Raw genomic sequence first — 916066 nt, forward strand, 5'->3', positions numbered from 1 at the left:
CGAAGCCAGCTTCGACATGCTGCAATTCGGGCTGCGGCTGGGCGCTCGGCCGCGGCAACTGATCACCACCACGCCGCGGCCGCTGCCGCTGATCAAGCGGCTGCTGGCCGATCCGCATACCCGCGTGACGCGGGCGCCGACCCGCGCCAACGCCGCGCATCTGTCGCCGGCGTTTCTCGAAACCGTGGTGGCGCGCTATGCCGGCACCCGGCAGGGCCGGCAGGAGCTCGACGGCGAACTGATCGAGGACCGCCCCGATGCACTGTGGTCGCGCGCCGCCATCGAGCGCACCCGCGTCGCGGCGGCGCCGCCGCTGGTGCGGATCGTGGTGGCGATCGATCCGCCGGGCTCGTCGCGGCCGGGCGCGGATGCCTGCGGCATCGTCGCGGCGGGGCGTAGCGCGGGCGGTGATTACTACGTGCTGGAGGACGTCTCCAGCGACCGGCTGTCGCCGGCGGCCTGGGCGGCGCGCGCGATCGCGCTGTATCACCGGCTCGAGGCCGATGCGATCATCGCCGAGGTCAACATGGGCGGCGAGATGGTGCGCGCGGTGCTGCACGAGACCGACGCGGCGATCCCGGTGCGCGAGGTGCGCGCCAGCCGCGCCAAATTCGTCCGCGCCGAACCGGTGGCGGCGCTGTACGAACAGGGCCGGGTGCGGCACGTCGGCTGCTTTCCGCTGCTCGAAGACGAAATGTGCGATTTCGCACCCACCGGGCTATCCTCCGGCCACTCGCCGGACCGGCTCGACGCGCTGGTGTGGGCGATCACCGCGCTCGTCGGCGGCGCCCATGCCGGGGGCCCGAGGATGCGGATGCTGTGAGCGCGGAGTAGGGTGGATGGTCTGGTGCGACGGCATGGCGGCGGAACCATCGCGGGCGGCGACGGGTTGCTGCACCATCAACGCGGAAAGGTGACGCATGAGCCGTTCGATCACGATCATGATGGCGCTGGCGCTGGGGTCTGCGGCGCTCGGCGCAGGCCTGATGGCCGGCAGCGGCGCGGCGCTGGCTCGCGGCGGCGCGGCCAACATCATGGACTCGCCGGGCTATCAGCGCGCGCTGCAGGAATCCCGCAAGCGGCTGCAGCAGCAGCCGGGGCCGTCGATGGCGCAGCCGTTCGCCGCGCCGCTGGTGGCTTATCCGCATCCCGAGCGTCGGCCGGGGCCGAAGCGGCGGCACCGCGCGCCGCGGCATTGAGCTGGCGCGCGCGTCGCGCTCAGCAGTAGCCGTACCAGCCGCAGGCGTAGGGCAGGCGGCCGAAGATCAGGTTCGGATCGGTGCCGTAATAGCTGCGGTACAGATAGGAGCGCGGCTTGCCGTAGTAACCGTGCACGATCGGCGGCACGTCGACCTCCGGCGCATACACCGGCGAGCCGCTTTCCATCTCCAGCGATTGCCGCACCCGCGGCTTCGGTTGCGGCTCGGCGAAGATCTTGCCGATCTTGCTGTGCATCGGCAGATCGGCCGCCCGCGCCGCCGGCTGGGCCAGCGGCAACGCGATCAGCAGCAACAGCACGACACGCAACATGGCGGCACTCCAGGGTGAGATGCCGCGAGGGTGGGCGATTATGGTTAATAAAGATTAACCAACGCCGTGCCTGCGGGAGCCGCTATCGGCTGAGCGCCGAGCCCCAGCTCTGCGCGGTGCGGGCGATCCAGTCGCGGTACAGCGTCAGCGGGGTGACGCCGGTGAGGCCGCCGCAGCCGGCGGTGTTGCCGGGGCCGGTCGACCACGACACCACGCCGACCACCACCAGCCGGTCGTTCTGCGCCTGCAGCGCCGGCCCGCCGGAATCGCCGGTGCAGGCGCCAAGGCCGGCGCGGCCGTCGGTGGCGGCGGGATCGGTGAGGCGGATCTGCAAGCGGCCGGGGCGGCCGGTCGCGGTCAGCGTCGCGCTGCGCGCCGTGCCGCCGCTCTTGCCGTCGCCGCGCCGGGTGACGCCGATGCCGGCGACGGTGAAATCCTGGCCGGCGGCGAGCGGATCCTCCGGCGCCGCGATCGGCAGCGGCGCCTTGCCGGGCAGCGGCGCGGCAAGCTTGAGCAGCGCGACGTCGGCGCTGGCGCGGTGGCCGAGGATCGCGCCCATGTCGAACTGCGGATGCGCGGCGACGCGGGCGACATCGCGCAGGCTCGGCTGCCGCTGCGCGTCGTACTGCACCACCTTGTAGTCCGCGCCGGGGCCGACGCAGTGCGCCGCGCTCAACACCAGATCGGGCGCGATCAGTGTCCCCGAACAGAAATTGCCGCGCGAGCCGACGATGGTGACCAAAGCGCGGCCGAGCGCGCCGGTCGCCTCCGGGGCGCCGCCGACCATCGCGGCGGCCGGTGAGGCCAGCGCGGCGACGAACAGACAGCCGAATGTGAGCGTGCGGATCATGGCGGCGCGTTTCGCCCGCCGCCGCGGCGCTGTCAATCGCCGATCACCATCATGAGGAACCGCCATGCCGATGCTGCTGCTGGCCGGGCCGGCCGCCGAGCCGTGGACCGTCACTGATCTGAAGAGCTTCCTGCGCGTCGAGCACGACGCCGACGACGCGGTGATCGCCTCGCTGCTGACGGCAGCGCGCGCCCAGATCGAGGCGAGTACCTGCAAGATGCTGCTGGCGCAGCGCTGGCGGCTGGTGCTGGATGCCTGGCCGCGCGACGGCCGCATCTTGCTGCGCGGCGGCCCGCTGCGAGCGCTGATCGCGGTGCGGACCTATGACGAGCGCGGCTACACGCATGGCCTCGATCTCGACAGCTTCGTGCTCGACCTCGCCGGCGGCGTGATCGCGTCGCCGCCCTGGGCGCTGCCGGAGCCGGGGCGGGCCATCGCCGGCATCGAGCTTGACCTCGAGCTCGGCTACGGCACCGCGCCCGACGATGTCCCGCCGCCGCTGCGCCATGCGGTGCGGACGCTGGCGGCGCAGTGGTACGACAATCGCGGCGGCGCTGCCGGCGCTGCGTTGCTGCCGGGTGGCGTCGCCGCGATGATCGCCGGCTATCGCGCGGTGGCGCTGTGATCGATCCCGGCCGCCTCAACCGCCGGCTGACGCTGCTGGCACCGGTCGAGACCGACGACGGGCAGGGCGGCGTGGTGCGGAGTTTTGCGGCGCAGGCGGTGCTGTGGGCCAGCGTCGTGCCGCTCGCGGCGCGCGAAGGCGTCGCGGCTGATGATAGCCGCGCCGTGCTGCGCGCAAAAATCACGCTGCGCGCCGGGGTGGCGCTGTCGCGCGCGCACCGGCTCGCCGATGGCGACAGTGTGTATCGCATCATCGCCTGGCGCAGCCGCGCGCGCGGCGCGCTGCTCGAAATCGACGCCGAGACGGAGCAGACATGACCCCTGCCAGCGTTGCGCTGCGCGCGGCGATCCACCACGCGCTCACCAGCGACACCGCGTTGCTCGCCGCGCTCGGCGGGCCGCGGATCTATGACGAGCCGCCACGCGAGCCGGCGTTTCCGTTCGTCACGCTCGGCGAAGCGCGGATCAGCGATGTCTCCGCCGACGATGCGCCGACCCAGGAGCATCAGCTGACACTGCACGCTTGGTCGCGGCAGGGCGGCCACAAGGAGGCGCACCTCATCACCGGCGCGCTGCTGCAGGCGCTGGATGATGCGCCGCTCGCCCCGTCCGGCCATCGCCTGGTCAATCTGCGGTTCGCGCTCGCCGACATCCGCCGCGAGCCCGACGGCCGCACCTATCACGCCTTGGTGCGATTTCGCGCCGTCACCGAACCCATTAGTTAGCAGGAGCCGCGCATGGGCGCACAAAAGGGCAAGGATCTGCTCATCAAGATCCACGATGGCACGAGCTACGTCACCGTCGCCGGCTTGCGCAGCCGCAAGATCGCGTTCAACGCCGAGCTGGTCGATATCACCCACGCCGAATCCGCCGACCGCTGGCGCGAGCTTTTGGCCGGCGCCGGCGTTCGCCGCGCCTCGATCTCCGGCCGCGGCCTGTTCAAGGATGCGGGCTCCGACGCGCTGGTGCGAAGTGCGTTCTTCAGCGGGCTGATCAGCGACTGCCAGGTGGTGGTGCCGGATTTCGGCAGCATCACCGGGCCGTTCCAGATCGCCAGCCTCGAATTCGCCGGCGAGCACAACGGCGAAGTCACCTTCGACCTGACGCTGGAGAGCGCCGGCGCGCTCGGCTTCGTCGCCATCTAGGAGGACACCATGGCCAACAGACATCGCGGCGAAATCGAAGCCGAACTCGGCGGCCAGACCCGCACGCTGGTGCTGACGCTCGGCGCGCTCGCCGAACTCGAAGCCGCGTTCGCCGCCACTGATCTCGTCGCACTCGCGCAGCGCTTCGGCAGCGGGCATCTGTCGGCGCGCGATCTGGTCCGGATCATCGCCGCGGGCCTGCGCGGCGCCGGCGAGGCGGTGCGCGACGACGAGGTCGCGGCGATGACGGTGAAGGGCGGTGCCGCCGGCTATGCCAGCATCGCGGCCGAGTTGTTAGCAGCGACGTTCGGCGAGGCGGCGGCGTGACGCCGTTTCCGTGGGCGGAGGCGATGCAGCTCGGCCTCGGTGTGCTGCGGCTGCCGCCCGATCAGTTCTGGCGGATGACGCCGCGCGAACTCGCCGCCGCGATCGCCGGCCTGCGCGGCGGCGCGACGGCGCCGCTCGACCGCGCCGCGCTCGACGAGCTGATGCGGCGCTATCCGGATCAACGAGGACCGACGCGATGACCGGCAGCGGCACTGGCGAAGGCTGCGACTGTGCGTGCGTCGACGACACCACGCAGAAGGTCGACCAGCTCACCACCAAGACCCAGGCGCTGAGCAGCGAAGCCAAGGGCTTCGCGCGCGCGATGACCTCGGCGTTCGCGCAATCGGTCACCGGCGGCAAGCAGTTCGAGGACGTGCTGAAGTCGCTGGCGCTGAAGGTCTCGGACCTCGCGCTGAAGGCGGCGCTGAAGCCGCTGACCACGAGCCTCGCCACCGGCTTCGACAGCCTGTTTTCGGGCCTGTTCGGCGGCTCGCTCGTCAAGAACGCCGATGGCGCCATCAAGCCGTTCGCGACCGGCGGCGTGATCGGCACGCCGACCTACTTCCCGATGCTCGGCGGCGGCGTCGGCCTCGCCGGTGAAGCGGGCCCCGAGGCGATCCTGCCGCTGGCGCGCGGCGCCGACGGCCGGCTCGGCGTCGCCTCCAGCGGCGGCGCCACCACCGTCAACATCCAGATCGCCACGCCCGACGCCGACAGCTTCCGCCGCTCCGAGACCTATCTGACCGGCCAGATCGCCCGTGCCGTCGCGCGCGGGCAGCGGGGCTTGTAGCTCGCGCGGTCATTGCGGGCGCAGCCAAGCAATCCAGCTCCGTGCATTGAGCGGGATTGCTTCGTCGCGGAGCCTGTGCCCGGACGGCGCGTCGCGCCGATCCGGGTGCGCCTCGCAATGACGATGAAAGACCGATCGCATGACCCCATTCCACGAAGTCCTGTTCCCGCTCGATGTCGCGCTGAAGAGCGCCGGCGGGCCGGAGCGGCGCACCGAGATCGTCGGCTTCGGCTCGGGCCGCGAACAGCGCAACGCGCGCTGGGCGGACTCGCGGCGGCGCTACGACGCCGGCTACGGCGTCAAGACGTTCGAGGCGCTGCAGCAGGTTGTGGCGTTCTTCGAAGAGCGCCGCGGCCCGCTCACCGGCTTCCGCTGGCGCGACCGGATGGACTGCAGTTCGGCCGCGCCCGGCGCGCCGGTGTCGCCGCTCGACCAGGGCATCGGCATCGGCGACGGCACGCGCGCCAGCTATCAACTCGTCAAGACCTACGGCGCGGGTTTTGCGCCCTATGTGCGCACCATCACTAAGCCGGTCGCCGGCAGCGTGCGCGTCGCAGTCGGCGGTGCCGAAGCCGCGGCCGCCGCGTTCGCTTGTGATCCCGCCACCGGCGTCGTCACCTTCGCGCCCGGCCATCTGCCGCCGTCCGGCGCCGCGGTGACCGCCGGCTTTCAGTTCGACGTGCCGGTGCGGTTCGACACCGACTATCTCGAAGTCGATCTCTCGGCGTTTGCCGCCGGCGCGATCCCGAAGATCCCGCTGGTCGAGATCAGGGTGTGAAAAGAGGCACCGCGGGAGGAAAGTGCAGAGGGCAGTCATACAGATGCGATATGCTCTGGTTCGCAACCGAGAGATGAAGTAGTGTTGGAGCGCTCTTTTTTTAAGGCGTCCCATGACCGCTTCTCAGAACCTGCTGCCTGTATATCAAACTCTCGATCTTCCGCTGAAATCCATTCTCAATGAGATCCATCAGAGCCGCTGGGTTTTGCCAGCAATTCAACGCGAGTTCGTATGGAGCGATCAGCAGATATGTCGTCTCTTTGACTCGATGATGCGGGGTTATCCCTTCGGGACTTTTCTCTTCTGGCAGATCGAAGGTTCAACTGCATCGAAGTTCAAGTTTTACGAGTTTATGCGACGTTATCATGAGCGTGACGCAAAGACCTGTCGCGAGTTGCCAGCGCTTGGCGATCGGCAAGTGATAGCTGTACTTGATGGGCAGCAACGGCTCACAGCTTTAAACATCGGCTTGGCCGGCTCCCGTGCGATGAAACTTCCAAACAAGCGAAGGTCTAACAATCAAGCCTATCCCGAGACCTTCCTTCACCTGGATCTTCTTGGTGAAGGAGCTGAACAAGAAGATGGTATGGTCTATGATTTTCGCTTTCTCACGCTCGAAAAAGCTGCAGAGCAGAGCAGGCCGGCCGAGAACCATATTTGGTTTCGTGTGGGAGATTCGCTGCAGCTCAAGGAAGGAATTGGTATTTTCGAGCGGGTTCAACAGCACGAATTAAATCGCGATCAGCAAACAGTTGCGTTTGAACGCCTCGATCTTCTCCATCGCTTGGTGCACAAGACGCCTCTGATCTCTTGTTACACTGAGCGCGTTCAGGATCTTGGCCGTGTACTCGACATCTTTATACGGATGAACTCCGGTGGAACGGTCCTTTCTTATTCGGATCTTTTGTTCTCAATTGCGGTGGCAAATTGGACGGAGCTTGATGCAAGGCGCGAAGTCAATGAGATCGTCGATGCTTTAAACGGCGTAGGCGGCGGATTCTCATTCTCAAAGGATTTCGTTCTGAAGGCCGGCCTCATGCTGGCCGAAATAAAGTCTGTTGGTTTTAAGGTCGAGAATTTTGATCGGACCAATATGGCTACTCTTGAGAGAGCGTGGCCCGCAATCAGGCAGGCGCTCGATCTTACCGTCCGACTCGTGTCTAATTTTGGATTCACCGGGCAGACGCTTAGAGCCGACAGCGCACTACTGCCGATTGCGTATTATCTATTTAAACGAAAGGCACAGCAGGATTTTCTTACACACTCCCGACACTCGGATGATCGGCGTAATATTCTGCGCTGGTTGGCTCGCTCATATCTTAAGGCGTCGGGCATTTGGGGGTCGGGTCTCGATACTCTCCTAACCTCGCTCCGCGAGGTTGTTGCAACGCAGGGTACAAACGCATTCCCTGCAACCCAGATCGAAGAGGAGATGGCGAGGCGAGGTAAGACCTTGAGCTTTACCCCTGACGAACTTGATGATCTCGTCGAATTGCCTTATGGCGATTCGCGAACGTTTGCCTTGTTAACGTTGATCTTCGAGACAGTGGATACCAGCAAGTCGTTACACATGGATCATATTGTTCCTATTTCGAAGTTTAAACGGCGCCTTTTGCTTGCTGAGGGCGTGCAAGAAGCCGCAATAGAAGAGTGGTCTGAGCAAGCTAACACTTTGCCAAATCTTCAGTTGATTGAAGGAGCTATCAATCAAGAGAAATTGGCGATGATGCCTGCGGACTGGCTGCGCATGCGCGAGCCGGATGACCTGCGTCGCGAGAAATATATCTATCTCCACATGTTAGAAGGACTCCCAGAGAAGCTCGGAGATTTTGAGGTTTTCTACCAGAGGCGGCGTAGATCTCTTCAATCTCAGATTGCTTTATTGTTGGGCGGAAGTGGCGCCGAATCTGCAAGTGCACCGAAGTCATCGGCGGCTTGACGTCGAATTTGGGATTTTCATCCAAAGAATAGCACTTCTGCTCCTCATTGCCGTGGTTGTCCCGCCAGCTTCATCGCCGTCAAGGAAGCTTGGCGATACGTCATACTGGCATGCGGAAGGATGACGCTTCGCGGCACCTGCGCTAATGGGGACTGAGTGCCGGCGAGGCAATCGGTACAACTCACGAGCAGGTCTGGACGACAAGCGCGTGAGGTCATGAACGTCCGGTCGGCCCCCGTCAGATCGGGCCGAGACCCACTTGTGGATCGCCAGAGTCGCACGGAGGTCCCCCATGCTCACCATTCCCACCGCGTTGCAGGCCAGGCTCGATGCCGGCGTGACCACGCTGGCGCAGTGCTGGATCGTGCGACGGCGCGACGGCACGGTGCTCGGCTTCACCGATCACGACCGCGACCTTGTGATCGAGGGCGTGAGCTGCCGCGCCGGCACCGGGTTCTCGGCGTCGGAGGCGTCGCAGCGGTTCGATCTGTCGGTCGATGGCGCGGAGATTTCCGGTGCGCTCGATGACGATCTGCTGCGCGAGGCGGATCTCGCCGCCGGGCGCTTCGACGCGGCGGCGATCGAGAGCTGGCTGGTGGATTGGAGTGCGCCCGAGCTGCGGGGACTGACCGCGCGCGGCACGCTCGGCGAGGTGCGGCGCGAGGGCTCGGCGTTCACCGCGGAACTGCGTGGACTCGCCGACCTGTTGTCGCAGGAGACCGGCCGGCTCTACACCGCGAGCTGCAGCGCTGATCTCGGCGATGCGCGCTGCCGTGTCGATCTCGGCAGTCCGGCGCGGCGCGGCGAGGGGCGTGTCGTCGCGGCGCCGGGCACGTCGACCATCACGGTCTCCGGGCTCGACGGCTTTGCGCCCGGCCTGTTCACCGCCGGCCGGCTGAGCTGGCGCAGCGGCGCCAATGCCGGCGCGGCGGTCGAGATCAAGCAGCACCGCATCGTCGGCGGCGAGGTGCGGCTGTCGCTGTGGCAGGTGACGGCGGAGCCGATCGCGGCCGGCGACAGCTTCGTCGTCACTGCCGGCTGCGACAAGCTGTTTGCGACCTGCCGCGACCGCTTCGGCAACAGCGACAATTTCCGCGGCTTCCCGCAGATCCCCGGCAACGATTTCGTCGTCAGCTATCCGGTGCCCGGCGCGCCCGGCAACACCGGCGAGCCGATCGGTCCGGTGCTGCGCGGCGACGTCTAACGGTCCGCATATCAACTCATTCGTTCGAGCGAGGGCGCCATGAATCAGCCCATCGACCGCGACGCGCTGGTCGCCGAGGCGCGGAGCTGGATCGGCACAAGCTATCGGCATCAGGCGTCGGTGAAGGGCGTCGGCTGCGATTGCCTCGGCCTGGTTCGCGGGGTGTGGCGCGCCTGCCTCGGCGAGGAGCCGGAAGCGCCGCCGCCTTACGCGCCGGATTGGGCCGAGGCCGGCGGCGACGAGACGCTGGCGGCGGCAGCGCTGCGCCATCTGGTGCCGGTGCCGTGCGATGCGTTCGACAAAGCCGACGTGCTGCTGTTCCGCTGGCGTGACGGCTGCGTCGCCAAGCACGCCGCGATCGCCAGTTCGGCGACGACGATGATCCACGCGCATGACGGTGCGGCAGTGTGCGAGGTCGCGATCACGCCGTGGTGGCGGCGTCGGCTCGCCTATGCGTTCACGTTTCCCGGCGTTGCAGATCCGCTGCGTTGACGACGCCGGAGCTGTCTGGTCAGGTCCGGCGGAGTTCGAACGGATCGACTTGGAGGCCTGCGGGATGGACAACGTCAGCAACGTGCGGACCGGCGGGTGCCACTGCGGCGCAGTGCGCTTCGAGGTGAAGCTGAGCGACGGCTTCGACTCGATCCGGCGCTGCACCTGTTCGTATTGCCGGATGCGCGGCGCGGTGGTCGCGATGGCCGAGATGGGCGGGATCAAGATCCTGCAGGGCGAAGAGGTGCTGACGACCTATCGCTTCCACACCCGCGCGGCGCAGCACTTCTTCTGCTCACGCTGCGGCATCTACACCCACCATCAGCGGCGATCCAATCAGAACCTCTACGCCGTGAACGTCGCCTGCCTCGACGGCGTCAGCCCGTTCGATTTCACCGAGGTGCCGGTGATGGACGGCATCAATCACACCAACGACACCGGCCAGCCGACGCGCCGCGCCGGCACGCTGCGCTTCATCGCGTCGGAGTGACGGCGCGCGCTTAGCTCAGCAGGTCTGGACGACGAAGCTCAGGCCGACGCCTTGGCGCGGGCGGCCTTGGTCTCGACGATCATCCGCTTGATGGCGTCGACGGTTTCGGGCGGCAGGTGTTTGGCCGCGCCGAGGGCGACGTACAGCGCGTTGAGCGTGTTGCGGCGAGCTTCGGGCGGGATCACCATCTTGGCGCGCGGGCCTTCGGCGAGGCCGTACAGCGCCTGCGCGGCGAGATCGAGATCGTAGCCCCATGCCCAGCACCACAGCCGCACCGCGGTCGACCAGCCGCGCTCGTAAGCGCGCAGCGACGTGCCGGCTTCGAACAGCGCCTTGACCGCGGCGTCGCGGGTCTCCTCGGGGGCGGCGGCGTCGACGCCGGAGTAGCGCTCGGCGACGTCGAGCACTTCGATCCGCTTGGCCTGCAGCGCCACCACCGGCTTGCCGATGAAATACACCGCGCCATAGGCGAGGATCGCCACGACCACGCTCGCTAGAAATTCCATCGTCTGATCCTGCCGGCCGGTTCGCTCAAGCCGGGTACGATGCAAATACCGTGCACGCCGTCAACGCCGCCGGCATTGAACTTCCGTCGCGTCCGGTCGGGGAGGGGTGTTCGGCATATTGACAGTAAGCTGTCAAAATGACAGTGTGCTGTCATGATACAAGCCAATGACGCCCCGTTCGACCATCCCGCCAACGCCCTCGTGCTGGAGGTTTTCCGGCTCAACGGCGCGCTGATCAGGTTCGGCGATGCGTTGGTGAAGCCGCTCGGGCTGACCAGCGCGCGCTGGCAGGTGCTCGGTTCGGTTGCCCACGGCCGCGGCACGTTTTCGGTGGCGCGGCTGGCCGACAACATGGGCCTGGCCCGGCAATCGGTGCAGCGGATCGTCGATGAGCTGGCCGAAGCGGGGCTGGTCGGCTTTGCGCCGAACCCGGCGCACAAGCGCGCCAAGCTGGTGCTGCTGACGCCGCGCGGCGAGCGCGTGTTCAAGCAGGCGAGCGAAGTGTGGGCGCCGGTTGCCGACGCGATGATCGCCGGCGCCGATCCGCGCCAGCTGCGCAAGACCCGCGATGCGCTGATCGCGCTGCGCGAACGGCTCGACGAGCAATTCAGTGACAGGACTTCGTAAAATGATCAGGAAGCTGCACCCGATCGCGGGCCTCATCGCGTTTCTCACCATCCTGGTGTTCTGGACCTCGACGGTCGTGGTCGAACTCGGCGGCGATGCAGCCGCGATTGCCGCCGTGAAGCTGCGCATCCTGTGGGGCCTCGCGGTGCTGATCCCGGCGATCGCCTTCGCCGGCGCCAGCGGTTTCAAGCTCGGCGGCAAGTCGCCGCATCCGATCGTCGCGGCCAAGCGCTGGCGAATGCCGTTCATCGCTATCAACGGCATCGCCGTGCTGGTGCCGTGCGCGATCCTGCTGCAGCAGCGCGCCGCCGCCGGTCAGTTCGACCAGATCTTCACGGTGGTGCAGGCGGTGGAACTGATCGCCGGCGCGATCAACCTGGCGCTGATTGGCCTCAGCACCCGCGACGGCTTCCGGTTGACGCGGCGGTTCGGCCTGTCGGCCGCGGCGCGCTGAGATCTTCGGCGACAGGACGACCGCGATGGCGCTGCATAGCTCATCCGATCAATACGGCAGTGTCGCCGTGACGATCCATTGGCTCACCGCCGTCCTGATCGTGATCGCGCTGTTGACCGGTTTCCGTGCCGCGGCGGCCGAGGACGTGGCAACCGAGGCGGCGCTGCTCCGGGTGCATCTGCCGGCCGCGGCGCTGGTCCTCGTGCTCACCGTCGTGCGGGTGGTGTGGTGGCTCGGCATCGACGACAAGCCGGAGCCGATCGACGGCGCGCCGCGCTCGCAGCAGTTAGTCGCTGGCGCGGTGCATCTGTTGTTCTACGTGGTGGTGTTCGGCATGATCGCGAGCGGCATCGGCATGATGCTGGCGAGCGGCGCGGCGCCGGCGATCTTCTCGCGCGACGTCCCAGCGCTGCCGGAGTTCTGGCACTACCGGCCGCGTATCCCGCACGGGTTGGGCGCACGGCTGCTGGTGCTGTTGCTGATCGCGCATCTCGCGGCGGCGCTGTATCACCATTTGCGCGGCGACCGCGTGTTCCGCCGGATGTGGTTCGGCCGCAATCCGTAATCTTAAGGACGCAGCTGGCCGCGCTCGCATTCGGCGGCTGACTTCACGTCCCATCAGCGTCCCGACCAGATCCTCGAAGCGTTCGCGCGATGCACGCGCGGGCGGGCGTCCGCGCGTGCTTCACACAGCGAAGTCGATCCCATGGCAGCTCTCGTTCTCTCCGTCGCCGGCGCTGCGGCCGGCGCGCTGTTCGGTCCTGTCGGCGCCATCGCCGGGCGGATCGCGGGCGCGCTGATCGGCAATGCGCTGGATCAGTCGCCGTTCGGCGGCAGCAGCGATAGCTCGCGCGCGGTCGAGGGACCGCGGCTCGCCGATCTCGACGTGATGGCCTCGACCGAAGGCGCGCCGATCCCGCGGGTGTATGGCCGCGCCCGGCTCGCCGGCCAGGTGATCTGGGCGACCGCGCTCGAGGAGGTGATCAGCGTCGAGCAGAGCACCACCGGCGGCGGAGGTGGCGGCAAGGGCTTCGGTGGCGGCGGGGGCGGGCAGACTACGACCACCACCACGACCTACAGTTACTTCGCTAATTTCGCGGTCGGGCTGTGCGAAGGGCCGATCGGCCGGGTGGCGCGGATCTGGGCCGACGGCAAGCCGCTCGATCTGTCGGGCCTCAACGTCCGTGTCCATCGCGGCACCGAGGATCAGGCACCGGATGGGCTGATCGTCGCCAAGGAAGGCGCCGGCAATGCGCCGGCGTATCGCGGGCTGGCTTACGTCGTGTTCGAACGGCTGCCGCTCGCCGATTTCGGCAACCGGATTCCGCAATTGTCGTTCGAGATCGTGCGGCCGATCGGCGAGCTCGAACAGATCACCCGCGCGGTGACGCTGATCCCCGGCACCACCGAATTCGGCTACGAGCCGGCGACGCGGGTGCAGGTGCTCGGCGCCGGCAGCGCGGCGCCGGAGAACCGCCACGTTGCCTATGCGCCGTCCGACGTGCTCGCCTCGCTCGACGATCTGCAGGGCGTCTGTCCCGGACTGCAGCGCGTCGCGCTGGTGGTGGCGTGGTTCGGCACCGATCTGCGCGCGCAGGCCTGCACGGTCGAGCCCGGCGTCGAACGCCGCGACAAGAGGCTCGATCAGGGCTCCTGGTCGGTGGCCGGCGCGACGCGCGCCAGCGCACGGCTGATCTCGCAGGTGAATGGACGCCCTGCGTACGGCGGCACGCCGTCCGACGACAGCGTGGTGCATCTGATCGGCGAGCTGAAAGCGCGCGGGCTGAAGGTCACGTTCTATCCGTTCGTGGTGATGGACGTGCCGGCCGGCAACGGCCTTGCCAATCCATGGACCGGCGCGGCGCCGCAGCCGCCTTATCCCTGGCGCGGCCGCATCACCTGCGATCCGGCGCCCGGCGTGCCGGGCTCACCGCAGGGGACGGCGACGGCCGCCGCCCAGGTGGCGCAGTTCTTCGCCGGCGGCGTCTGGAGCTATCGCCGCATGATCCTGCACTACGCGCAGCTCTGCGCGAATGCCGGCGGGGTCGATGCGTTCCTGATCGGCTCGGAGCTGCGGTCACTGACGCGCGTGCGCTCCGCGCCCGGCGTGTACCCGGCGGTGCAGCAGCTCGTCGCACTCGCCGCCGACGTCAAGGCGATCGTCGGTGGCGGCACGTTGGTCACTTATGGGGCCGATTGGACCGAATACGGCGCCGATGTCGTGACGCCGGACGCGTCCGAGATCCGGTTTCCGCTCGATTCCTTGTGGGCATCGTCCGCGATCGGCGCGATCGGAATCGATTACTACGCACCGCTCGCCGACTGGCGCGACGATGCCGGCCATCTGGATTCGGCGCTCGCCGCCACCAGTTACGACCGCGGCTATCTCGCCGGCAATGTCGAAGCCGGGGAGGGCTACGACTGGTACTACCCGGACGCGGCGGCGCGCACAGCGCAGGCACGCGTGCCGATCACCGACGGGCTCGGCAAGCCGTGGATCCACCGCGTCAAAGATATCCGCAGCTTTTGGTCGCTGCCGCATCACGAACGGGTCGGCGGCACTGAGTTCGCGTCTCCGACCGGCTGGGTGCCGATGAGCAAGCCGGTGTGGCTGACCGAGGTCGGCTGCCCGGCGGTCGACAAGGGCGCCAATCAGCCGAGCGTGTTTCCCGATCCGAAATCGAGTGAGAATTTTGCTCCGTATTTCTCCAGCGGCGAGCGCGACGACCTGATCCAGCGCCGCTATCTCGAATGCCTGATCAGGGCGTTCAGCGCCGAGGCCTGCAATCCGGTGTCGCCGCTGTATGGCGGACGGATGATCGATCTGTCGGCGATCCATCTGTGGACCTGGGACGCGCGGCCCTATCCGGTGTTTCCCGCCGCCGATGAGGTGTGGAGCGATGCGCCGAACTGGGCCAGCGGGCACTGGCTGACCGGCCGGCTCGGCGGCGCGCCGCTCGATGCGCTGATTGCCGCGCTGCTCGCCGATGCCGGCATCCTCGGAGTCGACAGCAGCGATCTGCGCGAAGGCTGCGACGGCTATGTGGTCGACCGGCCGATGTCGCCGCGGGCGATGATCGAGCCGCTGGCGCTGGCCTACAGTTTCGATGCGGTTGCGGCCGGCGGCACGCTGCGTTTCGTGCAGCGCGGCGGCGCGCCGGTGATCGACCTCAACGAAGACGATCTGGTGCTGCCCGACAAGGCCGCGCCGTGGCGGCTGACGCGGGCGCAGGAGACCGAGCTGCCGCGCGAAACCGCGATCGCCTACAGCGATGCGCTGGCCGATTATCGCCGCGCTGCCGCTGCCTCACGCCGGCTGGTCGGCGGCGCGGCGCGGATGGTGAAGGCCGATCTCGCGGTCGTCACCAACGATGCGGCAGCAACGCGGCGCGCCGAGATCGTGCTGCAGGATCTGTGGGCCGGCCGCGAGCGCGCCAGCTTCGCGCTGGGCTTGCGACATCTGCGGCTCGCGCCCGGCGACGTGGTGGCGCTGACTCTCGCGGGCCGGCGACGGCTGTTCGAGATCGACGAACTGGTCGACACGAATACGCGGCAGGTGACGGCGCGCAGCATCGATCCCGACGTGTTCGCGCTGCCGCAGCGGATGCCGCGGCCGGCCGTGGCGACGATCCCGGCCGCGCTCGGCCCGGCCGAGGTGATCGCGCTCGATCTGCCGGTGATCGACGCTGCTGAGCCTGACGTGCTGACGCGGCTCGCGGTGTTCGCCAATCCGTGGCCGGTGGCGGAGACGATCTACGTCTCGGCCGATGGCGCGAGCTATCAGCCGCTGGCGCGCGCGCCGGCGCGGACGATCATCGGCACCACGCTCGATCCGCTGCCGCGCGGGCCGCTGGCGCGGTGGGATCGCGTCACCGCGTTTCGCGTCCAGATCGCCAGCGGCGCGCTGGCGTCGCTGTCGGAGCTGCGGGTGCTGGCCGGCGGCAATGCCGCTGCGGTGCAGACGCCGGACGGCGGCTGGGAGATCCTGCAATTCGCCAGCGCCGAACTGATCGACGGCAACACTTATCGCTTGTCGCATCTACTGCGCGGGCAGGCCGGCAGCGATGCCGCGATGCGCGACCTGGTGCCGGCCGGCGCGCGGTTCGTGTTGCTCGATACCCATCTGGTGCCGATCGCGCGCGGGCTGTCGGCGCTCGGCCGCAGCCTGCGCCTGCGCGTCGTAGCAAGCGGGCGCAGCCATGATGATGCCAGCGCGGTGGACCTGACGGTGACGCCGGGGCTGGTCGCGCTGCGGCCGCTCGCGCCGGTGAATTTGTCGGCACGTCGCGCCGCCGATGGCATTCGCATCGGCTGGATCCGCCGGACCCGGATCGACGGTGATGGCTGGGGCGTCGAGGTGCCGCTCGGCGAGGAGCGCGAAGCCTACACGCTCGACATCCTCGGAAGCGGCGGCGCGGTGGTGCGGTCGATCCAAACCACTGCTCCGCAAGCGCTGTACGCCGCCGCCGATGAGCTTGCGGATTTCGGCACGCCGCAAGCCTCGCTCATCGTCCGCGTCGCGCAGCTATCCGCCACCGTCGGACCGGGCTTCGCCGCCACCGCCACCTTCGCGTTGTGAGGACACATCATGACCACGGCCAATCTCGGCCTACCTCTGATCGAGGCCAGCCAGGCGCAGAAGCACGTCACCCACAACGAGGCGCTGTTTAGCCTCGACGGCCTGGTGCAACTCGCGGTGTTGTCGTCGGCGTTGAGCGCGCCGCCGTCGGCGCCGGGCGAGGGGCAGCGCTGGATCGTCGCCGCCGGCGCCAGCGGCGCCTGGGCCGGCAAGAGCGGGCAGGTCGCCGCTTACTACGACGGCGACTGGCGGTTCTTTGCGCCCAATCCCGGCTGGCTCGCCTATGATCTGTCGATGCAGACGCTGCTCGCCTGGAACGGAACAGCTTGGGTCAACGCGCTGGCGGCGTTTCAGAACCTGCCGCTGCTCGGCCTCAACACCACGGCGGATTCCAGTCGTCGCCTGGCGGTGAAGTCCGACAATGTGCTGCTGTCGAATGACGACGTCACCCCCGGCAGCGGCCATATGCGCCTGACCATCAACAAGAGCGCCGCCGCGAAAGATGCCGGGCTGATCCTGCAGGACAATTGGAGCGCGCGGGCGCTGCTCGGCCTGCTCGGCAATGACGACTTCGTCGTCAAGCTGACGCCGGACGCGACGAATTACTACGCTGGCTTACGCGGATGGTCGGCGCTGCACGGCCGGCTCGATCTGAAGGACGCGCGGCGCCGCCAACCGCTGCAGTGGTCGCCGCGGCCGGTCAGCACGACGCTCGATGTCGCCGGCCTTGGTACGACGATCACCGGCACCGCGACCGCGGTGAGCCCGTCGGCCGGCAATCTGTTTCTGTCGTCGCCGCGGCTCGATCTCGTCTCCGCCGCCAGCGCCGGCGCATCGGCCGGCGTGAGCGGTTCGGCGCTGACGCTGTGGCGCGGCAATGCCGCGAGCCTCGGCGGGTTCTATCTGCTGATGCGGTTCGGCATCGAGTGGTTTCAGACCAACTGCCGGCTGTTCGCCGGGCTGTATGGCTCGGCGAGCCCGATCGGCAACGTCGCTCCGAGCACGCTGCTCAACCTGATCGGTGTCGGTTTCGATTCCGGCGACACGACCTTGTCGCTGCTCAGCAACGACGGCAGCGGTGCGGCGACCAAGATCAGCCTCGGCGCCGGCTTCCCGACCACCGGCGGGCAGGATCTATACGAGCTGTTACTATCCGCCGAGCCGAACGGCGGCGAAGTGCGCTACCGCGTCGAACGGCTGAATTCCGGTGACGTCGCGACCGGCGTCGTCACCAGCGATCTGCCGGTCGCCACGCAATTCCTCACCCCGCATCTGTGGATGAACAACGGTAGCACTGCGGCTTCGGTCAACGTCGCGCTGTTCCAGATGTACGCCGAGCCCGCGGCCCTGCTCGGCTCGCGCGGGGCGATTGGTTAGTTACGCGACATCTCAACTCCGCGTCATTGCGAGGAGCGAAGCGACGAAGCAATCCAGACGGTTCGTGCTCGAAACTGGATTGCTTCGCTTCGCTCGCAATGACGGTCGTTTCGGCTGCACGAGGACGACCATGAAAATCGACGAATCCTTGCTGCGGCGGTTGTGGCCGCGGGGCGATCGGCGCGTGGCGGGACTGATTGCCGGCACCGCGGCGGCGTCGGAGAGCGTGTTTGTACGCTTTGGCATCACCACGCCCACGCTTGCTGCGCATGTGATGGCGCAGCTCAGCCACGAATGCGGGGCCGGGCAGGAGGTCGTCGAGAATCTCGACTACACCGCGGCGCGGATGATGCAGGTATGGCCGTCGCGATTTCCGACGCTGGCGAGCGCTGCGCCTTATGCCCACGATCCGCGGGCACTCGCCAACAAGGTCTATAACGGCCGGATGGGCAACCGCGCCGGCTCCGACGACGGCTGGAGCTATCGCGGCCGCGGCGCGGCGCAGACCACCGGGCGCGAGGGCTACGCGAGGCTCGCCGCGCTCACCGGCCTCGACTTGGTCAATAATCCCGAGCTGCTGATCGATCCGCGCTACTTCCTGCTATGCGGCGTCGCTGACTTCGTCGCCTGCGGCTGTCTGCCGTTCGCGCGGGCCGACGATGTCGTCGGCGTCACACGCCGGCTCAATGGCGGCACCATCGGTCTCGCCGAACGCAAAGCGTGGCTGGCGAGCTGGAAGGCGGCGCTGGCCGCAGCGCCTGTGGCGAGCGCATCGCCGCCGCTCGCGCCCGACCTGCCTGCGGACGCGCCGCCGCGACCGCAACCGACGCCGCCGTCCTCGTCTCGGTGGAGCCAAATCGTCGCCGTGCTGCGCGCGGCCTTCCGGAGGAGCTGATCATGGATTGGGCCGATCTCGCCAAACAGGTGATTGCGCTCGGCGCGCCGATGCTGGGCACCGCACTCGGCGGACCGCTCGGCGGTGCGGCCGGCAAGATCCTGTCCGATGCGCTCGGCGCGTCGGTGCCGACGCCGGAGGTGGTGCAGGCGTCGCTGCCGGCAGCCGCGCCGGAGCGGATCGCGGAGGCCGAGGCGCGGTGGTGCGAGGCGGTTCGCGCCGAAGCGGAGGCCCAGCGCACCGCGATCGCCGAGACCCAGGCGACGATCCGGGCCGAGCTTGCCGCCAGCGACCCGGTGCAGCGCTGGTGGCGGCCGTTTTATGCTTTCGAGCTGACGGCCGAATGCGCCGCGCTGTGGGCGGTGTTGGTGCACGAATTCTGGACCGGCGACGTCGCCACCATCAACGCGCTGATCGGCGCCACCGCGCTTCTGGTCGCCTATTGGGGTTTCCGATTCGGCGTGCTAGGCGTTTATGTCAGCGGTCGGACCCGCGAAAAGGTCTGCGCTGCCACCGGGCAGGACAGCCCGGGCGTGATCGACAGGCTGGTCAAGGCGATCGTGAAGAAAAAGTAATCCGGCGCCGCGCCGTCGTTCACCGCGCATTCACCCCGCCGCCGCTCATCTTCACATCCGTCATGCTGTCAGCGCTTCGCCTGCCAGTGCATCAAACGACCGGAGTTGAAGGTGCGTCTGCTCGTCGTCGAAGATGACCCCGATCTCAACCGCCAGCTCACCACCGCGCTGACCGATGCCGGTTACGTGGTCGACCGCGCCTTCGATGGCGAGGAGGGGCATTTCCTCGGCGACACCGAGCCGTACGACGCCGTCGTGCTCGATATCGGCCTGCCGAAGATGGATGGCATCTCGGTGCTGGAAGCGTGGCGGCGCAACAGCCGCGCGATGCCGGTGCTGATCCTCACCGCGCGCGACCGCTGGAGCGACAAGGTGCAGGGCTTCGACGCCGGCGCCGACGATTACGTCGCCAAGCCGTTCCATCTCGAGGAAGTGCTGGCGCGGATCCGCGCGCTGCTGCGGCGGAGCGCCGGCCACGCGCAATCCGAACTGACCTGCGGCCCGGTGGTGCTCGACACCCGCACCGGCCGGGTCAGCGTCAGCGGCAATCCGGTGAAGCTGACCAGCCACGAATATCGGCTGCTCGCCTATCTGATGCACCACTCCGGCCGGGTGGTGTCGCGCACCGAGCTGGTCGAGCATCTGTACGATCAGGACTTCGACCGCGACAGCAACACCATCGAGGTGTTCGTCGGCCGCATCCGCAAGAAGCTCGGTGTCGACATCATCCAGACCGTGCGCGGGCTCGGCTATCTGCTGTCGCCGCCGGCCGCGGACGCGCATTAGCGCGCCGGCGACGCGGTGACCGCCAAACCATCCCGCCGCGGCAGCTCGCTCGCCACCCGGCTGTTCCTGTCGGCGACCGCGTGGGTGGTGGTGATCCTGGCGATCACCGGCATCGCGCTGTCGTCGGTGTATCGCGGCGCCTCGGAGCGGGCGTTCGACCGCCGGCTCAACCTCTATCTCCGCACCATCATCGCCGAGGTTGCGACCCCCGACTCCAACCAGGAGGCGTTCCAGTCGATCGGCGAGCCGCTGTTCGATCTGCCGTTGTCCGGCTGGTACTGGCAGGTGGTCCGCACCGACGGCGAGAAGCCGGAGACGCGCGCCTCGCGCTCCCTGTGGGACCGCAAGCTGCCGCGGCTGGAAGATCAGGGCATCGAGCTTGGCCCGTCCGGCGTGCGGCACGGCTATGTCGACGGACCGGAAGGCCAGACCCTGCGCATGGTCGAGCGGCCGGTCGATCTCGGCCTCGACGGCAAGTTCATCGTGACCGTCGCCGGCGACGCCACCGAGATTTTCGAAGAAACCCGCACCTTCGATTATTATCTCGCGGGCACCTTCCTGGCGCTGTCGATCGGCCTGGTGCTGACCACGATCTTCCAGGTCCGGTTCGGCCTCGCGCCGCTGAAGCGGATCTCGGAGTCGATCGCCGACGTTCGGTCCGGCCGGGCCGAGCGGCTGGAGGGCCAGTTCCCGGTCGAGATCGCGACGCTGGCGCGCGAGACCAACGCGCTGATCGAAGCCAACCGCGAAATCGTCGAGCGCGCCCGGACCCACGTCGGCAACCTGGCGCATGCGATCAAGACGCCGCTGTCGGTGCTGGTCAATGAGGCCAGCGCCCGCCCGGGCGATCCGCTGGCCGCGAAGGTGATGGAGCAGGCCGAGCTGATGCGCAGCCAGGTCACCCATCATCTGGAGCGCGCCCGGATCGCGGCGCGGCTCACCGTCATCGGCACCATCACCGAGGTCGAGCCGGTGATCGAGGCGCTGCGCCGGACCATGGAGAAGATCCACCGCGACCGTGCCATCCAGGTCCGCGCCGAGGTCGCGCCCGGCCTCAAGTTCCGCGGCGAGCGCCAGGACCTCGAGGAGATGGTCGGCAATCTGGTCGACAACGCCTGCAAATGGGCGGCCGGGCGGGTGTTCATCGCCGTCACCGGCGAGAAGGGCGACGAGCCGGGCGGTCCGCCCAAGCTGCGGATCGTGGTCGACGACGACGGTATTGGGCTGTCGGCCGAGCAGCGCGCGATCGTCGCCCGGCGCGGCAAGCGGCTCGACGAGAGCAAGCCCGGCTCCGGCCTCGGTCTGGCAATTGTCGTTGATCTTGCAGCGCTTTACGGCGGCGAGCTGAAGCTCGACAACGCCCCGATCGGCGGCCTGCGCGCCGAGCTATGGCTGCCTGCGGCATAACGAGCCGCGCAGTTGCCACAGGGGCGCCAGAATTTGCATCTTGTTTTCCTTAACGGTTATGGATGTAGGCTGTTGGCCTTCGGGGAGCCGTTGGGGATGACCATGACGTCTTGGGGGGTGAAGCCGCTGTTGCTGCTCACCGGCGCGCTGGCGCTGGCTGGGTGCGATCGTACGTCCGGGCTGGTGGCCCGGGTGGATTCCTTCACCAGCACCGCGACCTCGGATTTCGGCCGCAATGACGGCAGCGCCGCGGTCGATGCCGCCGCAATGGGCGGCCTGATCGGGCCGAAGATCGGCGCGCTGCTCAATGCCGAAGACCGCCGGCTGGCCTATGCGGCCGAGCTGGAAGCGCTCGATCGTGGCGAATCCGGAGCCCCGGTGGCGTGGAAGAACGCGTCCTCAGGCCGCTACGGCAACATCGTGCCCGGGCCGGTCTATATGAAGCAAGGCGCTACCTGCCGCGGCTACTCGCACGCGGTGACGATCGGCCAGCAGATCGAGATCTCCCGCGGCACCGCCTGCCGCGCTCAGGACGGCGCCCCCTGGACGGCGCAAGGCTGACCGGCATCTGCTCCCGGCGCGCTGGAAGCCGAAATTTTTCAGCGTGTTATCGTCATGAGCGGCAGTTGCAGCAGAGTGTGAATCCGGCGTTCGCGGCGGTCACCTCAACCCCTTCTTAACATCGCCGTGGCTATCTCTGGAGGGTAGCGCCGTGGCGTGACGGGCACCATGCGAGTGGTGCGCAATTCCACGCGTGCCGACAGCCTGCAAACCATTGGGCGCATGAGCCAGACACCCACCGAACGGCTGAGAGATTATCTCTCCCAGCTCCCGCCGCAGTCCCAAGCGCTGCTGATGCGGGAATTCGAGCGTGCGCTCGAACGAGGCGAGGATGTCGCGGTCGCCAGCTTCGTGCTGGAGGAGTTGCGCAAGATCGTTCGCGGCTCCGAGGACGACAACAAGCCTCGCTCCGAGGATCCGGCCCGGCTGATGTTCCGGGTGCTGGAACCGTTTCTGATCGATCCCAAGGAATCGCCGCGGCCTGGACAGCTCCGGCGCTCGTCGCTGACCTCGGTCTGGCAGTGGCTGGAGCGCGAGGGCATTCCGGATCAGATCCGCGAATTCGAAGCCGGGCTGATCGGCCTGCGCGGCGCGCCGGCGTCGCAAGTCGAGCAACTGGTCCGCAAGCTGCAGCAGGCCGCCGCCGCTGCGATCGACAAGCTGATCAATCCCGAGCCGGGCGTCGACCGCCAGCGCGCGATGTCGAGGGTCGGACCGCCGTCCGCAGTCGAGGATCTGGCGCCGATCGGCGCGGTGCTGAAGAACCGCGACGCCATCGACACCTTCAACGGCAAGCTCTCCAGCAACCTGCGGGTGTTCGGCGACAGCCAGGTCAATTCGATGATCGCGGCGCTCAACGTGCCGGCGCTGCAGACGCCGATCCTGCTGCCGTTCGCGCTGACGCTGATCCTCAATCACCTCAACCAGCCGTGGCAGATCGTCCGGATGGCGATCAAGGTCGCGGGCTCGGACGACGAGATCAAGGTCGCGGCCACGCCTTACGGCGTCGCCGTCACCATGGCGATCCAGGATCTGGCGCGGCTCACTGCCGATCTGCGCGAGGAAATCCGCCGCGGCCACTACGGCAACGTCGCCGAAAATCTGAAAGTGATTCACGACGGCATTCGCGGCCTGCGCACCGAACTCGACATCCGCAGCGACTCGTCGTGGGGCAAGCAGCTCGCCGCGATCCGCGTCGACATCTCCAACGCGGTGAAGTCGGAGATCGAGAGCGTGCCGGGCAGGGTGCGCCGGCTGCTGCGGCAGCGTCCCGACAAGGACATCGCCAGCGGCGCCAAGCTCGACCAGCTCGAGGTCGACGAGACCGCCGCGCTGATCGATTTCGTCGCGGTGTGCCGCACCTATGCCAGCGAGCTGGCGATCAACGAAGTGACGCAGCGGACCTATTCCGAGCTACAGCAATATGTCGAGAAGTCCACCGACGCGCTGGTGCAGTCGCTGCGCGGCTCCGACGCCCGGGTCAAGCCGTTCCGGCATCAGCAGGCGCAGGCCGCGGTCCGGTTCTGCGAATTGCTGTTCAGCCACGACTACGCCTCGCTGATGAGTCGCGCGGTCGAAAACGCCATGGTCGTGGTGGAACGCAAGCCGGCGGCGCGGGCGGGCTGAACTCCCCTTTGATTCAAATCAAGTTTCGTCCCCTGCGGCGCCTTATCCGGTGCCGCAAATGTCAATTGCGGCTATCGTCCGACCATGGTGTAACCCGCCCGGATTTTCGACCTGCCGGGCCGGTGCCGCGGCTCCTTAGTCTTCACCCGGAACCTCGCTCGAATGGCGCTTTGGTTTGTGTTCGCGATGATGACGGCCGTGGCGGTGTTCGCCGTGCTGTGGCCGCTCGGGCGTAGCGTCAAGGCGCAGCGCGATGGCAGCGAGGCGGCGGTCTACAAGGACCAACTCGCCGAGGTCGACCGCGATGCCGCGATCGGGCTGATCGGCCCCTCCGAAGCCTCCGCCGCCAAGGTCGAGATCGGCCGCCGGCTGCTCGCCAGCGCCGAGGCTGAACGCACCACCCCGACCACCACCCGCCGCGGCCTGCGCCGCTTGGTTGCGCTGACGGCGCTGGTCGGACTGCCGGTGCTTGCGGTCGCGATCTATCTGCCGCTTGGCTCGCCGACGCTGCCGGACGAGCCGCTGGTGGCGCGGGCCAAGGCGCCGGCCAGCTCGCAGCCGCTCGACAATCTGGTGGCCCAGGTCGAGGCGCATCTGGAGAAGAACCCGACCGACGGCCGCGGCTGGACCGTGCTGGCGCCGGTGCTGGCCAAGACCGGCCGGTTCGAGGATGCGGCGCGCGCCTATCGCAATGCGATTACTTACGCCGGCGAGACCGCGGACCGCCGCGCCGATCTCGGCGAGGTGCTGACTTCGGCGGCGGGCGGTGTCGTGACCGCCGACGCCAAGACCGAATTCGAGCGTGCGGTCGCGCTCAATCAGGATGAAGCCAAGGCGCGCTACTTCCTCGGCCTCGCTGCCGAACAGGATGGCCGCCCAAAGGACGCCGCGACGATCTGGCGCGCGATGCTGGAGAAGGCGCCGGCCGACGCGCCGTGGCGGCCGATGCTGCAGACCGAGCTCGCCCGCGTCGACGGCACCGCCAAGCAGCCGGCGTTGCCGGAAGGCGCGGCCGCTGCCGTGCAGAACATGAGCGAAGCCGATCGTGCCGCGATGATCCAGGGCATGGTCGCCAAGCTCGCCGCGCGACTGAAGCAGAACGGCGACGACGTCGACGGCTGGCTGCGGCTGGTGCGCGCCTATATGGTGCTCGGCGACACCGACAAGGCCAAGAGCGCGCAGACCGAAGCGCGCCAGGCGGTCGCCGACAAGCCCGACCGGCTGAAGCAGCTCAACGACGGCCTCAAGGGCCTCGGGCTCGACGGCTGACGATTGCAGCACGAACGATGTGTTTTCGACATCTTCGTCAGACAAACAGTTCGAGCGACGCCGCGAAGCGTCGCTTGTGAACATCCGGTAGAGGACGCCGAGGCGAACGAACCATGACGCGTAAACAGCGGCGGTTGTTGATGATCGGGGGCGCCGGGGTGGTGCTCATCGTGGCGGTGGGGCTGGTGCTCAACGCGCTGCGCGACTCGATCGTGTTCTTCTCGACGCCGAAGATGGTGGCCGAACAGCACATCGAGGCCGGCAAGCGGTTCCGGCTCGGCGGCGTGGTCGAGCCCGGCTCGCTGCAGCGCGGCGAGCAACTCAGGGTGTCGTTCAAGGTCACCGACGGCGCGGCCAGCCTGCCGGTCGCCTACAAGGGCATTCTGCCGGACCTGTTCCGCGAAGGGCAGGGCGTGATCGCCGAAGGCTCGCTCGACAAGGCCGGCGTGTTCGAAGCCGACACCGTGCTCGCCAAGCACGACGAGAAGTACATGCCGAAGGAAGTCGCCGACGCCTTGAAGAAGGACGGCCACTGGAAGGACGACTACGGCAAGAAGCCCCCCGGTGAGACGACCGCGGGCCAGACCTCGGCGAATGCGGCGGAGGGCGGCAAATGATCGCCGAGGCCGGGCACTACGCACTGGTTCTGGCGCTGGCTCTGGCGCTGATCCAGTCCACCGTTCCGCTGCTCGGCGCGCGGCTCAATGACGGCGCGCTGATGAACGTGGCGCGCTCGACCGCGCTGGTGCAGTTGCTGTTCGCTGGCCTGTCGTTCACCGCGCTGGTGTGGCTGCACGTCACCTCCGACTTCTCGGTGGTGAACGTGTACGAGAACTCCCACTCGATGAAGCCGCTGCTCTACAAGATCACCGGCGTGTGGGGGAACCACGAAGGCTCGATGCTGCTGTGGGTGGCGATCCTGGCGCTGTTCGGCGGCCTGGTCGCGGCGTTCGGCAACAACCTGCCGCTGTCGCTCCGCGCCCACGTGTTGGCTGTTCAGGGCTGGGTCGCAACTGCGTTCTATCTGTTCATCCTGATCACCTCGAACCCGTTCGCGCGGATTGCCAATGCGCCGGCCGAAGGCCGCGATCTCAACCCGGTGCTGCAGGATATCGGTCTCGCGGTGCATCCGCCGATGCTGTACCTCGGCTATGTCGGGTTCTCGATTTCGTTCTCGTTCGCCGCCGCGGCGCTGATGGAAGGCCGGCTCGACGCCGCCTGGGCGCGCTGGGTGCGGCCGTGGACACTGGTCGCCTGGATCTTCCTCACCCTCGGCATCGCGATGGGCTCGTATTGGGCCTACTACGAACTCGGCTGGGGCGGCTGGTGGTTCTGGGACCCGGTCGAGAACGCCTCGCTGATGCCGTGGCTCGCCGGCACCGCGCTCTTGCACTCGGCGCTGGTGATGGAGAAGCGCAACGCGCTGAAGGTCTGGACCATCCTGCTGTCGATCCTGACCTTCTCGCTGTCGCTGCTCGGCACCTTCCTGGTGCGCTCCGGCGTGCTCACCTCGGTGCACGCCTTCGCCACCGATCCGTCGCGCGGCGTGTTCATCCTGATCATCCTGTGCGTGTTCATCGGCGGCAGCCTGACGCTGTTCGCCTGGCGGGCTTCGTCGCTCAAGCAGGGCGGTCTGTTCGCGCCGATCTCGCGCGAAGGCTCGCTGGTGCTGAACAATCTGTTCCTCACCACCGCCTGCGCCACCGTGTTCGTCGGCACGCTGTATCCGCTGGCGCTGGAAGTGCTGACCGGCGACAAGATCTCGGTCGGCGCGCCGTTCTTCAATCTCACCTTCGGCCCGCTGATGGTGCCGCTGCTGGTCGCGGTGCCGTTTGGTCCGCTGCTGGCCTGGAAGCGCGGCGATCTGGTCGGCGCCGCGCAGCGGCTGATCGCCGCCGGCGTGGTGGCGCTGCTGGCGGTCTCCTTCGTGTACGCCTGGGTCCATGGCGGCGCGGTGCTGGCGCCGCTGGCGATCGGGCTTGCGGTGTTCGTCATCCTCGGCGCGCTGATCGACATCGCCGAGCGCATTGCGCTGTTCCGCGGTCCGCTGTCGATCTCGCTGCGCCGGGCCTCCGGCCTGCCGCGCTCGGCCTGGGGCACGATGTTCGCCCATGCGGCGCTCGGCGTGACGCTGATCGGCATCGTCTGCGAGACCACCTGGAACAGCGAGTACATCGCCGCGATGAAGCCGGGGGACAGCACCAAGCTCGCCGGCTACGAGTTCAAGTTCGAAGGCGCCAATCAGCGCCAGGGACCGAACTATCGCGAGTTGCTGACGCAGTTCACGGTGACCGAGAACGGCCGGCTGGTCGGCGGCATGGCGCCGTCGAAGCGTAGCTTCATCACCCGCGGCTCCTCCACCACCGAGGCGGCGCTGCTGACCCGCGGCTTCAGCCAGCTCTACATCTCGCTCGGCGATCTCAACGACCAGGGCGCGGTGACGGTGCGGATCTATCACAAGCCGATGGTGCTGCTGATCTGGTTCGGCCCGATCCTGATGGCGCTCGGCGGCCTGCTGTCGCTGTCCGATCGCCGCTTGCGGGTCGGTGCGCCGAAACCCGCCAAGGCGCCGCGCGTACTGCAGCCGGCCGAGTAGGGTGGAGAGACCGATGCGGAAGCTAGTCGCCGCTCTGTTCATCGTGTTCGCGACCGTCGTCGCGTCGCCGCTGGCGCATGCGGTGCAGCCCGACGAGGTGATGGCCGATCCGAAGCAGGAGTCGCGGGCGCGCGAGCTATCGCGCGAGCTGCGCTGCATGGTGTGCCAGAACCAGTCGATCGACGATTCCGACGCGACGCTCGCGAAGGACCTGCGGCTGCTGGTGCGCGAGCGGATCGCGGCCGGCGACAGCAACAAGCAGGTGATCGACTATCTCGTCTCGCGCTACGGCGAGTTCGTGCTCCTGAAGCCGCGGTTCGAGACGCACACGCTGCTGCTGTGGCTGCTGCCGCCGCTGGTGCTGGTCGCCGGCGGCCTCGGCCTGTGGCTGCACATCCGCCGACGCAGCCGCGACGCCGCCCGTGCCAGCGACGCCCCGAAGCCGCTCAGTGCCGACGAGCAGGCGCGGCTCGACAAGCTGCTGGCCGAGGGCGCGGATCAAGCGCCCTAATTTTGCAGCAGAGCTGATCGGATCTCTCCGAACGTGGCCGAGCAGGCGGGAGCGGTCCTGTGCTCCGCTCAATTCGCCGGGTGTAACATGGTCAGCGACAACGGCGCCGAGTTCGCGCGGAACGGCGCGATGGACGTCGGCGTTCGCGGCGCGCGGCGATGATGAACTCTTGCGCCCCCGCATGGCACACTGCAGCGACGCTCGTGGCGAAGGTTCTAGGGCGGTCCGGCCTTCAAGCCCGCCCCTCACTCAAGGACCCGGTCGCCGTGGCGGCCGGGTCTCCCTTGGGATGACGAGATCGGTGGGAGCTACTCCGCCGCGATCGGCTTCGGCATCGGGCCGAGCTTGACGCCGTCCGGATAATACTTCCAGCCGTCGCGGACCTTGATCTTGTCGTCCCAGGGAAGCTTGTAGTTGCCTTCGGCGAGGTCGCGCACCCAGGTCAGGTAGTTCGCCTTTTCGCCGCCGGGCTTGCCGACATAGGCACGGCAGCCGAGGTTGAAGATGTTGTTCTCCAGCGCCCAGTTCTCGCGCGCCTTGTCGACCAGGCGGGGGAACAGTTCGGCGGTGACGATCTCCCAGGGATTGCGGTGGCCCTGCTGGATGACGTTGCCGTCGTAATTGCACACCGTGCCTTCGCCGAAGTAATAGAACACGCCGTCGTAGCCGGCCAGGTTGACCGACATGGTGTACATCAGGTTCTGCCAGGCGTTGGTCCGGTTGGTCCAGATCCACTGATCATTGACCTGGGTCGAATAGCCGGAGATCCGGATGTAGACGTTGGCGCCCTTGTAGGCGGCCTCGCGCGCCAGTTCCGGGAACATGCCGTCGTGGCAGATGCAGACCGCGAGTTTCGAGCCCTTCGGGCCGTCGCACACCGGCATGCCGTAATTGCCCGGCGACCACGGCTCGATCGGCACCCACGGCTGCAGCTTGCGATAATGCAGCGCCAGTTCGCCGTCGGCGTTGATGATGATCGCGGTGTTGAACGGCGGCAGCGACGGATCGTCGTTACGCTCCATCAGCGAGAACACGCCCCAGACCTTGTTGCGCTTGCACGCCTGCTTGAACGCGCCGATCTCCGGCGAATCCACCGTCAGCAGCATCTCGTCGTAGGTCCAGATCGCGGTGTTGAGACCCTGGGTCGAATATTCGGGGAACACGATCAGATCGAGATCGGGGTAGCCGGCTTTGGTGGTGTCGACCGCGCGGCAGATCTGCTTGACCTGGATTTGGATATCCTCCGGCCCGCTGACCACCGGCACGGGATATTGGATCATCGCAACGAGCAGGGCTTCGTCCCACGCGCTTACGCTTCCGGTACTTGCCATAACTTGGCTCCATGTAACGTTAGAACGTCACGTCTATGGAACTGCAGCGGTCGGTGGCGAATACGCTGTTCTACGTAACGGGCTTCGTAATCTTGAGCAGGTGCATGCGCGGCGTCGGCTCAGGCCGCGTCCGTGACGCGTCGCCACCCCGGAAACGGGTCGGGCAGGTGACGGTAACTGTTCGGATCGAACGCCTCGGCGCTGGCCGGCTCGGCCAGGCAACGCTCCAGCATGGTGGTGATGCGGGCGCGGCTCATCGTCCCGAGCATGCCGATGAACACGATCTGCTGCCGCCGGGCAGCGGCGTCTGCAGGAATTCGTTGAAGCGCTCGGGGATCAGCGGCCGGCGCGCCTCCCAGACGAAGCTGGTGACGCCGTATTCGGCGTCCTCCGGCACGTGGTCGTCGAAGCCGTACAGCTCCTTGAACCACATCGGGTGCTGATGGGCGCGTTCGAAGTCGAACAGGCCGGTGTCGAAGATCTGGTCCGGCGACACCCGGCTGTAGTCGGTCTCGATCAGCCGGGCGTCGGGATTGAGCGCGTGGATGATGGCCCGCGCCGCCTCGTGCTGCGCGGGCGTGGCGTCCACGACCTTGTTCATGACAACGATGTCGGCGAACTCGATCTATTCGACCAGCAGATTGACCAGGGTGCGCCCGTCGCCTTCGCCCGCGGTCTCGCCGCGGTCGGCGAGAAAATCGGTCGACGAATAGTCCTTCAGCAGGTGGACGGTGTCGACCACCGTCACCATGGCGATGTGCGGGCCGGCGAGGTGTCAAGCACGGCGCGGGGCGGGGACGAGCATCTTGTTTCGGCGGCTGCCTTGAAGACCGCCGACGCAGATTCCTCGCCCTCTACTGACGGGCGGGGCTCTTGCGCACGATCAAGGCAATGAGCGCGGCAGCGACGATGACGGCGGCGAGATTGTAGATCATTGCGCCGGAGAAGGCGTCCGCGTAGCGCCCTGCCTGGGAGACGCCTTCGCCGGCATCCTTACCGAGAATCCCCACGAAGAATATGCCAACAACGGAAACGCCGAAGGCTCCGCCGACCTGTTGCATGGTGGAAATAAAGCCGGCCGCCATTCCGGCATGACTTTCCTCGACATAGCCGATGACCAGATTGAGCAGCGGCGTCATCGACAGGCCCTGTCCGAAGCCGAACAGCACCAGAGGCGGCAGCAGGGCGAATATTCCAGCTCCGTCGCCGAGACCTGCGGCGGTCACGATCAGCCAGCCGATGCCGGCTGCATAGACCAGCGTGCCACCGGCGATTGCGATGTTTCCGAAACGCGCCACCAGCTTCGGTGCGACCAGCGATGCCACCACGAAACCGACGCTCGCCGGCGCGAACAGCGTGCCGGCCGCGAACGGCGTCAGACCGAGGCCGGACTGCACCAGCAGGGCGAAGCATAGAAACAGCGATGTCGCTGTCGAATAGATCAGCAGCACCACCACAGACCCCACCGAGAAGCCGGTGTTGCGGAACAAGGTCAGATCAATGGCGGGATCGCCGCCGCGCCTTGCAACCAGATGCTCCCAGACGAGAAACGCCGTGAGCAGCACGACCGAGGCTGCCATGCTGGCCCATGTCCAGAGCGGCCAGCCGAGATTCGGGCCTTCGAGCAGAGGCAACAGCAGGAGCAGCAATCCCGCTGTCGCCAGTCCGATCCCGGGCCAATCGACGCCCATCGCGTCGGAAGAGCGCGATTCCGGGATGATCCGCGCCGATAGCAGCGCGATGATGCCTATCGGCAGGTTGATGAGGAAGATGATACGCCAGCCGAGGCCGAACAGGTCGCTTTCAACGATCAGGCCGCCGAAGACCTGTCCGACGATGGCCGCCAGCCCCAATGTCATGCCGAGAAGTCCGAATGCCCGGCGGCGGCCAGCATCGTCGTACATGACACGTAGCAGCGCATAGACCTGCGGAAACAGGATCGCGCCTGTCGCGCCTTGCAGAAGGCGGGCAACGATCAGGCTGGTGGCGTCGGGCGCGATGCCGCAGAGGAACGATGTGATCGCAAATCCGGCCATGCCGAGTGCGAACAGGCGACGTCTGCCATGGCGGTCGCCGAGCCGCCCGCCCGCGATCAGCAGCACGCCGAAGGCCAGTTCATATCCGGCGATGACGAAGCCGATTTCGGCAAAGCTCACACCAAGATCGGCCTGCATCGAGGGGATCGCGATGTTGACCACAAACAGGTCGAAGACGGTGATGAACCCGCCCAGCAACAGGATGGTCAGAGCCAGCGCCGAGGGGCGTGTTTTGGCGGCGGTCTGCGGGACATGCGATGTCGCAGGTGGGTGATCGACGGTCATGGCAACTCCAATGTGCTTGAAGTCGCTTCGCACGCGCATTAATCTATTACTATGGAGCAAATTATACTATTACTATGAGTGATACGCTGGATCATCGGCTGGATCGCACGCGCGCCGAACTGGCGGATTTCTTACGGCGGCGGCGGGAAAGCCTTTCACCGCTCGATGTCGGTCTACCGGTCGGGAAACGGCGGCGGACGCCGGGGCTTCGCCGTGAGGAAGTCGCCGCCCTCGCGGGCGTTGGCCTCACCTGGTACACGTGGCTGGAACAGGGCCGTGCCATCAAGGTTTCGACGGCCTTTCTCGACAATGTGTCCCGCGTCCTGAAGCTGGATGAAATCGAGCGGCGGCATCTGTTTCTGCTCGCCCATCAGCGGCCGCCTGCAATGGCGGGACAGGCTTGGTGCGAGCTGCCGCCGCTGGTGCGCCGATTGCTCGACGATCTCACTCTGCGCCCATCCTATGTGCTGAACCTGCGATGGGATGTGATCGGCTGGAATGATGCAGCCGAACGTCTGTTCGGGTTCGAGCAGCGCGATCCTGCCGAATGCAATATGCTCTGGATGCTGTTCGCGGACGATCGGCTGAACGGCAGGATCGTGGAATGGTCGGTTCAGGCTCCGCAAATTCTGGCGAGCTTTCGGCGGGATTTTGCGCGGTCCCCCGAGGATGAAAGCATGGTGGCGCTCGTCGAGTCGCTGGAGCAGGTCTCGCCTTCCTTCAGAAAGCTCTGGAACCAGCACGACGTGCATGGACGCTGCGAAGGCCGCCGAAGCTTCATGATCGACGGCCGGGGGCCGGTGGCGTTCGATCATGCATCCTTCATCGTCGATGAGGAAAAGCACCTCCGCCTTGTGTTCTATGCGGCAGCGGATCACGGAGATGTTGCAGCAGCTCTTCACGCTGGAAGAGGCCGGCCCCTATAAGCCCTCGATAGGGGGCTCAGGGCACTTAGCTCATACGAACAGCGACCAGGTGTAGATCCCCGGCCGACGCAAGGCAGCCGACGCAGAGCAGCCGGCGCGAGGCCGTGACCGGCCTCGCGTGGTTGGGTTCGGGAGTGAGCGCGGGCGATCGGGCTACCGGGCTTCAGAACGGCACGATTTCCATCGGCAGCGGCTTGCCGGCCTTATGCAGCGCGATCCAGCGGTGCAGCTCGGCGACGTGGCCGCTTTCTTCCTCGACGAATTCCTTCGCCAGCATCTTGATCTCGGGATTGTCGGTGGTGTCGAGGACGTTCTTGTACCAGTCGAACGCACCGGTCTCCGCTTCCAGCGCGATCTGCAGCGCGAGGTCGCGGCCGATGAACGGGTCGGTGCCCCAGATCGCGGCGGCTTCCGGGCTTTCCAGGCCCGGCCATTTGAAATCGCCGGGCTCCATCTGCGGGATGTCGCGGAAGCCGGCGCGGGCCTGCGCGTCGGCCTGATGCATCCGCGAGTAGTCCGCGAGCTGGCGGAACAGCTTCGATACTTCCTTGTTGCCGCAACTATCCATCGCGTCGGCGAGCTGACCGAACCGCAGCGCGGCTTCCTGCTCCAGCTTGATCGAATGCGCCAGAAACTCTTCGACTGTTTCCATCGTCGTCTCTCCTTGTTCGGCCGTCGCCGGGGTGGCGACGGCCGTCGCTGTCGTCAGGCGTTCTCCGCAGCCTTGGCGGCGTGCTTGAGCGACCATTCCTCCTGGGTGATCCAGGCCTCGAGAATGCGGACGTGCTCGGCTTCTTCGTTGACGAATTCCTTGGCCGCCGCGGCGACCTCGGACGACTTGGTGGTGGCTTCGACCGCACGATAAAACTCGTAGCCGCGGCGCTCGCCCTGCAGCGCCGCCTTCAGCGCGCCGAGACGGGTGAGCGTGGTGTCCGAGGCCCACACCGCGGCGCGCTCCGGCGTCGCGTGGTCGGGCCAGGCGTAGTCCGGCGGCACGCTCTTGCTGAGGTCGATGCTGCCGGCGCGCGACTTCACTTCGGCCAGATGCAGCCGCGAGAACTCGGCGAGCTGCGCGAACAGCTTCGCCACCGGCGCGTTGCCGGCGTCCGCCATCGCCTTGGCGAGGCTGTCGTAGTGCAGCGCGGCGTCTTCCTCGACCTTGGCAGCGTAGCTGAAGAATTCCTGCGGGGTGTTGATCTCCATGCCGCCCTTGTAGTGCGCGGCGGCCGGCGTCACCGCGAGGCGCTGCGGCTTGGTCTTGTCGCCCTCGAACTTGACCAGGATGTCTTCGTTGCGGACGAAGCACTGGCAGGCGAGGCGGTAGCGCGGCGGGATGTCGTTGACTTCGGCGTCGACGATCTCCTCCTTGGTGATCTTGCCAAGCTGGCGCAGCACTTCCTTTTCCTTTTCGGTCAGCGCCACCGCAGCTTTGGCCTTCGGATTGAAGTGCTCGACTTGCACCAGGCAGGAGCCGCATTCGCCATCCTGACAGTCGAACGGGATCGGAATGCTGTGCGATTTCGCAACCGCCAGAATGGTCCCGCGATCGCCCGCCACCGCATACACGGTCACGTCCTTGGCCATAACCGGGGACGAGAAGGTAATATTCGCCACGTCGTACTCTCCTGTCGTCAGGGGTTGATCGACGCCGTGCCGGCGCCCTCCGGCTGCCCCTTGGCAAGAACCAGGCCACGCACGATCACTAAGTAATTCAGTTAGTTGCAGCGGTGGGGCAGGGGGTTGTCGCGACTAAAGGCGGATCGGATTCCCGACACGAATGTACGAACGGCGACAATTCCGCGGCCCGGAGCAGGGCGGGAAGCGACCATCCGTCGCGGCCTCTGGGGGCCGAATACCACCAAAATTACAAAAGTTTAATTCCCTCGCCAGAGCCCCGTAAGGCGGCGGGCCCCATCTTCCGAAGCAACGGTGCTGATCAGTTCCGCACCTTCAGTTTCAACTGGTCTTCGGAGACTCCCGCAATGCACGATCGTCGCCCCGTCCTGTCCACGCAGTCTTCGCACCGGCCCCAGTCGAGGTCGTTGCTGTCGGCGCGCAAGTTCGCGCTGATGGCTTCGGTCGTCGCCGGTCTCGGCGCGGGGGCTTTCGGGCTCGGCAACGGTTCGTTCGATCTGATCGCCACTCCGGCGCATGCGCAGCAGGTCAGCGCCAACGTTCAGCCGGCGCAGCAGCCGGTCGGTTTCGCCGACATCGTCGACAAGGTGAAGCCGTCGGTGATCTCGGTGAAGGTCAACATCGCCGACAAGATGGCCAAGAACGAAGACCGCGAGGATTTCTCGTTCCCGCCCGGCTCGCCGATGGAGCGGTTCTTCCGCCGGTTCGGCGGCGAGATGCCTCCCGGCCTGCGCGGCCATCGCGGCGGCGGCATGATCACCGGCCAGGGCTCGGGCTTCTTCATCTCGGCCGACGGCTATGCGGTGACCAACAATCACGTGGTCGAAGGCGCCGACAAGGTCGAAGTCACCACCGACGACGGCAAGACCTACAAGGCCAAGGTGATCGGCAATGATCCGCGCACCGACTTGGCGCTGATCAAGGTCGAAGGCGGTTCGAGCTTCCCCTACGCCAAGCTGTCGGAAGGCAAGCCGCGGATCGGTGACTGGGTGCTGGCGGTCGGCAATCCGTTCGGCCTCGGCGGCACCGTGACGGCCGGCATCGTCTCGGCGATGGGCCGCGACATCGGCAACGGTCCGTACGACGATTTCATCCAGATCGACGCGCCGGTGAACAAGGGCAACTCCGGTGGCCCGGCGTTCAACACCGCGGGCGAAGTGGTCGGCGTCAACACCGCGATCTACTCGCCGTCGGGCGGCAGCATCGGCATCGCGTTCTCGATCCCGGCCAACACCGTCAAGGCGGTGGTCGAGCAGCTCAAGGATCGCGGCTCGGTGAGCCGTGGCTGGATCGGCGTGCAGGTGCAGCCGGTGACGCCGGAGATCGCCGACAGCCTCGGCCTGAAGAAGGCGGAAGGCGCGCTGGTCGCCGAGCCGCAGTCGAACGGTCCGGCCGCCAAGGCCGGCATCGAATCCGGCGACGTGATCGTCGCGGTCGATGGCACGTCGGTGAAGGACGCTCGCGAACTGGCCCGCACCATCGGTGCGTTCGCGCCGGGGCATGCGGTCAAGCTCACCGTGTTCCACAAGGGCAAGGAGCGTGAGCTGACGCTGACGCTCGGCGAGCTGCCGAACAAGATCGAAGCCAGCAACAACACCGACCGCGGTGATCGCGGTGGAGCCAACCAGGGCCTCGACCTGCCCAAGCTCGGCCTGACGCTGGCTCCGGCCAGCTCGGTCGCCGGTGCCGGCAAGGATGGCGTGGTGGTGACTGACGTCGATCCGAAGGGTGCCGCAGCCGACCGCGGCTTCAAGGAAGGCGATGTGATCCTCGAGGTCGCCGGCAAGAACGTGTCGAGCCCGGCGGACGTCCGCGACGTGCTCGCTACGGCGAAGACCGAAAACAAGAACAGCGTGCTGGTCCGGGTACGCAGCGGCGGCGCCTCGCGCTTCGTCGCCCTCCCGATCGCCAAGGGCTGATCGCCCGCGCTGAGAAATTGGAGAGTGTCGCCGGCAATCGTCGCCCCCAGCCGACGGCGCTATCCCGGGGACGGGTCGCAACCCCGCTCGTCCCCGCCTTTACACCTTCCGGAAGGAGTTCAGCCCCCCTCCGTCGGAAGGTCTAGGCGGGCGGTGGAGTCCCCCAGCTCCATCGCCCGTTCCCCCTCCGGGGCCCGATCGAGCCGCCTTGCAAGGAGGCTGAAGCCGCGTCATGTTGCATCAGAGCCCGCAGAGTTTGAAGAAATCCGACAGCAATATGCGTCTGTTGATCATCGAGGATGACCGCGAATCCGCCGACTATCTGGTCAAGGCGTTTCGCGAGGTCGGCCACATCGCCGATCTCGCCAGCGATGGCGAAGAGGGCCTCGCGATGGCGGAGAGCGGCGACTACGACGTGCTGGTGGTCGATCGCATGCTGCCGAAGCGCGACGGCCTGTCGGTGATCGGAAGCCTGCGTGACAAAGGAAATCGCACGCCGGTGCTGATCCTGTCCGCGCTCGGCCAGGTCGACGACCGTATCAAGGGCCTGCGTGCCGGCGGCGACGACTATCTGCCGAAGCCCTACGCCTTCGCGGAACTGCTGGCGCGCGTCGAGGTGCTGTCGCGCCGTCACGGCGGCCCGGCGGAAGAGACCAGCTACCGCGTCGCCGATCTCGAACTCGACCGTCTGTCGCATCGCGTCACCCGCGGCGGCGAGGAGCTGACGCTGCAGCCGCGCGAATTCAGACTGCTCGAATATCTGATGAAGCACGCCGGGCAGGTGGTGACCCGCACCATGCTGCTGGAGAACGTCTGGGATTATCACTTCGATCCGCAGACTAACGTCATCGACGTCCACATCTCCCGGCTGCGTTCGAAGATCGACAAGGGCTTCGATCACCCGCTGCTGCACACCATCCGCGGCGCCGGCTACATGATCCGCGACGGGCTGCGCTGAGCTTCGCTCAGCGCCTCGTGACGCCGGCAGCGCCGTTCTCGCGACCCCGCTCGAGCGATGCCCAGAGGACCGCACCCCTTTAGATGCTGGCGGTGTTCGGTGCCGGCGGTTTACCGACGTTGCACTACCTCCGTAGTGTTTCTTGGTATCTAAATACGGCCGAGCTATCGTTTCTTAACTTTCGCATGCGAACGTCCCGCAAACTCACTGCAGATCAGGGATGTGAAAAGCCGCATGTTTATGGGACGTCAAAAGCGACAGGAGCTGCTGCAGAAGGCCGAATGGCTCGACACCCTCTCGCTTCACTGCGGCATCGGATTGTGGGACGCGATCCTGTACGAAGGCGATGCGATGCATCCCAAGGCCCGGTGGACCTGGTCGTCCGAGTTTCGCCGGCTGTGCGGCTACAGTTCTGAAGCCGAGTTTCCCAACGTCGTGCAATCCTGGTCGGATCGCCTGCATCCCGACGATGTCGCGCCGACCTTCGCGGCGTTCACCCAGACCTGCCAGACCGGCATCGGTTACGACGTGAAGTATCGCCTCAAGGTCAAGGACGGCAGCTATCGCTGGTTCCGTGCGACCGGCGGTGTCGTGCTCGACGAGAACCGTAAGCCGCGGCGCGCCTGCGGTTCGCTGGTCGACATCGACGAACTGGTGAAGGCGGAAAACCAGAAGCGCGACTCGATCCATCAGCTCGCCAACGATTTCGAAGGCGCCATCGGCAAGATCGTCAGGACCGTGTCGTCGGCTTCCGCCGACCTCGAAAGCTCGGCACGTCAGCTCGCGACCACGGCCGACACCTCGCAGCACCTCGCCGGCAACGTCGCGGCGGCCTCCGAAGAAGCCACCAGCAACGTGCAGTCGGTGGCATCGGCGACTGATCAGCTGTCGTCTTCGATCCGCGAGATCAGTCAGCAGGTTCAGGAATCCGCGCGGATCGCCGGCGAGGCGGTCGGCCAGGCGCGCAACACCACCGATCGCGTCAGCGAACTGTCGAAGGCCGCGACGCGGATCGGCGACGTCGTCGAACTGATCAACACCATCGCGGGCCAGACCAATCTGCTGGCGCTGAATGCCACCATCGAGGCGGCGCGCGCCGGCGAAGCCGGGCGAGGCTTCTCGGTCGTCGCCGCCGAAGTGAAGGCGCTCGCCGAGCAGACCGCGAAGGCCACAGGCGAGATCGGCCAACAGATCAGCCGCATCCAGTCGGCGACGCAGGAGTCGGTCGGCGCGATCAGCGAGATCAGCGGCACCATCGAGAAGCTGTCCGAAATCTCCGCGCACATCGCGTCGGCGGTCGAAGAGCAGGGCGCGGCGACGCAGGAGATCTCGCGCAACATTCAGCAGACCGCGCAAGGCACCGAGCGCGTCTCCGCCACCATCCTGGATGTCCGGCGCGGCGCGGTCGAAACCGGCACGTCATCCACGCAGCTGCTCTCGTCCGCGCAGTCGCTGTCGCAGGAGAGCGGCCGGTTGGAGGACGAAGTGAGCCGCTTCCTCCGCACCGTGCGCGCCTCGTAGCGACGCCGCAGCGGCGGACTATTCCAGCTATCACTCAGACCGAGGCGTCGTCCCACAGGACGGCGCCTCGGTTTTTTTATGTCTGGGCCTTCAGTCATGCAGACAATTGGCGCGCTACTTGAACGATTTGTCACTTTGGATTCAGGCCCGGAGTGTCTAGTTTGCGGGCATGAAAACTCTTCAACAGCAGCGCTGCCGCCGGGACGTGATCCGTGACCGCCTTCGGTAAACTGATCCGAACCACCGCGTTTCGGCTGACGCTGGTCTATCTGTTTCTGTTCGGTCTGTTCGCAGCCTCGCTGGTCGCGTACTTCGCCTGGACAACGCGCAAGCTGATCACCGATCAGATCACCACCACGGTCGATGCCGAGATTGCCGAGATCAACGACATCTACGGCCGACGCGGCTTGCGCGGCGTGGTGTTCACGCTGGAGAACCGCGCGCTGCGGCCGGGCGCCAATCTCTATCTGGTCACCACGCCGGCAGGGCAGGCAGTCGCCGGCAACGTCGGCGCGCTGGCGCCGGGGGTGATGAGCAAGAACGGCTGGAGCGAGACCTTCTATCGCCGCCTCGACGATCAGGAGCGTTCCGATCACCGCGCGCTGGTGCGCGTCACCGAGCTGTCGAGCGGGTTTCGCCTGCTCGTCGGTCGCGATCTCGAAGAGCGGAGACGGCTGAACAAAGTGGTGCGCTCGGCGGCGCAATGGTCGGTGCTGATCGTGGTCGTGCTCGGCCTCGGCGGCGGCGTGTTTGCGGCGCGCCGCGTGCTGCGGCGGATCGATGCGATGACCGGCACCACGCAGCGGATCATGGCGGGCGACCTGTCGGGCCGGTTGCCGGTCGGGCGCAGCGGCGACGAGCTCGACCGCCTGGCGGAAAATCTCAATGCGATGCTGGAGCGGATCGAAGCTCTGATGTCGGGCATGAAGGAAGTCTCCGACAACATCGCGCACGACCTCAAGACGCCGCTGACGCGGCTGCGCAACCGCGCCGAGGAGGCGCTGGCGCGCGCTGCCAATGAATCCGATTATCGCGTCGCGCTGGAGCGCACGATCGAGGAGTCCGACGGCCTGATCCGCACCTTCAACGCGCTGTTGATGATCGCTCGCGCCGAAGCCGGCTACGCCAGCGGCGACATGACCGATTTCGACGCCGCCGAGATTGCGCGCGACATCCACGAACTGTACGAGCCGCTCGCCGAAGACAACGCGCTCACCCTGCAGGTCGAGGCTCTGGCTGCGCCGGTCCGGGGCAATCGCGAATTGATCAGCCAGGCGCTCGCCAATCTGGTCGAGAACGCGATCAAATACGGCAAGCCGCAGCCGGCTGCCGAGGCTGACGTTCCTGCCGCCACCGGCACCGTCCAGATCGAGGCGCGGCGCGACGGCGATCAGGTGCTGCTCAGCGTCACCGACCACGGCATCGGCATTCCGGAAGGCGATCGCAAGCACGCGATCGAGCGCTTCGTTCGGCTCGAGGCCAGCCGCACGCTGCCGGGCTCCGGGCTCGGCCTCAGCCTCGCTTCGGCGGTGGCGCGGCTGCACGGTGGCGAACTGCGACTCGCCGACGCGGACCCGGGTTTGCGCGCCACGCTTGCAATTCCGGCCCGCACGGGCGAAGGACAGGCCTCCGCAACAACTCTCGAACCGGCGCCGGCATGATTTTTTCCGCGATCACCGCGGACCTCGACAACACCGCTTTGGCCGCGCGCTTCGGCGCCGGACCGCGCCTGTACGATCCCGTACTGGCTGCGGAGCGTTGGGCTGGCTGGCTAGTCGATCTTGCGCCTGAACAGGCTGATGCGATCGCGGCCCTCGGCAACGCGTTTCCCGACCTGCAGATCGCACTGCAATCGATCGCCGAGGCTTCGCCGTATCTGTTCGATCTGATCCGCGGCGATCCGGTGCGGCTGCTGCGCGTTCTGCGCGGCGCTCCGGAACAGCGGCTCGCCAAGCTGCTCGAAGACGCCGAGACGTTCGTCGCTGCGGCGTCGGCCGAAGACGAGGTGATGGCGGCGCTGCGCCGGCTGAAGGCCGAGGCTGCGCTGCTGATCGCGCTGTGCGATATCGGCGGGATCTGGCCGGTGATGCAGGTGACGCAGGCGCTCACTGATCTCGCCGGCCGCTCGGTGCAGATGGCGCTGCGCTTCCTGCTGCGCCTGGAGGCCGGCCGCGGCCGGATCGTGCCGCCCAATCCCGATTGCCCGGAGCAGGGCTCCGGCCTGATCGTGCTGGCGATGGGCAAGATGGGTGCCGGCGAGCTGAACTACTCGAGCGACATCGACCTGATCGTATTCTACGAGCTCGATGCGCCGACGCTCGCGCCCGACATCGAACCGCAGCCGTTCTTTGTGCGCGTGACCCAGGGGCTCAGCCGGATCCTGCAGCAGCGGCGCGGCGACGGCTACGTGTTCCGCGTCGACCTGCGACTGCGGCCCGATCCGGCGTCGACGCCGGTGGCGCTCTCGACGGTGTCGGCGCTCGATTACTACGAACGCGAAGGCCGCACTTGGGAACGCGCCGCGATGATCAAGGCGCGGCCCTGCGCCGGAGATCTCGTCGCAGGCGACGCGCTGCTGTCGGAGATCGCCCCGTTCGTCTGGCGCAAGCATCTCGACTTCGCCGCGCTGTCCGACGTCCACGACATGAAGCGGCAGATGCAGACCTATCGCGGCCAGACCGAGATTGCTGTCGAGGGCCACAACGTCAAGGTCGGCCGCGGCGGCATCCGCGAGATCGAGTTCTTCGCCCAGACCCAGCAACTGATCGCCGGCGGCCGGCATCCGGAATTGCGGGTGCGGCCGACGCTCGAGGCGTTGGAAATCCTGGCGGCGCGCAACTGGATCACCATCCAGGCACGCGACGAGCTGACCGAAGCGTATCTGTTCCTGCGCAAGGTCGAGCACCGCGTGCAGATGATCGCCGACGAGCAGACCCACGCGCTGCCCGACACCGTCGAGGCGATCGAACGGTTTTCGCGTTTCCTCGGCTACGACAGCCGGGACTCGTTTGCGCGCGATCTGCTCGGCTATCTCGAACGGGTGCAGGGCCATTACGCCAAGCTGTTCGAGGGCGATCCGACCGGCACCGCCAAGCTGCCGCCGGTCGATTACGGCGCCGGTCCTGAAGACACGCGGCTGCTCGATCACCTGCTGTCGCTCGGCTACAAGAAGCCGCTGATGATCGCGACCACGCTGCAGCAGTGGATGACCGGCGGCTATCGCGTGCTCAAGGTCGAGACCACGCAGCGCGCATTCCGCGAATTCGTGCCGGCGCTGATCGAGGAGCTGGCGCGCGCCGAACAGCCGGACGACGCCGTCAATGCGTTCGATCGCCTGCTGCAGGCGCTGCATCGCGGCGGCCGGCTGATTTCGCTGCTGAGCCAGAACCGCGAACTCTTGACGCTGGTGGCGCTGGTGCTCGGCGCCGCGCCGCGGCTCGGCGACATGCTGGCACGGCAGCCGCAGATTCTCGACGGCCTGATCGACCCGCGGTTCTTCGGCGCCATGCCGGATCAAACCGAACTGTCGGCGCGGCTGGCCGTCACGCTGGCGGATGCGGGGTCGTACGAAGAGTTTCTCGATCGGCTGCGGCTGTTCGGACAGGAGAGCCTGTTCCTGATCGGCACGCGGATTCTGTCCGGCACGGTTCCGACCCAGCAGGCGGCGGTGGCATTCGCCGATGTCGCCGAAGGCATCGTCGGCACGGTGCATGGCCTGGTCAGCGAGCAGTTCGCCTCGACCTACGGCCGGGTCAAAGGACAGCAGACCGCGATCTTGGCGATGGGCAAGCTCGGCAGCCGCGAGATGACGGCGTCGTCCGATCTCGACCTGATCCTGATCTATGATTTCGACGACGATCAGCCCGACAGTGACGGCGAACGCTCGCTGCACGGTGCGCAATACTTCGCTCGGTTCACCCAGCGGCTGATCTCGGCGTTCACCACGCGGACCAATTACGGCGTGCTGTACGACGTCGACATGCGGCTCCGGCCGTCGGGCCGCGCCGGTCCGGTGGCGTCGCGGCTGGATGCGTTCGCCGCCTATCAGGAGCAGGAAGCCTGGACCTGGGAGCATCTGGCGCTGACCCGGGCGCGGGTGATCTCGGCCGCGCCGGAGTTTCGCAGCAGGATTGAGCAGGTGATCCGTGCGGTGCTGACGCGGCCGCGCGACGCGGCGATCATCGCCAACGACGTCGCCGAAATGCGCCGCGCGATCGCGCAGGAGAAGGGCGAGGACGACGTCTGGGATCTGAAATATGCAGCCGGCGGCATGGTCGATATCGACTTCATCGCGCAGTATCTGCAGCTCGTGCATGCGCACGAGGCGGCCGACATCCTGCACGTCAACACGCTGTCGGCTCTCGATAATGCCAACCGGCTCGGCTTCCTGACGCAGGCCGATGCCGAAGTGCTGCGGCCCGCAGCGCGGCTGTATCAGAACCTGACGCAGATCCTGCGGCTGTGCGTCAGCGAGAAGTTCAATCCGGACACCGCCGGCGACGATCTGTTGCGGGTGATGGTGCGCGCCGGCGACGCGCCGGACTTCTCGTCGTTGCAGGCGCGGGTGAAAGAGACCCAGTCCGACGTTCGCGCGATCTTCAACCGCCTGATCGGCGGCGAGGACGCTTAGGGCGCAGTTGCGTGCGCCGCAGGTTTCTCGAGCGGGGAGTTGTAATCGTCCGGAGCGATTACTTCGCGGCGTCGGCAGAGGGCAGCTGTTCGCAATCCATCGAATACACCAGCTTGCCGCTCGCGGTCTGGCCGATCGGCTTGCAGCCGGTCACGCCATCGTCGATCGGAGCCGCGATGGAGGCGGGCGCCGTCGCCGGTGCCTCGTCCTGCTTGGACATGACGATGTAGCCGATGCCGACCGCGGCGCCGACGAACGCCAGTCGAAACATCCAGACCGAGGTCTGGTGGAAGGCGGTGCTGAAATCCACGCCGGGCTCCTCGCATCAATCGTCGGTTCGCTCTTACACGGCCGCTCCGAACGCGGACAAGCCGGATTTTAGACTAGAGCGTTGCTCGGAATGCTGTAGCTCAGACGGCCTGCCTGAACGGATCGCGCGCCACCGCGGTCCACCATTGCTGCACCACCGCCGGGCTGGTGAGCTGGATCGCCGCCGAGGCATCGAGCTGCGCCTTGCGATAGGCGCTGGCGGTGATGCCGAACCGGGCGCGGAACGAGCGGCTGAAATGCGCCTCGCTCTTGAACCCGAGATCGGAGGCGAGGCGTGACAGCCGCCGCGTCTCCACCGGATCGGCGAGCGCCGCCTGCACCGCGAGCAGCCGGCGTTCCTGGACGTAACGCATCACCCCACCGCGCTCGGCGAACAGCCGGTAGAGCGAGGCGCGCGACACGTCGAGCTGCTGCGCCAGCCAGTCAGGCGACAGCTCCGGCAGCGCAAGATTGTCGCGGATCAGCGCCTCGGTCAGCGCCAGGATGGTCTCGTCGGCGCCGCGTTGCGGGGCGAGGTCGGTTTCTGCGGACGGCGCCAGCAGCCGACGCAGAAAGTCGGCGGTCTCCGCTACTGTCGTTGCCACGTCGGCCTCGGTGAGCTGCGCGCTGCGCTCCTGCAGCGAACGGATATAGGCGGCGAGCAGGTCGTTGCGCAGCGGATCGAGCTTCGGCTTGAGCGCGTGCAGCGGCAGCCCCGCGAGCAGCTTGCGCGGCACGATCAGGCACATCGTGTTCGACGCGAATGCCCGGGTCGAGATCGGGCAGGCGAGATCGATCAGCGCCACCTTGCCGGGGCCGATCACGGTCTGCTGCCGCGTCACTTCACCGTTGAAGCCGCCGGACACGTAGAGGTGCAGCAGCAGGTGATCCGGCGTCACCGCGATGCGCTGGGCATCGCGGACGAAATCCTGGGCGTTGAACGCGACCTTGGCGACCACCAGGTCGCCGATGATGATGCCGTAGGCCGATCCGGTCGGCGTCTTCCGGCTCGGCCCGCAGGGGCGCGGCTCGAACAGCGGCGAGATCACCGCACGCCAGGTCGCGAACGCGTTGGCCTCGTCGAGGCCGGAGGTCACGTAATAAAGGCGGGGAAGGGACGCCATCAGGTCGATTGATCTTCAAGCCGGCTCGATCAGGCCATCGGTATTGAGCTACGCTGGCGGCCAAGTGCTTTCAGCTTAGCGGTTTTTTCCGAGAAAGACGATGCGTCTCCGCGCCGCCAGCAGCGGGACGCGGTAGTCATGTATTGCGCGCTCCGCGTGTATCCGCGCCAAGGCGAATTGGTGGCCGACATTGCCGTCCCCTCCGGTTCTGAGACGCAAAGTCAAAGGAAAGCGCCGCCGTCAACCTGAATCCCGCCGCTCCACTCTGTCGCGACGCATTCGCACCGATCTAGAACTACGCGAACACCGGGGCGAAGTGTTCGTCAGTTCGCCGACCGGAGACGAACAGAAGACTGGGCATGCGCGGCTGAGGCGCCTGCCGAGACAGGAAGGGGAAGTCTGTGAGCACCGTGGGGCGTTTTCGTCATCTCTCGTCGCTGCTGTTGTGTACGACGTTTCTTGTCAGCGCTCCGATGTCAGCGGTGCTGTATGCGGCAGAGTCGCCTTCGAAATCGAAGTCGGTCGCCAGGTCTGTCTTGTCCCCTGAATTGGAGGCGAAGTTTTCCGATGCGATGCGGCAGGGCGAGCGCGCGCTGATCGCACAGGCTTACGACAGCACGTATCGCGATCCCGGGCTGCGCGACGCGGTGGTGCGCCACGTGTCTACACTGGCACCGACCGCGCTGCGCGACGTCACCACCGCCGCCGATCTCGGCGTGCTGACCTCCGGCCAGCGGATGGTGCTCGCGCCGAATGCCGCGCAGGTGCTGGCGACCCGCACCGCCTCGGCTTCGGGACTGACCGCGTCGTCGTATCAGAACGTCGCGATGGCGGTGAACAACTCGCCGAACCTGCCGAACCCGATGCCATCGAGGACCGAGCAGACCTGGAACCTGGATATGATCGGCGCCCAGGGCGCCTATAACCGCGGCTTCACCGGCGCCGGCGTCACCGTCACGGTCGCGGACACGGGCTTCGACACCACCAATGCCGGCCTCGTCAACAAGCTCAGGACCAATCTCGGCAAGAACTACATGGTTGAGATCGGCAAGGCGTTCGATCCGAACGATCTCTCGCCGGAGAGCGCACAGAAAACTGACATCCATGGTTCGCACGTCGCCGGCATTATCGCGGCCGAGAAGTTCGACAATGTCGATGCGCATGGCGTCGCCTACGATGCCAGCATCATTCCGCTGCGCGCGATCGCCGAGAAAGGCTACACCACTTACGGGAACGTCGACTCCTCCGCGCTGGCGCTGAACTACTTCGCCGGCCTGAGCGGGACGATGGTCTATAACGCCAGCTACGGTCCGAACTCCGACGGTCTCACCAATCTGAAGCTATGGACCGTCGGAAACATCGACGACGAGGCGAATGCCGCGTTTAACGTCCTCAAGGCCGGCAAGATCATCGTCGCTGCCGCCGGCAACGACCGCGCCGACAATCCGATCGCCGCCCGCAATGCCAACGGCATTGCGCTGATGCCGTTCTTCAATCCGGCGCACGCCGCGCTTGGTGTGTACGACGATCAGGGACAGCAGCTCGACGGATCTGCCCTTCAACATCAGCAGGGGCAGATTATTTCGGTGATGTCGGTGGGCATCACCAAGGCGGCTGCGTCCTATTCGAATCTCTGCGGCGTGACCGCGAGCTGGTGCGTGGCCGCGCCCGGTGGCGATGATGCGACGGGCGCGCTGGTTTATTCCACCGTGCCGGTGAACACCTACGGCTTCGCGCAAGGCACCTCGATGGCAGCGCCGACGGTGTCGGGCGCGATCGCGGTGCTGATCCAAGCTAACCCGAGCTACAACGCGCAGGACCTGTCGCGCCTGTTGTTCTCGAGCACCGAAGATCTCGGCGCGCCCGGCGTCGATGCTGTGTTCGGCTACGGCCTGATCCGGCTCGATCGGGCCACTGATGGTCCGACCACGCTCGCTGCTAACACGGCGGTGTCGGTGGTCGCCGACCAGACCACTTATTGGAGCCGGCTGCTCACCACCGACGGTGATTTCTCCAAGGTCGGCACCGGCATTCTGAGCATCTCGGGCCGGACCAACGCCGGCGGCAATGTGTTCGCGCAGCTCGGCACGCTGGCCGTCGACGGCACGCTGACGATGTCAGCCGGCCATCGCCTGGAAGTGGCACAGCCTGCAACCCTGGCCGGCTTCGGCACGATCGCCGGCGACACGGTGATCGCGGGTACGCTGTCGCCGGGCAAGATGGCCAATATCGGCGACCTCGTGAGCAACAACGTGGTGCCGGCCGGCACGGTGCTGAACGGCAACTCGGTCGGCTCGCTGACCTTCAACGGCAACGTCACGCTGACCTCGACCGCCACGACCCGGATCGACATCGACGGCTCGCTGATCGTGCCCGGCGGCCCCGGCACCTACGACAAGATCTACGTCACCGGCGCCGGCAACGTGTTCTATGCGGCCGGCACGCTGACGCCGGTGCTGCGCGGCAGCGTCGGCACCGTCAGCAACTACACGCCGGCGATCGGCACCGAGTTCGCCTTCGTACAGGCAACCGACGGCGCCAGCACGGCGGGCAGCTTCTCCAAGCTGGTGCAGCCGACGTCGGGGCTGCCGGCCAATGGCCGTTTCGACCTGATCTACAACCCGACGTCGATCACGCTGGTGGTGACGCCGTCGAGCTTCAGCCAGCTCGCCGATGCCGATAAGCTCGGCCCGACGCAGCGGTCGATCGCCGGCATCCTCGACAAGGATCGCGCCGCCTCGGGCGAGATGCCGACAGCCAACGAGAAAGCGCTGTATGACGCGCTGTACAAGCTCAACTCCGAGGCTGAGTTCGACAAGGCGCTGAATCAGCTTTCGGGTCCCGGCCAGCCGGCGATGGCGAGCGCGCCGCTGCAGGCTTTCACCGGCTTCCTCGGCGCGATCGGCGATCGCCAGGACATGCTGACGTCCGGCAGCGAGATCGGCCAGAACGGCACCGCGCAATCGTTCGCGCTGTCATATGCAGGCCGCAACACGATGAGTGCCGGGACCAATGCGGCGATGAACGCGTTCGCCAGCATCTCGCCGGCCGAGCGGGTGCAGGACGGCTGGTCGGTGTGGGGCCAGGGCTTCGGCCGCAACAGCCGGGTCGGCGACAGCGGCGACCTGTCCGGTTCGAAGGCTGTCAGCGCCGGCTTCGCGGTCGGCGTCGATCGCCGGTTCTCCAACAGCTTCAACGCCGGTGGTGCATTCGGCTATACGCGCACCACGGCGACCAGCACCGACATGCAGGGCACCGTCGATACCTATGCGGGCGCTGCCTATGCGAGCTGGACGCCGGGCGCCGCCGTGCTCGACTTCCGGATCGCGGCCGGTCCCAGCCAGATGGCGACCAGCCGCCAGATCCTGCTGTCGCCGACCAGCCTGCAGGGCAGCGCCAACGGCGTCGGCGTCGGCACCACGTTCGAGGCCGGCTATCGGTTCGCGATGGGGCACGACGTGACGCTGAAGCCGTTCGTCGGCATGACCTGGCAGGGCTTCCGCCGCGACGCCTACAGCGAAAGCCAGCTGCCGATCGGCCTCGTCTATGCGGCCCGGACCTATGACAAGCTGACCTCCACGGTCGGCGCGGCGGTGAGCGCGCGGCTGCGCACCACCGACGGCACCACGCTGGCGCCGGAGCTGAAGGTCGGCTGGGGCTACGATCTGCGCGACAGCACGTTGGTCAGCGATGCCGCGCTGCTCGATGAAGCGTTCCTGGTCGATGCAGCCCAGCCCGGTCGCAACGCGGCTCTGGTCAGCGCCAAGCTGTCCGGCTGGCGTACCGAGACGTTCCGGATGTTCGCCGCCTACACCGGCGAATATCGCAGCAACGCCACCAGCCACCAGGTCTCGGCCGGCGCCCGCGTCAACTGGTAAGCGAATCTCACAGCTCCAGCGAGCCCCGGTTCTGAGCGATCAGAACCGGGGCTTGTTTTTGCGCGGGGGGCTGAGGACCCGTGGCTGACGGCATTGACCAGAACAGCTCGGGATTCCGGGTTCGCGAGCTCTCGCTCGCGCCCCGGAATGACGTTGCATTGATTGCTTAGACTCTCCCCGAGTCATTCCGGGGCGCGCGGAGCGCGAACCCGGAATCTCCTTCTGCGGTGCGTATTCACGCCATCACAGTGCAACGGCAGAGACGCGGCCGTGAAAAGAGACCAAGCGTAGGGAGAGAGACTAAGCGCGACGAGATCAGGCGGCGAGGGGGCGCTGCTGGCAGGTGCGGGGCAGGCTCACCATCACGACGGTGCCGGCGCCGAGGGTGGAGCGCAGACGCATCGAGCCGCCGTGCAGATTGACCAGCGACTTGGCGATCGCGAGGCCGAGGCCCGAGCCGTGATAGCTCTTTGTGAGCTGGCTCTCGACCTGCTCGAACGGCTGGCCGAGACGGCGCAGCGATTGCGGCGGAATGCCGATGCCGGTGTCGGCGATCATCAGCACGATCGAACCGCCGGCGAGGTGACCGCGCACGGTGACGCGGCCGGCGTCGGGGGTGAACTTCACCGCGTTCGACAGCAGGTTGATCAGGATCTGTTTGATGGCGCGGCGGTCGGCGACGATCGGAATCTGGTCGTTCAGCTCGGAGCGCAGCTCGAGGTGCTTGTGCTCGGCGCGGCCGGCGACGACTTTGACCGACTCGCCGATGGTCTTGGCGAGATCGAGCGGCTCCATCTCCAGCCGCATCCGCCCGGCTTCGATCTTCGACATGTCGAGAATGTCGTTGATCACCTCCAGCAGATAGTGACCGCTGGTCATGATGTCGTGGCAGTATTCCTGATACTTCTCCGAGCCCAGCGTGCCGAACATGCCGCTGCCCATGATCTCCGAGAAGCCGATGATGGCGTTGAGCGGCGTCCGCAGCTCGTGGCTCATATTGGCCAGGAATTTCGACTTGGTCTGATTGGCTTCCTCGGCCCGCCGTTTTTCGTCGGCATATTTGCGGGCGAGGTCGGCGAGTTCGAGCGCCTGCTTCTCCAGCTTCGATTGCGTGATCTTGAGATCGGCGACGGTGGCGCGCAGTCGCAGGTCGTTGTCGACCAGCTTCTGTTCGTGCGCCTTGATCCTGGTGATGTCGGTGCCGACTGCGACGTAGCCGCCGTCCTTGGTGCGGCGCTCGCTGATGTGCAGCCAGCTGCCGTCGTCGAGCTGCGCCTCGAAGGTGCGGGCGCCGGGCATCACCGCGCCGTTGTCGCATAGCCGGGTGCGAAGCTGCGGCATCCGGCCGACTTCGAGAATGGTCTCGTACGAGGTGCCGGGCGTCACCGCCGAGTCCGGCAATTTGTGCAGGCGCTGGAAGTGCGAATTGCACAACACCAGCCGGTTCTCGGCGTCCCACAGCACGAAGGCTTCCGGGATGGTCTCGATCGCGTCGCGCAGGCGCAGATCGGCTTCGACCGAACGCTCGGCAAGGCTCTTCTGTTCGGTGATATCGACCGCGATGCCGATCAGGTGCTTCTCGGTTGCGCCGGCCTCTTGGGTCAGTTCGCAGCGCATCCGCAGCCAGATCCAGTGGCCGTGGGCGTGACGCATCTGGAAGCTGTGATCGATGTGATCGACGCGGCCGGCCATCAGTTCGTCGGCGATCGCGAACAGGTCGATGTCCTCGCCCTTCACCAGCGCATTGACCTCACCGAAGGTGAGGAGGTCGTTGCGGCTTTCCAGGCCGAGGATCGTGAACATCGATTGCGACCAGAAGATCCGGCCGCGGCTGAGGTCCCAATCCCACAGCCCGCAGCGGCCGCGATTGAGCGCGGTGTCGATCCGGCTGCGCACCGCGTCGTTGATCAGGTCGCCCTCGCGGGCGCGGGTCGATTGCCAATGGAAGGCGAAGCCGAGGATCAGCACCACGAAGCCGGTGGTCGCCGACAGCGTCACCTGTAGCGCGGTGTCCGATCGGAGCAGCGAGCCGGTGTCTTCCTGGATGATGACGACCTGACCGGGCAGCGACTTCACCACGTGCATCGTGGCCAGCGCGGAAGCGCCGCCTGGCAGGGTGATTTCGCTGATGCTGCTCTGCTGACCTGATTTGGTCAGCGACGCTGCGCCCAGGATTTCGAGAAAGCGGTTGTCCACACTCGGTTCGGTGCCGATCGGCACGCGCGCGAGAATTCGCTGATCGGCGCTGGTGACGATGACATGCCGCCCCGGCGCAATACCCCAAGTCGGGATCAGGCCCGGCAACAGATTCTGCAGGCGTTCGATCGAGGCGGGGCGGTCGAGCCGGACGACGCCGATATGTTCGAGACGTTCGGCGATCAGATCGGCGAGCGCGCTGAGGTCGCGGTTCATCGCACCGCGCTTCTGCTTGCTCTGCTCGATGATCTGAACAGCGGCACCGAAGAAGATGGTGACGAGAAATGCGATGATCAGCAAAGGCACCGCGCGCCGCAACACCGGTTCTGCATTCAGCAGCCGATGATAGGCGGGTTTAGCGATCGACTGCGCCAATCCTTTGATTGAATCGGATTGAGCGCAGGCGTCCGCTGCCTGCACGCGCGCCATACGTGGCCCCCACCAAGTATCCGTCAGCACCCGTTCGAGCAGCGAGCGCCGTTCGAATCATGATTAGGATTTGAATCGACTTTTAGTGGGCTGTCGAGAGTCAACGACTCAGCCCGTCGGAAAAATTCTTATCCAAAGGTGAATCGCGCCGACATTTTTTCGTGAGTCGAGTCCGAAAGGAGAACGGCCGCAAAGTTTGTTGCGGCGCTTTCAGCTCAGTCGGCGTTCGGCGGTTCGGCGTGACTGATCACGCGCTTTACCGAGGGGAACTTGGCGCGCAGCTTGCGCTCGATTTCGTCGACGTGGTCGTGAACCGAGATCACGCTCATCGACGGATCGGCGTAGCAGTGGAAGTTGACGATCTCGCCGGCATCGGTGTCGCGCACGCGGACGCTGTGCACGTCGTGGATCGCGCCATCGTGGGTGAGCCGGCGCAGTGCCAGCCGAATCTCTTCGACGCGTGCGGGCGCGGCGTCCGAGCCTTGCGGCAGCTCCGGCTCCAGCGGCTCGATGTGGGTGTCGACTTCGACGTCGGCACCGAAGTCCTCACGGATGTGATCCTCGAGCTTGTGTGCGATATCGTGCGCTTCGATCAGCGGCATATTGCCGTCGACTTCGAGATCGATGCTGACGATCAGCTTGTGGCCGCCGAGATCGTGGACGGTGACATGGTGGACGGCGAGGCCGGAATTGCGCGCGATCACCATGATGCGCTCGCGGACGCTCTCATTGTCGCGCGCCACCGGAATCGCCGTGAAGGTGAGATCGGCGTCGCCGAAGATCTCGGACATCGATTCCTGCGCCTTGCGCTTGATCTCGTCGATGCGGTCGATCGGATAGGTGCGGGGCACTTCGACCAGGGCGTCGATGAAGTGCGTCGGTCCGACCATGCGGGCGCGCAGCCGCTCGACGCCGACCACACCCGGTACGGCGCCGATCGCTTCGCGCGCCTTCTCCGACACGCCTTCGGGGGCGCGATCGAGCAGGGTCTGAATCGTGGAGCGGCCGAGCCGCAGCCCGAGCAGCGAGATCATCACCGCGACGCCGATCGCGGCCGCGGCGTCACCCCAATGGAATCCCGCGGCGGCGAGCGCCAGGCCGGCGATCACCGCGAACGAGCCGAGCACGTCGGAGGCGAAATGCAGCGCGTCGGCGGCGAGCGCCTGGCTCTTGGTGGCGACCGCGGTGCGGTGCAGGGCCCAGGCGCGCCACAGATTGACGACGATATCGACGCCGAGGATGACGAAGGCCAGATACGAGAAGGTCGGCGGCGCCGCGCCCTCGCGCAGCCGGCTGTAGGCTTCGACCAGGATGCCGCCGGCCAGCACGTACAGCATCGCGATCACGCCGAGCGCCGACAGGCTCTCGATCTTGCCGTGACCGTAGTGATGCGCGTCGTCGGCGGGGCGGTCGGAGATCCGCACCACGAACCAGGTGATGATGGTGGCGACCAGATCGATCGAGCTGTGAAGCGCTTCGGAGATCAGCGCCAGCGAACCGATGGCGATGCCGACGGCGAATTTCGCCGCGGCCATGGTGGCACTCGCCACCACGGAGACCGCGGCCACTCGCGACTTGGTGCTGGCGACGTCGTTCATGGCGGGGGATTTAGCAGCCTCGTGCGACGCCGGAAAGGCGCGCGGCCCGTTACCCTGGTGGTAACGGGCCGGTTTGCAGTAGCTGCGAATTAGTCTCAGTAAAATGGAGGCGCGGCCGGGGTGAAACCGGTCAGATCGTCACCACGATCTTGCCGAGGTGGCGGTTGGCTTCCATGTGGGCGAATGCCGCACCGATCTCGGTGAACGGAAACACCCTGTCGATCGGCAGCTTCAAAACGCGGGCTTCGACCGCCGGCCAGATGTCGCCGCGGACTTGGCGGAAGATCTCGCGGACCTCTTCGACGCTGCGGCTGCGGAAGGTGACGCCGACATAATCGATCCGGCGCGCCGCATGCAGATCGAAATTGAAATCCGCATGGGTGCCGCCGAGCCGGCCGACATTGACGATGCGGCCGAGCACGCGGGTGGCGGCGAGGTTCTGGTTGGCGACCTTGCCGGAGACCTGGTCGATCACGAGATCGACGCCGGCGCCGCCGGTGGCGGCGAGCACCTGATCGACCCAGCCGTCGCCGGAGGAGTCGATCGCCAGATCGGCGCCGAACTGATGCAGCTTGTCGCGCCGGCTCTTGTCGGTCGACGAGCCGATCACCTTGCGGGCGCCCTTGAGCTTGGCGATCTGCATCGCCATCAGCCCGACGCCGGAGCTGGCGCCTTGGACCAGCACCGACTGCCCCGAGCGCAGCTTGCCGATCGCCACCACCGCATTGTGCATCGTGGTGAGGGCGACGGGCAGGGTGGCGGCCTCTTCGAAGCTCAAGCCGTCCGGGATCGGCAGCAGCCGGCCGTGATCGGCGAGGGTGTACTCGCCGAACGCTCCGGCGGTCGAGCCCATCACGCGGTCGCCGATCTTGCAGCCATAGGCCTCATCGCCGAGCGCTTCGACTTCGCCGGCGAATTCCATGCCCAGCACCGCGCCCACGCCGCCAGCGGCGCCGTGGGCGTGGCCCTTGGTCATGCCGAGGTCGGCGCGGTTGAGCCCGCAGGCGCGGACCCGGATCAGGACTTGCGGACCTTTCGGCGCCGGCTTGTCGACTTCGGTGATGGCGGCGCCACCGGCGCCGTAGACATAGGCTTTCATCGCAAGCTCGTCCTGTTTCGCTGCGCCGATCCGGCGCGCGTCTTACTCCGCGGCCTCGCGCGCGCCGCCCGAGAGCAGCGCTTCGAGCCGGCCGCGGATGATCGCTTCGGCTTCGCGCACGATCCGCGACACCAGCTCGGCGCAGCTTGGAATATCATGGATCAGGCCCTGCACCATGCCCGCCGACCATACGCCTTCGTCGGTATCGCCGTTGACATAGACCATCTTGCCGCGCGAGCCGGCGACCAGCTCCTTGACCTGCTCGAAGGTCGCGCCCTGCTTCTCCAGTTCGATCACCTGCTGGCTGATCGCATTCTTGGCGACCCGCGAGGTGTTGCGCAGGGTGCGGAAGATCAGGTCGGTGGAGCGCTCGTCGTTGGCGACGATCTTCTCCTTCACCGCCTGGTGGATCGGGCTCTCCTTGGTGCACATGAAGCGGGTGCCCATGTTGATGCCGTCGGCGCCGAGCGCCAGCGCCGCAACCAGACCGCGCGCGTCGGCGAACCCGCCCGAGGCGATCATCGGGATCTTGATCTTGTCGGCGGCGGCCGGGATCAGGACCAGGCCGGGGGTGTCATCCTCACCCGGGTGGCCGGCGCATTCGAAGCCGTCGATCGAGATGCCGTCGACGCCCATCCGCTCCGCCGACAGCGCGTGGCGGACGCTGGTGCATTTGTGCAGCACCTTGACGCCGTGCTTCTTGAAGTCCTCGACGTGCTCCTGTGGCTTATTACCGGCGGTCTCGACGATCTTGACGCCGCTCTCGATGATGACGCGGCGATACTCGGCGTAAGGCGGCGGCTTGATCGCCGGCAGGATGGTGAGATTGACGCCGAACGGCTTGTCGGTCATCTCGCGGCAGCGCGCGATTTCCTTGGCGAGATCTTCCGGCGTCGGCTGCGTCAACGCGGTGATCATGCCGAGCGCGCCGGCATTGGCCACGGCGGCGACCAGCTCGGCCCGGCCGACCCATTGCATGCCGCCTTGCACGATCGGGTGCTCGACGCCGAAGGCTTCGGTGAAACGGGTCTTGATCATCATGGTCCCCCTTGGACATTCCGGCGCCTGACGCGCCTGTTGCTGTTGCTGGCGCCGGGAGATTGCCGAAGCGACGGCGAAATGTCCAATGCGTGGGGAGGGGAGTGGTCCGCATTTCCGGCGTCATTCCGGGGCGCTCGCGTCAGCGAGCGAACCCGGAATCTCTGCGAGATGAAAACAACTTCTGGTTTCCGGGTTCGCGCTGCGCGCGCCCCGGAATGACGGCGCGTGGAAGGATCGTCAGGCTTTCGCCGTCTGGCGGAATTCGTTGTGCAGTTCGCCGATGCCTTCGATCGCGATGGTGACGGCGTTGACCGGCTCCTTCATCACGCCGACGCCGACCGAGGTGCCGCAGCAGATCAAATCGCCGGGCTCCAGCGTCATGTCGTGCGACAGCAGGCTGACGAGCTGATGCGGCGCGAAGATCATGTCGGCAACCGGGTAGTTCTGTCGCTCGGCGCCGTTCAGAATGGTGCGGATCGACAGCGTCATCGGATCGAGCCCGGTCGTGATCGCCGGGCCGAACGGCCCGAAGCCGTCGAAGCTCTTGGCCCGCGCCCATTGCGGGAAGCTCGGATCGCGATTGAGGATGTCGGCCGCGGTGATGTCGTTGACGCAGGTGTAGCCGAAGATATGCGATGCCGCCTCGGATTCCGAGATGTTGCTGCAACGCTTGCCGATGACGATGCCGAGCTCGCCCTCGTACACCACCTTGCCGTCGTAGGAGGCGGGACGGTTCACCACGGCGCCGTGGGACGTGACGCTGGTGGTGGCTTTGAGGAAGTACAATGGCTCCGGCGGGATCGACTGATTGAGCTTGGCGGCGAGCGCGCGAAAGTTGTTCCACAGCCCGATGATCTTGCCCGGCGTACACGGGCTGAGCAGCTCGACATCACCGAGCTGCAGCGTCTGCCCGGTCGGCTGATGAGCGCCGAACATGTCGCCGTCATGCACGGTGATATCCGAATGCGCGATGGTCCCGAACCCGACCGCGCCACCTGCGCGAAAACGAACCCATTTGGTCATGGCGTAGTGTTCCTCAACTCGGGAGTCATTCCGGGGCGCGCATGAAATGCGCGAGCCCGGAATCTCGATGGACTAGGCGTGCTAACAACCTCGGGATTCCGGGTTCGCTCGCTGGCGCGAGCGCCCCGGAATGACGGGGCGGGCAGCGCGGGTGATTAGTACAGCCCCGCCACTTTGGCGCGCTGGATGACGAGGCCGAGGACCGAGTCGATCGCGGGAGTGGGGATGTTGGTCATCCGGCCCATCTCCTGCACCACGGTGACCAGCGGATCGATCTCCATCGGGCGGCCGCGTTCGAGGTCCTGCAGCATCGAGGTCTTGTGCGCGCCCACCTTGCGGGCGCCTTCGATGCGGCGTTCGACGTCGACGCGGAACTTGACGCCGAAGGTCTCGGCGATCTGCTGTGCTTCCAGCATCATCGCCTTCGACAGCGCGCGGGTCGCCGGATCGGAGGCGATCACGTCGAGCGTGGCGTGGGTGAGCGCGCTGATCGGATTGAAGCAGACGTTGCCCCACAGCTTCAGCCAGATCTCGTCACGGATGCGGTCGAGGATCGGTGCCTTCAATCCGGAGGCTTCGAATACTTTCGACAGGTTCTCGACGTCCGAAGTGGTCTCGCCCGACGGCTCGCCGATCGGGAATTTGTCGCCGTAGACGTGGCGAATTACGCCGGGCGCCTCCAGCTCGGTCGCCGGATAGACGATGCAGCCGATGCCGCGCTCGGGGCCGAGCTCCTTCCACTGGCGGCCGCCCGGATCGATGCTCTCGAGCGTGCGGCCTTCGAATTCGTTGCCGCCGTGCTTGTGGAAGTACCAATACGGCACACCGTTCACCGCGGTGACGATGCGGGTGTGCGAGCCGAGCAGCGGCTTCATCGAATCGATCGCGCCGGTGATCGAATGCGCCTTCAGGCAGATGATGATGACGTCCTGGACGCCGAGTTCAGCCGGCTTGTCGGTGGCGTTGGGCCTGATCACCCGCTCTTCGCCCTCGATCAGCAGCTTGAGCCCGTTCTCCTTCATCGCCTGCAGATGCGCGCCGCGCGCCACCAGGCTGACGTCGGCGGCGCCGGACTGGGCGAGCTGAACGCCGAGATAACCGCCGATCGCGCCGGCGCCATAGATACAGACTTTCATGCGATTTCCCATCAGACAGACGACAAGACAGGCGTGGCCATTCGGCCACGCCGCGGTGAGACCAGATTTGCCTGCGACGCGTGCGCTCCCGCCGCGTCGATCAGACTATTTCGCTTTTGGCGACGACGCTGCGTCGCCATGGTTTGAGCACCAGCAGCGCGAGTAGCGACGCCAGGATGTTGGCGGCGGCGGCGATCAGGAACACCAGATCCCAACTGCCGCTGGATTGCTGCAGCGAATTGGCGAATGGCACCAGCAGCGCCGCGGTGCCCTTCGCGGTGTACAGCAGGCCCGCATTGGTGGCGGCGAACTTCGACCCGAAGGTGTCGGTGCAGGTCGAGGGAAACAGCGAGTAGATCTCGCCCCATGCGAAGAACACCAGCCCCGACAGCAGCACGAACCACACCGGATCCTGCCCGAGCGCATACAGCGCGTAGATGCCGATGCCTTCGAGCCCGAAGGCGATGAACATCGTGTTCTCGCGGCCGATCTTGTCCGAGATCCAACCGAAGAACGGCCGCGTCAGACCGTTGAGGATGCGATCGAAGGTGGCTGCGAAGGTCACCGCCGTCATGGTCATCGCCATCAGCGTGACGGGCGTGTCGGCGATCTTCCAGTCGGCGGCGATCGGCTTCAGGTTGGCGGTGACCATCAACCCGCCGGCTCCGACGATCACGAACATGAAGTACATCAGCCAGAACACCGGCTGGCGCAGCACCTCGGTCGGACGGTAGTCGCGCCGCGTCTGAAAGACGTTGGCGTTGCGGGTCGGTGAGGGCACCTGTCCCGGCTTCGGCGCGAGCAGCAGCAGCGACAGAAACACGATCACAATGCCCTGGCCGAGACCGAAATACATGAAGGTGGTCTGAAAGCCGGAGTCGCGGATCATCGCCTGGATCGGCGCCACCGTGAGCGCCGAGCCGGCCCCGAAGCCCGCCGCCGTCAATCCGGCCGCTAATCCCCGTTTGTCCGGAAACCATTTCAGCGCGTTGCCGACGCAGGTGCCATAGACCGCACCGGCGCCGATGCCCGCGACGATCATGCCGAGGTAGAAACCCGACAGCGTCGTCGCCTGCGCGTTGATCGCCCAGCCGAGCGCACACAGGATGCCGCCGATCAGCACCACCAGACGCGGGCCGTATTTGTCCACGAACCAGCCCTCGATCGGCACCAGCCAGGTCTCGAACAATACGAAGAGGGTGAATGCCCATTGGATCGAGGCGCGGTCCCAGCCGAAGGTTTTCTGAATGTCGGGGACGAAGAACGTCCAGCCGTATTGGTAGTTGGCGATCATCACCATCGCGCCGACGCCGATGGCGAGTTGCGTCCAGCGATAGCTCTCACTCACGCGCCGCGTCTGCGCGGCGGCCACCCCGTGCACCGTGTCCGTCATGTTTCCTCCGTGAGCCGGCGCCTCTGTCGGGAGCCGTACCGTCGCCATTGTGATCGTGCTAATCACCAGGCGCAAGGAGGGAAATAACGACGTGACTTGTTATTACATCAAGACGAGTTAGTCCGACCGCGCCCGTGGTGTCCGAGCGCGGCGAATGCGTTGCAGCAATTACTCCGCCGCTTGCTTGCGCGGCGGAGCGGTCGCACCGGAGTCGTGAATCTCTGCGACGTGCGCGTCGCTGTAGCCGAGGACGTCGCGCAGGATTTCGTCGGTGTGTTCACCGAGTAGCGGCGAGCGCTTCACCTCGGTGGGGGAGTCCGACAGCTTGATCGGGTTGCCGACCGACAGATAATTGCCGCGGGTCGGGTGATCGACCTCGACGATGGTGCCGGTGGCGCGCAGCGACTGGTCCTCGGCGAGTTCCTTCATCGACAGGATCGGGCCGCAGGGGATGTCGTCGGCGTTGAGGATTTCCATGGCCTCGAACTTGGTCTTGGTCATGGTCCATTGCTCGATGCGCGCGAAGATCTCGTTGAGCCGCGACAGCCGCGCCGGCGGCGTGGCGTAGTCCGGGTGCGTCTTCCAGCCGGTCTCGCCGATCACGTCGCAGATCTTCTCCCACACCGGCGCCTGGGTGATGACGTAGATGTAGGCGTTCGGATCCTGTTCCCAGCCCTTGCACTTCAGGATGCGGCCGGGCTGGCCGCCACCGGAATCGTTGCCGGCACGCGGCACCGCATCGCCGAACGGGATGCCTTCGCCGAACTGGCTGTATTCCTTCAGCGGACCATGGTCGAGGCGCTGCTGATCGCGCAGCTTGACGCGGCAGAGGTTCAGCACGCCGTCCTGCATCGCCGCGGTGACGCGCTGGCCGCGGCCGGTGTGGTGGCGCTGATACAGCGCAGTGACGATGCCGAGCGCGAGATGCAGGCCGGTGCCGCTGTCGCCGATCTGCGCGCCGGTGACCAGCGGCAGGCCTTCGCGGAAGCCGGTGGTCGAAGCGGCGCCGCCGGTGCACTGCGCGACGTTCTCATAAACCTTGCAGTCTTCATACGGGCCGGGACCGAAGCCCTTGATCGAGGCGACGATCATCCGCGGATTGATCTCCTGGATCTTCTCCCAGGTGAAGCCCATCCGGTCGAGCACGCCGGGGCCGAAATTCTCCACCAGCACGTCGCAGGTGCGGATCAGCGCGGTCAGCACCTCCTTGCCCTTCGGGTTCTTGGTGTCGAGCGTGATCGACCGCTTGTTGTGGTTCAGCATGGTGAAATACAGGCTGTCCACCTTCGGGATGTCCTGCAGCTGACCGCGGGTGATGTCGCCGCTGCCGGGGCGCTCCACCTTGATCACGTCGGCGCCGAACCACGCCAAGAGCTGCGTGCAGGTCGGGCCGGATTGGACGTGGGTGAAGTCGAGAACGCGAACGCCGTCGAGCGCCTTGGTCATGGTCGTGCTCCTGTTGTCTCTTGCGCGCCGAAGCGGCATCTCTCCCGTCGGGGCGTCCGCCGCGGCGATCCGCGACGAACGTCCTTGTTATGTCGCGTCGGCCAAGCGTCGCCGCGTCAGGCGAACAGCTCCTGGCCGTGGGTCTCGACGTAAGCGGCCAGCCGCAGCGTGTGATCGCGCGCCAGCTTTTCGGCGAGTTCGGTGTCGCGTGTTTCCAGCGCCTCGATCATCGCCAGATGCTCGGGCAGGGAGGCGGCGATGCGCTCCTTGCGGCCGATGGTGAGCTGGCGATAGCCGCGGACGTGGATCAGGATGTCGTTGGTCATGTCGACCAGCACCGGCGACTCGCTGAGCGAGATCAGCGTCTGGTGGAACACGATGTTGGCGCGGGAATATTCTTCGATGTGATCCTGCGGCAGCCGGCCCGGACCGAACTCCTTGAACACGTCGCGCAGTGCGGCGATGTCGCGCTTGCGGGCCACGATGGTGATCAGCCGTGCCGCCATGCTCTCCAGCGCCGCCCAGGCGCGGATCATGTCGACGATCTCCGCCTTGGTCCGGCGCACCACGATGATGCCCCGGCGCGGCACCGCCTTCACCAGCCCTTCCTGTTCGAGCATCGCGATCGCTTCACGGATCGGCGTGCGGCTGACGCCGAGCTTGTCGGACAGCGCGCGCTCGTCGAGCATCACCGGCTCGGGCGTGGTGTAGATGTCCATCTTCAGGATCGCCTGCTTCAGCGCCTCGTAGGCCTTGGTCTTGAAGCTGGTCTCCGGCGCGAGCCGCATGATGCCGAGCTCGGGCTCGGCAGGCGTCTCGTTCGGAGTGGGGCGGGCGCGCGCGATCATGGAGTTCCTCAGGCGGTAACGGCCGCCGTCGACCTTGCTCTGGCATACCAGATGCCAAGCGGTCAAGCCGTTCTCACGGTGGTTTTCGCGTTCGCGGAGTGTTCGCGGGACGTTCTGGCATGCCAGGGGGGTGCGGCGATCGAAATGCCGACCTCCAAGGCCGCGGCCCCAGCTGTCCGGGTGACGTTTGTTTGAAGGGCCTTGGGCGGGGCGGGCGATTGCGCGCCAGATGGTCGCTGCATCACTGCGGAGTGATCGCTGCACCGCGCAACGCTGTTTGCTTGCGCGGGTTAGGAAGCAGACCTATCCTCAAATCCATTGCGGCATCAGACCAGCAAATCGGGAGGACCTCATGGCCTGGAAGAAACCGGAAATCGTCGAGATCGCGGTCGGCTTGGAAATCAACATGTACGCCTGCGCGGCGCGCAAGTAATCGACGCCAGCGTCGAGCAACGAAGCGGGCGTGGCCGGGGTGCGAGCCGGCTGCGTTCGTCTTCCGTGTTGTCCATGCCGCAGTTGCATTCTGCGACCTCCCGCCGAGAAGGCGCCCGATGCTACGCGTGATCGTTTTGGGAGCCGCTGCTGGTGGCGGCGTGCCGCAGTGGAATTGCGGCTGTCCGGTGTGTCGCGCAGCGTTCGATGACCCTCGGCTGGCGCGAACGCAAGCGTCGCTCGCCATCAGTGCGGATAACGCCCACTGGTTCCTGATCAACGCTTCGCCGGACCTGCGCCAGCAGATCATTGCCACGCCGCAGCTGCATCCGCGCGCCGGTGCGCTGCGCCACAGCCCGATTGCCGGCGTGATCCTGACCAATGGCGAAGTCGATGCGGTCGCCGGTTTGCTGTCGATGCGCGAAGGCTCGCCGTTCAGCATCTATGCGCACGACAAGGTGCTGGCGATCCTGCGCGCCAACAGCATCTTCAATGTCCTCAACGAATCGATCGTCGCGCGTCGGCCGGTCGCGACCGACCAGCCGTTCGAACCGGTGCTGCCCGACGGCGCCCTGTCGGGGCTCCAGATCATGGCGTTTGAAGTTCCCGGCAAGCGCGCCTGGTATCTCGAAGGGCAAGCGCATCCCGGCGGCGACAGCCAGAGCGGCGATACGCTCGGCCTGACCATCACCGACAAATCGACCGGGCAGTCGCTCCACGTGCTCACCGCCTGTGCGCGCGTCACCGACGATCTCAAGGCGCGGCTGGCCGGCGCCCCGCTGCTGCTGTTCGATGGCACGGTGTGGCGTGACGACGAACTGATCGCCGCCGGCGTCGGCACCAAGACCGGGCAGGCGATGGGACATATCGCGATGGCGGGTGACGATGGTGCGATCGCTGCGCTGGCGGATCTCGGCATCGGCCAAAAGCTGTTCGTCCACATCAACAATTCCAACCCGGCGCTGCTGGCACATTCCGCCGAGCGCGGGCAGCTCGAAACGGCCGGCTGGCAGATCCCGGCGGACGGCACGGAGGTGACGCTGTGAATGCGATGACCGCGTTTTCGCTGAACGGCGCCGCGCCGCTCGCCAATGCCGACGAGCTGGAAGCGGCGCTGCGCCAGATCGGCGCCGCGCGCTATCACAATCTGCATCCGTTCCATCGCCTGCTGCACGGCGGCAAGCTCAACAAAGGGCAGGTGCAGGCCTGGGCGCTGAACCGTTACTACTATCAGAGCTCGATTCCGATCAAAGACGCGGTGGTGATCTCGCGGTTCCGCGACCGCGCCACCCGCGTCGAGTGGCGGCACCGCATCGAGGATCACGATGGCGATCTGTCCAGCGAGGGCGGCATCGAGCGCTGGCTGAAGCTGACTGAAGGTCTCGGTCTCGACAGCGGTTACGTCGAGTCGACCCAGGGCATTCTGCCGGCGACGCGCTTCGCGGTGGATGCCTATGTGCATTTCGTCCGCGACCGCACGCCGCTGGAGGCGATCGCCTCGTCACTGACCGAATTGTTTGCGCCCAATCTGCACGAGGAGCGGATCGCCGGGATGCTGGCGCATTACGACTTCGTCAATCCCGAGATCATGAGCTACTTCAAGCGCCGCCTGGAGCAGGCGCCGCGCGATGCCGACTTTGCACTGCGCTACGTCAAGCAGCACGCCACCACCCCGGCCGAGCGCGAAGCGGTGTGCAATGCGCTGATCTTCAAGACCAACGTGTTGTGGGCGCAGCTCGATGCGCTGCATCACGCCTATGTCGACGGCCACATCCCACCCGGCGCGTTCGTGCCGCAAGGGTTTTGAGCCGATGGCGCCGCGCCGCATCAGCGTCAGCGAGACCAGCCGCCCGGTGCTGCCGCGCCATGCCCGGCTGAAGTTCGACGAGACGCGGCAGCGCTGGGTGATCCTGGCGCCGGAGCGGGTGCTGGCGCCGGACGAGATCGCGGTCGAAATCCTGCAGCTCTGCGATGGCGCGCGCGATGTGGCGGCCATCATCGATGCGCTGGCGACAAAGTACACCGCCGACCGCGCCGAGATCGGGCGCGATGTGGTCGCCATGTTGCAGGACCTCGCCGACAAAGGCTTTCTCACCGAGGCGCGGGAGACGACGCCTTGACCGAAATCGCCACCAGCGTTGCGGATGCCGACGGCGTCGCCGTGCTGGAGAAGTCCGGCAGCGTCGCGGAGACGTTCGGAATTCCGCTGGCGGTGTTGCTGGAGCTGACGCATCGCTGCCCGCTGCAATGCCCGTATTGCTCCAATCCGCTGGAGCTTGAGCGCGGCGGCGCGGAGCTGTCGACCGATGAGTGGAAGCGGGTGCTGAGCGAGCTCGCGCGCATCGGCGTGCTGCAGGTGCATTTCTCCGGCGGCGAGCCGACCGCGCGCAAGGATCTGGTCGAGCTGGTGCGTCACGCCACCGAGGTCGGGCTCTACACCAATCTGATCACCTCTGCGGTGCTGCTCAGCCGCGAGCGGCTGGCGGCGTTGGCCGATGCGGGCCTCGCGCATGTCCAGATCAGTTTCCAGGGCAGCGAGGCGACGATCGCCGACCGCGTCGGCGGCTTCGCCGGCGGGCACGCCAAGAAGCTCGACGTCGCGCGCTGGACCCGCGAGCTCGATCTGCCGCTGACCGTCAATGCGGTGATGCACCGGCAGAACCTGCATCTATTGCCGGACATCATCGAGATGGCGCTCGCGCTCGATGCCGACCGGCTCGAAGTCGCCAATGTGCAGTATTACGGCTGGGCGCTGAAAAACCGCGCCGCGCTGATGCCGACGCTTGCGCAGATCGAGGACTGCACCGCGACCGTCGAGGCGGCGCGCGAGCGGCTGAAAGGCCAGCTCGCGATCGACTATGTGATCCCGGACTATTACGCGGCGCGGCCGAAGAAGTGCATGGGTGGCTGGGGCCGGCAATTCTTCAACATCTCGCCGAGCGGCAAGGTGCTGCCGTGCCATGCCGCCGAGACCATCACCGGGCTCGACTTTCCGTCAGTGCGTGACGGCGCGTCGATCGCCGAGATCTGGCGCGATGCGGAAGCCTTCAACCGTTATCGCGGCACCGGATGGATGCAGCAGCCGTGCGCGAGCTGCGCGTTCAAGGAGATCGATTTCGGCGGCTGCCGGTGTCAGGCCTTCGCACTTGCAGGCGACGCCGCCGCGACCGACCCCGCCTGTGCGCTGTCGCCGCTGCATGACCGCATCTTCAAGACCGCAGAGGCCGAGGCCGCCGCCGGTAGCGACCGCTTCCTGTATCGCAACTTTGCGGGTGGGACGGTCGAGGGCGCTTAGCGCGGCCCATCTTTCGTCATTCCGGGGCGCTCACGCAGTGAGCGAGCCCGGAATCTCCACCACAAATGCAATCCATCCTTCGTCATTCCGGGGCGCGCGAAGCGCGAACCCGGAATCCATAACCACTGGCTTCTGCTTTTTGGCAGAGCTTTGCTGCCTCTGTGCTTCACCGCGAGTCCAGGGGCTATGGATTCCGGACTTGCGCGTACCGCGCAATCCGGAATGACGGAGGATAGTTCGTTCGGCGGTCAGCCGCCGCGGCGCTCGATCACCACCGTCGCGGTGCGGCCGACCACGAGGCGGACGTCGGGCGGCACCTGGTCGAGCGCGATGCGCACCGGGATGCGCTGCGCCAGCCGCACCCAGTTGAAGGTTGGGTTGACGTTCGGCAGCAGCTTGGCGCCGGCGCTGCGGTCGCGGTCCTCGATGCCGCCAGCGATGCTCTGAACGTGACCATAGAGCGGGCTGCGCTCGCCCATCAGCCGCACTTCGGCACGGTCGCCGACCTTGATCGACGGCAGCTTGGTTTCCTCGAAGTAACCATCGACATGCAGCGTCGCCTGGTCAATCAGCGCCGCAACGCCGCTGCCGGCGTTGACATAGGCGCCGGGGCGCAGGTCGAAATTCGTGATCAGCCCGCCGACCTGAGCGCGGACCTCGGAGCGGTCGAGGTTGAGCTTGGCGAGGTCGCGATCGGCGATCGCCTGATGCAGCGCCGCTTCGGCCTCGGCCTGGGTGGCGGTGATCTGTTCGCGCTTCTGCTCGGTGACGGCGTCGCTGCTGAGATTGCGATAGCGCGCCAGATCCTTGTTGGCGGCGTCCAGCGCGGCGACGCGGCCTTCGACCGCCGCTTCGGCCTGGCGTAGCGCCAAGGTGAAGCGCTCGCGATCGATCCGGAACAGGATGTCGCCCTTCTTCACCACCTGGTTGTCGACGACTAGTACCTCGGAGACGAGGCCGGAGACGTCCGGCGCCACCGCGACGATGTCGGCGCGCACACGGCCGTCGCGCGTCCACGGATCGATCTCGTAATGCACCCACAGCCGCCAGCCGATGACGGCGGCGACCAGCACGCCGAGCGTGGTGACGCTGAGGCGGACGAGCAGAAGCGGAGTCTTTCCCATGGCTGGCCCTTTCATTGCGGCCACCCCGAAACCAGACCGAGAGCGACGAACACGATGACGACGAAGATGGTGAGATTGAACAAGGTGTGATGCCAGACGAGGTGATAGAAGTTGAGCCACACCAGCAGGCGCGACACCAGACTGGTGAGAATGAAGGCCGCGGCGGCGCAGATCAGGATGGTCGGCACGAACACGCCGAGGATGTTGAGTTCAGCAGTCATCAGGCGGCCTCCTGAAGGGCGAGGCGCGGCGGCTTCGCGGTCGGAAACAGGCAGCGGCGCAGGCCGACCAGGCCGAGCACCGCGCGCCGCGCGGTGGCGCTCGGCTCGTCGCGAACCGCGGCGAGGGCGCGGTCGAGTGTTCTGAGCAGTCCGGCCGGCGGCGCTATCGAAGCCGATGCGTAGTGCCGCTCCAGCCGGATCAGCAGCAGCTCGAGCCGGCGACGGGCGCCGCGCGACAGCTCAAGTCGTGCCCGATGCAGGTCGAGAATGTTGAAGCCGGCGCGCAGCTCGCGCAGCGCTTCCGGCATGGTGTGGCCGGCGGCGGCGGCGCGGGGCGCCAGCAGCATCATCCGGTCGATCATCAGGCCCGCGACGCTGGCGCGCTGGTTCTCGCTGCTGATATCGGCGGCCTGCGCCAGCGTGGCGCGGTTGGCGTTGATCAGTCGCAGTGCGCTCCATTCGGCGCCGACAGGCCGCAGTACGGCGGTGACCAGCGCGGCCAGGCCGGTGCCGGTGACCACGGCCACAGTCGAGTTCAGGAAGCTTGCGGTGTCGAAGGTGTACATCTCCTGCAGCGCGATCAGACTGGCGGTGTTGACGGCGAGGCCGAGGCCGATTGGGTAGGTCGCGGGCGCGCCCATCAGCACGCCGTACAAAATGAACGCCGGCGCCAGTACCAGCGCCAGACTTTCGAAATTATGCACCGCCGGCAGGATCAGCAGCAGATAGGCCGCCGCAGCAAAAGCGGCCACGATGGTCCACTTGGTCAGACCGACGATCGACGGATACGGATCGTCGCGCGCGGCGAACAGGCTGGTGCCGACCGTCGCCATCATCGCGGCGGTGCCGCCGGCCGGCCAGGCGCACACGATCCAGAAGGTGCAGCAGGTGATCACGGTGAACAGCGTGACGAAGGCGGCGAGCAGCGCCATGCCGTGGTCCTGGTGCTTCACCACCGCGACATGCTGTTCGATCGGATAGTGCAGGGGCGCATCGAGCGTCGTGGCGTTGCCGGTGGTTGCGGCAGCCAGCGCGATACAGTCGGATTGGATGTTGAGCAGATCCCGAAGCCGCATCAGCAGTCCGAGTTCGAGGAGGTCGCGCCACGTGCCGCGATGCGGGTGTTGATCAATCTCGGCCTGAACGTCAGCCAGCAAGGCATCACGGACCGCGGCGTCACCGGGCTCGTCGCCTTCCATCCAGACGCGGGTGCGCTCGACCAGCGCCGCGACCGGGGCCGAAGGACCGCCGAGCGGCTGCAGCTCGTCGAGGCGATCGGCGACCGACGACATCACCGGCAACAGCAGCAGCATGCGCGGCTGCAATTGCTTGATCCAACGCGTCGCGCTCTGGTCGAGATTGGTGTCGTAGCTGAGGAAGGTGACGAGGTTTTCGATGTCGGCGGAGTCGGCGGCGACCTGCAGACGATGGGTTTCGGCCGCCGGGCTCTTGTTCAGGCTGACGGCGTCGCGGACGCTGGCATGGGCGTGCTTGAACCACGCTTTGACCCGCTGTGCCGCGAGCGGGCCGACCGAGCGCGGAAACACCACGCTGGAGACCACGGCCGCGCAGGTGATGCCGAGCACGATTTCCTCAGTCCGAGCCAGCGCGATGTCGAAGATCTGGTTTGGGGTGTCGACAGTCGGAAATCCGATCAGCGCGGTGGTGTAGCCTGCCAGCATCGCCACGTAGCTGCGCGGCGAGCGGTCGAGTACCGAGACGTAGATGCACAGCGCCGACCACAGCGCAATGGCGAGCACCAGCAGCGGCGGCGCGCCGGCAAGATTAGGAACGATTGCCACGGCGACGCAGGCGCCTATCAAGGTGCCGAGGACGCGGAACACCGCTTTCGACCGCGTCGTGCCGGAGAGCGGATGCGAGGTGATGTAGACCGTCGCCACCGCCCAATATGGCCGCGGCAGATCGAGCCACAGCCCGATCGCCATCGCCAGCATCGCAGCGGCGAACGTCTTGAACGCAAACAGCCATTGCTGCTCGTCGGGCAGCGACATCGGCGGAAATCCTAGATTCCGAAAGGAGGGGCGCGCGGCGCCTTCTCGGTGAAAAGGGCTGGTATCTGGCGCGACCTTTACATAAATGACCATGGGGTCATTTTATGTCAAGATGACGACCCGCCAGAATTGTGCCGTGCTTCATCGCCCAGGACGCGACCATGCCTAAGCCCAAACAAACGCCTGCAAAAACGCTGACCAGCAATGCGGCGGTTCCTTCCAAACGGGTCGCGCGCGGGCCGAGTCCGGACAAGACCGCGCAGACCAAAGCGAGCATCGTGCGGGCGGCACTCGCAGAGTTTCTCGACAAGGGCTTTGCGGACGCCACCATCGCGGGCGTGGCGCAGCGGGCCGGCGTCGCCAAGGGCACGCCGTATCGTTACTTCGCCACCAAGGAAGCGCTGTTCGCCGGCGTGGTGCAGCAGGAGCTGGTCGGCGCGCTCGGCGATATCCTTGAGGAGAGGCGCGGGCGCGACGAGAGCGTGCAGGCGTTCCTTCGGCGGACGTTGCTGATCGCGCTCGGCGAGATCGAGCGCAAGGGGCGGGCGGCGATGGCCCGGTTGGTGATCGTCGAGGGCGTGCGGTTTCCGGCGCTGGTGGAGATCTATCGCCGCGAGATGTTCGATCCGGTGCTCGACCAGATCAAGCGTCTGGCGCCGGTGGCGCGCCGCCGCGGCGAGCTACCCGATGACCGGCTGATCCGCCACCCGCATCTGCTGATCGCGCCGGTGTGGATGGGCATTCTCAACAACCAGCTGATCGATCGCGACCACCCGGTCGACATCGCCGGCCTATTCGAGGCGCAGCTGGAGTTGATGTTTTCCGGCGAGGCTGGGCGGTGAGGGACGAACAGGACTTTGGCCGCTTTCGTCCCAAGAGAGCCAGACGTCGTGAGTTCGGGCTGGCCGCAGGACAATGGCTCCGTCATTGCGAGGAGCGAAGCGACGAAGCAATCCAGCTCAGTGCATCGAGCCACTGGATTGCTTCGCGGAGCCTGTCATCGGGCCGGCCAGAGGCCGGACCCGTTGGCTCGCAATGACGTGGAAGCGCTGCGCCCCGATAACTAACTTTCGCCAGATATGAGGGGTCGCTTCGATCAGGTGATGAACGGCTCTAGAACACCACCACCGACCTGATCGACTTGCCTTCGTGCATCAGATCAAAACCCTTGTTGATCTCTTCGAGCTTCAGCACGTGGGTGATCATCGGGTCGATCTCGATCTTGCCGTTCATGTACCAGTCGACGATCTTCGGCACGTCGGTGCGGCCGCGGGCGCCGCCGAACGCGCTGCCCTTCCAGACACGGCCGGTGACGAGCTGGAACGGGCGGGTCGAGATTTCCTTGCCGGCTTCAGCGACGCCGATCACCACCGAGACGCCCCAGCCGCGATGGCAGGCTTCGAGCGCCTGGCGCATCACATTGGTGTTGCCGGTGCAGTCGAACGTGTAGTCGGCGCCGCCATCCGTGAGCCCGACCAGATGCTGGACGATGTCGCCGTCGACCTTCTTGGGGTTGACGAAATGGGTCATGCCGAAGCGGCGGCCCCATTCTTCCTTGTCGTCGTTGATGTCGACCCCGACGATTCGATCGGCCCCGACCATCTTGGCGCCCTGAATCACGTTGAGGCCGATGCCGCCGAGGCCGAACACCACGACGTTGGAGCCGGGCGTGACCTTGGCGGTGTTGACCACGGCGCCGACGCCGGTGGTGACACCGCAGCCGATGTAGCAGCTCTTGTCGAACGGCGCGTCGTCGCGGATCTTCGCGAGCGCGATCTCCGGCAGCACGGTGAAGTTCGAGAACGTCGAGCAGCCCATGTAGTGATAGATGGTCTGGCCCTTGTAGGAAAAGCGCGAGGTGCCGTCCGGCATCAGGCCCTTGCCCTGCGTGGCGCGGATCGCGGTGCAGAGATTGGTCTTCTGGCTCAGGCAGCTTTTGCATTGCCGGCATTCCGGCGTGTACAGCGGGATGACGTGATCGCCCGGCTTCACCGAGGTGACGCCGGGGCCGATCTCGCGCACGATGCCCGCGCCTTCATGGCCGAGGATCGATGGGAAGATGCCTTCAGAGTCGAAGCCGTCGAGCGTGTAGGCGTCGGTGTGGCAGATGCCGGTAGCCTTGATCTCGACCAGCACCTCGCCGGCCTTCGGCCCTTCGAGATCCAGCTCGACGATTTCGAGCGGCTTCTTGGCCTCGAACGCAACGGCGGCCCGTGTCTTCATGGCGATCCTCCTGGCATCGACGACTTACGATTGCCTCTCGTATCGCAAATCGGCGCGCGGACTTGAACCGTTTTCTGGCCTGGTGAGGCGACGGGGCTCACGCCGATGCGGCGCGGCAATCGTCTTCGATCGGCAGATCGTCGGGCGCGTTGGGATCGCCGGGCGCGGTGGCCCAGGCGAGTTCGACCAGCGTCACGGTACGGCGGCCGGCGCCGTCGAACTGGCAGACGATCAGGCCCTGTTCTTCGATGTAGGTGAGCAGCCGGCGGGCACGGCGCAGCGAGTGCGTGCCGTAGGCGCGGGCGATCGCGGCGTCGCCGGGGCAGGGCCAGCCCTCTTTGGCGGCGCGCGCGATGATCATGAACACGCCCTGCATGTCGTCGGGCAGGGTGGAGGCCCGCAGCGTCACGTCCTGCCAGGCATCGTCGGCGGCCATCTCGGTGGTGAGGCCGGCGCGGGCGTGAGTCAGCATCCGGCGAAACTCGGTCATATCCGGAATCGCCGTCGCGAGGCCTTCGATCCGGCAGCGCACCACGAACTCCTGATACAGCACGCCGATGGCGCGGAAGCCGGCATCCGGCTCGGCCAGGATCGCGCGCAGGATACGGTCGAGCCGTTCGCGGCGCTCGGCGATCTGTTCGTCGCTGAGCGGCGGCGCTTCGGGCTCGGGCGTGGTGTCGATCGCGACCGACTTCGCCGCCATCAACTGGCTGAGCAGATCCGGCGCGGGGGTGCGGCGCTGCGGCCGCGTTGCCGTGGTCTCCGGCGGCGGCGCGGCGAGGATCACGGCGCGCGCGTCTTCGAGGCCCGCTTCCGGCAGCGGCATCAGGCGCGGCGTCGAGTTGCGCGGGTGGGTTTCGGTCGGCCCGATCCGCAAGCCGAGCGGGCGGCGCGACAGCGCGGGCCCGAGCGCCATGAACTGGCCGCGTTCGAGATCGCGAAACGCTTCGGCCTGCCGCCGCTCCATGCCAAGTAGATCGGCCGCGCGCGCCATGTCGATATCGAGGAAGGTGCGGCCCATCAGGAAGTTCGAGGCTTCGGCCGCAACGTTCTTGGCGAGCTTGGCGAGGCGCTGGGTGGCGATCACACCGGCCAGGCCGCGCTTGCGGCCGCGGCACATCAGATTGGTCATTGCGCCGAGCGACAGTTTGCGCGCTTCGTCGGAGACTTCGCCGGCGACGGCGGGCGCGAACAGCTGCGCTTCGTCGACCACCACCAACATCGGATACCAATGGTCGCGCGCGGTGTTGAACATGCCGTCGAGAAACGCCGCCGCGCGGCGCATCTGGTTCTCGGCATCGAGCCCTTCAAGATTGAGTACCGCCGACACGCGATGAATCCGTGCGCGTTCACCGGCGACCTGGAGGCCGCGCTCGGTGTGGTCCTCGGCATCGATCACGAGATGGCCGAATCGCTCCGCCAGCGTGACGAAGTCACCTTCGGGATCGATGATCGCCTGCTGCACCCAGGGTGCGCTCTGCTCCAGCAGACGGCGTAGCAGATGCGACTTGCCCGAGCCGGAATTGCCCTGCACCAGCAGGCGCGTCGCCAGCAGTTCCTCGAGATCGAGAGCCGCGGTTGCGCCTGAATTGGTTTGCCCCATTTCGATCGCAACGGTCATGGCTCGGTCCGAGGTCTCCTTTCGCGAGCAGGGGGCTTAACAACCCGGGCGCGCCGCGTCGAGCACCTGCGGCGGTTCCGCCCGGTGTTATGCACGCACATCAGCGTTGCGTGCGCTCCGCGCGAATCAGCGCCAGCCGAGCGCCGGTGCAATGTGGGTGAGCACGGCCTCGATCACATGGGCGTTGTAATCGACGCCGAGCTGATTGGGGATCGTCAGCAACAGGGTGTCGGCTTCGGCGAGCGCTTCGTCGGCCTTGAGCTGCTCGATCAGCGCGTCGGGCTCGGCCGCGTAAGATCGGCCGAAGATCGCGCGGGTCTGTTCGTCGAGATAGCCGATCTGATCCTGCTGTTGGCCTTCGCGGCCGAAATAGGCGCGGTCGCGATCGTCGACCAGCGGGAAGATGCTGCGGCTGACCGAGACGCGCGGCGTGCGGGTGTGGCCGGCCTCTTTCCAGGCTTCGCGATAGGCGCGGATCTGCGCCGCCTGCTGAACGTGAAACGGCTCGCCGGTCTCGTCGTTCTTTAGCGTCGAGCTCTGCAGGTTCATGCCGAGCTTGGCGGCCCACTGCGCGGTCGCGTTGGAGCCCGCGCCCCACCAGATCCGGTCGCGCAGGCCTTCCGAATACGGCTCCAGCCGCAGCAGCCCGGGCGGGTTGGGAAACATCGGCCGCGGGTTGGGCTGCGCGAAGCCCTGGCCACGCAGCAGGTCGAGCAGCACTTCGGCGTGGCGACGGCCCATGTCGGCGTCGCTTTCGCCCTCAGCCGGCTGATAGCCGAAATAGCGCCAGCCATCGATCACCTGCTCGGGCGAGCCGCGGCTGATGCCGAGCTGCAGCCGGCCGCCGGCGATCAGATCGGCGGCGCCGGCGTCCTCGGCCATGTACAGCGGATTCTCGTAGCGCATGTCGATCACGGCGGTGCCGATCTCGATGCGCTTGGTTCTGGCGCCGATTGCGGCGAGCAGCGGAAACGGCGAGGCGAGTTGCCGAGCGAAATGATGCACGCGGACATAGGCGCCATCGGCGCCGAGCTGTTCGGCGGCTTGCGCCAGATCGATGGTCTCGAGCAGCGCGTCGGCGGCCGAACGCGTGCGTGACTGCGGCGACCAATGGCCGAACGAGAGAAAACCGATCTTCTTCATGGAGGACAGCCCTGACGATGTGAAGGCTGTAGATAGTGCATCCTGCGCCTCAGAAAAGCCTTGTGGCGCGCCAGACTGCCGGCGATCAGCACGCGCGTCGCGGGTGGCGCGTCAACGTTTCACCAGACCGCGCAGCAGCAGATCGACGCTGGCTTCGGTGAAGGCGGCGAAATCGACTTCTTTACGGGTACCAAACAGCAGCGACCACAGGCTGAGCAACACCGCCGGACTCATCACGATCTCGGTGAAGCCGGCCGCGGGCGCATCGCGGAATTCACCGGCGGCGACGCCTTGTTCGATGACTTCCCTGAACTGATCGATGATCGGTGCCACAAATTCGTCGTGGTGGCGATCGACCAGGTCGGGGAAGCGTCCGCCCTCGGCGATCAGGAAACGGAGGATTTCGCGGGACTCGCGGTTCTCCGCAATGTGGCCATAGGTGAAGGCGATCAAGCCGCGCAGCCGTTCGGTGGCCGAGCCGGGGAGGGTGAGCGCATAGTCCTTCAGGCCCGGCAGAAACGATTGCGATTTGTGCCGGACCATTTCTTCGAACACCCGTTCCTTGGTGTCGAAGTAGAAATAGATGGTGCCCTTGGTCACGCCGGCACGCGCCGCGACGTCTTCGAGACGGGTCGCCGCATAGCCGTGCACGACGAATTCCTCGAACGCGGCGTCGAGGATTTCCGAGGGGCGCTCGGCTTTGCGGCGGGCGCGTTTGGTGACGGCAGGCGGCATGGGGCGAACTCCGATCACGTAGTTTTACTATTGACTTTCGGGTCAGTCAATAATATTGCACTGCAATGCTCTTGATCGAATGGGCGAATTCTTGATGCTTTGGCTCAGACCCGTGGTGCTGCTGATGGTTGCCGCCTCCCTGGCGGGGTGCGGTGAGGAGGCCCGGCGGGAACGCCCGGTGACGCTGGTGAAGACCGAGGTGGTCCGCACCCAGCCCCGCAGCACGGTCATTCGGGTGACCGGCGACGTTCAGGCCCGGGTTTCCACCGAATTGTCGTTCCGGGTCAGCGGCCGGGTGGTCGAGCGCCTGGTCGACGTCGGCGCCCACGTCAATGCCGGCGATCTGCTGGCGCGGCTCGATCCGACCGAACAGCGCGCCGATCTGGTCGGCGCCCAGGCGGCGCTGACCGCTGCCGAAGCCCAGCTCCGCCTCGCCACCGCGACTTACGAGCGCCAGAAGACGTTGATGGGATCCGGCTTCACCACCCGCGTGGCCTATGACCAGGCGCAGGAGGGGCTGCGCGCGGCCGAGGGCTCTGTCGACACCGCCAAGGCGCAACTCGGCATCGCCAAGGATGCGCTCGGCTACACCGAGCTGCGCGCCAGTGCGGCCGGCATCATCACCGCACGCAACGTGGAAGTCGGTCAGGTCGCGCAGTCGGCGCAGTCGGCCTACACGCTGGCCGAAGACGGCGCCCGCGACGCGGTGTTCGACGTCTATGAGGCGATCTTCCTGATCCCGGTCGGCAGCGACACCATCAAGCTGTCGCTGGTGTCGAACCCGGCGATTACGGCCGTGGCCAAGCCGCGCGAAATCTCGCCGACCGTCGATCCGAAGACCGGTTCGGTCCGCGTCAAACTATCGATCGAAAACCCGCCGCCCGAGATGACGCTCGGCAGCGTCGTTGTCGGCGAGGGCTTCAGCCAGACGCTGGATAAGATCGTGCTGCCGTGGAGCGCGCTGACCGCCGATCAGAGCGGCGCCGCGGTGTGGGTGGTCGATCCGAAGACCCATACGGTGTCCCTCAAGAGCGTTGCGATCGAGCGCTACGAGACCGACGCGATCGTGGTCAGTCGCGGCCTGTCGATCGGCGATCGCGTCGTGGTCGACGGCGGAAAGATGCTGCGTCCCGGGCAGGTGGTTGCCGATGCGGGAGGCGCCGCATGAGCGCGCCACGTTTCGTTGCGGTGATCGCGGCTGCGCTGCTGCTGACCGGCTGCAACGACAAATCGGAAACCAAGCCCCCGGTGCGGCCGGTGATGTCGACGGTGATTGCGCCGCTGCAGGCGACTAATCTTGCCGTCGTCGGCACGGTCGAGCCGCAGTTCAAGACCGACTACGGCTTTCGCATGCTCGGCCGGCTGATCGCTCGCCCGGTCAATATCGGCGACGTCGTCGAGAAGGGGCAGACGCTGGCGGCGGTCGATCCGTTCGCGGCCGAACTCGCAGTGCGCTCGGCGCAGGCCGATCTGGCGACCGCGCAGGCGCAGCTCGTCAATGCCAGCGGCACCGCCAACCGGCAACGCGCGCTGATCGAGACCGGCGCGACCACCAAGGCGACGCTCGACAGCGCCGAGCAGGGCGATGCAGCCGCGCAGGCTGCCGTGGTCCGCGCCCAGTCGGCGCTGACCAAGGCGCGCGAGCAACTGAGCTACACCAAGATCGAGGCGCAGTATGCCGGCGTCGTCACCGCAGTCGGTGCGCAGGTCGGTCAGGTCGTCAATCCCGGCCAGATGGTTGCGACCGTCGCGCGGCCCGACATTCGTGAGGCAGTGATCGACGTCGCCGACGATCTGGTCGGCGTGCTGAAGATCGGCACGCCGCTGACCGTGGCGCTGCAGCTCGATCCGCGCGTCCGCGTCGACGGCAAGGTGCGCGAGATCGCACCACAGGCCGATCAGGTCACCCGCGCCCGGCGGGTTCGTATCACGCTGGAAAATCCGCCCGAGACATTCCGGCTCGGCACCACCATCACCACGCTGATCCCGGGCAAGCCGAGCCGCGGCTTTCGCCTGCCGGCGACCGCGATCCTGCGCCAGGGCGATCAGGCCAGCGTATGGGTGATCGACACCGCCAAGGGATCGGTCACTAAGCGCAGCGTGCAGGTCGCGCCGAGCGACAATGGCACGGCTCAGGTCACCGATGGGCTCGAGGCCGGCATGCGGATCGTCACCGCCGGCGTCCATCATCTGCAGGAAGGCCAAATGGTCCGGTTCGAACGGGAAGTCACGCCGTGAAGTCGTTCAATCTCTCCGACTGGGCGCTGCAGCACCGTTCGCTCGTCTGGTACTTCATGATCGCCTTCATGGCGGCCGGTCTGTTTTCGTATCTCGACCTCGGCCGCGAGGAAGACCCTGCGTTCACCATCAAGACCATGGTGATCCAGGCGAAGTGGCCCGGCGCCTCGGCCGAGGAGACCACCCGGCAGGTCACCGACCGGATCGAGAAGAAGCTCGAAGAGTTGGAGTCGCTCGACTACACCAAGAGCATCACCACGCCCGGCGAGACCACGGTGTTCGTCAATCTGCGCGACACCACCAAGGCGCGCGATGTGCAGCCCACCTGGGTGCGCGTGCGCAATATGATCAACGACATCAAGGGCGACTTCCCGCAGGGCGTGGTCGGCCCCGCCTTCAACGATCGCTTCGGCGACGTGTTCGGCAACATCTACGCGTTCACCAGCGACGGCCTGACCCAGCGCCAGCTCCGCGACAAGGTCGAAGAAGTCCGCGCCAAGGTGCTGCAGGTGCCGAATGTCGGCCGTGTCGACATCGTCGGCGCCCAGGACGAAGTGATCTTTCTTGAATTCTCGCCGCGCAAAGTGGCGGCGCTCGGCCTCGACCAGCGCACCATCGTCAGCTCGCTGCAGGCGCAGAACGCGATCACGCCGTCGGGCGTGCTGCAGGCCGGGCCGGAGCGGATCAGCGTCCGCGTCAGCGGACAGTTCACGTCCGAAGAGAGCCTCAAGGCGATCAATCTCCGGGTCAACGACCGCTTCTTCCCGCTGACCGACGTGGCCACCATCCGGCGCGGCTACGTCGATCCGCCGACCTCGCTGTTCCGCTTCAACGGCGAGCCGGCGATTGCGCTGACGATCGGCATGAAAGCCGGAGCCAACCTGCTGCAGTTCGGCGAAGCGCTGAAAGAGGAGATGAAGCGGATCTCCGCCGATCTGCCGGTCGGCGCCGAAGTGCATCTGGTGTCGGACCAGCCGCAGATCGTCGACGAGGCGGTGTCGGGCTTCACCCGGGCGCTGTTCGAGGCGGTGGCGATCGTGCTGGTGATCAGCTTCATCAGCCTCGGCATGCGCGCCGGCCTGGTGGTGGCGATTTCGATCCCGCTGGTGCTGGCGATCACCTTCATGGTGATGTCGTATTCCGGGATCTCGCTGCAGCGGATTTCGCTCGGCGCGCTGATCATCGCGCTCGGTCTGCTGGTCGACGACGCGATGATCGCGGTCGAGATGATGGTGGCGCGGCTGGAGGTCGGCGACTCGCTCGCCAAGGCCGCGACCCATGTCTACACCTCGACGGCGTTCCCGATGCTCACCGGCACGCTGGTGACGGTGGCGGGCTTCATTCCGATCGGTCTCAACAACAGCGCGGCGGGCGAATTCACCTTCACGCTGTTCGTGGTGATCGCGGTGTCGCTGCTGACGTCGTGGATCGTGGCGGTGCTGTTCACGCCGCTGCTCGGCGTCACCATCCTGCCCGACAAGATGAAGCACCATCACGAGACCAAGGGCCGGTTTGCGTCGATGTTCAGCGGGACGCTCGGCTTCTGCATGCGGCATCGCTGGCTGACGATCGGATTGACGCTGGCGGCTTTCGCGCTGTCGATCGTCGGCATGGGCTTCGTGCAGCAGCAGTTCTTCCCGAATTCCGACCGCAAGGAACTGATCGTCGACTGGAACCTGCCGCAGAACAGCTCGATCGCAGAGACCAATGCGCAGATGGCCAAGTTCGAGCGTGAGGCGCTGACGGGACGGCCCGGCATCGATCACTGGTCGACCTATGTGGGGCAGGGCGCTCCGCGCTTCGTGCTGTCGTTCGACGTCGAACCGTCGAACGCCACCTTCGGCCAGATGGTGATCGTGACCAAGAGCCTCGCCGACCGCGACCGGCTGCGGCCGGAGCTGCAGGCTTACTTGCGCAAAACCTTCCCGGGCACCGACGCGCTGGTGAAGTTGCTCGACATCGGCCCGCCGGTCGGACGGCCGGTCCAGTATCGCGTCAGCGGGCCGGATATCTCCAAGGTGCGCGGCTTAGCGCAGCAACTCGCCGGCATCGTCGCCGCCAATCCGCATCTCGGCGAAGTGGTGTTCGACTGGATGGAGCCGGCGCGGGTGATCAAGGTCGACGTGCTGCAGGACAAGGCGCGTCAGCTCGGGGTCACCTCGGAAGACATCGCCTCGACGCTGAACGGCATCCTCGACGGTGCGACCATCACCCAGGTGCGCGACGACATCTATCTCGTCAATGTGCTGGGGCGAGCCAACGACGCCGAGCGCGGCTCGATCGAGACGCTGCGCAACCTGCAACTGTCCGGCGGCAGCGGCCAGACCGTGCCGCTCGCCGCGGTCGCGACCTTCCGCTACGAGCTGGAGCAGCCGACGATCTGGCGCCGCGCGCGGCTGCCGACCGTCACGGTCAAGGCCAGCGTCATCGACGAAGTGCAGCCGGCGACGGTGGTGGAGCAGTTGAAGCACTCGGTCGGCGAGTTCACCGCCAAACTGCCGGTCGGCTATTCGGTGACCGTCGGCGGCGCGGTCGAAGAGAGCGGCAAGTCGCAGGCGCCGATCGTCGCGGTGGTGCCGATCATGCTGTTCGTGATGGCTACCGTGCTGATGATCCAGCTGCAGAGCTTCCAGCGGCTGTTCCTGGTGTTCGCGGTGGCGCCATTGGCTCTGATCGGCGTGGTCGCAGCGCTGCTGCCGAGCCGTGCGCCGCTCGGCTTCGTCGCCATCCTCGGCGTTCTGGCGCTGATCGGCATCCTGATCCGAAACTCGGTGATCCTGATCGTGCAAATCGAACAGTTGCGCAGCGAGGGACGCCCACCATGGGATGCGGTGGTGGAGGCGACCGAGCACCGAATGCGGCCGATCATGTTGACCGCAGCCGCGGCGAGCTTGGCGCTGATCCCGATCGCGCGTGAAGTGTTCTGGGGACCGATGGCCTACGCGATGATGGGCGGCATCATCGTCGGCACGGTGCTCACCCTGTTGTTCCTGCCAGCGCTTTACATTGCGTGGTTCCGCATCAAGGCGCCGACACAAGAGGCTTAGAATGGCCAGTTTGAGTCAAACACCGCCCGATCTTCCGCTGTGCCGCGGCGACCGCGTTCGGATGAGTCCGCTCGGCCGCGAGCGGCATCCGCGCTATGGTACCCGTGAAGGCGTGATCGTCGGGCAGGGCTCGCCGAGCAGTTGGCGGGTGAAGTTCGACGATCGCAAGACCATCCAGGCAATCCATCAGGACTATCTCGAACGCGTTCCGGGGCAGGCGCCGCGCTTCGACAATGCCGGGAGCTGGAACGGCTGGCGCAACGATCCGCCGGCGACCGCTTAGTGCTGTTTTCCTCGCTCGTGTTGGAGTTGTGATGTCCCGCGTGCCTCGTTCCATGGTCGTCGTTTTCGTGCTGGCATCGAGCTGTTGGCTTGCCGCGTGCGCGAGCCTGCCGCGCGTGCCGTACACCGCCACCGAAGCCGCACAGGCGCGCGTGCTCGATCGAGACGATTTGCGCCGCTACGCCGACGATCCACCCTCAGCGTTTCGCGTCACGCGGATTGCCGGTCCGCAGACCTATTTGGCGTTATCCGGTGGTGGCGCCGACGGAGCCTACGGCGCCGGCGTGCTGGCGGGGTGGACCGCAGCGGGGCACCGGCCCTCATTCTCGCTCGTATCCGGCGTCAGCACCGGTGCGCTGATCGCGCCATTCGCGTTCCTCGGCTCGCGCTACGACGACACCTTGCGCGAGCTCTACACCAGCGGCGTCGCCGAAAGCCTGCTCGAGGATCCGAACCCGCTCAACGCGATCTTCGGCTCGGGGCTGTTCGGCAACAAGCGGCTGCGCGAACTGGTCGCCCGCTATATTGATGCCGACTTCATGGCGGAGGTGGCCGAGCAATACGCCAAGGGGCGGATGCTGTTCGTGGTCACCACCAATCTGGATTCGCAGCGGTCGGTAATCTGGGACATGGGCCGGATCGCTTCGTTGCGCACGTCGGAGAGCCTCAACCTGTTCCGCGATGTCGTGGCTGCTTCTGCAAGCATTCCGGCGGTGTTCCCGCCGATGCTTGTCAATGCCGAGGCCAACGGCGCTCGGTTCCAGGAGATGCATGTGGATGGCGGCGTGATGTCGCCGGTGCTGACCTTGCCCGAGGCGTATTTGATGCGTAGTGCGTCCTGGGACAAGCCGCTGAACCTGCAACTCTACATCCTGATGAACAATACCATCGAACCGGAGTTCCAGCTCGTGCGCGATCGCGCGCTGGACATTGCTGCACGGTCGTCGTCGTCGATGATCAAGGCGCAGACCCGGTCGATTCTCTACAGCACCTACGCGTTCGCACGCCGTAACAAGTATGGCTTCAACCTGACCTATATCGAGAGCAATCGGCCGCCGTCGCCGCCCGGCTTCGACACCGCCTACATGCGGTCGCTGTATCAGTACGGTTACGACCGCGCTCGCAGCGGCAATGTCTGGTCGAGCGCGCCGCCCGCCAGTGAAACGGTGCCGAGCCCGATTGCGACCACCACTCCGGCACCGCACGTGGCCGGTGTTCAGTAACGACACGCTCTGGGCGTGACGTCCATCGCCTGACTTGCGATGGACGAGCGAGGCAAAGATGTCTGCAATTCGGTTCGCCGCGGCGCTGATCATGGCCGTGGTGTTGGTTTCTCCGGCCTCGGCTGCGGTGTCCGATCGCGGCCGCGACACGGAGATTCAGGCACCGGCCGTGAGTCCGAGCGACGAGCCGACCGGTCCACTGACGATCGCGCCCGGAAGCGGCGCCGACCTGATCCGGATGGTGGAGAGGAAGCTACCCGGCGCGCGGGTTTATGATCTCAACCTGAGCGACGAAGGCGCGGTGCCTTGGTTCGAGGTTAAGGCCTATCGGGCAGGGCAGGTGTGGAGCACCATGATCGATGCCGCCACGCGCCGGATCGTTCGCTCGCCTGACGCCAAGCCTGCTTCCGACCTCGACCCGGAGACCCAGCGCGACCTCGGCGATTTCCGGCGGATCAAGATGAAGCTGTCCGAAGCGGTGGTGATCGCCGAGCAGCTCGGTGGTGGGCGCGCGGTCAGCGCCGGACTGCACCGCGGCGAGGACAAGCTGGTGTTCGTGGTCGTGGTGGTGTCGAACGGCACGCTCAAAGAGATCATCGTCGAGCCGGACAAGTAGCGTTAGCCCGCAGCGCTTAGTTGCCTCAGCTCTTGTCGAGGTCTTCGACCACCTGCACCAGCGTCTGTTTTACTTCGGTCCGATCTGCCGTGCCGGTGTCGATGAACAGCCGCATGCCGGGCAGCTCCTTGCGGATCACGTCGGTCGATACTGACGTCTTCAATCCGTGCACCTCATAGGCGCGCACCGGCTCGCTGAAGCCTTTCACCGTGAGCGCCGGGCGCTCTTCGGCGTCGATCACGTCGTTCACCAGCGACCAGGTGACGTGCGAGATCAGGATCGAGCCGGGCTCGCAGTTCTGCTCCAGGCGCGAGGTGAGGTTCACGGCACCGCCGACGATGGTGTAGTCCATCCGGTCCGGGCTGCCGAAATTGCCGACGGTGCAGAAGCCGGTGTTGATGCCGATACGGACCCGGAACGGGCGCTCGGCGCCGGCGTCGATCCACTCCATCTCCAGCTGCTTCAACTTCTCCTGCATCTCGATCGCCATCATCACGCAGGCGACCGCGTCCTCCTTGACGCCGCGGCTGTCCGGATCGCCGAAGAAGGCGAGCACGGCATCACCGACATATTTGTCGATGGTGGCGCCGTGCTTGAGCGCGATCTGCGCCATCTCAGCGAGATAGCGGTTGAGCATCGCGGTGAGGTCTTCCGACTCCAGCTTGTCGGTGGTGGCCGTGAAGTTGGCGATGTCGGACAGGAAGATCGTCAGCTTCTTGCGTTTGGAGGCGATCTCGGCGTCCTGATGACCGCTGAAAATCGACGAGTACACTTGCGGCGACAGATATTTCGACAGCGCCGCCGACAGGCCTTCGAGGCTGCGGTTGCGGGTCTCCAATTCCTCGGTGCGCTGCTTCACCATCGAGTCGAGATATTCCTCGCGCGCGGCGACTTGTCCGGCCATGCCGGTGAACACTCGGGCGAGTTGGCCGAGCTCGTCGCGGCGTGCGGAGACCGGCTTGAGCAAGGCAGGGTCGAACTTCTGCGTCTCCAGCGCGACGGCCGCGCGGGTGATTTGGCGCAGCGGTGCTGCCTGATAGCGGGCGACCCCGATCGACAGCAGGATGCCGAGCGCGGCGATCGCCGACGCGGTCGCAGCCGCGATCTCAGCCTGGCTCTGCACCGTGGCCCAGACGCGGTTCATCGGCAGGCGCACCAGCGCGGCACCGACGATCTCCTTCTGGTCGTTGCGCACCGGCGCGATCACGCTGAGGTTCTGGCGGCTCTCGACGTGCCGTGTTTGGCCGTCGGCGATCACCAGACGGACCGGGCCGAGTTCTTTCTCGTTGGGACCGTCGCGACGATCAGCGCCATACACGCCGGGGCCGACCAGCGCGTCGAGCTTGCGGTCGAACACCCACACCGCGTCGATGTCGCCGTCCGCGAGCAGATTCTCGACCGTGCGCGGCAGGCCGATCTTCATCGTCAGCTGCTGGAGGAATTTGGCGCTGCGTCCGACCTGGATGATCCGCGGTTTGTCGATGCCGCCGACGCCGACATATTTGAAATGCTGATTGTCGATGTCGCGTTTGCGGGCGTCCTGATTGACCACCTTCTTCTGGCCGTTGAGCAGATCGTAGAAGGCGTAGGCCTGAGGCTGCAGCTGTGGCGAATTGCTGAACGTGAAGTTCACGTCCGGCAGGCTGTGCAGATAGGCGTGGCCTTTCTCATCGGTGATCCAGATCTCGTCCAGCACGGTATCGTCGGTGATCGACTTCAGCCGGCGGTTGATCTCGGTCGGCGTCATCCCGGCGCGTTCGGCGGCTTCGACGAAATGGCCGAGCAGGGTGCCTTCGGCGATCATCTCTTCGGCAATGATCCCCTCGACCTCGGTCGGGATCGACGCGGCGAGGCTGGCACTGCGCGCCAGCAGCCGCGCGACTTTCTCACCCGATGCTTCGGCTTCGGTGATGATCGCTCGCCGTGTGGTCCAGGTCAGCAGCGCCGCGGTCACGAGCGTGGCGCCGACCGTCAGCACCGTGACCAGCAGGACCAATCGTGTGGTGAATTTCATGGAAGAACCTGTACTTGCCGCCGCCCGTTTGGGCGCCGCCGGCAGAGAGCCGCGCGAGGCGGCGCGAACACCGCGCAGTCGAGCCCCGCGCTGCGACCGGCGGACTATCCATGCGGACGGACGGCACTGTCAAATCATGCAATGACGCTGCACGAACGTGCAGCCCGCAATGCGGACGTCGTAGCAAATCCTGCCGCGCGTCGGCATTGTGGCCCATCAATCCGCCCGTCGCATTTGAATCGAAGGCGAGAGGACGCTGAACGAACTCAGGACGCTTTGTCGCTCGTTCGCCGCGCGTAGGCAGCCAGGAACACCGGCACGGCTCGGTCGACGCATTGATCGATCTCGCTGGCGGAGATGGCGTCGCCAAATTGCAGCGAGCGGCGATAAGCGATCTCGGATTCAAGCAGCGCCAACAGGTGATGCGCTGCCACACCCGGATTGGCAGCATGTAGGCGGCCAGCTTTGGTTGCGGCGTCGATATAGCGGGTGAACGCCTCGACCGCTTTGCCAGGACCCGCGTCGTAGAAAATCCGACCGAGATTGCCGATCCGTCCGTGCGCCACCGCAAGGCGGTGGGCAGTGGTGGCGTCCTCGGCCAGCACGCGATGCAGTAGTTTCTTGCCGAACTCGGTGAGCACGCGCTCCGGATCGTCGGTGGCGCGCGCCTCGAGATTTTCGTACATGCCGCGGATCTGCTTGCCGGCGACACGCAGCGCGACGTGCACGAACAGGTCTTCCTTGGACGGGAAGTAGCCGTACAGCGTCGCCTTCGAGCCGCCGAGCCTGCTGGCGATCTCCGACATCGAGGCGCCGTCGAGGCCTCGCTCCTTAAATACCTCGGCCGCGGTGTCGAGGATCGCGTCCCGTTTGGCTTCCGTCCGAACCCTGACCATTGCTCTCCGTCACCTTGCCAAATCCGCCCGGCGTCCTCCGGAATCATACTGAACGTACGGTCGTATTGACAGTCTTGCGTTCGAATAATAACCGTACGTTTGGTTTTATTATGGGCCGGCCGACGGTGCTTCAAGTCCGGCTTGGACGAAAGACGAGACGGCGATGAGAGAGATCGTGGGGTTCCGAAGCGCCATCATCGCGATGGCGCTGATCCTCGGCGGCTGCGACTCCGCCACTCCGAAGCCCGATCGTGGTGGCAAGGAGCCGACGAAAGCGCAGCCGGTGATGGTGGTGCCGGTGCGGTTCGAGGAGGGCGCCCGGACGCGGACTTTCGCGGCCACCATTCGGCCGAGTATCGAAAGCGATCTCGGATTCCGCATCAGCGGCAAGGTGGCGCGGCGGCTGGTGCGCACCGGCGACTTCGTACGCACCGGCCAGGCGCTGCTGACGCTCGATACCAATGATCTCCGCCTCCAGCGCGAGCAGGCCGAAGCCGAGGTCAAAGCGGCGCAATCCAATCTGATCCAGGCCGAGGCCGACGAGGGCCGGGCGGTCGAGCTGCAGAGCAAGGGCTGGATGGCGAACGCCGCGCTGCAGAAGGCGCACGCTACCGCTGAGGAGGCGCGCAGCCGGCTGATCCGCGCGCAGCGTGCGCTCGATCTCGCCGGTCATGCGCTCGGTTACGCCACCCTCGAAGCCGATGCGGACGGCGTGATCACCGCAACCCCGATCGAGCCGGGACAAGTCATTAGCGCCGGACAGGCCGCGGTCCGTCTGGCGCGGCTGTCGGAACTGGAGGCGGTGGTCGCGCTGCCGGAGAGTTACGTCGAGCGGGTCGGTCGCGCCTCCGCCTCGCTGACGCTGTGGTCGCTGCCCGGCAAGAGCTACGAGGTGCGGCTGCGCGAACTATCCTTCGCGGCCGATCCGGCGACGCGGACCTTCGCGGCGCGCTTCGTGATCCCCGGCGCGGACGACAAGGTGCGGATCGGCATGAGCGCCACGCTGACGCTGCGCGAGCAGGACGAACGGCGCTTCGCACGGCTGCCGCTGACGGCGGTTTACAACCACGGACGAGGAGCGGCGGTTTTCGTGGTCGGTGACGGCGGCGAATTGCGCGAACGGCCGGTGACGATCGAGCGCTACGAGGATCGCAGCGTGCTGGTGACCTCCGGCGTGAGCGACGGCGAAACCGTGGTCGCGCTCGGTGTCGAAAAGCTTGATCCGGCGCTGACGGTGCGGCCGATCTCCACGCTTTCGCTTAGTTCGGCGGGCAAGTGATGCAGCGGCCAAATCTCTCCGCATGGGCGGTGGCGCATCCGTCGTTGATGCTGTTCGTGATCCTGATGATCAGCGTCGCCGGCCTGCTGTCGTATCAGCGTCTCGGCCGCGCCGAGGATCCGTCCTACACCATCAAGGTCGCGGTAGTGACGGCGACATGGCCCGGCGCGACGGCTGAAGAGATGCAGCTTCAGGTCGCCGACCGGATTGAGAAGAAGCTGCAGGAGCTACCCTGGTTCGACAAGGTCACGACCTATTCCAAGCCCGGCTTCACCGCGGCGCAGATGGAGTTTCGCGACACCACGCCGCCGGCGCAGATCCCCTGGCTGTTCTATCTGATCCGCAAGAAGATGGCCGACGTGAAGCCGGACCTGCCCGACGGGGTGGCGGGGCCGGAGGTCAACGACGAATACGGCGACGTCGACTCGATCGTCTACACGCTGCGCTCCGACAGCGCCGACTACGCGGTGTTGAAGCGGATGGCGGAGCAGGTGCGGCAGCGGCTGCTGAAAGTGCCGAACGTCTCCAAGGTGACGATCTACGGCACCCAGGACGAGCGCATCTTTGTCGACTTCGACCACGTCAAGCTCGCCAATCTTGGCATCGCGCCGCGTGCGATCTTCGACAGCCTTGCAAAGCAGAACGATCTTGCGCCGGTCGGCATGGTTCAGACCCAGTCGACCCGGATTCCGCTGCGCGTCTCCGGGGCGTTCGACGGTGTTCGCGCGGTGGAAGAAACTCCGATCGCATCGAGCGGCACGGTGATCAGGCTCGGCGACATCGCCACCGTGTCGCGCGGCTTCATCGATCCGCCGCAGTTTCTGGTCCGGCAGCGCGGGGTTCCGGCGCTGGCGATCGGCATCGTGATGCGTAAGGGCGCCAACATCCTGGAGCTCGGCGCGGACGTCGAAGCGTCGATGGCCGAGGTCGAACGCGCCACGCCGGTCGGCGTCACCTTCGAGCGCATCGCTAATCAGCCCGCAGTCGTCCGCGACGCGGTCGGCGATTTCATGCGTTCGTTCGTCGAGGCCCTGGCGATCGTGCTGTTCGTCAGTTTCGTATCGCTCGGCTGGCGCGTCGGCATCGTGGTCGCGACCTCGGTGCCGCTGGTGCTCGGCATTGTGTTCACGCTGATGTTGACGATGGGCATCGATCTGCACCGGATTTCGCTCGGCGCGCTGATCATCGCGCTCGGCCTGCTCGTCGACGACGCCATCATTGCGGTCGAGATGATGGTGGTGAAGATGGAGCAGGGCTTCGATCGGGCGCGCGCCGCATCGTTCGCCTGGGAATCCACCGCGTTTCCGATGCTCACCGGCACGCTTGTCACGGCCGCAGGTTTTCTGCCGGTCGGCATGGCGGCGAGCGGCACCGGCGAATACGCCGGCAGCATCTTCTGGGTGGTCGGCATTGCGCTGCTGGCGTCGTGGGCGGTCGCGGTGATCCTGACGCCGTATCTCGGATTCGTGTTGTTACCGCGTTCGCTGAGCACCGGGACGGCGCACGCGGTCTATGACAGCGGGCTGTATCGCCGGTTTCGCAGCGTCGTGACCTGGTGCATCCATCACCGCCTGATTGTGATCGGTATCACCATCGCGGCGTTCGCGATCTCGATCGTCGGCTTCGGCAAGATCCAGCGGCAGTTCTTCCCGACCTCCGACCGGACCGAGCTGTTCGTCGAATTGCGGCTGCCGGGCGGCAGCGGGATCGAGGCGACTCTCGCCAATGCCCAGCAAGCCGAAGCACTGGTCGCCGGCGATGACGACGTCGTCACCTGGAGCACCTATGTGGGCAAAGGCCCGCCGCGCTTCCTGCTCAACGTCAATCCCGAACTGCCGAACGAGTCGTACGGAGAACTCGTCATCGTCACCAAGGACGGCGCCGCGCGCGAGCGAGTGAAGCGTAAGATCGAGCAGGCCGTCGCCGATGGCGCGATCGCCGGCGCGCGGGTGCGGGTCCGGCGGCTGGCCTATGGACCTCCGATCAAATTTCCGGTGCAGTTCCGGGTGATCGGCGAAGATCCCAACACGGTGCGCTCGATCGCCTACCAGGTCCGCGATATCATGCGCGGCAATCCGAACGTGATCGAGCCGCAGCTCGATTGGAACGAGCAGATGCCTTCGGTGCGTCTGGTGGTGGATCAGGATCGCGCGCGGGCGCTCGGGCTCGATCCGCAGACGATCTCGCAGACCTTGCAGATGCTGATGACGGGCGCGCCGGTCACCACCGTGCGTGACCGGACCGAGAAGGTCGTGGTGGTGGCGCGGGCGATCGCGGCGCAGCGCAACGATCTCGGCGCTATCGACGATCTCACCGTGCTGTCGCGCAACGGCGTGCCGGTGCCACTGTCGCAGATCGCCGAGATCCGCGAAGGCCACGAGGAGGCGATCCAGTGGCGGCGCGACCGCGACATGGCGATCACCGTGCGCAGCGATGTGCGCGACGGCGTGCAGGCGCCGTTCGTCTCGTCGGTGGTGTGGGCGGCGCTGGCCGATCTGCGCCAGCGGCTGCCGGCCGGTTACCGGATCGAACTCGGCGGTGCGATCGAGGATTCGTCGAAAGCCAACGGCGCGTTGTTCGCGGTGGTGCCGGCGATGCTGGTGGTGATGTTGACGGTGCTGATGATCCAGTTGCAGAGCTTCGCCAAGCTGGCGCTGGTGTTGCTGACGGCTCCGCTCGGCCTGATCGGGGCCTGCGCCGGGCTGCTGCTGTTCGGCAAGCCGTTCGGCTTCGTCGCGCTGCTCGGACTGATCGCGCTCGCCGGCATGATCATCCGCAATTCGGTGATCCTGGTCGATCAGATCGAGCAGGACATCGCGGCGGGGCACCCGCGCGACGAGGCGATCATCGGCGCCACCGTCCGCCGGGCGCGGCCGGTGGTCCTGACCGCGCTCAGCGCGGTGCTCGCGATGATCCCGCTGACGCGGTCGAGCTTCTGGGGACCGATGGCAGTCGCGATCATGGGCGGACTGCTGGTCGCCACTGTGCTGACGCTGCTGTTCCTGCCGGCGCTGTACGCGGCGTGGTTCGGCCGCGATCCGGCCTCGACATCGACGCTAGGGCAACGCCTCGGCGGCCTCCTGGAGGCGGCGCGCGCCCGATTCAGCGCATTGCTCCCGGCCGTCATCCGCCGGCGCGCGGAGACCGGACGCTGACCGCTGCTCGCCGCGCGGGAGGGCAGGCGGAAGAACGAGCTGGAAATCGCCGGATTCCCGGGCTACCTGCAGCCTTGACGTCGCCCGCCAATCCGCCGACATACTGAAATATGCAGCCCAATCAGCCACATCGCTTCTCCGTCGCGCCGATGATGGAATGGACCGACAGTCATTGTCGCGTCTTCCATCGGCTGCTGACCCGGCGCGGGCTGCTCTACACCGAGATGGTCACCACCGGAGCGGTGATCCACGGCGATCGGCAGCGGCTGCTCGGCTTCGATGCGAGCGAGCACCCGGTGGCGCTGCAGCTCGGCGGCTCCAATCCGAATGACCTCGCGACCTCCGCGAAGATCGGCGAGGATTTCGGTTACGACGAGATCAACATCAACGTCGGCTGCCCGTCGGATCGGGTGAAGGAGGGCCGGTTCGGCGCCTGCCTGATGGCGGAGCCCGAGCTGGTTGCCGAAGGCGTCGCCGCGATGAAGCGCGCGGTCGCTGTGCCGGTGACGGTGAAGTGCCGGATCGGGATCGACGATCAGGATCCAGAGGTCGCGCTCGATGCGCTGGCGCGGGCGGTGGTCGCCGCCGGTGCCGATGCGCTGATCGTGCACGCCCGCAAGGCTTGGCTGAACGGGCTGTCGCCGAAGGAGAACCGCCATATCCCGCCGCTCGATTACGATCGGGTGTATCGGCTGAAGCAGGCGATGCCGCAGGTGCCGATCATCATCAACGGCGGCATCGGCAGCATCGCGGAAGCCAAGCGGCATCTCGAGCACGTCGACGGCGTAATGCTCGGCCGCGCCGCCTATCAGGAGCCGTGGCGGCTGCTGGAGGTCGATCCGGAGCTGTACGGCGAAACGGCGCCCTATCCCTCGATGAAGGAGGCGCTCGAAGCGCTGATCCCGTACATCGAGCGCCAGCTTGCGCAGGGCCTGCGGCTGCACGCGATCACCCGCCACGTCATCGGCGCCTATCAGGGCGTCCCCGGCGCCCGCGCCTTCCGCCGCTATCTGTCCGAATTCGGCGTCAAACCCGATGCCGATGCCAGCGTGCTGTTGAAAGCGATGGTCGCGGTGACGGAGCGGGCGACGGAAGCTGCCTGAGCTCCCGGTCATCAGGTACGCACGGCCTGACTACGCGATCGCGCGAAGTCCCTTGGCTTTGACCAGATTGAGCAGCTTCAGCGATGGCCCGTCGGGGCGCTTTTCACCGCGTTCCCACTTACTCACGGCGTCCTTGCGCACATTGAGATAGCGCGCGAACACCGGTTGCGACACCTGCTCCCGCTCCCTGAGCGCCTTGATTTCCTCAGGCGCCATTGGCTCGACCGGCGTCAGGCACAGCTCATCGAACTCGCGCATCGTCGCTTTATCGATGACGTTGGCGCGGGCGAGGCCTGCGGCGGTCTTGTGAACCGTCGCAAGGATGCCGCTCTGTTTGCGCTTCGGCTTCGTCATGTCTGTTCCGTTACTTCCGATATCTCTCCGGCTGCAATCGCGGTCTCGAGTGCTCCAACATCAAGCGCGAGCAGGACGGTGGCCAGCTTCTTCAGCGCTTCCAGTTCTTTGGACGAGACGTTGGCTTTTTGGTTCTTGGCAAAGCCGTGAACAAAGAAGCTGTGTGCGCCCATCTTGCAAACAATGATGGTGCGGAAACCGCCGGACTTGCCGCCGCCCTTCCGGCCGATCCGCTGCTTAAACACGCCGCCTCCGAGCCTCGCATCCCATCGCCCCTCGGCGACGTCCATGGCTGCTGCGAGCAGGTCAGCACAATCCAGTTTCGCCTTTCTCGCGAACTTGGCGAACTCCTTGGTCTGGTAGACGCTCATGCTTTGGGCGTCCGCCAAAATGTAGTCCTAAGAGCTATATTTCTCAACCTGCTTGTCCTGCTGACACGCATAGGTTGCATCATCGCGGGCGATCTCTTCCCGCGCATTGATGCCGGTCGGGCCGACAGGATTGCCAGCTGCGAAGCGCGTGGCGGAGGCTTGATTGGGCGAGTTGCGAGAACAGGCGGCTAGGGATAGCCGCGCAGCCGGAGCTGGTCGGAGCGGACTTCCCAGCTTTCGAGGCGGTCGAGGAAGCTCATGCCGAGAAGGTTGGTCTTCATCTGGCCACGCGGCACCACCAGGGCCGGCACAGAGCGCTCGACCAGTTTGCCGATCGCCAGGCTGTTGAGCGACAGCCGCGCCGCGCGGGTGTGGCCGCCGGCGGTCTCCAGCTCGACGTTGAAGTTCAGCAGCTCCAGCGGCAGGCCGGCAGCCTTGGCGGTTTCATAGGTCAGCACCACCGAGGTCGCGCCGGTGTCGATCACCATCGGCGCGGCGACGCCGTTGACCTTGGCGCTCACCGCGAACTCGCCGCCGGTGCCGCGCGGGATTTCGACCGTGCGGGCTTTGGCTGCCTCCGCCGCAGCAGTAGCAGCGGCGACGCGCTTCTTCAGCATCGTCGACATCGCGTCGCCGGCCTCTGCGATCCTTTTCGGATCGCCATAGGCGACCACTGCGCCGGCGGTGCCAATCAGCACCAATAGCACCAGCAACACGCGGCTCATGGGGCACCTGAAGCGGAGCGAGCTACGCCTGTGCGTCGGTCCCGGCAGGGCGGCGCCGACGCGGCTTCGGCACGTCCATCCCGGCGTCGGCCATGCGCTGCGGCAGTCCGGCCATGATGGCGAGCCGTTCGGAGCTGTCCATCCGCGGCCAGCGCGCGATCTCCGGCATGGTGCGGCCGCAGCCGTAGCAGAGGTTGGTCTGCGGATTGATCATGCAGACTGCGATGCAGGGCGTTTCGATGCTCATATCGGATGGTGGCTGACATTGGTCGCCTCCCGCAAGTCCCGATCTCACAAGCCGGTGCCGGCGTTCATGATCGGCTGCCGCCGCGCGCGGGCGTTCTCGGAGGTGTCGACCGAGTCCGGCTGCAGCGGCGGCGCCTCGTCGGCGAGCGGCGCCAGCGCCGACATCACCCGCTCGGGCGGGAAGGTGACGATCACTTCGGTGCCGATCCGCAGCTTGGATTTCAGGGTGAAGGTGCCGCCGTGCATGTCGATCAGGCTCTTGGCGATCGGCAGGCCGAGGCCGGCGCCCTGTTCGGCCGACTTGATCGAGTTCGACCCCTGGCCGAACGAGGCCAGCACGATCGGAATCTCTTCTTCGGGGATCCCGGACCCGGTGTCCTTGACGCTGAGATACTGTCCGCCGGACGCCGTCCAGCCGGCCTTCAGCCAGATCTCGCCGCCTTGAGGCGTGAACTTGATGGCGTTCGACAAGAGGTTGAGCACCACTTGGCGCACCGCGCGCTCGTCGCCCCAGATCCGCGGCATGCCCTGTTCGAACACTTCGTGGATGGTGATGCCACGGCTCGTCGCGCGCAGCTTCAGCAGGTGATGACAATCGGTCACCACATGCACCAGCGAGATCGCTTCCTCGTTCAACTCGTAGCGGCCGGCCTCGATCCGCGACAGATCGAGGATTTCGTTGATCAGGTTGAGCAGGTGGACGCCCGAGTTGTGGATGTCGGCCGAGTAGTCCTTGTAGGCCGGCACCGCATGGGCGCCGAAGATCTCGCTCTTCATCACTTCCGAAAAGCCCAGAATGGCGTTGAGCGGCGTGCGCAGCTCGTGGCTCATCTGTGCCAGAAAGCGCGACTTGGCGACGTTGGCGGCCTCGGCGCGATGCCGGGCCTCGTCGGAGATCGCCTTGGATTGTTCGAGCTCGGCGATCAGCACGTCCTTTTCGGCGCGGGCCTGCAGCGTCGCCAGCGTGGTCGAGTGCAGCCGGTGGGCGAGCAGGGCGAAGTAGCCTTCCGCCGCGACCGTCAGCGCCGCCAGCACGTATTTGTCGAACGAGCCGCTCAGCGCAAAGTTGACCGCGATCGCTGCGGTCACCGGCATCGTCGCGGCCAGCGCCGCGATCGGCAGGCTCGCTGCCAGCATCGACGACACCGCCACCACCAGCAGCATCAGGAACATCAGAAGCGTGCTGGAGACGACGTTGAGTTCGGTCGGGTGGATCAGGATCGCGGTCCACGCCAAGCCGTACAGCAGGTCGAGCAGCACAAAGCGCCGCCGCCAGGTGCGGGTGCGCGGCACCGAGGCCGGCTCGTTGAGGAAGCGGTTGCAGTTGCGGATCACCACGGCGTGGATGCTGAGCATCGCCACCGTCCAGGCGCCCGCCGCCAGCGGGTCCATCCAGATCCCGAACAGCACGCCGGTGACCACCACCAGCAGCATCACGACGTAGGAAGCCGACAGCCGGGTCTCGGCATACTGCCGGACGAGTTCGTGGTCGAAAGCGGGGCGGGTGCCGCTGGTCGAGGTCAGCCGGTCGCGCGCCTCGCGCACCCGCTGTGCCGCCGCGCGCCGGTTGCGCGCCGGCGCGGCCACCGGAGGCTCAGCCGGAAGCTGGAAGACTTCAGGCTTTTCGGCGGACTCACTCATCAACCAACACAAATCCTGCGCGAGAACGCGCGCGGTTTCCCCAGCCTATATCTGGCCACAAATCCTTAAGAGCAGCCTTAGAGGGAAAGTTATTCCGGTTAACAGCTGGCTAACAATCGCGGTGAACGAGACGTGAAAACCGCGATTGCAACCCTGTTCCGCGCAGTCTCAGCGCTCCAGCCGCGCCAGCAGGCTGGAGGTGTCCCAGCGGCGGCCGCCCATCTTCTCGACCTCGGCATAGAAGGTATCGACCAGCGCGGTGACCGGCAGGCTGGCGCCGTTGCGGCGCGCTTCGGCGAGGCAGATCGACAGATCCTTGCGCATCCATTCGACCGCGAAGCCGAAATCGTATTTGCCATCGTTCATGGTCTTGTGGCGGTTCTCCATCTGCCACGACTGCGCCGCGCCCTTGGAGATGGTGTCGATCACCGCATTGACGTCGAGGCCGGCCTTCTTGGCGAAGTGAATGCCTTCGGACAACCCTTCGACCAGCCCGGCGATGCAGATCTGATTGACCATCTTGGTGAGCTGACCGCTGCCTGCGGGGCCCAGCAGCTTGCACATCCGCGCATAGGCGCCGATCACCGGCTCGGCCTTGGCGAAATCCTCAGGCCGGCCACCGCACATCACTGTGAGCACGCCGTTTTCGGCACCGGCTTGGCCGCCGGACACCGGCGCGTCGATGAAGTGGAAGCCGGCCTTGCTCGCAGCCGCGTCGAGCTCGCGCGCGACTTCGGCTGAAGCCGTGGTGTGGTCGACGAAGATCGCGCCCCTGCTCATCGCACCGAATGCGCCGTCGGCGCCGGTGGTGACGGCACGCAGGTCGTCATCGTTGCCGACGCAGGCCATCACGAAGTCCTGGCCGGCTGCGGCCTCTGCCGGGGTCGGTGCCGCGCGGCCGCCGAAGGTCTCGGCCCAGGCCTGCGCCTTCGCGGCCGTGCGATTATACACCGTCACTTCATGGCCGCCTTTCGTCACGAGATGTCCGGCCATCGGAAACCCCATAACGCCGAGACCGATGAAAGCGACTTTGGCCATGTCTGGACCCTTCAGTTGCGAGGGCGCGAGCCGGTCGCGCCTGATCGAGTTGAGGTGAGGGCGGCCCGCTGGGAGGCGCGCTGGGAGGAGGCTCAGCATAGGCGACGAACTTCTTCGAGCAAGCCCGCCATGGCCTTTGATGGCCGCCGGAACGCGGTCATCTTGCATTGCAGCATGGTTCCGCGCTGGACTTCCGCGCGCGCCGCTGAGCTGACCTCCCCGCGGCAGAGGGACGATCGCTATTCCCGGCTTGAACCGAGCGATGGCATGTGATCGGTGGGCACCGCGAAGCGGCAGGAGACTTCCAGTGAGCGTGACCCAGCAACAGATCCTCGACAGCCTGGCCAAGGTGGCGACACCGCGTGGCGTGCCGCTGACCAAAGCCGGCGTGCTGTCGGAGATCGCCATCACCGACGGCAAGGTGTACTTCTCGATCAACGTCGATGCGGCTGAGGCGCGGGCTTGGGAGAGCGTGCGCAGCGATGCTGAAGCAGCCGTGCGTGGCACCCCCGGAGTGAAGAGCGCGCTGGTCGCGTTGACTGCCGAGCGTCAGCCGGGCAGCGCGCCGACGCAGCGGCCCGGCGTGGCGCCGGTGTCGGCGCATCGTCCGGCTGGTGCGCCTGGAGCAGGCCTGCCGAAACAGGCGGGCATTCCCGGCGTCGGCGCGATCATTGCGGTGGCGTCGGGCAAAGGCGGCGTCGGCAAATCGACCACTGCGCTCAATCTCGCGCTCGGCCTCCGCGACCTCGGCCTCAAGGTCGGGCTGCTCGACGCCGACATCTACGGTCCGTCGGTGCCGCGGCTGACTGGCATCAACGAGAAGCCGCAGCTCGACGACAGCCGCCGGATGATTCCGATCGCGCGGTTCGGCCTGTCGATCATGTCGATCGGCTTCCTGGTCGACGAAGAGGCGCCGATGATCTGGCGCGGTCCGATGGTGATGTCGGCGATCACGCAGATGCTGCGCGATGTCGACTGGGGCAAGCTCGACGTGTTGGTGGTCGACATGCCGCCCGGCACCGGCGATGCGCAGCTAACGCTGGCGCAGACCGTGCCGCTGAAGGGGGCGGTGATCGTCTCGACGCCGCAAGATCTGGCGCTGATCGATGCCCGCAGGGGCCTGGCGATGTTCACCAAGGTCAATGTCCCGGTGATCGGCATCATCGAGAACATGAGTTACTTCCTCTGCCCGGAATGCGGTACCCGGTCCGACGTGTTTGGGCACGGCGGAGCGCGGCACGAGGCCGAGCGACTCGGCGTGCCGTTCCTCGGCGAAATCCCTCTGCACATGGAGATTCGAGCCACCTCGGATGCCGGTCGGCCGGTGGTCGAGAGCGAGCCGAACGGGCCGCATGCGACGATCTATCGCGCGATCGCCGGTAAGGTGCGCGACCGGATCAACAGCCTCGCAACGAATTGATGCGCTGCGAAGTGATCGCGCCGACTCGGCGGTCGCGCTGACAGGCGCGACTGCCCGCAGCGCGTGGTGATCACGCTGGAATTTCCGCCTTCGACTTTGGTTGAATCTCAGTTATCTACTCGGTCGCGACGTTTTATGCGGATCACCATCCGTGTTAGAGACGCTTCGCCACCAACGGCTCCGCGGTTCGCCTTTTTTTGGTCGAGCGCGCATGGAATCCGGGAAAACGCCGGCAACAAGGAGATGCCTTATGAAACGTCGTGACTTTCTGAAAGTGTCAGCTACCGGCGCTGCGGCAGCGGCCGCGGTGGCTTCCCCGGCGATCGCGCAATCGTCGCCCGAAGTGAAGTGGCGGCTGACCTCCAGCTTCCCGAAGTCGCTCGACACCATCTATGGCGGCGCCGAGTATCTGGCGAAGCAGGTCGCCGAGATGACCGACAACAAGTTCCAGATCCAGGTGTTCGCGGCGGGTGAAGTCGTCCCCGGCCTGCAGGCGCTGGATGCCACGTCCAACGGCACCGTCGAGATGTGCCATACCGTGTCGTACTACTACGTCGGCAAGGACCCGACTTTCGCGGTGTTCGCGTCGGTCCCGTTCGGCCTCAACGCCCGTCAGCAGAACTCCTGGCTGTATCAGGGCGGCGGCAACGAGCTCGCCAACGAGTTCTACAAGAAGTACGGCCTGGTCGGCTTCCCCTGCGGCAACACCGGCACCCAGATGGGCGGCTGGTTCCGTAAGGAGATCAAGACCGTTGCCGACATGAGCGGCCTGAAGATGCGCATCGGCGGCATTGCCGGTCAGGTGCTGCAGAAGGTCGGTGTGGTGCCGCAGCAGATCGCCGGCGGCGACATCTATCCGGCGCTGGAAAAGGGCACCATCGACGCTGCCGAGTGGGTCGGTCCGTACGACGACGAGAAGCTCGGCTTCCAGAAGGTCGCGAAGTACTACTACTATCCGGGCTTCTGGGAAGGCGGTCCGACCGTGCACGCCTTCACCAACCTCGAGAAGTTCAACCAGCTGCCGAAGAACTATCAGGCGATCCTCGCCAACGCGGCGGTGAACACCAACACCTGGATGAACGCGCGCTACGACATGCTCAACCCCACCGCGCTGAAGCGGCTGGTGGCCGGTGGCACGCAGCTGCGCCCGTTCTCCAACGAAATCCTGGACGCCTGCCTCAAGGCCACCAACGAGCTGTGGGGCGAAATCTCGGCGAAGAACCCGGACTTCAAGAAGGCGATCGACGCCATGCAGACGTATCGCTCCGACCAGTACCTGTGGTGGCAGGTCGCGGAGTACACCTTCGACAGCTTCATGATCCGCTCGCGCACCCGCGGCTGATCTGAACGCCTGAAACGAAAAGGCCCGGCCTCCGCGAGGAGGCCGGGCTTTTTTTGTTGCCGTTCGTCATAGGGAGGCGGGCGGAGCAACTTCACCGGCACTGCGAGCGAAGCGAAGCAATCCAGCTCAGGGCAGTGAACTGGATTTGCTTCGTCGCTGCGCTCCTCGCAATGACGGAAGTCGTACTCGATCAGAACTTCGGCGGGCCGAGATCGATCTGCGGCATCTCGATCTGCGGGATGTCGATCTTGACCTTGGACGGGTCGATGTCCCCCGCAACGCCCTTGTAGTGCATCACCATTCCGGGGAAGGCGATCACCAGGGCGACCATGATCAGCTGGATGATCACGAACGGCACCGAGCCCCAGTAGATCTGCCCCGTAGTGACCGGCGCCATCTGCTTGCCGCTGACGCGGTCGATATACGGCAGCTTCGGCGCCACCGAGCGCAGGTAGAACAGGGCGAAGCCGAATGGCGGATGCATGAACGAGGTCTGCATGTTGACGCCGAGCATCACGCCGAACCAGATCAGGTCGATGCCGAGCTTCTCCGCCGCCGGCCCGAGCAGCGGGATGACGATGAAGGCGAGTTCGAAGAAGTCGAGGAAGAACGCCAGCACGAACACGAAGGCGTTGACGAAGATCAGGAAGCCGAGCTGGCCGCCGGGCAGCGACACCAGCAGTTCTTCGACCCAGCGGTGGCCGTCGACGCCGTAGAAGGTAAGCGAGAACACGCGGGCGCCGACCAGGATCATGACCACGAAGGCGGTCAGCTTGGCGGTCGACTCGGTGGCCTGGCGGGTGAGGTCGAAGCTCAGCCGTCCCTTCATCAGCGCCAGCAGCATTGCGCCGGCGGCGCCCATCGCACCGCCTTCGGTCGGCGTCGCGACGCCGATGAAGATGGTGCCGAGCACCAGGAAGATCAGGCCGAGCGGCGGCACCATCACGAACACGACCTGTTCGGCGAGCTTGGACAGCAGCTTCAGCCGCAGCAGCCGGTTCAGCACCGCGATCACGAACGACAAGGCCACGGTGACCGACATCGTCAGCACGATGTAGTCGGCGCCCGACTTCACGTCGGTGAAGCCCATCGCCACGATGCCGGCGGCGGTCGAGGCGACCACCACCAGATACAGCGACATCGTCATGGTGCGGATGATGCCGATGAACGGGCGGAACAGCACCGCCGTCAGGATCACGAACCAGAAGCCCTGCATCACCAGCTGCGACAGGCCGACCTTGTCGAACGCCGGCTTGCTCCAGTCGAACGCGCCCCAATGCACGACGAACAGGTAGGCCGCACCGCCGGCCGACAGCGCCGCCAACGGCATGATCAGCGGGTGCCGTGCGGTCTCCGGCTCACGCAGCGTCTGCGCCTCGAGCGGCAGGCCGGGCGCCGCCTTCGGGGCGAAGATCGTGACCAGGAAGATGTAGAACGCATACAGCAGCGACAGCACGATGCCTGGGATGAAGGCGCCTTCGTACATGTCGCCGACCGAACGGCCGAGCTGGTCGGCCATCACGATCAGCACCAGCGACGGCGGGATGATCTGGGCCAGCGTGCCGGAGGCGGCGATGATGCCGGTCGCGACTCGGCGATCGTAGCCGTAGCGCAGCATGATCGGCAGCGAGATCAGGCCCATCGAGATCACCGACGCGGCGACCACGCCGGTGGTGGCGGCGAGCAGGGCGCCGACGAACACCACCGCATAGGCGATGCCGCCGCGGATTGAGCCGAACAACTGCCCGATGGTCTCGAGCAGATCCTCGGCCATGCCGGATCTCTCCAGCACCAATCCCATGAAGGTGAAGAATGGAATCGCCAGCAGCGTTTCGTTGTTCATCACCCCGTAGACGCGATCGGGTAGCGCCTGCAGGAAGTCGGGACGGAACAAGCCAAGTTCGATGCCGAGGAAGGCGAACAGAAGGCCGTTGGCGGCGAGCGAAAACGCCACCGGATAGCCCAGCAGCAGAAATACCACCAACGACGCGAACATGATCGGCGCCATGTAGTGGATCAACAGTGCGGTCATGCGGACCGGCCCCCCAATGCGATGACCACGAAGCGGCTTACTTTTTGTCGCCGCTGATGTTGAGTAACAGTCGCTCCGCTTCGAGCTCGGCGGCACTGTGTGCGGATTGTGCGGAAGCGTTGCTGTCCGGGATCGCGCCGACCATCATCGCGAGGCGTTTGATGATCTCGGAGATGCCCTGAATGATCAGCAGCACGCACATGATCATGATCAGCGCCTTGGCGGGCCATTGCGGCAGGCCGCCGGCGCTGAATGACTGCTCGTTCTGGTGATACGAGACCAGGAAGAACGGGATCGACCACCACAGCAGGATGATCGCGAACGGCATCAGGAAGAACACGTGGCCGATCATGTCGATCCAGCCGCGCACCTTGAGCGGGAGGCTGTGATTGATGATGTCGATGCGGATGTGTTCGTTGCTGAGCAGCGTCCAGGGCGAGCACAGCATGAACACCACGCTGAACAGCACCCACTGCAATTCCAGGAACGAGTTCGACGACATATCGAAGAGCTTGCGGACCACGGCGTTGACTGCCGAAATCGCTACCGCCGCCACGATCAGCCAGGACACCCAACGGCCCACAACCGTGTTGAAGGCGTCGATCGTCCTGCTCAGTCCAAGCAATGCTCGCAACGCTCGGTCTCCTCCCGGTTCGTCCGGCCTGCGCGATTACAACGCGAAGCGGCTTTTTGTAGCCGAGGGCTCGCGAAGCGTGCGCACCAAACCAGCGCGTCACCGTTCCGTCAATTGGAAAATGGCAATCAGGAGCGCTGTTCAGCGGAATGATTAGTCGCAGGTGGGAGCGCTTAGCCGCCGGTGACGCTCATGTGCCGGCTGACGCTCGGCCGGTTATGGCGGCGGTCGATGATGAAGTCGTGGCCCTTGGGTTTTGAGCCGATCGCCTGATCGATCGCGGCGCTGAGCAGGGCGTCGTCGGCGGAAGCGCGCAGCGGGCGTCGCAGGTCGGAGGCGTCCTCGTGGCCGAGGCAGGTGTGAATCGTGCCGGTGCAGGTAATCCGCACCCGATTGCAGGATTCGCAGAAATTGTGCGTGAGTGGAGTAATGAAGCCGAGCCGGCCGCCGGTCTCCTCGACACGGACGTAGCGGGCCGGCCCGCCGGTGGAGTCGGGCAGGTCGGTCAGCGTGTAGTTGGCGGAGAGCCGGGCGCGGATCAGCGACAGCGGTACATACTGATCGATCCGGCCTTCGCCAATTTCGCCGAGCGGCATAACTTCGATCAGCGTCAGCCCCATGCCGAGGCCATGCGCCCAGCGCATCAGCGACGGGATCTCGTCCTCGTTGGAACCCTTCAGCACCACGCTGTTGATCTTCACCGCAAGGCCGGCGGCGCGGGCGGCATCGATGCCGGCTAGTACCCGGTCGAGATCGCCCCAGCGGGTGATCCGGCGGAACTCGTCCGGGTCGAGCGTGTCGAGCGAGACGTTGACGCGGCGGACGCCGCAGTCGGCCAGCTCCGCGGCGAAGCGGGCGAGCTGCGAGCCGTTTGTGGTGAGGGTGAGTTCGTCGAGCGCGCCTGTCTTCAGGTGCCGGGACAGCGACCGCACCAGGGACATCATGTTGCGGCGGACCAGCGGCTCACCGCCGGTGAGGCGCAGCTTGCGCACGCCCTTGGCGATGAAGGCCGAGCACAGCCGGTCGAGCTCTTCCAGCGTCAGCAGGTTGGCGCGGGGCAGGAAGGTCATATCCTCCGCCATGCAGTACACACAGCGGAAGTCACAACGGTCGGTAATGGAGACGCGCAGGTAGTCGATGGTCCGCCCGAACGGATCGGTCATCGGCCGATCCACGGTGGTTGGCGGAGTGATCGCGGCGCTGGTCATGCGGCGTGCCCTGTCGCGGTCGCCGCCAGTCGCGGCAAATGTCTCCGCACTATCTAGGCACGATCAGCGGCGCGCACAATCACGCGCCGTGATGCGCTGCAATATGTCAGCGCGCTGCCGGAGCAGGGAACGGCGAGCCCGCGGCCGGAGCTTCGGCGGCCGGCGCCGCAGCGGCGGGCTTCGGCTTGCGGGGCTTGCGGACTTGGCGCGCCTTGCGCGACGGCTTGGCGGACTGCAACTCGGCGGTCACCGGATTCGGCGTCACCGTCGTGGTGCCTTCCGACATGAAGCTGCCTGGCGCGACCGAGACCTGCACCGGAACCGTCGTGGTCTGGAACTTGTCCAGCGAGAAGGTCACGGTGAAATCCGACGGCGGCACTTTGATCGAGCAGGGGGTCTTACAGCTCTGCCCGGTGGAGGCGACGGCGTCCGCACCCGGCGGCACCGAATCGAGCTGAACAGTGACGTCGGGCGGGGTCGACTTGAAGGCGTCGGACATCGACGCGCAGCCCCCCAGCGAGAGCCCTGCCAGGGCGATGACAACAAGATGACGCATGATACTCCCATCCGTTCAGTGCGGCCAACGGCCACAGTCCCGCGCGGACCATAGGAGCCTGCCGGAACGCTGGCAACTGCGCGTCCAACAAACTTAAGAGTTAGTTAACGCGACCTGTTAGCGAACTGAATTTCGCCACAATTTCAAAGGTATCGCCTTCGGGTCAGCGTCGCGGCAGCAGCCGACCGACCGCGTGCGGCAGCTCGCGCATATGGCCGACCAACAGGTCCGGCTGGAGCTCGGCGATCGGCACTTCGGTGTAGCCGAATTCGACCCCGATCACCGGCACGCCGGCCCGGCGCGCGACACCGACATCCGGTCCCGCGTCGCCGACCATGATGGCCGCCGACAGGTCGCCGCCGGCCTTCGCCACGGTCTCGCGCAGGATCGCCGGGTCAGGCTTGGCAACACCGAAAGTGTCCGCGCCGCAGATCGCCGCAAAGCGCGGGCTGAGCCCGAGCCGGTCGAGCAGCAGCTTCGACAGCCATTCGAGCTTGTTGGTGCAGACCGCAAACCGGTAGCCGCTCTCCGACAGCTCGTCGAGCGTCGCTTCCAGCCCTTCGAACGGGCGCGACTCGTCGGCGATGTGGGCGGCGTAATAGTCGATGAAATCGACGGTGAGGCGATTGACGTCGTCCTGCGCGATCACCCGGCCGTCGAGTTCGAGGCCACGTTCGAGCAGGCGGCGAGCGCCTTGTCCGATCATATTGCGCGCGACGGCCATCGGAACGGCCGGCATGCCTTCGCGAACGAGGATGAAATTCAGGGCGTTGATCAGGTCGGGCGCGGTGTCGATCAGCGTGCCGTCGAGATCGAAGACAACAATGGGAGATGCGGTCATGTTCGACCGCTAACCTTCTCTGCGGGTTTCTGCAACCGTTTGGCGATGCTCGACCCCAGAATCCGTGCTGTTCGCCGCGCCCAAACGCCGCTAGATATGCCCGCGCCGCGCCGGGGACAGCAAAGGGGCGGAAACGGGGTAGGCCGGGTCATGGACAAGGAAGAGTTGAAGCGGCGGGCTGCGGCGCGGGCGCTGGAAGAGGTGCGGGGCGGAATGAAGCTCGGCCTCGGGACCGGCTCGACGGCCAAGCATTTCGTTGAACTACTTGGCGAAAGGGTGCGGCTCGGGCTCGAAATCATCGGCGTGCCGACGTCGGAAGTGACGCGCGCGGATGCCGAGCGTTGCGGTATCCGGCTGACGAGCCTCGACGAGATCGACCGACTCGACATCACCATCGACGGTGCCGACGAGGTCGACCACCATCTCGACCTGATCAAGGGCGGCGGCGGGGCGCTGCTGCGCGAGAAGATCGTCGCCGCGGCTTCGGATCGCATGATCGTGATCGCGGACGAATCCAAGCTGGTCGACACCCTTGGCCGCTTCCCGCTGCCGATCGAGGTGATCCCGTTCGGCCTCGGCGCCACCCGCCGGGCGCTGCAGAATGCCTTCACGGCCGCCGGCTGCGACGGCGAATTAAAGCTCCGGCCCGGCAAAGACGGCCATGCTTTCGTCACCGATGGTGGCCACTGGATCCTCGACGCCCAGCTCGGGCGGATACCCGATGCTCCTCGTCTGGCCCAGTTGCTGTCCGTGATTCCGGGCGTAGTCGAGCATGGGTTGTTTGTCGGAATGGCGAGCACCGTCGTGCTGGCAGGGGCCGACGGAATTCGAACCATCGAACGCGCGTGAGCGCCGATCATCTCAGGAGAATTGGAATGAAATATCTGTCGAAGGCATTGCTGGCCGCCGCGTTGGTGTTCGGCGTCGCTCTGGTCGGCCATCAGGCTCAGGCGCAGACCAAGCAGCCGTCGCCGGCTGCGATCGCGTCCGCCAAGGAGATCCTGGAGCTGAAGCGGGCCGGCGGCATCTACGCCCAGGCGGTGCCGAACATCATTCAGCGCACCATGGACACGCTGATGCAGAGCAACCTGAACTATCAGCAGGACCTCAAGGAGGTCGCGGTGGTGATCGCCAAGAAGCTGGCGGGCCGCGAGAAGGAAATCGGCGACGGCATGGCGAAGATCTACGCCACCGATTTCACCGAGCAGGAGCTCAAGGACCTGGTCACCTTCTACAAGTCGCCGCTCGGCCAGAAGCTGCTCACCCAGGAGCCGAAGTCGATTGCCGAAAGCATGCAGTTCATGAATCAGTGGGCGCAGAAGTTCGCCGAGGAAGTGAACGGCGAATTCCGCGCCGAGATGCGTAAGCGCGGCAAGAACATCTGATCGACCAGAGAGGCGAAATGGCTGACTTCGACGCGGACCTGTTTGTCATCGGCGGTGGCTCTGGCGGCGTGAGAGCCGCACGAATCGCCGCCGGCTACGGCGCCCGCGTCGTCGTCGCCGAAGAGTATCGGTTCGGCGGCACCTGCGTGATCCGCGGTTGCGTGCCGAAGAAGCTGATGGTCTACGCCTCCCAGGTTCACGAAGAGATCCGGGATGCGGCCGGCTTCGGCTGGAGCATCCCGACCGCGGAATTCAACTGGTCGACGCTAATCGCCAACAAGGACAAGGAGATCGCGCGGCTCGAGCAGATCTATGCGAACAACGTCGAGAAGGCGGGCGCGCGCACCATCAAGGCGCGCGCGGTGTTCGACGATCCGCACACACTGTTGCTGTCGACCGGCGAAAAGGTTCGCGCCAAGACGATCCTGATTGCGACCGGCGGCGCGCCCAATCACGGCAAGCCGATCCCCGGCATCGAGCACGTGATTTCGTCCAACGAGGTGTTTCACCTCCCGCAGCAGCCGAAGCGCATCCTGATTCAAGGCGGCGGCTACATCGCGCTGGAATTCGCCTGCATCTTCGCCGGCCTCGGTTCGGACGTCACTTTGGTGTACCGCGGCGACAACATCCTGCGCGGCTTCGACGAGGACGTCCGTACTCATGTCCGCACCGAGATGGAGCGGGCAGGGATCACCATCATCACCGGCTGCACCGTGACGGCTGTCGAGAAGCTCGGCGAGGAATACACCTCGCATCTGTCGAGCGGCTCCAGCATCGCATCCGATCAAGTGATGTTCGCGATCGGCCGGCATCCGGCGGTTGCCAATCTCGGCCTGGAGAAGGCCGGCGTCGCGATCAATCCGGACAATGGCGGGATCGCCGTCGACGACCACTGCCGCACCTCGGTGCCGCACATCTATGCGGTCGGCGACGTGACCCACCGCACCAATCTGACCCCGGTGGCGATCCGTGAGGGCCATGCCTTCGCCGACAATGTGTTCGGCGGCAAGCAGATCCAAGTCGACTATTCCTACGTCCCGACCGCAGTGTTCTCGCAGCCGCAGGTCGGCACCGTCGGGCTGACCGAGGCCCAGGCGCGGGCGCAATACAGCGTCGTCGACATCTACAAGACCGATTTCCGTCCGATGAAGGGGACGATGTCCGGCAGCCAGTCGCGCGTGCTGATGAAGCTGATCGTCGACGGCACCACCGATCGTCTGCTCGGCTGCCATATCGTCGGGCCGGATGCCGCCGAGCTGGTCCAGGTGGTGGCGGTCGCGATGAAGATGAAGGCCACCAAGGCCGACTTCGACGGCACCATGGCGCTGCACCCCACCGCCGCCGAAGAACTGGTGACGATGCGCACCCGCACCGCGCGCTACCAGCGCGAAGCCGCCGAATAGCCGGCCGCGGCGTCCCGGGCCTTGCCGAAATTTCAGGCGGGCCCGCCTCGCCAACAAAATAGGCTTTTCCCGCAAGGGGTTGTATTCTGCCCCCTGATTTCCAACTAGCGGTTGGCAGGGCTGCTGTGTATAACGCGCCCGCCGCGACCCATTTTTAACTGGCGGCTTGTTTCTTCAGGAGTGGCCTATGTCCGAACGCTGGACACCCGATAGCTGGCGCGCCAAGCCGGTGCAGCAGATGCCGCAATATCCCGACGCGAAGGCGCTTGCGGATGTCGAGGCGCAGCTCGCGAGCTTTCCGCCGCTGGTGTTTGCGGGCGAGGCGCGCAACCTGAAGAAGGCGCTGGCCACGGTGGCGGCCGGCGACGCTTTCCTGCTCCAGGGCGGCGATTGCGCCGAGAGCTTCGCCGAGCACGGCGCCAACAACATTCGCGACCTGTTCCGCGTCTTCCTGCAGATGGCGATCGTCTTGACCTACGCCGGCGCCTCGCCGGTGGTGAAGGTCGGCCGCATCGCCGGCCAGTTCGCCAAGCCGCGCTCCGCTCCGGTCGAGAAGCGCGACGGCGTCGAGCTGCCGAGCTATCGCGGCGACATCATCAATGACGTCGCGTTCACCGAGGAAGCCCGCGTACCCGATCCGCGCCGGCAGATCGAAGCGTATCGGCAGTCGGCCGCGACGCTCAACCTGCTGCGCGCCTTCGCCAAGGGCGGCTACGCCAGCGTCGAGAACGTCCATAGCTGGATGCTGCAGTCGGTGAGCGACAGTCCGCAGTCGAAGGCCTATGCGGATCTCGCCGATCGCGTTTCTGGCGCGCTGGATTTCATGCGCGCCTGCGGCCTGACCTTCGCGGTCGATTCCTCGCTCGGCACCACGGATTTCTACACCAGCCACGAAGCGCTGCTGCTCGGCTACGAGCAGGCGATGACCCGCGTCGACTCGACCACGGGTGATTGGTACGCGACCAGCGGCCACATGCTGTGGATCGGCGACCGTACCCGCCAGCTCGACCACGCCCATGTCGAGTATTTCCGCGGCATCAAGAATCCGATCGGCCTGAAGTGCGGTCCGTCGCTCAAGACCGACGAACTGCTCAAGCTGATCGATATCCTCAATCCCGACAACGAGCCGGGGCGGCTGACGCTGATCGGCCGTTTCGGCCATGAGAAAATCGGCGAGCACCTCCCGGCGATGGTTCGCGCCGTGAAGCGCGAGGGCCGGACCGTGGTGTGGTCGTGCGATCCGATGCACGGCAACACCATCACGTCGAACTCGGGCTACAAGACCCGGCCGTTCGATCGCATCCTGTCGGAAGTGCGCTCGTTCTTCGCGGTCCATGCCGCGGAGGGGACGCATGCCGGCGGCGTGCATCTGGAGATGACCGGCCAGAACGTCACCGAGTGCCTCGGCGGCGCCCGCGCCATCACCGACGAAGACCTCAACAACCGCTATCACACCGCCTGCGATCCCCGGCTGAACGCTGAGCAGTCGATCGACATGGCGTTCCTGATCGCGGACCTCCTGAAGCAGGGCAGGGCCGGCAAGGCCAGCCCGCTGCAGGCGGCGGCCGGCCTCTGACCGGCGCAGCGATCACGATCCGCTACGCGATGGCCGGGCTCGTCCCGGCCATTCGCATGTTCGAGCTTCCCTCAACGAGGCTGCCCGCGGCCGGCGTGGGCGTGATGACGGAGATCAGAGGCGTGAACCCGTGCTGAGGTTCTGGCGGGCGACGATCAATTCGTGGCGCGGACTGAAATTCGCGATCCGCTCCGAGCAGGCGATCCGCGAGGAGCTGGTTGCGCTCGTGCTCGCCGTTCCGGCCGCCTGGCTGATCGGCACCACGGCGGCACGCCGGGTCGAACTCGTCGCGGTGGTTGCGCTGGTGATCGTGGTCGAGCTGCTGAACACTGCGATCGAAAAGCTGGCCGACCGGCTCACCACCGAACACGACCTCCAGATCGGCCGGGTCAAGGACATGGGATCGGCCGCGGTCGGCGTCGCGCTGGCAATCGCCGGCTTGTTCTGGCTGTTCGCGCTCGCCGAGCGGTTCGGGCTGATCTGACCGGCCGATTGCGAAGCCTGCCGGCTGTCGCTAAATCTCGGTTATGACCGAAGCCGCCCGCCTGACGATCTCGCTCGCCCAGCTCAACCCGACGGTCGGCGACATTGCCGGCAATGCCGACAAGGCGCGCGATGCGCGCCGACGCGCGGCGGCCGATGGCGCCGATCTTGTCGTCTATCCGGAGCTGTTCATCGCCGGCTACCCGCCGGAAGATCTGGTGCTGAAGCCGGCGTTCCAGGCAGCCTGCCGTGCCGCGATCGAGGACCTGGCGCGCGAAACCGCCGACGGCGGCCCGGCGATGCTGATCGGCTCGCCGTGGGTCGATAACGGCAAGCTGTACAACGCCTGCGCGCTGCTCGACGGCGGCCGGATCGCGGCGATCCGCCATAAGGTCAATCTGCCGAACTACGGCGTGTTCGATGAAAAGCGGGTGTTCGCCCGCGGCCCGGTGTCGGGTCCGGTGACGATCCGCGGCGTCCGGATCGGCGTGCCGATCTGCGAGGACACCTGGCTCGAAGAGTCCGAAGACTACGAGAACGTGGTGGAGTGCCTGGCCGAAACCGGCGCCGAGCTTCTGGTCGTGCCGAACGGCTCGCCTTACGCGCGCGGCAAGAACGACATGCGGATGTCGGTGTCGGTGGCGCGCGTCACCGAGAGCGATCTGCCGCTGGTCTACGTCAATCAGGTCGGCGGTCAGGACGAACTGGTGTTCGACGGCGCGTCGTTCGTTCTCAACGCCGATCGCACATTGGCGGCGCAGCTGCCCGGCTTCGTCGAGAGCGTCACCACGCTGAGCTTCGTGAGGGGCGCGGCGGGCTGGCGCTGCGACGGCCCGGTCGCACCGGTGATCGAGGGCGATGAGGCGGACTACGCTGCCTGCGTGCTCGGCTTGCGCGACTACGTCCGCAAGAACGGCTTCCCCGGCGTGCTGCTCGGCATCTCTGGCGGCATTGACTCGGCGCTGTGCGCGGCGATCGCGGTCGATGCGCTCGGCGCAGATAAGGTTCGCGGCGTGATGCTGCCGTTCCGCTACACCGCGCAGATCTCGCTCGACGATGCCGGCCGCCTCGCGAGCGCACTCGGCTTCGGCTACGAGGTGCTGCCGATCGCGCAAGCCGTCGAAGGCTTCGAGGCGATCCTGGCGAAGCCGTTCGCGGGGCTGGAGCGGGACATCACCGAGGAAAATCTGCAGGCGCGCACCCGCGGCACGCTGCTGATGGCGATCTCCAACAAAACCGGCGCGATGGTGGTGACCACCGGCAACAAGTCGGAAATGAGCGTCGGCTACGCCACGCTGTACGGCGACATGAACGGCGGCTTCAACCCGATCAAGGACATCTACAAGACGCAGGTGTTCCGGCTGTCGTCCTTGCGCAACCGCTGGAAGCCGGACGACGCGCTCGGCCCTGACGGCGAGGTGATCCCCGAAAGCATCATCATCCGCCCGCCGACCGCGGAGCTGCGCGAAAACCAGACCGACCAGGATTCGCTGCCGCCCTACGACGTGCTCGACGCCATCCTGGAGCGTCTGGTCGAACGCGAGGAGCCGCTGGCGAGTATCGTCGCCGACGGCTTCGATAAAGACACTGTGGTGCGGATCGAACGGCTGCTCAACATCGCCGAATACAAGCGCCGCCAAGCGGCGCCAGGCGTCAAGGTCACCCGCAAAAACTTCGGCCGCGACCGCCGCTACCCCATCACCAACCGTTTTCGCGACAAAGCGGAAGTACTGCCGGCGCCGGACGAGGCATTGGTGACGAAGGTTGGGCGGGCGTCGAGCGAGGCGTTCGAGGGGTAGGGGTAAGTTGCGGGCGCGCGGACAGCCGACGCTTTCGCAAGCGTCGCGCGCTCGGTTTGTTTGACGTGCAACTGACCTGCTGAGCGTGGCGATAGCCAATCGACTGCGGATCGCGTCGGCGCTCTGCGAAGCAGACCCAGCAGGATCAGTTGGTGAGTACTGCAATTGACCCGAAGCGGACCTCGCGGGCGAAACTGGTGCGGCACGCCTCAGTGATTTCGGTCAGCGAGTGTCGTCGCCTCTGTCGACGCGCTCACTTCTGATTTTTGATGACGAAGTCGATCGCCTGGATGACCTTCTTGCCCTTATTCGCCTTGCAATGAACGATGACCTCGTGGATGCCCTGCTTTACACGATCGATCTTGATCGTGTTGTGCTTACCAAGGCCGTTATACCAGCCGCTGTACCAAACACCCAGGAAGTCCGCGTCTTCTTGATAGGTCCCGGCAAGCTGGGCACAGGTGAGCTCCTGAACGTGAATGTAGCCCTTGCTGTCGGCATAGGCCGTCAGCGGCGTTTGAGCTTCTGCCGCGCTCGAGACCAACGTCAATGCGCAGGAAATTGCAAACACGATCCTCGTCATTTCGGCTCCTCATTTGTCAAGCGTCGGACCCCGTCTAGCAACGGGCCGAGGAGGCAGCTACTCAGTAACCGCAATGCATTGCGTTCGGCGTCGTCCAGCGCCGGAAAGCGTCCTCACTTCCGGACTGCCGTCGCAGCCGTTACAGATGCTGGGATGACTCACGTCTCGTGAGGCGCCGCAACCAGAATGGTCGGTGCCGATGACGGGGCGACCAGCCAGCTTCGCAGTCAGGACGATGCAGGGCTCCTGGCGCGCGACAGCGTGGCCGACGGCGCTTCGCCGAACGCCTTCTTATAATAGCCCGCGAAGTGACCAAGATTGCCAAAGCCGCAGGAGAGCGCGACCGATGTCACCGAAAGCGCCGGATCGGCGCCGGCCAGCATCTGGCGGGCCCGTTCAAGACGAATGCGCCTGACGAACTCCATCGGGGAATAGCCGAACTGCCCGCGGAAACTGTGGAAGAGAGTCCGTACGCTCACTCCGCTCACCCGCGCCAGCATCTCCACTGTCAGCGGCTGGTCCCAGTATGCCTCGAGATAGTCCGCCACCTTATGGACCGGCCGCCTGCCGGCAGCGGCGGCCTCGCTCATCAGCAATGGAGTGTAGTTGCTCTCATTGGCGGTCAGGAAAGACAGGATGATCGCCTGCTCGAGCTCGGTCGTGATTTGCTGATGATACCCACCGTCGTGTCGGCCCAGCCGCTCGACGAGAGACATCAACTGCTCCCACAGCCTGCGCGCCGACGTGCGCCGAAGATTCGAAGTGGGCTTGAAGATGATCGGTTGACTGAGCGGGGCGCCGATCAGCGCCTCGAGGTTGGTTGCGACCGACCGCTGTGAAACGTTCAGAATGAGCTGCTCGAAATCCGGCGCGTATTTGAGCGTCACCGGCCGAGTTGCGGAGGCAACGAAGGCGCGGTGCCCCGCGATGTCTGAGCGGAGTCGGCCCGTGCGGGCTTCAGCGCTGCCGGCGTAGGCGAACACCAGCGAATGCGTGTTGTTGTACGGGACGTCGATGGTGATGCCGGTGCCGTGCCGTCCATAGGTCAGAGCAATATCGCTCAATTCACATCGACTGGCCTCCGCATTGAGTGCGCCGTCGGGATTGTCCAATTCAAACCGGATGCCCGGATAAAAACGACCAACCTCGTGCTCCAGAAGTTCGATGCTTCCCGTCTTCACATGGCGAAAAGAACTGAGCGGGTTGGCATGAACGTCGGCGCCACGGGCATGCATTCGAACACCTGTATCGTCGTTGCAAAAGCAATCAGTGTATCAGTCCTGCATATCGCGATTGCGACCGACCGGCAATCCGCGACTCCTGCAGACGGTGAGGACTGCCGCTATTCCATGTTCTGATAATAGCGCCGGACAGAGTAATGGCGGAGCTATACTCGATTTCGAGAACATCCCGAGCGCCGCGCAGCGACTGATTGAAGCGCGTGGACATACATAGCTGTGGACCATTGTGGCGTGGCGCCGGCTTGTCTGAGCGCGATGATCAGAAAGTGGCGCGAAAGCTCGTATTGTGTACTTCCCGCATCGTCGAGGCGCCTGCAGCGAACCGAAGGCGTCCCCGGCGCCGGATCGAATCTCGCGCTGACTTGAATACTCGCCAGGGCTGAGAAGGCGGGTTAGTACGACTTGCGATCTATCTCGCCCGCGCAGCAAATACGCCAAGCGCTACCGTCTTGGAGGACGGCACTCATCAACATTGCGGTTACTGAGTAGCGGCATCAAGCCGCCGCTCTAACTTGCGACGGAAGGCGTTCGCGCTTCCATCCGTCGTTAGGAGCTTTGATGTCGACACCAGCCTCGATCTTCGTTCTCGCCATCGTGGTCTGCGCTGTGGCCGTCACCGGCGCCGACGCCCGTCCGGTCGACCGCCATCACCATCACCGCGTTCATCGGCACCACCACGTCCATCGTGACGTTGTCGTGGTCGCGCGACCGGTTCGCCCGTGGGTTCGGCGCCCGTATTACGGGACAGTGGTCGCCGGGGTCGCTCTTGGAACGCTCATCGTTGCGAGCTCGGCCCCACCGGCGCCTTCACCGACCTTGTGCTGGTATTGGGCCGATGCAGCGCAAAATCGCGGGTATTGGGACTACTGCAAGAAGCCGAAGTGAGGCCCGCCAAACATCCGCCGCTCATCTCCTGAACGGCGCCGCGCGCTCGATACGATCGCTACTCATTTCCTGCCGCTTTCGCCCGACCAACCATCGCTTTTCGATCTGAGCCGCCGCCCGAAGCAGGCCGGATCGCCAGCCGCCAAGGCCGACCTGGAGGATGTCCATGACTGACCAAACCAACAACACCGCACTGGGGTCGCGCCGCGACTTTCTCGGCCTCGCGATGGGCGCCGTCGCCGCCGGCACGTCGTCCACGGTGCTGGGGCCGACGACGGCCGCCGCGCAGGCGCAGCCGGGCGGCGGGAGCCTGCCGCGGAAGCGATCGTCGCGGCGGCCGAACATCGTCTTCATCTTCAGCGATCAGGAGCGATTTGCATCGACGTGGCCGAAGGGCCTGTCGCTGCCCGCTCACGAACGCCTGATGCGGACCGGCACCACGTTCCTCAATCACTATTGTCCCGCGGTCATGTGTACGTCGTCGCGCGCGGTTCTCCTGACCGGTTTGCAGACCGCCGACAACCGCATGTTCGAAAACTGCGATGTGCCGTGGGTCGGCAACCTCTCGACCAAGATTCCCACTGTCGGCCACATGCTTCGCAAGGCCGGCTACTACACAGCCTACAAGGGCAAATGGCACCTCAATCGGAAGTTCGATACCCAGGAAACCGATCGGCTGTTCACCAAGGAGATGGACGACTACGGCTTCTCCGACTATTTCTCGCCGGGGGACATCATCGGCCACACGCTCGGCGGATATCAGTTCGATCCGCTGATCGCCTCGAGCGCGATCACGTGGCTGCGGCGTAACGGACGGCCGCTGACCGACGACGACAAGCCGTGGGCGCTGTTCGTCAGCTTGGTCAATCCCCACGACATCATGTACTTCAACACCGACCGTCCCGGCGAGAAGGTGCAGGATACGGGGACGCTGATCAAGCATGCGGCCCGTGCGCCCGAGCATGAAATGTTCAAGGCGACCTGGGACGTCTCGGTGCCGAAAAGCTACAAGGAGCCGTTCGACGCGCCGGGCCGTCCGAAGGCCCACGGCGAATTCCTGCAGATATGGGACTACGTCCTCGGCCATATTCCGCCGGAAGAAGAACGGTGGCGGCGATTCCACGACTACTACGTCAACTGCACGCGATCGGTCGACGGGCAGGTCGACCGGATTTTGCAGGAGCTCGACGCGCTCGGTCTGACCGACAATACGGTGATCTGCTTCACCTCCGACCACGGCGAGGCGGCGGGCGCCCACGGTCTCCATGGCAAGGGGCCGTTCGCCTATGAGGAGACGGTCCACCTGCCGTTCTTCATGGTCCATCCCGACGTTCGCGGCGGTCAGGACTGCCGCGCGCTGACGGGACACATCGACGTCGTGCCGACGCTGCTGTCGATCGCCGGCGTTTCTCCTGAAAAGATCGCCAGCATCGCGGGGCGGCAGCTGCCCGGGAAGGATTTTTCGTCGGTGCTGACGAATCCCTCCAGCGCGGACATCCATGCGGTGCGCGATGCGATCCTCTTCACCTACAGCGGCCTCGGTGCAAACGACGCGACGCTGTGGAAGACGGTCGCCGAGGCCCGTGCGGCCGGCAAGAATTCGGCCATGGCCATTCTCAAGCAGGGCTTCAAGCCCGACATGAAGAAGCGCGGCAGCCTGCGGTCGACCTACGACGGACGCTACAAGTTCACGCGCTATTTCGCCCCGGCCGAGCGCAATCGACCGACCAATCTCACCGATCTCTACAAACACAACGATGTCGAGTTGTTCGATCTGCAGAACGATCCGGAGGAAATGAACAATCTGGCGATCGACAAGGACGCCAACGCGTCGCTGATCTCCACGATGAACGACAAGCTGGAACGCGTGATCAAGGCCGAGATCGGCGTCGACGATGGACGGGAGATGCCCAACATCCCGCTGATCGAGTGGAATATCGATCGTCCGGATCTGTAGGCGAGGCGACGTTGGGGCTGGGGGAGATCAAGTACATGAACAAAGTGAATTCGGTGGCGCTGCCTGCGCTGTTGCTCGGGGCGGTCGTCTGTCTCGGCGGGACGGCCGCTCGTTCGGACGAAGCGGGCGTGAGCATGTGGCTGCCCGGCACATTCGGATCGATGGCTGCGGTGCCGACCGCTCCGGGATGGTCCGCGGCCGGCGTCTACTACCATACGTCGCTCAGCGCGGGTCGCGAGGTCGCGACCGCACGGGAAGTCCAGATCGGGCGGTTCACCCCGAGCGTGAATGTCGGGCTTTCGGCCGATCTCAATGCGACCGGCGATCTCTTCCTGCTGGCCCCGACCTACACCTTTGCCACGCCGGTGCTGGGTGGGCAGGCTTCGGTGGGATTCACGAGCGTGATGGGGCGCGCGAGTGCCGGACTGAATGCGACGCTGTCGGCAACGATCCCGCCGTTCAACGTGATCCGTTCGGATTCGATCAACGATTCAGTGTCGGGCGTCGGTGATCTGTATCCGGTCGCCAAGCTGAAGTGGAATCAGGGCGTCAATAATTGGATGATCTATGCGACCGGCGATATTCCCGTCGGTGCGTATAACCGCAGCCGCATCATCAATCTCGGCATCGGCCACGGCGCGATCGATCTCGGCGGCGGCTATACGTACTTCAATCCGAAGGCGGGGTCGGAGTTCTCCGTGGTGATGGGCTTCACCGAGAATTTCAAGAATACGTCGACGGACTACAAGAACGGTCTCGATTTCCACCTCGATTGGGCCGTGTCGCAATTCGTATCGAAGCAGTTTTTCGTCGGCGCGGTCGGCTATGCGTACAATCAGCTCACCGGCGACAGCGGAACGGGTGCGAAACTCGGCCCGTTCAAATCGCGTGTCGAAGCGGTCGGTCCCCAGATTGGCTACCTGTTCCCGGTCGGCGACATGCAGGGCGTCCTGAATTTGAAGGGCTATTGGGAGTTCGACGCGCAGAACCGGGCGAAGGGTTGGAACACCTGGTTGACATTCGCCGTCTCCGCCCCGCCGCCACCGGCCGGTGCGAGCCTTCCAACCAAATAGCCGGGCGGCGCTCGGTTGGCGGCTGCGCGCGAAGTTACTGCGCGCGCCGTCCTGCATGATCAAGCGGCTGATCAGGGAGGCAGCCGCACTGGACCGAATTAGTGAGGGCGTTGCGCGCGGCTCTTGCCCACGATCCTTTGCTAGCAAAGCAAGGGAGTGATCGATTGTTCGCGTTTGGCCCTTAGCGGCCGTGCCGCGTTTTTGGATTTGTTGACCGCTTTCTTGGACATCCAGCGCGCGCCATCGATCGCCTCTCAACTCATCTCTGCCCAGTCCTCGATCCGCAATGGTGAAGGCACGCGGCTGAAGGCCTTGTCGCGCGTGACCAACGTTGCGTTTGTCGCAGCGGCATGGGCAGCGATCATCATGTCGAGAGGAGAGAGTGTGACGCCTTTGGCTTCGCAGACTGCGCGCAGGTCGGCGTAAGTCTTCGTCACCTCGTGATCCCACGGTAGGACGTCGACGCGGAGTAGAAATTCTCGGACGCGTTCGGATAACGCGGTGGGATAGCCGCGCTTAGCCAGGCCGTAGAGGAGTTCACCTTCTGTGATCGATGAGATGACGACGTCCGAGATCGGCAAAGCGACTAGCCGCTCGATGATCTCGCGCCGGTCGCCCCTGATGACATGGCTGGCGACGTTGGTATCGAGCATCCAGCCACTCATTCGGTCCAGCCTTCGAACGGATCGCGATCCTGCGGAAGCTGGCTACGGTCGGACGGTCCCAAGAAGTCGTCGGGTACATCCGCCGACTGGTGAAGCTGGAGTAGGCCGTCCCAGGAGTCCGGTTTTCGGGACAGAATGACATCGCCGGTCCGCGGATCACGGCGTACAAACACCTCGCTGCCCTCGAAGCGAAACTCCGCTGGCAGTCGGACAGCTTGGCTGCGTCCAGTTGTGAAAATCTTGGCGGTTCGAGACGTCACGGTGGCCTCCTACCGTTGATATGTATCATGATATATATCTTCCGGCAGGGAGTATCAAGGAAGGTTAGGGGCACGGACCCGCCACGATCTATGGTGGAGCTGAGCTTGCTTCCCAACGATCTTTGCCTCTGCCAGACTTTCCCCACGCCCGCGCAGACGGGTGGATTATGGAGGAACGTCATGCTGACACGGAGAGGATTTGCGGCAGTCGCAGGCTGTGCGATCTGCAGCATCGCGGGGTTCGGGGCGACCGAAGCGTTCGCGCAAGGTGCGGCCGCGACCACGGCGAACGGCGTTACGCGCAAGATCTTGAGCCGCACCGATGGCCCGGCGGCGGGCTATGAGACCATCATCATGGACGTGACGCTCGATGCCGGAGCGACCGTCGGCCGCCATACCCATCCCGGTATCGAGTCGACTTACGTGATGGAGGGCGAACTCGAACTTCCGATCCAGGGGCGGCCGACCCAGACCGTGAAGGCCGGCGATGCGTTTCAAGTGCCGCCCGACACGCCGCATGCCGGCGGCAAGCCGTCGCCCAGCAAGACGCGGCTGATGGTCAACTACATCGTCGAGAAGGGCAAGCCGCTGGCCAGTCCGGCTTGAGACGTCACGCAAGAGAGGCCGCCGTTTCGGCGGCCTCTTTTGGCTCGGAGAAGCGACGCGCCAAGCGCGACTACGCGTGATCGAGTGGAGCGGCTGTTACTGCGCCTTCGGCAGGAAGGTCGGGCCGACGCTGCGGATCTTGCCGGGGTCGTTCGACGCGGCCGCGGGCGGGGAGGCGGGTGTGTTGGTTGCCGGGGCGGCCTTGGCGCCGTTCTTGGCGGCGGCGCGCTGCGCCGGCGGCTGCGCCATGCGCTTGGCGCTCTCTTCGGTGACGATGATGTCGCCGTGCTCGGCGGCCGAGCGATCGTCGACGCCCTTCATCGCATCGGCCCAGGTCTGGTTCGCCGGCTTGCAGGTGCAGGACGGGTTGAACTCCTGGCGATAGCGGAATGCGTTCGGCAGCGCGGTGTAGGACTGGCCGTTGATCGACACCGCCTGGTTCATGTCCTGACCGGGATTGCGGTACGCATACAGCGACGCTTCGGACGCCGGGCACAGGCTCTTGCAGGTTCGCTCGTCGTCGCCGAACCGGCTCGGCACGGTGGCGAACGAGATCGGGAAGTAATAGCCGTCGCAGGTGCGGACGCAGACGGTGCGGTAGGTGCCGCCCTCGGTGTTGCCGTAGTCGGTGCCCGGCATGCCGACGCCGGGGGCACCGGCGTTGCCGCCGTTGAACAGATTATTGAGCAGGCCGCCGCTCTGCTGCGCGGCCGCGGCGTATTGCGGGCCGCAATTGTTCTGCGCCAGCGCCAGGATCACCGAGCGGCGCTGGCTTTCGCGGTCGTTGCCGCCCGGGCCGCCGCTGCGCAGCCGCTCCAGCGACGAATTCATCTGGTCGAGATTGCCGCGCATCTGCTGGATCTGGCTGTTGACCGGACCGCATTGCGCCGACTGGCCGCTGAACAGCGAGAAGAAGCCTGAGCTTTCGCAGCCCATCCGCTTCGCCTGCATGCTGACGCGGTCGAGCTCGGCCTGCTGGCGGGCGGCGGCGTCTTCGAAGCGGCGGATCTGGTCGGCGCGGGCCGGGTCCATGCTGCCGCGGTCGATCGAGGCGAGCTGCGCTTCCAGCCGCGGGCACATCGGATTGGCGGCGGGAGCGCCCGGTTGGCCGGCGGGGGGAGCCTGCTGGTAGCCCGGCGGATTGTAGCCCTGCGACGACGGATAGCCTTGCTGGGCGAACGCTGCGGAGGACAGCGACGTGGCGGCGACGATCAAGGCACCGGCCAGCCAGCGGAAACGGGTGGCGTTATCGAACATGTCGGGCATTCAGGAATCCGAGCGGGTGATGCCGGCGATCCGCCGAATCACATCCAGCAAATCCGCGCGATCGGGGCCGCGGAACGATCCCGTTGAAACCGCGACGTTGACCATTTCTTAGCCGCTTCTTTCGGCAGGGTCACGTCGTTTCCGGGGCGTCTCTGTGGCGATCCCCGCTGATCCGGCGTGGCTTTTCAGCGCTGGCAGGTGATCGCGACGTATTCGTTGCAGACCCCGTGGGCGCAGGCCGAGCTGCTGGCTTTCGGCACCGCGCCGGTGATTTCGTCCGGGTCGACCCGGCGATAGGCGACCGCCTGGGCGAATTCGCGCGACTGGCAGTAGGCCGCCGCCGCCGGCGCGCCGCATTTCTCGCCGCGGGCGAGGCACAGGTCGATGCCGTAGCCGTCCGGCTGGTTGGCGACGATGAAGACCCGGCTGTCGGCATAGGCCGCCGTCGCCGCAAACAGCGCTGCGCCGGCAAAGAGGGCAGGAATCAGTTTCATGGTGCACCAGGAACGAGGGGATGACCCCCGTCCGTACCCTGAAAAGGGTTAAGAAACGTTAACCATAGTGGCTATGCCGTGGGGCTAGGCGCCGATCGTGGCCAAAATCGGCCGAAGCGGGGCGGTTGGCGGGGGCTGGGGTCGGCGGTCGGATGGCGCGAAGGCGGGCGCGCGCCCCTCGGCGGCCCCGCGCTGGCGGGCATTCGATTCGCAGCCGAAAAGAACAATGTCCTCCGGCGATCGACGGACTTGACGGATTCGAGGGCGGTCGCCATGGTGCGGCGATGAACGGTTTCCTCGCTATTTGCATTCGCTGCGAGATTATTAGCTAGCTGACACGCTGGCTGAGGCCGTCTTTTCTCCTATCGAGAGCACTGGACGCCCGGCCGCAGGGGACGGGTATCCATGGAATTACGCCTTTACGATACGCTGACGCGGGACAAGCGGCCGTTCACGCCGCTCGATCCGGCCAATGTGCGGATGTATGTCTGCGGCCCGACGGTCTACGACTTCGCCCATATCGGCAACGCCCGGCCGGTGATCGTGTTCGACGTGCTGTTTCGGCTGCTGCGCCATCTGTATGGCGAGGCGCACGTCAAATACGTCCGCAACATCACCGACGTCGACGACAAGATCAACGACCGCGCCGCGCGTGACTATCCCGGCCTGCCGCTGAACGAGGCGATCCGCAAGGTCACCGAGCAGACCGAGCGGCAATTCCACGATGACGTCGATGCGCTGGGCTGCCTGCGGCCGACCGTCGAGCCGCGCGCCACCGAACATATCGGCGAGATGCGCAGCATCATCGAAAAGCTGGTCGCCGGCGGCTTCGCCTATGTCGAGCAGGACCACGTGCTGTTCTCGCCCGGAGCGATGAACGCAGCGAACGGCGTGCTGCCGCGCTACGGATCGCTCGCCAACCGCTCGCTCGACGAGATGATCGCCGGCGCCCGCGTCGACGTCGCGCCGTATAAGCGCGACGCCACCGACTTCGTGCTGTGGAAGCCGTCCAAACCCGGCGAGCCGTCGTGGCCGTCGCCGGCCGGCATCGCCACGCCGGGCCGTCCGGGCTGGCACATCGAGTGCTCGGCGATGTCGTGGAAGCACCTGGGCGAGACCTTCGACATCCATGGCGGCGGCATCGATCTGGTCTTCCCGCACCACGAGAACGAAGTCGCGCAGAGCTGCTGCGCCTTCCACACCGAGCGGATGGCGCAGACCTGGATGCACAACGGCTTCCTCCAGGTCGAAGGCGAGAAGATGTCGAAGAGCCTCGGCAACTTCATCACCATCCGCGAGCTGCTGGCGACGAACAAGTTCGGCGGCCGATCGTGGGACGGCGCGACGCTGCGGCTGGCGATGCTGAAGACGCATTATCGGCAGCCGATCGACTGGACCGTCGATGCGCTGCACGAGGCGGAGAAGGCGATCCTCGACTGGTCGGACTTCACCAAGGATGCGACGCCCGTTCGTTGCGACGAAGTCATCGCCGCGCTGACCGACGACCTCAATACGCCGAAGATGATCGCCGAGCTGCACGCGCTGCGCCGCGCCGGCAAGGCGGACGAACTCCGCGGTGCGATGCAGCTGCTGGGGATCAATCCGGTCGTCCGCGCTCCGGTCGATCTCGACGCGACCGCGAAGTCGCTGATCGAAGCCCGCACCGCCGCCCGCGCCAACAAGGACTGGAAAGAGTCCGACCGCATCCGCGACGAACTCGCCGCGATGGGTGTGGTGCTGAAGGACGGCAAGGATGCCGACGGCAAGCCGGTGACGACGTGGGAGCTGGCGCGGTGAGTGTCTTTTCCACGGTCGTCATGGCCGGGCTTGACTCGGCCATCCATCGAACAAACGACGCAACCATTGTTTCGATGATGGATGCGCGGGCCTTCGCCGCGCCGAAGGGGCTTCGGCCCCGCAGGCGGGTCGAGCCCGCGCATGACGTCGGTGTGTGTGGTGGGGCACTGCCTCACCCCGTCATTCCGGGGCGCTCGCGCAGCGGGCGAACCCGGAATCTCGTCGCTACAATCTCGGGATTCCGGGCCTGCGCCCTGCGGGCGCATCCCGGAATGACGAACGAGAGGGTGTTCGTTGCAGCTGATAGCTGGTTCGGCGCTGCTCCTTGTCACACCCGCGAATTCGCCGCCATGGCGACAGAGACCACGACCGCATTGGAGATCGCGCGATGACCGAGCAGAAGCCGACGGGGCGGCCTGATACGCCGTTTCCGAAGCACTGGCTGTACTACATCGCGATCAAGATCTCGCTGCTGGCCGGCGCCACCGCGCTGGTGCTGAAACTGTACGGGTTCTGGTGATGAGCACGCCCGCGCTTCGGCCGTATCTGCCCGAGGATGCCGCGGTCACGGCTGCGATCTTCGTGGCGTCGATCGAACAGCTCACTGCCGACGACTACAGCGAGGAGCAGCAGGAGGCATGGGCCTCGGCGGCCGACGACGAAGCCAAGTTCGCCGCGCGTCTGTCCGGTCAGCTGACGCTGATCGCGACGCTGCAGGGCGTGCCGGTCGGCTTCGCGTCGCTGAAGGGGCCAGACCACATCGACATGCTGTACGTGCATCCCGATTACGTCGGCCGCGACGTCGGCACGACGCTGATCGATGCGCTGGAGAAGCTCGCCGGCGCACGCGGGGCACTGATCCTCACCGTCGATGCCAGCGACAACGCCGCCGAATTCTTCGCCAAGCGCGGCTATGTCGCCAAGCAGCGCAACACCGTTTCGATCAATGGCGAATGGCTCGCCAACACCACGATGACAAAGTCGCTGGCGGATTCCGCCGCGCCCGGAGCTTCCTCATGAGCCGCGAACGTCTCTATCTCTACGACACCACGCTGCGTGACGGCGCCCAGACCAACGGCGTCGACTTCACCTTGCACGACAAGAAGCTGATCGCCTCGCTGCTCGACGATCTCGGCATCGATTATGTCGAAGGCGGCTATCCGGGCGCCAATCCGCTCGATACCGAGTTCTTCGGCACGGAACAGAAGCTGGAGCGCGCCACCTTCGCGGCATTCGGCATGACCCGGCGGCCCGGCCGCTCGGCCTCGAACGATCCCGGCATCGCGATGCTGATCGACGCCAAGGCGGATGCGATCTGCTTCGTCGCCAAGTCGTCGGAGTATCAGGTCCGGGTCGCGCTCGAGACCACCAACGAGGAGAACATCGCCTCGATCCGCGACAGCGTCTCGCTCGCCAAGGACAAGGGCCGCGAGGTGCTGGTCGATTGCGAGCACTTCTTCGACGGCTACAAGGCCAATCCGGAGTTCGCGCTGCAATGCGCCAAGGCGGCGTATGAGTCCGGCGCCCGCTGGGTGGTGCTGTGCGATACCAATGGCGGCACCATGCCGGACGAGGTCGAGGCCATCGTCGGCGAAGTGGTCAAGCACATCCCCGGCGCGCATGTCGGCATCCACGCGCATAACGACACCGAGCAGGCGGTCGCGAATTCGTTCGCCGCGGTGCGGGCCGGCGCGCGGCAGATCCAGGGCACGCTGAACGGCCTCGGCGAACGCTGCGGCAACGCCAATCTGTGCTCGATGATCCCGACGCTGAAGCTGAAGAAGGAATTCGCCGACAAGTTCGAAATCGGCGTCTCCGACGACAAGCTGGCGAGCCTGGTGCAGGTGTCGCGCGCGCTCGATAACATCCTCGACCGCGCGCCTAATCCGCACGCGCCCTATGTCGGCGGCAGCGCCTTCGTCACCAAGACCGGCATCCACGCGTCGGCGGTGCTGAAGGATCCGCAGACCTATGAGCACGTGCCGCCGGAGTCGATCGGCAATCACCGCAAGGTGCTGGTGTCGGATCAGGCCGGCAAGTCGAACGTGCTGGCCGAACTGGCGCGCACCAATATCCAGTTCGACCGCGACGATCCGCGGCTGTCCCGCCTGGTCGAGAAGCTGAAGGAGCGCGAAGCGGCCGGCTACGCCTACGAGTCGGCCAATGCCTCGTTCGATCTGCTCGCGCGTAGCACGCTCGGCACCGTGCCGGAGTTCTTCCGGGTCGATAAGTTCGACGTCAATGTCGAGCAGCGCTACAACTCGCACGGCCAGCGCGTCACCGTGGCGATGGCGGTGATCAAGGTCGAAGTCGACGGCGAGACCCTGATCTCGGCCGCCGAAGGCAACGGCCCGGTCAACGCGCTCGACGTTGCGCTGCGCAAGGATCTCGGCAAGTACCAGAAGTACATCGAGGGCCTCAAGCTGGTCGATTACCGCGTCCGTATCCTCAATGGCGGCACCGAGGCCGTCACTCGGGTGCTGATCGAGAGCGAGGACGAGGACGGCCGGCGCTGGACCACGATCGGCGTGTCGCCGAATATCATCGACGCGTCGTTCCAGGCGCTGATGGATTCGGTCGTTTACAAGCTGGTGCAGTCGAACGCGCCGGTGTGAGCCGTCGTTCACCGAACGCTTTCCTCTGAGTGCTGACAGTTCTGCGTAAGGGCGTACCGCCGAGATCCGGCGGTGCGCCCTTTGTTTGCGCGGCGGTTGTCAATGGCGTGCGACGCTGACAACATGCGCGCAACCAAACAACAGCCGCGGCGCGGTCCGCCGGCGGGTCAGGGAGAATGCGTGGTGGGTGAGGGGATGAACGGCGCGCAGTCAGTGGTGCGGACGCTGGTGAACTGCGGCGTTGAGGTGTGTTTCGCAAATCCGGGCACTTCGGAAATGCACTTCGTCGCGGCGCTGGATTCGGTCAGCGGAATGCGGCCGGTGCTGTGCCTGTTCGAGGGCGTGGTCACCGGCGCCGCCGATGGCTACGGCCGGATCGCCGGCAAGCCGGCCGTGAACCTGCTGCATCTCGGTCCCGGCCTCGCCAACGGCCTTGCCAATCTGCACAACGCCCGCCGCGCCGCGACGCCGATCGTCAACATCGTCGGCGACCACGCCGCCTATCACCTGCAATACGACGCGCCGCTCACCTCCGACATCGCCGGCTTTGCCCGGCCGGTGTCGAGCTGGATCCATGAATCCAAGAGTGCCGGCGCGGTGGCGAGCGATACGGCGCGCGCGGTGCAGGCGGCTAGCGCGGCGCCGGGCGGCATCGCCACGCTGATCATGCCGGCGGATGTCGCCTGGAATCCCGCCGCGCGCGCGGCGCAGAAGCTGCCGGAGATCGGTCCGGCCAAGGTTGCGGCTGGGACGGTCGAGGCGATCGCCAAGCTGCTCGCGAACGGCAAGAAGTCGGCGCTGCTGCTGCGCGGATCGGCGCTGCTCGGCGATGCGCTGGAGGCGGCTGGACGGGTCGCAGCCAAGACCGGCGTGCGGCTGCTGTGCGACACCTTCGCGCCGCAGACCGAACTCGGTGCCGGCCGCGTGCCGCTGGAACGCATTCCGTATTTTTCGGAGCAGATCACCGCATTCCTCAAAGACGTGGAGCAACTGATCCTGGTCGGCTCGAAGCCGCCGGTGTCGTTCTTCGCCTATCCCGGCAAGCCGAGCTGGGGCGCGCCGGAAGGTTGCCTGATCGATTATCTGGCGCAGCCGCATGAAGATGGCGCACAGGCGGTGAAGGATCTCGCCGCCGCGCTTGACGCGCCGGCCGAGCCCGCCGCCCGCACTCAGCTCGCGTTGCCCGAGCTGCCGAAGGGCAAGCTCAACTCGCTCGGCGTCGCGCAGGCGATTGCGCATCTGACGCCCGACCACGCGATCTACGCCGAGGAGGCCAACACCTCCGGCCTGCCTTTGCAGATGATCCTGCCCAAGGCACGGCCGCACACCCATCTGCCGCTGACCGGCGGCTCGATCGGGCAGGGGCTGCCGCTCGCGATCGGCGCGGCGATCGCGGCGCCCGACCGCAAGGTGGTGTGTCCTCACGGCGACGGCGGTGCCGCCTACACGATGCAGGCGCTGTGGACGATGGCGCGCGAGAAGCTCGACGTCACCGTGGTGATCTACGCCAACCGGTCCTACGCGATCCTCAACATCGAACTGCAGCGGGTCGGTGCTTCCGGCGCCGGCGCCAATGCGCTGTCGATGCTCGATCTGCACAATCCGGAAATGAACTGGATGAAGATCGCCGAAGGTCTCGGCGTCGAAGCCAGCCGTGCCACCACCGCGGAGGAATTCTCCGCGCAATACGCTTCGGCGATGAGTCAGCGCGGTCCGCGGCTGATCGAAGCCTTGATCTGAGGGAGCGGCCGATGACCCTGGATATCGTCGGCACGCTCCGGACCATCGTCGGCGAGGGCGGCGTGCTCGAGGCCGCCGAGCTGTCGAAGCGCTCCGCCGGCACCTATCGGTTCGATACGCTGAAGGCCGCGGCGCTGGTGCGGCCGACCTCGACCCAGCAGGTGTCGGAGATCCTGCGCTGGTGCCATGCTAACGGCGTTCACATCGTCACCCATGGTGGGTTGACCGGCCTCGTTCACGGCGCCGATGCCGAACCCAGCGAAGTCATCCTGTCGCTGGAGCGGATGCGCACGATCGAGGAGATCGACCCGAAGCAGCGCACCGCTGTGGCCCAGGCCGGCGTGCCGCTGCAGGCGCTGCAGGAAGAGGTGGACAAGCACGATCTGGCGTTTCCGCTCGATCTCGGCTCGCGCGGCACCGCCACGCTCGGTGGCAACGCCGCCACCAATGCCGGCGGCAACCGCGTGATCCGCTACGGCATGACGCGCGAGATGATCCTCGGCCTCGAAGTCGTGCTTGCCGACGGCACCGTGCTGTCGTCGCTCAACCATCTGATCAAGAACAACGCCGGCTACGACCTCAAGCAGCTGTTCATCGGCTCGGAAGGCACGCTCGGCGTCATCACGCGGCTGGTGCTGCGACTGCGCGAAAAGCCGCTCGCCACCAACATGGCGTTCGTCGGCCTCGACAGTTTCGATGCGGTGGCGAAGTTCCTGAAGCATTGCGACCGCGCGCTCGGCGGCACGCTGTCGGCCTACGAGGTGATGTGGCAGTCGTTCTACCGGCTGGTCACCAGCCCGCCAGCCAAAGGGCGGCCACCAATCGGGCAGGACCACGCTTACTACGTGCTGGTCGAAAGCCAGGGCTCCGACCTCGAACTCGACAGCCAGCGCTTCACCGCGGCGATGGAGGCGGCGCTGGAGTCCGGGCTGATCGCGGACGCGGCGATCGCGCAATCGGACGAGGATTGCCGCTCGTTCTGGGCGCTCCGCGACGACGTCGGCCAGGTGCTGCAAGGCGGCCTGCCGATCGTGTTCGACGTCTCGCTGCCGATCGCCGCGATGGAGGGGTATGCGGAAACGCTTCGGGAGACGCTGACCAACGAAATCGGCGAGCACCGGCTGTGGATCTTTGGCCACCTCGGCGACGGCAATCTGCATGTCGTCGTGCAGGTCAAGCCGATGGAGTATCTGGCGCTGCGGCCCAAGGTCGAAGCCTTGGTGTATCGCCCGCTCGCCGCCTGCAACGGTTCGGTGTCGGCCGAGCACGGCATCGGCCTGGAGAAGAAACCGTATCTCTACGTCAGCCGCAGCGCCAATGAGATCGCGCTGATGCGGACGCTGAAGCAGGCGCTCGATCCCAAGGGCATTCTCAACCCCGGCAAGATCTTCGACCCCGGCCCGGTGGTCGGGGGACGTTGATGTGATGTCGTCACGCCGCTGCAATCAGTAGCGCGCGTCCTTCGGCTTCTGGTCCTTCGGCCAGTCCTTCACCTTGCCGGGAAAATCCGGCCGTTCCATGTGGGTGAAGTATGCCGCGACGTCGACCGCTTCCTGGTCGGACAGCTCACCCTGGCCGAGCGGGAATTTGTTGTGGCTCGCGATCGGCATGTTGCGCTTGACGAAAGCGGCCGCGGTGTAGGTCCGGGCCATTCCGGCGCCGATATTGAACGAGCGCGGTCCCCACAGCGGCGGGTACACTACGCGGCCGGCCGCGTCCTTCAACCCTTCGCCGTTGTCGCCGTGACACACCGCGCAGCGCGCCGTGTAGATTTCCTTGCCGTTGTCGAGGTTCGGCACCAGCGACTGATCGACTTTGCCGACACCGCGGCCGGCGACCTTGTCCTCCGGCTTGGTCGAGCCCTGCATCCAGTCGAAATAAGCGACCATCGCTTTCATGTCGGGGCCGTCAACCGGCAGTGGCTTGCCGTTCATCGAGCGCAGGAAGCAGCCATTGATGCGGTCTTCCAGCGTGATGACGCGGCCGGCGCGCGGCGCGTAGCTCGGGAAGAATGCTGCGACGCCGACATAGGGGCTGCCGTCGGCGACGGTGCCGGCGTTGAGGTGACACGAGCTGCAATTCAGATCGTTGCCGACATTGTTCGGCAGCAGCGTGTGGGTTTCGGCATTCAGCCGCATGCCGCGCACCAGTTGCTCGGCGTTCGGCTGTGACAGGATATCGGCGATCCGCGGCGTTTCGAACCGCGAGGTATCGATCTTGGGATCGAGCGCGGCGCGAGCGGCGGCGATTTGCTCGGCCGTGACAGCACTGGCGTTGCCGCCCCAATTGGCGCGCACGAAGCTGAGGATGTCGGCGATCTCACGATCGTTCAGGCGGGCAAACGACGGCATCGTCCATACCCGCGGATGTGCGGTGGTCGCTGTCGTCTCCCAGCCGGTGAGGGTGATGTGCACCAGCGTCGCCGGATCCTTGGCGGCGATCGTCGGATTGCCGGCGAGCGGCGGGAACACACCGGGCACGCCGGCGCCGTCAGCGCGATGGCAATCGGCGCAAAACTGCGTGTAACCGAGACCGCCGGGCGTGGTGTAGGTCGACGCCGGCACTTCAGCCACAGCGGCAGCGGGCGCCGGCCGATCGGTCGGCAGAGCCTTCAGGTAGGTGGCGATCGCTGTGAGATCCTGATCGGTCATGTGCTGGGTCGAATGCCGGATCACATCGGTCATGCCGCCCGCCGCCGTGGCGAAACGGTTCTGGCCAGTCTTCAGCATCTGCACGGTGTCAGGCACCGTCCACAGTCCGCGCAGGTTCAGCGCATTCCAGTTTTCGACCTTGGCGCCGGCGAGATAGTCGCGGCCGTGTGGTCCGGCATCGCTCATCGCCTTTTCCTGGAAGGCGATGCCGCGCGGGGTGTGGCAGGCGCCGCAATGACCGAGGCCCTGCACCAGATAGGCGCCGCGATTCCACACCGCGTCCTGGTTCTGCTCCGGCTTGAACGGCGACGCATCGAGGAAAGCGACGTTCCAGAACGCCAGCCCGATCCGCATGTTGAACGGGAAGCTCATCTCCGGCGCGCGATTGGCCTGCGCAACCGGTGCGAGGCCCTTGGTCAGATACGCCCACAGCGCGGCCATGTCGTCGCTGCTGATCTTGGCGTAGGACGGATACGGCATCGCCGGATACAGATTGTGCCCGTCCGCCGCGACGCCCTTGCGCATGGCACGGTCGAACTCGCCGAACGACCAGCTGCCGATTCCGGTGGCGCGATCGGGCGTGATGTTGGTCGACCACAGGCTGCCGAACGGCGTGTCGAGCTTCAGGCCGCCGGCCATCGGCGTGCCGCCCGGCGCGGTGTGGCATGCGACGCAGTCACCAGCTCGCGCGATGTACTCGCCGCGCTTGATCAGCTCGGGGTCGACCTGAGCATCGACGGCCTTGAGTTTGGCGTCGACGGCGGGCGGCTGAATGATCCACAGCGCCACGCCTCCGATCACGACCAGCGCGGACGCGGCGAGGAAAGCGAGGGTCTTGGCTGTGCGGCCGCGGGAATGAGACATGGTGGACTCGACTCGATATTTGTTGCGGTGCGACGCTAGGCGCGACCCTGCGCCGCCTCAACTCGGGCCTACCACTTAGATCGTGAAGGTTTATCTGGCGAAGCGAATGATCGCTTTGCGCGCACCGGCAACGTGACCGCGTTCGGGTATGGTTAGCAGCGGCTCAAAAGCTCGACGCGAAACTACAGCCGTTCCGCAATCCCCGGCGGCATCTCACGCGTCGGCTGCGGCGCTGCGGCAGCTTGCAGCTTCGGCAGGATGTCTTCGACCTTGTCCGCTTTCAGAATCTCGACCGCGAGGTTGGGGCGGATGAAGGCGGTGCTGCGCATGTGCGCCAAGAGTTCGAGCAGCGGCTGCCAGAAACCGTCGATGTCGGCGATCAGGATCGGCTTGGTGTGACGGCCAAGCTGTTGCCAGGTCATCTGCTCGACGAGTTCTTCGAGCGTGCCGATGCCGCCTGGTAAAGCTACGAAGGCGTCGGATCGCTCGAACATCAGCCGCTTCCGCTCGTGCATGTCTTCAGTGACGATCAGCTCACTGACGCGACCGAGCGCAATCTCCTTGGCGCTGAGAAAGCCTGGAATGATGCCGGTAACCGCGCCGCCGTGATCGAGCACTGCGTTGGCGACCGCGCCCATCAGCCCGATCGCGCCGCCGCCGTACACCAGCCCGACGCCGTGCTCGGCGAGTTCCTTGCCGAAGGCCGTCGCTGCTTCGAGAAATCGGGGATTGCTGCCGGGGCCGGAGCCGCAATAGACGCAGACGGTCTTGATCTTGCTCATGGTGGCGGATGTAGCACCGCGGGATGACAGCGTCAAGACGACCTCCGCCATGCCTCTGCAACAGCCTGTTATGTCGCAAAGAATCGCATCTCAGGGTGCACGTCGGGAACGAAACACTATATGAAGGCGGACCCGATGGACGATGTCGTTCGCGAGCATGGATTCGGCTCTGCGGACCTTTTCAGGCAGCTTTGATGGCTCACCCACACTCGCATTCGAGCAGCGGCTCTCCTGTCGCGATTCCGGAAGACAAGATCGCACAGAAGGCGACGCTCGGCGGCACCCTGATGCATCTGTGGCCGTATATCTGGCCCGGCGACAGGTCCGATCTGAAGATGCGGGTGGTGTGGGCGATCGTGCTGCTGATCGCCGCCAAGGCGGCGACGCTGATCGTTCCGTTCACCTTCAAATGGGCGACCGACGCGCTGACCGGCGCTGATACCGCACCGATCGAGCCGTCGAACTGGACGCTTTGGCTGATCGCGTCACCGCTGGCGCTGACGGCGAGCTACGGTTTGGTTCGTGCTTTGATGGCGGTGCTGACGCAATGGCGTGACGGCATCTTCGCCAAGGTCGCGATGCACGCGGTGCGCAAGCTGGCGTACCGGACCTTCGTGCACATGCACGATCTGTCGCTGCGGTTTCACCTCGAGCGCAAGACCGGCGGTCTGACCCGCGTGCTGGAGCGTGGCCGGCTCGGCATCGAAGTGATCGTGCGGATGGTGATCCTGCAGCTGGTGCCGACCATCATCGAGCTGTCGCTGGTGATGGCGGTGCTGCTGTGGCAGTTCGACTGGCGCTACGTCGCGGCCGTGATGGTCACCGTGGTGTTCTACATGCTGTACACCTACAAGGCGACCGAGTGGCGGATCGGCATCCGCCGCCGCATGAACGATTCCGACAGCGACGCCAATCAGAAGGCAATCGACTCGCTGCTCAACTACGAGACGGTGAAGTATTTCGGCGCCGAGGAGCGCGAGGCGAAGCGCTACGACAAGTCGATGCGGCACTATGAGGATGCCAGCGTCGCGACCTATACGTCGCTGGCGGTCCTCAACGCCGGGCAGGCGGTGATCTTCACCTTCGGCCTGACCGCGACGATGCTGATGTGTGCCTCGGGCGTCCGCAACGGCACCAACACCGTCGGCGACTTCGTGATGATCAATGCGATGATGATTCAGCTGTATCAGCCGCTGAATTTCATGGGCATGGTGTATCGCGAGATCAAGCAGGCGATCATCGACATCGAGAAGATGTTCGCGGTGTTGTCGCGCAAGCCGGAGGTCGAGGATCGCGCCGGCGCCAAGCCGTTGGCGGTCGAAGCCGGCACCGTGCGGTTCGAGGACGTGAAGTTCGCTTATGATCCGGCGCGGCCGATCCTGAAGGGCCTCAACTTCGAGGTCCCGGCCGGCAAGACGGTGGCGATCGTCGGCCCGTCGGGCGCCGGCAAGTCGACGATCTCGCGGCTGCTGTTCCGGCTGTACGACGTCTCGGGCGGCCGCATCCTGATCGATGGTCAGGACATCCGCAGCGTCACCCAGACCTCGCTGCGCGCGGCGATCGGGATGGTGCCGCAGGACACCGTGCTGTTCAACGACACCATCCGCTACAACATCCGCTACGGCCGCTGGGACGCCACCGATGCCGAGGTGGAGGAGGCCGCCAAGACCGCGCAGATCGACGCCTTCATCAAGGCGTCGCCGAAGGGCTACGACACCGAAGTCGGCGAGCGCGGGCTGAAGCTCTCGGGCGGCGAGAAGCAGCGGGTGGCGATTGCGCGAACGGTTCTCAAGGCGCCGCCGATTCTGGTGCTCGACGAAGCGACCTCGGCGCTCGACAGCCACACCGAGCACGAGATCCAGGGCGCGCTGGAGCGTGTGGCACAAAACCGCACCTCGCTGGTGATCGCGCACCGGCTTTCGACCATCGTCGGGGCCGATGAGATCATCGTGCTCGATCAGGGGCGGATCGCCGAACGCGGCACCCATTCGCAATTATTGGCAGCGGGCGGGCTCTACGCCAGCATGTGGAACAGGCAGCGCGAGGCCGAAGAGGCGCGCGAGCGGCTGGCGCTGATCGGCGACGATGATTCACCGGTTCGTAAGCCGGAAATCGACGACGATCTGGCAACTTCGGCGGCGGCGGAGTAATCGTGTTGCAGCGCCATGCAACAGGCTTTCGAAGTTAGGGGACGTCCGATGTCCATCGTCAATTCCGTTCGCGCCCAGATCCCGCCGATCCATCGGGAGGGTTATCCGTTCGTCGGTGGCTTCGCGCTGGTGACGCTGATTCTGTTCTGGATCTGGTCGCCGCTCGGCTGGATCGGCACCGTGCTGACCATCTGGTGCGCCTATTTCTTCCGTAATCCGGCCCGGACCACCCCGGTGCGTGACGGGCTGGTGGTGTCGCCGGCCGACGGCCGCGTCTCGATGGTGGTCGACATCATCCCGCCGCCGGAGCTCGGCCTTGGCGCCAAGCCGCTGCCGCGGGTCTCGATCTTCATGAGCGTGTTCAACTGCCACGTGAATCGCAGCCCGGTCGCCGGCCGGATCGAGCGGATCGTGTATTCGCCCGGCAAGTTCATCAACGCCGAGCTCGACAAGGCCAGCGAAGACAACGAGCGCAATTCGATGGTGCTGTCGACCGAGCACGGCCAGATCGGCGTGATCCAGATCGCCGGCCTGATCGCCCGGCGGATCGTGTCGTTCGTCCGTGAGGGCCAGCCGCTGGTCGCCGGCGAGCGCTTCGGCCTGATCCGGTTCGGCTCGCGGCTCGACGTTTACCTGCCCGAGGGCACCAAGCCACTGGTCGCCGAAGGCCAGACCGCGATCGCCGGCGAGACCATCCTGGCCGATCTCAAGGGCGGCGACGCTGGACGGACTTACCGGACCGACTAACATCCAGGCCCGCCGGCCCGAAGGTTGCCATGATGGCCGAGCAGGATGGTGGTTCCGAGACGAGAGCGAAACCGATGCCTTTCGATCTGAATTCCCCTGAGACGCCGCGTCGCCGGTTCGGGCCGATTCCGGTGCGCCTGCTCGTGCCTAACGTCATCACCCTGCTGGCGATCTGCGCCGGCCTGACCGCGATCCGCCTCTCCACTGAGGGGCGGATGGAACTGGCGGTCGCGGCGATCGTGTTCGCGGCGGTGCTCGACGGTATCGACGGCCGCGTCGCCCGGATGATCAAGGGCCAGTCGAAATTCGGCGCCGAGCTCGACAGCTTGGCGGATTTCGTCAATTTCGGCGTCGCGCCGGGCCTGATCCTGTATTTCTGGCAGCTCCACGATTTGAACAACGTCGGCTGGATCGCCGCGATGGTGTTTGCGATCAGCGGCGGCCTGCGGCTGGCGCGGTTCAACGCCACCATGGACGACCCCAACAAGCCGGCGTTCGCCGCCAACTTCTTTACTGGCGTACCGGCTCCGGCCGGCGCCATCACCGTGTTGCTGCCGGTCTATATGGGCTTCCTCGGCGCGCCGACGCCGCCGGCGGTGCTGACCGCGGTCTATACGCTGCTGATCGCGTTCCTGATGGTGTCGCGGCTGCCGGTGTTCTCCGGCAAGACGGTGAAGATGCGGGTGGCGCCGGAAATGGTGCTGCCGCTGTTCGTCTCGGTGGTGTTGTTCATCGCGCTGCTGATCGGCTACCCGTGGCACATCCTGTCGGCCTGCTCGGTGCTGTACCTGCTCAGCCTGCCGGTCGGCTGGCGGTCGTATCGCGACCATCAGCGCAATGCCGCCGCGGACAAGGGCAAAGGCGCGCCTTCGGGGCAGAAACCGACCCTGGTCGTGAACGATCCCGTCCCACGCGACGACGACCGCCCGGCGCGGCTGAACTGACCGCGCCGCGACCCCTGCCTGATGCGGTGGTGCCACCGCAGCGGCGCCCCTTGGGCGGTATTCTGAAACTCGCTATAGGGCAGGGCTGTCGCCGATATTGAACGGTCGCCGCCAACGGACGGCCGGGTCTGGCGACGCTGGAGGACGCCCGTGAGCCAACCTGATTCCGGTCCTGTGCCGGCCGCCGTGCTCGAAGCCCTGGCCCGCTACGACACCCCCACGATCTGCAACGCCATGGAAGTGATCGCCCCCGAGCGGCGCGCGATCGGCTTTACGACCCGACCGCTGGTCTGCCCGTTCCCGCAGCTTCCGCCGATCGTCGGCTATGCCCGCACTGCGACCATCCGCGCCACCGTACCGTCCAGCCTGCCGCCGGCCGAGCGCCGAGCTAAGCAAATGGCCTATTACGAATATGTCGGCTCCGGCATCGGCCCCCGCATCAGCGTGATCCAGGACATCGACGGACCGGATGCCGGGTTCGGGGCGTTCTGGGGCGAGGTCAACAGCGCCGTGCACAAGGCGCTCGGCTGCCTCGGCGTGATCACCGACGGCTCGATCCGCGACGTGCCGCAATGGGCACCGGGCTTCCAGGCGCTGGCCGGCTCGATCGGCCCCTCCCATGGTCACGTTCACGTCACCGGCTTCGGAGCCGAAGTACGGGTCGCCGGCATGACGGTGTGTGACGGCGATCTGATCCACGCCGACAGCCATGGCGCGGTGGTGATCCCGCACCATCTGGCTGCGCACCTGCCGGAGGCGGCCGAACTCTGCGGCCGGCGCGAGGTCCCGATCCTCGAAGCCGCGCGAAGCGCGGAGTTCTCCCTCGACAAGCTGAAGCAAGCGCTCGCAAAGGCTTCGGAGATTCACTGAGTTCGGGCGACGGCGCCATTCGGCGGACCGCGGCTGTCACCGCCGCGGCGGCGCGCCCAGAAGACGGATGCTTGGTAATATTACGGGGTTGCTCGCCGCATCAGCGCTCGCGCAGCGCCGAATACTTTACCCGTCTTTAATGGCGAATGCATAGTTTCGGAACCGCTGCTCAGAACGATCAGTGCCGACGGCTCGCGCCGCGCGGCTGGTGTGTGCGCGTCGGAGTGAATAATGGACATCATGACGTCAGCCGGCCTGGTCGGCGGCATCGCAGTCATTGCCGTGATGATGCTGATGGGCGGCGACGTCCATATGTTCATCTCCGAACATGCGATGATCATCATCTTCGGTGGTTCGCTCACCGCGACGATGATCCGCTTCCCGCTCAACGTGATGCTGCACGGCCTGCCGCTCGGCGCCAAATTCGCCTTCACGATGAGCCGGCTGTCGGCGCGCGATCTGGTCGATGAGCTGGCCAGCATCGCCGAGATCGCCCGTAAGTCCGGTCCGGTCGGCCTGGAAAAGGTCGAGGCCGAAGATCCGTTTCTGGCCAAGGGCATCCGCTACGTGGCCGACGGTTACGACATCGAATTCATCCGCGATAACCTCGAGCGCGATCGCGATAACTTCCTGATGCACCTCGACGAGGGCAGCAAGATTTATCGCGCGATCGGCGACTGCGCCCCCGCGTTCGGCATGATCGGCACGCTGATCGGCATGGTGCAGATGTTCTCCAACATGTCAGACCCGTCGAAGCTCGGCCCGTTCATGGCAACGGCGCTTTTGGCGACTCTGTATGGCGCGCTGGTGGCGAACCTGTTCTGTCTGCCGATCGCCGACAAGCTGCACACCAAGAAGATCGACGAAGAGACCAACCGCACGCTGATCATCGACGGCATCCTGATGATTCGCGACTCCAAGAGCCCGGCGCTGGTCCGTGAAATGTTGCTGGCTTACCTGCCCGAGAAGCACCGTTCGGAAGAAGACGAAGCGGTCCCGGCTTAACCCGACCTCAGCCGATCGTCGGAAGGCGCCATGGCCAAAAAGAAGAAAGCCGAAGAGCATGCCGGTGGCCACGGCTGGTTCGTCACGTTCGCCGACCTGATGGGCCTGCTGATGAGCTTCTTCGTGATGCTCGTCGCGTTCTCGACCCAGGACAAAGCCAAGCTGATGATCGTCGCCGGCTCGATGCGCGAAGCGTTTGGCGTGCAGAACGACGCGCGCTACTCCGGCATCATCGAGAACGACGGTCTGCCGACCCGCGGCAAGGTCAAGAACACCGAGCACGTCAATCCGGAACTGTCGACCGCCAAGCCGTCGCCCGGCGAAGTGACGCGCGACGAAGGCATCAATACCAAAGAGGACCGCGAGTTCGCGCTGGCCTCTGCGTCGCTCCGGCAGGCTCTGCAGAACATGCCGGAGATCAGCGAGCTGTCGAAGAACATCATGTTCGAGGAGACCAAGCAGGGCCTCAACCTCGAGATCATGGATCAGGACGGCCGTTCGATGTTCGCCGACGGCTCCAAGGTGCCGTTCGAACGCACCCGCCTGCTACTGCAGCGGCTCGCCGTGCCGCTGCGCGCCACCCCGCTGCGGGTCACCATCGTCGGCCACACCTCGTCCGGCCTGATGCCGGAGCGTAGCGACTATAATGGCTGGGACCTGTCGTCGGACCGCGCCAATTCGGTTCGCCAGATTCTGGAGCGGGAAGGGCTGCCCGGCTCACACATCTTCGCCGTGACCGGCAAGGCCGACAGCCAGCCGCTGTTTCCCGACGACCCGTCGATCGCCGCCAATCGCCGCGTGACCATCACGCTGATGCGTGAAAGCCCGGCGTTGCCGCCCGGCATGAAGCCGTAGGCGTTTCACCCGGCCGGTTGTGGCGGCCAGCCTTTATCGTCAGCACGGCCTCGGCTTCATCGCGTGTCATCCGAATCTGATGGGGTCGATATTCGGCAGCCTCTGGTTGCATCGACTGCGGTCGGGCCGCTAGCCTGAGACGCGCCACGGTGGCAGGCTCTGTCTTTTAAGCGCTTGCCGGCGTGGCGCAGCGGCCCTTGGATCAAATCCTGCGATCGAGCGTTCTACGGCAGCATGGCCCTCAGCGCGGCAACCACCGAAGCGCCTGAACAAACCGGCTTTTGGGCGCTCACCCTCGGCGGGATCGGCGTCGTTTTCGGCGATATCGGCACCTCTCCCTTGTACGCGTTCCGCGAAGCGGTCGCCGGCGCGGCTGGCGGCGCACCGGCAAGCCGGGTGCTGGTGCTCGGGGTGCTGTCGCTGATTCTGTGGGCGCTGCTGATCGTCGTCACCGCCAAGTACGTGCTGCTGCTGCTGCGCGCCGATAACAACGGCGAGGGCGGCACGCTGTCGCTGATGGCGCTCGGCCGGCGCGCGCTGGGCCGCCGCAGCCTGTTTCTCCTGGTGCTCGGCGTGATCGGCGCCTCGATGTTCATCGGCGACTCGATGATCACGCCGGCGATCTCGGTGCTGTCGGCGATCGAGGGCTTGAAGATCGCGGCCCCCGCGCTCGAACACTACGTCGTCCCGCTGACGGTGCTGGTCCTGGTTCTGTTGTTCGGCGTGCAGAGCCACGGCACGGCGATTGTTGCGCGGTTCTTCGGCCCGGTGATGCTGGTGTGGTTCGCCACGCTGGCGGCGATGGGCGCGATGCACATCATGGACGATCCATCGGTGCTGGCCGCCATCAACCCGTGGTACGCGGCGCAATTCCTCGCAAGCCACGGCACCATCGGGCTGGTAACGCTGGGCGCGGTGTTTCTGGCCGTCACCGGCGGCGAGGCGCTGTACGCCGATCTCGGCCATTTCGGCCGTCGCCCGATTCAGACCGCCTGGCTCGGCTTCGTACTGCCGGCTCTGCTGATCAATTACTTCGGCCAGGGCGCGCTTGTGCTGTCCAATCCGGCGGCGTTGGAAAATCCGTTCTACAAGATGGTGCCTGAGGCGTTGGTGCTGCCGCTGACGCTGATGGCGACGGCGGCGACGGTGATCGCCAGCCAAGCGGTGATCACCGGCGCGTTCTCGCTGATCAGCCAGGCGGTGCAACTCGGGCTGCTGCCGCGGTTCGAGGTGCGTTACACCTCCGAGACCAATGCCGGGCAGATCTACCTGCCGCGCGTCAACGCGTTGCTGCTGACCGGCGTATTGCTGCTGGTACTGCTGTTTCAGACGTCCAGTCGGCTCGCCTCCGCCTATGGCATTGCGGTGTCCACCACGATGGTGGTCGACGGCATCATGGGCTTCGTGGTGATCTGGAAGCTGTGGCGCTGGAGTTGGCCGGCTGCGGCGCTGGTCATCCTGCCGTTGGTGCTGGTCGATGCGATGTTCTTCAGCGCCAATCTGCTGAAGCTGCTCGACGGCGCCTGGGTGCCGCTGCTGTTCGGGCTGGCGATGGCCGCGGTGATCTGGACCTGGCGGCGCGGCGTCGCGCTGCTGATGATCAAGTCACGTCGTGCCGAGGTACCGCTCGACGATCTGATCGGCAGCCTGGAGAAACACCCGCCGCACATCGTCAAGGGCACCGCGGTGTTTTTGACCGCCGACGCCGAATTTGTCCCGCCGGCGCTGCTGCACAATCTCAAGCACAACAAGGTGCTGCACGAGCACAACGTGATCCTGACGATCGAGACGATGCACACCCCGCGGGTCGAAGCGGCCGACCGGATCCGGCTGGTGAAGGTGAGCGAGAAGTTCAGCAAGGTGGCGTTGCGGTTCGGGTTCATGGAAACCCCGAACGTGCCGAAGGCGCTGGTGCTGGCGCGCAAACTCGGCTGGGAGTTCGACATCATGTCGACCTCGTTCTTTGTGTCGCGGCGCTCGCTGAAACCGGCCGCGCAATCCGAGATGTGGCGGTGGCAGACCAAGCTGTTCGTCGCTCTTGCCAAGTCCGCCAACGACGCCACCGACTATTTCCAGATCCCGACCGGCCGGGTGGTCGAGGTCGGCGCGCAGGTCACCATCTAGCCGCCGGCGCGAGGGCAGGGCGGCCGGCTTCGACCAAAAGCTGCAATGCTTTCGCGGCTCGCTGCGCCTATCCAGCAAACATGCCGATGATCTCGTTGAGAAGCTTGATTTTCCTCGCGCTAGGCGCAACCTTGGCGCCGCAATGGCCGAGCCTCGTTCTCGTTGTTGCGCTCATGGATCCAGGCAGTGCGATTGCGGGAGAAAAGAAAGTGGCAGGCCAGGTTGAAGATTTGACCCCTCAGGAGGTCGCCAAGGGTATCGCCGATGGGCGCTATCTGTTGGTCGATGTTCGCGAGCCCAACGAGGTCGCCGTAGAGGCCTATCCTGACGCCGTGGTTGTTCCGCTGTCGACCTTCGACCCCAAGGCGATCCCCGATCCGGCCGGCAAAGAGGTCGTGTTCGCCTGCCGCTCCGGCAAGCGTTCGGTGACGGCGTCGATGGCCGCCCAGGCGGCCGGGCTGCCCTATAACCGGCACCTCGCCGGCGGCATCCTGGGTTGGAAGGCGGCTGGTCTGCCGACCAAGCCGGGTCACTGATCCGTACGATGACCGCCATCCGATGAGCAACAAGGTCTTCGCCGATCTGCCTGTCACCGTGTTCGAAGCGATGTCGCAGCTCGCGCGCGACAACGACGCGATCAATCTCGGCCAGGGCTTTCCGGACGATCCGGGGCCGGAGGACATCCGTCGCGCCGCCGCCGACGCGGTGCTGAACGGCTACAACCAGTATCCGTCGATGATGGGGCTGCCGGAGCTGCGTCAGGCGATCTCGACGCACTACGCGCATTGGCATGGCGTCCAGCTCGATCCGATGACCGAAGTGATGGTCACCTCCGGCGCCACCGAGGCGCTGGCGAGCGCCATTCTGTCGGTGGTCGAGCCCGGCGACGAAGTGATCGTGTTCCAGCCGGTGTACGACTCCTATCTGCCTATTATCCGGCAGGCCGGTGGCATTCCACGCCTCGTCCGTCTCGAACCGCCGCATTGGCGCATCACCGAAGAATCGCTGCGGCGGGTGTTCAGCGCCAAGACCAAGGCGATCGTCTTCAACAATCCGCTCAACCCGGCCGCGGTGGTGTATCCGCGCGAGGACCTCGAATTGCTGGCGCGGTTCTGCCAGGAGTTCGACGCGGTGGCGATCTGCGACGAGGTGTGGGAGCACGTCACCTTCGACGGTCTCAACCACATCCCGCTGATCACCATCCCCGGAATGCGCGACCGCACCATCAAGATCGGCTCGGCCGGCAAGATCTTCTCGCTCACCGGCTGGAAGGTCGGCTTCGTCTGCGCCGCGCCCAGGCTGCTACGGGTGGCCGCCAAGGTGCATCAGTTCCTGGCGTTCACCACGGCACCAAACCTGCAGGCCGCCGTGGCCTACGGCCTCGGCAAGAGCGACGATTACTTCCTGCAGATGCGCAAGGACCTTGCCCGCAGCCGCGATCGGCTGGCGCAGGGGTTGTCCAGTATCGGCTTTCCGGTGATCCGCTCGCAAGGGACCTATTTTCTCACCGTCGATTTGTCGCCGCTCGGCCTTAACGAAACCGACGAGGCGTTCTGCAAGCGCATCGTCACCGACTACAAGGTCGCGGCGATTCCGGTGTCGGCGTTCTACGAGGAAGAGCCTGTCACCTCGGTGGTACGGTTCTGTTTCGCCAAGAAGGATCAGACGCTCGACACCGCCCTCGAGCGCCTGTCGGATGCGGTTCACGGGCGCTAGGGATTTCATGATGCGGGATACGATGCGGCGGCGACTGCTGACTCTGGGCGCGGGGATCGCTCTGTCGGTGTCGCTCACGCTGCCTGGCTGGGCGCAAGACCGCACCGTCAATTTCTACAACTGGTCGAACTATGTCGCGCCGGGCGTGATCGAGGATTTTACCCGCGAGACCGGCATCAAGGTGGTGTACGACACTTTCGACGCCAACGAGACGCTGGAGACCAAGCTGCTCGCCGGAAAGTCGGGCTACGACGTCGTGGTGCCGACGGCTTACTTCCTGCAGCGGCAGATCACCGCCGGCGTGTTCCAGAAGCTCGACAAGTCGAAGCTGCCGAACCTGAAGAACGCCTGGGATTTCGTCACCGATAGACTGGCGCTGTATGACCCCGGCAATCAGTTCGCCGTCAACTACATGTGGGGCACCACCGGCATCGGCTACAACGTCGCCGCGGCGAAGCGGATTCTCGGCGAGGGTGCCGTGATCGACAGCTGGGAGATGATCTTCAAGCCGGAGAACCTGGCGAAGTTCAAGGAGTGCGGCGTCCACATGCTGGATTCCGCCGACGACATTCTGCCCGCCGCGCTGACCTATCTCGGCCGCGATCCGAATTCGACCAATAAGGACGATTTGGAGAAGGCTGCCGAGGTGGTCGGCAAGGTTCAGCCGTCGGTCCGCAAATTCCATTCGTCCGAATATCTCAACGCGCTTGCGACCGGAGAGATCTGCCTGGTGGTGGCATGGTCGGGCGACATCAAGCAGGCGCAGTCGCGCGCCGCCGAAGCCCATAACGGCGTCGAGATCGGCTATGCGATCCCCAAGGAGGGCGCGCAGATGTTCTTCGACAATCTGGCGATCCCGGCCGACGCCAAGAACGTTACCGAAGCGCACGAACTGATCAACTTCCTGTACCGGCCGGACATCGCCGCACGCAATTCGGACTTCCTGTCCTATGCCAACGGCAACAAGACCAGCCAGGACTTCATCAATCCCCGCGTGCTGAACGACAAGGCAATCTATCCGGACGCCGCCACACAGGGCCGGCTGTTCGTGATTACCGCACGTGATCCGGCGACACAGCGCACCATCAACCGGCTGTGGACCCGGGTGAAGACGGGACGCTGACGGCCGGTATCGATCGCTCATGGGTACGGGAGTAATTCCGAGCATCGATACCTTACAAACTGCGTAGGCGCACGAGTGCCCGAATCGGCCTCAGCGGGCGCAGGATCGGCTCATGCAAATGGCGATCCGATCCCTCACGCGACTTCGTGGCGGCTGTTCTCTGGCCGCCCGCGGGCTGTGTAGTCTTGCTGTTTTCACCGGCATCACGGGGACGGCCGGCGCGGGCGATCGGCTTCGAGAGCGCTGGGCTCCGCGCTGGACCGTTTCGGCCGAAGCATTGGTGCTTGGCCGCGAAGGGACTGGCAATCAATCGTTGATCGCACTCGTGCCGGGCGACGTGCCATGGTGGACACCGGTCGGCCCGAACACGACTAACGTCCCCGGTGCCGAGGTGCTGAACAGCAATCAACTCAGTCAGCGCTTGGCCGCGGGCCCGAGGATCGGTATCAGCTACCGAGACCCATCGGGTTATGGCGTCGAGCTATCCTACTTCAATGTGCTCGGGCTGAAGGCATCAAGAAGCGCCGGCCCGGAGACGCCGGGACAATGGTTGGTGATGAAAGCGCCCGGTACGTTCTGGCAGACCCAGGACTATGCGTTTCAAGCGATGGTGTGGCAGGACGATACCCGGCTGCACAGTCTGGAGGCCAATGCGCGGCTGGAGATAACGCCGCGCGTGACGCTGCTGGCAGGTGTTCGCTGGCTGCAACTGCACGATCAGTTGCAAGGGACGCTGGATCCGGCCGATCTCGGCCAGCCGATGTGGAAGTTCAGAGTGCCGAGCCGGCTGTCCGATGCCGTTCCGGTTCCCGGCAGCCCGGTCGTGATCAATCCGCCGTTCTGGACGAGCTCGACGACGAACAACCTCTACGGCGTTCAAGTCGGCGTGCGAGCGACCTTGTGGGAGATCGATCGCGTCTCGGTGGATGCCGTACTGAAGGCTGGTGTTTTCGACAACCACGCGACGCAAACCGCGCAGGTCAGCATGCAGAAGCAGATCTACCCGACTTACGCGGCGACCGACGGGGCCGCCTTCGTCGGACAGGGCGGCATCGCGGCGAAATATCGGCTGAGCGATCACGTCGCTCTCAAGCTTGGATACGAAGCGTTGTGGCTCGGACGCGTAGCGTTGGCTACGGCCCAAGTTCAGGCGACCGCAACGACGTTCAGCAGCGTGACGGCAGCAGGTGTCGATTGTCGCTCGTCGACGCTTCTTCAAGGCGTCACGGTCGGTATGGAGTACTCGTTTTAGCGCGGCGGCCTGCTGTCAGGCGGTCTTCGCCAGTTTCGGCGCTGGCGCGCCGTGGAGAGCAACCTGCTCGAGATCCCGTAAATCGACCGTTCCCGGCAGCGCGTGATCGGATGGCTTGTCGCCGACGCCCCGCATCGGGATCGGGCTGACCGGGGCGCGGTCGTGCCGCTCGATGTCACCGCGGAGCAGCCGCCACGCCCAGCCGGCAGTTCGCCGGTAGGTGTGGGCGAGCCCGATCATGCCGTAGATCTGCGCGCCGGCATCGACGATATGAGCGCGGAATTTCAGCCAGGCCCGACGCCGCATCCGCTTGGCCGGTGAGAAATGCGCGACCTCGTGGGCGGGGCGGGTTTCGGAGCTCGAGAACACGTCGGCCGATTTGGAGAACACCAGCGCGCTGAGGAAGCGGATCGGGTTGAAGAAATAGGTGTAGGCGAGCAGCAGATTGAGCTGCTTCAGCCAGGGCCGCGGGTGCTTCGAGGCGACGACGTAGTTGCCGTCCATGATATGCGGCTCGACCTTGATGTCGCCGGCGCGGCTGAACGCCATGCCGGATTCGAACACGTTCTCGTACCACTTCGAACCGGGGGCAGGGGTCAGCATCATCACCTGCGTGCTGATCGAGCCGGCCTTGCGCAGCAGCCTGATTTGGTTGATCAGGCCGTAGTTCGACTTCCAGGTCACCAACGGCTGGCTGTCGTGATGCATCATCATCGGCATCGGCAGGATGTTGTTTTCGCGCAGCAGCTTGAAGGCGAGCTGGGTCTTGTCCTTGTCCTGCGCCTTCTTCACCAGCGTCGCGGTCATATCCTCGACGCCGAGCCACACCGCCGCAAAGCCCGCATCGCGGATCAGCGGCAGGTGATCGCGCATCCCGACGGTGTCGTGCACCGTGACTTCGGTGCCGAGCCGCACCTTGCAGAACGGCCGTTCGGAGCGCTTGCGCGCCAGCGTGCCGGCGATGTCCAGCGTGCGCTTGGTGTCGTTGAAGAAGTTATCGTCGGCGCCGAAGAAGTGATAGATGCCGAAAGTGCTGGCGATCTGCCCGATTTCCTCGGCGATGCGCTCGCCGCTTTTGGCGCGGAATTGGGACTGGTTGTAGGCCGGGATCGGGCAGTATGAGCAGCGGAACTTGCAGCCCGCGGTCATCACGATGCTGGCGATCGGGCTATGGCGCTTCACCCGGTTGATCGGCAGCGCCTGGCTCGCCAGCGTTGCACTGTTGCTCGGGGCCTCCAGCAGTTTGTAGCCGTGCACCGGGTCGGGTAGCTCGTCGAGATCGCCGAGCAGGCGCTGTACGCCGGTATCGACCAGCTCTTCGATCGGACCGCTCCGCGAGGAGCGACGCGCATAGACGATCCCCGGCACCTCGTCGAGTGCGCCGCCATCGCGGGCCCGCTGGAACACCGAGCGCATCGACTCGCCGGCCGCGCGCATCGACAGCAGCACGTCCAGCAGTTCGAGGAAGACGTATTCCTCACCGGTGACGGCGACATCGGCGGACCATGTCGCATCGCGAGTGCCGCCAAACACATGCCAAGGCTCGTAGCGAATGCGGGGACCGCCGACCATGATCAGGGGGCGCTTGTCCGGATCGATCTGGCAGGCCTCGCGAATCAGGCGATCGCATTCGGCGGAATGCAGATGCATGCTGGAGACCAGGAACAGGTCCGGAATCCGGCCGTCGAGTCGCATTTGCAGCGGGCTGAAGTTCCGGTTCCACTGCTGCAGCACGATCCGGGTCTTGTCGAAACCGACATCGGCGAGTGCCGACCCAATCGCCCGGACGCCGCCGGGCGCCATCCGGGTATCTGCGAGAACAAAGGGCAGGACTCGGGTGCGATGATCGAAGGCGTTGACGATGACGGTCGTCAGGTCATGCTGCCCCGACAGCCGGCGCAATCGCGCTCGCAAGCTGGCCATCTTGCCGGGAACCAGGAGTTCGTCACCACGGGCACGCCTTGGAAGTTCCATGTATTGCCTCGATCCCGGTGGATGACCGCAAACTGATTTGCGCGCGTCACTGTGCGGTTAATACCGGAATCGGTCAAGTTGACGCCCGGCCGCATGGGGCCGGTTCCGTCGGTTCCAAGCGTGAGCCAAGGCTTCAGTGCGTGAGCAGATTAGGCCAGCGAAGCTGAGGTTCTGCAACTCGTCATGCCCTGAGACCTGATGGCATGAAGCAGATAATGAGCAAACTAAGCGGAATTCGGACAGACCAAGAGTCTCAGCCGTACTAAGCGCCAACTACGCCGATCGCTACCGCCAGCGGCGGTGCAGCCATAGCCATTGCTCGGGTGTTTCGCGGATCCAGCTTTCGATCACCGAGGTGCACGCCTGCATGGTGCCCTGAATGTCGATCCGGCCGTCGGCATCGCGGATCGGCTGGACCTCTTCGGTCAACTCGGCGCGGAAATGGCCGTCGGGGAGGCGGATGACACGGGCGCCGTGCAGCGGGCACTCGATCTGCCGCAGCAGCTTTGCCAGCAGCGGGTTGGCCTTCGCGGTGCGGCCGAAGAAGGTGACGTCGACGCCCTTGGTGAAATGCTGATCGATCAGCATGCCGACGTGCTTGCCGTCCTGCAGCGCCTGCGCCAGCTTGAACGGCGCGCTCGATCCGGCAGCGACGAGCTGGCCCATCTTCACCGAGCGGATTTCCTCGACGATACGGTCGGCGGCTTCGATGTTGGGGCGGCGATACAGCACGGCAGTGTCGAGGCCGTGTGCGACCGCGGCGACCGCGGGCAGCTCCCAATTGCCGAGATGGCTGGCGAAGATCAGCGCCGGCTTGCCGTCGTCGCGCAGCTTCTCGAACAGTTCGAGCGACCGCTCCGTTACCTCGATGCGGCTGCGCTCCGGGTGCTCGGGATCATAGTCCCACACTGCGTCGAGATGCGCGAACTCCGCGGCGGACCGGCCGAGATTGTCCCAGACGCCGGCCAGAATGGCCTCGATCTCGTCCGGCGACTTCTCTGGAAAGGCCGCGGTGAGATTGTCACGGCCGATCCGCTGCTCCGGAAAGCGGGGGCCGAACTTGCGGGCGACGGCGCCGAACAGCCGGGCACTTTTGTCGGGATCGAATTTCCGCGCCAGATGCAGCGCCCCGATCGCCACCGGGCCGACGATCTTGCCGACAAGGCCCTTGGCCGCGCGGTGGGCGCGCAGCTTGGCGCGATACAGGGCGACCTTCATCAGAACCGGACGATGATCTTGCCGAACACCTGACGGCTTTCCATACGCTTCAGTGCGGCGCCGACATCGTCGAGCGGCACTTCGGTGTCGATCACCGGCAGCATCCCGGCCGCCATTTTGTCGAGGCTTTCGGCGATGTTCTTCATCGTCGCGCCGAACGAGCCGAAGATCTTGTACTGCTGCTGGAACAGCTGCATCAGGTTAAGGGTCGTGGTCGGGCCCGAGGTCGAGCCGCAGGTCACCAGCCGGCCGCCGCGCTTCAGGCTGAGCAGCGAGCCGTTGAAAGTGTCGGCACCGACGTGTTCGAACACCACGTCGACACCCTTCTTCTTGGTGATCTTGCGGCACTCGTGCTCGAAGCGATCCTGGCGATAGTTGATGACGTGATCGGCGCCGAGTTTCTTGACGCCCTCGATCTTGGAATCGTCGCCGACGGTGGTGATCACCGTGCAGCCGATCGCCTTCGCCATCATGATCGCGACGGTGCCGATGCCGGAGCCGCCGGCATGGACCAATACGGTCTCGCCCGGCTGCAGCTTGGCGTTGTCGAACAGCATGTGCTGCACGGTCGAGAAGGCGATCGGGGCGCAGGCGGCATCGCGCAGGTCGACGGCGTCCGGCACCGGGATTACCAGCCGCGCCGCGATGTTCATCAGCTCGCGCGCGAAGCCGTCGACATGGAAGCCGATCAGGCCGCCGACGTTTTCGCAGAGATTGTCGCGGCCTTCCTGGCACGCCTTGCAGTGGCCGCAGGTCAGCGCGCCGTACATCACGACCTTCTGGCCGGGCTTAAAGGTGGTGACGCCGTCGCCGACGGCTTCGATCGTGCCGGAGGCTTCGGCGCCGACGACGATCGGCAGCTTGCGCTTGACGAAGGCCATGCCGCGATAGCCCCACACGTCGATGTGGTTCAGCGCCACCGCGGCGATACGGACCTGCACCTCGCCGGCCGCCGGGGACGGGGGAGACGGCAGGTCGGCGACCACGAGATTGCGGTCGGCAACGAGGGTGAGCGCGCGCATGGGTATCGTCCGAACGGTTGGAGGCTTGCGCCCTGCGTATCGCCGCTGGCGGCCGCTGCGTCAACCGCGGCGGCCGGAACTGCGACTCACGGGCAATTAGGCCGGTTCGCGGGTCAGGATCAGCGAGGCGTTCTGGCCGCCGAACCCGAACGAGTTCGACATCACCGCGGTGACGCGGGCGTCGCGGGCCTGATTGGGCACCACATCCAGCGGGATCGCCGGGTCCGGCACGTCGTAGTTAATGGTCGGCGGAATCCGTTGATGCTCCAGCGTCAGCAGCGAGAAGATTGCTTCGACCGCGCCTGCGGCGGACAACGTGTGGCCGACCATCGACTTGTTCGACGACACTGGGAGGGATGAGGCCCGTTCGCCGAACACGCTGGAGATGCCGAGATACTCCATCTTGTCGTTCTCGGGCGTTCCGGTGCCGTGAGCGTTGATGTAGTCGATCTGATCGACGCTCATGCCGGCGTCGGCCAGCGTCTTGTTGATGCAGCCGATGATCGGCTTGCCGTCCGGGCTCGAGCGGGTGCGGTGGAAGTTGTCGGCGAGTTCGCCGCATCCGGCGATCACGCCGAGGATTGAGGCGCCACGCGCCACCGCCGACTCGTAGCTCTCCAGCACTAGCGCGCCGGCGCCTTCGGCCATCACGAAGCCGTCGCGGTTCTTGGCGAACGGCTTCGAGGAGGCCTGCGGAGGATCGTTCTGGGTCGACAGCGCCGATAGCAGCGAGAACCTGATCAGCGCTTCGGCGTTGACCGAGCCGTCGGTCGCGACGCACAGCGCAGCATCCGCTTCACCGCGCCGGATCGCTTCGACACCGAGCTGGATCGCGCTCGCGCCCGAGGCGCAGGCGGTCGACAGCGAGATCGGCGAACCCTTGGTGCCGAAGGTGTCGGCGAGATGATCGGCGACCGAGCCGAACAGGAAGCGACGATGATACTGCGTGAAGGTGCCGCCGCCGCTGACGCGGAGCAGGGCATCGTAATCGATCGCGGTGTTGGCGCCGGTGGCGCGCGCCAGCTCCTGGCGCGGCAGCCATTCCAGCTCGACCGGCGCGACCGCGAGAAATAGCGGGCCGGGGAAGTCGCCCTTGCGGCCGATGCCCGACTGCGCGATCGCCTCTTCGGTGGCGAGGTCGGCGAGCTTTTCACCGAGCACGACCGAGGAGAACGGCTCGACCGGGACGAAGTCCACCGTGCCGGCCATCGTGCTCTTCAGCCCGTCGATCGGAAAGCGGGTGATGGTGCGTATGCCGGATTCCCCGGCGGTGAGCTTGGCCCAATTGTCGTTCTTGCCGGCGCCGAGCGAGGTGACCACGCCCATGCCGGTGACGACCACGATCGGTCTGCCGAATTTGTCCCGCGTCACGGTCATTGCGTCCCCCTTACCGAACGGCCTCGACCAGCGCCATGCCTTCGCCGCGCCAGTGGCCCGCCCCGATCACGACAATCTGGTCGGGGGTGCTACCCATTTCAACTTCGAGCCCGGTCGGGTCGTTCGGCGGATACAGCGCGCCGCGCGACAGCGACAGCGCTGCGAGCGCGATGCCGAGCGGGAATTGCGCTTCCATCACGTGGCCGAACGGCGTCGCGGTGCCGCGCACCGGCGCATTGGCGTAATTGCGCAGGAATGCGGTTTCCTCCGCGGTCACCGGCTCGGCACCGGTTGCGCCGGTGATGATCGCGGTTGCGCCGTCGCGCGGGCCGAGCTGCGACCACAGCTTCTCCAGTGACGCTGTGACGTCGCCGGCGTTGCGTCGGCGCGACTGGTCGGCGACGACGTTCTTCAGCCGCGCATAGGGCTTGGCGCCGCGTGCTTCGGCGTGCGCCTTCGACTCGATCACCAGGAATGCCGCGCCCGAGCCGAGCGCGAAGCCGCCCTTCGGGCCGCGCGCGAACACAGGCGCGTAGTTGTCCTTCAGATTGAAGTCGCCGAACTCGTAGAGCATCAGCAGGTCTTTGCGCTCGCCGTTCTGGGCGGCGCCGATCAGCGCGATGTCGCTCTGGCCCGCTGCGATCCGCGCCAGCGCGATCCGCGCGGCGTCGACGCCAGCTTCCTCTTCGCCCATGAAGGTGCGCGACGAACCGGTGACGCCGTGCACGATCGCGATGTTGCCGGCGAGCAGATTGGAGAGTTGGGCGAGGAAGAGGGTGGGGCGCAGGTCGTTCATGAGGCGCTCGTTGAGCGCACTGGGCGGCACGGTGCCGTAACCTTCGGCGTTGAGCACGGCGGAATCGACCGCAAGGTCGCGCTCACCGCCACCAGCCGCGACGATCATGTCCATCCGCGACAGGATTTCGGTGTTGCCTTTGATCCCGGCGGACTCGAGCGCGAGACCGGCCGCATAGGTGCCGATCCGCTGCCAGGCTTCCATCTGGCGCTGATCGCCCTTCTTGGGGATCTGCTTGTCGAAGCTGAGCGGTGCCAGCGGGTGCACCACGTAGGGGGCAAAGGCCGCGGTATCGACGTTCACCCGGCGTTCGGTCAGCGCATCCCAATGCGCGTCGAGCCCCTCTGCCAGCGAGGTGGCGAGGCCGATGCCGGTAATCCAGGCTTCGATCGGTTCGGCGCGGGACGTGGTGGTGTCAGCCATGGATCATCTGCTCCGGAAATCCGATTTGCTTCGCCATCGCTTCCATATGCCCGCGCAGATCGGGATGCGGAAACGGGACGTGGCGGAACGTCAGCGTTGCATTGCACGCCAGCTTGCCGCCGCTCTTGATCTTCGCTTCGGTCACCGTGAAGCCGGAGCCTTCGTGCACCACCGAGACGTCGATCGACAACGTCTCGCCGGGCGTCACGAAGGTGCGCATCTTGGCTTCCTTGACCGCGGCCAGGAACGGCATGCGCTGAAACTGCATCAGCGCGATCAAGAGCCAGCCCGAGCTTTGGGCCATGGTCTCGATCAAGAGCACGCCCGGCATCAGCGGGTAGCCGGGGAAGTGGCCTTCGAAGATCGTACTGGTCTCGGGCACCCGAGCCTCGACCGTGATGCTGCGGTCAGCAAGGCGAAGCTCGGCGATTCGGTCGATCAGGTGGAAATATTCAAGGTTCATGGCGTGGGCGGCTTCCGAACCGCGCCACTACGCGCCCTTGGCGGCAACCAGTTCGTCGATGCGGGCGGCGAGATTCTTGAGAACGAAATACTGCTCGGTCGTCGCCTTGCCGTCGTTGACCTCCTGGGTCCACTTCTCCAGCGGCAGCTTGATACCGAAAGCTTTGTCGATCGCGAACGCGATATCGAGGAAATCGAGGCTGTCGATCCCCAGGTCATCGATCGCATGGCTCTCCGGGGTGATCGTCTCACGCGGAATGTCGCAGGTTTCCGCGATGATGGTGGCCACCCGATCGAATGTGGAAGTCATTTTAAGCCTTTGATATTATGTCGGAAATGGCCGATTTACGGCGGCTTCAGCCGTCATCCTGGTGACAGGCGATTGCCCGTATAACGGAGCGCTGCCCCGAGTTCAATGGCGGGCAAATCCACGCCTTGCGTGGGTTTTGAGCAACCGACGGGAAGCTTTGGCGAATCTAGCGCGGCGCTGCGATGGCTGCACAGTCGTGGCGGCCCATCAGCACGCAGTCCTGAGTCCGGCGCATATCGGCGATGCTGGTGGCGAGCCAGATCCCGACCACCGTCAGCGTGATGGTCAGCGCCAAGGCGGCGATATTGGTCAGCATCCGGTGGCGGAAATCGTCCGGGGCGTCGTCGCGGCCGGACTCGTCGGGATCGTGCTCGAGCTGCGGCATCTCTCTCCGGAAAGGCAGAATGGTTGCGGAGGGGCGACCGCCATCTTCTGCCGCCGGTACAGGCACGGCGTCGCGCGGCCGAAACGGCAATACGCGGTGGTCTTCATCGGGGAGGGTGATGCGCAGATTCTTCATCGCTGCCGTCCAGCCGTCGCCCGGAACGGGTTCGACCCGATCATCCTAGTGAGGATACGATTTCGGGAAAACTCCGCAATAGACCGGATGCAACAGGCCGGCCGGGCGTGTCTGGCCTTTAGTTGGTGTCCCGCGTTGCGAGCGGTCAGGGCCGTGCCATACTCCGTGGGAACCTGGCAGTTCAGGAGCCGCACCGATGACCAATCCGCGTGAACCGTTGCTGCATACGATCCCGATCCTGTCGCTGCGCCCGACTCAGATGACGGTTGGGATGCGCGAGGTGAAGGAGAAGCGGCTGCGCTGGCGCCAGCACAAACCGAAGAAACAGGCTGAACTGCTCGGCAATCACATGATTCCGGTGGTGCTCGGCCCCGGCAAGACGCACTACGTGATCGATCATCATCATCTGGCCCGGGCCCTGCACGACGAGGGCGTCAAGGAAGTGCTGGTGACGGTGATCGCCGACCTCAGCATGGTCGACCGCGAGGCGTTTTGGGTGGTGCTCGACAGCCGGCGCTGGGTCTATCCGTACGACGCCAAGGGCGAGCGGCATCACTACCGCGAGATTCCCAAGACCGTCGCGGGTCTGAAGGACGATCCATTCCGCAGCCTTGCCGGCGAACTGCGCCGCGTCGGCGGCTACGCCAAGGACACCACGCCGTTCAGCGAATTCCTGTGGGCCGATTTCCTGCGCCGGCGCCTGTCGCGCAAGAGCGTCACCGCCAACTTCCAGAATGCGGCTGAGAAAGCGCTGGCGCTCGCCAAGAGCAAAGACGCGATCTATCTGCCCGGCTGGTGCGGACCCGCTGCGGACGATTGATACCAGCCTTAGTCTTCGGGCGCGGCGCTATGGCCGCGTTCGTCCTTGGCGCCCCCGAGCAGGCGATGGAGCAGCCGCTCGGCGGGATGTCCGCCGATCTGCACCGCGAAGGTGATCGTCAGCGCCACGCCGACGATCAGCCACTGGCCGGCACCGCAGACAATTCCGATGCCGGCGGCGAGCCAGGTGCATGCCGCGGTCGTAAGTCCGTGGATTTCGAGCCGGTTGCCGCTGCGGACGATGACGCCGGCGCCAAGAAAGCCGATGCCGGTGAGAATGCCCTGGATCACGCGGCTGGTCGGATCGGACAGTTGATCGCTGGTCGCCGAATGATCGGCATGCGCCACCAGCAGTGCGGAGGTGAGCGCCACCAGCGCCAGCGTGCGCATCCCGATCGGCTTGTTCTTGAGGTCGCGGTTGAGCCCGATCAGGCCGCCGGCAATCGCGGCGACGCCAAGACGCAGCAGGATGTCCCACCAGGGTAGCAACGCTAGTCCTCCCTCGTGCCGAACGCAGCTTCAATGGTGCATCGCGCGGCGGCGACGGGGGCGGCCGACAAATCCGGCTTGACCGCTGCACGCGCTGGCTCCGACGAACGCGCTGACCGGAAATCTGTTCTTCGCGCGGAACAGGTTGTGTTGGGCGATCTTCACAGGCTCCCGGGGACACATATTCCATTCGACCATCAGCGGGCGCGTAGGTGCGACACTTCCTCGCATCCCGGGTGCGGTCGTGCGCTCACATCAAAGGAAAATCACGCTTACACACGCGCAGCTCCGTTGTCGTCAACACATCGCTAGAACGGTTCTAGTGGCGCCCGTTACCGCCGTCTGCTTATCGGAGCCCTGCCGTTAGTGATCTGCATGGGCGAGCACACGAGTCGGCATCACCGGCTGAAGATCTTTTGGGGGGCACGTTGAAGGACCTGAATTTCCCGGCAGCGGGAGCGCTGTCGTTTGTCTGCGCGTCGGTTCTCCTCATCTCCCATACGGCCGCTGCACAAGAAGCTCCTGCGCCGGCTTCCGCTCCGAGTGCTTCAACTGAATCTCCTGCGAGTGCGACAGGACGATCACTACCTGCCATCGTCGTCGAGACGTCGCGACGTCGTGCCGCGACGACGTCCCCGCAGCGCAGGCCGTCGCAAGTGTCGCGATCAACAGCCAGCCGACGGGCCCCGAACCCGGCTAGCGCCACAGCGCAGCCTCGCCCGGTTTCGGCAGGCGCTCTGCAGGCGACCTTGCCGGCTGGCTTTCCGGGAGATCAGGTCGCGCGCGGTGCTGGCGTGGGTCTCCTCGGCAACCGTGACGTGATGTCGACGCCGTTCAGCCTTACCAGCTTCACGGAGAAGCTCATCCGGGATCAGCAGTCGCGAACGCTGCTCGACGTGCTCGGCAACGATCCCTCCGTGCGCTCCAACGTGCCGGCCTACAGCGGCATCCAGGGCTTCTTCATTCGCGGCTTCCCGGTGTTCGCTCAGGACATCGCCTTCAACGGCCTGTATGGCGTCGCCGACTCCTTCAATCCGGCGCTCGAGCCGATCGAACGCGTCGAAGTGCAGCACGGCCCGAGCACGATGCTGAGCGGCATGCCGCCGTTCGGGACCATCGGCGGGACGATCAATCTGATCCCGAAGCGCGCCGGTGACGTGCCGCTGACGCGGTTCACGACCGGATTCATCTCCAACGCGCAGAGCTACAACGCCATCGATGTCGGCCGGCGTTATGGCACCAATGGCGAGTGGGGCATCCGCTTCAACGGCGCGTATCAGTCCGGCAGCACGCCGATCGACAACCAGAAACAAGAGTACGGCGTCACCTCGCTGGCGCTCGACTACCGTGGCGAACGCCTGCGGGTCGGCCTCGACCTCGGCTATCAGAAGGTCGACTTCAATTCGCCGCTGCGCAATCGCTCGGTGCTGCCGGGCTTTCCGATCCCGCAAGCGCCGGATCTGCGGATCAATCAGCAGCAGCCGTGGGAATATCGCGACAGCAACAACAAATCGGCCGCCATCCGTGCCGAGTACGATCTGACCGATCAACTCACCGTCTATGCCGCCTACGGCCATAGTGAATTTCATCAGGTCTACTTCGGCGGTCTGCCGTCGATCATCAACGCGCGCGGCGACTACCGCGATACGATCCAGCTCACCCCGTTCCAGACCCACAGCAACACCGGCGAAGTCGGGGTGCGCGGCCAGTTCGACACCGGACCGGTGAAGCACCGGGTCGGCGTCGCGGCGTCCGGCCTCTGGCAGGATACCGGCCTGACCAACATTCCGGTTGGGGGGACGATCACCTCGAACATCTACAATCCGGTGTACGCGCCGCCGCGCAGCGATGCCGGACTGCCGCGGACCTCGCCGACGACAGCGGAGCGCTTCAACCGCAGCATCGCCATCGCCGATACGATGTCGATCCTGAATGATCGCGTCGAGCTGACGATCGGCGGTCGCTGGCAGGGCATCGACGCCAAGACGCTGAGCCCGGTGACGGGCCTGGTGACGTCCGATGCGCGCAACGATGCATTTTCTCCGGGCGCCGGTCTGGTCATCAAGCCGATCGAGCGGCTGTCGCTCTACGCCAACTACATCGAAGGTCTGACTTCGACGGCGCCGCCGACCAATGCGGTCAACCTCAACCAGAGCTTCCCCGCGACAGTGTCGAAGCAGGTCGAGGCCGGCGCGAAGTATGACTTTGGCCCGGTCGGTGTGTCAGTTGCCGGCTTCGAGATCAAGCAGCCGAGCGGCTTCCTCGATCCGACCACCGGGGTGTTTGCGCTCAATGGCGAACAACGCAATCGTGGCGTCGAACTCAACGTGTTCGGGCAGCCGATCCAGGGATTGCGTGTCGTCGGCGGCGTGAGCTGGATCGAAGGCGTGCTGACGAAAGCGTCGAATCCCGCCTACAACGGCAATACGGCGGTTGGTGTCCCGACGATGCAGCTCAATCTCTACGGCGAGTACGACCTGCCGGGGCCCGCTCGCGGCGTGACCATGACCGGCCGGGTGATCCACACCGCGTCGCAGTTCTACGATCAGGCCAACACCCAGAGCATTCCAGCCTGGACCACGCTCGATCTCGGCGTGCGCTACACCACCAAGATCGACCGAGTTCCTGTGACACTGCGAGCCAACGTCCAGAACGTCACCGGCGAGAATTACTGGGCCACGACCGGTCGCGGCATTCTCAGCCCCGGCGCGCCGCGGACCTATCTGGTCTCGGCGAGCTTCGACTTCTGAGGTCTCAGCGCAGCGGCTTCTTCAGCAGAGAAAACCGATCCGGATCGAGCCCGAGCGAGGGCTGCAGCATCGGAGCGTCCAGCGTCCGCGCCAGCGGGCGCTCGGCGATGCCCGGATCGTTCGGCACGTCGCGATGCGAGGTGGCGCCGCGCCAGCGCTCAAGCACCGCGCTGACGAAGTGCATGTCGTTGCCTGCGGCCGCCGACGGCACGGTGGAGATCGCAGCCTCGCTGCGCGGCAGCTGATGCGCCGGCACTTCCTTGAAGCGCAGGCGGGTCGGAAGGGCCACGCCTTCGCCGAACGCCAGCACTTCGCGGGTGCCGAGCGAGGGAACGAAAGAGAGAAGGTTCGCGGCGGCGTCGGACACCGCCGAACGCAGCAGCGACTGGTCGCGGTCGTTGGCGAGCCGCATCGCGAACAGCGTGTTGCACTGGGACAGGATCGTCGCGTCGAGTTCGGCCGGGCGCTGAGTGACGAGGCCGAGATAGACCCCGTATTTGCGGCCTTCCTTGGCGATGCGTGACACCGCCTTGCGGGTCGGGCCGAAACCGATGGCGCGGTCGGCCGCAGCGTAACGGTGGGCCTCTTCGCAGACAAACAGCAGCGGCGACACGCCGTCGCTCCACAGGCCGAAGTCGAATGCCATCCGGCACAGCACTGACACCACCGAGTCGACCACCTCGGCCGGGAAGCCGGCGAGCTGCATGATCGTCATCGGCTTGCCGTTGGCCGGCAGGCGGAACAGATGGCTGATCACGTCCGCCATGGTGTCGCCGCCGACATTGGCGTTGTCGAACATGAAGGCGTAGCGCGGATCGTTGCGCACAGTCTCGATGCGCGAGATCAGCTTGTGATAGATGATGCGCGAGGAGCGGTTTTCCAGCTTGCCCATGCGCTCGTCGATCAGCGAGATCAGGTCGACGAGGCGATATGGCACCGGCGTGTCGGCGGTGTAGCCGATCGACTTCGGATCGACCCGCTTCAGACCAAGCCGGTCGGTGCTGGTGTATTGCACGTAAAGGCCTTTGGCGACGGGGATCACCTCGGCCAGGATGTCGAGCTCTTCGGGCACGCCGGGGCGGCCGGCGAACAGCACGTCGACGATTTCCTCGAAGTTGAACAGCCAGAACGGCAGCTTCAGATTGCGCGGATTGAGCACCAGCGCCTTGTCGCCGAAGCTGCGGCCGTATTCGTTGTGGACGTCCAGCAGGAAGATGCGGAGCGCCGGGCGGGACTTGAGGATCTCGTTGAGCAGCAACGACACGCCGGTGGATTTGCCGACGCCGGTCGAGCCGAGCACGGCGAAATGCTTCGACAGCATTTCTTCGATGTCGACATAGGCGATCACCGATGGGTCCTGCTGCAGCGTTCCGACATCGATCTGGTCGGAGCCAGTCGGCTCATAGACGATGCGCAGGTCGTCGCTGGAGATCAGGTCCACCGAGTCGCCGATGGTCGGGTAGTTGGTGACGCCGCGCTGGAACCTCGGCCGCAGCGGCCCCGGCAGGATCTCGCCGAGCAGATCGACCGACGCGACCGCGATATGCTCGTCGGTCTCGGCGAGGTTCTCGCTCGACACCTCGGTGATGATCGCGATGATGGTGGAGCTTGCGGTCCGGATACTGACGAAGCGGCCCACGGTGGCGCGTACGGCAGAGGGCACCAGCCGGCTCGACGGCAACAGCCCGACACGCGCACCGGAGCCGCGCACCGAGATCACCTTGCCGAACGCCCCTTGAGCAACAGCTTCTGCCATGTCTCGCAAACTCACAGATGAGGAATTTCGAGCGTGACTATGGGCAGCGTTGCTGGACAAACTGTTAAGTGAGCGCTCCCCGATCCTTTCGACAATTGATCAAATTCGGTGCATGGCGCAGCCACGTCGGTGCTGTTTTGAGGTAATCGCGGACGGCACAGTACGTCATTTGAACGATGTTCGCGCGATCCGGATTAACGCGCTGTTGACGATGACACGATGCGGCGACGATCAAATGCGCCAGGTTTTGGCGAGAGGACGTGATGCCGCATTGGAGGATCGGTGAATGGTGGAATCGCCACCACAGACCGATACCCGGATGATGCCACGGCGTGTTGCGTGGCACGTCCGTTGAAAGCTGGGCCGAATTCGTGAGCAGCGTCGACAAGTTTCTGAAGGTCATGCGGGAGCATGACACCGCGACTGCGGCGCTAATCGCGTGGTGCCGGCGTCATCATCCTTATGAGGCCGAGGCGATCGCGATCACGCTGCTCGCCGACGAGGCGGTGGAGGCGGATTGCTACGATGGACCGTTACAGCCGCGGGCCGGCGAGACGTTGCGCCGCCGGCGGGTCTGGCTGCGCTGGGGTGATCGTGTGCTGTCGGAAGCCGAGAACTGGTACGTGCCGGAGCGGTTGCCGCCGGCCATGCGTGACGCGATTGCGGATGGTGTTCGGCCTTATGGCACGGTGGTGGCGAGCCTACGCCCGCAGCGGATCACCACCATTGCACTGCGCGCCGATAAGGCTGCCGACGATCGGGCTCAAGCCGAAGCGGTTCTGGCGCAGTTGGCCCGCACCGAGGGCTTCTCGCCGCCCGAGGCTTTCATGCTGCACATCCACGCGGTGATGATGGCGTCGGGAATCGTGCTGGCCGACCTGCGCGAGCACTATCGGCGGGAGCTGCTGCGTTAGCCTGAGACCGAGACAGGGAAGGGATCAGTCGGCGACGAATTCGTCGCGCCGATAGCCCTGCGCATAGAGCAGGGCAGTGAGGTCGCCGAAATCGATGCGGCCGTGGGCCGCTGCGGCGACCGCAGGCTTGGCGTGATACGCGATCCCGAGACCCGCGGCTTGGATCATGCCGAGATCGTTGGCGCCATCGCCGACCACCAGTGTGTCGATCGCGTCGAGATCGTCGGCTTCGCGCAGCTCCAGCAGTGTCGCCAGCTTGGCGTCGCGGCCGAGGATCGGCTCGGCGACGGTGCCGGTCAGCTTGCCGTCCTCGCTCAGGAGTTCGTTGGCGCGATGTTCGGCGAAGCCGAGCCGTTCGGCCACCACATGGGTGAACTGGGTGAAGCCGCCGGACACAAGGCAGGTGTAGGCGCCATTGGCGCGCATCGTCTGCACCACCGCGCGGCCGCCCGGCGTCAGCGTGATCCGGGTGTCGAGCACCTGGCCGATCACGTCGAGCGGCAGGCCCTTGAGCAGCGCGACGCGCTCGCGCAGCGCTGGCTCGAATTCGATTTCGCCGCGCATCGCCCGCTCGGTGATCGCAGCAACATGGTCCTTCAGCCCGACGAAGCCGGCCAGCTCGTCGATGCATTCCTGGCCGATCATGGTCGAATCCATGTCGGCGAGAAAAAGCTTCTTGCGCCGGGTCGCAGCAGGCTGCACCACGACATCGACCGGCAGGTCGCCGCGGGCGGCGCGTAGCCGGTCGGCGAGCACCAGGGGATCCTCGGTGCTGGCAAAGAAGATGTCGGCGGCGATCTCGTCGTGCAGCCAGACTGCTTCATTGGGCTGGGGCAGCACCGCACGCGCCCCCTCGATCACGGTCGAATCCAGCGCGGGATTGTTCGGATTGCAGATGAGCGTGGCGACGAGCGACATGACAGCGGAAGGTCCGGAACGGCACGGCCGGCGGCCGGCGGCCGTGCTTATCGCAGGGCCGACCGCCAGCGGCAAGTCGGCCTTGGCACTGAAGCTGGCGCAAGCGAGCGGCGGCACCGTCATCAACACCGATTCGATGCAGGTGTATCGCGACCTTCGCATCATCACCGCCCGGCCGACACCGGATGAGGAGGCACTGGCCCCGCATCGCCTTTACGGCACGGTCGATGCCGCGGTGAATTTCTCAGCCGGAGCTTATGTCGAAGCGGCGGCTGCGGCGCTGGCGGACGCGCGCGCGGCCGGGCGGCTGCCGATCCTGATCGGCGGGACCGGGCTGTATTTCAAGGCGCTGACACGGGGACTTTCGGCGGTGCCGCCGGTCCCCGCCGAGGTCCGCGACGCGGTGCGGCTGCGGCTCGACCGGGACGGGGTGCAGGCGTTGCATGTGGAGCTGGCCGGCCACGATCCGGAGGCGGCGGCGCGGCTGGCGCCGGCCGATCGGACGCGAATCGCCCGCGCGCTGGAGGTGGTGCTGGCGACCGGTCGGCCATTGGCCGACTGGCACCAGCAGACCTCGCCGCCGCTGCTGCCGCCGGATGATGTGGTGGCGGTATTCTTGGCCCCGGATCGCGAGACGCTCTACGCGCGGATCGACTCTCGATTCGCTGCGATGCTGCAGGGCGGGGCACTGGACGAGGTCGCCGCGTTGGCCGAACGCCGACTCGATCCGCTGCTGCCGGCAATGAAAGCTCACGGTGTGCCGGCACTGATCCGGCACTTGCGCGGCGAGATCACTTTGGAAGAAGCGGCTTCGATCGGCGCTGCCGATACCCGGCATTATGCCAAGCGGCAGTTCACCTGGTTTCGGCATCAACTGCCGGAGTTCAAATGGGTGAGGCCGGAGGAGGCGGACGCATTCCTGAACACTGTGGTTCCGGCGCGCGCGTGACGCGCGTGCCGCGGCGCTCGCAGCATGCCGCCTGCCTGTTATTACCTCTCGCGACCGCCCTGGAATCCGGCTAAGGTTTGATCCGTACGGGTCTTCTCCACCTTGACATTCAGGGTTTGAGGGGTATGGTCCGCGCGCAACCTTTGGGAAGCCGAGCCGGCCACATGCGACACAAAATTTCCGACCTGCTTCTCGTCATCGTACCCAGGCGCACCGCCGGGGGTGGATAGACTCCACCCCGCGAACGGACGGTGCGCTGAGGGCCTTCGACGGGCCCTTTTTTATTGCCTGAACACGGTTCTCCTGAATCGAGCTTGTCCGAACCACCCGAACGTCAGCGCCAGAGGCGCATCCGGAGCCTAAACATGAGCGACAGCAACAGCCACGATCCGAACCAGATGACCGGTGCGGCGATGATCGTCCGCGCGATTAAGGATCACGGTGTCGAGCACATCTTCGGCTATCCGGGCGGCGCGGTACTTCCGATCTACGACGAGATCTTCCAGCAGTCTGACGTCCAGCACATCCTGGTCCGGCACGAGCAGGGCGCCGGCCACGCGGCCGAAGGCTATGCGCGCTCGACCGGCAAGCCGGGTGTGGTGCTGGTGACCTCTGGCCCGGGCGCAACCAACATGGTGACCCCGCTCGCCGACGCGCTGATGGACTCAATCCCGCTGGTGTGCATCACCGGCCAGGTGCCGACCCATCTGATCGGCAACGACGCCTTCCAGGAGTGCGACACCGTCGGCATCACCCGGCCGTGCACCAAGCACAACTGGCTGGTGCGCCGGATCGAGGATCTGGCCAAGGTGCTGCACGAGGCGTTCTACGTCGCGACCAGCGGCCGTCCGGGTCCGGTGGTCGTCGACGTGCCGAAGGACGTGCAGTTCGCCACCGGCACCTATCATCCGCCGCGCAAGGCCGACGTCCACGTCTCCTACGTGCCGAACAAGAAGGGCGATCCCGCCCAGATCCGTAAGGCCGTTGCGCTGCTGGCCAATGCCAAGCGGCCGGTGATCTATTCAGGCGGCGGCGTGATCAACTCGGGCCCCGAAGCGTCGCGGCTGCTGCGTGAGCTGGTGGAGATCACCGATTTCCCGATCACCTCGACGCTGATGGGTCTCGGCGCGTATCCGGCCTCGGGCAAGAACTGGCTCGGCATGCTGGGCATGCACGGCACCTACGAAGCCAACATGACGATGCACGATTGCGACGTCATGCTGTGCATCGGCGCGCGGTTCGACGACCGTATCACCGGCCGCACCGACGCGTTCGCACCGAACGCTAAGAAGATCCACATCGACATCGATCCGTCGTCGATCAACAAGAACATCCGGGTCGACGTGCCGATCATCGGCGACGTCGCCACCGTGCTCGCCGACCTGCTGAGTGCGTTCAAGGCCGAAGCCAAGAAGCCGGACATCAAGCCGTGGTGGCAGCAGGTCGCGACCTGGCGCGCGCGCAATTCGCTTGCCTATAAGAAGAACAACGACGTCATCATGCCGCAATACGCGATCCAGCGGCTGTACGAGGCGACCCGCGGCCGTGATACCTACATCACGACCGAAGTCGGTCAGCATCAGATGTGGGCGGCGCAGTTCTACGGCTTCGAACAGCCGAAGCGTTGGATGACCTCGGGCGGCCTCGGCACCATGGGCTACGGCCTGCCGGCGGCGCTCGGCGTGCAGGTGGCGCATCCGGGCAGCCTCGTCATCGACATCGCCGGCGACGCCTCGGTGCAGATGACGATCCAGGAGATGGCGACGGCAGTGCAGTACGAGCTGCCGATCAAGATCTTCATCTTGAACAACCAGTACATGGGCATGGTGCGCCAGTGGCAGCAGCTGCTGCACGGCAACCGGCTGTCGCATTCCTACACCGAGGCGATGCCCGACTTCGTCAAGCTGGCTGAAGCTTACGGCGCGGTCGGCATGCAGGTTGTCAAACCGTCCGATCTCGACGGCGCGATCCAGGACATGATCAAGGTGAACAAGCCGGTGCTGTTCGACTGCCGCGTCGCCGCGCTGGAGAACTGCTTCCCGATGATTCCGTCGGGCAAGGCGCACAACGAAATGCTGTTGCCGGCCGAAGCCACCGACGAAGCCACCGCAGCCGCCTTCGCTGGCGGCAAGGCGCTGGTGTGATCCAAGGCGCTTGCTTCAAGAACGACGTCATGCGCGGGCGTGACCCGCGCATCCATCGATTTCCGCTCATTGCCGGGTCGAGCCCGACAATGACGCTCACTGACAATTCAGCTCAAACCTGAGAGCACGACATGACCCAGCCCGCATCCGCTTACTTCATGGAAGAGCGCCACGATCCGAACGAGACTCACACGCTGTCGGTGATCGTGCAGAACGAGCCCGGCGTTCTGGCCCGGGTGATCGGGCTGTTCTCGGGCCGTGGCTACAACATCGAAAGCCTCACGGTGTCGGAGACAGAGGCGCAGAAGCACCTGTCCCGCATCACCATCGTCACCACTGGCACGCCGATGGTGATCCAGCAAATCAAGAACCAGCTCGACCGCATGGTCCCGGTGTATCGCGTCGTCGACATGACGTTAAGCGGCCGCTCGATCGAGCGCGAGCTGGCGATGGTCAAGCTTCGGGGCGTCGGCGACCATCGCGTCGAATCGCTGCGGCTTGCGGAAGCCTTCCGCGCCCGGGTGATCGACGCCTCGACCGAGAGCTTCGTGTTCGAGATCACCGGCAACTCGTCGAAGATCAATCAGTTCATCGAGCTGATGCGCCCGCTGGGCCTGGTCGAAGTGGTGCGCACCGGCGTCGCCGCGATCGGCCGCGGCGCGGAGGGGATGTAACAGCTACGCCGCGATCGCCTCGGCGATCTGTTCGAGCGGATGGTTGGTGAGATCCTTCGCCAGTGAGCGGATCAGCGAGGCCTCGACGGTCTTGTGCAGGATCGGCCGCATCTGGCCGAGCGTCTGCGGATCCGCGACCAGCACGAGCTGATCGAACTCGCCGTCGAGCTTCATCTTGTTCAGCGTGTTGGTGAGCTGCTTGGCGAAGGTCGCTTCGTCGGTCTGACTCTGGCTCTGCTCCTCGGGGCGCGAGCCCGACGGGCCGTCGTTGTCCAGATTGGTCGGCTCGAGCTTGCGCTCCTGGCGCAACGTCACGTCGGCCGGCTTGCCGGTGTTGCGCAGCAGCAGGGCGCCGCGGCCATCAGCGACGACGACGAGCGTGTTGTGCGGAATCAGCGTCATATCCGGATCGTCCTTTCGATAGCAGCGCCCGGCGCGGCTATTGGCCGGGCGTCCATTCGGCAACGGGATGTGCCGATGTTTCGTTCCCGGCTGCGGCATCGTTGCGCGGGATACAGCTCCGCGTGCGAGGCGGGTTACCGGGTGCGGACGGATCAGCTACGACCCGGGCAATGCGGCGCGATAGGTGCCGGACGAGGGGACGGAAACGACGATGAAGCCCGCCGACACGGCGCTCGCGGTTCTGGTGGCAGTGATCTGGGGCCTCGGCTTCGTGTTCACACGCTACGCGCTGACCGAGATGTCGCCGTCGCTGCTCAATCTGCTGCGCTTCGCCATCACGGCGCTGCCGTGCCTGCTGCTGCCGCGGCCGAAGCTGGCGTGGCCGGTGTGGATCGGGATCAGCCTGCTGCTGGTGTGGCAATATCTCACCCAGACCTACGGCATCGCCCACGGCGTGCCGGCCGGATTGACCGCCGTGATCGTCCAGAGCCAGGCGCTGTTTACGGTGGGGTTCGCGGCGCTTTTGCTCGGCGAGCGTCCGACCGGAGCGCAACTGAGCGGCATCGCGGTCGCTGCCTGCGGCCTGCTGATGATCTGTTTGACCGTCGGCTACGACTTCACCGTGCTGGCGTTCGCCGTGACGATGACCGCCCCGATCAGCTTCGCCTTCACCAATCTCTTGCTGCGCCGCGCCCGCGATGTGCCGATGCTCGACCTGTTCGCCTGGATCAGCCTGGCGTCGCTGCCGCCGCTTGCCTTGGCGGCCTGGGTCAGCGATGGCGTCCCGGCCATCCTTCAGTCGCTGACGCATCTGTCGCCCGGCGTGATGGGCGCGATGCTGGCGCTGTCGATCGGCTCGACCACCATCGGCTATTGGATCTGGGGACGGCTGCTGCACGCTTACAGCGCCGCGCAGGTGGTGCCTTTTGCATTGCTGGTGCCGTTCATCGGGGCGGGGGCGTCGAGCCTGGTGTTCGGGGAGACGTTTGGCCCGCTGCGGCTCGCCGGGATGCTGATCGTGGTCGCGGGCCTCGCCATCATGCTGCTGTTCGGCCGGGCCCGGCCGCCGCTGCCGGAGGTGGGTTGAGGGGCACCGAAAGTCGTAAAAGGCGGGTTTTCCGGAACGCGGCAGCCATGCTGTCCTAACCGCCACAAATCGCCGCCGCGGGCTTGTGTCCGGACACCCGGACCCCTAAAAACCAGCGGCAATTCAACGGTCGGCCGGCATGGCCCGATCATACCAGCACGGGCGGGACGGGCCGCCGAGAAAGAGGAACGAGGATGCGAGTTTACTACGATCGCGACGCCGATCTGAACCTGATCAAGGGCAAGAAGGTCGCCGTCATCGGCTATGGCAGCCAGGGCCATGCCCACGCGCTGAACCTGAAGGATTCGGGCGTCAAGGACGTCGCGATCGCGCTGCGCAAGGGGTCGGCCTCGGCCAAGAAGGCCGAGAACGCCGGCTTCAAGGTCATGGAAGTCGCCGAGGCCGCCAAGTGGGCCGACGTGATGATGATGCTGACGCCGGACGAATTGCAGGCCGACATCTATCGCGAGCATCTGCACGACAACATGAAGCAGGGCGCGGCGCTGCTGTTCGCGCACGGCCTCAACGTCCACTTCAACCTGATCGAGCCGCGCGCCGATCTCGACGTGCTGATGGTCGCGCCGAAGGGCCCGGGCCACACCGTGCGCTCCGAGTATCAGCGCGGCGGCGGCGTGCCGTGCCTGATCGCGATCCACAAGGACGCCTCGGGTAACGCCCATGACCTCGGCCTGTCGTACGCGTCGGCGATCGGCGGCGGCCGCGCCGGCATCATCGAAACCACCTTCCGCGAGGAATGCGAGACCGACCTGTTCGGCGAGCAGGTGGTGCTGTGCGGCGGTCTGGTCGAGCTGATCAAGGCCGGCTTCGAGACCCTGGTGGAAGCCGGCTATGCGCCGGAGATGGCTTACTTCGAGTGCCTGCACGAAGTGAAGCTGATCGTCGACCTGATCTATGAAGGCGGCATCGCCAACATGAACTACTCGATCTCCAACACGGCGGAATACGGCGAATACGTCACCGGCCCGCGCATCGTGACTCCGGAGACCAAGGCCGAGATGAAGCGCGTGCTCGCCGACATCCAGAACGGCATCTTCACCCGCAACTGGATGCTCGAGAACAAGGTCAACCAGACCTCGTTCAAGGCCACCCGCGCCAAGCTGGCGCAGCACCCGATCGAGGAAGTCGGCGCCAAGCTGCGCGACATGATGCCCTGGATCAAGAAGGGCGCACTGGTGGACAAGTCGAAGAACTAAGCTGGGTAGTTACCTCTCCCCGCGTGCGGGGAGAGGTCGGATTGCGCAGCAATCCGGGTGAGGGGGCGTTTCAACGCGGCCGAGACTCCGTGCCCGCGTTGCCCCTCACCCCAACCCTCTCCCCGCAAGAGCGGGGCGAGGGAGATCGCTGTGCTCGGCGCTGGGCTTCCAGCTACAGCCAATGCGAACGGGATCGCGGTGACGCGGTCCCGTTTTTCGTTTGGTGCCGGTGCAATCCGCCGCAGCCCTGCTTGCTTGATCTGGTCTGACCAGATTGGTAGGGTCAGTCATGGCGATCCCGCTCAGTTCCGAGACCTCGCACACGGTCCGCAAGACGTTGGAGTTCGTGCAGCATCATCGGCTCGCGAAGGGCGACCGGCTGCCGTCGGAACGGGAGCTGTCGGAGCGGTTCGGGGTGGCGCGCAGCTCGGTGCGGGAGGCGCTGGCTGTGCTGGATGCGATGCGCATCACCGAGCGCCGGCCGAAATCGGGTATCTACCTGCGCAACGCCGTCGAGGATGGCGGGCTGGATGCGCTGGTGTTGCAGGCCGATCTCGGCCTGACCTTCGATCCGCAAGTGACGCGCGACGTCACCGAAGCACGAATTATCTGCGAGGAGCAGGCGCTGCGGCTTGCCTGCCGGCGGCGGACCGACGCCGATCTCTCCAAGCTCCATCAAACACTGCAGGCCTACGCGGCGACGATCCAGGCCGGCGGCGATCTGGCCGAAGCCGATGTCGAATTCCATCTCGTGATGGTCGCCGCCGGCCAGAATCGCATTCTGGTGCGCACGCTGACGCCACTGATGTTGATGAGCCGGCGCTGGCGGGAGCGCTACTTCGAGTCTGACGCGATCCGCCGCCGGTCGCTCGACGATCATCGCGCTTTCGTTGCTGCGATCGAGGCGCGTGACGAAGCCGCCGCCGCCACACTGGTGCGTCGCCACGTCGAGACCGCCGCCGCCGACGTGCGGGCGCTCGCCGAGCAGGGTGGCACAGCCACCACGAATACCACCTGAAACACGCGCGTCCCTGACGCGCCACAACAGCCCCGGTCAACGGGAGAGCTTCGCGCGGCGTCTGCCGTATCGAGGAAACGCAAGAAGAAGGATCAAAAATGCGTATGACGACGACTTCCGTGGCCGCACTCGCGGCTGCGATCGCGATGCTGGTCGCAGGGCCGGCGCTCGCTCAGAAGAAGTACGGCCCCGGCGCCAGCGACACCGAGATCAAGCTCGGCAACACCGTGCCGTACAGCGGCCCGGCCTCGGCCTACGGCATCCTCGGCAAGACCTACGCGGCGTACTTCAAGAAGATCAACGAAGAAGGCGGCATCAACGGCCGCAAGATCAACGTGATCTCCTATGACGACGCGTACTCGCCGCCGAAGACGGTCGAACAGACCCGCAAGCTGGTTGAGAGCGACGAGGTGATGGCGATCGTCGGTAACGTCGGCACCGCGTCGAACGTCGCGATCCAGAAGTATCTCAACGCCCGCAAAGTCCCGCAGCTGTTCCTCGCCACCGGTGCGACCCGCTGGAACGATCCGAAGCAGTTCCCGTGGACCATGGGCTGGCTGCCGAGCTATCAGGCCGAAGCCACCGCCTACGCCAAGTATCTGTTGAAGGAGAAGCCGAACGCCAAGATCGGCGTGCTCTATCAGAACGATGATTTCGGCAAGGACTACATTCGCGGTTTGAAGGAAGGGTTGGGCGACAAGGCCGCGTCGATGATGGTGGCAGAAGCGAGCTACGAAGTCGCCGAGCCGACCATCGACTCGCAGATCGTCAAGCTCAAGGCGTCCGGCGCCGACACGCTGTTCTCGTTCGCCACCGGCAAGTTCGCTGCGCAGTCGATCAAGAAGGTGGCCGAACTCGGCTGGAAGCCGCTGCACATCGTGCCCAATGCCTCGTCGTCGCTCGGCACCGTGCTGAAGCCGGCCGGCCTCGAGAACGCGCAGGATCTGGTGTCCGCGACCTTTGCCAAGGACCCGACCGATCCGCAGTGGAACGACGACCCCGGGATGAAGAAATTCCATGCTTTCGTCGAAAAATACATTCCCGAAGGCAAGGCGATGGAAAGCACGGTGTTGTCCGGCTACAGCATCGCTCAGACCATGGAGCAGGCGCTCAGGATGTGCGGCGACGATCTGTCCCGCGAGAACCTGATGAAGCAGGCGGCCAATATGAAGGGCGTACAGCTTGACGGTCTCTTGCCGGGCGTCACCGTCAACACCTCGCCGACCGACTTCGCGCCGATCGATCAGTTCCAGATGATGGCCTTCAAGGGCGAACGCTGGCAGCGCTTCGGTGACGTCATCAAGGGCGAGGTGGCCGAAGCGGGACGGTAACAACGCTTCGGCCTGCCGCGCGGCAGGCCCGATCAACTGTCATGCAACGGGATCGCGGTGACGCGGTCCCGTTTTTGCTGTGATAGGATGCGTGCGTTCGAACGGAGCTAGCCATGAAATCTGTCGTCGTCACCGGCGTGTCCAGCGGGATCGGCCATGCCATTGCGCGGATGCTGCTGGATAAGGGATTTCGCGTGTTCGGCAGCGTGCGGAAACACAGCGACGCTGAGCGGCTGATCGTTGAATTAGGGGCCGGCTTCACGCCGCTGGTTTTCGACGTCACAGATGAAACCGCGATCCGGGCCGCCGCGGACGAAGTGCGACGGGCGCTCGACGGCGAGACGCTCGCCGGGCTCGTCAACAATGCCGGCATCGCGGTGGCGGGCCCAGTGCTCGATCTGCCGGCCGACGAATTCCGCCGGCAGTTCGAGGTCAATGTGATCGGGCCGATCCTTGCGACCCAGGCGTTCGGGCCGCTACTCGGCACCGACCGGTCGCTGCGCGGTGCGCCAGGGCGGATCGTGATGATGTCGTCGATCGCCGGAAAGTTCGGCAATCCGCTGATGGCTGCGTACTCGGCCTCCAAGCACGCGCTGAACGGCCTGTCGGACGGGCTTCGGCGCGAACTGATGCTGTTCGGCATCGACGTGGTCGTGATCATGCCGGGCGCCGTGAAGACGCCGATCTGGGGCAAGGCCGAGCGCGAGGACGTGTCGCGGTTTGCGAACTCGCCGTTCTATCCGGCGCTGCAGAAGCTGCGCGCGCTGCTACCTGAGATGGACGAAAGCGGTCTGCCGCCGGAGACGATCGCGCAGCACGTCTATGACGCGCTGACCGCGCCGTCACCCAACGCGCACGATGTGATCACCCCTGGTCCGCTGCAGTTCTGGCTCTCGACCAAGCTGCCGCCGCGCTGGATCGACAAGATCGTCGCCAAACGGCTGGGACTGAAGCCCGAGAAGTCATGACTTAGTTGATGGTTGCAGGGGTGATCCTCGACGCGATCGAGCTGGTTGGTCCCGTCCGGTCTGGGCGACCTGACAGCAGGCGTCTGCCGGGACGGCCTGTGGATACGCAGAAGACCCAGTGAAGAGCGGTTTACCGCTCGTGATCGGCATCTGCCGCGGCCGATCACGGTCAATATGACCTAAGCCCGACCGGCGGTCGCTCACGCCTCCCACTGATCCGGCCTATGGTAGCAAATGCCACGAGCCGCGGCGATCAGCCCTAGCACCTGCCTCGGAGCCGACAAGGCTCAGAATGAGCTCCGATTTCGGCGGCGTAGCCAACGTCCTTGCCGCCGATCAACGCCATCCGCGATTGACCTAAAAGAGACATCAACGCCGTCGCTCGTTGCGGGCAAACTCATTGTTGCGTCGAGAACGATGCGAAGTGCCGAGTTCTGACGTTGGGCCGCGGCGTGGTCGTGACAATTTTAGAGCTTTTCCCAATCGTAGTTCAGCACTCCAGTGGTTTGATCATTCTCCTTAGCCGTCAATTTCGGAGATCAATTTGAGGAAATTGAATTACTCGATCAATGCGGTCGTCGTCGGCGGATTGGTGGCTGCCGCTGCTTGGTGGTTCTCATCGTGCCAAAGTCAGATGCAGAAATGTTACGCGTCTTTTCGAGGGGCAATCAGCGGCGTCGATCGCCTTGCGCAGGCTAGACAGCTATCAATCCTTGGCGGATTCACCGCGTCTACCAGGATGGTTGCGTTTCAAGTGCCTCTCGGTGATGAGGTTGATGGTATCGTTCTATTGGATCGCGTAAGCGACGCCGGTCGGCTGATCGCGACCAACAGCTATACGCATTGGTCGCCGCGCTTTTCTATGGACGGGGAACGTCTGGTCTTTGCCAGACAGATGGTGGGGAGCGAAGATCGGGAATTGCTGAGCTGTGAAACAATCACATGGCATTGCTCTGTCTTGTTCCGTACTAAAGCGGCGCTGTCCTCGCCAGTCGACGTTCAGAATGGGAACGTCATATTTTCCACAACGGTGCAAAGAGCGAATGGCAGCAGAGGGGTCGACGTCTTCGTCGTGCGTAAAGGGCAAATGCCAGTGCGCCTGACCAACTATGAAGCATCCATGCTGTCGCCAATCAGCGTAGGCGGCAACAAAATTGCCTTTAGCGCGGGTGGAAGTCGCAGTCTTGAATCAAGCCCCTGCGTAGATGGCAACATTCTAAGATGCGACATGAGCGAGATTTACGTACTCGAGTTTGATCCTTCAACCGCAACAATCCTGAATAGGTCGACTACCTTAGCTCCGCGTTTCACGGTCGCAGGTTATTCGACCATGCCGATCTTGTCTGGTGACGGGAAACGAGTGGCTTTTCTAAATACGAACAGAAAAGAAAGTCCTCACCGTTACAATATGGTGGTGGCCGATCTCGACGGTGTTGTTCGCGATGAAATCGCCGTTGAAGGTCTTGCCCTCTCGTCGGGAGCATTTGTCGGAAATTCGCTGTTGGTGAATGAGTTGTTTGAAGATCATTATCGAATCCGTAGCGTTGATCTTGTTTCGAAGCGGGTGACCAGCATGCGTGTCGAACATTCACCCGAGTATCTCAGGGCCATCGAGCCAATTATTCTTGCGGTCGATGAATCGCCCGCTATGCGTTGAATGTTCGGCCCACGTTGCGGCGGATCGAAAATCCCGCTAGCCGTGAATTGAGATGAGTTGGCGTCTGCGGCTTTCTGAGTGACGAGAGCGGTACAAGCAGCTTGCAAGGGCGAGTCTGGGAGCGGATGGTGTTCCGCTTATCCGCTCCACGTTACCGCGGCTTCACACGCTCCCACAACGCGCGCGCTACCGCGTCCGGCGTGCCCCCTGATCCCGCTTGCAGATTGGCTTCGCGCATTGCCTCGATGTCGATGCGGCCGAGCAGGGGATTCAAGGCTGTGCGCAGCTTGCTGTCACTCGCGCGTTTCGGCGCGAGCAGCAGCACCGCGTCGTAGGGCGGGATCGCCTGCTTCGGGTCATCGAGCACGACGAGGTCGTATTTCGCGATCAGCCCGTCCGAGGTGTAGCCGGCGATGAGATCGACTTCGCCGGAGGCGACGGCGGCGTACATGAAGTCCGGCTGCATCTGTCGTTCGGTCTTGAACGCCAACCCATAGGCGGGGCGCAGGTTGGCCCATTCCGGCCGGGAGAAGAACTCGTAGTCGCCGGCGATCGTCATCGACGGCGCGCGGGCGGCGAGGTCGGCGATCGAGCGGATCTTCAGCCGCTCTGCCTTCGCACGCGGCATCACCAGCGCATAAGCATTGGCGAAGCCGAGTTCGCCCAGCAAGGTGATGCCGTCTTTGGCGAGATCCTGTTTCAGGTCGGCGAGCACCTGATCGCGCGCGGCGATGCCGGGGTGTTTGAACTGGTTAGCCCATAGCGTGACGGAGTAATCCACATAGGCGTCGATGTCGCCGCTTCTGAATGCTTCATAGATCACGCTGGAGCCGAGGCCGGCACGCGTGTTGGCCGCAAGACCGCTAGACTCGAGGCGCTGCTGCAGCAATGCGGCGAGTACGTATTGCTCGGTGAAGGTTTTGGCGCCGATCACGTAAGAAGTGCGAGTGGTGGCGCCCGGCAGCAGTGTCGCGATCACGATCGCGGCGATGCCCGCGGTGCCTAAGCCGATCCGCCAACGGTTGCCGCGGCGCAGGCCGATCTCCACCAGCGCCAGCAGTTGATCGACGGCGAGCGCCAGCAGGGCAGCGGCGGCACAGCCGAACAGCACCAGAATCCAATTCTGAGTCTGCAGGCCGGCAAATATGTAGTTGCCGAGACTGGTCTGACCGATCGGCGTCGACAGCGTCGCGGTGCCGATCACCCAAACCGCCGCCGTGCGGATGCCGGCCATGATCACCGGCATTGCCAGCGGCAGCTCGACCATGGTGAGGACTTGGCGTTCAGTCATGCCGACGCCCTCGGCGGCTTCGATCAGCGCCGGATCAATACCGTCGAGCCCGGTGATGGTGTTGCGCAGTACCGGCAGCATCGAATACAGCGCCAGCGCCAGCACGGCGGGCAGGAAGCCGAAGGCAGAGAAGCTCACGCCGAATGCGCTCATCGACAATGCCGCCAGCGCCAGCAGCAGCGGATAGAATAGCGCCAGCAACGCCAGACCTGGGATCGTCTGGACGATGCCGGCGAAGCCGAGCAGTGTGCCGCGGAGCACTGGGCGATGCCGGGCGAAGATTGCCAGCGGCAGGCTGACGATCAGTCCGAGCGCGAGCGCCGCGAGGCTGACGCGAACATGGGCGCCGAGATAGTCGGGCAGGTTGGCGAGCGCGTCGCGCCAGCGCGGATCGGCGAACAGGCTCATGCCGCGCCGCCTCGCGAAAGCAAGGCGCCGAGCCGCTGCGCCTGCCGACGTGGTGTCCGCAGCAGGTCGGCGACGTAGGCGTCTCGGTTGCCCGCAAGCTCGCTCGCGGTGCCGAGCGCCAGCAGCCGTCCGCGATGCATCACCGCGATGCGGTCCGCCAGCAGCAGCGCCTCGGTGATGTCGTGGGTGATCAGCACGGTGGTGAGGTTCAGCCGGTCGTGCAGGGCGCGAAAGTCTTCGCCGAGCGCATCGCGGGTCAGCGGATCGAGCGCGCCGAACGGCTCGTCCATCAGCACGATCTCCGGCCTGGCTGCGAGCGCGCGGGCGACGCCGACGCGTTGGCGCTGGCCGCCAGAGAGCTCGTGCGGGAAGCGGTCCCGATGCTGAGCGGGATCGAGCCGCACCAGCTCGAGCAGCTCATCGACCCGGGCCGCGACATCGCGCTTCGACCAGTTTAGCAACTTCGGCGTGATCCCGATATTGCCGGCAACGGAGAGATGCGGGAACAGCCCGCCATTCTGGAACACCATGCCGACGCCGCGGCGAAGCGCGATCGGATCGACGGTTTGGATATCGCGGCCGTCGATCGCAATCGCGCCGGCATCGGCGTCGATCAGGCGATTGGTCAGCCGCAGCAGCGTGGTTTTGCCGGAGCCCGAGCCGCCGACGATGGCGAGCAATTCGCCGCGCTGCACGGCGAGCGAGACACCGTCTATTGCCTTGATCCGGCCGCCGCCGAAACTCTTGGCGACACTGTCGTAGGCGATCATCGGCGATGCTGCGCTCGTCATGGTCGTAGCATGGCCGCCGGAGACGGCAGGGCGCAAGCCGGACTTGCATGTCGGCGCGCGGCGTTGAATGGTCGCAGCAAGCAGGCGGGCGGGGAGAGGGCGTGACTCAGACGGACAATGCGGCGGTGGCGCTGAAGGACGCCACGGTGGCGTTTCGGCTCGCCGATGCGCGGACCTATACGGCGGTGGAGAACGCTACGCTGACGGTGGCAGACGGTGAGTTCGTCGCGATCGTCGGGCCGACAGGCTGCGGCAAGTCGACCTTGCTCAACGTCGCGGCCGGGCTGCTGCGCCCTGCCGCCGGCGCGGTCCGGATTTTCGGCTGCCCGCTCGATGGCCTCAATCCGCAGGCCGGCTATCTGTTTCAGGCCGACGCGCTGTTTCCCTGGAAGACCGCGATCGACAACGTCGCGATCGGCCTGGAGATCGCCGGCACGCCGCGCAGCGAAGCGCTGAGCCGCGCGCAGGGCTGGCTGGAGACGGTCGGACTCGGCGCGTTCGCGCAGCGCTATCCTCACATGCTGTCGGGCGGCCAGCGCAAGCGGGTCGGCCTTGCGCAGGTGCTGATCCGCGATCCGAAGATCCTGCTGATGGACGAGCCGTTCGGCCCGCTCGACGCGCAGACGAGGCAGATCATGGGCAATCTGCTGCTGCAGCTGTGGAGTGCGCACAGGAAGGCGGTGTTGTTCGTCACCCACGATCTGGAAGAGGCGATTGCGCTCGCCGACCGGGTGGTGATCATGTCGGCCGGGCCGTCGTCGCGCATCGTCGGCGATTGGCGGATCGAACTGCCACGCCCCCGCGACATCTTCGAAACCCGCCTGACTCATGATTTTCACACGCTCCACCGCGAGATCTGGGCCGTGCTGCGCGAGCAGGTGATGAAGGCATACGGGCAGGTGGCGTGATGGCGTCGATCTTGAAGGCCGCTGACTCGCGCCGCGCAAAGCGCGCTCCCTCTCCCGCTTGCGGGGGAGGGTTGGGGTGGGGGCGCCACGCGGACGGCGCCTCGGTTCGGCGAAGCTCCAAGGATAGGCTGCCTTTGTGGACCCCCACCCCCGCCCCCTCCCCGCAAGGGGGAGGGGAGAAGAGGGCGCCTCGCTTGGGCGCTACCTGGTCACTTGGAGGGGCTGCGGCATGTCTCGCGTAAAGCTCCTGACGCTGCAATTTCTCGTCGCGCTCGTCGCGCTGACGGTCTGGCAGGTGCTGACCACTGTGCCGATCGCCGGCAGGCTGCTGCTGCCGCCGTTCTTCTTCTCGACGCCGGTGGATGTGGCCAAGCAGGTGATCGCCTGGTTCGCTTCCGGGGTGATCTGGAAGCACTTGTGGATCACGCTGCAGGAGTCGCTGCTCGCCTTCGTGATCGGCTCGTTCGCGGGCGTGCTGGTCGGCTTCTGGTTCGCCCGGCAGCCGCGGGTGGCGGCGGTGTTCGATCCCTATGTGAAGATGGTCAATGCGCTGCCGCGCGTGGTGCTGGCGCCGATCTTCACGCTGTGGCTGGGGCTCGGCATCTGGTCCAAGGTCGCGCTCGGCGTGACGCTGGTGTTCTTCGTAGTGTTCTTCAACGTCTATCAGGGCGTCAAGGAGACCAGCGCGACACTGGTCGACAACGCCCGGATGCTTGGCATGAGCGAGCGGCAGATGATGCGCCATGTGTTCTGGCCGTCGGCGCTGTCCTGGATGTTCTCCTCGCTGCACACCGCAATCGGGTTTGCGGTGGTCGGTGCGGTGGTCGGCGAGTATCTCGGCGCCGCGGCCGGGCTAGGCTATCTGATCCAGCAGGCGGAGGGGACTTTCGACGTCGCCGGCGTATTCGCCGGGATGTTCGTGCTGTCGGTGTTCGTGATCCTGATCGACCTCGCAGTCAGTCTGGTGGAGCGGCGCCTGTTGGTGTGGCGGCCGCAGCCCAGCGGGGCGCAGCAGGCGGACTAGAGCGGGGCGCGGCTTTGGCTTATTGTCCTTGCCGTTTCGTCTGGGGAGAACCAACGCCATGAAGGCCGGCTTTCGACACTTCGCTGCGGCGCTTGCCGCGATCCTGCTCACCGCCGGGGCTGCGCAGGCGCAGAGCAAGGTGACGATCGCGATCGGCGGCGGCGCCTGCCTGTGCTATCTGCCGACCGTGCTGGCCAAGCAGCTCGGCGAGTACGACAAGGCCGGACTCGCCGTCGAACTGGTCGATCTCAAGGGCGGCTCGGATGCGCTCAAAGCCGTGCTCGGCGGCAGCGCCGACGTCGTCTCCGGCTATTTCGACCACACCGTCAACCTTGCCGCGAAGAAGCAGGAGATGCAGAGCTTCGTGGTCTACGACCGCTATCCCGGTCTGGTGCTGGCGGTGTCGCCGGGCCACACGGCGGAGATCAAGTCGATCAAGGAACTCGCCGGCAAGAAGGTTGGCGTGAGCGCACCGGGCTCGTCGACCGATTTCTTTCTGAAGTACCTGCTGAAGAAGAACGGCGTCGATCCGAACAATGTCGCGGTGGTCGGCGTCGGCCTCGGCGCCACCGCGGTGGCGGCGATGCAGCAGGGCCAGATCGACGCCGCGGTGATGCTCGATCCGGCGGTGACGATCCTGCAGGCGGCGCACGCAGACCTCCGCATCCTGAGCGACACCCGCACCGAGCACGACACGCGCGAGGTGTTCGGCGGCGACTATCCGGGCGGCGCGCTGTACGCCACCACGGCCTGGATCAAGGCGCATCCGAACGAGGCGCAGGGGCTCACCAAGGCGATCCTCGGCACGTTGAATTGGATCCATGCGCATTCGGCCGAGGAAATCGCCGACAAGATGCCGGCCAACATCGTCGGCAAGGACAAGGCGCAATACGTTGCCGCGCTGAAGAACACGATCCCGATGTACTCGACCACGGGCCTGATGGACCCGAAGGGGGCGGATGCGGTGCTGGCGGTTTTCAGCACCAGCTCGCCGGATGTGGCGAGGGCGAATATCGACGTCACCAAGACCTACACCAACGCCTTCGTCGAACAGGCGAAGGCGTCTGGTGCCGCGAAATAATCCTGCGATGAGCGCGTCGGCGCCCGTCACCATTCACCGCGTGGGGCAGCTCGACCTCTGGGTCGGTGATTATGCCTGGCCATTCGCAACGGCGCGCCGCAGCGACATCGACGCGCATTTCGAGCACCGGCGGGCGGAGCAGCCGAAGCTCTGGAACGGCCGCGTGCTGATGGCGCGCCGGCCGCAATTCGACGGCCCGTATTTCAGCGCCGAGTTCTTCGAAACCGACTTTGCCAGCTTCCTGTGCTGGCGCGAATGGGAGTTTCCGGACGCCTCGGTATTCAACGGCTTCGGCATGGGCGTGATCCGCGCCAGCGACGGCGCGATCCTGCTCGGCGAAATGGGCGCACACACTTCCAATGCCGGCCGGGTGTACTTCGCCGGCGGTACGCCGGATCCTTCTGACGTCCGCAACCGCCGGCTGGAGATGGCCTCCAGCGTGGCGCGAGAGGTCAAAGAAGAGACCGGGCTGACGCGGTTCGACTATCAAGCCGCCGATCACTGGCACTGCGTCGAGGCCGGCGCCTTCGTGGCGATGCTGCGAATTCTGGATGTCGATCAGCCCGGCGACGCGTTGAAGGCCCGGGTTGAAAAGCACCTGGCGCAGGAGGAACAGCCGGAGTTCAGCCGGATGCACTTGGTGCGGTCGAAGGACGATTTCCTGCCCTCGATGCCGCGCTTCGTCACCGCATTCCTGACGATGCTGCTGCGCGGTGAGGACTGATTATTTGCCGGCTCGTCATGGCCGGGATGAACCCGGCCATGACGGTCTTTTGGTTCGCGTCTCAGCTGTGCGCGTGGACGCCGAGGTCGTCGCGGGGGGTGATGCCGAGGCGGTTGAACAGCGCCCGGTCCTTGCTGTCGCCCGGGTTCGGGGTGGTCAGCAGGGTGTCGCCGATGAAGATCGAGTTGGCGCCGGCGAGGAAGCACAGCGCCTGCATCTCGTCGCTCATCGCGGTGCGGCCGGCAGCGAGGCGGACGTCCGACTTCGGCATCATGATCCGCGCCAGCGCGATGGTGCGGACGAATTCGAACGGATCGACCGGCGTCGCGGTCTTGGCGATCGGGGTGCCTTCGATCGGGATCAGCATGTTGATCGGCACGCTCTCCGGGTGCTGCGGCAGGTTGGCCAGCGTGCGCAGCATCTCGACGCGGTCGGTCGGCTTCTCGCCGAGGCCGAGGATGCCGCCGCAGCACACCTTGATGCCGGCGTCCTGCACCTTCTCCAGTGTGTCGAGGCGGTCGCCGAAGCTGCGGCTCTTCACCACCGAGGCGTAAAACTCTTCCGAGGTGTCGATGTTGTGGTTGTAGTAATCGAGGCCGGCGTCGGCGAGCTGCTTGGCCTGATCATCCGTCAGCATGCCGAGCGTCATGCAGGCTTCCATGCCGAGCGCCTTGACGCCCTTCACCATCTCGATCACCGGAGCCATGTCGCGCTCCTTCGGCGAGCGCCACGCCGCGCCCATGCAATAGCGCGTCGCGCCGGCGTCGCGAGCCGCCTTGGCGGCTTCGATCACCTTGGCCGGCTCCATCAGCTTGGAGGCGGGCAGGGCGGTGTCGTGATGGGCGGACTGGCTGCAATAGCCGCAATCCTCGGCGCAGCCGCCGGTCTTGACGTTGAGCAGCTGATTGCACTGCACCTGGTTGGGATCGAACGTCTGGCGGTGGATGGTCTGCGCCCGGAACATCAGATCGGCGAACGGCGCGTGATAGATCGCCGCGGCTTCCTCGCGGGTCCAGTCGTGGCGGATGGTGGGGCTGGCGGCGGCAAGCGTGGAATGGGCGATCGAGTTCAACGTCGGTGCTCCGGTCGGGGTCGTTCGGCTGGTGCACAGCCATAAGCGGTTTCGGCGGGTGAAGAAACCCATGGCGATGCAACGCCAGCCCGACCATGGTTTAGGTCAGGGTTTCTGACGCTTTATCAGGGCTTTTGCCCACGATTTGGCGTTGCGAAACAGTGGCGAGGTCGTTTACAAGACTAGCCGTTCGGTCCGTCGGACTCTTGCGTCAACCTAACGCTCTTTTAGCGGTTGTCGAAGACGATAGGACCCTGAAGGTGTCGGGAATGACGATTGGCAGCGGCAGCATCGGGATGGAAGGAACGGCGGTTACCGCCGCGTCCGCGATTCCGGCTGTGCTGATTCCGACCGCCGCCGCTTTCGAAGCGCTCGAGACCCTCGCGCTTGGCGGGCTGCTGCTTCTTAGCCGCCCCTGAGGGCCGTCTGGGCAGTTTTGCCTGGGCACTCAGGGGATCGCACGACAGCCAGCCCCTCATGCGCCCGCGCGGCGCCCCGACCAAAGGACATTTTTCATGACCACCACCACCCAGTCCGAACAGGACCGCGTCATCATTTTCGACACCACCTTGCGCGACGGCGAGCAGTGCCCCGGCGCCACCATGACGTTCGAGGAGAAGCTGAACGTCGCCCGGATGCTCGACGACATGGGTGTCGACGTGATCGAGGCCGGCTACCCGTTCGCCTCCGATGGTGACTTCGAAGCGGTGCACGAGATCGCCAAGCGTTCGAAGAATTCGGTGATTTGCGGTTTGTCGCGCGCCGCCCACAAGGACATCGACCGCTGCGCCGAGGCGATCAAGCCGGCCGAGCGCGGCCGCATCCACACCTTCCTGTCCACCTCGCCGGTGCACATGAAGTACAAGCTGCAGATGGAAGCCGCGCAGGTCTACGAGATGGTGATCTCGTCGGTGACGCGCGCGCGCAACCATACCGACGACGTCGAGTGGTCGGCCGAGGACGCCACCCGCACCGAGTTCGACTTCCTGTGCCGCTGCATCGAGGCGGCGATCAAAGCCGGCGCCACGACCATCAACCTGCCGGACACCGTCGGTTACGCGGTGCCGGAGGAGTATCGTGAGCTGTTCCGCAAGGTTCGCGAGACGGTGCCGAATTCCGACAAGGCGCGGTTCTCGGTCCACTGCCATAACGACCTGGGCATGGCGGTCGCCAATTCGATGGCCGGCGTCGCCGGCGGCGCGCGCCAGATCGAATGCACCATCAACGGCATCGGCGAGCGCGCTGGTAACGCCGCCTTGGAAGAGGTGGTGATGGCGATGCGGGTGCGGCAGGACAAGTTGCCGTACTGGAACCGGATCGAGACGACAATGCTGACTCACGCCTCGAAGACGGTGTCGGCCGCGACCTCGTTCCCGGTCCAGTACAACAAGGCGATCGTCGGCCGTAACGCGTTTGCGCACGAGAGCGGCATCCACCAGGACGGCATGATCAAGAACGCCCAGACCTACGAGATCATGACCCCGGAGACGGTGGGCGTGAAGGGCACCTCGCTGGTGATGGGTAAGCACTCCGGCCGCGCCGGCTTGATCCACAAGATGGAAGAGCTGGGCTACAAGCTGTCGCGCAACCAGATCGAGGACGTGTTCGTGCGGTTCAAGGCTTTGGCCGACCGCAAGAAGGACGTCTACGACGAGGACATCGAGGCGCTGGTCGACGAGCAACTGCTGCACGGCCAGGACCAGATCAAGCTGATGTCCTTGACGGTGATCGCCGGTACCCACGGCCCGCAGCGCGCCACCATGAAGCTGGACGTCGACGGCCAGATCCGGATCGAGGAAGCCGAAGGCAACGGCCCGGTGGATGCGGTGTTCAACTGCATCAAGGCGCTGGTGCCGCACGATGCCAAGCTGGAACTGTATCAGGTCCATGCCGTCACCGAGGGCACCGACGCGCAGGCGGAAGTGTCGGTTCGGCTGAGCCATGAAGGCCGCTCGATGACCGCGCGCGCGGCCGATCCCGACACCTTGGTGGCGTCGGCGAAGGCTTACCTGGGCGCGCTCAACAAGATCGTCGCCAAGCGTCAGCGTAGCGTTCGCGAAGATGCGCCGACGGTGGCGGTCGCCGGCTGATGCGTGAATAAGTCGCACAACCGCGGCTGACAGCTACAACTTCTGGAACGGTTCGAAAGGGCGATGCCGCTGTGCATCGCCCTTTTTCCGCGCTGCAGCAGTTGTTGACGGCGCCCCTGCGAAGGGGTAATAGCCTTTCGTAGTGCTTCTCTGTATTGGTGCGGCTGGTAATCGAACGGGGCGGGGACGCGGGTGCGTTCCTCATAAGGAATTGGGAGAAAACATGCGGAAATCCATTCTAGCACTCGCATCGATCGCCGTGTTCGGGCTCGTCGGCCCGGCGGCCGCGCAGTCGCCGATCGTCATCAAGTTCAGCCATGTGGTGGCGCCCAACACGCCGAAGGGCATGGCCGCCGACAAGTTCAAAGAGCTCGCCGAGAAGTACACCGACGGCAAGGTCAAGGTCGAAGTCTATCCGAACTCGCAGCTGTTCAAGGATAAGGAAGATCTCGACGCGCTGAAGCTCGGCGCCGTGCAGATGCTCGTGCCCTCGATCTCCAAGTTCGGTCCGGCCGGCGTCAAGGAATTCGAAGTCTTCGATCTGCCTTACATCCTGCCGGACATCGCCGCACTGCGGAAGGTGACCAACGGCCCGGTCGGCGCCAAGCTGTTCAAGCTGCTCGACTCCAAGGGCATGACCGGTCTCGCTTACTGGGACAACGGCTTCAAGATCATGAGCGCGAACAAGAAGCTGATCGCGCCGGAAGACTACAAGGGCCTGAAGTTCCGCATCCAGTCGTCGAAGGTGCTCGACGCCCAGTTCCGCGCGCTCGGCGCGATCCCGCAGGTGCTGGCGTTCTCCGAAGTGTATCAGGCGCTCCAGACCGGCGTTGTCGACGGCCAGGAGAACACGCCGTCGAACATGTACACCCAGAAGATGCACGAAGTGCAGAAGTACACCACCGTCACCAACCACGGCTACATCGGCTACGCGGTGATCGTGAACAAGCAGTTCTGGGACGGCATCCCGGCCGACGTCCGCGCGCAGCTCGACAAGGCGATGAAGGAAGCCACCGAATTCGGCAACAGCCAGTCGCAGAAGGAAAACGCGGAAGCCCTCGAGGAGATGAAGAAGTCGGGTAAGACCGAGATCATCACCCTGACGCCGGAGCAGAACCTCGCGATGCGCAAGGCGATGGCGCCGGTGTACGACGACGTCGGCGGCCGCGTCGGCAAGGCTCTGATCGAAGAGTTCATCAAGGAAAGCGGCGGCGGCCCGACCAAGTAACATTTGCGAACGGGCGCCCGCGTTCCGACGCGGGCGCCCTCTGCTTTTGCCGGACCGCAGGGGCTGCGGCACTGGAATCAAGCGACGGCCGTCTTCTCGTCCTCACCGCAGCGACCGGCCGATCCACAGGGGGAATCTATGGTCCTGCGCATCCTGGACAGGCTCGAGGAAATTCTGATTGCCACGATGATCGGCGGCGCCACGCTGCTGATCTTCATCGCGGTGATGCATCGCTATTTGGTTGGCATCCCATTCCTCTATCCGATCTTGTTTCCGATCGACCTGTCGTGGGCGCAGGAACTGTGCATCTACATGTTCGTGTGGATGGCGAAGTTCGGTGCCGCCTACGGCGTGCGCACCGGCATCCACGTCGGCGTCGACGTGCTGGTCAACGTGATGCGGCCGAACCTGCGCAAGGTGACGATCCTCTTCGGGTTGTTCTGCGGCGCGTTCTTCACCTTCATCATCGGCACGATGGGCGCCAAGTTCGTCTACGGCCTGATCGACACCAACCAGACCTCGCCGGATCTCGAGATCCCGAGCTGGATCGTCTATCTCTGCATTCCGCTCGGTTCCTATCTGATGTGCTTCCGCTTCCTCCAGGTCGCCTACCACTTCTGGCGCCATGATCATCTGCCGCATCACGACCACGGCCAGGTCGAGGGGATCGACGAACCGCATATGCCCGGGTCGGCGGCGGCAGCGGCGGAGGCCGTCCGATGAATACCGCAATCATCTTCGGGCTTCTCATCGCCCTGATGCTGACCGGCATGCCGATCTCGATCGCGCTCGGTCTCACCGTGCTGTCGTTCGTCGTGCTGATGACCAACGTGCCGATGGAAGCGGTGTCGTTGAAGCTGTTCACCGGCATCGAGAATTTCGAGATCATGGCGATCCCGTTCTTCATCCTCGCCGGCAACTTCCTGACCCACGGCGGCGTCGCCCGCCGTATGATCAACTTCGCCACCACGATGGTCGGCCACTGGTACGGCGGCCTCGGTCTCGCCGGCGTGATGGCCTGCGCGCTGTTCGCCGCGGTCTCGGGTTCCTCGCCCGCGACCGTGATTGCGATCGGCTCGATCATGCTGCCGGCGATGGTGAAGCAGGGCTTCCCGAAGCGGTTCGGCGCCGGCGTCATCACCACCTCCGGCGCGCTCGGCATCCTGATCCCGCCGTCGATCGTGATGGTGGTGTATGCGGTGGCGACCGGCGGCTCGATCGCGCTCGATCCGGACGGCAACCGCGTGTCGTCGGCTTCGGTCGGTCAGCTGTTCATGGCCGGCGTCATTCCCGGCATCATGCTGGCGTCGCTGCTCGGCCTCACCACCTTCTACCGCGCCTGGAAGAACGACTATCCGCGTCTGCCGAAGGCGAGCTGGGCGGAGCGGTTCGATGCGTTCCGCAAGTGCATCTGGGGCCTATTGCTGATCGTGATCGTGCTCGGCGGTATCTATGCCGGCATGTTTACGCCGACCGAAGCGGCGGCGATCAGTGCGGTGTACGCCTTCATCATCGCGGTGTTCGTCTATCGCGACATGGGCCTGCGGGACGTGCCGCGGGTGCTGCTGGGCTCGGCGAACATGAGCGCGATGATCCTCTACATCATCACCAACGCCGTGCTGTTCTCGTTCCTGATGGCCAACGAAAACATCCCGCAACAGATCGCGAGCTGGATGTCGACTGCGGGCGTGAATTGGGTCTGGTTCCTGCTGGTGGTCAACATCCTGCTGCTGCTCGCCGGCAACGTGATGGAAGCGACCTCGATCGTGTTGATCATGGCGCCGATCCTGTTCCCGGTAGCGGTGAAGCTCGGCATTCACCCCGTCCATCTCGGTATCCTGATGGTGGTGAACATGGAGGTCGGCATGTGTCACCCGCCGGTCGGCCTCAACCTCTACGTCGCCTCCGGCATCGCCAAAATGGGCATTACCGAGCTGACGGTGGCGGTAATGCCGTGGCTGCTCACCATGCTGGCGTTCCTGGCGTTGGTGACTTACGTGCCGGAGATTTCGCTGTGGCTGCCGCGGATGCTCGGCATGTTGTAGTTGGTGTCCGTTCGTTTCGGTCTGCTAACAGCACATTACATCTTGGTAAGACGGCCTCGTCTGTCCAATCGTTAAGTTGAAGCCGCGGGGCAGGGCGCTCATCTTCATGGCTACCTTTTGAAGGAGGTTGCCATGAAGAAGGTTCTGCTCGCCGGCGTCGCCGCGCTGGTGTTCGCCGGTTCGACGGCGGCTTACGCCGAGCATCGCGGCTGGTTCGATCATGGCCGGCACGCATTCAGCGCTCAGGATCGCAGCGCGTTCGCCGACGCCAAGATCGCGGCCGTAAAGGCGGGCCTGCAGCTCACCCCCGATCAGGAGAAGCTGTGGCCGCCGGTCGAGGCCGCGGTGAAGGATCTGGTCAAGCTGCGGATCGACCGTGCCCAGGCGCGGATGAAGGCACGCGACGACGACCGTGAGCCGCGTGACGTCGATCCGGTGGCGCGGCTGCGCGACCGCGCCGATTCGATGGCCGCGACCGCGGCGGCGATGAAGAAGATCGCCGATGCCGCCGACCCGCTCTACAAATCCCTCGACGACAACCAGAAGCGCCGGCTGCGGGTGCTGACCCGCATGGACGGCGGCTTCGGCTGGCGTCATCACGGCCACGGTTCCATGCACCGCGACCGGGACGGCGATGACGATCGCGGCCCGCGCTGGGAGCGCGGCGGCCGCGGCCCAATGATGGACCGCCACGGCCCGATGGACGATGGCGACGGCCCCAGCCGGCTCTAACCCGGACTTCGACGAGGATCTCCGGCGGGCCGCACTGCCCGCTGGAGGCCACTTCCAGATTCGCCTGACACCGCGCCTCCGACAACCGCCATGCGTCCTCGGGGGAGCACGAGCCGGCTGTTCTGTGGCTCTCGCCCTAGCGCGCATCGGATCGGGGGGACGAGGGGGCCGTCGGTGCGAGCGCGCGGCCGTCTTCGCCCGCTTCAAACCCGCTGAAACTGCAGCCGTTTTCGCGCCGCGAAGTTTCTCCCCACAGATGCGAAAAAAGTCGTCCGCATTGCTGGACATCCCCGGTGGGCTTTGCTAAACGACGCCGTCCCCGCAAGGGACCCAGCCGAAACGGCTGCGGGCGCATAGCTCAGTTGGTAGAGCAGCTGACTCTTAATCAGCGGGTCCTAGGTTCGAGCCCTAGTGCGCCCACCAATCAAAATCAAAGCGTTAGCCTTGGATTGGTGGTCACGATCTTAGAATGGATCGTGAAGTTTGCTGTTTGTTTTGCAATTTTTGTTCTTCAAACATTTCATTAGAGCCTAATTATGTCGTCCGACTCTCATCATCTGATTGCGACCGGCATCAATATCATCAGTGTAGCATCAGACGCGCCCACTTTGACGGTGAGAGTAAATCAGGCGATTCCATATTTGATGGGAGCAGCCCGATATTCCCGACTAGTTGGAGAGATTGAGTCTGCGAATGCCCAAGCGTCGTTCGGTCCGTTCTGGGACGAGATGCGAGACCATGCAGTCGCAGCTATCTTTTTTGCTGATGCTGCCCTGGAAAGCTATGCAAATGAATTGTTCGCAGACGGACGACACGTATTTCCAGCAGAATTTGTCCCAGGTCTCGATCTTTTGTGGAGCGAGCTTGAGAGACGAAAATCGACGCTCGATAAGCTTGATCTAGCCCTTTCGCTTCGAAATAAGCCAAAGCTTGATAGAAAGTCGAGGATTTTGAAGTCAGTCAACGCACTTGCGCGTCTTCGGAACGAAATGACTCATTTCAAACCAGAATGGTCCAACGAGCTAGACAAGCACCTAACTATTTCAGCGGCGCTGCAAGGATTCTTCCAACCCAATCGTTGGTTTTCCGGACAGCAGATATTTCCTAACGGTTGGATTGGACATAGTTGTACAAAATGGGCTGTCGAGACAGCGGTTGAGTTTCTCAAGCATTTTGAATTGCAAGCTGATCTTCCGGAGCGAACCAGATGGGATGATTGGCACGCTCGACTCGTTGCTTGATCATCCATACATGGCAACCATCCGCTCCATGGCCTGCTCAGCCAATTCGGCTTGACCGCGGAGATAGTGCGCCTTCAAGATCTCCTCGACGTCGCGCGGGCTCGGCGGGATGTTCGGATTCAGCTCCGACGGAATTGTCGGAACGAAGATGGTCGGCGACTATGCAATGCCGACGATCAGTTTTGACGGCGGCTGGTAGCGGTGCTGCGATGGCAGCTCGCCAACCCTGACTGACGTGATGAGATTTGGCTCATCGTCCAAACGATGGGCGTCTCGTCTCGTGCGTCTTGTTCCGAAGACTCTAGTCGAATGGCCGAGAGCCAACCGATTAGTTAGCGGTGGGTGGCCGTCCGAGCGCTCGCTCGCATCGATCGAAGTTTGCAGACGAAACCCGGAGATCTCGTCCGCGTCGCGCCTCGTCGCCACGAGGCTCGCCGATCTCACGCCAGACAAGAAAGTCTGAACCCTGTCACCATACTGTCACACAACGCGGCGAGAGAGTGTCGGCAATTCACGTGGGAACCCTCATGGACTACTTCAGGCGTTTCACCTTCCTGTTCTCGGCACCGACCTTCGATGCGGATGATCTCGAAGGCATTCGGTTCAATCAGATCGTCGCGGAGATCGAGCGGTCCGGCTTCGAGATCGTCAAGGCGCGCAAGCTGGAGGATGCCGAGATCGCGGTGCAGACCGACGCCGCGATCGGCTGCATGGTGGTCGACTGGGGCAAGAAGGGCCTCGAGGGCAAGACCGCCGCGCTGATCAACCTGATGCGCCGGCGCGGTCTCGATTTCCCGATCGTGCTACTGATCCGCCGCAAGAGGTTCGAGGAAGTGCCGGTCGAGGTGCTCGATTTCATCGACGGCTACGTGTTTCTGTCCGAGGAGACGCCGACCTTCATCGCCCGCAACCTGATCAGTCGGCTGAAGCAATATGCCGACACGCTGAAGACGCCGTTCTTCGGCGCGCTGGTCGACTATGCGGAGGAGGGCAACCAGCTCTGGACCTGCCCCGGCCACAACGGCGGCATGTTCTACAGCCGCAGCCCGATCGGGCGGGTGTTCATCGAGCATCTCGGCGAGGCGGTGTTCCGCGATGACCTCGATAATTCGGTGCTCGACCTCGGCGATCTGTTGACCCATGAGGGGCCGGCGCTGCGCGCGCAGAAGGAAGCCGCGCAGATCTTCGGTGCCGAGAAGACCTATTTCGTGCTCAACGGCACCTCGACCTCCAACAAGGTCGCCCTCGGCGCGCTCGTCTCCGACGGCGATCTGATCCTGTTCGATCGCAACAATCACAAGGCGGCCCATCACGGCGCGCTGATGATGGGCGGCGGCATTCCCGTCTACATTCCCACGGTTCGCAACGCCTGGGGCCTGATCGGGCCGATGGCGTGGGACGCGCTGGAAGAGACGGCGCTGCGCGAGTGCATCCGCAGCCATCCGCTGGTCAAGGATTCCGAAGCGTGGCGCAAGCCTCGCCCGTTCCGCGTCGCCGTGGTCGAACAGTGCACCTACGACGGCACCATCCACAGCGCCGAGATGATCCTGCGCCGCATCGGGCATTTGTGCGATTACATCCTGTTCGACGAAGCCTGGGCCGGCTTCATGAAGTTTCATCCGCTGTATGCCGGCCGCTTCGCGATGGGGCTGGCGAACCTCGGCGACGATGCGCCCGGCATCATCGCGACGCAGTCGACCCACAAGCAGCTCGCCAGTTTCTCCCAGGCGTCGCAGATCCACATCAAGGATCGCCACATCCGAGGCCAGAAGCGGCGGGTCGAGCATCGGCGCTTCAACGAGAGCTTCATGCAGCACGCCTCGACGTCGCCGTTCTATCCGCTGTTCGCCTCGCTCGATGTCGGCGCGCAGATGATGAAGGGCCGCTCCGGCGAAGTGCTGTGGGACGATACGATCCGGCTTGGCATCGAGCTGCGCAAGAAGATCCGCGCGGTGCGGAGGGAGTTCGAGGAGAAGGAGGCGCGGGCGGAGCGGCGCTGGTTCTTCGATCCGTTCGTGCCCGATCGGGTGACGATCGCGGACGCCGCCCGTGAAGGCGCGGTGCACGACGTCGCCTGGGAGGCCGTGAGCACCGACCAGCTCGCGACCGACCCGGCATTCTGGCAGATCGCGCCGGGCGCGGCCTGGCACGGCTTTGCCGATATGGCGCCTGGCTTCGCCATGACCGACCCGAACAAGCTGACGCTGCTGACGCCGGGCTTCGACCGCGCCACCGGCCGCTATGCCGAGCACGGCGTGCCGGCGCCGGTGGTGGCGCAATATCTGCGCGAGAACCGCATTGTTCCGGAAAAGAACGATCTCAACTCGCTGCTGTTTCTGCTGACGCCAGGCGTTGAGGCGAGCAAGGCCGGTACGCTGATCAGCGGCCTTGTCGCGTTCAAGAAGCTGCACGACGACAACGCGCCGCTCGACGAGGTGATCCCGGAATTCAGCCGGCGCCGGCCCGCGCGCTATGCCGGGGTCCGGCTGCGCGATTTGTGCGGGCAGATGCACCGGTTCTTCCGCGAAGCCGATGTCAGCGCGCTGCAGGCCAAGCAGTTTCTGCCCGAACATCTACCCGAGATCGCGATGTCCCCGCACGATGCAGCGCGCTGCCTGGTCCGCAACGACGTCGACTATCTGCCGATCAGTCAGATCGCGGGCCGGATCGCCACCACGCCGTTCGTGGTCTATCCGCCGGGGATCGCGACCATCGTGCCCGGCGAGCGGCTGAGCGAGCGAGCCAAGCCGATGCTCGATTACTTGCAGATGTTCGAGCGCAGCTTCAACGAATTCCCCGGCTTCGAAGTCGAGATCCAGGGCGTCTATCGCGAGTTCGACGAATCGGGCCGGATTCGTCTCTACACCTATGTCGTGGCCGAATAACCTGCCGTCTCCTGGAGTTGCCGTGGACGCCGCTTCGCCGATCCTGATCCGCTCCTCGCACGACGGCGACGTCGAGGCGATGCTCGACATCTATCGCTATTACATCCGGCGCGGCCTCGATGAGGGGATCGACGACCACGGCACGCCGCAGCCGGACGATCTGAAAGAGCGGCGCAAGAACTTGCGCAATCGTCGCTTCCCGCATCTGGTGGCGATCCGTGGTGAGACGGTTGTCGGCTACGCTTATGTGGTGCTGTTCCGGAAGAGGCCAGCCTATCGCTACACTCTCAAACACTCGATCTATGTGCATCCGGATCACCTCGGCAGCGGCATCGGCCGGCTATTGATGCACGAGCTGATCGATGCCTGCGCCGCGGCGGGCTTCCGGCAAATGATCGGCTATATCGACGCCGACAACGCCGCTTCGCTCGGTCTGCACCACAGCTTCGGCTTTGCCACAGTGGGGCGGCTGCCCGGCGTTGCCTATCGCTACGGCCGCTGGGCCGATACGGTGATGGTGCAGCGATCGCTCGGTGCGGGTGCGACCACGCCTCCTGTGGTTTGATCAGAGCTCGATCCGACAAGCTCCCTCTCAGGTTGCGCGCTTCAGAGTGAGGTCACGTCCGGCTTCTGAAACGTCAACGTGATCAGCGCGCCGCCGCCCGGAGCGTCGGCAACATCGATGGCGCCGCCGTGTTCGTCGACGACAGCTTTGACGATCGCAAGCCCGAGTCCGGCGCCATCGCTGCGGGCGCGGTCGCCGCGCCAGAACCGCTGAAAGATCATGCCGCGGTCGGCCTCGGCGATGCCGGGGCCATGATCGCGTACCGCCACGCTGGGCCCCGCTGCATCGACCTCGATCATCACCTCGGTGCCGGGTGGTGTATGGCGGATCGCATTGTCGACGAGGTTGCGCAGCGCGCGCCGGATCATCTCGGCGTTGCCCCGCACAGGGACGGGATGATCACCGCCGCGCAGGCCGATCTCCTTGCCGGCCGCGAGCGCGGCCGGCGCGACGGTCTCAATCAGTTCGGTTGCGATCTCGACGAGGTCGACGGCTTCGTCCGGATCGACCCGCATCACGTCCATCTCGGCCACATCGAGCAATTGCGACACGATCCGGCTCATCGCGGCAAGGTTGCGCTGCAGGTCTGTTCCTGACGGCTTCGGCTGCAACGTTTCGATCCGCGCGCTGAGGATCGCGAGCGGTGTCCGCAATTCGTGGGCGGCATCAGCAGTGAAGCGGCGCTGTTCGTTGAAGCCGTGTTCGAGCCGATCGAACGCCTGATTGACCGCGCTGACCAGCGGCCGGATTTCGCTGGGAATGCCCTGCATCGGCAGTCGGATATCGGTGCGGCTCGGGGTGATGCCGGCGGCGCGCTCCGAAGCATCGACCAGGGGGCGGATCGCGCGCCGGAAGATCACGATGTCGAAGGCGAGCAGCAGCAGCAGGATGGGGAGGACGATCCAGCCGGCGCGATGGAAGAAGTTTGCCGCAATGTCGTCGATGATGACGTCGCCGTTCGACAGGTCTTCCACCACCTGGATCGTCAGCGTCCGGTCGCCAATCCGTCGTTCGATACTGTCACCGGACAGGCCGCTGGAGCCGGTGACGACCCCGAACCACGAAGCGCGATCGGCGGATCGGCGCGGCGGCAGCAGCGGTTTGCGGTCCGGGTTCGAGCTGAACAGCACCTTGCCGGAGCTGTCGACCACCGCATAGGCATAGCGGCCGTAGGCGGCCGAATACACATCGCGCAGGTCCTGCGGGAGGGTGAGGCTGAGCTGTCCGTCCGGGCCGACACTGAGGTGCTCGGCAACCACCTCGGCCTGGCGTCGCATGGCGTCGCCGTGCAGGCGGTCGATCTCGCGGTTGAGCAGGCAGAACAGGATCAGCGGCAGCACCACCGCGGTGATCGTCAGCGCCACCACATGCAATAGCAGGATGCGGGCGGCGAGGGAGTCGCGCCGGAACACTTACTTGATCTCCGACAGCAGATAGCCGACGCCTCGGATCGTCCGGATCTGCACCGTGGCGCCGAGCTCTTCGAGCTGCTTGCGCAGCCGCGAGACATAGACCTCGACCGCGTTCGACGCGACGTCGCCGCCGAGCCCGAACATCTGATCCTCCAGCGTCTTCTTCGGCACCACGCGGCCCTGCCGGCGCAGCAGCAATTCGAGCACGTTGAGCTCACGACCAGATAGGAGGCGAGGCTCGCCGTCGATCAGGATCTGGCGGCCTTCGGTATCGAAGGTGAGATTGCCGAGCGACAGCGAGCGGCCGAGCAGATGCCCCGGCCGACGCAGGATGGCCTCGATCCGCGCCACCATTTCCTCGATCGCGAACGGCTTGACCAGGTAGTCGTCGGCACCGGCCTTCAGGCCGGAGACGCGGTCCTGCACGCCGCTGCGCGCGGTCAGCACCAGCACCGGGATCGATTCATGGCCGGCCCGCAGCTCGCGCAACAGCGACATGCCGTCGCCGTCCGGCAAACCGAGATCGAGCGCCATAGCGACGTAGTTCACCAATGCGAGGGCAGCGCGCGCATCCTCGACGCCGCTGACGACATCGACATCGTAGCCGGCGGCGTTGACGCCCCGTGAAATCAGGTCCGCCAGCTCGAGGTTGTCTTCGACGATCAGGAGGCGCATCGCGGGGCAAACGAGATTGTGACGATCGGGACTTGTGCGTCGTACCACGTGTAAGCAGTGAGCGTACAGCGGGCAAATCCGGAAATAATTGGTAATTTTGCGAGGACAGCGGAGCCGTGTCAGGTTGGTGTAAGCTCGGTCTGCTAACCACAGCGAAGGCGTCCGGAAACGGCCGATCTGTTCGACTGCGGGGCGCAGATGCAGCACAGCTGGAAGACACCGATTTTTGCTGCAGCGACCGCGGTTCTCGTGGCGGCTGGGTGCGCTGGGCTAGCGATGCGCTCAGGCGATCTCGTGGGATCGGCATGTGCGCAGCCGGCGGATACGAGCCGGGATGGCATCGATCTCGCCCAGCAGACGATCGCGCTCTCAGCCAAGCAGGTCGAGGCGATCACCATCGAACCGGTCGAGCAGCGCGAATTCCGTATTACCAAGGACGCGCTGGGGTCGATCGCCTACAACGAGAATCTGCTGGTGCAGGTGTTCACGCCCTATGCCGGACGGATCATCGACACCTTCTTCAATCTCGGCGACGAGGTGAAGAAAGGCGCGCCGCTGTTCACCATCGACAGTTCCGACTTGCTGCAGGCGGAGTCGACGCTGCTGGCGACCGCCGGCGTGCTCGAGCTGCAGAACCGGAATCTCAACCGCGTGCGCCAGCTACTCAAGACCGGCGGTGCGCCGCAGCGCGATGTCGATCAGGCGACGTCCGATCAACAGACCGCCGAGGGCAATCATAAGGCCGCGCGCGACGCGGTGCGCATCTTCGGCAAATCGGAGGCCGAGATCGACCGCATCATCGTCGAGCGGCATGTCGACTCCACCTTGATCGTGCGCAGCCCGGTGGACGGGCAGGTGACCGCACGCAACGCAGCGCCCGGCCTCTACGTGCAACCCGGCAGCGCGCCTGCGCCGCTGACACTCGCCAATCTGTCGATCAAATGGATGGTGGCGAACGTTGTCGAGACCGATGCGCCGGCCTTCCGGCTCGGTCAGCCGGTTGAGGCGCGGGTGGCAGCCTATCCCGGCCAGGTGTTTCGCGGCCGGGTGACGGCGCTCGGCAGCAGCATCGATCCAAGTTCGCACCGCCAGTTGGTCCGCTCCGAGATCGACGACCCGGCCAATCTGTTACGTCCCGGCATGCTGGCCAACTTCACCATCGAGGTGGCAAAGCCGGTGACGTCGCCCGCGGTGCAGCTCGACGCGGTCGTTCGCGAGGGCGACGGCACCATGGCGGTTTGGGTGACACGCGACCGTCGCAGCTTCCAGCGCCGGCTGGTCAAGATCGGCCTGGCGCAAAACGGCCGCCGCCAGATCCTCGACGGTGTCGCGCCGGGTGAGCTGGTGGTCGGGACCGGCGCGATCTTCCTCAGCAACAAGCTCGCGAACGCCGCGAGCGGCTGATCGACAGCAAAAGCCGGCGGCCCTCATCGTGTTCAAAAGCATCATCGAGTTCGGCCTGACCCGCAAGGCCATCATCGTGCTGGCGCTGATCGTGTTCTGCGGTGCTGGCATCGCGGCGTTCACCCGGCTCAACGTCGAAGCCTATCCCAATCCCGCGCCGGTGATCCTCGAGATCACTGCCCAGGCCGCTGGGTTGTCTGCCGAGGAGATGGAGAAGTACTACACCATCCCGATGGAGGTCGGGTTGTACCCTACGCCCGGCGTGGTCAATATCCGTTCGACATCGTTCTACGGCCTGTCTTTCGTCCGCGTCACCTTTGCCTACGGTGTCGACTACTATTTCGCGCTGACGCAGGCGGCCAATTCGATCCAGCAGAACATCTCGCTGCCGAACAATCTGGTGCCGACCATTCAGCAGTCGAGCCTGGTCGGCGAGATCTTTCGCTATCAGCTGGTCGGGCCGCCGAACTACGGCCTGACTAACCTGCGCACCGTGCAGGACTATATCGTGGCGCGGCGGCTGATGACGGTGCCCGGTGTGGTGCAGATCAACGCCTGGGGCGGCACCACCAAGCAGTTCAACGTCGATGCAGATCTGCAGAAGCTGGAAGCCTACAACATCACCGTGCCGCAGATGGTGTCGGCGCTCGGCAACTCGAACCTCAATGTCGGTGCGCGAGAGATCACCATCGGCCAGCAGTCGGTCAACATTCGCGGGATTGGACTGGTCGATTCCGGTGGCGATGATTCCATCGCCAATGGCTACAAGGTCCAGGACATCGAAAACGTCGTGCTGACCCAGTCGGGCGGGCTGCCGATCCAGATCAAGGATGTCGCCAAGGTTTCGGTCGGCTATGTGCCGCGGCTCGGCATCGCCGGGCGAGACAGCAGCGACGATGTCGCCGCCGCGATCGTGGTGATGGGGCGGACCCAGCACACCAACGACATCGTGCCGAAGGTCGAGGAGGAGGTCGCCAAGCTCAACCGCGACGGCAGCCTGCCGCCCGGCGTCAAGATCGTGCCGTATTACGATCGCGGCGCGCTTGTGGCGGTGACCACCCGGACGGTGCTGCACAATCTGATCGTCGGGTGCCTCTTGGTGTTCCTGATCCAATGGATCTTTCTCGGAGATCTGCGCAGCGCGCTGATCGTCAGCGCCAGCATTCCGTTCGCGCTGTTCTTCTCGATCATCATCCTGGTGCTGCGCGGCGAGGATGCGAACCTGTTGTCGCTCGGCGCGGTCGATTTCGGCATCATCGTCGATTCTGCCGTGATCATGATGGAGAACATCTTCCGCAACTTGCAATCGCCGGCCGAGCAGCAACGCCGGATGCTGGCGCAGCTGCAGCAGAGCGGTGCCGGCACGGGCGAGCCGCAGGTGTGGACCGATCGGTTGCGGCTGATTTTCCTCAGCGCGCTGCAGGTCGACAAGGCAGTGCTGTTCACCGCCGCGATCACGGTGACGGCGTTCGTGCCGCTGTTCACCATGCAGGGCGTCGAAGGCCAGATCTTCGGACCGATGGCGCGCACCTACGGCTATGCGCTGGCGGGCGCGCTGATCTCGACTTTCACGATCACGCCGGTGCTAGCCTCGCTCCTGCTGCCGAAGACGATCGAAGAACACGAGACCGCGATCGTGCGCGGTCTGCGCCGCGCGTATGAGCCGGTGCTGCGCTGGTCGCTTGGACGTACCAAGGTCGCTGCTGTTGCTGGCCTGGTGTTCCTTTGTGTCGCGGGCTTGGCGGCGAGCCGTCTCGGCAGTGAGTTTCTGCCGGCGTTGGAGGAAGGCAATTTCTGGATCCGGGCCGCGATGCCGCCGACCATGTCACTCGATGCCGGCACAAGTTACGTGCGCAAAATGCGCGAGATCCTGCTGCGGCATCCTGAAGTCATCACCGTGGTGTCGCAGCACGGCCGGCCTGACAACGGCAGCGACGCCTCGGCGTTCTCCAACGTCGAGCTGTTCGCGCCGGTCAAACCGTTCTCGGAATGGCCGGCCGGCCTGACCAAGGAGATGCTGGCGGAGCAACTGCAGAAGGAGTTCGACGCCGAGCTGCCGGGCGTCACCTTCAACTTCTCACAGTACATCCAGGACAACATCGAGGAGGCGCTGTCCGGGGTGAAGGGCGCCAACTCAGTCAAGATTGTCGGTCCGAACCTGCAGGTGCTGGAGCAGCTTGCCGGGCAGGTTGAGCGGGAGATGGCCAAGGTGCGCGGCGTCACCGACGTCGGCGTGTTCCATCTGCTCGGCCAGCCCAACCTCAACATCAAGGTCGATCGCGAACGCGCCGCGCGCTACGGCCTCAACACCGGTGACGTCAATTCGGTGATCCAGGCGGCGGTCGGCGGCAGCATCGCCACCACGGTGCTCGAAGCTGATCGGCAGTTCGGCGTCGCGGTGCGGCTCGACCCGAAGTTTCGTGAAAGCGTCGATGCGGTGCGCGAGCTGAAGATCGCTTACGCGACGCCGAGCGGCGTCAACGCCTACATCCCGCTCAGCGAAGTCGCAACCATCTCGCTCGACACCGGCGCGTCCTTCATCTACCGCGAGAGGAGCCAGCGCTACATTCCGATCAAGTTCAGCGTCCGTGGCCGCGACCTCGGAGGCACCGTCGCCGAGGCACAGCAGCGGGTCAACGATGCGGTGCAGCTGCCACCCGGCTATCGGTTGATATGGTCCGGCGAGTTCGACAATCTGCAGGATGCCAAAGCGCGGTTGATGATCGTGGTGCCGATCACGCTGCTGCTGGTGTTCGTGTTGCTGTATGCGCTGTTCAATACGCTGCGCGACAGCCTGATTGCGTTGCTCGGCATTCCGTTCGCGGCGGGCGGCGGCGTCATCGCGCTCTATCTGTCCGGGCTGGAATTCAGCGTCTCGGCTGCGATCGGCTTCATCTCGCTGCTCGGCGTCGCGGTGATGGACGGCATCCTCAACATCACTTACTTCCGCGAGCTGCGCGCCAGCGGCGTGAGTGTTGCCGACGCGGTCAGACAGGCCTCCGAGCAACGGATGCGGCCGATGCTGATGACGGCGCTGTCTGCCGGCGTCGGGTTGTTTCCGGCGGCGCTCTCGCACGACATCGGCAGCCAGGTGCAGCGGCCGCTGGCGACCGTTGTGGTCGGTGGCATGTTCATCGGCCCGCTGTTGCTGCTGGCGGTGGCACCGGCGTTGCGCAAGCTCGCTTTTGCTCGCGAGGAGGCGGGGCGGACCAGCGCTACTCCCCAGGCTGCACCCGAGGGAGAGCCATGATGCTGCGTCGGCTGGGCGCCCTCGGCACGTGCATCTGTCTCGCCGGCTGTGCGGTCGGGCCGAATTTCGTGCAGCCGCCGTCGCCCGAGGTCGATCGCTATACGGCGGCTTCCTTGCCGGCGACGTCACCAGGGAAGGCGCAGCCTTTCGTGGTCGCCGAGGATGTGCCGACCCGCTGGTGGTCGGCATTCCGCTCCGAGCCGCTCGACCGGCTGGTGCGCGCGACGGTCGTGCGCAATCCGACCCTGCAGGCGGCGGATGCCGCGATCAAGGTGGCGCACTTCAATGCACTGGCGCAGCGCGGGCTGTTCTTTCCGCAGGTCAGCGCAAGCTATGGTCCATCGACGCAATTGTCGTCGAACAACGAAGCCTCCGATGCGCCGCAGCAGCGGCTGTCGCTGCACACCGCGCAGCTCAACATCGCCTACACGTTCGATGTCTGGGGCGGGAACGCACGCGCGGTGGAGAGCCTCGACGCCGTCACTGAGCAGCAGCAGTTTCTGCTGGAGGCGACTCATTTGACGCTCACCGCCAATGTCGTCACCGCGGCGATCGGGGAAGCCTCGCTGCGCGGTCAGATCGCTGCCACCAAGAAGATCGTAGCGATCGAGCGCGACATCCTCGGCATCCTGAAATCACAGTTCGAAGCAGGGCAGGCTGCGCAGGTCGATGTCCTCACCCAGGAGGCGGCGCTTGCCCAGGTCGAGCAGACGTTGCCGCCGCTGGAGAAGCAGCTCGCGATTCAGCGCGACCTGTTGACCGCCCTGGCCGGCAACTATTCGGCTGCGCAGGTTCCGGAGCGCTTTGAGCTGGCGCGTCTCAGTCTGCCACACAACATCCCGGTGCTGGTGCCGAGCACGTTGGTGCGGCGGCGGCCGGACGTACGGGCTGCGGAGGCCAATCTGCACGCGGTGAGCGCGCAGGTTGGCGTTGCAGTGGCGGCGCGCCTGCCGAATATCAGTGTCGGCGCCAGCACGGCTGGTGCCAGCGCGACCAACTTTGCGCAACTGTTCGCGCCCGGCACCGGGTTCTATCTGCTGGCCGCCAATGCCACCCAGCCGATCATCGACGGCATGACCTTGCTGCACAAGCAGCGCGCTGCGGAGGCAGCGCTCGAGCAAGCCGATGCGCAGTATCGCCAGGCGGTGATCTCGGCACTGCAGAATGTCGCAGACGCGCTGCAGAGCCTGCAGCACGATGCAGCCCTGGTGCGCGCTGCTGCCAAATCAGAGGCGGCAGCAAAGGCCAGCCTCGACATCATCCGCAAGCAGCTTGCGCTCGGGCAGGTCAATCAGGTTGTCGTCCTGAACGCGCAGCAGACCTACCTCAACGCTTCGATCGCGCATGTTCAGGCCGAGGCGACGCGCCTGTCGGATGCGGCCGCGCTGTTTATGGCGATTGGAGGAAGCTGGCCGGCGGGATGTGGAACCGATTGGCGGAGCTGCGTGCTCGACGATCTGCCGATCACGGCTGCCTTGCAGTAGGCTCGAAAGAGCAGGTGGGTTCCCGAGCTGCGACAGATCGATCCGCCGCGACTTTGTTATGTTATTGCGGATCGACACGAATGCGAGCCGCGTGCTATCCGCTTGCCTCGACCCGTGAGAGCCATCGTGACGTTGATCGCCCGCATCTTCCAGCATCGGCTGCTGCGCGTTTCGCGCCAGGCCGTCGCTATGGCCGTGCTGGTGATGTATCTGCTCGCGGGCGCCCTGCACGGGCTGTGCGATCTCGATCTGACCACCGGTTCCCCGACCTCGATCGTCACGCTGCCGTCGCAAGGCGGCGACCATTCGGACAATGTCCTCGCGGCCGATCACCACTGCCACGGTTGCTTCTCGGTGTCGCTGCCGAGCCCGAACGTCGTCGCGACCGCGTCCGAGCTCGTTTCCGCGCCCGTACGACATGAAGACGCCGAGCGCCACAGCGTTCAGCGTGGAATCGAACCTCCGCCACCAAAATCCCTGATCTGAACATGACCGCTGGGCGCCACGCGCCCTCAATCCGTCGTTCGTCAGGTCTTCATCATGTTGTCTTCGATCGCCACGCGGCTCGCGTGTGCGGCCGTCTTGCTCGCTGGCTGTGTGCTGGCGGAAGAGGCCCGTGCGCAAACGCTGACTATGGGCAACGCGCTGCAGCGCGCCCTCAACGCCAGTCCGCGGCTTACCGCCGCCGAACGTGACGTCGGCATCGCGCGGGGCCAGCGCATTCAATCCGGCGCGCTGATCAATCCGGAGATCTCTTACGAGCAGGACAATTCGTTCGGCTCCGGCACCTATCGCGGCACCCGGTCTGCGGAGTCGACGCTGCAAATCAGCCAGATGTTCGAGCTGTGGGGCAAGCGCGACGCCCGCGTCGCCGCCGGGCAGGCCGGACTCGATGCCGCCTCCATTGGTCGCCAGGCGGTGCGGCTCGAAGTGCTGTCCGAGACCGCGATCGCCTTCGTCACGGTGCTCGGGCTGCAGCGGCGCATTCAGATCCTCGACGAGCAGATCGCCGCGATCGACGCGATCACGCCGCTGCTGCAGCGCCGCGTCGAAGCCGGCGCGTCGTCGGTGGCGGAGACCGGCCGAGCGGAGGTCGCTTCCGCGCTGGTGAAGGCGGATCGCGAGCGCACCCGGTCGGCGCTCGCTACAGCCCGCCGCGAGCTCGCGATCCTGATGGGCGACACGGCGGCGAAGTTTGCCGCGGTCTCCGGCCGTCTCGAGGCGATCGGCAAACCGCCGGCGTTCCAGTCAGTGATCGCGGCGATCGACGCCAATCCGCAACTGGTGCGCTGGAAGGCGGTATATGCGCAGCGCAACGCCGAACTTTTGCTGGCGCGGCTCAAGCCGTATCCGGACGTCACCGTGGCGGCCGGCTGGCGCCGCTACAACGAGACCGGCGACAACGCCGTCCGCTTGTCGGTGTCGGTGCCGATCCCGCTGTTTGATCAGAACCAGGGCAACATCCTGTCGGCGCAGGAGAGTCTGGCCAAGACTGCGGCCGAACGACAGGCCAATCGCAATACGCTGATCGTGATCGCGGGACGCGCCTACGACTCGCTGCAAGGCTCACTGCGCGAGCTGGCGATCCTGCGCGATACCGCGATCCCGAAAGCGAGGGATGCCGCCGCCGCGATCTCCGAAGGCTACGGCCAGGGACGCTATTCGCTGCTCGAGGTGCTCGATGCCCAAGGCAGTGTCGCGCAGGCGCGGCTGCGCGAGCAGGAGGCACAGCAGAATTTCCATGTCGCCGTCGCCACCATCGAGGGGCTGGTCGGGAATCCGTTCGCATTGGCGCGGGGAGGCGCGCGATGATGAAACCGTTGATGTTGATCTGCGGTGCCGCCGCGATGTTTGCGCTCGGCGCCGCTGTTTCTGCTTACGCGCCGATCGGGTCGCGCGAGCCGGCGCAGCAGGCCGGAAAGGACTCGAAGGGACATAATCACGCTGCGGGCGAGAAGGGGCATGATCACGGCGGCCACGATGAGGAGGGCGCGGTCGAGATGAGCGACGCCAAGGTCGCTGCCTCGGGCATCGAGATCCGCACCGCCAAGGCTGAGACGCTGCACGAGTCGCTGGTGCTCAACGGTATCCTGCAGCCCAATCAGGAGACGCTGGTTCAAGTCACGCCGCGGTTCCCCGGCGTGGTCCGCGAGATCAGGAAGCGGATCGGCGACACGGTCGAGAAGGGCGAGCTGCTCGCCAAGATCGAAAGCAATCAGAGCCTCAGCGTGTACGAGATGCGCGCGCCGATCTCCGGCACCGTGATCGACCGGCAGATTTCGCTCGGCGAATACGCGTCCGAACAGAAGCCGGCCTTTACCGTTGCCGACGTCTCCACCGTGTGGGTCGACCTCTCGGTGCATCGGCGCGATCTGCCGCGGGTGCGGATCGGCGACAAGATTCTGATCGACGTTGCCGACGGCGGCCAGCCGATCGAGGCGAGCCTGTCCTACATCTCGCCGGTCGGCAGCAGCGATACCCAGAGCGCGCTCGCCCGCGCCGTGGTGCCAAACGACGCGATGCGCCTGCGCTCCGGCCTGTTCGTATCGGCGCGATTGATCCTCTCCGTCAAGCCGGTGCCGTTGGCGGTGCGAGCCTCGGCGATCCAGACCGTCGAGAACCGCAGCGTCGTGTTTGTCCGCAGCGGTGACAAGTTCGAGGTCCGCGATGTCGAGCTCGGCGCGCGGGATGCGGAGAACGTCGAGATCGTGTTCGGCCTGCTCGACGGCGACCGCTACGCCGCGGCTAACAGCTTCGTCGTGAAGGCCGAGCTCGGCAAGGGATCGGCGTCGCATGAGCACTAATGTAAGTCTGCTGATCGCCGAGGCCGCGCATGATTGACAAGGTGCTCGCCTTCTCCGTTCGCCAGCGTTGGCTGGTCATGATCGGCGCGCTGATGATGGCCGCGTTCGGCGCCTGGAACTTCACCCGCCTGCCGATCGACGCGGTTCCGGACATCACCAACGTCCAGGTCCAGATCAACACCAATGCACCCGGCTATTCGCCGCTTGAGGTCGAGCAACGGATCACGTTCCCGATCGAGACCGCGATGGGCGGGCTGCCGAACCTCCTCAATACGCGGTCGCTGTCGCGCTACGGGCTGAGCCAGGTCACCGTGGTGTTCAAGGACGGCACCGACATCTATTTTGCCCGCCAACTGGTAAACGAGCGCGTGCAGCGCGCGAAGGACGCGCTACCGACCGGAATCGAGACCGCGATGGGACCGGTCTCGACCGGGCTCGGCGAAATCTACATGTACACCGTGGAGGCCAAGCAGGGGGCGACGCGCGCCGACGGCAAGCCATTTACACCCAGCGACCTGCGCACCGCGCAGGACTGGATCATCAAGCCGCAACTGCGCAATGTCCCAGGCATCAACGAGGTCAATACCATCGGCGGCTTCGCCAAGCAGTTCCACGTGCTGCCCGATCCGGCGAAGCTGATGGCCTACCGCCTCAGCTTCCGCGATGTGATGACGTCGCTCGCCGCCAACAATGCCAATGTCGGCGCCGGCTACATCGAGAAGAACGGCGAGCAGTATCTGGTACGCACGCCGGGGCAGGTCAGCGACGTCGAGGAGATCCGGCAGATCGTGATCGGCTCGCGCAGCGGCGTGCCTGTGCGGATCATGGACGTTGCGGAGGTGAAGGAAGGCACCGATTTGCGCACCGGCGCCGCGACCCTGAATGGCCAGGAGGTCGTGCTCGGCACCGCAATGCTGCTCATTGGTGAAAACGGCCGCACCGTGGCACAGCGGGTTGCCGCGAAGCTGCTGCAAATCGAGAAGTCTTTGCCGGAAGGCATGTCGCTGCGCGCAGTTTACGACCGCACCCACCTGATCGACGCCACCATCGCGACGGTGGAGAAAAATCTGGTCGAAGGCGCGCTCTTGGTGATCGCGGTCCTGTTCCTGATCCTCGGCAATTTCAAAGCGGCGTTCGCCACCGCGCTGGTGATCCCGCTGGCGATGCTGTTCACCATCACCGGGATGTTCGAGAACAAGGTCAGCGCCAATCTCATGAGTCTGGGCGCAATCGACTTCGGCATCATCATCGACGGTGCGGTGATCATCGTCGAGAACTGCCTGCGGCTGCTGGCGCATGAGCAGAAGCTGCGAGGACGGTTGCTGACCCGCCAGGAACGGTTCGACACCATCATCGCCGGCTCGCGCGAGGTGATCAAACCGAGCCTGTTCGGTACGCTGATCATCGCGGTGGTGTATCTGCCGGTGCTGACGCTGACCGGCGTCGAAGGCAAGATGTTCACGCCGATGGCGCTGACCGTGCTGATGGCGCTCCTGGGCGCCAGCCTGCTGTCGATGACGTTCGTGCCCGCCGCGGTAGCGCTGCTGGTCACCGGCAAGGTGTCGGAGAAAGAGAACTGGTTCATGCGGCTGGCGCACCGGGCGTATCTGCCGCTGCTCGATCTGGCGATCCGGCTGCGAGGGCTCGTCGTCGTGGGTGCGGTGGCGCTGGTCGTGGTGAGCGGCTATGCGGCGACGCGGATGGGCGGCGAGTTCATTCCGAGCCTCGACGAAGGTGACGTCGCGATCCAGGCGATGCGTATTCCCGGGACCAGCCTGACACAATCGCTGGACATGCAGATCGCGCTGGAGAAACGCATCCTGGCGATCCCGGAGGTGAAGGACGTGTTCGCCCGCACCGGCACCGCTGAGGTTGCGACCGATCCGATGCCGCCGTCGATCTCCGACGGTTACGTGATGCTGAAGCCGCGTGAGCAGTGGCCAGATCCGAAGAAGCCCAAGGCTGAGGTCGTCGAGCAGATCGAATTGGCGGCCGAGCAGGTGGCGGGCAGCCTGTACGAGCTGTCGCAACCGATCCAGTTGCGCTTCAACGAACTGATTTCCGGCGTGCGCAGCGACGTGGGCGTGAAGATCTTCGGCGACGATCTCGACGTGCTGACCCAAGTCGCGGGTCAGGTGCAGTCGGTGCTGCAGACCATCAGGGGGGCGGCCGACGTCAAGGCCGAGCAGGTCGCCGGGCTGCCGGTACTGACGGTGAAGCTCGACCGCAAGGCGCTGGCGCGGTTCGGCATCAGCGTCGCCGAGGTGCAGAACCTGGTTGAGATCGCGGTCGGCGGCAAATCGGCCGGGCTGGTATTCGAAGGCGACCGCCGCTTCGACCTTGTTGTCCGGCTGCCGGATGAGATCCGCACCAATATCGAGGCGATCAAGGCGCTGCCTATCCCACTGCCTCCGGCCGAGGGGCAGGCGAAACCGACACCGGCTGCGTTCGGCACCTCGCCGCTGTCCCAGATGCGCTACGCACCGCTGTCCGAGCTTGCCGAGATCGTGGTGGCGCCGGGGCCGAACCAGATCAGCCGTGAAGACGGCAAGCGTCGTATCGTGGTCTCCGCCAACGTCCGCGGCCGTGACCTCGGTTCGTTCGTCGGCGAGGCGCAGCAACTGATTGCCGACAAGGTCAAGCTGCCCGCGGGCTATTGGATCGGTTGGGGCGGGCAGTTCGAGCAGCTCGTCTCGGCGACCCAGCGCCTGACCATCGTGGTGCCGATCGCGCTGTTGCTGATCTTCCTGCTGCTGTTCATCAGCTTGGGCTCGGCAGCGGATGCGCTGCTGGTGTTCAGCGGCGTGCCGCTGGCGCTCACCGGCGGCGTCTTCGCGCTGCTGCTGCGCGACATTCCGCTGTCGATCAGCGCCGGCATTGGCTTCATCGCGCTGTCCGGCGTCGCGGTGCTGAACGGCCTTGTGATCATCACCTTCATCGAACGGCTGCGCGGCGAAGGACGCAAGATCGTCGAGGCGGTGCGCGAAGGCGCGCTGACGCGCTTGCGCCCTGTGATGATGACCGCGCTGGTGGCTTCGCTTGGCTTCGTGCCGATGGCGCTCGCCACCGGCGCCGGCGCCGAGGTGCAGCGACCGCTGGCTACCGTGGTGATCGGCGGGATCGTGTCGTCGACCATGCTGACGTTGCTGGTGCTGCCGGCGCTCTACATCCTGTTCCGCCGTGAAACTGCCACTGCGGGCACCGACGCGACGAATGTCCCTGCCACTGAAGGAGATCACCGATGAAGAAGATGCTGATTGTCGCCGTCGCGCTGTCGTTCGTCGCACCGGCGCTGGCGCAACACGATCACCACAAGGGGCCGAACGGGGGCACGGTCGAAGATGTCGCCGGCGTGCATGTCGAGATGGTCGCCTCGGGCAAGACGGTGACATTCAACGTCTTCGACGAGGTCAACAAGCCGCTGCCGACTGAGGGCTTTTCCGGCGCGGCATTACTGATCTCTGGAAGCGAGCGCGAGACGCTGCCGCTCACCGCGACCGGCACGGCGCTGAAGGCAGAATCCAAGTCCGACATCGCCAAAGGCGCCTCGGTCAGCCTGACGCTGAAGACGGTGGACGGCAAGACCGGGCAGGCGAAGTTCAAGCCCTGAGGCGATTCGGGCGTGCGCCCAAGCAGCGGCTGGAAGGTTGTTCCTGCAGTGGCGCGCGACTTATCCCAGCGCGGCTTCGCGATGGGGGACGTGGAGCGCCTTGCGAATGCTGACGCGCCAAGTCGCCGGTCCGTTCTCGAGATAATTCCAGCAAAAACTTCCCGGCCGCTTCACGTCGAAGAGATAACGGAGCGGCCGCGGGTCGTGATCGCTGACCAGCTCCAGTCCGCGCTCGGGAGTGAGCTGGTCGAACAGGCTGAACACGATCGGGTGGCGCAGCGGCCGGGGAAACAGCCTGACGTCGACGACGGTGGTGATTTGATCGGTCATGCATGCGTTATTGCCGCGACGGCGCCCACGATCGTTGTCGGGGCGCAAACAAAAGCGGCGATGTGACGCGCTCTCAGGACCGCTGCGAGTTTGCGAAGGTACGCAGGCGTGCGAGCCGGGCGATCGACGACGCTGCAAGGCTCTGCGCCAGCTCCAGACCGGCCTGGTCCGTGGCGCGGTCGGATTCGTCGAGATAGATCGAGGTCAGTTGCTCGGCATAGCGCACCACGCGTCGCGGCACGTCTCCCGCGGTTTCCGCGGTGCCAGGCAGCTCTGCGCTGAGAGCTGCAAGGTCGGCTGACGCAAGGCCGTTCGAAGACAGCAGCTTCTCTTGATCCGTCGCGGGCAAGGTCTGCGACCATCGGACGATCTCTTTCAACAGCAGGCTTTCCATCAGCGCGGCCGACGACATCTCGCTCGAAGAGGGCTCTGCCGCGTCGTCGCCGTTGCTGGTTCGCTCCGCGCGCCAAGCAAGCCGTCGTTCGCGCCGCAGCAGATCGGCATCGACCAGCGCTTCCCGTGCCATCGTCTCCGCCGCGATCCGCAGCTGGGAGGCTGCTGCGTGTGCGGCGACGTACGTCCAGAACACGAAGGCGCGTTGCCGATGCCGCACCGCGATTGCCCAAGCCTGATACGGCGTTGATAACGATGAGTCCGCAAGTTCGCTGAGTTCCGATTCTGGAACCAGATGATGCAGCGGTTCCGGCTCCAGTGTGGCGTCGATTTGCTTGCTGGGCAGCGCTGCGCGACGTAGCGTGAGCTCGACGATCCGATCCTGTTCGCGCTCGCGCAGTGTCTCGAACACGCAACGAACAGGCTCGATGGTGTGATCGCTGTCATCCGCCAGCGACGCCGCCATCTGATCATAGGCTGAGGCGGCATGTTCTGCCTGTGCCAGAGCAATCGCGTAGAGCTCGGCGAGATCCTTCACCGCGCGCGTCGGTGTCGATGTCAAGAGCGGGGTGTTACGCATGGTCGTCTCTGGTTGAGCAGTTTAGGCATTATGTGCCGAATTTGCGCTGGCGCAAATCGGTCTCTGTGTCGGCTGCTATCGAAAGCCGACCACGCAACTTCAGAACAACGGCGTTCTGTTCACTATTCGGAACCGGACCGTTGAGAAGATTGCGCCTTTTCCTTGCCGTGTTGACTCTTGCGCTCGCGTTTGTCGGCGGCGCTCAGCTTGCGCAAGCCGCGGGGCGTCTCGGCGAGTATCTGTCACGTGCAACGCCATCCGAACTAGTTCCTGGCGCCGATCGCTTCGGCCCGCTACAGGGCGATCCGGCGCTGGCGCCCGCGTATCAGGGTGACCGACTGCTCGGCTTCGCCTATCTGAATTCAGATTTCGTCAACTCGACCGGCTATTCCGGCAAGCCGATCCAGATGCTGATCGGCATCGACCCGAACGGCGTGATCACCGGCCTGAAGCTGGTCGATCACAAAGAGCCGATCGTGCTGGTCGGCATCCCGGAAGCCAAGATCCTCGGTGCTGTCAACAAGCTGATCGGAGCTGATCTGGCGCCGGTGGCGCGCGGCAAGGCCGCGGCGCCGCAGGTCGACATCGTCAGCGGCGCCACCGTCACCGTGCTGGTGATCGGCGATAGTATCGTCCGCTCTGCGACCAAGCTGATCAAGAGCGGCCGGATCGGCGGCGGGCAGGGCGAAGTTGCGCAGGCGCCGCCGGTCAGCAAGACCATCGATCTGGGCAAGAGCGAGGTGCGCGATTGGGAAAGCCTAGTCGGCGACGGTTCGGTGCGCCGGCTGCTGCTGACCAATGTCGACATCAATCAGGCGTTCGAGAAGTCTGGTAACCGCGAAGCGGCGGTTCGTCCCGAGCCCGGCGAGCCGACCGACACTTTCATCGAGCTTTACACGGCTGACGTCGGCGTGCCGACGATCGGACGCAGCCTGCTGGGCGACGATGGCTATCAGCGGCTGAAAGCGCGATTGCAGCCCGGACAGCAGGCGCTGGTGATCGCCGGCCACGGCACCTACTCGTTCAAAGGTTCCGGCTACGTGCGCGGCGGCATCTTCGACCGCATCGAGCTGATCCAGGACGGCAACAGCATCCGGTTCCGGGATCGGGACCACACCCGGCTTGGCGACCTCGCTGCCGAGGGCGCGCCGGATTTCCCGGAGATCGGGTTGTTTCTTGTGCCGAGCGAATTCGGCTTCGATCCGACCGAGCCATGGTCGCTGCAGCTCCTGGTGCAGCGCGTGATCGGAGCGCGCGATAAGGCGTTCCTTACCTTCGACCTCGGCTACACGCTGCCCGAAACTTATATCAAGCGCGTGCAGCGCGCCGTAACGGTCAGCGACACGTTGGCACCGGCAGCGGCTTCTGCGCCGGGGGCTGCGGCCACGGCCGCTTCGCCTTCGGCCGCCGCCGCCGATGCGGCGCAGGACGAACCTCTGTGGATGCGGATCTGGCGTGGCGATCTGGTGCGGATCGGCATTCTCGGTGTCGCACTGATAACGCTGACCCTGATCTTCTTCTTCCAGAACCAGTTGGTGCGCAGGCCGGCCGTGTACGTCTGGGTGCGGCGCGCTTATCTGACGTTCATTCTGGTTTGGCTCGGCTGGTACGCCAATGCGCAGCTTTCGGTTGTCAACGTTCTGACCTTCACCAATTCGCTGATCACCGGATTCAGTTGGGACTACTTCCTGTCGGCGCCTTTGATTTTTGTGTTGTGGGCGTCGGTCGCTGTGGCGCTGCTGTTTTGGGGCCGGGGGCCGTTTTGCGGTTGGCTGTGTCCCTTCGGGGCGTTGCAGGAGCTTCTCAACAACGTCGCCAAGGCGCTGAAGGTGCCGCAATTCGAGGTGCCGTGGAGCCTCCACGAGCGGCTCTGGCCGATCAAATACATCGTGTTCCTCGGCCTGTTCGGCCTGTCGATCTACTCGACCGCGGCCGCAGAGCATTTCGCCGAGATCGAGCCGTTCAAGACCTCGATCATCCTCAAATTCGCGCGGGAGTGGCCGTTCGTGCTCTACGCGGCGACGCTGCTGGCGGCCGGCCTGTTCGTCGAACGGTTCTTCTGTCGCTATCTGTGCCCACTTGGGGCGGCGTTGGCGATCCCCGGCCGGATCCGGATGTTCGAATGGCTGCGCCGCTGGCCGGAATGCGGCTCGCCATGCCAGCGCTGCGCCAAGGAATGCCCGGTGCAGGCGATCCACCCAGAAGGGCACATCAACGTCAACGAGTGCATCTACTGCATGCACTGCCAGGAACTGTATTTCGATGACCATCGCTGCCCGCACATGATTCAGCTGAGGCTGAAGCGGGAGAAGCGCGAAGCGCTATCTTCGACCTCGATGCGCGGTGGCAAAGGCCCGGCGACCGTCATTCTCGCCGGGGGCAAGCCGCTTGCTGCCCAGCCGGCGGGCGCAATCGAACTACCTCCAGCACCGTAAAACCCCAAGGAGAGCAACATGGGCGACCAGGATCACGAACACGGCCTTAGCCGACGAACGCTACTCGGAAGCAGTGCCGTCGCAGCCGGCGTCGGCCTCGTCGGCGGCGCCACCCTCGGCACCGGCGGCACGCTGATCGCCACTGCCGAAGCGCAGACCAAGCCGAGCAGCCCGGCGCGCCCGGCGATTCAGAAGAGCGAAGTCCATCCGGGCGAGCTCGACGAGTACTACGTGTTCTTCTCTAGCGGCCAGACCGGCGAGCTCCGGATCGTCGGTCTGCCGTCGATGCGTGAACTGATGCGGGTCCCGGTGTTCAACCGCTGCAGCGCCACCGGCTGGGGCCAGACCAATGAGAGCCTCAAGATTTTGACCGAGGGCCTGCTGCCCGAAAGCCGCGAGTTCCTGAAGACCCGTGGTGGCACCTATGTCAATGGCGACCTGCATCACCCGCATCTGTCGTTCACCGAGGGTACCTATGACGGCCGCTACGCCTTCATGAACGACAAGGCCAACACCCGTGTGGCGCGGGTCCGGCTCGACGTGATGAAGTGCGACAAGATCATCCAGCTGCCGAACCAGCACACCGTGCACGGCCTGCGCGTCCAGAAATATCCGCGCACCGGCTACGTGTTCTGCAACGGCGAAGACCGCGTTCCGCTGCCGAACGACGGCCACAACCTGAAGAAGACCAAGGACTACCACGCGATCTTCACCGCGGTCGACGGCGACACCATGAAGGTGGCCTGGCAGGTGATGGTCGACGGCAACCTCGACAACGTCGATGCCGACTACCAGGGAAAATACGCGTTCGCGACCTGCTACAACTCGGAGGAAGGTGTCACCGCCGCCGAAATGACCGCCAACGACCAGGACTGGGTGGTGATCTTCAATCTCAAGCGGATCGAAGAGGCGGTGAAGAAGGGCGACTTCAAGGAAATGGGTGGCGTACCGGTGATCGATGGTCGCCACGGCTCGCCCTACACCCGCTACGTGCCGGTGCCGAACGGCCCGCACGGCATGAACACCGCGCCGGACGGCATCCACATCGTCGCCAACGGCAAGCTGTCGCCGACCGTGACGGTGATGGACGTGCGGCTTTTCGACCAGCTGTTCGACGACAAGATCAAGCCGCGTGACGTCGTGGTCGCCGAGCCGGAGCTGGGCCTCGGCCCGCTGCACACTGCCTATGACGGCAAGGGCAACGGCTACACCACGCTGTTCATCGACAGCCAGATCTGCAAGTGGAACATCGATTTGGCCAAGCGCGCCTACAAGGGCGAGAAGGTCAATCCGATCATCGACAAGCTCGATGTGCACTATCAACCCGGCCACAACCACACCTCGATGGGCCAGACTAAGGAAGCCGATGGAAAGTGGCTGATCTCGCTGAACAAGTTCTCCAAGGACCGGTTCCTCAACGTCGGCCCGCTGAAACCGGAGAACGATCAGCTGATCGACATTTCCGGAGAGAAGATGAAGCTTGTGCACGACGGCCCGAGCTTCGCGGAGCCGCACGACGCAACCATTGTCCATCGCTCCAAAATCAATCCGATCTCGGTCTGGGATCGGGCGGATCCGATGTTCGCCGATGCGGTGAAGCAGGCTCAAGCCGACGGCGTGAAGCTGGAGGAAGACTCCAAGGTGATCCGCGACGGTGACAAGGTGCGGGTCTATATCGTGGCGACCGCGCCGAACTTCGGTCTTACCGAGTTCGACGTGAAGCAGGGCGATCACGTCACCGTTTATGTCACCAACATCGATACGGTCGAAGACCTCACCCACGGCTTCTCGATCGTCAACTACGGCATCCAGATGGAAGTCGCGCCGCATGCGACTGCGTCGGTGTCGTTCACGGCCGATCGTCCCGGTGTGTACTGGTATTACTGCTCCTGGTTCTGTCACGCCATGCACATGGAGATGAAGGGCCGCATGCTGGTCGAGCCGAGGAGCGTCTGAGCATGGCGATGACGGTTCTATCGACGATCGTGGTGGTGGCGGCGCTGTTCAGCGTCGCCGCGACCGGCGCGGCCTCGGCCGCGCGGATCGACGTCGTGCCGTCGTCGGATCTGCAGGCGGTGCTGAATGGCGCCAGCGACGGCGACACCGTCGCGCTGGCGCCTGGGGATTATCGCGGGCCGATCCGGATCGAGCGTAAGCTCGCCCTGATCGGCCAGCCCGGCGCTGGAGTGCTCGGGCATGGGCAGGGCAGCGTCATCACCGTGGTGGCGCCCGACGTCACGGTACGCGGCCTCGCGGTGCGCGGCTCGGGCCGCGATCCGCAAACGATGGACTCCGGGATCTTTCTGACCCAGACCGCCGAGCGGGCGCTGATCGAAGGCAATCGCCTCGAGGACAATTTGTTTGGCGTCAACGTCCACGGCGCCCGCGGATCGCGGGTCGCCCACAACACCATCGAGGGGCTGCGCGGCATCCGCCTGAACGATGCCGGCAACGGCGTACGCGTGTGGAATGCGCCGGATGTGGTCGTCGATGGCAACACCATCCGTTATGGCCGCGACGGCATCTTCTCGGTGACGAGCACCAAGGACCGCTTCATCAACAACCGGTTCGAGAAGGTGCGGTTCGCGGTGCACTACATGTACACCAACGACAGCGAGATCAGCGGCAACGTTTCGGTCGGCAATCACGGCGGCTACGCCATCATGTATTCCAACCGGCTGACGATCTTTGGCAACGTCTCCGAGCGTGACCGCGATTTCGGGCTGCTGCTCAACTATGCAAACTTCTCGCGGATCGAACGCAACCGCGTCGTCGGCGGACCGCTGTCAGGGATCAGCGCCGATTTCGAAGGCGCAGACGCCGACAAGGGCATGATGCCGGTCGAGCGTGGCGCAGCTGCGGCCGAGTTCGGCCCGACCAAATGCGTCTTCATCTACAACGCCAACAAGAACCGGTTTCGCGACAACTGGTTTGAGAGCTGTGACATCGGCGTGCACTTCACCGCCGGTTCGGAAGGCAACGAGATCGTGGGCAATGCGTTTATCGGCAATCGCAATCAGGTGAAATACGTCGGCACCCGCGACCTCGACTGGTCGAAGGATGGCCGCGGCAATTACTGGAGCGACAATCCGGCCTTCGACCTCAACAACGACGGCATCGCCGACGCCGCGTATCGGCCGAACGATCTGGTCGATCGGGTGTTGTGGACCGCGCCGGCTGCCAAGGTGCTGATCAACAGCCCCGCCGTGCAGGTGTTGCGTTGGGCTCAGAGCCAGTTTCCGGCGCTGTATCCGGGCGGGGTGGTCGATACCCATCCGCTGATCGCGCCGCCGGCGCGGCCGATGCCGGGAGTGGCACCGTGACCGCGACCGTCGCCATCGAGCATGTCGAGAAGCGCTACCGCGCGGTACGGGCGCTGCACGACGTGTCGTTTGCGCTCGAGCCCGGACGGCTCAGCGCGCTGGTCGGCCACAACGGCGCCGGCAAGACCACGCTGATCAAGCTGATGCTCGGCCTGATCCGCCCGGATGGCGGATCGATCCGCGTGCTCGGCGAGAATCCTGCGGCCGGTGAGTTTGCGGGGCGCCGCTGCCTTGGTTTCCTGCCTGAGAACGTCGCGTTCAATGCCGCGCTGACCGGGCGCGAGACGCTGGCGTTCTACGCGCGCCTGAAGGGCTGCGACGCCCGGCAAGGCGCTGCGCTGCTCGACCGCGTCGGTCTCGGCGAGGCCTCGCGCCGTCTGGTTGGGACTTACTCCAAGGGGATGCGGCAGAGGCTCGGGTTGGCGCAGGCGCTGTTGGGCCGGCCGCGCGTGCTGCTGCTCGACGAACCGACGACGGGGCTCGATCCGGCGCTGCGGCTGACCTTCTACGAAATCCTCGACGAACTGCGGCGCGACGGCGCCACGGTATTGATCTCGTCGCATGCGCTCGACGAACTCGAAGGCCGCGCCGAACAGGTGTTGATCATGAACCGCGGCATTCTGGTCGCCGACGGCACGCTCGCCGAGCTGCGCGCGTTGGCCGGTTTGCCGATCCGGCTGTCGTTGAAGCTGAATGATCCAACCGTGCGTCCCGCCTGGGTGCCGGGCGATGCTGCGATCGAACGCGATCGCTGCGAGATCGGCGTGCTCGATCACGCCGGCAAAATGCAATTGCTGCGGCAGGCGGCGAGCGATCCGGCGGTCGTCGATATCGGCGTCGCCGAGCCGACGCTCGACGAGCTGTATGCCCATTTCCTCCTGCAGCAGGAGCGGGCGGCATGAAGGCCATCGGCGTCATCGCCCTGAAGGAAATTCAGGAGGGCCTGCGCAATCGCTGGGTATTTGCCGCGACCCTGCTGCTCGCCGGATTGTCGCTGTCGCTGACGCTGCTCGGCAGCGCCCCGACCGGCCATGTCGGGGCGGCGGCGCTCGACGTGGTGATCGTCAGCCTGTCGAGCCTGACGATCTTTCTGCTGCCGCTGATCGCGCTCTTGATCTCGCACGACGCCATCGTCGGCGAGATGGAACGTGGCACCATGATCTTGCTGCTGAGCTATCCGATCGCGCGCACCCACGTCATTCTTGGCAAGTTTGTCGGCCACGTCACCATCCTGAGCTTCGCGACGCTGGTCGGCTACGGCGTCTCGGCGCTGGCGCTGGTGATCAGCGGCACGGCGGTGTCGTCGCAGAGCTGGGCGGCGTTCGTCACGATGCTTGGGACCTCGGTGCTGCTCGGCGCGGTGTTCGTCGCACTCGGGTACGCGGCGTCGAGTCTGGTGCGGCAGCGCGGCACGGCGGCCGGCATTGCAGTGGGAATCTGGCTGTTGCTGGTGCTGGTGTTCGACATGGCGCTGCTCGGTCTGTTGGTGGTCGATCAGGGCCGGCTGATCTCGGCAAGCGTGCTCAACGTGCTGTTGTTCTTCAATCCGACCGATCTGTACCGGCTGAGCAATCTGACCGGGACGAATGTCAGCCAGTTCGCCGGCATGGCGGGGGTCGCCGGCACGGTTCAACCCAGTTTCGGCGGCCTGCTGGCCGGCATGGCGGCGTGGGTCGCGCTGCCGCTCGGCCTTGCCATCGCCGTGTTCGCCCGGAGGGAGCTATGAGGATTTCAGGTCGTATCGCGTTGCTTGCGGCGGCGTTGCTGCTCGCCGGCTGCAACGATAAATCCGGCTCGACCGTGATGCCGCCGCCGGTGGCGCTGAACGCCGACGCGATGGGCGTGTTCTGCGGCATGAACCTCGTCGAACACCCCGGCCCGAAGGGACAGATCATCACCGCGAGCCGGATCGATCCGTACTGGTTCTCGTCGGCGCGCGATGCCGTGGCGTTCACGCTGATGCCCGATCAGCCGCGTGACATCCGCGCGATCTACGTCTCGGACATGGGGCGGGCGCCGAATTGGGATCAGCCCGGTGAAACCAACTGGGTTGATGCCAAGAAGGCTTTCTTCGTGATCGAGAGCCGCAAGCGCGGCGGGATGGGCGCGGCCGAAACCGTTCCGTTCGGCGAGCGTGCGGCTGCCGATGCGTTCGTCGCCGCAAATGGCGGTCGGGTGGTGACGTTCGACGCCATCCCCAGCAACTACGTGCTCGGCAGCGACATCCCGTCCGCCAGCGACCATCACGGCGCGCCAGAGACCCGGGTGAATTGAGCGAGAACCGTCATGTCGCAATCTGCTCTCACCCGACGGCGTTTCGTCACCATCGCCGCCAGTGCGTTTGGCGTCGCGATGCTCGGGCGCGTGGTGCCGTCGCGCGCGAGCGAGCCGGTGCGCTGGCGCGGCTCGGCGCTCGGCGCGCAGGTGTCGATCGAGATCCACCATCCTGATCGCGTCGCCGCCGAGAGGCTGGTGGAGAGGAGCGTGCGCGAGGTGCACCGGCTCGAGCAGATGTTCAGCCTGTATCGGCCGGACTCGGCGATCTGCGCGCTCAACCGGTCCGGTGTGCTGATCGCGCCGGACGGCGATGTGGTGGCGCTACTGCAGACGACGTTAGACTTCGCCGCGCAAACCGGCGGCGCATTCGATCCCACCGTGCAACCTCTGTGGGAGCTGTATCGACGCCACTTCGAGCGGAGCGGGGCGGATCCGTCCGGTCCAGCGAAGGCAGACGTCGCAGGTGCGCTGGCGAAGGTCGGATACGACGGCGTGCTGGTGTCGGCCGATCGGATCGCGCTGAAACGACCGGGCGCCGCGATCACGCTCAATGGTATCGCCCAGGGCTTCGCCACCGATCGCGTGGTCGATCTGCTGCGCAAGGGCGGGATGACCAGCACCCTGGTCGACATCGGTGAGATCCGTGCGATCGGTGCCCGGCCGGACGGCGTGCCGTGGCGGGTCGGCTTGGCCGATCCGGAGAAGGCCGACGTCGAGCTCGGCACCGTCGATCTGGTTGACCGCGCGGTTGCGACGTCCTCTGGCGCCGGCTTCCGGTTCGATCCGGCCGGGCAGTTCACGCATCTGTTCGATCCCTCGACCGGACGCAGTCCGTCGCTGTATCGTTCGGTCAGTGTCGTCGCGCCCACCGCGACCGAGGCCGATGCGCTATCGACCGCATTCAGCATGCTGGATCGTGGCCGCATCGGCACGATCGTTCAGGCGAGGGCAGGGGTCGAGGTGTTGCTCGCTCATGCTGAGGGAAGCGTGCAGTGGCTGCGCGGGTAGATGCCGCGCGGTGCTGACGCTACGGTGATGTCGTGATGCTGGATTGGCCGACCGTCTTTCGTATCATCCATGTGCTCGGCGTGGTGCATTGGATCGGCGGACTGTTGTTCGTCACCTTCGTGATCCTGCCGAGCCTTCTGGACATGGAGGCGACGCGCCGGCTTCAGTTGTTCGATGTGCTGGAGCGGCGCTTTGCCGCCCAGGCGCGGATCTCGACGCTGCTGGTCGGGATCTCGGGCTTCTACATGCTGTACGCCTACGACCGCTGGGCGCAGCTCGCCGATCCGCAATTCTGGTGGCTCAGCGCAATGCTCGGGCTGTGGGCGATCTTCATCGTGATGCTATTTGTCGCCGAGCCGCTGTTTCTGCACGCCTGGTTCGACGCACGGGCGCAGCGCGATCCGGACCGTGCGTTTCGAGTGGCGCTACGTGGCCACCGTGTGCTGAGCACGATTTCGCTGATCACCGTGCTCGGCGCGGTCGGCGGCGCGCACGGGCTGTTCTGAGCCGCCAATCGCGATTCTACTTGCGGCAGAACAACGATGGCCGGGTTCGCTCGGCTAGCGTCAGTTGAGCCATGGAGTGAGCCGCGATGAACCGCAGCAACGCACAGACCGAACGAGGGCGCCGCTGGTACGTCGGCGACCGGCCGCATGTCGACGTCCGCGGCCTACCGTGTCCCGAGCCCTTGGTCACTGTGCTGCGCCTGATCGACGGCAGCGAGGTGGGGGATGGATTGACAGCGCTCGTTAGTCAGGAGCCGCTCCTGCTGTATCCCGAGCTCGACGCGCGCGGCTGGCGCTACCGCACGGTGACGTCGGCCGGTGACACGCTGGTGCGGAATGGCGAGGTAGTCCTTGAGATCGAGCGTAGCGCCAAATGATCGGCGCCAGCGGATTTCTCGGGTCAGCCAAAAGCCGGCTGTTGCCGGCCTCGGTGCCGTTCCGGTTTTTCGTCGCCGCGGCGGTGGGCCACGTGCTGCTGTGGGGCGCAGTCCTGATCGCGGCAAATGACTTCCCGCGGTTTCGCGGCGGCGCCGGGCCGTCGTTGGCCGCGGTGCATCTGTTGACGCTCGGCGTGTTGACATTCACCGCGGTCGGCGCCGCGGTGCAGCTCCTCCCGGTGGCGACGACGAGGCCGTTGGCGGCAGTGTGGCCGATCCGGTTGGCCTCCTGGCTGCTGATCCCTGGCGCGGTGGTGCTGATCGCCGGCATGGCGACTGTTGATAACACCTGGATGATCGCTGGCGCTGCGGCATCGACGCTTGGGCTGCTGCTGTTCGCCGCTCTGCTGGCGGACAATCTGCGGCGCGCCGGCAGCATGCCCGTGGTGCGCGCCTATGGCTGGGCGGCGTTCGCGTCGCTGATCGCGTTGGTCGCGCTTGGGCTTGCACTGTCGCTCGATGAGAGGTTCGGATTTCTGATCGATCACGCCGCCGCGGCCCGCGCCCATATGATCCTCGGCGGCTTCGGCTTCATGGGCATGCTGGCGCTCGGCTTCAGCCACGTCCTGATCCCGATGTTGGCGCTGTCGAACGCACCGGATCAGCGGATGGCGTGGTTCGGTTTCGCGGCGGCGGCCGCCGCGGTCGCGCTTGGCACGATCGGAGCGCTTCGCGACGTGATCGCGCTGCAGAGCGCTGCTTGCGTCGTCGGCGTCGTCGCGGTCGGCCTGCATCTCGGCCTGATGCGCGTTGCGCTCGCTGGCGGGATGCGGAAGCGCCTCGGTCTGTCGTTCGTGCTGATCCGTTTTTCTTGGGTGATGCTGGCGCTGACGCCCCTCGCAACGCTTGCCGCGCTGCAGGGCTGGGCCGGTCTTGGCGGGCCGACGCTGTTCGGGCTGATGGCGCTCGGCGGCTGGCTGATGACTTTCCTGCTCGGCGTGCTGCAGCGGATCTTGCCGTTTCTAGCCTCGATGCATATCAGCCGCGCCAGCGGCGGACCGCCGCTGCTCACCGACCTCGGCATCGCTGCGCCACTGAAGATCCACGCCGTCTGTCATCTGATCGCGATCCCTGCGCTGGGGCTGGCGATCGTGCTCGACAGTGCTCAGCTCGCTGCCGGCGCCGCCGTGATCGGCGCCGCCGGGGCGTTGGCTTTCGCCGCTTACCTCGCCAGCATTCTGCCGTCGCTCACCTCAGGTCGTACCCGCAACTGACATTTTGAAGGAGCCAGCCATGTTCGCCAACCGCATCAGCCGGACCCTGCACGACGAACATCGCGCCACCATCGCGCTGATGGAGCGGCTGGAGGCGGCGATCTCGCGGCGGCAGCCGATCAACATTGCCGATCCCGCCGGTGCGCGGTTGCTCGCCGATCTCGCCGCTGCAATCGAAGCCGATACGCTGCGGCATTTCGATTTCGAAGAGACCCAGCTGTTCACGATGTTCAACTCGGTCGGTGACCAGCTGATCGGCGATCATCTCACCGAGGAGCACAGCTTCATGCGGCCGCTCGGCGAGAAGCTGATTGCGCAAGCGCGGGCGGCGCAGGCTGACGGCTTCGACGCCGATAGCTGGCGTGAGTTCAGCCGTTCTGGCGCCGAACTGGTGCAGCGCATGGTGGTGCATGTACAAAAGGAAGAGATGGCGCTGCTGCCGCTGCTCGACCAGACCATGGACGACGCCACCGAAACCCGCCTGTACGAAGCCTATGTGCAAGCGAGCCAAGGGACGGTAGCGACATGACCGCATTGCCTGCCGCGCGGGGGTGGGGGGGAGATTTATCTTGCCGTTGCTGCAAGACGGAGCAGGGCATGGCGTAACGACGGCGTTGCTGGGCGTTCCGACGGACGCCTTGCGAACGAGCCGTCCGTCACAACTCACCGTTCTGGTTCGTTAGTACGTGGTGTTGGTGCCGAAGACCGAGTCGCGTGACGCCACTAGGCGGGACAGCGATACGATTTGGTACACCGCCGCAATTGCGACAAGAATGTACACGATCCGCGCCGACGTCGACGAGGTGGCCGTTTCGGCGCTGCCGTTGCCGAGAAGTGCCGAGACGAGATCGAAGTCGAACAGGCCGACCAATCCCCAGTTCAGTCCGCCGACGATGATCAGTAGAAGGGTCAGGATGTTGATGACGCGCATTGCATTCTCCATGTGTCGCCGAGCCAACCGCAATGCGGGATGCTCGTTCCTAACGCACGGTGTGATGAGGCGCGGACGACCGAGACGATCCACCTCTCAGATGAACGGTTTGCCGCCGGTGACCGCGACCGTCATGCCGGACGTGTAGCTCGACAACGGATCGGCCAGCATCACATAGGCTGTGGCAAGCTCCGCGGGCTGGCCGGCGCGGCCCAGCGGAACCTGCTTGCCGAAGTTCTTCACCGCGTCATCCGGCATCGTCGAGGGAATGAGCGGCGTCCAGATCGGGCCGGGCGCGACCGCATTGGCGCGGATGCCTTTGCTGGCGAGCATCTGCGCCAAGCCGCCGGTGAAGTTCTGGATCGCACCCTTGGTCGTTGCATAGGCGAGCAGCATCGGGTTAGGCATGTCGGAATTGACCGAGGCCGTGTTGATGATCGCGCTGCCCGGCTTCATGTGCGGCACCGCGGCCTTGGTCAGATAGAACATCGCGTGGATGTTGACGGCGAACGTCGTCTGCCACTCCTCGTCGCTGATGTCGCTGATATCCTTGAAGGTCGCCTGATGCGCGGCGTTGTTGACCAGGAGGTCGATCCGGCCGAATTCCTCGACGGCGTGGTCGACCACGTTGCGGCAATGATGCTGCTCGGAGATATCGCCGGCGACCAGCACTGCCTTGCGGCCTTCTGCCTCGACCAGCTCCTTGACCTGCCGGGCGTCGTCATCCTCGCTCAGATAGGCGATCAGCAGGTCGGCGCCTTCACGGGCGTAGGCGATCGCGACCGCACGTCCGATGCCGCTGTCGCCGCCGGTGATGATCGCGACCTTTCGGGTCAGCTTGCCGGAGCCCTTGTAGCTGTGCTCGCCATGATCGGGACGCGGCGTCATCTTGTCTGTCGAGCCCGGCATGGATTGGCGCTGGCTCGGGTAGGGCGGCTCCGGATATGTCTGCGTCATCAGCAGATCCTCATGTCGCAGCGCTAACCGCGGGAGCGCGTGGCTGTTCCTTGGAAGGGCCGATCGGTCAGGTCTGGAACAGCGCGCTGATCACCGTTTCGGGATCGGCCGGCTTTTCGCATCGGACGATGTGGTCGAACCGAGCAGGAATGGTGTGATGATCGTAGCCGGTCGAGAACACGAACCGAACGCCGCGCGCGGTGAGTTCGTCGGCGATCGGATACACCATCTTGCCCTGCAGATTGATGTCGAGTACCGCCGCATCGAGATGCTGGTTCGACGACACGGCGGCCAGCGCGTCCTCGATCCGCGAGAACGGGCCGACGACTTCGGCACCACTCTCCTCGAACTTGCGCATCATGTCATCGGCGATGAAGTACTCGTCCTCGACCAGAAGAATCCGGAGGCCGGCCAACGCGGTGGACTGACTGATCATGACGCCTGCTCCGCTTCGGTCGTATCGAGGGGAAGGCTGATCGTGCACCGTACGCCGACGTCCCTCAACTCGAATGTAGTGGTCGCGCTCAGCGCATAAGGCAGCGCGCGTTCGATCAGCTTGCGTCCGTAGCCGCCGTTCTGTGCGCCTGGGGTATTGGGTTGTTCCGAGCTGCGGCCATGTTCGATCCAGGCGAGTTCGAGATGGCGCCCGTCCGGTGCCTTGCGAATCTCCCAGGCGACTTCGAGACGGCCGACGAGAATCGACAGAGCGCCACATTTGCGGGCATTGGTAGCAAGCTCGTGGAGCGCCAGCGCCAGCGTCTGAACGCTGGAATTGCGCAACGGCACGTTCGGCCCGCTGATCGTGACCCGGTTCCGGTCGACCGGGCCCAAGGCATCGAGGGCGGCCCGCACTAGCGTGGCAATGGTAATTGGTTCTTGCGCTGAACGTGACAGCAGTCCCTGAACCCGGGCGAGGGCGGTCAGCCGGTCGTTGAATTGGGGGCGGAACTCTTCCATCGTGCCGCAGCTCGCCATCGTCTGCTCGGCGATCGATTGCACCACGGCAATCAGGTTGCGGGTGCGATGCTGTAGTTCGGTCACCATCACTTCCTGGCGCTGCTGCATGCGGCGCAGATCGTCGATGTCGGTGGAGGTGCCGAGCCATGTCAGGATCTCGCCGTCGCTGTCACGCACCGGCGCGGCCCGGATCGCGAACCAGCGATAGGTCTCGGTGAGACCGTGGCGGATGCGGTATTCGGTTTCGAACGAGCCGGTCTCATTGGCGCGCGACCAAGCCGTCGATGCTGTGCGCCGGTCGTCGGGATGCACCGCGTCCTGCCAGCCGAAAGCGAGGCTGCGCATCGGGGCGAGGCCGGTGAAGTCGCTCCATTGCGGGCTCGACCAGATCCAGCCTCCATCCGAGGATGCCTGCCAGACCAATTGCGGAATGCCTTCGATCAGCGCGCGCTGGCGCGCTTCACTCTGGCGGATGCGCTCTTCGTTTCGGCGCCGCTCGGTGACATCCTGACCGATCTTGAGGAAGCCCTGACTCTGCCCGTCGCCGCCGCGCACACTGGTGACACTGCCTTCGATGAAGACCCGCGATCCGCCTTTGTGGGCGTGCCAACGGATGTTGGGAGCCGAGCCGTCGCGGCGCGCTGTCTCGATTTCTTTGACGTCCGCGCCGGAGGCTCGATCCTCGGCCGTGAACAGCATGTTGGCCGAACGGCCCTTGGCCTCTGCGGCCGTCCATCCGAACACCGCTTCGGCACCCGGCAGCCAATCGACGATCCGATCGTTGGCATCGGTGGTGAAGATTGCGTAGTCGCGCGCGGCTTCGACGATCAGTCGAAACCGCTCTTCGGCGTCCCGGAGCGCGCGTACTTTGTTGAGACGGTCGATCACCGGTCCGAGGATGGTGGAATAGGTGCGCAGGAATTCGACGTCGTCCTGTGAAAACTCGCGCGGCTCGGAACTTTCGACCTGGAGCAAACCATACAGCGTTCTGCCCGGCAGTAGGATCGGGACGTTGACGAGCGCGACCACACCGGCGGCTTCCATGAAGGCGGCAAGGTCGTATTGGGGCTCGGTGTGGACGTCGCGAATGATGTCGAGGGGGCTGCCATCGGGCGAGAAACGCTCGGAGGCGATGTCGCGCATCGGCAGCCGGAGCTTGCCAACGATGCCATCGCCCAAGCCGACTCCGGCGCGCACGAACAGGCTTCGTTTGCTCGGTTCGATCTCGAGAACATTTGCGCGCTGTGTGCCCAGCGCGTTGCCGACGAGGCGACAGGCTTCCGTCAGAATGTCGGCCAGATTGTCGTTGCTCAGCGCGAACTCACCGAAGTCGGCGAGCAGCTTTTGCCGCTTCCGCCATCGCAGGTAATGATCCATTGCGGGACTCCGGGGAATCACCGCGTTCAACCTGGGAGGAGAGACAACGTTCCTATTGCCGATTCATCGCTTGCCGATACTCCGCGCTCAGCGGCGCGCGTCGCGGGCGTCCAGCCAGGCGATGATCCCGAGCGCCGCTTCCATTGACCGGGCGCGTCTTTCCCAGTTCTCATAAGCCTCACGGTCGCCGCTTTGCTCGGCCTCCTGCTTCCAGCGATCCGAAAACGCGGACAGCCGTTCTTCGAGCGACAGATGCTGCTTGGTTCGGTTGCGAGGCTTCTTCACACGCAGATCCCTTTCGTCATCGGGATCAAATTAAGGGCGCGGCTCCAGCGATGCATTCACCTATGCTAATCGCGGGTGCAGAAGTGGCGGATCCTGGACGCTGAATAGTACCGAAAGTTGTCAAGATGACTTGACAATTCGATCAGCCAGCTTGGCTTCCGTCGACCCGCTCCGACAGCGGAAAACGGATCGTGCAGCGAAGGCCGTCGGGCTCGAAGGTAAGGTCGGTCTTCGCTTTCAGTTCGTATTCGAGCGTGCGCGTCAGGACCTCGGTGCCGAAGCCGTGATGGGATGGTTCGGCAACGGGAGCGGTGTCGGTTTCCTTCCAGACGAAGGTCAGCATCGGCGCCGGGCCGTCGCTTGCGACGCTCCAACGGATTTCGATGGTCCCGTCGCCGCCCAGGGCACCGTGCTCGACGGCATTGACGGCGAGTTCATGCACGGCGAGTGCAAGCACCTGTCCGGCCCGGGCCTGCAGATGCAGGTCGGGCCCAGCAAACGTGACCCGCTCACCGTCGCGCGCCTGATAGTGCAGGAGTTCATCGGCCAGCAGCTTGTGGAAGTCGATCGCGCCCTGTTCGTCGGCGATCGCTTGGGCGCGCATCAAGGCGTCGAGACGATCCTCGAGATGTCCCACATAGGTATCGAGATCGTGACGTTTGCTGGCTGACTTTCGGATGATGGTCCGCAGCATAGCCACAGTGCTGCGCAGGCGATGGCGGAGTTCGCCGGGGGCATCACGCTTGTCGAGCAGTCGCCGCAGGCGGCGATTGTCGGCCTCGAGTTCGGCTATCCGGCTGTTGGTGTCATCGGTCGGCATGGGTCTCACCGCGTGGTCGTTCCGAGGTCAGAGCCGTCGGTGTTCAGCAGCGACAGCGGGCCGAACAGGTGCAGATATCCTGCATCGAAGAACGACAATTCGCGCAGTCCTTCGAGGTTGTGAATCGTCAAGCGGCGACCGCGCAGCGAAATCATGCCCGTCCGTCTCAGCTCCTGCAGCGAGCGGTTGATGTGTACCATCGACATGCCGAGCAGATCGCCGAGGTCGGCCTGCGTGATCGGCATTTCGTAGGACAGTTCGTCCTCGTCGACGAGGCCGACCAATCCGAGCCGCAGATGAAGCTCGCAAAACAGGTGTCCGAGCCGTTCGGTCGCGGTTCGCCGTCCGAGGCTGACGAGGTGCTCGCGCTCGATCGCGGAGGCGACCAGCAGGTCCCACCACAGCGCTTCCTCGATCCGTGGACTGAGCTGCGCCGCGCTGCGGACCGCATCCGTCCGCACCCGCGCGATCACCGCAGGCGTGAGGGTTCCGATCGGATGGTCCATGAAGCGGGGAAGCGCGCCGAACGGCTCGCACAGGTCGCCTGGCAGGAACAGGGAGATGATCTGGCGGCGACCGTTCTCCAGCGTGGTATAGCGGCAGGCCCAGCCCTCGACCAGAAGCGGCAGATAGTGCGGTTGTCCGCCGACCGGCGCGAGATCCTCCCGGGCGCCGATGCAGCGGCTCGACTGGGTGAGACGGAGGAGAATCTCCTCGCTGTCCTTTGTCAACCGAGCTCCGTGCCGAAGCTTGCGCAGGAACGGGTGAACCATCGGTACGCCTTTATGATTGGCTTCATCGGGCGACGCGGGATCATCTCCGCCGAGACAGTGTGCACAAAGAACACGTCCACGTCGAACTAATGCAAAACATGCGTCTCTTTGAAAAACGTCCGGCCGGCGGTTGTCGCTCTCCATGGGCGGCGACGGGCAGGCGACGCTAGACCCGGCTCCCACGCAACACGCTCCCGACGGAATGGTTCCCGTCGGGCCGCGACAGTCGGCTGCACCAGCCTCGGCTCGATCGAGGAACGACTGCGACGCTCAACGCTTATGGGGCTATGGACGACGACAAACTCGAAGCCAAGCGCACCGGCAACGAACCTGCTCCGATCCTATTGCTGGTGGTCGCGGTGGCTCCCTTGGTCGCGATCGCGGCCTGGCTGCTGGGCCTGTTTGGCTGACGTCAGAGGCTGTTTGCTGCGACCAGCGCCTGCTGCTGCAGCGCATTCCCCGGCGCCGCGCGCTCGGCGCGGTCGCGTGATGCAGGCTGCCAGACGAGATACTCAAGAACACCTTCGCCATTAATGCTTTCGAGCACTTCGAGATCGCCGCCTACAAGTCGCTGCTGTCGCTCGCCGACATCGCCGGGTTGAGCTCTGCCAAGCCGCTGCTGCAGGAGTCATTGAAGGAGGAGGAAGCGATGGCGGCGTGGATCGACCAGGATATCGATAGCGTCACGCGCTCATACGTTCAGGCCCAGGCGGCCTGAGGTCGCTAAGCTGATCGATTGCAAGACGGTGGCCGGGTTCAGCCCGGCCGTTTGCGGTTTGGGCTTCTTTCCGACCCCTCTCCGGAGAAGCGCTTAGCAGGCAGCGCGTTCGGGTTTGTTCCAGGCCTCCATGCGTCGCTACGTCGACAAGTGAAAGGACGTAGACCGGGACGAGGCCCGGCATCATGAGCGATGGATCGTTCGGCGACGTCCGGACGTCGCTTACGGCCTCATCACCACCTTGATGCAGCCGTCCTTCTTGTCGCGGAAGGTCTTGTAGAGTTCTGGGCCTTCGTCGAGCGTAGCGCGGTGGGTGATCACGAAGGACGGGTCGATCTCGCCCTGTTGGATACGGCCGAGCAATTGCGGCAGATACTGCTGCACCGGGGTCTGCGCCATCCGCATCGTCAGGCCTCGGTTGATGGCCGAGCCCATCGGGATCTTGTCGAGCAGTCCGCCATAAACGCCGACGATCGACACCGTGCCGAAGTTGCGGCAGCAGTGGATCGCCTGGCGCAGCACGTGCGGCCGGTCGGTGCCCATGAAGGTCGCCACTTTCACGCGGTCGATCATCGAGTCGAGGCTCGCGGTCGCGGCGGCTTCGGTTCCGACCGCGTCGATACATGCGTCGGCGCCGCGACCGTTGGTGAGATCCTGGATCTTGTCATAGACGTCGTCGTCCATGAAGTTGATGACGATCGCGCCGGACTGCCGCGCTAATTCCATCCGCTCCGGCACGGTGTCGATCGCGATCACACGCTCGGCGCCGAGTAGGAAGGCGCTCTTGACCGCCATCTGTCCGACCGGGCCGCAGCCCCACACCGCGACGGTCTCGCCGCCCTTCAGGTTGCAGAAGTCCGCCGCCATGAAGCCGGTGGGGAAGATGTCGGACAGGAACAGCACCTGTTCGTCGGTCAAACCATCCGGCACCTTGATCGGCCCGACATCTGCGTAAGGGATACGCAGATACTCGGCCTGGCCTCCCGCATAGCCGCCGAGCATGTGCGAATAGCCGAACAGGCCGGCCGGCGAATGGCCCCACATCTTCACGGCCATCTTGGCGTTCGGGTTCGATCGCTCGCAGCCTGAATAGAAGCCGCGCTGACAGAAGAAGCACTCGCCGCAGGAGATCGTAAACGGAACCACCACGCGATCGCCGACCTTCAGCTTGGTATTCTCGGAGCCGACCTCGACGACTTCACCCATGGTCTCGTGACCGAGCACGTCACCGCTCTGCATCGACGGCATGACGCCGTCCATCAGGTGCAGGTCCGAACCGCAGATCGCGCACGCCGTCACCTTGATGATCGCATCGCGGCCGTGTTGGATTTTCGGATCCGGCACGTTCTCGCAGCGGATGTCGTTCTTGCCGTGCCAGGTCAGAGCTTTCATCTGCGGTCCCTCGTCGTGAATGGTGAGGGAGAAAGCCTCGGCCGTTCGGATGTTCCTGCGCTCCTGACGAGGGAGTATCCCTCTTGGCTGCCATCGCTCGGTTCGACCGATTCAATCGGCGGCGCACCGTCGCTGACCGCTGTCCGGCTGGCATGCGATCGTCCTGACGCTGCGTCGAGATCCTGGGCCTTGTGCGGGTCGAGGCGGCGTGCTTAACCCGAGGTTGTACCGGTGCCTCTCGCCGAGAGAGGTGAAACGGGAATGCGGTGCGGGGCGATGCCCCAATGCCGCAGCTGCCCTCGCAACTGTGGGCGGATCGGAGCGTCCTCGCATGCCACTGACCAGATCGGTCGGGAAGGCGGACGCGCCGGATATCCGCGAGCCAGGAGACCGGCCGGTACAAGGTGTGCAACTCGTTCGGCGATGGGCCGGCGGAGGATGTCGTCTTGACCAGAACAGCTGCGCCGCGTCACGGCGCTCGTGCGTCCGTCGCTTCGAATGAGCGGCGGTTGTGCCGTTGGCGTTCCCGCTTGTTGCTGATGATCACCGCGGTTGGCCTGCTGGCGTCGCCGGCGGTTGCGGCGCCGAAGCGGATCGCCTCGATCAATATGTGCACCGACCAGCTTTTGATCGCGTTGGCCGATCCGGAGCAGATCGTTGGGCTTGGGCCCTATGCGCGTGACCCGCGGCTGTCGTGGCTGGCGCAGGAGGCCGAGCGGTTTCCCAAGCTGTCCGGTGAGGCAGAGGATCTGCTGATGCTGGCGCCCGACGTGGTGCTGGCCGGCCGCTATGGCAAGCGTGCCACCCGCGAACTGCTGCGCGCGCAGAACATTCCGCTCGAGGAGTTCGACGTGCCGCGGACGATCGACGAGGTCAAAGCGCAGATCCAGCGGACCGGCGAGCTCCTCGGCCATCCCGAGCGATCGGATGCCATGATCGCTGCGATCGACAAGGCCGCGCTACGCGCGCGGCAGACCGCGTCACGGTGGCACGGCCGGGTACTGGCGCTGTCGCGGCGCGGCTGGGTGACCGGCGGCGACAGCCTGCTCAGCTCACTGCTGCAGACCGTCGGGCTGTCGAACTCCGCTTCCGATCTCGGATTCGCCTATGGCGGCTTTGCCTCGCTCGAAGCCATCGTGGCATCGCGGCCGGATCTGTTGCTGGTGTCCGAAGAGCAGCCGGTGGCTGAGGATCAGGGCAAGGCTCTGCTGCTGCATCCCGCAATCCAGCAGGCCTATCCGGCCAGCCGCCGCATCGTCATTCCCGATCAGCTCACGGTCTGCGGCGGCGCAATGCTGCCAGTTGCGCTCGACCGGCTATCCGATGCGATGGAGCAGATCAGCCAGAGGCGGGGCGTTGCGGCCGCCGCGCCGCGGCAGTGAGCTGAGTCGTCATCGCCGGTCGCGCGCCGGCGCTCAGCTCTCTTCCAATGCAGCACCGTACAGGATCATGCAGGGGCCGGATGGCCGATCGGCGGTGAGCCGGGCTGCGATCTCGCTGACGCTGCCTCGCTGCACGTTGGTCGCGTCTGTGCCGAGGCTTTCGACCATCACGGCCGGCGTCGCCGCGTTCAGGCCGCGTGCGATCAGTTGCGCCACAAGGGCGGGGAAGGTGGCCTTGCCCATATAGACGCAGGTCGTGGCCGTCGCGTCGGCCAGCGCTGCGAGGTCGAGATCGCGCGGCAGGCGGCCGTCGACATCATGGCCGGTGACGAACTGCACCCGGCGCGCGACGCCGCGCTTGGTCAGCGACGCGCCGATCGCAGCTGCGGCTGCAGTCGCGGTGGTGATGCCGGGGACGATCTCGACGGCGATGCCGGCATCGCGCGCGGCGCGCAGCTCCTCGTCGGCGCGGGCGAAAAGCGTCGGATCGCCGGCCTTCAGCCGCACCACATGCTTGCCGCGGAGCGCGTAGCTGATCGCGAGACGGCTGACTTCGTCCTGGCGCGGCGAGGGATGGCCGGCGCGCTTGCCGACCGCGACGAGCTCGGCATCGGGATGCAGATAGGCCATGAAGTCTTCGCCGGCGAGGTCGTCATACAGCACGACGTCGGCGGCCTGCAGGCGCTTGATCGCGCGCAGCGTCAGCAGGTCGGCATCACCCGGGCCGGCGCCGACCAGCGTGATGCGGCCAGCTGCCGGAGCGCTTTCAATCAACTTGGACATCAGGCGATCGCCTCCTCGGCGACATCGATCAGATGGAAGAACGTGCCGGTGACGTGCCCGCGGCGGCTGCCGGTCTCATCAGTGAGTTGGCCGGCGGGATCACGAATCTCGGCGAGCGGTTCGTCCGCCACGGTGACGACGCGCGCGTAGTGATATTCGTGGCCGCGCAGCACGCTGCCCGCGGCGTGGCCGGCCGCGGCTGCGTGCAAGGTCGCGAGGCGGTAGCCGAGATGCAGCTTGCGACTGGCGAAGTCGGTTTCGAGACCGAGCAGTCCGGCCATCGCATGGCGCGTGCCGTCGGCGTCGATCAGGCCGGCGCCGAGCGTCATGTAGCCGCCGCACTCGCCGTGCACCGGGCGCGTCTCGGCGAAAGCGCCGAGCGCCGCCTTGAACCGCGTGGCGGCCGCGAGCCGCCCGGCGTGGAGTTCGGGATAGCCGCCCGGCAGCCACGCGGCGTCGCAGGACGGATCGGGGCCTTCATCGTTCAGCGGCGAGAACGGCACGATCTCAGCTCCGGCGGCACGCCAGCCGGCGGTGAGATGCGGATAGATGAAGGAGAACGCATCGTCATGCGCCAGCGCGATGCGCTGGCCGGGTGGCGTCAGCGGCCGGATCGTCGATGCGATCGGGCGCGCCGGTTGCGCGGCGCGGATCAGCGCGTCGAGGTCGATACCGCGCGTAGCGCTGTCGGCGAGCTGCTGCAGGTGGGTGTCGAGCTTCGCGGTCTCGCGTGCTTGCACCAGGCCGAGATGGCGGTTCTTCAGCGTGAGATCGCGTTGCCGCTCGAAGCATCCCAGCACCGCTATGTCGTGCGCGTCGAAGCCGTCGCGGACTAGCGCTTCATGGCGCTGGCTGGCGACGTTGTTGAGGATGACGCCGGCGATGCGGACATCGCTGCGATAGCGGGCGAAGCCGAGCGCCAGCGCGGCCGCCGACTGCGCCTGGCCGGCGACGTCGATCACCAGCACTACCGGCCATCCGGTGAACGCGGCGATATCGGCGGTCGCGCCGTTACCCCAGGCGCCACGGGCGCTGCCGCCGTCGAACAGCCCCATCACGCCTTCGGCGAGGCAGAGATCGGCGCCGGCCGCGGCATCGAGCAGGTAGGTGATGCGGTCCTGGCCGAACGCCCAGGAATCCAGATTGTAGCAGGGCCGGCCGGCCGCGATCTCGTGGAACGCCGGATCGATATAGTCGGGGCCGCATTTGTAGGGCTGCACGGTGAGGCTGCGGCGGCGGAGCGCCGCGTGCAGCGCCAGCGTCACCGTGGTCTTGCCGCTATTGGTCGACGGCGCCGCGATGATCAGTCCAGGCGGTCGGCCGTTCGTCGCTGTTGGGAGGATGTGATCAGTCACGGTCACGGCCGTCCTCTGCCGAGCGGCGATAACGGCGATCGTAGTCGGGTGCGTAGAGCGAGCTCTCGCGGAAATCGGTGGCGGCGAGTGACGGGCCGACCAGGATCAACGCGGTGCGGTCGATGCCTTCGGCGGCGACCTGCGCGGCGATCGAGCTAAGTGTGCCGCGGATCACCTGCTGCTCCGGCCAGCTGGCGCGTACCACCACCGCGACCGCACCGTCGTCGCCATAGTGCGGGCGCAGCCGTTCGACGACGTCGGCGAGTACGTGGATCGACAGATGGATCGCCAGCGTCGCGCCGGTGGCGGCGAAGGCTTCCAGCGTCTCGCGCGGCGGCATCGCCGATGCGCGGCCCGAGGTCCGGGTCAGCACCACGGTCTGGGCGACCTCCGGCAAGGTCAGTTCGCGGCCGAGCACGGCGGCGGCCGCCGCGAACGACGGCACGCCAGGCGTCACGGTGTAGGGAATGCCGTACTGCTCCAGCCGGCGGATCTGTTCGCCCATCGCGCTCCACACCGACAGATCGCCAGAGTGCAGCCGGGCGACGTCGTGGCCGGCTTCGGCAGCCGCAACGAACTCAGCGGTGATGGCGTCGAGGTCGAGCGGGGCGGTATCGACCACGCGCGCGTCCTTAGGGCACAGCGCCACGATCTCTCGCGGGACCAATGAGCCGGCATAGAGACACACCGGGCAGCGCATCACCAAATCGCGGCCGCGCACGGTGATCAGATCGGGCGCGCCGGGGCCGGCGCCGATGAAGTGGACGGTCATGGCAGCGGCTCCTCGATCGCCACCGCGGCCGTCGCGAGGCGATCCTGTGAGATCAAACGGGATACGATCAGCCGCGCGGTCGGTCCGGCGGCAGCCAGCGCCGCTGCTTCGCAGACGCTGCCGACGCCGCGGTGATGCGCGACAACGGCGGAGGACGTGGTGATACGCGCGGCGGCTTGGTCGAGCGCAGTCGGATCGATCGGCAACACGGGCAGAGCCGCCGCCGTCGCGGCCTCGCGCAAGCCGGTGTGGTCGGCTTTGTCGGCGACCGTCGCCAGCGCGGATGGCTGATGTGGCGTGGCGGCGCGGCGCGCGGTTTCGATCACGTCGATGATCGACGACGCGGATGCGGCGGAACGAAAGCCGACGCCGATCACGACCGTGGTCATTTGTGGACGCTCCATTGCACCACTGGCATCGCCGCGCGCCATCCGGTGAGGCCGCCGACCGGGGAGGCGCGCTCGATGCCGAGCCGCAGCAGCTCGCCGCCGTGGCGGTGATGCCAGTCGATCAGCAGCGCTTCGGTCTCCAGCGTCACCGCATTCACGACCAGCCGGCCGCCGGCGGGCAGCGCCTGCCACACTGCATCCATCACGCCTGGACGACCGGCGCCGCCGCCAATGAACACCGCGTTCGGCGTGGGCAGTCCGGCGAGCGCGTCGGGCGCCGCGCCGAGCTGCAGATCGAATTGTGGCACGCCGAGCGCCTCGGCATTGGCGCGCGCGGTGGCGAGACGGTCGGGCCGAGTCTCGATCCCGATCGCGCGATTGCTACGCGCCGCCAGCAGCCATTCGATCCCGATCGAGCCGGCACCGGCGCCGATGTCCCAGAGCAGCTCATGGCCGCGCGGCGCCAGCGTCGACAGCGTGACGGCGCGGATCTCGCGCTTGGTGAGCTGGCCGTCGTGCTGAAACAGCTCGTCCGGCAGGCCGCTAACGCAGGGCATGATCACGGCGTTCGGCTCGGCGACGACGGCGATGCTGAGTGCGACCGGCGCGGTGACGTCGGGGAAGGCGAAGATCGACGCGGTGGTCCGCCGCAAGCGCTCGCGCGGGCCGCCGAGCGCTTCGAGCACGGTGAGTTCGGACGCACCGAAGCCGTTCGTCGCCAGATAGCCCGCGATTTCGCCCACGGCTGCACCATCGCGCACCAGCACGATCAGCCGCGCCTGGGGACGGAGATGCGGACGCAGCGTTGCAACCGGCCGCGCATGCAGGCCGAGCGTCGCTGTGTCTTCTAGGCGCCAGCCGAGCCGTGCCGCCGCCCAAGCAAAGGTCGATGGCGCCGGGACGGCGGTCCATTCCTTTACCGCGAGATGATCGGCCAGCACTGATCCCGCGCCGTGCCAGAACGGATCGCCGGAGCACAGCACGACCACGCGCCGGCCACGCTGCGCCAGCAGGTCGGGGAGCGAAGCCGCGAACGGCACGCGCCACGGCAAGGAGGGCTTGTTCAGAGCGGCGACGAGGGCGAGGTGGCGATCGCCGCCAACGACCAGCTCGGCTGCGTCCAGGAGTGCCCGCGCGCGGGCCGATATCCCGTCGAGGCCGTCCTCGCCGATTCCGACGATGGACAGCCAGGGCTGCGCCGTGTCATCGCTGCTGATCATGACGCTCCCTTCATCGCATCGCTCGCGCGTATTGATCCTGGGCGGCACCGCCGATGCATCGGCGCTGGCACGGACCATCGCCGCCGAGCCGGCCATCGACGCGGTGCTGTCGTTCGCCGGCCGCACCGATCAGCCGAAGCCGCCGCCGATTCCGTTTCGGATCGGAGGCTTCGGCGGCATCAGCGGCTTGGCCGATTACTTGCGCGCCGAGCGGATCGAGCGTGTCGTCGACGCGACGCATCCGTTCGCGGCGCAGATGAGCCGTCATGCGGCGATCGCCTGCGCCGACGTCGGGGTGCCGCTGTTGGCGCTGGAGCGGCCGGCCTGGCAGGCGGTCGCCGGCGATCGCTGGACCGAAGTCGAAGATCTCGATCAGGCGGTGGGCGCGCTCGGCGCGGCGCCGCGGCGGGTGTTTCTCGGCATCGGCCGGCAGAACCTCGAGCTGTTCGCGGCGCAGCCGCAGCACGCGTATCTGGTGCGGCTGGTCGATCCGCCGCGCGGACCGCTGCCGCTGCCGAATGTCGAGGTGGTTGTCGCGCGCGGACCGTTCGATCTCGCCGGCGACCTTGCGATGCTGCAGGCGCACCGCACCGAAATCGTCGTCGCCAAGAACGCCGGCGGCGAGGCTGCCGTTGCCAAGATCACCGCAGCGCGTGAACTCGGGCTGCCGGTGATCATGGTGAAGCGGCCCGCGGTACCGGATCGGCGCAGTGTCGCCACGGTCGCCGACGTGATGGCTTGGCTCGGTCACGAGGCCGCTCCAGAGAACCGCGGGGTGTAGACGAAAGCGGCGCCGCTGCGACGCGGAATGATCCGGGTCTGCGACGAGCCGATCATCACCAGCGTTCGCATGTCGGCGCGTTGCGGCACCGCCTCGCCGAGCGGAGCCACGTCGATACGTTCGCGCGGATCGCTGATAGCGGTCGCAAAGATCACCGGCACCGACGCCGGATGTATGGAGCGTAGCAGCTCGAACGCGCGGCCGAGCTGCCAGGGCCGTGCCTTCGAGATCGGGTTATACAGCGCGATCACAAAATCGGCTTCGGCCGCCGCGCGCAGCCGCTTCTCGACGGTCTCCCACGGCTTGAGATTGTCCGACAGGTTGATCGCGCAGAAATCGTGGCCGAGCGGCGCGCCGATCCGCGCCGCGGCGGCGAACATCGCGCTGATGCCGGGCAGGATGCGGATGTCGAGCTCGCGCCACGACGGATCGCCGGCCTCGATCGCTTCGAACAGCGCCGCTGCCATCGCGAACACGCCCGGATCGCCAGAGGAGACGATCACGACGTGCCGGCCCTCGGTCGCCAGCCGCAGCGCGAAGCCGGCGCGATCGAGCTCTTCGCGATTGTCGGAAGCGTGCCGCTGCAAGCCGTCGCGTTCGGCGACTCGAGCCACATAAGGCGCGTAGCCGACGATGTCCGTGGCGCGCGCCAGGGCTGCGCTGACTTCCGGTGTGATCAGTTCCTGCGCGCCGGGCCCGAGGCCGGCAACCACCACTGATCCAGTCATGGCCGGCGCCCCTGTCCGTGGACCAGCACAATCGAGAAGTAGGGCGCGTCGTCGGTCGTCTTCTCGGCGAGCGGCATCACCACCTGATCGGCCATCGCGCCACGCTCGACATAGATCGCGCGATCGAGCAGTCCGGCGTCGTCGAGCGCGCGGCGCACCTTCGGCAGATTGCGGCCGAGCTTCATGATCACGATCGCATCGCCGGTGGCGAACGCCGCCTTCAGACGCGCCGGCCCGAGCGTCGCGGGCACCACACAGAGCACATCATCACCATAAGTGATCGGCGTGCCGCTCGCGGTCCAGCACGCCGCCATGCCGGAAATGCCAGGCACCACTTCGACACGCACCCCCGGCGCCAGCCGGCTATGCAGATGCATAAACGAGCCGTAGAGGAACGGGTCGCCTTCGCACAGCACGACGACGTCGCGGCCTTGCGCGATGTGCTCGCCGAGCCGCGCGACGCATTGTTCATAGAAGCTGCGTAGCGTCGCCGCATAGGCCGGATCGTCGAGCGCGATCTCGGTCGTCACCGGATAATCCATCGGCTCTTCGATCACGCCGTCCGGCAACAGGCCGTCGGCGATGCGGCGCGCGTGTCCCGGGCGTCCGGCTTTGCGGAAATACGCCACCACCTTGGCGGCACCGATCAGCCGCGCGGCGCGGACGCTCATCAGATCGGGCGCGCCGGGGCCGACGCCGACGCCATAGATCGTCGGTGTGTTCATTCGCGTTCGCTCGCCAGCGCGTTGATCGCTGCCGCGGTCATCGCGCTGCCGCCGCGACGGCCGCGCACGATCACGCAAGGCGAGGGCGAGTCCGCCAACAGCGCCTCCTTGGACTCGGCCGCGCCGACGAAACCGACCGGGATGCCGATAATCGCCGCGGGGCGAGGTGCGCCGGGCTCGGCAAGGATTTCGAGCAGGCGGAACAACGCGGTCGGCGCGTTGCCGATCGCGACCACCGCGCCCTGCATCCGGTCGCGCCACAGATCGACCGCGGCGGCCGACCGGGTGGTGCCGAGCTTTGCGGCGAAGGCCGGGACATCGGGATGGTTCAGCGTGCAGATTACTTCGTTGTCGGCCGGCAGCCGCTTGCGAGTGACGCCGTTGGCGACCATCTGCGCGTCGCACAGGATCGGTGCGCCGGCCTGCAGCGCGGCGCGGCCTGCCGCGACGAAGCCGGGCGTGAACGCGATGTCTCCTGCGACTTCGACCATGCCGCTGGCGTGAATGATCCGTACCGCAATCTTTTCCTCGTCGGCGGTGAACCGATCGAGAGCGGCTTCGGCGCGGATGATCGAAAACGACTGACGATAGATCGCGTCGCCGTCTCGTTCGTAAGCGTAGGTCATCGGACGGCGTCCTCGATCAGCTCGGGGAGAATGGAGGGATGCGGGTCTGCATCGGCGGTCGCGCTCTCGCTCGGCGCATCCATCGCGGTGATGCTGAGGCCCGCGGCGAGGGCGAGCTGCATCAGGATGGCGCGTGCGGCATGGCTGGCGCGTTGTGCGTACAGCTTGTTGAGGCGGCGGAGCGTGGTAGGCGGCAGGTTGGTGATCAGCTCGCTTGGAACCTCGTGCGGCTCGCCGGAAGTGAGGACCGCGAAGGCGATCCGCTGGCTGCTGGCGAAGGCTGTGACCGCTTCGACGGCATCACGGTCGGGATGCGCCTGATCCGGCAGCACGATCAGGATTGCGCACAACAACGACGAATCGAGCGAGCGCTCGCACGCCTGTGCGGCGAAGGAGGCGAGATCGCTGGCGCGCAACCGATTCGGTTTGGCGGGCCACGCGTGTGCGAAGGCCGTCAGCGTCGCGGTGCATGGCGACAGCACTGCGATCTCGGCAGAGTCCGGCCGAAGCGACAGCTGAGAACCGGCGGAGACACCGGGGTGGAGCGCAGTGGGCGGCATCGCGCCGAATCTCGTCGGTTGGCCATCGCGGGTGATGGCTCAAAACCGGCGAACGGACCTGCACTCCGGACCGCCGAAAGACATCCCGGGGCACCCCGCCCGAAACGACGTCAACATAGCAGGCGACGGCAGGTCTCCTGGCTCACGGGTCGTCGCCGACGCGGCCTTCCCGGATATGATCCAGTGGCGTGTAGCGTCGGCTCACCGTTTACAGTTGCGGGGGCAGCTTCGGCGCGACCGCTGCAGGCAGCGATCTTCCGATATTCCCTCTTCGTCCTGTCCGAAGACAGGACACCGTCGGCGCGCGATGTTTGGGACGGAAACAGCGAACTGTCAATCGACCATCATTGGCAACTGGCTGCCGAGGGGCCCCATCAAATTCGCGCCAGCTTGATCGGGATCAAGGCGTATCGCCAGCGGCCTCCGGGGCTTGCGTTGAGGCTCGGCGGTTGCCGTCGATCGCGGCGCGCAGCAGCGCCGCCGCCCGGAACGGGGCGTGCAGCGCCTTGCTGAAGGGCAGCGCGGCAAACAGGCCGAATACCAGTCCGAGATGCGTGCTGAGCAGCAACCCCATCGCGGGCGTGCTGCGGAAGCCGAGCACGGCTAGCCCGCTGGCGCCGACCAGGGCCAGCAGGATCAGAAACGCGACGTTCAGCCGGGTCTCGCCGCGGTCGCTCGGCTCGCGATCAGCCCGCGCTTCCAGTCCCAGCAGCCCGACCGCGCCCACGGTCATCGTCACGCCGCCCACGAGCCCCAGCATCACGGGCAGGCTGCCAACCGGGTAGGGGGCTGCCACGCCTAGCAGATGGTGATAGGCCGCGGCGACCATCGTGGAGAGACCGCTGAGCACGAAGCCGCCGGCGGTGAGGTGGTGCAAGATCCTGCGCCGGTGCGAGGGGGGGGCGCCGTCGTCATGGCAGCCGGGGCCGCCGCCGCCGAGATGGCGCAGCGTGATGATGTCGGAGAGTGCAACCGGCAGCGCGCGCATGATCTCGCTGATCGTCACCCCCGGCGCGATTGTGCGCCAGTATCGCAGGGTCGCCAGCGTGATCGCAATCACCGCCCACGCGAACGTGCCGCCTGCGAGCCCGGCCATCGCCGGCCACGGCAGCATGCGATAGAACGCGCCTTCGCGCGCGTCCGCCGCAAATAGCATCTCTGTCGAACCGGTGCTCAACACAAGCGCGAATGTGATCAGCTGCGCGAGCGCGACGGTGGCGGGCACTGCGAGCGACGACGCGCGAAAGGCGCGCCCGAGCGTCGGCGGCCATAGATGGTCCGCATAGGAGCGCTGCCTCAGTTCGGCGAACGTCGCCGGCAGATTGACGGCGAACGGATGCGGCGGCGCATATTGGCAATCGTGCCAACAGCCCTGGCAGTTGTGGCACAGGTTCGACATGTAGCTGACGTCACTCAGGCTGAAACCGTGCTTGCCGTCGATCGCCGGAAACACCGGGCAGAGCCCGTCGCAATACATGCAGGCGCTGCAGATCCGCAGCACGCGCTCGGCCTCGAGCATCGGATCAGCCGCGGACATGGCGCGCCGCCTCCTCGCCGGCGATCTGGCCGAACACCGCCGACAGGGTGATGCCGAGCCCGGCGAGATAGCCGAGGCGCAGTACATTCGCGGCCATGATCATACCGGCGGCGAACAGATCGTCGTGACGGCGTCCGTCTGCCTGGACTACCCGCATCGTGGCATCGACCTTGATGCCGTAGTGCACGAACGTCAGCCCTGGCCGCATCGGATAGGCGAAGAATGGCGGCACTGCGATGGTGCGCGCGGCGTTGGCCGGCGCGGCATTGAAGTCGTCGATGTTCTGCAACAATGCGGCCGGATCAATCGCGAGCGTGGCCGCCAGTTCCCCGAGGCTCGGCGCGGTGATCGGTGCCAGAGCCGACGGCGCGGCGCGTGCGAGCCCTCGGGCATCGAGCAGTAGATAAGCAAGTTGGCCGGGACAGTCTGCGATCCTTGGTCCCCATTTGGCGTAGTGCGTCGGCTGCGATCCGGCCCCTGCGACGTCGATACGCGCGCCGGATCGGTCGACCACGAGGCCGAGCGGAATGGATGTGATTCGAGTGACGATGCCGCCGTCGAACTGCGGGCCGCGCGCATCGACCGGAACGACATGGCATGTAGTCGGATCGCCGATCGCACAGCCGCCGGCCCCGATCAGCAGATCGAGCAGGCGGCCGTCGGCATAAGGCGTGCCGCGGACCATCCAGCCCTCGGCAGTGCTGCCGAAATTGGCGCGCAGCCACGCCTGATCGGCGCCCGCGCCACCGGCACAGACGACGACGCTACGGGTGCGGATCGGGTCGTCAGCGCCGGTGCTACGCACGTTGATGGTCCAGCCGCCGCCCTCGCTGCGGAGAATCGATCGGACCTCGCTGTCGTAGTTGATTGCGATGCCTAGCCGCTCGGCAGATGCGTACAACGCATTGATCATCGCCTTGCCGCCACCGAGCGGAAACGCGGTGCGTCGGGAATACGGCATCACCCCGGTGCCTGGTGGCTGCAGGTGCACGCCGTGGTCGATCAGCCAGCCGGCGATGCTGTGCGCGCGTTCAATCAGTAGCTCCGTCAGCGCCCGGTCAGTGTCGTCGCCCGTCACGCTGCGCAGCTCGGCGCGCAATTCTTCCGCCGTGTAGCGATCGGGGACGTAGTCGAGCGGCGTCTCGTGTGTCAGCCGGAAATTGCGACCGTGGCGCGCATTGCCGCCGCGCAAGGGCCGCGGCGCCGCTTCGAGCAGGCGGACCACAGCGCCGCCCCGGCGCGCGGCAATTGCTGCGCAAAGACCGGCGATTCCGCCGCCTATCACCGTCACATCCCACAGCAAGATGCGGTCAATCCGGTCGAGATGATGCGCCTGGGCCGCTCGATAGCGGCGAGGGAAAGCGCGGCCTGGTGGACCTTCGTCTTAGAGGGCGGCTCCGGGATATTGTCAATCTTGCGTCGGCGGCATCGCCGTGCTGTGGTGCCGCTCGCTTCGGTGCCCTTCGTTCGAAGGGTGAAACGGGAATGCGGTGCGGCGAGCAATCGCCAAGTCCGCGGCTGCCCCCGCAACTGTAAGCGGATCGTCTCCGGTCACTCCGCCACTGAGTTCGGCATCCTAGAGCCGCTCGGGAAGGCGACCGGGACAATGTCCGCGAGCCAGGAGACCGGCCGAAGTCCGCAACCAAGCCATTCGACGGTGGGTCGAAGAAGGACACAGACATGCCGCACCGACCGCCGACCTGACGCGCGCCTCCGTTTGTCGCGGAGAAACCCGTCGTCGCCCGAACGACCGCACGCGCGGACAGTTTCGCTGTCGCCGCTGCAATTGTCGTTCGCGCGTCCTGACTGCCCCGCAGAAGCGGCGGCAGAGCATTCCGATTGCCGAGCTTTGCGATGCACGCGCCCTTGCTTGAACCCCGTATCCTGTCCGTTCCGCCGGTCGATCCCGCCCATGAGCCAGAGCTGCGAGCCCGGCTCGACGGCAAAGCGAAGCCGCCGGGCTCGCTCGGCCGGCTCGAAGATCTCGCCGTGCAGCTCGGGCTGATCTGGCACCCGGCGCCGCCGCGGGCCGAGCGTGCGTCGGTGTTCATCTTCGCCGGCGACCACGGTCTCGCCGCCGACCGGGTCTCGCCGTATCCGGCGAGCGTAACGCGTTCGATGGTCGAAGCTTATCTGGCGGACTGCGCCGGCGTGAACGTTCTTGCGAAAGCGGCGGCGACCGAGGTGCGGATCGTCGACGGTGGCATCGATGCCGATATGCCGCCAAACCCCAAACTGATCGATCGCAAGATCCGGCGCGGCACCCGCAACGCCCGCCACGAACCGGCAATGACTCACCAGGAGGCCGCGCGTGCGATCACCGCGGCGGCCGATCTGGTGCGTGAGGATATCGCAGGTGGGCTCGACATCGTCGCGATCGGGGAGATGGGAATCGGCAACACCACTTCTGCCGCGCTGATCACTCACGCGCTGACAGCGGCGCCTATCTTCGAGTGCGTTGGCCGCGGCGCCGGGATGGATGATGCCGGCGTCGCGCACAAGCGCGCTATCGTCGAACAGGCGGCGGCGCGGGCGCAACCGACGGCGCCGCTCGACGTGCTGGCCGAGTTCGGCGGCTTCGATATCGCGATGATGGCTGGCGCAGTGCTCGGCGCCGCAGCTTCGCGGCGGCCGGTGGTGATCGATGGTTTCATCGCCAGCGCGGCGGCGCTGCTCGCGGTGCGGCTGCAGCCCGCCGCGCGCGATTACTGCGTGTTCTCGCATCGCTCGGCCGAGCGGGGCCACCGCGTGCTGCTCGAAGCGATGCAGGCGACGCCGTATCTCGATCTAGGCTTGCGGCTCGGCGAGGGCACCGGTGCGCTGATGACCGTTCCGCTGCTGCGCGCCGCCGCTGGCATCCTCAACGATCTCGCCGCGCTTTCGGACGTGCTGGCGGGCCGGATCGGACCCTGCGCGTGAGCCGGCAGATCCAGTCCCTGCTCAACGCCGTGCAGTTCATGACGCTGGTGCCGACGCCGCGCACCGCGCAGTTCGACGACGACTGGCTGCTGAGCGCATCGAAGTACTTTCCGCTGGTCGGCGCCGGGATCGGCCTGGTCTGCGGCGGAGTGCTGCTCGCAAGCTCGCTGATCTGGTCGGGTGTGGTGCCGGCGATGATGGCTGTGGCGGCGGGGGCGGCGCTGACCGGCGCGCTACACGAAGACGGCATTGCCGACACAGCTGACGGCTTGTTCGGCGGCCGCACGCGCGAGCAGCGCCTGGCGCTGATCAAGGACAGCCGCCTTGGCCTGTATGGCGCGGTGGCGCTGGTACTCAGTTTTGCAATTCGCGTCGCAGCGCTGGCGAGCCTGCCGCCGTGGCTCGGCGTCGCCACTCTGGTGGCCGGCTATAGTCTGGGGCGGACCGGCATCGTCGCGGCGATGTCGGCGCTGCCTTATGCCGGCGACGCTGCCACCGGCAAGCTGAGCTATCCGACGCGCGCGATCGGCACTGCAGGCTGGTTCGGTCTGGCTGCGTTCAGCGTGCTCGGGGCGACGTGGCTGGTCATGCTCAATCCGCCAGCGGCGATTGCGGGGCTGCTGGTCGCGGGTGTGTTCGGCTTGGCGGCCCCGTGGATCGCGCTCCGGCTGATCGGCGGCTATCGCGGCGACGTGCTTGGCGCCACTGAACAGATGATCCAGATCGGCCTGTTCCTCGGCGTCGTGGCGATGGCCGGCCATGGCTAAGTGATGCCGCCGCTGCCGATCACGTTCGACCGCAGGCGCGCGCGCCTGCGCTGCTTCCTCTCAACTCCATGCCATCTGGTGGTTTTATGACCGACGCCCATGTCGAGGAGCTCATCTCCCGGATCCAATTCACGCCGCGCACCACCACCGGTCCGCGGCGCGCCCGCTCGCTGATGATCCAGGGCACCAGTTCGGACGTCGGCAAGAGCATGGTGGTCGCCGGGCTGTGCCGCGCCTTCAGCCGGCGCGGACTGGTGGTGCGTCCGTTCAAGGCGCAGAACATGAGCAACAACGCCGCGGTCGCCTCGGACTCGGATCTGCCGCCCGGTCCGAACGGCGAACAGGTCCGAGGCGAGATCGGCCGCGCGCAGGCGCTGCAGGCGCGCGCCTGCCGTGTGGCACCGTCGATCCACATGAACCCGGTGCTGCTGAAGCCGCAGTCGGAAATCGGCGCCCAGGTGGTGCTGCGCGGACGCGTGCTCGGCAACTGCCCGGCGCGAATCTATCACCACATGCGGCAGCGGCTGATTCCGGCGGTGGTCGACAGCTTCGAGCGGCTCGCTGCCGAGGCTGATTTGGTGCTAGTCGAAGGCGCCGGCAGCGGCGCCGAGGTTTACTTGCGCGCCTCCGACATCACCAACATGCGGTTCGCCGAGGCGGCCGATCTGCCGGTCGTGTTTCTGTCGGACATCGATCGCGGCGGGACCATGGCGGCATTGGTCGGCAGCTACGTGCTGCTGAGCGAGGGCGATCGGGCCCGCGTCGTCGGCTATCTGATCAACAAATTCCGCGGCGACTTCTCGCTGTTCGAACCCGGTTGCCGGACCATCACGGCGGAGACCGGCTGGCCGTTCCTCGGCGTGCTGCGCTGGTTTCCCGGCGCCGACCGACTGCCGGCAGAGGACTCGCTGGCGCTGGAGCGCGCCGCGGCGGCGAGCCGGGGCCGGCTCAAGATCGCGGTGCCGCGGCTGCAGCGCGTCGCCAATTTCGACGACCTCGATCCGTTGGTGGCCGAGCCCGACATCGACCTGCAGTGGATTCAGCCGGGCTCGCCGATTCCTGCCGATGTCGATGTCGTGGTGCTGCCGGGCTCGAAAGCGACCCGCACCGAGCTCGACCTGATCCGGCGCGAGGGCTGGGACATCGACATTCACGCTCATGTCCGCCGCGCCGGCCGCGTCGTCGGGCTGTGCGCCGGCTTCCAGATGCTCGGCCGCGTGGTGCGCGATCCGCAAGGCATTGAAGGACCTGCGGGCGAGACCGCTGGGCTTGGTTTGCTCGACATCGAGACCGAGATTTCTGGCGACAAGCGCCTGATCGAGATCGATGCGATCGATCGGGTCAGCGGGTGCCGCGTCGTTGGCTACGAGATGCACATGGGCCGTACCACCGGCCCAGGTCTGGCGCGGCCCTGGCTGAAGCTTGAGGAGGGCGGCACCGAGCGCGCCGAAGGCGCAGTCTCGGCGGACGGCCGCGTCAGCGGCGGCTATCTGCACGGCATTTTCGGCGGCGATGCGTTCCGCTCCGCGTGGTTGGCGCAGATCGGCGCTGCGTCGTCCGGGCTCGATTTCGAACGCCGAGTCGAGGAGACGCTGGACGCGCTCGCCGATCATTGCGAAAGCAATCTCGATCTCGATGCCTTGCTGGCGTTGGCGCGGTGAAGCGGCGTTCGCGCGGCGGAATAGGACGACGATGCGGAAGATCTTGTTGATCGGAATCGGGCCTGGCGGTCCGAACTATTTGACCGTTCAGGCAGTCGAGGCGCTGAACCGCGCGACCGTGTTCTTCATTCCTGACAAGGGAGAAGAAAAAGCCGAGCTGCGCCTGGCGCGGGAGCAGATCTGCGAGCGCTTCATCAAGACGCCGGGTTACCGCTTTGTCACCATCGACATCCCCAAGCGTGAAGCGCAGCCGCAGGATTATCGCGCCACGGTTGACGATTGGCACGCCCAGATCGCCGACCGGTTTCAGCACGCGATGACCGAGCAACTGCCGGAGGATGGTTGCGGCGCATTTCTGGTGTGGGGCGATCCGTCGCTTTACGATAGCACGATCCGCATTCTCGACCGGCTGCGCGGGCGCGGGATGGCGATCGATTACGAGATCATTCCCGGCATCACCGCGGTGCAGGCGCTGACAGCGCGTCATGGCATCGCGCTGAATGGCATCGGCGAGCCCGTCACGGTGACAACAGGGCGCAAGCTCGCCGGCGCGGGGCGATGGTCGGGCGAGACAACGGTGGTGATGCTCGACGGCGAGGAGACTTTCGCCAAGATCGACGCCGAGGGGGCCGAAATCTTCTGGGGCGCCAACCTCGGCATGGACGATGAAGTCCTGGTAGCCGGCAAGCTCCCGGAGATTGCGCCCGAGATTCAGCGCGTCCGCCGCCAGGTGCGTGCCGCCAAGGGCTGGGTGATGGACATCTATCTGCTCCGTAAAGCAGGGGAATCGTAGATTGGTACCGTCGAGCTTCGACGGGCGCTGCTCATTTATCGCGCTTGCTCGATGCCAGCGTATCGGCCAAAACCCCGCCATCGGTGGCGCGCATCACGCGCCGATCTGAGCGGGGCCGACATGAACAGCATCGCGACCAGCCCGAACCGAAGCGGACTGCGCTTCCTGGTGTTTCAACACGTCGATGTCGAGCATCCCGGCATCTTCCGCGAGTTCTGGCGCGAAGCGGGGATCGTGTGGGATGCAGTCGAACTCGATGCAGGCGAACCCATCCCAGCGCTAGAGCCTTACGACGCTCTGATCGTGATGGGCGGCCCGCAAGACGTCTGGCAGGAAGACGAGCATCCCTGGCTGGTGCCGGAGAAGGCCGCGATCCGACGCTTCGTGCAGGAGCTTGGCCGGCCGTATCTCGGCATCTGCCTCGGGCATCAGCTGCTTGCGGCTGCACTCGGCGGCGAAGTCCGTCTCGGCAACACTCCGGAAGTTGGTCCGGGCGAGGTCGAGCTGACCGCGGCCGGCGCAACCGATCCGTTGTTTGCCGGTCTTTCCAGCCCGCTGCAGACCTTCCAATGGCACGGGGCCGAAGTCGCGACGCTACCGGCCGGTGGCGAAGTGCTGGCGCGCAATGATGCTTGCGCGGTACAGGCGTTCCGGTTTGGCCATGCGGCTTACGGGCTGCAGTATCACGTCGAGATCACCGACCGCACCGTGCCCGAATGGCAGCAAATTCCCGCCTATGCCGCTTCGCTCGAGACGGCGCTCGGGCGCGAGCGCGCCGCGAAGCTTGCCGACGAGACCACGGGGCTCTTGCCCGGTTTTGCGCAGGCGGCGCGCCGGCTCAACGATAACTTCCTGCAGATCGTGACGCGCGCGATTGCACGCTAAGCCGTCACGGCGTTTGCGACGCATGCGTCGGCTGCCGTTTGATGTGCCCATGTGGCGCGGCGATCAGGTGCGTCACTTTCGGTTCGGCATCGAACAAGCGGATCTGCTCCTGCAGCACCCGATCGGCGTTGGTGACGCGCTCGTGCTGGCGGAGATGCTCCAGCCATGAAGCGACCTTGAAGGTTTCGACAAAGCGGCCGGGATCGGCCGCATCCTCGAACACGCCCCATTGATAGGCGCCGTCGCGCCGCCGCTGCCGGCTGAGATGCCGCACCGCGCTGAGAAACGCCTCGCGATGGCTCGGCGCAATTCGGTACTCGACCGTGATCAGCACCGGCCCTTGATCCGGCTCGGCGTCGATGCTGACGATCGGCGTCGGCCAGTGCATCGACGGCGACAGATCGACGTCCGCGCCGGCCTTCAGTTTCCAACGCCACGTCGCCACAATACCGAGCATTGCGCCCGCCGCAGCCGCGAAATGTGCGATCGGCAGGCCGAACGATGAGGCGATCTGGCCCCACAGCGCACTGCCTGCCGTCATCGCGCCGAAGAACACGGTGACGAACATCGCCAGGCCGCGTCCGCGGACCCAATCCGGCAGCACGACTTGCACCGAGACGTTCAGGCTGGCCAGCACGGCGATCCACGAGACGCCGGCGAGCAGGCACGCGGCGATAGCTAGTTCGACCTGCCGGGCAAGGCCGAGCATCACCAGGCACAGCGCGGTGCCGAGCGTGCCGGCGGCGACCAGCCGGTCGGGGCCGAGCGCGGCCTTCAGCTTCGGCAGGATGAGCGCGCCCCCGATCGCGCCAGCGCCGACCGCGCCGAGCAGGATGCCGTACAGCTCCGGCCCGCCGGCGATCCGCGACCGGGCCACCAGCGGCAGTAGTGCCCAATACGCGCTGGCAAAGAAGAAGAACGCCACAGCGCGCACCAGCGTCGCGCGGAGCTCGGTGTTGTGCCGGGCGTGACGGATGCCGGTGACCAGCGCTTCGATCAGTCGTTCCGGCGGCAGTGTGCCGCTGCGCGGATGAGCGGGGCGCCACCAGATCAGCGCGGCGATCACCGCAAGGTTGCTGACCGCATTGATCCAGAACGGCGCGGCGATGCCGAGGCTGCCGATCGCGACGCCGCCCAGCGCCGGGCCGATCGCCCGGCTGATATTGATGCCGACGCCGTTGCTGGCGACCGCCGAAGCGAGGTCCTGCTTCGGCACCAGATCCGGCACGATCGATTGGAACGCGGGCGCGGCAAAAGCGGCGCCGGCGCCGAGCAGGAAGGTGAACAGCAGTAGCTGCCGCGGCGTCATCAGGCCGAACCAGACCAGCCCAGCGCTGGCGGCGGCGAACACGGTCAGAACGATCTGCACCACGATCAAGAACTTGCGCTTGTCGACAATATCGGCGAGCGCGCCCGCCGGAATGGCAAACAGGAAGATCGGCAGGTTGGACGCGACTTGCACGAGCGCGACCTGCAGCGGGTCTGCCTCCAGGCTGGTCATCAGCCAGCCGGAGGCGGCATTGAACATCCAGGTGCCGACGTTGGACACCACCGTTGCCGTCCATACCACCGTGAAGGCGATGTGGTGAAAGGCTGCCCAGGATGAAGGGCGTGGCGGAACCGCTGTCTGCTGGCCGCCTTCAACACTGCTCATCGGTCCTCGCTGGGTTGAAGGCGCTCGTGATCTGTCCGGCGCTGGTTGCCAAAGCGGAAATCTAGCGCGGCGGCGCCAAGCGAGATTGCAGGACCTTGCTGCGGTTTGAATGTTTGAGCGCCGCGTCAGGCGCGAGACGATCGCTCGTCATCAGACCCGAAGCAGCGCGAGCCGCCCTGCCCACATGAGTGCACCTGCGGTGAGATGTCGTCATCGGCGTGAGCAGGGCGCCGCGCGTTCGTGCAAGCGGTGACGGGTTCGTCCAAGCGATCCGGACGCCGGGCAGGGCATGATTGCGCCCAGTTGCGTCAGCTCAGCCCCGAACTTGGAGAGTTCCGATGTCGAAACTGGATATGCTCACATCCGACAACAGCGCAATCGCGCTGATCGATTATCAGCCCGCGATGTATCAGGGCGTGCAGTCTCACGACCGACTTGTGGTGTTCAACAACATCCAGATCCTCGCCAAAGCGGCGAAGCTGTTCAAGATTCCGACGGTGCTGACCACGGTGGCCAAGGATTCGTTCTCCGGCCCGTTCATGCCGGAAGTCACCGAGCTGTTTCCGAACCTCGACATCATCGACCGCACCTCGATGAACTCGTGGCTCGATCCGAACTTCCGCAAAGCCGTCGCCGCCACCGGCCGAAAGAAGTTCGTGATCGCCGGGCTGTGGACCGAAGCCTGCGTCATGTTCCCGACGCTCGATATGCTGAAGGAAGGCTACGAGATCTACATTCCGGCCGATGCCTGCGGCGATCTGTCGATGGAAGCGCACAACCGCTCGATGGAGCGCGCAATTCAGGCTGGCGCGGTGCCGATCACCTCCTGCCAGTACGCGTTCGAGCTGCAGCAGGACTGGGCGCGCTCGGAGACCTATGAGGGCATGATGGACATCCTGCGGGCGCACTCGCCCTATGGCATCCAGATCCGTTTCTCCAAGTGGGCGCTCGGCGAACACGCCTCTGAGGGCGGCACCAAGGCCGCCTGAAGCGATCGGCGCGGGAGAGCAGGATGAAAGTATATCTGCTGTCGCTCGGTGCCGGCCTGTTGGTCGGCATCATCTACAGCTTGCTCAACGTGCGCTCCCCCGCGCCGCCGCTGGTGGCGCTGATCGGACTACTCGGCATTCTGGCCGGCGAGCAGATCGTGCCGGTGGCGCGGCAGATCATCTCCGGCCACAGCCTTGCGGCCGCGTGGCGCGACGCCAAGTGCACGCCGCACATCTTCGGCATGCTGCCGGGCCGCCGCGCCGCTGAGACGTCCTCAATTTCCGAACCGCACCAGATGGAGAAGCACTCATGAGCACCGCGCCCGATATCATCCTGCATCGCGGCCTGTTCACGACGCTGGACCGGAGCAACCCGACCGCCAGTGCGGTGGCGATCTCGGACGGGCGGTTCACGGCGGTCGGCCACGATCGCGATGTCCTGCCGCTCGCCGGTCCGTCGACGCGCGTGATCGATCTGAAGGGGCGGCGGGTGCTGCCCGGCCTGATTGACAACCATCTCCACATCATCCGCGGCGGCCTGAACTTCAACATGGAGCTGCGCTGGGACGGCGTTCGTTCGCTCGCCGATGCGATGAGCATGCTGAAGCGCCAGGTCGCGATCACGCCGCCGCCGCAATGGGTGCGCGTGGTCGGCGGCTTCACCGAGCACCAGTTCGCCGAAAAGCGGCTGCCGACGATCGACGAACTCAACGCCGTGGCGCCCGATACGCCGGTGTTCCTGCTGCATCTCTATGACCGCGCGATCCTCAACGGCGCGGCGCTGCGCGCTGTCGGCTACACCAGGGACACGCCGGAACCGCCCGGCGGCGAGATCACCCGCGATGCCAACGGCAATCCCACCGGTCTGCTACTCGCCAAGCCGAATGCCAACATCCTCTACGCGACGCTGGCGAAGGGGCCGAAGCTGCCGTTCGACTATCAGGTCAATTCCACCCGCCACTTCATGCGCGAACTGAACCGGCTTGGCGTCACCGGTGCGATCGACGCCGGCGGCGGTTTCCAGAATTATCCCGACGATTACGCGGTGATCCAGAAGCTCGACGAGGAGGGGTTGCTGACGATCCGGCTCGCCTACAATCTGTTCACGCAGAAGCCGAAGGGCGAGAAGGACGACTTCCTCAACTGGACCAAGACCTCCAAATACAAGCAGGGCAACGACTACTTTCGGCACAACGGTGCCGGCGAAATGTTGGTGTTCTCGGCCGCCGACTTCGAGGATTTCCGTGTTCCGCGGCCCGACATGCCGCCGGAGATGGAAGGCGAGCTCGAGGAGGTGGTGCGCATCCTGGTGCAGAACAAATGGCCGTGGCGTCTGCACGCGACCTACGACGAGACGATCTCGCGCGCGCTCGACGTGTTCGAGAAAGTGAACCAGGATACGCCGCTCGACGGCCTGCACTGGTTCTTCGATCATGCCGAAACGATTTCGGACCGCTCGATCGACCGGATCGCGGCGCTCGGCGGCGGCATCGCCGTGCAGCACAGGATGGCGTATCAGGGCGAGTACTTCGTCGAGCGCTACGGCTTCGGCGCCGCGGAGGCGACCCCGCCGGTGAAGCGCATTCTCGACAGCGGCGTCAAGGTCTCCGCCGGCACCGATGCGACCCGGGTCGCGTCGTACAATCCGTGGGTGTCGCTGTCCTGGCTGGTCACCGGCCGCACCGTCGGCGGCCTGCGGATCACGCCGCAGCGGAACTGCCTCGACCGCGAGACCGCGTTGCGGATGTGGACCGAGAACGTCACCTGGTTTTCGAACGAGGAAGGCAACAAGGGGCGCATCGCCGTCGGCCAGCTCGCCGACGTGGTGGTGCCCGACCGCGACTATTTCTCCTGCAGTGAAGCCGAGATCGCCGACACAACCGCGCTGCTGACGATGGTTGGCGGCAAGGTGGTGTATGGCGCCGCCGAGTTCGCCGGTCTCGACGACAGCGCGCCGCCACCGGCGATGCCAGACTGGTCGCCGGTGCGCCGGTTCGGCGGCTACGCCGCCTGGGCGGACGATGAACGGGCTGCCGGCAAGGTCGCGGTACAGGCGATGACATCGTGCGGCTGCGCTAATAGCTGCACGCTGCATGGCCACGATCATGCCACCGCGTGGTCGAGCAAGCTGCCGGTCTCCGATCTCAAGAGCTTCTGGGGCGCGCTGGGCTGCGCTTGCTGGGCGGTGTGAGGTGAGGCCGGCTGACGAGCCGAGGTGGGCGGCGACGATCCTGTCGTCGCCGCTGCTCTGGCACGCCGCGCGCTTCGCGCTGGTGTCCGCCTATCTGCTCGGCGGCGTGGTGAAGCTGTTCGACTTCGCCGGGGCTGTGGCCGAGCAGGAGAGGTTCGGCCTGCATCCCGGCTGGCTGTGGGCAGCGCTCGCCATCGTCGTTGAACTGGGTGGCTCGCTCCTGGTGCTCGCCGATCGGCTGGTCTGGTTTGGTGCCGGCGCGCTTGGCGTCCTGACCTTCGTGGCGATGCTGACGGCGAATGCGTTCTGGTCCGCGCCCGCAGCGGATCGTGGGATGCAGGCCAACGCCTTCTTTGAACATCTCGGACTGATCGCCGGCTTCGTGTTGGTGGCGATGCTGTCCGACCAACGGCGATCGACGTCCTGATATTGGCGAGGAGACTTCCGTGAAACAGATCTCGAAACCTCTTCTGTTGCTGGCGATCGCCGCCGCGCTGAGTTCGCCGGTGGCAGCGAAGGAAGCGCGCCATGCCACCCCATCGGTTGCGGTCGCGCCGCAATACGACACCACACATGTCTATGTGGCGCCCGAGGACGTTGAGAAATTCGTGGCGAGCTTTCTCGCCACCTTCGGCGGCAAGAGCACCAAGCAGGTGGTCGCGACCGTGACGCCGACGCCGAGCAGCACCACCTCGCAGTTGCTGCAGACCCCGGCGGGCACGGTGTCGTTGTTCGGGTTCAAGACACCGATCCCATATCCGTTCGGCGCTGAGCGCAACGGCTATCTGGTCAGCGATATCGATGTGGCGATCAGGCAGGCGCGCGCCGCGGGCGCGTCCGTGATCGTGTCGACCTTCCCGGATCCGATCGGACGCGACGCGGTGGTGCAGTGGCCCGGCGGGGTCAACATGCAGCTGTACTGGCACACGACCAAGCCGGACTATGCCGCTTTCACCTCGGTCCCGGAGAACCGGGTGTATGTCGCGGCCGATCGGGCCGAAGCGTTCGTGCGCAGCTTCGTCAAGTTCTCGCACGGCCGGATCGTGTCCGACAGCAGCGTCGCATCCGGCGCCGAGGTGGGCAAGCCCGACGCCAAGATCAAGCGAATCCGGGTCGAATCCGCATTCGGCAAGATGACCGTGTTCGTCACCGACGGGCATTTGCCGTATCCTTACGGCCGCGAGACCACCGGCTATGAAGTCGCCGATCTGGAGGCGACGCTTGCCAAGGCGAAGGAAGCGGGCGTGACAGTTCTGGTGCCGCCTTATTCGTTCGAGGACCGCAAGGCTGCGATGTTGCAATTCCCCGGTGGCTACGTGGCCGAGATCCACGCCGCGGCGCAGCGACACGCGGCGGCGGCCGAGTGACGGCGGACGGCGGAGAGCGCGGGGAAATTCGGCGTGCGGCGCTCGTCCGCTCGGCGCTGCTGGCCTCCGTCGCGCTCATCGCCTTCGGCGGGCTCGCCCGCGCGGCCGACGATGCGCCGGCGCGGCCGGCGATCCAGTCCAACCGTTGGGCCGAGGATTGGTCGGTGCTGGCCGATCCGAAGCTGCGGACCGAGCCGTTCGACTCCCTGAAATATGTGCCGCTGTGGGTGTCTGATCCGAAGAGCTATGTGTCGTTCGGCGCCAATCTGCGCGAGCGGTTCGAGTTCAACGACGCCCCGGCGTTCGGCACAGGCGGCAATGCCCGCGACAGCTATGTCATCCAGCGTCTGCAGGTCCATGCCGATGTGCATTTCGATGCCAATTGGCGGGCGTTCGTCCAGCTCGAGGACGATCGGGCGTTCGATAAGCTGAACGTCACCTCGGTCGATCAGGATCGGGTCGATCTGCGGCTGGCGTTTCTCGAATACACCAAGCAGTTCTCCGGCGGGCTGCTCAAAGCCCGGGTCGGCCGTCAGGACTTCGCCTTCGACCTGCAGCGTTTCGTGTCGTCGCGCGACGGCCCCAACGTGCGGCAATCGTTCGACGCTGTGTGGGCCGATTGGGAGACCGGCACCTGGCGGTTCATCGGCTTCGTCAGCCGGCCGGTGCAGTATTTCGACGATCGGCCGTTCGACGATCGCTCGTCCGATCAGTTCCGTTTCAGCACGCTCCGCATCGAACGCAAGGTGCTCGGCAATAACGAGCTGTCGGCGTACTATTCGTTGTATGAGCGCGCCGGCGCGCGTTATCTCGACGCCACCGGCGATGAGCGCCGGCATATTTTCGACATCCGCTTTGCCGGCAAGCAGGGCCCGCTCGATTGGGACCTCGAAGCGATGGGGCAGACCGGGCAGGTAGGCGCCTCGGCGGCGCGGGCCTGGGCGGTGGGCGCCCGCGCCGGCTACACGCTGCCTGCCGCCTGGCAGCCGCGGCTCGGGCTGCAGTTCGATGCTGCCTCCGGCGACGACCGGCCGAACGACGGCGTCGTCGGCACCTTCAATCCACTGTTCCCGAACGGCTATTACTTCACGCTGGCGGGCTTCACCGGCTATGCGAACCTCGTCCATCTCAAGCCGTCGATCACCGTGTCGCCGGCGAGCAGGCTGAAGCTGATGGCGGCGGTCGGCCTGCAATGGCGCGCCACGACGGCGGACGCGATCTACGTGCAGCCGAGTGTGCCGGTGGCCGGCACCGCCGGCGTTGGCACCGCCTGGACCGGCGCCTACGGCCAACTCCGCGTCGACTACGCCTTCGACGCGCATCTCACCGGCGCGATCGAAGCGGTGCATTTCGACGTTGGCGACACCATCCGCGCCGCCGGTGGCCGCAGCAGCGATTATCTCGGCCTCCAGCTGCAATACGGTTGGTGAGTTTCCGCGCCGCCGCTATCGCCCGCCCCAGAACACAGGTCGGATCATCACCAACGCGGCGAGGGCTGTGGGCAATGCCCATACCCAATCGCCCATGAGCGGCATTGCCAACGCCGCGATCACGCAGCCGACTACGAAACCTGCGAGCAGACGCAGTGCCTGCTTCAGGCGGCCGTCGTCGGCGCTCATCAGCGGATGTCCGTTCGACAGCGCGTCCATGATCGACAGCACCGCATTGGAGAGATTGCCGGTCATCACCGCAGTGGAGACGGCTTTGGGCAGCGCCAGCCGGAGCAGCGCATATTGCGTCGCCATGGCTGCCACCGCGATCATCACCGCGGTGCCGGCGATCAGGCCGTGAGGATGGGTTGCCGGCTTCAGCGCGACGCTAACCGCCAGCACCGCTGCGAGCAAAGCACATTGAACGCCGAGCAGCAGCCGCACCAAAGCCGGGCCTGTCAGCCGTGAGAACCGCGCGATCAGCCAGATCAACACCAGCACCAAGATGAACGCGGGGATTGCAGCGAGCTGCGCCAGATTGATAGGGCCGCCGCCGACCGCTACCGCGCTCGCCACCACGAGGTTGCCGGTGATATGTGCAGTGAAGATGTTGCCGAGCATATAGAAGCCGGTGATGTCCACCATGCCGGCGATCACGCTGAGCACCGGGGGCATGGCTTCTTCCATTCTCGCCAGGGTCTGCTTCGAAGCCGCTGCGGTGTTCGGCGCATCTTCGCCGGGCGTGACGGTCAGAAGATCAGTGGTCGTGGGCGTATGGCTAGGCATCGGCCTGTGTCGGGTCGCGAGCGAGTGCGTAATGGGCGATAATCGTCCGGGGCAGCACGAGGCCGATGCTCATCGCCGCCATGATGGAAGCGGCCGTGACGCCATCGGCGATAGTGGCGCCGGTCAACTCGGGCGGCGCCGAGGAGGTCGTTGCGATCTGCAACAGGCCACTAATCATCCGGAACACAAACACGCCCGGGATCATCGATACGACAGCGGCGAAGCCGATCGCGGCGAATGGCAGATGCCGCTTGTGCGACACCGGCGTCAGCACCAGACCGACGATCAGGCAGGCCACGAAGGCGCCGGCAGGGGCGCCGAAGCCGAGCTCGGTCATGGCGAGCCAGCGGCTGCCATGCGCGATCATGCCGATTGCGACCGGCCACGCCAACATGCCAAGAGGCGCCGAGAAGAACACTCCGTAGCAGGCGACGGCAACGCCGGCAGCGATCATATCGAGCCATAGCGGCACCGTCAGACCCGATGGATCGATCGGCAGCGATTGATCCAGGATCGACAGACCCAGGACGAGGCCCATCGAGATCGCCAGCAGGATCAGGGTCGCGTAGACGAGGCGCGAGCTGCCGAGTTGGATTCGTCCGCCGATCAGGTCGAGCGCAGCGTTGAGGAAGTGCGGGCCGGGGACCAGCACCATGCAAGGGCAAACCACGACGAGGCGTAGTGCCGAACTGAGCTGATAGCGCACAGCCAATCCGCCGATCAGGCCGGCGAGCAATGCGGCGCAGAACGGCTGGATCAGGAGATTGTCGCTGATCCGTGCCAAGCCGCGGCGCAGCAGTGCGCCGGCCCCGGCGCTGACGAAGATGATTGCGGCGGCCGGCGCGTGCGCGATGCCAAAAATGATCGCCAGCGCCAGCGCGCCAACGGCCGCCGCGAGTGCAAACAGCCAGGTCGGGGAGGCCGGAGCCTTGGCAATTGCCGCGATGCGATCCCGCGCTGCCTCGGCAGACAGGCGGCCGGCTTCGATGTCGACGATGGCGCGCATCGCGGTGGCGACCCGGGTCATATTGACGCCGACCGGCGCAGCCGCGACCGAGATCGTCGAGCGTGTTCCGCTGCTCGCCACATCGAGGCGCAGCTCGTCCCAATGCGCCTGCAACTCCGCAGGCGCGCCGAGGGTGGTGCTGAGCCGGTTCGCGGCGGCAATCACCTGGTCGCTCGCCTGTCCATTGACGAACAGCACCGTGGCGAAAGACAGGATGAGCTCCGCTCGATCGTCGCTGGTCATCAGAGATGGCCTTTACCGGTGAGCGGATCAGCCGGCTGCCGCGCCGGGAGCAACGGCGGCGACATAGGGCGAGACCATCTTGGCAGGATCGACGATGCGGTCGAATTCTGCCTCTGCGACGAAGCCGAGTTCGAGTGCGGCAGCCTTCAGCGTCAGGTCGTTGTCCATCGCGTAGTGGGCGATCTTGGAGGCCTTGTCGTAGCCGATGACGGGCGACAGTGCGGTCACCAGCATCAGTGAGCGATCGACGTAATCCTTGATCTTCTTCAGGTTCGGTTTGGTGCCTTCGATCAGGAATTTGCGGAAGTTGATGCAGCCATCGGTGAGGAGGGTGATCGAATGCGTGATGTTGAAGATCATCAGCGGCTTGTAGACGTTCATCTCGAGATAGCCGCCGGCGCCGCCGAAGCCGACCGCGACGTCGTTCGCCATCACCTGAACGGCGACCATGGTCAGCGCTTCGCACTGCGTCGGGTTGACTTTGCCGGGCATGATCGACGAGCCCGGCTCGTTCTCCGGGATCAGCAGTTCGGCGAAGCCAGCCCGCGGCCCACATGACATCAGGCGAATGTCATTGGCGATCTTGTACAGCGATACGGCTAACGTGCGAAGGCTGCCGGAGAGCTGGACCAGCGCATCATGCGCGCCCTGTACAGTGAATTTGTTGGGGGCGGTGACGAAGGGCAGGCCGGTCAGATCCGCGATCTCGGCCGCGGCCGCTTCGGCAAAGCCGGGTGCCGAATTGATGCCAGTGCCGACCGCGGTGCCGCCGAGCGCGAGCCGGTACACACCCTGCAGCGAGGCCTCGATCCGATCCAGATTATCCGTCAGCATGCCGGCATAGCCGGACCATTCCTGCCCCAGCGTCAGCGGCGTCGCATCCTGCATGTGGGTGCGGCCGATCTTGACAATGTCCTTCCAGTCTTGGGCTTTGGCCGAGATCGCGTCACGCAGCGCCGTGGCCGCCGGTATCAGGCGGCTCTTCACGTTGACAGCGGCGGCGATGTTCATCGTCGACGGAAACGTATCGTTGGAGGATTGCGCCATGTTCACGTGATCGTTCGGATGTACCGGCGCGTGGCTGCCGAGCGGCGTGCCGGCGATCTGGCAGCAGCGATTGGAGATCACCTCGTTGACGTTCATGTTGAACTGCGTGCCGCTGCCGGTCATCCAGACGTGCAGCGGGAACATGTCATGATGCCGGCCGGCCAGGATTTCGTCGCAGACCTGCACGATCAGCTTGGTGCGGGCATCGTCCAGACGGCCGCCGGCGCGGTTGGCATTGGCGGCGCCCTTCTTCAGGATAGCATAGCCGGTGATCATCTCGCGCGGAATGAGATCGGAGCCGATGCTGAAATGCTCCAGCGAGCGCTGCGTTTGTGCGCCCCAGAGCTTGTCGGCGGCAACCTTCACCTTGCCGAGGCTGTCGGTTTCGTCTCTGAACTCCGTCATCGCTCGTCTTTCTTTCTAGGGCGATTGCGAACCTGTCGGCACCCTCCCGGCCGCAGACATAGCTCCGCCGTCTCGCGTCAAGGCGTTGATACGCCCCGCGATGCTGCGAATGATGCTGCCGGGATGACCTGTGAGTGGCGGAATGAAGCGAAGAGAAGCAGGCGAAGCGGACGATTAGAGCCGCTTCGCCCGGACCAGTCTTATTCCTTCACGAACGCCAGCAGGTCGGCATTGAGCACGTCGGCATGGGTGGTGAGCATGCCGTGCGGATAGCCCGGATAGGTCTTCAGCTTGCCGTTCTTCAGCAGCTTGACCGATAGCTTGGCGGAGTCCTCGATCGGCACGATCTGGTCATCCTCGCCATGCAGCACCAGGGTCGGCACGGTGATGGCCTTCAGATCGTTGGTCTGGTCGGTCTCGGAGAACGCCTTGATGCCGTCATAGTGGGCTTTGGCGCTGCCCATCATGCCCTGGCGCCACCAGTTGTTGACGACCCCCGGCATTGTCTTCGCATCGGGCCGGTTGAAGCCATAGAATGGGCCTGCCGGGACATCGAGGAAGAACTGCGCGCGATTGCCGGCGAGCGCCTTGCGGAAACCGTCGAACACTTCGATCGGCAGGCCGCCGGGATTCTTCTCGGTCTTCAGCATCAGCGGCGGCACCGCAGAGACCAGCACGGCCTTGGCGACGCGGCCCTGCGGCTCACCGAACTTCGCGACGTAACGCGCGACTTCCCCGCCGCCGGTCGAGTGACCGATATGCACGGCCTTTTTCAGATCGAGGTGCTCGGCGACGGCCGAGGCGTCGGCCGCGTAATGATCCATGTCGTGACCGTTGTCGACCTGAGACGAGCGACCATGGCCGCGGCGATCATGAGCAACCACGCGATAACCGTTGGCCAGGAAGAACAGCATCTGTGCGTCCCAATCGTCGGACGACAGCGGCCAGCCGTGGTGAAAGACGATCGGCTGGGCCTGCTTCGGGCCCCAATCCTTGTAGAAGATGTCGACGCCGTCCTTGGTCTTGACGAATCCGCTGCTCATTCCGTGGTCTCCTTGTGAAGGTCGCTGAGGGTGGAGCTGCTGTGCGATGGCGGTGCCGGGAAGAAGGGCGACGCAGGCGGCACCCACGATCGCGTCGCGTCGGGTGATGTGGAGGGCGCGGGGTTCCAGCGCTCGTGACGATCGCGCCACATTATCGTGATCGGGGTTGTTCATCGTTGGTCTCCAGCTTGCTAATCCCGGCAGCGTGACGCGCTCAGCCTGCCGCCACCGTGCGTACGGCGTCGAGGATCACATCGGCGACAGCCAGTGGCTGCGACAAAATGGACAGATGGCTCGCCTTCAGCTCGGTGGTCTTGGCATTCAGGCGAACAGCGAGTTCGCGTTCGAGCTCGACGCTGACGATGCGGTCGTCGGTCGAGACGATGTACCAATTCGGCCGGGTTTCCCACGCTGCCTTGCTGATCTTGTCGGCGAAGGTGGTGGTCGGCAGCGGTGGCTGCAGCACCGCCAGCAGGCGCGCGTCGTCTTTCGGTAGATCCTGCGCGACATCGTTGACCCAGCCTGCTTCGCTGAGCTTGAGATGGCCATGGCCGTCATCGACGATCTGGCTCAGGCCTGGCGGAGACGGGTGCGAGCCAACCAGATCACCGACGGATTCGCCGACCTTCGGCGGCAGGGCCGCGACGAAGACGAGGGCTTTGACCTTGGGGTCGTTGCCGGCCTGGGTAATTACCGCGCCGCCCCAGCTGTGGCCCACCAACACGACGGCGCCTTGGATGCTGTCCAGCACGATCCTCGTGGCTTCGACGTCGGCGGCGAGGGACGTGGTGGGGTTCTGCACCGCGACCACTGCAATGCCCTGGTTGAGGAGATGCGGGATCACGAGCCGCCAGCTCGATCCGTCGGCCCATGCGCCATGCACCAGCACCACCGTGGGAGAGGACGAATTGGGCATCGCGTGACTCCTCATTGAGATTGTATCTCGGCCACCCTGATCTACGGCCTATGTGCCTCCGGCTCTTGTCGGTTCGCACGAGAACTTGGATGTTCGGATGATAGACGTGCGCCGTCGTCCGGCGGGCTCGGATACTTGCTCTGGCTGGAACGCGCGGTAATCGGACTTAAGCCGATCGCGGGAGCGTGAACTGAAAGCGCGCGCCGTGCGGCTTCAGCGAGGTGGCAAGCAGCCGGCCACCATGGGCGTCGATGATCGATTTGCTGATCGATAAGCCCATGCCCATGCCTTGCGGCTTCGTCGTCACCAGCGCCTCGAACAGCTGATCGATTCGATCCTCGTCGAAGCCGAAGCCATTATCCGTGACGCTGACAGTGACGCTGCCCGGGTCGTTGGTATCACTGGCGACCGTCAGCACTCGGCGGCCTTCGATCGTCGCCATCGACTCGACCGCGTTCATCGTCAGATTGAGCAGCACCTGCTGGAGCTGAACCTTGTTGCCGAGAACAACAGCATCGCCGCTATCCAGCCGGGTTTCGAGATGGATGCTGTGGTGGCGCAGCTCGCTCTGGATGATCGACAGGATTTCCCGCGCCACCTCGTTGATATCGACCGGCGCCATTTGGGGCGTCGATTTCACGGCCAACCCGCGGATGGTCTGAACCACGTTTGCGGCACGGCGGCCGTTTTCGATCACTCGGTTTGCGGCGTTCTTGGCCTCGGCGATCGACGGCTGTTCGTTGTTGAGCCAGCGCAGACAGACGTCGGCATTGGTGATGATGGCGGTGAGCGGCTGATTGATCTCATGGGCGATCGAGATCACCAATTCGCCGATCGCGGTCAGGCGCGACATCCGCATCAGTTCGGACTGCGATTTCTGCAGGGCGTCGACCAGCGCGTCCTTCTCTTCGAGGAAGGCGTTCTTAAGGGACATCGCCGCCTGCGACGACAGCAGCTTGAGCACCGACAGCTTGCCGGGCGTGAACACACCGGCGGTCAGGTTATTCTCCAGAAAGATGATGCCGATCAGCTTGCTGCGCTTCATCAGCGGAAGGCACAGGATTGACCGCGCTTTCAGTCGGGCCACATAGGGGTCAGCTGCAAATCGGCTGCCAAGAGCGTCGTCGATCGTGATTGCCTCGCCGGTGCGGGCGACGAGGTTGACGATCGACCGGGGCACCTCATCGGTCGATGCGATGTCCTCGCGCAGCACGACCACGGTCCCGGCTTCAGCGGTCCTGGCTTCTGCGCGGATCGATAGATCGTCGTCCTGCGGCAGGATCAGGAGCCCACGCTGCGCGCCGGCGTGTTCGAGCACCAACGTCATCAGCGTTTCCATCAGCCGCGGTACGCCGGATTCGTTGGAGACGGCCTCAGAGGTGCGCAGCACGGCGGCGAGATCGAAACTCTCGGCAATGCTGGAAGGAACCTGAGCCGATGCCGAAAGCGCGGCCGCGAGTTCCGGATAAAGGCGATCGATTTGGGCGGCCTTGGCGAAAGCGCCCCATTGCTGATAGCCGTCGCGCGCCTTGGCGAGATGGGCGTGGTAGGCGGTGTCGAGTCCCTGCTGGCGGCAAAAGCAGGCGGCGAGTTCATGGGCGATGGCTTCGACCTGCGAGACCCGGCCGCGGTGCGACGACGAGATCGCCTGCTGATAGAGCCGCAGCGCCTCGAACGGGCGGTGCTGCAGCCGCGCGATCTCGGCTTCCAGCAGTGCCCGCGCTCCTCTGTAGTTTTCGGGATTATGGACTTCCCAGGTGGCCATCTGTCGATGCGCGTCGGCAAGGAGTTCGGCCAGCTCGGCATGCGGCGCCGGCGGCGTGGCCAAGTCCATATTCGCGGCGCTGATCACGCCGACATAGAAATAGTAGATCGAATATTCGTGATGGCCGACGGTGCTCCACAGCAATGGCTGTGCCTTGCGCAGCGCTGCGAATGCCGCGACGTAATCACCGGCGAAGTACAGCGCCTGCATCTTGCGGATCCAGAACCAGCACAGCGCAATGTCCAGGCTGCGGTTCGCCGCCAGCTCGCTGGCGAATTGCTCTTCGTCAAAGCCCTCACTGCTGAGCGAGCCCAATGCCACGGTGTCGCCGCGCAGCGACCGCAGGAATTGGAGCTGCGTGGTGATGATGTAGACGATCAAGCCGAATTTCGCTCGCTTCATCAGCGCAAGGCGGGCGCCTGCCTCGAGCTCGACTTCGTCGAGCGGGTCGCCAGCGGAAAGCCGATTGGTGATCAACGTGCAGGACGAGAACCCCGCATATGTCAGATCGCCGGTCTCGTTGGCTTCCTCGAACGCCCGGCGCAGATAAGGCTGCGCTTCGTTGAGCGCGCGAGCCCAGGGCAGCACGTGAGCGCCATAGGTCAGGTGAACGCGCGCCTTGTATTGGTTGAGGCCGCGGGTTTCGACCAGCCGTAGCCCGAGGTCGCCAAATTTGAGCGCGGTGGCGTAGTCGCCGAAGCAGGGGCCGACAACCATGCCGAGATACGCGTAGGCGAGGGCAGAGGCGTCGGTGTTGCCGTGCTGAATGCTCAGATTGGCCATCCGGGACAGCAGCAAGCACACCAGGTTAAGATCGGTGAAGAACGCTGGCGCCAGCGCTGCCGTCATGACCGAGAGCGCCGCCGATCGCGAGCGGTCCGTCGAGGTTGGTAGATCAAGCAAAGACTCAATGCTGCGGCTGCCGATGCGCTGGGTCAGCAGTTGATATTCGGCGCTTGCCTCCTGGCGATCCGGATGCCGCGACCAGACGATGCCGACATTCCGCAAATAGGCGAGGCACCCCTCGATCGCGAGGTCGCTGTGATCCATCGCGGTGTAGAGCGTGATCTGCAGCGCAACCACGGCAGCAATCGCGACGTCTCCACGCGCCTTGGATACGAGCTGGCGCAGCCGCTCTTCCGCTTCGGTCAGGGCGCCGGTCAGAAATTCGCATTCGGCGAGCTGATATTCGACGTCGTAGGCCAGATCGGGCTGCTCGGCCCATCGATGCTCGCCGAGCAGGTTAAGCGCCGCCGCGAGATAGACCCGCGCCGAACTGTAGGCGATCGCCTTCTTGGCCGCGCGGCCAGCCTTCAGATTGTAGCCAGCGGCCAGCACCATCTCCGAGCGCGATGACAGCAGTGGTGCGCCGAGATTGTAGTGATTGGCGATGCTGAACAGCGCGTCGGACGAGGTCGGAACGGAGTTGGCCAGGTGCCGGGCGATCGCCAGATGCTCGGTCGGCAGATCCGAAGGATCGATCAGCCGGTAGGCGGCCTCGCGCACGCGGTCATGCACGAACCGGTAATCGTCCTCGGTGCGCAACAGCAGTTCGTTGGCGACGAGGTCCTGCAGCGCCTCGTGGACGTCCTCCACAGTGATGTCGCGGAGCTGCGCCAACAGGCACGCTTCCGCAGTCATGCCAAGGGTGGAGAATGTCTGCAGCACGTCTCGGGTGCGGGACGGAAGCCGGTGGAGCTTCCGGCTCATCAGATCGACGACGTTGTCGGTGAAGCCTTTTTCGTCGATCAGCTCGATGTTCCAGATCCACTCGTGATGCAGCAGATGGAAGCTGACGAGCTGCTCGTCGACCAGCGACGAAAAGAACTGGATCGCGAAGAACGGATTGCCACCTGTCTTGCGATGGATCAGCGCCGCCAGCGGGGCGACGTGGTCCGGCTCGGCGCGCAGAACGTCGGCGACCAGCGCACAGATGTCGTCTGCACTGAGCGAAGCAAGGCGGATCTCTTCGATACGCGACACGCTGTGCCGGATCTCCGCCAGCGCGCAGGAGAGCGGATGGTTGTCGTCCACTTCGTTGTCGCGATAAGCCCCGACGAGCAGAAGATGACGGGTATCGATGTTCTGTGCAAGCCGCACCAGAAATTCGGAGGTCGCGTTGTCGAGCCATTGCAGGTCGTCGAGAAACAGCACCAGCGGATGCTCCGCACGCGCGATCGCGGCGAGGAAGCGGGCCAGAACGGCCTCAAATAGGCTCTTGCTCTCCTGCGGCGGTAGGTCCGGCAGCGGCGGCTGCTCGCCGATCACCAGGGCGAGATCGGGGACCAGATTCACCATCAGCTCGCCGTGCTCGCCGACGGCCTCCTGCAGCGCAGCGCGCCATTGGTCCAGCTCACCGCAGTCGAGACCGAGGATCTGTCGTACCAGGGATCGAAATGCTTGGGCGAGCGTGGCGAATGGGATATCGCGCTTGTACTGATCGAACTTGCCGGCGATGAACCAGCCATTGGTCGGGGCAAGACTCTTGCGCAGCTCGCTGACCACCGATGATTTTCCGGCGCCGGAATAGCCGGAGATCAGGACCCATTCGGTGGTGCCGGTCGAGGCTGCACGGTGGTAGGCAGACAGGATCGCGTTGATCTCGCCCTCCCGGCCGTACAGCTTCTCCGGCATCCGGACGATGCCGGCGGCGTCGTGCTCGGTCAGATGGACGCCGGCCGTTGTGCCGTAAGTCTCCCATGCGGTGAGGCAGGCCCGCAGATCGCGCTCGACGCCGATCGCGGTCTGGTACCGGTCATCCGCGGATTTTTCCAGCAGCCGCAATGCGATCCGTTCGATCGCGGAGGTGGCTGCCGAAGCGTTCGGCAGCGGGTTCGGTTTGCGGGCGATGTGGTAGTGGATCCACTGGCCCGGGTTGGAAGCGAAGAACGGCAGGCTGCCCGAGGCTAGCATCTGGTAGAGCAGGATGCCGAAGACATAGAGATCGCTCCGCGCATCGATCGAGCGATTGAGCCTTCCAGTCTGCTCCGGCGACATATAGGTCGGCGATCCGATCTCGGTGCCAAACATATCGGGTCGCTCGCGGTTAAGCCGCGAGGCGCAGGCGAGGCATGTCAACCAGACCCGGTCGGATGGATCGATCCAAATCGCGTCCGGGCTCAGATTGCGGTGGATCAGGCCTTTGCCATGGATGTGTCCGAGCGCCTGCGCGATGCCGATGCCCCAACGTAGCAGCCGCGCCACCGGCAACGGCTGCCCGATCTTCCCGGACAGAGGCTGGGCGTCGTGGTCATCGATGATCAGCCCGGTGCGGCCGTCGATTGTCACCAGGTCGCGCGGGCGGAGGACGTAGTCAGCATCGAGATCGCGGGTGAGGGCGAATTCACGGGTAAGCTGCTGTGCCGCTGGAGGATCATCGAGATCGGCCAGCACCACGAGGCTTGGTGGATTGATGCCGTCGGCTCGGCGCCGAAAGACGCTCAAACCGCCTTCGCGCCGCACCAATTCCATCGGAGCGTCGATCTGTTTCACGGCACCGATCCAGTTGTGGCGCTCGGCCCGCCAATCAGATCCGGCCATTGGGGCCGGATGCCAGCGCGCGCTGAATACAGTGTACCAGAGTTTCCGCGTCGAAAGGTTTGCTCAGAAATCCGATCGCGCCGAGCGCCCGGGCTCGGGCCTCGATCCGCTCGTCTGGGAATGCGGTGATGTAGATCACCGGCGGTGCGCTGCCTTCGGCGGCTAAACGGGCGTGCAGGTCGAGGCCGCTCATCTCTGCCATCTGCACATCGGTGATGAGGCAGCAGGTGGTAGATCGGGTATCGGAGGCGAGGAATTGCGGCGCCGACGCAAAGCCGCGCGCCGTGTGTCCGAGCGAGCGGATCAATCCTTCGATGGCGATCCGGACGTTTTCGTCGTCGTCTATCACCGTTATGATCTTGCCGATGGTCATTTCTGCCATCCTCAAGAGTGATGCAGTACGATCCGACGCTCAGAAACTGTGCGGCACCAGTTTCTGCAATATAAGTCATACGATGGTTTTACGTCGCTTCCCCAGCGCGCGGCGCGAGAACTTCGGCCATTCGCACCAAATCGGCGAGTGACCGTGCGCCCATCTTCTTCATCACGCGGCCGCGATGAATCTTCACTGTGATCTCGCTCAGTCCGAGATCCGCGGCGACGTTCTTGTTCATCGATCCGGCCGATACCATCTCGAAGATCTGCTTTTCGCGCGGGGTGAGGGCATCAAAGCGGTGCACGATCTCGTTGCGCTTGTGTTCCGCCTCGCGACGCCGGCGATCGAGCTCGACCGCCGCTGACACCGCGTCCAGCATCTCCTGGTCGCGGAACGGCTTGGTTAGGAAGTCGACGGCACCGGCCTTCATCCCCCGCACCGTCATCGGCACATCGCCATAGCCGGTCATGAAAATGATCGGGACCCGGACTTCCAGCCGTGACAGCATGTCCTGCAGGTCCAGACCGCTGGTGCCGGGCAGGCGGACATCGAGGATCAGGCAGTTGGCATCGGGCGGAACGCCCGCCGTCAGCAAGTCTTGCGCCGATCCGAACAGCGCCACCCGATGGCCGACGGACCTGAACAGGCCTTCCAGCGCTTCTCTGATGCCGGCGTCGTCATCGACGACCACGATCAGGGGGCTGGGAAGGGAAGCCATCAAAAGGGTCTGCGTCCTCTGCGATTCCGCGCCGCCGAAATCTAAACAAGCTTTGGCGGACAATCCAGTTTTCAGCGCCAAATGACGGCTCTGACGGCAGCTGAATGCGGCCGGCTACTCGGGTTCCTCCCGCAAGCGCAATGTAAACCTTGGTTTGCTCTCGGCGAAACCAATGCAGCACCGCAGCGCACGTTGGTCCGACTTCAGCGTGTCGCCGAACTGCCGTTCAATCACCGGCAATGACAGCGATCACCGCACCCAGAGCCGAAGCCATGTCCCGGTTAGCCAGCCCAAGCGAGGCCTTTGCGTGTCTGGCGGAGATGCTGCAGGAGGCATCCGACGCGGTCGAGGACGATCCGTTCGCCGCCCGGGCGTGCCTGGCCCGGGCCACGATGTTGCTGCGTGAGGTCCAGGCACGTCATGCGCCGGAGGCGTCCGCCGAACGTCCCGATCAGTCGCAGGCTCTCGGGCTGGCGCGCTGGCAGCTCAATCGTGTGCTGCTGCATGTCGATCAGCACCTAGGGGAAAGCCTTCTGATCCGGGATCTGGCGCAACTGATCGGTCTCAGCCCTGGCCATTTTGCCCGTGCGTTTCGGCGCAGTACCGGGGTGGCTCCGCGTGGGTTCGTGCTCGAGCGCCGGGTCGCGCGCGCCAAGCAACTGATGCGGACGACGGAGCTGCCGCTTTCCGAAATCGCACTTGCCTGCGGATTAAGCGATCAGGCGCATCTGTCGCGCATCTTCCGCCGCTACACCGGGAATACGCCGAATGCCTGGCGCCGCGAATGGCACGACCGGCCGAGCTCCGCCGGGCGGCGCGACGATGAGCCCCGGGTCGCTTCGCTGTAAGTTCCAGTCGTCGTTGCGGCGTTGTCCGAAGCGCCGGGCTCACGCCTGGGCGCGCGGCGAGGTGATGCCCAGCGCTTTGATCCGCGACGCCAGTGTGGTCGGTTTCATGTCGAGCATCGCCGCCGCGCCGTCGTCCCCGAACACCTTGCCTTTGCAGGCGCGTAGCGCCGTGATGATGTTGTCGCGCTCCAGGTTGCGGAGATCTGCCACGGTCATCACCATGGGCCGGGCGTCCGGCTTCTGACGGCCGCTGGTGGCCGAGGCATGACTACCGGCCGTTTCCGGCAGGTCGAGCCGCAGCCGTCCGTTCTGCGCCAGGATGGTGGCGCGCTCGATCACGTTCTGCAGTTCGCGGACATTGCCGGGCCAGTCGTAGCGCATCAGGCGACGGACGTCGCCCTGCGACAACCGCAGCTCGGTTTTCAGTTCGCGTGCTTCATTGGCGAGGAAGTGCTGCGCCAGCAGCGGAATGTCCTCGCGGCGATCGCGTAGCGGCACCGACTCGATCGGAAATACGCTGAGCCGGAAATACAGGTCCTCGCGGAAATGGCCGCGCTGCACCTCCCGCTTCAGGTCGCGGTTGGTGGCGGCGATCAGGCGGACATCGACATCGCGGGTGCGCTCCTCACCGATGCGCTCGAAATTGCCCTCCTGCAGCACGCGCAGCAGTTTGCTCTGCAGCTCCAGCGGGATCTCCCCGACCTCATCGAGAAACAGCGTGCCGCCGTCGGCCAGCTCGAACCGCCCGATGCGGTCGCGCACCGCACCGGTGAAGGCGCCGCGGGCGTGACCGAAGAACTCGCTCTCGAACAACTCCCTCGGGATCGCGGCGCAGTTGACCCTGATCAGCGGTCGGTCGCGGCGCGTACTGGCTTCGTGGATCGCGCGCGCGATCAGTTCCTTGCCGGTGCCGGATTCGCCGGTGATCAGCACGGTCGCGGCGGTCGGTGCCACCAGCTTCACCTGCCGCAGCGTGGTCTGGATCGCTTCGCTCTGTCCGATGATGCCGCGCGGATTGGTCTCGATCCGGATTTCTTCCTGCAGATAGTCGTTTTCGAGCTGCAGCCGCTCGCGCAGGCGGTCGACTTCGGCCAGCGCAGCGTGCAGCTTTTCGTCGGCCTCGTGTCGCTGGCTGACATCGCGAAACACTACGACGGCGCCGACCACGCCGCCGCTGCGGTCGTGGATCGGTGTGGAGGTGTATTCGACCCAGACCGGCGTGCCGTCCTTGTGCCAGAACACTTCGCCGTCGACGGTGTGCACCGCGCCGTCGCGAAACGCCGCGTAGATTGGGCACTGCTGGCCGGGATAGTGCCGGCCGTCATGATGGCTGTGATGCACCATGGCATGCATCTCTTTGCCGACCAGCTCTTCGGCCGACCAGCCCAGCATTCGCTCCGCGGCCGGATTGACGAAGGTGGTCTTTCCTTCGGCGTTGACGCCGTAGATGCCTTCGCCGGCCGCCCGCAAAATGAGCTGGTTCCCGCGTTCGATGTCCTGAAATACCCGCTCGACGCGCTGCCATGCAGGCAGCCCGTCGCGCATGTAATCGTCGGCGACGGCGTCGACATAGCGCCGCCGGCGCTGCTCCAGATCGCTCATCGTCAACAGCAATAGCGAGCGGCCGCGATACGGCAGAAGCTTGCCGGCGTATTCCAATCGAAGCTGCGTGCCATCAGCATGCAGCGGCGTCAGCGCGTGCGTCCAATAGGTACCCTTGGCGAACACCGCTTGGGTAAACACCACGAGCGCAGGAAGCTGGGCGCCGTGCAACGCGCTGAACCTGGTCTGCAGCAAAGTGTCGGGGGCGTGGCCGAGCAGGCCGCTGGCGGCGCTGTTGGCGTCGACGATCTGGTCGAGCGTCGGGTCGACCAGCAGTACAGCTTCGACTGCGCTGTCGAACACGGCGGCGCGTAGCGGCGCATCGATCGTGGCGGTTAAAGAAGAGGGGGAGGAGAGGTCCATCGGACGCTCCGAGTTTTCGTAACTCGACTACGAAATTCCGTATATTACGAGATCTCGTATTCAGCAATCCGCCAAAACCGCCCATACAGTCGCATCTGGCGGCCAATCGGTGGTTGGCACGCTCCTTGCGGTTGGGACCTCGACGTCACGCAGGAGGTCCCATGTCTACGTTCGACAATCCGTTCGATCCCAATCGCCGGCTGCATACCACGGGTTGTAGTTGTGGCCGTCACGCTACCGAGGTTGAGCACGCTGCCGAGCAGGCCGCCGCGTTGCAGAGCGCCGTGACGCAGGGCGAAGAGAAGCGGTTCGAAGGCGTCGTCGCGTCCGCGGTGATGCGCGCGATGTTTCCGCAGGATGCCTCGCGGCGCGCCTTTCTGAAGTCGGTCGGCGCTGCCACGGCACTCGCCGCGGTGTCGCAGTTCTTCCCCCTGCAGACCGCAACCGATGTGTTCGCCTCGGGCGGTCCGCTGGAAAAGACAGACCTCAAGGTCGGCTTCATTCCGATCACCTGCGCTACGCCGATCATCATGGCGCATCCGATGGGCTTCTATGCGAAGTACGGCCTCAACGTCGAAGTGATCAAGACCGCCGGCTGGGCGGTGATCCGCGACAAGACGCTGAACAAGGAATACGACGCCGCGCACATGCTGTCGCCGATGCCGCTGGCGATCACGATGGGCGTCGGCTCCAATCCGATCCCGTACACCATGCCGGCGGTCGAGAACATCAACGGTCAGGCGATCACCCTGGCGATGAAGCACAAAGATCGCCGCAATCCGAAGGACTGGAAGGGCTTCAAATTCGCCGTTCCGTTCGACTATTCGATGCACAATTACCTGCTCCGCTACTATTTGGCCGAGCATGGTCTCGACCCCGACGTCGACGTCCAGATCCGCGCCGTGCCGCCGCCGGAAATGGTCGCCAACCTGCGTGCCGACAATATCGACGGCTATCTCGCGCCCGATCCGATGAACCAGCGTGCGGTCTATGACGGAGTCGGCTTCATCCACATCCTCACCAAGGAAATCTGGGACGGCCACCCGTGCTGCGCCTTCGCCGCGTCGAAGGAATTCGTCACCTCGATGCCGAACACCTACGGCGCGCTCCTGAAGTCGATCATTGAGGCGACCGCCTACGCGCACAAGCCGGAGAACCGCAAGGAAATCGCCCAGGCGATCTCGCCGGCGAACTACCTGAATCAGCCGGCAATCGTACTCGAACAGATACTCACCGGCACCTATGCGGACGGCCTCGGCAACGTCGTCAAGCAGCCGAACCGGATCGATTTCGATCCGTTCCCGTGGCAGTCGTTCGCGATCTGGATCATGACCCAGATGAAGCGCTGGGGGCAGATCAAGGGCGACGTCGACTACAAGACGATCGCCGAGCAGGTCTATCTGGCGACCGACACGGCGAAGCTGATGAAGGAAGCAGGCCTCGCGGCCCCCGACACCACGTCGCGGTCGTTCTCGGTGATGGGCAAGCCGTTCGATGGCTCCAACCCGGATCAGTATCTCGCCAGCTTCAAGATCAAGAAGGCCTCGTAACGGAAAGGGGACCGGCGGCGGCATGTTTGGATCTCTCCGCCGCCGGCCGCGTCCCCGAACGATGAGCGTCGCAACAGCGCCGCCGGTGGCTAGCGTAGCCGCAGCCACCGGCCTCCAGGTCCTGCACTGACACGACGGGTGACGTCATGACCAAATCACTACGCCTCCGCGCCGCGGTGGTCTCGCTGCTGCTGTTCGGTGGCTTCATCGCCGCCTGGCATCTGGCGACGCGCGGCAGCGGCGAGGTCGCCAAGATGAGCCCGGAATATGCGGCGCTGATGGGCGCCACTGCGACGCAGGGCAAATCGGCGATGCCCGGTCCGTTCGAGGTCGGCGCCAAGTTGTGGGAGCACATCAAGCGACCGTTCTACGACAACGGCCCCAACGACAAGGGGCTCGGCATTCAGCTCGGCTATTCGATTGCGCGGGTGATGACCGGCTATCTGCTGGCGGTGCTCGTGGCCATCCCGCTCGGTTTTCTGATCGGCATGTCGCCGCTGATGAACAAGGCGCTCGATCCGTTCATTCAGGTGTTGAAGCCGATCTCGCCGCTCGCCTGGATGCCGCTTGCGCTCTACACCATCAAGGACTCCAGCCTGTCGGCGATCTTCGTAATCTTCATCTGTTCGGTGTGGCCGATGTTGCTGAACACAGCGTTTGGTGTCGCTTCGGTCCGCAAGGAGTGGATCAACGTCGCCCGCACGCTCGAAGTCGGCACCGTGCGTCGCGCCTTTACGGTGATCTTGCCGGCCGCGGCGCCGACCATTCTCACTGGCATGCGGATTTCGATCGGCATCGCCTGGCTGGTGATCGTCGCCGCCGAGATGCTCGTCGGCGGCACCGGCATCGGTTACTTCGTCTGGAACGAATGGAATAACCTGTCGATCGTCAACGTCATCATCGCGATCCTGATGATCGGTTTGGTCGGTATGCTGCTCGATCAGGTGCTGGCGCGGTTCACCCGTATGGTCACATTTCCGGAGTGAGCGCGATGACGAACGACAAGTTCATTTCGATCGAGGCGATCGCGAAGCGTTACCCGGCAGCGGCCGGGGGACAGACCACGATCTTCGAAAACCTGTGGCTGTCGCTGCCGCGCGGTGAATTCGGCTGCGTGATCGGGCACTCCGGTTGCGGCAAGACGACTGTGCTCAACATCCTCGCCGGCCTCGACCGGCCGACCGAAGGCGCGGTGATCGTCGACGGCCATGCGATCGAAGGCACCAGCCTCGACCGCGCGGTGATCTTCCAGAGCCACGCGCTGCTGCCGTGGCGCACCGTGATGGGCAACGTCGCCTATGCGGTGTCGTCGAAATGGCGCGACTGGGACAAGGCCAAGGTCCGAGCCCATGCGCAGCGCTTCATCGATCTTGTCGGGCTGACCGGCTCCGAGCACAAGCGTCCGTCGGAACTGTCCGGCGGCATGAAACAGCGCGTCGGCATTGCCCGGGCACTGTCGATCACGCCGAAGATCATGCTGATGGACGAGCCGTTCTCGGCGCTCGACGCGTTGACTCGCGGCTCGCTGCAGGACGAGGTGCGGCGGATTTGCCTGGAGACGGGGCAGACCACCTTCATGATCACCCACGATGTCGACGAGGCGATGTATCTCGCCGACAAGATCTATCTCATGACCAACGGCCCCGGCGCGGTGATCGCCGAGATCGTCGAGAACCCGCTGCCGAAGGACCGTGCCCGGATCGATCTGCACCGGCATCCTTACTACTACGGCCTGCGCAACCACATCGTCGATTTCCTGGTGACGCGCAGCAAGACCTTCACCAGCAACAATCCGAACCACGATCCGCTGCACGTGCCGATCGTCCGGCCCGGCGTCGAGGACGCTGCGCCCGTGCCGATGCAGGCGAACGCCCGCTGATTCCATCATCCACCGATCCCCACCTCACTAAGGAGACCGACCATGAAGCGAGCCGAACTGACCGAGAAGCTGCTCGACATCAAGCGCGAGAAGGGCTGGACCTGGAAGTACATTTGCGAGACCATCGGCGGCCATTCCGAGGTGCTGGTGGTCGGTGCGATCCTCGGCCAGATGAAGCTGACCAAGCCGCTGGCGGCGAAGGCGGCCGAGCTGTTCGGGCTGTCGGCGGTCGAGACCGCGATGCTCAACGAGGTGCCGATGCGCGGCGAGGGCATCACCATGCCACCTCGCGATCCCTTGATCTATCGCTTCTACGAGCTGGTGATGATCAACGGTCCGGCCTGGAAGGCGCTGATCGAGGAGGAATTTGGCGACGGCATCATGTCGGCGATCGACTTCGACATGGTGATGGAACGGCTGCCGAATCCGAAGGGCGACCGCGTCAAGATCACGATGTCGGGCAAGTTCCTGCCGTACAAGTATTACGGCGCCACCGGCAACAACGCCGAATACGGCTTCAAAGAAGAGTAAGCTGCAGGCGGACCGACGCCGCAGTCGCGGGTCTTGTGGTCCATCACGTATCAGATCGGCCGTGGCGTCGCTCCCGTCGAGGAGATGTCGCCACGGCCTATCGCGATCAGTGGATCAGCACCGGCTCGCTCGGCGCCACGGTATGGGTCGGTTCGGCGACCGCCTCGACCGCATTGCCGCCGGCACGAGACAGAAAACGATGGCACTGCATTTCGCGGTCGTAGCCGAGCAGGATGCCGAGCATGAAGTCGTGCTCGGCTGACAGATTGCACAGCGGCCCGGTCATGAAGCCTTGCACCGTGCGGACCGCGGAGGCGACGCCGAACACCACGTTGATGCGATGCTGGCACGCTTCGTGGACGTGGTGGGCGATGCCGGCGGTGCGCAGCCGCGCCACGATCGAGGTGGCCTCGACCGAAGGAAGCGTCATCATCGCGAGCGGGCGGAGCCCCTTCGACAGCTCGTAGAGGTGGTGCTGGAAGATCTGCAAGGTCGCTGCGCTCATGTGAGACGACTGATCCATTCGGTGATCCTCTTTTCGGTCTTGGATGATTGGCCGTCCTCGTCGAGCGCGAGGCCGACGAAGCGGCCGTCGCGTTCCGCTTTGGAGGCGGTGTAGTCGTAGCCCGCAGTTTCAGTGAAGCCGATGACGTCGGCGCCGAGATCGACCACGTGGTCGTACAGCAGTCCCATGGCGTCGACGAAACTATCCGGGTAGTTGGTCTGATCGCCGGTGCCGAACAGCGCCACCTTCTTTCCGGACAGATTGGCGCCGGTGAGCTTGTCGATGTTGGCTTCCCAGTCGGTCTGCAGATCGCCAAAACCGTAAGTCGGGGCACCGAGGATCAACAGGCTGCAGGCCTCAAAATCGGTGGTGGTGGCTGATTTGATATCGACGGCGCGGCCCTGCAGCCGCTTGGCGATCCGCGAGGCAACGGCGCGGGTCGCGCCGGCATCGGAGCCGAAAATCACATTGACGCTCATTGACGATGGGTCTTTCGCTGCAAACGATGAAACTGATAATTGTCAGGTGTCGGCCGTGCGACGCGGGTGCGCGCGTCACTGGGCAAGACTAAGCGCTCGGTTGCGGACCAACAAATTGAACCGGTCCAAAACCTTTCGCGTCGAGGCGGCTATTACTTAGAATGTCTGTGATGTGGTACGCAGAGGCGGCGCGCGCTCAAGCGTGGGCGGTGGCGCGGCGATCGTCGGCGAGCTCCGGCAGCACGAATGGCTGGCCCGCGACGTCGGTGTTGACGGTGAGTGCGACATCGAACACGTCGGCGATCAGCTGGCGCCGCAAGACGGCGGCAGGGGCTCCGTCGGCGGCGATCCGGCCGCCACTGAGCACGATGATGCGATCGGCGAACCGGGCGGCGAGGTTCAGATCGTGCAGGATCGCGATCACGGTGGTGCCGCGGCGGGCGCAGCGCCGCGCGGTCTCGGCGAGATCGAGCTGGTGGCGGATGTCGAGGCTGGAGGTCGGTTCATCGAGCAGCAGCAGCCCGGGGCCGGCGTCCGCTTCGCCGCTCCACAATTGCACCAGGATCCGGGCGAAATGGGCGCGCTGCTGCTCGCCGCCCGACAGCGTGGTGATATCGCGGTGGCGGAAATGGTCGAGGCCGACGTCACGGAGCGCGGCGTCGAACAGCGGCGCCGCCTTGCGCGGATCGATGTCCGCGCCCATCGCCACGATCTCCTCGACCGAGAACGGGAACGACACCGTAGTGTGCTGCGCCAGCATCGCGCGCCGGGCGGCAAGCACGCGGGGCGGATAGTCGGAGAGCGCGCGCCCGTCGAGCGAGACGGTGCCGGAGGTCGGCCGCAGATCGCCGGACAGCATCCGCAGCAGGGTGGACTTTCCGGCGCCGTTGGGACCGACGATCGCGACCAGCTCTCCCTGGGAGATGGTGAGACCGACGCGATCGACCAGCGTTGCGCCGGGGAGCGCGAACGAGGCCGCCTCAGCTTTCAGCGCGCCGCTCATGGCCCCACCAACTTGCGCTGCCGAAGCAGAATGGCGAGGAAGAACGGCGCGCCGATCGCTGCGGTGAGAATGCCGATCGGCATCTCGGCCGGCGCGACGACGGTCCGCGCCACCGTGTCGGCCACCACCAGCATCACCGCGCCGAGAACGGCGGAGGCGGGCAGCAGCAGCCGATGCGACGGGCCGATCACCAGCCGCAACAGATGCGGCACGACGATGCCGACGAAGCCGACCACGCCGGTGACCGCGACCGCAACGCCGGCCATTGCCGACACCAGCAGGATCGAGATCCGCTTCAGCCGCTCGACGTCGACGCCGCTGTGAAACGCCTCGGTCTCGCCGAGGACAAGCAGATCCAGGCGGCCGGCGATCCGTAGCAGCACCAAGAGCGCGATCAGCAGGACAGAACCGGTGGAGGCGGCCTTGGCCCAGTTGGCGCCGCTGAGCGAGCCGAGCATCCAGAAAGTGATATCACGGAGCTGGCGATCGTCGGCGACGAACACCAGCACACCGAGACCGGCGTTGGCGATCGCCGCGATTGCGAGACCGGCGAGCAAGAACAGCGCGATCGAGGTGCGGCCCGATCGGCTCGCGATCCTGTACAGCACAATGGTGGTGATCAGCGATCCGCCGAAGGCGGCGAACGCCAGCAGATACTCCTGCAGGCCACGCAGATGCGGGCCGAGCAAATGTTCGAGCAGGACGATCGAGGCGGCCGCACCAAAGGCGCCGCCGCTGGCGACGCCGACCAGCGCCGGGTCGGCCAGCGGATTGCGGAACAGGCCCTGCATCAGCGCCCCCGCGGCGGCGAGCAGGCTGCCGACGATCGCAGCGGTGAGAATCCGCGGCATCCGGATCGACCACAGCACGAGCTGATCGCGCGTCGTCGCCGCATCGCTGGCGGCGCCGGTTAGTCCGAGCGCTGCGGGCAGGCGGGAGAGCGGGATGCCGGCGGCGCCCACCGTCATCGCCAGCGCCATTGCGGCGATCAGCAACCCGCCGAGTACGGCGAGCGTGATCGCGGCTCCGGGGCGCGGCGCGCCGGCGCGGCTGCGGCGGGGAAGCGCCAGCACGCTCATGAGCGGCAATCGACCGTGGTGGCTTTCGGCTTGAAGCCGGCGGCCTCGGCTGCGAGCTGCGGATACAGTTTCGATGCGACCTCGACTGCCGCGGCTGGCGTGCGCGGCCCGAAGCCGAGCAGATACAGTCCGTCCATCGCCAGGAAGGCACGGTGCTGGCCGGCTGGCGTCAGCGAGAACGCCGGATGGGCGTAAAACGCGTCGGCCTCGAAGGATTCGCGGCTGCGCTTGATCGTCAGCACGACATCGGGACGTGCTGCGACGATCGCCTCGTCGTTGATCGATTTGTAGCCGTCGTAGCCATCGATCGCGTTGACGCCGCCGGCGAGCGCAATGATCGAATCCGCCGCGGTGTTCCGTCCAGCCGCCATCGCCTGGCCGTTGACGAGCGACATAACGAACATCACGCGCACCGGCTTGGTGATCGCCGCGCGCAGCTTGCGCAGCGTGGTGAAGTCGTCGCCGACCGCGGAGGCAAGACACGTCGCGGCCTTGTCGGCGCCCATGGCGTGGCCGATCAGCGCGATCTTGTCGAGCAGGCCTTGTTCGGAATACGCCTCCGGCACCGACACCAGCGGAATGCCGGCCGAAGTGATCGCATCGATCGTCTGTTTCGGGCCGGCCGAATCCATCGCCAAGATCAGCGTTGGGTTCAGTCCGATCACGCCTTCCGACGACAATTGCCGCAAGTAACCGACATTGGGTTTTCCGGCGACCGCCTCGGGCGGATACACGCTGGTGGAATCGATGCCCGCGATCCGCTGCGCTAGGCCGAGATCGGCCAGCACCTCGGTGATCGCGCCGCCGATCGACAGCGTGCGTGAGGAATCCGCAACGGTGACGTCGCGGGCGTGCGCGTCGCGCACCTTGATCTCGGCGGCCATGGCCGGCAGCGACAATGAACCAGCGAGTAGCGTCGCGGCGAACAGGGCGGCGCGGCGGCGTGTAACGTGAGCGATCGCGATCATTTGGTCAGGATCAGCTTGTTCTGCGAGGTGAGGCGAAGGCGGTAGCGATCGTCGCCATGCGCGATCACGATCTCCCGATCCACCGTGAACAGTTCGCGGCTGTCGATCTGATTGCCGACAATGCTGACGGCTCGCGCGCCACCGGGGCTCGCAGCGGCCTGCGTAGGATCTGCGCCCAATCGATCGGATGCTGTCATCATTCCGCTTCTGGTGTTGTTGCTGACCTCGACGTGAGCGACTGGTTATAAGCGGTGATCCGAAAATGTGTCTTATAATTACTATAAACGGCGCGATCGGCGCTTGAGCTCGCGCCGCGGTGCGTCGTAACTTCACGAAACGCGAGGCGGAGTTGTGCCTTGCGTTGTGCCAGCCAGCTCCCTGCGTTTTGCAGCGCCCGCCAGCCCCTGTTTGCAAATAACGAGTGTGATCGGATGGTCGGGCTGGCCAGCTATTCGCACGCGCATGCGTCGGCTGACCGTGCGTCGCGCGGCTGGCGTTGCTGCCCGTTTGATGGTGGAGCGCGGGCGGTGAGAATGGCCGAAGTAAAGCAGGGCGATCGGATCGCTGCACCGGTGCATGGCGGGCACGGCAGCCATCATGGGCACGGTGGTCATCGGGGGCATGGTGCCGGCCATCCAATGTCGGTCAAGCCGGCGTCGATCGGCGATTACCTGGTGCGCATCGGCTGCGATCCGCTCACCGAGGCGTTCGGCAAGCGCGCGTTTTCACCGCCGTGGCGCGGCAGCCGACCGGTCGATGATGACAATGCCCAGGCGGTGATCGAACGGGTGTTTGCGACGCCGCGCAGCGAGACGGCGGTAGCATACTTGCACGTGCCGTATTGCCAGAACCATTGTCTGTTCTGCGGCTTCTTCGAAAACGTCTGGCGCCCTGAAGTCGGTCCGGCCTATGTCGACGACCTGATCGCTGAACTCGCCGCGAAGTCGCATACGCCGCTGACCGCGAGTGCACCGATCGATGCGATCTATATCGGCGGCGGCACGCCGTCGGCGCTCGATGCGGATGATCTGGCGCGGCTGATCGCGGCGCTGCACCGCTATCTGCCGCTCAGTGCCGACTGCGAAATCACGCTGGAGGGGCGTTCCTACGGCTTCGATATCGCCAAGGCCAGGAAGTTGGTCGATGCCGGCGTCAATCGGCTGTCGATCGGCGTGCAGAGCTTCTCCACCGAGGTGCGGCGGCGGCTCGGCCGCAAGCGCAGCGGTGAAGAGGTCGCTGCATTTCTCGCTGAGTTGATGGCGCTGGGCCGCGCCTCGGTGGTCTGCGACCTGATCTATGGGCTGCCGGGGCAGAGCGAAGCCGATTGGCGGCGTGATATCGACACCGTCAGCCGCATCGTGCTCGACGGTGTCACGCTGTATGCGCTCAACATGTTTCCCGGCGGGCCAATGGCGCGCGCGGTGGAGAACGGCAAATTGCCGCAGCCGGCGACTCCGGCCGCGCAGGCGCGGCTCTACGCCGAAGGCGTCGAGCGACTGACGGAGAGCGGCTGGCTGCAGGTGTCGCAGTCGCATCTGGTCCGGTCGCTGCGCGAGCGCAACCGCTACAACGCGTCGATCAAGCGCGGCGTCGCTTGTCTGCCGTTCGGCGCCGGGGCCGGTGGGCAGGCGCACGGCCACCGCTGGCGCAACGTCATCGACATCGCGCGCCGCCGCGAAAAGGTGGCGCAGAATCTGGCGCCGATCGAAGGGCTGGCGCTGGTGCCCTCTGATCACGCCGCCCATGCGATGATTGCGGCGGGGCTGGAGACCGGGCGGCTCGATCTGGCCGCGGTCGAAGCGCTGCGGCCGGGCTTTCGTGTCGCGGTCACGCCGCTGCTCGCCAATTGGACCGCGGCCGGATTGGGCGAACTGCGCGGCGATGGATTTTCGCCGAGCCTTGCCGGATCGTTCTGGATCAGCAATCTGACCAGCGGCCTGACGGCGGGACTGACGGCCGCGGCGACAGCGGGAGAGGCGGGATGCGGGTTCTGATTTTCGGCGCGAGCGGCCGCACCGGTCGCCATCTGGTGGAGCAAGGCGTCGCGCGCGGTTGGACGGTGTTCGTCGCTGGCCGCGATCCGGCGCGATTGAACGAACTCGGCGGCATTGCCGGCGTCGCGAGTGTCGATGTGGCGGACACCACTTCGGTGGCGGGGGCGCTGAACGGATTGAAGCCGCAGGCGATCGTCTCGACGATCGGCGGCGCCGGGCCTGACGCGCTGCTGATCGACGAAGTCGGCAACAACGCGATCACCGACGCCGCGGCGGCGTGCGGCGTGCGGCGCGTGCTACAGGTCTCGTCGCTCGCCTGCGGCGACAGCCGCGCCTATGCGTCGGAGCGAATCATCGCCGCGATCGGACCGGTGCTCGACGCCAAGACCCGCGCCGAAGACCATCTGCGCAACGCCGCGCTCGACTGGACGATCGTGCGGCCGGGCGGGCTGACCGACGGCGACCCCACCGGGCAGGGGGCGCTGTACGACGATCCCCGGGTGCACGGCCGGATCGCGCGGGCGGACCTCGCCACGCTCTTGATCGACGCGCTGGCGACGCCGGCCAGCATCGGCTGCGTGCTGTCTGCGGTCGATCGCACGACGCTGCCGGCTGAGCCGGCCGATATCGCTGAATTCGATCTCGCCGCGACGGTGTGAGCACGTGCAGCGTTACTACACGCGGATGACACCGGAATTAGCTGCGCGCACGGACAAGTTATAATTGCTTTAATCAATCGCCAAGTCTGGTTGACCCGGAACTTTGGCTCGGTTACCAAAAATGCAAGCCGTTAGCAGTTGTGCTGACGGCTGATTGCCAGCCAGCCGCCTCGTGCGAGCCCGCCAGCCTGCGTCAACTCACAACACTGGGGCTGTCATGGTGGGGCTTAACTCGCGCGCCTACGCGCTACTGCTTTCCGTATCCGTCGTCGCGCTGACGACCGCGCCGGCTTCGGCGCAAACCGCGACCGGAAGCTCAACGTCCTCCGCTCAGACTCAGGTGAAGCGCGACCGTGCGGCGCGCACCGCGCAGCCGGCGGCGCCTGCCGCCGATCCGCGTAACGCCAATGCGCAGGCGGGCAGTTCGACCCAGTCGCTCGACGCCATCACCGTGGTGGCGACCAAGAACGAGGAGAGGGCGATCGATGCGCTGGCGCCTGCCAGCGCGATCACGCTGCAGCAGATTCAGCAGTTTCCGCCGAGCCGGCTGCAGGATGTGTTCGTCGCCACGCCCGGCGTGTCGTTCCAGGATCGGGGCGACGAGCCGTCGACCTCGATCAACATCCGCGGCCTGCAGGATTTCGGCCGTGTCGCCGTGGTGGTCGACGGCGCGCGGCAGAACTATCAACGTTCCGGTCACGGTGCGCAGGGCTCGTTCTTCCTCGACCCCGAACTGATCGGCGGCATCGACATCGTCCGCGGCCCGAGCGCCAATATCTACGGCTCCGGTGCGATCGGCGGCGTGGTGTCGTTCCGCACCAAGGACATCGACGACGTGGTGCGCGCCGGTGAGCGCTGGGGCGTCGACCTCAGCGGCTCCTACGGCAGCAACAATGCACGTGGGCTCGGTTCCGTGTTTGGCGGCGTGCGGGTCGATCCCAGTGTCGACGTGTTCGGTGGCGCGGTGTACCGCACGCAGGGAAACTACAAGGATGGTGCCGGCACCGAAATCGGCAACACCGGCAATGATCTCGCTGCCGGCTTGATGAAGTTCACGGTGCGCCCGGCGGACGGCCACGAGGTCAAGATCGGCGGCATCTTCCAGGACTTCAACTACGATGTCGGCCAGTTCAATCGCGGCCCCTCTCAGCAGGCCCTGTATCAGGGCTCGTCAGTGTACAGTACCAGCCTGCAGAATTACACCGGCACCCTGAGCTGGAAATATTCGCAGCCTGACGACACCTGGTTCGACTGGAGTGTCAACCTGTACGGCAACCGCACCAACAGCGACCAGACTAAAACCTATCACTATTCGACCAGCGGTTCGGGCTATTGCGGCGCCGGAAATTACGGCAATAACATCTCTGGCTGCATCGGCGACAAGCGCGGCTACAACCTCGACACCATCGGCATCGACGCCAACAACACCTCCCGCTTCGAATACGGCAACTGGAGGACCGCGGTCACCTACGGCGTCGACGTCTTCAACGACAAGGTGACGACCTGGGATTCTCGCGGCAACTCGAACATCACCACCCCGGGCGGCGAGCGCACGGTATCGGGTGGCTTCATCCAGGTGAAGAATAACTACGCGCAATGGCTCGAAGTGATCGGTGCGGCGCGCTACGACCATTATGAGCTGAATTCCAATTCGTCGACCGCCAGCGGCAGCCGGCTGTCGCCGAAGGTGACCCTCGGCCTGACGCCGATCGCCGGCTTCACGCCCTATGTCGCCTACGCCGAAGGCTATCGCGCGCCGTCGATCACCGAAACGCTGATCGCTGGCGCTCACGCCACGGGCGGCGGTCCGGCACTGTTCACCTGCGCCGATGGCACGTCCGGCCTATTCTGCCTGATCCCCAACACCGCGCTGCGGCCGGAGGTCGGCAAGAACAAGGAAGTCGGCATCAACCTGAAATACAACGACGTGTTCATCTCGGGCGACAGCTTCCGCGGCAAAATTAACGCGTTCCGTAACGACGTCGACAACTACATCGAGCTGCTCGGCTCGACTCCCCAGGCGTACAGGACCGTTTTCATGGGCTTCCCGGTGTCGGGTGTCGCCAGCAAGTATTACCAGTACCAGAACATCCCACACGCGCGCATCGAGGGCGTCGAGGTCGAGACCTCGTACGACGCCGGCATGTGGTTCGTCGGTGTCAATGCCGCCGTGATCCGCGGTACCAATCCGGACACTGGCCTTGGCCTGGTCTCGGTGCCGGCCCGCAAGGTTGTCACCACCGGTGGTCTGCGGCTGCTCGACCGGCAGCTGACGATCGCGGCGCAATGGGCATCTTACGCCGCCAACACCAATCTGCCGACCGGCTATTTGCCGGGAACCTCGTACGATCTCGTCAATCTTAATATCGCCTATCGGCCGACCGCGGACGTGACGCTGAATTTCTCGATCGATAACCTGCTCAACAATTACTATCGTCCGTATGCGATCCCTGGATCGTCAAGCGACGGCACCACGCAAAACGACATCTTGTGGACGAGTCCTGGCCCTGGCGTCGTTTACAAGGGAGGGATCAAGGTTCACTTCGGAGGAGCGTGAAGGACTGGCTCCGATTGGGGCCTGACCCTCGCGCCAGAACGACAAGCCAGCAAATAACAAGCCAGCAAGGAGAGAAAATGTTCATCGCGATGAATCGGTTTCAAGTGAAGCGCGGCGCCGAGCAGACGTTCGAGGAGATCTGGGCGACGCGGGAATCCTATCTCAGCGAGATGGACGGTTTCGTCGAGTTTCATCTGCTCAAAGGTCCGCCGGCGGACGATCATACGCTGTACGCGACCCACACCACCTGGGCCGACAAGGCGGCGTTCGAGGCGTGGACGCAGTCGGAGCAGTTTCGCACGTCCCACGCCCGGGCCGGCAACGACACCGGACAGAGCTTGTATCTCGGGCATCCGCGGTTCGAGGGATTTGAAGTGATCCGCAGCGAGCGCAATGCCGCTGCGGCGTGAGACAAGGAGAGAAGTGATGGCGACTGCAGCGGCATCGGTGGTGTCCTCCGAGACCGGAGATCTTCGCGCCTATATGGCGGCCAATCCGGCCGCCGTCATCGAGGAGGTCGCCAAGCAGTGGAACGTGTCGCCGCATGCGGTGATCGCGGCACTGCCGGACGGCATGGCGCGGCTCGGCCCCGGCGACGGCTTCGTCGCGGCGATGAACGACATCGCGACCTGGGGGGAGGTGACGCTGATCGTGCACACCGAGGACGCGATCTTTGAATTCACCGGTGAGGTGCCGCGCGGTGAAATCAGCCGCGGCTATTTCAACCTGATGCAGCCGAAGGGCCTGCACGGCCATCTGCGTCACGATCGTTGCGGCGCGCTGGCGTTCGTCGAGCGTCCGTTCATGGGCAAGGCAAGCGCCTTTGTGGCGTTCCTCAACCGCGACGGTGGCATCATGTTCAAGGTGTTCGTCGGCCGGGACGCCAATCGCGAACTGCGCGCGGATCAGCTCGCCCGGTTCCATGCGCTCGGCAAGCAGTTCAGCGAGGAACACAGTGCGTAAACCCCAAGGCGCCGCGGCAGAGCGGGCGGGCGCAGCGATCGCGGCGGCCACCTTCATTGCCGCGTCGCTGCCGGGGGATGCGTGGGCGGTGGCCGATCTCGCGACGCTGCCGCGCGACCTGTCGCCCTGGGGGATGTTCCTCGGCGCCGATGCGGTGGTGAGGACCGTGATGGTCGGGCTGGCGCTGGCTTCGCTCGCTGCATGGACGGTGTGGCTGGCGAAGTCGATCGAACTGCGCCGCAGTAGTGCGGTGGCGCAGCGTGGTCTCGAAAGGCTGGAGAGCGACGTCACGCTGCAGCAGGCTGCGGCTGAGACCGCCGATCAGCACGATGCGGTGGCGCAGATGATCCAGACCGTCGATCGCGAGGCCAGCCTGTCCGGCGGCGCCCATGACGACGGCTTCCGTGAGCGGGTGGCGCTGCGGCTCGAGCGGGTCGAGGCTGCGGAAGCGCGCCGCGCCGCGATCGGCACGGGTCTGCTCGCGAGCATTGGCGCGGTGGCTCCGTTCGTCGGCCTGTTCGGCACGGTGTGGGGGATCATGAACGCGTTCATCGGCATTTCGAAAGCCAACACCACCAATCTTGCGGTGGTGGCGCCCGGCATTGCCGAGGCGCTGCTCGCCACGGCGCTCGGGCTCGTCGCCGCGATCCCGGCGGTGGTGATCTACAATCATCTGACGCGGCGGGTGACGGCGTATCGAGCGCTGCTCGGCGACGCTTCGACCCAATTGCTGCTGATGATCAGCCGCGAGGCGACGCGGCCGGCGCAGCGTGCCCGCATGGTGAGGTAAGCCGGATGGCCGTCAAGCTTGCAAGCCGCCGCGGCGGCGACGACGACATGGTCGAGGCGCACGAGATCAACGTCACGCCGTTTATCGATGTGATGCTGGTGCTGCTGATCGTGTTCATGGTGGCGGCGCCGCTGGCGACCGTCGACGTCGGCGTCGATCTGCCGGCCAGCACCGCCGCGCCGCAGCCGCGGCCGGAGAAGCCGATCTTCGTCTCGTTGAAGCCAGATCTGTCGCTGGCGCTCGGTGAGGAGATGGTGCCGCGTGAGGCGCTGACTTCGGCGCTCGACAGCGTGACCGGGGGCAACAAGGACGAGCGGATTTTCCTGCGCGCCGACAAGGCGGTGAGCTACGGTGATCTGATGGCGGCGATGAATCTACTGCGCGATGCGGGCTATCTGAAGGTGGCGCTGGTCGGACTCGACGGCCGCGCCGTCCAGCCGTGAACGCCCGCGCGCTGCACGACAGCGGGGCGGCGCAGGGCGCGTCGCGGTGGCTGCTGTCGGCGGCGATCATCGTCGGCGTGCATGCCGCCGCAGTCGCAGCCGCGCTGGCCTACTACACGCAGGTGCCGCCGCCCGGCGAGCCGTTGGCTGCGATCATGATCGATCTGGCGCCGATAACGGCGTCGCCGCAGCCGAGCCCGCTCGATTTGCCGCCGGGACCGGAGATGCAGGAAGCCGAGGCGCCGCAGGCGGAGCCCGAGCCGGTGCAGCACACCGCCGCAGCGCCCGAGATCGCGCCAACGCCCATCCAGCAGGCGGCTGAGGTGCCGTTGCCGCCGGACGCCAAGCCTTCGCCGACACCGGACAAGCCCGAGCCGGTGAAGCTGGAGCAGGCCGAGCCGGTGAAGCCAAAGCCGGAGCGCCCGAAGCCGATCAAGCGGGAGCGCGTCGCCAAGCAGAATCCGTCCGACCGGCCGCCTGCGCCGCGAACCAGCGCGCCGCAACGCGCTGAACGCCGCGCCGCCGATGCGATGGCGGCGCTCGCCGGAGCCCAGGCGGCAGCCGCGATGCTGCCGAGCTATCGCCAGCGCCTGGCGGCGCATCTGCAGCGCTTCAAGCGCTATCCGACGGAGGCCCGCGCCAGCGGCGTGCAGGGCACCGCGACCTTGAGCTTCACCGTCGGCCGCGGCGGGCAGGTGCTGAGTGCAAGGCTCGCGCGCTCGTCCGGTCATCCGGCGCTCGATGCCGAAACGCTGGCGATGGTCAGCCGAGCCCAGCCGCTGCCGCCATTCCCTCCTGAGATCACGCAGGCGTCACTGAATTTCAGCGTGCCGGTTAATTTCTCCGTCAGGTAGTTCGTTGCGGGAGCGCTCCTCGGATCGTCGTGCGCTGCTTTCCCATCCTAAGGTCAGCCGCTCTCTCAGCGTCATGCCCCAGCTCGTTCCGGGCATCCACGGTTTGGGGATTAAGAACGCGAGAAAGATGCGGACGGCCGGGACAAGACCGGCCATGACGAGACTAATAAGCGGCTGACTGCTACGCGTATCCTCACTGTCAGGTGCTTTCGTTGTGAGTACAGCAGGCGGCTGTTCTGATCTCGATCAACAACAGACAAATTCTAATAAATGGTCGCGTTGCTACACGCAGTAGATGACAGTCGCCTGCCTATGCGCCGTGCGCTTGCAGATTGGAACTATTCAGGTTGCCAAGGCCACAAAACTACCGCCGCGGCTCGCGCAAACTATGCATGTAGTTGCGCGCACGGGGCTCGGCGGGAGTCGAGCCACCGATGATCTTGCGAAGTCATGCGGAGTAGACTGATGACGAATTTCGATCCGGAATACGAACCCAAACAGATGGAGACGTCCGAAGTCACCGTTGCGACATCCGAACCGTCCGGCGTGGCGATGCGGGTGTGGGCCCGGCACCGCCTGCGCGAACTGGCGGAAAGCGGCCGCCTCGGCATGGGCTCGGAGCGTGCGCGCCGTCGTGGCTGAACGTGATCGGCGTCGCGCCAACTATGTTCGGTGAGACGCCGTGCGCGGGGGATCGACACGGATCTCTGAAGCGCCATTGGCGCAGCGGCTCGCAGCCGCCTGTGCGGCCATCAGCGAATCGAACGATTGGCGTTCCAACGCGTGGAAGTCGTGGTGCGCGGCGAAGAAGCAGTAGCTGTCTCCTTCGCGGACGAGGATCCCGGCGGTGCGGGCGCGAACTTCGATGACGCAGGCGTCGGACATTGCATGTCACCGGACTTTCCCGGTGCCTTCCTATAGTCTCGAGGGCGCGGCGGTGGAAGGCGGCGCCATCGATCGCGTGGCTGTTCAATCGTGACGCTTCGAAACGCGGTGCCTGCCGAAACGTTCCTAAACTTGCCGGGCGATGCGGCGCTTCATCGCGTCGGGCTCAGAACAGCAGACTCTTCAGGCCCGCAGCGAACAAAACCGCTGCCAGCGCGATCTGCAGCTTTCGTCCCGACAGTTTGCCGGCGGACAATCCGCCGGCGATCACCGCGGGAATGGAACCGACCAGCAGGCTGGCGAGAATGTGCCAATCCACCATGCCGGCGGCCAGGTAACCCGCGCCCGCGACCATCGCGAGCGGGATGGCGTGGGCGAGGTCGGTCGCCACCAGCCGGTGCGGCAGCAGCCGCCGCGGATAGAGATACAGCAGCAGCACGGTGCCGAGCGCGCCGGCGCCGATCGACGTCAGCGCGACCAGCGCGCCAAGCACGGCACCGGCCATGATCGTGAGCGACGTCCGATTCCGGCTCGGCTGCTCGGCATCGGGCGTCGCCGGATTCAAGGCTGCGATCAGCCGCGGCGCGAATACGATGCCAAGTGCAGTGAGGATCACGACCACGCCGATGGTCTTGGTGAGCCAATGCGTGCGCCCGACCGGATCGGATAGGGCGACGATCGCAACGACGAGGCCGGCCGCAGGCAGGCTGCCGGCCCATAGGCGGGTAACGATGCCCCAGTCGATGTGACCTCTGCGATTATGTACGGCGGCACCGATCAGCTTGGTGATCGCCGCGAACCACAGATCGGTGGCGATTGCGACATGCGGGGCGATGCCGAAGATCAGCAGCAGCAGCGGCGTCATCAGCGCGCCGCCGCCAACGCCGGTGAGGCCGACGACGAAGCCAGTGACCGCGCCTGCCAGCGCGTAGTTCGGATCGATCGCGATCCCTTCCAAAATCGTCAGTTCCACGTCTCCTGCGCCGCGGTGAATCGCGCCGGCTCAGTTTTACGCGGTGCGCCTGTGCAGCGGCAACGCGCGAGGCCGGTTCCCTTTGTACGTCGAAGTACATGGTGGTCAGGGGAAGATGGCAGGGAAGGGAGCGTCGGTATTTATACCGGGGTGTTGATATCGACCTAATTTGCTCGGTGCGATCGCGCACGATTGGTTAGTAAGCCTGGAACCACCTGAAGCGATGGCGCTTTCGCTCGTCGACCGGTGCGTGCAAGAGATTTCTCAGACAGGATCACCACGTCGGCCAGCCATCGGCCCGCGGATCCTGCCGTCACCGCCGAGACCTCCCCGGTTGGCGATGACTGGCCCTGGGGCTCCCCCGCCAGCCCCGGGGCCGACCTGTCTTTGAAAAACCAACGCGCTCCAAAGACCACCATGCACAGATCTGTCTCGTCAGTATTTGCAATTGATTTGCAATTGCAAATAAGGCAATCTCTTTCTGTACGGCAAGATTGGTCGGGCAGTGGACCTTACCGTTGCCTGAAACGGCTTTCGCCGAGGGGCATCAATGACGCAGGCTGCCGAGTGAAGGCACGGAGCGAATGGGATTCGGGCACCAGGGCAAACGGCGATGGCGAGCGGGCGGGTAGCAGTCCGGCGAGGGCGGAAGGCTGACGGCTTTGCGGTGCGCCGCGGGCATGCCGCGCGCTCGTTGGCCGCGCTGCTGGCCGGGACCGTGCCGGCCGTCGCCGAGGAGGCGCAGAGCTGGCGTGGCTACGCGCCTTCATGGTTGCCATCACTCTCCCACGCAGTGACCGACAAGCCGGAAACCGTGCCGGGCAGCCATCATGCCGAGGGCGTCGACACCGAGCACATCTTCGGCTTCACCATGGGCTCGGATATCGGCCAGCCTGGCGAAATCGAGATTGAGCTTGAGAACGTCGCCGGCTTCGGCAAGCGCAGCGGCAGCTACGCCACCTTGGCGACGCTCGCCCAGGTCAAATACACGGTGAACGATCGTCTCCGCATCGCGCCGGGGGTTGCGCTTGGCGCGCAGCGCATCGATGCGGTTCCTGGCTATGACGACCGCCGCCATCTGTCGTTCAACGGCGCCGGTTTCGAAGTCCGCTACAAGCTGATCGACCGTGAGGTCGCACCGTTTGGGCTGACGCTGCACGCGCAGCCCGGCTGGAGCCGCGTCGATGAAGGGAGCGGCATGAGGATCGAGCATTACGGTGCCGAGTTTGCCGCGCTGATCGACCGCGAACTGATCAAGGACCGGCTGTTTGCCGCTTTCAACGTCTGGTACGGCACCGGAGCGACACGCGAGCTTTCGACCGGCCTCTGGGGTCACGAGTCGGAATTGCAGCTTCACGGCGCGCTGTCTTATGCCTTCGCCCCTCGGTTCGTCGCCGGCGTCGGGCTGCGTTACCTGCGCGCCTATGATGGCGGCGGGCTCGATCGCTTCGCCGGCGATGCCGTCTTCGTCGGCCCCACCTTTTCCTATGCGATCACGCCGACGCTGGGTGTCTCCGGAACTTGGCAGGTGCAGGTCTCAGGCCAGGCGCTCGACGACAACCGAGCCCTCAACCTCGATCACTTCGAGCGCCATCAGGCGATGCTGCGACTGAACGCGCACTTCTGAACGCAGCCGCGGTCAGCAAGTAGCTTCGGTGGGCTCACCATAATCCGGTCCAACTCCGCAACTAACAGTCACGCTTGAAACGCAGGGGCGTTGGTCGTGCGCAGCATGCGCACATTGTGGATGTCCAGATGCCCGAAGCCGCACCTCCGGCCGCAAGTTCCCCGTCTTTCTCGTCCTCATCACCCGCATCGTCAGCCCAATCTTCTCTGGTCCCCGCATCGCTGCTGTTGTCGCGCGGCGTGGTACGGCTCGAAGTGATGCTGAAGCTGACCACCGCGATCCTGGCGCTGGCCGCGGGCGTTTACACCTATCTCGGCGTGCGCGACCTGCTCAACGGCAGCGCCACCATGGTGTTCTTCGCGGCCTTGATCTATTCGGTCGCGGTGTCGGTCGGTATCTACGCCTTCTGGGTGTTCCTGATGCAGTTCATGCCGCACGTGGTCGATCGCGCCGGCCGCTGGATGATGTTCGGCTGCATGCTGCTCGGCTCGCTGATGATCGTGGCGATGTCGTCGTGGCTCAATGCCTCGGCACTGGCCGGCGCTGCGGCGATCCGGCAGCATCTGGCGATCACTGTCCAGGACTACACCCGCGATCTCGACGCCGCCAACACCAACGCCATCGCGGCGCAGGGGCTGCTGCCGGATATCCAGATTGCCGCGTCTCGCTTCGCCAAGCTTGCGGAAGCCGAGCGCACCGGATCGCTCACCGGCACCTCGGGGTCTGGCACGGTGGTACAGCTGCTGACGCAGATGTCGAGCCAGCTGGACAGCCTCGGCAAGGAGGTCGAAGCCTCCGGCAAACGCGTCTCGACGCTGTTCGAGGAGGGCGGCAAGCACCTCGCCAAGATGCGCGAAATGGTGTCCGACCGCGGCCCGATCGGCGAGCGCAGCGATGGCTTCGCGACTGAGTCGCTTGCGCTGATGGGCGTGATTGCCAATCTGCAGCAGACCTCGGTGGCGCCGGCGGTGAAGCGTGCCGCGACATCGCTGTCGTCGTCGTTCATTGCGCCGGCCGCGAGCAGCCGCAGCGTCGATCTCGCGGATCGGCAAACGACGGTGGTCGGCAAGGTCGAAGGCGCGGTGGCGGCGCAGGCGACGTCGCTTGCGGCGGCGGCCGACGCGATCCTCGACCGGCCGAAGATCGAACCGGCGCGGTTCCAGGCGATGTCCCCGGCCGAAGCCGTGCTGCGCTATGCCGGTGACTTCATTCCGAGCTGGGCCGGTGCGATCTCCATCGACCTGATGCCGGCCGTGCTGGTGTTGATCCTGTGCGTGGTGCACAGCGCCATCCGCCGCGAAGGGCTGCCGGCCTCGCACGCCTCCACCATGACGGCCGCCGAGCTGACGGCAGCATTGAAGATGGCGCGCGAAGTGGAGCAGGCAAGCCGCATGGTGAGCGCGCCCGTCATACCGCTTGCGCCTGACCAGCCGGCACAGCAGCCAGCCGCCGAGCCTGCGGTTGCGACGGACGAGAACGTCACTGCGTTGGCCTCAGCCCGTCACGTGAAGTGACCGCATGGCCATGCTGTCGCAGCGCGTTCACCTCTGGCTCTCCGGCAATCCGGAAGATGCGGTGCTGCGTCTGATATTCCGGCTGCTGATCGTCGGGACTATCGCGGCGCTCGGCTATGATCTTGCCGGTGCGCACAGCGCAAGCGACGACGGCGCAACCCGGGAGACCGCGCCGTTCAGCCTGCCATCGCTACCTGCCGTGCTGTCGCCGTTGCTGCCGGATGGTGACCGCCAGACGCCACTGCCGCAGCCGGGCGGCGCGCTCGGCCAGCCGATGACGTTCGAGCTCGGGAGCGGTGGTCGTCTCCAGGCCAGCGGCACGATTACGCCTGGCAGCGCGGAGGCGTTCGCCAAAGAACTCGCGCGGCACGGCGAATACATCAAAACCGTCGTGCTGAATTCGCCCGGCGGCTCGGTATCTGATGCGCTGGCGATGGGGCGCCTGATCCGCGAGCACAAGCTCGCGACCGAGGTCGAAGCTGGCAAATATTGCGCGTCGTCGTGTCCATTGATGTTGTTCGGTGGCACCGAGCGCCGCGTCGGCGCCAAGGCCGCGGTTGGCGTGCATCAGGTGTTTGCGGTGAAAAGCACCGAGGTCGCGGCGCCGCGCGACCAGATGAGCGACGCGCAGCGCATTTCGGCGCGGTGCCAGCGGTATCTGCGCGATATGGGGATTGATCTCGAAGTCTGGATCCGGGCGATGGAAACGCCCAAAGATCGCCTGTTCGTGTTCAAGCCCGAGGAATTGACGCGGTACGGCATCGTCACTGCGACGCCTGCGCTGGCGAAACCCTAGGCTCCTCGCAGCCGCGCTGCGACATTTTGGCGGAATTCAGGACTGCGCTCAGTGCCTTAAATAGCTTGGCTGGGCTGCAATTCGTTCGGCGGGCCGGGTTCCCGCAACTTTTGCAAAAGGCTGGGGTTATCCGCTTCATCAGGTTCAAAGGATGAGCTCCATGACGAAAACTGCTTTGGTTCTTGGTACTGTTGCGACGCTTGCTGTCGCCTCCGTTGCTGCGCCGGCTCCGGCCGAAGCCCGGAACGGCATCGGTCCGTTCATCGGCGGTCTGGCCGCCGGCGCGCTGATCGCGGGCGTGGCGTCGAATGCCTATGCTTACGGGCCGGGCTACGGCTATTACGGTGGCGGTCCTTACTATGGCGGCGGACCTTACTACGGCTACGCCCCGCGCTATGTCGGCTACTACGGTGGTCCCGCCTACTACGGCGGTGGCTACGGGTGGGGCGGCCCGCGTTACTATCGCCCGCGGCCGGTCTATTATGGCTATCGTTCGTACTATCGGCCTTACCGCGGTGGCTACTACGGTGCGCCAGTCATTCGTGCCGGATACGGTCCGGGGTGGGGTGGCCATCGCCACTGGCACCACCACCGTCATTGGTAATCATGCGATCGGGCGGGGCTGCAACTGCGCCCCCGCCCGATCAATCAATCGGGTCAAATTTACGGGTAAAGTTTAGACCGGCGCTGTGTCGGAGGCGCCTTGCAGCGCTTGGGTCAGCGCCGCCCGCATCTCGTCGAGGGTGTAAGGCTTCTGCAGCAATGCAAAGCCCTCGCTGAGCGCTGACGCCGAGCGGTCGCTGTAGCCTGAGGCGAGTACCACCGGGGTTTCCGGATGATGCTCGCGGATCAGGCGAGCCAGTTCGAGCCCGCTCATGCCGGGCATGACGATGTCGCTGAACACCAGATCGATGTCTTTCCGGCGATTGAGCACTTCGACCGCTGCCTCGGCGCAGTTCGCTGGCACCACGGTGAAGCCGCATTGCCCCGCATAGTCGGCCGCGACCGATGCGACATCGGGATGATCTTCCACCAGCAACAGCGTCTTTGGCTTTCCGGATTGCGGCGCGGCCAGCTCCGCCGTGGGCTCGTCTAGGCCGAGCGCTTCGGCCGAGAGCGGCAGGAACAAATCAAACCGCGTGCCGCGGCCTAGGTCGCTGTCGACGGTAATCGCGCCGCTCGATTGCTGCACGAAGCCGTAGATCTGGCTGAGGCCGAGACCAGTGCCGCGGTCGACCGGCTTGGTGGTGAAGAACGGCTCGAAAATCCGCTCGCGAATGTCGTCCGGGATGCCGACACCGGTGTCGGCAAACGACAGAATGGCGTAGGTGCCGGTGAGCTTGCGGGGACCGAAGTTCTTCAGCGTTTCGGTGCGGATCGAGATGGTGATCCGGCCGCCGTCGGGCATCGCATCGCGTGCGTTGAGCGCAAGGTTGAGCAGCGCGATCTCGAACTCGTTGGGATCGATCATCACCACCACCGGCTCGGCCGGCGGGTCGATCATGATGCCGATGTCGCTGCGCACCGATTGCCTCAGCACGTCGGCGAACTTCGTCACGGCGTCGCCGAGGTCGACCGCTTTGGCCGCGACGTTGTGCCGGCGCGAGAACGACAGCAATTGCCGGGTCAGCGCCGTACCCTTTGCGACGGCGGAGTCGATCATGTCGAAGCTGCGGATGTCCTGCAGGTCGCTGTGCCGGCGGCGCAGCCTCTGCACCGAGCCGCCGACGACCATCAGCAGGTTGTTGAAGTCATGCGCGACGCCGCCGGTGAGGCGGCCGAGCGACTCCAGCCGCTGCGACTGCTTCAGCGCATTCTCGGCGATGTGGCGGCGGTCGGCTTCTTCGTAGAGCTTTTGCGTCCGCCTTATCGCCAGCAGCACGATCGCGATCAGCGCGGCAGTGGCGGGCAGGCCGACCAGCAGATAGGCGCCCATCTGCGCCTGCCATGTCGCGCGGATCGCGCTCGTCTCCAGGCCGGCGAACACATAGACCGGCAGACTGGGCAGCTTGCGAAATGCGACGCGGCGTTCGACGCCGTCGAGCGACGACACCGTGGTCATCCGGCCCTCGCTGTGGCCTTCGCGGATCGCCTGGCCGACGATGCCGTCCGGCTTTACGGCGGTGTCGGTGCCGTCGATCTCGGGCATCCGGGCGAGGATCGCGCCGTCCTCGCGGACCAGCGAAGCGAAGCTGCCATCCTCACGGCCGACCTTGGCGTAGAAACCCTCGAAATAGTCCGGCAGAACGGATGTCTGGATCACTCCGGCGAAACTGCCGTCCGACGCATCGCGACGTCGGCTCACACTGAAGAACGGAGCGCCATCGAATGGCGGACGCGGCTGCAGCACCCGGCCGACATAGAGCCCGGTGTTCTTGCCGAGATGGATCCGGAAATAATCGCGATCGGACAGGTCGGGCGTCGGCGACGGGAACTGCATCGTGTTGACCAGCGGTCGCCCGGTCTTGTCGAAGATCCACATCGACTTGATCTGCTCGGACCCGCCGACCAGCCGCTTCAGTCGCTCATGCAGGGCCGGTTCGTTCGCACGGATCTCATCGTCCGACATGCCGCGCACGATTTCGGCGGTCTCCGCGATCGAGCGCTGCACCGACTCGAAGATCTTCAGTGCGTGCTCGGTGATGATGTCGCGGGTCTTGTCGATCTGGCGATCGGCGTTGGCTTCGTTGGTGCGATACGCCAGCCACGAGGCATAGCTGAACAGCGCGATCGGCAGCACCACGGATGCGACCAGGATTGCGCGGAGCAACCGCAGCGAATCACGTTGGGCGGTCAGCATGAGCGTTGGAAGTCCGAAGCGGCCATGTATCCTCGATTATGCACCTTTCGGGACCAAGGAAAACTGCCGCAATCAAGGGCCGCCGAGGCGTGGCGGGAACTCCCAGGATCCCCGCCGATCGGCCATCTATCGCCCCGCCGCAGGTTGAAGTAAACAGCGGAACTATCGATGATTTGCCCGGCGGCCCCCGCCGCCTCGCGGGAAGACAAAGGGACCGTTCATGCGCGCTTTGACTCTCGGCCTGTCGTTGCTGCTGATCGCCGGCGCCGGACGTGCGCTCGCTGCCGATGCGGAGAACGGTGAAGCGTTGGCCAAGCGCTGGTGCACCGGCTGCCACGTCGTGTCCGACCAGCAGCGCAAGGGCACCGACATGGCGCCGTCGTTCGCCGCGATCGCGTCGCAGGCCAACTTCAACGAAGAGAAGCTGGCCTTCTTCCTGCTTGAGCCGCACCCGAAGATGTCCAACATGGCGCTGAGCCGCGACGAGACCAAGGATCTGGCCGCCTATATCGCGCAGCAGAAGCACCACCACTGATCTGCCGTTCGCCGCGCGAAGCGGTCAGCGCCTCGACGCAAGGCGGTTCCGGGCTTTCGCGGCATCCTCGCCGTCGGCTTGAGCTGACCGCGGGTGCGAGGATTGACCAACTCACCATTCTACAATGCGGACCACATCGGGTTTCGCGACGTGATCCGGCGTTTCGTCCAGAATGAAATCGAACCGTTCGCCACCGAGTGGGACGAAGCCGGTGGCTTCCCGCGCGAACTGTATGAGAAGGCCGCGGCGATCGGGCTGCTCGGCCTCGGCTTTCCGGAAGAATACGGCGGTACGCCGTGCGATCAGTTCATGTGGATCGTCGCCACCCAGGAACTGGCGCGGGCGGCGGCCGGCGGCGTCAGCGCCAGCCTCAACAGCCATTCGATCGGCGCGCCGCCGATTGCGCGCGCCGGCTCTCCTGAGCTGAAGGCGCGGGTACTACCGGAGATTCTGTCCGGCAAGAAGATCTCGGCGCTGGCAATCACCGAACCGTCCGGCGGCTCCGACGTCGCCAACCTGCGCACCCGCGCAGTGCGCGACGGCGATCACTACGTCGTCAACGGTGAGAAGACCTTCATCACCTCCGGCATGCGCGCCGATTACATCACCACCGCAGTGCGCACCGGCGGCGAGGGGCCGGGCGGTGTCAGCCTCCTCTTGATCCCCGGCGATACGCCCGGACTGACGCGGACGCCGCTGAAAAAGATGGGGTGGTGGGCGTCCGACACCGCGACGCTGCACTTCGACAATTGCCGCGTGCCGGCCGGCAATCTGCTCGGCACCGAGGGCGCCGGCTTCATGATTATCATGATGAACTTCAACAGCGAGCGGCTGACGATGGCGGCGGGCTGCATCGCCGCCTCAAAGGTCTGTCTCGACGAGGCGACGGAATACGCGAGGCAGCGTTTCACCTTCGGCAAGCCGCTGGTGAAGCATCAGGTGATCCGCCACAAGCTGGTCGACATGGCGCAGAAGATCGCCGCCTCGCAGGCGATGCTCGAACTGCTCGCTTGGCGCGTCGATCAGGGCGAAAGCCCGATCGCCGAGATCTGCATGCTGAAGAACCAGGCGACGCAGACGATGGCGTTCTGCGCCTCCGAAGCCGTGCAGATCTTCGGCGGCGCCGGCTACATGCGCGGCGTCAAGGTCGAGCGGATCTATCGCGACGTCAAAGTCAACGCCATCGGCGGCGGCACCGAGGAAATCATGAAGGACCTCGCCAGCCGGCAGATGGGGCTTTAGCCTCACACCGTCATTCCGGGGCGCGCGCAGCGCGAACCCGGAATCCCGAGGTGACAATGACGAAAGATAACAACAAGCCGAGATTCCGGGGTCGCCCGCCTGCGGCGTGCGCCCCAGAATGACGAGGGGAAGAAACCAGATGCTGTTCACTGCCGACCATGACGAACCGCGCCGCATTCTGCAGAAGTTCATTCAGAGCGATATCAATCCCCACGTCGACGAGTGGGAGAACTCCGGCATCTTTCCGGCGCACGAACTGTTCAAGAAACTCGGCGATCTCGGTTTCCTTGGGCTCAACAAGCCGGTTGAATATGGCGGGCAGGGGCTCGATTACTCCTACGCGCTGATGATGGCGGAGGAGCTCGGCGCGATCAATTGCGGCGGCGTGCCGATGGCGATCGGCGTCCAGACCGACATGGCGACGCCGGCGCTGGCGCGGTTCGGCTCCGATGAACTGCGCAAAGAATTTCTGGCACCTTCGATCGCCGGCGACTACGTCGCCTGTATCGGCGTGTCGGAGCCGGGCGCCGGCTCGGACGTCGCCGGAATCAAGACCACGGCGAAATCCGACGGCGACGACTACGTGATCTCCGGCGGCAAGATGTGGATCACCAGCGGCACCCAGGCCGACTGGATCTGCCTCCTGTGCAACACCGGCGAGGGCCCGGTGCATCGCAACAAGTCGCTGATCTGCGTGCCGATGAAAACCAAGGGCGTGACGATCGCGCGCAAGCTCGACAAACTTGGGATGCGCTCGTCTGACACCGCGCAGATTTACTTCGACGAGGTGCGGGTGCCGAAGCGCAACCGGATCGGCGAGGAGGGCAAGGGCTTCACCTATCAGATGGTGCAGTTCCAGGAGGAACGGCTGTGGGGCGCGGCGGCGTGCCTCAAGGCGCACGAGAAGACGATCCAGAACACCATCGAGTACACCCGCGGCCGCAAGGCGTTCGGCAAGCCTCTGCTCGACAACCAGGTGATCCACTTCCGGCTCGCCGAGCTGCAGACGGAGGTCGAGCTGCTGCGCTCCCTGGTGTACCGCGCCGCCGAGGCGCTGGTTGCCGGCGAGGACGTTACCCAGCTTGCCACCATGGCCAAGCTGAAGGCCGGCCGGCTCGGCCGCGAGATTCCCGACGCCTGCCTGCAGTTCTGGGGCGGCATGGGCTTCATGAACGAGACCCTGGTGAGCCGCTCCTACCGTGACAGCCGCCTGACCGCGATCGGCGGCGGCGCCGACGAGGTGATGCTCGGCATTCTGTGCAAGATGAACGGCACGCTGCCGGGGAAGGCGTGAGCGTGTGATCGCAGCCGCGGCTCACTTCTCACCGCGCGCGGGGAGAGGTCGGATTGCGCAGCAATCCGGGTGAGGGGGCGGCTCCGCGAGGCCGAGATTCAGTGCTCGCGGCGCCCCTCACCCCAGCCCTCTCCCCGCAAAGGGCGGGGCGAGGGAGCGCGCTGCGGCTGGGAAGACGGCCGTGCTATCAGAATGCGAAGCGAGTTGTCAGAAGACGATTCTGAAAGGGAGCAAACACCCATGATCACGCTGTATCACTGCCATGGCGCGCGGTCGTTTCGGCCGTTGTGGATGCTGGAGGAGATGGGGCTCGACTACGAGCTGAAGATGCTGCCGTTTCCGCCGCGGGTATTTGCCAAGGAGTATCTGGCGATCAATCCGCTCGGCACCATCCCGTTCATGATCGACGGCGACACCAAGATGACCGAGTCCTCCGGTATTTGTCAGTATCTCGGCACGCGCCACGGTCCGACGCCGCTGGTGGTCGGTGTCGATGATCCGGCCTACGGCGCGTACCTCAACTGGATGTTCTTCTCCGACGCGACGCTGACCTTCCCGCAGACGCTGGTGCTGCGCTACGGCACGCTGGAGCCGAACGAGCGGCGCCAGCCGCAGGTGGTCGAGGACTATGCCAAATGGTTCCTGGGCCGGCTGCGCGCGGTCGAGGCTGCGGCGGAACAGGGCGACTACCTCTGCGCCGGCCGGTTTACCGCCGCCGACGTGGTCAACGGCTACGCCCTGCGGCTGGCCAGCAATCTCGGCCTGGCCAAGGATTTCGGCCCGAACGTCACCACCTATTGGGCCCGTCTGCAGCAGCGCGACGGCTATCAGCGGGCGCTGGAGGCCGAAACTCGCGCAGGCGAGGCCCAGCAGGTGCCGAAACGGGCCTGAAATCAGCTCCTTAAGCTTCGGCGCAGGTTTTCGAGCCGGAGCGGAATTCCGCGTCATCTCGCCCGGTGACAACGTCCCGGGTTGCTGTATTGTCCTCGGTGCTCCGCGAAGAGGGCACCGCAGAACCGTGCGGCAACGGGCGACAACCCGCCCCGGGAGGAACGATGACGAACGACGCCTGTCCGGATTCCGGACATCTGATGCTGATCAGCCCGGAACGGGTGTTCTATGCCGGCCTGCTGGGCCGCCCGCGACGCCGCACCAGCGGCGGTTACGCGATCTACGTTTCGATGCAGGGCACCTTGCGGGTGACGATCGAAGGCCGGCCCGAACAGGTCGGCGCGGTGGCGTTCGTGCCGCCTTATCTGCCGCACAATGTCGAATCGGATTCGCGCTGCATCATCAGCTTGGTGATCGAGCCCGAGACCGTACTGCCAGGTCCGATGGCGGCGCTCGGCGCGCGGATCGGCGGAGCGGGCGCGATGGCGCTGGCGAGCCGGATCCGGCAGGCCTATGGGGCGCTGGTCGCCGTCGGCCGCCGTGATGGCTTCACCACCACCGAGTTCGACAATCTGTTCTTCGGCGAGCCGCTGCCAGCCCGCGCGATCGACCGCCGTGTCGCCCGCGCGATCGCCCGCCTCAACGACGTCGGCACCGACACCGTCACCGCCGAGGACTGTGCCAGTTCCGCCAACCTGTCGCAGTCGCGCTTCCTGCATCTATTCAAGGATGAGACTGGCGTGTCGTTCCGCGCTTTCCGCGCCTGGAAGCGGGCGAGGCATCTGCTGCACTTCGTCAACTCCGACATCAACCTCGCGCATCTGGCGCAGGACATCGGCTATCCGGACTCGACGCACTTCAGCCATTCGATCCGGCGCTTCTACGGCCTGCAGCCGCGCGCGATCTTCTCCGGATCGCGCGATCTGGCGATCTGGCGCAGCGATCCGCACGGCATGCGCGTCGCCGAACTGCGGCACGGCCGCACCTGATCCTCGCACTCAGCGCGTCGGCGCAAGATACGCCGACGTGTGCTCAGCATCATTCTGCCCAACATGGTTCGCGTCGCAATCGCATGCGGCGCTACAGCAACCTGAAAGGGCTGGAAACGAATGAGCGACAAGGCGGTGATCACCTGCTCGCTGAACGGCGTGCTGACCGATCCGAAGCAGCACCATGTGCCGGTGACGCCGGAACAGATGGCCCGCGAGGCCAAGGCGGCTTACAACGCCGGCGCCGCGATCGTTCATATCCATCTGCGCGATCAGCGGCCCGACAAGGGCCATCTGCCGAGCTGGGACGTCGACGTGTCGCGCGAAATCCAGCAGGCGATTCGCGAGGCTTGCCCGGGCATCATCATCAATCACACCTCCGGCACCTCGGGGCCGAACTATCAGGGCCCGCTGGCCTGCATCCGCGAAACCAGGCCGGAAATCGCCGCCTGCAACGCCGGCTCGCTGAATTATCTCAAAGTGAAATCCGACAATAGCTGGGCTTGGCCGCCGATGATGTTCGACAATTCGGTCGAAAAGATCGCGGACTTCCTCGGCGCGATGAAGGACGCCGGGACCATCCCCGAATTCGAGTGCTTCGACGTCGGCATCGTCCGCTGCGTCGGCATGTATGTGCAGACCGGGATGTATTCCGGCCCGCTCGAATACAACTTCGTGATGGGCGTCGCCTCCGGCATGCCGGCCGACCCCGAACTGCTGCCGATCCTGCTCAAGCTGAAGCGACCCGAAGCGCATTGGCAGGTCACCGCGATCGGCCGCGCTGAAATCTGGCCGCTGCATCAGGCCTGCGCCGATCTCGGCGGCCATCTGCGCACCGGGCTCGAGGACACGTTCTATCTCGCCAACGGCGAGAAAGTGACCTCGAACGGCCAACTGATCGAAGAGATCGCCGGTTGTGCGCGGCGGGCCGGACGCGAAATCGCGAGCCCGGATGAGGCGAGGAAGATCTTCGGCGTGTTGAATTAGTCACGAGTCATTCCGGGGCGCCGCGCAGCGGCGAACCCGGAATCCCGAGATGTTCTGCGCGTAGCAGATTCCGGGTTCGCGAGCTGCGCTCGCGCCCCGGAATGACCAGGCGGACAGGCACTATCACCAAGCAGCCGGAAGAGCTGCCTCACATCCGAGGGAGTGAACCATGACCAGTCTTGAAGCGACCGGCGGCGTGCCGGGACCAGGGCGGATCGGCCGCGTGGCGATCGGCGACATCTTGCGCAAATCGGCGCGGCGGTTTCCGGACCGCGTCGCGCTGACCGATGGTGGCCGCAGCGTCACCTACACCGAGCTGGAACGCGATGCCAACCGCTTCGCCAACGCGCTGGTGGCGCGCGGACTGAAGCCGGGCGCCAAGATCTCGACCGTCTGCAACAACTCGATCGAGTTCGTCAAAGCGCTGTTCGGCATTCACCGCGCCGGCCTCGTTTGGGTACCGATCAACACCATGCTCGGCCCCGACGACATGGGCTACATCCTCGACCACGCTGGCGTGAAGGTCGCGGTGATCGACGACAATCTGTACGGCCAGCCGGACCGCCGCGCCGCGCTGGAAGCGCGCGGCATCGATCTCATCGCCATTAACTTGGCCGGCAAGGCCGCCGATACTGGGCTTCCGGTGTTCGATCAACTGATCGAAGGCCAGTCCGAGATCGAACCGGACGTCTCGTTCGACGATCGCGATCTTGCGATGATCATCTACACCTCGGGCACGACCTCGCGGCCGAAGGGCGCGATGCACTGCCATCTCGCGGTCACCATGGCGGTGATGAGCAACGCGATCGAGATGCAATTGTCGCGCAAGGACGGCATCACCGGGCAGTTTCCGCTGTTCCACTGCGCCGCCCATGTGCTGCTGCTGAGCTATTTGATCGTCGGCGGCCAGATGGCGATCATGCGCGGGTTCGATCCGGTCGCCTGCATGGAGGCGATCCAGCGCAACAAGCTCACCGTGTTTATCGGCCTACCGCTGATGTACCAGGTGATCCTCGATCATCCGCGGCGCAAGGAGTTCGATCTCTCCAGCTTGCGCTGCTGCATCTACACGATGGCGCCGATGCCGCGGCCGCTGCTCGAGCGTGCGATCGCCGAGCTGTGTCCGACCTTCGTGCAGCCCTCGGGGCAGACCGAGATGTATCCGGCAACGACGATGTCGCAGCCGGACCGCCAGCTCGCTCGCTTCGGCAACTACTGGGGCGAGTCGACGCTGGTCAACGAGACCGCGATCATGGACGATGCCGGCAATCTGTTGCCGGCCGGCGAGGTCGGCGAGATCGTGCATCGCGGCCCCAACGTGATGCTTGGCTACTACAAGGACCCCGAGGCGACCGAAGCTGCGCGAAAATTCGGCTGGCACCACACCGGCGATCTGGCGCTGATCGACGAGCACGGCGAGGTGCTGTTCCTCGACCGCAAGAAGGACATGATCAAGTCCGGCGGGGAGAACGTTGCTTCGATCAAGATCGAGGAGACGCTGCTGGCGCATCCGTCGGTGATGAACGCCGCGGTGGTCGGCCTGCCGCATCCGCAATGGGGCGAGGCGGTGTCCGGCTTCGTCAAGCTGAAGCCCGGCGCGTCCGCGACCGAGGCCGAGATCATTGAACATTGCAAGAAGCATCTCGGCGGCTTCCAGGTGCCGAAGCTGCTGCGCATCGTCGACGAGATGCCGATGACCGCGACCGGCAAGCTGCGCAAGGTCGAGCTGCGCAATCAGTTCACCGATCACTTCATGCTCGGTCAGACGGGGTGAGCACAGCGTTAGAGTTCGTCATTCCGGGATGCGCCGCGTCAGCGGCGCAGGCCCCAAATCCATACTCCCCGCGGTGATTATGGATTTCGGGCTCGCGCTTCGCGCGCCCCGGAATGACAGAAGTGAAGGCCGAGATTCCGGGTTCGCGACCTGCGGTCGCGCCCCGGAATGACCAACGAGGCGACGAGGTTCCAGAACGCAGCCGTTGATGGGCGCTCTGGATGACAAGGATAACGTGAATGGCAATCATCGAATCCACCGTAGCGCCGGGGAGTGAGGGCTTCAGGGCCAATCGCGACGGCATGCTGGCGCTGATCGAGCGGATGCGGATGCTGGAGGCGAGGGCGCGGACGCTGTCCGCAGGCTCGGCCGAGCGCTTCCACAAGCGCGGTCAGCTGCTGCCGCGCGAGCGCGTCGCGCTGGTGCTGGATCCTGGCACGCCGTTCCTCGAACTGTCGACGCTCGCCGGCTACATGTTCGACACCGCCAACGCCGACAAGAGCGTGCCCGGCGGCGGTGTGATCGGTGGCATCGGCTATGTTTCCGGCATCCGCTGCATGATCAGCGCCAACGATTCCGGCATCGACGCCGGCGCGCTGCAGCCGTTCGGTCTCGACAAGACGCTGCGGATTCAAGAACTGGCGCTGGAGAACAAGCTGCCGTTCGTGCAACTGGTCGAAAGTGCCGGCGCCAATCTCTTGCGTTACCGCGTCGAGGACTTCGTCCGCGGCGGCAACATCTTCCGCAATCTGGCGCGGATGTCCGCTGCCGGGCTGCCGGTGGTGACGGTGACGCACGGCTCGTCGACCGCGGGCGGGGCGTATCAGACCGGCCTGTCCGACTACATCGTGATGGTGCGCGGTCGGACGCGGGCATTTCTCGCAGGCCCGCCGCTGCTCAAGGCTGCCACCGGCGAGATCGCTACCGAGGAAGAACTCGGCGGCGCCGAGATGCATACCTCGATTTCCGGCCTCGGCGACTATCTCGCCGAAGACGACCGCGACGCGCTGCGGATCGCACGCGACATCATGGCCGGGTTGCCGTGGGACCGCTCCGGACCCGGGCCGGATCCGGCGAGCTATCACCCGCCGCTGTACGATCCCGAGGAACTGCTCGGCATCATGCCGATGGATCACAAGCGTCCGGTCGACATGCGCCAAGTGATCGCGCGGATCGTCGACGAGTCCGATTTCACCGAGATGTCGCCGAACTACGGTCCCGCCACCGTGGTTGGCCAGGCGCGGATCGCCGGCATGGCGATCGGCATCATCACCAATAACGGTCCGCTCGATCCGGCCGGCGCCAACAAGGCGACGCACTTCATCCAGGCGTGCTGCCAGTCGCGCACGCCGATCCTGTATCTCAACAACACCACCGGCTACATCGTTGGCCGCGCCTATGAAGAAGCCGGCATGATCAAGCATGGCTCGAAGATGATCCAGGCGGTGACCTCGGCCACCGTGCCGCAGATCACGATCTATTGCGGCGCCTCGTTCGGCGCCGGCAATTACGGCATGTGCGGCCGCGGCTTCCATCCGCGGTTCTGCTTCTCCTGGCCGAACGCCAAGACCGCGGTGATGGGCGGCGAGCAGGCCGCCGAAACCATGGCGATCGTCGCCGAAGCCGGCGCGGCGCGGAAGGGCGTGCCCGTCGATCGCGAGAAGCTCGATCAGATGAAGGCTGGCATCACCGCGGTGTTCAACGGCCAGATGGACGTATTCGCGACCTCGGCGCGGATGCTCGACGACGGCGTGATCGATCCGCGCGACACCCGCGCGGTGCTCGCCGAAGTGCTGGCGATCTGCCGCGAAAGCGAAGTGCGCGAGCCACAGCGCATGCAGTTCGCGGTGTCCCGGCCATGAGTGTGACCCGTATGTTGAAGCTGACGCCTTTCTCCAAGATCATGATCGCCAACCGCGGCGAGATCGCGCTGCGGGTGATGCGCAGTGCCCGCCGGCTCGGCTACGGCGTGGTTGCGGTGTATTCGGACGCCGACGCCGATGCCCCCCATGTCCGCGCTGCTGACGAAGCGGTGGCGATCGGTGGCGCGCAGCCGTCGCAATCGTACCTGAACATTCCTGCAATCATCGCGGCGGCGAAGACCGCCGGCGCCGATGCGGTGCATCCCGGCTACGGCTTCCTCGCCGAGAACGAGGACTTTGCCGCGGCGTGCCGCGATGCGGGGCTTGTCTTTATCGGACCGTCGGCGGAATCGATCGCCGCAATGGGCAACAAGGCCGGCGCCAAAGAGATCATGCTGAAGGCCGGCGTGCCGTGCGTGCCGGGCTATCAGGGCGAGGACCAGAGCGACGCTGCGATGGTCCGCGAAGCCGAGCGGATCGGCTTTCCGATCATGATCAAGGCGGTGGCGGGCGGCGGGGGCCGCGGCATGCGGCTGGTGAAGGATGCCGCCGCGCTGCCCGACGCGCTGCGCAGCGCGCGTTCGGAGGCGCAAAGTGCGTTCGGCGATCCGACCGTGATCCTGGAGCGCGCGATTCTGCAGCCGCGCCACATCGAGATCCAGGTGTTCGGCGATCGCTACGGGGCCGGCATTCATCTCGGCGAGCGTGACTGCTCGGTGCAGCGCCGGCACCAGAAGCTGATCGAGGAGGCACCGTCGCCGGCGGTGTCGGAAGCGTTGCGCGAGCAGATGGGCACCGTGGCGGTGAACGCCGTTAAGGCGATCGGTTACGAGGGCGCCGGCACGCTGGAGTTCCTGCTCGACGCCGAAGGCAACTTCTACTTCATGGAGATGAACACCCGGCTGCAGGTCGAGCATCCGGTGACCGAGGCGATCACCGGGCTTGATCTGGTCGAGCTGCAACTCCGGATCGCCGCCGGCGAGCCGCTGCCGCTGCGCCAGGACGACGTGACGTTCAAAGGCCACGCCATCGAGGTGCGGTTGTGTTCGGAGGATGCCGACCACGACTTCATGCCGCAGTCGGGCCGCATGGCGCTGTGGCGGATGCCGCCGGAGCTGCGCGTCGAGCACGCGCTGCAATCTGGCGCCGAGATCCCGCCGTACTACGACTCGATGATCGCCAAGGTAATTGCGGTCGGTGCCAGTCGCGACGAGGCGCGGCGCAAGTTGATCCATGGCCTCGACGGCACCATCGCATTCGGCGTCACCACCAATCGTGGCTTCCTGGCCGCCTGTTTGCGCCACAAGGCGTTCGTGGCCGGGGAGGCGACCACAGCGTTCATCGCGCAGCATCGCGATGAACTGGTCCGGTCGCTGCCGGACGATGTGGTGCCGGCAGCGGCGGTTGCCGCATTGCTGCTCTACGTCACCGATTCTTACGCGCCGCCGCATCGGCCCGGCCGCTCGCTCGCGGCAGTGTTTCCGACCCGGCTCAAGTTCGAACTCGACGGGGTGGAGCAGGCCTGCGAAGTGGTGCGTGAGCGCGACGGCAGCTACGTCGTCAGCCACGAGGGGCAATCGATCAGCTTCGTGATCGAGGAGCTGTCCGCTGGTAGAATCCGCTTCCAGGCGCAGGGGCTCGGCGAGTCAGCAGTCTTCCACCGTAATGGCGACCGGCTGTTCGTGCAGCGGCTCGGCGTGCAAAATAGCATCGTCGATCTCACCCGCGCGGCGCCGCAAAGCGCGGCGCGTGGCGGCGGCGACGGCAAGCTGCGCGCGGCGCTCAACGGCCGCGTCGTCGCGGTGCTGGTGAAGGCCGGTGACCGCGTCGAGGCGGGCCAGCCGGTACTGACTCTGGAAGCGATGAAGATGGAGCACGTGCACACGGCGCCTGGCTCTGGCATCATCACGATCGATGTCGCCGAAGGCGAGCAGGTCACCGCCGGCCGCATCGTCGCCGAGATCGAGGCGACGTCTTGAGCTTTGAGCACCCAACATGCCCCGTCATTGCGAGGAGCGAAGCGACGAAGCAATCCAGCGCCGTGCACGCCGCTGGATGCTTCGCTGCGCTCGCAATGACGAAGACCGAGGATAATGGACATGAGCAATGACGCCGTGATCATCGAGAAGCGCGATCAGGCGCTTTGGATCACCATCAATCGTCCCGACAAGCGCAACGCCATCAATGCCGGTGTGGTCGAGGGCATTACAAGCGGCTGGAAGCAGGCGCATGACGACGCCGAGGTGCGGGTGATCGTACTCACCGGCGCCGGAGACAAGGCGTTCTGCGCTGGCGCCGACTTGCAATCCACCGGGGCGGCGTTCTCGTTCGATTTCTCCAAGCCGAATGTCGACTACGCCGATCTGTTGCGATTGGCGCAGAACGCGACCAAGCCGTCGATCGCCCGCGTCAACGGCACCTGCATGGCCGGCGGCATGGGCCTGCTGTGCATGACCGACATGGCGGTCGCTGCCGACAACGTTGTGTTCGGCCTGCCGGAGGTGAAGGTCGGGGTGTTCCCGATGCAGGTGATGAGCCTGTTGCAGGACATCGCGCCGCGGCGTCTGATCGCCGAATGGTCGCTGACCGGCGAGCCGTTCGATGCGACGACGGCGCGAGAGGCCGGATTGCTCAACTACGTGGTGCCGGCGGCTGAGCTCGACGCCAAGGTCGACTGGCTTGCGAAGCGGCTCACCGACAAATCGCCGACTGCGATCCGCCGCGGCAAATACGCGATGCGCGCGATCGCCGCGATGTCGTTCGACGAGAGCATCGCCTACACCGAAAGCCAGATCGCGCTTTTGGCAATGACCGAGGATGCCAAGGAAGGCCTGAAGGCATTCGCCGAGAAGCGCAAACCGGTGTGGCCGGGGAAGTGACCGCCGCAGGCGGTCATTCCGGGGCGCGCGGAGCGCGAACCCGGAATCCCGAGGTTGTGGCGGCGAGATTCCGGGTTCGCTCACTTCGTGAGCGCCCCGGAATGACTCGTTGAGAGGACGACGACCTAACAGCCACGCCGCACCCAAGCGGCGGGCGCGAAGCGAGGGAGGAACGACGATGCTGGCATCCGAGATGATCCGGCGCGGCGCGGTATATCACGGGCCGAAGACGGCGGTGATGTTCGGCGATCAGCGCATGACCTTCACCGAGGTCGATCTGCTGTCGAACCGCATCGCCAACGTCTTCATCGACACCTTCAAGCTCGATGTCGGCAGCCGGGTCGGGATGCTGCTGAACAATTCGATCTACACGCTCCCGATCGATTTCGGCTTCGTCAAATCGAGGCTGTCGCGGGTGCCGCTGAACTCGCGGCTGTCGCTGGTCGAGCAGCAGCAGATGCTGGAAGGTGCCGGCGTCAACATCCTGATCCACGGCACCGACCTGACCGACCGCGCCCGAGAGCTGGCGCAGGCGATGCAGGGGCTCAAGCTGATCAGCATCGGCAGCGCGGACGCGGACGATCTGCTGCAGCTCGCCAAGGCCCAATCCGATGCGCCGCCGGCGCGGCGCTGCGAGCCGGACGACATCGTCATCACCATCTTCACGTCGGGCACCACCGGCAAACTCAAGGCCGTCGAGCACACCCAGGCGAGTTGGGCGGCGATGGCCACCAACGTGCTGATCAACATGGAGGTCGGCGAGGGCGACGTGATGCTGCACGCCGCCTCGATGATCCACGCCTCGGGCTGTTTCATCGTGCCGTATTGGCTGCGCGGCGGCGTTGCCGCGGTGCTGCCGGGCTTCACGCCGGCGAGCTACCTCGACGCGGTCGAGCGCTGGAAGCCGACCGCGCTCAATCTGGTGCCGACCATGATCGGCATGCTGCTCGATCATCCGGGCATCGAGCAGGCCGACTTTTCGAGCGTCAAGCGCATCATCTATGGTGCCTCGCCGATGCCGCGGCCGGTGATGCAGCGGGCGCTGAAACTGTGGGGCCCGCGGTTCGCGCAGTATTACGGCCAGTCGGAGGCGCCGATCTTCATCACCCATCTGACCCAGGCCGATCACGTCGGACCGAAGGCTGAGCAGCGGCTCGCGTCCTGCGGCCGACCGTCGATCGACTGCGAGGTCAAGCTGGTCGATGAAGCGGGCGACGAGGTCGCGCCGGGCGAGGCTGGTGAGATCGCGCTGCGCACGCCGTTCGCGATGAAGGGCTACTACAACGCGCCCGAGCTGAACGCGCAGATGTTTCTGCCCGACGGCTGGCTGCGCACCCGCGACGTCGGTCGCTTCGACGACGACGGCTATCTGTACCTGGTCGACCGCACCTCCGACATGATCGTCTCGGGCGGCTACAACGTCTATCCGCGCGAGGTCGAGGACGCGCTTGCGGCGCATCCGGCAGTGCGTGAGGTCGTGGTGGTCGGGCTGCCCGACGACAAATGGGGTGAGAGCGTCGCGGCCTTCGTGGCGCTGCGCGCCGGCGCGAGTGCCGGGGAAATCGAACTGATCGCTTTCGCGCGCGAGCGGGTAGCGAGCTACAAGGTGCCGAAGCAGGTGCGGTTCATCGACGAGGTGCCGAAGAGCCCGGTCGGCAAGCTGCTGCGCCGCGCGGTGCGCGATCCGTTCTGGCAGGGCCGCGAGCGCAAGATCTGAGAGTTAACAAACTCTGAACGCCGGGGCCGGCGGCTTTACCGGATATTATCGGCGGTTGTGGTTCGATCGGGCTATCGTTGTTCCCGATCGGAAAGACCGCAGCTTGACCGTTCCGGCGATCCATTTGACCGAGACCGCCGGCGCGCGCAGCTTCGTGCTGCCGCTGCTGGTCGGCACAGGCGTGCTCGTCTTCCTTCTGCTGTTCGGCGACAGCCTGCTGCAGGATTCCGACAGCTACTGGCAGATCGAAACCGGGCGCTGGATTCTGGCGCACGGCACGGTGCCGACGGTCGACAGCTTCTCATTCAGCAAGGCCGGCGAGCCCTGGCAGTCGAGCTCGTGGCTGGCGCAGGTGATCTTCGCGCTGGCGATGCAGGCCGGCTGGGCTGGGCCGGTGATCGTTACCGCGCTCGCGGTCGCGGCGGCGCTGGCGATGTTCACCGCCTATCTTGAGCGTTACGCCTCGGCATTGGTGACGGCGGCGCTGGCGCTCGCCGCGATGGTGCTGATCATGCCGCATGTGCTGGCGCGGCCGCACATGTTGGCGCTGCCGGTGATGGTGGCCTGGTTCATTGGCCTGATCGATGCCGCCGACCGGAAGGCCGCGCCGCCCTGGGCGCTGCTGCTGGTGATGGTGCTGTGGGCCAATCTGCACGGCGGCTTCGTGTTTGGACTGATGCTGATCGGCGCGGTGGGAGTGGAAGCGCTGCGCCAAGCCGAACCGCAACGGCGATTGTCGCTGGCGCTGCGCTGGGCCGCGTTCGGCCTCGCCGCCGTCGCCGCCTGTTGCGCCACGCCTTACGGCTTGGGCACGCTGCTGGCGGCCACCAAGATCCTCAGCCTCGGCGAAGTGCTGTCGACGCTCGGCGAGTGGGCATCGTCGGATTTCTCCAAATTCGGCACCTTCGAAGCCAGCCTGCTGGCGCTGCTCGGCATCGCCCTGGCGCGCGGGCTGACGCTGCCGTGGCCGCGGCTGCTGTTGGTGCTCGGCCTGGTGCATATGGCGCTCGCGCACGTCCGCAGCATTGAGCACTACGCGCTGCTGGTCCCGATGATCGCGGCGCGGCCGTGGGCGCTGCAGCTCGGGCTTGGGCGCAAGTCGGCCGAAGCAAAGCCTGATCTGGCACCGCCGGCTTGGGCCGGCGTCGTCGCGGTGATCGCGATCATCGCCGCCACGATCGCCGCGGCGCCGCGGCTGCATTATCGCTTCGACGAGCCCCAGGTGCCGGAGCGGGCACTGGCCGCCGTGCAGGCACACGGCGCCAAGCGGATCTTCAACGCTTACATCTTCGGCGGCTATCTGATCTCACGCCACGTGCCGGTGTTCATCGACGGCCGCGCCGAGCTGTATGGCGAGGCGCGGGTGATGGATATGATGCGCGCCACCGCGGGGCGCGATCCCGCCGCGCTGGACCGCATGCTCACCGGCAACGACATCGATGCGACGATGCTGCCGCCGAGCGCGGCCGCCGTGCGCCAGATGGACGAACGCCCGGGCTGGCGTCGGCTCTATGCCGACGATATCGCGGTGGTGCATGTACGCGATTAACTTTGTCATTGCGAGCGAAGCAATCCAGTTTCGAGTCCAGAGCTGGATTGCTTCGTCGCTTCGCTCCGCGCAATGACGAGAGGGTAGGCCGCAGTCTACAGATTACTCTCTGTGATCGCGCTGTACACCAGGGTCCGCAGTTCGCGGCGGATCGGGTAGGCGCTGGAGGGGATGAGCTGAGTCATGAAGATGGTGATCAGCTCTTCGGCCGGATCGATCCAGAACGCCGTCGAGGCGGCGCCGCCCCAATAGAATTCGCCGGCCGAGCCCGGGAGCAGTGTCTGCGCCGGATTCATGTTGACCGCGAAGCCGAGCCCGAAACCGATGCCGGCATTGGTGGCTTCGGAGAACATCGACAGCGACATCTGAGTGAGGTCGCGATTGCCGGGCAAATGATTGCTGGTCATTAGCTTCAGCGTCTTCGGTCCGATCAGCCGGGCGCCGCCGAGTTCGCCGCCGTTGAGCAGCGCACGGCAGAAGGTGAGATAGTCTGCGGTGGTCGAGATCAGGCCTCCGCCGCCGGAGATCAGCGCCGGGGGGCTCAGGAAGCTCGAGGTCGCCGGATCGTCCGACAGCGTCATGCCGCCCTTGCCGTCGGCAGTGTAGCAGGCGGCGAGCCGCTGCGCTTTGGCGGCCGGCACGTAGAAGTCGGTGTCGGTCATGCCGAGGGGGTCGAGGATGCGCTGCTTGACGAACTGTTCGAACGGCATGCCGCTGATTTTCTGTACGATGTAGCCGACGATGTCGGTCGACACCGAGTAATTCCAGGCGTCACCCGGCGAGAACTCCAGCGGGATCTGCGCCAGGTCGGCGATCCAGGAATCCAGCGTGCCGGCCTTCTCGAATGCGCCGATGCCTTTGTCGCGATAGGCGGCGTCGATATTGGTGCGATTCTGGAAGCCATAGGTCAGGCCTGAGGTGTGGCGCAGCAGGTCCACCACCTGCATCGGCCGCGCCGGCGGCTTGGTCAGGAAATACGGCGCGATGCCGGCCTGGAACACGCCGAGATTGGCCCATTGCGGAATGTACTTAACCACCGGATCGTCGAGCTGTACCCGGCCTTCCTCGAACAGCATCATCAATGCCACCGAGGTGATCGGCTTGGTCATCGAATAGATGCGGAAGATGGTGTCGTCGCGCACCGCGACTTTGCGTTCGACATCGGCGAAGCCGAGCGACGAATGGTACACGATCTGGCCGCGACGATACACCAGCGTCTGGGTGCCGGGCAGCTTGCCGGAATCGAGATACAGCCGCCGCAGATGATCGTCGATCCGGCGCAGCGCGGCCTCGGACATGCCGGCGCTGGCCGCCGATCCGATGGTCGGCGTCGAGGATTGGGCTGGTGCGGCTTGGCTCGGCATCGCTTCACTCCTGAAGATCGTGGATCGTCCGGTTGACGGTCCCGAATTCTGAGATGGTTCGCTCGGGCGCCCTTGATATCGGAAAACCGTGACGCGTTCTATCGGCGCCATGCGGCGCAAGATGCACCGGCGTCTGTCCGTCCATGCATGCCCGCCTTCCGTGGCGGTGCTTACCACGGCCGGAAGCATGGTGTACCGTCGCCGCCTCTCCAACGACCATTGAGCGGGACATGCCTCAATTCGACGAGACCGACCTCACCGAGGCGGTCGTCAAGAGCTTCGACGAAACACCCGATCCGCGCATGAAGCTGTTGATGCGCGAGCTGGTGCGCTCGCTGCACGACTACGTCCGCCGCACCGGCCTGACCTTCGAGGAATGGGAGAAGGCGATCGATTTCCTCACCCGCACGGGGCAGAAATGCACGCCGAGCCGGCAGGAATTCATCCTGCTGTCGGACGTGCTCGGGGTCTCGATGTTGGTCGATGCCGTCAATCACCGCGACCGCGCCGGCGCGACGCAGACGACGGTGCTCGGCCCATTCTACGTCGGCGAGCACAAACCGACGCCGCATGGCGCCGACATCTCCGAAGGCGTCGATGGTGAGCCGATGTATGTCACGGCCCGTGTCACCGACCTCGACGGCGCGCCGATCGTGAACGCGGCGGTCGATGTCTGGCATGCCGACGACGACGGCTTCTACGATTCTCAGAAACCCGGCTATGCCGAGCAGGGCCCGTCGCTGCGAGCGCGGTTCGCGACCGACGCGGACGGCCGGGTGGCGTTCCGCACCATCCTGCCGTGCAGCTACCCGATCCCGATCGACGGCCCGGTCGGTGACCTGATCCTGGCGGCCCGCCGGCACCCGATGCGGCCGGCGCACGTGCATTTTCTGGTCAGCGCCCCTGGCTTCGAGCCGCTGGTCACCCATGTTTTCATTGAAGGTGATAAATATCTCGAGTCCGACGTCGTCTTCGGGGTCAAGGACGAGCTGATTTCGAACGTTGAATTGCGCAACGATGCGGTGATGCCCGACGGGCGCGAAGCCTCGGGACCGTGGCATTTGATGACCTACGAGTTCCGGCTGAAGCCGGGCCAAGGCGCCGCGCCGCGGCCGATGATGGCCAGCACGGCGTGATCGTGATGGGAGTGGATGGTGACTGGGGACATGCGCAGATTCGGCCGGATGGGGCCGAAGCTTGCGCCGATCGGGCAGGGCACCTGGTATATCGACCAGGGTGACCGCGTATCGGCGCTCGCCGCGCTGCGGCGCGGCCTCGATCTCGGCCTGACGCACATCGATACGGCCGAGATGTATGGCGACGCCGAGCCGCTGGTCGCTGAGGCGATTGCCGGCCGGCGCGACGAAGTATTCTTGGTTTCGAAAGTGTTACCGAGCAACGCGTCCCGTCGAGGCACCATTGCGGCCTGCGAGCGCTCGCTGGCGCGGCTCCGCACCGATCGGCTCGACTGCTATCTGCTGCATTGGCGTGGGCATTATCAGCTCAGCGAGACGGTCGCGGCGTTCGAGGAGCTAGTCGCCGCCGGCAAGATCCTGTCCTGGGGCGTCAGCAATTTCGACGCCGGCGACCTGCGCGAGCTGCACCGGATCGCCGGCGACGGCAAGATCGCCTGCAATCAGGTGCTGTATCACCTGCTCGAACGGGCGATCGAGCACACAGTTATTCCGTGGTGCGAGGCTAACGGTGTCGCGGTGACGGCGTATTCGCCGTTCGGTCACGACGAATTCCCGGCGCCGCGTAGCGCGGCGGGCCGGCTGCTGCAGAGCATCGCCGGCGCCCATGGCGCGACGCCGCGGCAGGTGGCGCTGGCGTTTCTGACCCGGCGGCCGTCGGTGTTTGCGATTCCGAAGGCCGGCAATCCGTCCCACGCGGCGGACAATGCGGCGGCACTCGCGCTACGGCTCAGCGAGGAGGAGATCGACGCAATCGATCAGGCCTGTCCGCTCGGGCCGGAGCCCGCCAGCCTGCCGATGCTGTGAGTGCAAAGCGCGGGCAGGGCGAAACACGCCGACTGCGCATGCACTTTCTGGACCTGCCGCATGACCGAGTCCCGATTTCGGCACTTGTCCTAGTGCGCCGAACATCGTTTTGTCGGATTGTTAGTTGAAGGGGACCTCCGCCTGCGGACGCGTCCCGCCTCCTGCCATCTCCAAAGCGTTATCGAGCCTTGACCGTCACCTCGCCAAGCAACGACGCCGTGCGCCGGCTCACACACCGTCATGCCGACCATCCGCTGCGCGGCATCGCGCTGATCGTCGGCTCGACGGTGTTTCTCGCCTGCTCGGATACGCTGGCGAAGTATCTCGGCCGGACGCTGCCGCCGATCGAGATCGGCTGGATCCGGTTTCTGGTGTTCCTGCTGATCATGATCCCGGTGGCGCTCGCCTCCAAGGAGTCCCCGCTGCGCTCGGTGCGGCCGAAGCTGCAGGTGCTGCGGGCGCTGGCGCTGGTGTCGTCCTCGGTGCTGTTCATCACCAGTTTGCAATTCCTGCCGATCGCTGAAGCCTCGGCGACGTCGTTCGTGGCGCCGCTGTTCGTCACCGCGCTGTCGATCCCGCTGCTCGGCGAGCACGTCGGCGTCCGGCGCTGGATCGCGACGCTGGTCGGCCTCGTCGGTGTGCTGATCGTGATCAGGCCCGGCTCGGCGGCTTTCGACCCCGCCGTGCTGTTGCCGATCCTGTCGGCATTCGTATGGGCGTTGACGCTCACCTTGACGCGGATGATCAGCGGCGCCGATCGCGCCGTGGTCACGATGTCGTTCTCGGCGCTGGTCGGCTTCATCACGCTCAGCGCGCTAGTGCCGTTCGTCTGGGTGACGCCGAGCTGGCAGGATATCGGCATCGGACTGCTGGTCGGGCTCGCCTCGACCATGGGACAGTGGGTGGTGGTGCTGGCCTATCGCTATGCTGACGCCTCGGTGCTGGCGCCGTTCACCTACAGCCAGCTCGTCTGGGTGGCGTTTCTCGGTTTCGGCGTGTTCGGCGAGGTGCCGGACGTCTGGACCTTTGCCGGCGCCGCGGTGATCATCGGCAGTGGGATTTACACCGCGCAGCGTGAGCGGCTGCGCCGCAAGCAGCAGGAATTGCCGTCGGAGCCGTATCCGAGCCCGTGAGCTAACCGCGCTCGAATGACGGCGTGTACCACTTTTCGTTGTCGCTGCGTCCTGGTTACACGTAAAAATATTCCAGCGATGATGAGTAGCGGACGTGGCGCGGCGTTCGGCCGCTACGGCTGCGGTGAATTCGGCGATCGCTTTAAGCTTTAGGCAAAACCACGATGCCAGAGTGAGAAGCGAAAGCAGGTTCCAATCGCAGATGGCCGAACTTCCTTCCGCACCGGATGCCCACACGTGGGGAATGATCACCCTTGCCGCCGTGCTGTGTGCGCTGGGCGTGGTCGCAGCCTATGGCGGGCTGCGCAGCATCCGGGTCAGCGAGGGCAAGGGTCGTCGGCACTGGATCATCGCGACCTGCTTTGCATCGCTCAGCGCAGTTGCGGCCGTTGTGGCGTTGGTGCTGCTGGCAGCCTCGGATGCGCCGCTCGCGCCGACCATCGCACTGGTGCTGATGATCGGCTCGGTGATCGCCACCACCGGCTTTGCCAGCCTGGCGGTGTGGCTGAGTTCGATCGCAGGCCGCCGCACCCAACTGACCTTGGCCGAACGCGACATGGTGCTGGACGCGATCCTCAACGATGCGGCGCGCGGCTTCTGCCTGTTCGACGCCGTGGGGCGGCTGCAGCTCTGGAACGAAGCCTTTCTGGATATCTATGGAATTCCGCCCGGACGTGAGATCGCCGGCCACAGTCTGCGCCGCACGCTGGCGGTGATGCAGAATTCCGGCAACTTCGTCAGCGACAAGCGGCAACTGATCGAACTCGGTGCCGCGCTCGCCTCGGGCGGTCCGGCCAGCCTAGTCGCGGAGCTGCGCGACGGCCGCCATATCCGGATCGATCTCCGGCGTCTGCCGAACGGCGGCTGGATCGCCAAGCACAGCGATGTCACCGATCACAAACAGGCCGAGCAGCGCTTCGCCTATCTGGCGCTGCACGACGTCGCCACCGGTCTGCCGAACCGCGCCGCATTCAACGATCGCATCGTGCAGAGCGTCGAGCAGGCTCGCCGCTTCGACGGCAGCTTCGCGGTGATCCGGCTCGGCATCGATCGCTTCAAAGAGATCAACGACGTGTTCGGCCAGGCGGTCGGAGACGCGGTGCTGGCCGAAATGGCCCGCCGTCTCGCCGACACCTGCCATTGGGGCTTCCTGGCGCGGCCCGGCGGCGACGAATTCTCGATCGTCACGCCGCCCGATGCTGCGGCCGACTCGATCCAGGACGTCTGCCGGCAACTGACCGAACTGTGCGACACCGAGTTCGAGGTCGACGGCCATCGCGTCCGTGTGGGGGCGACCGCTGGTGTCAGCGTCTATCCGCGCGACGGCGATGACGCCGACACACTGATTGCCCATGCGGACGTCGCACTGTATCGCGCTAAGACCGAGCAGCGCGGCACGGTGTGTCTGTTCGAGCCGGCGATGGATCTGCAGATCCGCGAAAAGCGCGCCCTGCAGCGTGAGCTTGCGGTGGCGCTGGAGCAACGGCAGTTCGAAATCCACTACCAGCCGCAGGCCAGTACATCCGGCGAGATCGTCGGCTTCGAAGCGCTGCTGCGCTGGCGCCATCCGGTACGCGGCATGGTGTCGCCGGCGCTGTTCGTGCCGCTCGCGGAAGAGACCGGCCAGATCGGTCCGATCGACGAATGGGTGCTGCGCAGCGTCTGCGCCGAAGCGGCGTCCTGGGCCAAGCCGCTGGCGATCGCGGTCAACTTCTCGCCGCTCGACTTCCGCCGCTTCGATGTGCCGGCGCTGATCCTACAGATTTTGCTTGAGACTGGACTGGAGGCGTCGCGCCTCGAGATCGAAATCACCGAAGGCGTGCTGATCGATGATTTCGCCGGCGCGATCGCGATCCTGCGCAAGATCAAGAATCTCGGCGTGCGCGTCGCGATGGATGATTTCGGCGCCGGCTACTCGTCGCTGTCGTATCTGCAGTCGTTTCCGTTCGACAAGATCAAGATCGATCAGGCCTTCACCCGCAAGCTCGAGACCAATCCGGAATCGGCCGCGATCGTCGAAGCGATCCTCAGCCTGGCGCGGACGCTGAAACTGCCGGTGATCGCCGAGGGCGTCGAGACTGAAAAGCAGCTCGCGTTTCTGGCTCAAGCCGGCTGCGACGAGGTGCAGGGCTATCTGATCGGCAGGCCGCAGCCGATAGCGCATTACCGCGATCTGACCACCGGCGAAACGGTTGCAGCGGCACCGTTGGCGCAAGCCGTTTGATGCTGCGCCGCAGCAGGATCATCATTATTTCCGCGCGGTGGTAGAAGATCTTTCCTGGGCACGCCCCACACGCGCAATTGTGCGAGGATGCCTTGCTCCGCTCGGTCCGGTGATTTTATATGCCGTTCCCGCATATGGCGGTGGTCGATTTTTCGGACCGTTCGCACCGAGGCGAGGGCCTCGCGCGACGGCGCCGATCCAGATCACACTCACCACCAACCACCCGCGATTAAGCAAGAGGTTCCGATGGTCAACCGCATGCAGTTCTACATCGATGGCGCCTGGGTCGATCCCGTCGTCAAGAAGTCGACGCCGGTCGTCAATCCCGCCACCGAAGAGGCGATGTATGAGGTTGCGCTCGGCTCCAAGGCCGACGTCGACAAGGCAGTCGCCGCCGCCAAGCGCGCGTTCGAGACGTTCTCGGTGACCAGCCGCGAAGAGCGTATCGCGCTGCTGGAGAAGGTGGTCGCGATCTACAAGAGCCGGATGAAGGAAATCGGCGCTGCGATCTCCGACGAGATGGGCGCGCCGCTGCCGATGGCCGAGAAGATGCAGGCCGGCGCCGGCCTCGGCCACATCATGTCGACGCTCGACGTGCTGAAGAACTATCAGTTCGAGGAGCCGCTCGGCTCGGCGATGATCGTGCGTGAGCCGATCGGCGTCGTCGGCATGATCACGCCGTGGAACTGGCCGCTCAATCAGATCGCCTGCAAGGTTGCGCCGGCGATTGCGGCCGGCTGCACCATGGTGCTGAAGCCGAGCGAATTCACCCCGACCTCGGCGCTGCTGTTCGCCGAAATCCTGCACGAAGCCGGCGTGCCGAAGGGCGTGTTCAACCTCGTCAACGGCCTCGGCCCGGAGGTCGGCGCGGCGATGAGTGAACATCCCGACATCGACATGATCTCGTTCACCGGCTCGACCCGCGCCGGCATCGACGTCGCCCAGCGCGCTGCGCCGACGGTGAAGCGCGTCAGCCAGGAACTTGGCGGCAAGTCGCCGAACGTCATCCTTGAGGATGCCGACCTGACCAAGGCGGTGACCGGCGGCGTGATGCACATGTTCAACAACTCCGGCCAGTCGTGCAACGCGCCGAGCCGGATGATCGTGCCGCTGTCGAAGATGAAGGAGGTCGCGGCGATCGCCAAGGGCGTCGCCGAGAAGACCAAGGCCGGCGATCCGCGCGGCGAAGGCACCACCATCGGTCCGGTCGTCAACCGCATCCAGTGGGACAAGATCCAGACGCTGATCAACAAGGGCATCGAAGAGGGCGCCACCCTGGTCGCCGGCGGTCCCGGCCTGCCGGAAGGCGTCAACAAGGGCTTCTATGTGCGCCCGACGGTGTTCGCCGACGTCACCAAGGACATGACCATCGCGCGCGAAGAAATCTTCGGGCCGGTGCTGGTGATCATGGGCGCCAAGGACGAAAACGAAGCGGTCGAACTTGCCAACGACACGCCGTATGGTCTGGCCGGCTATGTCTCGGCAGGCTCGGTTGATCGCGCCCGCGCGGTCGGCCGCAAGATCCGCGCCGGCAACGTCAACCTGCAGGGCGTGCCCAACGAACGCACCGCGCCGTTCGGCGGCTACAAGCAGTCGGGCAACGGCCGCGAGTGGGGCAAGTTCGGTCTCGAAGAATATCTCGAGGTCAAGGCGATCGCCGGCTTCAACGCCGCGTAACTGCAACCGCGCGATGCCGGGGCTGTCCGGTTCCGGCATCGCCGCGGGGTTAATGATTAATACGCTCGTGCATTGATCCAGGTTCGAGCGCCTGCCATTGCTTCTCCAATGGCCGTGACGCTACGAACCGACACCATTCATTTCGGCGCGCTCGACAGTTGGCGTGGCCTGTGCGCGATCCTGGTCGCGCTGTTTCATCTCGGTGTGCTCGGCCACATCCACGACGTTCCGCTGATCAGAAACGCGTTTCTGTTCGTCGACTTCTTCTTCGTGCTCAGCGGTTTTGTGATCACCCACGCGTATCTCGGGCGCCTCAACACGGGCTCTGAGTTCACGGCCTTCGCGATCAAGCGGCTGGGGCGGATCTGGCCTTTGCACGTCGTCGTGCTGGCGGCGTTCGTGCTGGCTGAAGCCGTCAATTTCGCGCTGGCAATGGCGATCGGCTTCAAGACCGGACATGCGCCGTTCGCCGCAGAAGGATATCGACCGCTGGCCGCGATCCCGGCGCAATTGCTGCTGCTGCAGGCGGTGAATGTCTCGGACAAGCTCACGTGGAACTTCCCAAGCTGGAGCATCGGGGCCGAATACTGGACCTATCTCGTCTTCGGCCTGATCGCGCTCGCCATGCCGCGGTGGCGGACGTTTGTGCTGGGTGCGGTCGGGCTGCTCGCGGCGGCGGTCGTGGCATCGTTTTCAAAGCACGGCATCGAAACCACCTACGACTTCGGATTGTTTCGCTGTCTGTACGGCTTCACGGTGGGCCATCTGACCTATCTGATCTACCGGACTGCGAAGGCTGCGCCGAGCCAGCGTTTCGGCACAGCGATCGAGGTCGGCATGGTCGCATTGATCTGCGGTTTCGTCGTTGCCGCCGGAAGAGGGCCGCTGTCGCTGGCTGCGCCTCTGCTGTTCGGCTTGACCGTGCTTATCTTTGCTTACGAGCGCGGCCTGGTCTCGCGCATGTTGAAGTGGCCGGTGTTCGTCAAGCTCGGCGAGCTGTCGTATTCGATCTACATGGTCCACGCTTTCGTGGCTTTGATGATCATGACCGCTGCGACGATCGGGCAGAAATTGATCGGGCGCCCCTTGCTCGTGGAACAGATCCACGACGGCGAACCGGTGAAGGTGATTGCCAACCTGAACGTCTACGTGCTGGACGCGATCTTCGTGGCCTACATCGGGATCGTCATCGGCCTCTCGGCGCTGACCAGACGGCTGGTCGAAATCCCCGGCCAACGTTTGTTCGGCCGTTGGGCCCAGAAGGCAGCTTCGGCACCTCGACCGGCCGCAGCTCCACTGGGACCGGTGTCACAGCAACCTTAGGGACGGACACGCCGGTGCTGCGAAGGGACCGCCGCGCCGTCGATGGTGCGGTCCGGTATTCGTCCGAGTAGTTGGTTCATCTTACCGTCGTTAAAAGGAGCTTAAGTGCCGCGGCTCCGGGGCGATCGACTCGCCCGAACGAGGGCGAAGGATCCGATGAACACGCTGCTTTCCGTCTCCCATCGACGCCAGTTCCTGACCATCGCCCTCAGCGGCGTCGCGATTCTGATCGCGCTGGTTGTGGCCAAGGTGATCACCTGACCCTCCGCGATTGACATCGGCATCCGCCGTCCCTCAAGTGCAGCGAAACTGCAGCGGGACGGAACATGGCCGACGGATTGCGCAAGGGACTGACAGCTTACGGCGATTCAGGATTCTCGCTGTTCCTGCGCAAAGCCTTCATCAAGGCCATGGGCTATTCGGACGACGCGCTCGACCGGCCGATCGTCGGCATCACCAACACCCACAGCGACTACAATCCCTGCCACGGCAACGCGCCGCAGATCATCGAAGCGGTGAAGCGCGGTGTGATGCTGGCCGGCGCGATGCCGATGGTGTTTCCGACCATCTCGATCGCCGAGAGTTTTGCGCATCCGACCTCGATGTACTTGCGCAATCTGATGGCGATGGACACCGAGGAGATGATCCGCGCCCAGCCGATGGACGCGGTGGTGGTGATCGGCGGCTGCGACAAGACGCTGCCAGCACAAGTGATGGCGGCGGTGTCGGCCGATCTGCCGACGGTGGTGATCCCGGTCGGCCCGATGGTGGTTGGGCATCACAAGGGCGAGGTACTCGGCGCCTGCACCGACTGTAGGCGGCTGTGGGCGAAGTATCGCGCCGGCGAGATCGACGATGCCGAGATCGAAGCGGTCAACGGCCGGCTGGCGCCGTCTGTCGGCACCTGCATGGTGATGGGCACCGCGTCGACGATGGCCTGCATGATCGAGGCGATGGGGCTGTCGCTGCCGATGAGCGCGACGATCCCGGCGCCACATGCCGAACGGTTCCGCTCCGCCGAAGCCAGCGGACGTGTTGCCGCTGCGATGGCCAAGGCCAAGGGGCCGCGCCCGAGCGAGATCCTGACGCCGGCGGCGTTCCGCAACGCGCAGGTGGTGCTGCAGGCGATCGGCGGATCGACCAACGGGCTGATCCATCTCACCGCAATCGCCGGCCGTGTGCCGCACCGGATTGACCTCGACGAGTTCGACGCGATCGGCCGAAAGGTGCCGGTGCTGGTCGATCTCAAGCCGTCCGGCGCGCACTACATGGAGCATTTCCACCACGCCGGCGGCGTGCCGAAGCTGATGGCGCAGCTCGGTGATTTGATCGAACTTGACGCCAGCACCGTGACCGGCGTGGCGCTGCGTGAAGTGGTGGCGCAGGCCGAGGACGTGCTGGGGCAGGACGTGATCCGCTCGCGCGATAATCCGATCCGCGGCGAGGGCGGGCTCGCGGTGCTTCACGGCAACCTGGCGCCGCGCGGCGCGCTGATCAAACACGCCGCCGCATCGCCCGGCCTGCTGCAGCACACCGGCCGCGCGGTGGTGTTCGAGACGCTGGAGGACATGGCGCGGCGGATCGACGATCCCGATCTCGACGTTGCGGCCGACGACGTGCTGGTGCTGCGCAATGCCGGACCGAAGGGCGCGCCCGGGATGCCGGAGGCAGGCTATCTGCCGATCCCTCTGAAGCTGGCGCGGGCAGGGGTGAAGGACATGGTGCGGATCTCCGACGCCCGGATGAGCGGCACCGCGTTCGGCACCATCGTGCTGCACATCACGCCGGAGAGCGCCGAGGGCGGACCGCTGGCGCTGGTGCAGACCGGCGATCGCATCGCCCTTGATGTCGCCGCGCGCCGGATCGACCTGCTGGTCGACGACGCCGAGCTGACCCGCCGCCGCACCGCGCTGCCGGCGACCGCAGCGATCCGCCCGGCACGCGGCTATGCGCAGCTGTTCCATGACGCGGTGCTGCAAGCCGATGAAGGCTGCGACTTCGACTTTCTCACCGCGGCGGGGCGCGGAGGGTAGCACGTCACATCAGGTTGGCTTCGAGATCCTCCAGCATCTCAAGGGTTTCGAGGTCGCCATTGTCTTCGAGCAGCTCGCGCAGCGTCGGCAGGTAGTTGTGGAGGATGCGCAGGTCGTCGAGGCCCTGCTTGTCGCGCAGCTCGGCGCGCTTCTGGGCGAAGTAAGCCCAGAACGGATTCTCGGCGGCCTCCACATGGCGTTGCAGTCGCTGCATCACCCGCTCGGAGCGACCCTCCCAGTCGCAGTGTTGGAAGCTGACATAACGATCGAAGGAAGCTGACATTCTGGGCCTCAAAACGTAAGAACGCGGCTCAGATGCAACCGGTATGCCATGGCCGGCGAGTCGCGCCGGCCTGCGCCGAAGCGCCGCGGAAGTGAGGGAAGCTCCGGTTGGACGGCCCCGCGTAGTATTACGAGGATCAGAATTGGCCGGCCCTGGTCGGACGGCGCAGTGGCCTTCGGCGTTGTGTGAATTCAAATAAGCTGTTGATTTTATAATAGAATGACGTCCGGGAAGGCTGTAACCATCCGTTAACCATAACGGATCATGGTTCCCGTTCGAGGCCGCTTAAACTGCATTTAACTAAAACCCGCCTTAATCGCGCTCCTCTGTTCTGCCACATCTGTATGCGGTATCTTGGTTCGCCGCTGACCGATGGGGAAAAGTCGGGAAGCGAGCGAATGAGAGTCGGCACGGGGCGGCGATCGCTGTCCAACCAACGTGGGGCCCGCTACATGGGGTTTCGGAAATCGCTCGGCGCGATCGGTATCGCGCTGCCGGTGATCGGTTGCGTCTGGACGGTTTATGCCAACACCGTCGGCGCCAGCATCTATCCGACCGTCGGCTCGTGGCGTGACGATCAGAGCACCCGCTCCTCGATCGAACGCACCTCGTTCTCTGCCCGGTTCGAACCGCTCGCCGCCGCCGCTGAGGCCGCGCCGCAACTGATGGCCTCGCTGGCGCTGAAATCCGCCTTCAAGAGCCAAGAGGGCAAGGGCGTCAAAGTCGCCTCAGCCGATCCGACCGATGTTCCGGTCACTGCCAGCGTTCAGGCCTCCGAGCCCGCCAAGACCGGCCACCGCTATTACGCTCTGCTCGATCCTTCCTATTCGTTCGGCTTCCAGCCCGATCGGTTCAAACAGCCCGGACAGAATCGTCCCGCGGCGGCTGAGACCGAAGACGACGCCAAGGTCGGCGTCGCGCCGCCACCGTCGCCGGTGAAAGAAGCGATGAACGTGCCGCTGCCGCCGCAGCGCACCAAGTCGGTCGCTGCCGTCACCCCGCGCAATCCGTCGCGCAACCCCTTCAGCCACGAAGCCCTGGTCGCCCGTGCCAAATCGGCGATCCTGATGTCCGCGCAGAACCACAAGTCGAGCTTCTTCGAGAAGCTGTTCGGCAAGGTCGACAGCCCGGCGCTCGCTTACGCCTCGGCCGACACCAGCGACATGGACGTGGGTCAGGTTCGCGACAACGCCTTCAATCCCTCCGACGAAGATCGCTACACCGCTGTCTACGACATCACCGCCAAGATGGTGTACATGCCGGACGGCTCGAAGCTTGAGGCTCATTCCGGCCTCGGCGCCCGGATGGACGACCCGCGCCACGTCAGCGTGAAGATGCAGGGCGCCACCCCGCCGCACATCTACGACCTGAAGATGCGCGAGAAGCTGTTCCATGGTGTCGCGGCGATCCGCCTCACGCCGGTCGGCGGTGAGGACGTGATCTACGGTCGCACCGGTCTGCTGGCTCACACCTACATGCTCGGGCCGCGCGGCGACTCCAACGGTTGCGTTTCCTTCAAGGACTACAACGCGTTCCTGCAGGCGTTCAAACGTGGCGAGGTCAAGCGCCTCGTGGTCGTCGGCAACCTGACCTGATCAGCTAACCACCACGTCGCCGGGGCAGGCGCCGTACGCGGCGCGCCAAAGCCGTCTTGTCTCCACAATCCGTGAACGGTCCGGCCGGAACCAGTTGGCCGGGCTCGCACTTGGTCGATCAAAGGGAGATCGACCATGACCCCACGCCTGTCTGCTGCCGTGTTTGCGTTTACCGTCGCCGCGGGCGGCTCCGCCGTCGCGCAGGATCAGGGCACAGCCGCGCAGCGCGAGGCGTGTACGCCCGACGCCTTCCGCCTCTGTGGCCAATTCATTCCCGATGCGTCCAGGATCGAAAGCTGTCTGCGTGAGGCGGGGCCGCGGCTGAGCCCGGCCTGCTACGTGGTGTTCAATCCACCGAAGACCACCAACCAGCGACCGCTGCGCACGGTGCGCCGTCAGGCTCCCCAGGACTTCCAGCAGGCCGACGATGAGAGCAGCGTCGGACGCAACTTCGATCGCTGGTGACGTCAGGCTCGGTGTGGCCTCTGAAATGCGAAGAGGGCGGATGGAGATCCGCCCTCTGATGTTGTGGCGGAGCTATCGCTGCTGCCGCGTGGCATGGCTCGATCTGTCGATCAGCGGCAGACGCGGGTGGTGCGAACCACGTGATGGCCGTGCGGACCGCGGGTGACGACCTTCCGCACCGTGCAGTGCGGGCCACGGCGGATCACCCGCCGCCGCTCGACATAGCGCTGCGCAGAGACGTCGGTCATCGGAGCGGCGGCCAGCGGCTGCGAAGCCCGGGCGGGCGAGGCGGCAGAGGCGGGAGCACTGAGCACTCCGAGACCCAGAAACAGCGCAGCGGCGGCAGCAAAGGCAGTTGTCTTCACACGCGTTCTCCTTGTCGGCCTCGATGTCCAAGATGGCCGGTAGGCTGCAACGGCGAGCAAAGTGGTTGGTTCGACGGGCGCGACGCCTCGACGCAGTTCGGTGCGCCAGCCGACACAACTCAGAGCAAGACCCTGCGGCGGGAAAGGCTCCGGCGCCGCCGCCGGAGCTTTGAGCGCAGCCGCGCTTACTTGAGCCCGCCGGTGACATGCAGCGTCTCACCCGTGACGTAGGACGCGCCGTCGGAGGCGAGGAAGGCAACGACCGAAGCGATCTCGGCAGCCTCGCCGATGCGGCCGAGCGGGGTGATCGCTTCGACCTGCTTTCGCATCTCGCCGTCATGGAAGCCGGCAGCCTTGACGCCTTCGGTGACCACCATGCCGGGGTTGACCGCGTTGACGCGGATCTTGCGCGGCGCCAGTTCTTTCGCCAGCACCGCCGTGATCAGATCGACCGACGCCTTGGTGGCGCCGTAGACCGCGGTGTTTGGCATCGCGATCGTCGAAACGCCGGATGAGATATTGACGACGCTGCCACCGTCGTTGAACTGCCGCGCGGCCGCTTGCGTCACCAGCAGCAGCCCGAGCACGTTGACGTCGAATTGGCGATGGAAGTGCTCCGGCGTGATGTCATCGAGCGCGCCGAATTCATACACGCCGGCATTGTTGACCAACACGTCGATCGGACCGAACGCCGCGACGGTCGCGTCGACGATGGCCTGCGCCTCCTTGGGATCGGTGACGCTGCCGCCGACCGCGATCGCCTTGCCGCCTTGCGCGGTGATCTTGTCCACGACGTCGTCGGCGCCCTGTTTGCTGGAGGCGTAATTCACGGCGACCGCGGCGCCTTCGGCCGCGAGCTTCAGCGCGATCTCCGCGCCGATGCCCTTCGATGCGCCGGTCACCAGCGCCACTTTGCCTTGCAGTGTCTTGGTCATGATCGTTCTGTCCCTGATCGGAGGTCCGGCCACCGCTGACGGGGCCATTTGTTCAATAGTTCGGAAATATAGGACTATTGAACCAGATCAAGGGGGTGCCTATATCTTTTTCATGGTGCAGTTCGTTCATCCCGCACGCGAGGACATTTTGCTCGCCGGCGTGCTAGCCGCGCTGGCGGATCCGATGCGGCTGCGCATCGTCAAGGCGCTGCTTCAGGAAGGCGACTGCATGTCCTGCGCCGCGGCGGCGCCATGTCCGGACATTCCGAAGTCGACGTTGTCCAACCACTTCCGCGTGCTGCGCGAAGTCGGTTTGATCCGCACCACCAAGAAGGGCGTCGAACACCGCAACGTCGTGCGCGAAGCCGATATCAACGCGCGGTTTCCCGGGCTGCTCAAGGCGATCCTGAAACACGCGGACGAGTAGGGCTATCGATCGACGCGAGTCTATGAAGAGATCGAGGCGGGCTGCGATGTCGCTTCGATTCTGCGCCGCATGAATGCGATGAGTGATTCCGGGCAGCATTGCCGCACGAGCGTACGCAAACGCACGATGTGCGACGCGTATCACTGAGCGCGATTGCGCAGCACCGTTTCACACAGCGGCAAATCATGCGGCGCCTGAGGCAAACATCCACACAAATCCGCAGAAGACCTCTGCGACAGTCTGTAGCGGTAGGTATCTTGTTGCGTGATGGAACTCGCCCAATTAAACAAAAAAGAACATTCAAAAAGAACCGTTCACTGGGGGCTAAAATGGTGGTGCGCAACAAGATCATTTCCGAAGCGCTGCATAGCGCTTTCGCTCGTTGCACCAAGGCATCGCCGATCGTTGCGAAGATCGAAGGCCTGGACGCTTAGTCCGCCGCAGCTGGCCTCGACTCGAACGACACATTGCGCGGTCGAGCGAACGCTTAGCAGTTAGCTTCAACGCTTTTCCGGCATCCGGCTTCAACAGACCGCCTCGGTCTGAACGGCGAAGCTTTGTCGAAATGTCGCCGGCGGCCGAACGGCCGTCCTTCCGTTTGCTGACGGCGTCGCCCACGACGCCGTGTTGAGGCCGCAGCTCCTCCAGCGGCGTCACTCCGATCCGATCTCCCTCTTGTTCTTGGAAGTCACGATGAAAAAACAACTGCTGCTCACGACGTCGCTCGCGCCGCTTCTGGCGGTGGGTGTGCTCGGCAGTGCCCCGGCGCTGGCCGATTGCACGATCTCCGGCAATACGACCGGCCTCACTTGCAGCAGCGGCAGCATTTCCTCCAGTCCCAGCACGGCCGTTACGGTCGGCGACGGCGCCGGAGCCAACGGCAGCGTCACCCTCAGCGGCGCAGGAGCGAGCTGGACCGACACCAACGAGGTGAGCGTCGGCCGCGATGGCGGCGTCGGCAGTATCAATGTGTCGAACGGCGCCGCGTTGACCACCCGGCGGCTCGCGCTCTCCACCGGGAGCTGGGAAGCCGGCAGCGGCGGCAATGGCTCGCTGGTCGTGACCGGTCCGCAGACGGTGTGGACGAGCACCGGCGGCGTCGATATCGGCCGTACCGCGGGGGCGATCGGTAGCCTGACGGTTTCCAACGGTGCGGCTGCTTATATTCGCAACACCGGCATCTACACCGGCGCCGGCGCCGAGATCACCATCCGCGATGCCGGTACCCACGTCGAGATCGGCGATCCGAACAATTCGAGCGCTGCGGCCTGGCTGAGTCCTTCCGGCGGCACCGTCAACGTTCTGAACGGAGCCTATCTTTATGCCAGCGGCATCTACGTCGGCTCGGAGGGGAGTAATCTCACGACGATGAACATCTCGGGCCGCGGCACCGTCGTCGATACCCCTGTGCGCATCTATGTTGGCGGCCAGAACGGGTCCCGTAACGTCGATCCAATGAACGGCAACGGCATTTTGAACGTCACCGATGGCGCTGTGGTGACTTCGGGCACGGTCGGCGCCGGTATGGACCCGCTGTCGCAGGGCATCATCAACGTCTCTGGCAACGGCTCGCGGCTGTGGGCCAAGGCTGATTCAGCCCAGAACATCCTCGGCAATGTTTACGCCGGCTACAACGGCAACGGCACCGTCGTGGTGTCGAACGGCGCCGAGCTGAAGGCCGACAACGAGGTACGCATCGGCTACGACACGCAGGGCCAAGGCGTGCTGGCGATCGGCGCGGCGAGCGGGCAGGCGGCCGCTGCGCCAGGCACGATCACCGCGCCCCGCATCGTGTTCGGCAGCGGCACCGGTCAACTCGTCTTCAACCACACCTCGTCCAATTACACACTGGCGTCTGACATCGTCGGCAACGGCTCGATCAAGGCGATCGCCGGCCGTACCACGCTGACCGGAGACTCCTCGCAGTTCACCGGCACGATGGAGGTGAGCGGCGGCATTCTGACCATGACCGGCGTGATCGGCGCGGTGATGGCGGTTGAGAGCGGCGCAGTTCTGACGGGCTCCGGCACAGTCGGCGGCGTCAACGCCCAGACCGGTGCAACGGTCGCACCCGGCAACAGCCCTGGCACGCTGACGGTGACCGGCAACTACCAGCAGGCGGCCGGCTCGACCTACAATGCCGAACTGGTGCCCGGCAGCACGGTGTCGGATCGGATCGCCGTCGGCGGCACCGCGACGATCGCGCCCGGCGCGATCCTGAAGCTGACCAAGTATGGTGCTGCGCCTTACGCGCTCGATGCCCGTTACACGGTGCTGACCGCGGCCGGCGGCATCAACGGCACCTACATCCTCACTGGCGACACCAGCGTGTCGGCATTTTATTCGCTGATCGCCAGCTACGATCCGAACAACGTCTATCTGCAGTCGGTGCAGACGCGCGGCTTCACGGACGCGGCGCTGACCGCCAACCAGCGCGCCACCGCGGGCGTGCTGCAGACGATGGCGAACGGCGGCGGTCTGCGCGCTGGAGTCGCGGCATCGCCGACCGACACTGCGGCGCGGGTGGCGTTCGATCAGCTTTCCGGCGAGGCCTTCGCCTCCACCAAGACGGCGCTGCTGGACGACAGCCGGTTCGTGCGCGAAGCGACCTCGCAGCAGGTGCAGTCCGCGCTGCGCGGTCCCGACACGGCGGTGTGGGCGCGCGCTTATGGCTCGTGGGCGAAGGCCGATGGCAACGGCAATGCCGCGGATGTGCGGCGCAATGCGGGCGGCGTGCTGTTCGGTGCCGATGGCGAGTTGTTTAACGCGCTGCGGCTCGGCGTGGTCGGCGGCTACGGCTCGACCTCGGTCAGTCTCGACGGCGGGCGTGGCTCGGTGTCGGGCGACACCTACAGCGTCGGCGTCTATGGCGGCCGGGCCTGGAACGCGCTGGCGCTCAGCTTCGGCGCCAATCACGCCTGGCATAATCTGTCGTCGAGCCGCACCGTGGCGCTGACTGGCTTCTCCGATCGGCTGACCGCGGACTACAACGCCCGCACCACGCAGGTCTATGGCGACGTCGGCTACACGATCGAACTCGGCCGCGCCGCGCTGCAGCCGTTCGCCGGCCTGGCTTACGTCAACCTCGACACCTCGAGCTTGACCGAGCGGGGCGGGGCGGCGGCGCTCCGCAGCGCCGGCGACAATGTCGACGCCACGTTCTCGACTCTCGGCCTCCGCGCCAATGGCGCGCTGACGCTCGGCACCACGGCCGTGACCGCAAGCGGCATGGTCGGCTGGCGGCATACAATGAACAGCGTGATCCCGACCGTCACCAACGCGTTTTCGACCGGCAACGCCTTCACGGTGTCGGGCATCCCACTGGCGAAGGACGTCGCGGTGTTCGAAGCTGGCCTCGGCACCGCGCTCAATCCGAGCACCGCGCTCAGCGTCAACTACTCCGGCCAGGTCGGCTCCAGCATTTCCGATCACGGCGTCCGCGCGAATTTGCGCGTCACGTTCTGAGCTGACAACGCGGCCGCCGGATGAGCGATCGTCCGGCGGCAGCCGCACCTCGGTGCTTCAGGTCATCCCGCAGCAGCGTTTGTACTTCTTGCCCGAGCCGCAGGGACAGGGGTCGTTGCGGCCGACTTTGCGTGCTGCTGAGGGCGGTCCCCATTCGATCTCGCGCGACGCCGGGTCATGGGCGATACGCCAGCGGTTCAGCGTCAGGATCCAGCCGGCGATCTGGTCGGAGTTCGGCGCAGTGATCGCAGGGCGGTCGCTTGGCTGACTGTCCGCGTCGGCGTCCGCCTCGGCGTCGGCGATCTCGATCAGATCGAGCAGCCCGTCGAACGCGGCCGCTGTCGCTTCGTCGGCATCGTCCAGGCGGCTCCACGCCTCGGGCCGCAGGTCGGTCGCTGCCGCGAAGCCGTCGATCCAGACCTGCCACACCAATTCGCCGCTGTCGGGATCGACCGGCAGCAGCGGCTGGTAGCGCTCGGGGTGGTCCGACAGCGTACGGGCGACGGAATTGTAGTACTGCACGATCAGTGCGAACACGCGGCTGGCGTGCGCGGGATCGGTCAGCGGCGAGGCGTCGTTACCGACGTGCCAGACCGTCGGCAGCCAGTCGCCGGGCTTGATCGGTTCGGGACACAGCAGTAGGCCGGCAACGAAGCCGTCGAGCTCTTCGACCAGCATGGCGTCGGGGCCGAGCGCCTCCAGCGCGTCGTCGAGTCTGTCGAGATAGTTTGCTGATTTGGCCATGGGCGGGTTCGCTCGGGCGGTGGAGAGAGTGAGCGCCCTCTGTAGCGCAGATCGCGCGATGGTGCTCGCTCTTAGAAAGTAATGCGCCAATCCTCGAGATCGTCATGCCGTGACGCGAGCGAAAGCTCGCGGGCCTTGAATCCATATCCGCAGAGCTTCGTGATCGAGAACGGCGGAGCAACGGCCGTGCTTCATCGCGCGTTCCGCGATGGATTCCGGGCTTGCGCTACGCGCCCCCCGGAATGACCAACGAGAGCCTTTGCGGCCCCGCTTGCGCCAACAAAAAAGCCCGGCGTTTCCGCCGGGCTTCGTTGTCTGTAGCGATGGTGATTTCGCTTAGAAATCCATGCCGCCCATGCCGCCGCCCGGGGGCATGCCGCCGGCGCCGGCGCCACCCTTCTTGGGCAGTTCGGCGATCATCGCTTCGGTGGTGATCAGCAGCGCGGCCACCGAGGCGGCGTTCTGGATTGCGGTGCGGACCACCTTGGTCGGGTCGATGATGCCCTTCTTGACCAGGTCGCCGTATTCGCCCGACTGCGAGTCGAAGCCGAACGCGTACTGCTCCTTCTCGAGCACCTTGCCGACGATCACCGAGCCGTCTTCGCCGGCGTTGATGGCGATCTGGCGGGCCGGGGCGGAGAGGGCGCGGCGCACGATCTCGACGCCGGTCTTCTGGTCGTCGTTCTTGGTCTTGAGGCCCTTGAGCTGCTCGGAGGCGCGCAGCAGCGCGACGCCGCCGCCCGGGACGATGCCTTCTTCGACCGCGGCGCGGGTGGCGTGCATCGCGTCGTCAACGCGATCCTTGCGCTCCTTCACCTCGACCTCGGTCGCGCCGCCGACGCGGATCACCGCGACGCCGCCGGCGAGCTTGGCCAGACGCTCTTGCAGCTTCTCGCGGTCGTAGTCCGAGGTGGTCTCCTCGATCTGCGCCTTGATCTGCGCGACGCGGGCCTCGATGTCGGCCTTCTTGCCGGCGCCGTTGACGATCGTGGTGTTTTCCTTGTCGATCATCACCTTCTTGGCGCGACCCAGCATCTGCAGGGTGACGTTCTCCATCTTGATGCCGAGGTCTTCCGAGATCGCCTGGCCGCCGGTCAGGATCGCGATGTCCTGCAGCATGGCCTTGCGGCGATCACCGAAGCCCGGCGCCTTGACGGCCGCGACCTTGAGGCCGCCGCGCAGACGGTTGACGACGAGGGTGGCGAGAGCTTCGCCTTCGACGTCTTCCGCAACGATCACCAGCGGCTTGCCGGTCTGCACCACCGCCTCGAGCAGCGGCAGCAGCTCGTTGAGGTTGGAGAGCTTCTTCTCGTTGATCAGGATGTAGGCGTCGTCGAATTCGACGCGCATCTTGTCGGCGTTGGTGACGAAGTAGGGCGAGATGTAGCCGCGGTCGAACTGCATGCCCTCGACGACGTCGAGTTCGGTTTCCAGCGACTTGGCTTCCTCGACGGTGATGACACCCTCGTTGCCGACCTTCTTCATCGCGTCGGCGAGGAACTTGCCGATCTCGGCGTCACCGTTGGCCGAGATGGTGCCGACCTGGGCGATCTCGTCGTTCGAGGTGACCTTCTTGGAGTTCTTGACGAGGTCGGCGACGACGGCTTCCACCGCCAGATCGATACCGCGCTTCAGATCCATCGGGTTCATGCCGGCGGCAACCGCCTTGGCGCCTTCGCGGACGATCGCCTGGGCCAGCACGGTCGCGGTGGTGGTGCCGTCACCCGCGGCGTCGGCCGACTTCGAGGCGACTTCGCGCACCATCTGCGCGCCCATGTTCTCGAACTTGTCGTCGAGCTCGATGTCCTTGGCGACGGTGACGCCGTCCTTGGTGATGCGCGGCGCGCCGAACGACTTGTCGAGGACGACGTTGCGGCCCTTCGGACCCAGCGTGACCTTCACGGCATTGGCGAGAATGTCCACGCCACGCAGCATGCGGTCGCGGGCGTCGACGCCGAATTTGACTTCTTTAGCGGACATAAGAGGTTTCCCTTGGGTTGGATCGTTGTGTCCTCATCCCGAGGAGCCGACCGAACCCGAGGGGGCAAGGGCGGCGTCTCGAAGGGCGAGGCGATGAACGTGGACGATGCTCACCCTTCAAGATGCCGGCTGCGCCGGCGCCTCTGGGTGAGGGCGAGGCGAAGCCTTAGGCCGCCTTCTTCTTGGCGCCGACGTCAGTGATGACGCCCATGATGTCGCTTTCCTTCATGATCAGCAGCTCTTTGCCGTCGATCTTGACCTCGGTGCCGCTCCACTTGCCGAACAGCACGCGGTCGCCGACCTTCAGGTCGATCGGGATCAGCTTACCGGCTTCGTCGCGGCCACCCGGGCCGACGGCGACGATCTCGCCCTGCGAGGGCTTTTCCTTGGCCGTGTCAGGAATGATGATACCGCCAGCGGTCTTCTCTTCGGCGTCGATGCGCTTGACCACGACGCGGTCGTGAAGCGGACGGAAGTTCATGCAAGTCCTCCTAAGTTTCTGAATTGTCTCAGAAAATTGAAATTGGCAGTCGCGAGCGAAGAGTGCCAGCGCGACACCGACGAGATAAGCGAGGGATTTTGGGGAGACAAGGGCTGCGCGCGAAATTTTTGGCACTCGCACGGAACATCTGCCAATCACCGTGAACGAGGATGCGGCAGGGATCAAGCCTTGCTTCGCGGTAGCTTCGCGAAGGCCTGTTAGCACTTACTTTAAGTCGCTGCCAACGCTGACTTTTTCTGCATTTGCTATCGATTTTGCACTTGAGATGCCCAGCCCGGTTGCGTCACATTTTCAGTTGCGCGTTGGTCGCCAAGTGGAGACCGGAACCGGCCATCGCGGGGACAGCAGACTGAAGGACGGCATTCCCACGCAATTCCGGTCGCCACTGTTGCGGAATGGCTCGTTCGGGAAGGAGGATTTATGGTCGAACGAGGTGCAGTTTCTGAAGACTTCAAGAAGCAGGTGCTCGGCTACGGTCTGACGACGGCCGAGATTCTCTATCGCCGCCCCGACCGGCAGTGGCTGCTGCAGAGCTACACGTGGCAGGACTACGACCTCGCACCCGATTTCCCCGCTCTGAACGACTTTCTCAGTTTCTGGAAGACGAAGCTGGAAGGGCCGCTGTTCGCCGTCACCGTCGCGCATTCCAAGCTGATCAAGCCGGCCGAACTGCGCGCCATCGACGGCGTCTTCAGACTGCACTGAACTAGCTATTGCCGGTCGGCGTCACTTCGTCGGCCGGCAACGGATAAGTGGACCGTTGCCTCGCGTCGCGTTCGTCGCGGCAGAGCGACACGTTGAGGGCGGTCCACATTGCATTGCCCGACGTGAATGGTGAGCAGGGATCGACTGCATAATGGCAGCGATATGGTGGCGCTGTTCCGAGCTACCGAGACTGGTTGTCGCGATCTTGGTGGGCCTGGAAAAAGTGATCGCAGCTCAAAAGCTCAGGTCATCACCCCCACCACCGCGCCCATCAGGCAGGTGGTGAGCGTGCCGGACACGATCGAGCGCAGGCCGAGTGCGGCGATCTCTTCGCGGCGCTCGGGGGCCATTGCGGTGAGGCCGCCGAGCATGATGCCGAGGCTGCCGAAATTGGCGAAGCCGCACATCGCGTACAGCATAATCAGCTTCGAGCGCGGGTCGAGTGCATCGGCCGGCAGTTTTGCCAGTTCGACATAGGCGATCAGTTCGTTGAGGACGGTCTTGATCCCCATCAGCGAACCGGCGGTGACCGCCTGATCCCATGGCAGGCCGAGCAGCCAGCACACCGGCGCCATCAGATAACCGAGCAGCCGTTGCAGCGTGATCGCCTCGCCGCCGACGTGCGGCAGCAGGCCGAGCACGGCGTTGCCGAGATACACCAGCGCCACCAGCACGATGAGCATCGCGATGATGTTGAGCAGCAGTTCGAGGCCGGCCGCGGTCCCCTTGACGATCGCATCCATGCTGCTGACCGCGATCTGACCGGGGTCGGCGAGCTCGCCGCCGGTGGCGCGCGCTTCGGTCTCCGGCACCATGATCAGGCTGACCAGGATCGCGGCCGGTGCGCCAAGCACCGATGCGATGACGAAATGCGCGGCGGCGTCGGGTAGCACCGGAGCCAGCAGCGTGGCGTACAGCACCAGCACGGTACCGGCGATGCCGGCCATGCCGCCGGTCATCACTAGGAACAGTTCGCTGCGGGTGAGCTGCGCCAGATAAGGGCGGATGAAGAGCGGCGCTTCGACCATGCCGAGAAACACGTTGGCGGCGGTCGAGAGCCCGACCGCGCCGCCGACGCCGAGCGTGCGCTTCAGCAGCCAAGCCATGGCGCGCACCACCGGCGGCAGGATCCGCCAGTAAAACAACAACGTGGTCAGCACGCTCATCACCAGCACCACTGGCAGCGCCTGAAACGCGAGGATGAAATTGGCCCCCGGCGCCTTAATGTCGAACGGTGCCGGCGCGCCGCCGAGATACCCGAACGCGAACGAGGTGCCGGCCCGGCTCGCCGCCGAGATCACGCCGACCGCATCATTGATCGCTCCGAACGCCTGGGCTGCGCCGGGCAGCTTCAGCATCGCCACCGCGGTCAGAAGCGTGATGCCGAGCCCGATCGCGACCTGCCGCACCGACACACGGTCGCGATTCTCGCCGAACGCCCACGCGAGCATCAGCAGCGCGAATACGCCGAATCCGGATTGCAGTTGAAGCATGTCGTCCCCCGAGCCGAAGCCGATGGGTAGGCCAGGGCAGGGCGCGCTGGCAAGTCGACTAAAGCGCGGCCCGCCGCGGCTTGGCCGTCATCGCGGCTTCGTCGTGGGCGGCGACAGTGCGGCCGTACAGGTTGTGCTAGACAAGTCCGACACCTCGGACTTCGCGATATTGGGTTGGACATGAGCGAGCGGATTATCGTCACCTATCAGGTCGCGGCGGCGCCGGCGGAGATCGCCGCGCGGGCCGAGGCGCTTGCGATCGAGCAGAGCGTCGAATGTCCGCTGGCGGCGGTGACGGAGCGGCAGATCCGCGAAGAGATCGTCGGGCGGGTCGAGGCCATTGCACCGATAGGCGAGACGCGCTTTTCGGTGCGAGTCAGCCTGGCGAGCGCGACTGCGCCGGCCGAGCCTGGGCAGTTGCTCAACATGCTGTTCGGCAACAGCTCGATCCAACCCGACGTCACGCTGGCCGATGTCGAACTGCCGCCGGCCTATCCGGCCGCCTTCGGCGGGCCGAAGCTCGGCATCTCCGGTCTCCGCGCCAAGCTCGGCGCGCCGCGGCGGGCGCTAACCGGGTCTGCACTGAAGCCGCAAGGGTTGGCGCCGGAGGCGCTGGCGGGCCTCGCGCATCGGCTGGCGCTCGGCGGCGTCGATCTGATCAAGGACGACCACGGCATTGCCGATCAGGCGTTCAGCCCGTTCGCGGCGCGCGTGCCGGCGGTGGCGCGTGCGATGCGTGAGGCCTGCGCCGTCCGCGGCGCCGCGATGCTGTACGCGCCGCACGTCTCCGGTTCGCTCGACGACATGCGACGGCAGCTCGACGTCGTCCGCCGCGAAGGCCTGTCGACGGTGATGCTGATGCCGATGATCGTCGGGCTGGCCAATTTCCACGTGATTGCGAAGGAGGCCGAGGGGCTGATCGTGCTGGCGCATCCGTCGCTGGCCGGTGCGCAACGGATTGTTCCGGATCTGCTGCTCGGCAAGCTGTTCAGGCTGCTGGGCGCCGACGCGACGATCTTCCCGCATCATGGCGGCCGGTTCGCCTATACGCCGGAAACCTGCCGCGCGCTGGCGGATGCCGCGCGGCGCGATTGGCACGATCTGAAGCCGTGCCTGCCGGTTCCGGCCGGCGGCATCGCGATTGATCGCATCAAAGAACTGCTGGCATTTTATGGGACCGATGTGATGCTGCTGATCGGCGGCAGCCTGCTGGCGGCCGGCGAGCAACTGACCGAGCACGCGGCGCGGTTCACCGCGGAGGTGGCAAGCCATGGCCAATGACAACGCAGCAACGCCGCATCCGGCTGCGGGCGAACGAGTTGGGGTCCGCGCGCAGACCGCGCCGGGTCGCTGGGACGGCGTCGCGGTAATGCCGTACAAGCAGACCGCCGAGGCGCCGTTTCAGGACGTCTCCCGCCAGCTGCTGTTTGCGGATCCGAACCTTGCCTGCGAGTGGCGCTATTTCGAGGTCGACGAGGGCGGCTATTCGACGCTGGAGCGTCACGCCCATGTGCATGCGGTGATGATCCATCGCGGGCATGGACGGTGCCTGGTCGGCGAGACGATCAGCGATGTCGCGCAAGGCGATCTGGTCTTCATCCCGCCGATGACCTGGCATCAATTCCGCGCCAATCGCGGCGACTGCCTCGGCTTTCTCTGTGTCGTCAACGCCGCCCGCGATCGGCCGCAACTGCCGACGGCGGACGATCTTGCGGAGCTGCGCAAGGACGAGCGGATCGCCGACTTCATTCGCACCGGCGGAGAGTAGCTGCGGGTCAGCGCGGCGCGATTTCGACTGTGACGGTGTGGCGCTGCGCCGGAGCCTGGTTCTCCCAGTCGCGCAAGTAATCGAACACCGCGGTGGCGGAACCTTCCTTGCGCGCGATGATGCGGAACGACCGGGTGCCGGGGACACCGACCATCGGCTGGTGCACCACATCCCCGCCGCCCTGGCGGTACCCGGCGTCGGAGATCTCGATCAGGTCGAGATTGCGGCTCGCTTTGGTGTCGAGATGCCAGCGATAGCCGGTCGACGGATTCTCTTTCAGGCTGAAGCTGGCTTCGCCACCGACCGCGAGGCGCAATGTCTCGGCGGTGTCGTCGGCCCGCGGTGGCGCGACGCCTGCGATCAGGACCGTGCCGGCCAGCAGCCCGAGCAGTCCCAGTGCCCGAACGGTTTTGAACGATTCCCGCATCTGCGCCCCCGGAATGAGGTTCCCGTTGCCCATATCCTTATCAATTCATTAACCCAGCAAATGCAACGATCCAACAGATCGTGAAGGGGGCTTCCATGCGGATCGGAAGTGCCGCGTCATACCATAATGACGTCGCCGTGCTGCAATTGCTGTCACGGTCCACCTCATCGTCCGGGAAGGCGGCCGCCGCGTCCTCAGGCGGCGCGGGTTCGGGCGGATGGGATCCCGCCGGGTCCAGCAATGCCGCTTCGTCGCTGCTGACCTACACGGCGGCCGGCACGTTGTCCGGCAGCGCCGGCACCGTCTCCCTGCTCAAGACCATGGCGGCGTCGAGCACGTTTGCGAATGCCGCCAAGGGCGTGGTCGACGATCAGGTTCGCGCGCTGGTGCGGGACGGCAAGATCGCGACCTTGCCGCCGCCCAAAGATTTCGATCCGTCGAACCTCAGCACCGCCGAGCAGAACATCTATCACGTGGTGCAGGGACTGCAGAGCCTGTACGACATTCAGCCGAAGACGCTCGACGAAGCGCTGGCCAACCACGTCAAGACCATCGTGGACACCTATCCGGAGATGATCGCCCGGATGAAGGATGGCCTCGCCAGCGGTACGCTGCCGGAAAGCGACGGCTGGAAGGACGTCATCGCCAAGTCCGAGGCCGACCTCGAGGCCGCGCAGCAGGGGCGGATGAAGATCACCGCCGTCGACGACCCCAAGCTGGTGCAGACCACCAACGAGTTCACCGTCAGGTTCGACGGCATCGGCTGGAGCGGTAGCGGTACCAAGACGACGGCCAATATCCCGGCGCTGCAGGAATTGACTGGCTCCAAGAATGTGTGGGCCGGCGGCGGTCCTTACACCAACAACTATGTGATCAGCTGGTAATCGTGCTGCGAACGCGGCGTCAGCCGCGTCCGACAAACGGCATCTTGGTCGCCATCACCGTCATGAACAGCACGTTGGCGTCGAGCGGCAGGCCGGCCATGTAGGCCACCGCATCGCCGACCGCCTTGGCATCCATCCGCGGCTCGGCGATGGTGCGGCCGTCAGGCTGCGGCACGCCTTGCACCATGCGATCGGTCATCGGGGTGGCGGCATTGCCGATGTCGATCTGGCCGACCGCGATGTCGTAGGCGCGGCCGTCGAGATTGCTGGCCTTGGTCAGGCCGCTGATGGCGTGCTTGGTGGCGGTGTAGGCGGCCGAGAACGGCCGCGGCGCGTGCGCCGAGATCGAGCCGTTGTTGATGATGCGGCCGCCCCGCGGGGTCTGATCCTTCATGATCCGGAACGCGTGCTGGGTGCACAGGAACGGCGCGGTGAGGTTGGTCGTCACCACCGCCTGCCACTGTTCAAGCGGCAGATCCTCGAACGGCACCGGCGGCGCGCCGATGCCGGCGTTGTTGAACAGCACGTCGAGCCGGCCGTAGCGCTGCACGATGGTGTCGAACAGCGCGGCGATCGACGCCGGATCGGCCATGTCGGCGACCACCGGCAGGCTGACGCCGAACTCGGCGCCGAGCTTCTGGGTCTCCTGCAGCAGTTCCAGCCGGCGCCCGGCCAGCACCACGGTGAAGCCTGCCTGCATCAGCGCCAGCGCCGCGGCACGGCCGACACCGGTCCCTGCGCCCGTGACGAGGGCGATCTTGGTGGTGGCGTTCGCCATGGTGGTCCTCCCTGTGTTTTGGTGTTCGCGCGTTACAGTCTGCGCTGCATGTAGCACGCTTCGGCGTCGTAGCTCTTCAGCTTGGCGTCGAGCGCTGGATCGGCGAGACGGGCGAAGCCCTGCCGCTGCCAGAACTGCACCGTTCCGGACAGCGCCACAAGCGTGATGTTGTCGGCGATGCCGGCCGCATGGCGCACCAGCTCTCTGATCACCGCAGAAGCCGCGCCGCCGCCGCGCGCTTCCGGCAGCAGCGCGATGTCGTGCAGATAATAGGTCGAGGCCGGCAGAGGGACGCTGCCGAGCAGCGCGTTCAAGGCGGGCGGCTGTTTGAGGTGCCACGGGTGGCTGATCAGATAGCCGCCGAGGCCTGGTGCAGTGTCGAGAACCAAGCAACCGCCCGGATGCAGTGCCAGTCGCTCGGCGAATACCGCGGCGTCTTCAGGATAGGCCGCATGTACCACCGCGGCGATCGCGTTGACGGCAGAAAGGTCGGCGGGCGTCATGCCGCGCCAGGTGGCGGTCTTCACAATCATGATCTTTCGCTCGATGCCTCACGCCTGATCCTTGTAGGGCGGGCGCGGGATGTTCTTGTGGGCGGCCCGGAGTGCGGCGGACCAGCGCGAGCGGAGGTCGTGGAAGTAGGGCTCGCCGGCCTCGATGCGGTGGTTGAGGTCGGCGTCACAGACGTCGGTGCGCACCACCAGCACGTCGATCGGCAGGCCGACGCCGAGGTTGGAGCGCATCGTCGAATCCATCGAGATCAGGCTGGTCTTCAGCGCCTCGTAAAGCTCGACGTCGAAGGTGATGGCGCGGTCCAGTACCGGCTTGCCGTATTTGTGCTCGCCGATCTGCAGGTAGGGCGTGTCGATGGTGCATTCGATGAAATTGCCGGCCGGGTAGATCATGAACAGGCGCATCCGCTCGCCCCTGATCTGGCCGCCGAACAGGAACGACACTTCGTAGTTGATGTCTTCGGCTTTCAGCGCCTGGGCTTCGGTGGCGTTGACGTGGCGGATCGCGCGGCCGATCAGCTGCGCCGCTTGAAACATGCTGGAGGCGCTGATCAGGGTCTCGCGCTCGCCGGTCTCGGCATTTTCGAGACCTTCGGTCAGGGTCGACAGCACCGACTGGCTGATCGACAGATTGCCGGCGCTCGCCACCGCCAGGATACGGTCGCCAGGCTTGCTGAAAACGTGCAGCTTGCGGAAGGTCGAGATGTTGTCGAGCCCGGCATTGGTGCGGGTGTCTGCGACCATCACCAGGCCCTCGCGCACCAGAACTCCACAGCAATAGGTCATCTCGTCCTCGAATACACAGGTGACAGGAAATACGACGGCACGAAGCGTCGATCGGCTGCGGGACACTAGAGCATTTCCGGTTCTGATAGAATCAGAACCGGAAATGCTCCAGTTGTTTGTCTTGACGCGTTTTCTTCACGCGAACCGGTTTCGACTTCGCTCGAAAACGCTCTAATCCATCCGCGCCGGCGGCCAGCCCCCGAAGGCGCAGGCTATTGCGACTGAAACTGCCGGCCGGCCTGATCGACCTTCACCGACACCGTCAGCGTCTCGAGTCCGCCGCCGTAGCGGGTGCCGCGCACAGGGGCGGCGCCGAGATAGTCGAGCCCGATCGCGACGCGGGCGTGGGCGTCGGTGGTGCAGATGCCGTTGGCCGGATCGAACCCGACCCAGCCGAGCCCCGGCACATGGGCTTCGGCCCAGGCGTGCCCGGCTGGCTGATGCACCACGCCGTCGGCGCGCAGGAAGTGCCCGGACACGAACCGGGCCGGCACGCCGCCGGCGCGGGCGCAGGCGATGAACACATGCGCGTAGTCCTGGCAGACGCCGCGGCGCAGCGCGAAGGCTTCGGCCGCCGTGGTGCCGGAATGGGTCGGGTCATCGTCGAAGGTGATGTGCTTGTTGATCGCCGTCATCAGCGCGTGCAGGAAGCCTATCGTATCGCCGCTGCCGTCGCCGCGCAGGTCGCGCGCCAGCGCCTGCATCGGCGGCGCGAGGTCGGTCAGCTCGGTCGGGCGCAGAAACAGTTGCGGCGGAAACCGCTCGTCGGTGCCTTTCAGCACGCCGCCGGTGTCGGAGGTCTCGATCAGCCCGTCCGCGGTGATGGTGAGATCTTCGGTGGCGCCGACCGTCAGCACATGGGTGATGTTGCCGAACGCGTCGTAATGCATGTCCAGCCGGGTGTCGGAGGAGATGTCGATCTGCCATTCGGCGACGTACTGCCCGTCGTGGCTGCTCGGCGTCATCCGCAGCACCTGGATCACGCCGGTGGCGGGCGGCTCGTAGCGATAGTTGGTGGTGTGCGTGATGCGCAGGCGCATGGCGTCCAGAGTCCGGTTGCGGCGGCGGGCAGGGCGCGCCTGTGCTCGATCAGATAAGATACTGCTTGGCGACGATTTCGCCGAGCCGACTGTTGTCGGCGATGAATTCCTGAACGAATTCGTGAACGCCGCGCTGGAAGATGTCGTCCATGTTGGAGTGTTCCAGCCGGTTGCGGATGGCGCGGGCGTGGCGTTGGGCCGGGCCCTGGCGGCCATAGTCGACGCCGATCTGGTCGAGGTTGCGCACCAGATTGCCGTAGCACGAGGCCAGCGACCGCGGCAGGCTGTCGTTGAGGATCAGCAGGTCGGCGATCAGCCATGGCTTCAGCGTCTCGCGATACACCCAGTGATAGGCGGTCAGGGCCGACACCGAGCGCAGGATCGACGACCACTGATAGTAGTCGAGCGGGCCGCCGACGTGCTCCTCTTCGGGCAGCAGCAGGTGATATTTGACGTCGAGAATCCGCGCGGTGTTGTCGGCGCGCTCCAGATGCACGCCGAGCCGCGAGAACCAATAGGCGTCGTTTCGCAGCATGGTGCGATAGGCCGAGCCGTCGAACCGCAGCGACGTCTCCTGCACGAAGCGCAGGAACTGCGTTAGCTGCTCGCGGGTCTTGGCGCCCTTGCTCCAGTTTTCCTGCAGTTCGATCCAGGCCGAGTTGATGGTGTCCCACATCGCGCCCGTCAGCGCGGTGCGCACTGAGCGTGCGTTCAATCGCGCCGCCTCGATGCAGTTGCGGATCGACGACGGATTCGAGGTCGACATCGACAGGAATTCGACGACGTTGGGCTCGTTGGCCTCGTCATACTGCGCATAGAAGCTGGCGCTGACGCCGGCGGTGAGCAGCGCCGAATCCCATTCATTGCCCTGGCCCGAATAGGTGTTCGGCAGGGCGGTGACGCGCAGCGTCGCCTCGATGGTCCGCGCCAGATATTCGGCGCGCTCGACATAACGGGACAGCCAGAACAGGTTTTCAGCGGTACGGGACAGCATGGCGGTTCATTCCGAGGACTGCGTCATTCCGGGGCGGGAGCGCAAGCGAGCGAGCCCGGAATTCATAACCCCTGCCGGGAGTATGGATTCCGGGACTGCGCCCCGCTGGGGCGCATCCCGGAATGACGACCGGGGGGTTGGCAAGGACAGGTTACTCATCCAGCACCCAGGTATCCTTGGTGCCGCCGCCCTGGCTGGAATTCACCACCAGCGAGCCTTCCTGCAGCGCGACTCGGGTTAGGCCGCCGGGCACCACGGTGATGCGGTCGCGGCCGGTGAGCACGAACGGGCGCAGGTCGACGTGGCGCGGGGCGAGACCGGCTTCAGTGCAGGTCGGGCAGGTGGAGAGTGCCAGCGTCGGTTGGGCGATGAAGCCCTCCGGCTCGCGCTTCAGCTTCTCGCGGAACGCTTCGATCGTCGCCTTGGTGGCGGTGGGGCCGATCAGCATGCCGTAGCCGCCGGAACCGTGCACTTCCTTGACCACCAGCTCGGACAGATGGTCGAGCACATAGGCTAGGTCGCTCGGCTCGCGGCAGCGCCAGGTCGGGACGTTCTTCAGGATCGGTTCTTCGTCCAGATAGAACTTCACGATGTCCGGCATGTAGCTGTACACCGCCTTGTCGTCGGCGATGCCGGTGCCGACCGCGTTGGCCAGCGTGACGTTGCCGGCCCGATAGGCCGACATCAGCCCGGGCACGCCGAGCACCGAATCCGGGCGGAAGGTGAGAGGATCGATGAAGTCGTCGTCGACCCGGCGATAGATCACGTCGACCCGCTTCAGCCCCTCGGTGGTGCGCATGAACACCTCGTCGTTCTTGACGACGAGGTCGCGGCCTTCGACCAGTTCGATGCCGAGCTTGTCGGCGAGGAACGAGTGCTCGTAATAGGCCGAGTTGAAGACGCCCGGCGTCATCAGCGCCACGGTCGGTTCCGACGACGAATGTGTGGGAGCCACCGAGCGCAGTGCGGTCAAAAGCTCATCCGGATAGCGTTCGACCGGCGCAATGCGGTGCCGCGCGAACAGATCCGGAAACAGCCGCATCATGATCTCGCGGTTTTCCAGCATATACGAGACGCCCGACGGCGTCCGCGCATTGTCCTCCAGCACGTAAAAATGCTCGTCGTCGACCCGGACGATATCGATCCCGGCGATATGGACGTAGACGTCGTGCGGCACCGCCTGGCCGTTCATCTCCGGGCGGAACACCGGGTTCTGGAAGATCAGGTCGTCGGGGATGACGCCGGCGCGCAGGATGTCGCGGCCGTGATAGATGTCGCGCAGGAACATGTTGAGCGCGCGGACGCGCTGCTTCAGCCCGAGTTCCATCCGCGCCCATTCCTGTGCCGACAGAATGCGCGGGATGACGTCGAACGGGATCAGCCGCTCTTGCGCCTCGGCGTCGCCGTACACCGCGAAGGTGATGCCGATGCGGCGAAACAGCAGCTCGGCTTCCTGGCGTCGATGGGTGAGGGCTTCGGGCGGCGTTTCGCCGAGCCAGCGGGACAATTCCTGATAGGCCGCGCGAACATCGCCGCCGGGGCCGTTCATTTCATCAAACGCAACTGCCATGAAACCAGTCTGATTCCTCACAATGCTGCGTAGAGTGCAGCATGGAACACAGCAGTAGCAAGGGGCGGGCCAGCACGATATGGAAGGAGTGGATGGTTTTTGACCGCGGGTTCACAATGTTGCCCGCAATTCAGGCGGCGTCTTGCTCAATTCAGTGGCAGGCGTCTTCGGAACGGGCAAGCACTTGTCGCCGGCACGTCGCAGCGGGGAAACGGAAGCATTCATGAGCGAGATCGTCACGGCGGGTATCCTGGTGATCGGCGACGAGATTCTGTCGGGCCGGACCAAGGACAAGAACATCGGCTTCATCGCCGAGTACCTGACCAACATCGCGATCGATTTGCGCGAGGTGCGCGTGGTGGCCGACGATGAGGCCGCGATCGTCGAGGCGCTGGACGCGTTGCGCAGCCGCTACACCTACGTCTTCACCACCGGCGGCATCGGGCCGACCCATGACGACATCACCGCCGACTGCGTCGCCAAGGCGTTCGGCGTCGGGATCGACTATCACCCCGAGGTGGTGGCGCGGTTCCGCGAACGGTTCTCCGAAGCCGAGCTCAATGAGGCGCGGCTACGGATGGCGCGGATTCCGGAGGGCGCCGAGCTGATCCAGAGCGCGACCATCATCGCGCCCGGTTTCAAGATCGGCAATGTCATCGTGATGGCCGGCGTGCCGTCGATCATGCAGGCGATGATGGACATCGTCGCGCCGCGGCTGAAGTCCGGCGTCCGGATGTTGTCGGAGACGGTGAAGGCGAATGCGCGCGAGGGCGACATCGGCGGCCCGTTGCGCGAGATCGCCGCTGCGCATCCGGATACGATGATCGGGAGCTATCCGTTCCTCGACGAGGAGCGCAAACCGAACACCAATCTGGTGGTGCGCTCGCGCGATCCGGAAAAGCTGCAGCAGGCGATGACCGCCGTGAAGCAGATGCTGGCGGGCCTGCAGGCCGTGAAGTGAACCAAGGCAAGTAGTTTTGGTCATTGCGGGGAGCGGAGCGAAACAATCCAGAAGCACGTGCACCGTGGCTCTGGATTGCTTTGCGGAGCCTGTGCCCGGACGGCGCAAGCGCCGATCGGGCTGCTTGCAATGACGAATAGTCGGAGTGGATGGATGACGCAAAGCGAACCGACCGAGCAGAAACGGGCAGGGCGTCCGTTTCCGGTGTCATGGGATCAGTTTCACCGCGATTGCCGGGCGCTGAGCTGGCGGCTCAACGAACTCGGACCGTTCCACGCGGTGATCGCCATCACCCGCGGTGGATTGGTGCCGGCCGCGATCGTCGCGCGCGAACTCGGCCTGCGCGTGATCGATACAGTGTGCATCGCCAGCTACGAGCACGACAAGCAGGGCGAGCTGCAGGTGCTCAAGGGCGTCTCCGACCAGACCGCCACACTCGGCGGCGGCACCGGCAAGGGCCTGCTGATCATCGACGACCTGGTCGACACCGGCAAGACCGGCCGGATGGTGCGGTCGATGCTGCCCGACGCGCATTTTGCCGCGGTGTACGCCAAGCCGAAGGGCCGTCCATTGGTCGACACCTTCATCACGGAAGTGTCGCAGGACACTTGGATATTCTTCCCCTGGGACACCGGGCTGAGCTTCCAGCCGCCGCTCAAGGACGGGGCGGGGTAAGGAAACGTCTAGTAGGCAAGTTTCTCGTCCTGGGTCTGACACGCGCCGCAGCTTCACCTCTCTCCGCGCGCCTGAGCTTTTCGGGTGGCTGGACGCCGTCGCCGGTGATCTGATCGCTGATTGAGGGCGCTCGGCGGCGTGGCGACGCCCCCTCATCCCAGCCTTCTCCCCGCGCGCGGGGAGAAGGAGCGCGCCGTGCGCGGGGATGGTTCTGGCCATGATGTTGATGAGGTCAGCATGCCCCTGCAGAACCGCGTCACCCCGTTCGGCGAGATCGTTGCGGTGGCGGCGCGCGGGATGTTCACCGGCAATCGCGGCATCATTCATGATCCGGCGACCAGGACGCTGCTGCGCATGCGCTGGTCGAGTCGCGCTTGGATCACCTGTGCCTGCGAGTTCCGCGGCCGCCGCCGCGATGTGATGGCGACGCGGAGCTGGACCGAGCTGTTCTTTCTCGACGAGGCGACCGCGCTCGCGGCCGGGCACCGGCCTTGCTACTATTGCCGCCGCACCGACGCCAACGCCTTCGCCGCCACCTGGGCGCATGGCAACGGGCTCGCAGGCGTCAGCGCCAAACAGATCGACATCACACTGCATCGCGAACGGCTCGACGGCCGTACCAAGCGACTGCATCCGCTGCCGTGTCCGATCGATGAGTTACCGGATGGATCGATGGTCGCGGACGTAATGCCCGACGATGCCGGCGTCCGCGATGGTACCTGCACCGGCACTGTTTATCTGTTCACGCGGGGTGGGCTGCTGCGGTGGTCGTTTGAGGGGTATCAGCCGGTCGAAGTGGCGGTGATCGAAGGCTTGCAGGATCGTCTCTTCCTACTCACGCCACCGTCAACGCTAAGGGCTCTTGAAGCCGGGTATCAACCCGCACTGCATCCAAGTGCTCGCGCAAACTGACCACCGTCATTCCGGGGCGCTCGCGCAGCGAGCGAGCCCGGAATCCATAACCCCTGTGCGCGGGGGACATCACCCGCGGCTGTCACTTTGCGTAAAATCATCACGGGGAATATGGATTCCGGGTTCGCGCTACGCGCGCCCCGGAATGACGAACGAGAGAGCGTTTCTGGGGCTCGCTCGGCAAAACTGGCGACCTACTTAAACCGCTCCCGCGCCAATTCTGCGCCGGCGCCAAGCGCAGCGAGTTTCGCTTCGGCTATCTCCCGCCGCATCGGGGCCATGCCGCAGTTGGTGGTGGCGATGATGTTGCTCTTCGGCACGTGCTGCATCACCGCTTCGATGGTGGCGCAGACGTCTTCGGCCGTCTCGACCTCGTCGCTGGCGACATCGATGACGCCGGCCTGGACGATCTTGCCCTTCAGCAACGATAACAGTTCCAGCGGCACTTTCGAATTGCGGCATTCGACCGCGACCTGCTGGATCGAGCTGGCGTCGATCGCCGGGAAGATGTCCTCGTATTGCCGCCACTCGGCGCCGAGTGTTTCCTTCCAATCGGTGTTGGCCTTGATGCCGTAGCCGTAGCAGATGTGGACGGCGGTGGCGCAGGTCAGGTCCTGCGCGGCACGCTCCAGAGCCTTGACGCCCCAGTCGGCAGCCTCGCTCATGTAGACATTGAAGGCCGGCTCGTCGAACTGGATCATGTCGATGCCGTCGGCCTGCAGCGCCTTGGCTTCCTCGTTGAGCAGTTCGGCGAAGGCGAATGCCATCTTGACGCGGTCGCCGTAGTAGCGATCGGCGATGGTGTCGATGATCGTCATCGGGCCGGGCAGGGTGAACTTGATCTTGTGCGTGCTATGCGCGCGCGCGATCTGGCCTTCAAAGCCGTGAACGCGGCCCTTCAGCCGCAGCGGCGCCACCACCTGAGGCACCATCGCTTTGTAGCGATCGTTGCGGATGCCCATCTCGACCTTGTGGGCGAAGTCGATGCCCTCGACGGCTTCGAGGAAGCCGTGGACGAAATGCTGCCGCGCCTGTTCGCCCTCGGTGACGATGTCGATCCCTGAGTCTTCCTGCAGCTTCAGCGCCAGGATGGTGGCGTCGCGCTTGGCGCGGAGCAGCTCCGCGCCCGTCGACTTCCACGGCGCCCATAGTTTGTTGGGCTCGGCCAGCCATTCCGGTTTCGGCAACGAGCCGGCGATCGTGGTCGGAAACAGCATCGTGTTCTCTCCCTGCAGCCTAACATGGGGCCTGATTGACGGCCTCTGTGCCACGTCCGCGGCAGGGCGTACAGAAGTGCGAGACCGAGGTGACAAGCCGGCCTAAGCCGGGCTAGGATCGACGCAAACCCGTCAAGAGGACCCTGCCGCCATGATCGATCTGTATTACGCGCCGACGCCGAACGGCTGGAAGATCTCGATCATGCTGGAAGAGTGCGGCCTGCCTTACAAGGTGGTGCCGATGCAGCTCGGCCGCGGCGATCAGCACCAGCCGGAATTCCTCAAGCTCAGCCCCAACGGACGAATGCCGGCGATTGTGGATCATGCGCCGATCGGCGGCGGCGCGCCGCTGTCGGTGTTCGAGAGTGGGACGATTCTGATCTATCTGGCGGAGAAATCCGGGCAGCTGATGCCGACCGAGACGCGGGAGCGGTTTGAGGTGATGCAGTGGCTGATGTGGCAGATGGCTGGGCTCGGGCCGATGCTCGGGCAGAACGGCCACTTCCTGCTGTATGCGCCGGAGAAGATTCCGTACGCGATCGACCGCTACAGCCGCGAAGCGAAGCGGCTCTACGGCGTGCTCGATCAGCGGCTGGCCGATCGCGACTATATCGCCGGCGACTACTCGATCGCCGACATCGCCTGCTTTCCCTGGATTATGACCCACAAGGCGCAGGGCTTGACGCTCGACGACTATCCGAACATCAAGCGCTGGTATGCGGCGCTTCGCGCTCGTCCGATGTTGCAGGCAGGTCTCGCCCTTGGCAAGGAAGACAAGAAGCCGATGGACGAACAGGCCCGCAAGCTGCTGTTCGGCGTCGACAAGCCGGCGCATGCCGATGCCCAGGCGCAGAGCGCGCAGCAGCAGTGATGATGCGGCACAACGCAAGGCGCGAAACAGGGATGGGCGACGATCAGCTTCTGGCGCAGTCCTATCATCGACGTCATCGCCCGGCTTGTCCGGGCGACCCAGTATTCCAGAGCGTTCGTTGCGAACGTCGGCGCTCTGCAATACTGGATCCCCCGCATCCGCGGGGGATGACGGTTGTCGCGTAGCGATGTCGTGCGCGGACTCAAGCGTTCGTCATTCCGGGGCGCGCAGCGAAGCTGCGCGAGCCCGGAATCCATACGCCGCAGCGTTGGCGGTGGAGCAGGGCGTCGGTTGCGCGTTGCTTGATCGCGAGGCTAGGGGATATGGATTCCGGGTTCGCTCCCTGGTGCGAGCGCCCCGGAATGACGAGTCGAGAGTTTGAACAACGAACAATAATCAACAACAACGGAGGAAATCCCGATGCTCGAGTTCTTCTTCGACTGCTCCAGTCCGTGGACGTATCTTGCCTTTCACAACATCCAGCCGCTGGCGAAGGAGATGGGCGAGGAGATTTCGTGGCGGCCGATCTTGGTCGGCGGCATCTTCAATTCGGTCAATCCGAGCGTGTATGAATCGCGCAAGACGCCGGTGCCGCTGAAGGCGCATTACATGAAGAAGGATTTGGCGGACTGGGCGCGATCGTCAAACTTGGCGATCAAGATGCCGCCCAGCGTGTTTCCGGTGAACAGCGTCAAGGCGATGCGTGGCTGTCTCTGGCTGTTGCGCGACAAGCCCGACGCGATGGTGCCGTTTGCGACCGCGGTGTTCGAAGCCTATTGGGGCGACGACCAGGACATCTCCAAGGACGACGTACTAAGCGCGATCTGCACCAAATGTGGCCTTGACCCGCAGGCATTCTTTGCCGCGATCGCGGAGCAGAGCATCAAGGATCAGCTCAAGGACAACACCGACGAGGTGATGGCGCGGGGCGGCTTCGGCTCGCCGACCATCTTTGTGGACAAAACCGACATGTATTTTGGTAACGATCGGCTGCCGTTGGTGCGCGAGGCGCTGGCGCGCCGCAAGGCGGGTGCCGCCTGATGCCGAAGGCTGTAGTATGCCGCGAACTCGGCCCTCCCGAGTCGCTGCGGCTGGAAGAGATTGAACGCAAGGCATTGAAGCCCGGCGACGTGCGGATCGCGATCCGCGCTGCCGGCATCAACTTCCCCGACATCCTGATGTGCGCCGGCGAGTATCAGCTCAAGCCGGAGCTGCCGTTCATTCCTGGAATGGAGGCGGCCGGTGAGATCATCGAACTCGGAGCTGATGTGACCAGCGTCAAGCTCGGCGATCGGGTGATCGTCAAGCTGCGGTTCGGCGCCTATGCCGAAGAGGTGGTGGCTGCGGCCTTGCAGCTCACGCCGGCGCCGGCGAATTTCGATTTTGCCGAAGCTGCGACTTATCTGGCCGGCCACGGCACCGCCTGGCACGGGCTGGTCGAGCGCGGCCAGCTGCAGCCCGGCGAAGTTCTACTGGTGCACGGCGCCGGCGGCGGCGTTGGGCTCGCGGCGGTCGAGGTCGGCAAGTATCTCGGCGCCACCGTGATAGCGGCGGCGTCGAGCGAAGAGAAGCTCGCGGTGGCGCGGCAGCGCGGAGCCGACCACGGCATCCTCTACGGCGCCGAGCCGTTCAAGGATGCGGTGAAGCGTATCACCGAGGGCCGCGGCGCCGACGTGGTGTTCGATCCGGTCGGCGGCCAGATCTTCGAAGACAGTGTGCGCTGTATCAATTGGGGCGCGCGGCTGCTGGTGGTCGGCTTTACCGGCGGCATCGGGCTCGCGCGCACCAACCTGATCCTGATGAAGGGCGCGAGCGTGATCGGCGTCCGTGCCGGCGAGGCGGTGCGGCGCGATCCAGCGCGCGGCGAGCAGCGCACCGCCAAGCTGCTCGAGCTCGCCGCCAAAGGCGTGCTTCGCCCCAACGTGTCGCATCGCTTGCCGCTGTCGCAATGGGCGCCGGCGATGCGTTTGCTGATCGACCGCAAGGCCATCGGCCGGGTCGCGCTGCTCCCGTAGCACGGAATTTCACGCGCCCGCGGCGAGCGAAGATTTCGCTTGGCGCGGGTTTCGCGATGTGGAATGTGCAGCGCGGAACAACGAGGTTGGAATGAGCACTGAACTGGAACTCGACGCCTATATCAAGCTCGTCGGCACCGAGATCGGCGTGTCGGAATGGCATGTGCTCGATCAGAAGCGGATCGATCAGTTCGCCGATTGCACCGAGGATTGGCAGTACATCCACGTCGATCCGGAGCGCGCCGCGCGCGAGACGCCGTTCGGCACCACGATCGCTCACGGCTTCCTGACGCTGTCGATGCTGAGCGTGTTCTCCTACGAGGCGATGCCGAAGATCAAGGGCGTCACCATGGGCGTCAACTACGGCTTCGACCGGCTGCGCTTCATCTCGCCGGTGAAGGCGGGATCGCGCGTGCGCGGCCGCTTCATGCTGGCGGAAGCCACTCTGCGCAAGCCGGGCGAATTGTTGTCGCGTACCAGCGTCAACGTCGAAATCGAGGGTGAGAAGCGCTCGGCCCTCGTGGCTGACTGGCTCGGCCTGATCTACTTCGAACAATAAATCCGGGGAAGCAATACACATGGCTATCAGGTTCGACGGACGCGTCGCCATCGTCACCGGCGCGGGCAACGGTCTCGGCCGCGCGCATGCGCTGGGTCTCGCGGCGCTCGGCGCCAAGGTGGTGGTGAACGATTTCGGCGGCGCGCGTGACGGCACCGGCGGTTCGATGACCGCGGCCGAGACGGTGGTCGAAGAGATCAAGAAGGCCGGCGGCACTGCGATGGCCGACGGTGCCGACGTGTCGAACTACGAGCAGGTCCAGGAGATGGTCGCGAGGGCGACCAAGGAGTGGGGCAGCGTCGACCTGCTGGTCGCCAACGCCGGCATCCTGCGCGACAAGTCGTTCGGCAAGATGGAGCTGAGCGACTTCCAGAAGGTGATCGACGTGCATCTCGCCGGCACCTTCTACTGCTGCAAGGCGGTGTGGGACGGCATGAAGGAGCGCAACTACGGCCGCATCGTGCTGACCACCTCGTCGTCGGGCATGTTCGGCAATTTCGGCCAGGCCAACTACGGTGCTGCGAAGGCCGGCATCGTCGGGCTGATGAACGTGCTGGCGCAGGAAGGCCGCAAGACCGACATCCGCGTCAACACCGTGTCGCCGACCGCCGCGACCCGCATGACCGAAGAGCTGCTGCCGCCGCAGGCGCTGCAACTGATGAAGCCGGAGGCGATTACGCCCGCGGTGCTGTTCCTGCTGAGCGACAACGCGCCGACCCGCACCACGCTCGGCGCCGGTGCCGGCTCGTTCGCGCAGATCAAGATCATCGAGACCGAAGGCATCAACCTGCCGGAGTCCGAATGGACCCCCGACGCGATCGCCGCGCATTTCGCCGAGATCAGCGACGACTCCAAGGCCCAGGCGCTCGAAGGCGCGTTCCAGCAGACGCAGAAGTACGTGGCGCAGGCCGCCGCGCGCCTCGGCATCAAGATGTGAGACCGTGCTGCGGCTCGGTCGAGTCGCAGAACAAATCCGGATTCCGGGTTCGCTCGCTGGCGCGAGCGCCCCGGAATGACGGAGCTGGGACAAGGTCTCTCCACGAGTCATTCCGGGTCACGCCGAAGGCGTGAACCCGGAATCTCTACGCCGATCCCGGTTCGTGTATAAGCGCCGGATGATTTTCATCGCAGGCAGCCGTCGTGGCTGACATTCTCGACATCGACGCCGCCGTGATCGGCGCCGGCCCGGCTGGGCTGATGGCGGCCGAGCAGCTTGCGCGCGGCGGCCTGCGCGTCACCGTGTTCGACGGCATGGGCGCGCCGGCGCGGAAGCTTCTGCTGGCCGGCCGCGGCGGCCTCAATCTCACCCACAGCGAAGCCAAGCCGGACTTTCTGTCGCGCTATGGCGCGGCGCAGGCGCGGCTGGCCCCGGCGATCGAGGCGTTCGGGCCGCGGCAACTGCGTGCCTGGGCCGACGAACTGGAGCAGCCGACCTTTGTGGGCTCCAGCGGGCGGGTGTTTCCGGTCGCGATGAAGGCCTCGCCGCTGCTGCGCGCCTGGCTGCGCCGGCTGGATGCGCAGGGCGTGCAGCTTCGACTGAAGCATCGCTGGACCGGATGGGACGGCGAGGGAAGGCTGTTGGTCGACACGCCGGACGGATCGCGCGCCATCGCGGCGCGGGCGACGGTGCTGGCGCTCGGCGGCGCGAGCTGGCCGCGGCTCGGCTCGGATGGAAGCTGGCGCGGTTTGCTGGCTGCCAAGGGCATCACGATCGCGCCGCTGCGGCCGGCGAATTGCGGCTTCGTCGCAGAGTGGTCGGCGCTGTTCGCAGACAAGTATCAGGGCGCGCCGCTGAAGAATGTGGCGCTATCGTTCGGCACTCGCACCGTCCGCGGCGAGGCGGTGATCACCCGCGAAGGCATTGAAGGCGGCGCGATCTACGCGATCTCGGCACTGTTGCGCGACGCGATCCTGGCAGACGGCGATGCGAAGCTGTCGATCGCGCTTCGCCCCGATCTCACGGCAGATGATCTCGCTGCGCGATTAGCAAAGCCGCAGGGCAAGCAGTCGCTGTCGACGTATTTGCGCAAAACGGCGGGGTTGCCACCGGCCGGCATCGGCCTGCTGCAGGAAGCAGCCCATGCATCGGGCCGCGCGTTGGCGACGCTGCCGCCCGATCAGCTCGCCGCGCTGATCAATGCCGTGCCAGTGCGCCTGGTCGGCACCGCACCGATCGAGAAGGCGATCTCGACCGCGGGCGGCATCGCGCTCGACGAAATCGACGCGAACTACATGCTGCATAAGCTACCCGGCGTCTTCGCCGCCGGCGAGATGCTCGACTGGGAAGCTCCGACCGGCGGCTATCTGCTCACCGCCTGTTTCGCCACCGGCGCCGAAGCAGGGCGAGGCGCGCTGCGCTGGCTGCAGCGGAGCTGACGCTGCCTATTGCGTCACGACCGAAAGGCTTGCGACGGGGGACGACGCATCGCTGCGGCGGCTCGGGAACATCACCTTCGCGCAGGCAGCGCTGAGTTGGGTGCGCTTGGCGATCAGGCAGGCAGTGATGCGCGGCACGTTGGGGATCTCGGGGCGGCACAGCCGCATCACGTCGGGCCTGCAGGCGCGACGCTCCTGCGGTGTGCCTTGCGCCGATGCCGGACTCGTCATCACGGTCGAGCACAGCGTCGCGGCCGCGACGAGGGAGGCGGCGGATAGTCTGGAGCGGCGGGCGAAGTCGTTAGCTGAAGCAGTCATGGTCCAGTCCTTCACGAGGTGGGGGAATGCAGAAAGGTTGCGACGATGCTGCGCGCCAGCAGTGACGGCGCTTCGGCGGGGGCGATGTCCGGCGCGATCTCGTTCAGCAGCACCGGCACCGAATGCGGCTGATGCACCGAGTTGCTGAGCAGCAGGAAGAACAGCGCCGGATGCTGTGTCCGCACCACGCCGCAATCGATGCCGGCCTGAACTAGGTCGCGGACCGACTGATAAGCCGGACGGGCGAGCCGATCGATCAGCAGCGCAGCGCGCTCCGGCGCTTCGGCGGCGTGCTGCGCGACGAACTGCCGGACTTCCGGATGGGCGATGCCGAACGCCACGAAGGTCTCGATCGCTTCACGCAGCCGGTCATAGGCGGGGCGGTCGGTTTCGGCGGAGAGCCTGGTCATCACCGCCATGATCGGAGCGGCTTCCCGGGTCACGGCGTCGAGGCAGGCGAGCCACAGCGCGGCCTTGTCGCCGAAATGAATCCGGATCAGCCCGGTATCGACATCAGCGGCCTTGGCGATGCTGCGCAGATCCGCGCGCTCGAAGCCGAGCTCGGCGAAGGCGCGGGTCGCGGCGGTGAGCAGGGCGGCGCGGCCGCTCGGCGCCCCGGCGGGGCGGCGGCCGCGTGGACGATGGGGTAGGGGCGAAGCTGTTGTCATGTTTATATCCACAATTGTGGATATAAACTCAGGCGCGCGCCGAGTCAATCCGCTCAGTCGGTGTGGTTATTAAATACCGTTCAAAGCTTCGGAAGAGGCCTTATCAGGCGCTTTCGATCTCTTCGCGCAGCATTTCCAGCTCGAGCCAGCGATGCTCGGAGGCGTGCAGCTCGTCGTGAGCCTTGGCCATCGCGGCCGAGACCTTGTCGAACTTGGCGCGGTCGCGGGCGAACAGCTGCGGATCGTCGAGCTGCTTCTGCAGGTCGGCGATCTCGGCCTCCAGTTTGGCGATGGTCTTGGGCAGGGTTTCCAGCGCGTGCTTCTCGTTGAAGCTCAGCTTGCGCTTCGGCGCCGGCGCGGTGGCGGGCGAGGGAGCAGCCTTCGCGGCGGCCGGCTCGGTCGCGGCGGCCTTGGCCGGCTGCCGGCTCAGGTCGGCGCCGCGCTGCGCCAGCATGTCGGAATAGCCGCCGGCATATTCGATCCATTTGCCGCCGCCGTCCGGCGCGATCACCGAGGTGACGACCCGGTCGAGAAAGTCGCGGTCGTGGCTGATCAGGATCACCGTGCCGTCGTAGTCGCCGAGCATCTCCTCGAGCACGTCGAGGGTTTCGAGATCGAGGTCGTTGGTCGGCTCGTCGAGCACGAGCAGGTTCGACGGGTTGGCCAGCGAGCGCGCAAGCATCAGCCGACCGCGTTCGCCGCCGGATAGCGCTTCCAGCGGCGTGCGCGCCTGCTCTTGGGTGAACAGGAAGTCCTTCATGTAGCCGATCACATGGCGCGGCTTGCCGCCGACCATCACCTGGTCGCCGCGGCCGCCGGTCAGTGCGTCGGAGAGCGTCGATTTCGGATCCAAGCTGTCGCGGCTCTGGTCCAGCGTGGCGATCTCCAGATTGGTGCCGAGCCGCACCGTGCCGCTGTCGGGGGCAAGCGCGCCGGTCAGCAGGCTGATCAGCGTGGTCTTGCCGGCGCCGTTCGGGCCGACGATGCCGACGCGGTCGCCGCGATTGATCCTTATCGAGAAGGCGTCAACGATCGGGCGCTCGCCCCAGGCCTTGCTGATCGACTTGGCTTCGATCACCAGCTTGCCGGACTTGTCGGCCTCGGCCGCGGCGAGCGAAGCCGCCCCGGTCGGTCCGCGATAGTCGCGGCGCTGGGCGCGCAGCTCGTGCAGGCCGGCGAGCCGCTTGACGTTGCGCTTGCGGCGGCCGGAGACGCCGTAGCGCAGCCAGTGCTCTTCCATCACGATCTTGCGGTCGAGCTTGTGCTGATCGCGCTCTTCCTCGGCCAGCACGTCGTCGCGCCAGCTTTCGAACTGCGAGAAGCCGCGGTCGATCTGGCGGATCACGCCGCGGTCGAGCCAGGCGGTGGCGCGCGACAGATTGGTGAGGAAGCGGCGGTCGTGGCTGATCATTACGATCGCGCATCTGCGCTGGGCGAGATCGTTTTCCAGCCATTCGATCGTCGTCAGGTCGAGATGGTTGGTCGGCTCGTCGAGCAGCAGGATGTCGGGATCGGGTGCCAGAATCCGCGCCAGCGCCGCGCGACGGGCCTCGCCGCCGGACAGATGAGCGGGGTTCTCGTCGCCGTGCAGGCCGAGCTGTTCGAGCAGATAGGCGGCCTGATAGTGATCGTCGCCCGGCGCGAGCCCGGCCTCGACATAGGCCAGCGTGGTGGCGAAGCCGTCGAAATCCGGCTCCTGCGGCAGATAGCGCACGGTGGCGCCGGGCTGCACGAAGCGGCTGCCGCGATCGGGCTCGATCAGGCCGGCGACGATCTTGAGCAGCGTCGACTTGCCGGAGCCGTTGCGGCCGATCAGGCACAGCCGGTCGCCGGCGGAGACGGCGAGTTCGACGCCGTCGAACAGCGCGGCGCCGCCGAAGGTCAGCGCGATGTCTTTCAGTTGGATCAGCGGCGGCGCCATATTCGGTCCATCAGGTCGGAGCGGCCCTGCGGCGCGCGATCCTGCGGATCGCGCTATCGAGCGCCGAGAGAAAGGTGGAGCGGTCGCGCGGCGAAAACGCGCGCGGGCCGCCGGTGATCTCGCCGGTCGAGCGCAGATCGGTCATCAGATTGCGCACCGCCAGCGTCATGCCGATCGACTCCTCGGTGAACGGCTTGCCGTTCGGAGCGATCGCGGTGGCTCCCGCTTTGACGCAGCGGCTCGCCAGCGGAATGTCCGCGGTGATGACGATATCGCCCGGTTTGATCCGCTCCGCAATCCAATCGTCGGCCGCATCCATGCCGGAACCGGCCGCGACGCGCTCGATCAGTGGATGCTGCGGCACCCGGATGAAGCCGCCTGCCACCAACGTCACCGGAAGATGGTGACGCTCGGCCACCTTGTACACCTCGTCCTTCACCGGACAGGCGTCGGCGTCGACATAGATGCGGGTGAGGGCGTCGGTCATCGGGCGGTGTGCAGTCCTCTGGGAGCGGCCTTGCGTTGCCGGCGCAGTGGCGTAGCATCGCCGGCAACGATCGCCAACAAGATCGGGCAAACCGGGAGACACCATGGCCGCACCGCTTGCGCCCTGGCGCGTCAGCGCCTTCAACACCGCCAAACAATCCGAAAACAAGATGCACGACGACACCGTGGCCCGCCGCTTCGGCTTCACCGGCGGCCTGGTGCCCGGGGTCGAGGTGATGGCCTATATGATGCATCTGCCCGTCGCCCTCTGGGGTCGGGACTTCCTGGAGCGGGGGCTGATCGAGGCGCGCTTCGTCAAGCCGGTGTACGATGGCGAGACCGCGACGGTGACCGGCGAGGAGCAGGGCGAGGCCATCACGCTCGCGGTCGAGAGCCGCGGCGAGCTCTGTGCCACCGGCAGCGCATCGCTACCGGTGCGGGCGCCAGCGGTTGATCTCGCAGCCTATCCGGAGACAGCCGCGGCGACGAACCGGCCGCCGGTCGGCGTGCAGTCGTTTCCGGAGGGGCACTGGTTCGGTACCGCGCCGGTGAATTGGGGCGGAGCGAAGCTGCGCGACTATCTCGACGAGATTCGCGAGACCGATCCGATCTATCGAAGCGATGATCTGATCCATCCCGGCACGCTGCAGCGGATCATGAACCGCGTGCTGGTCGACAATGTCGTGCTTGGGCCGTGGATCCATGTCGGATCGAAGATGCAGCTGCTCGCCGCGGCGCGCGGTGACGACGTGCTGACCGCGCGGGCCAAAGTGGTCGCCAACTACGACAAGAAGGGCCACCGCTTCGCCGAGTTCGACGCGCTGATCGTGGCGAATGGCGACCGGCCGGTGGCGCATTGTCACCACGTCGTGATCTTCGCACCGCGGCAGCGGGCGGCCGCGTAGCAGGCGCTTATTCCGCAAGGCGGGCGGCGGGCGACGTCATGCGACGTTCTGCCCCTCTCGCCTTGCGGGCGGGTGCGGCGACAATGCGTAGCGATGATCACGGCCAACAGGGAGGGCGGGGCACATCGATCCATGCGCAGGCGCCGGCGATACGGCCGAACTGATAACAAATCAAAAAATCATCCGGAGGAAACATGACACTCGTTCAACGGGCGGCAGCGATGATGCTGGCCGCGCCGCTGCTGCTCGGGGCACCCGCCTTCGCGCAGCAACAGGCCCCGCTCAAGATCGGTCTGCTCGGCGACTTCCAGTCGGTGTATTCCGACATCGGCGGCCAGGGCAATGTCGAAGCCGCCAAGATGGCGATCGAGGAGATGGGCGGCACGATGTTCGGCAAGCCGATCGAGTTCATCTCGGCGGACGTGCAGAACAAGCCCGACATCGCCGCGTCGCTGGCGCGCAAATGGTACGAGAATGAAAACGTCGACATGATCGTCGATCTGCCGACCTCGGCCACCGCGCTCGCCGCGATGGAGATGTCGAAGAAGTTCGAGAAGATCATGATCGTCACCGACGCGGCGTCGTCGGACATCACCGGCAAATCGTGCTCGCCCTACACCGCGCACTGGACCTACGACACCTATTCCAACGCCCACACCGTCGGCTCGGCGATCGTGAAGAACGGCGGCGACACCTGGTTCTTCATCACCGCGGACTATCTGTTCGGCCACTCGATCGAACGCGACACTGGCGAGGTGGTGAAAGCGGCGGGCGGCAAGGTGCTCGGTAGCGCGCGGCATCCCTTCAACAACGCCGACTTCTCGTCGTTCCTGCTGCAGGCGCAGTCGTCGAAGGCCAAGATCATCGGCATGGCCAATGGCGGTGGCGACACCATCAACACCATCAAGCAGGCGGCTGAATTCGGCATCGTCACCGGCGGCCAGAAGCTCGCCGGCATCGTGATGTTCATCTCCGACATCCACAGCCTGGGGCTGAAGATGGCCAACGGCCTGATCATCACCGAGGCGTATTATTGGGACCTCAACGACCGCACCCGCGCGTTCGGCAAGAAGTTTTACGAGCGCACCAAGCGGATGCCGACGATGAACCAGGCCGCGACCTACAGCGCGACGTTGCATTACCTGAAGGCGGTGAAGGCGGCGAACAGCAAGGACACCAAGACGGTGCTGGCGAAGATGCGAGAACTGCCGGTGCGCGACGCCTTCACCGACAACGGCTTCCTGCGCGAAGACGGCCGCATGGTGCACTCGATGTTCCTGTTCGAGGTCAAGAAGCCGGAGGAATCCAAGGCGCCATGGGACTACTACAAGGTCCTCGCCGAAGTCCCCGGCGACCAGGCCTTCCGCCCCCTGAAAGACGGCGGTTGCCCGCTGGTGAAGACGGAGTAGAGAGCTGGCCTCTGACAATGAGGCCGTGTACTCCGCACAACAGACGTCGTCGCCGGGCTCGACCCGGCGACCCATCTTCTTCGTAGAATGATATTGTTGCGCGCAACACGCGAGATGGATGCGCGGGCCTTCGCCGCGCCGAAGCGGCTACGGCCGCGCAGGCGGGTCAAGCCCGCGCATGACTTTTCGTAGTAAGGCAGGCTCGCCCCTGAGAAATGCGCAGCGGCCGCGTTTCACGCCGCTGTCTTCGCCTTCGCCTCGTGGATCGCGCGCCACACCTTCTCAGGCGTCAGCGGCATGTCGAGCGTCGTCACGCCGTAATCCTTCAGCGCATCGAGCGCCGCGTTGACGATGGTGGCGAGCGAGCCGGCGCAGCCGGCTTCGCCGCAGCCCTTGGTGCCGAGCGGATTGGTCTTGGCCGGCACCGGGTGATCGCCCACAGTCATCAGCGGGATATCCTCGGCGCGCGGCAGCGCGTAGTCCTGCAGCGAGCCGGTGATCGGCTGGCCGTCGGCGTTGTACGAGACCTTCTCCATCAGCGCCTGGCCGATGCCTTGGGCGACGCCGCCGTGCAACTGGCCGGCGACGATCATCGGATTGACCACGGTGCCGAAGTCGTTGACCGCGGTGTAGCGCACCACGCGGGTGACGCCGGTGTCGGGATCGATCTCGACCTCCGCCACATGGCAGCCGTTGGGGAAGGCAGAGGGGACGCCCTCGGTGGTGTGATCGACGTCGAGCGAAGCCGGCACTCCCTCTGGCAGCTCCGCGCCGCGCAGCCGCTGTGCCAGGTCCATGATGCCGATGTTGCGGTCGGTGCCGGCGACAGTGAAACGGCCATCGGCGAACTCGATGTCGGCTTCGGCGGTCTCCAGCAGATGCGCGGCGGCGCTCTTGCCCTTGGCGATCACCTTCTGCGACGCCTCGACGATCGCCATGCCGCTGGCGGTGATCGAGCGCGATCCGCCGGTGCCGTTGCCGGTGTGGACGATATCGCTGTCGCCCTGTTCGAGCCGGATGCGCTCGAACGGCACGCCGAGAAACGTGCTGAGCACCTGCGCGAACGGCGTCGCATGGCCCTGGCCATAGTCGAGCGTGCCGGTGATCAGCCGCACCGTGCCATCGGCCTCGAACACGATCTTGCCGAGTTCGGGGTTCGGCGGCGCCGTTACTTCCAGATAGGAGCCGACCGCGATGCCGCGCAGCTTGCCGGCCTTGCGCGCGTCCTTCTTGCGCTTGGCGAAGCCGTCATAGTCGGACAGTTCCAGCGCCTGGCCGAACACGCCGGCGAAATCGCCGCTGTCGTAGGTGACGCCGGAGCAGGCGGTGAACGGCATCTGCGTCGGCTTGATGAAGTTGCGCTTGCGCAAGGTGAGGCGGTCGATCCCCATCTCGTCGGCGGCGCGATCGATCAGCCGCTCCAGGAAGTAGTTGGCCTCCGGCCGGCCGGCACCGCGATAGGCACCCATCAGCGTGACGTTGGTGACGACGCATTTGATATCGACGCTGAGCAGCGGCGTCCGGTACACGCTGCCGATGTTCTTGCCGGTGTTGAGCGACAGCGGCAGCGGCGCGACGCCGGTGATATAGGCGCCGAGATTGCCGGTGCCGGACAGGCGGATCGCCAAAAAGCGGCCGCCGGCATCCAGCGCCAGTTCGGCGCGGATCTGCTGGCCGCGGCCCTGGCTGTCAGACAGAAAGCTGGTCGAGCGCTCGTCGGTCCACTTCACCGGGCGGCCGAGCGTCTTGGCGGCGTGCAGAATGCAGATGTACTCGGGGTAAGAGATGTTCTTCATCCCGAACGAGCCGCCGACCTGGCCGGTCAGCACCCGCACCTTGTCGGTCGGCACGCCGAGTAGTTTGGCGAGCGTATTGCGGTTGCCGGAGACGCCCTGGGTCGGAAGCTGAATGGTGTAGCGGCCGTTCTGCTGATCGTAGGAGGCTAGCCCGACCCGCGGCTCCATCGGCACCGCGGCGACGCGGGTGTTCTCGATGTCGAGCGTGGTGACATGCGCGGCCGCGGCGAAGGCTGCGTTCACTGCCGCGGTGTCGCCGAAGTGATAGTCGAGCGCGACGTTGTTCTCGATGTGATCATAGAGCTGCGGCGCGCCGGGCTGCATCGCGGCTTCGGCATCGGTGACGGCGGGCAGCGGTTCGATATCGAGTTCGACGGCTTCGGCGGCATCGCGCGCCTGCGCCAGCGTCTTGGCGACCACGCAGGCGACCGCTTCGCCGACGAAGCGGACCTTGTCGGTGGGCAGCGCGCCGTGATGGGTCTGCTTCAGCGGCGTGCCGTCGCGGCTCTTCAGCGGCAGACCGGAACTGAACGGAGCGTAGCCGGCTGAAGCGAGGTCCGCGCCGGTGTAGATCGCGCAGACGCCGGGCATTGCCTTGGCGGCGTCGGTGCCGATGCCGCGGATGATGCCGTGCGGATGCGGGCTGCGCACCATCACGGCGTAGAACTGCCCCGGCAGATTGCAGTCGTCGGTGTAGCGGCCCTTGCCGCGCAGCAGAGTTTCGTCCTCCTTGCGCCGGACCGGCTGGCCCACGCCGAATTTGTGCAGCGCGAGGGAAGTGTCGAGCGACGCGATGGCGGGGCGGTCCTGCATGAGGCTGAGTTCCGGCTTGAGAGGCGCGCGGGACGGGAAAAAGCCGCGTGGGGCGGCGTTTCTGCGCGGGGGAATGTCAGTGCTGATAGTTCCAACGGATAACGCAGCCGCCGACACCCCACAACGCACGAAACCGCATGCTTCGCCCGCAGGTGGGTTGCGCCGGGGCGGTGCGCTGCTAAACTTTCCGTGAATGATGATTTCGGCGTCGGTCGTGCACGGCCGCGGAAAGACGAATTTGATGGACGACGAAACGCGGCTTCGCCCGGGCTCGCTGCCTGGCGAGGATCCGCACGCGATCGTTGCGCTCGCCGAGGAGGAGCACGCCACCGCGTCGCACGGCGACGGCGTTTACGCCGCGCTCGACCTCGGCACCAACAATTGCCGGCTGCTGATTGCGCGCCCGGCGGGTGACGGCTTTCGCGTGATCGACTCGTTCTCGCGGATCATCCGGCTCGGCGAGGGCGTCGCCACCACCGGACGGATCAGCGAGGCGGCGATCGGACGCGCAATCTCGGCGCTGGCGGTGTGCCGAGAGAAGATCGACGCACGCAAAGCCAAGCGGCAGCGGCTGATTGCAACCGAGGCTTGCCGCGCCGCCAGCAATGCCGACGAGTTTTGTGACAGGGTCGCGCACGCCACCGGCATCCGGCTCGAGATCATTGGCCGCGAGACCGAAGCGCGGCTTGCCGTGACCGGCTGCTCGCCGCTGCTCGATCCGAACGGTCGCGGCGCGATCCTGTTCGATATCGGCGGAGGCTCCAGCGAGCTGGTGCGGATCGCCCGCGATCCTGAGCGCCCCGACGTGCCGCCGCGAATTCAGGCCTGGATGTCCGTCCCGCTCGGCGTCGTCACGCTGGCCGAAGCGTTCGGCGGCAAGGTGGTGACGCCGGAGACCTACACGTCGATGGTCGCCGAGGTCGCCAAGCATGTTGCGCCATTCGCCGCGCAGCATGGCGGCGATCTCGACCGGATGCATCTGCTCGGCACCTCGGGCACGGTGACGACGCTGGCCGGGCTGTATCTCGACCTGATCCGCTACGACCGGCGACGGGTCGACGGCATCTGGATGAGCGACGCCGAGCTCAGCGCCACGGTCGAGAAGCTGCGCAGCATGAGTTATCACGACCGCGCCCATAACCATTGCATCGGCAATGAGCGGGCAGATCTGGTGCTGGCCGGCTGTGCCATCCTCGATGCCGTCCGCGCTGCGTTCCCGCTGCCGCGGCTCCGCGTCGCCGATCGCGGTCTGCGCGAGGGCATGCTGGTCGAAATGATGCGCGAAGACGGCTTGCTCGGGCCGGTTTAGCTCTGGTCGAAGACGCCGCTGGCGGCTCAGACGGTGGTGAGCGCGCCGGCGATCAGCGACAGCGACACCAGCGCCAGCCACAGCGAGGCAATCCGCTGCGTCATCTGTAGGCGGCGGTCGCCGCCGGCGCCGATCTGCGTCATGGTTCCGGCGAAGCCCCACAGCAGCGCCACCACGCCGACCATCAGACAGAACATCGTCAGCTTGGTGGGGAAATCGGGTTCGCTCGGTGCGGGCAGCAGCACCAGAGCGAAAATCAGCGCCTTCGGGTTCAGCAACGTCGTCAGATAAACCCGCCGCGCCGTAATTGCCCCGGTCGCACCGGATGGGTTCAGGTGCCAGAGCCGCACCGCCAGCAGCATCACCCAGGCGGCCGCAGCGACCTTCACGACCAGGGCGGCGGCCGGAAGCTCTGCCATCAGGTCGGCGCCCAGATAGGCGAGGGGCAGGATCGCTGTCAGATAGCCGATCAGTTCGGCCGGCAGCAGCCGCGCGACGCGGCCGAGCCCGCCCTGCGCGCCGGCGACGCCGATCAGGGTGTTGGTCGGCCCCGGGGCCAGCAGCAGCGCCAAAACGGCGGAGGCGAAAGCGGCAAACGACATGATCCCAGCCTGTTGGACCTCCCGGAGGTATTCCTTGCTCCATCGATGTCTTGATCTTGATCATGCCGCAACGCTTGGTCCGGCGCGGCATCCTGGCACGCCGCCGTTCCGACGGCCGGCCGACGCCGGTTCCGCACTGGTTTTTCCGGGCCCGTCTGGTAAGCAGCGGCCTTATCCCTCGATTGTAAGCGAAGCCATGGCCAAGGACACCACCGGACGAATGCGCGTCACCGTCAAAAGCGGCGGGCGGATGAAGCTGTCGTCCAAGCTGTGGCTGGAGCGCCAGCTCAACGATCCTTACGTGGCGCAGGCCAAGCGTGACGGCTACCGCTCCCGCGCGGCCTATAAGCTGACCGAGATCGACGACAAGTTCCGGCTGCTCAAGTCCGGTATGGCGGTGGTCGACCTCGGCGCCGCGCCCGGCGGCTGGAGCCAGGTCGCAGCCAAGAAGGTCGGCGCCGCCGACGGCCGCGGCAAGGTGGTGGCGATCGATCTCTTGGAGATGGGCGAGGTGCCCGGCGTCACCTTCGCCCAATTGGATTTTCTCGATCCGTCGGCCCCAGAGCGGCTGCGCGAGATGCTCGGTGGCGGCGCCGACATCGTGATGAGCGACATGGCTGCCAACACCACCGGCCACCGCAAGACCGATCAGCTCCGCATTGTCGGCTTGGTGGAGACCGCCGCGATGTTTGCCTCCGAAGTCTTGAAGCCGGGTGGCACCTTTCTGGCCAAGGTGTTTCAGAGCGGCGCCGACGCCTCGCTGATGACCGAGCTGAAGCGCGACTATGCCAGCGTGAAGCACGTCAAGCCGGCGGCCAGCCGCAAGGACTCATCCGAGCGCTACCTTCTGGCGACCGGCTTTCGTGGCGGCGCGGCGCGTGATGCCGAAGCGGCTGCTGAGACGGAATGATCGGGCTGCCTTGCTCGGCGTGGTGACGAGACTGCTCCTTAGTCGCGCTTAACCTAGCGAATTCATCTGGTTAATTGTTGGTAAAGGTAGCTTTCTACTGAGCAATTCCTCGTAGTTCCCATAGGCTTATCGGCATCCATCGGGCGAATCGGGGGGAAAACCAATGGAGATTCCTACGCCGATGTGCAGAGCCTGCGGCGTCGATCGGGAGCTGATCGAGATCGAGCACGCCAACGCGTCGTTCGACGTACCGCATTATCGCTGCCCGATCTGCAGCGACGTGCTGCGCCTGGCCGTCCGTCAAGACGATGGCGCCCAGTCCGGGGGCGACCGTTTCGGCTGAGCGCCGGGGGCCGGGCTTACCCGAACCGCTGGTCGCGGGCATCCTGGGTCTGTTCGGACGCGGCCTTGGTCGCAGCGTTGTCGCCGGCCTTCTTGCTCGAAATCTCGATCACCTTGCGTCCCGAAATCTCGTGGCCGGCATCGCTCGGCATCTGCCAGAAGAACAGCGCCGACAGCGCGGCGGGCACCGCCACCACGATGAAGGCGGGTGCGAAGTCCGCAGCGCCCAGCGTGGTGACGCCGCGCAGAGCCATGGTTGCTTCCACCGAGAACGCGCCGACTGCAACACCTGCCGATAGCGCGAGCTGCTGGCCGACACTGAGCAGGGTGGTGGCGCGGCTCATCTGCGCCTGCTCGACCTCGGCATACGCGACGGTGTTGATCGAGGTGAACTGCAGCGATCGGAAGAAGCCGCCGACCACCAGAATGATCATGATCAGCAGCAGCGGCGTGCCCGGTGTGAACAGCGCGCAGGCGGCGAGAAACACCGAGCTGACCACCGCGTTCACCGTCATGATGTTGCGGAAGCCGAAGGCGCGGATGATGCGCGCCGCCAGCGTCTTCATGCCGATCGCGCCGGCCGCAGAGGCGAACGTAACCAGGCCGGATTGAAACGGAGACAGCCCGAAGCCGATCTGCATCAGGAGCGGTAGCAGGAACGGCAGTGCGCCGATGCCGAGCCGGAACAGGAAACCGCCGATCAGGCTGGAGCGCAGCGTCGTCAGGCGCAGCAGCGAGAAGTCCAGCACCGGCGCCGGCACGCGGCGGGCGTGGAACACGTAGAGCGTCATCGCGATCGCGCCGACACCGATCAGCCCGACCACCACGGTCCAATGCAGCAGGCCGAGGCCTGCGACAGACAGGCCGAAAGCGATGCCGGCGACGCCGATCCCGGCCAGCGCCAGCCCCCACAGGTCGAATTTTTCGAGATGATCGCTGCGGATCGGATCGATGAAGCGCTGCGCCATCGTGATACCGATCAGGCCGATCGGAATGTTGATCAGGAAGATCCAGTGCCAGGAGAAGTAGGTGGTGATGAAGCCGCCGAGCGGCGGGCCGATCACCGGGCCGATCAGCGCCGGCACCGTCACCCAGGCCATCGCGCCGACCAGCGCGCTCTTGTCGATCGAGCGCAGCAGGACCAACCGCCCAACAGGAGTCATCATCGCCCCACCGATGCCCTGCACGATGCGGGCGATGACGAAATCGGTGATCGAACTCGACAGCGCGCAGCCGATCGAGCCGACCATGAACACCGCGATCGCGATCGAGAACACGGTGCGGGCGCCGAATCGATCAGCAGTCCAGCCCGACGCCGGAATGAACACCGCCAGCGACAACAGATACGAGGTGATCGCCAGCTTCAGCGTCAGCGGCGAGGTGCCGATGTCGGCGGCGATCGCCGGCAATGAGGTCGCGATCACGGTCGCGTCCATGTTCTCCATGAACAGCGCGGCAGCCACGATCAGCGGAATAACTCGATCTTTGTTCATGAGTGATGTCGACCAGAGGAGGGCGCTCGCGCTGTACCACCGTGTCGCGGCCCCGGCTATTGCGCAGCTTGCGCGGTTACCTAAATCCTCCGTGACCGGCACACCTTCCTCACGGCGGAAATCGCTTTCGGATGTGCTGCCGTGATGACGATGAGCGGCACCTGGATCGGTTCCGCGACGGAGACTGGCCGATGATCTATCTGCTCGCTGCGTTCCTGCCGCCGCTCGGCCTGTTGTTCAACGGCCAGCCGCTGTCGGCGGTGTTCAACCTCGTGCTGCTGGTGGTGTGCATCGTGCTGGGGCTGCTTTTCCACCCGCTGCTGGTGATCCCGTCGCTGCACGCGCTGATTGCCGTGCGGATGGAGCGCGAAAAGCGCATGCACCGCGAGGTCGTTGAGGCGATCCGCGAACACGGCCTGCAGCCGGGCTACCGGCGCTGACCGGCACCTCGTTGCTGAGGTGATCCCGGCAGGATTCTTTCGAAAAGCATCCCGACACCGTAGCTTTCGGGGACCAGGCCAAGGCGGTCGGTATTGTTACAACCCGCGATATCGTCAGCGAAATCAACGAAATTGCGGTGATTTCGGCCCGGCGCGGCGGATTGAGGAATGCCTGGGGAGCGGGGCGGGGCTGTCGGCCTTGCCCCTTTGATTCGTCATATCCCCATGCTATCGACCACCGCCAACCCTACCGACGGGCTCGATTCGACGGCGCCGCCCCCAGTGGCGCCGAACGTGCCTCCCGTCCCCGCAAAATCGAGCGCGGCCTTCGGCGCCGCTGAACGGAGTTGGCCATGGCGTCAGTGAGCGCATCCCCGCAATTTATCGAAGCCCTCACCTTCGACGACGTGCTGCTGAAGCCGGGCCTGTCGGACGTGCTGCCGTCCGAGGTCGACATCCGTTCGCGCATCACCCGCGCGATCCCGCTCAACATCCCGATCATCGCTTCGGCGATGGACACCGTCACCGAAGCCCGGATGGCGATCGCGATGGCGCAGGCCGGCGGCCTCGGCGTGATCCATCGCAACTTCGATCCCGAAGGGCAGGCCGCGCAGGTCCGTCAGGTGAAGAAGTTCGAATCCGGCATGGTGGTGAACCCGCTGACCATCAGCCCGGATGCCAAGCTGGCCGACGCGCTGGCGCTGATGAATCAGTACGGCTTCTCCGGCATCCCGGTGGTTACCGGCGCGCAGGGCCACGGCCCGGGCAAGCTGGTCGGCATCCTCACCAACCGCGACGTGCGCTTCGCCACCGATCCGGCCCAGAAGGTCTCGGAGCTGATGACGCACGAAAACCTCGTCACCGTGCGCGAGGGCGTCAGCCAGGGCGAGGCCAAAAAGCTGCTGCACCAGCATCGCATCGAGAAGCTGCTGGTGGTCGACGATCAGTATCGCTGCGTCGGCCTGATCACCGTCAAGGACATGGAGAAGGCGGTCGCGCATCCGCTCGCCAGCAAGGACGCGCAGGGCCGGCTCCGCGTCGCCGCCGCGACCACGGTCGGCGAAGGCGGTTATGAGCGCACCGAGCGGCTGATCGAAGCCGGCGTCGACGTCGTCGTGGTCGACACCGCGCACGGCCATTCGGCCCGCGTGCTCGATGCGGTCACCCGCATCAAGCGGATCTCCAACCAAGTCCAGGTGATCGCCGGCAACATCGCTACGCGCGACGGCGCCCAGGCGCTGATCGATTCCGGCGCGGACGCCGTGAAGGTTGGCATCGGCCCGGGTTCGATCTGCACCACCCGCATCGTCGCCGGCGTTGGCGTGCCGCAGCTCACCGCGATCATGGATGCAGTCCAGGCTTGCAAGAAGGCCGACGTGCCGGTGATCGCCGACGGCGGCATCAAGTACTCGGGCGACCTCGCCAAGGCGCTCGCCGCCGGCGCGGATATTGCGATGGTCGGCTCGCTGCTCGCCGGCACCGACGAGACACCCGGCGAAGTGTTCCTGTGGCAGGGCCGCTCCTACAAGGCGTATCGCGGCATGGGTTCGGTCGGCGCAATGGCGCGCGGCTCGGCCGACCGTTACTTCCAGCAGGACATCAAGGACACGCTGAAGCTGGTGCCGGAAGGCATCGAGGGCCAGGTGCCGTACAAGGGCCCGGTCGGCAACGTCGTGCATCAGCTCGCCGGCGGCCTGCGCGCCGCGATGGGCTATGTCGGGGCCAAGGACCTCGGCGAATTCCACACCAAGGCAGAGTTCGTCCGCATCACCGGCGCGGGCCTGCGCGAAAGCCACGTCCACGACGTCACCATCACCCGCGAAAGCCCGAACTATCCGGGCGGGGTGTGAGGCGTCGGCAAGTAACAGCCTTTCCGTCGTCGTAACGACGTCTGCACTGTCATTCCGGGGCGCAAGCGCAGCTCGCCAGTCCGGAATCAATAACCACCGTGCTGCATTATAGTAACATGGTGGCGCGACGGCGTGACTTGAGGCGACGATAGGGAGCATGGCTTCCGGGTTCGCGCTTCGCGCCCCGGAATGACGAGCGACAGGCTACCTGCGCTGCCTGTCGCAGTTGGCGAATGCGTTGGGGTCGCTTACAGTCTCGGCCCTGACGACAACGAACATCAAAAAAGGAAACGAAATGCCCAAGGGTCAGCGTATCGTGCTCGCGTCGCGTCCGGTCGGCGAGCCGACGCCGCAGAATTTCCGCCTCGAAGAGTTCGATGTTCCGGCGCCCGGCGAGGGGCAGGTGCTGCTGCGCACGATCTGGCTGTCGCTCGATCCCTATATGCGCGGCCGCATGAGCGATGGCCCGTCCTACGCGCAGCCGGTGCCGGTCGGTGGCGTGATGGAAGGCGGCACGGTCTGCGAAGTGATCGATAGCAAGAGCCCGGGCTTCGCCAAGGGTGACATCGTGCTGGCGCATTCGGGATGGGCGACGCATGCGATCGCCGATGCCAAGCCCCTGCGCAAGATCGATCCGGCGCTCGGCCCGATCTCGACCGCGGTCGGCGTGCTCGGCATGCCGGGGATGACCGCCTACACCGGCCTGCTCGACATCGGCCAGCCGAAGGAAGGCGAGACCGTCGTGGTCGCCGCAGCCTCGGGCGCGGTCGGTTCTGCCGTGGGACAGATCGCCAAGGTGAAGGGCGCGCGCGCCATCGGCATCGCCGGCGGCAAAGACAAGTGCGACTACGTCAAGCAGGAGCTCGGCTTCGACGACTGCCTCGATCACCGCGATCCCGATCTCGCCGCCAAGCTGAAGGCGGCGTGCCCGAACGGCATCGACGTGTACTTCGAGAATGTGGGCGGTGAAGTGTTCGAAGCGGTGTTTCCGCTGTTGAACGCCTTCGCCCGCATCCCGGTGTGCGGACTGATCGCGCAGTACAACGCGTTCGAAACCCCGCCGACGCCGAAATGGGCGACCGCACTGATGCGTCACGTGCTGACCAAGCGGCTCACTATCCGCGGCTTTATCGTCAGCGATTTCGCCGGCCGACGGCAGGAGTTTCTGCGCGAGATGTCCGGCTGGGTGCGGGACGGCAAGGTCAAGTACCGCGAGCACGTCACTGACGGGCTCGAAAACGCGCCCGAGGCCTTCATGGGCCTGCTCAAGGGCGCCAATTTCGGCAAGCAACTGGTCCGCGTCGGGCCGGAGCGCGCCTGATCGCAAGCGCCGCAGCGGAGCCCCGGCGTGGCCGGGACTCTGCGTTGCGGTGGTTCGATTGTCATCGGCGGGGGCGGCAGCTATAGCGGGAGCCTGAAAGCGTCGGACCGATGCCGCCCTTGAGCGTGTCGCGTCCATGTTGTGACGCCGCTCGGCGCGTTGCGCGCCTGACCCTGATTGAAAGCTCCGCATGACCCCCGCCGCACGGCTGTCCGCAGCCATTGACCTGATCGCCGCCATCGATGCGCAGCGCATCCCGGCCGCAAAGGCCCTCAAGGAATGGGGGACAGCGCATCGCTATGCCGGGTCTGGCGATCGATCCGCGATTGCCGGGCTAGTGTGGGACGTGTTGCGCCGACGGGCGTCCTGCGCGTACCTGATGGATGCGGACACGCCCCGGGCGCGGGTGCTGGGCATGCTGAAGCTGGAGCGCGGCATGACGGCCGAGGCGATCGCGGCGCTGTGCGACGGTAGCCGGTTCGCGCCGGAGCCGCTGAGCGATGCCGAACACGCCGCGCTGTCGACGCGGACGCTACAGGGCGCGCCCGCTCATATCGCCGGCGACTACCCGGAATGGCTCGACGGCGCGCTCGCCGAGATGTTCGGCGAGGCGCGCGTCGCCGAGGCTGCGGCGATGGCCAGCCGGGCGCCGCTCGATCTGCGCGTCAACACGCTGAAAGCATCGCGCGACAAGGAGCTGGCCTCGCTCGCCCATCTGGGCGCCAAGCTGGCGCCGTGGTCGCCGTGGGGGCTGCGGATCGAATTACCGGCCGATGCCCGCAATCCCGGCGTACAGGCCGAGCCGGATTTCATCAAGGGCGCGGTCGAGGTGCAGGACGAGGGCTCGCAGCTCGCGGCGCTGTTGTCAGCCGCGAGGCCCGGCGAGCAGGTGATCGACCTCTGCGCCGGCGCCGGCGGCAAGACCCTGGCGCTGGCCGCGATGATGCAGGGCAAGGGCCGGCTGATCGCCACCGACGGCGACAAGCGCCAGCTCGCCCCGATCCACGAGCGGCTGTCGCGCGCCGGCGTCCACAATGCCGAGGTGAGGGCGCCGAAAGGCGACGCCGACCCGCTGGCCGACATCAAGGGCAGCGCCGATCTGGTGCTGGTCGACGCGCCGTGCACCGGCACCGGCACCTGGCGCCGCAACCCGGACGCGAAATGGCGGATGCGCCCCGGCGCGCTGGAAATCCGCCTCAAGGACCAGGCCGAGGTGCTCGCGCGCGCCGCGCGACTGGTGAAGCCGGGCGGCCGCATCGCCTACATCACCTGCTCGGTGCTGGCGCCCGAAAATACCGGCCAGGTGCAGGCATTTACCGCCGCCCATCCGGAGTTCGCCGTGGTCCCGCCGGCCGAGGTCGCGGCTGCGCTGTGGGACAAGGCCGAGCTGTTCCTCGCCGCCGCCTGGATCTCGCCCGAAGGCTTGCTGATGACCCCGCGCCGCACCGGCACCGACGGGTTTTTCGTCAGCGTACTGAAGCGCCAGGGCTGAACCGGGCAGGGCGCAGCGCTTTTGTTTTGAGTACGGGACCGCCCCGAGCAAGGCGCGCTCCCGCTCCCGCGCGCGGGAGAGGGCTGGGGTGAGGGCGCCCCAGGCACAGTGCGCTCCCTCGCCCCGCCCTTGCGGGGAGAGGGGTGGGGTGAGGGGCGCTGCGGGCACTGAGTCTCGGCCTTGCGGAGGCGCCCCCTCACCCGACCCGGCTTCGCTGCGCTCCGCCGGGCCGACCTCTCCCCGCCCGCGGGGAGAGGTTGCGCTGTGCATGGGGAGAGGTCAGGGGACGCTGCCGCTCATCCTGTTTTCCCCGTTGCGAGCCGGGCTGCGGTCGCGTATCTGCTGCCCATGACAGCCCCCAGCACATCCTCCGCTTCGTCCGTCGTCCCCTCCGGCGCCGACACCTCGCCGCACGTCGCTGCGATCCACGAGAAGATCCTGATCGTCGATTTCGGCTCGCAGGTCACCCAGCTGATCGCCCGCCGCGTCCGCGAGGAGGGCGTGTATTCCGAAATCGTGCCGTTCCAGAAGGCGGAGGCCGCCTTCGCCGAGATGAAGCCGAAAGCCGTGATCCTGTCCGGCGGTCCGGCCTCGGTGCTGGACGACAACGCGCCCAGCGCCCCGATGACGATCCTGGAAGCCGGCGTACCGGTGCTCGGCATCTGCTACGGCGAACAGACGCTGGCCAAGCAGCTCGGCGGCACCGTCGAGGGTGGCCACCACCGCGAATTCGGCCGCGCCCAGATCGAGATCACCGATGACTGCGCGCTGTTCGACGGCATCTGGCAGAAGGGCGGCAAATACGACGTCTGGATGAGCCATGGCGACCGCGTCACCAAGCTGCCGGCAGGTTTTCGCGCGGTGGCGCAGGCGCCGGGTTCGCCGATCTCGGTGATCGCCGACGACACCCGCAAATTCTACGCGATGCAGTTCCACCCCGAAGTGGTGCACACGCCCGACGGCGCCAAGCTGCTCCGCAATTTCGTCCGCAAGGTCGCAGGCCTCACCGGCGACTGGACGATGCGCGCCTTCCGCGAGGAAGCGATTGAGAAGATCCGCAGCCAGGTCGGCAGCGGCAAGGTGATCTGCGGCCTGTCCGGCGGCGTCGACTCCGCGGTCGCGGCGGTGCTGATCCATGAAGCGATCGGCGATCAGCTCACCTGCGTGTTCGTCGACCATGGCCTCTTGCGCAAGGACGAGGGCAAGAGCGTCGTCGACCTGTTCCGCCACCACTACAACATCCCGCTGGTGCATGTGGATGTGTCCGAGACCTTCCTCGGCGCGCTGAAGGGCGTCACCGATCCGGAGCAGAAGCGCAAGACCATCGGCAAGCTGTTCATCGACGTGTTCGAAGCCGAAGCCAGACGCGTCGGCGGCGCCGACTTCCTGGCGCAGGGCACGCTGTACCCGGACGTGATCGAGAGCGTGTCGTTCACCGGCGGCCCGTCGGTGACGATCAAGTCGCATCACAACGTCGGCGGCTTGCCCGAACGCATGAACATGAAGCTGGTCGAACCCTTGCGCGAACTGTTCAAGGACGAAGTCCGCGCGCTCGGCCGTGAGCTCGGGCTGCCCGACGTGTTCGTCGGCCGCCATCCGTTCCCGGGCCCCGGCCTCGCGATCCGCTGCCCCGGCGAGATCACCGAAGAGAAGCTCGAAATCCTGCGCAATGCGGATGCGGTGTATATCGACCAGATCCGCAAGGCGGGCCTCTACGATGTCATCTGGCAGGCGTTCGCCGTGCTGCTCCCGGTCCGCAGCGTCGGCGTGATGGGCGACGGCCGCACCTACGACTACGTCGTCGGCCTGCGCGCCGTGACGTCCACCGACGGCATGACCGCCGACTTCTATCCGTTCGAGATGTCCTTCCTCGGCGCCACCGCGACGCGGATCATCAACGAGGTCAAGGGCGTCAACCGCGTGGTGTACGATGTCACGTCGAAGCCGCCGGGGACGATTGAGTGGGAGTGAGGAATACAAAAGGTGGCAACGGCGTAGTTTCAGCGGCGGCTTTCGCGCTCGCGTAGTTGCCATTCACCTCTGTTTCTCTGCCGCCTCGCCGGCACCGAGAGCAACATTAGCGACGCGGCGCTGGACGATCCGACCAGCGTGGAGCTGGTGCTGTTGCTTTTAGAACCGAAGAACAAGAAGAAGTGCTGGGTCTCGACAACCTTTTCTCCTCTCCCGAATGTGCGCCTTAAGGAGGCCATTCAAAGCTGTGACCCAAAGGCGGGGGAGCCGGAGTCAGCGCAATCGGCAGCATCCATTGATTTTGAGATACGCGATCTGAGTCAAGGTCGGCGAGGAGACATTGTGCGGGCAAGCACGCTTGCAACCTTGCGTCGCAAGCTTCACCTTTCTGCAAGGATTCGGGGGGCTCTCTAGCGAACTGAAGTTTGGATGCCGGGGAGGTCTGTGCGCTCAATCTCTATGGAAAGCTCAAATGGCGGGACTGATATTCGACGTCCTTATCGACGATTCGCTATCGAACATTACTTCGGCTTCGCAGCTCAAAGGTTTGGTGAAGAAGCGTGTCTTGAGCCTCGTCAACGACTTTGAAGATGCGAGTTGGCGCTATCTGAAGTTCAAGAGCTTCCTCTGGGACAACATCGCTCAGACAGCGCTGTCCGAAAGAGAGCGGGCCTCTCTTGTGGATCAGAGTTACAGCAGTCTGGTGGCTGCCGCGAAGAACCTGAGATTGACGGACAAGGATGGGGTCGGGCAGGGAAGTGAGATCGCGGAAGTGTTCCTGTATGGAATCATGCGGCACCAATATAAGGCGCTGCCTGTTGTTCCGAAGATTTTCTACAAGCAAAACACTCAAGACAACGCCAAAGGCGCGGATAGCGTTCACATCGTTATTAATGAGAGTGATTTCACGCTCTGGTTTGGCGAAGCGAAATTTTACAACTCTATCGAGGACTATCGCCTCGATTCCATTGTCGCATCGGTCATGGCGTCACTCTCGACTGATAAGCTGAAGAAGGAAAACGCGATCATCACCAGCGTTTCTGATCTGGACGGATTGAGAATTGAGCCGACTCTACGCGAGAATATCAGGTTAGCTCTCAGTAACAGAGAGTCTATCGATAACCTGAAATCAAAAATCCATATTCCAATCTTAATACTCCACGAGTGCCGTGATACGGCGGCTTCGAAAGACCTTACCGAATCTTACAAGAAGAAGATTCAATCATACCACAAGGGTAGGGCGGATGCGTATTTTGCCAAGCAGATTACGAAGTCGAGTAGTATTCACAAATACGACGACATAACTTTTCACATCATACTATTCCCAGTCCCGAGCAAGAAGGACATCGTTGATGCCTTCATCAAGACTGTCGCTTTCTATAAGGAGCAGGGGTGATGGATTTTTTCGAAACCTGTCACGAGATCAATAATCTTCTCTCTGTGCGCAATGAGCTTGCAGCGAGAAATCTCCTGATCCGTTTGTTGGCAGATCTTGAGCAGGCGGGGCGACCTTATCCGCAGGTTGTGAACCACATGATTAGGGCGACCGGGTTGTTTCCGTACTTGCAGCTTGATGGTGCATCCTGGGACGTCAAGTATGTCCATCAGGCATTTGAGGTCGACGTCGGACGTCGTGTCGCAACCCTGCATCGGGAGCAGTCTAGTGTTCTGGCGAAGTTGTTGGATGGAACGAGTATCGCCGTAAGTGCTCCTACCAGTTTTGGAAAGAGCTTTATTATTGACGCCTTCATCGCGGCGAAGCGGCCCGATACAGTTGTGATCATTGTGCCGACAATCGCGCTCATGGATGAAACACGCAGGAGGATTTTTAAGAAATTTTCAAAAGAATACACGGTGATCACTGCGTCTGATACGGCGCTAGGCGCCAAGAATATTCTTATATTTCCGCAGGAACGGGCGTTTGGGTATTTGGGCCTTCTAGATAGTATAGATCTGCTGGTCGTCGATGAGTTTTACAAGGCTAGCCAGAAGCACGATCGGGAGAGGGCACCATCCCTCATTAAGGCGATACTAAAACTCTCGAAGAAGGCAAAGCAGAGATACTATCTGGCGCCGAATATCAAGAGGCTTGGGGAAAACGCGTTCACAAAGGGGATGGATTTTATCGAACTTCTCGATTTCAATACCGTCTATCTTGATATCAAGGATCACTACAGTGAGATTGCTGGTGATGAGGGCAAGAAGGGTGAAAAGCTTATCGAGCTGATTTCATCGGGCAATCAGAAGGCGCTTATCTACGCCGGAACCTATGCGGACATTAAGCGGGTGTCCGACCTTGTTATCGGTCGTATGCCGAAGGTTGATAATCCCTACACTGGGCCGTTCGCGCAATGGCTTCGCGACAATTACAAGTCAGACTGGATACTGGCTGATCTTGCCGATCGAGGGGTCGGTGTCCACAACGGGCGAATGCATCGTTGTATAAGTCAGCTTCAGGTGAAGCTGTTCGAGTATGACAACGGATTCAACAACATTGTGTCGACATCTTCGATTATTGAGGGTGTGAATACGTCCGCAGAGAATGTCATTTTGTGGCGGAGCAAGATTGGAAAGAATAATCTGAAGGATTTTACCTATAAGAACATTATTGGTCGCGGTGGCCGAATGTTCAAGTATTTCGTTGGAAACATTCACCTCCTGGATAATCCGCCGGCCGCGGAGGATGCTCAGCTCGAAATAGAATTCCCAGAGGAGATTCTGGGCACGCTGGACGAGGCCGGCGATGCCGATCAGTTGACGGACCGCCAAGTTGAGAGAATTATCGAGTATAAGGCCCAGATGTCGTCAATCGTTGGCGACGAGAATTTCGCGCGCATCAAGCGCGAGAATTTACTTCATGACAGTGACGCCGATTTCTTGCTGCGTCTAGCGATGGACATGCGGGACTCCCCCGACGATTGGAAGGGATTCGGGTATCTTAATTCGCGAAATTCGTCCAACTGGGACAGTACACTTTACAAAGTGCTAAAGTTGAAGCCGAATGGCTGGGATGCCCCTTGGGGTAAGGTTGTTGCCGTTACGAAGGCTATCGCCAATAACTGGACGCAAGACCTTTCTCGGATCATCAAATCCCTTGAAGATGACGGGATAGATATCGAGGAATTTTTCAAGATAGAGCGTGCGGTAACTTTCAAATTGTCGGCGCTTCTTAGCGATACAAATGAACTGCACAAGTTGATCGTCAATTCGTCCATCGACGTTTCCGGCTTCGTTAGTCGCATGAGTCGCGCATTCCTCCCAAGCGCTGTGTATCACCTTGAGGAGTACGGGCTCCCTCGGATGATATCGAAGAAGATTCACAACGCGGGCATTATCAATTTTGAAGAGGCTGGTATGGATCTGCTCGTGGCCCTAGAGCGGTTCAAGATGATCGGGGAGGCGAAGGTTTCGGAGGTCGAGACGCTGAGTCGATTCGACAGATACGTTGTGAAATTTTTCTTCGACGGGATCACCGTAGATTGAGGGGCATCTGTAACGACGAAGAACAATTTCGATTAAATCGTGTTGGTCGGAAGATTCGAGGCCTATCGTTGGGGTATGACGCTCCCTAACACTGGAGCCTAGGCCAGGGGACGTCTTGACTTCGCCTCAACGCTTGGTGGGCGCCGCGCGTAAACCTCGTAGCAAAGCGAATCTCCGTCGAGTGAACGCCTAGAGCGGTAGCCAGCATCGTGCCGTCATCTCCCGCGTCATCTCCGCAATCGTCTCCCGTAGCTCCGTCGGCCCCAGCACGTCCGCCTCCGGCCCGAGCCGCAGTAGTTCGGAGGCGGCGTGCCAGGATGTTTGCCGATCGGGATCTTGGCGATGTGCCAGCCATCCGCGTTTGAGACATCATCGAGCGGCGTGCACGATCGGACATAGGACTCGCTCAGTGCGTCGAGGTGCGTGACGCCGTGCTGTTCCCAGTCCCGCACCGTCGCGTGATGGGCGACAGCCGCACCTACGACGACACCCTCGGCCTGCGCGCATTGACGTCGACCGATGGAGAGATCACCGACTTCTATCAGTTTGAGATGTCCTTCCTCGGCGCCACCGCAACATGGATCATCAACGAAGTGAAGGGCGTCAACCGCGTGGTGTGCGACGTGACGAGCAAGTCGCCGGGGACGATTGAGTGGGAGTGAATTACCCTCATCTCACGCCGCTTCAAACGAATTCAAAAGTCACGAAAATCCAAGAGTGATAGCAACTTGGGTGCATCAGGTCCCCTCGTCCTGCTTCACCTAAGCTTGCGCATTTGACGATAGTTGCCGCATGAGCTGATCCGCAAGCCGCGGGCTTCCGGCGACTCGATTGCTGAGACGGCGAAGATGACGAAATGCTCGACCAGCCAGGTGAAGCTTGTTTGCCGACAGGTGCAATCTGAGCCGGCCGCCCCTTAATGTTGCACGAACGTCCGTCTCTTTACGTCGCCTCCGCCGTCATGGTTGGCGTGATCTTCTCGGCGTCAGAGATCAAGACTTGCATGGACTGAACGCACAGCCGGATTTGCTCGCCGTAGTTCAACCACGATTGCACGCCCTTGTTGCCATGAAAAATGTTGTTGCGGGATCGGAAGATAACGAAGACGAGAAGAAACACCTTGTCTTCGCCGGTGAACGCGTCGAACGGGAGTTGGAGCAGGGCTGAGTGTCCCACGTTCTCATGCCCATGCATGAGGTTTCCGAGCCGCCTCTTGTCCTGAAACCGCGCGTGAAAGTGAGCTACGGCGTCACGCAGTTCAGCGGCGTCGATGCGAGGTGCCGTGCGCTGTGCGTACTGCACAATGCCTGAGGCTCTGACGTAGCCCCCAAAACAGTTGGACTCGAATGGCGACCACACTACCAGGAACTGCAAGGCCGTCTCGTCTGCGAGCAGGCGAGTCATCTCAAATTCCGACTCGCCGAACAATGTCCCAAGCCATGAGTGGAAGTTTGCATTGCTTGGCATGTTCGTGCGTTCCAGAAAGGAAGTTGGTCTGGTAGAGTCCGCGTAATAACTCCGATATAACGGGCAGTACGGTAATTGTTGGCTAGTTAGTTGCCGTGCAAGGTCTGCACTGCTGACTGGCCTCAGCGCCGCCGGCTCTATCTTGTAGCTCTTGACTTATCAGCAAGTGACGCAAGAAGCAGGTTGTCGAGCTGGCGCGGCGATAGTTTGAGGCCAAATTCGCGCCTGATGTGGGCAACCAAATGGGCGCATTTCTCGACGAATTTCCGGTATTCATGGTCGCTGGTCCCGTCTGTTCGTGAGGCGCGGGGCACTAAGTAAGCGAAGTGGCGCATCGCTTTCACCGCTCGCGTGTCGTAGATGTAGAAGAGCTGCGGGACATGGAAATGAAGATACTTCGATGCAAGGGAACGCTTTTCCAGGTCGCTTATTCTGCTAAATAGCTCAGTAACTTTGCCATGGATCATGAGTAGAGTTCTTGATCCATCCTGCGTCCCTGGTGTCGCGGCTCTTGCCTCCCGCAGCCATTGATCGATTTCCGAGTTCATGACCGCCGGTGCGACAGATGTTAGATAGAAGTCATCGTTCTGATCTGCTGCGGTCTTGTTCTTCCTGCGTTCGATGGCGGCCGCGTAAGCACGACCAATGATCAAAATCTTGGCAACCACGGCACCCCGATCAGTATGCGCCGGATATCGTTCGCAGAGTTCGTAGAGTATTTTGTTGCAGGTGTCCCAAGGGGTTCCAGCCTTGGCCTCCAGGATGGCATTCCGGGTGATGGCTTTCATGTAATGATCTCGGTGCGTGATTCGCCCGGCGCAATGTATCCAACTTGCGGCTCCATCCGTGAATTCGGGGCGCCGTTCAGGCTGACGACAACTCACTTTGAGTAGTCGTCGGTGTAGTCGTGGAACGCCTGCGGGGGCCATCGCTGATTGAGCGCGCGTTCGACCTGCAGCAGCCAGCTTTCAGTCTCCGGAGACACGTTGCCTGCATATATCGCCTCCAAGTCATCCGGAATGCTGCGCATGACGGCCTGCGCCAGGCCCTTCGGGCTGATGCTCGAGTGTTCGCTCCTAAAGAGCGCCCGGCCCGCAGCCAAGTCAATCCATAAGCCTCGACCATCAACGAATACTGAAGCTCCCCGTTCGGTTTGGCCGGGGGGCGTAACATATCGATAATCATATACAATTTGATTTTTCCCCCAGGGCCCGAACCGTGATGTCGCGCTCTCTCAACCGACAAAGGCGGAGATGATCAGGGCGTTGACGATGTCGATAAAGAAGCCGCACACCAGGGGTACGACGATGAAGGCGCGGTGGGCGGCGCCGTATTGCTGGGTGACCGCTGTCATGTTGGCGATGGCGGTGGCCGTCGAGCCCAGCGCTATTCCGCCGAAGCCCGCCGAGATCACCACAGCCTCGTAGTCCTTCCCCATAAACCGGAACACGATCGATATGGTGAAGACGACGGCCAGGATGATCTGCACGAAAAGAGCCGAGGCGACGAAGGTGAAGACGCCATTGAGTTGCCAGAGCTGAAGCCCCATCAACGCCATGGTCAGGAACAGGCCGAGGGCGAGGTCGGATACCAGGGTCAGTCCGTCGTCCACGCCAGGCCAAAGTCTCTGGACGCGCGAACTCACAGCGATGGGCATGAGGTTGCGGATCAGGATTCCGGCCATCAGGCAACTCACGAAGGCGGGCAGGTTCAGGCCTGTGCGTGTCAGCGCATCATGAATGCCGAGCCCGAGGATGATGGCGAGGTTCAAAGCCAGCACAGCCCAAAGGATGCAGAAGTAGTCGAGCTTGGGCTGACGGCCGTCATTGGAAACGCCGATGGCGAGTTCGGGGTCGTCGGTGGCGGCGACATTGTGACGCTTCATCAGGAAGGCGGCCACGGGGCCGCCGATCATGCAGGCCGCGATCAGCCCGACCGTATTGGCCGCAACACCCAATTCCATGGCGTTGGTGATGCCGAGCCGCTCGGTGAATGTCGGTGCCCAGGCGAGCGTCGTACCGATGCCGCCGGTCAGCGAGATCGAGCCCACCATCAGTCCGGCCTTGGCTTCCAGTCCGAACAGCGAAGCCATGCCCATGCCGGCAAAGTTCTGGATCAGCATGAGGACGACAGCGAGCGACAGCAGGATGACCAGCGGCCGGCCGCCGGCCAGAAGCATCTTGACCTCGGCCTTCAGGCCTATGCCCGCAAAGAACAACAGAAGCAGAAAGTCGCGCATCGCGAGATCGAAGGTGATCTGCCGATCAAGAAGCGTGTAGCTGAGGGCAACCACCGCTGTGCACAGGAACCCACCGATGACCGGCTCGGGAATGGAATATTTGCGCAGGAGCGGCGCGTTCAGTGTCGCGATCTTGCCGGTCAGAAGCAGGATGACGGCGATCGTGAACGTATAGAAGGCATCGATTTCCATAGGCTTTTCGGATTCTAATGGGGGACCAGGCAGTGACAGCAGTTTTGCGATCACGGCGGACAGGGGTTCAATTGAGCGGCTGGCTCAACGCCCGTGGTGGGCAGTCATCGGGAGGTGCGGGCGCGGGACAACGCCATGTGCGCGTAGCCGGCAAACCCACGGCGGTTCACGCTCGGCTCATGCCGCTCCCCGGATCGGGTTGATGAGCTCGATGCCCTCGAAGTCGTTCTCGTTGTCTGTGACGACAAGGCATCCGTTCGCTTCGGCGACGGCGGCGATGATGGTATCAAGCGCATTCCGAGGCCTGCCTCGAGCTTTCCCGTCCGCCATGAGCCGCGCCCAGACCAGCGCCGCGCTCTCGTCGAAAGGAAGTATTCGGCCGGCGAACAGCGCCTGCGGTCCTTCAGCCGCTGAAAACCAGGCTTCCAGTTGATCGCGTGTTTTGCCTGCCGGCTTATCGAGAATCCCGCGGCGAATTTCGGCGACGGTCTGGGAGGAAATGAAGAGATCCTCGTCTGCCTGATCAGCCATCCAGGCCAAAAGGGGGGCTGGCGGATTTGGTTTGGTGATGTTGCTCAGGATGTTGGTGTCGAGCAGATAGCGCATCAAAGGTCGACCTTGCGCCCTTCGTCGCGCGGACGCGCCAGATCGAGAGTGGCGCCGACCAAGGGCGAGCGCCGGAGCGCGGCAGCGATGCCTCCCTTTTTCGGCGGCTCGCCGGCGATCGTCTGACTGAGGGCCGCGCGCAGCCGCGAGGCCTCCGGTCCCTCTTCGGCCAGTCGGCGGGCAAGCGATCGAATAAGATCACGGTCGGCATCGCGGCCGAGAACCTCAAAGCGCGCCAGGCCTCGCTCACTCAGGCGCGATCGATAGTTCTGAATGGCGCGCTTTTGCGAAGTGCCCATCGGTCTGCTCCGGAGATTTCCAGTGATATATCCAGAGCCATGGGGGTGGGCAAGGCGCGATGGAACGGGGCGCGTTTGACGTGCTGTCGCGGGCCGCACCGCTTTGTCGCCGCTTGGTCATGTCCTGGCCGTCGCGTCCGCGAGCGCAGCCAGCACGAAATCGGCGCGGGCTGCGGTGGGGATCATGAGTATCAAGATGTGAGCGCAGTGGCGTATCGCTCCGCCATCGCCCGCGTCATCTCGGCAATCGTTGTGCGGAGCTCCGCCGGCTCCAGCACTTCGGCCTCCGGTCCGAGGCGAAGCAGTTCAGCGGCTGCGTGCCAGGACGTTGTGCCGACCGGGATCTTCGCGACCCGCCAACCATCCGCATCGGCGATGTCATCGAGCTCTGTGCGCGATCGGACATAGGGCTGGCTCAGCGCGTTCAGCAGCTTCACGCCGAGCGGGGACAGCCGGACAGTCGCGATGTTGGGATGGAGCTCGGCTTCCATGCGCAGCGTCGCGCTTTGCCAGTAGGCGGCGAGATCGAAATCGGCCGGACGCGTGAAGCGGTCGTCGAGCGGCGTGCAGTCGAGCACGCGCGCGATCCGGTAGGTCCGGACGCTGCCGTCGACCTGTCCGGCGAGATACCAACTGCCGCCCTTTAGCACGAGGCCGAGCGGCGCGACGCGGCGGCGCTTCTGCCCGCGCCAGCTCTCGTAGCGGATCTTGATCAGCGTCCCGCGCAGCACCGCGGCGGCGACGGCGCGCAGATGCTTCGGCTCTTCGGCCTCGCCGAACCAGCCCGGCGCGTCGAGGTAGAAACGCTCCTGCATCCGTCCGGCGTCTTCGCGTACATTGGCCGGCAGCGCCGCCATCAGCTTGTTCTGCGCGGCGATCATCGCCGCATCGAGACCGAGCGCGGCGGCGGGGCCGCGCAGGCCGGCGAGGAACAGCGCGCCGGCTTCGCTCTGCGACAGCCCGTTCAGCCGCACGCGATAGCCGTCGAGCAGCCGATAGCCGCCCTCGGCGCCGCGGTCGGCATAGACCGGCACGCCGGACGCTGCGAGCGCGTCGATGTCGCGATAGATCGTGCGCACCGACACCTCGCAGGCCTCGGCCAGCTCCGGCGCGGTGACCCGGCCCTTGGCCTGCAAAGTTGTGAGGATCGACAGCATTCGGCTCGCGCGCATGATGGATTGAACCATACCTGACACAGGATGTCAGGTATGGGCTGCTAGGACGGTGCCTCGCAAGCTGGCTGATGGAGACCGCCGTGACCGATCCGAACCGACTGACCTTGTTCTATTCGCCGCAGACCCGGGCCACCGGCATGCGCGTGCTGCTCGAGGAGCTCGGCGCGCCGTACGATCTGCATGTGCTGAACATGAAGGCCGGCGAGCAGCGACAGCCGGCGTATCTCGCCATCAATCCGCTCGGCAAGGTGCCGGCGATCCGCCGCGGCGACGCGCTTGTCACCGAGCAGGTCGCGATCACGATCTATCTGGCCGACCTGTTTCCGGGGGCCGGTCTCGCGCCATCGCTCGACGATCCGCTGCGCGGCCCGTATCTGCGCTGGATCGCCTATTACGGCTCGACGTTCGAACCGGCGGTGGTCGACAGGTCCATGCAGCGCGAACCCGGACCGGCGGAGATGTCGCCCTATGCCGACTACGACACGATGCTCGGCGCGCTCGAAGCGCAGCTTGCGACCGGGCCGTATCTGCTCGGCGACCGCTTCACGGCCGCGGACGTGCTGTGGGGGATTGCACTCAACTGGACGCTGAATTTCGGCCTGGTGCCGAAGAAAGACGCTTTCGTGCGCTACGCGGAGCTGGTCACCGCGCGGCCGGCGTTCCGGCGGGTCGATCAGGCCGATGCCGAGATGGCGGCGGAGCACGCCGCTGCGGTTGGCGGCTGAACGGGTGCGGATCGCTCGCGTTGTTGGGCGATTGATTGACTAGCGCCAGCGGCCGCCGCGAGGCGGCAAGATCGTCGTGCAGGCGGCAAGACTTGCCGACATCAGACGACGCGGCGCCGCCGATGTGGCGCCGCAATGCGCTGCGGCTGTTTGCGAAAACGGCCGTCGCCGGGATGGCACGTGCGTTGCTTTTGAGCGTGCTCGACCAAGCACGTTTGAAGGCGCGTCATGAGCATTTCTGGAATCGGGTCGTATGCGGCCTCTATATTGACCCCGTCGCGCGGCAGCGCCGGCACCAGCGCATCGGCCGCGGCCACCGCTGCCGACAGTCCGGCGGCAACCAAGTCGGGCAGCGGCGGCGCACAGAAGACCGACTTCACCCAGATGACGCACAAGCAGCTGTTCGACTGGGTCAACAGCAAGATCGCCAGCGGCGAGATGAGCTTCGACGAGAGCTCGACCTTCATCAGCATGACGGTGAGCATGCCGGTCGATGGTTCTTCCATGGCGCCCGACGACAAGCAGCCGGTCAACTTCATGCAGTCGGTGCGCGGCGGCATGGAGCGGGCTCTGCAGACCAACGATTCCGATCTGTTCACCCGCCTGCAAACCGCGCTTCACACCATGCAGCGCTCTCAGGGCGAAGTCCGCGGCGTGAACATGACGGTGTGAGCGGCGCTCGCCCCTGGCGGAGCGAGACGCTGCTCCGGGGCGGCCAGCCGGCGGGGCCAAAGGGGGAAGCGGCGATGATCCGACATCCGCGCAAGACCGACTTTCCCGTCTCGGCGGTCCGCCGCTATCTCGAACCGGGCCCGATCGTGCTGGTGAGTTCGCACTGGCGCGGCGCGCACAACATCATGACGCTCGGCTGGCACGTCGTGCTGGAATTCACCCCGTCGCTGATCGGCCTGATGATCTCCAGCGGCAACCACTCGTTCGAGATGATCCGCGCCTCCGGCGAATGCGTCGTCAATCTGCCGACCACGGCGCTGACCGATATCGTCGTCGGCATCGGTAACACGTCGGGCGCCGAGATCGACAAGTTCGCCCATTTCGGACTGACGGCGGAGAAGGCGACGGCGGTCGCCGCACCGCTGATCGGCGAATGCCACGCCGCGTTCGAATGTCGGCTGCACGATGATGCCATGGTCGACAAGTACAACTTCTTCATCTTCGAAGTCGTCAAAGCCCACGTCGCCGCCCGGCCGAAACATCCGCAGACGCTGCACTACACCGGCGACGGCGTGTTCATGGTCGCCGGCAAGACCATCAGCCGAAAATCACTGTTCCGTCCGGGGATGTTGTGAGCGGACGCCGAAGATCGGCGCCCGCAGATTTGATCGCGTACCCGCTCAACCCAGGTGATGCACCTGTTGCAGGCCGTAGACCGGGGTGGGGAGGCCTTCCATCCGGGCTTTGAGCTGCAGCGCCAGGAACTGCGAGTAGTGGCGCGACTGGTGCAGGTTGCCGCCGTGGAACCACAAGCCTTCCTGTTGCGTCGGCTTCCACATGTTGCGCTGTTCGCCCTCCCACGGACCGGGGTCTTTGCGGGTGTTGGAGCCGAGGCCCCAGACCTTGCCGACCTTGTCGGCGACCTCTTTCGAGATCAGGTCGGCGGCCCAGCCGTTCATCGAACCGTAGCCGGTCGCATACACCACGAGATCGGCGGGCAGCTCGGTGCCGTCGCTGAGGATTACGGAGTGCTCGGTCAGGCGCTGAACGTCGACGCCGCTCTTGAGCTTGATGCGGCCGTCGGCGACCAGTTCGGAAGCGCCGACGTCGATGTAGTAGCCCGAGCCGCGGCGGAGATACTTCATGAACAGGCCGGAATCGTCCTCGCCGTAGTCGAGCATGAAGCCGGCGGCCTCCAGGCGTTTGTAGAAATCGGCGTCGCGCTCGCGGATCGCGTTGTAGATCGGGATCTGGAATTCGTGCAGGATCTTGTACGGCAGCGAGGCGAAGATCAGGTCGGCCTTGGCGGTGGTGATGCCGTTCTGCACCGCCTGCTCGGAGTAGAGGCCCGCGAGCCCGAGCTCCATCAGCGAGTTCGACTTGACGATGTGGGTCGACGAGCGCTGCACCATGGTGACATCGGCGCCGGCCTCCCACAGCGCCGCGCAGATATCGTGCGCCGAATTGTTGGAGCCGATCACCACGGCTTTCTTGCCCTTCCACGCATCCGGCCCGGGATGCTGTGAGGAATGGTGCTGATCGCCCTTGAACACGTCCATGCCCTCGAAGGTCGGCATGTTCGGCTTGGCCGACATCCCGGTGGCGAGCACCAGCTGCTTCGGCGTCAGCGTGATCTCCTGGCCGTCGCGCTCGACCACCACGGTCCATTGCTTGGCGGCCTCATCGTAGGAGGCGCGCTTGCAGACGGTGGAGCCCCAGTAATTCAGCTCCATCACCTTGGTGTACATCTCCAACCAGTCGCCGATCTTGTCTTTCGGCGCGAACACCGGCCAGTTCGGTGGGAACGGCAGATAGGGCAGGTGGTCGTACCAGACCGGATCGTGCAGACAGAGCGACTTGTAGCGCTTGCGCCAGCTATCGCCGGGCCGCTCGTTCTTCTCGATGATAATGGTCGGCACGCCGAGCTGGCGCAGCCGCGCGCCGAGCGCGATGCCGCCCTGGCCGCCGCCGATGATCACGCAATACGGCTGTCGCGTGATGCCGAGCTCGGCGGCCTCGGCGTCGCGTTCTTCCTTCCAGGTCTTGCGGCTGGGATCGGCGCCGTGCTTGACGCCCATCGGACGCTGAAAGCCTTGCGGCTCTTCGAAGCCCTTCAGTTCGGCCATGGTGGTGAGCAGCGTCCAGATCCGGCCGTCTTTGATGCGGAGATGGCCGACGCCGCGGGCGAGCGCGGTGTCGAACTGGATGAAGCACTCGACGACGCCGTCGGCCTCCGCGGCGTCCTCGCCGTCGGCGATCCGCCAATGCGACGGCTTGGTGTCGGTCAGCCGCGCCTTCAGCATGTCGCGGACCTGATCCTTGCCCTCCATGGTCTTGATGTTCCAGGTGAAGGCGATCAGGTCGCGCCAGTAGCAGTCGGTCTGAAACAGATCGACCGCGCGGTCGATGTCGCCGACGCTCAGCGCATCGTCGAGTTGTCCGAGGAGCGTGGTGACTTTGCCGTTCGGTGCGGTGTCGAGCATGCTGGTCCTCCCATGGGCCGTTGTCTTGACAGCATTGTTGCGCCGCGTTGGGGCGTCGTTTTTCGCGATGATAACCACCGCGTTCATCCGAGGGGAGAGCGAAGCGAGCCAGCTAGTGAAGTTGTGATCAGTCGGTTGCTGCGATGCACGCAGCGACGACAGCGTTTGCAATGCCGTGGGTGCGGCTCTATTCGGTCTTGACGTCGAGCTTGGTTGCGCCGGTGTAGTTGTAGACGTCGTACAGCAATGTGAGGATTTCAGCGGCGATCGCGGCGTCCGTCAGCGTCAACGGATAGCTTTTGCTGTAGTTTGGCGCGCGGCCGGGCTCCTTGTAGCCGGCGGCCGTCAGGCGGCCGACGCGATCCGGATTCAGGACAGCGCTCAACGCCGCCCAGCTTTCGGCCGACGCGGCCTCGCAATACAACGCCACCGGCGGCGTCTCCGGCATGCACTGGATGTAGCCGATGCCACTGTCGAACACCGCATAGACCCGATGGGCCGCGTTCACCCGCAGTCGCTGAATCTCTGATGTGACCGATGGGCCGTACAGCTTGATCAGCGCTTCCGCAGTTTCGGCGGTCTGCGGCTGTGGCTTCGCGGCATAGGAGCAAGTGAGCAGCGCGGTCGAGAGCATCGACGGTGCGCTGCTGACCATGCCGGCGAGATTCTGCGACGGCCCGTTCCGCGGAGGGCAGGGGATGTCGACCACCCAATCGGTTTTCAGTTCGAGGTCCTGAAGGTTGATGTCATAGGCATCCGTCAGCGTGCGTAAGATGTCTCCAGAGATCTGGCCGGTCGGCACTTCGGCCGGAAACACTTTCGCGTAGTTGCCGAAAGCGGGATCCGTGGTCCAGCCGAGCGCCGCGAGCCGGTTTTGCCGTTCGATCGTCAGGACGCGTTTCAGGGACGGTTGCAGCGTCGGGCCGGCAGCTTCGCAGCGCATCTCGCGGCTTGGCAGTCGGTGGCACTGGACGTATTTGTTGCCGTCCCAGATCGTCGCGTAGCCGACCTTCTTGGCGCGGACGATGCTCGTGATGTTCTGTAGCGCGGCGTCGATCCGATCGACCGCGGCCTCCTCGGCGTACGTCGGTGCTGACGTCGCGCCCAGGGTGATCAGCAGGGTGATCGCGGCTGCAAATCGAGCCGTCTGCTGCCTCATGATTTCCTCCGCTCACTCCGGCCGGCACAGCGGCTCTGCTCCACCACTGGAACATAGAGTGAACGAAGGCGTTGCGGAGTCAACCTTAGGTTGATACCAAAAGTGATTGCGCTCAGCCCCAGCTGCGCAGTCGCCTGAGCTGCGGCGTCTTCTTGTGCTGATGGTCGGCCATTCGGCCGAGCAGGGTATCGAGCTCAGTGATCGCCTTGAACAGATAGGGGCCCTTGTTCAGCATCACGCATTCGGCGCGCGCTGCCATCGCGGCGTCGGTCATTTCACCGCGCGACGGCGTGCCCTTCTTCACCAGATGTTCGAGCACCTGGGTGGCCCAGACCACCGGGACATGGGCGGCTTCGCCGATCCACAGGATCTCCTCCTGCATCTCGGCAAGCCGGGCGAAGCCGATCTCGACCGCCAGATCGCCGCGCGCGATCATCACCGCGGTCGGCTGGCGGCCGGCGGCCTGCACCAGAATGTCCGGCAGGTGCGCGACCGCGTCCGGCGTCTCGATCTTCAACACCAGCGACAGCTTGTGCCAGTCGTCGGGCCGGCGTTCGGCGAGCGCAGCCTGCAGCATCTTCACGTCGCCGACCGACTGCACGAACGAGAACTCGACGCCGTCGGCATGGGCCGCAACGAAATCGAGATCTGCGCGGTCCTTGGCGGTAAGCGCCGGGATATCGAGCGGCGTATCCGGGAAGTTCAGGCCTTTCTCAGGCTTCAGCCGGAAGCCGGTGTCGGCGGTGGCGGTGACGCGGCCGAGCAGACCCCAGGCGGTCTTGCGCTCGATCCGGACGCACAACTTGCCGTCATCGACGAACACCCGGGCGCCGACGGCGGCGCGCGTCAGCGGATCGGGCAGGGTGCATTCCACCGCGAAATGCTCGTCGTCGAGATCGATCCGCTCGAATTCGCCCTGCGCCACGATCGCCACCAGATCGCCGGTGACGATGCGGTCGCGGCCGTCGGGCGTGCGGGCGTCGCCGGTGCGGATCTTGGGGCCGGCAATGTCCATCAGCACCTTCATCCGCCGCCCGGTGGCTTCCTCGGCGACGTGCAGGTGGTTGATCATGCGCTGCCAGGCGGCGGCATCGTCGTGGGCGCAGTTGATCCGCACCGCTTCGACGCCGCGCTCGGCGAGTCGCAGCATGAAGGTCGGATCGTCGGCAGCTTCGCTCGGGCAGGTGACCAGCAGGGCGGAATGGCGGGCGCCCGACAGCGGCCCGAACAGCTCGGCGCTGCGGCTGGCGAGATCGTGCTCGCCGGCGAAGAACTGCTTCGACGACGGCCGCAGCATTTCCGGTTCGCCCGCCAGTGCCGCAAGGGTGGCGCGCACCGCGAGCAGCGTCGGCATCACCCGGCTTTCCAGCCGGCCGAGCGAGGACAGTCCCAGCGCCATCAGGGCGTGCTGCAGCGGGCGCAGATCGTGGTGACGCAGCGCCAGATAGTGGGCGAGGTTGGCGGCGCTGGGGCCGAAGCCGGGGCGATGGATCTGCGCCGCCCAGCCGGCCAGCCGCTCGCGGCTACCCTCGTCGATGTCGGTGATCAGCGTGTCGAGCTTGTGCTTGAGGCGGAGGATTTCGGTCGACATCGCAGGGCACTCGCAGGTTCTGGCGGCCGGAGAGCCGCATCCCACCCGCTCTATGAGTGCTGGATGAAGCCGATGTGACATCTGGTGCTGCGCGGCCTCAGACTTTCCTCTGAAGCGCTTGACGGGTGAGGGCGCCGTAGCGTGAATGAGACTCGTTTGCTTGACCTTTTGCGGAGCCTGCGCGTGCCCACCACCCTCTATGGCATCAAGAACTGTGACACGATGAAGAAGGCGCGGACCTGGCTCGATGGCCACGGCGTCAGCTACGCGTTCCACGACTACAAGACGGCGGGCATCGACCAGGAGCATCTCGAGCGCTGGGCGAAGCAGGCCGGCTGGGAGACGCTACTCAACCGCGCCGGCACCACCTTCCGCAAGCTGCCCGAGGCGGACAAAGAGGGGCTGACCGAAGCCAAGGCGATCGCACTGATGCTGGCGCAGCCGTCGATGATCAAGCGCCCGGTGCTGGAGCACGGGCGCAAGCTTCTGGTAGGCTTCCGCCCGGAAGCCTACGCCGAGGTGTTTGGCTAATACTGATCACCGCTCGGCCACGAGGCGGAGTTTCCCCAAAACCGACCGGGCGCAAACGCTGCCCAGCTTTGCATCTTGCACAAGGCTCGCGAATAGCGGCATAGTCGGGCCAGAAAGACGGGCCGGGCGCCAAAGGCGCTCCGAGCACCGGCTCCAAAAAAGAAGACATCGGACGTCTGCGCCGGCACCGCCTGCGTTCGATGGGGGGAAGTTGCTTGGCCGATGATATCATCCTCGAAACCAACGGATTGACGAAGGAATTCGCCGGCTTCTTTGCCGTGCGGGACGTCAACCTGCGGGTCCGCCGTGGTCACATTCATGCACTGATCGGTCCGAACGGGGCCGGCAAGACCACGTGCTTCAATCTGCTCACCAAGTTCCTGCGGCCGTCCGCCGGGCAGATCCTGTACAACGGGCAGGATATCACCGCGATGGCGCCGGCCGACGTGGCGCGGCTCGGGCTGGTGCGCTCGTTCCAGATCTCGGCGGTGTTTCCGCATCTCACCGCGCTCGAGAATGTGCGGGTCGCGCTGCAGCGGCAGCACGGCTCGTCGTTCGATTTCTGGCGCTCCAAGAGCGTGCTCGACACGTACAACCATCGGGCGCGGGAACTGCTGGATGACGTCGGACTGAGCGAATTCGCCGACACGCCGGCGGTCGAGATGGCTTACGGCCGCAAGCGCGCGCTCGAGATCGCCACCACGCTGGCGCTCGATCCGGAGATGATGCTGCTCGATGAGCCGATGGCCGGCATGGGCCACGAGGACATCGACAAGATCGCTACGCTGATCAAACGGATCTCGGCCAAGTACACGATCCTGATGGTCGAGCACAATTTGAGCGTGGTCGCCAATCTGTCGGATGTCATCACCGTGCTGACCCGCGGTCAGGTGCTGGCGGAAGGCAACTACGCCGACCTGACCCAGGACCAGCGGGTCAAGGAAGCCTATCTCGGAGCGGGGCATGGTTGAGGCGACGACATTGGACCGACCCGTATCCTCGGCCGCCGGCGAGCCGCTGCTGAGCGTCCGTGATCTGCAAGCGTGGTACGGCGAGTCCCACATCCTGCACGGCATGAATTTCGACGTGCGCGAAGGCGAGGTGGTGACGCTGCTCGGCCGTAACGGCGCCGGCAAGACCACCACGCTAAAATCGGTGATGGGTATCGTCGGCAAACGCAGCGGCAGCGTCACCTTCGACGGCACCGACATCAGCCGGGCGTCGTCGGACAAGATCGCCCGCCGCGGCATCGCGTTCTGTCCCGAGGAGCGCGGTATCTTCGCCAGCCTCGATGTCCGCGAGAACCTGATGCTGCCGCCGCAGGTCCGCCCAGGCGGACTGTCGCTCGACCAGATCTTCGAGCTGTTCCCGAACCTGCGCGAACGGCTGAAGAGCCAAGGCACCAAGCTCTCGGGCGGCGAACAGCAGATGCTGGCGATCGCCCGCATCCTGCGCACCGGAGCCCGGTTCCTGATGCTCGACGAGCCGACCGAAGGGTTGGCGCCTGTGATCATCCAGCAGATCGGCCACACCATCGCGCGGCTGAAGAAGGAGGGCTTCACCATCCTGCTGGTGGAGCAGAACTTCCGCTTCGCCGCCACGGTGGCCGATCGCTACTACGTGGTCGAGCACGGCAAGATCATCGACGGCTTCGCCAATTCCGAGCTCGAAGCCAACATGGACAAGCTTCACACCTATCTCGGCGTCTGACGGCGGCCAGGTGACATCTACGAAAGACTGAGAGCAAGATGGATATCAATGTCCCCGCTCTGTTGGCGCAGCTTCTGGTCGGCCTGATCAACGGTTCGTTCTACGCGCTGCTCAGCCTCGGCCTCGCCGTGATCTTCGGCATGCTCAACATCATCAACTTCGCGCACGGCGCGTTGTACATGATGGGCGCGTTCTGCGCGTATTTCCTGCTCAATCTGCTCGGCCTGAACTATTGGTGGGCGCTGATTCTGTCGCCGATCATCGTCGGCCTGTTCGGCATGGTGATGGAGCGCACGCTGCTGCAATGGCTGTCGGGGCTCGATCACCTCTACGGCCTGCTGCTCACCTTCGGCGTGGCGCTGATCATCCAGGGCGTGTTCCAGAACTATTTCGGGTCGTCCGGCCTGCCTTATGCGATCCCCGAACAGCTCCGCGGCGCGATCAATCTCGGCTTCATGTATCTGCCGGTGTATCGCGGCTGGGTGGTGGTGTTCTCGCTGGTGGTGTGCCTGCTCACCTGGTTCCTGATCGAGCGCACCCGGCTCGGCGCCTATTTGCGCGCCGCCACCGAGAACCCGACGCTGGTGCGCGCGTTCGGCATCAACGTGCCGCGGATGATCACGCTGACCTACGGCCTCGGCGTGGGCCTGGCCGCGCTCGCCGGCGTGCTGTCGGCGCCGATCAACCAGGTCCGCCCGCTGATGGGCGCCGACCTGATCATCGTGGTGTTCGCCGTGGTGGTGATCGGCGGCATGGGCTCGATCATGGGCTCGATCATCACCGGCTTCGCTCTCGGCGTCGTCGAGGGCTTGACCAAGTATTTCTACCCCGAGGCCTCCAACACCGTGGTGTTCGTGCTGATGGTGCTGGTGCTGCTTGTGAAACCCTCGGGCCTGACCGGACGGGCAACCTGACATGACCACGATTACGCAGAATTCCGTCCCGTCCACGACCCGCCGCCCGGTGCGCGACGAGATGATCGCCTTCGGCATCATGACCGCGCTGCTGTTGGTGGTGCCTTTCACCGGGGTCTATCCATTCTTCGTGATGCAGGGGCTGTGCTTCGCGCTGCTCGCCTGCGCCTTCAATCTGCTGATCGGCTATGGCGGCCTGCTGTCGTTCGGCCACGCGATGTTCCTCGGCACCGCCGGCTACGTCAGCGGCCATGCGCTGAAGGTGTGGGGGCTGCCGCCGGAACTGGCGATCATCGCCGGTACCGCGGCGGCGTTTGCGCTCTCGGTGCTCACCGGCCTGATCGCGATCCGTCGCCAGGGCATCTATTTTGCGATGATCACGCTGGCGCTGTCGCAGCTGCTGTATTTCATCTATCTGCAGGCCCCGTTCACCCACGGCGAAGACGGCATCCAGGGCATTCCGCAGGGCAAGCTGTTCGGCTTCATCGACCTGTCGAACGCCACCACGCTGTATTTCGTGGTGCTGGCCGGCTTCCTGCTCGGCTTCCTGGTCATCTACCGGGCGATCAACTCACCGTTCGGCGAGGTGCTGAAGGCGATCCGCGAGAACGAGCCGCGGGCGATCTCGCTCGGTTACAAGACCGACCAGTACAAGCTGCTGGCGTTCATCCTGTCCGGCACGCTGGCCGGCTTTGCCGGCGCGCTGAAAGTGTTCGTGGCGCAGAATGCCTCGCTGACCGACGTGCACTGGTCGATGTCCGGCGAAATCGTGCTGATGACGCTGGTCGGCGGCCTCGGCACGGTGTTCGGCCCGGTGGTCGGCGCGTTCGTGATCATCGCCATGCAGCAATATCTCGCCGGCTTCGGCCAGTGGGTCACGGTGATCCAGGGCGTGATCTTCGTCGCCTGCGTGCTGACCTTCCGCCGCGGCATCGTCGGCGAGATCGGGCATCTGTTCAAACGGTCGCTGTAACGGCGAGGCGAGGGGCCTGAAGGGGAGGCTGCGCCGCCACGGCGCTGCGCACCGCCCGCACAGACCCGGACGAGCGTTGTCAGAAAACAAGAACCGCCGCGTGGCTGAGCCGCGCGGCGGTTTTCTGTTTTGGTTGGTTCTGATCCCGCCGGCGCTATGCCTGCGGCGGCGTCTCGTGTCGTACCTTGTGCTCCAGCGGCAATTCGGCTTCGCCTTCGGTGTGATGCTCCCGGCGTGGATGCGCCGCCTTCTTGCGGGGCCGTGACAGCTCGACGGCGTCGGTCATCAGCTTCTCGACGTCGGCGCTGAACTTCGGCAGCGGGCCGATCTCTTCGGGATGAACCACGCCTGCGATCGCAGCCTCGTCCGACGCAGTCGCCTGCGGAGAAGGCGTCGGCTGCTCCGCCGGCACTGCGCGCGTGCGCGTCAGCACGTTCGGCAGCACATCCGGCTCCAGGGCCTGCGGCGGCACGGGCATCGCTTCGACGACCGTGAGGACCGCTTCCGGTTCCGGAGTGGAGGTCGCCGGGTCCGCGACAAAAGCCGTGGCCGCGGGCTCGGTTGCGACAGCTTCTGAAACCGCGGGTTCGATCATCGCCGGCTCGCTCGGTGCCGGTTCGGCGGGGGAGGGCTCGACCGGGCGGATGGGCTCGACACGCGCGGTGGTCTCGGCCTGCGCCGGTTCGCTGCGGATCGGTTCGGCGCGGGCGGCAGTGCCGGCATCGGCCAGCACTTGGCGGACCAGTTCGCGGGTGTTCAGGTCGTCGACCGGAATGCCGTCCGGCCAACGCAGGCTGCGTTCGGCGACAGGCTCCAGCCCGGCGCTTCGTGCTGGCCCGCGGTCGTCGGCGGGCACGCGAACCCGGGCGGTCGGCTCGACCGCGTAGGCCTCGCGTCGCGCTGAGCCGCGCCGCGGCATGATCAGGTTGCGAACGTCGATCTCGCTGGTCTCGTACTCCGGTTCGCCGAAGTCGCGGCCACCGTAGTCGCGGATGGCGTAATCGCGTGCGACGAACTGGGGCGGGCTGCGCCGGGCTGCGGCGCGGCGCGGCCGCTCGTCGTAGCGATCGTAATCGTGGCGCCGGGCAAACTCGCGGCGTTCGAACTCGCGCGGATCGTAATCGTCATAGCCGCCGTCACTGTCGCGACCGCCATAGCGCCGCCACTCGTAGGCGCGGCGATCATCCCGGCGCCGCATCTCGTCGTAGTCGGCTTCGTCGTCATGCAGAGCGTGCTCGAAGCCGCGGGCGGTCTCGAGCGGGCGCGGCGGCGCAGGCGGCGGTTCGGCGGCGCGCGCTGGCTCCGGAGCTGGGGCTGCTTGCGGTTTCGGCGCTTGAGCCTGGGGCTGCGCGACGGTGACGGGATCGAGTGCCATCGCTGGCAGCGTGATGGCAGCCATCGCCGGGGCGGGGGCGGGCTTGGGGGCTTCGTCGTCGAGGTCTTCGTTGTTCTCGATCCGCTGCCGGGCGCGTTCGACCTGCGCCTGAATCTTCGCGGCATAGACGCTGGGCGGTGAGAAGAAGATTTTCGCAACGACCGGAACGATTTCCAGGAAGATGATGAAGCACCGCGTCATCCACGAGAACAGCGTCATGGTGGCGCCGTCACGCGGATCGTTCTTCAATTCCTGATACGCGGCAATGCGCGTCAGCGGATCGAATTTGTCCTTCTTTTCCTGGAAGTAGGAGTCCGACATCACCTTCTTGCGGAAGTCGGCGACGCTCGCAGCCTTGTCGACTTCGAACTGCTTCAGGTCGGCGCGAGCCGCATCGATCCGCTGCTGCAACGCGTCGGCGCGCGCCTTGATCGCAACGCGCTCCTGCTCGCGGGCGGCGAGCGCGTCTGTCGTGATCTTGGCCTGAGCGGCGCGGAGGTCGTCGCGGCGAATGTGGAGCTGGGCGATCTCGGCTTCGCGCTCGGCGCGCTGGGCCAGGAATGCCTGGCGCTGCTTCCTGGCGAATTCGTAGCGGGGGCCTGCGCCGGGGCGGCCGGAATTGTTCGGTGTGGCTTTCAGTCCGAACTCTTCGGCGTTCATGTCGGCGATGTAGCGCTGGATCGTCTTGTCGATCTCGGCGATGTCGGCGCGGATGCCGGCCTCGCGGGTCGCCAGCGCGCGGATCTGCTGCTCGATGTCCTCGGTGCGGGCCTGCGTGGTCGGCTCCGGCTTCGGCTGTTCGGTGAGGGCGTCGCGGTGCAACGCTTCGAGCTGTTCGATGTCGGCGAGCCGGCGTTTGGCTTCGGCATTCAGCCCGGCTTCGAACGCTGCGATCTTATCGTAGACCGGCTGGTTGGCGACGACCCGGTCGGCCTCGATCTTCTCGTTGATGGTCGAGGAGAAGATCGCCAGTTCCAGGAACATCGCGATCACCCAGGCCAGCCCGAACGACAGCGTCAGGCGGATGCCGACGCGGACGAACCGCCAGGCGGTCTGCTTGGCCTCGGCGCGCGACTGGATCGCAGAGGTATTCCACAGCGTGCCCTGATAGAACCAATCGGACTGGCACAGCGCGCGGTCGAACATCAGCACGGTCAGCGCGATCACCGTCGAGACCAGCAGCCGAGTCCATATATTGTCGATCATGTAGCCGGTGGCGTGGAACGACACGCCGAGCACGACCACGAACGACAGACAGAGCGATGCGCCCAGATGCGTGGCCCATAATTTGTCGGAGGCCGGACAGCTCTGAAGGGTCTTGCGATCGACGCCAGCGATGATGCCAAGAACGCGTTGAATCATGGCCGCCCAGTTCTGCGGTGACATGCGCCGCGGTTTGGTTGTGACAGGTCGGCCGAGTCTAACAGAGCGTAAACAAATTCAATACGAGACGACGTTTAGTAGGCGATTCAACAGGCTCCGATTTGGTCTCAGCAGTTGCTGCTAAGGTGCCGTGATCGATTGCAAACTTGTCGAGTTGGAGGGGCGGGGAGGCGGCATTGGCCGTCCTCAGTATTTTGTCGTGATGGTCCGTTTGGACACGCCCGTCCATTCCCCGATTACCACTGCTACGCGACCGCACGGGCTCGATTTCACATCAGCGCGTTGAAGTGATTCGCGAGCAGGAGGCGCGACGGGCGTGACGATGGCATCGGTCGGCAACCAGGCGCCGGGACGAAATCTGTGGACGAGGGCGCCCCGCCTCGGCCGGAAGGTGCCCATCTTTCGGCTGTCCGATTACGGGACAGCACGGGTGCGGGCACTTGCGTCTCCTCGGTCCGGAATGGACGGTTGCCTGTGAGCCTCTGAAGTGTTTTATGACGCCGGTGTGACGCGGTCGGGCGTCTCCGGCCTCCGACTGCCAACCTACGAACCCGCGTCACGTCAACCGGATAGCTCCCGATGCTACGATACTTTCGAGCCTTTCTGCCCAAGGAAGAGAGGTTCTTCGATCTGTTCGCCCAGCACACTCATACGGTCGTGCAGGGAGCCCAGGCGCTGCAGGACATGCTGCGCGGCGGCGACGAGACGCTGGTGCACTGCCAGCGCGTCAGCCATTTCGAGTCCGAGGCCGACAACATCACCCGCGAGGTGCTGACCGCGGTGCGCCGGACCTTCATCACCCCGTTCGACCGGGTCGACATCAAGAACCTGATCACGTCGATGGATGACGCCATCGACCAGATGCAGCAGACCGCCAAGGCGGTGATCCTGTTCGAGGTCCGCGAGTTCGAGCCGCCGATGCGGGAGATCGGTACGCTGTTGGTCGAAAGCGCCAATCTGGTCGGTCGCGCGGTGCCACTGATGCAGTCGATCGGGCCGAACCTGCAGATGCTGACGGCGATGACCGAGGAGATCACCAAGCTGGAAGGCCGGGTCGACGATCTCCACGACATCGGGCTGAAGGAACTGTTCCTCAAGCACCGTAACGCCAACACCATGGATTACATCGTCGGGGCCGAGATCTACGACCATCTCGAGAAGGTCGCTGACCGGTTCGACGACGTCGCCAACGAGATCAACTCCATCGTCATCGAGCAGGTCTAGGGCAGGGGCCGGCCGTGGACGCTTCGCTCGGGCTGCCCATCCTGGTCGGGTTGATCGCCGTCGCACTGCTGTTCGATTTTCTGAACGGCCTGCACGACGCCGCCAACTCGATCGCCACCATCGTCTCGACCCGCGTGTTGCGGCCGCAATATGCGGTGTTCTGGGCGGCATCGTTCAATTTCATCGCCTTCATGGTGTTCGGCCTGCACGTCGCCAACACCATCGGAACCGGCATCATCGAACCCAGCGTGATCGATGCCTCGGTGATCTTCGCGGCGCTGACCGGCGCCATTGTCTGGAACCTGGTGACCTGGGGGCTCGGCATTCCGTCGAGCTCGTCGCATGCCCTGATCGGCGGCCTGCTCGGCGCCGGCCTCGCCAAGGCCGGGCTCTCGGCCGCGGTGTGGAGCGGCCTGACCAAGGCGCTGCTGGCGATCGTGCTGTCGCCGCTGGTCGGGTTCCTGCTGGCGCTGGTGCTGGTCGCGATCGTGTCGTGGGCATCGGTGCGGTCGACGCCGTTTGCGGTGGATCGCGCCTTCCGCATCCTGCAGTTCGCCTCGGCCTCGCTGTATTCGCTCGGCCACGGCGGCAATGACGCCCAGAAGACCATGGGCATCATCGCGGTGCTGCTCTACTCGCAGGGCTATCTCGGCAGCGAATTCTCGGTGCCGTTCTGGGTCGTGCTGTCGTGCCAGGCGGCGATGGCGCTAGGCACGCTGATGGGCGGCTGGCGGATCGTCCGCACCATGGGCCTGCGCATCACCAAGCTGACGCCGATGCAGGGCTTCTGCGCCGAAACCGGCGGCGCCGCGACGCTGTTCATGGCGACCTTCCTCGGCGTGCCGGTATCGACCACCCACACCATCACCGGCGCCATCGTCGGCGTCGGCGCCGCGCGCCGGATGTCGGCGGTGCGCTGGAACGTGGCGAGCTCGATCGTCTATGCCTGGGTGATCACGATCCCGGCCTCGGCGATCGTCGCGGCGCTGGCGTATTGGGGAACCCGGCTGGTTCCGACGTTCTGAGATGCGCGGCCAGTTTCGTCATTGCGAGCGTCGCGAAGCAATCCAAGTCGGCACACCGAGGCCTGGATTGCTTCGTCGCTTTGGCTCCTCGCAATGACGGATAGAGTTGTCGGCGTTAGCCGACCAACTTGAGCCCCACGATGCCGGCGACGATGAGGCCGATGCAGGCGAGGCGGCCGACCGTGGCCGGATCGCCGAACAGGGCGATGCCGAGCGCCGCGGTGCCGACCGCTCCGATGCCGCTCCATACCGCATAGGCGGTGCCGATCGGCAGTGTCTTCAGGGCGAGCCCGAGCAGCGCGACACTGGCGACCATCGCCGACACGGTCAGCGCCGTCGGCACCAAGCGGGTGAAGCCTTCGGTGTATTTCAGGCCGAGCGCCCAGCCGATCTCCATCAGACCGGCGACGAACAGATAGAACCAAGCCATAGCGGCCTCCTTGCGCACGTCCGGGCAAATTTCGTGAGGCCATCCAACGGGATGGCGCGCCGGCGCAATGCGCGGTGGTGAGGAGGCCGGGTCGTCCCGGCCGAAAAGGTGATTTTGAGGTCGTCCTCGATCCCTTATATGAGGGACGCCGTTCCGCCGCGCAACTGCCGGCGCTGCGACCCGCCGGAAGCCCTTGATCGCGCCGGCTTTCCCTGCCACAGGCTGATGAATGTCCGACACCGCTGTTCCGGCCGAAGCGCCGTCCTCGACCCCGTTTTCGCTCGCCCATGAAGTGGCGCGGCGGCGCACTTTTGCGATCATTTCGCATCCTGACGCCGGCAAGACCACCCTGACCGAAAAGCTGCTGCTGTTCGGCGGCGCCATCAATCTCGCCGGCCAGGTCAAGGCCAAGGGCGAGCGCCGCAACACCCGGTCGGACTGGATGAAGATCGAGCGCGACCGCGGCATCTCGGTGGTCACCTCGGTGATGACTTTCGAGTTCGACGGCCTGGTGTTCAACCTGCTCGACACCCCGGGCCACGAGGACTTCTCGGAAGACACCTACCGGACGCTGACCGCGGTCGACTCCGCCGTGATGGTGATCGACGCCGCCAAGGGCATCGAGGCGCGCACCCGCAAGCTGTTCGAGGTCTGCCGGCTGCGCGACATTCCGATCATCACCTTCATCAACAAGATGGACCGCGAGACCCGCGACATCTTCGATCTGCTCGACGAGATCGAGAAGACGCTGGCGCTCGACACCACGCCGATGACCTGGCCGGTCGGGCGCGGCCGCGACTTCCTCGGCACCTACGACGTGCTGAACGGCGGCGTCCGCCTGCTCGAAGGCGGCGGCGCCAAGACCGGCGCGGCCGAGCAGATCACCATCGAGGAACTCGGCAAGCGCCATCCCAATCTCGACGTCGCCGCGGTCAAGGAGGAGCTCGAGCTCGCCACCGAAGCCTGCAAGCCGTTCGACCTCGAGGCGTTTCGCGAAGGCCATCTGACGCCGGTGTATTTCGGCTCGGCGCTGCGCAATTTCGGCGTCGGCGATTTGCTGCAGGGGCTCGGCCGCTACGCGCCGCCGCCGCGCGCGCAGGAGAGCAGCGCCCGCAAGGTCGAAGCCGACGAGCCGAAGATGAGCGCCTTCGTGTTCAAGATCCAAGCCAACATGGATCCGAACCACCGCGACCGCATCGCGTTCGCGCGGCTGTGCTCCGGCAAGCTGACCCGCGGCATGAAGGCCAAGCTGGTGCGCACCGGCAAGGCGATGCCGCTGTCCAGTCCGCAGTTCTTCTTCGCCCAGGATCGCTCGGTGGCCGATGAAGCCTTCGCCGGCGACGTCGTCGGCATTCCCAACCACGGTAGCTTGCGGATCGGCGATACGCTGACCGAGGGCGAGGACGTCACCTTCGTCGGCGTGCCGAGCTTTGCGCCGGAAATCGTCCGCCGCGTCCGGCTGACCGATGCGATGAAGGCCAAGAAGCTGAAAGAGGCGCTGCAGCAGATGTCGGAAGAGGGCGTCGTGCAGGTGTTCCGCCCGCGCGACGGTGCTCCGGCGCTGGTCGGCGTCGTCGGCCCGCTGCAGCTCGACGTTCTGAAAGCCCGGCTCGCCGCCGAGTATCAGTTGCCGGTCGATTTCGAAGTCTCCGAATTCCAGCTCGCGCGCTGGATCTCGTCCGACGACCGCAAGAAGCTCGACACCTTCATCGCCAATAACGGCTCGTCGATCGCCGACGACGTCGACGGCGATCCGGTGTACCTCGCCAAGAACGAATTCTATCTCGGCTACACCAAAGACCGCGCCGAAGGGATCGTGTTCTCGGAAATCAAGGACGTGAAGAAGGCGGGGTGAGGCGACGTACTACGCGACATCACGATGCGTCATTGCCGGGCTTGACCCGGCAATCCATCCTCTTCGTCTGATCGTCGTCTTTGTTGCGCGCTAAGCGCGCGATGGATGCGCGGGTCAAGCCCGCGCATGACGACTTTCATATAATCAACCCTGTCAAACAGCCACACCTCCGCACCCTCGCGGCGCGTCGCGCCCGAGCCTTGCCCGAACAGCCGCCCCAAAGTGAGGGGCGGCGGCGCGCCGCAAGACGCGGCGTTGGGAGTGTCGCGATCCGGCCTTCGCCCGCGCGAGGGACGAAGATCGCGAACCGCGCGTCGCCTTGCGGCGCGCCACCCCGGCGGTTTTTGGTTGAAGGACCGCTCTTCCGGGACCGAGCGAGCTTGCGGGCTTTCCCCGGCCTCTACTCGACCCGTCCAGCCTCTGAAGCGGCGGCCGCTCGTAGTAGCGGCGGACGGTGACCCTCAACCTCCCGGGCGCGTGCTTGCGAGGCACGTCACGCAGGACGCCGTATCCCGCTCCGCCTCGCAAGCGCCCTCGAGAAGCGCCCCTCGCGAACGAGACGGATAGGAATATAATCTGTGTTACCTGTTTGTCAATTGGTTTGTAAGTAGGAGTAGGCATTGTTTTTGAGGATTGGGCTTGTTGATGACCAAGGCGTCGCTGACCAAAGGTACCGCTACCCGGTTCACACATATCGAATTCAATCGGTTCAAAGCGTTTAGAAAATTCGGTCTGTCGCTCCGTCAGTTCAATATTCTTGTCGGTCCTAACAATGCCGGGAAATCGACCGTACTAATAGGATTCAGGATACTGGCCGCAGCGATGCGGCGAGCACGACAGAGGAAATCACAACCAATCAAAGGGCCTCAGGGGCTTGTGCACGGATACCCAGTTGATTTGAGTTCAATCTCAATTGCAGAGGAAAACATCTTTTTCAATTATGATGATACGTCTCCTGCCACTGTTCGCTTCAAATTGTCGAATGGCAATGAACTATTGCTCTATTTTCCAGAGCAGGGTTCGTGCTTTCTCATAGCAGAAGCAAACGGAAAGACGTCGCATACTCCTACAACCTTCAAATCAAAATTTGATTGCACAGTTGGCTTCGTTCCAATTCTTGGACCGCTAGAACATGACGAGATATTGGTTAAGCAGGAGACTGCGCGTGGCGCATTGTTCAATTTCCGCGCCTCAAGGAATTTTCGGAATATCTGGTATCATTTCCCAAAAAGGTTCGAGGAGTTCAGGGACTACCTACGGCGGACTTGGCCCGGAATGGACGTTGAGGCGCCATATACGCAAATTACGGCGGAAGATACTCGGCTCTATATGTTTTGTCCGGAAGATCGAATCCCGCGAGAGATCTTCTGGGCCGGATTTGGATTTCAAGTGTGGTGTCAGATGCTAACACATATCATACAGAGGGATGAATGTTCCATCTTTCTAATAGATGAGCCCGACATCTATCTTCATTCCGATCTGCAACGGCAGCTTCTTGGGCTGTTGCGTGACATGGGGCCGGACATCATTCTTGCAACGCACTCCACGGAAATAATATCGGAAGCCGAGTCGGATGACATTGTACTGATCGACAAGCGGAGTTCGTCTGCCAAGCGAATCAAGCGGCCGGGTGAGCTGGGAGTCGTGTTTTCCATGCTCGGATCGAACCTAAACCCAACGTTAACGCAGCTGGCGAAGACGCGCAGAGTAGTGTTTGTCGAGGGGCAAGACTTTCAATTGATATCGAGATTTGCCAGCAGACTAAAGAATGCGGTTGTAGCTAACCGATCTGGATTTGCGGTAGTTCCGGTTGGTGGATTTAGCCCTGAGAGAATGAGGAGTCTGTTGTCGGGCATGGAGCTTACGCTTGGGAGCAAGATTTCGGCAGTCGCGGTGCTGGATCGAGACTATCGAAGCGAAAGAGAGCGTGAATGGATCAAGAGTGAGTGCGAAAAGTTCTGCGACGTCGTGATCATTCATTGCTGCAAGGAGGTCGAGAACTTTCTCTTAGTACCTGACGCAATCGATAGGGCGGCCAAGAAGCGGCTTGCGGATCGGGAGGCGAGGTCGGGAAATAGATTGGAAGTGCAGGGCACTGTGTTCACCTCGGATTTCCTGGAGGCGTATTGCGCTGAAAAGAAGATCGAAGTTCAGGGGCAATACCTATCAGTCAGGCGCAATTTCGAAAGACGGAGTGGGTCCGCTATCGATGATTCGACCTTCAATCAGGAGGTCTTGCGAGAGTTTGAAGGCATCTGGGAAACCAGGAGTTCAAAGCTGTACGCCATCCCGGGAAAAGATGCGCTTGCTGCAATCAACAATGCTCTGCAATCCCAACTGGGTGTCAACGTTACGCCGACTTCAGTTGTGGATGCGATGAGGACCGAGGAGATTCCGGCTGAGATGACGTCTCTCGTGTCGATGCTCGGCGATTTTGCGAGTCGGGCCGTGCCGGAGAAGTAGAACTATGCCGAGTTTCCCTCCACGATTCGCTTGATGTTCGAAAGCCCCAGCTCGGCCTCCGCGCTCATCCGCTCGACCATCTCCGCGGTCGGCGGTTTCGGCCTGGCCGGATTGCGCAGGATGCGGGTGAAGCGGGTGCCGCCGGTCATGTCTCGATGAAGCGCGTCAGCGTTGCGGCGAGTTTGGTCACGACGCCGTCCCAGTCCTGCGGCCGGGTTTGGCGCACCAGGCGGACGGTCGGATACCAGGGGCTGTCCGCGCGGGCCAGCAGCCATCGCCAATCGGGCACGAACGGGATCGCCATGATCACCGGTCGCGCCAGCGCGGCGGCGAGGTGGGCCACTGCGGTGTCGACGGAGATGATGAGGTCGAGCGCAGTGACGGCGGCGGCGGTCTCGGCGAAGTCGGTCAGGTCGTCCGCGACGTCGTGCATGAAGCCGGCGGGCGCGCCTGATAGGTCAGCGCGGCGCGGGCCGACCTGCAGCGAGATCCAGTCGATCCCGGCGACATCCAGCAGAGGCGCGAGTTGCTCGAACGCGATCGAGCGATTGCGGTCGTTGGCGTGTCGCGGATTGCCGGCCCAGACCAGACCGACCTTGGGACGCGATCCTGCGCCGAGGCGCTCGCGCCAGCGCGCCACCGCGGCGAGATCGGCGGACAGATACGGGACGTCCGCCGGAATGGTCTCGAGCGTGGTGCCGAAGCACAGCGGCAGCGACAGCAGCGGGCAGTGCAAGTCGAACGCGGGCAGGGCGCCGGCATCGTCGAGGACGACAACGTCGGGGAATGACTGCGCGACGAGGCGGTGCAGCGGTCCCGGCACCGCCAGGATGATCCGCGCGCCCGTCGCCGCAACCTTGGGTACGTAGCGCAGGAATTGCAGCGTGTCGCCGAGACCCTGCTCGGCATGCAGCAGCAGGGTTCGGCCGGCGATCGCTTCGCCACCCCACTGCGGCTGCGGAAATTGCCGCGGCGCGCTTTCCCTGTGCGATCGCCATTCGTGCTCACGCCAGCCTTCCTCGAAACGGGCCGTCGACAGCAGGATACAGGCCCGATTCCAGCGGGCCATGGCGAAGTCGGGCCGCAGCGCCAGCGCCTGATCGTAGCCGGCAAGAGCGTCGTCGAGCCTGCACTGATCGTGCAGCACGGTCGCCAGATTGTAGTGGGCCTCGGCGCTGCGCGGCTGGAGTTGAATCGCTGTGCGGCAGGCGGCCAGGGCTTCGTCGAGCCGCAACAGGTTCTTTAGGGTGACGCCGCGGTTCGTGTGCGCTTCGGCGAGGTTGGGATTGGCTTGCAGCGCGGCGTCGTAGCAGGCGAGGGCTTCGTCGAGCCGCCCCAGCGTCTTGAGGACGATGCCGCGATTGGTGTGCGCCAGCGCGTTATCGGGAGCCGTTCGTAACACGGTCTCGTAGGCGGATAGCGCCTCGTCCAGCCGGCCGAGGTCGCGGAGCGCGTTGCCGCGGTTGATCTGCGCGTTGACGTCATCCGGCCGCAGCCGCAGCGCTGCTTCGGCCGCGCGCAGGGCGTCCTCGAGCCGGCCGAGCGTGATCAGCGCGGCGGCGCGATTGCAGTGCGCCTCGGCAAAGCGCGGTTCGATCGCCAGCGCCGCATCGTAAGACGCCAGCGCCTCCGCGGGACGCCCGAGGCCGTCCAGCGCCAGCCCGCGATTGCCGTGATAGGCCGCGACCATCCGGTTGATCGCGATCGCCTTGCCGATCATCTCCAGCGCGATGTCGTTGCGCCCGACCTGCAGCGCGAGGACGCCGAGCAGGTGCCAGGCGTCGGCATGGCGCGCATCCGCATTCAGCACCTGCCGGTACAGCGCCTCGGCCTCCGCCAGCCGGCCCTGTTGATGGTGCTGCACCGCGGCCGCAAACCATTGCTGAACGATGGTGTGTTGCTGGCTCGGGCCGCCATCCTTGGCGGCCAGCTTCGCCTGCTTCCTCCGCTCGTTACGATTCATCCCTGTCATCGGCGAGCATTCCATCATGGCGGCGGCGAGCCGCCGGCCGGTAGCAAGGCGAATCCACCATACATCACACGTGTCAGCTCAGCTCTAAATACGAACTCATGCAACGCTAAATGCGACGACGGGGAATCGCGCTCCCGGTCGTCATGGGTCTGGTAATCGGCTAGGGTCGATATCAAGCGGAGGTTGGAGAAAGTGAGGGAGGCGGACGCTCGGCGTCTCCCAGGACGGTGTCGCCAGCGGGATGGCGTTGGCGCTTCGTTGGGCGGGCCTATTTGGCCTCGACGATCCGCTTGATATTCGAAAGCCCGAGCTCCGCCTCCGCGCTCATCCGCTCCACCATCTCCGGCGTCGGCGGCTTGGGCCGGGCCGGGTTGCGCAGGATTCGGATGAAGCGGGTGCCGCCGTCCGTCGCCTCGAACGTGTAGTGCACCACCACCGGGCCCATGAAGCTGGTCTGGGTCAGGCCGATCCACAGCAGCGGGCGGTCGCAGGCGATCACCAGCCAGTCGAGGTCGACCGGGCCGCTGCGGGTCGACCAGTGCTCGTGGAAGGTGTCGCCGAAGCCCATCGGGCGGTCGTCGCATTCCAGCGCATGGGAGGAGGGCAGCCATTCCGGCCAGGATTTCGGATTGGTGACGTAGTCGAACACGGCCTCGGGCGCCGCCGCGATCGTCACCGCATGGCGAATTTCGAACGGCGAGGTGGAGCTGCGGGCGGGTGTATCGGCCATGGAGATTCCCTCGGGCGGTGTTGCTCTGTTGCCGCAGTTGGATGGCGGCAGGCGGTTCCAGGGGCAGTATTCCTCCGTCGCGAAGCTCAGTTCTTGCGTGAACTGCCGGTTCCGTTCTGTTTCGGGACGATCCACGTGGCAAAAAGGCCACGTCGGCGTGCAATTGCGGACCTTTCGCGCAAAAAAGGATACCGCCGGCCGAACGCCTCCCGCAAAATCCCGACCAATTAGCTCGGCCAACGAGCAATCGGTTTCCAGACAGATCATTTCGGGGTGCGGCGTGCGATTGAAGGCGACATGGTTATGCGCTGTGGCGGCGACGGTGATCGCCGGCTCGGCCGCGTCCGCGCAAGAGCAGAGGGCGACACCCGCCGCGGTTGTGCAGCAGGGCTACGACGCGCTGTTCAACCAGATGTATCAGCAGCCGGCCAACCTCGACGTCAGCTTCAAATTCGCCCATGCGGCGGTCGAGCGCGGCGACTACGAGGCCGCGATCGGCGCGCTTGAGCGGATGCTGTTCTTCAATCCCGATCTGCCGCGAGTGAAGCTCGAACTCGGCGTGCTGTACTTCAAGCTTGCCTCCTATGAGATCGCGCGCGGCTATCTGCTCGACGCGATCAAGGGCGGCAACGTTCCGGACGAAATCCGCGGTCAGGTGATGGCGTATCTGTCCGAGATCGACCGGCGGCTGTCGAAGCATGAATACAGCGTGTTCCTGCAGGGTGGCATGCGCTACCAGACCAACGCCAATATCGGGCCGAATTCGCTGCAGGTGCGCGCGCTCGGCCAGGATGCGATCCTCGATCCGCGGTTCGGCCGCAAGCCGGACTGGAACGCATTCCAGAGCATCACCGCCGCCTACGCCTACAAGCTCAACATGCGCGGCGATGCGATCGAAACCACCTTCCTCGGCTACAATTCGCGGCAGTTCACGCAAAGCCAGTTCAACCTCGGCCTGCTCGAAGGCACCATCGGCCACCGCGTCGGGATCGGCCAGAACGCCTCGTTCAAATACTACGCGATCGGCGACAAGGTCTGGCTCGGCGACTACAGCTATTTCGGCGCGGTCGGCGGCGGTCTGTCGGCGCGCTCGGCGCTCGGCGACAACGGCCTGATCGAAGGCTATGTCGAGACCCGGCACCGCAAATTCACCGACTCGACCTACTACCCGACCGCCGGCACCCAGACCGGCGATCTGACCACCGCGGCGATCACCACCGACTTCCGGTTTGGTCCGGTGCACTGGACCACGCGCGGTGGCTATGACGTCAACAAGGCGGTCGCCGACTACAACAGTTACAAGCGCTACTCGATCGACATGGCGTTCCCGGTCGAATTCGTGGTGCCGGTGTTCGGCCAGCCGCATCAGTTCGTGGTGGCGCCGACCATCGGCTACAGCCGCTCGAACTACGACGCGCCGAACTTCATCGTCGACCCGACGCTGGCGCGGCGCGAGGACGAATACCGCTACGGCGCCATTCTCGATGCGCAGATCGCCGGCAATGTCGGCGTGCGCACCCAGGTGCTGTACACCAAGATCGACTCCAACCTGCCGAACTATCGCACCAACAACCTGTCGGCCTCGCTCGGGCCGACGGTGCGTTTCTGAGGAGGCTCGCGATGCGTCTGTCGGGATGGATGATCGGAGCCGCCGCGCTGCTCGCGGCCGGGAGCGGGACGAACCTCGCGGTGGCGCAGGAGGTCGGCAAGGCATCGGCCGTGAACCCCGCCGCGACAGCAAACTTGCGTACGATTTCGATCGGCGAGTCGATCGCTCACAAGGAGCGGATCAAGACCACCGACAAGGGCTCGGTGCAGATCCTGTTCATCGACAAGACCTCGATGACAGTGGGCCCGAACAGCGACCTGACGATCGACGAATACGTCTATGATCCGAATTCCGGCACCGGCAAGCTGGCAGCCCGGCTCGGCAAGGGCGCGCTGCGGTTCGTCGGCGGCCAGATCAGCCACACCGGCGATGCCGAGATCAAAACCGCGGCGGCGACCGTCGGCATCCGCGGCGGCGTCGCGATGATCGGAACCGGCTTCGTGTTCGCGGGCTACGGCTCTTCGACGGTGACGACGCCCGGCGGCACGGTGACGCTCGGCGCCGGCGAATTCACCCAGACCCCTGGCGCCGGCGAGCCGCCGTCACCTCCGGGACCGCCGCCGCCGAACTTCGTGCAGAATCTCATTCAGTCGTTCCAGAGCGCTCCCGGCCAGAGCGGCGGCGCCGGGCAGGGCACCGCTTCGCGCGGCAACGTGCAGCGGGCCGAGGCCCGCGCGACCGGCACCCCCAACGGCTCGGTCGCCGGCTCGCTGACGCCGCAGGTGCCGACGCCGCTGCCGCCGATCAATCAGACCGCCTCGACCCTGAACCAGACGATCCAGACCTCGACCCAGCAGACCGCGGTGGAAAAGACCGCCACTCAGCAGGCGTCAGGCACGCTGTTCGGCTTCATCGGCGGCCTGATGACGACGTGGCTTACCGACACGGCCAATCCTACCCATGGCAATTCCAGCTATGCGACGGTCGGCCCGTTCGTTGGTACCGCCGTCGTGGCGACGGATGCGCTTCGGCGGCGCGTCCAGGCCAATTTCGACGGCACGGTCGCACACGATGCGAACGGCAACTATCTGCCAGGGTCGTTCAGCTATCAGTTCGGCTTCCTCGACCCGAAGGAGGACTCGCAAAGCGGCTACTACGACCAGTCGAACTTCGCCGCCGGGCCGGCGATCCGCAAGAACGGCCAGATCGTATCGACCATCGACGACGCACCGATCACCAGCCACACCGGCTTGATGGTGTCGATCTCCCGCGACACGATCCAGCAATACGGCTCTGGGCTCGGCTTCGGGAATGTGCAGCCGTGCGATTGCGATTACACCAAATGGGGACTTTGGTTGAGCGGCAGCAATCAGGGGCCGTATTATGATGTCGCCCAGGGCTTCTGGGTTGCCGGCCGGCCGCCCACCGCCGGCGAGGTGCCGCTCAGCGGGCAGGCGAGCTATGTCGGCCACGCCGTCGCAGCGATCCAGAACGACGGCAGCACGTATTACGCGGCCGGCGTCTTCAACAACACGGTCAATTTCGCCTCGAGAACAGGGCAGGTGAGCGTCACCGGACTCGACGGCACCAACTACGCTGGCCAGGTCTCGTTGCTCTCGGGAACGACAGGCTTCGCCGGATCGCTCGCCGGCGACGTCGGCTCCCGCAATATGGCGCTGGTGGGTTCGTTCTTCCGCGGCGTATCGAGTCCGGTCGGCGAGATGGGCGGCAGCCTCGCGGTCAGCGGCCCGGGCTATCTCGGCGCCGGCATCTTCGCGGCGAAGATGAAGTAACGCCCGACCATCATCTACATATGACCGGGCGGGCCGGCGCGGCGGCCGATCGCTGCCGACTGCTGATCGATGCGGCCGGAGCTCGGCGGCACGTAGCGTGCGCTCGATCGCACCCGTTGCTGGGTGGCGGGATCGACGACCTCGACCGAGACTTCGAGTTCGTCTGCGGACAATCTGCTGGCCTGCACCGTTGCTTCGCGGTCTCCGAGCACGCGGCGGGCGGCCGCGGTCGAGACTGCGGTGCTGCGCTCTTGAGAAATGGCCGCGCTGGCGGCCAGCGCGGTGACGCCCTGCAGGGCGGCCTGGTCGGCCAGACGCTGCAGCGGCGGATCGGCCGGGTGGATCAGCGGGACGGCATAGACGGCGCCAAGACCGACCGGAATGGCGAGCAAGACTGCCAGCGAGGTGGCGATGCGCATGCGAGAGCTGTGCGGTCCCATCGGGGCACTCCTCCTGGCCAGCCGGGCGTGCTCCCGAACCGGCCTGCGATCTGCTAACGTCGGCGTGATGCGCCAGTTCCCCGTTCCCCCGGCCGTGCTGTGGCCGCTGTCCCGCCCACGCCGCTCGGTCGCGATCCGGGAGGCCGTGCCGTGCGGCTGCTGAGCCGGGGGACGCATCCGCTGCTCGGCCGCGCCGCGCGCGGTTGGGTTCGGCTGCGGCGGCTGGTTCGCGGCAAGTACATGCGCGCGGTGCTCGCCGCGCTGGCGACACTGATCGCGCTGACCGCGCTGCGGACCTACGAGCCGCGCATCGTCACCGAAACCAAGGAGCGGGCCTTCGATGCGTATCAGCGGCTGGCGCCGCGGCCGCCGGGCAGCGACCTGCCGGTGCGGATCGTCGATATCGACGATGCCTCGCTCGCCGCGTTCGGCCAGTGGCCTTGGCCGCGCACGCGGCTCGCCGCGCTGACCAAGCGGCTCGGCGAACTCGGCGCCGGCGTGATCGCCTACGACATCATTTTCTCCGAGCCGGACCGCACCACGCCTGAGCGGCTGATCGCCGATCTGAGTGCCTCCGATCTGCCGGATCGCGATCGCGCCGTGGCGCTACTGAAGAGCCTGCCCGATCACGACACCAGTTTTGCCGAAGCGATGCAGCAGACGCCGACCGTGCTCGGCTTTGCCGCCAGCCAGCGCCCGAACGACACGCGGCCGTCGGTGAAGACCGGCCTGGCGTTCGTCGGCGTGGCGCCGGCCAACGTGCTGCCGCCGTTCCGCGGCGCGGTCTCCAATCTGCCACAGCTCGACGCGGTGGCGGCCGGGATCGGCGCGATCAATCTGTCGGCAAGCGATCGCGGCGGTGTGGTGCGGCGGCTGCCGATGCTGATGTCCGACGGCGCGCGGGTGTATCCGAGCCTCGCGGTCGAGGCGCTGCGGGTGGCGCAGGGCCAGAAGGGTGTCATCATCCGCGGCACCGGCGCGTCCGGCGACGACGATGTCGGCGATGCCGCGTTGGTGGATATGCGGATCGGCCAGTTCAAGCTGCCGCTGACCCACGACGGCGAAGCCTGGCTGTATTTCAATCGCGACCGTGCGGACCGCTACGTGTCGGCCAAGGACGTGCTCGATCCGGCCCAAACCGAGCAGATGCGCGACCGGCTCGAAGGCACCATCGTGCTGATCGGCACCTCCGCATCCGGTCTCGGCGACGTCCGCGCCACGCCGATCGGGCAGGTGATGCCGGGCGTCGCGATCCAGGCGCAGATGATCGAACAGATCGTCTCGCAGGAGTTTCTCGAGCGACCGGACTGGGCGAACGGCTTCGAGATCGTAATGACGCTGCTGCTCGGCTCGCTGGTCGCAGCGTTGGTGCTGATCGCCGGCGCGCGGTTCTCGCTGATCGCCTGCGCCCTGGTGTTCGTCGGCGCGATCGGGGGCTCGTGGATCGCGTTCTCGCACTTCCGGCTGCTGATCGATCCGGTGTATCCGTCGCTGGCGACGCTATTGACCTACATCGCGGTCGAGCGTGTGCTGCACACCGCATCGGACCGCGAGAAGAAGTTCGTGCGCCAGGCGTTCGGCCAGTATCTGGCGCCGGATCTGCTCGCCCAGCTCGAACGCACGCCGGACGGCCTGCGGCTCGGCGGCGAGCAGCGCGAGCTGAGCGTGATGTTCATGGACGTCCGCGGATTCACACCGATTTCCGAGGCGCTGAACGCGACCGAGCTGGTGGATTTCATCAACACGCTGCTGTCGCCGCTATCAGATGCGATCCAGGACGAGCTCGGCACCATCGACAAGTATATCGGCGACTCGATCATGGCGTTCTGGAATGCGCCGGTCGACGTGCCGGATCACGCGCTACGTGCCTGCCACGCCGCGTTGAAGATGCGCGGCATCGTCGAACAGCTCAACGACAGCGATGCGTTCGGGTTCGCTGCCCGCGGCTTCGCCGATCCGGTGGTGCGGATCGGCATCGGCCTCAACACCGGCACGGCCTGCGTCGGCAACATGGGCTCGTCGCGGCGGTTCAACTATTCGGCGATGGGCGATGTGGTGAACGTCGCGGCGCGGATCGAGAGCGCCTCGAAAGAATTCGGCACCGATCTGTTGGTGTCCGAAGAAGTGGCGCGCGCCGCGCCGAAGCTGGCGCTGCTCGAAGCCGGCGAGATCAGGCTGAAAGGCAAGTCGCACCCGGCGCGGCTTTTTGCGCTTGCCGGCGACGAGGCGTTCGCGGCATCGGACGCCTTCACCGAATTGCAGCGGCTGCATCGCGATCTGCTCGATGCGCTTGCCGCTGGTGACGGAGCGCGTGCGCAGACGATGGTGGCCGCGTGCCGCGCCTTGGCGCCTGCGGCGGTCGCCGGATTGTACGATCACTTTGCCCGGCGCGCTGCGGCGTTGGCCGACGTGGCTCGGCCGGTGCTGGACCGCGCCGGCGGTTAGCGACGAAACGGCAGTTACTCTGCCGCCGGGCTGAACGAGATCTGCTGGCGGATCGGATCGGCGCAGGGCAGGGTGAAGCGGAACAGCGTGCCGCCACCCGGCGCCGGCTCTGCCTTGATCGAGCCGCCATGCGCCTGGATGATGGTCTGCGAGATCGACAGACCGATGCCCATGCCGTCCGCCTTGGTGGTCGCGAACGGCTGGAAGATCCGCTCGGCGATCAGCGCGTCGAGACCCGGGCCGCTGTCGGCGACCACCACTTCCACCATGTCGTCTTCGACCAGCCGGCTGCCGATCGTCAGCTTGCGCTCGCGCTGATCGCGCATCGCTTCGAACGCGTTGCGGATCAAATTGAGGAACACCTGCTGCACCTGCACCTTGTCGACCAGCACCCGGTCGAACGCGGGATCGAGCGACAGTGCGACGTCGACCGGCCGGTCGCGGGTCAGCACCGAGGCGAGGGCGAGGGCATCTTCGGCGATCGCGCGCAGGCTCTCGATGGTCTTGTCGGTCTCGCCCCGGCCGACGAATTCGCGCAGCCGCTGGATCACCGCGCCGGCGCGCAGCGTCTGCTGGGCGGCCTTGTCGAGCGCGGTGCTGATCTTGCTCTTGTCGGGGTGGCTGCTGGCTTCGATCAGTCGCCGCGAGCCTTGCACGTAGTTGGTGACGGCGGCGAGCGGCTGGTTGAGTTCGTGGGCCAGTGCGCTCGACATCTCGCCCATGGTGCTGAGGCGGGCGACCCGCAGCAATTCGGCCTGCAGCGCCTGCAGCCGCTGGTCGGCCTCCTGCTGCCGTGTCACTGCGCGCTGATGTTCGAGCAGGAATGCGGCGATCGCCGCGCTGCCGACCGCGAGGATCAAGAGGCACGCAGTGATCAGCGCCGCGGCCAGGCTTTCACGATCGTGCTTCGACAGCCGCTGGATCAGCAGCGCCTGTTCGGCGCGGGTCAGCACCGACAGGCTGGTCTCGATCCGCTCGGTCAGGCGGTCGACGCGGGCCTGCTCCAGAATATCAAGGGCCTCGCGCATCCGCTCGGGGCCGAGTTCGACGACGCGGCCGAGCTGCGCCATCCGCATGTCTGTCAGCAGCCTGAGCTCATCGATATGGGCGATCTGCTCCGGGTTGTCGGCGAGCACCGCGCGCAGCCCGTCGAGCCGGGCGGCGAGCGCGTCGCGGGCGCGGATGTAACTGTCACGATAGGTTTCGATACCTGTCAGCAGAAAGCCGCGCTCGCTGGTCTCGGCTTCGAGCACGGCCTGCTGGATCGCGGAGATCGCCAGCAACGCCTTGTTGGTTTGTTGCACCCAGGCAAAGCTGTCGCGGAGCCGCACCAGGTTGAGCACCAGCGCGCCGGCGATGACGATGAACAACAGCAAGGTCGCGCCGAGCAGCCACGGCGCGAGAAATGTTCTTGATAACGATTTTCGAGTCATCGGCACTCACGCAATCACGACCGGGATACCCTAAAGCAAATCCGGAGCGGATTGAATCGCATCAGCTCTGTAGATTTGGTCTAGGGACGCAGTTCTGGTGTGCGATTTCGTCGCTGATGATCGATAAATTAGACGAAAGGCGAAGTTACGAGGCTGGTGAGTGGTGGTGTTGCAACTCGGGGGCAGGAGCCGATCACAGCTCGTTCAGGAGTTCGGCGATGCGGTCCCAGGTTTGGTCGTGCAGCGTCCTGGTTCGCTCGAAGCTCGCTTTGATGGTTTTCAGGGCCTTGTCGCTCGTGGTCGAGAACGTGCCGAGCCGGACCTGTTCCGAGGCGATCCGGCTGACGGTGATATCGAGATCGCGCTTGGCCTGATCGATCGCCGCCCGCGATTCCTGACGCAGCCGCTCCAGCGAGGCCTGGATTGCCGCACTGCGTTGCTGCGGTTTGCCGTCTGCCGGCTCTTCATCCGAGGCTGCACGGGCGCCGCAGCGGGCGAACAGGAACGACCGGATTTCCTCGTCGGCCTTGGCCCATTCGTCGGACAGCCGGGCGAGGGTGATTTCGGCAATCTGCGGCGGAACCGAGGGATGCGCCGACAACGCGTCGAGCCGCTCGGCGAATATGGTCCGGATCGACAGCAGTTCCGCGACCGCGCGATGCGCGTCCGTTCGGCCGTTGCCGTCCAGATGCGTCGCCCATCGGCCGAGCGAGGAGGCAAGCAGATCGATCTCGTCGCGCTTTTGCCGGATCCAGATCACTTCGTTGCTCTCGCTCGCTCTCACGGACATTTCAGACCTTCGACCTTCATTCCGAGGATGCTCCGGTCGCCGTGCGGGCAACCGTGATCGGAGCCGTCCTCCATCAAACCGCCTAAATAGAACGATAACGTTTTGTTTTTAAGAAGTCGATCGGGATGTTCCCGGACAAGCCGGCGATCGTCGTGTAGCTATGGGGCGGGAGCCGGTTATAATGCGTCCAACTGGTGATGACCGGAGGCAACGCGAACAATGTTGAAGTCAGCAGCGCAGAAGACCGCTGCAAAGGAACGCACCACCAAATCCCGCGGAGGGCGCCCGACGCGCACCGCCGCTCTTCAGCGTGACCTCCGATTGCTCGACGTGGCCACCCGCTTGTTCATGGAGCGCGGGTTCGACGCCACCACGATCGACGCGGTGGCCGAAGAGGCGCGGGTCTCCAAGCTGACCGTGTATTCGCGCTACACCGACAAGCGAGGCTTGTTCGAAGCGGCGCTGCGGCGGGAGATCGAGCGCTGGATGGCGCCGCTGGCGCGCGGCGTCGAGGAGCGCCGCAACAATCCTGCGAACGGATCGCTGGAGAGCTGGTTCGTCGGCATCGGCCGTGAGGTGCAGGAGATTGGTACCTCGGCGGAAGTCACCGCGATCATGCGGACGCTGTCATTCCAGGCGGCGAATTTCCCTGAACTGGCGCGGCTTGCGCACGAGGAGGGGTGGGCGCACGCGGTCGCGACCCTGGCACGCTTGTTTGATCATCTCTCAGAGCAGGGGTTGGTCCGTGTTCCGGACAGCGTGGTGGCGGCCGAGACGTTCCTCAACATCGTGGTTGGTCCGCTGACCCGGCTGACGATGTTCGGCATACCGATCGACGAAAAGAACCGCGAACGACAGCTGCGCCTTGCGGTCAAGCTGTTCCTTAACGGCATCAGGCCGAATTCGGCTGGATAGCTTTTGCCGGCCGCCGGCTTACCGAGCGCGGCGGGGCACGGTGTGTGCTCGCGCACGCCGTGTGTCTCACCGGCCGGAGAGGCGCTAAGCGCCGCGCCTCCGAGCGATCAGCTCATCGTGATCGTCCGGGCTGCGCGTCCGATCCGCCCTGCGGATTGGCCGTAGGCGGTCGAGCGGGCCGCCGAATCTCTAATCCCTTCACCGTCGCGACCGTGTTCACGCCGTCCGTCCTGTGGACCGGTTGACGGCACCCATCGGTTCACCGTTTGACAAAACGAAACGAACTGGTATCGTATCGTTGTGGCGCCCCAGCGCCTCGTGGCTCGCCAGATGGCCGGACTCCCGCCACCGTCGAGGGGCCACGCGCGACCGATCACCTGCCGCCCCATGTGATCGGTCGCGCTTCTTGTTTTCGTTGCGGCGGGCGTCACCTCTCTGCTGCCCAGCGGCCGGAGCCGAACCGATGCGTACCGCACTCCTCACCGCGTTTTTTCTCAGTCTGTCGATGGCGCCGCCGACCGCCGCGCGTGCCGCAGCCGACAGCGCGCCGATGGCGGGCCCCGCGGCCGGCGAAGCGGCGCCCGCAGACGGCCGGGGTGAGGGGAAACTGGATATGGTGCGGAGCGCCCCGGTGTCGCTGGGGCAGGCGATCGGCATTGCCGAGAAGCGCCATCCTGGGACCAAGAGCCTCCGGATTGAAACGGACGTCATCGCCGAGGGACTGGTTTATCGCGTTCGCGCGGCGCGCGACGGGCAGGTGTGGGAGAGTGTCGTGTCGGCGATCTCCGGCACGGTTCTGAGCGATCAGCTGTCACCTGCGCGCGCCGATGCCGATGGTGATGAACGGGCCGAGATGGCGACGCTCGAGGCGGTCGGCCCCGGCATGTCAGAGGCTGTCGCGGTTGCCGAACGCTCGACCCGTGGCCGTGCCGTGCTCGGCGAATTGCAGATCGAGCGGGGCAAGCTGAAATTCGTCGTCGTGGTACTTGCCGGCGATGATTTCAAAGAGGTCGTCCTGGAGCCGCCGGGCGCGCGCCTGCGCCGGCCGCCATCGCTGCCGCCGAGCGCGTCGCCCGATCGTCGTCAGCCGCATGCACCGGGGATCAAGGAGCCGTCATGACTGGCGCCTCGATTTCGGCGCTTGCCGCGCTCGCCGGCTCGGCGATCGGCGGACTGGCCTCTTTGGCTACGGCGTGGCTGACGCAGAGCCACCAGGAGCAGACCGCGCGCATCGCGCAGGAGAACACTCGCCGCGAGCGGATCTTCGGCGAGTTCATCGACCAGGCGTCCAAACTCTATGTCGATGCGCTGGTGAATTCGCTCGACGATCCGACCAAGATGATCGGCATCTACGCAGTGATCGGCAAGCTGCGGCTGTTCGCTGCAGCGGAAACGATTCACGAGGCCGAGCGGGTGATCGAAGCGATCGTCGAGATCTACTTCCGCCCGCCGGTGGATCTGCACGACCGCAAGATGCTCGACGTCGATAAGTACGATCTGCTGCAGCCGTTCGCCGAGGCCTGCCGCCGGGAGCTGTTCCTCGCATCGCCAGCGCGCCGCCCACCGACCCGAACGGCTCGCGCGGCGTACTGATTGGGTACGCAAAGCCCGAGCTGACGATCTCGGTAGGCTGTTGCGTCGCCGCGATCATCGCACAGGCGCGTAACTCGTCGATCTTGCATCCATCGCCCCAACCGTCGCCGAACAAGCGGCGCGTGGTTTCGCAGTCATGAGCGTTTCCGCTCTTCGCGAAGCACGCTTCTGATTGCGGATTTGCGCTCCTGACATCCCAGTCCGAGCCGCGCGCCACCCGTAAATCTCAGCTTACCGTCCGCGCGTCCGAATGGGTGAAGGTGACGTCCATCTGGACGTTTGGCGGTTCAACGATCCTTTCCGGCGCGAATTTGAAGATGCAGGGCCGACAGAAAAGTTCGGCGCAACGACACGCCATTGCCCAGAAAGGCAAACGTCCATGTCCGGTATCGTTCTTTCCAACGCCGTCCGCCAAAATCTTTCTTCGCTCCAGGCCACGGCTGACTTGCTCGCCACCACCCAAAGCCGCCTCTCGTCCGGCAAGAAGGTGAACACGGCGCTCGACAATCCGACCAACTTCTTCACCGCTGCTTCGCTCGACAGCCGCGCCAGCGACATCAACAACCTGCTCGATGGCATCGGCAACGGCGTGCAGATCCTGCAGGCCGCCAACACCGGTATCACCTCGCTGAACAAGCTGGTGGACAGCGCCAAGTCGATCGCCAACCAGGCTCTGCAGACCGTCGCTGGCTACGCCACCAAGTCGAACGTGTCGGCGACCATCTCCGGCGCCACTGCTGACGACCTCCGCGGCACCCAGAGCTTCAGCAACGCCGTTGCCAGCAGCAACGTGGTGTTCGACGGCACCGCCGGCGGCACCACCACTGCCTCCGCCACCGACCTGCTGGGCGGCATTGCCGTCAGCATCGCTGCGGCGACCGCCGTCACCGTCGTCGGTGCCGCCGACAACACCGCACTCGGCAGTGCGCTGACCATCGGCACTGCCAGCGGCCCGGCGACCACCACCAGCAAGATCAGCGATCTGACCAACGGTCTGACCGCGACTGCGACCGGCCCTGCTTCCGGCGACGCGATCACCGTCAACGGCAAGACCATCACCTTCACTACCGCTGGTACGGCGAAGGCGGACTCCGAAGGCAACTACACGATCGGCCTCGATCAGGACCTGACGGCCCTGACCAAGACCATCGACGCGATGAACAACAACACGACCAACGCGTCGACCGTCACCGGCGGCAAGCTGGAGTTGCACTCGGGCACCAACAGCCCGCTCACCATCAGCGACAACGCTGGCGGCGCGGTGCTGGCCAAGCTCGGCCTGGGCGGCTCGACCCAGTTCAAGGTCGACACCGCGGCGGCCACCAGCGCGGCGGCGAACATCTCGGGCACGACCCAGCTGTTCAACAGCCACGGTGGTCTGTCTTCGACCGCGATTGCTGACGGCACCACGCTGTCGGTGAACGGCAAGACCATCACCTTCAAGACCTCCGATGCCCCGCAGGGTAACAACATTGCCTCCGGCACTGGCGTTCTCGGCCGCATCGGCACCGACGGCAACGGCAACTCGACGATCTATCTCGGCAACCAGAGCAACTTCACCAACGCGACCGTGGGTGACGTTCTGACCGCGATCGATCTCGCAAATGGCGTGAAGTCGGCTTCGATCTCGAACGGCGTGGCGACGATCTCGACCAGCGCCGGCCAGACCCCGTCGTCTGTCTCCGGTGGCATCGTCACCATCAACAGCTCGTCGGGCGCCGACCTCAATCTGACCGGTCCGACCGATCTGCTCAAGAACCTCGGCCTGACCACTGCGACCGGCTCGGGCCCGCTGACCCTGACCAAGCAGCGCACCACCGACGGCACCACGCTGGGTACGCTGATCCAGGACGGCTCGACCCTGAACGTGAACGGCCACACCATCACGTTCAAGAACGCAGCGGTGCCGAGCGCCTCTGCATCGCACACCGGCATTTCCGGCAACGTCGAAACCGACGGCAACGGCAACTCGACGGTGTACCTGCAGAAGGGCACCCTCGACGACGTGCTGAAGGCGGTCGACCTCGCCACCGGCGTGCGTAAGGCGACCCTGGGCAATGCCGGCGCGGTGATCTCCACCGCGAGCGGTGCGGCCAACTCGTCGATCACCAGCGGCATGCTGAAGCTCTCGACTGGTCTGCAGTCCGACCTCAGCATCACCGGCACCGGCAACGCGATGTCGGCGCTCGGCCTGACCGGCCCGAGCGGCACCGACAGCTCGTTCTCCGCGACCCGCGGTGCGAGCGCCGGCAGCCTGAACGGCAAGACGCTGAGCTTCACCTCCTTCAACGGCGGTGCGGGCGTCAACGTCACGTTCGGTGATGGCACCAACGGCACCGTCAAGTCGCTGGCCCAGCTCAACGTCGCGCTGGCCGCCAACAACATGTCGGCGTCGATCGACAACGCCACCGGCAAGCTGACGATCTCGACCTCCAACGACTACGCTTCCCACACCATGGGCGGCAACGAAGGTGGCGTGCTCGGCGGCACTGCGCTGACCACGCTGACCTTCACGACGCCTCAGGCGCCGGTCGCGGACGTCAACGCGCAGAACACCCGCGCGGGCCTGGTCAAGCAGTTCAACGACATCCTGAACCAGATCAAGACCACGGCTCAGGATGCTTCGTTCAACGGCGTCAACCTGCTGAACGGCGACAACCTGAAGCTGGTGTTCAACGAAACCGGCAAGTCGACGATCTCGATCCAGGGCGTCACCTTCGACCCGACCGGCCTCGGTCTGTCGAACCTGAGCTCGGGCGTCGACTTCATCGACAACAACGCCACCAACGCCGTGCTGACCAAGCTGAGCACCGCCTCGACCACGCTGCGGTCGCAGGCCTCGGCGTTCGGTTCGAACCTGTCGGTGGTGCAGGCGCGTCAGGACTTCTCGAAGAGCCTGATCAACGTGCTGCAGACCGGATCGGCCAACCTGACGCTGGCTGACACCAACGAGGAAGCGGCGAACAGCCAGGCGCTGTCGACCCGTCAGTCGATCGCGGTGTCGGCGCTGTCGCTGGCCAACCAGTCGCAGCAGGGCGTCCTGCAGTTGCTGCGCTAACGACAACGAACGGGCCGGCGGCGGAAACGTCGCCGGCCTGTTCTTCTTCTAAATCCAGGAGAGACCAGATGCCGTTGACCGAGATGACCGAACTCCTCGCCGCCAAGTCGCCGCGGCGGAAGGGGTCATCCGGACTGAAGATCACGTTGAAGCCGTTCGAGCGCATCGAAATCGGCGGTCTGACGCTGGTCAACGGATGGACGGAATCGTCGACCTTCTCGATCGAAGGCATTGCGCCGGTGCTGCGCCAGGCCAACACCATTCTGGAAGACCGCGCCGACACCGCTCTGAGGCAGGTGTATCTGCGGCTTCAGAAACTCTATCTGCGCCGCGATGGCGCAACCATCGAATCCTATTTAGAAGCGGCCGAGCGCCTGCTGGCGGAGATGCCCGCGGCTGCGCAGGCCGTCGACAAGGCTGGCAAGGCGATCGCTGAAGATCGGCTTTATGCCGCGCTGAAGGTGTATCGCGATCTGCTCGACGAGACCGACCCCAGTTGGTCGGCAGACGAATCCGAGCCGGCTCCGATCAAGCAGGGCACGCGCGAGGTTCAGCCCTCGGTCGAATTCGTCCGCGATCGCCGCCGCTATCGTGCTGGTCAGTCGCGCAGCCATGCAGGGTAGCTCTGCATCACCAAAAGTGGGGATGACGACTCTCTCGAGCCCGCTCTAGCTTCCCGTAAATTTACGAGGTCTCGCGCGATTCGGCTCTGCGCGGAGACGTTTCAAGAACCGGTCAGACATTCGCACATCATGTTGGGCTCGCAGCTATCGAAGATCATCAAAGGGGTCGGCATCAGCGCCCTCGTGATCGATCGCGACGGCAAGATTCTCGAGTCCAGCGAAGAGACCGGCGCGCCCGCCACGTCGAAGGCGAAGAGCAAGCTCGGCAAGAGCTATTTCGATGCCTGCATCCGGCCGGATCGGCATTCGCTGGAGCTGCTGCGCGGCTTCAAGAGCCTCGCCGAGAAGAGCATCGACTTCTTCTCGACAGTGAGTTGGCGCGAGGAAGACGGCGAGCGGAAGCACTTTCTGATCGTCGCGACGCCGAGCGAGGATGATCCCGACGCGATCGTGGTGCTGCACATCGACCTGTCGGTGCTGCTCGGCGGCCGACAGGAGCTGTCGGCGCTGATGATCGGGCAGGGCGCTGCCGCCGCAGCTCAAGCCGAAGCTGCGATGATTGGGGCGGTGCGCGGTGCGATCGTCGAGGCGCTCGCTGCCTCGCATGACCGCACGCCGACGCTGACGATTCCCAAGCCGCCGGTCGCAGACCACAACGTGTTCAGCGAGCTGACGCCGTCGCAATTGGAGCTGCTGCCCTATCTCGCCAGCGGCAAAAGCAATCGTCAGATCGCCAAAGAACGCGACATGAGCGAGTTCACCATCAAGTCGCAGGTGGCGGGCATCATTCAAAAGCTCAACGTCGCCAACCGGACCCAGGCGGCGCTGCTCGCGATGCGCAACAGCGAAGCGCTCGGCATGCGCAGGCCCGCCTAAGCGGCGCGACAGAAAACGCGGGCTAGTCGTCCGCTCGTCCGTTGGCGCGCCGTTCTTCCTTCTTACTCCACGTCGGCGATTCCAAGCGGGCGATGCGCGGCGAGTTGCGCGTGGTGCGGCCGCGACGCGCGGGTGTGGCAAATCGTCCGAGTTGATTTTCAATCGCGTCAGATGTTGTTCGACCTCGGAGTGCGGGCACGCGTCCGTGGCGTGGGCTGTCGCAGTGGGGACTGGTGACGATCGTGAGTGACGCTTCTCGGATCGACGACGCTGTACGCGTCATGGTCGAGACGCTCGACGCGGTTTCGGTCCACACCGTGGTGCTTGGCGGCGATGGCCGCTGCATCAGCATCTCGCCCTGCGCCGAGACGCTGTTGTCGAACGGCTCGCCGCTCACCGTGCAGATGGAGCGGCTGCGCCGCAGCAAGACCTCGAGCGCGGTTGCCGAATGCCCGCGGCTCGGAAGTGCGGTCGACATCGACCTTGATCTGCAGCCGTGCATCGACTGCGTCACGCGCCGCAACGCCAGTGCGCCGTGCCTCGGCAGTTGCGCGATCTCGATCTCCGGCCCAAACGATGCTGCCATCCATCTGCGGCTGACGTCGATCCCTCCCGCGGACCAGCAGGCGTTGACCGGTGCAGCCGCGATGGCGGTGATCCGGCCGCTGACGGTGCAGCATTCGGCAGAGTTGCTCCCCGACATCGCCGTGCTGCTGACTGCGGCCGAGCGCGAGGTCGCGACCGAACTCCTCAGCGGCCGGCGGCCTGCCGAGATCGCACAGCTTCGCGGCGTCTCGATCGGCACGATCCGGTCGCAGATCAAGCGCATCTACGCCAAGCTCGGCGTTTCGGGCCTGGTCGAGTTCATCGCCCGCGCACGGCGGTGACGCGCACACCAGACTGAATTGGACGATCTCTCAGCCGGCGCGGGTTTCGCGGCGGAACGCGCCGGGGCTGCGCGCCATCCATTTGCGGAATGCGCGGTGGAACGCGCTGGGTTCGGCGAAGCCGAGATCGGCCGCGATGTCGCCGACCGGCTTTTCGTTCTCGGCGAGCCAGCGGATCGCAAGCGCACGGCGGATCTCGTCCTTGATGGTCTGGTAGGTTTGCCCTTCGGCGCGCAGCCGGCGGCGCAGTGTCGAGGCCGGGATCTTCATCTGCTTCGCCAGCGTCTCGAAGTTCGGCCACGCGGTCGGCGGCTTGGCGCGCAGCGTGGTGCGGATCGCTGCGGTGAGGGTGGCGTCGTGGCGATAGCGCACCAGGATGTTGGCCGGCGCCAGCCGCAGAAACTCCTTCAGCGCCCGCTCGGTGCGCGTGGTGCGCAGATCGAGATAGCTGGCGTCGAACGCCAGTGCGCTTTGCGGCTGACCGAACCGCACCGGCGCGCCGAAGAACGAGCGATAGTCGGCGGCCACGGCCGGCGGGCCGCAGGCGAAATCGACCCGGCGCAGCGGCAGCCGACGGCCGACCAGCCAGCAGGCGATGCCGTGCACCACGATCCAGAAGGTGCGATAGGCGAAGGCCGAGCGCGGCGCAGTTTTGTCGTGGAGCACGATGCGGGCGAGGCCGCCCTCGACCCGCAGCTCGCCGTAAGGATCGTCCAGCGCCACCTTCAGGAACCGCAGCGCGCGGTTCAGGGCCTGCCGCAGCGTACTGGCGTTCAGCACCGCGTGGCACAGCAGCGTGAACGAGCCGGGCCGCATCGGCCGCCCGCCGAGGCCGAAGAACTCGTCGTCCATCGCCGCAGCCACCGCCAGCCACAGCGCGCCGAACTGCGCTGCCGACACGCGCTCGCGGACCACCTCGGGCAGGCCGGCGGCCGCGAACACCGGGCCGGGCGCAACGCCGGCCCGGTGCAGGCAGTCGGCGACCTCTTCCACGAACAGGGGCGCGATCGTCCGCCGCTCCATTCGTCCGCTCCTTCCTCAAAAGTGGCAAAACCGATCACAAATCTAGGTCAGTTTGGTCCTAGAAAGCCACAGGGCTCCGCCGCTTAATCCGCGGCCGTGAATCCATTCGCGTCAGCCCCTCGTGCCAACAACGAGGGCAGGGGAAGAAACACCATGAGCAACACCCATCCTGCGGTCGCAGCCATTGAAGATTATGCCGACGTCCTGGCGCGGTTCCGCCGCGAGGACCTCGAAGCCCTGTTCGACGGCAACTTCGCGACCGGCATCAACGTCTGCATCGAATGCTGCGACCGTCACGTCGCCGGCGGCGGCACGGCACTGGATTGGGAGAGCCAGGACGGCCGCACCGCGTCCTTCAGCTTTGCCGAGATGAAGGACTATGCGGCCCGCGTCGCCAATCTGCTGGTCGCGCAGGGCGTGAAGCCCGGCGACGTCGTCGCCGGCATGCTGCCGCGGACGCCCGAACTGCTGGCGCTGATCCTCGGCACCTGGCGCGCCGGCGCGGTGTATCAGCCGCTGTTCACCGCTTTCGGTCCGAAGGCGATCGAACACCGCGTCAAGATGAGCGCCGCCAAGCTGGTGGTCACCGATCTGGCCAACCGCGCCAAGCTCGCCGACGTCGCCGATTGCCCGACCGTGGCGATCGTGCTCCGGCCCGGCGAGACCGCGCCGCTCGGCGATCTCGATTTCCATGCCGAGATAGCGGCGCAATCGACCGAATTCGCGCCGGTGCTGCGCAAGGGCACCGACCTGTTCCTGATGATGTCGACCTCCGGCACCACCGGTCTGCCGAAGGGCGTGCCGGTGCCGATCAACGCGCTGCCGGCGTTCTATTCGTACATCCGTGATGCGGTCGATCTGCGCGCGGGCGACATCTTCTGGAACATCGCCGATCCGGGCTGGGCCTATGGCTTGTACTACGCGGTCACTGGCCCGCTGCTGCACGGCCACGCCACCACCTTCTACGACGGTCCGTTCACCGCCGAGAGCACCTATAGCCTGATCAAGCGCCGCGGCATTACCAACCTCGCCGGTGCGCCGACCGCGTATCGGCTGCTGATCGCAGCGGGTCCGGAAGCGGCGGCGCCGGTGAAGGGCCAGCTCCGCGTCGTCTCTAGCGCCGGCGAGCCGCTCAATCCCGAAGTGATCCGCTGGTTTGCCGAGCATCTCGCCGCGCCGATCCACGATCATTACGGCCAGACCGAACTCGGCATGGTGGTCAACAATCATCACCGCCTGCGCCACACCGTGCATCCGGGTTCCGCCGGGCTCGCGATGCCGGGCTTCCGCGTCGCGGTGCTCGACGAGCACAGCAACGAACTGCCGCCGAACGTCCCGGGCGTGCTCAGCGTCGATTTGAAGCGTTCGCCGCTGATGTGGTTCTCCGGCTACTGGCAGCAGGAGACGCCGGCGATCGAAGGCGGTTACTACCGCACCGGCGACACCGTCGAACTGGAGCCGGATGGGTCGATCAGCTTCGTCGGCCGGGCCGACGACGTCATCACCTCGTCGGGCTATCGCATCGGTCCGTTCGACGTCGAGAGCGCGCTGATCGAGCACGCCGCGGTGATCGAGGCGGCGGTGATCGGCAAGCCCGATCCCGAGCGCACCGAGATCGTCAAAGCCTATGTGGTGCTCGCCAAGGACGTGACGCCGAGCGAGGCGCTGGCCGAGGAGCTGCGGCAATACGTCAAGAAGCGGCTCTCCGCGCACGCCTATCCGCGCGAGATCGAATTCCTGGAGCAGCTCCCGAAGACGCCGAGCGGCAAGCTGCAGCGCTTCATTCTGCGCAAGCGCGACACTGAACCCGCGAGCACGACCCAGGGCTCTTCTTCTGCAGCTTGAGAGACGGATTGTATCATCATGAACATTACTGATCGCGTTTTCCTGGTCACTGGCGCTGCCTCCGGTCTCGGCGCTGCCACCGCCCGTACGCTGGTCGCCGGCGGTGCCAAGGTGGTCGGCCTCGATCTCAACGCCGAAGCCGGCGCCAAGCTCGAACAGGAGCTCGGTGCGAGCTTCCGCTTTCTCGCCACCGACGTCACCAAAGCCGAGGATGCCGAGGCGGCGGTGAAGCTCGCCCAAGATGTGTTCGGTCACGTCAACGGGCTGGTGAACTGCGCCGGCGTGGCGCCGGGCGAGAAGGTGCTCGGCCGCAACGGTCCGCACAAGCTCGACAGCTTCGCCCGGGCGATTACCATCAACCTGATCGGCAGCTTCAACATGATCCGGCTCGCCGCCGAGGCGATGAGCAAGGAACAGCCGGACGCCGAAGGCGAGCGCGGCGTCATCATCAACACCGCGTCGGTCGCAGCGTTCGACGGCCAGATCGGGCAGGCGGCCTACTCGGCGTCCAAGGGCGGCGTCGCCGCGATGACGCTGCCGATCGCGCGCGAATTGGCACAGCACGGCATTCGCGTCGTGACGATCGCACCCGGCATCTTCGAAACGCCGATGATGGCCGGGATGCCGCAGCCGGTGCAGGATGCGCTCGGCAAGAGCGTGCCGTTCCCGCCGCGGCTCGGCCGGCCGGCCGAATATGCCGCGCTGGTGAAGGCGATCTGCGAGAATACGATGCTGAACGGCGAGGTGATCCGCCTCGACGGTGCACTGCGGATGGCGCCGCGCTAAGGCGCGGCGGTTTCTCTATCGTCTCGATCAAACAAACCAAGATGCAGGGAGAACTCCCATGACCCACGATCCTATCGTTATCGTCGGCTCCGCGCGCACCCCGATGGGCGGCTTTCAGGGCGAGCTGAAGGACGCCACCGCATCCCAGCTCGGCGCGGCTGCGATTTCGGCCGCGGTCGAGCGCGCCGGCCTGAAGCCGGATGCGATCGACGAAGTCGTGTTCGGCTGCGTGCTGCCGGCCGGCCAGGGCCAAGCCCCGGCGCGCCAGGCGTCGCTTGGCGCCGGCCTGCCGCTCTCGGCCGGCTGCACCACGGTCAACAAGATGTGCGGCTCCGGCATGAAGGCCGCGATGTTCGCGCATGATCTGTTGATCGCCGGCAGCGCCACCGTCGCAGTCGCCGGCGGCATGGAGAGCATGACCAACGCGCCGTATCTGCTCGACCGCGCGCGCGGCGGCTATCGCATGGGCCACGGCCGGGTGATCGACCACATGTTCCTCGACGGCCTGGAAGACGCCTACGACAAGGGGCGGCTGATGGGGACCTTCGCCGAGGACTGTGCGCAAAGCTATCAGTTCACCCGCGAGACTCAGGACAATTTCGCCATCACTTCGCTGACCCGTGCCCAGGCGGCGATCAAGGACGGTTCGTTCGCGCGCGAGATCACGCCGGTGACGATCAAGGCCGGCAAGTCGGAAGTCACCGTGACCACCGACGAGCAGCCGCTGAAGGCCAAGCTCGACAAGATCCCGACGCTGAAGCCGGCATTTCGCGAAGGCGGCACCGTGACGGCGGCGAACTCGTCGTCGATCTCAGACGGCGCTGCGGCGCTGGTGCTGATGCGCCGCTCCGAAGCCGACAAGCGCGGCCTGAAGCCGCTCGCGGCGATCGTCGGCCATTCCACTCACGCGCATGAGCCGGCGCTGTTCGCCACTGCGCCGATCGGCGCGATCCGCAAGCTCAGCGAACGCACCGGCTGGAATCTCGCCGACGTCGATCTGTTCGAAGTCAACGAGGCGTTCGCGGTGGTGGCGCTGGCGGCGATGCACGATCTCGGCCTGCCGCACGACAAGGTCAACGTCCATGGCGGCGCCTGCGCGCTCGGCCATCCGATCGGCGCCTCCGGTGCACGCGTGCTGGTGACGCTGCTGGCGGCGCTGGAGAAGCACGACCTCAAGCGCGGTATCGCCTCGCTGTGCATCGGCGGCGGCGAGGCCACCGCTGTCGCGGTCGAGCGGCTGTCGTGAGCGCATCATGATCTTGAACGAACTGCAGACCCAGATCCGCGACACCGCCCGCGACTTCGCGCGTGAGCGGCTCGCCCCGACCGCGGCGGCGCGCGACGCCGCGCATGCGTTTCCGCGCGCCGAACTGACCGAAATGGGCCAGCTCGGCTTTCTCGGCATGCTGGTGCCGGAAGCCTATGGCGGCTCTGAGACCGGCATGGTGGCCTATACGCTGGCGCTGGAGGAGATCGCCGCGGGCGATGGCGCGTGCTCGACCATCGTCAGCGTGCATTCCTCCGTCGGCTGCATGCCGATCCTGAAATTCGGCACCGACGAGCAGAAGCAGCGCTTCCTGCCCAAGCTCGCCAGCGGCGAGTGGATCGGCGGCTTCGCGCTGACCGAGCCGCAGGCGGGCTCGGACGCCTCGAACCTGCGCACCACCGCGCGCCGCGACGGCGATGCCTACGTCATTAACGGCGCCAAGCAGTTCATCACCTCGGGGCAGAACGGCCAGCTGATCATCCTGTTCGCCGTCACCGATCCGTCGGCCGGCAAGAAGGGCATCACCGCCTTCATCGTGCCGACCGATACGCCCGGCTACGAAGTGGTGCGGGTCGAGGACAAGCTCGGCCAGCATTCGTCCGACACCTGCCAGCTCGCCTTCAACGACATGCGGATTCCCGCCGACCTGCGGCTCGGCGCCGAAGGCGAGGGGCTGAAGATCGCGCTGTCGAATCTCGAAGGCGGCCGGATCGGTATCGCGTCGCAGGCGGTCGGCATGGCGCGCGCCGCGTTCGAGGCGGCTCGCGACTACGCGCGCGACCGCGTCACCTTCGGCAAGCCGATCATCGAGCATCAGGCGGTGGCGTTCCGGCTTGCCGACATGGCGACCCGCATCGCGGCCGCGCGGCAGATGGTGCTGCATGCCGCGAGCCTGCGCGAAGCCGGGCTGCCGTGCCTGACCGAAGCCTCGATGGCCAAGCTGTTCGCCTCCGAGACCGCCGAGGCGGTGTGCTCGTCGGCGATCCAGACGCTCGGCGGCTACGGTTACTTGAAGGACTTCCCGGTCGAGCGGATCTATCGCGACGTCCGCGTCTGCCAGATCTACGAAGGCACCAGCGACGTCCAGCGCATCGTGATCGCGCGCAATCTGTAAAGTAGTTCTGTTTCTGCCAACTACGATACGAGCGGCGTTCGGGAGACCCGCAAAGGGGGCAACATCAGGGGGAGGAGGCGCAAAGCGCTTTCTCGCACCATGCGCCGCGAGCGATCGTCTTCTCATTTCGGCAGGCTGACGGCGGCCGGGAGGACGACGGTCAGGATGCGCCGCGACGTTCATTTGGGATGAAGTGCAGTCTTCTGGGGCGGGCAACCATCGCATCTTGGTGTCGGCGATTCACGGACGCGGCCTGAATACTGAACCCGTCGTACAGCATGAATTGACACTCCCGCAGGCCCGCGTTAAACACAGTATAGATACCGTACGTACGGTATTGATATTGTGTTTAGATGGGGGCCGCGATGCAGACGACAGCAGCCGCGCAGGAGCGCTACACGCGTACGGCGATCTTTTTGCACTGGTGCATGACAGCAGTGATCGTCGGGCTGATCGGTCTTGGCTTCTACATGGGACAGCTGCCGCCTTCGCCCGAGAAGTATGCGCTCTACGAGCTGCACAAGTCGCTCGGTGTCGTGACGGTGCTGCTGCTGTTCGCACGCTTCATCTGGCGCGCCGCCAATACGCCGCCGGAGCTGCCGACAGCCTATTCGCAGCTACTCCGCACCGCCAGCCATCTCGGGCACTTTGCACTTTACGTGCTGATGTTCGCCGTGCCGGTCAGCGGCTGGGCGATGAGCGCTGCCTATGGTCGACCGGCGTCGCTGTTCGGCGTGCCGATTCCGCCGCCGGTCGCCAAGAGCGAGGATCTCGCCGAACTCTGGGGCACGATCCACTTCGCTCTCGGATCGGCGCTGGCGCTGGTGATCGCGGGGCACACGCTGTTCGCGCTCAAGCATCACTTCATCGACAAGGATGGGCTGCTGTGGCGAATGTGGGGCCGATGCCCCTGAGGACCCGCAGCGGAGGCGGACCGTCCAACGCCGCCGGACGGTCCGTCTCCCATCAGACGCGCCTTGTCGTCAGAAGGTGTGCGTGAGCCGGGCGGTGAAGTTGCGGCCGGGCTCCAGCAGCGGGTTGTACATCGACAGGCTGTAGGACCGGTTCACATAAGTCGACGCACTCGCATAGGAGGTGTCGAAGATGTTCTGCAGGCTGAGGTGCAGCTTGGTGTCGCCGAGTCGGCGCGAGACCAATACGCCGAGATCGAACGAGGCGTAGATGCTCGGCACCGCATAGGCACCAGTCGGGTATTCCTGCGTGGTGTTGATGCGGGTCTTGGCCGATGCCCAATCCACCGCGGCACCGACCGCGTAGCCGGAGCCGATCGGCGCGTATTGCACGCCGACACGTCCCTTCCACGGCGCAATGAACGGCAGCGGCGCATCGGTGTCGGTGTTGGTCGCCTGCAGCCACGCGGCATTGCCGTGCAGGTTGAAGGACGAAGTCGCTTGCCAGCGCCATTCGGCTTCGACGCCGTTCACGGTGGCATGGCCGACGTTCTGGCTCTGCGTCACCGATGCCCCGTTATAGTTGACGAACACCGACTGCAGGAAATTCGCGTAGTGGCTGTCGAACGCCGTCACCTTGAAGGTGGCGGTCGGGAAGTTGAGCTGGAAGCCGCCCTCGTAGGTGAGACCGGTCTCCGGCTTCAGCTCCGGATTCGGGATCGATGTGCCTGAGAACGCGAACAGCTCGGAATTGGTCGGATAGCGATACGAGGTGCCGACCGAGGCAAGCAAATCGAGGATCGGCGTCACGTGAACCGTGGCACCAATGCTGCCGGTCGGGGCGGTGGCGGTGACGTCGCTGTTCTGCCGAAGCACCGCGAGGGCTCTGGCCGAACTCACCGGAGACAGCTCCGAGGTGGTGTTGAACCAGTCGAAGCGCCCGCCCGCCGACAGCGTCAGCAGATCGATCGGCTTCCACTCGTGCAGCATGAACGCGCCGGCATTGGCCTGGGTGTTGTCTGGGCCGGTCTTGAACTCAGGCGTGATCGTCGAACTCGTCGCGGTCTGCCGCACCGACCACGACGTGCTGCCGGGACGCCATTCCTGGAAACCGTCGAAGCCGAACGTGGTCTTGAGTAAGCCCCAAGGCGCAGGATCCCACGGAATCACGCCCTGCACCCGGCCGCCGATCACCAGCGGGCCGCCGACATGGCTGACCGAGGAGGTGACGACGCCCGGCGTCGCGGTGTTCACCGTGGAGAGCTTGGTGTCGAAGTAATTGGCGTAGAACGAGCCTTCGACATGCTGGACCAGCTGATCGGTGAAGTCGCCGGCATAGGACAGCTTCGCCATGTGCACCTGGTTCGGCTGCTGCCGCACCTGCATATAGGGCCAGCCCGGCGCGCCGCCGACGCCACCGGCGCGGCCGTCTTCTTCCCAATAGTCGCGCAGCGTCAATTCGAAGCGCTGGTTGCTGGTCGGCGACCAGCCCAGTCGTAGATTGCCGCCGATGCTCTCGTAGTCGCTGTTCAGCGCCGGTCCGCTGGGCGTCTGATAATTGCCGCCCTTGCGGTAGCTGACGCCGCCGAGCACATCGAAGCCCATGCCGGCCGCCTGCGCCCATTCATAAGTGCTGAAGCCGTTGTCGACCGAGCTGTAGCCGGCCGAGAACCCGCCATGGGTGACGCGCCACGGGCCGAACGGATCGACCTGGGGACGGCGGGTGACGACGTTGACGAGCCCGGTCATCGCCTCGGAGCCGTACACCACCGAGGCGGGGCCGCGCACCACCTCGACCCGCTCGATCTCTTCGGGTGCGAAGTAGTTGAGCTGCAGCGTGTTGCGGCCGCGGAAGCGGTCGCCGTCGATATACATCGGCGAGCGCCAGTTGTTCGACGAGAAGCCGCGCAGATAGATCTGGCCGCCGATGCCGCCGGCGCGTGCGATCGACACGCCGGGCACGTTCTGCAAAATATCGAGCAGGCTGGTCGGACTGGTCTGTTCGATCTGCGCACGATCGACCACGGTGATGCTCTGCTGCGCGGTGTGCGGAATTCCGGGCTGCGGAAGCTTGCCCCCCATCGGCTTGAGCGAATTATCCGACGTCGCCGCTGCGGCCTGCTGAGCGGGCGCGGGCTTTGGCGCTTGCGCCGCGGCGCGGCGTGCACCGCGGCCGTCGTTCGACCGTGCCGCGCGTTGCGGCTTCGGTGGATTCGCCGATTCCACGCGCACTTCCGGCAACACATGGCGCGCGCGCGGCGTCGAGGTGTCGGCAGTCTGAGCCCGCGTCGCGGTGCTCGATCCTGCCGTCATCACGCAGGCCAGCGCGACGCTCAGTCCGCAGGTGGAAGCAAGAAGTCGGCTCCGTGCGGATTCGCGCGTGAATGCCCGTTGAATCATTTGGTGGCGTCCCCCAGTTCACGATTAGTGAACGGGTCCTTATCGAGTCGTCATCTCGACCACCACCATCCCCACGTTAGCGTTGCGCGCGATTACCACCATGCGCAGGCAAACTTCGACACATTACAAAATGCGATGTCCATTTATTCACGCGCGCGATTAGTAGCGCGCGCAACCGTACCAACTCAGTCTTGAGAGATTCTAGTCTCGAAGAGGAGGTTGCGTCCTTCGTGGATGTGTTTTGGTTTTGCGTTCTGTGTTTGGCCGCCTATGAACGGCGATGTCGTACGGGGCAAATCAGGAGAAACGCTGTGAGGTCGTCAACGTGATGCGGTCATCATTGCGATGGATGACACCCGCGGTCGCCGTGGTGATCTGTGTCTCGGCAATGGCAGGTTCGTCTCGGGCCGCTGAACTGACCGACCAGCGCGGACGGACTGTCGCCGTCACCACTCCGGCCCAGCGCGTCGTGTTTCTGCCGATGCCGGCGCCGTCCACCTATATGGCGATTGACCGCTCGGCTGCGCATGTCGCCGGGATGAATCCGGCATCGGCAACTGCCATGCGCGCCGGCATCCTCAGCCGCATCTTTCCGTCGTTCGATCAGATCCCGACTGGTATCACCCGCGGCGCCGGCGTAGTGCCGAATGTCGAGGCGATCATGGCGCTGCATCCGGACGCGGTGCTGCAATGGGCGACGTCGGGCGATGAGCCGATTGCGATGCTCGATCGCGCGGGGCTCACGGTGCTGGGCTTGCGCTATGGCGGCCAGGACGAGGTCGAGGGCGCGATCCTGATGATGGGGCGCCTTGCAGGGCAGGAGGCGCGTGCGGGCAGAATCGTCGAGCGATTGCGGCAGCGCCAGGACGTGCTCGCGACAACGTTCAGAGCAACGCCGGATGCTGAGCGGCCGCGGGTGCTGCACCTGTCACGCGCCTCGGATTCGTTCGCCGTCGCCGGTCGCGACACCTACACGGATTTCGTGATCCGTACTGCAGGCGGTCGCAACGCGGCCGGGGAGGTCGGCGGCAGTCGCACCGTGACGCTGGAGCAGCTGCTGGTGTGGAATCCGGATGTCATCCTGCTCGGCAATTTCGACACGGCGATGCCGGACGACCTGTATGGCGATCCGCGTCTGCAGGGCATCGCCGCGATCAAGCAGCGCCGGGTGTATCGTGTGCCGCTCGGCGGCTATCGCTGGGATCCGCCGAGCCACGAGTCGGCGCTGGCGTGGACATGGCTCGCGAAACTGCTGCATCCGGATCGGCTGACGACCGATCTGCGCACCGAGATGCGTGACTGGTACAGCTTCCTCTACAATCATGCGTTGGCCGATGCCGAGATCGACGCCATTCTGCAGACACCGCAGAACGGCGGTTCGGCCGGCTACGCGCGGTTTGCGGCGGTGCGATGAGTACGCTCGACACTGCCATGGTTCGATCCGGGCGCCCCGCCACATCCACTGTCGTTGTCGCTGCGCTTGTTTTCCTGCCGATCGCCACGGCGCTGCTCTGTCTGTCCGCCGGCCGCTATCAGGTGCCGACCACTCATGTGTTCGGCATTCTGCTGGACGAGCTGGTCGCTCGGTTCGGCCTCAATGCAGCGGACTGGTTGCCGGCGGGGTGGGGCACCGCGAGTTGGACGCCGACGGAGCGGATCGTCGTCACCACGGTGCGGCTACCACGGGTCTTGATGGCCGGCATCGCCGGAGCTGGCCTCGCGTTGTCGGGAGCGGTGCTGCAGGGCATGTTCCGCAATCCGCTGGTCGGTCCGCAGACCATCGGCGCCGCGTCCGGCGCGTCGCTCGGCGGCGTGGTTGCGATTCTGTTGTTCGGCTTCGGCTTGCCGGTGCATCTCGGCGCGTTTGCCGGTGCCGCAATCGCGCTCGCCGCGGTGCTGATCGTTCATCGCGGCGATGGTGTCTCACCGGTGCTGACACTGGTGCTCGCCGGCGTGGTGATCGGCGCATTCTGCAGCGCTTTGGTCGGGTTCGTCACCTTCATCGCCGATCCCGAGGTGAAGCTGCCCGGCATCGTATTCTGGCTGCTCGGCAGCTTTGCAGCGTCGAGCTGGCCGAACCTGATGCTGCTGGCGACGTGTACCATCCTGGGCGGCGGCGTGATGCTGGCGATGCGCTGGCGTGTCAACGTGCTGTCGCTCGGCGACGAGGAGGCGCGCACGCTGGGCGTCGAGCCCGGCCGCGACCGCGTGATCCTGCTGACCGCGACCTGTCTGGCGATCTCGGCGCAGGTCGCGGTCTCCGGCACGATCGGATGGGTCGGCCTGGTGATCCCTAATTTGGTGCGGATGGTGGTCGGCGCCGATCATCGCCGGCTGCTGCCGGTGTCGGCGGTGGCGGGCGCGGCGTTCCTGATGGCGGCCGATACGCTGGCGCGCGACCTGTCGGCGGCCGAAATTCCGGTCGGCATCGTTACCGCGATCGTCGGCACGCCGGTGTTCGCGTGGCTGCTGCGCCGACATGCGAGAGGACAGACGGCATGATCAGAGTGGAGCAGGCGGGGCATTGGTTTCGCCCGGAGCAATGGCTGTTTCGTGATCTGTCGTTCGCGGTCACCGAAGGTGAAGCCGCCGCGATCCTCGGGCCGAACGGCTGCGGCAAGACCACGTTGCTGCGCGCGCTCGCGAATACGCTGGCGTTGAAGCAGGGACGTATCAACGTCGACGGCATCGTGGGCGTGGTGCCGCAGGCGCTGCGTGGTGACGTCGGCTACCGGGTGATCGACATGGTGCTGCTCGGGCGCAGCCGCTATCTCGGCCGCTTCGGCGCGCCCGGCCGGCGCGATCTGTCCCGCGCCGAAGCCTGTCTCGATGCCGTGGGCATCGGCGATCTCGCCGAACGCCGCTACGACCGCCTCAGCGGCGGCCAGCGCCAGCTCGTTCTGTTCGCCCGCGCGCTCGCCGGCGATTGCCGGGTGCTGCTGCTCGACGAGCCGGCCTCGGCGCTCGATCTTGCCAATCAGGGCGTGGTGCTGCGGCTGATCCGCCGCCTCGTGCGCGACGACGGCATGACCGTGGTGTTCACCACGCATCATCCGGATCATGCGCTGGCTGTTGCTGACAAGGTGTTGATGATGGCGGGCGAACCGGTGTTCGGCCCCGCCGACCGTGTGCTCGACGAGGCCAATCTGGCGCGGCTCTATGGCGTGCCGGTGCGGCGTGTCACCATCGAGGCAGATGGCGAGCGCATCGAAGCGACCGTGCCGGTGCACCGGCTGACGGGCTTCGATGCGCCGCCACCCCGCTTATGATCGCGCGGTGGCTTGCGCCCAACGCAGGAAGCCGTCGAGGAACCGCGTCGTCGCCGGCATGAACCGGCTGCCGTGGTGATAGAACGGGTCGAGCGTCGAGACGATCAGTCGGCCCGGCGTGGTCACCCGGTCATCGTAAAGCAGCGCGCCGCCGGGATCACGGCCGTCGCGATCGTCCGGCACGGTGACGAGAGGCTGCGCACCATCCGGCGGAAACAGCACGCCGTGGATATGCCAGATCGTCGAGTCCGCAGGCACGTAATCGAATAGCTCGTGCTCCGGCGCAACGAACTGGTGCGGCGGCTTCTGCGCGGGATCGAGCCACCACCAGAAGTTTGTGGGACGCCCAGCGCTTCGCACGCCCGGCGCCCAGGTTTCCGCTTCGCTCTCGCCGAGCACCACCAGCGTGTTGCCGCGGGCGAGAAAGTCGGCCAGCAGCGGCCGGTGGCGGCGCATCACATCAGGATTGGTGCGATCGGGGATGATCAGCAGCGTCGGCTCGGCGAGATCGGCCGCCGTCAGCGCCGGCGCGTAGATCACGCGATCGAAACGGTCGCGGAAGCGGTCGCCGAAAATCGTCTCGTGATGATAGTACGTGCCGCTATCGAGCACTGCGACGGTCATGAGCGCGCCTCCACCAGCCAGGACATCAGCTGCGGCAGCAGGCGACGGGTCGAGTCGTCGCCGCCGAAGCTCCACAGATCATTGCCGCCGTGCATCAGCACCTCGCCGCGGCCGTGGCGATAGATGAAGTCGAGCGGTCGTGCCTCCGGCCCCATCGTGTGGATCACGGTCGCGCCTTCCGGTGGCATGTGCCAGGCATGGCCGTAGAAACCGGCGACGCCGCGCCGGAAGATGAGGTCGTCGAGCGCAACCCCGTCCCAGATCGGATGAGACTGGGTGCGGGCGATGGTGAGATCGGCGAGGCCGCCGCCGCCGAGCGGCTGCACCGGGGAGAGACCGGGCAGGAACGGGTGGGCGATGTGACCGCTGACGACCGCAATGCCGCCGGCGGCGACGTAATCGCCGAGCAGCGCCGTGTTGGCCTGCAGGAAGCGCTGATCCATGTGCATGCCGATCAGCAGCGCGTCTGCACCGTTCAGCAGTTCGGCGTCGAGCGCGTAGAGGTCGACGTCGCGGATGGTGCAGGGCAGGCCGCCGAGCCGTTCGGCCCAGCTTGCCGACGAGGTCTTGTGGCCGCAGGAGAACCGGATGATAGTTTTCATCACGTGCTCCAGGTCACAGCCGGTCGAACAGCGCGTCGGGCGACGCGGCCAGCACATCATCGGCGACGCTGCGCTTCAGCGCGGAGAGTTCGACATTCTCGACATCGCTGCGCGCGGCACCGCGGCCGATCAGCTCGAAGAACCGTTCCGGCACCACCCCCGGACGCAGCGCGACGCCGACGGTCTGCTCGCCCGTTGAAACCCGCCAGCTGTAGGACATGTCGGCGCCCGGACACAGCCGCGCGTGTGGCAGCGAGCGGTCGACGGTGTAGACGCCGCGCGTCACCGCGCGTGTGACGAACTCGAAAGCGTCACGCACACCCGGGCCGGGGTGACCGCTGATCACGGTGAGCTCCGAGCGTCGCAGGGGACGCTGCGGCGACAGCGCCGGCAGCATCAGGCGCAGCGCCTGAAACGTCACTGCGAGCATCGCAAGCGCGCTCTGGCCGTGATACGCGGCGACCATATCGAAATGAATGTCGATGAGATCTTCCTCGCCCTCGATGGTCAGCATCGGGCGGATCTCGGGAGGTGTCGTCATGATGAGTCTGTCTTCTCCGGCGTAAGTCACGCGAGATATCGCTTCGCGTATCAACAACGCTGGAGGGGCGGCAATCGGAGGTGCTCGCGTGGTGCGTGCAGCGGCTCCTGCAAATGCGCCTAACTACTTCGCCGGACACATCTCTTCGGCGCATTTAGAATAGCCGGAAAGTCGCAACATCAGGCGACGCAGCCGCATGCCTCGGTGCGGCGCGTACCAATCTCGCTGGTGATCTCATCCGGGCAGCTCGCGCCTGCGACAATGGCGCACAGGTGATCTGCGACGATCAAAAGATCGATCCGGGGTATGCGCCCGCTCGCGCGCGCTCCTGTCCCAATCTTCAGCCATTGCGTCCAACTCGGGTCAGGTGTTCGCAGTTGGTTCTTCCCCGGCGTTTGCGGCGGCGATGTCGCATCGGCTATGAGATCGGGTGGGGGCAGGAGAATCGCGGTCGCTGCACTCCCAGCTCTGTGACGTTGTCACCGCAACGTCAGGTTGATTGTGGGAGAACAGCCGCGATGGAAGCGACTCACCAGGATGGGTGATGCTGCCGGTCGGCGCCTGCGGCGACCGGAACGATCGAAAGGACCTGCAAAGATGAAATTGAGAATTGCTACTATCGCCGGGTTGGTTGTGCTGGGCAGCGGCTTCGCGGTCGCGCAGACCGACGTGATCGCGCAACGCAAGGCGATCCTGAAGCAGATGGGCGAGGCCACCAAGCCGATCGCCGCGATGCTGAAGGGCGAGGCGAAGTTCGACCAGGCGGTGGTGCAGAAGTCGCTGGCCGCGATCGCCGACGACTCCAAGAAGCTGCCGGCGCTGTTCCCGGCCGACTCCAAGACCGGTGGCGACACCGCGGCGCTGCCGAAGATCTGGGAAGACAAGGCGAAGTTCGACGACCTGTTCGCCAAGCTGGCCGCTGCGGCCACCGCGGCGCAGGGTACGATCAAGGATGAAGCCTCGCTCAAGGCGAACATCGGCGGCGTGCTCGGCAACTGCAAGTCGTGCCACGACGACTTCCGCGCCAAGAAGAGCTAAGACATGAACGAAGCGAGCGTCGTCGCCTGGGACGGGCCTACGCGCGTCTTCAAGTGGGCGCTCGTCTTCGTCGTCCTCGATGGCTGGATCAGCAACACCTATGGCGGGGCCTATCCCGCCTGGCACAAGCTCAATGGCTATACGGCGCTGGTGCTGATCGTCTTCCGCATCCTGTGGGGCTTCGTCGGCGGTTCGACCGCCCGGTTCGGCAGCTTTGTCGCGATGCCGGGCAAGGTGCTGGCCTACATCGCCGACAAGAAGAAGTTTCTCGGCCACAATCCGCTCGGCGGGTGGATGGTGGTGGCGTTGCTGGCGCTGGTGCTGGCCATGGCGATCAGCGGGCTGTTCTCGGCGGATGAAGACCGCCTGATCATCGAAGGACCGCTCGCCAAGACCGTGGCCGATGCCACCGTCGACACCGCCGCGCTGTGGCACCGGCGGATCTTCACCGCGATCGAGGTGTTCGTCGCGCTCCACGTCGCGGCCAACGTGATCTACGCGCTCACCAGCCGTGAGCCGCTGATCCAGGCGATGATCACCGGCCGCAAGCCCGCCGACACTTATGCGGATATGCCGGACGCCGAACCCGGCCCATGGGGCAGGGCGTTCGCTTGCCTTCTCGTGGCGGCGTTCGTGGTGCTGGCGCCGATCTATGTGATCGGGGGACGGCTGCTTTAATGCGCGCGCGGAGCCTCCGCTCCGCGACGTCTCACCGCCCGCACCACACCGGCTGGCGCTTCCCAAGGAAGGCATCGATCCCTTCCTTGGCATCTTCGGCCTGAAGGTTCTTCGCCATCACCTGGCTGGTGTAAGCGTAGGCATCCGCCAGCGACAGCTCGGCCTGGCGGTAGAACGCCTCTTTGCCGATCGCCAGCGTCAGCGGGGATTTGCCGGCGATTTGCCGCGCGAAGGCGAGGGTGCGCTGTTCGAGCTCGGCAGCGGGAACGACTTCGTTGATCAGGCCGAAGCGGAATGCGGTGTCCGCGTCGATCAGATCGCCCGACAGCAGCATCTGCATGGCGTGCTTGCGCGTCAGATTCCGCGACAGCGCCACCATCGGGGTCGAGCAGAACAGGCCGATGTTGACGCCCGGGGTTGCGAACCGCGCATCGTCCGCGGCGAAGGCGAGGTCGGCGCTGGCGACCAGCTGGGCGCCGGCGGCGGTGGCGACGCCGTGGACGCGCGCGATCACCGGCTTCGGCAGATGAACGATCGCCTGCATCACCTCCGCACAGGCCGCGAACAGGGCGTCGACATAGTCCGGGGCGTAATTGCCGGCGCGCAGTTCCTTCAGGTCATGACCGGCGCAGAAGGCCGGGCCCGAGCCGGCGATGATCAGCACCTGCACGCTGGCGTCGGCGGCGATCTCCGCCAGCGCCGCGCGCAGCGCCTCCAGCATGCCCTGCGACAGCGCGTTGCGCGCCTGCGGCCGGTTCAGCGTCAGCGTCGTGACGCCGTCATCATCGGCGCGCAGCACGTACGGAGTGTCGGTCATCGGAAGTCCTCGTTGTCGGGCGCGCTAGTGCTTGCGTAGCGCGCCGGTCTCATCGACCTTGCGCAGGTTCGCCAGCTCGGTGGCGGTCGGCTCGGCGATCATGTGGGCGGTGGGCGACACCTTCAGGTCCCAGCCGGTGTGGGCCTTGATCTCGTCGACGCTGGAAAACGCGAACCAGCCGTCGAGCTGGAATTCTTTGGTGTCCGGATCGGGGCGCAGGATGCCCAGCGTGGTGATGATGGCCGACGGTCCGCCACCGACGAAGCCGAAGCGCTCGCGCGCATTGCCGCCCTCAAGATAGCCGGGCGAACTCAGATAGGTGACCTTCTCGGCAAAGCGCTTGGGTTCGTGCGTCACCATGATGATGAAGCGTTTGGCGCCGCAGGCGATGTCATTGGCGCCGCCGGCGCCGGGCAGGCGGATCTTGGGCGGCCGATAGTGATGGCCGATCTCGTCGTCCCAGATGCCGGTGGTGTTGACGTTGCCGAACTTGTCGACCTGCGCGGCGCCGATCACGCCGACGTCGCATCGCCCCGAGGCGACCAGGAAACCCAGCGCGTCGATCGCCGAGGTGAAGCTGGTCGCGTTGGTGGAGATGCGGTTGCACTCGATGCCCCAGGGCAGGCCGCCGACCGGCGTCGCGCCATAGACGCCGCCTTCGGTCATGGTCCGCAGATGCGGTGCATGATTGGCCTGAGCGAAATATCCGGCCAGCATCGACAGGCCGACGCCGAAGATCGCCAGCTCGCCGTCCTTCACTTCGCGACCGGTGGCGATCGCCATCATCTCCTGGCGGGAATAGTCCAGTGTCTCGCTCATGCTGCGACCTCTTGGGCGGACAACGCGGCCACCTCGTCGGGCGGCAAGATCCAGCGGCGGTAGGGATCGAGCAGGAAGCTGGTGTTGCTGTTGCCGAGTTCAGCGATCTTGTCGCGGCCGATCATGTCGAGATAGCTGTCGATATCGCGGTAGCTGGTGACGAAGTCACGGATGTAGGCGGCCGTGCCGTCTTCGCTGCCGAGCGCCTTGTTCATGAACTTCATATGCGCTTCGTCGACGTCGTACATGCCGGGCGAGCTTTGCGGCCAGGCCGCGAACGGCCAGTGCACCACGGCCTCGACGACGAGATCCGGAATCCGCACCAGGTTCGGATATTGGCGGATGCAATCGGTGTCGACGATTGCGTCCGCAATGATGATCACCTTCTTGGCCGCGCGGGACAGCTCGACCCGGCTCCATTCGGTGCCGAGCATGATCGAGTTGCCGTACGGATCGGCGAGGGTGACGTGGATCGCCGCCAGATCCGGCTTCAGCGGGCTGAAGGCGCCGATCTCGCGGCCGGTGAACGGATCGACCACCGTCGGGATCTTGTGCGTGCTGGGATAATCGTCGGGCGCGAACGCGCTGCGATATTGCAGGTCGGAGCCAATGTTCACGGTGGCGGGCACGAATGGCCAGTTCAGAGCGCCGCCGAGCAGTCGCAGCGGCAATCCGAGGTTGGAGTAGTCCTCCAGCGCCATGTGGCCGCTCTCGACCGCACGGCGCAGGCCGTTGGCGAAACCGAACACTTCCAGAGCCGAGAAGCCGCATTCCGCCTTGATGACCACACCGGCGGCGGCCAGCAGATTCAATTGCTGGCTGTTGCAGTGGAAGATGGCGTGCAGGTCGCGCCGGCCCTGGCGCAGCAACTCGCGTCCAAAGATGATGGCGTCGGATCCGATCGGCAACGCAGCGCCGCTCGCATACTGCATCCCGTCCCAACTATAGCGTCGCACTGCCTCTTGCAGCGAGATCAGCCTTGTCTGCGCCATCTGCTCCCCGATGTCCTCTCGTGTCGTTGCCGGTGTTATAGTCGCAGTTCGATCGTCGGTGGAAGCCGTCGCCGAAGCATGCGGCTGCAGCGGATTTGACGTCCGCCGCAGCCGGCTCAGAGACATCTCAATCGAGCTTGGCGCCGGACGCTTCGACGACCTTGCCCCAGCGCGCGTAGTCTTCGTGGATGACCTTGGTGAAGGTCTCCGGCGTCGACGGGATGGCATCGAGGCCTTGCGCGGCGAGACGGTCGCGGACATCCGGCAGTTTCGCCAGCGCGTTGATCTCGGTGGTCAGCCGCGTCACGATTTCCTTCGGCGTGCCGGCCGGAACGACGATGCCGAACCAGGACGACACCACGAACTCAGGCAGCCCGGCTTCCGCGGCCGTCGGCACGTCAGGCAGCAGCGGCGAGCGGGTGCGGCTGGTGATCACCAATCCCTTGACTTTGCCGGACTTCACCTGCGGCGCGAGGATGGTCAGCGTATCGAACGAGAGATTGACCTGGCCGCCGAGCAGCGCCTGGATCGCGGGCGCGCTGCCCTTGAACGGCACGTGCAGCAGGTCGGTGCCGGTGAGGTTCTTAAACAGCTCGCCGCTGAGATGGCACAGCGTGCCGTTGCCGCACGACGAGTAGCTGAGTTTGCCCGGCTCCTTCTTCGCCGCCGCGATCAGGTCTTTGAGCGAAGTGGCGGGCGTCTCGGCGCTGGCGCCGATCACGTAAGGCACTTCCGCCACCAGCGACACCGGCGCGAAGCTCTTGAACGGATCGTAAGAGAGCGACTTGTTCAGATGCGGCAGAATGGTGAGCTGGCCGGCGGGGGCCAGCGACAGCGTGTACCCGTCGGGCGCCGCCTTGGCGGCCGCGTCGGCCGCGATCGCGGTGCCGGCGCCGGCCTTGTTCTCGACCACCACCGGCTGCTTCAACACGTCGCTGAGCTTCTCCGCCACGACGCGGCCGACTGCATCGGCGGCGCCGCCCGGCGGGAACGGCACGATCAGCTTCAGTGGTTTGTTCGGCCAGTCAGCCGGCTGCGCCGCGGCGGGCAGGGCAGCGACGAGAGAAGCGGCAAGCGTTGCGCACAGCAGGATGCGGCGGGAAACCGTGGTGGCTGTCATGGGTGTCCTTCATTTCGTGATGGGGAAATCGAACGTTCGGAGAGCGTCGTCTGATCATCGCGCGGGCGGGGCGTCGGTCAGTCCTCGTGGAAGGCGACTTCGCGCGTCTGTCGGACGCTTGGCAGCACCAGGATGACGATCAGCGCCAGCGCGATCAGCAGCAGCGCAAGGCTCAGTCCGCGGGTGACGAAGACGGTCGGATCACCGTGCGCCAGCAGCAGCGCGCGCCGCAGGTTTTCTTCCATCAGCGGGCCGAGCACGAAGCCGAGCAGCAGCGGCGCCGGCTCGCAGCGCAGCTTGATGAACATCCAGCCGAGCAGGCCGAAGCCGACCGCGAACGCGACCTCGATGGTGCTTTGATTGACGCTGTAGATTCCGATGCAGCAGAACACCAGGATCGCCGGATACAGCACGTGATAGGGCACGCGCAGCAGCCGGATCCAGATTCCGATCAGCGGCATGTTGAGCAGCACCAGCAGCAGATTGCCGATCCACATCGAGGCGATCAGGCCCCAGAACAGTTCGGGCTTCTCGGTCATCACCTGCGGCCCCGGCACGATGCCGTGGATCATCATCGCGCCGACCATCAGCGCCATCACCGCGTTCGGCGGAATGCCGAGCGTCAGCAGCGGGATGAACGAGGTCTGCGCGCCGGCATTGTTGGCGGATTCGGGCGCCGCCACGCCTTCGATCGCGCCCTGGCCGAACCGGCTCGGATCCTTCGCCAGCTTCTTCTCGATGGTGTAGGCCGCGAATGAACTCAGGATCGCGCCGCCGCCCGGCAGCACGCCGAGCAGCGAGCCGAGAAACGTGCCGCGCAGCACCGGCTTCCAGGCCGCCTTGAAGTCCTCGCGGGTCGGCCAGATGCCTCCGACCGAGGTCGCGAAAACGTTGCGCTCGATACCTTTCTCGAGGTTGTGGATGATCTCGGCGATGCCGAACAATCCCATCGACACCACGACGAAGCCGAAGCCATCGGACAATTCCGGGATGCCGAAGCTGTAGCGCTCGGTCCCTGAATTGACGTCGGTGCCGATCAGGCCGAGCAGCAGCCCGAGCACGGTCATCGCCACGGCTTTCGTGAGCGAGCCATTGGCCAGCACGACGGCGGCCACGAGGCCGAGCACCATCAGCGAGAAGTACTCGGCGGGGCCGAACTTCAACGCCAGGTTCGACAGCGGTTCGGCGAGTGCTGCGATCAGCAGCGTTGCCACGGTGCCGGCGAAGAACGAGCCGAGCGCCGCGATGCCGAGAGCCGCGCCGGCGCGGCCTTTGCGCGCCATCGCGTGGCCATCGAGGCAGGTGACGACGGACGAGGACTCGCCGGGCAGGTTGACCAGGATCGCCGAGGTCGAGCCGCCATACTGCGCGCCGTAATAAATGCCGGCGAGCATGATCAGGGCCGACAGCGGTGGCTGGCCGTAGGTGGCAGGCAGCAGCATCGCAATAGTAGCGACGGGGCCGAGCCCTGGCAGCACGCCGACCAGCGTGCCCAGTGTCACGCCGAGCAGGCAATAGCCGAGATTGCTGAGCGTCAGTGCTGCTTCGAAGCCGTGGCCGAGTTGACTGAACAGCTCCATCAGAACGGCGTGACCCTGAACGGCAGCCGCAGCCCATAGGCGAAGATCGCGACCGAAGCCGACGCCAGGACGAGGCCGGATGCCGCGACCGAACGCCAGCGTACATTCGAGTTGGCGAGGCTGCTGACAGCGACCACGCCGAACGTCGCGAGAGCGAGGCCGACCGATTCAATCGCGGCGGCGAACACCAGAACGCTGGCCGAGATCAGCAGTGCCGGCCGCAATTTCGGGATCGCGAGGGAGGCGTTGCCTGCACCTTGGTCCGCCACGGATTGGCTGCGGAATGCGCCGAGGCCGACCACGAGGCCGAGGCCCGCAAGGATCAGGCCGAGCACAACCGGAAAATACCCCGGTCCCATCCGCATCGTCGTGCCGAGCGGGTAGTTGAGGGCGAGGACTGCGAACGCAATCCCGAACACGAAGAAGGCCAAGCCAGCGGCACCATCGCGATGATCAAGCCTGCGCCGAACTGACATGGGTGCTCCTGCGGTTCGCGGTGAAGTAATTACCAGACGTCAGCAGCGCAGATACCGCAAACCTCCGGCACGAGAGGCCCGCAATGTGTCGTCAAACGATGGCAGCAGCAATGAAATGGTGTTGTAAAAACTCGGCGGCATCGGAAGGATTTTGTTCGCGTTGTCGGGCTCGCGTGGAAGATCTTTGCGAGCTCGGCTGCGCAGAGAGCATTCGGCGTGGTGATTCATTCCTGGCCGCAAATCAGCGGATGCGTACAGAGCTTCGGCGCGTCTCCGTGATCGCCGCGGACCATGCCAAGCAACACGCCCGCTCGCGCTACGCGCTTCCGGGTAGCGTCGGCTGGGGCGGGACGAACCCGGCGCGGTTGCAATCGCCCGGCTGGACCATCCTTGGCGGTGGTCTGGTTCTAGACGCGCTCAAGCCACCGCCGCGTGATGGAGCCGCCGCCATTTCCCAGGATCGCACAATCGGTGTGAACGGCGGCGACAGCTGGAATCGTTCAAAATTGAGCGAAATCGGATGGCGGGCAGCAGGCATGCGGTCAGCCGGACGGTGCGATATTTGTGACCGTTGCTTCGGCGTGCAACAAGAGAGAAGAATTTTGCCGTAGATCGCGGTCGAGCGGAGGGTAATCACCGTGGCCGGCGCGTGCGTGGAGGCGATAAGTCTATAATGTCCAAGCGTCGTTACAGCGATCCGGCGATACGGCTCTCATGATGCGCCGTCGTTTGCCGTCGCTGATCGCGCTCCGCGCCTTCGAGGCTGTCGGGCGCACCGGCAGCGTTCGCGCCGCCGGAGATGAACTGGCAGTCAGCCACACCGTCGTCTCGCGCCATCTGCAGAACCTGCAGAAGTTTCTCGGCGTTGCGCTGGTCCGCGGCGAGGGCCGCGGCGTCATCCTGACCGAGGCCGGCGTGAGCTTCCACGCGCAGATCTCGCAGGCGTTCGACATCATCGCACGCGCCACCACCGCGGCGCGGCCGTCGTCGCTGCCGACGCTGAACATCTGGTGCATTCCGGGCATCGCCAATCGTCTGCTGCTGTCTCGCCTGCCGGAATTGACCGGGCCTCCGCGCAACTGGGAGGTGAATCTGCAGCCGACTCTCACCCATCCGGATTTATCGCGGGCAGAGGCCGACGCTGAGATCGTCTATGCCGATGTGATCGATTCCCGCGGGCCGCTGATGTCGGAAATCCTGGTGCGGCCGCGGGTTTTTCCTGTCGCCAGCCCGGCCTATCTGGCGCGCTATCCGGCGATCACCAGTCTCGAAGATCTGTCGCAGATTGCATTGATCCACGAAGAATCCACCATGCAGTGGACCCGTTGGTTCGAGCTCGCGGGCCTCGATGATCTGCCGCCGCTGCGCGGCCAGCGGCTGTGGCACGCCCATCTGGCGATAGAAGCGGCACGGCTCGGACAGGGCGTTGCGCTCGCCAACGACGTGTTGGTCGAAGAAGACCTGCGCTCCGGCGCGCTGGTCGAGGTGATCACATCGTCGGTTTATATGGAGACTTATCAGCTCGTCGCTCTTAAAGAGCGATGGGACGATCCGGCGATTGTTGCACTGCGCAATTGGCTGAAGCAGGTGCTCGCAGAACTCGAGTGATGACGTGTGGCTGCATGTTGAGCGGATCGCTCAACAATGCGCCAGTGTTTGCTCGTTATGGTGCAGCATTTTTCGATTGGTGCATGGAAGTCACCAGACCGAACTTACAAGCTGATTGATTGTCCGAACCGTCACATTAGCGTTGTCATCAGTTCAGGAGAGAGCTGATGACGAATAGTGAATTGCTGACGCGCAGGCAGACGGCTGTCGTGCGGGGCGTCAGCCAAGCGACGCCGGTGTTTGCAGAACGTGCGCTGAATAGCGAGATCTGGGACGTCGAGGGCAAGCGTTACGTCGATTTCGCCGGCGGCATCGCCGTGCTCAACACCGGTCATTGCCATCCGCGCATCGTCGCGGCGATCCGTGAGCAGCTCGATCGCTTCACTCACACCTGTTTCCAGGTCGCGCCTTATGAAGGTTACATCCGGCTCGCCGAGCGCCTGAATCAGTTAGCGCCGATCAATGGGCCGCTGAAGTCGATCCTGCTGAGCACCGGTGCGGAAGCCACTGAGAACGCCGTCAAGATCGCGCGCGCCGCGACCGGCCGCAGCGGTGTGATCGCCTTCACGGGTGGTTTCCATGGCCGCACTGCATTCGCCTCGGCGATGACCGGCAAGGTCATTCCTTACAAGAAGGCGCTTGGTCCGCCGCTTCCTGGCGTCTGGCATGTTCCGTTCCCGGTCGCCGGTAGTGACGTCTCGGTCGAGGATGCGCTGCGCTGCGTGCAGTTCGTGTTCAAGGCCGATATCGATGCGTCGCAGGTTGCCGCGATCATCATCGAGCCGGTGCAGGGCGAGGGCGGCTTCCATCAGGCGCCGCCCGAACTGATGCGGGGCTTGCGTAGGCTGTGCGACGAGAACGGCATCGTACTGATCGCCGACGAAGTGCAGACCGGCTTCGGACGCACCGGCAAGATGTTCGCGATGGAGCACTACGACGTTCAGGCCGACATCGTCTGCGTCGCCAAGAGTCTTGCCGGCGGCTTGCCGCTGTCGGGCGTGATCGGCCGTGCCGCGATCATGGATGCGGCGGAGCCGGGTGGCCTCGGTGGCACCTATGCGGGCAATCCGCTGGCCTGCGCCGCAGCGCTCGCGGTGCTCGATGTGTTCGAAGAAGAGAATTTGATCGCGCGTGCGAACCAGATCGGCGAGCGGCTGCGCAGCGCGATCGATCGGTTCGCGCTGTCGAACACGCTGGTGCCGACCTCGGTCGCGCGCGGCCCCGGTGCGATGGTTGCGTTCGACATCCTCAAGCAGCGCGGCAGTAACGAGCCGGATGCGGAGGCGACCAAGCGGGTGACCCGGCTGGCGCACGAAAACGGCTTGATCCTGCTGTCGTGCGGCACCGCCGCCAACACCATTCGCATTCTGGTGCCGCTGACGGCCTCTGATGCGATCGTCGACGAAGGGTTGGCGATCCTGGAGCGCTGCCTCGCCGCTTAGTACAGGGCGCGTCCGCGCCGAGACGGGAATGATCGAGATGCTGATGCCGAGTGATCCCGGCCTGTTGGCCGAGCGCTGCCTGATTGGCGGCAAGTGGTGTGGTGAGCCGGTCGATGCCGTGTTCAATCCGGCGACCGGTGAACGCATCGGTGCGGTGCCGCGGTTCGGCACCGACGAAGCCGAGGAGGCGGTGCGTGCCGCCGAGATCGCGTTCCGGCAATGGTCGAAGCTGCTCGCCAAGCAACGCGCCACGATGCTGCGCGCGTGGTTCGATCAGATCATCGCCAATCGCGACGATCTGGCGCTGCTGCTGACGCGCGAGCAGGGCAAGCCGCTCGCCGAAGCGCTCGGTGAAATCGACTACGCGGCATCGTTCGTGGAGTTCTACGCCGAGGAAGCGCGGCGCATCTACGGCGAGACGATTCCGTCGCATCGCGCCGACGCCCGCACGATGGTGATCCGCCAGCCGGTCGGTGTCGTCGCGGCGATCACGCCGTGGAACTTCCCCGCCGCGATGATTACCCGCAAGGTCGCGCCGGCACTCGCCGCCGGCTGCACCGTGGTGATCAAGCCGGCGCCGGAAACGCCGCTGACGGCGCTGGCGCTCGGCGTGCTGGCGCAGCGTGCCGGCTTTCCGCCGGGCGTGCTCAACATCATCACCGGCGATGCGCCGGCGATCGGCAAGGCGTGGACCGAGCATCCGACGGTGCGGGCGATCAGCTTCACCGGCTCGACCGAAGTCGGCAAGATCCTGATGCGCCAGGCCGCCTCGACCGTGAAGAAGGTCGCGCTCGAACTCGGCGGCAACGCGCCCTTCATCGTGTTTGACGATGCCGATCTCGATGCTGCGGTCGAAGGTGTGATCGCCTCGAAGTTCCGCAACATGGGGCAGACCTGCGTCTGCGCGAACCGCATCTACGCCCAGGACGGGATCTACGACGCCTTCGTCGAGAAGCTCACCGCCAAGGTGGCGACGCTGCAGGTCGGCAACGGTGTCGATGCCGGCGTGACCCAGGGGCCGCTGATCACCACCGAAGCGATCGCCAAGGTCGAGCGTCATGTGTCCGACGCGGTCGCCAATGGCGCCAAGGTCGTGCTCGGCGGCAAGCGGCACAAGCTGGGGCGTACCTTCTTCGAGCCGACCGTGCTCGCCGGCGTCACCACAGCGATGCTGATCACGCGCGAAGAGACCTTCGGCCCGGTGGCGCCGGTGTATCGCTTCACCGACGAGACCGACGTGATCGCGCAGGCGAACGACTCGCCGTTCGGCCTGGCGTCCTACTTCTACGCGCGCGACCTCGGACGCGTATTCCGCGTCGCCGAGGCGCTGGAGTCCGGCATGGTCGGCGTCAACTCGGCGCTGCTCGGCGCCGACGTGGTGCCGTTCGGCGGCGTCAAGCAGTCCGGCCTTGGCCGCGAGGGTTCGCGCCACGGCATCGAGGAATACGTCGAGACCAAATACATCCTGCTCGGCGGTCTCGATCGCTGACGCTGCCATCTGCATAACGAGAACTATCAGATCCAGGGGAGACCGAGACGTGGCAACTGAGACATTGACCAAATCGGATGCGATCACACAAAGCCTGCGGGCGGCGGTTGATCGCAATTTCAACGACCAGGTCGCGTTTCTCCAGCGCATGGTGCAGTTCCGCAGCGTGCGCGGCGAAGAGGCGCCGCAGCAGGAATGGCTGGCGCAGCAGTTCGCCGACCGTGGCTACAAGGTCGACACCTTCAGTCTCGCCGACGTCGATATCGCCAGCCATCCCAAGGCGGCGCCGATGGACACGATCGATCCGGCCGGCTCGATGCAGGTCGTCGCCACCGCGGACAGCGACGGCAAGGGCCGCAGCCTGATCCTGCAGGGCCATATCGACGTGGTGCCGGAAGGCCCGGTCGATCTGTGGAGCGATCCGCCCTACGAGGCGAAGGTCCGCGACGGCTGGATGATCGGTCGCGGCGCGCAGGACATGAAGGGCGGCGTGTCGGCGATGATCTTCGCCCTGGATGCGATCCGCACCGCCGGCTACGCCCCCGATGCGCGCGTCCATGTGCAGACGGTGACCGAAGAGGAGAGCACCGGCAACGGCGCGCTCTCGACCTTGATGCGCGGCTATCGCGCCGATGCCTGCCTGATCCCCGAACCGACAGGCCACACCCTGACGCGCGCCCAGGTTGGGGCGGTCTGGTTCCGGCTGCGGGTGCGCGGCACGCCGGTTCACGTCGCTTACTCCGAGACCGGCACCAGCGCCATCCTGTCGGCGATGCATCTGATCCGCGCTTTCGAGGAATACACCAAGCAGCTGAACGCCCAGGCGGTGCGCGATCCCTGGTTCGGCCAGGTCAAGAACCCGATCAAGTTCAACGTCGGTATCATCAAGGGCGGTGATTGGGCGAGTTCGACCGCCGCGTGGTGCGAACTCGACTGCCGGCTCGGCCTGCTCACCGGCGATACGCCGCAGGAGGCGATGCGCGGCATCGAGAAGTGTCTGGCCGATGCGCAGGCGACCGACAGCTTCCTGTCGGAAAATCCGGCCGAACTGGTCTGGAGCGGCTTCCAGGCCGATCCGGCGGTGTGCGAGCCGGGCGGGGTGGCTGAAGACGTTCTCACGGCTGCGCACAAGGCCGCGTTCAACGCACCGCTCGACGCGCGACTTTCGACGGCGGTCAACGATACCCGCTACTACTCGGTCGACTACGGCATTCCGGCGCTGTGCTACGGACCGTACGGCCAGGGGCCGCATGCGTTCGACGAGCGCATTGATCTCGAAAGCCTGCGTAAGACGACGCTGAGCATCGCATTGTTCGTCGCAGAATGGTGCGGGTTGAGGAAGCTGTGATGACAGTCGCGGCTCCGGCGGCGTCCGCCGTGCAATCGATGACGGGAGCGGACCGGCTCTGCGATGCGCTGCTGGCGCACGAGGTCGATGTCTGCTTCGCCAATCCCGGCACGTCGGAGATGCATTTCGTGGCGGCGCTCGACCGGCAGCCGCGGATGAAGTGCATCCTCGGGCTGTTCGAAGGCGTCGTCACCGGCGCCGCCGACGGCTACGGCCGGATGACCGACCGGCCGGCCGTGACGCTGCTGCATCTCGGCCCCGGTCTCGCCAACGGCCTCGCGAACATGCACAACGCGCGGCGCGCGCATTCGCCGATGATCAACATCGTCGGCGATCATGCGGTCGAGCATCTGCCGCTCGATGCCCCGCTCACCAGCGACATCGACTCGCTGGCGCGGCCGATGTCGCGATGGGTCAAGCGGATCGCCGATCCGGTGCGGATCGATGAGGACGTCGCGGACGCGTGGTCGCAGAGCATGGCGCCCGGCATCTCGACGCTGATCCTGCCCGCCGACATGGCGTGGAATGAGCACAGCTACCGTTCGGCGCCGGTGCGCGGCAAACGTCTGCCGCAGACGCCGCTGGTGCAGGAGACGGTCGTGCGCATCGGCGCCGCGATCCGTACCAAACGCAAGGTGGTGCTGATGCTGTCCGGCGGCGCGCTGCGCGAGCACCCGCTCCGGATCGCCGACAACATTCGCCGCAGCGCCGGCGTGGAAATCTACGCACAGGGCGCCAATGGCCGGATCGAGCGCGGCCGGGGCCGGGCGCCGATCGCCAAGCTGCCGATGACGCACGAGATCGGCATCGAGATGCTGCGCGGCGCCGACATGGTGGTGCTGATCGGCGCCAAGGAGCCGGTGTCGTTCTTCGCCTATCCGAACCGTCCAGGCCGGCTGGCGCCGCCGCATTGCGAGATCGTGCAGCTCGCCGGGCCCGACCAGGACCTGGTGCAGGCGCTGGAATGGCTCGCCGACGAAGTGAATGCGCCGAACGAGCCGGTGGCGGTTGCGCCGTTCGCCGTTCCTGCGCCGACCGCGGGTCCCAATGCGGCTCTCACCGTCGACATGGTGAACCGCCTGGTCGCCGCGCGGCTGCCGGATCAGGCGATCGTCTGCGATGAGGCGCTGACCTCGTCCGGCTTCTTCGACTATTCGTATGACGCGGCACCGCATGATTATCTGCAGATCACCGGCGGCGCGATCGGGATCGGCATCCCGATGGCAGCCGGCGCTGCGGTGGCGTGCCCGGGTCGCAAGGTGATCAACCTGCAGGCCGACGGCAGCGGCATGTACACGCTGCAGGGGCTCTGGACCCACGCCCGCGAAAACCTTGACGTCGTCACCATCGTGTTCTCGAACCGCTCCTACGCCACGCTGTGGGGCGAGATGAGCAAGGTCGGCGCGCAGACGCCGGGCCGCAACGCGCAGCGGATGCTGCAGCTCGACCAGCCCGAACTCGACTGGTCGAAGATGTCGCAAGGCCTCGGCGTCGAGGCCAGCCGCGCGACCACGCTGTCGGAATTCTCGCGTGCGCTCGATGCGGCGCTCGCGCGGCGTGGTCCGTATCTCATCGAGGCGATGGTCTGATGCACGGACCACCTTCGCCGCAATCATCAACGTCCTGAACGATCGATCATTCCAACTTCTCGTAACGCGGGGGCTAGCATGAACAGACGTGAATTCGCCAAACTGGGCCTGATGGCCGGCGCGCTCGGCATCGGCGGCATCCCGCTCGGCATCACGCGGGCCGCGGGACAAACCCGCGGCGGCACGCTCAACACCATCATTCAGCCGGAGCCGCCGATCCTGGTCACCGCGCTCAACCAGCAGCAGCCGACGCTGACCTTGGGCGGCAAGATCTACGAGAGCTTGCTGCGCTACGATTTCGATCTCAAGCCGCTGCCGGGCCTCGCGCAGTCCTGGGAAGTGTCGCCGGACAAGCTGACCTACACGTTCAAGCTGTTCCCCAACATCACCTTCCACGACGGCACGCCGCTGACCTCGGAAGACGTGGTGTTCTCGATCACGAAGATTCTGATGGAGAACCACGCGCGGGCGCGCAACACCTTCTCGCGCATCGACAAGGCCGAGGCGCCGGACCCGCTCACCGTGGTCTTCACCTTGAAGAAGCCGTTCGCGCCGTTCCTCACCGCGTTCGATTGCACCACGGCGCCGATCGTGCCGAAGCACATCTACGACGGCACCGACTATCGCAAGAATCCGGCCAATGCGAAGGCGATCGGCTCCGGCCCGTTCAAGTTGAAGGAATGGGTGCGCGGTTCGCACGTCCATCTCGTGAAGCACGAAGGCTATTACCGTCCGGGTGAGCCTGTCCTCGACGAGATCATTTATCGCGTCATCCCGGATTCCGCGTCGCGTTCGGTGGCGCTGGAGCAGGGGACCGTTCAGCTCACGCAGTGGACCGACGTCGAGCTGTTCGAGGTGCCGCGGCTGTCGAAGCTGCCGCATCTGACGATGACCACCAAGGGCTACGAGTTCTTTGCGCCGCATACCTGGCTGGAGATCAACAACCGCATCGCGCCGATGAACGACAAGCGGTTCCGGCAGGCGGTGATGTACGCGATCGACCGCAAGGCGCTGCTGAACCGGATCTATTTCGGCCTCGGCAAGGTTGCGACCGGCCCGGTGTCGTCGAAGACCAAGTTCTACGAAAAGGACGTCAAGAAGTACGACTTCTCGCCCGAGAAGGCGAAGGCGTTGCTCGACGAGATGGGGCTAAAGCCGGGCCCCGACGGCAAGCGCGTCACGATTCCCTTCCTGGTGCCGCCCTACGGCGAAACCCATCAGCGGACCGCCGAATTCCTGCGGCAGTCGCTCGCGCGCGTCGGCATCGATCTGCAGCTGCAGGGCATCGATGTCGCGGGATGGGCCGAGAAATTCAGCAACTGGGATTTCTCGATGACCACGACCACGGTCTATCAGTTCGGCGATCCGGCGCTCGGCGTGTCGCGGAGCTACGTCTCCTCCAACATCCGCAAGGGCATCCTGTTCTCCAACACCTGCGGCTATTCCAATCCGGAAGTCGACCGGCTGTTCGAGGAGGCCGCGACCGCGACGTCCGACGACAAGCGCCAGGAGCACTACAGCGCGCTGCAGAAGATCATGGTCGATGAGGTGCCGGTCATCTGGCTGCTCGAGATCGACTATCCGAACCTCATGGACAAGCGGCTGAAGAACGTGGTGACGTCGGCGATCGGCGTGCACGACACCTTCGGGACGGTTTCGTTCGGATGATGGCGCTGGCGCAGTCGATCGGCAGCAGCCGCGGTGTGGCGATCGCCTTGGCGGTCGTCCGCTGGGCGGTCCGCTTCGTCGCGGTGGTCCTGGTGATCGCCACCTTCAACTTCGTGCTGGTGCACGCAGCTCCCGGCGATCCCGCACAGGTGATGGCCGGGCAGAGTGGATCGGCCGACGAGCAGATGCTGGCTCAGCTGCGCGCCGATTATGGCCTCGATAAGCCGTATCCGGTGCAGCTGGCGATCTACTTGAAGCGGATCGTGACCCTGGACCTCGGCTATTCCTATCGGCAGCAGCGCACCGTGCTGTCGCTGATCGCCGAGCGCCTGCCGGCGACGCTGCTGCTTACCTGCAGCGCGTTCCTGCTGTCGCTCGCGGTCGGTGTTTCGCTCGGCACGCTGGCCGGAGTCCGCGCCGGCAAATGGTCGGACACGGCGCTGACCGTGGTGTCGCTGTTCCTCTACGCGATGCCGGTGTTCTGGCTCGGCCTGATGCTGGTGCTGCTGTTCTCGGTCCAGCTCGATTGGCTGCCGGCGTTCGGCTACGTCACCATCGGCGTGCAGATGACGCCGTTCGAGCGGGTCCGGGACATCGCGGCGCATCTGGTGCTCCCCGTGGTCTCGCTCGGCGCCGTGCATCTGGCGATCTATGCCCGGCTGATGCGCTCCGCGGTGATCGACGTCGCGCACCAGGATTTCATCAAGACGGCGCGCGCCAAGGGTTTGAAGCGCGGCCAGATCATCATCCACCACATGCTGCGCAACGCGGTGCTGCCGGTGGTCACCGTCGCCGGCATGCAGGCCGGCACGCTGGTCGGCGGCGCGGTGGTGATCGAAACCGTGTTCGCCTGGCCGGGTCTTGGCCGGCTCACCTTCGATGCGGTGCTGCAGCGTGACTATCCGCTGATGCTCGGCATCTTCCTGGTGATGTCGGTGATTGTGATCTCGCTGAACCTGATCACTGACGCGATCTACCGGATCGTCGATCCGCGCGTCTCCTTGCGTGCAGCGGCTTAAGCGGAGGTTGGGATGGAGAGGCTGAAGACGTTCCTGCGCCACCCGACCGGGGTGATCGGGCTGATCATTCTGATCGCCGTGGTGATCCTGGCGATCTGCGCGCCGACACTGTTTCCGGACGATCCGTGGGAGATGGTCGCGGCGCCGTTCCAGCCGCCGGCCAGCGAGGGATTGCCGCTCGGGTCCGACATGCTCGGACGCAACGTGGCCGCAGGCATTGCCTATGGCGCGCGGGTGTCGCTGACGATCGGTGTGGCGTCGACGCTCGCCGCTCTGTGCATCGGCGTCACGATCGGTGCGATCGCCGGCTATTTCGGCGGCCGGGTCGATGATTTCATGATGCGGCTCACGGAGCTGTTCCAGACCATCCCCGGCTTCATCCTCGCCATTCTGCTGGTGGCGACGATCGGACCGACGCTGACCAACGTCATCATCTCGATCGGGGCGGTGAGCTGGCCGCCGCTGGCGCGGCTGACGCGCGCCGAATTCATGCGGCTGCGCGGCCGCGAGTTCGTGCAGGCGGCGGTCTGTCAGGGGCAGGCGCCATTGATCGTGGCGCTGCGTCACATCCTGCCCAACGCGATCTCGCCGATCATCGTCACCGGTTCGCTGACGATCGCGACCGCGATCCTGATCGAGAGCGCGCTGAGCTTCATGGGGCTCGGCGATCCCAACCTGATGTCGTGGGGCCTGATGATCGGTGCCTCGCGCACGGTGATCCGTCAGGCGTGGTGGATGAGCGTGTTTCCCGGCATTGCCATCCTGCTCACCGTGCTGGCGATCAATCTGGTCGGCGAAGGCCTCAACGACATGCTGAACCCGCGCATCGCGCGAAAGGTGCGCAACGCATGAGCGACGATATCCTGCTGTCCGTCGAGAATCTGTCGGTCGAGCTGCCGCATGGCGGCGATCGCAGCCACGCCGTTTCGGATGTCTCGCTGAGCGTCCGCCGCAACGAGATCGTCTGTCTTGTCGGCGAGTCCGGCTCCGGCAAGTCGATCACCGCGCATGCGGTGCTGCGGCTGCTGCCGCCGAGCCTGGAGATCGGCACCGGCGCCGTTCGGTTTCGCGGCGAGGATCTCGCCCATGCCGATGAGGGCTCGATGCGCCGTCTGCGCGGCGGCGCGATCTCGATGATCTTTCAGGAGCCGCTCAGCGCGCTCAATCCGCTGGCGCGGGTCGGTCATCAGATTGCAGAGGCGATCCTGGTTCATGCCGCGCCGCGGCCGAGCCGCGCCGAACTCGATGCGCGGGTGCTGGAGCTGATCGCCGCGGTCGGCCTGCCGGACCCCGCCACCCTGGTGCGCAGCTATCCGTTCCAGCTCTCCGGCGGCCAGCGCCAGCGGGTGATGATCGCGATGGCGATGGCCAACAATCCGGCGCTGCTGCTTGCCGATGAGCCGACTACCGCACTCGACGTTACCACGCAGAAGCAGATCCTGGCGCTGATCCGGCGGCTGCAGGCCGAGCGCGGGATGGGGGTGTTGTTCATCACCCATGATTTCGGCGTGGTCGCCGATATCGCGGACCGCGTCGTGGTGATGCGCAACGGCCGCGTCGTCGAGCAGGGCACCGTCGACGAGGTGCTGCGGCGGCCGAAGGACGACTACACCAAGGCGCTGATCGCCGCGGTGCCGGGTTCGCGTCCGTCCGCATCCGGCGATCGCGGCATTGAGGGCGAGCCGCTGCTCGACGCGCATGGGCTGAACAAGACCTTCGTGACCGGGCAGGGAATGTTTCGGCCGGATCGGACGGTGGTTGCGGTGCGCGACGTCGCGCTCAGTCTGCGTCCGCGCGAGACGGTTGCTGTGGTGGGCGAGTCCGGCTCCGGCAAATCGACGCTGGGCCGCATCATCATGCGCCTGATCGAGCCCGATACCGGCGCGATCGAATTCGCCGGTGCGGATTTCCTCCAACTCCGCGGCGAACAGCTCCGGGCGATGCGCCGCAAGGTGCAGATCGTGTTTCAGGATCCGTTTGCGGCGCTCGATCCCCGCCAGAAGGTCGGCGATGCGATCGCACGCGGCCCGATGGCCTATGGCGTGCCGCCGGCTGAGGCAATGGCCGACGCCAAGCGCCTGCTGGCGCGGGTCGGCCTCGAGGCCAGCGCGGCCGGGCGCTACCCGCACGAGTTCTCCGGCGGTCAGCGCCAGCGCATCTGCATTGCGCGCGCGCTCGCGCTCAAGCCGATGGTGCTGGTCGCCGACGAGGCGGTGTCGGCGCTCGACGTATCGGTGCAGGCGCAGATCCTCGACCTGCTGGCGGAGCTGCGGGAGGAAATGAACCTCGCAATGCTGTTCATCACCCACGATCTGCGGGTTGCGGCGGAGATCGCCGACCGCATCGTCGTGATGCGCCGCGGCGAAATCGTCGAGCAGGGTGATACCAAGTCGGTATTCACTTCGCCCCAGCACGCCTACACTCGTGCGCTATTGGACGCCATTCCGGGCCGCAGCCTGTTCGCGGGCCCCGAGGCCTCGGCGGCGCTGGACGCGATGACGGCATAATCGCGCGTTTGGCTGCGAGCTCCGGAGCTTGCTGGCGGTCGGGCGGCGAACACGAATCTAACAGGGAACCAAGCATGCGCGATTTTCACAAGACCGGCCGCTCGCTCGCGGTCGCGCAGAATGGCATGGCAGCGACGTCGCATCCGCGCGCGACCCTGGCGGCGATCGACATTCTGCGCCGCGGTGGCAACGCGATCGATGCTGCTGTGGCCGCGGTTGCGATCCAGGGTGTGGTCGAGCCGCAGATGACCGGCATCGGCGGTGATTGCTTCGCGCTGGTCTCGCCGGGCGGTGGCCGGCCGATCGCGCTGAACGGTTCCGGCCGCACCCCGGCCGGCACCGATGCGGAGAAATATGCGGGCGGCGAGGCGCGAGACATCCCGCCGACGTCGCCCGAGGCTGTGACCATTCCGGGCGCCATCGATGCCTGGTGCACGTTGATCGAGCGCCACGGCAGCCTGCCGCTGGCCGAGGTGCTGGCGCCGGCGATCGAGGCCGCGGAGCAAGGCTTCTGCGTCACGCCGCGTGTGGCCTCCGACTGGCGCCGGTTTCGTGCACGCATCGAAATCGATCCGAACGCTGCCGCGCAGTTTCTGCCCGGCGGCCGCGTCCCCGACATCGGCGATGTTCGCGCCCAGCCGCGGCTCGGCGCGACGCTGCGCAAGATCGCACGCGAGGGCCGCGCCGGCTTCTACGAAGGCGAAGTTGCCGAAGAGATGGTCGCGGTGCTGCGGAAGCTCGGCGGCGCGCACAGCGTGGATGATTTTGCGGCGCATCGCTGCGAGCATGTGACGCCGATCTCGGCCGACTATCGCGGCTACACCGTCATGGAATGTCCGCCGAACGGGCAGGGCCTCGCCGCGCTGATGATCCTGCGTGTGCTCGAAGGCTTCGACGTCGGCAAGCTGAGCGACGCCGACCGGATTCATCTGCTCGCGGAGGCGACCAAGGCGGCTTATGCGACCCGCGACGCGTATTTTTGCGATCCGGCGATCCACCCGCTCGAACCCGCGCGGTTCTTGTCGGACGCCGTGATCGGCAAGATCCGTCAGGGCATCGCGATGGACCGCGCCGGCGAGGCGCAGCCGTGGCTCGACACCGAGCATCGCGACACGGTCTATGTCACGGTGGTCGACCGCGATCTCAACGCGGTGTCGCTGATCAATTCGATCTTCTCGCCGTTCGGCAGCGGCATCTACGCGCCGAATTCCGGGGTGCTGCTGCATAATCGCGGCTGGAGCTTCCGCGCCAAGCCCGGCCATCCCAATTCGCTCGCGCCCAGCAAGCGACCGATGCATACGATCATCCCCGGCATGTTGATGCAGGGTGATCAGGCGGTGATGCCGTTCGGCGTGATGGGCGGCCATTATCAGGCGGCAGGGCACGCCAACTTCCTCTCCAACGTGCTGGACTTCGGCCTCGACATCCAGGCCGCGGCAGAGCGTCCGCGCAGCTTCTGCTTCGATGGTGCGCTGTCGCTGGAGACCACGATCGGTCAGGACATCTACGACGAGATGCAGCGTCGCGGCCACACCGTGCGCTGGACTGAGGAAGCGATCGGTGGCTGCCAGGCGATCCGCATTGATCGTGCACGCGGCGTCCTGCTCGGCGCGTCGGACCACCGCAAGGACGGCGTCGCACTCGGCTACTAAGACCGTCGAACGCGGAAAACACGGTCGATCGAGCCGGACGGCGCCGGTTTGATCGACTGCGCCGAAGGATTGCGATTTCTCGACGCACAGCAGCCGATCCGTTCCGGGGGAGCCTGGTTCCGCTGCAGAAGGCGCCTTGGCTGCCAGGGCTCCGAGCCCGCGATCTCCGACGATGTCCGCTCTGTCGAGCCGCCGGATCGTCCCGAATTCCCCTTGATCCAATTTTCGCCCAGAAGCACGGCGAATTCTGCCCGGACACGTGGGCAGGGCTGTGGCCCGGCAGCAGAGGTGGCATGGCTCCTGATCGGGCGCTGCGGCTTCAATCGCCGGGCGCCTATGCTAAGCCGCGCCATCAGAGGCAATGGGTTGGAATGCGATTCTTCTCGAAAATGACGATCGGCATGGCGGCCGCAGCCACGATCGCGCTCGCTCCTGGTGGAGCGGATGCGCGGGGTTGGGACACCGTGCACCGCTTCGTGCACAAGACTGGCAAGTGCGGTGCGGGCAAAGAGGTTCTGGCGTCGCTGTATACGATCGGTTCGCGGACGAGCAGCGGCGAACCAATGAACCATGACGGCTTGACCGCAGCCTCCCACGAATACCCCCTCGGCACTACGGTCGTGGTCACCAACCCGGCGAACGGTCGAAGCTGCAGCATTCGGGTCAACGATCGCGGCCCCTACGGAAAGCCGCGTGACCTCGGCGTAAAGATCGACTTCACCCTCGGATCGGCACGGTGCCTCGGCATGCGTGGGACGCAATATGTGTGCCTGCCGGGTGAAGAGCCGATCGAGATCGCCGGCATTCCGCTGGTGATCGACGGCAACACGGTGGAGATCAGCGGCACGAAAATTCGGCTGCAGGGGATCGACGCGCCGGAAACCGATCAGCTGTGCGTCGACGAGAAGGGCACCGGTTGGACCTGCGGCCTTGCGGCTCGTGACGAACTCGCCAAGCGCTTCGGTGACAAGCCCTGGACCTGTCAGGTCGCGGGTCACGACAAATACGGCAGGTCGCTCGGTAGCTGTGCTGTGAATGCGGAGAGCGTTGAAGAATGGATGGTGCGCTCCGGCTGGGCCGTGGCGCTGGTTCGCTCGGCGCGCGCCTATGAGGCTGCCGAGGTCATTGCGCGGGACGCGCAATCCGGCCTGTGGTCGGGCGCATTCATCATGCCTTCCGATTGGCGGAATCGAAACCAACAGACCACCATCGTCGGAGCCGCCAACGTGCCGAGCAGCGCCCTGGAAATCCTGCGCGGCGCAGCATCAGTTGCCGAAGCGCCATCGCCGGAATGCGTCATCAAAGGCAATATCGGCAAAGGCGGCCAGTGCACGTACCAGCAGCCGGGCAGTCACCTGTACGCGAAGCTGAAGATGGGGACGGGTAAGCGCTGGTTCTGCAGCGTCAAGGAAGCCGAGATGGCGGGGTGCCGAGCGGTCAAGAAGTGAGCTGATCCGTCGTCGCCCAGTCTTCATCGTTTGCGGGTTAGCGGTCCCCGAAGGCGGTTTCGAACTTGTGTGACCACTGCCTGCAGAGCTGCTGAAGATGGCGGCTGGCGTCGACGACAGGTCCGGTGGCGTCGGCCGTTTGCGGGATGCCCGCCGACGGCGAGTTCTCGCACGAACTCGACATTGCGATCGATCGTGACGGATGGCGCAGGCGGGGGGCTGCCTGAGCCATTTCTTTGATGCGACGAGATCAGACTCTGGGGGCAGCGGGCACCCTCGGCATCGCATTCCGGAGCGCGTTCAGCAGGATTCCGATCGTCGTGCCGTTGTGCAGGACGGCGGTCGTGATCGGAGCCAGCACGCCCATCGCTGCGAGCCCCAGGATCGTGGTGTTGAGGCCGACCGTCAGTTTGTAGTTGCTGGCGATCCGAGCCATCGCGCGATTGGCGAGCTCCTTGGCGTCGGCGACGCGATCGACGCCGTCTTCGAGCAGGGCGATATCGGCGGTGAGCCGCGCGATGTCCGCGCCCTTATGCATCGCGATGCCGACATGGGCGCCTGCCAGCGCCGGCGCGTCGTTGATGCCGTCACCGACGAATGCGATCTTGGCGCCCTTGGCATTGAGGTCGGCAATAATCGCGGCCTTGTCGGTCGGCAGCAGCTCGGCATGAAAGCCGTCGAGCCGGAGCTCCTGCGCCATTTCGGCCGCGCGGTCGCGGTGATCGCCGGTCAGCAGCAGAATGCGCTTGGCGCCGGCGCGGCGCAGGCGTGCGATGGTCGCGGCGCTGGTCGGGCGAACCGTGTCTTTCAGTCCGAGGACGCCGAGGAGGCGCCCGCCGAAGCCGATGAACAGCAGCGTCTTGCCTTCGCGATACAGACGATCGATCGGATCTCGATGGAGCGAGATATCGATGCCTTCGTCCTCTTCGACGAAATGGCGGGAGCCGACGACGATGCGTTCGCCGTTGATGACACTGGCGACGCCGTGGGCCACGATGAACTCCACCTCCGCATGATCGAAATGGTGGCCGTGCCTGGCTTTGGCGGCGTTCACCACCGCGAGCGCCAAGGGATGGAAGTAGTGCTCCTCAACCGAGGCGGCCAAGCAGATCAGGTCGTCGGCGCTGTAGGCGGAGTCGAACGTGACAGAGTCGGTCACCTCCAAGGTGCCGGTGGTCAGCGTCCCGGTTTTGTCGAAGATGAAGGTGTCGGCCTGGGCGAGACGTTCGAGCGCACTCGCGCCCTTGACCAGAATGCCGATCCGGCCGGCGTGATACATCGCGGATTTGAAGGCGACCGGCGTCGCCAGCTTCAACGCGCAGGAGTAGTCCGCCTGCAGCACCGAGGCGGCCGAGCGCCAGTCGCCGGTGAGCAGTACGGAGAAGCCGGCGAGCTTCAGCACGGTGGGCACCAGACGGTCGGCGAGGCGGGCGGCTTCGATCTGGGCCTCACTTTTCGCGGTCAGCGACTGCTCGACATAGTCGGCGATCCGCGCGGCGGAGGTTCGGCGGCCGACCTGCTCGGCATAGATCGTCAGGCGGCCGTCCTCCAGCATGGTGCCGGACAGAACCTTGCTGCCGCGGCTCTTGACGATCGGCGCGCTCTCGCCGGTCATCGCCGCCTCATTGACGGTGGCTTCGCCGGACAGAACGGTGCCATCGATCGGAACGACCGCCCCGGCGCCGACGACGACCGTATCGCCGGCCGTCACCTCGTCGGCGGAAATCTGCACTTCGACGCCGTCGCGCAGAACCCAGACGCCGTCGCCGGTCGGGCGCAGCAGGTGCTTGAGCAGATCGTCGGAACGGCGCGCAATGGAATCTTCGATCGCTTCGCCGAGTGCCAGGATGAACGTCGTGGTGTTGGCGGCGACGAAGTCGGCGCGCGCCAGCGAGATCGACACGGCCATCGCCTCCAGCACGTGGCTGGTGACGCCATGGGTACGAAGGTCTGACGCCGCATGGCGGAGCAGCGGAAGCGCAGCGGCGAGGCTGACCGGAAGTCGCGCCTGCATCGGCAGCGCGCTTGTTCCGAGCAGGACGGCGAGCGTCGCGGCGACGTCCGAACCGCCGTCGTCGCTTCGCGAATTCGCGCCTGCCTCCGACGCCTCAAGGCTTGCGATCGTCGTGACGATGGTGTCGGCGTCGGTGCGCGCCGGATCGAAATACACGATCAGCGACGCCGCGCGGGAATTGACGCGCGCTGCCGTCACGCCGTCGATCAGCCTTACGATGCCGGCGAGGAGAGCAGGGTCCGAGGTCTTGGAGCGGCGCTGATAGCGCAGGCGGATGCGGCCGGGCAGGCGGTGAACGATCTCGACTGCCGACAGCCACCGCTTATCGGTCATACGGTGCCGCTCTGTTCGGCCTCGACTTCCGCACTCAGGTCGGCGAACTGCTCTTTCAACTCGGCGACGCTGCCCATCATATTGGCGTAGGCTTTGATTGCCCCCTTGAACAGCTTGCTACGTAGTTCCTCTTCGGAAAGCACGTAGGCCGCGAGGCCGCCGATCAGCAGGCCGAGCAGGAACTGCTCGTTGCGGCCTTTGGGGAGCAGGCCGCCGAGATTGCCGAGCATTCCTTGCCGCTGGTTGTTGCCGGCGAGGGTCAGTTGTCCAGCGAGCAACTGCTCGATCTCGCGACGCTTCAGGCCCTTGCCGCGCTTGCCCTTCTTCTTAGCCAAGTCTAATCTCCTCGGATGTTTCGGTCGCGACCGCCAATTCGGTCGCCAAGAGGGTTTCCAGAGCCAGGGCGCCGAGCGCCCCGCCGGCGAGCGCAGTGAGCGCCCCGAAGTAGTCCTGATCGCGCACGCTCTCGGCGACTGCCGCACCGGCCGCCAGCGCCACGCCGCCCTGCAACGCCTGGCGCAGCAGTTTGCGGCTATGAGGCTTGCCGGATGTGCGGCTGTCCTGGATCGCGACAAGCAGCCCCGCGGCGACCATGCCGCGGGTGAAGTTGGTGGCGATTTCCCCGGCAGCGAGCGGCGCCGCGCGCGACTTCGCTTTACGCTTTTTCATTCGTAGCGGTCTGGTCGGCGGACGGGGCTGGTGCGGTCTCGGTTGTCGCCACGTTCGGCGCATCGTCGGTCGCCGCTTCGCTACTATCCGTGGTGTTGGACAGCTTCGATCGGAGCGCGGCGCTGGATTTTTCGACTGCGCTGAGGCCGGAGACGGTCGCTTCGCGCAAGTCCTCGCCGGCCTTGTCCAGTCCGCTACGGGCCTTCTGGGCAAACGACTTCACAGCTTCCGGCGCTTTGGCCTGCTTCAGCAGGTGCACGCCGACGACGCCGACGAGGATACCAGACGCAAATCTCAGAAGTGGCAGCATGATGAAATCCTTCCAAACTATAAGCCGGCCAGCAGGCCGTGCAGATCATTGCGCAGCGCTTCGCCCTCCGGCGTCGCGTCGCCGGAGACGAAGTCGCGCCAGGCGGAGGGCGGGATTCCGGACGGGTCGTATTCGACCACGCAGGATCGCGCGAGCGGGTTCAGGCTGATCGAGCGGATGCCGTCCATCTTCGCCAGCGCTTTGCCGAACCGTTTCGCCTCGTCCGCCATGGCGATGATCTCGCTGTCGAGCGGGACCTTCAGTTTGAGGCGAATGCGACCTGGCAGGTGATGCGCGATCTCAAGATGTTGGGTGAAGCGCAGCAGGCCTGCGGCGGAAGGATCGGACACGGAGGGCCTAACGAAATGTGCGGCGCCAATGCACCGCGAGGTGGGTGAGAGTCGCCGCGATGGCGACGATGCCCATCTGAGCGTGGAGTTTGCGGCTGACGCCGAGCGCCGCGACGGTGCCGGCCATGCCGGCGAGTGCGCCGACTTTGGCGACGCGGTTGATCGCCAACCGGGTCTGCGCCCGACGCCGCAAACGGTCGATTGGGTCGTTGGCGGCCGTCGCAGCCTCTGCATCGGCGGTTGGCGAATCCTGTGGCTCGACCGGTGCCATTGTGGCCCACACCGCTGCGACCTCGGCTCGGATGCGCGTCTCCATCTCGGTGTCGGCCGGATCATATTGCAGCAGGAGCGAGCCGACGGCCGGATCGCCATCCACCGTCACGAGAGCGCGCAATCGCGCATCAAGCGCAGCATGACAAGCACGATCACGAAGCATCCGATGCCGCAACCGAATCCGCCCCGGCAGGACGGAGACGAATGCAGAAGTGGGATCGTTTGGGGGCGTCATCGCCGACGCAGACCTTGCTGTTGTGCGTGTTGGGCTGCTGGGCGGCGCGGCACGAAGGCGTTTTGTGGAATTGATGGGAGGCGAGGGCGGATCGCGCACTGGCTGAACGGGCCATCGGCGACGTGAACACCATCGAAGGCCAAATCGGATCGACAGCTGGCAGTCAAAGGGACTCCTTCACGTCACCCAAGGTTGAAAGTGTGCCACCTCAGTGGCCTGCTAAAGCGGCGATGAGTTAGTAGATTGCGGTATCTTTGTAGTGAGCATGTTGCTTGTGACTATTAGTTTGGATCGTGGCTGCCTGCGCTTTCCTTGATGCACATCAAATGTGGAGGTGCTGCGATCCGCCGGACCAGCAAGATCGGTGCTGGGGTGGTCTCACCATTCGCGGCATGGCCGATCACCGGCGAATGCGACCCGTTTCCAAGATTTGACTGCGGTCAATTCGCAAAAGCGAATTGTTCCTTATGGTCGTCCTCGAAACGAGGATTTCCAGAGTGAATTTCAGACCCGACAGCCGTCGCTTTGACTCGGCCGACATCCGGCCAATCGAAATCAATCAGCTTGCCCCGGAGCCGGCTCGGCCTTGTGCGGTCGATCTGCTGCAAACGGTCGGACTGCGCCCCACGGCTCAGCGCTTGGTTCTGACGCAGCTTCTGTTCGGGAGCGGCGACCGCCATGTGACGGCGGAAATGCTGTACGAAGAAGCGTCCGGATCGTCGGTCCAGATCTCGCTTGCGACGGTGTACAACACCCTCAATCACTTCGCCGAGCTTGGCTTAGTTCGCCGCGTCAGCGTCGATGGCAGCAAGACCTATTTCGACACCAACATCAGCGACCACCATCACGTCTATCTGGAAAACCGGCACGAGCTGATCGACATCCCGGCCTCGCTCGTTCAGCTCGGCGCGCTGCCCGACATTCCTGAGGGCTACGAGGTCAGCCGCATCGACCTGGTCGTGCGGCTCCGGCGGAAGGGGCGCGGCTAGGATCGTCAGCGTCCTTCGCTTCGCCGGCCTAGCTTAGCAATGGGCGTCAGGCTGTTGCTGAGGTCTTGAACTCGCCAGCACGACACGCGAGCACGAATGGCTCGCGTTTCGATATCACCGAGCTCTCATAGAGCGCTGCCGGCTTTCTTCATCCGTTCGGCAATCGCAGCCGGCTCGAGTAAATGCAGCGGAGCGCCACCCGAGATCGATAGGGCAGCGGCAACGCCGGCGGCATGGCCGTATTCGAAGCACTGAGCAGTCACGCGCGCAGAGGCGAGAGCTTCGTGTTCGGCCGACAGGCAGCGGCCAGCAACGATGATGTTTTCGCCGGCCGCGGGGATAAGCGCTCCAAATGGGACGTCGTAGTAGTCGTCCAGCAGCCAGTGCAGCTTCGGCTTGTCACCGGCGTGCAGCTCGATCGGCCAGGGGGAACGGCAGATCGAATCCGGCCGTTTGGTCCCCGCGACGACATCCTCGTTCGTCAGAGTCTGAAGGCCCTCGATTGAACGGGTCTGCCGAACGCCGCACTCCACGCCCGTATCGATGACGAAGCTGCGTTCACAGCCTTCCACGTGGGCCGCTAGAAACCTTGCGTACTCCCGCACCTGGCGCCGTCCATCGATCTCGGCGACGGTCCAATCCTCCGGATTGATGACGTTGAGCATCGAGCCGTCACGCGCCGATAGCCGGGTCGCGTTGACAAGCAGTTCGCCGGGCTGTGTGGTCGGAAAGATCCAGATCTTCTTCCGGGGAAGATCGTAGTTCCTTCGATCGGCGGCTGTGAGCGCCTCCACGATTTCCGGCGGAGAGATCGTGTCTTCGCCCCAATGTGCGACGAAACGGTCGACGTCGACCCCACCGAGGCGGAAGAACATTGTCGGGTTCTGAATGCGGCCCTGGTCGCCAAACCGCCACGGATGACCGGCGCGGGCAACGACGGCGGCATCTCCGGATGCGTCGATCGTGCGTTTGGCAAGGATCACCGAGCGGCCGGCATTGGACTCGATCACCACGCCGAGGTGGCGATTGCCGTCCATGATCACCGCGACCACGACGGTGTGGAACAGCACCCTGACGCCCGACACCGTCAGCAGGGAGTCGGCGGTCTCGCGCCATTTGAGAGGATCATGGGTGACGACGAACGTCTTGCCGTACTTCTGCGGCGGGGTGACGCCGCCGCGCCTGGCGAGTTCGGATCTGAAGCGTTCGGAAAACCCGAAGACGATCTGCTTCGGCTTGCTCTGTTCGCTGGCCAGGAACAGACCGCAGATCGTCCCCGATAGTCCTGCCACGGCGGCGCCGCCGCAGAATCCGTAGCGCTCGACCAGGATGGTGGAGCAATTAGACTCGGCGACAACAGTGGCCGCAGCAACGCCGGATGCGCCGCCGCCGACGACGAGAACATCGATCTCCGCAAGGCACGGGAGCGATCTTGCCTCATCAAGGGAGATCTGGTGCCGGATTTCCCAAGCCGGAATGTTGACGCATGTGGAGTCCATCAAAATAACCTCGCGTGTGACTGGCGGCTCGGGGAGGGCGCGGCTGCGCTATCAGCGCCTGCTTCGATCGCCGAGCACGGCTCCCTTCGAGAGCGGCTGGACGAGTTGGGCGTATTGCGCAAGCCAGCCATATTCGGCCGGCAGCGTCCGCGGTTTCCATTCAGCTAGTCTGGTCGCGAGTTCCTTTTCGGTGATCATGAGCTCGATAGTTTCGGCGGTCAGGTCGATCGTGATACGGTCGCCGTCAGCCACCACGGCGAGCGGGCCGCCTTCGGCAGCCTCCGGCATGATCTGGCCAACAGTGATTCCGGAGTTGAGACCCGACAACTCACCGTCAGTCAGAACCGCGACGCCGCTCGACAGGCCGGCGCCGACTAAGGCCGCCATGAACGAGCAGGCGAACACCGTGCCCGGGCCGCCCTTTGGGCCCATGTGCCGGAGGATGATGGCCTGTCCCTTTTGAATTGAGCCGTCGCTGAGGCCAGCGATCGCCTTGTCCTCGTCTTCGAAAACCTTCGCCACGCCCTCGAACCGGCGGACGGAGGTCGGGACGGCGGACAGCTTCACCACCGCGCCGTCCGGCGCGAGATTGCCGCGAATGATGATGAGGCCGGGCTCGTTGCGGAACGGGTTCGACAGCGGCCGGATCACGCGTTCGTCCGGCGCGGGCGCCTCGGCGAGATTTTCTCCGAGGGTCTTTCCGGTGACCGTCATCGTGGAGAGATCGAGTTTGCTGGCGAGTTGCTTCATCGCGCCTCGCACGCCACCTGCAGCGTCCAGCATCTCGATCCGATGCGGACCGTTGGGACGCACTTGCGTGATCTGAACCGCGTCCTTCGACAGAGCCTCATATTCTGCCACGACGTCCATTTCGATGCGGCTTTCGATGGCGATCGCCGTCAGATGCCGCACCGTATTGACGGACAGCCCCAGCGCTTGCGCGATACGAATTCCGTTCTGGATCGACGCCTTGGTCAGGATCTGCCGCGGCCTCAGATCTTGCTGAATGAGCCGCACGATGGCCTGGCCGACCTGCACCGCGTAGTCGGACAGCCGCTCGCCTCCAGCGCGGATCGGCGCATTGCCGGGCAGGGCCATGCCGAGTGCTTCTGCGAGGCAGTGCATTGAATTGGCGGTTGCGAGACCGGCACAAACGCCAGGTCCCTTGATTGCGGCGCAGGACATGTCGGTCAGATCCTGTAAGCTGATCTGGCCCGATTTGTAGGTTCCGACTCCGTTGTAGAGGTCTTCGATATCGACGTCTTTGCCGCCGCAATGGCCGCCGAGCTGATAGCCGCAGGTCAGGACGATCGACGGGATGTTCAAGCGACCAGCGGCCATCAACTGGCCTGGCGTGGTCTTGTCGCACGAGGCGAGCAGGACCATGCCGTCCAATTCGGCGCCTTCGACTTGGACCTCGACGTCGTTCACGAGGAGATCGCGAGACGGCATCAGATAGCGCGCCTTGCGGCCTGCGGAGGTGACGAAATCAGACGGGGCAACGGTGCGGATTTCAAATGGGAGACCACCTGCATCGCGGATCGCCTGCTGCACCTTCCGGGAGATCTCGTCCAGGTGCTGGTAACAGACCGAGAGACCGCTGGATGAATTGACCACCGCGATCTTGGGCTTGTGGAAATCCTCCTCCTTGATGCCCATCGCCAGCCATTGCGCGCGACGCACGGCCCACCGGGTCGAACCCGGCTCGAAGTTGCTTCTGAGTTCGTTCATCGGCCAATCTCCAAAGATGCGGGAGCAATGAGCGTTCCGACACGGCGCCGGAACGCTCTTCCACTTATCCGAGTTTCTTGCTGACGGTTTCCGGCCCAAGCTTAAGGCCGATCAAAGTGATGATGCCGAGCACCCACATGTAGGCGACGATAGGCCACCAATGATGGGCCCATGCGACGAGCGCCGTGGCGATGAAGGGAGCGACGCCGCCGGCGAGCAATGAGCCGAGCTCCCGGGAGAAGGCGAAGCCTGAGAGCCGGAACTGGGTGTCGAACAGTTCGGCGTACCAGGAAGCCTGCGGCGCAAGCATCGCCGGATACGCAATGCCGAGGCCGATGCCAAATCCCAGGATGATGGCGGCGGTGGCGCCGGTGTCGAGCAGCAGGAAGAACGGCACCAGCCACGCCATCGAAAGCAGCGCTCCCGCAATATACACCGTCTTGCGACCAAGCCGGTCGGACAGCACGCCGAAGAACGGGATGGTGGCGACCTGGACCATCGAGGCGATGATGACGGCCCACAGCGCGGTCGAGCGTGGCTGCCCGAGCGTCGTGATCACATAGGAGACGCAGAACACCGGATAGAGATAGGCAAAGCCGTTCTCTCCCATCCGCGTCAGAAGCACGATGACGAAGCTGCGCGGGTTGCGTTTGATCGACGTGAACAGGCCGATCTTCTCGGTCTTCGCCTGCTCGACGGCACGTTCATAGACCGGCGGCTCCTCGACGCCGCGGCGAATGAAGTAGCCGACCAGCACGCACACGCCGCCGAACAGGAAGGGAATGCGCCAACCCCACTGCAGGAACTGGTCTTCGGGCATCGAGGCAATGACGGAGAAGAACACGGCGTTGGCGAGCAAGGTTGCCAGCGCAAAGCCCATCGGAGCCCAGGCGCCTGCAGCGCCGCGCTTGCCCTCCTGAGCGTGTTCGACGGACAGCACCACCGCGCCGGCGTACTCACCGCCTGCGCCGAATCCCTGCAGCAGGCGCAATCCGACAAGCAGGATCGGCGCCCAGATTCCAATTTGCGCGTAGGACGGCAGACAGCCCAGCAGGAACGTGGCCGCGCCCATGATCACGAGCGTGAGCACGAGCACGCGCTTTCTGCCGTATCGGTCGCCGAGGTAGCCGAGATACAGGCCGCCCAAGGGGCGGGCGAGGAAGCCGACCGCGTAGGTCGCAAACACGGCGAGCGTTCCGACGTACGGGTCAGTCGAGGGGAAGAAGACCTTATTCAGGACGACGGCTGCGGCCGTTCCGTAGATGATGAAGTCGTACCACTCCAGCACCGTGCCGATCAGAGCGGCCCACGCCGCTCGGCGGGATTTCTGGTTTCCGCCGACCGCGCGTTGGTCCTGTAAAACCTCAGCCATGGATGTTTCCCCATTTTCAACGAATTATAGCCTCATCGACTATTGATATATCTATGATATATGCTGATATATTACAGGTATGGCAGTAGAGTCCAGTGGCTTGAAGCCGACGGTCCGCGGTTTTGCGTACGCGTAAAATCGGGGTGGGGTAGGGGACGATGGGGTGGAACTGACAATGAGCGCCGGCCGAAACGGCCTTCCGAACAGAGGCTCGATCTGCCGTCTGCATTCATGAACGTGGCGGCGACAACCCGGCGATATTCATCCGGTCAACGATCCGGCGCCCGCCGGTGAACGGCCCTGAACCAGACCGAGCCCGCAAACGCGATCACGCGGATGCCGAAGACCACGGTCCCGGCTGTTTTGCAGGCTAGATTTAAGCGACAGATTTCCACCGGACAGCGGATAGATGCCCGAGCACACCAATAAGTCTGAGCAGGTCTACGACGTGATCGAGAGAATGATCACGTTTCAAGAGCTGAAGCCCGGCCAAATGGTCAGCGAAGTGACGTTGATGGAGGCGACCGGTTTTGGTCGAACGCCTGTCCGCGAAGCACTGCAGCGTCTCGCCTGGGAGCGAATGGTCGAGATACATCCGCGGAAGGGAGCCTTCATTCCGTTGATCTCGGTCGAGGTCCAACTCAAGCTGCTCGAACTACGCAGAGTGGTCGAAGAATTCGCGGTGCGAACTTGCGTTCATCGCGCCACCTCCGTTCAGAAGCGGATGATGCTCGAATTGGCACGGGAGTTTGACGAAGTCGCAAAGTCCGACGACATCGTTCTGTACGGCGATCTGCTGAAGCGGGTTCATCAGATCATCGTTGCGGCGGCGCAGAACGAATATCTGACCTCGAGCATGGCTCCGCTTCAGGGCCTGTCGCGACGGTTCTGGTTCGCCAATATCTCAGATCGCCCCACAGAGTTGATGGTGGCGTCCGAGAAGCATTCGGCGACGCTGAGAGCGATCAACCAGGGCGACGAGCAGGCCGCCGCCACCGCGTCGCTCGCGCTGAACGATTACCTCACCGACTTTGCGTACCGCACCCTCCGCGGAGCCGATGCCAGGATCGCGCTCAAACAGCGATGAGCCTTGCCGGTTTTGGCGACGATCCTTCCCGCTAGCAATCACACCCACCGCGACGGGGTGTCGACGTCGCCGGTCCATGAGTAGATCGCCAGCAGCGGCTCGTTGTCGGCGCGCATGGCGTGGACGACGTCGCTGACGTGCAGGATGGCGTCGCCCGGCCGGCGCAGTGCGGTGTCGGTGGCGACGGTCCAGTGCGGATGGCCGACCACGATCCGATACAGCTCGACCGCGGGATGGCGGTGCGGCGGATAGTAGGTCCGCGGGCCGATCAAGGTGAGGCCGAAGCAGACCTCGCGGCTGACGATCGGCGCCAGCGGGCCGATCAGTTCGGCCCAGCCCATGGCGCCTTCGAGGCCGGGCGCATCGTCTCGCGGCGTGTAGCCGTAACGCCACGGCAGCTGCTGCGCGATCGGGCGGAGGGCGGCTGCGACCTCGGGCGCTGTGGCCTCGGCGAGATCGAGCACCGCCGGCAGGTGCCGCGTCAGCGGGTGATGTGTCGGCTGCAGAACCGCAGCCTCCGTAGGGGCCGAGGCAAGTAGCGCTTCGACGCGGCGGATCTCGGCCCTGGCTGCGTCATCGGCACCGCCCGGATCGGCAAAGGAACGCTGCAGTGCTGTGATCAGCGATCGCAGCTGGCCGGCTTCATCGGAGGCGGTCATTCAGCCCAGGCCCGATTGCAGCACCACATAGGTGTGGCCGATCCGAAGGCCGCTGCGATGCGCCTCCCACGCTGCGACTGCGCCGAGCTGTTCGCCGGCGAGGCTGGCCTCGATCGTCGCGGCATTGGCGCCGGCCGCACCGGGATCGAGATCTGCGAAAGCAGCCTCCAGCGCGTCCGCGGCGTAGAACCGGAACGGGCCGAGCCCCTGGCGCTCCCAATTCGCGTAGGTGGAGATGACGTCGTCGGCGTCGGCCTGCACCTTCCATCCATAGGTGAGGACGCGCGGCACCAGCCCGGCGGCGCGCGACATCTGTGCCAGAACATCAAGCGGCACGCGGGCGCCGACCGTCGACAGCACAACGCCGTCCGGCGTCAGCGCGTCACGCGCCTGCACCAGCGCGAGGTAGTGCATCGTCAGCAGCCAGTCGGTGATGAAGACCGGGATGGTTTCGCTGCGCGGGGCGAGAAAGGCGGCGCTGGTCTTGTCGGCTTCGATCTTGCGGCTGTCGTCGACCGGCAGATTGGGCAGGTTTTCGTAGATCACGTCGAACTTCACGCCCGCGGGAGCGAGCGGGATGAGGAGGTCACCGGCGCCGGCGTGCAGCGTAATGCCCGCATCGGGGCGAACATTGCCGCGCACGTTGCGGGCCGCGGTAGCGACCACCTCCTCGAACAGGTCGGTGATGCCGACGATTTCGGCTCCGAGTAATTCGATCGCCGCCAGCGCATCGACGCCCGAGCCGGTGCCGATCGAGGCGAACGCGCGCGGCGGTGTGGCGCGGTTGCGCGCGAGCACCCGGAACGCCGGTGCGGCGACGCTCGCCACCCAGTCGCGCTTGAGGTCGTTCAGGTCGGGCAGATAAGCGCGGTCGGCGAGTTCGATCTCGACCTCGTCCTTGATCCGCCGAACCGCCGGGGTGCCGAGATAACGGCGAGCGTCGAAGCGCAGCTTGGGCGCTGCCTCGGGAGTGGGAGCCGAAGTTCGGCCGGGGTTCAGTGCCGTCGCCATATTGTCACTCGCAGTCGGATTGCAAATTCAGAGTCGACCGAATGGGCAAAGCGGCACCACGCGCCGCGTCGCTGACAGTCGTCGATGATGGCACCACTCTTACGTCAACGTTGACAGCAGGAGTTTTCCTTGTCGGCAGCAAAGCGAGAATGCCATTCGCCTCTGCGAGGCAAGCATGGTCGATCATTGCGTTCGCCGCTGGCTCAAGAGAAGGGGCCGGGACCCGAGTCCCACCGACGTGACGTCAGTGGCAAAGCCCATAGCCTCCGGCGATGATCGCCTGCACCGGGGCAGCGCCGATCGTGATCGATGCCGTGCGTTGGCGCAGATGGGTATCGATCACTGAGATCGTGCCCTGATCCTCGATCGGCAAATACAGCTTGTCACCGTCGGGCGTGACCACGCCGGTGCCGGGTATGCCGTCGAGCGCGATCGAGCCCGCGGCCTTGCGGCGCTCGAGGTCGAAGATCAGCAGCTTGCGCGTCGCAGGTGCCGGCACGAACGCCACCGTATCGAACCAGGCCGCATAGGCGGTCGATGCCGCGGCGGGCAGCGTGACGCCGCCCGGCTGCAGCGGCTCCGACGGCAGGATCGACAACGTGCCTGTGTGCTGATCGATGGCCAGCAACTGGATGCCGGTGCCGGTTGCGAACAGAACAGGATGGTCGGAGGCGGGCACGCTTGCCAGTACCTGCCGCGAGCGGAGATCAAGGTGCAGCACGCGGCGCGGTGTCTCAGCTGTCAGCGCAAAGCCCTCGCGTCCGTTCGGCGCCCGCAGCAGCGCGTGCAGTGTTGGTCCCTCGACCGGCGGCACAGGTTGGCCGGTTGCGATGTAATAGGCAGACAGGCCGCCGACGCTCGCTGCGGCCACCAGGAGAGCCGAACTGTCGCCGGAGAAGATGGCCTCGCGAATCTCGCGGGGGCCGTCGATCCGGCTGCGTTCGCGGCCGTCGACGGTGTCGAGCAGCGCGATCGTGCCGCGGGCATCGTCGAACGCCGCCAGCCGCTGCCCGTCGGGGCTGATCCGCAGCCGAGACGGGACAAACGGCAGCGGCACGTCGCTGCGACTCTGCGCCGCCAGATCGACACTGACGAGCCGCGGACTGCGAAGGTCGATCGCGGCGAGGCGGCCGCCGCGCTGCGAGATCTGCAACTCGCGCGGTTCAAGACCGAGTGCGAGCGTGCCGGTCACGGTATCGGAATCGACATCGATCGCATCGAGTGCGGCAACGCCGCGCCGCGCGACGAAGATCGTCCGCCGATAGTCGCGGTAAGCCTCAGTGGCGCGGGCAGGGGCGGCGGACAGCAGCGTCGCCGCGCCGATCAAAGCTGTTCCGACCAGGCGCCGACGGCTAATGCCGGCACGGAAGCGTGATCCGGTGGGCTGCATCGGATCGGACGTCGGCTTGGAGATGATCGTCACGTTATCTCGTCTGGTCGTATCGCTCGCAGCCAGCGCGCCGATCAGGCGCTGCGGCTGATTGCGGTGGTGTAGATGCGCTCGATCAGGGTGAGCGCGCCGCGATAGCCGGCATAGCCGCGCGACAGCACCACTTCGTAGGAGGCCGGAAAGCCGACTTCGAGAATGAAGCCGCGCAGCTCCTTGGCGAGGTCACGCTCCCAGGTCGTCCCGAAGATCAGCGGCGGCTTACGGCCGAAATCGGCACCGCGGATGGCGGCGTGCACCGCGTAGCTGTCCTCTGCGAACACCGGCTCGATGCCGACGTCGTGGTCGAGCTTGGCGAATGCCGCACGGATCGCGTCACGGTGCTCCGGCGGGGTGTTGTCGGTGATCACCACGACGGCCGGCACCAGGCCGAGCTGGCGGACCGCAAAGCTGCTGATCGACAGCGTGGTGGCGGCATCACCGATGGCGGCGAACCGCGCCGGCAGGCCCCAGCGATACTGCGAGTAGAACTCCGAGAACGCCTCGATGTAGCCGTAGTAATCGCGCTCTTCCGCAGCGATGAAGGCGCCGGCCTGCGCGTCCGGAATGCCGGCGAAGGCGGCGACCTGGCGCAGGAACTCGCTGGTCTGCCGGCCGCCGATCGGAGGCACCGGGAGATGGAGATACGGTTGTCCGAACTTGTCTTCGAGATGCTGCGCGGTGGCGAGTCCGAGCCAGGGCGACAGCACCAGATTGAATTGCGCCCGCGGAATCGCGCGCCATTCCGACACGCCGGCCGAGCCCGGCCCGAACAGCACGTTGACGCGGAGCCCGATGCCTTGCAGCAACCGCTTCAATTCGGCGAGATCGCCGCGCCAAAACGGGTCCTGATACGGCAGCGGCGCCCATAGGTTGACGAGGCCGTGTTCGCGCGGCCCCGCATCCGCGCTGGCAAACTGGTCGATGATCGCGCGGGTGACCACCTCGTGGCCGGTGTAGTTGTTGCCACGAAAGCCGCCGGTGCCGGCATAAACCACCGGTGCGCCCTTGGCCTGGAATTCCTTGACCACGGCCGGCACGTCATCGCCGATCAGATCCGGGATGCAGCCGGTGAGCACGACGAACAGATCGGCTTCCATCAGGTCCAGCGTGTGGGTGACCAGTTCGCGCAGCCGGTTTTCGCCGCCGAAGATCACTTCGCGCTGGGTAGCGTTGGTGCTCGGAGCGACGCCGAGTCCGCCCCAGCCGCCACCCTGATAGGCATTGTTGAACGCCAGAGCGCCGCATTGCTTGTCGGCGCAGCCCGGACCGCAATGGGTGATCGGGATCGCGCGCGGGATCGCCGCCACGGTCTGCATTGCGCCGAGTGCGCAGGCGTAGCGGACCTGTTCGATCGGGCCTTCTTCGGGGACGTCTGCGACGACAGGGGTCGGCCCGGAGCGACGGACTTGAAGCGGGGTGATGCTCATCAGACGCGACTTCCGGCGGCTTGCGGGGCGTTCTGCCGCGCGAGCAGATACGGATCGGCCTGATCCAGCCACCATTGCTTGTAGGGCAGGCTGGTGTGGCCGGCGAGGTCCTGATGGAATTTGCGCTGCGCCAGCGCATCGACGATTTCCTCGCCGAGATCGATCATGCCCTGATAGCCGATCGCGGTCGACGCATCGCCGAGCGCGATCGCCGGCACGCCGAGGCGCGAGGCGAGGCCGGCGAGGCCCCCGTGGCGGATGATGATGAAGTCCGGATCGGAGCGCTTCAGCAGATTGTAGAACTGATAGGGCTGGCGATTGGAGATGCTGAAGTGTTCGACATCGCCATAGGCGTCGATCATATGGCCGAGCGTATCCTGGCGGACGTCGTGGCTGTCATAGACCGGGTCGTGATGGAACACGAGCGAGCCGGGTACCTCGACGCCGAGTTCGCGCAGCACCCCGATGACGCCGTGGGCATAGGCCGCTCCCATCGCGACGTAGCCGCGCACGCCCTTGAGGCGCTCGCGCAACCGCTCGATTTGTGGTCGGACGCGGGCGTGCTCGCGGGCGATATAGGCTTCGGCGCGTTCTTCCCGGCCGGTGGCCTTGGCCAGCGCGCGCAGCCATGCGTCGGTGCCGTCGAAGCCGTAAGGCTGCGGCGCCTTGATCTCCTGCACGCCGTATTGCTCCTCCAGCGCGGCGCCGAGATAGCCACCGACCGAGTAGCAGAAGGTCGCCGATGCGGCGGCTTCCGAGGCGCGCGCGATCTCGTCGACCGAGGCGACGGTCAGGATGTTGTTGGCTTCGAGGCCCAGTTCCGCCAGCATCGGCGTGAACACGTCGCTGCCCCACAGCACGATGATATTGACGAGGTTGTCCTGCCGCGGGCCCGGCTTGGGCTTGACGACATGGCGCAGCACGCCGTGCTGGATCGCGTCGAAGCCTGAGCTCCAATGCTTGGACTTGAAGCCCTCGCAATACATCGCCACCACCGGGACGCCGAGTTCGTCCTCGCAATCGCGCACCACGCTCTCGACGTCGTCGCCGATGATGCCGGTGGCGCAGGAGGTGGCGACGAACACCGCCTTGGGCTGGTGTCGCTTGACCGCGGCCTTGATCGTGGCACGCAGCTTCTCGGCGCCGCCATAGATCATGTCGCGTTCGATCAGATTGCTCGACAGGCCGGTGACATTGCGCGGAGCCAGGCCGCGGCGCATCAGGCCGTTGCGGAAGAACGCGTTGCTGTTGATATGACCGGCGGCGCAGCCGATCGGCGAATGCTGCACCAGCACCGCGTCGCGGACGTTGCTGGCCTGGCTTTCAGCGATTTGCTCGGAGCAGGTCGAGCCCTGCGAGAACGGCGATTCCAATTCGCAGATGCGCTGGCCCTTGCCGCCGCATCCGGGGCCGCAATCGCCGCGGGAGAAGGCGGACTCGTTGGCAAGGCGGGAGGCGGGGCCATCCCATGAGGTGATGGTACCAAGACGCTGTTCGCGGGTCTCGGCGGACGGACTACGAAGATTAATGGCCATCGGCGCGCAACGCCTTCAAAGAAAGAAACTGTGAGGATGATCAGTTGCGCGCGCAGATGGCCATGATGAAACCTCGTTCGCAAGCGCGAAAGCGCGCTGGTTCGCGATTTGAAAGAACTAACTGCGCCGTCGCGCGTGAGGAGAAACAATCCAGTGTCGGCGGGGTGCCGTGCGGTGATGCTCGGCTATCAGATTGCTGCCAGATCTGCTCGTCGCGGCTGCGATCAGATGTGGGCGAGGGCGGAGTCGAGATCGGCGAGCAGGTCGCCGGCGTGTTCGAGCCCGATCGACAGTACCACCCGCGGCGAGGCCGAGGCGCGGTCGAGGACGGCGCTGCGGACACCGCCGTAAGTCACGGCAGGATCAAACAGCGTCAACGCGTCGGTGAAGCGCGCCGCAGCGGCTGCGCTGGGCAGGTCGAAGGCGATCAGCGCGGCGCCCGTGGTGAGGCCGGACACCTTTGGGTGCGCGCCCAGATAGGTCGCGACCTCGCGCGCGTTGGCGGTCTGCCGGCGCAGCCGCAGCGGCAGCGTCTCGACACCCTGGATGATCTGGAACACCGCCAGCGGATTGATCGCCGCACCGAGATCGCGAAGCAGATGTGCCCGCGTCCGCGCCACGAACGGGCTGGCGTTCCATTTCTTCACCAGCTCGGTCCAGACCACGCCGTGATAGGACGCATCCGGTTCGCTCAGGGTCGGCAGCCGGGTGCCGTGAGCCTCCCAGGAAAACCGCCCCCCGTCGATGATCAGGCCGCCTTGGGCCCCATCATGGCCGCCGAGATATTCGGCTGCCGAGTAGATCACCAACGCAGCGCCGTGCTCGAACGGCCTCACTGACAGCGGCTGCGCAGTGTTGTCGACGATCAGCGGCACGCCGGCCTGTTGGGCCGCTTCGGCTGCACCGGTGAGCGGGAAGGCGCGCAGCTGCGGCACGCTGAGGCTCTCGACATAATAGGCGCGGGTGCGGACATCGGTCGCCGCGGCGAACGACTCCGCCGATCCCGTCTCTGCGGCGAAACGGACGTCGATCCCGAACTGGCGCAGCGATGCGACCAAACCAGCATTGCGTCCCGTCACGATGTCGGGCGACAGCACCACGTTGTCGCCGCTGTGGGCGATGTTGAGCAGCGCGTACAGCGATGCGCTCTCGCCGGTGGCGAGCGCAAGTGCACCGACGCCGCCTTCGAGCGCAGAGACGCGGCGCTCCAGGAACTCGCGGGTGGGATTGACGGTGCGTGTATAGGTGTAGCCGATCTCTTCGAGCGCGAAGATGCGGCGCGCGTGCTCGGTGTCCTGAAACTGGTACGAGGTGGTCAGATAGATCGGAGGCACCACCGCGCCGGTTACCGGATCGGAGCGGAACGAGCCACCATGGACCGCGAGCGTTTCGACATTGGCGGCGTGCGGCTGGGTCATGACGGTGCGCTCCTCGGCGGCAGAGGTGAAGAGAGGGAAACGATCGGTGGAAGTCGAGCGACGGACATATCGCTCAGTGGCGCTGCTGCCGTTGCAAAGAGGCACTTGCAAGAGGCGGCGCTGCGTCGGCGCAATGCGGCGCGATATAGAAGTGTCGCGACGCGTGAGACTTCCGACAACGGAATAGCAAGTGTGTTCGAACGCAGCTTGTTCACAGCACCTGCAGAGAATACGGTTAGCACATGAAGTCAAGTAATCGTGCTGGAAAGTGAAATGTTCGCGCAAGCCTCGACTCTCGACGATAATCATGCTGTTCAACCGCTGCATCCCAGCACATTCGTTCTCCGCGGCGCGCGTGGCCGTGCCGGTGTGAGTCGCCGTCCTTCGCCGCGCATCGACGAAGGTGCCGCCGCGCCGCTGCAGTTCGGCAATGAGAGGCTGGATGCGCGGTATCGGGCGGTGAGCCATCCGGTGCTGCGCGAGTTGGAGAGCAGGCTGGCCGCGTTCGAAGGTGGCGCTTCGGCGCTGGCGGTCGCATCGGGGCAGGCGGCGTCGACGTTCTCGGTGCTGAACCTGGCGCAGGCGGGGGACAATTTCGTCACCTCCACCGGCCTTTATGGTGGCACATGGATTCTGTTCGACAACACCTTGCGCGAGCTCGGCATCGAGGCGCGGTTCATCGATCCGTCCGACCCGGAGAATTTTCGACGCGCCACCGATGCGCGGACGCGGCTGTATTATGCGGAGACGCTACCCAACCCGAAGCTGGAGGTGTTTCCGATCCGCGAAGTGGCTGCGATCGGTCGTTCGCTCGGGGTGCCGCTGGTGATGGACAACACCGCCGTCCCCGGGGTGGTGCGGCCGCTCGAGCATGGCGCGGCGATCGTGATGTACTCGACCACCAAATATATCGGTGGCCACGGCACCACGCTCGGCGGCGCGATCATCGACGGCGGCAACTTCCCCTGGCAGCAGCACGCCGAACGGTTTCCGCTGCTGACGGCGCCCGATGCGGTCGATCCGCAAGTTGTCTGGACCGAGGTTGCTCGACCGTTCGGCCCGATCGCGTTTTCGCTTCGCGCACGGTTGAAGCTGCTCGGCGATCTCGGCGCCGGCATGGCACCGATCGCCGCGTCACAGATCCTGCAGGGGCTTGAGACGCTGCCGATCCGGATGGAGCAGCACAATGCCAATGCGATCGTCGTCGCCGACTATCTGAAGGACCATCCGAAAGTGGCGGCGGTGCATTTTCCGGGCCTGCAGAGCGGTGAGCTCCGCCGTCGCGCCGACGCGTCGATGCGGGGAGGGTACGGCGCACTGATCGGCTTCGAACTGCGCGACGGGCAGGCGGCCGGCCAGCGCTTCATCGAGGCGCTGAAGCTGTTCTATCATGTCGCCAATATCGGTGATGCGCGGTCGTTGGCGATCCAGCCGTCGGCCACCACCCATTCCCAGCTTAGCGAGCAGGATCAGCTGGCGGCCGGCGTCACGCCGGGGTTCATCCGCCTGTCGATCGGGATCGAGCATCCGGACGATATCCTGGCCGATCTGGCGCAGGCGCTGGACGCTGCATGATGCGGTCGTTCCAAGGGGCTGCCCTGGCGCCCCTTGGAACGTGTTCAACTTGATTGGGAGGCGGCGAAGCGTTCGGGGACTTCTGGATCGCTTTGCCGTTTCGCCCTTCGCAAGGGCGCGAACGACATTTGGCGGGGAGCGATACGTTCCAGTGTGGTTGGTGGTTATGGCGTGGCTTGCGGCGGCGGTGGGACCACCGGGAGCGCTGTGATCGCCTTGATCTTTTCCATCGCAAAGCGCGAGGTCACGTTCTTCAGCTCGGTGGTCTTGATCAGCCGGCGGTAGAACCGGTCAAACGATTTCATGTCGGCAACCACGACGCGCAGGACGTAGTCATAGTCACCTGCAAGCCGGTACACTTCGACCACTTCGGGCATACCGCGGAGCGTTGTGGCGAATGATGCCTGCCATTCCTTGGTCTGTTCGCCGGCCTCGATGAAGACAAACACCGACAGCCCGAGCCCGATCTTTTCCTGATCCACCAGTGCGACACGGCCGGTGATGACCCCGTCCATCTGCAGGCGCTGAATACGCTTCCAGCACGGAGTCGACGACAGCCCCACCTTGGAGGCGATGTCCGCGACCGAGTGGGTAGCGTTCTCCTGCAGCAGCCGGAGGATTTTGATATCGAGATGATCGAAAGGTCGTGACATACCGAACTGACGACGGAGTGATCCTGATCCGAGGATGGTCTGCTCGTGGGCCGGGCGTGACGAACGGGCGGATGCCGTCAATGACGCGTTCGGCGGAACGAACTACTCCGCGATCTAAGGACGTTCTCCGATCGAACACAACATGCGCCAAGCAGTTTGAAAGATGCTGCTGCGCTGTTAGTTGGGTGGAGAACAAATCGCTCGCGGAGTGGCGTTCTCCGGAGCGATCGTTCTTGCCGGCCGCTGGTCGTTCCCGGCGGAAAGTCCGTCGCGTTCCGAGTCAGGCCGCTCGACCGGTGAACTCGGCCGACCAACCCTCGGCATCGCTGAGATAGCGCACGGCTTTGATACGGCGGGCGGCGGTGAGGCGGAAATTGTGCTCGAGGCCCGCCGGGACCACGATGAAATCGCCTGGGCCAACGTGAAGATCGGCACGCTGCCCGTCGACGATGACGCCGAAAATGCCGGCCCCATCGAGGATGTGACGGATCTCGTCGCCGGCGTGGCGATGCCAGTTCTCGAATTTGGTGGCGAGCTGCTCGTTATCCGGCCGTTCCGGATGCAGCACGATCAGGTCGCGCGAGGGAAACTCCGGGCGCGGCGGCAGTGCGTCAAGCACGGCCGCGGCCGCGGTGTCGTCGAGCAGCGGTCGCGTTAGTGTTTCCGCCAGTGCCGTCGGCACCGGGTGATGCTCCACCACGATGCGATGCGCGCGTGCGATTGCCTCGATTTCAGCGGCCGTCGCCTCGCGTCCATCGTCGAACAGGAGAGTTGCCATCGTTGGTCCTCGTGAGTGCCTACAGGGTGGAGTCGCGGAGCGTCAGGCGACCGCGCGGTCGCGCTCGGCCTCGGCTTGTTCCGCCGCGACCAGCCGATCCGCCCAGCTGCTCGACCATTCGCGGAGCTGCTGCGGATCAAGCGGCGTTGGGACCTTGGACTCGGTGTGCTCGGCGATGCGGCGCGCGAGTTGGCGATAGATCTCGGCCTGCGCGGATTGCGGTGCAGCTTCGATCGTTGTGCGTCCGCTGAGTTCGGCCTGGGTGACGGTCAAGGAGCGCGGCACGTATTGGACGATCGGTGTCGCGGTGCGCGCGGCGAAATCGTCGATCACGTCGCGCTGGAAGTCGGTATTGATCGAATTGGCGATGATGCCGCCGAGCAGGGCGCCGCCCGAGTTGGAGAACCGCTCGATGCCGCGGAACAGGTTGTTGGCGGCATAGACTGCCATGAAGTCCGACGACGATACGGTGAACACATGTTCGGCGATTCCCTCGCGCACCGGCACCGCGAAGCCGCCGCACACCACGTCCCCCAGCACGTCGTAGATCACGTAATCGAGGTCGAGTTCTTCAAACACCCGCTGCTGCTTCAGGAGTTCGACCGCGGTGATGATGCCACGGCCGGCGCAACCGACGCCTGGCTGAGGGCCGCCGGCCTCGACGCAATAGATGCCGCCGAAGCCTTGAAATATCGCCTCGTAGGCGTCGACGCGACGGCGCTCCGCCAGCAGGTCGAGCACCGACGGGATGTAGGCGCCGCCGCGGAGCGTGTTGGTCGAGTCAGCCTTCGGGTCGGCGCCGAACTGCATCACCTTGTAGCCGGCCTCCGCAAGGGCCGCACTGATGTTGGAGGTGGTGGTGGACTTGCCGATCCCGCCTTTCCCATAGATGGCGATCTGCTTCAGTTTGTTGGCCATGGTCGGCTCCTATTCAGAATTGTCGAATGCGTGTGGGGGAAGGCGTCAGCCGTGCGAAAAGGTCGGCTCGGCAAGGAGATCGTCGCCGTAAAGCGCGGCGGTGTAGTCGCTGAGCCCGGGAACGCCGCAGGCATCGGCGCGGCAGCGTTGGCAATCGTGGAACACGCGCAAATGACGCTCGGCCTCGGCGCGGGCGACGTAGCGCCGCATCAGGCTCGGCGCCGGCAGATTGGCGAAACGGTGCTGCGGGATCAGCGGGATGATGTTGATCATCCGTGCGCCGGCGGCCGCAACTTCGGCCGCGACGTCACCGATGTGGTCCTCATTGACGGTGGGGATCAGCACGGTGTTCACCTTGATGGTGAGGCCGAGCGCGGCAGCAAGCGCGATGCCTTCGAGCTGGTTGCCGATCAGCCGCTCGGCCGCAGCGCGGCCATCGAGGCGATGGCGTTGCCAGGCGATCTTGGGCGTGATCGTGGCCTGGATCTCCGGATCGACGGCGTTGACCGTCACCGTGAGGGTCTCGATCCCCACCGCGGCAATCTCTTCGATCCGTGATGGCAGCATCAGCCCGTTGGTGGAGAGGCACAGCGTCAGTTGCGGCCAACGCGCACGAATTCGTGCGAAGGTGTCGAGCGCATGATCGGTCGCCAGCGGATCGCCTGGGCCGGCAATCCCGACCACAGCAAGGGAAGGGCAGAGCTCAAGCGCGCGTTCGACCACCGCTTCGGCGTCCTCCGGGGACAGAAGCCGCGTCGCGACGCCCGGGCGCTGGTCGCTGCGGTTGAAGTCGCGTTTGCAGAACGAGCAGTCGATGTTGCAACCAGGGCTGACCGGCAGGTGCAGCCGCGCCGCGGCGGCATGACCTTCCGACGTGGTGCTGAAACACGGATGCCGGCCTTCCAGCGCCGGGAACGCTGGCGTCGCGCGCTGCAAGGCGTCGGCACTGGAGTTCAGCGATATCGTCATGCGGGGCAGCGCTCCCGCAGCAAGCTGCTCTCAGCCAGCTCACGCACCACGCTGTCGACGGTGTCGTCGGTCTCGAACGCGAGGATGTTGAGTTCAGCAAGACGATTGACGCCGCATTCGCCGATCTTGGCGACCACGACGGCGCGGCAGTCGGCTACGAGATCGACCGAGACGTCGAGCGGATCGCGCTGCTGCGCCGCACTGCGGTCGGCACCACAGCCGGGAATGTTGCGGCGGGTCTCGAGCAGCCGCGGAGTCGATGTCGACACATCCCAGATCTGGAAGTCGGTCGCATAGCCGAAATGCTCGGTGACGCCGACACCGTTGCCGGTGGCAATTGCGACCTTGATCAGTCCGGACTCCGATGATGGCGATCCCATGCAGCCCCACGCAGCTAACACACCCCATCCGCCTGCAAGGCGGATGATCGATTAGGTAGCCGATTGGCCGGAGCAATGGCTTTCGTTGTCGCTCGCCGAAGATGATACACATTCTGTTCAAATCACTCGGCGATCAAATCGATGCTACGTCGCGTGATGGCCGGTACGGCGTTGCCTTCAACGCGAGGCATCCGATCGACCTCGCAGGAGCGATCGATTCCACAAACGTGATCCGCCTCAGTTCCGCGCTGGTGTGAGCGGGCGACGCACTCAGAAGACGGAAATCAAGATCTCCGTCAGCTCGGCTGCGCGATACAAATTTGCTGCCGATGCTGTGGTGGGGATCGCGTTCTTACTGAAATGCGTTGCGCATATTGACGCCGCAGAGTCGTGCGGCCCACTTTGATCTGCATCCGCGGCGGTGACGACGTTCCCCAGCTGCAATCGCGGAAGATCGAGAGAATACATCGTGAGCCTGGCCCGTCTTGCCACACCGAAGGATCGTACGCCCAAGGGGCTGATCGATCTGATCGGAAACACGCCCCTGGTGCAACTGACACGGCTGGATGCCGGCCCGTGCCGGTTGTTCGCCAAACTCGAAGGCCAGAATCCAGGCGGTTCGATCAAGGATCGACCGGCGCTGGCGATGATCGAGGCGTTCGAGCGCAGCGGCGAACTGCGGCCGGGCGGGACCCTGGTCGAAGCCACCGCCGGCAACACCGGCCTCGGGCTGGCGCTGATCGCCGCGCTGAAGGGCTACCGGCTGGTTCTCGTCATCCCGGACAAGATGAGCCGCGAAAAGGTGCTGCACCTGAAGGCAATGGGTGCCGAGGTGGTGATGACCCGCTCCGACGTCGGCAAGGGGCACCCGGCTTACTATCAGGATCTTGCCCAGAAGATCACTTCCGAAACCCCTGGCGCGGTGTTCGTCAATCAGTTCGCCAATCCGGCCAACCCGCTCGCGCATGAATACGGCACCGCGCCGGAAATCTGGGAGCAGATGGATCGGCGCGTCGACGCAGTGGTGTGCGGCATCGGCTCCGGCGGCACGCTGACAGGGATCGCGCGGTTCTTTCAGCGCGCCTCGCCATCGACCGAGATCATTCTGGCCGATCCGAAAGGCTCCGTGCTGGTCGACGTGGTCGAAGGGCGGGAGCCAGGCCCTGTCGGAAGCTGGCTGGTCGAGGGCATCGGCGAGGACTTCGTCCCGAGCAATGCCGAACTGAAGCTGGTCACACGCGGCTACACCGTGACCGACGCAGAATCCTTCCACGCTGCGCGTGAGTTGCTGCGACGGGAGGGGATTCTCGCCGGCTCGTCGTCGGGCACGCTGCTGGCGGCTGCGCTGCGCTATTGCCGCGAGCAGACCCGGCCGAAGCGGGTGGTGACGCTGCTGCCGGACGGCGGCAACAAATATCTGTCGAAGATGTTCAATGATACCTGGATGGCCGATCAAGGCTTCGTCCCGCGCCGGCATGACGGGGATCTGCGCGACCTGATCGTGCGTCGCCATGACGAGGGCGCTTCGATCACGGTTGCTCCCGAGGATACGCTGAACTTCGCGTATTCGCGGATGAAGCTGTACGAGGTGTCGCAACTGCCGGTGCTGGTCGACGATCACGTCGTCGGCATCATCGACGAGTCCGATCTGTTGATGGCGACGATCGGCGATCCGGCCAAATTCGCCGAGCCGGTGCACTCGGCGATGAGCAAGCGGGTCGAAACCGTCGAGGCGTCGGCACCGTTCGAGAGCCTGATGCCGGTGTTCGATCGCGGCCTGGTCGTCGTGGTCGTCGACGGCTCGCGCTTCCTCGGCCTGATCACCAGGATCGACCTGATCAACCATTTGCGTAGCAAGGTGCACTGACATGGATAAGACCACCAACCTGCGGCAGCGCGGGGCCAATACCCGCGCGGTGCACGGCGGCCAGCATTTCGATCCGACGACCGGTGCGGTGACGACCCCGATCTACGCCACCTCGACCTTCGTCCAGTCGGCGCCGGGCGTGCACAAGGGTTACGAATACGCGCGCTCGCAGAACCCGACGCGCGCCGCGTTCGAGGCCGCGATCGCAGACGCCGAGCGCGGCCACGCCGGCTTCGCTTTCGCCTCCGGCCTCGCGGCCGAGGCGGCACTCTTGGAGATCGCCGGGCAGGGCAGTCACATCGTCGCGTCGGACGATCTCTATGGCGGAAGCTGGCGGCTGTTCCATCGGGTGCGCAGCCATTCCGCCGGCCTGACGATCACCCATGTCGATCCGGCCAATCTCGACGCGCTGCGCGACGCCATCCAGCCGAACACGGCCTTCATTTGGATCGAGACACCGAGCAACCCGACGCTGCGCCTCGCCGATCTCGAAGCGGTCGCCGCGATCGGCCGCGAGCGCGGCGTGCTCACCGTGGTCGACAACACCTTCGCTTCGCCGGCGGTGCAGCGCCCGCTGGAGCACGGCATCGACATCGTGGTGCATTCGGTGACGAAGTACATCGGCGGCCATTCCGACATCGTCGGCGGCGCGATCGTGGTGCGTGATCCGGACTTGGCGCAAAAGCTGCAGTTCCTGCAGAACGCCACAGGAGGCATCCTCGATCCGTTCTCCAGCTTCCTGGCGCTGCGCGGCATCAAGACGCTGCCGCTGCGGGTGCAACGCCACAGTTCGAATGCGCTGGCGGTCGCCCGCTGGCTCGACGCCCATCCCAAGATCGAGCGGGTGGTCTATCCCGGGCTCAACAGTCATCCGCAGCACGCGCTCGCGGTGCGCCAGATGGATGGCGGCGGCGGCATGGTGGCAGCCTATCTGAAGGCCGACGAGCAGCAGGTCGTCGATGTGCTGAGCCGCTTCAGGTTGTTCGCGCTGGCGGAAAGTCTGGGCGCCGTGGAGAGCCTGGTCGGGCAGCCGTGGACCATGAGCCATGGCTCACTGCCGGAAGCCGATCGGCTGGCGCGCGAGATCACGCCCAATCTGATCCGGCTGTCGATCGGTATCGAAGACGTCGAGGACCTGACCGACGATCTCGAGCAGGCGCTGTCCATCCTGTGATCGGCCGGCCGGACAACGGCTTCTGAGCTATCTTCGATGCCCGGCATGTGCCGGGCATCTTTATTGTTTTAGAAGCAATTAATGGGAGCGCTCGTGACCGTCTAATACGCCGCCGCGAGGCCCGGCTTGATGGCATATTCGTCCAACAGATCGGCATGGTGACGCTCGGCCACGTCCGGGTGTGAGCGCAGCCGACCCTTGAGATAGTTGCGTCCGACGTCGCGGAACAACGGGTTCTGCGGATCCTGCGTGACGCCGCGGGCGTAATCGGCGAGCTCCGGCGGCAGCGTCAGCACCGGCACGGTGGCGTCAAGCCGCGCGCCAAGGAAGAACGCAACCGACAGCCGGTCGGTGTCCGGCGGCGGTGACACCACCCTGTGCACATTGGCGCGCAGTGCGCCGTTCGACGCCAGCTCGAGGATCTCCCCGATATTGACCACGAACGAGCCCGGGAGGGGCGGTGCATCGATCCAGCCGTCAGCAGTTTCGACCTGCAAACCGGCCACGGTGTCCTGCAGTAGGATCGTGACGAAGCCGGAATCCTTGTGGGCGCCGACGCCCTGATCGCTCTCGTCCGCTGCGCGGCCGGGATAGCGGATGATCTTGATCAGCTGGTTGGGCGAGGGCACGTAGATCGGTTCAAACACGTCCTCGGCCTGGCCGAGCGCGGCGGCGAACACCCGCAGCACTTTGATTGCAAGCTCCGTCACCTCCTGCTGATAGCGCAGCAGCAGCGGTTTCAGTTCCGGCAGCGCGTCGGGCCATTGGTTCGGGCCCTGCAACCTGGTCCAGGGCGGGGCCGAACGGCTGAGGGGGAACGCCTCGCGTTCGGCGCCGACATCGAGCTGTTCGCGCCAATCCGGCTGGCCGCGGGTGAATTCCCGGCCGGCGCGGGTGTAACCGCGGAAATGCGGCGAGTTGATCATCTCGATATCGAGCTTGTCCGCCTCCGGGAGCGCAAAGAAATTACGCGAGGCAAACAGCACGTCCCGGATCAGCCGGTCCGAGATGCCATGTCCGACAAGGTAGAAAAATCCAGGACCGAATGCGGCGTCGCGGACATCGCGGAGAAATTCCGCGCGCTCGGCGGTGTCGCTGCGAAACCGGCTGAGGTCGAGGACGGGAAGCTGCGAGGGCGAGGCTGTCATCGATTGGCTCCAACTGTGTCGGCTGCTTCGAATGATGCGCACCGGCCGACATGCTGTCGAGGCTTCGGCGAAAATAGCATCGGTTGTGCTGTTGATCAGTGTTGGTCTGCTGGAATTGTTTCGTTGCTGAGGTCTTTCGGAGTTGGTCTTGCCACCCGAATTGTCGGTCGTCGGTGGCCGAGGCGCGCGCACCGCCGAGAGCCGGTATCGATCACCTGCGGCTCACTTGTTTCGGAAAATACCTATCGGATGGTTCGTCTCAATCTTCGCGTAGATTTCGAAGAAGGTTGTCTGCGAGGCGTCTTATTTGGATGTTCGTACTACTCACGAAAATTGAAAACACGGGGAGTGGCATCTAGCATCGGTGATCATTGATCGGCCGATGCAGCTTATTTGGGCAGGCGTGTGATCGCTTGGCTGACAACGGTCGCTGGTGTTCGCTGTGCCTCCAAACCTGCAGGCGTCTTGAAATTGGGAAGGGAAGTTATCTTGATGCGACCGCTCGTATTCTCCGTCATTCTCGCCGCCGCGATCGGTGTCGGCACTGCTGCCGGCGCCGAGACCATCCGCGTCGGCGTCACCAGCGGTCCGCATGCGCAGATCACCGAGGCTCTGGTACCGGTCGCCAAGGCCAAGGGACTCGACGTCAAGCTGGTTGAGTTCTCCGACGGCGCGCTGATCGACACCGCCACCCATAATGGCGAGCTCGACGCCAATGCGTTCCAGCACACACCATATCTCGATCAGCAGAATCGCGATCGCGGGCTCGACATCGTCTCGGTCGGTCGCACCATCCTGCTGCCGATGGCCGGCTATTCCCGCAAGTACAAGTCGCTCGCGGATCTGCCGGTCGGCGCCAAGATCTCGATTCCGAACGATCCCACCAATGGTGGACGCGCGCTGAAGCTGCTGGAAGCCGGCGGCGTGATCAAGCTCGCGCCGGGCAGCAATTTCAGCGCGACGGAACTCGACATCGTCGATAATCCGAAGAAGGTGAAGATCCTGGCGATGGAAACCGCGCAGCTGCCGCGGTCGCTGGAAGACGTCGACTTCTCGGTCATCACGTCGTTCTTCGCCCTGAGTGCTGGTCTCGTTCCCAATCGGGATTCGCTGCTGATTGAAAGCGAGCAGTCCGACTACGTCTGCCTGATCGGCGTTGCCCGCAAGGACGTTGACAAGCCCTGGGTCAAGACCTTGGTGGAAAGCTATCAGTCACCCGAGGTGAAGCAGTTCATCGCGACGAAATTCAACGGCAACATCCTGGCAGCTTGGTGACGGATCGCATGAACGCGCTCCCATCGTCTGCCGAATTTAGCCGCGCCGCTGGCGGGGACGAGGTGTCCCGCGAAGCGGTGATCCGGATCGAGCATCTCAGCAAGACGTTTTCGGATGCGGCCGGACCGGTGCTCGATGACGTGTCGCTGACGATCCGGCGCGGCGAGATCCATGGCATCATTGGCCGGTCCGGGGCTGGCAAGAGCACGCTGGTCCGCTGCATCAATCTGCTGGAGCGGCCGAGCGCAGGGCGGGTGATCGTATCGGGCCGTGAGATCACCAGCCTGCGCGGCCGCGCCCTGCGGAATGCCCGCCGCGACATCGGCATGATCTTCCAGCACTTCAACGTGCTGTCGTCGCACACCGTCGCTGGCAACGTCGCGCTGCCGTTCAAGGTGGCGGGATTGCCGCGTGCGGAGATTGCGCGGCGGATTCCGCCGCTGCTCGAGCTGGTCGGACTCGCGCACAAGGCTGACGCCTATCCATCCGAGCTATCGGGCGGTCAGAAACAGCGGGTCGGGATTGCCCGGGCGCTGGCGCTCGATCCGTCGGTGCTGCTGTGCGACGAGGCAACCTCGGCGCTCGATCCAGAGACGACCGACCAGATCTTGGCGCTGCTGCGCGATATCAATCGCAAGCTCGGTCTGACCATCGTGCTGATCACCCACGAGATGCATGTGGTGCGCGACATCGCCACCCGCGTGGCGGTGCTCGATCACGGTCGGGTGGTCGAGGAGGGAGCAACCTTCGACGTACTCGCTTTCCCGAAGTCGGCTGTGGCGCGGTCATTCCTGTCCGGTCTGGTGGCGCATGAACTGCCGCCGCCGGTGGCAGCGCAGCTTCTGCCGACCGCTGTGCCGGGGAGCGATCCAGTCCTGCGGATCGTGTTCACCGGAACCGCGGCGCACGATCCGATCGTGGCCGATCTGGTCTCCGTGTTCGGCATTCAGCCCAATATTTTGCATGGCCGGATCGACTATGTCGGCGACCGGCCGCTCGGCGTGCTGACGCTGGTGGCGGGCGGAGCCGGCGAGAAGCTGCCTGCCGTGCTGTCGCATCTTTCCTCCCTCGGATTAGTCGTGGAAGTCATTGGTCATGCCGTTCGATCTGCTGTCGCCCGCCGTCACAGCGCTGCTCGTTGAGTCGCTCAAACAGACCGCCTACATGGTCTCGGTCGCGGCTGTGGTCTCGACGGCGCTCGGATTGCCGCTCGGCGTCCTGCTGGTGGTGACCTCGCCAGGCCACATCCTGCCGCTACCGATCTTCAATCGGGTGCTCGGCACCGTGGTCAACTTGGTCCGGTCGACGCCCTTCATCATCCTGATGGTGGCGATCATCCCGTTCACACGTTTCGTCGCCGGCAGCTCGGTCGGCACCAGCGCCGCGATCGTGCCGCTCACCGTGGCGATCACGCCGCTGTTCGCGCGGCTTGCTGAGACCGCGATGCGCGAGGTTGATCGCGGCCTGATCGAGGCGGCCGAGGCGATCGGTGCGTCGCCGCTGCAGATCATCGTTCGCGTGATTATTCCGGAAGCACTGCCGAGCATCGTCGCCGGGCAGACCGTCGCGCTGGTGAGCCTGATCGGCTACTCGGCGATGGCCGGCACCGTCGGCGGCGGTGGCCTCGGCGATCTCGGCGTGCGGTTCGGCTATCAGCGCTTCATGCCCGAAGTGATGGCCGCGGTCGTGATCGTGTTGGTCGCCATCGTTCAATCCGTTCAGTTGCTCGGCGACGCCGCTGCGCGCGCCGTCAATCACCGTATCGCCCGCGGCAAGCGATCGGCATCCCGCGCGTAATTTCAGGCCGCTGCTCTGTTTCAAAGGAAGACTTCATGTCGCTGCAAACCGTGCAACCACTGCTTCCCGGCAACATCGACACGCTCGCTCTCCACGGCGGATCGTTCCGCGCCGATCCGGCCACCGGCGCGACCCAGGTGCCGATCTATCAGAGCACTTCGTTCGATCTGCAGACCACCGAACGCGCCGACCGGCTGGTGAATTTCGAGGAGTTCGGGTTTGTCTATTCGCGGATCGGCAACCCGACGGCGCATGTGCTCGAGGAGCGCCTGGCGGCGATCGAGGGCGGGGCGGCCGCGTTGGCCCTGGCGTCGGGGCAGGCGGCGGTGGCGCTGTCGGTGCTGACGCTGGTCCAGGCCGGCGACAACATCGTCACCGGCACGGATCTCTACGGCGGCACCTGGAATTTCTTCGCCAACCGGCTGAAGCAGTTCGGGATCGAGGCCCGGTTCGTCGATCCGTCCGATCCCGAGGCGTTCCGCGCCGCCACCGATGATCGGACACGCTTGTACTTCGGCGAGACGCTGCCGAATCCGAAGCTCAACGTGTTTCCGATCCGCGAAGTCGCCGACATCGGCCGCAGCTTCGGCATTCCGCTGATCATCGACAACACCGCGGCGCCGCTGCTGGCGCGGCCGATCGAGCATGGCGCGGCCATCGTGGTGCATTCGGCTACCAAATACATCGGCGGCCACGGCACCACGATCGGCGGCGTCATCATCGATAGCGGCCAGTTCCCGTGGGAGGAGTTCGCCGACCGTCACCGGCTGATCACCGGTCCGGATCCGTCCTACAACGGCCGCAACTGGCCGGACATCGCACGCCCGTTCGGCCCGGTTGCCTACGCGTTTGCGGCGCGTGCCGGCCTGCTGCGCGACCTCGGCCCAGCGCTGTCACCGCAGAACGCCTTTCAGTTGATCCAGGGCGTCGAGACGCTGCCGCTGCGCATCCGCCAGCAGACCGCGAACGCGGCGCGGATCGCTGACTATCTGGCTCAGCATCCGAAGGTCGCGAGCGTGATCTATCCCGGCCTGCAGAGCGGCGAGGCGCGGCGCCGCGCTGACACCTATCTGAAGGGCGGCTACGGCGCGCTGGTCGGCTTCGAACTGCCGGGCGGCTTTGCGGCGGGCCGGCGCTTCATCGACACGCTGAAGCTGCTGTTCCATGTCGCCAATATCGGCGATGCCCACAGTCTCGCGATCCACCCGTCGTCGACGACGCACGCTCAGCTCGCGCCGGACAAGCAGCTCGCCGCCGGCGTCACGCCCGGCTACGTCCGGCTGTCGATCGGCATCGAGAGCGTCGACGATATCATCGCCGACATCGCACAGGCGCTCGACGCCACTTGAAAGCTGCTAGCGAACCCGCGAGGCGCACATGGCGCTCAATCTGAAGACTCCCCAGGTCGAAACCCGCGACCAGCGGCTCGGCACCATCACGCAATGGGATGGCAATGCCGGGCAATTGGTCAAGGACTCGGCCTTCACCTTCGGCTGTTCGAAGGGATGCGAGAACGGGGGGCGACGGCTGTGCGAACAGTCGACGCCGTTCGCGCAGGCATCGATGTGCGCCGAGCACATTGCCGTCACCAACGCCACGATCATCCAGGACTCGGTGGTGGTGCAGCATTCGCCGATCGGTTGCGCCGCCAGCCAATCCTTCACCGCGCGCTACTATCGCGATCTCGCGGCGCGGCGCGGCTGGAAGCTGGAAGATCCGAAGTCGATCTGCACCAATTTGGGCGAGCAGGACATGGTGTTCGGCGGCGTTGCGCGGCTGGAGGACACCATCCGCGACGCTTATGAGCGCCACAAGCCGCGGGTGATCTTCGTCGCAACCTCCTGTGCCACCGGCATCATCGGCGATGATGTTGATGGCGCGGCCAAGCGGGTGGAGGACGAGATCGGCATCCCGGTCGTCACCCTGCATTGCGAGGGCTTCAAATCGAAGCACTGGTCGAGCGGCTGGGATGTGATCGAGCACGGCATCTTGCGCCGGCTGGTGCCGGAGCCGCCAAGGAAGCAGCCTGACCTGATCAATGTCATCCATCTCGGCGGTCCGGATGTGTTCTCGCCGTTGCTCAATCCGCTCGGGCTGCGCGTCAATCTGGTGATGGGCGGCAACACGCTGGAGCGGCTCGCGCAGATGTCGGAGGCCGCCGCCACGGTGACGATGTGCTTTGTGCTGTCGTATCTCGCCACCGGGCTCGAACAGCAGTTCGGCGTGCCGGAGGTGAGGGCGCCGCTGCCCTATGGGCTGGACGCCACCGACAACTGGCTGCGCGATATCGCACGGCTGACCGGTACGTCCGACAAGGTCGAGGCGGTGATCGCAAGCGAACGGGCACGCGTTGCGCCGGAGCTGGCACGTTTGCGCAAGGCGCTGACCGGCAAGCGCGGCTTCGTCGCCGCCGGCGCCGCCTTCGCGCACGGGCTGCTGGCGGATCTGCGCGAACTCGGCGTCACCGTCGACGACGCATTCTCGTTCCACCATGATCCCACCACCGACTCCGGCGATCCGCAGCAGGATTCGCTCGGCCATCTGGTCGACGCCTGGGGCGATATTCCGAACTACACGGTGAGCCCCGATCAGCATTTCCAGGCCCACGCCGCGCTATTGCGGGCGAAGCCTGATTTCGTGATTTGCCGTCACACCGGTACGCTTGCGGTGCTGGCCGGTCGGATGGGCATTCCGGTGCTGCCGATCTTCTATTCCAACGATGGGCTCGGCTACGAGGGACTGCTCACCATCGGCCGCGCCATTCTGCGGGTGCTGCCGCGCAAGCGGTTTTACGAAGACGTCGCCGCGCACAGCTCGTTTCCGTATCAGCCGTGGTGGCTGGCTGAAACCGATCCTTACGCGCCGATCCTCGAGCCGGCCTGAGAAAGTTCATCGATGCTGTCTCCCGTCACCAACACCCAGGACCCGACCGGTTCTTTCTGCAGTTCGCCGGGCGCGATCGAGCAGGTGCGCTACGGCTGCAGCCTCGGCGCGCTCGCCAGCGTGATCGCCATTCCCGGCGCGATCCCGATCACGCATTGCGGGCCGGGCTGCGCCACCAAGCAGTTTCACGCGCTGTCCGGCATCAACGCCTATCAGGGCGGCGAATTCCACGTGCCGAGCACCAATCTCGGCAATCAGGAAGTGATCTTCGGCGGCGCGGACCGGCTCGACGAGCTGATCGCTTCCACGCTCAAGGTGATGGAAGCTGATCTGTTCGTGGTGCAGACCGGCTGCATCCCAGGCCTTGTCGGCGACGACGTCGGCAGCGTGGTCCGCAAATATCAGAAGCGCGGCGTGCCGATCGTGGTGGCCGAGACCAGCGGCTATCGCGGCAACAATTTCACCGGCCATGAGACGGTGATCCGCGCCATTATCGATCAGTTCGTCGACGCCGGCGATGCGCCGCTGCAGCATGGCCTGGTCAATGTCTGGTCGCTGCTGCCGTATCAGAATCCGTTCTGGCGCGGCGATCTGTCCGAGATCCGCCGCATCCTCGAAGGCATCGGCCTTCAGGTGAATATTCTGTTCGGCCCGGCTTCGGCCGGCGTCGCGGAATGGCGCGCGATCCCGCGGGCGCAGTTCAATCTGGTGCTGTCGCCCTGGCTCGGGCTGTCGACCGCGCAACATCTCGAGGAGCTTTACGGCCAGCCGTTCCTGCACGAGCCGACGATCCCGATCGGCGCCAAGGCGACCAGCGCATTTCTTCGGCGCGTCGTGGAGTTCGCCGGGCTCGACCGCGCCCGCGCCGAAGCGTTTATCGCGCAGGAGGAGAAGGAGCACTACATCTATCTGCGCGACTTCGCCTGCTTCTATGCCGGCTCGACCAGCCAGTACCGCCTGCCGTCGCAAGCGGTCGTGATCAGTGAGAGCGCCTATAGTCTCGCGGTCGCGAGCTTCCTGGTCGAGCAGCTCGGCCTCAATCCGGGACCGTTTGTGATCAGCGAGAATCCGCCTGAGGAGCTGCGCGAGACGATCCAGAAGCAGTACCGCGCGCTCGCTGAGCATTCCGGCGCCGAAGCCGTGTTCGAGCAGGACGGCAAGCGCATCCACGACATCGTACGCGCCACTGATTTCACCGGCGAGCTTCCGATCGTGTTCGGCTCGACCTGGGAGGCGGCGCTGGCCGACGAGATCGGGGCGCCGCTGGTCGAGATCGGCTATCCGTGCACCGACGAGGTGGTGTTGTCGCGCGCCTATGTCGGCTATCGCGGCGCGTTGCAGTTGATCGAGCGAACCTACACCACGGTGGTGCGCGCCAGCACCATGGCCTGACAGGGCTCAGCTCAGATCTGTGCGCTGCGGCCGATCCGGGCCGTCGTATCGCCTTCGACCACGTCGCGGATCACTGCGAGCGCTTCTCGGATCATCGCCGGCGTGACGTCGAGATGCGTGCAGGCGCGTAGCCGGCCGCTGAGGATCGAGATCAACACACCACGGGCCCTCAGCGCGTCGACCAATGCCTGCTTTGGCCACGCGGCACCGGAGACGTCGAAATAGACCAGGTTGGTCTCCGGCGGTGCAGCGCTCACGCCGTCGATCTGCGATAAGCCTGCCGCGAACAATCGAGCATTGGCGTGATCCTCAGCGAGGCGACCGACATTGTGGTCGAGCGCATACAGGCAAGCGGCTGCGGAAATGCCGGCCTGACGCAGCGACCCGCCGAGCCGTTGCTTCCACAGCCAGACCTCGTCGATAAAGTCGCGCGATCCCGCCAGCACGGCACCGAGCGGCGCGCCGAGGCCCTTGCTGAAGTCGATCCACACCGAGTCCCAGCCGGCGGCGATCTGCCGGGGCGAGATGCCGCTGGCGACGCTGGCGTTCATCAGGCGAGCACCGTCCATATGGGTGGCTAATCCATTGGCGCGAGCCAATTCCGCGATCTGCCGGAGCGTCAAAGCGTTCCACACCGTGCCGCCGCCGAGATTGGTGGTCTGCTCGACGCACACCAGGCTCTGCCTCGCCTGATGCCGGTCTGGCCGATGCAGCGCCGATCGCAGCGTTTCAGCGGAGAACTGACCGCCTGCGCCCGGCAGCGGGTGGATCTGAAAGCCGCCGAGAGCCGCGTGTGTGCAGCCCTCTAGCGAGACGACATGGGACGTCTCGTGCGCGAGAATTTCGTCGCCGGCTCGGCAATGCGCCAACGTCGCCGCAATGTTGCAGATCGTGCCGGACGCCATGAACACCGCCGCCTCCTTGCCGAGCAGATCGGCGACACGAGCGCACAGCGCGTTCACGGTCGGATCGGCACCGATCTGTTCGTCTCCCACCGGCGCCCGCGCCATCGCCTCCCGCATCGCCGCACTGGGCTGAGTCTGGGTGTCCGACAGCAGATTGATCCGCACAGGCGGCAGTCGCGGATCGTCAGGGGCGGGGGCGTAGATCACGGTGCTATGTCACGCTGATGGAGACTGGGTGGCCATGCGACGCCGGCCGTCGCGGGTACTTACCGGGCGGAAGCCAACATTATTCGTTGGACCATTACAAACCGGAATAGCGATCCAACCGAATGCCAAAGATCGAACCCAAAAGGGCGAACTATGCTGCGGAGCTCCTAAAAGGAGAAAGGCTATCTCCCTCGGTCAAAGAGTGGCTGCAAAGCGCGTGTGTCTCACGGACGCCTGTCAAACTTTGACCGGAGCCTGATCATGTAAAGTCTGTACTCGCTGGCGAAGAAGGCGGCATTCTCATGCGCCGCTTGATAGCGGCCGCTGACCACGAGGCCTTCGCTGAAGACAAGATCATGACCAGCATCGTCTCGGCCAATGCGCTGGCAAGTGGGTCGAGCCTGTCGCGCGCGCATGCCGGGCGTAAACTGGTGGAGGCCGAGGCCATCGGTGTGCTTGGCTGGAGCGGACGGCGCGGTAGCTCGCCAATATGGATATCTGAGGCCTTCCGCGAAGAATACTACCTCAACCAAGCCCTCAAACTCGACATCATCGAATGTGCACTCGAATTACGTCTGCCCTGGATTTTGTCGCGTTAGGCGATTGTCCGATAACGAGGTAGCAACCTATGCGCCCGTTGCCATCGGCCAGCGGATGGGTGTGTTCGAACGTCCAGTGCGCGAGCAATTGCCTCAGGAGTTCTGGTGTCGCGGGAGCGGTGGCCAGCGTGAAGTCATGCCATTCCCGGAGCGTTGGCTCGGCCGAAGTTGGGCTGGTGTAGCCGGTCATTCCGCCGGGAATGTCGGGATCGCTCGTATATTTCGGGAAAGTGTTCAAACGTCCGGCACCGGCCGCCAGCATCCTGTTGCGGTGAGGTTTCGAATAGGTGGAGGCGAAGCACGAGGTTCTCCGGGGGGGCAGGTGACGTCCAAGCCATCGGCGCAGGCAGCAACGATTTGGCGTCGCCGACATCAGGCATCGTGAGCAAAGCGCTCTAATAAGATTGAGCGTCGCTATTGGATAGGGATGGACGACCGGCAATTCTAAGGGCAGTCGGCAAGTCGCGCCACCGATGCCGGAGGGGCTGTCTGCAACAAAAAAAATGCTGCAGTGCAAATATCTCAACGGTTTATGGCGGAAGGGGTGGGATTCGAACCCACGGTGGGCTTGCACCCACGCCGGTTTTCAAGACCGGTGCCTTAAACCACTCGGCCACCCTTCCAGATTGGAACCGTCATCGTGAGAAAGCGGAAACGAGGCCGCCAGCTTGCGGTTGCGACGGCGTCCGCTGCGCTTGTTTAGGGTGGATTGCCCGGCGGGGTCAACGTCTTGACTGAACGCCTTTTGAAAAGCCGAAGCGATCGGTCAGCCTGCCATTATGCCCGATTTTGGTTAAAGCGGTGCGCTCGGCGAGCAGTACCGTACCGATCTTGAGCGGTGCAGCGGAGAAGGGCGCATTAGGGTTAATCAATCGGTTTCTCGCCGCGGGGACGAGGTTTCCCCCGGGGAAGTGAGTTCGTTGGAATGCGTAAGCCCGAGTTTGACGTTCGTCCGAACGCCGAGCCGATCGATCATCCGCTCAATCGTGCCCCTGTCGTTCACACCCGCGACCCAGAAGCGATGCGCGAGGCGATGCTGTCGGTCTATGGCGCCCGCGACTTCGTGGCGGAGGCGGAGGGCTTTGAGGGATTCGGCAGCTATGTCGCGCTGGACGGCACCGGGCTGGGCTTCTGCGCCTATGCGGCGCCAGCGGTGGCGGAGTTCGACGAGACTGATTTCGCGCGGGTGCAGATCGCGCTACGCGGCAGCAGCCGGACCTCGTCCGGCTCGTCCAGCGTGGAGGTCGATCCCGAGCATTGGTGTGTTTCGTCCGCCGGCACGCCGTCACGGCTCGAATTCGGCCCCGACTACCAGCAGATGATCCTACGGATCACCAGTGCGACTCTAACGACCACGCTGGAGGCGCTGCTCGGCGTCAAGCCGCGCGGCAAGTTGACCTTCACGTCGCATCTATCCTGCGACGATCGCGGCGCGTCGGCGCTGCGCGATCTCGCCTTGTACGTTGCCCGTCACGTCGATCCGGCGGCTCCGGTGATGCCTCCGTTCATGCTGCGCGAGATGCAGCAGGCGCTGGTGGTGTCGTTTTTGAGCGTGACGCGGCACAATTACAGCAGCCAGCTCGACCGCGACGCCCGGGATACCGCTCCTGATTACGTCCGCGTTGCCGAGGAATTCATCGAGGCGTCCTGGAATCGGGCGATCACCATCGTCGATCTTGCCGCCGTGACCAACGTCGGTGTTCGCAGCCTGTTCAAGGCCTTTCAGAAGCACCGCGGCTATTCGCCGATGGCGTTTGCCAAGGCGGTGCGGCTGAACAAGGCGCGCGAGATGCTGCTGTCGGGGGATCCGTCGCGTTCGGTCACCTCGGTGGCATTCGCCTGCGGCTTCACCAATCTCGGCCATTTCGCCAACGACTATCGCCGCCGCCACGGCGAGCTGCCCTCTGAGACCCTGGCACGCCGGCGCTGACAGGTGCTCCGGTCGCCGCCTGCGCCGCTCCGTCGAGTTGTGCATAGGCAGGTGACGCCGTCTTGGCTAACCATGTGATGTCAGGATGATCGGGGCGCGCCGCGGGCGGGCGCGGGAACGGCAGAACCGGCCAAGGTGAGCGAAGACGGCAGCATCGGGCATTCCAGCAACCTCGTCGGCGTGCCGATGCGGTTTCTCACTGGCGTCGGCTTCAACGACGCGCCGGTCCCGCTGCATATCGCCGGCGTGCGCGAGATGAACCCCAGCCTGTTCGAAATGCTGGGGCAAGCGCGCGACCTCGCCGAAGCCGGTGAGGCGTTCGCCTGCTATATGACGGCGCTGTTCGGGATCGATGCCGAGCAGCGTGTCCGTGGCCGCGACGGCCGCCGACGCTTCCGTTCGTCCTATCTCGATCTGATCAAGGGCTGGGGTTTCGACAGCAACGGCGCCGAGGGTGCGGTGCTGAAGGGCTGGGTCGAGAGCCGGTTCGGGCTGTTTCCGACCTTTCACAAGGAGCCGATCCGGCGGATCGCCAGCCCGGTGTGGACGGTGTACGTCGAACAGAAGATGTCGAGCCGCTTCCACAACAACGCGATCTTCGTCCAGCTCGATCTTCTCTATGAATTCTGCCAGTGGGCACTGACGCATTTCGCCGCCACCGGCAGCACGCACATTACGCTGTATCGTGGCGTCAACGGCTTCGACGAGCATCAGGTCGTCGAGCGGCTCGACAAGCGGCACTGCATCATCCGGCTCAACAATCTGACGTCATTCACCTCCGACCGAGGTGTCGCCGATTGTTTCGGCGACACCATCCTGACCGTGCGGGTGCCGGTGGCGAAGGTCCTGTTTTTCAACAAGCTACTGGCTGCGCATCCGCTGAAGGGCGAGGGCGAGTATCTGGTGATCGGCGGCGACTATCGCGTCACCGCGAGCTACTTTTGAAAGGGCGCCTTATGACCTCGCCGAGCCTGCAGGACCGCGCGCTCGCCGCCTATTTGGGCTTTGCGATCGGCGACGCGCTCGGCGCCACCGTCGAGTTCATGACCAAGTCCGAGATTGCGGCACGCTACGGCGTGCACAAGGACATCAGCGGTGGCGGCTGGCTGCGGTTGAAGCCGGGGCAGGTGACCGACGACACCGAGATGTCGCTGGCGCTCGCTCGCTCGCTGATCCGCTGCGGCGGGCTGGAGCTGCCCGACCTGTGTGACGAGTTCGCCGCCTGGCTGAAGACAGGGCCCGTGGATGTCGGCAGCACCTGCCGCCGCGGCATCCGTCGTTACATCACCACCGGCGCGATGCAGGGAAGCTATTTCGAAGGCGATGCCGGCAATGGCGCGGCGATGCGGATCCTGCCGCTGGCCCTGGCTACTTACGGGCGACCGGAGCAGGCCGAAGCCTGGACCATCGCGCAGGCACACATCACCCACCATCACCCGCTGTCGGACGCCGCGGCACTCGCGCTGGTGAAGATGCTGCAGGTGCTGTTGGCGGGTGAGGAGCAAAGCGCCGCCCGCGTTATCGCCGACGATCTGGTCCAGGCTCACCGCGTTTTCGGCTTCACGCCGTATCGTGGCCCGGCCACCGCCTATGTGGTCGACACTCTGCGGACCGTGCTGCACTACTATTTCTCGACCGGCAGCTTTGCCGACTGCCTGATCGCCACCGTCAATCAGGGCGACGATGCCGACACCACCGGTGCGCTCGCCGGAATGCTCGCCGGCGCCACCTACGGTTTCGCCGCAATCCCGAAACGCTGGCTCGATCGGCTCGACCGCGAAGTCGTCACGGCGATCCGTGGTCAGGTGCCGAAGCTGTTGGAGTTGGCGGCCTCGGCGCCCCGTTAGCGCATCTCGTCCAGAGGTTGTCGCAAACGGGAAAGGCCCCGCATGCGGCGGAGCCTCTCTCACGAACACATCGATCTGGACTACCGACGCCCCGAGATCATCCCGTTTGCAGGATCGATCCCCAAAGATCAGCGCTGTTCGATTTCCAGCAGTGCGACGAATTGGCGGATGAAATCGTGGATGCCCCAGTACAGAGCGCCGTGCGTGTCGATGTCGTCGGTGCGATAAGTGTCTGCGAATGATGCCATGACTGCCACCCTTGTTTTTGTTGTGCCGCAGACGCCGCTGGCGTCGGTGCGGGGGCAGCCTCGGCCAGCACCACTTAACAACTGGTTGGAAGGGTGGACGCTCGTACTTTGGAACGTTAGCGGAGGTTGAACAAAGGCCGTGATCGGACCGAAACAACTACACCGATACCAAGCAGAGCAGCCGGTCCGAACCCTGACCGTCAATGATTACCAGCGACGGCGCGCACAATATTTCGGTTGAAGCAGCTCAATCGTCGACACGCGTCAGGATGGCCTTCAGTGGAAGGCTGGGCGTCTCGTGGGCGTAGCCTTCGATCGTGACGTAGCCGTCCTTGGCGACGCCATCGAAGGTGATCTCGAACGGCTCGATTCCGAAGACCGACAGCCGCGAATGATCCGACGAGTAGCGCACCCCGCGCAGATTCCCGGCCACCGTTAGTCCACTCTGCGAATAGGCGCCGGAATAAAGGAACGTGGAGTCGCCGCCCTGGATCTTGCCGTCGTGAAGGAAGATCACACCGTGCGCCTTCTTTCGCGCCGTCTCGAACTCGGCCTTGTAGAACCCTCGAAGATGATCGGTCATGTCCGCCCCCGCGATCGTTGTGGGTGCTCTACCACCCCAGGTTTAGTAAGAGAAGCGGTGGATGTATCTGAGGTTGAAAAATACTGCGAGAGCTCAGGCGAGGCGATGCGGCGAGAGCGTTCTAATCGCACGCGAAGTCGCCTGCGAGCGATCGATCGCAGTGCATCAAATTGCTGCACAAAGGCGGTAAAAGCGGCAGGTTTCGCATCAACAATGCGCTTGACTTGAACTACGAACTCGACGACCGTAATCGTCAAGCGTTGGGCAACTAAGCCCTGAGACGCAAAGAGTTTTGAACCATTTCCAACACCGCGCTGATCGATGCGCGTTTGGTTGGTGGCGAAAGCGCCCTCGGCTCGACAGCCGGTGGGCGCTTTTTGTTTTTGGACACGAGCATGACGAAGCGGCTGCGCATCGGTGTGATGTTTTCGACGACCGGCTCCTACGGGGCGGTCGGACGCACCATGCTCAACGGCGTGATGCTCGGCCTCAGCGAAGTGGCAGCCAGCGGAAGCGGACCGGAGATCGAGCCGGTCATCGTCAATCCTGGCGGCGACCTGTCGCAGTATCGCGCGCTGGCACACGACCTGCTGGCCTCCGGCGTCCGGCAGGTGGTCGGCTGTTACACCTCGTCGAGCCGCAAAGAGGTGATTCCGTGCTTCGAAAAGCACGATGGCCTGTTGTGGTATCCGTCGCATTATGAGGGCTTCGAGAGCTCCGACAATGTCATCTACACCGGCGCCTCGCCGAACCAGCACGTGCTGCCGCTGGTCGATTACCTCGCCGCCAAGCACGGCAAGCGCGCGTTCTGCATCGGCTCGAACTATATCTGGGCGTGGGAGAACAACCGGATCTTCCGCGAAGCGTTGATCGCGCGCGGCGGCACGGTGCTGGCCGAGCGTTATCTTCCGGTCGGGGACACCGACGTCGATCGCGTCATCGCGGCGATCCTGGAGCAGCGTCCGGATTTCGTCTTCAACAATCTGATCGGCACCAGCGCCTATGCGTTCTTCCGCGCGTTTCGTGCCGCGTGCCTCTCGCGTGGCATCGACCAGGCTGCCGAGATCCCGGTGGCGAGCTGCACGCTTGCCGAGCCGGAGCTGGCCGAAATCGGCGCCGAGGCTGTCGACGGACATCTGTCGTCGAGCGTGTATTTTGCTTCGCTGGCAGGGGCGGCCAATGACGCGTTCACCCAAGCTTACGCGACGAAGTTTCCGGATGCGCCGCCGACTTCGGCGGATGCGGAGGCCTGCTACATCGCGGTCAAGCTGCTCGCCGCCGCTCTGCAACAGGCCGGCACCGACGAGGCCGGCGCCGTGCGCGCAGCGGTCGCCGATCAGCGCCTGATCGCTCCCCAGGGCGAGGTGCGGATCGATCCGCAGACCTATCACGCCTGGCTGACGCCGCGCATCGGCCGATCGACCGCGGGCGGTCAATTCGAAGTGCTGCTCGAAGCGCCGGAGCCGATCGCGCCTGATCCGTATCTGGTGCAAACCTCGCCGCGGTTTGCCGCCGCCATGCGTTCTCCATTGTTGAGGCTGGTGAAGTCATGACCTTCCGACTGGTTCAGAACTTCAAGGGCGGCCGCGCGCTCGTGGTGATGGAGCGCACGGGCAGGGAAGGCGCACTGGAGCCGACGCTGGCCAAGCTCGGCGTCAGCTGCGAGGCCGTGCCGATCGTCGACGGGCGGGCTCAGATCGACCTCGCTTCGCTGACGCCTGATCGCGACATGCTGTTCGTCGATGGCGATCTCGACGGCGTGCTGGCGATCGAGCTCAATCCGCTGTCGCAACTGCCGCCGGTGCCAGTGATCGGGCTGGTGGGCGTCGAAGCGCCGAGCCGGCTGAAGGCGCTGGTCAATCTTGGTGCCACCGCGTTCCTGCGCAAGCCGGTGCACGGCGGCGCCGTGTACTCGGCGCTGTTCATGGGCGTCAACCAATTTCTCCTGCGTGGCGGGATGCAGGAGCGCCTGCAAACGCTCGAGGAGCGCCGTCGCGGCCGCAGGGCCGTGCTGCGCGCCGTGGTCCAGCGGATGCGGGACAGCGGCCTCGACGAAGACGGCGCTTACGACCAGATCCGCCGGGAGAGCATGCGCGTGAGGCAGAGCCTGGAGAGTTACTGCGAGGATCTGCTGAGCCGACGGGCGAGGCCGCCCGATTCGACTGGCCACACCGGCACTCCGCCGCTGCACCGTGGCGACAAACGAGCGATGTAGGAGATAGCAACATGACCGGAACTGTATTACGGGGACTGCATGCCGCAGTCCTCACGGGGACGCTTGTCCTCGCGTCAGGCGCGGCGCTGGCCGCGGAGAAGCCGATCAAGCTCGGCGTGCTGGAGGATCAGTCGGGCGATTTCGCGGTGGCGACGATCGGCAAGGTCCACGCCATCCAGCTTGCCGCCGACGAGATCAACAAGGCCGGCGGCATCATGGGGCGGCCGCTCGAACTGGTAGTGTACGACACCCAGTCCGACAACACCCGCTATCAGGAGTTCATGCGCCGGGTGTTGCAGCGGGACAAGGCGGATGCGGTGTTCGCCGGATTCTCCTCGGCCTCACGCGAAGCCTATCGGCCGATCGTCGATCAGCTCAACGGTCTCGCCTTCTACAACAACCAGTATGAAGGCGGTGTTTGCGACGGCCATATGATCGTCACCGGCGCGGTGCCCGAGCAGCAGTTCTCGACGCTGATCCCGTGGATGATGGAGAAGTACGGCAAGAAGGTCTACACGCTCGCCGCAGACTACAATTTCGGCCAGATCTCGGCCGAGTGGGTGCGCAACATCGTCAAGCAGCACGGCGGCGAAATGGCCGGCGAGGAGTTCATCCCGCTCGGCGTGTCGCAGTTCTCGCAAAGCATCCAAAACATCCAGAAGGCCAAGCCGGACTTCGTGGTGACGCTGCTGGTCGGCACCGCGCAGGCATCGTATTACGAACAGGCCGCTTCCGCCAACGTCAACCTGCCGATGGCGTCCTCGGTCAACGTCGGCCAGGGCTACGAGCACAAGCGCTTCAAGCCGCCGAGCCTGAAGGACATGTACGTCACCACCAACTACATCGAGGAAATCGACTCGCCGCAGAGCAAGGCGTTCCTGGCCAAGTTCAAGGCGAAGTTCCCGAACGAGCCTTATGTCAATCAGGAGGCCGAGAACTCCTATCTGGCGGTCTATCTCTACAAGCAGATGGTGGAGCGGGCGAAGTCGACCAACCGCGACGAGATCCGCAAGGTGATCGCGCAGGGTGACGTCTGCATGGATGCGCCGGAAGGCAAGGTCTGCATCGACCCGAAGAGCCAGCACATGTCGCACACCATCTACCTGGCGCACGTCAATGCCGATCACTCGATCGACTTCCCGAAAGTCTGGCCGGACATCAAGCCGTATTGGCTGGGTGAGGCCGGCTGCGACCTGACCAAGAAGGATCCGATGGCGCAATACACGCCGTCGAACCCGCCGCCCAAATAAGTGCGGCGGACCGCTCCGGCGCACCCTGACGCGCCGGAGCGGTTGCTCTCCCCTCAATGGACATTCGTCGGGCTGCCACCCCTGCCGCGGCCCTCCACGCCACCTTGCTGGACGTCAGATGGACATCGCCACCTTCGCCTTCGCGGCGCTGTATCAATTCGCCGACGCCTTCGCCTTCCTGGTGCTGTCGGCCTGCGGGCTCGCCGTCATCTTCGGCATGATGGGCGTCATCAATCTCGCCCACGGCGAGTTCATTATGTGCGGCGCCTATGTCACCGCCACCGCGGCTCACGCCGGACTGCCGCTGCCGCTCGCCATTCTGACCGGTGCGCTGGTTTCGGCGATGGTCGGCATGCTGGTCGAGTTCGTGGTGGTGCGGCATCTCTATGAACGCCCGCTCGACACCATTGTCGCCACCTGGGGCCTCAGCCTGATCGCGACGCAAGGCACGCTGATCGTGATCGGCTCGACCATGGCTGGTGTCGGTACGCCGTTCGGCAGCTTTCAGGTCGGCGCGTACTCCTATTCGATCTACCGGATCGTGCTGTTCCTGGCCGCGCTCGGCGTGCTCGGCGGGCTGTACGCGGTGTTCAACTGGACGTCGTTCGGCGTCAAAGCACGCGCCACCATCCAGGTGCCGCACATGGCGGATGCGCTCGGCGTCGACACCCGCTGGATCTACAGCCTGACCTTCGCCTGCGGCGCCGGGCTCGCCGGACTGGCTGGCGGGCTGTACGCGCCGACCATGACATTGGTGCCGACGATGGGCGCGACCTTCCTGATGGAGGCGTTCGTCACGGTGGTGATCGGTGGCGCCGACGTGTTCCTCGGCACGGCGCCGGCTGCTGCGGTCCTGGCTGTGGTGAAGTCGGCGATGACGTCATGGCAGGGCCAGTTGTTCGGTCAAATCGGCCTGTTGGTCGCGGTGATCATCGTGGTTCGGGTGCTGCCGAAAGGCATCTCCGGCTTCCTGCTGCGTGAACGGACCTGAGGGAGGCGAGGGTGAACGGTTTGATCGCTCTGTTTCGCCGGCTCGAAGGCCCGCAGACCAAAGGTCGCGGCAAGCTGTTCTGGTCGGTGTTCGTGCTGGCGCTGGTGGGCGCGCTCGCATACCCGATGTTCAGCGATGGCTACACCGTCGGCAACACCGCATACTTCTTCGTCTGGGTGTTCATTGCGCTCAGCCTGTGTCTGATCTGGGGCTATGGCGGTGCACTGTCGTTCGGACAGACTGCGTTCTTCGGCATCGCCGGCTACAGCTACGGCATCCTGACGCTGAACTTCGGCGCGGCCTACGGCTTCACGCTCGTCGCGCTGTTGGCAGCGGTCGCGATTGCCGCAGTGGTGGCGCTGCTGCTCGGTTACTTCATGTTCTTTGGCCGGATCGAGGGCGTGTTCCTCGGCATCGTCACGCTCGCCGTGACCTTGATGCTGGAGCGCTTCATGGCCCAGACCGCTGGGCCGGAATGGCGGATCGGCGCGGCGCGGCTGAACGGCTTCAACGGCATGAGTGGAATGCCGCCGATCACGATCCCCTGGTTCGACGGGCCGATCGTGCTGTTCGCCGATGTCGGGCTGTACTACCTGATCCTGGCGCTGGTGGTGGTGGTCTATCTCGGCCTGCGCATCCTGGTGAACTCCTCGTTCGGCAACGTCATCGTTGCGATCCGGGAGAATCCGGAGCGCGCCGAGATGCTCGGCTACGACATCCGCAAATATCAGCTTATCAACTTCGTCATCGGCGCTGGGCTCGCCGGGCTGTCGGGCGTGCTCTACACCGCCTGGGGCCAGTACATCACTCCGTCGAGCATGGGGATGACGTCGGCGGCGCTGCCGCTGATCTGGGTCGCGGTCGGTGGCCGCAGCGACCTGACGTCGACGCTGGTCGGCACGCTCGTGGTGCTGGCCGGCTTCCAGGCGCTGACCATCTACGGCAGCCAATATGCACTGGTGGTGATGGGGCTTCTGCTGGTGCTCACGGTGCTGATCGCGCCGAACGGATTGGTGCTCGGCGCGATGAATGTGATCGGCCGGCTCGTGGCCCGCGCCAAGGGAGGACGGAACTAATGGCGCTGCTGCAACTCCGCGGCCTGAACAAGCATTTCGGCGGGCTGCACGTCACCAACCAGGTGAACCTGTCGTTCGAGACGGGCGAGATCCATTGCCTGATCGGCCCCAACGGGGCCGGCAAGAGCACGCTGTTCCGGCTGATCCTCGGCGAGTACGCGCCCGGCTCGGGCGAGATTTTCTTCGCCGGCGAGAACATCACCGCGTTGAAATCCTTCGCGCGGATCGCGCGCGGGCTCTCGGTGAAGTTTCAGGTGCCTGGCGTGTTCAAGGGGCTGTCGGTGCGCCAGAACCTCGAGATCGCGCTGCAAAGGACGCGGCATGGCGCTGAGCTCGATCAGGAAATCGACCGGTTGCTGGCGTTCCTCGGCCTCGAAGCCGAGCAGAAGCAGACCGCGGGCAATCTCAGCCACGGCCAGAAGCAGTGGCTGGAGATCGGCATGGCCACCAGCCTGAAGCCGCGGATGCTGCTGCTCGACGAGCCGACCGCGGGGATGTCACCGGAAGAGACGTTCCAGACCGGCGAGATGGTCAAGCGGCTGAATGCCGGAGGCATGACGGTGCTGGCGATCGAACACGACATGGCATTCGTCCGCCAGGTCGCGCAGCGCGTCACCGTGCTGCATCTCGGTCAGGTGTTCGCACAAGGCTCGATCGACGACATCGTCGCCGACGAGCGGGTCGCGGCGATCTATCTCGGACAGGCTCATCACCATGCGTAAGGAAGTCATCCTCAACACCGTGGGACTGCGGGCCGGCTACGGCGGCAAGCCGGTGCTGCAAGGCCTTGAGATCGAGGTCCGGGAAGGCGAGATCATCGCGGTGATCGGCCGCAACGGCGTCGGCAAGTCGACGCTGATGAAAAGCCTGATCGGGCTGATCCCCGCAATGGGCGGCTCCATTGTGTTCCGCGGCGAACCGATCGAGCATCTGCCGGCGTTCAAGCGTGCGCGGCTCGGCATCGGCTACGTGCCGCAGGGCCGCGACGTATTTCCGCGGCTCAGCGTGGCCGAGAACATCGCGGTCGGCGCCTCGATCAAGGGGCGGCTGACCGAACAGCAGCGGCGCGAGGTGGTCGAGACGTTTCCGATCCTCGGCGAACGCTGGAGCCAGCGCGCCGGTACGATGTCCGGCGGCCAGCAACAGCAGCTCGCGATCGGGCGTGTGCTGGTGGCGGATCCCGAACTGATTCTGCTCGACGAACCTTCGGAAGGCATTCAGCCGAACATCGTCCAGGACATCGCCCGCGACATGGTCGCGCTGAATGCCAAGACCGGCGTCACCATCATTCTGGTCGAGCAGAATCTCGACATGATCCGGGCGATGGCGCAGCGCTGCTACGTCATGGACAAGGGCCGGATCGTTGCCGACCTCGACCGCGCCGCGCTCGACGACGAGGCCGAAATGCGCCGCCATCTCGCGGTGTGAGCTGATTTCAACCAAGGAGACCAACATGGCCTGGCAGACTGAATCGATCATGGCGCGCAAGGGCGTCGCCAAGGGTGTGCGCGGCAAGAGCCACACCATTACAGAGGCGGAGCAGGGCAAGTATCACTACGTCTATGGGCCGTATTTCGACAAGGTCCTGACAGTCGATCCCGGCGCGGTGGTGGCGGCCGAAACGCACGATGCGTTTGAAGGTGCGATCAAGAGCGAGACCGACGTTCCGTCCAAGATCCTGAACTTCCCGTTCCTCAATCCGCAGAACGGCCCGATCTGGGTCAACGGCGCAGAGAAGGGCGACACCCTGGCGGTGTACATCGAGAGCATCGTGCCGCGCGGCCCACAGCCGCGGGGCACCACCGTGGTGATGCCGGAATTCGGCGGCCTAGTCGGCACCGGCAACACCGCGCTCCTGAACGCACCGCTGCCGGAGCGCGTCAAGAAGCTCGAAATCACCGCCGAGCATGGCACCAAATGGAACGACAAGATCACCCTGCCGTATGAGCCGTTTATCGGCACGATCGGCACCTCACCGGAAATCGAGGCGATCTCGTCGCTGGTTCCGGACTACTACGGCGGCAACATGGATCTGCCCGACGTCGGTGTCGGCGCGATCATCTATCTGCCGGTGAACACGGCGGGCGCGCTTTTGTATCTCGGCGACTGCCACGCAGCGCAAGGCGACGGCGAACTCTGCGGCGTTGCGATCGAGCATCCGACCGTGACCACGGTGCAGATCGATCTGATCAAAGGCTGGCCGATCCATTGGCCGCGGCTGGAGACCAAGGACTTCATCATGACGATCGGCTCGGCGCGGCCGATGGAGGATGCCGCCCGCATCGCCTATCGCGAGCTGTGCCGTTGGATGGCGGCGGATTACGGCTTCGACGAGATCGACGCCTATATGCTGCTGACGCAGGCCGGGCGTGTCCGGCTCGGCAACATGGTCGATCCGAAATACACGCTCGGCGCGTCCATCAAGAAGTCGTTCCTGGTGTAAGAGGGAGCGACGGCGATGTCGCAACTGCTGAAGGTCGCTACCGTCCAATTCGAGCCGACCATGGCCGAGAAGGAGCGCAACATCGCGCGCCTGCTCGAGCTGTGCGAGGAGGCGGCGGTAGGAGGCGCCAAACTGATCGTCACCCCGGAGATGGGCACCACCGGCTATTGCTGGTACGACCGCGCCGAAGTGGCGCCGTTCGTCGAGCCGATCCCGGGGGCGACCACGGCGCGGTTCGCCGAACTGGCGCGTAAGCACGATTGCTACATCGTCGTCGGCCTTCCGGAGGTCGATGAGGACGGCATCTATTACAATTCGGCCGTCCTGATCGGCCCGGAGGGATTGATCGGGCGTCACCGCAAGACGCATCCGTATATCTCCGAGCCGAAATGGTCGGCGGCGGGCGATCTGCACAATCAGGTGTTTGACACGCCGATCGGGCGGATCGCGCTGCTGATCTGCATGGACATCCATTTCGTCGAGACTGCCCGGTTGATGGCCCTCGGTGGCGCCGACATCATCTGCCACATCTCGAACTGGCTGGCCGAGCGCACGCCAGCGCCGTACTGGATCAGCCGGGCGTTCGAGAACTCCTGCTATGTGATCGAGAGCAACCGCTGGGGGCTTGAGCGGACCGTGCAGTTCTCCGGCGGAAGCTGCGTGATCGCGCCGGACGGCGGCATCGCTGCGGTGATCGATGGCGGCGACGGTGTGGCCTTCGCCGAGATCGATCTTGACACTGCGCGCGCGCGCCAGATTGGCGGCGAGGCGGTGTTCCGACAGCGGCGGCCGGAGCTGTATCCGGAACTGCTGACCGGCACCTTTAGCTGGAATCCGTACGACTTCTTCGGCCTGTACGGACACGAGGCTTGGCCGAAGGGCAAGCGCTCCAAGCTATGCGCCGCTCAGTTCGCGCCGGTCGCCGATCTCAGTGCCAATCTCGACCGCATCGACGCGCTGGCGCGCGAAGCGAAGGCGGCCGGCGCCGAGATGGTGGTGTTTCCGGAACTGGGCGTCACCGGACTGGATGATCCGGCGCGTACTGCCGTCGCTGTGCCTGGCCCCACGACCGACCGGCTCGCCGCGCTAGCAAGCGAGCTGTCGCTGTATCTCGTCTGCGGTCTCGCCGAGCGCGACGGCGAGATCCTGTACAACAGTGCCGTGCTGATCGTGCCGGGCGGCACCATCACCACCTATCGCAAGACGCATCTGACCGAGAACGAGCGGGGCTGGGCGCAGCCTGGCGACAGCTTCGTCGTGAGCGATACGCCGCTTGGCCGCGTCGGTCTGCTGATCGGCCACGATGCGATGTTTCCCGAAGCCGGCCGCGTGCTGGCGCTCCGCGGCTGCGACATCATCGCGTGCCCGGCGGCGATCGAGACCCGGTTCAGCACGCCGCATGCCGGCACCAGCGTCAAACAGCCGGCACCGATCCCGACTGGCGCCGATCCGCATCACTGGCATCACTTCCGGGTCCGCGCTGGCGAGAACAATGTGTTCTTCGCTTTCGCCAATGTGGCGGATATAGCGCGCGGCTATTTCGGGCTGAGCGGCGTGTTTGGGCCGGACACGTTCGAATTCCCGCGCCGCGAGGCACTGATCGGGAGCGAGGAGGGCATTGCCACCGCGATGATCGACACGTCCAATCTCGACAGCGTGTATCCGACCAATGTGGTGCGGCGGAAGGATCTGGTGGCGATGCGGATGCCGCACAGCTATCGGCCGCTGGTGCAGGCGATGGCCGGCAACTACTAACCAAGGGGAGCGAGCATGGATCTGGGATTGAAGGGCGCCAAGGTACTGGTCACCGGCGGCACCAAAGGCATTGGGCGCGCGATTGCCGAGACCTTTGCGGCAGAAGGTGCCCATATCGGTCTGTGCGCGCGCAATGCGGCCGAGGTCGACGGCGCGGTCGCTGCGCTGAAGGCGACGGGCGTGTCGGCCTTCGGTGGCGCGGTCGATGTGTCCGATGGCCCGGGCTTGATGGCCTGGGTCGCCGACATGGCGGCCAAGCTCGGCGGCATCGACGTCGTTGTCGCCAATGTCAGCGCGCTGGCGATCGGCTCGGACGAGGAGAGCTGGGCCAAGGGCTTCGCCACCGACATGATGGGCACGGTGCGGCTGGTCGACGCCGCGATGCCCTATCTCGAGCAGAGCCAGCAGCCCGCGATCGTCACCGTCTCCAGCGTCTCGGGACGGGAGATCGATTTCGCTGCCGGCCCGTATGGGACCTTCAAGGCGGCGATCATCCACTACACCCAGGGTCTCGCGTACCAGCTCGCCGGCAAGGGCATCCGCGCCAACACCGTCTCGCCCGGCAACACGTATTTCGAAGGCGGGGTGTGGGAGCAGATCAAGAACGGCAATCCTGATCTCTACAACACCGCGCTGGCGCTGAATCCGACCGGGCGGATGGGGACGCCGCAGGAGATGGCGAACGCCGTGGTCTTCCTTGCCAGCCGTGCCGCGAGCTTCATCACTGGCACCAACGTGGTGGTCGATGGTGCGCTCACCCGCGGCGTGCAGTTCTGATGCGTTGCACGCGAACTAATCCGGCGTCATTCTGTGTGATGGAATGATGCTGTTACGCAATACCTCTGCAGGGTGAACACACCCAAATAACTATGCGCCGCACGCTGATCAGTTGCGACGCGACGTGTGGATCAGGGTATACAGCCGCGTTCCGGGTGGTGGGGGACGCGGTGTCGAGTAGCAGCAATAACTGCGCAGTCTGTCGATCTGCGACAGAATTGCTGCGCGCGCGACCGCTGGTTGAGGGCTACGAGCTCCGCGACTATCCGTGCCCGCAATGCGGCGGCGTATTTCAGATCGTCGTCAAGTGCGAGGAGGCCCCGCCTGCTCAGCAGTCGAAGCCAGATAACCGTTGAAGTTGTTTTGCTGCTTCTGATCGAACTGCTGCACCACGGCCTGGTCGATCCGCAGCGTCACCGCATCACCAATGTCGAGACCTCCCGCTTCAGACAAGCGCAGTCGTAACTTGCGGCCGTCGACAAGCACTGCGCACGTCCCACTCGCATCGCGCTCGCCGAGATAGATTCCGGTGACGACAAACGCATCGTGGCCCGACGCGGCGACCAGTGAACCTGCCGGCGTGCCGTCGAACACCACGCGCCCGTGCTCGAGTCGGACGACGCGGTCGGCGAGGCGGAGGATCTCGGATGCGTCGTGGCTGACCAGCAGCGTGGTGGTGCCGAAGCGGCGATGCAGCCGGAGCAGATCGTCCTGCAGCTTGCGTCGCATCGCTGGATCGAGCGCCGACAGCGGCTCGTCCAGCATCAGCAGCGACGGCCGCCGCGCCAGCGCGCGGATCAGCGCCAGCCTCTGCTTCTGTCCGCCCGACAACCGGTCCGGCATGGCGTCGGCCAGCCCATCAAGCTCGACCAGTTGCAGCAGTTCGTCCACCTCATCGTGACGCGCGCGTGATCCAATCGCGTAGTCGACATTGCCGCGCACCGTCATGTTGGGGAATAGCGCGTAGTCTTGAAACACCAGACCGATCGACCGCTTGCGTGTCGGCACGTTCACCCGCGCCGCAGTGTCGCACCACAGCGTCGCGCCGACGCGGATGCGGCCTTCCGCCGGCCGGGCCAGCCCGGCGGCAGCGCGGAGCAGGGTGGTCTTACCGGCGCCCGAGGGACCGGTGATCGCCACCAGCGAGCCAGAGGCGATCTTGAGATCGACGTCGAGCCTGAACGGCCCCGCCGGCCCGCTCAGCGGCGTTCGGACGCGCAGCGCAATGTCGTCGGTCCCGTTCTTCATTGCCTATCCGCCAGCCGAAGTCGTTATATGGTGAAATATACAACGATCGTTGTCTCTGCTAGCCAGTTGCACGCGAGCAGACGGCAGGGGCGGGAGTTTTTGGAATGGCGTGGTCGGTCAGATCGGCGTTGATGGGCTTGGCTCTGGTGTCGTTTGCGGCGCCGACATTTGCGGAGGAAACGACGCTGGCCGCGGGCGCGGGCTATCGGCGGCCGATCGCCGAACTGGCCGCGGCCTATGAAAAGCAGTCCGGCGACAAGCTGCTGCAGGTGTATGGCCACATGGGCCAGGTGCTGGCGCAGGCGCGCGAAAGTGCCCAGATCGCCCTGGTGTGCGGGGACAAGGCTGTTCTGGAAAAGGCCAAGGATCTCGGTTTTGCGCAGATCGCGCCGCTCGGCCTCGGCCGCCTGGTGATCGCGTATCGGAAAGGACTGACACTCACGAAGCCTGAAGATATCGCGGCTCCCGAGTTCAAGCGGATCGGCATCCCGGATCAGGCCAGCGCGGTGTATGGCAAAGCCGGCCGGCAGTTTCTCGAGCGCAGCGGGCTGGCCGCAACGATCGATGCCCGCCTGGTGCCGGTCGCCACCGTGCCGCAGGTCACGAGCTACGTCGCCAGCGGCGAGGTCGATGCCGGATTCATCAACGCCACCGATGCGATCGGCGCGGCCGGCAACATCGGCGGCTATGTCGCGGTCGACAACAAGCTGTATGACCCGGCCGAGATCGTCTGCGGCGTACGGGCGCCGGCCGCGAAGGCGGCCGAGGGCTTCGTGCAATTCCTCGGCACCGAGCAGGCCCGCGCCATCCTGCAGCGCTACGGGCTGTAGGCAATGCTGGCAGCGGTGATCGAGGCGCTACGTGATCCGGCGCTGATCGCGCCCGCGCTGCTGTCCCTGAAGATCGCCGCCGCGACGCTGGTGCTCCACATCGTGCTCGGCACGCTGCTCGGCTGGGCGCTGGCGCAACGATCCTGGCCGGGCCGCACCGTGCTCGATGCGCTGGTGACGATCCCGCTGGTGTTTCCGCCGATCGCGCTTGGCTTCTTTCTGTTGCTGCTGCTCGGCCGCCGCAGCCCAGTCGGGCAGTGGCTGGATGCCAGCTTCGGCTTCAGCTTCGTGTTCTCGGTGGAGGGCGTGCTGCTGGCATCGGTGATCGCCGGTCTGCCGCTGGTGGTGAAACCGATCGAGGCGGCGATCGCCAGTGTCTCCCGCAGCCTCGGCGAGGCATCGCAGACGCTCGGCCGCAACGAGCTGGAGACGTTCCTGTTCGTGATCCTGCCGAATATCCGCGGTGCGATCGTCGCCGGGTTGGTGCTCGGGACCGCACGGTCGCTCGGCGAGGTCGGCATCACCCTGATGCTCGGCGGCAATATCGTCGGCAAGACCAATACGATCTCGCTCGAGGTTTACAACGCGGTGTTTAATGGCGAGTACGGCCGCGCCGCGGTGCTGTCGGCATTGCTCGGCGTGGTGTCGCTAGTGGTGTTCGCGCTGCTGCGGCGGGCGTCTCGACCGATCCCCAATTGAGCGATACCGCGAGGCGAACACTAATCCTCGCGCGATAGCTTGGAGCCCAGCTTCTTCAGCGAGTCCGCCGATGGCGGCGCATTCTTGAATTCGCGGATCGCCTCCGCCAGTTCCTGGTCGGTCATCGGCGTCGCAGGCTGACGCAACCTGCCGCCGGCAAGACCGTCGGCGATCAGATCGAGGTGCTCATCCGGTACGTCGAAAAACTGCCGGATGCGGGCGAGAAAGGCTCGGTAAGGCAATGGACCTCCTGACGGACGGAGCTGCGCCTGGCGGCTGCGACGTCCCATGGAAACGACTCGGGACTTTAAGCGGAACCAGCGGGCTTAATCCTATCATTTGATCCAGCGAACGCACGAGCGGGTCAGCGATGCTCACCCGCATGTGCCGGTGCGTTGCGCTGGCGCGGTGCAGTCTCCTGGCGTGCCGCAGAAAACCTTTGCCGATACTGTCCCGGCGACAGTCCGGCGATCTTGGCGAACACCTTGCGAAACGACTTCGGGTCCTTGTAGCCGCATTGCCAGGCGATCTGGTCGACCGGCAGCGTCGTGGTTTCCAGCATGATGCGGGCGCGGCCGATCCGCAGGTTCTGGCAATAAGCCAGCGGCGCAAAGCCGGTGGCGCGCTGAAACCGCCGCTGAAAGGTACGCGGTTCAAGCCCCGCATGCTGCGCCATTGCCGCGACGGTCACCTCCGGAAGATCAATCCGTTGCAGCCAGTGCTGCACCTTCAGGATCGCGGCGTCGCCGTGCCGGAGCCGCGGCGAGAACACGCTGTAGGCGCGCTGGTCGCGGCCCGGCGGATCGATGATGAAGCTGCGCGCCGTTTCGATCATCGTCGCCGGACCGAGCAGGCGCTCAATCAGCGTGAGGCCAAGATCGGTCCATGCCATCATGCCGCCGGCGGTGATGATATCGCCATCGTCGATGATCAGCTTGTCGGCATCGACGCGGATATCCGTGAACCGCTCCGCCAGCGCTTCGGCATAGGACCAGTGGGTGGTGGCGACGCGGCCCGCCAGCACGCCGGTCGCGGCGAGCAGGAATGTGCCGGCGCATACTGAGGCGAGCACCGTGCCCTCCTGATGCCGGGATTTCAGATAGTCCACCAATCCGCCAGCTTGAGGGGGCTCGGCCGGCTTCTCGAGGCTCGGCAACAGCACCAGGATCGTCGGGGCACCGTCCTCAGCCGGCAGACCGTCGAATACGCGGACGATGCGATCCTGCGCCTCGTCATAGGCGAGGTGGCTGATGCGGAGGAGCGGTGCGGTCTGGTTCAGGCGCTGCCGTGCGTTGCGATCGGCGACGGTGAGCAGGTCGGTCAGCCCATCGACGCTTGCACGCTGCACCCCGGGGTACAGCACCAGGCCGATCTCCGGCGGCGAAGATACGCGGGCCATTGTCGGTTTCGCCCCTCGATTTGTCGGGTCCGCCCATCCTGTGCGGCATGTCTTTCACCTAGCGTGCGGCCATCGGCGCCGCAACGGCGCTCAAGGGAGGCTCTCATGACCAAACGCGCACTGGTGATTGTCGATCTGCAGAACGACTACTTTCCGGATGGCAAGTTCGAGCTCACCAACATTGTCCCAGCCGCCGAGAATGCCGCGCGGCTGCTGCGGGCTGCACGGGCCAAAGGGGAGTTCGTCGTCCACGTCCAGCACGTGTTCGCCTCGCCCGAGGCACCATTCTTTGTCCAGGGTACACCAGGCGTCGAGATCAACCCGACGGTCCAGAACCTCGATGGTGAGCCTGTGGTGGTGAAGCATCGGCCGAACTCGTTTCTGGAAACCGATCTCAACGCCCGACTGACCGTCAATGGCATCACCGACGTGGTGATCTGCGGCGCGATGAGCCACATGTGCATCGACGCCACGGCGCGGGCAGCGGCGGATCTCAGTTACACCGTGACGGTGGTCCACGATGCGATCGCGACTCGTGATCTGGAGTTTGGGGGCTTGCATGTGCCTGCCGCGCAGGTGCAGGCGGCATTTCTCGCCGCGCTCGATTCCACCTATGCGGCGATCGTCGCCACCGATGAGCAATTGCAACTCTGATGCTGATGCGGCTGGTGGGACAGAATGCCGAGCGTGCGCCGGTGCGCTCGGCAAGTTCGCATACGGAATCGCCCCAACGGTCGTTGCGGAGCGCATCCGTCCGCTGATACCAATTAGTTAAATAGCGAGAATGAAATCGTTGTGCGCCTCCGGTCAGCAGCAGCCGCTGTTCCCGATGTCCCTTATCTTTGGAATGGGCGGGCGAGGGAGATCGACTAATCTCACGATCAATCGGTGACGGCGTCATGGGGCATTCATGTGAGCCGTCAGCGGATGATTGGGGGCATCATGTCGAACGTCGATCTGTTTTTGAAACCTGTTCGTTTGCTTACGCGATTAGCGGCCGTCGCAGCGGCAGCATTGGTCGCGCTTCCCGGTGGCGCATCTGCCGATCCGGTCAGTCCGGCGGGGTGGACCGCCGGTATCGCGCTCGGCGCGCCGCTACCGGAGGGGGTGTACTTCATCAACACTGCGACCTATTTCGAACGTTCGTCGCGGTTCGCTGCGCCGACGATCGATGCCGGTGTCAACATTCCGGTGGTCGCGTGGTCGACGCCGGTGACGATCCTCGGCGGACGGCTCGAAATTCTCGGAATTTTTCCGGAGCTGACCGTCAGCGTCAATCCGAACACGCCGACCAGTGCCGCTTGGCGGGATTTTTATAATCCAGCGGGGCTGGTTGGTCTGGCGTGGGATCTCGGCGGCGGCTGGGGCTTTGCCAACTATGTCGGTGCGTTCGCGCCGGTGAACACCGCGCTCGGCAACACGCTCAACCTCGGCGGCAACTACTGGACCTTCCTGGAATTGGCGACCCTCGCCTACAACCGCGACACTTGGAGCGCGACCGCCAATTTCACCTACTCGAGCAGCGGCAGCGATCGTGCCACCGGCGTGAGCATCCAGCCGGATACGGCGCAGATCGATTTCTCGGTCTCCAAGCACTTCAACAAGTGGGAGGTTGGCCTGGTCGGCTACGGTTCGACCGATCTCGGTTCGCCGTCGCCGTTCCGCACCGCGGGCGGGCTGTACGGCAACAAGCAGAGCCAGTTCGCACTGGGAGGTCTAGTCGGCTACAATTTCGGGCCGGTGATCACTCAGTTCTATCTCACCCGCGACGTCGCTGAGCATAATTACTCCGGATACGACACCCGGTTCTGGACGCGACTGATCATCCCGGTGTGGAGCCCGGAGGCACCGGCGCCACGTCGGCCGCTGATCACGAAGTGATCTGCATTTTGTAAGGCCGGTGAACACGGACCATTGGTCACCTGATCGGGCTTGATCATCGGATGGCGTAGGCCCTGGCCACGGGGGACTAGGCCGAGGAGCGAGAGCAGGGTGATCCTGCCTCGCTCCTCACGCATTGAGGGGGCTGACAAACTGTGGCGGGCCGGGCGGAAGCCGACCGGCGAACCGTCTCACAACTCCTGCATCCGCTTCTTGTCGAGCATCCGGCTGGTGTAGGTCTTGACGGTGTGGAACGCCGCAACCGGATTGTGGCTCAGTACTCGGTCCTTCACCACCAGTGTCGTCACCGGCGCTTCGGCGTGGCGGATGAACAGCGAGTCATGGCCGACGCACAGGCCCATGATGACATTGAGGTGCGTCTCTTCGCGATTGAGCAGCCGCGCCTGCAACACTGGATTGCAGCACGCCTCGTGTCCGCATTTGATCTTCATCTCTTCGGGCACGCCGATCTCGGTCTTGTCGATCGAGCCGACCTTGCACAGTGCGGTGCGGGTCTCGAAGCCTGCGAGGCGCAGGATGTCGACCAGTACCTTGGTCTCTTCGATCAGGCCGATGCAGGTGGCGATGCCGATCCGCTTGGCGCCGATCCGGCGTGCGAATGCAACGGTCTCTTCGACACGGTTGAGCTTGCAATAATACAGCCCCTCGACCTCGGCCGCCGCGCGCGCCAGCGTCGCGTCGATCGCATCGCTCGAATACAGCTCGACCAGTTCCTGCCGCTCTTCGGGCGCCAGATCTGTCGTCGCGCAGATGCCGGGATAACGCTTGTCGTGACGATAGCAGTTGAATTGCCCGCATTCGGAGCAGGTGACGACGTCGGGCTTCGGCTTGGCCATGAGTGTATTTCCAGATGTGATGGTTCTAAGTTCCGCGTAGCCGGCCGGCGCCGGCCACGCAATCGCGTAAGGCGTCAGCCGGCCTGCGTATTTGGTTATTTGCGTTTGTTGAGCGCAAATGCGAGGCGATCGCCGCCAAACTGGATGGTCGCCACCAGGATCACCAGCAGCACGATCACGGTGACCATCACCTGGGTGTCGAAACGCTGATAGCCGTAGCGATAGGCGAGGTCGCCGAGACCGCCGGCACCGATCGCACCGGCGACCGCCGAGGCGTTGATCATGCTGACGAGGGTGATTGTGAAGCCCGCGACGATGCCGGGCCGCGCCTCCGGCAGCAGCACGTGCCAGACGATGTGCCAACGGCCGCAGCCCATCGACTCCGCCGCCTCGATCAGGCCGCGGTCGACCTCGCGCAGGCTGACTTCGGCGATGCGGGCGAAGAACGGTACGCTGGCGACGGTCAGTGGCACGACCGCGCCGAGCACGCCGTAGCTGGTGCCGACGATCAGGCGGGTGAACGGGATCAACGCCACCATCAGGATCAGGAACGGCACCGAGCGGACGACATTGACGACGCTGCCGACACTGGAATTGACCACCGGCTGCTCAAGGATGCCGCCTTTGCTGGTTGCCACCAGCAGCAGCGCCAAGGGGAGGCCGATGCCGAGCGTGATCAGCGACGAGGCCCCGATCATCAACAGCGTATCGATGATGCCTTCGATCAGGCGATCAATGACCAGCGGAGACAAAACCCAGATCCTTCACTCTGTCTGCCAGCAGATGCGCGCGCTGCAGCACGGCGTCGCGGTCATCGGCAGCATCCACCGAGACGATTAAATGGCCCTGGGCGCGGCCCTGGATGCGATCGACGCCGCCATAGACCAGCCGGGTCCGTGCGCCGAGCGCTTGCGCGATCGCGCCGATGTCCGGGTCACGCGATTCGGTGCCGGTGAAATGCAGATCGAGCAGCAGCGGGTCGGAGGGATCGCGCGGCACCGGCGCCAATTGCGCTAGTATTTCCGGTGGCAGCGACCGATGCACGGTGCCGAGCAATGTCTGGGTGACCTCGTGCTTGGGATCGCCAAACACTTTCCACACCTCGCCCTGTTCGACGACCCTGCCTCGTTCGAGAACCACCACACGGTCGCAGACCTCGCGGATCACCGCCATCTCGTGGGTGATCAGCACGATCGTCAGGTCGAAGCGGCGATTGATGTCCTGCAGCAGCGCCAGGATCGCCTGGGTGCTCTCGGTATCGAGCGCGGACGTCGCCTCGTCGCACAGCAGCACTTCGGGGCGATGGACCAGAGCGCGCGCAATGCCGACGCGCTGCTTCTGTCCGCCCGACAGCCGCGCCGGATAGACGTCGCGCTTCTCGGAAAGCCCGACCATATCGAGGAGTTCATCGACCCGGCGTTCGATCTCGCGTTTGCCAACGCCCGCGACTTTGAGCGGCAGCGCAACGTTCTGCCACACCGTCTTTGCCGACAGCAGATTGAAGTGCTGGAAGATCATGCCGACCCGGCGGCGCAGCCCGATCAGCGTCGCATGGTCGAAGGTGGCGATGTCTTCGTCGTCGACCAGGACGCGGCCGGCGGTCGGACGTTCGAGCCGATTGAGCGTGCGGATCAGCGTCGATTTGCCGGCGCCGCTGCGGCCGATGATGCCGAAGACTTCGCCGCGCTTAACGGCAAGGTCGACATCGATCAGGGCCGGCGCCGTCGAGCCTGGATATTGCTTCGACAGACGCTCGACGATGATGTGCTGGCTATCGGCGCCGGTCTGGGCGCGGCTCCGAGGGGCGATGCCGACGCCGGGGCCGGCGCCGGCGTCGGTGAGGGCGTCCATCACTCACGTTCCCAAAGCCGGACGTAGAGGTCGCCGTATTGCTTATCGAGCACTGCGCGCACTTCAGGCGAGGTCTGGTAGATCTTGATGAACTGCGCGATCCTCGGATCGTCCTTGTTCTTCGGCTGTGCCACGAAGACGATGCCGTAGCGCGGATTGATCGGCTCCCAGAACAGCGCCGCGTGCGGATCGATCACGCCGGACGCCTTCAGGAAGTGGGTGTAGCCGTGGGCCAAGTCGACCTCGTTGAGCGACTGCGGCAGCTGGTGGAAGTCGATCTCCAGAAACTTGAGCTTCTTCGGATTGTCGATGACCGCGTCGACATTGACCTGCGGCCCGTGATCCGGCTTCAGCTTGATCAGCCCGGCGGCCTCCAGCAATTCGAGGCCGCGGCCGAAATTGAACGGATCGCCGGCGAGCGCGACGCGGGCGCCGACCGGCAGCTCGCTCAGGCTCTTGTACTTCTTGGAGAACAGCCCGGTCTTGTTGGCGATGCCGATCCCGACCGGCTCGAGATCGAAGCCGCGTGCCGCCTTGACGACGTCCAAGAACGGTTTGTGCTGGAAATAGTTGAGATCGATCTCGCCGTTCGCGAGCGAGGTGTTCGGCGTCACCGGATCGGTGAACTCGATCAGCTTGACGTCCAGCCCTTGCGCCTTTGCAACCGCCACTGCGGCTTCGATTGGCGGAGCGAAGCCCGCATTGGTGCCGACCCGTAGCGGGCCCTTGGCGGCGTCAGCGATGGCGATGGATGACAGCGCGCCCAAAGCCGCGATCAGGCCGAGCGCGCGCGCGGCGGTTTTCAGAACAATCATGGTTTGGTCCCAGGAGAGAGGTGAAGGCAGCGCGCGGCGAGATCATCGCACCCGCAGCATTGCCGTTGACGACAAACCTAGCGTGGTGGGTTGCGGTGCAACAAGGCGAAGCAAGTTCTTATTTATCGACGCAGCAGAGAACAGCGAGGCTGCGCTGCGCCGCGGATGTGAAACAGGACAACTATGTCGCGCGACGCTGCTTGGTTTGAATCAGATCTCCGCGGGTGACCTAGTACCGCCTCGCTCGGAGAGGCGGCGCACAAGGAAGATACGAGAGTCGATCATGACGTGAACGGGGGATGGGCGGACGCAGAGTTATCATCTGCATTCGATCGCGATCACAGTTCAAAATTGTCGTGATCATGGCACTCGGAAGATGATCTTCTAAAGATGGCTGAGCGTATTGACGCTCATTGATCGGCGGCGCCAGTGTGCGGGCCTGACGCGTTGTTCGCATGGCTGTGAGCGACGCATGCGTATCGAGAGCCCACCTGTGTCCCATTCTTTCTTTTCACCGCGACCGAACATCGTTCGTGCCGCGGCTGTATCGCTGTTGCTCGGTTCGCACCAATGAGCAACGAGTTCGACTACGTCATCGTCGGCGGCGGCAGCGCTGGCTGCGTGCTTGCGAACCGACTGAGTGCCGATGGACGCAATCGCGTCGTGCTTCTGGAAGCGGGCGGGCAGGGACGGCATCCGTCGTTTCATCTGCCGGTCGGATACGTCTGGAATCGCGCGCATCCTCGCGGCAACTGGCTGTACCGGATCGAGCCCGAGGCTTCGAGCGGCAACCGGCCGATGCTGTGGCCGCGCGGCAAGGTGCTGGGCGGCAGTTCGGCGATCAACGGGCTGCTCTACATCCGCGGGCAGGCACGCGACTATGACGAGTGGCGCGACCTCGGCAATCGCGGCTGGGGCTGGGACGATGTGTTGCCGTACTTCCGGAAAGCGGAGGATCAGGTGCGCGGCGCCGATGCGTTTCACGGCGTCGGCGGGCCTCTCGGTGTATCCGATCCGACCATCCGGCATCCGCTGTCGGACGCTTATGTCTCTGCGGCGGAGCAGGCGGGCCTCGCCGCACGGGACGATTTCAATCGCGACGTTCAGGCGGGCGCCGGCTACTTCCAGCTCACAGTGCGCAACGGACTGCGCGCCAGCACCGCCAATGCCTACCTGAAGCCGGCCCGTTCACGAGCCAATCTGGATGTCGTCACCGGAGCCCATGCCACCAGCCTGATCTTCAAGGGCCGCCACGTGACTGGTGTTGCGGTGGTGCGCGACGGCCGGGTCGAGACTTATACGGCGCGCCGCGAGGTTATCGTTGCGGCCGGCGCGGTCGCCAGTCCGGCACTGCTGCAGCATTCCGGGCTCGGCGACGCCGATCATCTGCGCTCGCTGGGGATCGATGTCGTGAGCCATCTGCCGGGCGTCGGACGCAACCTGCAGGACCATTATATGGTCAGCCTGATCTACGACGTCAGGCGGCTCGGCAGCTTCAATGAGACGGCGCGCGGTTGGCGTTTGGTGCGTGAGGTGCTGCGCTACGCGGCGTCGCGTCGGGGGCTGCTGACGCTGAGCGCATCGCAGATCAACGTTTTCCTGCCGACCACGACCGATCCGGACAATCCCGACGTCCAGTTCCACGTGATGCCGGCGACCTTCAATTTCGAGACCGGAGAGGTCGAGCGAGAGCCTGGCCTGACCTGCGGGGTGTGCCAGCTTCGTCCGCACAGTCGCGGCACCATTCAGATCAGCCAGCGCGATCCGCTGGCGGCACCGACCATTCGCCCGCGCTATCTGACCGACGACCACGACAAGCGCGTGCTGCTCGAAGGGCTGCGCTTCGCCCGCAAGATCGCGGCGCAGCCTGCGCTCGCTGATATCGTCAGCGAGCGTCTGCCGGGCGCGAATGGCGGCAGCGACGCCGAACTGCTGGAGTTCGCGCGGCAGACCGGCAAGACGCTGTATCACCCGGTCGGCACCTGCAAGATGGGCACGGACGCTTCAGCAGTGGTGGACAGCGAGCTGCGGGTGCGCGGTGTGTCCGGCCTGCGCGTGGTCGATGCCTCAGTGATGCCGACGCTGGTCTCCGGAAACACCAATGCGCCGACGATCATGATCGCCGAACGCGCTTCCGATCTCATCCTCGCCGACGCTCGTACTCCGGAACTGCAAGCATGACCGACCCCAACAATCCGCTCGCCATCGACAGCCGCGACCCTGCCGAGTATCAGGCCGCGCTCGGCCGGCACCGCTTCGAGAAACTGAAGCAGCAGATCCGGCATGTCTGGAGCAATGTCGATTATTTCCGCCCGAAGCTGATCGAGGCGGGCGTGTCATCGCCGGAGGATATTCGCTCGCTCGACGATTTCCGCCGCCTGCCGGCGATGCTCGACAAGCTCAGCCACCGCCAGTCGCAGGAGGAGTCGCTGGCGCGCTACGGCCATCCGTTCGGCCTGCATCTCACGGTGCCGCTCGACCAGGCGGTGCATCTCGCTGCAACCTCGGGCACCACAGGGCAGCCGACGTTCTATGTGTTCAGCCCGCGCGATCTCGAAATTTCCCACCGCGTGCTTGGCCGGCTGTTCGCACAAGCCGGCGTCCGCCCGGGCGACACCACGTTTCACGCTTTCGGCTTGTCGCTGTGGCTCGCCGGCGTCACCTATGTGCAGGCGCTGGAGGCCTACGGGGCGCGCCCGGTTGCGCTCGGTGCCGAGGCCGGTGTGCCGAAGATCCTTCGCTACATCGAGTTCACCCGGCCGACCGCACTGTTCGCCACTCCCTCGATGGTCAATCAGCTGATCGAGCGCGCGCCGAAGGAGATCGGCAAGCCGGTGGCGGCGCTCGGGATCAAGCGGGTGTTGTGCGCCGGCGAGCCGGGGGCGGGGCTTCCGGCGTTTCGCCAGCGGGTGCGCGAGGAGTTCGGCGCCGAGGTGTTCGATTTCATGGGCGGTGCCTGGCACAACGCCGCGCTGTCCTGCGCCAGCCCCGACTATCACGGCATGCACTATCTCAGCGACGACACCTGCTTCCGCTATGATCTGATCGATCCGGCGACCAAGCAGCCGATCCCGCTGACCGATGGCGCGGTCGGCGAGGCGATCCATACCGGGCTCGACTATCAGGCTGCGCCCGCATTCCGCTACGCCACCGGTGACATCCTCAAGATCCATGTCGGCACCTGTCCGGGATGCGGCGCGTTCGGCACCCGTATGGAGGTGGTCGGCAGGGTCGACGACATGCTGGCGATCAAAGGCGTCAAAGTGTACCCGGCGGCGATTCAGAACGTCGTGCTGCAATTCCAGCCGCGGGTGTCGGGCGAGCTGCGGATCCGGCTCGACCGGCCGCCGCCAAAGGTCGAGCCGCCGCTGCGGCTCGCGATCGAAGCCGCGCCGGATCTGCCGGAGGCGGCATGGGCGGATCTCGCCGGTGACATCGAACATCGCGTTCGCGAGTTGCTGACGTTCCGCCCCGTGGTCGACATCCTGCCGCACGGCAGCCTGCCGCGCTCAGGCCAGAAGACCAAGCTGATCGAGATCGCCAGTCAGGCGGCGAACTGACCAAGACAATAGGAAACGCCGATGTCGAGCGTACTTTACGAATCCCGCGACGGGATTGCCGAGATCACCATCAACCGGCCGGACAAGCACAACGTCATCGACCATTCGGTCGTGGAGGGCCTGAACGCGGCGTGGAAACGGTTCAATGCCGGCAGCGATCACGTCGCGATCCTGACCGCGAATGGCGATCGCGCCTTCAGCGCCGGAGCCAATCTGAAGGACATCCCGCATGATTTCTGGCGGGCGGTGCCGGGCGTCGGCGTTCCCGTCGACAAGCCGATCATCGCCGCAATCGGCGGCCTCGTGGTCGGCGGCGGCCTGGTGCTGGTGCAGTTCGCTGATCTTGCGATCGCCGCCGACAACACGGTGCTGTCTTATCCGGAAGCCAAGGTCGGCTACAGCGGCGGCCTGATCAGTTCGCTAGCCGCGCGCATCCCGCACAAGATCGCGATGGAGCTGCTGCTGGTCGGCGGTTCGATTGACGCGCATCGCGCCTACGAGATCGGGCTGGTCAATCGCGTGGTGCCGAACGGCGATCAACTCACGGTCGCGCGTCAGTTCGCGGCCGAGATCGCCGCAAATGCGCCGCTGGTGGTGAAGCTGCTGAAGGGCTTTGTCGGCGCGACGCTGCCGAAGGGACCGTCGGAGGCCGCCGCGATCACCCGTGCCACCGTCGAGGCGGTCAACACCGCGGACGACTACCGCGAGGGCATTGCCGCGTTCTTCGAGAAGCGGGCGCCGGCGTTCAAGGGCGTGTAGTTCGCGCCCGTTTTCTCCTGCGTGCGGTGAGAATCCCCTCGCGACTCTGATCATCAAATTGGGTGTTCGGCTGGAGACGATCATGCTGCGCGTGCGGCATGATTGGGAACGTCATTCTCCATGAGGGTCGCTTCGCTGTCTGTGCCTGCGCGACGCCCGTGATGTTCTCCGTTAGGCTGGTCATTTGAAATCATGTTTCATTGACCGGATACCGGCGCACCTCGATCATGTGAGCTCTGAATCTCATCAGCGAGATCGGCCGAAACGCGCCGAACCAGCTCGCTGATAGTTGCCGCTGACGATGCGGCCCGAGCCCTGAAAGCGAAGAGGACATTCATGAGCAACCAAGAAAAAGGCCGGTGGATCAGCCGGCGTTCCGTGCTGCTGGGCGCGGCGTCTGGCGTCATCGCGGCGCCGGCTGGCGCTTTCGGCCTTCAGGCATTTCCCGCTCGGCCGATCGGCTACGATCTGTCGGATGCGCCGATCTGCCGGACCTCCGGTGAAGCAACTCCGCTGACTGGCGCGCCGCGCAAGGTGAAGCTGTCGTGGAACGCCACTTCGGTGTGCTCGGTGCAGGTGCCGGTCGCGGTCGATTACGACTTCTTCAAAAAGCAAAATCTCGACGTCGAGCTGGTGAATTTCTCCGGCTCGACCGATCAGCTGCTCGAAGCGATCGCCACCGGCAAGAGCGACGCCGGCGTGGGCATGGCGCTGCGCTGGCTCAAGCCGCTGGAGCAGGGGTTCGACGTCAAGATCGTTGCCGGCACCCATGGCGGCTGCCTGCGTGCGATCGCGCCGACCAAGTCGGAGATCAGCAAGGTCACCGATCTCAAGGGCAAGGTCGTGGCGATCGACGATCAGGCCGGCCCGGGCAAGAACTTCTTCTCGATCCAGCTCGCCAAGGCCGGCATCGATCCGACCAAGGATCTCGAGTGGAAGCAGTATCCGGCCAACCTCGTTCGGCTCGCAGTCGAGAAGGGCGAGGCGCAAGCGGCGCTGGCGTCCGATCCGCTCGCGCATGCGTTCCTCAAGGACGGCGAGTTCAAGGAGATCGGCTCCAATCTCGACGGCATCTATCGCAATGTGAGCTGCTGCATCGTCGGTGTCCGCGGCAGCCTGATCCGCGAAGAGCCGCAGGTGGCGCGCGCGCTGACCCAGGCGCTGCTCGACGCGGCCGAGTTCTCGTCCAAGAACCCTGAGAAGGCGGCGAAGTCGTTCCTGCCTTACGCGCCGAAGATCGTCACCGAGGAGGATATCCAGACGCTGATCAAGTATCACACCCACGATCATCACCCGATCGGCGCGCAGCTCAAGAACGAGCTCAAGCTCTACGCCGACGACCTCAAGGCCGTTTCGGTGATCAAACCCTCGACCGACACCACCAAATTTGCGGAAAAGATCTATGCTGACGTATTCCGCGTCTGAGACGCTCGATCTCGACGTCGGGACGCGTCTTGCGTCCCGCACGCCGTCGCTGCTTCGCGCGCTGCGCGGGCATTTCGTCGGCTTCGCCGCCAGCCTCGGCTGGATCGCGTTCGGTCTGTCCTGCCTGTGGCGGGAAGACATCGGCGATTGGACGCGCACCAAGGAGGTGGCGATCGCCGCCTTCGTGTTCGGCGGTGCGATCGCGATCGCGGCGGTGGCCGGGTTCTGGTCGCAGCGGGTTGGCGAGTCCCTGCAGCGGCGGTCGCCCTGGCTGCTGCTGCTCGGTGTGGTGCTTGCGCTGTGGGAGGTTCTGACCGCGAAGCTCGGCGTGCTGCCGCTGCCGTTCTTCCCGCCGCCTCAGGCGATCGTCGAAGTCTATACCGACGACTTCGTCAAGCTGTTCGACAGCGTGTTCGCATCGGTGAAGCTGCAGCTCGGCGGCTATCTGATCGGCGCGGCGGTCGGCTTCGTCACCGGCGTGTCGATCGGCTGGTCGCGTGCCGTCGGCTATTGGGTGCATCCGGTGCTGCGGTTCATCGGCCCGCTGCCGGCAACCGCGTGGCTGCCGATCGCCTTCTTCGCCTTCCCCTCGAGCTGGAGCGCCTCGACCTTCCTGATCGCGCTCGCCACCGGATTCCCGGTGACGGTGCTGACCTGGTCGGGTGTCGCCAGCGTATCGAATGCGTACTATGACGTCGCGCGCACGCTCGGCGCCAAGCCGTCATTCCTGGTGTTCAAGGTCGCGATCCCGGCGGCGCTGCCGCACGTCTTCGTCGGCCTGTTCATGGGCCTCGGCGCATCGTTCGCGGTGCTGGTGGTGGCGGAGATGATGGGCGTGAAGTCCGGTCTCGGCTGGTACCTGCAATGGGCTCAGGGCTGGGCGGCCTACGCCAACATGTATGCGGCGCTGCTGGTGATGTCGCTGCTGTGCTCCGGCGCCATCACGGCGTTGTTCAAGGTCCGTGACCGCTTGCTGGTCTGGCAGAAGGGTGTCGTGAAATGGTGAGCGCCGTCGCATTGAAGCAGGAGCCGCAAGCTGCCGGCGCTGCGCTCGACGTCGTCGACGTCAGCCACCATTTCGACATCGACGGCGCCGAACTGCCGGTGCTCGATCACGTCACGCTCAGTGCCAAGCCGGGCGAGTTCGTGGCGCTGCTCGGGCCCTCCGGCTGCGGCAAGTCCACGTTGCTGCGTCTGGTAGCCGGGCTGGAGCCGCCGCGCGCCGGCCGGCTGCTTGAAGACGGCCGCGTGATTACCGGGCCGCATCCGTCGCGGGTCGTCGTGTTCCAGGACCCGACGCTGTTTCCGTGGCGGACGGTGTGGAAGAACGTCGCGCTCGGCCTTGAGGCGCAGGGCATCATCAAGAGTGAGCGTCACCGCGTCGATGCGGCGCTGGCGCTGGTCGGGCTGAGCGGCTTCGCCAATGCCTATCCGCACCAACTCTCCGGCGGTATGGCACAGCGCGTGTCGCTGGCCCGCGCACTGGTCAACGATCCCGACATCCTGGTGCTGGACGAGCCGCTCGGCAAACTCGACTCGCTGACCCGGCTCAGCATGCAGACCGAGATCGTGTCGCTGTGGCAGCGGCAGGGCTTCACGACGCTACTGGTGACCCACGACGTCGAAGAGGCGCTGTTCCTGGCGCAGCGGGTGGTGGTGTTCAGCGAACGTCCCGCCAAGCTCAAGGCCGACATCGCCGTGGAGGCGCCGTATCCGCGCCACCGCGGCGATCCATACTTGGCCGACCTGCGCCGTCAGATCCTCGGCCTGCTCGGCCTCGACGCCACCTGGTGATCGGCGCCACGCGACGAATAGTCAACGGCGCGCCGTAACCAGCGCGCCGCGATCTCTCTCCCTCCTGACGCCGTTCCGGTTCTGCCGGAGCGGCGTCTTTTTTTGCGGGGCCGCGGCCGGACGACGGCGGCGGTCGTCACCGCGGCCGCGGTGCAGGCTCAGAGCACGCGCGACAGCAGTACGTACAGGGTCGCCGATAGCAGGATCGCGGCCGGCAGCGTCAGTACCCAGGCCATCAGCAGGTTGCGGATCGTGGCCATCTGTAGGCCCGAGCCATTTGCCGCCATCGTGCCGGCGACACCCGACGACAGCACGTGGGTGGTCGAGACTGGCAAGCCGAACATATCCGCCGCGCCGATGGTCGAAGCCGCCACCAGCTCGGCGGAGGCGCCCTGCGCGTAGGTCAGATGTGACTTGCCGATCTTCTCACCGACGGTGATGACGATGCGCTTCCAGCCGATCATGGTGCCGAGGCCGAGCGCGATCGCGACCGCGATCTTGACCCAGTTCGGAATGAACTTGGTGGCGCTATCGAGCGAGCCCTTGTAGGCGTTGAGCTTGGCAACATCGTCCTTGCTGAGGTCGCTTTCCTTATCCTTCATCAGGAAGCGGATCGCCTCGGACGCCAGATACATGTCGTTGCGGGTGTTGCCGACGGACTCGGCCGGCACTTTGCTGAGCGAGCCGTAGCGCTGCACCTGCTCGCCGATATCCTTCACCAGCACCGCCAGCGAAGGGTAGGTGCCTTCGCTGATCTTGTGCTGCGACACGTATTGCGTCACCGCGGGGCGGGGATCGCCGATGATGCTGTAGCCGGCGCCCTTTGCCGCGATCACAGCCGATGCGGCCGTCGAGGTCTGCTCGAAATGCGCGACCTGGGAATCCGGCAGGGCACGATTGAGCGCATAGGCGGTCGGCACGGTGCCGATCAGGATCAGCATGATCAGGCCCATGCCTTTCTGACCGTCGTTGGAGCCGTGGGCGAAGCTGACGCCGGTACAGGTCAGGATCAGCAGGCCGCGGATCCACCACGGCGGCGGCGCGTTGCCTTCAGGCGCGGAGTACAGCTTCGGATTGCGCACGACCAGTTTGAGCAGCAGGAGCAGGATCGCGGCGCAGACGAAGCCGACCAGCGGCGACAGCAGCAGCGCATAGCCGATCTCGGTCGCCTTGCCCCAGTCCACTCCCGAAGTGCCGTCGCGGCCGCGCATCAGCGCATTGGCGACACCGACGCCGATGATCGAGCCGATCAAGGTGTGCGAGCTGGAGGCGGGGAGGCCGAAGTACCAGGTCCCGAGATTCCACAGGATTGCGGCGATCAGCAGCGCGAACACCATTGCGAAGCCGGCACTCGATCCGACCTGCAGGATCAATTCCACCGGCAGTAGCGAGACGATTCCGAAAGCCACCGCACCGGTGGAGGTCAGCACGCCGAGGAAGTTGAACACCCCCGACCATACGACCGCGACTTCGGCCGGCAGCGAGTGGGTGTAGATCACGGTCGCGACCGCGTTGGCGGTGTCGTGGAAGCCGTTGACGAACTCGAAGCCGAGGGCGATCAGCAGCGCCACCAGCAGCAGCAGATAAGGCAAATACGTCGTGACGCGGACGCCGGTTGCCTCGACGTCGACATAGATGCTGTAAGCCACGAACAGAATGCCGACACCGAGGACCCCGAAGAACAGGATCATCGTCAGCGGATTGAAGCCTTTGTCCAGGTTCGGCCGACCGGCCGGCTGAAGAGGCCCATTGTCGTCGATTGCTTGATTGATGGTGAAATCGGTCACGCTACGCCCCGTTTTATTTAATGGCGCGATATTCCCCGCCCGATCTGACGCTCCGATGACACTTGTCGGTCAGCTGGATGTCGATGGCGTTGCGGATCTACGGCGGGGAGTGAACAGGGCGGGCGCAGGGGAGGGGCAGAACTGACTTGTAAGTGATATGGCGCCATATTATATTGTGGCATATGATCAAGCTCGACCAAAAATACGGGGCTCTTCTGAAGCGAACGGGAGCTTACGATGAGCGCACGGTCGAATGTATGCGGCTGTGCTTCGAACTGTTGACATTGACCACTGCGATCGACCGCGATTGTGCAAGCCGGCTCGGCGCGCACGGCGTGTCGGAAGGCAAGTTCGTTTTGTTGTTCCTTTTGAGCGACGCGAAAGATGGCTTGTCTCCGCATGAGCTAGCCGAGCAGGCAGGCGTGACCCGCGGCACGATTACGGGCCTGCTCGATGGCTTGGAGCGCGACGGGCATGTCGATCGCCACTCGCATGGCGACGACCGCCGGAAGCTCGTGGTGCGCCTGACGCCAAAGGGGCGCCGATTGGCACGGGAGCTTACGGCGACGCATGGTCGTTGGATTGCCTCTCTGTTCTCAGACTTTTCGGAAGCGGAAAGGGCATCGCTCCGTCGTCTCCTCGCAAAGGCGTATGCCCGCACGGATGCCGGCCGCGCCAGTTTAAAAGGGAGCGATGATGACCGGACGTGACGACCGCGCTACTGCATTGAATAGCGGGAAAGCGGAAGCCGCCACCCTTGCCGAAGTGTTGGCGGTCGACACCCCGATCCTCTTCCAGTCCATCTTTCCCGAAGCTCCCGACCGCTACGCAGTCGAGGTCGATGCCGTTGGCCGTCTCGGCATTTCGGCGCGCATGGCGGCGATGGGCCAACTGCTGGTGAGGTGGCCGGGGCCGGCTGTGATCGAAAGACTGCGCGATCATCGCAGCGACACTGTGCGCGGCTGGGGCTGCTTCGTCATTGGAGCTCAGGATATGGCCTTAGCGGATCGGCTCGCGGCCATTCGCCCCTTCGCCGACGATCCGCATTTCGGCGTTCGCGAATGGGCATGGTTGGCGGTTCGTCCTGCAATCGCTGAACGTTTGGGCGATGCTTTCACGATTCTATTGGATTGGGCTGCCGACCCGTCCGACCGCATCCGCCGCTTCGCCAGTGAGGCGACACGGCCCCGTGGCGTCTGGTGCAAACATATCGCGGCCCTGAAGACCAACCCTGAGCCAGGGCGCGTGTTGCTGGATCCGCTTCGGGCGGACCCATCAGCCTATGTGCAGGATTCAGTCGGGAACTGGCTGAACGATGCCGCCAAGACGCGGCCGGACTGGGTGCGCCGCGTTGTCGATGAATGGCTCGCGCATTTCGCGCCGAGCGCAACGCAGCGGATTGCAAAGCGGGCGCTACGTTCGATCGACCATTGATCTTCGCAAGGAACTACGTGTGACTCAGATTTTGATCGAGCTTTACGAGCCCACACCCGAATGGCTGGCACTGTCCAGCCAAGATCGGCAGGCGCTGTTCGCCAGGATCGGCGCAGGAATGGGGGATCTTCTCGCGCTGGGCATCGAGCCTCTCGCCTTTGGTGAAATCGACGCCGCGGCTCCACACAGTGCTGCGCAACACTTCTTCGCCGTCTGGCGTGCGCCTGACCGCGAATCCCTCGATACCCTGATTGCCGGCATCTCGGCGTCCGGATGGCACAGCTATTTCGCGACCGTGAATGCTGCTGGGGCCGTCTCGGATCTCGCCGCGCATCTCGGGCAGCTCGACGCGCGCGACGGAACCAGAGAGATGCGGATTTCGGGAGCGGTTTGAGCGATCGTCGCGAAGGCGGCTCACTATAGAGCAGAGACTCGGCAGGCTTCGCAAAACTGGCGGAGACGGAGGGATTCGAACCCTCGATAGGGCTTTACAACCCTATAACGGTTTAGCAAACCGCCGCCTTCAGCCACTCGGCCACGTCTCCGGTGCGCTCGATATGCCCGACGCGGTCGCGGCTCGCAAGCGGGATTGCGCAGATTGCACCGCGACCTTTGGGCCTGTGCACGAGAATATGGTCTCGACGCGGGGCAGGGCGGCCTGAATGCGGCCGCTTGCGGTTCCGCCGGTGCGTTCCAGGCGCCGGGATTCGTCCCAGGAGAGGAATCGATTCTCAGGATTCGGCTCCTGCAGGCCGCAAATTTGTCGGTTGAAGAGCGGCTCATCCACCGCCGTCCAACTGCTGCAGTGCGGCATCGTGCGGTTTGGGCGATTTTAAAATCACAAACAAAACAAAGGGTTGTCGTGTCGGCGGAAAACGGGTGAGTGCTATTTGTGCAACACCCATCCCGAAAACGGGGCCAGAGCATGGCTCCCTTGTTGCTTGTGCATCACTGTTAGGTAATTGTCGTGGTGCGACGGAGGGGGGCATCCCGAGGTCGCCCCGTAATAGGTGGTTCGCTTAAGTCCCTCGCGTTCAGCGGGTGTGTCCAAAGGCGCGAAGCGGCTAGGCGGGTTTCTGGGATTAAGGGACCACAGCGGGTGCTTGCACTTTGCGGATCGGAACCTTCCCGACAGAGCAACTTGGAGGTTTACATGAACATCGTTAAGGGCCTGTTCCTCGGCTCAGCGGCGGCGCTTCTCGCCGTCGGCGGCGCGCAGGCGGCCGATCTCCCGTTGAAGGCCAAGGCGGTCGAATACGTGAAGGTCTGCTCGATCTACGGCGCGGGCTTCTACTACATCCCGGGTACCGATACCTGCATCAAGCTCGGCGGCTACCTGCGCGCCGACCTGACGCTCGCCGGCAGCGGCGCCTACAACTCGCCGGCCTGGGCCGGTGCCGCTGGCCAGAAGAACCGTCTCGCCAACGACTACGTCTTCCGGTCTCGTCAGGACATCAACATCGACACCCGCACCGCGACCGAATACGGCGTGGTTCGCACCTACTTCGATGCGGTGTTCCAGTGGACCACCGGCTCCGACACCGTCGCCAACGGCTCGCTCGGCGTGTACTACGCCTTCGTGCAGTTCGCCGGCTTCACCTTCGGTAAGGCCGTGTCGCAGTTCGACACTCCCTGGACCGGCTATCCGGGCAACAACACTTCGTTCCTGATCGGCGGCTACGACGACGTCACCGGCATCAACCAGGTGTCGTACACCGCGGAGTTCGGCAACGGCGTGTCGGCCTCGATCTCGCTCGAAGATCAGTCGCAGTACCTGCAGTCGGCGCTGTACAACGTTTCGTCCGCTCCGAACTTCCTGGCCTACGGCGCCAACTCCTACGCCGGCACCTCGATCCCCGACATCGTCGGCAAGATCCGTGTCGACCAGGCTTGGGGTCTGTTCCAGGTTTCGGCCGCGGCGCATCAGGTTCGCGCCAGCTACTACAACACCGCTCTCGAGACCTCGGGTCATCCGAGCGACACCTGGGGCTATGCGGTTCAGGGCGCTCTGTCGCTCAAGAACCTGCCGACCGGCCCCGGCGACAGCATCAACATCACGGCGAGCTACTCGAACGGCGCGACCCGTTACGTGCTGGGCGGCGTGAGCCCGAACTCGTTCGCGATCTACGGCAACAACTCGGTTCCGGGCACCTACCAGAGCGTCGCGTTCGGCGTTGCGGCTGACGGCGTGTTCGCCGGCCTCAACAACCTGACCGGCTCCGGCATCGAGAAGACCAGCGCCTGGGGCGTCCGTGGTGCGTTCAACCACAACTGGAACCCCTACTGGTCGACCTCGCTGTTCGGTTCGTACACCAAGATCGACTACAACGGCACCGCGACTGCTCTGATCTGCAACGGTCTCGGCGCTGCGAACGTCGCCGGCTTCAACTGCAATCCGGACTTCGCGATTGCTCAGGTGGGCACCGTCACCCGTTGGACCCCGGTCAAGAACCTGACGTTCTCGGGCGAAGTGCTCTACACCTATCTGGATCAGGCCTCCTCGGGCATCCTGCCGCTGACCGCTTCGGCGACCAAGCCGGCCGCGAACTACGAGTTCAAGGACCAGGGCGTCTGGAGCGGCAACCTCCGCGTTCAGCGCAACTTCTGATCCCCGCTTTTCGAAGCGCGAATCTGACGAACCCCGGCGGGCAACCGCCGGGGTTTTTCGTTGTCTCCCGAATTCGTTGTCTCTCGTAGCGGGCCGATTGCGTGAATAGAGCGGCTGCCGCGGCGATTGGCGAGACATCCGGTGTGCGTGGACCGGCGTCTCTCAGGGGAGGCGTCGAGGCAATGCCGTCAGTGCGACGGAGCTCGCTGCAGAGCGATCATCCTGAGAAAACTCAGCGATGCGTTGGAGCTGCTCGGCAGGAAGCGCTGGAAGGGATGCTAACCGCTAAGGCCGACGGCCGCTATTCGGCGCCTACGCCGGCGCCGCGCCGAAGGTCGGCTTCGATCTGCAGACGTTGGCCGCCGCCGAAGCGGGCGCGGTAGACCTGCAGGTTCTCGATGATCCGCTGCACGTAGTTGCGCGTCTCTGCAAACGGAATCAGTTCGACCCAATCGACCGCGTCGACCTTCGGATCCCGCGGATCGCCATAGCGCTCGACCCATTTGCGCACGCTGCCGCGCCCGGCGTTGTAGCCGGCGAAGGTCATGATGTAGGAGCCGCGGTAGTCCTCGATCAGGCCGCCGAGTTCGGCGGCGCCGAGCGCTGCGTTGTAAACCGAATCGGTTTTGAGACGCTGCAGGTCGAAGGTGCAGCCGTGGCGGCGGCAGACGTATTTGCCGGCGTCGGGAGTCACCTGCATCAGGCCATAGGCATTGGCAGGTGAGACGACTGCCGGATTGAAGCCGCTTTCCTGCCGGGCGATCGCGTAGACGATGGCGCGCTCGACGTCGGGGCCTACCGAGCGGAATTGCGGAATGCCGTTGACCGGGTAGGCGTAGTGATCGAACGGCAGACCGCGATTGAGTGCGGCTTTGCCGACCAGCAGCATCGCGCGCGCATCGTTGCGCTGTTCCGCGACTTCGCTCAGCCCGATCAGTGCGTCGACATCACCGTTCTCTCCGACATCGGCGAAGATCGGGATCGCCATCTCGCCTTCGTCGATCGCATACAGCAAGCTCACCGCGCGGACGATCTCGAGCCGATCGGTGTTGCGACCACGACCGGAAGGCGCACCGTTGAGATCGAGCTGCGCCAGACCGAGCTTCGCGCGCGACAACTGACCGTAATAGCTGGTGGAATGCGCCGCCGATGCCGAGTAAGCGGCGCGCGCCTCCTGGATGCGCCCGGCTGCTTCCGCGGCGCGGCCCTGCCAATAGCCGGCGCGTGCGAGGGCTGTGGGGTTGGTGGTGTCGCGGCCAAGGCGTGCGAAGTGCTGCGCGGCGGTGGCGGGATCATTCAGGAATCGCAGCGCGATCCAGCCCGCAGTGAACTCATGCTCGGTCTTGTAGATCGCCTTGGTCGGCGTCGCCGCATCGCGCGCCACCAGATAGGCGAGGCGATAATCGCCGATGTCGATCAGCTTGCGCGCGACCAACCGGCGCTCGATCCACCATTCGTCGAGATTGTGCAGCCGGGCCGGATCGCGTGGCACCGTCAGCATCAGCCGTCCGGCCTCCGCAATCATGTCGTCGCGGCGCAGCACTTGGATCTTGCTGAACAGAAAGCCTGGGTCGTGGTGTAGTTCGGATGGGACGGCGGCGAGCAGCGCCTTGCCGTTCGACGCCTTCTTATCGACCGCGATCCGCGCTCGCGCGAGCGCCATCTGAGCGCCGCCGAGACGCTTGGCGGCGCGCAGCGCCGGGCCGAGATCGTCGCCATACAGGAACGAATCCATCCGCGCTTTGTGGTCGCTCGGCGTGATCAGCGGTCCGAACAACTCCATCGCGGTGGTTTCGGTCGCCTCAGACATGGTGTCGTTGCGCCAGGCGTCGCGCACCAGTTGCTCGGCGGTGCGGCGGTCGCCGCGCGCCAGCAGGGCGCGTGCCAGCGCCAGTTTGCCCTTGCCGGTCGAAGGGCGCTCGTCTTCGAAGTAAGCGAGCACGGCGGAATCATCGCGCCGGTCGTCCCACAGCGCGGCCTCGGCGCGGCGGCGTAAGAAGCTCTGTGACGGCCAGCTCGGATTGGCGCGCACGAACGCCGCATAGCGTTCGACGCTGGCGCCGTTGTCTTCGCTGCGCAGGATCACCCATTCGGCAAGCTTGCGCGCGACGGGATCGGAGATGGTGTTGGCGACCTCGGTGGCTTCGCCAGCCCTTTTCTTGCGGGCGAGTTCGATGACGTTTTCGAGCGCGCCGGCATCGGCGGAGGAGGTCGATGCGGTCGCAGCGATCGCAGAGCGTGCCGCCGGCTTGTGCAGCGCTGCGGCGGGCGGCCTCTGACGCATCGGCTCGACCGCTGCAGCAGGGCTGGTGACGGGAAGCTTGGTCGAGGGGCGAGGATCCGGAGCCGGCAGCGACTTCGCAACGTTCTTGGGGGCGGCACTCCGCGCCAAAGGTCGCGGCTTCGGCAACGGTACCTTGGTGGCGGCGTCGGCGGCTTCGATCAGCCCCGCAAAGCCCAGGCTCAGAGCCAGGATTGCTGTCGATGCCTTCAGGGCTACCGTGAAGGGCGGGCGGCGTCGTGATGGTGATGATGGATGCAAAACGCTGCGGCCTCCCTGTGGGGGCGATTCGGCGATTCTGGCAGCATCGCCTACGGAAGTGAAGGCGCGCCGATGCTAAAGGCGGCGCGTGACGCCGCTTCGCTTGCAGCGATTTGGGGGCGAAAACACGGCGAAACGATCAACGCTAGGTGAGTCCGATCGCCGCAGGTTCGTCGCGTGCAAAACAAAAGCGGCGCCGGTGAGGGCGCCGCTCGCGAAACAACCAAAAGGACGGACGAATTACGGGCAGGGATGCCGGCGACCGTCGTAGCCGAGATAGGTGCCGGACGCCGGATCATAGGACTTGTAGCGGCGTCGGCAGTAGGCGTCGCCGCCGTCGTCATCTGGGGCTACCGTCACGATCGGCTCGTCGTAATCGCCATAGTCATACGGGGCGCCGTAATAGCCGTAGGAATAGGGAGCAGCGAGTGCCCCCCCGACCACGACGCCAGGCCAGTATCCGCCACCGCGCCAGTAGCCAGGGCCGCCGCCGTGCCAGTGCCGGCCGCCACCACCGTGCCATCCGCCGCCACCTCGCCAACCGCCGCCGCCACCGGCGACTCGCGGACCAACCGGAGCTCCGCGGGCGATTGCCGCGCCGGCCAAGCCGCCACGGCTGATTCCGCCGCCGCCGAACGCCGGGCCGCCACCGCCGCCACGGCCCATGCCCATCGCGGGACCGCCGCCACCTCCGCCTGCTACGGCGGGACCACCACCGCCGCCGCCACCGGCCGGCGCGCCACCACCGCCGCCACCCGCCACTGCGGGGCCCTGCGCGAAGCTCGGCGTCGCCGCCAGGGGAAGCGCGATAGCCAGTGCGGCCACGGCACTCAAGGTTCTAAAATTCAACATTATCGGCTCCATCGACGGGATTGGCTTGGAACGCCCGCGGTCTCAACACGGCTGGATCGCCGTCGTTCCCATTCCGCCGCTTATCGGCGAAAGCTGATCCCGTTCAGTTGTATAAGGGCTGAATGAAATGCGGTGATTTTGCGGAACCTCACCGTGGCGCTTGTTCGCAGGCATTCGCAACGACTGGACAATCGGGCCCGCCGGTGGCATCAGGGATGCTGTTGTCGCCGCCAAGGATGCGCCGAGATGAAACTGTTTTTGCTGCGGATTTTTACTTGGTGGAACGGCTTCACGTTCGGCACCCAGCTGTGGACCTGGCGGTTCGGCGAGCTGGTCGGCACCGACGACCAAGGCAACCGTTACTTCCGCACCAAGGGCGGCAAGATCGATCCGACGCTGGGCTTCGAGCGGCGCTGGGTGCTTTACAACGGCTATGCCGAGCCGAGCCGGGTCCCGCCGGAATGGCACGGCTGGCTGCACAACGTTGTCGACGTGCCGCCGACCCAGGAAAGCTTCACGCCCCGCGAGTGGATGAAGCCGCACCAGCCGAACCGGACTGGCACGCCGCTGGCGCATCGCCCGACCGGCTCCACGCTGTCGACCGGCCGCCGTCCGAAGGCGACCGGCGACTATCAGCCCTGGACCCCGGGCGCCTGAGTTTTCTCGCTTCCGCGGCGGCCCCGACAGGCCGTCGCCTTTAACCGCGTAGCAGCCGATCGGCCGCACGCTTGACGGCGTCGATGCGGCGCTGACGCGCCCCCTGCATCCGCTGTTTCAGCATCGCTACCACTTCCTGCGGCGCGGTGTCCGGAGAACCGGCGTTGAACGGCGGCGCCGGATTGTACTCCAGCATCAACTGGATCGCCTGCGCGGTCGGGCGGTCGGCCAGCAGCTCCGCCAGCGTCAGCGCAAAATCGATTCCGGCGGTCACTCCGCCGCCGCTGACACGATTGCGGTCGATGCAGACTCGCGACCGCTCCGGAATCGCCCCGAAGGATGCCAGATCCTCCAGCGCCGACCAATGCGTCGTCGCGCGGTAGCCGCGCAGCAGGCCCGCCGCACCGAGCACCAGCGCGCCGGTGCAGACGGAGGTGAGATAGCGCGCCTGGTCCGCCTGCTGCCGCAGGAAGGCGAGGGTGTCCTCGTCATTGACCAGATCGTCGGCGCCGGCGCCGCCGGGCACGCAGATCACGTCGAGCTGCGGGCAGTGGGCGAAGTCGATGGTCGGCGGCAGCATCAGCGCGGTGTCGCTGGTGACCGGGGCCATCGTCTTGGCCACCAGATACACTTTCGCGTTCGGCAGCCTCGAGAACACCTGTAGCGGCCCGGTGAGGTCGAGCTGAGTCATGTTCGGAAACAGCAGCAGTCCGATGGTCGTGGTGGTCATGACGGTCTCCGTGAAGCGGCTTTGCGCGCGTCCGCGCTTGACGAAGTCAATCTGGCATGCTCGGCTGCTGGCCGAAATGGCATATTTCCCTCGTTTTCGGACAATGGCTCAGCGAGGCGCATCATGATCGGCGTGCTGATCTATCCGGATTTTCAGCTGCTCGACGCCGCAGGGCCGATCGCGGCATTCGAGATCGCCGCGCGCTACGCGAAGGTGGCGCCTGCGATCAAAGTGATGGCGGCAGAGGCCGGGGCGGTGCGTAGTTCGTCAGGCGCCGAGCTGCTGGCGCGCGGCCTGCGCCACGATCGGGCGATGCGGACGCTGATCGTCGCTGGCGGTGAAGGTGTTCGCGCGGCGGCGCAGTGTCAGCGGACGCAGGCCTTTCTGAAAGCCGCCGCGAAGCGCGGCTGCCGCATCGCCAGCGTCTGCTCCGGCGCCTATGTGCTGGCCGAATCCGGACTGCTCGACGGCAGGCGCGCCACCACGCATTGGGGCCGCAGCCGCGACTTCCGCATGCGCTATCCGCAAGTCCGGTTGGAGCCGGATCGGATATTCGTGCGCGACGGCGAGGTGTGGACGTCGGCCGGCATCAGCGCCGGCATCGATCTGGCGCTGGCGATCATCGCCGAGGATTACTCCGATGCGATCGCCCGTGACGTCGCGCGGCAGTTGGTGGTCGCGCAGCGACGCGCCGGCGGTCAGTCGCAATTCTCCTCACTGGTCGAGCTGCAGGCGCCGTCCGGGCGTTTCGCTGCACTGCTGTCGTGGATGCGCGAGCATCTCGACACGACGCTCACCGTCGAGCAATTGGCCGAGCAGGCGGGGATGAGCACGCGGCATTTCGCTCGCGCGTTCCGCGATGAAACCGGCACCACGCCGTCGAAGGCGGTTGAGCGGCTGCGACTCGAAGTGGCGCGCAGCCGGGTGCAGGCTTCAGGCGAAGCGATCGAGCTGGTCGCACAGGCCACCGGCTTCGGCGATCCGGAGCGGATGCGCCGCGCCTTCATCCGCGCCTTCGGTCACCCGCCGCAAGCGCTGCGCCGCGCCGCGAAGGCCGCGTGACGATCGCGGCGGCTCCGGTCAGGCCAACACCGGCGCGGTCTCGACGTGAATCCGTTCGGCCTCGGCGTTGAGCGCCGTCATCGCCTGGGTCAGCTCGGGATAGACCTCGTCTTCGATCGTCACCACGCCGTAGTTGGAGTTCTCGCCGTCCCAGCGGCCTTGCGCCGGCTGGTCGGCGTGGACGAACCAGTGATAGCCGATCAGCGCCGGATGGCGCAGCGCTGCGGTGGTGTAGCGCGTGAATCCTGCCGCGCGCTCCCGCTGCGTCGGCATCCGCGGACCGGCGCCGTGCGTATTGGGGAGTCCAGCATCGTCGCCGCGGAACGAGTATTCGCCGATCAGGCACGGCCGCCCGGTTTCGGCGTAGCCGTCGATTACCGCGTCCGGCAGCGGATCGTAGCAATTGACGCTGATTACGTCGCAATACCTGCCGGCAGCATCGACGACGTCGCGCGGCGGCACGTAAGCGAACCTGGCGCCGAGCACGAGGTGATTTGGATCGGCAGCGCGGATCGCGGTGGCGCAAACCGACAGGTAGCGCTCGGCCAGCAGCCCGGCGAAGGCGTCGCAATCGGCGAAGTAACCGCGCGCGATCGGATCGTGCTCCTGCGCCCGGTCGTTGCTGAAGAAGTTGCGGCTGAACGGCGGCGGCTGCAGCGGCGTGGCGGCGAGATCGTCCCAAGATGGCAGCTTGCATTGCCACGCCGCATTGAACTGATCGATGCTGTCGTAGCGGCTTTTCAGCAGCGCAAGCGCGGCGCGCCGCGAGAATGGCGCGTCCATCGCGCGAAGGATGGTGGGCAGCAGTTCGTTTTCCCCGCGCCAGTCCGGTCCCCATGGCAACTCGTTATCGGTGAACCAGCCGAGCACATGCGGATCGTCGCTTTGCGGCGTGCAGACCTTACGCGCGTGCGCGCGGGCGAACTGTTCGAATTCCGGCTCGAAGATGTCGCACAGCGGCCAGCCGCCGCGCTGTTCGCCGAATGCGGTCGCGACATAGACGACGCCGGCGGCGGAGGCGAGGGGCACGGTGCCGGCGCGTGCGATCTCCGGCTCCGACCAGGCGCCGAGCGTGTTGAAGCCCCAGGAGGTGAGGCGGTCCGCCGCGACGCGTCGCCACGCTTCGCGGCTGCCGTATTTACGCGTGCAGGCTTCGCGATACGGCCGGCGATCCGTGCCCTGAACGTTGTCGTGGTCGAACTGCACCGAGACCACGCCCTTCGACAGAAAACGTCCGCCATCCGGATCGATGAACCACCATACGCCGTCGATCTGTTCGGTCCGGAAGAAACCGCTGGCGTCGACCTTGCGATCGGCAAGGCCGCCCCAGCGCGTGCGTGCAAGTTCAGTCATTCCGTCGTGACGATCGGCGCCGTGCGCCGCTGCTCCCTGTTGACCGCGCAAATCCTCGGACGGCCGGAGCGCGGTCACGTTGACGCCGGTCAATGCCGGCCTGCGGCTAAAGCGCCTTCAGCCAGTCGCCGATCTCGCGCACCGCGACGTTGGCCTGCGGCAGCAGCTTGCCCATGGTGAAGAAGCCGTGGAATTGACCCGGATAGGTCCGGTGCACTACCGGGACGCCGGCATCGGCGAGGCGGCGGGCGTATTCGTCGCCTTCGTCGCGCAGCGGATCGGCGCCGGCGGTGATGACGAAGGCGGGCGGCAGGCCCGCAAGGGTTTCGGCGCGTGCCGGCGAGGCGCGCCAGTCGTCGGCGTCCTGCTCGCCGCTCAGATAGTGATCGCGAAACCAGCGGATCACCGAATGCGTCAACAGCACGCTAGTCTCCGGCTCGCTGTGCGACGGATGCCGCATCGAGAAATCGGTGGCGGGATAGATCAGCACCTGGCCGGCGAGCAGCGGTCCACCGTGATCGCGGGCGTGCAGCGCGACCACCGCGGAGAGATTGCCGCCGGCGCTGTCGCCGCCGACGCTCAGCTGCTCGGGATCGATGCCGAGCTTCCTGGCATTGTCGGCAATCCAGCGCGTCGCGGCGATTGCGTCGTCGATGGCAGCGGGGAATTTGTGCTCGGGTGCGAGCCGGTAGTCGACCGAGATCACCAGCAGTTCGCCGTCATGGGCGATGCCGCGGCACACCACGTCGTGGGTATCGAGATCGCCGATCACCCAGCCGCCGCCATGAAAGAACACCAGCGCCGGCGCCAGGCCCTCGTCTTGGCGCAACTTGTTCGGGGTGTAGAGCCGGGCCGGGATATCGCCGGCCGGGCCGGGGATCGCGATCGAACGAACCGACGCCATGTCGGCTGGATCCGGATTGCTGACCAGCCGCGCCGCCGAGTAGTAGGCGCGCGCTTCGGCGGCGGTCAGTGTCTCGTAGGCGGGGCGGCCGGCGTCCTGGAAGGCCTTGTAAACGGCAGCGGCATCGGGATCGAGCTTGGCGGGCATGGGGCTTCCTCGTGCTTCCCGGTTCGTGCCGGGGCTTGCTTATTCCGCGGCGGTCAGGCCCGCCGGGGTTTGAAACCAATATCTCAGGAGTTCCTCGCAATAGCCAGACGCGTCGACCGCAGCGGCCACGCCCTTTCCCCGCCGTATTCCCCGTGTTAACCGGAGGGCCAATGCGAGCGGCCCGAAGCTGTAGAATGTCGCAAGCCTGATTCGTCGATTGAAGCCGCGCGGAATGTCCCGAAGCCTGAGCCTAGTCGGTCTTGCGGCGTTGATCGTCGCCCCGTTGATCGCGTTTGCGCCTCCTGCGCAGGCGCAGATCGGCAACATCTTCTCGGATCCGCCGCCGCGGCCGCCGGGAACGGTGCCGCGTGGCGTGCAGCCGCCTGCCGACGACGAAGAGGAAGAGGTGCCGGATCTGCCGCCGCAGGGGCGGGTGCTGCCGGCCCCGGGCCGCGCGATGCAGGGCTCGGCTATGCCGGGACCGGTGCAGTCGCAGCCGTTGCCGCCGCCGCCGGGCTCCACCGTGATTCCGCAAAACCCGCCGCCCGGGGCTCAGCAACCGGCAGAGCCGAACACCGGTGTCGCCAATGCGCCGGCCGCGACCAATCCGCTTCCCGGTCTGCCGCCGGGCCAGCGCCAGCCGCGCGGTACGCCGCCGGCCAATCCGCCGCCGGCCCCGGCGACGCTGCAGCCGGGCGACGAGATCGTCACCGAGCCGCCGGCGCAGAAGATCGTAAACAAGAAGGCGAGCTTCGCCGGCCTCGACAAGATCACCGGCCGCACCATCAATTTCGACGCCGACATCGGCGAAACGGTGCAGTTCGGCGCCCTGCGGGTGAAGACCGACGCCTGCTATACGCGGCCGTCGACCGAAGCTGCCAACACCGACGCCTTCGTCGAGGTCGACGAGATTACGCTGCAGGGCGAAGTGAAGCGGATTTTCTCCGGTTGGATGTTCGCGGCCAGCCCCGGCCTGCATGCGGTCGAGCACCCGATCTACGATATCTGGCTGACCGACTGTAAGGACCCGGAGACCTCGAACGTCGCCAGTGCCCAGCCGGATGCGCCGAAGCCGGCCGCCCCGCCGCCGCAGCAGCGTCGCCGCCAGCAACAGCAGTCGCAGCAAACGCTGCCGCCGCCGTCATCACTGCAGCAGCCGGCGCCGCAGCCTCAGCGCCCGCAACGCCCCCCGCCGCTGCCGTTCCCGGGCTTCCAGCAGTAAGTGCGGTCGGGCTCCGAGAAATCGAGCCGTCGATTTCGCTGATGTTCCACGGTTCAGCGTTGCCGCCAGCAGCTACGAACGGCGTTGCTCTGCTTCAGGCAAGGAAGGCAAGAGCGCGATTAGCAATGTTGGTCGCGCGTGAGGCTGTGCTTGCTTCCGCCATCGGCAGCGCTTGTGACGGCGGGCAGACGAGCACCGCTCAGTTGCAGAGCACCTGAACGGTGAAGAGTTTGGCGAGATCGGCGATTGCCTCGGGCGCAAGCTCGCGTGTGCTCACCTTGCCGGTCGGGACCACACCGCTGGAATCGAGGAAGTTGGTTGCGATACCGGTCTTGATCGCAAAGTTGACGTTCTGCGGAATGTCCTTGGTCGCCGCCGCGATGTTCAAGGCATTGAGCTTCGAGACGATGACGCCGATGACATTGCCGTATTTGTCCAGCAGCGGACCGCCGCTGTTGCCCGGCTGAACCGGCGCCGAGATCTGAGCAAGCCGGGTATCATCTTCCATTCCCGTCGTCGCGGTGATCGCGCCGGCGGTGAAATTGCCGGAGGTCGACAGGATGCCGGTCAGCGGGAAGCCGAAGACGTAAACCGCTTCGCCGAGCCGAATCTGCGATCGCAGGCCCGGAATGGCAGCCGGTGACGACGCCGTCTTCAGGATCGCAAGATCGTTGGTCTTGTCCTTCGCGACGAGGGTAGCGCTCACGGCAGCCCCGCCTGGAGGCAGCACGTTGATGGTCGAACACTCGGCGATGACGTGGTGATTGGTCACGATGTGGCCGCTGTCCGAGACGTAGAAGCCAGTGCCTGAGCTCTTGGTCTGGCGTTTCGGCTTGGTGTCAGTCGAAGGTTCATCGCGGGTATCGCTCTGCGCCGTCATGAACGCCTTCTGGCACGACAACACCGCTTCGAGCGCGCGTCGCGAGCCATCCAACGACAGCGCTGCGACTCGGCGCCGATTGAGGAACACGCCGACACCGCCGGACTCGGCAAGCTCCACCATGAACTCGGTCTTGAGGTTGCCCGAGAACACGCCCTTCTCATTGCTTCGCTCGAAGCCGAAGAACTCGCCGTTCCATCGGGTGCGACCCATGACGAGTTGCATGTCGTACTGGCCGTCGACCTCGACCGACGCCCAGCGCGGATTGGTGAAGGCGATGTAGGCGCTCGGCTTGTCGCCGGCGAAGCCGAACCAGACCGTCGTTCGATCCTGATAGGTCGCAGCGGCGAGGCAACCGCCAACGCTCTTGCTGAATCCGACGTCCCAGCCCGAGACCTTGCCGAATGACTTATCGATGTTGAGGTCGCCGCAGCGGGCCTCTGCTGCGCAGGCGATCGATCCGACAAACATCAATGCAGCGAGCGCCCGCGCGAGGAGGTCCTTCCGCGGAAGAGCTTTGCGGGGCGGGTGCACGAGCCGCACTGCGAATGTTGTGTGCTTCATCGGCCTTCGCACTGGAAAATGGCTGCGCCTCTGGTGGAGGTGCCTTTGTCCGGCGGTGGACGCTTAGTCTCTGGCCGGACGTGTTTTCGAAGCGGCAACGCCGGCGAACGGGTCCGCCATCGATGCCTGTGACGGCGCCGGACGCGATCGGTGCGCAACGTGCCGCCGGGGACGCGCAGACCGATAGACGCGCGGCTGTTGTTGCTGCGCGATGCCGTTGGCGATGATCGCTGCGGCGGCGACGCCAGCGAGCGCGCCGAACACGGCAGCGCCATCGCGCGCGACGGAGCGGGTTGGAAAAGAGATCACAGCGATCGCAACAGCTGCAGCCAGCAGAGCCGGCGAGACACGCAATGACTTTTGGTCCAATGTTCTTTTCAGCATGACAGTCCCCAGATGCCCTGCCTTCGATTAGTAGAAAACGGGGTTGCAACGGTCAAGCAATGACCGTCATGCGAGCGGCGCGTGTTCGCGTCTTGAACAGTTTGCTGTGGGTACCAGGATGCGTTACGTCCGCGTGATGATCGCCAGCGCTTCGGCGCCGGTGACCGGGCGGTCGAGCGGCAGTGCTGCGAACGAGGCTTCTCCTTCGAGCGCGTCGTCGAGCAGCGAGCGATAGCGCAGCCGCGGCACTTCGATGGCGCCGAAGCTCTTCAGGTGATCGGTCACGAACTGCGTATCGAGCAGGGTGTAGCCGCCGGCGAGCAGGCGCGCGACCAAGTGGACCAGCGCCACCTTCGAAGCATCGCGGGCGCGGTGAAACATGCTCTCGCCGAAGAACGCCCGGCCGAGGCTGACGCCGTAGAGGCCGCCGGCGAGATCGCCGTCCTGCCAGACCTCCACGCTGTGGCAATGGCCGATGTCGTGCAGTCCGATATACAGCTCGCGAATCCTGCGGTTGATCCAGGTGTCGTCGCGCCCCGGCTGCGGCGCGGCGCAGCCGTCGATCACCGCCTTGAAGTCGCGATTGACGGTGACGGTGAAAGCGTCGGACCGCACGGTGCGGGCGAGGCGCGAGGACACGCGGAAGCCGCCGAGCGGAATGATGCCGCGCATGTCGGGCTCGACCCAGAACAGCGAGGGATCGTCGACGCTCTCGGCCATCGGGAAGATGCCACACGCATAGGCGCGCAGCAGCACGTCGGGCGTGATCTCGGAAGCGGCGGAGGAGTCGCGTGAGGCCATCCGCAAAGCATAGCACGACGGCGAAAGGGCGCGACCCTGTGGGCGATGGCGGGCCGCGGCTCAGCGCGGCAGGTCGGGATGCCAGCCGACCAGCAGCAGCATCGCAAAGAACGCGATGAAATAGGCGACGCCGACGTGCCAGCCGTGGCGCAGCCACATCACCACGGACTTTCCTTCCGGGAACATGTTGGTGATCGCGACGCCGGCCGAGGAGCCGAACCACATCATCGAGCCGCCGAAGCCGACCGCATAGGCCAGAAAGCCCCAATCGTAGCCGCCCTGTTTCAGCGCCAGCGCGGTGAGCGGGATGTTGTCGAAGCCGGCCGAGACGAAGCCCAGGCCGAGCGCGGTCTGCCAACTCGCGGCGGGCAGCTCTTCGACCGGCATCAGCGAGGCCGCCGTCACCAGCGCGAGCAGGAAGATCGTGCCCTTGAAGGTCGCGGGCATCAGCTCCCAATCCGGCCGGCGCAGCGGCGCGGTGATCAGGATCACCGCCCAGACCGTCAGGCCGAGAACCGGCGCGTGGTCGAGCAGCGCCGGGAATTTCATGTTCGCGGTGACGTTGGCCGCCAGTGCCGCGATCAGGATCGCCGCGACGATGCCGACCCGGACCCACTCGATCTGCAGGCCTTTCGGCGCGTTCTTCACGATCGGCGAAAACTTCTGCTGCTGGATCGAGGCCGGCACGGCGAACAGCGCCAGGGCGATCACCGCCGCCACATAGGCTTCCAGCACGCTGAGCGGCGAGACGCCGGCGATCCACATCATCGTCGTGGTGGTGTCGCCGACCACGCTGCCGGAGCCGCCTGCGTTCGAGGCGGCGACGATCGCGGCGAGGTAACCGATGTGGACCCGGCCGCGGAACACGTGCCGCGCCACCATGCCGCCGATCAGCGCGGCGGCGATGTTGTCGAGGAAGCTCGACAGCACGAACACCAGCCCGAGCAGCACCACCGGGCCTTTCCAGTCGTCCGGGAGCAGTGCCGGCATCTCGTCGGGAATGCCGCTCTTTTCGAAATGCGCCGACAGCAGCGCGAAGCCCATCAGCAGCAGGAACAGGTTCGCCAGCGTGACCCATTCGTGCTGCATGTGCAGCGCCAAGCCGGACAGGCCGACGCCGGTCTTGAAGCCGGCGAACGCCAGCTTGTAGCCGACCACGGTTACCAGGCCGGCCAGCGCGATCAGTAAGGTGTGGCGGTGGAAGATCGCGACCCCGACCAGGGTGGCGGCGAACAGGATGAAATCGAGCGGGATGCCGAAGATCAGGATCGGGGTCACAGCTGCCTCGCGCCGGACACGACGGGCTGCGCCGCGGCGGCGCGCCACCGAGATACGAACGGCAACATATTGCCGCTGAGGGCGTGAACGTTCAAAGGCGCATCTTCCCGAATTGATCGGCCGATCCGGTTGAGCCGGCGGCGCGGCGGAAGCTGCCCGAGGTGCGACAGAATGGCAAGGCGGCAATGGTCTTAGGGCACCGGCCGCCAAAGCAATATGTTCACCGGCAACGTTTCGGCCGTCAGGTTTTGACCGCGAGCCAGATCCAATGCCGCGAGCCGGTGCGCTTGCCGACCGCACGTACCGGGACTTCGTTGACGACGAAATCGCTGCGCCGCAGCCGCTTGGTGAAGCTGTCGTCGGGGCCCGACGACCACACCGCCAGCACACCGCCGCCGCGCAATGCCGCGCGGGCATCGGACAGGCCGCGGCTGTCGTACAGCTGGTCGTTGGCGGGACGCGACAGTCCTTCGGGGCCGTTGTCGACGTCGAGCAGGATCGCGTCGTAGCGCCCGGCGCCGGCGCGGATCAGCTCACCGACGTCGCGCTGCAGGATGCTGACGCGGGGATCGGTCAGGCTGTCGCCGTATAGCCCGGCCATCTCGCCGCGGCCCCAGTCGATCACCTCGGGGACCAGTTCGGCGACCTCGATCGTGGCGTCGGTGCCGAACACTTTCAACGCGGCGCGCAGCGTGAAGCCCATGCCGAGTCCGCCGATCAGGACGCGCGGACGAGGGCGGCCGGCGAGCTTCTGACAGGCGAGGGTGGCGAGCGCCTCCTCGGAGCCGCCGAGCCGGCTGTTCATCAGTTCGTTGGCGTCGAGCCGGATCGAGAATTCCTCGCCGCGCCGCATCAGCCGCAATTCGCCGCCGCCGGGGACTTTCGCGGTGGCCAACTGAATCCAGGGAAGCACAACAATCGCCTTTGGTCGCTAAGAGGTCGCCGGCAGAAAAGGGGAGGACCGGCGGTTCGTCCGGCCGGAGAACCCGCGGCTTGTGTAGTGCGCAGGCGGGCCGGTGTCACCCTGCGGCGGAGCAGGACCAGATCAGGGAGTCGCCGGCTCCGGCGCCGCTGCGGCGGTCGCGTTGGCGCGGCGAAACCGCAGCACCATGCGGGTGCCGGAATGGTTGGGGTCGCGCTCGACATCGGCTTCGAGCTTGGCCGCCATCGCGCTGACGATGCGCTGGCCCATGCCGGTCGATTGCGGATTGGCCTTGACGTTGAGGCCGACGCCTTCGTCGGCGATCACCAGTTCGAGGTCATCGCCGTCGGCCTTCAGCTCGACATGGATCGGCCCCTTGCCCTCCGGATAGGCGTATTTGACGGCGTTCATCACCAGCTCATTGACGATGATGCCGATCGCCACCGCGCGGTCCGGATCGGTTTCGACCGGCTGCGCCGACAGCGTCAGCCGCGACATCCGGTTGCCCTCGGCCGAGCGCCTCAGATCCTCGAGCAGCGACTCGAGATACTGGTTGAGCATCACGCTCTTGAGGTCGTGCGAGGTGTAGAGCCGGCGGTGTACCTGCGCCACCGCGGCGACGCGGCCCATCGCATTGGTCAGCGCCGCCTTGACCTCGTCCTGCTTGCTGGACGACGCCTGCAGATGCAGCAGCGAAGCGATGATCTGCAGCGAATTGCCGACGCGGTGGTTGACCTCACGGAGCAGCATTTCGCGCTCGGCGGCGAGCGCGGCATAGCGGTCGCGCGAGGCACGCACTTCGGCTTCGGCGTCGTCGCGCGCCTTGCGTACCATCGCCTGCTTCAACGCCTGATCGGCAGCGACCTGCAGCAGCGGCACGAACTCGCCCTGCGTGTCCTTGACCAGATAATCGTCGGCGCCGGCTTTCAGCGCGGTGACGGCGATCTTGGAGTCCTGCGAGGCGGTGACGAACACCACCGGCGGCGGATCCGGGATCGCCTGGATCTGCTCCAGCGTCTCCAGCCCGTCGAGGCCGGGCATGTACTGGTCGAGCGCGATCACGTCGATGCCGCCCTGGCGCAACCGCTCCAGGCCGGCTTCGCCGCTCAGCACGTGTTCGACGCAGAATCCCTGCCGCTGCAGGCCGCGCGACACGAGGCGGCCGAGCGCCTCGTCGTCGTCGATGTAGAGCAGGGTCGGCTTGGCGTCTGTCATGGAGCGTCGGGCTGGGGGACCTGGATGACCGAAAAGAACAGGCCGAGTTGGCGGATCGCGTTGGCGAAGCTTTCGTAGTTCACCGGCTTGGTGATGTAGACGTTGCAGCCGAGCTCGTAACAGCGCTTGATCTCATGCGCGTCGTCGGTCGTCGTCAGCACCACCACCGGGGTGGCCTTGAGATGATCGTTCTCCTTGATCCGCCGCAGGATGTCGATGCCGCTGGCATCGGGCAGATTGAGGTCGAGCAGCACCAGTAGGGCACGATGCTGGTGTTCGACGCCGGTGCCATCGCTGCCGAACAGATAATTCAGCGCGGCTGTCCCGGAGGTGAACGGGATGATCTCGTTGTTGACGCCCGAACGGCGGATGTTCCGCTCAATCAGACGGGCATGACCCTCGTCGTCCTCGATCATGATGATGGTGACAGGGTTACTCATGCGCGCTGTTCCTGGTTCTTGTTTGCCGTCCACTTGGCCGGCAGGGTGATGGTGAAGGTCGAGCCTTCGCCGAGCGCGGATGACACCGACATGGTGCCGCCCAGGCGTCGGACCAGCGCTCGCACATGGGCGAGGCCGATCCCTTGGCCGGGCCGATCCTGTGTACCGGCGCGGCGGAAAAGATCAAAGATTCTCTGGTGGTCCTTGGGATCGATCCCCCGGCCGTTGTCGGCGATCTCGAAGATCACGAAGCCGAGCTTCTGGCGGCCGCGGATCACGATGTCGCCCGGTACGCCATCCTTGAGATATTTCAGGGCGTTATCGATGAGATTTGAGAAGATCTGTTCAAGTGCGAGGCGGTCGCTGACGATCTCCGGCAAGGGCTCGATGCGGATCTGGGCGTTGGCTTCGGCGGCCTGGTGCGCGACGGTGGAGACGATGTTCTCGATCAACTCGCGGGTCTCGATCCGCACCGGCTGAAATTGGCGCCGGCCTTCGCGCGTCAGGTTCAGGATGGCGCTGATCAGGCGGTCCATCTTGCCGATCGAGGATTTGATGAAGCCGAGCGCCTCGGTGAAATCTTCGGAGAGCTGGCGGTCGGCGGGCTCCAGTTCCGCCTCGCCATCGCCGTCGGCATTGGCGGCGCTCTGCTTGCCGGTGACTTCGCGGCTCAGCGTCCCGATCCGGCGGAAGATGTCGCTGCGCAGCTCTTCCAGCTCGCTGGTGAAGCCCATGATGTTGACCAGCGGCGAGCGCAGATCGTGGCTGACGATGTAGGCGAAGCGCTGGATCTCCTCGTTGGCCTCGCGCAGGTCGGCGGTCCGCTCCTGCACGGCGGATTCCAGGTTCAGATTGTTCTCGCGCAGCTGATTTTCGGCTTCGTCGCGCGCCCGCGCCGAGCGTCGCACCAGGAAGATCGACAGGCCGGCAAGCACCAGAACCAATCCCGAACCGGTGGTGGTGATGATGGTGGCCAGTGCCTGGCTGCGGTCGGCCTCGGTGGTGCGCTCGGAAAACAGCCGGTTTTCCTCCTGGCGCATTGCCGTCAGCGACGTGGTGAGGGTGTCCATGGCACGGCGGCCGTCGGTGTCGCGCAGCAATTGCCGGGCGTCCTCGATCCGGCCCTGCTGCGCCAGCGCGATCACCTGGCGAAACCGTTCGATGCGTGAGTTGGCGGAGGCGATCGCCTGGTCGATGAACGGGACCTGCGCGGTATTGTCGGCGACGAAATCCCGTAGCTTCTTCAGCCGCGGCACCACATCGGACGCCGCCTCCTCGAACTGGGCGATCAAATCGTCCTGCTGGGTCAGGACGTAGCCGCGTTCGGCGCTTTCGGCGCGGCGGAGCTGCAGCTGGGCCAGCGCGATCTGGTTTTGGACTTCGAGGGTGTGGGCGACCCAGGCGTTGTCCTCGCGCGCCTTCTGCAGCCAGTACACCGACGCCAGGCTGATCGCGACCAGCACGGCGAACGACAGCGACAGCAGTGTGACCTGGGCAAGCGAGCGCTTGCGCGCGGATTCAGGAGTCACCGCGCGCCTCCAGCACGAACGAAATCAGGCAAGCCATCCCCCAGGCGTCGCAAGGCAGAACTCAGAACGCTTTCTAACGTCGGTGAAACGGAAAGGTTCCCGAGGGACGAGGGGATTTTGGAGGAGTGGTCGCGGCGGAAGGAGCGAGCTCGCGTCGAAAGCCAACCCGTTGCAACGCGTTAGGCGGCTAACCTGCAGGATCGCCTGAAGCCAGATACTGCTCCAGCCAATGGATGTGGTAGTCGCCGTCGATGATCGACGGCTCACGCACCAGGGCGCGGAACAGCGGCAGCGTGGTCTCGATGCCGTCCACCACCATCTCGTCGAGCGCGCGGCGCAGCCGCATCAGGCACTCGCCGCGGGTCTTGCCGTGGACGATCAGCTTGCCGACCAGCGAGTCGTAATAGGGCGGGATCGTGTAGCCCTGATACACCGCTGAATCGATCCGGATGCCGAGGCCGCCGGGTGGATGATAGCGCGAGATCTTGCCGGGCGACGGCCGGAAGGTCACCGGGTTCTCGGCGTTGACCCGGCACTCGATGGCATGACCGTTGAGGGTGATCTCGTCCTGCGTCACCGGCAGGTCGCCGCCGGCGGCAATCCGGATCTGCTCCAGCACCAGATCGATGCCGGTGATCATCTCGGTCACCGGATGCTCGACCTGGATGCGGGTGTTCATTTCGATGAAATAGAACTCGCCGTCCTCGTACAGGAACTCGATCGTCCCGACGCCGAGATACTGCATGTCCTGCATCGCCTTGGCGCAGATCCCGCCGATCCGGGCGCGCGCCTCCGGGCTGATCACCGGCGAGGGGCTTTCCTCCCACACCTTCTGATGCCGGCGCTGCAGCGAGCAGTCGCGCTCGCCGAGATGGATCGCACCGCCGCGGCCGTCACCGAGCACCTGGATTTCGATGTGGCGCGGCTTCTGCAGATACTTTTCGAGATACACCGACGCGTCGCCGAACGCGGCCTTGGCCTCGTTGCCGGCGGTGGAGATCGCCAGCGCCAGGTCGTCGGCGGTGTGTGCGACCTTCATGCCGCGGCCGCCGCCGCCCGCTGCGGCTTTGACCAGCACCGGGAAGCCGATTTCCTGGGCGATCGCCATCGCATCGTCGTCTGGGCCGACCCCGCCGTCGGAGCCCGGGACGACCGGAATGCCGAGCCTCTTGGCGGTCTTCTTGGCCTCGATCTTGTCGCCCATCAGCCGGATGTGTTCGGCCTTCGGTCCGATGAAGTGAAGATTGTGGTCGGAGAGGATTTCGGCGAAGCGGGCGTTCTCGGACAGGAAGCCGTAGCCCGGATGCACCGCATCGGCGCCGGTGATCTCGCAGGCGGCGAGCAGCGCCGGCACGTTGAGGTAGCTGTCCTTGGACGGCGGCGGGCCGATGCACACGCTCTCGTCGGCGAGGCGGACGTGCATCGCGTCGGCGTCCGCGGTGGAGTGGACCGCGACCGTGGCGATGCCGAGCTCCTTGCACGCGCGCAGCACGCGCAGGGCGATCTCGCCGCGATTAGCTATCAGGATTTTATCGAACATCGGCTTAACCGCGCTGTGAGGCCAAAGAGGCGAAGGGCGAGTAGCGAAGGTGGAATGGAAAGAGAGGCAGCTAAGCGGCTTGTTTCGGCTCGCTGCTTGCTGCCCGCCACTCGCTTGTTACTCGATCACGACCAGCGGTTCGCCGAACTCGACCGGCTGGCCGTCTTCGACGAGGATCTGGGTGACGACGCCGGCCTTCGGCGAAGGAATCTGGTTCATGGTCTTCATCGCCTCGACGATGAACAGCGTCTCGCCGACCGACACCCGGCTGCCGACATCGATGAACGGCTTGGCGCCCGGCTCCGGCGCCCAGTACACGGTGCCGACCATCGGCGAGGTGACCACGCCCGGATGTTTGGCGAGATCGACCGACGCGGTGTCTTTCGCGGCGGCGCCACCTGCGGCGGGCGCCGGCGCATAGGCAGCCGGCACCGCGGCGGCGATGCTGACGTTACGAGCGACGCGCACGCGCAAACCGGCTCGTTCGATCTCGATCTCGGTCAGGTTGGTCTCATCCAGCAGCACCGCGAGTTCGCGGATCAGGCTGCTGTCGTCGGTCGCCGGGGCGGTGGTCGGCTCGGCGGCGGTTTTCTCTGCAGGCTGGCGGGCCATGGTGTGTCGATCCAGATGTCTTGAGTGAACGGGCGGGCTCAGGCCGTGGCGCTGGCGCCGAGTTTGGCGGCGAGGCCGGTGATGGCCAGGCGATAGCCGTCGATGCCGAAGCCGCAGAGGCTGGCGAAGGCGGCCTTCGCGATGAAGGAGTGGTGACGAAAGTCCTCACGCGCAAATACGTTGGAAACATGGACTTCCACCGTCGGAATCTGCACGCCGACCAGAGCGTCGTGCAGGGCGATCGAGGTGTGGGTATAGCCGCCGGCATTGATCACGAGGCCAGCCACCTTTTCGCTGCGCGCCTGGTGAATCCAGTCGATCAGCTGGCCTTCGTGGTTGGACTGACGGCACACGGCGACCAGACCGAAACCGGCGGCGGTCTCGGCGCACAGCTTCTCGACATCGGCCAAGGTGGCGCGACCGTAGATTTCCGGCTCACGGGTCCCGAGCAGATTCAAGTTCGGGCCGTTCAGCACGTAAATCGTCTGAGCCATCGAAAATTCCGGCAATTTTTGCGAATCTGATCCAGCCGAGCGGGACAACCCGCCGCACGGCCTGTCGGAATCCGGCGAAATTCACCTGATCGCGGGCGTTATAGGTAACCTCGGGGCTGAGGGGAAGCCTGAACAGGCTCGAACAGGGGATGAAATCCCTGATGCTTTGGACGAGTTCGCCTGCGCAACCGACAGGAATTGTTCGCAATCAAGGCTCGACAAGGTGCCGGGGCACCCATGCGGAATGCACAGGGGACGGCCGGGTGACCGCCCCCTGGATCGGAGTGCCTTGATCAGATGTCGAGGACGGCGACGATCTCCAGCGTGCGCGGATTCACCACCACGATCTCGTCGCGCACTATGAAGAACTCATAGCCGCGCCAATCCGGATAGATCGTCACGATGTCGGTGGGAAGTGGATGGAAGTGGACCTCGCGCGGCACGCGCGTGCCGACCGAGATCGAGAAGTTGACGTTCGTCTGGGGCTCGATGTGCTGGTTCTTGATCACCGTGGTGATCTTGGTGCGCTGCTCGGTCGAGAGCTGCGCGCGAGCGCCGGCCTGGCCGGTGGTGGTCGACGAGCGATCGCTATCCGCACCGCGTTGCTTGCTGCGGTCATGGTCGCGATCATTGTCGGCATTGCGGTTGCCGCTGCGTTCGTTGCGATCTTCGGCCTTCATTTTGGAGCGGTCGCGGTCATGATCGCTGACACCCTTGGTGGCGTCGTTGGCGCTGCGATCCATCGCCGGAACTTCGCGCGAGGTGCCAGACGGGGATTCAGAGCGCTGCATCTGCGAACCGCCGGCACCGCTCGGCCCGGGTGCGGATTGTCCCACCGACGGCGAGGACGGGGCGGCGCCGCTACTGCCGCTGGAACTACTGGAGGACGGCGACTGCGCATTGGCAACGGCTCCGCCAGCGATCAGAGCGGCGGCGGCGACTGACAGCAACAAGCGATGGTTCATTGGTGCTCTCCCTGTGCCTGCCCGTGCCTCAACTTCATCCCTGCAGCACCGTTCCCGCGCGGGCGATGAGTTCCGTACGCTGACGTTCCCGGAGTTTTGTTTTGTCGAACCGTCACGTTCGGACTAGTCTGACGGTCGTGAGGCTCCGTGCGACCCAATGATCCGGTCGCGATTGCCCGACCCATCCGCTCGCGGCCCAGCAGCCTGAACCAGCCCAAGCGAATTCAGGCGTGCGCCTCCGCCGCGAGCTTCCAACCGGAGGTGTCATGGCTCGCTACATCGTGCGATTTATGAAGGGCATCCTCGGCGAGAACGGTCGTCACGAGGAAGTCTGCCAGGGCTTGCTGGAAGTCGATGCCGAAACCAGCGATGGCGCAATCGAGCTCGCCAAGCAGCGGTTCTGTGAACAGGAGCGGCTGCCGGAATGGTCGCTACACGCCGACCGCGTCGACGTCGCCGAAACCGAGTTTCCGTCCTAGACCCTTCTGTAACTCGCATCCGAACACGATGTGCGCGGGCCGGCTGCCGATGCCCGCGCAAAACTTGTCACGCCGCCGGGGAGGTGGCGGGAGACCGTCATTCCTGCGTCAGGATGGCACGGCATCGTACGGTTGCCTGACTAATCTCTACAGTGTAGAAATTGGCTACCGTCAGCGGCTGACAGCGTCGCGAGAGCTTCTCACGGTGTTGTCGCGACACGTTTCGCGACCCTCAATCAGGCTCTTGGCCGGACCGCCGGTCTTGCACCCGTCTGCATGGATGCGGACGCGCGTGTCCGAGGGCTAACTCGCGACGCGAGGCTCGGACTGCGAGCGAACCATGAGCGGACTGCTCTCTATTTTTGATTTGTCAGACGAACGCGGCGTGTTGAGAACCTCGATCGCCGTGACCTTCGTGATCTCGTTCCTCGGGATCGGCTTCGGCCTGTTCTCGGGATCGTTCTCGATCGTGTTCGATGGGGTGTATTCCCTGATCGATGCGGGGATGAGCCTGCTGTCGCTGATCGTGGTCAACCTGATCACGTCCTACGCGGTGGCGGATCATCTGTCGCGCAAGCTCAGGGAACGCTTTTCGTTCGGCCTCTGGCACCTCGAGCCGATGGTGCTCGGGCTGAACGGAATCTTGCTGATCAGTGCGGCGCTCTACGCGCTGGTCACGGCCATCGGCAGCCTGCTGAGCGGCGGGCGTGATCTGGAATTCGGTTCGGCGCTGATCTACGCAGCCGTCACGGTGATCGCCTGCGCGGGCATCGCGGCCGTGGAATGGCGGGCCAATCGCAAGATTGGATCCGAATTCCTTCGCCTCGACGTGCGCGGTTGGATCATGTCGGCCGGCATCAGCGCCGCGCTGCTGATCGCCTTCATGATCGGCCTGGCGGTGCAGGGGACGTCATGGCAGTGGATTTCGCCCTACATCGATCCGGCGGTTCTGGCGGCGGTGTGCGTGCTCATCATTCCTCTTCCGGTCTCGACGGTGCGGCAGGCGCTGGCCGACATCTTTCTGGTCACCCCGGTCGATCTGAAGAAGCACCTGGACACGGTGGCAGCGGCGTTCGTCGCCAAGCACGGCTTCGTCTCGTATCGTGCCTACGTGGCGCGGGTCGGACGATCGAAGGAGATCGAGCTCTACTTCATCGTTCCTGCCGATGCGCCTGCGCGCACGATCGGCGAGTGGGACATGTTGCGGGACGAGATCGGAGATCTGGTCGGCGACGACGGACCGAACCGTTGGCTGACCGTCGTTTTCACGGGTGATCCTGAATGGGCCGAATGACGTCGACTGCAGATGCGAAGTCGAACACCAAGATCCGCGCGGTTTCCGGCCCGCGCGGTCTTGCGAAGCATGAGATCGTCGAAACGGCCGTGAGCCTGATGGAAGAGCTGGGAGAGGCGGCCTTCAGCGTGCGCAAACTCGGCGACAGAGTCGGCTGCGATCCGATGGCGATCCTCTATCACTTCAAGAACAAGGACGGCATGTATCGCGCGATGGCCGATGCGCTGGTGGCGAAGCTGTCGCCGGTCGGCAACGATCTGACTTGGCAGGATCGGCTCCGCACCCACGCGCGCGATCATCGCGCGCTGGCGCTCCGATATCCCAACACGTTTCCGCTGCTGCAGAGATTTCTCAACACCGGCGTTGCGGACTTCCCCCATATCGAAATGGTTCACCGCGCGCTGGCCGATGCAGGTGTGTGCGATGCGGACGCATCTGCCGTTTGCCTCGCCTGGTACGCCGGCGTGATCGGTCTGTGCACGGCGGAGATCAGCGGGCTGGTCAGGCCAGCTCGCGAGTCCGAAGTCGCCGAAATGGAGGAGTTGCCGTCTGCCGAGTTTCCGGTGCTGAGGAAGCTGGCTCGCTCGTATCTGGCCGTCGAAACGGAAACCGTCTTCGAAATCGCCAACGAGCTGTTTATCGAAGGACTATGCAGCCGCTCGGACCGCAGGTCGGACTGAAACGCGCCTCGTCGTCGTTGGGCTAGATCGCCAGCGCCGGCGACACACGGCGACTGGCGATGCTAACTCAGGCGTCGATCGCGCTCAGCACTTGTCCTTGCCGCAGCGCGCGGTGTTGATTTTCTGGCGCAGCGTGTCGAGGCCGACCGCGCCGACCACCACCTGCTTGCCGATCACATAGCTCGGCGTGCCGTTCATGCCCATCGACTCCGCGAGCTTGAAGCTTTCTTCGATCGTGGCGCGCACTTCCGGGCTGTTCATGTCCTTTTCGATCTTGGCGGGGTCGAGGCCGGCGTCCTTCGCGGCTGCGAGCGCGCGCGCCTTGTCGGCCTGCCCGCGGCCGCCGAGCAGCTTCTGGTGGAAGTCGAGATACTTCTTGCCGGTCGGGTCCTGCATCCGCACGGCGATTGCGACCTGAGCGGCTTCGACGGAGGGCGGGCCGAGCACCGGGAATTCCTTCAGAACGACCTTCAGGTTCGGATCGTCCTTCATCAGCTCCATCATGTCGGTCATCGCGCGTTTGCAGTAACCGCAATTGTAGTCGAAGAACTCGACCATGGTGACGTCGCCGTTCTTGTTGCCGACCGTCACGCCGCGCGGCGAATTGTAGATGATGTCGGCGTTGTCCTTGATCGCCTGCTGATGCTTTTCGGCCTGCGCCGCCGCCTGGCGCTTGCCGAGCTCTTCCGAGGCTTCTTCGAGCACCTCGGGATGCGACACCAGATATTCCTTGATGATCGTTTCGATCTGGCTCCGCTGCTCGTCGGAGAACTTCTGCGCCGAGGCGACGGCCGGCGCGCCAACGATGGCGAGCGCGAGCAGGGCTGTGGCGAGCGGGCGGAACGACAGCATAGGCGGATCCCTTCGGCGGGTCAGGTCGTGGAAAAGACGCGTGGATTCGGACGTTTCATAGCGCTTTTCCCCGGCAAATACGCGGTTTTTGTGAACACGATCCGGTCAGACAGGGCCTGAGGCCGGTGCGACGCAACGACGCCGGCGCCCGGGAGAACCGAACGCCGGCGTCGTCAGATCGCGTGCCGAGTTACTTGATGGTGGTCAGGCGCAGATAGGGGCGGGGTTCTTCCCAGCCCTGCGGGAACGCCTTGGTGGCGGCTTCGCCTTTGACCGACAGCGGGATGATGACCTTGTCGCCCGGGCGCCAGTCGGCCGGGGCCGCGACGGTGTGCTTGTCGGCGAACTGCAGCGCATCGATTACGCGCAGGATCTCGTCGAAGTTCCGCCCGACATTCATCGGGTAGGTCATGGTGAGGCGGATCTTCTTGTTCGGATCGATGATGAACACCGAACGCACCGCGGCGGTATCGCTCTGGTTCGGATGGATCATGTCGTAGAGCTTGGCGACCTTCAGCTCCGGATCGGCAATGATCGGGAATTGCAGGTCGGTCTGCTGGGTATCGTTGACGTCCGCGATCCACTTCAGGTGCTCATCCACGGTGTCGGTCGACAGGCCGATCGGCTTGACGTTCCGAGATGCGAACGGCTGCGCCAGCTTGGCGGTCTTGCCCATCTCGGTGGTGCAGACCGGGGTGAAGTCGGCGGGATGGCTGAAGAAGAAGACCCAGGAGTTGCCGATGAAGTCGTGGAACGAAATCTTGCCCTTGGTGGTGTCGGCGGTGAAGTCGGGGGCAATGTCGCCGATATGAAGGGACATCGGTACGGTCTCCTGTACGTTTGTTGAGTGCTGGGTCACGCGCCGAACGAGGTCGTGCACGTGGAAGGATGGAGACCTTCTAAATGGAGATTCCGCACCGCAGGATCAAGGAACTCGTCGCAAAAGCATCTGCAAAAAGTATCGAGCGGTGCATGATGGTCATGCACCGCTCGATGAATGTTGTGTCTCGGTACGTCGTATCTCGGTACGGCTACGGGCAGGGCACCTCGCGGCCGCCCTTGGCGATGTAGGTGCCGGTCGCCGGATTGTACGATCGGAAGCGTCGTGCGCAGTAATCCTGCTGCCGTGCCGCTTCTGCCTGACTGGCTGCAATCGCGCCGCCGACGATCGCCGCGCCGATGCCGATACCGACCGCGGCGCCCGGGCCACCCCAGCCGCGCCCACGGCCGCGATCCCATCCACGTCCGCGCCCGCGGCCCCAGCCGCGCTGCGCATGCGCCGGCGTCGAAGCCAGCGTCATGGCCGCGCTGGTGGTGGCGATCATTCCCAAACCGTACATCGTCAGCAGCGCAACGCTCGCCAGCGCACGCGTGATGAACTTGCGGGGCTTGTTGCCCGAGGGCCGTGTCGAGTTGGTCATGGATGCTTCTCCCGATATTGGTGCAGCGATGGTGTTTGCTGGTGAGCGCTGAGCGCTTGACGCAACCGTCGCGATGCTGGGGCGATCGCGAGACTCAAGAGGCGGATAAGATCGCCGCGTAGGGAGTGTGACAGAGCTGCGAACAACGGACAATCCGCCGCAGCGCGACAATGAAGCGCGGAACGCTATTTCTGGCCCGGCATCTTGGCCGCGACGATGTCGTCGGCCTTGACCCAGCCGGGCGAGCCGACCGGGAAGCGGGTCTTGGCGCGGGCCGCCAGCTCGCGGGCGGTCTTGGCATCGCCTCGCAAGTAAGCCGCTTGTGCCGAGGCGAGATCGGCCTCGGCGTAGTTGCCCTTCTGCCCGTAAGCCATTGCCAGATGGCTGAAGCCGAGCGGCACTTCGCCCTCGCGGCCGAGCGCGCCGCGCAGGATCTGGATGGCTTCGTCGGTGTAGGCCTTGTTGTTGCTGGCAACCAGCGCCTGGCCGAGCAGGATTTGGATCAGCGGCGCGCCATTGGTCATCGCCACCGCTTTGCGCAGCGGTGCGATCGCTTCGGCCGGCTTGCCGCCTTCGAGCAGTGCCTGGCCGCGTAGCTCGTAGAAGTAGGGATTGTTGGGCTGAGCCTGAATCAAGCCGTCGATCTGTGCCAGCGCAGACCGCGGATCGCCGTGCAGATAGCTGGCGATCGCGCGCGCGTAGCGCGCCGGAAGGCTGGTGTTCGACGCCGGATAGCGTCGGTACACCGTATCGGCCCGTTCCATGAAGCCCGACACCTTGGCGCGCATCATCTCGTGGCGCATCTGCAGCGCCGGATCATCCTTCTTGTCCCAATACGCGCTGGTCCGCGCCAGCTCGGCGAGCGCGGAGACGCGTTCGGCCGGCATCGGATGCGATTGCGCATAGGGATCGGCGCCGCGCGCCGCGAACAGGCTCTCATTGGTGAAGCGCTGGAAGGTCTCGTACATGCCCTTCGCAGATTGCTGCGTGGCATTGAGAAACTTCACCGCGGCACGGTCGGCATTCTCTTCCTGCTGGCGTTGATACGACAGCAGATTGCGCCGGATCACTTCCTGCGGCGCGGTGATCGCCGCCGCGCCGATATTGGCTGCGCCGCTGTTCGGGCCGGCGCTGGCGCCCGCCACCATCGCGCCGACGCCGAGCAGCATCGCGACGATCATCTGCGTCTGTGCCTGCGCGAGCTGGGTGCGCAGCTTGGAGAGATGGCCGCCGGCGAGGTGGCCGGTTTCGTGCGCCAGCACGCCGATCAGTTGATTCGGCGTTTCCGACTGCAGCAGCGCGCCGTAGTTGACGAAGATGCGATGGCCGTCGGCGACGAAGGCGTTGAAGGTCGGATCGTTGATGATCGCGACTTGGATGTTCTGCTTCTCGAGTCCGGCGACGCGCAGGATCGGCCGGGTGTAGTCGCGCAGCAACTGCTCGGTCTCGGTGTCGCGCAGCAGCGGCGGCCCCTTCGGCGTGGGGGCCTGCGCCAGCGCGGGAACCGGCGTGATCGCCAGCGCGAGCGCGGTGAGCCCCGCGACCAGCCGCGACGCCTGCTTGCGTGCGGACGGGCATAGCCGTCCGGCGAAAACTGCAATGTCCTTCAGCATTGGCCGAGCATCGAATTCCGGGTATCTCCAGGTCGGCCCAGCAAGACGGCAGCGGCGCGGCGCGCAGCGGGTTCACCGAACAGACCGCGCGGGGATAGCAGAATTCGATGCTCGATGCGACCAAGACACAACGTGCGCGCGGATTGTTGACCGCGTCTGCCCGCAGCGACGTACCGCCGTTCATGGTGATGGACGTGATGGCCGCGGCCGACCGGATCGAAGCGGCGGGCGGTCACGTCATTCATATGGAAGTCGGACAGCCATGGGCGCCGGCGCCGCGTGCAGCGCTTGCCGCCGCGCATGCGGCGCTCGACAGCAGCCGGATCGACTACACGTCCGCACTCGGGATTCCGTCGCTGCGCGCACGGATCGCGAAGCATTATCGCGAAACCTATCGCAGCGACGTCGATCCGGACCGCATCGTGGTCACCACCGGGTCGTCGGGCGCGTTCATCCTGTCGTTCCTGGCTCTGTTCGAACCGGGCGACCGCGTCGCAGTGACGGTGCCGGGCTATCCGCCGTATCGCCACATTCTGAATGCGCTCGGCTGCGTACCGGTGCCGATCGAAACCCACAGCGAGACGCGTCATGCGCTGACCGGCGAGGCGCTGCTTGCCGCGCACCGCAAGGCACCGCTGAAGGGTGTGCTGGTCGGCAGTCCCGCCAATCCAACCGGCACGATGATGACGCGCGAGGCGCTGACCGAACTGATCGCGGTCGCCGAAAGCGAAGGCATCCGCTTCATCTCCGACGAGATCTATCACGGCCTCGACTATGCATTCCCCGCGGTGACCGCTGCGGAGCTGTCACCGAACGCGGTGGTGATCAATTCGTTCTCGAAGTACTTCTGCATGACCGGCTGGCGCGTCGGCTGGATGGTGCTGCCGGAGAGCCTGGTGCGGCCGGTCGAGCGTCTGCAGCAGAATCTGGCGATCTCGGTGCCGACGCTGTCGCAGATCGCCGCCGAGGCGGCGTTCGACGGGCGCGACGAGATGGAAGCGGTCAAGCGCGGCTATGAAGAGAACCGCGCGATCCTGATCGAAGGGCTGCCGAAGGCGGGCTTGACCGAGTTCCTGCCGGCCGACGGCGCATTCTATCTGTACGCCGACGTCTCGGCCTTCACCGCCGACAGCTACGATTTCACCAAGCGGATGCTGGAAGAGGCGAGGGTGGCGGCGACCCCGGGGATCGATTTCGACCCGGTGCGCGGCAAGAGCTTCGTGCGGTTTTCCTACGCCCGCTCGGCGGACGACATGCGCGAGGCGGTACGCCGGATCACGGCTTGGCTTGGTCGATAATTTCGCCAGAATGACTGTGTCGGCAATTTCACTGCTTGATCTTCGCGGCATTTCGTCGCTATAGGCTCCCGCGACTAATTCCTCTCGGGAGAATTCCCTTGCCGCTCGGTTCGTCCGCGCCGCCCAGGATGGGCGGCCACACCGCGCTCGCAGCCGCTTTGTGGCCGCGGCGCACGGACGGATTCTCTGCCTGGTTGCGGATGGCGGTTTTGATCGCCTTCGGCTCGGTGCTGCTGGCGCTGTCCGCCAAGGTCAACTTGCCGCTGCCGCTGGTTCCAATGACGCTGCAGACGCTGATGGTGGTGCTGATCGGCGCCGCCTACGGCGCGCGGCTCGGTGCCGCGACCGTGCTCGCCTATCTGGCCGAAGGCGCCGCCGGATGGCCGGTGTTTGCCGGGCCGGTCGGCGGGCTGGCGCCGCTGCTCGGCCCGACCGCCGGCTATCTGGCCGGCTTCGTGGTCGCCGCCGTCCTGGTCGGCTGGTGCGCCGAACGCGGCTTCGACCGCTCGGTGGCGAAGCTGTTCGCCGCAATGCTCGCCGGTCACCTCGCCATTCTGACGCTCGGCTTCGCCTGGCTCGCCTTCGGTCTGCATCTCGGCCTCGCCAAGGCGTGGTGGGTCGGGGTGGTTCCGTTCCTCGCCGGCTCGCTGGTCAAGTCCGCGCTCGGCGCGGCCTTGCTGCCCGCGGTGCGCCGCATCGTCGACCGCCAACGCTGACGGTTCGTTCTTCAAATCGACTAGGTCGACCGGACTGCCTGCGGTCGGCCTGCAATGTCTTATCGTTCGACAGGCATCAAGCGAGTGGAGTGATCGCCATGTCGGCAACGACCCATATCGATGCACCGGCACTGCCGAAGCGCGGCAAGTCGAAGCCCTTCTACAAGGTGCTTTACGTGCAGGTGCTGTTCGCGATCGTGGTCGGCGTGCTGGTCGGATGGCTGTCGCCGCATTTCGCCACCAACGAATGGATCAAGGCGCTCGGCGACGGCTTCGTCAAGCTGATCAAGATGGTGATCGCGCCGATCATCTTCTGCACCGTGGTGTCGGGCATCGCCCACATCCAGGACGCCCGCAAGGTCGGCCGCGTCGGCATCAAGGCGCTGCTGTATTTCGAAGTGGTGTCGTCGTTCGCGCTGGTCCTTGGCCTGATCGTCGGCAATCTGTTTCCGGTCGGTCACGGTCTCGCCGCCAAGCCGGACGCCGGTGCGGTGGCCAAGTACGTCGATCAGGCCAGCCACATGAGCGCCGTCGACTTCGTGCTGCACATCATCCCGGACAGCGTGGTCGGCGCCTTCGCCAAGGGCGACATCCTGCAGGTGCTATTGTTCGCGGTGCTGTTCGGCTTCGCGCTGATGGCGCTCGGCGAGCGCGGCCACCGGCTGCGCGACGTGATCGATGACGCCGCGCACGCGGTGTTCGGCGTCATCGCCATCGTGATGAAGGCGGCGCCGATCGGTGCGTTCGGTGCGATGGCGTTCACCATCGGCAAATACGGCCCGGCCGCGCTCGGCAATCTGATCGGCCTGGTGGCGCTGTTCTACGCCACCTCGGCGCTGTTCGTCGTTCTGGTGCTCGGCACCATCGCCAAGTTCGTTGGCTTCAACATCTTCAGGTTCATCGGCTACATTAAGGACGAGCTGCTGATCGTCCTCGGCACCTCGTCGTCGGAAAGCGCGCTGCCGCAGTTGATGGAGAAGCTGGAGCGGCTCGGCTGTTCGAAGTCGGTGGTGGGCCTCGTGGTTCCGACCGGCTACTCGTTCAACCTCGACGGCACCAACATCTACATGACGCTGGCGACGCTGTTCATCGCCCAGGCGCTCGGCATCGAATTGTCGTTCGGCGATCAGGTCGCGATCCTCTTGGTGGCGATGTTGACCTCGAAGGGCGCCAGCGGCGTCACCGGTGCCGGCTTCGTCACGCTCGCCGGCACGCTCGCGGCCGTGAACCCGGCGCTGGTGCCCGGTATGGCGATCGTGTTCTCGATCGACAAGTTCATGAGCGAGGTTCGCGCCCTCACCAACATCACCGGCAACGGCGTCGCCGCGGTGTTCGTGTCGTGGTGGGAAGGTGAACTCGACCACGACCGCCTGCGCGCCAACCTCAGCCGCAACGTCGACCCCTCCGACGTCGAGACCGCCGTCACCACCGGCTGACGCCGTCGCTTCAATACTCGCTCTGATCGTGAGATGCCCGCGCTCGTCGCGGGCATCGGCGTTTTGGGGGGGGCGTTTCGTAGGTGTGAACGATACGCAGATTTCTACGAGGCGTTGGAAGCGACGTCGGACAGGAAGCTATAGCGCCGGGTCAAATAAGAGGCCCATGGATCGTCTGCCCCGGCTTCGCGGAGAGTCGGCAGAAACAGCTCCTCAATGGTGCGATTGACGAAATCGTTCGGCTGCACAAGGAGTGAGCGGAATAAATCGAACGCATCGGTACCGCAGCCGAGCTCTCGCAGGGGCGGCGAGGTGACGCGGTGCAGCGCATGATTTCCCGCGGGTGAGATATGCAGCACCCGAACGCGGCGTGCACCATCGTGCTGCGCCAGTTGCATCTGGTGCGCCATCATCTGCTGACGGAGCAGTTGATAGAAAGGCTCGTAGAAAAAATCCGTCACATTGAGATCTGGATTGGTCTTAAGCGGCCCCTTTGGATTGAAGGCAATCCCTGAATAGCGACGGCATCGTTCGGAATTGCCGCTCTTCGGGATCGGGGCTCCATACTTCTCGGTGTATTTCCACTCGATCAGCAGAAACTCGGGGCCCTGATCCGTGCAGAACCGGACGACCGCATCGGCGCTGGTCGAATTAGCGCCGCGCTGCAGCGGCTTTCCGTTCTTGCTCTCGTTCAGATAGTCATGCCCGCCGCCGTTCCATTCGAAGCCGACGTACCATGGCCGTCCGTCAGGACCATCTTCGACCGGCATCATATCCGGCGGCCGGATGTCGAGAGCGCGGCCGATCAATTGTGAGAGGCGGTCCGGCCGTTCGGCCAGCGGCATCAGGAAGTTGAGGCAGCATTGCTGAGACGACAGTGCGTGGTTGGCATGGCGGTGCCAACTAATTTTGTACTTGGAGAAGTATTGCGCGGCAGTGCTCCTGATCATCGGTGCCAGGAGCTGCGCCTTCTCGCTCGGGCCCACCCGATAGGGTGAGTTCTGAAAGCAGGTGCGCGCCGGGAGCGTTTCATCCAGAAAGGCGGTCTGGCGCAGGCGTTCGCCGACTTCGAATGTCAATGACGAGCGGCGGCTGCTTGGGGTGTTCTCAGGCTGAGTATCCATGAGCAATATCCATGTTTTGAAATGCGGTGATCGCGAACCGACCGTCGGCGGCTGAAAAAGAAAATGCCCGCGACGTGCGCGGGCATTTTGGAGGCTGTTGTCTTGATGGCGGATTAATTGCCACCGCCGAAGCGGCGGGACCACCAGCCGACGCGCCGCGGGGCGGCCGAGGAGGGCTCCTCTGCGGGTTGCGCGGCTGCTTGTGGCGCGGCCTCGGCGGCCGGGGCTTCCACCGCAGGCGCGGCCGTGGCCGGCTGCTCGGCCTGAGCGGTCGGCTCGGGCTGCACTTCGGTTGCGGCCTCTGCCGTCGTTTCGGAGGCGGCGGCCGATGCGCCGAAGCTCACCTTTTCGCGCACCGTGGAGCGGCGACGCGCGGCCTTCTTCGCGGCGCTGTCGTCCTCGGCGGACGGATCGCTGGTGTCGGGTGCGGCGGTAGCTGCCGTGTGTTGCGGCTCGGAAGGCGCAATGTCGTGCGGCAGAGCGTCGTGCGGCTGCTCGGCCTCGGCGGCCGGTTCGAAGCTGGGTTGCACCGAGGGGCTGCCGCCGTCGAAGTCGGCGACAGCGTCCGCAGCTTCCGCTTCGTCCGTCGGGGAGAGTTCGTCGCTGATCGAGCCGACCACGCCGGCTTCGTTCTCGCCGGCCTCGGCATTGCCGCGACGGCGACGGCCACCGCGACGACCGCGGCGGCGCGGACGGCGTTCGCCGTTCTCGCCTTGGTCGGCCCGGGCTTCGGCGTCGCTGTCGTCTTCGCCGGCCTCGTCGCCTTCGTCAGCTTCGCCGACCTGTTCGACGCCTTCGGAAACAAACGGCTGCTCGCCATCTTCGCCCACTGCACCAGCTTCGGCGGCTTCACGCGGCTCGCCCGACCGCCGACGGCGGCGGCGACGGCGACGCTTGCGGCCTTCGCTTTCGCTTTCGCCGGCCTCGCTGCCCTGATCCTCGGTGAGGCCGACGGTCTCATCGGTCTCGATCTCGGCTTCGAAATCGTAGCCGTCGTCATCCTCGGGCTCGTCGAGCGGCGCCGGGGAGGCGGCGATCTGCGCGGCGAGCAGCGCCTTGGCAGTCTCGAGCGTGTGGACCTGCTCACCGCGGTCGATCACGAACGACTGCTGGCCGCTGACGGTCGGATCGGCCAGCACCGACAGCGATACCCGGAAGCCGGTCTCGAGGTCGCGCAGATGGCCGCGCTTGTGGTTGAGGACGTACAGCGCCACGTCGGTGCGGGTGCGCACGATCAGGTTGTGTGTAGCGCCCTTCATCAGCACCTCTTCGAGGCCGCGCAGCAGCTGTAGCGCGACCGAGGAGACCGAGCGGACGTGGCCCGAGCCGCCGCAATGCGGGCAGGGCTCGGTCGAGCTCTCCAGCACGCTGGCGCGGATGCGCTGGCGCGACATTTCGAGCAGGCCGAAATGCGAGATGCGGCCGACCTGGATGCGGGCGCGATCCTGCCTCAGGCAGTCGCTGAGCTTGCGCTCGACCGCCCGGTTGTTGCGCTTCTCGTCCATGTCGATGAAGTCGATGACGATCAGGCCGGCGAGGTCGCGCAGCCGGAGCTGCCGGGCGACTTCCTCGGCGGCTTCCATGTTGGTCTTGAGCGCGGTGTCCTCGATGTGGTGCTCGCGGGTCGAGCGGCCGGAGTTGACGTCGATCGAGACCAGCGCTTCGGTCTGGTTGATGACGATGTAGCCGCCGGAGCGGAGCTGCACGGTCGGCGAGAACATCGCGTCGAGCTGGCTCTCGACGCCCATCCGCGAGAACAGCGGCTGGCCGTCACGATACAGCTTCACCGCGCGCACCTGCGACGGCATCAGCATGTGCATGAAGTCGCGGGCTTCGCGATAGCCGGCTTCGCCGGCGACCAGCACCTCGTCGATTTCCTTGTTGTAGAGGTCGCGCAGGGAGCGCTTGATCAGCGAGCCTTCTTCATAGACCAGCTTCGGCGCCTGCGAGTTCAGCGTGACGTCGCGCACCGTCTCCCACATCCGGATCAGGTATTCGAAGTCGCGCTTGATCTCGGGCTTGGTCCGCGAGGCGCCGGCGGTGCGCAGGATCACGCCCATGCCTTCCGGCACGTCGAGGTCCTGCACTACTTCCTTCAGCCGTGAGCGGTCCTGGGCCGAGGTGATCTTGCGGCTGATACCGCCGCCGCGGGCGGTGTTCGGCATCAACACGGCGTAACGCCCGGCGAGCGACAGGTAGGTGGTGAGCGCAGCACCCTTGTTGCCGCGCTCTTCCTTGACGACCTGCACCAGCATCACCTGGCGGCGCTTGATGACTTCCTGGATCTTGTACTGCCGGCGCGGACGGAAGGCGCGTTCCGGCACTTCCTCGAGCACGTCGTCACCGCCGACGGACTCGACCACGTCCTCCTCGGCTTCCTCTTCGTCATCCTCTTCCTCGTCGTCCTCGGCTTCCGCCTCGGTGTCGGAGTCGGTTTCGACCTCGTGCTCGGCTTCAACGTGATCGTCGTGCGCCTCGTGTTCGTCTTCGGCCTCGTGGTGCTCGTCGATCGGGAACGGCGCGTCCTCGGCGTAGTTCGCGCTGTCCTCGCCGTGGTCGTCGTCGTGCGCGTCGGTTTCGTCGTGCGACGCCGCTGCCTGCGGGGCTTCGACCGGCGCGGGAGCCTCGGCAACCGCCGGCTGCTCGATCGTGACGGGCTCGGCCGCAGCGCTCACCTGAGGCTCGGACGGAGCAGCTTCGGCGTGGGTGTGTTCGTGATCGGCGGCGTACTCGGCGTCGTGCTGCTCGGCGGTCTCACCCTCCGGCAACTCGTGCATCAAGCGCTCGGCCTCGGCGTGAGCCCCGGCCTCGTGCGCCTCTTGATGGTCGGCAGCCTCGTGGGGCTGCTCGGCCGCGACGTCGGTAGCGGCTTCGACGATCTCGCTCTGCACCCGCTCGCCGTTGTTGCGGCGGCGATGGCTGCGATGCCGCGACCGGCGGCGGCTGGAGCGCTGCTCGTTTTCTTCTTCGGCTTCGCGGTGGGCGCGTTCGTCGGCTTCGATCAGGGCCTGCCGGTCGGCGACCGGGATTTGATAATAGTCGGGATGGATTTCGCTGAAGGCGAGGAAGCCGTGGCGATTGCCGCCATATTCGATGAAAGCGGCTTGTAGCGAGGGTTCAACCCGGGTGACTTTTGCGAGATAGATATTGCCGCGGAGTTGTTTGCGCTGGGCGGTTTCGAAATCAAACTCTTCGACGCGGTTGCCACGGACCACGACCACCCGGGTCTCTTCCGGGTGGGTGGCGTCGATCAGCATCTTGTTGGCCATTTTTCAACTCATGTCGGCGAAGCGCGCGCGAAACGGCTCGCGCAAGCAGCGCGGCCGGCAGACGCGACGGTCCACCTGATTCGGGGGTGAGGGGAAGGCCGAAACGCATCGCGGTGTGCCGTGCCGGTCGGGGACCCGAGGCGACGCGCAAAGCGAAGCGAGAGCTTCGCGGCGGCGCGGCCTTTGCGTGGGTCGGATTCGGCATCGCAGTCTGGCGCATTAAGCGTCGGCCCGTCTGAACAGGTGGCGGCTCGATCAGCCGCCGTGTTGTCTCGCTGATGGGCCGGCTCCGCGCCGAGGCGCTAAGCCGGAGTAGGGCATCCGGCGGGTGTGCCGAATGTAGCCGGTCATGAAGTGTTGAACCGTCCCTGGTACAAGAGAAGGCCCGGGGACGGACGCCGTTCGGGCTGGGCCGGCACTCCTTGACCTGCCGCGCGCTGCGCTGGCTTGGAGGGGCCGGCAAAACGCAAAATCCGCCGGGTTTGGGATCGGGGACTTAGCGCTGCACCGAGTGGCTGAACGCGACACAACCGGTAGTATAGACCGTCAGCAGTAAATACATACGTGGATTGGGTGGCGGTTGCAAGGTGAGCGTCGCGGCCCGGCAACACCCCGCAGGTTTCATCCCGAGCCACTTAAGGTCCGATTAACCGTGCAGTTCTATTGCGGTAGAACGACTTCCGGGAGGGTTGGGATTCGTTTGGCACGCCGCGCAAATCATTTTGTTTTGTACTGTGCAATCAGTGCGTGCGCTGCAGCATTTTTGTGCCTGGCGCCCTCCGCGCTGACGCCTGCCGTCGCCGAGACCGCTGCGCCCGCCGTCGCTCCTGTTCCGACGTCTTTTCCGATCGCTTCCGACGCCCGCATCGCCGGTGATGATCACCAGACCCGCCTGATCGTCGATCTCGACGGGAAGGTGCCGCTTCGCGCCTTCGCGCTGGCCGACCCGTACCGCGTCGTCATCGATCTGCCGCAAGTCAATTTCCGGCTGCCGAAGGGCACCGGCGAAAGCGGGCGCGGCCTGATCAAGGCTTTCCGCTACGGCCTCGTGATGCCCGGCGGCTCGCGAATCGTGCTCGATCTCTCCGGGCCTGCCAAGATCGCCAAGGCCGAGATGCTCGATCCCGCCAACGGCCAACCCGGACGGATGGTGATCGATCTCGAGTCGATCGACCGCGCCGCCTTCATGCAGGCGCTGCAGACCGCCGAGAACGTCGCCGAATTGCGCCCGACGGTGGCCGGCACCGAGACCACCGCGACGGTGTCCCGGAGCGTGCCGCTGCCGAAGGTCGAGACCGACGATCCTCGCCCGGTGGTGGTGATCGACCCCGGCCACGGCGGTATCGACAATGGCACCCAATCCGCCGATGGCGTTGCCGAGAAGACCATCGTGCTCGATTTCGCCGTCGCGCTGCGTGACCGGCTGGCGCAGCAGGGCAAATTCCGGGTGGTGCTGACCCGTGCCGACGATACCTTCATTCCGCTCGGAGACCGGGTGAAGATCGCACGCGAGCAGTCCGCCGCGCTGTTCGTCTCGATCCATGCCGACGCGCTGCCGCGACGGGAGGGCGACGCCCAGGGCGCCACCATTTACACGCTGTCCGACAAGGCTTCCGACGCCGAAGCGCAGCGGCTGGCCGACGCCGAAAACAAGGCCGACGCGATCGGCGGCGTCAATCTTACCGAAGAGCCGACCGAGGTCGCCGATATCCTGATCGACCTGGCACAGCGCGAGACCAAGGCGTTTTCCAACCGATTCGCCCAGCAGCTGATGAAGGACATGAAGGCGACCACCCGGATGCATAAGCGGCCGATGAAGTCGGCCGGCTTCAGGGTGCTGAAGGCCCCCGACGTGCCCTCGGTGCTGATCGAGCTCGGCTACGTCTCCAACAAGGCCGATCTGCAGTACCTACTGTCTGAACAGTGGCGCAGCAAGACCGTTGGCGCGGTCGCCCAGGCGATCGATTCGTTCCTGAGCAAGCGCCTGGTGACCGCCGGTCCGCCGGGCTGAGGCGGCCATCAGCGGTGCGGGGACAGGCCTGGCCGGGCCCTAGTTTGGCCACAGCGTAAGTTCTATAAGAAGTCGATAAGACAGGCTGCCCGGTTCGCGAGGCGATTGCAGTTCGGGCCTCGCCCGGTGGCGCAAACCGCCCGGGTTGCGAACGGTGGCATTCTCGGTCAAGGGACATCCGCCGCGAGGCGCGGCCCTGGATGGAAACGGAACTCTCTGATGCGCTTTCTGCTGCGTTTCTTCGGCTTCCTGTTCGCGGCCGGAACAATCGTGTTCCTGGTCGGCGTTGCAGCTGCCGCCGGGCTGATCTGGCATTTCTCCAAGGACCTGCCGGACTACTCGCAGCTGCAGGACTACGAACCGCCGGTGATGACGCGAATCCATGCGTCCGACGGATCGCTGCTCGCCGAATACGCCAAGGAGCGCCGGCTGTACCTGCCGATCCAGGCGGTGCCGAAGCTGGTGATCAACGCGTTCCTCGCCGCCGAAGACAAGAATTTCTACGAGCACGGCGGCATCGACTATCAGGGCATGGCGCGCGCCGCGCTGTTGTACGCGCAGAACATTGGCACCAACCGCCGGCCGCAGGGCGCCTCCACCATCACCCAGCAGGTCGCCAAGAACTTCCTTCTGACCAACGAGGTGTCGTTCACCCGCAAGATCAAGGAAGCCTTGCTGGCGATGCGGATCGAGCGCGCCTATTCCAAGGACAAGATCCTCGAGCTGTATCTCAACGAGATCTATCTGGGCCTCGGCGCCTACGGCATTGCCGCGGCTTCTCTGGTCTATTTCGACAAGTCGGTGAACGAACTGACGGTCGCGGAAGCGTCGTATCTGGCGGCGCTGCCGAAGGCGCCCGCAGCGCTGCACCCGATCCGCAACCACGACCGCGCCGTCGAGCGCCGCAATTACGTGATCGACCGCCTGGTCGAGAACGGCTGGATCAACCAGGCCGACGCCGACAAGGCGCGCAAGTCGCCGCTCACCGTCACCAACCGTGGCAACGCCGCGCACACCTTCGCGGGCGAATACTTCGCCGAAGAAGTCCGCCGCGACATCTTCGAGCGCTACGGCGAGAAGAAGCTGTACGAGGGCGGCCTGTCGGTGCGCACCACGCTTGATCCGAAGCTGCAGATCGAAGCGCGCAAGACCATGGTCGCGGGCCTCGTCCGGTTCGATGAAGCGCGCGGCTGGCGCGGGCCGGTCACCAAGCTGGAAATCGCCGGCGACTGGGGCGTCAAGCTCGCCGACGTGAAAGCGCTCGCCGACATCACGCCGTGGCGGATGGCGGTGGTGCTGGAGACCTCCGACCAATCCGCGCGGATCGGACTTCAGCCCGGCCGCGAACTCGGCGGCGCGATCTCCAAGCAGCGCGAGACCGGTCTGGTCACGCTCGAAGGCGTCAAATGGGCCAAGCCGGCCGCCGGCCCGTCGCGCGGCAAGACCCCGCGCACGGTGTCGGAAGTGCTGTCGCCGGGCGAGGTGATCTATGTCGACCCGCTGCTCGACAAGGACGGCAAGGCAATCGAGGGCCAGTACCGCCTGCGGCAGCTGCCGGAAGTGTCCGGCGCGATGGTGGTGATGGACCCGCTGACCGGCCGCGTGCTGGCGATGGTCGGCGGCTTCTCGTTCGACCAGAGCCAGTTCAACCGCGCCACTCAGGCGTATCGGCAGCCGGGTTCGTCGTTCAAGCCGCTGGTGTATTCGGCGGCGATGGACAACGGCTACACCCCGTCGACGGTGGTGATCGACGCCCCGATCGAAATCGACCAGGGGCAGGGCGTCGGCGTGTGGCGTCCTGAGAACTACTCGACCGGCAAGTATTACGGCCCGACCACGCTGCGCAACGCGCTGCAGCGCTCGCTCAACACAGTGACGGTGCGGCTGGCGCAGGACATCGGCATGCCGTTGATCGGCGAATACGCCAAGCGGTTCGGCGTCTATGACGACCTGCCGAACTATCTGTCGTATGCGCTCGGCGCCGGTGAAACCACGGTGATGCGGATGGTCACCGCCTATTCGATGTTCGCCAATGGCGGACGGCGGGTGAAGGCGACGCTGATCGACCGCATCCAGGACCGCTACGGCCACACCATCTTCAAGCACGATCAGCGCGAATGCCGCGGCTGCGAAGCGCCCAACGGCTGGAAGAACCAGCCGGAGCCTCAGCTCGTCGACCGCCGCGAGCAGGTGCTCGATCCGATGACCGCTTACCAGATCACGTCGATGATGGAAGGCGTGGTTCAGGCCGGCACCGCGACGGTGCTGCGCGAGGTCGGCAAGCCGATCGCCGGCAAGACCGGCACCACCAACGACGAGAAGGACGCCTGGTTCATCGGCTTCTCGCCGGACCTCGTTTGCGGCGTCTATATCGGCTACGACAAGCCGCGCAATCTCGGCCGCGGCGCGACCGGCGGCCATCTCGCGGCGCCGATCGCCAAGGACTTCTTCAAGCTCGCGCTCGCCGAGAAGCCCGCGGTGCCGTTCCGCGTGCCGGCCGGCATCAAGCTGGTCCGGGTCGACGCCAAGAGCGGCATGCGGGCCGGCCCGGGCGACGGCCGCACCATCCTCGAGGCGTTCAAGCCTGGCACCGCGCCGCCGGACAATTACGCGGTGATCGGCGTCGCCGACGCCGACGCGCGCCAGCAGCAGCAACAGCAGATGGCGCCGCCGGACGATCGCGGCTTCATGCGGCCGGGCACTGGCGGGCTGTACTAGCCCACGGCCAATCGCCGCGTGGTTGATCGCGGCGATTGCGCTTTGCCGCCGCGACCGCTAAATCGCCTTCATCATTGATGCGGCCACGAGGGCCGCGTCTCCGCCATCAGAGTTTCCATGCGCGCAGAAATCGAACGCCTCGTCGAAGAGATCAAGCAGTCAGTCGGGCTGCTGAGGAGGCATCTTTGACGTCGATCAGTCGACCGTCCGCCTCGCGGAGCTGAACAAGCTCGCCGAGGATCCCGACCTCTGGAACGATCCGCAGAAGGCCCAGAAGCTGATGCAGGAGCGCACCTCGCTTGAGGATTCGCTCACCGGCATCGGCAAGGTCGAGCGTGAGCTGACCGACAATATCGAGATGATCGAACTCGGCGAAGCCGAGGGCGACGAAGGCATCGTCAAGGAAGCCGAGGATGCGCTCAAGGCGCTGAAGAAGGAAGTGGCGCGCCGCGAGCTGGAAGCGCTGCTGTCCGGCGAAGCCGATCGCTTCGACACCTATCTCGAAGTCCACGCCGGCGCCGGCGGCACCGAAAGCCAGGACTGGGCCTCGATGCTGCTGCGGATGTACGTCCGCTGGGCCGAGAAGCACGGCTTCAAGATCGAGTATCTCGAAGAGTCCGAGGGCGAAGAGGCGGGGATCAAATCGGCGACGATTCAGATCTCCGGCCACAACGCCTATGGCTGGCTGAAGACCGAAGCCGGCGTGCATCGCCTGGTGCGGATCTCGCCGTTCGACTCCAACGCCCGTCGGCACACCTCGTTCTCGTCGGTTCAGATTTTCCCGGTGATCGACAATTCGATCAAGATCGACATCGCCGAGTCCGACGTCCGCGTCGATACGATGCGCTCCGGCGGCGCCGGCGGTCAGCACGTCAACAAGACCGAATCCGCGGTGCGCCTGACCCACATCCCGACCGGCGTCGCGGTGGTCTGTCAGGCCGGCCGCTCGCAGCACAAGAACCGCGCCCAGGCGTGGGACATGTTGCGCGCCCGCCTGTACGAGATCGAACTGAAGAAGCGCGAGGAGCAGGCCGCCGCCGATCAGGCCGCCAAGACCGAGATAGGCTGGGGCCATCAGATCCGCTCTTACGTGCTGCAGCCGTATCAGATGGTCAAAGACCTTCGCACCGGCGTGCAGACCTCGGACACCGCCGGCGTGCTCGACGGCGATCTCGACGAGTTCATGGCCGCCACCCTGGCCCAGCGCGCCTTCGGCGGCGGACCGGGCGCGATCGAGGATGTCGACTAAGCAGCGATGGCGGGCGTTCCCCAAACCCGCGTCGCCTTCATCGGCCTCGGCAAGATGGGCCACGGCATGGCCGGCCGGCTGCTCGAAGCCGGCTTCGACGTCGCGGTGTGGAATCGCAGCAAGGCCAAGGCGGACGACCTGATCCGCCGCGGCGCGCGATGGGCTGATAGCCCGGCTGAAGCAGCGCGCGACGCGCGCGCCATCCTCACAATGGTCGCCGACGATGCTGTCTCGCAGGCGGTGTGGCTCGGCCCCGATGGCGCGGCGACGACCGCCGCCGCAGGGACGCTGGCGATGGAATGCTCGACGGTGTCGCATCGGCATGCGCTCGATATGGCTGCTACGCTCCGTGCGCGAGGCCTCGTCTATATCGATTGTCCGGTGACCGGACTTCCCGACGCTGCAGCGCGCGGCGAGCTGACGCTGCTGATCGGCGCTGAGCCGGCCGACCTCGATCAGGCCCGGCCGTTTCTCGCGCCGCTGAGCCAGACGATCCGCCATTTCGGCCCGGTCGGTGCCGGCACGGTCTACAAGCTGATCAACAATCTGATGGGCGCGATCCAGATCGCCGGCATCGCCGAGGGCATCGCGATCGCCGAACAGGCCGGCCTCGACATGGCGCTGGTGCGCGAGGCGCTCCTCAGCAGCGTAGTGGCAAGTCCTCAGGTGCTGCGCCATGCGCCCCGCATGATCGCCCGCGACTTCAGCAATCCGACCTTCACCGCTGCGCTCCGGCACAAGGATGCGCGCTATGCGGCCGCACTCGCCGAGACGCTGCGACTGGAACTGCCGTTGTCGCGTGCCGCGGTGGCAAGTTACGCGCGCGCGACCGATGCGGCGGTGGACGACGATGAGGGCAGGATCGTCGAAGTGGTGTCGAAGCCGAATCCGCGCGACTAACCGGCGGCGCGACGGCTTGATCGGTTAACCCTTCGCGGTGCAAGCGCTGATCGCCACCGCGCTGCGGATCATCGACGGCCGTGCTGTCGCGAGGCTGCAGCTGCGGCGCTGGCGGAGCGAACGATCCTAACCCGCGCCCGCCAGCCGCACGCCGGCGCGCAGGAATTTCTGCGGGTCGACGGCTTCGCCATCAATGCGGGTTTCGTAGTGCAGATGCGGGCCGGTGGATCGGCCGGTGGAGCCGACTTCGCCGATCACCTGGCCGATCTGGATGCTCTGGCCGACCTTGGCGATGATCTTCGACAGGTGGCCGTAACGGGTCGACAGGCCGTTGCCGTGGTCGATCTCGACCATCTGGCCGTAGCCGCCCTGCCATCCGGCATTCACCACCTTACCGACCGCGGTGGCGCGGACCGGATCGCCGCTGGAGGCGCGGAAGTCGAGCCCGGTGTGCATCGCCGGACGGCCGAGGAACGGATCGGAGCGGACGCCGAAGCCCGAGGAGAACTCGACTTCGCCGAGCACCGGCTTGCGATACGGCACCAGGGCGAGGGCGCGGTTGAGGCGTTCGAACTGCGAGCGGCTGATGTAGATCCGGTACAGCTGCCGATCGAACGCGCTGGCGTTGGCGCCCGGCTGTTTCACCGGCACGAACGGGCCGCCGACCGCGGCGCGCGGCGCGGAGGCTTCGATGCCGCGGGCGTCGAGGCCGAGATCGGTCAGCACGCCGCGCATCCGGCGCGCGCGCGACTCGAAGCTCTCTTCGACCGCGCCGAGCGAGGCGACCTGGCGGCGCTCGACCTGATCGAGCGAGGTCTGCAGCCGCATCAGGACGCTCTCGACGCCCTGGCTCTTGGCGAATTGGGTCGGCGCCTGTTCAAGCGCCGACGGCGACGTTCGCGATTCCAGCCGCGCCTCGCGGTCCGGCGGAGCGACGAAGATCACGGTGTCGTTGATCGGCGACGGCTTCGGCCGGCTGCTAGTCTCGGCTTCGAACGACGGCGTACGGGTCGGCTTGATGCTGCCGGTGGCGCCGACGTCGGGCAGGGCGCTGAGCGCGCCGGCGCGCGACTCCAGCAGCGACTGCCGCCGCATGATCTGTTCGAGCTTCTGATCGAACTGCTCCTGGTCGAGCAGCTGCCGGCTGGTGGTGCGATCGACCTTGGCACGCAGCTCGGCGATGCGGTCCTCATACGCGTATTGCATCTCGGCCTGGCGGGCGATCAGCCGCGTCAGTACGTCGTCACGGAAGGTGAAGTACGTGGCGGTCGCCGCGCTCCAGCAGCCGAGTAGCACGATGCTGCCGACCACGATCCAGAACAGCACCGGCCCGATCCGCACCTGACGGCCGGCATGCGCGATGGTGTAGCTGTTACCGGTCGGTGCCGGCCGCTGAGGCGGACGTGCCGGGCGTGGCGCCGCCGGCCGGGGCGCCTGGACTTGTTGGTGGCCGTGGGGGTGAATCGCTGCGGATGGGTGGCCGGAACGGTACGACATCGGAACTCCCGCGCCGAACGGAACTCGTCACGGTTCCGCTCAAGACGCGGTGCGATTTGACCCCTGCATGGTTAATTTTCAGAAAATGAAAACTATCAAGATTGCGCGGCAGCGAGCACCTGATCGGCGTGGCCGTCGACCTTCACGTTGCGCCACACCCGCGCGACGCGGCCATCGGCGTCGATCAAAACCGTGGTGCGAATAATCCCTTGGAACTTTCGGCCGTACAGCGATTTCTCGCCCCAGGCACCATACGCTTCGAGCATCGCGTGCGTGGGGTCGGACAATAGCGGCGTCGCCAGCTGATGCTTGTCGCGGAACGAGTCCTGCGCCTTCACCGAGTCGGCCGAAACGCCGAGGACGGCCGTGCCGCAGGCTTTGAAATCGGCGGCGAGCCGGGTGAAGTCGATCGCCTCACGGGTGCAGCCGGGCGTGTTGGCCTTCGGGTAGAAGAACAGCACCAGCTTGCGACCGGCGAAGTCGGCGCGCGAGATCTCGCCGCCGCCATCGCGCGGCAGCTTGAAGTCCGGCGCAACGCTGCCTTCGGCCAGGCCCGCTGGCTTGGTCGCCGAGGGCTTGGTGGCGGCGGATTTGGTCGCGGGCTTTGCGGCAGCCTTCGTCGCCGCCGTCTTGGCTGCGGGCGCCTTTGCAGCGGGTGACTTGGCGGCCTTCTTCACCGCCGTGGTTTTCGCGGCGGTGGTCTTGGCCGCCGCCTTCGTCGTCACCTTGGAGGTTTTCTCGACCGCGGGCTTGGCGGTCTTCTTGGATGGTTTCTTGGGCGTCGGCTTGGGCATGCGCCTTCCTTTCGTCGCTTTCGAAGGGTCAAACATCGATTATCGCCAGGAAACGATGCGAGTTTGCCGCTGCTGGGCAAATCCGTCGACCTCGGGGTATGGTTGCAGGGATTCGGCGTACCGACCATCCCCGTTTGTTCAATGGGCCCGTTGGGCCGGTGGCGAGTTGAGGTTTCAAGCGAGGATTGGCAGCAATGCCGCCACAGGAGCGCATCCTGCGCGACGGCGCACACCCCTCCCGCGAAGAACCGGCTCCTGACGCGCGCGTGCAACGAGAGGCAATGGCCAAACATCCGACGCCGGACCAGTCCGACCCGCACGCTGGCCATGACTGCAACGATCCCCATTGGCACGAGGGTCATTGGGATCACGAGCACGAGGAAGATGCGCGGCATCGTGCGCGTAAGCTGCTGAAGCGCCGTAACCTCGGTCTGCATCGCATCGACGACTGGCCGAGCCGTCGCACCCCGGGTGCGCCATGGCTGAAGCGGACGCTGCTGACCATCGCGGTGGTCGGCGCCGTGCTGATGGCTGGATTCGCCGGACTATGGCTGCGGCTCGGCGTCGGACCGATCAATGTCGACATGGTGACGCCGTGGCTTGCGGACGCAATCGAAGAGAACATCGGTCAGGGCAACACCGTTGAGATCGGCGGCACGCAAATCGAGCGGGCCGGCCGGATTCGTGTCGCGCTGCGGATTCGCGACATCGTGGTGCGCGACCGCGATCACGTCGTGGTCGCCTCGGCGCCCAAGGCCGAAGTGCGGCTGTCCGGCGGGGCGCTGCTGACCGGCAAGCTGCGCGCCGAAAGCCTGCGGCTGGTCGGGGCCGAGCTCGCGATCCGGATCGATCCCGACGGCCAGGTGACGGTGTCGGCCGGTTCGACCGATCGGCCGCTCGCCACCGGCATCGCGCCCAGCGGCCGTCCGGCTGAATTCAAGCTGCCGACCCAGCCTGCGACCCCGGATGCTGGGGCGGTTGCACCCGGTGCCACGGCGCCGTCGGGATCCCCCACCACACCGCCGCCGGCCACCGATACGTCGGACACGATGAAGGGGGTGCTGGCCGGGCTCGAATGGCTCGACAGCCTGAGCCTGAGCGGGCTCGACGGGCAGAACCTCAATGAGATCGGACTGAAGAACGGCAACCTGGTGGTCGATGACCAGCAGCGCGGCAACCGCTGGACCTTCGAGAACATCTCGCTCAGCTTGCGTCGCCCCAGCACGGGCGGCGTCGCGCTCAGCGTCGGCGAGGAGGGCGGGCTCAAGGCCTGGTCGCTCCGCGTTCAGGTCGGCCCGGCGCATGACGGCGTCCGCTCGGTCGAACTCCACGCCAACCAGGTGCCGACCCGGACCTTGCTGCTGGCGCTGCGGCTGAAGAACCTGACCTACAGCGCCGACTTCCCGCTGACCGGTGATCTGAAAGGCGAAGTCGGCCGCGACGGCGTGCCGACCTATTTCCGTGGCAAGCTGACCGCCGGTGCCGGCACCGTGATCGATTCCGACACGCCCGACTATCCGATGGCGATCGACCAGATCGAAACCTCGTTCGAGTGGGATGCCAACCGACGTGTGCTGATCGCGCCGTTCAAGGTGCTGGCCGGCCCGAACCGGGTGACGCTGCTGGCTTCACTCGAGCCGCCGAACGGCAGCGTCAACGATTGGCGGCTCGGATTGTCCGGCGGCACCATCGTTCTGCCGGGCGCGCAGAACGAGAGTCCGCTGATCTTCAACCGGATTGCCGTCCGGGTCCGGTTCGACAGCGCCAACCGCCGTGTCCTGCTGACCCAGGCCGACGTCAGCAATGGTGAAATCGGCGTCGCCGGGTCCGGCAGCATCGATTACTCCAGCGAGCCCCGGCTGACGCTGGGCCTTGCTGGAACGCCGATGTCGGTCTCGGCGCTGAAACGGATGTGGCCGGCGCTGATCGTGCCGGAGCTGCGCGAGTGGGTGAACGACAGAATCCTCGCCGGCTCGATTCAGACCATCGACATCGCGATCAACTCGCCGATGAAGAACCTGTCGCGCCGCGGTCCGCCGATCCCGGACGAAGGTCTCTTGGTCAACATCCTCGGCAACGGAGCGGCGATCCGTCCGGTCGATGGCATGCCGGTGGTGAAGGATGCCGATATGCGGGTGCGGGTCACGGGCCGCACCGCGACGGTGGCGATCAATCAGGCTAATGCCGACACCGATGGCGGCCGCAAGGTGGCGCTGTCGGACATTCTGTTCGAGGTGCCGGATCTGGCGCCGAAGCCGGCACCGGCACGGATCAAGTTCAAACTCGAAGGCCCGGTGCCTGCCGTCGCCGAAGTGCTGGCCTCTGGCCGCCTTAGCGACGCTGCGGCGCTTCCGATCGATCCGAACACCAGCAAGGGAAACGTGTCGGCGCAGGTCGCGCTCGGCATGCCGATCCAGCGTGAGCTGACCAAGCAGGACACCAGCTACTCGATCACCGCCGACCTGAATGGCTTCTCCGCCGACAAGCTGGCGATGGGGCAGAAGCTCGAAGCCAATACGCTGAAGGTGATCGCCAACAATCAGGGCTACCAGGTCAAGGGCGACGTCAAGATCAATGGCCAGGCGGCGGCGCTGGACTATCGCAAGCCGGTCGATGGCGATGCTGACGTCAAGTTGCAGGCGACACTCGACGATGCCAGCCGCGCACGGCTCGGCGTCGATCTCGGCAGTGGTCTCAGCGGCCCGCTCGGCGTCAAGCTGACCGGCAAGATCGGCGACAACGAACAGGATTCCAAGTTCGGCATCGAAGCTGATCTCACCCCCGTGAAGGTCGACAATCTGCTGCCGGGCTGGAGCAAGCAGCCGGGCAAGCCCGGCAAGGCGACCTTCAACGTGACGCGCAAGCCTCAGTCGACGCGGCTCGATGATGTCACCCTCGAAGGTGGCGGCACGCTGATCAAGGGCTCTCTTGAAGTCGACCCCGACGGCGACCTGATCAACGTCAACTTCCCGGTGTACTCGCCGTCCGAGGGCGACAAGGCCATGCTGAAGGCCGACCGAGGTCCCGACGGCGTGCTGAAGGCGGTGATGCGCGGTGACGTATTCGACGGCCGCGGCTTCATTCGCTCGGCGCTGTCGGGCAGCTCCACTGAAGCCAAGGGCAAGAGCATCGATTTCGATCTCGACCTGAAGTTCGGCGCGGTCGCCGGCTTTTCTGGCGAGGCGCTGCGCAGCCTCGACATCAAGACCACGCGCCGCAACGGCAGCATCCGCAGCTTCACCATGAACGGCAAGCTCGGCCGCGACACGCCGATCACCGCCGATCTGCGAGGCCGCAATCAGGGCCGTGAAGTGATCTATCTCGAGACCAACGACGCCGGCGCGTTCTTCCGCTTCACCGACAGCTACTCGAAGATGTATGGCGGCCAGCTCTCGCTGGCGGTGGAGCCGCCGGGCGGCGAGCCGCGCGAGAAGGAGGGCCTGATCAACGTCCGCGACTTCACCGTAAAGGGCGAAGCCGCGCTCGACCGTGTCGCCGCCGGCGCGCCGGGCGGACCGCCGCAGGGACTGGCATTCTCGCGCCTGCGGGCCGAGTTCAGCCGGCAGAACGGCACGCTCACCATTCGCGACGGCGTGGTGAAGGGGCCGACGATCGGCGCCACGATCGAAGGCTCGATCGACTACGGCGCCAACCAGGTGCGGATGAGCGGCACCTTCGTGCCGATGTACGGGCTGAACAACATGTTCGGGCAGATCCCGATCGTCGGCCTGTTCCTCGGCGGCGGCAGCAACGAGGGCCTGATCGGCGTCACCTACGAAGTGGTGGGTACGCCGGGCAAGCCGGTGCTGCGGGTCAACCCGATCTCGGCGATGGCGCCGGGCGTGCTGCGCAAGATCTTTGAATTCAACACCGGCCGACAAAATAACGGCGCCGATTTCCCGGCGCCGCCCAACTAATCAGATAACGACCTATCTCTGTTATTGCGAGCCAACGGGGCCGGCCTCTGGTCGGTCCGATCACGGGCTCCGCGAAGCAATCCAAGCTCGGTACACGGAGTTGGATTGCCTCGTCGGCTTTGCCTCCTCGCAATGACGAGGTCTGGCGTTACTTGCCCCGCAGCCACGGCACCATGCGGCCGAGCGTTGCGTCGTGGCGGAAGTACTGGTGCCACAGCGCGCCGATGACGTGGATCAACACGACGATCGCCGTCAAAAGAAACAGTGGTTCGTGCGCCGCATGCAGCGCGCCGGCGATCGCGTCGTTCTTCGCCAGCGGCGGAATGCCGAGCAGGTCGACGCCGCGGCCGGAGAACAGCGTCATGCCGAGGCCGGTGATCGGGACCGCGAGCAGCAGCAGGTACAGCAGGCCGTGGCTGATCCGGGCGATCACCTCGGTGATGCGCGGCGACGGCACCAAGTCCGGCGCGCCGTGGATCTTGATCCACAGGATGCGCAGCACGGCGAGGCCGAGCACCGCGGTGCCGACGGCCTTGTGCCAATCGTACAGCGTACGCCGCAGCGGGTCGGTTTTCTCCAACCCGTGTGCGTAGTTCATCGAGGCGAACAGGGCGATTACGGCGAAGAAAATCAGCCAGTGAATGAGGACAGCGAGCGCGCCGTATTGGGCGGGCCCTTTGTCGGCGGTATCAAGGGTCGTGGTCGTCATGATGTCTCCGAAGCGAAATCGCGGCACGTCAAAAACCGCCGCGCGAGCAGCCCACCGGATGATGCCCGGCAGAGCCGCGGCAGCGATGTGATCGAGCGCAATTTGGCCGAACACATTTTGCTGATCGCAGGGGCGAGGGGCCGCTAATGGCCCGGTCTATGCCACGCAGGCATTGCGAAGTCATGACTGATAGCTGCGACTGCAACGCAACAGCGTGGGCTTATTGTCGCTCCCGCAGTGCCGGGACCACCAGGAACGGGATCATGCCGAGCACCACGCTGACCAGCGCGAAGCCGAGCACCGGATTGTAGCTCTGGGTGAGGTCGTGCAGCAGGCCGCCGCACCACGAGCCGAACGCCGAGCCGAGGCCGCTGCCGATCGAGATCGTGCCGTAGATCGTGCCGACGCGCTTGCCGCGGAAGATGCTCATCGCGGTTGCGGTGATCAGCGGGCCGCGCGAGCCGATCATCGAGCCGAAGCAGATCACGAAGCCGCCGAGCAGCAACAGGTTCGGATACCACTGCAGCAGCCACAGCAGCACGAGGCCGGTGATCGAGATCGCGTAAGAGAACAGGATCGACGGCCGCCGTCCGATCACGCCATCCAGCCAGCTCACGCCGAGCATGCCGACTACCAGCACGACGCCGGAGAAGCCCCAGGCGGTCGCTGCCTGTAGGGGCGTGAAACCTGCGTCGACCAGATAGGCGACCACCTGCGCCGAGATCGAATACATCCCGATTGCGGTGAAGAAGAACGTCGCGAACAGCGCCCAGAACGCGTGATGGCGCATCGCGCTTCCCAGCGTCCAGCCGTCCTCGTCGGCATCCTGTGCGGGCCGTTGCGCGTGTGCGTCCGCCCCGGCGGCGAACCGGCGCCACGGCATCAGCGATAGCGGCACCAGCAGGATCAGCATCGCGCCGCCCAGGATCAGATACGCCTCGCGCCAGCCGTACCGGTCGATCAGCAGCTGCGCGATCGGCAGCATCACCAGCACGCCGGCGCCGATCGCCGAATACACCACCGCCATCGCGGTTGGCAGCCGCGCGCCGAACCAGCGGCCGAGCAGGATCGAGTTCGGAACGTTACCGGTGAAGGCGATGCCGAGGCCGACGCAGAGGCCGACGGTAAGCTGCAATTGCCACAGTCGCTCGGCATAAGCGGCGATCAGCAGCGCGCCGCCCAGCAGCGTCATGCCGAGGGTGTAGACCACGCGCGGGCCGTAACGATCGAACAGCCGGCCGACCAGAGGTGAGGCGAGGCCGGTGCACAGCGCCGTCAGCGAATAGATCGACACCACCTCGGCGCGGTCCCAGCCGAACGAGGCCGAGATCGGCAGCAGGAACACGGTGAAGCTCTCGCCGAGCCCGCGGCCGAGCAGCGACAGCACGAAGCACAGGCCGAGAATGAACAGGCCGGTGCGCGAGGCACGGTGATCCAAGGACGATCCTTCCCGAACGAGTCCGCGTTTTTCACATCGAACGCGGTTTTGCCGGAAAGGAGCAGGGCCCGCCCGCGAATGGGGCTATGCAAGCCGAAGCAGCACGTGCTTCTTCTTGCCCATCGACAGCTTGATCACGCCGTCCGAGGACAGGTCGGTCGCGGTCAGCGTCATCTTCTCGTCGGTCACTGGCGCATCGTTGACCTTGAGGCCGCCGGCCTTGATCTGGCGGCGGGCTTCGCCGTTGGAGGCGACCAGCCCGGTCTTCTCCGCGAACGCCACCAGCACGCCGATCCCGGCATCGAGCTCGCCGCGGCTGATCTCGACGCTCGGCAGATCCTGCGCGGTGCCTCCCTGTTCGAAGGTGGTGCGCGCGGTGGCTTCCGCCTTGTCTGCCGCTTCGCGGCCGTGCATCAGCGCGGTCGCCTCGGTGGCCAGGATTTTCTTGGCGTCGTTGATCTCGGCGCCCTGCAGCTTCGACAGCCGCTCGATCTCGTCCATCGGCAGCAGCGTGAACAGCTTGAGGAAGCGGCCGACGTCGGCGTCCTCGGTGTTGCGCCAATACTGCCAGTAGTCGTACGGCGCCAGCATGTCGCCGTTGAGCCAGACGGCGCCAGCCGCGGTCTTGCCCATCTTGGCGCCCGAGGCGGTGGTGAGCAGCGGGCAGGTCAGTGCGTGAAGCTGGTGGGTGCCCATCCGGCGGCCGAGATCGACGCCGGTGACGATGTTGCCCCACTGATCCGAGCCGCCCATCTGCAGATTGCATTTATAGCGCCGCGCCAGCTCGACGAAGTCGTAGGACTGCAGGATCATGTAGTTGAATTCGATGAACGACAGCTCCTGCTCGCGGTCGAGCCGCAGCTTCACCGAGTCCATCGTCAGCATACGGTTGATCGAGAAGTGGCGACCGATCTCCCGCAGCATCTCGATGTAGTTCAGCTTGGTCAGCCACTCGGCGTTGTCGGCCATCAGCGCGTCGCTGTGACCGTCGCCGAACTTGATGAACTTCGAGAACGTGCCCTTGATCGACTCCTTGTTGGCGTCGATCTGCTCATAGGTGAGGATCTTGCGGGTCTCGTCACGGCCCGACGGATCGCCGACGCGCGTGGTGCCGCCGCCCATCAGTGCGATCGGCTTGTTGCCGGTCGCCTGCAGCCAATGCAGCATCATGATCGAGAGCAGATGCCCGACATGTAGCGAGGCCGCGGTGCAGTCGTAACCGACATACGCGACCACTTCGCCCTTCGCCGCGAGCGCGTCCAGCGAGTCGGGGTCGGAAATCTGATGAATGAATCCCCGACTTTGGAGAACATTCATAAAATCAGACTTAAAAGCGGTCATCTGTATCGGTCTCTGATCACGGTTATTTCACGCATCGCGCAGATCGCGCGCGAAGACGCCCAGGAATGTCTTTCGGGCGCGTTACCCTGTGGCATTATAAGAACTAGGTGTTTGACACAAGTTGGACATTCCGCAGCGGCCAGAGAAGGCGCGTGCCATGATGATGACGGCGATCGGACTGATGAGCGGGACGTCGCTCGACGGCGTCGATGTCGCTCTGATCAAGACCGACGGACGGCGCGTCGGAGCGCTCGGACCGTCGGGCTACCGGCCTTACACCGAGACCGAGCGCAGCCTGCTGCGCCAAGCGCTTGCTGAAGCGGTGCAACTGACTGCGCGCGATGCTCGGCCCGGCGTGCTCGCCGAAGCCGAGCGCGCGGTGACGATCGCCCACGCCGAGGCTGTCGCCGCGTTTGTGGCGCAGAACCGGCTGTCCCCCGGGAGCGTCGATATCGTCGGCTTCCACGGCCAGACCGTGCTGCACCGGCCGGCCGAAAAGCTCACGGTGCAGATTGGCGACGCCAAGGCGCTGGCCAAGGCGATCCGCATCCCGGTGGTGTGCGACTTCCGCGCCGCGGATGTCGCGGCCGGCGGGCAGGGCGCGCCGCTGGTGCCGGTGTATCACCGCGCGCTGGCGCAATCGCTCGGCCGCGACGGCCCGATCGGGGTGATCAATGTCGGCGGGGTCTCCAACGTCACTTATATCGACGGCACCGACACGCTGATTGCCTGCGACACCGGCCCAGGCAACGCGCTGCTCGACGACTTCATGTTCCGCACGCTCGGCAAGCCGTTCGATTGCGAAGGCCGGCTGGCGTCGCAGGGCGTGATCGATCAGGCGTGGCTCACGGAAGCGCTGCAGCATCCGTTCTTCGCCAAGCCGACGCCGAAATCGCTCGACCGCAACGACTTCGCCAACCTGACCTTGCGCGACTGGTCGCCAGCGGACGGGGCGGCGACGCTGACGGCGTTCACCGCGCGCGCGATTGCGGCGGTGCTGCCGCTGCTGCCGAAGCCGCCTCAGAGTTGGATCGTGACCGGCGGCGGTGCGCGCAACCTGACGCTGATGCGGATGTTGCGCGAGGCGCTGGCTCCAGCCAGCGTCGAGAGCGCCGATGCGCTCGGCTGGTCGGCCGATGCGATGGAGGCGCAGGCGTTCGGCTTCCTCGCCACGCGCGGGCTGAAGGGGCTGCCGCTGAGCTATCCGGCGACCACGGGCGTCGCCTTTCCGATGACCGGCGGGCTTCTGGCGCGGCCGTAAGGCAGATTCCGAAAACCGAAGACCGGTTTCGGATCAGATGTTGCCCTCGCGACTTAGCGGACGTTGGCGAGCCGCATGTCGAGATAGGACGTGATCGTCTCCATCAGCGGCTCCATCCGGTCTTCGAAGAAGTGGTTGGCGCCCGGGATGGTCTGCTGGTCGATCACGATGCCCTTTTGGGTCTTCAACTTCTCGACCAGGGTGTTGACGTCCTTGGCCGGCGCCACGATGTCCTTTTCGCCATGGACGATCAGGCCGGACGACGGACAGGGCGCCAGGAACGAGAAATCGTAGCGGTTCGGTTCCGGCGCGATCGAGATGAAGCCTTCGACCTCGGGGCGGCGCATCAGGAGCTGCATGCCGATCCAGGCGCCGAACGAGAAGCCGGCGACCCAGCAGGCGCGCGCTTCGGGATTGATGGTCTGCGCCCAATCGAGCGCGGAGGCCGCATCCGCCAGCTCGCCGGTGCCGTGGTCGAACGACCCCTGGCTGCGACCGACGCCGCGGAAATTGAACCGCAGCACCGAGAAGCCGCGGGCCACGAAGGCGTAATACACCTGATAGACGATCGGGTGGTTCATGTTGCCACGGAACTGCGGATGCGGATGCAGCACCATCGCGATCGGCGCGTTCTTCTGCTTCGCCGGGTGGTAGCGGCCTTCAAGTCGGCCCGCCGGACCGGTGAAAATAACTTCGGGCATCAGCGATCCTTGCGCGACATCGTGGGATTCGGCCTGGCGCGCCGGGCGCGCGCGGGTCCTGCCAGCAACGGCCGCCGGCTGCCGCAACGCGGAGGGGGCAGGCGGCCGGCGGAAACGGGGAGCTGCGTTCTAGCATGGAGCGCAGGGCCAAATGCAAGCATATTGAGCAGGGTGGCCGCGGACTGCGGTGCCAGGGGACGGACTGGGAGCTGTCCCGAGACAAGGAATGAAGCGCGGTGACGGCCAATCGAGTGTATCTGGACTGGAATGCGACCACGCCGCTGCGGCCGGAGGCCAAGGCCGCGATGGCGGCGGCGCTCGACGTCGTCGGCAACCCGTCATCGGTCCATGCCGAAGGCCGTGCCGCGCGCGGGCTCCTCGAACAGGCCAGGGCGCAGGTGGCGGCCGCGGTCGGCGCCGCGCCACGCGACGTGGTGTTCACCTCCGGCGGCACCGAAGCCAACGCGCTGGCGCTCACCCCAGGACTCCGGATCGGCTCGGAACCCGTTGAGCGGTTGCTGGTTTCGGCGGTGGAACACGCATCGGTGCTGAGCGGCGGCCGGTTCCCCGCAGATCGTGTCACCCAGATCCAGGTGACGGCGGACGGGGTGTTCGATCTCGATCACCTGCGCGCGTTGCTGGCCGATGGCGGTCCGGCGCTGGTGTCGGTGATGCTCGCCAATAACGAGACCGGCGCACTTCAGCCGATTCGTGAAGTTGCTGAGATGGTGCATGAAGCGGGCGGCGTGCTGCACGTCGACGCGATCCAGGCGCTGGGCAAGATTCCATTCGGAATCAAGGAACTCGGCGCCGATCTTGTGTCGCTGTCTGCCCACAAGATCGGTGGTCCGAAGGGCGTCGGCGCGCTGGTGCTGAGCCCGAGGCTGACTGGACCGGAGCCGCTGCTGCGCGGTGGCGGCCAGGAGCTGGGGCGGCGGGCCGGCACCGAGAATCTGATCGGGATCGCCGGTTTCGGCGCCGCAGCGGCGGTGGCGATTCCTGTGTTGGCCGGCGACATGGCCCGGATCGAAGGATTGCGGACACGGCTCGAGGCGGGGTTGCGACACATCAGGCCGGACGATGGAGTGATCGTCTCGGCCGGTGCGCCACGGCTGCCCAACACCACGCTGTTCGCGGTTCCGGGATTACGCGCGGAAACTGCCGTGATCGGCTTCGATCTTGCCGGAATCGCGGTGTCGTCCGGCTCGGCCTGCTCGTCCGGCAAGGTGCAGCCGTCGCACGTGCTCGAAGCGATGGGGTTCGGTCCGGAACTTGCACGGTCAGCGATACGGATCAGTCTCGGTTGGTCGAGTAGCGAATCCGACATCGATCGATGCCTGCAGGCTTGGAGAAAGCTCGCTGGCAACCTAACTAAAAGGGATCATGAAACAGTGCTTGAACGGTTCTAAGAGGGTTTCATCCCGCGCCGGATCGTGTAAGCATGTCTCAGCAGATCCACCGCGGTCCTTGAAACCGCGAGCGGAGGTTTGAATGGCTGCCGTACAAGAGACCGTCGATCGGGTCCGCCAGATCGACGTCGATCAATATCGATATGGATTCGAGACCCTGATCGAATCCGAGAAGGCTCCGAAGGGGCTTTCGGAAGACATCGTCCGCTTCATCTCCGCGAAGAAGAACGAGCCCGACTGGATGTTGCAGTGGCGGCTCGATGCCTATCGCCGCTGGCTGACGATGACCGAGCCGAGCTGGGCGCGGGTGTCGTATCCGAAGATCGACTTCCAGGACCTGTATTATTATTCGGCGCCCAAGCCGAAGAAGCAGGTCGGCTCGCTCGACGAGATCGATCCTGAGATTCTCAAGACCTACGAGAAGCTCGGCATCCCGCTGCGCGAAGTCGAAGTGCTGGAGGGCGTCGTTCGGCCCGAGGGCGAGCGCAAGATCGCGGTCGATGCGGTGTTCGACTCGGTGTCGGTGGCGACCACCTTCCAGGCCGAGCTGAAGAAGGCCGGCGTGATCTTCATGCCGATCTCGGAGGCGATCAAGCATCACCCCGAGCTGGTCCAGAAGTATCTCGGCAGCGTGGTGCCGACCTCCGACAATTTCTACGCGACGCTGAACTCAGCAGTGTTCTCCGATGGCTCGTTCGTCTACGTGCCGCCGGGCGTGCGCTGTCCGATGGAGCTGTCGACCTATTTCCGCATCAACGAGCGCAACACCGGCCAGTTCGAGCGCACGCTGATCATCGCCGACAAGGGCTCCTACGTCTCTTATCTCGAAGGCTGCACCGCTCCGCAGCGCGACGAGAACCAGCTTCACGCCGCGGTGGTCGAACTGGTGGCGCTGGACGACGCCGAGATCAAATACTCGACGGTTCAGAACTGGTACCCCGGAAACTCGGAAGGCAAGGGCGGCATCTACAATTTCGTCACAAAGCGTGGCGACTGCCGCGGCGCCAATTCCAAGATCTCCTGGACCCAGGTCGAGACCGGTTCGGCGATCACCTGGAAGTACCCGAGCTGCATCCTGCGCGGCGACAATTCGCGCGGCGAGTTCTACTCGATCGCGATCTCGAACGGCTATCAGCAGGTCGATAGCGGCACCAAGATGATCCATCTCGGCAGCAACACCACCAGCCGGATCATCTCCAAGGGCATCGCCGCCGGCAAGTCGCAGAACACCTATCGCGGCCTCGTCACCGCCCATCGCAAGGCCAAGGGCGCGCGCAACTTCACCGCCTGCGACTCGCTGCTGATCGGCGACCAGTGCGGCGCGCACACCGTGCCCTACATCGAAGCCAAGAACGCCTCGACGCTGTTCGAGCACGAGGCGACCACGTCGAAGATCTCCGAGGACGTGCTGTTCTATTGCATCCAGCGCGGCCTGTCGCAGGAGGAGGCGGTCGGCCTCGTGGTCAACGGCTTCGTCAAGGACGTGCTGCAGCAACTGCCGATGGAATTCGCGGTCGAAGCGCAGAAGCTGATCTCGATCAGCCTCGAAGGTTCGGTCGGGTAACCCCGGCAAAGCTTCACGGGGTGGCCGAGCCGCGGCCGCCTCGCAGGATCCGCAACGATAAACTCTTATCAACTCATCCTTCGAGACGCGCGCCGTCGATCCTCAGGGTGAGAGCCAAACAGGAAGGTCGTTATGGCTGTATTGCTCGAAGTGAAGGACCTCCAGGTCAGCGTCGCGGATCGCGAGATTCTGCACGGGCTGACGCTCACGGTGAACGAAGGCGAAGTGCACGCGATCATGGGGCCGAACGGCTCCGGCAAGTCGACGCTCAGCCACGTCATCGCCGGCAAGCCGGGCTACGAGGTGACCGGCGGCGAGATCCTGTTCAAGGGCGAGAACCTGCTCGAGATGGAGCCGAACGAGCGCGCCGCCAAGGGCGTATTTCTGGCGTTCCAATACCCGGTCGAAATCCCCGGCGTCGCCACCATGAACTTCCTGCGCACCGCGCTGAATTCGCAGCGCAAGTCGCGCGGCGAGGATGAGCTATCGACTCCGGATTTCCTCAAGCGGGTGCGTGAAGTCTCCGGCTCGCTCGGCATTCCGCAGGAGATGCTGAAGCGCGGCGTCAATGTCGGCTTCTCCGGCGGCGAGAAGAAGCGCAACGAGGTGCTGCAGATGGCGCTGTTCCAGCCCAGCCTGTGCATCCTCGACGAAATGGACTCCGGCCTCGACATTGACGCGCTGCGGATCGCCTCCGAGGGCGTCAACGCGCTGCGCGCGCCGAACCGCTCGATGGTCGTCATCACCCACTATCAGCGGCTGCTCGACTACATCGTGCCGGACGTCGTTCATGTGATGTCGAAGGGCAAGGTCGTCCGCAGTGGCGGCAAGGAGCTGGCGCTCGAACTCGAAGCCAACGGCTACGCGCAATATCAGGAAGCCGCGGCCTGAGCGCCGCCGATCGGGACACGGTCATGAACATCGCAGTGGCGAAACCCGACAAGCCCGACACCGCCAGCGATAATTTCGCTGCGGTCAGCGCCCGCGTGCCGGGCGCGGGCAAGGTCGCCGACACCCGCCGTCAGGCGCTCGACACCTTCCAGCGCATCGGCCTGCCGCACCGGCGGATCGAGGACTGGAAGTACACGGACCTGCGCGCGCTGATGCGCGAGGTGTTGCCGCTCGCGGCAGCGCCCGAAGCCGCTGCACTGGCGCAGGCTGAGGCCGCCGCCAAGTTGCACGCGATCGATGGCGTCCGCCGTCTGGTGCTGGTCGACGGCGTGCTTGCGCCCGGCCTGTCCGAGCTTGCAGGGCTTGATGCGGGACTGTCGATCCGCAGCCTGCGCGAGGCGCTGCAGAGCGGTGACGATCGTGTGCTGTCGCTCGACACCGCCGATCCGATGGTGGCGCTCAACACCGCGCTGATGACCGATGGCCTCGTCATCGAGGTCGCGGACGGCACCACGCTGACGCGGCCGCTGCACATCCTTCACATCGCCTCCGGCGGTGCGCCGGCCGCGATGTTTACCCGGTCGCGGATCTCGCTTGGCAACGCCGCGGTGGCGACGGTGGTGGAGAGCTACGTCGCGGGCGAGGGCGCCGCTGCCTATCAGGTTCACGACTCCGCCGTGATCGCGATCGGTGACCACGCGCGGCTTGACTACGTGCGGATCGTCGAGGACTCCCGCGAGGCGTTCAACGTCACCTCGGCGACTGTCGCGGTCGGCGCGCATGCGCATTTCAACGCTTTCGGCATTACCACCGGTGGGCTCGTCAGCCGCTATCAGGCGGTGGTGACGGTGGCCGGCTCGCATTCGGAGGTGGAGACCAACGGCGTCAATCTGCTCAATGGCAAGCAGCACGCCGACACCACGCTGGTGATGAACCACGACGTGCCGCATTGCGTCAGCCGCGAAGGTTTTCGCGCGGTCGTCGACGATCGCGGCCACTCGGTGTTCCAGGGCCGTATCAACGTCCGTCAGGCGGCGCAGCAGACCGACGCCAAGATGATGACCCGGGCATTGCTGCTGTCCGACGAGGCCGAGGTCGACAACAAGCCAGAGCTCGAGATCTTTGCCGACGACGTCACCTGCGGCCACGGCGCTGCGGTCGGTGCGCTCGACGATTCCTTGCTGTTCTATCTGCGCGCCCGTGGTCTTCCGCAGAAGGAGGCCGAGGCGATGCTGATCCAGGCGTTCGTCGGCGAGGCGATCGAAGCGATCGCGGACGACAATTTGCGTGAGCTGGTGACCGCGGCGGCGGTGCGCTGGCTGGAGGCGAGGCGATGAGTACGCATCCTGCAGTGAGAAACGGCAGTTACGACGTTGACCTCGTCCGTGAGGACTTTCCGACGCTGGCGCTGGAGGTCTATGGCAAGAAGCTGGTGTATCTCGACAACGCCGCCTCGGCGCAGAAGCCGCGGCAGGTGCTGACGCGGATGACGCAGGCGTATGAGAGCGAATACGCCAACGTGCATCGCGGCCTGCATTATCTCGCCAATGCCGCGACCGAAGCCTATGAGGGCGGCCGCACACGCGTGCAGCATCTGCTCAATGCCAAGCGGCCGGAAGAGATCATCTTCACCCGCAATGCCACCGAGGCGATCAACCTCGTGGCATCGTCGTGGGGTGCGACGAACATCGGCGAGGGCGACGAGATTGTGCTCTCGATCATGGAGCACCATTCGAACATCGTGCCGTGGCACTTCCTGCGCGAGCGCCAGGGCGCCGTGCTGAAATGGGCGCCGGTCGACGACGAAGGCAACTTCCTGATCGACGAGTTCGAGAAGCTGCTGACCGCCAAGACCAAGCTGGTCGCGATCACCCAGATGTCGAACGCGCTCGGCACCGTCGTCCCGGTCAAGGAGGTCGTGAAGATCGCCCATGCCCGCGGCATTCCGGTGCTGGTCGACGGCAGCCAGGCAGCGGTGCATCTCGCCATCGACGTCCAGGACATCGATTGCGATTTCTATGTGATGACCGGGCACAAGATCTACGGCCCGACCGGGATCGGCGCGCTGTACGGCAAGTACGACGTCCTCGCCAAGATGCGGCCCTACAACGGCGGCGGCGAGATGATCCGTGAGGTCGCCCAGGACTGGGTGACCTACGGCGACCCGCCGCATCGATTCGAGGCCGGCACGCCGGCGATCATCGAGGCGGTCGGGCTCGGTGCCGCGATCGACTACGTCAATTCGATCGGCAAGGAACGGATAGCCGCCCACGAACACGATCTTTTGACCTATGCCGAGGAGCGGCTGCGGGAGATCAACGCGCTGCGCATCATCGGCAGCGCCAAGGGCAAGGGACCGGTGATTTCCTTCGAAATGAAGGGGGCTCACCCGCACGACGTCGCCACCGTGATCGATCGGCAGGGCATCGCGGTCCGTGCCGGCACCCATTGCGTGATGCCGCTGCTGGAGCGGTTCCAAGTCACTGCGACGTGCCGTGCGTCGTTCGGCATGTATAATACCCGTGAGGAAGTGGACCAACTCGTCAGTGCGCTGATCAAGGCGCGGGATCTGTTCGCATGACCGATACGATCGAAGCCAAAGCCAACATGCAGACCGTCTCGGCGCTGCCGCCGGAAGAGACCGAGCGGCTCGGCACCGAGATCGTGGCCGCGCTGAAGACGGTGTTCGACCCGGAAATTCCCGCCGACATTTACGAGCTCGGGCTGATCTACAAAGTCGAGATCAAGGACGACCGCACCGTCGATATCGACATGACGCTGACGACACCGAACTGTCCGGCCGCCGCCGAGTTGCCGACCATGGTCGAGAACGCGGTGGCCAGCGTGCCCGGCGTCGGCGTGGTCAACGTCAACATCGTTTGGGAGCCGCCGTGGACCCCGGAGCGGATGAGCGACGAAGCCCGGCTCGTGCTGAATATGTGGTGAGGACGGATTGGGTCTGCGCCTGAACGGAGTGATCGAGACGGCGCTGTATGTCGACGACCTCGATCGCGCCCGAAGTTTCTACCAGGGCGTTCTGCTGCTGAGTCCGATGACGAGCGACCAGCGGTTTTGTGCTTTCGACGTGGGTGGTCGCAGCGTGCTGCTGCTGTTCAAGCGGGGCAGTACGCTGGAGACGGTCAATTTGCCGGGCGGCACGATCCCGCCGCATGACGGCAACGGACCGATCCACATTGGGCTTTCGGTCGAGCGTGACCAGCTCGGCGAATGGGAAGCGCGCCTGACGGAGCATGGCGTGGCGATCGAAGGACGCACGGAGTGGCCGCGCGGCGGGTCGAGTATCTACTTCCGTGATCCCGATCGCCATCTGCTGGAACTTGTGACGCCGGGTGTCTGGCCGATCCATTAGGCGTGATCGCGCGACGAGGTGGTAACACCTTTCGAAGTGGCAGTTGCGTAACTATCTGAAGGTCCGGCTGGTCGCCGGTGAAGCGGCGAACGTCTCCGGGCAGGCCCGGCAACAGGAGTGGGAAACACCATGGCTACGGCACGTCCTCGGCCTCAAGTGATGCGCCTCACCGACGCGGCGGCGGGCCGCGTCAAGGAACTGATGGTCCGCGCCGACAGCGAGATTCTCGGCCTGCGCGTTGGCATCAAGAACGGCGGTTGCGCCGGGCAGTCCTACACGGTCGAGTACGCGCACGATATCAAGCCGAACGACGAAGTGATCGAAGACAAGGGCGTCAAGATCCTGGTCGATCCGAAGGCGGTGCTGTTCCTGCTCGGCACCGAGATGGATTACAAGGCCGACAGGATGCAGGCGCAGTTCGTGTTCAACAACCCGAACCAGATTTCAGCTTGCGGCTGTGGCGAGTCCGTCGAGCTGAAGCCAGCTTCGATCGACGGCTGATCCCGGCACTTCCACCGATTGCAACATCGCTCCCAACGTGTAGAGCGCGCGGTACGCTACCGCGCGCTATTGTACATCTCCCATTAAGCGGCTTTTAAGGCGCGGCAAGCGAATACCTCTCCAAGCACACAACGACGTGGGGAGGAACAACAGATGAAGCGCCGCGATTTTCTGCTCGGAGCTGCGGCCATCGGATTAGGTGGACCGTTGCTGGCGAAAGCAGCGATCTCGTCGTTGCATGCGCAGCCTGCAGCGCCGAAAGGCGCGAAGATCGCCAAGGTCGCGATCTTTCCGGCGATCGGTTTCTCCCGCGTCGGCAATGCCGAGGACTGGTTCCTGGCGCCGGAAGTGCCCGGCCTGCTCGACGAGCCCGAGGGCGGCTTCAAGGACAAGCAGGGCCGTATCAAGAAACAGGTGCAGCGCTTCCGGCTGTTCGGCTACGACGACCAGGGCCGCGTGGTGCGCGAACTCGATGGCACCGATGGTGTGACCTGGAGCGTCCACGTCGCCAACACCAAGGCGGCCTGGTACGGCTTCGTCAACGCGATGGATCGCGGCGACACCGCGCCCGGCGTGCCCGGCGCGCAACGCAACGCCTTCGTCGCGGCGGACAAGCGCGAAGCGATGCTGTGCATCGATGCCGGCAAGCTGGAGATCTCCGGCGCCTCGACCAACCCCAAGGGCGGCGACGACAAGTATCGGATGAAGGGCCGGTTCTGGCAGACGCTCGACGTCTCGCTCGGCCATCTGCGCACCGACGACAAGGGGCGCCTGCTGGTGTTCGCCGCCGACGGCGTCTCGCGCACGGCACTGCCGCAGAATCCGGTGCGCGACTTCACCAACAATGACGGCTGGCACGACGACTGGGCCGACGGCTGGGTCAAGGCGACCGTCACCGTCGACGGCCAGAAGCTCGATTGCGATCCCGCCTGGGTGGTGTGCTGCGGACCGAAATTCGCGCCGCAGCTCGAGCCGATCGTGACGCTGTACGACGCCGCGCGCGAAGCGATGGTGGCGCTCGGCCAGATGCAGAGCCCGACCGACAAGGTCTCGTTCCGCCGCGATGTGTTGCCGATCCTGCGCCGCGCCGGCGCGATGCAGTGGGTGGCGACTGCGTCGTTCCTCGGCGCGGCCTGGAACGACATCGGCGATCTGTCAAACCCGGCAACGATCGAGACGCTGGCCAAGCCCGGCGCCGATGCCAAGGCCGAGCGCAAGAAGGTGTTCGATGCGTTCCGCAAGCCGGACGGTAGCGACCAGCGCGGCTACGCGATTCCGATCATGCTCGGCGATGGCGTCAACTATCAGGACAGCCCGCACGCCTGGCTGGCGCTGACGCAGACGCAGTATAGCGTGCTTGAACTGTGGGCCGACGGCAAGTTCGAGGCGGACTACGCTGATAAGAGCGCGGACGGGGTTCGCACTCTCGACGATCTGCCGATCGAACTACGCCCCGAGGCGATGACGCGCGCCGCGCTCGATGCCTGCTCGGGCGGTGCGTTCCATCCCGGCGTCGAGATTACCTGGCCGATCCGCCACAAGGAGCTGTATCGCGGTTCGAACGAGACCAAGCTGCCGTTCCGCCTGGCGCTGTCGAACCGCAAGAACTTGGCGCAGGATGTCGGGCTGCAGCTCAATCCGGTCAACGTGTTCGCCGGCAATCCCGACAAGCCGGATCAGGGCAGGCCGATCGGCCCGCAGGCGCCGGGCGATCTGACGCGCTGGATGGGCGTGCCGTGGCAGGGCGATGCGTTCAGTTGCCAGGCCGTGCTCACGGCCAGCGGCTTCCCGACGCCGGTGTGGTGGCCGGCGCTGCTGCCGGTCGATGTGCTGCCCGAGGCGTTCTATCAGCAGATGATGCGCACCGATCTGACCCAAGAAGAACGGCTGCGGTTCTATCATACGCGGGTCCCGTGGGCGCGCGGAGCCGCGGGCATCGGCTTGCACGTCGAAGCCGGCTACACCGACGGCCTGCGCCGGATGATCGAGCTGTGGACGCAGATGGGCGTGGTGGTGCGTCGCCCGGGTCCGAAGGGGCTGCCCGGAGTCCCCGACCAGCTTTACGTCGAAGTCCAGCGCGGCTCGATGGACATCGCAGCGCAGACGCTGTCGCGCTGATCGCGATGGGCCGGATTGCCGTGATCGGCGCAGGGGTGGCGGCGCTCGCCGCCGCCCGCAGCCTGGTGCTGGCCGGACGACGGCCGCTGCTGATCGCGCCGGATCGCGAGGTGATCAGCCGTGGCGAGACGTTGTCGCCGGCCGCTGCCGCATTGCTCGACCGGCTGCAATGGGCCGACCTTCTCGACGCCGACAGCGCGCTGCCGAGCGAAGGCAGATTCTCGGTCTGGGGCGACGCGACCTTGCGGCAGGCCGCGCAGGGCGAGGGCGCTTGGCACCTCGATCGCGCCAGCTTCGAGCGGCAGATGCGGGCCAAGCTGGATAACGACGCGATCGAGTGCCATCCGATCATCGTCACCATGCTGGTGCATCACTGCGATGGAGTCGTGCTCGAACTCGGCGATGGCCGCGTCGTGTTCGCCGACGCGGCCATCGATTGCAGCGGCCGCGCCGCGGTGTCGTCGGGAGCGGCCGCGGGGCGCCGCCGCACCGATCGGCTGGTCGCCGTGTGGCGCGTGCTCGACCTGTCGGACGATACCGAGCCCGCCGCGGCGACATTGATCGAAGCGGTGCCGCTGGGCTGGTGGTACATGGCCCCGTTGCCGGGCGACCGCATGATGCTCGGCCTATTCACCGACACCGATTTAGTGCCACCCGGCGCAGCGCAGGATGGCGCCACATGGACGGGGCTGGCAGCGTCGACGGTCGCGATCGCACCGCGGCTGCGCAGCCTCGGCCTCGATGTGTTGGCCGCACGTGAACCGCCCCAGGTCGCTCCCGCCGCGACCGTCACGGCCAGTCGTCTAATCGAGGGACGCATCCTGCGCGCCGGCGATGCCGCGGCCGCGCTCGATCCGCTCGGCGCCAACGGCCTCGCCACCGCGCTGTGGAGCGGCATGGCGGCCGCCGAGGCGGCGCTGACCTTGACTGATGGCGAGCCTGAACGCGCCGACGCCTATGAGCGCGATTACTTGCAAGGGATCGCGCAGCACCTCGTCAGCCAGCAGGCGATGTATGCCGCTGAGCCGCGCTTCGCAGATGCGCCGTTCTGGCAGCGCCGTCGTGCCGTCATATCCTCCCACCCTCAGAAGGAGACACTGCCATGACCAACTCTCTGCGCACGCTGCTTGCTGCCGCTGCGATTGCCGTTGCTGTGCCGGCGCTCGCGGCCGCCGAAACCAGCGCGGTGAAGATCATCGCGCCGACCGACAAGACGATCACACCGAGCGGCACCTGGAGCATCGGCGCCCGTGCCGGCGACTTCGTGTTCATCGGTGGCATGCGTGGCACCGACCGTGTCACTGGGACGATGGTCGACGGCGACGAGGCGCGGATCCGGCGGATGTTCGACAACATGCTGGCGGCGGCCGAAGCGGCCGGCGCCACCAAGGCTGATGCGGTGCGGCTCACCGTGTTCGTGACCGACGTCGCCAAGTACCGCCCGGTAGTCAACAAGGTGCAGAAGGACATCTGGGGCGATGGCCCGTATCCGCCGCGCACCGTGCTGCAGGTGCCGGCGCTCGACCAGGGCGACATCGCTGAAATCGATGGTACGTTCTACGCGCCTGCGAAGTAAGACCGCCGGCCTGCGGGCTGACGTTTGAACCGGCACGGGCCGTCGCGCGACTGGAAGGAAGCACGGTTTCCTTTCGGAGGCGCCGATGGCCCGGCCGCATTTTGCTCTCACGTCTGTTTTTCTGGCGAGTAGTGTCTCGCTCTCTGCTTTTGGGTTCAGTTTGCCGGCCCGCGCGCAGAGCGAGGACGCGGCGCAGAAATGTCAGCAGCCGATCAAGTCGGTGGAGGCGAGCCTCGCGGCATGCACGGCGGCGATCGACACCGGATCACTGAGCGGCAAGGCACTGGCCGGTGCCTACATCAAGCGGGGCTTCCTACGCACACGTCAACGCGATCTTGTGGGCGCCGAGGCTGATCTCGACGCGGCGATCAAGGCCAATCCGGACGCGGCGGACGCCTACACCACGCGCGCCAATTTCTGGAACGTCACCGGCAAGCCGGACCGCGCTCTGGCCGATGCCGATCAGGCGATCAAGCTCGATCCGAACCTGCCGCTGGCGCATTTCGTGCGCGGCAGCGCTGAACTGAAGCTCGGGCACGACGATCGCGCCATCGCGGACTATTCCCGCGCCATCGAGTTGCGGCCGAAAGAGAGTGGCGAGGTCTATGCGGTGCGCGGCTTTGCGTATCACCGCAAGGGCGACGACATTCGCGCAGTGGCCGATTACACCGAGGCGCTGAAAGCCGCGCCAGAAGACGTCGGCACGCTGCTCAATCGCGGCGATGCGCGGCGAAACCTGCGCGACACCGCCGGCGCAGCCGCCGATTATAGCGAGGCGATCAAGCTTGCCCCTGGCAACGCCGGTGGCTTCAAGGGGCGTGGCTTCATCCGGCTGCTGACGCAGGACACCGGAGGAGCGGTGGCCGATTTCACCGAGGCGATCCGGCTGTCGCCGAGCGAGAGCGGGCTGTATCTCAACCGCGCCTCGGCGCTCGGGCTGCAGAACCAGAGCCTTCTCGCGCTGGCCGACGAGGACACGGCAATCCGGCTCGAACCGCAGCATCCGCTCGCCTACGTCAATCGCGCTGAGACGCTGAAGCTGCTCGGCGACAAGGTTGCGGCGCGCGCGTCGGTGACCAAGGCGCTGCAGCTCGCACCTGGCTTTCCGCCGGCGGTCGAGGTGCTGAAGAAGCTCGGCGAGCCAAAGCGCAGCAAGGAGCCGTCATCCGAGGCAGCGCAGGAAGCCTATCGGCGCTGCACCTTCCCGGTGAGCGATCTCGGCCCGGGCGAGGAGGGCATCAAGCAGATCATCAAGGTCTGCACGCTGCTGGTCACTGCGCAGGGCGGCAGCGACGCCAGTCGCGCACTGGTGCATCTGCAGCGCGGCAGTATGTATCGCCGGCAGGGCGACTATCAGCACGCGCTGATCGATTTCAGCGAGTCGCTGCGCTACGATCCGGAATCGGCGCTGGCCTATACTGGCCGCGGCAACGCCTATCGTGGGCTGAAGCTGCTCGATCAGGCGCTCGCCGATCACACCGAAGCGATCCGGCTCGATCCGAAATACGCCACCGCCTACAACAATCGGGGCAACGTCTGGCGCGACAAGAACGATCTGGCCAAGGCGATCGCCGATTTTGACCGCGCGATCGCGATCAGCCCGAACTACGCGATGGCGTATTTCAACCGCGGCAACTCGCGGCTGGAGTCCGGCGACAAAGAAGGCGCGGTCGCCGACTTCCAGCAGACCGTCAAGCTCAGCCCGCAGTTCAAGGAAGCGGCCGAGCGGCTGCAGGAACTCGTCGTGAGGATGTAGCGACACCATGTACGGCGTGGGTCAATACCCTCGCGTTCGTGGCGTTTGTTGCTATCCTGGGACGTTCCGTCAGCGGCGCTGTTTGCGTCGCGATCCAATCTGATGAGCCATGCCATGGACCGTGAGTTCCTCGCCGATCTGTTCGCGCCGTTTGGTCCGGTGACGATCCGCCGGATGTTCTCGGGCTTCGGGGTCTCGGCGGACGGTGTGACCTTTGCGCTGGTGATCCGCGATGCGATCTATCTGCGCACCGATGCGGACGGCGCGGCGCGGTTCGAGGCCGAGGGCAGCCGGCCGTTTCGCTACGACACCCGCACCAAGACGGTGACGGTTGGCTCGTACTGGCTGCTGCCGGAGCGGCTGCTCGATGATCCGGACGAACTGGCGGAATGGGCTCGCAGCGCTCACGCCGCCGCCGAGCGCGCCGCGTTCAGCAAGGCATCGAAGACCCGGCGTGGACCGAAGGGGAAGACTGCCGCCGATAGTAGCAAGGCGCCGAAGCGAACCACGCCGGCGGCTGCTCGCAAGGTCAAGGCAGCCGTGAAGACGGCAGTTCCGGCGAAGAAGGCGAAGACCACAAAGTCAGCCGCAGCGAAGCGCAGCCGGGCTGCGCGCTGACGACGACGTCAGGCGACGGCGGCCTGCGTGATGCCGGCGAATTCCGGATCGGTCTCGCAGATCACCCGGTTGCGACCGTTGCGTTTGGCGGCGTAGAGGCAGGCGTCGGCGCGCTCGATCAGCGCTTCGGCATCGTCATTCGGCTTCAGCGTCGACACGCCCGCCGACAGCGTCACCCGGCCGAGGATCTCGCCGGTTGACTTCTTCTTCAGCTCCTTCGACATCACCAGCCTGCGGATGTTGTCGGCGACGATGATCGCCTGGCGCATCGGCGTGTTCGGCAGCACCACGGCGAATTCCTCGCCGCCGTAGCGCGCGGTGAAGTCCTGGCCCTTGATGCTCTGCTTCAGCGTCATGCCGACGAGCCGCAGCACCTGGTCGCCGGTGAGATGGCCGTAGGTGTCGTTGAACGACTTGAAGTGATCGATGTCCATCATCAGCAGCGACAGTGGCTGCTGGCTGGCGCCGGCGTTGCCGATCGCCTCCTGGACGGTGCGGTCGAAATGCTTGCGGTTGCCGAGGCCGGTGAGGGGGTCGGTGAGGCTCTCGGCGCGGATCGCATCGAGGCTGACCTGGAGATTGGCGATCTCCTGCTTGGAGGTCGACAGCCGCTCTTCCAGCGCGCTGTTGGCCTGCTGCATCTCGCGGGTGGTAACGACCAGACGCTCGACGATCGCTTTGATCTGATCGTGGTCGGTCGCCAGCGACAGCTTCTGGCTTTCGCCGCGCAGATCGTCGCCGAAGCTGGCGGTGTTGCCGAGCGTCTCGGCGAGCAGCGCCATGATGTCGTCGATCTCGTTGGCGACGCGGGCGCCGATCCGGTCGATCCGGTCGGTGGTGCGGCCTTGCGTGAGGTAGGTATCGTGCAACTGATCGAGGTCGGCGTCGGTGAGGTTGCCGCGCTCCGCCAGCGTGTCGTTGATCGCCTTGTTCAGCTCGGGATTATGGCCGGTGGCGTAGACGTACCAGATCTCGTAATTGCGCGGCACGGCGCCTTGGCGGAGGGTCTTGATCTGGGAGAGGGCCACCTCGGCATAGGCCATGGTGCGGTCATGGTCGTCCTGCAGCGCGGCCACGAGCCACCCTCCGATCAGGCGTTTTCAACGCTTGTTTGAAACGGTGTAAGGTTACGGCGCGGGTGGTGAAGGCCTCGTAAACACCGCCCAATCGCCCATCAGCCCCGCGCGCGCACCGGGCGCAACAGAAACGCCGGCAAATGCGAATGATCCCCCGGCTCCGACGAGGTGTCGCGAGCGGGAGGGGGGGAGCCGAAGGAGGCGTGGGCGGTGGGGGGCGCTGTGGTGCCTGTGGTGCTTGCGGGGCTGCGGGGCTCGCGGCGCGGCTTGCGCTCGCGCTGTTCGCGCGGCTCGCGGCGCGGTTCGCGTTGACGGGCTTCCGGCGCGGCGCGGCGGGAGCGTGACGGACGCTCGGCCTCGGCCTCGGTGCTGGCAGCCTCGCTCTCGACCGACGGCCCGACTTCGGCCCGCGAGATCGCCTGGCCGATCAGCTTCTCGACCGCGGCCATCGACTTCTGGTCGGACGGCGCGACGATCGTCACCGCGGTGCCGGTGCGGCCGGCGCGGCCGGTGCGGCCGATCCGATGCACGTAGTCGTCGGGGTGATGCGGAACATCGAAGTTGAAGACGTGGCTCACTTCCGGAATATCGAGGCCGCGAGCGGCGACGTCGGAAGCGACCAGGATCGGCAGGTCACCTTTGCGGAACGCTTCGAGCGCGGCCGTCCGCGCGGTCTGGTCCATGTCGCCGTGCAGCGCGCCGACGCTGAAGCCGTGGCGCTGCAGCGACTTCGCGAGCAGCGCCACTTCGCGCTTCCGGTTGCAGAAGATGATCGCGTTCTTGAGGTCGGTGGCGCCGCGGATCAGCCGGCGCAGCGTCTCGCGCTTCTCGTGCGGCTCGCGGCCGCACGGCACCTGCGACTGGGTCACCGTCACCGCGGTGGAGGCCGGCTTGCTGACCTCGATCTTTTCGGGATTGTGCAGGAAGGTCTCGGTGATGCGCCGGATTTCGGTCGGCATCGTCGCGGTGAAGAACAGGGTCTGCCGGGTAAAGGGAACCAGCTTGCAGATCCGCTCGATGTCCGGGATGAAGCCCATGTCGAGCATCCGGTCGGCTTCGTCGATGATCAGCATCTCGACGCCGGTGAGCAGCAGGCCGCCGCGTTCGGTGTGGTCGAGCAGGCGGCCCGGGGTGGCGATCAGGACATCCACGCCGCGGGTGAGCTTGAGGTCCTGGTCACCGAACGAGACACCGCCGATCAGCAGGGCGACGTTGAGCTTCTGTCCGGCGCCGTATTTGTCGAACTGCTCTTTGACCTGGGCGGCGAGTTCGCGGGTCGGTTCGAGGATCAGTGTGCGGGGCATGCGAGCCCGGGCGCGGCCCTTTTCCAGCATCGTCAGCATCGGCAGCACGAACGCGGCGGTCTTACCGGTGCCGGTCTGGGCGATGCCGAGGACGTCCTTGCGGGCGAGGACGTGGGGGATCGCCTGCTGCTGAATGGGAGTGGGCGAAACGTAACCGGCGGCGGCGACGGCGGCTTGGACTTTCTCGGAAAGTCCCAGATTGGAAAAAGACATCGAGCCTCTGTTGTCGGGGCGCGGCCTGGTTCTAACACCTTCGGCCGGAACTCGGGGGGCACGCCACTAAATCGAACCGCCGCATGGATTCTTCGGAAATCACTGTCGCGCTCAACCCCGGAGCGGCTAGCAATCGTGCACGGGGAAGTCGGATCGCGGACAGGCGGCTCAATCTGGGTATCACTTGACGCAATACCGAGCCGCATTACGGGCGGAACATAGGCCTGAATCGGCCAAAGTCAATGCGCCGGCGCATGAAACGGCTGAATTAGCTTAATGTTTTTGCGTCTCGGGGCCTCGATTGGGGCGGCAGCGGCGCAGCGTTTCGGTCGGAGATTCGCCGAAAGCCTCTCGATAGTCCTGGGAGAAGCGGCTCGGGTTGGCGAACCCGCAACGGAGCGCGACACCGATCAGCGTGGTGGCGGCGCCAGTCTCCAGCAGCCGCTTGGCGTGGTTGAGCTTGGCGCGCTTGACGTAAGCCGATGGCGAGTAGCCGCGATGCTTGAGGAAGGCGCGGGTGAGGGTCGAGATGCTGACGCCGGCAATCCGTGCGATGTCCTCGATGCTGATGTCTTCGTCGCGGTGGCTCTCGACGTAGTGCTCCGCCGTCCGCACGTAGCGCGGCACGTCGTCGTTCACCGCGTTGGCGTTCTCCAGCAGGTGGCCTAGATTGTGCCGGCTGCAATACAGCAGCGCAGTGATGCAGGATTGCTCCAGATGGAGCAGCACGTTCTTCGGCCAGACCGAGTAGCTGGAGTCGAGCCGTGAGGCGAGCAGCGTCGCCAGATCTCTGAAGCCGAGATAGCGCGGCTCCTCATTGGCGATCGCCGGCTCGAACAGGATCGGCTGCCGAGGCTTGAAACCCACCAGCGCAGCGATCGCGCGCTCGAGCACCCGCTGCGGCATCCGCAGCAGCAATTGCCGCGAGTTCTGTCCGAATTCGAGCTGGGCACTCACCCCTGGCGAACAAATACAAGCTGAACCTTGCGACAGTTCGACGCGGCGCGCGCCGCTGGAGAGTAACGCGTCACCCTGGAGGGAAAGATGCACCAGGGCGATCTCGCGCTCGGGGATCACCAGCCGGGTCGCACCGGAGCTATGGACGAAATACAAGCCGATATGCGGCAGCTCGGCGAGGTTGGTCCGCATGAAGAAGCCGCTGGGATTCGAGACGATCATGTCGACGCCATAGCGCCGCAGGATGTCTCTCGCTTCGATCGGATCTTGGCTCCGCACCAGCGGAAAATCCTGCAGTAACTCCCGATCCAAATCTGAAACGATGTCTTCCGAATTCATCTGACGCTCACGCTGACTCCAGTTGATGGTCTCGTTATTTCGACCGTTGTGACAGCTTTGTCGACCCATCTCCTGGTTTTGTCCTAACTGACCGAATTTGTACTTACTGGCGCTTAGTAGCCTCCTGATACAGCCGATGATCGATGTTGTGTGTTTGGAGCACCACCGTTGGAATGCCGGTAGCTTTGATCAATTCACGCATCGCACGACGATGTCGTGAGGAGGTGAATTTATCGAAAGCCGGCACCGTCGGCGCTAGCAACATCGGCCAATGCGCGAACGTTTGGTGCGACGGGTCGGCACATTAAGGGTTGGGGTACCTGCTATGCAGCTTTCGAACGTCAAATTGCTCTACAAGATCATCGGCTGTTTCTTATTGCTCAGTGTCGTCGTCGGATTTGGAATCTGGTTCTCCGCTTCGAAGATGGAGGAAATCGATCGGACCTATGCGGCAATGCTCGAGAATGAAGTTCAGGGGATGAAAGCCAACTTCCGCGCCAACGCCCGCTTGTACAATTTCGGTCGGATGTCGTGGCGGATCATCGCCGAAACCGATATGGCCGAAATGCAGAAGCTCAGCCGGGAAATTGCGGCCAACCACAAGGAATTTAGCGATTTCGTCGCGCAGGCGAAAAAGGGCTTGCCGCAATTTGCCGCGGACTTCGATCGGATCGATCGGATGTTCGACGACATGATGACGAAGGACTACCCCCCGCTGGAGCAGGCCACAATGGCCAACAACAACGAGCTTGCGGTTCGTCTCGCCAAAGACCTGGCCAAGCACAATCAAGACGTGCGTGATGTGCAGTTTACAATCAGCAATCGGCTCGACAAAGAGCTGAGCGACCGCTCGCATGCGGCCTCAGCCGAGGTTGCCAGCACGATCAAGCTGACGATTCTGGTAGTCGGCGGTGGCTTCCTGGCGGTACTGGCACTGGCGTTTGCGATCGTGCAGTTCGGCATCGCTCGTCCGATCGGTCGGCTTGTTGGCGATCTGCAGGAGATGGCGCGTGGTCACGACGTCGAGGTGTCGGGCACCGAGCGCGGCGACGAGATCGGCCAGACCGCGAACGCGGTCAACGACATCAAGCTGATGCTCGCCGAGAAGGCACGGCAGGAGGCGGCGGGTAAAGCCGAGCAGGACCGCATCATCGCCGCCCAGCGCAAGCAGGAGATGGAGAAGCTCGCTCACCATTTCGAAGCGGCGGTGGGCGAGGTGATCCGCGCGGTGTCGTCGGCTTCGACCGAACTGGAAGCATCGGCGACGACGCTGACGTCCAGCGCACAGCGCGCGCAGGAAGTCACGACGTCCGTTGCTGCAGCATCCGAACAGGCGTCGGCGAACGTGCAGTCGGTGGCGTCGGCGACCGAGGAGATGGCCTCGTCGGTCACCGAGATCAGCCGGCAGGTTCAGGACTCTGCGCGCATTGCCCATGAGGCGGTAACTCAGGCGCAACGCACCAACGAACGCGTCGGCGAACTGTCGCAGGCGGCGACGCGGATCGGCGATGTCGTCGAACTGATCAATACCATCGCCGGCCAGACCAATCTGCTGGCACTCAACGCGACCATCGAAGCGGCGCGCGCCGGGGAGGCGGGACGCGGCTTTGCGGTGGTGGCGGCGGAAGTGAAGGCGCTCGCCGAGCAGACCGCCAAGGCGACCGGCGAGATCAGTCAGCACATCGGCGGCATCCAGGCTGCAACCCACGAGTCGGTGAACGCGATCCGCGAGATCGGCTCCACGATTTCGAAGATGTCGGAGATCGCATCGACGATCGCCTCGGCGGTGGAAGAGCAGGGCGCGGCGACGCAGGAGATCTCGCGCAACGTCCAGCAGGCGGCGATGGGCACGCAGCAGGTCTCGGCCAGCGTGGTCGACGTGCAGCGCGGCGCCAACGAGACCGGCTCGGCATCGACGCAGGTGTTGTCGGCGGCGCAGTCGCTCGCCAACGACAGCAACCGGCTGAGGATGGAAGTCGGCAAATTCCTCGAAACCGTCCGCGCCGCGTAAGCGGTCGCCGCTCTTTGCCGACAACCAGTTGCCCCGGGTGTGGACTTTCAAAAGGTCCGCACCACCCGGCCGGATCGTGGCCGCCATCGACGTCCTTTTCGGTTGAACCGTGCTCGGGTTCTGACCGACTATGGCGCAGGCGGACGCGATCCGGCCGCCTCGCTTTGAGGGACTAGAATGCGATCGATCGGAAGGGCCTGTACGCGGCACGGAGCTGCACTCTTCGCGGCCGTCGCCTGTGTGCTTGCGCTGCTGGTCGCCGGCCCCGCATCGGCTGCGAAGCGGGTGGCGCTGGTGATCGGCAACGACGATTACCGCAACGTCCCCAGGCTGCAGAAGGCGGTGAACGACGCGCGCACCATTGGCGATGCGTTGAAGACGCTCGGCTTCCAGGTGATGGTCGCTGAAAACCAGACCCGCGCCGCGTTCAGCCAGAGCCAGCTGGCGTTCGACACCACCATCGAACCCGGCGACACCGCGTTCTTCTTCTACGCCGGCCATGGCTTCGAGATCGCGGGGCAGAACTACCTGCTGCCGATCGACGTGCCGGCTGCCACTGAAGGCCAGGAAGAACTGGTGCGTGATGCTTCGATCATGGCGGACCGCATCATCGACCGGCTGCAGAACCGCGGCGCGCGCACCGCCATCCTGGTGCTCGACGCCTGCCGCAACAATCCGTTCGAGCGCCGCGGCGTGCGTGCGCTGGCCGGGCGCGGCGGGCTGGCACCGATGACGACGCTGCCTGAAGGCGTGTTCTCGATCTTCTCGGCCGGTCCGCGGCAGACTGCGCTCGACCGGTTGTCCGACACCGACAGCAATCCGAACTCGGTGTTCACCCGGGTGTTCGTGAAGCAGTTGCTCGATCCCGGCGAAAACCTGGTGCAGGTCGCGCAGCGCACGCGGCGCGCCGTCAGCGAGATGGCCGACACCGTCGGCCACAAACAGGTCCCGGTGTATTTCGACCAGATGGTCGACGACGTCTTCCTGAACGGTCGGCCGCAGCCAAGCGCCGCCGCGACGGAGCCTTCGCAGAAGGTCGCTGCTCTGCCACCGGTGGCACCGCTGAAACCGCCGGCTTTGGAAGCGCTGAACGCGCCGATCGCCAGCTTCTCCCGGCACAATGGCGGCTGGACGGTGTCGTTCTCGATCGCTGATCCGACGCTCGGCATCTCGTGGCGGATGGGCGAGGGCGCGTTCCGCGAAACCGGCTTCATGGACGCGCTCGATCCCCGCACTCGCAAGCGGATGCCGAACCCGTCGATCCAGCTTCCCGCGGATGCGCCGGCCGGCACCATCGAGCTGCGCTACATCGACGCGCAGGGCGAGATGCAGGGGCCGTTCCCGATCAAGTTCGAACCGGAGGCGGCACTGATCCGCGATCAGCGCAAGATTCTCGATATGACGGCGACGAGCTGGCTGTCGTTCCGCGAGTACAATGGCCTGCTGGTGTACTACACGCACCTGATGTCCTACCGCTGCGCGATCCGGGAAATCCGGATCGGGATCGACAGCGCGGTGCCCGACAAGGTGCTGAAGATGCCGCCCTGCGACATGCGCGATCCGATCGCGATCCCGAGCAGCGCGCAGCCGTATCTGAAGCTGGCGCCGAACGTGACGTCGGTCTCGGTGGAGCTGACTTACCGCGATGGCAGCGTGTCGGAGATCAAGACGTTCCGGCGGTGAGGTGCGTGTCGCAGTTCGATCGGTCGGGGGCTCGGCCAGAATAGTACCGGTCCGTCATGACGCGTCCTTCGCCTCGATCAGTGCGCGAACGCGCTCGGCCACCTGCGGCGAGGCAGGATTGTAGACGATCATGCCGAGCTCGGGGCGCCCCTCGACCGCGAAGGACGAGAACTCCAGGTCCAGACGACCGGCCTCGGGGTGTTTGATGCACTTGACGCCTTCGCCATGCGCGACGACGTCGTTGTCCTGCCACAGCGCGGCGAATTCGGTGCTGAGCCGGCACAGCTCATCCACCAGCCGGGAGACCTCTTCAGTACCGGCGGCGCCGGCGCGGGCCACGTCGGCACGGAACGCGCCGACGACGAAGCGCGCCACGCTGCTCCAGTCCTCTTGCCGGGCCCGCTTGCGAGCATTGCCGAACAGCAGGCGCAGGATGTTGCGTTGCTCGCGCGGCAGCTTGCTGTAGTCCGTGAGCAGCGCCGCGGCGGCCTTGTTCCAGCCGACGACGTCCCAGGTTGCGGTCTTGATAATGGCCGGACTGAGCGGCATCGCATCCAGCACCCGCTGCAATCGCGGCGAGATGCCGTCGGCAGGCGTGTATCGCACTTCCGGCGGCCGGCCGAGGCCGAGCATGAACAGATGCTCCCGCTCGGGTTCGGTCAGCATCAGGCCCTTGGCGATGCGATCGAGCACCGCGGCCGACGGCGCGCCGCCGCGGCCCTGTTCGAGCCACGTGTACCAAGTGGGGCTGATATTGGCGCGCTGCGCCACTTCCTCGCGCCGCAGTCCAGGCGTGCGACGCCGGCCGACGGCGAAACCGAGGGCGGCCGGGTCGAGTCGCGTCCGGCGGCTGCGCAGGTAGGAACCGAGCGCGTTCTGATCAGGAGTCACGTCTGATCCTGTTGATCGTTATACCAGGATAATGTCACGACTTTAACAGGTTTAGACATACCGCCAGATTTGCCGCCGAACAAACTCGGAGGTGTCTGATGCGTGTCTTCCTCACTGGTGCGACCGGCTTCGTCGGTTCGCACGTCCTCAAAGAACTGCTTTCCGCCGGCCATCAGGTGACCGGGCTGACCCGCTCCGATGCGGGCGAGCGTTGGCTGGCTTGGGCAGGCGCCAGCGTTCATCGCGGCACGCTGGAAGATGCCGGCAGTCTGGCGCGCGGGGCCGAGCAGGCGGATGCCGTGATCCACACGGCGTTCGATCACACCTTCTCGCGCTATCTCGAGAATTGCGCCAAGGACGCGCGCGTGATCAGCGCGATGGCGGAGGTGCTGAAGGGCTCGAACCGGCCGCTGATTATTACGTCGGCGACCGGCATCGGCGCCCCGGGGGCCGGTCTGCCGGCCGTGGAGGAGGTGGTCGACTGGGCTCATGCTTTGCCGCGGATCGCCAGCGAGCGCGCCGGCCGGGAGGCCGCCGACAAGGGCGTCTCGGTTGCGGTGGTGCGGCTGCCGCAGGTGCACGACACCGAAAAGCAGGGCCTGATCTCGCCACTGATCGACATCGGCCGGGCCAAGGGCGTGTCGGCCTATGTGGGCGACGGCAGCAACCATTGGTCGGCGGTCCATATCGACGATGCCGCGCGCCTGTATCGGCTCGCTCTCGAACATCACGAGGCCGGCGCCCGCTATCATGCGGTCGCCGAGGAAGGCGTCAGTATGCGCCAAATCGCAGAGACGATCGGCGCAGGTCTCGGCGTTCCGGTGGTCGCTTTGCAAGCCGATGAGGCGGTCGGTCACTTCGGCTGGCTGGCGCCGTTCATGGCGATGGACATGCGGGCGTCGAGCGCGGCAACGCGTCGCCGGTTGAACTGGACACCGACCGGCCCCGACCTGCTCACCGATCTAAAGGCGATGGATTATCGCAAGCTGCGCACGGCGAGCTGACGTTGGTGAGGCGGCCGCTTGCCACGTGCCGTCTCACGCCTTGCGCGAGATGAAGATCAGCAGCAGCCCGCCGAACGCGGTCGAGGCGCCGTACCACATCCACTGCGACTGGTTGATCATGAAGCTCTGGGCCGGCCATTGAATGAGGCCGGCACCTTGGCCGGTCCAAACCAGACCCACGAGCAGGGCGATGACGCCGATGACGAGAAACAGTGTGCGCATCGACGAATTAGGCACGGTTTGGCCGGCATGTTCAAGCAGGATCGCGCGGTTTGATGCGGGGTGTGGGTCGGCGCGCGCGAGCAGATTGCTGCAGCATTGATGATTGCTGCAGCAATGACGGAGGGCCTTGGGCCCGCCCGCAGGGTCAGCGCAGTGACCGGCTAATGCGTGTGACGATCGCGTCCCATTTGCGCTTCTCGGCCGCCGGATAGTTGATCAGCACGCAATGCATCACGCCCGCCGCACGATTGCAGCGATTGTACCAGATGCGATCGTCACGGATGCTGGAGACGCCGAAGAACCGCGGGGTGACGCGGCGATAGATGATGCCCGACGGCGGCTTGCGCGCAGCCAGGAAGGCGGCCGGGGAGGCGCCGTCGGGATTGGGCACCGCCTGCACGGTGAGATCGGCACGGCCGTCGGCCGAGACGAACCGCCGGCCGGGGCCGTCCGGCGCCGGCCCGCCGTCCTCACTGAAGATCGCGCGCGGCACGTCGGCGGCCGCCGAGCCCGCGGCGACGTTGTAGCGCTGCCAGTCGAGCGTGCGGGGCTGGGCGTTGGTCAGGTCAGGGACCAGGACGATTGCGGCGGTGATCAGAAGCGCGTGTCGTGTCATCAGCGGTCTCCGGCAATCGCTGCAAACGCCGCTGCGACATCAAGGTTGCGAAGGCAAAAGGTCAGGCAGCCTGCCGCAGCTTCGCCAACTGCTCAAGCCGAGCGGCTTGAGGTTCGCCGTTTGCCGTAGTATGAATTTGCCATGATCCGGTCATGGCGCAATGCTGCCACCCGGAAGTTATGGGACGGCAGCCGGTTCGACCAATTCCGCGGCCTTGATGTCGAGGCCGCGATCGATCTGTTGCTGGCTTTGAATGCCGCCAAGTCGCTGCAAGATCTCAATCCTCTACAGAGCGTAGGATTACACAAACTCAAGGGCGTGCGCAGGAACCAATGGGCGATGACGGTCAACGACCGGTGGCGGATTTGTTTCGAGTTTCGCAAAGGTGATGCGTTCGAAGTCGAGATCGTCGACTATCACAAAGGGTGAAAAGAGGACGACCATGACTCCTGTTTCCCATCCCGGCCGGCTGCTGAAGCGAGAACTGGCGGCGCGGAAACTCAGCGCCAACCGGCTGGCGCTGGACATCGGCGTTCCGTCTGGACGGATCACCGACATTCTCAACGGTCGTCGGTCGATTACTGCGGATACCGCGGTGCGGCTGGGTCGTTATTTCGGAAATGCTCCGCAGTTCTGGCTCGATCTGCAGAGCCAGTACGACATCGCCGTCATCGAGCGTGACAAGGGCGCGGAGATCGACCGTCAGGTGCGGCCGGCGGACGCCGCCTGACCGATCGAGTCCTCACACGTCCAGCAGCTCGTCGCTGGCGAATTCGGCCTTTTCGGAGATGAAGGCGAACCGCGCCTCCGCCTTGGTGCCCATCAGTCGCTCGACCGAATTGGCGGTGCCGTCGCGGTCGTCGGGGAGCAGCACCACGCGTAGCATGGTCCGCTTGGCCGGATCCATCGTGGTTTCCTTGAGCTGCGCCGGCATCATCTCGCCGAGGCCTTTGAAGCGGCCGACTTCGACCTTGGCGTTGGCGTTGAACTCCTTCTTCAGCAGCTCTTCCTTGTGGGCGTCGTCGCGCGCGTACACCGTCTTGGCGCCGTGGGTCAGGCGGTACAGCGGCGGCACCGCGAGATAGAGGTGGCCCTCGTCGATCAGCTTCGGCATCTGCCGATAGAAGAAGGTGATCAGCAGCGAGGCGATGTGGGCGCCGTCGACGTCGGCGTCGGTCATGATGATGATGCGCGAATAGCGCAGATCTTCCTCGCGGTAGTTCACCCCGGTGCTGACACCGAGCGCCTGGATCAGGTCCGACAGCTGGGCGTTCGCCACCACCTTGTCCTTGCCGGCGGAGGCGACGTTGAGGATTTTGCCGCGCAGCGGCAGTACCGCCTGGGTCGAACGGTCGCGCGCCTGCTTGGCGCTGCCGCCGGCCGAGTCGCCCTCGACGATGAACAGTTCGGAGCCTTCGGCCGCGGTCGAGGTGCAGTCGGCCAGCTTGCCCGGCAGCCGCAGCTTCTTCACCGCGGTCTTGCGCGAGATTTCCTTTTCCTGGCGGCGGCGCAGCCGCTCCTCGGCGCGTTCGATGACGAAATCGAGCAGCTTGTTGGCCTGGACCGGATTGCCGGACAGCCAGTGGTCGAACGGGTCCTTGATCGCCTGTTCGACGATCTTTTGCGCCTCGGCGGTGGCGAGGCGGTCCTTGGTCTGGCCCTGGAATTCGGGTTCGCGCACGAACACGCTGAGCATGATCGCAGCACCGACCATCACGTCTTCGGAGGTGATCGAGGAGGCGCGTTTGCCCTGGCCGGCACGCTCGGCGTGGTCCTTCAGACCGCGGAGCAGGGCGCTGCGCAAGCCCGACTCGTGGGTGCCGCCATCGGGTGTCGGGACGGTGTTGCAGTAGGACGACAGGAAGCCGTCGGCATCGGCCGTCCAGGCCACCGCCCATTCGCAGGCGCCGTGCGCGCCATTGCGACCGGATTTGCCGGCGAAGATGTCCGGGTGCACCAGCGTGTCGTTGTGGATCGCCGCGCCGAGGAAGTCCTTCAGGCCACCCGGAAAATGGAATTCATCCTCGGCCGGAACGTCCTCGATGCCCTTCAGCAGTTCCGGATCGCACTTCCAGCGGATCTTCACGCCGCCGAACAGATACGCCTTCGACCGCGCCATCTTGAACAGCCGCTGCGGCTTGAACGCCGCCTTGGCGCCGAAGATGTCAGTGTCCGGCTTGAAGCGGACGCGGGTGCCGCGGCGGTTGTTGACCTTGCCGAGGCTCTCCAGCTTGCCCTTGGGGTGGCCGCGCTCGAACACCATCCGGTGGAGCTGCTGGCCGCGCGCCACTTCGACTTCAAGACGCGACGACAACGCATTGACGACGCTGACGCCGACGCCGTGCAGACCGCCCGAGGTCTCGTACACCTTGCTGTCGAACTTGCCGCCGGCGTGCAGCGTGCACATGATCACTTCGAGCGCCGACTTCTTCGGAAATTTCGGATGCGGATCAACGGGAATGCCGCGTCCGTTATCAGAGACGGTGAGGAAGCCGTCGGCCGTCAGCTCGACCTCGATGAAGGTGGCGTGGCCAGCCAGCGCCTCGTCCATCGAGTTGTCGATCACCTCGGCGAACAGATGGTGCAGCGCCTTCTCGTCGGTGCCGCCGATATACATGCCGGGCCGGCGCCGGACCGGCTCAAGCCCCTCCAGAACCTCGATGTCCGCGGCGGTATAACCATCCTCGGCGCCGCTCGGCTTGGCCGGCGCCTTGGGCGCAGCAGACTTCGGCGCCCCTTCGAACAGGTCGTTGCCGGATTTCGATTTCGAGCTTGCCTTCAATGCCTTGGCCATGAGTCCTGGAGTCTGTTCTGATGTCGTGCGAACGGCTGAGGCCGTACGAATCGCTGTGTTGCACTATGCCATGGAAGGGCTGCGGGTGTGACGCTGGGTCGAGACCCGGCCGGCGCGAGCTGCCGACGCGGGCAGGGGCCAGATGCACGAACGCGGGCTTGCATCCACACCATTCGGGTCTGGTCGACCATTGCGAGAGCCATATAGGCGGCCCCGGCGGGGTTGGATAGAGCCCGGGTGCTTGGGGAATTCTGTACCGTGAGATACCCAAGCACCGGCAAAGGCTTGCCTTCGATCAATCATCGCGCTGAGGCGTCAGGTCGCGCCGGCCGGCCGCATTGCGGCCATGCGGGTCTGGTCCGGAAGGGCGTGTCGCATGTTGGACCTGCCATGGTCCGTGCTATTGCGACAGCTATATGAAAGGTCGCGTCGGGGGACGGCGGCCACCTGAAAGACCATGGAAGCCTATATCCACGACATTGCCGAGTTCGTCCGCCAGCATGAGGCGTGGGCCGCGCCCGTGGTCCTGGCGCTGGCGTTCGGGGAGTCGCTGGCGTTCGTTTCGCTGCTGATCCCAGCCTGGGGCGCGCTGGTCGCGATTGGGGCGCTGATCGGGGTGTCCGGCCTGAGCTTCTGGCCGGTGTGGATCGCCGGCGGCGTCGGCGCCGCGCTCGGCGACTGGGTCTCGTATTGGTTCGGCTACCGCTACAAGGACAACGTGGCTCAGATCTGGCCGCTGTCGAAGTATCCCGGGCTGCTGCGGCGGGGCGAGGACTTCGTCCGCAAATGGGGCGTCCCCAGCATCTTCATCGGCCGGTTCTTCGGGCCGCTGCGCGCCTCGGTGCCGCTCGCGGCGGGAATCTTCGAGATGCCATTCTGGCCGTTCCAGATTGCCAATGTGGTGTCGGCCTTGGTGTGGTCGGCGGTGCTGCTGCTGTTCGGAGACGGTCTGTCGATCGGGCTCGGCTGGATCCTGCGGTCGGTCTGACGTCGCCGATCAAATGCGCGTCATGACGTGATCGCGCCATGAGTTGCGGCTTAGACTGCGCCGCAAATCACCAGCGAGGACACCCATGGATCTGACCCGACGTCACGCCCTCACTGCGACCGCCGCGCTGGCGGCGGCGCCGCTGCTGCGCAGCGCGCCCGCCCAGGCGGCGGCGCCGGTCGCCGACAAGCAGGCGCCGAGCTACTACCGCTACCGGGTCGGCGACGCTCAGGTGAACGTGGTGTCCGACGGCATCAGCACCTTCCCGCTGTCCGACGGCTTCGTGCTCAACGTCATGAAGGACGAAGTCGGCGAGGCGCTGGAAGCCGCGTTCCTGCCGAAGGACAAGGTCTCGATCCAGTTCGCGCCGCTGGTGATCAATACGGGCGGCAAGCTGGTGGTGCTCGACACCGGCAACGGCCCCGGCGCGTTCGCGTCGAGCAAGGGCAATGTCGGCCAGTTCGCCGGCAACATGGCGGCCGCGGGGTTTGATGCGAAGGCGGTCGACCTGGTGGTGATCTCGCATTTCCACGGCGACCATATCAACGGCCTGCTCGATGCGTCGGGCAAGCCGGCGTTTCCGAACGCCGAGGTGCTGGTGCCGGCCGCGGAGTGGAAATACTTCATGGACGATGGCGAGATGAGCCGCGCGCCGTCGGGCCGGATGCAGAGCGTGTTTCAGACCGTGCGAAAGGTGTTCGACACCGGGCTCAACAAGAAGGTCACGCCCTACGAGTGGGGCAAGGACGTCGCGCCGGGTCTGCTCGCCGTCGAGACCCGCGGCCACACCCCGGGCCACACCTCATTCGTGCTGTCGTCCGGCGGCGACAAGGTGTTCATCCAGTCCGACGTCACCAATGTGCCGGCGCTGTTCGTCACCCATCCGGGCTGGCACCTGATGTTCGATCAGGATCCGGCGATGGCGGAAACCACCCGTCGCAAGACCTACGACATGCTCGCCGCCGAGAAGATGCGGGTGCAGGGCTTCCACTTCCCATTCCCGGCGATGGGCCACATTGAAAAGACCGCCGACGGCTACCGCATGGTGCCGGCGCCGTGGAACCCGGTGATCTGAGACCGTCCCCGATCCTTGGCGTCTCGTGATTGCGCGCGCAGCGAAGCAATCCAGCCCCTGAACTGAGCAGGATTGCTTCGTCGCGGAGCCTGTGCTCGGACGGCGCGAAGCGCCGATCCGGGCGCTCCTCGCAATGACCGCGTGTCAGGCCGCGAGCCGCGGGGCGAGGTGGCGGATCAACGCGACGCCCTCCGGCGGCGGCTTCTGCTCGACCCGGCGATACACCCGGCCGTCGCGGGTGCGGGTCATCAGGCCGGTGTCGCACATCATGCGGCGCAGCAGCGCGTGATCGCCGAAGCCGTGATGGCCGAGCAGCAGCTCGTTGAACTGCTTCTCGCTCAACTCGCGCCCCGCCGGCACGCGCGACCACATCACCCATAGGCAGAGCAGGCGGTGGCTGGCCTTCTTCGGCCACCGGGTGAGAACGCCGCTCGCATCGAAGTAACGCGTCGCCTGCGCGACCTTCTGCAGATCGGCGACCGGCTCCGGTTCGGGCTGGCGTTGCAGCCGCTCCTCGGCGTCGAACTGGGCGCGGAAGTGCTGGAAGTTGCGATAGCCGGCCGAGCGCGCCAGCAGGTTCAGCATCTCGACATGGCCGAGCTTGTGGCCTTGCGCGTCGAGCTCGCGGTTGAGCACACGCGCCAGCGCGGAGACATCCTGGGTGGCGAACGGGAAAGCAGTTCTGGTCATGACCTCATCCTCGATCGTGCCGAACGATGAATGTCGTTGGTCGCTGACTTACGACGGCGGCACGGGACAAGTGTCTGCCGATCGAGGAAACAGGCAGGTTTAGCTTCCCCGAGGGGACAGCGACGCCTTGGTGAACTGCCGACCAGTGCGCGGGGAAATACAGCCCAACAGCGCGATTTGCAAGCTGTGCGTGCGGCGCTCGTCATGATCGCGACCGAGATCCGCGCGCAGCGCGGGTTGACCGGGTGCGTAACCGCTCCTATCAATCGCGCCATGCTCAACGCGCTCACCACCGCCAAAGTCCGCCGCCGCATTCCCGCGGCATGGGCTGACGCGCGCGTCTGACAGCGTCGTCCCTGCCGCCGGTTACGGTCCGCGGCAGGTGAGCTTCAAATCCCCTTACGCGCAATCGATCCGGCGGCTCCCGTTCAAACCAGGAGCTCTTAGCCATGTATGCGCCACCCCAATTCAAGCCCGATCGGTCCGCCTGCCTTGCGTTCGCGGCGGCGCGCGGTTTCGGCCTCGCTTGCGCCCATGACGCCGCCGGGCCGATCGCTTCCCCGCTGCCGTTCGCGATCCAATACGCCAGCGACGGCACCCCGCTGTTGTCGTTCCACATCGCGCGCAACAATCCGCTGGCGCGCTGCGCCGACGCCCGCACCCCGTGGCTGATGGCGGTGACCGCCGGTCATGCCTATGTGTCGGCCGACTGGTACGCTTCGCCGGACCAGGTACCGACCTGGCTGTATCGCAGCGTGCAGCTGACCGGGCCGGCCGCGGTGATGTCGGCCAGCGAATTGGACGCGCAGCTCGACGACGTCAGCGCCGTGTTCGAAAGCGCGCTGGCGCCGAAGCGGCCGTGGACCATGGCCAAGATGGCGGCCGGCCGGCGCAATGCGATGAAACAGGCGATCGTCGGGGTGATGATGCGGGTGGACGCGGTGACGGGCAGCTTCAAGCTCAACCAGCACAAGTCCGACGCCGATCACGTCGCAGTCGCCGCCGCGCTGGCGCGCCAGCCCGACGCCGGCTCGCAGGAAATCGCCGCCGAGATGGTCGCGCTGCGGCCGCATCTGGATTACACCGTGCCGGCATTCGCCGGCGAACCCGCTTGATCAAGGAACTCCACATGACCCTGACCGACAGCACCATCCCAAGCCAAGCGAAGGCTGCGAGTGGCAAACCGGTGGTGTTCATCGACGGTGCCGCCGGGACCACGGGCCTCGGCATCCGCGAGCGGCTGGCCCGTCACGGCCAGGTCACCGTGAAGGACATCCCGGACGACAAGCGCAAGGATCCCGGCGCCAAGCGCGCGCTGATGGCCGAGGTCGATCTCGTCATCCTGTGCCTGCCGGACGAGGCCGCCAAGGAGACCGTGGCGCTGATCGACGACCTCGGCGCCGCGGGCCCGAAGGTGCTCGACGCCTCGACCGCGTTCCGCGTCGCGCCGGACTGGGTCTATGGCTTCGCCGAGCTGGCGCCGGATCAGGCCGACAACATCCGCGCCGCCAAGAAGGTGGCCAATCCCGGCTGCTACCCGACCGGCGGCATCGCGCTGCTGCGGCCGCTGGTCGACGCCGGCCTGCTGCCGGCCGACTATCCGGTGACGATCAACGCCGTCAGCGGCTATTCCGGCGGCGGCAAGTCGATGATCGCGGCTTACGAGGCCGGTACCGCGCCGGCGTTCGAGCTGTACGGCCTCGGCTTCGCGCACAAGCATCTGCCGGAAACCCAGAAGTACGCGGGCCTGTCGCGCCGGCCGATCTTCATTCCCTCGGTTGGTAACTTCCGCCAGGGGATGCTGGTGTCGGTGCCGCTGCATCTCGATACGCTGCCGGGCAAGCCGGCGGTCGCCGACCTGCACGCCGCGCTGGCGCAGCGGTATGCCGGCAGCACCTACGTGTCGGTGCCGCCGCTGGATGCTGCGCCTTACGCGGCCGGCCGGATCGAGCCGGAAGCGCTGAACGACACCAACCGGCTTGAACTCTACGTGTTCGGCAGCGATGCCCACCGCCAGGCGGTGCTGGTGGCGCGGCTCGACAATCTCGGCAAGGGCGCCTCCGGTGCCGCCGTCCAGAACATGCGCCTGATGCTGGGGCTGCCCGACACAGTCTCGGTCGACTAGCTCTCCGCTGCTAAGAGCTTTGTGGCTCCCGTCTCCCGTGGCGGGAGCTACGTCATTTTGGAGCCTGACATGACCCAAGCTTTCGACGACGACACGCTGCGGTTCTACCGCGGTAACGCCACCGCTTACGCCGAGCGCCAGCCGCGCAGCGCCACGCTGATCAAATTCCTGGGCGAACTGCCGGCGGGCGCCAAGATCCTCGAACTCGGCTGCGGTGCCGGCTACCAGGCCGAAGCGATGCTCGCGGCGGGCTTCGATGTGGATGCGACCGATGGCTCGCCGGAACTCGCGGCGGAAGCCTCGCGCCGGCTCGGACGACCGGTGCGCACCATGCTGTTCCATCAGCTCGACGCGATCGATGCTTACGACGCCGTCTGGGCCCATGCGTGCCTGCTGCATGTGCCGCGCGACGAGCTAGCCGACGTGCTGAAGCTGATCTGGCGGGCGCTGAAGCCGGGCGGCCTGTTCTACGCCAGCTACAAGTCCGGCGAAGGCGAAGGGCGCGACAAGCTCGCGCGCTACTACAATTACCCGTCCGAAGAGTGGCTTCGCGCGCGTTACGCGGAAGCTGGAACCTGGGCGTCGGTCGCGGTCGAGAGCAGCGAAGGCAAGGGGTTCGATCAGGAACTTGCTCAGTTCCTCCATGTGTCGGTGCGGAAGCCGGAGTGACTGCTTACCGCTACTGAGCTCGCGCGCGACTGTGCAAAGTGAGACACAGTGTTGCTGTTCGGTCTCACCAAGCCGGTCGCTGTTCAGTTAGCGTACTGTTAGTATCAAGGCCGCAACATATGCGATTAGCTTGCAGTGATAATTGAGTGAGTTGTGCCGGGCGTCCTTGCCAGCGCCCGGCGACCTGAGCCAAGCTCCAAGCGGGAGGCCGAAGGCGGGTTCGTTTTCGGCTGCGAGAGCAGGTGAGGGCGGCAATGGCGAGTGTGCAACCGGCGGCGCGGCCGTCGAAGCGGTTCCAAATCGCACTGATCAAACCGTCGCACTACGACGACGACGGCTACGTCATTCAGTGGTTCAGGTCTTTCATTCCCTCCAACTCTCTGGCGGTGGTTTACAGCCTGGTGGAGGATGCCCGGCAGCGCCGCGTGCTGGGCGACGTCGAGATCGACATTACCGCTGCCGACGAGATCAATACCCGTACGCGTATTCCGCAGATTATCGAGCGGTTCAGGGCCCACGACTTTTTCGGTCTGGTGTTCATCGTCGGGGTGCAGTCCAATCAGTTCCCGCGCGCGATCGATATCGCGCGTCCGCTGCGGGCCGCTGGCGTGCCGGTGGCGATCGGTGGCTTCCATGTCTCCGGTTGCATCGCGATGCTTCCCGGGATCCAGCCGGATCTGCAGGAAGCGCTCGACCTTGGCGTCACTTTGTATGCCGGCGAGCTCGAGGGGCGCTGCGACGAGCTGCTGCGCGACGCCGCCGGCGGCGCGCTGAAGCCGCTATACAACTACCTGAACGACCTGCCGTGCCTGGAGGGCGTGCCGACGCCGGTGCTGCCGCGCAAATTCCTCAAGGGCACCTTCAGCCTGCAGACCTCGTTCGATGCCGGCCGCGGCTGTCCGTATCAGTGCTCGTTCTGCACCATCATCAATGTCCAGGGCCGCAAATCGCGCGGCCGCAGCGCCGATGATATCGAGCGGCTGGTGCGCGCCAACATGGCGCAGGGCGTCAACTGGTTCTTCATGACGGACGACAACTTCGCCCGCAACAAGGACTGGGAGGTCATCCTGGATCGGCTCGCTGCACTGCGCCGCGAATTTGCTGCGACCGGGCAGAAAGACATCAAGCTGGTCATCCAGGTCGACACGCTGTGCCACAAGATCGATGGTTTCATCGAGAAGGCGCGGGCTGCCGGCGTGGTCCGCACCTTCCTGGGGCTGGAGAGTATCAATCCGCAGAATCTCGCCTCGGCCAAGAAGCGTCAGAACAAGATCACCGAATATCGGCAGATGCTGCTGGCCTGGAAGAAGGCCGGGGTGATCACCTATGCGGGCTACATCCTCGGCTTCCCGCATGACACGCTGGAGAGCATCGCCGAGGACATCGCGATCATCCAGAAGGAGCTGCCGCTCGACATCCTCGAGTTCTTCTGTCTGACGCCGTTGCCGGGCTCCGAGGATCACCAGCGTCTGTTCAATCAGGGCGTGGCGATGGACAGCGATCTCAACCGGTTCGACATCGAACACGTGGTCACGCCGCATCCGAAGATGAGCCGACAGGAGTGGCAGGGCGCGTATCTCAAGGCTTGGGAGCTGTACTATTCGGCCGAGCACATCGAGCGGATGATGCGCCGCGCCGCCGCGACCGGTGTCGGTGTGTCACGGTTGGCGTCGATGATCTTCCTGTTCTCGTCGATGGTCCGGATCGAGAAGGTGCACCCGCTGCAGGGTGGCATCATCCGGCTGAAGTATCGGCTGGATCGCCGCCCGTCACTGCCGGTCGAGCCGGCGCTGGTGTTCTATCCGAAGCTGATCGCCGAGGGGGCCCGCAAGCTGGTGCAGAACGTCCGGCACTGGTTCTGGATCGACGGCCTGCGCCGCAAGATCCGCAGCGACCCCAACCGGCTGAGCTACACCGACACCGCGATCACCCCGGTCGGCGACCACGAGGTCGAGGAGCTGGAGCTGTTCACTCACACCCAGGCCGCGCAGGACGCGGTGGAGCACATCCGCAAAATCAACCAGCTCACCCACGCCAAGTCGGTGGCGTAGGCGACTGCTGCTTGTCCCCGTCATTCCGGGGCGCGCGCGAGCGCGAACCCGGAATCTCGCGGTTATCGCCAAGGAAGATGCCGCGAAGCGCGCGGCGGGTGCCGTGCACAAGCACCTTGGGATTCCGGGTTCACGCGCTACGCGCGTGCCCCGGAATGACGGCGCGGCGACGCTTTCGGATCTGTTCTCAAGTTCCCGCCGTCATGCTTTAATCAATCCGTTGTTCTCGAACGGCTTCGGAGGCGGAATGACGGTGGCTCCAGTGCTGGTGATCCTCAGCGCGGCGACGGCGTTGGGGTTGTATCTCGGGTTGCTCTATTTGCGCGGCGACCGCAAGCAGGGACTGGTGGCGCTGCACATGCTGCTCGGCTTTGGCGGGCTCGAGACCCTCGTCATGCTGCTGCACGGCACCCCCGATGGAGCTGCGACGACGGATAGCGTCTCTTTCGGCAAGATCGCGGCCGGTCTGTTCGCGGTATCGGCCTTCTCCGGCTTCATCGCCGCGCTGGCGCGGCGCTCGCCGGTCGGTGCTAACGTCCTGCTCGGCACGCACGTCACCGTCGGTCTCGCCGGTTTCGCGCTGCTGCTGGCCTGGGTGTCGGGGACCTGAACCATCAGGTGCCAGTCGGGATCCGCGCAATCACCTTGATCTCGAAGTCGAAGCCTGCGAGCCACGTCACTCCGACAGCCGTCCAATTGGGATAAGGCTCCTGCGGGAAGGCTCGATTCTTCACAGCCAGGACGGTGTCCAGCTGCGTTGCCGGATCGGTGTGAAACGAGGTGACGTCGACGATATCGGCAAATGTGCAGCCGGCAGCCTTCAGGACGGAGGCCAGATTATCGAAGGCGAGCTGAACCTGTGCCTCGAACTGAGGTTCAGGCGAGCCGTCCTCGCGGCTGCCGACCTGTCCTGACACGAACAACAGATCGCCGGAACGGATCGCGGCGGAGTAGCGATGCTTGTCGTAGAGAGCCTGACGGCCGGCGGGAAAGATCACCTCGGATTTCGACATTCCTGTCTCCTGCTTCGGACCAGGAGCAGGTGGATCGTACCGATGATCTTTCCATAGGGGTGCGACAACACGGCCCGCGCAGGCAGGTCGACGGCGCGATCGAAACATCCTCGACGCATCGCGTGTAGGGATTGACTTCGCTCGAAGCTCTCCGAAACAATCGTCGGCCCTAGGACGTCACCTCGACGTAGCTAGGACGTAGCTAGCCGGCGTATCCTCGAACAGCATCGCCCCGCTAACGCCGCGGTCGGTCGCAGCGATTATCAATTGGGCACCGACATCACCACCGGCCCCGCGTGCTTCACGCTGCTGCCGGCATGGTTGTCGGCGGGCCTAACTCCGGTCTTTTGCCTCTCGGCGTCAGGGTGCAGCGGAGAGCAATTCGCTGTCGTCTGCCGGAGAGGGCGCCGTCTTCAGTTGCGCCTCCTGTTCGATCAGTCGCAGCGTCTGCGCCAAATGGCGCTCGGTGGTGGCCACCACGCCGTCGCGGTCGCGGCTTTGATAGAGCGCCAGCAGTTCGGCGTGGTCGCGATTGTTCATGTCGCGGATATCCGGATCGGCGAACAGCGACAGCACCACATAAGGCGAGGCCGCATGGGCGAGGTTATAGACCAAGCTGCCGAGGCGGCCGCTGTTGGTGTTGCCGGTCAGAGCGGCATGAAACTCCTCGTTGAGCCCGGCCCAGCTCTGCGCCGACACCTTGCCGCACATCTTGCGATGGCAGGCCTCGGCGTGCGCCAGATCGTCCTCGGTGACGCGGTCGAAGGTGCGGGCGGCCAACAGCGGCTCCAGCCGCATCCGCATCTGGTAGATTTCCTGCACATCATCGAGGGTCAGTCCCCGAACGACGGCGCCGCGCCTTGCATCGAGTGAGATGAGTCCTTCGGACAGCAGATCTCGAAACGCCTCGCGCACCGGTGTGGTGCTGACGTCGAGCTGCCGCGCGATCTCCTCCTGGCGAAGACGCGTCCCGGCCGGGTAGCGCCCCTGGAGAATCTTGGTCCGCAGATCGAGCAGGACATGCTGACGGACTGTCGTGGGCTGTCCACGTTTCCGCATCGTTCGCTCCCCCGATTGCCGGTCGCTCGCCGCGATCGCTACGTTGCCGGGGCAGGCTTCGCATCGGGCGCGAGCACGTCGTCGTTTCAATCTCGAATATCACAGGTTGCGCGCGAACCAGTGCCGCTTTGGTGTGCACAATGCACAATGCATTTGAGCAGCCGGACGGTGCGGGGCACGGCATCGGCGTCTGCCGCGCGCGCCGGTGTGCATCCGCTAATCACCTGCGCCACAGCGGTATTTGGCGTTCTGCGACTTTGGTCGATGCGCTGGCATGGCCTTTGCAAAACATTCGCAAAGGAGCAAATCGATGGCAGAGCCGCAGATCCAACTCAGTGTTCGAGACGTTCGGAAGGTGTTTCCCGGAAAGGGCGGCGCCGTGCCGGTTCTCGACGGACTATCTTTCGACATCTACGAGCGCGATTTCGTCAGCATCATCGGGCCGAGCGGTTGCGGCAAGACCACGATCTTCAACGTGATCGCGGGACTCCTGAACGCCGACAGCGGAAGCCTGATCTATCGCGGCGAGCAGGTCAGCAGTCTGCGCGGCCGCATCGGCTACATGATGCAGAAGGATCTGCTGTTCCCCTGGCGGACGGTGCTGGAGAACGTGCTGCTCGGCCTCCGTGTGCGCGGCGTCGCCGATGCCGAAGCGCTCGACACGGCGCGCGAGTATCTGTCGACCTTCGGTCTGTCTGGATTCGAAAAGGCCTATCCCAAGACGCTGTCCGGCGGCATGCGCCAGCGCGTGGCGCTGATCCGGACGCTGATCATGGATCCCGACATCCTGCTGCTCGACGAGCCGTTCTCAGCGCTCGACTACCAGACGCGCCTGTACCTCGAAGGCGTGCTGATGGAGGCGGTGGAGACCTTCAATAAGACCGTCATTCTGATCACCCACGACGTCGATGAAGCCGTCGCCTTGTCCAAGCGTGTGGTGGCGTTGAGCGGGCGGCCGACGCGGGTCAAGAACGTCCATCACATCGACATCGAGCGCACCGGGCCGGTCGAGGCGCGCAGCGATCACCGGTTCTCCGACTATTTCCACATGCTTTGCGGCGAGCTCGATATTCAAACCCGGAAAGTGAAGTCCAACTGATGACCAGCGCAACAGACGTCGCATCCCGCGCCAGCGGCACTGCCATCCGGCCCAATCGCGAAACGATCAGCCTGACCCAGCGTCTGGTCGTCACGTTCGACACGCATCTCGGTCGCACCGCGCTGCAGGCGCTTGCGGTGGTCGCGTTCTTCCTGCTGTGGGAGCTTGGAGTCCGCATGGGCTGGATCTCGGAGTTCCTGGTCGGCAAGCCGTCCGGAATCTGGGCGCGGTTCGAGACGCAGTTGCTCGACGGATCGCTATTCGTCGACAGCGGCTACACGCTGTACGAGGCGCTGATCGGCTTCGTCGTCGGCACCATCGTCGGTTCAGTTCTCGGTCTGGCGATGTGGTACTCGATCTTCGTCGCACGGATGGTCGAGCCGTTCATCGTGGCGCTCAACAGCGTTCCGAAGATTGCGCTCGCACCGGTGATCCTGCTGTGGTTCGGCACCGGTCTGTTGTCGAAGGTCGTGCTGGTGGTGTCGATGACGGCGCTGGTCGCGCTGATCGCGGCATATCAGGCCGCCAAAGACAGCGATAAGGATCTGCAGTCGCTGATGCTGTCGATGGGCGGCTCCAAGCACCAGATCTTCTACAGCGTGGTCGTTCCGTCGTCGCTGCCGGCGATCATCGCGACGTTCCGGATCAATATCGGCTTCGCTCTGGTCGGTGCGGTGGTCGGAGAGTTCATCTCCTCCAAGCGCGGCCTCGGCCATCTCGTTTACAACGCGTCGAGCCTCTACGACCTCAACTCGGTCTGGGTCGGCCTGTTCGTCCTGATGTTCATGGGCTTCGTGCTCTACCACGCGATCGATGCACTCGAGCGCTACCTGCTGCCTTGGAAGCAGGACACCGGACACGTCCGGATCCAGGCCTAGATCCGGCCATACGAACTCTCACGACATCCTTCACACACTTCACACAACCTCGGAGCTGAAACCTTATGCGTTCGATCGGAAGACTCGTCGGTGCAGCCACCCTCGTGGCCTCGTTAGCGGTGTCGACGGCGGTTCCCACCGCTGCGATGGCGAAGCAGGTGAAGATCTCTCAAGCCTTCCAGTCCATGCTCTACCTGCCGTTCTACGTCGCGCTGGATAAGGGCTTCTTCAAGCAGCAGGGCCTCGACGTCGACAAGGAGACCGCCGGTTCGCCGACCACCGCGTTGTCCGCTGTTTTGTCCGGCAGTGCGGCATTCTCGATCCACGGTCCGGAGTGGACCGCGATCGCCAATTCGAAGGGCGCCGATGTCGGCATCATCTGCAACGTCGTGAACGGCGCCGCGGTGTGGGTCGCTACGACGCCGGACTTCAAGTACGACACGCTTCAGGACCTGAAGGGGCAGAAGGTTGTCGCAGGCCTGATGCCGACCACCAGCACGTCGTTGTTCATGAAGCTGCTGAAGGACAACGGCTTGAAGCCGGACTCTGACGTCGATCTGCTGCAGGTGCAGATCGGCTCCGAGCCGGGCCCGTTCCTCGGCGGACAGGCCAAGGTGGCGGTGCTGTACGAGCCCGGCCTGGATCAGGTGGTGGCGAAGGGCATGAAGGTGGCGATCGGCTTCCCGAAGGCTTACGGTCCGTATGCGTTCTCGTCGATCACCGCGCGGAAGAACGTCGATCCGAAGGACGCGCAGGCGGTCGTCAATGCGATGGAGCTGGCGCTGCGCTTCATGAAGAACAACCCGGATGAAGCGGTCTCGATCGCCCAGAAGGAATTCCCGACTCTCGATCCGAAGATCGTCGAGGCGGCGGTGCGGCGGATGATCGCCGAGAACGTCTACCCGAGCAGCGTACAGACGACGCAGCAGGCCTATGAGACCGCGATGCAGACACAGATCGCGCTCGGCAATCTGAAGCAGGCGCCGAAGTACGAGGATTTCGTCATCCAGGACTACGTCAAGCCGGCACTCGCGCTGAAGTAACCAGGCCGAAACGCCGGCGATCCGAGACGGTCGCCGGCGTTGTCTTCTCAAGTCGAGGACCATCTCCACCATGTCGTATCCGTTGGGACTGCTCGCAGTCCATCGCGCGTTCCGTGACGGAACGTTGAGCCCCGCCGACTACATTGCCAGTTGCACTGAGCGCGCCGACGAGGTCGAGCCCTGGCTGAAGGCGTTCTGTGATCGGCTGCCAGGAGAACAGCTGACGGGCGGTGAGGGACCGCTGGCCGGCATCCCGATCGGCATCAAGGACATCATCGCCACCGCCGGCATCCGCACGACCAACGGATCGCGGGTCTATGCCGATCACGTTCCGGATCAGGACGCCCCGATCGTGGCGCGCATCAAACAGCTCGGCGGCATCGTGTTCGGCAAAACGGTGAGCACCGAATTCGCCTGGCGCTGCCCTGGGCCCACGGTCAATCCCAACAATCCGCAGCACACGCCCGGCGGCTCGTCGAGCGGGTCGGCCGCCGCGGTGGCGGCCGGTATCGTGCCGATGGCGCTCGGCACCCAGACGGTCGGTTCGGTGGTACGCCCCGCTGCGTATTGCGGCATCGTCGGCTTCAAGCCGAGCTTCGGCGCGATTGTGCGCGACGGCGTTCACCCCTTGGCGCAATCGCTCGATCACGTCGGATTTTTGACGCGGTCGGTGGAGGACGCGGCGTTCGCATTCGGCCTGCTGGCCGATGGGGCCGAGGCGGGGGCGGCAGCCCAAGCCGTCGCAGGCGACGTGCTTCCTGCCGTTTCGTCACTACGGCTCGGTGTGGTTCGCCCGCCGATCTGGGATCGGGTCAGTGCCGAGCAGAACCAGGCGTTCGAGGCTGCGCTGGAGACGTTACGGCGCGGGGGCGCCACGATCGTGCCGCTGGAGCTTCCCGACCGCTATTGGAAGGGCTTCGAAGCCGCGGAGATCATTCTGGCGGCGGAGGCGGCCGCGATCTTCAATGGGCTGGTGACGCAACACTCCGATTTGACCAGCCCGCAGCTCAAGGAATTGGTGGCTGCCGGCAACGCGATCAGCGCGCCGCGCTACATCGAAGCCCGCCAGTTGCAGGCCTCGCTGCAGCAGGAGTTTCCGCAGCATCTCAGCGGTCTCGACGGCATCCTCACCGTGCCGGCGCCCGGCGAGGCTCCAGAAGGATTGGCCTATACCGGAGACGCCAGCTTCTGCGCGCTGTGGACCATGCTGGGCGTGCCGGCGCTGACGATGCCGATCGCCCGCTCGGCTCGCGGCCTGCCGCTCGGCCTGCAGGTGATCGGCGGATTTGGCGAGGACGCCAAGCTGCTGCGCACCGCGCGGGTTGTCGAGGCCGCGCTGGCGAACTGACTCGAGCGACGTGCGGCCGCTGCTTCGCCGCCGCGCGTCTTTCAGGATCGCACTTTAACGTAGCTGCCCGGCGCATCTTCCAGCGGCGGGTAGGCTTCGTTGCCGATGGCACGGGCGGGGACTTGTTCGTCGTCGAACTGGCCGATCCAGCCGCGCCAATCCGGCCACCACGACCCCTTGTGCTCTTCGGCGCCGTTCAGCCAATTGGCGACCGAGCCGGCGAAGATGTCGGGGTTGGTCCAGAATTGGTACTTGTTCGCCGCCGGCGGATTGATCACGCCGGCGATGTGGCCGGAGCCGGACAGTACGAATTTCACCGGACCGCCGAAGAACTGCGAGCCGTACAGCACCGACTCCGCCGGCGCGATGTGGTCTTCCCGGGTGGCGAGGTTGTAGATCGGCACCTTGACCTTGGTGAGGTCCAGCGTGGTGTTGTCCAGCACCATGGTGCCGGCCGACAGCTTGTTGTCGAGATAGCAGTTGCGCAGGTAGTAGGAGTGGTTCGCCGCCGGCATCCGGGTGGCGTCGGAATTCCAGTGCAGCAGGTCGAACGCCTGCGGCGGCTGGCCCTTCAGGTAGTTGTTGACGACGTAGGACCAGATCAGGTCGTTCGGCCGCAGCATGTTGAAGGCCATCGCCATCTTGGCGCCTTCGAGCACGCCGGTGACCTTCATCTCGCGTTCGACCGCGGAAATCTGCTCCTCGTCGACGAACACCATCAGGTCGCCGGCATGGGTGAAGTCGACCTGCGTGGTGAGGAAGGTCGCCGAGGTGACGCGCACCCGGCGGCGCTCGGCGAGCCAGGCCAGCGTCGAGGCGAGCAGGGTGCCGCCGACGCAGTAGCCCAGCGTGTGGACCTTCATCTCGCCGGTGACCTTCTCGACCACGTCCATCGCGGTCAGCGGGCCGAGCTTCATGTAGTCGGCGAAATCCTTGTCGGCCAGGCTCTTGTCCGGGTTGACCCAGGAGATCACGAACACGGTGAGGCCCTGGTCGACGCACCATTTGATGAACGATTTCTCGGGCTTGAGGTCGAGAATGTAGTACTTGTTGATCCACGGCGGCACGATCAGCAGCGGCGTTCGCTGCACCGTCTCGGTGGCGGGCTCATACTGGATGAGCTGCATGATCTCGTTCTGGAAGATCACCTTGCCCGGGGTGACCGCCATGTTGACGCCGACCTCGAGCCCGGCCGGATCGGACTGCCGGATTTTCAGATGGCCGCGGCCGGACTGGATGTCGTCGGCCAGCATCTTCATGCCGCGAACCAGATTATCGCCGCTGGCCTCCAGCGTCTGGCGCGTCAGCTCCGGATTGGTCATCACGAAGTTGGAGGGCGCCAGCGCGGTGGTGAGCTGCTGGACGTAGAACGCGGCCTTGCGCTTGGTGTGCGGGTCGATCTCGGCGTTCTTGACCAGCTCGTCCGCCCACTGCGTGGTCAGCAGGTAGGCCTGCATCAGGAAATCGTAGAACGCGTTGGCCTTCCATTCCGGCGAGGCGAACCGCTTGTCGCGCGGCGAGGGGGCAATCGCCGGCTCGGCCTGTTCGCCGGCGAGGCGCTTGGAGGCCGCGCCCCAGAGTTCGAGATACGACTTGCCGAGCCGCTGCTGCAGCTCATGAGAACGGGCCTGGTCGGACAGCCAGTAATTGGCGACGCTCGAGAAGCTCTTCACCATTTCGGTCAGACCGGCGGGCGGATGACCGTCCGGTGGCACGGCACCGTTCTGCGACTTCATCATCGTCGCAAGGGCTTGGCTACCGGTCTCGATCGCCTGCGCCAGATTGCGGGCGAACGCATCAGGATCGAACTTCGGGGCCGCCTGGGGTTCTGCGAGCATGTCGGTCATGAATCAACACTACAGTCCGGTGCAGAAAATCCGCTGAGATTTGTCGTCGCGCCCCCCGATGATGGCATAGTTCGGTAAACGTCGCTGATTTCGATGTGCTGCAGTGCGACAAATTGCGCTTGATTTAGCCACATTGGCATCCCACTGAGACGGTCGGGTCGGTTAATGTCGCCGATCGGCGCTGGCCGGTTCGAGGCGAAATGAGCTAAGGTTTAATCCTCGAGTGCGACGATTGTTGCGAGCGGCGACGATCGGGAAGGCGGGGCCGCGTGAAGGCAAGCAGGGTGATGCGAGTGGCAGGCACGGGTGGACGGACGGGACCCGGCATGCGGGCTGCTGTGGCAGTCGCGCTGGTCATCGCCGGCTGCGCGCTCGGCGGCTGCTCGGTCTCGCTGTCGGACATGCCGCTGCTCGGCAGCAGCGATACTCCCGCCAAGCCCAAGGAAGCCGATGCTTTTCCGGCCGTGAATGATCTGCCCGCCAATCGCGAGGAAGCGGTGCTGGCGCCGTCCGAGCGCAATAAGATCGAGCAGGAATTGATCGCTGCCCGCGAACGCCAAGCGAACGCGAATGCCGGTGCTGCCGCGCCGGCCGCGGGCACCGCGGCCGCCAGAACGGCGGCGTCGAGATAGCCGGACCGACGCCGCCATCGACGACCCGCCGCCGGGGCAGGTGACGATCGCGAGCGGGCTGCATGTCAGCCTTGTCGCAAACAGCCGCAAATTCGAACGAATCAGGGCGTTGCTGCACGTTTATCGGATTCCCCTCCGATCAAGAACGCGGTAACGATCCCACCGTTACCCGGAGTCGAGGACCATGGAAGAATTCTACCGCATCCGCCGCTTGCCGCCCTACGTGTTCGAGCAGGTCAACCGGGCCAAGGCCGCCGCGCGCAACGCCGGCGCCGACATCATCGATCTCGGGATGGGCAATCCGGACCTGCCGGCGCCGCCGCACGTCCTGGAGAAGCTGAAGGACACTCTCGGCAAGCCCCGCACCGACCGCTACTCCGCCTCGCGCGGTATCACCGGTCTCCGCAGGGCCCAGGCCGCGTATTACGACCGCCGCTTCGGCGTGAAGCTGAACCCCGACACCCAGGTGGTCGCGACGCTCGGCTCCAAGGAAGGCTTCGCCAACGTCGCCCAGGCGATCACCGCCCCCGGCGACGTCGTGCTGTGCCCCAATCCGAGCTATCCGATCCACGCCTTCGGCTTCCTGATGGCGGGCGGCGTGATCCGCTCGGTGCCGTCCGAGCCGACCCCGGATTTCTTCGCCGCGGCCGAGCGGGCGATCATCCATTCGATCCCCAAGCCGATCGCGCTGATCGCCTGCTATCCGTCGAACCCGACCGCCTATGTGGCCAGCCTCGACTTCTACAAGGACCTGGTGGCGTTCGCGAAGAAGCACGAGATCATGATCCTGTCGGATCTGGCCTACGCCGAAGTCTATTTCGACGACAACAATCCGCCGCCGTCGGTGCTGCAGGTGCCGGGCGCGATGGACGTCACCGTCGAGTTCACCTCGATGTCGAAGACGTTCTCGATGGCCGGCTGGCGGATGGGTTTTGCGGTCGGCAACGAGCGCATCATCGCCGCTCTGGCCCGCGTGAAGTCGTATCTCGATTACGGCGCGTTCACCCCGGTCCAGGTCGCCGCCACCGCGGCGCTGAACGGCCCCGACGACTGCATCAAGGAAATGCGCGAGACCTACAAGAAGCGCCGCGACATCCTGGTCGAGAGCTTCGGCCGCGCCGGCTGGGAGATCCCGCCGCCGTCCGCCTCGATGTTCGCCTGGGCGCCGCTGCCGCCGGCCTTCCGCGAGATCGGCTCCATGCAGTTCGCCACCCTGATGGTGGAGAAGTGCGGTGTCGTGGTGTCGCCCGGCGTCGGCTTCGGCGAACACGGTGAGGGCTTCGTCCGCATCGCGATGGTGGAAAACGAGCAGCGCATCCGCCAAGCGGCGCGCGGCGTCCGGCGCTTCCTTGAAAGCGGCGTCGAAACGTTGCACAACGTCGTGCCTCTCGCTGCTCAGCGATAGGCCGTCATTGGAGGCCGCCCGCCGGCCTCCGGGTTCTTCCCCAAGAAACGCCGGTTTCCGGTAGCAGGTCAGCGCGTCATGGTCGCGCCACTCAGAGTGGGTATTGCGGGTCTCGGCACCGTGGGTGCCGAAGTCGTCCGCGTCATCGAACGGCAGGAGCGGACCTTGTCCGCTCGTTGCGGCCGCCCCGTGCGGGTGGTCGCGGTCACCGCGCGCTCCAAGGCGAAGAAGCGCGGGCTCGACCTCTCCGGTATCAAATGGGCCAAGAGTCCGCTCGCGATCGCCACCGATCCCGAGGTCGACTGCTTCGTCGAGCTGATCGGCGGTGCCGGCGATCCCGCCGGCCCGGCGATTGAGGCTGCGCTGGCTGCCGGCAAGGCGGTGGTCACCGCCAACAAGGCGCTGATCGCCAAGCACGGCCTCAAGCTGGCGTCGCTCGCCGAGAAGCACAATGCGGCGCTGAACTACGAAGCCGCCGTCGGCGCCGCGATCCCGGTGATCAAGACGCTGCGCGAGGGCCTCGCGGGCACCGACATCGATCGCATCTACGGCATTCTCAACGGCACCTGTAACTACATCCTGACCCGGATGGAGCAGGAGGGGCTGTCGTTCGACGACTGCCTCGCCGATGCGCAGCGGCTTGGCTACGCCGAAGCCGATCCGACCTTCGATATCGACGGCCACGACACCGCGCAGAAGCTGGCGATCCTGGCCAGCCTCGCGTTCGGCACCAAGGTGTCCGAGAGCTCGGTTTACGTCGAAGGCATCCGCTCGATCACCCCGGAAGATCTCCGCGCGGCCGATGATCTCGGCTACCGCGTCAAGCTGCTCGGCGTGGCGGTCCGCACCGCCAAGGGCATCGAGCAGCGCGTGCATCCGACCATGGTACCGAAAACCTCGTCGATCGCGCAAGTGATGGGCGTGACCAACGCCGTCTCGATCGACGGCGACGGCATTCCGCCGATCACGCTGGTCGGTGCCGGCGCCGGTGCCGCCGCGACCGCATCCGCGGTGGTGGCGGATATCGCCGACGTCGCCCGCGGCATCCGCGCGGTGCCGTTCGGCCGGCCGGTGGCCGGGCTGAAGGCCACCGCGAAGGCGCCGATGCAGCGCCATGAAGGCGGCTATTACTTGCGGCTGCTGGCGCGCGATCACGCCGGCACCGCCGCGACCATCGCCAAGCGGCTTGCCGAGCAGGACATCTCGATCGAGTCGATCGTGCAGCGGCACCCGCACCGCAGCCTCGATGCCAATGGCAAGGCTGCCAAATCGTCGATCCCGGTGCCGGTGATTCTGATCACTTACGCCACCGCCGAAGACGCGGTGCGCCGCGCCCTGCAGGCGGTGCAGCGCGACAAGGTGATCAGTGGCCGGCCACAGGTGATCCGGATCGAGAAGAACTGAGTTCGACCATTCGTACAGCCCCCGCCGCAAGCGCGGGGGCACTGTTTTGAGGAGCTGGGCCGATGTCGACCACCATTTCCGTTCCGCCGCAATTGCTGCTGGAGCGCATCCTGACCCTGGAGATCGTGCGCGTGACCGAGCGCGCCGCGGTGTCTGCGGCGCGGCTGCGCGGCCACGGCAACGAGAAGGGCGCGGACCAGGCCGCGGTCGATGCGATGCGCCGCGAGCTCAACAAGATGCCGATCGAAGGCACCATCGTGATCGGCGAGGGCGAGCGCGACGAAGCGCCGATGCTGTTCATCGGTGAGAAGGTCGGCGCGGGCATCAATGCGGGTCCGAAGGTCGACATCGCGGTCGACCCGCTCGAAGGCACCACGCTGTGCGCCAAGAACATGCCGGGCTCGATCGCCACCATGGCGATGGCCGAAGGCGGCACGCTGCTTCATGCGCCCGACGTCTACATGCAGAAGATCGCGATCGGTCCCGGTTACGAAAAGAACCTGATCGACATCGATGCGCCGCCGGAAGACAACATCCTCCGTCTGGCGCAGGCCAAGGGCGTGCCGACGAGCGGCGTCACCGTGCTGGTGCTGGACCGTCCGCGCCACGCCGAACTGATCGCCAAGATCCGCGCCACCGGCGCCGGCGTCCAGCTGATCACCGACGGCGACGTTGCCGGCGTGATCCACTGCGCCGACCCGGACAACACCGGCGTCGACATCTACATGGGCACCGGCGGTGCGCCGGAAGGCGTGCTGGCCGCGGCGGCGCTGCGCTGCATCGGCGGTCAGATGCAGTGCCGGCTGCTGCTCGACACCCACTCCAAGCGCAACCGCGCCGAGTCGATGGGCATCGAAGATCCGAACTTCGTGTACCAGATCGAGGACATGGTGAAGGGTGACTGCCTGTTCGCCGCCACCGGTGTCACCGACGGTTCGCTGCTGTCGGGCGTCAAGTTCCGCAAGGGCGTGATCCAGACCGAGACCGTGGTGATGCGGTCGGTCACCGGCACGGTGCGCTACATCAAGGCGGACCACCGCCAGCTCGAAAAGTTCCACCTCGATTAAGTCGAATCCGATTTCATCGGTTTCGACTTACGTTTTTCTGTAACGCGTTTTCTTCACGCGAACCGGTACCCACTTCGCTTGAAGACGCTTTGAGAACGGAGACGTCGGATGGCCGTCGAGATTCGTCCCGTCGGCCCCGACGAGCGGGCCGCCTGGGAGCCGCTTTGGGCCGGTTACCTCGCGTTCTACAAGGCCACGCTGGCCCCCGAGGTGTCTGACGTCACCTGGGGGCGGTTTCACGATCCCGCCGAGCCGATGCATCTGCTCGGCGCCTATGTGGACGGCAAGCTCACCGGCATCGTGCAGTTCATCTATCACCGATCGTGCTGGACGGTCGGTGACTACTGCTATCTGCAGGACCTGTTCGTCGCCGACACCGCCCGTGGGCTCGGCCTCGGCCGCAAGCTGATCGAGGCGGTGTACGCGCGCGCGAAGGCCGACGGCTGCAGCCGCGTGCATTGGCTGACCCAAACCGGCAACGCCACTGCGCGTCTGCTGTACGACCGCATCGCCGAGGATTCCGGCTTCATGCAGTATCGGAAGATTTTGTAGCCAGCCCGACCGCGTCGTTGCATCGCTGCGCTGGCAATGACGAAGAACAACAAGGGACGAACGCCATGCCGGCCACCGATGCGACAGACGTCAAAGCCCTGCTGTTCGACGTGTTCGGGACCGTGGTCGACTGGCGTAGCAGCCTGATTGACGATCTTTCGGCCTATGCGGCGCAGCGCGGTTTGCAGGGCGACTGGACCAAGCTGGTCGACGTCTGGCGGCAGGCTTACGTGCCGTCGATGGACGCGGTGCGCAAGAATCCGCAAGCCGACTTCCTGACCCTCGACGAACTGCATCGGCGGTCGCTGGAGCGGCTGGTCGGCGAGTTCGGCATCAAGGGGCTGACCGAGGACGATCTCAACTACATGGTCACCGGCTGGCATCGGCTGAAGCCGTGGTCGGGCGTCGTTGCCGCGCTGGAGCGACTCCATACCAAGTACATCCTGGCGCCGCTGTCGAACGGCAATGTCGGGCTGCTCACCCGGATGGCGAAGAACGCCGGCCTGCCGTGGGATATGGTTTTCGGCAGCGACATCTTCCGGCACTACAAGCCGGATCCGGAGAACTATCTCGGTGCTGCGAAGCTGCTCAATCTGCAGCCCGGCGAAGTCATGCTGGTCGCTGCCCACAATTACGATCTTCGCGCCGCGCAGGCGCTCGGCCTTAAAACGGCGTTCATCCCGCGTCCGACCGAATACGGTCCGCTGCAGACGATCGACTTCGACGCCACCGGCGACTGGACCATCGTGGCGGACGATCTGGCCGGCATCGCCGACCAGCTCGGATGCTGACCCGCGAGAAGGTCAATCCTCTCCGTCATTGCGAGCGAAGCAATCCAGCTCCGTGCACTGAGCTCGATTGCTTCGCTTCGCTCGCAATGACGGGCAGTGGGTTTCTCCGGCAGCCTTCCTGGCGGTTTGCGCCTCCGGCGCTTCGTGCTTATCTGCGCTGACCATGACGCCTCCCATCTCCGTTTTGCCGGCCGAGACCGTGCCGGCGTTTCTCGGCGTGACCCGCTCGGCCACCGGCAAGGCGTGGCGCGACCGGCTCGACGCCCGCGCCACCGCCAAAGCGCAGGCGATGGTGCAGCGTTATCAATTGCCCGAAATGCTGGCGCGCGTGCTGGCCGGGCGGGGTGTGGAGATCGACCAGGTCGAGGACTTCCTCGACCCGACCATCCGCAAGCTGATGCCCGATCCGGCGTCGCTGACCCAGATGGAAGCCGGCGCCAAACGGATCGCGGATGCCGCCTCGCGCAGCGAGAAGGTGGCGATCTTCGGCGACTACGACGTCGACGGCGCGACGTCGTCGGCGCTGCTCGCCTGGCATCTGCGCCACTGCGGGCTCGATCCTTTGATCCACATTCCCGACCGGATCTTCGAAGGCTACGGCCCGAACATCGACGCGATCCGCATGCTCGCCGGCAAAGGCGCGACGCTGCTGATCACCGTGGACTGCGGCACCACCAGCCTGGAGCCGCTCGCGGAAGCGCGGCGGCTCGGGATGAGCGTGGTGGTGATCGATCATCACCAATGCGGCGACGAGCTGCCGGACGTGGATGCGTTGATCAATCCGAACCGGCCCGACGACCTGTCCGGGCTCGGCCATCTTGCCGCGGTCGGCCTGGTGCTGATGACGCTGGTCGCGGTCAATCGCGAGCTGCGGCATCGCGGGTTCTGGACCACCGAGCGGCCGGAGCCGAACCTTTTGGACATGCTGCATCACGTCGCGCTCGGCACAGTGGCGGACGTCGCGCCGCTGGTCGGGCTCAACCGTGCGTTTGTCGCCAAAGGTTTGATCGCGATGCGCCGCCGCGACCATGTCGGCCATACCGCGCTGATGGACGTTTCGCGGCTGAACGGTCCGCCGGAGGCGTGGCATCTCGGCTTCATGCTTGGGCCGCGCATCAACGCCGGCGGACGCATCGGCCGCGCCGATCTCGGCGTCCGGCTGCTGCTCGAATCCGACGTCTCGGAGGCCGCCCGGATCGCCGCCGAGCTCGATCGGCTCAACAGCGAGCGCCGCGAGATCGAACAGAAGGCCGAAGCGCAGGCGGAAGCCGAGGCGATGGCCTCGCTCGGGCTCGAGGACAAGGGCGCAGTGATCGTCACGGCTTCCGAAGGCTGGCACCCCGGCGTGGTCGGGCTGGTCGCCTCGCGGCTGAAGGAGAAGTTCGGCCGGCCGTCGTTTGCGATCGCGCTGGAGCCGGGCGGCATCGGCACCGGTTCGGGCCGCTCGATCTCCGGCGTCGATCTTGGCAAGGCGGTGCGCCAGGCGGTGCATGACGGGCTGCTGCTGAAGGGTGGCGGTCACGCCATGGCGGCCGGTGTGACGTTGCGAAAAGAACGTCTGGCCGAATTCCGCGCCTGGCTGGAGACGACACTCGCCGGCGACGTCGCCAAGTCGCGCCACGTCAACGAGCTGTATATCGACGGCGCGGTGTCGGCGCGCGGCGTCACGACAGAACTGGCGGCGACGTTGAACCGGGCAGGGCCATTCGGTGCCGGCAATCCGGAGCCGATCGTGGCGCTGCCGGCGCATCAGCTGATCTACGCCGACGAAGTCGGGCAGGCGCATCTGCGGCTGCGCTTCAAGGCGGGGGACGGCGCGATCGTCAACGGCATCGCGTTTCGCAGCGTCGGCCAGAAGCTCGGCAATGCCTTGACCGAGAACCGCGGTCAGACCCTCCACGTCGCCGGCAGCCTCAGCGTCGACCGCTGGCAGGGTGCCGAGCGGGTGCAGCTCCGCGTCATCGACGTCGCGGTGCCGGATGCAGGGCCGACGATGATCAGGTGATGAGCGCGCTTGAGGCGGCCACGCGATGAGAATGCCGGATTAGTAATGGCCGTCATGGCCGGGCTCGACCCGGCCATCCATCATGCTTGCGAGATGGATCGCCGGATCAAATGTTCAGCCCGGAGACATAGTCGACACGTGTTCGGAGACATGACCGACACCTTTTCCGCCGTCAAGTCGATGGTGGCGACTTGGTGGGCGGCGAAGAACACGCCGTATTTGCCGTCGGTGGAGAGCGGCCTGATGGCCAAGCGCTCTCCGGCGAAGGCTTGCGGCACCTTCCACAAACGACCTTTGAAGCTGACATAGGCCTTGGTTTTCGGGACGGAGCGGACGATGTCGCGCTCATCGTATTCTGGAGCCGGCAGGCGGTCCGGCAGAGAACGCCGGCTCGGTTGGTAGCGATCAGCAGGCACCAGCTGGCCTAGCGACTCGTGAGGGCGCTCGAAGTTGTACACCTCGCGCCAGGAGTCGAAGGCACGTTGCGCCTCGGCGAGGTCGCGCAAGGGCCGCAGCGCAAACACCTCGTCGTCCAGCGTGCGATGGAAGCGCTCGTTCTTGCCGCGGCTCTGCGGGTGATAGGGACGGCTGCGGATCACGCTGATGCCGAGCTTGAGCAGCCACACCGAAAACCACGTCCAGCGCTCGCCGGAACTATCCGACCACGGCGAGCCGTTGTCGACGAAGATCGTGTCGGGCAAGCCGTAGTGCCGGAACGTCGTTTGCAGCCTGTCCTGCACGGTTTCGCCGCGCTGATCGGCGCAAGCCTGGAGGCACAGATCGTAGCGTGAGTGATCGTCCACCACGGTCAGCGGATGGCAGCGGACGTCGTTGCCGAGCCGAACCCAGCCTTTGAAGTCCATCTGCCAAAGCATGTTCGGTGCCGGCATCTCGAACCGCAGCGTCGCCGGTGGACCGCCGGCGGCAGGCTTGATCCGGCCGTGCCGGCGCAGGATCTCGTGGATCGTCGACACCGCCGGAGCGCTGTGTCCGGACCGCTTCATCGAGCTAGCGATCTTGCGCGCCCCCCACGCTGGATGCGCATCGCGAACCGCCAGCACCTGTGCCTCGCACGCCGCCGAGGTTTGCCGCGGGCTTTCGTGCGGCCGCCGCGATAGGTCGACGACATCACCTCCGGCCGCGCATCGCTCCAACCATTTGTAGCCGGTCGTCCAATGAATGCCGAACCGCCGGCACAACTCCCGCCGGTTCGCTCCCTCCTGCATCGCAAGCCGGACGAACTCTCGTCTCTGATCCACCGCCGACACCTCACGCCAGGGCATGGACTTGGCCTCCAACCGCCAAATCCAGCCACTATGATGCGTCGACTATGTCTCCGAACACCCGTAGGTCATGTCTCCGGGCTGAACATCAAATCCGGCGATGACGATAGGTGAAGTGGATACGCTCGAGTATCGAACCAGCTCTCAGGTGCAAATCTCGCCCTGGATGATCATTTCCCGGAACAGCTCGACCGCTTTGGGATTCAGCGCGCCTTCTTCGGGGAGCACCAGCGGCAGGTCGGGCGGGGCGAGGATGGCGAACTGGCGGCCCCATTCGTAAACCCAGGCGAGGCCGTCCTGAAACATCACCTCGTCGTCGTAGCGCGGGGTGCGGCCCGAGCGGGCTTCGGCGAAGCCGCGGCGGAAGGTGGTGTTCCAGACGATCTCGTCCAGCGGAGCTTGGAAGGTCTCGGCCTGAGGGCGCACGTCGGTCATGGCTCAAATCCGGCGATACATCCTGAAGAAACTGAGGAAGGGTATTATTCCACGGCTCGGCCGGGGCAAAACCCTGACTTTCGGTCAATCGCCCCGGTCGTGTTTGGCAGGGATCAGATAGGCCGGGATCAGCCGGCGGATCAAGCCGGCCGTGACGTGCCGGAAGCCCGGATGGTGCAGGCAGACGCCGCCGACCAGGCCGACCACGCAGCCGACCACGGTATCGATAAACCGCGCCTCGATGATCTGGTGCACCGGCTCCTGGCCGAGCGTGGCGGCATCGGCGAGGAAGATGGTGAGCGGGGTGATGAAGATCACCGCAAAGCCGTAGTGCCGGATCACGGCCGTCTCGATCACGAAGCTCAGCGCAATCACCGCGAATGCGATGCTCCATTTCTCCAGAGGTAGCGCCAGCAGCACGGCGGCGAGGCCGAGTCCGATTGCAGTGCCGAGCAGACGGTGCAGGTGCCGATTCCAGATTGCGCGCACCGACAGGCCCTGGATCACCGCGAGACAGCTCACCGGCACCCAATACGGCCGTTCGAGCTGCAGCGCCTGGGCCAGTGCCAGCGCGCCGCCGACGAACACGCCGATTACCACCGCGTCGAGCACGACGTGTTCGAAATCATCGGTTGCCAGCGGCGGCACCGGGAGCGGATCGCGGATCCGTAGCACCACCACCGAATAGATCATCGCGATCAGGGTGGCGAGCAGGCTGCCGAGTACGAACAGTCCCGCCTTCAGCGGCAACTGCATCAGATCGCCCGGCGTATAGGCGGCAATCGCGGCGGCCATCACGAAGAACATGCTGCCGGGCGGCCCGACCCGATAGAACCGGCACAGCATCGTCACCAGGATCGCCGTGAAGGTGATCGCCGGCACCAGCAGCCACGGCAACAGATGCACCACCAGACCGAGCGTGTAGCAGGCGGCGTAGCCGAATCCGGCTGCCATCATCGACACCATGCGATGGTGCAGCGGCGTGCGCGGCAGATACAGGAACGCCATGCCGCCGAGCGACGAGATCAGGCCGTAGTCGAGGTGATCGAAATACGCGCCGATCAGCATCGGCACGCCCGCGGCCAGTGCCGCGGAGAACGGCATCTGCCACGGCCGGTCGCTCGGATTGAAGGTGACGAGCTCGCGCCACTCTTCGTGCGCCAGCGCCTTGATTCGGTGCCACGTCCAGTGATGTCGCATCATCGAAAAGCCTGCGGCCTCTATCCACCCTGCCGCAGTCGCGCCAGCACCTTCAGTCCGCCATAGCCGTCGGCAGGCCGAAGGCCGGATTTGATTTGGAAGTCCCGGATCGCCTTCATGGTGTCGTTGCCGACCCGGCCGTCAGTGCCGCCGGTGTCGAAGCCGGCGGTTGTCAGCCGCGTCTGCATCTCCTGCACCTCGGCGAGCGTCAGCGCGCGCTCCGATCCGGGGAACGGATGGATGAACGGGCTGCCGCCGAGAATGCGATCACCGAGATGGCAGATCGCCAGCGCGTAGTTCATCGACGGGTTGTAGCTCTTCACCGCGTAGAAATTCGGCCCGATCAGGAATTTCGGACCTCCGTCGACCGGCACCCACATGGTTGCGCTGGCCGAGGAAACAGGAAACGGCTGGCCGTCGGCGCGCGAGACTCCGGAGCGCGACCATGCCAGATAGCTGCGGCTGCCGCTGACCGCGCCGCCGGGGCCTTCGACCTCGTAGCCCCAATGCTCGCCGCGGTGATAGTTGCCGCGCCGGACCAGATACTTCGCAGTCGATCCGAGCGCGTCGTCGGGCCGGCCGAACGGCGATACCCGTCCGTCGCCGTCATAGTCGATGCCGACGTTCAGCCACACCTCGGGCATCCATTGGCTGTGGCCCATCGCGCCGGCCCAGGAGCCGTGCATTTCCTCCGGCGTCGACCAGCCCTTGTCGACGATCCGCAGCGCGTTGATCAGCTCGGTCTCCCAATACGGACGCCGCCGCGGCTCGCGCCAGGCCAGCGCTGCGAGGGAGGGGAAGACCGGCCGCATATGGTTCTGCTGCACCAGCGGATCGCCATAGGCGCTCTCCACGCCCCACAGCGCCAGCAGCGTGCCGCGCTCGACGCCGAAGTCGCGCTCGATCCGGGCGAACAGCGCTTCGTTCTTGCGCAGCGCCTCGCGGCCGGCGGTGATCCGCCAGTCCGACACCCGACGGTTGATGTACTGCCAGAGCTGCTCGTTGAATTCCGGCTGCTTCTGGAAGTTCTTGAACACGCTCATGTCGGGTTCGAGCGATCCCATCACCCGATCCCAGGTGCGGGGCGAGACGCCCTTGGCGAGCGCCTTCGCCCGGAACGCGTCGCGCCATTCATCGAAGCCGGCTGGCGCGGCGGCGGAAGCTGCGGCCGGCAGCATCACGGCGGCGCCGACGGCCGTCTGCAGCAGGCGGCGACGGGTGAGAGAGGTTGGGGAATCGCGATCGACCATAGCCGGCAGTGTAGCGGCATTGCGGGCGTCCCCAAAGCTGCTGCGGCTCGATAGCAGCTGCGCAAGCAGGGCGGCGATTGTTCCACCAAGCTGCAGCGACACGATGTCTCCGCCTGTGCCCTTGTACCGCCGCGCTTTGCGCCCAACTGGTGCCACCGACCCGCCTTCCGCAGCCCCGAAGATTCGAGGCGCGATAAAGCCGACAGCCAATGAGGAGTTGAGGTGGACCGCGAATCCGAGATCGGGCCGGACCTCGAGGAAGCTGCGCCCAGCGATGGCTCCGACCTGGGCAGTGCCATTCCCCAGGCGGCGCTGACGCGCCGGCTGCTGATGGTGATCAATCGCGGCAGCCGCTCGGGCAGCCAGGCTGTCGGTCTGGCCGGATCCAAGCTCAGCGCCGCGGGCTTCGACCTGGTGGTTTCAGCACCCTCCAGTCGCCACGAGGTCGCGCCCTGGATCGAAGCCCATGCCGAGGGCGCCGCAGCGGTGGTGATCGCCGGTGGCGACGGCACGCTCAACGCCGCCGCGCCGGCGCTGATGAAGACCGGGCTTCCGCTCGGCGTCATTCCGGCCGGCACCGCCAACGATCTGGCGCGGACGCTCGGCCTGCCGCTCGACATGGAAGCCGCCGCGGACGTGATCGCGGCCGGTCACCGCAAGATCATCGATCTCGGCGACGTCAACGGCCACAAGTTCTTCAACGTCGCCAGCGTCGGGCTGAGCACGGATCTGGCGCGTGAGCTCAGCGGCGAAAGCAAGCGCAGGTTCGGCCGCCTCAGCTACGCGCTCACCGCCGTGAAGGTGCTCAGCAAGGCGCGGCCGTTCCACGCCGTGATCGTGTCGGGTGAGGAGCAGGTGCGGGTGAAGACGATGCAGGTTGCGGTCGGTAACGGCCGCTACTACGGCGGCGGCATGGCGGTCGAGCACACCGCCGAAATCGATGACGGGCAGTTCGATCTGTATTCGCTGGAATTCGCGCAGGTGTGGAAGCTGCTCGCGGTCGCTTACGATTTTCGCAAGGGCCGCCATGGCCTGTGGCGCGAGGTGCGGGCGGCCCGCGGTACTTCGTTCGAAATCCGCACGCGCAAGCCACGTCCGGTCAATGCCGATGGCGAGCTGGTGACCTTCACGCCGGCTCGGTTCGAGTTGCTTCGTGAGGCCGTCAGCGTGTTCGTGCCGAAAGATCCGGCGCCGCGCGGCTGAACGGCTTCCACGCCATGCCCACGAAAAAGCCCGCCGGGATGCGGCGGGCTTTGCGGGAGTCAGCAGGGCTGACTGCGATTAGTCCTTGGCGCGTTCGACGTAGGAGCCATCTTCGGTCAGCACGACGATGCGGGTGCCGGTGCCGATGTGCGGCGGGACCTGGGTGCGGACGCCGTTCGACAGCACCGCCGGCTTGTACGACGACGACGCCGTCTGGCCCTTGGTCACCGGCTCGGTGTCGACGACTTCGAGCGTGGCGCGTTGGGGCAGGGTGATCGCAACCGCGGTGGTGTCGTGCATCGACAGCTTCACCACCATGCCTTCCTGCAGGTAAGGCGCAGCCGAGCCGACGACGTCTTTGGTGACCTGGACCTGATCGTAGGATTCCGGCTCCATGAAGTGGAAGCCTTCGCCGTCTTCGTACAGGAAGCTGTAATTGCGCTCTTCGATGGTGACCTTCTCGACCTGGTCGGTGGTCTTGTAGCGCTCCGAGATCTTCACGCCGTCGCTGATTCGGCGCATTTCGATCTGGCTGACGGGCGTGCCCTTGCCGGGATGGATGTTTTCGGCAGACAGGACGACGTAAAGCTTCCCATCTTGCTCGAGGACGTTGCCCTTGCGAATAGAACTGGCGATGACTCTCAAAGGAATGTTTCCTGTCGTTCAGGTCCGGGCCCGATCCGGGCGTTGGTATCCCGAGGCCGAAACGGTTTCGGGGCGCAACATACTGATTTGTGGCGCTGATGCCAGTGTTTTGCGTGGCCGGATGGGGGCGACTTGAGATGGAGGCGACAAGCCAACCGTCGCCCTGGTGGAACAGGGATAGGTATCTGGACCGTCAGCCGTTTTTGCGCGCGCGGGGGAGCGTGACCAGGGCCGTGCGGGCCTGGTTCGAGGCGGCGGGATTTACCGAGGTCGAGACCGCGATCCTGCAGATCTCCCCCGGCAACGAGACCCATCTGCACGCCCCGCGCACCGAACTGTTGGGACCGGATGGCGAGCGGCGCATCCGATACCTGCGGACCTCGCCGGAGTTCGCCTGCAAGAAGCTGTTGGCGGCCGGCGAGACGCGAATCTTCGAGCTTGCCCGGGTGTTTCGCGACCGCGAGCGCGGCCGGGTGCATCTGCCGGAGTTCACCATGCTGGAGTGGTATCGCGCCGAGGCGCCGTACCAGCAGGTGATCGACGACTGCATCGCGCTGGTCCGCGTGGCGGCCGAGGCGACCGGCATCGCGACGTTTTCGTTCAAAGGTCGGCGCGCCGATCCGCAGGCCGAGCCGGAGCGATTGACGGTGGCCGAGGCGTTCGTTCGCTTTGCCGGCATCGATCTCCTTGCCACGATTGCCAAAGGTGAGGGGGATCGCACGGCGCTGGCCAACGCGGCCGCTGCATGCGTGCGGATCGCCGAGGACGACACCTGGTCCGATATCTTCAGCAAGGTGCTGGTCGAGCATGTCGAGCCGCGGCTCGGCGATGGACGGCTGACGGTGCTCAGTGAGTATCCGGCGCCGGAAGCGGCGCTCGCCCGCACCAAACCCGACGATCCGCGGGTCGCCGAACGGTTCGAGCTGTATGCCTGCGGCGTCGAACTCGCCAATGGCTTCGGCGAACTCACCAACGCCGCAGAGCAGCGTGAGCGCTTCATGGCCGCGATGGACGAGAAGGAGCGGCGCTACGGTGAGCGCTATCCGCTCGACGAGGCGTTTCTCGCGGCAGTCGGCGAAATGCCGGAGGCCAGCGGCGTCGCGCTCGGCTTCGACCGCCTGGTGATGCTGGCGGCCGGCGCAACCACGATCGATCAGGTGGTGTGGACGCCGCCGGCAGGCGAGGACGCATGACCAAGGTCACCCGATTGAATACGCCGGCCGCGGCGACGTTGCGTCAACCCGACGAACTGATCGCCGAGGGGCTGGCCGCGGCGGACGACCGCGCGATGCTGAGCGAGGTCGCGGCACGCTACGCGATCGCGGTGACGCCGGCGGTTGCGGCGCTGATCGATCGAGCTGATCCTGACGATCCGATCGCGCGGCAATACATCCCGCGCGCCGAAGAGTTGTCGTCGCTCGCCTTCGAACGCGACGATCCGATCGGCGATGCCGCGCACGCGCCGGTCGAAGGCATCGTGCATCGTCACCGCGATCGCGTGCTGTTCAAGCCGGTGCATGTCTGCGCGGTGTATTGCCGGTTCTGCTTCCGCCGCGAGATGGTCGGCCCCGGCAAGGACAACGCGCTGTCGCGCGAAGCGACCGCTGCGGCGCTCGACTACATCCGCGCGCACGACGAGATCTGGGAAGTGATCTTCACCGGCGGCGATCCGCTGATGTTGTCACCGCGGCGGCTCAGCGAGATCATGGCCGAACTCGCCGCGATCGAGCACGTCAAGATCGTTCGCTTGCACACCCGTCTTCCGGTGGCCGATCCGGCGCGGATCACGCCGGATTTGGTGCGCGCGCTGCGGGCGCCGGGCAAGACCACATGGCTGGCGCTGCACGCCAACCACCCGCGCGAATTGACCGGCGATGCGCGTGCGGCGTGCGCGCGGATCGTCGACGCTGGGATTCCGATGGTCAGCCAGTCGGTGTTGCTGCGCGGCGTCAACGATGATGCGGCGACGCTGGAGGCGCTGATGCGCGCCTTCGTCGAATGCCGGATCAAGCCGTATTATCTGCACCATGGCGATCTGGCGCCGGGCACCGCGCATTTGCGCACCACGCTCGCCGAAGGTCAGGCCTTGATGCGCGCGCTGCGCGGCAATGTGTCGGGACTCTGCCAGCCGGAGTATGTGCTCGACATTCCCGGCGGCTACGGCAAGGCGCCGGTTGGCCCCAATTATTTGTCGGACGCCGATGGAACCGGGCGGGATTCGCGCTATCGTGTCGCCGACTATTGCGGCGAGGTGCACCTGTATCCGCCGCTATCGGAATGAGCGGCACTAGGATGTCGCTCGGAAGCCCGGCAACTGGGTCGGGCGTTGGTGCGTTGGTACTGGGTTGGGCGCGAGACCGCTGGCCGATGCAGACCGCCGCAACGCTGGAGCGCTCGCTGACCAGCGTCGCGGTGGCGGCTTGGATGGAAGGAGAGCTCCGATGAAACCTGTGATGATCGCGGCCGCGATCCTGACCCTGAGCGGCAACGTGGTGTTGGCGCAATCCGGCTCAGGCAGTGGCACCGATGGCTCGACGACTTCTCCGGGAGCTTCGAGCAGCGGAGCCGACCTCAGGCAGGCGCCGGTCGGGCATCGGCAGCCGCGACGCGACGATACCCCGCCGGAGCAGAGGATCGACCAGATCGACCCGGCCGATGCGGCGCTCGACCGCAAGATCAAGAGCATCTGCCGCGGCTGCTGACGCGAACCGCGGCAGACGTCGCGCGATTAGCTGCTCTTGCGGGCGGCGAGTGCCATCGCGATCAGCGAGGTGCCGCCGAACACCAGATTGATGCCGATCAGCAGCCCGATCGCCCAGACGGTGCCGGGCCAGCCCGAGATGATGACGAACGCCACCAGGATGTCGGCGATACCGGCTGCGAGCATCCAGCCCCAGCGCTCCGACATCCGTCCGCGATGCTGGAAGGCGTACATGATCGTGGCGACACCTTCGGCGAGGAAATAGACGCCGACGATGAAGGTGAGGGTCAGCGTGCCTTGCAGCGGCATCGCGATCAGCACCAGGCCGGCGACCAGCGCCAGCACCGCCGACAGCAGCGACCACCAGAAGCCGGGGCCCTTACGCGCCCAGATCGAGAAGCCGATGCCTGCCACGCCGGCGACGAAGAACAGCCAGCCGAGCACGATGGTGAAGGTGATGCTGGCGAGCAGCGGTAGCAGGATCGCCGCAAAACCGATGATCAGCAGCAGAATGCCTTCGAACAGATAGGCCTTCCAGTGATCGCGGATGGCCGCCTCGACGCGCGCCTGCAGGCGTTCGACGTCTTCGGGGCGAAGGCTGTCATCTGGCAGAGACATGGGAAGTTCTCCTTCAATGGTTCCCGGACAGGAACTTACCCCGCGCAACGCACCGCGGCGTTAATAGTTCAGGCGCTTCGGTCTGATTATTCGCGACATTGCAGTCGAATCGAAACGGCGTGGGGAATCAGTTAATTGTAGCGCTTGATTGCGACGACTTTGGCGGGAGACGACCGATGGTCCCAGCCGTTTTGCATTTGGTCGCGTTGGCGCTTGCGATCACGCTGTTCGTGTTCGCCTGACTTAACATGCAGGGACTTTGAGCTGCAGGTGTCCCGCACCGATCGCGATCGGGCGCGAGGCCTCCTTGCGTGTGCCTCTTGTTTGCGCACACTACGATCCTCGGCATACAATTCCGCAACCATGTCGTGCTCGGTCGCAGACCGAATCTGCACATTGGATTCGCCGAGCGCACTAAAAAGGCGTATATAGAGCAATATTCAATTTAAAATTGTGGTCGGATCCTCGTTCGCGCCACGAGCAAACAGTCTCCGTTAGGAGGCATCATGTGCAAGGACAAACGGCCCCACTGCAGCAGATGCGGTGCTCGCACGGGGCTCGCCCGGGTCTCCCCGGTGCAATCGATCGAACTGCGAATCTATGAATGCGCGAGCTGCGGCCAGACCGATTACTACGAGGTCAGCCCAGCCCCACAGGCGTCGTGGGGATTGCTAGCCGGTGACCGACTTGCCGGGATCCTTGCAGCACTGAAGAGGAATGATGGCGCTCCCTAGCGGAATCGAACCGCTCTCTCCACCGTGAAAGGGTGGCGTCCTAACCGATAGACGAAGGGAGCGAAACCGCCGGACGCGCGCGATACGGAGATCGCGAGCAGGCGGAAACGCACGGTTTTACCCGAAACGTTGCTTCAGCAGGCTCGGGAACCGGCCCGCCGCGAAGCAGCGGCGAACGTATAGAGGCGTTTTTTCCGAGGGGCAAGCGCTCTGCGCGGCGATCTGTCGATACCCCGACTTTTCGTTAAATCTTGCAACGATTTTTCAACAGCCGCGGACCTAGACCAGAGACAGGCTCTGAGCGATCGGAGCCGAAAGCTCTCACGTCCTGCTGTGGGCTTTGAGCGGTGTCCCCATGTCATCGGCATGGGCCCCAGCAGGCAGAGGACGATGCCATGGCCAAGGACAAGACCAAACGCGAGCCGCGCAAATCGGTGCGGCAGAGCGGCTGGATTACGCTCGACGGCGGCTTTGCCGCGCGCCCGTGCGAGGTGCTGGATCTGTCGAGTTCTGGAGCCAAGCTGGTACTGAACGAAGCTGAATCACTTGGGTCGCGGCTGCGGCTCGGCTTCTCGCGCGATGCGCGGCAGGGGCGCCAATGCGAGGTGGTGTGGCGACGTGGTACGACGCTTGGAGTCAAATTCGTCAATTGAGCGCGCGCGTCGTCGCTGAAGGCCGGCGTCGCCGAGGCAGAAAAAAGAAAGGCTCCGCTGCTCGCGGAGCCTTTCTTGTGATTGACGATGTCGCGCTTCGATTGTGAGCGGCGCCGGCTCAGTGGCCGAAGAACAGCCACAGCAGAATGATGATCGGGATCGGCACGCCGATCAGCCAAAGCAATAGTCCTCGTCCCATCTGATGTCCTCCGTTGGTTGCTCGACCAACGCGAGGTTGTGCGCGTCGTTCCGCGCCATGAGGCGCTTGCGCGAGCGATTCAGTGGGGCGCTTGCGCGCGCGATTCCAGAACGACGAAGCAAATTGCAGGCGTATGCGCCTTACCAATGGCCGGTGTTCGGCATCGAGGCCCATGGCTCCTGCGGCGGCAGGGCTTCGCCCTTTTGCAGCAGCTCGACCGACTGCAGATCCGGCGATCGCACGAACGCCATCTGACCGTCGCGCGGCGGGCGGTTGATGGTGATGCCGAGCTTCATCAGCCGCTCGCAGGTCGCGTAGATGTCGTCGACCTCGAACGCGAGATGGCCGAAGAACCGGTCCTCGCCGTAGCTCTCTTCGTCCCAATTGTGGGTCAGCTCGATCGTGGGGGCGGGGCGGCCCTTCGATTGCTTCACCAGCTCTTCGTCTTCCGGCGCGCACAGGAACAGCAGCGTGAACTTGCCCTTGTCGTTGTCGATGCGGCGGACCTCCTTGAGGCCGAGCGCTCCGACGAAGAACTCCAGGGCGGTGTCGAGATTGCGGACGCGCAGCATGGTGTGCAGGTAGCGCATGTGGTGGTGATCTCCTTCGGACAATGTGCCGGCGATCTTGGGACGGAACGGCCGCGATGGAAAGCGCGGGGCGCTGGTCGGCGGCGCGGACGAGCGCCATGCCCTTCTGCCGGAGGTTCAAAACAATAAGGTCTGGAGCCGGGGCTCCAGACCTTATGCTCGCTCGGGGGAGGTGTGACGAACGGGACGCAGCGGCGCCGAGCACGGCGGCCTTTGCATCCCATCGCTTCCGGACGGCCGACGAAAAAGAGCCCCGCCTTGGAGGTCGCGCGGGGCTCTTTTAGAGGAGGTCATCCGTTGAGACGGGTTCGACTATCCGACCAGGGCGGCCCTCTTGCAATTCAAAAAAATGTGGCTTCGAATCTGAGCACGGGAACCGGCAACTTCTCCGCGGCGGACGCGTCGATGTCGGCGCGGCCTCGTCGCTCCGGTTTCGGCTCGCGGCGCGCGTACGCTTGCGCGACGAGAGGGTAATTCTGAAATGATCCAACCATGATCGCACCCAGCCTTTCCAGCGGGGTCGAACAGCTCGGCGACATGATCGCGCACGCCTCGTCGATCGTGCCATTCACCGGCGCCGGCATTTCGACCGAGTCCGGCATTCCTGATTTCCGTTCGCCGGGCGGCTTATGGAGCCGCAACCAGCCGATCCCATTCGACGAGTTCGTGGCGCGCCAGGATGCGCGCGACGAAGCGTGGCGGCGACGTTTCGCGATGGAGCAGACCTTTGCGAAGGCACGGCCGGCCCGCGGTCATCGCGCGCTCGCATCGCTGTACAAGGCCGGCAAGGTGCCGGCGATCATCACGCAGAACATCGACAATCTGCATCAGGTGTCCGGCTTCGCCGAACACGACGTCGTCGAGCTCCACGGCAACACCACCTATGCGCGCTGCATCGGCTGCGGGAAGCGGCATGAGCTCGACTGGGTTCGCGAGTGGTTCTTTCGCACCGGGCACGCCCCACATTGCACCGCGTGCGACGAGCCGGTGAAGACCGCGACGGTGTCGTTCGGTCAGTCGATGCCGTCCGATGCGATGCGCCGCGCCACCGAACTTGCGCAGCATTGCGATCTGTTCATCGCGATCGGTTCGTCGCTTGTGGTGTGGCCCGCAGCGGGCTTTCCGATGCTGGCGAAAGAGTGCGGCGCCAAGCTCGTCATCATCAACAGAGAGCCGACCGAACAAGATGAAATCGCCGATCTGGTGATCCGTCACGACATCGGAGAAACGCTTGGACCGTTCGTCGGTAACTGAAACCTCGTAAGATTCGCAGGCTTTCAAGGCTGTTTATAGTTGTCGCGTAACGATTTTTTTGTCTTTGCCGTTTCGGTCGCGGTGTTATCTTCGAATCAACAGATTCGCGGCGGCGCAATCCTGAGTAGTTTGAGGGAATGCTCGGCGAATCATCCTCGTCGCGGAAGCGACGAATTTGTTGATGACGTGCGGGGTCCGGGGTCATGGGGTCGGACGGATTTGAGTCCAAAAGGCCGGGCGTTTTGCCCGCAGCCAGCGCTGCGAAGCCGAGAGCAGCGGAGTTTCCGGTAGGCGATTTCTCGCCGCGGGACTTCGGAGCCGGAGCGCATGGCGACCTTTCGGCTCCCCGCGATCTAAATCCGCGCGATGCCTTTACCGGTCTTGGCGAAGCCGCGAACCTCGTCGAGATCAGCGGCGTCATCAAGTGGTTCGACGCCTCGAAGGGCTACGGCTTCGTGGTTCCGGACAACGGCTGGCCCGACGTGCTGCTGCACGTCACGGTGCTGCGCCGCGACGGCTATCAGACCGCCTATGAGGGCGCCCGCATCGTCGTCGAGTGCGTGCAGCGCGCCAAGGGCTACCAGGCGTTCCGCATCGTCTCGATGGACGAGTCGACCGCGATCCATCCGGCGCAGATGCTGCCGGCGCGCACCCATGTCAGCGTGACGCCGACCAGCGGGCTGGAGCGCGCGCAGGTCAAGTGGTTCAACCGGCTGCGCGGGTTCGGCTTCCTGACCTGCGGTGAGGGCACGCCGGACATCTTCGTGCACATGGAAACGCTGCGCCGCTACGGCATGACCGAGCTGCGGCCGGGCCAGTATGTGCTGGTGCGGTTCGGGCCGGGCTCGAAGGGCATGATGGCTGCCGAGATCCAGCCGGAGAACGGCGCACCCGGCCTGTCCTCGCACTGAGCGGGGCGCCCAGAGGGTAAACGGCGCGCACACGCGCGCCGTTCTTGATCGCGCCATCCTTGATCGCCAATTTGTGAATCGGCTGACGCCCGCCGCGCATGCTGTTTGCGCGGCGGAAATGCGTTCGGCATGATCCCGGCCGCATTGCGCAGCCGTGGCGCCCGCGAAAAACAGGTTCGATTCAATGCAGGCTTCTGAAATGTTCAAGTTCCGCCGGCTGCGGTGGCTGGGTGCGCTCGCGATGGCGCTGATGCTGTGCGGCCTTCTGGTGCGCGGCGCGGTGGCGGCGCAGATGCAGTCGCTGGAGATCGTCGGCAAGACCGGCGTGCACGTGTTTACCGTCGAGATCGCCACCACCGATCAGGAGCGGGAAGTCGGCCTGATGTACCGCAAGAGCCTGCCGGACGGGCAGGGCATGCTGTTCGACTTCCGCCCCGAGCAGCAGGTGTCGATGTGGATGAAGAACACCTACATCCCGCTCGACATGATCTTCATCCGCGGCGACGGCACCATCCTGCGGATCGCCGAGAACACCGAGCCGCTGTCGACCCGGATCATTGCCTCGGGCGGGCCGGTCGCGGGCGTGCTCGAGGTCAGCGGCGGCACCGCCAAGAAGCTCGGCATCGCCGCCGGCGACCGGGTGGCGCATCCGCTGTTCAAGTCGCGCTGAGGCCGGCTTGCTGGTCTGACGTGAACCGTGTATCGACGGCCGTCGGCCCAGAGATCCGGGTCATGGATCGGGTCATGGATCGGGGTATAGCGCAGCCTGGTAGCGCGGCAGTTTTGGGTACTGCAGGTCGTTGGTTCGAATCCAGCTGCCCCGACCACTCGTTTTCCTTCTTTTCACGACGGCTTTGCCGCGGGCCCGCGGCCGGTGCCGATTGCATCGTAAGACCTGAGGCTGCTGCGGAGCTTGGCCGATGAAGATCGCGCTGGCGATCGTGTCGCTGTTCCCGAGCGGCGGGCTGCAGCGAGACTGTATGGGCATCGCCCGGCGGCTGATGGCGCGCGGCCACGACGTCACCATCCTGGCCTCACGGCGGCAGGGCGAGCTGCCGACCGACCTGAAGATTGAGCTGCTGCCGGTCAGCGCCTGGAGCAATCACGGCCGGGACTTGCGCTTTGCCGAAGCGGCAGCGCAGCGCAAACCGGCATTCGACCGGCTCGCCGGCTTCGGCAAACTGACCGATCTCGACGTGCTGTACTGCGCCGATGGCTGTGACAAGGCGCGTCCGGCGCGGTGGTCCGATCGCTTCACCGCGCGCCGCCGGATCAAGCTTGGGCTGGAGGCCGCGAGTTTCGCGCCCGGACGGCCGACGCAGTGCCTGCTGCTCAGCCAGAATCAGCTCGACAGCTTCCAGCAGGCCTGGGGCACTGAGCCGGAGCGGCTGGCGCTGATGCCGCCGACGATCGATCCCGGCCGGCGGCATCCGGAGTTTCGCACTGACGGCACCCGCGAGCGGATCCGCGGCGAGCTCGGGATCGTCGGCGATACCGTCGTTTGGCTGGCGGTGGCGGCACATCCTCTGACCAAGGGGCTCGACCGTGCGGTGGCGGCGCTTGTGGCGTTCCCGGAGGCGCGGCTGGTGGTGGCCGGTGTGGCAGATGACAGCAAGCAGGGGCGGCTGATGCGCCGGCTTTCCGGTGAAGCCAAGGTGTCGGATCGGATCACCTTGCTCGGCATGCGCCGCGACATTCCCGAATTGATGGCGGGGGCGGATTTGCTGATCCATCCGGCTCGGGTCGACACCACCGGCACCGCGATCCTGGAGGCGGTGGTGAACGGCCTGCCGGTGATCACCACCGCGGTGTGCGGCTATGCGCGCCACGTCGCAGCAGCCGATGCCGGCGTGGTGCTGCCGGAGCCGTTCGGGCCCGGCAACCTGAGCGAGGCATTGCGTCAGGCGTCGGCACCGGGGCGCCGCGCGTCATGGAGCGAGAACGGCGACCGCTATGGCGCCAGCCACGATCTCTATTCCGGGCTCGACTGTGCCGCCGCGATCATCGCCGGCGAGACTGCCGGCACGCCGCTGTCCTGAAGCTGCGACCGCGCCGGTTGAGCCTCGAGACCAGAGGCTGCGGCCGGAGCAGCTGGAGCAGCCTGGGTGGCGGGCTTGGCGGCGGGGCGGGCGGGTTTGTCCTGCTGTTTCGACCAGGAGATGTAGTAGGCGACCAGGGTCATCAGCGCGATGCCGATGACGCTGACCAGGATCTGCGCCATCAGCGAGCCGGAGCTCATGGTCAGCTCGAAATGCGCCACGAACGACAGAAACACGCCGACGCAGAACACCGCGAGCGACTGCTGGCCGCATTTGATCAGGGGATCGAAGCCGCGCCATTCCAGACCCTTCCAGTCCTTCGGCACGAACCGGATCACCAGCACCACGATCACCGCGAAATGCAGGAAGCGGTACGGGGCGAGGTTGGTTTTGTCGTTGGGATTGAAGGCGTCGTACAGCCAGCGCGGGAACAGGTCGCCGAAGTCCTGGAAGCGGCCGGCCATCGTCATCACCAGCGCGAACACCAGATACGCCAGGCAGAACCACAGCATGCCGCGCGAGGCGATGATCGAGCGCGACCGCACCGTGCCGCCGAGCGCGCACCACGCGCCGAACACGAACAGCAGCTGCCAGCAGAACGGATTGAAGTACCAGGTGCCTTCCGGAAACGCCTGCAGATTCCATTCGAAATAGCGGGCGGTGAAATACAGCACGAACGAGCCGATCATCACCGCGTCGGGACGGCGCAGCATCAGCCACAGCACCGGCGGGAACAGGCCCATCAGCACGATGTAGAGCGGCAGCACGTCGAGATTGACCGGCTTGAATTTCAGCAGCAGGCCCTGGCGTAGCGTCTCGATCGGATTGGCGATGAGGCCGGCGACGTTGAACTCGTTGATGATCTCGGGATCGGAAAAGCGCTGCGCGACGTAGCCGATCGCCACGATGTAGATCACGAACAGCACGATGTGTGCGACGTAGAGCTGCCACACCCGCTTGGTCAGCCGGGTGCCGCCAACGATGAAGCCGCGCTCCAGCATCATCTTGGCGTACACGAACGAGGCGGTGTAGCCGGAGATGAAGACGAACAGATCGGCGGCGTCGCTGAATCCCCAGTTCCGGGTTGTGATCCAGTTCACCACGTTGTTCGGGATGTGATCCAGGTAGATCGCCCAGTTGGCGACGCCGCGGAACAGGTCGAGCCGCAGATCGCGCCCTTTGCTGGGCAGAATGGCCTGAATTTCCATGGAGCCGATCGTCCGTATTGTTGCGAAGCCCGCCCGCAGGACCCACGATTGTCACGGTGCCGGGGACAGAATATAGGAAATCAGGAAACGAAACCGCAGGCGACGGAATCACAAGTGGCCGAGACCAACTTCAAAACTTTACGTGATCCCGACCTGATCCGTTACGCGGCGGAACATTACACCAAGATCGCCGCTTCCACCAAACCGGCGCAGCGCCGCACCCCGACAGGCTCGACCCTTCCATGACCGCACGGATCTACAAGCCCGCCAAGAACGCGATGCAATCCGGGACCGCCAAGACCCGCGAATGGCAGCTCGATTATGAGCCGGAGACGCCGCGCACGATCGAGCCGCTGATGGGCTGGACCTCGTCGTCCGACATGCAGCAGCAGGTGAGCCTGCGCTTCCACACCCGCGACGAGGCGGTGGCCTATTGCGAGCGGGAAGGCATTCCGTATCAGTTGATCGAGCCGAAGGAGCCGGTGCGCCGCCGCGCCGCCTACGCCGACAATTTCGCCTTCCGCCGTCCCGAGCCCTGGACGCACTGATCCGGCGATAGTCTGCAGCGCCTCTCGCGTGCCGCGTCGACCCGCACGACCGCTCGGCGCAAGCCTGAGGCTGCGGCGAACGGCTATGCGCGTCCTGCGCTGCGCCGGTTCAGGTTAGGGTTGCGCCTGGCGGCCCGGCGATGACACGATGTCTTCAACGCTTCGGTCCCGAAGCGAGTCAGAACCTGCCGGAAACGCCATGTCGCTGCACTCCAAGATCGATCCCGGTTCGGCCGATTTCGCGCGCAATGCCGATGCGATGCGGGCGCTGGTCGCCGAATTGAACGACAAGCTGGCGGCGGTCGCTGCCGGCGGCGGCGAGGCGGCCCGCGCCAAACATACCGCGCGCGGCAAGCTGCTGCCGCGCGAGCGCGTTGATCTGCTGCTCGATCCCGGCACCGCGTTTCTCGAACTGTCTCCGCTCGCCGCCAACGGCCTCTACGGCGGGGACGTGCATTCGGCCTCGATCGTCACCGGCATCGGCCGCGTGATGGGCCGCGAGTGCATGATCGTCGCCAACGACGCGACGGTGAAGGGCGGCACCTATTATCCGATGACGGTGAAGAAGCATCTGCGCGCGCAGGACATCGCTCGGCAGAACAACCTGCCGTGCATCTACATGGTCGACTCCGGCGGCGCCTTCCTGCCGCAGCAGGACGAGGTCTTTCCCGACGAGCGCCACTTCGGCCGGATCTTCTTCAACCAGGCGAATATGTCGGCTGCCGGCATTCCGCAGATCGCGGTGGTGATGGGCTCGTGCACCGCGGGCGGCGCCTATGTGCCGGCGATGTCGGACGAGAGCATCATCGTGCGCAACCAGGGCACCATCTTTCTTGGCGGCCCGCCGCTGGTGAAGGCTGCGACCGGCGAGGTGGTGTCGGCAGAAGAGCTCGGCGGCGCCGACGTGCATTCGCGGCAGTCCGGCGTCACCGATCACTACGCGCAGAACGACGCCCACGCGATCGGTATCGCGCGCAAGATCGTCAGCACCTTGAAGCCCGCGCAGCGGCCGCCTCTCAATATGCGTGAGCCGCGCGAGCCGCTGTATCCGGCCGAGCAGCTCTACGGCATCGTGCCGGCCGAGAGCCGCAAGCCGTTCGACGTGCGCGACATCATCGCCCGGATCGTCGATGGCTCGGAGTTCGACGAGTTCAAGAAGCTGTATGGCCAGACGCTGGTGTGCGGCTTCGCGCACATCTGGGGCTTTCCGGTCGGCATCATCGCCAACAACGGCATCCTGTTCAGCGAGAGCTCGCTGAAGGGCGCGCACTTCATCGAGCTGTGCTGCCAGCGCGGCATTCCGCTGGTGTTCCTGCAGAACATCACCGGGTTCATGGTCGGCAAGAAATACGAGGCCGGCGGCATCGCCCGCGACGGCGCCAAGCTGGTGACGGCTGTCGCGACCGCCAATGTGCCGAAATTCACCGTAGTGATCGGCGGCTCCTATGGTGCCGGCAATTACGGCATGTGCGGCCGGGCCTACTCGCCGCGCTTTTTGTGGATGTGGCCGAACGCGCGGATCTCGGTGATGGGCGGCGAGCAGGCGGCGATGGTGCTGAGCCAGCTCCGCCGCGACAATATCGAGGCCAAGGGCGGCTCGTGGAGCACGGAGGAGGAGGAGGAATTCCGCTCGCCGATCCGCGCGCAATACGAGACGCAAGGCAGCCCGTACTACGCGACCGCGCGGCTGTGGGACGACGGCGTGATCGATCCCGCCGACACGCGGCTGGTGCTCGGGCTCGGGCTATCCGCCTCCAGTAATGCGCCGATCGAGCCGACCAGGTTCGGCCTGTTCCGGATGTGATGATCAGGATCTGATGATGAAGAGCACCGCCCTGTATCGTCGCTTCCGCACGCTGCTGATCGCCAACCGCGGCGAGATCGCCTGCCGTGTCATCCGCACCGCGCGTGCGATGGGCCTGCGCACCGTCGCGGTGTATTCCGAGGCCGATGCCGGCGCGCAGCACGTTGCCGAGGCCGACGAGGCCGTGCTGCTCGGCCCGGCGCGGGCCCGCGACAGCTACCTCAATATCGAACGCATCATCCAGGCCGCCAAGCAGACCGGCGCAGAGGCGGTGCATCCCGGCTACGGCTTCCTGTCGGAAAGCGCCGAATTCGCGCAGGCCTGTGCGGATGCCGGTCTCGTATTCGTCGGGCCGACGCCGGAGATGATTACCGCGATGGGCTCGAAATCGGGCTCCAAGGCGCTGATGGAAAAGGCCCGCGTGCCGCTGGTGCCGGGCTATCACGGCGCGGCGCAGGACGAGGCAACGCTCGCGGCGGCCGCCGACAAGATCGGTTTTCCGGTGCTGGTGAAGGCCTCGGCCGGTGGTGGTGGCCGCGGCATGCGGGTGGTGCGCAAGGCCGACGAACTCTCCGCCGCGATCATCAGCGCCAAGCGCGAGGCCAAGGCGGCGTTCGGGGACGACACGCTGTTGATCGAGCGTTATGTCGACAATCCGCGCCATATCGAGGTGCAGATCGTCGGAGACAGCCATGGCAATCTCGTCTCGCTGTTTGAACGCGAATGCACGCTGCAGCGTCGCCACCAGAAAGTGATCGAAGAGGCGCCGTCGCCGACGCTCGATGCGGCTGGGCGCGAAAAAGTCTGCGACGCCGCGCGGCGCGCCGCGGGTGCGGTGAACTATGTCGGCGCCGGCACCATCGAGTTCGTCTCCGACGGCAAGGACGTGTTCTTCATCGAGATGAACACCCGCCTGCAGGTGGAGCATCCGGTCACCGAACTGATCTCCGGCGTCGACCTCGTCGAATGGCAGCTCCGCGTCGCGTTCGGCGAAGCGCTGCCGCTGAAGCAGGATCAGCTCAAGCTGAGCGGCCACGCCATCGAGGCGCGGGTATATGCCGAGAACCCGGCGAAGAACTTCATGCCGTCGGTCGGCAAGATCACGACCTGGCGCACGCCGGCCGAGGTCGATGGCCTGCGCATCGATGCCGGCTATCGCGGCGGCGACAGCGTGTCGCCGTATTACGACGCGATGCTCGCCAAGGTGATCGCGTGGGCGCCGACCCGGCAGGCGGCGATCGACCGGCTCGACCGCGGACTGAACGAGACCGACGTCCGCGGCGTCGTCACCAATATCCCGTTTCTCTCGGCGCTGGTCACGCATCCCGAGGTGCGCGCCAACGCCATCGACACCGGTTTCATCGAACGCCATCTCGCAGCGCTCACCGCCGCACCGAGCGCGCTCGGCGATCTCGAACTCGCCGCCGCGGTGGCGGCGATCCTGCGCGGCGAGGACGAAGCCGCCAAGGCAGAAGGTCCGTCGCCATGGCGGACCTCTGGCTGGATGCCGGTCGGCCGGCGCAAGCGCAGCTTCCTGTTCCGTCGCGGGCAGGGGCATGACCACACTGATCACACGATCGAGCTGACCTATGGCGGCGGATCGTCGGCGCTGACCATCGACGGCCGCGAGCTTGCCTTCGCCTGGACCGCTGCTGGCGACGGCATCGATGTGGCACTCGGCGATGCGCGCTCGCGCATCCACGCCGTGGTCGACGGTGCCGAGTTGTATGTGCGCACGCGGAGCGGCCGGTTCGAGCTGCATCTTGTCGATCCGTTCGGCGGCGAAAGCGAGGAGGCCGTCGGCGAAGACAAGATCGTCGCCCCGCTGCCCGGCACCGTGGTGGCGCTGCTCGCGGAAGTCGGCGCCAAGCTCGACAAGGGCGCGCCGATCCTCACGCTCGAAGTGATGAAGATGGAGCAGACCCTGCGCGCGCCGTTCGCCGGAACGTTGACGGCGGTGAAGTGCAAGGTCGGCGACATCGTCCAGGAAGGCGCCGAATTGGCCGATCTCGAGGCCGAGGAAGAATAGTTCATTCTCCGTCATGCCCGGCCTTGTGCCGGGCATCCACGCCTTCTTGCGGCGCGATGCCGAAGGCGTGGATGGCCGGGACGAGCCCGGCCATGACGAACGACTTTGGGGTTCGTCCATGACCGACACCATCCGTATCGTCGAAGTCGGCCCGCGCGACGGGCTGCAGAACGAGAAGACGCCGGTCAGCGTCGCCGACCGCATCGCCTTCGTTGAGGCGCTGGTTGCGGCGGGGCTGTCGACCGTCGAGGTCGGCGCGTTCGTCTCGCCCAAGGCGATCCCGCAGATGATCGGCTCCGACGAGGTGCTGCGGGCGTCGCTGCAGCTGCCCGGCGAATTCCACGTGCTGGTGCCGAACGAGAAAGGCTACGACGCCGCCCGCGCGGCCGGCGCGCAGGTCGTCGCCGTGTTCGCCTCGGCGTCGGAAGGGTTTTCCCGGGCTAACATCAATTGCTCGGTGGCGGAGTCGATCGAGCGGTTCAGGCCGGTGCTGGCGCGCGCGCAGGCCGACGGCGTCAAGGTCCGCGGCTACATCTCCTGCGTGCTCGGTTGCCCGTTTGACGGTAACGTGCCGGTGCAGGCGGTGGTCGATGCCGCGACGACGCTGTGGGACCTCGGCTGCTACGAGATCTCGCTCGGCGACACCATCGGGGTCGGCACCCCGAAGAAGGTCCGCGAGCTGCTCCGCGCCTGCGCCGAGGCGATCCCGATGCAGTCGCTCGCCATGCACTTCCACGACACCTACGGCCAGGCGCTCGCCAATCTCTATGCCGGGTTGGAACAGGGCGCGCGCGTGATCGACAGCGCCGCCGGCGGCCTCGGCGGCTGCCCCTATGCGCCGGGTGCTACCGGCAACGTCGCGACCGAGGACGTGCTGTACATGCTGGAAGGCATGGGCGTGCCGATGGGCGTCGATATGGACAGGCTGATCGCCGCGACCAACAGCGTCGCCGCACTGCTCGGCCGCCCGCCGGTCAGCCGCGTGGTCAATGCACTGAACGCAAAGAAAAAGCGGGCGGGTTAGTTCGCAGGGTGGGTTAGCGCGAAGCGCGTCACCCACCGATTGAGGTGTCAACACAGAGAGGGTGGTTACGGCGCAAGTGCGCCTGACCCACCCTCGCGAACTATCTGACGCTCTCCGGCCCCATCACCAGATCCGGCAGCCAGGTCGAGATGCCGGGGACCAGGCACAGCAGCAGCACCGCCAGCATCATCAGCAGCACGAACGGCAGCGTGCCCCAGATCACCTCGGACAGCGGGATATCGGGGGCGACGTTGCGGATGACGAAGATGTTGAGGCCGACCGGTGGATGGATCAGGCCCATCTCCATCACGATGGTCATCACCACGCCGAACCAGATGATGTCGAAGCCGGCGGCGCGCAGCGGCGGCAGGATGATCGGCGCGGTCATCAGGATGATCGAAACCGGCGGCAGGAAGAAGCCGAGCACCACCACCAGCGCCAGGATCGCGGCGAGCAGTCCCCAGCGCGGCAGCTGCATCGCCACGATCGCTTCGGCGGCCGACTGCGAGATGTGCAGATAGCTCATCACGTAGGAGTATAGCAGCGACATGCCGATGATCATCATCAGCATGGTCGACTCGCGGACCGTCGAGGTCATGATCGGCGACAGGTCGGAGGGCTTCCACACCCCATAGATCAGCGCGATCAGCAGCAGCGCCAGCAGGCCGCCGAGGCCGGCGGTTTCGGACGGCGTCGCGTAGCCGCCATACAGCGCGATCATCACACCGGTAAGCAGGATGACGAACGGCAGCACCCGCGGCAGCGCGCCGAAGCGCTGCGCCATGGTGAATTTCTCGTCGGTCAGGATCGCGGACGTCTGGCCGGTCGCTTCGTACGCCGCCTTTGCGGTGGCGTATTCCTTGCGGAAGCGGACCACCGCGTAGATGCCGAACAGCGTCACCAGCAGCAGTCCCGGCCCGATGCCGGCGAGGAACAGCCGGCCGAGCGATTTCTCGGCGGCGACCGCGAACAGGATCATGGTGATCGAGGGCGGCAGCAGGATGCCGAGCGTGCCGCCGGCCGCGATAATCCCGGCCGCGAAGCCGCCGGAATAGCCGCGCTTGCGCATCTCCGGGATGCCGGCCGAGCCGATCGCCGAGCAGGTCGCCGGCGACGAGCCGGCCATCGCGGCGAACAGCGCGCAGGCGAACACGTTGGCGACGCCGAGCCCGCCCGGCACGCGATGCAGCCAGGCGTGCAGGGCGGAGTACAGGTCCTGGCCGGCACGCGACTTGCCGATCGCCGCACCCTTGAGGATGAACAGCGGGATCGACAGCAGCGTGATCGACGCCATCTCCTCGTAGACGTTCTGCGTCACGGTATCGAGCGAGGCGTGCGGCATGTAGATCGCCATGAACACCAGCGCGACGGCGCCGAGCGCAAATGCGATCGGCATGCCGGAGAACATCGCCGCCAGCGTGGCGAGGCCGTAACTGATCCCAATGCCGAGGACTGTCACGCGCGCTTCGTCCCACTGAAGGAGTTCACGATCTGCACCGCGATCTGCAGGCACAGCAGCGTCATGCCGGCGGCCATCAGCGCGTAGGGGATGGCGAGCGGCGGCGACCAGATCGAATTCGAGACCTGGCCGTCGACATAGGCCTCGTGCGTCAGCGTCCAGGATTTCCAGGCGAAGAAGCCGCAGAAGGCGAGGCTGGCAACGTCGACCAGCAGCAGCCGGACGCGGTTCACGGCCGGCGGCAGCAGCCCGGTGAACGCCTCGATGCCGATATGGCCGCGTTGGCTTTGCACGAAGGCGGCGGTCAGGAAGGTGGCGCCGACCAGCAGGAACACCGCGGCCTCGTCCTGCCAATAGGTGGCGCTGTGGAACAGGCTGCGTACCGCCACGCTGTAGCTGAGGATGCAGCAGGCGACCACCAGCGCGACCGCGGCTAGGACGAGGATGGCTCGGTTGACCAGCGCCAGCGCATGGCCGAGCGGGCCGCCGGTCTCGCGCTGCGCGGCGCTGGTCGGGTCCGGCTGGCCGGGCACGGGGCCGTGCATCATGCCGCGTCGGTCGCGAGCTTGAGCAGGTTGGCGCAGGTCGCGGTCTTCTTGCCGTAGTCCTTCCACGCGGTGTCGCGGGCGATCACGGCCCACTTCTCGACCGTGGCGGCGTCGAGCTTGTCGACCTTGGCGCCGGCCTTCTCGTACACCTTGGCGACCTCGATATCGTCGGCCTGGGCGCCTTGTTTGCCGAACGCTTCGAGCTCGGCGCCGACCGATAGGATGATGTCCTGATGGTTCTTCGGCAGCTTGTCGAAGATCGCCTTCGACATCATCAGCGGCTCGAGCATGAACCAGTACGAGGCGTCCGCGCCGGAGGTGAGATGCTTGGCGACTTCCTCGAGCCGGAACGAGATCAGGCTGGTGGAGGAGGTGATGCCGGCGTCGCAGGCACCGGTCTGCATCGCAGCGTAGATCTCGTTCGACGGCACCGACAGCACCGCTGCGCCGGCCTGCTGCAGCACCATGTCCATCTCGCGCGAACCGCCGCGGACCTTGAGGCCCTTGGCGTCGTCAGGTGACAGCAGCGCCTTGGAGCGGCTGGCGACGCCGCCGGCCTGCCACACCCAGGTCACCAACACGATGCCCTTGTCGGCGAGGAAGTCGGTCAGCGCCTTGCCGACCGGCTTGGTCTTCCACGACAGGCCCTGCTCATAGGTCGAGACCAGTCCCGGCATCAGGCCGATATTGGTCTCGGGGACTTCGCCGCCCGCATAGGGCATCGGATACAGCGACAGATCGAGCGCGCCTTTGCGCATCGCCGAAAACTGCGCGTTGGTCTTGATCAGTGATGAGCCCGGATAGACTTCGCCGACCAGTTCGCCGCCGGAGCGCTTGCTGATTTCGTCGGCGAACTTGCGGCACAGCCGGTCGCGGAAGTCGCCTTTGTCGATGGTGCCACCGGGAAACTGATGCGAGATCTTCAGTGTCGTTGCCGCCTGCGCTGAGCCGATCCCGTATTTCAGGACCGCGGGCGCTGCCAATGCGGAGACGAGGAGGTGGCGGCGTGACAGCATCGTTTCTCTCCCGATCATTTTCTGTTGTTTGAATCGCTAAAGCATTGGTCGCTGAGCGGTCAAGGCGAGAGGCGGCGATCGGACGGATTGCAACGAGGTTTTGTTAGTTGCAGTGCGGTGCGGGTGTTGTTGCGGTGCCGAACCACCGCCGCCTCGGGAAGTTGCGAGCAAGAATTATTTCGGTGCAGCGTAACAAGCCCGGTTCCCGATCCGTTGAGTGAAAGGGCGGCAGTCGCCGCACCGATCGATTTCGACAAGGATCACATCACATGACCCGTACCCGCATCGTTCTCGCCCTCATGATCGCAGCATTCTCGTCCAGCCTCGCGATGGCGCCGGCTGCCTACGCGATGGACAAGATGGAGAAGAAGGACGGCATGGCTCACGACACCATGGCCAAGGATTCGATGAGCAAGGACGGCATGAAGAAAGACACGATGGCGAAGGACGGTATGAAGAAGGACGGCATGTCCAAAGACAGCATGTCCAAGGACCAGATGAAGAAGTAGTTCGCGTCACCCGAGACCAGGGCGGCGGGCGTTCGTCGTCCTGTTAGTCGTCGCCAGGAGCCGCAGCGTGGCGCGAAAGCGACGCTGCGGCTGCCGACCAGCGATATGCCGAACACCTCGGACTCATGATCTATGAAGCTGCCGGAGAAACCGGTGGTGACGTCTTGTCCGGAGAACAGCGGTCGTCGGCGACTGTGTCGTCGCCGGTGCTGAAGAAATACGGATCGCCACCGCGCAGCCTGCCGTCGCGCAGAATGATTGCGTCGTTCGAATGGGCGCGATGTCGTCGCGCATCCGGATCTGAATCCGAGTACATCCCGTCCGCATTGTCCTGCCCTGTACCTTCTCCAAAGGGTACGAGATCACCTGCACTCCCGACCTTCTCGGTAATTTGAGCGCCAGCGTACGGGCACGCAACTTTGCTGTGTTTTGCTCAGTCACCATGCGCCCGCGGCCGTAGAGTTCCCGACCAGAATCATGTTTGCCGTCATTCGGGTGGTGCAGTTTGGGGCGAGGGGCAGGTATGAAGAATTTTCCAGCGTGGCTGAGCGTCTGGTCGGTGGTGGCCGTTGCGTGCGGTAGCGCGCATGCGGCCGATCTGCAGAACGTTTCAGTCCCGTCGGCCGTGCCGGCGGCAACTAACTGGACCGGCTTCTACATCGGTACCCACGTCGGCGCCGCAGCGTCGGAGAGCGCGTGGAACAGCATTGCCGGAAGTGGGGCCGGACTGGCGGCGGGGCCGTTCCCTGGTCATGGCGTCAGCGGCAATGCGATCGCCGGCATCCAGGGCGGCTACAACGCGCAGTTCGGTCATTACGTGCTCGGCATCGAAGGCGACGCCAGCTTCGGTTCCATCAACGGTTTGGCCCGCTGTCTGCACGGCACCTTTGCCTGCACCAGCCGGATCGACGAACTGTGGACGCTCGCCGCGCGCTTCGGCTACGCCGCGGGTGATTTGCTGGTCTATGGCAAGGCCGGCGCCGCCTGGGCCGACGTCCATCGCCGGATGGCCAGCGGCAACTTCGTCAACGTCCTCGAAGCGTCCGAGACGCGGTCCGGCTGGCTGCTCGGCGCCGGCGTCGAATACGCCTTCCTGCCGGGCCTGTCGGGCAAGATCGAGTACAACTACGCGGATTTCGGCAATCGCTCCCTGACGATGGCCGATCAGTTCGGCGACGTTTCGGACGTGTCGATCGGCCAGACCGCGCATCTGGTCAAGGTCGGCCTCAATTATCGGCTCGGCGCGGCCTCGGTCAGCGCAGCGCCGCTTCCCGGCGTGCCGCTGCCGCAGTGGAGCTGGACCGGGATCTATCTCGGCGTCCACGCCGGCGGCGGCTTCGGCAGCAACGATTGGGAGTCGGCGACGGGCGCGCTGCTCGCGGCGTCGACGTCGGGCGGGTTCCCCGGGCGCGGCGACAGTTCCGGGCTGTTCGGCGGCGGCCAGATCGGCGCGAACTATCAATTCGGCCGCTGGGTCGCCGGTGTTGAAGCGTCCGCCGCCGCGGCGGATATCGGCGGCTACGCCAAATGCGCCACCGATGTCGGGACACGGAGAAATTTCACCTGCCACAATGAGCTGTCGTCGCTCGGCACCATCACGGGCCGGCTTGGGCAGACCTGGGGCAATCTGTTGATCTACGGCAAGGCCGGCGCGGCGTGGGCAACCGGCAGCAGCGATGCGCAGCGCGCAGGCAGCGCCAGCCGCTTCACCGAAAGCGGCACGCGCTGGGGCTGGGTCACCGGTACCGGCCTGGAATATGCTCTCAGTCCGAACCTGTCGGCCTTCGTGGAGTACAACCACGTCGATTTCGGCACCCAAGACACCGCTTACGTCGATCAGTTCGGCAATGCCTCCGAGATCGGCTTCAAGCAGAAGCTCGATCTGGTGAAGGCAGGTCTGAATTATCGGCTCGGCTCGGGCGCGCCGACGCTCGGCGCGGGAGGCGATGCGCCGCTGTTCGTCAAGGCCGCCGCGCTGCCGCTCGGCTGGCAGGTCGAGGCCGGCACCCGTTATTGGGGCAGCTCGGGGCGGATGCAGAAGGATCTGAACGACAACGTCTCGCCGAGCCGGCTGAATTCACGGCTGATCTATGGCGATCAGACCGGTCATTCGCTCGAAGCCTTCGTGCGCGTCGATCACGCGTCGGGCCTGTTCGCCAAGGCCAATCTCGGCCTCGGCCATCTCGTCAACGGCCAGCTCAACGACGAAGACTTCCCGAGCGAAGTGAACTATTCGAACACGATCTCGGAGATGCGCGACGGCCGCCTGGCCTTCGGCAGCGCGGACATCGGCTACAATTTCATCAACGATGGCGGCCGCAAGCTCGGTGGCTTCGTCGGTTATCGTTCGTTCTACCAGACCGGCAACGGCTTCGGCTGTCGGCAGATCGCGACCGACTTCGACACCTGTGGCGTCCCGTTTCCCACCAACTTCGTCGGTCTCAGCGAGACCGAATCCTGGCGCGGCGTCGCGCTCGGCCTCAACGTTCGCGCGCCGCTGACCGAACGGCTGCGGCTGGAGGTCGATGCGGCTTATCTGCCTTACGTCAATCGCGCTGGCTTCGACAATCATTGGTTTCGCGCCGACATCAATCCGCAGTCGGAGGTCGGCCACGGCTGGGGTACGCAGTTCGAAGCGATCCTGTCCTACGCGGTCACCGATCGCTTCAGCGTCGGCGTCGGCGGCCGCTATTGGTACTTCGCGACCGACAGCGCCAGCACGATCTTCCCGAGAGAAGCGACGACGTCGCCGATGCAGTTCTATTCCGAACGCTACGGCGGCTTCGTCCAGACCTCGTATAAGTTCGGCGACGTCGATGCGGCAGAAACCTCGGCGCACGGCATCGCCAAGGCGCCGCCGCGGATCGCGCCCACCAATTGGACCGGCCTCTATGTCGGCGCCAGCGTCGGCGCGGGCTGGGGCCGCACCACCTATGCGGACCCGTTCCCGACCCCGACGACGGGTGATCGGGCGGACCTCGGCGGCGCGCTGCTCGGCGGCCAGATCGGCGCGAACTACCAGTTCGGTCATCTCGTCGCCGGCGTCGAAGCCTCGGCCAACTGGGCGAATATTCGCGGCACCGACACCTGCTTCGGCGCGTATCCTAATCCTGTGGTGGCCGGCTTCGACTGCGGCAGCAGGATCGACGCCATCGGCACGTTCACGGCGCGCGGCGGCTACGCGATCGATCGCACGCTGCTCTACGTCAAGGGCGGCGCGGCCTGGGATCGCCAGCAGGATCAGTTCAACTCCGTCGGTGTCGGTGGCACGACGCTCGCGAGCACCAGCACCAATTGGGGCTGGACCGTCGGCGGCGGCCTCGAATACGCGCTGGCGCCGTCGTGGTCGATGGCGCTGGAATACAAGTACTTCGACTTCGGCGCGTCTCAGGTGTTCGGCACGTCGGTGACGCCGGCATTGGACGGCGTCAACCTGGCGCCGCAGACGAACAAACTGCAGACGGTGTCGCTCGGGGTGAACTACAAATTCGGGCCGTCGTTGTTCGCCAGGGACTGAGCCGTGTGATCGAGGTCCGGTTCGTCGCCGGGCCTCGATTGCCATCGTGACGGGCGGAGAGGCCGGTTGCGGCCGCGGGCAGGCGGTCGTGGCTCGCTTGGTTGTCGGATCGGTGCCGAGCGGCTACAACCGGGCCTCACCGCGACCGACGTCGATCTTCCCAAAGGACAATCCGATGCGTTTCGCTTTTCCCGCCGGCGCTGTGCTGGCTTTGGCCGTTGCTGCGCTGTCTCCCGCCGCGGCCCTGATGTCGAGCACCCCCGCCATGTCCGAATCCGCCAAATCCGTCACCACTCCGTCGGGTCTCCAGATCGTGGACACCCAAGTCGGCACCGGCGCGTCGCCGGCGCGCGGCCAGATCTGCGTGATGCACTACACCGGCTGGCTCTACGAGAACGGCGCCAAGACCCGCAAGTTCGACTCCTCGGTCGACCGCAACGAGCCGTTCGAATTCCCGATCGGGATGGGCCGGGTGATCAAGGGCTGGGACGAGGGTGTTGCCAGCATGAAGGTCGGCGGCAAGCGCACGCTGATCATTCCGCCGGATCTCGGCTACGGCGCGCGTGGCGCCGGCGGCGTGATCCCGCCGAACGCGACTCTGATCTTCGATGTGGAATTGCTCGGCCTCAAGTAAGGCCGATGACGCGATGGCCCGGCACGAGCCGGGCCGTCGTTGCCGCGGTTACGGCCGGCCGCAATAGGCAAGGATGCTGCTGGCGCCCATGCCGCAGGTCGCGGTCAGCTTGCCGTTCGCGAGCTTGAGGGTGTCGGCGAAGCGGGCCTTGGTGCCGCTGACGCAGAACGCCGACAGCAGGGTGTCGTCGTCGGCGCAGGAGATCGGGCAGCCGTCGGACGGGCAGGAGGTCGAGGTCACGGTCTTGATCGGGCTTGCCGGGACCACAGCCGCGCTAGCCGCCGCCTGTTCGGCCGCATCGTTCGGGTTGGGCTCTGACTTGAAATTGCGGACGCCGAAGACCACCACAGCGGCGGCGATGCAGGCGACGATCAATGTCGGTAACTTCATCTTCAACCCCATTCCTCGAATAATCAGCGGCCGAGACCGCGGTGAGCATAGACCTGCATTGCGGAATTGGAAGCGTTCAACGCCAACGGCGTTAACCCGTCACTGATCAAGCGCAAATGGTAATATGCGACCGTGATTAGTTGGGCGGTTAGTATCCGTTCCGCGCGCGTGTCCGACCAATCCTGCTTTCGCCCCACTTCGATCTGTATAGCGACCCACCATGACGATGATTGAGCCAGATCCTGCCGACTTCGAGCCGATCCACCCGTATTCGCTGGCGCGGATCTCCCACGTCGCGCTGCAGGCCGGTGCGGTGCTGGCGCAGAGCGGCGCGTCGGTGCGCGTGGTGCATGAAGGCGCACGGATGGTGGCGGAGGGGCTCGGGGTCGAGGTGCTGGGGATGCGCTCCGGCTACGCCTCGTTCGAGATCACGCTGGCGCGCGGCCATCACAGCTTCACGCGCATGACTCAGATCGGTGCGCACGGCGTGAACCATCGGCTCGACTTCGCGGTGCGCGACCTGCTCAAGCGCGCCGCGCGCGGCGCCATGACGCCGGACGCGATCGAGGCCGAGCTGAAGCGGCTGCAGAGCGAGACGCCGCGGCATCCGCCGTGGCTGGTGGCGATCGCCACCGGCGCCGCCTGCGCGGCGTTCGGCCGGCTGCTCGGCTCCGACTGGCTGTCGTTCGGGCCGGTGCTGGCCGCGGCCAGCATCGGGCAGGGCGTTCGTCATTTGCTGCTCGGCCGCCGCTTCAATGTGTTCGTGGTCGCGGCGATCGTCGGCTGCATCTCGGCGGCGCTCGGCGGCCTCGGTGCGCGGCTGATCGGCAGCTCGACGACCGAACTCGCAATGATGGCGTCGATCCTGCTGCTGGTGCCGGGCGTGCCGTCGACCAACGCCCAGACCGATGTGATGGACGGCTACCCGACCATGGGCAGCGCCCGCGCCGTCACCGTGATCATGATCATGGTGTTCGCGGTCACCGGGCTGTGGCTGGCCGAATTCGTGTTGAGGATCCACACATGACCGCGACCTGGATCGCGATGTTGCCGTATCTGGCGCATCAGGCGGCGTTCGGTGCGCTCGCCGCGGCCGGCTTCGGCGTGCTGTTCAATTTCGGCTGGCGCACGCTCGCCTGGTGCGCGGTCGCCGGCGCGCTGGCGCTGGCTGTCCGCACCGTGGTGCAGCAGACCGGCGGCAGCCTGGAGGCCGCGACCTTCGCAGCGGCCTTCGTCACCTCGTTCACCGCGATCCTGGCGCTGCGCTGGCTCGGCCCGGCCTGCAACGCGGTTGCGCTGGCCGGCTGCATTCCGATGGTGCCTGGCGCGTTCTTCGGTCAGGCGATGCTCGGCTATATGGCGGTCGCCGCCGACACCACCGGCTCTTCGACAGCGCAGATCGTCGCAGCCTCGCAGGCGTTCGTGCGCGTGCTGTCGATCGTCGGCGCGATCGGGGCGGGGCTGGCGATCCCGGCCTATTTGCTCAAGAGCCGGCAGTTCTGATCAGCGCCCGGTGCCGGGCCAGGCCACCGAGCGCGCCACGCCGCTCGCCAGCCGGCCGGCATTGCGGCCCTCGACGATGCTGCCGTCATGGCTGCTGGCCTGGATCAGCGACACCCGGCCGCCGGGATCGATGCGGAATTTGCGGCGGTCCCGGTAGCCGGTCCCGTCGAGCAGCCCGTAATCGGTCGTCAGCCACACCGTGGAGGTGGTCGCCGCACCATCGGTCCACACCGGATCGCTGATCTCGTCGACCTTGAAGGCCCAGAACTTGTAGAGGTGCGATTGGCCGAACGAGCGGACGCGGACGATCTCCGCCTTCAGATGCAGAATCGCTCGGGCTTGGGACTGGTCCACGAAATCTCGAATGCTTGCCGATCGTCAGATCGGTACCCGATTCGGCCGCCGGGCCGCTGCCGCGTCGTGAGTGCGGGATCATCGGCGAACCGACTGCCGCCGGACGCCGATCTCGCGGCGTGGGGACATCTTGCAGATAGGTTTGTCCCTGCGTCTCAGGTGGGGCTTTGGCGGCGCGCGGCGGCTTGAAATCCCCCTGAAACACGGTGCTCTGGGAGCATCGGTATCAGAGGGATTGCAATGCGGTCATGGGGAGGCGCGGTGCTGGCCGCGTTGCTGCTGTCGGGATGTGCGTCGGTGACGCGCGGCACCACGGAGAACATTTCGATTGCGAGCACGCCGTCGGGCGCCAAGGCCGATGTGTCCGGCACCGAGGCGCCGTTCTCCTGCGTCACGCCGTGCGTGGTCGAGGTGAGCCGCAATGCCGACATCACCGTCAGCCTGAGCAAAGAGGGCTATGAACCGCAGATCATCCCGCTGACCCGCGAAGTCTCCGGCAGCGGCGGCGCCGGCTTTGCCGGCAATCTGCTGCTCGGCGGCGTGGTCGGCATGGGCGTCGACGCCGCCACCGGCGCCGCGATGGACCACAAGCCCAACCCGGTCATCGTGACGCTGCAGCCGGCCGCGCCGCCACCGCCGCCGGTGGTCCGGCATCATCGCAAGCCGCGGGTGCCGGTGAGTTAGTTGGTGATGAGGTCGAGCAAATGCCTTAGGGGCTACCCGCCGCCATTGGGCTTTCGGTTTCCGAAAGTTATCTCATCCATGCCTTGGATATAAGATTCGAGAAGTCCCGCGCGGTCCAGTATTCGATATGAATTACGAGAAGCTGCATCTTGCATCATCTCTTCGTTGATTTGACACCAGGAACATTGAGTTTTCGTGGCGGTCGCCCGTATCGGCTCAAGGCAAGTTGGGCAAAATGAGGTTGCGGGCACGAGAGCGGAACCATCAAAAATATGCGAAGTTCCTTGAGTGTCGATGAAGTATGGATTCGCAGAGCTTCTGCCGATGCGGGTCTCAAAGTAGTTACAGTCAGTTCGTTCTGCTATCTCCAGTAGGGTCTGCTTTGTTTGGTCTGTGCATCTCGATCCGACAATTATGCTGCTCACGCAACGAACCGGAACGTCTAGGAGCAACATCTCTGACTTGTCCCGAATCTCTTTCGTTGAGGCAACCATTCGTCGTTCCTGCTCGTAGGTCCAACAAGTTGCCTTCGTGAAATAGGCCGCATGGTATACGCCTAAACGTAAGAGATAGATGTACCGATTTTTTCCGATCTTGAACGCTCTGTAGAGCATGTCGGTCAAGCCATCTCTAGGGGAGTCTGAATAAGTGACGTTTTCGAAGTGGCTCTCAGGGAATGCTTCCGCGAGCGAGCTCTCCGAAAATTCAATTACAAAGCCTTTGTGATTCTCAGCATAGTGGGCCCACATTGGAATGACGCTGGGAGATCGTGAGAAGCAGGTCGTTGGGAGTTGATCTAGTTCGCCAACAGCGTCCGCATAGAACGCCAATGCGTCCGGCTCTTCGTCAAAATCTATGGTGAGAAACAGTTCGTAAGGGTCATTGAAGTCTTTTGGTAGAGAGCATTTGAGCGTTACAAGCTCAGGCGAGCTAAAGATGTTATCAATGAGCTGGGAGCTTATGTATTTGTAGATCTTTCTGCTTGCCCCTTGATCAGGCGATTTCGGATTGTCGTGTGAAGGGGAATGCTTCGTAGAGGCGGTTGGTGTCGCCGCTTTGATGAGTAAGTTGCGTTTCTTCTTTCCGAGCTTGCTGTTCATTGATTTGAGAGGACTTTTGTCTGTTTAAGGCCATCATGTGAACGGTGTGCTCTTGATGGACGAAATTCTAACGTGGAGTGAGTCAATGGTGGCTTGATTGCCTGCGTTAAGAAGGCTGGTCGTCGTCTATACTTTTTGTACCAATAGGTTTCCGTGGTGCCGAAGGAGCTTCCGAGTCTGGCCGTGGTGGAGCAATGGCGATCCCAGCAGGATTCGAACCTGCAACCCGCGGAGTAGAAATCCGCTACTCTATCCAGTTGAGCTATGGGACCGTTGGGGGCTTTATAGCACCACCGGATACAAAAAATCCGCTTCCGCCACAACCGCCCCGAACCATTTGCCACCATCCTGCGTCCAACGCATGCGGCGCGTTGTGTTCGGCGCGCGCGCGGGCGAGGATGTGAGTCTTGAGCCGGCCTGTGGCCGGCGAGGGCGGAAGATGGGTGGCGAAACCGGCGGCCTTGCGTCCGCCTCCAGCCATCACGGCGTCATCTTCGCCACGGCATGACAAGGTCTAACGCGACGCTCGTTCGCGGCAAGGGAGTTCAAGCATGATCGGTCTGGTTCGCGCCCTCTCGCTTTGCGCCGGATTGGCGCTCGGGCTCGCATCCGCGCAGGCGGCCGACAAGGCGTTCCAGCGCGACGAGCTGGCGGACGCCGCGATCAAGCTCGAAGCCCAGATCAAGAGCGAGGCGGCGGCCACCAACAAGCCGGCCGCGGTGCTGCGCAGCGACGCCGACGCCGCGTTCAAGCGCGGCGACTACCGCGGCGGGCTGCAGACGCTGGGGCAGATCGCGGCGCTCGATCCGGCCGACGGCGACAACTGGCTGCGGCTGGCCCGCACCGTGCTGCAGATCAAGGCCGCCACCAGTTCCGAACAGACCTTCCTGCGCGAACGCGCCACCACCGCGGCCTATATCGCCTACCAGCGCGCCAAGAGCCCGCGCGAGGAGGCCGCCGCGCTGGCGCTGCTCGGCCGCGCGATGGCCGACCGCAGCCTGTGGCGGCCGGCGCTGGATTCCCTGCGGCTGTCGCTGGAGCTGCGCGAGGTCGCCGACATCCGCGGCCAATATGAGAAGCTGCGCGCCGAACATGGCTTCCGGCTGCTCGATTACACGGTAGACTCGGATTCGGCCTCGCCGCGGGTGTGCTTCCAGTTCTCCGAGGAGCTCGCCAAGCGCACCGACTTCGCGCCCTATGTGACGCTGGCCGGGACCGACAAGCCCGCGATCAGCGCCGAGGAGCGCCAGCTCTGCGTCGAGGGGCTAAAGCACGGCGAGCGCTACAACATCAATCTGCGCGCCGGGCTGCCGTCGACCGTGAAGGAGGCGCTGGCGAAGTCGGCCGAGTTCAACGTCTATGTCCGCGACCGCAAGCCGCTGGTGCGCTTCACCGGCCGCGCCTATGTGCTGCCGCGCACCGGCCAGCGCGGTATTCCGCTTGTCAGCGTCAACACCCCGACCGTGGCGGTGCAGGTGTTCCGGATCGGCGACCGGAACCTGATCAACACCGTGGTCGACAGCGACTTTCAGCGCACGCTCAGCCGCTACCAGCTCAGCGATCTCGGCAACGAGCGCGGTGCCAAGGTGTGGTCGGGCGAGCTCGACACCGCCACCGCGGCGCTGAATGCCGACGTCACCACCGCGTTCCCGGTCGACCAGGTGCTCGGCGACCTGCAGCCCGGCGTCTATGTGATGACCGCCGCGCCCAAGGGCCCGACTGCCAATTCCGACGATGACGGCCAGCTCGCCACCCAGTGGTTCATCGTTTCCGATCTCGGCCTGACCGCGTTCTCCGGCAATGACGGCGTCCACGTCTTCGTCAATTCGCTGGCCTCGACCGATCCGCTGGCCAATACCGAGGTGCGGCTGATCGCGCGCAACAACGAGGTGCTGGCCACCCGCAAGACCGACGCCTCCGGCCACGTGCTGTTCGAAGCCGGTCTGGCGCGCGGCGAGGGTGGGCTGTCGCCGGCGCTGCTGACCGCGTCCAGCGACAAGGCCGACTACGCCTTCCTCAGCCTGAAGACCAGCGCCTTCGACCTGTCCGACCGCGGCGTCGCCGGGCGTGCGGTGCCGGCCGGCGCCGACGCCTTCGTCTATGCCGAGCGCGGCGTGTACCGCTCCGGCGAGACCGTCCACCTGACGGCGCTGCTGCGCGACGGGCAGGGCGTGGCGATGACCGCCAGCCCGATGACGCTGGTGGTGGAGCGGCCGGACGGCGTCGAATACCGCCGGGCCGTGCTGTCCGATCAGGGCGCCGGTGGCCGCAGCCTCGATGTCGCGCTGAATTCGGCGGTGCCGACCGGCACCTGGCGTGTCCGCGCGTTCACTGATCCGAAGGGCGCCAGCGTCGGCGAAACCACCTTCATGGTCGAAGACTACGTTCCCGATCGGATCGAATTCGACATTTCTACCAAGGACAAGGCGATCAAAGCTGATGCTCCTGTGGAACTTAAGGTCGACGGCCGATTCCTGTATGGCGCGCCGGCCTCGGCGCTCCAGATCGAAGGCGATCTGCTGGTGGCCCCGGCCGAAGGGCGGCCCGGCTATGCCGGCTATCAGTTCGGCGTTGCCGACGAAGAGACCACCAGCAACGAGCGCACGCCGCTCGAAAACCTGCCCGAGACCGACGCCGACGGCGCCGCCACCTTCGAGTTGAGCCTGCCGAAGCCGCCGTCGTCGACCCGGCCGCAGGAGGCGCAGATCTTCCTGCGGATGGCGGAAGCCGGCGGCCGCGCGGTCGAGCGCAAGCTGGTTCTGCCGATCGCGCCGGCGGCGGCGATGATCGGCGTCAAGCCGCTGTTCGCCGACCGCAACGTCGCCGAAGGCGATGTCGCCAAATTCGATGTCGCCTTTGTGGCGCCGGACGGCACCTCGCTGCCGCGCAGCGGCCTGCGTTACGAGCTGCTCAAGATCGAGTCGCGTTATCAGTGGTACCGGCAGAATTCGTCCTGGGATTACGAGCCGGTGAAGTCGACCAAGCGGGTTGCCGACGGCGATCTGTCGATCAAGGCCGGCGAGCCGGCGCGGCTGCAGTTCAACCCGGAGCCCGGCCGCTACCGCCTCGACGTCAAGACCGCCGACGTCGCCGGACCGCTGACTTCGGTGCAGTTCGACGTCGGCTGGTATTCGGACGGTTCGGCCGATACCCCTGATCTGCTGGAGACCTCGATCGACAAGCCGGAATACGCCTCCGGCGACACCATGACGGTGACGGTCAACGCGCGGACCGCGGGTCTTCTGACCGTCAACGTGCTCGGTGACCGGTTGCTGACCACGCAGTCGCTGCAGGTCAAGCCGGGCAGTTCGCAGGTCAAGCTCAGCGTCGGCAAGGATTGGGGCTCGGGCGCCTACATCGTCACCACGCTGCGGCGACCGCTCGACACCGCCGCGCAGCGGATGCCGGGCCGTGCGATCGGCCTGAAATGGTTCGGCATCGACAAGGCGGCGCGGACGCTGTCGGTCGAGCTGTCGCCGCCGGCCTTGGTGCGGCCGTCGACGACGCTGAAGCTGCCGGTCAAGCTCGGCGGGCTGTCGCCCGGTGAAGACGCCAAGATCGTGGTCGCCGCGGTCGACGTCGGCATCCTCAATCTCACCGGCTACAAGCCGCCGGCACCGGATGTGTACTATCTCGGCCAGCGCCGGCTGAGCGCGGAGATCCGTGACCTCTATGGCCAGTTGATCGACGGCATGCAGGGCGCGCGCGGCCAGATCCGTTCCGGCGGCGACTCCTCGGCCGCGGAGCTGCAGGGCAGCCCGCCGACGCAGAAGCCCTTGGCGCTGTATTCCGGCATCGTCACCGTGGCGGCCGATGGCACCGCGACGATCGACTTCGAGATCCCCGAATTCGCCGGTACCGCGCGGGTGATGGCGGTGGCGTGGACCGCCACCAAGGTCGGCCGCGCCAACACCGACGTCACGGTGCGCGATCCGGTGGTGCTGACCACGACGCTGCCGCGCTTCCTGCGCAACGGCGATCGCGGCACCATGGCGTTCGACCTCGACAACGTCGAAGGCGCCGCCGGCGACTACACCATCAAGGTCAGCGCCAGCGGTCCGGTGAAGCTGAGCGGCGAGGCGGCCACGACGATGAAGCTCGCCGCCAAGCAGCGCGGCTCGGCCAAGCTGATGCTGGACGCCGGCGGAGCCGGCACCGCTGCGCTCGACGTGGCGATCCAGGGGCCGAACGGCCTGTCGCTGGCGCGGCACTATGCGCTCGACATCCGTCCCGCCAACCAGACCCTGGCGCGGCGCTCGATCCGGACGCTCGCCAAGGGCGAAAGCCTGACGCTGACCTCGGACATGTTCTCGGACCTGGTGCCGGGCACCGGCGGGCTGTCGCTGTCGGTGAGCCTATCGACCGCGCTCGACGCCGCGACGATCCTCAAGGCGCTCGACCGCTATCCGTTCGGTTGCACCGAGCAGATCACCAGCCGTGCGATGCCGCTGCTCTACGTCAACGATCTCGCCGCCGGCGCGCATCTGGCGATGGACGGCAGCGCCGACGAGCGGATCAAGGGCGCGATCGACCGGCTGCTGTCGCGGCAGGGCTCGAACGGCTCGTTCGGTCTGTGGTCGACCGGTGGCGATGATGCCTGGCTCGACGCCTATGTCACCGACTTCCTGACCCGGGCGCGCGAGAAGCGCTTCGTGGTGCCGGACGTCGCGTTCCGCGCCGCGCTCGACCGCATCCGCAATTCGGTGGTCAATGCCGACGAGCCGGAGAAGGACGGCGGCCGCGATCTCGCCTACGGGCTGTACGTGCTCGCCCGCAACGGCGCGGCGCCGATCGGCGACCTGCGCTATCTCGCCGACACCAAGCTAGACAAGCTGGCGACCCCGATCGCCAAGTCGCAGCTTGCCGCGGCGCTGGCGCTGGTCGGTGACCGCGCCCGCGCCGAGCGGGTCTATGCGGCGGCGGCCGACAGCCTCAATCCCAAGCCGTCGATCGTGTTCGGCCGGGTCGACTACGGCTCCGAGCTGCGCGACGCTGCTGCTTTGGTGTCGCTCGCCAGCGAAGGCAACGCGCCGCGACCGACGCTGACGACGGCAGTGCAGCGGGTCGAAGCCGCGCGCGGCCTGTCGCCCTACACCTCGACCCAGGAGAACGCCTGGCTGGTGCTGGCGGCGCGCGCGCTCGCCAAGGAGACGATGGCGCTCGACCTCAACGGCGATGCTGTGAAGACGGCGCTGTATCGCAGCTACAAGGCCGACGAGGTGAAGTCCAAGCCGCTCAAGATCGCCAACACCGGCGACTCCCCGGTGCAGGCGGTGGTGACGGTGAGCGGTTCGCCGATCACGCCGGAGCCGGCCGCCAGCAATGGCTTCAAGATCGAGCGTCATTACTTCACGCTCGGCGGCGAGCCGGCCGACATCACCAAGGCGAAGCAGAACGAGCGCTTCGCGGTGGTGCTGACGATCACCGAACCGAAGCCGGAATACGGCCATGTCATGATCGCCGACTACCTGCCGGCGGGCCTCGAGATCGACAATCCGCACCTGGTGTCGTCGGGCGATTCCGGCACGCTGAGCTGGATCGCCGATGGTGCCGAGCCGGTGAACACCGAGTTCCGCGACGACCGCTTCACCGCCGCCATGGACCGCAAGGCCGACGACAAGTCGGTGTTCACGGTCGCCTACGTGGTGCGCGCTGTGTCGCCCGGCAAATACGTGCTGCCGCAGGCGGTGGTCGAGGACATGTACAACCCCTCGCGCTACGGCCGCACCGGCACCGGCACGATCGAGGTGCGGGCGGCGAAATGAGCGTGGCCCCCACACCACCACGATCGTCATGCCCGGGCTCGTCCCGGGCATCCACGCCTGACCCGTCGACGGCGAAAGACGTAGATGGCCGGGACAAGCCCGGCCATGACGGGCGGAGAGGATGGTCGTGGCTCAAGCGGGGCGCGATCGTGTCGGCGGTTGCGGTCGTTGCGGTGGTCGGCGGGCTTATCGCCTACGCCGTTTCGCTCGGCCCGCTGCCGCTCGACGAGGCGCGGCAGACGTCGGTGACGGTGGTCGACCGCCACGGCAAGCTGTTGCGCGCGTTCGCGATGGCCGACGGGCGCTGGCGGCTGCCGGTCGATGCCGCGAGCGAAGTCGATCCGCGCTACCTCAAGCTGCTGCTCGCTTATGAGGACAAGCGCTTCTATCAGCATCACGGCATCGATCCGCTGGCGGTCGGACGCGCAGCGCTGCAACTCGTCAGCCACGGTCGGATCGTGTCCGGCGGTTCGACCATCACCATGCAGCTGGCGCGGCTGATGGAGCCGCGGCGACAGCGCTCGCTCGGCGCCAAGTTGCGGCAGATGGTGCGCGCGGTCGAACTCGAGCAGAGGCTGTCGAAGCAGCAGATACTCGACCTTTACCTGGCGCTGGCGCCGTATGGCGGCAATCTCGAAGGCATTCGCGCCGCCTCGATCGCGTATTTCGGCAAGGAGCCGAAGCGGCTGACGCTGGCGGAGTCGGCGCTGCTCGTCGCCTTGCCGCAGTCGCCGGAGACCCGACGGCTCGATCGTTTCCCGGATGCCGCGCAGGCCGCGCGCGACCGGGTGCTGGTGCGGATGGTCGAAGACGGCGTCATCGGCGCCGACGATGCGGCGCAGGCGAGGGCGGTGCCGGTCGCGCGTCAGCGCAAGCCGATGCCGGTGCTGGCGCCGCATTCCGCCGATCAGGCCGTTATCGCCGACAAGAACGCCAAGCTGATCCGCCTGACGCTCGACGCCGGTTTGCAGCGCGCGCTAGAGACGTTGGCGCGAGATCGCGCTGCCGCGCTCGGCCCCGACATCTCGATCGGAATCGTCGCCGTCGACAACGCCAATGGCGATGTGCTCGCCCATGTCGGCTCGGCCGACTATTTCGACGACCGCCGTGCCGGCCAGGTCGACATGGCACGCGCGGTGCGATCGCCCGGCTCGACCTTGAAGCCGTTCATCTATGGGCTCGCCTTCGAGGACGGCTTCGTTCACCCGGAAAGCCTGATCGACGACCGGCCGGTGCGGTTCGGCGCCTATGCGCCCGAAAATTTCGACATGACGTTCCAGGGGACGGTGCCGGTGCGCAAGGCGCTGCAACTGTCGCTCAATGTGCCGGCGATCGAACTGCTCGAGCGGGTCGGGGCGGCGCGGCTGGCGTCGCGGCTGAAGCAGGCGGGCACCGAGCTGGTGCTGCCAAAGGACGAAGCGCCGGGGCTGGCGATGGGGCTGGGCGGCGTCGGCATCAAGCTGATCGATCTGGTGCAGCTCTACAGTGGCCTGCCGCGCCTCGGCAGTGTTCTTCCGCTGCGTGAAATCGCAAGTTCCGGCAACGACAAGCGCGAGACTCTGCGCCTGATGGATCAAGTCGCGGCCTGGCAGGTCGGCAGCGTTCTGCTCGGCACCCCGCCGCCCGAGAATGCGGTGCGCAACCAGATCGCATTCAAGACCGGCACCTCCTATGGCTACCGCGACGCCTGGTCGGTCGGGTTCGATGGCCGGATGACGATCGGGGTTTGGGTCGGCCGGCCCGACGGTGCCCCGGTGCCCGGTATGATCGGCCGCGTCGCCGCCGCGCCGGTGCTGTTCGACGCATTCGCCCGCAGTGGTCAGATGCGCGCGTCGCTGCCAAAAGCGCCGAAGGGAACGCTCGTCGCCAGCAACGCCAAGCTGCCGCTGCCGCTGCGGCGCTTCCGGTCCTCGGGCGACCTAGTGCAGCCCGGCGATGACAAGGCGCTGCGGATCCAGTTTCCCCTGAACGGATCGCGGATCGATGCGGTCAGCGAAGCCTCGGCCGGCGCGCTGCCGGTCAAGGTTGCCGGCGGGGTGCTGCCGATGACCGTGATGGTCAACGGATTGTCTGTCGGCGAGATCGATGGACGGCGGCAGCGGCTGATTGCGCCGCCCGGTCCGGGCTTCGTTCGGCTCACCGTGATGGACGCCTCTGGCGCCGCGGACACAGTTGTTGTCAGAATTCAATAGAGCCGGGCTAAGCAGTTGTCGCTGTATCGGTTTCAGCGTATGCGAGGCCGATGATCGAGACCTCTGCCAGACCCCGTTTCGGCGCGCCGCGCGAACCTAAAACCACCGTCGATCCCGGCCGCGGGCTGGTCGCGGTGCTGGATTTCGTGACGGTCAGTCACCTGCGCGCGTCGGCCTTCCTGGTGCTGGTCGGGCTGCTGTTCTTCCTGCCGGGCTTCTTCAACATCCCCCCGATCGACCGCGACGAAGCGCGATTCGCGCAGGCGACCAAGCAGATGGTCGAGACCGGCGATTTCATCGACATCCGCTATCAGGACGAGGTTCGCTACAAGAAGCCGGTCGGCATCTATTGGCTGCAGGCCACCGTGGTCGAGACCGCCGGCAAGCTCGGCTTGCCGCGTGCGCAGGTCCGGATCTGGCTGTACCGGGTGCCGTCGCTGGCCGGCGCGATCGGCGCGGTGCTGATGACCTATTGGGCGGCGCTGGCCTTCGTCGGGCGACGCGGGGCGGTGATCGCCGCGCTGATGCTGTGCAGCTGTATCCTGCTCGGTGTCGAGGCGCGGCTCGCCAAGACCGATGCGTTCCTGCTGTTCACCGTCACAGCCGCAATGGGCGCGATGGCGCGGGCCTATCTCGGCTGGCAGCGCGGCGACATCGATCCCGACCGGTCATGGATCGTGCCGGCAGTGTTCTGGACGGCGCTCGCTGGCGGCATCCTGCTCAAGGGCCCGCTGATCCTGATGTTCATCGCGCTGACGGTGATCCCGCTTGCAATCCTCGACCGCTCGGTGGCGTGGATGTGGCGGCTGCGGCCGCTGCTCGGCCTGCCGTGGATGCTGTTGTGGGTGCTGCCGTGGTTCATCGCGATCTACCTGCGTGCCGGCGACACCTTCTTTGCGGACTCGGTCGGCGGCGATATGCTGAGCAAGATCGCCAGCCCGATGGAGTCGCACGGCGCGCCTCCCGGTCTTTACTTCCTGCTGTTCTGGGCAACGTTCTGGCCCGGCGCGCCGCTGGCCGCGATGGCCGCGCCGGCGGTGTGGCGGGCGCGGCGCGAGCCGGGCGCGCAATATCTGCTCGCCTGGCTGATCCCGTCCTGGATCGTGTTCGAACTGGTGATCACCAAGCTGCCGCACTACGTGCTGCCGCTGTATCCGGCGATCGCGATCATGACCGCGGGGGCGATCGAGCGGCGGGTGCTGTCGCGCTCCTGGCTGGCGCGCGGCTCGGCGTGGTGGTTCGCGATTCCGGCGATCATCCTGCCGCTGGTGGTGATCGGCGCGGTGTATCTGACCCGGCATCCGATCTTCCTGGCCTGGCCGTTCGCGGCCGGCTCGCTGATCTTCGGTCTGTTTGCCTGGCGGCTGTTCGACGACAACCGCGCCGAAGCCTCGCTGCTGAATGGCGCGCTGGCGTCGCTGTTTCTGGTCGTGGCGGTGTTTGGCGTTGTGGTCCCGACGCTGCGTCCGGTGTTCCCGAGCGTCGAGATCGCCCGCGAGCTGCGCAAGGTGGTCTGCGTCGGGCCCAAGGCTGCCGCCGCCGGCTATCACGAGCCGAGCCTGGTGTTCATGACCGGCACCGACACGTTGCTGACCGACGGCTCCGGCGCCGCGGACTTCCTGCTGGGCGGCACCTGCCGGTTCGCGATCGTCGAGTCGCGCAGCGAGCGGGCGTTCGCCAGCCGCGCCGAGGCGATCGGCCTGCGGTATAATGTTGCGGCCCGGATCGACGGCTACAACTTCTCGCAGGGCAAGCCGGTCTCGATCGCGATCTTCCGCTCCGAGGGCACGCAGTAACATGGCCGTATCCGACAAGGCCGGCCGCGCGCAGCGCATCTACCCGGTTGAGCTGGTCCTGGTGATCGGCCGCGCGCTGGCGCAACTCGTCCGCCCGCCGTCGCATTCGCGGCGCGCCGAAGCTGCGCGGCGCTGGGCGCGGCACGCGCTGTGGCTGACGGCCGCTCTGTCGCTAGCGATCGTGATCCTGATGGTCGGCGTCGATGCTTTCGAGATCGGCCTGATGCCGCCGCGGGGTACGCCGTCGCTGTGGCCGGTGAAGATCATCACCGATTTCGGCAAGTCCGCTTATGTGCTGTGGGCGCTCGCAGGCTTGCTCCTGCTGGTCTTGCTGATCGTGCCGCTGCTACGCGGCGTGCCACGCGCCGTGATGATCGGTTTCGGCACCCGCGTGCAATTCCTGTTTCTGGCGGTGCTGGTGCCGGTCGCCATCGGCGAGGTGCTGAAAGGGATCATCGGCCGAGGCCGGCCGTTCGTCGGCGGCGCTGCAGATCCCTACAACTTCTCGCTGTTCGCCTGGAACGAGGCCTATGCCAGCTTCCCGTCGGGACACTCGATCACTGCGGCGGCCCTCGGCTTTGCGGTGGCGGCGGTGTGGCCGCGGTTGACGGCGGTGATGGCGACTTATGTGTTCGTCATCCTGGTCAGCAGGCTGGTGCTGCTGGCCCACCATCCGAGCGATGTCGTCGCAGGTGCCTTGCTCGGCCTCGTCGGTGCAATGGCAGTTCGGTACTGGTTCGCCGCGCGGCGGCTGGCGTTCACCATCCGGCAGGATGGCACCATCGATCCGCTGCCAGGGCCGTCCTGGGATCGCGTCAAAAGGGTTGCCCGCGGCGGCTCCGCCCCATAAGAAGCGGGCGCGCAGATGCGCCCCGGCCGCGAGTTCCCGTCGGCCCCGGATTGTTCCGAAGCATGCCTGAAACCTTGTCTCAGTCCGGACCGCCGCCTGCGGTGTCCATCGTGGTACCGGTGCGCAACGAGGCTGACAACGTCGCCCCGCTGATCGCCGAGATCGCCGCAGCGCTGGATGGGCGCTGGATCTACGAGATCGTCTATGTCGACGATGGCTCTACCGATGCGACCCCGCAGCGGCTCGCCGCGTTGCGCGCCGAGCGGCCCAATCTTCGCCAGATCCGCCACGCCGCATCCTGCGGCCAGTCGGCGGCGGTGCGGACCGGCGTCCGCGCGGCGCGCGGCGCGATGGTCGCGACGCTGGACGGCGACGGCCAGAACAACCCGGCTTTCATTCCCGAACTGATCTTCGCGCTGGAGCAGGGCGGGGCGCGGGTCGGTCTTGCCGCCGGCCAACGGGTGGGGCGCAAGGACACCGGGTTCAAGCGTCTGCAGTCACGCGTCGCCAACAAGGTCCGCAACGCCATCCTGCGCGACGGCACCCGCGACTCCGGCTGCGGCCTGAAAGCCTTCCGGCGCGACGTCTTCTTGTCGCTGCCGTATTTCGACGGCCTGCATCGGTTCCTGCCGGCGCTGGTGCGCCGCGAGGGCTTCGACATTGTTTATGTCGACGTCGCCGACCGGCCACGATTGTCGGGCAAGTCCAACTACGGCTTCTTCGATCGGCTGTGGGTCGGTCTGATGGATCTCGCCGGAGTGTGGTGGCTGATCCGACGCAAGAAAGCGACACCGGTCGCCACTGAGGTGAACTGATGCTGATTCAATACGGCCAGGAACTCGGCGACTATCTGTACGACGTGTTCGTCGCCAAGTTCGATTTCTGGCTCGCCTTCGGCCTGATTGCGCAGCTGCTGTTCACCGCGCGCTTCCTGGTGCAGTGGATTTCGAGCGAGCGGGCCGGCAAGAGCGTGGTTCCGATGGCGTTCTGGTTCTTCTCGATGGGCGGCGGCCTGATGACGCTGGTCTATGGCATCGCCAAGCGCGAGCCGGTGATCATCCTTGGCCAGGCGATGGCGACGATCATCTACGTGCGCAACATCATGCTGATTATCAAGGCGCACGCCCGCGGCTCGGAGAGCCTGCCGAACTGATCGGTTGCGGCGGACCGCCTCGACGCTGCTTAGCGGCGCTCGGGACGAACACTATCCCAGTCAATGCGAGCGCAGCGAAGCAATCCAGAAGCCCAGTGAACTGAGCTGGATTGCTTCGTCGCTTCGTTCCTCGCAATGACGGAGGGGCCGCGAACCCATCGATCAGCGCGCGGCGTTGAAGGCGGCGAAGCCGCGCTCCAAATCTGCCTTCAGATCGTCGGTCGATTCCAGCCCGATATGCAGCCGCAGTGCCGGGCCGCTCGGGTTCCATTGCGTCGCCGTCCGGTACGACGCGCAGTCGAATGGGATCACCAGGCTTTCGAAGCCGCCCCAGGAATAGCCCATCCCGAACAGCGACACGGTGTCGAGCAGCGCATCGACGGCGGCCTGCGGCGCCGGCTGCAGCACGATCGAGAACAGGCCCGAGGCGCCGGTGAAGTCGCGCTTCCAGATCGCATGGCCCGGATCGGTGTCGAGGCCGGGATGCAGCACGCGCTGCACCTCGGGACGTGCCGCGAGCCAGCGCGCCATGTCCAGGCCTGCCTGATAGTGGCGGGCCAGCCGCACCTCCAGGGTGCGCAGGCCGCGCAGCGCCAGGAACACATCGTCCGGTCCGGCGCAGACGCCGAGCAGCCGGATTGCTTCCGACACCTTCGGCCATGCCGCCGCATTGGCCGAGATGGTGCCGAACATGATGTCGGAGTGACCGCCGATATATTTGGTCGCTGCCTGGATCGAGATATCCACGCCTTGTTCCAGCGAGCGATGATACAGCGGCGTCGCCCAGGTGTTGTCGTCGATCACCAGCGCGCCGTGCTGCTTGGCGACCGCGGCGATCGCCGGGATATCCGGCATCTCGAACGACTGCGATCCCGGCGCCTCGACCACCACCGCCACGGTGTTCGGCCGCAGATGCGACGCGATGCCGGCGCCGATCAGCGGATCGAAATAACTGGTCTCGACGCCGAGCCGCTTCAGCATCTGATCGCAGAACAGCCGGGTCGGCCGATACGCATTGTCGCACACCAGCACATGATCGCCGGCTTTGACCACGGCGAGCAGGGCGGTCGAAATCGCCGACACGCCGGAGGGGGTGATGCCGACGCCGGCACACTGCGGACCTTCAAGCGCGATCAACGCCTGCTGCAGCGCCTTGGTGGTCGGGGTGCCGTGTCGTCCATAGGAGTACTCGCCACGATGGGCGTGCAGATCGGCCGCGGTCGGATACAGCACCGTCGAACCGTGCACCACCGGAGGATTGACGAAGCCCTTCTGCGCCGCAGTGTCGCGCCCCGCGGTGACGAGGCGGGTCTGCGTGCTGAGCGGCGCGGGTGTCCCGCTGGAGTCGGAGGCGTCCATGGTGGCTCGCTGGTGGTTGTGCCGAATGTGACAGCGCTTGTGCCTGTGCTTCGGCTACTTCGACGAATGGGGGTAATAGTAGCTTCTGGAAGACGGCCGTCAACCCCTTGACCCGGCGCGCGTCTCGTTCTGTGATGCATACCGGTCTGTCTGGAGATCGTGCTGAGGGGCTCGCGAAAGCCGGGCGAGAGTTTTGCAGCATGGTGCCGGGCAACGGCTGCCGCGCGCGGGCCTTCGGGCGATCGAACGGCGGATCCAATCGGAACGCATCGCCCACGAAGCCGATTGAAGCGGCCAGAACATCCCTTGAAAGGTTTTGCCATGAAGCGCGTCTCTATTGTTGTCGCCCTCGCTATCGCTGTCGGTCTGTCGCCTCAGGTCGCCGGCGCGCAAAATCCCAAGGCCGGATCGACGGCGGGCGCAGAGAAAAAGAAGACTACGCTTGAGATTGTTCGGGAAAACGGCGCTCTGTCCTGCGGCGTCAGCCAGGGACTGCCCGGTTTTTCGGCGCCCGACGACAAAGGCAATTGGGCCGGCCTCGACGTCGATGTCTGCCGCGCGATTGCGGCCGCGGTGTTCGACGACCCCAGCAAGGTGAAGTTCGTGCCGCTGTCGGCGAAGGATCGCTTCACCGCGCTGCAGTCCGGTGAGATCGATGTGCTGTCGCGCAATACCACCTGGACGCTGTCGCGCGATACCTCGCTCGGCGTGAACTTCGCTGGCGTCAGCTATTATGACGGCCAGGGCTTCATGGCCAAGAAGTCGCTCAAGGTGAATTCGGCGCTGGAACTGAACGGCGCCTCGATCTGCGTGCAGACCGGCACCACCAACGAGCAGAACGTTGCCGACTATTTCAAAGGCAACAACATGAAGTACGAGGTGATCGCGTTCGCCAATGCCGACGAAGCGGTCAAGGCCTATGAGTCCGGTCGTTGCGACGTGTTCACCTCCGACGTCTCGCAGCTCTACGCCCAACGTCTAAAGCTGGCGACCCCGGCTGATCATGCCGTGCTGCCGGAGGTGATTTCCAAGGAGCCGCTGGGCCCGCTGGTTCGCCACGGCGACGATCAGTGGTTCGACATCGTCAAGTGGACGTTGTTCGCGCTGGTCAATGCCGAAGAGCTCGGCGTCACCCAGAAGAACGTCGACGAGATGGCCAAGTCGGACAAGCCCGAGCTGAAGCGGGTGTTCGGCACCGACGGCAATCTTGGCGAACAGCTCGGCCTGACCAAGGATTGGGTTGCCCGCATCGTCAAGGCGACCGGCAATTACGGCGAGTCGTTCGAACGCAATGTCGGCTCCGGCTCGAAGCTGGAGATCGCGCGCGGCCTCAACAAGCTCTGGAACAAGGGGGGCATCATGTACGCCCCGCCGATCCGCTGATCGCCTGAAGATCCGCGCCGATGGCGATCGACGCACGCCCACCGCCGCCGCAGCTCGTCGCGAAACTGCGACGAGCGCTCGGTGGTCGCTCAGGCTGGAAGGGGCTGCTGGCCCAAGTGCTGTTCGTCGCGGCGCTGTTTTGGATCGGCTACGAGATCGTCGATAACGCCCGCGACAACCTTGCCAACCAGCGGATCGCCTCGGGCTTCGCCTTCATGTCGCACACCGCGGGATTCGGCGTCAGTCAGACGCTGATCCCGTATCAGGAGTCCGACAGCTACACCCGCGTGTTCCTGGTCGGCCTGATCAACACGCTGGTGGTGTCGGTCGTCGGCATCTTCTTCGCCACCGTGATCGGGTTCGCGGTCGCGCTGGCGCGGCTGTCGCCGAACTGGCTGATCTCGCGGATCGGCGGCGGCTATGTTGAAATCGTCCGCAACCTGCCGCTGCTGTTCCAGATCCTGTTCTGGTACCTGGCCGTGCTCGGCTCGCTGCCGTCACCGCGCCAGAGCGTCTCGGTGATGGACAGCTTCTTCCTGTCCAACCGGGGCATCGTGGTGCCGCGGCTAGCCGGCGAGGCGGGGCTCGATGGCTTCCTGGTCGCGCTCCTGATCGCCGTCGCTGCCGCGATCGTATTGCCGCTGTACGCCCGGCGCCGGCTGTTTGCGACCGGCAAGCCGATGCGGGTATGGCCCTGGGTACTCGGTCTGCTGATCGGATTGCCGCTGATCGCATTCCTGATTGTCGGCAAGCCGTTTTCGCTGGAAGTGCCGGTGCTGCGCGGCTTTAATTTCGTCGGCGGTTCGCGGATCGCGCCGGAATTCGTCGCCCTGACGCTGGCGCTGTCGACCTACACGGCCGCGTTCATCGCCGAAGTCGTCCGCGCCGGCATTTTGTCGGTACACAAGGGGCAGATGGAGGCGGGGGCCTCGCTCGGCCTGTCGCGCGGGCAGACTCTGCGGCTGATCGTGATCCCGCAGGCCATGCGGGTGATCCTGCCGCCGCTGACCAACCAGTATCTCAACCTGACCAAGAACTCCTCGCTGGCGGTGGCGATCGGCTATCCCGACCTGTTCTCGGTGTTTGCCGGTACCACGCTGAGCCAGACCGGCCAGGCGATCGAGGTAATTGCGATCACCATGGGCGTGTATCTGCTGATCTCGCTGGTCACCAGCGCGCTGATGAGCCTGTACGGGTGGCGGATCAACCGGAGCATGGGCGCATGAGTGAGCTCGGATCCGTGACGCCCGTGTTCGTGCGTGGCGAGATGGTGCCGCAGCGGCCGCCGCCGGTGCATACCCCTGGCGTGCTTGGTCTGGTGCGCCAGAGGCTGTTGAACTCGCCGACCAATATCCTGCTGACGATCGTCGGTCTGCTGCTGCTGTATTTCACCGTGGTGCCGACGGTGAAGTTCCTGCTGGTCGATGCGGTGTGGTCCGGCTCGAACCGCACCGACTGCCTCGCCGACAAGGCCGGTCATCCGGTCGGGGCTTGCTGGCCATTCGTGCAGGCCAAGTTCTCACAGTTCATCTACGGCTTCTATCCGACGCCGGAACGCTGGCGGGTCGATCTGGTGTTCGCGCTCGGTGCGCTGCTGCTGCTGCCGCTGTTGATCCCGCGCGCGCCGGCCAAGACGCTGAATGCCGGCCTGTTCTTCATCGCCTTTCCGGTGCTGGCGTTCTTCCTGCTGCACGGCGGCGGCGTCCAGGGCTTCGGCGTCACCTGGAGTGCGGACCTGCTGAGCGGTGTTGCCGACAGCGTCGGTGGCGCCGGCCGCAAGCTCGCCGCGGGCGGGCCGATCGGTAGCGTGATCGGTCAGGCGCTGCTCGGTCTCGGCACCGTGCTGGTGTGGCTGAGCTGGCCGCTGGTGGCGCTGCGCGACTGGATCCAGGCCTCGTCACAACCGGTGTGGCTTGATCTCTTGCTCACCGCGGTCGCCGTCACCGCGCTGGTGTTCATCCTGACCGGGGTGCGCAACGGCTGGCGCGCACTGGCGACCACGGTCGGCATCTTCGTCGGCATCGCCGCGATGGTCGCCGCGCTGCGGCTCGACCGCGGCGGCCTGCCGGTCGTCGACACCCGGATGTGGGGTGGCCTGCTGGTGACAATGGTGGTGTCGGTCACCGGCATCGTCGCCTCGATGCCGATCGGCATTGCGCTCGCGCTCGGCCGCCGTTCGACGATCCCGCTGATCCGGATCTTCTCGGTCGCCTTCATCGAATTCTGGCGCGGCGTGCCGCTGATCACGGTGATGTTCTTCGCCACCTACATGCTGCCGCTGTTCCTGCCCGGCAACTTCACCATCGACAATCTGATGCGGGTGCTGATCGGCATCGCGCTGTTCGCCGGCGCCTACAATGCCGAGGTCATTCGCGGCGGCCTGAATGCGATCCCGCGCGGGCAGGCGGAGGCGGCGAGCGCGCTCGGGCTGTCGTATTGGAAGACCACCGGGCTGATCGTGCTGCCGCAGGCGCTGCGTCACGTCATTCCGGGCCTGGTCAACAGCTTCATCGCGCTGTTCAAGGACACCTCGCTGGTGTCGATCGTCGCGCTGTTCGATCTGCTCGGCCAGCTCCGCGCCGCATTTGCCGATCCGACCTGGTCGACGCCGACGACGCTGTTCACCGGCTTCGCGTTCACCGGGCTGATCTACTTCGTGTTCTGCTTCGGGATGTCGCGCTATTCGCTGTCGGTCGAGCACCGGCTCAACGCGCACCGGCGGACCTGACGGAAGGATCGATTGATGGCTGATACTCCGATCGTCTCGATCGCGGGCCTGAATAAATGGTACGGCGAGTTCCACGTGCTGCGCGACATCAGCCTCGATGTCGCGCGCAGCGAACGCATCGTGATCTGCGGGCCGTCGGGCTCGGGCAAATCGACGCTGATCCGCTGCATCAACGCGCTGGAGGAGTTTCAGGAAGGCCAGATCGTGGTCGACGGCATCGACCTCGGCCCCACCCTGAAACACGTCGACGAGATCCGCCGCGAAGTCGGGATGGTGTTCCAGAGCTTCAACCTGTTTCCGCACCTCACCGTGCTGGAGAACTGCACGCTGGCGCCGATCTGGGTGCGCAACATCCCGAAGAAGGATGCCGAAGCCACCGCGATGAAATTCCTGGAGCGGGTCCGGATTCCTGACAAGGCGAACAAATATCCCGGCCAGATTTCCGGCGGTCAGCAGCAGCGCGTGGCGATCGCGCGGGCGCTGTCGATGAACCCGAAGGTGATGCTGTTCGACGAGCCGACCTCGGCGCTCGACCCGGAGATGGTCAAGGAGGTGCTCGACACCATGGTCGACCTCGCCGAGGAAGGCATGACCATGCTGGTGGTGACGCACGAAATGGGCTTCGCCCGCGAGGTCGCCGACCGCGTCGTGTTCATGGATGCCGGCCAGATCATCGAGGCGAACGAGCCGAAGGAATTCTTCGCCCATCCGCAGCACGCGCGGACCAAGCTGTTCCTCAGCCAGATCCTGCGCTGAGCCTGACGATCGGAAGCCGTTACGCTATCTGATGATTGTCGCCCGCGAGGTGTAGCGCTTGGCGCTGCTGACGGTGAACTGGCTGAAGGTTTCGCGGATGCGCTCGGCGGGTGTCATCGCCTCGTCGAAGTCGTTTATCGTCGCCGCGCCCGGCGCGTGTCGCGGGGCATAAAGCCGGCTGTCGTACAGCGACCGGTCGAAGCGGTAGCTGTCGTCGCCGAATAGAGCATCTGAGACTAACAGCACAGCAACCGCCGCCACCAGCGTGGCGCCGAACGACCTGAACACGGACATGAGCCGACGCGCTCCTTGTTTTGCGCAAGGATCGGCCGGCGCCATGAAGTTTCAGTTTAATGCGCCGCGCGCCCTCGGAGCACGGTTGTCGGCGGGTTAACGCGGTCGCTCAGGATGTCGCGGCCGCGCCCGTACTTGTTGGTCTTTAGGCCTGCTCGAACGGCACCTGAATCGTGCTCTTGGTCTCCATCCAGTCCGGCACCGGCAGGTTCTTGCTGCGCATGAAGTCCGGGTTGAACAGCTTGGACTGATAGCGGCTGCCGTAATCGCACAGGATGGTCACGATGGTGTGGCCGGGGCCAAGATCCTTGGCGAGGCGGATCGCGCCGGCAACGTTGATGCCGCTCGAGCCGCCGAGGCACAGGCCTTCGTGTTCGAGCAGATCGTAGATCAGCGGCACCGCTTCATCGTCGGGGATCTGATAGGCGTCGTCGATCTGCACGCCTTCCAGATTGGCGGTGACGCGGCCCTGGCCGATGCCTTCGGTAATCGAGGAGCCTTCCGACTTCAGCGCGCCGTTCTTGTAGTAATTGTACAGCGCCGAGCCCAATGGGTCGGCGAGCACGGCGCGGACTTTCGGATTGAACTGCTTGAGGCCGATCGACACGCCGGCCAGCGTGCCGCCGGAGCCGACCGCGGCGACGAAGCCGTCGACCTTGCCATCGGTCTGATTCCAGATCTCCGGTGCGGTCGTCTCGATATGGGCTTGGCGGTTGGCGACGTTGTCGAACTGATTGGCCCAGATCGCTCCGTTCGGTTCGGTTTCGGCGAGCTGCGCGGCGAGACGGCCGGACAGCTTCACGTAGTTGTTGGGATTGGCGTAGGGGACGGCGGGCACCTCGATCAGCTCGGCGCCGCACAGCCGCAGCATGTCCTTCTTTTCCTGGCTCTGCGTGTTCGGGATCACGATCACGGTGCGGAAACCGAGTGCATTGGCGACCAGCGCCAGCCCGATGCCGGTATTGCCGGCGGTGCCTTCGACCACGACACCGCCAGGACGGAGCGTCCCGCGCTTCACCGCATCCTGGATGATGAACAGCGCAGCCCGATCCTTCACCGACTGGCCCGGATTCATGAACTCGGCCTTGCCGAGAATGGTGCAGCCGGTCGCCTCCGACGCGCGCTTCAATTTGATCAGGGGCGTGTTGCCGATGGCGTCGACGACGTCGTTCTTGATGCTCATGCTATCCGGCTGGTGACGTTGCGGGCCCTCAAGTTAAGAGACCGGACGGCACGAGACAAGGCACGCCTGCTGCCGCATTGAGCAAACGCGGCGGCAAGACCGCAACAGGATCAGCCCGCCTTTGCGAACACCACCTGGCGGACATCGATATTTCCGGACAGGAAACCGGCTTCGCAATACGACAGGTAGTATTCCCACAGCCGGCGGAAGCGTTCGTCGAAGCCTTGCGATCTCAGCTTTGGCCACGCTGCACGGAAATTGTCTCTCCAGGTTGCGAGTGTCTTGGCATAATCTTCTCCGAACACCCGCTCGCGCACCACAGGTACGCCGAACGTCTCGCCGAGCGACTTCAGCACACCGGGTGAGGGCAGCATGCCGCCGGGGAACACGTAGCGCTGGATGAAATCGACCTCTCGCCGGTAGGTCTGGAAGAACCGGTCCTGAATGGTGATGGCCTGGATACCGACCAGTCCGCCCGGCATCAGCCGATCGCGCAACTGCGAGAAGTATTTTGGCCAGAATTCCTCGCCGACCGCTTCGATCATCTCGATCGAGGCGATCCGGTCGTAGCGGCCGCGCTCGTCGCGGTAGTCCTGCAGCTTGATCTCGACCTTGTCGGCGAGTCCGGCCTCGAACATCCGCTGCTGCGCGAAATCGCGCTGTTCCCGGCTGATCGTCAGGCCGACGAGGCGGACATCGAAGGTCTTGGCGGTATATTCGGCGAAGCCGCCCCAGCCGCAGCCGATCTCCAGCACCGACTGTCCCGGCTTGAGGTCGATCGCCTCGGCGAGCCGCTGATATTTGTTGATCTGCGCTGCGGTCAGATCGTGGGTGTGATCTTCGAACAGCGCCGACGAATACGTCATGCTCGGATCGAGCCAGGCGGAGTAGAACTCGTTGCCGATGTCGTAATGGGCGTAGATGTTCTTGCGCGCCTGCCGCTTGGTGTTGCGGTTGAACCAATGCCGCACCATCTGCATCAGCCGCATCAGCGGATTGTCCGCCAGCATCGCCTGGATCATCTCGTGGTTGACGCAGAACAGGTACAGGAACTGGGTGAGATCGGGCGTGTCCCACTCGCGGTTCAGGTAAGCCTCGGCGATACCAATGTCGCCGCCATGGATCAGCCGCGACGCAAAGCCGTAGCTGTGCAGCCGCATCTCGGCGGCGGGGCCGGGCTCGGCGCCGCCGAGGCGGAAGCGGCGGCCGTCGGGCAGGGTGACGTCGAGCGTTCCGCGCTGCAGCCGCGCACCGAACGCCAGCGCCATCCGCACCACGCGCGGCAGATCGGCCACACGGTCATCGACGTTGTCGGGGGTCAGCGCTACCAACTCGGACATTACTGTTCCATTGCTTGCGCCCAGCGCAACGGGAGCAACGCCGGGCTCATACTTTAGCTTTAGTGAGTATAAGCATCGTGACCGCCGGCTGCAAAGCCGGTCGGAGGGGACGGCGGCGCTGGACGCGGAACGAGCTTGGCGCCCTTGATCCATAGCCGCAGCGCTTCCCAATGGATCGCGGCGATCACTTTCAACGTCATCAGCGGCAGCGCGAGGAAAGCCTGTAGCAGCGATGCCGTCGACAAAACGCGATGCGTGCCTGCAAAGGTCGCAGCAAGCACGGGACCGTCCGCATCGGTTTCGAGAATCCGCAAGCGCACGATCTCGCCCGGCGGCACGATGCGGAAGTGATAGCGCATCGCCATCTCGATGAAGGGCGAGACGTAGAACAGCTTGTCCTGCTCCTGCCGCAGACCGGCGGGCCCCAACTCGCCAGCGTGCACCGGCAGCACATAAGGATGGATGTCGCCGAAGGTGTTGCGGACTTCGTAGATCACCACCGCGAGGGCGCCGGAGGCATCGTAGCAGAAGTACACCGACAGCGGATTGAAGGTGTAGCCGGCAATCCGTGGATAGGTCAGCAGCAGCACCCGGCCGCCTGTGAGGTCGACGCCCTTCGCTGCGGCGCTGGCCTGAGCGTAGGCGCGCAGCGAGGAGGCGTCGCGCGGGCCGTGATCGGCTTCGTGGAAGCTGTACAGCGCGCGCCTGTTGACGCCGAACAGGGGCGACATCCGGTCGGCCTCGTCCAGCCGATCGAGATCGATCAGCAGCGACATCACCCGATATTGGAAACGGTGTCCAACCGGCTTCAGCCGCGCATGCATGACCTCGCCGACATACAGCGACGCGGCCGCTGCGGGCGGTGCGCCGGGGCTCGGGGAGGTGTTGGCGGCGAGGGCGGCCATGCTATTCGGCCGCTTCGCGGAATTCCGACGGCGGGCCGCGCCACGGCACCGGGGCGCCGAGGTGCTCGGCGACCGCAAGACCCGAACGAAGCCCGTCCTCATGGAACCCGTAGCCGGTCCAGGCCCCGCAGAACCAGGTGTTGCGATGCCCCTGGAGTTCGCCGACGCGGCGCTGCGCGGCAAATGCATTGGCGGTGTATTGCGGATGATCGCAGGCGTAACGGCCGAACGTCAGTTCCGGCGCGGGTTCGAACGGCGGGTTGAGGCTGACGAACAGCGGCTTGTCGGCATCGATGCCCTGCAGCCGGTTCATCCAGTAGGTGACGGCGACGTCGTTGACCGGCGAGCCCTCGCGCTGCCAGCGCAGGAAATTCCACGACGCCCAGGCGCGCTTGCGCTTCGGCATCAGCCGCGGGTCGCGGTGCAGGTACACCATGTTCGGCGCGTAGCCGATGCTGCCGAGAATGTCGCGCTCGATGTCGCTGGCGTCCGAGAGCATCGCCAGCGCCTGATCGCTGTGGGCGCCGATCACCACGTGATCGAACACGCCAAGGCCGCCGAGGCTGTCGCGGACGATCACGCCTTTCGGCGAGCGTTCGATCGAGGTCACGGCTGCGCCGAGCCGCATGTCGTCCTTGAAGGCGCTGGTCAGCTTCTCGACGTAGCGCGCGCTGCCGCCCTTCACGGTGCGCCAGATCGGGCGTTCGTAATGCAGCAGTCGATGGTTGTTGAAGAAGGCGACGAAATTCTCCGCCGGGAAATCCAGGATCTGCGACGCCGGGGCCGACCAGATCGCCGCGCCCATCGGCGCCAGATAGTCGGTCAGCAATCGCGGTGCGAATTTGCGGCTTTCGAAATAGTCGCCGAGCGTCAGGCCGGCGAGCGCGCCTGTCTTGAAATCTTCGACACTCTTTTCGTTGAAGACAAGGATGTGGCGGAGCATCTGCAGGTACGATGGCGAAAGCAGATTGCGGCGCTGCGCGAACAGACCGTCCGCCGTTTCCAGCCAGTTCGATCCGCCGCCCTTCCATTCGAATCGTCCGGCGTCGGCGCTGACCGAAAAGCTCATGCAGCTTTCGACGGTCTCGACGCCGAGATGCGCGAACATCGCGGTGAGATCGGGATAGTTGAGCTGATTGTAGACGATGAAGCCGATGTCGACCGGGATCGTGGTGCCGTCGTAATCGACCGTGACGGTGTGGCTGTGGCCGCCAGCGCGCAGTTCGCGCTCATAGACTGTGACAGGATAGCGCTGCGACAGCGCCCACGCGGCAGCATTCCCCGCGATTCCCGTTCCAACGATAGCAACGCGCATTCCAAGCCCCCTCTAGCCCACCGGCGACCGAGTTACGGCATCCAGGCTCGAGAGTTTCAGCATGTCCGGCAGCGAAAAAATTCGAAGGGCGGGCAGGGAATCGTCCTCGGACGGCCGTATCACCAGATGAAATCTTTGTAAGCTTTGCCGCATTCGGCGGAGCCGTCAAGCTGAGGGAACACCGATGGAATCGGGACAATCGAACCGCGGATGCCTCCCCAAGCGACGGCGCGCCGGAAACAACTTGTCACTGAACGCGGCGATGACGGCCCTGTGCGTCGGCGTTTCCGCCCGTTACAATGGCGGCTGGCTTTCAAACAGCAGTCTTCCGTGACCGAGTTGCAAGTGACTGGCAGAGAACATCGTGCGCCGAAATCGATAGTGGCGCGGCGTGCGCGGCTTTACGCCGCGCCGGGAGATGGGTCGCGCCCAGCATGAGCACCACACTTCGCTACCTTGGCCGCGCAGCCCGACTGGTGGTGGCCTCGGCGCTGGTCGCTGCGTCCGGCGGCTGCATCCTGACGCAAGATCTGCCCGATCCCGCGCTCGACCTGCCGAATCGCTACAAGGCTGCGTCGCGGACGGCGGTCGAGAAGCCGCCGGCGCTGGATTGGTGGCGCGGCTTCCGGTCGGCCGAGCTGACGCAACTGATGGAAGAGGCGCAGACCGTCAATCTCGACGTGGCTGCCGCCGTCGCGCGTATCCGCCAGGCGGATGCGCAGGCGCGGATCACCGGCGCGGCACTGCTGCCGAGCCTCAGCGGCAGCGGCAACGGCAGTCAGGTCAAGACATCGGGCTCGAATATCTCGAACACGACGATCGCCGGCCGTCGCTACAGCACCTATTCGTCGTCGCTGAGCGCGTCCTACGAGATCGATTTTTGGGGCAAGAACCACGATGCCGCGCTCGCGGCCGAGGAGACCGCCACCGCGAACCGGTTCGACCGCGATACGGTGATGCTCACCACGATGGCGAGCGTCGCCAACGCGTATTTCCAGGTGCTCGCCGCCCAAGACCGAATTCGCACCGCCGAAGGCAACATCAAGAGCGCCAGCCGGATTCTCGACGCGATCAAGCAGCGGCTCAAAGCCGGCACCGGCACCGATCTCGACGTGGCGCAGCAGGAGAGCGTGCTGGCGAACCAGCGTGCCGCGCTCCCGCCGTTGCGGCTGACGCTGGCGCAGAACGTCAACGCGCTCGCGACGCTGGTGGCGCGCCCGCCGGAGAGCGTGAAGATTGCCGGCGGTTCGCTGACGCGCCTGTCCTCGCCGCGGGTGACGACCGGTCTGCCGTCGGATCTGCTCACCCAGCGGCCCGATATTCGCCGACAGGAGGCGCAGCTCGCCTCGGCAACTGCGAATGTCGGCAGCGCGCGGGCGCAGTTCTTCCCGACCATCCAGCTCACCGCGCAGGGCGGCTATCAGAGCGCGGCACTGGCCTCGCTGTTCACACCGCAGGCGACGTTCTCCAACATTGCCGCGGGGCTGACGCAGCCGATCTTCGATGGCGGCCGCATCCAGGGCAATTTCGATCTGACGCAGGCGCAGCAGGAAGAGCTGCTGCAGACCTATCGGAAGACCGTGGTGTCGGCATTCGCCGACGTCGACAACGCGCTGGAGTCGATCAAGCAGAACACCGAGCGGCTGCGGCTGCAGCGCGAGGTGGTGGCGTCGTCGCGGCGCGCCTTCGATCTCGCCGAGCAGCAGCTTCGCGCCGGCACCAGCGACATCGTCACCGTGTTGAATACACAGCTCACGCTGTTCCAGGCCGAGGACGCGCTGATCCAGACGCAGCTAGCGCGCTTCCAGGCGATCGTCAGTCTGTTTCAGGCACTCGGGGGCGGCTGGGAGCCAAAGATGGAAAGAACAGCCGATGCTCTTTAAGCCCGATGCGAAGGATACGTCCGGCGCCGGGCCCGGGCGTAAAGGATGGGGCGGGCTGCTGCGGCGACGCAGCGTCTCGCTCTTGCTGGTCGCGGTGATCCTCGGCGGGCTCGGCTTCGTCGCCTGGCGCGCGGTCCAGACCAAGCAGGCCGAGCGCCGGATGCCGCCCGACCTTGCGGTGCCGGTGCTGGCGGCGACGCCGAAGGTTGCCGATGTGCCGGTGTATCTCGACGGCGTCGGCTCGGTGAAGCCGCTCGCCACCGTGACGGTGCGCGCGCAGGTCGACGGCAAGCTGATCGCGGTGAATTTCACCGAGGGCCAGGACGTCAAGGCGGGTGACGTGCTGGCGGAGATCGATCCGGCGATCTATCAGGCGCAATACGATCAGGCCGTCGCCAAGAAGGCGCAGGACGAAGCGCAGCTCGCCAACGCCCGGATCGATCTGGCGCGCTATCAGCAGCTCGCCGCCTCGAATGCCGGCTCCAAGCAGCAGGCCGACACCCAGAAGGCGACGGTGGCGCAGCTCGAGGCGCAGGTGCGGTCGGATCAGGCGGCGATCGACAACGCCGCGGCGACGCTGAGCTACACCAAGGTGGTGGCGCCGATCTCGGGCCGTGCCGGCCTGCGCCAGGTCGACAAGGGCAACATCGTGCACGCCTCCGACACCACCGGCATCGTGGTGCTGACGCAGTTGCAGCCGATCGCGGTGCAGTTCAGTCTGCCGCAGCAACAGATTGTCCGGGTCAATGCGGCTGCCGCAGGTGCACCGCTGCGGGTCGACGTGTTCGGCAATGACGGCGTCACCGTGGTCGATACCGGCACGCTGAAGGGCATCGACAATCAGGTCGACCAGACCACTGGCACGGTGAAGCTCAAGGCCGAATTCCCCAACGCCAAGATGCAGCTCTGGCCGGGCCAGTTCGTCAACGTCCGGCTCAAGGTTGACACATTGAAGCAGGCGATCGTCGTGCCGGTCTCGGCCGTGCAGCGCGGGCCGGCCGGAACGTTCAGCTACATCATTGGCGAGGACAACATCGTTCATGCCAGTCCGGTGAAGGTGACGCAGCAGAACGAAAGCGAGGCCCTGATCGCCGAGGGGCTGACGCCGGCCGACCGGGTCGTGACCACCGGCTTTGCCAATCTGGCCGAAGGCGCCAAGGTGACGATTGGCGATGCAAGCCAGACGCCGACCGCCGATCTCGCGCCGCAGAAGCGACGCCGGCCGCCAGGTGCTCAGGGCCAGAGCGGCAGCGGCGAAGCCGGCGAGGGGCAGGGTAAGCGTCGCCGCGGTGAAGGCGGGCAGCAGCAGGCGCCGGCCGCCGGCGGAACTCCGTCGTCGGGTGCGCCCAAGGCGCCCTGACGCCGCTGCCTGCGCTGCGGCGGGATGCCGGAGCGCGAGACGTCAGTACGCAACGCTGAGGTGAGTTTCATGGGCGTATCCGAGCCGTTCATCCGACGTCCGATCGCGACCTCGCTGCTTGGCGTGGCGCTGATGATCGGCGGTCTGCTCGGCTATTTGGCGCTGCCGGTGTCGGCCCTGCCGCAGGTCGATTTCCCGACCGTGCAGGTGTCGACGCAATTGCCGGGGGCGAGCCCTGATGTGGTGGCGTCGCTGATCACCGCGCCCTTGGAGCGGCAGCTCGGCCAGATTCCGTCGCTGACGGCGATGACATCGACTTCGTCCTATGGCGTCAGCCAGGTGTCGCTGCAGTTCGATCTCAACCGCGATATCGACGGCGCCACTCAGGATGTGCAGGCGGCGATCAATGCGGCTGCCGGCATTCTGCCGAAGAACCTGCCGTATCCGCCGGTTTACGCCAAGGTGAACCCGGCCGACGCGCCGGTGATGACGCTGGCGCTGACCTCGACCACGGTGTCGCTGCGCACCATGAGCGATCTCGCCGACACGCTGATGGCGCAGCGGCTGGCGCAGATCTCTGGCGTCGGCCGGGTCTCCGTCCTTGGCGGGCTGAAGCCGGCCGTGCGGGTGCAGGCCGATCTCGCCCGGCTTGCCGCCTACGGCATCTCGATGGAAGACCTGCGCACGGCGATCGCCAACGCCAACGTATCCGGGCCGAAGGGCTCGCTGGACGGCGCGCAGCAGGCTTACACCATCGCGGCCAACGACCAGATTGCCGCCGCGGATGCCTACCGGCCGATCATCGTGGCGTACCGCAACGGCTCGCCGGTGACGATCGGCGACGTCGCGCAGATCGTCGACGGGCTGGAGAACGAGCGCACCGGCGCCTGGTACCAAGGCACGCCTTCGGTGATCCTCGATATTCAGCGGCAGCCCGGCGCTAACGTCATCGACGTGGTCAAAGGCATCCGCGCCGAGATCCCGCGGATCCAGCGGCTGGTGCCGGCTGGCGTCAAGCTCACCGTGGTCAGTGACCGCACCGAGACGATCCGGGCTTCGGTGCACGACGTGCAGTTCACGCTGCTGCTCAGCGTGGTGCTGGTGACGCTGGTGGTGCTGCTGTTCCTGCGCTCGATGCGCGCCACCATCATTGCCGGCGTGGCGCTGCCGCTGTCGCTGATCACCAGCTTCGGCGTGATGTACTTCATGGGCTTCAGCCTCGACAATCTGTCGCTGATGGCCCTGACGATCGGCACCGGCTTCGTGGTCGACGACGCCATCGTGATGATCGAGAACATCGTCCGTCACATGGAGGACGGCGAGAGCCCGATGGAGGCGGCCCTGAAGGGCGCCAGCGAAATCGGCTTCACCGTGATCTCGCTGACGATGTCGCTGATCGCGGTGTTCATCCCGCTATTGTTCATGTCCGGGCTGGTCGGCCGGATGTTCCGCGAATTCGCCCTGACACTGACGATCGCGGTCGTCACGTCTGCGATCGTATCGCTGACGCTGACACCAATGATGTGTTCGCGGCTGCTCAAGCACGCCCGCGACGAGCGCCAGGTGCCTGGGCTCGCCGCGATCACAGCGTGGATCGATCGCGGCGCCGAGGCCTACCATCGCAGCCTGTTGTGGGTGCTGAAGCATCAGCGTGCGACGCTGGTGGTGACGTTCCTGACCATCGCGGCGACGCTGGTGCTATATGCGATCGCGCCGAAGGGCTTCCTGCCGCTACAGGACACCGCCTCGATCACCGCGGTGACGGAAGCGGGACCGGCGGTGTCGTTCGCCGAGATGAAGGCGCGGCAGACCGAGACCGCGCAGGCGATCGAAGCCGATCCGGACGTCGTCGGCGTGGTGTCGGTGATCGGCGCCGGCTCGGTCAATCCGACGCCGAATGTCGGCCGGCTGGTGCTGACGCTGAAGCCGCGGGGCGACCGAAAGTCCGACGTCGGCGAGGTGATCGAGCGGCTGAAGCAGCGCGTCGCCGGCATCCCCGGCATGACCGTGTACTTCCAGGCCGTGCAGGACGTGCAGATTTCGACCCAGGCCAGCCGCTCGCAATATCAGTACACGCTGACCGCGACTGACGCGGCGCTGCTGTCGCAATGGGCCAATCGGTTGCTCGCCGAGCTGCGCCGCGATCCGCTGTTCCGTGACGTTTCGACCGAAGCGCAGGAGGGCGGCTTGCGGGCGGCGCTCGACGTCAACCGCGAGCGCGCCGGCCAACTCGGCGTCAGCGTTCAGGCGATCAACGACACGCTCAACGACGCCTTCGCCCAGCGGCAGATTTCAACGATCTACGGCCAGGCCAACCAGTACCGCGTCGTGCTGGAAGCGATGCCGGTCTATCAGCAGGACCCGTCGATCCTGTCCAAGCTGTATGTGCCGGGCAATGCCGGCGCCCAGGTGCCGATCTCGGCGGTCGCCGAGTTGAAGCGCACCATCGCGCCGCTGGCGATCTCGCACCAGGCGCAGTTCCCGTCCGTTGCGATGAGCTTCAACCTCGCGCCCGATGCGTCGCTCGGCGAGGCGTTGAAGCGGATCGAGACCATCGAGAAGCAGATCGGGATGCCCAGCAGCATCGTCGGCGTGTTCTATGGCGATGCCGCCGAATTCTCCAAGGCGCTCGCCGGCCAGCCGTGGCTGATCCTGGCCGCGATCGTCGCGATCTACATCGTGCTCGGCGTGCTGTACGAGAGCTACATTCACCCGATCACCATCCTGTCGACGCTGCCGTCGGCCGGCGTCGGCGCGATCCTGGCCCTGATGCTGTTCGGCCAGGATCTGTCGGTGATCGGGCTGATCGGCATCATCCTACTGATGGGCATCGTCAAGAAGAACGCCATCATGATGATCGACTTCGCGCTCGAAGCTGAGCGCGGGCAGGGGATGTCGTCCTACGAGGCGATCGTGCAGGCGTGCCGGCTGCGCTTCCGGCCGATCATGATGACGACGCTGGCGGCATTGTTCGGCGCGCTGCCGCTGGCGATCGAAAGCGGCACCGGCTCCGAGCTGCGGTTTCCGCTCGGCATCTCGATCATCGGCGGCCTGCTGCTCAGCCAGTTGCTGACGTTGTACACCACCCCGGTGATCTATCTGGCGCTCGATCGCATCAATCGGAAGCTGGAGCGGGCGCTGCCGCCGGTTCCGCCGGCGACGCCATCGCCGCCGCTGGCCGGCGTCGGGGAGGGGCTGTAATGGCCTCGATGTCCGACCCGTTCATCCGAAGGCCGGTCGGCACCACGCTGCTGGCGATCGGATTGTTTCTGGTCGGCATGGTCGCCTATGCGGTGTTGCCGGTGGCGGCACTGCCGAACGTCGATTTCCCGATGATCATGGTGTCGGCGTCGCGGCCGGGCGCGGCGCCATCGGTGATGGCCTCAACCGTCGCGGCGCCGCTGGAGCGGCGGCTCGGCGAAATCGCGGGGCTCGATCAGATCACTTCGACCAGTTCGCTCGGCAACACCCGCATTCAGTTGCAGTTCTCGATCGGCCGCAACGTCGACAGCGCCGCGCGCGATGTGCAAGCGGCGATCAACGCCGCGGTCAGCGACCTGCCGACCGACCTGCCGACGCTGCCCAAGTTCCGCAAGTTCAACTCCGCGGCGGCACCCGTCTACATCCTGGCGCTGACCTCCAAGACGATGCCGGCGAGCGCGATCTACGATGTCGCTGACACCGTACTGGCGCAGCGCATCTCGCAGGTGCCGGGTGTCGGCGACGTCACGGTCTCAGGCGCCGACCAGCCCGCCGTGCGGATCGCACTCAATCCGGTCGCTCTGTCCAACGCCGGCATCTCCACTGACGACGTCCGCACCGCGATCATCAACGCCAATCCGGTCGGCCCGGTCGGCGCGTTCGACGGACCGCGGCTGACCGAAACGCTCTCGACCAATCCGCAGATGCGTACCGCGGAGGAGTTCCGCAGCATCGTCATCAAGAGCGATGCGAACGGTACGGTGCGGTTGTCGGATGTCGCCACCGTCAGCGATGCGACCCGCAACGCCCGCACCATCGCCTGGTACAACAAGCAGCCGGCGGTGATCATCCAGATCACCAAGCAGGGCGACGCCAACGTCATCGAGACCGTCGACCGGGTCAAGGCGCTGCTGCCCGAGCTGAAGCAGTGGATTCCGGCCGGCGTCGAGATCTCGGTGCTGGCCGATCGCACCGGTACGATCCGCGCCAGCGTCGACGACATGCAGTGGACGCTGCTGGCGACTGCGGTGCTGGTGATGGCGGTGGTGCTGGTGTTCCTCCGCCGGCTGACGCCGACGATCGCAGCCGGCGTGTCGGTGCCGCTGGCGCTCGCCGGCACCTGTGCCGGGATGTGGATCAGCGGGTTTTCGATCAACAATCTGTCGCTGATGGCGCTGGCGATCGCGGTCGGCTTCGTCGTCGACGATGCGATCGTGATGATCGAGAACATGTACCGCAACCTCGAGCGCGGCATGGCGCCGCTGCCGGCCGCGATCGAGGGCGCCCGGCAGATCGGCTTCACCGTGCTGTCGATCAGCCTGTCGCTGGTTGCCGCCTTCGCGCCGTTGATCTTCATGGACGGCCTGATCGGACGGCTGCTGCGCGAGTTCTCGCTGACGCTGACGTTCGCGATCGTGGTCTCGACCGTGGTGTCGCTGACGGTGACGCCGATGATCTGCGCTCACTACATCCGCGCCGAAGCGTCGCCGAAACAGACCTGGTTCGATCGCGCGGTCGAAGGCACGCTGAACCGCATCGTCGGGTTCTATGCCTGGACGCTGCGCGGCGTGCTGTCGGTGCCGTGGCTGACCATCGTGGTGTTTGTCGCCACCATCGCGCTCACGGTGACGCTGTATATCAAGGTGCCCAAGGGCTATTTCCCGATCGACGATTCCGGCTTCATCATCGGCTCGACCCGCGCCTCGGCCGACATCTCGTTCCAGTCGATGCGGAAGCTGCAGGAGGAGCTCGCCGACATCGTGATGGCCGATCCTGCGGTGAGCGGCGTCGGCTCGGTGCTGGGTGGTGGCGGACCCGGCGCAGGCGGCGCCAATCGCGGCACGATGTTCATCAATCTGAAGCCGAGCGCCGAGCGCGAGGGCGTCACCACCCAGATGGTGATCGACCGGTTGCGCCGGCAGCTCAGCCGCGTCGCCGGCATCCGGCTGTTTATGTTTGCCGCCCAGGATCTGCGCGGCGGCGGCCGCTCCAGCGAATCCAACTATCAGTACACGCTGAGCAGTCCCGATCTCGACCTGTTGCAGAAATGGGCGCCGATCGTTGCCAAGCGGATGCAGACGGTCGACGGCATCACCGACGTCACCAGCGATCGCGACGACGGCGGCCTAGAGCTCACGCTGTCGATCGACCGCACCATGGCGTCGCGGCTCGGCGTGCGGATTCAGGACATCGACAACGCGCTCAATAATGCGTTTTCGCAGCGGCAGATCGCCACGATCTACACCCAGCGCAACCAGTATCAGGTGGTGCTGGAGATCGAGCCAAATTTCCAGACCGACCCGACCGACCTGAAGCGGATCTACGTCGACAGTTCGAGCGGCGATCAGGTGCCGTTGTCAGCGGTCGTCCGCGCCGAGCGCGGGCTGGCGGCGTTGGCGGTCGCCCATACCCAGGGCGTGCCGTCGACCACCGTGTCGTTCAACACGCTGCCGGACGTGCCGCTGCAGGAGGCGACCGCCAACATTCAGCGCGCGGTCGACGAACTGCACATGCCGGAGGGCATCCGGGGCTCGTTCGACGGCAATGCCGGCGATTTCCGGGCCACTTCCAACAAGCAGCCGCTGCTGATCCTGGCGGCCTTCATCGCGATGTACATCGTGCTCGGGGTGCTCTACGAGAGCCTGGCGCATCCGCTGACGATCATCTCGACGCTGCCGTCGGCGGGGCTCGGCGCGCTGCTGGCGCTGCTTGTCACCGGCACCGAGCTGTCGGTGATCGCCTTCGTCGGCATCATCATGTTGATCGGCATCGTCAAGAAGAACGGGATCATGATGGTGGACTTCGCGCTGGAGGCCGAACGCGAGCGCGGTCTGCCGTCGGCCGACGCCATCTTCGAAGCCTGCATCGTGCGCTTCCGGCCGATCCTGATGACCACGCTGGCGGCGCTGTTCGCGGCGATTCCGCTGGTGGTCGCGGTTGGCCCCGGAACTGAGCTGCGCCGGCCGCTTGGCATCACCATCATCGGCGGCCTGTTCGTGTCGCAGGTGCTGACGCTGTATACGACGCCGGTGATTTATCTGTTGATCGACCGTGTCCGGCAGCGGCGCTGGCGCCGCGGCGCGCCGGCCGCAGTACCGGCAGAGTAGGGACCATATGACGACCGAACACGAGACCCACGCTGCAGAGCTCGGCGCGCCGGAGCCGGAGTGCGCCCGCTGTGGCAAGGTGCTGCCGCTGTGCATCTGCGACACGGTCGAGCCGATCGCCAGCCGGACGCAGCTCCTGATCCTGCAGCATCCGCAGGAGCAGGACCGTGCGCTCGGCACCGCGCGGCTGACCGCGCAGCATTTCAAGAACGCCGAGGTCCGGATCGGGCTGTCGTGGCCGAGCCTGTCCAAGGCGCTCGGCCGCACCGTGCATGATCCGTCGCGCTGGGCGGTGCTGTATCTCGGCTCCGCCCGCGCTGCCGAATTGGCCGAGGGGCGGGAGATCCTCGCGGTCGACGCCAAGGGCCAGCCCGAACCGCATCAGGACATGATCCTCGACGAGATCGAGGGCGTGGTGCTGCTCGACGGCACCTGGAGCCAGGCCAAGGCGCTGTGGTGGCGCAACGCCTGGATGCTGAAGTGCCAGCGGGTGATTCTCGATCCCTCCGCGCCGTCGCGCTACGGCCGGCTGCGCAAGGAGCCGCGCCGCGACGGGCTGTCGACCCTGGAAGCCGCCGCGATGCTGCTGTCGCGGCTGGAGCACCGCCCCGAGATCGAGACCAAGCTGCTGGAAGCGTTCGACCGGATGCTGGCGCGGTTCAAGCAGGTGCAGGCCGAGCGGCCGGATCTGGCCCCGAAGCCGAAGAAGCGCGACTGGCGGCGCAAGCGGCGCGGGTGAGGGCGCGAGCCCTCGCTGCGGCCTGACGCGGCGATCTTAGCACAGGGTTTTGGGTGGGGGCGTTCGCGCGCGAAGCGATTCCGCGCGCATTCACGCGTGCCTCGACGCGGTTCCGGTCGAGTCTCAGGAAGATCGGCTAAGTGCTTGATTGAAAAGTGGAGGCCACGACCAGAATTGAACTGGTGTACACGGTTTTGCAGACCGTTGCGTAACCACTCCGCCACGTGGCCCCACGCGGCGAACTCATATACGGCCGGACGGCGATAGGCAACCGCCGCACAGCGCGTTGCCCTGGGGACAGCGGCGGCCTTGAACAATCGGGGGCGCTCGCGCAAGGAGAAGACGCACCAAAGAACGGGGCGGCGATGCCGGAACGCAACTGCAGGAGCTGGGAAGCGAGGGCGATGGCCTGATGCTGTTCAGTTCGCCGGTCTTCCTGTTCCTGTTCATGCCGCTGCTGCTCCTGGTCTACTGGAGCGTGCCGCGGCCGCTTCGCAACAGCGTGCTGCTGGTCGCCAGCCTGGTGTTCTACGCCTGGGGCGAGCGCTTCTTTGCGCTGGTGATGCTGGGGTCGATTTTCGGCAACTGGCTGCTCGGGCTGGCGCTCGATGCCCTGACGGACCCGGGCCGGCGCAAGCTGGTGGTGGCCGCCGCGGTGGTGCTGAACATCGGCCTGCTGGCGGTGTTCAAGTATTCAGAATTCCTGATCGCGAACCTTAACGCGCTGCTGGAGACGGTGGGAATCGCGCCGATCACCGTTGTCGCGCCGCATCTGCCGCTGGGGATTTCGTTCTTCACCTTCCACGCGCTGTCCTACGTGATCGACGTTTATCGCGGCGTCGCCCGGGCGCAGCGCCGGCCGGTCGATTTCGCGCTGTACATCGCATTCTTTCCGCAGCTGATCGCCGGCCCGATCATTCGCTATCACGACATCTCCGACCAGCTCCGACGCCGGCCGGTGACGCTCGAACTGGCGGCTTCCGGGATCGAGCGTTTCCTCGCCGGCTTCGGCAAGAAGATGCTGCTGGCCAATCCGCTAGGCGAGGTCGCCGACCATATCTTCGCGCTGCCGGCGGCCGAGCTCAGCCTGGGCGCGGCCTGGCTCGGGCTGCTCTGCTATACCTTGCAGATCTATCTCGACTTCTCGGCCTATTCGGACATGGCGATCGGGCTGGCGCGGCTGTTCGGCTTCACCTTCCTGGAGAACTTCAACTATCCGTATCTGTCGCAGTCGCTGCAGGAATTCTGGCGGCGCTGGCACATCTCGCTGTCGAACTGGCTGCGCGACTATCTCTACATCCCGCTCGGCGGCAACCGCGTCGCGCCGTGGAGGGTGTACGTCAATCTCGCCACGGTGTTCCTGCTGTGCGGCCTCTGGCACGGCGCCAACTGGACCTTCGTGGTGTGGGGCCTGATCCACGGCCTGTTCCTGATCTTCGAACGGCTAGGACTGTCGACCTTGCTGGCGCGGATGCCGCGGCTGCTGCGGCACGCCTACACGCTGGCTGTGGTGTCGCTCGCGTGGGTGTTCTTCCGCGCCGCAGATCTCTCCCATGCGATCACCTATTTGAAGGCGATGGTCGGGCTCGGCGCGGGTTGGTCGCTCGACTTCCTCGGCGACATTGACCCACTGGTGGTGATCTGCCTCGCGCTGGGGAGCCTGGCGAGCGCCGCGGTGTTCAGCCCGCTGACGGCGGACTGGCGGCTTCGTCGCAACCAGAACCAAGGGCGGGTCGATCCCGACATCCGCACTTTGCAGATCGGCCAGGACGGCGTGGTGATGATGGCCGGCAGGCTGATCGTGCTGCTGTCGATCGGCCTGCTGGCCAGTAGCCAGGTCGCTGCCGGCACCTACAATCCGTTCATTTACTTCCGGTTCTAGCGATGCCGCGAACCCCATTCTCTGCACGGCTCTACAGCGGCGCTTTGATCGGCTTGGCGATGGCGTTCTCGTTCGCGTCGCTGATCGCGATGGCGTTCAAGCATGCGGAGGTCAGCATCGGCGAGAACCGAACGCTGACCCAGCTTCCGGGATGGCCGCGCACGGTGGCGCAATGGGACAGCTTTCCGGAGCGTTTCGACGCCTATTTCAACGACAATTTCGGCCTGCGGAAGCTGCTGCTCCGGTTGAACTCGAACTTCACGACTGTGATGCTCGGCCGTTCGCCGTCCGACAAGGTGGTGTTCGGCAAGGATGACTGGCTGTTCTATGCCGGCGACAATTCGATCGAGCTGTATCGCAACCAGCGCCCGTTCAGCGCGCTGCAGCTCGCCAATACCGAAGCTGCACTCGCACTGCGAATGCGCCCGCTGCGGGCCGCGAACCGGCCCTATCTGTTCGTCGTCGTGCCGGACAAGCACACGATCTATCCGGAGATGATGCCGACCTACATGTCGCGGCGCGATCCGCCGTCGCAGCTCGATCAGGTCGTCGCGTTGGCCGAAAAAGATCGTCTGCCGGTGCTCGATTTGAGATCGACGTTGCGGCAAGGCAAGGCCGACGGGCTGGTGTACCTCAAGGACGACTCGCACTGGACCGACTGGGGCGCGTATCTCGGCTATCGCCGCATCATGGCCGCGCTGCCGCTGGCCGATCTGCCGGTGCTCGATCTCGATGCGAAGCAGTTTGCGATTCCCTCGGACCACGCGGGCGATCTGGCCGGCATGGCGGGATTGACGCGGAGGGAAACGACACGGCTGTCGGAGTTGCCGGCCGATCGCTGTGCTTTCACCGCGTCGGCGTATCAGCCGGTGGGCGATGACATTTCGATCGGGCGGACGTTCTGTCCGCAGGCCAAATACAAGATCATGTTCATCGGCGACTCCTTCACCGAAGCACTGGTGAAGTATCTGTCGCGCAGTTTTGGCGAGGTGGTCTATGTCGCCCGGTCGGGCTTCAAGCCGTCACGCGAGATCGCGCCGTTGATCGAACGCGAGAAGCCGGATCTGGTGATCGAAGAGCTGGCGGAGCGGCATCTGGATTCGCTGGCGGACACCGTCGCGCAGGAAGGCCGCTAAGGCCGGCAGCAGCGCCTCGCTCAGCAGGAGGCGTACCAATCGGTCGGGAAGGGCAGCAGCGGCCATTCGACCGAATTGTCGTTGGCGGCCCGGCGCATCGTCGCCACCACGGTGGGACGCACGACGTTATCCTGCGTGCTTTCAGCGACGGCGTCGCTGATCGATTCCAGCAGTAGATCGTATTCGGCGTCGCTCATGGTTCGGCTCCCCTGTCCGAACCGGAGTGTGGCAAAAACTGTTGTGGGGCCGGTTGAGCGGATCGCTACAATTTTAGCGATCGGCCATCATGGGCGGATTTCCTGCAATCGGTCGTGCACGTTGCCCATGAAAAAAGCCGCCCCAGATGCGGGGCGGCTCGATTCAACGACATGCGGAGGGGGGTTACTGGCAGAGATGCATCCGACCATCTTCACCCCGGAACGTGGTCCCTGGAAGACAGACGAAGCCGTTGCGCTCGGCGTAGCTGCGCATGTCGTAATTGCCCTGGTAGCCCGCTTCGAACGGTGCGGTGGCGATAGCGCCGGCCGCACCGATCGCGCCGCCGACAACGCCGGCAGCAACCTGGCCCGGCCAGAACGCGTTGCTCTCGCGCCAATCGCGATCCTGGTACCCTCGGTTCTGGTACCCTCGGTTCTGATAGCCGCGGTCCTGGTAGCCGGAATAACGCTGCGTTTCGGCGCCGTATAGCTGGCCACGGTACTGAGTCGGTTGCTGCGCCGATGCGGCGGTCGTCAGGGCCACAGCGCCCGCGAACACGGCGGCAGCAATCATCGTTGATTTGATCATGGTGGGGTCTCCTTCGTTGTCTTTCGATGACGCAACGTGCGCCAGCGCGACAATGTTCCAGGGACGAGGGAAGGCCGGGTCACAGCGGCGTGACACGGGCGGGGGCACCGGCTTTGGGAGCCGTGCGGCGCAACCTCGGGAGCCCACGATCTAGCGTGCGGCTCAAGACCTGCAATGATGGAAAATGAGAATGGCTCCCCGGGCCGGATTCGAACCAGCGACCAACCGGTTAACAGCCGGTTGCTCTACCACTGAGCTACCAGGGAACAGCGAAGCATTGCTTCGCGGGCAGCGTATAACAAAGCCGTTCGGCGTTGAAAAGCAGAAAACGGTCGATCCACACCGGCCGTTTCCGCCGCAACGTCGCGGCCAGCCGCCGTAGCGGCGAGGGCTATGTAGGGGATCATGCGCGCCGCGTGAAGCCCCTTTCGCACCAAATCTGTTGAGCGCGCCCGCATGTTGCGTTTTAGACGGCGTTGCAGCATGGATGACGCGGGTTTCACCGCAGGGGATCGGGGATGTTGGAATTCGAGCGCGCACGGCAAAACATGGTCGATGGGCAAATCCGGCCTGCCAGCGTGACGGATTGGCGAATCATCGATGCGATGCGGGCGCTGCCGCGCGAGGCCTTTGTTCCGGAATCAAAGCGCGAGCTGGTCTATCTCGATCTCGACCTTCAGATCGAAGGCCGCGACGACCACAAGCACTTCCTGCTCAATCCGATCATGACCGCCCGTATGCTGCAGGCAGCCGAGCTGCAGCATGATGATCGCGTCCTGGTGGTCGGATGCCCGACGGGCTACATCGCTGCGGTGGCGGCCAAGCTCGCCGCACGGGTGACCACCACGATCGACGACGAATCGCTGGCGCAGCGCATTCGCGCGACGCTGCCCGCGCTCGGTCTGTCCAACGTCAACGTCCGGGTCGCCGAAGCGGCGAAGGGCGATCTGCACGACGCGCCGTTCGATGCCATCCTGTTGTGCGGTGCCACCGAGGTGGAGCCGACCACGCTTTATGAGCAACTCAAGCTCGGCGGCCGTCTGGTCGGTGCGTTCGCCACCGGCCGGCCGCAGCGTGTCACCGTGGTGACTCGTTCGCACGGCGACTACGGCGCCCGCATTCTGTTCGATGCATCGATTCCCGTGTTGCCCGGTTTGGAGCGCGTTCCGGTCTTCGAATTCTGATTGGAACGTGTCGAATTCTGTCGAGGAATCATACCTGTGGCGCGAATGCCCCAGCTTGGAAGTTTCGCAGAGCGCCGTGGCCGAGGGGTTTCGTCGGTCCATTCTGTGTCTTATGGTGAGGATGGACTTACCGGACATCGTTCGGCGGTGCGCACGACGTTGAGCGCCGGAAGTCCGGTGTGGGGAAAAGTTCAGGATTGGATTGCCAGAATGGATGGGCTTAAGCGGATCTCCGGCCTCGCGGCTGCCGGCATCGTTCTGGCGTGTGCGTCGCAAACAGTGGCCCTGGCCGACACGATGGAAGGTGCGCTGGTCCGCGCTTACCAGACCAATCCTCAACTCAATGCGCAGCGCGCTTCGGTGCGCGCCACCGACGAATCGGTTCCTCAGGCACTTTCCGGCTATCGGCCCAAGGTCGCCGTCACTGCCAGCGGCGGCTATCAATACACCGACGTGATTTCGTCGGTCGCCGGCAGCCAGTTTCATCTGTCCGGCACCCAGATCCCGCGCTCGGTCGGCGTGACCGCGTCGCAGACTTTGTTCAACGGCAATCAGACGGCGAACCGCACCCGTGCGGCCGAGAGCCAGGTGTCCTCGGCGCGTGAAGGTCTGCGGGTGCTCGAACAGTCGGTGCTGCTGTCGGCCGCGACCATCTACATGGACTACCTGCGCGACTCGGCGACGCTCGAAGTGCAGCGCTCCAACGTGCGCGTGCTCGAGCAGACGTTGCGGCAGACCAACGACCGCTTCAACGTCGGCGAGGTCACCCGCACCGACGTGGCGCAGTCGCAGGCGCAGCTTGCCGCCGGCAACACCCAGCAGCTCGCCGCCGAATCGACGCTGACGACGACGCGGTCTAACTACCGCCGCATCATCGGCACCGAGCCGGGCAATCTCGCGCCGGGCTCGCCGGTCGATCGCTATCTTCCGACCTCGCTGGCGCAGGCGATCAACCTCGCGCTGGTCGAGAATCCGAACGTCACCGCGGCGATGTACGGCATCGACGTCAGCTATCTGAACGTGAAGATCAACGAGGGTGCGCTGTTCCCGACGCTGACGCTGCAGGCCAGCGCGCAGCAGTCGTGGGAGCCGTCGATCTCGTCGCCGCGTCAATTCCAGGCTTCGGGCATCGCGCAGCTGTCGGTCCCGATCTACCAGGGTGGCGGTGAATACGCGCTGATCCGGCAGTCGAAGGAAACGCTGGCGCAGCAGCGTCTCAACCTCGAACAGGTACGCGACCAGACCCGCGCCAGCGTGGTGCAGGCGTGGGGCCAGCTGCAGGCCGCGAAGGCGCAGGTGTCCTCTGCGCAGTCCCAGGTCAAGGCCTCGGAAATCGCGCTCAACGGCGTCCGTGAAGAAGCCCGCGCCGGCCAGCGCACGACGCTCGACGTCTTGAACGCGCAGCAGGCGCTGGTGAATGCCCGCGTTGCGCTGGTGACCGCGCAGCATGACCGCGTCGTTGCCTCTTACGCGGTGCTGAACGCGGTCGGCCGGCTGTCGCCGCAAGTGCTCGGCCTGAAGACCGACGTCTATGATCCCAGCGTGCACTACCATCAGGTGCGCGACAGCTGGGGCGGCGTGCGGACTCCCGACGGCCGCTGATTGCGGCCGCGACTGCGCCCGGGATTCTGCCCGGGCGCGTTTGCTTGCAAACAACTAATCGTCTGCCTACCGTTGACCGGGTCGTCGTGACGATTCGAGTCGGAGATGCGCCCGTGTTTCGCGGCGCTCCACGTTGTTAGACGTGGAGCGGACCTCGGGGCGTACCGTAGTTGAAGCTGGGGACAAGTCCTGCTTCCAACGCGAAACCTGGCGCCGCCGATCCGGAACCGGTCTCTCCCGTAGAGCTTTGATGTTACAACGCCGGGAAGGGCGTGATGATGTGGAGTCGGAGATGACGCAGCCTGCAAAGGCGCAAGAACCTTCCATGGAGGAGATTCTGGCGTCGATCCGTCGCATCATTGCCGATGACGAAGCCAAGCCCGCGACCCCGGCACCTGCGCCGGCGGCCGTTGCCCCGAAGCCGGAGCCGCCTAAGCCGGCTCCCCCGCCGAGCAAGCCCGCGGCCATGACCCCACCTCCGTCTGCACCGAGTCCGGTGGCGCAAGCTGCGCCGCCCAAGCCCGCCGCCGCACCGAAGCCGGCGCCTCCGCCGATGCCGGCTCCGGCCGAGAGCAACAGTCAGGACGACATCGACGCGCTGCTTGCCGGCCTCGACGCCGGCACCACCGAGGAGGAAGTTCGTCCGCCGCAGCCGGACGGCGACGTCCTTGAGCTGACCGACGAGATGGCGCTGCCGGAGCCCGAACCCGAGCCGGCTCCACCGCCACCACCGCCTCCGCCGCCGGTTCAAAAGGCGCCGATCGAGGACGACATCGAATTCGCCGAAGCTGCGCCCAAGCCGCGCGCGCCGGAGCCGGCCTACGAGCCGCCGGCCGCAGCTGCGGCCTGGAGCGAAGAGCCGCAGCAGCCGATCCTGTCGCGGACCACCGCCGCGGCGGTGGAATCGGCGTTCAATTCGCTCGCCACCACCGTGCTCAGCAACAATGCCCGGACCCTCGAGGATCTGGTCAAGGAGATGCTGCGGCCGATGCTGAAGGCTTGGCTCGACGACAATCTGCCGACGCTGGTCGAGCGGATCGTCCGCCAGGAAATCGAGCGGGTCTCGCGCGGGCGCTGAGCCCGCTTGGCGGAGGCGCTGCCTCCGCCTGATCCAATGGACCGGCCTCCATTGTTGACTTGCGGCGCGCCGGAAGGTTTCTAGCGTCGTCCAACGAGCGCGTTCGCGGCCCGGCGACGCGCCTTTTTTGATTGCAGCGCCATGATCGAGAAAACCTACCAGCCAGCCGACATCGAGGCCCGCATTTCGCGCGCCTGGGAAGACGCCGAGGCCTTCAAGGCCGGCCGTCCGGAGCGCCGCGACGCCGTCCCATACTCGATCGTGATTCCGCCGCCGAACGTCACCGGCTCGCTGCACATGGGCCACGCGCTCAACAATACGCTGCAGGACATCCTGTGCCGGTTCGAGCGGATGCGCGGCCGCGACGTGCTGTGGCAGCCCGGCACCGACCACGCCGGCATCGCCACCCAAATGGTGGTCGAACGCCAGCTGATGGAGCGCCAGGAGCCGAGCCGGCGCGACATGGGCCGCGCCAAGTTCCTGGAGCGCGTTTGGCAGTGGAAGGCCGAGAGCGGCGGCGTCATCGTCAACCAGCTCAAGCGGCTCGGTGCGTCGTGTGACTGGTCGCGCGAACGCTTCACCATGGACGAGGGGCTGTCCCGCGCCGTCGCCAAGGTGTTCGTCGAACTGCACCGCCAGGGCCTGATCTACAAGGACAAGCGGCTGGTCAATTGGGACCCGAAGCTGCTGACCGCGATCTCGGATCTGGAAGTCCAGCAGATCGAGGTGAAGGGCAACCTCTGGCATCTGCGCTATCCGATCGAAGGCAAGACCTTCGATCCGGCCGATCCGTCGAGCTTCATCGTCGTCGCGACCACGCGTCCGGAAACCATGCTGGGCGACACTGCGGTCGCGGTGAATCCGGAAGACGAGCGCTATACGCATCTCGTCGGCAAGCACGTCATCCTGCCGCTGGTCGGCCGGCGGATTCCGATCGTTGCCGACGAATACTCCGACCCCGAGAAGGGCTCGGGCGCGGTGAAGATCACGCCGGCGCACGACTTCAACGACTTCGAGGTCGGCAAGCGGCATCATCTGCCGCAAATCAACGTGCTCGATATCGAGGGCAAGATCTCGGTCGCCGACAACAGTGCCTATCTCGAAGGTCTGCCGGAAGGCGCGCGCGAATTCGCCGGGGAGATCGACGGCACCGACCGCTTCGTCGCTCGCAAGATCATCGTGGCGCGGCTGGACGATTTCGGCTTCCTGGAGAAGATCGAGCCGAACGTCCACATGGTGCCGCACGGCGACCGCTCCGGCGTGGTGATCGAGCCGTTCCTCACCGACCAGTGGTACGTCGATGCCAAGACGCTGGCGCAGCCGGCGATCGCTGCGGTGCGGTCGGGCGAGACGACCTTCGTGCCGAAGAACTGGGAGAAGACCTACTTCGAGTGGATGGAAAACATCCAGCCGTGGTGCATCTCGCGCCAGCTGTGGTGGGGTCACCAGATCCCGGCGTGGTATGGCCCGGACGGCAAGGTGTTCGTGGCCGAGACCGAGGAAGAGGCGGTCGGCAACGCGCTCGGCTATTACGTCGAGCAGGAAGTGATCACGCCTGCGCAGGCGCACGACATGGCGGAAGATCCCGCCAAGCGTGAGGGCTTCATCACCCGCGACGAGGACGTGCTCGACACCTGGTTCTCGTCGGCGCTGTGGCCGTTCTCGACGCTCGGCTGGCCGGACGAGACGCCGGAGCTCGACCGTTACTACCCGACCAACGTGCTGGTCACCGGCTTCGACATCATCTTCTTCTGGGTCGCCCGGATGATGATGATGGGCCTGCACTTCATGGACGATGTGCCGTTCCCGACCGTCTACATCCACGCGCTCGTCCGCGACGAGAAGGGCGCCAAGATGTCGAAGTCGAAGGGCAACGTCATCGATCCGCTCAACCTGATCGACGAATACGGCGCCGACGCGCTGCGCTTCACGCTGGCCGCGATGGCGGCGCAGGGACGCGACATCAAGCTCGCGACCAGCCGCGTCGAAGGCTATCGCAACTTCGCCACCAAACTCTGGAACGCCTGCCGCTTCGCCGAGATGAACGGCTGCGTCGCGCCGGCGGGGTTCGACTACACGGCGGCCAAGGAAACGCTGAACCGCTGGATCGCGCACGAGACCGTCCGCGCGGTGCGCGAGGTGACCGAAGCGATCGAGTCCTATCGCTTCAACGACGCCGCCGAGGCTGCGTATCGCTTCGTTTGGAACGTGTATTGCGACTGGTATCTCGAACTCGCCAAGCCGGTGCTGATGGGCGAGGAGGGCGCTGCCAAGACCGAGACCCGTGCGATGGTGGCGTGGGCGCGCGACGAGATCCTGAAGATCCTGCATCCCTTCATGCCGTTCATCACCGAAGAGCTGTGGGCGGTGACGGCTCCGCGCGACGGACTGCTGGCGCTGGCGTCGTGGTCGCGTAAGGCGGGTATCTCGGACGAAGAGGTGTCGGTGCTGGCGGCCTCCGCCGCGACCGACCCGATGGCCGGGCCGGCGATGCTGGCGATTCCGGAGCCGCAGGAGCCGGACTTCACCGACGATGCCGCCGAAGCCGAAATCGGTTGGGTGGTCGATCTCGTCACTGCGATCCGCTCGGTGCGCGCCGAAATGAACATCGTGCCGTCGACCCTCACGCCGCTGGTGCTGGCCGGCGCTTCTGCCGACACCAATGCGCGGGCGAGCCGTTGGAGCGACGTGATCAAGCGGCTGGCTCGGGTCGGCGAGATCTCGTTCGCTGACGCCGCTCCGCAAGGTGCCGTGCAGCTCCTGGTGCGTGGCGAGGTCGCGGCGCTGCCGCTGAAGGGCGTGGTTGATTTCGCCGCCGAGCAGGCACGGCTCGAGAAGGAGCTCGGCAAGGCCGAAGCCGACATCAAGCGCGCCGAGGCCAAGCTGGCGAACGAGAAATTCGTCGCCAACGCCGCCGAAGAAGTCGTCGAGGAAGAGCGCGAAAAGCGCGAGGCTGCGGTCGCGCGCAAGGTCAAGATCCTCGAGGCGCTGCTTCGGCTGAAGAACGCGAGCTGACCCTTGCTCGACCACGTCTCGATCACCGTGTCCGACATCGCGGTGGCCGAGCCGTTCTACGATGCGATCATGGCGGCGCTCGGCGTCGTCAAGGTCGGCGCCCGTGGCGACTGGCTCGGCTACGGCGAGCGCGCGCGGCCCGAGCATCCCGACCGCGTCTATCTGTCGATCCGCAAAGGCGACAGGCCGGAGCCGGCCTATGGCCGGCACTTGTGCTTCAAGGCGACCAGCCGCGCGGTCGTCGATGCCTTTTGGCAAGCCGGGCTCGCTCACGGCGGCGTCGATCAGGGCGCGCCGGGACTGCGCGACTATCATCCCGGTTACTACGCGGCCTTCATTGCCGATCCCGACGGCAACCGGCTCGAAGCGGTGTGTCACACGCTCGGCTGAGCGCCCTTTGAACATGCCGGACCTCGTCATTCCGAGAAGCGAAGCGACGAAGCAATCCAGCTTGGCTTCTGAGGTCTGGATCGCTTCAATCCGCTCGCAATGACAGCCTTGCACCTGCTGGTCGTTGCCACGGCGTTGATCGGCGCCAAAGTATGACACCGCGGCGATCGCGTAGGATCGGGCATCAACGGGGCTATGCCGATGCTCGCCTTTCTCAAGCTGCTGATCTCGTTCGCGCCGTGGCTGTCGTTCCTGATCATCGCCCGTGACAGCTTACTCCGTGTGGAGATCGGCCTCTGTGTTGCACTGGCGCTGACTATCGTGATGGGCGTGTTGAAGCTCCATCGCGGTATCATTCTGTGGGTGGGCGTGGTGTTTTTCGGCGCCGCGACCATCGCGGTGATGGGATTCAACGACACCTGGACCCTGCGCCATCTCGGCGTGCTGGCGAACGGCGCGCTCGCGGCCGGTGCCTGGCTGACCATCCTGCTCGGCAAGCCGTTCACGCTCGACTACGCCAAGGAGCACGTCGATCCGGCGGTCTGGAACGACCCGAAATTCATCCGCATCAATGTGCTGATGACCGGGATCTGGGCGACGGCTTTCACCATCAACGCGGCGCTGGCATTCGGCAAGATGGAGCAGTTCGCACTGCCCGAACTCGCCTATGAGCTGATCTCCTACGCTGTGCTGATCGGCACCGCGATCTTTACGGTGTGGTATCCCGACCATCTGCGGCGGGCGCGGGCGGCGGCAAGCTGAGTCCGCGGCGCTGCGCCGCAAACAAACGTCACCCTCCGCGAAAGCGGAGGGTCCAGTATCCCAGAGCGGTCGTTGGTAGTTGAAGCGCTCTGGAATACTGGGTCGCCCGGTCAAGCCGGGCGATGACGGTGTTGGTGCGGGATCACGCTGCTCGACTCTCATGAAGCCGTGGAGAGACATCGTCCTCAGCGTGGAAACGGCTTGCTCAAGAACCGCGAGTCTTTCAGCCCGAACCGCCACGGATAGTCGGCCGCCTTGGTGATGCCGATGCGCGGGCCGGTGACGATCTCCGGCGTGGTGGTTCGGCGATGGATCGCGAACGGTGCGGCATCGAGCGGCAGACCGTTATGGGCGATGGTGATGCCGAGGGCCTGCGCCAGCTTGCCGGGGCCGGAACACAGGCTGCGCGGCTCGTCGAGGCCGCGGCGCTTGCGCATCGCTGCGAGCCCGTGGGTCGGCTCCAGCGCGCGGATCAGGACCGCACTGGCGGAGCCTTCGGGCTCGCAGACGACATTGACGCACCAATGGATGCCATAGGAGCGATACACATAGGCAAAGCCCGGCGGGCCGAACATCACCTGGTTGCGCGGCGTTGGACCGCCGTAGGAATGCGCTGCCGGATCGGTGTGGTGATAGGCTTCCACCTCGACGATGATCCCGCCCGCGCCGCCGAACAGCAGCGTTGCGCCGATCAGCTCGGGTGCGACCTCGTGGACGCTGCGGGCGAAGAACCGGCGCGTCAGCAGCGGGCCGAGGGCAGGGTGTGTTCCGTCTAAGGGGGGCTTCGGAACGCGGGACTTGGTCATCGGAGAGGCAAGCTCGAGCGCGGCCGGCGCGGGGCGCAATGCGTACAATTCGAGCATTATTCCAAGGGATAACGGCCTGCAAGCGGCCCGGGTTGCGGGACGGGGGCGGCCGGATTAGGTAGGGTTCTCGCGCAAACCCCAGGCAGCTCATGGTCGTTCTCGTCGATACGGTGTCCGCCAATCCCGTCCGCCCCCGGCATCCGGAGAAGGCGGCGCGGCCGGATGCGCTGTCGCCGAAGAAGCCGGACTGGATCCGGGTGCGCGCGCCGACCACCCGCGGCTATGGCGAGACCCGCGGCATCGTCAAGGAAAACGGCCTGCACACGGTGTGCGAAGAGGCCGGCTGCCCGAATATCGGCGAGTGCTGGGACAAGAAGCACGCCACCTTCATGATCATGGGGGACACCTGCACCCGGGCGTGCGCGTTCTGCAACGTCAAGACCGGGATGCCGGGCGCACTCGACGCCAACGAGCCAGCCTACGTCGCCGAGGCGACGCGGAAGCTCGGGCTGCAGCATCTGGTGATTACCTCGGTCGACCGCGATGATCTGGCCGATGGAGGCGCCGCGCACTTCGCCGCAACGATCCGCGCGGTGCGCGAAGCCTGCCCAACGACGACGATCGAGATCCTGACGCCAGACTTCCTGCGCAAGGACGGCGCGCTGGAGGTGGTGGTCGCCGCCAAGCCGGACGTGTTCAACCACAATCTCGAAACCGTGCCGTCGCGCTATCTGTCGGTGCGGCCGGGCGCACGCTACTTCCACTCGATCCGGCTGCTGCAGCGGGTCAAGGAACTCGATCCCAGCATCTTCACCAAGTCCGGCATCATGGTCGGGCTCGGCGAGGAACGCCACGAGGTGCTGCAGGTGATGGACGACCTGCGCTCGGCGGAGGTCGATTTCCTCACCATCGGCCAGTATCTACAGCCGACCCGCAAGCACCATGCGGTGATGCGCTACGTCACGCCGGACGAATTTGCCGGCTATCAGACCACCGCCTACGCCAAGGGCTTCCTGATGGTGTCGGCGAGCCCGATGACCCGCTCGTCGCATCACGCCGGCGACGATTTCGCCAAGCTCAAGGCGGCGCGCGCGGCGCGAGCCCGCTAAAAGTCCAAGACCTGAAGTCCGAGGCGATGCCGCAGTTTTCCAACAGGCGCAGAGTGCCGCACAGTGCTCAGCAGATGTTCGACCTCGTCGCCGACGTCGAGCGCTATCCGCAATTCGTGCCGCTGTGCAAGGCGCTCAAAATCCGCGAGCGGATCCAGCAGCCGGACGGCAACGAGGTCGTGATCGCCGACATGACGGTGTCGTTCAAGCTGGTGCAGGAGACCTTCACCAGCCGCGTCACCCTCGATCGCGCCAATCTGAAAATCCTGGTCGAGTATCTCAAAGGCCCGTTCTCCAATCTGGAGAACCGCTGGACCTTCGCGGCCAAGACCGAGCGCGCCTGCGAGGTCGGCTTCTTCATCGCCTACGAGTTCAAGAGCCGGATGCTCGCCACCCTGATGGGCGCGATGTTCGACACCGCTTTCCATCGCTTCGCCGAAGCGTTCGAAACGCGCGCCGACCAGATCTACGGCACCGGCCCGAAGCTGTCGCGGGCGTAGTTACTTCGTTATCGCGGCCCACTTTGGTCCAGCCGTCATTGCGAGGAGCGCAGCGACGAAGCAATCCAGCTCGATGCACGGAGCTGGATTGCTTCGCTTCCCTCGCAATGACGTTGAATACTTGAATATCAACACAATCCGGCGTCATCGCCCGGCTTGTCCGGGCGACCCAGTATCCCGAAGCGCTTCCGAAGATCACGAGCGCTCTGGAATACTGGGCCCTCCGCTTTCGCGGAGGGTGACGGCGATGATCGGGCCGCGCCGTGCACTTCATGCCGGCCTGACGAATAGCACCGCCGTTAAGTCTTCTTCGGCTTCACCGGCCGCTTCGGCTGCGGGCGCTTGGCGGCGACGCGGCGAGGCGAGCGGGCGACGCGTTTGTGCACGCCGGTGGCCACTTCGCGTTTGGCCTTGGTCGGCGGCTTCGGGCCGCGGGCCACCTCCAGTAGCATCCGCAGGGCTTCCACCACCGAGCGCTGACGGACGTTGCTGCGGCCGATCGCGCCGAAGCGCTGCTCGCGATGTGAGATGCGGCCGTCGCGCGCGGCGACGGCGAAATGGACCAAGCCGACCGGCTTGCCCGGCGTGGCGCCGCCGGGTCCGGCTATGCCGGTGATCGACACCGCCAGATCGACGTCGGCATTCTCCAGCGCCCCGACCGCCATGGCGATCGCGGTCTCCTTGCTGACGGCGCCAAATGTGGTGAGCGTGGCGTTCTCGACGCCGAGCAGATCATGCTTGGCGGCGTTGGAATAGGTCACGAAGCCACGGTCGATGACGTCCGACGAGCCGGGAATGTCGGTCAGCGCGCCGGCGACCAAGCCGCCGGTGCAGGACTCGGCGGTCGCGATCATCAGCTTGCGCGAACGGCAGAGGTCGAGCAACGAGCGGGCGAGGGTGCGGGCGTCGTTGCTGCTCATCGTCAGCCGGCCAGTCCGTCGGCGCCCCAGGGCAGCCGGATGGTGGCGGATGCGGTCGCCGCGATGCCTTCCTCACGGCCGGTGAAGCCGAGCTTCTCGCTGGTGGTGGCCTTCACCGCGACGCGCGACACCGGCACGCCGGTGATCTCGGCGATGCGCTGACGCATCGCGTCGCGCAGCGGTCCGATCTTCGGTCGCTCACAGATCATCGTCACTTCGAGATTGGCGACGCGGCCGCCGCGCGCAGTGACGCGGTCGATCGCGTATTTGAGGAACTTGTCGGAGGCCGCGCCCTTCCACTGCGGATCGGTCGGCGGGAAGTGAGAGCCGATGTCGCCGTCCGCCAGCGCGCCGAGGATCGCGTCGACCAGCGCGTGCAGGCCGACATCGCCGTCCGAATGCGCCAGGAATCCGCGGGTGTGCGGCACCTTCAAGCCACACAGCCAGACGTGGTCGCCTTCTCCGAACGCATGCACGTCGTAGCCGGTGCCGGTGCGGATGTCGCCGAGCGCGGCCATCAGCCGGCTTTCCTCGCGCGCGAAATCTTCCGGGGTGGTCATCTTCATGTTGTTAGCATCGCCCTCGAAGGTCGACACCGTCAATCCCGCCCATTCGGCGATCGCGGCGTCGTCGGTGAAATCGTCCCGGCCGCCAGAGGCCGCGCGGCGGTGGGCGTCGAGGATCACATCGAAACGGAACGCCTGTGGGGTCTGGGCGATCCGCAAGCTAGCGCGGTCCGGCGTCGCGTCGACCGCGCCACTGCTGTCGACCTGCTTGATCGTGTCGGTCACGGGGACGACCGGCAGCGCAGCGCCGGTCGCGCCGGCCGCGGTGATCGCGCGCGAGATCAGCTCCGGGGTGACGAAGCAACGCGCCGCGTCGTGGATCAGCACGATGTCCGGCTTCAGCTTGGCCAGCGCCTCCAGGCCGGCGCGCACGGACGCCTGCCGGGTTGCGCCGCCGCCCACCGCCGGGCGGAAATTCAGGCCGGCGACTGCCGCGTTGAACATCTCGGTGTCGTCGGGATTCGTCACCGGCTGCACCGCCATCACGCCCGGATGGGTGCAGAAGGGCTCCATCGCTCGCGCGATCACCGGCCTGCCGGCGAGGGTGCGGTATTGCTTGGGGCCGCCCGCGCCGGCGCGCAGGCCGCGCCCGGCGGCGACGATGATGGCAGCAGTACGGGGCGAGTTCGTCATCGGATCAATTGATACGGAATTGGGATGGCCTGCGCTGGTCGCGCCGGTGCACAGCCCTTACCATGCCGGGCTAGGAAAGCAGCATGATTCCATCGCCGCATCCGCCGGCGTCCGGGGACAATTGCTGCAACGCACTTGCATGTCAGATATGATTGGCTAAACTGTAGGCAATGATCTACAATGCTCAAACATTGAGCGAGGCCGAGCCTGCAACTGCGCTGGCTACAGAATGAGCAACGAGTGACGCGCCCGACTGTAACAGGTTCGCCGCCTTTGAGGATTGGCAATATTGCGGTGCCTGATCCGGTGTTCTTGGCGCCGATGACAGGCATTACCGATGCGCCGTTCCGCCGGCAAGTCGCGGAGCTGGGGGCCGGTCTGGTGGTGTCGGAGATGACTGCCAGCGAAGATCTGGTGGCCGGCCGGCGGATGTCGGTCCGTCGCTGCGACAAGGTCGGCCAAGGGCCGCACGTCGTCCAGCTTGCCGGCTGCGAGGCGCGCTGGATGGCGGAGGGCGCGCGGATCGCGGAAGCCGGCGGCGCCGACATCATCGACATCAACATGGGCTGCCCGGCGCGGCACGTCACCGGCGGTCTGTCCGGTTCGGCGCTGATGCGCGACCTCGATCACGCGCTGACGCTGATCGAAGCAACGATCGGCGCGGTGCGGGTGCCGGTGACGCTGAAGATGCGGCTCGGCTGGGACGATCGTTCGCGCAACGCGCCGGAGCTGGCGCGTCGTGCGCAGGACGCCGGTGTTCAGCTTGTCACCGTTCACGGCCGCACCCGGCAGCAGTTCTACAAGGGAGAAGCCGATTGGGATGCGGTGCGCGCCGTCAGGGATGCGATCTCGATTCCGCTGGTGGTCAATGGTGATATCACCTGCCACGCCAGCGCGGTCGAAGCGCTGAAGCGCTCCGGTGCCGATGCAGTGATGATCGGTCGCGGCGCGCAGGGGCGGCCGTGGTTGCCGGGGCGGGTCGGCCGCCAGCTCACCACGGGAAAAGCCGAGGCCGAGCCGTCGCTGACCATGCAGCGCGACTACTTGCGCACGCTCTATGACGACATCCTGGCGCTGTACGGCGTCAAGATCGGGCTGCGTCATGCCCGCAAGCATCTCGGCTGGTCGCTCGAGGTCGCCGCCTCAACCGCCGGCGCCTCGCCGGACGTTCTGAAGAGCTGGCGCGCCGTCATTCTGACCGAAGAGAATCCGGCCCGCGTGCACCGTGCGCTCGCCGATGCCTACGAAGAATTCGCCTGGAGGGCCGCCGCATGAACGCCATTGTCGAACCGCGCCGGGCTCAGCCGACCGACAGCGATGCGATCCTCAACGCGTTGCCGAATCCTGTTCTGCTGGTCGGTCCCGACGGCAAGATCGTGGACGCCAACATGGCGGCGGAGTCGTTCTTTGAGATTTCGACGCAATTGCTGCGACGGCAGTCGCTGACCGATCTGGTGCCGTTCGGCAGCCCGCTGCTGGCGCTGATCGAGCAGGTGCGCATCGGGCATTCGCCGGTCAATGAATACAAGGTCGATCTCGGGACGCCGCGGATCGGCGCCGACCGCCAGGTCGATCTGCACGTCGCGCCGCTCAACGAACGGCCCGGCCATATTGTGGTGATGCTGCAGGAGCGCACCATCGCCGACAAGATGGACCGCCAGCTCACGCATCGCAGCGCGGCGCGCTCGGTGATCGCGCTCGCCGCCATGCTGGCGCACGAGATCAAGAATCCGCTGTCCGGCATCCGCGGCGCGGCGCAACTGCTGGAGCAGCAGGCCTCCGCCGAAGACCGGATGCTGACCCGCCTGATCTGCGACGAAGCCGACCGCATCGTCACGCTGGTCGACCGCATGGAAGTGTTCGGCGACGACCGCCCAGTGGCGCGCGGTCCGGTGAACATCCACTCGGTGCTCGATCACGTAAAGCGGCTGGCGCAGTCGGGCTTTGCCCGCAACATTAAGTTCATCGAGGACTACGACCCGTCGCTGCCGCCGGTGCTCGCCAATCAGGATCAACTGATTCAGGTGTTCCTGAACTTGGTGAAGAACGCGGCCGAAGCCGTGGTCGATCTCGGCTCCGATGGTGAGATCCAACTCACCACTGCGTTCCGCCCTGGTGTCCGCCTGTCGGTGCCGGGCAAAAAGACGCGGGTGTCGCTGCCGCTCGAATTCTGCGTGCGGGACAATGGTCCCGGCGTTCCCGAAGATCTGCTGCCGAACCTGTTCGATCCGTTCGTTACCACCAAGCCGTCCGGCTCCGGCCTCGGTCTTGCATTGGTGGCGAAGATTGTCGGCGATCACGGCGGCATCATCGAGTGTGAATCGCAGCCGCGCAAAACCACCTTCCGGGTGCTGATGCCAATGTTCAACACCGCCAAGGCCCTTCAATCCCCGAACGGCGAGGACGCGCCGGCGTCGTCCGATGCCTCACAGACTGCAAGATGAGGACTCCCAATGCCTGCAGGTAGTATTCTCGTCGCGGACGACGACACCGCCATCCGCACGGTGCTCAACCAAGCGCTGTCGCGCGCCGGCTACGAAGTGCGGTTGACCGGCAACGCGGCGACGCTGTGGCGTTGGGTGAGCCAGGGCGAGGGCGATCTGGTGATCACCGACGTGGTGATGCCGGATGAGAACGCGTTCGATCTGCTGCCGCGGATCAAGAAGCTGCGCCCGAACCTGCCGGTCATCGTGATGAGCGCGCAGAACACCTTCATGACGGCAATCCGCGCCTCGGAGAAGGGCGCCTATGAATATCTGCCGAAGCCGTTCGACCTGAAAGAGCTGATCGCGATCGTCGGCCGCGCGCTGGCCGAGCCGAAGGAGCGCATCTCCAGCGCCAACGACGAAGGCGAGTTCGATTCGATTCCGCTGGTCGGCCGTTCGCCGGCAATGCAGGAAATCTATCGGGTGCTGGCGCGGCTGATGCAGACCGACCTCACGGTGATGATCACCGGCGAGTCCGGTACCGGCAAGGAACTGGTGTCGCGGGCGCTGCACGACTACGGCAAGCGCCGCAACGGTCCGTTCGTCGCCGTCAACATGGCGGCGATCCCGCGCGACCTGATCGAGTCCGAATTGTTCGGCCATGAGCGCGGCGCCTTCACCGGCGCCAACACGCGAGCCTCGGGCCGGTTCGAACAGGCCGAGGGCGGCACGCTGTTTCTCGACGAAATCGGCGACATGCCGATGGAGGCGCAGACCCGTCTGCTGCGGGTGCTGCAGCAGGGTGAATATACCACCGTCGGCGGCCGCACCCCGATCAAGACCGATGTCCGGATCGTCGCGGCCTCCAACAAGGATCTGCGCGTCCTGATCCAGCAGGGCCTGTTCCGCGAAGACCTGTTCTTCCGCCTCAACGTGGTGCCGCTGCGGCTGCCGCCGCTGCGCGAGCACATCGAGGACCTTCCGGACCTAGTTCGGCACTTCTTTGCGCTGGCCGAGAAGGACGGTCTGCCGGCCAAGAAGCTCGATGCCGCCGCATTGGAGCGGATGAAGCAGCATCGCTGGCCGGGCAACGTCCGCGAGCTGGAAAATCTCGCCCGCCGCCTGGCAGCGTTGTATCCGCAGGAGGTGATCACCGCCTCGGTGATCGATGGCGAGCTGGCGCCGCCGCCGGTGGTGGCCGGCGGCAGTGCGCCGCACACCGTCGACAATCTCGGCGGCGCAGTCGAGATGTATCTGTCGTCGCACTTCTCGGGCTTCCCGAACGGCGTGCCGCCGCCCGGCCTCTACCATCGGGTGTTGCGCGAGATTGAGGTGCCATTGCTCACCGCAGCGCTGGCGGCGACTCGCGGCAACCAGATCCGGGCCGCCGACTTGCTCGGGCTCAACCGCAACACTTTGCGGAAGAAGATCCGCGACCTCGACATTCAGGTTTACCGCACCGGCGGCTGAGACGCCGAGGCAAGTTTTTCGGCTGTGGACCGCGTACTCGCCCGAGGTGGCTCGGGCGATGCGCCGCGATATTGTCGCAATTGAGCAACATTGTTGTAGGAATGCATCACACGGTCCGCCAGCGGCGCGGGCTGAACGCATTCATTGATTATTGCCGGAATGACCAGCGCAGAGACGTCGGCCCAACCCGTTGACGACCCCTCGACTGCCGAGCCGCGGCTGCGCACCTGGCGCAAGCTGCTGGCCCCGATGGCAGTCGGCGTTGCGCTGTTCTCGGCGTTCCTGACCTTCATCGTCCTGACCGGCCTGACCCCGATCGCCCCGACCCGGGAAGTCGTGGTCAGCTTCCTGCTGATCAATGCCGTCACCATCCTGCTGCTGCTCGCCATCATCGCCCGAGAGGTCTGGAAGGTGGTCCAGGCCCGCCGGCGCGGACGGGCGGCGTCGCGGCTGCACATCCAGATCGTCAGCCTGTTCTCGGTGATCGCGGTGCTGCCGGCGGTGCTGGTGTCGATCGTCGCCAACGTCACGCTCGACCGCGGCCTTGATCGGCTGTTCTCGGGCCCGACCCGTGCGGTGATCCAGAACTCGCTGATCGTCGCCAACGCCTATCTGCACGAGCACGGCCAGCTGATCCGCGGCGACATCCTCGGCATGGCCAACGACATCTCGCATGCCCGCGCGCTGTTCGACCTCGACCGCAAGTCCTTCCGCGAATTTCTCACCAACGACGCCGCGACCCGCAATCTGCCTGGCGCGATGCTGATCGATAAAGACCGCAACATCCTGGAGGCGGCGCAGAACGGCATCCGCCGCGACTTCGACGTCCCGGCGCCGGAGTTTCTGAAGAACGTCGACGACACCGAACCGCAGATCGCGGTGTTCATTGAGGCCAATTACGTCGCCGCGGTGATCCGGCTGAAGGGCTTCGAAGACACCTTCCTGTACGTCGCGCGCTTCCTCGATCCGCATGTTGTTGCACAACTGCGCCAGACCCAGGCCAGCGTCGCCGAATATTCCGAACTCGAAGCGCGCCGGCTCGGCGTCCAGGTCGCGTTCGCGCTGATGTTCACCGTGATCGCACTCACGGTGCTGATGTCGGCGGTGCTGATCGGCCTGAACTTCGCCAACTGGCTGGTGGCGCCGATCCGCCGCCTGATGGGGGCGGCGCATCTGGTCTCGACCGGCGATCTGCACGTCCAGGTGCCGGTGTCGAAATCCGAGGGCGACCTGTCGCAGCTCGGCATGACCTTCAACAAGATGACTCAGGAGCTGCGCACCCAGCGCGACGAGCTGGTCAGCGCCAGCGAACTGATCGACAGCCGCCGCCGCTTCATCGAGGCGGTGCTGTCGTCGGCCAGCGCCGGCATCATCGGCGTCGACGGTTCGCTCAGCATCGGCATTCTCAACCGTTCGGCCGAGAAGCTGATCGGCCACGCCGAAGCCGAGGCGCTCGGCCATCCGCTGTCCGAGGTGATCCCCGAGCTCGACGAGATCATGGGGACTGCACGCGAGGGATCGCAGCGTCTGGTGCAGGGCCAGATCACCATTGTCCGCGACGGCCGCGAGCGCATCCTCAACGTTCGCGTCACTGCCGAACAGACCGGCCACACCAGCGACAGCTACATCATTACGCTCGACGACATCACCGAACTCGTCTCGGCGCAGCGCACCTCGGCGTGGGGCGATGTGGCGCGCCGGATTGCGCACGAGATCAAGAATCCGCTGACGCCGATCCAGCTCTCGGCCGAGCGGATCAAGCGCAAATTCGGCAAGGTGATCGTCGAGGACAAGAACATCTTCGAACAGTGCACCGACACCATCGTCCGCCAGGTCGATGACATCCGGCGCATGGTCGACGAGTTCTCGCGGTTTGCGCGGATGCCGAAGCCGGTGATCGAAGGCGAGGACGTCGGCGACACCGTGCGGCAGGTGGTTTTCCTGATGCGCGTTGGTCATCCCGATGTCGACATCGAAGCCGAGATCAAGGACGAGCCGCTGCATGCGCGTTTCGACCGTCGCCTGATCTCGCAGGCACTGACCAACATCATCAAGAATGCCACCGAGGCGATTGAGGCCGTGCCGGAAGAAGAACTCGGCAAGGGCAAGATCGAAGTGGTCGCTGCACGCGAGGGCGACGACGTCGTCATCGACGTGATCGACAACGGCATCGGTCTGCCCAAAGAAAGCCGTTCGCGGCTGCTCGAACCCTACGTCACCACCCGTGAGAAGGGCACCGGCCTCGGTCTTGCGATCGTCGGACGCGTGCTGGTCGACCACGGCGGCGGCATTGAACTCAACGACGCATCCCACGTTCGTCCAGGCCAGCGCGGTGCATGGATGCGCCTCCGATTCGCGATGTCCGGTCAGCCGGCGTCACCTCCCGGATCGGGTGAACCAAAACAGCAGGCCGAGAACGAACCAAGGATAGCGGCTGCCAGCGGCAGCTAAAGCGACAGGCGCGACCATGGCGAATGACATTCTGATCGTCGACGATGAAGCGGACATCCGTGATCTCGTTGCCGGTATTCTCGAGGACGAAGGCTTTTCCACCCGCACCGCGCGCGACAGCGATTCGGCGCTGGCCGAAATCGCCAACCGGCGGCCGAACCTGATCTTCCTCGACATCTGGCTGCAGGGCAGCAAGCTCGACGGTCTGCAATTGCTGGAGCAGATCAAGAAGGATCACACCGACGTTCCGGTGGTGATGATCTCGGGCCACGGCAACATCGAAACCGCGGTCGCGGCGATCAAGCGCGGCGCCTACGACTTTATCGAAAAGCCGTTCAAATCCGACCGGCTGATTCTGGTGGCGACGCGTGCCCTCGAAACCTCGCGGCTGAAGCGTGAAGTCCGCGAGCTGAAGCAACTGGCGCCGTCGGCCTCGACGCTGGTCGGCCGCTCGGCCTGCATCAATCAGTTGCGCCAGACCATCGAGCGCGCCGCCAAGGCCAACAGTCGCATCCTCATCGTCGGCCCGTCCGGCGCCGGCAAGGAGCTCGCGGCGCGGACGCTGCACAACTCCTCTTCCCGTGCCGACGGGCCGTTCGTGGTGATCAACGCTGCTGCGATCACTCCGGAGAAAATGGAGATCGAACTGTTCGGCGTCGAAGCCAACGGCGAGCATTCGCGCAAAGCCGGCGCGCTCGAAGAGGCGCACGGTGGCACGCTGTTCATCGATGAAATCGCCGACATGCCGCGCGAGACCCAGAACAAGATTCTGCGCGTCTTGGTCGAACAGACCTTCCAGCGCTGCGGTGGCACCACCAAGGTCAATGTCGACGTCCGCATCATCTCGTCGACCGCGCGCAACCTCGAAGAGGAGATCACCGCCGGCCGTTTCCGCGAAGATCTGTATCACCGGCTGTCAGTGGTGCCGATCCGCGTGCCGCCGCTGTCCGAGCGCCGCGACGATATTCCGGAACTGATCGAGTACTTCATGGAGCAGATCTCGGCGGCGACCGGCCTGCCGCGCCGGCAGATCGGCCAGGACGCCATGGCGGTGCTGCAATCGCATGTATGGCCCGGCAACGTCCGCCAGCTCCGCAACAACGTCGAGCGGCTGATGATTCTGGCCGGCGGCGGTCCGGATGCGGTGATCACCGCCGACATGCTGCCGCAGGATGTCGGTTCGATGGTGCCGACGATGCCGACCGGCAACAACGGCGAGCACATTATGGGCCTGCCGCTGCGCGAGGCCCGCGAGGCGTTCGAGCGCGATTATCTGATCGCTCAGATCAGCCGGTTCTCCGGCAACATCTCGCGCACCGCCGAATTCGTCGGGATGGAGCGCTCGGCGCTGCATCGCAAGCTCAAGGCGCTCGGCGTCGGCTAAGTCTTCCTTCAATCCGTATCTCAGACCTGGAATCCGATCGATGTCGCGCATCGCCTATGTCAACGGCCGCTATCTCGACATGCGCGATGCGAGCGTGAACATCGAAGACCGCGGCTATCAGTTCGCCGATGGCGTCTATGAGGTCTGCGAAGTCCGCGGCGGCAAGCTGGTCGACATGCCGCGGCACCTGGCGCGGCTGCAGCGCTCGCTCGGCGAATTGCGGATCAAGGTGCCGATGCCGCTCGCGGCGCTGACGGTCGTGATGCATGAAGTGGTGCGGCGCAACCGGGTGAACTACGGAATCGTCTATCTGCAGGTGACGCGCGGCGTCGCGCGGCGCGATCACGGCTTTCCGGCCGCACCGGTGAAGCCTGCGGTTGTGGTGACGGCGCGCAGCCTTGATCCGGCCAAGGGGCAGGCCAACGCCGCTCACGGCATCAAGGTGATCACGCTGCCGGAGAACCGTTGGCCGCGGGTCGATATCAAGTCGACGGCGCTGCTTCCGAACGTGCTGGCCAAGCAGGCGGCGCGCGAGGCCGGTGCCTACGAGGCGTGGTACGTCGACCGCGACGGTTATGTCACCGAAGGCGCCTCCAGCAACGCCTGGATCGTCACCAAAGAGGGCCGGGTGGTGACCCGCTCGGCCGAGGCCGGCATTCTCCCCGGCGTCACCCGTGCGGTGCTGATGGATGCGTTCGAAGCGCTGCAGGTTCGGTTCGAGGAGCGGCCGTTCACGCCGGCCGAGGCCGCCAGTGCCGCCGAGGCATTCGTCACCGCGTCCAGCCAGATCGTGATGCCGGTGGTGGCGATCGACGGGCAGCCGATCGGCGACGGCAAGCCGGGCGCATTGGCCAAACGTCTAAGAGAGCAGTTTCACCGATTTGCGGTGTTTTCTTAAGCTTTGCGGCGCGGGGAGCATCCACTCGGGGTTTTAGTTGCTTGCTTAAAAGCCATGCCTACCCTCTAATCGGACCGTCGGCTTCTGGAGGGGGATCTCAGAGGAGTCGGCAACCGGGGTGGAGCTCCGATAGAGAGACGCGCACCGGCAAGAAAAGACAAAACCAATTGCGGGATAAAAAATGGCGGCAGACCGCGCACAAAACCTTCAAGACACTTTCCTCAACCACGTACGCAAGACGAAAACTCCCCTGACGATCTTCTTGGTCAACGGGGTGAAGTTGCAGGGTATTGTCACCTGGTTCGATAATTTTTGCCTTTTGTTGCGGCGCGACGGTCATTCGCAGCTCGTCTACAAACACGCGATCTCGACGATCATGCCGGGGGCGCCGATCCAGCTGTTCGAAAGCGGCGAGGACTCGCCAGCTTGAGGCGGGCCTGATTGGAACCCCGCAGCATTGACGGGGGCGCCGATCGTCCGCGATCGGGGCAGGGTGAGACTGGACGAGTCATCGTTGTCGGTCCGTATTTGCGTGTGCGCCGGGGCGATCCGGACGCCGTCGATACGGCCGTTCGCGACAACGACGCGCGGCTGGATGAAGCCGCCGGTCTCGCCCGCGCCATCGACCTCGACGTCGTGGAGGCAGTGCTCACGCCGATCAGCCAGATCCGTCCCGCGACCTATCTCGGCAAGGGTAAGGTCGAGGAGATCGTCGGCCTGATCGCGGCGCACGGCGCCGACCTCATCGTGATGGATTGCGCGCTGTCGCCGATCCAGCAGCGCAACCTAGAGAAGGCCTGGAACGCCAAGGTGCTGGATCGCACCGGCCTGATCCTGGAAATCTTCGGGCGCCGCGCCAAGACCCGCGAAGGCACGCTCCAGGTCGAACTGGCGCATCTCAACTATCAGCGCTCGCGTCTGGTGCGATCCTGGACCCATCTCGAACGCCAACGCGGCGGCTTCGGCTTCATGGGTGGCCCCGGTGAAACCCAGATCGAGGCCGACCGCCGGCTGATCGGCGAGCGCATCACCAAGCTCGAAGCCGAGCTGAAGAAGGTGCAGGCGACGCGCCGGTTGCATCGCGCCGGCCGGCAGCGCGTACCGTATCGCGTGGTCGCGCTGGTCGGCTACACCAATGCCGGCAAGTCGACGCTGTTCAATCGCCTGACGCGCGCCGATGTGCAGGCCGCCGATATGCTGTTCGCCACGCTCGATCCGACGCTGCGCGCGATCCAGCTGCCGCACGGCGGCAAGGCGATGCTGTCCGACACTGTTGGATTCATCTCCAATCTGCCGACCCAGCTCGTCGCCGCGTTCCGCGCGACGCTGGAAGAAGTGCTGGAAGCCGATCTGATCCTGCACGTCCGCGACATCAGCCACGAGGATGCCGAAGCCCAGCAGCACGACGTCGACAACGTGCTGCGCCAGCTCGGCGTCGATGCGGCCAGCGGCCGAATTGTCGAAGTCTGGAATAAGATCGACCGCTTCGAGCCCGAGCAGCGCGACGAGCTGAAGAACATCGCGGCGCGCCGGCCCGAAGATCATCCATGCCTGCTGGTGTCGGCGGTGAGCGGCGAGGGCGTCGACGAGCTGCTGCTCTCGATCGAACAGCGCCTGGCTGCCACGCGCACCGTGCTCGATCTGTCGATCGATGCGGCGGACGGTGCCGGCGTGAGCTGGCTCCATCGCAACACCGAGGTGCTGGCGAAGGATCTGGTCGACGGCCGCTACGCCATGACGGTGCGGGTCGAGGACAACAAGCGCGACATCGTGATCGACCGTTTCGGCGCGCTGCCGCGGCCGGATTGAGGGCGCGAATCGGCGCGCGTAACGAGCGCCGCCGCCACCGATTTCGGCGCTTCGCCGGAAGGCTTTCCGAGCGCTTCGAAAACGCCCGGTAAGTTATTGGAAAAACGAGCGGAAAAACCTTCGAAAACAGCCTCCGAAAGGGTGGTTCACAACACCCCGATACGCTATACGGATCCGATCAGATTCTGACCGGAATTCACCCTTGTCCGACAAAGACGACGAGAAGCCCGAGGGGCCGCAGGCGCCCTCGGATATTCGCCCCGTATCCATTCTCGACGAGATGAAGCGCAGCTATCTCGATTACGCGATGAGCGTGATCGTGGCGCGAGCGCTGCCGGATGCGCGCGACGGGTTGAAGCCGGTGCATCGCCGTATCCTCTACGGCATGTACGAGAACGGCTTCGAGTGGAACAAGCCGTATCGCAAGTCGGCGCGCACCGTCGGCGACGTCATCGGTAAGTATCATCCACACGGCGACCAGTCGGTGTACGACGCGCTGGTCCGTATGGCGCAAGACTTCTCGATGCGCGTGCCGCTGATCGACGGTCAGGGCAATTTCGGTTCGGTCGACGGCGATATGCCGGCGGCGATGCGGTACACCGAATCTCGCCTGACCAAGATCGCGCAGACGCTGCTCGACGATATCGACAAGGACACCGTCGACTTCCAGCCGAACTACGACAATTCGGAGAGGGAACCGCAGGTCCTTCCTGCCAAGTTCCCGAACCTCTTGGTCAACGGCGCCGGCGGCATCGCGGTCGGCATGGCCACCAACATTCCGCCGCACAATCTGGGCGAGGTGATCGACGCCTGTGTCGCGCTGATCGACGATCCGGCGCTGTCGATCGACGATCTCAACAAGATCGTGCCGGGTCCTGACTTCCCGACCGGCGGCATCATCCTCGGTCGCGCCGGCATCCGTGCTGCGTATCAGACCGGCCGCGGTTCGATCGTGATGCGTGGCAAGGTCGAGATCGAGACCGTCCGCAAGGACCGCGAGGCGATCATCGTCTCGGAGATCCCGTACCAGGTGAACAAGGCCACGATGGTCGAGCGCATCGCCGAACTGGTGCGTGAAAAGAAGATCGAAGGCATCGGCGACCTGCGCGACGAATCCGACCGCGACGGATTCCGCGTGGTCATCGAGCTGCGCCGCGACGCCGTGCCTGAAGTGGTGCTCAATCAGCTCTACAAATTCACGCCGCTGCAGACCAATTTCGGCGCCAACATGGTGGCGCTGGAAGGCGGCCGGCCGCAGCTGATGAACCTGAAGGATCTGCTGACGGTCTTCGTCGCGTTCCGCGAACAGGTCGTCACCCGCCGCACCAAATTCCTGCTCAACAAGGCCCGCGATCGCGCCCACATCTTGGTCGGCCTCGCGATTGCGGTGGCGAATATCGACGAGATCATTCGTGTGATCCGTAATTCGCCCGATCCGAACACGGCCCGTGAGACCCTGATGTCGCGCGACTGGCCGGCGGCGGATGTCGCGGCGATGATCACGCTGATCGACGATCCTCGCCACAAGCTCAATCCCGACGGCACTGCGCGGCTGTCGTTCGAACAGGCGAAAGCGATTCTCGATCTGCGGCTGCAGCGCCTCACCGCGCTGGGGCGCGAAGAGATATCCGAAGAGCTCGACAAGCTCGCGGTCGAAATCGCCGACTATCTGGAAATCTTGCGCTCGCGGGCGCGGGTGCAGGCGATCGTCAAGACCGAGCTCGGCGAGGTCAAGGCCGAGTTCGCAACGCCGCGCCGGACCGTGATTGCCGAGCAGGAAGGCGAGGTCGAAGACGAAGACCTGATCCAGCGCGAGGACATGGTGGTGACCGTGTCGCACGCCGGCTACGTCAAGCGCGTGCCGCTGTCGACCTATCGGGCACAGCGCCGCGGCGGCAAGGGCCGCTCCGGCATGGCCACGCGCGAGGAGGATTTCGTCTCGCGGCTGTTCGTCGCTTCGACGCATACGCCGGTGCTGTTCTTCTCGTCGCGCGGCCAGGTCTACAAGGAGAAGGTCTGGCGGTTGCCGCTGGCGCCACCGAACGGCCGCGGCAAGGCGCTGATCAACATCCTGCCGCTGGAGCAGGGTGAGCGCATCACCACGATCATGCCGCTGCCGGAGGACGAAGCCTCGTGGAGCGAGCTCGACGTGATGTTCGCCACCACCGGCGGCAACGTCCGCCGCAACAAGCTGTCCGACTTCGTCGACGTCCGCCGCTCCGGAATCATCGCGATGAAGCTCGATGAGGGCGAGGCGATCGTCGACGTGCAGATCTGCACCGAGCGCGACGACGTGCTGCTGACCGCCGCCGGCGGACAGTGCATCCGCTTCCCGGTGCCGGACGTGCGCGTATTCAGCGGCCGCACCTCGATGGGCGTGCGGGGCATCGCGCTGTCGTCGGGCGACACGGTGATCTCGCTCAGCATCCTGCGCCATTTCGAAGCGACGCCGGCCGAACGCTCGACCTATCTCAAGCAGTCCGGCGCGATCCGCCGTGCCGCGACCGGTGAGGAGAACGAGCCGGTCGAGACGCCGGAGGCCGAAGCCGAGGAGGGCGAGACGTCCACGGCGCTGTCGCAGGAGCGTTACGCCGAGATGTCGGCGTCTGAGCAGTTCGTGCTGACGATCTCGGAGAACGGCTACGGCAAACGGACTTCGTCGTTCGAGTACCGCACCACCGGGCGCGGCGGCAAAGGCATCGTGGCGATGTCTGTGAACAGCCGAAACGGCAAGCTGGTGGCGTCGTTCCCGGTCGAGGATTCCGACCAGATCATGCTGGTGACGGACAACGGCCAGTTGATCCGCTGCCCGGTCGAAGGCATCCGCGTCGCCGGCCGCTCGACGCAAGGCGTGATCGTGTTCAACACCGCGGATGACGAGAAGGTCGTCTCGGTCGAGCGCATCCCGGAGACCGACGACGGCGAGAACGGCAACGGCGGCTAGGCCGCCGGGTTGGCAGAGGCGGTTCCGTTCGTCGCCTCTGCGCCTCCGTGTGCGCGCGGTCAGCGGGTTTCCGACCGCCAGAATCGAAAGACCCCCGAGGGGGCAACTCGGGGGTCTTCGGTACAGAGCGCCCTTGGAGGGAAGCGCTTTGCGGAAACTAGCGGCGGGATAACGCCAAAACCTTAATGTCGTTCCGCAGTCACCAGCCGCGCCTGACCGATCGGCGCGTGGCTGGCATTTGCGTTACGAAGGCACGACGGTTCGAAATTCGGCCAAGCCTGCTCGGAGCAGGAGGTGCCGAGGGGACGGATGTCGAGCCGGTCACCCTTGGCCAGAGCCTGCGGGACGCTAGCCTCGACCTGCGGGGCAAAGCCCGGAAGAATGGTGACCGCCGCGGCAGCAAAGGCAGCAATCGCGATCACGGAAAGAGCCTTGATCATGACGGTGTCCCCTGTCGTCTCGATGGTTCGGCCGTTTCGGCCTGGAGTGCTTTGTCGCTTCCCGATGCGGCTGGTTTACCCAGCGCTGGTTTCAGAACGTCTTCATCGCCCGGCCATTCAGGTTTCATGACCGCGGGGATTTGTTTCTTGGCTTTCGGGCGCATGAAACAAACCCGTAAAAACGTGAGTGTTTTCAGTCGCCTCGCGTTACCATGCAGAAGACGCGCGAAGCCGCGATCCGGTTCGATCCGCAGCGCGAAATAAATCCGCCTGCCAGCTGCAGTTTTGAAGGAACTGGCGCCGCTTGCTCGATCCCGCGCGCCGCGCTAGACGGGCCGGATGTCACGCATCGCGCTTTATCCGGGCTCTTTCGATCCCGTCACCAACGGCCATCTCGACGTCGTCCGCCACGCCGTGGCGCTGTGCGACAAGCTCGTGGTGGCGATCGGCATTCATCCCGGCAAGAAGCCGCTGTTCACCACCGAGGAGCGCCTCGCGATGGTCGAACAGGTGTTCGGCCCGGTCGCCAAGGCGGCCGGCTGCGACTTCGGCTGCACCACCTATGACAATCTCACCGTGACCGCGGCCGAGAAGGTGGGGGCGACCATCATGATCCGCGGCCTGCGCGATGGCACCGATCTCGACTACGAGATGCAGATCGCCGGCATGAACGAGACCATGGCGCCGGCAATCCATACCGTCTTCCTGCCGGCTTCGGTCGGCGTGCGCCCGATCACCGCCACACTGGTGCGGCAGATCGCTGCGATGGGCGGCGACGTCTCGGCCTTTGTTCCGGCCGAGGTGGCGTCCGCTCTGAAATCCAAGTTTGCCGCCGGCTCGCCGGCCTAACCGACCCGGAGTTTTCATGATCCGTCTGATCGGCCTCTTCGCGGCGCTGCTGTTCGCGCTGCCGGCGCTGGCGCAGCCGCTGCCCGCCAATCTCGACAAACAGAACGCGCTCGTCATCGACACCACCAAGGGCCGCATCGTGATCGCGCTCCGCGCCGACATCGCGCCCAAGCACGCCGAGCGGCTGAAGCAGCTTGCCCGCGAAGGCTTCTACAACAACGTGCCGTTCCACCGCGTGATGGGCGGCTTCATGGCTCAGACCGGCGACGGTCAGAATTTCAACGGCACGGGCGGTTCGAAGTATCCGAACCTGAAGCAGGAATTCTCCAACGTGCCGTTCACCCGCGGCGTCGTCGGCATGGCCCGGCGCGGCGACAGCGTCGACAGCGCCAACTCGCAGTTCTTCATCATGTTCGCTGACGGCCCGAGCCTGAACGGCCAGTACACCGTGATCGGCAATGTCGTGTCCGGCATGGATGTCGTCGACAAGCTGAAGAAGGCTTCCCCGACCTCGCCGGGCGGCGCGGTCACCGATCCGGACAAGATGGTGAAGGTCCAGGTCGCCTCCGACGTGAAATAGGCGATCGCATTGCTGCCGCGCCGACTGACGACAGTCGCGGTAGCCTTGATCGCAGGGGCGGTCGGTTTCACCGTTCGCCCCGCGTCTGCGCAGAACGCGCCGATCGACAATCTCAACGCATTGTTTTCCGCGATGAAGCAATGCTGGCGTCCGCCGCGTCTGCCGGCCGGGAATCCCGGCATGCAGATCACCGTGCTGGTGAGCTTCACGCGCAGCGGTGAGATCCTCGGCAAGCCGCGGATCACCTTTGAAAGCCCGGAGGCCGGCCGGGACGACAGCCTGGCCTATCGCGTTGCGGTGATGGAGGCGTTGCAGCGATGCACGCCGCTGCCATTCACGCCCTCGATGGGGGGCGCCGTCGCCGGACGTCCGTTCACGCTGCGATTCGACGATCGCAGACAGAGTCCCAAACCAACAGAGAAGAGAGCATGGCTGATAACGACAACATCCTGATCCTCGAAACCACCCAGGGCCCCGTGAAGATCGAGATGCGCCCGGATCTGGCGCCGAACCACGTCGCCCGGATCAAGGAGCTGGTGCGCGAGGGCTTCTACGACGGCATCGTGTTCCACCGCGTGATCGAAGGCTTCATGGCGCAGACCGGCTGCCCGCAGGGCACCGGCATGGGCGGCTCCGGCAAGAAGCTGAAGGCCGAGTTCAACGCCGAGCCGCACGTCCGCGGCACCGCGTCGATGGCCCGCGCCGCCAATCCGGACTCCGGCGACAGCCAGTTCTTCATCTGCTTCGACGACGCCCGCTTCCTGGACAAGCAGTACACCGTCTGGGGCAAGGTGATCGAAGGCATGGAGAACGTCGACAAGATCAAGCGCGGCGAGCCGGTCAAGGATCCGGACAAGATCGTCAAGGCCAGCATCGCGGCCGACGCTGCGGCTTGATCAGTGATACGTCGGCCGTTCAGGCCGGCGTCGCCATCAAGAAGGTGTCATGCCCGGGCTTGACCCGCCTGCGGGGCCGTAGCCCTCTTCGGCGCGGCGGAGGCCCGGGCATCCATCTTTTTGAAGAGGATGGATTGCCGGGTCGAGCCCGGCAATGACGTACTGGAATCATGCGCACCGATCTGTTCGATTTCGATCTGCCTGCCGAGAACATCGCGCTGCGGCCGGTGAGCCCGCGCGATGCCGCGCGGATGCTGGTGGTGCGCCCGGGCGCGTCGCTCGAAGATCGGATCGTGCGCGATCTGCCGTCGCTGCTGGCGCCCGGCGATCAGCTGGTGGTCAATGATACAAGGGTGATCGCGGCACAGCTGACCGGTCGCCGGATCGGCCGCGGCCCTGAGCCGAAGATCGAAGCGACGCTGATCAAGCGGCTCGACGGCGCGCGCTGGCAGACGCTGGTCAAACCCGCCAAGAAGCTGCTGCCGGGCGATGTCGTTCGCTTCGGTCATGACGGCCGGGTCTGTCTGCTCGGTCATCTCGACGCGACCGTCGAAGCCAAGGGCGAAGCCGGCGAGGTGACGCTGGCGTTCTCGTTCCATGGCCCGGTGCTCGACCAGGCGATCGCGGAGATCGGCGCGACGCCACTGCCGCCCTACATCGCGTCCAAGCGCCCGCCCGACGCCCAGGACGTCGCCGATTATCAGACCATGTTTGCCGCCAATGAGGGGGCGGTCGCGGCACCGACCGCGGGGCTGCATTTCACCGCCGAGCTCGAAGCTGCGCTCGCCGCGCGGGGCGTCGGGCTGCACCGGATCACGTTGCATGTCGGGGCGGGGACGTTCCTGCCGGTGAAGGCCGAGGACACCAGCGAGCATCGCATGCACGCCGAATGGGGCACGATCAGCTCCGGCACCGCGGAGGCGCTGAACGCAGCGCGCGCAGCCGGCGGCCGGATCGTCGCAGTCGGGACCACGTCGCTGCGCTTGTTGGAAAGTGCGGCGCGCGATGACGGCCACATTGCGCCATTCGCCGACGAGACCTCGATCTTCATCACGCCGGGCTATCGCTTCCGCGCTGTCGACGTGCTGATGACCAATTTCCACCTGCCGCGGTCGACGCTGTTCATGCTGGTGTCGGCGTTCAGCGGTCTCGACACCATGCAGGCGGCCTACGCCCACGCCATTCGAACCGGCTATCGGTTCTACTCTTACGGCGACGCCAGCCTGCTGTTCCGGAACGACATCACCCCATGACCGTGCCCAATCACTTCGAACTCATCGGGACCGACGGCGCCGCGCGCACCGGTCGGCTCACCACGCCGCATGGCGTCGTTCGCACCCCGGCCTTCATGCCGGTCGGCACAGCGGGCGCGATGAAGGGCCTGCACTGGCGCGAAGTGCGCGACGCCGGCGCCGATATTGTGCTCGGCAACACCTATCACCTGATGCTGCGGCCCGGCGCCGAGCGGATCGCGGCGCTCGGCGGCCTGCAGCGATTCACCACCTGGAACGGCCCGATGCTGACCGACTCCGGCGGCTTCCAGGTGATGTCGCTGGCGCAGCTGCGCAAGGTCAACGAACAGGCGGTGACCTTCCGCTCGCACATCGACGGCGCGGCGATCGAATTGTCGCCGGAGCGCGCGATCGAGGTGCAGCGTCTGCTCGGCTCGGACATCGCGATGCAACTCGACGAATGCGTGCGGCTGCCGGCTGATCATGCCGACATCGAACGGGCGATGCAGTTGTCGCTGCGCTGGGCGGAGCGCTGCAAGCGCGCGTTCGAAACCGCGCCGGATGGCTATATGCTGTTCGGCATCGTGCAGGGCGGCGACGTGCCGGAGCTGCGCCACGCCTCGGCGCAGGGGCTGATCGACATCGGCTTCCACGGCTATGCGATCGGCGGCCTTGCGGTCGGCGAGCCCCAGGACGTGATGCTGGCGATGATCGAGGAGGCGGCGCCGATCCTACCCGCGGAGCGGCCGCGCTATCTGATGGGCGTCGGCACGCCCGAGGACATGCTTGAGGCGGTGGCGCGCGGCATCGACATGTTCGACTGCGTGATGCCGACCCGCAATGGCCGCCACGGCCTGGCGTTCACGCAGTACGGCCCGATCAACCTGCGGAACGCCAAGCACGCCGACGATCCGCGGCCGCTCGACGAGGAGAGCGACTGGCCGTCGGCGCGCACTTACTCGCGGGCGTATCTGCACCATCTGGTGCGGTCGAGCGAGACGCTCGGCGCGATGCTGCTGTCGGAGATCAACATCGCCTACTATCAACGGCTGATGCGTGACATCCGCGCCGCGATCGCCGCAGGTCAGTTCGAAGAGTTCAGGCTTCGTACCCGCGCCGCCTGGGAGCGGGGCGACATCGCGGCGCGCTGACAAGCCGCGCAGAGCACGTTGATTTCCGAATCCGAGGCGTCGCCTGGCGGACAGATTGGTCGGTTGCTGTGCCGGCGATTCTAGTGTGCCCATCCGTATGAGGGCGCATCGGTATCGACCGGTGCTGTCAAACCCTACGCCGCATACAGAAACGCGCCGCCTGAGTCGTCCCTCGTCGACGGATGCAGTCGAATGGTGGAGAGACGTTCCCGAGCCGAACAACCAGAACGGGGCGGGCTGTAGACTATCCCGGGACGGCCTCTGGTGCAGGCCGTGCCTATTCTGATCGCAAGTGATCGAATTTCGATGAATCGCTGGTCCACATCTCGCCGAGTCTTTGGAGATCGGCCGGCGCGGTGCCGGACAATTGAGGCTGGCGAGGTTCTGCATTGATGCCGTTATCCAACATAGCAGACGAGTTTCCGTGATAACGGAAAATGCCGCTGTTCTGTTGGCGTTGCAGCTGACTTGTTGGAGGAAAGCGAAGAGACGACCGTATTCGCGATTGAGTGATTAGCATCGTAATTTTACTCTCCAGGTCAGCAGACGAAGCAAGTTCGTCCCACACGATGGAGAGAGCCATGAACACCGCGATGCAGATGATGCCGATGATGCCCATGCCGATGCCGATGATGGGCGGGATGCCGGCCATGATGAATCCAATGATGATGAACCCGATGATGGCAGGCATGTCGATGATGGGCATGCCGGGCATGGCAATGCCGATGATGATGTGCAAGATGACTTGCACGATGTCGCCGAACGGCACCATGAGCTGCGAGATGGCGCCGATGGATCCGGCAATGAAGGACATGTTCATGCAGTGCTGCCAGAACATGATGACCATGATGACGGGCGGCATGCCGATGATGATGAGCTGCGGCGGCATGATGATGATGGGAATGATGGCGAAGGCCTAATCGCCTCGCTTCATCTTCTACAGATCAGCCCGGAGCCGGCCAAGTGCCGGCTCCTTGCCGTTGAGCCGCAGATTTCTTTGCCGGGGCCAACACCCAGCTCAGTTAAGCGTTTGCTAGGACTGGACGAGCGCTGCTCCGCGGGGCACGCGACGAGCGGCTATCCGATCGACTCGACGTAGGTCATGACGAGGAACAGAACGGCTTCCTCGGCGCCGAGATTGCGATAGCTGTGCGGGACATCTGCGTCGAACAGGATCGCGTCGCCGGCGCTGAGTACAACTGGCCGTTCCGCACCTGCGTTGATTTCGACGGCACCTTTCGCAACGACCAGATTCTCGCGGGTGCCGGCGGCGTGCGGATCGGCGTCCTCGCGATGAAGCGGTGCCAGCCGCAGTTCGTAGAATTCGACCTGGCGCTCGCCGTCGAACGGAAACAGCGCGCGCGAGGTGAACTGCCCTTGGTTCGACGTCAGCAGTTTCGCATCAGTCCGGCGCAGCACCTGGGGATGGTGGGGGCTCTCCGTCGCGATCAGGCGCGCGAACGGGACGCCGAGCGCGGTCGCGACCTTCCACAACGTTCCGATCGTCGGCACGCTCTTGCCGGTCTCGATCTGCCCAAGCATCGCACGGCTGACGCCTGATTGCTTAGCCAGACGTTCAAGCGAGTAACCCTGCCGGACCCGAAGCCGTCGCAGATTGTGCCCGACGATGGACGGCAGATCGACTGACACGTGCTTCGCTTCGGTTTCGTGGGATTCGAGCCGGAAGCTGGCGTCGCTCATCCCTTCGCTCCGGGCGTGTAGCCGCCGATCAGCATAACCGGTGCCATCACCCAGCTCGGCCAGAAACTGAAGAAGAATGCTTGACCATGAAACGGAAGCGGCTGGTATTGATCCCATGTCGGGGCTGAGTCGGCCGCAGCGGCGAGCGCCTTTCGCTGCGCCCGGTATACACTCAGATCGATCACATTCGCCGATTGCACGGACACCACGTCCTCGTTGTCATCCATCGAACGCAGATGTTCGGCGATAAACGCCCGCATGACAATCAGTGCAGCGAGAAAACAACGGATCGAGCGCCTCTGCTCTGTCCAGTGGCAAGGCATTCCAGCCTGCTGTGCTCGCGTAGGTCAGGTCTGCTATCCGAGACACGACGGGTTCAGGCGTTCTGAACCAAGTGGGGCTGGACCGGCCGATGCAGATGCTGCCGCCATTTTACCTCTACGGTCGCAGAGGTCGCGATGGGCACGTTCGCCGGTCGGTCCGGTTAGCTCTCGATACAAGACGTCCGGCATTGCACGAGCCGTGCGATGCCGGACGAGGTGGTCCAACGGGAGAATCGATGATCAGGACGCCGGCGACCACTTCCAGACGATGTCGCGGACGTTGATCGGTTTCGGGATCAGGCCGAGCTTGTGAAAGCGGTCCGCTGTCTGTTGCTGCTCCGCCAGAATCTTGTCGGTGACCGGCGTGACCTCAAACACCGATCGCCCGACCAGAGTGCTGACCACGGCGGGATCGACGCCGGTCGAGGCGGCGAGGGATTTGGTGATTTCGTCGCGATGGCCGTTTGCCCACTGCGCTTCCTTGGCGAAAGTCTGGTTCAGCAAGGCGACGAGGTCGCCATGGGCATTGGTGAATTCGCGGTTGGCGAGGAAGAAGCCGATCGAGTCGTGGGCGTCGCCGGCGAAGCTCAGCACGCGGGCGCCGCTCTTCTCGGCCAGTGCGAGGTACGGATCCCAGATCGCCCACGCGTCTACCGTTCCGCCGGCGAAAGCCGCGGTGCCATCGGCAGGCGGCAGGTACACCGCGGTCACGTCGGTGAACTGCAGGCCGGCCTTTTCGAGGATGGCGACGGCCGTGTTGTGTGCGCTCGATCCTTTCGGAATAGCAAGCCGCTTGCCTTTGAGATCGGCGACCGACTTGATCGGCGAGTTCGCCGGAACGACGATTCCTTCGTTCTTGCCGGAGCCGGGCAGGGCAGCGACGTACAGCAGGTTGGCCGCTGCGGCCTGCGCAAAGATCGGCGGGGTGTCGCCGGTGTAACCGAAATCGATATTGCCGGTGTTGAGCGCCTCGAGCAGCGGCGGGCCGAAGGCGAACTCGACCCACTTCACGGAAAGGCCTTTTTCCTTCAGCGCAGCTTCGAGGACGCCGCGCTCCTTCACAGCAGGCTGAATGCCTGCCTTCTGGAAGCCGATGCGGACTTCCTTCAGGTCCGCCGCAGAGGCGAAGCCGATGGACGATGCCGCGAGCGCGGCGAAGGCGAGGGCGAACAACGATCTACGCGACGACATCATGAGCCTGCTCCAGAGATCATTCGTGGGATCTTATTAGAGGCAGGAATTCCAATCCGACTGAATTCCAAAGATCGAAGGCAGTCATGCGAACTATGCTGCGTGGCGTCTGATTGGGGAAAGGACTGTTTGCCAGGTTCGCAAGTCAGCCTTCGGAGTCGGCCTAACCGTGCTTGGCGCTTGGTACGCTGACCTCTGCCAGTCGCAGGAGATCTTCGTCGCGATCGATGGCGACGTAGCTGCCCTGCCAATAGGTCAGCGAGGCTTTGCGTGGCAGCGTCGAGGTGTGAACGACGCGGCCAACCAAGATCGCGTGGGTATGTCGCTCGATAACTTCATCGAGCTCGCATTCGATGGTCGCAAGTGCGCCGGCCAGAACCGGAGCGCCCGAGATACCCGTATTCCACGTACCGCCGGCGAACCGCGCAGCGCCCTTCAGGCCGCCCTTGCCGGCGAAGCGTTCGCCGATTTCGATCTGGTCGGCAGCGAGGATGTTGACCGCGAAGGCGTGACTGCAAGCGATCAGCGGGCCCGCGGACGATTTCTGGTTGAGACAGACGATCAACGTCGGCGGCGTCGCCGACAGCGAGGTAACCGCCGTGGCGGTCATGCCGACTCGGGCGCTGCCTTTGCCGGCGGTGATGACGCTGACACCGCTCGCGAGCTGCCGCATCGCATGGGCGAAGTCAGCCGGCGAAGCGGAACGAAGACGGTCCTCAATGGCAAGCGTCATGGCAGCGGCCTCACAGCTCGAATGTGTCCTCCGCGCCCTTCAGCAGATCTCGTAGGATCTCACCTTCGAGGGCGGCGAGCTCGGCAGAGCCGCGCTGGCGGGGGCGCGGCAGATCAATCGGCAGATCCTTGGCGATGCGGCCGTCCTCGATCACCAGCACGCGATCGGCGAGGGCAACCGCCTCGGCGACGTCGTGGGTCACCAGGATGGCGGTGAACCCCTGTGCCTGCCACACCTGTTCGAGCAGACGCTGCATGGCGATGCGCGTCAGCGCGTCCAGGGCGCCGAGCGGCTCGTCGAAGGCGAGCACGCGCGGTCGGCTGACCAGGGCGCGGGCCAATGCGACGCGCTGCTTTTGACCTCCGGATAGCACCGCCGGCCATTCCCCGCGCTTGTCATCGAGACCGACCTCGATCAGGGCCGCATCGGCGCGAGCCCGGGCATCCGGAGAGTTGCGCTCGGTGCCCAGACCGACCTCCACATTGGCGAGGACCCGTGCCCACGGCAGCAGGCGCGGCTCCTGGAACATGACGCGGACGTCGCCCGGCAGCTTGTCTTCGCCGAACACGATGTGGCCTGCACTCGGAGTTTCGAGCCCGGCGATCAGTCGCAGCAGCGTGCTCTTGCCGCAGCCGCTGCGGCCGACAATGGTGACGAACTGGCCGGCCGGGATATGCAGGTCGATCCCGCGAAGCACGTCGTTGTCGCAAAAGGATTTGCGCAAACCGCGAATGTCGAGCGCGAGCGCGCTTGTCGGAGGCTGCGAGGGGCGAGCTTCGTCCTCGATGGTGGGGGCGACCGGATCGTAGGCGCCGGGCGGGGCGGCGAGAAGGAATTGAAGCGCTTCCATCATCATCCCCTCAAGAGCGCTGGAATGCCGGGTGCCACGACAGCGTCTGCCGTTCGAGTAGACGCGAGGCGCTGTCGGCGAGTTTGCCGAGCAGGGCGTAGATCAGGATCGATAGAACGACCACGTCGATCAGCATGAATTCGCGCGCCTGCATCGCCATGTAGCCGAGGCCCGACGAGGCCGCGATGGTCTCGGCCACGATCAGGGTCAGCCACATGATGCCGAGCGCGAAACGGACGCCGACGAACACGGAGGGCAGCGCGCCTGGAAAGATCACCCGGCGGAACAGTTCGACGTTGCTCATGCCGTAGATCCGCCCCATCTCGATCAGTTGCGGATCGACGCTGCGGATGCCGTGCAGGGTGTTCAGATAGATCGGGAAGAACACGCCGAGCGCGACCAGGAACAGCTTGGCCTCCTCGTCGATCCCGAACCACAGGATCACCAGGGGAATCAGCGCAAGGTGCGGCACGTTGCGGACCATCTGCAACGTGGTGTCCGACAGCTTGGCACTGAGGCTGGACAGGCCGTTGGCGAGACCAAACGCAAAGCCGATGCTGCCGCCGATGGCGAAGCCGACCGAGGCACGCCAGAAGCTGACCCAGATATTGCGGACGAGTTCGCCGGACTGCAGCAACTTCCAGCCGGCGACGAGGACGTCGCTCGGCGCCGGCAGCACACGCGCCGATACAAATCCGAGGCTGCAGGCCGCTTGCCAGACCAGGATGATCAGCAGCGGCACGATCCATTGGATCAGCCCGTCCGGTCGCGGCAGCCGCCACGCGCGCGGTCGGGCGAGGGTTTCGACGAGGCTCATGGTTTGGCCGCCTGCTTGGCGTTCGGCAGATGCTCATTGGCGATGGTCTCGCCGAACGGGCCGGTATTAGCGCGCAGCGGCGTGACGTTGCCCGCGTGCTGCGGCTTCACCAGCGGGAACACGAGCTCGGCGAACCGATAGGCTTCTTCGAGATGCGGGTATCCGGACAGAATGAAGGTGTCGATGCCGACGTCCTGATATTCCTTAATCCGGGCGGCCACGGTCTGCGGATCACCGACCAGCGCTGTGCCAGCGCCGCCCCGCACCAGACCGACGCCGGCCCACAGATTGGGACTGATCTCGAGCTTGTCGCGGCGGCCGCCGTGTAGCTCCGACATCCGCTGCTGTCCGACCGAGTCCATCCGGGCGAAAACCTTCTGCGCGGCGGCGATGGTGTCGTCGGTGACGTAGCGGATCAGATCGTCTGCTGCGGCCCAGGCAGCTTCGTTGGTCTCGCGAACGATCACGTGCAGGCGGATGCCGAACGACAGCTTGCGCCCGCGCGGCTCCGCCACCGCACGGACCCGATTGACCTTCTCGGCGACTTGGGCGGGCGGCTCGCCCCAGGTCAGATACTTGTCGACGGTGTCGGCTGCGACGTCGATGCCGGCGTCCGATGACCCTCCGAAATACAGCGGCGGGCGAGGGCTTTGCACCGGTGGGAACAGCAGCCGTCCATCCTCGATCGTGATGTGCTTTCCGGCGACGTTGACGGTCTTGCCGGACAGCAGATCCGAATAGACGTTGAGGAATTCGCGGGTGACCTCGTAGCGCTCATCATGTGACAAGAACACGCCGTCGCCCTTGTTCTCGACCGGATCACCGCCGGTGACGACGTTGACGAGAAGCCGGCCGCCAATCAAGCGGTCGAGCGTGGCAGTCATTCGGGCTGCGACGCTCGGCGACTGCAGGCCGGGGCGGACGGCGACCAGGTAACGCAGCCTCTCGGTCCAAGGCGCCACCGCCGAGGCCACCACCCAAGAATCCTCGCAGCTCCGTCCGGTGGGCAGCAAAACGCCGAAATAGCCGAGTTGATCGGCCGCTTGTGCGATTTGCCGGAGATAGCCGAAGTTGACGTCACGGCCACCATTCGATGTTCCAAGATAGTGACCGTCGCCGTGGGTCGGAAGAAACCAAAGGAAGTTGGAAGATGTCGTCTGGGGGGCAGTCATGCGGCGTGCTCCTGGATTGTCCTGTCTTTTTGCTTTGGCCGGCTCAAGCCTGTGGCGGCCGCCAAACCGCATCGCGCACCACGATCGGGCGGGGAATTAGGCCTAGCTGATGGAAACGGTCGGCGACGTCCTGCTGGGTCGAGACGATCTCGTCCGTCACCGGCCCAACCACGAACGATGAGCGGTTCGCGGCGATCGTCTGGATGTCGAGCGGGATGCCTGTGACGGCACTGAGGGACTGAGCGACGTCGCCGCGATGATCTTCAGCCCATCGCGCGGTCGCGCTGGTGACCTCGATGATCTGCTTGAGGATCAACGCATTTCGTTGAGCGAATTCGCGGTTGGCGATGTAGAACGAGTTGGTCCGGCCGACCTCGGATGCATTGACCAGCACGCGCCCGTTCTGCTTCAGCTCGCCGATCGCGAAATATGGATCCCAGATCGACCAGGCATCGATGCTGCCTTGCGCGAACGCGGGTCCGGCGTCCGGCGGCGATAGGTACACCGGCGTGATGTCGCCATAGGTCAGGCCGGCCTTCTTGAGCGCCAGCAAGACGACGGTGTGGGCGCTCGATCCCTTTGTGAAGCCGATGCGCTTGCCCTTGAGGTCGGCGAGACCGCGGATCGGCGAATCTTTCGGAACCAGGATTCCCTGACCGTTGGTAATCGGCTGACCGGCCGCGTAGACGATTGCAGCGCCAGCAGCCTGGGCAAAGATCGGCGGCGAGTCACCGACGGCGCCGTAGTGAATGCTGCCGACGTTCATCGCCTCGAGCATCGGGGGACCGGAAGAGAATTCCAGCCATTTGATGCCGATATTCTGTCCGGCGAAGTGATCCTCCAGCGTTCGCCGTTGCCGCGCGATCACCAACACGCCGTTCTTCTGATAGCCGATGCGGATCTCGGTCAGCGGCTCGGCCGCGGCTGAGCGCGACAGAATCGGCAGCAAGCCGGCTCCGGCGGATAGCTGGAGAAATTGTCGGCGCTGCATCTGGCCTCCCTCGTTGTTGGTTCGTCGCGAGGGATGATGGGAGGCCGGGGGGGCGGTGTCGAGCCGTTGGGAAAAATAGCAACGCCTGTGCTCAGACGGAGGCACAGGCGGAGGTAAAATCCTCTGTTTGGGCCGAAGGCGGAATGGTTGTTCTCGTGCAAACGATCGCAGTTGATCCCCAGGAGAGGGAACTTAGTTGCGGCCGTGGCTCCCGAGACAAGCCAGTCACAACATAGGTCCAGACCGCCGACGGATGAGAAGCGCCGCAAGCTATCTGCAATTAGTTACCTTGTTAGATCACCTGTTCTGCTGAGCCGATCAGGTCCATCATAAACAACCTCTAAACGGCGTCATCTTCAGAATTGTCGGCGGGATAAGGTTCGAGGATGATTTGCGAACCGCCTGATGGCCTCCGGTGCCGTGGCGCAATCACGGATGAGATGTATATGCCGACAGTTAGCGAGTTGAAGGAAGGACTTTGGCGCGAACTGGCGCTCAAGGCAGAGCTTGGCATCAACGGCGTTGCAATCAGCGGCGAGGCGCTCGATTTCGTCCAGCCTGGTATCAAGGCCCAGGAGCAGGTGCATTGCCTGTTCGAGATGGATTTCGAAACCCACACGGTCGAGCTGCCGTCGCATTTCTATCTGCCGCTCGGGCTGAGCGTCCCGTTCCGCTGGAATCCGAAATCGGGCTATCGGGTCGATCTGCTCGGCGATCGGACGGTGCTGATCGATGGCAGTGAGGTGATCGCCGAGATCCGATTTCGTGAGCGTCCGGCCTTCTATGGCGCCAAGACGTCGGATGGGATCGAGATGGCGCAGATTGGTGCACACTACGCCGATCGGCACCTGTTCGTGGTCTATAGCAACGAGTGCTCGTACAAGGACAAGGGCGAAGATTGCCTGTTCTGCAACATCAATTACACCAAGGACGTGTACGGCGACAAAGGTGGGGTGTTCTGGAAGAACGCGAGGCAGATCGGCGAGACGGCGGCGCGCGCCTACAATGACGGTGCGATCGATCACCTGACGGTCAGCGGTGGCGTGATCCCGGAGCGCCGTGAGCTCGAATACTACCTCGACGTCGCGGAAGCCATTCAGCAGCACACCGGGCTCGACGACTTCAACGGCACCGCGACGATTGCTGCGCCGCTCGATCTGCGCAATCTCGATCGTTTCAAGGAGGCCGGCTATCGCACCACGGCCATGAACATCGAGATCTGGGACAAGGGGATCTATGACGCGATCTGCCCCGGCAAGGCGCGCGGCGGTGGCGGTTGGGAGCACTGGGTCAAGGCGCTCGAATATGCTGTCACCGTGTTCGGTCATGGCAGAGTGCGCTCCAACATCGTCGCCGGAATCGAGCCGAAGCGCAGTACGCTGGCCGGGCTGGAGTATCTGGCGTCCAAGGGTGTGGTCGGGACGTTCGCGGTTTGGTGTCCGAACCCCGGCTCGGAGCTCGAAGGCCACCGTTGTCCTGAGCCGGGCTGGTATCTCGACCTCGCGCACAAACTGGTCGCGATCTGGAAGAAGAACGGCATCACCTACCAGCACGTGTTCGACAGCAACGCTTCGTCCGACACATTGCAGCATGACATCTACCGGATCGAGGACGAGACGCTGCCGATTTTCGGCACGGCCAAGCAGCTCGAGCCCGCCGAGTGAGCTGCGTCGTCACCTCTTCACCGCCGAGCATAACGGGGTTTTCGTGAGCACCAATAAGCCCAAGCACATCGCCATCTATGGCAAGGGAGGCATCGGCAAGTCGACCACGACGTCGAACATCAGCGCGGCGCTGGCGGAGGCGGGGCATCGCGTGATCCAGATCGGCTGCGATCCGAAAAGCGACTCGACGACGATTCTGCGGGGTGGCGAGGATCTACCGACCGTACTGGACAGCCTGCGGGATAGTGGCCGGCCGACCATCGCGGACGTGTCAGCGATCGGGTTCGGCGGTGTGCTCTGCATCGAGGCCGGCGGGCCGGTGCCTGGAGTGGGCTGCGCGGGGCGCGGCATCAACGCCGCGGTCGATTTGCTGCATGAACTGAAACTGTTCGAGGAATTCAAGCCGGATTACGTGTTGTACGATGTGCTCGGCGATGTCGTGTGCGGCGGCTTCGCTGTGCCGATCCGCAATGGTATCGCCGAATCCGCCTTCGTCGTGACGTCGTCGGATTTCATGGCGATCTTCGCGGCCAACAATCTGTTCAAGGCGATCAGCAAATACGCGCCTTCAGGCGGCGCACGGCTTGGCGGCGTGATCGCCAACAGCATCCAGACGCCTTATGCGAGTGCGCTGATCGACGATTTCGCCTCGCGAACAGGAACGAACGTGGTGGGCTACGTGCCGCGCTCGCTGACGGTGGCGCAGAGCGAACTGTACGGCCAGACCGTGATCGAAGCGGCACCGACTTCAGAGCAGGCTGACGTGTACCGTCAGCTCGCGCGGCACATCGCAGGCGATCATCCGGTGTCTATCCCCAAGCCTCTCAACGCCCCAGCGTTGAAGCAATGGGCCAAACAATGGGGTGACCGTGTGTTCGGCGGCGCGGCGGAGCGTCGGCTCGTCGAGGTGGTGTGAGGTGGAGAAGGCACTTCAGCCGCCGACCCGGGAGCGGAGGCTCAATGGCGTCAGTGCCTATTTGGGCGACGTCGCGTCCTTGATCGCTGAACTCGAAGCCGGGCCACCTGCGTCGCGGATTCGGACGTTCTCACAGGTTGCTAGCGACGATGTGTCGATCGCGTTGCGCGTTCTGGCAGACGTGGAAGGGCTGGGGATCGTCGTCCACGGTGCGCGGGGCTGCGCCGGCGCGCTGGTGCGCAGCCGCCCGGGCCGTCCATGGGCGGTCACCAACCTCGATCAGCGCGACACCATTCTCGGCGCTGACGGAAATCTCGCTCGGACGCTGCGTCGGCTGTATCAACGTCATCACCCCTGGGGAATTGTCGTGGTGGCAACGCCGGTCGTTGCGATCAATAACGACGACATCCAGGCGGTGGCTCAAGAGCTGAGTGATGAACTCGGCATCCCGGTGGTCGAGCTGCGGACGGATGGATTCCGTTCGCGGATCGGTGCCACCGGCTACGATATTGCGAGCGCGGCTCTGGCGTCCTTGGTGCCGCCGCAGCACGGCCGTCGGCGCGACCTGATCAACCTGCTGGCTTTTGAGCGGGGCCCTGGCCTCACGGCTGTGGCGCAACAGCTCGCCGGGCTTGGGCTCGAGGTCAATCTTGTGCCGGCCGGCGCCGGCCAGGAAGCGTTCGCCAAGGCGGCGCAGGCGGTCCTCAGCGTCGCGGTGTTTCAGGACGAGTCCGACGTTCTCCGCCGCGAACTCGACCGGCTGCACCGGGTGCCGTTCCTGCATCTGCGGCCGCCGATCGGCGCCTTGGGTGCGCGGCGGTTTGTCGAAGCCGTCGCCGAGGCGACCGAGCGACCGCTGCCGATCAGGATCGACGATCGCGTCAGCGCCGACCTGCTGGAGGAGCGCCGTGTGGTGATTGCGCTGCCGCCATCTCAGGCGTTGGCAGTCGTTGAGCTTGTGGTGCAGTTCGGCGGCCGGATTGCCGGGATCAGCGTCGACTGGATCGACAGCCTTCATGTCGAGGGGCTCAAGGCTCTGACCAATGCGGCGACCGTGGCCTTGCATGTCGGAGCAGGGCAGGCCTTCGAACTGGTGAACTGGCTCGGCAAGATCGAGCCGGACCTGCTGATCGGAACGCCGGCTGCCGCGGCGACAGCGGCCCGCGCCAGGATTGCCGCGGTCGCAATCGAAGGCGACGATTTGCTCGGGGCGGCCGGTGAGACAAAGCTTGCAACCCGCATCGGCCGGGCGCTGGCCGCACGGCAGAATGGCTTTACGGCCGGGCTCGGGACATCCGCGTATCGCGCAGGTTGGCTGAAGCGCAGCCCGGACTGGCACATCAAGCGTGAGGTGAGATGATGGCGGCGCACCTGATGCGACCACGCGCCGGATGCGCGCTGCATGGCGCGCTTTACGCCGCAACAGCGATCGATGGCGTGACTCCGCTCGTCCATGCGACGCCCGGCTGCGGCGTGCAAGCCGGGCTGTGGCAGGGCGTCGGCGGTTGCGGCGCGTCGTGGCCGACGTCCAATCTGTCGGAGAAGCACATCGTGTTTGGCGGCGCGTCGCGGCTCCGCGAGCAGATCAAGAATACGCGCGGCGTGGTATCGAGCGAAATCACCGTGGTTCTGACAGGGTGCCCGGCCGAGATGATCGGAGACGACGTCGAGGCGATGGCGCAAGAGGCGCGGGACGCCGGGGACGAGGTGCTCGACCTGGCGACCGCTGGATTTCGCGGCTCGGCCTATCATGGCTATCAATCGTTCCTGCAGGCGGCTGTTGAGCGAACGGTCGCTCCGGGAGTGACCCGAGCCGGCTTGGTCAACATTCTCGGTCCCGTCCCGCATCAGGATGCAACGTGGCTCGCGGAAATCGAGGAATTGTCTCGGCTGATCGCAGGTGTCGGCCTGATCCCGAACCCGATATTCGGTCCGTTCGGGGGGCTGTCGAGCCTGCGGGCGACCGCACAGGCCGAACTAAGCGTCTCGTTGTCGCCCTGGAGCGGGGCGGCGGTCCGTGCGCTTGATGACCGCTTCGGCATTCCCTGGATCGAAAGCGCGGGATTGCCCGTTGGCGCCGCGGCGACAGGCGCACTGCTGGAAAGGATCGTCGCTGCCGCCGGTGAGGTGGACGATGCCGCGGCGCGGCTCTTCATCGACCGCGAGCGGCAGCGCGAGGCGTATTTCATCGACCGGCTGCTGGAGACGCTCTATCGACAAGGCGGAGCCCGCAGCTTTGCCGTTGCCTTGCCGAGTCTGCACGCGGGAGGCATCGTTCGGTTTCTCAGCCGGACGCTCGGTTGGTCGCCGGCCGCGATCGTCGTCACCGACAATCCGCCCGCGGAGCATCGCAGCACGCTCGAGGATGAGCTGCCCCTCGTTCACTACAGCGAAGACGACGACGAGATCGCCGCACTTATCGGGAGCAGTGGCGCGGAGATCGTGTTCGGCAGCTCCCTGGAGCGAGCGGTCGCTGATCGCCTCGCAGTGCCGTTGATCGAATGCGCCGCGCCGACCCGCCGCTTGAGCCTGACAAGTGGCTTCGGCGGCTCTCGCGGCGGTCTGACGTTGCTGGAGGCGATTGTGACGGCGTCGGATCAAGCGTAGGGAGCGCCACGCGGAACGGACGGTCCACCATCACAACGTTGCCGTCCGAACAATCGGTGGGCATCTCGCTGACGATCAGCAGGGAAATGGGTGAACTCTCCTGGAGCCGCGACGGCGTCGACGTCGCGGCGTTTGCTGCATTCGTCAGGTGGTTCGGTGGTCAGGCCAATGCCTGGTCGAAGCTGCGGTCCCAGAACGGCTTGACGTCTACCGGTGCGTCGAACACGCCAATCTTGGTGAACACGTCAGCGACTTCCTGATGGCTTTGAACCGCTGCATCGCTGTTGGCGATCAGGCTGTAATCCTGGCTGCGATTGTTGAACAGGTCGAGAATGGCCTCGACCGGCACCCCGGTATCGCGTGACTGGGCTTCCGCATAGGTCGGATAGTTCGCATTGCTCCAGGCATAGGCCTTCTGCAGCCGCAGGAGAAAGTCTGCGAGCGCAGCGTGCCGCAGCGGGTCGTCGATCGCGGAAGGATTGGCCGAGATCAGGAAGTTTCCTGAAAGATACCCGACGCCTGTCTTCAGGGTACGAGCCCCGTATTTGGAGCGGGCGAGCTGGCCATTGTAACCCCAGATCGCCCATGCATCGAGATCACCACGGGCGAAGGCAGACAGGCCGTCGGTGGGCGCAAGGTGGGTCGCCTTGATGTCGCCAAACGACAGACCGGCTTCAGCCAGCTGCTTGTAGAGATAATAGTGAGACGTCGTCCCCCGAACGTAGCCGACGCGCTTTCCCTTGAGGTCGGCCACGCGATGGATGTCCGAATCTTTCTGAACGAACGTGCCCTGATTGTTGAGATCCTCGCGATACACCGCGATGAACTTCACACGTGCTTTGGATTTCACCCCGAACGCCGCCGATGTTTCGCTGCCCGAACCCAGGTCGAGCGCGTCGACATTGATGCCTTCGATGTGCTGGACGCCGGAGTTGAACTCCTTCCAATCGATCTTGTAGGGCGTTGCGGCGAGGCCTGCCGTTTCCAGCAAGGTCTTGTGCAGTCCCTTGTAGAAGGCAATCCGCAGCGTGACCCCGGAGAGATCGGTTGGGGTGGCGGCTCGTGCGCTTGCTGTGCCCAGCAACCCGGATAACCCAAGACCCGCGCTGGCTTGCAACAAACGGCGACGCGACATGCCAATCGACATCAAACGACCTCTGACGTTTTGGAATCAGTCCTGAAGGGCGGTGTCCACCACACGGTCGTCGCGGCCACCGAGCGAACGCGATGCTGACCAAGTCGACCAGCATTATCAACTATCCGACGAACAAAACGATGAAGAGCTCGCGGGCGAGTGCTTTTGCAGAAATTCATTTCGACAGTTGGTCGGGGCGTAGGCGAAGTTGCCGCTCACGGCAAAGCGCTGAGGTCCATACTAAGTCCTCGCGATGATCGCTCGATTGACATCCGAATTGATTTCGAGCAATCCGCGCACCGTTCTTTATCCACTTGCTGACAACCGCTTTCTGACGGACTCCGATGACACGCGCCAATACGACCGAGACAGTTGATTTCATCATCGTGGGAGCAGGCTCATCGGGATGTGTCCTTGCCAATCGCCTCAGTGAGGACCCTGCCACCTCGGTCGCACTTTTGGAGGCAGGTCCCCGCGATTCCAACCCGTGGATTCACATTCCGATCGGCTATGCCAAGACGATCCGAAATCCCGACATCAACTGGTGCTACGAGACAGAGCCGGAGCCGACGATGGACGGGCGGCGGATCTTCTGGCCGCGCGGCAAGGTGCTCGGTGGGACCAGTAGCATCAACGGCCTTGTCTACATGCGGGGGCACCCTGACGATTATGACGGCTGGGCAGCCGCCGGCGCATCTGGGTGGGGCTGGTCTGATGTCCTCCCGTACTTCAAGCGCTCGGAGGATCAGGTCCGCGGCGCTGATGCGTATCATGGCGTGGGCGGGCCGCTCTCGGTCGCCGACCTCAGCGAGCGCAATCCGATCTGCCAGGCCTTCATCGACGCCGCCACCTCTGCCGGCGTACCGGCCAATCTGGACTTTAACGGCGAGTCCCAGGACGGCGTTGGCTATGTACAACTGACGACCCGTGGCGGTCGCCGTTGCTCCAGCGCGGTGGCGTTTCTGAGGCCGGCACTGCGGCGCGCCAATCTGCGCGTCGAGACCGAGGCGCTTGTCGGCCGTGTCGTGATCGAGGGCGGCCGAGCTGTCGGTGTGGAATATCTACGCGGCGGCGAACGGCGGGTCCTGCGTGCGCGATCCGAGGTGATCCTGTGCGGGGGCGCTGTCAATTCGCCGCAGCTGCTGCAATTGTCGGGCATCGGTCCTGCCGCACATCTGGCGAGCGTCGCTATCGAACCGGTGCTGGATTTGCCTGCCGTCGGTGCCAATCTGCAGGATCACCTCCAGGTTCGCATCGTCTGGAAGGCGGCCCATCCGCTGACATTGAACGATATCGTCCGCAACCCGGTGCGCAAGCTATGGATGGGGGCGCGATATCTGCTGAACCGGTCCGGCCCGATGACGATCAGCGCATGCCAGGTCGGGCTGTTTGCGCGGACACGTGCGGAGCTGACTCGTCCGGATATCCAGTATCATTTCATGATGTTCAGCGCCGAGAGCTCTGCGGACCAGCTTCATGCGTTCTCAGGCTTCACCGCGAACGTGTGCCAGCTGCGCCCCGAAAGTCGCGGCAGCGTGCTGATCGCTGCCCCTGATCCGCGCCAGGCCCCGCGCATCCGAGCGAACTATCTGGCAACCGAAACGGATCGCCGCGCTGTCATTGATGGCTTGCGTTTGGCACGGACCATCGCGAGCGAGAAGCCGCTCGCGGACTTTATCGTCGAGGAGTATTTGCCGGGAGCCGGCGCCACCAGCGACGACGCGCTTTTGGAGCACGCCCGTCAGAAGGGGCAGACGCTGTTTCATCCGGCCGGCACCTGCGCGATCGGGCCGGTGCTCGATCCGCAGTTGCGGGTCCGCGGCATCGAAGGATTGCGTGTCGCCGATTGCTCCGTGATGCCGACGCTGGTGTCCGGCAACACTAATGCGCCTGCGGTGATGATCGGTGAAAAGGCGGCCGACCTCGTTCTCCGGCAGCGAATTGCTTGAGCCTTGTCAATCGCGGGCGAGCGAGCTGCCAGCGCTGGAAGAGACTCGGTGTGATTGGGGTTTAGCGTGCGGCGGCGACCGCGCATCTCATGCCGTAGCAGACGTCAAGCCGGCTGGGCCGCTTCGACGACGGTGACCGTTCCGGCTTCGTTGTCGGTCTTGGCAAACACCGTGAAGAACTCGATCTCCGGCTCCATGCCGTAGCGCTGGACGATGCCGTCGCGCCAGGGACCGGAGTAGAATGCCTCGGCGTCCGCCTGGCTCGCCCATTGATACACGCCGCCGGCGACGCCGCGCTCGCTCCAGATGAAGTGCTTGCTGAGCAGGCCCTTCACAGACTGAAAGCCCGGCGCAATCGATTCGAAATGATCTCGGCATGCGGCCCGGTCGATATCTGCGGACAGGCGATAGCGCACGATGGCGGTGATCATCGATTCTCCTCTGACGGTGTGAGCATGTCGACTATACGCGATGCAGCGACACGGACACTTTCGGGCCGTTCTTGATGGTCTGATACACCACGCAATAGCGTTCGGTCAGTTTCAAGAGCAGATCGAGCTTGTCCTGCGGCGCGTCCGTTCCGACTTCTAATCGGAGCCTGATCTCGCGAAAGCCGACCGGCGTGTCCTTGTCGACGCCGAGCGTGCCGCGAAAATCCAGATCGCCTTCAGCGACCACGTCGCCCCGTGTCAAGGGCAGCTCGATTGCGGTCGCAACCGACTTCAGCGTGACGCCGGCGCAGGCGACAAGCGCCTCGAGAAGCATGTCCCCCGAACACAGTTCCAGCCCAGAGCCGCCGGTCGCCGGATGCAGGCCGGCCGTTGCCAATGCCTTGCCAGTTTCGACCTTGCAACTGATGCCGTCAGCATCGATCGCTCCTTTGGCCTTCAGGGTGATCAGCGCGGTGGTCGGATCGGCCTTATAGCGTTCCTTGATCGGCGCCTGCAGCGCGCGCAATTCCAGCGCATCCATTCTGGTCGCTCCTCCCTGTTTCGACTAGTTATATCCCGGCGCCCTCGACGAGCAAATCGTCGGCCCGGCGTCCGGTCCGCTGCAGCGAGCGATCGAGTGAATGCAGGATGGCGTGCTTGAGGTCTTCGAACGCCGCCGAGGTGCGGTGGCGTGGACGCGGCAGGTCGACCGCTATTTCCTCGAACAGCCGTCCCGGCCTCGGCCGCATCACCAAGACGCGATCGGCGAGCGCCACGGTTTCCTCGACGTCGTGGGTCACCAGGATCAGCGTCGGCCGGGTATCGGCCCAGAGATCGAGCAGGTGATCCTGCAGATCCGTACGAGTGAAAGCGTCGAGCGCCGAGAACGGCTCGTCGAGCAGAATGACTTCCGGCTGCGGCACTAGCGCCCGTGCGATCGCAACGCGCTGGGCTTGGCCGCCAGACAGTTCGCGGGGCCACGCCTTCGCCTTGTCGGCCAGTCCCACTCGGGCAAGTGCGGCGGCGACGCGAGCGTGGCGGTCCGATCGCGGCAGCTGTTCGAGACCAAAGCCGACATTGTCGGCGACGCTCAGCCATGGCAGCAGCCGTGGTTCCTGAAAAATGATGCCGATCTTGGGGTGCGGCGCCGTGATGGTTTCGCCGTCCAGCACGATGGTGCCTGCGGTCGCCCGATCGAGACCGGCGATCGCCCGCAGCAAGGTCGACTTGCCGCAGCCCGAGCCGCCGATCACCGCGACGATCTCGCCGAGATTGACCCTCGCGGAGAACGATTGCAGGGCGTGAACGCCGTTGGGGTAGGTCTTGTCGACGCCGTCGAGCACCAGCATCAGGCTTCTCCGTCGTGCCGGCCGAACGCATCCTGCCAACGCAGCAGGGGCAGGGTGGCGATCTCGATCAGCCAGTCGGTGGTCTTGCCGAGCACGGCGAAGATCACGATCGCTGCGACGATCTGCGCCGGCTTGCCAAGCTGTTGCCCGTCGATCAGCAGGAAGCCGAGCCCCTCCGAGGCGCCCATGAACTCCGCCGCGACCACGAACATCCAGCCGAGCCCCAGCCCAACGCGGAGCGCCAGCACATAGGCTGGCAGCACTGCCGGCAGGAGGATGCGCCGGATCATCGCCGGGCCGGACAATCGGAACGCGCGGCCGACCTCGACAATCTTCCGATCCACCGAGCGGATCGCACCCATCACGCCGAGATACACCGGGAAGAACACGCCGACCGCAATCAGTGCCACCTTCGAGGTCTCGAAGATCCCGAGCCACAGAATGAACAGCGGCACCCACGCGATCGACGGGATCGCGCGTAGCGCCTGGACGGTCGGATCGAGCAGCCGGCGCGCCAGACTCCAATAGCCCGCGACCGCGCCGAGCAGCGTCCCGGACAGCACGCCGAGACCGAAGCCGGCGGCGACCCGACCGAGCGTCGCGGCAACATGACGGGTGAGTTCTCCGGTTCGCGCCAGTTCGGCAATGGTCGAAAACACGCGGGACGGCGGCGGCACCAGCCGGCCGTTGGACCAGCCGAAATACACGGCCGCTTCCCACCCGACCGCCACCGTCAGCGGCAACAGCAGTCCGAGCGCCGGCCCTCGCCAACGCGGCGCACGGCGCTGCGCCGATGGGGCCACCGTCGTGACCGGCGCGGCGTTGTCTAACGTCAAGGTCATGACCAAACCGCTTCCCAATTTGGCTTCAACATGAAGGGCTGCATTTACCGGGGCCGACATTCCGGCCCCGCAAGCTGTCCGCCTCGCGAGCGATGGGCCGTCCGCAGCCGCCCTGTGGCGTGCTTAGTTGGTCGGCAGCGGCACCTGATCGTCGATCAGCGTGTCGAGCACCGCTTTGACGTCGACCGACGGCTGGATCACGCCGGCCTGCTGCAACGCCAGTCCGGCGGCGAGAATAGAGTCACGCTGCGGCGTGCCGATCCGGCTATGTGTGAGTTCGGTGCGTTCCTTGAGCTGCTTGTCGACCACGGCCTCGGGCAGCTTGGTGACGCCAATGAACGCTTGCTTCAGCTCGTCGTAATGAGTGAGCGAGTACTTGCGCGCGTCTTCGTAGACGGCGAGCACGCGCCGAACCAGATCCGGATGCTCCTTGAGGAAGTCATCGCGGACGTTGAGGATTCCCCAGGTGTTGGCCTCGGGCTTGCGGTAGAACAACTTCGCGCCTTCCTCGACTTCGGCTTGCGCCATCATCGGATCGAGACCTGCCCAGGCATCCACATCGCCGCGGATCAGCGCGGCTTTGCCATCGGCGTGCTGCAGCAGCACCGGGGTGATGTCGTTCTGGCTCAGGCCGGCACCAAGCAATGCGCGCACCAGGAAAATATGGGGATCGGTGCCGCGAGTCACCGCCACGCGTTTTCCCTTGAGGTCGGCGACGGAGGCGATCTTGGAATCCTTGGTGGTCACCAGCGCAGTCCATTCGGGCCGTGAATAGACATAGATCGACTTGATCGGATTGCCGTTGATCTTGGCAACCAACGCGGCCGAACCTGCGGTCGAGCCGAAATCGATCGAGCCGGCGTTGAGGAATTCGAGCGCTTTGTTGGAGCCAGCCGACTGCACCCAGACGATGCCTATGCCGTCCTTCGCGAATTCCTTTTCGAGCAGACCTTGCTGCTTGAGCACGATCGAAACGGGATTGTAGGTCGCCCAATCGATCCTGATCTCCTTCGGCTTGTCGGCGGCAATGACAGCGGTCGGCGCCAGCATTGTTGCCAGGACCAGACTGGTCATCAGGCGCCGGGATAGGGTCGTCATGGGTTTCCTCTCCTCTTGGTTCATTGCTGTTGTTCCGCGGGTCGCGTCGTTCGATGCGACGAAGATACCTCCACGAAACAGGAGATTTGTCAGTTAGTTATCTGGGCAAATCAACCAAAAAGAAGTTCTCTAAATTCGACTGGTACAAGAATGAGATTGTAGGGCGGAGCATGCTTTCAGCATGGAAAGACTGCCGTGATCGCCGGCTGCTCCGCGTCGACGGACGGCGCCTGCCGATCAGCTTCAATGCTGTCGCGACGATGGGGAAGGGGCCAGCCCTGACGTGCCTGACATTTGGCAGGGAGCTGTTCTTTGTTCTCGACCTCGTCGGGGTGGATGATGACGTCGCCGATCGGGCACGGAGATGCATTGCGGCTGGTCGGTAGTAGCCGACCTCGGCCGCAATGAGCGGAGACGACAGATTTCCGTCTTGGTCGGCACCAGGGATTCGAAGGGGCTACCGGCCTATCGCCGTTGCTCGAGCGACGCTGACCTCGAGGTCGAGAGTCTCCAGATCAGCCGGCCCGGTCGCCCGCAGCGGGAGCCGCTTCATCCGAGTGCGGTCTCGAGATCCGCGATGATATCGGCGGAATCCTCGATGCCGACTGACAGGCGAAAGACACCGTCGCCGGCCCAGGCGCGATAACTCGCCGCCGCGTCGCCGGTCAGTCGGAACGACGAGCGCAAAATGTCCTCGGTCGGGATGTAGACCAGCAGGCTCTTGGTCTTGCCGAGCGAGACCGCGTAGGAGACGACGCGCATCCGCTCGGCGAGTTGCTCGGCCAATGCCGGTCCGTCGCCATTCACTGTGAACGAGAGCAGGCCTGAGAAGCAACGCATGGTTCGTTGCGCCAGCTCGTGCTGCGGATGGCGAGGCGAGCCGGGCCAGTAGACCGCCTTCACCTTCGGGTGGTTGGCGAGAAGCGCTTCGACGGCTCTTGCGTTGGCCTCGTGCAGCCGCATCCGCGGCGCGAGTGTCTCGAGACCCCGTAGGATCAACCACGCCGAGAACGGCGCCAAACAGCCGCCGAGGTGGATCAGGCTGCCGCGGCGCAGTCGCGCGATCGCCTCGGCTCGTCCGATCACCGCGCCGCCGAGCGTGTCGCCGTGACCGCAGATGTATTTGGTCAGCGAGTGGACGACGTAGTCGGCGCCGAGTTCGAGTGGCCGGAGACCGAGCGGAGTCGCGATCGTTACGTCGACCGACAATTCGGCGCCGGCCGCGTGCACGAGCGGAGCAATCGCGGCGATATCCGCAAGGCGGAGGATCGGATTGGCCGGCGTTTCGATATGAACCAGCCGGGTGTTGGGACGAAGCGCTGCCGCAATCGCCTCGGGCCTCGACGAATCCACGGTCGTAACCGCGATGCCATTGCGAGTGAGCTCATCATGGGCGAGTTCGGCGACGCCGGCGTAGCAGACGTCGGACAGCACCAGATGGTCGCCGGCATGGAGGCGGTCGGAAAACAACGCGGCCACGGCGGCCATGCCGGACGCGAATGTCACCGCGGCTTCGCCGGCATCGAGCGCCGCCAGCCGCGCCTCCAGCAGCTCGACGGTGGGATTGCTCCATCTTGTGTAGAAATGCGGAGCGGCGGCACCGAGGTCGTTGGCGGAGAAGCCGACTGCGTTGGGCGCGGTGAGAAAGCTCGCACTGAGAGCAGGGCCGGGCGTCACCGGATCTCCGACCTGGCGGTGTTGCTCACCCATATACAGGGCCCAGGTAGCCGGGCCCCATTGCTTCGCTGCTTTGGTCATCGTTGCATCCCGTGTCGCATGTCTTCAGCGACCATAGCGGGGATTGGAGCTCGCTGCGATCATGCCTGTCCTGTCGGTTCGTCACGGCTCCATCGGACGACGACCGAAATCGTCGCCCGAACGCCGCATCTCCGAGCGGGCATGGTCTATGGTGCGATACAGTTTTTCTCGGGCGAGACCTGCGAAGGTGGCAAGCTCTCGTCTCGAGCCCTGTGTCGTGGGCTGCGCTTGGTCAGTGCCGGGAGAGGAAGTTTCTGACTTCGTCGAACAGTCGGTCCCGGGCCTTTTCCACAATGATGAAGTGGCTTGCAGCGGGGATTTCGATCAGCTCGCGAATCTTCGCGTTCTTCAATTGGCCGAACAGCGCCAGCTGCAGCGACCTCGGCGTGAGGTCGTCCCACTCGCCGCGGATGATTAGGGTCCGCGCCTTGATGGCGGCTGCGTCATAGGGCTGCTGCGCCTGCCACGACACGTCCGCCGCAACGCCGGTCGGCGACCTGAACAGTTCGGGCGTGCGTCCCGCAGCCTCCGGCTGACTGTCGCGCACGGCCTTCTCCCACAGCGCGACGGTGCTGTCGGGCAGGATCAACTTCGCCTGTTCCGCTGGGACGCCCTTTTGAATCCGCGCGCGCGAGTCGGCCAGCGTCCATTCCTGCCATGCCTTCTTGGGTGGACCCGCGGTGACGGGCTTATCGAATGCCCACAGCGGCGCGACAAGCACGAGCGACGACACCTTGTCGGGATTGGCCGCCGCATAGGCACCGCTGATCACGCCGCCCCAAGACCACCCGATCACCTGCAGGCTGTCGATCTTGCGTTTGGTGCGAATGAAATCGGCAGCGGAGGTGAAGTCCGCGACGGCTTCGGCCGTTGTCGCCACCGGCGGGTTGCTCTCGGCCGGCGCCCGCAGTGCCTCGGGCCATGTCGACCGGCCATAGCCGCGAACGTCGACCAGCCACACGTCCCAGCCGGCCCGCGCGAGATCGTCGGCCCACGATGCGCCGTCGACAGGCAGATCGAACACGAGTTCGGAAGCCAGCGAGGCGCCGTGCACGTAGAGCACCGTGCGATCGCCCCGGGAGACGTCCGTACCCGCGGGACGTTTGTTGCGGACGAACAGTTCGATTCCGGGAGCCGATGACTTGATCTTGAAGTCCTCGGTGACGATCCCGGCTTCCGCCTTCGCCGATGCGATCGGCCAGAGGACAACGGCGAGCATCGTGAACAGTCCCGAGGTGATGGCGGCGATCAGGGCCTTTTGTGACATCAAGATTCCTTCCGAGTGAGGATGTTTGCACGGCCCGACGCTAGCAGAGCGGTGCCGAAATTCGTTTCCAATGAATCAGAGGGCGATGGATCGTTCGTGCCGCAACGATTGAATCGGAAGTAATCATCGCATCGGCGCGCATCACGACGCGGATGGTGCGTGCGCGGCATCGGCCTCAGCATGGAAGTCGATTGTTTCAGTGCTGCGCGACGTGGGGAAACGACAGTCTTCCGCACGGCCGAAATTCGAATTTTACGACTATTGCTCTGAGTGCGGCGTACCGCCATCGTCGCGTCGTGAAGTGTTCAAGTGTGCGGCAGGAGTTAGCAGCCTGCTCTCGTATGTCGTGCGCCAGTCGAAATCTCTTTCCCGGAATCTCGCTATGCCGATCCAATCCTTAGATCCGTCTGCCGCGACCATGAATCGACGCCGTTTCCTCGGTCACGCCGTCGGAGCAGCCGTGCTGACCGGCGCGTCGTCGACCGCATTGCCGCTGGTGTTCACCACGCCGGCGCGAGCGCGCGAGGCGTCGCCGGTCGTGATCGAGACGCGGCTCGGGCGGCTGCGCGGAGAGAGCGTCGAGGGAGTTGCATCGTTCAAGGGCGTGCCTTATGGCGCGTCCACCGCCGGGGACAATCGCTTCCGTCCGCCGGTGCCGCCTGCGGCGTGGACCGGCGAGCGCGACGCGACGCAGTTCGGTCCGTCGGCGTCGCAGCCCGCGGCAGCGAGCCCGGTCGAGTTCGCCTGGTACTGGTCGAAGGTGCCGACCAGCGAGGACAATCTCACGCTGTCTGTGTACACGCCCGGCGTCAACGACGGTGGCAAGCGGCCGATTCTGGTGTGGCTGCATGGCGGCGCGTTCTCGATCGGCGCCGGCACATCGCCTGGCTTCGACGGCTCGCACCTCGCCAAGGCGCAGAATGTGGTCGTGGTCTCCATCAACCACCGGCTCAATCTGCTCGGCTCGCTGTTCACCGGCGAATTTCCCGAGGAGCTGTCGCCGGCGTCGGGCAATCTTTCCGTGCTGGATCAGATCGCGGCGTTGAAATGGGTGCGTGACAACGCTGCGGCGATCGGCGGCGATGCCGGCAACGTCACCATCTTCGGTCAGTCCGGCGGCGCCGCGAAAGTTGCGGTGCTGCTCGGCGCGCCCGCCGCTAAGGGCCTGTTTCACCGCGCCGTGATCCAGAGCGCGTCGGGTGCCTGGCGGCTGGCGACGCCGGAATCGGCCGCGCGCTCGGCGCACGCGCTGCTGGCGCAGTTCGATCTGACGGCGAGGAACGCCGGCAAGCTGCGGGAGATTCCCGCCGACAAGCTGGTCGCGGCGATCGTGCAGGTTGCGGCGAAGACCGGCGTCGCTGATTTCCGGCCGACGCTGGACAACCTGGTGTTCAAGCAGCATCCGTTTGATCCGGCCGCGAGCGCCGTGTCGGAGGATATCCCGCTGCTGATCGGCACGACGGCGGACGAAGCGACGTTCTTCCTCGCGGGCGATCAACGCAACTTCTCGCTGGGTGCGGATCAGGTTCGCGCCCGGATCAAGAAATTCATCGGTCTCGACGATGCGGCGACCGACAAGCTGATCCGCGCCTATCGTGACATCCTGCCGGAATCGTCCCCGAGCGAACTGCTGATCGCCGTGGCCGGCGACTACAACTACGTGTTGCCGACGCTGCTGGTCGCCGACCGCAAGGCCGCACAGGGCAAGGCGCCGGTGTACGCCTATCGGTTCGACTGGCGATCGCCGGCGCGCGACGGCGTGCTGGGCTCGCCGCACACCGCTGAGGTGCCGTTCATTTTCGGTACGCTCGATGCCGCCGCGCCGCTGATCGGCGACAGCCCGGACCGCTTGAATGTGCGGGATCGTATCGGTGAGATCTGGGCGAGCTTCGCGCGTAGCGGACGTCCCACCACCAAGGCGATCGCGGAGTGGAAACCGTATCGCGGCGAGGAACGCACCGCGGCGCTGATCGGCGGCACTTGGCGCACGGTCGACGATCATGCCAAGGCGCGACGGGCGGCGTTCGCCGACATCGCGCCTTACGAATACAGCCGTCCCGTGACGTTCACGCGCGATTAGCAACGCCCCCCGATCGCTGGAGAAGTCTTTCATGGTTTTGCATCTGCGATGGACGACGTCGATCGGCGCAGCCCTCGCGGTCGTCCTTGCTCTGGTGTCGAGCGCCGCATCGGCCGGGCCGACGCTCGATCGCATCAAATCACGCGGCGTGATCAAGGTCGGCGTCGGAACCACGCCCGGCTATTTCGCGCCGGATTCGAACGGCCGGTGGCAGGGCTTCTTCGTCGACTTTGGACGAGCACTGGCTGTGACCGTGTTCGGAGATCCCGACAAGGTGCAGTTCACCAGTTCGTCGCCGCAGCAACGGCTGCCGGCGCTGCAGTCGGGCGAGTTCGACGTGCTGCTGTCGGGCGTCACCGTCACCATCACCCGTGCGTTCAAGCTCGGCTTTCATTTCGGTCCGACCATCTTCTACGACGGCCAGGGCATCCTGGTGCGGAAGGATCTCGGCGTGACTTCCGCGTCGCAGCTGGACGGCGCGACCATCGGCATCCAGAGCGGCACCACCGGCGAATTGAACATCGCCGACTATTTCCGCAAGCACCGGCACAAATTCACGCCGGTGACGATCGAGGACACCAGCGAATTCATCGCGGCCCTCGACTCCGGTCGCGTCGACGGCCTGACCCAGGACGCTTCCGACCTTGCGGCCAAGCAGACCCAGCTGAAGAAGCCGAGCGACTACGTGATTCTGCCGGAGCGGTTGTCGAAGGAGCCGCTGGCACCGGCGGTTGCAGGCGGCGACGATCGCTGGCTCGAGATCGTCACCTGGACGGTCAACGCCACGATCCAGGCGGAGGAGTGGGGGATCACATCGAAGAACGTCGACGACTTCCTCAAATCCGACGATCCGTCGATCCGGCGGTTCCTCGGCGTCGATCCGTCGCTCGCCGAGTCGATCGGGCTCGATCCGAAATGGGCCTACACGATCATCAAGACGGTCGGCAATTACGGCGAGATCTTCGATCGGCACCTCAAACCGCTCGGCTGGGAGCGCGGCTACAATCGGCTGTGGACCCAGGGCGGATTGTTGTACTCGCCGCCGTTCCGCTGATGTAACGCGGCGATCGCCGTGTCTGCGCAAGAACGCCACCGGCGCCGCCCGCGAGCGTGGCTGTCGAATTGGCTCGGGCCGCGACCGGCGACGCAACTCGCCGTCCTTGTCGCGGTCATTGTTCTCGTCGCCATTATGGGATCGAACATCGCCGCCACCATGGCGAGGATCGGTCTGACGCCCGGGTTCGGCTTTCTGGAGCGCGCAGCCAACTTCGAAATCGGCGAGAGCACGATCTCGTTTCGGGCCGGCGACAGCTACGCGCGCGCGATCGCCGTCGGCGTCCTCAACACCGCGAAGGTCGCGGTGTTGAGCTGCATACTCGCGACCGTGCTGGGTGTCGCGCTGGCGCTGATGCGGTTGGCAGGCCATCCGGTGCTGTCGGGTCTCGTCCGCTGGTCGATTGAGGTCGTGCGCAACACGCCGCTGCTGCTGCAACTGTTCTTTTGGATTGCGCTGGCCCACGCGCTGCCGCCACCGCGTCGCGCTGTGGTGTGGTTCGACTGCGTGTTCCTGACCAATCGCGGCGTCTATCTGCCGAGCGTCATCATTGCCGAGGGATCGTGGATGGCCATCACGGCGATCGCCGCGATTCTGCTCGGCTGGCTGGCGTTGCTGTGGCGGAGCCGAACGCGCGGTCCGCTGGCGTCGCTACCGCTCGGTCTGGTGGCGATACTCGCGCTCGCGGTCGTGATCTATGCCAGCGGCTTCCGAATTTCGCTGCATAGCCCGGCGGTGCAGGGATTCAACATTCAGGGTGGCACCAGCCTGACGCCGGAATTCGCCGCGTTGCTCGTCGGGCTGACGGTGAAGTTCGCTGCGATCTTCGCCGAAATCGTCCGCGCCGGCATCTTGTCGGTGCGTCGCGAGCAATGGGATGCGGCTCGAGCGCTTGGGCTGAGCGAATTCAAGATCGTCCGGCTGGTGGTGCTGCCGCAGGCGCTCCGCGTGATCACGCCGCTGGCGACCTCTTGCTATCTCGACGTCATCAAGGATTCCAGCCTCGCGGTCGCGATCGGCTATCCGGACCTGATGAACATCACCAACACCACCGCCAACACGACCGGGCAGGCGCTCGAGGCGTTGCTGATCGTGGTGGCGCTATATCTGACCCTGAACCTGTCGGTCTCTGCGGTGATGAACGTCTATAATGCGCGCGTCGCGATGCGGGGAGGGCGGCCGGCTTGAACGCGCTAGAGCTCCAGGAGACCATATCGCAGCGACGCAGCTTCGGCTGGCCGAAGCCGGTTGCTGCGCTGTTCGGCGGCTGGCGTCGCGCGCTGGTGACATTCGCTGTCTTGGCGCTGATCGTGTGGCTCGGGGTGCCGCTGCTGCGCTGGCTGCTGCTCGACGCGACGTGGCAAGGCAGCTCGGCCGAGTGCACGGCGCGGGGCGGCGCATGCTGGGCGTTCGTCGCTGCCAAACTGCGGTTCTTCCTGTTCGCGTTCTATCCCGCCGATGGACTGTGGCGCCCCGTCGTGGTGTGCGGGCTGCTGATCGCCCTGCTGCTCGCGAGCGCGATGCCGCGCCTGTGGAGCGCACGCCTCGTCGTGGCGTGGCCGGTCGTGATCGGTGTCTGTCTGGCGCTGATGAGCGGCCTGCCGGGCGGAAGTGTGGTGTCCTCCAACCAATGGGGCGGGCTTCCGATCACGTTGCTGGTGTGGATGATCTGTTTCACCACGTCGGTGCCGATCGCCGTGCTGCTGTCGCTGGCGCGGCGGTCCCGGATGCTGCTCGTGCGCTGGCTCGCCATCGGTTACATCGAACTGATGCGGGCGATCCCGATGGTCGCGATCCTGTACTTCGCCACGTTGATTTTGCCGATGGCGCTGCCGGGCAGCGTTCCGCTCGACAAACTGCCGCGTGCGATCATCATGGTCGCGCTGTTCTGGACCGCCTACGTCGCCGAGGTCGTGCGCGGCGGCCTGCAGGCCGTGCCGAAGGGACAGGAGGAAGCGGCGCTGGCACTCGGGTTGGGCTACTGGCGGGCGATGCGTCTCATCGTGCTGCCGCAGGCGCTGCGGGCCGTCGTTCCGGGCCTGGTCAATCTTGGCATCGGCTTTCTGCTCGCGACGTCGCTGCTCGCGGTCATCGGGATCATGGACATTCTGAGCGCGGCGAAGGCTGCGGCGGCCGATCCGGAGTGGCTCGGCTACTACAAGGAGTCGTTCCTGGTGGTGGCGCTCGTCTATTTCGTCATGGGCTATGGCGGCTCGCGCTACAGCCTCTGGCTGGAGCGGCGGCTCGGCTCATCCAGCGGGCGCTGATCACTCTCGATCGGCTCGGCGAATGTCGTTTCGCCTCATGGCTCGCAGTATCACTGCCGGCGAACGCTTGCTGCCTCGGTAGCGAGACCAACCGTATGCCGGTCTATTCGGCCAATCATCTCTCTATCTTGCTACGGTACTCCAATGCGGGTGCGGATTTCATGGAACGGTCACGAGCAAAATACGACTATCACAACTCACCACGCGATATGAACATTGCATCGATTATTAGTGCAGTAGTTCCCGTGTTGCTATTTTTGTCACCGTCTCGACAGTCGTTGTGGTCGCCTGCATCATTGACGAGCGCGCACGTTCGCGGTCGGGGAATAGCAACAAGTGAATAGCATTTCCTCGCGCTGATCCTACGCCGCTGCGAGCCGGACTGATTCATTTGGTTGGTCATGGGGCCAACTCGATCCGATCGAGCTGAATTTGCTATTTTTCGTTTGAAACATCGGAGGCGTTTGATGGCGCAATCGAAGAAGGTTGGCGGTCTGTCCCGGCGTCATTTGCTCAAGACGACCGGCGCCGCGGGGCTGGTCGTTTCGGCCGGTGCGTTGGCTGGAAAAATCTATTCGCCTGCGGTCGCTGCACCTGCACCCAAGATCCGCCTGGCCTGGACGGAGGTCGCAGCCTGCCATTCGCCACTCGGTTTCGGTGTGGCCAAGGGGCTGTATGCGAAGCACAATGTCGACGTCGAGCTGTTCTATCAGGGGGCCAGCGGGCAGACCCTGATCCAGGCTCTCGCGACCGGCAAGGCCGATGTCGGAGCGGGGCTGATCGGCGATTGGCTGAAGCCTCTGGAGCAGGGTTTCGACGTCAAGCTGTTCGTCGGCTCGCATGGCGGCTGCCAGCGTCTGCTGGCCTCGCCGGCGTCGGGCATCAAGGACATTGCCGGCGTCAAGGGCAAGACGATCGCCAGCTACGATGTCGTGTCGCCGCCAAAGGTCGCGTTCCAGGTCACGCTCGCGAAGGCAGGCATCGATCCGGAGAATGACGTCACGTGGAAGGTCGTTCCATTCGATCTGGTCGGTGAGGCGGTCAACCGCGGCGACGCCGACATTGCGGCTCATCTCGACCCGTGGGCGTTCTCGATCGAGAAAAAGTTCGGGCTCACCAAGATCGCAGACACCCAGACGGGCGTGTACGAAGGGCACACCTGCTGCGTGCTGGGCGCAAACGGCGCCTTCCTAAAGGCTAACAAAGACGCTCTCCGACGTTTGGCGATTGCGAACATCGAAGTGCACGACTACGTCGCGGATCATGCCGACGAAGCCGCGCAATGGTATTTGGACGCATTGAAGCCTGCGGGGCTGACGCATGCGGAACTGACCGAGATCCTCGGTTCGTTCGTCCTGCACAATCATCCGATTGGACAGCCGTTGGTCGATCAGATCCAGAAAAGTTCGGAGGATTTGAAGCTCGTCAAAGTCCTCGATTCCAGCACGGATCCGAAAGCGTTTGCCGAGCGTGTGACCGTCAATCTGCTGGCTTGAGGGCGCAGCTATGACCGATGCCATTCAGGCCGCCGGGGACGAGGCGGTCGTCGGCCACGTCGCTGCGGTCAACGGCCTCTGGCGGGACGGGCTGCTCGCCGCCGCAGCTTGGCTCGCCGCTGCACTCGTCACAATCGGGCTACCCGACGTCGTCCCTTGGGGAAGTGTATCGCTGTTCGCGTGGATCACCGCCGGTGTCGCGGCGATATTCCTCACCCTGTCGGTCATCGTGCATCGGCTCGGACGTGCAGGGGAGGTGCTGGTCCACTACGGTCCATGGGTGATCGTCGTAGGCATATGGCTGGCAGTCTGGGAGTTGACGACGGCGAAGTTCGGTTGGCTGCCTAAGCCGTTCTTTTCACCGCCTCACGGACTTCTCAATGTTTACGTCACCGACGGGGCCCGGCTGCTGATCTGCATCGGCTATACGCTTCGGTTTTGGGCCTTGGGATTCCTGTCGGGCATCGTGGTCGGTTACGGCGTCGGGGTCGCCCTCGGATGGTCGCGGCGGTTCAGCTATTGGGGCATGCCGCTGCTGAAGCTGATCGGACCGGTTCCGGCCACTGCGTGGATTCCCTGCACCTTCTACTTCTTTCCCACCACGTTCGGCGCGAGCATCTTCATCGTAGCGCTGGCGTCCGGAATTCCGGTGGCGATCCTCACCGCATCGGGTGTGGGGTCCGTGAACCGCGCCTATTACGATGTCGGGCGCATTCTCGGCGCGGACAGCCGCTATCTCATTCGTCGCGTCGCGATCCCGGCGGCAATGCCCCACGTCTTCGTGGGTCTGTTCATGGCCCTGTACTATTCCTTCGCTGTTTTGGTCGTGGCTGAGATGCTCGGCGCCAAATACGGGCTCGGCTGGTACATCCAATTCCAAACGGCCTATTCGGGCTATGCCAATGTCTACGCCGCGCTGTTGATCATGGCGCTGCTCTGCGCCGGGATTATTCGTCTGCTGTTCGTGGTGCGAGATCGCCTGTTGAATTGGCAGGAGGGTTTCATCTGATGGCCGATCTTGTGCTGGTTCACTCCGCCTCTCCAAAGACGATCCCGGCTGACGTCGGCAGCGACGGGATGGCGCTCGAGATCCGAGGCGTCAGCCACCGTTTCAAGCTGTCTGGAACGAGCTTGCCGGTCCTCGACACGATCGATCTGGACGTCGCTCCGGGAGACTTCGTCGCGTTGCTCGGCCCCTCGGGCTGCGGAAAGTCGACATTGCTGCGCCTGATCGCGGGCCTCGAACCACCGTCGAGCGGTACGATCTTCGCTGACGGAGAGCGCGTGACTGCGCCGGACCCATCCCGCAATCTGGTGTTTCAGGATCCGACCCTGTTCCCGTGGGCGAACGTGTGGAGCAATGTGGCGACTGGGCTCGAAGCAAGAGGCGTTCTCAAGCTGCAGCGCTCCCGGGTTGCTGAAGCACTGGCACTGGTCGGCCTTGATGGCTTCGAAACGGCTTATCCGCATCAGCTATCCGGCGGCATGGCGCAACGGGCGTCCTTGGCACGCGCGTTGGTCAACGATCCGTTGCTGCTGCTGTTGGATGAACCGCTCGGCAAGCTCGACTCGCTCACGCGGTTGACGTTGCAGGACGAGCTGGTGCGGCTGTGGCAAAAGAAGAGGTTCACCGCAATTCTGGTCACGCACGATGTCGAGGAGGCGCTGTTACTCGCCTCCCGCATTCTGGTGTTCGGCGAAAGACCTGCGCGGATCAAAGCACAATTTCTGTTCGACGAACCCTATCCCCGACACCGCGATGATCCGGTGCTGGTCGACCTGCGCCGCCAAATCCTCAGCACGCTAGGTGTTGCGACGTGATCCGATGACCATGGTCGGCCGCGCATTGTTGGCTCTCGGAGCGTTGATGCTGATCAGCGCAGTGGGATGGTGGTGGATCACGTTTGGCGATGTCGTAAGGTTCTCGTACTTGAGTGCCTCGGAGGCCGCAACCTGCCTCGTCGGCAACTCGTCGGTGTGCGAACTCGCTCGCTCCCTATGTCGCGCGTCGCATCCGTCGGTCGTCGCGAGCTATTGGTGGGGAACGTTCTGGATCGGCGTCGCGACGACGTCCGCCAGTCTCACGGCGACAACGCCACGTTCGCAGTAGTGGGCGCGTGAGCCGCGCTGCGCTGCTTGCGACGCGACGTCGAAACCGCGTTGTAGGAATCGACGCAAGCGTCGCCAACGACATATCTCGCGCAAAGCGGTTAGCACGTACCGATTGCAATCAGCCATAGTCGCAAATTCGCCTGTCCTCGTTTTTCAGAGAACGATGCGGATGTGACTTGTCAGACTATGAAAGCCAATCCTCGCAAGAATACGGTAATTCACACAGCTATGAGTTGTTAGTCGAGGCCGCCGATAACGTGACGGTCGCGGCGATCGAGGATGGCGGAGAGGAACTGTGATGAGAGTGTCGGTGACACGAGGCGCGCCTATGGGGGAGGTCGTGTTGCTGACGAATGTGGTGAAAGAAGCCGCGCGACCGGCAGCGTCGGCATTCGTTCGCATTGGTCGTTCTGGTCATGGCAGTGCCGCCGTTGAGCAGCGGAGAAACGTCGCCCTTCGTTGCGCTGGTGTGCGATGTGCCGGCCTGGAGCGTCGGGCATCGTGACCGAGACCGGCCAAAACTGTGCGGCCCAGGCAATGCGGATGGCCGCGACGGCACCGGCATTTCCGGAGCTAGAAGGTCGACATCCTTGTTTCAGCACGACGGCTGAGGGGCACGCGCGCGCGGCGCGCCTCCATCTGCCGGTGAGTCCGGGGTGCAATATCGATTGCGCATTCTGTATTCGTGACTTCAATCGGCGCGATCAGCGTCCCGGTGTCGCGACACGTTTGCTGACGCCTGAGCAGGCTGTGGCCATTGTCGCGAGGGCGCTCGAGCTCTGTCCGTCCATCAACGTGGTCGGCATCGCCGGGCCTGGTGATCCGCTGGCGACGCCACATGCGCTTCAGACGTTCGCATTGGTCCGCGAGCGTTGGCCTGAGTTGGTCCTCTGCCTATCGACCAATGGTCTCATGCTGCCGGACCGCATCGATGAGATTGCGGGGCTCGGGATTTCGACGCTGACGGTAACGGTCAACGCGGTCGATCCGCAGATCCAAGCGCAGGTGACGCCAAAGATCGCCTGGCAACGGAAGCGATTGAACGGCGTCGTCGCCGGCGAGCGACTGATCGCCAATCAACTGGAGGGGATTGCCCGCGCCGCCGCGCACGGTCTGACGGTCAAAGTCAACACCGTGCTCATTCCGACGGTCAACGATCATCACATCGAAACCATCGCCGAGCGCGTCGCGGCGGCCGGCGCGAATCTCATCAACATCATTCCGCTGATCCCGCAGCACGGCTTCGCGCATCTGAAGCCGCCCGGAATGCTCATGCGATACGCGGCTCGTACCGCGGCGGAGAAGTATCTGCGGGTGTTCACCCATTGCCAACGGTGCAGGGCCGATGCCTGCGGCATTCCCGGCGTCAGCGATTACGCCCAGCAACTCTATGGTGACGACATCGTCGCCGAACCGACCTTTTCGCACGGCTGAGGTCGATTTCTTCCTGACACAACCTGGAGACACGGCATATGGCGAAACAACTCAAGCAGATTGCGATCTACGGCAAGGGCGGCATCGGGAAATCGACCACGACTTCCAACATCAGCGCCGCGCTTGCAGAGGCCGGCTATAAAGTCATGCAGTTCGGTGCCGACCCGAAGGCGGACTCGACCAACACGCTCCGTGGCGGAGAGTACATTCCGTCGGTGCTCGATCTTCTCGCCGAGCGTCGCCGCGTAGACGCCTATGAGGCGATATTTCAAGGCTTTGGTGGCATCTATTGCGTCGAGGCCGGAGGCCCGCAACCGGGCGTGGGCTGCGCGGGGCGGGGCATCATTACTGCCGTTGAACTGCTCAAGCAGCAACGTGTCTTCGAAGAGCTGGACCTCGACATCGTGATCTACGACGTGCTCGGCGACGTCGTGTGCGGCGGCTTCGCGGTGCCGGTGCGCGAAGGCATCGCGGAGCACGTGTTCACGGTGTCGTCATCCGACTTCATGGCCATCTATGCGGCCAATAATCTGTTTCGCGGCATTGAGCGGTTTTCGAACTCGGGTGGTGCGCTGCTCGGCGGCATCATCGCCAACTCGATCAACACCGACTTCCAGCGCGAGGTGATCGACGATTTTGCGGCGCACACCGATACGCCGATCGTGCAGTACGTTCCGCGTTCGCTGACGGTGACCCAGGCTGAGCTCAGCGGGCGGACGACCATCGAGGCGGCGCCGCAATCGGCGCAAGCCGACGTCTATCGGCAGCTGGCGCGCCGGATTGCCGAACACACCGAGTCGAAGGTGCCGACGCCGCTGAATCCGCCGCAGCTTCGCGAATGGTCCGCTCGCTGGGCTGACCATCTGGTTGCTGCCGAACGGGCCGAGGCGGAACGGCAGGTGGCCTGATCTCGGCTGCGGCGGCATTCGCGCAAGGGTGCCGCAGACAATTCCTCCAGCTTTAGAGGCGCAGAATGGTTCTGAATCTGAAGACATCGAGCGTCGAGACCCGCGAGCAACGGCTCGGCACCATCATCGGATGGGATGGTACCGCCTCGAAGCTGGCCGACGAGTCGGCGTTTTCGCGCGGCGACTGTGGCGGATGCGGAACGAAGGCGCGACGGGTTTGCGAGCTTGAAGGGCCGTTCACGCAGGGCTCGGTCTGCAGCGAGCAAATGGTGGAGTGTCAGGCGGGCAATATCCGGGACGCGGTCCTGATCCAGCATTCGCCGATCGGCTGCGGGGCGGGGCAGGTGATCTATAATTCGATCTATCGCAACGGTCTGGCGATGCGTGGATTGCCGGTCCAGAACATTCGGTTCATCTCGACCAATCTGCGCGAACGCGACATGGTCTATGGGGGCGCCGAGAAGCTGGCAGAAGCGATCCGGCTCGCAGTTGAACGCCACCAACCCAAGGCGGTGTTCATCGCGACGTCCTGCGCCAGCGGAATCATCGGCGATGACATCGAGAGCGTTGCACGGACGGCCGAAGCCGAGTTCGGCATCCCGATCATCCCGCTGCATTGCGAAGGCTTCAAATCCAAGCACTGGTCGACCGGATTCGACGCGACCCAGCACGGCATCTTGCGACAGATCGTGCGCCGCAATCCGGAGAAGCGCCAGGACGATCTGATCAACGTGATCAATCTCTGGGGCACCGACGTATTCAGCCCGATGCTCGGCGAACTCGGCCTTCGTGTGAATTATGTGGTCGACATGGCGACGGTCGAGGAACTCGCCCAGATGTCGGAGGCGCGCGCAACGGTCAGCTTTTGCTACACGCTCGGCACCTATCTGGCGACGGCGCTGGAGCAAGAATTCGGCGTCGAGCAGATCAAGGCGCCACAACCCTATGGGTTTGCCGGGACGGATGCGTGGCTGCGTGAGCTCGCCCGTGTCACAGGCCGCGAGGCGCAAGCCGAGGACTACATCGCCCGCGAGCATGCACGGGTCAAGCCGCTGCTCGATGAGCTGCGGCCAAAATTGAAAGGCCTCAAGGGCTATGTGGCCACCGGCTCGGCCTATTCTCACGGCCTGATTGGGGTGCTTCGCGAGATCGGGGTGGAGGTCGATGGCTCCTTGGTGTTCCACCACGATCCGGTCTACGACAGCGAGGACCCCAGGCAGGACTCGCTCGGCCATCTGATCGAGAATTATGGCGACGTTCGCCACTTCACCGTGGGCAATCGGCAGCAGTACCAGTTCTACAATCTGCTTCAGCGGGTGAAGCCGGACTTCATCATCATCCGGCACAACGGCCTGGCGCCACTTGCCGCTCGCCTTGGAATTCCCGCCATTCCGCTCGGCGATGAGCACCATGCCTTGGGTTATCAAGGCATGGTGAATCTCGGGGAATCGATCCTGGCCGCGCTCCAGCATCGCAAATTCCATAAGGATATCGCGAAGCGGGTGAGCCTTCCGTACAAACAATCCTGGCTGGCGCAGAAGGATCCGTTCGCGCTCGCGCGAGCCGCCTCGTAAAGGGACACATCATGGCTATCCTCGCCCTCAAGTCGCGACCGACGGAAATCACGCCTGATGCCGACAAGTCGGGTGCGATCGAACTGGTGCGCTATGTGTGCGCAATCGGCGCGATGCAGACCGCTGCGGCGATCCCCAGGGTGGTGCCCATCACGCATTGCGGGCCGGGCTGTGCCGACAAGCAGTACATGAACCTCACTTTCTACAACGGCTTTCAAGGCAGCGGTTATGGTGGTGGGCCGGTCGTCCCGAGTACCAATGCATCGCAGCGCGAGGTGATTTTCGGCGGCGCGGACCGTTTGCGTGAATTGATCGAATCTTCGCAGCTGGTCTTGGATGCTGATTTGTTTGTCGTGCTCACCGGCTGTATTCCGGACCTCGTCGGCGACGACGTCGGGTCAGTGGTACGTGATTTTCAGAAGCGCGGTGTTCCGATCGTTTATGCCGAGACCGGAGGATTTCGCGGCAACAATTTCACCGGCCATGAGGCGGTGACGCACGCGATCATCGAACAGTATCTCGGTCCCTGGGACGGCGTGCGGGAGCAGGGGACGGTGAATCTCTGGTCGCTGCTGCCATATCAGAACACGTTCTGGCGGGGCGACCTCGAGGAGATCAAGAGGCTGCTGGAGGGCATTGGTCTGAAGGTCAGTGTCTTGTTTGGCCCGGATTCCGAGGGGCTCAGCGAGTGGCGCAATATCCCGCGCGCGCAGTTCAATTTGGTGCTGTCGCCCTGGCTCGGATTGTCGACGGCCGAGCTGCTCGCTCGCCGTTACGAGCAGCCTTATCTGCACATTCCCGTCGTTCCGATCGGCGCGCGGGAGAGCGGAGCATTCTTGCGGAAGGTGGCCGCATTCGCCGGCATCCCGGCCGATGTTGTCGAGGCGTTCATCGCCAAGGAGGAAAAGCGATACTACAACTACATCGATGGATTTACCGATTTCTATTCAGAGTATTGGTGGGGCCTGCCGGCGCGCTTTGCGGTGATCGGTGACAGTGCCTACAATCTTGCGCTGACGAAATTTCTCGTGACGCAGCTTGGATTGATTCCGGCCAAGCAGATCGTGACCGAAGATCCGCCAGTTGAGCATCGCGAGGCAATTCAGGCCGAATTCCGCGCGATCGATGAGGACGTCTCGGTGGACGTGGAGTTTGTCGAAGACAGCTACACCATTCACCAAGCGCTCAGGAATGCCGACTTCGGCCACAAGCCGCCGATCATCTTCGGAACGACGTGGGAGCGCGATCTGGTCAAGGAGATGAAAGGGTCATTGATCGAAGTCGGATTTCCGGCCTCGTATGAGGTCGTGTTGTCGAGGAGTTACGTCGGCTACCGCGGCGCCTTGGCGCTTCTCGAACGCATCTACAGCACGGTTGTCAGCCACAGCGCGTAGCGTCGGCGAACCCCGTGAGGTGGCTCCGAAGGATCCCATGTCGTGGCGCCGTGGGGGCCGAAGACGTCCCTGCGCAAGCGGGGCTCGTTGCGCTGTGATCGTCAGACGGGACAGCCCAACGCCCATCAGAGGCGGGTGGACCGGGAATGCGGCGCTCGAGGCGCGCGATGGCGCATGACTGGATGCCTGCTGTCCCAAGGCTGGCGATACCGGTAGAATAGACGGACCGCCTCCCGGCAAAATACAATCCGCCAGAACCGCCCCTTGTCCGTCGATCACCGGAAGCAATTGATATGAGAACGACCGAAGTCTCCTGGCCGAAATCACTCTGGCACGCGGTGACTGGCCCCGGAGCAGAGTTGCCGGTCTTGCATGGCGCGGAGGAGGCCGATGTGGTGGTGATCGGTGGCGGCTTCAGCGGGCTGTCGACGGCGCTGCATCTGCGCGAGGCCGGCGTCGATGTCGCGGTCGTCGAGGCGGCGGAGCCCGGCTGGGGTGCGTCCGGCCGCAACAATGGCCAGGTGATTCCGACATTGTCGCGGCCCGACCCGGAGGACATCGTCGCCAAACACGGTGCGGCGGGCGAGCGGCTGGTCGGGCTGATCCGCGACAGCGCGTCGATCCTGTTCGATGTCGCGAGGCGCCACGGCATCGACGCCGAGCAGGAGCAGAACGGCTGGGTGCAGCCCGTGCATTCGCCCGGCCGCATCAAGATCGCCGAGCGACGGTTCCGGCAATGGTCGAAATTCGGCGCGCCGGTCGAGTTGCTGTCCCGCGAGCAAGTGCGCGACATGCTCGGTTCCGAAGCTTGGTTCGGCGGTTTCTGGAACAGGACCGGAGGCCACGTCAATCCGCTGGCGCTGGCGCGCGGACTAGCGCGCGCCGTGCTGGCGCAAGGCGGCCGTATCTTCGCGCGCTCGCCGGCAGTGAGCATTGAGCGCCGCGGCGATCGCTGGATCGTCAAGACCGCCCAAGGCGAGATCAGCGGCCGGGCGCTGGTGGTCGCCAGCAACGCCTACACCGGTGAATTTTCCAAGACGTTGGCGCCGGCGATTGCCAGCGAGGTCATGCCGGTACGGTCGTGGCAGATGGCGACGCAGCCGCTGAGCGACAATGTACGCAAGACCATCATCCCGGGGCGGCAGGCGATGTCCGACACCCATGGCGAGTTGATTTTCGGACGGTTCGACGCGCGCAACCGCTTCGTCACCGGCGGCGCCATCATCCGGCCGTTCAACCAGGTCGCGACGCTGAAGGCGCGGGTCGGCAAGCGGCTGCAGAGACTGTGGCCGCAGATCGGCGAGGTGCGGTTCGACTACGTCTGGAACGGCTTTATCGGCATGACGACCGACTACCTGCCGCACATCCACCGCCTCGGCCCCAACGCCTACGGTTGGACTGGCTGCAACGGCCGCGGCGTGGCGCTGTCGGTCGCGCTCGGCCGCGAATTGTCCAAGGCCGTCCGCGGCGTGACGGATGGCGAGCTGGCGCTACCCTTCACCGAGCCGACGCCGATTCCCGCGAACGAACTGCTGCGTCCGTTCGCGCCGCTGATGATGGTGCTGTACCGGCACCGGGACGCCAAGGAGATCGGCTGACGAGGCGCTGCGAGGCGCGGAAGAACCTCTTCGGCCGCGCCGGCCGATTACGTCTTTGCGTCGGCTTTGACTTCGTATCGGAAGTCGCAACACGCGCCGCCCGACATCAAGGTACGCGTGCGGGTCAGCTCGACACGGGGATCATAGCCTTCGATGAAGCCGTGGTCGCGGTTGCAGGATAGCAGGTGTCCGATCTCCGCCAGCCCCATCTCGCGATACATCTCGGCATAGCGGCAACGATGCACGTCGTAGCTAAAGCCGCCGTCGTCCGCGCGTAGAACCTCGACCTCCAGCGCGTCGTCCTGGGTCCACAATTTTTGTAGCTCCGCGAAGCTGCGGATGTCCGCTCCGCCCGGCACGCGGGCCGCAAAGTCGCGGCCGGCCTCGACCGCGGTCTTGGCAATGGCCTCGCCGATCAACGATTGAGCCTGCTCTTTACCGAGATGCGCACATAGCGTCTCGTAGATCGGCTTGATGACGCCGGCCTCGATGCGCCGGCGAGCAAGGATGCCGAGTTCCTGGTCCGCACTCATGAAGAAGCCACCTCCGCGACTGGCAGTCGCTTCAGCGCCTCGAGCAGAGCCGGACTCTCGGCGACCGCGCCGAACACGCCGCTTTTCTTGATCAGCAACTGGATCGCCGCCTCGTGCACCGCCTCGAAACAGGCGCCGGTGCCGTCCGCCAGCGTCAGGCAGTCGAAACCGCGATCGAGCGCCTCGCGCACATTGGTGTGGATGCAGCAATCGGTGGTGAGCCCAGTCAGGATCAGGTTCGTGATACCGCGCTCCCGCAGATATTTCTCGATGCCGGTGAAGCCGAAGGCGCCGTAGGACGGCTTGTCGAACACCGGCTCTCCGTCCTGCGGCGCGAGTTCCGGGATGATCTGCCAGCACTCGGCACCCTCGATCAGGTAGCGTCCCTTGGGACCCTCGTCGCCGACCGCTACGCCCTTGCCGTCAATGCCGCGCCAGAGTCGATGCGGCTGGACGTCCGAAAGGTCTGGCTTGAAGGTCTCGCGGGTATGGATCACCGGCATGCCGACCGCGCGGCAGGCTGCCAGGACACGGGCGATCACGGGGATCGGTCGCTGCAGGGCTGTGAGGTCGAAGCCGAACTGGTGCATGTAGCCACCCTCGGCGCAGAAATCGCCCTGGACATCGATGACCAGCAGGGCGGTGTTGTGCGTCGTCAGCGGGCCGTGCAGCGGAAACGGGTAGGGGGTGGAGTTGAGTTTCAACGGGACGTTGCTCATTTCTGCACCCACAGGTCATACCAGCTGCTGGAAGGCCAGCGCGGGGTGTTGCGGTCATTGCGCAGCTTCTTGTTCGTGACCGTAATGAATTCGCGGTCGGTCGCCATCCAGACCGGAACCTCGGTGTTGGCCAGCTTGACGAATTCGGCATAGAGCCGCTTGCGTGCCTGCGGATCGAGCTCGATTGCGGCCTTGTCGATCACCCGATCGATCTCGGCATCCTGCCAGCCCCATTGGTTCGTCCAGGGCGCTCCCTTGGTGGCGCCGGAGCGATACCAGACCGTGGTGCTGACCGCCGGGTCGCTCCTGTACTGGTGCCGTCCGGTTGCGAGGTCGAAATTCCAGTCGCGGTACACGTCTGACAAGAAGCCGGCCGCATCACGCGGCACGATCTCGACCTGAATGCCGACCTCCGTCAGCGACTGCTGGATGAAGGTTGCGAAGGAGCTGACGTCCTCGCCCCACGGTGCAGGTAGCAGTCGCAGCTTGAAGCGTTGCCCGTTGGTGCGCGGATATCCAGCCTCGTCCAGCAGCTTATTGGCGAGCGCGACGTCGTATTTCAGATCCGGCGCGCCTGCGACGAAGAAGTCGGATGACTGAGGGATCGGGCCCTGGCCGCGCTTGCCGAAGCCATAGAGCAGGTTCTCGATGAAGAAGTCGGTATTGATGGCGTGTATGATGGCGCGCCGGACGCGAATATCCGCCAGCTCCTTGCGGCGGAAGTTGAACTCCACCGTATTCTGCACCGCGTTGCCTTCGTTGCCCTTGGTGGAGACGATGAAATCCTTGTGCTCGCGCAGACGATTGATGTCCGACAAAGTCAACGACGTGTAGGCGCTGAGGTCCACCGAGCCGGTTTCCAGCGCCATCGCCGCAGCGGTCTTGTCGGGAATGAACTTCCACACGATGCGATCGAGATAGGGGAAGCCCTTGCGCCAGTAGTCCGGGTTGCGCTCGGCGATGATGTACTGACCGCGCTCGTATTTCACGAATTTGAACGGGCCGGTACCGATCGGCTCGATGTTCGCCGGGTTTTCGAGAATGTTGGTGCCGTCATAGATATGCTTCGGCGCGATATATCCCAGGTCGGGCAAAGCGCGCAGCAGCAGGTCCAGCGGCATCGGTTCAGAATACTGGAACACGGCCGTGAGCGGGTCCGGCGTATCGACCGCTTGCAGGCTCTTCTGCAAGGTCGACCCGTAGTTCAGGTACTTCTTCCAGAGCTCCATCGCGGTGTACTGAACATCTGCAGATGTGAACGGCTTGCCGTCATGCCATTTGACGTTCTCACGCAGGTTGAACGTGATCGTCTTGCCGTCGGCTGATGTTTTCCAGGCCGTCGCCAATACGCCGACCGGCTGGCCTTTATCGTCCAGATCCACCAGTGGCTCGACGATCTTGCTACCGACTAGGTAGACATCGACCGATGCTCGGATCGCAGGATTCAGAACCCGCTGCTCGGCATTCATGTGGACGTTCAAGACACCTCCCCGCAAAGGAGTGTCCTGCGCATGAACGATGTGGGGCTGGGTGACGGCGAGGGCGGCAAAAGCGACCGAGGAGAGGAAGGCGCGTCGGGAGAGGTGCTGCATCTTCATGGTTTCGGCTCCGTTCAGCGGATGCGGTGTTCGTGCGGCCAGCAGAGTCTCGACGTAGACGGTGCGCTAGCCGGGGCGGGCGGGCTCAACAGACGCGGAGAAGGAATTACTCTCTCCGATCATCTTTGTAGTTGAATTTTTCTCACATAAATCAAGGATATATCTGGAATTTCAGCCGTCAATAGCTGATAATTATGAGAATAATTCAATATATGAAGAGTCAAGATGATCGAACGCGACGAGCCCCCATTGACCTCGGTGCGAGCCTTCGAAGCTGTCGCACGGCTCGGCGGCGCCACCGCTGCCGCCCGTGAGCTGGGGGTTTCGCCTTCGGCGATCAGCCATCAACTTGCCGTGCTCGATGACTTCATGGGGCAGCCGCTCACGCGGCGTCAGGGGCGTGGCCTCGTCCTGACCGACGCAGGTCGTGAGTATTTTCGCTCGGTTCGCACCGCGTTCGCCGTCCTACGCGGCGCAACCGATCAACTTCGGGAGGGCAGCCGGAGTACGCAGGTTCGGCTCGGCGTCATCCCGCTGTTCGCCCGGGCCTGGCTGTTCCGTCACATCCATGAGTTTTTGGATCGGAATCCAGACATCGATCTAAACATCTCCTACACCCACCATCGCAACTACGTCAGCGATTCAGCGGATCTGTCGGTTCGGTTCGGCGAGGGCAGTTGGAAGGGCTACAAGGCTCATCGGATTTTATCCGGCGCAATCGCGCTGTATTGCAGCCGGGCGTTCCTGGCTCGACATCGGGAAGCGGCAACCGATCCGAAATTGCTTCAGAACTATGCTCTGATTCACGATCAGGACTTCGGCGGCTGGCAGCAATGGTGGGATCTGCACAACGTCGAGGGGGAGCCCAGCACCGGGCTGCTGGTGGAGGACGGCAATCTCGCCTTGCAGGCGGCGCTGGATGGCCTGGGCATCGCTTTGCTGCGTCCTTCCCTCGTCGATGTCTTCGTCGACGAAGGCGGGCTGTCACGCCTCTTCGACCATCAGCTTGAAGATGGCCGAGACTATTACCTCTGTCACCTCGTTGAGCAGCCGTTGTCCGAGGCAGAAGAACGCCTTGTCAGTTGGCTTATCGATCGTTGTCGGCATTCCAGCTAGTGGACCCCATCCACGTGGAGGTGGTGTCTTCCGGCAGGCAACGATCTGATCCGCAGCTCGACTAGGTCAGCCCGTGGCAGCGCGCAAAATCTCCGCCCGGGATCGAGGCGAGCAGGGCTTGCGTGTAGGGGTGCTGCGGGGCGTTGAAGACGTCACCGGCGGGGCCGTGCTCGACGACTACGCCGTCCTTCATTACGGCGACGAGGTCGCAGATCTGCGCGGCGACGCGCAGGTCGTGGGTGATGAAGATAATCGACAGCCCAAGTTGCTCGCGCAAGTCGGTCAACAGCTTGAGAACCTGCGCCTGCACCGAAACGTCGAGCGCCGATACGGCTTCATCCGCGATCAGCACGTCGGGCTTCAGCGCCAGCGCGCGGGCGAGGCCGATCCGCTGGCGCTGACCGCCGGAGAATTCGTGCGGCAGCCGGTCGCCGGCGGCGGGATCCAGCCCGACCAGTTCGAACAGTTTGCGCGCCTCGGCGATTGCCTGCTTGCGCGGCGTGCCGTGGATGATCGGGCCTTGCGCGACCAAGTCCTCGGCCTTGTGCCGCGGATTGAGCGAGGCGAACGGGTCCTGAAACACCATCTGCATGTGGCGCGTTTCGCGCCGCACCTGCTCGCGCGGCATCGTCGCCCAGTCACGGCCGTCGAGCAGGATCGAGCCCGCGTCCGGATCGAGCAGACGGATGATGCAGCGCGCCAGCGTCGACTTGCCGGAGCCGCTCTCGCCAACGATGCCGAGCGTCGCTCCCTTCGGCAATTTCAGCGAGACGTTCTTCACCGCGTCGGTGACGCGCGCGCCGCGGCCGAGAAAGCCACCGGTGCGGAACGTCTTCGACACGTTGTCGATGCTCAGGATCGTGTCGCTGCCGAACGGACGCGGCGGCGGGGCGGTCAGCGGCGGCACCGCCGCAATCAGTTGCCGCGTATAAGCATGCTGCGGCCGATTCAGCACGTTATCGGCCTTGCCCTGTTCGACGATGACGCCGTGCTGCATCACCACGACGCGATCGGCGATCTCGGCGACGACGCCGAAATCATGGGTGATGAACAGCACCGCAGTGTTGCGCCGGCTTTGTAGTTCGCGGATCAGAGTGAGGATCTGCGCTTGTGTGGTGACGTCGAGCGCAGTCGTTGGCTCGTCGGCGATCAGCAGCTTGGGATCGAGCGCGAGCGCCATCGCGATCATGGCGCGCTGGCGCTGGCCGCCGGAGAGTTCGTGCGGATATGCGCCGGCGGCACGCGCCGGATCGGGAATGCGCACGTCGGTCAGCAGCGCAAGCACCTTGGACTTGATGTCTCGCTTCGACAGATCGGTGTGGATCGAGAACATCTCGCCGATCTGATCTCCGATGGTGCGCAGCGGATTGAGCGCGGTCATCGGCTCCTGAAAAACCATGGCGATGCCTGCGCCGCGAACATTGCGCATCTCCGCGGCGCTGGCCTGCGCAAGGTCGCGGCCTTCGAACAGCACGCGGCCGCCGTCGAGCGTGACGCCGCCGGGTAGGAGCTGCATCACGGCGTTCGCCATGATCGATTTGCCGGAGCCGGATTCGCCGACCACACAAAGGATTTCGCCTGCGGCGATCGTCAGCGATGCGTCGCGCACGGCATGGCTGCGGTCGGCGCCGGCGGGCAGTCGGACGCTGACTTTGTCGAGCGTGAGAACTGCGGGCGCGGTCATCGGCCCTTCAGCCTCGGGTTGAGCGCGTCGTTGAGGCCCTGGCCGACCAGCGACACCGCCAGCACGGTGATCAAAATGGCGATGCCGGGGATCGCGGCGACGTACCACTGCACGCGCAACACGTCGCGGCCGAGCCCGATCAGATTGCCCCAAGAGGCGACATTCGGATCGGACAGACGCAGGAAGGCCAGCGCGCTCTCGAGCAGGATCGCCACCGCCATCACCACGCTGGCATAGACGATCACCGGCGGCAGCGCGTTTGGCAGGATCTCGCCGAGGATCAGTTGCAGGTCCTTCATGCCCAGCGTTCGGCCTGCTTGCACGAATTCACGATTGCGCAGGCTGAGGAATTCAGCACGCGTCAGCCGTGCCGGCGCCGGCCACGACACGATGCCGACCGCGATCGTGACCGTGGTCAGCGTCGATCCGAACACCGCGACCAGCACCAGCAGCAGCACAAAGTTCGGCAGAGTCTGGAATGCCTCTGTAATTCGCATCAGGACAGTGTCGACCCAGCCGCCGAAATAGCCCGCGAAAGCGCCGATCAGCACTCCGATCAGAATTGCGATCACCGTGGCGGCGCCGCCGATCAGCAGCGCGATCCGCGCACCATGGAAGATCTGGGCGGCGATGTCGCGGCCGGAGTTGTCGGTGCCGAGCAAGAAACGCGGATTACTGAATGGCCAGATCAGGGGGCGGCCGGCCAACGCCAAGGGGTCGCGCGGATAGATCCAGCCGGCGCTGATCGCCATGCCAATGATCAGCAGCAACAGGATCAGGCCGACGATAGCGGCCGGGCTGCGGAAGTAGCGTTTGAGCGTATCCATCGCGTCAAGCCCCCGCCGAGATGCGCGGGTCGAGGCGGGCGTAGAGCAGGTCGACCAGGAAGTTGACGGCGATCACCAGGAGCGCCGAGACGAATACGATACCAAGCAGAGTATTGAGGTCACGTTGCACGACCGATTCATATGCAAGCCGGCCGAGGCCCGGCAGCGAGAATACGCTCTCGACGACCACCGAGCCGCCCAGCATGGTGCCAGCCTGCAGGCCGATCAGAGTCACCATCGGCAGCAGCGCGTTGCGGAGCACGTGGCGGACGACGACGCGGGTCTCGTCGAGTCCCTTGGCGCGCGCGGTGCGGACGAAATCGAGATTGAGCACTTCGAGCATTGAGGCCCGCATGATGCGCAAGTAGATCGCCAGGAAGATCAGCCCAAGCGTCAGCGCCGGGAGCACCAGATGTGCCGCGATATCGAGCGTTCGCGCGAGGCCGGTCGCCGCTTGGCCGATGTCCTCGAAGCCGCCTGCCGGCAGCCACTGCAGATAGACCGAGAACACCACGATTGCCATCAGCCCGAACCAGAACGAGGGCGTCGCGTAGAAGATCAGGCCGAGCGTCGAAATCAGCGTGTCCGGCCACTTGTTGACGCCACGTGCGGCGACCACGCCAAGCACGAGGCCAGCAAAGAACGCGAACGAGAGCGACGCGGTCATCAGCAGCAGCGTCGGCGGCAGCCGTTCGAGGATCACGCTCGCGACCGGCTTGCCGTAGATCGACGAGAAGCCGAGATCGAACCGCACCAGCCGCCACAGATAGTGGCCAAGCTGCATCGGGATCGACAGATCGAGCCCGTAGAACTGACGAAGTTCGCGCGCGGTCGCGGCGTCGCCGCCGCCCATCTGTGCCATCATCGCGTCGACGGTGTCGCCCGGCGCGAATTGCAGGAGCAGGAAGATGCCGATCAGGATGAGAAACAAGGTCGGGATCGAGGCGGCGAGCCGCCGCCCCGCGAGGTTCAGGATACGCATGCAGCTATACTGGCGGAGTTGGCGCTATTCGGCCAGCCAAAGATCGTGCCAGGTCGATGACGCCCAGCGTGGCGTATTGGAGTGATTGCGCGCCTTCGCAGTGATCACCGTGACGAATAATTGCTCAATTGGCATCCAGATCGGCAGCTCGGTATTGGCTCGGGTGACGAAGTCGGCATACAGCGCCTTGCGCTTGGCAGGATCGACTTCGGTCGCGGCGTCGTCGATGATCTTGTCGATCGCCGGGTCTTCCCAGCCCCACTGGTTGGTCCAGGGCGCGCCCTTCGGTTGACCGTAGCGATACCACACCGTGGTCGAGACCGCGGGATCGTTGCGATACTGATGCCAGCCGGTGGCGAGATCGAACGCGTGCTCGTCATAGACCTGCTTGAGAAAGCCGCCGCCGTCGTTGCGCACCACTTCGACCTGGATGCCGACCTCGCCCAGCGACTGCTGGATGAAGGTCGCCCACAGCGAGATATCCTCGCCCCACGGCGCGGGCAGCAGCCGCAAGGACAGCCGGTTGCCGCCGGCGCCGGGCTTCAGCCCGGCCTCGTCGAGCAGGGCGATCGCCTTCTGCTTGTCATAGGGATATTGCGGCGTGTTCGGGCCCGGATAGAAGTCCGCCGAGGTTGAAGGGATCGGACCGGTGCCGAGCTTGGCGAAGTCGCCGAGGAAGTTCTCGATGAAGAACGGGACGTTGATGGCGTGTGCGATGGCGCGGCGGACGCGGATGTCCGACAGCTCCTTGCGGCGGAAGTTGAACTCGATGGTGTTGGTCCGGGCGTTGCCTTCGTTGCCCTTGGTGGAGACGATGAAGCGCTTGTCCTTACCGAGCCGAGCCATGTCGGAGATCGTCAGGCCCGAGAACGGGCTGAGCTGCAGCCCGCCGGCTTCGAGCTGGGCCGCGGCCGCGGCGCGGTCGGTGATCACCTTCCAGACGATGCGATCGAGATAGGGGGCGTTCGGCCGCCAATAATTGTCGTTGCGGTCGGCGATGATGTACTGGCCGCGCTCGTATTTGTTGAACTTGAACGGGCCGGTGCCGACCGGCGCCAGGTTGGCCGGATTCTGGCGGATGTCGCCGGTCTCGTAGATGTGCTTGGCCGAGACGTAGCCAAGATCCGGCAGCGCGCGCAGCAGCAGGTTCAGTGGCATCGGCCGCTCATAGCGGAAGATCGCGGTTTGCGGATCGGGCGTGTCGACCGCGGTGAGGAACAGCTGCAGGGTCGATCCGTAGTTGAGGATCTTCTTCCACATATTCATCGCCGTGAAGGCGACGTCCTCGGAGGTGAACGGCTTGCCGTCGTGCCAGGTCACGCCCTTGCGCAGCTTGAAGGTGATGGTCTTGCCGTCGGGCGTGGATTCCCAGCTTTCCGCCAGCACACCGACCGGGTTGCCGGCCGCGTCGAGGTCGACCAGCGGTTCCTGGATCTTGCCGCCGATGATGTAGACGCCGGTTGAGGCCTGCAGGCTCGGATTGAGCTGTCGCTGTTCGGCACCATAATGGACGTTGAACACGCCACCCTTGCGCGGCGTCTCCTGGGCGAAGGCGCGCATCGGGTTGATCACATTGGCGGCGATCGCGGCCGACGTCAGTAGCGCAGTGCGGCGGCTAATCTCGATCCGCGAGAGGGGCATCGCTTCTCCTGGAATGCTTGTGATTGCGGTGCAAAACGGCTGGCGGTCCGGGACGATACTTTGTGAGGCACGTTCAAACCATGCTGATTTTCCCGTTCTCTGGGTGATTTCGTTCCATCGATTGCGGTCGCCGCAGGTTTATTGTTTCATTGATTACGGAAATGCGCTGCTCACAAAGGCAGCGCGCGCTCCACCAGCTTGGACCAGTAGGCGATGCCATAAGGAATCGCAGCATCGGCAAAATCGTAGCGCGGGTGATGCAGCCCAGCGCTGTCACCATTGCCGAGAAAGATCAGCGCGCCTGGGCGCTGTTCGAGCATGTAGGAAAAGTCCTCGGCGCCCATCATCGGGGCAAGATCGCGATCGACCTGGTCGTTGCCGGCGATGGCAGCGGCCGTATCCGCGGCAAAATCCGTTTGTTCAGCGTGGTTGCAGGTCACCGGATAGCCGCGCTCGTAAGTGACCCGGGCCGTCGCCCCATGAGCCTGGGCAATCAGCGTTGAGAGCTCCGCGATGCGGGCCTCCAGCCGGTCACGAACCTTGCCATCGAGCGCGCGTGCTGTGCCGACCAGATTGGCCTTCTGCGGGATGACGTTGAATGCCGAGCCGGCATGGAAGTTGGTGATCGAGACAACCGCGGAAGCGAGCGGGTCAAGCGTTCGAGATACGATCGTCTGCAGCGCGGTGACAATCTGCGCCCCGACCATAACTGGATCAATCGAATACTGCGGCCGTGCGGCGTGACCTCCGATGCCTTCGATCTCGATTTCGACGCGGTCGGTCGATGCCATGACCGCGCCCGTGCGCGTGGCGAACTGCCCGATCGGAAGGCCGGGCTTGTTGTGCATGCCATAGACCTCGTCGATCGGGAAACGGCTGAACAGACCGTCCTCGATCATCGCCTTGGCGCCGGCGCCGCCTTCCTCGGCCGGCTGGAAGATGAACGCCACCGAGCCGTTGAAGTCCCGCGTGGCGGCCAGATGCTTGGCTGCGCCGAGCAGCATTGCGGTGCGACCATCATGGCCGCAAGCGTGCATTCGGCCGGGCGTCTGCGATGCGTAAGCGACGCCGGTGTCTTCCTCGATTGGAAGCGCGTCCATGTCGGCGCGGAGGCCAATAGCGCGATTGGCGCTACGACCCCGACCATGCACCAGGCCGACAACGCCGGTTCGTCCCAGCCCCGTCACCACCTCGTCGCACCCGAACTGACGCAGCAGATCGGCGACCAAAGCCGAGGTGCGGTCGAGGTCGTACATAAGTTCCGGATGAGCGTGGATGTCTCGGCGCCAGACGATCGCGTCTTCCGCGATGGTGGTGATGCGGGGATCGATGGTCATGCTGTGATGATCTCCTTAGTGCGGACTGGTCAGCCGATGAATTCGAGCGGCGCGCCGTGCGACAGCGTGATGTCGAGCGTCGTCGGAGGAGCGCCTTTCAGCCCGATCGCGAACGGGCTTTCGCCGCGTGATTTGAGGTGTGCGGCGACACGCTGACCGGCCGGACCTTCGGCAGTGGGTGTGATCAGGGTGATGGCGCTACGATCCGCGGGAAGATGCGCGATGCGGACGCCCAGTCCAGGCAACGCATGGACGTCGGCAGCAGGTTCTCCAAACAGTGCCGCGTACCGACCGACACTCCGGTCGATATCCGTGACCGCAACAACCACCGAACCGATGCCCAGAGCGCCATTGGCGTGCTGCCGCACGGCGCCCTCGGGAACGCGCAAGTCCCGCGGCGTGACGTCGCCGCAGAAGAACGGGGTATCGCTCTGCTTCGAGCGTGCCGTCTTCCAAATCAGCCGCTCTCCATCGGGCCGCTCTCGTCCGCCGTCTTCCGGATTCTCGAAGTCCAGACCGCGAGACTGCGCCGCTGCGACGTCCGCATCGATATTGCGCGGCAGCAGCGCGTAGTCGACGAGGCCCGGGCCGGAGCGGTCGAGCACCTGCCACCAACGGAAGTCGGGTGCGGGACGGTCGAAGGCAATCAGTTCGAAATACGAACCATCGCCGAACACAACCAATGCGTTGCGCGAACCCCGTCCAGGATGCTCGCCGCCGGCCTCCACGGTGAAGCCGAGGCGGCGATAGTCGGCAATGGCCTCGTCGAGATTGGCGACGGCGACGACGACGTGATCGATCTGAAATCCCATTTCACTCCCTCTCGAGGCATGCTCGTGCGCAATAGCCGAAATCTCTGGCTAGTGGCGTCGATCGTCTGACCGCCGACAGAAGGCGTGGCCAAACGTCTGAACGAGACGACGGAGCAATATGGCGGGATTCAGGTGTGCCGCAAGGGCGAAGCGCGCGCCCCGGCGGCATCCGTGATGCCACGGGCGGTGCGGCTTCCGGCTCGAAGGGCGGCTGGTTGCTATCGCGTCAACGGAAATTTTGGAGAGCGAGGGGTAGGCGGTCGAATGCTGTCCCGAAGGATTTTTGAATCAGCTCAGGCCAACAAATGACAATCTGAACACTCGCAAGCGAGAGCGGAGCCGGAGCGGTCGCTTCACAACCGCCGTCCAGCTCCATTTCATTGAGCAAATGCGATCACCAAAGGCTCTCTGCCTTGGCTGCATCTCACTTGGCCAAACCTGTCGGTTGTCGTGCTCAGTGTGGTGGAACATCTAAGTTGTCCAGTGTTGCATTATAAGTCTTTGAAACTTCACGCGTTTTATCGAGCGACATTCACTGAGATGACCATCAAACTACATCTAGTTTGACCGCCATTCGTTCTGTTAGGCCAAAAAAAAGCTCCCTGTCGGGAGCTTTGGGGACGCTTCTCGCAGTCTATGATTGCAGATCTAATCGCTTATAGAATGTGGTGTCCAAACCGATAGTTTCCTCGGCAGGGTGAATCCCTCTATCGGCCAGAATCGCCTTAAGTTTCAGGTGATGATCCAGTTTCAGCTGCCGGGCTAGATTGAATAGAGTTGTGTACTCTGCATCAAAACGTTCAAGCTCTGAAGGAGCGATGCGGAGACTCGGACGGTTGTTGACCGGATGCAGTTTGGAGGATGCTTTGAGAAGATTGCGCTTGATGAGTTCGCGAACAACCATAGGATGGATGTGTAGCTTCGCGCTAACCTCGGCGACAGTCATTCCGTCCAGATGCGGAAGACAGAAAGCATCAATAACGTCCTGAGGGTGGACGATCAGGGATGCAAGTCCACGCAGATCTTCCCGATACCCGATCCAACGGAGTTTGCGGTCTAGGATGATCTGGATGATGGCGGTGGCTGAAGCACGACAGTGAAATGAAGCTCGGCTGATTGACATTGCGGCTTCAGAACCTGGACCGGCTGGAACCGCGTCCAAGAACATCCGCTCCAAAAACCTGTCCAATTCAGCTTTTGAAAAACGGTACCCCTGCACTCCTGTGCTGGCACGGTAGCGTCGGACGAAGCCCTCATGGATTAGGTTCTCCATAAGGTTTTTAGGTACATTGAGGTATCTCTCGGCGTTCGCTTGGGTCAATCCTAAAACCTCGTTCCGGACGAGATCCTCAGCTTCGGCAGCGTCAAAAACCGCGTCGCGATCAACGCAGCCAGGGCAGGGCAACATGCCTCCGGTCGTTAGAACCTTTACAACGCGTTTGTTGCTGACCTTGAAAAGCCTCGAAAGCGTTAGGACAGAGTGGAGCTTCCGAACCTGAACAGGTTTGTGAAACAGGAAGTCGCCGGGACCATATGGGAACCTGGTAACGATGTGGTCAGCAACAACTTTGACTAAGGGCAAAAAGGCGGTCTCCTTCGAATACGCAGATAAGCGCGCATGGAGTCGCCCGTAGATCGTCGAGGGTCCCAGGGTGCGATCGCGCTGGAAAGTTTTTGAGCGTGAGAACTCTTTCTGAACACGATCCAAAAATGCGCCCAGCCCATGAGCGCCGCCCCTGAAAATCTCAAAGCCGGCGTTTCCGGCGGCATAGAAGTCAGCGTCGCTCAGGTCTCTGGGAGGGCTTCCGTTGCCGAACAGCGAGAAGGTGCCGAACAGCTGTGCTGCCTGTTCTGCGGCGAAGAAGTCGAGGTTGTCGAGCCAACAATTGGTCTGCCTGCCCTTCAACCTATCTAGAAGATAGGCCTCAAAATGGGACGGCGAGCGACGCGTGGCTCCATCAATAAGCTCGTGTAGCTTCGGTTCTAGCGAAGCGACCGACCAATTCTGTCGATCCCATTGGGAAAGTCGCTCGGCCGCAGTGACAAGCGCCAAGTTGTGCTTTTCACAGGTCCCGATCGATTTCAGCGCCCATTGAACGCGACGGTACATCGCAGTGGCGGGAGGCAAATCAGACCGCTCGATGTCTTGCCTTAAGCACTCCGGGCACACGACGATGCGAGCACAACGGAGGGAGTGAATGTCCAACATCTGGCCTTTTAGCAGATATCTCGCGCCCTCTTTAATAAGTCCGTTTTCGGCCAGTTCGGACAAAGAGATCCCGCTAACGTCGGCAAGACGAGCGGTTGCATTTGGGCAACCGCTCAACAGACGCTCAAAGTTAAATCCCATGTCTAGCGAGAATGCTCGCACGTCCACGAAGTTGCGGGCAGCGAGACGAATTGCATATTGGGCCGGTGGCTCATCCGGCATGATTGGTAGTCGAAGTGCAAGAGGAGAAAACATTCTCTTCAATTCCGTTTCGCGGTCTTGTAATACGTCTCGTGCATGACGAAGAAATCATTTAACGACGCGCACGACGAGCAGTGGCCACGACGATATACAAGATATCAATCGTTAGTTCGTTTGCTTGCGCGCACGGCTATTCGGCTTCGCCAATTTCATCGTCTCTGGCGGTACGTCAATTTCTCTCTCTACAAAGATCTTCGAGCAATCGATCTCATGCCAAAGAGGGGCCGTGAACGGATTTCGGTCGGCGGCAACTCCACTTTTGTGCGCATAAATAGCCGCAAAGTCGTCCGTTACAAGTTGATTACAGCCGCCCCGTAGCGCATGCTCGATAGCCAGATGCGTCAGGACAATCGAGTATCCATAGGCATTCAATGCTGCATGAGCGAGTCGCGCGATGAAGTCAGCTTTGACATCCTCGCGGTCTCCCAGCATTGCCCTTAGATTTGCTGCCTTGGCGTAGGACTCGACCATATGAACGAGATCGCCGTGGTTCTCGTGATTGATCTCCTCAAACGGAACGATAGTAAAGCGCCGGAGCAATTGCGTGTCGAATTGGAGAAACGGCTTTAGGGTTTCGACGCCCGAGAGAATGATCGTGATGCGGTGGTTGTCGATGGCAATTTTGAGCGTGTCTGCCATCTGCTGAAGCTCCTTGTCAGGCATGTTATGAACGACATGCTGCATCTCGTCGAAATGCACGATGAACTTACGCATTTGATGCAATCGTTCGAAGGCCATCTCCCACAAGCGGTGGGCAGGGAGGTCGCGTTGGACCGCGTAGCCGGTCGCACGAAGCAGCGCGCGAGCAAGCTGCATGGAGGTGCAGGGGCTTGGCACTGTGATGCTAATCAAGGGGGATCGGGACGTCGGTTCAGCGTATCCTCGCAAAACGGAGTGCTTCTCAAAATATCGCTGAAGCGAACGGGATTTTCCGCCTCCCGTGCGACCGATCAGTGCCAAACCACCGCCGCTCTTTCCGCGATTCTCGAACGACGGCGGAAGTGTTTCGTCCCTGCGTTTGACGGCTTCGCGAATGAGCAAGCGAAGGGCCTCGGCCAGCTTGGCATCCCGCTTGGTCGGAAGAAATTTGGCGCGGATGGTCTCCATGATCCTGAAATCCGTTGAGCTGGATGCTTCTTCATGGAGGAGTGCGACAGGATCAGCGGCGAGTTCTGCGCGATCGGTCATGTTGTCGTGAGGCATGATAGTTGCTCCGGTTTGTGGAAAGGCGTAGCGCGACCTGCGATCGCTGTTGTTGGGGCAATCAGTCCTCGAGCTCGGGGCGGTAAGCGGTGCCCGGACTGTCACTGGGAATCGGAGTGGCCTTCGGTTGGGCGACCGCCCCCGGGAAACCGGTGCCCAAGATGTCGTCCGGGTGCTTGTCTTCGGCAACGTCATCGCTGACGATGTCAAAGCCGAGCGTTAGGCCGTTCTCCTCCCAGTCCAGTTCCTTCGCAGTCGGACGGGTGCCAGAGATGGCGGTACGACAGACAGCGTCTTCGGCGATTGCAGAGATCGCCCGGATCGCGTCATGGACGATGTGTTCGTAGACTCGGGCACCAGCAGCGTGACGGCGACGGAGGTCCGCAACAGCGTCCTTCCAAGTATTGAAATCGACGCCCCGAAGAGATTTGCGGACGGCCGGAACGACGTTCCAGCGGCCATCGAACCAGGCGGAGATGTGGCCGATGTCGGAGGTGTCGAAGCGTACGTCGAGATCGGTGTCCCCGACCTGGCGGCGCCACTCTTGCATCTCCTCGGATTGGTAGTAATTGCCGCCGACGCGAACGCCGCGCGTGTCGAGATTGCGCTTCAAAGGTACGCCAAAAATGTCACGACGTTCGTGGATATTGGGGCAGGGGGCGGTTCCGTAGAGGGCCGTCAGACGGACCCACGCATTATAGGGCGTCTCACCGCCGAGACCTTCGTGCGGCGTGTGGTGATAGATATCGACAATAAAGCGCGTGAAGATCATCGGAAGCTGTTTGCTGAGGATCGAGATGCGTTCGTCCGCTTGGTAATCACCCTTCTCAATGATATTGCTGAAGGATCGCCCAGTGAAGTAGGGCATCAACATCGTGTGAAACGTGCCCAGCGATCGCTCGATATGCCCGCGCATGTGCGATAGTCCGGCGGGAGCGTTTTCGTAAACAGAGCCGAGACAGGCGATCGTTCCGCGGAATCCCGAATCGATGAAGGGAGCACCAGCATCTGGCGAGTAGCCAGAGCCAGGGCCGCGTTGGATCCAGTCGGATTTGCACCCTGCGGATTTAGCGATTGCACTTTTGTCGGAAACGCTCATCGCCAGCGCGGCGATGGCATTCTGCGCATCGTCGAGTTTGGAGATGCGAAATCCAAGGACGCATCTCGTCGCAACGTCGAACACCACACAGAATTTGAGCCGCTCCTTCTTGAGATGTTTGCGGTCTTCGGCCGTCAGTTGCTGATCGAGACCAAGGTCGTTCATGATCGTGTGCAACTGAATCGTCCATGTGTCGATTTGGACGTGCTGAAGCGGGCGGGTCACGTCAAGGCCATTGCCGACGACGGCAAAGCGTGCGCGAGCGCTCGAGATACCGTGACGACTTGCATGAACCTCGAACTGGTTCAGCTTCTGAATTCTACGCCGAAGCGTTGCTCTCGCGGGGGGCGTAAGTCGCGGTAGTCCGTCGGCATCACGCTGCAGGTTGACCGCGGCGAGCTCCGAAAGCAGCCTTCCGTGAAGCAAGCTGATAGTCGGTCGCGATTCATGACAGTATGCGATGGCGTACTTAGTCAGTAGAGTGTGGATTTCTGGATCGATGTTCGAGATGGGATTGCCGCTGTGACGATGCCGAGTGCGCAGTGCAATGACGTTGCGCTGGCCATCCTCGTAGTGTTTCAGCCAACGGCGCAAGGTCCGAGGCGAAGGCGGCCGCTTGTCCTTGATCCAGACGTCGCAACGCGTTCCATCGGTGAGACGACGAACCTCGATATCGATGATTGCCTTTTTGATCTGCGGATCGGTGCGGGTCACCGTCTTGTCAGCGGCCTCCATCGCGAGGAATTGCGATACGTAGTATTCACGGCGCAGCAAAAGGTTTTGCTCCTCAGTTTTTAGGTCGGACAGGCTGTCCACGCCTGCCATAAGGCGAGCGCGGGCACGGGATTCTTCGAACCAATTGCGGTCGATGCGCATCTCGCCGGAATCGATCAATTTGACGATCTCTTCGTGCGTGAAGGGTTCGTGCAGCTCAACGCTGTGGCCCGTACGGGCGAGGACGTATCCGACGGCATCACTGGATACGACACGACGTTCAGAGTTCTTCAGAATGATACGATCGTTTTTGCCGATATTGATCTTGGTCATGACGGTCTCGAACTGCGGGCATGTGGAAGCGATGCGTCGGGTCGCAACTGCCGACGCTCATCGGGTGTGAATGCTCGCTGTGAAGGCGAGCGTCAGGGGGGATGCGTGGCTACGTAACGAAGACGGGACGAATGAACGAGTCGTAGGTGATACGCTCTCTCGGATTTACCGGCTCGAATACGCGATGAACGATGAGGCGAACGATGGAACGGAAGCCCATCGCACCGAGGCCGCTTGCAGCCACGAGATCGGCAATACGCATTGAAGTAGTGATTTGGTTGGCAAAAGCGGCCATTGCCTCATCGTGTTCCTGTACGGGGAAACGAAGGAAGTCGTATGCTTGCGTGGCGTTGTAGCGCGCTGCGTAGGAGAAATCAGCATCGGTTACCAAATGTACGGTAGCAGTTCGCGGCGGAATCTGCGCCGCGATGAGGCGAAGGGTCGCTTTGATCCCGGAGCGTTCAACACGCTTGGCGGGCTTGACGGCGACGTACATGCGGCTGCCATCGTGGTTGATCACAAGGAAATCGAAAGTGTGGTGGCGGAGAGTGTTACCGTCGCGATAAGCTACGGCGGGCGGCTGGTCTTCAACCGTGGCCGTCTTCGTACGTAGCGTGAGCATAAAGAACACCATGAGCTCAAGATGGCTCTCGAACACGATTACACGGTTCTGGAAGACGGCGAAGCCGCGACAGGAGCCGCGAGACTTCAGGGCGATCTTACGCGTGGAGCGTGATTGCTCGGGCGGGATAGAGTAGTTCACGACGACCTCCGGACGCATCTCAAGCGTTCCGGGAATGATTACCCGGCAGCCTTGAGCGAACATTTTCCTCCCAATCGATGTATCGAGAGGACCGTGAGCCGCGGAGTTGGCCGCGGCGTCAGCGGGCTATGTGGTCGTTGTGGAAGTTAGGATGATTGTACACAGCAGTTCTCCTCGACCGAGCGCTTGGACGCCCGACGTTTAACACCAGGACCGGAAGTCCTGGATGCCTACCGAAATCACTGCGCTGTAGCGCCGAGCAATCAGTGTGCTATGTTGGAGAATGCAGCAGAGATTAGATGAGTGCTGGCGAAGAGGGCGCGAGCGATAATCTTCATGCGGACCTCCTCTGTTTGTGGATCTAGAATGATCCAGATGCACTCTATGCTCGCCTCGGCGAACACGGCCAAACAAGTCGTTGTTTGGTGGCCGGTTAACTACCTGAGGGAACCCGACTTGAAAAGATCTTCCCGAAATCGGTTATTTGGAATGGTTAACGGTCAGTCGCATATATGCGTTCAATTTGGCTGATGCGTTCGTTCCTTGATCAAAGGGTGAATCTTCTAACATCGCTCCTCAGACGCGAAAGGGCCGTCTTCTTCCATTGCGATGTGAGATCGCGACATTGTTCGCGGATCCGACCGATGCCCAATGCGAGCGTTGATGGAGGGCAGGATCGTCGGACCATCATTCGACCCTGAAGCTCAGATGGCGAAGTATGTGTAGACGTCTGCTTTTCGAAGGTTAGAGATCGTCAGATAAGTTGAGGAATGCTTGTCGGATCATTGTGCAGGACCGAAGGCCTGCTCCATCTTAACAACAGAACCCGTCCGAGGGCTCGAAGTAGGCGAGCACGAGCCAGGAGTTCCGTCGCACGTTCCTTGCTGCGTGTAGTTCTCCGCAAGCGTCTTCCAGTGTTTTCGCGATAAAGCTGGGGTCGCGGAAGCACGGGGTTTCTCTATAAGGTGTGGCACTATTCAGATTGGACACTGTGGGTACGGACGGCCAACGAGCCCAACGTGCGGCCGCAACGGACGTGGGTGGCTTAGCGCGTCGGCGAGCACCACGGTTTTATGGGATGCGTTGTGACATTGATTTGGATGAAGCGCGATCTTATGAGTGCGAAGGAGACGACTTCATGCACGGGGATCGGAGGCTCGGTGGACGCTTAAGCGCAATATGCTTAGGGGACGACTGATGGCGCGGTTATTCTGTGAAATGTGAATCATGGGGGGGGGGCAATAATGCGATCAGTCCGAAAATCGTTCCAGGAGTGCGGCGCCTCCGATCAGTATGTCCTGGCTCATCGCGTAGCGGGCTGCCTTTGCATCGCGACCCTTGATTGCTTCGATGATGGCGATATGGCCGTGCTCGCGGCCATGGAACGGTCGGCTCGTGCCGTCGTACAACGCCGATAGGATAGGGCCGAACTGCATCCATAAGTTTTCGACTAGTCGAAACAGGGCGGGCGCTTGCGCCAGGCGGCAGACTGCGAAGTGGAAGTTCTCGTTTTCGACCAGCGCCCTCGCATAGTCGCGTGCCAATTCTGTCTCGATGTAGCGGGCGTGGATCTCTTCAAGACGCGCAAAATCGGCTTCCGTCGCATGCTCGGCCGCGCGGGCGGCACCTTCGCCTTCGAGCAGGCGTCGCAGATCGCGAATTTCAATGCAGCGCGCGCGCGTCAGCCGCGGTACGATCACCGTCCCGCGCTCGTCGATCGTCAGCGCGTGTTCGGACGCGAGACGCAGAAGCGACTCGCGAACCGGTGTCACGCTGATGCCGAGCTCATCCGCGACTTGCCGTGCAACAAGCTTCTGCCCCGGCTTCAGACGGCTCCGCATCAAAGAATCTCGGATCGCCGCATAAGCCTGCTGGCTCACGCTCTCCTTCGAGATCGGTCGTCCGAAGGGGTGGGACTGAAGGTCATCTTCCGACGGCCTGCGAATGGTTATTGACATGCCAGGAACCTTATGATGTTTTGTTATAACAAATAATATACAACTAACAAGAGTGGCTGCGCGCAAGCTGCAGTCACAGAGGGCGAACTGCCCCGCGAGGAAACGCCGTTCGCGCGATTGATCGTTCGAGCGCTCGGCCGAAGGACCAGGAGGGGAACGTGTCCAGCGAAGCGTTGGCCCGCGCGCGTCGTCGTGCGCCTTTCAAGCCAAGTCAGTCGTTGATCGTTCTCGGTGTGACTCTCGCGCTGTTCGTCGTGCTCAGCGCCGCGCTTCCCGGGTTCGTCACGCTCGGCAATTTGTTTACCTTGGCCCGCAACATCTCGATTCTCGGCATCCTGGCGCTCGGCATGGCCGTCGTCGTGATCGGTCGTGGTATCGATCTGTCACAGATCGCGACGCTGGCCTGTTCGAGCGCGATCGCGGTCACCCTGATCAACGGCGGATGGCCGCCGGCCGCAGCTATCGCCTTCGGTCTCGTACTCGCCATCCTGATCGGCGTCATGAACGGCTATTTCGTCTCCGTGATCGAAATTCCGCCGCTCTTCACAACGCTCGCATCCGGTCTGCTGGTGCTCGGGCTCACCCGCGCGCTGGTGGTCCCGCACTACCAGGTGTTCCTACAGCCGGGGCACGAGTTCTTGCTCATGCTAGGCGGAACGGTGCTGGGTGGCGTACCGGTGCCGCTGATCGCCTTCGCGATCTGCGCGCTGTTGCTGCATCTGTTCCTGTCGCGCACCGTGATCGGGCGCTTCATCTACGCGCATGGCGACAACGCCCAGGCCGCGCGGATGTCCGGTATCGCGACGCGTCCTCTCACCATGATTGAATACGCACTGTCCGCGACCATCGGCTATGTCGGTGGCATCATCATGGTCGGATCGACCTCGCTGATGCACCTGCAGGTCGTCGAATCCACAATGATCTTCGACGTCATCCTGGTTGTCGTCCTCGGCGGCATTAGCCTCGTCGGCGGCCGTGGCAACGTACTCAGCGTGATCGCCGGCACGCTTTTGATCGGCGTGCTGCTGAACGCGATGACGATCATGAATCTCGATATCCAGACCCAGGACATCATCAAGGGCGCGGTGCTGCTGCTCGCGATCGTTCTCGACAGCTACATTCATCCGCGCGACGAAGAGACGGCCAAACAGGGCGATTAGTGCCGCCAGATTCTAACAAATAATGATAGCACCGGGAGGACGACAATGATCAGAAAGAGTGGCGAACACGGGCGCCTGCGCCCAGGAATGCTCGCGTTGGCGGCGGCCGCGCTGATGTTCGGCAGCAGCCATGCAAGCGCTGCCGATCCGCGCGCCGAACTGCTTCAGAAATTCGAGAAAGCCGTGAAGGGCAAGACCGTCGCCTGGGTACCGGTCTGGATGGGCGTTCTCGAGGGCGAGTGGACTCGCGTGATGAAAGCCCACTTCGACGACTACGGGATCAAGATGGTGACGCGCGATCCGAACATGAAGTCGGACGTGCAGTTGCAGGCGGTGTCGTCGCTGATCAACGAGAAGCCGGACGTGCTGATCGTGCAAAATCCGACGACAACTCTGCTGGCGCGCGAGCTGAAGCGGGCGATGGACGCCGGCATCAAGGTGATCCAGGTTAACATGGCGTCGAACCAGCTCACCGACGCCTATGTCGGTGCCGACGTGCCGAAGCTCGGCCGCATGCTAGCCGGCGAGGTCATCAAGGCGTGCGGCGGCGGCAAGGGATCGGGCAAGATCTCGATCCTTCAAGGTGAAGCGACCGCGGCCTATTCGCTCGACATGGTCAAGGCGGCGATGGAGGTGTTCAAGACCGACCCGTCGATCAAGGTCGTATCCTCGCAGCCGACCAATTGGGATGCCAACAAGGCCTCCGACATCACCACCAACGTGCTGCAGCAGAATCCAGACCTTTGCGGAATTTTCAGCGTCTGGGGGCCACAGACGGTCGGCGCGGCGCAGGTCGTGAAGAACGCCGGTAAGAAGGGCGAGGTGAAGATCTTCGTCGCAAGCGATGGTCAGCCCGCGGATTGCGACATGGTGGAGCAGGGCCTGTTCACCAAGAACCTGTCCTACCGCGCCGATACGCAAGGAGAAGCGATCGCCAACGCGGTGCTGACCCTGCTGCAGGACAATAGGCCCGCCGGGACGACCCAGCTCGCCTACTACACGACGAACTATTGGGTCTCCAGCAAGGACGATCGTCAATATTGCTTCGTCGTGCCGAAGGAATAGCCGGCTCTCTCAGCTTTGTCCCGACATCACGGGCGCCGTTCCACAGAGGAGCGGCGACCGCTGTCCGAAAGTCCGTGGCTCATGAAGTCCCTACGACGTCTGTGGTATCGCCTTTCGCCCCAGCTGCTGCTCGGTGAGCTCCTGGAAAAGCGCTGGATGGAGCCGATCGTTCCGTTCACGCTGCTGTTGGTGGTGTTCGTCGCGTTTATCGTGATGATCCCCGGCTACACGTCGATTCCTCAGCTTCAGCAATTGATGCGCAGTTTTCCGGAGCAGGGCTTCGTGGCGATGGCGATGGCCATTTCCATTCTCTCCGGCGGGCTTGATCTCTCGGTCGGCGCCGTCTTCGCGATGGCGGATTTCCTGACGCTGTATTTCCTGATGGTCCTGGAGTGGCCGCTGCCGCTCGCGATCGTCGCCGTGATGGGGTGGGGGGCGTTGATCGGCGCGATCAACGGCGGACTGATCGCCTATGCGAAGACGCGGCCGTTCCTCACCACGATGGTGGTGCTGATCATTCTGCGCGCGGCCTACAACAAGATCACGGGGCAATACGCCGTCGAACTGGCCTCCGCATCCTCGGACAGCGCGGCGTGGGATTATCTCGGCGGAGGCTTTCTGTTCGGGATCCCGATCAACATGGTCTGCCTGCTCGTCGTCGGCGTCGTGGCTCATTTTTATCTGACGCGCATCCGCTCGGGTGTCCACATCATGGCAGTCGGCTCCAGCCGCAAGGCGGCACGCCATGCCGGCATCGACGTGAAATGGTCGCTGTTCATGGCCTACGTGTTGTCCGGCATGATGGCGTCGCTGGCGGGCATTCTCTACGCCGCCCGGCAGAACAGCGCTGGCACCGACACCGGCGTCGGCTGGGAAGTCAACGCGCTCGCGGCTGCGGTGCTCGGCGGCATCAGCCTGTCGGGCGGACGCGGCACCATCAGCCGGGCGCTGATGGGTGCCGCCATCATCTTCCTGCTGATCAACGGCCTGGTGCAGCTCGGTACGCACGGCAGCCTGACCACCGCGATCATCGGCGCGATCCTGCTCGCGGCCGTGGCCTTCAACGTCAAGTTCGTGAAGAACAAGGGCAAGCTGCTGCAGAAGATCTACGTGACGCCGTCGCTGGTGGAGTTCGAGCCGCCGGCCTCGATCGCGCGGGACAGCGGCACCGTGTTCGCCGAAAACGATCGGCTGAAGAATGCCGAGGCGATCGCGCTCGACAAGATCGAGGGGCCGGAAGACATCATCCTCGACGAGGACGATCATCTCTACACGGTGAATCGCAACGGCTCGATCATCCGGTTTCTCGCACCGGACTACGAGGTACGCGAGGAATTCGCTCGTATCGGCGGCCGACCGCTCGGGATGGCGCTCGACCGCGAGAAGAACATTCTGGTCTGCGTAGCCGGCATGGGCGTCTATGGCGTGAAACCCGACCGCACCGTGTTCAAGGTCACCGACGAGACCAATAGGACCTGGTATCGCTTCAAGGACGACTCGCGGCTGTGGCTCGCCGACGATCTCGACGTTGCTCCAGACGGCAAGATCTATTTCAGCGACGCGACCACGCGCTACGACCTTTCGGATTGGGCGCTGGACGGCTTCGAAGGGCGGGGCAACGGGCGCATCGTTTGCCACGATCCGGCGACGGGTAAGACCAACACCGTCCTGTCAAATCTGGCCTTCCCGAACGGCGTATGCGTGTCTCACGACGGTCGTTCGGTGCTGTGGGTCTCGACGTGGCTCTGCCGCATCTATCGCTACTGGATCGCTGGCGAGAAGGCAGGCCAGCTGGAGCTGTTGGTCGACAATCTGCCGGGCTATCCGGACAACGTGAATCGCGCCTCCGACGGGACCTATTGGCTCGCGCTCGTGGGCATAAGGTCGCCGGTCTACGATTTGGCGATGGCGGACCCTGCCTTCCGCACGCGGATGGTGAAGCAGATCCCGCCGGACGAGTGGATGTGCCCCGGCATTAACAACGGCTGCGTCATCAAGTTCGACGATACCGGCCGCGTCCTGGAATCACTCTGGGATCCGGGCGGGCGTTCGCATCCGACGATCACCTCGATGCGCGAACACAAAGGCTATCTCTACATCGGCGGTCTCGAGAACAACCGTATTGGTCGTGTGAAATTGCCGAACGCCGACGTCAACTGGACCGGTTGGACTTCCTACTGGGCGTCGAGCGTCAACAGTTATCCTGACGCCGAAGCGAGCAACGTCCATCGGATTTCTGCAGCGAGGGCGAAGTATGTCTCTGGCGCGTGACATCATCGACCGCATTTTCCATCCGAATCGCGATGTTCACGCGATCCCAGTGCTGGATGGAAACTTCTCACCGAACGAGCGCCTCGACCGCGCGCTTGTTCTCGGCGAGCCATTCGATGCTCCGGACGCGCTCGCGCTCGACAGCAGCGGCACGCTTTATGTGTCGAGCGGTCGAACCATTCAGGCGTGCCACGGGCCCGACTTCGCTGAGCGACGGACCTTCGCGACGTTCGACGTGGATGTCGGCGCTTTGGCGTGGTTCACGTCGACAGGACTCGTCGCCGCTTTGTCGGGGATGGGGATCGTATCCCTGACGGCAGAGGGAGAGATAGCCGCGCGCTTGACGAGTGTAGCGGGCGAGCAGCTGCGATCCGTGACTGCGCTGGCGATCGCAGACGACGGCCTGATCTATATCGCCGATGGTTCGCGGCACAATCCCGCCGCCGAATGGCACCGGGATCTGCTCGAGAAGCGGGCACCATCCGGCCGGATCATTGTCTGCGATCGACAACTTTCAGATGCCCGCATTCTGGCCGACGGCCTCGATTGGCCCGCGGGACTCGTCGTGTCTCATGACGGTCGCAGCCTGCTGGTCACAGAGGCCTGGGCGCATCGGCTGAGCGCGCTGGCTCTCGACGGAGGAACTCAGCGCGCGCTGGTGACGAACTTCGCCGGCTATCCGTGCCGGATCTCGCGCGGCTCGCGGGGCGATTACTGGCTCGCGTTCTTCGGCTTGCGCACGCAATTGATGGAGTTCGTGCTGCGCGAGGACGCATTCCGCATGCGGATGCTCGAAGCCGTCGAGCCGCATCTGTGGATCGGCCCGCGGCTCGGCGGCACGGCCGACTATCGCGAGGCGATGCAAATCGGGCGGATCAAAAAGCTCGGCATCCAGAAACCCTGGGCGCCGCCGCGGTCTTACGGCCTTGTCGCCCGCATCGGAACGGACGGTGCGGCGCGCGAGAGCTATCACAGCCGTACGTCCGGAGAGGTGCACGGTATCACGGCAGCGTTGGCGGATCTCGCGGGGCAGGTCTTCGCCGTGTCGAAGGGGCACGGCAAGTTGATCAGACTGCCCACCGGCCCCGTGTTCGAGTAGGAGGACGCCATGAGCTCTATCGAGATTGCTCCGGTCCTGCAAATCGCCGCAGGAAGCAAGGTGTACAGCGGCGTTCACGCGATCGACAAGGTCGACTTCACGCTCCGTCCCGGCGAGATCCATGCCTTGCTGGGCGAGAACGGCGCCGGCAAATCCACCTTGTGCAAGGCGATTGCGGGGGCCATCAAGCTGACCTCCGGCGACTACTATCTCGGCGGCGAGAAAGTATCGTTTTCGTCGCCGGGCGAGGCTTTAGCGCAAGGCGTGGCGATGGTCTACCAGGAAACCAGCCTGGTCCCATCGATGACCGTGGCGCAGAATCTCGAACTCGGGATGGAGAAGTGGTTCACCGTCTACCGCAAGATCAACATCGCCGCGCAGCAGTCACAACAGGCCCTGAATTTCAATGTCGATCCGCTCGCACTTGTGGAAACGCTTGGCACCGCGAAGCGGCAGATGGTGGAGATTGCGCGCGCCGTTCGTCACAATGCGCGCGTCATCGTGTTCGACGAGCCAACCGCCAGCCTGACGCCGGAAGAAATCCAGCATCTCTTTCACCTTCTGAACAGTTTGCGTGCGAAGGGCGTAGGCGTCATCTTCATCTCGCACGCGCTGGAGGAAGCGCTGAAGATTGCCGACCGGATCACGATCCTGCGCGACGGAAAGCTGGTGCATACCGGGCCGGCGAGCGAACTCGATCGCCCGAAAATCGTCCGGATGATGGTGGGCCGCGACGTGGCCAGCAGCCACTACGCGGCCGCGGAAATCGCCGGTGACGCGGCGCTTCCAGTGGCTCCGGCCGAAACACCGGCCGAGCGCAAGCGCGTGCTGGCGGTCGAGAACGTGACGATGGGCAACGTCGTCAAGAATATGTCGTTCTCGGTCTATGAGGGTGAGGTCGTCGGCATCGCGGGCCTCGTCGGCTCCGGCCGAACCGAAATTGCGCACATCATCTGCGGCGCGCGCAAACGCAACTTCCTGCGCGGCGGGCTGGTCTATCTCAACGGCAAGCCGATCCGCTATCGCGTGCCGCGTCAGGCGATCCGCGACGGCATCGTCTACATCACCGAAGACCGCAAACTCGACGGCTTCTTCGAAACCATGACAGCGGACGACAACATTTATCTCGGCTATCTCGCCTCACCCAAGGGGCGCAGCTGGTTCTATTCGCTGAAGAAGCGCAAGCAAGTCGCCGACCGCTGGGTCAAGGCGCTGTCGATTTCGGCGCTCAAGCGCAGTCTGAAGATCATCGAATATTCAGGCGGCAACCAGCAGAAGGTGGTGGTCGCAAAGTCGCTGGCGCAGGAGCCCTCCTTGGTGATCTTCGACGAACCGACGCGCGGCGTCGACGTCGGCGCTATCCCGCAGATCCATGCGTCGATCCGCGAACTTGCCAAGAGCGGCAAGGCGGTCGTCGTGATTTCCTCCTATCTACCCGAAGTGCTGGCTCTGTCCGATCGCGTGCTGGTGGCCCGCGGCGGACGGATCGTCGAGGAGATGCCTGCGTCCGAGGCGACGGAAGAAAAGATTATGTACGCCGCGATTCACTGAACGAGGGCGAACCCGCCCTCTGCCTTTCAAGCTCTTTGTGAGAAGCCATGCTATATCCCGAGTCCGAGCGCGTCACCGCCGTCAAGCACCGCCTGTTGTCCTTTATGGACCGTCACATCTATCCGAACGAGGCGCGTTTCTACCAGGAGGCGGAGGAACTCGGCCCCTGGAAGGTCTATCCGACTGTCGAGGAACTCAAGCCGCTTGCGCGCGAGGAAGGGCTCTGGAATCTGTTTCTGCCCGACAGCGAGCACGGCGCGGGTCTTACCAATCTAGAATATGCCAGCTTGTGCGAAGTGATGGGGCGGTCGCATCTCGCGCCCGAGGTGTTCAATTGTTCGGCTCCGGACACTGGAAATATGGAAGTGCTGGCACGCTACGGCACCGCCGAACATCAGGAGCGCTGGCTGAAACCGCTACTGGCCGGGGAAATTAGGTCGTGCTTCGCGATGACCGAACCCGCGGTCGCGTCCAGCGACGCCACTAATATCGAGAGCCGCATCGTGCGCGAAGGCGACAGTTACGTCATCAACGGGCGCAAATGGTACACGACTAATGCCACCGATCCACGCTGCAAGATCTGCATCTTCATGGGTAAGACCGATCCGGAAAATCCGAACAGGCATCAGCAGCAATCCATGATCCTAGTGCCGATGGATACGCCTGGCGTAGAAGTGCTTCGTCCAATTCCAGTGTTCGGTTTCTATGGCGTTCCCGACCGCGCGTCCGAAGTCGTGTTCCGTGACGTGCGGGTGCCGGCATCGAATATTCTGTTGGGCGAGGGGCGTGGGTTTGAAATCGCGCAGGGCCGCTTGGGACCGGGGCGGATTCACCACTGCATGCGGTTGATCGGGCTCGCCGAGCGAACGCTGGAAAAGCTGTGCCGGCGTGCGGCCAGCCGCATCGCATTCGGCAAGCCGGTCTCGGAGCAGACCGTGACGCAGGAGCGAATCGCTGAATCGCGCATCATGATCGAGCAGGCTCGGCTGCTCACGCTCAATGCGGCCCATGCGATGGACACCGTCGGCAACAAGGTCGCTAAGACCGAAATTGCCATGATCAAGGTCGCGGTCCCGAACATGGCCTGCCAGGTGATCGACTGGGCCATCCAGGCGCACGGCGGCGGCGGCACGAGCAACGATTTCGGCCTGACGGCCGCGTACGCGACCGCGCGCCTGCTACGCCTGGCCGATGGTCCGGACGAAGTCCACCGCAACCAAATTGCCCGGCAGGAACTGAAGAAACATTCGAATAAATAGTTTCGTCCGGGCGAAGTATGCTCAAGCGGAGGTTCTTGTTGTATCTACGGCAGAAAGGACCGCTGAGTTCAAATAGAACGCAGTTGGGTCTCGATGTCTGCCTTAGAGATCTTTTGGCGTTCGCTCAGGAGCCGGATGATTTCGCCAAGCCCAGCTGCGTGTTTGGCGATGATATTTTGGGCCCTCTCGAAACATTCTTCCAGTGTTTTCGCGACAATTCCGTTGAGCAACGAATCTGTCCGTAGGCGTGCCATCACATCGTTTGGTCGTCGGGACGAAAGATAAACGAGGCTTTCACCAAGACCTAGCGAGATCTCCATTGTCGCCGCGACGAGCGTCGCCTGTCGGAGGTCTGAATCCTCGGACCCGCCGCCGCCATCGGCGTAGTGCCCGAGTACGAATTCCTCGGCTGCAAGGCCTGCGAGAAGGATGGTGATTTGGGCCAAATATGCCTCTCTCCCGAGGTTGCGGCCCGGGATCTGTTTCATGACGGTGCGACCACCAGATCCGTCCAGACCCACCTCCCGGCAGACGTGGCTTTCGACTAGACGACTTCCGGAGAGCTCCGCGAGGAGGTAGCCAACCATGGCGTGGCCAGCCTCATGGATGCAGGCCTCATGGAAGGCCTCTGCGGTCTGCACGATCCGAACCGGAAGGCCGTGTAGAAGATCGGCAAACGCCATCGGACGCTGTTCAGAACGAGCCTTCCGCCGTGCGTCCCGGACCACCTGTTCGATCACAGCTCCGGAAGCGCCCTCCAGGCGAGATGCGATGTCGGTCAGATCGGCAGAGACACAGTCATCTCGGAGATGGTGGCGCAGAATTCCAATACGAGCGTCGAGGTCGGGCAGGGGGATTTTGACATGCTTTCCCAAACGCCCAGGCCGCACAATGGCTTTATCGATCTTTTCCGGGAGATTGGTCGCCCCGACCACCACCACGCCCTCACGCCCGTCTACGCCATCGAGGCATTCCAGGAAGGCGTTGATCACCTCGCGGGCATACTGCTCGTTCTTTCCTTCGAGCGTCTCTCGATCCCCAAAAGCATCGATCTCGTCGATGAAAAGGATGCTAGGAGCATTCACAATGGCTTCGTGGAAAGCTCTCCTCATGGCCTTCAACAGGTCATTCAGATAGCCAGCCGCTTGCCAGCGGGCGAGCGAGTGGATATGGATCGGAACCCTGCAGGTGCGAGCCAGAGCCTGTGCGAAGGTCGTCTTGCCTGTGCCGGTTGGGCCAGAGACCAGGACGCCGCGATCGACATCCGCCCATGGCAATCGCCCGGCCCGATAGCCATCGAGGTCCTTTGCAAGTTCGCGGCCCCAGACCGCGGCCTCCCCAAGTCCGTGTAGATCGTCCAAGCTCGGCATGGTCACCACGGCGGATCGCCTCTGAGGGCTCTTTGCGAGCTGGTCCTTCTTGACCCTCCTGAGGCTCTGCTGGATGTGCAGCCTGCTTCGACCTGGCTTGATCAACATACTTACCAAGGTGAGTGGCTCCCCCACAGCAGTGGCAAGAACTTCGTCAGTGAGCCCGCGAATTCCGGCTGCGCGGGAGGCTGCCTTAAGGGCCGATAAGTCAGGGATGGGGAGGGACAAGATCCCATCAGCTGCTAGGCGAAACGCCAGTGGAAAAGCGTCCTCGTCGAAGGCGAAGCCGATGACGTGATCATTTCCGGCCAACGTCTTGCCAAGCTCATTTTCGCGAGTTTGTCGAACGGACGCGTCACTGTTCCAACTCAGGATCTCCGGCCGGATGACGCGCTTCGCTCGATCTGGGTTGCGATAGAGCTTGCGCGCCGCCTCCTTGAAAGTCTCGCCATCGGCAGCATTGCGCAGGACGAAGCCAACAACGGAAACGCACCCGACCAGTACGTGATGCATACGGTTCTGGCGCAGGGAGCGGACTAGCAGTTGCCGCGCGACTGCCACGCCCACGTCAGTCGTGCGTTGAAGTGGAACCACGCGCGATCTCGAAAGGTTTCTCAGGTTCATTGCTGTCTCCGGAGTTCGACACGCTCAATGGAGACTTGGATCGGCGAAGGGACTTCCAAGCCGATACAAACGGGAGAACGTTCTCGCGTACCCAAGGACTGGCGAAATCACCCACAGAGTTGATGTGTGAATTTGTTTGTCGTCTTTGAGGATCGGGTGACCATTGACGACACCGGTGAGGCACAGATCGGGGCGCTGCGCCATTTCCCAGCAGTCCAAGATCGGCGCTTTGGCAAGTTGGGCCGCGCTGGGATTGTCTCCGCGCCGAATGCGCTCAAGGTCCTCTACCAGGCGACGTAGGCGCTCGATGTCGGGTTGAAGTTCTGGCACGGGGACGCGGCCGGCGACCAAATACGACATGACGTGCTCCATTGCTTCCGGACACACGAGGTGCGCTCGGTCAGGGTGGAAGGGGGAAAAGGGAAGGGATCAGCCGCGGAAGCGGGAGACTATGGTGCTGGGGCCAATGCGGGCGTCGTCGAGTTCGATCTCGATGAAGCGCTGCAGCGCCAGCGAAGCGATGACTGCTATCGCGTCATGCCCGCTCCGAACGGCCTCCAGGCAGCTTGCGAGCGGCAATGAGCCATTTTCTTCGAGGAGGGCGAGGATACGGACGCGATCGCCAAGCGATGCTCGGTAGCCAGCGTATTGGAGAAGATCACAAGCGTTCTCGAGCCTGATGCTGCCACGCAGCTCGGCTTCCTCGCGCTTTTCGTATTGGTAGCCCATCGCCTGAGCTGCTTCGCCGAGCCAGTCGGGAAGGGGCCGCTTCACAAGCGATGGATGGGCATCGAGCAGGTTTGCTCCCTCGGGCCGAGTCACCAAGAAATCTGGGACGTGGTAGTGGCTCCGGCGGCTCAGAACCAGCGGCAGGCACGTCCATGATGTCACCGATGGATCGACGTCGAGCAAACAACCCACGTCGCGCGCTAATCGCGTCCGAAAGATCGCAGGCCCGATGCACCGCATCGTGCTCTTTGGAGCAAAGAAGAGAGCCGCTGCCTCATCACGGGTGCGCTGAAGAAGCTTCGAGAGTTGATGCTGTTGGTGTTCAGAGCGCTGAGGTCTGGACATGATACGCTAGTCCCCCAAACAAATTGGGCGGTATCCGCGATACCTTCAAAGGCGAGGCGTCGTGGGTATCAGCGTATGCAAGAAAGGCGCGGCTTAGCCGTGCGTTGGACACGCTTTCCGAGCATCTGGTGTTTGGTGACCGCGCTTGACATGAAGAGAACAAATAGCGAACTTTGCGCCGATGTCAACGGGGAATCTTTTGGCCAAGCTTTTCCCCGGAAATGATCAATGGGCCACTATGCAAAGGTGGACTGATGTCAGAGTCTGCTGAAGTCGATTTCAGTTTGCGATGATCTTCAATCGCTTGGCGTGGGATTGCTACACCGTTTTGGTAGCCGGGAAACATTATGGCTGATCCGATCACTCTAACGACACTCCTTCTGGCAGGTGCTGCCGCGGCAGGCACAGAACTGGTCAAAGAAGGTACTAAGGACGCCTACCGCAATCTCAAGGACAAGGTAGGTGAACTCTTTGGCCCGCGGGCGACCAAGGCGCTAGCCAAGCTCGAAGATCCCGCTACGCAAGAGCAAGGTAAGAACGACCTTGAGGTTTATGTTGGTGGCACCCTTGAGGCCGACGAAGCATCCCAGATCGAGCCATTTGTGAAGGCTCTGGTTCACGCCCTCAAGGAGGACGTCGCTGGATCATCCGCAGCCCACGCTCGTGTCGGTCTGGACATCGTTGCTGGAGGAAGTGCTTTCATTCGCGAGATTCACAACGCTAGCGAAATCGTGGTGAAGGTGAAGGCTGATAAAGACGTCACGATCGAAGGCATTCGGATGAATCCTGGGAAAGACCCGGGAAAATAACCGGCGCGCTTTCCGGTCCGAACAGCGCGCCGGTTACCTATACGGATCAATCCAGCCGCGTTCAGATCAACGCAAGCGCTGGAGAAGGCGTTCACATAACAAATAACTTTGGCGCTGACGTTGGCCAGATTGAGGCCATAGCGCATCGTATTGCTGCGATCTACAGCCAAAGACCACAAGTTTCACCTGAACTAGATAGCGCCACGGTTCCTGCTCACGAACAGTATCTCTCCGATCAACTCGATCGCCTGAGAGACAATGCCAAGAACTCCGATCCGAAAAGCAACTTGCGGGTTTTTCAGAGCTTCCTCGATAGCTTGCCTACTGATGCAAGTCCGACAATTCGTTTTCGGGCAAAGGCGAACATCGGCATTCAGCACCTTGATCAAGGTGATGCGGAGCAAGCCATCAAATGGTTACTTGAAGCCTATGAAGAGGCTCCTGAAGATCGTAGGGCGATCGCGAACCGCGCATTGGCGCTGTGGCTCGCTGGAGACGCGGAGGAAGCGTATAAATTCGGAAGGGAAAGGCTCGCTGCCGATCCAGAGAACGATACTCTCGCATCCTATCTACCTCAGATTGCTGCAAGCGTTCCGAGTGTAACCGACGGGCTCGAAGGAATCCCAGATGCTCTCCGATACAAAGAGCCAATAGAGGTCGCTGAAGCCGTCTTTCTGCGCGCTCGCAACCAGTGTCCAGCTTGGTGGAACTGGACCCGTTCTGCCTTGGAACGACATCCTGAGTCTAAGCACCTGCAGGTCATGGTTGCCGCCTCCTACGTTGAGGAGATTCTGCGGGACGAGACCGCCCAACGCACCCAAATCTATCGCGACGATCAACGCGAGCAGCTAAGGCACGCTGCAGAGGTCCTCGACGCAGATTGGCAAGCAAAGCCCTGGCGTCTGAAGAGCCGTCTCGATGATGCGCCACAGACGTTAGCAAACGCGATGATCGCGTATCGGCTTCTTCATGATCGAGAGAAGGCTATCGCTCTAGCAGAGCGCATAGCCGATGAGGCAATTACCTATCCCGATATCATTCGGAATGCGGTTATGATTGCTATGAGCTTCGATCAGATGAAGCTCGCGTCACGGCTGATCTCATTGACGCCTGAGGATCCCGAGCTGGCTTTCCACGCGGGGATTATCGCAGTGGGAAACAACGAATGGGGCCGGGCAGCTGATCTTTTCAAAAAGGCAGCTGTTCCAGATGTTGAGAAGCGTGTTGTAGAGACCGCAATTGCGCTTGCGCCGATCATGGAGAGTGGACGGCCTGTCGACGGAAGTGCAATCGATCCATCCCCGATCGCGAGGCTCATCGAAGGCAATCGAGACAATCCGCGCGGCCTGACCCTCATCGCGCAAGTTGCGAAACACCTTGGTCTTGATGATCTGTCAAAGGTCGCCTTCGAAGCGGCCGTCGGTGCCGTACAGAACGACTACCACATTGCAACAAGGCTGATGCTAGCCAGCTTTGCCGAGAAGTCGCAGGCCCCCACGAGCGTCATTGATCTTTTAGACGGGCTTCTTCCAACAGAAGGGTTTGAACGCGACTATGAGCGACTGGCGGTCGCTCACGCGAATGAATACCCCCATCGTCAGAGAAACATCGCCTTCTTTGACAAACTCCCTCCCAAATTGCGCAACATCGATATCATCAAGCAAGCGCACGCCAGTGTGCTGGTCGATGTAGGTCGACTGCCCGAAGCGATTAAGGTCCTTCGCAGTCTCCATGTTAAAGATCCAACGAATGTCTTTGTCGTTCTGCGGCTGATGCAAGCTCTCGTTCGTTCGAATGACAAAGCGGGTGCTCTCGCATTGTCGAACGCAGTCGATTTGCCAAGTCTGGTAGGCCCGCCAGAATTTATAATGGCAATCGCACAGCAAGTGTCCATGAACGGACATCCAGAGCGAGCATATCCGGTTGCCTATGACCTCGTTCGCGGAAACTCTGAAAACGCAAGCGTGGTTCTTGGCTATGCCGGGTTGGGCATGATGCTTGAATCAAACCCGATGTTCGAAGCCGCATCTGTAAGCGTCGGAACTCATCTATCGATAAAGGCTTCCGATGGTCAGCAGCAGGATTTTGTCATTGATGAGGGTGGCGATTTCTTCGGAATAAGGGTGCTTTCGCCAACTTCTGGAATAGCGCCGCGCTTTCTAGGGCTGACCAGGGGGCAAACGGTCGAACTTGAAAGACCCGGGGTGGGCTCCTCGCTGGTTTGGACAGTGATTGAGGTACGTAGCAAATACCTCCATCTCCATCATAGGGTTTTGGAGGAGTTTGAGACTCGTTTTCCAGACAATCCAGGGCTCGTCCGCTTCAATGCAGCCGAAGGAAACGTAGAGGCCGTCCTGGACGTCATCCGGCGGCGCGCAGAGCAAAATGCCAATCGAGTCCGCCTATACAGGGAGAACTCAATCCCGCTTGCTATCGCTGCTCGCGGGCAGGGTGGTGGGGTCGTTGGCTTTGCTCAGTACGTTCTGCAACTTGGAGGCCAGATTGTCACCTGCAGCGGCGACAAGGAAGAGCTCACAAATGCTGTGCAGTTGACAAAGCGTCACCGAGGAAAGGGGGCGGTTCTTGACCCATACACTGCGTGGGTAGCAGCCGATACGGGAGCGCTTCCGGCTCTCAAGACGTTCTTCGGGGGTCTACAGACACCAAACGCCACAATTGGAATGATTGAGCGAATGCTCGAACGTGCGGAGGAAGGCCGAGGAAAACAGCAGATGACCGTCGAGTATCGCGACGGGATTTTCTATCGTGACGAGATTTCAGACGAATTTCGGGATAGGCAGATCGCTCATTTTGAGCGGATCCGGAAATTAATCGATGAGAACTGCGAAGTGATCTCAGTGATTATGCCTGATAGGCTTTCGGAGAATGCAGAGCTGCTTCTCAAGGTGGGCGGAAGTCGCTTTCTGGATGCTGCTCTTCTCGCCGCGGACTCCACGTCTGTCCTTATTTCCGATGATATGCGATACCGTCAAATTGCATCGTTTGCCATTGGTTGTGACGGCGTTTGGCTTCAGGCTGCTCTTGCGGCCGCCTGCGAAATGAATCAGCTGCGTCCGTCAGATTACGCAAGTTGCGTCGTTGGCCTGGCAACATATGGACACGGGCATCTATCTGTTACCAGTGCATTGCTATTTTTGATCGCTCTACAAGACCAAAGCGGACTTCCAAACCTCAAGTCCGTTCTAACGATGTTCGCTGGTCCAAACGCGGATATGCAGTCTCATATGTTAGTATTCGAAGAATTCCTGGAATTCTTGTGGCCGCCCACCTCACTTCTTCCGCAACCTAGGGCCGAAGCAGCGACCGGCCTTGGGCTTTCTGCTCTCCTGAAACATCGGAAAGACGACTGGATCCCGATCTTGAGGGCCGTAATCTCTTGGTGTCGGAGGGACCCCGGGCTGCGGAATTACATGATCCAATGGCTTTTTGGCCACTTTATCAAGGCCGAGGACCTTTCGCCAAAGACACCTGTGACATCTGATTTAAAAAAGAAGGTGCGAAAGAGGAAAAGGTGATCCAGATGTGTCTAGACCTTCTAAAGATGCGCAATAACAACACTCACCATCCTCTCTCTGCGGAAAGAATGAGATTCTGGAAGCGTGACCAATTCGGAAGCCGACTGCGCATGGACCTTCCGCTTCGGCGGACAGACTCAAGGGCGAGGACGATATTCGGCCGCCTGTAGAGGGCGATAGCTCGACTGGCAGCATCTGGCGAACCTGACGAACTTGACGACCCTGCAGTTCGATGCGATGTCGAGTGATGGAGGTCCGTCATGGCCCAAACGAGGGAACGAGATCGCGCGGCCAGCGCAACGAAGAAGAAGCGTGTCGACCCGGGTGGGAAAAAAGGCGATGTCCCTATCGGTGCCCTTAGAGGGGAGCTAAAGACCTCCGCGAAGACGAACCCGAGATCGGTTGAAAAGCTGGCAATACTCGAATTTCTGAAAGGGTACACGGATGGGGTGGAAAAGGCCAAGAAGGCCAGGCGGCCTGTTCGCTTCACGGTGGAGGTGTCGCCAGATGGCAGCGTAAGAGCGATCGCTTTCTCCGCCGCGCTTCCGCCACGCAATGTTTCGGCGTTAGAAGCCTCGCTGACAGCTGCTCGAGAGCGTGGAGCGGTCAAGATCGCCGAGATCCTGAAGGGTGAAGACATGCTGACCGCAACTCAGTTTGGTTCGCTCATCGGGGTCTCCCACGAGACAGTCAACGTAAAGCGGCGGCGAGGGGAAGTTCTTGGGCTGCAAGGGGCGACGCGATCGGTGCGATACCCGAGCTGGCAGGTCACCGACGACGGAAGGCTGTTGCCAGGCTTGCCTAAGTTGTTTGAGTTGCTAGGAGGACAGCCGTGGACGGTCTATCGGTTTTTGACAGCCGGGCATCCCGAAATTGGCGGAAAGAGCGCCTTAGAGACGATGAAGTCGGGGAGACATGACGTCGTATTTGCGGCAGCTGCCAATCAAATGAGTGGCAACTTCTCTTGAGACTACTTGACCTCTAAAATAAACGTCAGCGAGGCTTGGGGGCCGAGAGACTTACCACCTTCATAGTCGTCGAACTGGCACCGCCGGTTTAGTGGACCAGAGATCTAATCCAAGCCCTCCGGATAATTGGGGCGCTTGATGAGGGCGGACAGACTCTTCTCCGCGTCTTCGTTTGTTTGCTCGAGGACCAGAATGATGTCTGCCTGGTTCGGCAGGCGAACTCGCTGTGGTCCATCCGATACGACGGCCGCAAACAATTTGCGCGGGTTCGCGACCGCTTCGGCTTCGGTCCACATGTGCTGGCGCGGTCTTTTCAAGCGTTCAACCCTCGAATCCACTCAGATTAGAGCGTCTTAGGATTTCCCGAAAGGATTCGTTGGATAAGCGGCGCTCTTCCATCCTCATCCGAGACTAGAACATGGAAGGACTGGGCGGGTTAGGGTTCGTTAACCATTTCTCAAGCCGTACTAGAAGATGGTATTCTGGAACCGAGATTCGCGTTCCGTATGACCCTTTACCTCCTCGATACCAATGTGCTGTCGAACCTTTCCAAGCCTCGTCCTTCGCCATCGGTGTTGAACTGGTGTCATCGTCTGCGGCCACGAAACTGGTGCATCGCTCAGTGCACGATCATTGAGATCCGGAGGGGGATCAAGATCCTCGCTTTGAAAGGCGAGCGAGCAAGGGCAGACGCTCTTAGCGACTGGTTCGATAACCTGATGGCGATGCGACCACGCATCATTGCACTCAACGACCACATCATCGATGTGTTCACTGATCTATCATTAGTACCAGAGCTACAGAATGTGTTCGCGCCTAATCCGGGTAAGTATCCCGCTAGAGTTGGGCGTGACCTCGAAATTGCGGCGACTGCCATCGTTGTGAACGCGATAGTAGTGACTGTTAACGTCTCCGACTTCTTAGCGATTAACGATCACGTACGGTTGCCAGGACTGTTTAATCCCGACACGGACCAATGGCTTGTTCGCCCAAGGAGGCGGGAGACTGAAGCGGTCGGGGAGGAGGGGCATTGGGATATGCACCGACGTTTGAGTGCCAAAATTCTGAAGCATTGAGTTGACCACTGAAAGGGCAAAGCAGACATTGCTGATGTCGCATCACGCCACCAAGTTTATGGTGCACGGCCTAGCGGTGTGCCCAGGCGACTAATTGCAGTGGCAAAGTGGCCGGAGCCGGCGTGTTCGACTACATCGAGCGGATTAAAACGACAAGGCGCCACTTGGTGCCTGCTATCTGATCTTATTGAAATCGAGCGACAGCTGGGATTTGTTTAACTGGACTTTCGCTCGATCCGGCAGCAGCTGAATGATGTGAGTCACAGGCGATGTTCTGTACATTTCTCAAACGGCGCCGAGCGGCGTGGGAGCTGGCAGAACTGGACGCCGATGCTCTTATGGAGGGCTACGGTTGAAGGCCGCCATCAACACCGCTTTCCCGATCATCGCTGCGCCACCGTTGAAACGAAGCTCGGAAGTAGCTGCAGACGATGGCGTTTAGTGAAGTGGCGTTGATAGCATGGGCACCTCGGTCCGTCGATCATGCTTTGATGCGAGCCAACTCCTTGTCCACTAGGTCGCAAAGCTGCTGAATTTCGCGATCGGCGGCTTCGCCACGTGAGAAACTGGAGACGGATTCACCAACCGTAAAAGCCCGAAGATAGTCCGGTCGCATGCGAATGATCGGAGCCACCTGCTCGCCAAATGTCTCCAACTCATGTTCGATCTGATCTCCCTCAAGCAAATGGATATCGATCCGATTGGGGACGATAATTGCGGCAAGGGGCGCCTTACGTCGCCGCCGCACGGCGCCGATCACGCGAATCGTTTCATCGACCCCCTCTATGTCGAGACCCGAAGCTGTGCACGGAACGAGCACGATGTCGGCGATCGCCACCGAAGCGCCCAATTGGCGCGCGCTAGGCGCTGTATCAATTATGATCGTATCGGCCGGTAAGCGCCGTATGTCCTGAGCCCAAATCTTGAGCGGGATCTGCTCCAGATTCATCTCGTAGACGGGGAATTCGAGATTATCCATCATCGCCCAGATCGAAGCCGAGCGCTGTGGGTCGCTGTCCACTAGCGCTACCTCGCGCTCTCGTCGGCTCAATTCACCGGCGATATTTATGGCGATTGTCGTCTTGCCGACACCACCCTTCTGTTGCGCTACGACGATGATCGGCATTCCTACGCTTGACCTGAGTATATTCACAAAGTCATCAACAGTTAGACGTGTGGCGTAGTCACCTGATACCATCGAGCAATGCAGTGTCGTCGTCCGGGGCGATGCGACTTATCGACGAGCAGTGCCATGTAGTTCCTCTATGTGTTTAATGCGAATGTTCGTATTTGCTCATCCGGCATTGGGTAGGTCGTTAGACCACATAGTAATCGGCGTACTTGCAATTCGGTCGCGAACATAATTGCTGATGGATCGGCTGCCAATATTGACAAAATGTTGCTGCGTTCGCTAACATTTTATTAACGGAGATTCCGTCGTGCGGCTGCTACGTGCCGTTCGCGTCGAGCGAAGGTATTGACTAATGTATCTTACCAAGACGGATTTGCACGATAACTACCTGGGTGGTCTGGATCAGGCGACCCGCGATGCTGTCATCAATCAATTGGTCGCCGACAGTGTCTATACGGGCGGCGTCGAAGACGGCACGAAAGCTTATGTGTACAACACAATTTTACCGCAGAATCCGCCTGGATCGGTTTTGCTTCTCCAGGGAAACCTGAACGTAGTCACCACCGACAACCCGGTGTTGAGGGTGGTCGCGCTCGACAATTCAGCTCCCGGTGCTGACCTTGTTGTCAAAGGCTCGAATAGTGTTTTTGTCGCGCTCGGCAGTGGCGGCGACTCTGTAAGATTGAGGGGGACGGGCTCTGATACCGTCCTCGGAGGCTCGGGCAATGACACGATTGATGGAAGCCTGAATACGGGAGCCCAGAATCTGTCGGGCGGTGCAGGCAACGATAAGATTACCGCTGGATCCGGGAGCGCGACACTTATCGGTGGCGAGGGCAGTGACACGCTGATTGCCGGAAGCGGCGCTAACCAAAGGCTATATGGTGACTCAGGGGCGGACAGCCTTCTGGCAGGAGGCGGGGCTGGACAATCGCTTTATGGCGGCGATGGGAATGACACGTTGCGGGCTGGCAATGGGGCAGATCAGTTGCTCGATGGCGGCCTCGGTAACGACAGTCTCGTTGGGGGAACGGGTTTTGGCCAGTCAATCTACGGCGGTGATGGCAATGATACGTTGCGGGCCGGCAATGGGGCAGATCAGTTGCTCGATGGCGGCCTCGGCAACGACAGTCTCGTTGGGGGAGCGGGCTTTGGCCAATCGATCTACGGTGGCGGTGGCAACGACACGCTCCGGGCAGGTATCGGTGGAGCCCAGTATCTGAACGGTGGAGAGGGCGACAACGTCTTCTACGGTGGAGCTGGTGATACGCTGGTCGGCGGCGGCAGCGGCTCCAATACCTTTTATCTCGGGAACGGCGGAGGTGGCGCCGAGAGTATTCTTGGCGGCAGCGGTGCTGATACGTTTTACGTCGATGCCGATATCACTGCCCCTGGGCAGAGCGGAGTGGAGACCATCAGCGGTGGCGCTGGAAATGACACGATTCGATTCTCAGGGCGGAGCTATGACGAGGATGTGTACGGTATCTCAACGGATCCCGCGACCGGAGTTACCACTCTGATCTTCAATGGCACCAATAATCCGGATGGATCGGTGAATCCGGGTGAGACCTTCACCATTACGGGTGTCGAGCAGCTGGTGTTCAGCGATGGGACGCGGAACATCTTGACCTGATAATATTCGCGACGGCAGCAGAAGCCGCATGCTGCGCAACTCGCGATGTCCCACCACCTCGTGGTAGTGCGTGCAACGAACGACACCGCAGTGGCGTTGGAGAATTGTGGAACGCATATTTTGCGATTGATATCATCAGATGATCACGTCCGCACGCCTATTGATCAGCTGATCTCAGTGAAAATCTGCGCCGTGATCACATGCAGTAAGTTTCGATCAAGTTGAGGTGCTGATCCGTCGGAAGGGAGCCGCAGCTCGGAGAAACGAGAGGCTCGATTGGAGTCGTCAGTACGAAACTCTGGAGCAATCGTGCGCTTCGGCAGCGCGGCCTCCGGCTGCGGATGTGCCCGAATGCCTGGCTCCAGGCTGATGACCTGAAGAGCGGCAATTGCCGTCCCGCCCGGAGAAGCCATGACCACGATTGGTAGCGATATCGATCCGATGATGAGCGACGGCCCGCAGGACTCCGCGCTCGCGTGTCTGGTGATCGTGGCTCGTCAACATGGTATCCATCTCACCACCTCGCAGCTTGTGCACGACAACGTATTGGACGGCAGCGAGGTGTCGACGAGCGATCTGGTTCGTTGCGCAGACGGTGCCGGCCTGACGGCAAAGTCCGTGGTGCTCGATTGGGAGGGCTTGCAACACCTGAAGAAGGCCTTGCCCGCCATTGTCAGGCTGACCAATGGCGCCTGTATGGTGTTGCTACGGCTCGAAGGCGACGATGAGAGCCCCCGAGTCGTACTGCGCGATCCGAATGCTGGCGAGGATGCTCTCCTCACGGTCGACCGTTACAGGTTCGAGGATGCTGCAACGGGAGAGATTATCCTCGTCAAACGGAATTACGATATCGCAGACGAAGGACAGCCCTTCAGCATTGGTCTCATTACGGCGCTTATCTTCCGCGAGCGCCGGATTGCCCGCGATATTGCGATCTGCGCTCTGATCCTCGGCCTTTTGGCACTGACGCCGATCATGTTCTGGCGGCTGATGTCCGACAAGGTCATCATCTACAAGGCCTACAACACCTATGCGGTGCTTTGTATGGCGCTTCTGGTTCTGACGATATTTGAGACCGCGTTCTACTACCTTCGGCAATCGATGGTGCACTTCCTGACGACCAGGCTGGACGTCAAGCTATCGACCTACATGTTTGAAAAGGTACTGAACCTGCCGATGGACTATTTCGAGAGGACCGCGGTGGGCCTCGTCTCGCGCGACATGCGGGAGATCTTCAAGATCAGAACATTCCTCGTCGGCCAAATGTTTGGAACCATTCTGGATTCGACGATCCTCATTTTCTTTCTCCCGGTGATGTTCTTCTTCAGTCCGGTGATGAGCTTGACGGTGCTCGCCTTTGCCGCGGCGATGGTTGGAATCCTGGTTCTCATGCTCCCGGCTTATCGCAGGAAGTCGAACGCCGTCATCAAGGCGGAAGGCGAGCAGGGCGCATTTCTGATTCAGACCCTGAATGGCATCCGGACGGTCAAGTCGCTCGCGCTCGATGCGCGCCAGCGCCATCAATGGGACGTTCTTGTGGCCAGAACCGCAAAGGCCCGGGTGGCGGAAGGTATGATGGGAACCCTGATCGCTACGATGATCAGGCCGCTGGAGCGGCTGGCCGTCAGTGTGCCTTACGCGCTCGGCGTCTATCTTGCGATGTCCAGCAACGATCCGATGGCGATTGGGTCGTTGTTCGCCTTCCTGATGCTGTCGCAGCGGGTGACCGCGCCGCTGATGCAGATGGCACAACTCAGCCAGCAATACGACGAAGCAAGGACTGCGGTTGCTGTTGTCGGAGGGCTTGTCAATCAGAGGCCCGAAGAAGGACGGTCAGGACACGGCGTGCAGACACCACTGCGCGGCGAGGTCCAATTCTCCAACGTCGTGTTCAAGTACAAGGGAGCTGTCAGGCCGGCCCTGAACCAAGTTTCGTTCGAGATCCCGGTCGGGGGCACGCTGGGGGTCATGGGCAAAAGTGGATCCGGTAAGACAACAATTACCCGGTTGTTGCAGCGGTTGCATTCGGACTACGAGGGGCTGATCAAAATCGACGGAATCGACGTCCGCGAGTACGACGTCGACCACTTGCGACGAAACATTGGCGTGGTTCTGCAGGAGAATTTCCTGTTTTCCGGCACGATCCGCGAGAACATCACGGCCGCCAAGCCAGACGCGACATTCGAAGATATCGTCCGCGCGGCGAGAATGGCGGGAGCCGAGGAATTTATCGACAAGCTGCCGCGCGGCTACGAGACATTCATCTACGAGGGATCGCCGAACCTGTCCGGTGGTCAGCGTCAGCGGCTGGCGATCGCCCGCTCACTGATAGCGGATCCGCCCATTCTCATTCTCGACGAAGCGACCAGTGCGCTCGACGCCGAGAGCGAGTCGATCGTGAACGAAAACATCTCCAGAATCGCTCATGGAAGGACGATGATCATCATTTCGCACCGGCTGTCCTCGCTGATCAAAGCTGATACGATCCTTGTCCTCGATCAGGGCCAGGTCAACGACCTCGGTCGACACGAAGAGCTACTTGAGCGAAACGAGATCTACAGCGGGTTGTGGCATCAGCAGAACGGACACCTCGACGCGCGGCCACGGCTGCGTAGGTCGGAATTCAGGAGCCCGACCCTTGTCTCATGACTCGCAGAGCCAGCGTGCGCTGACGACGGTTCGGCAGTTTCAATCCGAAACCGACGCTATCCGCGAGGAGACCGAGCCCCTGGCGGCACGGATGACGATCTTCGTCCTCTCGGCGTTTCTAGTGGCCGGCCTGTTCTTGACGTTCGTCAGTAGTGTCGATCGGATGGTCACGAGCCAAGGTGGCAAGGTCGTGCCGGTCGGCCAAGTGAACGTGTTCCAGGCGCTGGATCCGTCGATCATCAAGAGCATCGATGTCCGTGAAGGTGACAAGGTCGAGAAAGGAAAGACCCTCGCGACGCTCGACCCGACCTTCGCTGTGGCGGAGGTCAAGCAGACCAAGCAGATGATCGCCAGTCTCGAGGCCCAGGTGATCCGCGATCAGACCGAACTCGATGGGAGTGTACTATCTTTTCCGGAAAGCTGGGACGACGATTTCAAGGTCTACGCCGGGCTCCAGAAGGTGTTGTACACGCAAAGAATGGCGCAATACGCGGCGCAATTGTCGAGTTTCGACGCTAAGATGCGCCAGACCGAAGCGACGATCCTGCGACTCCAGAAGGACGACGAGCGGTATGGACAGCGGGACGAGATTGCACAGAAAATCGAAGGCATGCGGAGCTCCCTGGCGGCGAGCGGTTCAGGTTCACAGTTGAACCTTCTGTTATCCCAGGATGCACGGCTGGAGTTGCTACGAAACCTGGATAGCACGCACAACAGCCTGGTGGAGGCCCGGCATACACTGGAAACGATCGCAGCGGACAAGAATGCTTTTATCGAGCAATGGAAAGCTCAGTTGAGCCAGGATCTCGTCGCGACCAGGAATAAATTAGACGACACGCGATCGTCCTACGAAAAGGCGCTGAAGCATCAGGACCTCGTAAGACTCAGCGCCATGGAGCCCTCTGTCGTTCTGACAATCGCCAAGCTTTCGGTTGGATCGGTGCTCAAGCAGGGCGATCCATTCATCACGCTAATGCCGCTGGATTCCCCCTTGGAGGCGGAAATCTCAATCTCATCCAGAGACATCGGCTTCGTGAGAGCTGGCGACCGGTGCGTGCTCAGTATTGATGCCTTCAACGCCGCCGAACACGGAACGGCAGAGGGTAAGGTCCGTTGGATCAGCGGTGGCGCGTTCACAACTGACCAGGACGGCAAGCCGGTGGATGCGTATTACAAGGCGCGTTGCTCGATTGACGAAACCAACTTCGTCGGAGTGCCGGCCAGTCTAAGGTTGATTCCCGGAATGACGCTGACCGCCGACATCAATGTTGGCCGGCGGTCGGTGGCGATGTACCTGTTGGCCGGTGTGATCCGCGGCGCCAGCACGTCGATGCGAGAGCCGTAAACGGGGATTTTGTGGTGGGGCTCGAGTCTCTGCGCTCCTGGCTCGGCCGGATTCGCCGCTACGGTCGGAAACGCCATCCGGAGTCGGTCGAGGCGCTGCGGCTTGCGGCGGAGGCTAGTGATGCCGGCGCGATGTTCCGCTTAGGCATGCTGTACCTCGGTGGGAAGGGCGTGATGCGCAGCATCGCCGATGGCGCGGTGTGGCTGGAGCGCGCTGCGGAGTGCGGCGTGGTCTCGGCTCAGTTTGAGCTCGGTATGATCTATCTCGAAGGGGCGAGGGCGCAGCCCTGGCCAGGCACTCCCGCGGCGTGGCGATCGGCGGCGGCGACGCGCAATCCGGCGAGTACGACCGCGATCTGCGAGGTGCTGTTTCCAAACGGTCTCGAGGTTCAGCAGGATCTTTCCAAGGCGCTGCATTGGATCAGTCAAGCAGCGCAGGCCGGCCACGCGGAGGCACAACTTGCGCTCGGCAATATGTGCCGCTACGGCCGTGGCTGCGAGCAGGACCACGCCAAGGCGCAGGCATGGCTGCTACATGCCGCAGGCCAGGGATTGTGCAGCGCCGAGTTTGCGCTGGGCGATATCTATTTCCAGGGACTGGGTGTTGAGCAGGATTGCGATCAGGCCGCTGGGTGGTACGAGCGCGCGGCGGACAAGGGCGATCCCCGGGCGCAGGTCGCGCTCGGTTTCCTGTATCTGACCGGCCGCGGTCGGCTCGAGGATCATGGCGCGGCGGCAGCGTTGTTTCTCAAGGCCGCGGCGCAGAACGAGGTCCGCGCATTGTATCACGTTGGCCTGCTATTCCAGGCGGGGGACGGCCTGCCGTTCGACATCGACCGCGCCGAGACCTTCTTTAGGAGGGCGGCGAAGAAGGACCATCTACCGGCCATTCTGGCGCTTGCCGACCTGTATGCGCGTGGGCGGAACGTTCAGCCAAACTTGCGTGAAGCTGCCTATTGGTATCATCGAGCCGCCGAGCTCGGCGACGTCCAGGCGCAATATTTGACCGGGCGCTTCTTCGCGACGGGCACTGGCGCAGCGCCCAATTTACGTGAAGCCGCCAGATGGTTTCAGCGCGCTGCGGAGCACGGGCACGCCGCGGCGGCTTACAGCATCGCAATGATGTATCGCGAAGGCGCCGGCGTTGCGCAAGATATCTGCCGGGCGATTGACTGGTTTGAGCGATCGGCGGCAGCGGGCATCAGCGCTGCGCAGGTACAACTCGGGCGGCTGTATTTGGCCGGCGAGGGAGTGGCGCGTGATTCGGTGCGCGGGGCCGACTGGCTTGAGCGGGCCGCGGCCGGCGGCGAGCCCGAGGCTTGTACCGCTCTTGCCCTGTTTCTGTTGCAGGCGGGTGACGGTACCGATTGGTCGCGCCCCCGTGAACTCCTGCAGGGTGCGGTCGAGAAGGGGCATGCCGCCGCGGCAATGCTGCTCGGCGATGTGTATTTCGGCAAATTCAAAGTCCCAGTCGATCATGCCAGCGGCCTCGGGTGGTACCGCAAGGCAGCCGATGCAGGGCATGCGGACGCGCAGTTTGCGATCGGAATGGCGCATCTGCGCGACGGCGGCGCGCGCGACCAGGCCGAGGCGGCGGCGTCCTGGATCGAGAAGGCGGCGCTTGGGAACCACGCCGACGCGCAGTTTCAGCTGGCGGTGATGTACTGCACTGGGCAGGGCGTGTTTCAGGATCTGCCGCGGGCGGTCGCGTGGTACGAGCGCGCCGCCGAGCTTGGCCATGTCGTTGCTCAGTTCAATCTTGCCGTGATGTTGAACAAGGGGCAGGGCTGCGATCCGGACCCGGTGAAGGCGATCGGCTGGATGGAGATGGCAGCCGAGCGCGGCATGCCGGAAGCGCAGGTAGCGCTTGGCGATCTGCTGCGCGCCGGGCGTGGTCGGACGGTCGATGTTGGCGGTGCCAGGCATTGGTACCAGGAGGCGGTCCGCCAGGGGAGCGACGTCGCTAAGGCGCGGCTTGAGGCGATTGGGGTGGTCGGGCGCGTGGTCGAACCGGATCCCGAATGAAGTGGCGTTAGCTCGTCATGTCGAGACCAGCTTGGGCGAGCTGGCGTTCTATTGCCATGCGGTCTGCCCGCTCCATCAGCGCCACCGCCCACAGGTCGAACCGGTCCGATTTCGCGAGCACGACCGGGAAACCGGCATCGATCAGGCCTTGGCCAAGTGAATCGCGGGTAAATGCCGTTTTGTGCGCCATATGGATCTGGCCGGCGGCGATCGAACTGGAGTGCCCGTAGAACATGTCGTGCGCGGTAATCGGCCCGGCAGGCGAATGATAGACGACGTGATCCATGCCGTATCGCGCCGCAAGGCCCGCTGCGACCTCGATGTCGGGCGAGGTGATCACCGCAAAGCCATTCGGCTTCAGGATCGAGCGGAGCTGGAGCAGCGCGGTCCGCACTTCGTGTCGGAATAGATGCTCCAACACGTGGGATGCCCAGACCGCGTCGATCGAATCGGGCTCAAACAGCGCGCCGACATTGTCGAGCGAGCCGACCACGTCGGGCCGCACACCCGGTTCGATGTCGAGGCGCAGTTCGTTCCAATCCGAGGATGGAAACATCTTCTGCAGCCGTGTCGACGCATGCGCGCCGGAGCCGATGTTGAGCACCAGCCGAGCGGCGGATGGACTCCGGCGGAAGATATCGGGCGGAGTGGTCTTTGGGGTGTCGTGCATCAGGGTCTCGGTCAAATCATATCCGGGGGAGAACCAGAAGATGCCGCCGGCTATCGCACCAGATGTGCAGTTAGTGTACAGAGCCTTTCTACATGATACCAGCGACGCACTGGCTCGTTGTGATTTGTGCGTAGTCGGGTGTCGATAATAATGTCGACGCGCAGAGTTTCGCCAAAATATCTGGTAACCGTGTAGCAGGTTGCAATGCGATGGTCGGGCTTGTATGCGACGCCTGTTTCTGGTTCGAACGTAGCATTAGCTCGTCCACAACGGACTGGCATCGTATCATTTGGATCATGCGTAGCGGACGCGACCCCGGTCAAACGCTGTCTCGTCCTTGTTTACTCCGGCCGTGGCTCGGCGGATGCCACGTCGATGGTGGGCGTCGGGGGAGTTTGATGGTGTTGAGGGGGCAAATCGAAGCGGTCACATCCTCCGGATACGTCACTGGATGGGCTTGCAACTTGCGGCGGCCCTGCGTCGCCCGCCTGGTGACCATCCTCAATGACGCCGGCCGGGAATGTGGCCACGGTTTTGCGAATTATTATCGTCCTGATCTCGTCTCCGCGAAGATCGGTACCGGCTGGCACGGCTTCCGGGTTCGCGTCGAGCCGTTCGCAACTGAACGATCACCGCCGCTGACACTGGTCGATCGCTTTGCTGATCAGCAGCTCTGCACGGTCGAGCCGCTTGAGGTCGGCGACGACGTTGTCGTCGAGATCGAATCGTTCGAGCAGTTGGTCGCGATCGATCCCACCGTGGTCGGCTCGGTCGACGAACTCGCCGGTTGCGAACGGGTGTTCGACAGCGTCATCGGCCGCGATGGCGTCGAGGCCTATGTCAAGCGCGCTTACGTCTACGTGTTGGGGCGCGCCGTGGATGCCGGCGGGCTGGCGCTCTATAGTCGGAAGCTGCGCCGGCGCGAAATCACCCCGTTTGGCCTGATCCAGATCCTGTCGAGCAGCGACGAATTCCAGTCCCGCCCGCGGCTGTTGACCTCGCCGAGCGCGACGGGCTTCCCATTCGGATGAGTGCGCGCCGATGTTCTACGACCACGGAGTGCTGATCTCGGTTCCGGCGGCGGATCTCGCCGGGGTACATATGGACGGCTCGGTGGTCGAGACCGGCGCGCTGTTCGACCTCGATCTGCCGCGCGACCTCAAATTCGCGATCCGGGCCATCCATGATCTATGCGAGGGGGAGGGGCTGCCGTCCTACCTGATCGCCCGCCCTGAGATCTTCATCAACGAACCGGCGCTGCGCTGGATGTCCGATCGGGTCGGGCGGATCCGCGACCATGTCTGCATCAGCGACGGCCGCGCCGTCCGGGTGATCCCGCGCTTCAACAATCACGTGCTGTTCTTCCGGCTCGGCGCCGCACGCAATTTCGAATGGGTCCGCAACCTGCAGAAGCGCTGCCCGGAGCTGATCCAGGGCCTCGGCTGCCAGATCAATTCGGTGCTGCCATTCCGCGCCAGCGAGGCGCTGATCCCGGTGGCGCTGCAGCCGCTCGCCTGCCCGGACTACGCGCCGAGCTTCTATCGGTTCTGCCTCAGCCGCTACGGCCCGGAGCATAGTGCGCGGCTGACGCTCGGTGCCGGCCTGTCCGCCGCCGAGCCGCTGCGCGGCTGCGCCGTCGTCAGCTACGTGCCGTTGACCGAGCTGGCGCTGTCCAGCGAGGGCTTCCGCCGGCTGCTCGCGGCGCGGATCGCCGAGGCGCATTTCGATCCGACCGCCGCGGTGGTGATGGTGCTGCCGCCGGGCCCGGACGGCGAGCAGGCCCACGCCGCCCGGATTGCCGATGTAGTTGGCGCGCTGCACGGCGTCCCGGCCGCGATCCCGCCGACCCGCTGTGACCGCGTGATTCTCGCCACCGAGGACTGCCCAGACGGGCTGCTATTCGCGCCCGGCCGCCGGGTGGAGCTGCTCCTGCATCATTCGGTCGACGCCTGGATGCGCAGCCCGGAGCATTATGCTCGGTTCGACGACATTCTGTTCGCGGCGGCGTGGCCGCTTCGTAGTCGCGAACTGCTCAAAGACTATGCCGCCAATCTGATCGGCCGTGCGCCGTCGTTCTATTGGCTGGAGCACCTAACGCCGGAGCCGAACGATGCCGGGCTGGGGCTGATATGAGCGCGGGCAGGCGGAAGCCGAAACTGGCGATCGACGTATCGCCGCTGCTTGAGGATCAGTGGACCGGCATCCCGGTGTTCACCCGCCGGCTGGTGCAGGCGCTGCAGCGCGACGGTGGCGTCGACCTGGAATTTTTCACCCATTGCGTCGCGATCCCGCCGGACCGGGTTGACGCCGCGATCCGGATCAACACCGGCTCGTTCCTGCGCGAGAGCCTGGCCGGGGTGGTCGACGACGCGCGGGTGTTCGATCGCTCGCGTAATTTACTGTTTCCCACCGTGAAGTCGGCTTGGACGATGTCGTCGCACGAGGCCAGCACGATCCACGATATGAGCACGCTGTTCATGCCGGAGAACCACGAGGAAGAAAACATCGCCTTCCACCTCGATCATCTCAAAGACGAGTTGCGCACCGACGAGGTGGTGTTCTGCGTCTCGGAGGCGACCCGCAATGCGCTGGTGGCGGCGTTTCCCTCGGCCGAGCGCAAGGCCAGGCTGATCTATCAATACGCCGACTGGCCGAAGGAATTCGCGATCTTCGACCGCAATCTGCCTGCGCCGAAGGTCGGCCGCTACGCCGCGGTTGTCGGCACCATCGAGCCGCGCAAGAATCTCGGCCTGCTGATCCGCGCGCTGGCGCTGCCCGGCATCGCGCGGTCGGAGCTGAAATTCGTCGTAATCGGCCGCAAGGGCTGGCTGGTCGATCGGTTTCTCGACGAGCTCACCGATGCCCAGCGCAGCCGGCTGGTGTTCACCGGCTTCGTCTCCGAATTCGCCAAGTATCGTGTCATCAAGCACGCCGAGTTTCTGATCTTCCCGTCGCTTTATGAGGGCTTCGGCATTCCGGCCGTGGAGGCGATGAGTCTCGGCAAGCCAGTGCTGGCGTCGCGCACCTCGAGCTTCCCGGAGGTGATTGGCGACGCCGGCGTGTATTTCGATCCACTGTCGGTGAGCGAATTCGCCGCAGCGTTCGACGAAATCGAGGCGCCGGCGCGGCGCCGCGAGCTGGCGCCCCGCGCGCTGGCGCAGAGCCGCGCCTTCGGGCCGGAGCGGATGGCGCAGCCGGTGCTGCAATGGGTGAACGAACGCGACGGATAGCCGGGGCGCCGGGCGCCGGCCCGGTGTCCGGCCCGGAGCGAACTGCGAGGACGTGACGGATGCTGAACTTCAAGAATTCGCTGAGCATCGCCGACGGCGGGCTGCCGGACGACGCGCTGCGGAATTTCTGGGGCGTGGAGAAAGGTTTCGTTTGGTCGAAGGGCCGCTGGTGCGAGATCGCCTTCGGCTTCGATCTGGCCGAGCTCAACGGCACCCAGCTGTGCGACCTGATCCTGGATATCGACGTGTTCCGCCACGAGGGTCGGCTCGACGGCCAGAACCTCCTGATCTACCTGAACGGGCTGCGGATCGGCTCGCTGTACTGCACGCAGTTCTGCACCGTGGTGTTTCCGTTCGAGGCGTCGCTGCTCAAGGCGGACGAGAACATCCTGACCATCGACACGCCGGATGCCGAGAGTCCCAGCACGCTTGGCAAGGGCGATAGTCGCACTTTGGGTCTGCAATTGTTCTCGGTTCAGATACGCCGGGTCGACTGTCGATTGTGATGTGGCTGAACCGGACCACGGACATGCTTTTTCCTGTGCTGCGCAAGCTGGTTTGTTTCGCTGCCGGTGCATTCGTCGCCACCTTTGCATGTCTATCGACACCGGCACGGGCAACGGAAGTCGATCCCACGACACTCGATGGAAAAATGATATTTGGTTACCAGGGATGGTTCGGGTGCCCAGGCGATGCCGCAGGGCGCGGCTGGGTGCATTGGAAGCTCGGCGAACGTCCAACGGTCGATTTGCTCCCGGACGTCAGCGAACTCGAGGCATCTGAACTTTGCGATAGTGGGTGGACCACGGCGGACGGACGACCCATCAAACTATTCTCCTCGCAGAATCCGATCACCGTGGATCGGCATTTCAAATGGATGAAGAACTACGGCCTGGACGGCGTCGCTCTTCAGAAATTTGCTGCGACGTTGCTCGACCCCATGCGCCGCGTGTCTGTTGATCGGGTATTGGCGAATGTGCGGAAAGGCGCTGCGCGGCACGGCCGGATCTATTTCCTGATGTACGACCTGACTGGAATGCCGCCGGACAAATTAGGCCTTGTGACCGACGATTGGAAGCGGTTGCTCGGCGAGGGCATCGCCAGTGAACGTGCCTACTTGCATCACAATGGACGGCCCGTCCTAGGCCTCTGGGGAATCGGCCTATCCGGTAGCGCTGCGGCGCTGACGCTGTTGGATAGCATCAGAGCTGAGAGCAACTCTACCGGGGGCGTAATTTTGCTGGGGGGCGTTCCTGCGATGTGGCGGGACGATATAGAACGCGAGACTGGCCTCGCGGAGGTGTGGCGGAAGCTTGACGTGATCAGTCCATGGACAGTCGGGCGATATGCCGATGACGCCGGTGCGGATGAATACCGCGCCCGGAGCCTTGTTCCGGACATGTATGCCGCAGGACAATTGAAGTCGCAGTACATGCCGGTAGTCTTTCCCGGATTTAGTTGGTCCAATCTTCAATCTGCGCACCGGCATCACGACAAGGCAATTTTCAATCAGATCCCCCGACGTTGCGGCGCATTCTATCTACGTCAGGTTATGAACGTAGTTCAGTCGGGTGCGCGCATGGCTTACACTGCTATGTTCGACGAAGTAGATGAGGGGACTGCAATGTTCAAGCTAGTGTCCCGAGTGGCGGACAGTCCTTCCGAGCCGCGCTTCCTAACTCTCGACGCCGACCGCTGCGGGACAGACAGCGATCTATACTTGAAATTGGGAAGTAAAGCGTCCGATGCAATCCGTAAAATGGATGCGTCGCTCCTTAACAGATAGATCGCCGCCTAAGTCCTGAGGAACGGACCACTATGAAGACAGCCTATCTTGGATCGTTTGGCTTTGGAAATCTCGGGGATGAATTGTGCCTCCTTGAGGCAATGGCTCGTTATGAGGCTCACAATTCTTGGGTGTTCAGCGTCAGGCCGGAATATACGGGGCGGTTTGTCACGCCGAAGGGCTGGTTTAACCGCCGTGCCGAGTTGAATGAGATCAAGCCGGACCGGGTTGTGCTTGGCGGAGGCGGTGTTGGTTTCTGGCCCAGCTTGAGGGACTCGTTGCATTGGATGCAAGACCACCTTGTTCGCGGCGCGGAATGCCACATTCACAATATCGGAGTGGGGAAAATCGTTCAGCCCGAATGGAAGGCCGATCCGATCGTTAGAAACGTGATCAACGGGTGTTCATCGTTCACGGTGCGCGATCACGTGTCGAGGTGGATGGTCTTGGAGTGGGGGTTTGGACGTGACCCTGGGCTGACGTTTTACCCTGAGCGCGAGTTAAAGGCCGACATGTCGTTGGCAAGCCTTCTCCCAGAAGGGCCGCTTCTAGGTATCTCCATCACTGGCCAAAAAGCGATGACCGACTCGATGTTGCAAAATCGATCAAGAATTCAGGAGCTTCTGAAGCAATTCGAATCACATTCGGTCGTGCCAATCATCAGCGTTAATCACCCATGGGAGCCGGACGAGGACGACATTGCGGGTTTCAACAGGTTTGCGGATGCCTTCTTGAGGAATGCGACCATAGTGCTTCCGCAAATATTGGACCGAAAATGGTGGGACGAAAATCTAACTCCGCTAAGGCTAAAAGGACTAATCGCGAAATGCGATACGATCCTCTCTCAACGAAAGCACAACATTATCCACGCAATCGGCGCTGGTGTGCCGTTTATCGCCATCCATCCCTCGAGGGACGATAGCTTGGAACGAATAATCTATACGCTTCACCCCAAAATTAGGTCGGCATGCGGGATTCTGTCTTTGGCTTAATGGGTGGATTTCCGATCAACCGCCAGTTACCTGTCCCGGTTTTGTATTCCAATGGTCGCTCAGTGCAGAGTTGTCGATAGTTTTGAAATCCGAGGATCGCCACCGCATCATCCGAGGGGGATCCAGCGAGAAATGCTCGTGCAAATGCACGTGTTAGGAGGCCCGGTCCAGTCGTGCTCCAGATGTCGGGTGGCGATGTTGAGCTTTGGTGGCCATTGATAGTTCTTACGGCCTCGTCAAGGGCGTCCTGTAGCAAGGCGGATCTGGGTTTGGATGCCAAAAAGCCGTTCATTAAGTAATACGGAGAGCTTGGAGAGGCGACTACAACAAGTTCATGAGATTTCCAGCTTTGGTAGGCTCCCCATATCGGACTTATGCATTCTTCATCGGCATCAACGTAAATTCCACCATTCACTATCAGAAACGCAAGCCGGAAAATGTCGGACTCCATGGCGGGATGATGGCTCCTGTCGAACGCGCGAACCACATCGCTTGCGAAATTTTGTTCAATGAACTGCCTCGCTGAATCCCTAGTAAAATGCGCGGTCGTGATTGTGGGGTTCATCGTTTGCCAGCTGTCGATGCACTTCAGTACGTCGAGTGGAATCTCCAAGCAATTCCAGTACTGGACGATTCGATAGGGTATGTCGGTCGGGTCCGGCGGGGTAAGTTGTTGACTGTTTCTGAATATGTGAAGGTTCAGGGATTTTGTATTAAAGAGCAATGAAAGCAGGAATTGCGATGACATGGTGGTTATTTGAAGTTGGCGAATATCTGAGAGCAATCGGTCTCGGTTTTGAATGAGGCGGCTGTCGGCGGCGGCCGATAGATATTTAAATCGTAGTCTAGCTAGTGGTTCGAGAAGGCACGAATCGTCGGAGAGTAAATTGTTCAGATCCTGGAAGCGCCTTGCTGCGTAAAGTGAAGTGGCCAGAAGGTAGGTCAATTGAGCGCTTAATTTCTGTCGCGACGAGATGGTTGTTAGGAATTGTGATGCCGCGTCGGGGCTAACTGCTCTGGTGAGAAATCGATGTACTGCGTCGATGACGATGAATTTATCGCTCTCGCTTCGGATTCGAGCAATGCATGCTGCGGCCCCGCGAATCTTTCCGAGATTAGTGAGGTCGTGGATGAGTTGACACAAGACATCAAGAGTTAGCGTTGATGTTCTGCCTTGTCTTATCGATGAGGCGGCGCGTTTGCGCGATTGGTCGCGGGAAGTGAGCAGTCGTGATATGGTACTCAGCCAGTATCCGCTCTTTGTGGGCGGCAAGTTTTCGAATGCAGTTACAGCGGAATTGAAATTCTGCTGGAGCAGGTGGTTTCGGCCATGTTCAAAGTGTGCCTCGGCCAGTGAGGGGTCGATGTCGGCCGCAGTCTTGAATGAGTTTGCTGCGTCGGCGAATAGCCCGAGTCCGCTCAAATGGAATCCGACGTACATGTGTGCCCAAAGGTGGCGCGGATTGTAGGATGTCAGCGCCACATATGCTCTAGCGGCCTCTGCAATGTTAAGAGATTCGCGAAGGCAGTCTGCCCGGAGTTGCAGAGCGACGAGATCATGTTGATCGATCTTCAGGGCGGCAAGGCAGGCGGTTTCAGCATCCTCAAACGCATTTGCCGATTTCCGCGATTTCGCAAGGCGTAGAATTTCGGAAATGATGCCGTTGGTGTCCATCAAGCTGCCCGGTCATTGAGTGTCAGGTCTTGAGTGCATCGATGTGCCGCATAAATCTGCGATGGTGGCGCGATCGTCAATTGGCTGAGAGTGCGTGTGTAGTATTATATATATAGCTGTCGTGCTGGGAGTGTGCTGAAGTCAGCTATAATTTTTTGGCGGTGAAAGATCCATGACAGACGTTGAGCAGGTTTTTACCGGAATTTATAGGCACAACAGTTGGAACGATGCGGAATCGGTATCGGGGCCAGGGTCTAGGCGAGCTCAGACGAGGCATTTACAGAGTGAGCTCCCGTTGCTGTTGAAAGAACTCAAGGTTCGGACCTTACTTGACATTCCCTGCGGCGACTTCAATTGGATGAAAGAGGTGGATCTCGAAGGCGTCAACTATATAGGCGGCGATATAGTCGGGCAGCTTATTGAGAGAAATTCGCAATTGTGGACGAATGAGCGTCGTTCATTCTTCCAGATTGATCTAATGACGTCGCAGTTGCCGCGTGCGGACTTGGTGTTTTGTCGTGATTGTCTCGGTCATCTACCGGTCGAGGCAATATATGCAGCTCTCCGAAATATATGTGCGAGCGGAGCGGAGTATTTGCTGACGACTCACTTTACGTACCGCTCGTTAGACGCGAACCGAGATATTCTAACGGGCGATTGGCGCCGTCTGAATCTGGAGATTCCTCCGTTCTGTTTTCCGCCGCCAAAACGTATGATTGTTGAAGGTTGCAGCGAGGGCGGCGGGTGCTTCGCCGATAAGTCAATGAGTCTCTGGCCAGTTGGCCAGATCTCTTCGCTGGTTGGATGACGGTCTGCTGGCTACCGGTTGATTGTGTATGGGTGACAGCTGAGCAGTGGGTTCGATCTACTCTGGGGCAATGGAAGCGTGCGGTCATTGTCCGGTGGGCGCTGCCGTAGGCGTTATCCCATCTTGTACCCCAGCAACGCCCCGACTCCGACCGAACGCTGAAACCCGCCGAACTCGAAGATCCGCGTCGTTTTGCGCCAGCCGTCGTCGGGCGCGGTGCTGATGAAGGTGGCGAAGGCGCGGCTGAGCAGGCCGGGGCCGGTCGACAGCCACTGGTAATCGTGATCGCCGCGGATCAGCGCGGCGCAGCCCTGCGCCAGCGCCGCGCACACGATCGGGTGGCCGGGCACGGCGGCGATGAAGCTGTTTCCGAGGGCGCCCTCTATCTGCTGCACGGCCGCGAACTGCGTGCCGTCCGGTAGGATCTCGGCGAGGCCGGCGAAGCAGCGGTCGTCGGCGTCGGCCCACACCCCGCCGCCTTGCGCCAGCCAGGCTAGCCGGAACAGGTCGGCGCGCTGGGCGGCGTCGCCGCACAGCGCATAGGCCTCGCTCACCTCGTCGGCGCATTGGGCGTCGATGAACGCGGCGGCGCTGTCGGCGTCGAAGCGCAGATAGGCGAAGCCGGGATTGCGCGCGGTCCAGCTCTGCATCAGCCAGCCGACATCGTCCGGCGGCTCGACCTCGTGCCACAGCTGCGCGATCCGCCGCGGGATCGCCGGCGCCGCGTCGTCCGGCGCGTTCGGCGGCGCGAACAGCCCACTGCGGCGCGCGGCGTCGAGCAGCGCGGTCGCTGCCGCAGTGTTGTCGGGATAGTCGAGGAACAGCCTGCGCAGCCGGGCGAAGCGAGGTTGTGGCGGGTCGGTCCGCGCGGCGGCGAGTTCAGCCGCGACCGCGTTGTCGAGCGCCAGCTCGTCGATAAGCTGGCCGAGGTGGGTTTGCGACAGATGGGGTGGGGTGCGCTTCAGCAGCGATTCGGCGGTCTGCATTCGGGCGTGATGGCCGAGATGGCGGCGCGCCGCCGGTGCGTCGCAGCGGTGGAGCTGCAGCCGCGCCAGTTCGAGTTCGGGTTGCGGGCTGGCCGGCGTCAGCATCTGCGCCGTCTCGGCCTGCGCCACCGCGGCGTCGAGGTCGCCGTCGGCCTCGGCGCAGCGCGCCAGCAGCAGCGCGTGGCGGGCGCGGTCCGGTGCCGTCTCCGGCTGCAGCGCCTGCAGCGCCGCGCGGGCGGTGTTGGTGTAGCCCTGGTCGAGCAGCAGCTCGGCCCGCAGCAGCGCCGGCGCCATCGCGCCGGCGGCGCCATGGCGGTCGAGCGTCGCCTGCGCGGCCGTGTAGTTGCGCAGCCGGCGCAGCGCCTCGGTCTTGGCGATCACCAGCGCCGGATGCGGGCCGAGCCGGTCCAGTGCATCGTCGAACACCGCGATGCCGGCGGCGATCTCGCCCTGCGCCAGCAACGCGCGGCCGAGCTGCAGCAGCGGCGAGGGATGCTGCGGGTGCGCCGCCGCCCAGCGCCGGGCGCAGTTCGCCGCTGCGGCGTTGGCGCCGGCGATCAGATGATGCTCGACCAATTGCTCGCACGCGGCGAAATGCGTCGGCGCCAGCGCAAGCGCCTGGTCGAGCCGCGCCAGCGAGTCGGCCGGCCGGCCCAGCGCGCGGTCCTCGATCGCCAGCTGCACCAGCACCGCCGCCCGGTCCGGCGCCTGCGCCAGCGCGCGGGTGAACGCCGCATGCGCCTCGGCCCGCTGCCCCTGCGCCCTGAGGAGCGCGCCCTGCTGCATCAGCGCCGCCGGGTCCTCCGCGTCCAGCGCCAGCACCGCGGCGATCTCCGCGCTGGCTTCGGCGAAGCGGCCGAGGTCGCGATACTCGGTTGCGAGTTCGAGCCGGATCGCCGGCGTGGCGACAATCGCGGCGGCGTCCTGCAGCGCTGCTAGCGCCGCGCCGCGCTGGCCCTGCCGGCGGTGCAGCCGGGCGAGGCCGAGCCGCGCGCCGAGATGCGCTGGCGCCAGTGCGATGGCCTGCGCCAGCGCCGCGGCGGCGTCGTCGGTGCGGCCGAGTTCGCGTAGGTCGTCGGCAAGTTCGGCGAGCACGCCGGGGTCGTCGGGGGCGCTCGCGGCGGCGTCCTGCAGCACCGCCAGCGCGCCGGCCCGATCGCCCAGCACGCGCCGCACATGCGCCAGCGCCACCCGCGCCCCCACCCCCCCGGCGTGCGCGGCGATCACCCGCTCGAGGATCACCGCGGCTTCCTCCGGGCGGCCGAGAACGCGCAGGTCCGCGGCGATCTCGGTCTGCAGGCCGGTATGGTCAGGTGCGATCGCCGCGGCCTCCTGCAGAACGGCCAGCGACGCGGCGCGGTCGCCCTGCCTCCGCCGCAGCCGGGCGAGGCCGAGCCGGGCGCCGATATGCGCGGGGTGGCGCGCTATCAGCTGTTGCAGCAGCGCGTCGGCTTCCCCGGTGCGGCCGAGTTCGCGCAGGTCGTCTGCGATCTCCGCCTGCACGCCCGCATGGTCGGGGTCGAGCACCGCCGCGGATTGCAGTGTCGCCAGCGATCCTGGGCGATCACCTCGCCGACGCAGCGCATGGGCGATCGTCACCAACTCGTCGATCGACGCGCCGTCGTCGGGATGGCTCCGGTCCGCCTGCAATTCGCACTCCCCGCAATCTATCAATCAACAATCAAATCGTCGCCGGCCGCGGCGGGCCCGGCCTGATGCTAAGCCTGCCCGGCCGACAGCTCGTGGCGCAGCGCGTCGAGTCGGGCGCCGACCGCTGCGGTCACTGCGTCGAGCCCGTGCAGCCGTACGATCTGGCGCCGCGCGGCCTCGATTTTGCGCAGCACTGCGTTCCCGTCGCTGCGCACCCGTCGCAGATGATCGACCGCGCCTGCAAGATCCGGCTCCGCCCATTGGCTGCCGTCGGAGAAGATATACGCGCCGCTTTCAACTTCGACGAGACGATAGTCGACGGTGAAGCCGGTCGCGGCGTCGAGGAAGCTGGTGCTTCCGGAGTAGTCGGTCGCGATCACCGGAGTACCCAGGTACATCGCCTCGGCAATGATCCGGCCAAATCCCTCGGAGCGGTGCAGCGAGACGAAGCAGTCGATGTCCGCGATCAGTCCACACACCTCGGCGCGCGACATCGGCCCGTCGAGCAACGCAATCCGGTCGTCGTCCCCGATCCGAGCCAGCACACGGTGGAACGCATCGGGATGCACATGGCCATTGATGCTCTTGATCAGCAGCCGCTCGTTGCCAAAGCGGTCCGGGAAGGCAGCCTGGAAAGCCGCGATGGCGCCGAGCGGGTTCTTTCGCGCGATGTAAGAGTTGAAATCGAACATCGTCAGAAACACGAAATCGGCGGCGCTGAAATTCGCGGTGGCGCGGGCGAAGGGCGCGACCGCCTCGACGCCGACATAAGGCGGCATGAATCGCACCGGCCGGGTAGTGGCGCGCGCGAACACCCGGGCGACGAAATGGCTGATAGCCCAGATTTCGTCCATCGCGTCGAATGCGTGCCGCCAGTACTGCGGCACCGTGCTCAATTCCCATGGCCAGTAGCCGATATTGTAGCGATGCGCGAACAGGTCGGCGCCGCGCTCGATCCGCAGCCGCTCGGTTTCGAACGCGGTCATGCAGAACACGTTGATCGGAAACACCGGCCGATCGACGAACAGCGAGGCCAGCGCGCTTGGCGCCGAAGTGGCGCGCGTCTCGGACAGCTCGACATTGTAGATGCAGAACGGCACATCGGCGTGCCGCAGCACCGCGGCGAGGCAGCGGATGTCCTCGCCGATTCCGAACACGCCCTCGGCGTAGCCGATCAGGTTGACGCCGATCCGAGCATTGCCGGCTTGCTGTTCCGCTTTGAAACCCTCAACAACATCGATGACCTCACCAGCTTCCACCCGAGCAGTAGCATGGCCTATACATTCCCCTGGAGATATGACGCCTTCGGACAAAGCGCGAAAGCTACGTATCTCACTGTGGGTGACGAATGGAGCAAGGCCAAATTCGGGGACGCCTTGCTCGTAATACCATTCATGAAGCATAGGGGTTGGGAGGCTGAGCTTGTCCGCAACTGTCGCAGCAAACAGTTCAAGGCGTGTGAGGTAGCGTCCGGCCGGCTCGGACAGATACCGAAAGAAGTCGGAGTCAATTACGATGCCGTGGTACCGTCGGCGACCGTTGATCGCGGCCCACAGCAGAAAGAAGCCCGCTTCTTCTTCTGTCGGCGTCCTGCAATCACCGGACAGCTCGTCGCGCAGCACGTAGATCGAGCGAAGCACAGGATCGCGTTCGAAGATCTTTAGGGCTTTCAACAAGGTGTTGTTTTCAACGGTCTCAACCATTTGAGCCAAGCATCAATGATCCGACTAGACTACCGAAGTTCGGCAATCCTCCGCAGGTGGGCCGCGAGACAGCTCGAACCGATCGCCTGAGATCGGAAGGGCTGCATGTAGCCTTTCATTTTGGCATTCTTGCGTGCGTCGCCCGGGCTGATGCCATAGGCATTTCGGAAGAGCCGATTGAAGGTCCCAAGATTGGAGAAGCCATAGCGGTGTGCGATCTGCGCAATGCGCTGATCGGCGAGTTCCGGTGTCACGATCTCTACCCAAGTCTTTTGAAGACGGGCTTTGCGGATATAACTAGCGATGCCGCCGACCGGCTCGAAAAGTCGATAAACCGAAGAACGGGAGAGGCCGAAATTGACCGCGATGAAGTTGGCATCAAGAAATGGTGAGGCGAGGTTCCGTTCGATATAGCGACGGATGGTAACGAAAGATGCGAGGGGGCGGCCGACGCGGGGAGCAAGTTGAGCTTGTGGTATCGTACGAACGGCGTTGGCCGCCAACTCGATTAGACCGTCCGCCAGCGAGTCAAAGTGGTCCGAAGTCAACGAGTGGGTTTGGTCGGAAAGGCATTGAAGGCAGTAGCCGAGCATCCTGCCTGCGGCCGTATCTCCCTTGAGAACAATTCCGTGCAGGTCGTTTTCAGTGCTGATTGAGCCCTGAAAACGGTAACGCGGGATCCAAAGTGTTATCGCCTCGCTAATGGATTGCAAGATCGCAAGCTGCAATGTGACCGTGCGAGATAGATCGGTAAAAACAACATCGCCCTGGCTGGTGTCTATTGAAATGTGCTCGGCACCGGCAGTGGCGCCGCCAGCAGCGAAGAACGTTACGGCGAAATGGTCTAGCTGGTCGTGTTCGATCGTAGCATTCGATCGTACCAAACGAACGCGGCTTGCTTGCAGATTGGTCAGTACGAATCGGTTTGTGGAATAGCACGCGAAGTTGCCCTCAAACCGTCCAATTTCGTCGGGATCCGCCGCAACATCGAACACATTCGCGATCGATTGGCACCATGTGTCAAATGACACTGCATGCTGTGTGTTCGATGCGGCGGGGCGCCCACTAACAGGCTCTCCAGGAGGAGAAATTTTGGTTGGCTCAGTGGACGATTGCATCGCCCGCACCGTTACGACGATGGTCGCTCTGAATTGGAGTCCGCCGGCCGCGTGTTGGAGTTAGTTGCAATCGAGTGCAATAGATGGCGCGCCGGCATGCGGGACTGTGGGGCATCGTAGTGCGTATCCGGTGGAGCGCGAAGCAGTTGATGATCAGTTTAAATGTCTCATAAAACAATCATATCATGTCAAATGGCGCAAACGCATTGATTTCAAAAAAATCGCGATAGATAATGTTGATCGTAACATCCGATACGGGTGCGTCTCACCTGAACCATAAGATATTACCAGGGATGGAGTGACGATGATGGTCATCGGTACACCAAAGGTGCAGTCGATTAGTTGGGGAGCGCCAACGGGCGCCGTCAATCGGAGTGGCGTCTCGTTCTTGAATGAAGGCGACAGTGTTTCGATTACCTACAAATTCGACCGTAACGTCTCGTCCCTCTTTCATCCGGGGTCGAATGCCGAATATATCGTTCTAAACAATGGCGAAAAGGCCTTTGTCTCCGAGGTGCATGGTAACCAGGTGAAATTCTCGTACACGGTCAAGCCAAGCGACGATATAGTAGGTCTTGGTCTGATCGGTCCGACGGGTACTGAGATCTTCGGTCACGGCGGCCAGCATCTGTCATTTAATTATAGTGGACATGCCGTCTCAGCTCCAAAGGGATTAGAAATCGTCGACACCGCACCGCCAACCATAACCATCGATACAATCGCCGGAGACGATGTGTTGAGTCGTGTCGAGGCGCGGCATGGGCTCAGAATTTCCGGGACGACAACGGCGGAGAACGGCCAAACCGTTGTTGTTCGTGTGGTTGATGAATCAAATAACAAAGTAATTGAAAAGATTTCGGGTACGGTTTCGAATGGGAAGTGGGAGGTCGACCTTAGCAGATACGACGCGTTGCGCTTATCCGACCCAACCTATAGGGTTACCGCTGAAGTCGCCGATTTTGCCGGCAACAAATCGGCGGACGCTCGGTACTTCACCTCGACTATCTGCTTCATGGCGGGAACTCGAATTCAGACCGTCGATGGACAGGTGATGGTTGAGACGTTGAAGCGCGGCGACACTGTCGTCTGCGCGGATGGCCGGGTGAGGACTGTGAATTGGCTCGGGCGACAAACTGTTTCGACGGTATTTGCCAATAGTGTGAGAGTGCTTCCAATTAGGATTATGGCGGGTGCGATTAGCGACGGCGTTCCATCAAGAGACTTGCTAATCTCACCTGATCACGCACTGCTTATTGACGGCATTCTTATTCACGCCGGAGCCTTGGTAAACGGGACTTCGGTCGTCCGAGAGACGGACGTTCCTCGCACATTCATGTATTACCACGTCGAAGTAAGCGATCATTCGCTCATTCTTGCTGAGGGAACTCCCGCCGAAACATTCGTTGATAACGTAGATCGTTTGGCGTTTGACAATTGGGCAGAACACGAGGCCCTGTATCCTGGGGGGCTCACGCTCTCCGAAATGCCGTATCCACGAGCAAAATCCCACCGGCAAGTGCCGGTCAGAACACGTGTTAGGTTGGCAGAACGTGCCCGCCTGATCGGCGTACGGCCAGATCAATTAGCAGTCGGTTGATCTTCATAATCCAGGTCGACGTGATTTACGACACCTCTGGCCACTCGTGTTCATGTCACTCGGTCGAATCGGAGGCTTCGCGCGGACGGCTACGAAAAACTCGGACTCTGCCGGTCGTCATAGGTGGGATCGCCGGTTGCGAGTGGGACGTAACGATGGGATCGGCAGCACCCAGCCCCTCAATCGTTATTCGCAATCCGACCATCGGCTCACGTCCAGTTGGTCCGGACAGCGAGATGCGCTGCCCGGTGGCACGTAGCGTTGGAGAATTGAGAAAGATCGCCTCCGCCAAAAAGTGCACGTTTCCTGCGCTGCGGCCGGTCATTTCGAGAAGAAGGCCGGAAATTGGCAATGCTTTGCCGCGAGTGCCGGAGAAAGTGCCTGTCGCGACCAAGTCGACCTGACTGCTTCTGGTCTCCATCGTCTTCACCGCATATCTCAAGTGGAGGTCTTTAGGCTGTCCGGGCCAAGTCAGCATGACACCTTCGATTCGAGAAGGAGATCCGGGGCCTGCGACCCACTCGTTTGGACCCACGACTACGTCTCCGCGGCCTGCAACGTGTCCGAGAAGTCGGAAGCTGTTCAGATCGAGCTCGCGTGAACTAGATCTTGGCGTTGTGGAAGGGGAAGCGGGATCGACGCCTTGCGACAAAGGCTCAATCTGCACAGTCGCTGCCTGCGAGCCGCCATATCTCGAGGGATGGACGCGGACGTTGATTGATGCAGGAAGCGCGGTTCGGACAATCAGCGTGGTACCGGGCTGCCACAATACTGGGGTGGTCTCGTCCGGATGCAGAATAAATTCGATATCGCCCTCGCTGCCCGGCATCGCGCTCACGACGATCTTAGGAGGAGCATTCTTGTCCTCGGCGCCGTGGTACGTAACGACGTACAGTCCCCGGTCGAGCTTGAGTTGTTTGTCTGGTCCGTGAGCGGGATCACGTTGTATCGTAGTTCTCATCGCACGGCGCCTTTTAAATACGGAATGCACGCATTCTGTGTCTGGCAATCGAACCAGGATGACATACTTAGATGTCTGCAATAACAGGGATTGTGCGAAGGGCGATAGACCAGATTCTGGCCAAAAATTATGTCTTTTTGATCACTCGTATCGCGGCCTGTATCTATCGTTCGATACTTCATGCAGAGTAATTCGTTTCATGCGGATCCTATTTATCCACAATAATTTTCCTGCTCAGTTTAGAGCTCTCGCATCGTGCCTCTCTCGCGAGCGGGGAGTGTCTGTCGCGGCTATCGGCGCAGGCGGATCGCAGGCCTTAGAGGGAGTTCAATTGGTAAGATATTCGCTGGACTTTGCGGATGTATCTGCCACGCACCCATTTGCACGTCGTTTCGACTTGGAGTGTCGGCGCGCGGAACAAGTTCTCTATGCTTTGTCGGCGCTGGCATCGCGGGGATTTGTGCCCGACGTTGTCGTTGCGCATCCAGGCTGGGGCGAGACGATCCCGGTGCGGACCGTATTCCCATCAGCAAAGACTATTTTGTACTGCGAGTTTTTCTATAGAGCGAACGGCCAGGATTGCGGATTTGATCCAGAGTTTCCGTCGACCGGTCTGGATGGTCATGTGGGATTGCATCTGAAGAACGCTGCCACCTTGTTAGCATTAGAGGACTGTGATGTCGGTGTGTCGCCGACTTCTTGGCAGCACTCGACGTACCCCGCGCATTTTCGTCCGAAGATTCACACGATCCATGAAGGAATAGACACCTCGATCGTGAAGCCAAATGCTGATGCAAAGGTCATTCTGCCAGACGGATCAGCCGTAAGTGAGAAAGATGAAGTGCTCACGTATGTATCTAGAGATTTTGAGCCGCTGAGAGGTTTTCACGTCTTTATGCGCGCGCTCCCTGCGATTATGCGACATCGGCCAAATTTGAGGGTGATGATCGTTGGGAGAGATGGTACATCTTATGGTGCTCATCCGCCGACGGGTAAGACCTGGAAGTCTATCTTTCTTGAAGAAGTGAGGGGCAAGATAGATCTTGGCCGCGTCCACTTTCTTGGACCATTGCAATATGACCAGTACCTACGAGTGCTCCAAATATCGTCAGTCCACGTGTATTTGACTTATCCGTTTGTTCTGTCTTGGTCGTGTCTCGAAGCCATGAGTGCAGGCTGCGTCGTAGTCGGTTCGGATACCGAGCCCGTTCGGGAGGTTATCAACGGGGAGAATGGATTGTTGGTGCCGTTCTTTGACGCGGGCGAATTGGCGCGTCGAGTTGTCGATGTACTCGCAGACCCTGAACAATATGAGGCGATGCGCAAGGTTGCACGAGAGTATATCGTTGCAAATTTCGACTTACAGACGGTGTGCTTGCCGAAAATGCTATCGTTGGTGAGGTCTGTCTGTGCGTCTCGATCGTCGTTTTTGGGACGGCGAGTATGGCCGGGACGTCAAGTACGCCGAAGTGAACACGGAGGTAAATTAGGGTGACGTCATGGCGGCGAGGCCAATGCGCATGGCCACATACGGCTTGATTAGCGTATTCGGTCTGTCATATGCAAAAAAATGATTAGAAGAAGTTGCCTGTCTACGCAATGATTGTCCGACGTACTCAAGTTAAATGGTGAGGCGACGATTGGTGCGATAGAGGGTGGATGATTAGCAATTATTACCGACGCCACGTGCGAGTAAGTCGGCAACAAATTGTGCGTCTTCTTTTAGGATCAAGCTAGAGCCGGCTCCTCGTCCGTCCGCGGCAAGGCGAATGAGCGTCCCGTGCTTTGGGCCGCTGTCCGCTTCTTTGAAAAACACGATTCTATCAACGTTGATCCAAACCGGTCGTCCATCAGCGTCCGTAAACTCGAAGAACTTCATTTCTGACGCGGGATGTCTGCGGCGAGGGGGCATCGAAATATTCGAGTTGTTAGAGTGAATGTGGGAAAGCGTGCTTAGAGCGCATGCTTTAAAGGTGCGCTAGGATGTCGACTGAAGCAGTTCTTGTCCAGGGCGTCGTGTAGGAAGGTGGATAACGTTAGTTCAATCGTAGCGCTGGTGTGTGTGCGTGGAGATAAGGGGAATAACGACGGTATCATTATGACGAAAAGTTCGTCGTAGCGCCGTTAGGCGGGGCGGGCCGTCATGCTCGCAAACCTTCGGGACGCGGTGTTATTCCGCGCGCCGCGCGGTGTCGCCACAATCCGACCGGTGCCGCCATGATCATCTCGTTGATTGTGATGATCTCGAGCGCCTGCGCCACGGGGTACATGCTGACCAGCGTCTATTGGGGGGGGCGAAAAGGTCCACGACGCCTTGGCCAACGCGACCCTCGCCCTCGTCGCGCTCCATGTCCTGGGCGTCATCCTGGTCAGCTTCGAACACCGCGAAAACCTAGTGAAGGCCATGTCACGGGCGCGGAAGCGCGAGCTGTAGCGAACGAGCGTGCGCCAGAGGAGAGCGCCTCTAGGCCTCCACCTGCCCGAATCTTGGATGGCAAGGCGGCCGGAGGAGTGGAGCTGGTGAGCGTGCTGGATCGCAAGCTCGGTTTTGTTAGAGCTCTGCGATCGTCACTGACCCGGAAGTTTTCGGTTCTGATACTCTGGCCTTGATTGGGCGAACTGCATCGGGGATGCGTCCAGCTCCTTGTCGCATGTAGCGCAGGTGTTTGCTGTCTTGGCCTGCAATTATCGTCCGCTTCGGGTCACAAGCGCCGAACGGCAGACGTCCGAAAGGGGCTGGAGGTTCGCTTTTGTCTGGAGGGCGGCTGTAAGGCAGGCTTTCCCACCATGCATGCCTTCGGCCAATGGTGTTCAATACACCTTCTGATGCGTTGGACAATTGCAGGCAACGCCGAGTCCTCTATCGATGAGGACAGGAGCGGTTGCCCTCACTGTTCCACTCTGACCAGTCGAATAGAACTCCATTCTATTGCTGTCAGTGTCGATCATCACCATCGTAAGTACGTCGGTGTAAACCGCATTGGTATCCAACGAAATTCGGTTTTCTGTCACAACGGGAAGTGGCGGTGTTAACGGCGAGTGGCCGTGAACCACAACGTGCGAGAGATGGCTGACGTGATCCAAGAACGATCCTCTAATTTGGAGTAGGTCGCTCAGGTTCTGGTCGTCTGCTGGCCGGGCCGGATTGATACCGGCGTGCACGAAGAGATATTGCCCCAGGATTTCGCTCAGCGACGCTGATTGCAAGACCTCCAAGTGGTCTTCAAAACGTTCTTTGATCTCGCGGAGATCGTCGAATGTGAAACAGTCTGAGTGTCCGAGATATGAGGTAAGCGTGGTCGCTGCACCACGCGCGAACCAATCTTCCACAAACCTCTGCTCCGTCAGGGAATCGCGAAACATGAAATCATGATTTCCCAGGAGCAAACGGCTTTCAGGCCAGCGCTTCAGTGTTTCGCATACGATATTCATGGCTCCGCGGCTGTCTGGTCCGCGGTCAACGATGTCGCCCAGGAAGTAGACACGGGGGCGACGAGGAGTTTCGGCCGAATGCTCGTCTATGAACTTGATGAGAGACTCCAGGAGGTCAGAACGTCCGTGGACATCGCCAATCGCGCACACGGTCGAGTTCAGATTTAATAGATTCATCGAGGACGGGGAGGGGGCGGAGGAGATGTTGCGTCCTGGAACTGATGGAACATGACCTCGGAATATTCCCTTTCGAACCGCCTGCAGAATTGAGGCATTCATTCGGCTCGCCCTTAGACATTCGGCGGATCCCTTAAGGGTGACTCGACGAATGTTCATGAAATGTTCTATGGTGGCGCATGTCCGATCGACCCGCGAGCTGGCGCATGCCGACACCTCGACAGATGGAAAGGCTCGCGGAGGCCGCCGTCCGTAAGGAATGCGGTGGTGACCTCCGCCCCGATGACAATCTTCCCGAGGACTATTGGAGGGCCATCCTTGCCGACGCACGGGCCCAGGGAGCTCCAGCAGCATCGATCGCACGCCGCCGCGTCTCAGACGTCACTTCAGCCTCGCTTCGCGTCTCCTGCCGTCGCTGTGGCCGTCTGGTGGAGATTGGCGCAGGCGACGCTGGGCGGCTGTATGGCGCGGGGACTGCGTTAAAGGACGTCGCACGACGACTTCTTGAGGGCACGTGCGAATCCAGAACCGGCCGCTACGAAGAGGACGGCTGCTGGCCGTCCGTAGAGACGCGCTGACCGTTCCCTATGGCCCCGAAGCACCATCCAACGCCACTCTCCGGAGGCGACCGGAAGGCGCTAAAGAAGGAGCTGGGCCGAGCACGCGCAGTGACAACCCTCCTAGCGGTCCAGTCGGCTGAGCTGCGGGCGAGGGGAGAGGCTCTGATCCAGCAAGCCGACCGTCTACTGTGTGAAAGCTGGAACGAGCGGCTGTGGGCCGACGGCGGCCCAATCGACCCGTCGCCGACTATCGACCAAGCCGTCAACGGGGGCTATTGCTGGATCGAAATCGAATGCTCACGGTGCAGAACACCGAATGAGGTCGACCTGGCGGCACTCCGTCACCCGTCGACGACCTGCGTTCATGACCTTGCCAGTCGCCTTCGCTGCAGCAAGTGCGCGAAAGCAGGAAAACGGCCGCCGGCGACGCTACTTCAGCTGGCACAGCGCGCTCGACGTGTCGATCCGGAGACCTGACTTTGTGTAATCTGTACTCGATCACCACCAACCAATCGGCGATCATCGCCCTTTTCCGCGTGGTCAACCAGCACGTCGGCAACCTCGCGCCGATGCCCGGCGTATTTCCGGACTACAAGGCTCCAATCATCCGGAATGGGGTCGGCGGCCGCGAACTCGTGACTGCCAGATGGGGAATGCCGTCTTCAGCGAAGGCGCTGTTAGAAAATGCCCAAAAGCGAGCGGACAAGCTGCGAGCCAAAGGGAAGACGATCGATTTCAACGAAGTGCTGCGGATGGAGCCGGATGGCGGGACGACCAACATCCGCAATGTTAAGTCGAAGCACTGGACAAGGTGGCTTGGGCTCGAGCACCGATGCGTGGTCCCGTTAAACAGCTTCAGCGAATTCAACAAGGCCGCGGGTGGCGACATCTGGTTCGCACTCGACGAGACCCGCCCGCTCGCTTGCTTCGCCGGTATCTGGACCACCTGGACTTCGGTCCGAAAGGTGAAAGAGGGCGAGACGACCAACGACCTCTACGCGTTCCTCACGACCGAACCGAACGCCGAGGTCGGCGCCATCCATCCGAAAGCGATGCCCGTCATCCTGACAACGCCTGCCGAGGTCGAGACTTGGCTGTCGGCCTCTCAGGAGGAAGCCCTGAAGCTGCAGCGCCCGCTGCCGGACGGTGCGCTGCAGATCGTCGCTCGGGGCGTGAAGAAGGATGGGGATCTGCTCGCCGTTTGACGCCATGACCGAAACCTCTACTTCAGCCGCCCATCGTAAGATCATCCACGTCGACATGGACGCGTTCTACGCCTCGGTCGAGCAGAGGGACGATCCGGCGCTGCGGGGAAAGCCGGTCGCAGTCGGTGGCTCGCGCGAGCGCGGAGTCGTTGCAGCCGCAAGCTACGAAGCTCGCAAGTTCGGCGTACGGTCGGCGATGCCGTCCGTCACCGCGAAACGTCAATGTCCCGACCTGATCTTCGTGAAGCCGCGCTTTGAGATCTACAAGGCGATCAGCCTGCAGATCCGCGAGATCTTCGCGAAGCATACCGCGATCATAGAGCCGCTATCGCTGGACGAAGCCTATCTTGATGTGACGGAAAATCTTCAGAATATTCCGCTAGCGCGCGACATCGCCCTCGCCATCAGGGCGAAGATCAAGGAGGTCACCGGCCTCAATGCCTCCGCAGGCATCTCATACAATAAATTTCTGGCCAAGCTCGCGTCCGATCACCGCAAGCCGAACGGCCAGTATGTGATCTCGCCGGAGATGGGACCTTCGTTCGTGGAGAGTCTGCCTGTCGGCAAATTCCACGGAATAGGTCCGGCGACTGCGGCGAAGTTCAACGGGCTTGGCATTCGAACTGGTCTGGATATTCGGAATCAGACCCTCGAATTTCTGCAGGGGCATTTCGGCAAGGCCGGAACTTACTACTACTGGATCTCGCGTGGCGTCGATGAGCGGCCGGTTCGCGCCAATCGCATCCGTAAGTCGGTCGGTGCGGAAAATACCTTCTCGTCCGACCTCACCTCGTTCGAGTCGATGGTCGCGGAGCTGCAACCCCTCATCGACAAGGTCTGGGGGCATTGCGAGAGGACCGGCAATCGAGGCCGGACTGTCACTCTCAAGATCAAGTTCGCGGACTTTGAGATCGTCTCAAGAAGCAGAACGTTGGCCAGCCCTGTTTCAAGTCGTGCAGCCCTCACGACCAGATCGGTCGGGCTGCTGGAGGCTGCGATGCCTTTGCCGAAACCGGTTCGGCTTCTTGGCATCTCGTTGTCGTCGCTAAAGAACGATGACGAAGTTGAGCCGCAATTCGGACTGCCTCTCTGAGCCGCGGGTGCAGACGGCCGATCTCAATGATCTGATGTTGGTGATACATGAAAGGGCGGCGTCTCTAGTGCCGCCGCGCTAGCGCATGGTCTGTCTTGGAGGATTTCACCGGTGGCCAATACTGTCGAATGCGGAATTCCGAATGCTTGCGATACGCGGCTCGGCTTCAATGGAGGCGTACTGGAGTACGATCGCGAGCGGTAATAAGGAGCGGAAAACGCACCGTTAGCGTCGCAGGTGAGGGGCACTGAATTGGAGAATGTCGTCGGCATACCCGTTGTGCAGTTTGGCTAAACGTACCGATTACCGTCGATGCCTCTCTCCATCTGCATCAGCTTATGAGAATTGCATGATCAACGAAAAATTTTGCAAACCCTTAACCTCGAAGGCAGGCGTCGTTTGAGTTGGCGATCCGCAACACGTACGGAGATCCGATGAGCAGGAGCTAAGTGTGAATACTCCGGAAGAACTTTCTCGCCGACGAAAAGTGAAGGCTGATGCACGGGCAAAGGCCGACAACCTATTTGAGGAAGTGACACGAGACTGGGAGGAGCGCGTCGCAAGGGCCATCAAAGAAAGCATCGCGCGAGCACCTGAGCCGGTGTCCGTTGCAGAAGCGATCGAAATGCTGAAGAGATTCGATAGAGCGCAGAGTTAGATTTGCGCTCGTCGTGCATGGTGAGATCGCGTCACGCGTCACCGCCAGCCTGCCACTCTAGATGACCGCGACAGGTTTGAAAATCGAGAGCGCCTGCGCGACCCGAACCCGAATTCAGCATAAAGGTCAGCTCGTCGAATTCGACATATTGGCCGCGTGGCCTTTGAGACCCGTCAGGCGATTGATGACGTCGCGCCGCCCACAGGCATCGGGCACGCCGTCGCGCAGACAGTTCGCCATCATCAGCGGAGCATTCGGCTGCATTGCGCCGCGCTGCAGCGGCAGATCCGATAAATTGATCGGGATCGCCTGCTTGAGACTGAATGTTGTAAGCCGAAAGGGGAACAGCGTTTAGAGCCGAGCACAAAATAAGCCCTATGTCATATCTGCCTTCTGTCGGAGGTCGGGTGCTGAGCTGCGAATACTGGTGGCTGCAAACCAGCATGAATTCACCCGCCTCGGGCATTTCCCTCCGCACAACTTGTCGAATGCAAAGCGCAGTTCGACGATCTGGAAGTGGAAAGGGAGGGGAGTATGTCTCAGTCAAAGGATAAAGATATCGTGTTCTGTAAGTTGGCATTGGAGTGCATGCGTTTTTCAGAGGAATCAGGAAATTACCGCTCACTGCAATTGCAGATCGAAGCGAAGCATCCCACTATGCAAGAGTGCACTGACCAGAAAATAAGAACAGAATACACGGCGCTATTAGCACGCGTTGCAAACGCTCGAGCGTACGAACAATTGCACGGGGAAGGGAGCCTTCTAAATCTTAATCATCCATCAGTGCAGCGTCACATTAAGCGTCGTCTAATTGGAGAAGAGAGAGTGGCGGCCGCAACGGCGCAAGCGAATCGCCAGTCACGGTCCGAATTGACTTCTCGCTCCGTTATCTTCCCAAGCAGCGTCGACTGCGTCTGGTAACGACAGGTAGTAGCCGACAACGGTTTTGCCACGTAGAACTATAAACGAGACGCCGTCGGTTAGCACGACGTAGCCCTCCGGGCACTGGTCGGTAGCGTTCTGATCGAGAACAAAGTAGGCCCAGCGCGATTGCCTTTCTATTTCGTTCCCGCTGACGGGCCCATCGCAAAATTGAGCATCCATCGCCTTCTCAATCTCGACCTTATAGTTGGCTCTCCAGCGTTGGGGTATCGGTTTCAGAGTTGGGGAGAAATCTCCAGCGCATGTTACGAGAAAGTACAGCGTTTCTGAATCGCCAGATGCTTCGATGTCTACTAATGCAATTTTCAACTGTGTATCCTTGATAGGTTGAAATTCGCTCAAAATGTGAGGGCATGCTATTTGACAAGCGTCTGCCGCCTCCAGCTTTCCACTGCTTTATCAAGCGTCCCCTTGGAAGTCTTGTCTGCCCAGCAATCCCAGAATTCAATGGTCCCGCTAAGGGGCTCGCTGTTTGGTTTGGCAATGCGGATGCGGGTCGGCAGCAGAATTGCGTCACCGACTACCAGCGCTTCGCCAGTATCAAGAACAGGCAGGAGATCGCTAAATCCGCCTAAGCTATCGGGGAGCAAGCGGCGAACTACAGCTTGGTCGTCACCGTTTGTCAGCCGCATCGCGATCAGGTTGTTGCATTGGCTAACAACAGTCCGGTTCACCTCTGCCGGACGTTGGCTAATAACCACCAAACCGACGCCGTACTTTCGACCTTCTTTGGCGATGCGTTCGAACATACCAATAGCATTTTCGGCTGCTCCGGAGGTGGCGTCTTGTGGGATGTATAGGTGGGCCTCATCACAAAAGAGAGCCACAGGGTGGCGCGTTCCCTGAGCGCTCCATTGCTGCACGTGGAATGCTAGTCTAGCCACCATTCCAACAATGAGTGGCAGAATGTCGGATGGCACTTCCGAGAAGTCGATTACCTTGACGCCACCGGAGCCCCCCTTGGCCGAAGTGCCGCCGAGAAGGAGCCCAACGACCTCGTCAAGCCAACTATAACTATCGGCGATTCCGTTTCGTGGAAACAGGAAACCGAGCCTGCGGTCGGTGCGCTTTCCTTCCAGACGCTGGATCAATCGGCTTAGCTTGCCGTGAAAGTCACCTTGCTTTTCGGACCTGGCACCCGGCACCATCTCAGTGTTCAATCTATTAAGTTCCGACAGGATGAAGTCTGCTGAAAATGGAACGGGGCTGTCGATGGTAAAGTTTGCAAGAACGTCGTGATGGCCGCCCGACGTGAGGAAGTCAGTCTTAGCCTCAACAACAGCTCTTTGCATCACCATGGCCTGATTTGGCGCATTCTGATCGCTTCGATCTACGAACATTGAAACGAGCGCCTCGTAGCTCATTAACCAGTATGGCAAATGGAGCACGCCCTCGGCGAGGCCTCGGCCAGCGTCTATGTCTCCGGGGCCGGCGACGCGGAGATGCACAAATCCGTTTCCCTGCATCGAAGCATACTCACCATGCATGTCGAACACGATGGCATTGGCGCTCTCAAGTTCAGCGACTTGCTCTAGAAGTCGTGCGGTCGTCCATGACTTACCAGAGCCTGTGCTTCCAACTACGAGAGCGTGGCGTTGGAAGAGCTTGTTGCCATTCACATAAGCCTCGGCCTTCGGATCGAGCGTATATGCGCCGAGCGATAGGCGCTGGGGACCTGCTGTCACCTGAGAAATGACGCCCATGAATCGGGTAAGCCGTTCGCCTTCAAGAGCGAAGCAACAGGCGTCGATTTCTGGTACTGTCTCAAGCGTCCTCCGAAATACGTTCGCTCGAGTACCCTCGCGATCGAGAAGCGTGCCAATCAAGGTGATGCGGACGAGGTTTACTTCCGTATGAGCTTGCTCCGTTTGGTCAATGTCCGATACTTTCGCTTCTTCGAGCGCGGTGCGAGTAATCTTGTGGATGACGCCAATGAGTTTTTGGCCAGCCAAACTGCTCTGAAGCGTCACCAGTCGGTTCACTTGTAATGCGCGCAGAGCTTCAATATCGTCTACCTGAACGATCACGGTTGCCGTATCGACTGACTTCACGCGACCAAGCGCCTCCTCGTCAGAAAAATTAAAGATGCTCATGCAAGTACCCCTATTACATGGTTGAGAAATTGATCGAGTCGCCAAAGTGGCTGATCAAGCGTGAACCCGGTTGGTATTGCGTTTGTGTAGGCGAGAGCGCCGCTCGTAGCTCCTTCTTCGATCGCTAAGTATCGGCGGCATCGTCCGCTAGAAAGGAATGCTTTTGCAGCTGGTGACAATTCTTTTGTGAGGACAATGAGAGGAACGGCATCGCGGTCGCAGCGCTCAACCAGTTTTGTTTGCAGGTGCTCATCGTTGAATCCGTACCCGACGCATAAATACGCGCGGGCAGATGATAGCGCGCTGTCGCTGCAGCTCAATATTGTACGAAAGGGTTCACCATGCGTCAGGCGAAATTTGTCCAGGCCCGGTGTGACCATGAGTGGTACGTAGCCGGGCGGGACAGATCCGGTGTTACGTAGTCCGACTATTTGATGGTCGGAATCCTGGAACCAGTCGAGAGACCCGTGAACCTTCCAAATTGCGACAGTGCGTAGAGGTCGACCCTCGACGGTTATTCGAACGTTTGATGAAGGTGCCCGATTTTGAAGATGACCGTAGGTGAATCCAGTGAAGGTGCTGATATTTGCGGCGTCAGCTGCGTATTCGGCAAGGCGATCATAATTAGGGGTTACGACGTGTAGCGTTTTGTGGGTACTGTCGAAGAGGTGCGTGTATAGGCGGGTTAGCGGGAGGTAGCGTCGATCCGTCAGCAGAGTGTCTAGAACATTCATATCGTATGGTACGAGAAATTGGCGGGTCGCACTTGCGATGAAGTGTGTTTGTCTCTCGGTTGGGCGTACAGATTGAAGAGCGCTTTCGAGGTCAACGCCGCGTTTTAGCTCCGCGAGAAGAGCCGTCCATTCGTTGGTTTCATGCGTCGTCCAGCCGGGATCCGCATGCGCTGCAGATAGATGAGTGGCCAAAGCGTTCATGCTGGGTACGCCATGTGCAGCTGATGCCCCGCTCCCGAGGATGATCACCGGTGCTAAGCTAAGTGTGCTTTGCGCAAATTCTTGAGCCAAATCGGCGGCTGACGGCTTTGCCATTCTGATTAGTTCCTAAAAATGCCTACGAATGGCGGAGCTCTTGCGAATCGTAGAGCGGTAAGAAGCGCATGACGGCGTTGAGCTTGACGAGTTGTGGAGCAGCTCTAACCGATTGAAGCATCTGCAATGCAAGGCGCTGCAAACGTGCTAATGTTCGCAAGAAACGATCGCAATTATCGTCTAAACGCGATGTCGGTTACTACGATGCTCTGGAGAGACTCAAGATGGCCAGTCACACGATAGGCGAACGTTTCGTTCCCGGAGTAGCCATTGTCGCCGTCATCCGTTGAGCCGTATACGTCAAAGTGGACCATGGCCGTGAATAGTACGCCATCGTCTGTGGCAAATTCGACCTCGTCAGCTTCGATGTTCTTGATTTCGGTGAATTCATGAAACCGCTCTATTTCCCACAGCGTATGCTGATCCCAGAATGTCTCGTCAGTCAGGTTTAGGAGAACTAGATCATCGTATAGCTCCCAAAGTGTTTCTTGGTCGCACCTCGCCGCTACCGATAATTCTACCTCGTCGGTGAATTGTTCGAATTCGCGAAGTATTTTGATCACGTTGTAGATGCGACTGCTGTCGTCATCTTTCTGCGCGAGATGGAGGAGGTGTCTATAGGCGTCGTTTGGAAAGGACCTAATTAGGTGGTCCGTAAACGCGAGGAAGGCGTCGAAGTGAAGCTGCTGGATCTGCCTTATTGCCAAATCATTCGGATTTTGTGCGATAACCTTTGGGACAATCTGATCAATAAGAGTTTGTTGATCGAAGTCGTGTGGCCAAACGTTGATACCGCGCACCAATTGTAGCCGTTCCTGGTGCGGCATGAGGTGTAGTCGTAGGGCACCCACGACTACTCGTGGCACGGACTTCTCGATTCGCTTGCGAGCGGCTTCAATTTCAATTGCTGCGTTCTTCGCCATTTCTCTTGGAAAGAATTGACGCAGCAAATCCGCAAACTGTTCCGAGAGCAGCATTGATGTTATCGCGAAGCGATCCCATACCCTCGTTTGAACGGGATCTTGAGGGTTGCTCTGCAAGGCGTCCAGCTTTGCCTTTAATGCCGTGCCCACCGTGGTTGTTGTTGCCAACAGGAAGCCGTCGCAATTGTGTTGGCGCACTTTGTCTAAGACGCTGCCAACATCTTGTTCGCTGACCGATTGGTTGGTCTTGGAATTGTCTTTGCAGCTGACGAGCCAGCGCACTGGTGTTGACCCGATCTGTCCCGTCTGCGTCTCGGTAAAGATGAGATCTCGTCCCTGGTCCGCGCCGCGCCCAGTCCAGGAGACAGCGAGACCTAATCGCTCTCCGATCAGGCGCACCAGGCCTTCAAGGTTCTCGCCGGTTGGCTTGCTGCTAAGTTCGCTAAAATCGAGTGTTGCCATCCACGTCTCGCGTGAACCCCTGGAAGGGTCTAGACAATGTTGCATTCGATAGGTTTGGGAGAGCCTTCAGGCGAGCGCAAAAAAAGACTCAATCAGGGCTTGCTTTCGGAAGGCATTGCACGATTGGGGCGGCGTTGGGAAGGGATGTGCCTTTAACCGCCTGTTTACCGAAGTATTTGCTCCTATGTGCAAAACCCGCCGTTTCCGGCGGGTTTTATTTTACCGCTTAGGCATACGGTCTAACTTTGGGATGATTTGCGGCGCACTTTGGCTGAAGCCGGCCATCCTATGCCAGCATCTACACTTCTGTTGAGGTAGCCAAAGGATATCGCAGCGCACTCCGTAAGTCGTTGCAAATGTTCAGCGGGAATCTCGAAAGTGCCGCAGTGCCGCGCTCGGAGGATTGGCCGAACTGCTCGCGCTGGGCTTTCGGCAACAGCGACTTAAGGCCGACCAGCAGCTTGGCGCTAGCAGAATGGTCGGGTTTCGCTGCTAGCCTGACCACTCTAAATGACCGCCACAACAGGCATATTGCCTCTTATGACTGTTATAGCGGTCAATGCTTGCAAGAAGGTCAAATGTTTGCTATGTGACTGATGTGGCGGTCATTTAGGTCCTCACGCCTTCTATATCGGTCAAAATGGAAATCTCATCTCGCAAACGCCCGCGCACCTACTCGCGCCTCACGAAAGAAGCTCTGGAGCTGCTGGGCAAGCAAGTGCGCCTCGCGCGCAAGCAGCGTCGCATGTCCGAGGCCGATCTGGCGGCTCGCGTGGGTATCGCGCGCAGCACGCTTCAACTGATCGAAAAGGGCGATCCGAAGGTCGAGATGGGCCTCGCATTCGAAGCCGCGACATTGGCCGGCGTGAGCCTGTTCGTGCCCGAGGCCTCGACACTTGCATCTCAATCGGAACGGCTCAACGACAAGCTCGCGCTTCTCCCGAAGTCGATCCGTCGTCCGCGCAAAGAGGTCGACGATGATTTCTAAGAACGAAAAGCGCGAGGCCCCACAGACTGCGTTTGTGTGGATCTGGCTGCCAAATGCCGATGAACCGATCGTGGCTGGCCGTATCGATCGCGATGGCGATCTTTACGCTTTCACCTACGGCCGAAACTATCTCGCGCACAAGCAGGCGATCCCGATCTATTTGCCGGAGCTGCCGTTGCAGCGCGGCGCAATGCTGCCGAACGCTCCTCTGTTGATGGCGAGCTGTCTGCGCGACGGCGCGCCCGATGCCTGGGGGCGGCGCGTCGTCATCAATCGCCTGACAGGTCTTAAAGGCGACGCGGCCAAAGATGTCGAATTCGACGAGCTGACATTCATGCTGAATTCGGGTTCGGATCGCGCCGGCGCTCTCGATTTTCAAACCTCTGCCGATGTTTACAAGCCGCGTGATCAAGCCAGCGCGACGCTGGAACAATTGATGACCGCGGCCGAGTTCGTCGAGCGCGGCGAGCCGATTCCGCAGGCGCTCGACAACGCGCTCTTTCATGGCAGCTCGATCGGTGGCGCGAGACCCAAGGCGTTGATTGAAGATGGTGCTAAGAAGTATATCGCGAAATTCTCCGCGACGAACGACACCTATGCTGTCGTTAAAGCCGAATTCATCGCGATGCGGCTTGCTGCGCGGGCCGGTCTCGTTGTCGCTCCCGTTTCCCTGTGCGCGGTCGCTGGCAAGGATGTGCTGCTGGTCGAAAGGTTTGATCGCACGCGTGCGGGCAAAGCGTGGCGTCGCCGCGCTATGGTCTCCGCTCTTACGCTGTTCGGACTCGATGAGCTGTCGGCACGCCACGCGAGTTACACCGAACTCGCCGACATCGTTCGAGCGCGCTTCACCGCGCCGCAGGAAACGTTGCGTGAGCTGTATGCGCGGATGGTGTTCAATGTGCTGGTCGGCAACACCGACGATCATGCGCGCAATCATGCCGCGTTCTGGGACGGATCCACTCTGACACTGACGCCAGCCTACGACATCTGCCCGCAAGCTCGCAACGCGCGGGAGGCGAACCAGGCGATTGGCATCGACGGCAACGAACGCAGAAGTTTGCTCAAAGCCTGCCGCGCGGCCGCGCCCAAGTTCCTACTGAACGATAACGACGCGCGCGCCGTCATCGACGGTCAGGTTGTAACGATTCGGCAGAGTTGGGCCGACGTTTGTGACGAAGCCGGCTTGAGCGAGATCGATCGGACGTTCCTATGGCAGCGCCAATTTCTGAATGACTACGCATTCGACGGCTACTCAACATTTGCGACCGAATAAACTTCGTGAGCTGCCTTAATTGAAAAGCCTCGCCTGTCGATAAGCAAGGTCTTGCTCAACGCCTATCGACTGACCGCTCGACAGCATTTTCACCGAAGAAAAACCCGCCGTTTCCGGCGGGTTTTTCGTTACGAAGCGAGTGCGGCATAATATGCACTGCATTGGGACAGACTTTGGGTGAATCTGGCCATCCTATGCGAACATTTACAACAACATTTAAACGAGCGCTTCCAGAGCGCCCGGTTGTACTTCCGCAGGTAGAACATTTTCGACAGATCCCAAGTCGATTTTGCCTCTTCACCGACTAGCTGCCAATTCCACTCTATCGATGGTCGCTGCGGCTTTCGTCGTGATGTTCATCGCGCCGCTTAAAATCATCAATTTAACTAAACTGTTTCGCAGGCTCATTCTGTTCTTCGCAGATCGTGGCTCTCATGCCGTGGGGTGCAGGTTGCCAAAACGCATCGTAACTTGCTGCAATCAACCGTATGCTGGCCTCGGAGGTGGGAGGTTAACATGAGCTATGAAGACATAATGATCGCCGGAGATGTCACTGAAGCATTGGAAGCGTGGCTCGCACGACGGTACGAAAACGTGGTCGATATTGAGGTGCGAGGCGTCCTCGAGGGCGAGTACGCCGCGGTCGCCTACGCCGCCGTGCAATCCCCCCAGTCCTATGGATCGGTGGGAGCCGTCGTTCTCATGCTTAAGCATGATCTAGAAGGTGGCGCTGACGGATATCGGATCAAGGAAATGACAGAGGACGAGGGCCCAGTTGTCGATTTCTGTCCCCTCCGTATCCTCGACCAACTGTCGCCGACCGAGAATCACTTCGCCGAGCACTGGAGAGATAGGTGTCGCCAGCGGATAACCGAAAGCGATGTCACGCCGCAGTTTTCGAAGAGCTAGGCGCCGCTAGATCACAGGATCGCTAGCGTCGGCGGGTTGAGGTTAGAACAGCCTTGCAGAATGGGGCGCCACCAATGGACATTTATGGCGCTAGAAAGTACGCAAAGGCGTGCTGGATGAAGGCAGTAGTCAATGCTCGGCAAACGATCGGAACGGGCGCCGGGGGAGTTGCCTCTCCAGATCAATCAGGCGTCAAATCCAATGGTCATCGGAGAAGTGCCAAAGTGGTCAAAATGACCGTGAAAATGGACAACCTTTCCGATCTCCACACTCAGTTGCAGGAAAAGCGTTTCACCAAGTGCTTGGTGACGAAACCATAGCCGCAGGTGTCGCAGGTCCATAGATAGCTCACCACGCTTTCGGTGAGATACGCCGATGCTTCGGCTGCGACCATCGAGTCGGCGCAGACCGGGCAGGTGGGAAGATCGCTGCCGCGCGGTGCGGGACGAGGAACGTTGGTCGACAGAACTTCAGCAATCGCCGGCATCGTGACCTCCTCATCTTCCAAAAGCGTTGGACCTGATTGGTTGAATGGGCCTGAGAGTTCGAATGAACTGAAGCGTCAGGCATGTGTTCGACTGAAGTGATCACCACCTCAGTTGCACGAACTATACACTAGGAACTCTGACGATGTCGCAACACAAATGCGTTCGTTTTGCGAAATTCGATTCTGCACTGCACGCCTCGCGCGAGCTTTGCCGCCGACATCTCGATTGCGAACGTGTTCGTTAGCGATTCAATTACTATTGCGGCTGGCAAGGCGGCGTGATCAACCGGTGATGAAGCCTGTCACAGCTGAGTCTTGTGCGCCGCGATGTGCGGCGTTCGTTCAACTGTCGTGGAGCTAGCTCGCCGGTCATTCGACGAGTCACGTCAACGCCTTAAGTCTGCTCAACTTGCCGAGAAAACCGCCATGTCGCAGCCGCCCCGCCGACCCCGCACGCTGAACGATGCCCGCACCGAGGCGGAGGCCGCCTTCAAGAAAGTCACCGCCAAGCCGGTGGAAGCGCCGCCGAAGCGCCAAGCGCTGCCGGGCGTGAAGGAGATGGTGTCGCTGCGGATCGATCAGGCTGTGCTGGAACACTTCCAGGAGGGCGGCCCGGGCTGGCAGGACCGTATCAATGCGGCGCTGCGCAAGGCCGCAGGCCTCGACGGCTAGGACGAATTCCGGATCGAGGCTGCGGCGGGCGGTCGCGGAGCGCCGCGCAGATTGAGCAGGTTGCCGGTCAGGATCAGCGCGGCGCCGATCACCGTGTAGGCGTCGAGCCGTTCGCCATAGATCAGCCAGCCGGCAGTCGCCGACAGCGGCACCCGCAGGAAGTCCATCGGCACCACGATGGTGGCATCCGCGTAAGTCAGCGCCCGCGCCATGCAGTAGTGCGAGAACGTGCCGCAAAACGCGATGATGACGATCCAGACCCAGACATAGGCCGACGGCCATTGCCATAGCCACAGCGCTGGCACGAGGCCGGCGGCGCTCTGGATGAGCAGCATCCAGAAGATGATTGCGAGTGTGCTCTCGGTGCGGGTCAGCGACTTCATCAGCGTGACAGAGATGCCGAAGCCGACGGCGGCGCCGAGTGCGATCAGCTGTCCCGGCTCGATCGACGAGGTAGCGGGACGGACGATCACCACGACGCCGATCAGCCCGAGCACCACCGCGGTGATCTTCCAGACGTTCATGTGTTCGCCGAGGAAGGTCGCGGCCAGTATCGCGATCCAGATCGGCATGGTGAACTCGATCGACACCACTTGGCCGATCGAGATCAGCGTCAGCGCGTAGAACCAGCCGAGCTGCGCGGCGTAATGCACCAGGTTGCGGCTCAGATGCGCCAGCGGCCGCGCCGTTGCCATCGCGGTCAGCCCGCCGGCTTTGTGGATCAGCGGATACAGCATCGCGAAGCCGATCAGCGAGCGCAGTTCCATCACCTGAAACACGCTCAATTCGCGCAGCGTTTCGCGGCCGGCGACGGCGACGATCACCATCAGCGCCAGCCAGCCGGCCATCCACAGTGCGGCCTTCAACATCGAGGGAGAGCGGGTCATCGCGGCGGTTTGGCTCGTTGATGGCGTCGGCGTTTCCTGACGTCGCTCTATCTTCGACAACAGCAGGCTTGGCAACCGCCGCGCCGCAGAGGCCCGCCTGCGGCCGCTGCGGTTGATTTCCACCGCCGCTTGTGCGCGCAATTGCGGTCAAAGCGGCGAACAAGCCGGTGACCAAGGGAGGATCGACGATGCGGGTGCTGCAACCGGATGGATGGGCCAAGCCGCGGGGCTTTTCGCACGGCGTCGCCTTCAACGGTCCCGGCCAGTGGCTGGTGCTGGCGGGACAGACCGGCACCAACGATCAGGGCGAATACGAATCGGACGATCTCGCAGCGCAGGTCGGCGCGGCGCTGCGGCGTGTGACGCGGCTGCTGGCGGAGGCTGGAGCAGGCCCCGAGCACATCGTGCGGCTGACCTGGTATCTCACCAGCCGCGCCGAATACGAGGCTGCTGGTGCCGGAATCGGTGCGGCCTGGAAGGAGACGCTCGGCCGGCACTTTCCGCCGTCGACGCTTCTCTATATCGGCGGGCTGGTCGATCCCCGGGCTAAGGTCGAGCTGGAGGTGACGGCGTTCGTGCCGGCGCGGTAACGCAGCCTGGCGACTTAGCCTTGCGGATGCTTGCCAGCGCGGCCGGTTTCGGCCAATGAGCCGCGAGCTTTTCCAAGGAGTTTCGTTCGATGACCCAGCGCTCGACCTCAGCCGATTTCGTCACCGCCTTCGCCACCGGCTGGCCGGAGGCTCAGCCGGAGGTGATGATCCTGTCGCTGACCACCCAGAAGGGCGTGCAGGACTTCGCCCTGACCAAGGAGCAGGCGCTTTTGGTGGCCAAGACCATCAAGCGCACCGCGACCGCGCTGGCCGCGCCCAAGGCGAGGGCCTGACCGCGCGCCGCGGAAGGGCATTCAAGGCTTGCCGCGGCAAGCGTGCCCCCAAACGAAAACCGGGCCCCTTTCGGAGCCCGGTTCGGCAATACAGCTCAGAAGAGCAGTATTGATTAGCCGACGTTGACCGACGACTCGATCGCCGCGGCCTTGCCGTTCCAGTACTTCGAGAACCAGGTGGTGTGCGACAGCACAGCAAAGTGCACCAGGATCGCGATCACGGTGACGCTGCCGAGCAGGAGCGGGAGACCGACGGTCGGCTTCACCACAGTCCAGATACGAGCTTGATTCATATTCTATACTCCTTTGGGCAGCTAATTAGTGCAGCCAGGGCGAGTAAACGTAGGCGAGGAAGTGCGCGACGATCGCGATCGCACCGAAAATGCGGGTGCCATCGATCACGTGCTTGTGGAGCTCTTCGGACTCCTCGACCGTCAGGCCGGTCAGCGTCTTGTCAGCCATTTTGAGACCTCATAATGGGGTTTCTGCGCATCGCCGAGCCGCGTTGCGGCCCTCGATGGCGCGCATATTGACTCGCTCCCCCCGACCGAACATTGAGCCGGCTCAAATTTTCGTGAGTGCCGCGTGATCCGTTGGTCGTAAGGCGGTAGCGAGATGCCGGGTTAGGCCGCTTTATTGTGGACCAGCGGATTGCCAAAAGTCCCTTGGTGCGCCCATTCCCGGTCGAATCGAGCTCACGGAGCGGACGGGTGAACGGCGATCGATTTGGGAGCTGCTGGGCCAAGTGGACCGTCGACGAAGAGAATAAAGAGCCAGCTCTGGACGAGCCGATCAGTCTTCGATCTGACGAGTAAGGCGCATGGTGAGCGCGGAGGGACTCGAACCCTCGACCCCATGATTAAAAGTCACGTGCTCTACCGGCTGAGCTACGCGCTCACGTGAGGCGCTGTGTAGGGGGCGGGGCCGGCGGGGTCAATACCCGCGGTGACCGCGCCAGCCACAGCGAAAGCCGAATTGGCTCAAGCCCACAGATATTTATCCAATCTTCCTCGTGCAACCAATCAGCTGGCGCGCGCGGCCGCGACGCGCGGTTATGCGTCGCGGTGAAGCTCCGAGGCGACCTTCTGCGGCGCCGGGATCGGTGTCGGCAGTGCCACCGGGCGCAGGCCGATCAATTCGGCGGTCCGCACCGCAGTCGCGGTCCACCAGCCGAACTGGTTGATTCGGGAGTTCTCCAGAATCGCGATCGCTACCGCCGCGAGGAACGGCAGGCTCTGCAGCACCAAGACGCCGGCGAAGATGTAGATCTCGGTGATCTGAATGTTGCTGTTGGAGACCACCAGGATCGCGGCGCCGATCAGCAGCAGCACGCCGATCACCGCTTCCCAGAACGCCTGGAATTCGACCGACATCATCGTCAGGCCGCCCTTGGAGGTGCGGGCGAAGGCGAGGTGCTCGGTGATCAGGCCCTGGGCGACGGCGCGCGACACCGTCCATTGCACCGACATCGCCGCGATCATCGCGCCGAGCATCTGCGGCACGCCGATCTTCACCCGCAGCCGGTACAGCACCAGGAAGTGCGCCAGCGTGACGATGAAGGAGGCGATGATCGGCAAGGTCAGGATCTTGTCGGGAATCGCGATGTCGGCGAACGCGACGATCGGGACCCAGATCAGGTTGAGGATCGCCACCACCACGCCGAGGCTTTCGGCGCCGAGCCAGTTCAGCCAGCCGAGGCCAAATTCGCGGCGCTGGTCGCGGCTGAGGCGGCTGTTGCCGGGCAGGAATCGGCGCCAGTGCTTCTTGATGATCTGGAAGCCGCCATAGGCCCAGCGATGCCGCTGCTTCTTGAACGCCTCGTAGGTGTCCGGCAGCAGGCCGTAGCCGTAGCGGGTGTTGGTGTAGTGGGTGAGCCAGCCGTGCTCCATAATCTCGAGGCCGAGATCGGAGTCTTCGCAGATGGTGTCGCTCGACCAGCCGCCGGCCATGTCCATCGCGGCGCGGCGGATCAGGCACATCGTGCCGTGCACGATAATGCCGTTGTACTCGTTGCGCTGGACCATGCCGATGTCGAAGAACCCGGCATATTCGCCGTTCATGATGTAGTGCATCAGCGAACGGTCGCCGTCGCGATGCTCCTGCGGCGCCTGCACCAGGCCGACTCGCGGATCGTCGAACGCGGGGACGAGGTCCTTCAGCCAGTCCGGCGTCACCACATAGTCGGCGTCGATGATACCGATGATCTCGGCATCGACCGCGGTGCGCTCCATCGCGATCCGCAGCGCGCCGGCCTTGAAGCCTTTGACGTTCTCGGCGTTGATGAACTTGAAGCGCTCGCCGAGCTCGCGGCAGTGATCCTGGATCGGCTGGGTAAAGGCCGGATCGGGCGTGTTGTTGATGATCACCACGACTTCGAAGTTCGGGTAATCGAGCCGCGCCAGCGCATCCAGCGTCTGCTTCAGCATCTCCGGCGGTTCGAAATACGCCGGGACGTGGATCGAGACCTTGGGGAAGGTCACCGGTTCGCCCTTGGCAATCGCTGCGGCGCGCTTGGCTTCCTGGGCATCGGTGAGGGCGCGGGTGATCAGCCGTCGCGGTTTGCGGCCGAAGGCCACGGCCGAGATTTCCTCGATCCGCGCCAAGGCGATTGCAACCAGCGGGATCAGCAGGATCATGCCGAGCGTCAGCGCGAAGGCTGAGCCGAACAGGAAGTAGTGCCCGTTCCAATAGGCGAACACCGTCGCCGCCCAGGCGCCGGCGCCGTGCGCCGCGGCCGACAGCAGCAGCGTCTGCATCGCGGTCGGGGCGGCGAGCTGCAGGATCGGCAGCGACAGCAGGATGCCGACCAGAAGCGCGATGCCCGCGAGCTTCCAGTAGTTTGGATCGACCACCGGGCCAGTCCAGGCGAACTTCGGCTGGCGCGAGGCGTCTAGGAAGCCCCAATACGGACCGACGCCGCCTTCGAAGAACTTCCAGGGCTGATCGATCGCTTCAACGATGTTGTACTCCATGCCGATCGAGTCGGCGCGGCTGACGAAGTTGCGCAGCGTCACCGCCTGTTCGAACTGACCGGGCACCGCAGCCTTGCGGTTGTAGCCGGCGCTCGGCCAGCCGAATTCGGCGATCACGATGCGCTTGCCCGGGAAGGCCTCGCGCAGCTTTTGGTAGATGATCATCGCCTGATCGACCGCCTGCTTGGCGGAGAAGCCTTCCCAGTACGGCAGGACGTGCGCGGCGATGAAGTCGACCGATGAGGCGAGCTCGGGATGCTCGAGCCATATGTTCCAGATTTCGCCAGAGGTGACCGGCGCTTTGACCTGAGACTTCACGCGCTGGATTAGCCGGGTCAACCGGCGGACGTTGTTTTCGGCCGTGGCCCAGCGCACCGCTTCGTCGCGCTTGTCGGCCGGCTGGGCTTCGGCGTCGCGAACCCGCTGGTTCTCTTCGGCCACCAGCCGGTAGCGCTCTTCCTCGCTCAGCCCGAGATTTTCCAGCGGGATCTGATCGCCGCGATACACCGTTTCGTTGCCGACCACGATGCCGCTGACATTGGCGTTGTGCTTGGCGAGGTCGATCGCGGCCTGGATCTCGCGCTCGTTGCGGGTGACATCCTTGTCGATCCAGGCGCCGACATTGACCTTCAGGCCGAACTCATTGGCGATCGGCGGCACCATCTCGGGACCGCCGGTCGACGAATACAGACGGATGGCGCGGGTCTGCGCCGACAGCTTTTTCAGGTCGGAGCGGATCCGTTCAGCGGTCGGGAAGTTGTCGACGTCCGGATGGCCGGAGCCATCGAACGGCGCGTAGGACACGCTCGGCAGGATACCGGTGAAGTCGGCGGCTTGTTGTTTCTCCCGAAGGAGACCCCAGAGCCCGGCGTGAGCGGCGGTGACGAAAAGCAGAACGGCGACGACAGCGCGCATCGCGACTAAACCATAAGGGGCCAGTTTGGCAGGTGGACTAACCCGTCCCCGAGGTCCGTCCACATCGTGGGCGCATCACTGTGCGGATGCGCCCCGTGTCCAAGCAACTCGGCCGACCCCGTGGCGAATTGAGGGCGTCCGGCGACCAAACCCGAGAAAATCCCGACCGTTCCAGCGCGCCGCGGAGTTATTTCGCAGGCGCGGGAGCCGCCGGTTGCTGCGGGGCAGGCGCTTGCGCCGGCTTCGCGGCCGGACCGGGAGGCGTTGCGGCCGCTGCGGCGGGCTGCTGCTGGGCGGTCGGATTGATCCAGCATGCGTGCACGCGTCCGCTGAGGCTGTCGGGGGCTTTCGGGTCGATAGGACCAGATCGCACGACACACCTGAATGCCGCCTGAATGTGACCCGTCGGGCAGCCGAAGCGGTCATACATATCGAGGTGGCGGAACGCGGTGTCGAGATCGTCGCGCCACATCAGAACCACGACGCGGCGGCCGAGCCAGACGCATTCCGGGTTGCCGGCGGGGCCGTTGATCGCCTGCGCGGCCTCGGCGAATTCGTCGGTCTTCTTCTGGCTTTCCTTGAGCGCGTCGGCAGTCGACTGAGCCGGCTGATTGTTGGCGACTGCGGGCGGCTTCTGCGTCTGATCCTGAGCGCGCAGATCGCCGCTCTGGGCGATGGCGCCGCCTACGCCGATCGACAGAGCAAGACCGCTCACGGCCAGGCAACGCAGCATCGCGTTCTGGAACTCAAGGAATACTCGTCGCATCGTGTCCCCGATCTCGTTGCCGGGCCATCGCGGCGCCGGTCGATCCACCTGATGCCGCTTGAATTCGTCGCCGATAGGGCGTGGCCCTCGGCAGAATCCCATGACGGACATTTTTGATTTTGTCCAGCAATGGCAGTTCGTCCTTCGGTGCATGGCGACGAATTGATGGCGGAAGAACGTCTGTTGTCGTGGCGGCCGAACGGCGCAGTGCACAAGGCGGCCTTGGCAGATCGGTCGCAAGCGGCTAATCGACGGGACCCTTTTGCAACGGACGGAATCGAAATCCTTGCGCACGCCGCTGCTGTTGATCCCGATCTCGTTGGCCATGATCTTCGGTGTGTGGTGGTGGATCGCCACGCCGATCACGCTTGAACGCGCGCCGATCGAAGCCAACTCCAAACTGGAATGCGTCTCGTACGCGCCGTTCCGCGGCGCGCAGACGCCGCTCGATCCGACGACGCATATCGACGCCGAGCAGATCGCGCAGGACATGGCGCAGCTCGCCAAGATCTCGAAGTGCGTTCGTACCTATTCGATCGATAACGGCCTCGACCAGCTTCCGCCGCTCGCCGCCAAGGTCGGGCTGAAGGTGCTGCAGGGCATCTGGCTGTCGAACGACCGCTCCAAGAACCTCGCGCAGATCGCGACCGCAGTCGGCCTCACCAAAGCCTATCCGGACGTGATCACCGGTTTGGTGGTCGGCAACGAAGTCTTGCTTCGCGGCGAGATGACGACGGCAGACCTGGCTGCAACCATTCGGTTGGTGAAGGCGCAGGCCAAGGTGCCGGTGACTTATGCGGACGTCTGGGAATACTGGCTGCGTAACCGCGAGATCTACGACGCGGTCGATTTCGTCACCATTCATATCCTGCCGTACTGGGAGGACATGCCGGTCCGCGCCCGCTACGCCGCGAACCACGTCGACGCGATCCGCAAGCAGGTCGCGGTGGCGTTCCCGGGCAAGGAAATCCTGATCGGCGAAACCGGATGGCCGAGCGCCGGCCGGATGCGCGAAGGCGCGTTGCCGTCGCGTGCCAACCAGGCGCGGGTGGTGTCGGAAATTCTCGCCCTCGCCAAGGCGGAGAACTTCCGCGTCAATCTGATCGAAGCTTACGACCAGCCTTGGAAACGCGACCTCGAAGGCACCGTCGGCGGTTATTGGGGCCTGATCGACGCCGACAACCGCGCTGAGAAGTATCCGGCGGGCGTGCCGATCAGCAACTTCCCGTATTGGAAGCTCGACGCTGCCGCCGGCATGACGCTGAGCGTTCTGGTATTTCTGACCGCGATCCTGACGCTGCGTCGGCGCCCGTGGGCGCCGCGGCTGATCTCCTGGCTGGCGGTGGGCACGTCGGCGACAATCGCCGGCATTCTGCTCGGCATTGCGGTCGACAAGCTGTTGGTCGAAAGCTACGGCGTCGGGCGTTGGGCGCAGTGGAGCCTGCTGCTCGCCAGCGGCATTTTGACGCCGATCCTCGGTGCGCATGCGTTGATGTCCGGTCGGCCGCTTCCGACCTTCCTGGATCTGTTCGGGCCGCGCGAAGACCGGTCGCATTCGTTTGCGACTTGGGCGCTTGGTCTGGCTGTAGCGGTGACCGTGCTGATCGGCGCCCAGACCGCGCTCGGCTTCACCTTCGATCCGCGCTACCGCGACTTCCCGTTCGCGTCGCTGACGATGGCGGTGGTGCCGCTGTTCCTGCTGATGCTGCTGAACCGGCCGCAGCAGGGGCTCCGGCCGATCGCCGAAGCTTCGTTCGCCGGCCTGTTCGCCCTCTGCGCGCTATACACCGTGTTCAACGAAGGGCCGAAGAACTGGCAGTCGCTGTGGACATGCGCAGTTTACGCGATGCTCGCGCTCACGCTGTGGCGGGCGCGGGTCGCGCAAACCCCAAAATAAGCAGCCCGATCGCGATCCCCGACAGCCCGATATTGTAGAGCACGATGCCGAAGCCGGCGCAGATCAGGCCGCCGGTGAGCAGCACGATCGACGGCCGGATGAAGTGCAGCACCGCGATCACCAGCGCGGCGATGCCGAACACCGAATTCTGAAACAGATACGTCATCAGCAGTCGGGCTTTGCACAGCATCGAGCGCAACCCGGCATCGCAGGCCAGGGCCACGGTCGACAGCTCGATCGCGAGGTAGCGCAGGTACAGCGCGTAGCCGACGGTCAGGAAGCCGACGATCAGCAGGAATTGCACCTGATACGGAGTAAGGCGGAACGGCTTTTTCTTCATAGCGTGATTATGCTGCGCTTCGAGAGGGCGAACAAGCTGACGCGGCGTTCGTGACCGAGGCCGCCCCAGGCTTTTAGCGGATGCCGAGGAACGATGACAGGGTGGCCGGCCTTGGCGGCGGAGGTGCATCCTGCGCTTGTGCCGGCGGAGGCGGCGGCGGTTCAGGCTGCTGCAGGGTCACGCGCTCGCGATGCCGGCGCACCGGGCGCTGCGGTGCCGCTTGGGGCGCGCTCGCCGGCGCCGCCATCGGCAGGCGTTGGCCGTCATAGACCGACGCTTCGCAGGCGCGGTCCGCGCTGCCGAGTGCCGCGCAGACTTTCGCCGCGGCGGCGGCGTCCGCGATCGGACCTGCGACCAGCCGCAGCTGGGTGGCGTTGCCGTTTTCCTTGATCATGATGATCGGCTGCAGGCCCTTGAGCGACTTCTGGGTCTTCGACAGCTTGCGCCACAACCCGCGCAGCCCCTCAACGGTGTTGGCGGCGCCGAGGTCGACGCCGAAGTCGGTGCGCGGCGCCGGCGTTTCCGCGGCAGCCTCCGCGTCTTCGCCGGTCTCTTCGGGCGAGGTTGCGGCCTTCGGCTCAAGCAGCTTGGCCGCTCCTGGATCCGGCGGCGCCAGGATCGACCGCGACGGCATTAACGGCGTCGTCGAGATCATCGCCGCAGCCGTTTGCGCCGCGGGCCGCTCCGGCGGGGCCGGCTCCAGACGCGGCTTGTCGAGTCGAGATCTTTCCTGAGGTTTTTCCGCCATTGCCTTGTCGTCCGAAGGCTTTTTCGCTTCCGCCGCAGCGGGAGCTTGCGCCGAGGCCGGTTCTTCCGGCTTGGTCGGAGCCAGCGTCACTGGAACGGTTGCAGCAACCGCCGGGGATGCTGCCGGAGCGGCCGCGGTTGGGGACGGTTCGATCGCCCCCAGCTTCTTGGTAGGAGCTGCAGGCGTGTTCGGCCTAGTTTCGACCGGAGCCACGGGCGGTGCAGGCGGGGGCGTCTCCTTGGTCGGAATCTCCGGCAACGTCGCGGCCGCTCCCCAACGGTCTATCGGATTGGCAGCCGCCGGTGCATTCGGCTTGCCGCCGCCCGACTGCACCCGTGCGATCGATCCTGTGACTGAATCCAGTCCCTGTTCGAGCGTGCCGACGCGCGCATACAGCCGGTCGCGGTCGGTGTTCAGCGACTCGATCGCCGCGGTCAGCCGGCTGGTCGCCGTCTGGGTGTCCTTGGCCAGGCGCTGGATCATCTGCGACTGCTGGGCGACGTCCGCCGCCGCCGTTTGCTCGCGCCGCCGGTCGGTGACGTTCTGGACCGCCATAATGGCGAGTACGACGGCGCCGAGCGAGGCAATCGCCCACGATCCCAGGCGCCACTTGTCCTGGGTGTTGAGCTCTTCTTCATCTGCCAGCAGCCGGGTCAGCCAGCCGCCCGTTTCCTCGGTCGCGAAGCTGTCTGCCAGATCGTCGGTTTTTCTGGCCATCGGATGGTCTCAAAGCCTTGAAGCGCGCAACGCGAATCAGATGCCCAACAGTATCAGGGAATTGCCGTTTTCAGGTGGGCGCCGGTTGCCGCCGGGGCCGCAAACCCGTTTCCCCTTCGTGGCAAAACCCTTTATGAGGGCCGCATCACCAGACCATGGATGTTGAAATGACTACCAGAAACAGCCTGACGATCGTGCTTGCCGCTGGCGAGGGCACGCGTATGCGATCTTCGCTGCCGAAGGTGCTGAACCCGGTTGCCGGCCGCTCGCTGCTCGCCCACGTGCTGAGCGCGGCGCCGCATGGCGAACGCGACCGGCTCGCGGTGGTGATCGGTCCGGATCATCAGGCGGTCGGCGACGAGGCCAAACGTGTCCGCTCTGACGCGGCCATCCATATCCAGGCGCAGCGGCTCGGGACCGCGCATGCGGTGCTGGCGGCCCGCGAGGCGATCGCCGAAGGCGCCGACGATCTGCTGATCGCGTTCGGCGATACCCCGCTGATCTCGGCCGAGACGTTCGCCCGTCTGCGCGAGCCGCTGCACGACGGCTCGTCTCTGGTGGTGCTCGGTTTCCGCGCGGCCGATCCGACCGGCTACGGCCGGCTGGTGGTCCAGGACGGCAAGCTGACGGCGATCCGTGAGCAGGCCGACGCCAGCGCCGATGAATTGAAGATCACGCTGTGCAACGCCGGCGTGATGGCGATCGATGGCAAGATCGCACTCGACGTGCTCGACAAGATCGGCAACGCCAACGCCAAGGGCGAGTACTACCTGACCGACGCGGTCGGGATCGTTCGCGACCTCGGCCTGATTGCCAGCGTGATCGAAACCAGCGAGGACGAGGTCCGCGGCATCAACACCAAGGCGCAGCTCGCCGAGGCCGAGACCGTGATGCAGACCCGCCTGCGCCTGGCCGCAATGGCGGCGGGTGTGACGCTGATTGCGCCCGAGACGGTGTACCTCGCCGCCGATACGACGTTCGGCAAGGACGTGGTCATCGAGCCGTTCGTGGTGATCGGCCCCGGCGTGTCGATTGCCGACGGCGCAGTGATCCACTCGTTCTCGCACCTTGCCGAAGCAAAGATCGGCAGCAAGGCGCAGGTCGGTCCGTATGCGCGATTGCGACCGGGCACGTCGCTCGGCGACGGCGCTAAGATCGGCAATTTCGTCGAGACCAAAGCCGCGCAGATCGACGCTGGCGCCAAGGTCAATCACCTGACCTATATCGGTGATGCCCACATCGGCGCGTCCGCCAATATCGGCGCCGGCACCATCACCTGCAATTACGACGGCTTCGACAAGCACAAGACCGAGATCGGGGCGGGCGCATTCATCGGCTCGAATTCGTCGCTGGTCGCGCCGGTCAAGATCGGCACCGGCGCCTATGTCGGCTCCGGCTCAGTGATCACCAAGGACGTGCCGGACGACGCGCTGGCGGTCGAGCGCAACGTGCAGACCGCCAAGGACGGCTGGGCCAAGCGCTTCCGGGACGCCAAGTCGCGACATCGCAAGCCGAAGGCGCATTGAAGTTGCTGGTTTGGCTTAACCTTGTGTCAAATCGCAATAATTGTTGACTACCAAGGCTTTCACAGAAGCCGCTAGAAGTCGGGAGCGTCGGCAGGTCGCCCGGCGAATTGGGGATTATTCAACCGCATGTGCGGCATCATCGGAATTCTGGGACGTGGACCGGTTGCTGAGCAGCTGGTCGATTCGCTGAAGCGGCTCGAGTACCGCGGCTATGACTCGGCCGGGGTCGCAACGCTCGAAGACGGCGAGCTCGTGCGCCGCCGGGCCGAAGGCAAGTTGAAGAATCTCGAAGCGGTGTTGAAGCGGCAGCCATTGGCCGGCCATGTCGGGATCGGCCACACCCGGTGGGCGACCCACGGCAAGCCCAATGAGGCCAATGCGCATCCGCATGCGGCGTCGGGCGTTGCGGTCGTGCACAACGGGATCATCGAGAACTTCCGTGAGCTGCGCGATGAGCTCGAGGGCGGCGGTGCGACCTTCGCCAGCGAGACCGACACTGAAGTGGTGGCGCATCTGGTCAATTCGTTTCTGGTCAAGGGGCTGTCGCCACAGGACGCGGTGAAGGCGGCGCTGCCGCGGCTGCGCGGCGCCTTTGCGCTGGCCTTCGTGTTCAAGGGCTACGACGATCTGATGATTGGGGCCCGAAAGGGCTCGCCTCTGGCGATCGGCTATGGCGACGGCGAGATGTATCTCGGCTCGGACGCGATCGCGCTGGCGCCGCTCACCGATGACATCAGTTATCTCGACGACGGCGACTGGGTGGTGCTGACCCACACCACCGCAGAAGTCCGCGATGCCAGGGGCGACGTGGTCAAGCGCGATGTGATGAAGTCGGGTGCGTCGTCCTTCGTGGTCGACAAGGCGAACTATCGCCACTTCATGGCCAAGGAAATCCACGAGCAGCCGGAAGTCGTCGGCCACACTCTGGCGCGCTATCTCGACATGGCGAGCGAGCGGATCGCGCTGCCGATGAAGCTGCCGTTCGACTTCAAGGACGTCCAGCATCTGTCGATCACGGCCTGCGGCACGGCGAATTACGCCGGCTATGTCGCCAAATACTGGTTCGAGCAATTCGCGCGGCTGCCGGTCGAGATCGATATCGCCTCGGAGTTCCGCTACCGCGAGGCGCCGCTGCGCAGCGGCGATCTGGCGATCTTCATCTCGCAGTCGGGCGAAACCGCCGACACGCTGGCGGCGCTGCGCTACGCCAAGGAGCAGGGGCTTCACACGGTGTCGGTGGTCAACGTGCCGACTTCGACGATCGCCCGCGAGAGCGAGGTGGTGATGCCGACCCTGGCGGGCCCCGAGATTGGCGTCGCCTCCACCAAGGCGTTCACCTGTCAGCTCACGGCGCTGGCGGCGCTGGCGATCGCGGCCGGGCGGGCACGCGGCACCCTGACCGACGCCGACGAGGCAAAGCTGGTGCACGGCCTGATCGAGTTGCCTCGGCTGATGGCGGCGGCGCTGACGCATGAGCCGCAGATCGAGCGGCTGGCGCGCGACATCTCCAAAGCCCAGGACGTGCTCTATCTCGGCCGTGGCACCTCCTATCCGCTGGCGCTCGAAGGCGCGCTGAAGCTCAAGGAAATTTCCTACATCCATGCCGAGGGCTACGCCGCCGGCGAGCTCAAGCACGGCCCGATCGCGCTGATCGACGAGAAGATGCCGGTGGTTGTGATCGCGCCTTACGACCGGGTGTTCGAGAAGACCGTCTCCAACATGCAGGAAGTGGCGGCCCGCGGCGGCCGGATCATCCTGATGACCGACGCCAAGGGCGCCGAGGAGGCCACCGTCGATTCGATGGTGACGATCGTGATGCCGGACATGCCGGCCGCCTTCACCCCGATGGTCTATGCCATCCCGGTGCAACTGCTCGCCTATCACACCGCGGTGGTGATGGGCACCGACGTCGACCAGCCGCGCAATCTGGCGAAGTCGGTCACGGTCGAATAGGGCGGCCGTGCGCCGGCCAGCCCGGTGACGCGAAGCGCTCGCAGCATCGGCAAGATGTCGCGGCCGGCCGGCTGTCCACACCGGCAGGTTGTTGATGGCTGACGTTGGCCTTATATCTGCGGCGTTGGCAGAACGCCGAAGTGGCGCGATCGAACCTGGCCGGGTCGGATCGATCGCTTATCCTCAGGGCGGTCTGCTACAGAGACACTCGCGTCGGGCTTCGGCCGCGACATCCGTAGCACCGACCTGGACTTCCGATGACCGAGCAGCTTCCGACCCCGACCGGTGATCTTCCGCCGGACCCGCCGCGCGGCGTGATGGGGCGTATCCGCAATTACTTCCTGACCGGCCTCATCGTCGCCGGCCCGGTCGCGATCACTTTCTACCTGACGTGGTGGTTCGTGAACTGGGTCGACGGTTTCGTGCGTCCGTTGGTTCCACCGGATTACCGCCCCGAGACCTATCTGCCATTCGCCGTGCCGGGCTCAGGCCTGGTCGTCGCGTTCGTCGCCCTGACGCTACTCGGGTTCCTCACCGCCAACCTGATCGGCCGCAGTCTGGTCGATCTCGGCGAACGGCTGCTCGGCCGGATGCCAGTGGTACGGGCGATCTATCGCGGCCTCAAGCAGGTGTTCGAGACGCTGTTCTCGGGCAATGGCAACAGCCTGCGCAAGGTCGGGCTGGTCGAGTTTCCGTCACCTGGCATGTGGTCGATCGTGTTGATCTCGCTGCCGCCGAATCAGGAAGTCGCCACCAAGATTCCGAGCCAGGACGAGCACATCTCGGTATTCCTGCCGTGCGCGCCGAACCCGACCACCGGCTTCTTCTTCTACGTGCCGAAGAACAAGGTGATCCCGGTCGACATGAGCGCCGAGGAAGCCGCGACGCTGATTATGTCGGCTGGCGTCGTGCAGCCGGGCTCCGATCCGCAGAAGAAGATCGCGGCTCTGGCGGCGACCGCGCTGGCCGCGAAGAAGGTCCGCGAGCCCGGCGAGCCGGAGTCAGCCTTCTCGCGCCGCCGGGCCAAGCCGGCCGAAAAGGCGCCGGACAAGGTCGAGTAGCTGCGCGCGCCCCGGAATGACGCGTGGTAACTAACCCGCCCCCAATAGCGGGATCGCTTCGTCGCGTTCGTAGAGATACAGCAGGCAGCGCAGCGCTTCGCCGGATGGACCTTCGAGTTTCGGATTGTCCTTCAGGATGCGCAGCGCTTCGTCGCGCGCCTGGGTGATGAGCTGGGCGTGAACTTCTGAGCGCGCGATCCGGTATCCGGGCAGGCCGCTCTGCCGTGTGCCGAGCACGTCGCCTTCGCCGCGAAGCTTCAGGTCTTCCTCGGCGATCCGGAAACCGTCGGTGGTGTCGCGGATCACTCGCAAGCGTGCCCCCGAAAGCTCACCCAGCGGCTCGCGGTACAGCAGCAGGCAGGTGGAGGCTTCGCTGCCGCGACCGATCCGCCCGCGCAGCTGATGCAACTGCGCCAGGCCGAACCGCTCGGCGTTTTCGATCACCATGATGCTGGCTTCGGGCACGTCGACGCCGACTTCGACAACTGTCGTCGCGACCAGCACGCTGATTTCGCCGCGCGCGAACTGGCCCATCACGAGGTCCTTGTCGCTGCCGCGCATCCGTCCGTGCACCAGCCCAACCTGATGATCACCGAAACGCTGTCGCAGCGATTCGAAACGTTGCTCGGCGTCGGTGAGTTTGACGTTCTCGGATTCTTCCACCAGCGGGCAGATCCAGTACACCCGCTTGCCGGCGGCGATGGCACGGCCGATGCCGTCGATCACTTCCGGCAGCCGCGTGTCGGACAGCGTACGGGTGTCGATCGGTTGGCGGCCGGCGGGCTTCTCGCGCAGTTCCGAGACGTCCATGTCGCCGAAGTAAGTCAGCACCAGTGTTCGCGGAATCGGCGTCGCCGACAGCACCAGCACGTCGACATCGGCGCCCTTGCTGGTCAGCGCCAGCCGTTCGCGGACGCCGAAGCGATGCTGTTCATCAACGACGGCTAGCGCCAGCGATTTGTAGATCACGTCGTCCTGGATCAGCGCGTGGGTGCCGACCAGAAAGTCGATCTCGCCGGCGGCAAGCCGCTCCAGGATCTCTCGGCGTTCCTTGCCTTTTTCGCGGCCGGTGAGGATTGCGACCTGCATTCCGGCGCGTTCGGCGAGCGGCGCGATGGTCTTGATATGCTGGCGGGCAAGGATTTCGGTCGGCGCCATCAGCGCCGCCTGCTTGCCGGCCTCGGCGACGGCTGCAGCCGCCAGCAGCGCCACCACGGTCTTGCCGCTTCCCACGTCGCCCTGCAGCAATCGCAGCATCCGCACCGGTTGGCGCAGATCTTCGGCGATCGCCGCGGCGGCCTGCTGCTGCGAGTTGGTCAACGCGTAGGGCAGCGCGTCGATGATCTTGTGGCGCAGCCGTCCATCGCCGGCGTTGCGGCTGCCGGCCGGGCGACGGAGTTGCGCCCGCACCAGCGCCAGGGCGAGCTGCCCGGCGAGCAGTTCGTCATAGGCAAGGCGCGACCAATACGGCCCGTCCGGCAGAATGTCGGTTGGCTGATCCGGGATGTGGACGTGTTTCAGCGCATCGGCGAACGAGGGAAACCGGCAGCGCCGCAGCACCTCGGGGCTGATCCACTCCGGCAGCGCCGGCAGCTTGGTCAGCGCCTGGGCCACCGCGCGACGCAGCGAGCCGATCGCCAGCCCCTCGGTGAGCGGATACACCGGATCGATCTGCGGCAGCTTGGCGAAGCCTTCCTCGTCAACGACGCGGTCGGGATGCACGATCTGCAGCGTGCCATCGTAGAGCTGGCCGGTGCCGGAGACGTAGCGCTTGGCGCCGACCGGCAGCAGTTTCTGCACAAAGTCAGGCTTGGCGCGGAAGAACGTCAGCACCACGTCGCCGGTGTCGTCGCTGGCATAGACCAGATAAGGCGCGCGCGAGCGGCCTGGCGGCGGCGCGCGGTGGCGATCGACCGTGACCTCCAGGGTCACCACGGTGCCCGGCACCGCATCGCGAATCTTCGGCCGGGCGCGGCGGTCGATCACGCTGGTCGGCAGATGCAGCAGCAAATCGGCCAGCCGCGGAGTGTCGTCGCGATCCAGCAGATAGCGGAACAGCTTGTCCTGTTTCGGCCCGACGCCCGTCAGGCTGGTGACCGGCGCGAACAGCGGATTGAGTAGAGCAGGGCGCATCGAACCAAAGCGGGGTGGATGGGCGGTGCCCGCAGGGTTGGCTGCATTTGCGGCCGATTGCAATGCGTCCGTGCGGGCTGACAGCGGCGATGCTGGCGGCTATATCAAACGCGCCCGGCACGTCCGGGCTTTTGGCGTTGAGGTGGATTTCGACATGACGGGCACGACACGGTCGAGCGGCGGGCTCGACGACCGCCGCAAGCGGCTTCTGTTCCGCTGCTGGCATCGCGGCACACGCGAGATGGATCTGATTCTCGGCCAATTCGCCGACGCCGAGATCGGCACCCTGTCGGAGGCCGAGCTGGACGAGCTGGAGCGGCTGATCGAGGTCAACGATCACGACCTCTACGCAGCGGTCGCTGGCGGCGACACGCTGCCGGCCGAGTTCAAAGGCGGGCTGTTCGAGCGGATCAAGACGTACGGCCACCAGGACGGCACCGTATGAAGACTCCGAGCAGGTCTCCCGCGGAGCAGCTGACGCCCGGCAATGCGTTGACGTTCGCCAACGTCGCCGAGGGCGCCGAGGGGCTGATCGTCGCCGATTTGGCCCGCGCGATCGCGGCCAAGCCGAAGGCGCCGGCTGTCAGTCTCGCGGTGATCTGCCGTGACGGCCCGCGGATGCAGCAGCTCGCGCGCAGCCTGGAGTTCTTCGCGCCCGACCTCGACGTGTTGCAGTTCCCGGCCTGGGACTGCCAGCCTTACGACCGCGTCTCGCCGCACGCTGGCATTCTGGCGCAGCGCGTCACCACGCTGGCGAAGCTGTCGCGGCTCACCGGTAGCGACAAGCCTCTGATCATCCTGACCACCGTCAACGCCGCCGTGCAGCGGGTGCCGGTGCGCGAGATCGTCTCCGCACAGGCGCTGTCGGTCGCCCCCGGCAACGTCGTGCCGATGGAGTCGATCGTCGCCTGGCTCGAACACAACGGCTACAGCCGTGCCTCCACGGTGCGCGAGGCCGGTGAATACGCGGTGCGAGGCGGCATCCTCGACCTGTTTCCCGCTGGCCTCGATCAGCCGGTGCGTTTCGATTTCTTCGGTGATCAGCTCGAATCGATCCGCACCTTCGATGCCGAAACCCAGCGCACGCTGCACACCATGCGCGGCCTGGATCTGGTGCCGGTGTCGGAATTTCAGCTCGTCACCGAGACCATCCGCCGCTTCCGCATGGGCTACGTCGCCACCTTCGGCGCGCCGCATCCGGACGACCAGCTCTACGCCGCGGTCAGCGAAGGCCGCCGCCATCCCGGCATGGAGCATTGGCTGCCGCTGTTCCAGGAGCGGATGGACACGCTGTTCGATTACCTGAAGGGAACGCCGGTCGCGATCGAGCCGCAAAGCGAAGACGCCGCCCGGGAACGCTTCAAGCAGATTGCCGATTACTACGATGCCCGCCGCGAAGCGATGGATCAGCCCGGCTCCGGCGCGATCTACAAGCCGCTGCCGCCAGATCAACTCTATCTTACCGACAGCGAGTGGACCGCGCGGCTGGAAGGCGTGCCGTTGGCGCGGCTGACGCCGTTCGCGCTGCCGGAAGACACTAGCAACGTCATCGACGCCGGTGCGCGGGCCGGGCGTAACTTCGCGCCGGAGCGGGCGGACTCCAACGTCAACGTGTTCGAGACCCTGGTGGCGCACGTCTATGCGCTGCAGGCCGCGCGCAAGAAGGTGGTGATCGCGCTGTGGAGCGAAGGCTCGCGCGACCGCATGGCGAGCATGTTGAAGGACCACAAGCTGGTCGCGCTCACCAGCGTCAACTCTTGGCGCACCGTGCAGGCGACGCCGCGCAACGAAACCATGCTGGCGGTGGTGGGGCTGGAGTCCGGCTTCGAGACCGATGCGTTTGCAGTGATCACCGAGCAGGACGTGCTCGGTGATCGTCTGGTACGCCAGCGCAAGGCCAGCAAGAAGCTCGACAACTTCATCTCCGAGGTCACCAGCCTCTCGACCGGTGACATCGTGGTGCATGTCGAGCACGGCATCGGCCGGTTCGTGGGCTTGCAGACGCTTCAGGTCGGCGGCGCGCCGCACGACTGCGTCGAGCTGCACTACGCCAACGACACCAAGCTGTTTCTTCCGGTCGAGAACATCGAGCTGCTGTCGCGCTATGGCTCCGACGGCACCACGGTCGAACTCGACAAGCTCGGCGGCTCCGGCTGGCAGGCGCGCAAGGCGAAGCTGAAGAACCGCATCCGGCAGATCGCCGGAGAACTGATCAAGGTCGCGGCCGAACGGCACTTGCGCGAGGCGCCGAAGCTGCCGATCCAGCCGCAGCTCTACGACGAGTTCTGCGCGCGCTTCCCCTACGACGAGACCGAGGATCAGCTTGCTGCCATCAATGCAGCGCTCGGCGATCTGGAGAAGGGCACGCCGATGGACCGCCTGGTCTGCGGCGACGTCGGTTTCGGCAAGACCGAAGTGGCGCTGCGCGCGGCGTTCGCCGTGGCGCTCGACGGCAAGCAGGTGGCGGTCGTGGTGCCGACCACGCTGCTGGCGCGACAGCACGCCAAGACCTTCACCGAGCGGTTCCGCGGCTTCCCGGTCAATGTCGGCCAAGCCTCGCGGCTGGTCTCTGCCAAGGAGCTGTCGCAGGTCAAGAAGGGTATCGCCGACGGCACCACCGACATCGTCGTCGGCACCCATGCGCTGCTGGGCAAGTCGATCAAGTTCAAGGATCTCGGCCTCGTGATTGTCGACGAGGAGCAGCATTTCGGCGTCACCCACAAGGAGAAACTGAAGCAGCTGCGCTCCGAGGTCCACGTGCTGACGCTGAGCGCGACGCCGATCCCGCGCACGCTGCAGCTCGCCATGACCGGGGTGCGCGACCTGTCGATCATTGCCTCGCCGCCGGTCGATCGTCTCGCGGTGCGCACCTTCGTTGCCCCGCACGATCCGCTGATGATCCGCGAGGCGTTGCTGCGCGAGCGCTATCGCGGCGGTCAGGCGTTCTATGTCGTGCCGCGGATCGACGATCTCGCAGAGGTGAAGGACTTCCTCGACAAGCACGTGCCGGAGATGAAGGTCGCGGTCGCGCACGGCCAGATGCCGCCGGCGGTGATCGAGGACATCATGTCGGCGTTCTACGACGGCAAGTTCGACATCCTGCTGTCGACCACGATCGTCGAATCCGGTCTCGACATTCCGAACGCCAATACGCTGATCGTGCACCGCGCCGACATGTTCGGCCTGGCGCAATTGTATCAGCTCCGCGGCCGCGTCGGCCGGTCGAAACTGCGCGCCTATGCGCTGTTCACGCTGCCGCAGCACAACATCACCGCGCAGGCGGAGCGCCGGCTGAAGGTGCTGCAATCGCTGGAAACGCTGGGCGCAGGCTTCCAGCTAGCATCGCACGACCTCGACATTCGCGGCGCCGGCAATCTGCTCGGCGAGGAACAGTCCGGCCACATCAAGGAAGTCGGCTTCGAGCTGTATCAGCAGATGCTGGAGGAGGCGATCACCAACCTCAAGGCCGGCATCGTCGACGAACCGGTCGCCGATCGCTGGTCGCCGCAGATCACCATCGGCATGCCGGTGCTGATCCCGGACGACTTCGTTGCCGATCTGTCGGTGCGGCTGTCGCTGTACCGGCGGCTCGCCGATCTGGACACCGACGAGGAGATCGACAATTTCGCCGCCGAGCTGCGCGACCGTTTCGGGCCGCTGCCGGACGAGGTGCGCTATCTGTTCAAGATCGCGGCCATCAAGGCGTATTGCCGTCGCGCCAATGTCGAGAAGGTCGACGCCGGCCCGAAGGGCGTGGTCATCACCTTCCGCGACAACGCCTTCGCGCAACCGGACAAGCTGGTGTTCTTCATCAAGCGCCACGGCGACGCGGCCAAGGTGCGGCCCGACATGAAGGTGGTGTTCTTCCAGGTCTGGGAGACGCCGGAAGAGCGACTGATGGGAACGACCGACATCCTCAAGCAGCTCGCGGACCTCGCCGAGAACCGCAAGGCGGCGTGATCTTTCGTCGTCGTCCGTAGGTCTTCGCAGCCGTCATTTCGAGGAGGCGAAGCCGACGAAGCAATCCAGATACTGTGTATGGAGCCTCTGGATTGCTTTGCCTTCGGCTCGCAATGATGGAGATCGCGATCAGCGCGAGGTTCTCACGACGCAGCGCGGCGGCGATCCTGCTGCACGACGCGGGTCAGGATGGCGCGGGCGGATTCGTCCGGCATCAGGGTCGCGACGCTGACGTCGGGATCGATCCGGGCCTCGCGCCGCGCGCTGTGGGCGGTCTGCTTGATCACGCTGCTGAGCCGCCGGGCGATCGCCTGGGCGTTGCGCAGGTCGGTCGCAGCGAACACCACCAGCAGCGTGCCGTCGGTCTGCAGCGTGCCGAAGTCCATCTTACGCATCAGCCGACTGATGATCCGTGCGGCGTCGTTCACCGCTCGCCGATCGGCACGGTGCAGGACGAAGCGCGCGACCGACAGGCCTTCGCCGCGGGTCTGGGCCTGATACACAGCGGTCGCGAAGTCGCGCTCGAACGCAGCCTCGGTGAGAAGCCCGGTGCGAGGATCGAGCAGGCCGCCGGCATCGAGCGAAGCCAGCGTGCGGGTGAGCCTGGCCTCGAAGGCGTGCTGGCGCACCAGCGGCAGCGCAGCGCCGACGATCTGCGCCGGATCGCCATCGACGAATTCGAGATTGGGCAGCTCGAAGCTGCTGTGCGGTGCCGGAACGCCGACCACGATCGGCAGATGCCGGAACCGGGTGTCTTCCGACAGCACGGTGAGAAAGGCATCGACCACGCGCGGGCTGAAACCCTCGGCCAGCACGATGCCGTCGAGATCGCGGGCGTTGAGATGCTTGGCGGCAGCTTCGATCGACAGCGCGCCGACCACCCCGACGCGTTCGCCGAGTGCGACCGACAGCGCCGGATAGGCGGCGCCGCGGCCGATCAGCAGAACGGTCGCGTCTTGCAGCGGATCGTGGTCGGACAGTTCGGTGAGGCCGCTCGGATCCGTCAGGCGCCGCATCGCCGTGGCGTGCAAAGTTCGCACCCTGAGCGCGGCCCGCAGCCGGGGCGCCAGATGGATCAGCTCGCCCGGATCGGCGCTGAACGGCATCACGTTGTCGGGCAGGCCGCCATCGGTCCCGATCGCGATCAGTGGCACGTAAGGTTGCAGCAAACCGATCTGGCGGGCGATTGCCTCAAGGGACCTGGCGGGCGCACCGCCATCGGCGACCACGGCCGACGGGCGCAGGCGGCCGACCGCCTCACCAGCCTCCGGCCACGACGAGGCCAGCACTGGAAACAGTTGGGCGTCCGTCAGTGCTGCGAGGGTCGGCGAACTTTCATCGTCGGTTACGACGAGGATAGGCGCGTGGTACGACATTCCAAGAACGGCTCCCGCGGTCGAGGCGGAAACCGTAAGCCGTCGCTGTTAATGCGGCGTCAACGTCGATGCGCGGTTTTCATCGACCTTCGGAGCGTCGCGGAAGGCTTCGACCATCAAAGGGTTTAGGCCGAGTTCTGCAAGTGCTTCACGAGCTCTGGAGTTGTCCTGTGCGCGTCCTGCAAGGCGGTAGCCGCTGAGCCGGTCCGGCAGCGCCGTGAGCAGCGCGCCCTGGCCGAGCCGCTTTGCCCATTCCTGCAGGTCCTGGGCGAGAAAGCGATAGCCGCCGACCGCCATCACCCCGGCAGGCGGAGCGGTGATGCACACCGCACCGGTGGCTCGGTCGAGCCGCGCCGCATAGCCGGTGTCGACGAAGTCCGGCGGCGGCGCCATCGGGATCGAGCTGTTGAGTGGTGGCAACGGCGCATAGGCGGCGAGCGTCACCATCGGGCCGCGCAGCCCGAGCGTGCCTTTCGGCGTAATCAGGATTTCGCCTGCCGTCGAACCGCCGGCATGATCACGGGGCGCGGTGTGCGGTCCCGGCATGATGGCCGCCGGCGTACCGTCCGCTGCACGCTGGGCGCCGAACAATCCGGCTTCGCCGAACAGATAGATGTCGGTGAAGTTGGCCGGCGTGCCGATCCAGTTCGGACTGGATGCGACCTGTTCGGGGGCGCGCCACAGGCCGACCACGCTGCGCAGCGACGGAGCCTGCGCTGTGAGTCCAGCTTCGCCGAGACGGAGAGCAAGGGGGGCCGGTGCGACCAGGGCCTGACAGCCGAGGTCGACGATCTGTCGCTCCAGTACCGCGTCATCGAAGGGATGATGCAGCGCCAGCGTGCCGCCGCTGAGCAGCCACGTCACCATCGACGAGGCGAGCCCCGCGAACGTCGCCGGCGTCTGTGCCGACAGCATCACCGCACCCTGCGGAATCGCGCTTTCGAGGAAGACCACCAGGCCGCCCGCGATCAGATGCAGATGGCTGCGCGGGATCGCGCGGACGCCGTCGCCGGTGGTGTCGAACGAGATCACTGCGGCGCGGCGGGCTTCCTGCGGGCCCGGCGCCGGCGGCAATGCCGTCGTGTCGGCCATCGCGGCGTCGAGCGAGGCCATGCCTTCGGGCAGGTCGTCGCCGAAGCCGCAGACGTGACGGATCGAAAAGGCTTCCGCCGCAGCGTTCATGGCCAGATCAGAGTGGCTGACGCCGTCGATCCAGCGTGTCGATACGATTGCCCGCGCGCCGGTGCGGTTCAGCGCCGCGGTGAGATCGGCATGGCGCCAGAGCTGCGGCAGCAGCGCGACCACGAGGCCGGCGCGATGCGCCGCAAGCACCGTGAGCGGAAACTCGATGGTGTTCGGCAGGTGCACCGCGATCACCGAATTGCTCGGCAGTCCGGCGGTGACGAAATGCGCGGCCAGCGCCGAGATGGCGCGGTCGGCCTCGGCGTAGGTCATGCGCCGCGGCGGCTGCCCGGTGATGCGCTGCTTGTCCGGCGGATCGATCAACGCGATCGTGTCCGGCTGACGGGCGAGGGTGCGGCGAAACAGTCCGTCGAGCGTCGGCGAGGTGTTGGGCGGGCTCACGGGATCACCTCTGCGGCGGTTGCTGCGGCGGCGGCCGATACCACCATGTTTCGGGAAGATAACCCGTCAGGGCAGTGGCCTTTGGACGTTCTAAACGATTCCAGCGCGCGATCCATTGCTCACGCACGCTGTACACAGGGACCACGTAAAACCCCGAGATCAGGACGCGATCGAGCGCGCGCACGGCGTCGACGAAATCGGTGCGGCCGCGGGCGCGTAGCAGCGCCGCAATCATCGCGTCGATCGCCGGATCCTTGGCGCCCATGTAGTTGCGGGTACCCGGCGTGTCGGCGGCGTCGCTGCCCCAGTAGAACGACTGCTCGTTGCCGGGCGACAGCGACTGGTCCCAGCGGTTCGGGATCATATCGAAGTCATAGGCGAGGCGGCGCTGATCGAACTGCACGGCATCCACGGTGCGGACCGACACGGTGATGCCGGCGCGCTTGAGGTCACGGGCGAACGCCAGCGCGATCCGCTCCTGCTCCCGCGTCGTCACCAGCAGCTCGAAGGTGAGGGGCTGGCGGGTGTCGCGTTTGCGCAGGACCGTGCCGTCGAGCTGGTAGCCGGCCTGCTCCAGCAGATCGAGGGCCCGGCGCAGGCCGGCGCGGTCGCGGCCTGAACCGTCACTCTCCGGCAGCCGGAAACTGCCGTCGAGGATGTCGGCGCGGAGCCGAGGCAGATACGGCTGCAGCAGTTTGCGCTCGCCTTCGTCGGCCGTGCGGCCATAGGCCGACAGCTCCGAGCCGCCGAAGAAGCCTGCGGTGCGGGTGTAGAGGCCGAAGAAGTAGTTGCGATTGATCCATTCGAAGTCGAACAGGTTCAGCAGCGCCTCACGCACCCGGACGTCGGCAAACACCGGCCGGCGGGTGTTGAACACCAGCGTGTCGGTCGGCTCCGGCGTGCCCGGCTTGATTGCGTCCCGGATAACGTCACCGCGACGGGCGGCGGGGAAGTCGTAACCTTCGCTCCAGCGTAGCGGATCGGTCTCGACGCGGAAGTCGTAGAGGCCGCGTTTGAATGCTTCGAACTGCGCATTGGACTCCCGGAAGTAATCGATCCGCACTTCGTCGAAATTCCACAGGCCGCGGTTGATCGGCAGATCACGGCCCCAATAGTTCGGATCGCGCGTCAGGGTCACGCTGGTACCGGCCTGAACGTGGGTGACACGGTACGGGCCGGAGCCGAGCGGCGGCTTGAGGGAGGTTTCTTCGAAGCTATCGGGATCGACCGCGTGGTGCGGCAGCACCGGCATCAGGCCCAGGATTAGTGGCAGCTCGCGGTCAGGCGCGCCGCCGAAATCGAACCGGACGGTGAGGGGATCGAGCGCTTCGGCGCTGGCGACCTTGCGGTAATACAAGCGCAGGTTCGGCCGGCCCTTGTCGCGCAGGAGCTTCCAGGAGAACAGCACGTCCTCGGCGGTGACCGGCTTGCCGTCGGAAAACCGGGCGCGCGGATCGATCCGGAATGTGACGTAGCTGCGAACGTCGTCGGTCTCGACCGAACGCGCGAGCAGTCCGTACAGGGTGAACGGCTCGTCGTGGCCGCGCGCCAGCAGGCTCTCGATCACATAGCCGCGCATCTGCTGCACGGCGATGCCTTTGACGATCAGCGGGTTGAGGCTGTCGAACGCGCCGACCACGCCGGCGATCATCCGGCCGCCCTTGGGGGCATCCGGCTTGACGTAGGGCATCGCGGCAAAGTCGGCCGGCTGCGCGGGCTTGCCGTGCATTGCGATGGCGTGGCTGACGATTCCGGGTGTCGGAGTCACGACCGACTCGGCGCCGGCCGTCGTTACGCCCGCGAGGCAGCCGGTACCGATCGCGAGCGCGGCGGCAAGGGCCTTAATCCGGCGGATGAAGCGATGATCTGATTCGGCGCGTCCCACGCCGGAATTTTTACCACATTCGCGCCTTGAAACCGGTGCCGGGGGATTGTTGCCATTGATCTTTGCGTTCGCCAATGTATTGAAGTCGGGCAGTCGATGATGCCCACCGGCTCGTCACGTAACCGCCTCAATTGGCACCGAGACAGCGGCCAAACGGACCGCTGTCAGCTCCAGCGTCGCGGTTGGGGTGCGCGACCGTTTCAGAAAGGGTTTTCCGAATGAAGTCTTGCAACTTGGTCGCGTCGGCCGGGCCGCGCGGGCGGGCCTTCGCCCTGCTGGCAGCGACCGCGTTCGCGGCGTTGACCATCGCCCCCGCCGCGCAGGCCCAGCAGCCGGCCCCTCCGAAGGCAGCCCCCAAGGCGGCGCCGAAAGCAGCCCCGGCGCCGGCGCAGCAGCAGGCCCCTGCGCCCGAGCAGCAGCAGGTTCAGTTGATCTATGCGCCCTGGACCAAGTTCTGCCTCAAGGGCCAGGACGCCAACGCCAAGCAGGTGTGCTTCACCGGTAAGGACGGCCGCATCGAATCCGGACAGCCGGTGATCGCCGCGGTGATCATCGAGCCGGAAGGCGAGCCGAAGAAGATCCTGCGCGTGACGCTGCCGCTCGGCATGCAGCTCGTGCACGGCACCCGCATCATCGTCGATAGCAACGCGCCACAGCAGAGCCCGTATGTGATCTGCTTCGCCAACGGCTGCATGTCGGACTACGAAGCGACGCCGGATCTGATCAGTCAGCTCAAGAAGGGTCAGAATCTGATCGTGCAGGCGATCAACTCCAACGGCGCGCCGCTGACGCTGCCGCTGCCGCTGGGCGAATTCGCCAAGGCCTATGACGGTCCGCCGACCGATCCGAAGCAGTTCGAAGAGACCCAGAAGAAGCTGCAGGAAGAGCTGCAGAAGCGCGCCGAAGAGCAGCGCAAGAAGCTGGAAGCTCAAGCTCCGGCCGGCGCCAACCCGGCTGCCAAGTAACACGCGACCGCGATTGCGAAACGCAAAGGGCGCCCCGGTGGCGCCCTTTCTGCTTTCTGCATACTCGCCTGCACTCGTCGCGCTGTCAGCCGGTAATGGTTGCCATGACGGACGACTGCGTTGCTTCGTCGATTCCGCGCGCCTTCATGGCGTTCCTCAGCAGCGGCGTGTCGCAGCCATGGTCGCGCATCCAGCGGGCGATGATCTCGGCGCGGTCCTTGCGGTCGCGGCAGAGCTCGGTTGCCAGCCGCAGTTCGGGTGCCACCACCGCAACGCGTGTATCGCCAACGGCGACTTCGGAAAAATGCGTCCAGGGGCCACTGCCGAAAGCCTCAATGAAAGTGGACTGCGACGGAGACTCGACGGTGCTGGCATCGACCGGAACGCCGCCCACCTCGAATGCGGCGTAGTACTGCACGCAGCAGGGCATCCATGTCGGCGGGCTCAGGCATCGGTAGGCGGCAAGCGCCCGCGCGAAGGTGTCGACATCGCTTCGTGTGGGCATCAGAAAGTCGACGTCGCCGGGCTCGATCGGCACCCCGCGCAGCAGGTCCGCGGCCGTGCCGATCAGGCGGCAGTCAAAGCCGCCCTCCCGTTTCGCCAAGTTGAGCACTGTCGTAAGCGTCTGGCGCAAGAGCTCCGGTGTCAGCGTCATGAGAGGTCCTTCCCACGACAGCCTAGCAGGGGTGTGGCTCTCTGCGCTTCTATGCTTTGCTTTCGCGTGAGGCGGCGTGCTGGAAAATCCGTGCCGGCCAGGCATTTTCACGGCGCCGATCGTCACGCCGCCCGCGCCCGATTAGTTCAGCGACGGATTGCGCGGCCGGTAGCCGCCGGACTTGTCCTTGATGAAGATCTCGGCGACCTGGGAATGCCGGATCGGCTCGCCGGAATCGTCGGGCAGCAGATTCTGCTCCGACACGTAGGCGACGTATTCCGACTCCGCGTTCTCCGCCAGCAGGTGGTAGAACGGCTGGTCCTTGCTCGGCCGCACCTCTTCGGGAATTGCCAGCCACCATTCCTCGGTGTTGGCGAACTCCGGATCGATGTCGAACACCACCCCGCGGAACGAGAAGATCCGGTGGCGGACGATCTGACCGATCTGAAATTTAGCGGTTCGCGTTTTGATCATGGGAGTCGGATAGACCAGCTTGGCGGCGGACGCTAGTGGTAAACCGGCGACTCTGCTCCGCGGTGGTTCACGCGGGGTTTCCCTGATACCGCTCGGTTCCAAAGCCCCGCTGCCTATTTCGCATGATCGATATTCTCAACCTCGCTCTGCCGTATTTCGGTCTGATCTTCGTCGGCTTTGCCTGCGGACGCTGGAAGAAACTGCCCGAACAGGGGCTGGTTTGGATGAATTTTTTCCTCGTATTCGTCTCCCTGCCGGCGCTGTTCTTCCGGATCATGTCGAAGACGCCGTTCGAGGAACTGAACAACCTGCCGTTTGTGCTGGCGACCACGCTGGCAACCGCGATCGCCTTCTTCCTGTCAGGGATGCTGGGCCGGCTGATCGGCAAGCTGTCGATGCGGGAAGCGACGATGGCGGCGCTGTCCGGCGGCTACGGCAATATCGGCTATATGGGGCCGGGCTTAGCGCTGGCGGTGCTTGGCACGCAGGCGGCGGCGCCGACCGCGCTGATCTTCTGTTTCGACACCATCTTCCTGTTTTCGATCGTGCCGCTCGGCATGGCGCTGACCGCCGCCGACAAACGGCCTCTGATCCCGACTATCATCGCGGTGCTGCGCGAAATCCTGTTCCACCCACTGATCGTCGCCGCGTATTGCGGCGCGGCGGCCGCAGCGTTTCATGTCGAGCTGCCGGTCGCCGTCGATAAGATGCTGGCGTTTCTGCAGAACGCCGCTGCTCCCGTGGCGCTGTTCACGCTCGGCGTCACCGTGGCGCTACGGCCGTTCGGTCGGGTGCCGTGGGAGATCCCGAGCCTGGTGGCAGTCAAGCTGCTGCTGCACCCGGTGATCGCGTTTTGTCTTGTGCTGGCGTTCGGGCCGTTCTCGCCCGAATGGGCGGCTACTGCGGTGCTGATGGCGTCACTGCCGCCGGCGCTGAACGTGTTCGTGATCGCCCGCCAATACAATACCTGGGTAGAGCCGGCATCGGTCGCGGTGCTGATCGGCACCTTCGTGTCGGTGGTGACGCTCACCACCGTGATGTGGCTGATCCGGACCGGTCAGATCCCGTTCCCCGGCTAGCGGGGCTCAGATCGAGCGCCAGAACGGCGACAGCCCCTCGCGCATCGCGAACCGGCGGATCGGGCCGACCGAGCTGATCAGATGCATCCCCGTCGCCCGCAGCATCTGCGCGGGCAAGAGATCGCTGAGCAGGGTGCGGTTGGCGATGTTGATCGCGGCGGTGCGGCTGGCGATGTCGGGCCCGCGGCTACGGCCATAGCGCGTCATCACAGCGTCGGAGCCGATGTCCGTGCCATTCGCCATCGCGTCGCGCACGATCTCGGCGAGGTCCCCCGCATCCCGGAGCCCCATATTCAACCCCTGCGCGCCGATCGGGGGGACGACGTGAGCGGCCTCACCAACCAACGCGATGCGCCGCTGTGCGTAAGCGGCGGGCTTCTCGATCGCCAGCGGAAACAGATTGCGGCCGGGCTCGACGGTCATCTTACCGTAGATCGACTGTGACTGCTTTTCCGCCGCTGCAGACAGTTCGTCGTCGGATAGCGCCATCAGCCGCTGCGCTTCCTTCGGCGCCGCGACCCAGACGATGCTCATCCGCCGACCCGGCAGCGGCACGAACACGCACGGGCCTTCCTTGGTGTGAAATTCGGTCGAGATGTTGTCGTGGGAGCGGGTGGTCTTGACATTGAAGGTCAGCGCCGACTGGTGCAGGGCGCGGCTGCTCACCTTGATGCCGGCGGCCTCGCGGCATTGGGACTGCCGGCCGTCGGCGCCGACCACCAGCTTGGCCGAGACCGTTCGGCCGCCGCGCATCCGCACGATCACTTCGTCGTCGCCCGGCACGACTGATTCAGCTTCATCGTCGAAACGCTGCAGGTTCGACAGCTCGGCCGCGCGTTCTTCGAGGCCGACCAGCAGGGCACGGTTCTCGATATTGTAGCCGAACGCGTCCATGCCGATTTCATCGGACGCGAATTTCACTTCTGGCGCCCGGATCAACCTGCCGGTGTCATCCACCAGTCGCATCGACCGCAGCGCGGCGGCCTTGCTCGAGCAGCGGCGCCAGACATCGAGCCGGTCGAGAATGTCGATCGAATCGCCCAGGAGGGCCGTGGTGCGATTATCGCCGTAGGGCACTTGGCGCGCGATCAATGCGGTGACCGCGCCGATGTCGGCAAGCGCAATGGCAGCGGTGAGGCCGGCGGGGCCGCCGCCGACAACGATGGCGTCGTAGCTGTTAGGCTCGATCAGGCTCTGGGTCATGCCAGAGACAATTGCTCCGGCATGCGACGATTTCAAGTCCGCCGCGAAACATTAACGTTTTGGGCGATTTACGCGACCGAACGCCGCAACTGATTGTGCAGACCGGGACCCAACCTGATATGCACGATGCCCGATGACCCAGCTGGACCCATCGCCATTGCCGCCCGGATCGGGCACTCGCCGCGCCGCCGCGCTCGGCGTGCACCTGTTCACGGCCTTCGGCGCGGCGATCGCGTTGCTGGCGATGCTGGAAGCGGTGCGCCAGCATTGGGCCGGGATGTTCGCCTGGCTCGGGCTGGCGCTACTGATCGACGCGATCGACGGTCCGCTGGCGCGCCGCCTGGACGTCGCGCGGCTGCAGCCGCGATGGTCGGGCGATGTGCTCGATCTGGTGGTCGACTTCCTCACCTACGTGTTCGTGCCGGCCTATGCGATCACCGCGAGTGGTCTGCTGTTGCCGATCGCAGCGCCGCTGCTCGGCGTCGGCATCGTGATCAGTTCGGCGATGTACTTCGCGGACCGCCGGATGAAGACCGACGATAATCACTTCCGCGGCTTTCCGGCGCTCTGGAACGCAGCAGCGTTCTATCTGTTCTTGCTGCACCCGCCGGCGATCGTCGGCAGCCTGGGAATAGCAGCGTTGATCGGGCTGACGTTTGTGCCGTTTCGTGTGGTGCATCCGGTGCGTGTTGCGCGATTGCGCGGGCTGACGCTGGCGCTGATCGCGTTGTGGGCGGTGCTCGCCGCCTATGCAATTGTCCGCGACTTCGAAGTCCCGCTGCCGGTAACGATCCTGCTGTGCGCGGTAGCCCTCTACGTCTGCCTCGCCGACACCCTCATTCGCTTATTCCGACGAGCCCCCCGATGATCGAATTGTTGTCCAGTCCCGAAGCCTGGGCCGCGCTGCTCACCCTGACGGCGCTCGAAATTGTCCTCGGCATCGACAACGTCATCTTCCTGTCCGTGCTGGTGTCCCGAATCCCCGAGCCGCGGGCGACCCGCGCCCGCCAGATCGGCCTCGGTCTGGCGCTGTTGTTCCGGCTGTTGCTGCTCAGCGTGCTGGTGTGGCTGATCGGCCTGACCACGCCGGTGTTCAGCATTGCCGACAGGGCGTTCTCCTGGCGCGACATCATCCTGATCCTGGGCGGCCTGTTTCTGATCGCCAAGGCGACCCACGAGATTCACGCCGAGGTCGAAGCCAAGGACGGCGAGGCGCAGCCATCGACGGCGGACCGGGCGTTCTTCTGGGTGATCGTGCAGATCGTGATCGTCGACCTGGTGTTCTCGATCGACTCGATCATCACCGCGATCGGCATGGCCCAGGACATCGAGATCATGGTCGCGGCGGTGCTGATCGCGATGGCGGTGATGTACGTCTCGTCGGGTCCGGTGGCGCGATTCGTCTCCGAGCACCCGACCACCAAGATGCTGGCGCTGGCGTTCCTGGTGCTGATCGGCGTGGCGCTGGTGGCGGATGGTTTCGCGTTCCACATCCCGCGCGGCTACATCTACTTCGCCATCCTGTTTTCGGCCGCGGTGGAGTTCTTCAACGTCCTTGCCAAGCGTAACCGCGCCAAGCCGCGGTGACGCCGTGCGCCGCCGCATCGCCGCCGGTTGACAAGGCCGAAGCGATGGCCTTCCGTGACGCTGACAATAGACCTGAGGGGACAATAATGGCGAAGGCGGTGCGGGTGCATCAGGTGGGTGGACCGGAGGTTCTGGTCTACGAGGACGTCGAGCTGCCGCCGCCGGGCGAGGGCGAGGTCCGCATCCGCCAGCACGCCGTCGGGCTGAACTTCATCGACGTCTACTTCCGCACCGGCCTGTACAAGGCGCCGTCGCTGCCGTTCGTCGCCGGCAACGAGGGCGCGGGTGAGGTGGTGTCGGTCGGTCCGCATGTCACCAATTTCCATCCCGGTGACCGCGTCGCGTACTACGCGAATCTCGGCGGTTATGCCACCGAGCGCAATATCGAAGCCGCCAAGCTGGTGAAGCTGCCCGACCACATCACCTACGAGCAGGGCGCGGTGCTGATGCTCAAGGGCCTGACGGTGTGGTACCTGCTGCACAAGACCTTCAAGGTGGAGCCCGGCCACCGCGTGTTGATCCATGCTGCCGCCGGCGGCATCGGTCTGCTCGCCTGCCAATGGGCGCGGGCGCTCGGCGCGCATGTGATCGGCACCGTCGGCTCCAAGGCCAAGGCCGATCTGGCGCTGGCCAATGGCTGCGATCACGTCATCCTCTACAACGAAGAGGACTGGGTGGCGCGGGTGAAGCAGATCAGCCGCAATGAGCTGTGCGACGTGGTCTATGACGGCGTCGGCAAGGCGACGTTCCCCGGCTCGCTGAAGTGCATCAAGCCGCGCGGTCTGTTCGTGTCGTTCGGCAACGCCTCAGGCCCGGTGCCGCCGTTCCCGCTTACCGAGCTCAACAACCACGGCTCGCTGTTCGCGACCCGACCGAAGCTGAACGATTATATCGGCACGCGGAAGGAACTGATCGAGGGCGCCGACACGCTGTTCTCGGCCGTGATCGAAGGCAAGCTGCACGTTCCGATCAACCACGCCTATGCGCTCAAAGACGCCGCCAAGGCGCATATCGATCTGGAAGGGCGTGTGACGACCGGTGCTTCGATTCTGAAGCCGTAAGGCCGCGGCTGCGACGCTGCGGCCTCTCAAGCTACAGTCGTCATCCCCCGCGCATGCGGGGGATCCAGTATCCAAGAGCGCCTGTTACTTGACATCAGCGCTCTGCAATACTGGGTCGCCCGGACAAGTGTTCAGCCCGGAGACATGACCTACGGGTGTTCGGAGACATAGTCGACGCATCATAGTGGCTGGATTTGGCGGTTGGAGGCCAAGTCCATGCCCTGGCGTGAGGTGTCGGCAGTGGATCAGAGACGAGAGTTCGTCCGGCTTGCGATGCAGGAGGGAGCGAACCGGCGGGAGTTGTGCCGGCGGTTCGGCATTCATTGGACGACCGGCTACAAATGGTTGGAGCGATGCGCGGCCGGAGGTGATGTCGTCGACCTATCGCGGCGGCCGCACGAAAGCCCGCGGCAAACCTCGGCGGCGTGCGAGGCACAGGTGCTGGCGGTTCGCGATGCGCATCCGGCGTGGGGGGCGCGCAAGATCGCTAGCTCGATGAAGCGGTCCGGACACAGCGCTCCGGCGGTGTCGACGATCCACGAGATCCTGCGCCGGCACGGCCGGATCAAGCCTGCCGCCGGCGGTCCACCGGCGACGCTGCGGTTCGAGATGCCGGCGCCGAACATGCTTTGGCAGATGGACTTCAAAGGCTGGGTTCGGCTCGGCAACGACGTCCGCTGCCATCCGCTGACCGTGGTGGACGATCACTCACGCTACGATCTGTGCCTCCAGGCTTGCGCCGATCAGCGCGGCGAAACCGTGCAGGACAGGCTGCAAACGACGTTCCGGCACTACGGCTTGCCCGACACGATCTTCGTCGACAACGGCTCGCCGTGGTCGGATAGTTCCGGCGAGCGCTGGACGTGGTTTTCGGTGTGGCTGCTCAAGCTCGGCATCAGCGTGATCCGCAGCCGTCCCTATCACCCGCAGAGCCGCGGCAAGAACGAGCGTTTTCATCGCACGCTGGACGACGAGGTGTTTGCGCTGCGGCCCTTGCGCGACCTCGCCGAGGCGCAACGTGCCTTCGACTCCTGGCGCGAGGTGTACAACTTCGAGCGCCCTCACGAGTCGCTAGGCCAGCTGGTGCCTGCTGATCGCTACCAGCCGAGCCGGCGTTCTCTGCCGGACCGCCTGCCGGCTCCAGAATACGATGAGCGCGACATCGTCCGCTCCGTCCCGAAAACCAAGGCCTATGTCAGCTTCAAAGGTCGTTTGTGGAAGGTGCCGCAAGCCTTCGCCGGAGAGCGCTTGGCCATCAGGCCGCTCTCCACCGACGGCAAATACGGCGTGTTCTTCGCCGCCCACCAAGTCGCCACCATCGACTTGACGGGCGGAAAAGGTGTCGGTCATGTCTCCGAACACGTGTCGACTATGTCTCCGGGCTGAACAACAAGCCGGGCGATGACGTGATTAGATGTCGAGGAGCCGTGCGTTAGCGGCGAGTTCAGAACCCCGCCACGGTCCCGTGGAGGTCGTACGCGTCGGCGCGGTCGATCTTGGCGGTGACGATTTCGCCGACGCGCAGCGGGCGGCGGCTCGACAGATAGACGGCGCCGTCGATCTCCGGCGCGTCGGCCTTGGAGCGGCCTTTGGCAACGGTCGGGCCGATCTCGTCGATGATCACCTGCTGACGGGTGCCGACCTTGCGCTTCAGCCGGCGGGCAGAGATCGCCTGCTGCCGCGCCATCAGCCTGTTCCAGCGCTCCTGCTTGACCTCGTCCGCAATCTGATCGGGCAGGGCGTTGGACGGTGCGCCGGCGACCGGCTCGTATTTGAACGCGCCGAGACGATCGATTTCTGCTTCGTCGAGCCATTCGAGCAGGAATTCGAAATCGCGCTCGGTCTCGCCGGGGAAGCCCACAATGAAGGTCGAGCGCAGCGCCAGATCCGGGCACTGCTCGCGCCAGCGCTTGATCCGGTCGAGCGTCTTGTCCTGAGCGGCCGGGCGCTTCATCAGCTTCAGCACGTCGGGGCTGGCGTGCTGGAACGGGATGTCGAGATAAGGCAGCACCTTGCCGTCCGCCATCAAGCCGATCACCTCGTCGACATGCGGATACGGATAGACGTAGTGCAGCCGCACCCAGGCGCCGAGCTCACCGAGCTCGCTGGCCAGATCGAGGAATTTGGCGCGGACGGCACGGTCCTTCCACGGGCTCTCTGCGTACTTCACATCGACGCCGTAGGCCGAGGTGTCCTGCGAGATCACCAGCAGCTCCTTGACGCCGGCGGCGACCAGCTTCTCGGCCTCGCGCAGCACGTCGCCGGCCGGGCGTGATACCAGATCGCCGCGCAGCTTCGGGATGATGCAGAAGCTGCAGCGGTTGTTGCAGCCCTCTGAGATCTTCAAATACGCATAGTGCCGCGGCGTCAGCCGCACGCCCTGCGGCGGGACCAGATCGAGATGCGGGTTGTGCAGCGCCGGCCGGGCGCGATGCACCGCCTCGAGCACGCTCTCATATTGCTGCGGGCCGGTGATCGACAGCACGCCGGGATAGGCGGCCTCGATCTGCTCAGGCTCGGCGCCCATACAGCCGGTGACGATCACCTTGCCGTTGGTCGCCATCGCTTCGCCGATCGCCGCCAGCGATTCCTGCTTGGCACTGTCCAGGAAGCCGCAGGTGTTGACGATGACGAGGTCCGCGCCGTCGTGCTTGCGCGCCAGCTCGTAGCCCTCGGCGCGCAACCGGGTGATGATGCGCTCGGAATCGACCAGGGCCTTGGGGCATCCCAGCGAAACAAAACTGATCTTGGGCGCGGTGGCCTGCTGCATGGTCGAACTGCCTGGATTGGGGTGGGAGAGGAGCTAAACCGGATCGGCCGCGCTGACAAGGCGGCTAGGAATCCGGCCGGGCGAGAAGAATGCTCTTCGGCGGGGTTCCGGGGGAGGCGAATTTTTCCGGTTCCGGGACCCACGCAGCGGGCTCGTTGTTATTTCCCCGGCTGTCTTGCGGAGGGAGACGGCCAGGCTTTTCTTGTTCGGCGCAACCAGGAGACGGACCGGTGGGACAACAACCTCATTTGCACTCCGCGACAGCTCAGCGGCTTCGGTCGTGGTCGTCGTTCGCCATCGATATTCACGTCCTGATGCTCGGCGCAGCGTTCGGTCTGATCGGAGCGATCGTGATTGCTGCCCCGCATCTGCGGCTGCCCTGATCGTTTGAGCCTGCTACTCGTGCGATCCGCTGCCAGCCTGGGTTCGCACGAAACGCGCCGCTGGAGCGAGCGCTGAATTCGCGAAGTGCCGGACGATCACGCTGGCGAGGGCCTCTGCTGCGGGATTGGAGCTACGGGCCGAGCGGTACAACACCAGGTCGACCTTGGGCAATGCAGGGAAGGTGTCACCGCGTCCGAGCATGCGCATCCCCGGCAACACCGAGCTTTTGCCGACGACGCTGACCGCGATCCCTGAGAACACCGCCGCCTGAATGCCGCTGATGCTCTCGCTGATGCAGCTCAGCCGCCAGATCCGGCCGATGCTCTCGAGTGCCGCGAGACCGAAATCGCGGAAGATGTTGCCGGGCGGCAGCATCGCCAGCGGCACGGGGTTTTCGAGGTGCACTGAGCTTCGCTCTGAGGCGACCCACACCAGCTCTTCCTGCGCCACCAACTCCCCGACCTTGAACGCGGGCATGCCTGTGACGATCGCCAGATCGATCTCCGCACGTTCGACCGACGCCATCAACTTGCTCGACAGCGCGCATTTCAGCTCGACATCGACATTGGGGTAAGCGCTGCGGAAGTCCGCCAGGATGCCGGGCAGCAGATAGGCGGCGTAGAGATCGGGCATCCCGAGCACGACCACGCCGTCGAGCTTCGGTGCGGCGAGGCGGGCGCGTAGTTCGTCCTGCAGGCCCATGATGGTACGCGCATAGCCGAGTACGAGCTCACCATGATTAGTCAGCACCAGCTTGCGGCCGACCTTGGTGAACAGCGGTGCCCCGGTTGCTTCCTCGAGCCGGTTGAGCTGCAGGCTGACGGCCGGCTGGGTCCGGCCCAGCCGCCGCGACGTTTCGGAGAAGCTGCCGGTCTGAACCAGCACGATGAAGGTCTGCAGCAGGCGGAGGTCGAGTGGGGCGAGCATCGTTCTATTAAGCCAGCTTATAAAACCGATATAAACAATAAATTTCTGATGTTGTTGCGTCGCACCTACAGTGGCTTGCCGGGATCAGCAGCGAGGAAGCCATGCACAACAGCACCAGACGCCACTTCATCCGCCTTGCGGTGACCGCGACAGCACTTGCCGCCACCAGCCTGACAGCGCTTGCGGAGGATCGCGTCATCAAGGTCGGGACCTTGAAGCTGATCCACGGCATCACGCCGTACTTCTACGAGAAATTCGTGCCTGCGGGCGTCAAGGTGGTGGTGGTGCCGTTCGAGAGCCCGACCGATGGCAAGAACGCCGTGGTCACCGGCTCAGTCGATTTCGGCATCTTCGGCCTTGCGGCCGCGACCCTCGGCGGTGCCAACGGCGAACCCGTGGTGGTGGTCGGCGCGGCTTGCAATCGCGGCATGGCCGTGGTGGCCGGCAAAGACTCCGGCATCGCCAGCATCAAGGACCTGAAGGGCAAGAAGGTCGCGATCTGGCCGGGCTCCACCCAGGAGGTCGTCATCCTCGACCGGCTGGCCGCTGAGGGCATGTCGATCAAGGATATTCAGGCGGTCCGCGTCTCGTTCAGCGACATGGCCCCGGCGTTGGCGCGCGGCGACATCGACGCCTATGTGGGCGCCGAGCCGGCGGCGGGTATCAGCCTCGCCAGCGGCGTCGGCAAGATCGTCGAATATCCGTATTCGACGCCGACCGGTTCGCTGAACATGGTGCTGAGCACCCGGCGCGAGCTGATCGAGAAAGATCCCGAACTGATCCGCACGCTGCTGAAGGTGCATCGCAAGGCCAGCGAATTTGCGATGAGCAACCGCGATGCCTTCGTCGAGATGGCAATGCAGAAGCTCGGCCAGCAGAAGGCATCGATCGAGCAGGCGGCGCCGAACGTCGAGCTGACCTGGAACATCGACGATCAGTTTCTGAAGCAGGCGCAGTATTACGGCGCCCAGATGCTCGACAAGAAGCAGATCCGGCAATTGCCGGACTACAAGACTTTCATCGATCCAAGCTTCATCAAGGCGATCTCGGCGTCGTGAGCGGTCGATGAGCTTGGAAAGTACAGTCTCCCCATCCGCCATGAGTGGCCCCGCAATCACCAAGGCTGCCGCGACCGTACGCGGCAGCACCAGACAGTTCGCCAAACTCACAGCCAGGCTCCGTACTGCCGCCCTCGCGCTCATCGTGCCGCTCGGTCTGCTGCTGGTATGGGACCTGATGGTGCGTTGGACTGGCACGCGGCTGGTTCCGCCGCCATCCGGCGTCGCCACGATGATGTGGGATTTCGCCTTCGGCGGAATCTATGACGACGCCTATAGCGGTAGCTTGCCGATCCATTTCTGGAAGTCGGTGCAGCGGGTGTATGGCGGCTTTTTCCTGGCGGCGCTGCTCGGCATTCCGCTCGGGCTGATGATCGGGCGGATTCCGCTGCTGCGCGCGCTGCTCGATCCGACGCTCGCGCTGCTGCGGCCGATCCCGGTCACCGCCTGGCTGCCGCTGTCGATGATTTTCTTCGGCCTTGGGCCGAAGTCGGCGGTGTTCCTGGTGTTTCTCGGCGCGTTCTATCCGATCCTTCTCAACACGGTGTTCGGGGTGAAATCGGTCGATGTCCGGCTGTTCGAGGCGGCCGGGATGCTCGGCTGCAGCGGTCCGCAACTGTTCAGATCCGTGGTGCTGCCGGCGGCGCTGCCGAGCATCTTCAACGGCCTGCGGCTCGGCGCGTCATTCGCCTGGATCTTGATCGTGGTTGGCGAGATGACCGGCGTGCCCGAAGGTCTCGGCGCGGTGATCATGGACGGACGCACGCTGTCGCGCACCGACCTCGTCATCACCGGAATGATCATCATCGGCATCACCGGATTCCTGTCGGATCGTATCCTGGTGTCCCTCAGCAACTACTTCCTGCGCTGGAGCCCGCAGCATCATGCTTGATCAAACGACCAATCGCGACGCGCCGCCGGTGATCCTGGAGGTGAGCGGGCTCAACAAGATCTATCAGGCGTCCAATGGCCCTGTCGAAGCGCTGCGCAGCGTCGATCTGACGGTGCGCAAGGGCGAGTTCATCTGCCTGCTCGGCGCCTCCGGCTGCGGCAAGTCGACTTTGCTGCGGATCATCGCGGGCTTCGAGCAGGCCACGCAGGGCTCTGTGGGCGTGTACGGCTGCGAGGTGAGGGGACCAGGTCCCGACCGCGGCATGGTGTTTCAGGACTACGCGCTGTTTCCCTGGCTGACCGTGCGGCAGAACATCGGCTTCGGCCCAAGCCATCGCCGCGTCGCGCCGCAGGAAGTCGACAAGCTTACCGATCGGTTCATGGCGATGGTCGGGCTGACGGCGTTCGCGGACCGCTACCCGCACCAGCTCTCCGGCGGCATGAAACAGCGCGTGGCGATCGCCCGCGTGCTCGCCAACGATGCCGACATCTTGTTGATGGACGAGCCGTTCGGCGCGCTCGACGCGCTGACCCGCGCCGCGCTGCAGGAAGAGCTGATCGACATCTGGCGCACCACCAAACTGACCGTGATCTTCGTCACCCATTCGGTCGAGGAAGCGGTGCTGCTGGCCGATCGCGTCGTGGTGATGAGTTCGTCGCCGGGCCGGATCGATCAAGACGTCGAGATCGAGCTGCCTCGGCCGCGCGACGTGGCGTCGGTCGAGTTCAACAGGCTTCGGCGCAGCATCACGCAGCAACTCACCAGCCATGTCGGCGCAGGCCGCAAGGTTGCAGCGACGGCGGATTCCTGAAGTGGACCTGTCAGCCCCTGAAGCCTCGCGAGCGATCTATCGCGGGATGGATCGCGCGGCCCTCGATGCCGCCTACAACAACAGCGCGGCTGTGGTCGACAGTCCGCAATGGCTGGAGCGCTGGCGCGAGCGCAGCGCCATTCGACGCTCTGGTCCGGGCGTGCGGCTCGATATCCCGTATGCGGAGCGCGAGCGAACTTCGCTCGACTATTTTGCCTCGGGCGAAACGGGCGCGCCGCTGCTGGTGTTTCTGCACGGCGGCTATTGGCAGCGCAATTCGAAGGAGATGTTCTCCTTTGTTGCCGATGGCCCCAACGCGCACGGCATCGATGTCGCCGTGGTCGGTTACACGCTGGCCCCCGCGGCGCGGCTGTCGGACATCGTCGCCGAGGTCGATCTGGCCCTCGACGTACTGGCTGCCGACACCGAGCGCTTCGGCTTCGATCGGCGCAGGCTGGTGGTCAGCGGCTGGTCCGCGGGCGGGCATCTGGCGTCGGTGGCGAGCGCGCATTCCGCAGTCCGAGGCGCGGTGTGCATCAGCGGCATCTTCGATCTCGAGCCGATTGCGATCTGCTATCTCGACGACGCGCTACGCCTGGATCGGCAAGAGATCGAGATCCTGAGCCCGATCCGCCGCACCCGTCTTGGCACGGCGCCGCAATCGCTGATGGTTGGCGGCGACGAGTTGCCCGAACTGCAGCGCCAATCGCTGGACTATTCCAACGTCGCTGCGCGGGCAGGATTGCCCATCACTCTGAGCATCCTGCCGCGGCATCACCACTTCTCCATCCTGGATGAATGGAGGGCGGACGGCGCGCTGACCGCGGAGTTGTTGGTGCTGGCCGGGGCGTAGCGCCGGCCGCAGGCGTCAGGTCCCAGCAAAAGGCGCGACGGTGATGCCGCTGGCTTCCAGCTTGCGGCGGACGCCGCGCGCGATCTCGACCGCGCCTTTGGTGTCGCCGTGGATGCACACCGTGTCGGTGCGCATCTTGATCACCTTGCCGGTCACCGAGACGACGGCGCCGTCCTGCGCCATCCGCAACACGCGTTCGGCAATTTCATTGGGGTCGTGCAGCACCGCGCCGGGCTTCTTGCGCGATACCAGATTGCCGTCGTCCTCATAGGCGCGATCGGCAAACACCTCGTGCGCGAGCGGCAGGCCGGCGGCTTCGCCCGCCAGCATCAGCTTGGAGTTCGCCAGCACGACGAACACCAGCGATGGATCGACCGCCTTGATCGCCGAGGCGATCGCACGTGCGGTCATGTCGTCTTCGCAGGCGACGTTGGACAGCGCGCCGTGTGCCTTGACGTGGGTGACCTTGTGGCCGGCGAGGGCCGCGACCGCCTGCAGCGCACCGATCTGATAGGCGACGAGGTTTTCGATCTCGGCTGAAGTGATCCCCGGCACCGGGCGGCGGCCAAAGCCATGCAGGTCGCGGAAGCCCGGATGCGCACCGATCGCGACGCCGTTCTGCTTCGCCAGCTTCACGGTCGCATGCATGATGTCCGGATCGCCGGCGTGGAAGCCGCAGGCGATGTTGACGCTGGTGGCGATCTGCATCATCGCCGCATCGTCACCCATCTGCCAGACACCAAAGCCTTCGCCCAGGTCGCAATTCAGATCGATCTTCATGTCGATTGGTCCCGTCGTCGGATTCGATTACTCCGCCGCCAGCGCGTCGATTGCCGTGCCGGCAACGTTGGCGGAGAGCAGCGCGTCGAGGTCGATGATTGCGTGCTGCGCATCGCGCAGCAGGTCAGGCAGCGAGCGGATCAGCTTGGCCATCGTGCGATAAGCGTCCTGAGCCTCTTCGACGCTCACCGCCTGAAAGCGGAACGGCCGGCCGGGCTGACGCTGCGCCAGTCGGCCGAGATCGGCCGAGATCACCGTGGCGATCTTCGGATAGCCGCCGCTGGTGCCGCGATCCGGCATCAACACGATCGGCTGGCCCGACCCCGGCACCTGAATGCTGCCGTCGACGGTGCCGTCCGAGACGATGTTGTGGCCGTGGAGATGCGAGATCTGCGGACCGTCGAGACGATAGCCCATGCGGTCGCTGGTCGCCGAGATCGTCCATTCACCGGTCAGAAAGGTTTCGACCGCGGCACCGAACTCATCGTCCTGCGGACCAAGCACGACGCGGATCGGCGTATCCTGTTGCTCAGGCAGATCGAGGCGTCGTTCGACCGACGGCGCTGCAGACTTGACGGCGATCGCATCGCCGGCCTGCAGCGGCCGCGGGTAGGGACTGCCGAGACCGGCGCGCGCGTTGACCGCAAGACTGCCGAACATCGGCTCGCCGCCGACGCCGCCTTCAATTCCCAGATAGCTGAATACGCCGCCGCGCGCGACGCCGAGGGTGAGGATTTGGCCCTCAGCGAGCGTGAAAGACTCGTTGAATGCGAGTGGCTGTCCATCCAGCGCAGCGGGCCGTTCAGCACCTGTCAGCGCCAGCCGCACCACGCCGTCGCGTACACTCAGTTTCGCGCCGAGCGGACCGAGTTCGATCGCCGCCGCGAACGCGCTGTTGCCGACCAGCACATTGGCGGCGGCAAGTGACAGCCGGTCCATCGCGCCGCTCGGCGGGAGGCCGTAACGCTGTGCGCCGTGGCGCCCGGCGTCCTGCACGGAGGTGGCCGGTCCGACGGCGTCGATTACAAGCTTCGTCATGCGCTCAGCAGTTCCGCGACGACTTCACCATGAGACGCCGCATCGTCTCGTTCGGCGAATTCCTTGGCATCGATCTGCGCGAAGCTGATTGCGTCGCCGGGTTCGAGCAGAAAGATCGGCTCGCGATGCAACTGATAAGTCCGCACCGGCGTGCGGCCGAGCAGGTGCCATCCGCTCGGTCCGGCCAGACATTGGATGCCGGTCTGAATGCCGCCGACCGAAATCGTCCCGGCCGGGGTGTGCAGTCGCGGCGCTTGCCGTCGTGGCATCGCCAAGGCCGGATCGAGGCCGGAAAGATATGACCAGCCCGGTGTGAAGCCGATCATGGCGACGCGATAATCGCCAGCGGCGTGGCGCGCGACCAGCGCGTCCGGCGTGATGTTCAACGCCTGCGCGGCGTCTTCCAGATCGATGCCGTGCTCGCCGCCATAACACACCGGAATCCGCCAGCGCCGTTTGGCGACAGTTTCGCTTTCGTCGGATGTATGTGCGAGCGCTGTGAGCTGATCGGACAGCGCGCCAAAGCCGATCGTCTCCGGATCGTAATGCACTAGAAGCGAACGATAGGTCGGCACGGTTTCGAGGATACCGGCGATCGGGGCTTGCTTCAGCTTGCGATCGAGCGCCAGCACGCGGCGATTGGATTCATCGCTGATATCTCGGCCGAACTCGACGGTGATCGCTGTGTCACCGCTCGGCAGCATCCTGGGAGGTGGGGTGGTCATGCGGCAACGATCTCACAAAGCTACCGGCAGCGATAGCGCCTTTTCCGAGCGGCTGAAAAGCACTTCGCAACTAACGCGAGGCCGATAAGTCGGTGCTCCTAGGAGTGATAAAATGCGATGATCGACATGCGCTGGGATGAGCTGCTGATCGCAGGGTTGCGTCTTGACGCGGCAGGCGCGGCCCGCAAGATGCGCCCACACTCACTGGAGCTCTCTCTTCATGTCACTGCCCCCGGAAGCCATCGACATCCTGTCGCGCGTTTCGACCGCGACCATCACCACGGTGCTGCTGAAGAAGGGGCTCCGCAACGTCTGGATTCGCGGCGCGCGGCCGCTGCGGCCGGGTGCGACGCGGTTGGTCGGCGAGGCGTTCACGCTGCGCTTCGTGCCGGCGCGCGAGGATCTGGCAACGCCCGAGTCCTGGGCCTCGCCGATCTCGACTCGTGCGGCAATCGAGGCGATGCCGGAAGGCTGCATCGCCGTGGTCGACGCGATGGGGATCAAGGACGCCGGCATTTTCGGCGACATCCTGTGCGCCCGCATGGTCAAGCGCGGCATCACGGCGCTGATCACCGACGGCGTCGTCCGCGACCTGGAGGGTGTGCTCGGCACCGGCCTGCCAGTGTGGTGTGACGGCGCGGCTGCGCCGCCTTCGGTGGCCGGCCTGACCTTCGTCGGCTGGGACCAGCCGATCGGCTGCGGCGGCGTCGCGGTGTTCCCGAGGGACATCATCGTCGCCGACCAGGACGGCGCGGTGCTGATCCCGCAGGCGCTGCTCGACCATGTGCTTGCCGAGGGGCCGGAGCAGGAGCGGATGGAAGGCTGGATCGTCGAGGAGGTCAACAACGGCGCCGTGCTGCCCGGCCTGTATCCGATGAACGCCGAAACCAAGGCACGCTACGCCGCGTTCAAGGAGAAGGCCGACAAAACCTAAGGAGCGTTGTCGATGGACATCTTCGCGGCTGGGTCGCGCCCGACCCAGCGGGCGCCCAAGGACTATTTCACTGGCACGGTGTGGCAGGACCCGATCGTCGCCGCACCGGCGCCGGCGAGGCTGGCGGCCACACGGGTGGCGTTCGAGCCGGGCGCGCGCACCGCGTGGCACACCCATCCGCTCGGTCAGACGCTGTATGTCGTGACCGGAGTGGGGCGGATCCAGACCGAAGGCGGCCCGGTGCGGGAGATCCGCGCCGGCGACGTGGTCTGGATTCCGCCGGGCGAGAAACACTGGCACGGTGCCTCGCCGAGCAACGGCATGACCCATATTGCGATGCAGGAGGCGCTGGACGGGAGTTTCGCCACCTGGATGGAGCAGGTCTCCGACGACGATTACGCCGTCGCGCCGTCCGCCTGAGATCCGCGGCCGCAGCGGATCAGAATCCTCAAAACCGCCGGTTTCTCCGCCGATGGGACCCTTTCCCGTCGGGTGGGGACTCGGTATGAAGGGCGCTTCGTTGCAAGGTCGCGGGCGTTGAGGAGAACATGATGGCAGCCAAGACGAAATTTCGGGGGTCGTTTACCGCCTTGGTCACGCCGTTCAAAAATGGCGCCCTCGACGAACAGGCGTTTCGCAGCCTGGTGAACTGGCAGATCGAGCAGGGCACCCACGGTCTGGTGCCGGTCGGAACCACCGGCGAGAGCCCGACGCTGAGCCACGAGGAACACCACAAAGTGGTGGAGTGGTGCATCGCGGAGGCCAAGGGCCGCGTGCCGGTGATCGCCGGCGCTGGTTCCAACTCGACCCGCGAAGCCGTCGAACTCGCACGCCACGCCGAGAAGGCGGGCGCCGATGCGGTGCTGGTGGTGACGCCGTACTACAACAAGCCGACCCAGGAAGGCATGTATCAGCACTTCAAGGCGGTGAACGACGCGATCGGGATTCCGATCATCATCTACAACATTCCGCCGCGCTCGGTCGTCGACATGTCGGTCGACACCATGAGCCGGCTGTACGAGCTCGACAACATCGTCGGCGTGAAGGACGCGACCGCCAATCTCGGCCGGGTGTCGCAGCAGCGCCACGCGATGGGCCCGGACTTCATCCAGCTCTCCGGCGAGGACATGACCGCGCTGGCCTATATGGCGGCCGGCGGTCATGGTTGCATCTCCGTGGTGTCGAACATCGCGCCGAAGCTGTGTTCGGATCTGATGGGCGCGGTGTTCGCGGGCGATTATCCTGGCGCGCTGAAGATCCAGGACCGCTTGGTGCCGCTGCACGACGCGGTGTTCAAGGAGCCGGGCGTCGCCGGTGCCAAGCATGGCCTGACGCTGCTCGGCCGTATTCAGGAAGAGGTCCGGCTGCCGCTGATGACGGTGACCGAACCGATCGGCAAGGCGATCCGTGCGGCGATGGTGCACGCAGGAGTGATCAACTGACAGGGAGCGCATGAACAGCACCGATTCCGTCCGTCACTTCGAGCAGAAGGGCTCGAAGCTTCTCAAGGAATTTCGCGACTTCGCGATGAAGGGCAATGTCGTCGACCTCGCGGTCGGCGTCATCATCGGTGCAGCGTTCGGTGGGATCGTGACCTCGCTGGTCGGCGACGTCATCATGCCGATCATCAGCGCGATCACCGGCGGGCTGGATTTCTCCAACTACTTCACAGCGCTGTCGAAGTCGGTCACGGCCAATACGCTGGCGGAGGCGAAGAAACAGGGTGCGGTGCTCGCCTGGGGCAATTTCCTCACGGTGACGCTGAACTTCCTGATCATCGCGGCGGTGCTGTTCGCGGTGATCCGGTCGCTGAACAAGCTGAAGCAGCAGGCGCAAGAAACCAAGTCGCCGCCGCCGACCCCGACCCGGCAGGAAGAGCTCCTGACCGAGATCAGGGATTTGTTGAAAAAGGGCGCCGGCCCGTCGCCATAGGCGGCGACGAGCACCGCGCCGACAGGAATCGCCACCAATGGCCGAGAAGAACGAACGCGCGATCAAGGTGGTCGCGGAGAATCGCAAGGCGCGGTTCAACTACGCGATCGACGACACTATCGAGGTCGGCATTGCGCTGACCGGCACCGAGGTCAAGTCGATCCGCAACGGCAAGACCACGATCGCGGAGTCCTACGCGGACGCCCGCGGCAGCGAGATCTGGCTGATCAACGCCAATATTCCGGAATATCTGCAGGCCAACCGCTTCAACCACGAGCCGAAGCGGCCGCGTAAGCTGCTGCTGCATCGCAAGCAGATCAACAAGCTGATCGGTGCGGTCGAGCGCGAAGGCATGACGCTGATTCCGCTGAAGCTGTATTTCAACGAGCGCGGCCGCGCCAAGCTGCAGCTCGCCCTCGCCAAGGGCAAGAAGCTGCACGACAAGCGCGAGACCGAAAAGAAGCGCGATTGGAGCCGCGAGAAGGGCCGTCTGCTGCGTTCACGCGGCTGAGCGGCGCGGAGGGAAGGCGCCCATGACGAAGCAGCCGGATCTTCTCAAGGTCGATTGGAGCGCGATTCCTGCGCCTGACGATGATGGCGCTGCCGCGCATCTGCCGGGCTCGGCGGTTCCTCCGGTGGTGCTGCCGGCGACCGATGGAAGCTCGGTGACGCTGTCGTCGCTGCCGGGGCGGACCGTGCTGTTCATCTATCCGCGGACGGGCGTGCCCGGTCAGATCAGTCTGGTCGACGACTGGGACATGATCCCGGGCGCACGCGGCTGCACGCCGCAGACCTGTTCGTTCCGCGATCTGTTCACTGATCTGAAAACCGCAGGCGCGGACGCGGTGTTCGGTCTGTCGACGCAATCGACCGCCTATCAATCCGAGATGGCGACCCGGCTGCATCTGCCGTTCCCGGTGCTGTCCGACGAGAGCCTCGAACTGACGCGCGCACTCAACCTGCCGACGATGCAGGTCGCCAGCATGACGCTGCTCAAGCGCATGGCGCTGATCATCGACGACGGCCGCATCAGCCACGTGTTCTATCCGGTCTTCCCGCCGGATCGGAACGCCGGCGACGTGCTGGAATGGCTCAAGGCCAATTCGCGCTGACCAGATTCATCTTGTCATGGCGAGGAGCGTCGCGACGGAGCAATCCATGCTTGACGTATGGCCTGGATTGCTTCGCTTCGTTCGCAATGACGAGGTCTCAGCCGTTACAGCTTAAGTATCGAGGTCAGTCCGCACCCGCGCAAACACGTCGCGGAACATCTTCGGCGTCAGCACGCCGGTGTTCGTGTTGTAGCGCGAGCAGTGGTAGCTGTCGTAGAGGCGCAGCCGGCCGGCCTCGTGCACGGCGCCATGGCCGAACGGGGCCTGGGCGGCGCGGAGGCCGAGCGCCTTCAGCGTGGAATCGTGAGCGATCCGCCCGAGCAGGACGATCGCACGCAGCTTCGGCATCGCCTCGATCGTGGCGATCAGAAAGCGGCGGCAGGTGTTGATTTCGAGCGGCAATGGCTTGTTCTGCGGCGGCACGCAACGCACCGCGTTGCTGATCCGGCAGCCGATCAGTTGCAGCCCGTCGTCGGGCCTTGCCTGATAGTGGCCTTGGGCGAAGCCGTAGTCGATCAGCGTGGCGTAGAGCAGGTCGCCGGCGTAGTCGCCGGTGAACGGCCTGCCGGTGCGGTTGGCGCCTTGCAGGCCCGGCGCAAGGCCGACAATCAGCAGCGAGGCGTCGGCGCCGCCGAAGGAGGGGACGGGCGCGTTGAACCAGCCCGGTTCGCGCGCGCGGGCCTCGCTGCGGAATTCAACGAGTCGTGGGCAGAACGGGCAGTCGCGGTCAGGGTCGGTGAGGGAGGTCGGGACGCGGGGCCCGGAGCCCCGCGTCAACGTCGGCATGGACCTTAGTCTTCGAAGTCGTCAGCCCCGGCGCGCGACGCCAAGGCAGTGGGCCGCTGCAGGAACTGCGGCGCGTGGTGACGCGGTTCGCGGGGCTCGCGCGGTTCCCGCGGCGGCGGGCGGTCGGCGGGATCCCGTCCGATCTTCGATTGCAGCTCCACCAGATCGGTAAAGATGTCGGCCTGCCGACGGAGTTCGTCGGCGATCATCGGCGGCTGGCTGGAGATCGTCGAAATCACGGTGACGCGAACGCCGCGGCGCTGCACGGCTTCGACCAGCGAGCGGAAGTCGCCGTCGCCCGAGAACAGCACCATCTGGTCGATGTGCTCGGCCAGTTCCATGGCATCGACCGCGAGCTCGATGTCCATGTTGCCCTTGACCTTGCGGCGGCCGGAGGCGTCGATGAATTCCTTGGTCGCCTTGGTGACGACGGTGTAGCCGTTGTAGTCCAGCCAGTCGATCAGCGGGCGGATCGACGAGTATTCCTGATCTTCGATGATCGCGGTGTAGTAGAAGGCGCGGACCAAATTGCCGCGGCTTTGAAATTCCTTCAGCAGCCGCTTGTAGTCGATGTCGAAGCCGAGAGTCTTTGCGGTTGCGTAAAGGTTGGCACCGTCGATAAACAGCGCAATTTTGTTACTGGAGGAAGTGGACATCAAGATCTCTCATGTGTCTGTTGTCAGCTTCTTGGCGCAGCGGAAATAGCTGCGCAGCTCAAGTCATTTTTTGCACGAATAGCCGTCGCGCTGGGCAACCGGCACAAACTTCAACCGCACGAAGCATCAGCCGGTATTCTATACTTTTCTTTCTGAAAAGAAGCCTTTTGTTGTCGGACTCGTGTTCGTCCGAGTTGGCCGTTGGATGGCCGTCCCGGAATGCCGGGTGCATTATCAGAGTGGGGCTGATCGGCCAAATGACAAATTGCTGCTTGCGAAAGCCGCCCACGCGCTATAGGTAGCGGTCTAACCCCGATTTTGGTCCTATTGAACGGAGCGACTGGCCATGGCGCGCGTCACCGTGGAAGATTGCATTGACAAGGTCGACAACCGGTTCGACCTCGTCCTGTTGGCCGCTCATCGCGCCCGCATGATCTCGTCCGGCTCGCCGCTCACGATCGATCGCGACAACGACAAGAATCCCGTTGTTTCGCTTCGCGAAATTGCGGATCAGACGATTTCGCCGGAAGACCTCAAGGAAGAACTGGTGCACTCGCTGCAGAAGTTCGTCGAGGTCGATGAGCCGGAACCGGATACCGTTCCGCTGATTGGTTCGGCCGGCGCCAGCGTCGACGCGGACGATACCGAAGTGGCGATGGAGCGGATGACCGAGGAAGAGCTGCTCAAGGGTCTGGAGGGCTTGGCGCCCCCGGAGGAGCAGCCCGAGGAAGACGAATAAGCCCGTTCGCGGCTTTGCACGTTTCCGTGATGCTCTGCAAAACGGCTCGGATCGCTTCCGGGCCGTTTTTTGTTTTCGGAAGGGATTCGATCGTGCACGGAACGGTGTCCGGCGCATTGCTGCCTTGACCTAAACTCTGCCGAAATCGCGGTTTTTTCTGGCCGTTCTGGTTCCTTTCATGGCACAAGATCAGAGGGCTAGCGGGCGCAATTAAAGCTCCGATGGCGGAGCCATCGCCTCGCTGCAATGCAATAAAGGTTGTGGAATGGCGTCAGGACGCCAGGGTTCGAAGCAGATGGAGCAGGCCGGCGGCGCAGCTGCCGTGGCCGAGCCGACTGCTGTCGCCAAACCCCGATCCCGTGCCCGGATGATGCGGCAATACGATCTGGTCGAACGGGTCCGGTCGTACAATCCCAATACCGACGAGGATCTCCTTAACCGGGCGTACGTCTACGCCATGATGGCGCACGGGGAGCAAACCCGCGCCTCGGGCGACCCGTACTTCTCGCACCCGCTCGAAGTCGCCGCGATCCTGACCAACCTCAAGCTCGACGACGCCACCATCGTCGCCGCGCTGTTGCACGATACCATCGAGGACACCGAGGCGACCCGGACCGAGATCGACACCATGTTCGGTCCGGAGATCGGCGCCTTGGTCGAGGGACTGACCAAGCTGAAGCGTCTTGAGCTGGTGTCGCGTGAGGCCAAGCAGGCTGAAAATCTGCGCAAGCTGCTGCTGGCGATCGCCGACGACGTGCGCGTGCTGCTGATCAAGCTGGCCGACCGCCTGCACAACATGCGCACGCTGGAGTTCGTGCCGCCTGCCTCGCGTCAGCGCATCGCCGAGGAAACGCTCGACATCTACGCGCCGCTCGCAGGCCGCATGGGCATGCAGGAGATGCGCGAGGAGCTCGAGGATCTGTCGTTCCGCAGCCTCGATCCGGAAGCCTTCACTGTCGTGATGCAGCGGCTAGATGCGCTGGCCGAACGCAACCGCAATCTCATCGGCGAGATCGAAAGTCAGCTCTCCGCCAATCTCGCCCGCCATGGCATCACCGCCGAGGTGACCGGGCGTCGGAAGCGGCCGTTTTCGATCTGGACCAAGATGGAGCGTAAGTCGGTCGGCTTCGAGCAGCTCTCCGACATCTACGGCTTCCGCGTCGTCCTCGATAACGTCGAGGCCTGCTATCGCGCGCTCGGCGTCGTGCACACGACCTGGCCGATGGTGCCGGGCCGGTTCAAGGACTACATCTCGACGCCGAAGCAGAATGACTATCGTTCGCTGCACACCACAGTGATCGGTCCGGGCCAACAGCGCGTCGAGCTGCAGTTCCGCACCCGCGAGATGAATCAGATCGCGGAATACGGCATCGCCGCGCACGCGTTCTACAAGGACGGCGTCGGTTCGCCGACCGAGCTGCTCAACCGCGAATCCAATGCGTTCGCCTGGCTCCGTCACACCATCGAGATGCTGTCGGAGAGCTCGAACCCCGAGGAATTCCTCGAGCACACCAAGCTCGAACTGTTCCACGACCAGGTGTTCTGCTTCACCCCGAAGGGCAAGCTGATCGCGCTGCCGCGCAAAGCCAATGTCGTCGACTTCGCCTATGCGGTGCACACCGACGTCGGCAACAGTGCGGTCGGTTGCAAGATCAACGGCAAGTTCGCGCCGCTGTCGTCCGAGCTGCAGAACGGCGATGAAGTCGAAGTGCTGACTTCGCCGGTGCAGTCGGCGCCGCCGGCGGCATGGGAATCGCTCGCCGTCACCGGCAAGGCACGGGCGGCGATCCGCCGTGCGACGCGCGTGGCGATGCGCGATCAGTATGCCGGCCTCGGCCGCCGCATCGTCGAGCGCCTGTTTGCGCGGGCCAAGATCGAATATGCCGACGACAAGCTGAAAGGCGCGCTGCCACGGCTGGCGCGAGCGTCGGTCGAAGACGTGATGGCGTCGGTCGGCCGGGGTGAGATGAAGGCGTCCGACGTCGCCCGGGCGATGTACCCGGACTACAAGGAAGAGCGCATCGCGCGGTTCGGCGGCAAGAAGGATGTGCCGGACAAGGTGATTGGCAAGGCTCCCGAGACCGGCAAGGTCAGCTCGGTGATTCCGATCGGCGGCCTGCACTCGGGATTGCCGGTGAAGTTCGCGCCGAACGGCGGCGCTGTGCCGGGCGACCGCATCGTCGGCATCGTCACGCCGGGCGAGGGGATCACCATCTATCCGATCCAGTCGCCGGACCTGAAGGAGTTCGAGGAAGAGCCGGAGCGCTGGCTCGACGTGAAGTGGGACATCGACGAGACCACGCCGCAGCGCTTCCCGGCGCGGTTGTTCGTGCAGAATGTCAACGAGCCTGGCAGCCTGGCGCAGATCGCCGGCGTCATCGCCGAACACGACGGCAACATCGACAACATCAACATGAGCCGGCGGTCCCCCGACTTCACCGAGCTCACCATCGATCTCGAGGTCTATGACCTCAAGCACCTCAGCGCGATCATCGCCCAGTTGCGCGCCAAGGACGTCGTCGCTCACGTCGAGCGGGTCAACGGCTGAGGCCAGAGGTCGCACGAGGCAGTTAGTATGTTCGTCATTGCGAGCAAAGCACAGCAATCCAGGACAACGATCACTGAACTGGATTGCTTCGTCGCTTCGCTCCTCGCAATGACGAGTGGTGTCCACTCCAAGTCTTTCGGTTCTCGATAATGTCCAAAGCTCCTCCGCTTCGTCTCGGGGTCAACATCGATCACATTGCCACACTGCGGAACGCGCGCGGCGGACGTCATCCTGATCCGTTGCGGGCCGCGTTTGCGGCCATCGAAGCGGGCGCCGACGGCATCACCGCGCATCTGCGCGAAGATCGTCGCCACATCCGCGACGCCGACATGCAGCGGCTGAAGGCGGAGATTTCCAAGCCTCTGAACTTCGAAATGGCGGCGACCGACGACATGATCAGGATCGCCCTCGGCGTGAAGCCGCATGCGGTGTGTCTCGTTCCGGAGCGGCGCGAAGAACTGACCACCGAAGGCGGCCTCGACGTCGTCGGCCAGCAAGCCTCGCTGGGACCGGCGATCGCGCGGTTCAACGATGCCGGCATCCGCACCTCGCTGTTTATCGCGGCCGATCCGGCGCAGATCGAGATGGCGGCCAAGCTGAAGGCCCCGGCGATTGAGATCCACACCGGCGCCTGGTGCGACGCGATCACCGATGGTGATGCGGCCAAGGCCAATACCGAATGGCAGCGGATTTTCGCCGGCGCCGCGCTGGCGCGATCGGCCGGGCTCGAAGTCCATGCCGGTCATGGTCTCGACTATGCCACCGCCGAGACGATCTCGGAGCTGCCGCAGATCGTCGAACTGAATATCGGCTTCTACATGATCGGAGAGGCGCTGTTCGTTGGCCTCGGCGAGACCGTGCGTGCGATGCGGGCGGCCATCGACCGCGGCCGTGCAAAAGCGATCGCCGCATGATCATCGGTATCGGCTCCGATCTGATCGACATCACCCGGATCGCCAAGGTGATCGAACGCCACGGCGAACGGTTCCTGGATAGGGTGTTCACCGAGGCGGAGCGGGCGAAGGCCGAACGGCGGGCCAAGAAGTCGGAACTGGTCGCCGCCACCTACGCCAAGCGGTTCGCCGCCAAGGAGGCCTGCTCCAAGGCGCTCGGTACCGGTATTCGGCAAGGGGTGTGGTGGCGCGACATGGGGGTGGTCAATCTCCCGGGCGGCCGGCCGACCATGGTGCTGACCGGGGGAGCCAAGACCCGGCTCGACGCGCTGACGCCTCCGGGCATGACGGCGCGGATCGACCTGTCGATCACGGATGAATGGCCACTCGCCCAGGCTTTCGTGGTGATCTCGGCGATCCCGACGGCTGCCGAGCAGGCCGGCGCCACTTCCTCGTGAGACGGAAAAGCGGCTGATTCGTCATAGCATTAGCCTGCGATACCGCGACGCTTGATTGCACCGGTCGCGACAACAGTCTAAAACCGCGCGGAATCCCCAGCGGGGTCGAGTCCTCGGCGAACGAGCGCCGGTCGTGGCGGTGTCCGTCGCTGCGGCCTACGTCTCGCCCATCACCTGGACCCGCTCCACACCAGTCCAGTCGTCCACCGCGCGGTTCCCCGCGACGGGAATCGGGAAAGCGATGAGCGTGACATCCGGAACCAAATCTGAGAGCGGCGTCGGCGAAACGATCCGCGTCGTCATTCACGCCCTCATCATCGCGCTGATCATCCGTACCTTCCTGTTCCAGCCTTTCAACATTCCGTCGGGCTCGATGAAGGCGACGCTGCTGGTCGGCGACTATCTGTTCGTCTCCAAATACAGCTACGGCTACAGCCACTATTCGATTCCGCTGTCGCCGCCGCTGTTCTCGGGGCGGATCTTCGGCTCCGATCCGAACCGCGGCGACGTCGTGGTGTTCCGCCTGCCGAAGGACGACTCCACCGACTACATCAAGCGCGTGATCGGCCTGCCGGGCGACCGCATCCAGATGCGCGAGGGCCTGCTGTACATCAACGACAAGCCGGTCGACCGCGAGCGGCTGTCGGACTACGTCGGCGAAGATCCGTGCGGCTCGGAAGCGACCGCGCGTGTCAAGCGCTGGAAGGAAACGCTGCCGAACGGCGTGTCCTATGAGACGCTGGATTGCGTCGACAACGGCTTCTACGACAACACCAACGTCTACACCGTCCCGCCCGGCCACTTCTTCATGATGGGCGACAACCGCGACAACTCCACCGACAGCCGCGTGCTGTCCGCCGTCGGCTACGTGCCTTACGAGAACATCATCGGCCGGGCCCAGATGATCTTCTTCTCGATCGCCGAGGGCGAGCACGCCTGGCAGATCTGGCGCTGGCCGACCGCGGTTCGCTGGGGCCGCATCTTCTCCATCGTGCGATGACCGATGATGTGACCAACGTCGAGCAACCCTCGACGGCAAGTGAACAGCAACCGCAGGACGTTCCGGCGGCGGAGCCTTCGGCTGCGAAGAAGCGCCGCGCCAACAAGGCGAAGTCCAAGGCGACGGCGGCCGCGATCGAGCAGCGGCTCGGCCACAGTTTCGCCGATCCGTCGCTGCTGACGACCGCGTTCACGCACGTGTCGGCGCTGAAGTCCGCGCGCCGCACCGACAGCTACCAGCGCCTCGAATTCCTCGGCGACCACGTGCTCGGCCTGATCGTCTCCGACATGCTGTACCGCGCGTTTCCGGACGCCGACGAAGGCGAGCTATCGAAGCGGCTCGCCGATCTGGTGCGCAAGGAAACCTGCGCCGACGTGGCCCGCAGTCTCGATCTGGTCGAGGGCATCAAGCTCGGCACGGTCGGCGCCGGTGCCGGTGCGAAACTCCGCAAGTCGGTGCTGGGCGACATCTGCGAGGCGGTGATCGGCGCGATCTATCTCGACGGCGGCTATGAGGCGGCGTCCGATTTCGTTCGGCGTAACTGGACCGAGCGGATGCGCAAGCCGGCGCGGTCGCTGCGCGATCCCAAGACGGTGTTGCAGGAGTGGGCGCAGGCCCGTGGCCTGCCGACGCCGGTGTATCGCGAGGTCGAGCGGACAGGTCCGCATCACGATCCCCAATTCCGTGTCGCCGTCATTCTGCCCGGCCTCGAGCCGGCCGAGGGGCTCGGCGGCAGCAAGCGCGCGGCCGAGAAGGTCGCGGCGTCGGCGATGCTGGCGCGTGAAGGCGTCGGCACAGGCGGCAATGATGGCTGAACATGAAGACGCGGCGACCGCCGCGACCCGCTGCGGTTTCGTTGCGCTGATCGGCGCGCCGAACGTCGGCAAATCCACACTCGTCAACGCGCTGGTCGGCTCCAAGGTGACGATCGTGTCGCGCAAGGTGCAGACCACGCGCGCGCTGATCCGCGGCATCGTGATCGAAAGCGGCTCGCAGATCATCCTGGTCGACACCCCCGGCATCTTCGCGCCGAAGCGGCGGCTCGACCGCGCGATGGTGAAGACCGCATGGAGCGGCGCGCACGATGCCGACATCGTCTGCGTGCTGCTCGACGCTCGTGCCGGCATCAACGAGCAGGCCGAAGATATCCTGGCCAATCTCGCCAATGTCGATCGGCCGAAGCTGCTGGTGCTCAACAAGATCGACCTGATCGCCCGCGAAAAGCTGCTGGCGCTCGCCCAGGCTGCCAATCAGCGGCTGGCGTTCGATCAGACCTTCATGGTCTCGGCGCTGACCGGCGACGGCGTCGACGACCTGCGCAAAGCTCTTGCCGCTCAGGTGCCGCCGGGGCCGTTCCACTATCCCGAAGACCAGATGTCGGATGCGCCGCTGCGCCATCTCGCAGCCGAGATCACCCGCGAGAAGATCTTCCGGCAACTGCATCAGGAACTGCCGTATCAGTCGACGGTCGAGACCGACACCTGGACCGAGCGCAAGGACGGTTCGGTGAAGATCGAGCAGACGATTTTCGTCGAACGCGAGAGCCAGCGCAAAATCGTGCTCGGCAAAGGCGGCGCGACCATCAAGGCGATCGGCGCCGAGGCGCGCAAGGAGATCGGCGAGATCCTTGAGCAGCCGGTACACCTGTTCCTGTTCGTCAAGGTGCGCGAGGATTGGGGCAACGATCCGGATCGCTATCGCGAAATGGGCCTGGAGTTTCCCAAGGAATGACCACCAGCACGACCACCAGCCTGCCGCGCAACGTGTACTGGTTTGAAGTGCTGCTGCTCACCTCGTTGATGCTCGACTGCATCTCGGTGGCGTTCCAGGACCGCACCGTGATCGAGCCGAACATGTCGGCCGGCGTCATCGCTGCCGCCAACACCATGGCGGCCGCCTTGATCGTGCTGCTGACCTATCTGGTCTGGCTTGCCGCCCACGCCCGCAAGAACTGGGCGAGGGCGGTGCTGACCGCCTCGCTGGTGTTCTCGGTGGTGTCGCTGGCCCAGATCGTCGGCGATAGTGGCATCGAATCCGGACTGTGGATCGATATCGCGTCCTGCATTCTGACCGCGGCAGGGCTGTATCTGTCCTACACCGGCGACGCCCGCGGCTGGTTCACCGCTTAGAGCCGGCAGGCGCGACTGCGCGAAATCCGGTAGGCTCGTCCGATGGAATGGAGCGACGAGGGCATCATTCTCGGGGTGCGGCGGCATGGCGAGTCCGCCGCGATCGTCGAGCTTCTGACCCGCGGCCATGGCCGGCATCTCGGCATGGTGCGCGGCGGGGCGTCGGCGCGGATGCGGCCGCTGCTGCAACCCGGCAACAGCGTGCTGGCATCGTGGCGGGCAAGGCTCGACGAGCATCTCGGCTACTATCAGCTCGAGGCAACCAAGATGCGCGCCGCGACGCTGCTCGGGTCGTCTCATGCGGTGTACGGCGTCACCCATCTGGCATCGCTGGCGCGGCTGCTGCCGGAGCGCGATCCGCACGAAGAGATTTATCAGCGGTTGGTGCTGACCCTCGACGATTTCGACGACTTCGGGGTCGCTGCCGCGCATCTGATCCGGTTCGAGCTGGCGATCCTGGCCGAGCTCGGCTTTGGGCTCGACCTGTCGGCCTGTGCGGCGACCGGCAGCACCACCGAACTGATCTACGTCTCGCCAAAGTCCGGCAGCGCGGTGTCGCGCAGCGCCGGCGAGCCGTGGCGCGACCGCCTGCTGCGCCTGCCGGCTTTCCTGCGTGACGACGAGGCTGAGAGCGGGAATGGCTGGTCCGGGCAAGACCTGTTCGACGGCTTCGAGCTGACCGGCCGTTTCCTGCTGCGCAATGTGTTGGAGCCGCGCGGGCAGAGCCACTCCGACGCCCGCGCGGGCTTCATCAATGCGATCACCCGCGCGCTGCAGCGGCCGGCGGAGTCCTAGCCGGCCACCTCACGCGCGCGGGATGTCGCAATCGTCTCCTCAGGCTTTCAGCGCTGCCGAGATCGTTGTTGCGATCGGCGTGGTCGGATGCCCGATCAACTGGCTCAAGGTTTGGCTGTCGTCGAACAGCGCGCCCTTGGCGGCGCCGGCGTCGGAGTCGGCCAGCAGCGCGGCGAACGGCTTGGGCAGGCCGGCGGCGACCAGGGCAGCCTCGTACTCGGCCTGCGGCAGATCGCGATACGCGACCGCTTTGCCGGACTGCTGCGACAGTTTGGCAGCGAACTCCGCAAGCGTGTAAGCGGCGTCTCCTGCGAGCTCGTAGATCCGGCCGGCCTGCGGCTGCTCGGCGGTGAGTACACGGACCGCGGCCTCGGCATAGTCAGCGCGCGCTGCGGAGGCGATCCGGCCATTGCCGGCGCTGCCGAGCAGGGCACCGTGCGCCAGTGCGGCCGGAATCGAAGTGGTGTAGTTCTCGCTGTACCAGCCGTTGCGGAGCAGGGCGTGCGGCACGCCGGACGCCTTGAGTGCGGCTTCGGTCTGGCGATGTTCTTCTGCAAGCCCGAGCGGCGAGATGTCGGCGTGCAGCAGGCTGGTGTAGGCGAGCAGCGATACCCCGGCCGCGCGCGCAGCTTCGATGGCGTTGCGGTGCTGGACGGCGCGCTGGCCGATCTCGCTGGACGAGATCAGAAGGGCACGCTCCACGCCTGCGAACGCGGGCCCGAGCGTCTCGGGATTGCTGTAGTCGCCGATATGGACGTGAAGGCCTTTGGCGGCAAACTCGGCGGCGACTTTCTCGCTGCGGACCAGCACGCCGATCTGCGCGGGCGGCAGCGACTTGAGCAAGCCGTCGACAACGAGGCGGCCGAGCTGGCCGCTGGCACCGGTGATGAGGAAACGCGAGGCGGACATCGGAAAGCTCCTGGGTGGTCATGATTTGAGGGTAGGTCTATATTGGAGACCTTCTGTCCGGCCCGTAAGGAGGCAGTTTTCCGTGACAAGGTCACCTGGAGAGAACCTGTCGGTCGCGGAGCATCGCGCGACGTTGACCGACCGCTACGCCGCCTGGCGGGAGCAGGGCTTCGACGCCACCCGCTGCCCAGTACGCAACGTGCTCGACCATCTCGGCAGCAAATGGAGCACGCTGCTGTTGATCGCGTTGGCTGAAAAGCCAATGAGATTCAACGCGCTGCTGCGGGATGTTCCAGACATTTCGAAGCGGATGCTGACGCAGACGCTGCGTGACCTGGAGCGCGACGGGCTGGTCGCGCGGCAGGTGTTTCCGACCAAACCGCCCAGCGTCGAATACCGCCTGTCGGCGTCCGGCGAGTCCGTGCTCGCACCGCTGACGGCGTTGGTCGCCTGGGCCGAGCAGCACTTTCCCGAAATCGAACGCGCCCGGGCCCGGTTCGACTCGGCGGCGCGGGACGGCGAGCCCCAGGTTCCAGGCGATTCCGCAAGGCCGGAAAGCCCGCTGGCGCTTGCTCCGCTTCCGGTCAGGGGATAACCCGACGCCATGGGAAAAAGATTGATTCCGCCGGAGCCGGCCGAGATCCACGAGGTCCAGCTTCGCGAAGCGCTGGAAGAGCGCTATCTCGCTTACGCGCTGTCGACCATCATGCACCGGGCGCTGCCGGACGCGCGCGACGGCCTCAAGCCGGTGCATCGCCGCATCCTGTACGGGATGCGATTGCTGCGGCTCGACCCCGGCACGCCGTTCAAGAAGTCCGCCAAGATCGTCGGCGACGTGATGGGTTCGTTCCATCCGCACGGCGACCAGTCGATCTACGATGCGCTGGTGCGTCTGGCGCAGGACTTCTCGTCGCGCTATCCGCTGGTCGACGGCCAGGGCAATTTCGGCAACATCGACGGCGATAACCCGGCAGCCTACCGCTACACCGAAGCGCGCATGACCGACGTCGCGCGGCTGCTGCTGGATGGCATCGACGAGGACGGCGTCGCGTTCCGCGCCAACTACGACGGTCAGTCGAAAGAGCCGGTCGTGCTGCCCGGCGGCTTTCCGAACCTGCTCGCCAACGGCGCGCAGGGCATCGCCGTCGGCATGGCCACCGCGATCCCGCCGCACAACGCCGCCGAGCTGTGCGACGCCGCGCTGCATCTGATCGAGAAGCCCGACGCCAAGTCGAAGGCGCTGCTGCGCTTCGTCAAGGGGCCGGACTTCCCGACCGGTGGCATCATCATCGACTCCAAGGAAAGCATCGCGGAGGCCTACACCACCGGCCGCGGCGCGTTCCGCACCCGCGCCAAGTGGGAGCAGGAAGAGGGCGCGCGCGGCACCTGGACGGTGGTGGTCACGCAGATCCCGTGGCTGGTGCAGAAGTCGCGGCTGATCGAGAAGATCGCCGAGCTGCTCAACGAGAAGAAGCTGCCGCTGGTCGGCGACATCCGCGACGAATCCGCCGAGGACGTCCGCATCGTCATCGAGCCGAAGTCGCGCAGCGTCGATCCGACGTTGATGATGGAGTCACTGTTCCGGCTGACCGAGCTGGAGAGCCGGATCCCGCTCAATCTCAACGTGCTGGTGAAGGGCCGGATTCCGAAGGTGCTCGGCCTCGCCGAATGCCTGCGCGAATGGCTCGATCACCTGCGCGACGTGCTGCTGCGCCGCTCCGAATATCGCAAGGGCCAGATCGAGCATCGGCTCGAAGTGCTCGGCGGCTATCTGATCGCGTACTTGAACATCGACAAGGTGATCAAGATCATCCGCACCGAGGACGAGCCCAAGCCGGTGCTGATGAAGGCCTTCAATCTCACCGAGATCCAGGCCGAAGCCATCCTCAACATGCGGCTGCGCTCTTTGCGCAAGCTCGAGGAATTCGAGATCCGCACCGAGGACAAGAACCTCCGCGCCGAGCTGAAGGGCATCAACGCGGTCCTGAAATCCGAGACCGAGCAGTGGGCCAAGGTCGGCGAACAGGTCCGCAAGGTCCGCGAGATGTTCGGGCCGAAGACGCCGCTCGGCAAGCGCCGCACCCAGTTCGCCGACGCGCCGGAGCACGATCTCGCCGCGATCGAAGAAGCCTTCGTCGAGCGCGAGCCCGTCACTGTGGTGATCTCCGACAAGGGCTGGGTGCGCACGCTGAAGGGCCATGTCGAGGATCTGTCGGGGCTCAACTTCAAGCAGGACGACAAGCTCGGCCAGTCGTTCTTCGCCGAGACGACGTCGAAGCTGCTGCTGCTCGCCACCAACGGCCGGTTCTACGCGCTGGATGTCGCCAAGCTGCCCGGCGGCCGCGGCCATGGCGAGCCGATCCGCATGTTCATCGACATGGAGCAGGACGCCGCGATCGTCACCGTGTTCGTCCACACCGGCGGCCGCAAATTCCTGATCGCCAGCCATGACGGGCAGGGCTTCGTGGTCAACGAGGACGAGTGCGTCGGCTCGACCCGCAAGGGCAAGCAGATCCTCAACGTCGACGTCCCCAACGAGGCGCGCGCGCTCACGGTTGTCAGCGAGGGCGACGACAGCGTCGCCGTGATCGGCGACAACCGCAAGATGGTGATCTTCCCGCTCGATCAGGTCCCGGAGATGACCCGCGGCCGCGGCGTGCGGCTGCAGAAGTACAAGGATGGCGGCCTGTCCGATATCGCCACCTTCTCGTCGAAGCAGGGCCTCGGCTGGCGCGACTCTGCCGGCCGCGAGTTCAGCGCGACCATGAAGGAACTCGCCGAATGGCGCGGCAATCGCGCCGACGCCGGCCGGCTGCCGCCGAAGGGCTTCCCGAAGTCGAACAAGTTCGGACGTAGCATCGCATGATGCTCGCCCGCCTGCGCGCTATGTCGCAGGCGGGCCGTTCGTTTGGCTTTGCGTCTCGCTCCCGAATTGCCTTGAAGTGGATGCGATGATCGAACGCTATTCCCGCCGATTTCGCCTGCTAATTCCGCTGCTCGTCTTCGCTGCGCTTCCGGGGCCGGCGCAGGCGGCCGACCTCGATGGCGCGGCGCTCGGCTGGGCGTGGGGCGTGCCGTTCGCCGGCATCCTCCTGTCGATCGCGCTCGGACCGCTGCTGGCGCCGAAAATCTGGCACGCGCATTACGGCAAGATCGCCGCCGGCTGGGGCGTGCTGGCGCTGGCGCCGATTGCGATCGTGTACGGCTGGGACACCGCGCTGGCGTCGCTGATCCATGCGCTGCTCGCCGAATATCTCAGCTTCATCGTGTTGCTGTTCGCACTGTTCACGGTCTCAGGCGGCATTCTGGTCACCGGTACGATCCGAGCTACGCCATTGATCAACACCGGCATGCTCGCGGTCGGCACCGCCTGCGCCAGCCTGATCGGCACCACCGGCGCCGCGATGGTGCTGATCCGGCCGCTGATCCGCGCCAATGCCGGGCGGCAGCACAACGTCCATGTCGTGGTGTTCTTCATCATCCTGGTCGCCAACATCGGCGGCGCACTGTCGCCGCTTGGCGATCCGCCGCTGTTCGTCGGCTTCCTGCGCGGCGTCGATTTCTTCTGGCCGGTGCAGCACCTGTGGCAGCAGACGCTGATCGTGGCCGGCGTGCTGCTCGTGGTGTTCTATCTGCTCGACCGCTGGTACGCGCGGCATGATGCGCCGGCCAAGACGTCAGAAGCACCGATCGGATTTCGCGGCGGCATCAATTTCCTGCTGATCGCCGGAATCATCGCGACCATTCTGGCCTGCGCGCAATGGCGCCCCGGCATCGAGTTCGACGTTTACGGCACCAAGGTCGCGCTGCAGAATCTGGTGCGCGACGCGATGCTGGTGGTGCTGGCGCTGCTGTCGCTGTGGTGGACCGCCGACGAGCACCGCGCCGCCAACGGCTTCACCTGGGAGCCGATCCGCGAAGTCGCCAAACTGTTCGCCGGGATCTTCGTCGCCATCATTCCGGTGCTAGCGATGCTGCACGCCGGGAAGAGCGGGCTGTTTGCGCCGCTGCTGGAGGCGGTGACCGCGAGCGACGGCACGCCGCGCGAAGTGCCGTACTTCTGGTTCACCGGGCTGTTGTCGGCGGTGCTCGACAACGCGCCGACCTATCTGGTGTTCTTCGAACTGGCAGGCGGCCGGCCCGCCGAGCTGATGGGGCCGCTCGCCGGCACGCTCGCGGCGATCTCGATGGGATCGGTCTACATGGGCGCGCTGACCTATGTCGGTAACGCGCCGAACTTCATGGTGTACGCCATCGCCACCGAGCGCGGGATCAAGATGCCGGGCTTCTTCGGCTACGCGCTGCGGGCGGGCCTCGTGCTGATCCCGCTGTTCCTGCTGCTGACGTTCCTGCCGATCGTCCCGAACCTGCGGCTGCACTGAGCCCGCGAGGGGCGTTACTTGCTCTGCGGCGCCGTTGCGGCCGGGGCAGGGGGCAGGCCGGGCGTGTGCTTCGGCTTCAGCGTGCCCACGTAGAACGACACGCCGCCGACCATCACGACGCAGATCGCGTACACAAGGTAGGCTTGCGGAGGCTTGGTGGCCCAACCCAGCAAGCCGCTGAAAGACATCCGCTCTGGCGCTTGATTTGACATGGCGGCGTTGTGCGCGATTTGCGGGCGAACGCAAGCCGGAAAATCGCGGCAGGACCGATCCTGCACGAGAAACCGTACGGTCGAAGCCTGATCAATGACCACTGGCGTCTTTTGTGGCAGGCTATTCCAAGGCCCGCGACTCGGCCGCCGGAGGCTCCTTGACCGCAAAAATCGTCATCAACCAGTGCTTGGCTACCTTCTTGCTATTGCAAATGACTTGCAAGAAGCGTTGTGAGCCTGCATTGTGATGCGATGGATGCAAGATCGCCGCAGATGACCGCCGATCCCTCGCCGGCACCGGAGCAGACCACGGGGTGGCGTTTAGCGCGCGGCGAGCCGTCGCTCGCCGGGATGTTCGGCTCGGTCCCGACCCGGGCCAAGGGGCCGTTCTGGCGCAAGCTGATCGCATTCCTCGGCCCTGGCTATCTGGTCGCTGTCGGCTACATGGACCCCGGCAACTGGGCAACCTCGCTGGCCGGCGGCTCGAAATACGGCTACGCGCTGCTGACGGTCGCGCTGGTCTCCAACATCATGGCCGTGGTGCTGCAGTCGCTGTGCACGCGGCTCGGCGTCGGTGCGGGCAGGGACCTCGCCCAAGCCTGCCGCGACGCCTATCCCAAATGGGTGTCGTGGCCGCTATGGCTGTCGGCAGAGATCGCGATCACTGCCACCGATCTTGCCGAAGTGATCGGCACCGCGATCGGGCTCAATCTGTTGTTCGGGATTCCGCTCGAGATCGGCGTGTTGATCACCGCGGCCGACGTGTTCCTGGTGCTGGCGCTGCAGGCGTTCGGCTTCCGCTGGATCGAGGCGTTCGTGGTCGCGCTGCTCGGCGTGATCGCGGCGTGCTTTGCGATTCAGATCGCGATGGCGGATCCGGATTGGGGCGCCGTGATCCGCGGCTTTGCGCCGACCACGCGGGTGCTGACCGAAC

The 916066-nt window shown here is 64.7% G+C and carries 815 protein-coding genes, 9 tRNA genes, 2 pseudogenes and 3 riboswitches (2 of these 829 running past the window's edge); of the genes and pseudogenes, 490 read left to right on the forward strand and 336 right to left on the reverse strand.

Annotated features, from left to right (window positions below):
* On the forward strand, window positions 1-823 hold the 3' portion of the coding sequence (locus HZF03_RS09375; protein ID WP_420853852.1) for a DNA-packaging protein. The gene continues 533 nt to the left of window position 1, outside the view; the window shows 823 of its 1356 coding nt (coding positions 534-1356); the start codon falls outside the window, past its left edge; its stop codon occupies window positions 821-823.
* 97 nt (window positions 824-920) lie between these two features.
* Window positions 921-1199, forward strand: coding sequence for a hypothetical protein (locus HZF03_RS09380; RefSeq protein ID WP_119018638.1), 279 nt, complete (start codon window positions 921-923; stop codon window positions 1197-1199).
* A 19-nt stretch (window positions 1200-1218) separates the two neighbouring features.
* On the opposite strand, the gene HZF03_RS09385 is transcribed toward HZF03_RS09380, so the two are convergent.
* Both HZF03_RS09385 and HZF03_RS09390 read right to left on the reverse strand, forming a co-directional pair.
* Window positions 1219-1530, reverse strand: a complete 312-nt coding sequence (locus tag HZF03_RS09385; protein ID WP_011157400.1) for a hypothetical protein — start codon at window positions 1528-1530, stop codon at window positions 1219-1221.
* A gap of 82 nt (window positions 1531-1612) precedes the next feature.
* A complete protein-coding gene (locus HZF03_RS09390) occupies window positions 1613-2380 on the reverse strand; it encodes a S1 family peptidase (RefSeq protein WP_119018637.1) in 768 nt (255 codons plus the stop codon).
* 64 nt (window positions 2381-2444) lie between these two features.
* Between HZF03_RS09390 and HZF03_RS09395 the strand changes: the two genes are divergently transcribed.
* The 12 genes from HZF03_RS09395 (at window position 2445) to HZF03_RS09450 (ending at window position 10169) form a co-directional block, all read left to right on the forward strand.
* Window positions 2445-3005, forward strand: coding sequence for a head-tail connector protein (locus tag HZF03_RS09395; RefSeq protein ID WP_119018636.1), 561 nt, complete (start codon window positions 2445-2447; stop codon window positions 3003-3005).
* The gene (locus HZF03_RS09400) at window positions 3002-3322 is read left to right on the forward strand and encodes a head-tail adaptor protein (protein ID WP_119018635.1); all 321 of its coding nucleotides are present in this window, start codon (window positions 3002-3004) and stop codon (window positions 3320-3322) included. Before HZF03_RS09395 ends, HZF03_RS09400 begins: the two co-directional genes overlap by 4 nt.
* Entirely contained in the window at window positions 3319-3729 is a 411-nt protein-coding gene (locus HZF03_RS09405; protein ID WP_119018634.1) for a DUF3168 domain-containing protein, read from the forward strand. Before HZF03_RS09400 ends, HZF03_RS09405 begins: the two co-directional genes overlap by 4 nt.
* A 12-nt stretch (window positions 3730-3741) precedes the next feature.
* On the forward strand, window positions 3742-4149 hold the full coding sequence (locus HZF03_RS09410; RefSeq protein WP_119018633.1) for a phage major tail protein, TP901-1 family: 408 nt from the start codon (window positions 3742-3744) through the stop codon (window positions 4147-4149).
* Window positions 4150-4158: 9 nt separating this feature from the next.
* Window positions 4159-4476, forward strand: a complete 318-nt coding sequence (locus HZF03_RS09415; RefSeq protein ID WP_012495438.1) for a gene transfer agent family protein — start codon at window positions 4159-4161, stop codon at window positions 4474-4476.
* Window positions 4473-4676 (forward strand): rcc01693 family protein, encoded by a 204-nt coding sequence (locus HZF03_RS09420; RefSeq protein ID WP_012495439.1) that lies wholly within the window; start codon window positions 4473-4475, stop codon window positions 4674-4676. The genes HZF03_RS09415 and HZF03_RS09420 overlap by 4 nt, the downstream gene beginning before the upstream one ends.
* Window positions 4673-5266, forward strand: coding sequence for a phage tail tape measure protein (locus HZF03_RS09425; RefSeq protein WP_119018632.1), 594 nt, complete (start codon window positions 4673-4675; stop codon window positions 5264-5266). The genes HZF03_RS09420 and HZF03_RS09425 overlap by 4 nt, the downstream gene beginning before the upstream one ends.
* Before the next feature lie 139 nt (window positions 5267-5405).
* Window positions 5406-6044 (forward strand): TIGR02217 family protein, encoded by a 639-nt coding sequence (locus HZF03_RS09430; RefSeq protein WP_119018631.1) that lies wholly within the window; start codon window positions 5406-5408, stop codon window positions 6042-6044.
* 112 nt (window positions 6045-6156) lie between these two features.
* Complete coding sequence (locus HZF03_RS09435) at window positions 6157-7983, forward strand: DUF262 domain-containing protein (RefSeq protein WP_119018630.1); 1827 nt, start codon at window positions 6157-6159, stop codon at window positions 7981-7983.
* 292 nt (window positions 7984-8275) lie between these two features.
* Window positions 8276-9187 carry a DUF2163 domain-containing protein gene (locus HZF03_RS09440; protein WP_119018629.1) on the forward strand — a complete coding sequence of 304 codons (912 nt, stop codon included), beginning with the start codon at window positions 8276-8278 and terminating at the stop codon, window positions 9185-9187.
* Between the two features lie 39 nt (window positions 9188-9226).
* Window positions 9227-9679 (forward strand): C40 family peptidase, encoded by a 453-nt coding sequence (locus HZF03_RS09445; RefSeq protein WP_011157411.1) that lies wholly within the window; start codon window positions 9227-9229, stop codon window positions 9677-9679.
* 64 nt (window positions 9680-9743) lie between these two features.
* The gene (locus tag HZF03_RS09450) at window positions 9744-10169 is read left to right on the forward strand and encodes a GFA family protein (protein WP_119018628.1); all 426 of its coding nucleotides are present in this window, start codon (window positions 9744-9746) and stop codon (window positions 10167-10169) included.
* 38 nt (window positions 10170-10207) lie between these two features.
* On the opposite strand, the gene HZF03_RS09455 is transcribed toward HZF03_RS09450, so the two are convergent.
* The gene (locus HZF03_RS09455) at window positions 10208-10675 is read right to left on the reverse strand and encodes a hypothetical protein (RefSeq protein ID WP_011157413.1); all 468 of its coding nucleotides are present in this window, start codon (window positions 10673-10675) and stop codon (window positions 10208-10210) included.
* A 153-nt stretch (window positions 10676-10828) separates the two neighbouring features.
* Between HZF03_RS09455 and HZF03_RS09460 the strand changes: the two genes are divergently transcribed.
* The 15 genes from HZF03_RS09460 (at window position 10829) to HZF03_RS09530 (ending at window position 27938) form a co-directional block, all read left to right on the forward strand.
* Entirely contained in the window at window positions 10829-11302 is a 474-nt protein-coding gene (locus HZF03_RS09460; RefSeq protein ID WP_119018627.1) for a MarR family winged helix-turn-helix transcriptional regulator, read from the forward strand.
* Between the two features lies 1 nt (window position 11303).
* Window positions 11304-11756 (forward strand): hypothetical protein, encoded by a 453-nt coding sequence (locus HZF03_RS09465; protein ID WP_119018626.1) that lies wholly within the window; start codon window positions 11304-11306, stop codon window positions 11754-11756.
* A 25-nt stretch (window positions 11757-11781) separates the two neighbouring features.
* Complete coding sequence (locus HZF03_RS09470; RefSeq protein ID WP_119018625.1) at window positions 11782-12321, forward strand: cytochrome b; 540 nt, start codon at window positions 11782-11784, stop codon at window positions 12319-12321.
* Between the two features lie 141 nt (window positions 12322-12462).
* Entirely contained in the window at window positions 12463-16335 is a 3873-nt protein-coding gene (locus HZF03_RS09475) for a baseplate multidomain protein megatron (RefSeq protein WP_119018624.1), read from the forward strand.
* Window positions 16336-16344: 9 nt separating this feature from the next.
* Window positions 16345-17712, forward strand: coding sequence for a DUF2793 domain-containing protein (locus HZF03_RS09480; protein ID WP_119018623.1), 1368 nt, complete (start codon window positions 16345-16347; stop codon window positions 17710-17712).
* A gap of 130 nt (window positions 17713-17842) precedes the next feature.
* Window positions 17843-18607 (forward strand): glycoside hydrolase family 19 protein, encoded by a 765-nt coding sequence (locus tag HZF03_RS09485; protein WP_119018622.1) that lies wholly within the window; start codon window positions 17843-17845, stop codon window positions 18605-18607.
* A 2-nt stretch (window positions 18608-18609) separates the two neighbouring features.
* Window positions 18610-19182, forward strand: coding sequence for a 3TM-type holin (locus tag HZF03_RS09490; protein WP_119018621.1), 573 nt, complete (start codon window positions 18610-18612; stop codon window positions 19180-19182).
* Between the two features lie 111 nt (window positions 19183-19293).
* Complete coding sequence (locus HZF03_RS09495; protein ID WP_011157420.1) at window positions 19294-19968, forward strand: response regulator transcription factor; 675 nt, start codon at window positions 19294-19296, stop codon at window positions 19966-19968.
* A 15-nt stretch (window positions 19969-19983) separates the two neighbouring features.
* Window positions 19984-21375 (forward strand): sensor histidine kinase, encoded by a 1392-nt coding sequence (locus HZF03_RS09500; RefSeq protein WP_119018620.1) that lies wholly within the window; start codon window positions 19984-19986, stop codon window positions 21373-21375.
* 96 nt (window positions 21376-21471) lie between these two features.
* Window positions 21472-21936: an RT0821/Lpp0805 family surface protein gene (locus tag HZF03_RS09505; RefSeq protein WP_119018619.1), complete on the forward strand. Its 465-nt coding sequence runs from the start codon at window positions 21472-21474 to the stop codon at window positions 21934-21936.
* A gap of 222 nt (window positions 21937-22158) precedes the next feature.
* Entirely contained in the window at window positions 22159-23562 is a 1404-nt protein-coding gene (locus HZF03_RS09510) for a hypothetical protein (protein ID WP_012495455.1), read from the forward strand.
* A 162-nt stretch (window positions 23563-23724) separates the two neighbouring features.
* Window positions 23725-24831 (forward strand): c-type cytochrome biogenesis protein CcmI, encoded by a 1107-nt coding sequence (gene ccmI, locus HZF03_RS09515; protein ID WP_119018618.1) that lies wholly within the window; start codon window positions 23725-23727, stop codon window positions 24829-24831.
* Window positions 24832-24944: 113 nt separating this feature from the next.
* Window positions 24945-25448, forward strand: coding sequence for a cytochrome c maturation protein CcmE (gene ccmE / locus HZF03_RS09520; RefSeq protein ID WP_119018617.1), 504 nt, complete (start codon window positions 24945-24947; stop codon window positions 25446-25448).
* Window positions 25445-27427: a heme lyase CcmF/NrfE family subunit gene (locus HZF03_RS09525; protein WP_119018616.1), complete on the forward strand. Its 1983-nt coding sequence runs from the start codon at window positions 25445-25447 to the stop codon at window positions 27425-27427. The genes ccmE and HZF03_RS09525 overlap by 4 nt, the downstream gene beginning before the upstream one ends.
* A 13-nt stretch (window positions 27428-27440) precedes the next feature.
* Window positions 27441-27938: a cytochrome c-type biogenesis protein gene (locus tag HZF03_RS09530; RefSeq protein ID WP_119018615.1), complete on the forward strand. Its 498-nt coding sequence runs from the start codon at window positions 27441-27443 to the stop codon at window positions 27936-27938.
* Between the two features lie 308 nt (window positions 27939-28246).
* Here HZF03_RS09530 and HZF03_RS09535 read toward each other — a convergent pair whose 3' ends face one another.
* The 5 genes from HZF03_RS09535 to HZF03_RS09545 all read right to left on the reverse strand — a co-directional run bounded on the left by HZF03_RS09535 (window position 28247) and on the right by HZF03_RS09545 (window position 31590).
* Window positions 28247-29269 (reverse strand): formamidase, encoded by a 1023-nt coding sequence (locus tag HZF03_RS09535; RefSeq protein WP_119018614.1) that lies wholly within the window; start codon window positions 29267-29269, stop codon window positions 28247-28249.
* Between the two features lie 119 nt (window positions 29270-29388).
* Complete coding sequence (locus tag HZF03_RS24610) at window positions 29389-29550, reverse strand: hypothetical protein (RefSeq protein ID WP_420853853.1); 162 nt, start codon at window positions 29548-29550, stop codon at window positions 29389-29391.
* Complete coding sequence (locus HZF03_RS24615; RefSeq protein WP_420853854.1) at window positions 29523-29870, reverse strand: CobW family GTP-binding protein; 348 nt, start codon at window positions 29868-29870, stop codon at window positions 29523-29525. Before HZF03_RS24615 ends, HZF03_RS24610 begins: the two co-directional genes overlap by 28 nt.
* A 24-nt stretch (window positions 29871-29894) precedes the next feature.
* Complete coding sequence (locus tag HZF03_RS24620) at window positions 29895-30020, reverse strand: hypothetical protein (protein WP_420853855.1); 126 nt, start codon at window positions 30018-30020, stop codon at window positions 29895-29897.
* Window positions 30021-30123: 103 nt separating this feature from the next.
* The gene (locus tag HZF03_RS09545) at window positions 30124-31590 is read right to left on the reverse strand and encodes an MFS transporter (protein ID WP_119018613.1); all 1467 of its coding nucleotides are present in this window, start codon (window positions 31588-31590) and stop codon (window positions 30124-30126) included.
* A gap of 74 nt (window positions 31591-31664) precedes the next feature.
* Between HZF03_RS09545 and HZF03_RS09550 the strand changes: the two genes are divergently transcribed.
* Window positions 31665-32516, forward strand: coding sequence for a helix-turn-helix transcriptional regulator (locus tag HZF03_RS09550; protein ID WP_119018612.1), 852 nt, complete (start codon window positions 31665-31667; stop codon window positions 32514-32516).
* Window positions 32517-32679: 163 nt separating this feature from the next.
* Here HZF03_RS09550 and HZF03_RS09555 read toward each other — a convergent pair whose 3' ends face one another.
* Window positions 32680-33168: a ferritin-like domain-containing protein gene (locus HZF03_RS09555; RefSeq protein ID WP_012495461.1), complete on the reverse strand. Its 489-nt coding sequence runs from the start codon at window positions 33166-33168 to the stop codon at window positions 32680-32682.
* A 53-nt stretch (window positions 33169-33221) separates the two neighbouring features.
* Window positions 33222-34130 (reverse strand): 2Fe-2S iron-sulfur cluster-binding protein, encoded by a 909-nt coding sequence (locus tag HZF03_RS09560; RefSeq protein WP_011157483.1) that lies wholly within the window; start codon window positions 34128-34130, stop codon window positions 33222-33224.
* A gap of 368 nt (window positions 34131-34498) precedes the next feature.
* Here HZF03_RS09560 and HZF03_RS09565 point away from each other — a divergent pair, with 368 nt between their 5' ends.
* From HZF03_RS09565 to HZF03_RS09585, 5 genes are all read left to right on the forward strand, one after another.
* The gene (locus HZF03_RS09565) at window positions 34499-36070 is read left to right on the forward strand and encodes a Do family serine endopeptidase (protein WP_119018611.1); all 1572 of its coding nucleotides are present in this window, start codon (window positions 34499-34501) and stop codon (window positions 36068-36070) included.
* Between the two features lie 277 nt (window positions 36071-36347).
* On the forward strand, window positions 36348-37028 hold the full coding sequence (locus HZF03_RS09570) for a response regulator transcription factor (RefSeq protein WP_041810344.1): 681 nt from the start codon (window positions 36348-36350) through the stop codon (window positions 37026-37028).
* 351 nt (window positions 37029-37379) lie between these two features.
* Window positions 37380-38549, forward strand: coding sequence for a methyl-accepting chemotaxis protein (locus tag HZF03_RS09575; protein WP_375164936.1), 1170 nt, complete (start codon window positions 37380-37382; stop codon window positions 38547-38549).
* Window positions 38550-38761: 212 nt separating this feature from the next.
* Window positions 38762-40210 (forward strand): sensor histidine kinase, encoded by a 1449-nt coding sequence (locus tag HZF03_RS09580; RefSeq protein WP_119018609.1) that lies wholly within the window; start codon window positions 38762-38764, stop codon window positions 40208-40210.
* Window positions 40207-43179 (forward strand): bifunctional [glutamine synthetase] adenylyltransferase/[glutamine synthetase]-adenylyl-L-tyrosine phosphorylase, encoded by a 2973-nt coding sequence (locus HZF03_RS09585; protein WP_119018608.1) that lies wholly within the window; start codon window positions 40207-40209, stop codon window positions 43177-43179. Before HZF03_RS09580 ends, HZF03_RS09585 begins: the two co-directional genes overlap by 4 nt.
* Window positions 43180-43237: 58 nt before the next feature.
* Here HZF03_RS09585 and HZF03_RS09590 read toward each other — a convergent pair whose 3' ends face one another.
* Together HZF03_RS09590 and HZF03_RS09595 are read right to left on the reverse strand one after the other, a co-directional pair.
* On the reverse strand, window positions 43238-43489 hold the full coding sequence (locus HZF03_RS09590) for a hypothetical protein (RefSeq protein WP_119018607.1): 252 nt from the start codon (window positions 43487-43489) through the stop codon (window positions 43238-43240).
* A gap of 100 nt (window positions 43490-43589) precedes the next feature.
* On the reverse strand, window positions 43590-44612 hold the full coding sequence (locus tag HZF03_RS09595) for a helix-turn-helix domain-containing protein (RefSeq protein WP_119018606.1): 1023 nt from the start codon (window positions 44610-44612) through the stop codon (window positions 43590-43592).
* Window positions 44613-45013: 401 nt separating this feature from the next.
* On the opposite strand from HZF03_RS09595, the gene HZF03_RS09600 reads away from it, so the two are divergent.
* Entirely contained in the window at window positions 45014-48490 is a 3477-nt protein-coding gene (locus HZF03_RS09600) for an autotransporter domain-containing protein (protein ID WP_119018605.1), read from the forward strand.
* Window positions 48491-48805: 315 nt separating this feature from the next.
* Here the strand turns inward: HZF03_RS09600 and HZF03_RS09605 are convergent, their stop codons facing one another.
* The 9 genes from HZF03_RS09605 to HZF03_RS09645 form a co-directional block, all read right to left on the reverse strand.
* Window positions 48806-51115 carry a PAS domain-containing sensor histidine kinase gene (locus tag HZF03_RS09605; RefSeq protein ID WP_042440968.1) on the reverse strand — a complete coding sequence of 770 codons (2310 nt, stop codon included), beginning with the start codon at window positions 51113-51115 and terminating at the stop codon, window positions 48806-48808.
* A 215-nt stretch (window positions 51116-51330) separates the two neighbouring features.
* Window positions 51331-52713 (reverse strand): cation-efflux pump, encoded by a 1383-nt coding sequence (locus HZF03_RS09610; RefSeq protein ID WP_012495471.1) that lies wholly within the window; start codon window positions 52711-52713, stop codon window positions 51331-51333.
* A gap of 130 nt (window positions 52714-52843) precedes the next feature.
* Entirely contained in the window at window positions 52844-53812 is a 969-nt protein-coding gene (locus tag HZF03_RS09615; RefSeq protein WP_119018604.1) for a zinc-binding dehydrogenase, read from the reverse strand.
* A 42-nt stretch (window positions 53813-53854) separates the two neighbouring features.
* Entirely contained in the window at window positions 53855-54850 is a 996-nt protein-coding gene (locus tag HZF03_RS09620) for an NAD(P)H-dependent flavin oxidoreductase (RefSeq protein ID WP_119018650.1), read from the reverse strand.
* A 240-nt stretch (window positions 54851-55090) separates the two neighbouring features.
* Entirely contained in the window at window positions 55091-55876 is a 786-nt protein-coding gene (locus HZF03_RS09625; protein ID WP_119020117.1) for a fumarylacetoacetate hydrolase family protein, read from the reverse strand.
* A gap of 155 nt (window positions 55877-56031) precedes the next feature.
* Window positions 56032-57012 carry a 2-dehydropantoate 2-reductase gene (locus HZF03_RS09630; protein WP_119020116.1) on the reverse strand — a complete coding sequence of 327 codons (981 nt, stop codon included), beginning with the start codon at window positions 57010-57012 and terminating at the stop codon, window positions 56032-56034.
* Window positions 57013-57112: 100 nt separating this feature from the next.
* Window positions 57113-58405, reverse strand: a complete 1293-nt coding sequence (gene oxlT / locus HZF03_RS09635) for an oxalate/formate MFS antiporter (protein ID WP_119017809.1) — start codon at window positions 58403-58405, stop codon at window positions 57113-57115.
* 168 nt (window positions 58406-58573) lie between these two features.
* Window positions 58574-59851 carry a formyl-CoA transferase gene (frc, locus tag HZF03_RS09640; protein ID WP_119017810.1) on the reverse strand — a complete coding sequence of 426 codons (1278 nt, stop codon included), beginning with the start codon at window positions 59849-59851 and terminating at the stop codon, window positions 58574-58576.
* Between the two features lie 116 nt (window positions 59852-59967).
* Window positions 59968-60699, reverse strand: a complete 732-nt coding sequence (locus HZF03_RS09645) for a GntR family transcriptional regulator (RefSeq protein WP_042441502.1) — start codon at window positions 60697-60699, stop codon at window positions 59968-59970.
* A gap of 352 nt (window positions 60700-61051) precedes the next feature.
* Here HZF03_RS09645 and pqqA point away from each other — a divergent pair, with 352 nt between their 5' ends.
* The 5 genes from pqqA (at window position 61052) to pqqE (ending at window position 64426) form a co-directional block, all read left to right on the forward strand.
* Window positions 61052-61132 carry a pyrroloquinoline quinone precursor peptide PqqA gene (pqqA, locus tag HZF03_RS09650; RefSeq protein ID WP_119017811.1) on the forward strand — a complete coding sequence of 27 codons (81 nt, stop codon included), beginning with the start codon at window positions 61052-61054 and terminating at the stop codon, window positions 61130-61132.
* 118 nt (window positions 61133-61250) lie between these two features.
* Window positions 61251-62177 carry a pyrroloquinoline quinone biosynthesis protein PqqB gene (pqqB, locus tag HZF03_RS09655; protein ID WP_119017812.1) on the forward strand — a complete coding sequence of 309 codons (927 nt, stop codon included), beginning with the start codon at window positions 61251-61253 and terminating at the stop codon, window positions 62175-62177.
* The gene (gene pqqC / locus HZF03_RS09660; RefSeq protein ID WP_179906289.1) at window positions 62174-62938 is read left to right on the forward strand and encodes a pyrroloquinoline-quinone synthase PqqC; all 765 of its coding nucleotides are present in this window, start codon (window positions 62174-62176) and stop codon (window positions 62936-62938) included. The genes pqqB and pqqC overlap by 4 nt, the downstream gene beginning before the upstream one ends.
* Before the next feature lie 4 nt (window positions 62939-62942).
* The gene (gene pqqD, locus HZF03_RS09665; RefSeq protein WP_119017813.1) at window positions 62943-63251 is read left to right on the forward strand and encodes a pyrroloquinoline quinone biosynthesis peptide chaperone PqqD; all 309 of its coding nucleotides are present in this window, start codon (window positions 62943-62945) and stop codon (window positions 63249-63251) included.
* Complete coding sequence (gene pqqE, locus HZF03_RS09670) at window positions 63248-64426, forward strand: pyrroloquinoline quinone biosynthesis protein PqqE (protein ID WP_119017814.1); 1179 nt, start codon at window positions 63248-63250, stop codon at window positions 64424-64426. The genes pqqD and pqqE overlap by 4 nt, the downstream gene beginning before the upstream one ends.
* A 248-nt stretch (window positions 64427-64674) precedes the next feature.
* Here the strand turns inward: pqqE and HZF03_RS09675 are convergent, their stop codons facing one another.
* From HZF03_RS09675 to HZF03_RS09685, 3 genes are read right to left on the reverse strand one after another with little or no spacing between them, the layout of a single operon-like run.
* Window positions 64675-65550 carry an efflux RND transporter periplasmic adaptor subunit gene (locus HZF03_RS09675; protein ID WP_165858102.1) on the reverse strand — a complete coding sequence of 292 codons (876 nt, stop codon included), beginning with the start codon at window positions 65548-65550 and terminating at the stop codon, window positions 64675-64677.
* Window positions 65551-65561: 11 nt separating this feature from the next.
* Window positions 65562-65771: a DUF1656 domain-containing protein gene (locus HZF03_RS09680; RefSeq protein WP_011157507.1), complete on the reverse strand. Its 210-nt coding sequence runs from the start codon at window positions 65769-65771 to the stop codon at window positions 65562-65564.
* Window positions 65771-67783: an FUSC family protein gene (locus HZF03_RS09685; protein WP_119017816.1), complete on the reverse strand. Its 2013-nt coding sequence runs from the start codon at window positions 67781-67783 to the stop codon at window positions 65771-65773. The genes HZF03_RS09680 and HZF03_RS09685 overlap by 1 nt, the downstream gene beginning before the upstream one ends.
* A gap of 161 nt (window positions 67784-67944) precedes the next feature.
* Here HZF03_RS09685 and HZF03_RS09690 point away from each other — a divergent pair, with 161 nt between their 5' ends.
* Window positions 67945-68625, forward strand: coding sequence for a TetR/AcrR family transcriptional regulator (locus HZF03_RS09690; RefSeq protein WP_119017817.1), 681 nt, complete (start codon window positions 67945-67947; stop codon window positions 68623-68625).
* Between the two features lie 271 nt (window positions 68626-68896).
* On the opposite strand, the gene HZF03_RS09695 is transcribed toward HZF03_RS09690, so the two are convergent.
* From HZF03_RS09695 to HZF03_RS09710, 4 genes are all read right to left on the reverse strand, one after another.
* Entirely contained in the window at window positions 68897-70006 is a 1110-nt protein-coding gene (locus HZF03_RS09695; RefSeq protein ID WP_119017818.1) for an S-(hydroxymethyl)glutathione dehydrogenase/class III alcohol dehydrogenase, read from the reverse strand.
* Between the two features lie 97 nt (window positions 70007-70103).
* Entirely contained in the window at window positions 70104-71627 is a 1524-nt protein-coding gene (locus HZF03_RS09700; protein WP_119017819.1) for a helicase HerA domain-containing protein, read from the reverse strand.
* A 126-nt stretch (window positions 71628-71753) separates the two neighbouring features.
* Complete coding sequence (locus HZF03_RS09705) at window positions 71754-72770, reverse strand: LLM class flavin-dependent oxidoreductase (protein ID WP_119017820.1); 1017 nt, start codon at window positions 72768-72770, stop codon at window positions 71754-71756.
* Window positions 72771-72881: 111 nt separating this feature from the next.
* Window positions 72882-73505 (reverse strand): TetR/AcrR family transcriptional regulator, encoded by a 624-nt coding sequence (locus tag HZF03_RS09710; protein ID WP_011157513.1) that lies wholly within the window; start codon window positions 73503-73505, stop codon window positions 72882-72884.
* Window positions 73506-73584: 79 nt separating this feature from the next.
* Between HZF03_RS09710 and HZF03_RS09715 the strand changes: the two genes are divergently transcribed.
* Genes HZF03_RS09715 through HZF03_RS09740 form a run of 6 tightly spaced genes read left to right on the forward strand, consistent with a single transcriptional unit; the run spans window position 73585 to window position 80911 of the window.
* The gene (locus HZF03_RS09715; protein ID WP_119017821.1) at window positions 73585-74673 is read left to right on the forward strand and encodes an efflux RND transporter periplasmic adaptor subunit; all 1089 of its coding nucleotides are present in this window, start codon (window positions 73585-73587) and stop codon (window positions 74671-74673) included.
* Window positions 74670-75743 carry an efflux RND transporter periplasmic adaptor subunit gene (locus tag HZF03_RS09720; RefSeq protein ID WP_119017822.1) on the forward strand — a complete coding sequence of 358 codons (1074 nt, stop codon included), beginning with the start codon at window positions 74670-74672 and terminating at the stop codon, window positions 75741-75743. Before HZF03_RS09715 ends, HZF03_RS09720 begins: the two co-directional genes overlap by 4 nt.
* A complete protein-coding gene (locus tag HZF03_RS09725) occupies window positions 75740-78790 on the forward strand; it encodes an efflux RND transporter permease subunit (RefSeq protein WP_119017823.1) in 3051 nt (1016 codons plus the stop codon). Before HZF03_RS09720 ends, HZF03_RS09725 begins: the two co-directional genes overlap by 4 nt.
* Window position 78791: 1 nt before the next feature.
* A complete protein-coding gene (locus HZF03_RS09730; RefSeq protein ID WP_104512287.1) occupies window positions 78792-79073 on the forward strand; it encodes a hypothetical protein in 282 nt (93 codons plus the stop codon).
* A gap of 31 nt (window positions 79074-79104) precedes the next feature.
* On the forward strand, window positions 79105-80295 hold the full coding sequence (locus HZF03_RS09735; RefSeq protein WP_119017824.1) for a patatin-like phospholipase family protein: 1191 nt from the start codon (window positions 79105-79107) through the stop codon (window positions 80293-80295).
* Window positions 80296-80353: 58 nt separating this feature from the next.
* Window positions 80354-80911 carry a hypothetical protein gene (locus tag HZF03_RS09740; protein WP_119017825.1) on the forward strand — a complete coding sequence of 186 codons (558 nt, stop codon included), beginning with the start codon at window positions 80354-80356 and terminating at the stop codon, window positions 80909-80911.
* Window positions 80912-80936: 25 nt separating this feature from the next.
* On the opposite strand, the gene HZF03_RS09745 is transcribed toward HZF03_RS09740, so the two are convergent.
* Both HZF03_RS09745 and HZF03_RS09750 read right to left on the reverse strand, forming a co-directional pair.
* Entirely contained in the window at window positions 80937-82925 is a 1989-nt protein-coding gene (locus HZF03_RS09745; RefSeq protein ID WP_119017826.1) for an adenylate/guanylate cyclase domain-containing protein, read from the reverse strand.
* A gap of 266 nt (window positions 82926-83191) precedes the next feature.
* The gene (locus HZF03_RS09750; protein WP_119017827.1) at window positions 83192-83821 is read right to left on the reverse strand and encodes a TetR/AcrR family transcriptional regulator; all 630 of its coding nucleotides are present in this window, start codon (window positions 83819-83821) and stop codon (window positions 83192-83194) included.
* A gap of 163 nt (window positions 83822-83984) precedes the next feature.
* On the opposite strand from HZF03_RS09750, the gene HZF03_RS09755 reads away from it, so the two are divergent.
* The 3 genes from HZF03_RS09755 to dusA all read left to right on the forward strand — a co-directional run bounded on the left by HZF03_RS09755 (window position 83985) and on the right by dusA (window position 89358).
* Window positions 83985-85100, forward strand: coding sequence for an efflux RND transporter periplasmic adaptor subunit (locus HZF03_RS09755; RefSeq protein WP_119017828.1), 1116 nt, complete (start codon window positions 83985-83987; stop codon window positions 85098-85100).
* Window positions 85100-88255, forward strand: coding sequence for an efflux RND transporter permease subunit (locus HZF03_RS09760; RefSeq protein WP_119017829.1), 3156 nt, complete (start codon window positions 85100-85102; stop codon window positions 88253-88255). The genes HZF03_RS09755 and HZF03_RS09760 overlap by 1 nt, the downstream gene beginning before the upstream one ends.
* 110 nt (window positions 88256-88365) lie before the next feature.
* Window positions 88366-89358, forward strand: coding sequence for a tRNA dihydrouridine(20/20a) synthase DusA (gene dusA / locus HZF03_RS09765; RefSeq protein WP_119017830.1), 993 nt, complete (start codon window positions 88366-88368; stop codon window positions 89356-89358).
* 30 nt (window positions 89359-89388) lie between these two features.
* Here the strand turns inward: dusA and HZF03_RS09770 are convergent, their stop codons facing one another.
* The 6 genes from HZF03_RS09770 to HZF03_RS09795 all read right to left on the reverse strand — a co-directional run bounded on the left by HZF03_RS09770 (window position 89389) and on the right by HZF03_RS09795 (window position 93778).
* Window positions 89389-89712 (reverse strand): helix-turn-helix domain-containing protein, encoded by a 324-nt coding sequence (locus HZF03_RS09770; RefSeq protein WP_119017831.1) that lies wholly within the window; start codon window positions 89710-89712, stop codon window positions 89389-89391.
* Window positions 89709-90083 carry a type II toxin-antitoxin system RelE/ParE family toxin gene (locus HZF03_RS09775; RefSeq protein WP_119017832.1) on the reverse strand — a complete coding sequence of 125 codons (375 nt, stop codon included), beginning with the start codon at window positions 90081-90083 and terminating at the stop codon, window positions 89709-89711. Before HZF03_RS09775 ends, HZF03_RS09770 begins: the two co-directional genes overlap by 4 nt.
* Before the next feature lie 188 nt (window positions 90084-90271).
* Entirely contained in the window at window positions 90272-90808 is a 537-nt protein-coding gene (locus HZF03_RS09780) for a TIGR02281 family clan AA aspartic protease (protein ID WP_011157525.1), read from the reverse strand.
* 22 nt (window positions 90809-90830) lie between these two features.
* Window positions 90831-91055: a DUF1289 domain-containing protein gene (locus HZF03_RS09785; protein ID WP_119017833.1), complete on the reverse strand. Its 225-nt coding sequence runs from the start codon at window positions 91053-91055 to the stop codon at window positions 90831-90833.
* Window positions 91056-91099: 44 nt separating this feature from the next.
* Window positions 91100-92695 carry a sensor histidine kinase gene (locus HZF03_RS09790; RefSeq protein ID WP_119017834.1) on the reverse strand — a complete coding sequence of 532 codons (1596 nt, stop codon included), beginning with the start codon at window positions 92693-92695 and terminating at the stop codon, window positions 91100-91102.
* 168 nt (window positions 92696-92863) lie between these two features.
* Window positions 92864-93778, reverse strand: coding sequence for an NAD(P)-dependent oxidoreductase (locus tag HZF03_RS09795; RefSeq protein WP_276510783.1), 915 nt, complete (start codon window positions 93776-93778; stop codon window positions 92864-92866).
* A gap of 262 nt (window positions 93779-94040) precedes the next feature.
* Between HZF03_RS09795 and HZF03_RS09800 the strand changes: the two genes are divergently transcribed.
* The gene (locus HZF03_RS09800) at window positions 94041-95153 is read left to right on the forward strand and encodes an Mrp/NBP35 family ATP-binding protein (protein WP_119017836.1); all 1113 of its coding nucleotides are present in this window, start codon (window positions 94041-94043) and stop codon (window positions 95151-95153) included.
* 250 nt (window positions 95154-95403) lie between these two features.
* Window positions 95404-96495, forward strand: coding sequence for a TRAP transporter substrate-binding protein (locus HZF03_RS09805; RefSeq protein ID WP_012495508.1), 1092 nt, complete (start codon window positions 95404-95406; stop codon window positions 96493-96495).
* A 190-nt stretch (window positions 96496-96685) separates the two neighbouring features.
* Here HZF03_RS09805 and HZF03_RS09810 read toward each other — a convergent pair whose 3' ends face one another.
* The 5 genes from HZF03_RS09810 to HZF03_RS09830 form a co-directional block, all read right to left on the reverse strand.
* Window positions 96686-98527: a TRAP transporter large permease gene (locus HZF03_RS09810; RefSeq protein WP_012495509.1), complete on the reverse strand. Its 1842-nt coding sequence runs from the start codon at window positions 98525-98527 to the stop codon at window positions 96686-96688.
* Window positions 98528-98564: 37 nt separating this feature from the next.
* Window positions 98565-99161: a TRAP transporter small permease subunit gene (locus HZF03_RS09815; protein WP_011157532.1), complete on the reverse strand. Its 597-nt coding sequence runs from the start codon at window positions 99159-99161 to the stop codon at window positions 98565-98567.
* Window positions 99162-99334: 173 nt separating this feature from the next.
* Complete coding sequence (gene moaA, locus HZF03_RS09820; protein ID WP_119017837.1) at window positions 99335-100369, reverse strand: GTP 3',8-cyclase MoaA; 1035 nt, start codon at window positions 100367-100369, stop codon at window positions 99335-99337.
* 106 nt (window positions 100370-100475) lie between these two features.
* Entirely contained in the window at window positions 100476-100925 is a 450-nt protein-coding gene (locus HZF03_RS09825) for a hypothetical protein (RefSeq protein ID WP_011157534.1), read from the reverse strand.
* A gap of 163 nt (window positions 100926-101088) precedes the next feature.
* A complete protein-coding gene (locus HZF03_RS09830) occupies window positions 101089-101766 on the reverse strand; it encodes an HAD-IA family hydrolase (protein ID WP_012495512.1) in 678 nt (225 codons plus the stop codon).
* A gap of 150 nt (window positions 101767-101916) precedes the next feature.
* Between HZF03_RS09830 and rpiA the strand changes: the two genes are divergently transcribed.
* From rpiA to HZF03_RS09860, 6 genes are all read left to right on the forward strand, one after another.
* Entirely contained in the window at window positions 101917-102615 is a 699-nt protein-coding gene (gene rpiA / locus HZF03_RS09835; RefSeq protein ID WP_011157536.1) for a ribose-5-phosphate isomerase RpiA, read from the forward strand.
* A gap of 26 nt (window positions 102616-102641) precedes the next feature.
* A complete protein-coding gene (locus HZF03_RS09840) occupies window positions 102642-103151 on the forward strand; it encodes a DUF2059 domain-containing protein (protein WP_012495513.1) in 510 nt (169 codons plus the stop codon).
* Window positions 103152-103168: 17 nt separating this feature from the next.
* The gene (gene gor, locus HZF03_RS09845; protein ID WP_119017838.1) at window positions 103169-104554 is read left to right on the forward strand and encodes a glutathione-disulfide reductase; all 1386 of its coding nucleotides are present in this window, start codon (window positions 103169-103171) and stop codon (window positions 104552-104554) included.
* 187 nt (window positions 104555-104741) lie between these two features.
* Window positions 104742-106130, forward strand: coding sequence for a class II 3-deoxy-7-phosphoheptulonate synthase (locus HZF03_RS09850; protein WP_011157539.1), 1389 nt, complete (start codon window positions 104742-104744; stop codon window positions 106128-106130).
* A 130-nt stretch (window positions 106131-106260) separates the two neighbouring features.
* Window positions 106261-106614: a diacylglycerol kinase gene (locus HZF03_RS09855; RefSeq protein WP_119017839.1), complete on the forward strand. Its 354-nt coding sequence runs from the start codon at window positions 106261-106263 to the stop codon at window positions 106612-106614.
* Window positions 106615-106657: 43 nt separating this feature from the next.
* Complete coding sequence (locus HZF03_RS09860; protein ID WP_119017840.1) at window positions 106658-108412, forward strand: NAD+ synthase; 1755 nt, start codon at window positions 106658-106660, stop codon at window positions 108410-108412.
* A gap of 253 nt (window positions 108413-108665) precedes the next feature.
* Here HZF03_RS09860 and HZF03_RS09865 read toward each other — a convergent pair whose 3' ends face one another.
* Both HZF03_RS09865 and HZF03_RS09870 read right to left on the reverse strand, forming a co-directional pair.
* Window positions 108666-108995: an HdeA/HdeB family chaperone gene (locus HZF03_RS09865; RefSeq protein ID WP_011157542.1), complete on the reverse strand. Its 330-nt coding sequence runs from the start codon at window positions 108993-108995 to the stop codon at window positions 108666-108668.
* A 227-nt stretch (window positions 108996-109222) separates the two neighbouring features.
* Entirely contained in the window at window positions 109223-110230 is a 1008-nt protein-coding gene (locus HZF03_RS09870; protein ID WP_119017841.1) for a helix-turn-helix domain-containing protein, read from the reverse strand.
* Window positions 110231-110794: 564 nt separating this feature from the next.
* Here HZF03_RS09870 and HZF03_RS09875 point away from each other — a divergent pair.
* From HZF03_RS09875 to HZF03_RS09885, 3 genes are all read left to right on the forward strand, one after another.
* Entirely contained in the window at window positions 110795-111121 is a 327-nt protein-coding gene (locus tag HZF03_RS09875; RefSeq protein ID WP_165858103.1) for a hypothetical protein, read from the forward strand.
* A gap of 166 nt (window positions 111122-111287) precedes the next feature.
* Window positions 111288-113078: a sulfatase family protein gene (locus HZF03_RS09880; RefSeq protein WP_119017842.1), complete on the forward strand. Its 1791-nt coding sequence runs from the start codon at window positions 111288-111290 to the stop codon at window positions 113076-113078.
* A gap of 35 nt (window positions 113079-113113) precedes the next feature.
* On the forward strand, window positions 113114-114151 hold the full coding sequence (locus tag HZF03_RS09885; RefSeq protein WP_119017843.1) for a SphA family protein: 1038 nt from the start codon (window positions 113114-113116) through the stop codon (window positions 114149-114151).
* 254 nt (window positions 114152-114405) lie between these two features.
* Here the strand turns inward: HZF03_RS09885 and HZF03_RS09890 are convergent, their stop codons facing one another.
* Window positions 114406-114816: a type II toxin-antitoxin system VapC family toxin gene (locus tag HZF03_RS09890; RefSeq protein WP_011157547.1), complete on the reverse strand. Its 411-nt coding sequence runs from the start codon at window positions 114814-114816 to the stop codon at window positions 114406-114408.
* Entirely contained in the window at window positions 114813-115076 is a 264-nt protein-coding gene (locus HZF03_RS09895; RefSeq protein ID WP_011157548.1) for an antitoxin, read from the reverse strand. The genes HZF03_RS09890 and HZF03_RS09895 overlap by 4 nt, the downstream gene beginning before the upstream one ends.
* A gap of 180 nt (window positions 115077-115256) precedes the next feature.
* Here HZF03_RS09895 and HZF03_RS09900 point away from each other — a divergent pair, with 180 nt between their 5' ends.
* Window positions 115257-115682 (forward strand): cupin domain-containing protein, encoded by a 426-nt coding sequence (locus HZF03_RS09900; protein ID WP_012495520.1) that lies wholly within the window; start codon window positions 115257-115259, stop codon window positions 115680-115682.
* A 96-nt stretch (window positions 115683-115778) separates the two neighbouring features.
* On the opposite strand, the gene HZF03_RS09905 is transcribed toward HZF03_RS09900, so the two are convergent.
* Together HZF03_RS09905 and HZF03_RS09910 are read right to left on the reverse strand one after the other, a co-directional pair.
* Window positions 115779-116948 carry a DUF2865 domain-containing protein gene (locus HZF03_RS09905; protein ID WP_119017844.1) on the reverse strand — a complete coding sequence of 390 codons (1170 nt, stop codon included), beginning with the start codon at window positions 116946-116948 and terminating at the stop codon, window positions 115779-115781.
* A gap of 185 nt (window positions 116949-117133) precedes the next feature.
* Window positions 117134-117442 carry a hypothetical protein gene (locus tag HZF03_RS09910; RefSeq protein ID WP_011157551.1) on the reverse strand — a complete coding sequence of 103 codons (309 nt, stop codon included), beginning with the start codon at window positions 117440-117442 and terminating at the stop codon, window positions 117134-117136.
* A 405-nt stretch (window positions 117443-117847) separates the two neighbouring features.
* Between HZF03_RS09910 and cysS the strand changes: the two genes are divergently transcribed.
* The 6 genes from cysS to HZF03_RS09935 all read left to right on the forward strand — a co-directional run bounded on the left by cysS (window position 117848) and on the right by HZF03_RS09935 (window position 125015).
* The gene (gene cysS, locus HZF03_RS09915; protein ID WP_119017845.1) at window positions 117848-119239 is read left to right on the forward strand and encodes a cysteine--tRNA ligase; all 1392 of its coding nucleotides are present in this window, start codon (window positions 117848-117850) and stop codon (window positions 119237-119239) included.
* Window positions 119240-119627: 388 nt separating this feature from the next.
* Window positions 119628-119759: a hypothetical protein gene (locus HZF03_RS24535; RefSeq protein WP_276510752.1), complete on the forward strand. Its 132-nt coding sequence runs from the start codon at window positions 119628-119630 to the stop codon at window positions 119757-119759.
* The gene (locus HZF03_RS09920; RefSeq protein WP_012495524.1) at window positions 119759-120259 is read left to right on the forward strand and encodes a GNAT family N-acetyltransferase; all 501 of its coding nucleotides are present in this window, start codon (window positions 119759-119761) and stop codon (window positions 120257-120259) included. The genes HZF03_RS24535 and HZF03_RS09920 overlap by 1 nt, the downstream gene beginning before the upstream one ends.
* On the forward strand, window positions 120256-121854 hold the full coding sequence (cimA, locus tag HZF03_RS09925) for a citramalate synthase (RefSeq protein ID WP_011157555.1): 1599 nt from the start codon (window positions 120256-120258) through the stop codon (window positions 121852-121854). The genes HZF03_RS09920 and cimA overlap by 4 nt, the downstream gene beginning before the upstream one ends.
* A 195-nt stretch (window positions 121855-122049) precedes the next feature.
* Window positions 122050-123594 carry an acetolactate synthase large subunit gene (locus tag HZF03_RS09930; RefSeq protein WP_119017846.1) on the forward strand — a complete coding sequence of 515 codons (1545 nt, stop codon included), beginning with the start codon at window positions 122050-122052 and terminating at the stop codon, window positions 123592-123594.
* Window positions 123595-123605: 11 nt separating this feature from the next.
* Complete coding sequence (locus tag HZF03_RS09935) at window positions 123606-125015, forward strand: FAD-binding oxidoreductase (protein WP_119017847.1); 1410 nt, start codon at window positions 123606-123608, stop codon at window positions 125013-125015.
* A gap of 24 nt (window positions 125016-125039) precedes the next feature.
* Here HZF03_RS09935 and HZF03_RS09940 read toward each other — a convergent pair whose 3' ends face one another.
* Both HZF03_RS09940 and HZF03_RS09945 read right to left on the reverse strand, forming a co-directional pair.
* The gene (locus tag HZF03_RS09940; protein ID WP_119017848.1) at window positions 125040-127109 is read right to left on the reverse strand and encodes a c-type cytochrome; all 2070 of its coding nucleotides are present in this window, start codon (window positions 127107-127109) and stop codon (window positions 125040-125042) included.
* A 182-nt stretch (window positions 127110-127291) separates the two neighbouring features.
* The gene (locus HZF03_RS09945) at window positions 127292-127891 is read right to left on the reverse strand and encodes an LOG family protein (protein ID WP_119017884.1); all 600 of its coding nucleotides are present in this window, start codon (window positions 127889-127891) and stop codon (window positions 127292-127294) included.
* A gap of 194 nt (window positions 127892-128085) precedes the next feature.
* Here HZF03_RS09945 and HZF03_RS09950 point away from each other — a divergent pair, with 194 nt between their 5' ends.
* The 11 genes from HZF03_RS09950 (at window position 128086) to HZF03_RS10000 (ending at window position 140677) form a co-directional block, all read left to right on the forward strand.
* On the forward strand, window positions 128086-130041 hold the full coding sequence (locus HZF03_RS09950; RefSeq protein ID WP_011157560.1) for an ABCB family ABC transporter ATP-binding protein/permease: 1956 nt from the start codon (window positions 128086-128088) through the stop codon (window positions 130039-130041).
* Between the two features lie 15 nt (window positions 130042-130056).
* Window positions 130057-130788 carry a phosphatidylserine decarboxylase gene (locus tag HZF03_RS09955; RefSeq protein ID WP_267793661.1) on the forward strand — a complete coding sequence of 244 codons (732 nt, stop codon included), beginning with the start codon at window positions 130057-130059 and terminating at the stop codon, window positions 130786-130788.
* Between the two features lie 74 nt (window positions 130789-130862).
* The gene (gene pssA / locus HZF03_RS09960; protein ID WP_042441508.1) at window positions 130863-131732 is read left to right on the forward strand and encodes a CDP-diacylglycerol--serine O-phosphatidyltransferase; all 870 of its coding nucleotides are present in this window, start codon (window positions 130863-130865) and stop codon (window positions 131730-131732) included.
* 150 nt (window positions 131733-131882) lie between these two features.
* Window positions 131883-132602 (forward strand): RraA family protein, encoded by a 720-nt coding sequence (locus tag HZF03_RS09965; RefSeq protein ID WP_119017849.1) that lies wholly within the window; start codon window positions 131883-131885, stop codon window positions 132600-132602.
* 231 nt (window positions 132603-132833) lie between these two features.
* A complete protein-coding gene (locus tag HZF03_RS09970; RefSeq protein WP_011157564.1) occupies window positions 132834-133607 on the forward strand; it encodes a motility protein A in 774 nt (257 codons plus the stop codon).
* Between the two features lie 30 nt (window positions 133608-133637).
* Window positions 133638-134462, forward strand: a complete 825-nt coding sequence (locus tag HZF03_RS09975; RefSeq protein WP_011157565.1) for an OmpA/MotB family protein — start codon at window positions 133638-133640, stop codon at window positions 134460-134462.
* A 234-nt stretch (window positions 134463-134696) separates the two neighbouring features.
* Window positions 134697-136586 carry a potassium transporter Kup gene (locus HZF03_RS09980; protein WP_119017850.1) on the forward strand — a complete coding sequence of 630 codons (1890 nt, stop codon included), beginning with the start codon at window positions 134697-134699 and terminating at the stop codon, window positions 136584-136586.
* 173 nt (window positions 136587-136759) lie between these two features.
* Window positions 136760-137122 carry a rhodanese-like domain-containing protein gene (locus HZF03_RS09985; RefSeq protein WP_085977293.1) on the forward strand — a complete coding sequence of 121 codons (363 nt, stop codon included), beginning with the start codon at window positions 136760-136762 and terminating at the stop codon, window positions 137120-137122.
* Window positions 137123-137144: 22 nt separating this feature from the next.
* Window positions 137145-138302, forward strand: coding sequence for an aminotransferase (locus HZF03_RS09990; protein WP_119017851.1), 1158 nt, complete (start codon window positions 137145-137147; stop codon window positions 138300-138302).
* A gap of 7 nt (window positions 138303-138309) precedes the next feature.
* On the forward strand, window positions 138310-139425 hold the full coding sequence (locus HZF03_RS09995) for a polyamine ABC transporter substrate-binding protein (protein ID WP_119017852.1): 1116 nt from the start codon (window positions 138310-138312) through the stop codon (window positions 139423-139425).
* Between the two features lie 112 nt (window positions 139426-139537).
* On the forward strand, window positions 139538-140677 hold the full coding sequence (locus HZF03_RS10000) for a hypothetical protein (protein WP_119017853.1): 1140 nt from the start codon (window positions 139538-139540) through the stop codon (window positions 140675-140677).
* Between the two features lie 15 nt (window positions 140678-140692).
* On the opposite strand, the gene HZF03_RS10005 is transcribed toward HZF03_RS10000, so the two are convergent.
* From HZF03_RS10005 to HZF03_RS10040, 8 genes are all read right to left on the reverse strand, one after another.
* Window positions 140693-142651, reverse strand: a complete 1959-nt coding sequence (locus tag HZF03_RS10005) for a B12-binding domain-containing radical SAM protein (RefSeq protein WP_104513090.1) — start codon at window positions 142649-142651, stop codon at window positions 140693-140695.
* 285 nt (window positions 142652-142936) lie between these two features.
* The gene (locus HZF03_RS10010; RefSeq protein ID WP_119017854.1) at window positions 142937-143869 is read right to left on the reverse strand and encodes a lipid A biosynthesis lauroyl acyltransferase; all 933 of its coding nucleotides are present in this window, start codon (window positions 143867-143869) and stop codon (window positions 142937-142939) included.
* The gene (locus tag HZF03_RS10015; RefSeq protein ID WP_012495539.1) at window positions 143869-144891 is read right to left on the reverse strand and encodes a zinc-binding dehydrogenase; all 1023 of its coding nucleotides are present in this window, start codon (window positions 144889-144891) and stop codon (window positions 143869-143871) included. Before HZF03_RS10015 ends, HZF03_RS10010 begins: the two co-directional genes overlap by 1 nt.
* 96 nt (window positions 144892-144987) lie before the next feature.
* The gene (locus tag HZF03_RS10020; RefSeq protein WP_011157574.1) at window positions 144988-146268 is read right to left on the reverse strand and encodes a beta-ketoacyl-ACP synthase; all 1281 of its coding nucleotides are present in this window, start codon (window positions 146266-146268) and stop codon (window positions 144988-144990) included.
* 10 nt (window positions 146269-146278) lie between these two features.
* Entirely contained in the window at window positions 146279-147487 is a 1209-nt protein-coding gene (locus HZF03_RS10025; protein ID WP_119017855.1) for a beta-ketoacyl-ACP synthase, read from the reverse strand.
* A complete protein-coding gene (locus HZF03_RS10030) occupies window positions 147480-147950 on the reverse strand; it encodes a 3-hydroxyacyl-ACP dehydratase FabZ family protein (RefSeq protein ID WP_011157576.1) in 471 nt (156 codons plus the stop codon). The genes HZF03_RS10025 and HZF03_RS10030 overlap by 8 nt, the downstream gene beginning before the upstream one ends.
* Window positions 147951-147977: 27 nt before the next feature.
* Window positions 147978-148259: an acyl carrier protein gene (locus tag HZF03_RS10035; protein WP_011157577.1), complete on the reverse strand. Its 282-nt coding sequence runs from the start codon at window positions 148257-148259 to the stop codon at window positions 147978-147980.
* A 166-nt stretch (window positions 148260-148425) separates the two neighbouring features.
* Entirely contained in the window at window positions 148426-148779 is a 354-nt protein-coding gene (locus tag HZF03_RS10040) for a hypothetical protein (RefSeq protein ID WP_011157578.1), read from the reverse strand.
* Between the two features lie 196 nt (window positions 148780-148975).
* Here HZF03_RS10040 and HZF03_RS10045 point away from each other — a divergent pair, with 196 nt between their 5' ends.
* The gene (locus HZF03_RS10045; RefSeq protein ID WP_011157579.1) at window positions 148976-149599 is read left to right on the forward strand and encodes a ParB-like protein; all 624 of its coding nucleotides are present in this window, start codon (window positions 148976-148978) and stop codon (window positions 149597-149599) included.
* An 8-nt stretch (window positions 149600-149607) separates the two neighbouring features.
* On the opposite strand, the gene HZF03_RS10050 is transcribed toward HZF03_RS10045, so the two are convergent.
* Window positions 149608-150087, reverse strand: coding sequence for an MgtC/SapB family protein (locus tag HZF03_RS10050; protein WP_119017856.1), 480 nt, complete (start codon window positions 150085-150087; stop codon window positions 149608-149610).
* Window positions 150088-150908: 821 nt separating this feature from the next.
* Here HZF03_RS10050 and HZF03_RS10055 point away from each other — a divergent pair.
* Window positions 150909-152837 carry a TonB-dependent receptor gene (locus HZF03_RS10055; protein ID WP_234832191.1) on the forward strand — a complete coding sequence of 643 codons (1929 nt, stop codon included), beginning with the start codon at window positions 150909-150911 and terminating at the stop codon, window positions 152835-152837.
* Between the two features lie 4 nt (window positions 152838-152841).
* Here the strand turns inward: HZF03_RS10055 and HZF03_RS10060 are convergent, their stop codons facing one another.
* Window positions 152842-154593: an ATP-binding protein gene (locus HZF03_RS10060; protein WP_104513096.1), complete on the reverse strand. Its 1752-nt coding sequence runs from the start codon at window positions 154591-154593 to the stop codon at window positions 152842-152844.
* Window positions 154594-154964: 371 nt separating this feature from the next.
* On the opposite strand from HZF03_RS10060, the gene HZF03_RS10065 reads away from it, so the two are divergent.
* Window positions 154965-155507: a hypothetical protein gene (locus tag HZF03_RS10065; RefSeq protein WP_420853856.1), complete on the forward strand. Its 543-nt coding sequence runs from the start codon at window positions 154965-154967 to the stop codon at window positions 155505-155507.
* Window positions 155508-155531: 24 nt separating this feature from the next.
* On the opposite strand, the gene serB is transcribed toward HZF03_RS10065, so the two are convergent.
* Window positions 155532-156425 (reverse strand): phosphoserine phosphatase SerB, encoded by an 894-nt coding sequence (gene serB, locus HZF03_RS10070; protein ID WP_012495546.1) that lies wholly within the window; start codon window positions 156423-156425, stop codon window positions 155532-155534.
* On the opposite strand from serB, the gene miaA reads away from it, so the two are divergent.
* The 3 genes from miaA (at window position 156424) to ilvN (ending at window position 160192) form a co-directional block, all read left to right on the forward strand.
* The gene (gene miaA, locus HZF03_RS10075) at window positions 156424-157374 is read left to right on the forward strand and encodes a tRNA (adenosine(37)-N6)-dimethylallyltransferase MiaA (protein WP_119017859.1); all 951 of its coding nucleotides are present in this window, start codon (window positions 156424-156426) and stop codon (window positions 157372-157374) included. The genes serB and miaA overlap by 2 nt on opposite strands.
* Before the next feature lie 365 nt (window positions 157375-157739).
* Window positions 157740-159518 (forward strand): acetolactate synthase 3 large subunit, encoded by a 1779-nt coding sequence (locus HZF03_RS10080; RefSeq protein ID WP_119017860.1) that lies wholly within the window; start codon window positions 157740-157742, stop codon window positions 159516-159518.
* A gap of 131 nt (window positions 159519-159649) precedes the next feature.
* Window positions 159650-160192, forward strand: a complete 543-nt coding sequence (gene ilvN / locus HZF03_RS10085) for an acetolactate synthase small subunit (protein WP_011157587.1) — start codon at window positions 159650-159652, stop codon at window positions 160190-160192.
* A gap of 3 nt (window positions 160193-160195) precedes the next feature.
* On the opposite strand, the gene HZF03_RS10090 is transcribed toward ilvN, so the two are convergent.
* Window positions 160196-160594, reverse strand: a complete 399-nt coding sequence (locus HZF03_RS10090; RefSeq protein ID WP_012495549.1) for a host attachment family protein — start codon at window positions 160592-160594, stop codon at window positions 160196-160198.
* A gap of 211 nt (window positions 160595-160805) precedes the next feature.
* Between HZF03_RS10090 and HZF03_RS10095 the strand changes: the two genes are divergently transcribed.
* The 6 genes from HZF03_RS10095 (at window position 160806) to HZF03_RS10120 (ending at window position 167869) form a co-directional block, all read left to right on the forward strand.
* On the forward strand, window positions 160806-161681 hold the full coding sequence (locus HZF03_RS10095) for an EamA family transporter (protein ID WP_119017861.1): 876 nt from the start codon (window positions 160806-160808) through the stop codon (window positions 161679-161681).
* Window positions 161682-161875: 194 nt separating this feature from the next.
* Window positions 161876-162895: a ketol-acid reductoisomerase gene (ilvC, locus tag HZF03_RS10100; protein WP_011157590.1), complete on the forward strand. Its 1020-nt coding sequence runs from the start codon at window positions 161876-161878 to the stop codon at window positions 162893-162895.
* A gap of 289 nt (window positions 162896-163184) precedes the next feature.
* Window positions 163185-163913, forward strand: a complete 729-nt coding sequence (locus HZF03_RS10105) for a FadR/GntR family transcriptional regulator (RefSeq protein ID WP_119017862.1) — start codon at window positions 163185-163187, stop codon at window positions 163911-163913.
* A gap of 98 nt (window positions 163914-164011) precedes the next feature.
* On the forward strand, window positions 164012-165244 hold the full coding sequence (locus HZF03_RS10110) for an ABC transporter substrate-binding protein (RefSeq protein ID WP_119017863.1): 1233 nt from the start codon (window positions 164012-164014) through the stop codon (window positions 165242-165244).
* Window positions 165245-165357: 113 nt separating this feature from the next.
* Window positions 165358-166212, forward strand: coding sequence for an SDR family oxidoreductase (locus tag HZF03_RS10115; protein WP_119017864.1), 855 nt, complete (start codon window positions 165358-165360; stop codon window positions 166210-166212).
* A gap of 544 nt (window positions 166213-166756) precedes the next feature.
* Window positions 166757-167869 (forward strand): TolB-like translocation protein, encoded by a 1113-nt coding sequence (locus HZF03_RS10120; protein WP_133303224.1) that lies wholly within the window; start codon window positions 166757-166759, stop codon window positions 167867-167869.
* Between the two features lie 151 nt (window positions 167870-168020).
* On the opposite strand, the gene HZF03_RS10125 is transcribed toward HZF03_RS10120, so the two are convergent.
* Together HZF03_RS10125 and HZF03_RS10130 are read right to left on the reverse strand one after the other, a co-directional pair.
* Window positions 168021-169568 (reverse strand): ABC transporter permease/substrate-binding protein, encoded by a 1548-nt coding sequence (locus tag HZF03_RS10125; protein WP_119017866.1) that lies wholly within the window; start codon window positions 169566-169568, stop codon window positions 168021-168023.
* Window positions 169565-170359 carry an ATP-binding cassette domain-containing protein gene (locus HZF03_RS10130; RefSeq protein WP_234832192.1) on the reverse strand — a complete coding sequence of 265 codons (795 nt, stop codon included), beginning with the start codon at window positions 170357-170359 and terminating at the stop codon, window positions 169565-169567. Before HZF03_RS10130 ends, HZF03_RS10125 begins: the two co-directional genes overlap by 4 nt.
* A gap of 47 nt (window positions 170360-170406) precedes the next feature.
* On the opposite strand from HZF03_RS10130, the gene HZF03_RS10135 reads away from it, so the two are divergent.
* From HZF03_RS10135 to HZF03_RS10150, 4 genes are all read left to right on the forward strand, one after another.
* Window positions 170407-171267 carry an ABC transporter ATP-binding protein gene (locus tag HZF03_RS10135; RefSeq protein ID WP_165858104.1) on the forward strand — a complete coding sequence of 287 codons (861 nt, stop codon included), beginning with the start codon at window positions 170407-170409 and terminating at the stop codon, window positions 171265-171267.
* 229 nt (window positions 171268-171496) lie between these two features.
* Entirely contained in the window at window positions 171497-172291 is a 795-nt protein-coding gene (locus HZF03_RS10140) for an ABC transporter permease (RefSeq protein WP_011157597.1), read from the forward strand.
* 58 nt (window positions 172292-172349) lie between these two features.
* Window positions 172350-173372 carry an ABC transporter substrate-binding protein gene (locus HZF03_RS10145; protein WP_012495559.1) on the forward strand — a complete coding sequence of 341 codons (1023 nt, stop codon included), beginning with the start codon at window positions 172350-172352 and terminating at the stop codon, window positions 173370-173372.
* Between the two features lie 7 nt (window positions 173373-173379).
* Window positions 173380-174096, forward strand: coding sequence for an NUDIX hydrolase (locus HZF03_RS10150; RefSeq protein ID WP_011157599.1), 717 nt, complete (start codon window positions 173380-173382; stop codon window positions 174094-174096).
* A 61-nt stretch (window positions 174097-174157) separates the two neighbouring features.
* On the opposite strand, the gene bioB is transcribed toward HZF03_RS10150, so the two are convergent.
* Window positions 174158-175168, reverse strand: coding sequence for a biotin synthase BioB (gene bioB, locus HZF03_RS10155; protein ID WP_011157600.1), 1011 nt, complete (start codon window positions 175166-175168; stop codon window positions 174158-174160).
* 269 nt (window positions 175169-175437) lie between these two features.
* Between bioB and HZF03_RS10160 the strand changes: the two genes are divergently transcribed.
* The 10 genes from HZF03_RS10160 to HZF03_RS10205 all read left to right on the forward strand — a co-directional run bounded on the left by HZF03_RS10160 (window position 175438) and on the right by HZF03_RS10205 (window position 185954).
* Complete coding sequence (locus HZF03_RS10160; protein WP_158306660.1) at window positions 175438-175587, forward strand: hypothetical protein; 150 nt, start codon at window positions 175438-175440, stop codon at window positions 175585-175587.
* A gap of 96 nt (window positions 175588-175683) precedes the next feature.
* Window positions 175684-177258 carry a 2-isopropylmalate synthase gene (locus HZF03_RS10165; protein ID WP_012495562.1) on the forward strand — a complete coding sequence of 525 codons (1575 nt, stop codon included), beginning with the start codon at window positions 175684-175686 and terminating at the stop codon, window positions 177256-177258.
* Between the two features lie 223 nt (window positions 177259-177481).
* Complete coding sequence (locus tag HZF03_RS10170) at window positions 177482-178486, forward strand: TRAP transporter substrate-binding protein (protein ID WP_179906291.1); 1005 nt, start codon at window positions 177482-177484, stop codon at window positions 178484-178486.
* A 138-nt stretch (window positions 178487-178624) separates the two neighbouring features.
* A complete protein-coding gene (locus HZF03_RS10175) occupies window positions 178625-179209 on the forward strand; it encodes a TRAP transporter small permease (protein ID WP_104512519.1) in 585 nt (194 codons plus the stop codon).
* Complete coding sequence (locus tag HZF03_RS10180; protein ID WP_011157604.1) at window positions 179206-180531, forward strand: TRAP transporter large permease; 1326 nt, start codon at window positions 179206-179208, stop codon at window positions 180529-180531. The genes HZF03_RS10175 and HZF03_RS10180 overlap by 4 nt, the downstream gene beginning before the upstream one ends.
* A gap of 132 nt (window positions 180532-180663) precedes the next feature.
* The gene (locus HZF03_RS10185; RefSeq protein ID WP_011157605.1) at window positions 180664-181263 is read left to right on the forward strand and encodes a Spy/CpxP family protein refolding chaperone; all 600 of its coding nucleotides are present in this window, start codon (window positions 180664-180666) and stop codon (window positions 181261-181263) included.
* Window positions 181264-181610: 347 nt separating this feature from the next.
* A tRNA-Lys gene (locus HZF03_RS10190) sits at window positions 181611-181686 on the forward strand.
* Window positions 181687-181799: 113 nt separating this feature from the next.
* Entirely contained in the window at window positions 181800-182504 is a 705-nt protein-coding gene (locus HZF03_RS10195; RefSeq protein WP_133303225.1) for a hypothetical protein, read from the forward strand.
* A gap of 527 nt (window positions 182505-183031) precedes the next feature.
* Window positions 183032-185389, forward strand: a complete 2358-nt coding sequence (locus HZF03_RS10200; protein ID WP_119017870.1) for an Orn/Lys/Arg family decarboxylase — start codon at window positions 183032-183034, stop codon at window positions 185387-185389.
* Window positions 185373-185954, forward strand: a complete 582-nt coding sequence (locus HZF03_RS10205; RefSeq protein WP_119017871.1) for a GNAT family N-acetyltransferase — start codon at window positions 185373-185375, stop codon at window positions 185952-185954. Before HZF03_RS10200 ends, HZF03_RS10205 begins: the two co-directional genes overlap by 17 nt.
* 41 nt (window positions 185955-185995) lie before the next feature.
* Here the strand turns inward: HZF03_RS10205 and HZF03_RS10210 are convergent, their stop codons facing one another.
* Both HZF03_RS10210 and HZF03_RS10215 read right to left on the reverse strand, forming a co-directional pair.
* Complete coding sequence (locus tag HZF03_RS10210) at window positions 185996-187366, reverse strand: sensor histidine kinase (RefSeq protein WP_119017872.1); 1371 nt, start codon at window positions 187364-187366, stop codon at window positions 185996-185998.
* On the reverse strand, window positions 187367-188041 hold the full coding sequence (locus HZF03_RS10215; RefSeq protein ID WP_119017873.1) for a response regulator transcription factor: 675 nt from the start codon (window positions 188039-188041) through the stop codon (window positions 187367-187369).
* Between the two features lie 294 nt (window positions 188042-188335).
* Here HZF03_RS10215 and HZF03_RS10220 point away from each other — a divergent pair, with 294 nt between their 5' ends.
* The 8 genes from HZF03_RS10220 to HZF03_RS10255 all read left to right on the forward strand — a co-directional run bounded on the left by HZF03_RS10220 (window position 188336) and on the right by HZF03_RS10255 (window position 200593).
* Window positions 188336-189445, forward strand: a complete 1110-nt coding sequence (locus HZF03_RS10220; RefSeq protein ID WP_234832193.1) for an efflux RND transporter periplasmic adaptor subunit — start codon at window positions 188336-188338, stop codon at window positions 189443-189445.
* A gap of 28 nt (window positions 189446-189473) precedes the next feature.
* Window positions 189474-192695 carry an efflux RND transporter permease subunit gene (locus HZF03_RS10225; protein ID WP_119017875.1) on the forward strand — a complete coding sequence of 1074 codons (3222 nt, stop codon included), beginning with the start codon at window positions 189474-189476 and terminating at the stop codon, window positions 192693-192695.
* Entirely contained in the window at window positions 192695-194179 is a 1485-nt protein-coding gene (locus tag HZF03_RS10230) for an efflux transporter outer membrane subunit (RefSeq protein WP_234832194.1), read from the forward strand. The genes HZF03_RS10225 and HZF03_RS10230 overlap by 1 nt, the downstream gene beginning before the upstream one ends.
* A gap of 126 nt (window positions 194180-194305) precedes the next feature.
* Entirely contained in the window at window positions 194306-194665 is a 360-nt protein-coding gene (locus HZF03_RS10235; protein ID WP_119017885.1) for a hypothetical protein, read from the forward strand.
* 54 nt (window positions 194666-194719) lie between these two features.
* A complete protein-coding gene (gene ihpA / locus HZF03_RS10240) occupies window positions 194720-195991 on the forward strand; it encodes a divalent metal ion exporter subunit IhpA (RefSeq protein ID WP_119017877.1) in 1272 nt (423 codons plus the stop codon).
* Window positions 195988-196983 (forward strand): divalent metal ion exporter adaptor subunit IhpB, encoded by a 996-nt coding sequence (gene ihpB, locus HZF03_RS10245; protein ID WP_119017878.1) that lies wholly within the window; start codon window positions 195988-195990, stop codon window positions 196981-196983. The genes ihpA and ihpB overlap by 4 nt, the downstream gene beginning before the upstream one ends.
* Window positions 196984-197012: 29 nt before the next feature.
* Window positions 197013-200228, forward strand: coding sequence for an efflux RND transporter permease subunit (locus tag HZF03_RS10250; RefSeq protein WP_119017879.1), 3216 nt, complete (start codon window positions 197013-197015; stop codon window positions 200226-200228).
* Window positions 200225-200593 (forward strand): hypothetical protein, encoded by a 369-nt coding sequence (locus HZF03_RS10255; protein WP_119017880.1) that lies wholly within the window; start codon window positions 200225-200227, stop codon window positions 200591-200593. Before HZF03_RS10250 ends, HZF03_RS10255 begins: the two co-directional genes overlap by 4 nt.
* A 60-nt stretch (window positions 200594-200653) precedes the next feature.
* On the opposite strand, the gene HZF03_RS10260 is transcribed toward HZF03_RS10255, so the two are convergent.
* Together HZF03_RS10260 and HZF03_RS10265 are read right to left on the reverse strand one after the other, a co-directional pair.
* Window positions 200654-200923 carry a DUF2249 domain-containing protein gene (locus tag HZF03_RS10260; protein WP_011157613.1) on the reverse strand — a complete coding sequence of 90 codons (270 nt, stop codon included), beginning with the start codon at window positions 200921-200923 and terminating at the stop codon, window positions 200654-200656.
* 73 nt (window positions 200924-200996) lie between these two features.
* The gene (locus HZF03_RS10265; protein WP_234803416.1) at window positions 200997-201854 is read right to left on the reverse strand and encodes a ferritin family protein; all 858 of its coding nucleotides are present in this window, start codon (window positions 201852-201854) and stop codon (window positions 200997-200999) included.
* Between the two features lie 182 nt (window positions 201855-202036).
* On the opposite strand from HZF03_RS10265, the gene HZF03_RS10270 reads away from it, so the two are divergent.
* From HZF03_RS10270 to HZF03_RS10320, 11 genes are all read left to right on the forward strand, one after another.
* Window positions 202037-204331, forward strand: a complete 2295-nt coding sequence (locus tag HZF03_RS10270; RefSeq protein WP_119017881.1) for a NosR/NirI family protein — start codon at window positions 202037-202039, stop codon at window positions 204329-204331.
* An 18-nt stretch (window positions 204332-204349) separates the two neighbouring features.
* Window positions 204350-206287, forward strand: a complete 1938-nt coding sequence (nosZ, locus tag HZF03_RS10275; protein ID WP_119017882.1) for a TAT-dependent nitrous-oxide reductase — start codon at window positions 204350-204352, stop codon at window positions 206285-206287.
* 2 nt (window positions 206288-206289) lie between these two features.
* The gene (locus HZF03_RS10280) at window positions 206290-207654 is read left to right on the forward strand and encodes a nitrous oxide reductase family maturation protein NosD (RefSeq protein WP_179906293.1); all 1365 of its coding nucleotides are present in this window, start codon (window positions 206290-206292) and stop codon (window positions 207652-207654) included.
* Window positions 207651-208556, forward strand: coding sequence for an ABC transporter ATP-binding protein (locus HZF03_RS10285; RefSeq protein WP_119019359.1), 906 nt, complete (start codon window positions 207651-207653; stop codon window positions 208554-208556). The genes HZF03_RS10280 and HZF03_RS10285 overlap by 4 nt, the downstream gene beginning before the upstream one ends.
* A complete protein-coding gene (locus tag HZF03_RS10290; protein WP_119019358.1) occupies window positions 208553-209380 on the forward strand; it encodes an ABC transporter permease subunit in 828 nt (275 codons plus the stop codon). Before HZF03_RS10285 ends, HZF03_RS10290 begins: the two co-directional genes overlap by 4 nt.
* Window positions 209377-209928 (forward strand): nitrous oxide reductase accessory protein NosL, encoded by a 552-nt coding sequence (locus tag HZF03_RS10295; RefSeq protein ID WP_119019357.1) that lies wholly within the window; start codon window positions 209377-209379, stop codon window positions 209926-209928. The genes HZF03_RS10290 and HZF03_RS10295 overlap by 4 nt, the downstream gene beginning before the upstream one ends.
* Before the next feature lie 12 nt (window positions 209929-209940).
* A complete protein-coding gene (locus HZF03_RS10300; protein ID WP_119019356.1) occupies window positions 209941-210939 on the forward strand; it encodes an FAD:protein FMN transferase in 999 nt (332 codons plus the stop codon).
* 35 nt (window positions 210940-210974) lie between these two features.
* Complete coding sequence (locus HZF03_RS10305) at window positions 210975-211445, forward strand: DUF4149 domain-containing protein (RefSeq protein ID WP_119019355.1); 471 nt, start codon at window positions 210975-210977, stop codon at window positions 211443-211445.
* Between the two features lie 86 nt (window positions 211446-211531).
* Complete coding sequence (locus HZF03_RS10310) at window positions 211532-211822, forward strand: DUF2249 domain-containing protein (protein WP_119019354.1); 291 nt, start codon at window positions 211532-211534, stop codon at window positions 211820-211822.
* Window positions 211819-213096 (forward strand): hypothetical protein, encoded by a 1278-nt coding sequence (locus HZF03_RS10315; protein WP_119019353.1) that lies wholly within the window; start codon window positions 211819-211821, stop codon window positions 213094-213096. The genes HZF03_RS10310 and HZF03_RS10315 overlap by 4 nt, the downstream gene beginning before the upstream one ends.
* A 19-nt stretch (window positions 213097-213115) precedes the next feature.
* A complete protein-coding gene (locus tag HZF03_RS10320; protein WP_119019352.1) occupies window positions 213116-213625 on the forward strand; it encodes a hemerythrin domain-containing protein in 510 nt (169 codons plus the stop codon).
* A 150-nt stretch (window positions 213626-213775) separates the two neighbouring features.
* On the opposite strand, the gene HZF03_RS10325 is transcribed toward HZF03_RS10320, so the two are convergent.
* From HZF03_RS10325 to HZF03_RS10355, 7 genes are all read right to left on the reverse strand, one after another.
* The gene (locus tag HZF03_RS10325; RefSeq protein ID WP_119019362.1) at window positions 213776-214027 is read right to left on the reverse strand and encodes a DUF378 domain-containing protein; all 252 of its coding nucleotides are present in this window, start codon (window positions 214025-214027) and stop codon (window positions 213776-213778) included.
* A gap of 96 nt (window positions 214028-214123) precedes the next feature.
* Window positions 214124-214984 carry a glucose 1-dehydrogenase gene (locus HZF03_RS10330; RefSeq protein WP_119019351.1) on the reverse strand — a complete coding sequence of 287 codons (861 nt, stop codon included), beginning with the start codon at window positions 214982-214984 and terminating at the stop codon, window positions 214124-214126.
* Window positions 214985-215051: 67 nt separating this feature from the next.
* Complete coding sequence (locus HZF03_RS10335) at window positions 215052-215420, reverse strand: response regulator (RefSeq protein ID WP_119019350.1); 369 nt, start codon at window positions 215418-215420, stop codon at window positions 215052-215054.
* Window positions 215417-217318 (reverse strand): PAS domain S-box protein, encoded by a 1902-nt coding sequence (locus HZF03_RS10340; RefSeq protein WP_119019349.1) that lies wholly within the window; start codon window positions 217316-217318, stop codon window positions 215417-215419. The genes HZF03_RS10335 and HZF03_RS10340 overlap by 4 nt, the downstream gene beginning before the upstream one ends.
* Before the next feature lie 87 nt (window positions 217319-217405).
* On the reverse strand, window positions 217406-217603 hold the full coding sequence (locus HZF03_RS10345) for an EscE/YscE/SsaE family type III secretion system needle protein co-chaperone (RefSeq protein WP_119019348.1): 198 nt from the start codon (window positions 217601-217603) through the stop codon (window positions 217406-217408).
* A 142-nt stretch (window positions 217604-217745) separates the two neighbouring features.
* Entirely contained in the window at window positions 217746-218423 is a 678-nt protein-coding gene (locus tag HZF03_RS10350) for an HWE histidine kinase domain-containing protein (protein WP_119019347.1), read from the reverse strand.
* A 5-nt stretch (window positions 218424-218428) separates the two neighbouring features.
* Window positions 218429-219196 carry a Crp/Fnr family transcriptional regulator gene (locus HZF03_RS10355; RefSeq protein ID WP_119019346.1) on the reverse strand — a complete coding sequence of 256 codons (768 nt, stop codon included), beginning with the start codon at window positions 219194-219196 and terminating at the stop codon, window positions 218429-218431.
* A gap of 287 nt (window positions 219197-219483) precedes the next feature.
* Here HZF03_RS10355 and HZF03_RS24540 point away from each other — a divergent pair, with 287 nt between their 5' ends.
* Complete coding sequence (locus tag HZF03_RS24540) at window positions 219484-219606, forward strand: hypothetical protein (RefSeq protein ID WP_276510760.1); 123 nt, start codon at window positions 219484-219486, stop codon at window positions 219604-219606.
* 2 nt (window positions 219607-219608) lie between these two features.
* On the opposite strand, the gene HZF03_RS24545 is transcribed toward HZF03_RS24540, so the two are convergent.
* Complete coding sequence (locus tag HZF03_RS24545; RefSeq protein WP_276510761.1) at window positions 219609-219743, reverse strand: hypothetical protein; 135 nt, start codon at window positions 219741-219743, stop codon at window positions 219609-219611.
* A gap of 6 nt (window positions 219744-219749) precedes the next feature.
* Here HZF03_RS24545 and HZF03_RS10360 point away from each other — a divergent pair, with 6 nt between their 5' ends.
* Window positions 219750-219914, forward strand: coding sequence for a DUF892 family protein (locus tag HZF03_RS10360; RefSeq protein WP_234832295.1), 165 nt, complete (start codon window positions 219750-219752; stop codon window positions 219912-219914).
* 222 nt (window positions 219915-220136) lie between these two features.
* On the opposite strand, the gene HZF03_RS10365 is transcribed toward HZF03_RS10360, so the two are convergent.
* Complete coding sequence (locus HZF03_RS10365; protein WP_119019345.1) at window positions 220137-221306, reverse strand: zinc-dependent alcohol dehydrogenase; 1170 nt, start codon at window positions 221304-221306, stop codon at window positions 220137-220139.
* A gap of 212 nt (window positions 221307-221518) precedes the next feature.
* Window positions 221519-221719, forward strand: a riboswitch (cobalamin riboswitch).
* 33 nt (window positions 221720-221752) lie between these two features.
* Between HZF03_RS10365 and HZF03_RS10370 the strand changes: the two genes are divergently transcribed.
* On the forward strand, window positions 221753-222688 hold the full coding sequence (locus HZF03_RS10370) for an ABC transporter substrate-binding protein (protein WP_119019361.1): 936 nt from the start codon (window positions 221753-221755) through the stop codon (window positions 222686-222688).
* 33 nt (window positions 222689-222721) lie between these two features.
* Here the strand turns inward: HZF03_RS10370 and cobA are convergent, their stop codons facing one another.
* From cobA to cbiE, 5 genes are read right to left on the reverse strand one after another with little or no spacing between them, the layout of a single operon-like run.
* Window positions 222722-223471, reverse strand: a complete 750-nt coding sequence (cobA, locus tag HZF03_RS10375) for a uroporphyrinogen-III C-methyltransferase (RefSeq protein WP_119019344.1) — start codon at window positions 223469-223471, stop codon at window positions 222722-222724.
* Window positions 223471-224832, reverse strand: coding sequence for a cobyrinic acid a,c-diamide synthase CobB (locus HZF03_RS10380; RefSeq protein ID WP_119019343.1), 1362 nt, complete (start codon window positions 224830-224832; stop codon window positions 223471-223473). The genes cobA and HZF03_RS10380 overlap by 1 nt, the downstream gene beginning before the upstream one ends.
* Window positions 224819-225598 (reverse strand): precorrin-4 C(11)-methyltransferase, encoded by a 780-nt coding sequence (cobM, locus tag HZF03_RS10385; RefSeq protein ID WP_119019342.1) that lies wholly within the window; start codon window positions 225596-225598, stop codon window positions 224819-224821. Before cobM ends, HZF03_RS10380 begins: the two co-directional genes overlap by 14 nt.
* The gene (locus HZF03_RS10390; protein WP_119019341.1) at window positions 225595-225987 is read right to left on the reverse strand and encodes a cobalamin biosynthesis protein; all 393 of its coding nucleotides are present in this window, start codon (window positions 225985-225987) and stop codon (window positions 225595-225597) included. The genes cobM and HZF03_RS10390 overlap by 4 nt, the downstream gene beginning before the upstream one ends.
* Window positions 225984-227207 (reverse strand): precorrin-6y C5,15-methyltransferase (decarboxylating) subunit CbiE, encoded by a 1224-nt coding sequence (gene cbiE / locus HZF03_RS10395; RefSeq protein WP_119019340.1) that lies wholly within the window; start codon window positions 227205-227207, stop codon window positions 225984-225986. The genes HZF03_RS10390 and cbiE overlap by 4 nt, the downstream gene beginning before the upstream one ends.
* On the opposite strand from cbiE, the gene HZF03_RS10400 reads away from it, so the two are divergent.
* Window positions 227206-227988 (forward strand): cobalt-precorrin-6A reductase, encoded by a 783-nt coding sequence (locus HZF03_RS10400; protein WP_179906295.1) that lies wholly within the window; start codon window positions 227206-227208, stop codon window positions 227986-227988. The two genes, cbiE and HZF03_RS10400, sit on opposite strands and share 2 nt — an antisense overlap.
* Here the strand turns inward: HZF03_RS10400 and cobJ are convergent.
* From cobJ to tcuA, 6 genes are all read right to left on the reverse strand, one after another.
* Window positions 227955-228716 (reverse strand): precorrin-3B C(17)-methyltransferase, encoded by a 762-nt coding sequence (gene cobJ, locus HZF03_RS10405; protein ID WP_119019338.1) that lies wholly within the window; start codon window positions 228714-228716, stop codon window positions 227955-227957. The two genes, HZF03_RS10400 and cobJ, sit on opposite strands and share 34 nt — an antisense overlap.
* Window positions 228713-229441, reverse strand: a complete 729-nt coding sequence (locus tag HZF03_RS10410; protein ID WP_119019337.1) for a precorrin-2 C(20)-methyltransferase — start codon at window positions 229439-229441, stop codon at window positions 228713-228715. Before HZF03_RS10410 ends, cobJ begins: the two co-directional genes overlap by 4 nt.
* Window positions 229438-230067, reverse strand: a complete 630-nt coding sequence (locus HZF03_RS10415; protein ID WP_119019336.1) for a precorrin-8X methylmutase — start codon at window positions 230065-230067, stop codon at window positions 229438-229440. Before HZF03_RS10415 ends, HZF03_RS10410 begins: the two co-directional genes overlap by 4 nt.
* Window positions 230064-230627: a hypothetical protein gene (locus HZF03_RS10420; RefSeq protein ID WP_119019335.1), complete on the reverse strand. Its 564-nt coding sequence runs from the start codon at window positions 230625-230627 to the stop codon at window positions 230064-230066. Before HZF03_RS10420 ends, HZF03_RS10415 begins: the two co-directional genes overlap by 4 nt.
* Before the next feature lie 110 nt (window positions 230628-230737).
* Window positions 230738-230941, reverse strand: a riboswitch (cobalamin riboswitch).
* An 86-nt stretch (window positions 230942-231027) separates the two neighbouring features.
* Window positions 231028-232164, reverse strand: a complete 1137-nt coding sequence (gene tcuB / locus HZF03_RS10425; protein WP_119019334.1) for a tricarballylate utilization 4Fe-4S protein TcuB — start codon at window positions 232162-232164, stop codon at window positions 231028-231030.
* On the reverse strand, window positions 232151-233455 hold the full coding sequence (gene tcuA, locus HZF03_RS10430; RefSeq protein WP_119019360.1) for an FAD-dependent tricarballylate dehydrogenase TcuA: 1305 nt from the start codon (window positions 233453-233455) through the stop codon (window positions 232151-232153). Before tcuA ends, tcuB begins: the two co-directional genes overlap by 14 nt.
* A 146-nt stretch (window positions 233456-233601) precedes the next feature.
* A riboswitch (cobalamin riboswitch) is annotated at window positions 233602-233812 on the forward strand.
* Window positions 233813-234018: 206 nt separating this feature from the next.
* Between tcuA and cobT the strand changes: the two genes are divergently transcribed.
* From cobT to HZF03_RS10455, 5 genes are all read left to right on the forward strand, one after another.
* A complete protein-coding gene (gene cobT, locus HZF03_RS10435) occupies window positions 234019-235083 on the forward strand; it encodes a nicotinate-nucleotide--dimethylbenzimidazole phosphoribosyltransferase (RefSeq protein ID WP_119019333.1) in 1065 nt (354 codons plus the stop codon).
* Entirely contained in the window at window positions 235080-235850 is a 771-nt protein-coding gene (locus HZF03_RS10440) for an adenosylcobinamide-GDP ribazoletransferase (protein ID WP_119019332.1), read from the forward strand. Before cobT ends, HZF03_RS10440 begins: the two co-directional genes overlap by 4 nt.
* 86 nt (window positions 235851-235936) lie before the next feature.
* Entirely contained in the window at window positions 235937-237511 is a 1575-nt protein-coding gene (locus tag HZF03_RS10445; protein ID WP_119019331.1) for a cobyric acid synthase, read from the forward strand.
* Window positions 237512-237542: 31 nt separating this feature from the next.
* Window positions 237543-238304 (forward strand): precorrin-6A synthase (deacetylating), encoded by a 762-nt coding sequence (gene cobF / locus HZF03_RS10450; RefSeq protein ID WP_119019330.1) that lies wholly within the window; start codon window positions 237543-237545, stop codon window positions 238302-238304.
* Window positions 238305-238424: 120 nt separating this feature from the next.
* On the forward strand, window positions 238425-239189 hold the full coding sequence (locus tag HZF03_RS10455) for a type 1 glutamine amidotransferase (RefSeq protein WP_119019329.1): 765 nt from the start codon (window positions 238425-238427) through the stop codon (window positions 239187-239189).
* A 4-nt stretch (window positions 239190-239193) separates the two neighbouring features.
* On the opposite strand, the gene HZF03_RS10460 is transcribed toward HZF03_RS10455, so the two are convergent.
* Window positions 239194-240843, reverse strand: a complete 1650-nt coding sequence (locus HZF03_RS10460) for an MFS transporter (protein ID WP_119019328.1) — start codon at window positions 240841-240843, stop codon at window positions 239194-239196.
* Window positions 240844-241181: 338 nt separating this feature from the next.
* Here HZF03_RS10460 and HZF03_RS10465 point away from each other — a divergent pair, with 338 nt between their 5' ends.
* Genes HZF03_RS10465 through HZF03_RS10490 form a run of 6 tightly spaced genes read left to right on the forward strand, consistent with a single transcriptional unit; the run spans window position 241182 to window position 246820 of the window.
* Window positions 241182-241832 (forward strand): hydrolase, encoded by a 651-nt coding sequence (locus HZF03_RS10465; RefSeq protein ID WP_119019327.1) that lies wholly within the window; start codon window positions 241182-241184, stop codon window positions 241830-241832.
* A gap of 23 nt (window positions 241833-241855) precedes the next feature.
* Window positions 241856-242146, forward strand: coding sequence for a XapX domain-containing protein (locus tag HZF03_RS10470; RefSeq protein WP_119019326.1), 291 nt, complete (start codon window positions 241856-241858; stop codon window positions 242144-242146).
* On the forward strand, window positions 242143-244023 hold the full coding sequence (locus HZF03_RS10475) for an amidohydrolase (RefSeq protein ID WP_119019325.1): 1881 nt from the start codon (window positions 242143-242145) through the stop codon (window positions 244021-244023). Before HZF03_RS10470 ends, HZF03_RS10475 begins: the two co-directional genes overlap by 4 nt.
* Window position 244024: 1 nt before the next feature.
* Window positions 244025-244450 (forward strand): DoxX family protein, encoded by a 426-nt coding sequence (locus HZF03_RS10480; RefSeq protein WP_179906297.1) that lies wholly within the window; start codon window positions 244025-244027, stop codon window positions 244448-244450.
* A 19-nt stretch (window positions 244451-244469) separates the two neighbouring features.
* The gene (locus HZF03_RS10485; protein ID WP_119018830.1) at window positions 244470-245390 is read left to right on the forward strand and encodes a glyoxalase; all 921 of its coding nucleotides are present in this window, start codon (window positions 244470-244472) and stop codon (window positions 245388-245390) included.
* Complete coding sequence (locus HZF03_RS10490) at window positions 245387-246820, forward strand: alginate export family protein (RefSeq protein WP_119018829.1); 1434 nt, start codon at window positions 245387-245389, stop codon at window positions 246818-246820. The genes HZF03_RS10485 and HZF03_RS10490 overlap by 4 nt, the downstream gene beginning before the upstream one ends.
* Before the next feature lie 15 nt (window positions 246821-246835).
* Here the strand turns inward: HZF03_RS10490 and HZF03_RS10495 are convergent, their stop codons facing one another.
* The 8 genes from HZF03_RS10495 to HZF03_RS10530 form a co-directional block, all read right to left on the reverse strand.
* A complete protein-coding gene (locus HZF03_RS10495) occupies window positions 246836-247606 on the reverse strand; it encodes a YoaK family protein (RefSeq protein ID WP_119018828.1) in 771 nt (256 codons plus the stop codon).
* Entirely contained in the window at window positions 247599-248855 is a 1257-nt protein-coding gene (locus HZF03_RS10500) for a threonine/serine exporter family protein (RefSeq protein ID WP_119018827.1), read from the reverse strand. Before HZF03_RS10500 ends, HZF03_RS10495 begins: the two co-directional genes overlap by 8 nt.
* Before the next feature lie 27 nt (window positions 248856-248882).
* Window positions 248883-250307, reverse strand: a complete 1425-nt coding sequence (gene fumC, locus HZF03_RS10505) for a class II fumarate hydratase (protein WP_119018826.1) — start codon at window positions 250305-250307, stop codon at window positions 248883-248885.
* A gap of 200 nt (window positions 250308-250507) precedes the next feature.
* On the reverse strand, window positions 250508-251350 hold the full coding sequence (locus HZF03_RS10510) for an alpha/beta fold hydrolase (protein ID WP_165858140.1): 843 nt from the start codon (window positions 251348-251350) through the stop codon (window positions 250508-250510).
* 214 nt (window positions 251351-251564) lie between these two features.
* Complete coding sequence (locus HZF03_RS10515; RefSeq protein WP_119018824.1) at window positions 251565-252266, reverse strand: alpha/beta fold hydrolase; 702 nt, start codon at window positions 252264-252266, stop codon at window positions 251565-251567.
* 166 nt (window positions 252267-252432) lie between these two features.
* Window positions 252433-257523, reverse strand: a complete 5091-nt coding sequence (locus tag HZF03_RS10520; RefSeq protein WP_234832261.1) for a trifunctional serine/threonine-protein kinase/ATP-binding protein/sensor histidine kinase — start codon at window positions 257521-257523, stop codon at window positions 252433-252435.
* A gap of 34 nt (window positions 257524-257557) precedes the next feature.
* On the reverse strand, window positions 257558-257944 hold the full coding sequence (locus HZF03_RS10525; protein ID WP_119018822.1) for a response regulator transcription factor: 387 nt from the start codon (window positions 257942-257944) through the stop codon (window positions 257558-257560).
* Window positions 257945-258032: 88 nt separating this feature from the next.
* Window positions 258033-258665, reverse strand: a complete 633-nt coding sequence (locus HZF03_RS10530) for a response regulator transcription factor (protein ID WP_119018821.1) — start codon at window positions 258663-258665, stop codon at window positions 258033-258035.
* A 239-nt stretch (window positions 258666-258904) separates the two neighbouring features.
* Here HZF03_RS10530 and HZF03_RS10535 point away from each other — a divergent pair, with 239 nt between their 5' ends.
* A complete protein-coding gene (locus tag HZF03_RS10535) occupies window positions 258905-259513 on the forward strand; it encodes a helix-turn-helix domain-containing protein (RefSeq protein WP_119018820.1) in 609 nt (202 codons plus the stop codon).
* Between the two features lie 39 nt (window positions 259514-259552).
* On the opposite strand, the gene HZF03_RS10540 is transcribed toward HZF03_RS10535, so the two are convergent.
* Complete coding sequence (locus tag HZF03_RS10540; RefSeq protein WP_119018819.1) at window positions 259553-261478, reverse strand: sigma 54-interacting transcriptional regulator; 1926 nt, start codon at window positions 261476-261478, stop codon at window positions 259553-259555.
* A gap of 161 nt (window positions 261479-261639) precedes the next feature.
* Here HZF03_RS10540 and HZF03_RS10545 point away from each other — a divergent pair, with 161 nt between their 5' ends.
* The 4 genes from HZF03_RS10545 (at window position 261640) to cynS (ending at window position 265438) form a co-directional block, all read left to right on the forward strand.
* Window positions 261640-263028 carry a CmpA/NrtA family ABC transporter substrate-binding protein gene (locus HZF03_RS10545; protein WP_119018818.1) on the forward strand — a complete coding sequence of 463 codons (1389 nt, stop codon included), beginning with the start codon at window positions 261640-261642 and terminating at the stop codon, window positions 263026-263028.
* 146 nt (window positions 263029-263174) lie between these two features.
* Window positions 263175-264014, forward strand: a complete 840-nt coding sequence (ntrB, locus tag HZF03_RS10550) for a nitrate ABC transporter permease (RefSeq protein WP_011157668.1) — start codon at window positions 263175-263177, stop codon at window positions 264012-264014.
* Window positions 264015-264019: 5 nt separating this feature from the next.
* Complete coding sequence (locus HZF03_RS10555) at window positions 264020-264907, forward strand: ABC transporter ATP-binding protein (RefSeq protein ID WP_119018817.1); 888 nt, start codon at window positions 264020-264022, stop codon at window positions 264905-264907.
* A gap of 42 nt (window positions 264908-264949) precedes the next feature.
* Complete coding sequence (gene cynS, locus HZF03_RS10560) at window positions 264950-265438, forward strand: cyanase (RefSeq protein ID WP_107344081.1); 489 nt, start codon at window positions 264950-264952, stop codon at window positions 265436-265438.
* Between the two features lie 106 nt (window positions 265439-265544).
* Here cynS and HZF03_RS10565 read toward each other — a convergent pair whose 3' ends face one another.
* The 6 genes from HZF03_RS10565 to HZF03_RS10590 all read right to left on the reverse strand — a co-directional run bounded on the left by HZF03_RS10565 (window position 265545) and on the right by HZF03_RS10590 (window position 269672).
* On the reverse strand, window positions 265545-265943 hold the full coding sequence (locus HZF03_RS10565; RefSeq protein WP_234906873.1) for a DUF2023 family protein: 399 nt from the start codon (window positions 265941-265943) through the stop codon (window positions 265545-265547).
* A complete protein-coding gene (gene fldA / locus HZF03_RS10570) occupies window positions 265940-266422 on the reverse strand; it encodes a flavodoxin FldA (protein WP_119018816.1) in 483 nt (160 codons plus the stop codon). Before fldA ends, HZF03_RS10565 begins: the two co-directional genes overlap by 4 nt.
* Before the next feature lie 196 nt (window positions 266423-266618).
* Entirely contained in the window at window positions 266619-267425 is an 807-nt protein-coding gene (locus tag HZF03_RS10575) for a heme ABC transporter ATP-binding protein (RefSeq protein ID WP_119018815.1), read from the reverse strand.
* On the reverse strand, window positions 267422-268504 hold the full coding sequence (locus HZF03_RS10580) for a FecCD family ABC transporter permease (protein ID WP_119018814.1): 1083 nt from the start codon (window positions 268502-268504) through the stop codon (window positions 267422-267424). The genes HZF03_RS10575 and HZF03_RS10580 overlap by 4 nt, the downstream gene beginning before the upstream one ends.
* Window positions 268501-269472: a heme/hemin ABC transporter substrate-binding protein gene (locus tag HZF03_RS10585; RefSeq protein WP_119018813.1), complete on the reverse strand. Its 972-nt coding sequence runs from the start codon at window positions 269470-269472 to the stop codon at window positions 268501-268503. The genes HZF03_RS10580 and HZF03_RS10585 overlap by 4 nt, the downstream gene beginning before the upstream one ends.
* Window positions 269469-269672: a hemin uptake protein HemP gene (locus HZF03_RS10590; RefSeq protein ID WP_119018812.1), complete on the reverse strand. Its 204-nt coding sequence runs from the start codon at window positions 269670-269672 to the stop codon at window positions 269469-269471. The genes HZF03_RS10585 and HZF03_RS10590 overlap by 4 nt, the downstream gene beginning before the upstream one ends.
* 333 nt (window positions 269673-270005) lie before the next feature.
* Here HZF03_RS10590 and hutW point away from each other — a divergent pair, with 333 nt between their 5' ends.
* The 9 genes from hutW to HZF03_RS10635 all read left to right on the forward strand — a co-directional run bounded on the left by hutW (window position 270006) and on the right by HZF03_RS10635 (window position 278374).
* Window positions 270006-271466, forward strand: coding sequence for a heme anaerobic degradation radical SAM methyltransferase ChuW/HutW (gene hutW, locus HZF03_RS10595; protein WP_119018811.1), 1461 nt, complete (start codon window positions 270006-270008; stop codon window positions 271464-271466).
* Complete coding sequence (locus HZF03_RS10600) at window positions 271454-272125, forward strand: SDR family oxidoreductase (RefSeq protein ID WP_119018810.1); 672 nt, start codon at window positions 271454-271456, stop codon at window positions 272123-272125. Before hutW ends, HZF03_RS10600 begins: the two co-directional genes overlap by 13 nt.
* A 217-nt stretch (window positions 272126-272342) precedes the next feature.
* Window positions 272343-274682: a TonB-dependent hemoglobin/transferrin/lactoferrin family receptor gene (locus HZF03_RS10605; RefSeq protein ID WP_119018809.1), complete on the forward strand. Its 2340-nt coding sequence runs from the start codon at window positions 272343-272345 to the stop codon at window positions 274680-274682.
* Between the two features lie 77 nt (window positions 274683-274759).
* Window positions 274760-275092 (forward strand): heme-degrading protein HmuQ, encoded by a 333-nt coding sequence (gene hmuQ, locus HZF03_RS10610; RefSeq protein ID WP_011157680.1) that lies wholly within the window; start codon window positions 274760-274762, stop codon window positions 275090-275092.
* Between the two features lie 16 nt (window positions 275093-275108).
* A complete protein-coding gene (gene hutX / locus HZF03_RS10615; RefSeq protein ID WP_119018808.1) occupies window positions 275109-275645 on the forward strand; it encodes a heme utilization cystosolic carrier protein HutX in 537 nt (178 codons plus the stop codon).
* Window positions 275638-276435 (forward strand): tonB-system energizer ExbB, encoded by a 798-nt coding sequence (gene exbB, locus HZF03_RS10620; protein WP_119018807.1) that lies wholly within the window; start codon window positions 275638-275640, stop codon window positions 276433-276435. Before hutX ends, exbB begins: the two co-directional genes overlap by 8 nt.
* Before the next feature lie 5 nt (window positions 276436-276440).
* Window positions 276441-276878: a TonB system transport protein ExbD gene (gene exbD / locus HZF03_RS10625; RefSeq protein WP_012495689.1), complete on the forward strand. Its 438-nt coding sequence runs from the start codon at window positions 276441-276443 to the stop codon at window positions 276876-276878.
* Window positions 276875-277732, forward strand: a complete 858-nt coding sequence (locus tag HZF03_RS10630; RefSeq protein ID WP_179906299.1) for an energy transducer TonB family protein — start codon at window positions 276875-276877, stop codon at window positions 277730-277732. Before exbD ends, HZF03_RS10630 begins: the two co-directional genes overlap by 4 nt.
* A 465-nt stretch (window positions 277733-278197) precedes the next feature.
* Window positions 278198-278374 (forward strand): hypothetical protein, encoded by a 177-nt coding sequence (locus tag HZF03_RS10635; protein WP_165858139.1) that lies wholly within the window; start codon window positions 278198-278200, stop codon window positions 278372-278374.
* 21 nt (window positions 278375-278395) lie between these two features.
* On the opposite strand, the gene HZF03_RS10640 is transcribed toward HZF03_RS10635, so the two are convergent.
* Both HZF03_RS10640 and HZF03_RS10645 read right to left on the reverse strand, forming a co-directional pair.
* A complete protein-coding gene (locus tag HZF03_RS10640; RefSeq protein WP_012495691.1) occupies window positions 278396-278617 on the reverse strand; it encodes a hypothetical protein in 222 nt (73 codons plus the stop codon).
* A 166-nt stretch (window positions 278618-278783) separates the two neighbouring features.
* A complete protein-coding gene (locus tag HZF03_RS10645) occupies window positions 278784-279590 on the reverse strand; it encodes a sulfite exporter TauE/SafE family protein (RefSeq protein ID WP_119018806.1) in 807 nt (268 codons plus the stop codon).
* A gap of 613 nt (window positions 279591-280203) precedes the next feature.
* On the opposite strand from HZF03_RS10645, the gene HZF03_RS10650 reads away from it, so the two are divergent.
* The 4 genes from HZF03_RS10650 (at window position 280204) to HZF03_RS10665 (ending at window position 284131) form a co-directional block, all read left to right on the forward strand.
* Window positions 280204-281217 carry a transporter gene (locus HZF03_RS10650; protein ID WP_119018805.1) on the forward strand — a complete coding sequence of 338 codons (1014 nt, stop codon included), beginning with the start codon at window positions 280204-280206 and terminating at the stop codon, window positions 281215-281217.
* Window positions 281218-281345: 128 nt separating this feature from the next.
* Window positions 281346-282731: a hypothetical protein gene (locus tag HZF03_RS10655; RefSeq protein ID WP_119018804.1), complete on the forward strand. Its 1386-nt coding sequence runs from the start codon at window positions 281346-281348 to the stop codon at window positions 282729-282731.
* A gap of 4 nt (window positions 282732-282735) precedes the next feature.
* Entirely contained in the window at window positions 282736-283527 is a 792-nt protein-coding gene (locus HZF03_RS10660; protein ID WP_119018803.1) for a COG3904 family protein, read from the forward strand.
* 160 nt (window positions 283528-283687) lie between these two features.
* Window positions 283688-284131, forward strand: a complete 444-nt coding sequence (locus HZF03_RS10665; protein ID WP_011157689.1) for a hypothetical protein — start codon at window positions 283688-283690, stop codon at window positions 284129-284131.
* 72 nt (window positions 284132-284203) lie between these two features.
* On the opposite strand, the gene HZF03_RS10670 is transcribed toward HZF03_RS10665, so the two are convergent.
* Complete coding sequence (locus HZF03_RS10670; protein WP_119018802.1) at window positions 284204-286327, reverse strand: hybrid sensor histidine kinase/response regulator; 2124 nt, start codon at window positions 286325-286327, stop codon at window positions 284204-284206.
* Between the two features lie 220 nt (window positions 286328-286547).
* Here HZF03_RS10670 and HZF03_RS10675 point away from each other — a divergent pair, with 220 nt between their 5' ends.
* From HZF03_RS10675 to HZF03_RS10730, 12 genes are all read left to right on the forward strand, one after another.
* Window positions 286548-286862: a c-type cytochrome gene (locus HZF03_RS10675; protein ID WP_104512477.1), complete on the forward strand. Its 315-nt coding sequence runs from the start codon at window positions 286548-286550 to the stop codon at window positions 286860-286862.
* A gap of 102 nt (window positions 286863-286964) precedes the next feature.
* Window positions 286965-288104, forward strand: coding sequence for an acyl-CoA dehydrogenase family protein (locus HZF03_RS10680; RefSeq protein WP_119018801.1), 1140 nt, complete (start codon window positions 286965-286967; stop codon window positions 288102-288104).
* 139 nt (window positions 288105-288243) lie between these two features.
* Window positions 288244-289398, forward strand: a complete 1155-nt coding sequence (locus tag HZF03_RS10685; RefSeq protein WP_119018800.1) for an acyl-CoA dehydrogenase family protein — start codon at window positions 288244-288246, stop codon at window positions 289396-289398.
* 240 nt (window positions 289399-289638) lie between these two features.
* Window positions 289639-290289: a glutathione S-transferase family protein gene (locus tag HZF03_RS10690; protein WP_119018799.1), complete on the forward strand. Its 651-nt coding sequence runs from the start codon at window positions 289639-289641 to the stop codon at window positions 290287-290289.
* Window positions 290290-290453: 164 nt separating this feature from the next.
* Entirely contained in the window at window positions 290454-291278 is an 825-nt protein-coding gene (locus HZF03_RS10695) for a helix-turn-helix transcriptional regulator (protein ID WP_119018798.1), read from the forward strand.
* A 120-nt stretch (window positions 291279-291398) separates the two neighbouring features.
* Complete coding sequence (locus tag HZF03_RS10700) at window positions 291399-292265, forward strand: beta-keto acid cleavage family enzyme (protein ID WP_119018797.1); 867 nt, start codon at window positions 291399-291401, stop codon at window positions 292263-292265.
* A 169-nt stretch (window positions 292266-292434) separates the two neighbouring features.
* Window positions 292435-294039: an AMP-binding protein gene (locus tag HZF03_RS10705; RefSeq protein WP_119018796.1), complete on the forward strand. Its 1605-nt coding sequence runs from the start codon at window positions 292435-292437 to the stop codon at window positions 294037-294039.
* A gap of 239 nt (window positions 294040-294278) precedes the next feature.
* On the forward strand, window positions 294279-295901 hold the full coding sequence (locus HZF03_RS10710) for an acyl-CoA carboxylase subunit beta (protein ID WP_119018795.1): 1623 nt from the start codon (window positions 294279-294281) through the stop codon (window positions 295899-295901).
* Entirely contained in the window at window positions 295898-297880 is a 1983-nt protein-coding gene (locus HZF03_RS10715; protein ID WP_165858138.1) for an acetyl/propionyl/methylcrotonyl-CoA carboxylase subunit alpha, read from the forward strand. The genes HZF03_RS10710 and HZF03_RS10715 overlap by 4 nt, the downstream gene beginning before the upstream one ends.
* 120 nt (window positions 297881-298000) lie before the next feature.
* Window positions 298001-298780 (forward strand): enoyl-CoA hydratase/isomerase family protein, encoded by a 780-nt coding sequence (locus HZF03_RS10720; protein ID WP_119018834.1) that lies wholly within the window; start codon window positions 298001-298003, stop codon window positions 298778-298780.
* 178 nt (window positions 298781-298958) lie between these two features.
* The gene (locus tag HZF03_RS10725; RefSeq protein ID WP_119018793.1) at window positions 298959-300497 is read left to right on the forward strand and encodes an AMP-binding protein; all 1539 of its coding nucleotides are present in this window, start codon (window positions 298959-298961) and stop codon (window positions 300495-300497) included.
* Between the two features lie 103 nt (window positions 300498-300600).
* A complete protein-coding gene (locus HZF03_RS10730) occupies window positions 300601-302046 on the forward strand; it encodes a hypothetical protein (protein WP_119018792.1) in 1446 nt (481 codons plus the stop codon).
* 95 nt (window positions 302047-302141) lie between these two features.
* On the opposite strand, the gene HZF03_RS10735 is transcribed toward HZF03_RS10730, so the two are convergent.
* Window positions 302142-303410, reverse strand: coding sequence for a serine hydrolase domain-containing protein (locus HZF03_RS10735; protein ID WP_119018791.1), 1269 nt, complete (start codon window positions 303408-303410; stop codon window positions 302142-302144).
* A 230-nt stretch (window positions 303411-303640) separates the two neighbouring features.
* Between HZF03_RS10735 and HZF03_RS10740 the strand changes: the two genes are divergently transcribed.
* The 7 genes from HZF03_RS10740 to HZF03_RS10770 all read left to right on the forward strand — a co-directional run bounded on the left by HZF03_RS10740 (window position 303641) and on the right by HZF03_RS10770 (window position 313800).
* The gene (locus HZF03_RS10740; RefSeq protein ID WP_119018790.1) at window positions 303641-304546 is read left to right on the forward strand and encodes an intradiol ring-cleavage dioxygenase; all 906 of its coding nucleotides are present in this window, start codon (window positions 303641-303643) and stop codon (window positions 304544-304546) included.
* 30 nt (window positions 304547-304576) lie between these two features.
* Complete coding sequence (locus tag HZF03_RS10745) at window positions 304577-305410, forward strand: aldo/keto reductase (protein WP_179906301.1); 834 nt, start codon at window positions 304577-304579, stop codon at window positions 305408-305410.
* Window positions 305411-305598: 188 nt separating this feature from the next.
* Entirely contained in the window at window positions 305599-306543 is a 945-nt protein-coding gene (locus tag HZF03_RS10750; protein WP_119018789.1) for a DMT family transporter, read from the forward strand.
* Window positions 306544-306787: 244 nt separating this feature from the next.
* A complete protein-coding gene (locus tag HZF03_RS10755) occupies window positions 306788-308767 on the forward strand; it encodes a putative bifunctional diguanylate cyclase/phosphodiesterase (RefSeq protein ID WP_234832260.1) in 1980 nt (659 codons plus the stop codon).
* Window positions 308768-309013: 246 nt separating this feature from the next.
* Complete coding sequence (locus HZF03_RS10760; protein ID WP_011157708.1) at window positions 309014-310444, forward strand: aldehyde dehydrogenase family protein; 1431 nt, start codon at window positions 309014-309016, stop codon at window positions 310442-310444.
* 108 nt (window positions 310445-310552) lie between these two features.
* A complete protein-coding gene (locus HZF03_RS10765) occupies window positions 310553-311767 on the forward strand; it encodes an acyltransferase family protein (RefSeq protein ID WP_119018787.1) in 1215 nt (404 codons plus the stop codon).
* A gap of 326 nt (window positions 311768-312093) precedes the next feature.
* Entirely contained in the window at window positions 312094-313800 is a 1707-nt protein-coding gene (locus HZF03_RS10770; RefSeq protein ID WP_119018786.1) for an IlvD/Edd family dehydratase, read from the forward strand.
* A gap of 4 nt (window positions 313801-313804) precedes the next feature.
* Here HZF03_RS10770 and cowN read toward each other — a convergent pair whose 3' ends face one another.
* Window positions 313805-314083 (reverse strand): N(2)-fixation sustaining protein CowN, encoded by a 279-nt coding sequence (gene cowN, locus HZF03_RS10775; protein WP_011157711.1) that lies wholly within the window; start codon window positions 314081-314083, stop codon window positions 313805-313807.
* 398 nt (window positions 314084-314481) lie between these two features.
* Here cowN and HZF03_RS10780 point away from each other — a divergent pair, with 398 nt between their 5' ends.
* Both HZF03_RS10780 and HZF03_RS10785 read left to right on the forward strand, forming a co-directional pair.
* Window positions 314482-315678 (forward strand): DUF2778 domain-containing protein, encoded by a 1197-nt coding sequence (locus HZF03_RS10780; protein WP_012495717.1) that lies wholly within the window; start codon window positions 314482-314484, stop codon window positions 315676-315678.
* Window positions 315679-315813: 135 nt separating this feature from the next.
* On the forward strand, window positions 315814-316143 hold the full coding sequence (locus tag HZF03_RS10785) for a hypothetical protein (RefSeq protein ID WP_011157713.1): 330 nt from the start codon (window positions 315814-315816) through the stop codon (window positions 316141-316143).
* A 110-nt stretch (window positions 316144-316253) separates the two neighbouring features.
* Here the strand turns inward: HZF03_RS10785 and HZF03_RS10790 are convergent, their stop codons facing one another.
* Window positions 316254-316508: a hypothetical protein gene (locus tag HZF03_RS10790; protein WP_119018785.1), complete on the reverse strand. Its 255-nt coding sequence runs from the start codon at window positions 316506-316508 to the stop codon at window positions 316254-316256.
* Window positions 316509-316693: 185 nt separating this feature from the next.
* Complete coding sequence (locus tag HZF03_RS10795) at window positions 316694-317443, reverse strand: SDR family NAD(P)-dependent oxidoreductase (RefSeq protein WP_119018784.1); 750 nt, start codon at window positions 317441-317443, stop codon at window positions 316694-316696.
* 112 nt (window positions 317444-317555) lie between these two features.
* On the opposite strand from HZF03_RS10795, the gene HZF03_RS10800 reads away from it, so the two are divergent.
* The gene (locus HZF03_RS10800; protein ID WP_119018783.1) at window positions 317556-317870 is read left to right on the forward strand and encodes an ArsR/SmtB family transcription factor; all 315 of its coding nucleotides are present in this window, start codon (window positions 317556-317558) and stop codon (window positions 317868-317870) included.
* A gap of 693 nt (window positions 317871-318563) precedes the next feature.
* Window positions 318564-321335, forward strand: coding sequence for an autotransporter outer membrane beta-barrel domain-containing protein (locus tag HZF03_RS10805; protein ID WP_234832258.1), 2772 nt, complete (start codon window positions 318564-318566; stop codon window positions 321333-321335).
* Between the two features lie 57 nt (window positions 321336-321392).
* Here HZF03_RS10805 and HZF03_RS10810 read toward each other — a convergent pair whose 3' ends face one another.
* The 3 genes from HZF03_RS10810 to groES all read right to left on the reverse strand — a co-directional run bounded on the left by HZF03_RS10810 (window position 321393) and on the right by groES (window position 324540).
* Window positions 321393-322079, reverse strand: coding sequence for a UPF0149 family protein (locus HZF03_RS10810; protein ID WP_119018781.1), 687 nt, complete (start codon window positions 322077-322079; stop codon window positions 321393-321395).
* Window positions 322080-322415: 336 nt separating this feature from the next.
* The gene (gene groL / locus HZF03_RS10815; RefSeq protein ID WP_011157719.1) at window positions 322416-324059 is read right to left on the reverse strand and encodes a chaperonin GroEL; all 1644 of its coding nucleotides are present in this window, start codon (window positions 324057-324059) and stop codon (window positions 322416-322418) included.
* Window positions 324060-324225: 166 nt separating this feature from the next.
* Window positions 324226-324540, reverse strand: a complete 315-nt coding sequence (groES, locus tag HZF03_RS10820; protein WP_011157720.1) for a co-chaperone GroES — start codon at window positions 324538-324540, stop codon at window positions 324226-324228.
* 441 nt (window positions 324541-324981) lie between these two features.
* On the opposite strand from groES, the gene HZF03_RS10825 reads away from it, so the two are divergent.
* Entirely contained in the window at window positions 324982-325266 is a 285-nt protein-coding gene (locus HZF03_RS10825; protein ID WP_119018780.1) for an usg protein, read from the forward strand.
* A gap of 242 nt (window positions 325267-325508) precedes the next feature.
* Here the strand turns inward: HZF03_RS10825 and HZF03_RS10830 are convergent, their stop codons facing one another.
* Window positions 325509-326759 carry a NupC/NupG family nucleoside CNT transporter gene (locus tag HZF03_RS10830; protein WP_119018779.1) on the reverse strand — a complete coding sequence of 417 codons (1251 nt, stop codon included), beginning with the start codon at window positions 326757-326759 and terminating at the stop codon, window positions 325509-325511.
* 180 nt (window positions 326760-326939) lie between these two features.
* Here HZF03_RS10830 and HZF03_RS10835 point away from each other — a divergent pair, with 180 nt between their 5' ends.
* Together HZF03_RS10835 and HZF03_RS10840 are read left to right on the forward strand one after the other, a co-directional pair.
* Window positions 326940-328040: a RuBisCO large subunit C-terminal-like domain-containing protein gene (locus HZF03_RS10835; RefSeq protein ID WP_119018778.1), complete on the forward strand. Its 1101-nt coding sequence runs from the start codon at window positions 326940-326942 to the stop codon at window positions 328038-328040.
* Window positions 328030-328527 (forward strand): cupin domain-containing protein, encoded by a 498-nt coding sequence (locus HZF03_RS10840; RefSeq protein WP_119018777.1) that lies wholly within the window; start codon window positions 328030-328032, stop codon window positions 328525-328527. Before HZF03_RS10835 ends, HZF03_RS10840 begins: the two co-directional genes overlap by 11 nt.
* A gap of 7 nt (window positions 328528-328534) precedes the next feature.
* Here the strand turns inward: HZF03_RS10840 and HZF03_RS10845 are convergent, their stop codons facing one another.
* Window positions 328535-328954 carry a protease inhibitor I42 family protein gene (locus HZF03_RS10845; RefSeq protein WP_119018832.1) on the reverse strand — a complete coding sequence of 140 codons (420 nt, stop codon included), beginning with the start codon at window positions 328952-328954 and terminating at the stop codon, window positions 328535-328537.
* A 95-nt stretch (window positions 328955-329049) separates the two neighbouring features.
* Here HZF03_RS10845 and HZF03_RS10850 point away from each other — a divergent pair, with 95 nt between their 5' ends.
* Window positions 329050-329838 (forward strand): hypothetical protein, encoded by a 789-nt coding sequence (locus HZF03_RS10850; RefSeq protein ID WP_119018776.1) that lies wholly within the window; start codon window positions 329050-329052, stop codon window positions 329836-329838.
* A gap of 19 nt (window positions 329839-329857) precedes the next feature.
* Here the strand turns inward: HZF03_RS10850 and HZF03_RS10855 are convergent, their stop codons facing one another.
* The 6 genes from HZF03_RS10855 to HZF03_RS10880 all read right to left on the reverse strand — a co-directional run bounded on the left by HZF03_RS10855 (window position 329858) and on the right by HZF03_RS10880 (window position 335518).
* Window positions 329858-330616 (reverse strand): SDR family oxidoreductase, encoded by a 759-nt coding sequence (locus tag HZF03_RS10855; RefSeq protein ID WP_119018775.1) that lies wholly within the window; start codon window positions 330614-330616, stop codon window positions 329858-329860.
* A gap of 32 nt (window positions 330617-330648) precedes the next feature.
* Complete coding sequence (locus HZF03_RS10860) at window positions 330649-331149, reverse strand: GNAT family N-acetyltransferase (protein ID WP_119018774.1); 501 nt, start codon at window positions 331147-331149, stop codon at window positions 330649-330651.
* An 18-nt stretch (window positions 331150-331167) separates the two neighbouring features.
* Window positions 331168-331914 (reverse strand): proteasome-type protease, encoded by a 747-nt coding sequence (locus HZF03_RS10865; RefSeq protein WP_011157729.1) that lies wholly within the window; start codon window positions 331912-331914, stop codon window positions 331168-331170.
* A 212-nt stretch (window positions 331915-332126) separates the two neighbouring features.
* Window positions 332127-332954, reverse strand: a complete 828-nt coding sequence (locus HZF03_RS10870) for a transglutaminase family protein (RefSeq protein ID WP_011157730.1) — start codon at window positions 332952-332954, stop codon at window positions 332127-332129.
* A gap of 49 nt (window positions 332955-333003) precedes the next feature.
* Complete coding sequence (locus HZF03_RS10875) at window positions 333004-333948, reverse strand: alpha-E domain-containing protein (protein ID WP_011157731.1); 945 nt, start codon at window positions 333946-333948, stop codon at window positions 333004-333006.
* A 151-nt stretch (window positions 333949-334099) separates the two neighbouring features.
* A complete protein-coding gene (locus tag HZF03_RS10880; RefSeq protein WP_011157732.1) occupies window positions 334100-335518 on the reverse strand; it encodes a circularly permuted type 2 ATP-grasp protein in 1419 nt (472 codons plus the stop codon).
* Window positions 335519-335741: 223 nt separating this feature from the next.
* On the opposite strand from HZF03_RS10880, the gene HZF03_RS10885 reads away from it, so the two are divergent.
* The 3 genes from HZF03_RS10885 (at window position 335742) to HZF03_RS10895 (ending at window position 338066) form a co-directional block, all read left to right on the forward strand.
* A complete protein-coding gene (locus tag HZF03_RS10885; RefSeq protein ID WP_119018773.1) occupies window positions 335742-336479 on the forward strand; it encodes a competence/damage-inducible protein A in 738 nt (245 codons plus the stop codon).
* 153 nt (window positions 336480-336632) lie between these two features.
* On the forward strand, window positions 336633-337154 hold the full coding sequence (gene gpt, locus HZF03_RS10890; RefSeq protein WP_012495731.1) for a xanthine phosphoribosyltransferase: 522 nt from the start codon (window positions 336633-336635) through the stop codon (window positions 337152-337154).
* 237 nt (window positions 337155-337391) lie between these two features.
* Window positions 337392-338066 carry a hypothetical protein gene (locus HZF03_RS10895; RefSeq protein WP_119018772.1) on the forward strand — a complete coding sequence of 225 codons (675 nt, stop codon included), beginning with the start codon at window positions 337392-337394 and terminating at the stop codon, window positions 338064-338066.
* A gap of 194 nt (window positions 338067-338260) precedes the next feature.
* Here the strand turns inward: HZF03_RS10895 and HZF03_RS10900 are convergent, their stop codons facing one another.
* The gene (locus tag HZF03_RS10900) at window positions 338261-339283 is read right to left on the reverse strand and encodes a methionine synthase (protein WP_119018771.1); all 1023 of its coding nucleotides are present in this window, start codon (window positions 339281-339283) and stop codon (window positions 338261-338263) included.
* Between the two features lie 151 nt (window positions 339284-339434).
* Between HZF03_RS10900 and HZF03_RS10905 the strand changes: the two genes are divergently transcribed.
* The 6 genes from HZF03_RS10905 to HZF03_RS10930 all read left to right on the forward strand — a co-directional run bounded on the left by HZF03_RS10905 (window position 339435) and on the right by HZF03_RS10930 (window position 345104).
* Window positions 339435-340154: a glutathione binding-like protein gene (locus HZF03_RS10905; protein WP_119018770.1), complete on the forward strand. Its 720-nt coding sequence runs from the start codon at window positions 339435-339437 to the stop codon at window positions 340152-340154.
* A 420-nt stretch (window positions 340155-340574) separates the two neighbouring features.
* Complete coding sequence (locus tag HZF03_RS10910) at window positions 340575-341195, forward strand: 2-hydroxychromene-2-carboxylate isomerase (protein ID WP_119018769.1); 621 nt, start codon at window positions 340575-340577, stop codon at window positions 341193-341195.
* A complete protein-coding gene (locus HZF03_RS10915) occupies window positions 341195-342169 on the forward strand; it encodes an NADPH:quinone oxidoreductase family protein (RefSeq protein ID WP_119018768.1) in 975 nt (324 codons plus the stop codon). The genes HZF03_RS10910 and HZF03_RS10915 overlap by 1 nt, the downstream gene beginning before the upstream one ends.
* A 91-nt stretch (window positions 342170-342260) precedes the next feature.
* On the forward strand, window positions 342261-342728 hold the full coding sequence (locus tag HZF03_RS10920) for a MaoC family dehydratase (RefSeq protein ID WP_011157740.1): 468 nt from the start codon (window positions 342261-342263) through the stop codon (window positions 342726-342728).
* Between the two features lie 19 nt (window positions 342729-342747).
* Window positions 342748-343665 (forward strand): SDR family NAD(P)-dependent oxidoreductase, encoded by a 918-nt coding sequence (locus HZF03_RS10925; RefSeq protein ID WP_119018767.1) that lies wholly within the window; start codon window positions 342748-342750, stop codon window positions 343663-343665.
* Between the two features lie 203 nt (window positions 343666-343868).
* The gene (locus HZF03_RS10930) at window positions 343869-345104 is read left to right on the forward strand and encodes a BaiN/RdsA family NAD(P)/FAD-dependent oxidoreductase (RefSeq protein ID WP_119018766.1); all 1236 of its coding nucleotides are present in this window, start codon (window positions 343869-343871) and stop codon (window positions 345102-345104) included.
* 6 nt (window positions 345105-345110) lie between these two features.
* On the opposite strand, the gene HZF03_RS10935 is transcribed toward HZF03_RS10930, so the two are convergent.
* The 4 genes from HZF03_RS10935 to HZF03_RS10950 all read right to left on the reverse strand — a co-directional run bounded on the left by HZF03_RS10935 (window position 345111) and on the right by HZF03_RS10950 (window position 348498).
* Complete coding sequence (locus HZF03_RS10935; protein WP_119018831.1) at window positions 345111-345422, reverse strand: hypothetical protein; 312 nt, start codon at window positions 345420-345422, stop codon at window positions 345111-345113.
* Window positions 345423-345433: 11 nt separating this feature from the next.
* Window positions 345434-346090: a TetR/AcrR family transcriptional regulator gene (locus HZF03_RS10940; RefSeq protein WP_179906303.1), complete on the reverse strand. Its 657-nt coding sequence runs from the start codon at window positions 346088-346090 to the stop codon at window positions 345434-345436.
* 103 nt (window positions 346091-346193) lie between these two features.
* The gene (locus tag HZF03_RS10945) at window positions 346194-348011 is read right to left on the reverse strand and encodes an ABC-F family ATP-binding cassette domain-containing protein (protein WP_119020083.1); all 1818 of its coding nucleotides are present in this window, start codon (window positions 348009-348011) and stop codon (window positions 346194-346196) included.
* A gap of 10 nt (window positions 348012-348021) precedes the next feature.
* On the reverse strand, window positions 348022-348498 hold the full coding sequence (locus HZF03_RS10950) for a YaiI/YqxD family protein (protein ID WP_012495741.1): 477 nt from the start codon (window positions 348496-348498) through the stop codon (window positions 348022-348024).
* Window positions 348499-348601: 103 nt separating this feature from the next.
* Between HZF03_RS10950 and HZF03_RS10955 the strand changes: the two genes are divergently transcribed.
* Both HZF03_RS10955 and HZF03_RS10960 read left to right on the forward strand, forming a co-directional pair.
* Window positions 348602-349402 (forward strand): hotdog family protein, encoded by an 801-nt coding sequence (locus tag HZF03_RS10955; protein ID WP_119019721.1) that lies wholly within the window; start codon window positions 348602-348604, stop codon window positions 349400-349402.
* A gap of 194 nt (window positions 349403-349596) precedes the next feature.
* Window positions 349597-350811 carry an ABC transporter substrate-binding protein gene (locus HZF03_RS10960; protein WP_119019722.1) on the forward strand — a complete coding sequence of 405 codons (1215 nt, stop codon included), beginning with the start codon at window positions 349597-349599 and terminating at the stop codon, window positions 350809-350811.
* Window positions 350812-351044: 233 nt separating this feature from the next.
* Here the strand turns inward: HZF03_RS10960 and HZF03_RS10965 are convergent, their stop codons facing one another.
* Window positions 351045-353420: a xanthine dehydrogenase family protein molybdopterin-binding subunit gene (locus HZF03_RS10965; protein ID WP_119019723.1), complete on the reverse strand. Its 2376-nt coding sequence runs from the start codon at window positions 353418-353420 to the stop codon at window positions 351045-351047.
* Window positions 353421-353661: 241 nt separating this feature from the next.
* Here HZF03_RS10965 and HZF03_RS10970 point away from each other — a divergent pair, with 241 nt between their 5' ends.
* Window positions 353662-354729: a Ppx/GppA phosphatase family protein gene (locus HZF03_RS10970; protein ID WP_012495744.1), complete on the forward strand. Its 1068-nt coding sequence runs from the start codon at window positions 353662-353664 to the stop codon at window positions 354727-354729.
* A gap of 26 nt (window positions 354730-354755) precedes the next feature.
* Here the strand turns inward: HZF03_RS10970 and HZF03_RS10975 are convergent, their stop codons facing one another.
* On the reverse strand, window positions 354756-355331 hold the full coding sequence (locus HZF03_RS10975; RefSeq protein ID WP_012495745.1) for a hypothetical protein: 576 nt from the start codon (window positions 355329-355331) through the stop codon (window positions 354756-354758).
* A gap of 196 nt (window positions 355332-355527) precedes the next feature.
* On the opposite strand from HZF03_RS10975, the gene HZF03_RS10980 reads away from it, so the two are divergent.
* Both HZF03_RS10980 and HZF03_RS10985 read left to right on the forward strand, forming a co-directional pair.
* Entirely contained in the window at window positions 355528-356241 is a 714-nt protein-coding gene (locus tag HZF03_RS10980) for an RlmE family RNA methyltransferase (RefSeq protein WP_011157752.1), read from the forward strand.
* 163 nt (window positions 356242-356404) lie between these two features.
* Window positions 356405-356584 carry a hypothetical protein gene (locus tag HZF03_RS10985; protein ID WP_042441014.1) on the forward strand — a complete coding sequence of 60 codons (180 nt, stop codon included), beginning with the start codon at window positions 356405-356407 and terminating at the stop codon, window positions 356582-356584.
* A 16-nt stretch (window positions 356585-356600) separates the two neighbouring features.
* Here the strand turns inward: HZF03_RS10985 and HZF03_RS10990 are convergent, their stop codons facing one another.
* Complete coding sequence (locus HZF03_RS10990; protein ID WP_042441016.1) at window positions 356601-358076, reverse strand: MFS transporter; 1476 nt, start codon at window positions 358074-358076, stop codon at window positions 356601-356603.
* 191 nt (window positions 358077-358267) lie between these two features.
* Here HZF03_RS10990 and HZF03_RS10995 point away from each other — a divergent pair, with 191 nt between their 5' ends.
* The 7 genes from HZF03_RS10995 to HZF03_RS11025 all read left to right on the forward strand — a co-directional run bounded on the left by HZF03_RS10995 (window position 358268) and on the right by HZF03_RS11025 (window position 368633).
* On the forward strand, window positions 358268-358516 hold the full coding sequence (locus HZF03_RS10995; protein ID WP_012495749.1) for a hypothetical protein: 249 nt from the start codon (window positions 358268-358270) through the stop codon (window positions 358514-358516).
* 353 nt (window positions 358517-358869) lie between these two features.
* A complete protein-coding gene (gene guaB / locus HZF03_RS11000; RefSeq protein ID WP_011157755.1) occupies window positions 358870-360366 on the forward strand; it encodes an IMP dehydrogenase in 1497 nt (498 codons plus the stop codon).
* A gap of 295 nt (window positions 360367-360661) precedes the next feature.
* Window positions 360662-361687 carry an NADP-dependent oxidoreductase gene (locus tag HZF03_RS11005; RefSeq protein WP_011157756.1) on the forward strand — a complete coding sequence of 342 codons (1026 nt, stop codon included), beginning with the start codon at window positions 360662-360664 and terminating at the stop codon, window positions 361685-361687.
* Window positions 361688-361877: 190 nt separating this feature from the next.
* The gene (locus HZF03_RS11010) at window positions 361878-363179 is read left to right on the forward strand and encodes an RsmB/NOP family class I SAM-dependent RNA methyltransferase (RefSeq protein WP_119019724.1); all 1302 of its coding nucleotides are present in this window, start codon (window positions 361878-361880) and stop codon (window positions 363177-363179) included.
* 348 nt (window positions 363180-363527) lie between these two features.
* A complete protein-coding gene (gene guaA / locus HZF03_RS11015) occupies window positions 363528-365150 on the forward strand; it encodes a glutamine-hydrolyzing GMP synthase (RefSeq protein WP_119019725.1) in 1623 nt (540 codons plus the stop codon).
* Window positions 365151-365622: 472 nt separating this feature from the next.
* The gene (locus HZF03_RS11020) at window positions 365623-366546 is read left to right on the forward strand and encodes a HamA C-terminal domain-containing protein (RefSeq protein WP_119019726.1); all 924 of its coding nucleotides are present in this window, start codon (window positions 365623-365625) and stop codon (window positions 366544-366546) included.
* Window positions 366546-368633 (forward strand): DEAD/DEAH box helicase, encoded by a 2088-nt coding sequence (locus tag HZF03_RS11025; RefSeq protein WP_119019727.1) that lies wholly within the window; start codon window positions 366546-366548, stop codon window positions 368631-368633. The genes HZF03_RS11020 and HZF03_RS11025 overlap by 1 nt, the downstream gene beginning before the upstream one ends.
* Window positions 368634-368822: 189 nt before the next feature.
* On the opposite strand, the gene HZF03_RS24640 is transcribed toward HZF03_RS11025, so the two are convergent.
* On the reverse strand, window positions 368823-368903 hold the full coding sequence (locus HZF03_RS24640; RefSeq protein ID WP_464750216.1) for a hypothetical protein: 81 nt from the start codon (window positions 368901-368903) through the stop codon (window positions 368823-368825).
* 155 nt (window positions 368904-369058) lie between these two features.
* Here HZF03_RS24640 and HZF03_RS11030 point away from each other — a divergent pair.
* Window positions 369059-369295 (forward strand): annotated as a pseudogene (locus tag HZF03_RS11030) (GMP synthase (glutamine-hydrolyzing)); the annotation flags it as partial.
* A gap of 280 nt (window positions 369296-369575) precedes the next feature.
* Here HZF03_RS11030 and HZF03_RS11035 read toward each other — a convergent pair.
* From HZF03_RS11035 to HZF03_RS11065, 7 genes are all read right to left on the reverse strand, one after another.
* Window positions 369576-370037, reverse strand: coding sequence for a hypothetical protein (locus HZF03_RS11035; RefSeq protein WP_133303259.1), 462 nt, complete (start codon window positions 370035-370037; stop codon window positions 369576-369578).
* 200 nt (window positions 370038-370237) lie between these two features.
* Window positions 370238-370888 (reverse strand): hypothetical protein, encoded by a 651-nt coding sequence (locus HZF03_RS11040; protein WP_119019730.1) that lies wholly within the window; start codon window positions 370886-370888, stop codon window positions 370238-370240.
* 92 nt (window positions 370889-370980) lie between these two features.
* Window positions 370981-371202 carry a hypothetical protein gene (locus tag HZF03_RS11045; RefSeq protein ID WP_119019731.1) on the reverse strand — a complete coding sequence of 74 codons (222 nt, stop codon included), beginning with the start codon at window positions 371200-371202 and terminating at the stop codon, window positions 370981-370983.
* A 132-nt stretch (window positions 371203-371334) separates the two neighbouring features.
* On the reverse strand, window positions 371335-372531 hold the full coding sequence (gene gltS, locus HZF03_RS11050; protein WP_119019732.1) for a sodium/glutamate symporter: 1197 nt from the start codon (window positions 372529-372531) through the stop codon (window positions 371335-371337).
* Window positions 372532-372708: 177 nt separating this feature from the next.
* Window positions 372709-373137 carry a type II toxin-antitoxin system VapC family toxin gene (locus HZF03_RS11055; RefSeq protein ID WP_119019733.1) on the reverse strand — a complete coding sequence of 143 codons (429 nt, stop codon included), beginning with the start codon at window positions 373135-373137 and terminating at the stop codon, window positions 372709-372711.
* Window positions 373137-373436: a hypothetical protein gene (locus HZF03_RS11060; RefSeq protein ID WP_119019734.1), complete on the reverse strand. Its 300-nt coding sequence runs from the start codon at window positions 373434-373436 to the stop codon at window positions 373137-373139. Before HZF03_RS11060 ends, HZF03_RS11055 begins: the two co-directional genes overlap by 1 nt.
* 191 nt (window positions 373437-373627) lie before the next feature.
* Window positions 373628-374608, reverse strand: a complete 981-nt coding sequence (locus tag HZF03_RS11065) for a helix-turn-helix transcriptional regulator (protein ID WP_119019735.1) — start codon at window positions 374606-374608, stop codon at window positions 373628-373630.
* A gap of 83 nt (window positions 374609-374691) precedes the next feature.
* Here HZF03_RS11065 and HZF03_RS11070 point away from each other — a divergent pair, with 83 nt between their 5' ends.
* From HZF03_RS11070 to HZF03_RS11080, 3 genes are all read left to right on the forward strand, one after another.
* The gene (locus HZF03_RS11070) at window positions 374692-375336 is read left to right on the forward strand and encodes a glutathione S-transferase family protein (RefSeq protein WP_012495762.1); all 645 of its coding nucleotides are present in this window, start codon (window positions 374692-374694) and stop codon (window positions 375334-375336) included.
* 228 nt (window positions 375337-375564) lie between these two features.
* Window positions 375565-376008 carry a hypothetical protein gene (locus tag HZF03_RS11075; RefSeq protein ID WP_119019736.1) on the forward strand — a complete coding sequence of 148 codons (444 nt, stop codon included), beginning with the start codon at window positions 375565-375567 and terminating at the stop codon, window positions 376006-376008.
* Window positions 376009-376082: 74 nt separating this feature from the next.
* The gene (locus HZF03_RS11080; RefSeq protein WP_119019737.1) at window positions 376083-376643 is read left to right on the forward strand and encodes a flavin reductase family protein; all 561 of its coding nucleotides are present in this window, start codon (window positions 376083-376085) and stop codon (window positions 376641-376643) included.
* A gap of 45 nt (window positions 376644-376688) precedes the next feature.
* Here the strand turns inward: HZF03_RS11080 and HZF03_RS11085 are convergent, their stop codons facing one another.
* The 3 genes from HZF03_RS11085 to HZF03_RS11095 form a co-directional block, all read right to left on the reverse strand.
* Window positions 376689-378491, reverse strand: coding sequence for an NAD(P)/FAD-dependent oxidoreductase (locus HZF03_RS11085; RefSeq protein WP_119019738.1), 1803 nt, complete (start codon window positions 378489-378491; stop codon window positions 376689-376691).
* Window positions 378492-378678: 187 nt separating this feature from the next.
* On the reverse strand, window positions 378679-379650 hold the full coding sequence (locus HZF03_RS11090; protein ID WP_119019739.1) for a TY-Chap domain-containing protein: 972 nt from the start codon (window positions 379648-379650) through the stop codon (window positions 378679-378681).
* 112 nt (window positions 379651-379762) lie between these two features.
* The gene (locus HZF03_RS11095; protein WP_119019740.1) at window positions 379763-381241 is read right to left on the reverse strand and encodes a pyruvate kinase; all 1479 of its coding nucleotides are present in this window, start codon (window positions 381239-381241) and stop codon (window positions 379763-379765) included.
* A 183-nt stretch (window positions 381242-381424) separates the two neighbouring features.
* On the opposite strand from HZF03_RS11095, the gene HZF03_RS11100 reads away from it, so the two are divergent.
* The 5 genes from HZF03_RS11100 to HZF03_RS11120 all read left to right on the forward strand — a co-directional run bounded on the left by HZF03_RS11100 (window position 381425) and on the right by HZF03_RS11120 (window position 385369).
* Window positions 381425-381772 carry an ArsC family reductase gene (locus tag HZF03_RS11100; protein WP_119019755.1) on the forward strand — a complete coding sequence of 116 codons (348 nt, stop codon included), beginning with the start codon at window positions 381425-381427 and terminating at the stop codon, window positions 381770-381772.
* 215 nt (window positions 381773-381987) lie between these two features.
* Window positions 381988-382743 carry an ABC transporter ATP-binding protein gene (locus HZF03_RS11105; protein ID WP_011157828.1) on the forward strand — a complete coding sequence of 252 codons (756 nt, stop codon included), beginning with the start codon at window positions 381988-381990 and terminating at the stop codon, window positions 382741-382743.
* Window positions 382736-383482, forward strand: coding sequence for an ABC transporter ATP-binding protein (locus HZF03_RS11110; RefSeq protein ID WP_119019741.1), 747 nt, complete (start codon window positions 382736-382738; stop codon window positions 383480-383482). Before HZF03_RS11105 ends, HZF03_RS11110 begins: the two co-directional genes overlap by 8 nt.
* Window positions 383483-383520: 38 nt before the next feature.
* Window positions 383521-384396 carry a branched-chain amino acid ABC transporter permease gene (locus HZF03_RS11115; RefSeq protein WP_011157830.1) on the forward strand — a complete coding sequence of 292 codons (876 nt, stop codon included), beginning with the start codon at window positions 383521-383523 and terminating at the stop codon, window positions 384394-384396.
* Window position 384397: 1 nt separating this feature from the next.
* Window positions 384398-385369, forward strand: coding sequence for a branched-chain amino acid ABC transporter permease (locus HZF03_RS11120; protein ID WP_011157831.1), 972 nt, complete (start codon window positions 384398-384400; stop codon window positions 385367-385369).
* A 154-nt stretch (window positions 385370-385523) separates the two neighbouring features.
* On the opposite strand, the gene HZF03_RS11125 is transcribed toward HZF03_RS11120, so the two are convergent.
* Complete coding sequence (locus tag HZF03_RS11125) at window positions 385524-388130, reverse strand: DUF4407 domain-containing protein (RefSeq protein ID WP_119019742.1); 2607 nt, start codon at window positions 388128-388130, stop codon at window positions 385524-385526.
* Between the two features lie 576 nt (window positions 388131-388706).
* Between HZF03_RS11125 and HZF03_RS11130 the strand changes: the two genes are divergently transcribed.
* Both HZF03_RS11130 and HZF03_RS11135 read left to right on the forward strand, forming a co-directional pair.
* Window positions 388707-389351 carry a DUF47 domain-containing protein gene (locus HZF03_RS11130; protein ID WP_011157833.1) on the forward strand — a complete coding sequence of 215 codons (645 nt, stop codon included), beginning with the start codon at window positions 388707-388709 and terminating at the stop codon, window positions 389349-389351.
* A 14-nt stretch (window positions 389352-389365) separates the two neighbouring features.
* Window positions 389366-390376 (forward strand): inorganic phosphate transporter, encoded by a 1011-nt coding sequence (locus HZF03_RS11135; protein WP_119019743.1) that lies wholly within the window; start codon window positions 389366-389368, stop codon window positions 390374-390376.
* A gap of 115 nt (window positions 390377-390491) precedes the next feature.
* Here the strand turns inward: HZF03_RS11135 and sugE are convergent, their stop codons facing one another.
* Window positions 390492-390806, reverse strand: a complete 315-nt coding sequence (gene sugE / locus HZF03_RS11140) for a quaternary ammonium compound efflux SMR transporter SugE (RefSeq protein ID WP_011157837.1) — start codon at window positions 390804-390806, stop codon at window positions 390492-390494.
* A gap of 229 nt (window positions 390807-391035) precedes the next feature.
* Between sugE and HZF03_RS11145 the strand changes: the two genes are divergently transcribed.
* Both HZF03_RS11145 and HZF03_RS11150 read left to right on the forward strand, forming a co-directional pair.
* Entirely contained in the window at window positions 391036-392661 is a 1626-nt protein-coding gene (locus HZF03_RS11145; RefSeq protein WP_119019744.1) for a peptide chain release factor 3, read from the forward strand.
* 645 nt (window positions 392662-393306) lie between these two features.
* Complete coding sequence (locus HZF03_RS11150) at window positions 393307-395124, forward strand: ATP-dependent nuclease (RefSeq protein ID WP_119019756.1); 1818 nt, start codon at window positions 393307-393309, stop codon at window positions 395122-395124.
* Window positions 395125-395126: 2 nt separating this feature from the next.
* Here HZF03_RS11150 and HZF03_RS11155 read toward each other — a convergent pair whose 3' ends face one another.
* The 3 genes from HZF03_RS11155 to HZF03_RS11165 all read right to left on the reverse strand — a co-directional run bounded on the left by HZF03_RS11155 (window position 395127) and on the right by HZF03_RS11165 (window position 397826).
* Entirely contained in the window at window positions 395127-395273 is a 147-nt protein-coding gene (locus HZF03_RS11155; RefSeq protein WP_234832328.1) for a hypothetical protein, read from the reverse strand.
* Window positions 395270-397096: a tetratricopeptide repeat protein gene (locus HZF03_RS11160; protein WP_165858172.1), complete on the reverse strand. Its 1827-nt coding sequence runs from the start codon at window positions 397094-397096 to the stop codon at window positions 395270-395272. The genes HZF03_RS11155 and HZF03_RS11160 overlap by 4 nt, the downstream gene beginning before the upstream one ends.
* Window positions 397097-397364: 268 nt before the next feature.
* Window positions 397365-397826 (reverse strand): SRPBCC family protein, encoded by a 462-nt coding sequence (locus HZF03_RS11165; protein WP_119019746.1) that lies wholly within the window; start codon window positions 397824-397826, stop codon window positions 397365-397367.
* Window positions 397827-398106: 280 nt separating this feature from the next.
* On the opposite strand from HZF03_RS11165, the gene HZF03_RS11170 reads away from it, so the two are divergent.
* Window positions 398107-399435, forward strand: coding sequence for a tetratricopeptide repeat protein (locus HZF03_RS11170; RefSeq protein ID WP_119019747.1), 1329 nt, complete (start codon window positions 398107-398109; stop codon window positions 399433-399435).
* Between the two features lie 11 nt (window positions 399436-399446).
* The gene (locus HZF03_RS11175) at window positions 399447-401168 is read left to right on the forward strand and encodes a FecR family protein (RefSeq protein ID WP_119019748.1); all 1722 of its coding nucleotides are present in this window, start codon (window positions 399447-399449) and stop codon (window positions 401166-401168) included.
* 14 nt (window positions 401169-401182) lie between these two features.
* Here HZF03_RS11175 and HZF03_RS11180 read toward each other — a convergent pair whose 3' ends face one another.
* Window positions 401183-401587 (reverse strand): hypothetical protein, encoded by a 405-nt coding sequence (locus HZF03_RS11180; RefSeq protein ID WP_119019749.1) that lies wholly within the window; start codon window positions 401585-401587, stop codon window positions 401183-401185.
* A gap of 171 nt (window positions 401588-401758) precedes the next feature.
* On the opposite strand from HZF03_RS11180, the gene HZF03_RS11185 reads away from it, so the two are divergent.
* Window positions 401759-404053: a CHASE2 domain-containing protein gene (locus HZF03_RS11185; RefSeq protein WP_119019750.1), complete on the forward strand. Its 2295-nt coding sequence runs from the start codon at window positions 401759-401761 to the stop codon at window positions 404051-404053.
* Between the two features lie 14 nt (window positions 404054-404067).
* Here the strand turns inward: HZF03_RS11185 and HZF03_RS11190 are convergent, their stop codons facing one another.
* Both HZF03_RS11190 and HZF03_RS11195 read right to left on the reverse strand, forming a co-directional pair.
* Window positions 404068-405486, reverse strand: coding sequence for a sensor histidine kinase (locus tag HZF03_RS11190; RefSeq protein WP_119019751.1), 1419 nt, complete (start codon window positions 405484-405486; stop codon window positions 404068-404070).
* 193 nt (window positions 405487-405679) lie between these two features.
* Window positions 405680-406276 (reverse strand): hypothetical protein, encoded by a 597-nt coding sequence (locus HZF03_RS11195; protein WP_119019752.1) that lies wholly within the window; start codon window positions 406274-406276, stop codon window positions 405680-405682.
* Between the two features lie 330 nt (window positions 406277-406606).
* On the opposite strand from HZF03_RS11195, the gene HZF03_RS11200 reads away from it, so the two are divergent.
* The 7 genes from HZF03_RS11200 (at window position 406607) to HZF03_RS11230 (ending at window position 414228) form a co-directional block, all read left to right on the forward strand.
* On the forward strand, window positions 406607-407191 hold the full coding sequence (locus tag HZF03_RS11200) for a TetR/AcrR family transcriptional regulator (RefSeq protein ID WP_234803406.1): 585 nt from the start codon (window positions 406607-406609) through the stop codon (window positions 407189-407191).
* A gap of 505 nt (window positions 407192-407696) precedes the next feature.
* The gene (locus tag HZF03_RS11205; protein WP_234803405.1) at window positions 407697-408311 is read left to right on the forward strand and encodes a PepSY domain-containing protein; all 615 of its coding nucleotides are present in this window, start codon (window positions 407697-407699) and stop codon (window positions 408309-408311) included.
* On the forward strand, window positions 408308-408784 hold the full coding sequence (locus HZF03_RS11210; protein WP_011157849.1) for a hypothetical protein: 477 nt from the start codon (window positions 408308-408310) through the stop codon (window positions 408782-408784). Before HZF03_RS11205 ends, HZF03_RS11210 begins: the two co-directional genes overlap by 4 nt.
* A gap of 379 nt (window positions 408785-409163) precedes the next feature.
* Window positions 409164-411842 (forward strand): DUF1522 domain-containing protein, encoded by a 2679-nt coding sequence (locus HZF03_RS11215; RefSeq protein WP_119017350.1) that lies wholly within the window; start codon window positions 409164-409166, stop codon window positions 411840-411842.
* Between the two features lie 68 nt (window positions 411843-411910).
* On the forward strand, window positions 411911-412465 hold the full coding sequence (locus HZF03_RS11220; protein WP_119017349.1) for a flagellar biosynthesis repressor FlbT: 555 nt from the start codon (window positions 411911-411913) through the stop codon (window positions 412463-412465).
* A gap of 129 nt (window positions 412466-412594) precedes the next feature.
* A complete protein-coding gene (locus HZF03_RS11225; RefSeq protein ID WP_119017348.1) occupies window positions 412595-413341 on the forward strand; it encodes a helix-turn-helix transcriptional regulator in 747 nt (248 codons plus the stop codon).
* A 242-nt stretch (window positions 413342-413583) separates the two neighbouring features.
* Window positions 413584-414228, forward strand: coding sequence for a helix-turn-helix transcriptional regulator (locus HZF03_RS11230; protein WP_234803404.1), 645 nt, complete (start codon window positions 413584-413586; stop codon window positions 414226-414228).
* Between the two features lie 30 nt (window positions 414229-414258).
* Here the strand turns inward: HZF03_RS11230 and HZF03_RS11235 are convergent, their stop codons facing one another.
* Window positions 414259-415251 carry an AraC family transcriptional regulator gene (locus HZF03_RS11235; protein WP_119017347.1) on the reverse strand — a complete coding sequence of 331 codons (993 nt, stop codon included), beginning with the start codon at window positions 415249-415251 and terminating at the stop codon, window positions 414259-414261.
* A gap of 153 nt (window positions 415252-415404) precedes the next feature.
* Between HZF03_RS11235 and HZF03_RS11240 the strand changes: the two genes are divergently transcribed.
* The 5 genes from HZF03_RS11240 to HZF03_RS11260 all read left to right on the forward strand — a co-directional run bounded on the left by HZF03_RS11240 (window position 415405) and on the right by HZF03_RS11260 (window position 421177).
* Window positions 415405-417096, forward strand: coding sequence for an AMP-binding protein (locus HZF03_RS11240; RefSeq protein WP_119017346.1), 1692 nt, complete (start codon window positions 415405-415407; stop codon window positions 417094-417096).
* An 18-nt stretch (window positions 417097-417114) separates the two neighbouring features.
* Window positions 417115-417882 (forward strand): 3-hydroxyacyl-CoA dehydrogenase, encoded by a 768-nt coding sequence (locus HZF03_RS11245; RefSeq protein WP_011157856.1) that lies wholly within the window; start codon window positions 417115-417117, stop codon window positions 417880-417882.
* 58 nt (window positions 417883-417940) lie between these two features.
* Entirely contained in the window at window positions 417941-419128 is a 1188-nt protein-coding gene (locus HZF03_RS11250) for an acetyl-CoA C-acetyltransferase (RefSeq protein ID WP_119017345.1), read from the forward strand.
* Window positions 419129-419135: 7 nt separating this feature from the next.
* Window positions 419136-420263 carry an acyl-CoA dehydrogenase family protein gene (locus HZF03_RS11255; protein WP_119017344.1) on the forward strand — a complete coding sequence of 376 codons (1128 nt, stop codon included), beginning with the start codon at window positions 419136-419138 and terminating at the stop codon, window positions 420261-420263.
* Between the two features lie 365 nt (window positions 420264-420628).
* Window positions 420629-421177 carry a cytochrome b gene (locus HZF03_RS11260; protein ID WP_119017354.1) on the forward strand — a complete coding sequence of 183 codons (549 nt, stop codon included), beginning with the start codon at window positions 420629-420631 and terminating at the stop codon, window positions 421175-421177.
* 69 nt (window positions 421178-421246) lie between these two features.
* Here the strand turns inward: HZF03_RS11260 and HZF03_RS11265 are convergent, their stop codons facing one another.
* Entirely contained in the window at window positions 421247-423487 is a 2241-nt protein-coding gene (locus HZF03_RS11265; protein WP_234832168.1) for a TonB-dependent receptor, read from the reverse strand.
* A gap of 436 nt (window positions 423488-423923) precedes the next feature.
* Between HZF03_RS11265 and HZF03_RS11270 the strand changes: the two genes are divergently transcribed.
* Genes HZF03_RS11270 through HZF03_RS11280 form a run of 3 tightly spaced genes read left to right on the forward strand, consistent with a single transcriptional unit; the run spans window position 423924 to window position 426843 of the window.
* Window positions 423924-424988 carry an ABC transporter substrate-binding protein gene (locus HZF03_RS11270; RefSeq protein ID WP_234832167.1) on the forward strand — a complete coding sequence of 355 codons (1065 nt, stop codon included), beginning with the start codon at window positions 423924-423926 and terminating at the stop codon, window positions 424986-424988.
* Window positions 424985-426076, forward strand: a complete 1092-nt coding sequence (locus HZF03_RS11275) for a FecCD family ABC transporter permease (RefSeq protein WP_119017341.1) — start codon at window positions 424985-424987, stop codon at window positions 426074-426076. The genes HZF03_RS11270 and HZF03_RS11275 overlap by 4 nt, the downstream gene beginning before the upstream one ends.
* The gene (locus HZF03_RS11280) at window positions 426073-426843 is read left to right on the forward strand and encodes an ABC transporter ATP-binding protein (RefSeq protein ID WP_119017340.1); all 771 of its coding nucleotides are present in this window, start codon (window positions 426073-426075) and stop codon (window positions 426841-426843) included. The genes HZF03_RS11275 and HZF03_RS11280 overlap by 4 nt, the downstream gene beginning before the upstream one ends.
* Here the strand turns inward: HZF03_RS11280 and HZF03_RS11285 are convergent.
* Genes HZF03_RS11285 through HZF03_RS11295 form a run of 3 tightly spaced genes read right to left on the reverse strand, consistent with a single transcriptional unit; the run spans window position 426838 to window position 428610 of the window.
* Entirely contained in the window at window positions 426838-427467 is a 630-nt protein-coding gene (locus tag HZF03_RS11285; RefSeq protein ID WP_119017339.1) for a hypothetical protein, read from the reverse strand. The two genes, HZF03_RS11280 and HZF03_RS11285, sit on opposite strands and share 6 nt — an antisense overlap.
* Entirely contained in the window at window positions 427464-428069 is a 606-nt protein-coding gene (locus HZF03_RS11290; RefSeq protein ID WP_119017338.1) for a hypothetical protein, read from the reverse strand. Before HZF03_RS11290 ends, HZF03_RS11285 begins: the two co-directional genes overlap by 4 nt.
* A gap of 13 nt (window positions 428070-428082) precedes the next feature.
* Window positions 428083-428610, reverse strand: a complete 528-nt coding sequence (locus HZF03_RS11295; RefSeq protein ID WP_119017337.1) for a hypothetical protein — start codon at window positions 428608-428610, stop codon at window positions 428083-428085.
* A gap of 597 nt (window positions 428611-429207) precedes the next feature.
* On the opposite strand from HZF03_RS11295, the gene HZF03_RS11300 reads away from it, so the two are divergent.
* Both HZF03_RS11300 and HZF03_RS11305 read left to right on the forward strand, forming a co-directional pair.
* A complete protein-coding gene (locus HZF03_RS11300; RefSeq protein ID WP_011157867.1) occupies window positions 429208-429648 on the forward strand; it encodes a c-type cytochrome in 441 nt (146 codons plus the stop codon).
* A 3-nt stretch (window positions 429649-429651) separates the two neighbouring features.
* Complete coding sequence (locus HZF03_RS11305; RefSeq protein ID WP_119017336.1) at window positions 429652-430326, forward strand: cytochrome b/b6 domain-containing protein; 675 nt, start codon at window positions 429652-429654, stop codon at window positions 430324-430326.
* Window positions 430327-430357: 31 nt separating this feature from the next.
* Here the strand turns inward: HZF03_RS11305 and HZF03_RS11310 are convergent, their stop codons facing one another.
* The 6 genes from HZF03_RS11310 to HZF03_RS11335 all read right to left on the reverse strand — a co-directional run bounded on the left by HZF03_RS11310 (window position 430358) and on the right by HZF03_RS11335 (window position 436130).
* Window positions 430358-431143 carry an enoyl-CoA hydratase gene (locus HZF03_RS11310; RefSeq protein ID WP_119017335.1) on the reverse strand — a complete coding sequence of 262 codons (786 nt, stop codon included), beginning with the start codon at window positions 431141-431143 and terminating at the stop codon, window positions 430358-430360.
* Between the two features lie 24 nt (window positions 431144-431167).
* Window positions 431168-431962, reverse strand: a complete 795-nt coding sequence (locus HZF03_RS11315) for a CoA-transferase subunit beta (protein ID WP_011157870.1) — start codon at window positions 431960-431962, stop codon at window positions 431168-431170.
* The gene (locus HZF03_RS11320; RefSeq protein WP_234906874.1) at window positions 431959-433080 is read right to left on the reverse strand and encodes a CoA transferase subunit A; all 1122 of its coding nucleotides are present in this window, start codon (window positions 433078-433080) and stop codon (window positions 431959-431961) included. The genes HZF03_RS11315 and HZF03_RS11320 overlap by 4 nt, the downstream gene beginning before the upstream one ends.
* A gap of 1 nt (window position 433081) precedes the next feature.
* Window positions 433082-434074: a tripartite tricarboxylate transporter substrate binding protein gene (locus HZF03_RS11325; protein ID WP_119017333.1), complete on the reverse strand. Its 993-nt coding sequence runs from the start codon at window positions 434072-434074 to the stop codon at window positions 433082-433084.
* Window positions 434075-434151: 77 nt separating this feature from the next.
* Complete coding sequence (locus HZF03_RS11330; RefSeq protein ID WP_011157873.1) at window positions 434152-435654, reverse strand: tripartite tricarboxylate transporter permease; 1503 nt, start codon at window positions 435652-435654, stop codon at window positions 434152-434154.
* Complete coding sequence (locus HZF03_RS11335; protein ID WP_104512988.1) at window positions 435654-436130, reverse strand: tripartite tricarboxylate transporter TctB family protein; 477 nt, start codon at window positions 436128-436130, stop codon at window positions 435654-435656. Before HZF03_RS11335 ends, HZF03_RS11330 begins: the two co-directional genes overlap by 1 nt.
* 98 nt (window positions 436131-436228) lie before the next feature.
* Between HZF03_RS11335 and HZF03_RS11340 the strand changes: the two genes are divergently transcribed.
* From HZF03_RS11340 to HZF03_RS11395, 12 genes are all read left to right on the forward strand, one after another.
* Window positions 436229-436741, forward strand: a complete 513-nt coding sequence (locus HZF03_RS11340) for a hypothetical protein (RefSeq protein ID WP_165858089.1) — start codon at window positions 436229-436231, stop codon at window positions 436739-436741.
* 103 nt (window positions 436742-436844) lie between these two features.
* A complete protein-coding gene (locus tag HZF03_RS11345; protein ID WP_011157875.1) occupies window positions 436845-437738 on the forward strand; it encodes a LysR substrate-binding domain-containing protein in 894 nt (297 codons plus the stop codon).
* 167 nt (window positions 437739-437905) lie between these two features.
* Complete coding sequence (gene gabT / locus HZF03_RS11350; protein ID WP_011157876.1) at window positions 437906-439180, forward strand: 4-aminobutyrate--2-oxoglutarate transaminase; 1275 nt, start codon at window positions 437906-437908, stop codon at window positions 439178-439180.
* Between the two features lie 37 nt (window positions 439181-439217).
* Window positions 439218-440669: an NAD-dependent succinate-semialdehyde dehydrogenase gene (locus HZF03_RS11355; protein WP_119017353.1), complete on the forward strand. Its 1452-nt coding sequence runs from the start codon at window positions 439218-439220 to the stop codon at window positions 440667-440669.
* A 49-nt stretch (window positions 440670-440718) separates the two neighbouring features.
* Window positions 440719-442017 carry an ArgE/DapE family deacylase gene (locus HZF03_RS11360; RefSeq protein WP_119017332.1) on the forward strand — a complete coding sequence of 433 codons (1299 nt, stop codon included), beginning with the start codon at window positions 440719-440721 and terminating at the stop codon, window positions 442015-442017.
* A complete protein-coding gene (locus tag HZF03_RS11365; protein ID WP_119017352.1) occupies window positions 442017-443606 on the forward strand; it encodes an acetolactate synthase large subunit in 1590 nt (529 codons plus the stop codon). Before HZF03_RS11360 ends, HZF03_RS11365 begins: the two co-directional genes overlap by 1 nt.
* A gap of 78 nt (window positions 443607-443684) precedes the next feature.
* Window positions 443685-445274: an ABC transporter substrate-binding protein gene (locus tag HZF03_RS11370; protein WP_011157880.1), complete on the forward strand. Its 1590-nt coding sequence runs from the start codon at window positions 443685-443687 to the stop codon at window positions 445272-445274.
* On the forward strand, window positions 445271-446293 hold the full coding sequence (locus tag HZF03_RS11375) for an ABC transporter permease (protein WP_119017331.1): 1023 nt from the start codon (window positions 445271-445273) through the stop codon (window positions 446291-446293). Before HZF03_RS11370 ends, HZF03_RS11375 begins: the two co-directional genes overlap by 4 nt.
* A 12-nt stretch (window positions 446294-446305) precedes the next feature.
* Entirely contained in the window at window positions 446306-447145 is an 840-nt protein-coding gene (locus HZF03_RS11380) for an ABC transporter permease (RefSeq protein ID WP_011157882.1), read from the forward strand.
* Window positions 447142-448800 (forward strand): ABC transporter ATP-binding protein, encoded by a 1659-nt coding sequence (locus HZF03_RS11385; protein WP_119017330.1) that lies wholly within the window; start codon window positions 447142-447144, stop codon window positions 448798-448800. Before HZF03_RS11380 ends, HZF03_RS11385 begins: the two co-directional genes overlap by 4 nt.
* 74 nt (window positions 448801-448874) lie before the next feature.
* Complete coding sequence (ggt, locus tag HZF03_RS11390; protein ID WP_119017329.1) at window positions 448875-450452, forward strand: gamma-glutamyltransferase; 1578 nt, start codon at window positions 448875-448877, stop codon at window positions 450450-450452.
* 371 nt (window positions 450453-450823) lie between these two features.
* The gene (locus tag HZF03_RS11395; protein ID WP_119017328.1) at window positions 450824-451900 is read left to right on the forward strand and encodes a thermonuclease family protein; all 1077 of its coding nucleotides are present in this window, start codon (window positions 450824-450826) and stop codon (window positions 451898-451900) included.
* Between the two features lie 250 nt (window positions 451901-452150).
* Here HZF03_RS11395 and HZF03_RS11400 read toward each other — a convergent pair whose 3' ends face one another.
* The 6 genes from HZF03_RS11400 to HZF03_RS11425 are packed head-to-tail and all read right to left on the reverse strand — an operon-like array spanning window position 452151 to window position 455970.
* A complete protein-coding gene (locus tag HZF03_RS11400) occupies window positions 452151-454247 on the reverse strand; it encodes a heavy metal translocating P-type ATPase (RefSeq protein WP_119017327.1) in 2097 nt (698 codons plus the stop codon).
* Entirely contained in the window at window positions 454244-454582 is a 339-nt protein-coding gene (locus tag HZF03_RS11405) for a YtxH domain-containing protein (protein ID WP_119017326.1), read from the reverse strand. The genes HZF03_RS11400 and HZF03_RS11405 overlap by 4 nt, the downstream gene beginning before the upstream one ends.
* Entirely contained in the window at window positions 454575-454916 is a 342-nt protein-coding gene (locus HZF03_RS11410) for a hypothetical protein (protein WP_119017325.1), read from the reverse strand. The genes HZF03_RS11405 and HZF03_RS11410 overlap by 8 nt, the downstream gene beginning before the upstream one ends.
* Complete coding sequence (locus tag HZF03_RS11415) at window positions 454903-455226, reverse strand: hypothetical protein (protein WP_011157889.1); 324 nt, start codon at window positions 455224-455226, stop codon at window positions 454903-454905. Before HZF03_RS11415 ends, HZF03_RS11410 begins: the two co-directional genes overlap by 14 nt.
* Window positions 455227-455243: 17 nt before the next feature.
* Window positions 455244-455576 carry an HMA2 domain-containing protein gene (locus tag HZF03_RS11420; RefSeq protein WP_119017324.1) on the reverse strand — a complete coding sequence of 111 codons (333 nt, stop codon included), beginning with the start codon at window positions 455574-455576 and terminating at the stop codon, window positions 455244-455246.
* 7 nt (window positions 455577-455583) lie between these two features.
* The gene (locus HZF03_RS11425) at window positions 455584-455970 is read right to left on the reverse strand and encodes a hypothetical protein (RefSeq protein ID WP_234832166.1); all 387 of its coding nucleotides are present in this window, start codon (window positions 455968-455970) and stop codon (window positions 455584-455586) included.
* A 611-nt stretch (window positions 455971-456581) separates the two neighbouring features.
* On the opposite strand from HZF03_RS11425, the gene irrA reads away from it, so the two are divergent.
* The gene (gene irrA / locus HZF03_RS11430) at window positions 456582-457073 is read left to right on the forward strand and encodes an iron response transcriptional regulator IrrA (RefSeq protein ID WP_011157892.1); all 492 of its coding nucleotides are present in this window, start codon (window positions 456582-456584) and stop codon (window positions 457071-457073) included.
* 125 nt (window positions 457074-457198) lie between these two features.
* Here irrA and HZF03_RS11435 read toward each other — a convergent pair whose 3' ends face one another.
* The 3 genes from HZF03_RS11435 to HZF03_RS11445 form a co-directional block, all read right to left on the reverse strand.
* Window positions 457199-458572: an FAD-dependent oxidoreductase gene (locus tag HZF03_RS11435; protein WP_119017322.1), complete on the reverse strand. Its 1374-nt coding sequence runs from the start codon at window positions 458570-458572 to the stop codon at window positions 457199-457201.
* A gap of 51 nt (window positions 458573-458623) precedes the next feature.
* The gene (gene ilvD / locus HZF03_RS11440; RefSeq protein WP_119017321.1) at window positions 458624-460303 is read right to left on the reverse strand and encodes a dihydroxy-acid dehydratase; all 1680 of its coding nucleotides are present in this window, start codon (window positions 460301-460303) and stop codon (window positions 458624-458626) included.
* A gap of 64 nt (window positions 460304-460367) precedes the next feature.
* Entirely contained in the window at window positions 460368-461675 is a 1308-nt protein-coding gene (locus tag HZF03_RS11445; protein ID WP_011157895.1) for an MFS transporter, read from the reverse strand.
* Between the two features lie 409 nt (window positions 461676-462084).
* Here HZF03_RS11445 and HZF03_RS11450 point away from each other — a divergent pair, with 409 nt between their 5' ends.
* Window positions 462085-462762, forward strand: coding sequence for a GntR family transcriptional regulator (locus HZF03_RS11450; protein ID WP_011157896.1), 678 nt, complete (start codon window positions 462085-462087; stop codon window positions 462760-462762).
* Between the two features lie 38 nt (window positions 462763-462800).
* On the opposite strand, the gene HZF03_RS11455 is transcribed toward HZF03_RS11450, so the two are convergent.
* From HZF03_RS11455 to HZF03_RS11480, 6 genes are all read right to left on the reverse strand, one after another.
* Window positions 462801-463421, reverse strand: a complete 621-nt coding sequence (locus HZF03_RS11455) for a dimethylsulfonioproprionate lyase family protein (RefSeq protein WP_119017320.1) — start codon at window positions 463419-463421, stop codon at window positions 462801-462803.
* Complete coding sequence (locus HZF03_RS11460; protein ID WP_119017319.1) at window positions 463422-464432, reverse strand: class I SAM-dependent methyltransferase; 1011 nt, start codon at window positions 464430-464432, stop codon at window positions 463422-463424. It lies immediately after the preceding gene.
* A gap of 244 nt (window positions 464433-464676) precedes the next feature.
* Entirely contained in the window at window positions 464677-465855 is a 1179-nt protein-coding gene (locus HZF03_RS11465; RefSeq protein WP_119017318.1) for a YncE family protein, read from the reverse strand.
* A gap of 41 nt (window positions 465856-465896) precedes the next feature.
* Window positions 465897-467288 (reverse strand): nitrogenase component 1, encoded by a 1392-nt coding sequence (locus HZF03_RS11470; protein ID WP_119017317.1) that lies wholly within the window; start codon window positions 467286-467288, stop codon window positions 465897-465899.
* Window positions 467288-468823: a nitrogenase component 1 gene (locus tag HZF03_RS11475; RefSeq protein WP_119017316.1), complete on the reverse strand. Its 1536-nt coding sequence runs from the start codon at window positions 468821-468823 to the stop codon at window positions 467288-467290. The genes HZF03_RS11470 and HZF03_RS11475 overlap by 1 nt, the downstream gene beginning before the upstream one ends.
* 224 nt (window positions 468824-469047) lie before the next feature.
* Window positions 469048-470241, reverse strand: coding sequence for a PLP-dependent transferase (locus HZF03_RS11480; RefSeq protein WP_119017315.1), 1194 nt, complete (start codon window positions 470239-470241; stop codon window positions 469048-469050).
* Between the two features lie 273 nt (window positions 470242-470514).
* Here HZF03_RS11480 and HZF03_RS11485 point away from each other — a divergent pair, with 273 nt between their 5' ends.
* Window positions 470515-471816 carry an O-acetylhomoserine aminocarboxypropyltransferase/cysteine synthase family protein gene (locus HZF03_RS11485; protein ID WP_119017314.1) on the forward strand — a complete coding sequence of 434 codons (1302 nt, stop codon included), beginning with the start codon at window positions 470515-470517 and terminating at the stop codon, window positions 471814-471816.
* A 164-nt stretch (window positions 471817-471980) separates the two neighbouring features.
* On the opposite strand, the gene HZF03_RS11490 is transcribed toward HZF03_RS11485, so the two are convergent.
* The 5 genes from HZF03_RS11490 to HZF03_RS11510 form a co-directional block, all read right to left on the reverse strand.
* The gene (locus HZF03_RS11490) at window positions 471981-472469 is read right to left on the reverse strand and encodes an Lrp/AsnC family transcriptional regulator (RefSeq protein ID WP_119017313.1); all 489 of its coding nucleotides are present in this window, start codon (window positions 472467-472469) and stop codon (window positions 471981-471983) included.
* Between the two features lie 280 nt (window positions 472470-472749).
* The gene (locus tag HZF03_RS11495; protein WP_119017312.1) at window positions 472750-473247 is read right to left on the reverse strand and encodes a cupin domain-containing protein; all 498 of its coding nucleotides are present in this window, start codon (window positions 473245-473247) and stop codon (window positions 472750-472752) included.
* Between the two features lie 42 nt (window positions 473248-473289).
* Window positions 473290-474165 (reverse strand): nucleotide-binding protein, encoded by an 876-nt coding sequence (locus HZF03_RS11500; RefSeq protein ID WP_119017311.1) that lies wholly within the window; start codon window positions 474163-474165, stop codon window positions 473290-473292.
* A 45-nt stretch (window positions 474166-474210) separates the two neighbouring features.
* Window positions 474211-475134, reverse strand: coding sequence for a radical SAM protein (locus HZF03_RS11505; protein ID WP_119017310.1), 924 nt, complete (start codon window positions 475132-475134; stop codon window positions 474211-474213).
* Window positions 475131-475514, reverse strand: a complete 384-nt coding sequence (locus HZF03_RS11510; RefSeq protein WP_011157908.1) for a NifB/NifX family molybdenum-iron cluster-binding protein — start codon at window positions 475512-475514, stop codon at window positions 475131-475133. Before HZF03_RS11510 ends, HZF03_RS11505 begins: the two co-directional genes overlap by 4 nt.
* Before the next feature lie 469 nt (window positions 475515-475983).
* On the opposite strand from HZF03_RS11510, the gene HZF03_RS11515 reads away from it, so the two are divergent.
* Window positions 475984-477381: a pyridoxal-phosphate dependent enzyme gene (locus HZF03_RS11515; protein WP_104512981.1), complete on the forward strand. Its 1398-nt coding sequence runs from the start codon at window positions 475984-475986 to the stop codon at window positions 477379-477381.
* 1 nt (window position 477382) lies between these two features.
* On the forward strand, window positions 477383-478555 hold the full coding sequence (locus tag HZF03_RS11520; RefSeq protein WP_119017308.1) for a trans-sulfuration enzyme family protein: 1173 nt from the start codon (window positions 477383-477385) through the stop codon (window positions 478553-478555).
* A 101-nt stretch (window positions 478556-478656) separates the two neighbouring features.
* Here the strand turns inward: HZF03_RS11520 and HZF03_RS11525 are convergent, their stop codons facing one another.
* Complete coding sequence (locus tag HZF03_RS11525; protein ID WP_119017307.1) at window positions 478657-479703, reverse strand: isopenicillin N synthase family dioxygenase; 1047 nt, start codon at window positions 479701-479703, stop codon at window positions 478657-478659.
* 492 nt (window positions 479704-480195) lie between these two features.
* On the opposite strand from HZF03_RS11525, the gene HZF03_RS11530 reads away from it, so the two are divergent.
* The 6 genes from HZF03_RS11530 to HZF03_RS11555 are packed head-to-tail and all read left to right on the forward strand — an operon-like array spanning window position 480196 to window position 487050.
* Complete coding sequence (locus HZF03_RS11530; protein ID WP_119017306.1) at window positions 480196-480978, forward strand: MetQ/NlpA family ABC transporter substrate-binding protein; 783 nt, start codon at window positions 480196-480198, stop codon at window positions 480976-480978.
* 8 nt (window positions 480979-480986) lie between these two features.
* A complete protein-coding gene (locus HZF03_RS11535) occupies window positions 480987-482120 on the forward strand; it encodes a methionine ABC transporter ATP-binding protein (RefSeq protein WP_119017305.1) in 1134 nt (377 codons plus the stop codon).
* The gene (locus tag HZF03_RS11540; RefSeq protein WP_011157914.1) at window positions 482074-482775 is read left to right on the forward strand and encodes a methionine ABC transporter permease; all 702 of its coding nucleotides are present in this window, start codon (window positions 482074-482076) and stop codon (window positions 482773-482775) included. Before HZF03_RS11535 ends, HZF03_RS11540 begins: the two co-directional genes overlap by 47 nt.
* A gap of 35 nt (window positions 482776-482810) precedes the next feature.
* Window positions 482811-484124: an O-acetylhomoserine aminocarboxypropyltransferase/cysteine synthase family protein gene (locus tag HZF03_RS11545; RefSeq protein ID WP_119017304.1), complete on the forward strand. Its 1314-nt coding sequence runs from the start codon at window positions 482811-482813 to the stop codon at window positions 484122-484124.
* Window positions 484125-484152: 28 nt separating this feature from the next.
* The gene (locus HZF03_RS11550; RefSeq protein ID WP_119017303.1) at window positions 484153-485658 is read left to right on the forward strand and encodes a nitrogenase component 1; all 1506 of its coding nucleotides are present in this window, start codon (window positions 484153-484155) and stop codon (window positions 485656-485658) included.
* A 12-nt stretch (window positions 485659-485670) separates the two neighbouring features.
* The gene (locus HZF03_RS11555) at window positions 485671-487050 is read left to right on the forward strand and encodes a nitrogenase component 1 (protein WP_119017302.1); all 1380 of its coding nucleotides are present in this window, start codon (window positions 485671-485673) and stop codon (window positions 487048-487050) included.
* Window positions 487051-487061: 11 nt separating this feature from the next.
* On the opposite strand, the gene HZF03_RS11560 is transcribed toward HZF03_RS11555, so the two are convergent.
* Window positions 487062-488162, reverse strand: coding sequence for a threonine aldolase family protein (locus HZF03_RS11560; protein ID WP_119017301.1), 1101 nt, complete (start codon window positions 488160-488162; stop codon window positions 487062-487064).
* Between the two features lie 302 nt (window positions 488163-488464).
* Between HZF03_RS11560 and HZF03_RS11565 the strand changes: the two genes are divergently transcribed.
* Window positions 488465-488761 (forward strand): hypothetical protein, encoded by a 297-nt coding sequence (locus HZF03_RS11565; protein WP_119017300.1) that lies wholly within the window; start codon window positions 488465-488467, stop codon window positions 488759-488761.
* Between the two features lie 533 nt (window positions 488762-489294).
* Here HZF03_RS11565 and HZF03_RS11575 read toward each other — a convergent pair.
* Window positions 489295-489384 (reverse strand) — tRNA-Ser (locus tag HZF03_RS11575).
* Between the two features lie 302 nt (window positions 489385-489686).
* Here HZF03_RS11575 and HZF03_RS11580 point away from each other — a divergent pair.
* The 3 genes from HZF03_RS11580 to draG all read left to right on the forward strand — a co-directional run bounded on the left by HZF03_RS11580 (window position 489687) and on the right by draG (window position 492538).
* Complete coding sequence (locus tag HZF03_RS11580) at window positions 489687-490691, forward strand: AraC family transcriptional regulator (protein WP_119017298.1); 1005 nt, start codon at window positions 489687-489689, stop codon at window positions 490689-490691.
* Window positions 490692-490826: 135 nt separating this feature from the next.
* Window positions 490827-491636, forward strand: a complete 810-nt coding sequence (locus tag HZF03_RS11585; protein ID WP_119017297.1) for an NAD(+)--dinitrogen-reductase ADP-D-ribosyltransferase — start codon at window positions 490827-490829, stop codon at window positions 491634-491636.
* 11 nt (window positions 491637-491647) lie between these two features.
* The gene (gene draG, locus HZF03_RS11590) at window positions 491648-492538 is read left to right on the forward strand and encodes an ADP-ribosyl-[dinitrogen reductase] hydrolase (RefSeq protein ID WP_119017296.1); all 891 of its coding nucleotides are present in this window, start codon (window positions 491648-491650) and stop codon (window positions 492536-492538) included.
* Window positions 492539-493033: 495 nt separating this feature from the next.
* On the opposite strand, the gene HZF03_RS11595 is transcribed toward draG, so the two are convergent.
* Entirely contained in the window at window positions 493034-493369 is a 336-nt protein-coding gene (locus HZF03_RS11595; RefSeq protein ID WP_011157958.1) for a GrlR family regulatory protein, read from the reverse strand.
* A gap of 395 nt (window positions 493370-493764) precedes the next feature.
* On the opposite strand from HZF03_RS11595, the gene HZF03_RS11600 reads away from it, so the two are divergent.
* From HZF03_RS11600 to HZF03_RS11645, 10 genes are all read left to right on the forward strand, one after another.
* Entirely contained in the window at window positions 493765-494922 is a 1158-nt protein-coding gene (locus HZF03_RS11600; RefSeq protein WP_119017295.1) for a transporter substrate-binding domain-containing protein, read from the forward strand.
* The gene (locus HZF03_RS11605; protein WP_119017294.1) at window positions 494919-495584 is read left to right on the forward strand and encodes an ANTAR domain-containing response regulator; all 666 of its coding nucleotides are present in this window, start codon (window positions 494919-494921) and stop codon (window positions 495582-495584) included. The genes HZF03_RS11600 and HZF03_RS11605 overlap by 4 nt, the downstream gene beginning before the upstream one ends.
* Window positions 495585-495595: 11 nt before the next feature.
* Complete coding sequence (locus tag HZF03_RS11610) at window positions 495596-496834, forward strand: urea ABC transporter substrate-binding protein (protein WP_012495885.1); 1239 nt, start codon at window positions 495596-495598, stop codon at window positions 496832-496834.
* Window positions 496835-496952: 118 nt separating this feature from the next.
* On the forward strand, window positions 496953-497825 hold the full coding sequence (locus HZF03_RS11615; RefSeq protein ID WP_011157962.1) for an ABC transporter permease subunit: 873 nt from the start codon (window positions 496953-496955) through the stop codon (window positions 497823-497825).
* 11 nt (window positions 497826-497836) lie between these two features.
* Window positions 497837-498901, forward strand: a complete 1065-nt coding sequence (locus HZF03_RS11620) for a branched-chain amino acid ABC transporter permease (protein ID WP_119020018.1) — start codon at window positions 497837-497839, stop codon at window positions 498899-498901.
* On the forward strand, window positions 498901-499623 hold the full coding sequence (locus HZF03_RS11625) for an ABC transporter ATP-binding protein (protein ID WP_011157964.1): 723 nt from the start codon (window positions 498901-498903) through the stop codon (window positions 499621-499623). Before HZF03_RS11620 ends, HZF03_RS11625 begins: the two co-directional genes overlap by 1 nt.
* Complete coding sequence (locus tag HZF03_RS11630; protein WP_119020017.1) at window positions 499616-500329, forward strand: ABC transporter ATP-binding protein; 714 nt, start codon at window positions 499616-499618, stop codon at window positions 500327-500329. Before HZF03_RS11625 ends, HZF03_RS11630 begins: the two co-directional genes overlap by 8 nt.
* 25 nt (window positions 500330-500354) lie before the next feature.
* Window positions 500355-501344, forward strand: coding sequence for an acetamidase/formamidase family protein (locus tag HZF03_RS11635; protein WP_011157966.1), 990 nt, complete (start codon window positions 500355-500357; stop codon window positions 501342-501344).
* A gap of 15 nt (window positions 501345-501359) precedes the next feature.
* On the forward strand, window positions 501360-503099 hold the full coding sequence (locus HZF03_RS11640) for a nitrilase-related carbon-nitrogen hydrolase (protein WP_119020016.1): 1740 nt from the start codon (window positions 501360-501362) through the stop codon (window positions 503097-503099).
* A gap of 15 nt (window positions 503100-503114) precedes the next feature.
* The gene (locus tag HZF03_RS11645) at window positions 503115-503876 is read left to right on the forward strand and encodes an SDR family NAD(P)-dependent oxidoreductase (RefSeq protein WP_119020015.1); all 762 of its coding nucleotides are present in this window, start codon (window positions 503115-503117) and stop codon (window positions 503874-503876) included.
* A gap of 303 nt (window positions 503877-504179) precedes the next feature.
* Here the strand turns inward: HZF03_RS11645 and HZF03_RS11650 are convergent, their stop codons facing one another.
* Entirely contained in the window at window positions 504180-505124 is a 945-nt protein-coding gene (locus HZF03_RS11650) for an ABC transporter ATP-binding protein (protein WP_119020014.1), read from the reverse strand.
* A 104-nt stretch (window positions 505125-505228) separates the two neighbouring features.
* Here HZF03_RS11650 and modA point away from each other — a divergent pair, with 104 nt between their 5' ends.
* Both modA and modB read left to right on the forward strand, forming a co-directional pair.
* Window positions 505229-505954 (forward strand): molybdate ABC transporter substrate-binding protein, encoded by a 726-nt coding sequence (modA, locus tag HZF03_RS11655; RefSeq protein ID WP_119020013.1) that lies wholly within the window; start codon window positions 505229-505231, stop codon window positions 505952-505954.
* A 3-nt stretch (window positions 505955-505957) separates the two neighbouring features.
* Complete coding sequence (gene modB, locus HZF03_RS11660) at window positions 505958-506653, forward strand: molybdate ABC transporter permease subunit (RefSeq protein ID WP_119020012.1); 696 nt, start codon at window positions 505958-505960, stop codon at window positions 506651-506653.
* 20 nt (window positions 506654-506673) lie between these two features.
* Here modB and HZF03_RS11665 read toward each other — a convergent pair whose 3' ends face one another.
* Window positions 506674-506895 carry a hypothetical protein gene (locus HZF03_RS11665; RefSeq protein ID WP_119020011.1) on the reverse strand — a complete coding sequence of 74 codons (222 nt, stop codon included), beginning with the start codon at window positions 506893-506895 and terminating at the stop codon, window positions 506674-506676.
* Between the two features lie 122 nt (window positions 506896-507017).
* Window positions 507018-508052, reverse strand: coding sequence for a GlxA family transcriptional regulator (locus HZF03_RS11670; protein WP_119020010.1), 1035 nt, complete (start codon window positions 508050-508052; stop codon window positions 507018-507020).
* A gap of 105 nt (window positions 508053-508157) precedes the next feature.
* Here HZF03_RS11670 and HZF03_RS11675 point away from each other — a divergent pair, with 105 nt between their 5' ends.
* Both HZF03_RS11675 and HZF03_RS11680 read left to right on the forward strand, forming a co-directional pair.
* Window positions 508158-508706 (forward strand): cysteine hydrolase family protein, encoded by a 549-nt coding sequence (locus tag HZF03_RS11675; protein WP_119020009.1) that lies wholly within the window; start codon window positions 508158-508160, stop codon window positions 508704-508706.
* Window positions 508707-509066: 360 nt separating this feature from the next.
* Window positions 509067-509933: a transporter gene (locus HZF03_RS11680; RefSeq protein ID WP_234819480.1), complete on the forward strand. Its 867-nt coding sequence runs from the start codon at window positions 509067-509069 to the stop codon at window positions 509931-509933.
* Window positions 509934-510124: 191 nt separating this feature from the next.
* Here the strand turns inward: HZF03_RS11680 and HZF03_RS11685 are convergent, their stop codons facing one another.
* From HZF03_RS11685 to HZF03_RS11700, 4 genes are all read right to left on the reverse strand, one after another.
* Window positions 510125-510790 (reverse strand): DUF1847 domain-containing protein, encoded by a 666-nt coding sequence (locus HZF03_RS11685; RefSeq protein ID WP_104512686.1) that lies wholly within the window; start codon window positions 510788-510790, stop codon window positions 510125-510127.
* A gap of 95 nt (window positions 510791-510885) precedes the next feature.
* The gene (locus tag HZF03_RS11690) at window positions 510886-511542 is read right to left on the reverse strand and encodes a methionine ABC transporter permease (RefSeq protein WP_012495898.1); all 657 of its coding nucleotides are present in this window, start codon (window positions 511540-511542) and stop codon (window positions 510886-510888) included.
* Window positions 511523-512641, reverse strand: a complete 1119-nt coding sequence (locus HZF03_RS11695) for a methionine ABC transporter ATP-binding protein (protein ID WP_119020008.1) — start codon at window positions 512639-512641, stop codon at window positions 511523-511525. The genes HZF03_RS11690 and HZF03_RS11695 overlap by 20 nt, the downstream gene beginning before the upstream one ends.
* Window positions 512641-513456 (reverse strand): MetQ/NlpA family ABC transporter substrate-binding protein, encoded by an 816-nt coding sequence (locus HZF03_RS11700; RefSeq protein ID WP_104512684.1) that lies wholly within the window; start codon window positions 513454-513456, stop codon window positions 512641-512643. Before HZF03_RS11700 ends, HZF03_RS11695 begins: the two co-directional genes overlap by 1 nt.
* 570 nt (window positions 513457-514026) lie before the next feature.
* Here HZF03_RS11700 and HZF03_RS11705 point away from each other — a divergent pair.
* The 6 genes from HZF03_RS11705 (at window position 514027) to HZF03_RS11730 (ending at window position 520994) form a co-directional block, all read left to right on the forward strand.
* Entirely contained in the window at window positions 514027-515637 is a 1611-nt protein-coding gene (locus HZF03_RS11705; RefSeq protein ID WP_119020007.1) for a GMC family oxidoreductase, read from the forward strand.
* The gene (locus tag HZF03_RS11710) at window positions 515634-517016 is read left to right on the forward strand and encodes a phenylacetate--CoA ligase family protein (RefSeq protein WP_119020006.1); all 1383 of its coding nucleotides are present in this window, start codon (window positions 515634-515636) and stop codon (window positions 517014-517016) included. The genes HZF03_RS11705 and HZF03_RS11710 overlap by 4 nt, the downstream gene beginning before the upstream one ends.
* Before the next feature lie 21 nt (window positions 517017-517037).
* Window positions 517038-517775 (forward strand): enoyl-CoA hydratase/isomerase family protein, encoded by a 738-nt coding sequence (locus tag HZF03_RS11715; protein ID WP_104512682.1) that lies wholly within the window; start codon window positions 517038-517040, stop codon window positions 517773-517775.
* A 336-nt stretch (window positions 517776-518111) separates the two neighbouring features.
* Window positions 518112-519200 (forward strand): ABC transporter substrate-binding protein, encoded by a 1089-nt coding sequence (locus tag HZF03_RS11720; RefSeq protein WP_119020005.1) that lies wholly within the window; start codon window positions 518112-518114, stop codon window positions 519198-519200.
* Window positions 519178-520206 (forward strand): ABC transporter permease, encoded by a 1029-nt coding sequence (locus HZF03_RS11725; protein WP_119020004.1) that lies wholly within the window; start codon window positions 519178-519180, stop codon window positions 520204-520206. Before HZF03_RS11720 ends, HZF03_RS11725 begins: the two co-directional genes overlap by 23 nt.
* Window positions 520200-520994, forward strand: a complete 795-nt coding sequence (locus HZF03_RS11730; RefSeq protein WP_104512681.1) for an ABC transporter ATP-binding protein — start codon at window positions 520200-520202, stop codon at window positions 520992-520994. The genes HZF03_RS11725 and HZF03_RS11730 overlap by 7 nt, the downstream gene beginning before the upstream one ends.
* 158 nt (window positions 520995-521152) lie before the next feature.
* Here the strand turns inward: HZF03_RS11730 and HZF03_RS11735 are convergent, their stop codons facing one another.
* On the reverse strand, window positions 521153-522781 hold the full coding sequence (locus HZF03_RS11735; protein WP_119020003.1) for an inorganic phosphate transporter: 1629 nt from the start codon (window positions 522779-522781) through the stop codon (window positions 521153-521155).
* A gap of 182 nt (window positions 522782-522963) precedes the next feature.
* Between HZF03_RS11735 and HZF03_RS11740 the strand changes: the two genes are divergently transcribed.
* The 3 genes from HZF03_RS11740 to HZF03_RS11750 are packed head-to-tail and all read left to right on the forward strand — an operon-like array spanning window position 522964 to window position 524609.
* Complete coding sequence (locus tag HZF03_RS11740; RefSeq protein WP_119020002.1) at window positions 522964-523491, forward strand: MarR family winged helix-turn-helix transcriptional regulator; 528 nt, start codon at window positions 522964-522966, stop codon at window positions 523489-523491.
* Window positions 523478-524215: a HEAT repeat domain-containing protein gene (locus HZF03_RS11745; protein ID WP_119020019.1), complete on the forward strand. Its 738-nt coding sequence runs from the start codon at window positions 523478-523480 to the stop codon at window positions 524213-524215. Before HZF03_RS11740 ends, HZF03_RS11745 begins: the two co-directional genes overlap by 14 nt.
* A gap of 19 nt (window positions 524216-524234) precedes the next feature.
* Complete coding sequence (locus tag HZF03_RS11750) at window positions 524235-524609, forward strand: DUF6616 family protein (protein WP_119020001.1); 375 nt, start codon at window positions 524235-524237, stop codon at window positions 524607-524609.
* Window positions 524610-524666: 57 nt separating this feature from the next.
* On the opposite strand, the gene HZF03_RS11755 is transcribed toward HZF03_RS11750, so the two are convergent.
* Window positions 524667-524760, reverse strand: a tRNA-Ser gene (locus HZF03_RS11755).
* Window positions 524761-525368: 608 nt separating this feature from the next.
* On the opposite strand from HZF03_RS11755, the gene HZF03_RS11760 reads away from it, so the two are divergent.
* Window positions 525369-526823, forward strand: coding sequence for a porin (locus HZF03_RS11760; protein WP_179906305.1), 1455 nt, complete (start codon window positions 525369-525371; stop codon window positions 526821-526823).
* A 301-nt stretch (window positions 526824-527124) separates the two neighbouring features.
* On the opposite strand, the gene HZF03_RS11765 is transcribed toward HZF03_RS11760, so the two are convergent.
* Window positions 527125-529365 (reverse strand): lytic transglycosylase domain-containing protein, encoded by a 2241-nt coding sequence (locus HZF03_RS11765; protein WP_119018255.1) that lies wholly within the window; start codon window positions 529363-529365, stop codon window positions 527125-527127.
* A gap of 240 nt (window positions 529366-529605) precedes the next feature.
* Window positions 529606-530217: a BA14K family protein gene (locus tag HZF03_RS11770; RefSeq protein ID WP_119018256.1), complete on the reverse strand. Its 612-nt coding sequence runs from the start codon at window positions 530215-530217 to the stop codon at window positions 529606-529608.
* Window positions 530218-530463: 246 nt separating this feature from the next.
* Here HZF03_RS11770 and HZF03_RS11775 point away from each other — a divergent pair, with 246 nt between their 5' ends.
* Complete coding sequence (locus tag HZF03_RS11775) at window positions 530464-530874, forward strand: NADH:ubiquinone oxidoreductase subunit NDUFA12 (protein WP_011157971.1); 411 nt, start codon at window positions 530464-530466, stop codon at window positions 530872-530874.
* Window positions 530875-530914: 40 nt separating this feature from the next.
* On the opposite strand, the gene HZF03_RS11780 is transcribed toward HZF03_RS11775, so the two are convergent.
* Window positions 530915-531604, reverse strand: coding sequence for a DJ-1/PfpI family protein (locus HZF03_RS11780; protein ID WP_119018257.1), 690 nt, complete (start codon window positions 531602-531604; stop codon window positions 530915-530917).
* Window positions 531605-531727: 123 nt separating this feature from the next.
* Here HZF03_RS11780 and HZF03_RS11785 point away from each other — a divergent pair, with 123 nt between their 5' ends.
* The gene (locus tag HZF03_RS11785; RefSeq protein WP_119018258.1) at window positions 531728-532666 is read left to right on the forward strand and encodes a GlxA family transcriptional regulator; all 939 of its coding nucleotides are present in this window, start codon (window positions 531728-531730) and stop codon (window positions 532664-532666) included.
* An 18-nt stretch (window positions 532667-532684) separates the two neighbouring features.
* Here the strand turns inward: HZF03_RS11785 and HZF03_RS11790 are convergent, their stop codons facing one another.
* Both HZF03_RS11790 and HZF03_RS11795 read right to left on the reverse strand, forming a co-directional pair.
* Window positions 532685-534112, reverse strand: coding sequence for a glycoside hydrolase 5 family protein (locus HZF03_RS11790; protein WP_119018259.1), 1428 nt, complete (start codon window positions 534110-534112; stop codon window positions 532685-532687).
* A 13-nt stretch (window positions 534113-534125) separates the two neighbouring features.
* Window positions 534126-535070, reverse strand: coding sequence for an alpha/beta hydrolase (locus tag HZF03_RS11795; RefSeq protein ID WP_119018260.1), 945 nt, complete (start codon window positions 535068-535070; stop codon window positions 534126-534128).
* A gap of 232 nt (window positions 535071-535302) precedes the next feature.
* Between HZF03_RS11795 and HZF03_RS11800 the strand changes: the two genes are divergently transcribed.
* The gene (locus tag HZF03_RS11800; protein ID WP_119018261.1) at window positions 535303-536292 is read left to right on the forward strand and encodes a DUF2155 domain-containing protein; all 990 of its coding nucleotides are present in this window, start codon (window positions 535303-535305) and stop codon (window positions 536290-536292) included.
* 199 nt (window positions 536293-536491) lie between these two features.
* On the opposite strand, the gene HZF03_RS11805 is transcribed toward HZF03_RS11800, so the two are convergent.
* The 12 genes from HZF03_RS11805 to HZF03_RS11860 all read right to left on the reverse strand — a co-directional run bounded on the left by HZF03_RS11805 (window position 536492) and on the right by HZF03_RS11860 (window position 547916).
* A complete protein-coding gene (locus HZF03_RS11805) occupies window positions 536492-537643 on the reverse strand; it encodes a S1C family serine protease (RefSeq protein WP_234832222.1) in 1152 nt (383 codons plus the stop codon).
* Window positions 537644-537799: 156 nt separating this feature from the next.
* The gene (locus HZF03_RS11810) at window positions 537800-538120 is read right to left on the reverse strand and encodes a hypothetical protein (protein ID WP_119018263.1); all 321 of its coding nucleotides are present in this window, start codon (window positions 538118-538120) and stop codon (window positions 537800-537802) included.
* Window positions 538121-538243: 123 nt separating this feature from the next.
* Window positions 538244-538921, reverse strand: coding sequence for a leucyl/phenylalanyl-tRNA--protein transferase (gene aat / locus HZF03_RS11815; RefSeq protein ID WP_119018264.1), 678 nt, complete (start codon window positions 538919-538921; stop codon window positions 538244-538246).
* 60 nt (window positions 538922-538981) lie between these two features.
* Entirely contained in the window at window positions 538982-540199 is a 1218-nt protein-coding gene (locus HZF03_RS11820; RefSeq protein ID WP_012495923.1) for a citrate transporter, read from the reverse strand.
* Between the two features lie 241 nt (window positions 540200-540440).
* Entirely contained in the window at window positions 540441-541112 is a 672-nt protein-coding gene (locus HZF03_RS11825; protein ID WP_119018265.1) for a spermidine synthase family protein, read from the reverse strand.
* A gap of 132 nt (window positions 541113-541244) precedes the next feature.
* Window positions 541245-542336: a response regulator gene (locus tag HZF03_RS11830; protein WP_012495925.1), complete on the reverse strand. Its 1092-nt coding sequence runs from the start codon at window positions 542334-542336 to the stop codon at window positions 541245-541247.
* Window positions 542333-542776, reverse strand: coding sequence for a response regulator (locus tag HZF03_RS11835; RefSeq protein ID WP_011157983.1), 444 nt, complete (start codon window positions 542774-542776; stop codon window positions 542333-542335). Before HZF03_RS11835 ends, HZF03_RS11830 begins: the two co-directional genes overlap by 4 nt.
* Complete coding sequence (locus HZF03_RS11840; protein ID WP_012495926.1) at window positions 542773-544305, reverse strand: sensor histidine kinase; 1533 nt, start codon at window positions 544303-544305, stop codon at window positions 542773-542775. The genes HZF03_RS11835 and HZF03_RS11840 overlap by 4 nt, the downstream gene beginning before the upstream one ends.
* Before the next feature lie 187 nt (window positions 544306-544492).
* Window positions 544493-545845, reverse strand: a complete 1353-nt coding sequence (gene accC / locus HZF03_RS11845; protein ID WP_119018266.1) for an acetyl-CoA carboxylase biotin carboxylase subunit — start codon at window positions 545843-545845, stop codon at window positions 544493-544495.
* Window positions 545846-545962: 117 nt separating this feature from the next.
* Window positions 545963-546457, reverse strand: coding sequence for an acetyl-CoA carboxylase biotin carboxyl carrier protein (gene accB / locus HZF03_RS11850; protein WP_011157986.1), 495 nt, complete (start codon window positions 546455-546457; stop codon window positions 545963-545965).
* Between the two features lie 38 nt (window positions 546458-546495).
* Window positions 546496-546951, reverse strand: a complete 456-nt coding sequence (aroQ, locus tag HZF03_RS11855; protein WP_012495928.1) for a type II 3-dehydroquinate dehydratase — start codon at window positions 546949-546951, stop codon at window positions 546496-546498.
* 293 nt (window positions 546952-547244) lie between these two features.
* On the reverse strand, window positions 547245-547916 hold the full coding sequence (locus HZF03_RS11860; RefSeq protein ID WP_119018267.1) for a DUF1236 domain-containing protein: 672 nt from the start codon (window positions 547914-547916) through the stop codon (window positions 547245-547247).
* Window positions 547917-548182: 266 nt separating this feature from the next.
* On the opposite strand from HZF03_RS11860, the gene HZF03_RS11865 reads away from it, so the two are divergent.
* From HZF03_RS11865 to HZF03_RS11875, 3 genes are all read left to right on the forward strand, one after another.
* Window positions 548183-548395, forward strand: a complete 213-nt coding sequence (locus HZF03_RS11865) for a hypothetical protein (protein ID WP_012495930.1) — start codon at window positions 548183-548185, stop codon at window positions 548393-548395.
* 340 nt (window positions 548396-548735) lie between these two features.
* Entirely contained in the window at window positions 548736-549689 is a 954-nt protein-coding gene (locus HZF03_RS11870) for a cation diffusion facilitator family transporter (protein ID WP_011157990.1), read from the forward strand.
* A complete protein-coding gene (locus tag HZF03_RS11875) occupies window positions 549686-550369 on the forward strand; it encodes a TetR/AcrR family transcriptional regulator C-terminal domain-containing protein (RefSeq protein ID WP_119018268.1) in 684 nt (227 codons plus the stop codon). The genes HZF03_RS11870 and HZF03_RS11875 overlap by 4 nt, the downstream gene beginning before the upstream one ends.
* An 84-nt stretch (window positions 550370-550453) precedes the next feature.
* Here the strand turns inward: HZF03_RS11875 and HZF03_RS11880 are convergent, their stop codons facing one another.
* The 4 genes from HZF03_RS11880 to HZF03_RS11895 form a co-directional block, all read right to left on the reverse strand.
* Window positions 550454-551221 carry a DsbA family protein gene (locus HZF03_RS11880; RefSeq protein WP_011157992.1) on the reverse strand — a complete coding sequence of 256 codons (768 nt, stop codon included), beginning with the start codon at window positions 551219-551221 and terminating at the stop codon, window positions 550454-550456.
* Window positions 551222-551411: 190 nt separating this feature from the next.
* Window positions 551412-552041, reverse strand: coding sequence for a peroxiredoxin (locus tag HZF03_RS11885; protein WP_012495932.1), 630 nt, complete (start codon window positions 552039-552041; stop codon window positions 551412-551414).
* Between the two features lie 211 nt (window positions 552042-552252).
* Window positions 552253-552642, reverse strand: a complete 390-nt coding sequence (locus tag HZF03_RS11890) for a BA14K family protein (protein WP_012495933.1) — start codon at window positions 552640-552642, stop codon at window positions 552253-552255.
* Between the two features lie 185 nt (window positions 552643-552827).
* Window positions 552828-554255, reverse strand: coding sequence for a M48 family metalloprotease (locus tag HZF03_RS11895; RefSeq protein ID WP_119018269.1), 1428 nt, complete (start codon window positions 554253-554255; stop codon window positions 552828-552830).
* Between the two features lie 107 nt (window positions 554256-554362).
* On the opposite strand from HZF03_RS11895, the gene HZF03_RS11900 reads away from it, so the two are divergent.
* The 3 genes from HZF03_RS11900 (at window position 554363) to HZF03_RS11910 (ending at window position 557705) form a co-directional block, all read left to right on the forward strand.
* Entirely contained in the window at window positions 554363-555553 is a 1191-nt protein-coding gene (locus HZF03_RS11900; protein WP_119018270.1) for a pyridoxal phosphate-dependent aminotransferase, read from the forward strand.
* 128 nt (window positions 555554-555681) lie between these two features.
* On the forward strand, window positions 555682-556269 hold the full coding sequence (locus HZF03_RS11905) for a biotin transporter BioY (RefSeq protein ID WP_104512670.1): 588 nt from the start codon (window positions 555682-555684) through the stop codon (window positions 556267-556269).
* Between the two features lie 98 nt (window positions 556270-556367).
* Window positions 556368-557705 (forward strand): dicarboxylate/amino acid:cation symporter, encoded by a 1338-nt coding sequence (locus HZF03_RS11910; RefSeq protein WP_119018271.1) that lies wholly within the window; start codon window positions 556368-556370, stop codon window positions 557703-557705.
* Between the two features lie 104 nt (window positions 557706-557809).
* Here the strand turns inward: HZF03_RS11910 and HZF03_RS11915 are convergent, their stop codons facing one another.
* Together HZF03_RS11915 and HZF03_RS11920 are read right to left on the reverse strand one after the other, a co-directional pair.
* The gene (locus tag HZF03_RS11915) at window positions 557810-558829 is read right to left on the reverse strand and encodes a PGN_0703 family putative restriction endonuclease (protein ID WP_119018272.1); all 1020 of its coding nucleotides are present in this window, start codon (window positions 558827-558829) and stop codon (window positions 557810-557812) included.
* Between the two features lie 113 nt (window positions 558830-558942).
* Window positions 558943-562098 carry a ribonuclease E/G gene (locus HZF03_RS11920; RefSeq protein ID WP_119018273.1) on the reverse strand — a complete coding sequence of 1052 codons (3156 nt, stop codon included), beginning with the start codon at window positions 562096-562098 and terminating at the stop codon, window positions 558943-558945.
* Window positions 562099-562798: 700 nt separating this feature from the next.
* Here HZF03_RS11920 and HZF03_RS11925 point away from each other — a divergent pair.
* The 4 genes from HZF03_RS11925 (at window position 562799) to HZF03_RS11940 (ending at window position 568976) form a co-directional block, all read left to right on the forward strand.
* Complete coding sequence (locus tag HZF03_RS11925; RefSeq protein ID WP_119018274.1) at window positions 562799-564109, forward strand: N-acetylmuramoyl-L-alanine amidase; 1311 nt, start codon at window positions 562799-562801, stop codon at window positions 564107-564109.
* 219 nt (window positions 564110-564328) lie between these two features.
* Window positions 564329-566827, forward strand: a complete 2499-nt coding sequence (locus HZF03_RS11930; RefSeq protein WP_011158002.1) for a penicillin-binding protein 1A — start codon at window positions 564329-564331, stop codon at window positions 566825-566827.
* Window positions 566828-566944: 117 nt separating this feature from the next.
* A protein-coding gene (prfB, locus tag HZF03_RS11935; protein WP_012495939.1) for a peptide chain release factor 2 occupies window positions 566945-568076 on the forward strand; the annotation gives its coding sequence in 2 pieces (ribosomal slippage) (window positions 566945-567013 and window positions 567015-568076; 1131 coding nt in all).
* 6 nt (window positions 568077-568082) lie between these two features.
* On the forward strand, window positions 568083-568976 hold the full coding sequence (locus HZF03_RS11940; protein WP_119018275.1) for an NAD(P)-dependent oxidoreductase: 894 nt from the start codon (window positions 568083-568085) through the stop codon (window positions 568974-568976).
* Between the two features lie 126 nt (window positions 568977-569102).
* On the opposite strand, the gene HZF03_RS11945 is transcribed toward HZF03_RS11940, so the two are convergent.
* Together HZF03_RS11945 and HZF03_RS11950 are read right to left on the reverse strand one after the other, a co-directional pair.
* Window positions 569103-570473 carry a M23 family metallopeptidase gene (locus HZF03_RS11945; protein ID WP_119018276.1) on the reverse strand — a complete coding sequence of 457 codons (1371 nt, stop codon included), beginning with the start codon at window positions 570471-570473 and terminating at the stop codon, window positions 569103-569105.
* Between the two features lie 95 nt (window positions 570474-570568).
* Window positions 570569-571267: a peroxiredoxin gene (locus HZF03_RS11950; RefSeq protein ID WP_119018277.1), complete on the reverse strand. Its 699-nt coding sequence runs from the start codon at window positions 571265-571267 to the stop codon at window positions 570569-570571.
* 194 nt (window positions 571268-571461) lie between these two features.
* Here HZF03_RS11950 and HZF03_RS11955 point away from each other — a divergent pair, with 194 nt between their 5' ends.
* Window positions 571462-575184: a YhdP family protein gene (locus tag HZF03_RS11955; RefSeq protein WP_119018278.1), complete on the forward strand. Its 3723-nt coding sequence runs from the start codon at window positions 571462-571464 to the stop codon at window positions 575182-575184.
* A gap of 148 nt (window positions 575185-575332) precedes the next feature.
* On the opposite strand, the gene HZF03_RS11960 is transcribed toward HZF03_RS11955, so the two are convergent.
* The 3 genes from HZF03_RS11960 to tyrS form a co-directional block, all read right to left on the reverse strand.
* Window positions 575333-575893 (reverse strand): cytochrome b, encoded by a 561-nt coding sequence (locus HZF03_RS11960; RefSeq protein WP_011158008.1) that lies wholly within the window; start codon window positions 575891-575893, stop codon window positions 575333-575335.
* A gap of 220 nt (window positions 575894-576113) precedes the next feature.
* Window positions 576114-577331 (reverse strand): MFS transporter, encoded by a 1218-nt coding sequence (locus HZF03_RS11965; RefSeq protein WP_119018279.1) that lies wholly within the window; start codon window positions 577329-577331, stop codon window positions 576114-576116.
* A gap of 84 nt (window positions 577332-577415) precedes the next feature.
* Window positions 577416-578672: a tyrosine--tRNA ligase gene (gene tyrS, locus HZF03_RS11970; RefSeq protein WP_119018280.1), complete on the reverse strand. Its 1257-nt coding sequence runs from the start codon at window positions 578670-578672 to the stop codon at window positions 577416-577418.
* 157 nt (window positions 578673-578829) lie between these two features.
* On the opposite strand from tyrS, the gene HZF03_RS11975 reads away from it, so the two are divergent.
* Entirely contained in the window at window positions 578830-579933 is a 1104-nt protein-coding gene (locus HZF03_RS11975) for an anhydro-N-acetylmuramic acid kinase (protein WP_119018315.1), read from the forward strand.
* A gap of 53 nt (window positions 579934-579986) precedes the next feature.
* Here the strand turns inward: HZF03_RS11975 and HZF03_RS11980 are convergent, their stop codons facing one another.
* Window positions 579987-580634 carry an alpha/beta hydrolase gene (locus HZF03_RS11980; protein WP_011158012.1) on the reverse strand — a complete coding sequence of 216 codons (648 nt, stop codon included), beginning with the start codon at window positions 580632-580634 and terminating at the stop codon, window positions 579987-579989.
* Between the two features lie 236 nt (window positions 580635-580870).
* Between HZF03_RS11980 and HZF03_RS11985 the strand changes: the two genes are divergently transcribed.
* The 13 genes from HZF03_RS11985 (at window position 580871) to HZF03_RS12045 (ending at window position 594437) form a co-directional block, all read left to right on the forward strand.
* Window positions 580871-582043, forward strand: a complete 1173-nt coding sequence (locus HZF03_RS11985) for a cysteine desulfurase family protein (protein ID WP_119018281.1) — start codon at window positions 580871-580873, stop codon at window positions 582041-582043.
* A gap of 82 nt (window positions 582044-582125) precedes the next feature.
* The gene (gene sufB, locus HZF03_RS11990) at window positions 582126-583607 is read left to right on the forward strand and encodes a Fe-S cluster assembly protein SufB (RefSeq protein ID WP_011158014.1); all 1482 of its coding nucleotides are present in this window, start codon (window positions 582126-582128) and stop codon (window positions 583605-583607) included.
* A gap of 132 nt (window positions 583608-583739) precedes the next feature.
* Entirely contained in the window at window positions 583740-584498 is a 759-nt protein-coding gene (gene sufC / locus HZF03_RS11995) for a Fe-S cluster assembly ATPase SufC (protein WP_011158015.1), read from the forward strand.
* A 23-nt stretch (window positions 584499-584521) separates the two neighbouring features.
* Window positions 584522-585835, forward strand: coding sequence for a Fe-S cluster assembly protein SufD (gene sufD, locus HZF03_RS12000; RefSeq protein WP_119018282.1), 1314 nt, complete (start codon window positions 584522-584524; stop codon window positions 585833-585835).
* Window positions 585832-587079, forward strand: coding sequence for a cysteine desulfurase (locus HZF03_RS12005; RefSeq protein ID WP_119018283.1), 1248 nt, complete (start codon window positions 585832-585834; stop codon window positions 587077-587079). Before sufD ends, HZF03_RS12005 begins: the two co-directional genes overlap by 4 nt.
* Window positions 587076-587444, forward strand: a complete 369-nt coding sequence (locus HZF03_RS12010; protein ID WP_011158018.1) for an SUF system Fe-S cluster assembly protein — start codon at window positions 587076-587078, stop codon at window positions 587442-587444. The genes HZF03_RS12005 and HZF03_RS12010 overlap by 4 nt, the downstream gene beginning before the upstream one ends.
* A gap of 7 nt (window positions 587445-587451) precedes the next feature.
* Window positions 587452-587868 carry a VOC family protein gene (locus HZF03_RS12015; protein WP_119018284.1) on the forward strand — a complete coding sequence of 139 codons (417 nt, stop codon included), beginning with the start codon at window positions 587452-587454 and terminating at the stop codon, window positions 587866-587868.
* A 129-nt stretch (window positions 587869-587997) separates the two neighbouring features.
* Window positions 587998-588369 (forward strand): HesB/IscA family protein, encoded by a 372-nt coding sequence (locus HZF03_RS12020; protein ID WP_011158020.1) that lies wholly within the window; start codon window positions 587998-588000, stop codon window positions 588367-588369.
* A 153-nt stretch (window positions 588370-588522) separates the two neighbouring features.
* Window positions 588523-590487: a CTQ-dependent glycine oxidase GoxA gene (goxA, locus tag HZF03_RS12025; RefSeq protein WP_119018285.1), complete on the forward strand. Its 1965-nt coding sequence runs from the start codon at window positions 588523-588525 to the stop codon at window positions 590485-590487.
* A gap of 5 nt (window positions 590488-590492) precedes the next feature.
* Complete coding sequence (locus tag HZF03_RS12030) at window positions 590493-591593, forward strand: NAD(P)/FAD-dependent oxidoreductase (protein WP_119018286.1); 1101 nt, start codon at window positions 590493-590495, stop codon at window positions 591591-591593.
* The gene (locus HZF03_RS12035; RefSeq protein ID WP_119018287.1) at window positions 591590-592063 is read left to right on the forward strand and encodes a RidA family protein; all 474 of its coding nucleotides are present in this window, start codon (window positions 591590-591592) and stop codon (window positions 592061-592063) included. Before HZF03_RS12030 ends, HZF03_RS12035 begins: the two co-directional genes overlap by 4 nt.
* A gap of 160 nt (window positions 592064-592223) precedes the next feature.
* Window positions 592224-593819: a tetratricopeptide repeat protein gene (locus HZF03_RS12040; RefSeq protein WP_234832223.1), complete on the forward strand. Its 1596-nt coding sequence runs from the start codon at window positions 592224-592226 to the stop codon at window positions 593817-593819.
* A 114-nt stretch (window positions 593820-593933) separates the two neighbouring features.
* A complete protein-coding gene (locus tag HZF03_RS12045; RefSeq protein ID WP_119018289.1) occupies window positions 593934-594437 on the forward strand; it encodes a TfoX/Sxy family protein in 504 nt (167 codons plus the stop codon).
* A gap of 8 nt (window positions 594438-594445) precedes the next feature.
* Here HZF03_RS12045 and HZF03_RS12050 read toward each other — a convergent pair whose 3' ends face one another.
* From HZF03_RS12050 to HZF03_RS12060, 3 genes are all read right to left on the reverse strand, one after another.
* Window positions 594446-595513 carry a GGDEF domain-containing protein gene (locus HZF03_RS12050; RefSeq protein ID WP_119018290.1) on the reverse strand — a complete coding sequence of 356 codons (1068 nt, stop codon included), beginning with the start codon at window positions 595511-595513 and terminating at the stop codon, window positions 594446-594448.
* A gap of 98 nt (window positions 595514-595611) precedes the next feature.
* Entirely contained in the window at window positions 595612-597030 is a 1419-nt protein-coding gene (locus tag HZF03_RS12055) for a DEAD/DEAH box helicase (RefSeq protein WP_119018291.1), read from the reverse strand.
* A 273-nt stretch (window positions 597031-597303) separates the two neighbouring features.
* Entirely contained in the window at window positions 597304-598266 is a 963-nt protein-coding gene (locus HZF03_RS12060; RefSeq protein WP_234832224.1) for an AraC family transcriptional regulator, read from the reverse strand.
* 385 nt (window positions 598267-598651) lie between these two features.
* Between HZF03_RS12060 and HZF03_RS12065 the strand changes: the two genes are divergently transcribed.
* Window positions 598652-600337 carry a methyl-accepting chemotaxis protein gene (locus HZF03_RS12065; RefSeq protein ID WP_119018293.1) on the forward strand — a complete coding sequence of 562 codons (1686 nt, stop codon included), beginning with the start codon at window positions 598652-598654 and terminating at the stop codon, window positions 600335-600337.
* A gap of 177 nt (window positions 600338-600514) precedes the next feature.
* Window positions 600515-602020, forward strand: coding sequence for a caspase family protein (locus HZF03_RS12070; protein WP_119018294.1), 1506 nt, complete (start codon window positions 600515-600517; stop codon window positions 602018-602020).
* Between the two features lie 54 nt (window positions 602021-602074).
* On the opposite strand, the gene HZF03_RS12075 is transcribed toward HZF03_RS12070, so the two are convergent.
* Entirely contained in the window at window positions 602075-602911 is an 837-nt protein-coding gene (locus tag HZF03_RS12075) for a helix-turn-helix transcriptional regulator (RefSeq protein WP_119018295.1), read from the reverse strand.
* Between the two features lie 98 nt (window positions 602912-603009).
* Between HZF03_RS12075 and HZF03_RS12080 the strand changes: the two genes are divergently transcribed.
* A complete protein-coding gene (locus tag HZF03_RS12080) occupies window positions 603010-603915 on the forward strand; it encodes an SDR family oxidoreductase (protein WP_119018296.1) in 906 nt (301 codons plus the stop codon).
* A 33-nt stretch (window positions 603916-603948) separates the two neighbouring features.
* Here HZF03_RS12080 and HZF03_RS12085 read toward each other — a convergent pair whose 3' ends face one another.
* Together HZF03_RS12085 and HZF03_RS12090 are read right to left on the reverse strand one after the other, a co-directional pair.
* Complete coding sequence (locus tag HZF03_RS12085; protein WP_042441071.1) at window positions 603949-604137, reverse strand: hypothetical protein; 189 nt, start codon at window positions 604135-604137, stop codon at window positions 603949-603951.
* Between the two features lie 145 nt (window positions 604138-604282).
* The gene (locus tag HZF03_RS12090; RefSeq protein ID WP_119018297.1) at window positions 604283-604753 is read right to left on the reverse strand and encodes a hypothetical protein; all 471 of its coding nucleotides are present in this window, start codon (window positions 604751-604753) and stop codon (window positions 604283-604285) included.
* A 141-nt stretch (window positions 604754-604894) separates the two neighbouring features.
* Here HZF03_RS12090 and HZF03_RS12095 point away from each other — a divergent pair, with 141 nt between their 5' ends.
* Both HZF03_RS12095 and HZF03_RS12100 read left to right on the forward strand, forming a co-directional pair.
* Window positions 604895-605182, forward strand: a complete 288-nt coding sequence (locus HZF03_RS12095) for a type II toxin-antitoxin system RelE/ParE family toxin (RefSeq protein WP_119018298.1) — start codon at window positions 604895-604897, stop codon at window positions 605180-605182.
* 13 nt (window positions 605183-605195) lie between these two features.
* Complete coding sequence (locus tag HZF03_RS12100; RefSeq protein ID WP_119018299.1) at window positions 605196-605483, forward strand: HigA family addiction module antitoxin; 288 nt, start codon at window positions 605196-605198, stop codon at window positions 605481-605483.
* Between the two features lie 12 nt (window positions 605484-605495).
* On the opposite strand, the gene parE is transcribed toward HZF03_RS12100, so the two are convergent.
* Entirely contained in the window at window positions 605496-607547 is a 2052-nt protein-coding gene (gene parE, locus HZF03_RS12105) for a DNA topoisomerase IV subunit B (RefSeq protein WP_119018300.1), read from the reverse strand.
* 457 nt (window positions 607548-608004) lie between these two features.
* Between parE and HZF03_RS12110 the strand changes: the two genes are divergently transcribed.
* Window positions 608005-608535 carry a DedA family protein gene (locus tag HZF03_RS12110; RefSeq protein ID WP_119018301.1) on the forward strand — a complete coding sequence of 177 codons (531 nt, stop codon included), beginning with the start codon at window positions 608005-608007 and terminating at the stop codon, window positions 608533-608535.
* 85 nt (window positions 608536-608620) lie between these two features.
* On the forward strand, window positions 608621-609610 hold the full coding sequence (locus tag HZF03_RS12115) for an MBL fold metallo-hydrolase (RefSeq protein WP_179906307.1): 990 nt from the start codon (window positions 608621-608623) through the stop codon (window positions 609608-609610).
* 144 nt (window positions 609611-609754) lie between these two features.
* On the opposite strand, the gene HZF03_RS12120 is transcribed toward HZF03_RS12115, so the two are convergent.
* On the reverse strand, window positions 609755-610300 hold the full coding sequence (locus HZF03_RS12120) for a DUF2087 domain-containing protein (protein ID WP_119018303.1): 546 nt from the start codon (window positions 610298-610300) through the stop codon (window positions 609755-609757).
* Window positions 610301-610504: 204 nt separating this feature from the next.
* On the opposite strand from HZF03_RS12120, the gene HZF03_RS12125 reads away from it, so the two are divergent.
* From HZF03_RS12125 to HZF03_RS12150, 6 genes are all read left to right on the forward strand, one after another.
* Complete coding sequence (locus HZF03_RS12125) at window positions 610505-610645, forward strand: hypothetical protein (protein WP_165858119.1); 141 nt, start codon at window positions 610505-610507, stop codon at window positions 610643-610645.
* 104 nt (window positions 610646-610749) lie between these two features.
* The gene (locus HZF03_RS12130) at window positions 610750-611415 is read left to right on the forward strand and encodes an FMN-binding negative transcriptional regulator (protein WP_119018304.1); all 666 of its coding nucleotides are present in this window, start codon (window positions 610750-610752) and stop codon (window positions 611413-611415) included.
* Between the two features lie 14 nt (window positions 611416-611429).
* The gene (argC, locus tag HZF03_RS12135) at window positions 611430-612425 is read left to right on the forward strand and encodes an N-acetyl-gamma-glutamyl-phosphate reductase (protein ID WP_119018316.1); all 996 of its coding nucleotides are present in this window, start codon (window positions 611430-611432) and stop codon (window positions 612423-612425) included.
* Window positions 612426-612494: 69 nt separating this feature from the next.
* Window positions 612495-613094 (forward strand): class I SAM-dependent methyltransferase, encoded by a 600-nt coding sequence (locus tag HZF03_RS12140; protein ID WP_119018305.1) that lies wholly within the window; start codon window positions 612495-612497, stop codon window positions 613092-613094.
* A 254-nt stretch (window positions 613095-613348) separates the two neighbouring features.
* The gene (locus tag HZF03_RS12145) at window positions 613349-615145 is read left to right on the forward strand and encodes a B12-binding domain-containing radical SAM protein (protein WP_119018306.1); all 1797 of its coding nucleotides are present in this window, start codon (window positions 613349-613351) and stop codon (window positions 615143-615145) included.
* 247 nt (window positions 615146-615392) lie between these two features.
* On the forward strand, window positions 615393-615755 hold the full coding sequence (locus tag HZF03_RS12150; protein WP_011158044.1) for a hypothetical protein: 363 nt from the start codon (window positions 615393-615395) through the stop codon (window positions 615753-615755).
* 4 nt (window positions 615756-615759) lie between these two features.
* Here HZF03_RS12150 and HZF03_RS12155 read toward each other — a convergent pair whose 3' ends face one another.
* Entirely contained in the window at window positions 615760-616158 is a 399-nt protein-coding gene (locus HZF03_RS12155; protein ID WP_119018307.1) for a RidA family protein, read from the reverse strand.
* 360 nt (window positions 616159-616518) lie between these two features.
* Window positions 616519-617217, reverse strand: a complete 699-nt coding sequence (locus HZF03_RS12160) for a GntR family transcriptional regulator (protein ID WP_119018308.1) — start codon at window positions 617215-617217, stop codon at window positions 616519-616521.
* 310 nt (window positions 617218-617527) lie between these two features.
* On the opposite strand from HZF03_RS12160, the gene HZF03_RS12165 reads away from it, so the two are divergent.
* From HZF03_RS12165 to HZF03_RS12180, 4 genes are all read left to right on the forward strand, one after another.
* Window positions 617528-618316, forward strand: coding sequence for an ABC transporter ATP-binding protein (locus tag HZF03_RS12165; RefSeq protein ID WP_011158047.1), 789 nt, complete (start codon window positions 617528-617530; stop codon window positions 618314-618316).
* A complete protein-coding gene (locus HZF03_RS12170) occupies window positions 618316-619194 on the forward strand; it encodes an ABC transporter permease (protein ID WP_119018309.1) in 879 nt (292 codons plus the stop codon). Before HZF03_RS12165 ends, HZF03_RS12170 begins: the two co-directional genes overlap by 1 nt.
* A gap of 158 nt (window positions 619195-619352) precedes the next feature.
* Window positions 619353-620237, forward strand: a complete 885-nt coding sequence (locus HZF03_RS12175) for an ABC transporter substrate-binding protein (RefSeq protein ID WP_234832225.1) — start codon at window positions 619353-619355, stop codon at window positions 620235-620237.
* Between the two features lie 70 nt (window positions 620238-620307).
* Window positions 620308-621585: an amidase gene (locus HZF03_RS12180; RefSeq protein ID WP_119018310.1), complete on the forward strand. Its 1278-nt coding sequence runs from the start codon at window positions 620308-620310 to the stop codon at window positions 621583-621585.
* Window positions 621586-621626: 41 nt separating this feature from the next.
* Here HZF03_RS12180 and HZF03_RS12185 read toward each other — a convergent pair whose 3' ends face one another.
* The gene (locus HZF03_RS12185; RefSeq protein WP_119018311.1) at window positions 621627-623432 is read right to left on the reverse strand and encodes a PHA/PHB synthase family protein; all 1806 of its coding nucleotides are present in this window, start codon (window positions 623430-623432) and stop codon (window positions 621627-621629) included.
* A 326-nt stretch (window positions 623433-623758) separates the two neighbouring features.
* Here HZF03_RS12185 and HZF03_RS12190 point away from each other — a divergent pair, with 326 nt between their 5' ends.
* The 7 genes from HZF03_RS12190 (at window position 623759) to recJ (ending at window position 631288) form a co-directional block, all read left to right on the forward strand.
* Entirely contained in the window at window positions 623759-624064 is a 306-nt protein-coding gene (locus HZF03_RS12190; protein ID WP_119018312.1) for a hypothetical protein, read from the forward strand.
* Between the two features lie 184 nt (window positions 624065-624248).
* Window positions 624249-625469: an LL-diaminopimelate aminotransferase gene (locus HZF03_RS12195; RefSeq protein ID WP_011158053.1), complete on the forward strand. Its 1221-nt coding sequence runs from the start codon at window positions 624249-624251 to the stop codon at window positions 625467-625469.
* Window positions 625470-625547: 78 nt separating this feature from the next.
* A complete protein-coding gene (locus HZF03_RS12200; protein WP_011158054.1) occupies window positions 625548-626873 on the forward strand; it encodes a homoserine dehydrogenase in 1326 nt (441 codons plus the stop codon).
* A 62-nt stretch (window positions 626874-626935) separates the two neighbouring features.
* Window positions 626936-627940 carry a class II fructose-bisphosphatase gene (glpX, locus tag HZF03_RS12205; RefSeq protein WP_011158055.1) on the forward strand — a complete coding sequence of 335 codons (1005 nt, stop codon included), beginning with the start codon at window positions 626936-626938 and terminating at the stop codon, window positions 627938-627940.
* Window positions 627941-628048: 108 nt separating this feature from the next.
* Window positions 628049-628492 (forward strand): GNAT family N-acetyltransferase, encoded by a 444-nt coding sequence (locus tag HZF03_RS12210; RefSeq protein ID WP_012495978.1) that lies wholly within the window; start codon window positions 628049-628051, stop codon window positions 628490-628492.
* Between the two features lie 65 nt (window positions 628493-628557).
* On the forward strand, window positions 628558-629283 hold the full coding sequence (locus tag HZF03_RS12215) for a haloacid dehalogenase type II (RefSeq protein WP_119018313.1): 726 nt from the start codon (window positions 628558-628560) through the stop codon (window positions 629281-629283).
* 163 nt (window positions 629284-629446) lie between these two features.
* Complete coding sequence (gene recJ, locus HZF03_RS12220) at window positions 629447-631288, forward strand: single-stranded-DNA-specific exonuclease RecJ (protein ID WP_119018314.1); 1842 nt, start codon at window positions 629447-629449, stop codon at window positions 631286-631288.
* A gap of 114 nt (window positions 631289-631402) precedes the next feature.
* Here the strand turns inward: recJ and HZF03_RS12225 are convergent.
* From HZF03_RS12225 to HZF03_RS12240, 4 genes and pseudogenes are all read right to left on the reverse strand, one after another.
* A pseudogene (locus tag HZF03_RS12225) lies at window positions 631403-632571 on the reverse strand (IS481-like element ISRpa3 family transposase).
* Between the two features lie 144 nt (window positions 632572-632715).
* A complete protein-coding gene (locus HZF03_RS12230) occupies window positions 632716-633006 on the reverse strand; it encodes a hypothetical protein (protein WP_011158059.1) in 291 nt (96 codons plus the stop codon).
* An 84-nt stretch (window positions 633007-633090) separates the two neighbouring features.
* Entirely contained in the window at window positions 633091-634209 is a 1119-nt protein-coding gene (locus tag HZF03_RS12235; protein WP_011158060.1) for an FUSC family protein, read from the reverse strand.
* Between the two features lie 17 nt (window positions 634210-634226).
* Window positions 634227-635456 carry a lytic murein transglycosylase gene (locus HZF03_RS12240; protein WP_119018598.1) on the reverse strand — a complete coding sequence of 410 codons (1230 nt, stop codon included), beginning with the start codon at window positions 635454-635456 and terminating at the stop codon, window positions 634227-634229.
* Window positions 635457-635678: 222 nt separating this feature from the next.
* On the opposite strand from HZF03_RS12240, the gene HZF03_RS12245 reads away from it, so the two are divergent.
* The gene (locus HZF03_RS12245; protein ID WP_119018597.1) at window positions 635679-636659 is read left to right on the forward strand and encodes a lipid kinase; all 981 of its coding nucleotides are present in this window, start codon (window positions 635679-635681) and stop codon (window positions 636657-636659) included.
* Window positions 636660-636737: 78 nt separating this feature from the next.
* On the opposite strand, the gene efp is transcribed toward HZF03_RS12245, so the two are convergent.
* On the reverse strand, window positions 636738-637304 hold the full coding sequence (gene efp / locus HZF03_RS12250; protein ID WP_011158063.1) for an elongation factor P: 567 nt from the start codon (window positions 637302-637304) through the stop codon (window positions 636738-636740).
* Between the two features lie 137 nt (window positions 637305-637441).
* Between efp and epmA the strand changes: the two genes are divergently transcribed.
* The 3 genes from epmA (at window position 637442) to HZF03_RS12265 (ending at window position 640006) form a co-directional block, all read left to right on the forward strand.
* Window positions 637442-638497 (forward strand): EF-P lysine aminoacylase EpmA, encoded by a 1056-nt coding sequence (gene epmA, locus HZF03_RS12255; protein WP_119018596.1) that lies wholly within the window; start codon window positions 637442-637444, stop codon window positions 638495-638497.
* Window positions 638494-639585 (forward strand): lysine-2,3-aminomutase-like protein, encoded by a 1092-nt coding sequence (locus HZF03_RS12260; protein WP_119018595.1) that lies wholly within the window; start codon window positions 638494-638496, stop codon window positions 639583-639585. Before epmA ends, HZF03_RS12260 begins: the two co-directional genes overlap by 4 nt.
* A gap of 160 nt (window positions 639586-639745) precedes the next feature.
* Window positions 639746-640006: a hypothetical protein gene (locus HZF03_RS12265; RefSeq protein WP_011158066.1), complete on the forward strand. Its 261-nt coding sequence runs from the start codon at window positions 639746-639748 to the stop codon at window positions 640004-640006.
* Window positions 640007-640032: 26 nt separating this feature from the next.
* Here HZF03_RS12265 and HZF03_RS12270 read toward each other — a convergent pair whose 3' ends face one another.
* Both HZF03_RS12270 and HZF03_RS12275 read right to left on the reverse strand, forming a co-directional pair.
* Window positions 640033-640623, reverse strand: coding sequence for an HdeD family acid-resistance protein (locus HZF03_RS12270; protein WP_119018594.1), 591 nt, complete (start codon window positions 640621-640623; stop codon window positions 640033-640035).
* Window positions 640624-641344: 721 nt separating this feature from the next.
* Window positions 641345-641419 (reverse strand) — tRNA-Glu (locus tag HZF03_RS12275).
* A gap of 333 nt (window positions 641420-641752) precedes the next feature.
* Between HZF03_RS12275 and HZF03_RS12280 the strand changes: the two genes are divergently transcribed.
* Window positions 641753-642010, forward strand: coding sequence for a PilZ domain-containing protein (locus HZF03_RS12280; RefSeq protein WP_011158072.1), 258 nt, complete (start codon window positions 641753-641755; stop codon window positions 642008-642010).
* A 118-nt stretch (window positions 642011-642128) separates the two neighbouring features.
* Here the strand turns inward: HZF03_RS12280 and HZF03_RS12285 are convergent, their stop codons facing one another.
* Together HZF03_RS12285 and HZF03_RS12290 are read right to left on the reverse strand one after the other, a co-directional pair.
* Window positions 642129-642383 carry a hypothetical protein gene (locus HZF03_RS12285; protein WP_133303236.1) on the reverse strand — a complete coding sequence of 85 codons (255 nt, stop codon included), beginning with the start codon at window positions 642381-642383 and terminating at the stop codon, window positions 642129-642131.
* A complete protein-coding gene (locus HZF03_RS12290) occupies window positions 642350-642799 on the reverse strand; it encodes a VOC family protein (protein WP_011158073.1) in 450 nt (149 codons plus the stop codon). The genes HZF03_RS12285 and HZF03_RS12290 overlap by 34 nt, the downstream gene beginning before the upstream one ends.
* 492 nt (window positions 642800-643291) lie before the next feature.
* Between HZF03_RS12290 and HZF03_RS12295 the strand changes: the two genes are divergently transcribed.
* From HZF03_RS12295 to HZF03_RS12315, 5 genes are all read left to right on the forward strand, one after another.
* Window positions 643292-644053, forward strand: a complete 762-nt coding sequence (locus tag HZF03_RS12295; RefSeq protein WP_011158074.1) for an SIR2 family NAD-dependent protein deacylase — start codon at window positions 643292-643294, stop codon at window positions 644051-644053.
* 203 nt (window positions 644054-644256) lie between these two features.
* Window positions 644257-644964 carry a cold-shock protein gene (locus HZF03_RS12300; RefSeq protein WP_012495989.1) on the forward strand — a complete coding sequence of 236 codons (708 nt, stop codon included), beginning with the start codon at window positions 644257-644259 and terminating at the stop codon, window positions 644962-644964.
* A gap of 184 nt (window positions 644965-645148) precedes the next feature.
* Window positions 645149-645634 (forward strand): DUF192 domain-containing protein, encoded by a 486-nt coding sequence (locus tag HZF03_RS12305; protein ID WP_179906157.1) that lies wholly within the window; start codon window positions 645149-645151, stop codon window positions 645632-645634.
* Between the two features lie 80 nt (window positions 645635-645714).
* Window positions 645715-645791 (forward strand) — tRNA-Pro (locus tag HZF03_RS12310).
* A gap of 93 nt (window positions 645792-645884) precedes the next feature.
* Window positions 645885-647003, forward strand: a complete 1119-nt coding sequence (locus HZF03_RS12315; protein ID WP_119018592.1) for a glycosyltransferase family 4 protein — start codon at window positions 645885-645887, stop codon at window positions 647001-647003.
* On the opposite strand, the gene HZF03_RS12320 is transcribed toward HZF03_RS12315, so the two are convergent.
* Window positions 646937-648211: an OpgC domain-containing protein gene (locus HZF03_RS12320; RefSeq protein ID WP_119018591.1), complete on the reverse strand. Its 1275-nt coding sequence runs from the start codon at window positions 648209-648211 to the stop codon at window positions 646937-646939. The genes HZF03_RS12315 and HZF03_RS12320 overlap by 67 nt on opposite strands.
* Window positions 648212-648325: 114 nt before the next feature.
* Between HZF03_RS12320 and HZF03_RS24550 the strand changes: the two genes are divergently transcribed.
* The 5 genes from HZF03_RS24550 (at window position 648326) to HZF03_RS12340 (ending at window position 653616) form a co-directional block, all read left to right on the forward strand.
* Window positions 648326-648457 (forward strand): hypothetical protein, encoded by a 132-nt coding sequence (locus tag HZF03_RS24550; RefSeq protein ID WP_276510703.1) that lies wholly within the window; start codon window positions 648326-648328, stop codon window positions 648455-648457.
* A complete protein-coding gene (locus HZF03_RS12325; RefSeq protein ID WP_011158087.1) occupies window positions 648454-648759 on the forward strand; it encodes an ETC complex I subunit in 306 nt (101 codons plus the stop codon). The genes HZF03_RS24550 and HZF03_RS12325 overlap by 4 nt, the downstream gene beginning before the upstream one ends.
* Before the next feature lie 199 nt (window positions 648760-648958).
* Window positions 648959-650563 (forward strand): carboxyl transferase domain-containing protein, encoded by a 1605-nt coding sequence (locus HZF03_RS12330; protein ID WP_119018590.1) that lies wholly within the window; start codon window positions 648959-648961, stop codon window positions 650561-650563.
* 16 nt (window positions 650564-650579) lie between these two features.
* Window positions 650580-652592, forward strand: coding sequence for an acetyl/propionyl/methylcrotonyl-CoA carboxylase subunit alpha (locus tag HZF03_RS12335; protein WP_207804872.1), 2013 nt, complete (start codon window positions 650580-650582; stop codon window positions 652590-652592).
* A 118-nt stretch (window positions 652593-652710) separates the two neighbouring features.
* Complete coding sequence (locus tag HZF03_RS12340) at window positions 652711-653616, forward strand: hydroxymethylglutaryl-CoA lyase (RefSeq protein ID WP_119018588.1); 906 nt, start codon at window positions 652711-652713, stop codon at window positions 653614-653616.
* A gap of 100 nt (window positions 653617-653716) precedes the next feature.
* On the opposite strand, the gene HZF03_RS12345 is transcribed toward HZF03_RS12340, so the two are convergent.
* From HZF03_RS12345 to dctP, 3 genes are read right to left on the reverse strand one after another with little or no spacing between them, the layout of a single operon-like run.
* Window positions 653717-655075, reverse strand: a complete 1359-nt coding sequence (locus HZF03_RS12345; RefSeq protein WP_119018587.1) for a TRAP transporter large permease — start codon at window positions 655073-655075, stop codon at window positions 653717-653719.
* Window positions 655072-655623: a TRAP transporter small permease gene (locus HZF03_RS12350; protein ID WP_012496000.1), complete on the reverse strand. Its 552-nt coding sequence runs from the start codon at window positions 655621-655623 to the stop codon at window positions 655072-655074. Before HZF03_RS12350 ends, HZF03_RS12345 begins: the two co-directional genes overlap by 4 nt.
* Window positions 655620-656639, reverse strand: coding sequence for a TRAP transporter substrate-binding protein DctP (dctP, locus tag HZF03_RS12355; protein WP_119018586.1), 1020 nt, complete (start codon window positions 656637-656639; stop codon window positions 655620-655622). Before dctP ends, HZF03_RS12350 begins: the two co-directional genes overlap by 4 nt.
* Window positions 656640-656908: 269 nt before the next feature.
* Between dctP and HZF03_RS12360 the strand changes: the two genes are divergently transcribed.
* The 3 genes from HZF03_RS12360 (at window position 656909) to HZF03_RS12370 (ending at window position 661299) form a co-directional block, all read left to right on the forward strand.
* Window positions 656909-657148, forward strand: a complete 240-nt coding sequence (locus HZF03_RS12360; protein ID WP_119018585.1) for a pentapeptide MXKDX repeat protein — start codon at window positions 656909-656911, stop codon at window positions 657146-657148.
* A 523-nt stretch (window positions 657149-657671) separates the two neighbouring features.
* Window positions 657672-660665, forward strand: coding sequence for an outer membrane protein (locus HZF03_RS12365; RefSeq protein WP_119018584.1), 2994 nt, complete (start codon window positions 657672-657674; stop codon window positions 660663-660665).
* A gap of 175 nt (window positions 660666-660840) precedes the next feature.
* On the forward strand, window positions 660841-661299 hold the full coding sequence (locus HZF03_RS12370) for an FKBP-type peptidyl-prolyl cis-trans isomerase (RefSeq protein WP_119018603.1): 459 nt from the start codon (window positions 660841-660843) through the stop codon (window positions 661297-661299).
* Window positions 661300-661347: 48 nt separating this feature from the next.
* On the opposite strand, the gene HZF03_RS12375 is transcribed toward HZF03_RS12370, so the two are convergent.
* The gene (locus tag HZF03_RS12375) at window positions 661348-661689 is read right to left on the reverse strand and encodes a hypothetical protein (protein ID WP_119018602.1); all 342 of its coding nucleotides are present in this window, start codon (window positions 661687-661689) and stop codon (window positions 661348-661350) included.
* A 220-nt stretch (window positions 661690-661909) separates the two neighbouring features.
* On the opposite strand from HZF03_RS12375, the gene HZF03_RS12380 reads away from it, so the two are divergent.
* Together HZF03_RS12380 and HZF03_RS12385 are read left to right on the forward strand one after the other, a co-directional pair.
* On the forward strand, window positions 661910-662716 hold the full coding sequence (locus HZF03_RS12380) for a threonine/serine exporter family protein (protein WP_119018583.1): 807 nt from the start codon (window positions 661910-661912) through the stop codon (window positions 662714-662716).
* Window positions 662713-663192, forward strand: coding sequence for a threonine/serine exporter family protein (locus tag HZF03_RS12385; RefSeq protein ID WP_119018582.1), 480 nt, complete (start codon window positions 662713-662715; stop codon window positions 663190-663192). Before HZF03_RS12380 ends, HZF03_RS12385 begins: the two co-directional genes overlap by 4 nt.
* On the opposite strand, the gene HZF03_RS12390 is transcribed toward HZF03_RS12385, so the two are convergent.
* Complete coding sequence (locus HZF03_RS12390; protein WP_119018581.1) at window positions 663193-663546, reverse strand: hypothetical protein; 354 nt, start codon at window positions 663544-663546, stop codon at window positions 663193-663195.
* A 240-nt stretch (window positions 663547-663786) separates the two neighbouring features.
* Here HZF03_RS12390 and HZF03_RS12395 point away from each other — a divergent pair, with 240 nt between their 5' ends.
* Window positions 663787-664230 carry a peptidase associated/transthyretin-like domain-containing protein gene (locus HZF03_RS12395; RefSeq protein ID WP_119018580.1) on the forward strand — a complete coding sequence of 148 codons (444 nt, stop codon included), beginning with the start codon at window positions 663787-663789 and terminating at the stop codon, window positions 664228-664230.
* A gap of 32 nt (window positions 664231-664262) precedes the next feature.
* On the opposite strand, the gene HZF03_RS12400 is transcribed toward HZF03_RS12395, so the two are convergent.
* Together HZF03_RS12400 and HZF03_RS12405 are read right to left on the reverse strand one after the other, a co-directional pair.
* Entirely contained in the window at window positions 664263-665330 is a 1068-nt protein-coding gene (locus tag HZF03_RS12400) for a DUF2971 domain-containing protein (RefSeq protein ID WP_119018579.1), read from the reverse strand.
* A gap of 195 nt (window positions 665331-665525) precedes the next feature.
* Window positions 665526-665602: transfer RNA gene (locus tag HZF03_RS12405), tRNA-Arg, on the reverse strand.
* A gap of 279 nt (window positions 665603-665881) precedes the next feature.
* Between HZF03_RS12405 and HZF03_RS12410 the strand changes: the two genes are divergently transcribed.
* The 6 genes from HZF03_RS12410 to HZF03_RS12435 all read left to right on the forward strand — a co-directional run bounded on the left by HZF03_RS12410 (window position 665882) and on the right by HZF03_RS12435 (window position 677086).
* Window positions 665882-671095 (forward strand): alpha-2-macroglobulin family protein, encoded by a 5214-nt coding sequence (locus HZF03_RS12410; RefSeq protein WP_119018578.1) that lies wholly within the window; start codon window positions 665882-665884, stop codon window positions 671093-671095.
* On the forward strand, window positions 671092-673287 hold the full coding sequence (gene pbpC / locus HZF03_RS12415; protein ID WP_119018577.1) for a penicillin-binding protein 1C: 2196 nt from the start codon (window positions 671092-671094) through the stop codon (window positions 673285-673287). The genes HZF03_RS12410 and pbpC overlap by 4 nt, the downstream gene beginning before the upstream one ends.
* Window positions 673288-673337: 50 nt before the next feature.
* The gene (locus HZF03_RS12420) at window positions 673338-675083 is read left to right on the forward strand and encodes an ArnT family glycosyltransferase (protein WP_119018576.1); all 1746 of its coding nucleotides are present in this window, start codon (window positions 673338-673340) and stop codon (window positions 675081-675083) included.
* Window position 675084: 1 nt separating this feature from the next.
* The gene (locus tag HZF03_RS12425; protein ID WP_119018575.1) at window positions 675085-675933 is read left to right on the forward strand and encodes a phosphatase PAP2 family protein; all 849 of its coding nucleotides are present in this window, start codon (window positions 675085-675087) and stop codon (window positions 675931-675933) included.
* A 62-nt stretch (window positions 675934-675995) separates the two neighbouring features.
* Complete coding sequence (locus HZF03_RS12430) at window positions 675996-676748, forward strand: glycosyltransferase family 2 protein (protein WP_104512822.1); 753 nt, start codon at window positions 675996-675998, stop codon at window positions 676746-676748.
* Window positions 676748-677086 carry a lipid-A-disaccharide synthase N-terminal domain-containing protein gene (locus HZF03_RS12435; RefSeq protein ID WP_119018574.1) on the forward strand — a complete coding sequence of 113 codons (339 nt, stop codon included), beginning with the start codon at window positions 676748-676750 and terminating at the stop codon, window positions 677084-677086. The genes HZF03_RS12430 and HZF03_RS12435 overlap by 1 nt, the downstream gene beginning before the upstream one ends.
* A 162-nt stretch (window positions 677087-677248) precedes the next feature.
* On the opposite strand, the gene metC is transcribed toward HZF03_RS12435, so the two are convergent.
* Window positions 677249-678445, reverse strand: a complete 1197-nt coding sequence (metC, locus tag HZF03_RS12440) for a cystathionine beta-lyase (protein WP_119018573.1) — start codon at window positions 678443-678445, stop codon at window positions 677249-677251.
* A 321-nt stretch (window positions 678446-678766) separates the two neighbouring features.
* Between metC and HZF03_RS12445 the strand changes: the two genes are divergently transcribed.
* The 4 genes from HZF03_RS12445 to HZF03_RS12460 are packed head-to-tail and all read left to right on the forward strand — an operon-like array spanning window position 678767 to window position 683312.
* Window positions 678767-679828, forward strand: coding sequence for an amino acid ABC transporter substrate-binding protein (locus HZF03_RS12445; protein ID WP_119018572.1), 1062 nt, complete (start codon window positions 678767-678769; stop codon window positions 679826-679828).
* Window positions 679829-679848: 20 nt separating this feature from the next.
* Window positions 679849-681054 (forward strand): amino acid ABC transporter permease, encoded by a 1206-nt coding sequence (locus tag HZF03_RS12450; protein ID WP_119018571.1) that lies wholly within the window; start codon window positions 679849-679851, stop codon window positions 681052-681054.
* Entirely contained in the window at window positions 681051-682556 is a 1506-nt protein-coding gene (locus tag HZF03_RS12455) for an amino acid ABC transporter permease (RefSeq protein ID WP_119018570.1), read from the forward strand. The genes HZF03_RS12450 and HZF03_RS12455 overlap by 4 nt, the downstream gene beginning before the upstream one ends.
* A gap of 15 nt (window positions 682557-682571) precedes the next feature.
* The gene (locus HZF03_RS12460; RefSeq protein ID WP_107344547.1) at window positions 682572-683312 is read left to right on the forward strand and encodes an amino acid ABC transporter ATP-binding protein; all 741 of its coding nucleotides are present in this window, start codon (window positions 682572-682574) and stop codon (window positions 683310-683312) included.
* Window positions 683313-683336: 24 nt separating this feature from the next.
* Here the strand turns inward: HZF03_RS12460 and HZF03_RS12465 are convergent, their stop codons facing one another.
* The 5 genes from HZF03_RS12465 to HZF03_RS12485 all read right to left on the reverse strand — a co-directional run bounded on the left by HZF03_RS12465 (window position 683337) and on the right by HZF03_RS12485 (window position 688349).
* The gene (locus HZF03_RS12465; RefSeq protein ID WP_011158114.1) at window positions 683337-683606 is read right to left on the reverse strand and encodes a hypothetical protein; all 270 of its coding nucleotides are present in this window, start codon (window positions 683604-683606) and stop codon (window positions 683337-683339) included.
* A gap of 145 nt (window positions 683607-683751) precedes the next feature.
* Window positions 683752-684789, reverse strand: a complete 1038-nt coding sequence (locus HZF03_RS12470) for a cysteine synthase A (RefSeq protein WP_119018569.1) — start codon at window positions 684787-684789, stop codon at window positions 683752-683754.
* A gap of 110 nt (window positions 684790-684899) precedes the next feature.
* Window positions 684900-686129 (reverse strand): SAM-dependent methyltransferase, encoded by a 1230-nt coding sequence (locus HZF03_RS12475; protein ID WP_119018568.1) that lies wholly within the window; start codon window positions 686127-686129, stop codon window positions 684900-684902.
* A gap of 59 nt (window positions 686130-686188) precedes the next feature.
* Window positions 686189-687034 (reverse strand): DUF1365 domain-containing protein, encoded by an 846-nt coding sequence (locus HZF03_RS12480; RefSeq protein ID WP_119018567.1) that lies wholly within the window; start codon window positions 687032-687034, stop codon window positions 686189-686191.
* Window position 687035: 1 nt separating this feature from the next.
* Window positions 687036-688349, reverse strand: coding sequence for an NAD(P)/FAD-dependent oxidoreductase (locus HZF03_RS12485; protein ID WP_119018566.1), 1314 nt, complete (start codon window positions 688347-688349; stop codon window positions 687036-687038).
* 434 nt (window positions 688350-688783) lie between these two features.
* Between HZF03_RS12485 and HZF03_RS12490 the strand changes: the two genes are divergently transcribed.
* From HZF03_RS12490 to HZF03_RS12510, 5 genes are all read left to right on the forward strand, one after another.
* Window positions 688784-690232 carry an efflux transporter outer membrane subunit gene (locus HZF03_RS12490; protein ID WP_119018565.1) on the forward strand — a complete coding sequence of 483 codons (1449 nt, stop codon included), beginning with the start codon at window positions 688784-688786 and terminating at the stop codon, window positions 690230-690232.
* Complete coding sequence (locus HZF03_RS12495; RefSeq protein WP_119018564.1) at window positions 690222-691592, forward strand: efflux RND transporter periplasmic adaptor subunit; 1371 nt, start codon at window positions 690222-690224, stop codon at window positions 691590-691592. The genes HZF03_RS12490 and HZF03_RS12495 overlap by 11 nt, the downstream gene beginning before the upstream one ends.
* A gap of 69 nt (window positions 691593-691661) precedes the next feature.
* Window positions 691662-694793, forward strand: a complete 3132-nt coding sequence (locus HZF03_RS12500) for an efflux RND transporter permease subunit (protein ID WP_119018563.1) — start codon at window positions 691662-691664, stop codon at window positions 694791-694793.
* On the forward strand, window positions 694793-697900 hold the full coding sequence (locus tag HZF03_RS12505; protein WP_119018562.1) for an efflux RND transporter permease subunit: 3108 nt from the start codon (window positions 694793-694795) through the stop codon (window positions 697898-697900). Before HZF03_RS12500 ends, HZF03_RS12505 begins: the two co-directional genes overlap by 1 nt.
* Window positions 697901-697907: 7 nt before the next feature.
* A complete protein-coding gene (locus HZF03_RS12510) occupies window positions 697908-698639 on the forward strand; it encodes a tRNA-uridine aminocarboxypropyltransferase (protein ID WP_012496026.1) in 732 nt (243 codons plus the stop codon).
* A 156-nt stretch (window positions 698640-698795) separates the two neighbouring features.
* Here HZF03_RS12510 and HZF03_RS12515 read toward each other — a convergent pair.
* A tRNA-Cys gene (locus tag HZF03_RS12515) sits at window positions 698796-698869 on the reverse strand.
* A 182-nt stretch (window positions 698870-699051) separates the two neighbouring features.
* On the opposite strand from HZF03_RS12515, the gene HZF03_RS12520 reads away from it, so the two are divergent.
* Both HZF03_RS12520 and HZF03_RS12525 read left to right on the forward strand, forming a co-directional pair.
* Window positions 699052-700521 carry an MBOAT family O-acyltransferase gene (locus tag HZF03_RS12520; RefSeq protein ID WP_119018561.1) on the forward strand — a complete coding sequence of 490 codons (1470 nt, stop codon included), beginning with the start codon at window positions 699052-699054 and terminating at the stop codon, window positions 700519-700521.
* Between the two features lie 2 nt (window positions 700522-700523).
* The gene (locus HZF03_RS12525; protein ID WP_119018560.1) at window positions 700524-701657 is read left to right on the forward strand and encodes an alginate O-acetyltransferase AlgX-related protein; all 1134 of its coding nucleotides are present in this window, start codon (window positions 700524-700526) and stop codon (window positions 701655-701657) included.
* A 20-nt stretch (window positions 701658-701677) separates the two neighbouring features.
* On the opposite strand, the gene HZF03_RS12530 is transcribed toward HZF03_RS12525, so the two are convergent.
* The 3 genes from HZF03_RS12530 to HZF03_RS12540 all read right to left on the reverse strand — a co-directional run bounded on the left by HZF03_RS12530 (window position 701678) and on the right by HZF03_RS12540 (window position 702709).
* A complete protein-coding gene (locus HZF03_RS12530; RefSeq protein ID WP_165858126.1) occupies window positions 701678-701854 on the reverse strand; it encodes a hypothetical protein in 177 nt (58 codons plus the stop codon).
* A 184-nt stretch (window positions 701855-702038) separates the two neighbouring features.
* On the reverse strand, window positions 702039-702443 hold the full coding sequence (locus HZF03_RS12535; protein ID WP_012496030.1) for a hypothetical protein: 405 nt from the start codon (window positions 702441-702443) through the stop codon (window positions 702039-702041).
* 191 nt (window positions 702444-702634) lie between these two features.
* Window positions 702635-702709: transfer RNA gene (locus tag HZF03_RS12540), tRNA-Asn, on the reverse strand.
* Window positions 702710-702961: 252 nt separating this feature from the next.
* Here HZF03_RS12540 and HZF03_RS12545 point away from each other — a divergent pair.
* From HZF03_RS12545 to HZF03_RS12570, 6 genes are all read left to right on the forward strand, one after another.
* Window positions 702962-703627, forward strand: coding sequence for a protein-L-isoaspartate O-methyltransferase family protein (locus HZF03_RS12545; protein ID WP_011158130.1), 666 nt, complete (start codon window positions 702962-702964; stop codon window positions 703625-703627).
* A gap of 210 nt (window positions 703628-703837) precedes the next feature.
* The gene (locus HZF03_RS12550; protein ID WP_119018559.1) at window positions 703838-705229 is read left to right on the forward strand and encodes a TolC family outer membrane protein; all 1392 of its coding nucleotides are present in this window, start codon (window positions 703838-703840) and stop codon (window positions 705227-705229) included.
* 292 nt (window positions 705230-705521) lie between these two features.
* Entirely contained in the window at window positions 705522-706307 is a 786-nt protein-coding gene (locus tag HZF03_RS12555) for a PopZ family protein (protein ID WP_119018558.1), read from the forward strand.
* A 141-nt stretch (window positions 706308-706448) separates the two neighbouring features.
* Complete coding sequence (locus tag HZF03_RS12560) at window positions 706449-709322, forward strand: valine--tRNA ligase (RefSeq protein WP_119018557.1); 2874 nt, start codon at window positions 706449-706451, stop codon at window positions 709320-709322.
* A 3-nt stretch (window positions 709323-709325) separates the two neighbouring features.
* Entirely contained in the window at window positions 709326-709712 is a 387-nt protein-coding gene (locus tag HZF03_RS12565) for a VOC family protein (protein ID WP_119018556.1), read from the forward strand.
* A 201-nt stretch (window positions 709713-709913) separates the two neighbouring features.
* A complete protein-coding gene (locus HZF03_RS12570) occupies window positions 709914-710474 on the forward strand; it encodes a hypothetical protein (RefSeq protein WP_119018601.1) in 561 nt (186 codons plus the stop codon).
* 185 nt (window positions 710475-710659) lie between these two features.
* Here the strand turns inward: HZF03_RS12570 and HZF03_RS12575 are convergent, their stop codons facing one another.
* Window positions 710660-711280, reverse strand: a complete 621-nt coding sequence (locus tag HZF03_RS12575; RefSeq protein ID WP_119018600.1) for a DNA-3-methyladenine glycosylase — start codon at window positions 711278-711280, stop codon at window positions 710660-710662.
* A gap of 149 nt (window positions 711281-711429) precedes the next feature.
* Here HZF03_RS12575 and lipA point away from each other — a divergent pair, with 149 nt between their 5' ends.
* Window positions 711430-712389 carry a lipoyl synthase gene (gene lipA / locus HZF03_RS12580; RefSeq protein WP_011158137.1) on the forward strand — a complete coding sequence of 320 codons (960 nt, stop codon included), beginning with the start codon at window positions 711430-711432 and terminating at the stop codon, window positions 712387-712389.
* 26 nt (window positions 712390-712415) lie between these two features.
* Entirely contained in the window at window positions 712416-712889 is a 474-nt protein-coding gene (locus tag HZF03_RS12585; protein WP_011158138.1) for a type II toxin-antitoxin system RatA family toxin, read from the forward strand.
* A 299-nt stretch (window positions 712890-713188) separates the two neighbouring features.
* Here the strand turns inward: HZF03_RS12585 and HZF03_RS12590 are convergent, their stop codons facing one another.
* Window positions 713189-713809, reverse strand: a complete 621-nt coding sequence (locus tag HZF03_RS12590) for a CinA family protein (RefSeq protein WP_119018555.1) — start codon at window positions 713807-713809, stop codon at window positions 713189-713191.
* Between the two features lie 2 nt (window positions 713810-713811).
* Window positions 713812-715008 (reverse strand): bifunctional 2-C-methyl-D-erythritol 4-phosphate cytidylyltransferase/2-C-methyl-D-erythritol 2,4-cyclodiphosphate synthase, encoded by a 1197-nt coding sequence (locus tag HZF03_RS12595; RefSeq protein ID WP_119018554.1) that lies wholly within the window; start codon window positions 715006-715008, stop codon window positions 713812-713814.
* Between the two features lie 273 nt (window positions 715009-715281).
* Here HZF03_RS12595 and dusB point away from each other — a divergent pair, with 273 nt between their 5' ends.
* From dusB to gyrA, 9 genes are all read left to right on the forward strand, one after another.
* Window positions 715282-716283 (forward strand): tRNA dihydrouridine synthase DusB, encoded by a 1002-nt coding sequence (dusB, locus tag HZF03_RS12600; protein WP_119018553.1) that lies wholly within the window; start codon window positions 715282-715284, stop codon window positions 716281-716283.
* Window positions 716280-717452, forward strand: coding sequence for a two-component system sensor histidine kinase NtrB (locus HZF03_RS12605; RefSeq protein WP_119018552.1), 1173 nt, complete (start codon window positions 716280-716282; stop codon window positions 717450-717452). Before dusB ends, HZF03_RS12605 begins: the two co-directional genes overlap by 4 nt.
* Window positions 717453-717461: 9 nt before the next feature.
* Window positions 717462-718904 carry a nitrogen regulation protein NR(I) gene (ntrC, locus tag HZF03_RS12610; protein ID WP_011158143.1) on the forward strand — a complete coding sequence of 481 codons (1443 nt, stop codon included), beginning with the start codon at window positions 717462-717464 and terminating at the stop codon, window positions 718902-718904.
* Between the two features lie 159 nt (window positions 718905-719063).
* Entirely contained in the window at window positions 719064-721355 is a 2292-nt protein-coding gene (locus HZF03_RS12615) for a sensor histidine kinase NtrY-like (RefSeq protein ID WP_011158144.1), read from the forward strand.
* 16 nt (window positions 721356-721371) lie between these two features.
* Window positions 721372-722739, forward strand: a complete 1368-nt coding sequence (gene ntrX / locus HZF03_RS12620) for a nitrogen assimilation response regulator NtrX (protein ID WP_011158145.1) — start codon at window positions 721372-721374, stop codon at window positions 722737-722739.
* A 40-nt stretch (window positions 722740-722779) separates the two neighbouring features.
* Complete coding sequence (locus tag HZF03_RS12625; protein WP_119018551.1) at window positions 722780-723637, forward strand: D-amino-acid transaminase; 858 nt, start codon at window positions 722780-722782, stop codon at window positions 723635-723637.
* Window positions 723638-723818: 181 nt separating this feature from the next.
* A complete protein-coding gene (hfq, locus tag HZF03_RS12630; protein WP_011158147.1) occupies window positions 723819-724067 on the forward strand; it encodes an RNA chaperone Hfq in 249 nt (82 codons plus the stop codon).
* Window positions 724068-724078: 11 nt separating this feature from the next.
* Complete coding sequence (hflX, locus tag HZF03_RS12635; RefSeq protein ID WP_119018550.1) at window positions 724079-725446, forward strand: GTPase HflX; 1368 nt, start codon at window positions 724079-724081, stop codon at window positions 725444-725446.
* Window positions 725447-725648: 202 nt separating this feature from the next.
* Entirely contained in the window at window positions 725649-728390 is a 2742-nt protein-coding gene (gyrA, locus tag HZF03_RS12640) for a DNA gyrase subunit A (protein ID WP_119018549.1), read from the forward strand.
* 182 nt (window positions 728391-728572) lie between these two features.
* Here gyrA and HZF03_RS12645 read toward each other — a convergent pair whose 3' ends face one another.
* Window positions 728573-728830: a hypothetical protein gene (locus tag HZF03_RS12645; protein WP_119018548.1), complete on the reverse strand. Its 258-nt coding sequence runs from the start codon at window positions 728828-728830 to the stop codon at window positions 728573-728575.
* Between the two features lie 339 nt (window positions 728831-729169).
* Between HZF03_RS12645 and coaD the strand changes: the two genes are divergently transcribed.
* The 6 genes from coaD (at window position 729170) to tgt (ending at window position 733538) form a co-directional block, all read left to right on the forward strand.
* The gene (gene coaD, locus HZF03_RS12650) at window positions 729170-729679 is read left to right on the forward strand and encodes a pantetheine-phosphate adenylyltransferase (RefSeq protein ID WP_119018547.1); all 510 of its coding nucleotides are present in this window, start codon (window positions 729170-729172) and stop codon (window positions 729677-729679) included.
* A 16-nt stretch (window positions 729680-729695) separates the two neighbouring features.
* The gene (locus HZF03_RS12655; protein WP_107344577.1) at window positions 729696-730259 is read left to right on the forward strand and encodes a peptidylprolyl isomerase; all 564 of its coding nucleotides are present in this window, start codon (window positions 729696-729698) and stop codon (window positions 730257-730259) included.
* Between the two features lie 9 nt (window positions 730260-730268).
* Window positions 730269-730712 (forward strand): energy transducer TonB, encoded by a 444-nt coding sequence (locus HZF03_RS12660; RefSeq protein WP_119018546.1) that lies wholly within the window; start codon window positions 730269-730271, stop codon window positions 730710-730712.
* On the forward strand, window positions 730688-731155 hold the full coding sequence (locus HZF03_RS12665; protein ID WP_119018545.1) for a peptidylprolyl isomerase: 468 nt from the start codon (window positions 730688-730690) through the stop codon (window positions 731153-731155). The genes HZF03_RS12660 and HZF03_RS12665 overlap by 25 nt, the downstream gene beginning before the upstream one ends.
* Before the next feature lie 170 nt (window positions 731156-731325).
* The gene (gene queA / locus HZF03_RS12670) at window positions 731326-732408 is read left to right on the forward strand and encodes a tRNA preQ1(34) S-adenosylmethionine ribosyltransferase-isomerase QueA (RefSeq protein ID WP_119018544.1); all 1083 of its coding nucleotides are present in this window, start codon (window positions 731326-731328) and stop codon (window positions 732406-732408) included.
* Complete coding sequence (gene tgt, locus HZF03_RS12675) at window positions 732405-733538, forward strand: tRNA guanosine(34) transglycosylase Tgt (RefSeq protein WP_119018543.1); 1134 nt, start codon at window positions 732405-732407, stop codon at window positions 733536-733538. Before queA ends, tgt begins: the two co-directional genes overlap by 4 nt.
* A gap of 277 nt (window positions 733539-733815) precedes the next feature.
* Here tgt and HZF03_RS24470 read toward each other — a convergent pair whose 3' ends face one another.
* The 9 genes from HZF03_RS24470 to HZF03_RS12720 form a co-directional block, all read right to left on the reverse strand.
* Entirely contained in the window at window positions 733816-734427 is a 612-nt protein-coding gene (locus HZF03_RS24470; RefSeq protein ID WP_179906159.1) for a hypothetical protein, read from the reverse strand.
* A gap of 188 nt (window positions 734428-734615) precedes the next feature.
* Entirely contained in the window at window positions 734616-735239 is a 624-nt protein-coding gene (locus HZF03_RS12685) for a helix-turn-helix domain-containing protein (RefSeq protein ID WP_119018542.1), read from the reverse strand.
* The gene (locus HZF03_RS12690; RefSeq protein ID WP_119018541.1) at window positions 735236-735499 is read right to left on the reverse strand and encodes a hypothetical protein; all 264 of its coding nucleotides are present in this window, start codon (window positions 735497-735499) and stop codon (window positions 735236-735238) included. Before HZF03_RS12690 ends, HZF03_RS12685 begins: the two co-directional genes overlap by 4 nt.
* 303 nt (window positions 735500-735802) lie before the next feature.
* Window positions 735803-736756: an aliphatic sulfonate ABC transporter substrate-binding protein gene (locus tag HZF03_RS12695; protein WP_119018540.1), complete on the reverse strand. Its 954-nt coding sequence runs from the start codon at window positions 736754-736756 to the stop codon at window positions 735803-735805.
* Window positions 736757-736916: 160 nt separating this feature from the next.
* On the reverse strand, window positions 736917-737486 hold the full coding sequence (locus tag HZF03_RS12700) for a flavin reductase family protein (RefSeq protein WP_119018539.1): 570 nt from the start codon (window positions 737484-737486) through the stop codon (window positions 736917-736919).
* A 10-nt stretch (window positions 737487-737496) separates the two neighbouring features.
* Window positions 737497-738342, reverse strand: a complete 846-nt coding sequence (locus tag HZF03_RS12705) for an ATP-binding cassette domain-containing protein (protein WP_119018538.1) — start codon at window positions 738340-738342, stop codon at window positions 737497-737499.
* Between the two features lie 4 nt (window positions 738343-738346).
* Window positions 738347-739153 carry an aliphatic sulfonate ABC transporter permease SsuC gene (gene ssuC / locus HZF03_RS12710; RefSeq protein WP_107355463.1) on the reverse strand — a complete coding sequence of 269 codons (807 nt, stop codon included), beginning with the start codon at window positions 739151-739153 and terminating at the stop codon, window positions 738347-738349.
* Window positions 739150-740325, reverse strand: coding sequence for an FMNH2-dependent alkanesulfonate monooxygenase (gene ssuD / locus HZF03_RS12715; protein WP_107355464.1), 1176 nt, complete (start codon window positions 740323-740325; stop codon window positions 739150-739152). The genes ssuC and ssuD overlap by 4 nt, the downstream gene beginning before the upstream one ends.
* Before the next feature lie 43 nt (window positions 740326-740368).
* The gene (locus HZF03_RS12720; RefSeq protein ID WP_119018537.1) at window positions 740369-741316 is read right to left on the reverse strand and encodes a sulfonate ABC transporter substrate-binding protein; all 948 of its coding nucleotides are present in this window, start codon (window positions 741314-741316) and stop codon (window positions 740369-740371) included.
* Between the two features lie 446 nt (window positions 741317-741762).
* Here HZF03_RS12720 and HZF03_RS12725 point away from each other — a divergent pair, with 446 nt between their 5' ends.
* The 4 genes from HZF03_RS12725 to HZF03_RS12740 are packed head-to-tail and all read left to right on the forward strand — an operon-like array spanning window position 741763 to window position 746503.
* Window positions 741763-742980, forward strand: coding sequence for a radical SAM protein (locus HZF03_RS12725; RefSeq protein WP_119018599.1), 1218 nt, complete (start codon window positions 741763-741765; stop codon window positions 742978-742980).
* Between the two features lie 43 nt (window positions 742981-743023).
* On the forward strand, window positions 743024-743896 hold the full coding sequence (locus HZF03_RS12730) for a nucleotide-binding protein (protein WP_119018536.1): 873 nt from the start codon (window positions 743024-743026) through the stop codon (window positions 743894-743896).
* A gap of 1 nt (window position 743897) precedes the next feature.
* Window positions 743898-745256: a nitrogenase component 1 gene (locus HZF03_RS12735; protein WP_119018535.1), complete on the forward strand. Its 1359-nt coding sequence runs from the start codon at window positions 743898-743900 to the stop codon at window positions 745254-745256.
* Entirely contained in the window at window positions 745256-746503 is a 1248-nt protein-coding gene (locus tag HZF03_RS12740) for a nitrogenase component 1 (RefSeq protein ID WP_119018534.1), read from the forward strand. Before HZF03_RS12735 ends, HZF03_RS12740 begins: the two co-directional genes overlap by 1 nt.
* A 160-nt stretch (window positions 746504-746663) precedes the next feature.
* Here HZF03_RS12740 and HZF03_RS12745 read toward each other — a convergent pair whose 3' ends face one another.
* On the reverse strand, window positions 746664-747650 hold the full coding sequence (locus HZF03_RS12745) for an ABC transporter substrate-binding protein (protein WP_119018533.1): 987 nt from the start codon (window positions 747648-747650) through the stop codon (window positions 746664-746666).
* A 332-nt stretch (window positions 747651-747982) separates the two neighbouring features.
* Between HZF03_RS12745 and HZF03_RS12750 the strand changes: the two genes are divergently transcribed.
* A complete protein-coding gene (locus HZF03_RS12750) occupies window positions 747983-749587 on the forward strand; it encodes a GMC family oxidoreductase (protein WP_119018532.1) in 1605 nt (534 codons plus the stop codon).
* A 104-nt stretch (window positions 749588-749691) separates the two neighbouring features.
* On the opposite strand, the gene HZF03_RS12755 is transcribed toward HZF03_RS12750, so the two are convergent.
* The 7 genes from HZF03_RS12755 to HZF03_RS12785 form a co-directional block, all read right to left on the reverse strand.
* Window positions 749692-750018: a hypothetical protein gene (locus HZF03_RS12755; protein WP_119018531.1), complete on the reverse strand. Its 327-nt coding sequence runs from the start codon at window positions 750016-750018 to the stop codon at window positions 749692-749694.
* 31 nt (window positions 750019-750049) lie between these two features.
* The gene (locus tag HZF03_RS12760; protein ID WP_119018530.1) at window positions 750050-750559 is read right to left on the reverse strand and encodes an OsmC family protein; all 510 of its coding nucleotides are present in this window, start codon (window positions 750557-750559) and stop codon (window positions 750050-750052) included.
* Between the two features lie 28 nt (window positions 750560-750587).
* Complete coding sequence (locus HZF03_RS12765; protein WP_119018529.1) at window positions 750588-751367, reverse strand: ABC transporter ATP-binding protein; 780 nt, start codon at window positions 751365-751367, stop codon at window positions 750588-750590.
* Window positions 751367-752209, reverse strand: coding sequence for an ABC transporter permease (locus HZF03_RS12770; RefSeq protein ID WP_119018528.1), 843 nt, complete (start codon window positions 752207-752209; stop codon window positions 751367-751369). Before HZF03_RS12770 ends, HZF03_RS12765 begins: the two co-directional genes overlap by 1 nt.
* Before the next feature lie 123 nt (window positions 752210-752332).
* Window positions 752333-753307 (reverse strand): aliphatic sulfonate ABC transporter substrate-binding protein, encoded by a 975-nt coding sequence (locus HZF03_RS12775; protein WP_119018527.1) that lies wholly within the window; start codon window positions 753305-753307, stop codon window positions 752333-752335.
* A 549-nt stretch (window positions 753308-753856) separates the two neighbouring features.
* Entirely contained in the window at window positions 753857-755065 is a 1209-nt protein-coding gene (locus tag HZF03_RS12780; protein ID WP_119018525.1) for a trans-sulfuration enzyme family protein, read from the reverse strand.
* Window positions 755066-755297: 232 nt separating this feature from the next.
* Complete coding sequence (locus HZF03_RS12785; RefSeq protein WP_119018524.1) at window positions 755298-756332, reverse strand: alpha/beta hydrolase; 1035 nt, start codon at window positions 756330-756332, stop codon at window positions 755298-755300.
* A gap of 418 nt (window positions 756333-756750) precedes the next feature.
* Here HZF03_RS12785 and HZF03_RS12790 point away from each other — a divergent pair, with 418 nt between their 5' ends.
* The 12 genes from HZF03_RS12790 to HZF03_RS12845 all read left to right on the forward strand — a co-directional run bounded on the left by HZF03_RS12790 (window position 756751) and on the right by HZF03_RS12845 (window position 772249).
* On the forward strand, window positions 756751-758412 hold the full coding sequence (locus HZF03_RS12790; protein ID WP_234832237.1) for a carboxylesterase/lipase family protein: 1662 nt from the start codon (window positions 756751-756753) through the stop codon (window positions 758410-758412).
* A 31-nt stretch (window positions 758413-758443) separates the two neighbouring features.
* Window positions 758444-759466, forward strand: a complete 1023-nt coding sequence (locus HZF03_RS12795; RefSeq protein WP_011158178.1) for an amino acid ABC transporter substrate-binding protein — start codon at window positions 758444-758446, stop codon at window positions 759464-759466.
* A 135-nt stretch (window positions 759467-759601) separates the two neighbouring features.
* Entirely contained in the window at window positions 759602-760654 is a 1053-nt protein-coding gene (locus tag HZF03_RS12800) for an amino acid ABC transporter permease (protein ID WP_234832236.1), read from the forward strand.
* Between the two features lie 110 nt (window positions 760655-760764).
* Window positions 760765-761733 (forward strand): amino acid ABC transporter permease, encoded by a 969-nt coding sequence (locus HZF03_RS12805; protein WP_234832235.1) that lies wholly within the window; start codon window positions 760765-760767, stop codon window positions 761731-761733.
* Window positions 761734-762200: 467 nt separating this feature from the next.
* Complete coding sequence (locus HZF03_RS12810) at window positions 762201-763229, forward strand: ABC transporter substrate-binding protein (protein ID WP_119018520.1); 1029 nt, start codon at window positions 762201-762203, stop codon at window positions 763227-763229.
* 10 nt (window positions 763230-763239) lie between these two features.
* The gene (locus tag HZF03_RS12815; protein WP_119018519.1) at window positions 763240-764238 is read left to right on the forward strand and encodes an ABC transporter permease; all 999 of its coding nucleotides are present in this window, start codon (window positions 763240-763242) and stop codon (window positions 764236-764238) included.
* Window positions 764239-764306: 68 nt separating this feature from the next.
* Window positions 764307-765050: an ABC transporter ATP-binding protein gene (locus HZF03_RS12820; RefSeq protein ID WP_420853860.1), complete on the forward strand. Its 744-nt coding sequence runs from the start codon at window positions 764307-764309 to the stop codon at window positions 765048-765050.
* Window positions 765051-765842: 792 nt separating this feature from the next.
* Window positions 765843-766775 (forward strand): radical SAM protein, encoded by a 933-nt coding sequence (locus tag HZF03_RS12825; RefSeq protein ID WP_234803385.1) that lies wholly within the window; start codon window positions 765843-765845, stop codon window positions 766773-766775.
* Between the two features lie 38 nt (window positions 766776-766813).
* The gene (locus tag HZF03_RS12830; protein ID WP_119018516.1) at window positions 766814-767683 is read left to right on the forward strand and encodes a nucleotide-binding protein; all 870 of its coding nucleotides are present in this window, start codon (window positions 766814-766816) and stop codon (window positions 767681-767683) included.
* Window positions 767684-767748: 65 nt separating this feature from the next.
* On the forward strand, window positions 767749-769257 hold the full coding sequence (locus HZF03_RS12835) for a nitrogenase component 1 (RefSeq protein ID WP_119018515.1): 1509 nt from the start codon (window positions 767749-767751) through the stop codon (window positions 769255-769257).
* A gap of 11 nt (window positions 769258-769268) precedes the next feature.
* The gene (locus tag HZF03_RS12840) at window positions 769269-770651 is read left to right on the forward strand and encodes a nitrogenase component 1 (RefSeq protein WP_119018514.1); all 1383 of its coding nucleotides are present in this window, start codon (window positions 769269-769271) and stop codon (window positions 770649-770651) included.
* 293 nt (window positions 770652-770944) lie between these two features.
* Window positions 770945-772249, forward strand: coding sequence for an NAD(P)/FAD-dependent oxidoreductase (locus tag HZF03_RS12845; protein WP_119018513.1), 1305 nt, complete (start codon window positions 770945-770947; stop codon window positions 772247-772249).
* Between the two features lie 47 nt (window positions 772250-772296).
* Here the strand turns inward: HZF03_RS12845 and HZF03_RS12850 are convergent, their stop codons facing one another.
* The 3 genes from HZF03_RS12850 to HZF03_RS12860 are packed head-to-tail and all read right to left on the reverse strand — an operon-like array spanning window position 772297 to window position 775099.
* Window positions 772297-772782 (reverse strand): L-2-amino-thiazoline-4-carboxylic acid hydrolase, encoded by a 486-nt coding sequence (locus HZF03_RS12850; protein WP_011158189.1) that lies wholly within the window; start codon window positions 772780-772782, stop codon window positions 772297-772299.
* A complete protein-coding gene (locus HZF03_RS12855) occupies window positions 772779-773501 on the reverse strand; it encodes a cysteine hydrolase family protein (RefSeq protein ID WP_011158190.1) in 723 nt (240 codons plus the stop codon). The genes HZF03_RS12850 and HZF03_RS12855 overlap by 4 nt, the downstream gene beginning before the upstream one ends.
* Window positions 773498-775099: an ABC transporter substrate-binding protein gene (locus tag HZF03_RS12860; protein ID WP_119018512.1), complete on the reverse strand. Its 1602-nt coding sequence runs from the start codon at window positions 775097-775099 to the stop codon at window positions 773498-773500. The genes HZF03_RS12855 and HZF03_RS12860 overlap by 4 nt, the downstream gene beginning before the upstream one ends.
* A 225-nt stretch (window positions 775100-775324) precedes the next feature.
* Between HZF03_RS12860 and HZF03_RS12865 the strand changes: the two genes are divergently transcribed.
* Window positions 775325-776215, forward strand: coding sequence for a LysR substrate-binding domain-containing protein (locus HZF03_RS12865; RefSeq protein ID WP_119018511.1), 891 nt, complete (start codon window positions 775325-775327; stop codon window positions 776213-776215).
* A gap of 61 nt (window positions 776216-776276) precedes the next feature.
* Here HZF03_RS12865 and HZF03_RS12870 read toward each other — a convergent pair whose 3' ends face one another.
* The 11 genes from HZF03_RS12870 to HZF03_RS12920 all read right to left on the reverse strand — a co-directional run bounded on the left by HZF03_RS12870 (window position 776277) and on the right by HZF03_RS12920 (window position 791960).
* Window positions 776277-777899 carry an ABC transporter ATP-binding protein gene (locus HZF03_RS12870; RefSeq protein WP_119018510.1) on the reverse strand — a complete coding sequence of 541 codons (1623 nt, stop codon included), beginning with the start codon at window positions 777897-777899 and terminating at the stop codon, window positions 776277-776279.
* Complete coding sequence (locus HZF03_RS12875) at window positions 777896-778726, reverse strand: ABC transporter permease (RefSeq protein WP_011158194.1); 831 nt, start codon at window positions 778724-778726, stop codon at window positions 777896-777898. The genes HZF03_RS12870 and HZF03_RS12875 overlap by 4 nt, the downstream gene beginning before the upstream one ends.
* A gap of 4 nt (window positions 778727-778730) precedes the next feature.
* Window positions 778731-779708 carry an ABC transporter permease gene (locus HZF03_RS12880; protein ID WP_012496082.1) on the reverse strand — a complete coding sequence of 326 codons (978 nt, stop codon included), beginning with the start codon at window positions 779706-779708 and terminating at the stop codon, window positions 778731-778733.
* 24 nt (window positions 779709-779732) lie between these two features.
* Entirely contained in the window at window positions 779733-781349 is a 1617-nt protein-coding gene (locus HZF03_RS12885; RefSeq protein ID WP_119018509.1) for an ABC transporter substrate-binding protein, read from the reverse strand.
* 170 nt (window positions 781350-781519) lie between these two features.
* Window positions 781520-782686 (reverse strand): M20 aminoacylase family protein, encoded by a 1167-nt coding sequence (locus HZF03_RS12890; RefSeq protein ID WP_119018508.1) that lies wholly within the window; start codon window positions 782684-782686, stop codon window positions 781520-781522.
* Between the two features lie 29 nt (window positions 782687-782715).
* Entirely contained in the window at window positions 782716-783498 is a 783-nt protein-coding gene (locus HZF03_RS12895; protein WP_119018507.1) for a VOC family protein, read from the reverse strand.
* 634 nt (window positions 783499-784132) lie between these two features.
* The gene (locus HZF03_RS12900) at window positions 784133-785962 is read right to left on the reverse strand and encodes a TniQ family protein (protein WP_119018506.1); all 1830 of its coding nucleotides are present in this window, start codon (window positions 785960-785962) and stop codon (window positions 784133-784135) included.
* Between the two features lie 111 nt (window positions 785963-786073).
* Window positions 786074-787171 (reverse strand): ATP-binding protein, encoded by a 1098-nt coding sequence (locus HZF03_RS12905; protein WP_165858125.1) that lies wholly within the window; start codon window positions 787169-787171, stop codon window positions 786074-786076.
* A 61-nt stretch (window positions 787172-787232) separates the two neighbouring features.
* Complete coding sequence (locus HZF03_RS12910) at window positions 787233-789317, reverse strand: Mu transposase C-terminal domain-containing protein (protein ID WP_119018504.1); 2085 nt, start codon at window positions 789315-789317, stop codon at window positions 787233-787235.
* A 109-nt stretch (window positions 789318-789426) separates the two neighbouring features.
* A complete protein-coding gene (locus tag HZF03_RS12915) occupies window positions 789427-790080 on the reverse strand; it encodes a hypothetical protein (protein ID WP_133303235.1) in 654 nt (217 codons plus the stop codon).
* A gap of 1250 nt (window positions 790081-791330) precedes the next feature.
* Window positions 791331-791960: a GntR family transcriptional regulator gene (locus tag HZF03_RS12920; protein WP_165858173.1), complete on the reverse strand. Its 630-nt coding sequence runs from the start codon at window positions 791958-791960 to the stop codon at window positions 791331-791333.
* 236 nt (window positions 791961-792196) lie between these two features.
* Between HZF03_RS12920 and HZF03_RS12925 the strand changes: the two genes are divergently transcribed.
* The 6 genes from HZF03_RS12925 (at window position 792197) to HZF03_RS12950 (ending at window position 800443) form a co-directional block, all read left to right on the forward strand.
* Entirely contained in the window at window positions 792197-793198 is a 1002-nt protein-coding gene (locus HZF03_RS12925; protein ID WP_234832330.1) for an ABC transporter permease, read from the forward strand.
* A 45-nt stretch (window positions 793199-793243) separates the two neighbouring features.
* A complete protein-coding gene (locus HZF03_RS12930; RefSeq protein ID WP_234832329.1) occupies window positions 793244-794263 on the forward strand; it encodes a sugar ABC transporter substrate-binding protein in 1020 nt (339 codons plus the stop codon).
* A gap of 81 nt (window positions 794264-794344) precedes the next feature.
* Complete coding sequence (locus tag HZF03_RS12935) at window positions 794345-796534, forward strand: ABC transporter permease (RefSeq protein ID WP_119019769.1); 2190 nt, start codon at window positions 794345-794347, stop codon at window positions 796532-796534.
* Window positions 796518-797633 carry an SMP-30/gluconolactonase/LRE family protein gene (locus HZF03_RS12940; protein ID WP_119019768.1) on the forward strand — a complete coding sequence of 372 codons (1116 nt, stop codon included), beginning with the start codon at window positions 796518-796520 and terminating at the stop codon, window positions 797631-797633. Before HZF03_RS12935 ends, HZF03_RS12940 begins: the two co-directional genes overlap by 17 nt.
* Before the next feature lie 9 nt (window positions 797634-797642).
* Window positions 797643-799184 carry a sugar ABC transporter ATP-binding protein gene (locus HZF03_RS12945; RefSeq protein ID WP_119019767.1) on the forward strand — a complete coding sequence of 514 codons (1542 nt, stop codon included), beginning with the start codon at window positions 797643-797645 and terminating at the stop codon, window positions 799182-799184.
* Window positions 799185-799231: 47 nt separating this feature from the next.
* Window positions 799232-800443, forward strand: a complete 1212-nt coding sequence (locus tag HZF03_RS12950; protein ID WP_119019766.1) for an acyl-CoA dehydrogenase family protein — start codon at window positions 799232-799234, stop codon at window positions 800441-800443.
* Window positions 800444-800511: 68 nt separating this feature from the next.
* On the opposite strand, the gene HZF03_RS12955 is transcribed toward HZF03_RS12950, so the two are convergent.
* The 3 genes from HZF03_RS12955 to HZF03_RS12965 all read right to left on the reverse strand — a co-directional run bounded on the left by HZF03_RS12955 (window position 800512) and on the right by HZF03_RS12965 (window position 803511).
* Window positions 800512-802437, reverse strand: a complete 1926-nt coding sequence (locus tag HZF03_RS12955) for an AAA family ATPase (RefSeq protein ID WP_119019765.1) — start codon at window positions 802435-802437, stop codon at window positions 800512-800514.
* A gap of 24 nt (window positions 802438-802461) precedes the next feature.
* Complete coding sequence (locus HZF03_RS12960) at window positions 802462-802797, reverse strand: DUF6634 family protein (protein ID WP_119019772.1); 336 nt, start codon at window positions 802795-802797, stop codon at window positions 802462-802464.
* A 69-nt stretch (window positions 802798-802866) separates the two neighbouring features.
* Window positions 802867-803511 carry a hypothetical protein gene (locus HZF03_RS12965; RefSeq protein WP_119019764.1) on the reverse strand — a complete coding sequence of 215 codons (645 nt, stop codon included), beginning with the start codon at window positions 803509-803511 and terminating at the stop codon, window positions 802867-802869.
* Window positions 803512-803858: 347 nt separating this feature from the next.
* Here HZF03_RS12965 and HZF03_RS12970 point away from each other — a divergent pair, with 347 nt between their 5' ends.
* From HZF03_RS12970 to HZF03_RS12980, 3 genes are all read left to right on the forward strand, one after another.
* Window positions 803859-804320 carry a hypothetical protein gene (locus HZF03_RS12970; protein WP_119019763.1) on the forward strand — a complete coding sequence of 154 codons (462 nt, stop codon included), beginning with the start codon at window positions 803859-803861 and terminating at the stop codon, window positions 804318-804320.
* 287 nt (window positions 804321-804607) lie between these two features.
* On the forward strand, window positions 804608-807856 hold the full coding sequence (locus HZF03_RS12975) for a tetratricopeptide repeat protein (protein ID WP_133303262.1): 3249 nt from the start codon (window positions 804608-804610) through the stop codon (window positions 807854-807856).
* A gap of 260 nt (window positions 807857-808116) precedes the next feature.
* Window positions 808117-808824 (forward strand): hypothetical protein, encoded by a 708-nt coding sequence (locus HZF03_RS12980; RefSeq protein ID WP_119019760.1) that lies wholly within the window; start codon window positions 808117-808119, stop codon window positions 808822-808824.
* 104 nt (window positions 808825-808928) lie between these two features.
* On the opposite strand, the gene HZF03_RS12985 is transcribed toward HZF03_RS12980, so the two are convergent.
* Window positions 808929-809120, reverse strand: a complete 192-nt coding sequence (locus tag HZF03_RS12985; protein ID WP_119019759.1) for a hypothetical protein — start codon at window positions 809118-809120, stop codon at window positions 808929-808931.
* Between the two features lie 210 nt (window positions 809121-809330).
* On the opposite strand from HZF03_RS12985, the gene HZF03_RS12990 reads away from it, so the two are divergent.
* The gene (locus HZF03_RS12990) at window positions 809331-809900 is read left to right on the forward strand and encodes a PIN domain-containing protein (protein WP_119019758.1); all 570 of its coding nucleotides are present in this window, start codon (window positions 809331-809333) and stop codon (window positions 809898-809900) included.
* Window positions 809901-810381: 481 nt separating this feature from the next.
* On the opposite strand, the gene HZF03_RS12995 is transcribed toward HZF03_RS12990, so the two are convergent.
* Entirely contained in the window at window positions 810382-811026 is a 645-nt protein-coding gene (locus tag HZF03_RS12995; RefSeq protein WP_119019757.1) for a ParA family protein, read from the reverse strand.
* A gap of 358 nt (window positions 811027-811384) precedes the next feature.
* On the opposite strand from HZF03_RS12995, the gene HZF03_RS13000 reads away from it, so the two are divergent.
* The 4 genes from HZF03_RS13000 to HZF03_RS13015 all read left to right on the forward strand — a co-directional run bounded on the left by HZF03_RS13000 (window position 811385) and on the right by HZF03_RS13015 (window position 818683).
* A complete protein-coding gene (locus HZF03_RS13000; protein ID WP_179906160.1) occupies window positions 811385-812665 on the forward strand; it encodes a calcium-binding protein in 1281 nt (426 codons plus the stop codon).
* Window positions 812666-813076: 411 nt separating this feature from the next.
* Window positions 813077-815314, forward strand: a complete 2238-nt coding sequence (locus HZF03_RS13005; RefSeq protein WP_234906859.1) for a peptidase domain-containing ABC transporter — start codon at window positions 813077-813079, stop codon at window positions 815312-815314.
* On the forward strand, window positions 815304-816659 hold the full coding sequence (locus HZF03_RS13010; protein ID WP_234832213.1) for an HlyD family type I secretion periplasmic adaptor subunit: 1356 nt from the start codon (window positions 815304-815306) through the stop codon (window positions 816657-816659). Before HZF03_RS13005 ends, HZF03_RS13010 begins: the two co-directional genes overlap by 11 nt.
* Before the next feature lie 14 nt (window positions 816660-816673).
* Window positions 816674-818683, forward strand: coding sequence for an SEL1-like repeat protein (locus tag HZF03_RS13015; protein ID WP_420853817.1), 2010 nt, complete (start codon window positions 816674-816676; stop codon window positions 818681-818683).
* Between the two features lie 7 nt (window positions 818684-818690).
* On the opposite strand, the gene HZF03_RS13020 is transcribed toward HZF03_RS13015, so the two are convergent.
* A complete protein-coding gene (locus HZF03_RS13020) occupies window positions 818691-819368 on the reverse strand; it encodes a class I SAM-dependent methyltransferase (RefSeq protein ID WP_234832215.1) in 678 nt (225 codons plus the stop codon).
* Between the two features lie 194 nt (window positions 819369-819562).
* Between HZF03_RS13020 and HZF03_RS13025 the strand changes: the two genes are divergently transcribed.
* From HZF03_RS13025 to HZF03_RS13050, 6 genes are read left to right on the forward strand one after another with little or no spacing between them, the layout of a single operon-like run.
* Window positions 819563-820384, forward strand: coding sequence for a hypothetical protein (locus tag HZF03_RS13025; protein ID WP_133303231.1), 822 nt, complete (start codon window positions 819563-819565; stop codon window positions 820382-820384).
* A gap of 10 nt (window positions 820385-820394) precedes the next feature.
* The gene (locus HZF03_RS13030) at window positions 820395-821486 is read left to right on the forward strand and encodes a hypothetical protein (RefSeq protein WP_119018161.1); all 1092 of its coding nucleotides are present in this window, start codon (window positions 820395-820397) and stop codon (window positions 821484-821486) included.
* Window positions 821483-822583 carry a glycosyltransferase family 4 protein gene (locus HZF03_RS13035; protein ID WP_119018162.1) on the forward strand — a complete coding sequence of 367 codons (1101 nt, stop codon included), beginning with the start codon at window positions 821483-821485 and terminating at the stop codon, window positions 822581-822583. Before HZF03_RS13030 ends, HZF03_RS13035 begins: the two co-directional genes overlap by 4 nt.
* Window positions 822584-822642: 59 nt before the next feature.
* The gene (locus HZF03_RS13040; protein ID WP_119018163.1) at window positions 822643-823089 is read left to right on the forward strand and encodes a hypothetical protein; all 447 of its coding nucleotides are present in this window, start codon (window positions 822643-822645) and stop codon (window positions 823087-823089) included.
* A gap of 23 nt (window positions 823090-823112) precedes the next feature.
* Entirely contained in the window at window positions 823113-824369 is a 1257-nt protein-coding gene (locus tag HZF03_RS13045) for a glycoside hydrolase family 99 protein (protein ID WP_133303232.1), read from the forward strand.
* Window positions 824370-824401: 32 nt separating this feature from the next.
* The gene (locus HZF03_RS13050) at window positions 824402-825361 is read left to right on the forward strand and encodes a polysaccharide pyruvyl transferase family protein (protein ID WP_119018165.1); all 960 of its coding nucleotides are present in this window, start codon (window positions 824402-824404) and stop codon (window positions 825359-825361) included.
* Here HZF03_RS13050 and HZF03_RS13055 read toward each other — a convergent pair.
* Window positions 825327-827036: a glycosyltransferase gene (locus HZF03_RS13055; protein ID WP_119018166.1), complete on the reverse strand. Its 1710-nt coding sequence runs from the start codon at window positions 827034-827036 to the stop codon at window positions 825327-825329. The genes HZF03_RS13050 and HZF03_RS13055 overlap by 35 nt on opposite strands.
* Before the next feature lie 172 nt (window positions 827037-827208).
* Here HZF03_RS13055 and HZF03_RS13060 point away from each other — a divergent pair, with 172 nt between their 5' ends.
* Window positions 827209-827844, forward strand: a complete 636-nt coding sequence (locus tag HZF03_RS13060; RefSeq protein ID WP_119018167.1) for a methyltransferase domain-containing protein — start codon at window positions 827209-827211, stop codon at window positions 827842-827844.
* A 113-nt stretch (window positions 827845-827957) separates the two neighbouring features.
* On the opposite strand, the gene HZF03_RS13065 is transcribed toward HZF03_RS13060, so the two are convergent.
* From HZF03_RS13065 to HZF03_RS13075, 3 genes are all read right to left on the reverse strand, one after another.
* Window positions 827958-830480 carry a tetratricopeptide repeat protein gene (locus tag HZF03_RS13065; RefSeq protein WP_179906162.1) on the reverse strand — a complete coding sequence of 841 codons (2523 nt, stop codon included), beginning with the start codon at window positions 830478-830480 and terminating at the stop codon, window positions 827958-827960.
* Between the two features lie 68 nt (window positions 830481-830548).
* Window positions 830549-832183, reverse strand: a complete 1635-nt coding sequence (locus HZF03_RS13070; RefSeq protein WP_119019619.1) for a glycosyltransferase — start codon at window positions 832181-832183, stop codon at window positions 830549-830551.
* 29 nt (window positions 832184-832212) lie between these two features.
* Window positions 832213-833178, reverse strand: a complete 966-nt coding sequence (locus tag HZF03_RS13075) for a helix-turn-helix domain-containing protein (protein ID WP_165858164.1) — start codon at window positions 833176-833178, stop codon at window positions 832213-832215.
* 427 nt (window positions 833179-833605) lie between these two features.
* On the opposite strand from HZF03_RS13075, the gene HZF03_RS13080 reads away from it, so the two are divergent.
* Window positions 833606-834898, forward strand: coding sequence for a Hint domain-containing protein (locus HZF03_RS13080; RefSeq protein WP_119019617.1), 1293 nt, complete (start codon window positions 833606-833608; stop codon window positions 834896-834898).
* 55 nt (window positions 834899-834953) lie between these two features.
* Here HZF03_RS13080 and HZF03_RS13085 read toward each other — a convergent pair whose 3' ends face one another.
* Window positions 834954-835859 carry a hypothetical protein gene (locus HZF03_RS13085; protein ID WP_119019616.1) on the reverse strand — a complete coding sequence of 302 codons (906 nt, stop codon included), beginning with the start codon at window positions 835857-835859 and terminating at the stop codon, window positions 834954-834956.
* A gap of 277 nt (window positions 835860-836136) precedes the next feature.
* On the opposite strand from HZF03_RS13085, the gene HZF03_RS13090 reads away from it, so the two are divergent.
* Window positions 836137-837354, forward strand: coding sequence for a glycosyltransferase (locus tag HZF03_RS13090; RefSeq protein WP_338111520.1), 1218 nt, complete (start codon window positions 836137-836139; stop codon window positions 837352-837354).
* 1316 nt (window positions 837355-838670) lie between these two features.
* Here the strand turns inward: HZF03_RS13090 and HZF03_RS13095 are convergent.
* A complete protein-coding gene (locus tag HZF03_RS13095) occupies window positions 838671-839570 on the reverse strand; it encodes a metallophosphoesterase (protein ID WP_165858163.1) in 900 nt (299 codons plus the stop codon).
* Window positions 839571-840055: 485 nt separating this feature from the next.
* Between HZF03_RS13095 and HZF03_RS24480 the strand changes: the two genes are divergently transcribed.
* From HZF03_RS24480 to HZF03_RS13110, 4 genes are all read left to right on the forward strand, one after another.
* On the forward strand, window positions 840056-840505 hold the full coding sequence (locus HZF03_RS24480) for a hypothetical protein (RefSeq protein WP_119019612.1): 450 nt from the start codon (window positions 840056-840058) through the stop codon (window positions 840503-840505).
* A 2-nt stretch (window positions 840506-840507) separates the two neighbouring features.
* Window positions 840508-841233, forward strand: a complete 726-nt coding sequence (locus tag HZF03_RS13100) for an SOS response-associated peptidase (protein ID WP_119019611.1) — start codon at window positions 840508-840510, stop codon at window positions 841231-841233.
* Between the two features lie 4 nt (window positions 841234-841237).
* Window positions 841238-842326, forward strand: coding sequence for a DNA polymerase IV (gene dinB / locus HZF03_RS13105; RefSeq protein WP_119019621.1), 1089 nt, complete (start codon window positions 841238-841240; stop codon window positions 842324-842326).
* A gap of 451 nt (window positions 842327-842777) precedes the next feature.
* Window positions 842778-842984: a hypothetical protein gene (locus tag HZF03_RS13110; RefSeq protein WP_133303256.1), complete on the forward strand. Its 207-nt coding sequence runs from the start codon at window positions 842778-842780 to the stop codon at window positions 842982-842984.
* A gap of 858 nt (window positions 842985-843842) precedes the next feature.
* On the opposite strand, the gene HZF03_RS13115 is transcribed toward HZF03_RS13110, so the two are convergent.
* From HZF03_RS13115 to HZF03_RS13130, 4 genes are all read right to left on the reverse strand, one after another.
* Window positions 843843-844235, reverse strand: coding sequence for a hypothetical protein (locus HZF03_RS13115; RefSeq protein WP_133303255.1), 393 nt, complete (start codon window positions 844233-844235; stop codon window positions 843843-843845).
* Between the two features lie 47 nt (window positions 844236-844282).
* Complete coding sequence (locus tag HZF03_RS13120) at window positions 844283-846019, reverse strand: ATP-binding protein (RefSeq protein WP_119019610.1); 1737 nt, start codon at window positions 846017-846019, stop codon at window positions 844283-844285.
* Entirely contained in the window at window positions 846016-847068 is a 1053-nt protein-coding gene (locus HZF03_RS24625; RefSeq protein WP_119019609.1) for an SIR2 family protein, read from the reverse strand. Before HZF03_RS24625 ends, HZF03_RS13120 begins: the two co-directional genes overlap by 4 nt.
* A gap of 173 nt (window positions 847069-847241) precedes the next feature.
* A complete protein-coding gene (locus tag HZF03_RS13130; protein ID WP_165858162.1) occupies window positions 847242-848453 on the reverse strand; it encodes a restriction endonuclease in 1212 nt (403 codons plus the stop codon).
* Between the two features lie 640 nt (window positions 848454-849093).
* Between HZF03_RS13130 and HZF03_RS13135 the strand changes: the two genes are divergently transcribed.
* The 3 genes from HZF03_RS13135 (at window position 849094) to HZF03_RS13145 (ending at window position 851623) form a co-directional block, all read left to right on the forward strand.
* On the forward strand, window positions 849094-849441 hold the full coding sequence (locus HZF03_RS13135) for a helix-turn-helix transcriptional regulator (RefSeq protein WP_119019607.1): 348 nt from the start codon (window positions 849094-849096) through the stop codon (window positions 849439-849441).
* Window positions 849431-850714, forward strand: a complete 1284-nt coding sequence (locus HZF03_RS13140; protein ID WP_119019606.1) for a type II toxin-antitoxin system HipA family toxin — start codon at window positions 849431-849433, stop codon at window positions 850712-850714. Before HZF03_RS13135 ends, HZF03_RS13140 begins: the two co-directional genes overlap by 11 nt.
* Before the next feature lie 516 nt (window positions 850715-851230).
* Window positions 851231-851623, forward strand: coding sequence for a hypothetical protein (locus HZF03_RS13145; protein WP_119019605.1), 393 nt, complete (start codon window positions 851231-851233; stop codon window positions 851621-851623).
* Between the two features lie 271 nt (window positions 851624-851894).
* Here the strand turns inward: HZF03_RS13145 and HZF03_RS13150 are convergent, their stop codons facing one another.
* Window positions 851895-852110, reverse strand: a complete 216-nt coding sequence (locus tag HZF03_RS13150) for a hypothetical protein (RefSeq protein ID WP_012496086.1) — start codon at window positions 852108-852110, stop codon at window positions 851895-851897.
* 426 nt (window positions 852111-852536) lie between these two features.
* On the opposite strand from HZF03_RS13150, the gene HZF03_RS13155 reads away from it, so the two are divergent.
* A complete protein-coding gene (locus HZF03_RS13155; RefSeq protein WP_012496087.1) occupies window positions 852537-852782 on the forward strand; it encodes a BrnA antitoxin family protein in 246 nt (81 codons plus the stop codon).
* Here the strand turns inward: HZF03_RS13155 and HZF03_RS13160 are convergent.
* On the reverse strand, window positions 852779-853669 hold the full coding sequence (locus tag HZF03_RS13160) for a DMT family transporter (RefSeq protein ID WP_012496088.1): 891 nt from the start codon (window positions 853667-853669) through the stop codon (window positions 852779-852781). The two genes, HZF03_RS13155 and HZF03_RS13160, sit on opposite strands and share 4 nt — an antisense overlap.
* 188 nt (window positions 853670-853857) lie before the next feature.
* Here HZF03_RS13160 and HZF03_RS13165 point away from each other — a divergent pair, with 188 nt between their 5' ends.
* Entirely contained in the window at window positions 853858-854259 is a 402-nt protein-coding gene (locus tag HZF03_RS13165; protein ID WP_011158201.1) for a RidA family protein, read from the forward strand.
* Window positions 854260-854348: 89 nt separating this feature from the next.
* Window positions 854349-854552 (forward strand): hypothetical protein, encoded by a 204-nt coding sequence (locus HZF03_RS13170; RefSeq protein ID WP_011158202.1) that lies wholly within the window; start codon window positions 854349-854351, stop codon window positions 854550-854552.
* A gap of 113 nt (window positions 854553-854665) precedes the next feature.
* On the opposite strand, the gene HZF03_RS13175 is transcribed toward HZF03_RS13170, so the two are convergent.
* The 5 genes from HZF03_RS13175 to HZF03_RS13195 form a co-directional block, all read right to left on the reverse strand.
* Complete coding sequence (locus HZF03_RS13175) at window positions 854666-854845, reverse strand: light-harvesting protein (protein ID WP_011158203.1); 180 nt, start codon at window positions 854843-854845, stop codon at window positions 854666-854668.
* A gap of 25 nt (window positions 854846-854870) precedes the next feature.
* A complete protein-coding gene (gene pufB / locus HZF03_RS13180) occupies window positions 854871-855014 on the reverse strand; it encodes a light-harvesting antenna LH1, beta subunit (protein WP_011158204.1) in 144 nt (47 codons plus the stop codon).
* 359 nt (window positions 855015-855373) lie between these two features.
* A tRNA-Lys gene (locus HZF03_RS13185) sits at window positions 855374-855449 on the reverse strand.
* A 155-nt stretch (window positions 855450-855604) separates the two neighbouring features.
* On the reverse strand, window positions 855605-858439 hold the full coding sequence (locus HZF03_RS13190) for a glycosyltransferase (protein WP_119019604.1): 2835 nt from the start codon (window positions 858437-858439) through the stop codon (window positions 855605-855607).
* Between the two features lie 187 nt (window positions 858440-858626).
* Window positions 858627-859205: a beta-1-3, beta-1-6-glucan biosynthesis protein gene (locus tag HZF03_RS13195; protein ID WP_119019620.1), complete on the reverse strand. Its 579-nt coding sequence runs from the start codon at window positions 859203-859205 to the stop codon at window positions 858627-858629.
* Between the two features lie 286 nt (window positions 859206-859491).
* Between HZF03_RS13195 and HZF03_RS13200 the strand changes: the two genes are divergently transcribed.
* Window positions 859492-861102: a glycoside hydrolase family 17 protein gene (locus HZF03_RS13200; RefSeq protein WP_104511771.1), complete on the forward strand. Its 1611-nt coding sequence runs from the start codon at window positions 859492-859494 to the stop codon at window positions 861100-861102.
* Here the strand turns inward: HZF03_RS13200 and HZF03_RS13205 are convergent.
* Window positions 861062-861442 carry a hypothetical protein gene (locus HZF03_RS13205; RefSeq protein ID WP_012496092.1) on the reverse strand — a complete coding sequence of 127 codons (381 nt, stop codon included), beginning with the start codon at window positions 861440-861442 and terminating at the stop codon, window positions 861062-861064. The two genes, HZF03_RS13200 and HZF03_RS13205, sit on opposite strands and share 41 nt — an antisense overlap.
* Window positions 861443-861515: 73 nt before the next feature.
* Window positions 861516-862907 (reverse strand): SPOR domain-containing protein, encoded by a 1392-nt coding sequence (locus tag HZF03_RS13210; RefSeq protein ID WP_119019950.1) that lies wholly within the window; start codon window positions 862905-862907, stop codon window positions 861516-861518.
* 167 nt (window positions 862908-863074) lie between these two features.
* Here HZF03_RS13210 and glmU point away from each other — a divergent pair, with 167 nt between their 5' ends.
* The 3 genes from glmU to HZF03_RS13225 all read left to right on the forward strand — a co-directional run bounded on the left by glmU (window position 863075) and on the right by HZF03_RS13225 (window position 867447).
* Complete coding sequence (glmU, locus tag HZF03_RS13215; RefSeq protein ID WP_119019951.1) at window positions 863075-864433, forward strand: bifunctional UDP-N-acetylglucosamine diphosphorylase/glucosamine-1-phosphate N-acetyltransferase GlmU; 1359 nt, start codon at window positions 863075-863077, stop codon at window positions 864431-864433.
* A 126-nt stretch (window positions 864434-864559) separates the two neighbouring features.
* A complete protein-coding gene (gene glmS / locus HZF03_RS13220; RefSeq protein ID WP_119019952.1) occupies window positions 864560-866386 on the forward strand; it encodes a glutamine--fructose-6-phosphate transaminase (isomerizing) in 1827 nt (608 codons plus the stop codon).
* A 257-nt stretch (window positions 866387-866643) separates the two neighbouring features.
* Complete coding sequence (locus tag HZF03_RS13225) at window positions 866644-867447, forward strand: DUF502 domain-containing protein (protein ID WP_104511767.1); 804 nt, start codon at window positions 866644-866646, stop codon at window positions 867445-867447.
* Window positions 867448-867477: 30 nt separating this feature from the next.
* Here the strand turns inward: HZF03_RS13225 and recG are convergent, their stop codons facing one another.
* A complete protein-coding gene (gene recG / locus HZF03_RS13230) occupies window positions 867478-869580 on the reverse strand; it encodes an ATP-dependent DNA helicase RecG (protein WP_119019953.1) in 2103 nt (700 codons plus the stop codon).
* A gap of 154 nt (window positions 869581-869734) precedes the next feature.
* On the opposite strand from recG, the gene HZF03_RS13235 reads away from it, so the two are divergent.
* Both HZF03_RS13235 and mfd read left to right on the forward strand, forming a co-directional pair.
* Entirely contained in the window at window positions 869735-870025 is a 291-nt protein-coding gene (locus HZF03_RS13235) for an FAD assembly factor SdhE (RefSeq protein ID WP_012496097.1), read from the forward strand.
* Window positions 870022-873540: a transcription-repair coupling factor gene (mfd, locus tag HZF03_RS13240; protein ID WP_119019954.1), complete on the forward strand. Its 3519-nt coding sequence runs from the start codon at window positions 870022-870024 to the stop codon at window positions 873538-873540. The genes HZF03_RS13235 and mfd overlap by 4 nt, the downstream gene beginning before the upstream one ends.
* A 143-nt stretch (window positions 873541-873683) precedes the next feature.
* On the opposite strand, the gene HZF03_RS13245 is transcribed toward mfd, so the two are convergent.
* From HZF03_RS13245 to HZF03_RS13255, 3 genes are read right to left on the reverse strand one after another with little or no spacing between them, the layout of a single operon-like run.
* Window positions 873684-874916: a nucleotidyl cyclase domain-containing protein gene (locus HZF03_RS13245; protein ID WP_012496099.1), complete on the reverse strand. Its 1233-nt coding sequence runs from the start codon at window positions 874914-874916 to the stop codon at window positions 873684-873686.
* Between the two features lie 48 nt (window positions 874917-874964).
* Window positions 874965-876500 carry an AMP-binding protein gene (locus HZF03_RS13250; RefSeq protein WP_119019955.1) on the reverse strand — a complete coding sequence of 512 codons (1536 nt, stop codon included), beginning with the start codon at window positions 876498-876500 and terminating at the stop codon, window positions 874965-874967.
* 4 nt (window positions 876501-876504) lie between these two features.
* Window positions 876505-878385, reverse strand: a complete 1881-nt coding sequence (locus HZF03_RS13255) for an extracellular solute-binding protein (protein WP_119019956.1) — start codon at window positions 878383-878385, stop codon at window positions 876505-876507.
* A 218-nt stretch (window positions 878386-878603) separates the two neighbouring features.
* Here HZF03_RS13255 and HZF03_RS13260 point away from each other — a divergent pair, with 218 nt between their 5' ends.
* The gene (locus HZF03_RS13260; RefSeq protein WP_011158217.1) at window positions 878604-879350 is read left to right on the forward strand and encodes an invasion associated locus B family protein; all 747 of its coding nucleotides are present in this window, start codon (window positions 878604-878606) and stop codon (window positions 879348-879350) included.
* An 85-nt stretch (window positions 879351-879435) separates the two neighbouring features.
* On the opposite strand, the gene HZF03_RS13265 is transcribed toward HZF03_RS13260, so the two are convergent.
* Together HZF03_RS13265 and hspQ are read right to left on the reverse strand one after the other, a co-directional pair.
* Entirely contained in the window at window positions 879436-880005 is a 570-nt protein-coding gene (locus tag HZF03_RS13265) for a hypothetical protein (protein WP_119019957.1), read from the reverse strand.
* A 141-nt stretch (window positions 880006-880146) separates the two neighbouring features.
* A complete protein-coding gene (hspQ, locus tag HZF03_RS13270) occupies window positions 880147-880479 on the reverse strand; it encodes a heat shock protein HspQ (protein WP_011158219.1) in 333 nt (110 codons plus the stop codon).
* A 122-nt stretch (window positions 880480-880601) separates the two neighbouring features.
* Between hspQ and HZF03_RS13275 the strand changes: the two genes are divergently transcribed.
* A complete protein-coding gene (locus tag HZF03_RS13275) occupies window positions 880602-881558 on the forward strand; it encodes an AEC family transporter (RefSeq protein WP_119019958.1) in 957 nt (318 codons plus the stop codon).
* 6 nt (window positions 881559-881564) lie between these two features.
* On the opposite strand, the gene HZF03_RS13280 is transcribed toward HZF03_RS13275, so the two are convergent.
* Window positions 881565-882761, reverse strand: coding sequence for a UbiH/UbiF family hydroxylase (locus HZF03_RS13280; protein WP_119019959.1), 1197 nt, complete (start codon window positions 882759-882761; stop codon window positions 881565-881567).
* Window positions 882762-882894: 133 nt separating this feature from the next.
* Here HZF03_RS13280 and pcsA point away from each other — a divergent pair, with 133 nt between their 5' ends.
* From pcsA to HZF03_RS13300, 4 genes are all read left to right on the forward strand, one after another.
* Complete coding sequence (pcsA, locus tag HZF03_RS13285) at window positions 882895-883629, forward strand: phosphatidylcholine synthase (RefSeq protein ID WP_119019960.1); 735 nt, start codon at window positions 882895-882897, stop codon at window positions 883627-883629.
* On the forward strand, window positions 883626-884348 hold the full coding sequence (locus HZF03_RS13290) for a TerC family protein (protein WP_119019961.1): 723 nt from the start codon (window positions 883626-883628) through the stop codon (window positions 884346-884348). The genes pcsA and HZF03_RS13290 overlap by 4 nt, the downstream gene beginning before the upstream one ends.
* A gap of 86 nt (window positions 884349-884434) precedes the next feature.
* The gene (locus HZF03_RS13295; RefSeq protein ID WP_011158224.1) at window positions 884435-885409 is read left to right on the forward strand and encodes a quinone oxidoreductase family protein; all 975 of its coding nucleotides are present in this window, start codon (window positions 884435-884437) and stop codon (window positions 885407-885409) included.
* Window positions 885410-885625: 216 nt separating this feature from the next.
* Window positions 885626-886795, forward strand: coding sequence for an IS481-like element ISRpa3 family transposase (locus HZF03_RS13300; protein ID WP_179906328.1), 1170 nt, complete (start codon window positions 885626-885628; stop codon window positions 886793-886795).
* Between the two features lie 58 nt (window positions 886796-886853).
* Here HZF03_RS13300 and rimO read toward each other — a convergent pair whose 3' ends face one another.
* Window positions 886854-888179 (reverse strand): 30S ribosomal protein S12 methylthiotransferase RimO, encoded by a 1326-nt coding sequence (rimO, locus tag HZF03_RS13305; protein WP_119017703.1) that lies wholly within the window; start codon window positions 888177-888179, stop codon window positions 886854-886856.
* A gap of 230 nt (window positions 888180-888409) precedes the next feature.
* On the opposite strand from rimO, the gene HZF03_RS13310 reads away from it, so the two are divergent.
* Entirely contained in the window at window positions 888410-888562 is a 153-nt protein-coding gene (locus tag HZF03_RS13310; protein WP_179906164.1) for a hypothetical protein, read from the forward strand.
* A 13-nt stretch (window positions 888563-888575) separates the two neighbouring features.
* On the opposite strand, the gene HZF03_RS13315 is transcribed toward HZF03_RS13310, so the two are convergent.
* Window positions 888576-889490, reverse strand: coding sequence for a LysR substrate-binding domain-containing protein (locus HZF03_RS13315; protein ID WP_107344608.1), 915 nt, complete (start codon window positions 889488-889490; stop codon window positions 888576-888578).
* Between the two features lie 101 nt (window positions 889491-889591).
* Between HZF03_RS13315 and HZF03_RS13320 the strand changes: the two genes are divergently transcribed.
* From HZF03_RS13320 to HZF03_RS13335, 4 genes are read left to right on the forward strand one after another with little or no spacing between them, the layout of a single operon-like run.
* The gene (locus tag HZF03_RS13320; RefSeq protein WP_011158227.1) at window positions 889592-890548 is read left to right on the forward strand and encodes an ABC transporter substrate-binding protein; all 957 of its coding nucleotides are present in this window, start codon (window positions 889592-889594) and stop codon (window positions 890546-890548) included.
* Between the two features lie 7 nt (window positions 890549-890555).
* On the forward strand, window positions 890556-891440 hold the full coding sequence (locus HZF03_RS13325) for an ABC transporter permease (RefSeq protein ID WP_119017704.1): 885 nt from the start codon (window positions 890556-890558) through the stop codon (window positions 891438-891440).
* Window positions 891433-892251, forward strand: coding sequence for an ABC transporter ATP-binding protein (locus HZF03_RS13330; RefSeq protein ID WP_104511762.1), 819 nt, complete (start codon window positions 891433-891435; stop codon window positions 892249-892251). Before HZF03_RS13325 ends, HZF03_RS13330 begins: the two co-directional genes overlap by 8 nt.
* A gap of 1 nt (window position 892252) precedes the next feature.
* Complete coding sequence (locus HZF03_RS13335) at window positions 892253-893104, forward strand: alpha/beta hydrolase (protein ID WP_119017705.1); 852 nt, start codon at window positions 892253-892255, stop codon at window positions 893102-893104.
* A 15-nt stretch (window positions 893105-893119) separates the two neighbouring features.
* On the opposite strand, the gene HZF03_RS13340 is transcribed toward HZF03_RS13335, so the two are convergent.
* The 3 genes from HZF03_RS13340 to pxpB are packed head-to-tail and all read right to left on the reverse strand — an operon-like array spanning window position 893120 to window position 895647.
* Window positions 893120-893884, reverse strand: coding sequence for a LamB/YcsF family protein (locus HZF03_RS13340; protein ID WP_012496113.1), 765 nt, complete (start codon window positions 893882-893884; stop codon window positions 893120-893122).
* 27 nt (window positions 893885-893911) lie between these two features.
* Window positions 893912-894922 (reverse strand): 5-oxoprolinase subunit C family protein, encoded by a 1011-nt coding sequence (locus tag HZF03_RS13345; protein WP_119017706.1) that lies wholly within the window; start codon window positions 894920-894922, stop codon window positions 893912-893914.
* The gene (pxpB, locus tag HZF03_RS13350; RefSeq protein ID WP_011158233.1) at window positions 894919-895647 is read right to left on the reverse strand and encodes a 5-oxoprolinase subunit PxpB; all 729 of its coding nucleotides are present in this window, start codon (window positions 895645-895647) and stop codon (window positions 894919-894921) included. The genes HZF03_RS13345 and pxpB overlap by 4 nt, the downstream gene beginning before the upstream one ends.
* 220 nt (window positions 895648-895867) lie before the next feature.
* Between pxpB and HZF03_RS13355 the strand changes: the two genes are divergently transcribed.
* From HZF03_RS13355 to HZF03_RS13380, 6 genes are all read left to right on the forward strand, one after another.
* Window positions 895868-896581 (forward strand): ribonuclease activity regulator RraA, encoded by a 714-nt coding sequence (locus tag HZF03_RS13355; RefSeq protein ID WP_119017707.1) that lies wholly within the window; start codon window positions 895868-895870, stop codon window positions 896579-896581.
* Window positions 896582-896593: 12 nt separating this feature from the next.
* A complete protein-coding gene (locus HZF03_RS13360) occupies window positions 896594-897001 on the forward strand; it encodes a (R)-mandelonitrile lyase (protein WP_011158235.1) in 408 nt (135 codons plus the stop codon).
* A 131-nt stretch (window positions 897002-897132) separates the two neighbouring features.
* Window positions 897133-898023 carry a 4-hydroxy-tetrahydrodipicolinate synthase gene (gene dapA / locus HZF03_RS13365; RefSeq protein ID WP_119017731.1) on the forward strand — a complete coding sequence of 297 codons (891 nt, stop codon included), beginning with the start codon at window positions 897133-897135 and terminating at the stop codon, window positions 898021-898023.
* Window positions 898024-898033: 10 nt separating this feature from the next.
* Entirely contained in the window at window positions 898034-898513 is a 480-nt protein-coding gene (gene mscL, locus HZF03_RS13370; protein WP_119017708.1) for a large conductance mechanosensitive channel protein MscL, read from the forward strand.
* 37 nt (window positions 898514-898550) lie between these two features.
* Entirely contained in the window at window positions 898551-899024 is a 474-nt protein-coding gene (gene smpB / locus HZF03_RS13375; protein ID WP_011158238.1) for an SsrA-binding protein SmpB, read from the forward strand.
* Between the two features lie 22 nt (window positions 899025-899046).
* Complete coding sequence (locus HZF03_RS13380; protein WP_119017709.1) at window positions 899047-899625, forward strand: peroxiredoxin; 579 nt, start codon at window positions 899047-899049, stop codon at window positions 899623-899625.
* Between the two features lie 111 nt (window positions 899626-899736).
* Here the strand turns inward: HZF03_RS13380 and HZF03_RS13385 are convergent, their stop codons facing one another.
* Both HZF03_RS13385 and HZF03_RS13390 read right to left on the reverse strand, forming a co-directional pair.
* The gene (locus tag HZF03_RS13385) at window positions 899737-900411 is read right to left on the reverse strand and encodes a uracil-DNA glycosylase (protein ID WP_119017710.1); all 675 of its coding nucleotides are present in this window, start codon (window positions 900409-900411) and stop codon (window positions 899737-899739) included.
* Between the two features lie 5 nt (window positions 900412-900416).
* Window positions 900417-901067, reverse strand: coding sequence for a LabA-like NYN domain-containing protein (locus HZF03_RS13390; protein ID WP_011158241.1), 651 nt, complete (start codon window positions 901065-901067; stop codon window positions 900417-900419).
* Between the two features lie 346 nt (window positions 901068-901413).
* Here HZF03_RS13390 and rpoZ point away from each other — a divergent pair, with 346 nt between their 5' ends.
* The 9 genes from rpoZ to recO all read left to right on the forward strand — a co-directional run bounded on the left by rpoZ (window position 901414) and on the right by recO (window position 909629).
* Window positions 901414-901806: a DNA-directed RNA polymerase subunit omega gene (gene rpoZ, locus HZF03_RS13395; protein ID WP_011158242.1), complete on the forward strand. Its 393-nt coding sequence runs from the start codon at window positions 901414-901416 to the stop codon at window positions 901804-901806.
* A 265-nt stretch (window positions 901807-902071) separates the two neighbouring features.
* Window positions 902072-904354, forward strand: coding sequence for a RelA/SpoT family protein (locus HZF03_RS13400; protein ID WP_011158243.1), 2283 nt, complete (start codon window positions 902072-902074; stop codon window positions 904352-904354).
* A gap of 149 nt (window positions 904355-904503) precedes the next feature.
* The gene (locus HZF03_RS13405) at window positions 904504-905268 is read left to right on the forward strand and encodes a pyridoxine 5'-phosphate synthase (protein WP_119017711.1); all 765 of its coding nucleotides are present in this window, start codon (window positions 904504-904506) and stop codon (window positions 905266-905268) included.
* On the forward strand, window positions 905265-905705 hold the full coding sequence (acpS, locus tag HZF03_RS13410; protein ID WP_119017712.1) for a holo-ACP synthase: 441 nt from the start codon (window positions 905265-905267) through the stop codon (window positions 905703-905705). Before HZF03_RS13405 ends, acpS begins: the two co-directional genes overlap by 4 nt.
* Before the next feature lie 241 nt (window positions 905706-905946).
* The gene (lepB, locus tag HZF03_RS13415; protein ID WP_011158246.1) at window positions 905947-906705 is read left to right on the forward strand and encodes a signal peptidase I; all 759 of its coding nucleotides are present in this window, start codon (window positions 905947-905949) and stop codon (window positions 906703-906705) included.
* Entirely contained in the window at window positions 906702-907520 is an 819-nt protein-coding gene (gene rnc, locus HZF03_RS13420; RefSeq protein ID WP_011158247.1) for a ribonuclease III, read from the forward strand. The genes lepB and rnc overlap by 4 nt, the downstream gene beginning before the upstream one ends.
* Window positions 907513-908436, forward strand: coding sequence for a GTPase Era (gene era / locus HZF03_RS13425; protein WP_012496121.1), 924 nt, complete (start codon window positions 907513-907515; stop codon window positions 908434-908436). The genes rnc and era overlap by 8 nt, the downstream gene beginning before the upstream one ends.
* Window positions 908433-908834, forward strand: a complete 402-nt coding sequence (locus HZF03_RS13430) for a hypothetical protein (RefSeq protein WP_011158249.1) — start codon at window positions 908433-908435, stop codon at window positions 908832-908834. The genes era and HZF03_RS13430 overlap by 4 nt, the downstream gene beginning before the upstream one ends.
* A 42-nt stretch (window positions 908835-908876) precedes the next feature.
* Window positions 908877-909629: a DNA repair protein RecO gene (gene recO / locus HZF03_RS13435; protein WP_012496123.1), complete on the forward strand. Its 753-nt coding sequence runs from the start codon at window positions 908877-908879 to the stop codon at window positions 909627-909629.
* 39 nt (window positions 909630-909668) lie between these two features.
* Here recO and HZF03_RS13440 read toward each other — a convergent pair whose 3' ends face one another.
* On the reverse strand, window positions 909669-910538 hold the full coding sequence (locus tag HZF03_RS13440; protein ID WP_119017713.1) for an SDR family oxidoreductase: 870 nt from the start codon (window positions 910536-910538) through the stop codon (window positions 909669-909671).
* Between the two features lie 82 nt (window positions 910539-910620).
* Between HZF03_RS13440 and HZF03_RS13445 the strand changes: the two genes are divergently transcribed.
* The 3 genes from HZF03_RS13445 to HZF03_RS13455 all read left to right on the forward strand — a co-directional run bounded on the left by HZF03_RS13445 (window position 910621) and on the right by HZF03_RS13455 (window position 914920).
* Complete coding sequence (locus HZF03_RS13445) at window positions 910621-911133, forward strand: winged helix-turn-helix transcriptional regulator (protein WP_119017714.1); 513 nt, start codon at window positions 910621-910623, stop codon at window positions 911131-911133.
* A 9-nt stretch (window positions 911134-911142) separates the two neighbouring features.
* On the forward strand, window positions 911143-913404 hold the full coding sequence (parC, locus tag HZF03_RS13450; protein ID WP_104511751.1) for a DNA topoisomerase IV subunit A: 2262 nt from the start codon (window positions 911143-911145) through the stop codon (window positions 913402-913404).
* 85 nt (window positions 913405-913489) lie between these two features.
* Window positions 913490-914920, forward strand: coding sequence for a sodium:proton antiporter (locus tag HZF03_RS13455; RefSeq protein ID WP_119017715.1), 1431 nt, complete (start codon window positions 913490-913492; stop codon window positions 914918-914920).
* A 14-nt stretch (window positions 914921-914934) separates the two neighbouring features.
* On the opposite strand, the gene HZF03_RS13460 is transcribed toward HZF03_RS13455, so the two are convergent.
* Window positions 914935-915108: a hypothetical protein gene (locus HZF03_RS13460; protein WP_420853818.1), complete on the reverse strand. Its 174-nt coding sequence runs from the start codon at window positions 915106-915108 to the stop codon at window positions 914935-914937.
* Window positions 915109-915384: 276 nt separating this feature from the next.
* On the opposite strand from HZF03_RS13460, the gene HZF03_RS13465 reads away from it, so the two are divergent.
* Window positions 915385-916066, forward strand: the 5' portion of a protein-coding gene (locus HZF03_RS13465) for an Nramp family divalent metal transporter (RefSeq protein WP_011158256.1). It continues 692 nt past the right edge of the window; the window shows 682 of its 1374 coding nt (coding positions 1-682); the start codon lies at window positions 915385-915387; the stop codon falls past the right edge of the window.

Origin of the sequence: Rhodopseudomonas palustris, from assembly GCF_013415845.1 — a bacterium.
GTDB lineage: Bacteria > Pseudomonadota > Alphaproteobacteria > Rhizobiales > Xanthobacteraceae > Rhodopseudomonas > Rhodopseudomonas palustris_F.

What these genes read in the sequence shown, in the direction of transcription:
- HZF03_RS10365 (WP_119019345.1), bottom strand. Translation starts at nt 221,306, where the DNA reads ATGAAAGCTCTGACCTGGCACGGCAAGAACGACATCCGCTGCGAGAAC.
- HZF03_RS09920 (WP_012495524.1), top strand. Translation starts at nt 119,759, where the DNA reads ATGAGCACGCCCGCGCTTCGGCCGTATCTGCCCGAGGATGCCGCGGTC.
- ntrB (WP_011157668.1), top strand. Translation starts at nt 263,175, where the DNA reads ATGACCAAATCACTACGCCTCCGCGCCGCGGTGGTCTCGCTGCTGCTG.
- queA (WP_119018544.1), top strand. Translation starts at nt 731,326, where the DNA reads ATGCGCACCGATCTGTTCGATTTCGATCTGCCTGCCGAGAACATCGCG.
- HZF03_RS10895 (WP_119018772.1), top strand. Translation starts at nt 337,392, where the DNA reads ATGCCCCTGCAGAACCGCGTCACCCCGTTCGGCGAGATCGTTGCGGTG.
- HZF03_RS10015 (WP_012495539.1), bottom strand. Translation starts at nt 144,891, where the DNA reads ATGCGCGCGCTCACCCTCGTTGCCGACCGCAATCTCGTGGTCGCCGAC.
- HZF03_RS12070 (WP_119018294.1), top strand. Translation starts at nt 600,515, where the DNA reads ATGCGATCGATCGGAAGGGCCTGTACGCGGCACGGAGCTGCACTCTTC.
- HZF03_RS11555 (WP_119017302.1), top strand. Translation starts at nt 485,671, where the DNA reads ATGCTGTCTCCCGTCACCAACACCCAGGACCCGACCGGTTCTTTCTGC.
- pqqA (WP_119017811.1), top strand. Translation starts at nt 61,052, where the DNA reads ATGGCCTGGAAGAAACCGGAAATCGTCGAGATCGCGGTCGGCTTGGAA.
- HZF03_RS13455 (WP_119017715.1), top strand. Translation starts at nt 913,490, where the DNA reads ATGATCGAACGCTATTCCCGCCGATTTCGCCTGCTAATTCCGCTGCTC.
- moaA (WP_119017837.1), bottom strand. Translation starts at nt 100,369, where the DNA reads ATGACCAGCGCCGCGATCACTCCGCCAACCACCGTGGATCGGCCGATG.
- recO (WP_012496123.1), top strand. Translation starts at nt 908,877, where the DNA reads ATGGAATGGAGCGACGAGGGCATCATTCTCGGGGTGCGGCGGCATGGC.
- argC (WP_119018316.1), top strand. Translation starts at nt 611,430, where the DNA reads ATGACCCTGACCGACAGCACCATCCCAAGCCAAGCGAAGGCTGCGAGT.
- HZF03_RS12340 (WP_119018588.1), top strand. Translation starts at nt 652,711, where the DNA reads ATGACCGACACCATCCGTATCGTCGAAGTCGGCCCGCGCGACGGGCTG.
- HZF03_RS11445 (WP_011157895.1), bottom strand. Translation starts at nt 461,675, where the DNA reads ATGGCTGAGGTTTTACAGGACCAACGCGCGGTCGGCGGAAACCAGAAA.
- HZF03_RS12930 (WP_234832329.1), top strand. Translation starts at nt 793,244, where the DNA reads ATGATCAGAAAGAGTGGCGAACACGGGCGCCTGCGCCCAGGAATGCTC.
- HZF03_RS11295 (WP_119017337.1), bottom strand. Translation starts at nt 428,610, where the DNA reads ATGACGACACCTCCCGAGATCCGCCCGATGCTGACCATCGAGGGCGAG.
- HZF03_RS12365 (WP_119018584.1), top strand. Translation starts at nt 657,672, where the DNA reads ATGAAGAATTTTCCAGCGTGGCTGAGCGTCTGGTCGGTGGTGGCCGTT.
- HZF03_RS09940 (WP_119017848.1), bottom strand. Translation starts at nt 127,109, where the DNA reads ATGTCTCATTCCCGCGGCCGCACAGCCAAGACCCTCGCTTTCCTCGCC.
- HZF03_RS12775 (WP_119018527.1), bottom strand. Translation starts at nt 753,307, where the DNA reads ATGACGACCCTATCCCGGCGCCTGATGACCAGTCTGGTCCTGGCAACA.
- HZF03_RS12595 (WP_119018554.1), bottom strand. Translation starts at nt 715,008, where the DNA reads ATGACGAACTCGCCCCGTACTGCTGCCATCATCGTCGCCGCCGGGCGC.
- HZF03_RS09785 (WP_119017833.1), bottom strand. Translation starts at nt 91,055, where the DNA reads ATGAGCATCGAAACGCCCTGCATCGCAGTCTGCATGATCAATCCGCAG.
- lepB (WP_011158246.1), top strand. Translation starts at nt 905,947, where the DNA reads ATGAGCGTGACATCCGGAACCAAATCTGAGAGCGGCGTCGGCGAAACG.
- HZF03_RS09395 (WP_119018636.1), top strand. Translation starts at nt 2,445, where the DNA reads ATGCCGATGCTGCTGCTGGCCGGGCCGGCCGCCGAGCCGTGGACCGTC.
- HZF03_RS10410 (WP_119019337.1), bottom strand. Translation starts at nt 229,441, where the DNA reads ATGAACACACCGACGATCTATGGCGTCGGCGTCGGCCCCGGCGCGCCC.
- HZF03_RS09870 (WP_119017841.1), bottom strand. Translation starts at nt 110,230, where the DNA reads ATGCATGCCCGTGGCGCCGACGTTCATGCCAACCCGCTCAGTTCTTTT.
- pufB (WP_011158204.1), bottom strand. Translation starts at nt 855,014, where the DNA reads ATGGCTGACAAGACGCTGACCGGCCTGACGGTCGAGGAGTCCGAAGAG.
- HZF03_RS11865 (WP_012495930.1), top strand. Translation starts at nt 548,183, where the DNA reads ATGGCTCGCTACATCGTGCGATTTATGAAGGGCATCCTCGGCGAGAAC.
- HZF03_RS12280 (WP_011158072.1), top strand. Translation starts at nt 641,753, where the DNA reads ATGGCCAAGGACAAGACCAAACGCGAGCCGCGCAAATCGGTGCGGCAG.
- HZF03_RS10390 (WP_119019341.1), bottom strand. Translation starts at nt 225,987, where the DNA reads ATGACCACGGTCGTGATCGGCGTCGGCTTTCGTTCCGCCGCATCCGCG.
- HZF03_RS11915 (WP_119018272.1), bottom strand. Translation starts at nt 558,829, where the DNA reads ATGGATACTCAGCCTGAGAACACCCCAAGCAGCCGCCGCTCGTCATTG.
- HZF03_RS12690 (WP_119018541.1), bottom strand. Translation starts at nt 735,499, where the DNA reads ATGCGGGCGTTTATCGCCGAACATCTGCGTTCGATGGATGACAACGAG.
- HZF03_RS11265 (WP_234832168.1), bottom strand. Translation starts at nt 423,487, where the DNA reads ATGACGGCAGGATCGAGCACCGCGACGCGGGCTCAGACTGCCGACACC.
- HZF03_RS12545 (WP_011158130.1), top strand. Translation starts at nt 702,962, where the DNA reads ATGTTGGAATTCGAGCGCGCACGGCAAAACATGGTCGATGGGCAAATC.
- HZF03_RS12325 (WP_011158087.1), top strand. Translation starts at nt 648,454, where the DNA reads ATGACCGCACGGATCTACAAGCCCGCCAAGAACGCGATGCAATCCGGG.
- HZF03_RS12185 (WP_119018311.1), bottom strand. Translation starts at nt 623,432, where the DNA reads ATGACCGACATGCTCGCAGAACCCCAGGCGGCCCCGAAGTTCGATCCT.
- HZF03_RS11460 (WP_119017319.1), bottom strand. Translation starts at nt 464,432, where the DNA reads ATGGCGACGGCACTGAACCCCGGCCGAACTTCGGCTCCCACTCCCGAG.
- ccmE (WP_119018617.1), top strand. Translation starts at nt 24,945, where the DNA reads ATGACGCGTAAACAGCGGCGGTTGTTGATGATCGGGGGCGCCGGGGTG.
- HZF03_RS10900 (WP_119018771.1), bottom strand. Translation starts at nt 339,283, where the DNA reads ATGCTGTTTCCGACCACGATCGCCGGCTCGTTGCCGAAACCGGAATGG.
- HZF03_RS10690 (WP_119018799.1), top strand. Translation starts at nt 289,639, where the DNA reads ATGATCACGCTGTATCACTGCCATGGCGCGCGGTCGTTTCGGCCGTTG.
- HZF03_RS11890 (WP_012495933.1), bottom strand. Translation starts at nt 552,642, where the DNA reads ATGACCAACTCGACACGGCCCTCGGGCAACAAGCCCCGCAAGTTCATC.
- HZF03_RS11270 (WP_234832167.1), top strand. Translation starts at nt 423,924, where the DNA reads ATGACACCCGCGGTCGCCGTGGTGATCTGTGTCTCGGCAATGGCAGGT.
- HZF03_RS10535 (WP_119018820.1), top strand. Translation starts at nt 258,905, where the DNA reads ATGACAGCGATCACCGCACCCAGAGCCGAAGCCATGTCCCGGTTAGCC.
- HZF03_RS10250 (WP_119017879.1), top strand. Translation starts at nt 197,013, where the DNA reads ATGATTGACAAGGTGCTCGCCTTCTCCGTTCGCCAGCGTTGGCTGGTC.
- HZF03_RS10975 (WP_012495745.1), bottom strand. Translation starts at nt 355,331, where the DNA reads ATGTCGTTTGCCGCTTTCGCCTCCGCCGTTTTGGCGCTGCTGCTGGCC.
- HZF03_RS12990 (WP_119019758.1), top strand. Translation starts at nt 809,331, where the DNA reads ATGACCCTTTACCTCCTCGATACCAATGTGCTGTCGAACCTTTCCAAG.
- HZF03_RS12810 (WP_119018520.1), top strand. Translation starts at nt 762,201, where the DNA reads ATGGCGCAATCGAAGAAGGTTGGCGGTCTGTCCCGGCGTCATTTGCTC.
- HZF03_RS24615 (WP_420853854.1), bottom strand. Translation starts at nt 29,870, where the DNA reads ATGAACAAGGTCGTGGACGCCACGCCCGCGCAGCACGAGGCGGCGCGG.
- HZF03_RS11310 (WP_119017335.1), bottom strand. Translation starts at nt 431,143, where the DNA reads ATGACCGACACTCCGTACGTGCTGCGCGCCGATGATGACGGCGTCACG.
- HZF03_RS10695 (WP_119018798.1), top strand. Translation starts at nt 290,454, where the DNA reads ATGACGAACGACGCCTGTCCGGATTCCGGACATCTGATGCTGATCAGC.
- HZF03_RS10180 (WP_011157604.1), top strand. Translation starts at nt 179,206, where the DNA reads ATGAATACCGCAATCATCTTCGGGCTTCTCATCGCCCTGATGCTGACC.
- HZF03_RS10260 (WP_011157613.1), bottom strand. Translation starts at nt 200,923, where the DNA reads ATGACCGATCAAATCACCACCGTCGTCGACGTCAGGCTGTTTCCCCGG.
- HZF03_RS09595 (WP_119018606.1), bottom strand. Translation starts at nt 44,612, where the DNA reads ATGGCGTCCCTTCCCCGCCTTTATTACGTGACCTCCGGCCTCGACGAG.
- HZF03_RS12945 (WP_119019767.1), top strand. Translation starts at nt 797,643, where the DNA reads ATGAGCTCTATCGAGATTGCTCCGGTCCTGCAAATCGCCGCAGGAAGC.
- HZF03_RS11500 (WP_119017311.1), bottom strand. Translation starts at nt 474,165, where the DNA reads ATGGCCAACAAACTGAAGCAGATCGCCATCTATGGGAAAGGCGGGATC.
- HZF03_RS10830 (WP_119018779.1), bottom strand. Translation starts at nt 326,759, where the DNA reads ATGCTTCAACTGCAATCCGGATTCGGCGTATTCGCGCTGCTGATGCTC.
- HZF03_RS12435 (WP_119018574.1), top strand. Translation starts at nt 676,748, where the DNA reads ATGCTGATTCAATACGGCCAGGAACTCGGCGACTATCTGTACGACGTG.
- HZF03_RS13380 (WP_119017709.1), top strand. Translation starts at nt 899,047, where the DNA reads ATGACGAAGCAGCCGGATCTTCTCAAGGTCGATTGGAGCGCGATTCCT.
- cobM (WP_119019342.1), bottom strand. Translation starts at nt 225,598, where the DNA reads ATGACCGTCCACTTCATCGGCGCCGGCCCCGGCGCGCCCGATCTGATC.
- HZF03_RS10525 (WP_119018822.1), bottom strand. Translation starts at nt 257,944, where the DNA reads ATGACCATCGGCAAGATCATAACGGTGATAGACGACGACGAAAACGTC.
- HZF03_RS10725 (WP_119018793.1), top strand. Translation starts at nt 298,959, where the DNA reads ATGCTGGCATCCGAGATGATCCGGCGCGGCGCGGTATATCACGGGCCG.
- HZF03_RS09510 (WP_012495455.1), top strand. Translation starts at nt 22,159, where the DNA reads ATGAGCCAGACACCCACCGAACGGCTGAGAGATTATCTCTCCCAGCTC.
- HZF03_RS10755 (WP_234832260.1), top strand. Translation starts at nt 306,788, where the DNA reads ATGATCACCCTTGCCGCCGTGCTGTGTGCGCTGGGCGTGGTCGCAGCC.
- HZF03_RS12760 (WP_119018530.1), bottom strand. Translation starts at nt 750,559, where the DNA reads ATGGATGCGCTGGAATTGCGCGCGCTGCAGGCGCCGATCAAGGAACGC.
- HZF03_RS10855 (WP_119018775.1), bottom strand. Translation starts at nt 330,616, where the DNA reads ATGGCGAACGCCACCACCAAGATCGCCCTCGTCACGGGCGCAGGGACC.
- HZF03_RS11330 (WP_011157873.1), bottom strand. Translation starts at nt 435,654, where the DNA reads ATGGAGCTGTTCAGTCAACTCGGCCACGGCTTCGAAGCAGCACTGACG.
- HZF03_RS13145 (WP_119019605.1), top strand. Translation starts at nt 851,231, where the DNA reads ATGAGCTATGAAGACATAATGATCGCCGGAGATGTCACTGAAGCATTG.
- HZF03_RS11775 (WP_011157971.1), top strand. Translation starts at nt 530,464, where the DNA reads ATGAAACTGTTTTTGCTGCGGATTTTTACTTGGTGGAACGGCTTCACG.
- HZF03_RS12195 (WP_011158053.1), top strand. Translation starts at nt 624,249, where the DNA reads ATGGAAGAATTCTACCGCATCCGCCGCTTGCCGCCCTACGTGTTCGAG.
- HZF03_RS10995 (WP_012495749.1), top strand. Translation starts at nt 358,268, where the DNA reads ATGATCTATCTGCTCGCTGCGTTCCTGCCGCCGCTCGGCCTGTTGTTC.
- HZF03_RS10055 (WP_234832191.1), top strand. Translation starts at nt 150,909, where the DNA reads ATGTCGACGCCGTTCAGCCTTACCAGCTTCACGGAGAAGCTCATCCGG.
- HZF03_RS12820 (WP_420853860.1), top strand. Translation starts at nt 764,307, where the DNA reads ATGGCGCTCGAGATCCGAGGCGTCAGCCACCGTTTCAAGCTGTCTGGA.
- HZF03_RS12210 (WP_012495978.1), top strand. Translation starts at nt 628,049, where the DNA reads ATGGCCGTCGAGATTCGTCCCGTCGGCCCCGACGAGCGGGCCGCCTGG.
- HZF03_RS12285 (WP_133303236.1), bottom strand. Translation starts at nt 642,383, where the DNA reads ATGGGCCTCGATGCCGAACACCGGCCATTGGTAAGGCGCATACGCCTG.
- HZF03_RS12855 (WP_011158190.1), bottom strand. Translation starts at nt 773,501, where the DNA reads ATGAGCAACGTCCCGTTGAAACTCAACTCCACCCCCTACCCGTTTCCG.
- HZF03_RS12460 (WP_107344547.1), top strand. Translation starts at nt 682,572, where the DNA reads ATGGCTGATACTCCGATCGTCTCGATCGCGGGCCTGAATAAATGGTAC.
- HZF03_RS13080 (WP_119019617.1), top strand. Translation starts at nt 833,606, where the DNA reads ATGATGGTCATCGGTACACCAAAGGTGCAGTCGATTAGTTGGGGAGCG.
- HZF03_RS12980 (WP_119019760.1), top strand. Translation starts at nt 808,117, where the DNA reads ATGGCCCAAACGAGGGAACGAGATCGCGCGGCCAGCGCAACGAAGAAG.
- HZF03_RS11960 (WP_011158008.1), bottom strand. Translation starts at nt 575,893, where the DNA reads ATGACGACCACGACCCTTGATACCGCCGACAAAGGGCCCGCCCAATAC.
- HZF03_RS13140 (WP_119019606.1), top strand. Translation starts at nt 849,431, where the DNA reads ATGATTTCTAAGAACGAAAAGCGCGAGGCCCCACAGACTGCGTTTGTG.
- hfq (WP_011158147.1), top strand. Translation starts at nt 723,819, where the DNA reads ATGGCGGCAGACCGCGCACAAAACCTTCAAGACACTTTCCTCAACCAC.
- HZF03_RS11730 (WP_104512681.1), top strand. Translation starts at nt 520,200, where the DNA reads ATGGTGAGCGCCGTCGCATTGAAGCAGGAGCCGCAAGCTGCCGGCGCT.
- HZF03_RS13055 (WP_119018166.1), bottom strand. Translation starts at nt 827,036, where the DNA reads ATGGACACCAACGGCATCATTTCCGAAATTCTACGCCTTGCGAAATCG.
- HZF03_RS09745 (WP_119017826.1), bottom strand. Translation starts at nt 82,925, where the DNA reads ATGAAATTCACCACACGATTGGTCCTGCTGGTCACGGTGCTGACGGTC.
- HZF03_RS10685 (WP_119018800.1), top strand. Translation starts at nt 288,244, where the DNA reads ATGCTGTTCACTGCCGACCATGACGAACCGCGCCGCATTCTGCAGAAG.
- HZF03_RS12320 (WP_119018591.1), bottom strand. Translation starts at nt 648,211, where the DNA reads ATGGAAATTCAGGCCATTCTGCCCAGCAAAGGGCGCGATCTGCGGCTC.
- HZF03_RS10140 (WP_011157597.1), top strand. Translation starts at nt 171,497, where the DNA reads ATGTCTCGCGTAAAGCTCCTGACGCTGCAATTTCTCGTCGCGCTCGTC.
- HZF03_RS10465 (WP_119019327.1), top strand. Translation starts at nt 241,182, where the DNA reads ATGTCGAAACTGGATATGCTCACATCCGACAACAGCGCAATCGCGCTG.
- HZF03_RS11580 (WP_119017298.1), top strand. Translation starts at nt 489,687, where the DNA reads ATGCGTAAGCCCGAGTTTGACGTTCGTCCGAACGCCGAGCCGATCGAT.
- HZF03_RS12430 (WP_104512822.1), top strand. Translation starts at nt 675,996, where the DNA reads ATGCCTGAAACCTTGTCTCAGTCCGGACCGCCGCCTGCGGTGTCCATC.
- HZF03_RS11115 (WP_011157830.1), top strand. Translation starts at nt 383,521, where the DNA reads ATGGATATCAATGTCCCCGCTCTGTTGGCGCAGCTTCTGGTCGGCCTG.
- HZF03_RS11780 (WP_119018257.1), bottom strand. Translation starts at nt 531,604, where the DNA reads ATGACCACCACGACCATCGGACTGCTGCTGTTTCCGAACATGACTCAG.
- HZF03_RS12845 (WP_119018513.1), top strand. Translation starts at nt 770,945, where the DNA reads ATGAGAACGACCGAAGTCTCCTGGCCGAAATCACTCTGGCACGCGGTG.
- HZF03_RS10145 (WP_012495559.1), top strand. Translation starts at nt 172,350, where the DNA reads ATGAAGGCCGGCTTTCGACACTTCGCTGCGGCGCTTGCCGCGATCCTG.
- epmA (WP_119018596.1), top strand. Translation starts at nt 637,442, where the DNA reads ATGGAGGCGACAAGCCAACCGTCGCCCTGGTGGAACAGGGATAGGTAT.
- HZF03_RS09415 (WP_012495438.1), top strand. Translation starts at nt 4,159, where the DNA reads ATGGCCAACAGACATCGCGGCGAAATCGAAGCCGAACTCGGCGGCCAG.
- HZF03_RS12230 (WP_011158059.1), bottom strand. Translation starts at nt 633,006, where the DNA reads ATGACCGACGTGCGCCCTCAGGCCGAGACCTTCCAAGCTCCGCTGGAC.
- HZF03_RS10010 (WP_119017854.1), bottom strand. Translation starts at nt 143,869, where the DNA reads ATGAAGGTCGCCCTGTATCGCGCCAAGCTGCGCGCCCACCGCGCGGCC.
- HZF03_RS10920 (WP_011157740.1), top strand. Translation starts at nt 342,261, where the DNA reads ATGAGCACTGAACTGGAACTCGACGCCTATATCAAGCTCGTCGGCACC.
- HZF03_RS11300 (WP_011157867.1), top strand. Translation starts at nt 429,208, where the DNA reads ATGAAATTGAGAATTGCTACTATCGCCGGGTTGGTTGTGCTGGGCAGC.
- aroQ (WP_012495928.1), bottom strand. Translation starts at nt 546,951, where the DNA reads ATGGCTCAGACGATTTACGTGCTGAACGGCCCGAACTTGAATCTGCTC.
- HZF03_RS12965 (WP_119019764.1), bottom strand. Translation starts at nt 803,511, where the DNA reads ATGTCCAGACCTCAGCGCTCTGAACACCAACAGCATCAACTCTCGAAG.
- HZF03_RS09790 (WP_119017834.1), bottom strand. Translation starts at nt 92,695, where the DNA reads ATGAGTGAGTCCGCCGAAAAGCCTGAAGTCTTCCAGCTTCCGGCTGAG.
- cobA (WP_119019344.1), bottom strand. Translation starts at nt 223,471, where the DNA reads ATGTCCAAGTTGATTGAAAGCGCTCCGGCAGCTGGCCGCATCACGCTG.
- HZF03_RS11130 (WP_011157833.1), top strand. Translation starts at nt 388,707, where the DNA reads ATGCTACGATACTTTCGAGCCTTTCTGCCCAAGGAAGAGAGGTTCTTC.
- HZF03_RS12170 (WP_119018309.1), top strand. Translation starts at nt 618,316, where the DNA reads ATGACCAGCGCAACAGACGTCGCATCCCGCGCCAGCGGCACTGCCATC.
- HZF03_RS12410 (WP_119018578.1), top strand. Translation starts at nt 665,882, where the DNA reads ATGATCGGTCTGGTTCGCGCCCTCTCGCTTTGCGCCGGATTGGCGCTC.
- HZF03_RS11805 (WP_234832222.1), bottom strand. Translation starts at nt 537,643, where the DNA reads ATGTTTGTCGGATCGATCGCCTGCGCAGCAGAGGCCCGCTGCGGCGAC.
- HZF03_RS13405 (WP_119017711.1), top strand. Translation starts at nt 904,504, where the DNA reads ATGTCCAAAGCTCCTCCGCTTCGTCTCGGGGTCAACATCGATCACATT.
- HZF03_RS10540 (WP_119018819.1), bottom strand. Translation starts at nt 261,478, where the DNA reads ATGGACCTCTCCTCCCCCTCTTCTTTAACCGCCACGATCGATGCGCCG.
- HZF03_RS10810 (WP_119018781.1), bottom strand. Translation starts at nt 322,079, where the DNA reads ATGGCCAAATCAGCAAACTATCTCGACAGACTCGACGACGCGCTGGAG.
- cbiE (WP_119019340.1), bottom strand. Translation starts at nt 227,207, where the DNA reads ATGATCAGCAGCGATGACACGGCGCAGCCCTGGCTGTCCATCGTCGGA.
- HZF03_RS09535 (WP_119018614.1), bottom strand. Translation starts at nt 29,269, where the DNA reads ATGGCAAGTACCGGAAGCGTAAGCGCGTGGGACGAAGCCCTGCTCGTT.
- HZF03_RS24535 (WP_276510752.1), top strand. Translation starts at nt 119,628, where the DNA reads ATGACCGAGCAGAAGCCGACGGGGCGGCCTGATACGCCGTTTCCGAAG.
- HZF03_RS13095 (WP_165858163.1), bottom strand. Translation starts at nt 839,570, where the DNA reads ATGAATGCCTCAATTCTGCAGGCGGTTCGAAAGGGAATATTCCGAGGT.
- HZF03_RS10860 (WP_119018774.1), bottom strand. Translation starts at nt 331,149, where the DNA reads ATGATTGTGAAGACCGCCACCTGGCGCGGCATGACGCCCGCCGACCTT.
- HZF03_RS10585 (WP_119018813.1), bottom strand. Translation starts at nt 269,472, where the DNA reads ATGATCGCGATCGCTCACGTTACACGCCGCCGCGCCGCCCTGTTCGCC.
- HZF03_RS10205 (WP_119017871.1), top strand. Translation starts at nt 185,373, where the DNA reads ATGTCGTGGCCGAATAACCTGCCGTCTCCTGGAGTTGCCGTGGACGCC.
- ntrX (WP_011158145.1), top strand. Translation starts at nt 721,372, where the DNA reads ATGGCGAATGACATTCTGATCGTCGACGATGAAGCGGACATCCGTGAT.
- HZF03_RS11525 (WP_119017307.1), bottom strand. Translation starts at nt 479,703, where the DNA reads ATGACAGCCTCGCCCTCGCAGCTTCCCGTCCTCGACCTCAGCCGGTTT.
- HZF03_RS10200 (WP_119017870.1), top strand. Translation starts at nt 183,032, where the DNA reads ATGGACTACTTCAGGCGTTTCACCTTCCTGTTCTCGGCACCGACCTTC.
- ihpB (WP_119017878.1), top strand. Translation starts at nt 195,988, where the DNA reads ATGATGAAACCGTTGATGTTGATCTGCGGTGCCGCCGCGATGTTTGCG.
- HZF03_RS11375 (WP_119017331.1), top strand. Translation starts at nt 445,271, where the DNA reads ATGATGGCGCTGGCGCAGTCGATCGGCAGCAGCCGCGGTGTGGCGATC.
- HZF03_RS10415 (WP_119019336.1), bottom strand. Translation starts at nt 230,067, where the DNA reads ATGACCTACGCTTACGAACGAGACGGCGACGCGATCTATCGTCAGTCG.
- HZF03_RS09545 (WP_119018613.1), bottom strand. Translation starts at nt 31,590, where the DNA reads ATGACCGTCGATCACCCACCTGCGACATCGCATGTCCCGCAGACCGCC.
- HZF03_RS12350 (WP_012496000.1), bottom strand. Translation starts at nt 655,623, where the DNA reads ATGATGCACGGCCCCGTGCCCGGCCAGCCGGACCCGACCAGCGCCGCG.
- HZF03_RS12625 (WP_119018551.1), top strand. Translation starts at nt 722,780, where the DNA reads ATGTCGCGCATCGCCTATGTCAACGGCCGCTATCTCGACATGCGCGAT.
- HZF03_RS13045 (WP_133303232.1), top strand. Translation starts at nt 823,113, where the DNA reads ATGCTTTTTCCTGTGCTGCGCAAGCTGGTTTGTTTCGCTGCCGGTGCA.
- HZF03_RS09770 (WP_119017831.1), bottom strand. Translation starts at nt 89,712, where the DNA reads ATGACGAAGCCGAAGCGCAAACAGAGCGGCATCCTTGCGACGGTTCAC.
- HZF03_RS09680 (WP_011157507.1), bottom strand. Translation starts at nt 65,771, where the DNA reads ATGACTGCTGAACTCAACATCCTCGGCGTGTTCGTGCCGACCATCCTG.
- HZF03_RS10720 (WP_119018834.1), top strand. Translation starts at nt 298,001, where the DNA reads ATGAGCAATGACGCCGTGATCATCGAGAAGCGCGATCAGGCGCTTTGG.
- HZF03_RS11940 (WP_119018275.1), top strand. Translation starts at nt 568,083, where the DNA reads ATGGCGGGCGTTCCCCAAACCCGCGTCGCCTTCATCGGCCTCGGCAAG.
- HZF03_RS11215 (WP_119017350.1), top strand. Translation starts at nt 409,164, where the DNA reads ATGTCCGGTATCGTTCTTTCCAACGCCGTCCGCCAAAATCTTTCTTCG.
- HZF03_RS12235 (WP_011158060.1), bottom strand. Translation starts at nt 634,209, where the DNA reads ATGATGCGACATCACTGGACGTGGCACCGAATCAAGGCGCTGGCGCAC.
- HZF03_RS10330 (WP_119019351.1), bottom strand. Translation starts at nt 214,984, where the DNA reads ATGACGCAGACATATCCGGAGCCGCCCTACCCGAGCCAGCGCCAATCC.
- HZF03_RS24480 (WP_119019612.1), top strand. Translation starts at nt 840,056, where the DNA reads ATGGCCCCGAAGCACCATCCAACGCCACTCTCCGGAGGCGACCGGAAG.
- HZF03_RS10675 (WP_104512477.1), top strand. Translation starts at nt 286,548, where the DNA reads ATGCGCGCTTTGACTCTCGGCCTGTCGTTGCTGCTGATCGCCGGCGCC.
- HZF03_RS10400 (WP_179906295.1), top strand. Translation starts at nt 227,206, where the DNA reads ATGACGCTCCCTTCATCGCATCGCTCGCGCGTATTGATCCTGGGCGGC.
- HZF03_RS10350 (WP_119019347.1), bottom strand. Translation starts at nt 218,423, where the DNA reads ATGCCGACCGATGACACCAACAGCCGGATAGCCGAACTCGAGGCCGAC.
- HZF03_RS10315 (WP_119019353.1), top strand. Translation starts at nt 211,819, where the DNA reads ATGATCGGCGCCAGCGGATTTCTCGGGTCAGCCAAAAGCCGGCTGTTG.
- HZF03_RS09505 (WP_119018619.1), top strand. Translation starts at nt 21,472, where the DNA reads ATGACCATGACGTCTTGGGGGGTGAAGCCGCTGTTGCTGCTCACCGGC.
- HZF03_RS13165 (WP_011158201.1), top strand. Translation starts at nt 853,858, where the DNA reads ATGCGGGTGCTGCAACCGGATGGATGGGCCAAGCCGCGGGGCTTTTCG.
- HZF03_RS12030 (WP_119018286.1), top strand. Translation starts at nt 590,493, where the DNA reads ATGGGCCGGATTGCCGTGATCGGCGCAGGGGTGGCGGCGCTCGCCGCC.
- ilvC (WP_011157590.1), top strand. Translation starts at nt 161,876, where the DNA reads ATGCGAGTTTACTACGATCGCGACGCCGATCTGAACCTGATCAAGGGC.
- HZF03_RS10875 (WP_011157731.1), bottom strand. Translation starts at nt 333,948, where the DNA reads ATGCTGTCCCGTACCGCTGAAAACCTGTTCTGGCTGTCCCGTTATGTC.
- HZF03_RS12685 (WP_119018542.1), bottom strand. Translation starts at nt 735,239, where the DNA reads ATGAGCGACGCCAGCTTCCGGCTCGAATCCCACGAAACCGAAGCGAAG.
- HZF03_RS11060 (WP_119019734.1), bottom strand. Translation starts at nt 373,436, where the DNA reads ATGGGCACTTCGCAAAAGCGCGCCATTCAGAACTATCGATCGCGCCTG.
- HZF03_RS11205 (WP_234803405.1), top strand. Translation starts at nt 407,697, where the DNA reads ATGGCGCCGCCGACCGCCGCGCGTGCCGCAGCCGACAGCGCGCCGATG.
- HZF03_RS10705 (WP_119018796.1), top strand. Translation starts at nt 292,435, where the DNA reads ATGACCAGTCTTGAAGCGACCGGCGGCGTGCCGGGACCAGGGCGGATC.
- HZF03_RS09685 (WP_119017816.1), bottom strand. Translation starts at nt 67,783, where the DNA reads ATGTCGCTGCCCGACGAGCAGCAATGGCTGTTTGCGTTCAAGACGTTC.
- HZF03_RS09525 (WP_119018616.1), top strand. Translation starts at nt 25,445, where the DNA reads ATGATCGCCGAGGCCGGGCACTACGCACTGGTTCTGGCGCTGGCTCTG.
- HZF03_RS10950 (WP_012495741.1), bottom strand. Translation starts at nt 348,498, where the DNA reads ATGACCGACGCCCTCACCCGCATCTATGTCGACGCCGACGCCTGTCCG.
- HZF03_RS11400 (WP_119017327.1), bottom strand. Translation starts at nt 454,247, where the DNA reads ATGACCGATAAGCGGTGGCTGTCGGCAGTCGAGATCGTTCACCGCCTG.
- HZF03_RS09460 (WP_119018627.1), top strand. Translation starts at nt 10,829, where the DNA reads ATGATACAAGCCAATGACGCCCCGTTCGACCATCCCGCCAACGCCCTC.
- HZF03_RS09735 (WP_119017824.1), top strand. Translation starts at nt 79,105, where the DNA reads ATGTCCCGCGTGCCTCGTTCCATGGTCGTCGTTTTCGTGCTGGCATCG.
- HZF03_RS11505 (WP_119017310.1), bottom strand. Translation starts at nt 475,134, where the DNA reads ATGACGATATCGCTGAACTCCAGTGCCGACGCCTTGCAGCGCGCGACG.
- HZF03_RS13325 (WP_119017704.1), top strand. Translation starts at nt 890,556, where the DNA reads ATGAGCTTGGAAAGTACAGTCTCCCCATCCGCCATGAGTGGCCCCGCA.
- frc (WP_119017810.1), bottom strand. Translation starts at nt 59,851, where the DNA reads ATGACCAAGGCGCTCGACGGCGTTCGCGTTCTCGACTTCACCCACGTC.
- HZF03_RS12495 (WP_119018564.1), top strand. Translation starts at nt 690,222, where the DNA reads ATGCTCTTTAAGCCCGATGCGAAGGATACGTCCGGCGCCGGGCCCGGG.
- HZF03_RS10605 (WP_119018809.1), top strand. Translation starts at nt 272,343, where the DNA reads ATGGTGGGGCTTAACTCGCGCGCCTACGCGCTACTGCTTTCCGTATCC.
- HZF03_RS11795 (WP_119018260.1), bottom strand. Translation starts at nt 535,070, where the DNA reads ATGCCCGCCAAGCTCGATCCCGATGCCGCTGCCGTTTACAAGGCCTTC.
- HZF03_RS11195 (WP_119019752.1), bottom strand. Translation starts at nt 406,276, where the DNA reads ATGTCCGTGAGAGCGAGCGAGAGCAACGAAGTGATCTGGATCCGGCAA.
- HZF03_RS09840 (WP_012495513.1), top strand. Translation starts at nt 102,642, where the DNA reads ATGAAATATCTGTCGAAGGCATTGCTGGCCGCCGCGTTGGTGTTCGGC.
- HZF03_RS13190 (WP_119019604.1), bottom strand. Translation starts at nt 858,439, where the DNA reads ATGCGCGCTGTCGTCGCCGTTCTGCTTTTCGTCACCGCCGCTCACGCC.
- HZF03_RS10660 (WP_119018803.1), top strand. Translation starts at nt 282,736, where the DNA reads ATGGCCATGCTGTCGCAGCGCGTTCACCTCTGGCTCTCCGGCAATCCG.
- HZF03_RS12615 (WP_011158144.1), top strand. Translation starts at nt 719,064, where the DNA reads ATGACCAGCGCAGAGACGTCGGCCCAACCCGTTGACGACCCCTCGACT.
- HZF03_RS11880 (WP_011157992.1), bottom strand. Translation starts at nt 551,221, where the DNA reads ATGCTGTCGTTCCGCCCGCTCGCCACAGCCCTGCTCGCGCTCGCCATC.
- HZF03_RS10805 (WP_234832258.1), top strand. Translation starts at nt 318,564, where the DNA reads ATGAAAAAACAACTGCTGCTCACGACGTCGCTCGCGCCGCTTCTGGCG.
- HZF03_RS10035 (WP_011157577.1), bottom strand. Translation starts at nt 148,259, where the DNA reads ATGACTTCCACATTCGATCGGGTGGCCACCATCATCGCGGAAACCTGC.
- ilvN (WP_011157587.1), top strand. Translation starts at nt 159,650, where the DNA reads ATGACCCAGCCCGCATCCGCTTACTTCATGGAAGAGCGCCACGATCCG.
- HZF03_RS09875 (WP_165858103.1), top strand. Translation starts at nt 110,795, where the DNA reads ATGTCGACACCAGCCTCGATCTTCGTTCTCGCCATCGTGGTCTGCGCT.
- HZF03_RS13225 (WP_104511767.1), top strand. Translation starts at nt 866,644, where the DNA reads ATGACCGAGCAGCTTCCGACCCCGACCGGTGATCTTCCGCCGGACCCG.
- HZF03_RS10105 (WP_119017862.1), top strand. Translation starts at nt 163,185, where the DNA reads ATGGCGATCCCGCTCAGTTCCGAGACCTCGCACACGGTCCGCAAGACG.
- HZF03_RS12780 (WP_119018525.1), bottom strand. Translation starts at nt 755,065, where the DNA reads ATGACCAAAGCAGCGAAGCAATGGGGCCCGGCTACCTGGGCCCTGTAT.
- HZF03_RS09450 (WP_119018628.1), top strand. Translation starts at nt 9,744, where the DNA reads ATGGACAACGTCAGCAACGTGCGGACCGGCGGGTGCCACTGCGGCGCA.
- HZF03_RS12570 (WP_119018601.1), top strand. Translation starts at nt 709,914, where the DNA reads ATGCTCGCCTTTCTCAAGCTGCTGATCTCGTTCGCGCCGTGGCTGTCG.
- HZF03_RS11450 (WP_011157896.1), top strand. Translation starts at nt 462,085, where the DNA reads ATGCCCGAGCACACCAATAAGTCTGAGCAGGTCTACGACGTGATCGAG.
- HZF03_RS10600 (WP_119018810.1), top strand. Translation starts at nt 271,454, where the DNA reads ATGCGGGTTCTGATTTTCGGCGCGAGCGGCCGCACCGGTCGCCATCTG.
- HZF03_RS10420 (WP_119019335.1), bottom strand. Translation starts at nt 230,627, where the DNA reads ATGCCGCCCACTGCGCTCCACCCCGGTGTCTCCGCCGGTTCTCAGCTG.
- HZF03_RS11020 (WP_119019726.1), top strand. Translation starts at nt 365,623, where the DNA reads ATGGCGGGACTGATATTCGACGTCCTTATCGACGATTCGCTATCGAAC.
- HZF03_RS11565 (WP_119017300.1), top strand. Translation starts at nt 488,465, where the DNA reads ATGCGCCGCTTGATAGCGGCCGCTGACCACGAGGCCTTCGCTGAAGAC.
- HZF03_RS12470 (WP_119018569.1), bottom strand. Translation starts at nt 684,789, where the DNA reads ATGAGCATCAAGAACGACGTCGTCGACGCCATCGGCAACACGCCCCTG.
- HZF03_RS13275 (WP_119019958.1), top strand. Translation starts at nt 880,602, where the DNA reads ATGATCGATATTCTCAACCTCGCTCTGCCGTATTTCGGTCTGATCTTC.
- cobT (WP_119019333.1), top strand. Translation starts at nt 234,019, where the DNA reads ATGCACGCGCCCTTGCTTGAACCCCGTATCCTGTCCGTTCCGCCGGTC.
- HZF03_RS13005 (WP_234906859.1), top strand. Translation starts at nt 813,077, where the DNA reads ATGACCACGATTGGTAGCGATATCGATCCGATGATGAGCGACGGCCCG.
- HZF03_RS09465 (WP_119018626.1), top strand. Translation starts at nt 11,304, where the DNA reads ATGATCAGGAAGCTGCACCCGATCGCGGGCCTCATCGCGTTTCTCACC.
- HZF03_RS09805 (WP_012495508.1), top strand. Translation starts at nt 95,404, where the DNA reads ATGAAACGTCGTGACTTTCTGAAAGTGTCAGCTACCGGCGCTGCGGCA.
- HZF03_RS11455 (WP_119017320.1), bottom strand. Translation starts at nt 463,421, where the DNA reads ATGACCGCCTCCGATGAAGCCGGCCAGCTGCGATCGCTGATCACAGCA.
- HZF03_RS09775 (WP_119017832.1), bottom strand. Translation starts at nt 90,083, where the DNA reads ATGAGCGTCTACCAGACCAAGGAGTTCGCCAAGTTCGCGAGAAAGGCG.
- HZF03_RS12120 (WP_119018303.1), bottom strand. Translation starts at nt 610,300, where the DNA reads ATGACCAGAACTGCTTTCCCGTTCGCCACCCAGGATGTCTCCGCGCTG.
- HZF03_RS11760 (WP_179906305.1), top strand. Translation starts at nt 525,369, where the DNA reads ATGAACATCGTTAAGGGCCTGTTCCTCGGCTCAGCGGCGGCGCTTCTC.
- HZF03_RS11385 (WP_119017330.1), top strand. Translation starts at nt 447,142, where the DNA reads ATGAGCGACGATATCCTGCTGTCCGTCGAGAATCTGTCGGTCGAGCTG.
- sufB (WP_011158014.1), top strand. Translation starts at nt 582,126, where the DNA reads ATGGCTGCCGTACAAGAGACCGTCGATCGGGTCCGCCAGATCGACGTC.
- HZF03_RS11670 (WP_119020010.1), bottom strand. Translation starts at nt 508,052, where the DNA reads ATGGCCCGCGTATCTTCGCCGCCGGAGATCGGCCTGGTGCTGTACCCC.
- HZF03_RS10935 (WP_119018831.1), bottom strand. Translation starts at nt 345,422, where the DNA reads ATGACTGCTTCAGCTAACGACTTCGCCCGCCGCTCCAGACTATCCGCC.
- HZF03_RS11370 (WP_011157880.1), top strand. Translation starts at nt 443,685, where the DNA reads ATGAACAGACGTGAATTCGCCAAACTGGGCCTGATGGCCGGCGCGCTC.
- HZF03_RS10000 (WP_119017853.1), top strand. Translation starts at nt 139,538, where the DNA reads ATGCAAATGGCGATCCGATCCCTCACGCGACTTCGTGGCGGCTGTTCT.
- HZF03_RS11245 (WP_011157856.1), top strand. Translation starts at nt 417,115, where the DNA reads ATGAACATTACTGATCGCGTTTTCCTGGTCACTGGCGCTGCCTCCGGT.
- HZF03_RS12575 (WP_119018600.1), bottom strand. Translation starts at nt 711,280, where the DNA reads ATGACCAAGTCCCGCGTTCCGAAGCCCCCCTTAGACGGAACACACCCT.
- dinB (WP_119019621.1), top strand. Translation starts at nt 841,238, where the DNA reads ATGACCGAAACCTCTACTTCAGCCGCCCATCGTAAGATCATCCACGTC.
- HZF03_RS12165 (WP_011158047.1), top strand. Translation starts at nt 617,528, where the DNA reads ATGGCAGAGCCGCAGATCCAACTCAGTGTTCGAGACGTTCGGAAGGTG.
- HZF03_RS13385 (WP_119017710.1), bottom strand. Translation starts at nt 900,411, where the DNA reads ATGCCGACGTTGACGCGGGGCTCCGGGCCCCGCGTCCCGACCTCCCTC.
- HZF03_RS10760 (WP_011157708.1), top strand. Translation starts at nt 309,014, where the DNA reads ATGGTCAACCGCATGCAGTTCTACATCGATGGCGCCTGGGTCGATCCC.
- HZF03_RS13085 (WP_119019616.1), bottom strand. Translation starts at nt 835,859, where the DNA reads ATGAGAACTACGATACAACGTGATCCCGCTCACGGACCAGACAAACAA.
- HZF03_RS11260 (WP_119017354.1), top strand. Translation starts at nt 420,629, where the DNA reads ATGCAGACGACAGCAGCCGCGCAGGAGCGCTACACGCGTACGGCGATC.
- dusA (WP_119017830.1), top strand. Translation starts at nt 88,366, where the DNA reads ATGCAGCCCAATCAGCCACATCGCTTCTCCGTCGCGCCGATGATGGAA.
- HZF03_RS09710 (WP_011157513.1), bottom strand. Translation starts at nt 73,505, where the DNA reads ATGCCGCCTGCCGTCACCAAACGCGCCCGCCGCAAAGCCGAGCGCCCC.
- HZF03_RS10555 (WP_119018817.1), top strand. Translation starts at nt 264,020, where the DNA reads ATGACGAACGACAAGTTCATTTCGATCGAGGCGATCGCGAAGCGTTAC.
- pxpB (WP_011158233.1), bottom strand. Translation starts at nt 895,647, where the DNA reads ATGACCACCCCACCTCCCAGGATGCTGCCGAGCGGTGACACAGCGATC.
- HZF03_RS09565 (WP_119018611.1), top strand. Translation starts at nt 34,499, where the DNA reads ATGCACGATCGTCGCCCCGTCCTGTCCACGCAGTCTTCGCACCGGCCC.
- HZF03_RS11705 (WP_119020007.1), top strand. Translation starts at nt 514,027, where the DNA reads ATGAGCAACGAGTTCGACTACGTCATCGTCGGCGGCGGCAGCGCTGGC.
- mfd (WP_119019954.1), top strand. Translation starts at nt 870,022, where the DNA reads ATGAAGACTCCGAGCAGGTCTCCCGCGGAGCAGCTGACGCCCGGCAAT.
- HZF03_RS12400 (WP_119018579.1), bottom strand. Translation starts at nt 665,330, where the DNA reads ATGAACAGCAAGCTCGGAAAGAAGAAACGCAACTTACTCATCAAAGCG.
- HZF03_RS11895 (WP_119018269.1), bottom strand. Translation starts at nt 554,255, where the DNA reads ATGCTGAAGGACATTGCAGTTTTCGCCGGACGGCTATGCCCGTCCGCA.
- HZF03_RS09425 (WP_119018632.1), top strand. Translation starts at nt 4,673, where the DNA reads ATGACCGGCAGCGGCACTGGCGAAGGCTGCGACTGTGCGTGCGTCGAC.
- HZF03_RS11085 (WP_119019738.1), bottom strand. Translation starts at nt 378,491, where the DNA reads ATGCTCGACACCGCACCGAACGGCAAAGTCACCACGCTCCTCGGACAA.
- HZF03_RS13170 (WP_011158202.1), top strand. Translation starts at nt 854,349, where the DNA reads ATGACCCAGCGCTCGACCTCAGCCGATTTCGTCACCGCCTTCGCCACC.
- HZF03_RS09995 (WP_119017852.1), top strand. Translation starts at nt 138,310, where the DNA reads ATGATGCGGGATACGATGCGGCGGCGACTGCTGACTCTGGGCGCGGGG.
- HZF03_RS11155 (WP_234832328.1), bottom strand. Translation starts at nt 395,273, where the DNA reads ATGACCGGCGGCACCCGCTTCACCCGCATCCTGCGCAATCCGGCCAGG.
- HZF03_RS10635 (WP_165858139.1), top strand. Translation starts at nt 278,198, where the DNA reads ATGACGAATTTCGATCCGGAATACGAACCCAAACAGATGGAGACGTCC.
- parC (WP_104511751.1), top strand. Translation starts at nt 911,143, where the DNA reads ATGGGAAAAAGATTGATTCCGCCGGAGCCGGCCGAGATCCACGAGGTC.
- HZF03_RS09695 (WP_119017818.1), bottom strand. Translation starts at nt 70,006, where the DNA reads ATGAAGACACGGGCCGCCGTTGCGTTCGAGGCCAAGAAGCCGCTCGAA.
- HZF03_RS12865 (WP_119018511.1), top strand. Translation starts at nt 775,325, where the DNA reads ATGATCGAACGCGACGAGCCCCCATTGACCTCGGTGCGAGCCTTCGAA.
- sugE (WP_011157837.1), bottom strand. Translation starts at nt 390,806, where the DNA reads ATGGCTTGGTTCTATCTGTTCGTCGCCGGTCTGATGGAGATCGGCTGG.
- HZF03_RS10700 (WP_119018797.1), top strand. Translation starts at nt 291,399, where the DNA reads ATGAGCGACAAGGCGGTGATCACCTGCTCGCTGAACGGCGTGCTGACC.
- groL (WP_011157719.1), bottom strand. Translation starts at nt 324,059, where the DNA reads ATGTCCGCTAAAGAAGTCAAATTCGGCGTCGACGCCCGCGACCGCATG.
- glmU (WP_119019951.1), top strand. Translation starts at nt 863,075, where the DNA reads ATGACTACCAGAAACAGCCTGACGATCGTGCTTGCCGCTGGCGAGGGC.
- hmuQ (WP_011157680.1), top strand. Translation starts at nt 274,760, where the DNA reads ATGTTCATCGCGATGAATCGGTTTCAAGTGAAGCGCGGCGCCGAGCAG.
- HZF03_RS13330 (WP_104511762.1), top strand. Translation starts at nt 891,433, where the DNA reads ATGCTTGATCAAACGACCAATCGCGACGCGCCGCCGGTGATCCTGGAG.
- HZF03_RS10885 (WP_119018773.1), top strand. Translation starts at nt 335,742, where the DNA reads ATGAGCGAGATCGTCACGGCGGGTATCCTGGTGATCGGCGACGAGATT.
- HZF03_RS11335 (WP_104512988.1), bottom strand. Translation starts at nt 436,130, where the DNA reads ATGTCAGTTCGGCGCAGGCTTGATCATCGCGATGGTGCCGCTGGCTTG.
- HZF03_RS11225 (WP_119017348.1), top strand. Translation starts at nt 412,595, where the DNA reads ATGTTGGGCTCGCAGCTATCGAAGATCATCAAAGGGGTCGGCATCAGC.
- HZF03_RS12665 (WP_119018545.1), top strand. Translation starts at nt 730,688, where the DNA reads ATGGCTGATAACGACAACATCCTGATCCTCGAAACCACCCAGGGCCCC.
- HZF03_RS09715 (WP_119017821.1), top strand. Translation starts at nt 73,585, where the DNA reads ATGGGCGAATTCTTGATGCTTTGGCTCAGACCCGTGGTGCTGCTGATG.
- HZF03_RS11905 (WP_104512670.1), top strand. Translation starts at nt 555,682, where the DNA reads ATGGGCGGCCACACCGCGCTCGCAGCCGCTTTGTGGCCGCGGCGCACG.
- HZF03_RS12995 (WP_119019757.1), bottom strand. Translation starts at nt 811,026, where the DNA reads ATGCCGATCATCGTCGTAGCGCAACAGAAGGGTGGTGTCGGCAAGACG.
- HZF03_RS12940 (WP_119019768.1), top strand. Translation starts at nt 796,518, where the DNA reads ATGTCTCTGGCGCGTGACATCATCGACCGCATTTTCCATCCGAATCGC.
- HZF03_RS12055 (WP_119018291.1), bottom strand. Translation starts at nt 597,030, where the DNA reads ATGTCTTTTTCCAATCTGGGACTTTCCGAGAAAGTCCAAGCCGCCGTC.
- HZF03_RS13070 (WP_119019619.1), bottom strand. Translation starts at nt 832,183, where the DNA reads ATGGTTGAGACCGTTGAAAACAACACCTTGTTGAAAGCCCTAAAGATC.
- acpS (WP_119017712.1), top strand. Translation starts at nt 905,265, where the DNA reads ATGATCATCGGTATCGGCTCCGATCTGATCGACATCACCCGGATCGCC.
- HZF03_RS10515 (WP_119018824.1), bottom strand. Translation starts at nt 252,266, where the DNA reads ATGCCCAATTCGTCCTCTCCCACGGTGGTGCTGGTGCATGGCGCATGG.
- HZF03_RS12215 (WP_119018313.1), top strand. Translation starts at nt 628,558, where the DNA reads ATGCCGGCCACCGATGCGACAGACGTCAAAGCCCTGCTGTTCGACGTG.
- HZF03_RS24470 (WP_179906159.1), bottom strand. Translation starts at nt 734,427, where the DNA reads ATGCCGCCGCAGCTCATCATCATCGGCATGCCGCCCGTCATCATGGTC.
- HZF03_RS12425 (WP_119018575.1), top strand. Translation starts at nt 675,085, where the DNA reads ATGGCCGTATCCGACAAGGCCGGCCGCGCGCAGCGCATCTACCCGGTT.
- HZF03_RS12870 (WP_119018510.1), bottom strand. Translation starts at nt 777,899, where the DNA reads ATGACCGCGCCCGCAGTTCTCACGCTCGACAAAGTCAGCGTCCGACTG.
- HZF03_RS12480 (WP_119018567.1), bottom strand. Translation starts at nt 687,034, where the DNA reads ATGGCCGCCCTCGCCGCCAACACCTCCCCGAGCCCCGGCGCACCGCCC.
- pqqD (WP_119017813.1), top strand. Translation starts at nt 62,943, where the DNA reads ATGGCGCCGCGCCGCATCAGCGTCAGCGAGACCAGCCGCCCGGTGCTG.
- accC (WP_119018266.1), bottom strand. Translation starts at nt 545,845, where the DNA reads ATGTTCGATAAAATCCTGATAGCTAATCGCGGCGAGATCGCCCTGCGC.
- HZF03_RS12840 (WP_119018514.1), top strand. Translation starts at nt 769,269, where the DNA reads ATGGCTATCCTCGCCCTCAAGTCGCGACCGACGGAAATCACGCCTGAT.
- HZF03_RS10770 (WP_119018786.1), top strand. Translation starts at nt 312,094, where the DNA reads ATGGCCGACGGATTGCGCAAGGGACTGACAGCTTACGGCGATTCAGGA.
- HZF03_RS11320 (WP_234906874.1), bottom strand. Translation starts at nt 433,080, where the DNA reads ATGTCTCTGAGCCGGCTGCGGCGGACGTCAAATCCGCTGCAGCCGCAT.
- HZF03_RS11975 (WP_119018315.1), top strand. Translation starts at nt 578,830, where the DNA reads ATGATGATGACGGCGATCGGACTGATGAGCGGGACGTCGCTCGACGGC.
- HZF03_RS12555 (WP_119018558.1), top strand. Translation starts at nt 705,522, where the DNA reads ATGACGCAGCCTGCAAAGGCGCAAGAACCTTCCATGGAGGAGATTCTG.
- HZF03_RS12850 (WP_011158189.1), bottom strand. Translation starts at nt 772,782, where the DNA reads ATGAGTGCGGACCAGGAACTCGGCATCCTTGCTCGCCGGCGCATCGAG.
- HZF03_RS13460 (WP_420853818.1), bottom strand. Translation starts at nt 915,108, where the DNA reads ATGTCTTTCAGCGGCTTGCTGGGTTGGGCCACCAAGCCTCCGCAAGCC.
- HZF03_RS10020 (WP_011157574.1), bottom strand. Translation starts at nt 146,268, where the DNA reads ATGACCGTGACGCGGGACAAATTCGGCAGACCGATCGTGGTCGTCACC.
- HZF03_RS09575 (WP_375164936.1), top strand. Translation starts at nt 37,380, where the DNA reads ATGCATCCCAAGGCCCGGTGGACCTGGTCGTCCGAGTTTCGCCGGCTG.
- HZF03_RS12115 (WP_179906307.1), top strand. Translation starts at nt 608,621, where the DNA reads ATGGATCTGACCCGACGTCACGCCCTCACTGCGACCGCCGCGCTGGCG.
- HZF03_RS11010 (WP_119019724.1), top strand. Translation starts at nt 361,878, where the DNA reads ATGACCCCCGCCGCACGGCTGTCCGCAGCCATTGACCTGATCGCCGCC.
- glmS (WP_119019952.1), top strand. Translation starts at nt 864,560, where the DNA reads ATGTGCGGCATCATCGGAATTCTGGGACGTGGACCGGTTGCTGAGCAG.
- HZF03_RS10290 (WP_119019358.1), top strand. Translation starts at nt 208,553, where the DNA reads ATGAAGGCCATCGGCGTCATCGCCCTGAAGGAAATTCAGGAGGGCCTG.
- HZF03_RS13000 (WP_179906160.1), top strand. Translation starts at nt 811,385, where the DNA reads ATGTATCTTACCAAGACGGATTTGCACGATAACTACCTGGGTGGTCTG.
- HZF03_RS11475 (WP_119017316.1), bottom strand. Translation starts at nt 468,823, where the DNA reads ATGGCCATTAATCTTCGTAGTCCGTCCGCCGAGACCCGCGAACAGCGT.
- hutX (WP_119018808.1), top strand. Translation starts at nt 275,109, where the DNA reads ATGGCGACTGCAGCGGCATCGGTGGTGTCCTCCGAGACCGGAGATCTT.
- HZF03_RS10925 (WP_119018767.1), top strand. Translation starts at nt 342,748, where the DNA reads ATGGCTATCAGGTTCGACGGACGCGTCGCCATCGTCACCGGCGCGGGC.
- HZF03_RS12835 (WP_119018515.1), top strand. Translation starts at nt 767,749, where the DNA reads ATGGTTCTGAATCTGAAGACATCGAGCGTCGAGACCCGCGAGCAACGG.
- HZF03_RS10080 (WP_119017860.1), top strand. Translation starts at nt 157,740, where the DNA reads ATGAGCGACAGCAACAGCCACGATCCGAACCAGATGACCGGTGCGGCG.
- HZF03_RS09700 (WP_119017819.1), bottom strand. Translation starts at nt 71,627, where the DNA reads ATGACCGTTGCGATCGAAATGGGGCAAACCAATTCAGGCGCAACCGCG.
- HZF03_RS10850 (WP_119018776.1), top strand. Translation starts at nt 329,050, where the DNA reads ATGCGGATCGGAAGTGCCGCGTCATACCATAATGACGTCGCCGTGCTG.
- HZF03_RS12375 (WP_119018602.1), bottom strand. Translation starts at nt 661,689, where the DNA reads ATGAAGTTACCGACATTGATCGTCGCCTGCATCGCCGCCGCTGTGGTG.
- HZF03_RS10115 (WP_119017864.1), top strand. Translation starts at nt 165,358, where the DNA reads ATGAAATCTGTCGTCGTCACCGGCGTGTCCAGCGGGATCGGCCATGCC.
- HZF03_RS10470 (WP_119019326.1), top strand. Translation starts at nt 241,856, where the DNA reads ATGAAAGTATATCTGCTGTCGCTCGGTGCCGGCCTGTTGGTCGGCATC.
- HZF03_RS11340 (WP_165858089.1), top strand. Translation starts at nt 436,229, where the DNA reads ATGGCAGCAGCAATGAAATGGTGTTGTAAAAACTCGGCGGCATCGGAA.
- HZF03_RS10825 (WP_119018780.1), top strand. Translation starts at nt 324,982, where the DNA reads ATGGTCGAACGAGGTGCAGTTTCTGAAGACTTCAAGAAGCAGGTGCTC.
- gltS (WP_119019732.1), bottom strand. Translation starts at nt 372,531, where the DNA reads ATGGAAATCGATGCCTTCTATACGTTCACGATCGCCGTCATCCTGCTT.
- HZF03_RS09480 (WP_119018623.1), top strand. Translation starts at nt 16,345, where the DNA reads ATGACCACGGCCAATCTCGGCCTACCTCTGATCGAGGCCAGCCAGGCG.
- HZF03_RS12450 (WP_119018571.1), top strand. Translation starts at nt 679,849, where the DNA reads ATGGCGATCGACGCACGCCCACCGCCGCCGCAGCTCGTCGCGAAACTG.
- HZF03_RS10335 (WP_119019350.1), bottom strand. Translation starts at nt 215,420, where the DNA reads ATGATCAGTCAGTCCACCGCGTTGGCCGGCCTCCGGATTCTTCTGGTC.
- HZF03_RS11830 (WP_012495925.1), bottom strand. Translation starts at nt 542,336, where the DNA reads ATGACAGACGCCAAGCCGACCCTGCTCTACATCGACGACGACGAGGCG.
- HZF03_RS10455 (WP_119019329.1), top strand. Translation starts at nt 238,425, where the DNA reads ATGAACAGCATCGCGACCAGCCCGAACCGAAGCGGACTGCGCTTCCTG.
- rnc (WP_011158247.1), top strand. Translation starts at nt 906,702, where the DNA reads ATGACCGATGATGTGACCAACGTCGAGCAACCCTCGACGGCAAGTGAA.
- HZF03_RS11920 (WP_119018273.1), bottom strand. Translation starts at nt 562,098, where the DNA reads ATGGCCAACAAGATGCTGATCGACGCCACCCACCCGGAAGAGACCCGG.
- HZF03_RS12300 (WP_012495989.1), top strand. Translation starts at nt 644,257, where the DNA reads ATGGGGTCGGACGGATTTGAGTCCAAAAGGCCGGGCGTTTTGCCCGCA.
- HZF03_RS11280 (WP_119017340.1), top strand. Translation starts at nt 426,073, where the DNA reads ATGATCAGAGTGGAGCAGGCGGGGCATTGGTTTCGCCCGGAGCAATGG.
- HZF03_RS09550 (WP_119018612.1), top strand. Translation starts at nt 31,665, where the DNA reads ATGAGTGATACGCTGGATCATCGGCTGGATCGCACGCGCGCCGAACTG.
- recG (WP_119019953.1), bottom strand. Translation starts at nt 869,580, where the DNA reads ATGCGCCCTGCTCTACTCAATCCGCTGTTCGCGCCGGTCACCAGCCTG.
- HZF03_RS11090 (WP_119019739.1), bottom strand. Translation starts at nt 379,650, where the DNA reads ATGAGGCAGCAGACGGCTCGATTTGCAGCCGCGATCACCCTGCTGATC.
- HZF03_RS12490 (WP_119018565.1), top strand. Translation starts at nt 688,784, where the DNA reads ATGAGCACCACACTTCGCTACCTTGGCCGCGCAGCCCGACTGGTGGTG.
- HZF03_RS13320 (WP_011158227.1), top strand. Translation starts at nt 889,592, where the DNA reads ATGCACAACAGCACCAGACGCCACTTCATCCGCCTTGCGGTGACCGCG.
- HZF03_RS10960 (WP_119019722.1), top strand. Translation starts at nt 349,597, where the DNA reads ATGACACTCGTTCAACGGGCGGCAGCGATGATGCTGGCCGCGCCGCTG.
- HZF03_RS09620 (WP_119018650.1), bottom strand. Translation starts at nt 54,850, where the DNA reads ATGATCAAGACCCGTTTCACCGAAGCCTTCGGCGTCGAGCACCCGATC.
- HZF03_RS11125 (WP_119019742.1), bottom strand. Translation starts at nt 388,130, where the DNA reads ATGTCACCGCAGAACTGGGCGGCCATGATTCAACGCGTTCTTGGCATC.
- HZF03_RS11595 (WP_011157958.1), bottom strand. Translation starts at nt 493,369, where the DNA reads ATGACCGATCATCTTCGAGGGTTCTACAAGGCCGAGTTCGAGACGGCG.
- HZF03_RS12520 (WP_119018561.1), top strand. Translation starts at nt 699,052, where the DNA reads ATGCTGTTCAGTTCGCCGGTCTTCCTGTTCCTGTTCATGCCGCTGCTG.
- HZF03_RS09475 (WP_119018624.1), top strand. Translation starts at nt 12,463, where the DNA reads ATGGCAGCTCTCGTTCTCTCCGTCGCCGGCGCTGCGGCCGGCGCGCTG.
- HZF03_RS11325 (WP_119017333.1), bottom strand. Translation starts at nt 434,074, where the DNA reads ATGACAGCCACCACGGTTTCCCGCCGCATCCTGCTGTGCGCAACGCTT.
- HZF03_RS11305 (WP_119017336.1), top strand. Translation starts at nt 429,652, where the DNA reads ATGAACGAAGCGAGCGTCGTCGCCTGGGACGGGCCTACGCGCGTCTTC.
- HZF03_RS12265 (WP_011158066.1), top strand. Translation starts at nt 639,746, where the DNA reads ATGAAACCTGTGATGATCGCGGCCGCGATCCTGACCCTGAGCGGCAAC.
- HZF03_RS09470 (WP_119018625.1), top strand. Translation starts at nt 11,782, where the DNA reads ATGGCGCTGCATAGCTCATCCGATCAATACGGCAGTGTCGCCGTGACG.
- HZF03_RS12875 (WP_011158194.1), bottom strand. Translation starts at nt 778,726, where the DNA reads ATGGATACGCTCAAACGCTACTTCCGCAGCCCGGCCGCTATCGTCGGC.
- ssuD (WP_107355464.1), bottom strand. Translation starts at nt 740,325, where the DNA reads ATGACTGCCCCCCAGACGACATCTTCCAACTTCCTTTGGTTTCTTCCG.
- coaD (WP_119018547.1), top strand. Translation starts at nt 729,170, where the DNA reads ATGTCACGCATCGCGCTTTATCCGGGCTCTTTCGATCCCGTCACCAAC.
- HZF03_RS12330 (WP_119018590.1), top strand. Translation starts at nt 648,959, where the DNA reads ATGTCGCTGCACTCCAAGATCGATCCCGGTTCGGCCGATTTCGCGCGC.
- HZF03_RS09860 (WP_119017840.1), top strand. Translation starts at nt 106,658, where the DNA reads ATGACCGAAGCCGCCCGCCTGACGATCTCGCTCGCCCAGCTCAACCCG.
- HZF03_RS11055 (WP_119019733.1), bottom strand. Translation starts at nt 373,137, where the DNA reads ATGCGCTATCTGCTCGACACCAACATCCTGAGCAACATCACCAAACCA.
- HZF03_RS10940 (WP_179906303.1), bottom strand. Translation starts at nt 346,090, where the DNA reads ATGACAACAGCTTCGCCCCTACCCCATCGTCCACGCGGCCGCCGCCCC.
- HZF03_RS11075 (WP_119019736.1), top strand. Translation starts at nt 375,565, where the DNA reads ATGAGCATTTCTGGAATCGGGTCGTATGCGGCCTCTATATTGACCCCG.
- HZF03_RS09405 (WP_119018634.1), top strand. Translation starts at nt 3,319, where the DNA reads ATGACCCCTGCCAGCGTTGCGCTGCGCGCGGCGATCCACCACGCGCTC.
- HZF03_RS09990 (WP_119017851.1), top strand. Translation starts at nt 137,145, where the DNA reads ATGAGCAACAAGGTCTTCGCCGATCTGCCTGTCACCGTGTTCGAAGCG.
- HZF03_RS12605 (WP_119018552.1), top strand. Translation starts at nt 716,280, where the DNA reads ATGAACGCCATTGTCGAACCGCGCCGGGCTCAGCCGACCGACAGCGAT.
- HZF03_RS10310 (WP_119019354.1), top strand. Translation starts at nt 211,532, where the DNA reads ATGAACCGCAGCAACGCACAGACCGAACGAGGGCGCCGCTGGTACGTC.
- HZF03_RS09760 (WP_119017829.1), top strand. Translation starts at nt 85,100, where the DNA reads ATGCAGCGGCCAAATCTCTCCGCATGGGCGGTGGCGCATCCGTCGTTG.
- HZF03_RS11860 (WP_119018267.1), bottom strand. Translation starts at nt 547,916, where the DNA reads ATGAACCATCGCTTGTTGCTGTCAGTCGCCGCCGCCGCTCTGATCGCT.
- HZF03_RS11910 (WP_119018271.1), top strand. Translation starts at nt 556,368, where the DNA reads ATGTCGGCAACGACCCATATCGATGCACCGGCACTGCCGAAGCGCGGC.
- HZF03_RS10170 (WP_179906291.1), top strand. Translation starts at nt 177,482, where the DNA reads ATGCGGAAATCCATTCTAGCACTCGCATCGATCGCCGTGTTCGGGCTC.
- HZF03_RS13430 (WP_011158249.1), top strand. Translation starts at nt 908,433, where the DNA reads ATGACCACCAGCACGACCACCAGCCTGCCGCGCAACGTGTACTGGTTT.
- HZF03_RS09955 (WP_267793661.1), top strand. Translation starts at nt 130,057, where the DNA reads ATGCAACAGGCTTTCGAAGTTAGGGGACGTCCGATGTCCATCGTCAAT.
- HZF03_RS13340 (WP_012496113.1), bottom strand. Translation starts at nt 893,884, where the DNA reads ATGAAGATCGATCTGAATTGCGACCTGGGCGAAGGCTTTGGTGTCTGG.
- goxA (WP_119018285.1), top strand. Translation starts at nt 588,523, where the DNA reads ATGAAGCGCCGCGATTTTCTGCTCGGAGCTGCGGCCATCGGATTAGGT.
- HZF03_RS11720 (WP_119020005.1), top strand. Translation starts at nt 518,112, where the DNA reads ATGAGCAACCAAGAAAAAGGCCGGTGGATCAGCCGGCGTTCCGTGCTG.
- pssA (WP_042441508.1), top strand. Translation starts at nt 130,863, where the DNA reads ATGCCTTTCGATCTGAATTCCCCTGAGACGCCGCGTCGCCGGTTCGGG.
- HZF03_RS13235 (WP_012496097.1), top strand. Translation starts at nt 869,735, where the DNA reads ATGACGGGCACGACACGGTCGAGCGGCGGGCTCGACGACCGCCGCAAG.
- HZF03_RS11545 (WP_119017304.1), top strand. Translation starts at nt 482,811, where the DNA reads ATGTCGCTGCAAACCGTGCAACCACTGCTTCCCGGCAACATCGACACG.
- HZF03_RS13265 (WP_119019957.1), bottom strand. Translation starts at nt 880,005, where the DNA reads ATGACGCTGACACCGGAGCTCTTGCGCCAGACGCTTACGACAGTGCTC.
- HZF03_RS10300 (WP_119019356.1), top strand. Translation starts at nt 209,941, where the DNA reads ATGTCGCAATCTGCTCTCACCCGACGGCGTTTCGTCACCATCGCCGCC.
- HZF03_RS10110 (WP_119017863.1), top strand. Translation starts at nt 164,012, where the DNA reads ATGCGTATGACGACGACTTCCGTGGCCGCACTCGCGGCTGCGATCGCG.
- HZF03_RS09810 (WP_012495509.1), bottom strand. Translation starts at nt 98,527, where the DNA reads ATGACCGCACTGTTGATCCACTACATGGCGCCGATCATGTTCGCGTCG.
- HZF03_RS09985 (WP_085977293.1), top strand. Translation starts at nt 136,760, where the DNA reads ATGGATCCAGGCAGTGCGATTGCGGGAGAAAAGAAAGTGGCAGGCCAG.
- pcsA (WP_119019960.1), top strand. Translation starts at nt 882,895, where the DNA reads ATGACCCAGCTGGACCCATCGCCATTGCCGCCCGGATCGGGCACTCGC.
- HZF03_RS12770 (WP_119018528.1), bottom strand. Translation starts at nt 752,209, where the DNA reads ATGACCTTGACGTTAGACAACGCCGCGCCGGTCACGACGGTGGCCCCA.
- aat (WP_119018264.1), bottom strand. Translation starts at nt 538,921, where the DNA reads ATGGCCTCACGCGACTCCTCCGCCGCTTCCGAGATCACGCCCGACGTG.
- HZF03_RS10840 (WP_119018777.1), top strand. Translation starts at nt 328,030, where the DNA reads ATGGCCAATGACAACGCAGCAACGCCGCATCCGGCTGCGGGCGAACGA.
- ggt (WP_119017329.1), top strand. Translation starts at nt 448,875, where the DNA reads ATGCGCGATTTTCACAAGACCGGCCGCTCGCTCGCGGTCGCGCAGAAT.
- HZF03_RS11675 (WP_119020009.1), top strand. Translation starts at nt 508,158, where the DNA reads ATGACCAAACGCGCACTGGTGATTGTCGATCTGCAGAACGACTACTTT.
- HZF03_RS11380 (WP_011157882.1), top strand. Translation starts at nt 446,306, where the DNA reads ATGGAGAGGCTGAAGACGTTCCTGCGCCACCCGACCGGGGTGATCGGG.
- HZF03_RS11875 (WP_119018268.1), top strand. Translation starts at nt 549,686, where the DNA reads ATGACGTCGACTGCAGATGCGAAGTCGAACACCAAGATCCGCGCGGTT.
- HZF03_RS11650 (WP_119020014.1), bottom strand. Translation starts at nt 505,124, where the DNA reads ATGAAGAACGGGACCGACGACATTGCGCTGCGCGTCCGAACGCCGCTG.
- HZF03_RS12535 (WP_012496030.1), bottom strand. Translation starts at nt 702,443, where the DNA reads ATGATCAAATCAACGATGATTGCTGCCGCCGTGTTCGCGGGCGCTGTG.
- HZF03_RS10460 (WP_119019328.1), bottom strand. Translation starts at nt 240,843, where the DNA reads ATGAGCAGTGTTGAAGGCGGCCAGCAGACAGCGGTTCCGCCACGCCCT.
- HZF03_RS10280 (WP_179906293.1), top strand. Translation starts at nt 206,290, where the DNA reads ATGGCGATGACGGTTCTATCGACGATCGTGGTGGTGGCGGCGCTGTTC.
- glpX (WP_011158055.1), top strand. Translation starts at nt 626,936, where the DNA reads ATGTCGACCACCATTTCCGTTCCGCCGCAATTGCTGCTGGAGCGCATC.
- HZF03_RS11285 (WP_119017339.1), bottom strand. Translation starts at nt 427,467, where the DNA reads ATGACCGTCGCAGTGCTCGATAGCGGCACGTACTATCATCACGAGACG.
- HZF03_RS13050 (WP_119018165.1), top strand. Translation starts at nt 824,402, where the DNA reads ATGAAGACAGCCTATCTTGGATCGTTTGGCTTTGGAAATCTCGGGGAT.
- gor (WP_119017838.1), top strand. Translation starts at nt 103,169, where the DNA reads ATGGCTGACTTCGACGCGGACCTGTTTGTCATCGGCGGTGGCTCTGGC.
- HZF03_RS11095 (WP_119019740.1), bottom strand. Translation starts at nt 381,241, where the DNA reads ATGTCGACCGAAATCCTCCGCCTCAAGCACAAGCTCGACACGCTGATC.
- modB (WP_119020012.1), top strand. Translation starts at nt 505,958, where the DNA reads ATGCTGGCAGCGGTGATCGAGGCGCTACGTGATCCGGCGCTGATCGCG.
- HZF03_RS11510 (WP_011157908.1), bottom strand. Translation starts at nt 475,514, where the DNA reads ATGGGATCGCCATCATCGGAGTCCGGACTGATCAAGGTCGCAATTGCC.
- HZF03_RS10040 (WP_011157578.1), bottom strand. Translation starts at nt 148,779, where the DNA reads ATGAAGAATCTGCGCATCACCCTCCCCGATGAAGACCACCGCGTATTG.
- HZF03_RS12090 (WP_119018297.1), bottom strand. Translation starts at nt 604,753, where the DNA reads ATGACACGACACGCGCTTCTGATCACCGCCGCAATCGTCCTGGTCCCT.
- cysS (WP_119017845.1), top strand. Translation starts at nt 117,848, where the DNA reads ATGGAATTACGCCTTTACGATACGCTGACGCGGGACAAGCGGCCGTTC.
- HZF03_RS12885 (WP_119018509.1), bottom strand. Translation starts at nt 781,349, where the DNA reads ATGCCCCTCTCGCGGATCGAGATTAGCCGCCGCACTGCGCTACTGACG.
- HZF03_RS10495 (WP_119018828.1), bottom strand. Translation starts at nt 247,606, where the DNA reads ATGCCTAGCCATACGCCCACGACCACTGATCTTCTGACCGTCACGCCC.
- HZF03_RS10445 (WP_119019331.1), top strand. Translation starts at nt 235,937, where the DNA reads ATGACCGACGCCCATGTCGAGGAGCTCATCTCCCGGATCCAATTCACG.
- HZF03_RS13040 (WP_119018163.1), top strand. Translation starts at nt 822,643, where the DNA reads ATGCTGAACTTCAAGAATTCGCTGAGCATCGCCGACGGCGGGCTGCCG.
- HZF03_RS12095 (WP_119018298.1), top strand. Translation starts at nt 604,895, where the DNA reads ATGATCCGGTCATGGCGCAATGCTGCCACCCGGAAGTTATGGGACGGC.
- HZF03_RS12705 (WP_119018538.1), bottom strand. Translation starts at nt 738,342, where the DNA reads ATGATGATGGAAGCGCTTCAATTCCTTCTCGCCGCCCCGCCCGGCGCC.
- HZF03_RS11885 (WP_012495932.1), bottom strand. Translation starts at nt 552,041, where the DNA reads ATGTCCCTTCATATCGGCGACATTGCCCCCGACTTCACCGCCGACACC.
- rimO (WP_119017703.1), bottom strand. Translation starts at nt 888,179, where the DNA reads ATGCAGCAGGCCACCGCGCCCAAGATCAGTTTTGTTTCGCTGGGATGC.
- HZF03_RS11220 (WP_119017349.1), top strand. Translation starts at nt 411,911, where the DNA reads ATGCCGTTGACCGAGATGACCGAACTCCTCGCCGCCAAGTCGCCGCGG.
- HZF03_RS11210 (WP_011157849.1), top strand. Translation starts at nt 408,308, where the DNA reads ATGACTGGCGCCTCGATTTCGGCGCTTGCCGCGCTCGCCGGCTCGGCG.
- HZF03_RS11040 (WP_119019730.1), bottom strand. Translation starts at nt 370,888, where the DNA reads ATGAAAGCCATCACCCGGAATGCCATCCTGGAGGCCAAGGCTGGAACC.
- HZF03_RS09610 (WP_012495471.1), bottom strand. Translation starts at nt 52,713, where the DNA reads ATGAACGACGTCGCCAGCACCAAGTCGCGAGTGGCCGCGGTCTCCGTG.
- HZF03_RS12200 (WP_011158054.1), top strand. Translation starts at nt 625,548, where the DNA reads ATGGTCGCGCCACTCAGAGTGGGTATTGCGGGTCTCGGCACCGTGGGT.
- HZF03_RS12655 (WP_107344577.1), top strand. Translation starts at nt 729,696, where the DNA reads ATGATCCGTCTGATCGGCCTCTTCGCGGCGCTGCTGTTCGCGCTGCCG.
- ssuC (WP_107355463.1), bottom strand. Translation starts at nt 739,153, where the DNA reads ATGAGCCTCGTCGAAACCCTCGCCCGACCGCGCGCGTGGCGGCTGCCG.
- HZF03_RS09905 (WP_119017844.1), bottom strand. Translation starts at nt 116,948, where the DNA reads ATGCCCGACATGTTCGATAACGCCACCCGTTTCCGCTGGCTGGCCGGT.
- tcuB (WP_119019334.1), bottom strand. Translation starts at nt 232,164, where the DNA reads ATGTCCGCGGCTGATCCGATGCTCGAGGCCGAGCGCGTGCTGCGGATC.
- HZF03_RS10325 (WP_119019362.1), bottom strand. Translation starts at nt 214,027, where the DNA reads ATGCGCGTCATCAACATCCTGACCCTTCTACTGATCATCGTCGGCGGA.
- HZF03_RS11710 (WP_119020006.1), top strand. Translation starts at nt 515,634, where the DNA reads ATGACCGACCCCAACAATCCGCTCGCCATCGACAGCCGCGACCCTGCC.
- HZF03_RS09825 (WP_011157534.1), bottom strand. Translation starts at nt 100,925, where the DNA reads ATGCGTCATCTTGTTGTCATCGCCCTGGCAGGGCTCTCGCTGGGGGGC.
- HZF03_RS13260 (WP_011158217.1), top strand. Translation starts at nt 878,604, where the DNA reads ATGAAGTCTTGCAACTTGGTCGCGTCGGCCGGGCCGCGCGGGCGGGCC.
- HZF03_RS10165 (WP_012495562.1), top strand. Translation starts at nt 175,684, where the DNA reads ATGACCACCACCACCCAGTCCGAACAGGACCGCGTCATCATTTTCGAC.
- HZF03_RS10255 (WP_119017880.1), top strand. Translation starts at nt 200,225, where the DNA reads ATGAAGAAGATGCTGATTGTCGCCGTCGCGCTGTCGTTCGTCGCACCG.
- HZF03_RS10060 (WP_104513096.1), bottom strand. Translation starts at nt 154,593, where the DNA reads ATGGCAGAAGCTGTTGCTCAAGGGGCGTTCGGCAAGGTGATCTCGGTG.
- HZF03_RS10295 (WP_119019357.1), top strand. Translation starts at nt 209,377, where the DNA reads ATGAGGATTTCAGGTCGTATCGCGTTGCTTGCGGCGGCGTTGCTGCTC.
- HZF03_RS12130 (WP_119018304.1), top strand. Translation starts at nt 610,750, where the DNA reads ATGTATGCGCCACCCCAATTCAAGCCCGATCGGTCCGCCTGCCTTGCG.
- HZF03_RS12700 (WP_119018539.1), bottom strand. Translation starts at nt 737,486, where the DNA reads ATGACGCTTGCCATTGAGGACCGTCTTCGTTCCGCTTCGCCGGCTGAC.
- HZF03_RS12970 (WP_119019763.1), top strand. Translation starts at nt 803,859, where the DNA reads ATGGCTGATCCGATCACTCTAACGACACTCCTTCTGGCAGGTGCTGCC.
- HZF03_RS11345 (WP_011157875.1), top strand. Translation starts at nt 436,845, where the DNA reads ATGATGCGCCGTCGTTTGCCGTCGCTGATCGCGCTCCGCGCCTTCGAG.
- HZF03_RS10510 (WP_165858140.1), bottom strand. Translation starts at nt 251,350, where the DNA reads ATGAGCAGCGGATTCGTCAAGACCAAGGACGGCGTCGACATCTTCTAC.
- HZF03_RS10990 (WP_042441016.1), bottom strand. Translation starts at nt 358,076, where the DNA reads ATGAACAAAGATCGAGTTATTCCGCTGATCGTGGCTGCCGCGCTGTTC.
- HZF03_RS11930 (WP_011158002.1), top strand. Translation starts at nt 564,329, where the DNA reads ATGCGCTTTCTGCTGCGTTTCTTCGGCTTCCTGTTCGCGGCCGGAACA.
- HZF03_RS09945 (WP_119017884.1), bottom strand. Translation starts at nt 127,891, where the DNA reads ATGAGCAAGATCAAGACCGTCTGCGTCTATTGCGGCTCCGGCCCCGGC.
- HZF03_RS12505 (WP_119018562.1), top strand. Translation starts at nt 694,793, where the DNA reads ATGGCCTCGATGTCCGACCCGTTCATCCGAAGGCCGGTCGGCACCACG.
- HZF03_RS13300 (WP_179906328.1), top strand. Translation starts at nt 885,626, where the DNA reads ATGCCCTGGCGTGAGGTGTCGGCAGTGGATCAGAGACGAGAGTTCGTC.
- HZF03_RS09885 (WP_119017843.1), top strand. Translation starts at nt 113,114, where the DNA reads ATGAACAAAGTGAATTCGGTGGCGCTGCCTGCGCTGTTGCTCGGGGCG.
- HZF03_RS12190 (WP_119018312.1), top strand. Translation starts at nt 623,759, where the DNA reads ATGCGGGCTGCTGTGGCAGTCGCGCTGGTCATCGCCGGCTGCGCGCTC.
- era (WP_012496121.1), top strand. Translation starts at nt 907,513, where the DNA reads ATGGCTGAACATGAAGACGCGGCGACCGCCGCGACCCGCTGCGGTTTC.
- HZF03_RS13135 (WP_119019607.1), top strand. Translation starts at nt 849,094, where the DNA reads ATGGAAATCTCATCTCGCAAACGCCCGCGCACCTACTCGCGCCTCACG.
- HZF03_RS11950 (WP_119018277.1), bottom strand. Translation starts at nt 571,267, where the DNA reads ATGCCCAAGCCGACGCCCAAGAAACCATCCAAGAAGACCGCCAAGCCC.
- mscL (WP_119017708.1), top strand. Translation starts at nt 898,034, where the DNA reads ATGAACAGCACCGATTCCGTCCGTCACTTCGAGCAGAAGGGCTCGAAG.
- HZF03_RS13280 (WP_119019959.1), bottom strand. Translation starts at nt 882,761, where the DNA reads ATGACCCAGAGCCTGATCGAGCCTAACAGCTACGACGCCATCGTTGTC.
- HZF03_RS09900 (WP_012495520.1), top strand. Translation starts at nt 115,257, where the DNA reads ATGCTGACACGGAGAGGATTTGCGGCAGTCGCAGGCTGTGCGATCTGC.
- HZF03_RS12150 (WP_011158044.1), top strand. Translation starts at nt 615,393, where the DNA reads ATGACGGTGGCTCCAGTGCTGGTGATCCTCAGCGCGGCGACGGCGTTG.
- HZF03_RS12145 (WP_119018306.1), top strand. Translation starts at nt 613,349, where the DNA reads ATGGCGAGTGTGCAACCGGCGGCGCGGCCGTCGAAGCGGTTCCAAATC.
- HZF03_RS10340 (WP_119019349.1), bottom strand. Translation starts at nt 217,318, where the DNA reads ATGGATCATTACCTGCGATGGCGGAAGCGGCAAAAGCTGCTCGCCGAC.
- HZF03_RS10355 (WP_119019346.1), bottom strand. Translation starts at nt 219,196, where the DNA reads ATGGTTCACCCGTTCCTGCGCAAGCTTCGGCACGGAGCTCGGTTGACA.
- HZF03_RS11025 (WP_119019727.1), top strand. Translation starts at nt 366,546, where the DNA reads ATGGATTTTTTCGAAACCTGTCACGAGATCAATAATCTTCTCTCTGTG.
- parE (WP_119018300.1), bottom strand. Translation starts at nt 607,547, where the DNA reads ATGGCCAAGGCATTGAAGGCAAGCTCGAAATCGAAATCCGGCAACGAC.
- HZF03_RS11480 (WP_119017315.1), bottom strand. Translation starts at nt 470,241, where the DNA reads ATGACCCAGCCGCACGCCGCCAATGTCGAAACGCTCGCGGTCCATGGT.
- fldA (WP_119018816.1), bottom strand. Translation starts at nt 266,422, where the DNA reads ATGAGCGTCAATGTGATTTTCGGCTCCGATGCCGGCGCGACCCGCGCC.
- HZF03_RS12085 (WP_042441071.1), bottom strand. Translation starts at nt 604,137, where the DNA reads ATGCGCACACTGTTTCTCGTCATCGGCGTCATCGCCCTGCTCGTGGGT.
- HZF03_RS10835 (WP_119018778.1), top strand. Translation starts at nt 326,940, where the DNA reads ATGAGCGAGCGGATTATCGTCACCTATCAGGTCGCGGCGGCGCCGGCG.
- HZF03_RS09890 (WP_011157547.1), bottom strand. Translation starts at nt 114,816, where the DNA reads ATGAGTGGCTGGATGCTCGATACCAACGTCGCCAGCCATGTCATCAGG.
- HZF03_RS09720 (WP_119017822.1), top strand. Translation starts at nt 74,670, where the DNA reads ATGAGCGCGCCACGTTTCGTTGCGGTGATCGCGGCTGCGCTGCTGCTG.
- HZF03_RS11235 (WP_119017347.1), bottom strand. Translation starts at nt 415,251, where the DNA reads ATGGAGCGGCGGACGATCGCGCCCCTGTTCGTGGAAGAGGTCGCCGAC.
- HZF03_RS11415 (WP_011157889.1), bottom strand. Translation starts at nt 455,226, where the DNA reads ATGCTGCCACTTCTGAGATTTGCGTCTGGTATCCTCGTCGGCGTCGTC.
- HZF03_RS13210 (WP_119019950.1), bottom strand. Translation starts at nt 862,907, where the DNA reads ATGGCCAGAAAAACCGACGATCTGGCAGACAGCTTCGCGACCGAGGAA.
- cowN (WP_011157711.1), bottom strand. Translation starts at nt 314,083, where the DNA reads ATGTCAGCTTCCTTCGATCGTTATGTCAGCTTCCAACACTGCGACTGG.
- pbpC (WP_119018577.1), top strand. Translation starts at nt 671,092, where the DNA reads ATGAGCGTGGCCCCCACACCACCACGATCGTCATGCCCGGGCTCGTCC.
- HZF03_RS09750 (WP_119017827.1), bottom strand. Translation starts at nt 83,821, where the DNA reads ATGGTCAGGGTTCGGACGGAAGCCAAACGGGACGCGATCCTCGACACC.
- HZF03_RS11635 (WP_011157966.1), top strand. Translation starts at nt 500,355, where the DNA reads ATGGCCTGGCAGACTGAATCGATCATGGCGCGCAAGGGCGTCGCCAAG.
- HZF03_RS12895 (WP_119018507.1), bottom strand. Translation starts at nt 783,498, where the DNA reads ATGGGATTTCAGATCGATCACGTCGTCGTCGCCGTCGCCAATCTCGAC.
- HZF03_RS10580 (WP_119018814.1), bottom strand. Translation starts at nt 268,504, where the DNA reads ATGAGCGTGCTGGCGCTTCCCCGCCGCAGCCGCGCCGGCGCGCCGCGC.
- HZF03_RS10985 (WP_042441014.1), top strand. Translation starts at nt 356,405, where the DNA reads ATGGAGATTCCTACGCCGATGTGCAGAGCCTGCGGCGTCGATCGGGAG.
- HZF03_RS12560 (WP_119018557.1), top strand. Translation starts at nt 706,449, where the DNA reads ATGATCGAGAAAACCTACCAGCCAGCCGACATCGAGGCCCGCATTTCG.
- HZF03_RS12295 (WP_011158074.1), top strand. Translation starts at nt 643,292, where the DNA reads ATGATCGCACCCAGCCTTTCCAGCGGGGTCGAACAGCTCGGCGACATG.
- HZF03_RS11175 (WP_119019748.1), top strand. Translation starts at nt 399,447, where the DNA reads ATGCGTCTGTCGGGATGGATGATCGGAGCCGCCGCGCTGCTCGCGGCC.
- HZF03_RS11160 (WP_165858172.1), bottom strand. Translation starts at nt 397,096, where the DNA reads ATGACAGGGATGAATCGTAACGAGCGGAGGAAGCAGGCGAAGCTGGCC.
- HZF03_RS10045 (WP_011157579.1), top strand. Translation starts at nt 148,976, where the DNA reads ATGACCAATCCGCGTGAACCGTTGCTGCATACGATCCCGATCCTGTCG.
- HZF03_RS12155 (WP_119018307.1), bottom strand. Translation starts at nt 616,158, where the DNA reads ATGTCGAAATCCGAGGTGATCTTTCCCGCCGGCCGTCAGGCTCTCTAC.
- HZF03_RS10125 (WP_119017866.1), bottom strand. Translation starts at nt 169,568, where the DNA reads ATGAGCCTGTTCGCCGATCCGCGCTGGCGCGACGCGCTCGCCAACCTG.
- cimA (WP_011157555.1), top strand. Translation starts at nt 120,256, where the DNA reads ATGAGCCGCGAACGTCTCTATCTCTACGACACCACGCTGCGTGACGGC.
- HZF03_RS10160 (WP_158306660.1), top strand. Translation starts at nt 175,438, where the DNA reads ATGACGATTGGCAGCGGCAGCATCGGGATGGAAGGAACGGCGGTTACC.
- HZF03_RS13360 (WP_011158235.1), top strand. Translation starts at nt 896,594, where the DNA reads ATGGACATCTTCGCGGCTGGGTCGCGCCCGACCCAGCGGGCGCCCAAG.
- HZF03_RS11700 (WP_104512684.1), bottom strand. Translation starts at nt 513,456, where the DNA reads ATGATTGTTCTGAAAACCGCCGCGCGCGCGCTCGGCCTGATCGCGGCT.
- HZF03_RS11630 (WP_119020017.1), top strand. Translation starts at nt 499,616, where the DNA reads ATGCGTAAGGAAGTCATCCTCAACACCGTGGGACTGCGGGCCGGCTAC.
- HZF03_RS11240 (WP_119017346.1), top strand. Translation starts at nt 415,405, where the DNA reads ATGAGCAACACCCATCCTGCGGTCGCAGCCATTGAAGATTATGCCGAC.
- rpiA (WP_011157536.1), top strand. Translation starts at nt 101,917, where the DNA reads ATGGACAAGGAAGAGTTGAAGCGGCGGGCTGCGGCGCGGGCGCTGGAA.
- HZF03_RS12380 (WP_119018583.1), top strand. Translation starts at nt 661,910, where the DNA reads ATGACGATGATTGAGCCAGATCCTGCCGACTTCGAGCCGATCCACCCG.
- HZF03_RS09740 (WP_119017825.1), top strand. Translation starts at nt 80,354, where the DNA reads ATGTCTGCAATTCGGTTCGCCGCGGCGCTGATCATGGCCGTGGTGTTG.
- HZF03_RS09630 (WP_119020116.1), bottom strand. Translation starts at nt 57,012, where the DNA reads ATGAAAGTCTGTATCTATGGCGCCGGCGCGATCGGCGGTTATCTCGGC.
- HZF03_RS10215 (WP_119017873.1), bottom strand. Translation starts at nt 188,041, where the DNA reads ATGCGCCTCCTGATCGTCGAAGACAACCTCGAGCTGGCGGACCTGATT.
- HZF03_RS09625 (WP_119020117.1), bottom strand. Translation starts at nt 55,876, where the DNA reads ATGACCAAATGGGTTCGTTTTCGCGCAGGTGGCGCGGTCGGGTTCGGG.
- HZF03_RS09455 (WP_011157413.1), bottom strand. Translation starts at nt 10,675, where the DNA reads ATGGAATTTCTAGCGAGCGTGGTCGTGGCGATCCTCGCCTATGGCGCG.
- HZF03_RS10025 (WP_119017855.1), bottom strand. Translation starts at nt 147,487, where the DNA reads ATGGCTGACACCACCACGTCCCGCGCCGAACCGATCGAAGCCTGGATT.
- HZF03_RS11725 (WP_119020004.1), top strand. Translation starts at nt 519,178, where the DNA reads ATGCTGACGTATTCCGCGTCTGAGACGCTCGATCTCGACGTCGGGACG.
- HZF03_RS10175 (WP_104512519.1), top strand. Translation starts at nt 178,625, where the DNA reads ATGGTCCTGCGCATCCTGGACAGGCTCGAGGAAATTCTGATTGCCACG.
- HZF03_RS11645 (WP_119020015.1), top strand. Translation starts at nt 503,115, where the DNA reads ATGGATCTGGGATTGAAGGGCGCCAAGGTACTGGTCACCGGCGGCACC.
- HZF03_RS10590 (WP_119018812.1), bottom strand. Translation starts at nt 269,672, where the DNA reads ATGATGACAGCATCCGATCGATTGGGCGCAGATCCTACGCAGGCCGCT.
- HZF03_RS13345 (WP_119017706.1), bottom strand. Translation starts at nt 894,922, where the DNA reads ATGACGAAGCTTGTAATCGACGCCGTCGGACCGGCCACCTCCGTGCAG.
- modA (WP_119020013.1), top strand. Translation starts at nt 505,229, where the DNA reads ATGGCGTGGTCGGTCAGATCGGCGTTGATGGGCTTGGCTCTGGTGTCG.
- HZF03_RS12500 (WP_119018563.1), top strand. Translation starts at nt 691,662, where the DNA reads ATGGGCGTATCCGAGCCGTTCATCCGACGTCCGATCGCGACCTCGCTG.
- HZF03_RS12905 (WP_165858125.1), bottom strand. Translation starts at nt 787,171, where the DNA reads ATGCCTCACGACAACATGACCGATCGCGCAGAACTCGCCGCTGATCCT.
- HZF03_RS11485 (WP_119017314.1), top strand. Translation starts at nt 470,515, where the DNA reads ATGTTCGCGCAAGCCTCGACTCTCGACGATAATCATGCTGTTCAACCG.
- HZF03_RS11870 (WP_011157990.1), top strand. Translation starts at nt 548,736, where the DNA reads ATGAGCGGACTGCTCTCTATTTTTGATTTGTCAGACGAACGCGGCGTG.
- HZF03_RS12260 (WP_119018595.1), top strand. Translation starts at nt 638,494, where the DNA reads ATGACCAAGGTCACCCGATTGAATACGCCGGCCGCGGCGACGTTGCGT.
- dctP (WP_119018586.1), bottom strand. Translation starts at nt 656,639, where the DNA reads ATGCTGTCACGCCGCCACCTCCTCGTCTCCGCATTGGCAGCGCCCGCG.
- HZF03_RS12985 (WP_119019759.1), bottom strand. Translation starts at nt 809,120, where the DNA reads ATGTGGACCGAAGCCGAAGCGGTCGCGAACCCGCGCAAATTGTTTGCG.
- nosZ (WP_119017882.1), top strand. Translation starts at nt 204,350, where the DNA reads ATGGGCGACCAGGATCACGAACACGGCCTTAGCCGACGAACGCTACTC.
- HZF03_RS11495 (WP_119017312.1), bottom strand. Translation starts at nt 473,247, where the DNA reads ATGGCAACTCTCCTGTTCGACGATGGACGCGAGGCGACGGCCGCTGAA.
- HZF03_RS11640 (WP_119020016.1), top strand. Translation starts at nt 501,360, where the DNA reads ATGTCGCAACTGCTGAAGGTCGCTACCGTCCAATTCGAGCCGACCATG.
- miaA (WP_119017859.1), top strand. Translation starts at nt 156,424, where the DNA reads ATGACAGCGGAAGGTCCGGAACGGCACGGCCGGCGGCCGGCGGCCGTG.
- HZF03_RS24620 (WP_420853855.1), bottom strand. Translation starts at nt 30,020, where the DNA reads ATGGTGACGGTGGTCGACACCGTCCACCTGCTGAAGGACTATTCGTCG.
- HZF03_RS09830 (WP_012495512.1), bottom strand. Translation starts at nt 101,766, where the DNA reads ATGACCGCATCTCCCATTGTTGTCTTCGATCTCGACGGCACGCTGATC.
- HZF03_RS10005 (WP_104513090.1), bottom strand. Translation starts at nt 142,651, where the DNA reads ATGGAACTTCCAAGGCGTGCCCGTGGTGACGAACTCCTGGTTCCCGGC.
- rpoZ (WP_011158242.1), top strand. Translation starts at nt 901,414, where the DNA reads ATGGCGCGCGTCACCGTGGAAGATTGCATTGACAAGGTCGACAACCGG.
- HZF03_RS13130 (WP_165858162.1), bottom strand. Translation starts at nt 848,453, where the DNA reads ATGGCAACACTCGATTTTAGCGAACTTAGCAGCAAGCCAACCGGCGAG.
- HZF03_RS12695 (WP_119018540.1), bottom strand. Translation starts at nt 736,756, where the DNA reads ATGATGTCGTCGCGTAGATCGTTGTTCGCCCTCGCCTTCGCCGCGCTC.
- HZF03_RS09485 (WP_119018622.1), top strand. Translation starts at nt 17,843, where the DNA reads ATGAAAATCGACGAATCCTTGCTGCGGCGGTTGTGGCCGCGGGGCGAT.
- HZF03_RS12270 (WP_119018594.1), bottom strand. Translation starts at nt 640,623, where the DNA reads ATGTCTCTGCCAGATGACAGCCTTCGCCCCGAAGACGTCGAACGCCTG.
- HZF03_RS10640 (WP_012495691.1), bottom strand. Translation starts at nt 278,617, where the DNA reads ATGTCCGACGCCTGCGTCATCGAAGTTCGCGCCCGCACCGCCGGGATC.
- sufD (WP_119018282.1), top strand. Translation starts at nt 584,522, where the DNA reads ATGAACATCGCAGTGGCGAAACCCGACAAGCCCGACACCGCCAGCGAT.
- gpt (WP_012495731.1), top strand. Translation starts at nt 336,633, where the DNA reads ATGACGCAAAGCGAACCGACCGAGCAGAAACGGGCAGGGCGTCCGTTT.
- guaA (WP_119019725.1), top strand. Translation starts at nt 363,528, where the DNA reads ATGACAGCCCCCAGCACATCCTCCGCTTCGTCCGTCGTCCCCTCCGGC.
- HZF03_RS09645 (WP_042441502.1), bottom strand. Translation starts at nt 60,699, where the DNA reads ATGATCGCGCGCGCCCGCCCCACTCCGAACGAGACGCCTGCCGAGCCC.
- HZF03_RS09975 (WP_011157565.1), top strand. Translation starts at nt 133,638, where the DNA reads ATGGCCAAAAAGAAGAAAGCCGAAGAGCATGCCGGTGGCCACGGCTGG.
- HZF03_RS12815 (WP_119018519.1), top strand. Translation starts at nt 763,240, where the DNA reads ATGACCGATGCCATTCAGGCCGCCGGGGACGAGGCGGTCGTCGGCCAC.
- HZF03_RS10870 (WP_011157730.1), bottom strand. Translation starts at nt 332,954, where the DNA reads ATGCGCCTGCGCATCACGCACACCACCAACTATCGCTACGAGCCGCCC.
- HZF03_RS10530 (WP_119018821.1), bottom strand. Translation starts at nt 258,665, where the DNA reads ATGGCTTCCCTTCCCAGCCCCCTGATCGTGGTCGTCGATGACGACGCC.
- HZF03_RS11550 (WP_119017303.1), top strand. Translation starts at nt 484,153, where the DNA reads ATGGCGCTCAATCTGAAGACTCCCCAGGTCGAAACCCGCGACCAGCGG.
- HZF03_RS10150 (WP_011157599.1), top strand. Translation starts at nt 173,380, where the DNA reads ATGAGCGCGTCGGCGCCCGTCACCATTCACCGCGTGGGGCAGCTCGAC.
- HZF03_RS11610 (WP_012495885.1), top strand. Translation starts at nt 495,596, where the DNA reads ATGACCGGAACTGTATTACGGGGACTGCATGCCGCAGTCCTCACGGGG.
- HZF03_RS11520 (WP_119017308.1), top strand. Translation starts at nt 477,383, where the DNA reads ATGGATAAGACCACCAACCTGCGGCAGCGCGGGGCCAATACCCGCGCG.
- HZF03_RS12160 (WP_119018308.1), bottom strand. Translation starts at nt 617,217, where the DNA reads ATGCGGAAACGTGGACAGCCCACGACAGTCCGTCAGCATGTCCTGCTC.
- HZF03_RS12645 (WP_119018548.1), bottom strand. Translation starts at nt 728,830, where the DNA reads ATGATCAAGGCTCTTTCCGTGATCGCGATTGCTGCCTTTGCTGCCGCG.
- HZF03_RS10545 (WP_119018818.1), top strand. Translation starts at nt 261,640, where the DNA reads ATGTCTACGTTCGACAATCCGTTCGATCCCAATCGCCGGCTGCATACC.
- smpB (WP_011158238.1), top strand. Translation starts at nt 898,551, where the DNA reads ATGGCCGAGAAGAACGAACGCGCGATCAAGGTGGTCGCGGAGAATCGC.
- HZF03_RS10880 (WP_011157732.1), bottom strand. Translation starts at nt 335,518, where the DNA reads ATGGCAGTTGCGTTTGATGAAATGAACGGCCCCGGCGGCGATGTTCGC.
- HZF03_RS13155 (WP_012496087.1), top strand. Translation starts at nt 852,537, where the DNA reads ATGTCGCAGCCGCCCCGCCGACCCCGCACGCTGAACGATGCCCGCACC.
- HZF03_RS13025 (WP_133303231.1), top strand. Translation starts at nt 819,563, where the DNA reads ATGGTCGGGCTTGTATGCGACGCCTGTTTCTGGTTCGAACGTAGCATT.
- HZF03_RS10865 (WP_011157729.1), bottom strand. Translation starts at nt 331,914, where the DNA reads ATGACCTATTGCTGTGGAGTTCTGGTGCGCGAGGGCCTGGTGATGGTC.
- HZF03_RS12445 (WP_119018572.1), top strand. Translation starts at nt 678,767, where the DNA reads ATGAAGCGCGTCTCTATTGTTGTCGCCCTCGCTATCGCTGTCGGTCTG.
- ccmI (WP_119018618.1), top strand. Translation starts at nt 23,725, where the DNA reads ATGGCGCTTTGGTTTGTGTTCGCGATGATGACGGCCGTGGCGGTGTTC.
- HZF03_RS12290 (WP_011158073.1), bottom strand. Translation starts at nt 642,799, where the DNA reads ATGCGCTACCTGCACACCATGCTGCGCGTCCGCAATCTCGACACCGCC.
- HZF03_RS10795 (WP_119018784.1), bottom strand. Translation starts at nt 317,443, where the DNA reads ATGACCAAGACACTGCAAGGCAAAGTGGCGCTGGTGACCGGCGCATCG.
- HZF03_RS10905 (WP_119018770.1), top strand. Translation starts at nt 339,435, where the DNA reads ATGATCGATCTGTATTACGCGCCGACGCCGAACGGCTGGAAGATCTCG.
- HZF03_RS09440 (WP_119018629.1), top strand. Translation starts at nt 8,276, where the DNA reads ATGCTCACCATTCCCACCGCGTTGCAGGCCAGGCTCGATGCCGGCGTG.
- HZF03_RS12420 (WP_119018576.1), top strand. Translation starts at nt 673,338, where the DNA reads ATGATCGAGACCTCTGCCAGACCCCGTTTCGGCGCGCCGCGCGAACCT.
- HZF03_RS10475 (WP_119019325.1), top strand. Translation starts at nt 242,143, where the DNA reads ATGAGCACCGCGCCCGATATCATCCTGCATCGCGGCCTGTTCACGACG.
- HZF03_RS12110 (WP_119018301.1), top strand. Translation starts at nt 608,005, where the DNA reads ATGGAAGCCTATATCCACGACATTGCCGAGTTCGTCCGCCAGCATGAG.
- HZF03_RS12180 (WP_119018310.1), top strand. Translation starts at nt 620,308, where the DNA reads ATGTCGTATCCGTTGGGACTGCTCGCAGTCCATCGCGCGTTCCGTGAC.
- HZF03_RS12455 (WP_119018570.1), top strand. Translation starts at nt 681,051, where the DNA reads ATGAGTGAGCTCGGATCCGTGACGCCCGTGTTCGTGCGTGGCGAGATG.
- HZF03_RS10575 (WP_119018815.1), bottom strand. Translation starts at nt 267,425, where the DNA reads ATGAGCGGCGCGCTGAAAGCTGAGGCGGCCTCGTTCGCGCTCCCCGGC.
- HZF03_RS12790 (WP_234832237.1), top strand. Translation starts at nt 756,751, where the DNA reads ATGAATCGACGCCGTTTCCTCGGTCACGCCGTCGGAGCAGCCGTGCTG.
- HZF03_RS13035 (WP_119018162.1), top strand. Translation starts at nt 821,483, where the DNA reads ATGAGCGCGGGCAGGCGGAAGCCGAAACTGGCGATCGACGTATCGCCG.
- HZF03_RS10195 (WP_133303225.1), top strand. Translation starts at nt 181,800, where the DNA reads ATGTCGTCCGACTCTCATCATCTGATTGCGACCGGCATCAATATCATC.
- HZF03_RS12755 (WP_119018531.1), bottom strand. Translation starts at nt 750,018, where the DNA reads ATGATCACCGCCATCGTGCGCTATCGCCTGTCCGCAGATATCGACCGG.
- HZF03_RS11120 (WP_011157831.1), top strand. Translation starts at nt 384,398, where the DNA reads ATGACCACGATTACGCAGAATTCCGTCCCGTCCACGACCCGCCGCCCG.
- HZF03_RS11615 (WP_011157962.1), top strand. Translation starts at nt 496,953, where the DNA reads ATGGACATCGCCACCTTCGCCTTCGCGGCGCTGTATCAATTCGCCGAC.
- HZF03_RS13030 (WP_119018161.1), top strand. Translation starts at nt 820,395, where the DNA reads ATGTTCTACGACCACGGAGTGCTGATCTCGGTTCCGGCGGCGGATCTC.
- HZF03_RS10715 (WP_165858138.1), top strand. Translation starts at nt 295,898, where the DNA reads ATGAGTGTGACCCGTATGTTGAAGCTGACGCCTTTCTCCAAGATCATG.
- HZF03_RS12100 (WP_119018299.1), top strand. Translation starts at nt 605,196, where the DNA reads ATGACTCCTGTTTCCCATCCCGGCCGGCTGCTGAAGCGAGAACTGGCG.
- HZF03_RS12020 (WP_011158020.1), top strand. Translation starts at nt 587,998, where the DNA reads ATGGCTACGGCACGTCCTCGGCCTCAAGTGATGCGCCTCACCGACGCG.
- ilvD (WP_119017321.1), bottom strand. Translation starts at nt 460,303, where the DNA reads ATGAACGAACTCAGAAGCAACTTCGAGCCGGGTTCGACCCGGTGGGCC.
- HZF03_RS12950 (WP_119019766.1), top strand. Translation starts at nt 799,232, where the DNA reads ATGCTATATCCCGAGTCCGAGCGCGTCACCGCCGTCAAGCACCGCCTG.
- HZF03_RS11490 (WP_119017313.1), bottom strand. Translation starts at nt 472,469, where the DNA reads ATGTCACGACCTTTCGATCATCTCGATATCAAAATCCTCCGGCTGCTG.
- HZF03_RS12140 (WP_119018305.1), top strand. Translation starts at nt 612,495, where the DNA reads ATGACCCAAGCTTTCGACGACGACACGCTGCGGTTCTACCGCGGTAAC.
- HZF03_RS12880 (WP_012496082.1), bottom strand. Translation starts at nt 779,708, where the DNA reads ATGCGTATCCTGAACCTCGCGGGGCGGCGGCTCGCCGCCTCGATCCCG.
- pqqB (WP_119017812.1), top strand. Translation starts at nt 61,251, where the DNA reads ATGCTACGCGTGATCGTTTTGGGAGCCGCTGCTGGTGGCGGCGTGCCG.
- fumC (WP_119018826.1), bottom strand. Translation starts at nt 250,307, where the DNA reads ATGACGGAGTTCAGAGACGAAACCGACAGCCTCGGCAAGGTGAAGGTT.
- HZF03_RS11080 (WP_119019737.1), top strand. Translation starts at nt 376,083, where the DNA reads ATGATCCGACATCCGCGCAAGACCGACTTTCCCGTCTCGGCGGTCCGC.
- tgt (WP_119018543.1), top strand. Translation starts at nt 732,405, where the DNA reads ATGACCGTGCCCAATCACTTCGAACTCATCGGGACCGACGGCGCCGCG.
- HZF03_RS12740 (WP_119018534.1), top strand. Translation starts at nt 745,256, where the DNA reads ATGGCGGCGCACCTGATGCGACCACGCGCCGGATGCGCGCTGCATGGC.
- HZF03_RS24540 (WP_276510760.1), top strand. Translation starts at nt 219,484, where the DNA reads ATGGACGACGACAAACTCGAAGCCAAGCGCACCGGCAACGAACCTGCT.
- HZF03_RS11945 (WP_119018276.1), bottom strand. Translation starts at nt 570,473, where the DNA reads ATGTCGTACCGTTCCGGCCACCCATCCGCAGCGATTCACCCCCACGGC.
- HZF03_RS11035 (WP_133303259.1), bottom strand. Translation starts at nt 370,037, where the DNA reads ATGACTCGCCTGCTCGCAGACGAGACGGCCTTGCAGTTCCTGGTAGTG.
- HZF03_RS10800 (WP_119018783.1), top strand. Translation starts at nt 317,556, where the DNA reads ATGGTGCAGTTCGTTCATCCCGCACGCGAGGACATTTTGCTCGCCGGC.
- HZF03_RS09930 (WP_119017846.1), top strand. Translation starts at nt 122,050, where the DNA reads ATGAACGGCGCGCAGTCAGTGGTGCGGACGCTGGTGAACTGCGGCGTT.
- HZF03_RS11435 (WP_119017322.1), bottom strand. Translation starts at nt 458,572, where the DNA reads ATGGACTCCACATGCGTCAACATTCCGGCTTGGGAAATCCGGCACCAG.
- HZF03_RS10650 (WP_119018805.1), top strand. Translation starts at nt 280,204, where the DNA reads ATGGCGAGCGGGCGGGTAGCAGTCCGGCGAGGGCGGAAGGCTGACGGC.
- HZF03_RS13355 (WP_119017707.1), top strand. Translation starts at nt 895,868, where the DNA reads ATGTCACTGCCCCCGGAAGCCATCGACATCCTGTCGCGCGTTTCGACC.
- hutW (WP_119018811.1), top strand. Translation starts at nt 270,006, where the DNA reads ATGGCCGAAGTAAAGCAGGGCGATCGGATCGCTGCACCGGTGCATGGC.
- HZF03_RS10735 (WP_119018791.1), bottom strand. Translation starts at nt 303,410, where the DNA reads ATGCCGAGCCAAGCCGCACCAGCCCAATCCTCGACGCCGACCATCGGA.
- metC (WP_119018573.1), bottom strand. Translation starts at nt 678,445, where the DNA reads ATGGACGCCTCCGACTCCAGCGGGACACCCGCGCCGCTCAGCACGCAG.
- HZF03_RS12010 (WP_011158018.1), top strand. Translation starts at nt 587,076, where the DNA reads ATGACCGATACGATCGAAGCCAAAGCCAACATGCAGACCGTCTCGGCG.
- HZF03_RS09605 (WP_042440968.1), bottom strand. Translation starts at nt 51,115, where the DNA reads ATGGCGCGCGTGCAGGCAGCGGACGCCTGCGCTCAATCCGATTCAATC.
- HZF03_RS12795 (WP_011158178.1), top strand. Translation starts at nt 758,444, where the DNA reads ATGGTTTTGCATCTGCGATGGACGACGTCGATCGGCGCAGCCCTCGCG.
- HZF03_RS13150 (WP_012496086.1), bottom strand. Translation starts at nt 852,110, where the DNA reads ATGCCGGCGATTGCTGAAGTTCTGTCGACCAACGTTCCTCGTCCCGCA.
- HZF03_RS10710 (WP_119018795.1), top strand. Translation starts at nt 294,279, where the DNA reads ATGGCAATCATCGAATCCACCGTAGCGCCGGGGAGTGAGGGCTTCAGG.
- HZF03_RS10130 (WP_234832192.1), bottom strand. Translation starts at nt 170,359, where the DNA reads ATGACGAGCGCAGCATCGCCGATGATCGCCTACGACAGTGTCGCCAAG.
- recJ (WP_119018314.1), top strand. Translation starts at nt 629,447, where the DNA reads ATGACGCCTCCCATCTCCGTTTTGCCGGCCGAGACCGTGCCGGCGTTT.
- HZF03_RS09970 (WP_011157564.1), top strand. Translation starts at nt 132,834, where the DNA reads ATGGACATCATGACGTCAGCCGGCCTGGTCGGCGGCATCGCAGTCATT.
- HZF03_RS11600 (WP_119017295.1), top strand. Translation starts at nt 493,765, where the DNA reads ATGACGAAGCGGCTGCGCATCGGTGTGATGTTTTCGACGACCGGCTCC.
- HZF03_RS09730 (WP_104512287.1), top strand. Translation starts at nt 78,792, where the DNA reads ATGGCCAGTTTGAGTCAAACACCGCCCGATCTTCCGCTGTGCCGCGGC.
- HZF03_RS09530 (WP_119018615.1), top strand. Translation starts at nt 27,441, where the DNA reads ATGCGGAAGCTAGTCGCCGCTCTGTTCATCGTGTTCGCGACCGTCGTC.
- sufC (WP_011158015.1), top strand. Translation starts at nt 583,740, where the DNA reads ATGGCTGTATTGCTCGAAGTGAAGGACCTCCAGGTCAGCGTCGCGGAT.
- cynS (WP_107344081.1), top strand. Translation starts at nt 264,950, where the DNA reads ATGAAGCGAGCCGAACTGACCGAGAAGCTGCTCGACATCAAGCGCGAG.
- HZF03_RS10230 (WP_234832194.1), top strand. Translation starts at nt 192,695, where the DNA reads ATGCTGCGTCGGCTGGGCGCCCTCGGCACGTGCATCTGTCTCGCCGGC.
- cobJ (WP_119019338.1), bottom strand. Translation starts at nt 228,716, where the DNA reads ATGACTGGATCAGTGGTGGTTGCCGGCCTCGGGCCCGGCGCGCAGGAA.
- HZF03_RS13120 (WP_119019610.1), bottom strand. Translation starts at nt 846,019, where the DNA reads ATGAGCATCTTTAATTTTTCTGACGAGGAGGCGCTTGGTCGCGTGAAG.
- HZF03_RS11165 (WP_119019746.1), bottom strand. Translation starts at nt 397,826, where the DNA reads ATGGCCGATACACCCGCCCGCAGCTCCACCTCGCCGTTCGAAATTCGC.
- HZF03_RS12910 (WP_119018504.1), bottom strand. Translation starts at nt 789,317, where the DNA reads ATGACCAAGATCAATATCGGCAAAAACGATCGTATCATTCTGAAGAAC.
- HZF03_RS09865 (WP_011157542.1), bottom strand. Translation starts at nt 108,995, where the DNA reads ATGACGAGGATCGTGTTTGCAATTTCCTGCGCATTGACGTTGGTCTCG.
- HZF03_RS12035 (WP_119018287.1), top strand. Translation starts at nt 591,590, where the DNA reads ATGACCAACTCTCTGCGCACGCTGCTTGCTGCCGCTGCGATTGCCGTT.
- HZF03_RS09850 (WP_011157539.1), top strand. Translation starts at nt 104,742, where the DNA reads ATGTCCGAACGCTGGACACCCGATAGCTGGCGCGCCAAGCCGGTGCAG.
- HZF03_RS11150 (WP_119019756.1), top strand. Translation starts at nt 393,307, where the DNA reads ATGACCAAGGCGTCGCTGACCAAAGGTACCGCTACCCGGTTCACACAT.
- HZF03_RS09675 (WP_165858102.1), bottom strand. Translation starts at nt 65,550, where the DNA reads ATGGGAAAGACTCCGCTTCTGCTCGTCCGCCTCAGCGTCACCACGCTC.
- HZF03_RS11685 (WP_104512686.1), bottom strand. Translation starts at nt 510,790, where the DNA reads ATGGCCAAGCCGAAGCCCGACGTCGTCACCTGCTCCGAATGCGGGCAA.
- HZF03_RS11715 (WP_104512682.1), top strand. Translation starts at nt 517,038, where the DNA reads ATGTCGAGCGTACTTTACGAATCCCGCGACGGGATTGCCGAGATCACC.
- HZF03_RS11835 (WP_011157983.1), bottom strand. Translation starts at nt 542,776, where the DNA reads ATGAGTAACCCTGTCACCATCATCATGATCGAGGACGACGAGGGTCAT.
- HZF03_RS12485 (WP_119018566.1), bottom strand. Translation starts at nt 688,349, where the DNA reads ATGCGCGTTGCTATCGTTGGAACGGGAATCGCGGGGAATGCTGCCGCG.
- tyrS (WP_119018280.1), bottom strand. Translation starts at nt 578,672, where the DNA reads ATGACCGCTTTTAAGTCTGATTTTATGAATGTTCTCCAAAGTCGGGGA.
- HZF03_RS12305 (WP_179906157.1), top strand. Translation starts at nt 645,149, where the DNA reads ATGCAGGCTTCTGAAATGTTCAAGTTCCGCCGGCTGCGGTGGCTGGGT.
- HZF03_RS13295 (WP_011158224.1), top strand. Translation starts at nt 884,435, where the DNA reads ATGGCGAAGGCGGTGCGGGTGCATCAGGTGGGTGGACCGGAGGTTCTG.
- HZF03_RS11290 (WP_119017338.1), bottom strand. Translation starts at nt 428,069, where the DNA reads ATGAAAACTATCATCCGGTTCTCCTGCGGCCACAAGACCTCGTCGGCA.
- draG (WP_119017296.1), top strand. Translation starts at nt 491,648, where the DNA reads ATGACCTCGCCGAGCCTGCAGGACCGCGCGCTCGCCGCCTATTTGGGC.
- HZF03_RS09490 (WP_119018621.1), top strand. Translation starts at nt 18,610, where the DNA reads ATGGATTGGGCCGATCTCGCCAAACAGGTGATTGCGCTCGGCGCGCCG.
- HZF03_RS09570 (WP_041810344.1), top strand. Translation starts at nt 36,348, where the DNA reads ATGCGTCTGTTGATCATCGAGGATGACCGCGAATCCGCCGACTATCTG.
- HZF03_RS12890 (WP_119018508.1), bottom strand. Translation starts at nt 782,686, where the DNA reads ATGACCATCGATCCCCGCATCACCACCATCGCGGAAGACGCGATCGTC.
- HZF03_RS12585 (WP_011158138.1), top strand. Translation starts at nt 712,416, where the DNA reads ATGCCGCAGTTTTCCAACAGGCGCAGAGTGCCGCACAGTGCTCAGCAG.
- HZF03_RS09910 (WP_011157551.1), bottom strand. Translation starts at nt 117,442, where the DNA reads ATGAAACTGATTCCTGCCCTCTTTGCCGGCGCAGCGCTGTTTGCGGCG.
- hspQ (WP_011158219.1), bottom strand. Translation starts at nt 880,479, where the DNA reads ATGATCAAAACGCGAACCGCTAAATTTCAGATCGGTCAGATCGTCCGC.
- HZF03_RS13440 (WP_119017713.1), bottom strand. Translation starts at nt 910,538, where the DNA reads ATGTCCGCCTCGCGTTTCCTCATCACCGGTGCCAGCGGCCAGCTCGGC.
- HZF03_RS10745 (WP_179906301.1), top strand. Translation starts at nt 304,577, where the DNA reads ATGCGCAGATTCGGCCGGATGGGGCCGAAGCTTGCGCCGATCGGGCAG.
- HZF03_RS09380 (WP_119018638.1), top strand. Translation starts at nt 921, where the DNA reads ATGAGCCGTTCGATCACGATCATGATGGCGCTGGCGCTGGGGTCTGCG.
- HZF03_RS11470 (WP_119017317.1), bottom strand. Translation starts at nt 467,288, where the DNA reads ATGAGCATCACCCCGCTTCAAGTCCGTCGCTCCGGGCCGACCCCTGTC.
- HZF03_RS09705 (WP_119017820.1), bottom strand. Translation starts at nt 72,770, where the DNA reads ATGAAGAAGATCGGTTTTCTCTCGTTCGGCCATTGGTCGCCGCAGTCA.
- HZF03_RS11275 (WP_119017341.1), top strand. Translation starts at nt 424,985, where the DNA reads ATGAGTACGCTCGACACTGCCATGGTTCGATCCGGGCGCCCCGCCACA.
- HZF03_RS13315 (WP_107344608.1), bottom strand. Translation starts at nt 889,490, where the DNA reads ATGCTCGCCCCACTCGACCTCCGCCTGCTGCAGACCTTCATCGTGCTG.
- HZF03_RS11810 (WP_119018263.1), bottom strand. Translation starts at nt 538,120, where the DNA reads ATGCTGAAAAGAACATTGGACCAAAAGTCATTGCGTGTCTCGCCGGCT.
- HZF03_RS11250 (WP_119017345.1), top strand. Translation starts at nt 417,941, where the DNA reads ATGACCCACGATCCTATCGTTATCGTCGGCTCCGCGCGCACCCCGATG.
- HZF03_RS12860 (WP_119018512.1), bottom strand. Translation starts at nt 775,099, where the DNA reads ATGAAGATGCAGCACCTCTCCCGACGCGCCTTCCTCTCCTCGGTCGCT.
- HZF03_RS12315 (WP_119018592.1), top strand. Translation starts at nt 645,885, where the DNA reads ATGAAGATCGCGCTGGCGATCGTGTCGCTGTTCCCGAGCGGCGGGCTG.
- HZF03_RS13060 (WP_119018167.1), top strand. Translation starts at nt 827,209, where the DNA reads ATGACAGACGTTGAGCAGGTTTTTACCGGAATTTATAGGCACAACAGT.
- HZF03_RS10320 (WP_119019352.1), top strand. Translation starts at nt 213,116, where the DNA reads ATGTTCGCCAACCGCATCAGCCGGACCCTGCACGACGAACATCGCGCC.
- HZF03_RS12465 (WP_011158114.1), bottom strand. Translation starts at nt 683,606, where the DNA reads ATGTCCGTGTTCAGGTCGTTCGGCGCCACGCTGGTGGCGGCGGTTGCT.
- HZF03_RS11605 (WP_119017294.1), top strand. Translation starts at nt 494,919, where the DNA reads ATGACCTTCCGACTGGTTCAGAACTTCAAGGGCGGCCGCGCGCTCGTG.
- oxlT (WP_119017809.1), bottom strand. Translation starts at nt 58,405, where the DNA reads ATGACGGACACGGTGCACGGGGTGGCCGCCGCGCAGACGCGGCGCGTG.
- HZF03_RS09445 (WP_011157411.1), top strand. Translation starts at nt 9,227, where the DNA reads ATGAATCAGCCCATCGACCGCGACGCGCTGGTCGCCGAGGCGCGGAGC.
- HZF03_RS10185 (WP_011157605.1), top strand. Translation starts at nt 180,664, where the DNA reads ATGAAGAAGGTTCTGCTCGCCGGCGTCGCCGCGCTGGTGTTCGCCGGT.
- HZF03_RS10655 (WP_119018804.1), top strand. Translation starts at nt 281,346, where the DNA reads ATGCCCGAAGCCGCACCTCCGGCCGCAAGTTCCCCGTCTTTCTCGTCC.
- HZF03_RS13195 (WP_119019620.1), bottom strand. Translation starts at nt 859,205, where the DNA reads ATGCGACGAGTATTCCTTGAGTTCCAGAACGCGATGCTGCGTTGCCTG.
- HZF03_RS12745 (WP_119018533.1), bottom strand. Translation starts at nt 747,650, where the DNA reads ATGTCGATTGGCATGTCGCGTCGCCGTTTGTTGCAAGCCAGCGCGGGT.
- HZF03_RS11395 (WP_119017328.1), top strand. Translation starts at nt 450,824, where the DNA reads ATGCGATTCTTCTCGAAAATGACGATCGGCATGGCGGCCGCAGCCACG.
- HZF03_RS12335 (WP_207804872.1), top strand. Translation starts at nt 650,580, where the DNA reads ATGAAGAGCACCGCCCTGTATCGTCGCTTCCGCACGCTGCTGATCGCC.
- HZF03_RS24625 (WP_119019609.1), bottom strand. Translation starts at nt 847,068, where the DNA reads ATGGCAAAGCCGTCAGCCGCCGATTTGGCTCAAGAATTTGCGCAAAGC.
- HZF03_RS10945 (WP_119020083.1), bottom strand. Translation starts at nt 348,011, where the DNA reads ATGGCGCCGCCGCTGATCCAACTGAAAGACATCGCGCTGACCTTCGGC.
- HZF03_RS11900 (WP_119018270.1), top strand. Translation starts at nt 554,363, where the DNA reads ATGCTCGATGCGACCAAGACACAACGTGCGCGCGGATTGTTGACCGCG.
- HZF03_RS10305 (WP_119019355.1), top strand. Translation starts at nt 210,975, where the DNA reads ATGCTGGATTGGCCGACCGTCTTTCGTATCATCCATGTGCTCGGCGTG.
- HZF03_RS09390 (WP_119018637.1), bottom strand. Translation starts at nt 2,380, where the DNA reads ATGATCCGCACGCTCACATTCGGCTGTCTGTTCGTCGCCGCGCTGGCC.
- HZF03_RS10970 (WP_012495744.1), top strand. Translation starts at nt 353,662, where the DNA reads ATGGACGACGAAACGCGGCTTCGCCCGGGCTCGCTGCCTGGCGAGGAT.
- exbD (WP_012495689.1), top strand. Translation starts at nt 276,441, where the DNA reads ATGGCCGTCAAGCTTGCAAGCCGCCGCGGCGGCGACGACGACATGGTC.
- HZF03_RS12785 (WP_119018524.1), bottom strand. Translation starts at nt 756,332, where the DNA reads ATGTCACAAAAGGCCCTGATCGCCGCCATCACCTCGGGACTGTTCACG.
- HZF03_RS13400 (WP_011158243.1), top strand. Translation starts at nt 902,072, where the DNA reads ATGGCGTCAGGACGCCAGGGTTCGAAGCAGATGGAGCAGGCCGGCGGC.
- HZF03_RS11955 (WP_119018278.1), top strand. Translation starts at nt 571,462, where the DNA reads ATGCCGCCACAGGAGCGCATCCTGCGCGACGGCGCACACCCCTCCCGC.
- HZF03_RS11770 (WP_119018256.1), bottom strand. Translation starts at nt 530,217, where the DNA reads ATGTTGAATTTTAGAACCTTGAGTGCCGTGGCCGCACTGGCTATCGCG.
- HZF03_RS10090 (WP_012495549.1), bottom strand. Translation starts at nt 160,594, where the DNA reads ATGACGCTGATTCCGCACAACACGCTCGTCGTCGTCGCTGATGGCCGC.
- HZF03_RS13390 (WP_011158241.1), bottom strand. Translation starts at nt 901,067, where the DNA reads ATGTCCACTTCCTCCAGTAACAAAATTGCGCTGTTTATCGACGGTGCC.
- HZF03_RS12720 (WP_119018537.1), bottom strand. Translation starts at nt 741,316, where the DNA reads ATGCAGCGCCGACAATTTCTCCAGCTATCCGCCGGAGCCGGCTTGCTG.
- HZF03_RS09755 (WP_119017828.1), top strand. Translation starts at nt 83,985, where the DNA reads ATGAGAGAGATCGTGGGGTTCCGAAGCGCCATCATCGCGATGGCGCTG.
- HZF03_RS13205 (WP_012496092.1), bottom strand. Translation starts at nt 861,442, where the DNA reads ATGAAGAAAAAGCCGTTCCGCCTTACTCCGTATCAGGTGCAATTCCTG.
- HZF03_RS09410 (WP_119018633.1), top strand. Translation starts at nt 3,742, where the DNA reads ATGGGCGCACAAAAGGGCAAGGATCTGCTCATCAAGATCCACGATGGC.
- HZF03_RS09435 (WP_119018630.1), top strand. Translation starts at nt 6,157, where the DNA reads ATGACCGCTTCTCAGAACCTGCTGCCTGTATATCAAACTCTCGATCTT.
- HZF03_RS10740 (WP_119018790.1), top strand. Translation starts at nt 303,641, where the DNA reads ATGCCTCAATTCGACGAGACCGACCTCACCGAGGCGGTCGTCAAGAGC.
- HZF03_RS11065 (WP_119019735.1), bottom strand. Translation starts at nt 374,608, where the DNA reads ATGCGCGCGAGCCGAATGCTGTCGATCCTCACAACTTTGCAGGCCAAG.
- HZF03_RS09690 (WP_119017817.1), top strand. Translation starts at nt 67,945, where the DNA reads ATGCCTAAGCCCAAACAAACGCCTGCAAAAACGCTGACCAGCAATGCG.
- HZF03_RS12360 (WP_119018585.1), top strand. Translation starts at nt 656,909, where the DNA reads ATGACCCGTACCCGCATCGTTCTCGCCCTCATGATCGCAGCATTCTCG.
- HZF03_RS09780 (WP_011157525.1), bottom strand. Translation starts at nt 90,808, where the DNA reads ATGAGCCGCGTGTTGCTGGTGCTATTGGTGCTGATTGGCACCGCCGGC.
- HZF03_RS12960 (WP_119019772.1), bottom strand. Translation starts at nt 802,797, where the DNA reads ATGTCGTATTTGGTCGCCGGCCGCGTCCCCGTGCCAGAACTTCAACCC.
- HZF03_RS12385 (WP_119018582.1), top strand. Translation starts at nt 662,713, where the DNA reads ATGACCGCGACCTGGATCGCGATGTTGCCGTATCTGGCGCATCAGGCG.
- HZF03_RS11535 (WP_119017305.1), top strand. Translation starts at nt 480,987, where the DNA reads ATGAACGCGCTCCCATCGTCTGCCGAATTTAGCCGCGCCGCTGGCGGG.
- HZF03_RS12395 (WP_119018580.1), top strand. Translation starts at nt 663,787, where the DNA reads ATGCGGTCATGGGGAGGCGCGGTGCTGGCCGCGTTGCTGCTGTCGGGA.
- HZF03_RS11190 (WP_119019751.1), bottom strand. Translation starts at nt 405,486, where the DNA reads ATGACTCGAAAATCGTTATCAAGAACATTTCTCGCGCCGTGGCTGCTC.
- HZF03_RS11785 (WP_119018258.1), top strand. Translation starts at nt 531,728, where the DNA reads ATGATCGGCGTGCTGATCTATCCGGATTTTCAGCTGCTCGACGCCGCA.
- HZF03_RS10785 (WP_011157713.1), top strand. Translation starts at nt 315,814, where the DNA reads ATGACCCCACGCCTGTCTGCTGCCGTGTTTGCGTTTACCGTCGCCGCG.
- HZF03_RS11695 (WP_119020008.1), bottom strand. Translation starts at nt 512,641, where the DNA reads ATGGACGCCCTCACCGACGCCGGCGCCGGCCCCGGCGTCGGCATCGCC.
- HZF03_RS11625 (WP_011157964.1), top strand. Translation starts at nt 498,901, where the DNA reads ATGGCGCTGCTGCAACTCCGCGGCCTGAACAAGCATTTCGGCGGGCTG.
- HZF03_RS12510 (WP_012496026.1), top strand. Translation starts at nt 697,908, where the DNA reads ATGACGACCGAACACGAGACCCACGCTGCAGAGCTCGGCGCGCCGGAG.
- HZF03_RS11005 (WP_011157756.1), top strand. Translation starts at nt 360,662, where the DNA reads ATGCCCAAGGGTCAGCGTATCGTGCTCGCGTCGCGTCCGGTCGGCGAG.
- HZF03_RS12005 (WP_119018283.1), top strand. Translation starts at nt 585,832, where the DNA reads ATGAGTACGCATCCTGCAGTGAGAAACGGCAGTTACGACGTTGACCTC.
- HZF03_RS12125 (WP_165858119.1), top strand. Translation starts at nt 610,505, where the DNA reads ATGATCGCGACCGAGATCCGCGCGCAGCGCGGGTTGACCGGGTGCGTA.
- HZF03_RS10135 (WP_165858104.1), top strand. Translation starts at nt 170,407, where the DNA reads ATGTCGGCGCGCGGCGTTGAATGGTCGCAGCAAGCAGGCGGGCGGGGA.
- HZF03_RS12800 (WP_234832236.1), top strand. Translation starts at nt 759,602, where the DNA reads ATGGGATCGAACATCGCCGCCACCATGGCGAGGATCGGTCTGACGCCC.
- HZF03_RS13290 (WP_119019961.1), top strand. Translation starts at nt 883,626, where the DNA reads ATGATCGAATTGTTGTCCAGTCCCGAAGCCTGGGCCGCGCTGCTCACC.
- HZF03_RS12240 (WP_119018598.1), bottom strand. Translation starts at nt 635,456, where the DNA reads ATGGTCGATCGCGATTCCCCAACCTCTCTCACCCGTCGCCGCCTGCTG.
- HZF03_RS11800 (WP_119018261.1), top strand. Translation starts at nt 535,303, where the DNA reads ATGTCCCGAAGCCTGAGCCTAGTCGGTCTTGCGGCGTTGATCGTCGCC.
- HZF03_RS11410 (WP_119017325.1), bottom strand. Translation starts at nt 454,916, where the DNA reads ATGAAAAAGCGTAAAGCGAAGTCGCGCGCGGCGCCGCTCGCTGCCGGG.
- serB (WP_012495546.1), bottom strand. Translation starts at nt 156,425, where the DNA reads ATGTCGCTCGTCGCCACGCTCATCTGCAATCCGAACAATCCCGCGCTG.
- HZF03_RS10955 (WP_119019721.1), top strand. Translation starts at nt 348,602, where the DNA reads ATGGCCGCACCGCTTGCGCCCTGGCGCGTCAGCGCCTTCAACACCGCC.
- HZF03_RS11740 (WP_119020002.1), top strand. Translation starts at nt 522,964, where the DNA reads ATGATCAAGCTCGACCAAAAATACGGGGCTCTTCTGAAGCGAACGGGA.
- accB (WP_011157986.1), bottom strand. Translation starts at nt 546,457, where the DNA reads ATGGCCCGCCAGCCTGCAGAGAAAACCGCCGCCGAGCCGACCACCGCC.
- HZF03_RS11145 (WP_119019744.1), top strand. Translation starts at nt 391,036, where the DNA reads ATGTCCGACACCGCTGTTCCGGCCGAAGCGCCGTCCTCGACCCCGTTT.
- HZF03_RS11355 (WP_119017353.1), top strand. Translation starts at nt 439,218, where the DNA reads ATGCTGATGCCGAGTGATCCCGGCCTGTTGGCCGAGCGCTGCCTGATT.
- HZF03_RS12830 (WP_119018516.1), top strand. Translation starts at nt 766,814, where the DNA reads ATGGCGAAACAACTCAAGCAGATTGCGATCTACGGCAAGGGCGGCATC.
- HZF03_RS12065 (WP_119018293.1), top strand. Translation starts at nt 598,652, where the DNA reads ATGCAGCTTTCGAACGTCAAATTGCTCTACAAGATCATCGGCTGTTTC.
- HZF03_RS11530 (WP_119017306.1), top strand. Translation starts at nt 480,196, where the DNA reads ATGCGACCGCTCGTATTCTCCGTCATTCTCGCCGCCGCGATCGGTGTC.
- HZF03_RS09615 (WP_119018604.1), bottom strand. Translation starts at nt 53,812, where the DNA reads ATGAAAGCCTATGTCTACGGCGCCGGTGGCGCCGCCATCACCGAAGTC.
- HZF03_RS11255 (WP_119017344.1), top strand. Translation starts at nt 419,136, where the DNA reads ATGATCTTGAACGAACTGCAGACCCAGATCCGCGACACCGCCCGCGAC.
- HZF03_RS12475 (WP_119018568.1), bottom strand. Translation starts at nt 686,129, where the DNA reads ATGTCCGAGTTGGTAGCGCTGACCCCCGACAACGTCGATGACCGTGTG.
- HZF03_RS13160 (WP_012496088.1), bottom strand. Translation starts at nt 853,669, where the DNA reads ATGACCCGCTCTCCCTCGATGTTGAAGGCCGCACTGTGGATGGCCGGC.
- HZF03_RS10765 (WP_119018787.1), top strand. Translation starts at nt 310,553, where the DNA reads ATGGCCGTGACGCTACGAACCGACACCATTCATTTCGGCGCGCTCGAC.
- HZF03_RS11365 (WP_119017352.1), top strand. Translation starts at nt 442,017, where the DNA reads ATGACAGTCGCGGCTCCGGCGGCGTCCGCCGTGCAATCGATGACGGGA.
- HZF03_RS09585 (WP_119018608.1), top strand. Translation starts at nt 40,207, where the DNA reads ATGATTTTTTCCGCGATCACCGCGGACCTCGACAACACCGCTTTGGCC.
- cobF (WP_119019330.1), top strand. Translation starts at nt 237,543, where the DNA reads ATGCGGAAGATCTTGTTGATCGGAATCGGGCCTGGCGGTCCGAACTAT.
- gabT (WP_011157876.1), top strand. Translation starts at nt 437,906, where the DNA reads ATGACGAATAGTGAATTGCTGACGCGCAGGCAGACGGCTGTCGTGCGG.
- HZF03_RS10915 (WP_119018768.1), top strand. Translation starts at nt 341,195, where the DNA reads ATGCCGAAGGCTGTAGTATGCCGCGAACTCGGCCCTCCCGAGTCGCTG.
- HZF03_RS12370 (WP_119018603.1), top strand. Translation starts at nt 660,841, where the DNA reads ATGCGTTTCGCTTTTCCCGCCGGCGCTGTGCTGGCTTTGGCCGTTGCT.
- HZF03_RS11180 (WP_119019749.1), bottom strand. Translation starts at nt 401,587, where the DNA reads ATGCGCATCGCCACCTCGCTGGCAGTCTTGCTCGCCATTCCGGTCGGT.
- HZF03_RS12935 (WP_119019769.1), top strand. Translation starts at nt 794,345, where the DNA reads ATGAAGTCCCTACGACGTCTGTGGTATCGCCTTTCGCCCCAGCTGCTG.
- HZF03_RS10670 (WP_119018802.1), bottom strand. Translation starts at nt 286,327, where the DNA reads ATGCTGACCGCCCAACGTGATTCGCTGCGGTTGCTCCGCGCAATCCTG.
- ihpA (WP_119017877.1), top strand. Translation starts at nt 194,720, where the DNA reads ATGTTGTCTTCGATCGCCACGCGGCTCGCGTGTGCGGCCGTCTTGCTC.
- HZF03_RS11980 (WP_011158012.1), bottom strand. Translation starts at nt 580,634, where the DNA reads ATGCCCGAAGTTATTTTCACCGGTCCGGCGGGCCGACTTGAAGGCCGC.
- HZF03_RS09880 (WP_119017842.1), top strand. Translation starts at nt 111,288, where the DNA reads ATGACTGACCAAACCAACAACACCGCACTGGGGTCGCGCCGCGACTTT.
- HZF03_RS12765 (WP_119018529.1), bottom strand. Translation starts at nt 751,367, where the DNA reads ATGCTGGTGCTCGACGGCGTCGACAAGACCTACCCCAACGGCGTTCAC.
- HZF03_RS11540 (WP_011157914.1), top strand. Translation starts at nt 482,074, where the DNA reads ATGCCGTTCGATCTGCTGTCGCCCGCCGTCACAGCGCTGCTCGTTGAG.
- ntrC (WP_011158143.1), top strand. Translation starts at nt 717,462, where the DNA reads ATGCCTGCAGGTAGTATTCTCGTCGCGGACGACGACACCGCCATCCGC.
- HZF03_RS10845 (WP_119018832.1), bottom strand. Translation starts at nt 328,954, where the DNA reads ATGCGGGAATCGTTCAAAACCGTTCGGGCACTGGGACTGCTCGGGCTG.
- HZF03_RS10965 (WP_119019723.1), bottom strand. Translation starts at nt 353,420, where the DNA reads ATGCAGGACCGCCCCGCCATCGCGTCGCTCGACACTTCCCTCGCGCTG.
- HZF03_RS12530 (WP_165858126.1), bottom strand. Translation starts at nt 701,854, where the DNA reads ATGAGCGACGCCGAATACGATCTACTGCTGGAATCGATCAGCGACGCC.
- groES (WP_011157720.1), bottom strand. Translation starts at nt 324,540, where the DNA reads ATGAACTTCCGTCCGCTTCACGACCGCGTCGTGGTCAAGCGCATCGAC.
- HZF03_RS13245 (WP_012496099.1), bottom strand. Translation starts at nt 874,916, where the DNA reads ATGTCGTACCACGCGCCTATCCTCGTCGTAACCGACGATGAAAGTTCG.
- HZF03_RS09935 (WP_119017847.1), top strand. Translation starts at nt 123,606, where the DNA reads ATGACCCTGGATATCGTCGGCACGCTCCGGACCATCGTCGGCGAGGGC.
- HZF03_RS12590 (WP_119018555.1), bottom strand. Translation starts at nt 713,809, where the DNA reads ATGAGCAGCAACGACGCCCGCACCCTCGCCCGCTCGTTGCTCGACCTC.
- HZF03_RS12900 (WP_119018506.1), bottom strand. Translation starts at nt 785,962, where the DNA reads ATGTTTTCTCCTCTTGCACTTCGACTACCAATCATGCCGGATGAGCCA.
- guaB (WP_011157755.1), top strand. Translation starts at nt 358,870, where the DNA reads ATGGCGTCAGTGAGCGCATCCCCGCAATTTATCGAAGCCCTCACCTTC.
- HZF03_RS09430 (WP_119018631.1), top strand. Translation starts at nt 5,406, where the DNA reads ATGACCCCATTCCACGAAGTCCTGTTCCCGCTCGATGTCGCGCTGAAG.
- HZF03_RS12045 (WP_119018289.1), top strand. Translation starts at nt 593,934, where the DNA reads ATGGACCGTGAGTTCCTCGCCGATCTGTTCGCGCCGTTTGGTCCGGTG.
- HZF03_RS10980 (WP_011157752.1), top strand. Translation starts at nt 355,528, where the DNA reads ATGGCCAAGGACACCACCGGACGAATGCGCGTCACCGTCAAAAGCGGC.
- HZF03_RS09555 (WP_012495461.1), bottom strand. Translation starts at nt 33,168, where the DNA reads ATGGAAACAGTCGAAGAGTTTCTGGCGCATTCGATCAAGCTGGAGCAG.
- HZF03_RS10665 (WP_011157689.1), top strand. Translation starts at nt 283,688, where the DNA reads ATGACGAAAACTGCTTTGGTTCTTGGTACTGTTGCGACGCTTGCTGTC.
- HZF03_RS12550 (WP_119018559.1), top strand. Translation starts at nt 703,838, where the DNA reads ATGGATGGGCTTAAGCGGATCTCCGGCCTCGCGGCTGCCGGCATCGTT.
- HZF03_RS11315 (WP_011157870.1), bottom strand. Translation starts at nt 431,962, where the DNA reads ATGAGCGAGACACTGGACTATTCCCGCCAGGAGATGATGGCGATCGCC.
- HZF03_RS12750 (WP_119018532.1), top strand. Translation starts at nt 747,983, where the DNA reads ATGACACGCGCCAATACGACCGAGACAGTTGATTTCATCATCGTGGGA.
- HZF03_RS10095 (WP_119017861.1), top strand. Translation starts at nt 160,806, where the DNA reads ATGAAGCCCGCCGACACGGCGCTCGCGGTTCTGGTGGCAGTGATCTGG.
- HZF03_RS10500 (WP_119018827.1), bottom strand. Translation starts at nt 248,855, where the DNA reads ATGACCAGCGACGATCGAGCGGAGCTCATCCTGTCTTTCGCCACGGTG.
- HZF03_RS09980 (WP_119017850.1), top strand. Translation starts at nt 134,697, where the DNA reads ATGGCCCTCAGCGCGGCAACCACCGAAGCGCCTGAACAAACCGGCTTT.
- HZF03_RS10910 (WP_119018769.1), top strand. Translation starts at nt 340,575, where the DNA reads ATGCTCGAGTTCTTCTTCGACTGCTCCAGTCCGTGGACGTATCTTGCC.
- HZF03_RS10780 (WP_012495717.1), top strand. Translation starts at nt 314,482, where the DNA reads ATGAGAGTCGGCACGGGGCGGCGATCGCTGTCCAACCAACGTGGGGCC.
- HZF03_RS12525 (WP_119018560.1), top strand. Translation starts at nt 700,524, where the DNA reads ATGCCGCGAACCCCATTCTCTGCACGGCTCTACAGCGGCGCTTTGATC.
- HZF03_RS12725 (WP_119018599.1), top strand. Translation starts at nt 741,763, where the DNA reads ATGCCGACAGTTAGCGAGTTGAAGGAAGGACTTTGGCGCGAACTGGCG.
- HZF03_RS10565 (WP_234906873.1), bottom strand. Translation starts at nt 265,943, where the DNA reads ATGAGCGCAGCGACCTTGCAGATCTTCCAGCACCACCTCTACGAGCTG.
- HZF03_RS13175 (WP_011158203.1), bottom strand. Translation starts at nt 854,845, where the DNA reads ATGAATCAAGCTCGTATCTGGACTGTGGTGAAGCCGACCGTCGGTCTC.
- HZF03_RS09385 (WP_011157400.1), bottom strand. Translation starts at nt 1,530, where the DNA reads ATGTTGCGTGTCGTGCTGTTGCTGCTGATCGCGTTGCCGCTGGCCCAG.
- HZF03_RS10030 (WP_011157576.1), bottom strand. Translation starts at nt 147,950, where the DNA reads ATGAACCTTGAATATTTCCACCTGATCGACCGAATCGCCGAGCTTCGC.
- HZF03_RS12955 (WP_119019765.1), bottom strand. Translation starts at nt 802,437, where the DNA reads ATGAACCTGAGAAACCTTTCGAGATCGCGCGTGGTTCCACTTCAACGC.
- HZF03_RS09950 (WP_011157560.1), top strand. Translation starts at nt 128,086, where the DNA reads ATGGCTCACCCACACTCGCATTCGAGCAGCGGCTCTCCTGTCGCGATT.
- HZF03_RS12080 (WP_119018296.1), top strand. Translation starts at nt 603,010, where the DNA reads ATGCGTGTCTTCCTCACTGGTGCGACCGGCTTCGTCGGTTCGCACGTC.
- HZF03_RS11110 (WP_119019741.1), top strand. Translation starts at nt 382,736, where the DNA reads ATGGTTGAGGCGACGACATTGGACCGACCCGTATCCTCGGCCGCCGGC.
- lipA (WP_011158137.1), top strand. Translation starts at nt 711,430, where the DNA reads ATGGTCGTTCTCGTCGATACGGTGTCCGCCAATCCCGTCCGCCCCCGG.
- HZF03_RS11745 (WP_119020019.1), top strand. Translation starts at nt 523,478, where the DNA reads ATGACCGGACGTGACGACCGCGCTACTGCATTGAATAGCGGGAAAGCG.
- dapA (WP_119017731.1), top strand. Translation starts at nt 897,133, where the DNA reads ATGGCAGCCAAGACGAAATTTCGGGGGTCGTTTACCGCCTTGGTCACG.